General features: G+C 64.9%; 855 protein-coding genes, 2 tRNA genes, 8 pseudogenes and 3 riboswitches (2 of these 868 running past the window's edge). Of the genes and pseudogenes, 493 read left to right on the top strand and 372 right to left on the bottom strand.

Annotated elements, in window-relative coordinates:
* From AC24YW_RS04655 to AC24YW_RS04640, 4 genes are all read left to right on the top strand, one after another.
* Positions 1-1,934: the 3' portion of an outer membrane protein gene (locus AC24YW_RS04655; protein ID WP_487481600.1), read on the top strand. The gene continues 1,369 nt to the left of window position 1, outside the view; only the last 1,934 of its 3,303 coding nucleotides appear in the window; its start codon lies beyond the left edge, outside the window; it ends in the stop codon at positions 1,932-1,934.
* Between the two features lie 17 nt (positions 1,935-1,951).
* Positions 1,952-2,674 carry a GrlR family regulatory protein gene (locus tag AC24YW_RS04650; RefSeq protein ID WP_487481599.1) on the top strand — a complete coding sequence of 241 codons (723 nt, stop codon included), beginning with the start codon at positions 1,952-1,954 and terminating at the stop codon, positions 2,672-2,674.
* A 790-nt stretch (positions 2,675-3,464) separates the two neighbouring features.
* On the top strand, positions 3,465-4,436 hold the full coding sequence (locus tag AC24YW_RS04645) for an alpha/beta hydrolase family protein (protein WP_487481598.1): 972 nt from the start codon (positions 3,465-3,467) through the stop codon (positions 4,434-4,436).
* Positions 4,437-4,593: 157 nt separating this feature from the next.
* On the top strand, positions 4,594-4,848 hold the full coding sequence (locus AC24YW_RS04640) for a hypothetical protein (RefSeq protein WP_487481597.1): 255 nt from the start codon (positions 4,594-4,596) through the stop codon (positions 4,846-4,848).
* Between the two features lie 197 nt (positions 4,849-5,045).
* Here AC24YW_RS04640 and AC24YW_RS04635 read toward each other — a convergent pair whose 3' ends face one another.
* The 4 genes from AC24YW_RS04635 to AC24YW_RS04620 form a co-directional block, all read right to left on the bottom strand.
* Positions 5,046-5,360 (bottom strand): barstar family protein, encoded by a 315-nt coding sequence (locus AC24YW_RS04635; RefSeq protein ID WP_487481596.1) that lies wholly within the window; start codon positions 5,358-5,360, stop codon positions 5,046-5,048.
* Positions 5,361-5,820: 460 nt separating this feature from the next.
* On the bottom strand, positions 5,821-7,098 hold the full coding sequence (gene frc, locus AC24YW_RS04630) for a formyl-CoA transferase (RefSeq protein WP_487481595.1): 1,278 nt from the start codon (positions 7,096-7,098) through the stop codon (positions 5,821-5,823).
* A 63-nt stretch (positions 7,099-7,161) separates the two neighbouring features.
* Complete coding sequence (gene oxc / locus AC24YW_RS04625) at positions 7,162-8,895, bottom strand: oxalyl-CoA decarboxylase (RefSeq protein WP_487481594.1); 1,734 nt, start codon at positions 8,893-8,895, stop codon at positions 7,162-7,164.
* Between the two features lie 62 nt (positions 8,896-8,957).
* Positions 8,958-9,653, bottom strand: coding sequence for a GntR family transcriptional regulator (locus AC24YW_RS04620; protein WP_157282741.1), 696 nt, complete (start codon positions 9,651-9,653; stop codon positions 8,958-8,960).
* Between the two features lie 346 nt (positions 9,654-9,999).
* Here AC24YW_RS04620 and AC24YW_RS04615 point away from each other — a divergent pair, with 346 nt between their 5' ends.
* The 11 genes from AC24YW_RS04615 to AC24YW_RS04565 all read left to right on the top strand — a co-directional run bounded on the left by AC24YW_RS04615 (position 10,000) and on the right by AC24YW_RS04565 (position 23,277).
* Entirely contained in the window at positions 10,000-12,129 is a 2,130-nt protein-coding gene (locus AC24YW_RS04615; RefSeq protein ID WP_487481593.1) for an acetate--CoA ligase family protein, read from the top strand.
* 178 nt (positions 12,130-12,307) lie between these two features.
* Complete coding sequence (locus AC24YW_RS04610; RefSeq protein WP_487481592.1) at positions 12,308-13,150, top strand: IclR family transcriptional regulator; 843 nt, start codon at positions 12,308-12,310, stop codon at positions 13,148-13,150.
* Between the two features lie 105 nt (positions 13,151-13,255).
* A complete protein-coding gene (locus tag AC24YW_RS04605) occupies positions 13,256-14,224 on the top strand; it encodes a Bug family tripartite tricarboxylate transporter substrate binding protein (RefSeq protein ID WP_197946532.1) in 969 nt (322 codons plus the stop codon).
* On the top strand, positions 14,221-14,718 hold the full coding sequence (locus tag AC24YW_RS04600) for a tripartite tricarboxylate transporter TctB family protein (protein ID WP_487481591.1): 498 nt from the start codon (positions 14,221-14,223) through the stop codon (positions 14,716-14,718). Before AC24YW_RS04605 ends, AC24YW_RS04600 begins: the two co-directional genes overlap by 4 nt.
* Positions 14,718-16,217 (top strand): tripartite tricarboxylate transporter permease, encoded by a 1,500-nt coding sequence (locus tag AC24YW_RS04595; RefSeq protein WP_487481590.1) that lies wholly within the window; start codon positions 14,718-14,720, stop codon positions 16,215-16,217. Before AC24YW_RS04600 ends, AC24YW_RS04595 begins: the two co-directional genes overlap by 1 nt.
* A gap of 52 nt (positions 16,218-16,269) precedes the next feature.
* On the top strand, positions 16,270-17,064 hold the full coding sequence (locus AC24YW_RS04590; RefSeq protein WP_487481589.1) for an NYN domain-containing protein: 795 nt from the start codon (positions 16,270-16,272) through the stop codon (positions 17,062-17,064).
* A gap of 84 nt (positions 17,065-17,148) precedes the next feature.
* Positions 17,149-18,951 carry an adenine deaminase gene (locus AC24YW_RS04585; RefSeq protein WP_487481588.1) on the top strand — a complete coding sequence of 601 codons (1,803 nt, stop codon included), beginning with the start codon at positions 17,149-17,151 and terminating at the stop codon, positions 18,949-18,951.
* A gap of 152 nt (positions 18,952-19,103) precedes the next feature.
* A complete protein-coding gene (gene gcl, locus AC24YW_RS04580) occupies positions 19,104-20,888 on the top strand; it encodes a glyoxylate carboligase (protein WP_487481587.1) in 1,785 nt (594 codons plus the stop codon).
* 13 nt (positions 20,889-20,901) lie between these two features.
* Positions 20,902-21,687 (top strand): hydroxypyruvate isomerase, encoded by a 786-nt coding sequence (gene hyi, locus AC24YW_RS04575; protein ID WP_487481586.1) that lies wholly within the window; start codon positions 20,902-20,904, stop codon positions 21,685-21,687.
* A 209-nt stretch (positions 21,688-21,896) separates the two neighbouring features.
* Positions 21,897-22,784 (top strand): 2-hydroxy-3-oxopropionate reductase, encoded by an 888-nt coding sequence (locus AC24YW_RS04570; RefSeq protein WP_487481585.1) that lies wholly within the window; start codon positions 21,897-21,899, stop codon positions 22,782-22,784.
* Between the two features lie 109 nt (positions 22,785-22,893).
* Positions 22,894-23,277, top strand: a complete 384-nt coding sequence (locus AC24YW_RS04565; protein ID WP_487481584.1) for a DUF1236 domain-containing protein — start codon at positions 22,894-22,896, stop codon at positions 23,275-23,277.
* 40 nt (positions 23,278-23,317) lie between these two features.
* Here the strand turns inward: AC24YW_RS04565 and AC24YW_RS04560 are convergent, their stop codons facing one another.
* The 3 genes from AC24YW_RS04560 to AC24YW_RS04550 form a co-directional block, all read right to left on the bottom strand.
* Positions 23,318-23,695: a VanZ family protein gene (locus tag AC24YW_RS04560; protein WP_487481583.1), complete on the bottom strand. Its 378-nt coding sequence runs from the start codon at positions 23,693-23,695 to the stop codon at positions 23,318-23,320.
* Positions 23,696-23,772: 77 nt separating this feature from the next.
* Positions 23,773-24,369 carry a thiamine pyrophosphate-dependent enzyme gene (locus AC24YW_RS04555; protein ID WP_487481582.1) on the bottom strand — a complete coding sequence of 199 codons (597 nt, stop codon included), beginning with the start codon at positions 24,367-24,369 and terminating at the stop codon, positions 23,773-23,775.
* A gap of 22 nt (positions 24,370-24,391) precedes the next feature.
* On the bottom strand, positions 24,392-24,943 hold the full coding sequence (locus AC24YW_RS04550) for a thiamine pyrophosphate-binding protein (RefSeq protein WP_487481581.1): 552 nt from the start codon (positions 24,941-24,943) through the stop codon (positions 24,392-24,394).
* A gap of 242 nt (positions 24,944-25,185) precedes the next feature.
* On the opposite strand from AC24YW_RS04550, the gene AC24YW_RS04545 reads away from it, so the two are divergent.
* Both AC24YW_RS04545 and AC24YW_RS04540 read left to right on the top strand, forming a co-directional pair.
* Positions 25,186-26,235 carry a hydroxyacid dehydrogenase gene (locus AC24YW_RS04545; protein ID WP_487481580.1) on the top strand — a complete coding sequence of 350 codons (1,050 nt, stop codon included), beginning with the start codon at positions 25,186-25,188 and terminating at the stop codon, positions 26,233-26,235.
* Between the two features lie 124 nt (positions 26,236-26,359).
* On the top strand, positions 26,360-26,572 hold the full coding sequence (locus tag AC24YW_RS04540) for a hypothetical protein (RefSeq protein ID WP_036005605.1): 213 nt from the start codon (positions 26,360-26,362) through the stop codon (positions 26,570-26,572).
* 3 nt (positions 26,573-26,575) lie between these two features.
* On the opposite strand, the gene AC24YW_RS04535 is transcribed toward AC24YW_RS04540, so the two are convergent.
* The 6 genes from AC24YW_RS04535 to AC24YW_RS04510 form a co-directional block, all read right to left on the bottom strand.
* Entirely contained in the window at positions 26,576-27,151 is a 576-nt protein-coding gene (locus tag AC24YW_RS04535; RefSeq protein WP_487481579.1) for an N-acetyltransferase family protein, read from the bottom strand.
* 6 nt (positions 27,152-27,157) lie between these two features.
* The gene (locus AC24YW_RS04530) at positions 27,158-29,515 is read right to left on the bottom strand and encodes an Orn/Lys/Arg family decarboxylase (RefSeq protein WP_487481578.1); all 2,358 of its coding nucleotides are present in this window, start codon (positions 29,513-29,515) and stop codon (positions 27,158-27,160) included.
* A 96-nt stretch (positions 29,516-29,611) separates the two neighbouring features.
* Entirely contained in the window at positions 29,612-31,816 is a 2,205-nt protein-coding gene (locus tag AC24YW_RS04525; RefSeq protein WP_487481577.1) for a xanthine dehydrogenase family protein molybdopterin-binding subunit, read from the bottom strand.
* 7 nt (positions 31,817-31,823) lie between these two features.
* Complete coding sequence (locus AC24YW_RS04520) at positions 31,824-32,840, bottom strand: FAD binding domain-containing protein (protein ID WP_487481576.1); 1,017 nt, start codon at positions 32,838-32,840, stop codon at positions 31,824-31,826.
* A complete protein-coding gene (locus AC24YW_RS04515) occupies positions 32,837-33,322 on the bottom strand; it encodes a (2Fe-2S)-binding protein (RefSeq protein ID WP_487481575.1) in 486 nt (161 codons plus the stop codon). Before AC24YW_RS04515 ends, AC24YW_RS04520 begins: the two co-directional genes overlap by 4 nt.
* A 141-nt stretch (positions 33,323-33,463) precedes the next feature.
* The gene (locus tag AC24YW_RS04510) at positions 33,464-33,943 is read right to left on the bottom strand and encodes an Lrp/AsnC family transcriptional regulator (RefSeq protein WP_025035213.1); all 480 of its coding nucleotides are present in this window, start codon (positions 33,941-33,943) and stop codon (positions 33,464-33,466) included.
* Positions 33,944-34,086: 143 nt separating this feature from the next.
* Here AC24YW_RS04510 and ald point away from each other — a divergent pair, with 143 nt between their 5' ends.
* The 3 genes from ald to AC24YW_RS04495 all read left to right on the top strand — a co-directional run bounded on the left by ald (position 34,087) and on the right by AC24YW_RS04495 (position 36,784).
* Entirely contained in the window at positions 34,087-35,202 is a 1,116-nt protein-coding gene (ald, locus tag AC24YW_RS04505; RefSeq protein ID WP_487481574.1) for an alanine dehydrogenase, read from the top strand.
* 193 nt (positions 35,203-35,395) lie between these two features.
* Positions 35,396-35,614 (top strand): hypothetical protein, encoded by a 219-nt coding sequence (locus tag AC24YW_RS04500; RefSeq protein WP_487481573.1) that lies wholly within the window; start codon positions 35,396-35,398, stop codon positions 35,612-35,614.
* A 111-nt stretch (positions 35,615-35,725) separates the two neighbouring features.
* Positions 35,726-36,784: a YeiH family protein gene (locus AC24YW_RS04495; RefSeq protein ID WP_487481572.1), complete on the top strand. Its 1,059-nt coding sequence runs from the start codon at positions 35,726-35,728 to the stop codon at positions 36,782-36,784.
* 162 nt (positions 36,785-36,946) lie between these two features.
* Here AC24YW_RS04495 and AC24YW_RS04490 read toward each other — a convergent pair whose 3' ends face one another.
* From AC24YW_RS04490 to AC24YW_RS04470, 5 genes are all read right to left on the bottom strand, one after another.
* On the bottom strand, positions 36,947-37,819 hold the full coding sequence (locus AC24YW_RS04490; RefSeq protein WP_487481571.1) for an ABC transporter ATP-binding protein: 873 nt from the start codon (positions 37,817-37,819) through the stop codon (positions 36,947-36,949).
* Complete coding sequence (locus AC24YW_RS04485; protein ID WP_487481570.1) at positions 37,816-38,727, bottom strand: ABC transporter permease; 912 nt, start codon at positions 38,725-38,727, stop codon at positions 37,816-37,818. Before AC24YW_RS04485 ends, AC24YW_RS04490 begins: the two co-directional genes overlap by 4 nt.
* The gene (locus AC24YW_RS04480) at positions 38,724-40,145 is read right to left on the bottom strand and encodes an ABC transporter substrate-binding protein (protein ID WP_487481569.1); all 1,422 of its coding nucleotides are present in this window, start codon (positions 40,143-40,145) and stop codon (positions 38,724-38,726) included. The genes AC24YW_RS04485 and AC24YW_RS04480 overlap by 4 nt, the downstream gene beginning before the upstream one ends.
* 182 nt (positions 40,146-40,327) lie before the next feature.
* Complete coding sequence (locus tag AC24YW_RS04475) at positions 40,328-41,101, bottom strand: Crp/Fnr family transcriptional regulator (protein ID WP_487481568.1); 774 nt, start codon at positions 41,099-41,101, stop codon at positions 40,328-40,330.
* Positions 41,102-41,200: 99 nt separating this feature from the next.
* The gene (locus AC24YW_RS04470) at positions 41,201-41,497 is read right to left on the bottom strand and encodes a gamma-butyrobetaine hydroxylase-like domain-containing protein (protein ID WP_487481852.1); all 297 of its coding nucleotides are present in this window, start codon (positions 41,495-41,497) and stop codon (positions 41,201-41,203) included.
* A 204-nt stretch (positions 41,498-41,701) separates the two neighbouring features.
* Between AC24YW_RS04470 and AC24YW_RS04465 the strand changes: the two genes are divergently transcribed.
* From AC24YW_RS04465 to AC24YW_RS04355, 23 genes and pseudogenes are all read left to right on the top strand, one after another.
* Complete coding sequence (locus AC24YW_RS04465) at positions 41,702-42,475, top strand: ferredoxin--NADP reductase (RefSeq protein WP_487481567.1); 774 nt, start codon at positions 41,702-41,704, stop codon at positions 42,473-42,475.
* Positions 42,476-42,577: 102 nt separating this feature from the next.
* Positions 42,578-44,320 (top strand): fumarate reductase/succinate dehydrogenase flavoprotein subunit, encoded by a 1,743-nt coding sequence (locus AC24YW_RS04460; protein WP_487481566.1) that lies wholly within the window; start codon positions 42,578-42,580, stop codon positions 44,318-44,320.
* A 32-nt stretch (positions 44,321-44,352) separates the two neighbouring features.
* Positions 44,353-44,586: a 4Fe-4S dicluster domain-containing protein gene (locus AC24YW_RS04455; RefSeq protein ID WP_007593252.1), complete on the top strand. Its 234-nt coding sequence runs from the start codon at positions 44,353-44,355 to the stop codon at positions 44,584-44,586.
* Between the two features lie 2 nt (positions 44,587-44,588).
* Positions 44,589-45,566, top strand: a complete 978-nt coding sequence (locus tag AC24YW_RS04450; protein WP_487481565.1) for a HEAT repeat domain-containing protein — start codon at positions 44,589-44,591, stop codon at positions 45,564-45,566.
* 114 nt (positions 45,567-45,680) lie between these two features.
* A complete protein-coding gene (locus tag AC24YW_RS04445) occupies positions 45,681-46,853 on the top strand; it encodes a fumarylacetoacetate hydrolase family protein (RefSeq protein ID WP_487481564.1) in 1,173 nt (390 codons plus the stop codon).
* A gap of 484 nt (positions 46,854-47,337) precedes the next feature.
* Positions 47,338-47,478 (top strand): annotated as a pseudogene (locus tag AC24YW_RS04440) (sugar ABC transporter substrate-binding protein); the annotation flags it as partial.
* Positions 47,479-47,480: 2 nt separating this feature from the next.
* Positions 47,481-47,636 (top strand): hypothetical protein, encoded by a 156-nt coding sequence (locus AC24YW_RS04435; protein WP_487481865.1) that lies wholly within the window; start codon positions 47,481-47,483, stop codon positions 47,634-47,636.
* The gene (locus tag AC24YW_RS04430) at positions 47,633-48,409 is read left to right on the top strand and encodes a FadR/GntR family transcriptional regulator (protein WP_487481563.1); all 777 of its coding nucleotides are present in this window, start codon (positions 47,633-47,635) and stop codon (positions 48,407-48,409) included. Before AC24YW_RS04435 ends, AC24YW_RS04430 begins: the two co-directional genes overlap by 4 nt.
* The gene (locus tag AC24YW_RS04425) at positions 48,406-49,332 is read left to right on the top strand and encodes a Gfo/Idh/MocA family protein (protein WP_487481562.1); all 927 of its coding nucleotides are present in this window, start codon (positions 48,406-48,408) and stop codon (positions 49,330-49,332) included. The genes AC24YW_RS04430 and AC24YW_RS04425 overlap by 4 nt, the downstream gene beginning before the upstream one ends.
* 2 nt (positions 49,333-49,334) lie before the next feature.
* Positions 49,335-50,411 carry an aldose epimerase family protein gene (locus tag AC24YW_RS04420; RefSeq protein ID WP_487481561.1) on the top strand — a complete coding sequence of 359 codons (1,077 nt, stop codon included), beginning with the start codon at positions 49,335-49,337 and terminating at the stop codon, positions 50,409-50,411.
* Positions 50,411-51,289, top strand: coding sequence for an SMP-30/gluconolactonase/LRE family protein (locus AC24YW_RS04415; protein ID WP_487481851.1), 879 nt, complete (start codon positions 50,411-50,413; stop codon positions 51,287-51,289). The genes AC24YW_RS04420 and AC24YW_RS04415 overlap by 1 nt, the downstream gene beginning before the upstream one ends.
* A gap of 71 nt (positions 51,290-51,360) precedes the next feature.
* Entirely contained in the window at positions 51,361-52,431 is a 1,071-nt protein-coding gene (gene chvE, locus AC24YW_RS04410; RefSeq protein WP_487481560.1) for a multiple monosaccharide ABC transporter substrate-binding protein, read from the top strand.
* A 244-nt stretch (positions 52,432-52,675) separates the two neighbouring features.
* Positions 52,676-54,253: a multiple monosaccharide ABC transporter ATP-binding protein gene (mmsA, locus tag AC24YW_RS04405; RefSeq protein WP_487481559.1), complete on the top strand. Its 1,578-nt coding sequence runs from the start codon at positions 52,676-52,678 to the stop codon at positions 54,251-54,253.
* A complete protein-coding gene (gene mmsB, locus AC24YW_RS04400) occupies positions 54,250-55,440 on the top strand; it encodes a multiple monosaccharide ABC transporter permease (RefSeq protein ID WP_487481558.1) in 1,191 nt (396 codons plus the stop codon). The genes mmsA and mmsB (AC24YW_RS04400) overlap by 4 nt, the downstream gene beginning before the upstream one ends.
* Before the next feature lie 58 nt (positions 55,441-55,498).
* Complete coding sequence (locus tag AC24YW_RS04395) at positions 55,499-56,161, top strand: HAD family hydrolase (RefSeq protein ID WP_487481557.1); 663 nt, start codon at positions 55,499-55,501, stop codon at positions 56,159-56,161.
* Between the two features lie 6 nt (positions 56,162-56,167).
* Positions 56,168-57,118, top strand: coding sequence for a sugar-binding transcriptional regulator (locus AC24YW_RS04390; RefSeq protein WP_487481556.1), 951 nt, complete (start codon positions 56,168-56,170; stop codon positions 57,116-57,118).
* Positions 57,119-57,464: 346 nt separating this feature from the next.
* The gene (locus AC24YW_RS04385) at positions 57,465-58,778 is read left to right on the top strand and encodes an ABC transporter substrate-binding protein (RefSeq protein ID WP_487481555.1); all 1,314 of its coding nucleotides are present in this window, start codon (positions 57,465-57,467) and stop codon (positions 58,776-58,778) included.
* Positions 58,779-58,862: 84 nt separating this feature from the next.
* Positions 58,863-59,735 (top strand): annotated as a pseudogene (locus tag AC24YW_RS04380) (carbohydrate ABC transporter permease).
* Position 59,736: 1 nt separating this feature from the next.
* Positions 59,737-60,567, top strand: a complete 831-nt coding sequence (locus tag AC24YW_RS04375) for a carbohydrate ABC transporter permease (RefSeq protein ID WP_404542220.1) — start codon at positions 59,737-59,739, stop codon at positions 60,565-60,567.
* A gap of 14 nt (positions 60,568-60,581) precedes the next feature.
* The gene (locus AC24YW_RS04370) at positions 60,582-61,589 is read left to right on the top strand and encodes an ABC transporter ATP-binding protein (RefSeq protein ID WP_036005503.1); all 1,008 of its coding nucleotides are present in this window, start codon (positions 60,582-60,584) and stop codon (positions 61,587-61,589) included.
* Between the two features lie 31 nt (positions 61,590-61,620).
* Positions 61,621-62,394, top strand: a complete 774-nt coding sequence (locus tag AC24YW_RS04365; RefSeq protein WP_487481554.1) for an SDR family NAD(P)-dependent oxidoreductase — start codon at positions 61,621-61,623, stop codon at positions 62,392-62,394.
* 40 nt (positions 62,395-62,434) lie between these two features.
* The gene (locus AC24YW_RS04360; protein ID WP_487481553.1) at positions 62,435-64,081 is read left to right on the top strand and encodes an FGGY-family carbohydrate kinase; all 1,647 of its coding nucleotides are present in this window, start codon (positions 62,435-62,437) and stop codon (positions 64,079-64,081) included.
* Positions 64,082-64,086: 5 nt separating this feature from the next.
* Complete coding sequence (locus AC24YW_RS04355) at positions 64,087-65,022, top strand: carbohydrate kinase family protein (RefSeq protein ID WP_487481552.1); 936 nt, start codon at positions 64,087-64,089, stop codon at positions 65,020-65,022.
* A gap of 6 nt (positions 65,023-65,028) precedes the next feature.
* Here AC24YW_RS04355 and AC24YW_RS04350 read toward each other — a convergent pair whose 3' ends face one another.
* On the bottom strand, positions 65,029-65,916 hold the full coding sequence (locus tag AC24YW_RS04350) for a LysR family transcriptional regulator (RefSeq protein ID WP_487481551.1): 888 nt from the start codon (positions 65,914-65,916) through the stop codon (positions 65,029-65,031).
* Between the two features lie 79 nt (positions 65,917-65,995).
* Here AC24YW_RS04350 and AC24YW_RS04345 point away from each other — a divergent pair, with 79 nt between their 5' ends.
* The 7 genes from AC24YW_RS04345 (at position 65,996) to AC24YW_RS04315 (ending at position 74,835) form a co-directional block, all read left to right on the top strand.
* Positions 65,996-67,462, top strand: coding sequence for an amidase (locus AC24YW_RS04345; RefSeq protein WP_487481550.1), 1,467 nt, complete (start codon positions 65,996-65,998; stop codon positions 67,460-67,462).
* 84 nt (positions 67,463-67,546) lie between these two features.
* Positions 67,547-68,497, top strand: a complete 951-nt coding sequence (locus AC24YW_RS04340; RefSeq protein WP_487481549.1) for an ABC transporter permease — start codon at positions 67,547-67,549, stop codon at positions 68,495-68,497.
* Entirely contained in the window at positions 68,494-69,381 is an 888-nt protein-coding gene (locus AC24YW_RS04335) for an ABC transporter permease (RefSeq protein ID WP_275509244.1), read from the top strand. Before AC24YW_RS04340 ends, AC24YW_RS04335 begins: the two co-directional genes overlap by 4 nt.
* A 2-nt stretch (positions 69,382-69,383) precedes the next feature.
* Complete coding sequence (locus tag AC24YW_RS04330; protein ID WP_487481548.1) at positions 69,384-70,397, top strand: ABC transporter ATP-binding protein; 1,014 nt, start codon at positions 69,384-69,386, stop codon at positions 70,395-70,397.
* Positions 70,394-71,398 carry an ABC transporter ATP-binding protein gene (locus AC24YW_RS04325; RefSeq protein ID WP_487481547.1) on the top strand — a complete coding sequence of 335 codons (1,005 nt, stop codon included), beginning with the start codon at positions 70,394-70,396 and terminating at the stop codon, positions 71,396-71,398. Before AC24YW_RS04330 ends, AC24YW_RS04325 begins: the two co-directional genes overlap by 4 nt.
* Positions 71,399-71,453: 55 nt before the next feature.
* Positions 71,454-72,950: an ABC transporter substrate-binding protein gene (locus AC24YW_RS04320; RefSeq protein ID WP_487481546.1), complete on the top strand. Its 1,497-nt coding sequence runs from the start codon at positions 71,454-71,456 to the stop codon at positions 72,948-72,950.
* A 226-nt stretch (positions 72,951-73,176) separates the two neighbouring features.
* Positions 73,177-74,835: an amidase family protein gene (locus tag AC24YW_RS04315; RefSeq protein ID WP_487481545.1), complete on the top strand. Its 1,659-nt coding sequence runs from the start codon at positions 73,177-73,179 to the stop codon at positions 74,833-74,835.
* Positions 74,836-75,002: 167 nt separating this feature from the next.
* Here AC24YW_RS04315 and AC24YW_RS04310 read toward each other — a convergent pair whose 3' ends face one another.
* Positions 75,003-76,022, bottom strand: coding sequence for an Lnb N-terminal periplasmic domain-containing protein (locus AC24YW_RS04310; RefSeq protein ID WP_487481544.1), 1,020 nt, complete (start codon positions 76,020-76,022; stop codon positions 75,003-75,005).
* Between the two features lie 438 nt (positions 76,023-76,460).
* Here AC24YW_RS04310 and AC24YW_RS04305 point away from each other — a divergent pair, with 438 nt between their 5' ends.
* From AC24YW_RS04305 to AC24YW_RS04295, 3 genes are all read left to right on the top strand, one after another.
* On the top strand, positions 76,461-76,664 hold the full coding sequence (locus AC24YW_RS04305; RefSeq protein WP_487481543.1) for a hypothetical protein: 204 nt from the start codon (positions 76,461-76,463) through the stop codon (positions 76,662-76,664).
* A 57-nt stretch (positions 76,665-76,721) separates the two neighbouring features.
* Positions 76,722-78,131 carry a metal-dependent hydrolase family protein gene (locus AC24YW_RS04300; protein ID WP_487481542.1) on the top strand — a complete coding sequence of 470 codons (1,410 nt, stop codon included), beginning with the start codon at positions 76,722-76,724 and terminating at the stop codon, positions 78,129-78,131.
* A gap of 161 nt (positions 78,132-78,292) precedes the next feature.
* Positions 78,293-78,745 carry a universal stress protein gene (locus AC24YW_RS04295; RefSeq protein ID WP_487481541.1) on the top strand — a complete coding sequence of 151 codons (453 nt, stop codon included), beginning with the start codon at positions 78,293-78,295 and terminating at the stop codon, positions 78,743-78,745.
* A 218-nt stretch (positions 78,746-78,963) separates the two neighbouring features.
* Here the strand turns inward: AC24YW_RS04295 and AC24YW_RS04290 are convergent, their stop codons facing one another.
* Positions 78,964-79,920 (bottom strand): LysR family transcriptional regulator, encoded by a 957-nt coding sequence (locus AC24YW_RS04290; protein WP_487481540.1) that lies wholly within the window; start codon positions 79,918-79,920, stop codon positions 78,964-78,966.
* A gap of 93 nt (positions 79,921-80,013) precedes the next feature.
* Here AC24YW_RS04290 and styA point away from each other — a divergent pair, with 93 nt between their 5' ends.
* The 3 genes from styA to AC24YW_RS04275 all read left to right on the top strand — a co-directional run bounded on the left by styA (position 80,014) and on the right by AC24YW_RS04275 (position 82,164).
* Positions 80,014-81,264, top strand: a complete 1,251-nt coding sequence (gene styA / locus AC24YW_RS04285) for a styrene monooxygenase subunit StyA (RefSeq protein ID WP_487481539.1) — start codon at positions 80,014-80,016, stop codon at positions 81,262-81,264.
* Between the two features lie 70 nt (positions 81,265-81,334).
* Positions 81,335-81,637, top strand: a complete 303-nt coding sequence (locus AC24YW_RS04280) for an EthD family reductase (protein WP_487481538.1) — start codon at positions 81,335-81,337, stop codon at positions 81,635-81,637.
* Positions 81,637-82,164 carry a flavin reductase family protein gene (locus AC24YW_RS04275; protein WP_487481537.1) on the top strand — a complete coding sequence of 176 codons (528 nt, stop codon included), beginning with the start codon at positions 81,637-81,639 and terminating at the stop codon, positions 82,162-82,164. Before AC24YW_RS04280 ends, AC24YW_RS04275 begins: the two co-directional genes overlap by 1 nt.
* Before the next feature lie 220 nt (positions 82,165-82,384).
* Here AC24YW_RS04275 and AC24YW_RS04270 read toward each other — a convergent pair whose 3' ends face one another.
* A complete protein-coding gene (locus tag AC24YW_RS04270; RefSeq protein ID WP_487481536.1) occupies positions 82,385-83,296 on the bottom strand; it encodes an arginase family protein in 912 nt (303 codons plus the stop codon).
* A gap of 227 nt (positions 83,297-83,523) precedes the next feature.
* On the opposite strand from AC24YW_RS04270, the gene AC24YW_RS04265 reads away from it, so the two are divergent.
* Positions 83,524-84,498, top strand: coding sequence for a magnesium transporter CorA family protein (locus tag AC24YW_RS04265; RefSeq protein WP_487481535.1), 975 nt, complete (start codon positions 83,524-83,526; stop codon positions 84,496-84,498).
* Positions 84,499-84,538: 40 nt separating this feature from the next.
* On the opposite strand, the gene AC24YW_RS04260 is transcribed toward AC24YW_RS04265, so the two are convergent.
* On the bottom strand, positions 84,539-85,177 hold the full coding sequence (locus tag AC24YW_RS04260; RefSeq protein ID WP_487481534.1) for an alpha/beta hydrolase: 639 nt from the start codon (positions 85,175-85,177) through the stop codon (positions 84,539-84,541).
* Positions 85,174-86,112 (bottom strand): ring-cleaving dioxygenase, encoded by a 939-nt coding sequence (locus tag AC24YW_RS04255; protein WP_487481533.1) that lies wholly within the window; start codon positions 86,110-86,112, stop codon positions 85,174-85,176. Before AC24YW_RS04255 ends, AC24YW_RS04260 begins: the two co-directional genes overlap by 4 nt.
* A 129-nt stretch (positions 86,113-86,241) precedes the next feature.
* Between AC24YW_RS04255 and AC24YW_RS04250 the strand changes: the two genes are divergently transcribed.
* Positions 86,242-87,156, top strand: coding sequence for a LysR family transcriptional regulator (locus AC24YW_RS04250; RefSeq protein ID WP_487481532.1), 915 nt, complete (start codon positions 86,242-86,244; stop codon positions 87,154-87,156).
* Here the strand turns inward: AC24YW_RS04250 and AC24YW_RS04245 are convergent.
* From AC24YW_RS04245 to cobU, 5 genes are all read right to left on the bottom strand, one after another.
* The gene (locus AC24YW_RS04245; protein ID WP_487481531.1) at positions 87,153-89,846 is read right to left on the bottom strand and encodes a hybrid sensor histidine kinase/response regulator; all 2,694 of its coding nucleotides are present in this window, start codon (positions 89,844-89,846) and stop codon (positions 87,153-87,155) included. The genes AC24YW_RS04250 and AC24YW_RS04245 overlap by 4 nt on opposite strands.
* A complete protein-coding gene (locus tag AC24YW_RS04240) occupies positions 89,843-90,877 on the bottom strand; it encodes an ABC transporter substrate-binding protein (protein ID WP_487481530.1) in 1,035 nt (344 codons plus the stop codon). Before AC24YW_RS04240 ends, AC24YW_RS04245 begins: the two co-directional genes overlap by 4 nt.
* 124 nt (positions 90,878-91,001) lie before the next feature.
* Positions 91,002-91,634 carry a 5,6-dimethylbenzimidazole synthase gene (gene bluB / locus AC24YW_RS04235; RefSeq protein ID WP_487481529.1) on the bottom strand — a complete coding sequence of 211 codons (633 nt, stop codon included), beginning with the start codon at positions 91,632-91,634 and terminating at the stop codon, positions 91,002-91,004.
* Positions 91,635-91,638: 4 nt separating this feature from the next.
* Positions 91,639-92,421 carry an adenosylcobinamide-GDP ribazoletransferase gene (gene cobS / locus AC24YW_RS04230; RefSeq protein ID WP_487481528.1) on the bottom strand — a complete coding sequence of 261 codons (783 nt, stop codon included), beginning with the start codon at positions 92,419-92,421 and terminating at the stop codon, positions 91,639-91,641.
* The gene (gene cobU, locus AC24YW_RS04225) at positions 92,418-92,921 is read right to left on the bottom strand and encodes a bifunctional adenosylcobinamide kinase/adenosylcobinamide-phosphate guanylyltransferase (RefSeq protein WP_487481527.1); all 504 of its coding nucleotides are present in this window, start codon (positions 92,919-92,921) and stop codon (positions 92,418-92,420) included. Before cobU ends, cobS begins: the two co-directional genes overlap by 4 nt.
* 120 nt (positions 92,922-93,041) lie before the next feature.
* Between cobU and cbiB the strand changes: the two genes are divergently transcribed.
* Both cbiB and cobD read left to right on the top strand, forming a co-directional pair.
* Positions 93,042-93,983 (top strand): adenosylcobinamide-phosphate synthase CbiB, encoded by a 942-nt coding sequence (gene cbiB, locus AC24YW_RS04220; RefSeq protein ID WP_487481526.1) that lies wholly within the window; start codon positions 93,042-93,044, stop codon positions 93,981-93,983.
* 11 nt (positions 93,984-93,994) lie between these two features.
* Positions 93,995-94,960 carry a threonine-phosphate decarboxylase CobD gene (gene cobD, locus AC24YW_RS04215; protein ID WP_487481525.1) on the top strand — a complete coding sequence of 322 codons (966 nt, stop codon included), beginning with the start codon at positions 93,995-93,997 and terminating at the stop codon, positions 94,958-94,960.
* On the opposite strand, the gene AC24YW_RS04210 is transcribed toward cobD, so the two are convergent.
* Positions 94,949-96,397 (bottom strand): cobyric acid synthase, encoded by a 1,449-nt coding sequence (locus AC24YW_RS04210; protein WP_487481524.1) that lies wholly within the window; start codon positions 96,395-96,397, stop codon positions 94,949-94,951. The genes cobD and AC24YW_RS04210 overlap by 12 nt on opposite strands.
* A 228-nt stretch (positions 96,398-96,625) precedes the next feature.
* Positions 96,626-97,261: a cob(I)yrinic acid a,c-diamide adenosyltransferase gene (gene cobO, locus AC24YW_RS04205; protein WP_487481523.1), complete on the bottom strand. Its 636-nt coding sequence runs from the start codon at positions 97,259-97,261 to the stop codon at positions 96,626-96,628.
* 40 nt (positions 97,262-97,301) lie between these two features.
* Positions 97,302-97,522: riboswitch (cobalamin riboswitch) on the top strand.
* 95 nt (positions 97,523-97,617) lie between these two features.
* On the opposite strand from cobO, the gene AC24YW_RS04200 reads away from it, so the two are divergent.
* From AC24YW_RS04200 to cobJ, 7 genes are read left to right on the top strand one after another with little or no spacing between them, the layout of a single operon-like run.
* Positions 97,618-97,992, top strand: a complete 375-nt coding sequence (locus AC24YW_RS04200; RefSeq protein ID WP_025035271.1) for a DUF1636 family protein — start codon at positions 97,618-97,620, stop codon at positions 97,990-97,992.
* Entirely contained in the window at positions 97,989-99,023 is a 1,035-nt protein-coding gene (gene cobW / locus AC24YW_RS04195) for a cobalamin biosynthesis protein CobW (RefSeq protein WP_487481522.1), read from the top strand. Before AC24YW_RS04200 ends, cobW begins: the two co-directional genes overlap by 4 nt.
* A complete protein-coding gene (gene cobN, locus AC24YW_RS04190; protein WP_487481521.1) occupies positions 99,023-102,271 on the top strand; it encodes a cobaltochelatase subunit CobN in 3,249 nt (1,082 codons plus the stop codon). Before cobW ends, cobN begins: the two co-directional genes overlap by 1 nt.
* Positions 102,268-103,431 (top strand): precorrin-3B synthase, encoded by a 1,164-nt coding sequence (gene cobG / locus AC24YW_RS04185; protein ID WP_487481520.1) that lies wholly within the window; start codon positions 102,268-102,270, stop codon positions 103,429-103,431. Before cobN ends, cobG begins: the two co-directional genes overlap by 4 nt.
* Positions 103,431-104,060, top strand: a complete 630-nt coding sequence (locus tag AC24YW_RS04180; protein WP_487481519.1) for a precorrin-8X methylmutase — start codon at positions 103,431-103,433, stop codon at positions 104,058-104,060. Before cobG ends, AC24YW_RS04180 begins: the two co-directional genes overlap by 1 nt.
* 2 nt (positions 104,061-104,062) lie before the next feature.
* The gene (locus AC24YW_RS04175) at positions 104,063-104,794 is read left to right on the top strand and encodes a precorrin-2 C(20)-methyltransferase (protein ID WP_487481518.1); all 732 of its coding nucleotides are present in this window, start codon (positions 104,063-104,065) and stop codon (positions 104,792-104,794) included.
* Entirely contained in the window at positions 104,791-105,525 is a 735-nt protein-coding gene (gene cobJ / locus AC24YW_RS04170; protein WP_487481517.1) for a precorrin-3B C(17)-methyltransferase, read from the top strand. The genes AC24YW_RS04175 and cobJ overlap by 4 nt, the downstream gene beginning before the upstream one ends.
* On the opposite strand, the gene AC24YW_RS04165 is transcribed toward cobJ, so the two are convergent.
* Positions 105,501-106,247 carry a cobalt-precorrin-6A reductase gene (locus AC24YW_RS04165; RefSeq protein WP_487481516.1) on the bottom strand — a complete coding sequence of 249 codons (747 nt, stop codon included), beginning with the start codon at positions 106,245-106,247 and terminating at the stop codon, positions 105,501-105,503. The two genes, cobJ and AC24YW_RS04165, sit on opposite strands and share 25 nt — an antisense overlap.
* Between AC24YW_RS04165 and cbiE the strand changes: the two genes are divergently transcribed.
* The 8 genes from cbiE (at position 106,246) to cobT (ending at position 113,442) form a co-directional block, all read left to right on the top strand.
* Complete coding sequence (gene cbiE / locus AC24YW_RS04160) at positions 106,246-107,427, top strand: precorrin-6y C5,15-methyltransferase (decarboxylating) subunit CbiE (protein WP_487481515.1); 1,182 nt, start codon at positions 106,246-106,248, stop codon at positions 107,425-107,427. The two genes, AC24YW_RS04165 and cbiE, sit on opposite strands and share 2 nt — an antisense overlap.
* The gene (locus AC24YW_RS04155) at positions 107,424-107,792 is read left to right on the top strand and encodes a cobalamin biosynthesis protein (RefSeq protein ID WP_487481514.1); all 369 of its coding nucleotides are present in this window, start codon (positions 107,424-107,426) and stop codon (positions 107,790-107,792) included. Before cbiE ends, AC24YW_RS04155 begins: the two co-directional genes overlap by 4 nt.
* Positions 107,789-108,571: a precorrin-4 C(11)-methyltransferase gene (gene cobM / locus AC24YW_RS04150; protein ID WP_487481513.1), complete on the top strand. Its 783-nt coding sequence runs from the start codon at positions 107,789-107,791 to the stop codon at positions 108,569-108,571. The genes AC24YW_RS04155 and cobM overlap by 4 nt, the downstream gene beginning before the upstream one ends.
* Complete coding sequence (locus tag AC24YW_RS04145) at positions 108,571-109,881, top strand: cobyrinic acid a,c-diamide synthase CobB (protein ID WP_487481512.1); 1,311 nt, start codon at positions 108,571-108,573, stop codon at positions 109,879-109,881. The genes cobM and AC24YW_RS04145 overlap by 1 nt, the downstream gene beginning before the upstream one ends.
* Positions 109,878-110,609, top strand: a complete 732-nt coding sequence (gene cobA / locus AC24YW_RS04140) for a uroporphyrinogen-III C-methyltransferase (RefSeq protein WP_487481511.1) — start codon at positions 109,878-109,880, stop codon at positions 110,607-110,609. The genes AC24YW_RS04145 and cobA overlap by 4 nt, the downstream gene beginning before the upstream one ends.
* 45 nt (positions 110,610-110,654) lie before the next feature.
* A riboswitch (cobalamin riboswitch) is annotated at positions 110,655-110,874 on the top strand.
* A gap of 37 nt (positions 110,875-110,911) precedes the next feature.
* On the top strand, positions 110,912-111,589 hold the full coding sequence (locus AC24YW_RS04135; RefSeq protein ID WP_487481510.1) for an energy-coupling factor ABC transporter permease: 678 nt from the start codon (positions 110,912-110,914) through the stop codon (positions 111,587-111,589).
* Positions 111,590-111,634: 45 nt separating this feature from the next.
* On the top strand, positions 111,635-112,384 hold the full coding sequence (gene cobF, locus AC24YW_RS04130) for a precorrin-6A synthase (deacetylating) (RefSeq protein WP_487481509.1): 750 nt from the start codon (positions 111,635-111,637) through the stop codon (positions 112,382-112,384).
* Positions 112,385-112,389: 5 nt separating this feature from the next.
* Positions 112,390-113,442, top strand: coding sequence for a nicotinate-nucleotide--dimethylbenzimidazole phosphoribosyltransferase (gene cobT, locus AC24YW_RS04125; RefSeq protein ID WP_487481508.1), 1,053 nt, complete (start codon positions 112,390-112,392; stop codon positions 113,440-113,442).
* Here cobT and AC24YW_RS04120 read toward each other — a convergent pair.
* Positions 113,435-114,007 (bottom strand): histidine phosphatase family protein, encoded by a 573-nt coding sequence (locus AC24YW_RS04120; protein WP_487481507.1) that lies wholly within the window; start codon positions 114,005-114,007, stop codon positions 113,435-113,437. The genes cobT and AC24YW_RS04120 overlap by 8 nt on opposite strands.
* Before the next feature lie 74 nt (positions 114,008-114,081).
* Positions 114,082-114,285, top strand: a riboswitch (cobalamin riboswitch).
* Between the two features lie 397 nt (positions 114,286-114,682).
* Between AC24YW_RS04120 and AC24YW_RS04115 the strand changes: the two genes are divergently transcribed.
* The 6 genes from AC24YW_RS04115 to AC24YW_RS04090 all read left to right on the top strand — a co-directional run bounded on the left by AC24YW_RS04115 (position 114,683) and on the right by AC24YW_RS04090 (position 122,955).
* Positions 114,683-116,692 (top strand): hydantoinase/oxoprolinase family protein, encoded by a 2,010-nt coding sequence (locus tag AC24YW_RS04115; RefSeq protein WP_487481506.1) that lies wholly within the window; start codon positions 114,683-114,685, stop codon positions 116,690-116,692.
* The gene (locus tag AC24YW_RS04110) at positions 116,689-118,269 is read left to right on the top strand and encodes a hydantoinase B/oxoprolinase family protein (protein ID WP_487481505.1); all 1,581 of its coding nucleotides are present in this window, start codon (positions 116,689-116,691) and stop codon (positions 118,267-118,269) included. Before AC24YW_RS04115 ends, AC24YW_RS04110 begins: the two co-directional genes overlap by 4 nt.
* 10 nt (positions 118,270-118,279) lie before the next feature.
* Entirely contained in the window at positions 118,280-119,575 is a 1,296-nt protein-coding gene (locus AC24YW_RS04105; RefSeq protein WP_487481504.1) for a class-III pyridoxal-phosphate-dependent aminotransferase, read from the top strand.
* Positions 119,572-121,254, top strand: a complete 1,683-nt coding sequence (locus AC24YW_RS04100; protein WP_487481503.1) for a long-chain-fatty-acid--CoA ligase — start codon at positions 119,572-119,574, stop codon at positions 121,252-121,254. Before AC24YW_RS04105 ends, AC24YW_RS04100 begins: the two co-directional genes overlap by 4 nt.
* A 103-nt stretch (positions 121,255-121,357) precedes the next feature.
* Positions 121,358-122,290 carry an N-carbamoyl-D-amino-acid hydrolase gene (locus tag AC24YW_RS04095; protein WP_487481502.1) on the top strand — a complete coding sequence of 311 codons (933 nt, stop codon included), beginning with the start codon at positions 121,358-121,360 and terminating at the stop codon, positions 122,288-122,290.
* 5 nt (positions 122,291-122,295) lie between these two features.
* On the top strand, positions 122,296-122,955 hold the full coding sequence (locus AC24YW_RS04090) for a flavin reductase family protein (protein ID WP_487481501.1): 660 nt from the start codon (positions 122,296-122,298) through the stop codon (positions 122,953-122,955).
* On the opposite strand, the gene AC24YW_RS04085 is transcribed toward AC24YW_RS04090, so the two are convergent.
* On the bottom strand, positions 122,952-123,614 hold the full coding sequence (locus AC24YW_RS04085; protein ID WP_487481500.1) for an aspartate/glutamate racemase family protein: 663 nt from the start codon (positions 123,612-123,614) through the stop codon (positions 122,952-122,954). The two genes, AC24YW_RS04090 and AC24YW_RS04085, sit on opposite strands and share 4 nt — an antisense overlap.
* A gap of 56 nt (positions 123,615-123,670) precedes the next feature.
* Here AC24YW_RS04085 and hydA (AC24YW_RS04080) point away from each other — a divergent pair, with 56 nt between their 5' ends.
* The 13 genes from hydA (AC24YW_RS04080) to AC24YW_RS04020 all read left to right on the top strand — a co-directional run bounded on the left by hydA (AC24YW_RS04080) (position 123,671) and on the right by AC24YW_RS04020 (position 139,280).
* Positions 123,671-125,140, top strand: coding sequence for a dihydropyrimidinase (gene hydA, locus AC24YW_RS04080; protein WP_487481499.1), 1,470 nt, complete (start codon positions 123,671-123,673; stop codon positions 125,138-125,140).
* 16 nt (positions 125,141-125,156) lie between these two features.
* Entirely contained in the window at positions 125,157-126,131 is a 975-nt protein-coding gene (locus AC24YW_RS04075; RefSeq protein ID WP_487481498.1) for an NAD-dependent epimerase/dehydratase family protein, read from the top strand.
* A 1-nt stretch (position 126,132) separates the two neighbouring features.
* Complete coding sequence (locus AC24YW_RS04070; RefSeq protein WP_487481497.1) at positions 126,133-126,882, top strand: SDR family oxidoreductase; 750 nt, start codon at positions 126,133-126,135, stop codon at positions 126,880-126,882.
* Positions 126,879-128,315, top strand: coding sequence for an NAD(P)-binding domain-containing protein (locus tag AC24YW_RS04065; protein WP_487481496.1), 1,437 nt, complete (start codon positions 126,879-126,881; stop codon positions 128,313-128,315). The genes AC24YW_RS04070 and AC24YW_RS04065 overlap by 4 nt, the downstream gene beginning before the upstream one ends.
* A gap of 119 nt (positions 128,316-128,434) precedes the next feature.
* Positions 128,435-130,054, top strand: a complete 1,620-nt coding sequence (locus AC24YW_RS04060) for an ABC transporter substrate-binding protein (protein ID WP_487481495.1) — start codon at positions 128,435-128,437, stop codon at positions 130,052-130,054.
* Positions 130,055-130,082: 28 nt separating this feature from the next.
* Positions 130,083-131,117 (top strand): ABC transporter permease, encoded by a 1,035-nt coding sequence (locus AC24YW_RS04055; protein ID WP_370103207.1) that lies wholly within the window; start codon positions 130,083-130,085, stop codon positions 131,115-131,117.
* Complete coding sequence (locus tag AC24YW_RS04050) at positions 131,114-131,962, top strand: ABC transporter permease (RefSeq protein WP_036005271.1); 849 nt, start codon at positions 131,114-131,116, stop codon at positions 131,960-131,962. Before AC24YW_RS04055 ends, AC24YW_RS04050 begins: the two co-directional genes overlap by 4 nt.
* Positions 131,959-133,629: a nickel ABC transporter ATP-binding protein NikE gene (gene nikE, locus AC24YW_RS04045; RefSeq protein WP_487481494.1), complete on the top strand. Its 1,671-nt coding sequence runs from the start codon at positions 131,959-131,961 to the stop codon at positions 133,627-133,629. The genes AC24YW_RS04050 and nikE overlap by 4 nt, the downstream gene beginning before the upstream one ends.
* A gap of 145 nt (positions 133,630-133,774) precedes the next feature.
* Positions 133,775-135,379 (top strand): ABC transporter substrate-binding protein, encoded by a 1,605-nt coding sequence (locus AC24YW_RS04040; RefSeq protein ID WP_487481493.1) that lies wholly within the window; start codon positions 133,775-133,777, stop codon positions 135,377-135,379.
* 17 nt (positions 135,380-135,396) lie between these two features.
* Complete coding sequence (locus AC24YW_RS04035; protein ID WP_487481492.1) at positions 135,397-136,338, top strand: ABC transporter permease; 942 nt, start codon at positions 135,397-135,399, stop codon at positions 136,336-136,338.
* Positions 136,335-137,258 carry an ABC transporter permease gene (locus AC24YW_RS04030; protein ID WP_487481491.1) on the top strand — a complete coding sequence of 308 codons (924 nt, stop codon included), beginning with the start codon at positions 136,335-136,337 and terminating at the stop codon, positions 137,256-137,258. Before AC24YW_RS04035 ends, AC24YW_RS04030 begins: the two co-directional genes overlap by 4 nt.
* 43 nt (positions 137,259-137,301) lie before the next feature.
* The gene (locus AC24YW_RS04025) at positions 137,302-138,291 is read left to right on the top strand and encodes an ABC transporter ATP-binding protein (RefSeq protein ID WP_487481490.1); all 990 of its coding nucleotides are present in this window, start codon (positions 137,302-137,304) and stop codon (positions 138,289-138,291) included.
* Positions 138,288-139,280: an ABC transporter ATP-binding protein gene (locus AC24YW_RS04020; RefSeq protein ID WP_487481489.1), complete on the top strand. Its 993-nt coding sequence runs from the start codon at positions 138,288-138,290 to the stop codon at positions 139,278-139,280. The genes AC24YW_RS04025 and AC24YW_RS04020 overlap by 4 nt, the downstream gene beginning before the upstream one ends.
* 260 nt (positions 139,281-139,540) lie before the next feature.
* Here the strand turns inward: AC24YW_RS04020 and AC24YW_RS04015 are convergent, their stop codons facing one another.
* The 11 genes from AC24YW_RS04015 to AC24YW_RS03965 form a co-directional block, all read right to left on the bottom strand.
* Positions 139,541-139,828, bottom strand: coding sequence for a YciI family protein (locus tag AC24YW_RS04015; RefSeq protein ID WP_487481488.1), 288 nt, complete (start codon positions 139,826-139,828; stop codon positions 139,541-139,543).
* Between the two features lie 73 nt (positions 139,829-139,901).
* A complete protein-coding gene (locus AC24YW_RS04010) occupies positions 139,902-140,876 on the bottom strand; it encodes a sugar ABC transporter substrate-binding protein (RefSeq protein WP_487481487.1) in 975 nt (324 codons plus the stop codon).
* Between the two features lie 41 nt (positions 140,877-140,917).
* Positions 140,918-141,895, bottom strand: a complete 978-nt coding sequence (locus tag AC24YW_RS04005) for an ABC transporter permease (protein WP_487481486.1) — start codon at positions 141,893-141,895, stop codon at positions 140,918-140,920.
* Positions 141,892-142,842, bottom strand: coding sequence for an ABC transporter permease (locus AC24YW_RS04000; RefSeq protein ID WP_487481485.1), 951 nt, complete (start codon positions 142,840-142,842; stop codon positions 141,892-141,894). The genes AC24YW_RS04005 and AC24YW_RS04000 overlap by 4 nt, the downstream gene beginning before the upstream one ends.
* Positions 142,835-144,358 (bottom strand): sugar ABC transporter ATP-binding protein, encoded by a 1,524-nt coding sequence (locus AC24YW_RS03995; protein WP_487481484.1) that lies wholly within the window; start codon positions 144,356-144,358, stop codon positions 142,835-142,837. The genes AC24YW_RS04000 and AC24YW_RS03995 overlap by 8 nt, the downstream gene beginning before the upstream one ends.
* Positions 144,355-145,749 carry an FAD-linked oxidase C-terminal domain-containing protein gene (locus AC24YW_RS03990; RefSeq protein WP_487481483.1) on the bottom strand — a complete coding sequence of 465 codons (1,395 nt, stop codon included), beginning with the start codon at positions 145,747-145,749 and terminating at the stop codon, positions 144,355-144,357. Before AC24YW_RS03990 ends, AC24YW_RS03995 begins: the two co-directional genes overlap by 4 nt.
* Positions 145,750-145,800: 51 nt before the next feature.
* Positions 145,801-146,685 carry an intradiol ring-cleavage dioxygenase gene (locus tag AC24YW_RS03985; protein WP_487481482.1) on the bottom strand — a complete coding sequence of 295 codons (885 nt, stop codon included), beginning with the start codon at positions 146,683-146,685 and terminating at the stop codon, positions 145,801-145,803.
* Between the two features lie 14 nt (positions 146,686-146,699).
* A complete protein-coding gene (locus tag AC24YW_RS03980; protein ID WP_487481481.1) occupies positions 146,700-147,602 on the bottom strand; it encodes an NAD(P)-dependent oxidoreductase in 903 nt (300 codons plus the stop codon).
* 21 nt (positions 147,603-147,623) lie between these two features.
* A complete protein-coding gene (locus AC24YW_RS03975) occupies positions 147,624-148,988 on the bottom strand; it encodes an amidohydrolase family protein (RefSeq protein ID WP_487481480.1) in 1,365 nt (454 codons plus the stop codon).
* Positions 148,989-148,992: 4 nt separating this feature from the next.
* Complete coding sequence (locus AC24YW_RS03970) at positions 148,993-150,072, bottom strand: maleylacetate reductase (protein WP_487481479.1); 1,080 nt, start codon at positions 150,070-150,072, stop codon at positions 148,993-148,995.
* Positions 150,069-150,392, bottom strand: a complete 324-nt coding sequence (locus AC24YW_RS03965) for a Dabb family protein (protein WP_487481478.1) — start codon at positions 150,390-150,392, stop codon at positions 150,069-150,071. The genes AC24YW_RS03970 and AC24YW_RS03965 overlap by 4 nt, the downstream gene beginning before the upstream one ends.
* 106 nt (positions 150,393-150,498) lie before the next feature.
* Between AC24YW_RS03965 and AC24YW_RS03960 the strand changes: the two genes are divergently transcribed.
* The 7 genes from AC24YW_RS03960 to AC24YW_RS03930 all read left to right on the top strand — a co-directional run bounded on the left by AC24YW_RS03960 (position 150,499) and on the right by AC24YW_RS03930 (position 159,026).
* Positions 150,499-151,422, top strand: coding sequence for a LysR family transcriptional regulator (locus AC24YW_RS03960; RefSeq protein WP_487481477.1), 924 nt, complete (start codon positions 150,499-150,501; stop codon positions 151,420-151,422).
* A gap of 13 nt (positions 151,423-151,435) precedes the next feature.
* Positions 151,436-152,881: a xylulokinase gene (gene xylB, locus AC24YW_RS03955; protein ID WP_487481476.1), complete on the top strand. Its 1,446-nt coding sequence runs from the start codon at positions 151,436-151,438 to the stop codon at positions 152,879-152,881.
* A gap of 130 nt (positions 152,882-153,011) precedes the next feature.
* Entirely contained in the window at positions 153,012-154,535 is a 1,524-nt protein-coding gene (locus AC24YW_RS03950; RefSeq protein WP_487481475.1) for a sugar ABC transporter ATP-binding protein, read from the top strand.
* Positions 154,528-155,568, top strand: coding sequence for an ABC transporter permease subunit (locus tag AC24YW_RS03945; RefSeq protein WP_487481474.1), 1,041 nt, complete (start codon positions 154,528-154,530; stop codon positions 155,566-155,568). Before AC24YW_RS03950 ends, AC24YW_RS03945 begins: the two co-directional genes overlap by 8 nt.
* 101 nt (positions 155,569-155,669) lie before the next feature.
* A complete protein-coding gene (locus AC24YW_RS03940; protein ID WP_487481473.1) occupies positions 155,670-156,617 on the top strand; it encodes an ABC transporter substrate-binding protein in 948 nt (315 codons plus the stop codon).
* A gap of 158 nt (positions 156,618-156,775) precedes the next feature.
* Positions 156,776-157,243, top strand: a complete 468-nt coding sequence (locus tag AC24YW_RS03935; protein WP_487481472.1) for a MarR family winged helix-turn-helix transcriptional regulator — start codon at positions 156,776-156,778, stop codon at positions 157,241-157,243.
* A 46-nt stretch (positions 157,244-157,289) separates the two neighbouring features.
* The gene (locus tag AC24YW_RS03930) at positions 157,290-159,026 is read left to right on the top strand and encodes an FAD-dependent oxidoreductase (protein WP_487481471.1); all 1,737 of its coding nucleotides are present in this window, start codon (positions 157,290-157,292) and stop codon (positions 159,024-159,026) included.
* Here AC24YW_RS03930 and AC24YW_RS03925 read toward each other — a convergent pair.
* The 3 genes from AC24YW_RS03925 to AC24YW_RS03915 form a co-directional block, all read right to left on the bottom strand.
* Positions 158,991-160,526, bottom strand: coding sequence for a glucosamine inositolphosphorylceramide transferase family protein (locus tag AC24YW_RS03925; RefSeq protein ID WP_487481470.1), 1,536 nt, complete (start codon positions 160,524-160,526; stop codon positions 158,991-158,993). The two genes, AC24YW_RS03930 and AC24YW_RS03925, sit on opposite strands and share 36 nt — an antisense overlap.
* A gap of 29 nt (positions 160,527-160,555) precedes the next feature.
* Positions 160,556-161,731 carry a glycosyltransferase family 4 protein gene (locus AC24YW_RS03920; protein ID WP_487481469.1) on the bottom strand — a complete coding sequence of 392 codons (1,176 nt, stop codon included), beginning with the start codon at positions 161,729-161,731 and terminating at the stop codon, positions 160,556-160,558.
* A gap of 203 nt (positions 161,732-161,934) precedes the next feature.
* Positions 161,935-163,281, bottom strand: a complete 1,347-nt coding sequence (locus AC24YW_RS03915) for a lipopolysaccharide biosynthesis protein (RefSeq protein WP_487481468.1) — start codon at positions 163,279-163,281, stop codon at positions 161,935-161,937.
* 409 nt (positions 163,282-163,690) lie between these two features.
* On the opposite strand from AC24YW_RS03915, the gene AC24YW_RS03910 reads away from it, so the two are divergent.
* Positions 163,691-164,908 (top strand): FAD-dependent oxidoreductase, encoded by a 1,218-nt coding sequence (locus AC24YW_RS03910; RefSeq protein WP_487481467.1) that lies wholly within the window; start codon positions 163,691-163,693, stop codon positions 164,906-164,908.
* Between the two features lie 19 nt (positions 164,909-164,927).
* Here AC24YW_RS03910 and AC24YW_RS03905 read toward each other — a convergent pair whose 3' ends face one another.
* Positions 164,928-166,064 carry a GNAT family N-acetyltransferase gene (locus tag AC24YW_RS03905; protein ID WP_487481466.1) on the bottom strand — a complete coding sequence of 379 codons (1,137 nt, stop codon included), beginning with the start codon at positions 166,062-166,064 and terminating at the stop codon, positions 164,928-164,930.
* Positions 166,065-166,381: 317 nt separating this feature from the next.
* On the bottom strand, positions 166,382-166,504 hold the full coding sequence (locus tag AC24YW_RS03900; protein ID WP_487481465.1) for a hypothetical protein: 123 nt from the start codon (positions 166,502-166,504) through the stop codon (positions 166,382-166,384).
* Between the two features lie 16 nt (positions 166,505-166,520).
* On the opposite strand from AC24YW_RS03900, the gene AC24YW_RS03895 reads away from it, so the two are divergent.
* From AC24YW_RS03895 to AC24YW_RS03885, 3 genes are all read left to right on the top strand, one after another.
* On the top strand, positions 166,521-166,739 hold the full coding sequence (locus AC24YW_RS03895) for a hypothetical protein (protein ID WP_487481464.1): 219 nt from the start codon (positions 166,521-166,523) through the stop codon (positions 166,737-166,739).
* Positions 166,736-166,996 carry a hypothetical protein gene (locus tag AC24YW_RS03890; protein WP_487481463.1) on the top strand — a complete coding sequence of 87 codons (261 nt, stop codon included), beginning with the start codon at positions 166,736-166,738 and terminating at the stop codon, positions 166,994-166,996. The genes AC24YW_RS03895 and AC24YW_RS03890 overlap by 4 nt, the downstream gene beginning before the upstream one ends.
* A gap of 88 nt (positions 166,997-167,084) precedes the next feature.
* Positions 167,085-168,374, top strand: coding sequence for a c-type cytochrome (locus tag AC24YW_RS03885; RefSeq protein WP_487481462.1), 1,290 nt, complete (start codon positions 167,085-167,087; stop codon positions 168,372-168,374).
* 7 nt (positions 168,375-168,381) lie between these two features.
* Here AC24YW_RS03885 and AC24YW_RS03880 read toward each other — a convergent pair whose 3' ends face one another.
* Both AC24YW_RS03880 and AC24YW_RS03875 read right to left on the bottom strand, forming a co-directional pair.
* Positions 168,382-168,681: a hypothetical protein gene (locus AC24YW_RS03880; RefSeq protein ID WP_487481461.1), complete on the bottom strand. Its 300-nt coding sequence runs from the start codon at positions 168,679-168,681 to the stop codon at positions 168,382-168,384.
* Positions 168,682-168,733: 52 nt separating this feature from the next.
* Positions 168,734-170,704: a 4Fe-4S binding protein gene (locus AC24YW_RS03875; protein ID WP_487481460.1), complete on the bottom strand. Its 1,971-nt coding sequence runs from the start codon at positions 170,702-170,704 to the stop codon at positions 168,734-168,736.
* A gap of 164 nt (positions 170,705-170,868) precedes the next feature.
* On the opposite strand from AC24YW_RS03875, the gene AC24YW_RS03870 reads away from it, so the two are divergent.
* The 10 genes from AC24YW_RS03870 (at position 170,869) to AC24YW_RS03825 (ending at position 180,031) form a co-directional block, all read left to right on the top strand.
* Positions 170,869-171,609 carry a biotin/lipoate--protein ligase family protein gene (locus AC24YW_RS03870; protein ID WP_487481459.1) on the top strand — a complete coding sequence of 247 codons (741 nt, stop codon included), beginning with the start codon at positions 170,869-170,871 and terminating at the stop codon, positions 171,607-171,609.
* On the top strand, positions 171,606-172,145 hold the full coding sequence (locus tag AC24YW_RS03865; RefSeq protein ID WP_487481458.1) for a DUF6505 family protein: 540 nt from the start codon (positions 171,606-171,608) through the stop codon (positions 172,143-172,145). Before AC24YW_RS03870 ends, AC24YW_RS03865 begins: the two co-directional genes overlap by 4 nt.
* Positions 172,142-173,149, top strand: a complete 1,008-nt coding sequence (locus tag AC24YW_RS03860; protein ID WP_487481457.1) for a DUF6352 family protein — start codon at positions 172,142-172,144, stop codon at positions 173,147-173,149. Before AC24YW_RS03865 ends, AC24YW_RS03860 begins: the two co-directional genes overlap by 4 nt.
* On the top strand, positions 173,146-173,661 hold the full coding sequence (locus AC24YW_RS03855; RefSeq protein WP_487481456.1) for a DUF3305 domain-containing protein: 516 nt from the start codon (positions 173,146-173,148) through the stop codon (positions 173,659-173,661). The genes AC24YW_RS03860 and AC24YW_RS03855 overlap by 4 nt, the downstream gene beginning before the upstream one ends.
* Complete coding sequence (locus AC24YW_RS03850; protein WP_487481455.1) at positions 173,658-174,275, top strand: DUF3306 domain-containing protein; 618 nt, start codon at positions 173,658-173,660, stop codon at positions 174,273-174,275. Before AC24YW_RS03855 ends, AC24YW_RS03850 begins: the two co-directional genes overlap by 4 nt.
* 128 nt (positions 174,276-174,403) lie before the next feature.
* Entirely contained in the window at positions 174,404-175,183 is a 780-nt protein-coding gene (locus AC24YW_RS03845) for a molecular chaperone TorD family protein (RefSeq protein WP_487481454.1), read from the top strand.
* 29 nt (positions 175,184-175,212) lie between these two features.
* Positions 175,213-175,422 carry a twin-arginine translocation signal domain-containing protein gene (locus AC24YW_RS03840; RefSeq protein WP_487481453.1) on the top strand — a complete coding sequence of 70 codons (210 nt, stop codon included), beginning with the start codon at positions 175,213-175,215 and terminating at the stop codon, positions 175,420-175,422.
* A 14-nt stretch (positions 175,423-175,436) separates the two neighbouring features.
* Positions 175,437-178,379, top strand: a complete 2,943-nt coding sequence (locus AC24YW_RS03835) for a formate dehydrogenase subunit alpha (RefSeq protein WP_487481452.1) — start codon at positions 175,437-175,439, stop codon at positions 178,377-178,379.
* A 13-nt stretch (positions 178,380-178,392) separates the two neighbouring features.
* Positions 178,393-178,989 carry a formate dehydrogenase FDH3 subunit beta gene (fdh3B, locus tag AC24YW_RS03830; RefSeq protein ID WP_036005105.1) on the top strand — a complete coding sequence of 199 codons (597 nt, stop codon included), beginning with the start codon at positions 178,393-178,395 and terminating at the stop codon, positions 178,987-178,989.
* 40 nt (positions 178,990-179,029) lie between these two features.
* Complete coding sequence (locus AC24YW_RS03825; protein ID WP_487481451.1) at positions 179,030-180,031, top strand: formate dehydrogenase subunit gamma; 1,002 nt, start codon at positions 179,030-179,032, stop codon at positions 180,029-180,031.
* 15 nt (positions 180,032-180,046) lie between these two features.
* On the opposite strand, the gene AC24YW_RS03820 is transcribed toward AC24YW_RS03825, so the two are convergent.
* Positions 180,047-180,247: a hypothetical protein gene (locus AC24YW_RS03820; RefSeq protein WP_487481450.1), complete on the bottom strand. Its 201-nt coding sequence runs from the start codon at positions 180,245-180,247 to the stop codon at positions 180,047-180,049.
* A 342-nt stretch (positions 180,248-180,589) separates the two neighbouring features.
* On the opposite strand from AC24YW_RS03820, the gene AC24YW_RS03815 reads away from it, so the two are divergent.
* From AC24YW_RS03815 to AC24YW_RS03800, 4 genes are all read left to right on the top strand, one after another.
* Positions 180,590-181,654, top strand: a complete 1,065-nt coding sequence (locus AC24YW_RS03815; protein WP_487481449.1) for a HoxN/HupN/NixA family nickel/cobalt transporter — start codon at positions 180,590-180,592, stop codon at positions 181,652-181,654.
* Positions 181,635-183,947 (top strand): TonB-dependent receptor, encoded by a 2,313-nt coding sequence (locus AC24YW_RS03810; RefSeq protein WP_487481448.1) that lies wholly within the window; start codon positions 181,635-181,637, stop codon positions 183,945-183,947. The genes AC24YW_RS03815 and AC24YW_RS03810 overlap by 20 nt, the downstream gene beginning before the upstream one ends.
* Positions 183,948-184,062: 115 nt before the next feature.
* Positions 184,063-184,281, top strand: a complete 219-nt coding sequence (locus tag AC24YW_RS03805; protein WP_487481447.1) for a DUF6894 family protein — start codon at positions 184,063-184,065, stop codon at positions 184,279-184,281.
* Between the two features lie 14 nt (positions 184,282-184,295).
* On the top strand, positions 184,296-184,766 hold the full coding sequence (locus tag AC24YW_RS03800) for a metallophosphoesterase family protein (protein ID WP_487481446.1): 471 nt from the start codon (positions 184,296-184,298) through the stop codon (positions 184,764-184,766).
* A gap of 21 nt (positions 184,767-184,787) precedes the next feature.
* Here the strand turns inward: AC24YW_RS03800 and AC24YW_RS03795 are convergent, their stop codons facing one another.
* The gene (locus AC24YW_RS03795; RefSeq protein ID WP_487481445.1) at positions 184,788-184,970 is read right to left on the bottom strand and encodes a hypothetical protein; all 183 of its coding nucleotides are present in this window, start codon (positions 184,968-184,970) and stop codon (positions 184,788-184,790) included.
* Positions 184,971-185,131: 161 nt separating this feature from the next.
* Here AC24YW_RS03795 and AC24YW_RS03790 point away from each other — a divergent pair, with 161 nt between their 5' ends.
* Both AC24YW_RS03790 and AC24YW_RS03785 read left to right on the top strand, forming a co-directional pair.
* Positions 185,132-185,305, top strand: a complete 174-nt coding sequence (locus tag AC24YW_RS03790) for a hypothetical protein (RefSeq protein ID WP_487481444.1) — start codon at positions 185,132-185,134, stop codon at positions 185,303-185,305.
* Entirely contained in the window at positions 185,305-185,703 is a 399-nt protein-coding gene (locus AC24YW_RS03785) for a hypothetical protein (RefSeq protein ID WP_487481443.1), read from the top strand. Before AC24YW_RS03790 ends, AC24YW_RS03785 begins: the two co-directional genes overlap by 1 nt.
* Before the next feature lie 6 nt (positions 185,704-185,709).
* Here the strand turns inward: AC24YW_RS03785 and AC24YW_RS03780 are convergent, their stop codons facing one another.
* Positions 185,710-185,925, bottom strand: coding sequence for a hypothetical protein (locus tag AC24YW_RS03780; RefSeq protein WP_487481442.1), 216 nt, complete (start codon positions 185,923-185,925; stop codon positions 185,710-185,712).
* A 335-nt stretch (positions 185,926-186,260) separates the two neighbouring features.
* Between AC24YW_RS03780 and AC24YW_RS03775 the strand changes: the two genes are divergently transcribed.
* Positions 186,261-186,677 (top strand): NUDIX hydrolase, encoded by a 417-nt coding sequence (locus AC24YW_RS03775; protein ID WP_487481441.1) that lies wholly within the window; start codon positions 186,261-186,263, stop codon positions 186,675-186,677.
* 228 nt (positions 186,678-186,905) lie between these two features.
* Here the strand turns inward: AC24YW_RS03775 and AC24YW_RS03770 are convergent, their stop codons facing one another.
* From AC24YW_RS03770 to AC24YW_RS03760, 3 genes are all read right to left on the bottom strand, one after another.
* Entirely contained in the window at positions 186,906-187,910 is a 1,005-nt protein-coding gene (locus AC24YW_RS03770; protein ID WP_487481440.1) for a patatin-like phospholipase family protein, read from the bottom strand.
* Between the two features lie 174 nt (positions 187,911-188,084).
* Positions 188,085-190,322: a glycogen debranching protein GlgX gene (gene glgX, locus AC24YW_RS03765; RefSeq protein WP_487481439.1), complete on the bottom strand. Its 2,238-nt coding sequence runs from the start codon at positions 190,320-190,322 to the stop codon at positions 188,085-188,087.
* Between the two features lie 20 nt (positions 190,323-190,342).
* Positions 190,343-190,576: a hypothetical protein gene (locus AC24YW_RS03760; RefSeq protein ID WP_487481438.1), complete on the bottom strand. Its 234-nt coding sequence runs from the start codon at positions 190,574-190,576 to the stop codon at positions 190,343-190,345.
* Between the two features lie 188 nt (positions 190,577-190,764).
* On the opposite strand from AC24YW_RS03760, the gene treZ reads away from it, so the two are divergent.
* A complete protein-coding gene (treZ, locus tag AC24YW_RS03755) occupies positions 190,765-192,576 on the top strand; it encodes a malto-oligosyltrehalose trehalohydrolase (protein WP_487481437.1) in 1,812 nt (603 codons plus the stop codon).
* Positions 192,577-192,604: 28 nt separating this feature from the next.
* On the opposite strand, the gene AC24YW_RS03750 is transcribed toward treZ, so the two are convergent.
* Together AC24YW_RS03750 and AC24YW_RS03745 are read right to left on the bottom strand one after the other, a co-directional pair.
* Positions 192,605-194,023, bottom strand: coding sequence for a cytosine permease (locus AC24YW_RS03750; RefSeq protein ID WP_487481436.1), 1,419 nt, complete (start codon positions 194,021-194,023; stop codon positions 192,605-192,607).
* A gap of 265 nt (positions 194,024-194,288) precedes the next feature.
* Positions 194,289-194,732: a MarR family winged helix-turn-helix transcriptional regulator gene (locus AC24YW_RS03745; protein WP_487481850.1), complete on the bottom strand. Its 444-nt coding sequence runs from the start codon at positions 194,730-194,732 to the stop codon at positions 194,289-194,291.
* Between the two features lie 237 nt (positions 194,733-194,969).
* Here AC24YW_RS03745 and AC24YW_RS03740 point away from each other — a divergent pair, with 237 nt between their 5' ends.
* From AC24YW_RS03740 to AC24YW_RS03695, 10 genes are all read left to right on the top strand, one after another.
* Positions 194,970-196,247 (top strand): amidohydrolase/deacetylase family metallohydrolase, encoded by a 1,278-nt coding sequence (locus AC24YW_RS03740; RefSeq protein ID WP_487481435.1) that lies wholly within the window; start codon positions 194,970-194,972, stop codon positions 196,245-196,247.
* A 110-nt stretch (positions 196,248-196,357) separates the two neighbouring features.
* On the top strand, positions 196,358-198,649 hold the full coding sequence (locus AC24YW_RS03735; RefSeq protein WP_487481849.1) for a xanthine dehydrogenase family protein molybdopterin-binding subunit: 2,292 nt from the start codon (positions 196,358-196,360) through the stop codon (positions 198,647-198,649).
* Positions 198,646-199,482, top strand: a complete 837-nt coding sequence (locus AC24YW_RS03730; RefSeq protein WP_487481434.1) for an FAD binding domain-containing protein — start codon at positions 198,646-198,648, stop codon at positions 199,480-199,482. Before AC24YW_RS03735 ends, AC24YW_RS03730 begins: the two co-directional genes overlap by 4 nt.
* Positions 199,479-200,675 carry a xanthine dehydrogenase family Fe-S subunit gene (locus AC24YW_RS03725; RefSeq protein WP_487481433.1) on the top strand — a complete coding sequence of 399 codons (1,197 nt, stop codon included), beginning with the start codon at positions 199,479-199,481 and terminating at the stop codon, positions 200,673-200,675. Before AC24YW_RS03730 ends, AC24YW_RS03725 begins: the two co-directional genes overlap by 4 nt.
* A gap of 76 nt (positions 200,676-200,751) precedes the next feature.
* Positions 200,752-201,906, top strand: a complete 1,155-nt coding sequence (locus AC24YW_RS03720) for an ABC transporter substrate-binding protein (RefSeq protein ID WP_487481432.1) — start codon at positions 200,752-200,754, stop codon at positions 201,904-201,906.
* Positions 201,907-202,214: 308 nt separating this feature from the next.
* Positions 202,215-203,087 (top strand): branched-chain amino acid ABC transporter permease, encoded by an 873-nt coding sequence (locus AC24YW_RS03715; protein WP_487481431.1) that lies wholly within the window; start codon positions 202,215-202,217, stop codon positions 203,085-203,087.
* A complete protein-coding gene (locus AC24YW_RS03710) occupies positions 203,084-204,127 on the top strand; it encodes a branched-chain amino acid ABC transporter permease (RefSeq protein WP_487481430.1) in 1,044 nt (347 codons plus the stop codon). Before AC24YW_RS03715 ends, AC24YW_RS03710 begins: the two co-directional genes overlap by 4 nt.
* Positions 204,127-204,909, top strand: a complete 783-nt coding sequence (locus AC24YW_RS03705) for an ABC transporter ATP-binding protein (protein ID WP_487481429.1) — start codon at positions 204,127-204,129, stop codon at positions 204,907-204,909. Before AC24YW_RS03710 ends, AC24YW_RS03705 begins: the two co-directional genes overlap by 1 nt.
* Complete coding sequence (locus AC24YW_RS03700; RefSeq protein ID WP_487481428.1) at positions 204,902-205,606, top strand: ABC transporter ATP-binding protein; 705 nt, start codon at positions 204,902-204,904, stop codon at positions 205,604-205,606. Before AC24YW_RS03705 ends, AC24YW_RS03700 begins: the two co-directional genes overlap by 8 nt.
* Positions 205,599-205,931, top strand: a complete 333-nt coding sequence (locus AC24YW_RS03695; protein ID WP_487481427.1) for a Rieske (2Fe-2S) protein — start codon at positions 205,599-205,601, stop codon at positions 205,929-205,931. Before AC24YW_RS03700 ends, AC24YW_RS03695 begins: the two co-directional genes overlap by 8 nt.
* A gap of 121 nt (positions 205,932-206,052) precedes the next feature.
* Here AC24YW_RS03695 and AC24YW_RS03690 read toward each other — a convergent pair whose 3' ends face one another.
* From AC24YW_RS03690 to AC24YW_RS03680, 3 genes are read right to left on the bottom strand one after another with little or no spacing between them, the layout of a single operon-like run.
* Positions 206,053-206,913, bottom strand: coding sequence for an alpha/beta hydrolase (locus tag AC24YW_RS03690; protein WP_487481426.1), 861 nt, complete (start codon positions 206,911-206,913; stop codon positions 206,053-206,055).
* A 24-nt stretch (positions 206,914-206,937) separates the two neighbouring features.
* Positions 206,938-208,305 carry an amidase gene (locus tag AC24YW_RS03685; protein ID WP_487481425.1) on the bottom strand — a complete coding sequence of 456 codons (1,368 nt, stop codon included), beginning with the start codon at positions 208,303-208,305 and terminating at the stop codon, positions 206,938-206,940.
* Entirely contained in the window at positions 208,286-209,482 is a 1,197-nt protein-coding gene (locus AC24YW_RS03680) for an MFS transporter (RefSeq protein WP_487481424.1), read from the bottom strand. The genes AC24YW_RS03685 and AC24YW_RS03680 overlap by 20 nt, the downstream gene beginning before the upstream one ends.
* A gap of 26 nt (positions 209,483-209,508) precedes the next feature.
* Between AC24YW_RS03680 and AC24YW_RS03675 the strand changes: the two genes are divergently transcribed.
* Positions 209,509-209,844 (top strand): hydroxyisourate hydrolase, encoded by a 336-nt coding sequence (locus AC24YW_RS03675; protein WP_487481423.1) that lies wholly within the window; start codon positions 209,509-209,511, stop codon positions 209,842-209,844.
* Here the strand turns inward: AC24YW_RS03675 and AC24YW_RS03670 are convergent, their stop codons facing one another.
* From AC24YW_RS03670 to AC24YW_RS03655, 4 genes are read right to left on the bottom strand one after another with little or no spacing between them, the layout of a single operon-like run.
* Positions 209,845-210,660, bottom strand: a complete 816-nt coding sequence (locus tag AC24YW_RS03670; protein WP_487481422.1) for an ABC transporter permease — start codon at positions 210,658-210,660, stop codon at positions 209,845-209,847.
* Positions 210,660-211,523, bottom strand: coding sequence for an ABC transporter permease (locus AC24YW_RS03665; protein WP_487481421.1), 864 nt, complete (start codon positions 211,521-211,523; stop codon positions 210,660-210,662). Before AC24YW_RS03665 ends, AC24YW_RS03670 begins: the two co-directional genes overlap by 1 nt.
* A gap of 18 nt (positions 211,524-211,541) precedes the next feature.
* The gene (locus AC24YW_RS03660) at positions 211,542-212,588 is read right to left on the bottom strand and encodes an ABC transporter substrate-binding protein (protein WP_487481420.1); all 1,047 of its coding nucleotides are present in this window, start codon (positions 212,586-212,588) and stop codon (positions 211,542-211,544) included.
* 30 nt (positions 212,589-212,618) lie between these two features.
* Positions 212,619-213,713: an ABC transporter ATP-binding protein gene (locus tag AC24YW_RS03655; RefSeq protein ID WP_487481419.1), complete on the bottom strand. Its 1,095-nt coding sequence runs from the start codon at positions 213,711-213,713 to the stop codon at positions 212,619-212,621.
* A gap of 88 nt (positions 213,714-213,801) precedes the next feature.
* Between AC24YW_RS03655 and AC24YW_RS03650 the strand changes: the two genes are divergently transcribed.
* The gene (locus AC24YW_RS03650) at positions 213,802-215,190 is read left to right on the top strand and encodes an amidase (RefSeq protein WP_487481418.1); all 1,389 of its coding nucleotides are present in this window, start codon (positions 213,802-213,804) and stop codon (positions 215,188-215,190) included.
* Here the strand turns inward: AC24YW_RS03650 and AC24YW_RS03645 are convergent, their stop codons facing one another.
* Both AC24YW_RS03645 and AC24YW_RS03640 read right to left on the bottom strand, forming a co-directional pair.
* Positions 215,191-215,940, bottom strand: a complete 750-nt coding sequence (locus AC24YW_RS03645) for an aspartate/glutamate racemase family protein (RefSeq protein WP_487481848.1) — start codon at positions 215,938-215,940, stop codon at positions 215,191-215,193. It abuts the gene before it with no gap.
* A 2-nt stretch (positions 215,941-215,942) separates the two neighbouring features.
* Positions 215,943-216,686, bottom strand: coding sequence for a GntR family transcriptional regulator (locus tag AC24YW_RS03640; protein WP_487481417.1), 744 nt, complete (start codon positions 216,684-216,686; stop codon positions 215,943-215,945).
* 165 nt (positions 216,687-216,851) lie between these two features.
* Between AC24YW_RS03640 and AC24YW_RS03635 the strand changes: the two genes are divergently transcribed.
* Genes AC24YW_RS03635 through hydA (AC24YW_RS03615) form a run of 5 tightly spaced genes read left to right on the top strand, consistent with a single transcriptional unit; the run spans position 216,852 to position 221,629 of the window.
* Positions 216,852-217,856, top strand: coding sequence for an ABC transporter substrate-binding protein (locus AC24YW_RS03635; protein WP_487481416.1), 1,005 nt, complete (start codon positions 216,852-216,854; stop codon positions 217,854-217,856).
* Positions 217,840-218,691, top strand: a complete 852-nt coding sequence (locus tag AC24YW_RS03630; protein ID WP_487481415.1) for an ABC transporter permease — start codon at positions 217,840-217,842, stop codon at positions 218,689-218,691. Before AC24YW_RS03635 ends, AC24YW_RS03630 begins: the two co-directional genes overlap by 17 nt.
* Positions 218,691-219,467: an ABC transporter ATP-binding protein gene (locus AC24YW_RS03625; RefSeq protein ID WP_487481414.1), complete on the top strand. Its 777-nt coding sequence runs from the start codon at positions 218,691-218,693 to the stop codon at positions 219,465-219,467. Before AC24YW_RS03630 ends, AC24YW_RS03625 begins: the two co-directional genes overlap by 1 nt.
* Before the next feature lie 3 nt (positions 219,468-219,470).
* Positions 219,471-220,208, top strand: a complete 738-nt coding sequence (locus tag AC24YW_RS03620; protein ID WP_487481413.1) for a maleate cis-trans isomerase family protein — start codon at positions 219,471-219,473, stop codon at positions 220,206-220,208.
* Positions 220,169-221,629, top strand: a complete 1,461-nt coding sequence (hydA, locus tag AC24YW_RS03615; protein ID WP_487481412.1) for a dihydropyrimidinase — start codon at positions 220,169-220,171, stop codon at positions 221,627-221,629. The genes AC24YW_RS03620 and hydA (AC24YW_RS03615) overlap by 40 nt, the downstream gene beginning before the upstream one ends.
* Before the next feature lie 37 nt (positions 221,630-221,666).
* On the opposite strand, the gene AC24YW_RS03610 is transcribed toward hydA (AC24YW_RS03615), so the two are convergent.
* From AC24YW_RS03610 to AC24YW_RS03505, 22 genes are all read right to left on the bottom strand, one after another.
* Positions 221,667-222,293, bottom strand: a complete 627-nt coding sequence (locus AC24YW_RS03610; RefSeq protein ID WP_487481411.1) for an FMN-dependent NADH-azoreductase — start codon at positions 222,291-222,293, stop codon at positions 221,667-221,669.
* A 3-nt stretch (positions 222,294-222,296) separates the two neighbouring features.
* Positions 222,297-223,871, bottom strand: a complete 1,575-nt coding sequence (locus AC24YW_RS03605) for an isochorismatase family protein (protein WP_487481410.1) — start codon at positions 223,869-223,871, stop codon at positions 222,297-222,299.
* A gap of 18 nt (positions 223,872-223,889) precedes the next feature.
* The gene (locus tag AC24YW_RS03600; protein WP_061882122.1) at positions 223,890-224,738 is read right to left on the bottom strand and encodes an MBL fold metallo-hydrolase; all 849 of its coding nucleotides are present in this window, start codon (positions 224,736-224,738) and stop codon (positions 223,890-223,892) included.
* A gap of 30 nt (positions 224,739-224,768) precedes the next feature.
* Positions 224,769-225,653 (bottom strand): amidohydrolase family protein, encoded by an 885-nt coding sequence (locus tag AC24YW_RS03595; RefSeq protein WP_487481409.1) that lies wholly within the window; start codon positions 225,651-225,653, stop codon positions 224,769-224,771.
* Positions 225,650-226,768 carry a vWA domain-containing protein gene (locus AC24YW_RS03590; protein WP_487481408.1) on the bottom strand — a complete coding sequence of 373 codons (1,119 nt, stop codon included), beginning with the start codon at positions 226,766-226,768 and terminating at the stop codon, positions 225,650-225,652. Before AC24YW_RS03590 ends, AC24YW_RS03595 begins: the two co-directional genes overlap by 4 nt.
* Complete coding sequence (locus AC24YW_RS03585; protein ID WP_487481407.1) at positions 226,765-227,646, bottom strand: AAA family ATPase; 882 nt, start codon at positions 227,644-227,646, stop codon at positions 226,765-226,767. The genes AC24YW_RS03590 and AC24YW_RS03585 overlap by 4 nt, the downstream gene beginning before the upstream one ends.
* Positions 227,647-227,656: 10 nt before the next feature.
* Entirely contained in the window at positions 227,657-228,679 is a 1,023-nt protein-coding gene (locus AC24YW_RS03580; protein ID WP_036023767.1) for a xanthine dehydrogenase family protein molybdopterin-binding subunit, read from the bottom strand.
* Positions 228,680-230,272, bottom strand: coding sequence for a xanthine dehydrogenase family protein molybdopterin-binding subunit (locus AC24YW_RS03575; RefSeq protein ID WP_487481406.1), 1,593 nt, complete (start codon positions 230,270-230,272; stop codon positions 228,680-228,682). It abuts the gene before it with no gap.
* Positions 230,273-230,281: 9 nt separating this feature from the next.
* Complete coding sequence (locus AC24YW_RS03570) at positions 230,282-230,758, bottom strand: (2Fe-2S)-binding protein (RefSeq protein WP_487481405.1); 477 nt, start codon at positions 230,756-230,758, stop codon at positions 230,282-230,284.
* A gap of 6 nt (positions 230,759-230,764) precedes the next feature.
* Positions 230,765-231,583, bottom strand: a complete 819-nt coding sequence (locus tag AC24YW_RS03565) for an FAD binding domain-containing protein (protein WP_487481404.1) — start codon at positions 231,581-231,583, stop codon at positions 230,765-230,767.
* A 3-nt stretch (positions 231,584-231,586) separates the two neighbouring features.
* Positions 231,587-232,030, bottom strand: coding sequence for an SRPBCC family protein (locus AC24YW_RS03560; protein WP_487481403.1), 444 nt, complete (start codon positions 232,028-232,030; stop codon positions 231,587-231,589).
* A 2-nt stretch (positions 232,031-232,032) separates the two neighbouring features.
* The gene (locus AC24YW_RS03555) at positions 232,033-232,470 is read right to left on the bottom strand and encodes an SRPBCC family protein (protein ID WP_487481402.1); all 438 of its coding nucleotides are present in this window, start codon (positions 232,468-232,470) and stop codon (positions 232,033-232,035) included.
* 11 nt (positions 232,471-232,481) lie between these two features.
* Positions 232,482-235,397: a flotillin family protein gene (locus AC24YW_RS03550; RefSeq protein ID WP_487481401.1), complete on the bottom strand. Its 2,916-nt coding sequence runs from the start codon at positions 235,395-235,397 to the stop codon at positions 232,482-232,484.
* A 27-nt stretch (positions 235,398-235,424) separates the two neighbouring features.
* Positions 235,425-236,258 carry a phosphoenolpyruvate hydrolase family protein gene (locus AC24YW_RS03545; RefSeq protein ID WP_487481400.1) on the bottom strand — a complete coding sequence of 278 codons (834 nt, stop codon included), beginning with the start codon at positions 236,256-236,258 and terminating at the stop codon, positions 235,425-235,427.
* Between the two features lie 3 nt (positions 236,259-236,261).
* Positions 236,262-238,472, bottom strand: coding sequence for a Tm-1-like ATP-binding domain-containing protein (locus AC24YW_RS03540; protein ID WP_487481399.1), 2,211 nt, complete (start codon positions 238,470-238,472; stop codon positions 236,262-236,264).
* The gene (locus AC24YW_RS03535) at positions 238,465-239,247 is read right to left on the bottom strand and encodes an ABC transporter ATP-binding protein (RefSeq protein ID WP_036013359.1); all 783 of its coding nucleotides are present in this window, start codon (positions 239,245-239,247) and stop codon (positions 238,465-238,467) included. The genes AC24YW_RS03540 and AC24YW_RS03535 overlap by 8 nt, the downstream gene beginning before the upstream one ends.
* Positions 239,240-240,322: a branched-chain amino acid ABC transporter permease gene (locus AC24YW_RS03530; protein WP_487481398.1), complete on the bottom strand. Its 1,083-nt coding sequence runs from the start codon at positions 240,320-240,322 to the stop codon at positions 239,240-239,242. Before AC24YW_RS03530 ends, AC24YW_RS03535 begins: the two co-directional genes overlap by 8 nt.
* Position 240,323: 1 nt before the next feature.
* On the bottom strand, positions 240,324-241,334 hold the full coding sequence (locus AC24YW_RS03525; RefSeq protein ID WP_487481397.1) for a branched-chain amino acid ABC transporter permease: 1,011 nt from the start codon (positions 241,332-241,334) through the stop codon (positions 240,324-240,326).
* A 455-nt stretch (positions 241,335-241,789) separates the two neighbouring features.
* On the bottom strand, positions 241,790-242,614 hold the full coding sequence (locus AC24YW_RS03520; protein WP_487481396.1) for a helix-turn-helix domain-containing protein: 825 nt from the start codon (positions 242,612-242,614) through the stop codon (positions 241,790-241,792).
* Between the two features lie 124 nt (positions 242,615-242,738).
* Positions 242,739-243,989, bottom strand: coding sequence for an ABC transporter substrate-binding protein (locus AC24YW_RS03515; protein WP_487481395.1), 1,251 nt, complete (start codon positions 243,987-243,989; stop codon positions 242,739-242,741).
* Between the two features lie 196 nt (positions 243,990-244,185).
* Positions 244,186-245,181 carry an alpha/beta hydrolase gene (locus tag AC24YW_RS03510; RefSeq protein ID WP_487481394.1) on the bottom strand — a complete coding sequence of 332 codons (996 nt, stop codon included), beginning with the start codon at positions 245,179-245,181 and terminating at the stop codon, positions 244,186-244,188.
* Between the two features lie 13 nt (positions 245,182-245,194).
* Positions 245,195-246,130 carry an MBL fold metallo-hydrolase gene (locus AC24YW_RS03505; RefSeq protein ID WP_487481393.1) on the bottom strand — a complete coding sequence of 312 codons (936 nt, stop codon included), beginning with the start codon at positions 246,128-246,130 and terminating at the stop codon, positions 245,195-245,197.
* Positions 246,131-246,358: 228 nt separating this feature from the next.
* Here AC24YW_RS03505 and AC24YW_RS03500 point away from each other — a divergent pair, with 228 nt between their 5' ends.
* From AC24YW_RS03500 to AC24YW_RS03475, 6 genes are all read left to right on the top strand, one after another.
* Positions 246,359-247,303 carry a LysR family transcriptional regulator gene (locus AC24YW_RS03500; protein WP_487481392.1) on the top strand — a complete coding sequence of 315 codons (945 nt, stop codon included), beginning with the start codon at positions 246,359-246,361 and terminating at the stop codon, positions 247,301-247,303.
* 270 nt (positions 247,304-247,573) lie between these two features.
* Positions 247,574-248,524: a PDR/VanB family oxidoreductase gene (locus AC24YW_RS03495; RefSeq protein WP_487481391.1), complete on the top strand. Its 951-nt coding sequence runs from the start codon at positions 247,574-247,576 to the stop codon at positions 248,522-248,524.
* 16 nt (positions 248,525-248,540) lie between these two features.
* On the top strand, positions 248,541-249,881 hold the full coding sequence (locus tag AC24YW_RS03490; RefSeq protein WP_487481390.1) for an aromatic ring-hydroxylating dioxygenase subunit alpha: 1,341 nt from the start codon (positions 248,541-248,543) through the stop codon (positions 249,879-249,881).
* A complete protein-coding gene (locus AC24YW_RS03485) occupies positions 249,878-250,354 on the top strand; it encodes an aromatic-ring-hydroxylating dioxygenase subunit beta (protein WP_487481389.1) in 477 nt (158 codons plus the stop codon). Before AC24YW_RS03490 ends, AC24YW_RS03485 begins: the two co-directional genes overlap by 4 nt.
* A gap of 7 nt (positions 250,355-250,361) precedes the next feature.
* Positions 250,362-251,978 carry an ATP-dependent acyl-CoA ligase gene (locus AC24YW_RS03480; RefSeq protein WP_487481388.1) on the top strand — a complete coding sequence of 539 codons (1,617 nt, stop codon included), beginning with the start codon at positions 250,362-250,364 and terminating at the stop codon, positions 251,976-251,978.
* Positions 251,979-252,008: 30 nt separating this feature from the next.
* Entirely contained in the window at positions 252,009-252,737 is a 729-nt protein-coding gene (locus AC24YW_RS03475; protein WP_487481387.1) for an SDR family NAD(P)-dependent oxidoreductase, read from the top strand.
* A 4-nt stretch (positions 252,738-252,741) separates the two neighbouring features.
* On the opposite strand, the gene AC24YW_RS03470 is transcribed toward AC24YW_RS03475, so the two are convergent.
* From AC24YW_RS03470 to AC24YW_RS03455, 4 genes are all read right to left on the bottom strand, one after another.
* Positions 252,742-253,224, bottom strand: coding sequence for a MarR family winged helix-turn-helix transcriptional regulator (locus AC24YW_RS03470; protein WP_487481386.1), 483 nt, complete (start codon positions 253,222-253,224; stop codon positions 252,742-252,744).
* Complete coding sequence (locus tag AC24YW_RS03465) at positions 253,224-253,718, bottom strand: MarR family winged helix-turn-helix transcriptional regulator (protein WP_487481385.1); 495 nt, start codon at positions 253,716-253,718, stop codon at positions 253,224-253,226. Before AC24YW_RS03465 ends, AC24YW_RS03470 begins: the two co-directional genes overlap by 1 nt.
* Positions 253,719-253,874: 156 nt before the next feature.
* On the bottom strand, positions 253,875-255,440 hold the full coding sequence (locus tag AC24YW_RS03460) for an indolepyruvate oxidoreductase subunit beta family protein (RefSeq protein ID WP_487481384.1): 1,566 nt from the start codon (positions 255,438-255,440) through the stop codon (positions 253,875-253,877).
* Entirely contained in the window at positions 255,437-257,596 is a 2,160-nt protein-coding gene (locus AC24YW_RS03455) for a thiamine pyrophosphate-dependent enzyme (RefSeq protein ID WP_487481383.1), read from the bottom strand. Before AC24YW_RS03455 ends, AC24YW_RS03460 begins: the two co-directional genes overlap by 4 nt.
* Before the next feature lie 127 nt (positions 257,597-257,723).
* Here AC24YW_RS03455 and AC24YW_RS03450 point away from each other — a divergent pair, with 127 nt between their 5' ends.
* From AC24YW_RS03450 to AC24YW_RS03405, 10 genes are all read left to right on the top strand, one after another.
* Positions 257,724-258,740: a carbon-nitrogen hydrolase family protein gene (locus tag AC24YW_RS03450; RefSeq protein ID WP_487481382.1), complete on the top strand. Its 1,017-nt coding sequence runs from the start codon at positions 257,724-257,726 to the stop codon at positions 258,738-258,740.
* 186 nt (positions 258,741-258,926) lie between these two features.
* Positions 258,927-260,033 carry a cupin domain-containing protein gene (locus AC24YW_RS03445; protein ID WP_487481381.1) on the top strand — a complete coding sequence of 369 codons (1,107 nt, stop codon included), beginning with the start codon at positions 258,927-258,929 and terminating at the stop codon, positions 260,031-260,033.
* 45 nt (positions 260,034-260,078) lie between these two features.
* The gene (locus AC24YW_RS03440) at positions 260,079-260,987 is read left to right on the top strand and encodes a fumarylacetoacetate hydrolase family protein (RefSeq protein ID WP_487481380.1); all 909 of its coding nucleotides are present in this window, start codon (positions 260,079-260,081) and stop codon (positions 260,985-260,987) included.
* Positions 260,987-261,424 (top strand): acyl-CoA thioesterase, encoded by a 438-nt coding sequence (locus AC24YW_RS03435; RefSeq protein WP_487481379.1) that lies wholly within the window; start codon positions 260,987-260,989, stop codon positions 261,422-261,424. Before AC24YW_RS03440 ends, AC24YW_RS03435 begins: the two co-directional genes overlap by 1 nt.
* Entirely contained in the window at positions 261,421-262,128 is a 708-nt protein-coding gene (locus AC24YW_RS03430; protein WP_487481378.1) for an EthD family reductase, read from the top strand. Before AC24YW_RS03435 ends, AC24YW_RS03430 begins: the two co-directional genes overlap by 4 nt.
* A 1,177-nt stretch (positions 262,129-263,305) precedes the next feature.
* Positions 263,306-264,610: an ABC transporter substrate-binding protein gene (locus AC24YW_RS03425; protein WP_487481377.1), complete on the top strand. Its 1,305-nt coding sequence runs from the start codon at positions 263,306-263,308 to the stop codon at positions 264,608-264,610.
* 71 nt (positions 264,611-264,681) lie between these two features.
* Positions 264,682-265,581, top strand: coding sequence for a branched-chain amino acid ABC transporter permease (locus AC24YW_RS03420; protein WP_487481376.1), 900 nt, complete (start codon positions 264,682-264,684; stop codon positions 265,579-265,581).
* An 11-nt stretch (positions 265,582-265,592) separates the two neighbouring features.
* A complete protein-coding gene (locus AC24YW_RS03415) occupies positions 265,593-266,537 on the top strand; it encodes a branched-chain amino acid ABC transporter permease (protein ID WP_487481375.1) in 945 nt (314 codons plus the stop codon).
* Positions 266,537-267,280, top strand: a complete 744-nt coding sequence (locus tag AC24YW_RS03410; protein WP_487481374.1) for an ABC transporter ATP-binding protein — start codon at positions 266,537-266,539, stop codon at positions 267,278-267,280. Before AC24YW_RS03415 ends, AC24YW_RS03410 begins: the two co-directional genes overlap by 1 nt.
* Positions 267,277-267,948, top strand: coding sequence for an ABC transporter ATP-binding protein (locus tag AC24YW_RS03405; RefSeq protein WP_487481373.1), 672 nt, complete (start codon positions 267,277-267,279; stop codon positions 267,946-267,948). The genes AC24YW_RS03410 and AC24YW_RS03405 overlap by 4 nt, the downstream gene beginning before the upstream one ends.
* A gap of 247 nt (positions 267,949-268,195) precedes the next feature.
* Here AC24YW_RS03405 and AC24YW_RS03400 read toward each other — a convergent pair whose 3' ends face one another.
* From AC24YW_RS03400 to AC24YW_RS03385, 4 genes are read right to left on the bottom strand one after another with little or no spacing between them, the layout of a single operon-like run.
* Positions 268,196-268,909: an ABC transporter ATP-binding protein gene (locus AC24YW_RS03400; protein WP_109144179.1), complete on the bottom strand. Its 714-nt coding sequence runs from the start codon at positions 268,907-268,909 to the stop codon at positions 268,196-268,198.
* Complete coding sequence (locus tag AC24YW_RS03395; protein WP_487481372.1) at positions 268,906-270,675, bottom strand: branched-chain amino acid ABC transporter ATP-binding protein/permease; 1,770 nt, start codon at positions 270,673-270,675, stop codon at positions 268,906-268,908. The genes AC24YW_RS03400 and AC24YW_RS03395 overlap by 4 nt, the downstream gene beginning before the upstream one ends.
* Positions 270,672-271,715, bottom strand: a complete 1,044-nt coding sequence (locus tag AC24YW_RS03390; RefSeq protein ID WP_487481371.1) for a branched-chain amino acid ABC transporter permease — start codon at positions 271,713-271,715, stop codon at positions 270,672-270,674. The genes AC24YW_RS03395 and AC24YW_RS03390 overlap by 4 nt, the downstream gene beginning before the upstream one ends.
* 43 nt (positions 271,716-271,758) lie before the next feature.
* Positions 271,759-272,907, bottom strand: a complete 1,149-nt coding sequence (locus AC24YW_RS03385) for an ABC transporter substrate-binding protein (RefSeq protein ID WP_487481370.1) — start codon at positions 272,905-272,907, stop codon at positions 271,759-271,761.
* Between the two features lie 630 nt (positions 272,908-273,537).
* On the opposite strand from AC24YW_RS03385, the gene AC24YW_RS03380 reads away from it, so the two are divergent.
* From AC24YW_RS03380 to AC24YW_RS03350, 7 genes are read left to right on the top strand one after another with little or no spacing between them, the layout of a single operon-like run.
* Positions 273,538-274,320, top strand: coding sequence for an aspartate/glutamate racemase family protein (locus AC24YW_RS03380; protein ID WP_487481369.1), 783 nt, complete (start codon positions 273,538-273,540; stop codon positions 274,318-274,320).
* Positions 274,321-274,351: 31 nt separating this feature from the next.
* Positions 274,352-274,780, top strand: coding sequence for an organic hydroperoxide resistance protein (locus tag AC24YW_RS03375; RefSeq protein ID WP_081493654.1), 429 nt, complete (start codon positions 274,352-274,354; stop codon positions 274,778-274,780).
* Between the two features lie 22 nt (positions 274,781-274,802).
* The gene (locus tag AC24YW_RS03370; RefSeq protein WP_487481368.1) at positions 274,803-275,981 is read left to right on the top strand and encodes a thiolase family protein; all 1,179 of its coding nucleotides are present in this window, start codon (positions 274,803-274,805) and stop codon (positions 275,979-275,981) included.
* On the top strand, positions 275,978-277,219 hold the full coding sequence (locus tag AC24YW_RS03365) for an SDR family NAD(P)-dependent oxidoreductase (RefSeq protein ID WP_487481367.1): 1,242 nt from the start codon (positions 275,978-275,980) through the stop codon (positions 277,217-277,219). The genes AC24YW_RS03370 and AC24YW_RS03365 overlap by 4 nt, the downstream gene beginning before the upstream one ends.
* Positions 277,220-277,254: 35 nt before the next feature.
* Positions 277,255-278,037, top strand: coding sequence for a cyclase family protein (locus AC24YW_RS03360; RefSeq protein WP_487481366.1), 783 nt, complete (start codon positions 277,255-277,257; stop codon positions 278,035-278,037).
* Between the two features lie 57 nt (positions 278,038-278,094).
* Positions 278,095-279,252, top strand: coding sequence for an ABC transporter substrate-binding protein (locus AC24YW_RS03355; protein WP_487481365.1), 1,158 nt, complete (start codon positions 278,095-278,097; stop codon positions 279,250-279,252).
* 9 nt (positions 279,253-279,261) lie between these two features.
* Positions 279,262-280,926 (top strand): ATP-dependent acyl-CoA ligase, encoded by a 1,665-nt coding sequence (locus AC24YW_RS03350; RefSeq protein WP_487481364.1) that lies wholly within the window; start codon positions 279,262-279,264, stop codon positions 280,924-280,926.
* A 12-nt stretch (positions 280,927-280,938) separates the two neighbouring features.
* Here AC24YW_RS03350 and AC24YW_RS03345 read toward each other — a convergent pair whose 3' ends face one another.
* Entirely contained in the window at positions 280,939-281,445 is a 507-nt protein-coding gene (locus tag AC24YW_RS03345; RefSeq protein WP_487481363.1) for a MarR family winged helix-turn-helix transcriptional regulator, read from the bottom strand.
* A gap of 281 nt (positions 281,446-281,726) precedes the next feature.
* Here AC24YW_RS03345 and AC24YW_RS03340 point away from each other — a divergent pair, with 281 nt between their 5' ends.
* From AC24YW_RS03340 to AC24YW_RS03330, 3 genes are read left to right on the top strand one after another with little or no spacing between them, the layout of a single operon-like run.
* On the top strand, positions 281,727-284,045 hold the full coding sequence (locus AC24YW_RS03340) for a bifunctional salicylyl-CoA 5-hydroxylase/oxidoreductase (protein WP_487481362.1): 2,319 nt from the start codon (positions 281,727-281,729) through the stop codon (positions 284,043-284,045).
* Between the two features lie 15 nt (positions 284,046-284,060).
* Positions 284,061-285,239, top strand: a complete 1,179-nt coding sequence (locus AC24YW_RS03335) for an acyl-CoA dehydrogenase family protein (protein WP_487481361.1) — start codon at positions 284,061-284,063, stop codon at positions 285,237-285,239.
* Positions 285,240-285,256: 17 nt separating this feature from the next.
* On the top strand, positions 285,257-285,688 hold the full coding sequence (locus AC24YW_RS03330) for a RidA family protein (protein WP_487481360.1): 432 nt from the start codon (positions 285,257-285,259) through the stop codon (positions 285,686-285,688).
* Positions 285,689-285,864: 176 nt separating this feature from the next.
* On the opposite strand, the gene AC24YW_RS03325 is transcribed toward AC24YW_RS03330, so the two are convergent.
* The gene (locus tag AC24YW_RS03325; protein ID WP_487481359.1) at positions 285,865-286,443 is read right to left on the bottom strand and encodes an amino acid synthesis family protein; all 579 of its coding nucleotides are present in this window, start codon (positions 286,441-286,443) and stop codon (positions 285,865-285,867) included.
* An 8-nt stretch (positions 286,444-286,451) separates the two neighbouring features.
* Positions 286,452-286,820: pseudogene (locus AC24YW_RS03320) on the bottom strand (fumarylacetoacetate hydrolase family protein); the annotation flags it as partial.
* A gap of 58 nt (positions 286,821-286,878) precedes the next feature.
* On the opposite strand from AC24YW_RS03320, the gene AC24YW_RS03315 reads away from it, so the two are divergent.
* The 8 genes from AC24YW_RS03315 (at position 286,879) to AC24YW_RS03280 (ending at position 295,596) form a co-directional block, all read left to right on the top strand.
* Positions 286,879-287,142, top strand: a complete 264-nt coding sequence (locus AC24YW_RS03315; RefSeq protein ID WP_487481358.1) for a hypothetical protein — start codon at positions 286,879-286,881, stop codon at positions 287,140-287,142.
* A 144-nt stretch (positions 287,143-287,286) separates the two neighbouring features.
* Complete coding sequence (locus AC24YW_RS03310; protein ID WP_487481357.1) at positions 287,287-289,476, top strand: type I secretion system permease/ATPase; 2,190 nt, start codon at positions 287,287-287,289, stop codon at positions 289,474-289,476.
* On the top strand, positions 289,473-290,936 hold the full coding sequence (locus AC24YW_RS03305) for an HlyD family type I secretion periplasmic adaptor subunit (RefSeq protein WP_487481356.1): 1,464 nt from the start codon (positions 289,473-289,475) through the stop codon (positions 290,934-290,936). The genes AC24YW_RS03310 and AC24YW_RS03305 overlap by 4 nt, the downstream gene beginning before the upstream one ends.
* A gap of 69 nt (positions 290,937-291,005) precedes the next feature.
* Entirely contained in the window at positions 291,006-291,491 is a 486-nt protein-coding gene (locus AC24YW_RS03300; RefSeq protein WP_487481355.1) for a hypothetical protein, read from the top strand.
* Positions 291,492-291,684: 193 nt separating this feature from the next.
* A complete protein-coding gene (locus AC24YW_RS03295; protein ID WP_487481354.1) occupies positions 291,685-292,416 on the top strand; it encodes a hypothetical protein in 732 nt (243 codons plus the stop codon).
* Between the two features lie 176 nt (positions 292,417-292,592).
* Positions 292,593-293,225 (top strand): imm11 family protein, encoded by a 633-nt coding sequence (locus AC24YW_RS03290; protein ID WP_487481353.1) that lies wholly within the window; start codon positions 292,593-292,595, stop codon positions 293,223-293,225.
* A gap of 947 nt (positions 293,226-294,172) precedes the next feature.
* Positions 294,173-294,811, top strand: coding sequence for a toxin-activating lysine-acyltransferase (locus tag AC24YW_RS03285; protein ID WP_487481352.1), 639 nt, complete (start codon positions 294,173-294,175; stop codon positions 294,809-294,811).
* Between the two features lie 14 nt (positions 294,812-294,825).
* Positions 294,826-295,596: a hypothetical protein gene (locus AC24YW_RS03280; protein WP_487481351.1), complete on the top strand. Its 771-nt coding sequence runs from the start codon at positions 294,826-294,828 to the stop codon at positions 295,594-295,596.
* Positions 295,597-295,667: 71 nt separating this feature from the next.
* Here the strand turns inward: AC24YW_RS03280 and AC24YW_RS03275 are convergent, their stop codons facing one another.
* Complete coding sequence (locus AC24YW_RS03275) at positions 295,668-295,922, bottom strand: hypothetical protein (RefSeq protein ID WP_487481350.1); 255 nt, start codon at positions 295,920-295,922, stop codon at positions 295,668-295,670.
* A gap of 57 nt (positions 295,923-295,979) precedes the next feature.
* Here AC24YW_RS03275 and AC24YW_RS03270 point away from each other — a divergent pair, with 57 nt between their 5' ends.
* Positions 295,980-328,433, top strand: a complete 32,454-nt coding sequence (locus AC24YW_RS03270; RefSeq protein WP_487481349.1) for a tandem-95 repeat protein — start codon at positions 295,980-295,982, stop codon at positions 328,431-328,433.
* A gap of 402 nt (positions 328,434-328,835) precedes the next feature.
* Positions 328,836-329,822 carry a tRNA dihydrouridine(20/20a) synthase DusA gene (gene dusA / locus AC24YW_RS03265; protein ID WP_487481348.1) on the top strand — a complete coding sequence of 329 codons (987 nt, stop codon included), beginning with the start codon at positions 328,836-328,838 and terminating at the stop codon, positions 329,820-329,822.
* Between the two features lie 106 nt (positions 329,823-329,928).
* Here dusA and AC24YW_RS03260 read toward each other — a convergent pair whose 3' ends face one another.
* From AC24YW_RS03260 to AC24YW_RS03240, 5 genes are all read right to left on the bottom strand, one after another.
* A complete protein-coding gene (locus AC24YW_RS03260; RefSeq protein WP_487481347.1) occupies positions 329,929-330,483 on the bottom strand; it encodes a TIGR02281 family clan AA aspartic protease in 555 nt (184 codons plus the stop codon).
* Positions 330,484-330,511: 28 nt separating this feature from the next.
* Entirely contained in the window at positions 330,512-330,715 is a 204-nt protein-coding gene (locus AC24YW_RS03255; protein WP_487481346.1) for a DUF1289 domain-containing protein, read from the bottom strand.
* A 44-nt stretch (positions 330,716-330,759) separates the two neighbouring features.
* A complete protein-coding gene (locus AC24YW_RS03250) occupies positions 330,760-332,355 on the bottom strand; it encodes a sensor histidine kinase (protein WP_487481345.1) in 1,596 nt (531 codons plus the stop codon).
* A 162-nt stretch (positions 332,356-332,517) separates the two neighbouring features.
* Positions 332,518-333,948 (bottom strand): sodium:proton antiporter, encoded by a 1,431-nt coding sequence (locus tag AC24YW_RS03245; RefSeq protein ID WP_487481344.1) that lies wholly within the window; start codon positions 333,946-333,948, stop codon positions 332,518-332,520.
* Between the two features lie 114 nt (positions 333,949-334,062).
* On the bottom strand, positions 334,063-334,935 hold the full coding sequence (locus AC24YW_RS03240) for an NAD(P)-dependent oxidoreductase (protein WP_487481343.1): 873 nt from the start codon (positions 334,933-334,935) through the stop codon (positions 334,063-334,065).
* Positions 334,936-335,117: 182 nt separating this feature from the next.
* Here AC24YW_RS03240 and AC24YW_RS03235 point away from each other — a divergent pair, with 182 nt between their 5' ends.
* From AC24YW_RS03235 to AC24YW_RS03220, 4 genes are all read left to right on the top strand, one after another.
* Entirely contained in the window at positions 335,118-335,555 is a 438-nt protein-coding gene (locus AC24YW_RS03235) for a VOC family protein (RefSeq protein ID WP_487481342.1), read from the top strand.
* Between the two features lie 53 nt (positions 335,556-335,608).
* The gene (locus AC24YW_RS03230; protein WP_487481341.1) at positions 335,609-336,745 is read left to right on the top strand and encodes an Mrp/NBP35 family ATP-binding protein; all 1,137 of its coding nucleotides are present in this window, start codon (positions 335,609-335,611) and stop codon (positions 336,743-336,745) included.
* Positions 336,746-336,951: 206 nt separating this feature from the next.
* Entirely contained in the window at positions 336,952-338,040 is a 1,089-nt protein-coding gene (locus AC24YW_RS03225; RefSeq protein WP_487481340.1) for a TRAP transporter substrate-binding protein, read from the top strand.
* 168 nt (positions 338,041-338,208) lie between these two features.
* Entirely contained in the window at positions 338,209-339,297 is a 1,089-nt protein-coding gene (locus AC24YW_RS03220; RefSeq protein WP_487481339.1) for a TRAP transporter substrate-binding protein, read from the top strand.
* Positions 339,298-339,596: 299 nt separating this feature from the next.
* Here AC24YW_RS03220 and AC24YW_RS03215 read toward each other — a convergent pair whose 3' ends face one another.
* Entirely contained in the window at positions 339,597-341,219 is a 1,623-nt protein-coding gene (locus AC24YW_RS03215; RefSeq protein WP_487481338.1) for an MDR family MFS transporter, read from the bottom strand.
* A gap of 14 nt (positions 341,220-341,233) precedes the next feature.
* Positions 341,234-342,460, bottom strand: coding sequence for an HlyD family secretion protein (locus AC24YW_RS03210; RefSeq protein ID WP_487481337.1), 1,227 nt, complete (start codon positions 342,458-342,460; stop codon positions 341,234-341,236).
* Positions 342,461-342,687: 227 nt separating this feature from the next.
* On the opposite strand from AC24YW_RS03210, the gene AC24YW_RS03205 reads away from it, so the two are divergent.
* Positions 342,688-343,266: a TetR/AcrR family transcriptional regulator gene (locus AC24YW_RS03205; protein ID WP_487481336.1), complete on the top strand. Its 579-nt coding sequence runs from the start codon at positions 342,688-342,690 to the stop codon at positions 343,264-343,266.
* A gap of 65 nt (positions 343,267-343,331) precedes the next feature.
* On the opposite strand, the gene AC24YW_RS03200 is transcribed toward AC24YW_RS03205, so the two are convergent.
* The 5 genes from AC24YW_RS03200 to AC24YW_RS03180 form a co-directional block, all read right to left on the bottom strand.
* Positions 343,332-344,090, bottom strand: a complete 759-nt coding sequence (locus tag AC24YW_RS03200) for a sulfite exporter TauE/SafE family protein (protein ID WP_487481335.1) — start codon at positions 344,088-344,090, stop codon at positions 343,332-343,334.
* 511 nt (positions 344,091-344,601) lie between these two features.
* Positions 344,602-344,811, bottom strand: coding sequence for a hypothetical protein (locus AC24YW_RS03195; protein WP_487481334.1), 210 nt, complete (start codon positions 344,809-344,811; stop codon positions 344,602-344,604).
* Between the two features lie 66 nt (positions 344,812-344,877).
* Positions 344,878-346,482 (bottom strand): TRAP transporter large permease, encoded by a 1,605-nt coding sequence (locus AC24YW_RS03190; protein WP_487481333.1) that lies wholly within the window; start codon positions 346,480-346,482, stop codon positions 344,878-344,880.
* Positions 346,479-347,018, bottom strand: coding sequence for a TRAP transporter small permease subunit (locus AC24YW_RS03185; protein ID WP_487481332.1), 540 nt, complete (start codon positions 347,016-347,018; stop codon positions 346,479-346,481). Before AC24YW_RS03185 ends, AC24YW_RS03190 begins: the two co-directional genes overlap by 4 nt.
* 258 nt (positions 347,019-347,276) lie before the next feature.
* Positions 347,277-347,513 carry a hypothetical protein gene (locus AC24YW_RS03180; RefSeq protein WP_487481331.1) on the bottom strand — a complete coding sequence of 79 codons (237 nt, stop codon included), beginning with the start codon at positions 347,511-347,513 and terminating at the stop codon, positions 347,277-347,279.
* 179 nt (positions 347,514-347,692) lie between these two features.
* Here AC24YW_RS03180 and AC24YW_RS03175 point away from each other — a divergent pair, with 179 nt between their 5' ends.
* Both AC24YW_RS03175 and AC24YW_RS03170 read left to right on the top strand, forming a co-directional pair.
* Positions 347,693-348,367 carry a response regulator gene (locus AC24YW_RS03175; RefSeq protein ID WP_487481330.1) on the top strand — a complete coding sequence of 225 codons (675 nt, stop codon included), beginning with the start codon at positions 347,693-347,695 and terminating at the stop codon, positions 348,365-348,367.
* 1 nt (position 348,368) lies between these two features.
* Positions 348,369-349,784, top strand: a complete 1,416-nt coding sequence (locus AC24YW_RS03170; protein WP_487481329.1) for a sensor histidine kinase — start codon at positions 348,369-348,371, stop codon at positions 349,782-349,784.
* A 131-nt stretch (positions 349,785-349,915) separates the two neighbouring features.
* Here AC24YW_RS03170 and AC24YW_RS03165 read toward each other — a convergent pair whose 3' ends face one another.
* The 5 genes from AC24YW_RS03165 to AC24YW_RS03145 all read right to left on the bottom strand — a co-directional run bounded on the left by AC24YW_RS03165 (position 349,916) and on the right by AC24YW_RS03145 (position 355,845).
* On the bottom strand, positions 349,916-351,205 hold the full coding sequence (locus tag AC24YW_RS03165; RefSeq protein ID WP_487481328.1) for a M20/M25/M40 family metallo-hydrolase: 1,290 nt from the start codon (positions 351,203-351,205) through the stop codon (positions 349,916-349,918).
* Positions 351,206-351,467: 262 nt separating this feature from the next.
* Positions 351,468-353,123: a TRAP transporter large permease gene (locus AC24YW_RS03160; RefSeq protein WP_487481327.1), complete on the bottom strand. Its 1,656-nt coding sequence runs from the start codon at positions 353,121-353,123 to the stop codon at positions 351,468-351,470.
* 27 nt (positions 353,124-353,150) lie between these two features.
* Positions 353,151-353,732, bottom strand: coding sequence for a TRAP transporter small permease subunit (locus AC24YW_RS03155; RefSeq protein ID WP_487481326.1), 582 nt, complete (start codon positions 353,730-353,732; stop codon positions 353,151-353,153).
* A gap of 169 nt (positions 353,733-353,901) precedes the next feature.
* Positions 353,902-354,936 (bottom strand): GTP 3',8-cyclase MoaA, encoded by a 1,035-nt coding sequence (gene moaA / locus AC24YW_RS03150; RefSeq protein ID WP_487481325.1) that lies wholly within the window; start codon positions 354,934-354,936, stop codon positions 353,902-353,904.
* Between the two features lie 219 nt (positions 354,937-355,155).
* The gene (locus AC24YW_RS03145) at positions 355,156-355,845 is read right to left on the bottom strand and encodes an HAD family hydrolase (RefSeq protein ID WP_487481324.1); all 690 of its coding nucleotides are present in this window, start codon (positions 355,843-355,845) and stop codon (positions 355,156-355,158) included.
* Between the two features lie 170 nt (positions 355,846-356,015).
* On the opposite strand from AC24YW_RS03145, the gene rpiA reads away from it, so the two are divergent.
* Genes rpiA through gor form a run of 3 tightly spaced genes read left to right on the top strand, consistent with a single transcriptional unit; the run spans position 356,016 to position 358,722 of the window.
* Positions 356,016-356,747 carry a ribose-5-phosphate isomerase RpiA gene (gene rpiA / locus AC24YW_RS03140; RefSeq protein WP_487481323.1) on the top strand — a complete coding sequence of 244 codons (732 nt, stop codon included), beginning with the start codon at positions 356,016-356,018 and terminating at the stop codon, positions 356,745-356,747.
* Entirely contained in the window at positions 356,744-357,286 is a 543-nt protein-coding gene (locus tag AC24YW_RS03135) for a DUF2059 domain-containing protein (protein ID WP_487481322.1), read from the top strand. Before rpiA ends, AC24YW_RS03135 begins: the two co-directional genes overlap by 4 nt.
* Before the next feature lie 47 nt (positions 357,287-357,333).
* Complete coding sequence (gene gor / locus AC24YW_RS03130; RefSeq protein ID WP_487481321.1) at positions 357,334-358,722, top strand: glutathione-disulfide reductase; 1,389 nt, start codon at positions 357,334-357,336, stop codon at positions 358,720-358,722.
* Positions 358,723-358,724: 2 nt separating this feature from the next.
* Here the strand turns inward: gor and AC24YW_RS03125 are convergent, their stop codons facing one another.
* From AC24YW_RS03125 to AC24YW_RS03110, 4 genes are all read right to left on the bottom strand, one after another.
* Positions 358,725-359,864 carry a hypothetical protein gene (locus tag AC24YW_RS03125; RefSeq protein WP_487481320.1) on the bottom strand — a complete coding sequence of 380 codons (1,140 nt, stop codon included), beginning with the start codon at positions 359,862-359,864 and terminating at the stop codon, positions 358,725-358,727.
* Positions 359,865-360,196: 332 nt separating this feature from the next.
* Entirely contained in the window at positions 360,197-360,382 is a 186-nt protein-coding gene (locus AC24YW_RS03120; RefSeq protein WP_487481319.1) for a hypothetical protein, read from the bottom strand.
* Positions 360,383-360,444: 62 nt separating this feature from the next.
* A complete protein-coding gene (locus AC24YW_RS03115; RefSeq protein ID WP_487481318.1) occupies positions 360,445-361,674 on the bottom strand; it encodes a carboxylate-amine ligase in 1,230 nt (409 codons plus the stop codon).
* 17 nt (positions 361,675-361,691) lie between these two features.
* Positions 361,692-362,519 (bottom strand): class II glutamine amidotransferase, encoded by an 828-nt coding sequence (locus AC24YW_RS03110; protein ID WP_487481317.1) that lies wholly within the window; start codon positions 362,517-362,519, stop codon positions 361,692-361,694.
* 328 nt (positions 362,520-362,847) lie between these two features.
* Between AC24YW_RS03110 and AC24YW_RS03105 the strand changes: the two genes are divergently transcribed.
* The 5 genes from AC24YW_RS03105 to AC24YW_RS03085 all read left to right on the top strand — a co-directional run bounded on the left by AC24YW_RS03105 (position 362,848) and on the right by AC24YW_RS03085 (position 365,395).
* Complete coding sequence (locus AC24YW_RS03105; protein WP_487481316.1) at positions 362,848-363,315, top strand: TerB family tellurite resistance protein; 468 nt, start codon at positions 362,848-362,850, stop codon at positions 363,313-363,315.
* Positions 363,316-363,317: 2 nt separating this feature from the next.
* Positions 363,318-363,680 carry a hypothetical protein gene (locus tag AC24YW_RS03100; RefSeq protein WP_487481315.1) on the top strand — a complete coding sequence of 121 codons (363 nt, stop codon included), beginning with the start codon at positions 363,318-363,320 and terminating at the stop codon, positions 363,678-363,680.
* Positions 363,677-364,312: a TerC family protein gene (locus tag AC24YW_RS03095; RefSeq protein ID WP_487481314.1), complete on the top strand. Its 636-nt coding sequence runs from the start codon at positions 363,677-363,679 to the stop codon at positions 364,310-364,312. Before AC24YW_RS03100 ends, AC24YW_RS03095 begins: the two co-directional genes overlap by 4 nt.
* 31 nt (positions 364,313-364,343) lie before the next feature.
* Positions 364,344-364,928 carry a TIGR00645 family protein gene (locus tag AC24YW_RS03090; protein ID WP_487481313.1) on the top strand — a complete coding sequence of 195 codons (585 nt, stop codon included), beginning with the start codon at positions 364,344-364,346 and terminating at the stop codon, positions 364,926-364,928.
* A 203-nt stretch (positions 364,929-365,131) separates the two neighbouring features.
* Entirely contained in the window at positions 365,132-365,395 is a 264-nt protein-coding gene (locus tag AC24YW_RS03085; protein ID WP_487481312.1) for a hypothetical protein, read from the top strand.
* Positions 365,396-365,402: 7 nt separating this feature from the next.
* Here the strand turns inward: AC24YW_RS03085 and AC24YW_RS03080 are convergent, their stop codons facing one another.
* The gene (locus tag AC24YW_RS03080; RefSeq protein WP_487481311.1) at positions 365,403-366,299 is read right to left on the bottom strand and encodes an alpha/beta hydrolase family protein; all 897 of its coding nucleotides are present in this window, start codon (positions 366,297-366,299) and stop codon (positions 365,403-365,405) included.
* Between the two features lie 181 nt (positions 366,300-366,480).
* Between AC24YW_RS03080 and AC24YW_RS03075 the strand changes: the two genes are divergently transcribed.
* Genes AC24YW_RS03075 through AC24YW_RS03065 form a run of 3 tightly spaced genes read left to right on the top strand, consistent with a single transcriptional unit; the run spans position 366,481 to position 370,006 of the window.
* Positions 366,481-367,869, top strand: coding sequence for a class II 3-deoxy-7-phosphoheptulonate synthase (locus AC24YW_RS03075; RefSeq protein WP_487481310.1), 1,389 nt, complete (start codon positions 366,481-366,483; stop codon positions 367,867-367,869).
* 4 nt (positions 367,870-367,873) lie between these two features.
* Positions 367,874-368,227, top strand: a complete 354-nt coding sequence (locus AC24YW_RS03070) for a diacylglycerol kinase (RefSeq protein ID WP_487481309.1) — start codon at positions 367,874-367,876, stop codon at positions 368,225-368,227.
* 21 nt (positions 368,228-368,248) lie between these two features.
* The gene (locus AC24YW_RS03065) at positions 368,249-370,006 is read left to right on the top strand and encodes an NAD+ synthase (RefSeq protein ID WP_487481308.1); all 1,758 of its coding nucleotides are present in this window, start codon (positions 368,249-368,251) and stop codon (positions 370,004-370,006) included.
* A 165-nt stretch (positions 370,007-370,171) separates the two neighbouring features.
* Here the strand turns inward: AC24YW_RS03065 and AC24YW_RS03060 are convergent, their stop codons facing one another.
* Positions 370,172-371,353 (bottom strand): DUF2865 domain-containing protein, encoded by a 1,182-nt coding sequence (locus AC24YW_RS03060; RefSeq protein WP_487481307.1) that lies wholly within the window; start codon positions 371,351-371,353, stop codon positions 370,172-370,174.
* A 135-nt stretch (positions 371,354-371,488) separates the two neighbouring features.
* Entirely contained in the window at positions 371,489-371,782 is a 294-nt protein-coding gene (locus AC24YW_RS03055) for a hypothetical protein (protein ID WP_487481306.1), read from the bottom strand.
* A gap of 288 nt (positions 371,783-372,070) precedes the next feature.
* On the opposite strand from AC24YW_RS03055, the gene cysS reads away from it, so the two are divergent.
* The 4 genes from cysS to AC24YW_RS03035 all read left to right on the top strand — a co-directional run bounded on the left by cysS (position 372,071) and on the right by AC24YW_RS03035 (position 376,155).
* Positions 372,071-373,453 (top strand): cysteine--tRNA ligase, encoded by a 1,383-nt coding sequence (cysS, locus tag AC24YW_RS03050; protein ID WP_487481305.1) that lies wholly within the window; start codon positions 372,071-372,073, stop codon positions 373,451-373,453.
* A 115-nt stretch (positions 373,454-373,568) separates the two neighbouring features.
* Positions 373,569-374,060, top strand: coding sequence for a GNAT family N-acetyltransferase (locus tag AC24YW_RS03045; protein ID WP_487481304.1), 492 nt, complete (start codon positions 373,569-373,571; stop codon positions 374,058-374,060).
* Complete coding sequence (gene cimA, locus AC24YW_RS03040; RefSeq protein ID WP_487481303.1) at positions 374,057-375,655, top strand: citramalate synthase; 1,599 nt, start codon at positions 374,057-374,059, stop codon at positions 375,653-375,655. Before AC24YW_RS03045 ends, cimA begins: the two co-directional genes overlap by 4 nt.
* Positions 375,656-375,777: 122 nt before the next feature.
* Positions 375,778-376,155, top strand: a complete 378-nt coding sequence (locus AC24YW_RS03035) for a VOC family protein (RefSeq protein WP_487481302.1) — start codon at positions 375,778-375,780, stop codon at positions 376,153-376,155.
* Between the two features lie 4 nt (positions 376,156-376,159).
* On the opposite strand, the gene AC24YW_RS03030 is transcribed toward AC24YW_RS03035, so the two are convergent.
* Entirely contained in the window at positions 376,160-376,765 is a 606-nt protein-coding gene (locus tag AC24YW_RS03030; protein WP_487481301.1) for an LOG family protein, read from the bottom strand.
* A gap of 201 nt (positions 376,766-376,966) precedes the next feature.
* On the opposite strand from AC24YW_RS03030, the gene AC24YW_RS03025 reads away from it, so the two are divergent.
* From AC24YW_RS03025 to AC24YW_RS03010, 4 genes are all read left to right on the top strand, one after another.
* Complete coding sequence (locus AC24YW_RS03025; RefSeq protein WP_487481300.1) at positions 376,967-378,925, top strand: ABCB family ABC transporter ATP-binding protein/permease; 1,959 nt, start codon at positions 376,967-376,969, stop codon at positions 378,923-378,925.
* Between the two features lie 65 nt (positions 378,926-378,990).
* The gene (locus AC24YW_RS03020; protein WP_487481299.1) at positions 378,991-379,719 is read left to right on the top strand and encodes a phosphatidylserine decarboxylase; all 729 of its coding nucleotides are present in this window, start codon (positions 378,991-378,993) and stop codon (positions 379,717-379,719) included.
* Between the two features lie 85 nt (positions 379,720-379,804).
* Positions 379,805-380,677 (top strand): CDP-alcohol phosphatidyltransferase family protein, encoded by an 873-nt coding sequence (locus tag AC24YW_RS03015; RefSeq protein ID WP_487481298.1) that lies wholly within the window; start codon positions 379,805-379,807, stop codon positions 380,675-380,677.
* A 123-nt stretch (positions 380,678-380,800) separates the two neighbouring features.
* On the top strand, positions 380,801-381,520 hold the full coding sequence (locus tag AC24YW_RS03010; protein ID WP_487481297.1) for an RraA family protein: 720 nt from the start codon (positions 380,801-380,803) through the stop codon (positions 381,518-381,520).
* A 33-nt stretch (positions 381,521-381,553) separates the two neighbouring features.
* Here AC24YW_RS03010 and AC24YW_RS03005 read toward each other — a convergent pair whose 3' ends face one another.
* On the bottom strand, positions 381,554-381,847 hold the full coding sequence (locus AC24YW_RS03005; RefSeq protein ID WP_487481296.1) for a hypothetical protein: 294 nt from the start codon (positions 381,845-381,847) through the stop codon (positions 381,554-381,556).
* Positions 381,848-382,148: 301 nt separating this feature from the next.
* Here AC24YW_RS03005 and AC24YW_RS03000 point away from each other — a divergent pair, with 301 nt between their 5' ends.
* From AC24YW_RS03000 to AC24YW_RS02970, 7 genes are all read left to right on the top strand, one after another.
* Positions 382,149-382,922 (top strand): motility protein A, encoded by a 774-nt coding sequence (locus tag AC24YW_RS03000; RefSeq protein ID WP_487481295.1) that lies wholly within the window; start codon positions 382,149-382,151, stop codon positions 382,920-382,922.
* Between the two features lie 23 nt (positions 382,923-382,945).
* A complete protein-coding gene (locus AC24YW_RS02995) occupies positions 382,946-383,776 on the top strand; it encodes a flagellar motor protein MotB (protein ID WP_487481294.1) in 831 nt (276 codons plus the stop codon).
* Positions 383,777-383,948: 172 nt separating this feature from the next.
* The gene (locus tag AC24YW_RS02990) at positions 383,949-385,850 is read left to right on the top strand and encodes a potassium transporter Kup (protein ID WP_487481293.1); all 1,902 of its coding nucleotides are present in this window, start codon (positions 383,949-383,951) and stop codon (positions 385,848-385,850) included.
* Positions 385,851-385,990: 140 nt separating this feature from the next.
* The gene (locus AC24YW_RS02985; RefSeq protein WP_487481292.1) at positions 385,991-387,925 is read left to right on the top strand and encodes a potassium transporter Kup; all 1,935 of its coding nucleotides are present in this window, start codon (positions 385,991-385,993) and stop codon (positions 387,923-387,925) included.
* A gap of 158 nt (positions 387,926-388,083) precedes the next feature.
* Positions 388,084-388,410, top strand: coding sequence for a rhodanese-like domain-containing protein (locus AC24YW_RS02980; protein ID WP_025035596.1), 327 nt, complete (start codon positions 388,084-388,086; stop codon positions 388,408-388,410).
* A 7-nt stretch (positions 388,411-388,417) separates the two neighbouring features.
* Positions 388,418-389,599, top strand: coding sequence for an aminotransferase (locus AC24YW_RS02975; RefSeq protein WP_487481291.1), 1,182 nt, complete (start codon positions 388,418-388,420; stop codon positions 389,597-389,599).
* 4 nt (positions 389,600-389,603) lie between these two features.
* Positions 389,604-390,716: a polyamine ABC transporter substrate-binding protein gene (locus AC24YW_RS02970; protein ID WP_487481290.1), complete on the top strand. Its 1,113-nt coding sequence runs from the start codon at positions 389,604-389,606 to the stop codon at positions 390,714-390,716.
* A 98-nt stretch (positions 390,717-390,814) separates the two neighbouring features.
* On the opposite strand, the gene AC24YW_RS02965 is transcribed toward AC24YW_RS02970, so the two are convergent.
* From AC24YW_RS02965 to AC24YW_RS02940, 6 genes are all read right to left on the bottom strand, one after another.
* Positions 390,815-391,747: a lipid A biosynthesis lauroyl acyltransferase gene (locus tag AC24YW_RS02965; RefSeq protein ID WP_487481289.1), complete on the bottom strand. Its 933-nt coding sequence runs from the start codon at positions 391,745-391,747 to the stop codon at positions 390,815-390,817.
* A gap of 8 nt (positions 391,748-391,755) precedes the next feature.
* On the bottom strand, positions 391,756-393,033 hold the full coding sequence (locus AC24YW_RS02960; RefSeq protein ID WP_036001392.1) for a beta-ketoacyl-ACP synthase: 1,278 nt from the start codon (positions 393,031-393,033) through the stop codon (positions 391,756-391,758).
* Positions 393,034-393,054: 21 nt separating this feature from the next.
* Positions 393,055-394,260, bottom strand: a complete 1,206-nt coding sequence (locus AC24YW_RS02955) for a beta-ketoacyl-ACP synthase (protein WP_225146556.1) — start codon at positions 394,258-394,260, stop codon at positions 393,055-393,057.
* Positions 394,257-394,727, bottom strand: a complete 471-nt coding sequence (locus AC24YW_RS02950) for a 3-hydroxyacyl-ACP dehydratase FabZ family protein (protein ID WP_487481288.1) — start codon at positions 394,725-394,727, stop codon at positions 394,257-394,259. The genes AC24YW_RS02955 and AC24YW_RS02950 overlap by 4 nt, the downstream gene beginning before the upstream one ends.
* A gap of 10 nt (positions 394,728-394,737) precedes the next feature.
* Positions 394,738-395,025: an acyl carrier protein gene (locus AC24YW_RS02945; RefSeq protein WP_007592476.1), complete on the bottom strand. Its 288-nt coding sequence runs from the start codon at positions 395,023-395,025 to the stop codon at positions 394,738-394,740.
* Between the two features lie 237 nt (positions 395,026-395,262).
* Entirely contained in the window at positions 395,263-395,604 is a 342-nt protein-coding gene (locus AC24YW_RS02940; RefSeq protein WP_487481287.1) for a hypothetical protein, read from the bottom strand.
* A gap of 327 nt (positions 395,605-395,931) precedes the next feature.
* On the opposite strand from AC24YW_RS02940, the gene AC24YW_RS02935 reads away from it, so the two are divergent.
* Entirely contained in the window at positions 395,932-396,561 is a 630-nt protein-coding gene (locus AC24YW_RS02935; RefSeq protein ID WP_487481286.1) for a ParB-like protein, read from the top strand.
* Positions 396,562-396,572: 11 nt separating this feature from the next.
* Here the strand turns inward: AC24YW_RS02935 and AC24YW_RS02930 are convergent, their stop codons facing one another.
* Positions 396,573-396,728, bottom strand: a complete 156-nt coding sequence (locus AC24YW_RS02930) for a hypothetical protein (RefSeq protein WP_165637160.1) — start codon at positions 396,726-396,728, stop codon at positions 396,573-396,575.
* Between the two features lie 263 nt (positions 396,729-396,991).
* Here AC24YW_RS02930 and AC24YW_RS02925 point away from each other — a divergent pair, with 263 nt between their 5' ends.
* The 5 genes from AC24YW_RS02925 to AC24YW_RS02905 all read left to right on the top strand — a co-directional run bounded on the left by AC24YW_RS02925 (position 396,992) and on the right by AC24YW_RS02905 (position 403,766).
* Entirely contained in the window at positions 396,992-397,135 is a 144-nt protein-coding gene (locus tag AC24YW_RS02925; RefSeq protein ID WP_487481285.1) for a hypothetical protein, read from the top strand.
* Between the two features lie 229 nt (positions 397,136-397,364).
* Complete coding sequence (locus tag AC24YW_RS02920; RefSeq protein ID WP_271503424.1) at positions 397,365-397,532, top strand: hypothetical protein; 168 nt, start codon at positions 397,365-397,367, stop codon at positions 397,530-397,532.
* Positions 397,529-400,081 (top strand): cation-translocating P-type ATPase, encoded by a 2,553-nt coding sequence (locus AC24YW_RS02915; protein ID WP_487481284.1) that lies wholly within the window; start codon positions 397,529-397,531, stop codon positions 400,079-400,081. Before AC24YW_RS02920 ends, AC24YW_RS02915 begins: the two co-directional genes overlap by 4 nt.
* A gap of 524 nt (positions 400,082-400,605) precedes the next feature.
* Positions 400,606-402,615 carry a TonB-dependent siderophore receptor gene (locus tag AC24YW_RS02910; RefSeq protein WP_487481283.1) on the top strand — a complete coding sequence of 670 codons (2,010 nt, stop codon included), beginning with the start codon at positions 400,606-400,608 and terminating at the stop codon, positions 402,613-402,615.
* Positions 402,616-402,623: 8 nt separating this feature from the next.
* Positions 402,624-403,766 (top strand): PepSY-associated TM helix domain-containing protein, encoded by a 1,143-nt coding sequence (locus AC24YW_RS02905; protein ID WP_487481282.1) that lies wholly within the window; start codon positions 402,624-402,626, stop codon positions 403,764-403,766.
* Between the two features lie 243 nt (positions 403,767-404,009).
* Here the strand turns inward: AC24YW_RS02905 and AC24YW_RS02900 are convergent, their stop codons facing one another.
* The 3 genes from AC24YW_RS02900 to AC24YW_RS02890 all read right to left on the bottom strand — a co-directional run bounded on the left by AC24YW_RS02900 (position 404,010) and on the right by AC24YW_RS02890 (position 407,059).
* Positions 404,010-404,504 (bottom strand): MgtC/SapB family protein, encoded by a 495-nt coding sequence (locus AC24YW_RS02900; protein WP_487481281.1) that lies wholly within the window; start codon positions 404,502-404,504, stop codon positions 404,010-404,012.
* A 10-nt stretch (positions 404,505-404,514) separates the two neighbouring features.
* Positions 404,515-405,096, bottom strand: coding sequence for a peroxidase-related enzyme (locus AC24YW_RS02895; protein WP_487481280.1), 582 nt, complete (start codon positions 405,094-405,096; stop codon positions 404,515-404,517).
* Positions 405,097-405,319: 223 nt separating this feature from the next.
* Complete coding sequence (locus tag AC24YW_RS02890; RefSeq protein ID WP_487481279.1) at positions 405,320-407,059, bottom strand: ATP-binding protein; 1,740 nt, start codon at positions 407,057-407,059, stop codon at positions 405,320-405,322.
* A 388-nt stretch (positions 407,060-407,447) separates the two neighbouring features.
* Between AC24YW_RS02890 and AC24YW_RS02885 the strand changes: the two genes are divergently transcribed.
* Positions 407,448-408,413 (top strand): catechol 2,3-dioxygenase, encoded by a 966-nt coding sequence (locus tag AC24YW_RS02885; RefSeq protein WP_487481278.1) that lies wholly within the window; start codon positions 407,448-407,450, stop codon positions 408,411-408,413.
* 139 nt (positions 408,414-408,552) lie between these two features.
* Here the strand turns inward: AC24YW_RS02885 and AC24YW_RS02880 are convergent, their stop codons facing one another.
* Both AC24YW_RS02880 and AC24YW_RS02875 read right to left on the bottom strand, forming a co-directional pair.
* Positions 408,553-412,080, bottom strand: a complete 3,528-nt coding sequence (locus tag AC24YW_RS02880; protein ID WP_487481277.1) for a molybdopterin cofactor-binding domain-containing protein — start codon at positions 412,078-412,080, stop codon at positions 408,553-408,555.
* Positions 412,080-412,562, bottom strand: a complete 483-nt coding sequence (locus AC24YW_RS02875) for a (2Fe-2S)-binding protein (RefSeq protein ID WP_487481276.1) — start codon at positions 412,560-412,562, stop codon at positions 412,080-412,082. The genes AC24YW_RS02880 and AC24YW_RS02875 overlap by 1 nt, the downstream gene beginning before the upstream one ends.
* Positions 412,563-412,832: 270 nt before the next feature.
* Between AC24YW_RS02875 and AC24YW_RS02870 the strand changes: the two genes are divergently transcribed.
* The 8 genes from AC24YW_RS02870 (at position 412,833) to AC24YW_RS02835 (ending at position 421,100) form a co-directional block, all read left to right on the top strand.
* Positions 412,833-414,290, top strand: coding sequence for a 6-hydroxynicotinate reductase (locus AC24YW_RS02870; protein WP_487481847.1), 1,458 nt, complete (start codon positions 412,833-412,835; stop codon positions 414,288-414,290).
* On the top strand, positions 414,287-415,183 hold the full coding sequence (locus AC24YW_RS02865) for a UPF0280 family protein (protein ID WP_487481275.1): 897 nt from the start codon (positions 414,287-414,289) through the stop codon (positions 415,181-415,183). The genes AC24YW_RS02870 and AC24YW_RS02865 overlap by 4 nt, the downstream gene beginning before the upstream one ends.
* A gap of 15 nt (positions 415,184-415,198) precedes the next feature.
* Positions 415,199-415,783 (top strand): amino acid synthesis family protein, encoded by a 585-nt coding sequence (locus AC24YW_RS02860; protein WP_487481274.1) that lies wholly within the window; start codon positions 415,199-415,201, stop codon positions 415,781-415,783.
* Between the two features lie 37 nt (positions 415,784-415,820).
* Positions 415,821-417,023, top strand: a complete 1,203-nt coding sequence (locus AC24YW_RS02855) for an ABC transporter substrate-binding protein (protein ID WP_487481273.1) — start codon at positions 415,821-415,823, stop codon at positions 417,021-417,023.
* 217 nt (positions 417,024-417,240) lie between these two features.
* A complete protein-coding gene (locus tag AC24YW_RS02850) occupies positions 417,241-419,130 on the top strand; it encodes an ABC transporter permease (protein ID WP_487481272.1) in 1,890 nt (629 codons plus the stop codon).
* A complete protein-coding gene (locus AC24YW_RS02845; RefSeq protein ID WP_487481271.1) occupies positions 419,127-419,918 on the top strand; it encodes an ABC transporter ATP-binding protein in 792 nt (263 codons plus the stop codon). Before AC24YW_RS02850 ends, AC24YW_RS02845 begins: the two co-directional genes overlap by 4 nt.
* Complete coding sequence (locus tag AC24YW_RS02840) at positions 419,915-420,619, top strand: ABC transporter ATP-binding protein (RefSeq protein WP_036022338.1); 705 nt, start codon at positions 419,915-419,917, stop codon at positions 420,617-420,619. Before AC24YW_RS02845 ends, AC24YW_RS02840 begins: the two co-directional genes overlap by 4 nt.
* A gap of 25 nt (positions 420,620-420,644) precedes the next feature.
* On the top strand, positions 420,645-421,100 hold the full coding sequence (locus AC24YW_RS02835) for a MarR family winged helix-turn-helix transcriptional regulator (protein WP_487481270.1): 456 nt from the start codon (positions 420,645-420,647) through the stop codon (positions 421,098-421,100).
* Positions 421,101-421,238: 138 nt separating this feature from the next.
* Here the strand turns inward: AC24YW_RS02835 and AC24YW_RS02830 are convergent, their stop codons facing one another.
* Positions 421,239-421,928: a hypothetical protein gene (locus AC24YW_RS02830; RefSeq protein WP_487481269.1), complete on the bottom strand. Its 690-nt coding sequence runs from the start codon at positions 421,926-421,928 to the stop codon at positions 421,239-421,241.
* Between the two features lie 122 nt (positions 421,929-422,050).
* Positions 422,051-423,247: an amidohydrolase family protein gene (locus AC24YW_RS02825; RefSeq protein WP_487481268.1), complete on the bottom strand. Its 1,197-nt coding sequence runs from the start codon at positions 423,245-423,247 to the stop codon at positions 422,051-422,053.
* A gap of 157 nt (positions 423,248-423,404) precedes the next feature.
* Between AC24YW_RS02825 and AC24YW_RS02820 the strand changes: the two genes are divergently transcribed.
* From AC24YW_RS02820 to AC24YW_RS02795, 6 genes are all read left to right on the top strand, one after another.
* A complete protein-coding gene (locus AC24YW_RS02820) occupies positions 423,405-424,178 on the top strand; it encodes a ferredoxin--NADP reductase (protein ID WP_487481267.1) in 774 nt (257 codons plus the stop codon).
* A 106-nt stretch (positions 424,179-424,284) separates the two neighbouring features.
* On the top strand, positions 424,285-424,608 hold the full coding sequence (locus AC24YW_RS02815; RefSeq protein ID WP_487481266.1) for a hypothetical protein: 324 nt from the start codon (positions 424,285-424,287) through the stop codon (positions 424,606-424,608).
* 96 nt (positions 424,609-424,704) lie between these two features.
* Positions 424,705-425,976 carry a cytochrome P450 gene (locus tag AC24YW_RS02810; protein WP_487481265.1) on the top strand — a complete coding sequence of 424 codons (1,272 nt, stop codon included), beginning with the start codon at positions 424,705-424,707 and terminating at the stop codon, positions 425,974-425,976.
* Between the two features lie 146 nt (positions 425,977-426,122).
* On the top strand, positions 426,123-426,308 hold the full coding sequence (locus AC24YW_RS02805; protein WP_487481846.1) for a hypothetical protein: 186 nt from the start codon (positions 426,123-426,125) through the stop codon (positions 426,306-426,308).
* A gap of 14 nt (positions 426,309-426,322) precedes the next feature.
* Positions 426,323-426,523 carry a hypothetical protein gene (locus tag AC24YW_RS02800; RefSeq protein ID WP_487481264.1) on the top strand — a complete coding sequence of 67 codons (201 nt, stop codon included), beginning with the start codon at positions 426,323-426,325 and terminating at the stop codon, positions 426,521-426,523.
* Positions 426,524-426,618: 95 nt separating this feature from the next.
* Entirely contained in the window at positions 426,619-426,861 is a 243-nt protein-coding gene (locus AC24YW_RS02795; RefSeq protein WP_487481263.1) for a hypothetical protein, read from the top strand.
* 36 nt (positions 426,862-426,897) lie between these two features.
* Here the strand turns inward: AC24YW_RS02795 and AC24YW_RS02790 are convergent, their stop codons facing one another.
* Entirely contained in the window at positions 426,898-428,148 is a 1,251-nt protein-coding gene (locus AC24YW_RS02790; protein ID WP_487481262.1) for a DUF763 domain-containing protein, read from the bottom strand.
* Between the two features lie 127 nt (positions 428,149-428,275).
* Here AC24YW_RS02790 and AC24YW_RS02785 point away from each other — a divergent pair, with 127 nt between their 5' ends.
* The 7 genes from AC24YW_RS02785 to AC24YW_RS02755 all read left to right on the top strand — a co-directional run bounded on the left by AC24YW_RS02785 (position 428,276) and on the right by AC24YW_RS02755 (position 434,408).
* Positions 428,276-429,418 (top strand): mechanosensitive ion channel family protein, encoded by a 1,143-nt coding sequence (locus AC24YW_RS02785; protein ID WP_487481261.1) that lies wholly within the window; start codon positions 428,276-428,278, stop codon positions 429,416-429,418.
* A gap of 84 nt (positions 429,419-429,502) precedes the next feature.
* Positions 429,503-430,213 (top strand): TetR/AcrR family transcriptional regulator, encoded by a 711-nt coding sequence (locus tag AC24YW_RS02780; protein WP_487481260.1) that lies wholly within the window; start codon positions 429,503-429,505, stop codon positions 430,211-430,213.
* 31 nt (positions 430,214-430,244) lie between these two features.
* Positions 430,245-431,129, top strand: a complete 885-nt coding sequence (locus tag AC24YW_RS02775) for an amidohydrolase family protein (RefSeq protein ID WP_487481259.1) — start codon at positions 430,245-430,247, stop codon at positions 431,127-431,129.
* A 79-nt stretch (positions 431,130-431,208) separates the two neighbouring features.
* Positions 431,209-431,922 (top strand): PIG-L deacetylase family protein, encoded by a 714-nt coding sequence (locus AC24YW_RS02770; RefSeq protein ID WP_487481258.1) that lies wholly within the window; start codon positions 431,209-431,211, stop codon positions 431,920-431,922.
* Positions 431,919-432,602: a 4-carboxy-4-hydroxy-2-oxoadipate aldolase/oxaloacetate decarboxylase gene (locus AC24YW_RS02765; protein ID WP_487481257.1), complete on the top strand. Its 684-nt coding sequence runs from the start codon at positions 431,919-431,921 to the stop codon at positions 432,600-432,602. The genes AC24YW_RS02770 and AC24YW_RS02765 overlap by 4 nt, the downstream gene beginning before the upstream one ends.
* A 13-nt stretch (positions 432,603-432,615) precedes the next feature.
* Positions 432,616-433,485: a substrate-binding domain-containing protein gene (locus tag AC24YW_RS02760; protein ID WP_487481256.1), complete on the top strand. Its 870-nt coding sequence runs from the start codon at positions 432,616-432,618 to the stop codon at positions 433,483-433,485.
* A complete protein-coding gene (locus AC24YW_RS02755) occupies positions 433,485-434,408 on the top strand; it encodes a DUF1932 domain-containing protein (RefSeq protein WP_487481255.1) in 924 nt (307 codons plus the stop codon). The genes AC24YW_RS02760 and AC24YW_RS02755 overlap by 1 nt, the downstream gene beginning before the upstream one ends.
* On the opposite strand, the gene AC24YW_RS02750 is transcribed toward AC24YW_RS02755, so the two are convergent.
* Both AC24YW_RS02750 and AC24YW_RS02745 read right to left on the bottom strand, forming a co-directional pair.
* Positions 434,409-434,732: a hypothetical protein gene (locus AC24YW_RS02750; RefSeq protein WP_487481254.1), complete on the bottom strand. Its 324-nt coding sequence runs from the start codon at positions 434,730-434,732 to the stop codon at positions 434,409-434,411.
* Positions 434,733-434,926: 194 nt separating this feature from the next.
* Positions 434,927-436,162, bottom strand: coding sequence for an amidohydrolase family protein (locus AC24YW_RS02745; protein ID WP_487481253.1), 1,236 nt, complete (start codon positions 436,160-436,162; stop codon positions 434,927-434,929).
* A gap of 147 nt (positions 436,163-436,309) precedes the next feature.
* On the opposite strand from AC24YW_RS02745, the gene AC24YW_RS02740 reads away from it, so the two are divergent.
* Positions 436,310-436,726: a nuclear transport factor 2-like protein gene (locus tag AC24YW_RS02740; protein ID WP_487481845.1), complete on the top strand. Its 417-nt coding sequence runs from the start codon at positions 436,310-436,312 to the stop codon at positions 436,724-436,726.
* Here AC24YW_RS02740 and AC24YW_RS02735 read toward each other — a convergent pair.
* Positions 436,723-437,481, bottom strand: coding sequence for a GntR family transcriptional regulator (locus AC24YW_RS02735; protein WP_487481252.1), 759 nt, complete (start codon positions 437,479-437,481; stop codon positions 436,723-436,725). The two genes, AC24YW_RS02740 and AC24YW_RS02735, sit on opposite strands and share 4 nt — an antisense overlap.
* Positions 437,482-437,675: 194 nt before the next feature.
* On the opposite strand from AC24YW_RS02735, the gene AC24YW_RS02730 reads away from it, so the two are divergent.
* From AC24YW_RS02730 to AC24YW_RS02710, 5 genes are all read left to right on the top strand, one after another.
* Positions 437,676-438,533: an ABC transporter ATP-binding protein gene (locus AC24YW_RS02730; protein ID WP_487481251.1), complete on the top strand. Its 858-nt coding sequence runs from the start codon at positions 437,676-437,678 to the stop codon at positions 438,531-438,533.
* Positions 438,533-439,309: an ABC transporter permease gene (locus tag AC24YW_RS02725; RefSeq protein WP_487481250.1), complete on the top strand. Its 777-nt coding sequence runs from the start codon at positions 438,533-438,535 to the stop codon at positions 439,307-439,309. The genes AC24YW_RS02730 and AC24YW_RS02725 overlap by 1 nt, the downstream gene beginning before the upstream one ends.
* 39 nt (positions 439,310-439,348) lie before the next feature.
* A complete protein-coding gene (locus AC24YW_RS02720) occupies positions 439,349-440,374 on the top strand; it encodes an ABC transporter substrate-binding protein (protein ID WP_487481249.1) in 1,026 nt (341 codons plus the stop codon).
* A gap of 16 nt (positions 440,375-440,390) precedes the next feature.
* Complete coding sequence (locus tag AC24YW_RS02715) at positions 440,391-441,824, top strand: amidohydrolase family protein (RefSeq protein WP_487481248.1); 1,434 nt, start codon at positions 440,391-440,393, stop codon at positions 441,822-441,824.
* Between the two features lie 135 nt (positions 441,825-441,959).
* Entirely contained in the window at positions 441,960-442,868 is a 909-nt protein-coding gene (locus AC24YW_RS02710) for an amino acid ABC transporter substrate-binding protein (RefSeq protein WP_487481247.1), read from the top strand.
* 27 nt (positions 442,869-442,895) lie between these two features.
* Here the strand turns inward: AC24YW_RS02710 and AC24YW_RS02705 are convergent, their stop codons facing one another.
* On the bottom strand, positions 442,896-444,521 hold the full coding sequence (locus tag AC24YW_RS02705; RefSeq protein ID WP_487481246.1) for a long-chain fatty acid--CoA ligase: 1,626 nt from the start codon (positions 444,519-444,521) through the stop codon (positions 442,896-442,898).
* Between the two features lie 168 nt (positions 444,522-444,689).
* Here AC24YW_RS02705 and AC24YW_RS02700 point away from each other — a divergent pair, with 168 nt between their 5' ends.
* From AC24YW_RS02700 to AC24YW_RS02675, 6 genes are all read left to right on the top strand, one after another.
* Positions 444,690-446,543 carry a flavin-containing monooxygenase gene (locus AC24YW_RS02700; RefSeq protein WP_487481245.1) on the top strand — a complete coding sequence of 618 codons (1,854 nt, stop codon included), beginning with the start codon at positions 444,690-444,692 and terminating at the stop codon, positions 446,541-446,543.
* Between the two features lie 40 nt (positions 446,544-446,583).
* Positions 446,584-447,402, top strand: coding sequence for a lytic murein transglycosylase (locus tag AC24YW_RS02695; protein ID WP_487481244.1), 819 nt, complete (start codon positions 446,584-446,586; stop codon positions 447,400-447,402).
* A 113-nt stretch (positions 447,403-447,515) separates the two neighbouring features.
* Positions 447,516-447,737, top strand: a complete 222-nt coding sequence (locus AC24YW_RS02690; protein ID WP_007592399.1) for a hypothetical protein — start codon at positions 447,516-447,518, stop codon at positions 447,735-447,737.
* Positions 447,738-447,749: 12 nt separating this feature from the next.
* Positions 447,750-448,172 carry a hypothetical protein gene (locus AC24YW_RS02685; RefSeq protein ID WP_487481243.1) on the top strand — a complete coding sequence of 141 codons (423 nt, stop codon included), beginning with the start codon at positions 447,750-447,752 and terminating at the stop codon, positions 448,170-448,172.
* A 474-nt stretch (positions 448,173-448,646) separates the two neighbouring features.
* Positions 448,647-449,093: a MaoC family dehydratase gene (locus tag AC24YW_RS02680; protein WP_487481242.1), complete on the top strand. Its 447-nt coding sequence runs from the start codon at positions 448,647-448,649 to the stop codon at positions 449,091-449,093.
* Positions 449,094-449,179: 86 nt separating this feature from the next.
* Positions 449,180-449,692: a hypothetical protein gene (locus AC24YW_RS02675; RefSeq protein WP_487481241.1), complete on the top strand. Its 513-nt coding sequence runs from the start codon at positions 449,180-449,182 to the stop codon at positions 449,690-449,692.
* A 153-nt stretch (positions 449,693-449,845) separates the two neighbouring features.
* Here the strand turns inward: AC24YW_RS02675 and AC24YW_RS02670 are convergent, their stop codons facing one another.
* Both AC24YW_RS02670 and AC24YW_RS02665 read right to left on the bottom strand, forming a co-directional pair.
* On the bottom strand, positions 449,846-453,034 hold the full coding sequence (locus tag AC24YW_RS02670; protein ID WP_487481240.1) for an efflux RND transporter permease subunit: 3,189 nt from the start codon (positions 453,032-453,034) through the stop codon (positions 449,846-449,848).
* Positions 453,035-453,192: 158 nt separating this feature from the next.
* On the bottom strand, positions 453,193-454,437 hold the full coding sequence (locus tag AC24YW_RS02665; RefSeq protein ID WP_487481239.1) for an efflux RND transporter periplasmic adaptor subunit: 1,245 nt from the start codon (positions 454,435-454,437) through the stop codon (positions 453,193-453,195).
* Between the two features lie 199 nt (positions 454,438-454,636).
* On the opposite strand from AC24YW_RS02665, the gene AC24YW_RS02660 reads away from it, so the two are divergent.
* From AC24YW_RS02660 to AC24YW_RS02640, 5 genes are all read left to right on the top strand, one after another.
* Complete coding sequence (locus AC24YW_RS02660) at positions 454,637-455,245, top strand: TetR/AcrR family transcriptional regulator (RefSeq protein ID WP_487481238.1); 609 nt, start codon at positions 454,637-454,639, stop codon at positions 455,243-455,245.
* Positions 455,246-455,299: 54 nt separating this feature from the next.
* A complete protein-coding gene (locus AC24YW_RS02655; protein WP_487481237.1) occupies positions 455,300-456,202 on the top strand; it encodes a ribonuclease Z in 903 nt (300 codons plus the stop codon).
* Positions 456,203-456,409: 207 nt separating this feature from the next.
* Entirely contained in the window at positions 456,410-457,468 is a 1,059-nt protein-coding gene (locus tag AC24YW_RS02650; RefSeq protein WP_487481236.1) for an acyltransferase family protein, read from the top strand.
* 209 nt (positions 457,469-457,677) lie between these two features.
* A tRNA-Gln gene (locus AC24YW_RS02645) sits at positions 457,678-457,751 on the top strand.
* Positions 457,752-457,908: 157 nt separating this feature from the next.
* On the top strand, positions 457,909-458,271 hold the full coding sequence (locus tag AC24YW_RS02640; RefSeq protein WP_487481235.1) for a DUF1428 domain-containing protein: 363 nt from the start codon (positions 457,909-457,911) through the stop codon (positions 458,269-458,271).
* 10 nt (positions 458,272-458,281) lie between these two features.
* Here AC24YW_RS02640 and AC24YW_RS02635 read toward each other — a convergent pair whose 3' ends face one another.
* The 3 genes from AC24YW_RS02635 to AC24YW_RS02625 form a co-directional block, all read right to left on the bottom strand.
* Positions 458,282-458,842 carry an invasion associated locus B family protein gene (locus AC24YW_RS02635; RefSeq protein ID WP_487481234.1) on the bottom strand — a complete coding sequence of 187 codons (561 nt, stop codon included), beginning with the start codon at positions 458,840-458,842 and terminating at the stop codon, positions 458,282-458,284.
* Between the two features lie 61 nt (positions 458,843-458,903).
* A complete protein-coding gene (locus AC24YW_RS02630; RefSeq protein WP_487481233.1) occupies positions 458,904-462,047 on the bottom strand; it encodes a multidrug efflux RND transporter permease subunit in 3,144 nt (1,047 codons plus the stop codon).
* A complete protein-coding gene (locus tag AC24YW_RS02625) occupies positions 462,044-463,225 on the bottom strand; it encodes an efflux RND transporter periplasmic adaptor subunit (protein ID WP_487481232.1) in 1,182 nt (393 codons plus the stop codon). Before AC24YW_RS02625 ends, AC24YW_RS02630 begins: the two co-directional genes overlap by 4 nt.
* Before the next feature lie 374 nt (positions 463,226-463,599).
* Here AC24YW_RS02625 and AC24YW_RS02620 point away from each other — a divergent pair, with 374 nt between their 5' ends.
* From AC24YW_RS02620 to AC24YW_RS02595, 6 genes are all read left to right on the top strand, one after another.
* Positions 463,600-463,839, top strand: a complete 240-nt coding sequence (locus AC24YW_RS02620) for a hypothetical protein (RefSeq protein ID WP_128916226.1) — start codon at positions 463,600-463,602, stop codon at positions 463,837-463,839.
* A 203-nt stretch (positions 463,840-464,042) separates the two neighbouring features.
* Positions 464,043-466,439: a TonB-dependent receptor gene (locus AC24YW_RS02615; RefSeq protein WP_487481844.1), complete on the top strand. Its 2,397-nt coding sequence runs from the start codon at positions 464,043-464,045 to the stop codon at positions 466,437-466,439.
* A gap of 2 nt (positions 466,440-466,441) precedes the next feature.
* A complete protein-coding gene (locus tag AC24YW_RS02610; protein ID WP_487481231.1) occupies positions 466,442-467,131 on the top strand; it encodes a Fe2+-dependent dioxygenase in 690 nt (229 codons plus the stop codon).
* Complete coding sequence (gene exbB / locus AC24YW_RS02605; RefSeq protein WP_487481230.1) at positions 467,128-468,069, top strand: tonB-system energizer ExbB; 942 nt, start codon at positions 467,128-467,130, stop codon at positions 468,067-468,069. Before AC24YW_RS02610 ends, exbB begins: the two co-directional genes overlap by 4 nt.
* A gap of 3 nt (positions 468,070-468,072) precedes the next feature.
* Positions 468,073-468,531 carry a TonB system transport protein ExbD gene (gene exbD / locus AC24YW_RS02600; protein ID WP_487481229.1) on the top strand — a complete coding sequence of 153 codons (459 nt, stop codon included), beginning with the start codon at positions 468,073-468,075 and terminating at the stop codon, positions 468,529-468,531.
* A gap of 12 nt (positions 468,532-468,543) precedes the next feature.
* The gene (locus AC24YW_RS02595) at positions 468,544-469,365 is read left to right on the top strand and encodes an energy transducer TonB (protein ID WP_487481228.1); all 822 of its coding nucleotides are present in this window, start codon (positions 468,544-468,546) and stop codon (positions 469,363-469,365) included.
* Here the strand turns inward: AC24YW_RS02595 and AC24YW_RS02590 are convergent.
* From AC24YW_RS02590 to gntR, 7 genes and pseudogenes are all read right to left on the bottom strand, one after another.
* Positions 469,353-469,775, bottom strand: coding sequence for a hypothetical protein (locus AC24YW_RS02590; protein WP_487481843.1), 423 nt, complete (start codon positions 469,773-469,775; stop codon positions 469,353-469,355). The two genes, AC24YW_RS02595 and AC24YW_RS02590, sit on opposite strands and share 13 nt — an antisense overlap.
* Positions 469,776-469,838: 63 nt before the next feature.
* Positions 469,839-470,518 (bottom strand): annotated as a pseudogene (locus tag AC24YW_RS02585) (site-2 protease family protein).
* Positions 470,519-470,665: 147 nt separating this feature from the next.
* On the bottom strand, positions 470,666-471,058 hold the full coding sequence (locus tag AC24YW_RS02580) for a GFA family protein (RefSeq protein WP_487481227.1): 393 nt from the start codon (positions 471,056-471,058) through the stop codon (positions 470,666-470,668).
* 7 nt (positions 471,059-471,065) lie between these two features.
* On the bottom strand, positions 471,066-471,812 hold the full coding sequence (locus AC24YW_RS02575; RefSeq protein WP_487481226.1) for an SDR family NAD(P)-dependent oxidoreductase: 747 nt from the start codon (positions 471,810-471,812) through the stop codon (positions 471,066-471,068).
* Between the two features lie 18 nt (positions 471,813-471,830).
* Positions 471,831-472,562: an SDR family oxidoreductase gene (locus AC24YW_RS02570; protein WP_487481225.1), complete on the bottom strand. Its 732-nt coding sequence runs from the start codon at positions 472,560-472,562 to the stop codon at positions 471,831-471,833.
* A 130-nt stretch (positions 472,563-472,692) separates the two neighbouring features.
* A complete protein-coding gene (locus tag AC24YW_RS02565) occupies positions 472,693-474,522 on the bottom strand; it encodes an IlvD/Edd family dehydratase (protein ID WP_487481224.1) in 1,830 nt (609 codons plus the stop codon).
* 123 nt (positions 474,523-474,645) lie between these two features.
* A complete protein-coding gene (gene gntR / locus AC24YW_RS02560; RefSeq protein WP_487481223.1) occupies positions 474,646-475,746 on the bottom strand; it encodes an HTH-type transcriptional regulator GntR in 1,101 nt (366 codons plus the stop codon).
* Positions 475,747-475,947: 201 nt separating this feature from the next.
* Between gntR and AC24YW_RS02555 the strand changes: the two genes are divergently transcribed.
* The 14 genes from AC24YW_RS02555 to AC24YW_RS02490 all read left to right on the top strand — a co-directional run bounded on the left by AC24YW_RS02555 (position 475,948) and on the right by AC24YW_RS02490 (position 489,094).
* Complete coding sequence (locus tag AC24YW_RS02555) at positions 475,948-477,015, top strand: ABC transporter ATP-binding protein (RefSeq protein ID WP_487481222.1); 1,068 nt, start codon at positions 475,948-475,950, stop codon at positions 477,013-477,015.
* A gap of 69 nt (positions 477,016-477,084) precedes the next feature.
* Positions 477,085-478,404: an ABC transporter substrate-binding protein gene (locus tag AC24YW_RS02550; RefSeq protein WP_487481221.1), complete on the top strand. Its 1,320-nt coding sequence runs from the start codon at positions 477,085-477,087 to the stop codon at positions 478,402-478,404.
* A gap of 101 nt (positions 478,405-478,505) precedes the next feature.
* On the top strand, positions 478,506-479,423 hold the full coding sequence (locus AC24YW_RS02545; RefSeq protein ID WP_430516851.1) for a carbohydrate ABC transporter permease: 918 nt from the start codon (positions 478,506-478,508) through the stop codon (positions 479,421-479,423).
* Positions 479,416-480,339, top strand: coding sequence for a carbohydrate ABC transporter permease (locus AC24YW_RS02540; protein ID WP_487481220.1), 924 nt, complete (start codon positions 479,416-479,418; stop codon positions 480,337-480,339). Before AC24YW_RS02545 ends, AC24YW_RS02540 begins: the two co-directional genes overlap by 8 nt.
* 75 nt (positions 480,340-480,414) lie before the next feature.
* Complete coding sequence (gene denD / locus AC24YW_RS02535; RefSeq protein ID WP_487481219.1) at positions 480,415-481,401, top strand: D-erythronate dehydrogenase; 987 nt, start codon at positions 480,415-480,417, stop codon at positions 481,399-481,401.
* A gap of 23 nt (positions 481,402-481,424) precedes the next feature.
* On the top strand, positions 481,425-482,399 hold the full coding sequence (locus AC24YW_RS02530; RefSeq protein WP_487481842.1) for a sugar kinase: 975 nt from the start codon (positions 481,425-481,427) through the stop codon (positions 482,397-482,399).
* A 24-nt stretch (positions 482,400-482,423) separates the two neighbouring features.
* Positions 482,424-483,074 carry a bifunctional 4-hydroxy-2-oxoglutarate aldolase/2-dehydro-3-deoxy-phosphogluconate aldolase gene (gene eda, locus AC24YW_RS02525; protein ID WP_192893238.1) on the top strand — a complete coding sequence of 217 codons (651 nt, stop codon included), beginning with the start codon at positions 482,424-482,426 and terminating at the stop codon, positions 483,072-483,074.
* Between the two features lie 60 nt (positions 483,075-483,134).
* Entirely contained in the window at positions 483,135-484,304 is a 1,170-nt protein-coding gene (locus AC24YW_RS02520) for an acetyl-CoA acetyltransferase (protein ID WP_487481218.1), read from the top strand.
* Positions 484,305-484,420: 116 nt separating this feature from the next.
* Entirely contained in the window at positions 484,421-484,627 is a 207-nt protein-coding gene (locus tag AC24YW_RS02515; protein WP_487481217.1) for a hypothetical protein, read from the top strand.
* A 126-nt stretch (positions 484,628-484,753) separates the two neighbouring features.
* Positions 484,754-485,953, top strand: a complete 1,200-nt coding sequence (locus AC24YW_RS02510; RefSeq protein ID WP_487481216.1) for a CaiB/BaiF CoA transferase family protein — start codon at positions 484,754-484,756, stop codon at positions 485,951-485,953.
* Between the two features lie 157 nt (positions 485,954-486,110).
* A complete protein-coding gene (locus AC24YW_RS02505; RefSeq protein WP_487481215.1) occupies positions 486,111-487,247 on the top strand; it encodes a thiolase family protein in 1,137 nt (378 codons plus the stop codon).
* Complete coding sequence (locus AC24YW_RS02500) at positions 487,244-487,603, top strand: Zn-ribbon domain-containing OB-fold protein (RefSeq protein WP_487481214.1); 360 nt, start codon at positions 487,244-487,246, stop codon at positions 487,601-487,603. Before AC24YW_RS02505 ends, AC24YW_RS02500 begins: the two co-directional genes overlap by 4 nt.
* Before the next feature lie 535 nt (positions 487,604-488,138).
* Positions 488,139-488,666: a carboxymuconolactone decarboxylase family protein gene (locus tag AC24YW_RS02495; RefSeq protein ID WP_487481213.1), complete on the top strand. Its 528-nt coding sequence runs from the start codon at positions 488,139-488,141 to the stop codon at positions 488,664-488,666.
* A gap of 125 nt (positions 488,667-488,791) precedes the next feature.
* A complete protein-coding gene (locus AC24YW_RS02490; protein ID WP_172786333.1) occupies positions 488,792-489,094 on the top strand; it encodes a nucleoside triphosphate pyrophosphohydrolase family protein in 303 nt (100 codons plus the stop codon).
* A gap of 70 nt (positions 489,095-489,164) precedes the next feature.
* Here AC24YW_RS02490 and glsA read toward each other — a convergent pair whose 3' ends face one another.
* From glsA to AC24YW_RS02470, 4 genes are all read right to left on the bottom strand, one after another.
* Positions 489,165-491,012, bottom strand: coding sequence for a glutaminase A (gene glsA / locus AC24YW_RS02485; protein ID WP_487481212.1), 1,848 nt, complete (start codon positions 491,010-491,012; stop codon positions 489,165-489,167).
* A 21-nt stretch (positions 491,013-491,033) separates the two neighbouring features.
* A complete protein-coding gene (locus AC24YW_RS02480; RefSeq protein WP_487481211.1) occupies positions 491,034-493,109 on the bottom strand; it encodes a TRAP transporter permease in 2,076 nt (691 codons plus the stop codon).
* Between the two features lie 239 nt (positions 493,110-493,348).
* Positions 493,349-494,515, bottom strand: a complete 1,167-nt coding sequence (locus AC24YW_RS02475) for a TAXI family TRAP transporter solute-binding subunit (protein WP_487481210.1) — start codon at positions 494,513-494,515, stop codon at positions 493,349-493,351.
* A 165-nt stretch (positions 494,516-494,680) separates the two neighbouring features.
* Positions 494,681-494,902 (bottom strand): biotin/lipoyl-containing protein, encoded by a 222-nt coding sequence (locus AC24YW_RS02470; protein ID WP_197947040.1) that lies wholly within the window; start codon positions 494,900-494,902, stop codon positions 494,681-494,683.
* A gap of 95 nt (positions 494,903-494,997) precedes the next feature.
* On the opposite strand from AC24YW_RS02470, the gene AC24YW_RS02465 reads away from it, so the two are divergent.
* The 3 genes from AC24YW_RS02465 (at position 494,998) to AC24YW_RS02455 (ending at position 499,269) form a co-directional block, all read left to right on the top strand.
* Entirely contained in the window at positions 494,998-495,972 is a 975-nt protein-coding gene (locus AC24YW_RS02465; protein WP_487481209.1) for an IclR family transcriptional regulator, read from the top strand.
* Positions 495,902-497,461 carry an acyl-CoA carboxylase subunit beta gene (locus tag AC24YW_RS02460; protein ID WP_487481208.1) on the top strand — a complete coding sequence of 520 codons (1,560 nt, stop codon included), beginning with the start codon at positions 495,902-495,904 and terminating at the stop codon, positions 497,459-497,461. The genes AC24YW_RS02465 and AC24YW_RS02460 overlap by 71 nt, the downstream gene beginning before the upstream one ends.
* A 110-nt stretch (positions 497,462-497,571) precedes the next feature.
* Complete coding sequence (locus tag AC24YW_RS02455; RefSeq protein ID WP_487481207.1) at positions 497,572-499,269, top strand: GMC family oxidoreductase; 1,698 nt, start codon at positions 497,572-497,574, stop codon at positions 499,267-499,269.
* Between the two features lie 951 nt (positions 499,270-500,220).
* Here AC24YW_RS02455 and AC24YW_RS02450 read toward each other — a convergent pair.
* From AC24YW_RS02450 to AC24YW_RS02440, 3 genes are all read right to left on the bottom strand, one after another.
* Positions 500,221-501,696: an FAD-binding oxidoreductase gene (locus AC24YW_RS02450; RefSeq protein ID WP_487481206.1), complete on the bottom strand. Its 1,476-nt coding sequence runs from the start codon at positions 501,694-501,696 to the stop codon at positions 500,221-500,223.
* A 164-nt stretch (positions 501,697-501,860) separates the two neighbouring features.
* Entirely contained in the window at positions 501,861-503,150 is a 1,290-nt protein-coding gene (locus AC24YW_RS02445) for an MFS transporter (RefSeq protein ID WP_487481205.1), read from the bottom strand.
* 487 nt (positions 503,151-503,637) lie between these two features.
* Complete coding sequence (locus AC24YW_RS02440) at positions 503,638-504,408, bottom strand: enoyl-CoA hydratase (protein ID WP_487481204.1); 771 nt, start codon at positions 504,406-504,408, stop codon at positions 503,638-503,640.
* Positions 504,409-504,564: 156 nt separating this feature from the next.
* Here AC24YW_RS02440 and AC24YW_RS02435 point away from each other — a divergent pair, with 156 nt between their 5' ends.
* A complete protein-coding gene (locus AC24YW_RS02435) occupies positions 504,565-505,098 on the top strand; it encodes a PaaI family thioesterase (protein WP_487481203.1) in 534 nt (177 codons plus the stop codon).
* A gap of 64 nt (positions 505,099-505,162) precedes the next feature.
* Positions 505,163-505,783: a TetR/AcrR family transcriptional regulator gene (locus tag AC24YW_RS02430; protein ID WP_487481202.1), complete on the top strand. Its 621-nt coding sequence runs from the start codon at positions 505,163-505,165 to the stop codon at positions 505,781-505,783.
* 111 nt (positions 505,784-505,894) lie between these two features.
* Here the strand turns inward: AC24YW_RS02430 and AC24YW_RS02425 are convergent, their stop codons facing one another.
* Entirely contained in the window at positions 505,895-506,803 is a 909-nt protein-coding gene (locus tag AC24YW_RS02425; protein ID WP_487481201.1) for a LysR family transcriptional regulator, read from the bottom strand.
* A gap of 102 nt (positions 506,804-506,905) precedes the next feature.
* On the opposite strand from AC24YW_RS02425, the gene AC24YW_RS02420 reads away from it, so the two are divergent.
* From AC24YW_RS02420 to AC24YW_RS02385, 8 genes and pseudogenes are all read left to right on the top strand, one after another.
* Positions 506,906-508,402: a CoA-acylating methylmalonate-semialdehyde dehydrogenase gene (locus AC24YW_RS02420; RefSeq protein WP_487481200.1), complete on the top strand. Its 1,497-nt coding sequence runs from the start codon at positions 506,906-506,908 to the stop codon at positions 508,400-508,402.
* A gap of 115 nt (positions 508,403-508,517) precedes the next feature.
* Complete coding sequence (locus tag AC24YW_RS02415) at positions 508,518-509,663, top strand: isobutyryl-CoA dehydrogenase (protein ID WP_487481199.1); 1,146 nt, start codon at positions 508,518-508,520, stop codon at positions 509,661-509,663.
* Positions 509,660-510,724 carry an enoyl-CoA hydratase/isomerase family protein gene (locus AC24YW_RS02410; RefSeq protein WP_487481198.1) on the top strand — a complete coding sequence of 355 codons (1,065 nt, stop codon included), beginning with the start codon at positions 509,660-509,662 and terminating at the stop codon, positions 510,722-510,724. The genes AC24YW_RS02415 and AC24YW_RS02410 overlap by 4 nt, the downstream gene beginning before the upstream one ends.
* A 13-nt stretch (positions 510,725-510,737) precedes the next feature.
* A pseudogene (mmsB, locus tag AC24YW_RS02405) lies at positions 510,738-511,640 on the top strand (3-hydroxyisobutyrate dehydrogenase); the annotation flags it as partial.
* Positions 511,640-513,358: an AMP-binding protein gene (locus AC24YW_RS02400; RefSeq protein ID WP_487481197.1), complete on the top strand. Its 1,719-nt coding sequence runs from the start codon at positions 511,640-511,642 to the stop codon at positions 513,356-513,358. The pseudogene mmsB (AC24YW_RS02405) and the gene AC24YW_RS02400, both read left to right, overlap by 1 nt.
* Positions 513,359-513,838 carry a MaoC family dehydratase gene (locus tag AC24YW_RS02395; RefSeq protein ID WP_487481196.1) on the top strand — a complete coding sequence of 160 codons (480 nt, stop codon included), beginning with the start codon at positions 513,359-513,361 and terminating at the stop codon, positions 513,836-513,838.
* 230 nt (positions 513,839-514,068) lie between these two features.
* On the top strand, positions 514,069-514,986 hold the full coding sequence (locus tag AC24YW_RS02390) for an SDR family NAD(P)-dependent oxidoreductase (protein WP_487481195.1): 918 nt from the start codon (positions 514,069-514,071) through the stop codon (positions 514,984-514,986).
* Positions 514,983-516,200: a BaiN/RdsA family NAD(P)/FAD-dependent oxidoreductase gene (locus AC24YW_RS02385; protein WP_487481841.1), complete on the top strand. Its 1,218-nt coding sequence runs from the start codon at positions 514,983-514,985 to the stop codon at positions 516,198-516,200. The genes AC24YW_RS02390 and AC24YW_RS02385 overlap by 4 nt, the downstream gene beginning before the upstream one ends.
* A gap of 112 nt (positions 516,201-516,312) precedes the next feature.
* On the opposite strand, the gene AC24YW_RS02380 is transcribed toward AC24YW_RS02385, so the two are convergent.
* Genes AC24YW_RS02380 through AC24YW_RS02370 form a run of 3 tightly spaced genes read right to left on the bottom strand, consistent with a single transcriptional unit; the run spans position 516,313 to position 519,700 of the window.
* Positions 516,313-517,392, bottom strand: coding sequence for a D-TA family PLP-dependent enzyme (locus tag AC24YW_RS02380; protein WP_487481194.1), 1,080 nt, complete (start codon positions 517,390-517,392; stop codon positions 516,313-516,315).
* A 2-nt stretch (positions 517,393-517,394) separates the two neighbouring features.
* Positions 517,395-519,206 carry an ABC-F family ATP-binding cassette domain-containing protein gene (locus tag AC24YW_RS02375; RefSeq protein ID WP_487481193.1) on the bottom strand — a complete coding sequence of 604 codons (1,812 nt, stop codon included), beginning with the start codon at positions 519,204-519,206 and terminating at the stop codon, positions 517,395-517,397.
* A gap of 2 nt (positions 519,207-519,208) precedes the next feature.
* On the bottom strand, positions 519,209-519,700 hold the full coding sequence (locus AC24YW_RS02370) for a YaiI/YqxD family protein (RefSeq protein ID WP_487481192.1): 492 nt from the start codon (positions 519,698-519,700) through the stop codon (positions 519,209-519,211).
* Positions 519,701-519,807: 107 nt separating this feature from the next.
* Between AC24YW_RS02370 and AC24YW_RS02365 the strand changes: the two genes are divergently transcribed.
* Positions 519,808-520,608, top strand: a complete 801-nt coding sequence (locus tag AC24YW_RS02365) for a hypothetical protein (protein WP_487481191.1) — start codon at positions 519,808-519,810, stop codon at positions 520,606-520,608.
* A 180-nt stretch (positions 520,609-520,788) separates the two neighbouring features.
* Here the strand turns inward: AC24YW_RS02365 and AC24YW_RS02360 are convergent, their stop codons facing one another.
* Complete coding sequence (locus AC24YW_RS02360; protein ID WP_487481190.1) at positions 520,789-523,161, bottom strand: xanthine dehydrogenase family protein molybdopterin-binding subunit; 2,373 nt, start codon at positions 523,159-523,161, stop codon at positions 520,789-520,791.
* Between the two features lie 210 nt (positions 523,162-523,371).
* Between AC24YW_RS02360 and AC24YW_RS02355 the strand changes: the two genes are divergently transcribed.
* The gene (locus AC24YW_RS02355) at positions 523,372-524,445 is read left to right on the top strand and encodes a Ppx/GppA phosphatase family protein (RefSeq protein WP_487481189.1); all 1,074 of its coding nucleotides are present in this window, start codon (positions 523,372-523,374) and stop codon (positions 524,443-524,445) included.
* Between the two features lie 2 nt (positions 524,446-524,447).
* Positions 524,448-525,134: an RlmE family RNA methyltransferase gene (locus AC24YW_RS02350; protein ID WP_487481188.1), complete on the top strand. Its 687-nt coding sequence runs from the start codon at positions 524,448-524,450 to the stop codon at positions 525,132-525,134.
* A gap of 95 nt (positions 525,135-525,229) precedes the next feature.
* Here the strand turns inward: AC24YW_RS02350 and AC24YW_RS02345 are convergent, their stop codons facing one another.
* On the bottom strand, positions 525,230-526,720 hold the full coding sequence (locus tag AC24YW_RS02345; RefSeq protein WP_487481187.1) for an MFS transporter: 1,491 nt from the start codon (positions 526,718-526,720) through the stop codon (positions 525,230-525,232).
* Positions 526,721-527,224: 504 nt separating this feature from the next.
* On the opposite strand from AC24YW_RS02345, the gene guaB reads away from it, so the two are divergent.
* The 3 genes from guaB to AC24YW_RS02330 all read left to right on the top strand — a co-directional run bounded on the left by guaB (position 527,225) and on the right by AC24YW_RS02330 (position 530,553).
* Positions 527,225-528,718: an IMP dehydrogenase gene (guaB, locus tag AC24YW_RS02340; protein WP_157287764.1), complete on the top strand. Its 1,494-nt coding sequence runs from the start codon at positions 527,225-527,227 to the stop codon at positions 528,716-528,718.
* Between the two features lie 249 nt (positions 528,719-528,967).
* The gene (locus AC24YW_RS02335) at positions 528,968-530,002 is read left to right on the top strand and encodes an NADP-dependent oxidoreductase (RefSeq protein ID WP_487481186.1); all 1,035 of its coding nucleotides are present in this window, start codon (positions 528,968-528,970) and stop codon (positions 530,000-530,002) included.
* A 257-nt stretch (positions 530,003-530,259) separates the two neighbouring features.
* The gene (locus AC24YW_RS02330; RefSeq protein WP_487481185.1) at positions 530,260-530,553 is read left to right on the top strand and encodes a hypothetical protein; all 294 of its coding nucleotides are present in this window, start codon (positions 530,260-530,262) and stop codon (positions 530,551-530,553) included.
* A gap of 1 nt (position 530,554) precedes the next feature.
* On the opposite strand, the gene AC24YW_RS02325 is transcribed toward AC24YW_RS02330, so the two are convergent.
* Positions 530,555-531,394 (bottom strand): metallophosphoesterase family protein, encoded by an 840-nt coding sequence (locus AC24YW_RS02325; protein ID WP_487481184.1) that lies wholly within the window; start codon positions 531,392-531,394, stop codon positions 530,555-530,557.
* A gap of 69 nt (positions 531,395-531,463) precedes the next feature.
* Positions 531,464-532,078, bottom strand: coding sequence for an acriflavin resistance protein (locus tag AC24YW_RS02320; RefSeq protein ID WP_487481183.1), 615 nt, complete (start codon positions 532,076-532,078; stop codon positions 531,464-531,466).
* 153 nt (positions 532,079-532,231) lie between these two features.
* On the opposite strand from AC24YW_RS02320, the gene AC24YW_RS02315 reads away from it, so the two are divergent.
* The gene (locus tag AC24YW_RS02315) at positions 532,232-532,654 is read left to right on the top strand and encodes an MAPEG family protein (protein ID WP_487481182.1); all 423 of its coding nucleotides are present in this window, start codon (positions 532,232-532,234) and stop codon (positions 532,652-532,654) included.
* Positions 532,655-532,778: 124 nt separating this feature from the next.
* Positions 532,779-534,080: an RsmB/NOP family class I SAM-dependent RNA methyltransferase gene (locus tag AC24YW_RS02310; RefSeq protein WP_487481181.1), complete on the top strand. Its 1,302-nt coding sequence runs from the start codon at positions 532,779-532,781 to the stop codon at positions 534,078-534,080.
* Between the two features lie 210 nt (positions 534,081-534,290).
* Here AC24YW_RS02310 and AC24YW_RS02305 read toward each other — a convergent pair whose 3' ends face one another.
* The 3 genes from AC24YW_RS02305 to AC24YW_RS02295 all read right to left on the bottom strand — a co-directional run bounded on the left by AC24YW_RS02305 (position 534,291) and on the right by AC24YW_RS02295 (position 535,531).
* Entirely contained in the window at positions 534,291-534,500 is a 210-nt protein-coding gene (locus tag AC24YW_RS02305) for a cold-shock protein (RefSeq protein WP_015686739.1), read from the bottom strand.
* Between the two features lie 261 nt (positions 534,501-534,761).
* Positions 534,762-535,094, bottom strand: a complete 333-nt coding sequence (locus tag AC24YW_RS02300; protein ID WP_487481180.1) for a DHCW motif cupin fold protein — start codon at positions 535,092-535,094, stop codon at positions 534,762-534,764.
* 77 nt (positions 535,095-535,171) lie between these two features.
* Positions 535,172-535,531 (bottom strand): nuclear transport factor 2 family protein, encoded by a 360-nt coding sequence (locus AC24YW_RS02295; protein WP_487481179.1) that lies wholly within the window; start codon positions 535,529-535,531, stop codon positions 535,172-535,174.
* A 150-nt stretch (positions 535,532-535,681) separates the two neighbouring features.
* Between AC24YW_RS02295 and guaA the strand changes: the two genes are divergently transcribed.
* The 5 genes from guaA to AC24YW_RS02270 all read left to right on the top strand — a co-directional run bounded on the left by guaA (position 535,682) and on the right by AC24YW_RS02270 (position 540,405).
* Positions 535,682-537,280, top strand: a complete 1,599-nt coding sequence (gene guaA, locus AC24YW_RS02290; protein WP_487481178.1) for a glutamine-hydrolyzing GMP synthase — start codon at positions 535,682-535,684, stop codon at positions 537,278-537,280.
* Between the two features lie 48 nt (positions 537,281-537,328).
* Complete coding sequence (locus tag AC24YW_RS02285; protein WP_487481177.1) at positions 537,329-538,276, top strand: toll/interleukin-1 receptor domain-containing protein; 948 nt, start codon at positions 537,329-537,331, stop codon at positions 538,274-538,276.
* Between the two features lie 13 nt (positions 538,277-538,289).
* The gene (locus AC24YW_RS02280; RefSeq protein WP_487481176.1) at positions 538,290-538,799 is read left to right on the top strand and encodes a hypothetical protein; all 510 of its coding nucleotides are present in this window, start codon (positions 538,290-538,292) and stop codon (positions 538,797-538,799) included.
* Positions 538,800-538,808: 9 nt separating this feature from the next.
* Entirely contained in the window at positions 538,809-539,051 is a 243-nt protein-coding gene (locus AC24YW_RS02275) for a type II toxin-antitoxin system Phd/YefM family antitoxin (protein WP_487481175.1), read from the top strand.
* A gap of 100 nt (positions 539,052-539,151) precedes the next feature.
* On the top strand, positions 539,152-540,405 hold the full coding sequence (locus AC24YW_RS02270; protein WP_487481174.1) for a serine hydrolase domain-containing protein: 1,254 nt from the start codon (positions 539,152-539,154) through the stop codon (positions 540,403-540,405).
* A gap of 157 nt (positions 540,406-540,562) precedes the next feature.
* On the opposite strand, the gene AC24YW_RS02265 is transcribed toward AC24YW_RS02270, so the two are convergent.
* A complete protein-coding gene (locus AC24YW_RS02265) occupies positions 540,563-540,913 on the bottom strand; it encodes a cupin domain-containing protein (protein ID WP_487481173.1) in 351 nt (116 codons plus the stop codon).
* 180 nt (positions 540,914-541,093) lie between these two features.
* On the opposite strand from AC24YW_RS02265, the gene AC24YW_RS02260 reads away from it, so the two are divergent.
* Both AC24YW_RS02260 and AC24YW_RS02255 read left to right on the top strand, forming a co-directional pair.
* Positions 541,094-541,756: an SRPBCC family protein gene (locus AC24YW_RS02260; RefSeq protein WP_487481172.1), complete on the top strand. Its 663-nt coding sequence runs from the start codon at positions 541,094-541,096 to the stop codon at positions 541,754-541,756.
* A complete protein-coding gene (locus AC24YW_RS02255; RefSeq protein WP_487481171.1) occupies positions 541,756-542,118 on the top strand; it encodes an ArsR/SmtB family transcription factor in 363 nt (120 codons plus the stop codon). The genes AC24YW_RS02260 and AC24YW_RS02255 overlap by 1 nt, the downstream gene beginning before the upstream one ends.
* 254 nt (positions 542,119-542,372) lie before the next feature.
* Here the strand turns inward: AC24YW_RS02255 and AC24YW_RS02250 are convergent, their stop codons facing one another.
* Complete coding sequence (locus tag AC24YW_RS02250; protein ID WP_487481840.1) at positions 542,373-543,254, bottom strand: LysR family transcriptional regulator; 882 nt, start codon at positions 543,252-543,254, stop codon at positions 542,373-542,375.
* Positions 543,255-543,400: 146 nt separating this feature from the next.
* On the opposite strand from AC24YW_RS02250, the gene AC24YW_RS02245 reads away from it, so the two are divergent.
* Complete coding sequence (locus AC24YW_RS02245) at positions 543,401-544,054, top strand: hydrolase (RefSeq protein ID WP_487481170.1); 654 nt, start codon at positions 543,401-543,403, stop codon at positions 544,052-544,054.
* Between the two features lie 104 nt (positions 544,055-544,158).
* Here AC24YW_RS02245 and AC24YW_RS02240 read toward each other — a convergent pair whose 3' ends face one another.
* The gene (locus tag AC24YW_RS02240) at positions 544,159-544,656 is read right to left on the bottom strand and encodes a peptide deformylase (RefSeq protein ID WP_487481169.1); all 498 of its coding nucleotides are present in this window, start codon (positions 544,654-544,656) and stop codon (positions 544,159-544,161) included.
* Positions 544,657-544,735: 79 nt separating this feature from the next.
* Here AC24YW_RS02240 and AC24YW_RS02235 point away from each other — a divergent pair, with 79 nt between their 5' ends.
* Positions 544,736-545,320 (top strand): TetR/AcrR family transcriptional regulator, encoded by a 585-nt coding sequence (locus AC24YW_RS02235; RefSeq protein WP_487481168.1) that lies wholly within the window; start codon positions 544,736-544,738, stop codon positions 545,318-545,320.
* Positions 545,321-545,398: 78 nt separating this feature from the next.
* A complete protein-coding gene (locus AC24YW_RS02230) occupies positions 545,399-545,977 on the top strand; it encodes a DUF308 domain-containing protein (protein WP_487481167.1) in 579 nt (192 codons plus the stop codon).
* Between the two features lie 13 nt (positions 545,978-545,990).
* On the opposite strand, the gene AC24YW_RS02225 is transcribed toward AC24YW_RS02230, so the two are convergent.
* Entirely contained in the window at positions 545,991-546,446 is a 456-nt protein-coding gene (locus tag AC24YW_RS02225; protein ID WP_487481166.1) for a cupin domain-containing protein, read from the bottom strand.
* A gap of 349 nt (positions 546,447-546,795) precedes the next feature.
* Between AC24YW_RS02225 and AC24YW_RS02220 the strand changes: the two genes are divergently transcribed.
* Positions 546,796-548,016: an MFS transporter gene (locus tag AC24YW_RS02220; RefSeq protein ID WP_487481165.1), complete on the top strand. Its 1,221-nt coding sequence runs from the start codon at positions 546,796-546,798 to the stop codon at positions 548,014-548,016.
* 21 nt (positions 548,017-548,037) lie between these two features.
* Here AC24YW_RS02220 and AC24YW_RS02215 read toward each other — a convergent pair whose 3' ends face one another.
* The 4 genes from AC24YW_RS02215 to AC24YW_RS02200 all read right to left on the bottom strand — a co-directional run bounded on the left by AC24YW_RS02215 (position 548,038) and on the right by AC24YW_RS02200 (position 550,312).
* A complete protein-coding gene (locus tag AC24YW_RS02215) occupies positions 548,038-548,424 on the bottom strand; it encodes an ester cyclase (protein ID WP_487481164.1) in 387 nt (128 codons plus the stop codon).
* A 70-nt stretch (positions 548,425-548,494) separates the two neighbouring features.
* On the bottom strand, positions 548,495-549,367 hold the full coding sequence (locus tag AC24YW_RS02210) for a GNAT family N-acetyltransferase (RefSeq protein WP_487481163.1): 873 nt from the start codon (positions 549,365-549,367) through the stop codon (positions 548,495-548,497).
* A gap of 52 nt (positions 549,368-549,419) precedes the next feature.
* Entirely contained in the window at positions 549,420-549,833 is a 414-nt protein-coding gene (locus tag AC24YW_RS02205) for a cupin domain-containing protein (RefSeq protein ID WP_487481162.1), read from the bottom strand.
* 77 nt (positions 549,834-549,910) lie between these two features.
* Positions 549,911-550,312 carry an Ohr family peroxiredoxin gene (locus AC24YW_RS02200; protein WP_487481161.1) on the bottom strand — a complete coding sequence of 134 codons (402 nt, stop codon included), beginning with the start codon at positions 550,310-550,312 and terminating at the stop codon, positions 549,911-549,913.
* A 147-nt stretch (positions 550,313-550,459) separates the two neighbouring features.
* On the opposite strand from AC24YW_RS02200, the gene AC24YW_RS02195 reads away from it, so the two are divergent.
* The 7 genes from AC24YW_RS02195 to AC24YW_RS02165 all read left to right on the top strand — a co-directional run bounded on the left by AC24YW_RS02195 (position 550,460) and on the right by AC24YW_RS02165 (position 556,028).
* Positions 550,460-550,918: a MarR family winged helix-turn-helix transcriptional regulator gene (locus AC24YW_RS02195; RefSeq protein WP_487481160.1), complete on the top strand. Its 459-nt coding sequence runs from the start codon at positions 550,460-550,462 to the stop codon at positions 550,916-550,918.
* Positions 550,919-551,044: 126 nt separating this feature from the next.
* Positions 551,045-552,700: an acetolactate synthase large subunit gene (locus AC24YW_RS02190; RefSeq protein ID WP_487481159.1), complete on the top strand. Its 1,656-nt coding sequence runs from the start codon at positions 551,045-551,047 to the stop codon at positions 552,698-552,700.
* 207 nt (positions 552,701-552,907) lie between these two features.
* On the top strand, positions 552,908-553,255 hold the full coding sequence (locus AC24YW_RS02185) for a Lin0512 family protein (RefSeq protein ID WP_487481158.1): 348 nt from the start codon (positions 552,908-552,910) through the stop codon (positions 553,253-553,255).
* A 4-nt stretch (positions 553,256-553,259) separates the two neighbouring features.
* A complete protein-coding gene (locus AC24YW_RS02180) occupies positions 553,260-553,952 on the top strand; it encodes a GNAT family N-acetyltransferase (RefSeq protein WP_487481157.1) in 693 nt (230 codons plus the stop codon).
* 69 nt (positions 553,953-554,021) lie between these two features.
* On the top strand, positions 554,022-555,206 hold the full coding sequence (locus AC24YW_RS02175) for a serine hydrolase domain-containing protein (RefSeq protein WP_487481156.1): 1,185 nt from the start codon (positions 554,022-554,024) through the stop codon (positions 555,204-555,206).
* Positions 555,207-555,300: 94 nt separating this feature from the next.
* Positions 555,301-555,510 (top strand): YgaP family membrane protein, encoded by a 210-nt coding sequence (locus tag AC24YW_RS02170; protein WP_487481155.1) that lies wholly within the window; start codon positions 555,301-555,303, stop codon positions 555,508-555,510.
* Positions 555,507-556,028, top strand: coding sequence for an RNA polymerase sigma factor (locus tag AC24YW_RS02165; protein WP_487481154.1), 522 nt, complete (start codon positions 555,507-555,509; stop codon positions 556,026-556,028). The genes AC24YW_RS02170 and AC24YW_RS02165 overlap by 4 nt, the downstream gene beginning before the upstream one ends.
* A 74-nt stretch (positions 556,029-556,102) precedes the next feature.
* Here AC24YW_RS02165 and AC24YW_RS02160 read toward each other — a convergent pair whose 3' ends face one another.
* Together AC24YW_RS02160 and AC24YW_RS02155 are read right to left on the bottom strand one after the other, a co-directional pair.
* Entirely contained in the window at positions 556,103-557,443 is a 1,341-nt protein-coding gene (locus AC24YW_RS02160; RefSeq protein ID WP_487481153.1) for an RtcB family protein, read from the bottom strand.
* A 110-nt stretch (positions 557,444-557,553) separates the two neighbouring features.
* Positions 557,554-558,879, bottom strand: a complete 1,326-nt coding sequence (locus AC24YW_RS02155; RefSeq protein ID WP_487481152.1) for a TROVE domain-containing protein — start codon at positions 558,877-558,879, stop codon at positions 557,554-557,556.
* A 1,186-nt stretch (positions 558,880-560,065) separates the two neighbouring features.
* Between AC24YW_RS02155 and AC24YW_RS02150 the strand changes: the two genes are divergently transcribed.
* Positions 560,066-560,731, top strand: coding sequence for a DUF429 domain-containing protein (locus AC24YW_RS02150; protein WP_487481839.1), 666 nt, complete (start codon positions 560,066-560,068; stop codon positions 560,729-560,731).
* Between the two features lie 6 nt (positions 560,732-560,737).
* Here AC24YW_RS02150 and AC24YW_RS02145 read toward each other — a convergent pair whose 3' ends face one another.
* Positions 560,738-560,950 carry a hypothetical protein gene (locus AC24YW_RS02145; protein WP_487481151.1) on the bottom strand — a complete coding sequence of 71 codons (213 nt, stop codon included), beginning with the start codon at positions 560,948-560,950 and terminating at the stop codon, positions 560,738-560,740.
* A gap of 391 nt (positions 560,951-561,341) precedes the next feature.
* Here AC24YW_RS02145 and AC24YW_RS02140 point away from each other — a divergent pair, with 391 nt between their 5' ends.
* Entirely contained in the window at positions 561,342-562,046 is a 705-nt protein-coding gene (locus AC24YW_RS02140; protein WP_487481150.1) for a glutathione S-transferase family protein, read from the top strand.
* Between the two features lie 14 nt (positions 562,047-562,060).
* On the opposite strand, the gene AC24YW_RS02135 is transcribed toward AC24YW_RS02140, so the two are convergent.
* Positions 562,061-562,432: a tRNA-binding protein gene (locus tag AC24YW_RS02135; RefSeq protein WP_487481149.1), complete on the bottom strand. Its 372-nt coding sequence runs from the start codon at positions 562,430-562,432 to the stop codon at positions 562,061-562,063.
* Between the two features lie 105 nt (positions 562,433-562,537).
* On the opposite strand from AC24YW_RS02135, the gene AC24YW_RS02130 reads away from it, so the two are divergent.
* Positions 562,538-562,897 carry an ArsC family reductase gene (locus tag AC24YW_RS02130; RefSeq protein WP_487481148.1) on the top strand — a complete coding sequence of 120 codons (360 nt, stop codon included), beginning with the start codon at positions 562,538-562,540 and terminating at the stop codon, positions 562,895-562,897.
* Positions 562,898-562,900: 3 nt separating this feature from the next.
* On the opposite strand, the gene AC24YW_RS02125 is transcribed toward AC24YW_RS02130, so the two are convergent.
* A complete protein-coding gene (locus AC24YW_RS02125) occupies positions 562,901-563,548 on the bottom strand; it encodes a hypothetical protein (protein WP_487481147.1) in 648 nt (215 codons plus the stop codon).
* A gap of 340 nt (positions 563,549-563,888) precedes the next feature.
* On the opposite strand from AC24YW_RS02125, the gene AC24YW_RS02120 reads away from it, so the two are divergent.
* The 7 genes from AC24YW_RS02120 (at position 563,889) to AC24YW_RS02090 (ending at position 570,384) form a co-directional block, all read left to right on the top strand.
* Positions 563,889-564,644: an ABC transporter ATP-binding protein gene (locus AC24YW_RS02120; RefSeq protein WP_487481146.1), complete on the top strand. Its 756-nt coding sequence runs from the start codon at positions 563,889-563,891 to the stop codon at positions 564,642-564,644.
* Positions 564,637-565,383 (top strand): ABC transporter ATP-binding protein, encoded by a 747-nt coding sequence (locus tag AC24YW_RS02115; protein WP_487481145.1) that lies wholly within the window; start codon positions 564,637-564,639, stop codon positions 565,381-565,383. The genes AC24YW_RS02120 and AC24YW_RS02115 overlap by 8 nt, the downstream gene beginning before the upstream one ends.
* A gap of 56 nt (positions 565,384-565,439) precedes the next feature.
* On the top strand, positions 565,440-566,660 hold the full coding sequence (locus tag AC24YW_RS02110) for an ABC transporter substrate-binding protein (protein ID WP_487481144.1): 1,221 nt from the start codon (positions 565,440-565,442) through the stop codon (positions 566,658-566,660).
* A 75-nt stretch (positions 566,661-566,735) separates the two neighbouring features.
* The gene (locus tag AC24YW_RS02105; RefSeq protein ID WP_036000843.1) at positions 566,736-567,599 is read left to right on the top strand and encodes a branched-chain amino acid ABC transporter permease; all 864 of its coding nucleotides are present in this window, start codon (positions 566,736-566,738) and stop codon (positions 567,597-567,599) included.
* 2 nt (positions 567,600-567,601) lie between these two features.
* Positions 567,602-568,570, top strand: coding sequence for a branched-chain amino acid ABC transporter permease (locus AC24YW_RS02100; protein ID WP_487481143.1), 969 nt, complete (start codon positions 567,602-567,604; stop codon positions 568,568-568,570).
* Between the two features lie 155 nt (positions 568,571-568,725).
* Positions 568,726-569,370, top strand: coding sequence for a DUF47 domain-containing protein (locus AC24YW_RS02095; RefSeq protein ID WP_036000836.1), 645 nt, complete (start codon positions 568,726-568,728; stop codon positions 569,368-569,370).
* A 9-nt stretch (positions 569,371-569,379) separates the two neighbouring features.
* Positions 569,380-570,384, top strand: coding sequence for an anion permease (locus AC24YW_RS02090; protein ID WP_487481142.1), 1,005 nt, complete (start codon positions 569,380-569,382; stop codon positions 570,382-570,384).
* On the opposite strand, the gene sugE is transcribed toward AC24YW_RS02090, so the two are convergent.
* Positions 570,377-570,691, bottom strand: coding sequence for a quaternary ammonium compound efflux SMR transporter SugE (gene sugE / locus AC24YW_RS02085; RefSeq protein WP_487481141.1), 315 nt, complete (start codon positions 570,689-570,691; stop codon positions 570,377-570,379). The two genes, AC24YW_RS02090 and sugE, sit on opposite strands and share 8 nt — an antisense overlap.
* A 188-nt stretch (positions 570,692-570,879) precedes the next feature.
* Between sugE and AC24YW_RS02080 the strand changes: the two genes are divergently transcribed.
* The 8 genes from AC24YW_RS02080 (at position 570,880) to AC24YW_RS02045 (ending at position 579,739) form a co-directional block, all read left to right on the top strand.
* Entirely contained in the window at positions 570,880-572,502 is a 1,623-nt protein-coding gene (locus tag AC24YW_RS02080; protein ID WP_487481140.1) for a peptide chain release factor 3, read from the top strand.
* A gap of 213 nt (positions 572,503-572,715) precedes the next feature.
* Positions 572,716-573,294, top strand: a complete 579-nt coding sequence (locus AC24YW_RS02075; RefSeq protein ID WP_487481139.1) for a hypothetical protein — start codon at positions 572,716-572,718, stop codon at positions 573,292-573,294.
* 118 nt (positions 573,295-573,412) lie between these two features.
* Positions 573,413-573,997 (top strand): NnrU family protein, encoded by a 585-nt coding sequence (locus tag AC24YW_RS02070; RefSeq protein ID WP_487481138.1) that lies wholly within the window; start codon positions 573,413-573,415, stop codon positions 573,995-573,997.
* Positions 573,998-574,070: 73 nt separating this feature from the next.
* On the top strand, positions 574,071-575,663 hold the full coding sequence (locus AC24YW_RS02065; RefSeq protein ID WP_487481838.1) for a class I adenylate-forming enzyme family protein: 1,593 nt from the start codon (positions 574,071-574,073) through the stop codon (positions 575,661-575,663).
* 165 nt (positions 575,664-575,828) lie between these two features.
* Complete coding sequence (locus AC24YW_RS02060; RefSeq protein WP_487481137.1) at positions 575,829-576,482, top strand: tetratricopeptide repeat protein; 654 nt, start codon at positions 575,829-575,831, stop codon at positions 576,480-576,482.
* Positions 576,483-576,512: 30 nt separating this feature from the next.
* Positions 576,513-577,052 (top strand): hypothetical protein, encoded by a 540-nt coding sequence (locus AC24YW_RS02055; protein ID WP_487481136.1) that lies wholly within the window; start codon positions 576,513-576,515, stop codon positions 577,050-577,052.
* A 51-nt stretch (positions 577,053-577,103) separates the two neighbouring features.
* A complete protein-coding gene (gene der / locus AC24YW_RS02050; RefSeq protein WP_487481135.1) occupies positions 577,104-578,486 on the top strand; it encodes a ribosome biogenesis GTPase Der in 1,383 nt (460 codons plus the stop codon).
* Positions 578,483-579,739, top strand: coding sequence for a TCR/Tet family MFS transporter (locus AC24YW_RS02045; protein WP_487481134.1), 1,257 nt, complete (start codon positions 578,483-578,485; stop codon positions 579,737-579,739). The genes der and AC24YW_RS02045 overlap by 4 nt, the downstream gene beginning before the upstream one ends.
* A gap of 102 nt (positions 579,740-579,841) precedes the next feature.
* Here AC24YW_RS02045 and AC24YW_RS02040 read toward each other — a convergent pair whose 3' ends face one another.
* The 15 genes from AC24YW_RS02040 to AC24YW_RS01970 all read right to left on the bottom strand — a co-directional run bounded on the left by AC24YW_RS02040 (position 579,842) and on the right by AC24YW_RS01970 (position 593,535).
* Entirely contained in the window at positions 579,842-581,065 is a 1,224-nt protein-coding gene (locus AC24YW_RS02040) for an ABC transporter substrate-binding protein (protein WP_487481133.1), read from the bottom strand.
* A gap of 276 nt (positions 581,066-581,341) precedes the next feature.
* Positions 581,342-582,082, bottom strand: coding sequence for an SDR family NAD(P)-dependent oxidoreductase (locus AC24YW_RS02035; RefSeq protein WP_487481132.1), 741 nt, complete (start codon positions 582,080-582,082; stop codon positions 581,342-581,344).
* Positions 582,083-582,257: 175 nt separating this feature from the next.
* Positions 582,258-583,781, bottom strand: coding sequence for an amidophosphoribosyltransferase (gene purF, locus AC24YW_RS02030; RefSeq protein WP_487481131.1), 1,524 nt, complete (start codon positions 583,779-583,781; stop codon positions 582,258-582,260).
* A 29-nt stretch (positions 583,782-583,810) separates the two neighbouring features.
* Positions 583,811-584,440, bottom strand: a complete 630-nt coding sequence (locus AC24YW_RS02025) for a CvpA family protein (protein ID WP_487481837.1) — start codon at positions 584,438-584,440, stop codon at positions 583,811-583,813.
* 167 nt (positions 584,441-584,607) lie between these two features.
* Entirely contained in the window at positions 584,608-586,053 is a 1,446-nt protein-coding gene (gene radA / locus AC24YW_RS02020; RefSeq protein ID WP_487481130.1) for a DNA repair protein RadA, read from the bottom strand.
* A 71-nt stretch (positions 586,054-586,124) separates the two neighbouring features.
* Positions 586,125-586,535: a hypothetical protein gene (locus AC24YW_RS02015; protein WP_487481129.1), complete on the bottom strand. Its 411-nt coding sequence runs from the start codon at positions 586,533-586,535 to the stop codon at positions 586,125-586,127.
* Between the two features lie 39 nt (positions 586,536-586,574).
* Entirely contained in the window at positions 586,575-587,294 is a 720-nt protein-coding gene (locus AC24YW_RS02010; RefSeq protein WP_487481128.1) for a sulfite exporter TauE/SafE family protein, read from the bottom strand.
* A 161-nt stretch (positions 587,295-587,455) separates the two neighbouring features.
* Positions 587,456-588,373, bottom strand: coding sequence for a ribokinase (locus AC24YW_RS02005; RefSeq protein ID WP_487481127.1), 918 nt, complete (start codon positions 588,371-588,373; stop codon positions 587,456-587,458).
* A 10-nt stretch (positions 588,374-588,383) separates the two neighbouring features.
* On the bottom strand, positions 588,384-588,830 hold the full coding sequence (gene rpiB / locus AC24YW_RS02000) for a ribose 5-phosphate isomerase B (protein WP_487481126.1): 447 nt from the start codon (positions 588,828-588,830) through the stop codon (positions 588,384-588,386).
* Between the two features lie 68 nt (positions 588,831-588,898).
* On the bottom strand, positions 588,899-589,693 hold the full coding sequence (locus AC24YW_RS01995; protein WP_487481125.1) for a transporter substrate-binding domain-containing protein: 795 nt from the start codon (positions 589,691-589,693) through the stop codon (positions 588,899-588,901).
* Between the two features lie 21 nt (positions 589,694-589,714).
* The gene (locus AC24YW_RS01990; RefSeq protein ID WP_487481836.1) at positions 589,715-590,473 is read right to left on the bottom strand and encodes an amino acid ABC transporter ATP-binding protein; all 759 of its coding nucleotides are present in this window, start codon (positions 590,471-590,473) and stop codon (positions 589,715-589,717) included.
* 1 nt (position 590,474) lies between these two features.
* Complete coding sequence (locus AC24YW_RS01985; RefSeq protein ID WP_487481124.1) at positions 590,475-591,143, bottom strand: amino acid ABC transporter permease; 669 nt, start codon at positions 591,141-591,143, stop codon at positions 590,475-590,477.
* Positions 591,144-591,150: 7 nt separating this feature from the next.
* Positions 591,151-591,834: an amino acid ABC transporter permease gene (locus AC24YW_RS01980; RefSeq protein ID WP_487481123.1), complete on the bottom strand. Its 684-nt coding sequence runs from the start codon at positions 591,832-591,834 to the stop codon at positions 591,151-591,153.
* A 10-nt stretch (positions 591,835-591,844) separates the two neighbouring features.
* Positions 591,845-592,744 carry an NAD(P)-dependent oxidoreductase gene (locus AC24YW_RS01975; protein ID WP_487481122.1) on the bottom strand — a complete coding sequence of 300 codons (900 nt, stop codon included), beginning with the start codon at positions 592,742-592,744 and terminating at the stop codon, positions 591,845-591,847.
* A gap of 50 nt (positions 592,745-592,794) precedes the next feature.
* Complete coding sequence (locus AC24YW_RS01970; protein ID WP_487481121.1) at positions 592,795-593,535, bottom strand: FadR/GntR family transcriptional regulator; 741 nt, start codon at positions 593,533-593,535, stop codon at positions 592,795-592,797.
* A gap of 227 nt (positions 593,536-593,762) precedes the next feature.
* Here AC24YW_RS01970 and AC24YW_RS01965 point away from each other — a divergent pair, with 227 nt between their 5' ends.
* On the top strand, positions 593,763-594,539 hold the full coding sequence (locus AC24YW_RS01965; protein WP_487481120.1) for a potassium channel family protein: 777 nt from the start codon (positions 593,763-593,765) through the stop codon (positions 594,537-594,539).
* A 181-nt stretch (positions 594,540-594,720) separates the two neighbouring features.
* On the opposite strand, the gene AC24YW_RS01960 is transcribed toward AC24YW_RS01965, so the two are convergent.
* Complete coding sequence (locus tag AC24YW_RS01960) at positions 594,721-595,491, bottom strand: exodeoxyribonuclease III (RefSeq protein WP_487481119.1); 771 nt, start codon at positions 595,489-595,491, stop codon at positions 594,721-594,723.
* A gap of 38 nt (positions 595,492-595,529) precedes the next feature.
* Here AC24YW_RS01960 and AC24YW_RS01955 point away from each other — a divergent pair, with 38 nt between their 5' ends.
* On the top strand, positions 595,530-595,745 hold the full coding sequence (locus AC24YW_RS01955) for a cysteine rich repeat-containing protein (protein WP_197958244.1): 216 nt from the start codon (positions 595,530-595,532) through the stop codon (positions 595,743-595,745).
* An 11-nt stretch (positions 595,746-595,756) separates the two neighbouring features.
* Here the strand turns inward: AC24YW_RS01955 and alr are convergent, their stop codons facing one another.
* The 3 genes from alr to AC24YW_RS01940 form a co-directional block, all read right to left on the bottom strand.
* Positions 595,757-597,034 carry an alanine racemase gene (alr, locus tag AC24YW_RS01950; protein WP_487481835.1) on the bottom strand — a complete coding sequence of 426 codons (1,278 nt, stop codon included), beginning with the start codon at positions 597,032-597,034 and terminating at the stop codon, positions 595,757-595,759.
* Between the two features lie 54 nt (positions 597,035-597,088).
* The gene (locus tag AC24YW_RS01945; RefSeq protein WP_487481118.1) at positions 597,089-598,591 is read right to left on the bottom strand and encodes a replicative DNA helicase; all 1,503 of its coding nucleotides are present in this window, start codon (positions 598,589-598,591) and stop codon (positions 597,089-597,091) included.
* 768 nt (positions 598,592-599,359) lie between these two features.
* Positions 599,360-600,610 carry a cyclopropane fatty acid synthase gene (locus AC24YW_RS01940; RefSeq protein WP_487481117.1) on the bottom strand — a complete coding sequence of 417 codons (1,251 nt, stop codon included), beginning with the start codon at positions 600,608-600,610 and terminating at the stop codon, positions 599,360-599,362.
* A gap of 275 nt (positions 600,611-600,885) precedes the next feature.
* On the opposite strand from AC24YW_RS01940, the gene AC24YW_RS01935 reads away from it, so the two are divergent.
* The 3 genes from AC24YW_RS01935 to AC24YW_RS01925 all read left to right on the top strand — a co-directional run bounded on the left by AC24YW_RS01935 (position 600,886) and on the right by AC24YW_RS01925 (position 602,918).
* Positions 600,886-601,731: a hypothetical protein gene (locus AC24YW_RS01935; RefSeq protein WP_487481116.1), complete on the top strand. Its 846-nt coding sequence runs from the start codon at positions 600,886-600,888 to the stop codon at positions 601,729-601,731.
* Between the two features lie 111 nt (positions 601,732-601,842).
* Positions 601,843-602,439 carry a TetR/AcrR family transcriptional regulator gene (locus AC24YW_RS01930; RefSeq protein WP_487481115.1) on the top strand — a complete coding sequence of 199 codons (597 nt, stop codon included), beginning with the start codon at positions 601,843-601,845 and terminating at the stop codon, positions 602,437-602,439.
* A gap of 11 nt (positions 602,440-602,450) precedes the next feature.
* The gene (locus AC24YW_RS01925) at positions 602,451-602,918 is read left to right on the top strand and encodes a PaaI family thioesterase (protein ID WP_487481114.1); all 468 of its coding nucleotides are present in this window, start codon (positions 602,451-602,453) and stop codon (positions 602,916-602,918) included.
* A 111-nt stretch (positions 602,919-603,029) separates the two neighbouring features.
* On the opposite strand, the gene rplI is transcribed toward AC24YW_RS01925, so the two are convergent.
* From rplI to rpsF, 4 genes are all read right to left on the bottom strand, one after another.
* Entirely contained in the window at positions 603,030-603,629 is a 600-nt protein-coding gene (gene rplI / locus AC24YW_RS01920; RefSeq protein WP_487481113.1) for a 50S ribosomal protein L9, read from the bottom strand.
* Between the two features lie 50 nt (positions 603,630-603,679).
* The gene (locus AC24YW_RS01915; RefSeq protein WP_487481112.1) at positions 603,680-604,657 is read right to left on the bottom strand and encodes a DUF2232 domain-containing protein; all 978 of its coding nucleotides are present in this window, start codon (positions 604,655-604,657) and stop codon (positions 603,680-603,682) included.
* 133 nt (positions 604,658-604,790) lie between these two features.
* Positions 604,791-605,030 carry a 30S ribosomal protein S18 gene (gene rpsR, locus AC24YW_RS01910; protein WP_007592020.1) on the bottom strand — a complete coding sequence of 80 codons (240 nt, stop codon included), beginning with the start codon at positions 605,028-605,030 and terminating at the stop codon, positions 604,791-604,793.
* A 5-nt stretch (positions 605,031-605,035) separates the two neighbouring features.
* Positions 605,036-605,503, bottom strand: a complete 468-nt coding sequence (gene rpsF, locus AC24YW_RS01905) for a 30S ribosomal protein S6 (protein WP_025035823.1) — start codon at positions 605,501-605,503, stop codon at positions 605,036-605,038.
* Between the two features lie 331 nt (positions 605,504-605,834).
* Between rpsF and AC24YW_RS01900 the strand changes: the two genes are divergently transcribed.
* The 9 genes from AC24YW_RS01900 to gmk all read left to right on the top strand — a co-directional run bounded on the left by AC24YW_RS01900 (position 605,835) and on the right by gmk (position 614,508).
* The gene (locus AC24YW_RS01900; RefSeq protein WP_487481111.1) at positions 605,835-606,539 is read left to right on the top strand and encodes a TetR/AcrR family transcriptional regulator C-terminal domain-containing protein; all 705 of its coding nucleotides are present in this window, start codon (positions 605,835-605,837) and stop codon (positions 606,537-606,539) included.
* Between the two features lie 3 nt (positions 606,540-606,542).
* Positions 606,543-607,568, top strand: coding sequence for a fatty acid desaturase family protein (locus AC24YW_RS01895; RefSeq protein WP_487481110.1), 1,026 nt, complete (start codon positions 606,543-606,545; stop codon positions 607,566-607,568).
* 217 nt (positions 607,569-607,785) lie between these two features.
* The gene (fabD, locus tag AC24YW_RS01890; protein ID WP_487481109.1) at positions 607,786-608,745 is read left to right on the top strand and encodes an ACP S-malonyltransferase; all 960 of its coding nucleotides are present in this window, start codon (positions 607,786-607,788) and stop codon (positions 608,743-608,745) included.
* Between the two features lie 12 nt (positions 608,746-608,757).
* On the top strand, positions 608,758-609,495 hold the full coding sequence (gene fabG, locus AC24YW_RS01885; RefSeq protein ID WP_025035827.1) for a 3-oxoacyl-[acyl-carrier-protein] reductase: 738 nt from the start codon (positions 608,758-608,760) through the stop codon (positions 609,493-609,495).
* 307 nt (positions 609,496-609,802) lie between these two features.
* Positions 609,803-610,042 (top strand): acyl carrier protein, encoded by a 240-nt coding sequence (locus AC24YW_RS01880; RefSeq protein ID WP_008551805.1) that lies wholly within the window; start codon positions 609,803-609,805, stop codon positions 610,040-610,042.
* A gap of 108 nt (positions 610,043-610,150) precedes the next feature.
* On the top strand, positions 610,151-611,416 hold the full coding sequence (gene fabF / locus AC24YW_RS01875) for a beta-ketoacyl-ACP synthase II (protein WP_487481108.1): 1,266 nt from the start codon (positions 610,151-610,153) through the stop codon (positions 611,414-611,416).
* A gap of 126 nt (positions 611,417-611,542) precedes the next feature.
* Complete coding sequence (mltG, locus tag AC24YW_RS01870; RefSeq protein WP_487481107.1) at positions 611,543-612,826, top strand: endolytic transglycosylase MltG; 1,284 nt, start codon at positions 611,543-611,545, stop codon at positions 612,824-612,826.
* Positions 612,827-612,957: 131 nt separating this feature from the next.
* Positions 612,958-613,845 carry a YicC/YloC family endoribonuclease gene (locus AC24YW_RS01865; RefSeq protein WP_487481106.1) on the top strand — a complete coding sequence of 296 codons (888 nt, stop codon included), beginning with the start codon at positions 612,958-612,960 and terminating at the stop codon, positions 613,843-613,845.
* 3 nt (positions 613,846-613,848) lie between these two features.
* Positions 613,849-614,508, top strand: coding sequence for a guanylate kinase (gmk, locus tag AC24YW_RS01860; protein ID WP_487481105.1), 660 nt, complete (start codon positions 613,849-613,851; stop codon positions 614,506-614,508).
* On the opposite strand, the gene AC24YW_RS01855 is transcribed toward gmk, so the two are convergent.
* The 3 genes from AC24YW_RS01855 to AC24YW_RS01845 form a co-directional block, all read right to left on the bottom strand.
* A complete protein-coding gene (locus AC24YW_RS01855) occupies positions 614,441-615,676 on the bottom strand; it encodes a hypothetical protein (protein WP_487481104.1) in 1,236 nt (411 codons plus the stop codon). The two genes, gmk and AC24YW_RS01855, sit on opposite strands and share 68 nt — an antisense overlap.
* Before the next feature lie 131 nt (positions 615,677-615,807).
* Positions 615,808-616,305: a hypothetical protein gene (locus AC24YW_RS01850; RefSeq protein WP_487481103.1), complete on the bottom strand. Its 498-nt coding sequence runs from the start codon at positions 616,303-616,305 to the stop codon at positions 615,808-615,810.
* A 26-nt stretch (positions 616,306-616,331) separates the two neighbouring features.
* Positions 616,332-617,675 carry a caspase family protein gene (locus AC24YW_RS01845; protein WP_487481102.1) on the bottom strand — a complete coding sequence of 448 codons (1,344 nt, stop codon included), beginning with the start codon at positions 617,673-617,675 and terminating at the stop codon, positions 616,332-616,334.
* Between the two features lie 373 nt (positions 617,676-618,048).
* On the opposite strand from AC24YW_RS01845, the gene AC24YW_RS01840 reads away from it, so the two are divergent.
* From AC24YW_RS01840 to AC24YW_RS01815, 6 genes are all read left to right on the top strand, one after another.
* Positions 618,049-618,660 (top strand): cupin, encoded by a 612-nt coding sequence (locus tag AC24YW_RS01840; protein ID WP_487481101.1) that lies wholly within the window; start codon positions 618,049-618,051, stop codon positions 618,658-618,660.
* 609 nt (positions 618,661-619,269) lie between these two features.
* Positions 619,270-619,749, top strand: coding sequence for a toxin-activating lysine-acyltransferase (locus tag AC24YW_RS01835; protein WP_487481100.1), 480 nt, complete (start codon positions 619,270-619,272; stop codon positions 619,747-619,749).
* Between the two features lie 865 nt (positions 619,750-620,614).
* Positions 620,615-621,172 (top strand): hypothetical protein, encoded by a 558-nt coding sequence (locus tag AC24YW_RS01830; RefSeq protein WP_487481099.1) that lies wholly within the window; start codon positions 620,615-620,617, stop codon positions 621,170-621,172.
* Between the two features lie 532 nt (positions 621,173-621,704).
* On the top strand, positions 621,705-622,700 hold the full coding sequence (locus tag AC24YW_RS01825; RefSeq protein WP_487481098.1) for a hypothetical protein: 996 nt from the start codon (positions 621,705-621,707) through the stop codon (positions 622,698-622,700).
* Between the two features lie 90 nt (positions 622,701-622,790).
* A complete protein-coding gene (locus AC24YW_RS01820) occupies positions 622,791-623,240 on the top strand; it encodes a toxin-activating lysine-acyltransferase (protein ID WP_487481097.1) in 450 nt (149 codons plus the stop codon).
* A gap of 2 nt (positions 623,241-623,242) precedes the next feature.
* Positions 623,243-623,632 carry a hypothetical protein gene (locus tag AC24YW_RS01815; RefSeq protein WP_487481096.1) on the top strand — a complete coding sequence of 130 codons (390 nt, stop codon included), beginning with the start codon at positions 623,243-623,245 and terminating at the stop codon, positions 623,630-623,632.
* 207 nt (positions 623,633-623,839) lie between these two features.
* On the opposite strand, the gene AC24YW_RS01810 is transcribed toward AC24YW_RS01815, so the two are convergent.
* Positions 623,840-624,541 (bottom strand): Crp/Fnr family transcriptional regulator, encoded by a 702-nt coding sequence (locus AC24YW_RS01810; RefSeq protein ID WP_487481095.1) that lies wholly within the window; start codon positions 624,539-624,541, stop codon positions 623,840-623,842.
* A gap of 17 nt (positions 624,542-624,558) precedes the next feature.
* The gene (locus AC24YW_RS01805) at positions 624,559-624,798 is read right to left on the bottom strand and encodes a hypothetical protein (RefSeq protein WP_487481094.1); all 240 of its coding nucleotides are present in this window, start codon (positions 624,796-624,798) and stop codon (positions 624,559-624,561) included.
* A 155-nt stretch (positions 624,799-624,953) separates the two neighbouring features.
* Here AC24YW_RS01805 and AC24YW_RS01800 point away from each other — a divergent pair, with 155 nt between their 5' ends.
* A complete protein-coding gene (locus AC24YW_RS01800; RefSeq protein WP_487481093.1) occupies positions 624,954-625,691 on the top strand; it encodes a Crp/Fnr family transcriptional regulator in 738 nt (245 codons plus the stop codon).
* 10 nt (positions 625,692-625,701) lie between these two features.
* On the opposite strand, the gene AC24YW_RS01795 is transcribed toward AC24YW_RS01800, so the two are convergent.
* The 9 genes from AC24YW_RS01795 to lptF form a co-directional block, all read right to left on the bottom strand.
* Positions 625,702-626,421: a Crp/Fnr family transcriptional regulator gene (locus AC24YW_RS01795; protein WP_487481092.1), complete on the bottom strand. Its 720-nt coding sequence runs from the start codon at positions 626,419-626,421 to the stop codon at positions 625,702-625,704.
* A gap of 159 nt (positions 626,422-626,580) precedes the next feature.
* Positions 626,581-626,817, bottom strand: coding sequence for a hypothetical protein (locus AC24YW_RS01790; RefSeq protein ID WP_487481091.1), 237 nt, complete (start codon positions 626,815-626,817; stop codon positions 626,581-626,583).
* Positions 626,818-626,889: 72 nt separating this feature from the next.
* Positions 626,890-627,948, bottom strand: coding sequence for an alcohol dehydrogenase (locus AC24YW_RS01785; RefSeq protein WP_487481090.1), 1,059 nt, complete (start codon positions 627,946-627,948; stop codon positions 626,890-626,892).
* Between the two features lie 23 nt (positions 627,949-627,971).
* Positions 627,972-628,829: a 16S rRNA (adenine(1518)-N(6)/adenine(1519)-N(6))-dimethyltransferase RsmA gene (gene rsmA / locus AC24YW_RS01780; protein ID WP_487481089.1), complete on the bottom strand. Its 858-nt coding sequence runs from the start codon at positions 628,827-628,829 to the stop codon at positions 627,972-627,974.
* A complete protein-coding gene (pdxA, locus tag AC24YW_RS01775) occupies positions 628,829-629,866 on the bottom strand; it encodes a 4-hydroxythreonine-4-phosphate dehydrogenase PdxA (RefSeq protein WP_487481088.1) in 1,038 nt (345 codons plus the stop codon). The genes rsmA and pdxA overlap by 1 nt, the downstream gene beginning before the upstream one ends.
* Entirely contained in the window at positions 629,866-630,801 is a 936-nt protein-coding gene (locus AC24YW_RS01770) for a peptidylprolyl isomerase (protein WP_487481087.1), read from the bottom strand. Before AC24YW_RS01770 ends, pdxA begins: the two co-directional genes overlap by 1 nt.
* Positions 630,802-630,862: 61 nt before the next feature.
* Entirely contained in the window at positions 630,863-633,352 is a 2,490-nt protein-coding gene (locus AC24YW_RS01765; protein WP_487481086.1) for an LPS-assembly protein LptD, read from the bottom strand.
* Entirely contained in the window at positions 633,352-634,449 is a 1,098-nt protein-coding gene (lptG, locus tag AC24YW_RS01760) for an LPS export ABC transporter permease LptG (RefSeq protein WP_487481085.1), read from the bottom strand. Before lptG ends, AC24YW_RS01765 begins: the two co-directional genes overlap by 1 nt.
* Positions 634,446-635,612 (bottom strand): LPS export ABC transporter permease LptF, encoded by a 1,167-nt coding sequence (gene lptF, locus AC24YW_RS01755; protein WP_487481084.1) that lies wholly within the window; start codon positions 635,610-635,612, stop codon positions 634,446-634,448. The genes lptG and lptF overlap by 4 nt, the downstream gene beginning before the upstream one ends.
* Before the next feature lie 341 nt (positions 635,613-635,953).
* Here lptF and AC24YW_RS01750 point away from each other — a divergent pair, with 341 nt between their 5' ends.
* The 3 genes from AC24YW_RS01750 to AC24YW_RS01740 all read left to right on the top strand — a co-directional run bounded on the left by AC24YW_RS01750 (position 635,954) and on the right by AC24YW_RS01740 (position 638,547).
* Positions 635,954-637,453 (top strand): leucyl aminopeptidase, encoded by a 1,500-nt coding sequence (locus AC24YW_RS01750; RefSeq protein ID WP_487481083.1) that lies wholly within the window; start codon positions 635,954-635,956, stop codon positions 637,451-637,453.
* 6 nt (positions 637,454-637,459) lie between these two features.
* Positions 637,460-637,912, top strand: a complete 453-nt coding sequence (locus AC24YW_RS01745) for a DNA polymerase III subunit chi (RefSeq protein ID WP_487481082.1) — start codon at positions 637,460-637,462, stop codon at positions 637,910-637,912.
* Between the two features lie 158 nt (positions 637,913-638,070).
* Positions 638,071-638,547, top strand: coding sequence for a hypothetical protein (locus AC24YW_RS01740; protein WP_487481834.1), 477 nt, complete (start codon positions 638,071-638,073; stop codon positions 638,545-638,547).
* A 20-nt stretch (positions 638,548-638,567) separates the two neighbouring features.
* Here AC24YW_RS01740 and AC24YW_RS01735 read toward each other — a convergent pair whose 3' ends face one another.
* Positions 638,568-639,041, bottom strand: coding sequence for a hypothetical protein (locus tag AC24YW_RS01735; RefSeq protein ID WP_487481081.1), 474 nt, complete (start codon positions 639,039-639,041; stop codon positions 638,568-638,570).
* Between the two features lie 22 nt (positions 639,042-639,063).
* The gene (locus AC24YW_RS01730) at positions 639,064-639,432 is read right to left on the bottom strand and encodes an antibiotic biosynthesis monooxygenase family protein (protein ID WP_487481080.1); all 369 of its coding nucleotides are present in this window, start codon (positions 639,430-639,432) and stop codon (positions 639,064-639,066) included.
* 97 nt (positions 639,433-639,529) lie between these two features.
* On the opposite strand from AC24YW_RS01730, the gene AC24YW_RS01725 reads away from it, so the two are divergent.
* Positions 639,530-640,000 carry a MarR family winged helix-turn-helix transcriptional regulator gene (locus tag AC24YW_RS01725; RefSeq protein ID WP_487481079.1) on the top strand — a complete coding sequence of 157 codons (471 nt, stop codon included), beginning with the start codon at positions 639,530-639,532 and terminating at the stop codon, positions 639,998-640,000.
* A 46-nt stretch (positions 640,001-640,046) separates the two neighbouring features.
* Here AC24YW_RS01725 and AC24YW_RS01720 read toward each other — a convergent pair whose 3' ends face one another.
* The gene (locus AC24YW_RS01720; RefSeq protein WP_487481078.1) at positions 640,047-640,835 is read right to left on the bottom strand and encodes a class I SAM-dependent methyltransferase; all 789 of its coding nucleotides are present in this window, start codon (positions 640,833-640,835) and stop codon (positions 640,047-640,049) included.
* A gap of 188 nt (positions 640,836-641,023) precedes the next feature.
* Between AC24YW_RS01720 and AC24YW_RS01715 the strand changes: the two genes are divergently transcribed.
* Positions 641,024-641,989: a tripartite tricarboxylate transporter substrate-binding protein gene (locus AC24YW_RS01715; protein ID WP_487481077.1), complete on the top strand. Its 966-nt coding sequence runs from the start codon at positions 641,024-641,026 to the stop codon at positions 641,987-641,989.
* A gap of 134 nt (positions 641,990-642,123) precedes the next feature.
* Here AC24YW_RS01715 and AC24YW_RS01710 read toward each other — a convergent pair whose 3' ends face one another.
* Complete coding sequence (locus AC24YW_RS01710) at positions 642,124-643,983, bottom strand: ABC-F family ATP-binding cassette domain-containing protein (RefSeq protein WP_487481076.1); 1,860 nt, start codon at positions 643,981-643,983, stop codon at positions 642,124-642,126.
* On the opposite strand from AC24YW_RS01710, the gene AC24YW_RS01705 reads away from it, so the two are divergent.
* Complete coding sequence (locus AC24YW_RS01705) at positions 643,973-644,311, top strand: hypothetical protein (RefSeq protein WP_487481864.1); 339 nt, start codon at positions 643,973-643,975, stop codon at positions 644,309-644,311. The genes AC24YW_RS01710 and AC24YW_RS01705 overlap by 11 nt on opposite strands.
* A gap of 105 nt (positions 644,312-644,416) precedes the next feature.
* Here the strand turns inward: AC24YW_RS01705 and AC24YW_RS01700 are convergent, their stop codons facing one another.
* A complete protein-coding gene (locus AC24YW_RS01700) occupies positions 644,417-644,674 on the bottom strand; it encodes a sulfur globule protein precursor (RefSeq protein ID WP_487481075.1) in 258 nt (85 codons plus the stop codon).
* A 304-nt stretch (positions 644,675-644,978) separates the two neighbouring features.
* Here AC24YW_RS01700 and ndk point away from each other — a divergent pair, with 304 nt between their 5' ends.
* The 4 genes from ndk to AC24YW_RS01680 all read left to right on the top strand — a co-directional run bounded on the left by ndk (position 644,979) and on the right by AC24YW_RS01680 (position 650,217).
* Positions 644,979-645,401 carry a nucleoside-diphosphate kinase gene (gene ndk / locus AC24YW_RS01695; protein WP_025035862.1) on the top strand — a complete coding sequence of 141 codons (423 nt, stop codon included), beginning with the start codon at positions 644,979-644,981 and terminating at the stop codon, positions 645,399-645,401.
* A 41-nt stretch (positions 645,402-645,442) separates the two neighbouring features.
* On the top strand, positions 645,443-646,303 hold the full coding sequence (locus AC24YW_RS01690; protein WP_487481074.1) for a TerC family protein: 861 nt from the start codon (positions 645,443-645,445) through the stop codon (positions 646,301-646,303).
* A gap of 345 nt (positions 646,304-646,648) precedes the next feature.
* On the top strand, positions 646,649-648,985 hold the full coding sequence (locus AC24YW_RS01685) for a TonB-dependent receptor (protein WP_487481073.1): 2,337 nt from the start codon (positions 646,649-646,651) through the stop codon (positions 648,983-648,985).
* 47 nt (positions 648,986-649,032) lie between these two features.
* A complete protein-coding gene (locus tag AC24YW_RS01680) occupies positions 649,033-650,217 on the top strand; it encodes a PepSY-associated TM helix domain-containing protein (protein ID WP_487481072.1) in 1,185 nt (394 codons plus the stop codon).
* 4 nt (positions 650,218-650,221) lie between these two features.
* Here AC24YW_RS01680 and ppx read toward each other — a convergent pair whose 3' ends face one another.
* The 4 genes from ppx to AC24YW_RS01660 form a co-directional block, all read right to left on the bottom strand.
* Entirely contained in the window at positions 650,222-651,724 is a 1,503-nt protein-coding gene (gene ppx, locus AC24YW_RS01675) for an exopolyphosphatase (RefSeq protein WP_487481071.1), read from the bottom strand.
* 15 nt (positions 651,725-651,739) lie between these two features.
* Entirely contained in the window at positions 651,740-653,929 is a 2,190-nt protein-coding gene (locus AC24YW_RS01670; RefSeq protein ID WP_487481070.1) for an RNA degradosome polyphosphate kinase, read from the bottom strand.
* 150 nt (positions 653,930-654,079) lie between these two features.
* On the bottom strand, positions 654,080-654,757 hold the full coding sequence (locus AC24YW_RS01665; RefSeq protein WP_487481069.1) for a P-loop NTPase family protein: 678 nt from the start codon (positions 654,755-654,757) through the stop codon (positions 654,080-654,082).
* A 91-nt stretch (positions 654,758-654,848) separates the two neighbouring features.
* Entirely contained in the window at positions 654,849-655,391 is a 543-nt protein-coding gene (locus AC24YW_RS01660; protein ID WP_025035876.1) for a CDP-alcohol phosphatidyltransferase family protein, read from the bottom strand.
* 156 nt (positions 655,392-655,547) lie between these two features.
* On the opposite strand from AC24YW_RS01660, the gene purM reads away from it, so the two are divergent.
* Both purM and purN read left to right on the top strand, forming a co-directional pair.
* Positions 655,548-656,621 (top strand): phosphoribosylformylglycinamidine cyclo-ligase, encoded by a 1,074-nt coding sequence (gene purM / locus AC24YW_RS01655; protein WP_487481068.1) that lies wholly within the window; start codon positions 655,548-655,550, stop codon positions 656,619-656,621.
* Positions 656,622-656,635: 14 nt separating this feature from the next.
* Positions 656,636-657,289 (top strand): phosphoribosylglycinamide formyltransferase, encoded by a 654-nt coding sequence (purN, locus tag AC24YW_RS01650; RefSeq protein WP_487481067.1) that lies wholly within the window; start codon positions 656,636-656,638, stop codon positions 657,287-657,289.
* Positions 657,290-657,588: 299 nt separating this feature from the next.
* Here the strand turns inward: purN and AC24YW_RS01645 are convergent, their stop codons facing one another.
* Both AC24YW_RS01645 and AC24YW_RS01640 read right to left on the bottom strand, forming a co-directional pair.
* Positions 657,589-657,795 carry a cold-shock protein gene (locus AC24YW_RS01645; protein WP_027576280.1) on the bottom strand — a complete coding sequence of 69 codons (207 nt, stop codon included), beginning with the start codon at positions 657,793-657,795 and terminating at the stop codon, positions 657,589-657,591.
* Between the two features lie 15 nt (positions 657,796-657,810).
* The gene (locus AC24YW_RS01640) at positions 657,811-658,176 is read right to left on the bottom strand and encodes a hypothetical protein (RefSeq protein ID WP_487481066.1); all 366 of its coding nucleotides are present in this window, start codon (positions 658,174-658,176) and stop codon (positions 657,811-657,813) included.
* On the opposite strand from AC24YW_RS01640, the gene AC24YW_RS01635 reads away from it, so the two are divergent.
* A complete protein-coding gene (locus AC24YW_RS01635; RefSeq protein WP_487481065.1) occupies positions 658,175-659,341 on the top strand; it encodes an autotransporter outer membrane beta-barrel domain-containing protein in 1,167 nt (388 codons plus the stop codon). The genes AC24YW_RS01640 and AC24YW_RS01635 overlap by 2 nt on opposite strands.
* Positions 659,342-659,345: 4 nt before the next feature.
* Here the strand turns inward: AC24YW_RS01635 and AC24YW_RS01630 are convergent, their stop codons facing one another.
* Positions 659,346-660,386 carry a LysR family transcriptional regulator gene (locus tag AC24YW_RS01630; protein ID WP_487481064.1) on the bottom strand — a complete coding sequence of 347 codons (1,041 nt, stop codon included), beginning with the start codon at positions 660,384-660,386 and terminating at the stop codon, positions 659,346-659,348.
* Positions 660,387-660,457: 71 nt separating this feature from the next.
* On the opposite strand from AC24YW_RS01630, the gene AC24YW_RS01625 reads away from it, so the two are divergent.
* The 5 genes from AC24YW_RS01625 (at position 660,458) to AC24YW_RS01605 (ending at position 664,064) form a co-directional block, all read left to right on the top strand.
* Positions 660,458-661,075 (top strand): hypothetical protein, encoded by a 618-nt coding sequence (locus AC24YW_RS01625; RefSeq protein WP_487481063.1) that lies wholly within the window; start codon positions 660,458-660,460, stop codon positions 661,073-661,075.
* Positions 661,062-661,682 carry a GNAT family N-acetyltransferase gene (locus AC24YW_RS01620; protein WP_487481062.1) on the top strand — a complete coding sequence of 207 codons (621 nt, stop codon included), beginning with the start codon at positions 661,062-661,064 and terminating at the stop codon, positions 661,680-661,682. Before AC24YW_RS01625 ends, AC24YW_RS01620 begins: the two co-directional genes overlap by 14 nt.
* Positions 661,683-661,707: 25 nt before the next feature.
* A complete protein-coding gene (locus AC24YW_RS01615; protein ID WP_487481061.1) occupies positions 661,708-662,271 on the top strand; it encodes an isochorismatase family protein in 564 nt (187 codons plus the stop codon).
* A 30-nt stretch (positions 662,272-662,301) separates the two neighbouring features.
* Positions 662,302-662,472, top strand: coding sequence for a hypothetical protein (locus AC24YW_RS01610; RefSeq protein ID WP_487481060.1), 171 nt, complete (start codon positions 662,302-662,304; stop codon positions 662,470-662,472).
* Between the two features lie 209 nt (positions 662,473-662,681).
* Positions 662,682-664,064, top strand: a complete 1,383-nt coding sequence (locus AC24YW_RS01605; protein WP_487481059.1) for an aspartate aminotransferase family protein — start codon at positions 662,682-662,684, stop codon at positions 664,062-664,064.
* Between the two features lie 162 nt (positions 664,065-664,226).
* Here AC24YW_RS01605 and rnd read toward each other — a convergent pair whose 3' ends face one another.
* From rnd to AC24YW_RS01575, 6 genes are all read right to left on the bottom strand, one after another.
* Positions 664,227-665,375, bottom strand: a complete 1,149-nt coding sequence (gene rnd, locus AC24YW_RS01600; protein ID WP_487481058.1) for a ribonuclease D — start codon at positions 665,373-665,375, stop codon at positions 664,227-664,229.
* Positions 665,376-665,782: 407 nt separating this feature from the next.
* The gene (locus AC24YW_RS01595; protein WP_487481057.1) at positions 665,783-667,114 is read right to left on the bottom strand and encodes an ABC transporter substrate-binding protein; all 1,332 of its coding nucleotides are present in this window, start codon (positions 667,112-667,114) and stop codon (positions 665,783-665,785) included.
* Positions 667,115-667,124: 10 nt separating this feature from the next.
* Positions 667,125-667,994: a carbohydrate ABC transporter permease gene (locus tag AC24YW_RS01590; RefSeq protein ID WP_487481056.1), complete on the bottom strand. Its 870-nt coding sequence runs from the start codon at positions 667,992-667,994 to the stop codon at positions 667,125-667,127.
* Positions 667,991-668,941, bottom strand: coding sequence for a carbohydrate ABC transporter permease (locus tag AC24YW_RS01585; RefSeq protein WP_487481055.1), 951 nt, complete (start codon positions 668,939-668,941; stop codon positions 667,991-667,993). Before AC24YW_RS01585 ends, AC24YW_RS01590 begins: the two co-directional genes overlap by 4 nt.
* A 1-nt stretch (position 668,942) precedes the next feature.
* On the bottom strand, positions 668,943-669,794 hold the full coding sequence (locus AC24YW_RS01580) for a phosphodiesterase (RefSeq protein ID WP_487481054.1): 852 nt from the start codon (positions 669,792-669,794) through the stop codon (positions 668,943-668,945).
* Positions 669,795-670,001: 207 nt separating this feature from the next.
* Positions 670,002-671,474 (bottom strand): protein adenylyltransferase SelO, encoded by a 1,473-nt coding sequence (locus AC24YW_RS01575; protein ID WP_487481053.1) that lies wholly within the window; start codon positions 671,472-671,474, stop codon positions 670,002-670,004.
* Positions 671,475-671,670: 196 nt separating this feature from the next.
* Between AC24YW_RS01575 and aspS the strand changes: the two genes are divergently transcribed.
* A complete protein-coding gene (gene aspS / locus AC24YW_RS01570; protein ID WP_487481052.1) occupies positions 671,671-673,443 on the top strand; it encodes an aspartate--tRNA ligase in 1,773 nt (590 codons plus the stop codon).
* 173 nt (positions 673,444-673,616) lie between these two features.
* Here the strand turns inward: aspS and AC24YW_RS01565 are convergent, their stop codons facing one another.
* Positions 673,617-675,590: a hypothetical protein gene (locus AC24YW_RS01565; RefSeq protein ID WP_487481051.1), complete on the bottom strand. Its 1,974-nt coding sequence runs from the start codon at positions 675,588-675,590 to the stop codon at positions 673,617-673,619.
* Positions 675,591-675,836: 246 nt separating this feature from the next.
* On the opposite strand from AC24YW_RS01565, the gene AC24YW_RS01560 reads away from it, so the two are divergent.
* Complete coding sequence (locus AC24YW_RS01560) at positions 675,837-678,146, top strand: NADP-dependent malic enzyme (protein ID WP_487481050.1); 2,310 nt, start codon at positions 675,837-675,839, stop codon at positions 678,144-678,146.
* Between the two features lie 267 nt (positions 678,147-678,413).
* Complete coding sequence (locus AC24YW_RS01555; RefSeq protein WP_487481049.1) at positions 678,414-678,866, top strand: DoxX family protein; 453 nt, start codon at positions 678,414-678,416, stop codon at positions 678,864-678,866.
* 585 nt (positions 678,867-679,451) lie between these two features.
* On the opposite strand, the gene AC24YW_RS01550 is transcribed toward AC24YW_RS01555, so the two are convergent.
* From AC24YW_RS01550 to AC24YW_RS01535, 4 genes are all read right to left on the bottom strand, one after another.
* Complete coding sequence (locus tag AC24YW_RS01550) at positions 679,452-680,003, bottom strand: dihydrofolate reductase family protein (protein ID WP_487481048.1); 552 nt, start codon at positions 680,001-680,003, stop codon at positions 679,452-679,454.
* 9 nt (positions 680,004-680,012) lie between these two features.
* Positions 680,013-681,032: a polysaccharide deacetylase family protein gene (locus AC24YW_RS01545; RefSeq protein ID WP_487481047.1), complete on the bottom strand. Its 1,020-nt coding sequence runs from the start codon at positions 681,030-681,032 to the stop codon at positions 680,013-680,015.
* A 165-nt stretch (positions 681,033-681,197) separates the two neighbouring features.
* Positions 681,198-681,767, bottom strand: a complete 570-nt coding sequence (locus AC24YW_RS01540) for a glutathione peroxidase (protein ID WP_487481046.1) — start codon at positions 681,765-681,767, stop codon at positions 681,198-681,200.
* Between the two features lie 90 nt (positions 681,768-681,857).
* On the bottom strand, positions 681,858-683,396 hold the full coding sequence (locus AC24YW_RS01535) for a L,D-transpeptidase (protein WP_487481045.1): 1,539 nt from the start codon (positions 683,394-683,396) through the stop codon (positions 681,858-681,860).
* Between the two features lie 208 nt (positions 683,397-683,604).
* On the opposite strand from AC24YW_RS01535, the gene AC24YW_RS01530 reads away from it, so the two are divergent.
* Positions 683,605-684,153: a CreA family protein gene (locus AC24YW_RS01530; protein WP_487481044.1), complete on the top strand. Its 549-nt coding sequence runs from the start codon at positions 683,605-683,607 to the stop codon at positions 684,151-684,153.
* A 12-nt stretch (positions 684,154-684,165) separates the two neighbouring features.
* On the opposite strand, the gene AC24YW_RS01525 is transcribed toward AC24YW_RS01530, so the two are convergent.
* The gene (locus AC24YW_RS01525; protein WP_487481043.1) at positions 684,166-684,384 is read right to left on the bottom strand and encodes a hypothetical protein; all 219 of its coding nucleotides are present in this window, start codon (positions 684,382-684,384) and stop codon (positions 684,166-684,168) included.
* 405 nt (positions 684,385-684,789) lie between these two features.
* Here AC24YW_RS01525 and AC24YW_RS01520 point away from each other — a divergent pair, with 405 nt between their 5' ends.
* Positions 684,790-684,954, top strand: a complete 165-nt coding sequence (locus AC24YW_RS01520) for a hypothetical protein (protein ID WP_487481042.1) — start codon at positions 684,790-684,792, stop codon at positions 684,952-684,954.
* Positions 684,955-684,986: 32 nt separating this feature from the next.
* Positions 684,987-685,349, top strand: coding sequence for a hypothetical protein (locus AC24YW_RS01515; protein WP_487481041.1), 363 nt, complete (start codon positions 684,987-684,989; stop codon positions 685,347-685,349).
* A 12-nt stretch (positions 685,350-685,361) separates the two neighbouring features.
* On the opposite strand, the gene AC24YW_RS01510 is transcribed toward AC24YW_RS01515, so the two are convergent.
* Together AC24YW_RS01510 and pdxR are read right to left on the bottom strand one after the other, a co-directional pair.
* Positions 685,362-685,607 (bottom strand): DUF6719 family protein, encoded by a 246-nt coding sequence (locus AC24YW_RS01510; protein WP_487481040.1) that lies wholly within the window; start codon positions 685,605-685,607, stop codon positions 685,362-685,364.
* Between the two features lie 67 nt (positions 685,608-685,674).
* Positions 685,675-687,144, bottom strand: a pseudogene (gene pdxR, locus AC24YW_RS01505) (MocR-like pyridoxine biosynthesis transcription factor PdxR).
* A gap of 75 nt (positions 687,145-687,219) precedes the next feature.
* Here pdxR and AC24YW_RS01500 point away from each other — a divergent pair.
* The 5 genes from AC24YW_RS01500 (at position 687,220) to kynU (ending at position 692,494) form a co-directional block, all read left to right on the top strand.
* The gene (locus AC24YW_RS01500; protein WP_487481039.1) at positions 687,220-687,945 is read left to right on the top strand and encodes a pyridoxamine 5'-phosphate oxidase family protein; all 726 of its coding nucleotides are present in this window, start codon (positions 687,220-687,222) and stop codon (positions 687,943-687,945) included.
* 54 nt (positions 687,946-687,999) lie between these two features.
* Positions 688,000-689,277 carry an ArgE/DapE family deacylase gene (locus AC24YW_RS01495; protein WP_487481038.1) on the top strand — a complete coding sequence of 426 codons (1,278 nt, stop codon included), beginning with the start codon at positions 688,000-688,002 and terminating at the stop codon, positions 689,275-689,277.
* A 321-nt stretch (positions 689,278-689,598) separates the two neighbouring features.
* The gene (locus AC24YW_RS01490) at positions 689,599-690,411 is read left to right on the top strand and encodes an alpha/beta hydrolase (protein WP_487481037.1); all 813 of its coding nucleotides are present in this window, start codon (positions 689,599-689,601) and stop codon (positions 690,409-690,411) included.
* 32 nt (positions 690,412-690,443) lie between these two features.
* Positions 690,444-691,283 carry a tryptophan 2,3-dioxygenase gene (gene kynA, locus AC24YW_RS01485; RefSeq protein WP_487481036.1) on the top strand — a complete coding sequence of 280 codons (840 nt, stop codon included), beginning with the start codon at positions 690,444-690,446 and terminating at the stop codon, positions 691,281-691,283.
* Between the two features lie 8 nt (positions 691,284-691,291).
* The gene (kynU, locus tag AC24YW_RS01480; protein WP_487481035.1) at positions 691,292-692,494 is read left to right on the top strand and encodes a kynureninase; all 1,203 of its coding nucleotides are present in this window, start codon (positions 691,292-691,294) and stop codon (positions 692,492-692,494) included.
* Between the two features lie 482 nt (positions 692,495-692,976).
* On the opposite strand, the gene AC24YW_RS01475 is transcribed toward kynU, so the two are convergent.
* Positions 692,977-693,792 (bottom strand): cobalamin-binding protein, encoded by an 816-nt coding sequence (locus AC24YW_RS01475; protein WP_487481833.1) that lies wholly within the window; start codon positions 693,790-693,792, stop codon positions 692,977-692,979.
* Positions 693,793-693,911: 119 nt separating this feature from the next.
* On the opposite strand from AC24YW_RS01475, the gene AC24YW_RS01470 reads away from it, so the two are divergent.
* Together AC24YW_RS01470 and AC24YW_RS01465 are read left to right on the top strand one after the other, a co-directional pair.
* Complete coding sequence (locus AC24YW_RS01470; RefSeq protein ID WP_487481034.1) at positions 693,912-694,310, top strand: PaaI family thioesterase; 399 nt, start codon at positions 693,912-693,914, stop codon at positions 694,308-694,310.
* A 151-nt stretch (positions 694,311-694,461) separates the two neighbouring features.
* A complete protein-coding gene (locus AC24YW_RS01465) occupies positions 694,462-695,067 on the top strand; it encodes an N-acetyltransferase family protein (RefSeq protein WP_487481033.1) in 606 nt (201 codons plus the stop codon).
* Between the two features lie 79 nt (positions 695,068-695,146).
* Here AC24YW_RS01465 and AC24YW_RS01460 read toward each other — a convergent pair whose 3' ends face one another.
* From AC24YW_RS01460 to AC24YW_RS01445, 4 genes are all read right to left on the bottom strand, one after another.
* Positions 695,147-695,446, bottom strand: a complete 300-nt coding sequence (locus tag AC24YW_RS01460) for a hypothetical protein (RefSeq protein ID WP_128261949.1) — start codon at positions 695,444-695,446, stop codon at positions 695,147-695,149.
* 95 nt (positions 695,447-695,541) lie between these two features.
* On the bottom strand, positions 695,542-696,228 hold the full coding sequence (locus AC24YW_RS01455; RefSeq protein ID WP_487481032.1) for a DUF2161 domain-containing phosphodiesterase: 687 nt from the start codon (positions 696,226-696,228) through the stop codon (positions 695,542-695,544).
* Positions 696,229-696,328: 100 nt separating this feature from the next.
* The gene (locus AC24YW_RS01450) at positions 696,329-697,009 is read right to left on the bottom strand and encodes an SDR family oxidoreductase (RefSeq protein ID WP_487481031.1); all 681 of its coding nucleotides are present in this window, start codon (positions 697,007-697,009) and stop codon (positions 696,329-696,331) included.
* A gap of 24 nt (positions 697,010-697,033) precedes the next feature.
* A complete protein-coding gene (locus tag AC24YW_RS01445) occupies positions 697,034-697,777 on the bottom strand; it encodes a tyrosine-protein phosphatase (protein ID WP_487481832.1) in 744 nt (247 codons plus the stop codon).
* Between the two features lie 87 nt (positions 697,778-697,864).
* Between AC24YW_RS01445 and AC24YW_RS01440 the strand changes: the two genes are divergently transcribed.
* Positions 697,865-698,191 (top strand): MliC family protein, encoded by a 327-nt coding sequence (locus AC24YW_RS01440; protein WP_487481030.1) that lies wholly within the window; start codon positions 697,865-697,867, stop codon positions 698,189-698,191.
* Between the two features lie 111 nt (positions 698,192-698,302).
* Here AC24YW_RS01440 and AC24YW_RS01435 read toward each other — a convergent pair whose 3' ends face one another.
* The gene (locus tag AC24YW_RS01435) at positions 698,303-698,506 is read right to left on the bottom strand and encodes a DUF2735 domain-containing protein (protein WP_036022780.1); all 204 of its coding nucleotides are present in this window, start codon (positions 698,504-698,506) and stop codon (positions 698,303-698,305) included.
* Between AC24YW_RS01435 and AC24YW_RS01430 the strand changes: the two genes are divergently transcribed.
* The 5 genes from AC24YW_RS01430 to AC24YW_RS01410 all read left to right on the top strand — a co-directional run bounded on the left by AC24YW_RS01430 (position 698,496) and on the right by AC24YW_RS01410 (position 702,869).
* Complete coding sequence (locus AC24YW_RS01430) at positions 698,496-698,804, top strand: hypothetical protein (RefSeq protein WP_487481029.1); 309 nt, start codon at positions 698,496-698,498, stop codon at positions 698,802-698,804. The genes AC24YW_RS01435 and AC24YW_RS01430 overlap by 11 nt on opposite strands.
* Positions 698,805-699,046: 242 nt before the next feature.
* On the top strand, positions 699,047-700,081 hold the full coding sequence (locus tag AC24YW_RS01425; protein ID WP_487481028.1) for a glutamine synthetase beta-grasp domain-containing protein: 1,035 nt from the start codon (positions 699,047-699,049) through the stop codon (positions 700,079-700,081).
* Between the two features lie 195 nt (positions 700,082-700,276).
* Positions 700,277-700,978 carry a GrlR family regulatory protein gene (locus AC24YW_RS01420; RefSeq protein WP_487481831.1) on the top strand — a complete coding sequence of 234 codons (702 nt, stop codon included), beginning with the start codon at positions 700,277-700,279 and terminating at the stop codon, positions 700,976-700,978.
* A 69-nt stretch (positions 700,979-701,047) separates the two neighbouring features.
* Entirely contained in the window at positions 701,048-701,869 is an 822-nt protein-coding gene (locus AC24YW_RS01415) for a tetratricopeptide repeat protein (RefSeq protein WP_487481027.1), read from the top strand.
* A 295-nt stretch (positions 701,870-702,164) separates the two neighbouring features.
* Positions 702,165-702,869: a GrlR family regulatory protein gene (locus AC24YW_RS01410; protein ID WP_487481026.1), complete on the top strand. Its 705-nt coding sequence runs from the start codon at positions 702,165-702,167 to the stop codon at positions 702,867-702,869.
* 60 nt (positions 702,870-702,929) lie between these two features.
* Here the strand turns inward: AC24YW_RS01410 and AC24YW_RS01405 are convergent, their stop codons facing one another.
* Together AC24YW_RS01405 and AC24YW_RS01400 are read right to left on the bottom strand one after the other, a co-directional pair.
* Positions 702,930-703,862, bottom strand: coding sequence for a dienelactone hydrolase family protein (locus tag AC24YW_RS01405; protein ID WP_487481025.1), 933 nt, complete (start codon positions 703,860-703,862; stop codon positions 702,930-702,932).
* Between the two features lie 271 nt (positions 703,863-704,133).
* Positions 704,134-704,967: a hypothetical protein gene (locus tag AC24YW_RS01400; protein ID WP_487481024.1), complete on the bottom strand. Its 834-nt coding sequence runs from the start codon at positions 704,965-704,967 to the stop codon at positions 704,134-704,136.
* A 197-nt stretch (positions 704,968-705,164) separates the two neighbouring features.
* Here AC24YW_RS01400 and AC24YW_RS01395 point away from each other — a divergent pair, with 197 nt between their 5' ends.
* Complete coding sequence (locus AC24YW_RS01395; RefSeq protein ID WP_487481023.1) at positions 705,165-705,296, top strand: hypothetical protein; 132 nt, start codon at positions 705,165-705,167, stop codon at positions 705,294-705,296.
* 200 nt (positions 705,297-705,496) lie between these two features.
* A complete protein-coding gene (locus AC24YW_RS01390) occupies positions 705,497-705,856 on the top strand; it encodes a hypothetical protein (protein ID WP_487481022.1) in 360 nt (119 codons plus the stop codon).
* A 454-nt stretch (positions 705,857-706,310) separates the two neighbouring features.
* Here the strand turns inward: AC24YW_RS01390 and AC24YW_RS01385 are convergent, their stop codons facing one another.
* Positions 706,311-707,090 (bottom strand): class I SAM-dependent methyltransferase, encoded by a 780-nt coding sequence (locus AC24YW_RS01385; RefSeq protein ID WP_487481021.1) that lies wholly within the window; start codon positions 707,088-707,090, stop codon positions 706,311-706,313.
* A gap of 88 nt (positions 707,091-707,178) precedes the next feature.
* Between AC24YW_RS01385 and AC24YW_RS01380 the strand changes: the two genes are divergently transcribed.
* On the top strand, positions 707,179-707,688 hold the full coding sequence (locus AC24YW_RS01380) for an Rrf2 family transcriptional regulator (protein ID WP_487481020.1): 510 nt from the start codon (positions 707,179-707,181) through the stop codon (positions 707,686-707,688).
* 90 nt (positions 707,689-707,778) lie between these two features.
* On the opposite strand, the gene AC24YW_RS01375 is transcribed toward AC24YW_RS01380, so the two are convergent.
* From AC24YW_RS01375 to AC24YW_RS01360, 4 genes are all read right to left on the bottom strand, one after another.
* The gene (locus AC24YW_RS01375) at positions 707,779-709,179 is read right to left on the bottom strand and encodes an amidase (protein WP_487481019.1); all 1,401 of its coding nucleotides are present in this window, start codon (positions 709,177-709,179) and stop codon (positions 707,779-707,781) included.
* A 31-nt stretch (positions 709,180-709,210) separates the two neighbouring features.
* Positions 709,211-710,560 carry a TRAP transporter large permease gene (locus AC24YW_RS01370; protein WP_487481018.1) on the bottom strand — a complete coding sequence of 450 codons (1,350 nt, stop codon included), beginning with the start codon at positions 710,558-710,560 and terminating at the stop codon, positions 709,211-709,213.
* Entirely contained in the window at positions 710,557-711,159 is a 603-nt protein-coding gene (locus AC24YW_RS01365) for a TRAP transporter small permease subunit (protein WP_487481017.1), read from the bottom strand. Before AC24YW_RS01365 ends, AC24YW_RS01370 begins: the two co-directional genes overlap by 4 nt.
* A 115-nt stretch (positions 711,160-711,274) precedes the next feature.
* Positions 711,275-712,402, bottom strand: coding sequence for a TRAP transporter substrate-binding protein (locus AC24YW_RS01360; RefSeq protein WP_487481016.1), 1,128 nt, complete (start codon positions 712,400-712,402; stop codon positions 711,275-711,277).
* A 441-nt stretch (positions 712,403-712,843) separates the two neighbouring features.
* Between AC24YW_RS01360 and AC24YW_RS01355 the strand changes: the two genes are divergently transcribed.
* Positions 712,844-714,124, top strand: coding sequence for an amidohydrolase family protein (locus AC24YW_RS01355; RefSeq protein ID WP_487481015.1), 1,281 nt, complete (start codon positions 712,844-712,846; stop codon positions 714,122-714,124).
* 42 nt (positions 714,125-714,166) lie between these two features.
* On the opposite strand, the gene AC24YW_RS01350 is transcribed toward AC24YW_RS01355, so the two are convergent.
* Positions 714,167-714,898 (bottom strand): DUF3750 domain-containing protein, encoded by a 732-nt coding sequence (locus AC24YW_RS01350; protein ID WP_487481014.1) that lies wholly within the window; start codon positions 714,896-714,898, stop codon positions 714,167-714,169.
* A 217-nt stretch (positions 714,899-715,115) separates the two neighbouring features.
* Here AC24YW_RS01350 and AC24YW_RS01345 point away from each other — a divergent pair, with 217 nt between their 5' ends.
* Entirely contained in the window at positions 715,116-716,738 is a 1,623-nt protein-coding gene (locus tag AC24YW_RS01345; RefSeq protein ID WP_487481013.1) for an ABC-F family ATP-binding cassette domain-containing protein, read from the top strand.
* Here AC24YW_RS01345 and AC24YW_RS01340 read toward each other — a convergent pair.
* Entirely contained in the window at positions 716,735-717,685 is a 951-nt protein-coding gene (locus AC24YW_RS01340; protein WP_487481012.1) for a glycerophosphodiester phosphodiesterase family protein, read from the bottom strand. The two genes, AC24YW_RS01345 and AC24YW_RS01340, sit on opposite strands and share 4 nt — an antisense overlap.
* 173 nt (positions 717,686-717,858) lie before the next feature.
* On the opposite strand from AC24YW_RS01340, the gene AC24YW_RS01335 reads away from it, so the two are divergent.
* Positions 717,859-718,734, top strand: coding sequence for an MBL fold metallo-hydrolase (locus AC24YW_RS01335; protein ID WP_487481011.1), 876 nt, complete (start codon positions 717,859-717,861; stop codon positions 718,732-718,734).
* Positions 718,735-718,737: 3 nt separating this feature from the next.
* On the opposite strand, the gene AC24YW_RS01330 is transcribed toward AC24YW_RS01335, so the two are convergent.
* Together AC24YW_RS01330 and AC24YW_RS01325 are read right to left on the bottom strand one after the other, a co-directional pair.
* Positions 718,738-719,790, bottom strand: coding sequence for a type II asparaginase (locus tag AC24YW_RS01330; RefSeq protein WP_487481010.1), 1,053 nt, complete (start codon positions 719,788-719,790; stop codon positions 718,738-718,740).
* A 290-nt stretch (positions 719,791-720,080) separates the two neighbouring features.
* Entirely contained in the window at positions 720,081-720,329 is a 249-nt protein-coding gene (locus AC24YW_RS01325) for a hypothetical protein (RefSeq protein WP_487481009.1), read from the bottom strand.
* Between the two features lie 204 nt (positions 720,330-720,533).
* Between AC24YW_RS01325 and AC24YW_RS01320 the strand changes: the two genes are divergently transcribed.
* Entirely contained in the window at positions 720,534-720,998 is a 465-nt protein-coding gene (locus AC24YW_RS01320) for a cupin domain-containing protein (RefSeq protein ID WP_487481008.1), read from the top strand.
* A 6-nt stretch (positions 720,999-721,004) separates the two neighbouring features.
* Here the strand turns inward: AC24YW_RS01320 and AC24YW_RS01315 are convergent, their stop codons facing one another.
* Entirely contained in the window at positions 721,005-721,967 is a 963-nt protein-coding gene (locus tag AC24YW_RS01315) for an alpha/beta hydrolase (RefSeq protein WP_487481007.1), read from the bottom strand.
* Between the two features lie 461 nt (positions 721,968-722,428).
* On the opposite strand from AC24YW_RS01315, the gene AC24YW_RS01310 reads away from it, so the two are divergent.
* Entirely contained in the window at positions 722,429-722,632 is a 204-nt protein-coding gene (locus AC24YW_RS01310; protein ID WP_487481006.1) for a hypothetical protein, read from the top strand.
* 26 nt (positions 722,633-722,658) lie between these two features.
* On the opposite strand, the gene AC24YW_RS01305 is transcribed toward AC24YW_RS01310, so the two are convergent.
* The 3 genes from AC24YW_RS01305 to AC24YW_RS01295 are packed head-to-tail and all read right to left on the bottom strand — an operon-like array spanning position 722,659 to position 725,263.
* Positions 722,659-723,777 (bottom strand): HD-GYP domain-containing protein, encoded by a 1,119-nt coding sequence (locus tag AC24YW_RS01305; RefSeq protein ID WP_487481005.1) that lies wholly within the window; start codon positions 723,775-723,777, stop codon positions 722,659-722,661.
* A 41-nt stretch (positions 723,778-723,818) separates the two neighbouring features.
* A complete protein-coding gene (locus AC24YW_RS01300) occupies positions 723,819-724,154 on the bottom strand; it encodes a PilZ domain-containing protein (RefSeq protein WP_487481004.1) in 336 nt (111 codons plus the stop codon).
* Complete coding sequence (locus tag AC24YW_RS01295; RefSeq protein WP_487481003.1) at positions 724,151-725,263, bottom strand: DUF2336 domain-containing protein; 1,113 nt, start codon at positions 725,261-725,263, stop codon at positions 724,151-724,153. Before AC24YW_RS01295 ends, AC24YW_RS01300 begins: the two co-directional genes overlap by 4 nt.
* A 305-nt stretch (positions 725,264-725,568) precedes the next feature.
* Here AC24YW_RS01295 and AC24YW_RS01290 point away from each other — a divergent pair, with 305 nt between their 5' ends.
* Positions 725,569-726,516 carry an AraC family transcriptional regulator gene (locus AC24YW_RS01290; RefSeq protein WP_487481002.1) on the top strand — a complete coding sequence of 316 codons (948 nt, stop codon included), beginning with the start codon at positions 725,569-725,571 and terminating at the stop codon, positions 726,514-726,516.
* A 50-nt stretch (positions 726,517-726,566) separates the two neighbouring features.
* On the top strand, positions 726,567-727,157 hold the full coding sequence (locus AC24YW_RS01285; RefSeq protein WP_487481001.1) for an NADPH-dependent FMN reductase: 591 nt from the start codon (positions 726,567-726,569) through the stop codon (positions 727,155-727,157).
* 7 nt (positions 727,158-727,164) lie between these two features.
* On the opposite strand, the gene AC24YW_RS01280 is transcribed toward AC24YW_RS01285, so the two are convergent.
* Positions 727,165-729,246, bottom strand: a complete 2,082-nt coding sequence (locus AC24YW_RS01280) for a methyl-accepting chemotaxis protein (protein ID WP_487481000.1) — start codon at positions 729,244-729,246, stop codon at positions 727,165-727,167.
* An 89-nt stretch (positions 729,247-729,335) separates the two neighbouring features.
* Positions 729,336-729,776, bottom strand: a complete 441-nt coding sequence (locus AC24YW_RS01275; RefSeq protein ID WP_487480999.1) for a DUF1810 domain-containing protein — start codon at positions 729,774-729,776, stop codon at positions 729,336-729,338.
* A 204-nt stretch (positions 729,777-729,980) separates the two neighbouring features.
* On the opposite strand from AC24YW_RS01275, the gene AC24YW_RS01270 reads away from it, so the two are divergent.
* The 3 genes from AC24YW_RS01270 to AC24YW_RS01260 all read left to right on the top strand — a co-directional run bounded on the left by AC24YW_RS01270 (position 729,981) and on the right by AC24YW_RS01260 (position 732,454).
* Positions 729,981-730,919, top strand: a complete 939-nt coding sequence (locus tag AC24YW_RS01270; RefSeq protein WP_487481830.1) for a DUF2778 domain-containing protein — start codon at positions 729,981-729,983, stop codon at positions 730,917-730,919.
* Between the two features lie 66 nt (positions 730,920-730,985).
* Positions 730,986-731,243 carry a hypothetical protein gene (locus tag AC24YW_RS01265; RefSeq protein ID WP_024338019.1) on the top strand — a complete coding sequence of 86 codons (258 nt, stop codon included), beginning with the start codon at positions 730,986-730,988 and terminating at the stop codon, positions 731,241-731,243.
* A 119-nt stretch (positions 731,244-731,362) separates the two neighbouring features.
* Positions 731,363-732,454, top strand: a complete 1,092-nt coding sequence (locus tag AC24YW_RS01260) for a TRAP transporter substrate-binding protein (RefSeq protein ID WP_487480998.1) — start codon at positions 731,363-731,365, stop codon at positions 732,452-732,454.
* 144 nt (positions 732,455-732,598) lie between these two features.
* Here the strand turns inward: AC24YW_RS01260 and AC24YW_RS01255 are convergent, their stop codons facing one another.
* The 6 genes from AC24YW_RS01255 to AC24YW_RS01230 form a co-directional block, all read right to left on the bottom strand.
* Positions 732,599-733,381 carry an ABC transporter ATP-binding protein gene (locus AC24YW_RS01255; RefSeq protein ID WP_487480997.1) on the bottom strand — a complete coding sequence of 261 codons (783 nt, stop codon included), beginning with the start codon at positions 733,379-733,381 and terminating at the stop codon, positions 732,599-732,601.
* A complete protein-coding gene (locus tag AC24YW_RS01250) occupies positions 733,369-734,424 on the bottom strand; it encodes a dihydrodipicolinate synthase family protein (protein WP_487480996.1) in 1,056 nt (351 codons plus the stop codon). Before AC24YW_RS01250 ends, AC24YW_RS01255 begins: the two co-directional genes overlap by 13 nt.
* A 6-nt stretch (positions 734,425-734,430) precedes the next feature.
* Positions 734,431-735,252 carry a GNAT family N-acetyltransferase gene (locus AC24YW_RS01245; protein WP_487480995.1) on the bottom strand — a complete coding sequence of 274 codons (822 nt, stop codon included), beginning with the start codon at positions 735,250-735,252 and terminating at the stop codon, positions 734,431-734,433.
* Positions 735,239-736,276: an NAD-dependent epimerase/dehydratase family protein gene (locus AC24YW_RS01240; protein WP_487480994.1), complete on the bottom strand. Its 1,038-nt coding sequence runs from the start codon at positions 736,274-736,276 to the stop codon at positions 735,239-735,241. The genes AC24YW_RS01245 and AC24YW_RS01240 overlap by 14 nt, the downstream gene beginning before the upstream one ends.
* A gap of 12 nt (positions 736,277-736,288) precedes the next feature.
* Positions 736,289-737,059, bottom strand: coding sequence for an ABC transporter permease (locus AC24YW_RS01235; protein ID WP_487480993.1), 771 nt, complete (start codon positions 737,057-737,059; stop codon positions 736,289-736,291).
* A gap of 81 nt (positions 737,060-737,140) precedes the next feature.
* Positions 737,141-737,788 carry a TetR/AcrR family transcriptional regulator gene (locus AC24YW_RS01230; RefSeq protein WP_487480992.1) on the bottom strand — a complete coding sequence of 216 codons (648 nt, stop codon included), beginning with the start codon at positions 737,786-737,788 and terminating at the stop codon, positions 737,141-737,143.
* A gap of 100 nt (positions 737,789-737,888) precedes the next feature.
* On the opposite strand from AC24YW_RS01230, the gene AC24YW_RS01225 reads away from it, so the two are divergent.
* The 5 genes from AC24YW_RS01225 to AC24YW_RS01205 all read left to right on the top strand — a co-directional run bounded on the left by AC24YW_RS01225 (position 737,889) and on the right by AC24YW_RS01205 (position 741,524).
* Entirely contained in the window at positions 737,889-738,905 is a 1,017-nt protein-coding gene (locus AC24YW_RS01225) for an ABC transporter substrate-binding protein (RefSeq protein ID WP_487480991.1), read from the top strand.
* A 449-nt stretch (positions 738,906-739,354) separates the two neighbouring features.
* Positions 739,355-740,053: a septum site-determining protein MinC gene (minC, locus tag AC24YW_RS01220; protein ID WP_487480990.1), complete on the top strand. Its 699-nt coding sequence runs from the start codon at positions 739,355-739,357 to the stop codon at positions 740,051-740,053.
* Positions 740,054-740,072: 19 nt separating this feature from the next.
* The gene (gene minD, locus AC24YW_RS01215; RefSeq protein WP_487480989.1) at positions 740,073-740,888 is read left to right on the top strand and encodes a septum site-determining protein MinD; all 816 of its coding nucleotides are present in this window, start codon (positions 740,073-740,075) and stop codon (positions 740,886-740,888) included.
* A complete protein-coding gene (minE, locus tag AC24YW_RS01210) occupies positions 740,885-741,166 on the top strand; it encodes a cell division topological specificity factor MinE (RefSeq protein ID WP_487480988.1) in 282 nt (93 codons plus the stop codon). The genes minD and minE overlap by 4 nt, the downstream gene beginning before the upstream one ends.
* Before the next feature lie 172 nt (positions 741,167-741,338).
* Positions 741,339-741,524, top strand: coding sequence for a hypothetical protein (locus AC24YW_RS01205; protein WP_025035956.1), 186 nt, complete (start codon positions 741,339-741,341; stop codon positions 741,522-741,524).
* Between the two features lie 21 nt (positions 741,525-741,545).
* Here AC24YW_RS01205 and AC24YW_RS01200 read toward each other — a convergent pair whose 3' ends face one another.
* Both AC24YW_RS01200 and AC24YW_RS01195 read right to left on the bottom strand, forming a co-directional pair.
* Positions 741,546-741,794: a hypothetical protein gene (locus AC24YW_RS01200; protein ID WP_036033817.1), complete on the bottom strand. Its 249-nt coding sequence runs from the start codon at positions 741,792-741,794 to the stop codon at positions 741,546-741,548.
* Positions 741,795-741,902: 108 nt separating this feature from the next.
* The gene (locus tag AC24YW_RS01195; RefSeq protein ID WP_487480987.1) at positions 741,903-742,295 is read right to left on the bottom strand and encodes a hypothetical protein; all 393 of its coding nucleotides are present in this window, start codon (positions 742,293-742,295) and stop codon (positions 741,903-741,905) included.
* A 139-nt stretch (positions 742,296-742,434) separates the two neighbouring features.
* Between AC24YW_RS01195 and AC24YW_RS01190 the strand changes: the two genes are divergently transcribed.
* Positions 742,435-743,217, top strand: coding sequence for an SDR family NAD(P)-dependent oxidoreductase (locus tag AC24YW_RS01190; protein ID WP_487480986.1), 783 nt, complete (start codon positions 742,435-742,437; stop codon positions 743,215-743,217).
* Position 743,218: 1 nt separating this feature from the next.
* Here the strand turns inward: AC24YW_RS01190 and AC24YW_RS01185 are convergent, their stop codons facing one another.
* Complete coding sequence (locus AC24YW_RS01185) at positions 743,219-743,449, bottom strand: DUF6894 family protein (RefSeq protein ID WP_025035960.1); 231 nt, start codon at positions 743,447-743,449, stop codon at positions 743,219-743,221.
* A 364-nt stretch (positions 743,450-743,813) separates the two neighbouring features.
* Positions 743,814-744,857: a hypothetical protein gene (locus AC24YW_RS01180; protein WP_487480985.1), complete on the bottom strand. Its 1,044-nt coding sequence runs from the start codon at positions 744,855-744,857 to the stop codon at positions 743,814-743,816.
* Positions 744,858-745,199: 342 nt separating this feature from the next.
* Here AC24YW_RS01180 and AC24YW_RS01175 point away from each other — a divergent pair, with 342 nt between their 5' ends.
* The 3 genes from AC24YW_RS01175 to AC24YW_RS01165 all read left to right on the top strand — a co-directional run bounded on the left by AC24YW_RS01175 (position 745,200) and on the right by AC24YW_RS01165 (position 747,079).
* Positions 745,200-745,796 carry a L,D-transpeptidase gene (locus AC24YW_RS01175; protein WP_487480984.1) on the top strand — a complete coding sequence of 199 codons (597 nt, stop codon included), beginning with the start codon at positions 745,200-745,202 and terminating at the stop codon, positions 745,794-745,796.
* 100 nt (positions 745,797-745,896) lie between these two features.
* Positions 745,897-746,880 (top strand): hypothetical protein, encoded by a 984-nt coding sequence (locus AC24YW_RS01170; protein WP_487480983.1) that lies wholly within the window; start codon positions 745,897-745,899, stop codon positions 746,878-746,880.
* Positions 746,881-746,896: 16 nt separating this feature from the next.
* A complete protein-coding gene (locus AC24YW_RS01165; RefSeq protein ID WP_487480982.1) occupies positions 746,897-747,079 on the top strand; it encodes a hypothetical protein in 183 nt (60 codons plus the stop codon).
* A gap of 10 nt (positions 747,080-747,089) precedes the next feature.
* Here AC24YW_RS01165 and AC24YW_RS01160 read toward each other — a convergent pair whose 3' ends face one another.
* A complete protein-coding gene (locus AC24YW_RS01160) occupies positions 747,090-747,521 on the bottom strand; it encodes a COG4315 family predicted lipoprotein (RefSeq protein WP_487480981.1) in 432 nt (143 codons plus the stop codon).
* A gap of 118 nt (positions 747,522-747,639) precedes the next feature.
* On the bottom strand, positions 747,640-748,104 hold the full coding sequence (locus AC24YW_RS01155; protein WP_487480980.1) for a MarR family winged helix-turn-helix transcriptional regulator: 465 nt from the start codon (positions 748,102-748,104) through the stop codon (positions 747,640-747,642).
* A 104-nt stretch (positions 748,105-748,208) separates the two neighbouring features.
* Between AC24YW_RS01155 and AC24YW_RS01150 the strand changes: the two genes are divergently transcribed.
* The 3 genes from AC24YW_RS01150 to AC24YW_RS01140 all read left to right on the top strand — a co-directional run bounded on the left by AC24YW_RS01150 (position 748,209) and on the right by AC24YW_RS01140 (position 750,875).
* A complete protein-coding gene (locus AC24YW_RS01150) occupies positions 748,209-750,131 on the top strand; it encodes an FAD-binding monooxygenase (protein WP_487480979.1) in 1,923 nt (640 codons plus the stop codon).
* Positions 750,132-750,271: 140 nt separating this feature from the next.
* The gene (locus AC24YW_RS01145; RefSeq protein WP_487480978.1) at positions 750,272-750,553 is read left to right on the top strand and encodes a hypothetical protein; all 282 of its coding nucleotides are present in this window, start codon (positions 750,272-750,274) and stop codon (positions 750,551-750,553) included.
* 115 nt (positions 750,554-750,668) lie between these two features.
* Complete coding sequence (locus tag AC24YW_RS01140) at positions 750,669-750,875, top strand: hypothetical protein (RefSeq protein ID WP_487480977.1); 207 nt, start codon at positions 750,669-750,671, stop codon at positions 750,873-750,875.
* 41 nt (positions 750,876-750,916) lie between these two features.
* On the opposite strand, the gene AC24YW_RS01135 is transcribed toward AC24YW_RS01140, so the two are convergent.
* Both AC24YW_RS01135 and AC24YW_RS01130 read right to left on the bottom strand, forming a co-directional pair.
* A complete protein-coding gene (locus AC24YW_RS01135; RefSeq protein WP_487480976.1) occupies positions 750,917-751,261 on the bottom strand; it encodes a DMT family transporter in 345 nt (114 codons plus the stop codon).
* Between the two features lie 145 nt (positions 751,262-751,406).
* The gene (locus AC24YW_RS01130) at positions 751,407-752,072 is read right to left on the bottom strand and encodes an O-methyltransferase (RefSeq protein ID WP_487480975.1); all 666 of its coding nucleotides are present in this window, start codon (positions 752,070-752,072) and stop codon (positions 751,407-751,409) included.
* Positions 752,073-752,171: 99 nt separating this feature from the next.
* Here AC24YW_RS01130 and AC24YW_RS01125 point away from each other — a divergent pair, with 99 nt between their 5' ends.
* Together AC24YW_RS01125 and pdxY are read left to right on the top strand one after the other, a co-directional pair.
* Entirely contained in the window at positions 752,172-752,804 is a 633-nt protein-coding gene (locus tag AC24YW_RS01125) for a TetR/AcrR family transcriptional regulator (RefSeq protein ID WP_487480974.1), read from the top strand.
* Positions 752,805-752,862: 58 nt separating this feature from the next.
* Positions 752,863-753,681, top strand: a complete 819-nt coding sequence (pdxY, locus tag AC24YW_RS01120; RefSeq protein ID WP_487480973.1) for a pyridoxal kinase — start codon at positions 752,863-752,865, stop codon at positions 753,679-753,681.
* Positions 753,682-753,685: 4 nt separating this feature from the next.
* Here the strand turns inward: pdxY and AC24YW_RS01115 are convergent, their stop codons facing one another.
* Entirely contained in the window at positions 753,686-754,990 is a 1,305-nt protein-coding gene (locus tag AC24YW_RS01115; RefSeq protein WP_487480972.1) for a M15 family metallopeptidase domain-containing protein, read from the bottom strand.
* A 243-nt stretch (positions 754,991-755,233) separates the two neighbouring features.
* Here AC24YW_RS01115 and AC24YW_RS01110 point away from each other — a divergent pair, with 243 nt between their 5' ends.
* Positions 755,234-755,437 (top strand): hypothetical protein, encoded by a 204-nt coding sequence (locus tag AC24YW_RS01110; protein WP_487480971.1) that lies wholly within the window; start codon positions 755,234-755,236, stop codon positions 755,435-755,437.
* 352 nt (positions 755,438-755,789) lie between these two features.
* A complete protein-coding gene (locus AC24YW_RS01105) occupies positions 755,790-756,710 on the top strand; it encodes a DMT family transporter (RefSeq protein WP_487480970.1) in 921 nt (306 codons plus the stop codon).
* Positions 756,711-756,716: 6 nt separating this feature from the next.
* Here AC24YW_RS01105 and AC24YW_RS01100 read toward each other — a convergent pair whose 3' ends face one another.
* Positions 756,717-757,067 (bottom strand): zinc ribbon domain-containing protein YjdM, encoded by a 351-nt coding sequence (locus AC24YW_RS01100; protein ID WP_487480969.1) that lies wholly within the window; start codon positions 757,065-757,067, stop codon positions 756,717-756,719.
* Between the two features lie 238 nt (positions 757,068-757,305).
* Between AC24YW_RS01100 and AC24YW_RS01095 the strand changes: the two genes are divergently transcribed.
* From AC24YW_RS01095 to AC24YW_RS01060, 8 genes are all read left to right on the top strand, one after another.
* Positions 757,306-757,758, top strand: coding sequence for a pyridoxamine 5'-phosphate oxidase family protein (locus AC24YW_RS01095; protein WP_487480968.1), 453 nt, complete (start codon positions 757,306-757,308; stop codon positions 757,756-757,758).
* A gap of 268 nt (positions 757,759-758,026) precedes the next feature.
* On the top strand, positions 758,027-758,431 hold the full coding sequence (locus AC24YW_RS01090; RefSeq protein WP_487480967.1) for a VOC family protein: 405 nt from the start codon (positions 758,027-758,029) through the stop codon (positions 758,429-758,431).
* Positions 758,432-758,476: 45 nt separating this feature from the next.
* Positions 758,477-759,118 (top strand): cell envelope biogenesis protein TolA, encoded by a 642-nt coding sequence (locus AC24YW_RS01085; RefSeq protein WP_487480966.1) that lies wholly within the window; start codon positions 758,477-758,479, stop codon positions 759,116-759,118.
* A 259-nt stretch (positions 759,119-759,377) separates the two neighbouring features.
* On the top strand, positions 759,378-759,659 hold the full coding sequence (locus tag AC24YW_RS01080) for a hypothetical protein (RefSeq protein ID WP_487480965.1): 282 nt from the start codon (positions 759,378-759,380) through the stop codon (positions 759,657-759,659).
* 212 nt (positions 759,660-759,871) lie between these two features.
* On the top strand, positions 759,872-760,918 hold the full coding sequence (locus AC24YW_RS01075) for an acyl-CoA desaturase (protein WP_487480964.1): 1,047 nt from the start codon (positions 759,872-759,874) through the stop codon (positions 760,916-760,918).
* 2 nt (positions 760,919-760,920) lie between these two features.
* Positions 760,921-761,412 carry a hypothetical protein gene (locus AC24YW_RS01070; protein ID WP_487480963.1) on the top strand — a complete coding sequence of 164 codons (492 nt, stop codon included), beginning with the start codon at positions 760,921-760,923 and terminating at the stop codon, positions 761,410-761,412.
* A gap of 273 nt (positions 761,413-761,685) precedes the next feature.
* A complete protein-coding gene (locus tag AC24YW_RS01065; RefSeq protein ID WP_487480962.1) occupies positions 761,686-761,952 on the top strand; it encodes a DUF2312 domain-containing protein in 267 nt (88 codons plus the stop codon).
* 404 nt (positions 761,953-762,356) lie between these two features.
* On the top strand, positions 762,357-762,920 hold the full coding sequence (locus tag AC24YW_RS01060) for a type 1 glutamine amidotransferase domain-containing protein (protein WP_487480961.1): 564 nt from the start codon (positions 762,357-762,359) through the stop codon (positions 762,918-762,920).
* A gap of 54 nt (positions 762,921-762,974) precedes the next feature.
* Here the strand turns inward: AC24YW_RS01060 and AC24YW_RS01055 are convergent, their stop codons facing one another.
* The 3 genes from AC24YW_RS01055 to AC24YW_RS01045 all read right to left on the bottom strand — a co-directional run bounded on the left by AC24YW_RS01055 (position 762,975) and on the right by AC24YW_RS01045 (position 768,411).
* On the bottom strand, positions 762,975-763,490 hold the full coding sequence (locus AC24YW_RS01055; protein ID WP_487480960.1) for a ParB N-terminal domain-containing protein: 516 nt from the start codon (positions 763,488-763,490) through the stop codon (positions 762,975-762,977).
* A gap of 178 nt (positions 763,491-763,668) precedes the next feature.
* A complete protein-coding gene (locus AC24YW_RS01050) occupies positions 763,669-764,121 on the bottom strand; it encodes a DUF695 domain-containing protein (protein ID WP_487480959.1) in 453 nt (150 codons plus the stop codon).
* Positions 764,122-764,640: 519 nt separating this feature from the next.
* On the bottom strand, positions 764,641-768,411 hold the full coding sequence (locus tag AC24YW_RS01045; RefSeq protein WP_487480958.1) for a vitamin B12-dependent ribonucleotide reductase: 3,771 nt from the start codon (positions 768,409-768,411) through the stop codon (positions 764,641-764,643).
* 768 nt (positions 768,412-769,179) lie between these two features.
* Here AC24YW_RS01045 and AC24YW_RS01040 point away from each other — a divergent pair.
* The gene (locus tag AC24YW_RS01040; protein ID WP_487480957.1) at positions 769,180-770,076 is read left to right on the top strand and encodes a DMT family transporter; all 897 of its coding nucleotides are present in this window, start codon (positions 769,180-769,182) and stop codon (positions 770,074-770,076) included.
* Positions 770,077-770,095: 19 nt separating this feature from the next.
* Here the strand turns inward: AC24YW_RS01040 and AC24YW_RS01035 are convergent, their stop codons facing one another.
* The 5 genes from AC24YW_RS01035 to AC24YW_RS01015 form a co-directional block, all read right to left on the bottom strand.
* The gene (locus AC24YW_RS01035; RefSeq protein ID WP_487480956.1) at positions 770,096-771,895 is read right to left on the bottom strand and encodes a cache domain-containing protein; all 1,800 of its coding nucleotides are present in this window, start codon (positions 771,893-771,895) and stop codon (positions 770,096-770,098) included.
* Positions 771,896-771,904: 9 nt separating this feature from the next.
* Positions 771,905-772,876 (bottom strand): ABC transporter substrate-binding protein, encoded by a 972-nt coding sequence (locus tag AC24YW_RS01030; protein ID WP_487480955.1) that lies wholly within the window; start codon positions 772,874-772,876, stop codon positions 771,905-771,907.
* Positions 772,877-773,273: 397 nt separating this feature from the next.
* On the bottom strand, positions 773,274-775,532 hold the full coding sequence (locus AC24YW_RS01025; protein WP_487480954.1) for a CHASE3 domain-containing protein: 2,259 nt from the start codon (positions 775,530-775,532) through the stop codon (positions 773,274-773,276).
* Entirely contained in the window at positions 775,529-775,951 is a 423-nt protein-coding gene (locus tag AC24YW_RS01020) for a response regulator (RefSeq protein ID WP_487480953.1), read from the bottom strand. Before AC24YW_RS01020 ends, AC24YW_RS01025 begins: the two co-directional genes overlap by 4 nt.
* A gap of 239 nt (positions 775,952-776,190) precedes the next feature.
* The gene (locus tag AC24YW_RS01015) at positions 776,191-776,898 is read right to left on the bottom strand and encodes a BA14K family protein (protein ID WP_487480952.1); all 708 of its coding nucleotides are present in this window, start codon (positions 776,896-776,898) and stop codon (positions 776,191-776,193) included.
* Positions 776,899-777,139: 241 nt separating this feature from the next.
* Here AC24YW_RS01015 and AC24YW_RS01010 point away from each other — a divergent pair, with 241 nt between their 5' ends.
* Complete coding sequence (locus AC24YW_RS01010) at positions 777,140-777,547, top strand: NADH:ubiquinone oxidoreductase subunit NDUFA12 (protein WP_487480951.1); 408 nt, start codon at positions 777,140-777,142, stop codon at positions 777,545-777,547.
* A 496-nt stretch (positions 777,548-778,043) separates the two neighbouring features.
* Here AC24YW_RS01010 and AC24YW_RS01005 read toward each other — a convergent pair whose 3' ends face one another.
* The gene (locus AC24YW_RS01005; protein ID WP_487480950.1) at positions 778,044-778,730 is read right to left on the bottom strand and encodes a DJ-1/PfpI family protein; all 687 of its coding nucleotides are present in this window, start codon (positions 778,728-778,730) and stop codon (positions 778,044-778,046) included.
* A 104-nt stretch (positions 778,731-778,834) separates the two neighbouring features.
* On the opposite strand from AC24YW_RS01005, the gene AC24YW_RS01000 reads away from it, so the two are divergent.
* Positions 778,835-779,773 (top strand): GlxA family transcriptional regulator, encoded by a 939-nt coding sequence (locus AC24YW_RS01000; RefSeq protein WP_487480949.1) that lies wholly within the window; start codon positions 778,835-778,837, stop codon positions 779,771-779,773.
* Between the two features lie 56 nt (positions 779,774-779,829).
* Here AC24YW_RS01000 and AC24YW_RS00995 read toward each other — a convergent pair whose 3' ends face one another.
* The gene (locus tag AC24YW_RS00995) at positions 779,830-780,084 is read right to left on the bottom strand and encodes a PepSY domain-containing protein (RefSeq protein ID WP_487480948.1); all 255 of its coding nucleotides are present in this window, start codon (positions 780,082-780,084) and stop codon (positions 779,830-779,832) included.
* 26 nt (positions 780,085-780,110) lie between these two features.
* On the bottom strand, positions 780,111-781,169 hold the full coding sequence (locus AC24YW_RS00990; RefSeq protein ID WP_487480947.1) for a Na+-dependent transporter: 1,059 nt from the start codon (positions 781,167-781,169) through the stop codon (positions 780,111-780,113).
* Between the two features lie 184 nt (positions 781,170-781,353).
* On the opposite strand from AC24YW_RS00990, the gene AC24YW_RS00985 reads away from it, so the two are divergent.
* A complete protein-coding gene (locus AC24YW_RS00985) occupies positions 781,354-782,373 on the top strand; it encodes a DUF2155 domain-containing protein (RefSeq protein WP_487480946.1) in 1,020 nt (339 codons plus the stop codon).
* Between the two features lie 12 nt (positions 782,374-782,385).
* Here the strand turns inward: AC24YW_RS00985 and aat are convergent, their stop codons facing one another.
* The 8 genes from aat to AC24YW_RS00945 form a co-directional block, all read right to left on the bottom strand.
* Complete coding sequence (gene aat, locus AC24YW_RS00980) at positions 782,386-783,066, bottom strand: leucyl/phenylalanyl-tRNA--protein transferase (RefSeq protein ID WP_487480945.1); 681 nt, start codon at positions 783,064-783,066, stop codon at positions 782,386-782,388.
* 55 nt (positions 783,067-783,121) lie between these two features.
* The gene (locus AC24YW_RS00975; protein WP_487480944.1) at positions 783,122-784,237 is read right to left on the bottom strand and encodes a sensor histidine kinase; all 1,116 of its coding nucleotides are present in this window, start codon (positions 784,235-784,237) and stop codon (positions 783,122-783,124) included.
* Positions 784,234-784,674 carry a response regulator gene (locus tag AC24YW_RS00970; protein WP_487480943.1) on the bottom strand — a complete coding sequence of 147 codons (441 nt, stop codon included), beginning with the start codon at positions 784,672-784,674 and terminating at the stop codon, positions 784,234-784,236. Before AC24YW_RS00970 ends, AC24YW_RS00975 begins: the two co-directional genes overlap by 4 nt.
* The gene (locus AC24YW_RS00965) at positions 784,671-786,197 is read right to left on the bottom strand and encodes a sensor histidine kinase (protein WP_487480942.1); all 1,527 of its coding nucleotides are present in this window, start codon (positions 786,195-786,197) and stop codon (positions 784,671-784,673) included. The genes AC24YW_RS00970 and AC24YW_RS00965 overlap by 4 nt, the downstream gene beginning before the upstream one ends.
* A 105-nt stretch (positions 786,198-786,302) precedes the next feature.
* Positions 786,303-787,661, bottom strand: a complete 1,359-nt coding sequence (gene accC, locus AC24YW_RS00960; RefSeq protein WP_487481829.1) for an acetyl-CoA carboxylase biotin carboxylase subunit — start codon at positions 787,659-787,661, stop codon at positions 786,303-786,305.
* Positions 787,662-787,744: 83 nt separating this feature from the next.
* A complete protein-coding gene (gene accB / locus AC24YW_RS00955; RefSeq protein ID WP_487480941.1) occupies positions 787,745-788,239 on the bottom strand; it encodes an acetyl-CoA carboxylase biotin carboxyl carrier protein in 495 nt (164 codons plus the stop codon).
* 35 nt (positions 788,240-788,274) lie between these two features.
* Entirely contained in the window at positions 788,275-788,742 is a 468-nt protein-coding gene (gene aroQ, locus AC24YW_RS00950; RefSeq protein WP_487480940.1) for a type II 3-dehydroquinate dehydratase, read from the bottom strand.
* 231 nt (positions 788,743-788,973) lie between these two features.
* The gene (locus AC24YW_RS00945; protein ID WP_487481828.1) at positions 788,974-789,804 is read right to left on the bottom strand and encodes a DUF1236 domain-containing protein; all 831 of its coding nucleotides are present in this window, start codon (positions 789,802-789,804) and stop codon (positions 788,974-788,976) included.
* On the opposite strand from AC24YW_RS00945, the gene AC24YW_RS00940 reads away from it, so the two are divergent.
* Positions 789,694-789,924, top strand: a complete 231-nt coding sequence (locus tag AC24YW_RS00940) for a hypothetical protein (RefSeq protein WP_487481863.1) — start codon at positions 789,694-789,696, stop codon at positions 789,922-789,924. The two genes, AC24YW_RS00945 and AC24YW_RS00940, sit on opposite strands and share 111 nt — an antisense overlap.
* A gap of 103 nt (positions 789,925-790,027) precedes the next feature.
* Here the strand turns inward: AC24YW_RS00940 and AC24YW_RS00935 are convergent, their stop codons facing one another.
* Positions 790,028-790,795: a DsbA family protein gene (locus AC24YW_RS00935; RefSeq protein WP_487480939.1), complete on the bottom strand. Its 768-nt coding sequence runs from the start codon at positions 790,793-790,795 to the stop codon at positions 790,028-790,030.
* A 97-nt stretch (positions 790,796-790,892) separates the two neighbouring features.
* Positions 790,893-792,293 carry a M48 family metalloprotease gene (locus AC24YW_RS00930; protein WP_487480938.1) on the bottom strand — a complete coding sequence of 467 codons (1,401 nt, stop codon included), beginning with the start codon at positions 792,291-792,293 and terminating at the stop codon, positions 790,893-790,895.
* Positions 792,294-792,489: 196 nt separating this feature from the next.
* On the opposite strand from AC24YW_RS00930, the gene AC24YW_RS00925 reads away from it, so the two are divergent.
* From AC24YW_RS00925 to AC24YW_RS00915, 3 genes are all read left to right on the top strand, one after another.
* Positions 792,490-793,677, top strand: a complete 1,188-nt coding sequence (locus tag AC24YW_RS00925; protein WP_487480937.1) for a pyridoxal phosphate-dependent aminotransferase — start codon at positions 792,490-792,492, stop codon at positions 793,675-793,677.
* 90 nt (positions 793,678-793,767) lie between these two features.
* Positions 793,768-794,325, top strand: a complete 558-nt coding sequence (locus AC24YW_RS00920; RefSeq protein ID WP_487481827.1) for a biotin transporter BioY — start codon at positions 793,768-793,770, stop codon at positions 794,323-794,325.
* A gap of 83 nt (positions 794,326-794,408) precedes the next feature.
* Positions 794,409-795,743 (top strand): dicarboxylate/amino acid:cation symporter, encoded by a 1,335-nt coding sequence (locus tag AC24YW_RS00915; protein ID WP_487480936.1) that lies wholly within the window; start codon positions 794,409-794,411, stop codon positions 795,741-795,743.
* Positions 795,744-795,833: 90 nt separating this feature from the next.
* On the opposite strand, the gene AC24YW_RS00910 is transcribed toward AC24YW_RS00915, so the two are convergent.
* Together AC24YW_RS00910 and AC24YW_RS00905 are read right to left on the bottom strand one after the other, a co-directional pair.
* Positions 795,834-797,066 carry an NAD(P)/FAD-dependent oxidoreductase gene (locus AC24YW_RS00910; protein ID WP_487480935.1) on the bottom strand — a complete coding sequence of 411 codons (1,233 nt, stop codon included), beginning with the start codon at positions 797,064-797,066 and terminating at the stop codon, positions 795,834-795,836.
* Between the two features lie 66 nt (positions 797,067-797,132).
* Positions 797,133-799,373 (bottom strand): Rne/Rng family ribonuclease, encoded by a 2,241-nt coding sequence (locus AC24YW_RS00905; RefSeq protein ID WP_487480934.1) that lies wholly within the window; start codon positions 799,371-799,373, stop codon positions 797,133-797,135.
* A 9-nt stretch (positions 799,374-799,382) separates the two neighbouring features.
* On the opposite strand from AC24YW_RS00905, the gene AC24YW_RS00900 reads away from it, so the two are divergent.
* From AC24YW_RS00900 to AC24YW_RS00880, 5 genes are all read left to right on the top strand, one after another.
* The gene (locus AC24YW_RS00900; RefSeq protein WP_487480933.1) at positions 799,383-800,345 is read left to right on the top strand and encodes a hypothetical protein; all 963 of its coding nucleotides are present in this window, start codon (positions 799,383-799,385) and stop codon (positions 800,343-800,345) included.
* A 617-nt stretch (positions 800,346-800,962) separates the two neighbouring features.
* Positions 800,963-802,258 (top strand): N-acetylmuramoyl-L-alanine amidase, encoded by a 1,296-nt coding sequence (locus AC24YW_RS00895; protein ID WP_487480932.1) that lies wholly within the window; start codon positions 800,963-800,965, stop codon positions 802,256-802,258.
* Between the two features lie 244 nt (positions 802,259-802,502).
* Positions 802,503-805,004 (top strand): penicillin-binding protein 1A, encoded by a 2,502-nt coding sequence (locus AC24YW_RS00890; protein ID WP_487480931.1) that lies wholly within the window; start codon positions 802,503-802,505, stop codon positions 805,002-805,004.
* 107 nt (positions 805,005-805,111) lie between these two features.
* Positions 805,112-806,243 (top strand): peptide chain release factor 2 gene (gene prfB / locus AC24YW_RS00885; RefSeq protein WP_487480930.1). Its coding sequence is split into 2 segments (ribosomal slippage): positions 805,112-805,180 and positions 805,182-806,243, totalling 1,131 coding nucleotides; the frame shifts between segments, so codons are not numbered across the junction.
* 2 nt (positions 806,244-806,245) lie between these two features.
* Positions 806,246-807,127, top strand: a complete 882-nt coding sequence (locus AC24YW_RS00880) for an NAD(P)-dependent oxidoreductase (RefSeq protein WP_487480929.1) — start codon at positions 806,246-806,248, stop codon at positions 807,125-807,127.
* A 204-nt stretch (positions 807,128-807,331) separates the two neighbouring features.
* Here AC24YW_RS00880 and AC24YW_RS00875 read toward each other — a convergent pair whose 3' ends face one another.
* The 6 genes from AC24YW_RS00875 to AC24YW_RS00850 are packed head-to-tail and all read right to left on the bottom strand — an operon-like array spanning position 807,332 to position 811,842.
* Positions 807,332-808,393 (bottom strand): ABC transporter substrate-binding protein, encoded by a 1,062-nt coding sequence (locus tag AC24YW_RS00875; RefSeq protein WP_487480928.1) that lies wholly within the window; start codon positions 808,391-808,393, stop codon positions 807,332-807,334.
* A 5-nt stretch (positions 808,394-808,398) separates the two neighbouring features.
* Positions 808,399-808,722 (bottom strand): hypothetical protein, encoded by a 324-nt coding sequence (locus tag AC24YW_RS00870; protein WP_487480927.1) that lies wholly within the window; start codon positions 808,720-808,722, stop codon positions 808,399-808,401.
* A gap of 3 nt (positions 808,723-808,725) precedes the next feature.
* On the bottom strand, positions 808,726-809,484 hold the full coding sequence (locus tag AC24YW_RS00865; RefSeq protein ID WP_487480926.1) for an ABC transporter ATP-binding protein: 759 nt from the start codon (positions 809,482-809,484) through the stop codon (positions 808,726-808,728).
* Complete coding sequence (locus AC24YW_RS00860) at positions 809,481-810,290, bottom strand: ABC transporter permease (protein ID WP_487480925.1); 810 nt, start codon at positions 810,288-810,290, stop codon at positions 809,481-809,483. Before AC24YW_RS00860 ends, AC24YW_RS00865 begins: the two co-directional genes overlap by 4 nt.
* Positions 810,287-811,060, bottom strand: a complete 774-nt coding sequence (locus AC24YW_RS00855) for an ABC transporter permease (RefSeq protein ID WP_487480924.1) — start codon at positions 811,058-811,060, stop codon at positions 810,287-810,289. Before AC24YW_RS00855 ends, AC24YW_RS00860 begins: the two co-directional genes overlap by 4 nt.
* Positions 811,060-811,842, bottom strand: coding sequence for a FadR/GntR family transcriptional regulator (locus AC24YW_RS00850; protein WP_487480923.1), 783 nt, complete (start codon positions 811,840-811,842; stop codon positions 811,060-811,062). The genes AC24YW_RS00855 and AC24YW_RS00850 overlap by 1 nt, the downstream gene beginning before the upstream one ends.
* A gap of 156 nt (positions 811,843-811,998) precedes the next feature.
* Here AC24YW_RS00850 and AC24YW_RS00845 point away from each other — a divergent pair, with 156 nt between their 5' ends.
* Complete coding sequence (locus AC24YW_RS00845; RefSeq protein ID WP_487480922.1) at positions 811,999-813,126, top strand: iron-containing alcohol dehydrogenase; 1,128 nt, start codon at positions 811,999-812,001, stop codon at positions 813,124-813,126.
* Positions 813,127-813,474: 348 nt separating this feature from the next.
* Entirely contained in the window at positions 813,475-814,386 is a 912-nt protein-coding gene (locus tag AC24YW_RS00840) for a DMT family transporter (RefSeq protein ID WP_487480921.1), read from the top strand.
* A 3-nt stretch (positions 814,387-814,389) separates the two neighbouring features.
* Here AC24YW_RS00840 and AC24YW_RS00835 read toward each other — a convergent pair whose 3' ends face one another.
* Together AC24YW_RS00835 and AC24YW_RS00830 are read right to left on the bottom strand one after the other, a co-directional pair.
* Complete coding sequence (locus AC24YW_RS00835) at positions 814,390-815,745, bottom strand: M23 family metallopeptidase (RefSeq protein ID WP_487480920.1); 1,356 nt, start codon at positions 815,743-815,745, stop codon at positions 814,390-814,392.
* 111 nt (positions 815,746-815,856) lie between these two features.
* The gene (locus tag AC24YW_RS00830; RefSeq protein ID WP_487480919.1) at positions 815,857-816,570 is read right to left on the bottom strand and encodes a peroxiredoxin; all 714 of its coding nucleotides are present in this window, start codon (positions 816,568-816,570) and stop codon (positions 815,857-815,859) included.
* A gap of 195 nt (positions 816,571-816,765) precedes the next feature.
* On the opposite strand from AC24YW_RS00830, the gene AC24YW_RS00825 reads away from it, so the two are divergent.
* A complete protein-coding gene (locus AC24YW_RS00825) occupies positions 816,766-820,572 on the top strand; it encodes a YhdP family protein (protein WP_487480918.1) in 3,807 nt (1,268 codons plus the stop codon).
* A 149-nt stretch (positions 820,573-820,721) separates the two neighbouring features.
* Here AC24YW_RS00825 and AC24YW_RS00820 read toward each other — a convergent pair whose 3' ends face one another.
* The 4 genes from AC24YW_RS00820 to tyrS form a co-directional block, all read right to left on the bottom strand.
* A complete protein-coding gene (locus AC24YW_RS00820) occupies positions 820,722-822,416 on the bottom strand; it encodes a methyl-accepting chemotaxis protein (RefSeq protein ID WP_487480917.1) in 1,695 nt (564 codons plus the stop codon).
* A 384-nt stretch (positions 822,417-822,800) separates the two neighbouring features.
* Positions 822,801-823,205, bottom strand: a complete 405-nt coding sequence (locus tag AC24YW_RS00815) for a DoxX family protein (protein WP_487480916.1) — start codon at positions 823,203-823,205, stop codon at positions 822,801-822,803.
* 231 nt (positions 823,206-823,436) lie between these two features.
* Positions 823,437-824,702, bottom strand: a complete 1,266-nt coding sequence (locus tag AC24YW_RS00810; protein ID WP_487481826.1) for an MFS transporter — start codon at positions 824,700-824,702, stop codon at positions 823,437-823,439.
* 56 nt (positions 824,703-824,758) lie between these two features.
* Complete coding sequence (tyrS, locus tag AC24YW_RS00805; protein ID WP_487480915.1) at positions 824,759-826,012, bottom strand: tyrosine--tRNA ligase; 1,254 nt, start codon at positions 826,010-826,012, stop codon at positions 824,759-824,761.
* A 166-nt stretch (positions 826,013-826,178) separates the two neighbouring features.
* On the opposite strand from tyrS, the gene AC24YW_RS00800 reads away from it, so the two are divergent.
* The 3 genes from AC24YW_RS00800 to AC24YW_RS00790 all read left to right on the top strand — a co-directional run bounded on the left by AC24YW_RS00800 (position 826,179) and on the right by AC24YW_RS00790 (position 828,427).
* Entirely contained in the window at positions 826,179-827,282 is a 1,104-nt protein-coding gene (locus AC24YW_RS00800; RefSeq protein WP_487480914.1) for an anhydro-N-acetylmuramic acid kinase, read from the top strand.
* Between the two features lie 112 nt (positions 827,283-827,394).
* Positions 827,395-828,093 carry a glutathione S-transferase family protein gene (locus tag AC24YW_RS00795; protein ID WP_487480913.1) on the top strand — a complete coding sequence of 233 codons (699 nt, stop codon included), beginning with the start codon at positions 827,395-827,397 and terminating at the stop codon, positions 828,091-828,093.
* A gap of 10 nt (positions 828,094-828,103) precedes the next feature.
* Positions 828,104-828,427: a DMT family transporter gene (locus AC24YW_RS00790; RefSeq protein ID WP_487480912.1), complete on the top strand. Its 324-nt coding sequence runs from the start codon at positions 828,104-828,106 to the stop codon at positions 828,425-828,427.
* A gap of 13 nt (positions 828,428-828,440) precedes the next feature.
* Here AC24YW_RS00790 and AC24YW_RS00785 read toward each other — a convergent pair whose 3' ends face one another.
* The 3 genes from AC24YW_RS00785 to AC24YW_RS00775 form a co-directional block, all read right to left on the bottom strand.
* Positions 828,441-828,731 carry a DUF1330 domain-containing protein gene (locus AC24YW_RS00785; protein ID WP_487480911.1) on the bottom strand — a complete coding sequence of 97 codons (291 nt, stop codon included), beginning with the start codon at positions 828,729-828,731 and terminating at the stop codon, positions 828,441-828,443.
* Between the two features lie 64 nt (positions 828,732-828,795).
* Positions 828,796-829,443: an alpha/beta hydrolase gene (locus AC24YW_RS00780; protein WP_025036034.1), complete on the bottom strand. Its 648-nt coding sequence runs from the start codon at positions 829,441-829,443 to the stop codon at positions 828,796-828,798.
* 347 nt (positions 829,444-829,790) lie between these two features.
* Complete coding sequence (locus AC24YW_RS00775) at positions 829,791-830,630, bottom strand: LytTR family DNA-binding domain-containing protein (RefSeq protein WP_487480910.1); 840 nt, start codon at positions 830,628-830,630, stop codon at positions 829,791-829,793.
* A 190-nt stretch (positions 830,631-830,820) separates the two neighbouring features.
* Here AC24YW_RS00775 and AC24YW_RS00770 point away from each other — a divergent pair, with 190 nt between their 5' ends.
* From AC24YW_RS00770 to AC24YW_RS00730, 9 genes are all read left to right on the top strand, one after another.
* The gene (locus AC24YW_RS00770; protein WP_487480909.1) at positions 830,821-832,014 is read left to right on the top strand and encodes an acyltransferase family protein; all 1,194 of its coding nucleotides are present in this window, start codon (positions 830,821-830,823) and stop codon (positions 832,012-832,014) included.
* A 52-nt stretch (positions 832,015-832,066) separates the two neighbouring features.
* Positions 832,067-833,206 carry a cysteine desulfurase family protein gene (locus AC24YW_RS00765; RefSeq protein WP_487480908.1) on the top strand — a complete coding sequence of 380 codons (1,140 nt, stop codon included), beginning with the start codon at positions 832,067-832,069 and terminating at the stop codon, positions 833,204-833,206.
* A gap of 114 nt (positions 833,207-833,320) precedes the next feature.
* Positions 833,321-834,817, top strand: a complete 1,497-nt coding sequence (gene sufB, locus AC24YW_RS00760; RefSeq protein WP_487480907.1) for a Fe-S cluster assembly protein SufB — start codon at positions 833,321-833,323, stop codon at positions 834,815-834,817.
* A 62-nt stretch (positions 834,818-834,879) separates the two neighbouring features.
* Positions 834,880-835,632: a Fe-S cluster assembly ATPase SufC gene (gene sufC, locus AC24YW_RS00755; protein WP_487480906.1), complete on the top strand. Its 753-nt coding sequence runs from the start codon at positions 834,880-834,882 to the stop codon at positions 835,630-835,632.
* Between the two features lie 12 nt (positions 835,633-835,644).
* Positions 835,645-836,949 (top strand): Fe-S cluster assembly protein SufD, encoded by a 1,305-nt coding sequence (sufD, locus tag AC24YW_RS00750; RefSeq protein WP_487480905.1) that lies wholly within the window; start codon positions 835,645-835,647, stop codon positions 836,947-836,949.
* The gene (locus AC24YW_RS00745) at positions 836,946-838,193 is read left to right on the top strand and encodes a cysteine desulfurase (RefSeq protein ID WP_487480904.1); all 1,248 of its coding nucleotides are present in this window, start codon (positions 836,946-836,948) and stop codon (positions 838,191-838,193) included. The genes sufD and AC24YW_RS00745 overlap by 4 nt, the downstream gene beginning before the upstream one ends.
* Positions 838,190-838,561 (top strand): SUF system Fe-S cluster assembly protein, encoded by a 372-nt coding sequence (locus AC24YW_RS00740; RefSeq protein ID WP_063683732.1) that lies wholly within the window; start codon positions 838,190-838,192, stop codon positions 838,559-838,561. Before AC24YW_RS00745 ends, AC24YW_RS00740 begins: the two co-directional genes overlap by 4 nt.
* 50 nt (positions 838,562-838,611) lie before the next feature.
* Complete coding sequence (locus tag AC24YW_RS00735; protein ID WP_487480903.1) at positions 838,612-839,022, top strand: HesB/IscA family protein; 411 nt, start codon at positions 838,612-838,614, stop codon at positions 839,020-839,022.
* Between the two features lie 167 nt (positions 839,023-839,189).
* Positions 839,190-839,633 carry a TfoX/Sxy family protein gene (locus AC24YW_RS00730; RefSeq protein ID WP_487480902.1) on the top strand — a complete coding sequence of 148 codons (444 nt, stop codon included), beginning with the start codon at positions 839,190-839,192 and terminating at the stop codon, positions 839,631-839,633.
* A gap of 180 nt (positions 839,634-839,813) precedes the next feature.
* On the opposite strand, the gene AC24YW_RS00725 is transcribed toward AC24YW_RS00730, so the two are convergent.
* The 3 genes from AC24YW_RS00725 to AC24YW_RS00715 form a co-directional block, all read right to left on the bottom strand.
* Positions 839,814-840,881 (bottom strand): GGDEF domain-containing protein, encoded by a 1,068-nt coding sequence (locus AC24YW_RS00725; RefSeq protein WP_487480901.1) that lies wholly within the window; start codon positions 840,879-840,881, stop codon positions 839,814-839,816.
* A gap of 166 nt (positions 840,882-841,047) precedes the next feature.
* On the bottom strand, positions 841,048-842,592 hold the full coding sequence (locus AC24YW_RS00720) for a DEAD/DEAH box helicase (RefSeq protein WP_487480900.1): 1,545 nt from the start codon (positions 842,590-842,592) through the stop codon (positions 841,048-841,050).
* A 300-nt stretch (positions 842,593-842,892) separates the two neighbouring features.
* A complete protein-coding gene (locus tag AC24YW_RS00715) occupies positions 842,893-843,873 on the bottom strand; it encodes a helix-turn-helix domain-containing protein (protein ID WP_487480899.1) in 981 nt (326 codons plus the stop codon).
* Positions 843,874-844,077: 204 nt separating this feature from the next.
* Here AC24YW_RS00715 and AC24YW_RS00710 point away from each other — a divergent pair.
* The 4 genes and pseudogenes from AC24YW_RS00710 to AC24YW_RS00695 all read left to right on the top strand — a co-directional run bounded on the left by AC24YW_RS00710 (position 844,078) and on the right by AC24YW_RS00695 (position 848,778).
* Positions 844,078-845,591 (top strand): annotated as a pseudogene (locus tag AC24YW_RS00710) (caspase family protein).
* 378 nt (positions 845,592-845,969) lie between these two features.
* Positions 845,970-846,410: a hypothetical protein gene (locus AC24YW_RS00705; protein ID WP_487480898.1), complete on the top strand. Its 441-nt coding sequence runs from the start codon at positions 845,970-845,972 to the stop codon at positions 846,408-846,410.
* Between the two features lie 210 nt (positions 846,411-846,620).
* Positions 846,621-847,853, top strand: a complete 1,233-nt coding sequence (locus AC24YW_RS00700; RefSeq protein WP_487480897.1) for an FAD-dependent oxidoreductase — start codon at positions 846,621-846,623, stop codon at positions 847,851-847,853.
* Positions 847,854-848,016: 163 nt separating this feature from the next.
* A complete protein-coding gene (locus AC24YW_RS00695) occupies positions 848,017-848,778 on the top strand; it encodes an outer membrane protein (protein WP_487480896.1) in 762 nt (253 codons plus the stop codon).
* Between the two features lie 110 nt (positions 848,779-848,888).
* Here the strand turns inward: AC24YW_RS00695 and AC24YW_RS00690 are convergent, their stop codons facing one another.
* From AC24YW_RS00690 to parE, 4 genes are all read right to left on the bottom strand, one after another.
* Positions 848,889-849,659, bottom strand: a complete 771-nt coding sequence (locus tag AC24YW_RS00690; RefSeq protein ID WP_487480895.1) for an SDR family NAD(P)-dependent oxidoreductase — start codon at positions 849,657-849,659, stop codon at positions 848,889-848,891.
* 21 nt (positions 849,660-849,680) lie between these two features.
* Positions 849,681-849,866 carry a hypothetical protein gene (locus AC24YW_RS00685; protein WP_025036050.1) on the bottom strand — a complete coding sequence of 62 codons (186 nt, stop codon included), beginning with the start codon at positions 849,864-849,866 and terminating at the stop codon, positions 849,681-849,683.
* Between the two features lie 189 nt (positions 849,867-850,055).
* Positions 850,056-850,841 (bottom strand): outer membrane protein, encoded by a 786-nt coding sequence (locus tag AC24YW_RS00680; protein ID WP_487480894.1) that lies wholly within the window; start codon positions 850,839-850,841, stop codon positions 850,056-850,058.
* A gap of 391 nt (positions 850,842-851,232) precedes the next feature.
* Positions 851,233-853,275 carry a DNA topoisomerase IV subunit B gene (gene parE / locus AC24YW_RS00675; RefSeq protein WP_487480893.1) on the bottom strand — a complete coding sequence of 681 codons (2,043 nt, stop codon included), beginning with the start codon at positions 853,273-853,275 and terminating at the stop codon, positions 851,233-851,235.
* 273 nt (positions 853,276-853,548) lie between these two features.
* Here parE and AC24YW_RS00670 point away from each other — a divergent pair, with 273 nt between their 5' ends.
* Positions 853,549-854,079, top strand: a complete 531-nt coding sequence (locus tag AC24YW_RS00670; RefSeq protein WP_487480892.1) for a DedA family protein — start codon at positions 853,549-853,551, stop codon at positions 854,077-854,079.
* Between the two features lie 56 nt (positions 854,080-854,135).
* Here the strand turns inward: AC24YW_RS00670 and AC24YW_RS00665 are convergent, their stop codons facing one another.
* Positions 854,136-855,137 (bottom strand): MBL fold metallo-hydrolase, encoded by a 1,002-nt coding sequence (locus tag AC24YW_RS00665; RefSeq protein ID WP_487480891.1) that lies wholly within the window; start codon positions 855,135-855,137, stop codon positions 854,136-854,138.
* A gap of 392 nt (positions 855,138-855,529) precedes the next feature.
* On the opposite strand from AC24YW_RS00665, the gene AC24YW_RS00660 reads away from it, so the two are divergent.
* Positions 855,530-856,210 carry an FMN-binding negative transcriptional regulator gene (locus AC24YW_RS00660; RefSeq protein WP_487480890.1) on the top strand — a complete coding sequence of 227 codons (681 nt, stop codon included), beginning with the start codon at positions 855,530-855,532 and terminating at the stop codon, positions 856,208-856,210.
* Entirely contained in the window at positions 856,207-857,187 is a 981-nt protein-coding gene (argC, locus tag AC24YW_RS00655; protein WP_487480889.1) for an N-acetyl-gamma-glutamyl-phosphate reductase, read from the top strand. Before AC24YW_RS00660 ends, argC begins: the two co-directional genes overlap by 4 nt.
* Positions 857,188-857,265: 78 nt before the next feature.
* On the opposite strand, the gene AC24YW_RS00650 is transcribed toward argC, so the two are convergent.
* Positions 857,266-857,664: an MAPEG family protein gene (locus AC24YW_RS00650; protein ID WP_487480888.1), complete on the bottom strand. Its 399-nt coding sequence runs from the start codon at positions 857,662-857,664 to the stop codon at positions 857,266-857,268.
* A 126-nt stretch (positions 857,665-857,790) separates the two neighbouring features.
* Positions 857,791-859,599 (bottom strand): PHA/PHB synthase family protein, encoded by a 1,809-nt coding sequence (locus AC24YW_RS00645; protein WP_487480887.1) that lies wholly within the window; start codon positions 859,597-859,599, stop codon positions 857,791-857,793.
* Between the two features lie 254 nt (positions 859,600-859,853).
* On the opposite strand from AC24YW_RS00645, the gene AC24YW_RS00640 reads away from it, so the two are divergent.
* The 7 genes from AC24YW_RS00640 (at position 859,854) to AC24YW_RS00610 (ending at position 865,827) form a co-directional block, all read left to right on the top strand.
* Positions 859,854-860,129, top strand: coding sequence for a hypothetical protein (locus tag AC24YW_RS00640; protein WP_487480886.1), 276 nt, complete (start codon positions 859,854-859,856; stop codon positions 860,127-860,129).
* A gap of 228 nt (positions 860,130-860,357) precedes the next feature.
* On the top strand, positions 860,358-861,578 hold the full coding sequence (locus AC24YW_RS00635; protein WP_487480885.1) for an LL-diaminopimelate aminotransferase: 1,221 nt from the start codon (positions 860,358-860,360) through the stop codon (positions 861,576-861,578).
* 29 nt (positions 861,579-861,607) lie between these two features.
* Positions 861,608-862,924 carry a homoserine dehydrogenase gene (locus tag AC24YW_RS00630; protein WP_487480884.1) on the top strand — a complete coding sequence of 439 codons (1,317 nt, stop codon included), beginning with the start codon at positions 861,608-861,610 and terminating at the stop codon, positions 862,922-862,924.
* 93 nt (positions 862,925-863,017) lie between these two features.
* Entirely contained in the window at positions 863,018-864,019 is a 1,002-nt protein-coding gene (gene glpX, locus AC24YW_RS00625) for a class II fructose-bisphosphatase (protein WP_487480883.1), read from the top strand.
* 168 nt (positions 864,020-864,187) lie between these two features.
* Positions 864,188-864,907, top strand: a complete 720-nt coding sequence (locus AC24YW_RS00620; protein ID WP_487480882.1) for a haloacid dehalogenase type II — start codon at positions 864,188-864,190, stop codon at positions 864,905-864,907.
* A 1-nt stretch (position 864,908) separates the two neighbouring features.
* A complete protein-coding gene (locus AC24YW_RS00615) occupies positions 864,909-865,322 on the top strand; it encodes an ASCH domain-containing protein (protein WP_487480881.1) in 414 nt (137 codons plus the stop codon).
* Positions 865,303-865,827 carry a DUF4269 domain-containing protein gene (locus tag AC24YW_RS00610; protein WP_487480880.1) on the top strand — a complete coding sequence of 175 codons (525 nt, stop codon included), beginning with the start codon at positions 865,303-865,305 and terminating at the stop codon, positions 865,825-865,827. Before AC24YW_RS00615 ends, AC24YW_RS00610 begins: the two co-directional genes overlap by 20 nt.
* A gap of 62 nt (positions 865,828-865,889) precedes the next feature.
* Here the strand turns inward: AC24YW_RS00610 and AC24YW_RS00605 are convergent, their stop codons facing one another.
* From AC24YW_RS00605 to AC24YW_RS00595, 3 genes are all read right to left on the bottom strand, one after another.
* A complete protein-coding gene (locus AC24YW_RS00605; RefSeq protein WP_487480879.1) occupies positions 865,890-866,873 on the bottom strand; it encodes an MBL fold metallo-hydrolase in 984 nt (327 codons plus the stop codon).
* Positions 866,874-867,086: 213 nt separating this feature from the next.
* Entirely contained in the window at positions 867,087-870,083 is a 2,997-nt protein-coding gene (locus AC24YW_RS00600) for an autotransporter outer membrane beta-barrel domain-containing protein (protein WP_487480878.1), read from the bottom strand.
* A 231-nt stretch (positions 870,084-870,314) separates the two neighbouring features.
* A complete protein-coding gene (locus AC24YW_RS00595) occupies positions 870,315-870,980 on the bottom strand; it encodes a GntR family transcriptional regulator (RefSeq protein ID WP_487480877.1) in 666 nt (221 codons plus the stop codon).
* A 116-nt stretch (positions 870,981-871,096) separates the two neighbouring features.
* On the opposite strand from AC24YW_RS00595, the gene AC24YW_RS00590 reads away from it, so the two are divergent.
* Genes AC24YW_RS00590 through AC24YW_RS00565 form a run of 6 tightly spaced genes read left to right on the top strand, consistent with a single transcriptional unit; the run spans position 871,097 to position 877,242 of the window.
* Positions 871,097-871,891, top strand: coding sequence for an enoyl-CoA hydratase/isomerase family protein (locus AC24YW_RS00590; RefSeq protein ID WP_487480876.1), 795 nt, complete (start codon positions 871,097-871,099; stop codon positions 871,889-871,891).
* A gap of 9 nt (positions 871,892-871,900) precedes the next feature.
* Positions 871,901-873,154 (top strand): CaiB/BaiF CoA transferase family protein, encoded by a 1,254-nt coding sequence (locus AC24YW_RS00585; protein ID WP_487480875.1) that lies wholly within the window; start codon positions 871,901-871,903, stop codon positions 873,152-873,154.
* Between the two features lie 52 nt (positions 873,155-873,206).
* Entirely contained in the window at positions 873,207-874,199 is a 993-nt protein-coding gene (locus AC24YW_RS00580; RefSeq protein WP_487480874.1) for a Bug family tripartite tricarboxylate transporter substrate binding protein, read from the top strand.
* A gap of 11 nt (positions 874,200-874,210) precedes the next feature.
* Positions 874,211-874,693: a tripartite tricarboxylate transporter TctB family protein gene (locus AC24YW_RS00575; protein WP_487480873.1), complete on the top strand. Its 483-nt coding sequence runs from the start codon at positions 874,211-874,213 to the stop codon at positions 874,691-874,693.
* Positions 874,694-874,705: 12 nt separating this feature from the next.
* The gene (locus AC24YW_RS00570) at positions 874,706-876,244 is read left to right on the top strand and encodes a tripartite tricarboxylate transporter permease (RefSeq protein ID WP_487480872.1); all 1,539 of its coding nucleotides are present in this window, start codon (positions 874,706-874,708) and stop codon (positions 876,242-876,244) included.
* Positions 876,241-877,242 (top strand): 4-hydroxythreonine-4-phosphate dehydrogenase PdxA, encoded by a 1,002-nt coding sequence (locus tag AC24YW_RS00565; RefSeq protein WP_487480871.1) that lies wholly within the window; start codon positions 876,241-876,243, stop codon positions 877,240-877,242. Before AC24YW_RS00570 ends, AC24YW_RS00565 begins: the two co-directional genes overlap by 4 nt.
* Positions 877,243-877,345: 103 nt before the next feature.
* Here AC24YW_RS00565 and AC24YW_RS00560 read toward each other — a convergent pair whose 3' ends face one another.
* Together AC24YW_RS00560 and AC24YW_RS00555 are read right to left on the bottom strand one after the other, a co-directional pair.
* Positions 877,346-878,422: a methyl-accepting chemotaxis protein gene (locus AC24YW_RS00560; RefSeq protein ID WP_487480870.1), complete on the bottom strand. Its 1,077-nt coding sequence runs from the start codon at positions 878,420-878,422 to the stop codon at positions 877,346-877,348.
* A 171-nt stretch (positions 878,423-878,593) separates the two neighbouring features.
* Complete coding sequence (locus AC24YW_RS00555) at positions 878,594-880,114, bottom strand: glucosyltransferase domain-containing protein (protein ID WP_487480869.1); 1,521 nt, start codon at positions 880,112-880,114, stop codon at positions 878,594-878,596.
* A 190-nt stretch (positions 880,115-880,304) separates the two neighbouring features.
* Here AC24YW_RS00555 and recJ point away from each other — a divergent pair, with 190 nt between their 5' ends.
* The 3 genes from recJ (at position 880,305) to AC24YW_RS00540 (ending at position 883,937) form a co-directional block, all read left to right on the top strand.
* On the top strand, positions 880,305-882,146 hold the full coding sequence (gene recJ, locus AC24YW_RS00550) for a single-stranded-DNA-specific exonuclease RecJ (protein WP_487480868.1): 1,842 nt from the start codon (positions 880,305-880,307) through the stop codon (positions 882,144-882,146).
* Between the two features lie 87 nt (positions 882,147-882,233).
* Entirely contained in the window at positions 882,234-883,043 is an 810-nt protein-coding gene (locus tag AC24YW_RS00545) for an SDR family NAD(P)-dependent oxidoreductase (protein ID WP_487480867.1), read from the top strand.
* Between the two features lie 96 nt (positions 883,044-883,139).
* Positions 883,140-883,937, top strand: coding sequence for an aldolase (locus tag AC24YW_RS00540; protein ID WP_487480866.1), 798 nt, complete (start codon positions 883,140-883,142; stop codon positions 883,935-883,937).
* 42 nt (positions 883,938-883,979) lie between these two features.
* Here the strand turns inward: AC24YW_RS00540 and AC24YW_RS00535 are convergent, their stop codons facing one another.
* A complete protein-coding gene (locus AC24YW_RS00535; protein WP_487480865.1) occupies positions 883,980-884,864 on the bottom strand; it encodes a LysR substrate-binding domain-containing protein in 885 nt (294 codons plus the stop codon).
* Positions 884,865-884,972: 108 nt separating this feature from the next.
* Here AC24YW_RS00535 and AC24YW_RS00530 point away from each other — a divergent pair, with 108 nt between their 5' ends.
* Complete coding sequence (locus AC24YW_RS00530; RefSeq protein WP_487480864.1) at positions 884,973-885,662, top strand: FMN-dependent NADH-azoreductase; 690 nt, start codon at positions 884,973-884,975, stop codon at positions 885,660-885,662.
* A 50-nt stretch (positions 885,663-885,712) separates the two neighbouring features.
* Here AC24YW_RS00530 and AC24YW_RS00525 read toward each other — a convergent pair whose 3' ends face one another.
* A complete protein-coding gene (locus tag AC24YW_RS00525) occupies positions 885,713-886,942 on the bottom strand; it encodes a lytic murein transglycosylase (RefSeq protein ID WP_487480863.1) in 1,230 nt (409 codons plus the stop codon).
* 194 nt (positions 886,943-887,136) lie between these two features.
* On the opposite strand from AC24YW_RS00525, the gene AC24YW_RS00520 reads away from it, so the two are divergent.
* On the top strand, positions 887,137-887,388 hold the full coding sequence (locus AC24YW_RS00520; RefSeq protein ID WP_487480862.1) for a hypothetical protein: 252 nt from the start codon (positions 887,137-887,139) through the stop codon (positions 887,386-887,388).
* Positions 887,389-887,418: 30 nt separating this feature from the next.
* Here the strand turns inward: AC24YW_RS00520 and AC24YW_RS00515 are convergent, their stop codons facing one another.
* A complete protein-coding gene (locus AC24YW_RS00515; RefSeq protein ID WP_487480861.1) occupies positions 887,419-887,934 on the bottom strand; it encodes a MarR family winged helix-turn-helix transcriptional regulator in 516 nt (171 codons plus the stop codon).
* Between the two features lie 54 nt (positions 887,935-887,988).
* On the opposite strand from AC24YW_RS00515, the gene AC24YW_RS00510 reads away from it, so the two are divergent.
* Both AC24YW_RS00510 and AC24YW_RS00505 read left to right on the top strand, forming a co-directional pair.
* Complete coding sequence (locus AC24YW_RS00510; protein WP_487480860.1) at positions 887,989-888,468, top strand: carboxymuconolactone decarboxylase family protein; 480 nt, start codon at positions 887,989-887,991, stop codon at positions 888,466-888,468.
* Positions 888,469-888,489: 21 nt separating this feature from the next.
* Positions 888,490-888,993, top strand: coding sequence for a cupin domain-containing protein (locus tag AC24YW_RS00505; RefSeq protein ID WP_487480859.1), 504 nt, complete (start codon positions 888,490-888,492; stop codon positions 888,991-888,993).
* A gap of 20 nt (positions 888,994-889,013) precedes the next feature.
* Here the strand turns inward: AC24YW_RS00505 and AC24YW_RS00500 are convergent, their stop codons facing one another.
* The 3 genes from AC24YW_RS00500 to efp all read right to left on the bottom strand — a co-directional run bounded on the left by AC24YW_RS00500 (position 889,014) and on the right by efp (position 892,295).
* The gene (locus AC24YW_RS00500) at positions 889,014-890,000 is read right to left on the bottom strand and encodes a DUF808 domain-containing protein (protein WP_487480858.1); all 987 of its coding nucleotides are present in this window, start codon (positions 889,998-890,000) and stop codon (positions 889,014-889,016) included.
* Between the two features lie 81 nt (positions 890,001-890,081).
* Positions 890,082-891,683, bottom strand: coding sequence for a M23 family peptidase (locus AC24YW_RS00495; RefSeq protein WP_487480857.1), 1,602 nt, complete (start codon positions 891,681-891,683; stop codon positions 890,082-890,084).
* Between the two features lie 45 nt (positions 891,684-891,728).
* Positions 891,729-892,295, bottom strand: a complete 567-nt coding sequence (efp, locus tag AC24YW_RS00490; RefSeq protein ID WP_028136595.1) for an elongation factor P — start codon at positions 892,293-892,295, stop codon at positions 891,729-891,731.
* 162 nt (positions 892,296-892,457) lie between these two features.
* On the opposite strand from efp, the gene epmA reads away from it, so the two are divergent.
* From epmA to AC24YW_RS00475, 3 genes are read left to right on the top strand one after another with little or no spacing between them, the layout of a single operon-like run.
* The gene (gene epmA / locus AC24YW_RS00485) at positions 892,458-893,510 is read left to right on the top strand and encodes an EF-P lysine aminoacylase EpmA (protein ID WP_487480856.1); all 1,053 of its coding nucleotides are present in this window, start codon (positions 892,458-892,460) and stop codon (positions 893,508-893,510) included.
* Positions 893,507-894,601, top strand: coding sequence for a lysine-2,3-aminomutase-like protein (locus AC24YW_RS00480; RefSeq protein ID WP_487480855.1), 1,095 nt, complete (start codon positions 893,507-893,509; stop codon positions 894,599-894,601). Before epmA ends, AC24YW_RS00480 begins: the two co-directional genes overlap by 4 nt.
* A gap of 32 nt (positions 894,602-894,633) precedes the next feature.
* A complete protein-coding gene (locus tag AC24YW_RS00475) occupies positions 894,634-894,888 on the top strand; it encodes a hypothetical protein (protein WP_157285847.1) in 255 nt (84 codons plus the stop codon).
* Positions 894,889-894,947: 59 nt separating this feature from the next.
* On the opposite strand, the gene AC24YW_RS00470 is transcribed toward AC24YW_RS00475, so the two are convergent.
* The 7 genes from AC24YW_RS00470 to AC24YW_RS00440 form a co-directional block, all read right to left on the bottom strand.
* Positions 894,948-896,033: a 3-deoxy-7-phosphoheptulonate synthase gene (locus AC24YW_RS00470; RefSeq protein ID WP_487480854.1), complete on the bottom strand. Its 1,086-nt coding sequence runs from the start codon at positions 896,031-896,033 to the stop codon at positions 894,948-894,950.
* A 234-nt stretch (positions 896,034-896,267) separates the two neighbouring features.
* On the bottom strand, positions 896,268-896,846 hold the full coding sequence (locus AC24YW_RS00465; protein WP_487480853.1) for an HdeD family acid-resistance protein: 579 nt from the start codon (positions 896,844-896,846) through the stop codon (positions 896,268-896,270).
* 70 nt (positions 896,847-896,916) lie between these two features.
* On the bottom strand, positions 896,917-897,957 hold the full coding sequence (locus AC24YW_RS00460; RefSeq protein ID WP_487480852.1) for a PrsW family glutamic-type intramembrane protease: 1,041 nt from the start codon (positions 897,955-897,957) through the stop codon (positions 896,917-896,919).
* Between the two features lie 210 nt (positions 897,958-898,167).
* Positions 898,168-898,440 (bottom strand): hypothetical protein, encoded by a 273-nt coding sequence (locus AC24YW_RS00455; protein WP_487480851.1) that lies wholly within the window; start codon positions 898,438-898,440, stop codon positions 898,168-898,170.
* 109 nt (positions 898,441-898,549) lie between these two features.
* Positions 898,550-899,176: a PilZ domain-containing protein gene (locus tag AC24YW_RS00450; RefSeq protein WP_487480850.1), complete on the bottom strand. Its 627-nt coding sequence runs from the start codon at positions 899,174-899,176 to the stop codon at positions 898,550-898,552.
* A gap of 177 nt (positions 899,177-899,353) precedes the next feature.
* The gene (locus AC24YW_RS00445) at positions 899,354-900,073 is read right to left on the bottom strand and encodes a hypothetical protein (protein WP_487480849.1); all 720 of its coding nucleotides are present in this window, start codon (positions 900,071-900,073) and stop codon (positions 899,354-899,356) included.
* A gap of 24 nt (positions 900,074-900,097) precedes the next feature.
* A tRNA-Glu gene (locus AC24YW_RS00440) sits at positions 900,098-900,172 on the bottom strand.
* 223 nt (positions 900,173-900,395) lie between these two features.
* On the opposite strand from AC24YW_RS00440, the gene AC24YW_RS00435 reads away from it, so the two are divergent.
* Genes AC24YW_RS00435 through AC24YW_RS00425 form a run of 3 tightly spaced genes read left to right on the top strand, consistent with a single transcriptional unit; the run spans position 900,396 to position 901,114 of the window.
* Complete coding sequence (locus AC24YW_RS00435) at positions 900,396-900,650, top strand: PilZ domain-containing protein (RefSeq protein WP_057029117.1); 255 nt, start codon at positions 900,396-900,398, stop codon at positions 900,648-900,650.
* Positions 900,651-900,698: 48 nt separating this feature from the next.
* Positions 900,699-900,941, top strand: coding sequence for a hypothetical protein (locus AC24YW_RS00430; RefSeq protein ID WP_487480848.1), 243 nt, complete (start codon positions 900,699-900,701; stop codon positions 900,939-900,941).
* Positions 900,942-900,946: 5 nt separating this feature from the next.
* Positions 900,947-901,114, top strand: a complete 168-nt coding sequence (locus tag AC24YW_RS00425; RefSeq protein WP_487480847.1) for a hypothetical protein — start codon at positions 900,947-900,949, stop codon at positions 901,112-901,114.
* Between the two features lie 129 nt (positions 901,115-901,243).
* On the opposite strand, the gene AC24YW_RS00420 is transcribed toward AC24YW_RS00425, so the two are convergent.
* The 7 genes and pseudogenes from AC24YW_RS00420 to AC24YW_RS00390 form a co-directional block, all read right to left on the bottom strand.
* Complete coding sequence (locus AC24YW_RS00420; protein ID WP_487480846.1) at positions 901,244-901,882, bottom strand: glutathione S-transferase family protein; 639 nt, start codon at positions 901,880-901,882, stop codon at positions 901,244-901,246.
* Between the two features lie 288 nt (positions 901,883-902,170).
* On the bottom strand, positions 902,171-902,623 hold the full coding sequence (locus AC24YW_RS00415; RefSeq protein ID WP_404651843.1) for a VOC family protein: 453 nt from the start codon (positions 902,621-902,623) through the stop codon (positions 902,171-902,173).
* A gap of 134 nt (positions 902,624-902,757) precedes the next feature.
* Positions 902,758-903,417: an oxidoreductase gene (locus AC24YW_RS00410; protein ID WP_487480845.1), complete on the bottom strand. Its 660-nt coding sequence runs from the start codon at positions 903,415-903,417 to the stop codon at positions 902,758-902,760.
* A 97-nt stretch (positions 903,418-903,514) separates the two neighbouring features.
* Positions 903,515-903,811, bottom strand: coding sequence for a type II toxin-antitoxin system RelE/ParE family toxin (locus AC24YW_RS00405; protein ID WP_487480844.1), 297 nt, complete (start codon positions 903,809-903,811; stop codon positions 903,515-903,517).
* Complete coding sequence (locus AC24YW_RS00400; protein ID WP_487480843.1) at positions 903,808-904,116, bottom strand: type II toxin-antitoxin system RelB/DinJ family antitoxin; 309 nt, start codon at positions 904,114-904,116, stop codon at positions 903,808-903,810. The genes AC24YW_RS00405 and AC24YW_RS00400 overlap by 4 nt, the downstream gene beginning before the upstream one ends.
* A gap of 179 nt (positions 904,117-904,295) precedes the next feature.
* Entirely contained in the window at positions 904,296-904,835 is a 540-nt protein-coding gene (locus AC24YW_RS00395) for a tannase/feruloyl esterase family alpha/beta hydrolase (protein WP_487481825.1), read from the bottom strand.
* Between the two features lie 6 nt (positions 904,836-904,841).
* Positions 904,842-905,762, bottom strand: a pseudogene (locus tag AC24YW_RS00390) (tannase/feruloyl esterase family alpha/beta hydrolase); the annotation flags it as partial.
* 341 nt (positions 905,763-906,103) lie between these two features.
* Here AC24YW_RS00390 and AC24YW_RS00385 point away from each other — a divergent pair.
* Both AC24YW_RS00385 and AC24YW_RS00380 read left to right on the top strand, forming a co-directional pair.
* Positions 906,104-906,304 (top strand): hypothetical protein, encoded by a 201-nt coding sequence (locus AC24YW_RS00385; protein ID WP_487480842.1) that lies wholly within the window; start codon positions 906,104-906,106, stop codon positions 906,302-906,304.
* Complete coding sequence (locus tag AC24YW_RS00380; RefSeq protein WP_487480841.1) at positions 906,304-906,567, top strand: hypothetical protein; 264 nt, start codon at positions 906,304-906,306, stop codon at positions 906,565-906,567. Before AC24YW_RS00385 ends, AC24YW_RS00380 begins: the two co-directional genes overlap by 1 nt.
* A gap of 4 nt (positions 906,568-906,571) precedes the next feature.
* On the opposite strand, the gene AC24YW_RS00375 is transcribed toward AC24YW_RS00380, so the two are convergent.
* Together AC24YW_RS00375 and AC24YW_RS00370 are read right to left on the bottom strand one after the other, a co-directional pair.
* Complete coding sequence (locus tag AC24YW_RS00375; protein ID WP_157783960.1) at positions 906,572-906,724, bottom strand: hypothetical protein; 153 nt, start codon at positions 906,722-906,724, stop codon at positions 906,572-906,574.
* A gap of 57 nt (positions 906,725-906,781) precedes the next feature.
* Positions 906,782-906,973 (bottom strand): DUF3072 domain-containing protein, encoded by a 192-nt coding sequence (locus tag AC24YW_RS00370; protein WP_487480840.1) that lies wholly within the window; start codon positions 906,971-906,973, stop codon positions 906,782-906,784.
* A 98-nt stretch (positions 906,974-907,071) separates the two neighbouring features.
* Here AC24YW_RS00370 and AC24YW_RS00365 point away from each other — a divergent pair, with 98 nt between their 5' ends.
* Both AC24YW_RS00365 and AC24YW_RS00360 read left to right on the top strand, forming a co-directional pair.
* A complete protein-coding gene (locus AC24YW_RS00365) occupies positions 907,072-907,305 on the top strand; it encodes a hypothetical protein (protein ID WP_487480839.1) in 234 nt (77 codons plus the stop codon).
* Positions 907,302-907,526, top strand: a complete 225-nt coding sequence (locus AC24YW_RS00360) for a hypothetical protein (protein ID WP_085974320.1) — start codon at positions 907,302-907,304, stop codon at positions 907,524-907,526. Before AC24YW_RS00365 ends, AC24YW_RS00360 begins: the two co-directional genes overlap by 4 nt.
* Before the next feature lie 41 nt (positions 907,527-907,567).
* On the opposite strand, the gene AC24YW_RS00355 is transcribed toward AC24YW_RS00360, so the two are convergent.
* Positions 907,568-907,807, bottom strand: a complete 240-nt coding sequence (locus AC24YW_RS00355) for a hypothetical protein (protein WP_487480838.1) — start codon at positions 907,805-907,807, stop codon at positions 907,568-907,570.
* Positions 907,808-908,234: 427 nt separating this feature from the next.
* On the opposite strand from AC24YW_RS00355, the gene AC24YW_RS00350 reads away from it, so the two are divergent.
* Positions 908,235-908,441, top strand: a complete 207-nt coding sequence (locus tag AC24YW_RS00350) for a hypothetical protein (RefSeq protein WP_036022978.1) — start codon at positions 908,235-908,237, stop codon at positions 908,439-908,441.
* Positions 908,442-908,473: 32 nt separating this feature from the next.
* On the opposite strand, the gene AC24YW_RS00345 is transcribed toward AC24YW_RS00350, so the two are convergent.
* Both AC24YW_RS00345 and AC24YW_RS00340 read right to left on the bottom strand, forming a co-directional pair.
* Positions 908,474-908,776 carry a hypothetical protein gene (locus tag AC24YW_RS00345; protein WP_487480837.1) on the bottom strand — a complete coding sequence of 101 codons (303 nt, stop codon included), beginning with the start codon at positions 908,774-908,776 and terminating at the stop codon, positions 908,474-908,476.
* 130 nt (positions 908,777-908,906) lie between these two features.
* Entirely contained in the window at positions 908,907-909,398 is a 492-nt protein-coding gene (locus tag AC24YW_RS00340; RefSeq protein WP_487480836.1) for a hypothetical protein, read from the bottom strand.
* Between the two features lie 272 nt (positions 909,399-909,670).
* On the opposite strand from AC24YW_RS00340, the gene AC24YW_RS00335 reads away from it, so the two are divergent.
* A protein-coding gene (locus tag AC24YW_RS00335; protein WP_008558895.1) for an HU family DNA-binding protein crosses the window boundary here: on the top strand, positions 909,671-909,850 show its 5' portion. The gene runs 117 nt beyond the window's last position; the window shows 180 of its 297 coding nt (coding positions 1-180); the start codon lies at positions 909,671-909,673; its stop codon lies beyond the right edge, outside the window.

The raw sequence follows: 909,850 nt of genomic DNA, 5'->3' as shown, positions 1-909,850 counted from the left end.
ATGGCCTCGGCGGCCTGGCGTTGGGGCACCTGACCTATCCCGACAGTTTTCCCGATTCGGAAGCGCAGGTCGGCGGCAAGAACGGCAAATGGGTGGCCGGTTATGTCGCGGGCGCCGGCGGCGAGGTCAAGCTGACGGACAGCTGGTCGCTGCGCGGCGAATACCGCTACATGCATTTCGGATATGACCGCAACGAACCGTGGGGCAACTCGCAGACGTCCGTATCGGGTGGCGGCACCACCACGTCCACCAACAGCACTGTCAACCGGCGGCATATCGATGCCGATTTCCACGTCGGCAAGGTCGGTCTGGTTTATCAATTCGGCGCGTCAGCTCCGCGGTCGGCGATGGCGGCACTGCCAGGCGCGGCCTGGAACGACGGCTGGGCGGGGCCTTATATCGGCGCCTATTTCGGTGCCGGCGCCGGACGTGCCGCGGAAAGCATCGCGGGCAACAGCAGCAGCACGAGCACTTTCACCTTCGTCGGGACAACGACGTCCACCAGTACCCAATCGACGGCCGGCCGTCCCGTCGGCGACGTGACCGGCTCGATGGTCGATCTTTTCGCCGGCTACAATTGGCGCGCAGGCAATGTCGTGGCCGGCGGCCAGATTGAGGGCTCGGTCTTCTCCGACGTTTCGTTCAAGACCATCGGCCCTCAGACATTCTCCTCCGTTGATACCTCGAATGGAGTTGTCACCACGACGACTTCAGGTTCGCAAACCGCCGCCAACCAAACCCAGCAGCAGCTGCGTTCGAACGTCGGCCTGATCGGCCGTGCCGGTTATTTGGTGACGCCGGACGTGCTGCTCTACGGCCTCGGTGGCTTGGCGCTTGGACATTTCACCTACGCCGATGGGGACTTCAGCCGCGGCGACGCCAACGGCAAGTGGGTTGCCGGCTATACCTTAGGCGCCGGCGGTGAGGTGAAGCTCGCAGGCAACTGGTCGCTGCGCGGCGAATATCGTTATACGCATTACGGCTTCAGCCGTAACGAAACCAGCAGCTTCTCATCGAGCTCGCAATCGACGGGATCCTCCAGCTCCTCTTCATCCATCGACAGCACCCACCGTCAGATCAATGCCGACTTCCATACCGGAAGGATCGGTATGGTCTACCGGTTCGGTGAAGGAGGAGGACCCCGCTCGGCGATGGCGGCGCTGCCCGGCGCCCCCAGCGACCACTGGGCAGGCCCTTATCTCGGCGCCTATTTCGGCGCCGGCGCTGGCCGCGCGCGGCAAATCCTCGCCTCGACTGCTGACTCTGCCCAGCAGAATTTCAACGGCGCGGTGCTGACGACGAATTTCGTCGGCAACACGACGAACCGTGGCAGTGCCGCCGGCGACACGACGGGCTCGATGGTCGATCTGTTCGCAGGCTACAATTGGCGGGCCGGCAATATCGTGGCCGGCGGTCAGATCGAAGGCACGCTATTCTCGGATGTTGCTTTCAAGATGACCGGCGAGCAAACGAGCAACACCCGTCAAGTTCTCAACGGTGTCGTGTCCACAAGTGTCAATCCGAGGACGATGCAAGCCAGCGAGCAACTGCGTTCGAACGTCGGCGTGATCGGCCGGGCCGGCTATCTCGTGACCCCGAAGCTGATGCTCTACGGTCTCGGCGGCCTGGCGCTGGGTCATTTCACCTTTCCCGACCCCGGCGACGTCAACGGGCCCAACGGCAAGTGGGTGGCCGGCTATACGGCTGGCGCGGGCGGCGAGTTCAAGCTGACTCAACGTTGGTCGCTGCGCGGCGAGTATCGCTACATGCATTTCGACATCGACCGCAACGAGACACGGACCAGCTCGAGCACGCAGATCCAGGGCGCTACGACCATTCTCAGGTCGAACGCGGACACCACGTCGCGAAAGACCAGCGCTGATATTCACATTGCGAAGATTGGCGCCGTCTATGGCTTCTGCTATTGCGACTAGGAGCATGGCGGTGCCGGATGAACGAGTTATCACGCGCTTTCGACGGCCTCTTCAAAAGCGAATTTTCGATCAATCAAGCGGTCGGACGGAGCGTGACCTACGTCCGCTGGGGCAAGTTGCTGGGCGGTAATTCAGGGTTTGCTCATATCGGGAGTTACCATGTCGACGGGGACTCGATCCGCGTCGATGTGACCAGCCGACGACACAATTTCGGCGCCGATCATCAGTCTCTACTCGGTTCCGACGTCTCGTCAATTTCCGTCGTTGGAAGGGCGGTTGGAAAGGCGTTCCACTTCGAGGGCAGTTCCCCGCAGGTGCCCGGTGCCGTTTTTCGATCCGTCATGACCCCGCTGGATGAAAGCGACTTTCCGGCGTCCGGAATGATTGGTGAAGGTGGCATTTCCAACGGATTGTACTCCATCCATCTGAAAATCCTGGACGGCGTGCCCGGCGGCCTGACTGGAGTCATGCTATTGAACAACGGCCGCATCTTGGGCGGCGATGCATTCTTCTACTATCTGGGGTCATATTCCTCCTCCAACGGCCGATGGAGAGGGCAGATGGTCAATCAAGAGCATACGCCAGCGCGAGGGCAAGACCCGGTATTTGGCGGACACGAGATCGGAATTGGTTTCTCGGGCACGTGCGATGCGAAGGGCGGCCTCCTCGAGGGCACGGCGCTTGCGGGTAAGCGCAGCATCAGGTTCGAAGCGGATCTGGAATTGATCTGCGCTGCTTAGGGGGCGCGAAAGCTGGGAGGCGCATACCGGGCGAAGCTGGAAGATCGTTTCGCTCGGAGTTGGTCCCTCGGCGTCAATATGCTTGGCACTGAGCGCTGCAAGGGAGGCGAGAAGTGCTCTCAAAGCTAAAAGTGACCACTGATACTCTATCGACCCTGATCTTAATGCTCGTCTCAATCTGGGTGTTCGACCGGATTGAGGAGAAGCTGTTCGGCCACACAACCGGCCTAGGCATCTTTGTCGGGTGGATCGTCGGACTGATGATCTCTTATGGCATAAGTCACTTCCGAAATTCGAAACGGGACGCCACCGAGGGGGAGCGCCGCGGAGCCGGAGAGCAGTGAACGTCAGCCTGAAGGGAATGCATCAGCTCCCTGAGAGGAGTGAAGGCGAGTGAAAGTCGCCTATTGGTCGCCGCTGACGTCCTTGCGCCTCGCGCGCCTGCGATACCGCCGCCAAAGCTCGCGGCGATCCGGCACTGGTTGCGCACCATGCCGAGATGATGCGGCATCATCTTCGTCGACCACGGTGTCGGCGCATTGAGCCGGTCGAGATAGCCAACGAGCACTGACGCCGATGAGCCTCATCCTGAGGAGGCGCGTGAGCGCCGTCTCGAAGGACGAGGCGCGCGCGCAGGCCGGCACCCGTCATTGCGAGAGCTCGGGCTTCTTGCGGACACTTTGCTTCAACGCCGACAGCGGCGGCAAGGTGTCCCTGCTCGACAAGCCGAAGCCACAATTCCGCTATCGTTTCCTCGTTCAACTCCTGCGGGAAATCCGGGGAGCTTCCGTTGCGCTGCACGCTTTGGGCTTTTGCCATCACGCTCTGCTGTTTTGGTTCGCCGGCCGCGGCTGCGGGCATTCAGTTGCTCGATGCCGATCCAGCGCTGTCAGGTGCGATCTGGTATCCATGCGCGGCGGAGCCCACGCATGTGGCGCTGGGCCTTTTATCGGTCGGCGCCGATTTCGACCTGAAAGGCGTGAAGGATTGTCCCGTCACGGGCGCAAAGCTGCCGCTCGTCATCTACTCGCACGGACGGGGTGGATTTTTCGGCCAGCAGCACGACACGGCGGAGGCGCTGGCCGATGCCGGCTTCATCGTCGCCGCCATCAATCATCCCGGCGATACGGTCAGCGACTCCTCGAGGCGCGATACGCTGTCGATCTGGGGATCGCGCCCGGCGGACATCGTGCGCCTGCTCGATTTTCTGTTGAACGACTGGAAGGACCGGGCGGCGATCGATCCCGCCGGGGTCGGCTTCGTCGGCTTCTCGCTCGGAGGAGCGACCGGCCTCGTGCTGATGGGGACCAGGCCGGATTTCGCCAGGTTCGCCAGCCTCTGCAAGGAAACGACCGGCACGTGCGCACAGCTTCACAACGGCGAGACGCCGCCCCGGCCGATCCACGATGCGCGCATTCGCGCTGCCGTCATCGTTGATCCCGCACCGGCGACCCTGACGCGGGAGAATCTCGCTCTCGTCAAAGTGCCTTTCCAGTTCTGGCGCTCGCAGTTCGGCGGACCCGGCGTTGGCGACGGCTCGGGCAACGCGCGCGTCGCGGAAGGTTTGTCGGGCAAGCCTGACATCCACGACGTGCCGGCCGGCCATTATGCGTTCTTGGCACCGTGCTCGCCGGAACTGGCGGCGGCCGTCCCGCGCATCTGCACCGATGTGCCGGCGGGATTCGACCGGGTAGGATTTCATCGCGAGTTCAACGCGGCGGTGGTGAAGTATTTTCGCGAGCAATTGGCGGGAGATCACTGAGGCTCGAATTACGGTGACAGTGCAGCACTGTCACCGTAATCGGATCGGTTGCGCTAGTCCCGGGGCGGAGATCAAAAACTGCGCTATCGTTCCATGCTTCGATCTGATGTGGTCCCGACATGAACACAATCGAACTCGATGTCGCAATGGTGCCTTGATGACAACCCTGCCGCCAGCGGTCACACCCAACCGCCGATGGACGAAAATAGCTTTCGCAATTTACGCGGCGGGCTTTTTTGTTTGCGAATTGCTCCTGCTGTGGGGCGCTTACATGGGCGGAGGATTTGACCGTTCTCACACCGTAGCCGGGCTAGCCATCACCGGCATCCTCTACATGGCGGTAGGGCTGTTGTGGCCAGTAGCCGCCATCGTCGTGATCTTGTATCTCCCCGGCATACGAGATCTTTGGTAAAGCCGCTTCAGTTGGCGGCCCCTTTCATATCAAGCCAAGCCTGCGATGTCGCCTGTGGCCCTTCGGCGACCTTGCGCCGCGACGGTCCGAAGTCCGCTCGTTGACCCAGAGCGGGCCAGATTTACTCGATCTGAGTTCTTCGCGTTTTGACTCGAAGCAGACGTACCGTGATCGCCGCTGACGACTTGCATGCTCACTCAATTTGCAATTTCAAGACTGGCAGCAACGTTCTCGCCTGTTCGGCTGAGTCGACGCATTCGTGTTCTTTCCATCGCTGAGGAAAGGTCGTGGATCATATCCTTAAGTTCTGGCGCAAGCCGTGCAGCGTTTACAACTCTAATGATGAATGGGGGCTTGAGGGCGTTCATTCCTCCCCCGAAGATTGAGTCCAGGAATGCGCCCGCCATGTCGCCATGCCATTCCGGAGCCGCTATTGTAGTCTTAAAGGCCGATTGAAAATCGGAGGCTGTTTTCCAACTGCTAGCATCGAGTTCTATAATGGTTGTCGTCATTGCGATGCGTTCCCCATCGACTAAGTGGCAACAAAGGCTCGTCACGCCGGGAGCGATAATCCGATCTTGCCACTTTTCGGAGCTTTGGGTGAACTTCCGCTTGCGGCCCATAGCTGACGTCCTTGCGCCTCGCGCTGACGTCCGATAATCGCCCTTGGACTCCAGATCTCTGCAACCCCTTCCGCGAACGCGTGTGGTCGGGGATCCATTCAGAGCCGGCAACAGCTGGCGCCCCGATGTGCGCTCCCGGCATGACATCCACGATGGCATAATACCCCTGTTTTGCCCGACGGGTCAGAATTTTTTCGTCGAATCAGAAATATCGTTTTGGGCCAATGGGATGGCTACTGTGCATGGGGTTGTTTTTCCACTTTTCGTTTGAGACCTGCGACCGCGCCTGCCCAAGCAAAAGGGCCGCCCCTCCGGGCGGCCCTGTCGTCTCGCTCAATGCTGGCCCGGCTTACTCGGCCGCCTGCTTCTGCGGCGGGTCGAGCGCGCCGGACTTGTGGATCTCGGCGACCTGGTGATCGCTGAATCCGAGCACCGAGCGCAGGATCTCGTCGGTGTGCTCGCCGAGCAGCGGGGAGCGCTGCACGTCGCTCGGTGAGTCCGACAGCTTGATCGGGTTGCCGACCGAGACGTATTTGCCGCGCGTGGGGTGGTCGACCTCGACCACGGTGCCGGTCGCGCGCAGCGACTGGTCTTCGGCGATCTCCTTCATCGACAGGATGGGTCCGCAGGGAATGTCGTCCTTGTTGAGGATCTCCATGGCCTCGAACTTGGTCTTGGTCATCGTCCATTGTTCGATGCGGGCGAAGATCTCGTTGAGGCGCGGCAGGCGGGCGGCCGGCTTGGCGTAGTTCGGATCGGTCTTCCAGGTGGGCTCGCCGATCACGTCGCAGATCTTCTCCCAGACCGGAGCCTGGGTGATGAAGTAGATGTAGGCGTTGGGGTCGGTCTCCCAGCCCTTGCACTTCAGGATGCGGCCGGGCTGGCCGCCGCCGGAATCGTTGCCGGCGCGCGGCACGGCGTCGCCGAACGGCACGCCTTCGCCGAACTGGCTGTATTCCTTGAGCGGGCCGTGGGCGAGGCGCTGCTGGTCGCGCAGCTTGACGCGGCAGAGGTTGAGCACGCCGTCCTGCATCGCGGCGGTGACGCGCTGGCCCTTGCCGCTGTGGGTGCGCTGATAGAGCGCGGTGACGATGCCGAGCGCGAGGTGCAGGCCGGTGCCGCTGTCGCCGATCTGCGCGCCGGTGACGAGCGGAACGCCGTCGCGGAAGCCGGTGGTGGAGGCGGCGCCGCCGGTGCACTGCGCGACGTTCTCATAGACCTTGCAGTCTTCGTAAGGCCCCGGGCCGAATCCCTTGATCGAGGCGACGATCATCTTCGGGTTGATCTGTTGGATCTTCTCCCAGGGAAAGCCCATGCGGTCGAGCACGCCGGGGCCGAAATTCTCCACCAGCACGTCGCACTTCTTGATCAGCTCGGTCAGGACTTCCTTGCCCTTGGGGTTCTTGGTGTCGAGCGTGATCGAGCGCTTGTTGTGGTTGAGCATGGTGAAATACAGGCTGTCCACGTTCGGGATGTCCTGCAGCTGGCCGCGGGTGATGTCACCCACGCCCGGGCGTTCCACCTTGATCACGTCGGCGCCGAACCAGGCCAAGAGCTGCGTGCAGGTCGGTCCTGACTGGACGTGAGTGAAGTCGAGAATGCGAACGCCCTCGAGCGCTTTGGTCATCATATTGCTCCGTACTCTGTCTGCCCCTGCACCCGGCAGGGAGTATGGGTTTAAGGGGTGGACTTACTTCTTCTTCTGCAGAACGCTCTGCGGATTGAGGTTGCCGATGCGGCCGCTCTCCGAGCCCGCGGCCGGATCGATCACCGCGTTGATGAGCGTCGGCTTGCCGGACTTCATGGCGTCGTTGACGGCGCGCTTGAGCTCGTCGGGCGAGGTCGCATTGACGCCGACGCCGCCGAACGCTTCCATCATCTTGTCGTAGCGCGCGCCTTTGACGAACACGGTCGTCGCCGGATCGGCGTTGGCGCCGTTGACGTCGGTGCCGCGATAGATGCCGTCATTGTTGAAGATGACGACGCAGATCGGCAAATTGTAGCGGCAGATGGTCTCGACCTCCATGCCGGAGAAGCCGAACGCGGAGTCGCCTTCAACAGCGAGCACGGGATGACCGGTCTCGAGCGCAGCCGCGATCGCCTGGCCCATGCCGATGCCCATCACGCCCCAGGTGCCGACGTCGAGACGCTTGCGGGGCTTGTACATGTCGATGACGCCGCGGGCGAGGTCGAGCGTGTTGGCGCCTTCGTTGACGAGAATCGCCTCGGGATACTCCTTGATGACGTTCTTCAAGACGCCGAGCGCGCCGTGATAATCCATCGGCGATTTGTTGTTCATGAGCTTCGGCGCCATCTTGGCGACGTTCTCTTCGCGCTTGGTCGAAACGGCCTTGGTCCATTCGGCGGGCGGCGCGGTCCAGCCCGACGCAAGCGCCTGGTTGAAGGCGGAGACCACCGAGCCGATGTCGCCGACGACGGGCGCAACGATCTCGACGTTGGAATCCATCTCCTTCGGCTCGATGTCGACCTGGATGAACTTCTTCGGCGCCTCGCCCCAGCTCTTGCCCTTGCCGTGCGACAGCAGCCAGTTCAGCCGCGCGCCGATCAGCATGACGACGTCGGACTCCTTCAGCACGGTCGAGCGGGCGGCGCCGGCGCATTGCGGATGGGTGTCGGGCAGCAGGCCCTTGGCCATGCTCATGGGCAGGAACGGAACGCCGCTCTTCTCGACGAAGCTCTTGATCTCCTCGTCGGCCTGCGCGTAGGCCGCGCCCTTGCCGAGGATGATGAGGGGGCGCTTGGCACTCTTGAGCACGTCGAGCGCGCGCTTCACGGATGCAGGCGAGGGGATCTGCGCGGGCGCCGCGTCGATCACCTTGACCAGCGACTTCTGGCCGGCCTCGGCGTTCATCACCTGGCCGAACAGCTTGGCCGGCAGGTCGAGATAAACGCCGCCCGGACGGCCCGAGACCGCGGCGCGGATGGCGCGGGCGAAACCGATGCCGATGTCCTGGGCGTGCAGCACGCGATAGGCCGCCTTGCACAGCGGCTTGGCGATCGCGAGCTGGTCCATCTCCTCGTAGTCGCCCTGCTGGAGGTCGACGATCTCGCGCTCGGACGAGCCCGAGACCAGGATCATCGGATAACAATTGGTGGTGGCGTGGGCGAGGGCGGTGAGACCGTTGAGGAAGCCGGGCGCCGACACCGTGAGGCAGACGCCGGGCTTCTTGGTGAGATAACCGGCGATGCCGGCGGCGTAGCCGGCGTTCTGCTCGTGGCGGAAGGAGATCACGCGGATGCCCGCGGCCTGCGCCATGCGGCCCAAATCCGTGATCGGGATGCCCGGCACATTATAGATGGTGTTGATGCCGTTCAGCTTGAGCGCGTCGATGACGAGATGGAAGCCATCCGTCAGTTCCTGCTCGGTGCCCGGTGCTTCGGACTTGGTCGCGGTATTCAGCATGGGCCTTGTCTCCCTGGTCTCAAGGTCGTTGGGGCGAATTGTTCGCCCTTCTGGTGAATGGTCTAAGTGAAAAGTTCCTGGCCGTGCGCTTCGACGTAAGCGGCAAGGCCGAGGGTGTGATCGCGGGCGCGCTTCTCGGCAAGCTCGGTGTCGCGCGCTTCCAGTGCTTCGATGATGCCGAGATGCTCGGGCAGTGACGTCGCGGTGCGGTCCTTGCGTCCGATGGTCAGCTGGCGATAGCCGCGCACGTGCAAGAGCAGGTCGTTGGTGAGATCGACCAGCACCGGCGATTCCGACAGCGAGATCAGCGCCTGGTGGAAGGCGATGTTGGCTCTTGAATATTCCTCGACGTGATCCTCGGGCAGGCGGTCCTTGCCGAAATCCTTGAAATAGTCGCGCAGCGCCGTGATGTCCTTCTTGCGCGCGGTGGTGGTGATGAGGCGGGCGGCCATGCTCTCCAGCGCCGCCCAGGCGCGGATCATGTCGACGATCTCGCTCTTGGTCCTGCGCACCACCATGATGCCGCGGCGGGGAACGGTCTTCACGAAACCGTCCTGCTCCAGCATCGCGATGGCCTCGCGGATCGGGGTGCGGCTGACGCCGAGCCGTTCGGACAACGCGCGCTCGTCGAGCATCACCGGCTCGGGCGTCGAGTAGATGTCCATCTTGAGGATGGCTTCCTTCAAGGCGTCATACGCCTTGTTCTTGAAGCTGCTCTCCGGGGCAATACGAACGATTGCGATGTCTGCCTCGGCCATGTTCGGCAACGCCTTGGTTGGTTTCCGTAGTGACACGACGAATCTCCTCCAGTGGGGAGTCGTCTTTTACAGGAATATTAACGGGAAAGTTTTTGGCATACCACATGCCAGAATGTCAAGCTGCCTATCTTTTGCAGCGTTCTCCGGTAAGCGCCAGCTTGACAAGTTGGCTTCTGGCATACCAAATGCCATCGCCAGCCATTTTCGATCCAAGGCGGCGGAGTAGTCTGGCGCTCATGCCGCTCCGGTCCGCGACATGGAACAGAGCGCGGCGAATGGCAAGCATCACGGGCAGCCGCAACACGCGCGCTTTAAAAGAACGAACTGAGGTCAAGGGAGAAGCCACATGTCCATTTCCAAAGATGCCGTCCGCAAGGTGCTTGACCAGGTCAAGGCGGACAACCGCACCAGCCTGACGGCTCCGGAAGGCAAGCTGGTCTGCGACGCCTACGGCATTCCGGTTCCGAAGGAGGGCGTGGCGAAGTCGGCGGGCGAGGCCGGCAAGATGGCATCGTCCATGGGCTTCCCCGTCGTGATGAAGATCGTCTCGCCGGACATTCTCCACAAGACCGAAGCCGGCGGCGTTATCGTCGGCCTGAAGACGGCCGAGGAGGCCGAGAAGGCCTACGAGACCATTCTGGGCAACGCCAAGAAATATAAGTCCGATGCCAAGATCGAGGGCGTCCAGGTGCAGCAGATGCTGGCCGGCGGCACCGAGGTCATTGTCGGCTCGATCACCGACGGCTCGTTCGGCAAGCTGGTCGCCTTCGGCCTCGGCGGCGTGCTCGTCGAGGTGCTCAAGGACATCACCTTCCGCCTCGCGCCGGCGACCAAGGAAGACGCACTCTCGATGCTCGACGGCATCCAGGCGCACGAGATCCTGAAGGGCGTGCGCGGCGGCGAGCCGGTGAACCGCAACGCGCTCGCCGAAATAATCGTCAAGGTCTCGCAGCTCGTCACCGACTTCCCCGAGATCGTCGAGCTCGACCTCAACCCGGTGTTCGCAACGGCGAAGGATGCCACGGCCGCCGACGTCCGCATCGTGGTCGACTTCGCCTACAAGCCCAAGCCGAAGCCGCGTCCGACCGATGAGATCGTCGCGGCGATGAACCGCATCATGCAGCCGAAGGCGGTCGCCGTTGTCGGCGCCTCCGCGGAGGACGGCAAGATCGGCAATTCCGTGATGAAGAACCTCATCAACGGCGGCTACAAGGGCGAGATCTATCCGATCCATCCCAAGGCCGCCGAGATCCTTGGCTACAAGGCCTACAAGAGCGTCAAGGACGTGCCTGGTGTGATCGACGTCGCGGTGTTCGCAATACCCGCGAAATTCGTCGCCGCCGCGCTGACCGAATGCGGCGAGAAGAAGATCCCGGGCGCGGTGCTGATTCCGTCGGGCTTCGCTGAAGCCGGCGCGCCGGAGCTGCAGGCCGAGATCGTCGAGGTCGGCAAGAAGTACGACATCCGCCTGATGGGGCCGAACATCTACGGCTTCTACTATACGCCCGCCAATCTCTGCGCGACCTTCTGCACCGCCTATGACGTCAAGGGGCATGCGGCGCTGTCGTCGCAGTCGGGCGGCATCGGCATGGCCATCATCGGCTTCTCGCGCTCGGCCAAGATGGGCGTGTCCGCGATCGTCGGCCTCGGCAACAAGTCCGATATCGACGAGGACGATCTGCTCGCCTTCTTCGAGCAGGACCCGAACACCAATCTGATCGCCCAGCACTGCGAAGACCTCAAGGACGGCCGCGCCTTCGCGGAAGCCGCAAAGCGCGTGTCCAAGAAGAAGCCGGTGGTGGTGCTCAAGGCCGGCCGGACCTCGGCCGGCGCAAAAGCGGCGTCCTCGCACACCGGCGCGCTCGCCGGCAACGATCGCATCTACGAAGACGTATTCAAGCAGTCCGGCGTGATCCGTGCCCGCTCACTTCGCCAGTTGCTCGAATTCGCCCGCGGCGTACCGGTGCTGCCGACGCCGAAGGGCGAGAACGTTCTCATCATTACAGGTGCCGGCGGCTCGGGCGTGCTGCTGTCGGACTCCTGCGTCGATAACGGCCTGTCGCTGATGTCGATGCCGCCGGATCTCGATGCGGCCTTCCGCAAGTTCATCCCGCCGTTTGGAGCGGCCGGCAATCCCGTGGATATCACCGGCGGCGAGCCGCCGATCACCTATGTCAACACGGTGAAGCTCGGCCTGTCGGATGAGCGCATCCACGCGCTGATCCTCGGCTATTGGCACACCATCGTCACCCCACCGATGGTGTTCGCCCGCAACATGGTCGAGGTGAAGAAGGAGATGGAGGCCAAGGGTTTTGTGAAGCCGATGGTCGCCTCTCTCGCCGGCGACGTCGAGGTCGAGGAAGCCGCCGAATATCTCTACCAGAACGGCATCCCGGCCTACGCCTATTCGACCGAGCTGCCGGTCGAGGTGCTTGGTGCCAAGTACAAGTGGGCGCGCGGGGCAGGGCTGCTCTGAGCTTGCTTTCGCCTCTCCTCGCTTGCGGGGAGAGGTCGAATTGCGAAGCAATTCGGGTGAGGGGGACCTCTCCGCGAGTCTAACTGTCACTGTCCTCGCAGACACCGCCCACCCTGACCCTCTCCCCGCAAGCGGGGAGAGCGAAAAGGAATGCGCGAGGGAGAACGGTCAGGTCGCGATGAGCAAGAACGTGATCCGGCGCAAATCGCTCGAGCCCAAATCGGCCGCGGAGGCCGATCACGAGGGGCGCGACGGTGGCGTGCAGTCGGTCGACCGCGCGCTGTCGATCATCGAGACTCTGGCCGAGGACGACGAAGGCTATCGTCTGAGCGATCTCGCGATCCGCACCGGCCTGTCGGCGTCCACCGTGCACCGGCTGCTCGCAACGCTCGAAAGCCGCCGCTTCGTGCAGTTCGATCGTGGCGAATCCAAATGGCATGTCGGCGTGCGCAGTTTCACGGTCGGCGCCAGCTTTGCGCGGCGACGCAATTTCTCCGCGCAGGCGATTCCATATTTGCGCAAGCTGCGCGATCTCACCCGCGAGACGGCCAATCTCGCCGTGGTCGACGATGAGTTCATCATCGTGCTGACCCGTATGGAAAGCCGCGAGATCATGCGTTCGCTGACCAAGGTCGGCGGCCGCGTCCCCATGGTGACCTCCGGCGTCGGCAAAGCGGTGCTCGCAACCTATTCAGACGAGGATGTCGGCGCCGTCATCCGTCATCACGGCATGCCCCGCCTGACCGAGAAGTCGATCGTGCGCCCGAGCGATCTGTTCAGGGAGCTCGAGAAAATCCGCAAGCAGGGCTTTGCCGTCGACGATGAGGAGGCCCAGATCGGCCTGCGCTGCGTCGCTGCGGTGGTATACAACGCGCTGGCCGAACCGCTTGCCGCGATCTCCGTATCCGGCCTGACGAGCCGCGTCACCGACGAACGATTGCCGGAGATCGGCCAGATCGTCCGGGACGTCGCGGCGGAACTGACTGCCGCGCTCGGCGGGGTGATCCCGGCGCCCCGCTGACCAAAAACCCTGAGGCAGGTCACTGGACAGCATCGGCCGTTTTGGTTGATATGCGACCAAACGACACAATGCGGCAAACGTCCGCATGAGCCTGGAGATGCCCTCATGTTCCGATTTCCCATGCGCCTTGTCGGCGCAGCCGTCGCGTTGACCTTGGCGGCTGCCAATCCGGGCTTTGCCCAGCAGCTCGAGCTCAAGCTGATGGCGCCGGCGGCTCCGGGCGGAGGCTGGGACCAGACAGCGCGCTCGATGCAGCAGGCGCTGGTGGCTGCGGGCGTTGCCCGCAGCGTGCAGGTCACCAACGTTCCCGGCGCAGGTGGCAGCGTCGGCATCGCGCAATTCGTCAACGGCGCCAAGGGCGACGGCAACCAGATGATGGTCAACGGCTTCGTCATGGTCGGCGCGCTCGCCATGAACAAGTCACCCGTGACGCTGGAGCAGGTGACGCCGATCGCGCGCCTCACCGAGGAAATCCAGGTTATCGTGGTTCCCGCCAATTCGCCGATCAAGAACGCGCAGGACTTGGCTGCCGCGGTGAAGGCGGATATTGCCAAGGTCACCTTCGCCGGCGGTTCGGCCGGCGGCGTCGACCATGTGATGGCGGCCTTGTTCGCCGGCGCCGTCGGTGCCGACGCCAAGAAGATCAATTACATCCCGTTCTCCGGCGGCGGCGAGTCGCTGGCAGCGATCCTCGGCGGCAAGGTCACCGCCGGCATTTCGGGCCTCAGCGAATATGAAGGGCAGATCAAGTCCGGCAAGCTGCGCGCGATCGGTGTGACCTCGGAGAAGCGCATCGCAGGCAGCGACATCCCCACCTTCAAGGAGCAGGGCATCGACCTCGTGATCGCCAATTGGCGTTCGGTGGTCGCGCCTCCCGGTATCACACCGGAGCAGCGCAAGACCTTGAGCGATGCGGTCGAGAAGATGGTGAAGTCTGACGCCTGGAAAGAGATCCTCAAGCAGAAGGGCTGGGAGGACGCCTATCTCGGCGGCGACGCTTTCGCCGACTTCCTGAAGAAGGAAACGGCCCGGGTCACCGACGTGCTGAAATCGGTCGGCCTGGTCAAGTCATGACCCAAGATCGCGCGTCGGGTGATCCCGTCCAGCCGTCGCGGCGTGTCGACCGCGCCGGCCTTGTCATCGCGGCATCGCTTGCGGTGCTCGCCGCCGTGCTGGTCTGGGACGCGCGCGGCCTGCAATCCACGGCGATGTACGGGATGGGACCGGAGGCGATGCCGGTTGTGGTCGCCTGCGGCCTTGCGCTGGTTGCGATCGGCAATTTCATCGACGCACTGCGCGGCAATTTACCGGCCCGCGAAAGCGCCGATCCCGTGCCTGTGGTTCTGATCCTCGTCGGTCTTGCGCTGCTGATCGCGATTATCGGACTTGGCGGCGGCTTCATCCTGGCGACCTCGGCGCTGTTCGTGACGACCTCGGCGGCCTTCGGGCGCCGTGCCATTCTCATCGACGCCATTATTGCCCTCGTGATGTCGACCCTCATTTACCTCGCGTTCGACCGGCTGTTGACGCTGAGCCTGCCTGCCGGCCCGCTGGAGCGACTGCTGTGATGGATACCTTTGCCGCGCTCGCTCACGGCATGGCGGTCGCCGTCCAGCCGATGAACCTGCTTTACGCACTGATCGGCGTGTTCCTCGGCACGGCCGTGGGCGTTCTGCCCGGCATCGGCCCGGCATTGACGGTCGCGCTGCTGCTGCCGGTGACCTACAAGCTCGACCCCGGCGGCTCGCTGATCATGTTCGCCGGCATCTATTATGGCGGCATGTACGGCGGATCGACCACCGCGATCCTGATCAATACGCCCGGCGAGAGCGCCTCCATGGCGACCGCGCTCGAAGGCAACAAGATGGCAAAAGCGGGCCGCGGCGGGCCGGCCCTCGCGACCGCCGCAATCGGCTCCTTCGTCGCCGGCACCATCGCCACCATTGGCCTTGCCTTCCTCGCGCCATGGCTGGTCGATGTCGCCGTGCGCTTCGGCCCCGAGGATTACTTCGCGCTGATGTGCGTTGCCTTCGTCACGGTATCCGCGACCTTCGGCGATTCCCCGATCCGCGGACTGACCAGCCTGTTCATCGGTCTGACACTCGGCCTCGTCGGCATCGACAAGCTGACCGGTCAGGCGCGGCTTGCGTTCGGCATCCCTGAACTGCTCGACGGCGTCGAGGTAACGACGCTTGCGGTCGGGCTGTTCGCGGTGGGCGAAGCACTCTACGTCGCATCGCGCCGCCACCACACCGAGGAGAAGCTGGAGCCGGTGCGCGGCTCGCTGTGGATGACCAAGGAGGACTGGAAGCGGTCTTGGAAGCCATGGCTGCGCGGGACGATGTTCGGTTTCCCGATCGGTGCGCTGCCGGCCGGTGGCGCCGAGATCCCGACCTTCCTGTCCTATTCGACCGAGAAGCGGCTGACGAAGCACCCCGAAGAGTTCGGCAAGGGCGCGATCGAAGGCGTCGCCGGTCCCGAAGCCGCCAACAACGCGTCCGCCGCCGGCACGCTGGTGCCGCTGCTGACACTCGGACTGCCGACTTCGGCGACCGCCGCGATGATGCTGGCGGGCTTCCAGCAATACGGCCTCAACCCGGGCCCGCTGCTGTTCGCCGAGCGGCCTGATCTCGTGTGGGGCTTGATCGCCAGCCTGTTCATCGCCAACACGATGCTGCTGGTGCTCAATCTGCCGCTGGTCGGCCTGTGGGTGCGGCTGCTCGCGATCCCGCAGCCTTGGCTCTATGCCGGCATCCTCGTGTTCGCGACCATGGGCACCATCGCGGCAAAACCGTCGGTGGTGGAACTGTCGATGCTCGCCGGTTTCGGTGTGCTCGGTTTCCTGATGCGCCGGTTCGATTTCCCGATCGCGCCCGTCGTCGTCGGCCTGATCCTCGGCCCTATCGCCGAAAGCCAGCTCCGCCGCGCGCTCGCGATCAGCCTCGGCGACCCCATGACGCTGCTGCAGAGCCCGATCTCGGCGACGTTGCTCGGGATCGCGCTGATCGCGCTGGTGGCCCCCTTCGTCTTGAGAGGGCTCGGCCGGTTCAAGGCGAACGAGGATTAGCCGTTCTGACGCACACATGCTCTAATGCTGCGTCATACCCCGGGGAATTGTCATGCCATCGGAAGTTCGCTCGCCTCGTCTGGCCGTCCTGATCGATGCCGACAATGCCTCCGCCAAAATCGCGGATGGACTGTTCGAGGAGATTGCCAAGATCGGCGAGGCCAGCGTTCGCCGCATCTACGGCGATTTCTCCAACGCGCGATCAAGGGGCTGGGCCGACATTCTGTCGAAACACGCCATCATTCCGCAGCAGCAGTTCGCCTACACGACGGGCAAGAATGCATCCGACATCACCCTTGTCATCGATGCGATGGACCTGCTTCACAGCGGACGCTTCGATGGCTTTTGCCTGGTATCGTCCGACAGCGACTTTACGCGCCTTGCCGCACGCATCCGAGAGCAGGGCATCGATGTGTTTGGCTTTGGCGAGCAGAAGACGCCGGAGAGTTTCCGGCAGGCCTGCCGAAGATTCGTCTATACGGAGAATCTGCTTGCCGCGCCGGTGAACAATCAGGATACCGTCGTAAGGCCGACGTCGCTTCAACCGCCTGATGCCGCCGTGCCCGTGATCAAGAAGGTCATCACCCAGATGGAGAGCGAGGACGGCTGGGTGACGCTCGGAGAGGTCGGCCGGCAACTCGCCAATCTCGCCTCCGATTTCGATCCGAGAACGTATGGTTTCCGCAAGCTGAGCGACCTGGTGCGCAAAACCAATTCGTTCGAGATCGACGAGCCGAAGGGCCGGTCGATGCGGATTCGGGTTAATCCCGCCACCGCGGCGGCGCCGAGAGCGCGGAACCCGCGTCGACGTGCAAGGCCAGCCAGCGCTTCCGCGCCTAAGGCGTAAGCAGGACGCACCGCCATCTTTGAGCTTGCCCGGTGTGGCGCGGGGCGTAACCATGGCTCGCCCGTAACGCCATGCGAGGTTCCCATGACCAAGCTCACCCGCTTCACTGTCGCGCCGCTGCACAGCATGACGCGGCGCCTCGCCGACGTCGCTTCAGTTCGTGTCACGCCGGATCTCGTCGTCACGGGAGCGCGCGTGCTCTCGACCTATTCCGAGCGTATCCATCCGGGGCGCGAGGTCTGGATATCAGGCGGCCGCATCGCGGCGGTGAAGCCGGCCGGTACAGCGAAGAAGGCCTGGAGCGATATTCCGCTTTATGACGCGGCCGGCGGCATCATCGCGCCGGGCCTGGTCGATCCACACATTCACATCGAATCCTCGATGGTGACGGCCTGCGCCTATGCCGAGGCCGCGCTGCTCAACGGCACCACGACGATCTTCTGCGACAGCCACGAGATCGGAAACGTCATGGACGTCGCCGGGGTGGAGGCGATGCTGGAAGATGCGCGCGAGGCGCCGCTCTCGATCTTCCTGACGGTGCCGAGCACCGTCCCTGCGACCTCGGCTGAGCTTGAAACGGCAGGCGGCGACCTCACGCCGGACAAGATCGCCAGCCTGTTCGACCGCTGGCCCGAAGCGGTGGCACTCGGCGAGAAGATGGATTTCGTGCCTGTTACGATGGGCGACGAGCGCAGCCATGCCATCCTCGCCGCAGCCTTGAAGCGCGGGCGTCCCGTCTCCGGCCATGTTTACGGCCGCGAATTCGTCGCGGCCTATGCGGCATCCGGCGTCACCGACACCCACGAGGCGATCGACCGCGACATTTCCGATGACCTGCTCGATGCCGGCGTCTGGGTGTTTTTGCGCGGGGGACCGCCGACCACGCCCTGGCATTCGCTGCCGCAAGCGATCCGAACGATCACCGAGCTCGGGGCCTCGCACAAGCGCACGGCCGTGTGCACGGACGACCGCGACGCCGACGATCTCCTGATGTTCGGTCTCGACTGGGTGGTGAGGGAAGCCGTGAAGGCCGGGATGTCGCCTGAACAGGCCTGGTCGATGGGCTCGCTGCATGGCGCCACGCGCTTCGGCATGGAGGGCGATATCGGCGGGCTCGGCGGCGGCCGCCGCGCCGATCTCGTGCTGATGGACGACAATCTCAAGCCGCAATGCACCTGGTATGGCGGCGAGCTCGTGGTCGAGCACGGCAAGATCACCCCGAGGCTGGATCAGGCGCTGTCGCAGCGTTATCAATATCCGAAGGCGGCCTATGCGACCGTGAAGCTGCCGGAGAAGATGAAGTTGACGCCGGAGCTGCCCGCAAAGGCCTGCACCGTCAACGCGATCAAGACTGCGTTGCCCGGCATCACGCTGATTCACGAGAGAGTGGAGATCGAACCCGCAAAAGACTGGTCCTCTCTGTTCGCGCGCTATGGCCTCTGCTTCGTCGCGGTGGTCGAGCGGCATGGCAAATCCGCCGGCAACGTTGCCCATGGGCTCCTGAAGGATTTCGGCCTGAAGCGCGGCGCGGTCGCTTCCAGCGTCGGTCACGACAGCCACAATCTCATTGTCGCCGGTACCAACGAGGGCGACATGCAGGTCGCCATCGCCGCGATCAAGGAGCAGCAGGGCGGCGTCTGCGTCGTCGCCGACGGCGAGGTGAGGGCGCTGGTTCCGCTGCCAATCGCGGGCCTGCTCTCCGATAAGCGCGTCACGGAGGTGGCCGAAGAGCTCAAGGCGCTGAAGAAGGAATGGGCCGAGGCCGGCTGTACCATCCCGTACATGGGCTTCAATTTGATTCCGCTATCGGTCATTCCGGAAATTCGCATCACCGACAAGGGCCTCGTGCTGGTGCCGCAGATGCAGCTGGCGCCACTGTTCGAGTGATCTGCTTTCACGCATTCCTCGATTTATCCGATTGAAACCGCCGCGGTTTTTCCGGGACTGCCGCATCGTGGAAAATAAAATCGATCTCGTTGAGATCGGCTTCTGCACACCTGATGATCTCGCTCGCTGATGCAATTTGAGCGAGGTTCGATATGGCGAAGATGCGAGCTGTCGATGCGGCCGTGCGTATCCTGGACAAGGAAGGTATCTCGACGGCCTTCGGGGTTCCCGGCGCTGCGATCAATCCGCTTTACTCGGCGCTGAAGAAGCGTGGCTCGATCCGCCACATCCTGGCGCGTCATGTCGAGGGCGCTTCGCACATGGCGGAGGGCTATACGCGGGCGAAGGCGGGCAATATCGGGCTCTGCATCGGCACCTCCGGGCCGGCCGGCACCGACATGATCACCGGGCTCTATTCGGCGATCGCCGATTCCATCCCGATCCTCTGCATCACCGGGCAGGCGCCGCGGGCGCGGCTCTACAAGGAGGATTTCCAGGCCGTCGACATCGAGTCGATCGCAAAGCCCGTCACGAAGTGGGCGGTGACCGTGCGCGAGCCGGCGCTGGTGCCGCGTGTGTTCAGCCAGGCCTTTCATGTGATGCGCTCAGGCAGGCCGGGGCCGGTGCTGATCGACATGCCGCTCGACGTGCAGCTCGCCGAGATCGAGTTCGACGACGAGACCTATGAGCCGCTGCCGGTCTACAAGCCCGCCGCGACGCGCAAGCAGGTCGAGAAGGCGCTGGAGATGCTCAACGCCGCCGAGCGGCCGCTGATCGTCGCGGGCGGCGGCATCATCAACGCCGACGCCTCGGACCTGCTGGTCGAGTTCGCCGAGATCGCCAACGTACCCGTCGTGCCGACATTGATGGGATGGGGCGCGATCCCCGATGATCACGTGCTGATGGCCGGCATGGTCGGCCTCCAGACCAGCCACCGCTATGGCAATGCTACCCTGCTGGAATCCGACTTCGTGCTCGGCATCGGCAACCGCTGGGCCAACCGCCACACCGGCTCGGTAGACACCTACACCAAGGGTCGCAAATTCGTTCACGTGGACATCGAGCCGACGCAGATCGGGCGCGTGTTCAATCCCGATCTCGGCATCGTCTCGGACGCAAAGGCCGCGCTCGAACTGTTCGTCGCCGTCGCCAGGGAGTGGCGGCGGTCAGGCAGGCTCCGCGAGCGCCAGGCGTGGCCTGCGGCCTGCCGCGACCGCAAGAAGACGATGCTGCGCAAGAGCCATTTCGACAACGTCCCGATCAAGCCGCAGCGCGTCTACGAGGAAATGAACAAGGCGTTCGGCCGCGACACCACCTATGTCACCGTGATCGGCCTGTCGCAAATCGCCGGCGCGCAATTCCTCGGCGTGTACAAGCCCCGCAACTGGATCAACGCCGGGCAGGCGGGTCCGCTCGGCTGGACCCTGCCGGCCGCGCTTGGCGTGCGCGCGGCGTGTCCAGAGCGCGAGATCGTGGCGCTCTCCGGCGACTACGACTTCCAGTTCCTCATCGAGGAGCTCGCGGTCGGCGCGCAGTTCAATCTGCCCTACATCCATGTCGTCGTGAACAATTCCTATCTCGGCCTGATCCGCCAGGCCCAGCGCGGCTTCGAGATGGACTATCACGTCCAGCTCTCCTTCGAGAACATCAACGCGCCCGAGATCGGCGTCTATGGCGTCGACCACGTCACGGTCGCCGAAGGCCTCGGCTGCAAGGCGATCCGCGTCACCGACCCAAAGGACACGCAGGCAGCGTTTGCGACCGCGCGCGAATTGATGGCCAAGCACCGCGTGCCTGTCGTGGTCGAGTTCATCCTCGAACGCGTCACCAACATCGCGATGGGCACGGAGATCGACAACATCGTCGAATTCGAGGAGGTGCTGGACCTTCCTCTCGACGAGGTCGGCACCACGCGCGTGCTGCAGCCGGCGGAATAGGGGAAGAAGCACCATGCCGAAATTTGCCGCCAACCTCACCATGCTCTTCAACGAGATGCCGTTCCTCGACCGCTTCGCGGCGGCAAAGGCGGCGGGCTTTGCCGGAGTCGAATATCTCTTCCCCTATGATTTCGACAAGGCGCAGCTGCGCGAGCAGCTCGAGGCCCACGGGCTGACGCAGGTGCTGCACAATCTCCCCGCCGGCAACTGGGCCGGTGGAGAGCGCGGCATTGCGATCCTGCCCGACCGCACCGCCGAATTCCGCGACGGCGTGTTTCGCGCCATCGACTATGCCAAGGCGCTCGATTGCGAGCAGCTCAACTGCCTCGTCGGCATCGCGCCTGTTGATGCCGATCCGCACGAGCTTCGGGAGACGCTGGTCGGGAATCTGCGTTTTGCGGCTTCGACGCTGGCGCGGGAGAACATCAAGCTGCTGGTCGAGCCCATCAACACGCTCGATATTCCCGGCTTCTTCCTCAACGGCACCGAGCAGGCGGTGCAGCTGATCTCCGAGGTGAGGTCGAACAACCTCTTCATCCAATACGACATCTACCACATGCAGATCATGGAGGGCGATCTCGCCCGCACCATGCAGGAATATCTGTCTCAGATTGCCCACGTCCAGCTTGCCGACAATCCCGGCCGCCATGAGCCCGGCACCGGCGAGATCAACTATCCCTTTCTGTTCCGCCACCTCGACGCGATCGGCTATCGCGGCTGGATCGGCTGCGAATACAAGCCGCGCACCACGACGCTGGAGGGCCTGTCGTGGCACGCGGCGCAGACATTCGAGACGTAAGGAAGCTCCGGTGATGGTGCGCTCCCTCACCCGCTTGCGGGAGAGGGTCGGGGAGAGGGTGTCTTCGCAATGGGACTCCCTGAGGCGTACTGAGACAATCCCCCAGTTGAAAGAGCCCCCACCCGGCGCTGCGCGCCGACTTCCCCCGCAAGCGGGAGAGGTGCACCGAGTCCGTGGCTCGACTTAGCCCAAATCTAGAGGAACAAGATATGACCAACATCGGCTTCATCGGACTTGGCACCATGGGACGGCCGATGGCCGGCCATCTCCTGGCCGCGGGCCATCGCGTCTCCCTGCATGACGTTGCGCCGATCGCGCCGGAGCTGATTGCCGCGGGCGGCATCGCCTGCACATCCGCCAGGGAGGTCGCGGAGCAGGCGGACACGGTCATCATCATGGTGCCAGATACGCCGCATGTGGAGGCCGTGCTGTTTGGCAAGGACGGTGTCGCCAGCGGCATCTCCAAGGGCAAGATCGTTGTCGACATGAGCTCGATCTCGCCGCTGGCGACGAAGGAGTTCGCGAAGAAGATCGAGGCGCTCGGCGCCGATTATCTCGATGCGCCGGTGTCGGGCGGGGAGGTCGGTGCAAAGGCTGCGAGCCTCACCATCATGGTCGGCGGACCAGAGCGGGCCTTCGGCATCATGAAGCCGATCTTCGACAAGATGGGCAAGAACGTCACCCATGTCGGCGCCAACGGCGACGGGCAGACCACAAAGGTCGCCAACCAGATCATCGTCGCACTCACCATCGAAGCCGTGAGCGAGGCGCTGTTGTTCGCATCCAAGGCCGGTGCGAATCCAGCGCTGGTGCGCAAGGCGCTGATGGGCGGCTTTGCCTCCTCGCGCATTCTGGAGGTGCATGGCGAGCGCATGGTGAAGCGCAACTTCGATCCGGGTTTCCGCATCGAGCTGCACCAGAAGGATCTCAATCTCGCGCTCGAAGGCGCGCGAGCACTCGGCCTGTCGCTGCCGAGCACGGCGGTCGCGCAGCAATTGTTCTCGTCCTGCACCGCACATGGCGGCAAAGCCTGGGATCACTCCGCCATGGTGCGGGCGCTGGAACTGATGGCGGGGCACGAGATCGCCGCGGCCTGAACTGTTACACGGTAACACTATCCAGCGATGCATCTTTGTCGCAGGGAACCGGAACATGCTCCGGCCCCGCGGGTTGAAGGCGCATAACAAACACTGGAGACATCAGGACATGAAAACCCGTCTTGCGATTACGTTGGCTGCCGCCTCGCTGCTGGCGTCGAGCGCAGCCTTTGCCCAGTCGACGACCGAACAGGGCGCCCGAGACGGCGCGCGTGCGGGCGGCGATATCGGCGGTCCGATCGGCGCGATGGTCGGCGGCACCGTCGGTGCGGCCGTCGGCGCCGGCCTCGAGATCCCGAATGCGGTACTGGGCGGCATCCCGCGCAGCGAGTCCGTCGTGGTCGAAGAACGCGTCGTGGTCGGGGAGCCGCTTCCCCCGACGGTGGTGTTGCGGCCCGTGCCGAACTACACCGAGTATCGCTATGCGGTCGTCAACGATCGCCGTGTGATCGTCGAGCCGCGCACACGCCGCGTGGTCAAGATCATCGACTGATCGACGCAATCCTCTGTACTGAGCAGGGCCCTACGGAGCGTCACTCCGCGGGGCCTTCGCTTGTCACGGCGGATCTGGTGCGAAAGCGCGAGAGCAGCCATTCAGCCGCGGCCGCGAGCGCAAAGCCGAGGCAGGTGGTCGCAGCATCGACCAGAAAATCCTCCAGCCGCGCATGGCGGCCGGGCGCCCAAAATTGCATCAGCTCGAGCGCGCCGATCAGGACGACCGCGGCCGCTGCAATCAGCAGGCGCCGGCGCCGATAGGCGAGGCCGAAGGCCAGTCCGACCAGGATGAAAGCGAGCGCATGCTCGCCGTCCTGCCCGAGGTCGGAATGAGGCCGCAGGCCGGGAGGACCGAGGGTGGCGAACGTAACGGCGGCCGCGAGCAGCCAGGCAAAGGTACGAACCAAACTGGGCATTCGGCCCGCTTAGCACAGATTTGCAACGGGCTGGTACGGTCCCGTCATCAGATCGACGTGTAGTTAATGACGAAACCTCAAAGTGGCTCGCGCACGCCCAGGCCATGCATGAAGCGTTCCCGGATCTGCACGGGGTCGCGCCGGGTGGTGCCCACGCCGGGCTTGTCGTCGATCCTGACCGCGATCAGGCTCGGCTCGGAAGCAGCCATCGCGTCGTCGACCAGCCGCTCGAAATCCTCCTCGTCGGCGGCCCAGGCGCTGCTCGCAACTCCCGAGCCGATGGCGATGGCGACGATGTCGGCAACGTTCGCTGCCGGTGTCGGCTGCGCGCCCGTGATCTGGTAGATGCCGTTATCCATCACGATCATCGTGAGATTCTTCGGCTTCAGGGCTGCAATCGTCGCGAGCGCGCCGAGCTGCATCAGGAGCGATCCGTCGCCTTCGAGCGCGAAGACCCGGCGGTCGGGCTGCGCCAGCGCTACGCCGAGCGCGATGGGGAAGGCGAGTCCCATGCTGCCCAGCATGTAGAAGTTCTGCGGGCGGTGGCCGGCAGCCCACAGATCGAAATTGGTGTTGCCGATGCCGCCGATCACGGCTTCCTCGTGCTTCAGTTTCGCGATCAGCCGCGAGGTGACGTCGAAGCGGCTCATCACCTTGGTATTGCGAGTGTTCATGCCTGTATTCATTTGGCCGGCCTCACTTGTCGAAGACCTTGCCGCCCGTCAGCAGCGGGTTGAGGATCAAGGCCACCGGCGCCTGCGTGGTGACGGCCTGCCTGATCGAGCGGTCGGTGATGAATTCGAGCTCGTCGAGCCTGGTGATGGTGTGGTGCTCCAGCGCCAGCGAATCCAGCACCGGTCGCATGGTGCGGCAGACCAGCGACTGGCCGTAGTTGAACTCGCCGAGCGTGCCGCGCTCGGAGACGAACATGATCAGCGGAATCTGGTAGGGCACTGCGAGCGAGGCGAGCACGTTGGCGAGCGTGGCAAAGCCGGAGGTCTGCATCAGCACCGCGCCGCGCCGTCCGCCCATCCAGGCGCCGGCAACGATGCCGACGGCCTCTTCCTCGCGCGCGGTTGCGAAGGTGGTGAAGAAAGGATCGGCGTGCAAATTCTTGATCAGCGGCGTCAGCACGCGGTCCGGCACGTAAGGGATCAGGCTGATCTCGTTCCGCTTCAAGGTTTGCAGGACGATGCCGTACCAGCTGCCATCGCTGCTTCCCTGCGTCTGCCGTTCCGCAATCGCCATCGCGCTCTCCCTGGGGCCGCGCATGCTTCTTGGTTGTGGCTGTCGCGGCGGTCTGCCGAACTTGACGCGGGCGGCGGGATTGTCAACATGTCCGTGCCGGCACCATGATCTGCGCCAGCAGACCTGCCGTGGCCGGCACCGCCATGGCATAAGCGGCGACAACCAGAACACGGGAGGGGCACGGGCGGGCGCGCATCGCGCTGACCTTGCGGATCTCCCGCGAACGAGCCGGAAGGGTCCTGATGTCCGTCAACAACAAGCGCGTCGTCTACTCCAATTATTTGGCCAATCCGATCTATATCGACATCCTGAAGGCGCGGCCCGACGTGCGGCTCGATCGCATCGAAAACGCAAGCCCTGAGGATGTCTATGGACCGCTCCTCGGCGCTGCCCACGTCTACCAGATCGGCGCCGCCCGCGACGAGCTCGCCCCGCATTTCCATGTCGATGCCGCCTTCCTGAAGCGGACGCCGAATCTGCTGCTGGTCTCCAGCAACGGTGCCGGCTTCGATCCCGTCGACGTCGAGGCCTGCACGGAGGCAGGCGTCGTGGTCGTCAATCAGTCCGGCGGCAACGCCCATTCGGTCGCCGAGCACGCGCTGGCGATGATGCTGACGCTGTCCAAGGGCATCATCCAGTCGGATCGCCGGCTGCGCCGGGAGCGCGACGTCAACCGCAACGATCTGGTCGGCAACGAGGTCGAGGGCAAGACCGTTGGCATCATCGGCCTCGGCAATGTCGGCCGGCGCATCGCCGCCTTGTGCAAGGGCCTGCTCGGCATGACGGTGCTGGCCTACGATCCGTATTTGTCGGCGGAGGTGATGGCCGAGCGGGGCGGGCAGAAGGTCGAGCTCGACGAGCTGTTGCGCCGCGCCGATTTCGTCTCGATCTCCTGCCCGCTCAACAAGGGCAGCCGCAACTTGATCAGCACACGCGAATTCGCGCTGATGCAGCCGCATGCCTATTTCATCACGACCGCACGCGGCTTCATCCACGACGAGGACGCGCTGCTGCAGGCGCTGCGCGACAAGCGCATCGCCGGTGCCGGCCTCGACGTCTGGTCCAAGGAGCCGCCGCCGCCGGAGCATCCGCTGCTCCAGTTCGACAACGTGCTGGCGAGCCCGCACACGGCAGGCGTCACCATCGAGGCGCGCCAGAACATGGGCCGGATCGCCGCCGAGCAGGTGCTGGATGTGCTCGACGGCAAGCGCCCGCCGCGCATCATCAATCCCGAAGCCTGGCCGCGCTTTGCCGAGCGCTTCAAGCAGGCTTTTGGCGTGACGCCGGGGTAGGGCGCACCAAACGTGCCCTGGATGACGGCCGGGAACTGAGCCCGGCCTTGATCCGCGTCAAGATCTCCTTTCCCCGTCCGCCCTAAATGGGACTAGAGTGCCGGCGGGCAGGCAGGGAGGTCCCATGTCAACTTATGTCGTCAGGTTCATGAAGGACGTGCTCGGCGAATACGGCCGGCAATGCGAGGTTTGCCAGGGCACGCTCGAGATCGACGCCGCCGACGAGGACGAGGCCAGGGAACGGGCGAAAGCGAGGTTTTGCAAGGACCAGGCGTTGCATCATTGGTCACTGCACGCCGACCGCATCCATGTGAGACCCGCCGACTTTCCGTCGTAAGGCCTAACGCCCGGGTGCCGTGACGGGCGGGGGCGTCGTCGTCCCCGCGCCGAGCGAGCGTTGCACCATGACGGTGTCGGACCAGCGGCCGTGGCGATAGGCAACGCCGCTGAGCAGGCCGGCGCGTGCGAAGCCGAACCGCTCGTGCAGCGCCAGCGAGGGTGCGTTATCTGCATCGATATAGCCGATCATCTGGCGGAAGCCGGTCGCCGCGCAGGCGTCGATCAATTCCTGCAGCAACAGCCGTCCGACCCCGCGGCCGAGATGGGCATGGTGGACATAGATCGAGTGCTTGGCGGTGTAGCGATAGGCCGGCCGCTTGCGGAACAGCACGGCATAGGCGTAGCCGACGACCTCGCCGCGCCAGGTCGCAACCAGATGCGGCAGGCGGGTCTGCTTCAGGTTCTTGCGCCGGTCGCGCAGATCGTCCGGCTCCGGCGCACCCGTTCCCTCGACATCGCGCTGCACGCCGTTGCGGACGTGATGGCGGTAGATCGCCAGCATCGCCTCGACGTCACTCTCGCGTGATGGCCGAACCAGGACGGGTTCATCACTCGCGCGCGCAGCTGCTTCGTTCATCGGCATCTACTCGGCCACGACATAAGTGTAGAGCCCGATGCGTCCGTTCGCATCGACCTCCTTGTAGACGCCCTGGATCTCGACGTCGAAGCCCGGAAATGTGTTGAAGCAGGTCTCGAACATCTTGAGATAATCGATCATGGGCTTGGCCTGTTCCGTCAGCCGCTCGCCGGGAACGATGGTGGCGATGCCGGGCGGGTAGACCACGAACGGCGTGGTCGCGATACGGCCGGCGATCGCCTCGATCGGGAGGTAGTCGACGTCGTTCCTGAACAGATGGCGCGCGGCATCGCGGGGCGACATCGCGATCTCGGGCATGTGCTCAGGCATGAACTGCCGGGCCTGGAGCGCGCTGACATCGGCGGCGCGGAAGAAACGGTGCATCTCGCCGCAGAGGTCGCGCAGCCGCGCACCGGCGTAGCGCGCTTGCCGCCTCTGATAGAATTCGGGGATGACGTCGGCCAGCAGCGCATTGTCGTCATGCAGCCTCTTGAACGCGACGAGGCCGGAGATCAGCGTGCCCGCCTTGCTCGCCTCGACGCCGGGCGTGAGCAGGAAGAGCAGGGAGTTGAGGTCGTTCTTCTCGGGGACGATGCGGTTTTCGCGCAGATATTGCGCGACGACCGGGGCAGGGATGCCGTGCTCGGCATAGGCGCCGGTCGCACGATCGAACCCGGGCGTGAGCAGCGTCAGCTTGTTCGGATCGGTCATGGCAAAGCCTTCCGCGAGATCGGGAAAGCCGTGCCAGTTGGTATCCGGGGAGAGCTGCCACAGCGCGGGGTTGGTGGCGAGCTCGTCGGTCGAGAGGGTCTCCCAGGCGACATTGTGCGCCGCGCCGGGGCGGCTGACATCGGCAATGGCAACGCGATCGGGAACGAACGGCTCGAAGAACCAGCGGCGATCCGGATTTGGCTCCTTCTCCTCGAACTCCCGGCGCATCGCGCGGATCTTCTTGCGCAGCTCGATGCCGAGCCGGATCGTGTCGTCCCACAGCACTTCGCCGGAGCGGCCCTTCATCATCTGCGCGCCGACGTCGAGCGAGGCGAACAGCGGGTAGAACGGCGAGGTCGAGGCGTGCTGCATGAAGCTCTCGTTGAAGCGGCGGTGCTCGACGCGGCGCTTCTGTCCGCGGATGTGGCGGTCCTTGATGTGGATCTGCGAGGCCTGCGAGAAGCTTGCCAGCTGCTTGTGGGTCGACTGCGTCGCGATGATGCCGGGGGCATCGGGCGGAAGATTTGCTAGCCCCATCGCGAAGCGGCCGGCATAGAGCGGGTGGAATTTCATGAAGCCGGCCCAGGCCTCGTCGAACAGGATGTAGTCGCAGAGATGGCCGATGCGCTCAATGATCATCTCGGCGCTGTGGATCGAGCCGTCATAGGTGCACTGCTCGACCACGGCGACACGGAACGGCCGCTCCTTGCGCCAGGCGTCGCGATCGCTCACCAGGGGATGGTTGCGGATCGCCTCGCGCAGGGTCTTCTCATCGAGCCGGTCCCAGCGCATCGGGCCGATCAGCCCCCAGGCGTTGCGAACGGTCGGCACATAGACCGGGATGCCGCCATTGATCATCAGCGCGCCGTGATGGGCGGCCTTGTGGTTGTTACGGTCGAACAGCACGAGATCGCCGTCGGTGACGAGGGCACCCAGCGCGACCTTGTTCGAGGTCGAGGTGCCATTGAGCACGAAATAGGTCTTCTCCGCGCCGAAGATCGCCGCCGCTTCCTTCTGCGCCTTCAGTGCCGGGCCCTCATGGGTGAGGAGGTCTCCGAGGTCGAGCACGGAATTGTCGAGGTCGTCACGGAACACGGATTCGCCGAGATGCTCGACGAACACGCGCCCGATCGGGCTGCGATTGTAGAACACGCCGCCATTGTGCCCTGGGCAGGTCCAGAGCTGGTTGCCTTCCTCGGCATAGTCGACCAGCGCGCCGAAGAACGGCGTCTTCAGCGTCTCCGCATATTGCTTCAGCCGGCTGATCAGGTTCTTGGCGATGAAGGTGGGCGTCTCCTCGGACAGGAAGACATAGCCGTCGATGAAATCGAGCACCTCGACCGGCAAATCCTCGAATCGCTTGCGGCGGATCAAGAGGATGATCGGGAAGTCGAGGCCGCGGCGCCGCATTAGATTGATGAGCGCCGAGGTCTTGCCTTCGAGGCCCTTCTTGCCCCAGTCCACCACCATGCAGCCGATCGCGGCATCGGTCTGCACCGCCATCTCGGCATCCTCCAGCTTGCGGGCCCGGACCACCTCGAAGCCGGAGCGCTGGATCTCCTCGATGATCTGGTTGAAGCGGACGCCTTCGAGATCGTCGGCATCGAACACAGGGGCGGCGAACAGAAAGTTGAAGCGCTTGAAATAGTCCATGGCGGGTCCCGAATGTGCAGGAAGATACAGCTCTCTGCACATTCGATGACATCTGGATGACATGTCCGAGTGCTGCGGCAAGGTTAGCCTGACGCTTCACTCCAGCAGCTTGTCCAGCGTGATCGGGAAGCGCCGGATGCGCTTGCCGGTGGCATGGTAGACGGCGTTCGCAATCGCGGCCGGCACGCCGACGATGCCGATTTCGCCGAGTCCCTTGATGCCCAACCGGTTGATGCGGTCGTCGGGCTCATCGACGAAAATGACGTCAATGTCGTGGACGTCGGCGTTCACGGGAATGTGGTATTCGGCAATGTTCGCGTTCATGATGCGGCCGAAGCGGTGATCCATCACCGTTTCCTCGTGCAGCGCCATTCCAATTCCCCAGACCACCCCGCCCATGACCTGGCTGCGGCCGGTCTTGGTGTTCAGGATGCGCCCGGCCGCGACCGCATTCACGATCCGGGTGACGCGGATAATTCCCAGCTCCTCGTCGATCTTCACCTCCGCGAAAACCGCCGAATGTGTGTTGCGGGCATGCGATTTGTCTTCCGCGAACTGGTTGAGCTTCTCCCTTTCGATCCGCTCGAGCTTGCTGTGGCGCATGACATCCGCAATCGAGACGGCGGCCCCGCGCCCCTCGCTGCTGGCGATCATGCCGTCAGTCAGGATGACGTTGGCGGCGTCAAGGTCAGCGAGCGGTGAGCCCGGCATGGCCTTGGCGAGACGTGCGAGCTCCCCGCGAATCTCTTCGGCCGCTCCCAAGACCGCATGCGCGCTCGACGCCGCCATCCAGGAGCCGCCCTCGACGGGGGCTTGCGGCAAGGTCGAATCGGCGAGCCGCACGCTGATATTCTCGATCGGCAGCCCGAGAGCATCGGCCGCGACCTGCGCCACGATGGTGTAGGTGCCGGTGCCGATATCGGACGCGGCGCAGGAGACCTCGGCATGGCCGTTGGCCGTCAGCACGATGCGGACGGCAACCGGCATCTGCAGAGCCTCCCACACCCCAGTCGCCATACCCCAGCCGACCAGCTCCTTGCCGTCGCGCATGGATCGCGGTGCCGGATTGCGTCGGCTCCAGCCGAACGCTTCCGCGCCGCGGGCGTAGCACTCGCGCAGCTGCTTGCTGGTGTAAGGCAGGTTTTCGCTCTGGTCGCGATCCGAGTAGCACCTCAGCCGCAGCTCGACCGGATCGAGCTTGAGCGCGACGGCCAGCTCGTCCATGGCGCATTCGAGCGCGCAGACGCCCGTTGCAGCACCCGGCGCGCGCATGTCGGCGGGTGTCGAGACGTCGAGGTCGACGAGCTTGTGCGAAAAGCTGCTGTTGGGACTCTTGTAAAGCTGCTCGGCCCAGCCCGTATCGTTCCGCGAAAAATCCTCATAGCGTGAGGTCACGGCAACGGCTTCGTGGCTGATCGCATCGAGGGTGCCGTCCGGCTTTGCACCGAGCGCGACGTGTTCGATGGTCATGGGACGATAGCCCAGGCCATACATCTGCTGCCGCGTCAGCACGACGCGGACGGAGCGCTTCAGTGCGAGCGCGGCAAGGGTTGCCAGCACCACCTGGTGCTGCGGCCGCAGGCCCGAGCCGAAGGCGCCGCCGACATAGGGCGAGATCACGCGGATGTCGTCGGGCTTCTTGCCGAAAACGCTGCAGAGAAACTTCTGGACGTTCTGAACGCCCTGCGTCTTGTCATAGACCGTGAGCCCGCCATCACCGTTCCAGACCGCCGTCGTCGCGAAGAGCTCCATCGGATTGTGGTGTTCGGTCGGAATGACGTAATCCGCCTCGTGGCGCACGGCCGCACGCGTCAGGGCTGCTGCGGCATCACCACGCGGCTTGTGCGGTGGATCCACCTTGGCAGCCTTGCCGCGTTCGGATTCGAGATCGGTCGCAAACGCCTCCTGCTCATATTCGACACGAACGAGCGTTGCGGCGAACTTGGCGGTCTCCCAGTCCTCGGCGACGACCAGTGCGATCGGCTGGCCGTTGAACTTGACCACGCCGTCATAAAGCGGACGGAACGGCGAGCCCTTCTCCGGCGCCACCTCGTCCTTCCAGGCTTCGTCCTTGTCAGCAAGGGGCGGCCGATGTGCATGGGTGAGCACGTCGACCACGCCCTTCACTTTCAGCGCCTCGCTGGTGTCGAGGCGAGCGATGCGCCCGCGCGCGATGGTGGCCTCGACCACGAAGCCGTGAAGGAGACCGTCTGCTGCGAATTCGCCGGCATATTTGGCTGCCCCGGTGACCTTGGCCCGGCCGTCGACGCGCGACGTTGGTGTTCCGACATAGGCGTTCATCGGGCCCTCATGCGATCTTCTTGTGAGCTTGTGATTGCGGCGTGGCGCTTGCGGCCTGCATCAGCGCACGCACGACGGCTCGGCGCGCCAGCTCGATCTTGAATCCATTATGGGAGTGTGCTGTCGCTCCCTGCAGCAGCAGGTCGGCGGCGCGCCCGAAATGATCCGGTGTTGCCGCCTGACCGCGCAAAGCGGCTTCGGCTTCGAGGCTTCGCCAGGGCTTGTGGGCCACGCCGCCGAGCGCAAGGCGCGCTTCGCCGATCGCGTTGCCCTCCAGTTCGAGCGCGGCCGCGACCGAGACCAGAGCGAAGGCGTAGGACAGCCGGTCGCGGATCTTCAGGTAGCTGTAGTTTCGGGCAAAGCCGTTCGGCGGCAGCTCGATGGCGATAATGATCTCGCCGCTGCCGAGATTGGTATCGAGATGAGGCTTGTCCTCGGGAAGCCGATGGAAATCCGTCAGCGCGATGGTGCGCTGACCTGAGGGGCGTGCGATATGCACGAGCGCGCCGAGCGCGGCCAGGGCCACGCTCATATCGGATGGATTGGTCGCGATGCAGGAGTTGCTGGTGCCGAGGATGGCGTGGTTGCGGTTGAGGCCATCGAGGGCCGAGCAGCCCGCGCCGGGGCTTCGCTTGTTGCACGGCGTCGTGGTGTCATAGAAGTAGGGGCAGCGGGTACGTTGCATCAGATTGCCGCCGACCGAGGCCATGTTGCGTAGTTGCGCGGAGGCGCCGGCCAGGATGGCGCTGGCAAGGAGCGGATAGCGCTGCTCAATCAACGGGTGGTAGGCGAGGTCCGAATTCGGCACCAAGGCGCCTATGCGCAGACCGCCGTCCGCTGTCTCCTCGACGTCGCGGAGCGGCAGGCGAGAGATGTCGATCAGCCGGGAGGGGCGTTCGACGTTCTCCTTCATCAGATCGATGAGGTTGGTGCCGCCGGCAATCAGCTTCGCGCCGGGATCGGCGGCGAGCAGGCGGATGGCGTCGGCAAGGTCACTTGCGCGGGAATATCGGAAGTTGTTCATGGCCGGCTCATTGCCTGTTCGATCGCAGCCACGATGTTGGGGTAGGCACCGCAGCGACAGAGGTTTCCGCTCATCAGTTCCCGGATCCCATCCGCATCACGCGCACGGCCTTCGGCCAACAGGCCCGCAGCAGAGCAAATCTGGCCCGGCGTGCAATAACCGCACTGAAAGGCATCGTGGTCGATGAAGGCCTGTTGCAAGGGATGCAGCGCGCCGTCCTTTGCCAAGCCTTCGATGGTCGTGATCTCGGCGCCATCCTTCATGACGGCCAGGGTCAGGCAGGAATTTACCCGTCTTCCGTCGATCAGCACGGTACAGGCACCGCATTGGCCGTGATCGCAGCCTTTCTTGGTGCCGGTCAGGTCCAGACGGTCACGCAGCGCATCCAGAAGCGTGGTCCATGGCACGACCTCGAGCGCGCGGCTTTCGCCATTGACGACGAGGTTGATCGGAATGCGTTCGGGGATCGTAAGGTCGGCCATGTTCTATTTTCCCTGCGGAAAGGCCGAGCCGGGCAAATTGTGGAAGGGACGCGAGAATGCGTTGCCGCTGCTGGCCGATAGCGCCCAACGGATGACGGGTTGCTTGGTTCCCGACCGGTTCTCCCGATCAGATCGAGGAGATCAGCGCTTGGTCTCGCCGAACACGACGGTCGGCACCGCGCGGTTGACAATCTCACGCAGCGCGAAGCTCGACTGAACCCGTGCGACGCGCGGCAGGCGGGACAGCTCGGTGCGATGGATGCGCTCGAAATCCTGGATGTCGCGGGCGAGCACGATCAGGATGTAGTCGTCCGTCCCCGACATCAGGAAGCAGCGCACGACGGAGGGACATTTCGTCACTTCTGCCTCGAACGCCTTCAGCGCCTCGTCGCTTTGGCTCTCCAGCGCGATGCGAACCAGCACCGTGGTGGTGAGGCCGAACTGGGCCAGGTCGAGCGCGGCCTGGTAGGCCTGGATGTAGCCGTCATCCTCCAGCGCCTTCTGCCGCCGCGCCAGCGCCGTACTCGACAAGCCGATCTTGTTGGCAAGCTCGGTGTGGCTGGCTCGCGCATTGGTCGTGAGTTCCGCGAGGATGGCGAGGTCTTTCCGGTCGAGGGCCAAGGTTTCGTTTCCAGCGTCAAAGGACGTTTTTGCGCCGGAAACCGGCGCGGGCGCCGCCAAGGTAGCGGATATTTGCACGAAACCAAACCGACCCTCTCGCTAGGATCAACAATGGAATCAAAGCATTGGCGAGGGAGATCAAGATGCGCGTCGGAGTCCCCAAGGAGATCAAGCTGCAGGAATATCGCGTCGGGCTCACTCCGGGCGCGGTCCGCGAATACGTCGCTGCCGGGCACCAGGTGACAGTCGAGAGCGGCGCCGGCAGCGGCATCGGTGCGTCCGACGAGGTGTACCGGCGGGCGGGGGCGTCCATCGCCGAGACCGCTCGCGAGATCTTCGCAAAGTCCGACATGATGGTGAAGGTGAAGGAGCCGCAGAAGAGCGAATGGGCTCAGCTTCGCGAAGGCCAGATCCTTTTCACTTACCTTCATCTTGCGCCGGATCCCGAGCAGGCCAAGGGCCTGCTTGCTTCCGGCTGCACCGCAATCGCCTATGAAACCGTCACGGACGCGAGCGGTCACCTCCCGCTGCTCGCCCCGATGAGCGAAGTCGCCGGCCGCCTCGCCATCGAGGCCGCCGGCGCCGCGCTCAAGCGTTCGACTGGTGGCCGCGGCCTGCTGCTTGGCGGCGTGCCCGGCGTGCAGCCGGCACGCGTGGTCGTGCTCGGCGGCGGCGTGGTCGGAACGCAGGCGGCGCGCATGGCCGTCGGCCTAGGTGCCGAGGTCACCGTGATCGACCGCTCGATCCCGCGCCTGCGCGAACTGGACGATCTCTTTGCCGGACGCGTGCGCACCCGTTTCTCGACCATCGAGGCGGTCGAGGACGAGGTGTTCGCCGCCGACGTCGTCATCGGTGCCGTGCTGGTGCCCGGCGCCAGCGCGCCGAAGCTCGTCACGCGCGCGATGCTGAAATCGATGCGGCCGGGAGCCGTGCTGGTCGATGTCGCGATCGACCAGGGCGGCTGCTTCGAGACCTCGCACCCGACCACGCACGCGGAGCCGACCTACGAGGTCGACGGCGTCGTGCATTATTGCGTCGCCAACATGCCGGGCGCGGTGCCGGTGACATCGAGCCAGGCCCTGAACAACGCGACGTTGCCGTTCGGCCTGATGCTCGCCAACAAGGGCTTTGCGGCCGTCCTGGAAAATCCGCATCTGCGCAACGGCCTCAACGTGCATCGCGGCCGGGTGACGAACAAGGCGGTGGCGGAGAGTCTGGGGCTGGAGTTTGCGCCGGTAGAGAGCGGGCTCGCGGCTTAGGGGGATGCCGACACGGCGAGGGCATCGTGACCGGAGCGGCGGTGTTCAAATAGGCGGGCAGAAGAAAACTATCGCCGCGGCTCTGTCAGAAGGAAGGAGTTTCCCCTTACGAAGGCAAAAACGCCAATCGCTTCCATTGCTGTTTGGAGCCGAAACGACGACATTTCTGCCAGAAATCGGTGGATTGGCAGCCATGGAACGCACTGGATTTGAGCCTTTCGGCGAGCAGCTGGTGTCCGCAACGGACACCCAGCCGAAGTCGCGCGCCTCGAAGCTCCTGCTGCGAGCCGGCACCACCCTGTTCTGGTCGCTGGTTGCGGGCATCGTGCTGGCCCGTGCGGCCTTCTTCGAACCGGGCATCTATGACGGCTTCAGCCGCTTCGCCTCGCTGGCCAAGAACCTGATCTTCTGAAGCTGTTTATTCCGGTCTCAGGAGAGAACTTCTCTCGGACCTGATATGTCGAAAACATATTTCCCAATCGGGTCCTGCTGCGTATAAATCCTTCTCCTTCGGGAGAGATTTGTGTCGCAGAATCAAGCATCCAGCCCGGCCGATTCCAAGCCGGTCACCGCCGCGGGCCGTATTGCGGCGCTGATTCCGGGCATTCTCCTTTGTGTCGCGATTGCCGGCGTGTCGGCCCTGCTCGAGCGGGCCGAACTGGGCGTGTTCGAGCATCCCTATGTCGAGGCGCTGGTCATGGCGATCCTGCTCGGCATGGCGGTTCGCAGCTTCTGGAAGCCGGCCCCGCGTTGGCAGGCCGGCATCGCCTTCAGCGCCAAGCAGCTGCTCGAAGTCGCAGTGATGCTGCTCGGGGCCTCCATCAGCTTCGCCGCAATCGCGGCTTCCGGTATTGCGCTGCTCGCCTCCATTGCCGCGGTCGTCGTGGTCGCACTCTGCGTCTCCTTCGGGCTCAGCCGGTTGCTCGGCTTGTCGACGCGGCTGTCGATCCTGATTGCCTGCGGCAACTCGATCTGCGGCAATTCCGCGATCGCTGCGGTGGCACCCATCATCGGCGCCAGCAACGACGAGATTGCGTCCTCGATTTCGTTTACGGCGATCCTCGGCGTGATGATGGTGCTGGGCCTGCCGCTGCTGATCCCGCTGCTGCAATTGTCTGCAACGCAGTACGGCATTCTCGCCGGGCTCACCGTCTACGCGGTGCCGCAGGTGCTTGCTGCAACCGTGCCGGCAGGTCTCGTCTCAACCCAGATCGGCACGCTGGTGAAGCTGATGCGTGTCTTGATGCTCGGCCCGGTCGTCGTCGGCCTGTCGCTGGTCGCCTCGCGCTGGCAGAGCGATGCCAAGAAAACCAGCGTCGGCTTCTTCCGCCTGGTCCCCTGGTTCATCCTCGGCTTCCTTGCGCTTGCGACCCTGCGCTCGCTGGAGATCGTGCCGGCGACAGTGGTTGGCCCCGTGACGACGATCACGGGCTTTCTGACGGTGGTCTCGATGGCCGCCCTCGGCCTTGGCGTCGACGTGCGGGTGCTCGCCAATGTCGGCGGCCGGGTGACGGCGGCCGTGACGCTGTCACTGATCCTGCTGCTGGGAATCAGCATCGCGCTGGTGCACTGGTTCAAGTGAACAGGCAAAGCTATCGGAGGGTGGCAAAGCGACTTGTCCGCCGTACCTCGAAGAGCGTAGGCGGAAGCGTGCCCACGTATTTTCGCGATCGAGGGAGGTGGTGGGCACGGCGCAAGGGCGCCTTTGCCCACCCGACGTGACCGTCAATGCTGCAAGCGGAATCTAAATCACGTCCGCGAGCGAATGGCCGTGCAGCTCGATGTTCAGCCCTTGCATGCCCAAGTCGGTGATCTCTCCGCCCATCGCCTTCAGGCTCTCTTCGCGGATCAGCGACATCAGCCCGCGGCGGAGCGCCAAAAATTCCGACGACATCATCATCGATTGCTGCCGCGGCCGCTCTAGCGGGATCGGGATCTCCGCCTTGATCGAGCCCGGCCGCGCGGTCATGCAATAGACGCGGTCGGACAGGAAGATGGCTTCGTCAATGTCGTGGGTGACGAACAACACCGAGATCTTCAACCGCTGCCACATATTGGTGAGGATCTGCTGCATGATGACGCGCGTCTGCGCGTCGAGCGCGCCGAAGGGCTCGTCCAGCAACAGCACTTTCGGTCCCGTCGCGAGCGCGCGGACGATGCCGACGCGCTGCTTCATGCCGCCGGAGAGCTTTTCCGGATAGTGCTTTTCGAACGCTTCGAGTCCCGCAAGCCCCAACAGCGTGCGCGCGGCGCGTTCGCGCTGCGAGCGCGGCATGCCGCGCATCTTCAGGCCGAACTCGACGTTCTCGCGCACGGTCTTCCACGGAAAAAGAGAATATTGCTGAAACACCATGCCGCGTTCGGCGCTCGGACCGTTTACCCGCTCGCCGTCGACGGTAACTGCGCCGGTCGTCGGCTTGAGGAAGCCCGCGACCGCATTGAGCAGCGTCGACTTTCCGCAGCCGGACGGGCCGACGATCGACACGAACTCGCCGGGCCGCACATGGATCTGCGTGTCGGTGACGGCCTGCACCGCGCCCTCGATGGTCTCGTAGGCGAGGGAGAAGTTCTTGACTTCGATGTGGCCTTTAGGGCTGTTCGCTAGCACCTCGCTCATGTCGATCTCCACGGCATTACCAATTGCCCCGCGCCCCGGATCAGCAGGCTCGACCCTAGGCCGAGCACCCCGATCGCGATCATGCCGAGCGCGATGTCGGCGTACTGGACCAGCGAATAGGCTTCCCAGGTGAAGTAACCGATGCCGTACTGACCGGAGATCATCTCGGCGGCGATCAGCGACACCCAGGCGACGCCCATGCCGACGGTGAGGCCGGTGAAGATGTGCGGCAGCGAGGCCGGAAAATACACCTCCCGGAAGATCGAGCGTTCGCGCGCGCCGAGACATTGCGCGGCGCGTACCAGCACGGGGTCGACCAGCGACATGCCGTGCAGTGTGTTGACCAGGATCGGAAAGAACGAGCCGAGGAAGGTGATGTAGACGATGCTCTGCTCGTTGGTCGGCCACAGCATGATCGCCATCGGCACCCAGGCGATCGCTGGGATCGGCCGTAGCACCTCCGCGACCGGGAAGATCACCTCATGCACCAGCTTGAAGCGTCCCATGATCAGGCCGAGCGGCACGCCGATGATCGCCGCGAGCGAGAATCCGATGAAGATTCGCCGGCAGCTGAGCAGGACGTGCATCAGGAATTTAGGATCGTGAATCGCCTTTATGAAGCTGTCGTAGACCGCGAGCGGCGAGGGCACGTTGGTGAAGCGCACGAAGAACACGACCCGATATGTCGTGAGCAGATGCCAGACCAGCAGGAAGGCGAGCAGCGAGATGACGCCAATCGCGGTCGCGCGCAGTCCTGCCCGATTGAGCCGGTACCAGCGCAAGGCGAGTGTGGCGAAGGAGGACGGCGTCGAAGGCCGGGTGATGGCGGCGGGCGCGGAGCCCGCCTCAGCAAGTGCTGTTGCCGGCAGGCTGTCCTCGGGCTGTCTGACGAGGGCGGGGCTGCTCACGTCTTGCCTCCGCCGACGGCGGCCTTCATCGCATCATCGAAGCCGAGCACCTTGCCGCTGATCTTGGCGGCGTAGGCTTCGGCGTCCTTCTTCAGCAGGAACGGGGCGATCTCGCCATTGCCGACCGCGAAGAAGGCCTGATCGGCGAACAGCTTGATGCCGCGCGTGGTGTCGAAGACGTAGGCGACGTTGATCTTCTTGCCCTTGGCCTTGTAGTCGGCATAGGCGCCGAGCGTGCAGCTGGCGGACGAGAAGGGCATGATGCCTGCACCGTCGATCCAGACTTCGCCCGCCTTGCGCGGATCGGCGATGGGCTTCTTGCAGAAGCTGTCCTCGCCCGAGATCTCATAGTTGTTGGTGCTCGCGAGCTGGGCGTCGTAATCGAGCTGCATTTCAGCATAGGCCTTGCGGATGTATTTGTCGTCGACCCATTTCTTCGGATCGAACTCCTTCATGCGGCCGAGATTCTGCAGAACCTTGACGTCGGTCGTGGCCGCATCGATCAGCGCCGGCTTGATCGTCGGATCGGTCGTCATATTGCCGCCGGGCCCCAAGAAGATGTAGACGACCTCCTTGTTGATGCCGGTCCATTCCTGGATCTTCTCGGCGGCCAGCTTGGGATCCGCGCGCAGCCACTGGTTGGCGGCGATCAGCGCCTTGAAATAGGCGACGACGACCTCGGGATATTTTTCGGCGAAGTCTGTGCGAATCACGATGCCGTGGAAGGTCGGCAAGTTGGTCTCGACTCCGTCGAAGATCTTCCGCGCGAAGCCGCGGAAGGGCAGCAATTCCGCAAAGGGGACGAAATCGGCATGCCCGTCGATCTTCTTCTCCTGCAGATTGGTCGAGCCGACCTCCGGGCTCTGGCTGACGAGCTGGAAGAAATCGGACGCATAGCCGCGATCCTGCATCGCTTTCAGCACCATGCCGTGCGCGGCGGAGCCGAAAGGCACGCTGACGAGCTTACCCTTGAGATCGGCGAGGTCGTAATAGGGTGAGTCCTTGTGGACGACGAGGCCGTTGCCCGAGCCGGACAGGCTGTAGGCGGCGATGCCGACGAGGCGGCTCTTGCTCTCCGGATTGCTCTCGAAGGTGAATCCGTTCACGATGAGCGGATAGTCGCCCATCATGCCGATCTGCAGCTTGTTCGCCATCATCGCGTTGGTGACGGGCGGACCGGAGGTGAAGTTCTGCCATTCCAGCTCGAACTTGATGTTGGCGTATTTGCCGTCCTTCGGCAGGTACTTCTCGAGCAGCTGCAATTGGCGGATGACGACGCCTGCGGTGACCGTGTTGGTCGTGGTATCCTGCGTTCCGATGCCGAGCTTGACGGTTTCCGCAGAAGCCGGCTGCGTGACGAGCAGCGCCAGCGACGTCACCGACATCGCGATCGAGAGCGTGGGAAGATGGCGGGCCATTCTCATCCTCATTCGGTTGGATGTGCTGTGGGTGCCATGATTGGGGGAGGGCGCAGGCAGGGCAAATCCGGAGTGGCCGCCGCAGTCGATTAGTTGCCGGGAAAAGCTGATTGCATACTCCTTGGGCAGTCCTGCACTATAAAGCCGCTTGCCTGTGCACCGGCCATGGTCGCGGACCCCCTTCAATCTGCCGCCTGGCCGCGCATCTCCTCGAGAATGTCGGTCCGGCAGACCACGATCTGCGACCGTTTGGTCAGCACGATTCCCTTCTCCTGCATCCGCTTCAGGCTGATCGTGACCCATTGCCTGGTGGCGCCGACCATGTGGGCGATGTCGGCGTGGGTGAAGGCCGCGGCGATCACGGTGCCGTCGGCATCCTCGACACCGTAGAGCTCGACGAGATGCAGCAACAGATGGGCGAGACGCTGCGTGATCGAGCGCGTGCCCAGCATCTGGGCCAGTGCCGAATAGCATTTGCCCTTGAACGTCAGGCCTTCGATCAAGCCAATCGCGAGGTTCGGGATCTCTGCGGCAAGGGACCGCAAGTCCTTTCCGGGCAGGTGCACGACGCTGCAATTACTGGAGGCAACGCCGGACCATTGATGCACGGTACCTTCGAACACTTCGGGACCACCGACGAAATTGCCAACATGCCAATAGGCCAGCGTGATCTCGCGTCCGAGTGGCGAGGTGTAGAACACGCGGATGCGGCCGCTCTCGATCAGCCAGATGCCGTCATGCTTGCCGCCCTGGCTGAACAGCGTCTGGCCGCGGTTCAGCACCTTGCGGCGGCCCTGCTTCAGCACCAACTCACGCTCGCGCGGTGAGAGCTTGTCCATCAACGGTGGTGGACCGCCGATCCATTGCTGGTTCTCGGTGAGCAGTAGGGAGGCGCTGCCGGCAGGCCGGACAGCCGCGGGTACTGTTCCGCGAACCGCATTCGCCGCCTGCAACATCGCCTGCCTCCGAACGTTTCAAATCGTTCTAAAGAGGAGCAATGTCCGTGCCAGATGGGGGCAGACGCCTCACGCGGGGAAATGACACCGAATACCGGGTCACTGCCCCGCCAAGTTCAGCAGATACGGCTTCGGATATATTCCCCGGTCGTGGCCATCCGAAAACGAGATGTTCAGCCCGTAGCCGAGATCGTTGATCTCGGTGATGGCGATCCCCGGAAACGCTTCGGGGAAGCGGTCGTCGAAGCGGGCGCGGGTGCAATGGGCGCATTTGCAGGAGAGGCGGAGTGTTTCGGCGGAAACGCTGAGCGCGTCGTCCTGCGCGGTGCGGACCAGGAGCGAAGCGAGATCGGCGCTGGCTTCGTAGCCGGCCACGGTCGGTGCCACCAATGTCATCGTCATGAGGAACCTCTGGCTTCATTCTACGTCGAGGCGGAACGCACGAATAGCAACTAATTGCCGGCGCGGGCGGGATCGCGAGCCTGCTCTTCGAGCAACCCACGCGAAATGTGAAACTAATCGACTGGGAACTTCACTTCCGAATTGCCGGTCTCTCATCTCTCGGAAACCTTGCGCGCCAATGACGACCAAGGAGAGACGATGAGTGCATTTCAGAAGGAAACGGTTCTGTCGGTCAGGCACTGGACCGATTCCCTGTTCAGCTTCACCGCGACGCGCGATCCCGGCTTCCGCTTCCAGAACGGCCAGTTCGCAATGATTGGTCTGGAGGTCGAGGGCAAGCCGTTGATGCGGGCCTACAGCATGGCCAGCGCCAATCACGAGGAGGCGCTCGAATTCTTCTCGATCAAGGTGCAGGACGGTCCGCTCACCTCTCGCCTTCAGAAGATCAGGGAAGGCGACATCATCCTGGTCGGGCGCAAGGCGACGGGCACGCTGATCACCGGCAACCTCATTCCGGGAAAGCGCCTGCTGCTGCTCTCAACCGGAACGGGCCTGGCGCCCTTCGCCAGCCTGATCAAGGACCCCGACGTCTATGAGAATTACGAGACCATCGTGCTCGCCCATGGCTGCCGCCAGGTCTCGGAACTCGCCTATGGAGAGCACCTCGTCGAGGGCCTGCGCAATCACGAATTCTTCGGCCCCTTGATTCGCGACAAGCTCGTCTACTACCCGACCGTCACCCGCGAGCCGTTCCGCAATCGCGGCCGCATCACCGACCTGATCGCCTCGAACGAGCTCTTCGAGGATATCGGACAAGCGAGGCTCGACATCGAAACGGACCGCATCATGCTGTGCGGGAGCCCGGCGATGCTCGAGGAACTCCACGCGATGTTCTCGGCGCGCGGCTTCGTCGAGGGCAACCACAGCCAGCCCGGCCATTTCGTCATCGAAAAAGCCTTCGTCGAGCGCTGAGCTACAAATCGCGTCCCAGCGACAACTAATTGCTATCGCCGGGAAGCTCCCTGAACAAATCTGAGGCAAAGACGCCGGCTATCGGCGAACCAGGAGCAAGCGATGGCACTAGATCAGATCGTCGACGGACTTTCGGAAGTTTCCTGCGATGTGCTGGTGATCGGCGGTGGCACAGCCGGTCCGATGGCGGCACTGAAGGCGAAGCTGAAGAATCCGAAGGCCAATGTCGTCCTGCTCGAGAAGGCCAACGTCAAGCGCTCCGGCGCGATCTCGATGGGCATGGACGGGCTCAACAACGCCGTCATCCCCGGTTACGCGACGCCGGAGCAGTACACCAAGGAAATCACCATCGCCAATGACGGCATCGTCGATCAGAAGGCGGTCTACAAGTACGCGCAGAACTGCTACAAGATCATCGAGGAGCTGGACAGCTTTGGCATCCGCTTCCTGAAGAACGAGAACGGCGACTACGCCGTCAAGAAGGTGCACCACATCGGCACCTATGTGCTGCCAATGCCGAACGGCGAGACCGTGAAGAAGGCGCTGTATCGTCAGCTGCGCCGCGCCCGCATCCTCATTTCCAACCGCTACATGGCGACGCGCCTCGTCAAATCTGCCGACGGCCGCATTGCCGGGGCCATCAGCGTCAATACGCGTACTGCCGAGATGCTGGTGATCAAGGCCAAGGCCGTGATCCTCTGCATGGGCGCTGCCGGTCGGCTGGGCCTGCCGACGTCCGGCTACATGTTCGGCACCTACGAGAACGCCGCCAATTCCGGCGACGGCTACGCCATGGCCTATCACGCCGGCGCTGCGCTCGCGAACCTCGAATGCTTCCAGATCAACCCGCTGATCAAGGACTATAACGGTCCGGCCTGCGCCTACGTCGCCGGCCCGTTCGGCGCATATACGGCAAACAACGAAGGCTCGCGCTTCATTGAATGCGACTACTGGTCCGGCCAGATGATGCTGGAGTTCTACAACGAACTCCTCTCCGGGAAGGGCCCGGTGTTCCTCCAGCTCAAGCATCTCCACCCCGATACGATTTCCGAGATCGAATCCACGCTGCACAAGGTCGAGCGTCCGACGCGCGGCCTATTCCAGCAGGGGCGCGGCGTCGACTACCGCAGCGAGTCCATCGAGATGCACATCTCCGAGATCGGCTTCTGCTCCGGCCACAGCGCATCAGGCGTGTTCGTCGACGACAATGCCCGCACCACCGTACCCGGCCTCTATGCCGCCGGCGACATGGCAAGCGTCCCGCACAATTACATGCTCGGCGCCTTCACCAACGGCTCGGTCGCCGGCATCGACGCGATGGAGTTCGCCGACAGCCATGATTTCGCGGAGTTCGACGCGGCCGACGTCGCCATGGAGCGCGACCGCGTGATGGCGCCGACCAAGCGCGAGGACGGGATTCCGCCGAACCAGATCGAGTACAAGACCCGGCGCCTCGTCAACGACTATCTCCAGCCGCCGAAGGTCACGCGCAAATATGAGCTCGGCATGCGGCGGCTCGCCGAAGCGCGTGAGGATATGCAGGAGCGCATGATCGCGCGCAACGCGCACGAATTGCTGCGCGCGCTCGAAGTGCAGTCGATCATGGACTGTGCCGATATGGCCGCACACGCTTCGCTCTACCGCGAAGAGAGCCGTTGGGGGCTGTATCACTGGCGGACGGATTTCCCGGAGAAGGACAACGAGAACTGGTTCTGCCACACGCTGCTGTCCAAGCAGGACGGCAGGATGACCAGCGAGAAGCGCGCAGTCGAGCCCTATGTCGTGCCGATCGCGGACGACGAGAAGGACCTCTACGACAAGCAGCGCATTCGCGCCTCGGCGTGATCCACCAGAACATAGCCAACAGGAGACGTCACATGCCTCTCGCGTCCTATCAGACATCGGTTCCGGTGGTGGTCGACGACGCCAAATGCATCGCGGACAAGGGCTGCACGGTGTGCGTCGATGTCTGCCCGCTCGACGTGCTGCGCATCAGCGACATGACCAACAAGGCCTACATGGCCTATGACGAGTGCTGGTATTGCATGCCCTGCGAAGCGGATTGTCCGACCGGCGCCGTCACCGTCAACATTCCCTATCTTTTGAGGTGATCATGTCGAGCCCGTTCGAATCCTACGACGATCTCGAAGACGCCGACGAGCGGCTGCAAGCGGCCGATCCCGCCGAACGCCGCGTCGCCATCATCGCACTCGGCCATTCCGGCGATCCCGCCGCGGTCGCACATCTCGCCAAAATGGTCGCCGATCCCGATGCCGGCGTGCGCCAGCAGGTCGCGATGGCGCTCGGCGAGTTCGACGGGCCGGAGGCAGCAAGCGCGCTGGTGAAGCTGTTGGTCGATCCCGAGAGAATCGTCGCGGCGGCCGCGGCCGACAGCATGGCTGAATTCAAGGATCCCGCGTGCGCCGACGCGATCCTGCCGCTGGTCAGGCACACCCACGCTTTCGTCCGCATGGGCGCTCTGCGCGCGCTGAAGGAACTGCGCCGCAGGGATACACTCAAGCCCGCGCTGGAAGCGCTCCAGGACGCTGACGCCGCCGTGCGTGTACAGGCGATCGGCGTGATCGGCTTCCTCAAGCTGGAGGAATCCATTCCGGCGCTGACCGCGCTGATCAACGATCCCGATGCCCATGTGCGCCGCGCCGCCGTTAGCGCATTGGCCTTTTCGCAGATGAAGCCGGCGGCGGAGACCATCACCCGCGCGCTGAAGGACGCCGACTGGATGGTCCGCGAGATGGCAGCGGAGACGCTGGGTCTCAACGTGAATGGTGCAATCGCGGCTGATCAGCTCGTCGCTTGCCTCGCGGATGAGTACTGGCAGGTGCGGCTGAAGGCGATCCGCAGCCTCGGCAAGATGAAGATCGAACGTGCGGTGCGGCCGATCGGCAATTGCGTCAATCACGACCAGGCGAATTTGCGCAAAGAGGCCGCCGCCGCGCTAGGCGAGATCGGCCATCCCGACGGCGAGGCATTCCTGGCCGTGATCGCCGACGATCCTGATCCTGATGTCCGCAAAAATGCGCGCTGGGCACTGCACCAGATTGCGGCGCGAAAGGCGCGGGCAGGGGCATAATTGCACGGCGCGCCGCCGCTCTGGACTTCCAGCGCCAGACGTTTATTGGTCTTCGCTAACGGGAACGGCCGCTGCGAATGCAGCCGGTCCTTAGAAACAGCGAGGACGCCGGCCATGACGACATTGACTGTGAAGGACCTTCTCCCCGAGGATGGCACGAAGGGGACACTGGTCGGCCGCGTCTGGCTGCCGCAGGTCAACGGTCCGGCCGTCGTCGCCGTGCGCGGTGACGGCGTGTTCGACGTCACCGCGACGTTTCCGACCATCAGCGCGCTCTGCGAGGCGGACGATCCCGCCAAGGCGCTTGCCGCAACAAAGGGCGAGCGCATCGGTGACCTCGAGGCGATCGTGGCCAACACCCCGCCGGACGGGCGCGATCCCCAAAAACCCTGGCTGCTCGCGCCCGTCGATCTCCAGACGCTGAAAGCCGCCGGCGTCACCTTCGCGATCTCGATGCTGGAACGCGTCATCGAAGAGCGCGCCAAGGGCAATCCTGCCTCGGCCGAAGCGATCCGGAAAGAAGTGACGCGTCTGATCGGTGACGATCTGTCAAAGCTCAAGCCGGGCTCGGATCAGGCGATGCACCTGAAGCAGGTGCTGATCGATCAGAACGCCTGGAGCCAATATCTCGAGGTCGGCATCGGTCCGGATGCCGAGATCTTCACCAAGGCGCCCACCTTGTCGTCGGTCGGCACCGGCATGGACGCCGGCCTGCATCCGAAATCGACCTGGAACAACCCGGAGCCCGAGCTCGTGCTGTTCGTGTCGAGCCGCGGCAAGATCGTCGGCGGCGCGCTCGGCAACGACGTGAACCTGCGCGACTTCGAGGGCCGCTCGGCGCTGCTGTTGTCGAAGGCCAAGGACAACAACGCGTCCTGCTCGATCGGCCCGCTGCTGCGCCTCTTCGATGACAGCTTCACGCTCGACGACGCGCGCAGGCTCGACATCAGCCTGAACGTCACGGGTGCGGACGGCTTCGTTCTCGACGGCCATTCCTCCATCAGCAAGATCAGCCGCGATCCCACCGATCTGGTCGCGCAGACCATCGGCAAGGTGCATCAATATCCCGACGGCTTCGTGCTGTTCCTCGGCACCATGTTCGCTCCCGTGAAGGATCGCGATGCGCCGGGGCAGGGATTCACCCACAAGCGCGACGACATCGTCACCATCGCAGCGCCTCAGCTCGGCAAGCTCGTCAACCGCATGCGCACCAGCGACGAGTGCGAGCCCTGGACGTTCGGCATCGGCGCGCTGATGAAGAACCTGGCGCAGCGGAAGCTGATCTAGCTCGGGCCTCCTTCGCCTCTCCCCCGCGCGGGGAGAGGCCTGATCGCATCGGGATGCAATCAGGGTGAGGGGGACTCTCCACCAGTCAATCTGCTTGAGGAACGCAGAGCTCCATCCACATCGTCATTGCGAGCGTAGCGAAGCAATCCGGCGTCTTTACGCGGAGGGTTCTGTGCTTCGCTACGCTCGCTATGACAGCAGGTGAGGCTGCGAGTCCCTCTGTCCCCGTCCTCGCGGAAACTCCCTCATCTCAGCCGTCCGATAATTATTTCATCTCGTCGTTGCATCTCTGGAACAAAATCGCTCTAAGCGTGTCTTAAAATCACCCGCCGCCGCCCGTCTGGGTTTCCTCCAAATAGTCAAATAATATGACTAGTCGGAACCCGGCTTCCGTGAAATAGTGCCGCCGCCGGCGCGAAGGCCGGCCTGTGGGTGCCATGCTACCAATCAGCGCCCCGGATAAAGATCTTGGGAGACGCGCCTAATGACCCCTAAATCTCTCTGTGCGGCCAGCGCCATGGCCGCCTTGTTGCTCGCGGCGCCGGCCAGCCCCGGTCAGCTCACGATCGGCTTCTCGCAGATCGGATCGGAAACCGGCTGGCGCGCGGCCGAGACGTCCGTCTCAGCGTGAAGTCGACCTCCTGCAACGCGCGCACCGCGCCGCAGCTCTTGCTGATCCCCCGCACCTCGGGCGTGCGTCTGTTCGCCTTCATCGCTCTGCAGCAGAGCCTGGTCGCGCTCGCGCGCCGGCCGGCGGCGAGCCATGGGGGAGCGGCGTCGTGACATCGCGGATCGTCGTCATCCCGACGCGGCGGGCCCATTCCAACCATGCGGAGGTGGCGCGCTCGATCGGCGTCGACATCATCGCCGGGCGCTATGCGGAGGGCTCGCGCCTGCCGGGTGATGCTGAGATGATCGCGATGTTCGGCGTGTCGCGGCCGGTGCTGCGCGAGAGCGTCAAGACGCTGGTCGCCAAGGGCCTGCTCACCACCAAGGCGCGGGTCGGCACCGTCGTGCGCGAGCGCGGCGCCTGGAACATGTTCGACGCGGACGTGCTAGCCTGGCACCTCGACGCCGGCATCGACAAGCGCTTTCTCAACGACCTCGCCGAGATCCGTCTGGCCGTCGAGCCGCGCGCGGCGGTGCTCGCGGCAACGCAGCGGTCCGAGCAGGACATTAGCGAGCTGCGGCGCTGCATGGATCGCATGCGGCATGAAGCGTCCGACTCGGTCGGATTTGCCGATGCCGATCTCGCGCTTCATGTGGCCGTGGCGCGTGCCTCGGGCAATCTGTTCATGCGCTCGATCGGGCATGTCATCGAAGCAGCGCTGCGCGCCTCGTTCCTGCTCAGCGCTCCGGTCGAGTCAGGGGACCGCGACACCGTGCTGCTCTGGCATCAGAAGATCGTCGATGCCATCGTCGCGGGCGATGCCGATGCCGCATCCGAGGCCATGGTCTATGTCATTCACAACGGCATGCGCCGCCACGACAGCACGGCGATCGAGATCGCCGCGGCCGAGCCGCTGCCGTCGGCCGATACTGGAGAACGAGCGTGACAGACCTTCGCATCGCCATCGTCGGCTTCGGCAAGATCGCGCGGGACCAGCATGTGGGGGCGATCGCCGCCACACCGGGTGCAACGCTCGCCGCCGTGGCGAGCCGCAACGCCTCGCTGCCGGGGCTGCCGCATTTTGCGACCATCGAGGAATTGCTTCAGAAGGGGCCCCCGGTCGACGCGGTCTCGCTCTGCACGCCGCCGCAGGTGCGGCGGGCCCAGGCCGCAGCAGCCCTCGCCGCCGGCAAGCATGTCATGTTGGAGAAGCCGCCGGGCACCGGCGTTGCCGAGCTTGATCCCTTGATCGCAATGGCGGCGGGCGCGAAGCGGACATTGTTTGCGACCTGGCATTCGCGCCATGCGCCGGCGGTCGAGCCGGCCCGGCAATGGCTCACTGATCGGCACATCAAATCCGTGCACATCAGCTGGAAGGAAGACGTCCGTGTCTGGCACCCCGGGCAGGGCTGGATCTGGGAGCCGGGCGGCCTCGGCGTGTTCGATCCTGGCATCAATGCGCTCTCGATCCTGACCAGGATTCTGCCGAAGCCCGTATTCGTCACGGCGGCCGAGCTGGCCTTTCCGGCCAACTGCCAGGCGCCGATCGCGGCGAACCTGAACCTGACGGATATCAGCGGCCTGCCCGTGACCGCCGAGTTCGACTTCCGCCAGACCGGGCCGCAGAGCTGGGATATCCTCGTCGAAACCGATCAGGGCCGGCTGACACTGTCCAGCGGTGGCGCGCGCATGGCCGTCGACGGCAAGGTGCTTGCCGAAGGGCCCGATGAGGAATATCGCGGACTCTACCGACGCTTCGTCGCGCTCGCAGCGACCGGCGCAAGTGACGTCGATCTGGCGCCGCTGCGTCTCGTCGCCGACGCCTTCCTGCTCGGCAAGCGCGCGATCGTCGAACCGTTTGTGGATTGAGCATGACCGCATCAACAATCACGAAAGACGTGTTCGGGACGCTGCCCGACGGCCGCAAGGTCGAGCGCGTCGTGCTGCGCGGGAAGGGCGGCTTCGAGGCGCGCATCATCAACCACGGCGCGGTGCTGCAAGCGCTGATCGCGCCGGATGCCAACGGTGGATACGACGACGTCGTGCTCGGCCATGATGCCTTCGCCGGCTATCTCGCTGAACGCAAGTTTCTCGGCGCCACCGTCGGCCGCTATGCCAACCGAATCGCCAAGGGACAGTTTTCGCTTCAAGGCGAGACGGTGCAGCTCGCCGTCAACAACGGTCCGAATGCGCTGCACGGCGGGTTCGAGGGTTTTGATCGCAAGCTCTGGGAGATCGCGGATATAGACGATGGCGCCGAGCCCGCGGTGACGCTTACCTATGTCAGCCCGCATGGCGAGGAGAATTATCCAGGCAGGCTGGATGTCCGCGTGACCTATCGCGTCACCGGCCCGACCGAGCTGTCGCTGCTGATGGAAGCGCGAACCGACCGGCCGACCATCGTCAATTTGACCAACCACAGCTTCTTCAACCTCGAGGGTGCGACGTCAGGGATGTCCATTCTCGATCATCGCCTGATGGTCGCCGCCGATCAGTTCCTCGCCATTGATCCCACCGCCATTCCGCTGCCGGAGTTGCCGCGCAGCGTGGCCGGCACGCCGTTCGATTTCCGCAAACCTTGGCCGGTGGGCGAGCGCATCCGTGAAGGCGACCCGCAATTGCAAAACGGCAGGGGCTACGACCACACCTATTGCCTCGGACGCGACGGCAAGCTTGCGCTCGCGGCGCGGCTGGAGGCGCCGCGCTCCGGGCGCATCATGGAGCTGCTCACCGATCAGCCCGGACTTCAGGTCTATTCCGGCAATTATCTCGACGGGACGATGTCGGGCAAGGGCGGCAAGCTGATCCGGCAATCGGATGCCATGTGCCTGGAGCCGCATATCTGGCCCGACGCGCCGAACCGGCCGGACTTTCCGAGCCCGCGCCTCGATCCCGGCGGCGTCTATCGCCATCACACGGTCTATCGCTTTTCGGTGAGGTCGACATGATGGAGCAGGTGCCGACGACTGTCCTTTCAGACCATCCTTGCCATCTCGGCGAAGGTCCGACCTATGACGTGACCACCGACACGGCCTGGTGGTTCGACATTCGCGAAGGCAAGCTGTTCGAGGCGCAACTCGGCAGCGGTTCTGTCCGCAGCCACGCGCTCGGCCGGATGGCGAGCGCGCTGGGGCGTATCGACGCCGAGCGGCAGCTGATCGTCGCCGAAGACGGCCTCTACATCCGCAAGCTCGCTGATGGTGCAATGACGCTGTTCTGTCCACTCGAAGCGGACAATCCGATGACGCGCTCCAACGATTGCCGCGTGCATCAATCCGGTACGTTCTGGATCGGCACCATGGGCAAGAAAGCCGAGCCGAAGGCGGGCGCGATCTACGCGCTTCATCGCGGCAAGATCTCGACGCTGTTTCCCGGCATCAGCATTCCCAATTCGATCTGCTTCTCGCCGGACGGCGCGACCGGCTATTTCACCGATACGCCGCGCGCGGTGCTCTATGCCGTGCCGCTCAATCCCGCGACCGGCCTGCCGCGCGGCGAGCCGGAGGTGCTGCTGCGCCACAGCGGCGTCGGCGGTCTCGACGGTTCGGTGTGCGACGCCGACGGCCAGATCTGGAATGCGTGCTGGGGCGCGAGCCGGATCGACATCTACTCGCCGCAAGGCGAGCGCCTGCGTTCGCTCGGCGTGCCGGCGAAGCAGGCGAGCTGCCCCGCCTTCGTCGGACCCGACTTGTCGCGCCTGCTCGTCACCTCGGCCTGGCAGGACATGGACGCGGCGGCGCGCGCTGCCGATCCGCAAGCCGGCTGCACCTTTCTGCTCGAAGCAACCGCACGCGGACGCGCGGAACCCGACGTCAAGCTCGCATAGGAGGCCAAGCCGTACACGATCCGTCGTTCTCGACACTACGAAGAAAGTCTGACACCCAAAGGGAGTGAAACATGCTGAAACTGAAGACGACATTTCTCGCGCTGGCGCTGGCCAGTGCCGCCACGATGGCCACAGGCGTCGCTGCCTTTGCCCAGAAGGCGACGGTCGGCATCGCCATGCCGACGAAATCCTCGGCGCGCTGGATCGACGACGGCAACAACATGGTCAAGGTGCTGAAGGAGCGCGGCTACAACACCGACCTGCAATATGCCGAGGACGACATCCCGAACCAGCTCTCCCAGGTCGAGAACATGGTGACCAAGGGTGCCAAGGCGCTGGTGATCGCCGCGATCGACGGCACCACCTTGTCCGACGTGCTCAAGCAGGCGAAAGCCAAAGGCATCACCGTGATCGCCTATGACCGCCTGATCCGCGGCACGCCCAACGTCGACTATTACGCGACCTTCGACAATTTCCAGGTCGGCGTGCTCCAGGCGGAGTCGATCGTGCAAGGTCTCGGCCTGAAGGACGGCAAGGGCCCCTTCAACATCGAGCTGTTCGGCGGCTCGCCCGACGACAACAATGCCTACTTCTTCTACAACGGTGCCATGAGCGTGCTGAAGCCGTATATCGACAGCGGCAAGCTCGTGGTCGTTTCCGGCCAGATGGGCATGGACAAGGTCGCGACCCTGCGCTGGGACGGCGCCACTGCGCAGGCCCGCATGGACAACCTGCTCAGCGCCTATTACGGCAACAAGAAAGTCAACGCCGTGCTCTCGCCCTATGATGGCCTCTCGATCGGCATCATCTCCTCGCTGAAGGGCGTCGGCTACGGCAGTGCCGGCCAGCCGATGCCCATCATCTCGGGCCAGGATGCCGAGGTGCCTTCGATCAAGGCCATGCTGCGCGGCGACCAGTACTCGACCATCTTCAAGGACACCCGCGACCTCGCCAAGGTGACCGCTGACATGGTCGACGCCGCGCTCGCCGGCAAGGAGGTCACCGTCAACGACACCAAGACCTACGAGAACGGTGTCAAGACCGTGCCGTCCTATCTGCTGAAGCCGGTTGTGGTCTACAAGGACAATTGGGAGAAGACCCTGGTCGACAGCGGCTACTACAAGAAGTCGCAGTTCCAGTAAGACTCTCTCTTTTTCTCCTCTCCCCGCGTGCGGGGAGAGGGTTAGGGTGAGGGCCTCTTTCCATACGGGCAGTGGTTGGTATGCACTCCGTCCTTGCGAGCGCCGCGAAGCAATCCAGTCTGCCACCGCGGAAATAGTCTGGATTGCTTCGCGGCGCTCGCAATGACGATGTGGATGCAGCGATATCATTCAACCTCTCCCCGCACGCGGGGAGAGGCGAAGTAACGCAAGGGACACCAAAGCCATGACCGCCATGCTGGAGATGCGCAACGTCAGCAAGAGCTTTGCCGGCGTGCAGGCCTTGCGCGACGTCAACTTCTCGGTTCGCGCCGGGCAGATCCATGCGCTCGTCGGCGAGAACGGCGCCGGCAAGTCGACGCTGATGAAGGTGCTGAGCGGGGTCTATCCGCACGGCAGCTACGAGGGCACCATCATCTTCGAGGGCGAGGAGCGCCGCTTTCGCGACATCAACGATTCCGAGGCGCTGGGCATCATCATCATCCATCAGGAGCTGGCGTTGATCCCGCTGATGTCGATTGCGGAGAACATCTTCCTGTCGCATCCGCCGTCGAAGTTGGGGGTGATCGACCGCGACGAGGTCTACCGGCGCACGCGCGAGCTGCTGGCGCAGGTCGGCCTGAAGGAATCACCGGATACGCTGATCACCGATCTCGGCGTCGGCAAGCAACAGCTGGTCGAGATCGCGAAGGCGCTGTCCAAGCGGGTGCGGATGCTGATCCTGGACGAGCCGACCGCGAGCCTCAACGAGGCCGACAGCGCCGCGCTGCTCGAACGCCTGATGGCGTTCCGCGAGCAGGGCATCGGCTCGATCCTGATCTCGCACAAGCTGAACGAGGTCGCCAAGGTCGCCGACCACATCACCGTGCTGCGCGACGGCCGCACGGTGGACAGCATCGATTGCCATGCCGAGCCGATCCAGGAAGACCGCATCATCCGCAGCATGGTCAATCGCGATATGGCGCACCGTTTCCCGGAGCGCAACGTGAAGGTCGGGGAACCCGTGCTCGACGTCGAGAACTGGTCGGTCTATCACCCCATCCATCCCGAGCGGCAGGTGATCAAGAACGTCAGTTTCGGCGTCAGGCGCGGCGAGGTCGTGGGCATTGCCGGGCTGATGGGGGCAGGGCGCACCGAGTTCGCCATGAGCCTGTTCGGCCGGTCCTGGGGCACCAATATCAGCGGCACGATCCGGCTCGAGGGCCGTGAGATCGCGCTGCCGAGCGTCGCCGCCGCGATCGACGCCGGCCTTGCCTACGTCACCGAGGACCGCAAGCAGCTCGGCCTGATCCTCGCCGACGACGTCCGCAAGAACATTACGCTGGCGAGCCTCGACCAGGTCGCACCCGGCAGGGTGATCGACGATATCGCCGAGCTCAAGGTCGCCAGCGACTACCGCAACCGCATGCGCATCCGCTGCTCCGACGTCTACCAGGAGACCGGCCAGCTCTCCGGCGGCAACCAGCAGAAGGTCGTGCTCTCGAAATGGCTGATGACCGACCCCAAGGTCCTGATCCTGGACGAGCCGACCAGGGGTATCGACGTCGGTGCCAAATATGAGATTTACTGTATCATCAACGAGCTTGCGGAAGCCGGCCGCGGCGTCGTGGTGATCTCCTCGGAGATGCCCGAATTGCTCGGCATCTGCGACCGCATCTGCGTCATGAACGACGGCGCTTTCGTCGGCGAGTTCAAGGGCTCGGAGGCGACACAGGAAAAGATCATGCGCGCCATCATGCGCAACGAACGAAGCATTGGAAACGCCGCGCCCGCGGCCGCGGAGATGGGAGGATCGCAGCCATGACCGACAAGACGGTTTCGCTGCCCGAGGAGCGCCGGCACGGCAGCTTCATCAAAAACAATTTGCGCAATTACGGCATGTTGATGTCGCTGGTTGCGATCATGCTGTTCTTCCAGGTCGTGACCGGCGGAACGTTGCTGCAGCCGCTCAACCTCACGAACCTGGTGCTGCAAAACAGCTACATCGTCATCATGGCGCTGGGCATGCTGCTCGTCATCGTCACCGGCCATATCGACCTTTCGGTCGGCTCGGTCGCAGGCTTCATCGGCGCCGTGGCGGCCTTGCTGATGGTGACCTACAAGGTCGATTACACGCTCGCCTTCCTTGCTTGCCTCGCGCTCGGCGCCGCGATCGGTGCGGCGCAGGGCTATTGGGTGGCCTATTTCAAGATTCCATCCTTCATCGTGACGCTGGCCGGGATGCTGGTGTTCAAGGGCCTGGCGCTCGCGGTGTTGCAGGGCCAGTCGCTCGGGCCGTTCCCGGCGACCTTCCAGAAGCTGTCCTCAGGCTTCATCCCGGAGCTGCTGCCCGAGGCCGGTACGCTGCATCCGACCTCGATGCTCATCGGCGCGGTACTGGCGCTCGGGCTCGTCTATGCCAGTGCCAAGGGAAGGTCGCGCGAGCAGTCGCACGGCATCGAGGTCGAGCCCTATGCGTTCTTCCTCGGCAAGAGCATCTTGCTCGCCTGCGCCGTGCTCTATTTCACCTATCTGATCGCTTCGCATCGCGGCCTGCCCAACGTGCTGGTGATCATGACCGCGCTGATCGCGCTCTACGGCTTCGTCACCCGCCGCACCGTGATCGGCCGGCAGATCTACGCCGTCGGCGGCAACGCCAAGGCGGCGAGCCTGTCGGGCATCAAGACCGAGCGGCTGACCTTCCTCACCTTCGTCAACATGGGCGTGCTCGCCGCGCTCGCCGGCCTCGTCTTCGCCGCGCGGCTCAACACGGCGACCCCGAAGGCCGGCCTCGGCTTCGAGCTCGACGTCATCGCCGCCTGCTTCATCGGCGGCGCCTCGGCCTATGGCGGCGTCGGACGGGTCGGCGGTGCCGTGGTCGGCGCCATGATCATGGGCGTGATGAACAACGGCATGTCCATCCTCGGCATCGGCATCGACTATCAGCAGGTCATCAAGGGCCTGGTGCTGCTGGGTGCGGTGTGCATCGACGTGTACAATCAGCGGCGGTGAGTGGACGCTCGCGATCTGAGCTATTGCTCACGATTTGGGTATATGATCGAATGTCCGGATGGACCAGGGCCGGCGATATCCCGATCTGATCATCTTCGACTGCGATGGCGTGCTCGTCGACAGCGAGCTCTTGAGCTGCCGCTGCCTGTCCGAGGTGCTGGCTGAATTCGGCCTCGCGCTCAGCGAGGAGCAGGCGCTCGAGCTGTTTCTCGGACGCAGCACCAAGGCCGTCGAGCAGCATTATCGTGATCTCGGCCACTCGCTGACGGACGCCTTCCTGCCCCGACTGAAGTCGCGTGTGCTGGAGAATTTTGCCGCCTCGCTCGCGCCGATCCCCGGGGTGGAGGCGGCGATCTCCGGGCTGACCGTGCCGTTCTGCGTGGCTTCATCCAGCGACCTCGACCGCGTCTCGCTCTCGCTCGATGTCACCGGTCTTCGGGCACATTTCGGCGACCGGATCTACACCGCGCAGATGGTCAGGCACGGCAAGCCGGCGCCCGATCTCTTTCTTCATGCTGCCGAGAGCATGCGTACGCCGCCATCGCGCACGCTGGTGATCGAGGACAGCGTCAGCGGCGTCAAGGCGGGCAAGGCGGCCGGCATGACCGTCTGGGGATTTGTCGGCGGCGGCCATTATCGCAGCCGCGACGGCCGGGCTATATTATCCGCCGCCGGGGCCGATCGGGTCTTCGCGCATATGAACGATCTCTGGGAGGCGTGAGCCCGCATGGCCGCCGAGAACGACAAGTCGAGGCTCGACGATGCCGCGCGCGCCGGCTGGCTCTATTTCATAGCCGGCCACACCCAGGACGAGATCGCCAAGATGCTGCAGGTGTCGCGCGCCTCGGCGCAGCGGCTGGTCTCGCTGTGCCTCGCCGAGCGGCTCATCACCTTCCGGCTCGAACATCCCATCGCGGCCTGCATGGAGCTGGCGGCGCGCCTCAAGGAGCGCTTCGACCTCGTTCATTGCGAGGTGGTGCCGGCCGATCCTGCGGCGCCGCAGGCGGTGGCTGGAATTGCCGAGCGCTGCGCCAATCTGCTCGATTCCACGCTGCGTTCGGAGACGCCCGTGATCGTCGCGCTGGGCACGGGCCGGGCGGTGCGTGCCGCTGTCGAGCGCGTCACGCCGATCGAGCGGCCCAATCACCAGATCGTCTCGCTGGTCGGCAACATCTCCGCCGACGGTTCGGCGAGCTTCTACGACACCGTCGGCCGGCTCGCCGACCGCACCGGCGCGCGGCACTATCCGATGCCGCTGCCGTTCCTGATGTCGTCGGAGGACGAGCGCAACAGGATGGTGCGCATCGAGCCGATCGCCAAGGTCAAGGCGGTCGCGGCCAAAGCGGATTTGCGCCTCGTCGGCGTCGGCCAGATGGACCAGAAGGCGCAGGTGCACGTCGACGGCTTCGTCACCCGCGACGAATTGTTCGAGATGATGCGGCTCGGCGCCATCGGCGAGATCACGGGCTGGGCCTATGACGCCAAGGGCCGCCTGCTCAAGGCCGGCACCAACAAGCGCCTCACCAGCATTCCGCCGGAAGTGCCGGCGAAGGCCACGACGATCGGTGCGGCGGTGGGCGCCGCCAAGGTTCCGGCCATCGCGGCGGCACTGAATGGTGGCCTGATCAACGGGCTGATCACCGACGAAGCGACGGCAAGAGCGATTCTGGAGCGGTAGGGGCGAGCTCGCGCGGCAGTGGACACTGCGCTCCCTCTCCCGCTTGCGGGAGAGAGGGCTGGGGAGAGGGTGCCTCCGCAGTGGGACTCCCCCAGAGGAGAATGCCCCTCACCCGCATCGCATCGATCGATGCGATGCGACCTCTCTCGCAGCCGGGGAGAGGTGGAGCAGGCCGCGGCGTTCGTTCCCAACAATTGCCGTCGCTTCCGCCTGGTCCCCTCCCGCACCGCAGCACTCATAAGTTGCGCAAACACCCGCGCGCGTGCTTGACAACTGCCTTCCCCCTGTTGAACATACGCCCAACGCGTGGGCATATGCCCAAAACGCGAATTGAGGGGAGGTCACCGTGAAACACGTCCTTCGCGCCGTCTGCGGCGCGTCTTGCCTGCTGCTTGCCGTCCCGGCGATGGCCGAAACGACCCTGACGATCGCCACCGTCAACAATGGCGACATGATCCGCATGCAGGGGCTGACGAGTGAGTTCACCAAGAAGAATCCTGATATTTCGGTCAAATGGGTGACGCTGGAGGAGAACGTGCTGCGCCAGCGCGTCACCACCGATATCGCCACCAAGGGCGGCCAGTTCGACGTCCTCACCATCGGCACCTACGAGGTGCCGATCTGGGCCAAAAAGGGCTGGCTGGTGCCGCTCGCCAATCTCGGCGCCGATTACGACGTCGCCGACCTCCTGCCCAAGATCAAGGACGCGGTCTCCGCCGACGGCAAGCTCTACGCCGCGCCGTTCTACGGCGAGAGCTCGATGGTGATGTACCGCACCGATCTGTTCGAGAAGGCCGGCTTGAAGATGCCGGAAAAGCCGAGCTGGGATTTCGTGATCGACGCGGCCAAGAAGCTGACCGACAAGAGCGCCGGCACCTACGGCATCTGCCTGCGCGGCAAGGCAGGCTGGGGCGAGAACATGGCGTTCCTGTCGGCGATGGCCAATTCCTACGGCGCGCGCTGGTTCGACGAGAGGTGGCAGCCGCAGTTCAACACGCCGGAATGGAAGGCGACGCTCACCACCTACGTCAACCTGATGAAGGAAGCCGGCCCTCCCGGCGCCAGCTCCAACGGCTTCAACGAGAATCTGGCGCTGTTCAACGCCGGCAAATGCGCGATGTGGATCGACGCCACGGTCGCGGCGTCCTTCGTCACCAACCCCAAGGAGTCCAAGGTCGCCGACAAGGTCGGCTTCGCGCTCGCGCCCAACACCGGGCTCGGCAAGAACGCCAACTGGCTGTGGGCCTGGAATCTCGCGATTCCTGCCGGCTCCAAGAAGACGGAGGCCGCCGAGAAGTTCATCGCCTGGGCAACCAGCAAGGACTACACCAAGCTGGTGGCTTCGAAGGAGGGCTGGGCCAACGTGCCGCCGGGCACGCGCACCTCGCTCTACCAGAACGATGAGTACCTGAAGGTCGCGCCGTTCGCCAAACTGACGCTGGCCTCGATCGACGCCGCCGATCCCAACAAGCCGACGGTGAAGCCCGTTCCCTATGTCGGCGTGCAATACGCCGCCATCCCCGAATTCCAGGGCATCGGCACGCAGGTGGGCCAGCAATTCTCGGCGGCGCTTGCGGGATCGATGACGGTCGATGCGGCGCTCACGGCTGCGCAGTCCGCTACCGAGCGCGAGATGAAGCGCGCCGGCTACATCAAGTGAACCCGGGCTCTCCCTGAGCTCAAACTTGCGGCCATCCATCCTTGCTGGATGGCCGCCCTTCTTCCTCCGAGCGGAGCGCCAAGAATGGCAACCCGGCAGACGCAGCTTCTTGCGCGGTCGCTCCTGACCCCGGCCGTCGGGCTGCTGTTCATCTGGATGATCGTCCCGCTGGCGCTGACGATCTACTTCTCGACGCTGCATTACAGCCTGCTCGATCCCGGTTCGGAATCATTCGTCGGCCTGGAAAACTTCCGCTACTTCCTCACCGATCCTGCCTTCCTCGCCTAGCTCCAGAACACGCTGGTGCTGGTCGGCTCGGTGCTGGCGCTGACCATCCTGCTCGGCATTCCCCTGGCGCTGCTGATGGACCAACCCGTGATCGGCCGCAATTTCGTGCGGTTGATGGTGATCGCTCCGTTCTTCGTGATGCCGACGGTGAGTGCGCTCGTCTGGAAGAACCTGTTGATGCATCCGGTGTCGGGATTGTTCGCCTGGCTCGCCTCGCTGTTCGGCCTGACGCCGATCGATTGGTTCAACGACGTGCCGCTGTTTGCGGTGATCTTGATCGTGACCTGGCAATGGCTGCCGTTCGCGACCCTGATCCTGCTCACCGCGCTGCAATCGCTCGACGAAGAGCAGAAGGAAGCCGCCGAGATGGACGGTGCGAGCGCCGTCTCGACCTTCATCTACATCACGCTGCCGCACCTCGCGCGTCCCATCACGGTGGTGATCCTGATCGAGACCATCTTCCTGCTCACGGTGTTCGCCGAGATCTTCGTCACCACCGGCGGCGGGCCGGGCCTGCAAACCACCAACATCGCCTTCCTGATCTATTCGCAGGCGCTGATCCAGTTCGACGTTGGCAGCGCCTCGGCGGGCGGGCTCGTCGCGGTGGTCATCGCCAACATCGTCGCCTTCTTCCTGGTCCGCATCGTCGGCCGCAACCTGGAGGCCTGACATGGCACGGATGGCGACGACGCGGCGGGTGATGATATCGACGGCGGCGGCCTGGCTGTTCGGATTCCTGATCTTCTTCCCGATCCTGTGGATGGTGCTGGCGAGCTTCAAGACCGAGCTGGAGGCCTTCGCGATCCCGCCATCCTTCCTGTTCTTCCACTGGACCACCGAAAATTACGCGACCGTGCAGGAGCGCAGCGACTACCTGCACCACGCAATGAACTCGATCATCATCGCCGGCGGCTCGACGCTCATTGCGCTGTTGATCGCCATTCCAGCGGCCTGGTCGATGGCGTTCTCGCCGACCAAGCGCACCAAGGACATCCTGCTCTGGATGCTCTCGACCAAGATGATGCCACCGGTCGGCGTGTTGGTGCCGATCTACCTGATCTACAAGAGCCTCGGGCTGCTCGATTCCCGCATCGGCCTCGTCTTCATCCTGTGCCTCGGGAATTTGCCGATCGTCATCTGGATGCTCTTCACTTATTTCAAGGAGATCCCGCGCGACATCCTCGAAGCGGCGCGCATGGATGGTGCCACGATCGGCCGCGAGCTGGTCTACGTGCTGACGCCGATGGCGATCCCGGGGCTGGCGTCCACGCTGCTGCTCAATCTGATACTGGCTTGGAACGAGGCGTTCTGGACGCTGAACCTGTCGACCTCGAGCGCTGCGCCGCTCACCACGTTCATCGCCTCCTATTCGAGCCCCGAAGGGCTGTTCTGGGCAAAACTGTCGGCGGCGTCCACGCTGGCGATCGCGCCCATTCTCGTGCTCGGTTGGTTCAGCCAGAAGCAGCTCGTGCGCGGGCTCACCTTTGGCGCGGTGAAATAGGGGGTTGCCGGATCATGGGTCAGATCACACTTCAGGGCGTGCAGAAATCCTTCGGCCCCGTACACATCATCAAGGGAGCCGACCTCGAGATCGCCGATGGCTCCTTCGTGGTGTTCGTCGGTCCCTCCGGCTGCGGCAAGACCACGCTGCTGCGGCTGATCGCGGGGCTCGAGGACGTCAGCGGCGGCAAGATCCTGATCGACGGCAAGAACGTCGTCGATACGCCGCCCGCCAAGCGCGGGCTGTCGATGGTGTTCCAGTCCTACGCGCTCTATCCGCATATGAGCGTGCGGGGCAATATCGGCTTCGGCCTCAAGATGGCGGGCTTGCCGAAGGACGAAATCAACCGCAAGGTCGAGGCGGCCGCCGCGACGCTGAATCTCACGCCCTACCTCGACCGGAAGCCGCGCGAGCTCTCCGGCGGCCAGCGCCAGCGCGTCGCGATCGGCCGCGCCATCGTCCGCGAGCCCAAGGCATTCCTGTTCGATGAGCCGCTCTCCAACCTCGACGCCGCGCTGCGCGTGCAGATGCGCATCGAAGTGACCCGACTTCAGAAGCAGCTCGGCACCACCGCGATCTACGTCACCCACGACCAGGTCGAAGCCATGACCATGGCCGACAAGATCGTCGTGCTCAACGGCGGCAAGATCGAGCAATATGGCTCGCCGCTGGAGCTTTACGAGCGACCCGCCAATCTCTTCGTCGCCGGCTTCATCGGCTCGCCCAAGATGAATTTCGTCACCGGCGAGCCCGCTTTGCAGAAGGGGGCAGCGACGATCGGCGTCCGGCCGGAGCATCTGAAGATCGAGCGCGACGGCGGTGGCGGCTGGCAGGGCACGATTGCGGTGGCCGAGCATCTCGGCAGCGACACCTTCCTCTACGTCGATGCCGGCGCGCTCGGCATGCTGACGGCGCGCTACATCGGCGAATTGAGCCTGCATGCCGGCGACCGTGTGTCGCTGATGCCGGACCCCGCGCGCATTCACCGCTTCGACGAGAGCGGCAACGCTCTTCGGGGCTGACAAGAAACGGCAAGAAAACGGAAAGACGATCATGTATCTGGAAAAATTCAGGCTGAGCGGCAAGACCGCTTTCATCACCGGCGGCGGCCAGGGCATTGGCCTCGCCTGCGCCGAGGCGCTGGCCGAGGCCGGTGCGAAGGTCATCGTCGGCGACCGCGACGGCAAGGTCGCCGACGGCGCCAAAGCCAGCCTGAGGGCGAAGGGCTACGACATCGAGACTGCAATCATGGACGTCACCAACACGACACGCGTGGCGGAGGTGGCCAATGATCTCGTCGCCCGCCATGGCAAGGTCGACATCCTCGTCAACAATGCCGGCATCGCGCGCAGCGAGACGCCGGCCGAGACCGTCACCGACGAGCACTGGCTCAACGTCATCGACGTCAATCTCAACGGCACCTTCTGGTGCTGCCGCGAGTTCGGGAAGCACATGTTGACGGCTGGAAGCGGCGCTATCGTCAATGTCGGTTCGATGAGCGGCTTCATCGTCAACAAGCCGCAGGAGCAGTGCTTCTACAACGCCTCCAAGGCCGCCGTGCACCATCTGACCAAATCCCTGGCCGCCGAATGGGGCGCGCGCGGCATCCGCGTCAACGCGGTGGCGCCGACCTATATCGAGACGCCGCTCAACGCCTTCGTGAAGAGCAATCCGAAAATGTATGACGCCTGGATCGGTGGAACTCCGATGGCGCGCATGGGGCAGGTTGAGGAGATCGCTTCCGTCGTGCTGTTCCTCTCGTCCGAGGCCGCGAGCCTGATGACCGGCAGCATCGTGCTGGTGGATGGCGGCTACACTTGCTGGTAGGCTCACCGTCAAAACGGGCGGAAGGCGACCGGGAGAGACCATGCCGCGAGCGTATATCGGCGTCGACGTGGGGACCACGAGCACGCGGGCAGGGGTGTTTGACGAGGCCGGCACGCTGCTCGCGACGGCCCGGCATCCGATCAGGATCTGGCACGAGGCCGGCGACATCGTCGAGCAGTCGTCAGAGGACATCTGGCAGGCCTGCGCCAAATCGGTGCGCGCGGCGATGGCGGAAGCGGCGATTGTGCCGGGCAGCATCGGCGGCATCGGTTTCGACGCCACCTGTTCCCTCGTGGTGCTCGATCCGCAAGGCGAGCCGCTTACCGTCAGCGCCTCCGGCGAGGCGCAGCGCAACGTCATCGTCTGGATGGACCATCGCGCCACGGCCGAAGCGCGGCTGATCAACGAGACCGAGGATGCCGTGCTGCGCTATGTCGGCGGCTCGATCTCGCCGGAGATGGAGATGCCGAAGCTGCTGTGGCTGAAGCGGCATCTGCGCGCGAGTTTCGATGCCGCCGGTCACTTCTTCGACCTGGCCGACTATCTGACCTGGCGGGCGACCGGCGCGCTGCAGCGCTCGACCTGCACCGTCACCTGCAAGTGGAACTATCTCGCCCATGACGGCGGCGGCTGGAGCGCGCCGTTCTTCAAGCGCATCGGCCTGTCCGATTTCGTCACCGAAAAATACGCGCGCATCGGCACCGAGATCGTTGCGCCCGGTACGCGCCTCGGCGAAGGTCTCACGCCGGCAGCAGCAGTCGAGCTCGGCCTTCCTCCCGGCACCCCGGTCGGCGCCTCCCTGATCGACGCCCATGCCGGCGGCATCGGTGCGATCGGCGGCCGTGACGGGGCGGGCGGCTCGAGCGATGTCAGCGATCGTCTCGCCTACATCATGGGAACCTCGGCCTGCATCATGGCGACGACGAAGGAGCCGTGTTTCGTGCCGGGCGTTTGGGGTCCCTATTATTCCGGCATGGTGCCGGAGTTCTGGCTCAATGAAGGCGGGCAGTCCGCTGCGGGCGCTGCGATCGATCATCTCCTCAAGTCGCATCCCGGCCATGGCGAGGCGAGCGCGGCGGCGCGCGGCGAAGGCCTCGACCTCATCGATTTCCTCGAGCGCCGCATCATCGCGCGCGCCGGCGATGCCAGCCGTGCCGCGCTGCTGGCGCGCGACGTCCACGTGCTGCCGGAATTCATCGGCAACCGCTCGCCCTATGCCGACCCCGACACGCGCGCCGTGATCGCGGGCCTCGATCTCGACACCGACATCGCCTCCATGGAACGGCTGTTCGTCGCCGGTCTCTGCGGTCTTGCCTATGGGCTTGCAGAGGTCATGGAGGCTTTTACCGCGCATGGCGTGCGCTCGAACATCATGGTCATGGGCGGCGGCGCCAGCCGAAGTCCGCTGGTCCGCCAGATCATGGCGGATATCACAGGCCTCACGGTCGCGTTGCCGCAGACGAAGGAGCCGGTGCTATTGGGCGCTGCCATGCTCGGCGCCGTCGCCGGTGGCGCCTATGCCTCGATCGGCGAGACCATGGCCAAGATGTCGGCGCTAGGACGCAAGAGCGAGCCGACCGCGCCTGATATGGCCGCATTTCACGCCCGCAAGCGCGAGGTCTACAAGCTGCTGCGCGAGCTCGATCGGGACAGCCGTGCCGCGATGCGCACCGTCGCGAGAGGTTAAAGGACATGCTGATTGCCTGCGGCGATGCGCTGATCGATTTCGTGCCGACGCGAAGCGTCGAAGGGCGCGAAGCGGTGATGCCCGCGGTCGGCGGCTCCTGCCTGAACGTCGCGATCGGCATCGGGCGGCTCGGCGCGCCAACTGGATACGTCGGCGGCATCTCGACCGACCTGTTCGGGCGCATGATCGCGGGCCATGCTACCGCATCGAACGTCGCGCTCGATCTCGCTACCCGCAGCGACCACCAGACCACGCTCGCCTTTGTCCGCATTGTCGAGGGCGAGTCGCACTACGCCTTCTACGATGCCGAGACCGCGACGCGGAGCTGGACGTACCGGCGCGGGTCCATTCCATTCGATACGATCGAGGCCGTCCATGTCGGCTCGACCACGCTGGTCAACGACCAGGGTGCGGCCGAGACCAGGGCGCTGATCGCAGACGCGCGGGCCTCGTCCACGATCTCCTTCGATCCGAACTGCCGGCCGAACCTCGTCAAGGACAAGTCGACCTATCTCGGCCGTATGGCCGAGTTCGCCGGAAGCGCCGATCTCATCAAGATGTCGGACGTCGATTTCGCCTATCTCTTCGGCGAGGAGCACTATGAGCAGCGCGCGATCACATTGCTGGGGCAGGGCACGAGCCTCGTCGTCATCACCCGGGGCAACAACGGCGCCGTCGCCTGGCATGCGCAGGCAGGGCAGATCGAAGTGCAAGCACCAAAGGTCGAGGTGGCCGACACCATTGGCGCCGGCGACAGCTTTCAGGCGGCGCTGCTGTTTGCCCTGTACAAGCAGGGTTGCATCGCCCGGCCGAGATTGAAGGACATCGGCGCGAACGAACTCCGCCGTGCGCTGTCCTTCGCCGCCAATTGTGCCGGCCTGACGTGCACCCGTCCGGGTGCCGATCCGCCCTGGAGCCACGAGATCGATTGGAGCTGGTAGTCCACGTCACATCCGCGCGACGGCTTTCTCGGCACATTTGAGGAAGGTTCCGATCAGCGGACTGTGGGAGTCCCGCCGCCAACAGACTGCGATATCGAGGGAGTCAGCGACGTCACGCAAGGGTCTGAACACGACTCCGCGTGGCGCGCCGAGTTGTGCGCAGGCCGGCAGGATGGCGAGACCTTCGCCGGCCAGAACCAGGCTCATCGCCGAATGCACCGTCTCCACCCGACTGGCGATCGGCATCACCACTTGATGCCGCCGTAACAAAGGGACGACCGCGGAGGAGCCGGGCCCATGGTCCGGATGCGGGAGTGCGATCAGCGGACGGCCCTGCAGCCGGGCCATCGGCACGGAGCTCAGGCGGGCGAGGGGCGAACGGATCGGCATGGCCAGCATGAAAGGCTGTGCACCGATCTTTGCCGTCTGGATCTCGGGATGATTGATCGCGGGCATACACAGCGCGACGGTGACGCTGCGGTCGAGCACGCGGGCCTCGCGCGTCGAGGCGCTGAGCTCGGCGAAGCTGAGGTCGACGCCGGGAACCGCGCGGCGCAGTTCGGGGATGAGCCGCGGCAGCATCGCATTCGCCAGCACGAACATGTAACCCACCGACAGAAGGCCGCGCCGTCCCGAAGCAACCGCGCGCGCGGCTTCGGCGCCGTCGGCCGCCAGCGCCAGCGCTTCGCCGGCGCGCGCCAGCAACGCCTGGCCCGCCTCGGTCAGATCCATGCCGCGGGTGCCGCGGCGGAACAGCGGTGCGCCGATCTCGGCCTCGAGCTTGCGGATCTGGACCGAGAGCGGCGGCTGCGCCATCCGGAGCTGCTCGGCCGCCTTGCCGATGCTGCGCGCCTCGGCGACGGCGACGAAATAGCGGAGCCGGCGAAGATCCATTGGCATACCGAAAGCATATGGGTTGGCGACAAAAATCGTATTGGACGGCGAGTTAACAAAACTGTCATTCTCGCTGTCAATGTCTACGGGCCAATGGCGGCCCGCTTCGGAGCGTGATGTGACGATAAACGGCGATCCTTGTCTGTTGCCCGCAACCGAACTGCGCGGTCTCATCGCGGCAAAGCGCATCTCGCCAGTCGAGCTCACCCGCGCCGTGCTTGCCCGCGCCGAGGCACTCCAGCCCGAATTGAATTGCTTCATCACGCTGTGCGGTGATGAGGCGATCGCTGCGGCGCGCGAAGCCGAGCGCAAAGTGATGGCGGGCGAACCGCTCGGCCTGCTGCACGGCATCCCCGTTACGGTCAAGGACATCGTCAATACCAAGGGGGTCAAGACCACCTTCGGCGCCGTTCCCTACAAGAACAATGTGCCGGCCGAGGATGCCGTCGCCGTCGCGCGGTTGCGCAGCGAAGGCGTGATCCTGATCGGCAAGACCACGACGCCGGAGTTCGGCAGCAAGTGCCTCACCGATTCACCCTTGTTCGGCCGGACCCGCAATGCGTGGGACGGCTGCCGATCCTCCGGCGGCTCCAGCGGCGGCGCGGCGGTCGCTGTGGCGAGCGGCATCGCGCCGCTGGCGATTGCGACCGACGGCGGTGGCTCGACGCGCATTCCGGCGGCCTGCAACGGCGTGGTCGGCTTGAAGCAGAGCAACGGCGTGATCCCGCACAGCCAGGCGCTCGACGTCTTCGGCAATCAGACCTATGTCACGCCGACCACCCGCACCGTCGCCGACACCGCCCTGATGATGCAGGCAATGGCAGGCGAGGATCCTATCGATCCCTGGTCGATCGCCGTGCCCGTGTCCGACTTCATCGGCACCGCCGCCCCGCGTGGTGATTTGCGCGGGATGAGGATTCTTTACTGCCTGACGCCGCCGGGCCGTCCGGTGTCGACCGAAGTCGCCGCCAGTTTCAAGGCGAGCCTCGACCGGTTGGCTGGGCTCGGGGCCGAGCTCGAGGAATTCTCCGGCGAGGGGTTCGACATCGAGCCGATCTGGCGCGCCATCAACCATACGGTCTGGCGCACGCGCTTCGCCAAGCTCGCGGCCGAGCATGGGGGCGAGCTGAGCGAGGCTTTCCTCAAGCAGCTCGCGCTCGCCAGCGAAGTCAGCGGCGTCGACTATCAGGAGGCGATGTTCGCGCGCACCGCGTTGTTCCGCCGCGTGCAATCGCTGCTTGCGCGCGGTCACCTGCTGGCGATGCCGACGCTGACGCGCACTGCACTGCCGATCAAGCAGGATCTGTTCGGTAGCATCGAGATCGACGGCAGGCATTATGACAGCGTCCGGCCGAACTGGTTCCCCTGGACCATGCCGTTCAACATGACCGGCCATCCTGCGATCAGCCTTCCGAGCGGCTTTGCGCGCGACGGCTTGCCGATCGGGCTTCAGCTGGTCGGCCGTTTCCGGGCTGACGCGGAATTGCTGCGCGTGAGCGCACTGTTCGAGGCGTCAAGCGACCTTCTGTCCCGCTGGCCGTCTTGAGGAGATGGAGATGCCGCAAAGAGCTTGCTTAAGGCGTCCGGACATGTTGATCGTGGCCCGGGTGAGCCCTGAAGCCGAGCGCGCATGAGCGTCTTTGTCCTCCGACGTCTGTTGACTCTGCTGGCGACGCTGGTCGGCGCATCGCTGATCATCTTCCTCGTGCTCGACGCGCTGCCCGGCAACGCCGCGCAGATGCTGATGGGCGCCGACGCTTCGCCGGATGCGGTGCGCGCGCTCACCGTCAAGCTCGGGCTCGACCAGCCTCTGGCCGTTCGCTACGTGCAATGGATCAAGGGGCTCCTCGTCGGCGATCTCGGCAATTCCTACGTCTACGGCACCCCGGTCGGCAGCCTGATCGCCGAGCGGCTGGTGCTGACCATTCCGCTCGCGATCATGGCCATGACGATCACGGTGACGCTGGCGCTCTCGGCCGGCATCTACACCGCCGCCAACCACAACAAGCTCGGCGATGTCGGCGTGATGTCGCTGACGCAAGTGGGCATCGCGCTGCCGAATTTCTGGTTCGCGATTCTCCTGGTGCTGCTGTTCTCGGTGCGGCTGCAATGGCTCTCGGCGGGCGGCTTTGCCGGCTGGGAGGACGGCATCTGGTCCGGGATCAAGTCGCTGTTGCTGCCCGCGATCTCGCTCGCGGTGGTGCAGGCCGCGATCCTCGCGCGCGTCACGCGCTCGGCCGTGCTCGAGGTGCTGCGCGAGGACTTCGTCCGCACCGCCCGCGCAAAAGGCCTCGGCAAGCGCGAGGTGTTGTGGAGCCACGTGCTGCGCAATGCCATGATCCCGGTGATGACGGTGATGGGGCTGCAATTCGCCAATCTGCTCGCCGGCACCATCGTGATCGAGAACGTGTTCTACCTCCCGGGCCTCGGCCGCCTGATCTTCCAGTCGATCGCCAACCGCGACCTGATCGTGGTGCGCAATTGCGTGATGCTGCTCGCCGCGATGGTGGTGATCGTCAATTTCGTGGTCGATGTGCTCTATGCCTTCATCGATCCCCGCATCAAGGTGCACGACCTGTGAGCGCACCCATCGCCATCGACGCGCCCGTCGCAACGCGTCCGCTGCCGGCGCGCACGTTCTGGCGGCGCGCGCTGCGCCACCGCAGCTTCGTCCTCGGTGGCACGCTGAGCCTTCTGGTGCTGGCTTCGGCATTGTTATCGCTGGTGTGGACGCCGTGGTCGCCTTACGAGATCGACATCGCCGCAAAGCTGCGGCCGCCCTCGGCGGCGCATTGGCTCGGCACCGATTCCTTCGGCCGCGACATCGTCTCGCTGCTGCTTGCGGGGGCCCGATCCACCATCATGGTCGGTGTCATCGCCGTCAGCATCGGTCTCACCTTCGGCGTCACGCTGGGCCTGATCGCCTCGGCTAGGCGCGGCTGGACGGAGGAGATCATCATGCGCTTCTCCGATTTCACCTTCGCCTTTCCGGCCGTGCTGTCGGCGATCATGCTGGCAGCCGTCGTCGGACCCGGCATGGTGACCTCGATCGTCGCGATCGGCATCTTCCAGATCCCGACCTTGACCCGGCTGACGCGCGGCTCGGCCAACGCGATCTGGGCGCGCGAATTCGTGCTCGCGGCACGGGCGGCGGGCAAGGGGCGCTTCCGCATCACCATCGAGCATGTGCTTCCGAACATCCTGTCGATCCTGATCGTGCAGGTCACCATCCAGTTCGCGCTCGCCATTCTCGCCGAGGCCGCCTTGTCCTATCTCGGCCTCGGAACGCAGCCGCCGCAGCCGTCCTGGGGACGGATGCTGAACGATGCGCAGACGCTGCTGTTCCAGTCGCCGATGCTCGCGGTCTATCCGGGCGTTGCGATCGCAATCTCGGTGCTCGGCCTCAACCTGCTCGGGGACGGATTGCGCGACCTGCTCGATCCCCGGCTGGCGCGGGAGCGATGACGATGGCCGAGCGCTCCGACACGACGCTGATCGAGGTCGAGAATCTCGGCGTCCGCCTCAACACCAGCCGTGGGCCGGCGCAGGCCGTGCGCGGCGTCAGCTTTGCGCTGAAACGCGGCGAGACGCTCGGGCTCGTCGGCGAGTCCGGCTGCGGCAAGTCGGTCACGGCGTTGTCATTGATGGGGTTGCTGCCGGACAGCGCCGTCGTCACCGGCAGTATCAAGCTGGACGGAGACGAGCTCGTCGGACTTGCGGATTCCGACTATTGCCGCCTGCGGGGCAACCGCATCAGCATGATCTTCCAGGAGCCGATGACTGCGCTCAATCCGATGCACACGATCGGCAACCAGGTCGCCGAGCCGCTGCGGCGTCACAAGAATTATTCGGCGGCGCAGGCACGTCGGGAAGCAATCGCCTTGCTCGACCGCGTCGGGCTGCCCGACCCGGCGAGGCGCGTCGACGCCTATCCGCATCAGTTCTCCGGCGGCCAGCGCCAGCGCGTCACCATCGCGATGGCGCTCGCTTGCGAGCCGGACCTGTTGATCGCGGACGAGCCGACCACCGCGCTCGACGTCACCATCCAGGGCCAGATCCTCGACCTCATCGCAGATCTCGTCGAAGAGCGAGGCATGTCGATGATCCTGATCTCGCACGACCTCGGCGTCATTGCCGAGAACGTCCAGCGCATGATGGTGATGTATGGCGGCACCGTGGTCGAGAGCGGGCCGACCGACGAAGTCTTTCGTCGCATGGGCCATCCCTACACGCAGGGCCTGTTCCGTGCCCGGCCTAAGCTCGGCGCGCGCAAGGGGACGCGGCTGAAGACGATCTCGGGCACGGTGCCGGAGCTCGCCGATCTGCCGTCCGGCTGCACCTTCTCCGATCGCTGTCCGCTCGTGATCGATCAATGTCGCGCCGCGCTGCCGCCGATGGTCGACGTCGGTCCCGGCCATTTCGCGCGCTGCATCAGAACGGACGTGTCGATGGCCGAACGCGTCGGAGCGCTGACCGCATGAGCACCGCGCCGCTTCTCGACGTCAGGGATCTCGAACAGCGCTACACGCTGCCGCGCGAGAGCCTGTTCCGTCCGCCGGGGCAGGTGCGTGCGCTCAACGGCGTCAGCGTGCAGGTCCAGGCCGGCAGAAGCCTTGGCATCGTCGGCGAGTCCGGCTCCGGCAAGTCCACCTTCGCGCGCGTCGTGATGGCGCTGGAGCGGCCGACCGCAGGGCAGGTCGCGCTGCTCGGGCGCGATCTCAACCGCTTGCCGGCGGATGAGCTGCGCCGGGCCCGGCGCGATTTCCAGATGGTGTTCCAGGACCCTTATGGCTCGCTCGATCCGCGCCAGACCATCGCGCGGATCGTCGCCGAGCCGCTGACCGTGCTGGAAGGTGCGGACCGCACCACGTTCCGCGAACGCGTCGCCGCCGTGCTGCGCCAGGTCGGCTTGCGCGATGCGGACATGGAAAAATATCCGCACGAATTCTCCGGTGGCCAGCGCCAGCGCATCGCGATTGCGCGTGCGCTGATCACCCAGCCGAAGCTGATCGTCGCCGACGAGCCGGTCTCGGCGCTCGACGTCTCCGTGCAGGCCCAGGTGCTGAACCTGATGCAGGACCTCCAGGAGCAGTTCGGCCTGAGCTACATCCTGATCAGCCACGACCTCGCCGTGGTCGACTATCTCTGCGACGAGGTCGCGGTGATGTATCTCGGCCGCATCGTCGAGCAGGGCCGGCCAGAGGATTTGTTCGAGCGGGGCGCCCATCCCTATACGCGGGCGCTGCTGGATGCGGTGCCGCGGGCCCGCGCCGGGGGTGGCCGGCGCCGGCGCGGGGCCCAGGCGATCGCCTCGCAATCGGCGGCGACGGCCGGATGCCCCTATGCGTCGCGCTGTGCCCTTGCCGACCAGCATTGCCGCGAGGTTCCGCCCGCGTTACGCAAGGTGGGCGAGGGGCACCTTGCCGCCTGCCACAAGGCCGAGGCCGTGATGGCGTTGCCGCAGGCGGGCATGGAAGGTTAGTGTCCGGGCAGGATTGGCGTTAAGCTGGAAACAGGATTGGCTGGGGAGTTCGCGCATGTTCAGGAAACTATCGATCGTCGCCTTTGCCACGGCGCTCGTCGCGGCGCCTTTGCCGGTGCTGGCGCAGAGCAAGAAGGACAGCGTCGTCATGGCGATGGCGCTGGAGCCGCCGGGTCTCGACCCCACCAACGCCGCCGCGGCGGCGATCGCCGAGGTCACGCTCTACAACATCTATGAGACGCTGACCAAGATCAACGAGGACGGTTCGGTCTCGCCGCTCCTGGCGGAGAGCTGGACCGCCTCGCCCGATCTGAAGACCTATACGTTCAAGCTGCGCAAGGGCGTCAAATTCCACAATGGCGAGCCGTTCAATTCGGCGGCGGTGAAGTTCTCGTTCGAGCGCAACGCGGCGCCGACCAGCACCAACAAGGACAAGAGCCTGTACCAGGCCTTCGAGAAGGTCGAGGCGCCCGACGCCGAGACCGTCGTGATCACCGTGAAGTACGGCGAGCCGAACTTGCCGTTCTTGCTCGGGCAGGCGGGCGGCTCGATCGTCGAGCCGAAGAGCGCGGCGACGAACGGCACGCAACCGGTCGGCACCGGACCCTATCAGTTGGGAGCCTGGGCCAAGGGCTCTTCGATCGTGCTGAACAAATGGGCCGACTACCGCAATGCCGCTGCGGTCAAGCTGTCCAAGGTGACGATCCGCTTCATCTCCGAACCGGCGGCCCAGACCGCCGCGCTGCTGTCGGGCGACGTCGATGCATTCCCGCGCGTTGCCGCGGCGCGCGCCTTGGCACAGTTCAAGGCCGATCCGCGCTTCACGGTGCTGGTCGGCGGCTCCCGGGCCAAGACCATCGTCGCGATCAACCATCGCAAGAAGCCGCTGGACGACGTCCGCGTCCGCCGCGCCATCCTCGCCGCGATCGACCGCAAGGCCATGATCGACGGCGCCGTCGACGGCTTCGGCACGCCGATCGGCAGCTTCTACGTGCCGGGCGCGTTCGGCTATGTCGACACCACCGGCATCAACCCCTACGACCCCGAGAAGGCCAAGAAGCTGCTCGCGGAGGCCGGCGTCACCACGCCGCTCGAATTGTCGCTCAAGCTGCCGCCGCCGTCCTATGCGCGGCAGGGCGGGGAGATCGCCGCCGCCCAGCTCGCCAAGGTCGGCATCATCGCCAAGATCGAGAACGTCGAATGGGCGCAATGGCTGTCGCAAGTGTTCGCCGGCAATGGCCCGCACAATTTCGATCTGACCATCGTCAGCCACGTCGAGCCGTTCGACCTCGTCAAGATTACCGAGCCGGACTATTACCTCGGTTACAACAACGAGAAGTTCAACGCGCTCTACAAGCAGATCGTCTCGACGCCGGACGAAGCAGGCCGCGCCAAGCTGCTCGGCGACGCCCAGCGTATGCTCGCCACCGACGCGGTCTCCGCCTACCTGTACCAGCCGCAGCTCATCACCATCACCAACAAGAAGCTGAAGGGCGTCTGGAAGGACGTGCCGCAATACGAGAACGACTTCTCCACGTGGTATTGGGAGTAGCCGGCGTCCGTTGCTGCGCCCTCTCCACGCGTGGAGAGGGCAGCTCCAAACAAAAACCTCAAAAACAACCCCATGCACAGTAGCCGCGGTCAGTCATTTCAATGGCTTACACGTTGCATCTGTGGAATCGGCACGATGCGCCCGCAAGTTGACCCGTCGGGCAAGACACTGGCATGATGGCATGCTCGCGTCTCGTGGTGGAGAGGCGCCGCCCGGCGAGGCAGAAGTGCAGAAATCATCCCGCCGCGATGCCGGCATTGCCGCGGCGGCTGTCGGCGCCAAGCCGCCGATCCCCTCAAAGCTTGATCATGCGAAGCTCGATCATGCGTCGATGAGCGATATCGCTCATGCTTTGGCCGATGGGCACGTCACTGCCACCGCGCTGGTCAATGCCTATCTCGCGCGCATCGAAGCCTACGATCGCGACGGGCCCAGGCTCAACGCGGTCCGCGCGCTCAATCCCGACGCGCTCGCGATCGCGGGCAGGCTCGACGGCGTCAAGCCATCGACCGAGCGGCCGCTGGCCGGCATCCCGATCCTGGTGAAGGACAACATCGCGACCGGCGACGCGCAGCCGACCACGGCAGGCTCGCTGGCGCTGGAAGGCGCGCGCGCCCGGGACGATGCGACGCTCGTCAAGCTGCTGCGCGAGGCCGGCGCGGTGATTCTCGGCAAGGCGAACCTGACCGAGTTTTCCAACATGATCGCAATCGACATGCCCTCCGGCTATTCGTCGCTGGGCGGCCAGGTCAAGAATCCCTATGCGCCGGCGCTGATGGGCGATCACGGCATCCCCGTCGTGTCCCCGGGCGGCTCGAGCGCGGGTTCGGCGGCCGCGGTGGCGGCAGGCCTGTGCGCGGCCTCGATCGGCACGGAGACCTCGGGCTCGCTGCTGTTTCCCGCCAGCCAGAATGGCCTCGTCACGGTGAAGCCGACCGTCGGCCTGATCAGCCGTGCCGGCATCGTGCCGATCGCGCATAGCCAGGACACCGCGGGACCGATGACGCGGACCGTGCGCGACGCGGCGCTGCTGCTCAACGTGCTCGCGGCGAAGGACCGGCTCGATCCAGCGACGCAAAAGCAGCGGCGGCCGGCCGACTACACTGCCGGCCTGACGCGCGATGCGATGAAGGGCGTGCGCATCGGCGCGCCGAGCGACGATGCCGACCCGTTGAACGACTGCTATTACGGCAAGCTGCCACGGAAGTCGGCCAAGCTGATGACTGATGCGATCCAGGTGCTGCAGGATCTCGGCGCCGTGATCGTGCGTGCCAGCATGCCGACGGCAGGCTGGATCGGTGGGCCGGGCACGACGATGGCCGTGCTCAACCGCAATCCGCTGAGCGCCCACAAAGGCACGATCGCAAGACCGCCGGTCGTCTTCCTCTATGAAATGAAGCACGGCCTCAATCTCTATCTGAAGGAGTGGGCGACCAACACGGACATCAAGACCATGACCGACATCGTCGCCTTCAACGAGGCGAATGCGGACAGGGCGCTGCGTTTCGGCCAGGACCACTTTCTCGCCGCGGAGATGACCAGGGGCGATCTCGGCGAGCGCGAGTACAGATCGTCGCGCGCCATGGACCTGCTCTCGGCCAAGACGCGCGGCATGGATGCCTACATGAACCGGCACAAGCTCGACGCCGTGCTGTTTCCCGGCGCATACGGCGCCGCAATCGCCGCCAAGGCGGGCTATCCCAGCGTCATGGTGCCGGGCGGACTCGTTTCGGGGACGGACGACGGCAAGGACACGCCCGACTATCCATTCGGCGTCACCTTCGCAGGCCGCGCCTGGAGCGAGCACCAGCTGCTGCGCCTGGCCTACGCGTACGAGCAGGCCTCCGCCAAGCGCAAGCCGCCGCCCGGTATGCCGGCGCTTTAGCTAGAATGTGCTGTGCGTGCGCCGGTTTGTACCGATGGCAATGTGCTGACCAATGCGGGGGGTGACCGGTAAGTTCTTTGACGATAGTCCGGCCAACTTCAAACGTTTGAAACCAGTCAGAGTCAATCTCTGGTGCGGGATGAGCGCGCTATCAAGCGCCTTCGGAATTAGGGTCCGATCACGGTCGGCAGAGATGAGCGGATACGTTGCGAGAAGTCCGCTGTGCCATCGGCCGCATGTGCTGCTGCGTTGATCAGGGACCGCCGCCTCAGCTCATCAAACGGCAGCGTGGCCTCGATCCGGCCTGAGTGGTAGAGGTAGCTGTCGATGAGTCCATTGAACAGATGTCGAATGTCGAAGCGTCCCCGCCTACCCGCCGCATTTGCATAGCGTACGATATTGACCGTGCAGCTGTTGGTCAGCAGGTGGTAGAACTCCGGCCGATCGGCCAATTCGTTGATACGCGTCAAATAGACCATTAGCAGCCGGCGCACGTCCTCAACGGATGTATTGAGGCGATAGAGGTACACCGGCTCGTGACGATGGTTGGTACGCACACCTACAATATCATGCTCTTCACCCACGACGTAAATCAGCTCGAATTGCTTGAACAAGGAGGCGACAGGCGCGAAGCCTTCGCCGACCTCAGGACGTGTTTCAATGGATATGGCGAGCGGTGGCGCATTGTCGAAGACGAAACTCACAAACGTGTGTCCAACTGGACCTTCAGTAAAGTAGGAGACATAGAAATCTAGAGCTATCAAGTGGGCCAATGACACTTCACGCTCCTCATAACGCACTGTGAAATCGTTCCGATCCCGGTAGCTGAAGCTACGCACACCGGATAGGCGCACGCGGTCGCCATCAATCGTCGCCCTCGGCATCACCGCGACTTCCGGCCGCCAATGGCGATCGTGCGATGGAGGAATCGCGATCCACCATGCCATGACACCAAGGAACAACACGAGGAAAAGAATGGGCATGCGCCGCTCGCGCGAACGCCAGAGCGCCCAAATTCCGAAGGCCGCAAATGCCAGAGCCAAAAACGTGCGCAGCCAGCTCCAGGGCAAGTTCGAATAATAGATGGCCAGTGCGGCCCACGTCACCATCATGATCCGGATGAGAACGCCGACTGTTGTCCTCGATAAGCCGAACAACATGGATCCAAATTTAGCGATCGAGTTCACTTGCTGCTCCTGCCGCGAAGCGTCGGCGCGCCTTCGACAACGCTCGGCTGTGTCAGTTGACCTGTCGTTTTATTCTTAGCTCATACACGCTACAGTAGCTCTTCGCTGCGTAGAAGAGATCTCGCGTGAGCGCCGCATGTCATAGGTTCGAAGAATAAGAAGCAGTGAAACAAGAGGATCGAACCATGCGTGCCATCGATCGTCGCACCGTGCTTAGCGAACTTTCGTTTGTGACCCTCGCCGCGGGTTGCGGCGCTGCTCTGCGGCCAGCGAGGCCAATGCCATACCGCCTGCACTTTCCAAAGACCTGGCGGCCGAATCGAGCAATCTGAAACACAAGGCGGTCTAACACCCCACGGCGTAGGCAGGCTGGCCTACGCATCGGATCGGCTTCGGAGTGACATGGCGAAAGTTGTTCAATAAGCAGGAGTAACGCAGATGGCGATCGCAGTTGAAAGACCAATCCTTCTGGTCAAGAAGCTCGCGGGTATCCTCCTCCTACTTTTTGGCTTGCTGCTGACGGCGGTCGGCTTGAGCAGTGAGTCGAGCGGCTTTACGGCTATCGGCATTGCCTTTCTTGTCGCTGGCGCAATCTTTCTGGTTCTGAAAATCATTCGTCGCAATCAGAGCGCGCCGCTCTGATCATTCGCGAAGACATGCTGTCGCTGAGACAGAACATAGAGGGGGCATGCGCGGGCGATGCTAGGATTTCTCTCGAGTACCTCGGACACCGTGCGGCATCTCCGAGCTGGCAGGAAATGTCGTTCGTTTGCCGTTGCGTTGGCGCTGTCGAGTTGGGCTGCCGGATTAAGCGTGGCGCAGGAAGCTCCCCAGCCAGGAGGTGCGGTTACGCTGTTTCAGAACGTCCGCATTTTTGACGGCAAGAGCACCACGCTGTCTGCCCCCTCTAACGTCCTAGTGCGTGGCAACAAGATCGAAACGATCTCGTCACAGCCACTAGCGGTGAATAGCGCCGCAGACATTCGCATTATCGAAGGCGGCGGACGCACAATGATGCCCGGCCTGATCGATAACCATTGGCATGCGATGTTGATTCGAGTGACACCATCGCAATCGCTCGGCGATGTCGGCTACCTCAATCTTATTGCTGGCGACGAGGCCACGAAAACTCTGATGCGCGGATTTACTGCGGTTCGAGATGTAGGCGGTCCGGTCTTTGGTCTTAAGACCGCAATTGACGAAGGTATCATCAAGGGTCCGCGCATTTATCCCTCAGGCGCCGTCATTACTGTGACGAGTGGCCATGGCGATTTTCGCTCGCTGACCGACTTACCACGGACGATCGGAGGTATGCTCACTCGCATGGAGCAGACAGGCGGCGCGATGGTTGCGGACAGCCCGGACGAGGTCCGCGTCCGTGCCCGCGAACAGCTCATGCAGGGCGCTTCACAAATCAAGTTGACGGCTGGCGGCGGAGTGTCGTCGCCTTTTAGTCCGATAGACGTGACCACGTTCACCGAACCGGAAATACGCGCAGCCGTTGAAGCGGCCGAGAATTGGGGCACGTACGTCACGGCTCATGCCTTCACGCCTGCGGCGATTCGGGGAGCAATTGCAGCTGGAGTAAAGTGTATTGAACACGCCTTCCTCATGGACGAACCGACAGCGAAACTGATTGCAGACAAGGGTGTTTGGTTGAGTATGCAGCCTCTGCCCGAGGATTTGAGGTTGGGCTTTCCAGTAGGCTCAATTCAGAGAGCCAAGGCCGATGAGGTCTGGCCTGGGATAGCCAGATCCTACGAGCTAGCGAGGAAGTACAAGATCAAGACGGCGTGGGGAACCGATGTTCTATTCTCCGCAGCGCTAGCGCGACAACAGGGAGCTATTCTGGCCTCACTCGCTCGCTGGTACACGCCCGCGGAAGCGCTGACCATGGCTACATCGACGAACGCCGAACTGCTGGCCTTGTCCGGCAAGCGGAATCCTTATCCCGGCAAACTCGGCGTTGTGGAACAGGGCGCATTGGCGGATCTGCTGCTCGTTGACGGAAATCCGTTGAACGATATCAGCCTACTTGCCGACCCCGTCAACAGTATCAAAGTCATCATGAAGGACGGAAAGGTATACAAGGATACGCTCACCAGGTAGTGGGGCGCTTCTGCCTGTTCGAACGCTGTGTTGTGCTCAAGCGCACCGATGAGGCGTGGCGCGACTTTTCAAGCCCCTGGTGGGCAGTCGCCTTTCTACTCCGAAATCCACGTACGAACAAATTCGCGTCGAGTGATTTGCCAGATCGAGGAGGAGATCGAATGTACACCAACATCCTCTTGAGCACTGATGGATCGGACCTCGCGAGCAAAGGCGTCACACACGGACTCGCCCTTGCTAAGGCTCTAAGCGCCAAAGCAACGATCATTACCGTGACGGAGGCAATGTACATTGACTATGGGAGCGGGCACGCCTCGGCGATCTTACCGTCTCAGGACCAGATAGATAGCTACGAGGCCTCTCATAGGGAGCACGCGCACAGCGTGTTGAAGGTGTTTCGATCGATGGCGGAACGAATGGGCGTTTCTTCAGATTTTCTGCATGTTGCGAATTCGCACCCGGCCACTGCGATCATCGACACAGCAAAGTCGAAAGGTTGCGACTTGATCGTCATGGCATCTCACGGACGACGCGGCCTCAGGAAGCTCTTCTTGGGAAGTCAAACATCAGAGGTCCTGGCGAATGGAACGGTGCCAGTATTGGTTGTGCCGTAGCGCCCCTTTCCTCAAGTGCGGAACCCCGCGTCGACCGCTATCAACCTGTCAACCGTGTCACCCTAGTTTTCCGCACCTCACGCCGGCGCGACATCGCGGTGCGAATTCCCCACCCCAGATCCAAGTGCCAGATGGTGGTACGGTCTCAGGCGGTTTACCCACCCCGCAACCAATCTCATCTAGGTCGGCAACTGGTCCCCTTTCCGGACGTCGAACACTCAACGGAACGAGCCAATCTCCGTCGTCCCCAAAGCGGCGAGATTACCGTCTCGAAAGCGGTCAACGAGTGCAAAGACGTCCGCGCGTTCGATGATCAGATCGCGGAACAGTCGCGCCCGGTGTGACATCCATTGCGGGTCGGGATAGACGACATGCATGGGCAGCGGCGGCACGACGAAGTCGGGCAGCACATGGACGAGACGGCCGGCCGCGATGTGCTCCAGGGTACACCAGTTCGGCAGAACGGCGACGCCGATCCCCTCCAATGCAGCCAGCGTCATCACGTCCGCATCGTCGCAGGTCATCGCCGGCGCGATGTCCACGACGTAACGGCCGGTTTCGGATTCGAACGTCCACTGATTCTTCTGCGACAGGCGTGAGTAGGTGATGCAGGGCATGCGTCGCAGATGATCGGGGAGCGAAGGCACCTGATGGCGCCCAAGCAGCCCGGGCGCCGCCACCAGCAGCCGTTTGATGGTGCCGACCCGCCGCGCCACCAGCGAACTCGAATTGAGGCTGCCGATCCGTATCGCAAGCTCGGTCCCCGTCTCGATCAGGTCGACGAACTGTTCGGTAAAACTGACGTCGAGCCGGACATCGGGATAGCGGCGGGTGTATTCGGCGAAGATCTCACGGAAGAAGAAACGGCCGAACGAGGTCGGCACCGTCATCCGCAACGTCCCTGACGGATTGCCGATCCGGCTCTGCGTCGGAGCGCCGGCGCTCTCGAGCAAGGCGACGATGTCCTTGGCGTATTTCAACACGCGGTCGGCTTCCGGGGTCGGCCGCAGCTTGCGCGTGGTGCGCACGAACAGCCGGCAGCGAAACTCGGCCTCCAGCAGCGCGATGCGCTTGCTGATCGCCGGCTGCCCCAGACCGAGGTCGTCGGCGGCCTGGGTGAAACTGCCTGCCTCCATCACCCGGATGAAGGTCTGCAGCGCCTCGATCCGGTCCATTCATTCCTCCCCGGAATTTTTAATATTCTCATCATTCCGTATACGGCATGGCGCGTCCGGTCTAGCCTTCCTGCGTTCAGGGGAGGAACGCGAATGAGCAAATCGATCGGCATTTTAGGGGCCGGCATCGGCGGCCTGCATCTGGCGCTCTACCTGCAGAAGCAGGGCATCATGGCAACCGTGCTGACGGATCGCGCCCCGGAGCAATATGCGGCGACACGGCTGATGAACACCGTCGCGCATCACAGCGTCACCATCGCGCGCGAGAACGAGCTCGGCGTGAACCACTGGGACGATCCCGGCGTGGTCTATCACCACCACGATCATTACTTCAATTTCCCCGACGGCGGGCTGCTGTTCCGCGGTGCATTCCAGCGGCCGAGCCGCGCGGTGGATTATCGGATCTACCTGCCGGCATTGATGAAGGACTTCGAGGATCGTGGCGGCCTGATCGAATATGCCAGCATTCAGGATGACGACATCCCCGCGCTGGTCTCGCGCTTCGACCTTCTCGTCGTCTCCACCGGCAAGGGCGCCCTCGGGCGCATGTTCGCCCACCGGCCCGAACTCTCTCCGTACACGCGGCCGCAGCGCTTGCTTTGCGTCGGCCTGTACGACGGCGTCGATCACGGCAGCCCGGATGGCGACGATCCGCGCGGCGTCACCCTGTCCGTCTCGCCCGGCCATGGCGAGATGATCGTCATTCCCACGCTGACCTTCGGCGGCATGAAAACGGCGCTGCTGATGGAGAACATTCCCGGCGGCGACATGGCCGACCTGGTCTCGCTCAACTACGATGCCAACCCGGCAGCATTCCGCCAGACCCTTCTGGACAAGCTGGAAAAGCATCATCCGCACACCTATAACCGGATCGACACGCACCGCTTCGGGCTGGCCCAGCCGCTCGACCTGCTGCAAGGCGCGGTGGTGCCGACGGTGCGGCAGTCGTGGGTGGCTTTCGACGGCGACAAGCTCGCCATTGCCCTGGGCGACGTTCACTCCGTGGTCGATCCCTTGATGGGCCAGGGCGCCAACATGGCCTCATATGCGGCGTTCGAGCTCGGCAAGGCGATCGCCGACGCGGTGGCATTCGATGCACGCTTCGTCGAGGACGTCGATCGCGCGCGCGAGAACCGCGTGCTTGCCGCCGCTCGCTGGACCAACATGATGCTGCAGCCGCCGTCGGAAGCGATGGGCCGGCTGATCTTCGCCATGTCGCAGGACCGGGAGCTTTGCGACGAGTTCACCGAGAACTTCAATTATCCGGAGCGCCAGTGGGATCGTCTGGCGAGCGACAAGCGCATCCACGCCTGGATCGATAGTCGCGCAAGGATCGCCGCCTGACGCCGGCCCGCCGTACGGAATCAGTTCCGCTCCTGGGCGGTTGGCTGAGCCGTGTCTGAGAGGAACAGCAATGCACTGCCTGACCGTTCTGTACCCGACGCCCGACGATCCATCGGCCTTTAGGGCCTATTACGTGGACAAGCACGTACCCCTGGCAGCGACACTGCCCGGTCTGGTGCGTCATCATTACGCTTTCCCCCAACGACTCGGACCGGGGGAAGCGCCTTTCTGCATCTTCCAGGCCTTCTTCCCCGACGCTGCCGCGATGGAGGCGGCACTCGGTTCGAACATCGGCCGGAAGGTCGCAGCCGACGTGCCGAACTATTCGCCCAAGGGAGCGACGCTCTGCCATTTCAAGATCGAAGGCGCGTAATGGGCCATCATGCCGAGCCGGCCGGTTTTCGGGCCGCCGCATCGCGGTTCGCGACGGGCATTACGGTCGTCGCGACCGTCGACCAGGACGGCGCGCCGCTCGGCATGACCGCCAACAGCTTCACGACCGTTTCGGCGGATCCGCCGACGGTGCTTGTCTCGCTCATGCGCGGGCGGACGTGGCAGGCTGTGGCCAGATCGGGCGTCTATTCGGTCAATGTCCTGCATGCGGAAGACGTTGCGCTCTCCGCGCACTTTGCCGGAAGGCCTCTGTTGCGCGAGGCTCCGCCGCTCGTCCCTCGCCAGGGATTTTTCGTGCTCCCGCAGGCGATCGCGCAGTTCGCCTGCGAGGTGGTCCAATCGATCGACATCGCCGACCACACGCTCTTCATCGGCGAGGTGCGCTGGTGCCGGCACAAGGAGGGCGTGCCTCTGGCATTCTACGCCAGCCGTCTTCGAAGGGGCGTCGGGATGGAAATCTCTTCCGCCGATAGCGTTGCCCATGCCGGTGACGAATGGTGGACTTGAGACCTCTGTTGTTGCGCCGGGAGCACTTGAGAGCTTTTGCTGAGGCCATCCTTCGAGACGCCCGCTTTGGGCGGGCTCCTCAGGATGAGGATCGAATGCGCGGAAGCAGTTTCAACGGGCACTGATGCTGATGAGCCTCATCCTGAGGAGGCGCGTCAGCGCCGTCTCGAAGGACGAGGCGCGCGCACCGGTCGCCGCCACGATTCATATGCGGTAGCAACTATACTTTCCGTCTGCGGATGCACCCCAGCGCATTGCAGACGATCCGCGCGACCGCAATGGCTCCAAGATTCTGCACGTCGCGCTCGGGAACGTATTCGACGATGTCCAGGCCGACGATTCCAGACTTTGCCGCGACGCCTCGTATGAGATCGACCACGTCGAAATAGGACAGGCCGCCGGGCTGTGGGACGAGCACGCCGGGGATGACCGATGGATCGAGACCGTCGCAATCGATGGTGACCAGGCACTCGCCGTCAGCCTCGATCGCGTCGAGCACGCTTGCGATGCCGTGACGCTGGACCTGTCTTGCCGTGAAGATCTTCGCGCCCCACGCCTTCGCAGCGTCGAATTCGGCGCGACCGGAGCCCCCGATGCCGCGCAAGCCGACCTGCACGATGCGCTTGACAAAGGGGAGTTCGCTGGCGCGCCGCATCGTGCTGGAGAACGTATAGCCCGATCCGTTGCGCTGATCGCGCCAATCAAGATGGGCGTCGATCTGCAGGATGGTCAGTCCCTTGCTGTCCTGGAACGCTTCGAAGAAAGGGATCGGGACCGAGTCGTCACCGCCCAGGAGGATCGGAACGGCGCCGGCCGAAAGGACGGCTTGCGCGGCTGTTCTGATCGCGTCGCGGTTGCGCTCCGGAGTCATTGGGTCGGTCGGCACGTTTCCACCGTCCAAGACCCTCGTTTTGCCCGGATCGAGCAGCTCGGCGTCCTGATCGAAATCCCAACGGGTGAGATCGCCCTCATAGTGACGCAGCGCGCGACGGATGACGTCGGGCGCGTTTGCAGCATGGCTGGTCTGACCTGCAAGGTACGGGGTGGCATCCGATGCGCCGAACAGGATCGCCTCGGCCGCCGGCAGCGCGGCGGTCAAATCGCAGGCCTCAACACCCAGGAAGGTCGTCATGTCGGGATGCACTACGCGTATCCATGGATCACCTGCGCGTCCGTTCAACGTGCATCGCCAGAGCGTGTTCCGATCGGTATGTCCGATGTCGTTCGGAAGCATCGGTGAGAGGGAATGAAATACCGCTGTCGCTGAGAGGTCTTGAACGTTTGCAACTCTCATGCGTTAGTCGGCGGGTGAGGGACATGCGCCCTCCGGCATGGCGATGCGGCCACGGAGTTCGGTTCTTGCTCAGACTTTACAGGTGGCCGTCCGACGACTGGCACGGCATCGGCGCGGAAATGCCCTCGGAGATCATCTGGGCCGATCTCCTGAATGGGACCGACGAGGAGAAGCAGTTCGTGGAGCGGCTGCTCGGCATCCGCATTCCCTCGGAAGACTCGCTCAGCGAGATCGAGGCCTCGAGCCGCCTGATCTTCGACCACGGCACGCTCTATCTCAGCTCGCCCGCGGTCCGGTTCACCGAGACGGGCGAGGCCGAGATCACGCCGGTGGGCTTCGTCATCGGCCCGCACGTGCTGGTGACGGTGCGCTTTGCCGAGCTGCCGATCTTCGACGACATCGGCAAGCGCATCGGCTCCGATGACAGCCTGGAAAACGGCATGTGCGTGTTCACCAGTCTGCTCGAGGCCATGATCGATCGGGGCGCCGACGTTCTGGAGCATCTCGGCGCCAAGGTCGATCAGCTTTCGCGGAGTGTGTTCAAGGGCGCCCTGGTGCGGACCCAGCGCCCGGTGCGCTCCAGTCGCAAAATGCAGGAAGCGCTGGAGACCATCGGCGAGCTGGCGGACCGGCTCGCCAAGGCGCGCGACGTCCTGCACGGGGTCGGCCGTATCGCCTCGTTTGCCGGTGACGTCGGCGGCGAGTGGATCACGGCGTCGTCGAAGAAGCGCCTGGAAGCGGTGTCGAAGGACGTCGTCTCGCTGAGCGACTACGAGACGCGATTGTCGGACAAGATCCAGCTGCTGCTCGATGCCGTGCTCGGCTTCGTCAACATCCAGCAGAACGAGCTGTTCAAGATCCTGACGATCGTGTCGGTCGTCGGCGTGCCGCCGACGATCATGGTCGGCGTCTGGGGCATGAACTTCAAGCACATGCCCGAATTGGACTGGAGCTTCGGCTATCCGCTGGCCTGGCTCGCGGTCATCGCCAGCGGCGTGCTGCCGCTGATCTGGTTCAAGCGGCGCGGCTGGTTCGAGTGATGGCAGCGGCGCACCGTTCAAACGACGCGCCGCTGCTCGATCATGCGGCCTTGGCGTTGGCCTTGCCGATCCAGTCGCGGGCCAGCGTCGCATCGGCTTGCGACACTTGATGGCCCGTTGGCAGCACCTTGTGATCGACACGTGCGCCGGCGTCCGACAATAACGCCGCGAGCCGTGCCGAGTTGCTCGCCGGCACGATCGGGTCGGCCTGGCCGGAGAGCAGCAGCACCGGCTTGCCGCCGAGCGCAGTCTTAGGCGGATCCTCGGGCGGATCCGACAACGGCACCATCGCGCGCAGCAGGATCGCGCCGGCAAGCACGTCCGGCTGCAGCAGCAACAGCGCCGCGGCGATGTTGGCGCCGTTGGAGAATCCGACTGCGATCGGCGCGGCGAGGCCGTAGCGTTGCCGCGCCTCCGTGACGAACTCGCCCAGCTCGTGCGCGCGACGGCGTACGTCGTCCTCGTCGAAGACGCCTTCGGCGAGACGGCGGAAGAAGCGCGGCATGCCGTGCTCGAGCACGCGGCCGCGCGGCGAGAGCAGGGCAGAGCCGGGCGAGATCATCTGGCCGAGGCCGAGCAGGTCGTTCTCGTCGCCGCCGGTGCCGTGCAGCAGCAGCAGCGGGGGAGAGCCCGCGCGGGTCGCGGGCTTGAAACGATGGATGAATGCAGTCTCGGTCATGACGCGGTCTCTTCCAGCTTCGGCAGAACGTCCTCGATCTGCTTGCGGTGCTGTTCGAGGAAAGCAGGCAGCTTCAGGTCGCGGCCGAGGCTCGCCACGGGCTCGTCGACCGCAAAGCCGGGGATGTCGGTCGCGATCTCGAACAGCACGCCGCCGGGCTCGCGGAAATAGATCGAGCGGAAGTAGTTGCGGTCGCGCTGCTCGGTCGGGTGCAGGCCGTGATGGCTCACGAGCCTCTCGGCCATCTTGCCCTGTTCGGCATCGTCAGCCGCGCGGAAGGCGATGTGATGCACCGAGCCGCCGCCCTGGTGGCCCCGGAGGAAGCCCTTGGCTTCGTAGATGTCGACGACGCTGCCTTCGACATCGCCCGGCGCCTTGAAACGGATCACCGAACCCTCGCGCCCGGTCTCCTTGAAGCCGAATACGTCGGCGAGGACAGCCGCCGTCTTCGCTGCGCTGTCGAGCAGCAAGGTCACGCCGTGGAAGCCGCGGATCGCATGCTCGGCCGGCACCTCGCCATTGCTCCAGCCCGGCTCGTTCTCGGCGCCGGGGATGCCGACCAGCGCGAGCGCCATGCCGTCGGGATCGGTGAATGGCAGCACGGACTCGCCAAAACGCTTCTCCAGCGCCTCATACGCGATGCCCTTCTCGGTGAAGCGCTGGGTCCAATAGCCTAGCGAGCGCTGCGGCACGCGGAAGGCGGTCTGATGGGTCTCGCCGACACCGCGGCGTCCGGCCGACACGCCGGCCCACGGAAAGAAGGTCAGGATGGTGCCGGGGCGGCCGGTCTCGTCGCCGTAGTAGAAGTGGTAGGTGCCGGGATCGTCGAAATTGACCGTCTTCTTGACGAAGCGCAGGCCGAGATCCCGCGTGTAGAAGCCGAAATTGCGGATGGGATCGCCGGCAATCGCGGTGACATGGTGCAGTCCAGACATTGTCGTCCTCCAGATTCGGGGGAGCGGTCTTGCTCTGGCCGCAAATATCGTTCCGCTTTGGATTGGGGACAATCCATGCAAATATGACGGCTATGTCTACGATTTGGAAACAATCGGCGGGGCGCCCCCTTGGATAAGCTCGGCAGCCTCCGGGCCTTCGTGAAGGTGGTGGAAAGCGGCAGCTTTGCCGAGGCCGGCCGGCAGCTGCGGCTGTCGCGCTCGGCGATCAGCAAATACATCGCCGACCTCGAGGAGAGCCTCGGCGTCCAGCTGCTGAACCGCACCACACGGCACGCCAGCCCGACCGAGAACGGCCAGCGCTATTTCGAGCGCGCGGTCGTGATCCTCTCGGAGGTCGAGGCGGCCGACCAGGCGGTGACGCAGGCGCAATCGGCACCGCGAGGACTGCTGCGCGTCAACGCGCCGATGTCGTTCGGCACGATGCGGCTCGGGCCGGTGCTCGCCGATTTCATGGCGTGTTACCCGGAGCTGCAGCTCCAGATCGTGCTCAGCGACGACCTGCTCGATCCCGTGCAGGACGGCTTCGACGTGACGTTGCGGATTGCGGAGCTGGAGTCTTCGAGTTTGATCGCGCGAAAAATCATGCCGGTGACGCGCATGATCTGTGCGTCGCCGGATTATCTCGCCCGGCACGGCACGCCAAAACATCCGCAGGATCTGCGCGAGCATGCTTCGCTGACCTACGGCTTCCTGCTCACGGGCAATCAGTGGAAGCTCACGGGCAGCGACGGCGACCACTGGATCCAGCCGGCCTGGTCGCTCTGCGTCAACAACGCCGAGGTGCTGCGCGACGTCGCCATCAAGGGCAGGGGACTGGCGCTGCTGCCGGACTTCATTGCGGCCGATGCGTTGCGGAAAGGCGAGCTGCGGACAGTGCTGGATGATTATTCCGCGCCGCCGCTGGCGCTCTATGCGGTCTATCCGCCGACGCGGCACTTGTCGCTGAAGGTGCGGCTGTTCATCGATTTTCTGGTGGAGCGGTTTGGGAAGGAGGAGACGGGTGCACGGGCGAGCCTGGGCTAGCTGAGCGAATGCTGCTGCGACGGCTGCAGCAGGTCGTCCAGCGCACGCATCGAGGCCCGTCGAAGCTCGGCGAGCTCGCGCGCCGCATTCTCCTGCTCGTGCCGTGACATCGCGGGCGCGGCGTCCTCGACCTCGCGGCAGCGCTCGAACAGGCGGACGAGGCCGAGCGCGCTTGCCGCGCTGCCGAGCTGGTGCGCGGATCGTGCGAGCTGCTCGTGATCGCCGGCCGCCGCGGCCGTGGCGATGCCGTCGATCAGCTGCGCGCCCGTTTGCTGCAGAAGCTGCTGGAGCTTGTCGATTTGCGCCCCACCCAGCAGCTCCCGCTGGTCGTCGAGGAAAAGCCGATCGATCAGCTCGTGTGCCGGGCGTTGCGCGGCTGCCGGCTCGGCGGCCAGATCATTCTCGATCGCCTCGCGCAGCGCGTTGATCAGGATCGGCTTGCTCACGACCTTGATGATGCCCGCGCCGGCAAGCCGATCGCGGGCGCGGCGGGAGACGTCGGCGGTCACGGCAATGATGCGCGGCATCTTGGCAAGACCGAGCTCGCCGATCCGGAAGGCCGCCTCGACGCCGTCCATGTCGGGCATGTGCAGATCCATCAGGATCACGTCGAAGGCCTGATCGCGGGCGAGCTCGACGGCGGAGGCGCCGTTCCTGGCGATGGTGGCGTGGTGGCCGAGCCGGTGCAGGATGGCCGCACCGACCTCGCAATTGACGGGATCATCGTCGACCAGGAGCACACGGAGCTGCCGCGACGGCGGCGCAAGCGTGCCTTGCGCCACGCTGCTTCCGGCAAGGCCGAGCGGCACTTGAAGCGTGAACGTGCTGCCCGCGCCAGGCGCGCTCTCGACCTTGAGCTCGCCGCGCATCAGGCGGGCGAGGCGGCGTGCGATCGCAAGGCCGAGGCCGGTGCCGCCGAACCGCCGCGCGATGCTGTCGTCAGCCTGGACGAAATCCTCGAAAATCCGCTCGTGCAGCTCGGGCGCGATGCCGATGCCGGTGTCGCGCACATCGATGCGCAGCAGGAGGTGATCGCCTTGCCGCTCGGCCGCAGAGCTTACGCCGATGCCGCCGCTCGGAGTGAACTTGATCGCGTTGCCGATCAGGTTGAGCAGGATGCGATTGAGCCTGACGGGATCGCCATGCGCGGCAGTGTCGACGGTCGCATCGCAGGCGAGCTCGAAGCTCAGGCCCTTGTCCAGGGCTTGCGGGCGCATCAGCTCGGCCGCGGCCTCGATGAGCTGGTCGAGACGGAAATCGCGCGTCTCCAGCATTTCGGTGCTGGCCTCGAGGCGCGCATATTCCAGCACCGCATCGACCAGCGCGATCAGCGTTTCGCCCGACGCCGCCGCGGTGGCGAGGTGGCGGCGCTGGGCCTCGCTGAGGCTGCCGTCGTCCAAGAGTTGCAGCACGCCCATGACGCCGTTGAGCGGCGTGCGCAGCTCGTGGCTGACGACGGCGAGGAAGCGCGACTTGGTCTCGTTGGCCGCCACCGCCGCGCTGCGCGCGCGCTCGGCGGCGTCGTGCTCGGCGAGCGCGTGGTCGCGGGCCTTCTCCAGCTCGGAGGTGCGCTCGATCACCTTGCGCTCGAGCGTGGCGTAGGATTCGCGCAAATGCGCCGCCATGCGGTTGAACTGCTCGCCGAGCGCCTCCAGCTCGTCGCCGGTCCTGATCGCGAGGCGCGAGTTGAGATCGCCGCTGCCGATCCGCCTGGCTCCTTGCGTCAGCAGCTGGATCGGCACGGTCATGCGCCGGCTGAGAACGAGCGAGACCAGCACCGCGCAGGCCAGCAGGATCACGAGCAGGAAGGCCGAGCGGCCGATCGAGGCATAGATCGGCGCATAGGCTTCGGTGAGCGGCAGCTCGACGAACACCAGCCAGCCGAGCGAGGGCACCGTCGCATAGGTCGACAGCACGCGTTGGCCGGACAGATCCTCCTTGACGAGGCCACTCGACGGCGGCCCGATGCCATCGAGCGCGGCGCGGACGTCGGCATGGCCGGAGAGATCGCTGCGCTGCAGCGCCCGCCACAAATCGGGATGCGCGATCAACACGCCCATGCGGTCGACGACATGGGCCTTGCCGGTGTTGCCGACCCTGATTCCCGTGACGAGGTCCCAGATGAAGCGCAGATTGACCTCGGCGACGACCACATCGGGAGCGAGCCCGGTGCCGCGCGTGGCGAGCGTCATGAAGGGCTCGGTATCGGCGAAGAAATAGACGGGACCGTAATAGGCCCGGCTGTCATTGGCGCCGCGGAAGGCGGCTGAAGCGGAGAGATCGGCGTTGCTGCCGACCTTGTCGGCGATCCGGCGCGATACGCGCAACTGCTCGCGGCCTTCCGAATTGAGCTGGGCGATCTCCGCGATCGCAGGCGAGAGCCGCAGCAGGCGGATGGCGTTCAGCCGTTCGTCCTCGTTGGTCGACAGCTCCGGCGGCAGCCGCGCGAGCCACCTGATCTGGTTCTCGATCTGGCCGATGAACTGGCCGATCTGAATCGCTGCGGAAGCGGCCTGCTCGCGCTGGGTCGCCGCCAGCAGCTGCTTCTGCTCGCGGTAGGAGAACCAGACGTCGAAGCCGGTGTTGACGGCGAGCGCGGCAAAGGCGAGGCCGACGATCGAGTAGAGATATTTCCTGAACAGCCGGCCGGGAGGCGTGCGCGGATGTCCCTGGTCGGTCGTCTCGTTCACTCGCGGATCTCGTCGGCGCGCGCGAGCAGCGTGAAAGGGATCGTTAGTCCCAGCGCGCGCGCGACCGTGCGGTTGATCAGGAGCTCGTATTTTCGCGGCGATTGTACCGGCAGATCGCCGGGCTTGGTACCCCGCAGGATCAGGTCGACGTAATCGGCCGAGCGCACCTCGAGCGTCGGCCCGTAGCTCATCAGCCCGCCGGCGTCCATGAAGTAATGGAACGGATAGATCGTGGGCACGCGGTATTTGGCGGCGGCCGCGACCACCGCTTTTCGGTTAACCACGAGGAAGCTGTCGACCAGCGCCACCATCGCCGCCTTGGGCGGTTCCGAAAAGCGCCTGACGGCGTCGTCGATCTCCGCGGGCGCGTCGACGGGCGCGGGGATCACCGAGACGCCGGATGCGGCAGCCTCCTGCTCGATCGATTCGAGGAAGAAGCGTCCGCCGCGCGGCGTCGTCGCGGGATTGAACAGGACGCCGACGCGGGCGACGCCGGGCACGGCCTCGCGGATCAGCTGGAGCCACTTGCCGCCCATCTCGGCGCTGCTGTTGGTGAAGCCGGTGGCGTTGCCGCCGGGATGGGCGAGGCTTTGGACGAAACCGTTGCCGACGGGATCGTTGGCGGTGGCGAACACGATCGGGATGGTCCGGGTGGCGGCAAGGACGGCGGCGGTCTCGACCGTCGACCCCGTCAGGATCACGTCCGGCTTGAGGTCGAGCAATTCCTGGACGGCCGTCTTCAGCCGGTCCGGCGCGCCGAAGGTCGAACGAAGCTCGAGGCGGAAGTTGACGCCTTCGACCCAGCCGCGCTGCCGCAAGCCGACGACGAGGTTACCGAGGCGGGAAGTCGCGCTGTCGATCATGCCGCGTCTGGTTAGTTCGTCGTCGAGCGGCAATGCGGTGAGCGAGGCGACGATTCGCATGCGATCGTCGGTTGCGCCGAGCGCGATCCATCCCGCGACCGATGCAGTCGCGAGGCGAAGGACATCGCGGCGATTGACCGCCGAGGAAACGAAAGATCGCCCCGTCATGGACCACGTTGCAAGATCGCCTTGCCTTGCTCGATGCTTAGCGCGAAAGCGGGGTGCCCACAATCGGCGAAAGGCGCATGTGAATGTTCGTTCGCACGCTTTCGATCCGGCGCTCGGCGGGCGCCTAGCGCCGCAGCGTAAACGCGTCCGCGCCGCGTCGGTGCTCCCATTTCGCCTGCTCGAGCTCGGGCTGATCGCACTCGGTTTCCGGATAGCCGATGCAGAGATAGGCGATGAACTTCCAGCTGTCAGGCACGTCGAGAACAGCGTGCATGCGCGCAGGATTCAGTATCGACACCCAGCCGAGGCCGATGTTCTCGGCGCGGGCGGCGAGCCACATCGCGGTGATGGCGGCGACCACGGAATATTCCGTCGTCTCCGGCATCGTCGCGCGGCCGAGGCCGTGGCCGATGTCGCTGGCCTTGTCGGCGAACACCGCGAGGTGGGCGGGCGCCTGCTCGAGGCCGGACAGTTTCAAGGTGGCATAGCGTGCGGCGCGGTCGCCGGAATAGCAGCTCAGCGCGTCGGCATTGCACGTTCTGAAATCCTCGACCACCGCGCGGCGCGTTGCGGCATCATCAACGATGACGAAGCGCCAGGGCTGGCTGAGGCCAACCGACGGCGAGAGGCAGGCGGTCTCGATCAGGCGCTCAATCGCACCCTCCGGCAAGGGATCGCTGCGGAAGCGGCGCACGTCGCGGCGCCACACGAGCAGCTCGCGCAGATGCTGACGGAAGTTGTCGTCGAACTCGACCATGAGGTCAGCATCCCATCTGGAAGGAGGCGGCCACCAGCAGGATCAGGATCTCGCCCGTCTGCTCGAACGCGCCCAGAATGTCGCCGGTCTGCCCGCCGATCTGGCGGATGGAAAGCCGGGCCAGCATCAGGCCGGCAAGCGACAGCAAGACCATGCCGGCCAGCGCCTTGCCCGGCCCGAGCGCGAGGACGAGCGCGAGCGTCCCAAGCGTGAAGGCGATGGCGACGCTGCGGCCCGGCGGCGCACCGGCGCCGGCCGATAGACCGTCGGGCCGTGCCGGCGGGACCAGCGACATGAAGGCCGGCAGGCCGGCGCGGGCAGCAACGTGCGCCGAGCACAGCGCGAGCATGACGGCCCATGGATTTGCGATCGCTGCGAGCGCGCTCCAGCGCAGGCCGAACGACAGGATGAGGGCGCAGACGCCATAAGTCCCGATCCGGCTGTCGCGCATGATCTCGAGCTTGCGTTCGCGGGTGCGGCCGCCGCCGAGCCCGTCGGCAGTATCGGCCAGTCCGTCCTCGTGCAGCGCGCCGGTGATGAGGGCGGTCGTCGCCAGCGCGAGTAGGGCGGCCAAGCTCGGCGTCAGTCCGAAGCGAATGGCGATCTTGTAGACGAGCGCTCCGGCGAGGCCGACCAGCAGTCCCGCGACCGGCAGCGCCCAGGTCGCCCGCGCGATCGCACCGTCATCGGCGGGCTTCGAGGATGCCACCGGGAGGATCGTCACGAACGATGTCGCCATGCGGAGATCGGCGAAGATGTCTTTGAGCAAGTCGGCGCGCGTGATCATTTCAGTTTCATCGGCAGGCCGGCGACGACGAACTCGACCTCGTCAGCGACGCCGGCAATGATCTGGTTCATGATCCCGGCAGCATCGCGGAAGCTACGCGCCAGCGCGTTGTCGGGCACGATGCCGAGACCGACCTCGTTGGTGACGAGGACGACGGGGCTGTTGAGGCGGGGCAGCGTGTCGGCGAGCTCTCTCACCTCTCGCTCCCAATCGCGCGCCGCATGCATCAGGTTGGAGAGCCACAGCGTCAGGCAGTCGACGAGCCTTGCGCCGCTGCCATCGGTTGCGCGCAGCGCAGGCACGAGATCGAGCGGCACCTCGCGCTCGATCCAATCGATTCCGCGCCGCGCGCGATGTCTTGCGATGCGTTCCTGCATTTCGCCATCGAGCGCCTCGGCGGTCGCGATGTAGACGGGCTGGCCGGCAAAGCTGCGCGCGCGCGCTTCCGCCCGGGTGCTCTTGCCCGATCGCGCCCCACCGGTGATCAAGATGACGGCCATGAAGGTCTCCTGCCGCAGCACTAATCATCAAACGCGGCCAAAGACAAAGCCGAAATCAGGCGGCGAGGGGCTTGCACTCGGCCGCCGTCTTGCGCAACAGGGGCGGGACAGGAGCTAGATGTGGACTTTGCGGGCGCGATGGTGGTGGCGATGGCGGTGGATGCCCTTCTGGGCTGGCCGGCGTGGCTGTTCGCGCGGATCGGGCATCCCGTCACCTGGCTGGGCGGGCTCATTGCGGCCATCGACACCGCCTGGAATCGCGCGTCCGATCCGCCGGCATTGCGTCGAGCGGCCGGCGTCGCCGGCGCGCTTGCGGTGATCGCGCTCTCCGCGGCGCTCGGCTGGGCGCTGCAATCACTGCTTCCTTCGGGCTGGATCCAGATCGTGCTGATTGGCATGCTGGCGTGGCCGCTGGTCGCGCTGCGCTCGCTGCATGATCATGTGGTTGCCGTGGCGACGCCCTTGCTGGCCGGCGATATCGCCGCCGCGCGCGAAGCGGTCTCGCGCATCGTCGGCCGCGATCCCGCAAGCCTCGATGAAGCCGGCATCGCACGCGCGGCGATCGAGAGCCTTGCCGAAAACACCTCCGACGGCATCGTCGCGCCCGTGTTCTGGGGCGCGCTGTTGGGCTTGCCCGGTATCCTGGGCTACAAGGCGATCAACACGCTGGACTCCATGATCGGCCATCGCAGCGAACGGCACGAAGCCTTTGGATGGGCGGCAGCGCGCATCGACGATGTCGCCAATTTCATCCCGGCGCGGCTGACCGGATTTCTGTTCGTGGTGCTGGCGCCGCGAAGATCGGATGCGCTGGCGTGCATGACGCGCGATGCGCGACGGCATCGCTCGCCGAATGCCGGCTGGCCGGAAGCTGCGATGGCGGGCGGGCTGGGCGTGCGGCTCAGCGGCCCCCGCATCTATCATGGCAGCGTCACGAACGAGCCCTGGCTGAACGAGGGCGCGCGCGATCCGCGCGCCGCCGACATCGCGGAGGCGCTGACCGTCTACCGCCGCGCCATGCTGCTGGTCGCAGGCCTGCTTGCGATCCTGGCTTTTGCGTGAAAGAACGGAGCATGCGTGAGCACGGTGGAAATCTCGATCTGGCCCAGCAGCGGTTTGGCGGCCGCGCGGAGGATTGGATCGATCTGTCGACGGGGATCAACCGGCTACCGTATCCCGTAGGCGAGGTGAGCGCGGGCGCGTGGAGCGCGCTGCCGTCGCGTGCCGAGATCGAGGCCCTGCATCGGGCCGCGCAGCAGGCCTATCGCACGAACGCACGGGTTGTTGCGGTCAGCGGTGCACAGGCCGCCATCCAATTGCTGCCGCAACTCGCGGCGGCGGGGCGCGCGCGCATCCTCGCGCCGACCTACAATGAATATGCCGGCGTCCTGTCGGCCGCGGGCTGGGACGTCCAGGAGGTTGCTAAGTTCGATGCGCTAGCGGGTACGGACCTCGCCGTCGCGGTCAATCCGAACAATCCCGACGGGCGGTGCCATTCGCGCAAGGACCTGATCACGCTGCTGCCACGCGTCGGCCGCCTCGTCATCGACGAGAGCTTTGCCGATGCCGATCCGCAGCTGTCGCTTGCACCCGACGCGGATCGACCGGGACTGCTAATCCTGCGGTCGTTCGGAAAGTTTTATGGCCTGGCCGGCCTGCGGCTCGGCTTCGCCATCGGTCATGCCGCCGATATCGACAGGCTTGCCGCGATGTCGGGTCCATGGCCCGTTTCGGGCGCGGCGATCGAAATCGGCTGCCGAGCCTTGCGCGATGAGGCCTGGGCCGAGGCGACGTCGGCGCGGCTCGCGCGCGATTGTGCTCGCCTCGACGCGATGGCGCAGTCACAAGGCTGGCGGTTCATCGGCGGCACACCGCTGTTTCGTCTTTACGAAACCCCTGACGCGCGAGCCTCTCAAGACAAGCTCGCGCGCGACCACATCTGGTCCCGCGTCTTCGCGCAACAGCCGACATGGCTCCGCCTCGGGCTCCCCGGCAGCGAAGCCGAATGGACGCGCCTTGCCGAGGCCCTAGCGCGCTAGCGCGCGCAGGCCTTCGACGTCGAGATGCTTTTCAATGTGATCGGCCAGTGCCTCGAGCGCGCTCTCGACCCTGGCGTGATAGGGCTCGTCGCCCGCGGGAATATCCAGCCTGGCGAGGTATGCCTTGCGGAAATTATCCGACGTGAACAGGCCGTGCAGATAGCTGCCTTCCACACGGCCGTCCCTGGAGATTGCGCCTTCTGCCTCGCCGTCCAGCTTCGCGAAGGGGCGGGCGCGATCGGGGCCTTCGGTGCGGCCGATATGGATCTCGTAGGCCTGGATCGGCTGATCCGTTGCGGCATGCACGGCCGCGACGCGCGTGAGGGTTTTTTGCGGGCTCATCACGGTCTCGACGTCGAGAAGCCCGAGGCCCGGCGTTTCGCCCGCAGGTCCCTCGATGCCTTCGGGGTCGGCGACGCTGCGTCCCAGCATCTGATAGCCGCCGCAGAGGCCGAGCACATGGCCGCCCCGGCGGTGGTGCGCGAGAAGATCGATGTCCCACCCCTGCGCGCGCAGGAAGGCGAGGTCGCCGCGGGTGGATTTGGAGCCGGGGATGATGACGAGGCGGACATCGCCCGGGATCGCTTCGCCCGGCCGCACCATCACGAGATCGACGCCCGGCTCGAGCTTGAGCGGATCGAGATCATCGAAATTGGCGATGCGCGATAGCGCGAGGCAGGCGATCTTGCATTGGCCCGGCTTGCGCGCATCGCGCAGGCCGAGCGCGTCCTCGGCCGGCAGCTCGCCGGCGCGCGGAAACCAGGGCAGCACGCCAAGGCCGCGCCATGCGGTCTTTTGCTCGATCAGCTTGTAGCCGTCGTCGAACAGGGTGGGGTCGCCGCGGAACTTGTTGATGACGAAGCCGGAGATCATGGCGGCATCGTCGGGGTCGATCACCGTCTTGATGCCGACCAGTTGGGCGATGACGCCGCCGCGGTCGATGTCGCCGACCAGCACGACCGGCACATTCGCCTTGCGGGCAAAGCCCATATTGGCGATGTCGGACTTGCGCAAATTCACCTCGGCCGGGCTGCCGGCGCCTTCGACCAGCACCAGATCGGCCCGCGCCTTCAGCCGTTCGAAACTCTCCAGCACCGCGCCCATCAGCGACGGCTTCATTGCCGCATAGTCGCGCGCGCGCGCGGTTGCGATGCGCTTGCCATGGACCACGACCTGCGCGCCGACATCGGTCTCGGGCTTGAGCAGAACCGGGTTCATGTCGGTGTGCGGCTCGACTCCGGCGGCGAGCGCCTGCAGCGCCTGGGCACGGCCGATCTCGCCACCGTCGACGGTGACCGCGGCGTTGTTCGACATGTTCTGCGGCTTGAACGGCAGCACCCGCAGACCACGCCGCGTGAAGGCGCGCGCGAGGCCGGCGACGATGAGCGACTTGCCCACGTCCGAGCCGGCCCCTTGAATCATCAATGCGCGTGCCATCGTGCCTTCAAGAGCGGAATGGGATTGAGTTGAATCAGGCGGCTGCGCGCGCGGTGCACCTCTCCCGCTTGCGGGAGAGGTCGGTGCGACGCGCCGGGTGAGGATTCTCTCCTCTTGGGGGCACTCGATTGCCGAGAGACCCTCTCCCCAGCCCTCCCCCGCAAGCGGGGGAGGGAGCGCACCTTCGTCGGCGCAGCGTTTGGACCTAATCTCATCATCTCATCAGCTTCAGAACTCGACGCCGGCCTGCGCCTTGATGCCGGAGCGGAACGGATGCTTGACCAGCGTCATCTCGGTGACGAGGTCGGCGATCTCGATCAGCTCGTCCTTGGCGTTGCGGCCGGTGAGCACGACATGCGTCATCGCAGGCCTTTGCGTCGTCAGGAACTCGACGACTTCGGCGATGTCGAGATAGTCGTAGCGCAGCGCGATGTTGATCTCGTCGAGCACGACCATGCGCAAGCTCGCGTCGAGGATCAGCTCCTTGGCCTTCTCCCAGCCGGCGCGTGCGGCGGCGATGTCGCGGGCGCGGTCCTGCGTCTCCCAGGTGAAGCCTTCGCCCATCGCGTGGAACTGGCAGAGATCGCCGAAATGGCCGGTGAGCAGGCGTCGTTCGCCGGTATCCCAGGCGCCCTTGATGAATTGCACCACCGCGCAGGGGAAGCCATGGGCGACGCAGCGGACGATCATGCCGAAAGCCGAGGAGGATTTTCCCTTGCCCGCGCCGGTATGGACGATGATCAGGCCCTTTTCGCCGCTCTTGGTCGCCATGATCTTGTCGCGGGCGGCCTTCTTCTTCGCCATCTTGTGGGCGTGCCTGATGTCGGTGTCCTCGGCAGTTTGGGTATCCGGTTCAGACGTCATGGGATCCGGTCCTTCGGCTTGACAAGTGGCGGCCACCGGCAAATGGTGGCCCAGCGTTGGTTCCTGTCCTATGACAGGCGAAGAGGGAATGCGATAGGGTCCGAATCGGCAAGATCCGGATCCAAACTGCAGCCGCCCCCGCGACCGTGACCGGAGAGATGCCCGAAGCCACTGATTCCCATTGGAATCGGGAAGGCGGGGATCGAAGGGCGAAAACCCTGCTCCGCAAGCCGGGAGACCTGCCAGCGCGGACGATTTTTGGACCGGCGGACGGGGTGTTCCGCGACGGGGAAGCGGGCCTTTCCGAAGAATGGTCCGTGCGCCTCATCGCCTCCCGCTGTTATCTGGAAGAGGCGATGACCGTCACACTTCATGTCTGCATCACCTGCCGCGCCGGCCAGACGCTTGGCGAGGGCGAAACGACGCCCGGCAAGCGCCTGCATGGCGCAATCCTCGAGGCCGGCGTGCCCGAGGGCGTCAGCGTGGTTCCCGTCGAATGCCTGTCGGCCTGCAGCCAGGGCTGCTCGGTCGCGCTCAGCGCGCCCGGCCGCTGGTCCTATGTCTATGGCCGCCTGTCCGATGCGAATGCGCAGGACGTGGTCGCGGGCGCTGCGGCCTACGCGGCCGCGCCGGACGGAATCGTGCCGTGGCGCAGCCGGCCCGAAATCTTCCGCAAGCAGTCGCTTGCCCGCATTCCCCCCATTGCCGTCGTGCCGGAGGCCGCCGAATGAACTCGCTCGCAAAAGTCCCGGTCACGGTGGTCACCGGTTTCCTCGGTTCCGGCAAGACGACGCTGATCCAGCATCTGCTCGCCAATGCCGGCGGCAAGAAGCTCGCCGTGCTCGTCAACGAGTTCGGCAGCGAGGGCGTCGACGGCGAGATCCTGAAATCCTGCGCCGATGCGAACTGCCCGGAGGAGAACATCGTCGAGCTCGCCAATGGCTGCATCTGCTGCACGGTGGCTGACGACTTCATTCCGACCATGGAGCAATTGCTGGCGCGGCCGGTGCGGCCGGATCACATCCTGATCGAGACCTCGGGACTGGCATTGCCGAAGCCGCTGCTCAAGGCGTTCGACTGGCCGGAGATCCGCTCGCGCATCACGGTCGACGGCGTGATCGCGCTGGCCGACGCCGAAGCTGTCGCCGCCGGCCGCTTCGCGCCGGACCCGGCTGCGGTCGACGCGCAGCGCGCGGCGGACGACAATCTCGACCACGAGACGCCGCTGTCGGAGGTGTTCGAGGACCAGATCGCCTGTGCCGATATCGTGCTGCTGACCAAGGCCGACCTTGCGGGCGCGGCCGGAATCGAAGCCGCAAAGGCGGCGATCACAGCCGAGATGCCGCGCCGTGTGCCGATGCTGCCGGTCACCGATGGCGCGATCGACGCGCGCGTCATCCTCGGCCTCGGTGCGGCGGCCGAGAACGATCTTGCCGCGCGGCCGTCGCATCATGACGGCGAGGAAGAGCACGAGCACGATGATTTCGCCTCCGTCGTGATCGATCTGCCCGAAGTTGCGGATATCGATGCGCTGGTCGCCTCGGTCCAGAAGCTGGCGCGCGAGCAGAACGTGCTGCGTGCCAAGGGCTATATCGCGGTTGCGGGCAAGCCGATGCGCCTGTTGCTGCAGGCGGTCGGCGAGCGGGTTCGCCATCAGTTCGACAAGCCATGGGGCGCGGGTCCCAGGCAATCCAAGCTCGTCGTGATCGGCGAACATGGCGATATCGACGAGGCCGCCATCAAGGCAGGATTGGGAGTCTGATGCACGTCGTCTTCCGCGAGAGCCGCGGTCTCGAGGAGACTGCGACGCCAAGAGACATCGGCCAGGACCCGGCCGATCTCGTGGTGCTCTCGTATTCGGATTCCGACCTTGCCGCGTTCGCGGCGGGCTGGCGGCGCGGCCGGGGCAGCCTGCCGTCGCTGCGGCTCGCCAATCTCGCCGAGCTGCGTCATCCGCTGTCGGTCGACACCTATATCGAGCGCACGCTGTCGCAGGCGCGCGGCATTCTGGTGCGCCTGATCGGCGGGGAGTCTTATTGGGCCTATGGCCTCGCGGCGCTCCAGCAACTCGCGAAGGAACGCAACATCGTGCTCGCCGTGTTGCCGGCGGACGGCCGTGACGACACGCGACTGGATGCGTACTCGACCCTTCCAGTCTCGACGCTGCGTCGGCTCAAGGTGCTCTGCGACACCGGTGGCCCGGTCGCCGCGCAAGCCGCGATTGCGCAGCTCGCGCTGGCTTCAGGCCTCTATGCCGGCCCGGTCATCGGCGAGATGACTGTCCCCGAGATGGGCTTTTATGATCCTGCGCGTGGTGTCATTGCCGCGCCGGCGGGCGGCGAGGGGAAGCCGCGCGCGCTCGTGACGTTCTATCGCTCCTATCTCACGGCCGCCGATACGGGGCCGGTCGACGCCTTGATCGCCGCGCTGCGCGAGAAGGGATTTGACGCCTACGGCGTGTTCGTCACCTCGCTGAAGACGCCGGGTGTTGCCGACTGGCTGCGCGCGCATCTGGCGCAACATCCTGCGGCGGCGATCGTCAATGCGACGGCGTTCTCGGCCCTTGGCGACGACGGCACGACGCCGTTCGATGTCGCGTCCTGTCCGGTGTTCCAGGTCGCGCTCTCGACGGCGCGGCGCGAGGACTGGGCGGAATCGCTGCGCGGCCTGTCGCCCGGCGACCTCGCGATGCATGTGGTGCTCCCGGAGGTCGACGGTCGCCTGTTCGCCGGCGTGGTGAGCTTCAAATCGGGCGGTCAGCGCGATCCGGATTTGCAGTTTTCACATCTGGCGCATCGGCCGGATGAGGAGCGCGTCGATGCCGTTGCCGCGCGCGTCGCGGCCTGGCGGCGCCTCGCGGAAAAGCCGGCAGGCGAGAAGCGGCTGGCGATCGTGCTCTCGAACTATCCGGGCCGGCCGCACCAGATCGCGCACGCGGTCGGGCTCGATGCACTGGCTTCGGTGGAGGCCTTGGTATCCGATCTGGCGGACGCCGGCTTCGAGGTTGCGCCGGTCCAAGCGTTCGGCGAGACACTGTTGAAGCAGAGTTTGACTTGGGGCGTCGCCGAATATCGCGCGGCGCTCACGCGGCTGCCGCAATCCTTGCAGGACGATCTCGCGCGCGCCTGGGACGCGGTGGAAAACGACCCGAGCTGCCGCGATGGCGCGTTCCACTTCGCTGCGATCCAATGCGGCCGGTCCGTCATCGCAGTCCAGCCCGAGCGCGGCGATGCGGCCTCGCGCGATGCCGACTATCACGATCTCGCCCGCACGCCGCGCCACGCCTATGTCGCGTTTTATCTCTGGCTCCGGCAGCAGGGCTGCGATGCCGTCGTGCATATGGGCGCACATGGCACGCTGGAATGGCTGCCCGGCAAATCCGTGGCGCTGTCGCAAGCGTGCTGGCCGGAAGCGCTGATCGGCGATCTCCCCGTCATCTATCCCTTCATCGTCAACGATCCCGGCGAGGCGGCGCAGGCCAAGCGGCGCATCGGCGCGGTCACGATCGGCCACCTGCCGCCGCCGCTTGAGAGGTCCGCGGTGCCCGAAGGTTTGCGCCGCCTCGAACGGCTGCTTGACGAATATTCGACCGCTGACGGTCTCGATCCCGCCCGTCGCCAACGCCTGATCGCGGCGATCCGCGACGAGGCGCGCGCGGCGGGCCTCGAAGACGATCTCGGCCTCGATGCCTCGGCCGCACCGGCTGAAGCCATCCCGCGGATCGACCGCTTCGTCTGCGATCTCAAGGAAAGCCAGTTCGGCGACGGCCTGCACGTGTTCGGCCGCGGCGCTTGTGCCGATGCGGAGCGCGATGCATTGCGTTCCGCGCTCGCCGGCAAACGCATTGCGCCCGGGCCGTCGGGTTCGCCCTATCGCGGGCGCCAGGACGTGCTGCCGACCGGGCGCAATCTCTTTGCCGTCGACCCGCGCGCAGTGCCGACGCCATCGGCGCATGCGCAGGGGATAAAGCTCGCCGAAGAGCTGCTGCGCCGTCACTTGCAGGATCATGGCGACTGGCCGAGGGGTCTCGTCGTCGATCTCTGGGGCTCGGCGACGATGCGCACCGCAGGCGAAGAGTTTGCGATGGCGCTGCATCTGGCCGGCCTTGCGCCGCGCTGGGATCATGCGTCCGGCCGCGTCACCGGGTACGACATCATCGCGCCGGCCGAGCTCGGCCGTCCCCGCATCGACGTGACGCTGCGCGTCTCCGGCCTGTTTCGCGATGTCTTCGCGCCTCTGGCGCAATTGTTCGAAGCCGCCGCCGAGGCGCTCGCCGCGCGCGAGGACGAGGGCGATGAGAATCCCTATCGCCACCGTGCGGCCCGCGTGTTTGCGCCGCGGCCCGGGCAATACGGCGTCGGCCTCTCGGCGATCCCGGATGCCCTCACGCGGCAGACGCGCGAGGCCGCCGGCGAAGCCTGGCTGTCGGCATCATCCTGGGCGCTTTCTGCCGATGGCGCGATGCAGCCGGATCGCGCTGGCATCGAACAGCGTCTCGCGTCGGCCGACGCCTTTGTCCATGTTCAGGATTTGCCCGAAACCGATCTGCTGCTCGCCGCCGACTATGCCGCGCATGAGGCAGGCATCGCCGCGGCAGCCGCGAACCTCGGCGCAGGCGCGCCGTCGCTCTATCACCTCGATGCGACGCGGCCCGGCGAACCACATGCGCGCACACTGACGGAGGAGATCTCCCGTGTGGTGCGGGCGCGCGCGGCCAATCCGGACTGGATCGCCGGCATGATGCGCCACGGCTTTCGCGGCGCCGCCGAGATCACCGCGACGCTGGAGCACATGGCCGCCTTCGCGCATCTCGCCGGCGCCGTGCCGCCGCATCTGTTCGACCTCTATTACGACGCGACAATTGGCGACGATGACGTCCGCGCCTTCATGGCGCGCGAAAATCCGTCCGCACTCGCCGCGATGGAAACCTGCTTCACGCGCCTGCACGAAGCCTCGCTCTGGCGAACCCGCCGCAATTCGATTGCAGCGGCGCTGCGGGAGGCCTCATGAGCGCGGCCACGGTCAAGGGCTGGTGTCCCGGCGCGCTGCGCCCGATGCTGTCGGGCGATGGGCTCGTGGTGCGCGTGCGTCCGTTCGGCGGGCGCCTTGAAGCGGCGCAAATCTCCGGGGTTGCGGAACTCGCCGAGCGCTTCGGCAACGGTCTGATCGACGTCACGAGCCGGGCTAATCTGCAGATCAGGGGTGTCCAGGAGGACGGCCATCGGCCGTTGCTCGATGGACTTGCGCGACTGGCCCTGCTCGATCCCGACGCCGATATCGAAGCCAGGCGCAACATCCTGGTGACGCCATTCTGGAGCCCCGGCGACGAAACGCAGTCGCTCGCCGCTGAGCTCGAGGAGGCGCTTGCCGATTCCGGCCTCGCGCTTCCCACCAAATTCGGCTTCGCCATCGATGACGGGCGGTCGCGGGTTCTCGCCGGCGATTCCGCCGACATCCGCATCGAGCGCGACCGCGCGGGCGGTCTCCTGGTGCGGGCCGACGGCGCCAAGCTCGGCCGTTCCGTCGATCGCGGACAGGCCGTGAGCGCGGCGCTGGCGCTCGCAAGCTGGTTCGTCATCTCCGGCGGTGCAAAGGGCGGGCGAGGGCGCATGGCGGCCCACATCGCATCCGGCGCCGTGTTGCCTCAATCCTTGCGCGGCGAGACCGAGCCCGCGCCGGTGATGGCCGCGGTGCGGCCCGGACACTATCCGCAAGGCGCGATGGTCGGTGTCGCGTTCGGGCAGATGCTGCACGCGACGCTGCATCAATTCTCCGGTTGCGGCCATGCGCTGCGCATGACCCCGTGGCGGATGGTGCTGAGCGAGGGTAAGCGCGAGATGCCGAGCGGGGCGGGGCTCATCACCAGGCCCCATGATCCGGCGCTGCGCGTCATCGCCTGCAGCGGCGCGCCGCGTTGCCGCGAAGCCCATGCCGATACGCGTGCGCTCGCAGCGGCGCTGGCGCCGCGCATCGCTGCCGATGCGCGGCTCCACGTCTCCGGCTGCGGCAAGGGCTGCGCCCATTCCAGCGCGGCTGCGATCACCCTGATTGCGACGCGTGCCGGGTTCGATCTCGTCCGCGACGGCTCGACCCGCGACGCGCCGGTCCTGCGCGGGCTGAACGGCGCCGATATCGTCAGCGATCCCTCCATCCTGGTCGGAGGGAATTGATGCCGCACAGCTACGAGACCGACGGCGCGGCGATCTACCGGCAATCCTTCGCGACCATCCGGGCCGAGGCCGATCTTGCGCGCTTCACGCCGGACGAAGAGCAGGTGGTGGTGCGGATGATCCATGCCGCCGGCATGGTCGGCCTGGAAGCCCATATCCGCTTCACGCCTGGTATGGCGAAAGCCGCGCGCGCGGCCTTGCAGAAGGGCGCTCCGATCCTGTGCGACGCGCGCATGGTCTCCGAAGGCATTACGCGCGCAAGACTTCCCGCTGCCAATGCGGTGATCTGCACGCTCGGCGATCCCGCCGTGCCCGCCCTGGCGCAGTCGATGCGCAACACGCGCTCGGCCGCGGCGCTGGAGCTGTGGCGGCCGCATCTTAATGGTGCGATCGTCGCGATCGGCAATGCACCGACCGCGCTGTTCCATCTGCTCAACATGCTGGAGGATCGCGACTGTCCGCGGCCGGCTGCGATCATCGGCTGTCCCGTCGGCTTCGTCGGCGCCGCCGAATCCAAGGCCGCGCTGATGGCCGATCCGCCGGCGCCGGCGCTGACGGTCGAAGGCCGCCTCGGCGGCTCCGCCATCACGGTTGCTGCCGTGAACGCGCTGGCGAGCCGGAGCGAATAGCGATGGGACGCATCATCTGCTGCGGTCTCGGCCCCGGTGATCCTGAGCTGATGAGCGTGCGTGCCGATCGTACGGTGCGGGGCGCTAGCCACGTCGCTTATTTTCGCAAGAAGGGCAGGCCGGGTCAGGCGCGCCGCATCGTCGAGGGCATGCTGGCTGCGGGCGTTACCGAATATCCAATGGAATATCCGGTTACGACCGAGATTGCTTTCGACAGCCCCGAATACGTGCAGCTGCTCGCAGCATTCTATGATGAATGGGCGGAGCGCCTGGCGCGGCTTTCCCGCGCTGTCGACGTCGTCGTGCTGTGCGAGGGCGATCCTTACTTCTACGGCTCCTTCATGCATCTGCACACGCGCCTGCAGGGCCGCGTCGAGATCGAGGTGATCGCCGGCATTCCCGGCATGGTCGGCTGCTGGAACGGCGTCGGGCAGCCGATCGCGCTCGGCGACGACGTCATGACGGTGCTGATGGGCACGCTCCCCGAGGCCGAGCTCGAACGGCGCATGCGCGATTCCGATGCGCTGGTCGTCATGAAGACTGGCCGCAATCTCGCAAAGGTGCGCCGCGCACTTCGCTCCGCCGGGCGGCTCGACGATGCCTGGCTGGTCGAGCGCGGCACCATGCCGGGCGAGCGCGTGGTGCGGCTCGCCGAGATCGACGCGGCCGACTGTCCTTATTTCGCGATCGTGCTCGTGCACGGCAAGGGCCGGCATCTGGACGCCGCCGAATGACGGGCAGCCTGACCATCGCGGGCCTCGGGCCGGGCAGCGACGCGTTGGTGACGCCGGAGGTCACTGCTGCGTTGGCCGCGGCGACCGACATTCTGGGCTACGCGCCCTATGTCGCGCGCGTGCCACCGCGGCCTGGGCTCACCCTGCATCCTTCCGACAATCGCGAAGAGCTGCAACGCGCAAGCGAGGCGTTGCGGCTCGCCGCCGAAGGCGGTCAAGTCGTGGTTGTCTCCTCCGGCGACCCCGGCGTGTTCGCGATGGCGTCCGCCGTGTTCGAGGTACTCGAGCGGGCGCCGCAATGGCGGGATCTGCCGATCCGCGTGCTGCCCGGCATCACCGCGATGCTCGCGGCCGCCGCGCGCGCCGGCGCGCCGCTCGGCCATGATTTCTGCGCGATCAATCTTTCGGACAACCTCAAGCCATGGGCCGTGATCGAGAAACGCCTGCGCCTCGCGGCGGAGGCCGATTTTGCCATCGCGATGTACAATCCGCGCTCGGCCAGCCGGCCGGAAGGATTCGGCCGGGCGCTGGCAGTGCTTCGCGAGGCCGGCTGCGGCGAGCGTCTCGTGATCTTCGCGCGCGCGATCAGCGCGGCTGATGAAACGGTCGAGATCGTGACGCTAAACCAGGCGACGCCCGAGATGGCCGACATGCGCACGCTGGTGATCCTCGGCAATTCGCAGACACGCCGCGTCGGCCGCTGGGTCTATGCGCCGAGGCGGGCAGAATGACCGAGCCACTGCATCACGTCAGTGACGCGCTCGACACGTCGGCGCTGGGGCAGTTGCGGTCGCGAGATCATGATTACGGGCAGGCCGAGCATGCGGGCCGCGTCGATCTTGGCGCGTGCGCCGTCGCCGCCGGAATTGCGGGCGACGATCCAGGCGATGCCGCGCGTGCGCAGCATCGCCAGCTCACTATGAAGCGTGAACGGTCCGCGCGACACGATCACATCGGCTGCGAAGGGCAGGGGCACCTCGGGCGGATCGACGAAGCGCAGCGTGTAGGCGTGCTGCGGCTTCGTCGCGAATGGCGCGATGTGCTGGCGGCCGATGGCGAGGAACACGTTTGTCGGGGCGTCAGGCAGCGCGGAGACGGCAGTGTCGACATCCCCCACCTCGATCCAGGTGTCGTCGGCCGCCTTGATCCAGGGCGCGCGTTCCAGCGCAAGCAACGGCGTTCCCGTCTGCGCGCACGCCTCGACGGCGTTGCGGCTCATTTCCGCGGCGAAGGGATGCGTCGCATCGATCACATGAGTAATGCCTTCGCGGCGGATGTAGTCGGCAAGCCCGCTCACGCCGCCAAAACCGCCGATGCGGGTCGGCAGCGGCTGATCGGCCGGCGCACGCGTGCGGCCGCCATAGGAATAGACGGCGTCGATGCCGGCGCGCGCGATCTCCGCGGCGAGCAGGCTCGCATCGGCCGTTCCGCCCAGAATGAGGGCGCGAATCATGTCTGAGCCCTGGCTGACCATCATCGGTATCGGCGAAGATGGCCTTGCCGGGCTGTCGGAGGCAAGCCGAAAGGCGCTTGCCAAGGCCGAAACCGTGTTCGGCGGCGAGCGCCATCTTGCGCTTGCCGACATTGGCAGCCGCGGCCGTCCGTGGCCGGTGCCGTTCGATGCGAATGTCGTGCTGAGCTGCCGCGGCAGTCCGACGGTGGTGCTCGCCTCCGGCGATCCGTTCTGGCATGGCGCTGGTGCAAGCCTTGCCGAGAAGCTCGGTAGCGGCGAGTGGATTGCGCATCCGGCGCCGTCGACCTTCTCGCTCGCTGCCGCGCGGCTGGGGTGGCGGCTGGAATCGACCATTTGCCTCGCCCTGCACGCTGCCCCATTCGAACGTCTCGTTCCGCATCTTGCGCGCGGTGCGCGCATCATTTGTCTGGTACGCGATGGCAAGGCCGGCAGCGATCTTGCGAAATGGCTGACGGAACGCGGCTGGGGTTCCTCGACATTCTGGACTCTCGCCGCGCTCGGCGGGCCGAATGAAAGCGTCGGAGAATATCGCGCTGAAAGCTATACGCGTGCGCCGGACGGAGATCTGATCGCGGTGGCACTCGAGGCAGAGGGAGGGCAGGGACTGCCGCGCAGCTCGGGCCTGCCGGACGACGTCTTCGTTCACGACGGCCAGATCACCAAGCGGCCGGTGCGCGCGCTTGCGCTCTCGGCCCTGGCGCCGCGTGCCGGCGAGCGGCTGTGGGATATCGGCGCAGGTTCAGGCTCGATCTCCGTAGAGTGGGCGCTGTGTGGTGGGACGGCGACCGCAATCGAGGTGCGCGAGGATCGCGCCGCGAACATCCGCAAGAATGCAGCCGCCTTCGGTCTGGCGCATCGGATCACAGTTGTCACGGGCAGGGCACCGGAAGCTCTTGCCGGGTTGGAAGCGGCGGATGCCGTCTTCATTGGCGGCGGCCTCGACGAAGTGTTATTTGATGCGATCTGGACGCGGCTTGCGCCGGGTACGCGGCTCGTGGCGCATGCCGTGACGCTGGAGACGGAAGCTCTGCTCGGCGAGCTGCATCAGCGTCACGGCGGCGAACTGATGCGGGCCGAAATTTCGCATGCTGCCCCGCTCGGCCGCTACCGGTCGTGGGAGGCGGCGAGGCCGGTGGCGCAGTGGAGCGTGGTGCGATGAAGGTCGCCGGTTTAGGCTTCAAGCGCGACGTGACGCTGGCTTCGCTGCGTGAAGCGCTGCTGGCTGCGGGCGGTGCGGAAGGGCTTGCGGCGATGGCAACCGTCAGCGACAAGGCCGATACCGAGGCGCTGAAGCAGCTCGCACGCGAATGCGGCGTGCCGATCAGGGCCGTTCCGGCCGCGACACTGGCCGGGATCGACACCCCCACGCAATCGAAACTCGTCGCGGAGAAGTTCGGCATCGGATCTGTGGCCGAGGCCGCGGCGCTCGCGGCCGCCGGTCCGCGCGCGCGGTTGATTGCAGCACGGGTCGTCTCGCAGGATCGCGCCGCGACCGCCGCGATCGCCGAAGGAGACGGCGCATGACGGTGCATTTCATCGGCGCCGGCCCGGGCGCGCCCGATCTGCTGACGTTGCGGGGCCGCGATCTGATCGCGGCCTGTCCGGTCTGCCTCTATGCCGGCTCGCTGGTGCCCGAGGGCGTGCTGGCGCATTGCCCGCCGGGTGCGCGCATCGTCAACACCGCGCCAATGTCGCTCGATGAGATCATCGCCGAGATCACAGCTGCGCATGCGGCAGGCCAGGACGTCGCGCGGCTGCATTCCGGCGACCTCTCGATCTGGTCGGCGATGGGCGAGCAGCTCCGCCGTTTGCGTGCGCTGGGGATTCCCACCACGGTGACACCCGGAGTTCCCTCGTTCTCGGCTGCGGCAGCGGCGCTGGAAGCCGAGCTGACGCTGCCCGGTCTTGCTCAGACGGTGGTGCTGACGCGCACGCCGGGCCGTGCCAGCGCAATGCCCGAAGGCGAGAGGCTCGCCGCGTTCGCCGCGACCGGCGCGGTGCTGGCGATCCACCTGTCGATCCATCTGCTCGACCAGGTCGTGGCCGAGCTCACGCCGCATTACGGCGCGGATTGCCCGGTCGCGATCGTCTGGCGCGCGAGCTGGCCGGAGCAGCGCATCGTGCGTGCGACGCTCGCAACGCTCGATGCGGCCGTGGGGACCGAGATGGAGCGCACGGCGCTGATCCTGGTCGGCAAGACGCTTGGCGCTGCCGATTTTGACGAGAGCCGCCTCTACGCCGCCGACTACGACCGCCGCTACCGGCCGGTCGGTGCCGAGCCGCGCTTTCCGGAGGCGTCGTGATGGCGGCAAGCTTCGTCATCTCCGCGCCCGCTTCCGGCGTCGGCAAGACGACGCTGACGCTGGCGCTCGCCCGCGCCTGGCGCCATCGCGGCTTGAACGTGCAGTGCTTCAAGAGCGGGCCCGACTATATCGATCCCGCCTTCCACGCCGCGGCCACTGGGCGCGCCTCGGTCAACGTCGACAGCTGGGCGATGGATCGCAGCACCATCGCGCATCTCGTCAGCCGTGCTGCCGATGCAGATGTCGTGCTCGCCGAGGGATCGATGGGTCTGTTCGACGGTGTCGCTACGCGCGGTGTCTCCGGCACCGGCGCGACCGCCGACATCGCGGAGATGCTGGGCTGGCCCGTGGTTCTGGTGATCGATCCCTCCGGCCAGGCGCAGACTGCGGCAGCGATCGCCGCCGGCCTGCGCGATTACCGCGCCGGCGTGCGCCTTACCGGCGTCGTGCTCAATCGCGTCGCCAGCCCGCGCCACGAGGATCTGGTGCGACGCGCGCTGAAGGAGGCCGGCATCAAAGTGTTCGGCGCGCTGCCGCGTCACGCCGAGATCAGCCTGCCGAAGCGGCATCTCGGTCTCGTGCAGGCCGAGGAGCAGGCGGAGATCGGCAAGCTGATCGACGAGGCCGCGCGCTTTGTCGCCGAGCACGTCGATCTCGATGCAGTGCTCCACGCGGCAGGCAAATGGTCGCCGCAAGCTGCGGCGAACGGCTTGAACGTGAGGCCGCCCGGCCAGCGCATCGCGCTGGCGCGCGATGCGGCGTTCTCCTTCGTCTATCCGCATATGCTGGAAGCCTGGCGCGCGGCGGGCGCCGAGATCGTGCCGTTCTCGCCGCTGGCCGACGAAGCTCCCGATGCGAGCGCCGACGTGTGCTGGCTGCCCGGCGGCTATCCCGAGCTGCATGCCGGAAAGCTCGCGACCAATGCGCGCTTTCGCAGCGGCTTGCGCAGCTTCGCCGAGACGCGGCCAGTGCATGGTGAATGCGGAGGCTATATGGTGCTGGGCGCAGGCCTCACCGACGCCGACGGTATCGGCCATGAGATGGCGGGGCTGCTGGGCCTCGAGACCAGCTTTGCCAAGCGCCGCATGCATCTCGGTTATCGTCTTGCCGAACTGGCTGCGCCGATGCCGGGGCATCAGCCTGGCGCGCGCCTGCGCGGCCACGAGTTCCACTATTCGACCATCCTCGCCCAGCCCGATACGCCGCTTGCGGTCGTGCACGACGCCACCGGCGCGGTCATTGCCGAAACCGGCTCGCGCCGTGGCCATGCCACCGGCACGTTCTTCCATCTGATCGCGGAGGACCGGTGAGCGGCTTCGTCACTTTCGTTTCCGCCGGCCCCGGCGATCCCGAGCTCCTCACGGTGAAGGGTGCCGCGCGGCTGCGCGAGGCCGACGTCGTGCTCTATGACGATCTTGCCTCCGGCGCGATTCTCGATCTCGCGCGGCCCGGTGCCAATCTCGTCGCAGTGGGAAAGCGGGCCGGGCGTCCTTCGACCAAGCAGCACCACGTCAATCGTCTGCTGGTCGACTACGCCGCAACCGGCGCGCGCGTGGTGCGGCTCAAGTCCGGCGATGCCGGCATTTTCGGCCGGCTCGAGGAGGAGATCGAGACGCTGCGCGAGGCCGGCATTGGCTACGAGATCGTTCCCGGCGTCACCTCAGCCTGTGTTGCCGCCGCCCAGGCCGGTATTCCCCTGACCCGCCGGCATACCTCCCGCCGGGTGCAGTTCATCACCGGTGCCGACGTCACCGGCGAGCTGCCCCCCAATCTGAATTGGGCGGCGCTGGCCGATCCCGAGGCCACGACCGTGGTCTATATGGGACGGCGCACCTTTCCGGCGCTTGCCGCAAAATTGATCGCGCACGGCCTCGCTCCCGGCACTCCGGCGCTGTTCGCCGAATCCCTCGGGCGATCTGACGAACGGCTGGTCCGCACCACGATTGCCGAGCTCGCCGAGCAGCTTGCGCGCGGCGGCGCCGCTTCCACCGCTGCCGTCATCCTGTTCGGCGCGCTGGCGGGAGAATATCCGGCATGAGCGCTCCGGCAGCGGTTCGCCCCTTGACGCCCGCGATGCGAAAGGGGCACACAAGAGCGGCATGGTGCTCGACGCGGCGCAAAGCGCCGGAGCATAATCGGGAATGGGGATGGGCGGACCCAGTTGCGGCGCCCAGAACCCCAGCCGCCCCCGCGACTGTAAGCGGTGAGGGCCTCCGAACCGCCACTGGACCCGCAAGGTCCGGGAAGGCCGGAGAACCCAGTGAACCGCGAGCCAGGAGACCGGCCGTGCACGTATTGAGGCCAAGGCCGTCGGGTGTGACGGCAGGAAGGAACTGAGCCATGCATATCGAACCAGGATTGGTCACAGGCGCCAAGCTCGTGCTGAGTTACGCAACCGGCATCGCCGCGGGCGGCGTTGCGCTGAAGCTGGCGGTCGAGACCGTGCGCGAGCAGGGCATCGGCTCGTTCGCTGCGCGGACGCTGGCCACGACCGCTCTCGTCTTCGTCTTCTTCGAGATCCTGCCGCACTTCCCGGTCGGGGTATCGGAGGTGCACTTCATCCTCGGCTCGACCTTGTTCCTGCTGTTCGGCGCCGCGCCTGCGGCCTTCGGCCTCGCGTTCGGCCTGCTGCTTCAGGGCATGCTGCTGGAGCCGGTCGACCTGCCGCAATACGGCATGAACGTCACCACGCTGCTGGTGCCGCTGTTCGCGATCCAGGCGATCGCCACGCGGATCATTGCCCGCAACACCGCCTATGTCGATTTGAAGTACGGTCAGGCGCTGGCGCTTTCGACCACCTATCAGGCCGGCGTGATCGCCTGGGTGGCGTTCTGGGCGCTTTATGGCTCCGGCTTTGCGGCCAGCAACCTCGCCAGCATCGCGACGTTCGCCGCCGCCTATGCGCTGGTGATCGTGATCGAGCCGCTGGCCGATCTCGCCGTGCTGGCGCTGGCGAAGTCGCTGCGTGGCGTCACCGCGCCCAGCCTCGTCACGCCGCGCCTGCACAACGCGGCCTGAGAGATCAGCGATGGGCGGCCGCTGCGGCTGCCCATCGCGCTCGCGATGCTCACGCTCTCCCTGATCGGCATCGGTTGCGGCGATCCCGCGCAGCTCACGCGCGCCGCCGTTGACGCCATCAACGCCGCCGATCTCATCCTGATTCCGCGCAAGGGAACGGCAAAATCCGATCTCGCCGATCTCAGGCGAACGATCTGCGCCGGTGTGCTCACCAACACAACGACGCGCATTGCTGAGTTTGACCTTCCCGTGCGCGATGCGACAGAGGCGGATTACCACAAGGGCGTAGACGACTGGCATGATGCGGTTGCCGCGACTTGGGCGCAGACGATCGCAAATCATTCCGGGGGTGACGGCAAGGTCGCGCTGCTGATCTGGGGCGATCCGTCGCTCTATGATTCGTCGCTGCGCATTGCGCGGCGGCTCGATCCATTGCCGACAATCGAAGTCGTGCCTGGGATCACCTCGATCCAGGCGCTGTGCGCGGCGCATGCGCTGCCGCTCAACGACATCGGCGAGCCGTTCCTGGTCACGACGGGGCGGCGCTTGCGCGAAGGCGGCTGGCCGCAGGGCGTCGATACCGTCGTCGTGATGCTCGATGGCGGCACGGCGTTCCAGTCGCTCGATCCGGCCGGACTTCACATCTGGTGGGGAGCCTATCTCGGCATGCCCGATCAGATCCTCATGTCCGGCGCGCTGGCTGAACTGGGCGCGCGCATTGCCGCCGTGCGGCAGGACGCACGCGAGCGGCACGGCTGGATCATGGACAGCTACATCATCAAACGCAGGCGTTGAGCAGCATGCTTCCCGAATGGGTGACCCAGAACTGCCCCGAACTCTCCGCGATCCATCGCGAGGCGGCCATTGCGCGGCAAGCGCAGCTGACGAAGCCGACCGGCGCGCTCGGCCGGCTCGAGCAGCTCGCGATCGAGCTTGCGGGCTTGCAGGCCACCGACGAGCCGCGCGCCGCGCGGGTCCCGATCGTCGTCTTTGCCGGCGACCACGGCATCGTCGCGCAGGGCGTGTCGGCCTATCCGCAAGCCGTCACCATCGCGATGATGGCGAATTTTGCCTCCGGCGGCGCCGCGATCTCGGTGCTGGCGCGCGAGCTGGGCTCAAACCTCGAGGTGGTCGACGCCGGCACGCTGGCCGAGGCACAGATGGCGGGAATCGTCACCGACAAGCCGCGCAGCGGCACGCGCGATTTCAGCGTCGAGGCCGCGCTCACGCCCACGGAATTGGCCTTCGCCTTCGAGGCCGGCCAGCGCGCGGTGGTGCGCGCCATGGCCGCCCGGCCTGATCTTTTGATCTTCGGTGAGATGGGGATTGGCAACACCGCGACGTCAGCGGCGATTGCTGCGAGCCTGCTCGGTGTGAGCGCCGGGGAGATCGCGGGCAGTGGCACCGGCGTCGATGCGGCCGGCCGCGCGCACAAGGCGCGGGTGATCGATGCAGCGATCGCGCGCCACGGCGTCACTGGGGCCTCGGTCGAGAAGATCCTGTGCGCGGTCGGCGGCCTCGAGATCGCTGCCATCTCGGGCGCGATCATCGCGGCCGCGCAGCGCCGCATCCCCGTGTTGATCGATGGCTTCATCGTCTCGGTGGCGGCGCTGGCAGCAGTGCGCCTCAACCCGTCCTGCCAGCCGTTCCTGCTGCCCTCGCATCAATCGGCGGAGCAGGGGCATCGGCTGGTGTTGCGCGCGCTGAACGTGCAGCCGCTGATCAGCCTCGATCTGAGGCTCGGCGAAGGATCGGGCGCCGCGATTGCGCTGCCGCTGGTCCGCTCGGCTTGCGCACTTCACAATGGCATGGCGACGTTCGCGCAGGCCAACGTACCGGATCGGCCTAGCTGACTCGCTGATTCACGCAGACGACGCGCCAGCCGCCACCCAGTCGGTCGATCCGCGTCAGCGAAAGCGGATCGATCACGAAGCGCAGCGCCGTTTCCGGCGTGAGATCGAGCGCGATGCAGAGCGCGGCCCGAACGGTGCCGGAATGGACGACCAGTGCCGCGGAGGCTGCGCCAATCTGCGCCAGGCCCAGCCGGACGCGGGCGACCTGATCCACAAAGCTTTCGCCGTTCGGCGGCCGTCCGTGCGCGGGATCGCGCCAGACCTGCGCGTAGGCCTCGCCGCCGGTCGCGGCGAGCTCGTCATGCCGATGGCCGGTCCAATCGCCGAAATCCTGCTCGCGGAATTCGCTGATCAGCTCCGGTTCGAGCCCCAGTGCGCGCGCCGTTTCGACCGTGCGCCGCGACGGGCTGGCATAGCCGGCGACATCCGCGGGCAAGCGCCGCCTGATATCCGCCAATGCCGCGTGATCGCCGAGGTCGGCCGGCGCATCGGCGGCATGGATCGTCCCCGCGATGCCGCGGACGGGCGCATGCCGTATCAGCCAAAGGAAGGTCTCGCCTTCCATGCTAACCTCCAAGGACAGTTGGTTCGCTTTGGCCACCGGGCCGCAACTGGCACATTGCCTCTGTCTTGCCGGCAATCCTAGATGCTCGCGACGGTTTTTCCGGGAGGGGAATGAAAGGGGAATGCGGGGCGGGGAAAATGGTCCCCAATCCGCGGCTTCCCCCCGCAACTGTAAGCGGCGAATCCTTCGTCACGCGCCACTGGGTCCTCGGTCCCGGGAAGGCGACGAAGCGGTCACGGCCCGCGAGCCAGGAGACCTGCCGTCAGCCGTGGTCACACGCGATATCCCTCGCTTACTGGCCGTACAATAAAGAGAGGCTGAGCCGACCTGCGTGCATAGCTCCTGGTCAATGCTCTCGCCCGCACCGCCGTTCGATCGCCTGCAAATTAGACAACGGCCTTGTGCGACCCCATTGCAATGCAACGGGCGTTTCCATTTGCGCCGAAGAATCCAAGGGTGCGCTGCACATTTCTGCCTCGTGGCTTCTGTTCTCTGCGCGAGCAGCGCTGCACCAAAACGTGCAGCCGATGCTGCGCCGCGCAATGCCGGTGGCTTGCTGGCCCGGTGGTTTGCGACAACTCTGGCCCTATACCGCTTCCATCGCTCTGTCGCACGCTCGCACGTGATGGCATGACAGGAAATGATGATGAACGTCACGCGTAACTGACTGTGCAGATGAGCTACTCCGGCAATCACTGGGAGGTCGGCACCGATATCGGTGGCACCTTCACCGACATCATCGCCATCCGGCGCGATTCCGCGGAAGCGCGGATCGCGAAGGTGCCGTCGCGGCCCGACGCACCGGTGCAGGCGATGCTGGAGGCGATCGAGGCGGTGGGCCTGCGCAAGAGCGAGGTCAAGCGCTTCGTCCACGGCACCACGCGCGTGACCAATGCGATCGTCGAGAACCGGCTGCCGAAGGTGGCGCTGGTCGCGACCGAAGGCTTTGCCGACGTGCTGGAGATCGCGCGCTACCGCCGGCGCGATCTCTATCGGCTCGACATTCCGCCGAAATCGCCGCCCTTGGTGCCGCCTGAACGCTGCTTTGGGCTCGCCGAGCGCCTCGATCACGAGGGCCGGGTGCTGAAGGCGCTGGATGAAGCCGAGATCGAACGTCTGGTGACGTGGCTGAAGGGGACGGGCGTTCAGAGCGTCGCAGTCGCGCTCCTCCACGCTTATGCCAATCCGGTGCATGAGAAGATGCTGGGCGCGCGGCTCAAGGATGTGGTCGCTCACGTCTCGCTCTCGCACGAGGTCAATCCCGAGGCGCGCGAATATGAGCGGACCTCGGCAACCGTGTTCAATGCGGCCGCGATGCCGATCGCGGTCGAATATCTCAGCGAGCTGGAGCAGCGGCTGCCGATCGGCGCCGGACTGCAGGTGTTTCACTCCGCCGGCGCCATGGTCCCGATTTCGGCGGTGAAGCGGCGTCCGCTGGTGATGGCGATGTCGGGGCCGGCGGCGGGCGTCTCGGCGTCCGTCAGCATCGCGCGCCAGCTCGGTTGCTCGCGGATGCTGACCTTCGACATGGGCGGCACCACGACGGACGTCTGCCTGATCGTCGACGGCCAGGCCGAAATGACCGACGGCCGCATGCTCGGCGACAAGCCGCTGCGCCAGCCGATGCTCGCGGTGCATTCGATCGGCGCCGGCGGCGGATCGATCGTGCGCAACGGTCCCGGCGGCCTGACGGTTGGGCCGGAAAGCGCCGGCTCCGAGCCGGGCCCGGCCTGCTATGGCCGCGGCGGCACCGAGCCCACCATCACCGATGCCAATGCCGTGCTCGGCTATCTCAATCCCGAGACCAAGCTTGGCGACCGCATCGGCATCGACATCGAGAGCGCCAAGCGCGTCATCGAACCGATCGCCCGCGCGCTCGGGCTGAGCCTGACTGAGACGGCGCTCGGCATCATCAAGGTCGCGAACGCGACCATGGCCCGCGCGCTCCGCCGCGTCACCGTCGAGCGCGGCATCGACGGCCGCGACTGCACGCTGCTGGCCTTCGGCGGCGGCGGCCCGATGCATGCCGCGGGCCTCGCCGATCTCTACGGCATTGCGGAGGTGGTCGTGCCCAGTGCCTCCAGCGCATTCTCGGCGCTGGGCTGCCTCACCGCCGATTTCAGCTTTCTGCAGCAACAAACCTTTCGCGCAGCCCTCGATGGCATCGATCTCGCCCGCGTCTCGGAACGGATCGAGGCCCTGATTGCCGATGCATCCGCGCCGCTTCTCGCAAACGGAGTTGCGAAGGCGGAGATCCAGGTCGAGCTGGTGGCCTTGATGCGCTACGCGGCGCAAAACGACGCCATTCCGGTATCCTTCACAATGCCGCTCGATGTCGCCAGGCTGAAGCAGGATTTCCTGACGCGGCATCACGAATTGTTCGGCTATGCGACCGGCGAGCCCTGCGTCATCGAATCGGTGCGGGTGCAGGCGCGCCGCCCGTCGACGACGGTCGTCAGCCGGCCCGCCACGGCAGTAAGGGCGGTGTCTACGGGCACGCGCAGCTGCTCGTTCGACGGCTGCCATGACATCCCGACCGCAATCATCGACCGCGCCTCGCTCGCCGAGATCATCAATGGTCCCGCCATTATCGAAGACGCCTGGTCGACCGTGGTGGTGCCGCCGGGCTGGCAGGCGAGGTCCGATCCATCAGGCAATCTGTTCCTGACGCGGAGGGCGGCATGAAGCTCGATCCGTTCGTCGTCGAGGTCATCAGGCACGGGCTCTCCGCCGCGGCGGAGGAGATGAGCCTCGTGATGACGCGTTCGGCGCGCTCGCCGCTCTTGCGCGAGGCCGGCGACCTCTCGTCTGCGATCACGGACGGCTACGGCGGCCTGGTCGGGCAGGGCCGCGACATTCCGATCCATCTCGGCGCGATGGCCTACACCATCCCCGAACTGTTGAAGGTGATGCCGCGCGATGGCCTGAACGACGGCGACGTCGTGATCTACAATGTTGGCGCGCTCGGCGGCAATCATCTCAACGACGTCAAGGTCGTGCGCCCCGTCTTCTTCGATGGCGAAATCGTGGCTTTCGCGGTCAGTCTCGCGCATTGGCCCGACATCGGCGGCACCTGGCCCGGCAGCTATTTTGCAAAGGCCGTCGACACCTTCCAGGAGGCGATGCGGATTCCGCCGGTGCTGATCGCGAGCGCTGCCGGCCTCAATACGCCGATCGTGCAGCTGCTCAAGGCCAACGTTCGCGATGCCGAATCCTGCGAGGGTGACCTTCTTGCCCAGATCGCGGCGACCAAGGCCGGCGAGAAGCGCATCGTCGAGCTCTGCCGCGAGCATGGCAAGGCGGTCTTCATGGCGGCGCAGTCGCGCCTGCACGACCTCTCCGAAATCGAGATGCGGGAAGCGCTGCGCGACCTGCCAGATGGCGTCTACGAGGGCGAGGATTATCTCGACGACGGCAGCGCAAACAACGCACCGGCACGGATCCATGTGAAAATCACCATTCGCGGGGATGAAGCGACCTTCGATCTCTCCGGAAGCTGCGACCGCGTCTCCAATTTCTGCAACACGACGCCGTTCATGGCGCGCTCGGGGGTCGCCTATGCCGCGCGCATCATGAGCGGGCGCGACATGCAGCAGAATGCCGGCGCACTGCGGCCGCTGACCATCATCACGCGCCCGGGCTCGATCCTCGAGCCCGGCTGGACCGCCTCTGTTGCCGCCGGCAATCACGAGACCTCCATGCGCATCGTCGATGCGATTTTCCGCGCCATGCAGGACACCATTCCCGAGCGCCTGTCCGCGGGTGGGGCGACTACCGCGGGCGTGCTGTTCTTCGCCGAGCCGCGGCCGAACGGGTCGTGGAAGATGCTCTATGAAGTCCATGGCGGCGGCGAAGGCGCGCGGCACGATCGGGCCGGCACGTCCGCAACCCGCGTGCATCTGTCCAACACCTCGAACACGCCGGTCGAGGTGATCGAGGCGAACTACGCGATTCGGCTCGAGCAGCAGGCCATCCGCCGGAATTCCGGCGGCGCGGGCGCGCAGCGCGGCGGTGACGGCTCGGTCCGCACCTACCGCATTCTCGCGCCCTCGATGCACCTGACCACTTGCGTCGAACGCATGGTGATGGCGCCGTGGGGCATGCAGGGCGGCGAATCGGGCAAGGCCTGCCGCATCTCGCTGGTGCGGCAGGGCGCGAACGTCGCCATCGACGGCAAGTCGAACCTGGTGCTCCAGCAAGGCGATCTCGTCACGATCGAGATGTGCGGTGGCGGCGGCTACGGCGTCGCGGCTGCGCAGTGAGGGATCCACGATGAGCAGATTGTTGCGAACCGGGCTGAATGCGGGCGAGGCTTCGCCGATGGCCGTGGTTGGCGGCGAGGGCGTCTACTTTCACCTTGCGGACGGCCGCAAGCTGATCGATGGCAGCAACACCGGCGGCGGTCTCGGCCATCGCCATCCGGCGATGGTGGAGGCGATCCGCCGCGCGGCCGATACGCCCGTCGTCAACGAAGGCTGGACCTGGATCGGCCGCGAGCAGGCCGCCGACGATCTGATGGCCATCGCCTTCAAGGGCGAAGAGGACTGGGTCGGCGCGGTGCGCTTCTGCATCAGTGGCAGCGAGGCCAACGACATGGCGCTGTCGCTGTGCCAGGCGTTGACGCAGCGTTCGGCATTGGCGACGCGCGAGCGCGCCTATCACGGCATCACTGGCCTGTCGCGCAGCATGACGGTGCAGCCGCAATGGCACGGCGGGCTCGCGGTGCACTCGGGCGGCTCCAAGCTGCCGGCGCCGATGGCGCCGGTGCGGATTCTTCCCGCCCCCGATGGTGCAATCTATGGCGCGCCCGCCAACAACAGCCCGCCCAGCGAATATCTCGCCGATGCCGCGCGCCTGCTCTCGGATACCGCAGCGACGATCATCGACTACACCCAGGGCGGCATCTATTACGACGGTGCCTATCAGGATGAGGTCGCGCGCTGCGCCCGGCAGGCCGGCTCTTACTGGATCGCGGACGAGGTCGTCACCGGCGCAGGCCGCGCGGGCCGTTGGTTCGCGTTCCAGGGCGCGCAGAGCCGGCCCGATATCGTGACGCTCGGAAAGTCGCTCGGCGGCGGCGCGGCGGCCGTTGCTGCTGTGGTGGTGTCCAAGGACATCGTGGAACGACTCAAGGGCACGAGCTGGCAGAACTACGGCACGCTGCGTGGCCATCCGATCAGCATGGCGGCCGTCAGCGCCTATCTGAAGGTCGTCAGCGACGACAAGATTCTGGAGCACGTCGCGAGCCTAGAGAAGCTGTTCGCCCGCCGCCTGCTCGCAATCGCGCAAAAGCATCCAAGCGTGCGGCGCGTCGCGGGGCAGGGGTTGCACTGGACGGTGGAGCTGCACGGTCCGGACTGGCGGACCTGGCACGCCGACACCACCGAGGTTCCGATCGCCTCGCGCGTTGCAGAACGCGCGCTGGAGGCCGGCGCCGTGATCGGCACCAGCGGCGAGCAGACCTCGCTGTTCCTGGCACCGCCGCTGGTGATTTCCGAGCGGGAGGCTGATCAGCTTCTGAACGCGCTCGACCACGGCCTCGATATCGCCGACAAGGAGCACGGGTGAACGCGGACCACGCAGCACCTCGTCGCTCGCCGGCCTGGCCGGCGGACGAGCCCTGGCATCTCGCGATGCCGGAGGGGACGCTCTACGGCGCGCTGGTGCGTGCTGCACGTGAACGTCCCTCGCATCCGGCGACAATGTTCTACGGCGCGAGCCTGGGCTATGCCGAGCTGCGCGACCGGGTCGATGCCATGGCCGGCTTCCTGCAACGTGTTTGCGACGTGAAGCGCGGCGACCGCGTCATGATCGCGCTGCAGAACTCGCCGCAATACGTCATCGCTTACTATGCGACGATGCGGGCGAACGCCGTGATCGTGCCGGTCAATCCCATGAACAAGACCGCCGAAATCGCGTATCTCGCCGCGGACAGCGGCGCCAGGGTTGCAATCATCGGCAGCGAGCTGAGCGATGTGTTTGCGCCGCTGGTCGGCGAGGCCATCACGCATGCAATCGTCGCGCAATATCGCGACGAGGTCCCAGCCAGGACGCCCTACACGCTGCCAGCATGCGTGACCGAAGCGGCGTCGGAGCCGCCGTCGTCGCCGGGCTGGCATTCGTGGTCGCTCGCGATCGCGAAAGGCCTGCAGCCGGGTGCTATGGAGGCGAGGCCGGACGATCTCATGATCCTGCCCTACACGTCCGGCACGACGGGCAAGCCCAAGGCGTGCATGCACACCCATCGCAGCGCGCTGTTCACCGCCGTGTTGCAGGCCCGCTGGTATGGACTCGACGGCAGCGACGTGATGACCGGCTTCATGCCGCTGTTCCATGTCGCGGGCATGCAGGGCTCGATGAATGCCGCCGTCGTCTCCGGCGCAACGCTGCTGCTGATGGCGCGCTGGGACAAGGATCTGCTGCCGGATTTGTTCGAGACCTATGGCGTCACGTTCTGGAACGCCGCGCCGACCATGATCGTGGATGTGCTCGCCAGCGCCAGCTTCCGCGACAAATGCTTTGCGAAGCTCAAGGTTTTGACCGGCGGCGGCGCGGCGATGCCGACCGCGGTCGCTGAACGGCTGAAGGGCAGGTTCGGCCTCGATTTCGTCGAGGGCTACGGCATGACCGAGACGATGTCTCCGACGCACCTCAATCCGATGGCGGCGCCGAAGCGGCAGTGCCTCGGCATCGCCGTGCACGAGACCGACGCCAGGGTGATCGATCCCGACAGCCTGGTCGAGCTCGACGACAACGTGGTCGGCGAGATCATCGTGCACGGGCCGCAGGTGCTGCAGGGTTACTGGAATAGGCCGGAGGCGGATTCCGAAGCCTTCATCGAACGCGACGGCAAGCGGTTCCTGCGCACGGGCGATCTCGGCTATCGCGACGCGGACGGCTATTTCTTCGCGGTCGACCGCCTCAAGCGGATGATCAATGTCAGCGGCTTCAAGGTGTGGCCGGCCGAGGTCGAGGCAGCGATGTACCAAAACCGCGCCATCCGGGAATGCTGCATCATTTCCGCGCCGGACGGCTATCGCGGCGAGACCGTCAAGGCGCTGGTGGTGCTGGATGACGCAGCGCGCGCGACGACGTCGGAGGGCGACATCGTCGGCTGGGCGCGCAGCGCGATGGCGAGCTACAAGGCGCCGCGCGCCGTCGTCTTCGTCGAGTCCCTGCCGCGCACCGCCAGCAACAAGGTCAACTGGCGACTGTTGCAGGATGCCGAATGGGGGCGGACGGCATGAAAGCTGCTTGGCTGGAATATCGGCAACTAGCCGCGTTATGCTCGGCACGGCGGAAGATCCTGCAAGCCGACGCTTCCCCCCAGACATCACCAGGAACTCGCTGATGCGCATCGTCAATGTCGCCGCCGCCCAGATGGGCCCGATCCAGAAAGCCGACAGCCGCGAGGCCGTGGTCAAGCGCATGATCGCGCTGATGGACGAAGCCAAGAGCAAGGGCGCCGACCTGATCGTCTATCCCGAGCTGGCGCTGACGACGTTCTTCCCGCGCTGGTATGTCGAGGACCGCGCCGAGTTCGACGTCTGGTTCGAGCGCGAGATGCCGAACGCGGCGACCAGGCCGCTGTTCGAGCGCGCGGCGCAGCACGGAATGGCGATGAATTTCGGCTACGCCGAGCTGACGCCGGACGGTCATCATTTCAACACCGCGATCCTGACCGACAAGTCCGGCAGGATCGTCGGCAAGTACCGCAAGGTCCACCTGCCGGGCCATGTTGAGTATGACACCAAGCGCTCGCACCAGCACCTGGAGAAGCGCTATTTCGAGCCGGGCGATCTCGGCTTCAAGGTCTGGCGCGAACTCGGCGGCATCATCGGCATGGCGATCTGCAACGATCGCCGCTGGCCGGAGACCTATCGCGTCATGGGCCTGCAGGGCGTCGAGATGGTGCTGATCGGCTACAACACGCCGTCGGTAAATGCCGAGAAGAGCGAGGAGGGCGTCGAGAAGCGCCTGTTCCACAACCGTCTCTCGGTGCAGGCCGGCGCTTATCAGAACGCGACCTGGGTGGTCGCGGTGGCCAAGGCCGGCAATGAGGATGGTCACCCGTTGTTCGGCGGCAGCCTGATCGTCGATCCCAATGGCGAGATCGTTGCGGAAGCCAAGACCGAGGACGACGAGGTTCTGGTCCATGCCTGCGACCTCGACGCGACCACCTTCGGCAAGACCACGATCTTCGATTTCGCCCGACATCGCCGCATCGAGCATTACGGCCTGATCACCAGCCAGACCGGCGCGGTGCCGCCGCCGGAGAAGTGACGCCGATGGCTGACAAGGGCATCTCCTTGCGTGAGCTCGATCCGCGCGATCGCTACAAGCTGCTGTGCGGCGTGGTGGTGCCGCGGCCGATCGCGCTGGTGACGACGATGGACGAGAACGGCGCGGTGAATGCCGCGCCGTTCAGCTTCTTCAACGTGTTCTCCGAAAGTCCCGCGCTGATCGTGCTCGGACTCCAGCACAAGCCGGATCACGCGCCGAAGGACACAACGCGAAACATCCATCGCGACGGCGAGTTCGTGGTGCACATGGTGGACGAGGCGCTGTCGGTCGCGATGAACGACTGCGCGGTCGATTTCCCCTCCGGCGACAGCGAGGTCGCCGCAACGGGCCTCGCAACGCTTCCTTCGGTCGACGTGAAGGTGCCGCGTCTCGCCGCCGCCCCTTTCGCGCTGGAGTGCCGGCGCCATGTCGTGCTGACCTTCTCGCCCGATCGCGAGCTCCTGGTCGGCGAGGTCTTGCGGGTTCACGCCCGCGAGGGCCTCGTCGATACCGCCAACATGTATGTCGATCTCGACGCCTACCGGCCGATCGGCCGCATGTTCGGCAATCTCTACACCACCCAGCGCGACACGTTTGCCCTTGTCCGCGAGAGCCATGCGCAATGGCTCGCGCGGCAGGGTGCCAAAGAGCTGAAGGACGCCTAGTGAGCCGAGAACCGCACCGTACCCAGCGCCATGGTGACGGCCGCCTGTGTCGGGTCGATGACGGGAATGCGCAGCGCGTCTTCCAGCGCACGACGGTGGCGGGCCATGCCGGCGCAGCCCATCACGACGGCACGGGCGCCGTCCTCGTCGCGCAGCGCGCGGCCGACCTCGATCATCTTGGCGAGCGTGCCTTCGCCGGAGGCGGTTTCGGCGACGCTCATGTTCAGCGGCCGCTCGCCCGAAAAGCGGTCGGTCAGGCCCATCTGCCTGAGATAGCGCATGTGCCGCGGGATCGAACGCTGGGCGATCGCGATGACGCCGAAAGTCTCCGCACGGGAAAGCGCCGTCAGCACGCCGCACTCGGCGATACCGAACACGGGGCGGTCGGTGCCTTCGCGGCAGACCTGCAGCCCGGGATCGCTGTAGCAGGCGATGACGAAGGCGGCCGAGCTGTTGTCGCTTTCGACCAGCTTCCGCAGCGGGATCGCAACGCTATCGGCGTCCGCCTGGCTTTCAATGCCGAACGGACCCTCGGCCAGCGTCTGGCAGACCACTTCCGGCCCGCCCTCGAAATCGAGCGGCTTCAACGCGTCCTCCAGCCCCTGCGTGACCTTGTGGTTGGAGTTCGGGTTGATGACGAGAATGCGCGGCCGGGCCATGATGATCTTCCTGCGAGATTTAGCGAACGTGCCTTGAGCCTATCACGGAGTGCCTCATGACTGAACCCGCTTACGACCTGATCATCCGCGGCGGCCGCGTCGCCACCACGACCGACGTCTTCGAGGCCGATGTTGCCATCTCCGGTGAGACCATCGCGGCCATCGGCCGCGGGCTTGCCCCTGCAAAGCGCGAGATCGACGCGCGCGGCAAGCTGGTGCTGCCCGGCGGCGTCGACAGCCACGCCCATATCGAGCAGCTGTCGGCCGCCGGCATCATGAACGCCGACACGTTCGAGAGCGCAACCGTCTCCGCGGCTTTCGGTGGCACGACCACGGTGATTCCGTTTGCCGCCCAGCATGTCGGGATGAAGCTGCCGCAAGTGGTCGAGGACTATCACGCCCTCGCGAAGAAGGGTGCGGTGATCGACTACGCCTTTCATATGATCATTGCGGACGCGACCAAGGAGACGGTCGAGGAGCACATTCCCGCGCTGGTGAAGCAGGGCCATGCCTCGATCAAGATCTTCATGACCTATGACCGCCTCAAGGTCGACGACGAGCCCTTGCTCGACATCCTTCTCGCCGCGCGTCAGTCCGGCGCGATGCTGTGTGCCCATGCCGAGAACCACGGCATCATCGCGTGGATGGTGAAGCGGCTGCTGTCGCGCGGCTACACGATGCCGAAATACCACGCCGTCAGCCACGCCCGCGTCTCGGAGGCGGAAGCCTTCACCCGGCTGATCGGCATGGCGGCGCTGATCGACCAGCCGATCATGATCTTCCATGTCTCGACAGCCGAGGGCGCCAAGGTGATCCGGGACTCGCGCGGGCAGGGGCTCAAGGTCTTCGCCGAGACCTGCCCGCAATATTTGTTCCTCACGGCTGATGATCTCGACAAGCCCGGCGCCGAGGGCGCCAAGTGGATGTGCAGTCCGCCGCCGCGCACGCATGCCGACCAGGAGGCGCTGTGGCAGGCGCTCTCGCTCGGCGATCTCCAGACCATCTCGTCGGACCACGCGCCGTATCGCTATGACGAGACCGGCAAGCTGCGCGCCGGTCCCAACCCGAATTTCAAGCAGGTCGCCAACGGCCTGCCTGGCCTGGAGCTGCGGCTGCCGCTGCTGTTCGACGCGATGGTGTCGAAGGGACGGCTGGGCCTTGAAAAATTCGTCGAGCTGACCGCGACCGCGCCTGCCAAGATCTACAACCTGCATCCGCGCAAGGGCTCGATCGCCGTGGGCGCCGATGCCGATATCGCGATCTGGGATCCGACCCGCGAGGTCACCATCGCCGACGAGATGATGCACGACCTCGCCGGCTACACGCCGTTCGCGGGGCGCAAGCTGAAGGGCTGGCCGGTGTCGGTGCTCTCGCGCGGCCGCGTGATCATCGAGGGCGACAAGTGCCTCGCAAGCGCCGGCAGTGGAAAATTCCTGGCGCGCAGCGGCGGTGAGGCGGCAAAGCCGACCGGCCGGCTCGTCGCCGACATGGATCCGGAACGGAATTTCGGAGCCAGGCTGCTGTGACGGTGGATCGCGCGCGATGAAGATCGTCATCTTCGGTGGCACCGGCTTTGTCGGCCTCAATCTGGCCGAGGCGCTGCTCGCGCGTCGGCACGAGGTGACGCTGTATGACCGTGCGGCGTTGCCGGCGAGTGCGCAGCGATCTCTCGCTGACTACGGCGCACGATTTAAAGTCGTGCAGGCCGATATCACCGATGTAGACAGCATCGATGCCCTGATCGCAAAGGGCTGCGATGCGATCGTGCTCGGCGCGGCAGTCACCGCCGGCGATGACCTCGAACGGGCATCGCCCGCGCGCGTTCTCGAGATCAACGTCATGGCGCAGATCCCGATCCTGCAAGCCGCGATCCGGCATAATGTTCGCCGCGTCGTGAATCTGTCGTCGGCGTCGGCCTACGGCGCCGCGGGTGCGCGCGTCGACATTCTGGACGAGGAAACGCCCTGCGATCCCGTCTCGTTCTACGCCATCAGCAAGTTCACCTCGGAGCGATCGGTGGCACGCTACGCCGAGCTCTTTGGCGGTGATTTCCTGAGTGTGCGGTTGACTGCGGTCTTCGGGCCGTGGGAGCGCCCCGGTTCAGTCCGCGATACGCCGAGCCTCCAGTATCAGATATTGGCCGCATTCGCGCGCGGCGAGCCGGCCATCATGCCGGAGCCGGGTCTTCGAGACTGGACTTACGCACCGGACGCTGCCGAAGCTGTCGCGATTCTGGTCGAAGCCGAGCGCCCCCGTCACCGGCTGTACAACATTTCGAACGGCGGGGCGTGGCCCGCATTGCAGTGGGGCGAGGCGTTCGCAGCGTTGCATCCCGGCCTGGAGTGCCGGCTCGCCGCGCCTGGAGAGAAAACCGCCATCAAGCTGCATGGCCCCTATCGCGCGCCGCTCTCGGTCGCGCGAATGGCCGACGAATTCGGCTGGCGCGCCCGTTTCGGCTGCGCCGAGTCCGCCGCGGCGATGAACGCCTGGCTAACGCAGCACAAGGAGTGGATCTGAGATGCGGCTGCAGGGGCGCACGGCCATCATCACCGGCGCGGGCTCGGGCATCGGCCGCGCCAGCGCAAAATTGTTTGCGGAGGAGGGCGCGCGCCTGGCTCTGGTCGATCGTGATGCCGCGGGCCTTCAGGACACGCTGAGCCTCATCGGCGAGGCAACGACGCATGTCGGCGACGTCGGCGATGGCGTCTTCGCCGAGACGGTCGCCAGCGACGTCGTGGCCCGGCACGGCCGGCTCGACATCCTGATGACCGCGGCCGGCTTCTCCTGCGGCGGCACGGTGCTGACGACGAGCCTGGACGACTGGGATGCCGTGTTCCGTGCCAATGTCGGCGGCACCTGGCTGTGGGCGCGGGCCGCGGTGCCGCAGATGCAGCGGCAGGGCAACGGGTCGATCATCACGCTGGCATCGCAGCTCGCCATTGCCGGCGGCAAGGGCAACAGCGCCTATATCGCGGCCAAGGGCGCGATCGTCAGCCTGACGCGGACCATGGCGGTTGATTTCGCAACCGACGGCATTCGCGTCAACGCAATCGCACCCGGTGCGATCGACACGCCGATGCTTCGCCGCAGCTTTGCCCGTCACGCCAATTCCGAGGACGTGCGCGAGGCCTCGCGCAACCGCCACGCCATGAAGCGGTTCGGCCAGGCGGAAGAGATCGCGCAGACCGCGCTGCATCTCGCCAGCGATGCCTCGTCGTTCACGACCGGCACCGTGATGGTGGTCGACGGAGGCTGGCTGGCGGCATGAGTGAGGCGCTCACCCAGCTCGAAGCCGATATTCGCGCCGATCTGGCGATGATCACGCATCCCGGCGCGGCGTGGCTCGAACCGAAAACGGGCCCGGACGGCAAGCCGGCGCTGGATGTCCTCATCGTCGGGGCGGGTCAGTCCGGCATCGCCATCGGCTTCGGCCTGCTGCGCTCGCGCGTCAGCAATATTCTGCTGATCGACAAGGCCGAGGCGGGCAAGGAGGGCCCGTGGCTCACCTATGCCCGGATGCCGACGTTGCGTAGCCCGAAGGACTACACCGGCCCGGACCTCGACATCCCCAGCCTGACCTACCAATCCTGGCACGAGGCCCGCTTCGGCAAGGCGAGCTGGCAGGAGCTCGGCCTCATCGCGCGCGAGCATTGGGCGGAGTATCTGCTCTGGCTGCGGCGCACGGTCGGCTTGCCGGTGCGCAACGCTTGCGAGCTGTTCGAGATCGCGCCGGCGGCTGACGGCCTGCTCGCTGCGCGGGTGAAACGGGGAGCAGAGGTCGAAACGCTCCATGCCCGCAAGATCGTGCTGGCGACGGGTCAGGAGGGAATGGGCGGCTGGATGATTCCGGAGCAGCTGACGCATCTGCCGCCGAGCTCAGTTGCGACCGTCGCCGACGACATCGATTTCGAAAGCCTGCGCGGCAAGCGCGTCGCCGTGATCGGTGCCGGCGCCTCCGCTTTCGACAATGCGGCGACTGCGTTGGAGGCCGGTGCCGCTGAGGTACACCTGCTATGCCGCCGTGCGCAGATCCAGGTGATCCAGCCCTATCGTTGGCTGACCTTTCGCGGCTTCCTGCGTCATCTCAGCGATCTCGACGATGCCTGGCGCTGGCGCTTCATGCGCAAGATCCTCGAGATGCGGGAAGGATTTCCGCAGCCGACCTATGACCGCTGCGCGCGTCACGCCAACTTCACACTGCACGAAGGCGCGCCGGTCGAAGCCGCGCGCAAGACCGATAGCGGCGTTGAACTCCAGACGCCGCGCGGCGCGGTCACCGCCGATTTCGTCATCTGCGGCACCGGCATCGACATGGACTTTGCCGGCCGCGGTGAGCTCGCCAAATGTGCCGGCAACATCGCGACCTGGACCGACCGCTATCAGCCGCCGGAAGACGAACGCAACGAACGGCTCGGCCGATTTCCCTACCTCGCCGACGACTATGCCTTCACCGAGCGTGTGCCGGGAACGACGCCGTGGATCGCCGACGTCCATCTCTTCGCCATCGCCTCGACCATGAGCTTCGGCCCGTCGGGGTCGTCGATCAACGCGATGACGACCGCCGTTCCAAAGCTGGTCCACGGCCTGACGCGCGGCCTGTTTCGCGCCGATGTCGCACGGCACTGGGATTCGCTCAGCGCCTATGACGTGCCGCAGGCCGTGGTGACGCGTCAGGCGCGAGAAATGGGGGAATCCCTGTGATCACCCATGCGCCGTCGCGAGGTCGCGTCGTTCGAAACAGCCCATCAGACTGGCGCGCAACTTGCTTCCTTCTGAAGCTGCCTTGCTGGCGTTCTCGTTCGAAATTCAGGGAAAAACCAATGCGCTTTGTGTCTTTCAGGTTGGCGTCGTCCGTCCTCGCCACCACCGCGCTGTTGCTCGTCGCCACCGCGCCTTCGCAGGCGCAAACCCGGGCCGAGACGTTGCGCTACGTCACCGGCGCGTCCGTCAACACGCTCGATCCCAACATTCCCGGCTCGACCCGCGAATCCTTCGCACTCAGCATGAGCACCTATGACCGGCTGGTGGCATTCGGTCGCAAGCAGCTCAACGGCAAATGGGTGTTCGACCTCGACACGATCACCGGCGAGCTCGCCGAATCCTACGACGTCAGTCCCGACGGCCTGAAGATCACCTTCCGCCTGCGCAAGGATGCAAAGTTCCAGGACGGCTCGCCTGTTACCGCCGAGGACGTCAAGTGGTCGCTCGACCGCTGCGTCACCGCGCCGATCCTCGGCAAGGCGCAGCTGCTGACGGGCTCGCTGACGTCGGCTGACCAGTTCAAGGTGATCGATCCGCTCACCATCGAGGTGACGCTGCCAAAACCCGACAAGCTTGCGCTGCCCAATCTCGCCACCGTCTACCCGATGATCATCAACTCGAAAGTGGCGAAGGAGCACGCGACGGCTGACGATCCCTGGGCCACGGCCTGGCTGAAGGAGAACACCGCCGGCAGCGGCGCCTATGCGGTCGAGAGCTTCAAGCCCGGCGAGCAGGTGATCATCAAGCGCAACGAGGCCTGGAACCGCGGATCGCCAGGCAAGCCGGCGTACTTCAAGCGCGTCATCGTGCAGTCGGTGCCGGAGCCGGCGACCCGTGCCAACCTCGTCGAGCGCGGCGATGCCGATCTCGTGCTCGATCTTCAGGCCAGCGACGTGCAGTCGCTGGAGGCCAAGGGCAAGCTCAAGGTGATCTCGACGCCGCAATACAACGCGGTCACCTACGTCTCGATGAACAACCAGATCCCGCCCTTCGACAACGTCAATGTCCGCCGCGCCATCGCTTCCGCGCTGCCCTATGAGGACATGTTCAAGGCGGCCCTGTTCGGCCGCGGCGCGCCGCTGTTTGGCGCGACCTGGCCGGACGGCAAGTCGCTGAACGGCATCTATCCGTTCCAGCAGCCGGTGAAGTTGGATCTCGACAAGGCCAGGGAGTATCTGAAGGCCGCCGGTCTCCCCGAAGGCTTCTCGACCACCTTCAGCTTCAATGTCGGCCAGGCCGCCACGGCCGAGCCGATGGCCGCCCTCGTCAAGGAATCGCTTGGCAAAATCGGCATCAAGGTCGACATCCAGAAGCTGCCGGACGCGCAGATGTCGACGCAGATCAACGAGAAGAAGCTGCCGTTCTTCACCGAAGGCATCGTCGCCTGGCTGCCGTCGACCGACTATTTCTACCGCAACTTCTACACCGGCAGTCAGCGCTGGAACTACTCTTCGATCAACAATCCGGACCTTGCCGCGATTGCGCAGGAGGCCCGCTTCGAGCCGGACAAGGCCAAGTACGAGGAAGCCGGCCGCAAGCTCAATGCGATGCATGTCGACCTGATGCCGCAGATCATGCTGTGGCAGCCCAATCAGGACGCGGTGATGGCGCCGTCGATCGAAGGCTACACTTACGAGTTCCATCGCCAAGTGGATTATCGCGATGTCAGCCGCAAGTGACGCTTGCGGCCAGCAGGGACGCTGAATGGTGACGACCGGACTTGGTGCAACGATGGTGCGGGCGGGCAGGCGGCTGTTGTCGTCGCTGCCGGCGCTGTTCGGCGTGCTGGTCTTCACCTTCCTGTTGATGCGCGTCCTGCCCGGCGACCCCGCGGTGTTCTTCGCTTCGGGGCCCAATGCCGGCAAGGAGGAGATCGAGCAGATCCGCAAGCAGATGGGGCTCGACAAATCCGTGCCGGAGCAGCTCGTGTTCTATCTCTCCGACATCGGCCGCGGCAATCTCGGCCGCTCGATGATGACGGGGCAGCCGGTGCTGAAGGATCTGCGCGAGCGATTGCCGGCCTCGCTGGAGCTCACCTTCACCGCACTGCTGATCGCGCTGATCGCGGCAGTGCCGCTTGGGGTGCTGGCGGCGCTGCGGCCAGGATCGATCATCGACCACGGCGTGCGGCTGTTCTGCGCACTCGGCGTCTGCGTGCCGACCTTCGTCTCGGGCCTGCTCTTGATCTACGTCTTCTATTATCTGTTCGGGCTGGCCCCTGATCCGACCGGGCGCATCGACGTCTTCACCTCGCTGCCGCCGCAGCGCACCGGCTTCCTCTCGATCGATTTCCTGCTTGCCGGCGATTTCGAGGGCTGGTGGGCGGCCTGCAGGCAGTTGATCCTGCCGGCGGTGAGCATGGCGCTGTTCGTGATCGCGCCGCTGGCGCGGATCACCCGGGCCTCGATGCTGGTCTCGCTCGGCAGCGATTTCGTGCGCACCGCACGTTCGGTCGGATTGTCCTGGCGCAAGGTGGTCGTCACCTACGCGCTCCGCAACGCGATCCTGCCCGTCATCACCATCGCCGGCATCGTGTTCTCGACCATGCTGGGCGCCAATGTGCTGGTGGAGAAAGTGTTCTCCTGGCCGGGCGTTGCCTCCTATGCGCTCGATGCGCTGCTGTCGTCCGACTATGCGCCGGTGCAGGGCTTCGTGCTGCTGATGGCCAGCCTGTTCGTGCTGGTCAATCTCGTCGTGGACATCTGCTACGGCATCGCCGATCCCAGGGTGTCGATCGAATGACCAGCGCCACACTTCGCCATTCGGTCTGGATCCTGCGCGGCAATCCGCTCACGGCGGTGGCGGCGGCCGGAGTGACGCTGTTCGTCCTGGTCGCGATCTTCGGACCGTGGATCGTGCCCTACGATCCCGTGGCCTCCAACGTCTCGGAGGCGCTGCTGCCGCCGAGCGCGGCGCACATTGCCGGTACCGACCAGCTCGGGCGCGACGTGTTCAGCCGTCTCATCATCGCCGCGCGGCTCGACCTTGCCATCGCAGTCTCCGCGGTCGGAATCTCGTTCGTGATCGGGGCCGTGGTCGGCGCGTTCTGCGGCTATGCCGGCGGACGGCTCGATCGCGCCGTCGGCCGCTTCGTCGACGTCATGATGGCCTTCCCGTTGTTCGTGCTGGCGATGGCGATGGTCGCCGCGCTCGGCAACCGAATCGAGAACATCGTGATCGCGACCGCGATCATCAATCTTCCGTTCTACATCCGCTTCGCGCGCGCCGAGGTCAACGTCCGCCGCAATGTCGGCTGGGTCGAAGCCGCGCGCGCCTGCGGCGAGAGCCATTTCTCGGTGGTGCTGCGCTTCCTGCTGCCGAACATCCTGCCCGCAATGGCTGTGCAGATCTCGCTCAATCTGGGCTGGGCCATTCTCAATGCCGCCGGCCTGTCCTTCATCGGCCTCGGCGTCAAGCCGCCGACGCCGGAATGGGGCATCATGGTCGCGGAAGGGGCGCGCTTCATCTCGACCGGACGCTGGTGGCTGGTGGCCTTTCCCGGCCTTGCGCTGATGCTGGCGGTGCTGTGCTTCAACCTCCTCGGCGACGGGATGCGGGACATTCTCGATCCCCGGATGCGCACATGAGCGAGGACCTGCTCAGGATCGACGACCTCCACGTCGCATTCTCGACGCGGCGGGGAGTGGTCGAGGCCGTGCGCGGCGTCACGCTCACGGTGAAGGCCGGCGAGATGCTCGGCCTCGTCGGCGAGAGCGGCTCGGGCAAGTCGGTCACCGGCTTTGCGACGACCCGGCTGCTCGATGCAGCCGGCCGCGTCACCGGCGGCAAGATCCTGTTTCGCGGGCAGGACGTCACCAAGCTTCGCGGCGATGATCTGCGCCAGCTGCAGGGCGCCGCGATGTCGATGATCTTCCAGAATCCGCGGGCGGCGCTCAATCCAATCCGCGCGATCGGCCTGCAGATCGCGGACGCGATCCTCACCCACAAGCGCATCTCGAAAGAGGCGGCGCGTGCCGAGGCGCTGGACCTCTTGCGCGCCGTCCAGATCCGCGATCCCGAGACGCGGATGAACGCCTATCCGCACGAGCTCTCCGGCGGCATGTGCCAGCGCGTCATGATCGCGATCGCGATCTCCTGCAATCCTGCACTGCTCATCGCGGACGAGCCGACCACCGGCCTCGACGTCACCACGCAGAAGGTGGTGATGGATCTCTTGGCAGACATTGCCGCCGCGCGAGGCATGGCGACGATCCTGATCACGCACGACCTCGGCCTTGCGGCGCGCTATTGCCGCCGCATCGCCGTGATGGAGCGCGGCCGCATCGTCGAGGAGGCGAGCCCGGGCATTCTCTTCAGCGCGCCACAGCACCCCTATACGAGGCGCCTGGTTGCGGCATCGCCGACGGCGACGTCGCGGATCCAAGATCTCGTGACGGAGGAGGAGAGAGAGCGTCACGCCGCTGTGGTCACCAGGCCCAGGCAGGAACCCGCGCACGGGACCCCGCCGCTGCTGGAAGTGCGTAAACTGGCAAAACGTTTCGACCAGGGCTCCGCCGCGGTTGCCGACTTCTCGATGACGATGGCGGGCGGCGAGAGTGTCGGGCTGGTCGGCGAGTCCGGCTCGGGCAAGAGCACGACCTCGCGCATGATCTGCCGCCTGATCGATCCGAGCGAGGGCGACATCGTGTTCGACGGGCAGTCGATCGGGCACGTGGCGGCGCGCGATTTCCACCGCTCGCCGCTGCGCAAAGACATCCAGATGGTCTTTCAGGACCCCAACGAGAGCCTCAATCCGCGCTTCACGGCGTTCGATTGCGTTGCCCACCCCTTGATGCGGCTCGACGGCATGCGCTCGGGCGAAGGCTTGCGCAGACGGGTGGAAGAATGCGCCGAGCGGGTCGGACTGCCGCTCGATCTGTTGCCGCGGTTTCCACATCAGCTCTCCGGCGGGCAGAAGGCCCGCGTCGGCATTGCCCGCGCCATCGCCTGCCGGCCGCGGCTCCTGGTGCTGGACGAGCCCACCGCCGCGCTCGACGTCTCGGTGCAGGCGGTTGTGCTGCAGCTGCTCGATCGCCTCCGGCGTGAAAACGACATCGCGCTGCTGTTCGTCAGCCATGATCTCAATGTCGTGCGCATGCTGTGCGACCGCACCATCGTGCTGCGCAACGGCGGCATCGTGGAGCAGGGCGAGAGCCGGGCTCTGTTCGATAATCCGAAGACGGACTACACGCGCAAACTGGTCGAGGCGATCCCCCACATCGAGACCCGGCCGGTGCTGGCGGCCGCTCTGTGACTCGCGCTCCTGGACCGGCCAAATGGGATGAGATCCCGCTGGCGAAGCCGCATTTAGTGGCATACCATTTGCTTGCAAATGGGCTCGGCTTCACTTGCCCTTTGCCAATGAACAGCTGGCATCACGGCACTACTGGGAGGACTTCATGGATCGCAGGACGGTATTGAAGGGACTGGCTGGCGCGGGCAGCCTGGCATTGACGGGTGGCCTGTCGGCCCCGGCGATTGCCCAGGGTGCCTCGGCGCGCACCCTGCGTTTCGTGCCCCAGGCCAATCTCGCCAATTTCGACCCGATCTGGGGCACGCAATATGTCGTGCGCAATGCCGCCGCGATGGTCTGGGACACGCTCTACGGCATCGATTCCTCGTTCCGGCCGCAGCGGCAGATGGTCGAGTCCGAGGAAGTGACCGACGACGGCACCACCTGGACGTTCAAGCTGCGGCCCGGCCTCAAGTTCCACGATGGCGAGCCGGTGCTCAGCAAGGACGTCGTGGCAAGCCTGACGCGCTGGTCGGCGCGCGATCCGATGGGCCTGATGATCAAGGCGCTGCAGCAGGAGCTCACGGCCGTCGACGACCGCACCTTCAAATGGGTGCTGAAGCAGCCCTTCCCGAAATTGCTCTACGCGCTCGGCAAGAACAATTCGCCTTGCAGCTTCATCATGCCGGAGCGCATCGCGCAGACCGATCCGTTCAAGCAGATTTCTGAATATGTCGGCTCCGGTCCGCTGAAGTTCGCCAAGAGCGAGTGGGTCCCCGGCGCCAAGGCCGTGTTCGAGAAATTCGCCGACTATTCACCGCGGCAGGAGAAGGCGTCATGGCTGGCCGGTGGCAAGCAGGTGATGGTCGACCGCGTCGAGTGGGTGATCATGCCGGATCCGGCAACCGCGGCGGCCGCGTTGCAGAACGGTGAGATCGACTGGTGGGAGAACCCGATCGCGGATCTCGTTCCGGTCCTGAAGAAGAACAAGAACATCAGCGTCGATATCGGCGATCCCCTCGGCAATATCGGCTCGTTCCGCATGAACTTCCTCTATCCGCCGTTCAACGACGTCAAGGCGCGGCGTGCGGTGCTGATGGCGCTCAGCCAGGAAGACTACATGCGCGCGATCGTCGGCGACGACAATTCACTGTGGAAGCCGCTGCCCGGCTACTTCACGCCGGATACGCCGCTCTACACCGAAGTGGGCGGCGAGATTCTGAAGGGCAAGCGCGATCTGGACGCCGCCAAGAAGCTGCTCGCCGAGAGCGGCTATTCCGGCCAGCCGGTGACGTGCCTCGTCGCGCAGGACCAGCCGATCACCAAGGCGATGGGCGACGTCACCGCCGACCTGCTCAAGAAGCTCGGCATGAATGTCGACTTCGTCGCAACCGATTGGGGCACGGTCGGCTCCCGCCGCGCGCAGAAGACGCCGCCGGGACAGGGCGGCTGGAACATGTTCCACACCTGGCACGCCGGCGCGGATTGCGTCAATCCGGCTCCCTACACCGCCATTCGTGCCAACGGCGACAAGGCCTGGTTCGGCTGGCCCACCAGCGCGGCCACCGAAAAGGAGGTCGCCTCGTGGTTCGAGGCCAAGAACGTCGACGAGGAGAAGGCCGCCATGGGCCGCCTCAACAAGGCGGCGCTCGATGACGTCGTTTACGCGCCCACGGGCTTCTTCCTGAGCTACACCGCGTGGCGCAAGAACGTCTCCGGCGTTGCCAAGGGACCGCTGCCGTTCTTCTGGGGCGTGTCGAAGTCGGCATGATTGTGCACTGAGGCCAGATGCTCTCCTACATCCTCCGCCGCATCGCCGCGACCTTGCCGGTCATGGCCATCGTCGCGCTGTTCGTGTTCAGCCTGCTCTACATCGCGCCCGGTGATCCGGCCGTGGTGATTGCGGGCGATCAGGCGAGCCCGGAGGATGTGGAGCGCATCCGCCAGAGCCTCGGGCTGGACCGGCCCTTCCTGGTCCAGTTCGGAGGCTGGGTCTGGCGCATCCTGCACGGCGATCTCGGCACCTCGATCTTCACCAACCTGCCGGTGTCGGCGATGATCGGGCAGCGTCTCGGACCGACGCTGTCGCTGATGATCGTCACGCTGCTGCTCACGATCGTGGTGGCCGTGCCGCTCGGCGTGGTGGCGGCATGGAAGGCCGGCAGCCTGATCGATCGCGTCATCATGGGCTTTGCCGTGTTCGGCTTCTCGCTGCCCGTCTTCGTGGTCGGCTACATGCTCGCCTACATCTTCGCGCTGGAGCTGGAATGGCTGCCTGTGCAGGGCTACACGCCGCTCAGCCAGGGTTTCTGGCCGTGGCTGGAAAACCTGATCCTGCCGGCGATTGCGCTGGGCTGCGTCTATATCGCGCTGGTCGCCCGCATCACGCGGGCAGCCATGCTCGAAGTGCTGCAGCAGGACTATATCCGCACGGCCAAGGCCAAGGGCCTCGGGCAGGGCGGCATCCTGTTCATTCACGCCCTGAAGAACGCGGCGGTGCCGATCGTCACCGTGATCGGGATCGGCATCGCGCTCCTGATCGGCGGCGCGGTCGTGACCGAGAGCGTGTTCGCGATCCCCGGCCTCGGCCGCCTCACCATCGATGCCATCCTGCGCCGTGACTATCCGGTGATCCAGGGCATCGTGCTGCTGTTCAGCTTCGTCTACGTCCTCGTCAATCTGATGATCGACGTCGTCTACACGCTCGTTGACCCGAGGATCCGATATTGACCGACACCACCGTCAACCCGCATTCGCTTCCGGCCGGCCTCGTCCTTGCGCCGCAACTGCCCGAGATCCTGCGGCCGGTCAGGATACGGCGCGGCTTCGTCGGCCTCCTGCGCGGCCACCCGACGGTCGCGATCGGCGGCGCATTGCTGCTGACGCTGGTGCTGATCGCGATCTTTGCGCCGTACCTCGGCACGGTCGACCCGACCGCGCTCGCGCCCGCCAAGCGCACCCGCGCGCCGTCTGCCGATTTCTGGTTCGGCACCGACGTGCTCGGCCGCGACATCTATTCGCGCGTGCTGTACGGCGCGCGCGTCTCGCTCACGGTCGGCCTGTCGGTCGCGATCTTCGCCTCGGCGATCGGCCTTGCCATCGGCATGGTCTCCGGCTTCATCCGCTGGGCCGACGGCATCCTGATGCGGTTCATGGACGGGCTGATGTCGATCCCGCCGATCCTGCTGGCAATCGCGTTGATGGCCCTGACGCGCGGCAGCGTCGGCAACGTCATCCTGGCGATCACCGTCGCCGAGATCCCGCGCGTCTCGCGCCTCGTCCGCAGCGTCGTGCTGTCCCTGCGCGAGCAGCCCTATGTGGACGCGGCGGTAGCCTGCGGCACGCGCACTCCGATGATCATCCTGCGCCACATCCTGCCAAACACGGTTGCGCCGATGCTGGTGCAGGCGACCTACATCTGCGCCAGCGCCATGATCACGGAGGCGATCCTGTCCTTCATCGGCGCCGGCACTCCGCCGACCATCCCGTCATGGGGCAACATCATGGCCGAGGGCCGCGCGCTCTGGCAGGTGAAGCCCTACATCGTGTTCTTCCCGGCGGCGTTCCTGTCCGTCACCGTGCTCGCCGTGAATCTGCTCGGCGACGGCCTCCGCGATGCGCTCGACCCGCGCATGGCCAAGAGCCTGTGATGGTGTCTGTGATGTTGCCCGTGATGGATCGAGGCTGATCGCGATGGCTTTGCTCGAAGTCGAGAACCTCCAGACCCATTTCCGCACGCCCGGCGGCATCAACCGCGCGGTCGACGGAGTGTCCTTCCATGTCAACGAGGGCGAGACGCTCGCCATCGTCGGCGAGTCCGGCTGCGGCAAGTCGGTGACGTCGATGTCCTTGATGCGGCTGATTCCGGAGCCGCCGGGCCGGATCGCAGGCAGCATCCGCTTCGCGGGCAGGGATCTCCTGAAGCTGTCCGACCGCGAGATGCGCGCGATCCGTGGCAACGACATCTCGATGATCTTTCAGGAACCGATGACGAGCCTGAACCCGGTGCTCACCGTCGGCCGCCAGATCCGCGAGACCTTGATGATCCATCAGGGCCTCGACAAGCAGGCGGCGGAGGCGCATGCGGTCGAGATGCTGACGCTGGTCGGCATTCCCGAGCCGAAACGGCGCGTTGGCGAATATCCGCACCAGCTGTCCGGCGGCATGCGCCAGCGCGTGATGATCGCGGTTGCGCTGGCCTGCAATCCGAAGCTTCTCATTGCGGACGAGCCGACCACCGCGCTCGACGTGACGATCCAGGCGCAGATCCTCAAGCTGATGCTGGATCTGAAGAGCCGGGTCGGCGCGGCCATCATCCTGATCACCCACGACCTCGGCGTCGTCGCCGAGATCGCCGAGCGCGTCATGGTGATGTATGCCGGCCGCAAGGTGGAGGAGGCGCCGGTGGCGGAGCTGTTCCGTTCGCCGCGTCATCCCTACACACAAGGTTTGCTTGGCGCGGTGCCGCGGCTCGGCTCCTCGCTGACGGGCACGGCAAGACGGCTTGCCGAGATCCCCGGGCAGGTGCCGGATCTGCGCAAGCCGATCCTCGGCTGCGTCTTCGCCGGCCGCTGTGCGCTCGCGACCGATCTCTGCCGCCAATATGCGCCGGGGCTGGAAGAGAAGGGCCCGCGCCACGTCGCAGCCTGCCATTACGCCGCCAAGGGAGCCGTTGCGGCATGAGTGTTCCGTTGCTCCAGGTCAATGACCTCAAGAAGCATTTTCCGGTCAAGACCGGCCTGTTCAATCGCAAGTCCGAATTCGTCTATGCGGTTGACGGCGTGTCGTTCGAGATCGCGCGTGGCGAGACGCTGTCGCTGGTCGGTGAGTCCGGCTGCGGCAAGTCGACGGTCGGCCGTGCCGTCCTGCGGCTGTTCGAGATCACCTCGGGCCAGGTCATCCTCGACGGCCAGCGGATCGATGACGCCGCACCGGGCACGATGCGCCAGATGCGCCGCCGCGTGCAGGTCGTGTTCCAGGATCCGTTCTCGAGCCTCAATCCGCGCATGCGCGTGCGCGACATCCTGGCCGAGCCGATCCGCAATTTCGGCCTCGCCAAATCCGCGGAAGACCTCGAGGTGCGCGTCACGTCGCTGATGGACACCGTGCGCCTGCCGCGCGAGGCGTTGAACCGCAGGCCGCACGAATTCTCCGGCGGCCAGCGCCAGCGCATCGGCATTGCGCGGGCGCTCGCGGCCGAGCCCGAGCTGATCGTCTGCGACGAGGCGGTCTCCGCGCTCGACGTCTCGGTCAAGGCGCAGATCGTCAATCTGCTCCAGGATCTGCAAAGCGAGTTCGGCCTCGCGCTGCTCTTCATCAGCCACGACCTTGCGATCGTCGAGCACATGACCCACCGCGTCGCGGTGATGTATCTCGGCAAGATCGTCGAGGTGGCGCCGCGCCGGGAAATCTTCGCCGAGCCGAGACACCCCTATACCAAGGCGCTGCTTTCGGCGGTGCCGCTGCCGGAGCCCGGCGTCCAGCGCAATCCCATCATCCTCAAGGGCGATGTGCCGAGCCCGATCAACCCGCCGAAGGGATGCCGCTTCCACACCCGTTGCCCGTTCGTGTTCGATCGTTGCCGGACGGAGGAGCCGACGCTGCGCGCGGCGGGTCCCGAGCAATGGGTGGCGTGCCATCTGGAAGAAGCTGCGCCGGCAATGAGCAGTTGAAGGGACCTGACACCAGCCCGCATCGCGCGCTCAGCTCGCGCAAAGCACCATATGCGATTGCCCTCACGGGGGACGGGACTGACATCGGGTGATGATGGCATTATGCCCCTGTTTTGCCCGACGAGTCAAAATCCACCGCCGATCCGGGTCGGCATTGGCCTCGGATCCGAGGCTGCGCGGTGCATCGGAAATTCGTAAGCGAAAACAAGCCCCGTTCTACTGTGCATGGGGTTGTTTTCAAACTTTCGATGAGGCCGGTCTCATCCCTGCCGGCGCAGGAAGCCCGTGATCGTTACCTTGTCCCAGATCCCGGCCGCGGCAAACGGATCGGCGCGATTGAAGGCCTCGACCTCGGCGCGGCCGGGTGCCTCGATCAGAAACAGGCTGCCGATCATGGTCTGGCGGTCGTCGGACACCAGCGGACCGGACATCACGATCTTGACGCCGAAGCGTGAGGTGTCGCCGAGGAAAGCCTTGTGGGCGTCGTAATTGGCGAGCCGCGTCGGCAACGCGCCGGTGCGGTCGAGGGCGTGAATGGCGAACAGCATGCTGTCTCCGTTTCTTGGCTGCGTTCTTGGGACGGCCGCGGGCTGCGGCCGTCCAGGCTTGGAGTGACCGGGGCTACTTCGCGCTGAGCTTGCCGGCGTCCTCGAAGGTGGGGCAGGTCCGCTGCTCCAGCGGCACGTCGAAGGGCTGGTAATTGTCCTTGGTGATGACCGTCGGCTTCAGCACGATCTCGCTGATAACAGGCTGGCCCCGCAGGGAGCGGATCGCCATCATGGTGCCGAGGCAGCCTTGCGCAAAGCCGTTGTAGTCGCCGCTCGCCAGCAGCTTGCCGGACTTGATCGCGTCGATCGCCTCCTTGGTGCCGTTGATGCCGATCACCTGCGCCTTGCGGTTGGCACCATCGAGCGCCTCGATCGCGCCGACCGCCATGGCGTCGTTGGCCGCGAGCACGCCGTCGATCTGCGAATTCGACTGCATGAGATTCTCCATGACCTGCAGCGCCTGCAGCCGCTGATAGTTGCCGGGCTGCGAGGCCAAGAGCTTGGCGCCGGGCGCTTCCTTCAGCGCGTCGTTGAAGCCGCGGACGCGGTCGACATTGGTCAGCGAGCCCTTGACGCCTTCGATGATGACGATGTTGCCCTTGCCGCCGAGCGTCTTGAGCAGGAAGCGCGCGGTCTCCAGGCCGAGGCTGTAATCGTCGGCGCCGACGAAGGACAGGAACTTGCCGCCGGCAGAACGGTCGGTGATGTTGACGACCGGGATCTTGGCCTCGTTGATCTTCTCGACGCCCGGCACCATCGCCTTGTAATCGACCGGCGTGAACACGATCGCGCTCGGCTTCTTCACCACGACGTCCTCGATCTGGCTGAGCTGCTCGGGAATCGAGTCCGGCTTGGTCGGGATGTATTGTAGCGTCTTCGCGTTCAGCACCTTCGCCATGTTGTCGGCGCCGACCCGCACCGTCTGGAAGAACGGGTTGGTCTGGTTCTTGGTGAAGACGGCGATGGTCTCGCCGTCGGCGCGTGCCGCGTTCGTGAACGTGGCCGTGATCAGCAGCGGCAGCGCCAGATAGCCCAGTCTTTGTTTCATGTTGCCTCCATCCCTCATTTTGCTTGTTGGATTGCTGGAACTCATTGCGCGCGGCGGCGGGTCTTCATGTCGAGCCAGACCGCGAGAATGACGATGACGCCGGTGACGAGCGGTTGCCAATTGGCGCTGACCGCGAGCAGGTTCATGCCGTTCAACACCAGGGTCAGGATCAGGGCGCCGATGAAGGTGCCGAACACGGTGCCGACGCCGCCGAACAGCGACGTGCCGCCGATCAGCACGGCCGCGATCGCCGGCAGCGTCAGGCTCTCGCCGATGTCGGCCTCGGCCGAATTGAGCCGCGACAGGAAGATGATCGAGGCGAGCCCCGCCATGGTGCCCGAGACCGCATATACCAGCAGCAGGCGGCGCGCGACCGGGATGCCGGAGAGGCGCGCGGCGACCGGATTGGCGCCGATCGCATAGATCTCCTGGCCCCAGATCGTGCGCTGCGCGAAGAACGTCCCGATCCCGAGGAACACCAGCAGCAGATAGACCGGAATCGGCAGGCCGAACAGGTAGCCGCTGCCGATCTGGCGGAAGCCGGTGGGGAAGCCGTGCAGGGTCTCGCCCGCCATGTACCAATAGGTGAGGCCGTTCAACACCCAGAGCATGCCGTAGGTGGCGATGAAGGAGGGGATGCGCAGCGCCGTGACCATGATGCCGTTGAGCAGGCCGACGAGGCCGCCGCAGGCAAGCCCGGTGAGGATGCCGAGGGCTGGTGAGCCGGTCGTGTGGATCACGGTGCCGGCGATGCAGGCCGACAGCGCGACATTGGCGCCGACGGAGAGATCGAGGCCGGCGGTCAGCACCACCAGCGTCAGGCCGGAGGCGATGAAGAAGGTCAGGCTCGCCTGGCGGAGCACGTTGAGGATGTTGCCGAGAGTCAGGAAGGAATCGCTGAGCACGGCGAGCACCGCGCAGATCAGGAGCGCCGCGAGCAGGCGATAGAACACCTGGATCGCATCCTGCGACAGGAAGGAGCGGGGCGGCATCATCGCCTCTTTGGTGATGTCGGTCATGCCCGGCTCCTGAGGCCATCGAGGAACAGCGCGAGGATGACGAGCACACCGACGCTTGCGACCTGCACCGAGGACGGCAGCGAGATCAGGTTCAGCCCGTTGCGCAGCACGCCGACGGAGAGAACCCCGAGCAGCGTGCCGAGCAGCCAGCCATTGCCGCGCTCGAACGAGGTGCCGCCGACGGCGACCGCCGCGATGGCGTCGAATTCGAGCCCGAGGCCTGCAGTAGGGTGGCCGGAGTTCATCCGCGCGGTCATCAACAGGCCGGCGATGCCGGCCATGGCGCCGCCGATCGCGTACACCGCGATCAGCAGCCGGTTCGGCGAGAGCCCGGCATAGCGCAGCGCCTCGCGGTTGCCGCCGAGCGCGAAGATGTAGGTGCCGAAGCGGGTGTGATAGAGCAGGCCGTGAAACGCCGCGTATGTGACCAGCGCCATCACGATCGGCACGGGAATGCCGAGCAGCGTCGCCGAATAGATGTCGCGCACGCTGTGGGGAATGCCGACCACGCTCTGGCCGTCGCTGACGATCAGCGACAAGCCTTGCGCCATGCCGAGCGTGCCGAGCGTCGCGACGAAGGGCGGGATGCCGAGAATGGCGACCAGCCAGCCGTTGGCGAGGCCGAAGGCCGTGCCGACCAGCAGGCCGGCGCCGAGGCCCAGCAGCATCGACTTGGTCGCGAGCGACACGATCGCGACGCAGAGCGAGGTCAGCGTCAGCACCGCGCCCATCGACAGGTCCAGCCCCTCCGTCATGATGATCAGCGTCATCGGCAGCGCGAGCATGGTCAGGATGGTCGACTGTACCAGCACGTTGGAGAGGTTGGCGACCGACAGGAAGCCGGGCGCGATCGCGCTGAACAGCGCGATCAGCAGCACCAGCACCATGGCAACGCCGGGAATGCGTTGCAGCGGATTGGGCTCCGAGGCGACTGCGACTTCACGCATGATGCATCCCCAATCGCACGATGTTCTCCTCGGTCAATTCGTTGCGGGCCAGGTGTCCGGCGATGCGTCCCTCGCGCATCACGTAGGCGCGGTCGCAGACATGGCAGATCTCGACCTGCTCGGACGAGATCATCAGCGCCGCCGCGCCTTCCGCGACGAGGCGGTCGATCAGCGCGAAGATCTCCGACTTGGCGCCGATGTCGATGCCGCGCGTCGGCTCGTCGAAGATGAAAAGCTTCGAGCCGGCGGCGAGCCATTTGCCGATCACGACCTTCTGCTGGTTGCCGCCGGAGAGCAGGCCGACGGTCTGGCGTGCGCTCGGTGTCGCGATGCGGAGCTGCCGGATCAGGCCGTCGGCGGTACGCTGGGCCGAGCGCTGGTCGAACAACCCGCTCGGGAACAGCTTTTTCAGCGCCGACACGACGAGATTGTCGCTGACCGAGCGTAGCAAGGCGAGGCCCTCGCTCTTGCGGCTCTCCGGGATCAGGGCGATGCCGCGCCGGGCGGCAAGGTCCGGCTCGCCGGAAATGCTCTTGCCGTCGAAGATGATCTCGCCCGAGGTCACGGGATCGGCGCCGAAGATGGCGCGGGCAACTTCGCTGCGGCCGGAGCCGACCAGGCCGCACAGCCCGACGATCTCGCCGCGGCGCACCTCGATGTTGATGCCGGAGATTCCGGTCGGCGTGGAGAGGCCCTTGACCTCGAGCAGCACCTCGCCCGGCTCATCGGCGAAATGGCGCGGATAGGTCATGTCGACGTTGCGGCCGACCATCATCCGCACCAGCTGGTCCGGCGTGACCTCGGCGGGCCGGACGCCGTCGATGCGGCGGCCGTCGCGCAGCACGGTGATGCGGTCGCCGAGCGCGAACACTTCGGCCATGCGGTGCGAGATATAGACGATGGACACGCCGTCGGCCTTCAGCCGCGCGATCAGCGCGAACAAGAGCTCGGTCTCGCGGTCGGACAGCGCCGCGGTCGGCTCGTCCATGACGAGGATGCGGGCGTTCTGGCTGATCGCCTTGGCGATCTCGACCATCTGCTGCTGGGCGACGCCGAGCTTGTCGACGGTGGTGGCGGGATCGATGTCGAAGCCGATCGTGCTAAGCACGCGCCTTGCGTCAGCCAATATCCTGCGGCGGTCGATGGTGCCGGGAATGCGGCCCTTCGGCTCGCGTCCCAGGAAGATGTTCTGCGCGATGTCGAGATAGGGGACCAGCGAGAATTCCTGGAAGATCACGGCGATGCCGAGCTTCTGCGCATCGGCAGTCGAGGAGATCGCAACCCTCTCGCCGTTGTAATAGAACTCGCCGGCGTCGGCGCGATAGGCGCCGCACAGCACCTTCATCAGGCTCGATTTGCCGGCGCCGTTCTCGCCCAGCAGCATGTGGACTTCGCCGGGGTAGACGGCAAAGGACACGTCGTCGAGCGCCTTGACGCCCGGAAACTCCTTGCTGATGCCGCGCAGCTCCAGCAGCGGCGTGGGCGAGGTGACCTCGATCGGGAGCGCGTCGCTCATGCTTTGGCTTCCCTCGCAAAGATCTTTCCTGGGTTCATCAATCCGTTGGGATCCAGCGCCGTCTTGATCGATCGCATCACGTCCACGGCCTCGCCGAGCTCGTCGGTGAGATAATCGATCTTGCCGAGCCCGATGCCATGCTCGCCGGTGCAGGTGCCGTCCATGGCGATGGCGCGCGCGACCATGCGGGCCTGCAGCGCCTTGGCGTCTTCGGCCTCCTCGGGCTTTGTCGGATCGATCAGGATCAGCATGTGGAAATTGCCGTCGCCGACATGGCCGACGATCGGTGCGGTGAAGCCGTGCGCGTCGGCATCGCGCCGCGTCTCGGTCAGGCACTCCGCCAGACGCGAGATCGGCACGCAGACGTCGGTGATGACGGCGCGTGCGCCGGGCCGCAGGCCGAGGCCGGCATAGAGCGTGTTGTCGCGGGCGTGCCAGAGCCGGCTGCGGTCTTCCGGCGCCTTCGCCCAGGCAAAGCCATGGCCGCCATGATCGGCGGCGATGGCCTGCGCCGCCTCGGCCTGCTCGGCGACCGAGCTCTCGGAGCCGTGGAATTCGAAGAACAGGGTGGGCGCCTCGCGATAGCCGAGTTTTGCGTAGGCGTTGATGCCGCGCATCATGACGTCGTCGAGCAACTCGATACGCGCCACGGGGATTGCGGACTGGATCACGGAGATCGCGGTGTCCACCGCATCGTGCAGGGTGTCGAAGCTGCAGACCGCGGCCGAGATCGCCTGCGGCACGGGGTGTACCTTCAGCGTGATCTCCGTAATGATTCCGAGCGTGCCTTCCGCGCCGACGAACATGCGCGTCAGGTCGTAGCCGGCCGCCGATTTCCGCGCGCGCTTCGCGGTCCGGACGATGCGCCCGTCGGCCAGCACCACCTCCAGCGCCATGACGTTGTCCTTCATGGTGCCGTAGCGCACCGCCATCGTGCCGGAGGCGCGCGTCGAGGTCATGCCGCCGATCGAGGCGTCGGCGCCCGGGTCGATCGGGAAGAACAGGCCGGTATTACGCAGCTCGGCGTTGAGCTGCTTGCGGGTAATGCCGGGCTGCACCACGACGTCCATGTCACTGTCGTGCACCATGAGCACCTTGTTCATGCGCGCGAAGTCGAAGCAGACGCCGCCGGCGACCGCCGCCGCATTGCCTTCGAGCGAGGTCCCGGCGCCGAACGGGACGATCGGCATGCCCGCACCGGCGCAGAGCTTGACGATCTCGGCGACCTCCTGCGTGGTCTCTGGGAAGACCACGATGTCGGGCGGCAGGCTCTGATAGTGCGACTCGCTCTGCCCGTGCTGATCGAGCACGGCGCGCGCGACGCTCGCGCGCGGACCGATCATGCCGGCAAGGCGCTCGGCCACAATGCCCGTGCTGACCCGCGGTCCCATCCTTTGGCTCCCGTCCCTGTTTTACGGACTCTTGTTGGTCCGTCGTCGAGCTTAAGCGGCTCTTGCGTTGCGTGCGACCTGCTTCAGGCCGAAATCATAGTTGAGATGAAAATAATCGCGCTCCACCATGCGACCATCCGGCGCACGGCCGGCGGGATGACGGACGAATTCGCGGATCAGGCTGTCCTTGACGCCGAACACCACGTCGCTGTCGAGATATTGGTCGCCGGCAACGAACACGTGCGTCACCAGTTGCTCGAAACCTGGCGCTGAGATCATGAAGTGCACATGCGCCGGGCGCCAGGGATGGCGTCCCTGCACCTCGAGCATCTCGCCGACCGGCCCGTCATGCGGAATCGGGTAGGCGGCCGGCTTGATCGACCAGAAATGGAAGCGGCCGTTGGCGTCGGTGTGGAAGCGGGCGCGCATCGCGAGATCCCCGATCCTGTCGAGCTGCTGCACGTCGTAATAGCCGTCGTCGTCGGAATGCCAGACGTCCACGATGGCGCCGACGAGCGGCTGTCCGTCCACGGTCGAGACCGAACCAGTGACCAGCATCGGATCGCCCTCCATCGGCCCGGAGATGTCAGCGCCGCTGTCCTTCTCGGGCGCGGCCTGGACGAAGAACGGGCCGAGCACCGTGGTCTCGGTCGCGCCTTCGGGCACCGGATGGTTGATGGCATCGACCAGCATGGAGACGCCGAGCGTGTCCGACAGCAGGATGAATTCCTGGCGCTTGTCGTTGCACATGTGCCCGGTGCGGGTCAGGAAGTCGATGCCGTATTCCCACTCCTTCTGGGTCGGCCGCACCTCGCGGACGAACGCGTGCAAGTGCCGCACCAGCGCCTCGCTCACCTGCTTGACGCGTGGATCGGTCGCGCCCGCGATCCGCTCCAGTACGGCGTCCGTGATCGTGTTTTCGTTGAAGTTACGCATGTGGTTCTCCGCGATCAGGGTTTTGGTTCGCCGAGGCCGGACAGCCGCTCGAGATGCTTGACCGTCGCGATGAAGTCGGTGTCGCCGTCGCCCTGGGCTACCAGCGCGCCATAGGTCTCCCGCACTTGCGCGGCGAGCTGCAGCGGCACGCCGACTGCATGGCCGGCGCCCAGGATCAGGTCGAGATCCTTGGCCATCTGCTTGCAGGAGAAGGTGGACTCGAAATCGCGGGTCCGCAGCGGTGCGGTCTTGTACTTGACCATGGGCGAAGCGACCGCGCTGTCGTCGAGAACTTTAAGGATGTCCTGCCAGGCGATGCCGCCCTTGCGCGCCAGCGCCAGGCTCTCGGCCATCATCGCCGCCGACACCGCGATCATCAGATTGACCGAAAGTTTTGCGTAGCGCGCTTCCTCGGCGGGGCCGAGATAGGTCTGAGCGCGGGTGAAGGCTGTGAACAGCGGCTTTGCGCTCTCGAACGCGTCCTTCGGCCCCGACACGAAGCAGGTCAGCGCGCCGGTGTGCACGATGCTGGCATTGCCGGAGACCGGCGAGCGCAGATAGGAAATGCCGCGTGCCTGCGCGGCGGCCGCAACCTCGGCTGAGGCTTCGACACTCACGGTGCTGGTTTCGATCAAGACGGCACCGTGCGCCATCGCGGCGATCAGGCCGCCGGGGCCGAGCAGCGCGCTGCGCAAGGCGGCGTCGTCGGGCAGGGACGTGATCACGGCGGCCTTGCCGTTCACGGCTTCGGCCGGCGAGGGGGCAATCACAATGCCCAGCGCGCGTGCCTCGTCGATGCGCGCCGCGCTTTGGTCGAACCCGGTGACGTTGTAGCCAGCCTTGGCGACGAGCACCGACATCGGCAGGCCCATCTTGCCGATCCCGATGAAAGCAACTTGTTTCAGAGCGTCAGTCATTGTTCTTGTCCATTGGCGCCTTCAGGCGGCGCGTCCCTGTCGTTCGATGTCCTGCACCAGCCGCCGCCCGGATTGCGCCAGCAGCTCCTTCTTCTCCTCCAGCCCGTCAACCAGCAACCGGCCATTCCGCTTTTTCCAGGCACCGCCGATCATGACGGCCTCGATGTTGGCGAGGCTGGTCTGCATCACGACGGTCGCGACGGGATCGTGTACCGGATGGAGGTTGAGATCGGAGGCGTTGATGATGACGAGGTCGGCGAGCTTGCCCGGCGTCAGCGAGCCGATCCGGTGCTCGCGCCCGAGCATGCGGGCACCTTCCGTCGTGATCCAGCGCAGCGCTTCGCGCGCGGGAATCGTGGTCGTCGCCGGAATGGCGCCACTCGCTCTGCGCGACTCCGCATTGTCGAGCGCCCGCTGCATCGACAGCGCAACGCGCGCGGCGGAGAGGAGATCGCCGGCCAGCACGGATTCGAGATCGATGCCGATGGTCGGCCGCACGCCGCGCTTGAGCAGGCGTCCGATGATCGGAAAACCATGGCCCTGGATCATCTCGTTCTCGGGCGTGACGGAGAACGACACACCGAGACCGACGAGACGATCGAGCAGTTCATCGGGCAGATCGTTGCCATGGACGATGTTGATGCCGGGGCCGACGAGACCCGCCTCGAGCAGCTTTTCCCAGCCGCCGGGCGTCTTGGCCGGGCCGCCGCCCTGATGCATCGAGGCGATCAGGTTCAGCTCCCGCGCCAGACGGAAATCGTGCATGGCGACGTCGAGCGTCGAGTAATGCGGGCCGAGAATGGCGAGCCCGAGCGTGACGAGGCCGTCGCGACCGGCGAGGGGGCCTGCCAGCAGCCGTTCGACCTCGCGGCGGGGATGCGGCACTTCCGAGAAATGCGGCTCGCCCGGCTTCGGCTCGGGTTTTGGCGAGCCGTGGAAGAACGACGCGCGGATGCCGCTTTCGACCAAGCCGCGTACGGCGGCATCGGTATGATCGGGCGTCGGGTTGTTGTGGCACCAGTCGACCAGCGTGGTGACGCCGTGATTGATCTGGTTCAGCGCACCGACGAGGGTGGCGATGTAGATGTCGTCGGGCCGGAATACGGTGGCGAGCCCGGCGTGCATGCGTCGGAAATATTCCAGCAGCGTCCAGTTGGCGGCAAAGCCGCGCAAGCCGGTCTGCCAGGTGTGCATATGTGCGTTGATCAAGCCCGGAATGACGATGCGGCCCGCGCCGTCGACGACCTCCATGTCGGCCGCAGCGTCGATCGACGGACGCACATCGGCGATCCGGTTGCCCTCGACCAGCACATCGCCGGTCAGGAGATCGCCGATCGCGTCATCCATGCTGATGACGATGGCGGATTTGATCAGCGTGCGCCGCATCGTCTCACGCCGCCGCTTTGACGGCGCTTGGCGGCTCGCCGGCCCAGGCGCGTGCAATCAAGTCGCGAATGGCGCCACGCTCGAGCGGGCGCGGGTTCCAATAGGCGTTGGTGACGGCGAGATCGGCCGCCTTGTCGATGCCGCTCTCGGGCATGCCGATGTCGCGCAGCGCGACCTTCGCACCCAGTCGCTTGGCAAGATCGTAAAGTCCCTGCGCTGCGTCGGCCGCGCCGGTCGCGCGCGAGATGCGCGCCATCGCGTCGGGCACCGCCGGCGCATTGTAAGCCAGTGCATGTGGCAGCACGATCGTGTGCGTCTCGGCGTGCGGCAGGTCGAACGTGCCGCCGAGCGTGTGACAGAGCTTGTGATGCAGCGCCATGCCGACCGTGCCGAGACAGACACCGCACAGCCAGGCGCCATAGAGCGCCTCGGTGCGGGCCTCGCGATCGTCGCTCCTGGCGGCAATGCTGGGCAGGGCACGCGCCAACGCGCGGATGCCTTCTTCGGCCATCAGCGAGGTGACAGGGTTGGCGTCGCGCGCGTAGAGCGCCTCGACCGCGTGCGCGATCGCGTTGATGCCGGATGTTGCGGCGAGGCTCGCAGGCAGCGTCAGGGTCAGGTCGACGTCGTAGATCACGGTCTCCGGCAGCACGGCCGCATCGCGCAATGTGGTCTTCAGCCCGTTCTCGGTCTGGCCGACGATCGGCGTCATCTCCGAGCCGGCATAGGTGGTGGGGATGCAGAGCTGGTTGACGCCGGTACGCAAGGCCAAAGCCTTGCCGAGGCCGGTGGTCGAGCCGCCGCCGAGCGAGACGACGCAGTCCGCCTCGCATCCCTTCATCGCCGCGAGCGCGCGTTGCGTGACCTCTACCGGCGTGTGCATGGTGGCGCCGGAAAAGAGACCGGCATAGAGCGGGCCGAGCGCGGCGCCCAAGCTCCTGCCTTGTGCCTCCTGCTGCGGCGTCGTCAGCACCAGCGCGCGCTTGCCGCCGAGCCGCTCGACCTCGGCCCTGGCGCTCGCCAGTGTTCCGCCGCCGAACACGACGCGGCAAGGCAGGTTTTCGAAGGTGAACGAACCGATCATGTGCCGGTCTCTTTGATGGGATAATCGACCTGGAAGCGCCCGACCCGCAAGTCGCCCAGCGCCTCGCGCACGCGTAGATGCTCCGGATGGTTGGCGTAGGCGGCAAGCGCCGCCTGGTCGGTGAATTCGGAGAACAGCACCACGTCGCAGGCGTAGTCGACCGCGCTGACGTCCATGCCGACTTCGATGTGGGTGAGACCGTCGATCCGGCCCTTGAGGCCCTCGAACAGGGTCTTGACCTTGAGCCGGGCGGCCGAGCGCTCCGCCGGCGTCTCCCCGCGCAGCCGCCACATCACGATGTGCCTGATCGGGCCCGACATTTCCTGATTTCCTCGCCTGCGATGTGCTTTGTTGGCGCCATTTTGCCTTGCAGAAATCGGAAATAAAGGTCAAAATTTGTAAGTCTCTTTTCCTAATTTCGCAAAAATGGACCGGCTGCTCCAACTCGAGGTCTTCTCCAAAACCGCTGAGCTCGGCAGCCTGTCCAAGGCCGCCGAAATCCTGCGGATGTCGAACGCGGCCGCGAGCCGCCATCTCAGTGCGCTGGAAGAGCGGTTGGCGGTCCGGCTGATCGAGCGCAACACGCGCCGGCAATGGCTGACCGAAGCCGGGCAGGAGCTGTTGCAGCGTTGCAGCACGCTTCTGAACGAGCTCGCCGAGGCCGAGGACGCGGTGTCCGATCGCGCGCTGTCGCCAAAGGGCATGCTGCGCGTGACATCCTCGCTGTCCTTCGCGATGATCTATCTCGCGCCGATGCTGCCCGCCTTCCGCGCGCTCTATCCCGATCTCAGCGTTCAGATCATCAGCGCCAACCGCTATCTGGACTTCATCGAGGCCGGCATCGACGTTGCGATCCGCACGCGCGAGCACGAGCCGGATTCGAACATCGTCGTCCGCCGCATCGGCCAGATGCACCGCGTGCTCGCGGCGGCTCCGTCCTATCTGGAGAAGCACGGCCGGCCCGAGCATCCCGCCGATCTCGCCCGTCACAACATGCTGATCTACAACCTCGCCAATGATCCCTATTCGCTGCGGTTGAGCCAGGGCAGCGCGACGCAGACGATCCGGATCGCCCCGACGCTCGACAGCAACGACGGCCAGATCATCTGCGGCGCAGCCCGCGCCGGGCTCGGCATCCTGATCCAGCCGCTCTATATCGTGCAGGGCGATATCGCGGCTGGCCGGCTGGTGCCTGTCCTGAGCGATTGGCAGCTGCCGCTGCTCACCATGAACATCGCCTATCAGAACCGCGTCAGGCTTCCCGCCAAGATCAGGGTGTTCTCCGACTTCCTCGTCAGCTACATCCGGGAGCATTCGGAGCCGGGGATCTGGATCGACGCGGCGAAGTGAGCGGGAAGCAGCCATGTATCTCGGCATCGATCTCGGCACCTCAGCGGTCAAGACGGTTCTCGTCGACGATGCCCAGCGCGTGATCGCAAGCGAGACCCGGCCGCTCGCGACCGTCTCGCCGCAACCCGGCTATTCCGAGCAGGATCCTGCGCAGTGGATCGATGCGACCTTCGCCACGCTGGATGCCCTCAAGTCGTCTCACGCCGATGCGTTGGCGGCGGTGGCAGGCATCGGGCTGTCCGGCCAGATGCATGGCGCGACGCTGCTGGATGCGAGCTCGAGGCCGCTGCGGCCCTGTATCCTCTGGAACGACGGCCGCTCTGCCGCCGAGTGCCGTGTCCTGGAGCAACGATGGCCCGCCTTGCGCGAGGTGACCGGCAACAAGGCGATGCCAGGCTTCACCGCGCCAAAGCTGCTCTGGATCGCCGCGCACGAGCCTGAGATCTTTGCGGCGACGAAGCTCGTTCTGCTGCCAAAGGCCTATCTGCGACTGGTGCTATCGGGCGAGGCCGTCGAGGACGTCTCGGATGCCTCGGGATCCCTGTGGCTCGACGTCGCGCGCCGCGACTGGTCGGACGCCGCGCTGGCAGCGAGCGGCTTGTCACGCGAGCACATGCCGCGCCTGGTCGAGGGATGCGCGCCCGCAACGAGATTGCGCAGCGAGCTCGCGCGGCGTTGGGGCATGAGGGGCCAACCGGTGATCGCCGGCGGGGCCGGCGACAATCCCGCGGGCGCCGTCGGCATTGGCGCAATCCGGCCGGGAGCCGCCTTCGTGTCGCTGGGAACCTCCGGTGCGCTGATGGCCCCGACGGACAGGATCGCCGCCAATCCCGACCGCGTCGTGCACACGTTCTGCCACGCGGTTCCCGGCATGTGGATTGAGGCCGGCGCGATCCTCTCGGCCGCCTCCTGCCTCGCCTGGCTCGCGCGCCTGTTCGGCGCCACCGAGACCGAGCTGCTGGCGCCGCTGGGCGCGCGACCTCAGGCGCCGTCGCCCGTGAGCTTCCTGCCTTATCTCGCCGGCGAGCGGACGCCCTACGACGACCCCGTTGTGCGCGGCATGCTGGATGGTCTGAGCCATGGCACCGATCGCGCGGCGATCGTGCAGGCGGTGCTCGAAGGCGTCGCCTTCGCGCTTGCCGATTGCCGCGATGCGCTCGCGGATGCCGGCATCGGAATTGCGGAAGCCGACGTGATCGGCGGCGGTTCACGCTCTGCCTTCTGGCTTTCGGTGCTGGCGAACGTGCTCAATGTTCCGATCCATCGCTTTGCCGGAGGTGAGACCGGCGCCGCTTTCGGTGCGGCGAGATTAGGGCGGCTTGCTGTCAGCGGTGAGGCAATCGAAGCCGTGTGCACACGTCCGCAGCGCATCGAGACATTCGAACCCGAAGCCGGGCTGACGGATGCTTATGCCGAGCGGCTTCCCGCCTGGCGTGAACTGTATCGGCCGCGCCACTAGCATCGTTTCGATCGAGCAGTTCCGTCTGTTCGCTGTTGCCCTGTGCCGCGGCCTTTTGTTTAATGCGCGAACCGCGCAGGCAAGAAGATCGAGACGCGGGTGGGAAACGCATTGTGTGCCGGGAGGCACGATGAACGATCCGATCCTCGAGATGCGCGGGGTCTCGAAGACCTTCTTCGGCATCAAGGCGCTGCGGGCCGTCGATCTCACCGTCTATCCCGGCGAAATTCACGCCCTGATGGGTGAGAACGGCGCCGGCAAGTCGACGCTGATGAAGATCCTGTCCGGCGCCTACCGGCCCGATCCGGGCGGCGAGATCCGCATCGAGGGCAGGGCGGTGCGGATCGAAGGCCCGCTCGGCGGCCGCGCGGCGGGCATCTCCATCATCTACCAGGAGCTGTCGCTCGCTCCCAATCTCAGCGTGGCCGAGAACATCTATCTGGGACGGGAGCTATCGCGATCCGGCTTGCTGGCGCGCGGCGCCATGGGCGAGGGCGTTGGCCCGATCCTGAAGCGCCTCGGCGCGGACTTCCTGCCCTCGACGCTCGTGGCGCATCTGTCCATGGGCCAGCGGCAGCTGGTCGAGATCGCACGCGCGCTGCACGTCCGATCGAAAATCCTCATCATGGACGAGCCGACCACCTCGCTGTCGGCTGCCGAAAGCGAGCGGCTGTTCGAGCTGATCCGCCAGCTTCGCACGGAGGGGCTTGCCATCATCTACATCTCGCATCGCATGGACGAGGTCTATGCGCTCGGCGATCGCGTCACCGTGCTGCGTGACGGCCGCCTGGTCGGCTCGCTCGACAAGCCCGAGATCCGCGCCGACACAATCGTTCGGCTGATGGTCGGTCGCGACGTCTCCTCGTTCTACAAGAAGGACCATGATCCGGAGGCGGGGCGGGGGCATCCCGTGCTCGCGGCGATCGACATGGCCGATGGCGGGCGCGTCAAGGGCTGCTCGCTCACCGTGCATGCGGGCGAGGTGGTCGGCCTCGCCGGCCTGATCGGCGCCGGTCGCACCGAGCTTGCGCATCTCATCATCGGTGCGTCGGCGAAAACCTCCGGCCGGCTCGAGCTGGAGGGACGTCCGGTCGAGATCCGCACGCCGGGCGAGGCGCTCGAGGCCGGCATCGCCTATCTGACCGAAGACAGGAAGGCGCTCGGCCTGTTTCTCGACATGTCGTGTCTGGACAACATCAATCTCGCCGTGCTCGGCCGCGATGCGAAGCTCGGCTGGTTTCTCGATCGCGACAAGGCACGCGAGCGCGCCGACCGCGCCTTTGCAGGCCTCAGCATCCGCGCCGCCAATGCCGGCGTTCCCGCCGGCGGCCTGTCGGGCGGCAACCAGCAGAAGGTGCTGCTGTCGCGGCTACTCGCCATCGCACCGAAAGTCCTGATTCTTGACGAGCCGACCCGCGGCGTCGACGTCGGTGCCAAGTCGGAAATCTATTCGATCATCGACAATCTCGCCAAGGCCGGCACCGCGATCCTCGTCATCTCGTCCGATCTGCCCGAGATCATCGGCATCTGCGACCGCGTGATCGTCATGCGTGCCGGGCACATCGCCGGCGAGGTCAGCCGCGGCCCGCATTCGCCGCTGGCGCAGGAAGACATTATGGGGCTTGCCACGGGGATGGAGCATCTCGATGCCTGACAATGGTGCTGCGGGGGCAAAGCCGGCATCGACGACGACCAACGGCGCTACCGCGGAAACAAGACGCCAGCGGATGAGGATGCTGATCAGCGCGCTCGGCATGTTGCCGGTGCTGCTGATCCTCTGCATCGGCTTCAACGTGCTGTCGGAAGGCCGCTTCTTCACCGGACAAAATCTCGGCATTGTATTGCAGCAGGCCGCTGTGAACACCGTGCTCGCCGCCGGCATGACCTTCGTCATCCTCACCGGCGGCATCGACCTGTCGGTCGGCTCGATCCTGGCGGCTTCCGCGATGGCGGGATTGACGCTCTCCAAGGTGCCGGAGCTCGGAATGCTGTGGCTGCCGGCGGCGCTGCTCACCGGCCTCCTCTTCGGCATCGTCAACGGCGCGCTGATTGCGCTGCTTCGCCTGCCGCCCTTCATCGTCACGCTGGGCTCGCTCACCGCGGTGCGCGGCCTTGCGCGGCTGCTCGGGGCCGACACCACCGTGTTCAATCCCTCCATTCCCTATGCCTTCATCGGCAACGGCTCGCTGACGCTCATTCCCGGCGTCGCGTCGATCCCGTGGCTCTCGGTGATCGCCTTGCTCGTCATTCTCGTCTCCTGGCTGGTGCTGCGCCGGACCGTGCTCGGAGTGCATATCTATGCCGTGGGCGGAAACGAGAGCGCAGCGCGGCTTGCCGGCATCAAGGTCTGGGCCGTCCTGATCTTCGTCTACGGCATCTCCGGACTTTTCGCCGGGCTCGGCGGTGCCATGCAGGCGGCGCGGCTCTATGCGGCCAACGGCCTCCAGCTTGGCCAGTCCTATGAGCTCGATGCGATCACTGCGGTGATCCTCGGCGGCACCTCGTTCGTCGGCGGCATCGGCTCGATCTGGGGCACGCTGGTCGGCGCGCTGATCATCGCCGTGTTGTCCAACGGCCTCATCCTCATCGGCGTCTCCGATATCTGGCAATATGTGATCAAGGGCCTGGTGATCATCGGCGCCGTGGCGCTGGATCGCTACCGGCTGCAAGGCTCCGCGAGAACGTGAAAGGCCTGGCGCGCAGCGGTGTGCGCATGGCGTGATCCGAGATTCCGTTGCGGCAACTGGTCTGCCGCGCCGGGGACGAAGACAGACCAGGGAGGAAGACCATGTTGAAGACGATCATGCTCGCCGGCGCCGCAATGGCGCTTGCCCTGACCACCGCACCAGCCTCCGCCAAGGAGCTCAAGTCGATCGGCGTCTCGCTGGGATCGATGGGCAACCCGTTCTTCGTCGCGCTGGCGAAGGGCGCCGAGTTCGAGGCCAAGAAGACCAATCCCAACGTGAAGATCACGGCGGTCGGCTTCGAATACGACCTCGGCAAGCAGGTCACCCAGATCGATAATTTTATCGCCGCCGGCGTCGACCTGATCCTGCTCAATCCCGGCGATCCGAAGGCGATCGGGCCGGCCATCAAGAAGGCGCAAGCAGCGGGCATCGTCGTCGTCGCGGTCGACACCGCGGCCGAGGGAGCCGATGCCACCGTGACCACGAACAACGTCCAGGCCGGCGAGATCTCCTGCCAGTACATCGTCGACAAATTGGGCGGCAAGGGCGACGTCATCATCGAAAACGGGCCGCAGGTCTCCGCCGTGATCGACCGTGTGGTCGGCTGCAAGAACGTGTTCGCCAAGAATCCCGGCATCAAGGTGTTGTCGAGCGACCAGGACGGCAAGGGCTCGCGCGAGGGCGGCCTTACGGTCGCGCAAGGTTATCTGACCCGCTTCCCTAAGATCGACGCCATCTTCGCCATCAACGATCCGCAGGCGATCGGCACCGACCTTGCCGCGCGCCAGCAGAACCGAACCGGCATCATCATCACCGCCGTGGACGGCGCGCCCGATATCGAGGCCGCGCTGAAAGATCCGCAGTCGCCGCAGATCCAGGCGTCCGCGTCGCAGGACCCGTTCTTCATGGCACGGCGGGCCGTGCAGGTCGGCGTCGGCATTCTCAACGGCCAGAAGCCGGCTTCAACCGTCGAGCTGCTGCCGTCCAAGCTCGTGACGCGGGACAACGTCGCCGCGTACAAGGGTTGGACCTCGGACCGCTCGCAGTAGGGCATCCTCCGCTGCCGGGCGCGTTCGAAGCACGAGGGGTGACGGGCGGCGGTTCGATCGCGCCGCCCGTGTCGGTCACCCATGCCGATCGGTAGTACGCAGCGACGCCTGTGTTAGCTTTCCACGATGTCGATCGCTCGATTCGGAAAGCAGATCCGGTGAAGTCCAGGACGTCAGGCACCGCGTGGCGGCATGCCAATATCGGCCGCCTGCTCAATAACGCGGTGCGGCGCTTCGAAGGCCGCGTGCTCGAATTGATGAGCGAGCGGGGCCACGACGAGACGCGCATCGCCCATGTCAGCCTCACGCGCAATCTCGACGTGGAGGGGACGCGGCTCACCGAACTCGCCCGCCGCGCCTCCATGAGCAAGCAGGCGATGGGCGAGCTGGTCGATCAATGCGCCGAGCTAGGCCTCGTCGATCGCATCGCCGATCCGACCGACCGGCGCGCGCGCATCGTCACGTTCACGCCCGCGGGGCGCAAATGGCTCGATGCGTTCCGCGATGCCGTCGACATCGCCGAGAGGGAGATGCGCGCCGAGCTCGGCAAGGCCAGGATGGACGCGATCCTTAAGGGGCTCGCGGTGTATGGCGCGAAGTTCGATACGCTCGACGCTCCGGATTAGTCAGGTAACTTGACGAATTAGTCAGGTCGCCTTACCGTGCAGGATGATGCTGGTAGGGAGAAGCGTCTTGGAAACGCTGCAGACGGCCGCGGTACTCATCGTGGGCGGGGGCCCTTGCGGGCTGATGCTGGCGAACGAGCTCGGCCGCCGCGGCGTGTCCGCGATCCTGGTCGATGAAAAGCCGGGCACGGCCTTCAATCCGCAAGCCAATGCGACGCAGGCGCGCTCGATGGAGCATTATCGGCGGCTGGGTTTCGCCGACGAGATCAGGCGGGAGGGCTTGCCCGCGGACCACCCGACCGATGTTGCGTATTTCACGCGCTATACCGGATATGAGCTGGCGCGGTTCGCGCTACCATCAGCATCGCGGGCGGGCGAGCTGATCAAGGGCATGTCGGGCTCCTGGAGTGCGGCGGAGCTGCCGCATCGGGTCTCGCAGAAGTATGTCGAGGCGGTGCTGCGCCGCCACGCCGAGCGGCTGCAAGGCATCAAGATCAACTACGGTCACCGGCTGATCGGCTACACCGAAACCGATGACGGCATCGTCGGCGAAATCGAACGTCTCGACGATGGCAGCCGCGCCCGGGTCCGGGCCGACTTCCTGGTCGGGGCGGACGGGCCGCGCTCGATGGTCCGGCAATCGCTCGGTATCGTCTATGGCGGCGAGACCGGGACGCAGCGCGATTTCATGGGCGGCCGCATGCTGGCGGTCTATCTCCGCTCGCCCGATTTCTACGCGCGCGTCCCCCACGCGAAGGCGTGGATGTACAATTGCTTCAACGGCGACCGCCGCGCCTTCATGGCCTCGGTGAACGGCCGCGATGAATTTGCGTTCCATACGCAATTGCGCCCGGGTGAGAACGAAAGCGCGATCACGATCAACGAGGCCACAGCCGCGTTCCAGCGCGCCTGCGGTGCGCCGATCGATTGCGAAGTCCTGTCCTTCCTGACCTGGACCGCCGGCCACGCGCTGGTCGCAAACGGGATGCAGCGGGGCAGGGTCTTCCTCGGCGGCGACGCGGCGCATCTGTTCACGCCGACCGGCGGGCTCGGCTACAACACCGCGATCGAGGATGCGGTCAATCTTGGCTGGAAGCTCGCAAGCGTCGTCAAGGGCGTGAGCCCGACGGCACTGCTCGGCAGCTACGAGGTCGAGCGGCGTCCGGTGGCGCTCCGCAACACCGATCATGCGCGGCGCTTCGCCGATTCGCTCGGCCTGTTCGCGCCGGCGCCGGAGATCGAGGATGCGACGGAAGCCGGCCAAGCAGCGCGGCGGATCGCGGGCGCCTATCTCGATCAGCATGCCCGGGCGGAGTTCAACATCCCCGGCGTCACCTTCGGCGGACGCTACGACGGCTCGCCGATCATCGTCCCCGACGGCAGCGAGCCGCCGCCGGATGACGCCAACGTCTACGTTCCTACCGCCTGTCCCGGCGGCCGCGCACCGCATGCGTGGCTCGACGACGGCAAGTCGATATACGACTTGTTCGGATTCGAATGGACGTTGCTTCAGTTTGGGGACATCATGTCGGCCCATGCGTCATTCGCCGCGACCATCCGCGCGATCGGGGCCGATGTAAAGCTCGTCACGTTGCCCAGATCGTTGCGGGATCTCTACGAGGCGGATCTAGCCCTGATACGTCCCGACCAGATCGTGGCCTGGCGCGGCAATGCATCGCAGGCCGGAACGGTCGCACGCGCGCTCGGCCGCGCACTCGGACGCGGTGCAAGCGAAGATAAGCGGCTGCTAGCCGGCAGCGGAGGGATTGGTTCGCGCAGGTGACATGGCCGATGGAATTGCGCTCGCGAAGAGGCTGGTCTTGGGTTGGACGCGCGATCCGTCGATCAGCTCGAGCCGGCCGCAGCGGTTTAGGGTATGCAACTTCCTGCCGGGCCATGCCGGTCCGGGCTTCAGTGCGTGGCGGACGATCTGCTTGAACCCCGTCGGCGACAGCTCGACCACTTCCGCCAGGGCAAGCGCTGCGCCGTATCCGTGGGTGCAGTCCTGGACCGGTCGCCACAGTCTGTCATCGAGCGTGACGAAGTTTCCTGCCGGCCGCGTGCTGGCGCGGTCGATCAAGACCGGATTGCTGGCGTGGGGCAACCAGGGCCCCAAGACGCGATCGGCGTAATAGATCGCCAGCGAATCCGAATAGCCACCCGTTCCGTCGCGCCAGGCGCCAAACAGATAATGCAGGCCGTTGTGGCGCGTGATCGTGACGTCGGCCAGCTCGAGGCCGGAAAGCAGCGTTGCGTACCGCTCCCATTTGTCCGGAAACCGAGCGCATTTGTAGAGGGCGACGTCCCCGCGGGTCGAGCTCTCCGGGATCATCCAGAGCTCGCCGTCGTCCTCGATCACGAACGGATAGGAGAGGTGACAGGACTCCTCCAGCACCGGCATCACCTCGCCGACCGGCCCCGCGTCGCCAAACTCGATCGTCGAAATGATGCCTTTTCCGACGCGGTGATCGAGATCCTCGAAGAAGACGAAGGTCCGTCCCTGCCACGTGACGGGAAAGGGATCGGCGTAGAAGTGGTTTCCAGGATCTCTCAGAACGTTCCAGCCTGGACCTGACAGGTTTCCGGTCTGCCAGACGCCCGGGCCGTCGTTGAAGCGCCAACCGATATGCCAATGCGGGGCATAGCAGCAGAGGCGATAGATCTCCTTGGCGATCGACACGGCAAGGCCGCGCGCAACGTAGCCGAGAGGACCGCGGCGCGAGCCACTTGCGGCGGGGCGCGGCAGTTGCGGAACGATCCGCGGCCTTCCCGACAGGATCGTCGTCAGCATGGTCAGGGTCCGCGCTATGATCGTTTCGAGCGCACCACTGAGGCCCGCGGCTATTTCCCCGGACGGATGACCGCGGTCGAGGACCGAACCGTCGATCTCGTTGACGATCTCGATCACGGGCAGATCGCCGGCGAGGATGGCGGCGAGCGCGGCATTTTCGCCTGCGACGCCGTTGAACAGCGGCCGGAGATACAGCCGGGCTGGGCTCGCCGGATCGCGCGGAGCACTCGTGAAATCGACGATCACGTCGGCCGTGCCGAGGCTGCTTTGTGCTGGTTCGGAACCGATACTCAACCTGTCCGCCCCGCTGGGCTTGCCCTTGTGCAGCAGCAGGCGCTCGAGCTCGAACAGCGCATCAAGACCCGCCGGCCGCGGCTCCGCCGTTGCCGTCCATGCAACCTGCACCGGCACGTCCCGGCCATCGATCGACAGCGTTCTGCGGTCCATCCAGCGCCGCGCGTAGTCACGTTCACAGCGAAACTCGATGATCATGTCGAGCCAATCTGTTCCGACGCATCAGGTCAAACGACGCGGTCGAGAATTCGGACGTATTCCTCGACCATGGCATCTACCGAATAGCGCAGCCGCAGGCCTTTGGCGTTTTGTCGCAGCTCTTCACGTAATTGCTTGTCGGTTACCAGCCTGGAGACCGCCGCGGAGAGCTTCGCATGATCGGAGGCATCGACGAAGAGTGCGGTGGGTCTGCCCTCGCAGGACAACACTTCGCGAAGGACGGGAAGATCGGTCACGACGGAGGGAACACCGGCGTTGGCGGCTTCGACCGCGGCCAGACCGAAGGTCTCGGCCTGGGTCGGAAAGACGAACACGTCGAGACAAGCAAGGAAGTCGGCCATCCGGCCGGGAGGAATCTCCCCGAGCAGATGCAGACGGTCCGAGACGTTCAGGTCGTTCGCGAGCTGCCTCAGCCTGGCTTCGTCGGCTCCCTGGCCGGCCAGCGCAAGATGCCAGGACGGTTGATCCGGCAGCAGACCGATCGCCAGATCGAGCCGCTTGTGCGGATGCAGCCGTGCCGCGCAGCCGAGCAGGACGCGGTCCGTCGGCAGGTTGAATTGGTCTCGTGCAGTCTCCTTCGACAGGGTGAGCGCCTTGTCGTCGAAGCCGTGCGGCACATGCACCATGCGCGACCGGTAGGCCGCGGGGTAGCGCGAATATTCGCGTTCCATGTCCTGCGAATTGAGCGTGATGCAGTCGAAGAAGCCGAGGCTGCCCATGGCGATGTCGGCGGTGCGGACCGGCCAGCTCATCGCCAGCGCGGATGACACCTGATTTGCGACGATTGGTGCACGGCTGACGAGGCGCGTCACGCCGGCGCCGATGACGTTGCCGAAATGCTGGAAGGTCAGGACGGCGTCGGGCCTGGTGGCCCTGATGTGGCGGCCGAGCGTCCACAGCATCCGGAGCAGTGCCAGCGGATTGCCCGGCCGGCTCGGCGCGCAATAGAGCGTATCGGGCGGCTCATCGAAGGAGTCCGATTTGCGGAAGAAGAACAGGTTGGTGACGCGGTAACCGCGCGCAGTCAGCCCGGCGCCAAGCAGCCGCGAGATCTCCTGTGCACCGGCGTTCTCGGCCTGGGTTTGCGCGAGAAGCACGTGGAGTTTTCGCCCACCGCCCTTCGAGGGCGCAGGTGCCGTCGCGCTCGTCTCGCCCACGTCCTTGTTCGGCTGATAATGGAGCACGGATCCCGACCCGCTAAAGCAACGAAATCTTCACCTTCTTAACTCCGTACCTATCATGCGGGCATTGCGCGGACACCGGCTAGCAACAAACGGAGTTAATGCGGCTCCGTGGCGACGGCGTCGTTCGCGCAGCATTTCCGCTGGTTCCCGGCTGGCGCGTTAACCAATCGGTCCCGCGCATTGACGCCGGCTGCGTGACCCACCTAGTCACGCGATTCCGCGCTGCGAACTGCGTAGTTGCCGCGCCTCGATGCCGGGAAGCGCAACAGCACGAGAACGGAAGGGTCCACCCCGCTTCGCCGGCGGCAGAGGACGTTCAGGGCGATGGTCGCGAGCGCGAGAGACACGGTCGTCGAAATCGCCGCGCCAAGCACGCCGAGGAAGGGGACCAGGACGAGAAATCCGACGAGCCGCAGCGCGACGTTGGCGGCGACCACGGGCACATAGATTCGTTCATGGCCGGTCAATTGCAGGATCGCAGCAGACGGGCCGCCCGCCGCCTGGATGGCGGTTCCGATTGCGAGCACGATCAGGACCGCGTGCTGCTCGGCGAAATGAGGTCCGAACAGGTTGAGGAGATAGGGGCCGCCGATCCAGATCGTGGCGAGACCGGCGACGACGCAGAGCGCAGTCACTTCCGCCATCAAGCGCGAGGTGCGCTCGAATTCGCCATGATTCTTGCTGAAATACAGTGACGGAAGCCGGCGCGCCCCGAACGTGTAAAGCGCCGCGGACACCATGGCGAAGATGTTGGCGAGGCGCGAGGCGGCAAAGTAGATTCCCGCGGTCGTCGGATCCAGCATCCAGTAGACCAGAATGACGTCGAGATACTGGCTGGCCACTTCGAGGATCGATGCGAGCCAGAAGTGCAGGGCACTCGATCGCCAGCGTGACGTCTCCGAGCGCGCCGGCGTACTGCGCAGATCCGGCAGCACGCGCGCGATGGATACGATCTGCGCAACAAGGCCAACCGACATGGCGACCGTCATCGCCGCGAACATCTCGGCCGGATCGAGTTGGCGATGGGCGAGCAGCATGACGAGCAGGAACAGGACGACGATGGCCCGCCAAAGGAACTCGCGGTTTCCTTCGCCCATGAGAATGCTGACCAGCGAGCGCGCGATCTGGCTGCCGAGCATCAATCCGGCATTGACGGCCGTGTAGGCCGACACCGCAAGGATCAGCAGCCACCAGTCGCCTCTCATGCTCGCGACGATCGCGATCCCGCCGATCACGATCAGCATTGCGAGCGAGGCGATCTTCAAGCTCGACTGGAGGACGCCCTTGGTAAGGTCCGGCCTTTCGCCGACCTGATATTCGTTCAGGAATCGCACCAGCAGGGATTCCTGGCCGACCAGTCCCACGACGGCCGCGATCTGCGCGACCGACAGCCAGGTCGCAAAGATGCCGAAGCCGTCGGGCGACATCGTCCGCGCCGCCAGCGAGAACAACGCGAACGCGAGCACGCCGCTGCCGACCTTGAGCAGGATGGTCCCGGCAACACCGCGCGTGACGTCGCGCCGCATGAACTGGAGAATGGATGCAATCATGGAAGGGTTAAGGGGGCTGCGCTCCCCTGACGAGACATGTTCCGATACCGGCGCGAACCTAGCATGTCGAGCAATCGCGAGTGTTAATGGACGAGTTGGAGGATTTCCGCGATCGCGGTGATGCCGGTTGCTTCGTTCTGGAACATCGCTGTCTCCATTGTCCAACATCTGCGAGTTCCAGCTCGCGCGACTGACGGCATAGCGCCGCATCGACCACTGAGAAGGCGCGAGATCTGGGGCTCGCGTGCAGAATGGATTCGAAACAGCAAGACGCGTGCCGCGGCGAGGCGGCGAACCGGGCGCTAGGTCATTAACCTCAATCTCAGGAAATGTTCGCACCCGGCCCTGCGATGCGACATCAGGCGAGAGAATTGCACTGCAGACGCCTCTAACCGTGGGAGCCGGAGCCATGACGAGAACCGTGACCGAGCCGGTCGGCGGGGACGAGACCGCAACCATCTATTCGGACGTCGCCATTGTCGGTGGCGGCCTTGCGGGATCGCTTGCGGCGGCCGTGCTGGCGCGGGCAGGACATCGCGTCGCTCTAATCGACAAGCGGGCGGTCCATCCGGACGAGTTCCGGGTCGAGAAGATCGGCGGCCATCAGCTGGAGCTGTTCCGCAAGCTCGGCTTTCTCGATGCGCTCGAAGGTGTCGCGTGCCGATATGATCAAGTGCTCAACATCCGCGAGGGCAAGGTGGTCGATGTCAGCGTCGGCAGGGCTTACGGTTTTGCCTATGCCGATCTCGTCGCCATGGCGCGTCGCCAGCTTCCGGATCCCTCCAACCTGATCGTCGACGAGGTCACGTCGATCGGCAGCAGCGGTGATGTCCGGCATCTCGAGCTCGCCTCCGGACGGCGCGTGATGGCGCGCCTCGTCGTTCTGGCCACGGGCATGGCGGGAGGCCTGGGGCACAAGCTCGGCATCAGGCGGCGCGTGCTGGCCGAGCGCCATTCGGTGTCGTTCGGTTTCACGATCGCTCGCAAGGATGGCGCTCCGTTCGATTTCGAGGCGCTGACCTGTTACGGCGAACGCACCGCCGATGGCATCGACTATCTCAGCCTGTTTCCCGTCCACGCCGGAATGCGTGCCAATCTCTTCATGTTCCGCGATCCGACCGATCCTGTTATGCGCGAGTTGCGCCGTGAACCGGAGGCGACGATCTTGCGCCTGCTGCCGGGATTGCGGAGCTATCTCGGCGATTTCCGCGTGACCGATCGCGTCCAGAACTGGGTGATGGATCTGACCGTCGTCGAGGGGCATCTCCGGCCCGGAATCGTGCTCATCGGCGATGCGTTCCAGACCAATTGTCCCGCGGCCGGAACGGGTGTCGCCCGCCTGCTCGTGGACGTTGACCGTCTCTGCACCGAATATGTGCCGCGATGGCTCATGACCGCAGGCATGGGCCTGGAGAAGATCTCGCAATTCTATGCCGATCGCGACAAGATCGCGGCGGATCAGCAGTCGCTGAAGATGGCACGCTTCCGCCAGGCGCTGACCTCGCGCGACGATATCGGCTGGGACGTGCGGCGACGGCTGCACTTCCTGCGGCGCAGTCTTGCACATCGCGTCGATCAGATGCATCCGGGCTGGCTTGGGCGTGTCCGCGGCGCGCTGCGCGCTTGAACTCTGCGCCCCTCGCCGGTCAGCGCGTGGGCGTCGCGGTGTGGGCGGGCTGAACCTTCAGATCCGATAGCCGCTTGGCCGCCAGCTTGAGCCAGGGCGCCTGCTTCAGCGCGAAGAGGGCGATTGCGCCTACGGCGCTGCCGACCTGCGTGACCTCCCACATCGGTGAAGGCTGTGCCCCGAACGATTTCTTGTAGGGCTCGTCGCCGATGGTGAAGTCGAGCATCTGATCTCCGCGCTCGATACAATCCCGCGCCACTTGTTCGAACATCAGCGCGCCGATGGACTGGCTCTTGTAGCCGGCGATGTCGAAGGCGCTCATGATGACGAGAAAGCTGCCGCGGTGACACAATCCGAGCACGGCGGCGATCACGTCGCCGTCCATCTTCATGGCATAGAGGCGGACGAAGGAGCCGATGCCCCGGAGGGCGACGTCGGAATAGAAGCCGTAATATTCGGGGCGCTGCAGCAGGTCTCCGTCGCCCTGGGCGTGAAAGCGCGGGCCGCGAAACTTCCGCATCACGTCCATCGCCTCGAGCACGGCGGCGCTGTCGCTGCAGCATGAAAAGCTCAGTGCGCCCTTCTTCTGGAGCTGACGATATTTCTTGGCGAGCTCCTTCTGGTAGGAGCGATCCAACGCGCTGGCCCGCCATTGCTCGTACGGCGCGACCAGAACCGTGGCGTAGGCATTGGTGTTCATCGAAACGCGGCGGGACGTGGCCAGGAGATCCTCGATCGGAAGCCGTCCGTCGGGCAGCTTGGCCATTCGGAGCAGATCGAAGGGGCGGACAAGGCGGCGAATCTGCGCGCATGCAGCCGTATCGTCGAGCAATCGGGAAAACACATCCGGGCTGCAAACCGGTGCCAGATAGTCTGAAACGCGCAAGTCGGCGAACTCGACGGTTCGTATCGGACCGCGCCGGATCCGGAGCAGCGGCAGCACCATCGCAAGAGCGCCGGTGTCGCGGTCGCGCACGACGACGACCAGACCCGTTGCACCTGTTTCGGGCGCGAGCCTGGTGTAGAGGCTATGCAACCAGACCGGATGCTGGAAGGCGGTGGCAGCCGAACGATCGAACAGCTCTGCATATTCCGGAGACAGAAAGTCGAACGACGGCTCGATGGCGATGTCGAACGTGTTGCTGGGCTTATTCATGCGCAATCAAGAAAACCGGGATCATCCGCGAACGTCGCTCGAACCGTAGCTGCGCTTATACCAAGGCCGTTACAGGTCAGACACTGCCGTCGCGCGATTTGCGCCAATGTGTTCAACCATGCGCGTATGGTTACCAACTTCCTAAATGCCGGCGCGGAATGGTGCGTGGAGAGCGCCTCGCGTGGCGCCATTGTCCGCACAGCGCAGGGCAGCGATCTCCGGTCCTCAGCTGCAGGAAAGCTATGGTTCGCAAGGTCGAGCTCGCGCCCTTCGCTCCGATCCTCGGGCCGATCGGGCTCGAGCGCGAGTTACGCTTCTCAGAGGCGCACCCCGGTGGTGGCAAACGCGTGCGCGCTGGGCTCCTGCACGCGATCGAGGATCATCATCCCGGCAACTGCGATCACCAGGGCCGCGACGCAGCCAAGCAAAAAAGCCTTCATCCTCAGCCTCCCTCGATTGGACCACGCCATCTATACGACAGGGCTTGCGGCGAGCAAGCTCGTCGATCGCATCGGCCATCCGCCCGCTGTCGACTGGAAGGATTGCGAGCAGCAACGCGAGCATGACGGCAGCGCAGGATGCCGCGAGCCGGCTGTTGCGCTGCACGATCCGGAACGGATGCCGGACTTGCAAGTTTTCTGCAAGTCTGGTGAGCGCATCGGAGGCCTTGTGTGAAATTTTCGAGAACGATCCTGTGCTTCGCAGCACTTTGTCTTGCAGAGGGTGCCCTGGCGCAGCCGGCACAGACCAACCCGTCGACGGGGCAAACGCCTCCCGAGGACAAGGGCCAGCTCCAGCCGCAAGGTTGGACGGGCCCGATCAACACCGGCTCGGGCGGTGCGCCGCCCGAGAGCCCCCAGGGCCAGAGTCCGCCCGGAATGCAGGCGGCGCCGGAGGGGTCGTCCAAGACCACGACGGCACCGGCCAAGTAGATCGTTTCAAGTAGACCGTTTCAGCATATTCATTTCCGTTGCCTGTTCTGGCAATCTCGAGCGGGTGAATGTCAGCAGGCGGCCAGGAATGAACGGATCGGCTCTGTGCACGAAGGTGGCCGCAGTGCTGTGGGCCATCTTCGCCGCATCGTCGGTGCAGGCCGACATGGTCGGACACGGTGGCCCGATACGGGCGATCGCCATTTCGCCCGATGGCGACAGCCTTGTCTCCGGCAGCTTCGACACCGCCGTCATCCGCTGGTCGCTCAGAACGGATACGGCAGAGCAAGTGCTGCGGTATCATGCCGATGGCGTCAATGCCGTCGCCTTTCTCAAGGACGGCCGCATGATCACGGCCGGCGCCGATGCGCGCATTGCGGTGTGGACGACGGGCCGGCCGGAGCCCGACCGGGTGCTGGAGGGACATGTCGCTCCGATCGCAGCGCTTGCCGTGTCGCCCGATGCGACGCTTCTCGCATCGGCGTCATGGGACCGGACGGTACGTCTGTGGTCGCTGTCGGACGGCACATCCCGCGTGCTCGAAGGGCATACGCAGAACGTCAATGGGGTCGCTTTCCTGCCGGACGGCAGGCTCGTCAGTGCCGGTTACGATCTCGCGCTGCGCATCTGGCGTCTGCCGGATGGCCAGCCTGACATCGTGACGTTGCCGGCGCCGCTGAACGCGGTGACCGTCGCGCCGGATGGTGAAATCGTCACGGGCGCGGTCGATGGCAGGCTGCGCATGCTGACAGCGGACGGCAAGATCAGCGGCGAGGTCGCGGCCAGTCCGACACCGGTGGTGGCCTTGGCCATGTCGGCTGACGGTGTGCTGATCGCTGCGGCCGGCATCGGCGGCACCGTGGCGATCATCGATCGCAAGTCGCGCAACCTGCTGCGCACGCTGGTTGGGCCCGGGCTGCCGGTGTGGGCGGTCGCCTTCCTTGCCGATCGCGAGACACTCATGACGGGTGGTGCGGACGGCAGGATCAGGCGCTGGAACGCGCACACCGGCAATCCGATCGGTTCGAGCCTGATCGGCACACCGGCCGACCCGCTTGCGGCCTATGCCGGCGATCATGGCGCCGACGTGTTTCGGGCCTGTGTTGCCTGCCACACGCTCTCGGACAAGGAGGTTCAGCGTGCGGGTCCCACACTTGCGGGCCTCTACGGCCGCAAGATCGCTTCGCTGCCGGGATATCGCTTCTCCGATGCGCTGAAGACGATGGACATCGTCTGGACGCCGGAAACCGTCGCACGGCTGTTCGAAATCGGGCCGAATGCCTACACCCCCGGCACGAAGATGCCGGAGCAGCGCATCGGCTCGGCCGAGGACCGGCGTGCGCTCACCGAATTTCTGGCCCGCGCGACGTCGCGCTAACAGCCGCTCAGATCGAATCCCAATTGTCCATCGGGAAATCCCTCATTTCCGGATGCTCCTTGAGGATCCGGATGACGTCGATCGTGGGGTGCTCCTTGAGCGCTTCCGCCACGCAATGATTGACGTATTTCCGGCGCGACAGCCACGCGATCTTCTTGCCCTTGGCTTCGGCCTTGCAGGCGACGATCGCCTGCTTCACGGCCACTTTCTGCGCCTTGGTCAGCGGAGGCGCGGCAGCTTCGGCCGCTCCGCCGGCGACGGCGAAGAAGATCATGGACGTCGACAGAGCTGTGATCAAACGAGACATGGTGATGCTTCCCCCGGTTTTGCGACCCTGCGAAGATGTTTTTTCGCCTTGTTTAGTCCTTGCCGTTGCGTTCGCGGAGATAATCATCCGTCGTTCGCGGCGGCGTTCGCTCCGGAACGCCCTTGAACGGATCGAATTGCTGCTCGCTCATGACCACGACGCGGCAGTCCGCGCACATCCTGAGCGCATCGATCCGCTTGTCGCCGGCCGGGTACATCCAGTGCCGGCCTTCGAGCTTGGCCGCAATGCGGTCGATCGTGCTCTTGACGCCGAAAGGCGTGCCGCAGCGGATGCAGAGTGCGGGCTCCTCTTCCTTGATGACGGCGGCGGGCGCACGCGCCGCGCGGAAATCGATCTGCGGCTTGAGGTTGATGACCTTTTCCGGACAGGTGCTCTGGCACAGGCCGCACTGCACGCAGGCATCCTCGATGAATTTCAGCACCGGCCGCTCGGGATCGTCGCGCAACGCACCGGTCGGGCAGGCCGAGACGCAGGACAGGCACAGCGTGCAGCCATCTGTGTCGACGCTGACTGCGCCGACCGGTGCACCTTGCGGCAGCGCGATCACGTCGACCGGCTGCGGCGCCAGCCGGTGCAACTCGCTGAGGGCGAATCGCAAGAGGTCGCGCCGCTTGCCGACGGTCTTGAAAGTTGCCGGCGTCGGGACCGCGGCGAGCGCGCCGATATCAGTCAAATGCGCGCCGAGCGCGTCGGGATCGTCGGTTTCGATGGTGGCGAGGCGCCGGCCCGCAAATCCAAGGCCGCCGAGGATCGCCTCAGTCATCGCGATCGTCTGCGTCAATCCGGTCACGTCGTGGCGCGGCTTGCCACGGAGCAGGAAGCGCACGGCGGAGACGCCATAGGCAAAGGCGCCGACGATCGCCTCCAGCCCCACTTGCGTGAGCTCGTTGACGGCAAAGGGGAGCACGTTCGCCGGCAGGCCGTCGCCATGCCGCGCGAGGGCGTCGATCACAGGCGTGCCGTGCGGGCTGTCGTGAAAGAGCAGCACCGCATTCGTGCCGCCGGCCTCGCGATAGGCGAGCAGCATGGCGCGAAGTCTCTGGAGCTGCGTATCGGCGGGCGGCAGCGCGTAGGAGACCGCGCCGGTCGGGCAGGCCGCCGCGCATTGGCCGCAGCCCGCGCAGATGTTCGGATCGATTGCGACATGATCGCCGACGGGCGTGATCGCACCGGTCGGGCAGAGATCGAGACAGCGATGGCAGCCCGTGCGCTTCGAGCGCGAATGGGCGCAAAGCGCCGGCGCAACCTCGACATATCTGGGCTTGTCGAAGCTGCCGACGAGATCGCGCGCGGTCAGCACGGCACGCAGCACCGCGGCGGGATCTTTGGTGTCGGCGCGGAGATAGCCGTCGCGCAGGTCGTGGGCGGGAAAAAGCGGCTGGCCGCCGGAAAGATCGAGCACGATATCGCAGCGCGAGGTGACCCCGCTTCGCGGCGGCTCGAGCACGACGCGATCACGCGAGGAGGGGCGGGGGCGCGCATAATCGTCGATGACGAGCTCGAACGCGCCGAAATGTCCCTTCGCCGAGCGGATCGTGCCCTTCACGATCGGGAACACGGTGGCAACCGGCGGCACCTTGTCATCGAGCTGCTTCAGCATCACGGTAACGTCGAGGTGATCGGCAAGCAGGCGGCCGGCCTCGATCGCGGCCTCATCGCGCCCGTAGATCAGGATGACACCCTCGCTCGACAAGGTGACGAGTGGATAGTCCGGGGCGGGGATGGAAGCGGATGCGAGCAGGGCGGCCATTTTTGGACCCGCTCGCGCGCCGTCGCCGGACCAGCCGGCCGTCTCGCGGATATTGACGAAGCTGACCGCGTCGGGCCGCTCGCCGGCCTCGTCCGAAAACTGCGCTGCCTGCTGCGTGCAGGCGACCGTCAGCTCGCTTTCTGTCGCGGCCATCTTGCGGAAATGATCAAGCTCCGCCCCGCAGAGGTGGCGAAAGCTCTTGATCTCGCTGTTCGGGCATCCGCGCCGGATCGCAGCCATGTCGAGAGACATCGTGTCTTCGCACGAGCAGATCAGGACGGTCTTCGACGGCTGCTCCAGGTTAACTCCTCCGCCTTTCGGACGACGACGACGGACTCGCGCCGGCCCTTCGCCTCGTATAGACATTATCCATCGGGAAGAAAAGGAAAGCGGAGGACGGCCTGCCGTCGATCCCATTGAGCCATGTTTCCGCGGCGGAACCGATCCACCTGCCGCCGCCGTTCACATTGGTGCGGTTGCGCGAGAGCGGCGACGCTTTTGCCCATGCATGCCGCATCGCACCGGAGAGCGGCGCCGGAACACTCGTCTATGTCGGCCGCTTCGACCTCGCCGAGTTCGCCGTGGTGCTGGAGCCGGCCGAGCCGTTGCGCAGTGCGCGGCGCGCGTTCTACGCAGGCATGGTCGCGCTCACCGATGCGCTTCGCGCCTATGCGCCGCCGAGCAAGCCGATCACGATCGGCTGGCCCGATGCGGTCAGGATCGACGGGGGGCTGGTCGGCGGCGGACGGTTGGGCTGGCTTTCCGAAGCTGACGAGGACGCGCCGCCGCCCTGGCTGGTCTTCGGCGCCATGATACGGACGGTTGCCATGAACGATGACGATCCAGGCGTCCACCCTCTGGCCTCGGCGCTCGACCAGGAAGGCTTTGGCGAGGCGGGCGCAGCGCAGATCACGGAGAGCTTCGCCCGGCATCTGATGCTGGCCCTGGACGGCTGGCGGGTCGACGGCTTCGACAGCGTCGCGCGCGACTATCTCACGCGGATTCCGCGTGAAAGGCAGACGATCCAGCGCATCGATGATTGCGGCGACCTCCTGACGCGCCGCATTGGGACGGACTTGATCGAACGAAGCGAGCTCGTCCGGGCGCTCGCGGCGCCGTCCTGGCTCGATCCGGCCATCGGGGGACCGCGCCTGTGAAGCTTCTGCGCACGATCGCGCTCGATCCCTCCGACACCTTCGTGTTCGACGTGGCGGCGGAGCCGGGCGAATGGGCCGTCTCCGGCGCTTTCCGTTTCTGGGATTGCGATGGGGCGAAGCTCGAGGGCAAGGCCCGCGCGGCGTTCCGCGGTGGTTTCCTCGGGGTGCAATCCTGGGGCTGGTCGACGCTGGCGCAGATCGTTCCAGCGACGGCAGACGATTATCATTCCCTGGTCGATCTGCTGGCGAGACAACTCGTCGACCGTTTCGGCGCGCCGGACATGGCGGCGGCGAAAACGGCCGCGGAAGAGGAGGTCGCTTTCGCCCAGTCGCTCTGCAGCCATCCCATCAGCTCGCTTATTGCCGTGCACCGCACCTCGAGCGACGGTGAGGTCCGCGAGTCGTTCCGCCGGCTGCAGCTCCGGGAAGGCCAGGGGCATAGCAAGGCGTTCTCGTTCATGGAGATGGAGGACGACGTCGAGCCGGACGGCGATCTCAGGCTTGCGGATCTGGGCCGGGAGCCGACCGTCAGATGAATGATTTCTGGATCGCCTGTGGTCACCACCTGCTCGATCGCGACGAGGGCGGCGGGCTGCGTGTCACCGACGAATTTCTGAAAGCCTATTTTGCCCGTCCCGAACTGATGCCGCCGGACGAGGCGTGTCCGGTCGAACGCCGGCTGCACCGCGAATTGCTCGCTGACCCGCGCCAGGCCGTCGGCGCCGGCGAGATCGCCGCGATTGCCGATGCGGATGCCCGGGAGAATTGGCAGTTCGTGCTGGCGTTCCGCGATCTTCTGCTGCGGCATCCGACGCTCGAAGCCGCTTATCTTGCCTGGGTGCGCTCAGGGACGAACGATCTGCCGCCGCTGTTCGTCAACCAGCTCGTGCACGTCATCCTGCGCAACGCGCTCGATGGCTGTGACGACCCGTTCGTGCTGCGCGCGGCCGAATTGTTCTTCCGGATCCAGCGCATCCTGCCGCATGAGCACGCTTTGTTGCTGGGGGACGAGGAGGTCGTCGGCGGCCGGAGCCCGACCCCGGTGCTCTCGCTGATGTCGATGCTCGGCGCCACCACCGATGCGGTGGTGGAGGTGTTGGGCGAGGAGAATGCGGAGGCCTATTGGCACCGCAGCGACCAGTTCGACATGGCCCTCGACCTGACCGCGGATGGCCGTGGACCTGTAGCTCTGGCGCAGGCGATGACGCGCTGGGTCTCCCATCTGCTCGGCATCGATGTCGTGATCGAGCCGCTACGGGCGCTGCACGAGGCGAAGCTGACTTGGTATGTCGGGCTGGATGCCGATGCCACGAGGCTCGGCGACCGGCTGTGGCACGGCGAGGAGCTCGGCGAGCGCGAAGCCGATCGTGTGCTCGCGCTGTTTCGGCTGACATTTGCGGATTCCAGCCCTGCCCTCGACGATGTCGGGGATGAACCGGTCTACCTGATCCTGTCGATGACGGCGGATCAGAAGCTGCGGATGAAGCCACAGAATCTGCTGACCGGGCTGCCGGTGAAGCGCCTGGAGATGGCGACATGAGCCCTGCGGCCTTGCCGTCCCTCTCGATTGCCGTCGGCGTCGTGGTCGAGCGGCGCAAGGCCGACTCGCCTTGGGTCGATTTCATCTGGCGCGGAATTGCCGTCCTGCCGGACGAGCCGTCGACACAGCCCTGGACCGTGCTTCGCGAGCAGGACGGCACCACCCTGTTCTATGCCGGGAGCGCGACCATCGATCTCTATCCGTCGGAGACGGCGCGCTATCGCGACAATCTCGCCTCCGGCCGTCCGAGCATTTGGACCGTGCTGTCGCCCTCGGAAGGCGCCTGGCCCTATGCCGTCACCACGGTGACCGCCGACCCTGCCGAGGGCGAAGGCTTTACCGAAGCCGCCGACAATCTCGTCGAGGCCGTGCCGATGCCGGAGGTGCTGCGCGAAGCGATTGAAAGCTTCGTGGCCGAGCACCATGTCGAGCGGGAATTCGTCAAGCGCAAGCGGCGCCGTGCCGACCCGGAGGCGCTGGCGCGGCGCGAACATGAAGGCGGACAGGAATGAGTGAGGAGGACTTCCTTGCGCGTTGGTCCCGCCGCAAACAGCAATCGCGGGTGGAGCCGGCGGAACCTGCCTCGGCGCAGCCCGCGCCGTCGCCCGAAACAAAAACAAAAGAGGACGAGACTGAGCTCGATCTGTCGAGTCTGCCGTCGATCGACGAGATCAATGCTGCCACCGACATCACGGCCTTCCTCGGCAAGGGGATTCCTCGCGAGTTGAGCCGTGCGGCCCTTCGCCGCGCTTGGGCGACCGATCCCGCGATTCGCGACTTCGTCGGGCTTGCGGAGAATGCATGGGACTTCAACGACCCCAATGCGATGCCGGGATTTGGCCCGCTGGATTGCTCCTCGGAGGAGCTGGCCGCACTGGTCGATCGCATTGTCGGCGGCGTGCGCGAGGCGGCCCAGTCTCTCGCGAAGGCATCGATTGAACCGGCGGATTCTCCGGCGGAATTGCATCAAGCCGATGTGACAATCGTCTCCAACGTCATTGAGTCGTCGGATGAGTTGGAGCGCCAGGCAATCCCTGCTGCAGTGCAACCGAAAGTGGGTGAAAAATCTGTGGATTCTGTGGAGCCCGTGAGGTCCCGCACGCATGGTGGTGCACTGCCGCGCTGAACACGACCAAAGGCTATAGGGACAGGCTATGGCAGGTGATTGACCGTTGCCGGAACCCGGATTACGCTACCTACTGCTTTGTAACAAAAGCGATAATCGAGCAGACGGGACTTGGATGGGAGGTCCACGTGCGGGATGACGGGCTTGATCGAGCGATCGATGCCGCAGGCGGCATCGCTCAGCTTGCACGCAAAATAGGCATCAGCCAGCCGTCCGTGTCGAATTGGACTCGTGTGCCTGCACAACGGGTGATTGCAGTCGAAACGGCGACCGGCGTTTCCCGGAACGATCTGCGGCCCGATCTTTACGGCGAACAAGCCGGCTCTGCTGAGCTCGTCGATCCCATCGACGCGGCGCGCGCGCACGAATACGCGCTGCTGGCCGTGCTGCTGTCGGCGCCTCCGTCGAAGCGCCTGCTCGATCAGCTTGCCGCGCTCGGCGGAGACGCGACGCCGCTGGGGCGCGCGCATGCGGCGCTTGCGGAGGCCGCCTCGAGCGCCGTCCCGGCGAAGGTCGAGCGGGAGTATTTCGATCTGTTCGTCGGACTCGGCCGCGGTGAATTGCTGCCCTATGCTTCCTATTATCTCACGGGCTTTCTCAACGAACGGCCCTTGTCGCGTCTGCGCGGCGACCTGATGACGCTCGGCATCGAGCGTATCGCCAACAATTCCGAACCGGAAGATCACGCCGCGATCCTGTGCGAGATCATGTCGGGCCTTGCCGATGGCCGCTTCGATGCCTCGCACGAGGCGCAGCGCACCTTCTTCGAAAAGCATGTGTCGCCATGGATGGGGCGGCTGTTCGCCGACATCGAGAACGCGGGGACCGCCCGTTTCTATCGCGCAGTCGGCGCGCTCGGCCGCAGTTTCATCGAAATCGAGACGGAAGCATTCACATTCGCCAGCTGACCGAGGCGCTTCGGTCCGGGAGAGATACGATGAGTGACGAGACGAAAGCAAAGGTTGGGCGCCGCGATTTCCTGCGCAAGGTCGGCTTGGGTACCGCCGGTGCCGGCGCGGCGCTCGCGACACCGTTGGTCGGGTCCGCCCAGGCCGACAGCGAAACCAACGATGAGAAGCGCAAGGCACGCTACAAGGAATCCGACCACGTGAAGACGTTCTACCGCGTCAATCGTTTTCCGGCCTGAGAGGGAGGCTGCCCGTGCTTATCAAGCGAACACACCAGCGTTCCGATCGCCGCGGTTCCGTCGCCGAATCCCTTGCGGGGCAGGGTGGGGGACTTGATCGCCGCACATTCCTGCGCAAATCGGGCCTCGCCGGCGGCGCGCTTGCCGCGCTCGGGGCCATGCCGGTCGGCAACGTGCGCAAGGCGGAGGCGGCCGCCGCCGGCCCGCTGGCGGCCGGCGCCACCGTCAAGAAGAGCATCTGCACGCATTGTGCCGTGGGCTGCACGGTGACGGCGGAAGTGCTCAACGGGGTCTGGATCGGGCAGGAGCCGAGCTGGGATTCGCCGATCAACCGTGGCTCACATTGCGCCAAGGGCGCGTCGGTGCGCGAGCTCGTGCACAGCGATCGCCGCCTGCGCTATCCGATGAAGCTGGTGAACGGGCAGTGGACGCGCGTGTCGTGGGACACGGCGGTGAACGAGATCGGCGACAAGCTGCTGCAGGTTCGCGAGAAGTCGGGCAGCGATTCCGTCTATTGGCTCGGCTCGGCCAAGATGACCAATGAAGGAGCCTACCTGTTCCGCAAGTTCGGCGCGTTCTGGGGCACCAACAACACCGATCACCAGGCGCGGATCTGCCACTCCACCACCGTCACCGGCGTCGCCAATACCTGGGGCTATGGCGCCATGACGAACAGCATCAACGACATGCGCAACTCCAAGACGATGCTGTTCATCGGCAGCAACGCGGCGGAAGCGCATCCCGTCAGCATGCAGCACCTGCTCGAATCCAAGGAGCTCAACAAGGCGAATTTCATCGTCTTCGATCCGCGCCTGACCCGCACCGCGGCGCATGCCACCGAATATGTCCGCATCCGCCCCGGCACCGACATTCCCGTGCTCTATGGCATGATGTGGCACATCCTGAAGAACGGCTGGGAGGACAAGGAATTCATCGCCCAGCGCGTCTACGGCTTCGACGACCTGCGCAAGGAGGTCGAAAAATGGAATCCGCAGGAGGTCGAGCGCGTCACCGGCGTGCCCGCCGCGCAGCTCGAGCGCGTCGCCAAGACGTTCGCCACCGCCAAGCCTGCGACCATCATCTGGTGCATGGGCCAGACCCAGCACACGGTCGGCACCGCCAACGTGCGGGCGAGCTGCATCGCGCTGCTGATGACGGGCAACATCGGCAAGGCCGGGGCTGGCGCCAACATCCTGCGCGGCCATGACAACGTGCAGGGCGCGACCGACGTCGGCCTCGATATCGTGACGTTGCCGTTCTACTACGGCCTCGCGGAAGGCGCCTGGAAGCACTGGTCCCGGGTCTGGGAGGTCGACTACGACTACCTCGTCTCCCGCTTCGACGAGAAGAAGCAGATGGAGACGCCAGGCATCCCGCTGACGCGCTGGTTCGATGCCGCGCTGTTGCCGAAGGCCGACGTCGCACAGAAGGACAACGTCAAGGCGGTGTTCGTGCAAGGCCACGCCAGCAACAGCATCACGCGCATTCCCGAATCGCTGAAGGGCCTGAAGGCGCTGGAGCTGCTGGTGATCGCGGACCCGCACCCGACGACGTGGGCGGCTCTGGCGGTCGAGGCCGGGCGCAAGGACGGCGTCTATATCCTGCCCGTGGCCACGCAGTTCGAATGCGCGGGATCGCGCGTCGCCTCCAACCGCTCGATGCAGTGGGGCGAGCAGATCGTCAAGCCGATCTTCGAATCCAAGGACGACCTCGAGATCATCTATCTGATGGCGAAGAAGCTCGGCTTCGCCGACAAGATGTTCAAGAACATCAAGGTCGAGAACAATCTCCCGGTCCCGGAGGACGTGCTGCGCGAGATCAACCGTGGAAGCTGGTCGACCGGTTATTGCGGCCAGTCGCCGGAGCGCATCAAGGCGCACATGAAGAACCAGCACAAGTTCGACCTGGTGACGATGCGCGCTCCCAAGGACGATCCGGAAGTCGGCGGCGATTATTACGGCCTGCCTTGGCCGTGCTGGGGCTCGCCCGAGGTCAAGCATCCCGGCTCGCCGCTGCTCTACAACAACAATCTGCACGTCATGGACGGCGGCGGCGCATTCCGTCCGCGCTTCGGCATCGAGCGCGAGGAGAAGCTGCCCGACGGCACGACCCGCAAGGTGAGCCTGCTCGCCGACAAGTCCTTCTCCAAAGGCTCGGAGATCGAGGACGGCTATCCCGAGTTCACGCTGGCGAGCCTGAAGAAGCTCGGCTGGGACAAGGATCTCACCGAGGCTGAAATGGCGACGATCCAGCGGGTCAACCCGGCCAATCCGGATGCGGTGTCCTGGGCGCTCGACCTCTCCGGCGGCATCCAGCGCGTCGCGCTGAAGCATGGCTGCGTGCCCTTCGGCAACGGCAAGGCGCGCATGAATGCGTTCGGTCTGCCGGATCCGATCCCGGTGCATCGCGAGCCCATCTACACGCCGCGCGTCGACCTCGTCGAGAAATATCCGACCCTGCCCGATGCCAAGCAGTTCCGTCTGCCCAATATCGGCTTCTCGGTGCAGAAGGCGGCGGTGGAGAAGGGGATCGCCAAGCAGTTCCCGCTGATCCTCTCCTCCGGGCGTCTCGTCGAATACGAAGGCGGCGGCGAGGAAACCCGCACCAATCCATGGCTCGCCGAGCTGCAGCAGGACATGTTCATCGAGATCAGCCCGGCTGATGCCGCCGACCGCGGCATCAAGGACGGCGGCTGGGTCTGGGTGAGCGGCGCCGAGAACAATTCGCGGGCCAAGATGAAGGCGATGGTGACCGAACGCGTCGGCAAGGGCGTCGCCTGGATGCCGTTCCATTTCGGCGGCTGGCTCGGCGGCAACGACCTGCGCAAGAACTATCCCGCCGGCACCGATCCGATCGTGCTCGGCGAGAGCGCCAACACGATCACGAGCTACGGTTACGATCCTGCAACGGGCATGCAGGAGCCGAAGGTCACGCTTTGTCAGATCGTCGCAGCCTGAGAGGAGCACGCACATGGCTCGGATGAAATTTCTCTGCGACGCTGATCGCTGCATCGAGTGCAACGCCTGCGTCACTGCCTGCAAGAACGAGCACGAGGTGCCCTGGGGCATCAACCGGCGGCGTGTCGTCACCATCAACGACGGCAAGCCGGGCGAGCGCTCGATCTCGATGGCCTGCATGCACTGCACGGACGCGCCCTGCGCGGCGGTGTGTCCGGTCAACTGCTTCTACACCACGGCCGACGCCGTGGTGCTGCACTCCAAGGACCTCTGCATCGGCTGCGGCTATTGCTTCTACGCCTGTCCGTTCGGCGCGCCGCAATATCCGAAGGTCGGAAACTTCGGCTCCCGCGGCAAGATGGACAAATGCACCTATTGCGCCGGCGGCCCCGAGGCCGACGGCAGCAAGGAGGAGTACGCGAAATACGGTGCGAACCGGCTGGCCGAAGGCAAGCTGCCGCTGTGCGCCGAGATGTGCTCGACCAAATCCTTGCTTGCGGGCGACGGCGAGATCATCGCGCAGATCTACAAGGAGCGCGTCATGAAGCGCGGCTACGGCTCGGGTGCGTGGGGCTGGAAGACCGCATATCGCGAGGCAATCGAGTCCTGACGTGGGCAGGCGAAGGGCGCGCAAGACCGGGGAGGACGTGATGACGTCGTTTGGAAGGTTCATTCGTCTGGCGCTGGGCGCCTGGGCGCTGCTTCTGTTGGTGAGCATGGCGCCCGCGAGTGCTCAGCAGGTCAATCCGACCGCGAGCGCGGTCAAGGAGCAGCAGCTCCTGCAGGAGCTCAACCGGATCCAGGGCCGCGTCAGCATTCCCGATCAGCGCTCCGGCGTGCTCGAACAGCCGCAGGGACGGGAATGGCGGGATTTCCGCAACGTGACGCTGCGCTGGATCGGCGGCATCGCCATCGTCGGCATGATCGCGGCCATCGTGATCTTCTATCTCACCGTCGGAATGGTGCGTCTCGAAGCCGGACCGTCCGGCCGCACCATCGTGCGCTTCAACGCCTTCGAGCGGTTCGTGCACTGGCTGACGGCGACCTGCTTCATCGTCCTGGCCATTTCCGGGCTGAACATCACGTTCGGCCGGCCGCTCTTGCTGCCGCTGATCGGTTTCGAGGCGTTCTCGGAATGGTCGCAATGGGCCAAGTACGCGCACAATTATCTGAGTTTCCCGTTCACTCTCGGCGTCGTCCTGATCTTCCTGATGTGGATCGGCGGCAATATCCCGAACAAGGCCGACATCGAATGGGCCAAGCGCGGCGGCGGGCTGATCGGACACGACCATCCGCCGGCCCACCGCTTCAACGGCGGCCAGAAGATGATCTACTGGATCGTCGTGATCGGCGGCGCACTGGTCGCAGCGTCGGGATACGCGCTGATGTTCCCGTTCTACGGCACCGGGATCGAGGGCATGCAAATGGCCCAGGTCGTTCACTCGATCGTGGGGGTCCTGTTCGTCGCGGCGATGATCGGGCACATCTATATCGGCACCATCGGCATGGAAGGTGCGTTCGCGGCCATGGGCTCGGGCGAGGTCGACGTCAACTGGGCGCGCGAGCACCACAGCCTCTGGCTCGACGAGCAGATGGCGCGAACGGGACCGAACGACGGGCAGCGGCAACCCGCACCCGCGGCGGCCGAATAAAGCGAGCCTGCCGGCCTACCGCGGCTCTTTCGCAAACAAGACGGAGCGGTCCTGCAGCTCCTGCTCGGGAAGCTTGTCGGCCCGGCCCGTCTGCATGTCGTGAATGGACGCCATGCCGTGCTGACCGATATGCGGCACTGGATGCGGCCTGAACACGCTATTGGCCGCACCGGCGAGAAGCATGGCTGCAATAAGCGAGACCATGAGGAGCTTCATGCGCGTCTCCGTCTGCCATCTCCACCCGACACGATGAATACATCCGGATCGTCGAACCGGATGTGAGCCGCTTCACAGCGATGGGTTCCAGTTGCGGGTAGCTCCCCGAACGACCGTCAACTTCCTCACCGAAGTGGATATCTGCTTGCCAATGCAAGCGCCCCATCCCGCACCGGGGCCGCGATCCGCTGATGCCGAATTCCTCCGTCAGGCCAGCCATTTGGCTGCCGTTTTGCGGCTCGTCAGGGGCCCGCGCGAAACTGGTCCGGCTCTTGCTCTTGCCAGTATGACAGATTTTGATAAACATCATACTGTAAGGGCGGGCGAATGGAACGAGTAGCGATGCGGACTTTGCGGGCGGTCGAGCCCGGAACGGTGGCGCTGCTCGGCGGGCTCGTCGCCGCCAACCTCGCCGCATGGGCGTGGGCCTTCACGCTGTTCGGCGACCGGCCGACGGTGATGGCGACTGCATTGCTGGCCTGGGTGTTCGGCCTGCGTCACGCCGTCGATGCCGACCACATTGCCGCGATCGACAACGTGGTGCGCAAGTTGATGCAAGGCGGCGAGACGCCGCGCAGCGTCGGCTTCTATTTCGCGCTCGGCCATTCCACCGTGGTCGTGGTGGCGACCATGCTGCTGGCACTGGGCGTCGTGAACCTCGGCGGCGACAGCCTGCTCAAGGAGATCGGCGGTCTCATCGGCACCTCGGTCTCGGCGCTGTTCCTGCTCGCGGTTGCCGCGATCAACCTCGTCATTTTCACGGGCCTGTGGCGGACGTTTCGCGCGGCGCGGGAGCAGGGCGTTCACGATGCGGCGCAGCTCGATGCGCTGCTTGCCAGCCGCGGTATCTTGGCCCGGCTGCTCGGCCCGATGTTCCGCCTGGTGACGAAGCCCTGGCATATGTACCCGCTCGGCTTCCTGTTCGGCCTCGGCTTCGACACCGCGACGGAGATCAGCCTGCTCAGCATCTCCGCCAGCGAAGCCGCGCGCGGTGCCTCGCTCGCGGATGTGCTGGTTTTCCCCGCGCTGTTCGCTGCAGGCATGGCGCTGGTCGACACGGCCGATTCCGCGCTGATGGTGAGCGCCTATCGCTGGGCCTTCGTCGATCCCTTGCGCAAGCTCTGGTACAATCTCACGATCACCGGCGCCTCCGTCGCGGTTGCACTGTTCATCGGCGGGATCGAGGCGCTTGGCCTGATCGGCGATCGGCTCGGTCTCTCCGGCGGCGCATGGGTGCTGGTCGAGGGTCTCAACGAGTCGCTTGCCAATGTCGGCTTCGTCGTGATCGCGCTGTTTGCGGTCGCGTGGCTCGTCTCGGTCGTGCTCTATCGCCGCATGTTCGCGAACGAGCCGCGCCGCGCCGGCGCGAAAGTTTTGGAATGCGCCGATGCGACCGAGGCAGCCTGAGGCCGGTCGTCGCGGCGGCGCTCTGACGGCACTCTCGGTCCTGGCGCTGCTCGCGAATGACGGCCGCGCCCTTGCGCAGAGCAATGGCGCTTCACGCGAATTGCCGCCGGTCGAGGTCAGTGGCGGCGCCACGCACGGGCGCAAGATGCCGGCCGCATCGCGCCGTGCCGCCAGACCGTCCGCGGCCGGCCGGCGCCTCCTCGTGGCTCCCGCAACGACGCAGACGTCGGACTCGCGCAGTGCCGGCTCGGGTGCAAGGGCTCCGGCCGGCATGGCCAGCGAGATCACCGTCTCCGGCGACGAGATCAACGCGCGCCCTTTCACGCGGCCGGGCGAGGTGCTCGAGGCCGTGCCCGGTCTGATCGTGACGCAGCATTCCGGCGAGGGCAAAGCCAACCAGTATTTCCTGCGCGGCTACAATCTTGACCACGGCACCGATCTGGCGATCATCGTCGACGGCGTCCCCGTCAACATGCGCACCCACGGGCATGGCCAAGGCTATGCCGATCTTAACTGGCTGATCCCGGAAGCCATCGCCGCAATGGACGTGCGCAAGGGACCTTACTTCGCCGACGAAGGCGACTTCGCCTCGGCCGGAAGCGTTCACATCGGCCTGATCGACCGCACGAAGGGGCTGGCGCAGGTAAGCGTCGGCAGCTTCGGCTACCGCCGCCTGCTCGGCATGGATTCCGCGAAAGTCGGCGACGGTTCGCTGCTGGTGGCCGGCGAGATCGGTACCTATGACGGCCCGTGGGACAATCCGGACAATTTGCGAAAGCTCAACGGCCTCGTGCGCTACAGCCAGGGCACCGCGACCGACGGCATGTCGCTCACCGGCATGGCCTACGTCAACAAATGGAATTCGACCGACCAGGTGCCGCAGCGCGCCATCACCAGCGGCCTGCTCGGCCGGTATGGTTCGGAAGATCCGAGCGACGGCGGCAACACCAACCGTTTCGCATTGTCCGGCCGCATCGCGCAGACCGACGATGCCGGGTCATGGAAAGCCAACTCCTATCTGGTGAAGAGCCAACTCGACCTCTTCAACAATTTCACTTACTTCCTCGACGATCCCGTGCTCGGCGACCAGTTCCACCAGCACGACGACCGCCTGCTGGCGGGCGCCAACGTCTCGCGCACGCTGGACGGCTCCTTTGCCGGCCTGCCGATGCAGACCACTTTCGGTCTGCAATCGCGTTATGATGCGATCGACCTCGCGCTCACCAATACATTCCGGCGCGGCTTCATCGGCAATATCCGCAGCGACAAGGTCGGCGAGGGCAGCGTCGGGGTCTATGCCGAAAACACGGTGCGCTGGACCGACTGGCTCAGGACGACGGTGGGCTGGCGCGGCGATTATTACGCCGCCGACGTCACCTCTGTGTTCAACGCCGCAAATTCCGGTCGCGCCGATGCCGCGCTCGGCAGCCCGAAATTCAGGATGGTGCTCGGTCCGTTCGACCGGACCGAATTCTTCCTCGGTGCCGGCTACGGCATGCACTCGAACGATGCGCGCGGTGCGACCACGACGGAGGATCCCGCCGATCCCACGACACGGCTCACGCCGTCGCCGCTCCTGGTGCGCACCAGGGGCGCGGAGGTCGGGGTTCGCAGCAGGATCGTTCCCGGCCTCGACAGCTCGCTCAGCCTCTTCATGTTGGACCAGGATTCCGAGATCCTGTTCTCCGGCGATGCCGGCGATACCTCGGCAACCCGCGCCAGCCGCCGCTACGGCTTCGAATGGACCAACCATTACCGGCCACGGTCCTGGATCGACATCGACGCCGATCTCGCCATGACGCATGCGCGTTTCCGCGGCTACAACAGCGAGCAGGCCGAAGTCTATGCTTCGCTTGCCGGCTATCCCGAGGCGCAGATCGGCAACGCGCCCGGCAATTACATTCCCAACGCCCCGGCCATGGTGGCATCGGCCGGAATAACGCTTGGCGAGAAGACCGGCTGGTTCGGCAGCGCGCGCTGGCGCTACATTGGCGCGAGCCCGTTGACCGAGGACAATGCGTTCCGCTCGCGGCCGACCAGCCTCGTCAACGCGCGGCTCGGCTATCGCAGCGAGAACGGCTGGCGTATCCAGTTCGACGTGCTCAACCTGTTCAACAGCAAGGCCAACCAGATCACCTATGCCTATGGCTCGCTGTTGAAGACCGACACGCTCTACAATCTCTGCGCCGCCAATGCCGCACCGGCCGCGGTCTGCGGGAACGGCGTGATGGACTATGTGCTGCACCCGGTCGAGCCGATGGCGTTTCGGGTCACTCTGGCCGGGACGTTTTAGGTTTGTTGCGCGAGCACACCGACGGCGATGCCTCGCGCCGGACCACAGCTGGCTCCGACGCCGGAACGAAGCTTCGAGACCGCGCGTTCGTGCGGGTGAACCCGAGGACCAGACGTTGCCGCGCTATCATTTTGATTTGGTGGATTCTAAGACCGTGGCCGACGAGGGAGGTGCCGATTTGCCGGACGACATCCAGGCCCTGGATGTCGCCGAAGAGATTGCGCGGCGCCTGCTCGAGGAGCGTCCCGAGCTCAAGGGCCGCCACTTCTCGATCCTCGTCACGAACGAGGACGGTGAGGAAATCGGCCGGATGCCGCTGGATGTATTGCACTGACGCCGCGATCTGACATGACGTTCAGGATCGGGGTGATCGCCGACACGCATGGACTACTGAGGCCCGAGACGGAGCGCTGCCTCGCCGGCGTCTCGCACATCATCCATGCCGGCGACATCGGCGCCCAGGCGGTGATGGACGGGCTTTGCCGCATCGCTCCCGTCACCGCAATCAGGGGAAATGTCGACCGGGGCGCGTGGGCTGAACGCTTTCCTGAAACGCAAACGCTGCGCCTCGGCGGCCTCAGCTTCTACGTCCTGCACGACCTCAACGACCTGACGATCGATCCTGCCAAGCTCGGAATTGATGTCGTGGTCTCGGGGCATTCCCACCGCCCGCGGATCGAAACCGTCAACGGCGTGCTTTATCTGAACCCGGGCAGCGCAGGGAAGCGACGCTTCAAGCTGCCGATCACGCTGGCAACGCTGGAGCTCGATTCCGGCGGGCCGCTGCGGCCCGTCATTCATGATCTCGACGGGACCTGACGCTGGGCCAGTGGCCGCTGCCTAGTGTGTCTTCGATTTCTGCCAACGCTCCAGATCCACCGGCGCGCGGTCCGGATCGATCTGGTCCTTCTCGGGATTGCCTTGCCAGGGTTTCTTCGTCTGCCGGTGCGTCGGCATGTCCGTCTGCTGGCGCGGATCGTCAAGCGGTGTCTCTCTCGGATCGTTTTCGGTCGCCTTTGGCATGTGGTTCCTCCCGGGCTTCGCGGTGGTGTCGGGCAACAACCCCAGCAACATCAGCTCGTTCCCGCGCCGTCGCGCTGGTTCCGGCTGCGGCGATCGGCGCGGGAACGTCCTCGGCATCAGCTCATTGGTTCAGCGCAAGCGCAGCGATACAGGAGCAAGACATGTCAAAAATGCCCCCCGTTCCCGAGGAGCAGCGAAGCAACAAGGGACCCGGCGCTGACCCTGCGACCGAAATCGAAGAACGCATCCCGGGCCGCGAGAATTTCGACACCCAGGGCCACCACGGCAACATCAAGCAGAACACGACCAATCAGGGCTACCAGCAGGATCGATGATGTTCGACCTCGACAGATGCAGTGAGAGACGCTCGATACGCATGACGGGCCTCGTGCTTGTCGCGGTGCTGGCGACCGCCGTCGCCGCACCGGCATTGGGCCAGGGAGGCGGCGGTGGTGGCGGGGGCGGAAGCGCCGGCGGCGGTGCGGGAGGCAGCACGTCCTCCGCTCCCGGAACCAATTCGGCTGGAACCGCTCAATCGAGCGGTGGATCCGGCCCGCGCGGATCGACGACGGTTGGGCGTGCCGGCAACCCGGCAGGCGGCACCAACATCGGTCGCGTCGACGGAACCGTTACGCCTGGACCGTCGCTGCAGGGCGACGACCAGATTCGCTCGGAGAGCTCGCGCGATTCCGAGGCGGATCGAAAGATCAAGAGCATCTGCCGGGGATGCTGAGCGTGGCTAGGACGCCGGCTTGTCCGGCGTCCAGTCCAGGTCCGCATCGTCGCGAGGCTCGGGGTCGGCCGGGCAAGGCCTGATCCTCAATTCGTCCTCGAGCACCGGCTCGTCCTCGGCATGCTCGACCAGTCCCGCTTCGTCGGCTTTCTCCAACGTTTCCTCCCGGGTCGGAAACGTGCGGCTCATCTTCTGCCCATCCTTGAACAGGGCGTATGCCATGATCGCCTCTCTGGCTTCGTCGCTGCGCTCTATGCGATTTCGTTGAAGTCGCTCAGGGTCGACAATCCGAAGTTTTCTGAAGCAAGCAAGAACGATCTTCCCGGCATGTTCACCTCCAACGTGTGAACGACAGACGCAGCGTAGTGTCGAATGTTCCTATCGGTGAATGAAACCGACAGCCAAACGCGCGCGAGGGCCTCAATCCAGAGAAGCCAATTCGGCCCTGCGGCTCAAGATGATCAAGCGGAAGTTCTGATCACGGGCGAGGCGCCATTTCGCAATACAGGAACCATGCTTGCTACGCCCGCTTATCAGACGCGAGTTGGAGGCGCCTGATGGGAAAGAAGCAATTTGCCGCCCTGCCGTTTCGGCTGGACAAGTCCGAGCTGCGGGTGATGCTGATCACGACCAGGCGCAAGCGCAGGTGGAGCGTCCCAAAGGGATCGCCGATACGCAACAAGGAGCCGCACCTGACGGCTGCGCTCGAGGCCTATGAGGAGGCGGGCCTGGTCGGTGTCGTCGCGACGCGCGCATTGGGCAGCTTCAAGCATCGCAAGCGAAGGGGTGATCGCAAGCGGACCATGAACGTTGCCGTCTTCCCCATGAAGGTGCACGGGCGAGAGCGCTGGTGGCCCGAGAAGGGAGAGCGGGAAGCGATCTGGGTCTCGCCCAGGACGGCGGCGCGGCTGGTGCACAAGGCGCAGCTTCGGCGCCTGATCGCCCGCTTCGCAGCGCAGACGAAACATCACTAGATCATGATGTGATCAGGTTTGATTGGACAACGGAGCTGCACTCCCTCTCTCGTTGGCAGGAGAGGCCGGGGAGAGGGTGTTTCCGCAATGGAACGATCCCCCGGAGGAGAAAGCCCTCACCCGGCGCGCGGACGATGCCTCGCATCGCCCGGAACGCGCCACCTCTCCCGCAAGCGAAAGAGGTGAACAGCACCTCGCGGTATAGATTCAACCTAAAGCCATTCCGCTTTAGGGCCGCCGCACGCTGCAGATCTCGTTCGCGGCTGGAGTGAGGCTTGCGGCATATTGCATGTCCAGAAAGCCGGCACGCCAGCGCTGCGCCATGGCCGTCTTCGACAGATCGAAGGATTTTTCCGGGCCGGCTTCCTCGCGGCCCGGGCGGTAGCTGAGGAGATAGACCTCGTCGTCGTAGTGGAGGTCCTGAAGCTCGGCGCGGAGCTGACGGGCCTCCAGAGCATATCCGAGGCGCTGGAACGTCTGGTTGCCGAAGGTCAGGTCGCTCTTGCGTTCGGAGGCGACCTCGAGCCCGTCGGGGACCTTGCCGTCGCGCGGAAACAGATCGATCACATAGAGGCGGAGCGGGCCTGCAGTTTCGAGGATCGGATCGAACGGCGCGTTCAGCGAGAACCCGCCGTCGCCAAGCCAGCGGCCGGCGATCTGCACCGGAGCGAATTCGGGGAGGAAACCGCAGCTTGCCAGGATGTGGTCCATTTCGATCCGCTCCGATGCGGAGTCGAACAACACGGCATCGCCGCTCTCGACGTCGGTGGCGCAGATCGTGATCCGCAAATCGCCGCCGTTCAGACGTCCGAAATCGATCAAGCGCTGGAGGCGTTGGCGGGTCGGGCCGAGATCGTAGAGGCCGCCGTAGCGAGACGCCGGAATGGGCAGGCGAGGGTGGAAGAAGCCGGAATGCCCCAGCACGCGCGTGTTGATCGAGCTCAGCCACGCGAACGCGTGGCGGCCTGCGTTCGGTACGTCGGTCGGACGGCTTGGCGCATGCCAATAGCTGCGCAGGTTCTGCAGCCGATCATCGCGCGCGCTCCCTGCGATAAGCGCGGCCGTGACGGCACCTGCCGACGAACCGGTCACCCAGTCGATCGGCAGCATAAGAGAGGTGAGGGCTTCGAACACACCGCCATGATAGGCGCCAAGGCCGAGGCCGCCCGAAAACACGACGGCGGTGAAAGGGCGCCCGGCTGCGCCGCCTGGTTCAACTGCAAGGTCGGTCAAGACGGGCGCCAGTTGCCAGCCGGGAGGTCGGAGCACTCCTGTAAAGGCGCGCATAGTGGCAGCAGGGATTGATCAAAAGAGCGGCGGTGAGCAATCGAGATCTCCTCTCAAACCTCCGATTTCGACATTGAACGCGGCTCCCGATGCGGTGTTCCAAAGGCTCGAGCGACGCGGCTACTCGGGCAGAGGCGTGTCGGCGATGTCCAGCAGCGCGCCGAGGCCTTGGCGCAGGCGCCGCGTCGCGATGCTGTCGTTCGCAAGGCCGAACACTACGAGCGAGCGCGCGGTCACCGCGTAAGCATGCCCGAACTCGAACTCGGCCATCGGCGCGTCGGGCCGATTGGTGTCGATCAGGCCGAGCCAGCTGTGTCCGTCGGTGACATTAGGCAGGGTGAAGTTCACGACGTCGTGGTGCGCGTTGTAGACCAGCAGCATGGTCGCATCCGAGCCGCGCCGCTTGATCCCGGTCTCCTGCGCGCGGCCGTCGAGCAGCATGCCGAAACATTTGGCATTGCCGTCCTGCCATTGCTCCGTCGTCATCTCTTCGCCGGACGGCGACAGCCAGGTGACGTCCTTGACGTCGAGCTCCTCGTTGTGCGAGCCGACCAGGAAGCGGCTGCGATAGAGGATCGGAAACGCCTTGCGAGTGGCAATCAGCTTGCGCACGAACTCGCGCAGGCTGCGGCCGTTCGCGGTGATGCCCATCCAGTTGAGCCAGGTGGTCTCGTTGTCCTGGGCGTAAGCGTTGTTGTTGCCGTTCTGGGTGTGCCCGAACTCGTCGCCCGCGAGCAGCATCGGCGTGCCGTGGGACAGCAGCATCGTGGCCAGCAGATTCCGCTTCTGGCGCTCGCGCAAGGCGGTGATCTCGGGATCGTTGGTCGGCCCTTCGACGCCGCAATTCCAGGAATGGTTGTTGCTATGACCGTCGCGATTGTCCTCGCCGTTCGCCTCGTTGTGCTTGTCGTTGTAGGAGACGAGATCGTTGAGGTTGAAGCCGTCATGCGCGGTGACGAAATTGACGCTGGCCCAGGGCCGGCGTCCGCGCTTGTTGAAGAGGTCGCCGGAGCCCGAGACGCGCTTGGCGAAGTCGGCCAGCGTGCCCGGATCGCCCTTCCAGAAGGCCCGCACCGTGTCCCTGAACTTGTCGTTCCACTCGGCCCAGCCGGGCGGGAACTGACCGACCTGATAGCCACCGGGCCCGATGTCCCAGGGTTCTGCGATCAGCTTGACGCTGGAGAGCACGGGATCCTGGCGGCAGGCGTCAAGGAAGCCGCCGCCTTCATCAAAGCCATAGGGTTCGCGCGCCAGGATGGTGGCGAGATCGAAACGGAAGCCGTCGACCCGCATCTCTGTCGCCCAATAGCGCAAGGAATCAGCGACGAGTTGGAGCACACGCTGATGCGAGAGATTGACGGTGTTACCGGTGCCGGTGTCGTTGATGTAGTAGCGCTTCTTGTCCGGCAGCAGACGGTAATAGCTGGCATTGTCGATGCCCTTCAACGACAGGGTCGGGCCGAGCTCGTTGCCTTCGGCGGTGTGATTGTAGACGACGTCGAGAATGACCTCGATGCCATGGGCGTGAAACTGGTTGACCAAGGCCTTGAATTCGTTGGCCGACGTCGCCTTCAGGTAGCGCGGATCAGGCGCGAAGAAGGCGATCGAATTGTAGCCCCAGTAATTGCGCAGACCTTTCTCGACCAGATAGCTGTCGTCGACGAAGGCATGGATCGGCAGCAGCTCGGCGCTGGTGATGCCGAGCGAGCGCAAGTAAGCCGGGATTTCCGAATGTGCGAGGCCCGAGAACGTGCCGCGATCGGCTTCCGGCACCAGCGGATGCAGCTGGGTGAAGCCCTTGACGTGCATCTCGTAGACGATCGTGCGTTCCCACGGCACTTCCGGCTTGCGCGCCACGCCCCAGGTAAAGGCGGGATCAATGACGCGGCATTTTTGCATCAAGGGTGCGCTGTCGCGCTCGTCGTAGGAGAGGTCCTTGTCGGCATGGTCGAGCCGATAGCCGAACAGCTCCGGCCCCCAGCGGAGCTGGCCGACCAGCTGCCTGGCATAGGGATCGAGCACGAGCTTGTTGGGATTGAAGCGGTGGCCGGCGTCGGGCTCGTAAGGACCATGGACGCGATAGCCGTAAACGGTGCCGGGGCGGGCGGAGGGCAGATAGCCGTGCCAGACCTCGTCGGTATATTCGGGCAGCTCGATGCGCTCGAGCTCGGTTTCACCGGCATCGTCGAACAGGCAGAGCTCGACCTTGGTGGCGTGGGCCGAGAACAGCGCGAAGTTGACGCCGAGCCCATCCCAGGTGGCGCCGAGCGGGAAGGGTCTGCCCTCGGTGATCCGGGTGCGGCGCAGGCGCGAGGCCGTCCGCGTCAGGGCGTCGTCTGAATGTGCTGGCTGGTCCATCTCTCCCCCCGAGTTGCCTGTCAGGATGTCGGCGCCGTCGCGGCGACCGGCGCCACATCGGCCGGCTTGGACAGCGCGTTGGCTCTCTGCAGAGCCGCCTCCTTGCTGATGGCCGGAATCGAATTGCCGATCCGCCCGACGATGGTGGTCAGCTCTGCATCCGACAGACCGAGCCGTTTCTTGACGAGGCGGACCTGGGCGCGGTCGGTCAGGTCGAGCTTGTTACGGATCGGTTGCGGCTTCGGGCGGCGCATGGCGGCGGCTCCTGTCTGGAATGGTAATCGTTGCGCCGCTGATTCCGTTCCAGTCGCCCTGCAAATGTCGGGCGTCGGTGCCGTGGAGGAACGAACGCACACGGCTCCGCTTTGTCGCCCTGACGCGCGCAATTGCGTGCGAGGTCGGCATGCGGCGAAAGGGGATGGGCTTGAGTCTAAGACTGGGAATGGCCGAGCAAAGTCGGCGCCATGGTCCTCAGATCGTCGATCATGGGGTCTCGTTCAACCTGTGGGCGCCGACGGCGCGATCGGTCGAGCTGCTCGAAATCGGCCAGCCGCCACGGCAGATGCCGCGCGATGCGGACGGCTGGTATCAGCTGCTCAGCCAAACCGCGCGCGCCGGCACGCGCTATCAGTTCAGGATCGACGACGATCTCGTTGTGCCCGATCCCGCCTCGTGCTTCCAGCCGGACGACGTCGGCGCGCCGAGCGAGGTGGTCGATACGGCCGCGTTGAGGGACCCGGTGCTCTATCCGGGCCGTCCCTGGGCGGAAGCCGTCATCTACGAGCTGCATGTCGGCACGTTCAGCGAGGAGGGGACCTATGCCGGAGTCGAGAAGAAGCTGGCTTATCTTCGCGATCTCGGCATCACCGCCATCGAGCTGATGCCGCTCAACGACGTCCCCGGACGGCACAATTGGGGCTACGACGGCGTGCTCCTGAACGCGCCGAATGCCCGCTACGGCCGGCCGGAGGACCTCAAGCGGCTGCTGCGCGCGGCGCATGCGCTCGACATCATGGTCTATCTCGACGTCGTCTATAACCATTTCGGGCCGCAGCTGAACTATCTGCATCTCTATGCGGAGAACTTCTTCAACCCCCGCCACGCCACCGGCTGGGGCCCCGCCGTCAACCTCGAAGGAGCCGACGGCGCGTTCGTGCGCGGGTTTTTGATCGAGAATGCCCTGATGTGGCTGCGGGACTATGGGTTCGACGGCCTGCGCTTCGATGCGGTCCACGCGCTGAAGGACGACTCGCAGCGTCATTTCCTGGTCGAGCTCGCCGAGACCCTGCGCAGCCAGCTGGCGGGCCGGCGCGTCCATCTGATGTTGGAGAACGAGGCCAATCAGGCGCACCTGCTCGCGCGTTCACAGGGTCGCGCGACGTACTACGATGCGCAATGGGGCGACGATTTCCACAACGCGCTCCACGTCCTGCTCACGGGCGAGGACGAAGGTTATTACCGGGCGTTTGCCGACAAGCCGCTCGAGCATCTGGCGCGATCCCTCACCGAGGGCTTTGCCTATCAGGGCGAGGTGTTTCCCCTGCACGAGGCGCCGCGCGGCGAGCCGAGCGCTCATCTGCCGCCGGAAGCGACCATCTTCTTCGCCCAGAACCATGACCAGGTCGGCAACCGCGCCTTCGGGGAACGGCTGTCGCGGCTGGTCGGTCCGGACAAGCTGGAGCTCGCCCTCGCACTGGTTCTGCTCAGCCCGCATATTCCGATGCTGTTCATGGGCGAGGAAGCGGCCGCCGAAACGCCCTTCCTGTTCTTCGCCGACTGGACGGGCGAAGCTGCCGAGCTGACACGGGAGGGCCGCCGCAAGGAGTTTTCACACTTCAAAGCATTCGCGACGGCGGAAACGCGCGCCAGTATCCCGGACCCGTGCGACGAAAGAACCTTCCGCGCCTCCAAACTGGACTGGACCAGCATCGAGCAATCGCCTGCCGGCACCAGGTTCCGGGCGCTGACGGCGCAGCTATTGACGTTGCGGCGCGAGAAGATCGTGCCGCTGATCAAACGTGGGCTGGTTTCGGCGCAGCGACACTTGCTGGGCGCGGATCCCCGCATGGGCGGCGTGGTTGTGCGCTGGCAGACGGAGCAGGGCGACGTTCTGCAGATCGTCGCCAACTTCGCCGACCACGAGCTCCCGATGCCCTCGCTGGTCGACGGCGAGAGCCTGTGGCGACTGCGCCCTCATGTCGCCGGAGCACTGGGGCCCGGCGACATGATCGTGAGGCTTGGCCGCAAGCGCTGACCCAAGACGAGGTCAGAGCGCTCTCAGGCTAGCTGCCGGCACGGCTCGCGACCGCCGGTGTGGGCGAGGTCGCGAACTTGCCGAGCCCGAGGTAGACGAGGCCCGCCACGCCGATTCCGAACAACCAGCTCAGATCGGCACCGCCGAGCAGATGGATCGAGATCGGCCCCTGCAGCGCGCTGACGAGGCCGTCCTGCACCAGCCATCCGGCAACGAGGCCGGCGAAGAACGCGATCATGCCGGCCCAGTTGATGTCGCCATAGGCGCTGCTCTCCGGCGAGCGATAGAGCTCGGCCACCTCGATCTTGCCCTTGCGCTTGATGTAGAAGTCGGCGAGCACCACGCCGGCCCACGGGCTCATCCACAACAGCAGGCTGATCATCCAATGGTCGAACGCCTTCGCGAAGGACGGCGCGAAGATGAAGTAGAGGGTAACCAGATAGCCGGCGACGCCGACGATGACGGTGAGCCAGAAGCGCGAGAGTTTCAGCCCCGCGCTCAAGGCCGCCAGCGCCGCCGAATAGACGTTGAGGATGTTGGTGGCGATCGGGCCGTGCAGCACCATCAGCAGGACGAGGATGCTGACGGGACCGCCGAACACCGCGCTGACCATTTTGGCGGGGTCCGTGTCCAGCGTCGTCGAGGCAATGGTCGCGCCGAGAATGCCGAGCCAAACCGTCGGCACGAACATGCCGACATAGCTGTACCAGAACACGGCTTTCGAGGGCGTCGAGCGCGGCACGAAGCGCGAATAGTCGGAGGCCCAGGTGACCCAGGAAATCCCCCAGCCGACGCCGATTGAGGTCATCAGCATCGTCAGCATCGCAAGATGCGCGCCGGGCTCCAGCGAGGTGGTCAGGTTCCAGTTGACGACGCCGGGCCGCGTCCAGGCCAGCATGCTCATCAGCACCATGATGGCGATGGTCGGCGGCACCGTGTACTTCTCGAAGGTGCGGATCGCGTAGAAGCCGTAGACGCCGATCATCACCTGCACCGCCATCACCAGCGTGATGACGATCATCTCGACCAGCCAGGTGTCGGGCACGCCGAACTGGCCGAGGATGCCCATCGAGACCTTGACCGGAAAATAGGTGTTCACGCCGATCCAGCCCAGCGTCATCAGGAACATCAGGATGCTCGGCAGGTAGGCGCCGCGGACGCCGAAGGCGGACCGGCTCAGCACCATCTGGTTGACGCCGGTCTTGTGTCCCATCACCGTGAAGGTCGCGAAGATCGCGCAGCCCACGATGTTGCCGAGCACGATGACTGCGATCGTCTCCATCAGGCCGAGCTTGAGGATGATGCCGAGCGCGCCGAGCGCCCAGTTCACCGGCGCGATGTTGGCACCGGCCCAGATCCACATCTGCTGCGGCCCGGAGGAGTCCCGGTCCGCGTCGGGAATTGGCTCGATGCTGTGAATATCAGCGCGAAGTTCGGAATCCGTCATGACATCCCCCAATACGAAGCACGCTTCGCATCATCGCAGCATAAATCGTGCCATGGACCAGCGGAGCGGCCGGGCAGGGGCGTTTCGTGCCGGATGCAGCGAGGCTCGCTTCGGATGCAATTGCGTTTTCGAGCGCGGGCGATGCCGACGCGCCGGCGTGCCGCGGCACACCGGACCTGCCGCCGGATGGCGGCGATCGGTGCAAGGCCGGGCAGCGGTACGATGATAAATTGAGCAACCCAACTCAAAAGTGCAGCACGCGCCTCTAGTCGAATAGGGCAGCGGCGCTGTCGCGACTGGGATTGCCGGCCACGATGCGCTGCATCATCTCGATGAAGAGCGCCTGTTCCCGCGGGCTCAAATCGCCGAGCGTTGCGCGATGCGCCCGCCGTGCTGCGCCCTCGATTTTAACCAGGAGCGCGGCGCCGGCCGGTGTCAGGCGGCACAACCGCGCGCGCCGATCGTCCTTGTTCACCGCGCGCTCGACCAGGTTGCGCGCAGCGAGCCGCTTCAAGGCGCCTGTTGTCGTGGTGCGATCGAGCGCGATATCGGCCGCCAAAGTGGTCTGATCGGCGGTTTCGCGCACCGCCAGCGCCGAGAGCAGGCTGTATTGCAGCGGCGTGACCTCGAATTCGCCGCAGGCGTCCTGAAACAGCGCGACGTGAATCTGGTGCAGCCGGCGGATCAAATAGCCGGGCCGTTCCGACAACGGCCAGGGGCGGTGCTTGCCCCCGCTGCGACTTTTCCTGGCTTGCCGCAATGCACGCTCTCCCAACCCCAGACCGTTCGCGCTTAGCTCGATTCGAACGGGCTCGCCACAACAGGATCATGGCACGAAGCTTGCTTTTGTCCAATGCGAAGCATGCTTCGTAATGTCAAAATACGAAGCATGCTTCGTAATTCGAGAGCGGGGCAACCGCCTGCGCGAGAGCCTGAGGAGAGCGCCATGTCCGTCACTGCCAGCTTCGATCTTCTGCTCCGGGGTGGCCGCGTGATCTGTCCGGCCTCCGGCATCGATGGCCTCAAGGACGTCGCCATCCGCAATGGCAAGATCGCCGCGGTCGCATCCGACATTCTGCCGACCAGCGCGAAGGAGGTCGTCGATGTCGGCGGCAAGCTCGTGCTGCCCGGGCTGATCGACACCCACGCCCACGTCTATCAATATGTTTCCGGCCGCTTCGGCATGAATCCCGACATGGTCGGCGTGCAATCCGGCGTGACGACGCTGGTCGATCAGGGCGGTCCGTCCTGCATGACGCTGCCGGGCTTCCGCCACTTCATCGCGGAGCCTTCTGCCTCGCGCGTCTACGCGTTCATCTCCGCCTATCTCGTCGGCGGCCTCGAGGGCCATTTCTATCCGCAGCTCTACAGCCCCGACGGCGTCGATATCGATGCGACCGTCAAGGCGGCAACCGCCAATCTCGATCTCGTGCGCGGCATCAAGGCGCATGCCGAGATCGGCGGCTTTGCGCGTTGGGGCATTCGCGTCATCGAGATGGCGGCCGAGATCGGCAAGCGCGCCGACCTGCCGGTCTATGTGCATTTCGGCCAGCTCTGGGGCCTGCCCGAGAGCGGCGCCAATGGCGAGGACGCCGACACCATCCTCACCCGCGTGATTCCGCTCTTGCGCGAGGGCGACATCCTCGCTCATCCCTTCACACGCCACCCTGGCGGCTTCGTCAATCGCGAGGGCGAGGTGCATCCGGTGATCCAGGCAGCGCTCGACCGCGGCCTCAAGGTCGACGTCGGCCACGGCAGCCATTTCTCCTATCGGCTCGCGAAGAAAGCGATCGCGGCCGGCATCATTCCGACCACGCTCGGTGCCGACATCCACGGTTACAACACCCATGTGCCGGCGCCGGCGGGAACGCCCGACCAGCACGAGGACGATGAGAACCATCCCTTCGCGGGACAAGCCAAGTTCAGCCTGGTCCAGGCGATGAGCTCGATGATGGCGCTCGGCCTGTCGCTGGAGCAGGTGGTGCCGATGGTCACCTCCAATCCCGCAAAAATGCTTGGCCGCAGCCACGAGATCGGCGCGCTCAAGGTCGGCATGGACGCCGACGTCTCCGTGCTCACGGAGAGAAACGGCCGCTTCGTCCTCAAGGACAACGAGAACAACGAGGTGATCGCCGAGCGCCTGCTGCAGCCGGCCTTCTGCCTGCGCGCCGGCACCCGCTTCGATGCGGTCGCGCCGATCCTGCCGCAAGCCGTCGCGGCATAGGCCGGGCGGTGGAGGAGAACGCGAAGTTGCGTAGCGAGCGAGAATTTCCGCGCGGCAAGACGGGGCAGGGCGTTGGCGCGCGGCTGCCGCGCAAGGAAGACGATCGCCTGATGCGCGGCCGCGGCCAATATGTCGGAGACGTCAGGCTCGCCGGCCTTCAGGACGTCGCCTTCGTGCGCAGCCCGCTGGCGCACGCGCGCATCCGCGGCATCCACGTGCCCGAACGCCATCGCGCCAGCGTGTTCACGGCGGCCGATCTCGACGGCATCAAGCCGATCCGCGCGGTGTCGGGGCTTCCGGGCTTCAAGATCTCCGAGCAGCCGGTGCTCGCCACCGGCAAGGTGCGCCAGGTCGGCGAGCTCGTCGCGATGTGTCTCGCGCCGACCCGCGCCGAGGCCGAGGACATCGCGGCCTCCGTGACGCTCGATCTGGAGGAGCTGCCGGCGATCCATGACATGCTGAAAGCCCGCGAGCCCGGCTCGGCGCTGGTGCACGAGCATTGGGGCGACAACGTCTTCCTGGAGACCAATTACGAGGTCGATATCTCCGCCGCGCTCGATGCACCGATCAAGGTGACGCGCGAGATCTCGACGGCGCGGCAATGCATGTCGCCGCTGGAAGGCCGCGGCGTGGTCGCGACCTTCGACAAGAGGCTCGACCAGCTCACGCTGCATTCGGCGGCGCAGATGCCGCACATCACGCGCAGCGGCCTTGCCGAATGCCTCGGCATGGAGGAGGGGCAGATCCGCGTCATCTCGCCCGACGTCGGCGGCGGTTTCGGTCACAAGGGAATTTTGCTGCCCGAAGAGGTCTGCCTGTCCTGGCTGACGATGCGCTGCGGCCATCCCGTCCGCTGGCTCGAAGACCGCCGCGAGCACCTCGTCGCCAGCTCCAATTGCCGCGAACATCATTACAAAATCACGGTCTATGCTGACCGTGACGGCACGCTACGCGGCATCGACTGCGAAGCGACGGTGGATTCCGGCGCCTACTCGTCCTATCCGTTCTCGGCCTGCCTGGAGGCCGCGCAGGTCGCCAGCATCCTGCCCGGCCCCTACAAGATGCCGGCCTATCGCTGCCGCACCTTCTCGGTCGCCACCAACAAATGCCCGATCCTGCCCTATCGCGGCGTCGCGCGCACCGGCGTCTGCTTTGCGCTGGAATTGATGCTCGACCTCGTCGCGGCGGAAGCCGGCCTCGAGCCCGGCGACGTGCGGCTGCGCAATCTGGTGCGCCCCGAGCAGATGCCGTTCGACAACATCACCGGGAAGCATTTCGACAGCGGCGATTATCCGGAAGCGATGCGCCGCGCGCACGCGGCCATCGACATCGACGCCATCCGCGCCCGGCAAAAGCAGGGCGAGGCCGACGGCCGTCGCATCGGCGTCGGCGTCTCCATTTATTGCGAGCAGGCCGCGCACGGCACCTCGGTCTATTCCGGGTGGGGCATCCCGATGGTGCCGGGCCATGAGCAGGCCTCGGCGCGCCTGACGCCGGACGGCGGCCTCGAACTGCGCGTCGGCGTGCACTCGCACGGGCAGGGCATGGAGACCACGCTCGCCCAGGTCGCGCATGAAATCCTCGGCGTGGATGTTGCCAAGGTCCGCATCATCCTCGGCGATACCGCGATGACGCCCTATTCGACCGGCACCTGGGGCTCGCGCTCGATGGTGATGGCGGGTGGTGCGGTCGCGACCGCCTGCCGCGAGCTCGGCGAACGTGCGCGCCGCATCGGCGCGAAACTCTTGCAGCACGATCCGGCCTCCGTGGTGTTGCAGAACGGCGAGGTGCGCGGCGTCAACGGCAGCGTCAGCCTGAAGGCGATCGCCCACACCTGGTATCGCCGCCCGCAGGATCTGCCTGCAGACGTCGATCCCGGCGGGCTTGAGGTCACGCAGGGCTACAAGCCCGTGCGCGACAGCGGCACCTTCAGCTATGCCGCGCATGCAGCCGTCGTCGCGGTCGATCCTGATGTCGGCGAGGTCGAGATCCTCGATTATGTGATCGTTGAGGACGGCGGCGTGCTGGTCAATCCGCTCGTGGTCGACGGCCAGATCTATGGCGGCCTCGCGCAAGGCATCGGCACCGCGCTCTACGAGGAAATGCCGTTCGACGCCTCCGGCCAGCCGCTGGCGACGACGCTCGCGGATTATCTGCTGCCCGGTCCGACCGAGGTCCCGGCCGCGCGCCTCGACCACATGGAGACGCCGTCGCCCTATACTCAATTCGGGGTGAAAGGCATCGGCGAGGGCGGCGCCATCGCTCCGCCCGCCGCGATCGCCAACGCCGTCAACGACGCGCTGCGCCCGCTCGGCGTCGAGCTGATGCAGTCGCCGATCACGCCGCATCGCATCGTCGCGGCCCTGCTGGCCGCGCGTGCTACGGAAAGGAGCGCGGCATGAAACCGGCGCCCTTTGCTTACGAGCGCCCGCGCGATCTCGATGCCGCGTTGTCGATGCTGGCCGCAAGCAGCGGATCGGCGAAGATCATCGCCGGCGGCCAGTCGCTCGGCCCCATGCTCAATCTGCGGCTGGTGCAGCCGGAGCTGATCATTGACATCTCCGGCCTTGTCGAGCTCAAGCGCGCAGAGGTCTCCGGCAACGAGCTCGTGCTCGGCGCCCTCGTCACCCATGCCGACATCGAGGACGGCCGCACGGCCGACGTGACCCGCGGGGCGATGAAGGCCGTCGCCGCCAATATCGCGTACCGCGCGGTGCGCAACCGCGGCACCATCGGCGGCTCGCTCAGTCATGCCGATCCCGCCGCGGACTGGATTTCCGCGCTGGCGGCTCTCGGTGCGCGCGTGACATTGCGCAGCCTTGCCGGTGCGCGATCGATGGCGGTCGAAGCGTTTGTGGTCGGTGCGCTTGAGTCTGCGCTGCATGCCGGTGAGATCGTCGAGGCGGTCCACGTGCCGGCACGATCGGCGACGGCGCATTGGGGTTATGCCAAGAGCTGCCGCAAGACCGGCGAATTCGCCCATGCGATCGGTGCGATATTGGTCGATTCCGCCGCCGCCTCGGCGCGTATCGTGATCGGTGCCATCGATACGACGCCCATCGTCGTCACGGATGCCGCGGTGTTGTTCGGCGGCCGGATAGCCGCCGATTACAAGCAGCGCTTTGATGTCCGTGCCGCCGATGCCCTGCTCGCAAGCGCCGGCATCGACGATGCCGCGCAGCGCCACATCCATGTCAGCGTGCTGAAACGCGCCGTTGTGGAGGCCGCGGCATGACCACGATCGCGCTTCAGGTCAATCGCCGCGCGGTGGCGCTGCCCGCCGAGCCGCGCACCAGCCTTGCCGATTTCGTCCGCGACAAGCTCGATCTCACCGGCACGCATCTCGGCTGCGAGCACGGGGTCTGCGGCGCCTGCACCGTGCTGCTCGACGGCGTGCCGGCGCGCTCCTGCATCACCTATGCGGCGGCCTGCGAAGGCGCCGATGTCACCACGATCGAAGGCCTCGACGAGGACGAGATCACCACCGAGCTGCGCGCCGCCTTCACCCGCGAGCACGCGCTGCAATGCGGGTATTGCACGCCGGGCATGCTGGTCTCGGCGCGCGACCTCGTGCTGCGTCTGCGCGACGCCGACGAGCGCCAGATTCGCATCGGCCTCAGCGGCAATCTCTGCCGCTGCACCGGCTATGTCGGCATCGTTCGCGCGGTGCAGTCGGTGATCGAGGCGAGGCGCGCGCGCAACGTCGCACCGGTAGCGGATGGCGGCCGGACCGTCCTTGGTCCTGCCGGCTCGGGGCGAGCGGCAACCGCCCGGAACGAGCTGCGGCCTGCGCGGCACGCGCCAGTTCCGGCATCGGAAAGTGCCACCCCAAGCAGCATCCCCGAATTCACGCCGGCAACCGTGCTCGATCAGCGCTTCACGCTGCCTTATCCGCCGGCAAAGGTGTTCGCGATGTTCGAGGATATCGCAGGCATCGCCGCCTGCCTTCCCGGTGTATCGCTGAAGTCGCCGCCAAGGCCGGAGCGCGTCGAAGGATCGATCCGCGTCAGGCTCGGACCGATCGCAGCAAGCTTCGAGGGGGCCGCACGCGTGGAGCGGGATCCCGCGACACTCTCGGGTCGCATCGTCGGCATCGGGGCCGACCAGCGCAGCCATTCGGCGACGCAGGGCGAGATTCGTTACCGCCTGCTGCCGCTGGAAGGCGGCGCAGCGACCGCGGTCGAACTGTCGATCGGCTACACACTCACGGGAATGCTGGCTCAGGTCGGTCGTCCCGGCCTCGTGCGAGACCTTGCAAAACGTCTCGTTGCGGAGTTCGCCGCCAATCTCGACTGCCACATGTCCGGCGCGACATCGGGGCGGGCAGCTCCCGCGGAGCTCGGCTTCTGGTCGGTTGCATCGGATGTTTTGCGAACCCGGTTCGCGCGCATGCTTGGCCGTATCACCGGAAAAAGTGGTGCGGAATGATCGGCGCGCCGGCGCCGCGGAGTGACGAAGCCTGGACTGCCATAACGATCAACAGCGTTGGATTTGGAGAGATGATATGACACGAACACTCGGACTGGTTCCGGCTATCGCGCTGGCGACGGCCTTGTTCGGCGGTGCCGCGGGGGCGCAGACCATCAAGATCGGCGTCAACGAGCCGCTCACCGGCGCGTTCGCGGCCTCAGGCACTTACGTCGTCAACGGTGCCAAGATCGCCGCCGACGAGATCAACGCCAAGGGCGGCATCCTCGGCAAGAAGATCGAGCTCGTGATCGAGGACAACAAGAGCAACCCGACGGAGGCCGCCGCCGTCGCCGAGAAGCTCATCACCAGCGACAAGGTGCCGGTCCTGATGGGCGCCTGGGGCTCGAGCCTGACGCTCGCGGTGATGCCGAAGCTGATGGAATACGAGACGCCGATGGTGGTGGAGACCTCGTCCTCCGGCAAGATCACGACGACGGGCAATCCCTTCATCTTCCGCATCTCGCCGCCCTCCGCGATCGAGGCGGCCGCGTTCAAGAACATCGTCGACAAGCTCGCGCTGAAGAAGGTCGACTTCCTCGTCATCAACAACGACTGGGGCCGCGGCACCGCCGAGGACTTCAGCAAGATGATGAAGGAGAAGGGCATCACCATCGGCCTAGTCGAAACCATGGATCAGGGCGCGCAGGACATGAGCGCGCAGCTCTCCAAGATCAAGAGCTCGGATTCCGAGACCGTCATCGTCACCACCGCGGTCGATCAGCTGACCCTGATCTTCAAGCAGGCCGCGGCATTGGGCCTGAAGAAGCGCATCATCACCACCGGCGGCTCGCAGAACCCGGACCAGATCATCGCGCAAGCCGGAGCGGCCGCCAACGGCACCATGCATCTGACGACCTTCCTGCCCTGGTTCCCGGACAAGACGCCGAACCCGGAAGCCACCAACTACTTCATCGCGGAATGGAAGAAGCGCGGCTTCGATTTCGCGGGCTGCACCGAAAGTTTTCGCGGCTATGACGGCATCCGCACCGTCGCCGCCGCGATCGAGAAGGCCGGCAAGGCCGAGCCCGCCGCGATCAAGGCGGCGCTCTGGAACATCAACATCAAGGGGCTGAACGGTGACATCGTGTTCCGCAAGTCGGGCCCTGAGGGCAAGGAAAGTGGTCAGAGCCAGCCGAACGTCTATCTGATCGAGATTGCCGACGGCAAGATCGAGATGAAGACGCTCTAAAGCGCGATGAGATTAGGATCGATGCAGCAACGAAGGAGGTGCGCCCCCTCTCCCGCTTGCGGGAGAGGGTTGGGGAGAGGGTGTCTCCGCAATGGGACAATCCCCAAGAGGACAAAGCCCTCACCCGGCGCGCGGGACGATGCTTCGCATCGCCCGGACGCGCCGACCTCTCCCGCAAGCGGGAGAGGTGACGGAGACCGCTGCGAGATCGGGTCAATCAAAGCGCCATTGGACTTTAGTGTCGGCCGGTCGCAGGCGAGGGCGGCATACCGCTGCGCTCGCCGAGTACGAATTAATCGGGAACAGCCTTGAGCGAATTCCTCCAGCATCTGATCAACATGCTCGTGCTCGGCGGCACCTATGCGCTGCTGGGCATCGGGCTGACCTTGATCTTCGGCATCATGAACGTCGTGAACTTCACGCATGGCGTGCTCTACACGTTCGGCGCCTACGTCATGTTCATCGTGGTGCAGCAGCTCGGGCTGAACTTCTTTCTGGCGCTGCCCGTGGCCGTGCTGGCCGGATGGCTGCTGGGTGCGGCGATCGAATTCACCTTGCTGCGTCCGCTGCGCGGCTCCGACATCGACACCACCATGCTGGTGATGATCGGCGCCTGGATCGCGATGCAGTCGGGCACGCTGTGGATCTGGGGCGGCGTCGCCAAATCGGTGACGACGCCATTTCCTGAAGCGCCGCTGGTGCTCGGGCCGGTCTCCGTCTCCTGGCTGCGCCTGTTCGTGCTCGTCGCGGCGGCCATGTTGATCCTGGTGACGTATCTGCTGATCAACAAGACCAGTCTCGGCCGCGCGATGCGGGCGACCTTCCAGGATCACGACACGGCGTCCCTGATGGGCGTCAACGTCGACATGATCTACACCTCGACCTTTGCGATCGGCTCCAGCCTCGCCGCCGCCGCGGGCGCGCTGCTCGGGCCGGTCTACGTGATCTTCCCGCAGATGGGCGATCTCGCCGCGGTCAAGGCCTTCGCCATCGTCATCCTCGGCGGCCTCGGCAACATCACTGGCGCTGTGATCGGCGGCTTCATCCTGGCGCTGGCAGAGGAGCTCGGCGCCGGCTACGTCTCGTCGGGCTACCGCGACGCCATGGGCTTTCTCATCATCATCGCGGTGCTGATCTTCCGGCCGACCGGCCTGTTCGCGCGCGCGGAGCGCGTCGGATGAAGACGATCGTCACCATTCTCGCCGTCGCGGCGCTGGCCTCGGTGCCGCTCTGGCTGCGCGATCCCTATCTGCTCAACGCGCTGATCACGACCGGAATCTTCGTCATCGGCGCGATGAGCCTCAATCTGCTGCTCGGCTTCACCGGCCAGCTCAGCCTCGGCCATATCGCCTTCTTCGGCATCGGCGCCTATGTCAGCGCGCTGACGTCGCTCGGCTTCGATGTCGGCCTGCCCGGGGGTTTTCGGCTGGTTCACACGCCCTGGCCGCCGATCATAGGCTTCATGCTGGCGATCATCATTGCCGGTTTGTGCGGCTATTTCGTCGGTCTGTTGTCGTTCCGCGTCCGCGGCGCCTATTTCGTCATTGTGACGATCTCCTTTGCCGAGGTGGTCCGGCTGGTCGCGCTGAACTGGGTCGAGCTGACGCAGGGGCCGCTGGCGCTGACCAACATCCCGTCCATCGCATTGCCTTTGCCCGGCTTCGGCGAGCTGACACTGCGCACGAAATTTCACAACTACTACCTCGTTCTGGTCGTCGCGCTCATCGCCTATCTCCTGATCGCGCGCCTCGTTCATTCCCATTTCGGCCGCTCCATGCGTGGCCTGATGGAGAACGAAACGCTCGCCGTTTCCGTCGGCATCGACGTGACCAGGACGCTGACGATCGCCGCGGTGATCTCCGCCGCGATCGCCGGCGCGGCCGGAAGCCTCTATGCGCACTACATCCGGATCATCGATCCCGAAGTGTTCGCCTTCATCAACACCGTCACCATGGTGATCATGGTCATCAGCGGCGGCAAAGGCTCGCTGGCGGGGCCCGTCGTTGGCGGACTGATCTTCGGCCTGTTGCCGGTGGCGCTACGTCCGGTGATGGCGCCGGAAGCGCAGTGGATCGCCTATGGCGGCGTGCTGATCGCAATCCTGTTCGTGCTGCCGCGCGGCATCGTGCCCTCGCTCGCACTGCGCTTGGCGAAGTGGCGGCGGCCTGCGGGGCCTGCACCGGTGACCCTCGCTGAAACCGCTGCCAAGGAGTCGGCGTGATGACCGCGCGCAGCATCGCCATGACCGTCGATCAGGTCGCCGTCCGCTTCGGCGGGCTGGTCGCGATCTCCGACATGAGTTTTACCGTGGGCGAGGGCGAGATCCTCAGCCTGATCGGGCCGAACGGCGCCGGCAAGACCACCGCCTTCAACGTCATGACCGGTTTCCTGACGCCGAGCGCAGGCCGCGTCACCTACCGCAACACTGCGCTCGCCGGATTGAAGCCGCACGAGATCGCCGATCTCGGCCTGATCCGCACCTTCCAGCGCACCAGCGTATTCCCGAACGACACCGTCTACGACAACCTCCTGATCGGCCTGCATCGGCAGGGCCGGGTCCGGCTGCTTGACGCCATCCTCGGCCTGCCAGGCGCCCGCGCCTCGGAGCGCCGCTTACGGCAGCGGGCAGGCGAGCTGCTCGAATGGGTCGGGCTCGAACGCCGCGCCCACGATGCGGCGGGCTCGCTCTCGTACGGCGAGCAGCGTCTCGTCGGTGTCGCGCTGGCGCTGGCGGCGGAGCCGTCGATGCTGCTGCTCGACGAGCCCGTCTCCGGCATGAACGCCTCGGAGACGCACCGTTTCGTCGAGCTGATCCGCAGCATCCGCGACCGCGGCATCACGATTTTGCTGGTCGAGCACGACATGCCGATGGTGATGACCGTCTCGGATCGCATCGTGGTGCTCAACTATGGTCGCATCATCGCGGAAGGGACGCCGGAGGTGATCCGCAACGATCCTGCCGTGATCGAGGCCTATCTCGGACATGGAGCAGGACGTGCTTGAGATCCGCGACATGGTCTGCGGCTACGGTGGCGTCACCGCGCTGCGCGGCATCTCGCTCGACGTGAAGGCCGGCCAGCTGGTCGCCCTGATCGGCGCCAACGGCGCCGGCAAGAGCACGACGCTGCGCGCGATTTCCGGCCTGGTGCCGCCGCGCTCGGGCCAGATGAAGTTCGAGGGCACCGACATCACCGGCGCGAAGCCGCCGCGCGTGCTGGCGAGCGGCATCGCGCATTGCCCGGAAGGGCGGCGCGTGTTTCCGCATATGAGCGTCGAGGAGAATCTCGATATGGGGGCTTACCTCCGTCGTGGTTCGGGTGAGATCGCGGCCGACCGCGACCGCATCTACACGGAGTTTCCGAGGCTCGCCGAGCGGCGCCGGCAGGCGGCGGGCACGCTGTCGGGCGGCGAGCAGCAGATGCTTGCGATCGGCCGCGCCCTGATGTCGCGGCCGCGCCTGATCATGTTCGACGAGCCGTCGCTCGGGCTCGCCCCCAATATCGTCGAGCGCACCTTCGCGATCATCCGCGGCATTCGCGATGCCGGCACCACGGTGCTGCTGGTCGAGCAGAACGCCTTCGCCGCGCTCGAGATGTGCGACCACGCCTATCTGCTCGAGAACGGCCGCATCGTGCTGTCGGGTGCCGGCACCGAGCTGATCGCGAACGAGCATGTGCGCAAGGCCTATCTCGGTGGGTGACGGCGCCGGGTGGATTGCCGTCTGCGATCTCGATCGCCTGAAGGCGGAGACCATCGTTCGCGTCGCCGGGCGCGACCTGCTCGTGATCTGGAACGAGGGCGACGTCGTCGCCTGCGAACGGGCGTGCCCGCACGAGCAGGCGGATCTGGCCTTGGGGCAGGTGAGCATGGGGCGACTGTATTGCCCGCGTCACGCGGCGTCGTTCGACTTGCGCGATGGGGCAATCACCGCGGGATGGCCGAGCCGGCCGTTGCGGCTCTATCCGGCGCGGATCATGGGCGGGCGAATCTGGATTGAGATGCAGGAGCGGCAGCCTGGCCGATGATGCCATATTGCCCCTGTTTTGCCCGACGAGTCAAAGCACCGGCGGCGCCGATTTGACCCTCAAAGAGATTCGTCTTTGCAAACAACGGCATCGCTACTGTGCATGGGGTTGTTTTCGAAGTTTAGTCCAGCAGCCGCCGCGCAGCCTCCACCAGGACTCCGTCCGGCCGGCGCAGCGCCTCGAGAATGGTGAAATGGTCGGCGCCTTCGACCGGAATGAGCTTGCCGGGCGCTCCCGCCGCCGCGCGCTTGTCGAAGAGATTGATTGAATCGCATACCAAAGCCGGCAGCTCGCCGCTGCCATAGGCGATGTCGAGGTGTTTCCGGGTGACGGGCAGACGCAGCGGCGACAGCGTGGCAATCTCCTCGTCCGTCAGCTTCAGCGCCTCGTTCAACCCGGTATCGCGGATCGGCGCGAGATCGTAGACGCCCGAGAGCGCGAGCCCCGCATGGACACGCGGATGATCCAGCGTCATCGCAGCAAGATGGGCGCCGGCGGACCAGCCCGACAGCACGACCGGCCCGGCAACGCCGTAGGACGCGCCGTGCGCCGCGAGCCAGTCGAGCGCGCGCGGGATCTCGGCGACGATGTCGCTGAGGGACACCTCGGGCGCCAGCGAATAGCCGGGTATGGCAACCGACCAGCCATGCGCGGCGACGCCTTCGACCAGCATCGCGAACAGCTCGCGCGAATTGCGCTGCCAGTAGCCGCCGTGCAGGAACACCAGGCAGGGCGCATCAGGCTTGGCGGCCGGGTAGAGGTCCATCTTGTTGTTGACCCGCTCTCCATAGGGCAGGTCGAGATGGGACTTGAGCGTGCCCCGCAGCCGGCCTGAGGCTTCGTTGCGCTCGGCGATCAGGACCGGGCTGTTCTTGACGGCCGCGTTGTTGTCATAGGCCGCGCTGCGCTCCGCCCGGGACAGCTCGGACCAGCGGTCGCGGGGGTCGAGCGGCCGAATTGTCGAATGAGCGTTCTCAACCATGGGAGTCTCCGTTTGCGTCAGGCATTACGCGCGCAAGATCGCTTCGATCTCTTGCGCTGCTGCGAGCAGCGAGCGGTCTTGCCCGCGCGCCGCGATGATCTGAAGGCCGAAGGGAAGCCCGCGCCGATCCGCTCCACACGGAATCGAGATCGCCGGCAAGCGGGCATGATTGACGAACGGCGTGAACACCGCATGGGCCCGCGGGCTTGCGGGCTTTCCGCCGATCATATCAGGGCCGAGCTGCGTCAGCGGCCAGGCGACGCAGGGGACGGTCGGCGCCAGCAGCAGATCGATCTCAGTGAAGAACGCTGCGAAGGCCTTGGCGATCGCGGTGCTCGCGAGCAGCGCTGCCGCAACGTCCGCACCGGACCAGGAGAGCCCTCGCTCGATCTGCTTGGCGATGTCGGGATCGAAGACGGTCGGATCCTTGCGAAAGCTATCGCCGTGGAGCGCTGCGAGCCCCGCATGCTGCAGCGGCATGAGGATTTCCTCCGTGGCGTCTGGCGGCCAGACGGGATCGCGTCGTCCGATGCGCAAACCGGCTGCGGAAAGCCGTTCGACGGCGGCGGCGAGGCCATTCGCGACGACGTCGTCGATCGCGACGTCGAGACCAAGGCGCGGCGAGAACGCGATGCGCTGAGTGCCGATGTCTCCGGCCTGCTGCGCAACCACGGCAGAATCCGGATCGCGCGGATCGGCGCCGGCCATGGCTTCAAATGCCAGCGCGATGTCGGCCACCTCGGATGCGATCGGCGCGATGACGGAGAGGCCGAAGAACGGTTCGGCAAAACCCGGCCCATAGGGGATTGCGCCGTAGGACGGCTTGAAGCCGGCGACCCCGACATGCGCCGGCGGCCTGCGACTCGAGCCGCCTGCGTCGGTGCCGATGGCGAGCGGCACCAGGCCGGCCGCAACCGCAGCGGCCGGGCCGCCCGATGAGCCGCCGGGCGTTAGCGCGGGATCGAGCGGATGCCGCGTCGGCCCATACAGCTGCGAGGTCGTGACGCCCTTGCAGGCGAACTCGGAACTCGCGCCGATGCCGACGACGACGGCACCGGCCTTGCGCAGCCGCTCGATCGCGATGGCATCGCGCGGCGCGATGAAATCGGAGAACAGGCGCGAGCCCTGCGTCACGCGCCAGCCGCCGACCCAGATGTTGTCCTTGACGATGACAGGCACGCCGGCGAGCGGCATGATCTCGCCCATACGCAGGCGATTATCGACGGCCGCAGCATCCGCCAGCGTGCGCGGAGGATCGATCGTGACGACCGCGTTCAAGGCCTTGGCGGCCTCGATGCGGCCGAGCGCGGCTTGCGCGGTCTCGACGGCACTGGTCAGCCCGGCGCTGATTTCGGCGGCGATCTGACGCGCGCTATTTGTCCGCATCGTCATGGCCTCCCCAGATCAATGCGAATGTGCCGCCGAGGGCAAGGCACGCCAGGGCGAAGAAGGCCATGCCGAGGCTGGCCACGCCATCCAGGATCGACACCAGCGCCGGCGCCGCGAGTAGCCCGGCATAGGACGCGGTCAGCACCGCGCCGGTGGTCTCGCCGATCCGGTCCTGCGGGGCGAGGCGGGCGATCTCGGCGACGAAGACGCCGTTCCAGCCCGACGCCGTCAGGCCGAACAATGCGGCGATGATGAATTGCCCGCTGCGCCCGAGCGAAGCGCCATTCAGGCCCAGCAGTGCGGCGCAGAAGGCCATGCCGAGGCCGATGACGACGAGAACGGCGCGGGGGGCATCGAGCCGCATGGCGACGTAGCCCCAGCCGAGGCGCCCGATCAGGCCGCCTGCTTGCGCGCAGGCGAGCGCCATGCCGGCTTCGATATGGCTGAGCCCAAGCTCGCGTGTGCCGAGCGTGACGAACACCGTGTTGAGCGACACCTGCATCGCGCTGAACGGCATCGAGGCCAGCGCCAGCATCGCGATCCGCCGGTCCGCGATCACCAGCGCTAACCGCGCGCGGAGATCGAGCTTCGGCGGCGGGGCGACCTTGCCGGCATAGGCCGGCCGCAACCGTTCGAACAGCGCGATCGCGAGCAGCGCCAAGGCAGCAACGGCCGCATAGCACCAAACCGGCCCGAACGCGATGGCGATCGCCGGCAGCGCCAGCGAGCCGCAGACCGCGCCGATCTGGTTACCGGTCTGGCGCACCGAGAACACGAAGGCGCGCCGCTCGGCGGTCACGAGCCGCGCCAGCAGCGCCGCGCTCGCCGGCGTCTCCGGCCCCATGGCAAGGCCGATGCAGAGGCCCGCGGCCAGCAGGGCGGCGCTCGTTCCGAGCGACGCCAGTGCCATGCCGACGACGATGGCCGCCGCGCATAGGCTCGCAATTCGCAGCGAGCCCAGGCGCGCGATGAAGCCGCCGCCCCAGAACGAGGCGGGGATGCCGACCGCGAACACGGCGGCGGAGAACATCGAGAGCTGCCAAACCTCGATATGGGCGCGCGGGGCGACCACGCCGGGCGCGAACAAGGCCAGCGCGACCAGGGCCTGCAGCCCGGTCATCGCCCCCAACGCCGGCAGCAGCGCGGGTGCTGGCCGAGCGGCCGTGTTTCCGTCTACCATGGCGGCGTGCTCATGGGAGGAACATTGTGGCAGGCGGTATTTCCATTCACGCGGTCGATGTGGCGAGCGGGCGCCCGGCGCAGGGGCTGCGCGTCGAGATCTGGCGGATCGATCCGGATTCCCAGCGCATCGCCGACGGGCGGCTCGGCGCCAACGGGGTGCTCGATCATGCCATCGCGCAAGGCGCAGGTGTGACGGAAGGCGCGTACGAGGTGCTGTTTCATCTCGGCGAGTTCTTTGGCGAGCGCGACGGCTTCCTCACCGTGACGCCGTTCCGCTTTCGCATCAAGAACGTTGACGAGCATTTTCATCTGCCGCTGAAATTCACGCGCTGGGGCTATTCGTTGTTCCGCGGCGCCTGATCAGTTCGTCAGCCGCCGCGACAGGCCGGTGAGGCGCTCCATCACCGCGACCAGCGCGACGGTCGCGATGATCAGCACGCCCGACAGCGCCGCGATGGTGACATCCAGCTTGCCTTCGAGATCCTGCCACATCCGGATCGGCAGCATGTCGGTGGCGGCATCGCGCAGGAACAGCGAGACCGGCACGTTGTCGAAGGACGACATGAAGGCGATGAAGGCGCCGGCGATGATGCCGGGCCGGATCAGCGGCAGCACGATGCGGCGGAACGTGTAGAGCCGGCTCGCGCCGAGCACCGCCGAGCTTTCGAGCAGGGTCGGCTCGAGCTGGGCCAGCGCCGCGATCGTATTGCGCACGACGTAGGGCACGCAGACCACGGTGTGGCCGATCACCAGCGTCAGCGGCGACACCGGCAGACCGACCAGCGAGAACAGCATCAGCGCGGCGAGGCCGAAGGCGAGCGCGGGCAGCACCAGCGGCGACATGAAGAGCGAATCGAGAAGCCGCGCCGACAGTGTCCGCGAGCGCGAGATCGCGAGCGCCGCGGCGACGCCGAGGGTAACGGACAGGCCGGTTGCCCACATCGCCACGATCAGGCTGTTCTTGGCGGCGAAGTGCAGTTGCCAAGCATTCCACAGCTCGACGTACCAGCGCAGCGAATAGCCCGGCGGCGGGAAGCGCAGCGAGAAGCCGCTGGTGAAGGAGACGATCAGCACCACGAGCGAGGGGGCGATGATGATGAGAAGCGCGATCACCGCGATCACGGTCATGACGAACTCGAAGCTGATCGCCTCGAGGGTGCGCTTGCGGCCGCTCATCATGCGCCTCCATAGCCGCGCGACATTCGGCCGAGCGTGGTGAAGACCGAGACGACCGCGAGCACGGCGAGCAGGAAGATGATCGAGATCGCGGCCGCGAACGGCCAGTTCTGCAGCGTCGAAGCCTGCTGGTAGAGATACATCGGCATGAACAGCATCTGCCCGCCGCCGATCAGCGACTGGGTGATGAAGGCGGTGATCGCGGCGGCATAGGTCAGCGTGCAGCCGGCGATGACGCCGGGCAGCGACAGCGGCAGCACGATGCGGAAGAAGGTGCGCCAGCTGCCGGCGCCGAGCGAGCAGGAGGCATCGTCGAGATTGGGGTCGATGCGGCCGAGCGCAGTGATCAGCGGCAGCGTCATCAAGGGCATCTGCACCTGTGCCAGCGCGATCACCACGCCGAACTGGGTGTAGAGCAATTTGAGCGGGGTATCGATCAGGCCAAGCGATTGCAGCGTCGCGTTGATGATGCCCTGGCGACCTAGGATGACGATCCAGGCGAAGGTCCGGACCACGACGCTGGTCAGAAGCGGCAGCAGCACGATCAGGATGATGATGGTCTGAAGCTTTGGCCCGACCCGCTGATACAGCCAGGCGATGGGAAAGCCGAGCACGAGGCAGACCGCCGTCACCTCGGCGCCCAGCAGCAGCGTCGAGCCGAGCACGCCGAGGCTGAAGGGATCGGTGAGGAAGTGCAGGTACTGGCCGAGCCCCCAATGGAGCCCGGCCGTGTCGTTGTGCAGCGAGAGCCAGAACAATTGCAGCAGCGGCGCGACGAAGAAGAGCAGGAAGAACAGCGCCAGCGGCGCTGCCAATCCCATTCCGTAGGACGTCACGTCCCGTGCTGCCGGCGCTGCGCCCATGACCTGAACCTCGAGGTTTTAGATCTTGATCTCGCGGTTGAAGCGCTCGATCCAGGCCGAGCGCTGCTCGTTGATCTTCTTCCAGTCCTGGAACACGAACTTCTTCTTCAGTTCAGTGGTGTCCTTGGCCAGCACGCGTGCGATCTCGCCGCCCATCGCCACCTTGGAATTGGTCGGCACGATCAGGTAGGGCGGGTTCATCAGCGTGGTCTGCACCTCCGGCGTCAGCGCCGCCTCGATCAGCTTGAAGGCGAGCTCGCGGTTCGGCGAGTTCTTGACGATGTGGATCGTGGTCTTGAAGGCGATGGCGCCTTCCTTCGGTGCCACGAACTCGACCGGTACGCCGCGCGCTTTCAGGATCTGGATGGCGTTGAAATTGCCGGGCGAGATGTCGATCTGGCCCTGCTGGAACAGGGTCGCGAGCGCGCCGGGATTGGCGGCGACCGCAGCGAGGTTGGGCTTGAGCTCCTCCAGCGCCTTGAAGCCCGGATCGACATTGGCCTCCGAGCCGCCGCGCATCTTGGCGATCTCGACCAGCCAGCCCGTGCCGAGCGTCGAGTTGAGGTTGGTGATGCCGACGCGGCCCTTGAACTCCGGCTTCCACAGATCGGCCCACGAGGTTGGCGGCGTCTTGACCGCTTCCGGATTGTAGGTGAGGCCGACGACCTGGAAGAACGGGGCGGGGCCCATCGGCTCCTGCGCCTCGGCGATCAGGTCCTTGTAATAGGCGCTCTTCTCAACCGGATAGGCCTCGACCAGATCCTGGCCGACGGCGACGAGGGCGGGACCGGGATCGTGCAGCATGACGTCGATCGGGGGATTTGCTTTCGCCGCGTTGACCTTGGCGATCTGGTCGACCGAGAGCATGGGATCGAGCACCATCGCGGCGTCCGCATTGGCTTTGCGGAACGCCGGCACCAGCACGGCCTTGTGCGCTTCCTCCCAGCTGCCGGTGAAGGTCGCAAACACCAGCGGGCGGGCCTGGGCGTAGCTCAGGCCTGGAAACGCCTTCATGGCCCCGAGCGTGAGCGCCGTGGTCAGCAGGCTTCTGCGGTTCATGATCATATCAAACTCCCCTTTGGACAAAGACTAGATCTAAAGCGTTGCGGGAAAGGCGTTGGCGAGCGACGGGGCGAGCGGTGCGAGGCGCACCGCAGCGCCGTTCTCCAGGGCGCGCGTCTCGCCGATGCGCGCCTGAGAAACCTTGACGCCGGAGCCGTCGGCGGTGGTGACCTCGTGCACGACGGTGGCGCCCAGCGGCAGCGACATGCCGACGACGCCGGCAAAGCCGGTCTCGTCGCCGACGAATTGCAGATGCTCGGGGCGGATGCAGACGGTGACGCGGCCGCCCTCGCTGAGCGCACCGCCTGCGGGACGCGCGATGATCTCCGCGCCGGCATCGAGGCGCACCTTCGCCGCGGTGCGGTCCGCCGAGACCACGACACCGGGCATGCGATTGGTGGAGCCGACGAAGGTGTTGACGAACAGCGTCTGAGGGCGGTCGTAGACGTCCGACGGCGAGCCGAACTGCTCGAGCTTGCCGTGGCTCAGCACGGCGACGCGATCGGCCATCGACAGCGCTTCTTCCTGGTCGTGCGTCACGATCAGCGTGGTGATGCCGGACACGCGCTGCAGCCGCTTGACCTCGATCTGCATGTCCAGCCGCAAATTCTTGTCGAGCGCGGCGAAGGGCTCGTCGAGCAGCAGGATCGACGGCTTGATCGCGAGCGCGCGGGCGAGCGCGACGCGCTGCTGCTGTCCGCCGGAGAGCTGCCGCGGCAGCCGCTCGGCCATGGCCGGCAGCTGCACCAGCTCGAGCAGGCGCTGTGCCTCGCGCTGGCGCGTCGCCTTGTCGATGCCGCGGGCGGCGAGGCCATAGGCGACGTTCTCGCTGACCGACAGGTGCGGGAACAGCGCGTAGTTCTGGAACACGATTCCGACGGCGCGCTTGTTCGGCGGCAACGCATCGACGATGTCGTCGCCGATGATGATCCTCCCTTGCGTCTGCGCGATGAAGCCCGCGATGATGCGCAGCAGCGTTGTCTTGCCGCAGCCGGACGGGCCGAGCAGGGCGATGATCTCGCCGCCTTTGATGTCGAGATTGATGTTCTCGACCGCAAGCGCGCCACTCGGATACCGGTGGGTGACCGCATCGACGACAAGCGATCGGCCGCTTGGCGCATCAACCATGGTGTTGCCTCCCGTTGCCCCAGAGGAGAAAGCAAATCTCGTGCCCGCGCCTGTCGCTTTTCGGCGAGCGTTTTGGCATGGTGACCCGATGACATCGGATCGATCGATATGCGACCTCACCGCGACAGAGCTCGCGCGCGCCATTGCGAGCGGCGAAGTGTCCTCGCGTGAGGCCGTCGAAGCGCATCTGGCGCGGATTGCGCGCCTCGATACGCAATTGGCGGCGTTCGTGACGGTCGATGCGGATGACGCCCGCCGCGCCGCGCAGACGTGCGATACGGCTGCTGCACCGATCGGTCCGCTGCACGGCGTGCCCATTGCGATCAAGGACCTCACCGACACTGCGGGACTTGCGACGACTTACGGATCGGTGCTGTTCCGCGATCACGTCCCGGCCGAGGATGATTTCGTGGTCGCACGGTTGCGGCGCGCCGGCGCGATCATTCTGGGCAAAACCAACACGCCGGAGTTCGGCTTCGGCGCGGTCTGCACCAACAGATTGTGTGGGCCGACACGCAATCCGTTCGATCCGGCGTTGACCTCCGGCGGATCGTCCGGGGGCTCTGCCGTCGCCGTCGCGGCCGGCATGGTGCCTTTGGCGCACGGCACCGATTTCGGCGGTTCGGTGCGCACGCCCGCCAGCTTCTGCGGCGTCGCCTCGATCCGGCCGACACCCGGCCGCATCCCGTCGCCGCGCCGGCCGCTCGGCTGGGACATGCTGGCGACCCACGGCTTCCTCGCCCGCAATGTCGATGATCTCGAACTCGCGTTGTCGGTCTGCGCCGGAAGCGATGCGAATGATCCGCTCTCGCTCGGCAGTGCCGATGATGACCGCCCCATCGCCGGCCATCCTCGGATTGCCGTCACGCCCGATTTCAATGTGGCGCCCATTGCGCGCGAGGCTCGTGCGCGTTTCGCTGCGGCGTGCGAGGTGTTCGCACGGGTTGCCGATGTCGTGCCGTCCTCGCCCGATTGCGGCGGGGCGATCGAAGCCTTCCGCACGCTCCGCGCCGCGCACGTCGCGAGCAGCTATGGCGAGCTGCTGCGGACGCGGCGTGCGGAGCTCACGCCGACGGTGATCTGGAATATTGATGCCGGCGCAGACCTGTCCGCGCAGGACTACCTCGACGCCGAGCGGCGCCGCACGGCGATCTACCGCAGCTTTCGCGAGCTGTTCACTCACGCCGATTTCCTGGTCGCGCCGGCCGCGTCCGTCTTGCCCTGGCCGAATGAGATCGCCGACGTCACGGCCATCGACGGGGCCGCGCTGGAGACGCCGATCGACTATCTCGCCGTGACCTTCATCGTGTCGCTGGTCGGCTTCCCGGTGCTGACCCTCCCGGTGCTGCGTGGTGAGAATGAGCTGCCCTTCGGCATCCAGATCATTGCGCCGCCCGGGTGCGAATCCCGCTTGTTTGCCTTCGGCCGCGTGCTCGAGAACGAACTGGGGTTTTCGCATCGCCGGCCGCTTCTCTGATCAGCTGTCGCGATGCTCGAGCCGGGCGGCGAGCGCATCGGCAAGGCCGATGGTCGGCTTGGCGGCTGGGCGGCGGAACGTACTCGCCGTCGCCTTGCGCAGGCGCAGCGCATGCAGCGCCTCGGCTTGCTTCACCGAGGCGACCACCTGGTCGACCACAGGGACCGGGATCCGGTCGGCCACGCGCTCGGCGAGGCCGGAGAGCGGGGCGCCGGCAAAGATCAGCACATCGGCCTCGTCCTCGACGATGGCGCGCAGGGCGAGCTCGACCAGCACGTCCTCCTTCTCGGTGCCGACCTCGGAGATCGCCTGAAACGGTGAATCAAGCATGCGGATGCCGGCGCAGCGCTCCCACAGGCCATGGGCGCGGACGCATTCCTCGTACCAGGGCCCCAGCGCCTGGGCGAAGGTGACGATGGCAAAGCGGCGTCCGGCCATGCAGGCCGTCAGCATCGCCGCTTCCGCCATGCCGACCACGGGAATGTCGAAGGTCTCGCGCGCGGCGAACAGGCCGGGATCGCCGAAAGCCGCGATGATCGCGGCGTCCACCTTCGTGTGCTGCTCGGCCAGCATTTCCAGCGCAATGGCGCCGCCGATCTGCGCCTCGGTGCGCGTGGCGATATAGGGTACGCCGCGGGTCGCGGTGCACGGGATCAGCTCGGTGCCCGCCGAGGCGGCGCGCTGCCCGACCCCCAGCATCAGCTGCGTGATCTCGGTGCTGGTGTTCGGGTTGAGCAGGAGCAGCTTCATGGTCATGCCGCTGGCCGCTTGGCCTGAGAGGCGGCGAGGACTTCCAGCAGCGCCGTGCCGGTGCGCGCGACATGCGCGCCGAGCAGGCGGCCGGCCGCTTCGCCGTCGCGCGCTTCGAGGGCGGCGAGGATATCGGCGTGCTCGTCGACCGAATTGCTCCAGCGCCTGTCGGCGCCGAGCGCGAGATAACGCGCACGTTCGGCGCGCGAGATCAGCGTCTCGTGCGCCTCCCGCAGCGGCGTATTGCGCGCCATGCGGACGATGGCGTTGTGGATCTCGCCGTTGAGGGCGAAATAATCGTCGAGCTTGCCGCTGCGGTGATGGCCCTCCATCCGGGTCTGCAGCGTGCGCAGGCGGGCGAGATCGCGCTCGGTGGCGCGCTCCGCCGCAAGCTCGGCGGCGAGCCGCTCGATGCCGGCGAGGGCCTCGAACAATTCCGAGATGCCGTCGACCGCGATATCGGCAATGCGCGGGCTGCGGTGGGGACGGAGCTCGATCAGGCCTTCCGCCGCCAGCACCTTCATCGCCTCGCGCAAGGGAGTGCGCGACACGCCGAGCTCCTTCGAGAGCTTGGTCTCCTGGGTCTGCGAGCCCGGCGGCAGCTCGCCGCGAATGATCATCGTCCGCATCCGCGCAGCGGCGCGCTCATGCAAGCCCATCCGCTTGAGCTTGGGCGACTTTCGTCCCTTTGGCGCTTCCGATCTTGCCTGCACGCGTGCCTCACTTCTCGGGTTGATACTAGCCATTTCCGCCCCGTCTGCTTGCCCAAAATACCGACGCAGACCGCTGAAAACAATGGCATATCGCGCAAATTGTATGCAGCATGCAAAAACCGGATTGCGCCGCAGCGAGGGCCGGCGGATGATCGTTGCCGACGCGCGGAATGACGCGCCTTCGAAACGGAGTAAACGATGCGGACGAGTTTGCGACTGGGCCTCGTGGTGATGGCGGCAGTGTTTGGCGGAAGCGATCTCGCCTCCGCGCAAGCCACGAAGATCAAGCTCGGTTACGCCAAGTGCGCGCACTGCCTGCCGATGTCGCTCATCCCCGGCCTGGCAAAGGGCGTCGAGGTCGAGGCCACCGGCTTCAACTCGGGCAACGACGTGCTCACCGCGCTGGTGTCGAAGAGCATCGACGTCGCGCAGGTCACCTATCTCCATTACATCACCGCGCTCGATAAAGGTTTCGACGTCGTCGCCGTATCCGGCCAGATCAATGGCGGTTCGGAATGCCTCTCCTCCGCGAAGCTGAGCCTTCCGCCTGAGGACTGGGCCACGTTCAAGGCGACCGTTGCGAAGGCGAAGAGCGACGGTCAGCCGCTCAAGGTCGCGGCGTCCCGCGGCAATGCACAGGACATCCACATGCGCGGCGCGTTCCTCAAGCAGGGCGTCGATCCCAACAAGGACATCCAGTTCATCAACATTCCCAATCCGTCCGACCATCTCGCGGCGCTTCAACGCGGCGAGGTCGACATGATCTGCTCGGTCGAGCCGTTCGCCTCGCAGATCCGCCTCGCCGGCGCCGGCAAGCATTTCGTGCTGCCGTACGAGCAGGCTGCCGGAAACCTCACGAATCTGATCGTGACTCGTTCCGACGTGATCGCGAGCCAGCGCGCCGGCGTCCAGGGCATCGTCAGCGCCGTGGTCGAGCTCGACAACAAGCTGATCGCCGACAAGGCGCCGTGGATCGAGGTCATCAACAAGCTCACCGGTCTCGACAAGAACGTAGCGACCGAGGCGCTGAAGAATGCCTCGCCGGATCCTGCGATCCATCGCTCGCAGACGCTGGCGATCGCCGCGATGATGCGCGACCTCAAATACATCTCGAAAGACGTCTCCACCGAAGCGGCGAAGAACATGGACTATTCGTTCCTGGAGCAGGCCACCGGAAAAACCAAGAATGACCTCGGTTACTGACGTCTCGCCTGCAAGGCCGGCATTGCGGCTGACGCGGGCGTTCCATGGACTCGAGCGCCTCATCGTCCCTGCGCTGCTGGTCGCCGGATGGGAGGCCTTTGCCCGCAGCGGCATGCTGCCGCCGGCGCTGCTGCCCGCGCCGAGCGCGGTGCTGCATGCGCTCGGCGACTGGGTGTTCGGTTTCGACGAGACCACGCAGACCTATTCCGGACACTGGCTGCGCGATGCGCTTGCCAGCGCGCTTCGCGTGTTCGGCGGCTTTGCGCTCGCGAGCCTGCTCGGCATCCTCGCGGGGGTCGCGATCGGCTGGTCGCGCCTGTTCGAGAAGACGCTGGAGCCGACGTTGCAGGTGTTGCGTCCGATCCCGCCGGTGTCCTGGATCCCGCTCGCGATCATCTGGTTCGGCATCGCCGACAAGCCGGCGATCTTCCTGGTTTTTCTCGGCGCCTTCTTTCCCGTGCTGATGAACAGCATCCATGGCGTGAAGACCGTGGACCACAATCTGGTGCGCGCCGGCGCGATGATGGGTGCCAATGGCCGGCAGATGCTGACCGACATCGTGCTGCCAGCGGCGCTGCCCTCGATCTTCGCAGGTCTACGTATCGCGGTCGGTTCGGCCTGGATGCTGACCGTCACGGCCGAGATGGTCGCGGTGAAGAGCGGCCTCGGCTACGTGCTCTGGGATTCCTATTACTTCCTGCGCTACGACATTGTGCTCGCGGCGATGATCTCGATCGGGCTGCTCGGCTATCTCTCCGACCTCGGCCTGAAGGCGATCATGGCGCGCACGCTGCGCTGGCAGCAGACCACTACCGTGCAGGGCAGGGCGGGCTGATGGCGGCAATCGAGCTTCGCAACATCGTCAAGGTGTTCTCCGACAAGCGGCGCGGCCGCGACCTCCTGACGCTGGACAACATCAACCTCGACATCGAGGCCAACGACTTCGTTTGCCTGCTCGGCCCGTCCGGCTGCGGCAAGTCGACCTTGCTCAACATCATCGCCGGCTTCGAGCAGGCGACGTCCGGCCGCACGCTGGTCGACGGCAGGCAGGTGGAGCGGCCGGGCTCGGACCGCGGCGTGGTGTTCCAGCAGCCGACCTTGATGCCGTGGCTGACCGCGATCGACAACATCGCCTTCCACCTCAAGCTCAAGGGGATCGCCAAGGCCGAACGCCACGACAGGGCGATGGAGTTCATCGATCTCGTCGGCCTGCGCGGCTTCGAGCACCATCATCCCTCCGAAATGTCGGGCGGCATGAATCAGCGGGTCGGCATCGCCCGCGCGCTGCTGATGAACCCGAGCGTGATCCTGATGGACGAGCCGTTCGCGGCGCTGGACGCCCAGACCAAGCTCGAAATGCAGGAGGAGCTTGTCGCGATCTGGCAGAAGCGCCGCTGCACCATCGTGTTCGTCACCCACAGCGTCGACGAGGCGCTGGTGCTCGGCAACAAGATCGTGGTGATGACCAGGCGGCCCGGCCGGATCCGCGAAGCCGTCAATTTCGACCTGCCGCGCCCGCGCGACATCACCGGCCCCGAATTCAACGACGCCAAGCGCCACATCCTGGCCTTGATCCGGGAGGAGTCGACGCGGCTTGCGCAGGCATCGTAGGGTATGGGCATGCGCAAGCGTCTCGGCATGATCACGCCGTCCTCCAACTCGGTGCTCGAGCCCGTCACCGGCGCCATGCTGGCCGGTGTCTCCGGCACCACCGCGCATTTCTCGCGCTTCCGCGTCACCGAGATCGCGCTCGATGCCGCAGCGTTGAGCCAGTTCGATGCCTCCGCGATGCTTCCGGCCGCGGATCTGTTGGCCGATGCCAAGGTCGACGCGATCGCCTGGAACGGAACGTCCGCAAGCTGGCTCGGGATCGGCCGCGACCGCAGCCTGTGCGAGGGGATCACGGCCCGCACAAATGTGCCGGCGACGACATCGACGCTGGCCTGCATCGATGCCGCCCGCGCGCTGGGCGCGAGGCGCATCGGCCTGGTTTCGCCCTATACCAACGACGTGCAGCGGCGCATCGCCGACGTCTGGGCCGAGGAGGGGATCATCCCGCACGCCGAGCGGCATCTCGGCTTGCGCGACAACTTTTCCTTCGGCGAGGTCGCGCCTGCGACGATCGCGGATATGATCCGTGCCGTAGCGGCGGAGGGGGCTGACGCGATCGTTATCCTCTGCACCAATCTCGATGGTGCGACGCTTGCCGCCACGCTGGAGCGGGAGCTGGACATCGCCGTGCTTGATTCGGTCGCGGTCACATTGTGGCGGACCCTCGGACTCGCCGGCGGCGATGTGACGGCTCTCGCGCAATGGGGGCGGATCTTCCGGACCATGCCAGACATCAAGTGACGGAGACATCAGTGACGCAGCTCGACCTCGCCATCCGCGGCGGCACCATCGTGACGGCCAGCGACGAGTTTCGCGCCGATATCGGGATTCGCGACGGCCGCATCGTCAGCATCGCCGATAGCATCGAGGGCGCGGCCCGCGAGATCGATGCGACGGGCCTGTTGGCGCTGCCGGGCGGCATCGACAGCCACGTCCACATCTCGCAGCCCTCGGGCCCCGACGTGGTGATGGCCGACGACTTCGCCTCGGCGACGCGCGCAGCCGCAGCCGGCGGCAACACCATGGTGCTGCCCTTTGCGCTGCAGGAGAAAGGCACCTCGCTGCGCAGCTGTGTCGAGAACTATCGCAAGCTCGCCGAAGGTGAGTGCTACATCGATACGGCCTTCCATCTCATCATCTCCGATCCCACTGCCGTGGTGCTGGGGCAGGAGCTGCCGGCGCTGGTCAAGGACGGCTACACCTCGTTCAAGGTGTTCATGACCTATGACGACCTCGTGCTCAGCGACAAGCAGCTGCTCGAAGTGTTCGACGTCGCGCGCCGCGAGGAGGCGCTGGTCATGGTCCATTGCGAGGGCTACGACGCCATCCGTTTCCTGACCAGCAAGCTGGAGCGCGAAGGTCATATCGCGCCGTACTATCACGGCACCTCGCGGCCGCAGGCGGTCGAGCGCGAGGCGACGCACCGGGCCATAAGCCATGCCGAGGTGATCGGCGTTCCCATCATGATCGTGCACGTCTCCGGACGCGAGGCGATGGAGCAGGTACGCTGGGCGCAGCAGCGCGGTCTGCCCGTTCATGCCGAGACCTGCCCGCAATACATCACGCTGACGGCCGACGACATGAAGGGCCTCAACATGGACATCACGGGCGCGAAATATGTCTGCTCGCCGCCGCCGCGCGATGTCGAGAGCCAGCAGGCGATTTGGGAAGGCATCACGTCAGGCGTGTTCCAGACTTTCTCGTCCGATCACTGCCCGTTCCGCTACGACGACCCCAAGGGCAAGCTGACGCCGAACGCCCGCACCTCGTTCCGCTGGGTGCCGAATGGTATCCCCGGCGTCGAAACGCGGCTGCCGATCCTGTTCTCCGAAGGCGTCTCGAAGGGCCGCATCACGTTGCAGAAGTTCGTCGAGCTGACGGCGACCAATCATGCGAGGATCTACGGCCTCTATCCGCGCAAGGGCTCGATCGGCGTCGGTTTCGATGCCGACATCGTCCTCTGGGACCCCGAGTTGAAGAAACCGATCCGGCAGGCCGATCTGCATCACGGCTCGGACTACACGCCCTGGGAAGGTTTCGAGGTCACGGGATGGCCGGTGACGACGATCGCCAGGGGCCAGGTGGTTTGCAGCCAGGGCCGGATCGTCGGCACCAAAGGCGCGGGCCAGGTGTTGAGCCGGGGCAAGTCGAGCCTGATCTGATCCGGCTCGACACGGTGCCACGGGGCGCCACGGCGCTTCAGAACGTCGCCGCCATTGCAGCGAGCCGTTGATGGGCCTGTTCGCGGGCGGCATCGATCGGCGCTTGCGGTCCCGTGGTCGGACCGATCAGCATGAAGCGGACATTGCTGATTCCGATGAAGCGCAGGATTTCGCGCAAGTAGGGCGTGGCCATGTCGATGCGGCCGCGGTTCATGCCGGTGGCAAAATCGCTGCCGCTGGCGATGATCACCAGCGTCGGCCGGTCCTTGAGCAGCGGCAGATATCCCTGCGATGGATCGAACCGAAAGGTGAGGCCGGGTTGGACGATGATGTCGAACCATTGCTTGAGCTTGTAGGGGAGGCCGAAGTTCCACATCGGCGTCGAGATCAGCACGCGATCGGCGAGCGAGAAGCGCAGCGCCATGCGCTCGGCCTCGGCAAAGCTGTCGCGCTGCGCATCGGTGAAGGCCTGAGCCTTCATGCGCGCATATTTTGCCTCGACGATCGGACCTGTGAATTCCGGCATCCGCTCACGCCAGATGTCCACGACATCAATGTCCCAATCGGGCCGGGCCTGGCGGAAGCCGTCGAGAAAGACGCGCGCGCCGGCTGTGGATACGGACTCGGCGCGCGGCGAGCAGGACAGATGCAGGAGCTTTGCCACAGCTCATCCCAGCGCTCTGATCACGGTGTCGGCCCTGGTCACGACCGCGACGTTCTGCATCGCGAAGTTGATCGAGGCATTGTGCCAGTCGGCATTCATGGTCGAGCAGCAATCCTCGGGCACGATCATGAAATAGCCCTTGTCGGCGCCGGTCCGCGCCGTGTGCTCGATCGACATGTTGGTCCAGGCGCCGGTATTGATGATCATGTCGCGGCCGGTCGCTTTCAAGATCGTCTCCAGCCGCGTGCCTTCCCAGGCACTCATCCGCATCTTCTCGACGACGAAATCGCCGGGCCGTGGCTCGAGGCCTGACACCGGGGCCGCGCCCCAGCTCCCGCGCACCATCGCCTTGCTGTCGACGAGACCTTCGAATAGCGGAGCGTTCAGCGTGACGCCGGGCGCGCCGGGCTCGACCACGAACCAGACATGGATGATGACGACGCCGCGCCCGCGTGCGGCTTCAGCGAGGCGCCGCACATTCTCCACGACATGCTGCTGCTTGGCGTGCCCCGGCGCGCCTGAATCGGCGAAGGCGCCGCCGTCCATGATGACGTCGTTCTGGAGGTCCTGGATGATCATGGCGCAGCGCTGCGGATCGAGCCGCATCTCGCCCTCGGCGAGAATGGGCGCCGCCGGCGCGGTGCTCGACGTTGCGCCGTAACCGGCGCGCCGGCCGCTCATATACGGCTCGTGCCGCGGACCGGCCTTGGTCGGCATCGCATACACCGAATGCGTCGCGGTCAGATAGAGCGTGCGGAAATCCGGTCCGCCCCAGGCGAGGTTGGCTACGAGCTCGGGCAGGCGGACCTTGCCGAGCAGCTCGCCGCGCGGCGAATAGACCCAGACGCCGCCGGGCGCGGTGACCCAGACATTGCCGTGCTGATCGCACTTCATGCCGTCGGGCAGACCGGGCTCGAGCTCGGATTTGATGCCGCTCGCAAAAACGCGCGCATTGGACAGCGAGCCATCGCTGTTGACGTCGAATACGCGGATCAGGGCTTGCACCGTGTCGTTGACATAAAGCAGCTTCTCGTCCGGCGAAAAGCACAGCCCGTTCGGCTGGTCGAACAAATTGCGCTCGACCGCCAGCTTCGGCTCGCCGCCCGGCACGACGCGATAGACGCCCTGGAAGCCGAGCTGGCGCGGCCGCTCGACGCCGTAGACCGGCATGCGGCCATACCAGGGATCGGAGAAATAGATCGCGCCGGATGAGTGCACGCAGACGTCGTTCGGGCTGTTGAGCTCCTGGCCGCCAAAATGAGACGCCAGCACCTCGCGCCGTCCGTCCGGGCGCTCGCGAACCAGCGACGAGGTCGCGTGCTCGCAGACGATCAGATTGAGCTCGGCGTCATAGGTCATGCCGTTGCATTTGTTCGAGGGGCGCTTGACCTCGACGACGCCGCGCCGCGCGTCCCAGCGCCTGCGCACGTCGGCCGGCATGTCCGAGAACAGCAGATAATGATCGACCGGATGCCAGATCGGCCCTTCCGTGAAATCGAAGCCGGTGCCGATCTGGGCGACCGGCGCATAGGGGTCGATCAGACTCTCGAACTCGCTTCGCAACGTCACATGCGTCATCGGTCGATCCTCGACACCTCAAGCCGGGAACCAGTTGCGCTCGGGCAGCGACTGCACGATCGGGCCGGGGACCTGATCGTGCAGACGCCCCACGACATTGCCGCCTTCGATCTTGGCGGGACGGTCGTGGACCGGTAGCAGGTAGCGCGAGCTGCTCAGCAGCTTCTTGATCGCCGCCTTTTCCGCGCGCTTGCTGGTGCCATGGTTGCCGGTGGTGCGCGGCTCCCAATCGTGGATCTCATGGAAAGGCGTGACGATCTGGTCGTTGAAGTCGTAGATCACGTCGCCGCAGATCGTGGCGATGCCGTCGGCGGTCTCGACGATGATGTTCATCGAGCCCTCGGTGTGCGCGTTGGCGGCGTCGCAATAGACGCCCGGCATCAGCTCGATCGGTCCGGTGATCTCGAGGTCCAGGAAGCGCAGCGCGCTCTTGGTGTGAAGGCGGTCGATCAGGTGCTTGATGTCGGGCGCCGGGTATTGCGGATGCATCAGGCCGGAGACGGAATATTCCAGCTCCTTGCGGTTGAGCACGACGGTCGTGTTCATGGGAAACAAATCGTCCTTGCCGGCATGGTCGATGTGCAGATGGGTGTGGCAGACGAAGCGAACGTCGCCCATGCGCACGCCGTGGCGCGCGAGCTGGTTCTCGATCATGTTCTCGTGGTACTGCAGCCCCCGCATGCCCAGCGTCTCCATGATCTGGTTGGAGCGATAGCCGGTGTCGACGACAACAGGATATTTGCCGCCGAGGATCAAAAAGCCGAGGGTGAGGACGCGGCGGGTGCGGCCGCAGTCGCGGCCGAGCACCAGAAAGCTCGATTCCAGCTCGATATCGCCGTAGTCCAGGATCTTGATCTCCAGCGCCATTCGTTTCCCTCCCGTTTCGTTCCTTGTCCGTCAAAGCCGATAGACGCGCGTCGCCGTCGTCCTGAAGATCGCATCCTGCTGCTCCGCACTGAACGTGGCGGCGGCGGCGCGAAAGGCTGCGACGAGCTCGCGATAACTGGTCCACAATTTCTCGATCGGAAAATTGGAGCCGAACAGGCAGCGCTCGGCACCGAAGATCGCGACGGTATCAGTGAGGACAGTGGCGATATGCGCGGGATCGTTGCGATGAATGAAGGTGCCGAGCCCGGACAGTTTCGAGACGACGTTCGGACAGGCCGCGAGCCGGACCATCCCGGCGCGCCAGGCCGCCCGTCCCGCCGGCGTGAGATCCTCGAGCATGCCGGCGTGCTGGAGGATGAAGGTCACGCCGGGACAGGATTCAGCCAGCTGCGCGGCATCCGCCATCTGCGGCGTGAAGACCTGCAGGTCGAAGCTCCAGCCGTAATCGGAAAGACGTGCGACGTTGCGACGGATCACGGGATCGGCGCAGAGATCCGGGCGCGCCGCGAAGCGATACAGCGGGTTCTCGTGCCAGTGCAGCTGCATGCGCACCCCGCGCAGCAGCGGATAACGCTTGAGCCGGTCGAGCTGCGGGCGGACGTCGTCGGCCGCGAAATTGGCGTAGGCGACGATGGCGTGCGGCCAGCCGTGCTCGTCGGCCGTGCGCTGCACCCAGGTTGCCTCCTCCTCGAAATGCTCGGCCGCCCAGTTGGTCTGCACATAGACGGAGCGGGTGACGCCGCTGTCCTTGAGATCGCCGAGATATTCCTGGATCGGATAATCGCGCCGGATTGGCTCGTACGGTCCGAAGATGCGGGGCTGCATGGGGCCGGTCAGCCAGGGCAGATCGGCCTGCCGCCAGATGTGATGATGGCCGTCGACAATAGAGTTCACGCAGCTCTCCTTCCCAGTGCCAGGACGTGGGCGACGATCGATGCGCTCGACCCGCCGTCCACGAGATCGTCGACGAAGCGTTCGATCGCGACCAGCGCTTCGGTCTGCGGACGGAACGCGGGGCCTGTCGCGAGCGGCGTCAGCCAGCTCAGGCGCCAGGCCCGCCGCGATAGTTTCGCGACGGCGTCGCGAAGGGCATCCGGTTCGCCGCGCTCCAGCCCGTCGGACACGATGACCACGGCAGCGCCGCGGGCGTAGCCGCCGAAGCGCGGGACCGCCAGGAAGGCTTGCAGCGCGTCGCCGATGCGGGTGCCGCCGTCCCAGTCGCTGACCAGATGGGACGCAGCGCTCAGCGCCTGCTCGCGGCGTTTCAGCCGCAGCGCGCGGGTGACACGGGTCAGCCGCGTACCGAAGGTGAAGACCTCGACATTCGGGGCGGCCTGCACAAGCGCATGCGCCAGCTTCATGTTCTCCTCGGTGCGGCTTTTCATCGAGCCGGAGACGTCGATCAGCAACAAGACCTTGCGCGGCCGTTGCCGTCGTTTCATGTGGCCGAGGCGCAGGATCTCGCCGTCGCTGCGAACGCTGTCGCGCAAGGTGCGGCGGAGATCGGCAAAGGGGCCGCGACGCGCCCGCATGCGGCGGTGCCCGCGCCGCCGCGGCAGCCGCCGCGGAGCCTCGCGGGCCAGGCGTCGGAGGGCATCGGTCGTGGAGAGCTGCGCGAAGCGGCGCTCGACCAGCGCCTCGCTGCGCGCCGCGGTCAGGCCGGACTCGTTGGCATCGTCGGCGAGCAGGGGCTCCTCGTCGCCGCGACCTTCCTCCTGCAGGCGGACGGTCTCATCGTCCTCGCCGTCTTGGGCATGCTCGATCGCCTCGCTGCCGCGGAAATGCAGGTCGAACAGCCGGTCGAAAGTGGCGCGGCGCTCGGGCGGCGGGGCGAGGGTGGCGAGCGCAGATTGCCTGATGTCGTCGAGCTTGCGCGGTCCGAGCAGCGCGATCGCGGCGAGGAAGGCGGTGGTCTGCTCCGGCGCAACGGCGAAGCCGTTGGCGCGCAGCAGCGCGACGAACGAAACAAAGGTGCGGGCAGCGCGCGGAAGCTGCGGCTCGATGCTCATGCGGTCGCCTCCGCGAGCATGGCATCGAGCCGCGGCGCGATGAAGTGCAGGTCCTCTTCGTCCTTCAGCGCGACGCCGATCGAACGTTTGAAGGCATCGGGCCAGCGCGCGCCGCCCTTGTTGAGGAGGGTCGCGGCCTCGGCCCAGTCGACGGCTTCGGCGATCCCGGGGGCCTTGCTCAGCGGCTCGCGCCGCAATCTCTCGACCGCCGCGACGACGGCGCGGGCCGTGGCTTCGGCGACGCTCGATGCGCGCATCATGATGATGCGCGCCTCCCGCTCGGCGCTGGGATAGTCGATCCAGTGATAGACGCAGCGGCGGCGCAACGCTTCGTGCAGATCGCGGGTCCGGTTAGAGGTGAGCACGACGACCGGCCGCTCGGTCGCGCGGACCGTGCCGCGCTCGGGAATCGAGATCTGGAAGTCGGAGAGGAATTCGAGCAGGAAGGCCTCGAACTCCTGGTCGGCGCGGTCGATCTCGTCGATCAGGAGCACGGTGGAATCAGGCGCGCGCAGCGCCGCCAGCATCGGCCGCTCGATCAGGAAGGTCTCGCCATAGATGTCGATGCTCTCATCGCCGGCCTGACGGATCGCCAGCATCTGGCGCGGATAGTTCCACTCATAGAGCGCGGCAGACGCGTCGATGCCCTCGTAGCATTGCAGGCGGATCAGGCGGCGGCCGAGCACGGCAGCTATTGCCTTCGCCGCCTCCGTCTTGCCGACGCCGGGCGCGCCCTCGAGCAGCAGCGGCTTGCCGAGCGCAAGGCCGAGATAGGCGGCGGTCGCAAGGCCCTCGTCGGCGAGGTAATACGCCGCGCGCAACGCCTTCTCCAGCGCCTCCGGGCTGTCGATGCCGACGATGTTGCTGCGAACCGCCACGGCCGATCCTCTAGCGCCGCGCCTGCGGCCGGGCGCCGCCTTGTGCCTTGATCGCCCGCAGCACCTTTTCCGGCGTGATCGGCAGGTCGTCGATCCGCACGCCGACGGCGTTGAAGATCGCGTTCGCCACCGCCGGCAGCACCGGGTTGGCGCACATCTCGCCAGGGCCTTTTCCCCCGAACGGACCGTCAGGCGCCGGACGCTCCAGCACGGCAATGTCATGCGGGCAGATGTCGCCGGGACCAGGCATCAGATATTCGACGAAGTCGCGGGGGCCGTGGACGGGATCGGGATAGTATGGCTCCGGCGTCTCGTAGAGCGCGTGACTGACGCCCATCCAGGCGCCGCCGACGAGCTGCTGCTCGACCAGGCGCGGGTTGAGCGCGCGGCCAAGCTCGTAGGCGGAGTCCATCCGGACCATTGCGACCTCGCCGGTCTCGTCATCGACCTCGACCTCGGCGACGAGGCAGGCATGAGCATAGCAGGTTGCCGGCGACATCTCGCCGGTCTCAGGATCAACGTCCGACAGCGGCACGAGAAAGATGCCGCGGCCGGAGATGGTCTTGCCCTGCTTGAACTGCGCGGCGATGGCGACGTCCTTGGTCGAGATCGAGCGGTGCGGCGCGCCCTTGACGTGGATGTTGCCGCGCCCGTCGGTCTCGAGATCCGCGGCGTTGACCTCGAGCTCCTCGGCTGCCGCCTCCATCATCACGCCGCGCGCCTCGCGGGCGGCGGCCATCACGGCGTTGCCGACGCGATGGGTGCCGCGGGAGGCGAACGAGCCCATGCAATGCGGGCCGGTGTCGGAATCGGCGGTGTCGACATAGACGTCCTCGACGGGAACGCCGAGCGTCTCCGCGCAAATCTGCCGCGTCACCGACTTCATGCCCTGGCCGAGATCGATCGACGACAGCGCCACGGTGAACTTGCCGCTGGGGTTGGAATGCACCAGCGCCTGGCTCGGATCGCCGCCGAGATTCATGCCGATGGGATAATTGATCGACGCCATGCCGCGTCCGCGATGCCGGGTCATCTAGCGCCTCCTGGTGCCGAACACGGATGAGAACCGGGTCGCGCCGTGCGATGGCGCGGCCGGGCGCGGCGGGGGAGATGGCGGCGCCGGCGGCGGGGGCTCGCGCGGCGGCTCCCGCGTCGCAGTCATCGGTGCGCGGTCATAGCTCGTGCGCTGCTGCGCAGGCGCGGCCGGCCGCGCCCGCGAATCCGTCGGTGTCGGCGGGATCACGGCGCGGCTGCCGCCACCGTCCTTGCGCGAGGAGGCCCGCCTGAACTCGTCGCGGATCGGCCATTTGGCTTTTTCCGCCGCAACCTGAACGCACTCGATCAGCGCGGTGTTCTTGGCCTCGCGCCGGTGCGCCTTCATGTCGCCGTCGCGATAGGCATTCAGGATCCGGAACTCCATCGGGTCCATGCCGACGAGGTTCGCCAGCTTGTCCATCTGGCATTCGATGGCGAAGTCCATGGCGGTGACGCCGAAGCCGCGCATGGCGGTCGCCGGCGTGCGGTTGGTGAAGACGCAATAGACGTCGCCATAGACGTTCGGGATGGTGTAGGGGCCCGGTAGGTGCGCGGCGCATTTCACCGCGGCATAGCTCGACAGCCGCGTATAGGCGCCGCTGTCGAAAAAAGCGCGAATCTTGCGCGCGACGATGCGGCCGTCGCGCGTCACGCCGTCCTTGATGAAAATGCGCTCGGCGCCGCGCGGCGGGCCGTATTGCATCTCCTCCTCGCGGCCGAACACGTAGCGCACGGGACGCCCCGTCAGCATGGCGCCGAGGATCGCGAGCGGCTCGGTCAAGGTATCGACCTTGCCGCCAAACCCGCCGCCGACGGTGCCGCCGATGAAGTGGAAGGTGTTGGAGGGCACGTCGAGGATCTTGGCGCAGGTGTCGACCGAGAAGAACAGCGCCTGCGTCGAGGTATAGACGACATAGCGGCCGTTGGTGTCGGGTGCGGCGATGGCGCCGTTGGTCTCGGTCGGCGCGTGCTCGATCGGCGACATCTGGTAGCGCTGCTCGAGCACGTGGTCGGCGGTCGCGAGCGCGGCATCGGCATCGCCAAAGCGCAGGCGCTGGTGATCGTAGACGTCGTGATAGATGAAGGCGTTCTTCGGATAGGTCTCGTTGACGACTGGCGCCCCGGGTTTGAGCGCATCCTCGACGTCGAACACGGTCGGCAGCGGCTCGTAGTCGATCTTGACCTTCGCGATCGCCTCGAACGCCTCGCGCTCGCTGTCGGCGACGATGGCGAGGATCGGCTCGCCCTTGTAGCGGACCTTGTCGACGGCGAGCGACGGCTCGTCGTCCTTGCCGAAGTTGATCAGGCTGAGTAGCGTGTTGAGGTTGCGTGGCACGTCCGCGCCGCGGATGATCCGGCGCACGCCGGCCGAGCGCTCGGCCTCGGTGGTATCGATCCGGCGCAGCCTTGCATGGGCCTGGGTCGAACGAACCACCTTCAGGTGCAGCATGCCCTGCAGCTGGTGGTCGTTGAAATAGCTTGACGTGCCCGTGATGTGGCCGAGCATGTCCTGCCGCTGCGTGCCCTTGCCGATTTCCTTCAAATTATCGTCGCGCTCGTCGGCGAAGATGTCCTTGCGTAGTTCCAGCATGGTCTGACCTCAGGCGCTGGCCCGGCCGCCCGCGGCGCCGAGGATGGCATTGATGATCGGCTCGTAGCCGGTGCAACGGCAGATGTTGCCGGAAATCGCCTCAACCACGTCCGCCCGGCTCGGGGCGGGATTGCGGTCGAGCAGCGCCTTTGCGGCCATCAGCATGCCCGGCGTGCAATAGCCGCACTGGGCGGCAAAGTTGTCGGCGAAGGCGCGTTGCAGCGGATGCAGGTTCGGGCCTTGCTTCATGCCGTCGAGTGTCTCGACCGAGCGGCCCGCGACGGTCTCGGCGAGCGTCAGGCAGGAGAGGTGAAGCTCGCCATCGATCAGCACGCTGCAGGTGCCGCAGCCCCCCTGGCCGCAGCCGAATTTCGGCGTCATGTCGCCGATCAATTCACGCAACGCGACGAGCAGGTTGGTGCCGCCGTCGACGAAGATCGCGACGTCGCGGCCGTTGTGACGAAATTGCAGGGGTATTTTTGTCATGGCGAGCTATTCCTGTCCCGACAGCAGGCGCCGTAAATGCACGCCGACGATTTCGCGGCGATACCAGGCGCTGCCGAGCGCGTTGTCGGATGGCGATGTTCCTTCCGTGGCCGCGGACGCCGCGGCTGCGATGGTCGCCGCATCGAGCGAGCGGCCCTCCAGCGCGCGCTCGGCGGCGCGAGCACGGATTTGCGTCGGCGCCATCGAGCCCAGCGCAATCCGTGCACCCGCGATCCGTCCGCCGCTGACCGGCAGATGCGCCGCGAGCGTGATCACCGAGCCGCCCTTCGGCTTGATCCGCGCGATCTTGCGATAGCGAAACGCCTCGCTGCTGGCCGGCCGCGTGCAGGACACCGACAGCACCAAAGTCCCGGCCTGGCGCTCTCGCCCCTGCAGAAACTCCTCGATCGGAATATCGCGCGAGCCGAAGCCGCCTTGAACCGCAATGGTGGCGTCGAGCGCCAGCAGCGCCACGGTGAAATCGCCGTAAGGGTTCGGCGCGAACAGATTGCCGCCGACCGTGCCCATGTTGCGGACGGCGGGACCGCCGATCGAGCGGGCAGGAGCATGCAGGAAGGCGAGGTCGCGCTCGGCGAGCACGCGCGCGAAGGTGACGCCGGCGCCCAGGGTAATGCGCGGACCGGACGCGTCGATCCGGGTCAGCGCCTGGTCCTGCGCTCGGACAATCGTCGAGATCGAGACGTCGCCCTCGTTCAGCGCGCGCATCACCAGCGTGCCGCCGCCGAGATAACGCGCGCTCCGGTCCGACGACAGCGCGCCAGCCGCCTCGCTCGCATTCCCAAAGGTCTTTACCGTCACGGCCATGGCTTAAGCGGCCTCCTTCAGATGGCGGCGGATTGCTTCGAATCCGGCCTGATAGATGTCTTCTGCGACCATGTGGGTGATGCGGTCCTTGTCTTCCGGCTTCGTCGTGAAACGCGATTCCCAGTGCCAGAAGGTGCGATCGCCGTCGGTGACCGGCAGCAGCCGGACATGGGCGACGTAGTTGAACATCGGGACCGGCGTATCGAGCAGGCAATAGCTGAAGGTCTGCTCGAGATCGGACAGTGCCAGCAGCTGCTCGCGCAGCTCCGAGCCGTCCTTCAGCTTGAACCGCCGGACGCAGCCGATCTTGTCGGCGGATTGCGCGCGTTCGATCGCGGAGGTCGCAACCGCCGGGTGCCAGCGGTCGTGCCCGTTGAAATCGCGCAGCACGTCCCACACCGCGTCCGTCGGTGCGTTCAGGATCGTGCTCTTGACGATATGCGGCACGGTTAGCCTCCGAACACGCGCTTCAGGGCGTCGAAGCCGCCCTGGAATACGCCGCCGCCGATGTTGCTGACGAGCTCGGTCTCCCGTTCCGGCGGGCAGTCGAATTCCGCGGTCCATTCCACGAAGGTCTGGTCGCCGTCGGTGACGGGCGTCAGGCGCAGGGTGGCGACGTAGTTTTCGACGCCCATCGGCGATTCCAGGATCGAATAGGTGCAGAACATGTCGTAATCGGAGAGGCCGAGCAGCTTCTCGCGGATGCGGTCGCCGTTGCGCAGGCGGAAATCCCTGACGCAGCCGATCTTGTCGGAGGGCTCGCCGCCCTCGATCCGGCTTTCGGCGATGGCGGGATGCCAGTTCGGCAGGCCGTTGAAATCGCGCACCCGCGCCCAGACGCGGTCGTTGCGGGCGTTGACGACGGTGGAGACGTAGACGCGGGCCATCGCTTAAGACCTCAGCTCTTCTTCCGCGGCCCGCGCTCGGCGGGCGGCTCGCCGCCTTCGGCCGCAGGCGGAGCGGCCGCGGACTTGTCGCTCCCGCCACCACCTCCGCCGCTCTTGCGCGCGGCCTCCTTGATGCCCTGCATGTCGCGGGCCTCGCGGATCAGGCCCGGCATCCTAGCCAGGCTGCCGCCTTCGACGCCGATATCCGACAGGATGGAGTCAATCAGCGGTGCCTGGACTCGGTAGCGCAGCGCCGAGTCGATCACCTCGTCGGTGGCGCTGCGGCCGCCATTGCCGTTGCCGTGACCGTTGCCGTTGAGGCCGTCGACCTGCAGGATCCGGATGCCCTCGATCTTCTCCATCGGCTTGACGCTCTCGCGCACGATGCCTTCGATGCGGTCGAGCAGCTTTCTGCGGAACAGCGAGTAGCGCGCCTGATCGGTCAGCACGTTCTCGGCCTCGTTCAGCATGCGCTGCGCCTCGGCCTCAACGGCCGCGCGCACACGCTCGGCCTCGGCGGCAATCCGGGTCTCCTCCGCCTGTTTCTCCGCCAGCAGGACCTCCACGGTCTTGCGCCGCTTGGCGATCTCGCTCTCTCGTGCGGTGATGACGCGTTCGGTGGCTTCGGTCGCACGCATCCGGGCTTCCTCGGCAGACGCCTTGGCTGCGGACTCTTCCAGGGATTTCGTGTGGATGGCGATGGCCTTCTCCATCAGCACCGTCTCGACGTCCTTCTCGCGATTGACCTCGAGCTTGCGCAGCTCGCGCTCGCGGCCGATGCGGGCCTCGTCGAGGCCGCGGTCGGAGGCGATGCGGGCACGTTCGACCTCCTCCCGCGCGGCGATCTCGGCCTCCTGGAGCGACTGCACGCGGGCGACCTCGAGCTGCTCGATGGCGCGTCGCCGCTCGATGCGGGCAGCCTCCAGCGCCTGCTCGCGCGAGACGTCGGTGGTCTCGACCTCCTTGCGCGCGACGATCTCGGCCTGCCGGACCTGGCGGTCGGCGTCGATCCGCTCGGACTTCTTGGTCGACAGCGCGATGACGCGGTCCTCGTCCGCGATCTCGACCGCCTTCTTCTGCTCGATGTTGAGCACTTCGCGCTTCTTGGAGGAATTGATACGCTCGGCCTCGAGCGCCAGATCGACATTGATGCGCTGCCGCTCAATAGCGTCGCGCCGCTTCAGCTCGGCGGCTTCCAGGATGCCGGTCCGCTCGATCTCCAGCGCGCGCGTTTCGCGTTCGGCCTGGATGCGCTCGGCCGCGACCGCCTTCTCCTGGGCGATGCGGGCCGCCTCGATCGCCTCGCGCGAGGCGATGTCGGCTTCCTCGACGGCGCGGTTGCGGGCGATCTCCAGCGAGCGCACGCGCTCCTCCTGCGCGATGCGCGAGGCTTCCGTGGTCTCGCGCGCGGTAATGCCGGCGACGTCGAGCGCCTGGTTGCGCTCGATCTCCAGCTGCCGCGTGTTCTGTTCGGCGGCGATGCGCTCGGCAGCGAGCGTCCGCTCCCGCGCGATGCGGGCGGCCTCGACCGCGCGCTGGGCCTCGATCTCGGCCTCCTGGATGGTCCGAACCTGCTGGATCTCCAGCGCGCGGGTGCGCTCGTCGGAGGAGATGCGCTCGACATTGACGATCAACGTCTGGGCGATGCGGGCCTTTTCGGTCGCCTCACGTGCGGCGATCTCGGCCTCGTCGACCGCGCGCGTGCGCTCGATCTCGCGGCGGCGCGTCTCTTCCTCGTTGGCGATGCGGGCGTCGGTGACGACGCGGTCCTGCTGGATCCGGGCCTTCTCGATGGCCTCGCGCGCGGCGATTTCGGCTTCCTCGACCGTCCGCATCCGCTCGATCTCGCGCTGGCGCACTTCGCGTTCGGAGGCGATGCGCGTGGTGTCGATCGAGCGCTGGTTGGCAATCCTTGTCTTCTCGATCTCCTCGCGCGCCAGCAGCTCCTTCTCCTCGATGGTGCGGGTCCGCTCGATCTCCTTCTGGCGGGTCTCGCGCTCGGAGGCGATGCGGGCCTCGGCGATCGCCTGCTCGTTGGCGATGCGGGCGCGCTCGATGGCCTCGCGGGCAGAAATCTGCGCCTGTTCGGCCTCGGTCTCGCGCAGGGCCCGCTCACGCGCGACTTCGGTGCGCTGAAGCGCGCGGCGCATCTCGATGTCGCGTTCCTGCTCCAGGCGGGCGGTCTCGCTCTCGCGCTCGATCTCCAGCGCCTGGCGTTCGGCTTCCAGGTTGCGCGAGCGGATCTTGATCATCGAGTCCTGCTCGATGTCGTTGCGCAGCTTCCGCCTGGCCTCGATGTCCTCCATCAGGCGGGTCAAGCCTTCGGCGTCGAACCGGTTCGAAGGGTTGAAGAATTCGAGGTCTGTCTGGTCGAGATCGGTGATCGCGACCGATTCCAGCTCGAGGCCGTTCTGGGCGAGGGCTTCCGCCGCTTCGGTCTTGACCCGCGCGACGTAGTCGCCGCGCCGTTCGTGCATTTCCTCCATGGTCATCTCGGAGGCGACCGAGCGGATCGCGGAGATGAACTTGCCGGCCAGCAGTGCATGCAGCTGCCCGGGCTCCAGGGTGCGGCGGCCGAGCGTCGCCGCGGCAATCGAGACGGCCTCCCGGGTCGGCTGCACCCGGACGTAGAAGTCGGCCTCGATGTCGACGCGCATGCGGTCGCGGGTGATCACGGCATCCTGCTTCGAGCGCACGATGCCCATCGGCAGCACGTTCATGTTGACAGGCGTGTAGTCGTGGATGAACGGCAGCACGAAGGCGCCGCCATTGATCACCACGCGTTCGCCGAGGAAGCCGGTGCGGACGAACGAGGTCTCCTTGGAGGAGCGGTGATAGAGCCAGTTCACGATATAGACGCCAACCACGATCACGATGATCGCGACGATCAGCCAGAGGATCAATTCACCGACCAACATCCCTGACATCTTTCCCTCCCTCGAATCTCTCAGGCGTTAGCGCGCGCCGATCGCCTTGAATTGCCGCACCTGTTCCGTCAGCGCCCGCTCCACCGGCAGCCGCTCCATCGAGGAGGCGCCGTAGAAGCCGTGGCAATGACGGGTGTTCTTCATGATAAAGTCCGCATCGGCGGGATCGGCGATCGGGCCGCCATGCGCCAGCACCAGGATGTCCGGATTGACGCTGAGCGCGGCGCTGGCCCAGGTGTCGATCTGCGCCGGGCAATCCCCGAGCTTTGGCGCGGTCTGCGCGCCGATCGTGCCGCCGGTGGTCAGGCCCATGTGGCAGACGATGATGTCGGCGCCGGCGATCGCCATCGCCGCGGCTTCCTTTTCGCTGAACACGTAGGGCGTGGTCAGCATGTCCTTGTCGTGCGCCTTGGCGATCATGTCGATCTCGAGCGCGTAGGACATGCCGGTCTCTTCGAGATTGGCGCGGAAGGTGCCGTCGATCAGGCCGACGGTCGGAAAATTCTGGACGCCGGCAAAGCCGAGCGCCTTCAGCTGGTCGAGAAAGACGTCCATGTCGCGGAACGGATCGGTGCCGTTGACGCCCGCCAGCACCGGGGTCTGGCCGACCACGGGGAGCACTTCGTTCGCCATTTCCAGCACGATGGCGTTGGCATCGCCATACGCCATCAGGCCCGCGAGCGAGCCGCGCCCGGCCATGCGGTAGCGGCCGGAATTGTAGATGACGATGAGGTCGACGCCGCCGGCTTCCTCGCATTTGGCCGAGAGCCCGGTGCCGGCGCCGCCGCCGACGATCGGCTCTCCGCGCCTTGCCATGTCGCGAAACCTCTTCAGCAGCGCCGCGCGTTCAAACCTGGCCATCGGTCACCTCGCGAGTCTCCGCCGAACACCAGTGCGCCCGAACAGGGTTTTGAACGCATTGGCGATGGCGGCGGCGAAATCGGGATCGTTGATGTTTTTGGGGATACGAATGAGCTGGCGGTTGCCGGTCTGGCGCACGGTGCGCTCCAGCGTGCGGAACAGCGCGGCGTCGGCATCCGGATCCCAGAACGGCTGGCCGCGCGCGTCGAGCGCGGAGACGCCGCCCTCGGGCAGGAAGAAACGCACCGGGCCGTCCATCTGGTTGAGCCGTTCGCCGATCCAGCGGCCCATGCGCTCGTTCTCTTCCACCGTCGTCCGCATCAACGTCACCTGCGGATTGTGGACGTGGAATTTGCGGCCGCGGTAGCGCTCGGGAATGGTGTCGGGCGCGCCGAAATTGACCATGTCGAGTGCGCCGACCGAGCCGACATAGGGCAGGCGACTGCGGATGATCGCGCCAAAGCGGTCTTCGGTCGCCGGAAACACGCCGCCCATCAAGAGGTCGCAGACCTCAGTCGTGGTGAGGTCGATCACGCCGGCGAGCTGGCCGGACTCGACGAGCTTCTCCATCGAGCGCCCGCCGACGCCGGTGGCGTGGAAGACCAGGCATTCGAAATCCTCGCGTAGGTCGGCCGCGATCTTCTGCACGGCCGGCGTGGTGACGCCGAACATGGTGATGCCGATTGCGGGCAGCCCGCCGGCCTCGCGCGCCGTTGCGGCACGCGTGTCGAGCCGGGCCTTGACCATGCCGGCGAGCGCATGGGCCCCGTTGGCGAGCACCGCGCGGGAGATCGAGTTCAGCCCCTGCACGTCGGTGACCGAATGCATCATCGTGATATCCGCCGGGCCGATATAGGGCCCGACATCGCCTGATGTGACGGAGGAGATGATCAGCTTGGGCACGCCCACTGGGAGCGCGCGCATGCCCGGGGCGACCAGCGAGGCCGCGCCCGAGCCGCCTGCCGAGATCACGCCGGCGACATTGCCCTGGCGCCGTAGCCAGTTGGCAAACGCATCCGCCATTGCGGTGACGGCGGCACCACGATCGGTGCCGAACACGGCGGAGCCGCCGCGGCCGTGGTTCAGGGCGATTTCCTGCGCGGAGACATCGCAGGATGAATGCCTGCCGCTGGTCGAGACGTCGACCAAGCGCGTGCGCAGGCCGCTTTCGGCGATGATGTCGCGGATGTAGCGCAGCTCCTGGCCCTTGGTATCGAGCGTGCCGACGACCAGCACCACCGGCGGGCCCGAAGCCTGCGCCGCCACCGGCTCGCGCTTGCGCCGCGCGGTCTCGTCGAGCCGCGCGACTTGCGTCGAGAGCGTCCGCGCCGCGGCCTCGATGCGCGCGATCGGCACCGGTTGCGACCATCGCGTCGGCAGCGTCGGGTTGGAGATGTAGATGCGCACCGGCCCGTCGCGCCGTGGCGCCGGCGCTGGTTTCGCCTCAGTGCCGGATGCGGCGATTTCGATATCCGGTTCGAGCTCCGCATGAAGCCCGACGCCGAGCAGGCGCTGCTGCAGCTCGCGGTCCGCGGCAAGGCGCGCGGAGTCGATGATGCGGTTGATGCGGCCGTTGACCATGATCGCGACGTTGCGCGAGATCGCGGTGGCGACGCCAATGTTCTGCTCGATGACGAGCACGGACATGTCACCGTCTTCGCCCAGCCGGAGCAGCATCTCCTCGACCTGCGCGACGATGACGGGTGCGAGGCCTTCGGTCGGCTCGTCCATGATGAGCAGATGCGGATTGGTGAGCAGCGCGCGCGAGATCGCCAGCATCTGCTGCTCGCCGCCGGAGAGCTGACCGCCGCCGTGGCCCTTGCGCTCGGCGAGGCGCGGGAATGTGTCGTAGATGCGCTCGACGGTCCATGGGCCCGAACGCAGGCCGCCGGCGAGCTGCAGATGCTCGTCGACGCTGAGCGAGCGCCACAGGCGTCGTCCCTGCGGCACGTAGCCGACGCCGAGCCGGGCGATCTGGGCCGGCGGCCGCCGCGTGACATCTTCGCCGCGGACGCGGATCGAGCCGCCGCTCACGCCGACCAGCCCCATGATCGCCTTGCACAGCGTGGTCTTGCCCATGCCGTTGCGGCCGACGACGGAGAACACGCCGCTATCCAATGTGAGATCGACGCCTTGCAGCGCATGCGAGTGGCCGTAATAGACGTCGAGGCCGCGGACCTCGAGCGCAGGACTGCTGCGGCGGACCTCATTCATGGCCGCCTCCAAGATAGAGCTCCTGCACTTCAGGATCGGACTGGATCTCTTCCGGCACGCCTTCCTTGAAGACGCGGCCGTTGTGCATCATCGTGACGCTCTCGACGACGCGCAGCGCGACGTCCATGTCGTGCTCGATGATGATGTAGCCGATATGGGCTGGCAGGGAGGTCAGGATCTCGATCAGCTCGGCCCGCTCCGTCGGCGACAGGCCCGCGGCCGGCTCGTCGAACAGCACGAAGCGCGGCGCGCCGGCGAGCGCGAGCGCGATCTCGAGCTGGCGCTGCTGGCCGTGGGCGAGCTCGGCCACGCGCTGGTCCTTCACGGCGGACAGATGCACGGCCTGGACCAGGTTGTCGGCCGCATGCATCAAGGCATCGTTCTGTCCCGGACGCAGGAACGAGAAGCGCCCGCGGGAGACGCCGCGGCAGGCGAGATAGACGTTGTCCTGCACGGTGAGGCCGGGAAACAGCGCCGAAATCTGGTAGGTGCGGCGCAGCCCGCGGCGGATGCGCTCATAGGGCGGGAAATGCGTGACGTCCTCGCCGAAGAAGCGGATGGTGCCGGAGGAGGGCGGGAAGTCGCCCGTGATGCAGTTGAACAGCGTGGTCTTGCCGGCACCGTTCGAGCCGAGCACGGCGCGCCGCTCGCCGGGACGCACGGTGATGGTGACGTCGGTCAGCGCTGCCAGCGCACCGAACAAGCGCGTCACGCCGCGCAGCTCGAGCGCTGCGCCGGCACCGACGGCGGAGAGGCGTTGGGCGACGCTATCCATGGCCGCGCCCTCCACTGGCGCCGCTCGCCTCGCGCCGATGACGCTGACGCCAGCGCTGCCACAGGCCGATGACGCCGTCCGAGGACCAGAACACGATGGCGAGGAAGCCGAGCCCGATCAGCAGGCGGAAGCGGTTGCCGTCTAGTCCGAGCCGGACCAGGAAGTCGAGCGCGAAGGTCCGCAGCAGCACGAAGATCAGCGCGCCGATGAAGGGCCCGATCGGGCGGGTAATGCCGCCGACGACGGCGATGATCAGCACGTCGATGCAGGCGCCGACGCTGACAGAGCCCGGCGAGATCTGGCGATAGTTCCAGACCTGGAGCACGCCGGCCAGCGCGGCGACGAAAGAGGCGAAGGCATAGGCCGCGACGCGGTGCGCATTGACGTTGAAGCCGAGCGCCGCCATGCGCCTGGGATTGTCGCGCACACCCTGGAGCGCAAGACCGAACGGGGCGCGCGAGAGATACTCGACCGCACAATAGCAGAACGCGGCAACCGCGAGCACGACATAGTAGAAGGGAATGTCGGCGCGCCAGTTCACGCCCCAGAAGCGCGGCGTGGCCACCGTGTTGATGCCGGTATGACCGTTGAAGATCGCCCAGTTCTGGTTGGTGAAATAGTAGAAGGCGGCGCCGATGGCGAGCGTGATCATGATGGTGTAGATGCCTTCGGTTCGCACCGCGAGCGCGCCGCCGAGCGTGCCGAAGGCGGTGGCCAGCGCCAGTGCCATCGGCACTGCGAGCCACCACGGCCAGCCCAGGCTGATATTGGCGTTGCCGCTGACGCCGAACACCGCGACCATGTAGGCCGAAAAGCCTGCAATGGTGAGCTGCATCAGGCTGACCATGCCGCCATAGCCGGCAAGAAACATCAGGCTCAGCGCCATGGTGCCGAGGATCAGCGTGGTCGCGAAGATCTCGATCAGAAAAAAGCTGCTCGCGATCAGCGGCATGATCAGGAGGATGGCCGCGACGGCCCAGGCGGCGGGGTTGTTGATCTCCGGCCATGTCCGGGCCGGGGGCTGCGCCTTGGTGGCGCGGCCTACGGGAAGGCGGGCATCGTGGGCGAGCGACATCTCAGCGCCTCGCCAACAGGCCTTGCGGCCTAATCGCCAGCACAACCACCATGATCAGGAAGGTCACGACGATGGCGTAGGTCGGGATGTAGACCGAGCCGAGCTGCTCTGCGAGGCCGATGATCAGCGCGCCGAGCGCGGCGCCCGGGATCGAGCCCATGCCGCCCACGATCACGACGACGAGGGACGCCAGCAGGAAACGGATGTCCTCGCCGGGCGACAATGACTGGAAGGTGCCGCCGACGACGCCGGCAATGCCGGCAAGGCCCGCGCCGAAGGCGAACACGCCGACGAAGACGAGCTGGATCCGCACGCCAGTCGCGGCGAGAATGTCGCGATCGTCGACGCCGGCGCGGATGATCATGCCGATCCGGGTGCGGTTGAGCGCGAGCCACATCGCGACGCCAATGACCACGGAGGCGAGGAAGATCACGAGCCTGACAAGCGGATATCTCAGATAGACCGGATCGCCCGAGGATTTGATCGCCGTGACCAGCGGCAGCTCGATGGGACCGATCAGCCAGTTCGGCGTCTGGATCTGGTAGAAGTCACCGCCGCAGGCCCACAGCATGAGATCGGCAAACACGATCGACAGCCCGATCGTCACCATGGTCTGCCTGAGATCCTGGCCCTCCATCCGGCGGAACACGATCACCTGCAGCAGCACGCCGACAAAGGCGGTCAGGACGAAGGCGACGATGAAGCCGAGGATCCAGGAGCCGGACGATGAGCTGATGGCGTAACCGATATAACCGCCGAACAGATAGAGCGAGCCGTGCGCGAGGTTGACGTTGCGCATCAGGCCGAAGATCAGCGTGAAGCCGCTGGCGACCAGGAAGTAGAGCCCTCCGAGCGTGATGCCGTTGAACACCGCGTTGAGGAAGACGCGCTTGCGGCCGATCGCCTCTTCCAGCCCCGGCGGCCAGACCGCGAAGATCAGCCAGAGCGCGACCGCGATCGCGATGATCGTAATCAGCGCCCAGGCCGGATGGCGTTCGACGAAGCGGCTCATGGCTTCACCTCGACTCGGTTGCGGCCGGACAATCGAGTATCGGAGCCGGTTGCTGCGCGGCCCATCCTTCGAGACACCCGCTTTGGCGGGCTCCTCAGGATGAAGGCGGAGCGCGCGGCAACGGTCTCAACGACGGTGATGCCGATCAGCCTCACCCTGAGGAGACCGCGGAGCGGTCGTCTTGAAGGGCGAGGCGCTTGCCCAGGTCGTTCCATGCCATCGCGTGTGACCGCGCTCGTGCATGCGGAAAGAGGCCGCGTTGAAAACGCGGGCTCACCCCAACCCTCGCCCGGCAAGCGGGGCGAGGGGGCATGCGAGCCGTTGCCGGCTGCGAGCCCTGCCATTGACGTGCGTCCTCCCGTCACTCGCGATCCTCTTTCGGGATCGCGTTGCCGGCATCCTAGCCAAGCGGCGAGGGCGACGTTTGATCGTGAGTATCTTTTCGTGGCTTGCGCTCAGGCGCGCAAAACCTTGGCGGCGCGACGATAATCGGTCGGGGCCATCCCGACATTGGCGGCGAAGAAACGGGTGAAACCGCTCTGCGAGGAGAAGCCGAGGTCGAAGCCGATATCGGCGATCGGCACCTCGCTCGCCACCAGCGCTTCGAGCGCCTGTTCCATGATCAGCGTGTTGAGATAGAGGTTCGGCGTGACGCCGGTCTGCACGCGGAACAGCCGGTAGAAGTGCGGTCGCGACAGGCCGGATTCGCGCGCGATGGCGTCGAGCTCGATTTCGGCCCCGGGGCTCTCCGACATCATCTTGATGCACTTGCGCACGCGAAAATCGGTGACGCCGCCTGCGCGCGGATCGCGCGCGATCTCGGCCTGCTGCCAGCTTTCGTCGTAGCAGATGTCGATCAACCGCCTCAGCTCGGAATCGAGACTGGAGAGCGATGGTGCGCCGCACACGAGCGCGGCGGTCCGCCTGATATGCTTGTCGAGTGCGGGCGTGCGCTTGAACTGGGTGCGGCCGAACCGCAACCGGTCGGAGCCGGAGGCATCCGGCGCAAACCATTCGGCGTTGACATAAAGCACGAAGAAGATGGCGCCGCCGTCAAGATCGGTCGGCAGAAAGTTGTGCGGCTCCCAGGGATTGACGGCGACGACCGACGTCTCGGTGAGATCGTAATGCCCGTCGGAGACATCGATGCATGCCGACATGCCGCCGACATGGAAGATCAGGTGACCTTCGCGATGGGCGTGGATATTGAAAGGGCGGTTCAACTGATAAACCGTCGCCCGGCCGAAGCGGCCATGGAAGACGGCGAGCGCACGGCTCATGCCTTCCCCTCCCGAGCATTCTTGTCTTTTCGGCCAGCCTTCAACAACACCGCCCAGATTGCAAGAGCGGAGAGCGACCGCGTCAGCGAGTCGCTCCCCGGTTGCGTTGCCTGACCGTGATGCGTCAGTACTTCTTACATTCCGGCACGGTGCGGCTCGGCAGCCCGATCTTGGCGAACACCGCCGGATCGTAGCCGAGCGTCTGGTTGACGTTCGGGATCACCTTCACGACCTTGCTGAACAGCGCGCCTTTGCCGTCGTCGACGACCTCGGTGACGAAGTTGGTACCGATCGCCTGGCGGTTGGAATCGAGCTTGATCTTGCCGTTCGGTGCGTCGAGCTCGATCTTCGCCAGCGCTTCCTTGTACTTGGCCTGGTTGTTGGAGAGATCGCCGTTGACCTGACGCAATGCGAGGATCAGCGCCATGGTTGAATTATAGTAGTTGGTGGCGAGCAGCGACGGGCTCGGGAAGCGCTTGTTGGGCGGGAAGGCGTCCTGATAGGCCTTCACGAACTTCTGCCAGCCCGGATCCTCCCAAGTGTCGGCCTGTCCGCTCGCCGCGATGGTTCCGATCAGCGCGTTCTTGGCGTTGCCCTTCGACGACAGGATGGTCTGGTCGATCATGATGGAACCGCCCATCAGATGCGCCTTGCCGCCGGCCTGCTGATACTGGTTGAGGAAGTTGACGGCATCGGCGCCGCCAAGCCCGAGATAGATGGCGTCGACGTCGTCGGGCAGGGCAGCGATGACCGAGGCAAAATCTTTCGTTCCCAGCGGCACCCATTGCCTGTTGGTGACCTGTCCCCCGGCGCCGCAGAACTCGAGCACCAGCCCGAACACCTGGGTATAGATGAAGGAATAGTCCTCGCCGACGGTCGCGATCTTCCGATACTTCTTCTCCTCATAGGCGTATTTGCCGAGGCCGATCTGCCACTGCGCGCCGTCCATGTTGTAGCGGAAGAAGTTCGGTGCGGGGTCGACATAGGTCGTTTCCTGCGCACCGGATGCGGCGTTGATGAACGTCAGCCCGGGATGGGACTTGGCAAAATTCTTGACCGCGATGCCTTCGTCGCCGGAGAGCGGCGACAGCAGGATCTGCACCTTGTCCTGCTCGATCAGCTTGCGCACGGCGCGGACGGCCGAATCCGGCGTTGCGTCGGTCGAGGCAACGATGAATTCGAGTTCCTTGTCGCCGACCTTCTTGCCGAGCACGTTGAGCGCGGTCTGATGGCCGCGCATGCCGTCCTCGCCGAGCACGGTGTAGGTGCCCTCGAGCGTTGCGGTTACGCCTACCTTGATCTTTTCCTGGGCGATCGCCGCGCCCGAAAGAAACAGGCTGCTCAACGCGAGCAGTCCGATGCTGCATTTCGACATGTGCTCCTCCCCTATGTCATCGCTTGTTGCCGCGACGAACCGTACGATGCCCGTGGCTTTCGAAGCCCGCGGCTTTGGAGGAAAGCTAACCGAAGTCGGATGCGCTGCACCCGTCGCGACGTCGTTCGGCTTGACTGGCAGTCTCATTTTTGAATGTTGCGGCGCGAGTGATTTTCGCGGTGCAGCAGGACGCGCGCTAGCTGTAATCTTCGGCGAGAAACTGGTTGATCGCGTTGAACGCCTGCAGACGGTTCTTCTCCAGCAGCACCATGTGCGTGCCTTCACCGATCTCGACCCAGCGCCGGTATGGCGCATGCTTCAGCGAAAGGAATAAGTCCTGCGCCGAGGCGATGGGAACGTCCTGGTCCCATTCCGCGTGGACCAGGAGCACGGGCACGCGAATGTCGCCGGCATCATAAAGCCGCTTGCCGGCGGCCCAGTATTCGCGAATGTCCTGGATCGGGCCGTTGACCGCACGCATGATCGGAGGCGTTTGCGAGCTGCCTAACGGGTCGGTTGCGAGCGAAATGTCGGCCCAGCGCTCGAAGCCGCCCGCCGGGATCAAGCTCGATCGTGCCGCTTCCGGCGCAGCCGAAAGCCAGCGCGTCCTGAAGTCCAGCACCGGAACCTTGCGATAGCCGCCGAGGCGCCCGCCTGCATCGATGGGAGCCGGACCCTGCAGTAACCAGAGCGGCGCGACCAGCGCGAGCTTGACGACCTTGTCGTTATTGCCTGCGGTGTAAGCGCCGGCCACTGAGCCGCCCCAGGACATCGCGACCAGATTGAGTCGCGGGATCTTGCGTAGCTTCAGGATGTGCGCGACGGCGCTGGCGAGGTCACGCACGCCAGTTTCGGTGCGCACGAGCGGTTCGGACTGTTCCGGCGGCGCGTCCATCTCCGGCGGGCGGGTCGATTGGCCATAGCCGCGCACGTCGAGCGCGAAGACGTCGTAACCGTGGACGGCGAGATAATCCATGAACGAGACGCCGCCGAGCGGCGTATCGAAAAGGCTTCCCGATGAATAGGTCGCGCCGTGCATCATCAGGATGGTTCGCTCGGCGGAAAAGGTCTCGAGCGCCGCGGGGCGCTTGTTGCGCAAGTGAAGCGAAATTCCGGCCGTGTCGCTCGGAATCATGAGATCCTCGACCACGATCTCGGGCCTGTCGGCGCGCGCGCTGGCGTGCTGGTTCATGATCGTTCTCCGTTCAGACGAATTGCCAGGTGAAGCGTCCTCCGGTCCGGCTGACGCGGCCGGCCGATGATTGGGCGAAATGGGTGGTGAAGATGGTCGAGCCCCGCGCGGCAGCGTCCTCCAGCACGAAGGCGCGCGAGCGCAACGCGGCTTCCGGGAATTCGCAGAAGCAGGAATTGAGCGAAGGCTCATAGACCTGGAGCGGATGGTGCATCACGTCTCCGGCGAACAGCGCCTCCTCGCCGCGCGAGACCAGCCGGATCGAGGCGTGATCGATGCTGTGGCCGGGCGTCGGAATGAACGAGATGCCCTCGATAATCTCGCCCCCGTCCACTGCGATGAGCCTGGCAAGTCCGGCCTCGATCACCGGCCGGACGCTGTCGTCATAGACACGGTCGGCCGGCTTGCGCAGCGCCGGGCCGAGGGACGGGGCCGGGCGGGCCGCTCCGGTCGGCGCTGTGCCCGCCGCGAGGCTCTCGCCATAGGCCTGCTCGATCGCGGAGAAGACGTAGGTCGCATTCGGAAAGGTCGGGACCCAGCGTCCGTCGAGGAGGCGGGTGTTCCAGCCAACGTGATCGGCATGCACGTGGGTGAGCAGCACGTAGTCGACCTGCTCCGGCGTGACACCCGCTGCGGCCAGCCGCGCCAGGAACGGCTCGCTCAACCGGTGAAGCGGCGGAATCTCCGGCCGGTTCTTGTCGTTGCCGGTGGCCGTGTCGATCAGGATCGTGTGGTGCGGCGTCCTGACCAGCCAGCTGTGAATGCTTTGGATGAAGGTGCCGGTCGCAGCGTCGAACGAGCCCGCCTCCAGGCGGTCGCGATGGCGCTCCAGCGCCTGCGACTCGCCGTCCGGATAGAGCGCGTCGAACTTGAATGCGGCAAGCCGCAACTCGTCGATCCGCGTGATGGATGCTTCGCCGACGTGATAGGTCTTGGCCGCGTGAATCATCGAGATGTCCTCCACCGGGCCGCAGCTGGGGGCCTGATTGCCCGCGCTGCGGTGACCGTGAGCTACGAAGCGCGCCAGGCCTTGGGGAGAGTCGCGGGCTCGATAGGTCCCATCGACATTGTCGATATCGGAAAGGACGTTGGCTCGGCTTTTCACGCGGCCGTTTTGGCCCTAACCCTCGTATCGCGGCGTCGGAGCCGCGATACGCCCTAGACGGAGATGGGACCGATGCAGGATGCGGAACACGGGCGCGGTCGGCCGACCGACGACCATGATCTCGCCGAGATCGATCTTGGTCTGTTGCTGGCTCTGGAGGCTCTTCTGCGCGAGCGGAACGTGACGCGCGCGGCCTACCGGCTCAATATCGGGCAGCCTGCGCTGTCGGCGCGGCTGAACCGGCTGCGGCAGATCTTTGCCGATCCGCTGTTCGTACCCGCAGCGAGCGGGCGCGGCGTGGTGCCGACGACGAGAGCGGTGGAGCTGCAGACGGAGCTTGCGGACGTGCTCGGCAAGTTCCGCCGCATGGTGGAGGGACCGGCTGTGTTCGACCCCGCCAAGAGCCAGCGTACCTTCGTCGTTGCCATCCACGAGAATCCGGCCGTGACGCTGGCGCCCGGCCTGGTCGCGCGTTTGACCGCGATGGCTGAGCGGGCGCGCCTCGCCCTCGTTCACCCCGCGCGCGATGTCGTGGATCAGCTCGAAAGGGGAGAGATCGACATCCTTGTGACGGGCGCCGACCGCGCCCATGGCGAGCTGATGCAGCGGCCGCTGTTCGAAGACGGCTTCCTGTCCGCACAGCGCAAAGGTCATCCGCGCGGCAACGGCCCGCTCGATCTCGACAGCTTCTGCGCGCTCGACCATCTCTTGATCTCCGCCGATGGCGGCGGCTTCTCGGGCCTGGTCGACGATGCGCTGGCCGCGCTCGGCCGCTCCCGGCGCGTCGCCGTCTCGATCCAGACCTATGCGCTGGCGCCGGTCATCCTTGCGCACAGTGACTGCATCTGCACGCTTCCGCGGCGCTTCCTGATCCGCTTCGCCCACGAGCTCGATCTCACGCCCCCGCCGCTCGATCTGCCGCCCGCTCGTATCGTTGCGCTGTGGCATCCGCGCAATCAGGAGGACAAGGGCCACGCCTGGCTTCGCGAGTGCCTATACCAGGCGGCTGTGGCTTGATCTCGATGTGTCCTCACGTGCGGACGAGCAGCGCTGTCAGGTTCGTCTCGCCTTCCATCTATTTGGCTCTGTTGGGACATTGATCGCTGGAAATAGCTCAAGGTGGATCTGAGCGAGTGTTCAAGTTTTTCAACTGGTTAGAAGGCGGCCCGAGAACCCAGCTGGGCGATCATCGATGCATCACCCAAACCTGCTCCCGCGCCAACGATTGACAGCGAATTATTACATGTCTAAAAATATGCAAATTCATATAATCCGTGAGATGCGTGAATGGACGTGCATCCGCTCAAGCTCAAGGTCAGGTCGTATGTGGCGGAGACGCCGTTCATACGGAGCCTTGTGTTTGGTGTGGAGGACGGCGTCGTGCCGCAATGGCAGGCAGGCGCGCATCTCCGCGTCGCGCTCCCGAATGGCGGAGACCGGCCGTACTCGCTGATGGCGTTGCCGGGCCTTCCCGAAGATGCGCTGGCGCTCGGTGTCCTGCGCGAGGAGGCTTCGAGCGGCGGCTCGCAGTTCATGCACGCGCTCAAGGTCGGCGACGTCGTGAAGGCGAGCGCGCCGGTCAATAATTTTCGACTGCACGAGGGAGCAGCGCCGGCGCTGCTGTTTGCCGGCGGCATCGGCATTACGCCCGTTCTGTCGATGGCGGCGGAGCTGGCGGCGCGAGGAAGCTTATATCGCCTGCACTATGCCGGGCGCACACAAGGATTGCTGGCGTTCCTGCCGCAATTGCAGGAGATCTGCGCCGGACGGCTGTCCGTCCACTACGACGGCGATGAATCCCGCCTCGACATCGTCGCCGCGCTCGGCGATGCCGCAGCAAACGCTCACGTCTATGTCTGCGGCCCTTCGGGCATGATCGAGGCGGTGAAGGCCGGTGCGGCGGCCGCCGGTGTTTCAGCAGATCGCGTTCATTACGAGCTGTTCAAATCCGAGCAGACGTCGACCCCTGATCGGCCGTTCGAGGTCGAGATCAAGTCGACCGGGCAGGTCGTCGGCGTTGCGGCGGGGCAGACCATCATCGAGGCGCTGGAGGCGGCCGGTCTCGACGTACTCTACGACTGCCGGCGCGGCGATTGCGGCATCTGCCAGTGCGGCGTGATCGCGGGAGTCCCCGATCATCGCGACGTCATCCTCAGCGACGAGGAGAGGGCGTCCAACAGGGTCATGCAGATCTGCGTGTCACGTGCGAAGTCGGAACGTCTGGTGCTGGATCTCTAGGGAGGCGAGGGACGTCATGAAAAGATACGGCGGGAATGCCCGTGCGATTGCCGCGCTGGTGCGCGAGGCCGAGGTGCATCGCGACGTCTATGTCGATCCCGAGATCTTCGAGCTCGAGATGGAGCACCTGTTTCCCAACAGCTGGATCTATGTCGGCCATGCCAGCCAACTTGCAAAACCCGGCGACTTCATCACGGCCAATATCGGGCGGCAGCCGGTCATGGCCAGCCGCCATAGCGACGGTTCCATCCACGTGTTCTACAATCGCTGCCCGCACAAGGGCGTGAAGATCGCGTCCGAACCCTGCGGCAACACCGGAAAGTTCTTCCGCTGCCCTTATCACGCCTGGTCTTTCAAGACCGACGGCTCGCTGCTCGCGATCCCGCTGAAGAAGGGCTACGAGGGCACCGGCTTCGGCGACACCCAGGCCAATGAGGGGCTGTCGAAGGTCAGGAACGTCGTCATCTACCGCGATTTCATCTTCGCGCGCCTGAGCGATCACGGCGTCTCCTTCGAGGATTATTTTGGCGAAAGCCTTTCGACCATCGACAACATGGTCGACCGCTCGCCGGAGGGGAAACTCGCCGTCCAGGCAACGCCGATCCGCTACATGCACACGTGCAATTGGAAGATGCTGGTCGAGAACCAGACCGACACCTGCCATCCGATGGTGGCGCATGAGAGCTCGGCCGGTACCGCGGTCAAGGTCTGGAAGCGCGAGCAGGGCGATTCCACGGAAACACCGATGGCGGTGCAGCTCTACGGTCCCTTCATGAGCCCGTACGAGTTCTACGAGCAGAGCGGCATCCGGATCTGGCCGAACGGTCACGGCCACACCGGCGTCGCCAACTCCATCCATTCGAACTATTCGGATGTCCCGGGCTATCTCGACCAGATGGTTGCGGCCTATGGCGAGCAGCGCGCGCATGAGATCCTCGGTGAGGTCAGGCACAACACCGTGTACTTCCCGAACATCATGGTGAAGGGCGCTGTCCAGATCCTGCGCAATTTCATCCCGATCGCGGTCGACAAGACGCTGGTCGAGAGCTGGGTCTATCGCCTGGTCGGCGCGCCCGACAAGCTCTACGAGCGCGCATTGATGTACAACCGCTTCATCAACGCGCCGACCTCGATCGTCGGCCACGACGACCTCGAGATGTATGAGCGGGCGCAGGAGGGACTGAAGTCCAACGGCAATCAATGGGTCAATCTGCGGCGGCTCTACGACGGCCATGAAGAGCAGGACGTCACTGCGGTGATCAACGGCACGTCCGAGCGGCAGATGCGGAACCAGTTTCACGCCTGGGCGAAATTCATCACCATGGACATGGACGAGCGCATCGAGGCCGCGGAATGATCGGCGAGAACACCATCACGGACTTCATCTATCGCGAGGCCGAGCTGCTCGACGCGATGGAGTGGCAGGCCTGGCTCGATCTGTTTCACCCCGAAGGGCGTTACTGGATGCCGCTCGAATGGCAGCAGCAGGATCCGGTGCTGCAGCCGTCGCTGATGTACGAGGATCTGCTGCTCCTGAAGGTGCGGGTCGAGCGGCTCGCCGGCGAGCGCACCTTCAGCCAGAAGCCGAAGAGCCGTTGCCATCATCTGCTCCAGGCACCGCGGATCGTGGCATGCGATCCTGCTGCCGGAATGTTAAAGGCGCGGACCCCCTACATCTACACCGAGACGCGTGGCGACATGCTGGAGCGCTATTCTGGATGGGCCTCGCACGAGCTCGTGCAGGTCGGCGATGCCCTGAAGATCAAGCTCAAGCGCGTCGATCTCGTCAATTTCGATGCGCCGTTCGGCAACATCCAGCTTTTCATGTGAGACTGCCTTGACCGCTGCGACCACTATCCATGCCCGCTTTCAAGAGACCGCGCTCCGCCGCGGCGAAGCGGGCTTCCTCAACGTGCTGCCGGAGACGGCGGGCATCTACGGCATTGCGGCGGGCGAGATCTCCTATCGTGCGATGCTCGACCGGGTCGAGCACCGGCGCGCGGCGTTCGCGAGCCAGGGTTACGGCGAAGGCCACCGAGTCGGGCTGCTGCTCCAGAACAGGCCTGTCTTCATCGAGCTGTGGTTCGCGCTCAATGCGCTCGGCGTCTCGGTGGTGCCGATCAATCCGGACCTCCGTCGCAGCGAGCTCGAATACATCATCTCGCATTCCGAGATGAATGCTGCATTCGTCCTCGCCGGACGGCGCGAGGAGGTGGAGCTGGCCGCGCGTCAGGCCGGCCGGCCGATCCCTGTCGTGGACGATCAGGACGACGTTCCCGCACCCTTCGGCGGTGCCCGGCCCGCGACGTCGGCAAACGAGGGGAGCGAATGCGCGCTGCTCTATACGTCGGGGACGACGGGCCAGCCCAAGGGCTGCGTGCTCACCAACACCTACTTCCTGCATTCCGGAAACTGGTATCGCGACGTCGGCGGGCTGATCGACCTCAAGCCAGACGGCGAGCGTATGATCACGCCGCTGCCGCTGTTCCACATGAACGCAATGGCGGTGTCCCTGATGGCGATGCTGTCGGTCGGCGGCTGCCTGACCATGCTCGATCGCTTCCACCCGCGCAGCTGGTGGGCCTCGGTGCGCGACAGCCGTGCCACCTGCCTGCATTATCTCGGCGTGATGCCCTCGATGCTGATGAGCGCGCCGCCCTCGGAGCTGGACCGCGCGCACAGCGTGCGCTTCGGCTTCGGCGCCGGCGTCGACAAGCTGCTGCATGCGACGTTCGAGCAGCGTTTCGGCTTTCCGCTGTTGGAGGCCTGGGCGATGACCGAGACCGGCAGCGGCGGCGTCATTGCCGCCAATGTCGAGCCGCGCAAGGTCGGCACCAGCTGTTTTGGTCGCCCGGCCCCCGAGGTCGAGGTCCGGATCGTCGATGACGTCGGCGATGATGCGCCGGTGGATGTGCCCGGCGAGCTGTTGGTGCGGCGCGCCGGCGCCGATCCGCGCTACGGCTTCTTCCGCGAATATCTCAAGAACGAGGCTGCCACCAATGAGGCGTGGGCCGGCGGCTGGCTGCACACCGGCGATATCGTGTCGCGCGATGCGGACGGCGACCTGCACTTCGTCGATCGCAAGAAGAACGTGATCCGTCGCTCCGGCGAGAACATCGCCGCGGTCGAGGTCGAATCCGTGCTCAACCGCCATCCCGCGATCCGGCAGGCCGCGGTTGCGGCAACGCCGGACCAGGTGCGCGGCGACGAGGTCGCCGCGGTCATCATCCCTGAGAAGGCCGGCGCGGACCGCGCGCTCGCCGAAGAGATCGTGCGCTGGAGCCTCGAGCAGATGGCCTATTACAAGGCGCCGGGCTGGATCTGCTTCGTCGACAGCCTGCCGCTGACCGCGACCGAGAAGATCCAGCGCGGCGGGTTGAAGGATTTCGTCGGGAAGCTGATGGGCGAGGGCGCCTTCTTCGACCTGCGCGACCTCAAGAAGCGGCAAGTCTGATCAAGAAAGTCTGATCAAGAAGGTCTGATCATGAGCGCGATCCGCACCACCCTCATCACCGGCGGCAATTCCGGGATCGGCGAGGCCTTGGCGAAGAAGCTCGTCGCGCGCGGGCAACGCGTGATCTCGGTCGGGCTGGAGAAGCCGACCTGGACGCATGATCTGCTCGCGGCCTATCGCGCCGACCTCACCGATATCGAAGCGACGCGTGCGATCGCGCAGGAGATCTGCCGGGATCACGCCGTCGACAGCCTGGTCCACAATGCCGGAGTCATCCTGCCGAACCTGCTGCCCGACGCCAGGCCGGAAGACATATTGATGCTGGCGCAGTTGCATCTGGGCGCGCCGATGCTCCTGACCCAGGCGGCGCTGGAAGGGATGCGTGCGCGCCGCTTCGGGCGCATCGTGTTCGTCTCCTCGCGCGCCGCGATGGGGGCAGTGACGCGCTCGGCCTATTCGGCCACCAAGGCCGGCGTGCACGGCATGGCAAGGACCTGGGCGCTGGAGCTTGCCGCGAGCGGCATCACCGTGAACGTCGTCGCGCCGGGACCGATCCTGACCGACAATTTCTGGGGCGTCATCCCGAAGGGCTCCGAGCAGCAGGAGCGGATGGCGCGCAACGTTCCGGTCGGGCGGCTCGGCTCGCGCGAGGATGTCGCGCACGCCGTCTCGTTCTTCCTCGACGAGCACTCCGATTTCGTCACCGGCCAGGTGCTCTATGTCTGCGGCGGCACCAGCCTCGTCGGACTTGGGCCGTAGCCCGTCAGATCTGGTTCTGGCGGATATTCTCAACCATCTTGGCCAGCACGCGCGCGCAGACCTCGATGTCCTCGGGCTCGATGCCCTCGACCAGCTTGTCGTAATTGCTCGCCATGATCGGCCAGATCTTGCGCAGCAGCGCTTCGCCATCCGGCGTCAGGCCGACGACGCGGCGGCGCTGGTCCTCCTCGGCGATCTCGCGCTTGACGAGGCCCGACGACACCATGGACTCGACCATGCGGCTCGCCGTCGACTGCTCGGTCACCGCGAGAACGGCGACCTCGTTGACGGTGAGGGTCTTGTAGATGAACAGCACCGACAGCGTCCGGAACACGACATTGTTGATGCCGTGCTCGCTCAAATCGCGGTTCTGATCCAGGTTCCAGCGATTGGCGAGCCGGTTGAACAGATACGGAATATAGGTTTGCAGCTGGTCCCTGGTCCTCGGCGGACCCGACTTCCATCTGCTCTTGGATTCTCTGGCCATTATCTCTTGCGACTTTGCTTCTTGCTCTCGGTATGAAGTTTCGAGGAAAGCGATCTCAGCACGGACAGCGCGGTGTCCAGCTCCCGGGCCGAGACGTTCTCGAGCCGTTTGGCGAGATGCTTCTTGTGGATTTCGGCCGCCTTCCGGAACAGCGCTTCGCCTTTCGGCGTCAGGCGCACGATGAAGGACCGCCGGTCCTCGCTCGACATCTCCCTGCTGATGAGGTCGTCGGCGAGAAGACGTTGCACCAGCCCCGAGACATTGCCGCCGGTCACCTTCAGATTCTGCGACAATTGCCCGAGCGCAAGGCCATCCCGGTAACGGTCGAGCTGGGCCAGCACGTCGAATTTTGCCAGCGACAGGCCGAACTCCGAATTCAGCATCGAATTGAGCGAGGCGAACAGCTCACCATGCAGCGACAGCAATTGGAGCCAGAGCCGGGTTTCGATCTGCCCAGGGACGGGAACAACGTTCTCCTTGAGTGCTGCCGGCATCGCATGACCATCGAGTACGGAATGTCTCGTCGAGTGAAGGGAATTACCGCGGGTCGTTCGCTCCGATTAACAACCTGAGAAGCGTAGTCAAGCGGTCCGATCCTGACCTCTTGCGGCGCGAACGGCAATCCAGTCCTGCGTCCGGCGCCCGTGGAATCATGCGAAAGTCTTGATGGTCTGGATCACGCCGTCGAGCGCCGTTCCGGCGCTGTCCTTCAGCGCGGCCTCCCGCAGGCGGCGCGCCCAGTCGGCGGCATCCTCGCGGCGCTCAACCAGCTTGATCGCCGCGAGCGTCCGGTCGAATTTCGACAGCCCCCGGCTGTGGGTGTCCGAATAGCCTTTGACGAGGCGTCGGCATTGCAGGATCTCGACACCGAGCTGGTAATTGGTGCCGACCGCCTCGGTCGCGGCCTTGAGCCACGAATTCCGGTGGGCCGTCTCGACGGCGTGACGCAGCGAGCGGCGGCGCAGGCCACGCATCCCGCCGACGACATAGAGGACCAGGAACCAGGGCAGCGCGTAGGTTCGCACCCGGCGTCCCCGGTTGACGCGGCGATCGAGCCAGCCAAGCAGGCGCGGCCGCGCGCCGAGCCAGCGGCCGAAGCCTGCCGGCAGCATGCCCATCACTTCCTCCATGCGCGGATGCATGAACTCGGTGGTCTGGAGCACCTGTCCGTTCGACATCTCGAGCTCGCTCTCGATGCGCGCGCGGCGGCCGGCGCGCGTCTTGAGGTCGGCGATGCGGATGACGTCGTCATAGGTCATGGCGTTGGCGAGGTACTTTGCCGCGGCTTCCGTGAAGGCATAGGCATGCGCGCCGCCACCGGCGTTCCGGTCGGCTGCGTGCAGCGTCTTCAGGATGTCGAGATATTCGCCGCCATAGGCGATGTCCTGGAAGTCGATGACCTTCCGCAAGCCTGCACGCGCCATGCCGAGTGCAGGCTCGGGCAGCTCCCGATTCAATCTTGCGACGAGTTCGCCGAGCTGCGGATCGGGCGCCGCGGAAGAGGGGACATTGTCGGCCGGTCTGGCTGGCGCGGGCGCCGCAACTTCGGTCGGGCCGGTCTTGACCCGCTCGAAGGCGGCCTGGAACGTCTCGACGCTGGCCTTCGCGCCTTTGCCGCCTTTGCGGATGACGTCGAGATAGCTGTCGCGGCTGAACGGCAGCACGCCTGCGCCTGCGAGCGCGCCGAACATCGCGGCCGAGATGACGCTGCCATGCGCGATCGCCAGCGCGTTCAAATCGAAGATGATCTCGGTCTTCGCCGCAACTCCGATTGCGCCGGTCACGGCGCCGCCGTCGGCGATGCCGTTGCCCGGCGCGATCTTCTCGCCGATCGCAAACGACCGGTGGTTCGACGCGATCAGCGTGGTGCGATCCGGCGTCACGAGGCCGCGCAGGATCGATCGCCCGGCCTCCATGAATTCCGCCGCCATCACCACGTCGACGTCGCCCGGGGTCGGCATCAGCGACAGGATCGGCTTGCGGCCGTCGAGCGGCGGCATCGCCTCGATGTAGTAGATGGTGGCGCCGGTGCGCTGGGCGACGCCGGGCACCGAGGTGGACTGCGCGACCCAGCCGTGGTTCTCGGCGAGCTGAACGATCCAGTCGGTCAGGACGCCGCCGCCCTGGCCGCCCATCGCGACAATCGCGATCGAGATCGGGCGCTCCGTCGCTTCGCCTGCGGCGGGGAGGGCCAGCCGGACCGTCTCGTCCCTCATGCCAGTGCCTCGAGTGCCGGCCGCCGGCGGTCGCGACGACGCTGCAGCCAGCCGATCACGCTCATCGCGACCTTGGATTTGAACATGTCCCACCGCGTCGGATTATGGATGACGTCGGCGCGATAGAACGAGGGGCAGAGCACGGCGGCCTCGGCGACCTCGCCGCAATTGCCGCATCCGACGCAGGAATTGTCGATCGCCGCCACCGGATCGTCGCGCAAGGGATCGTCGAGCTGCTTCACCGACAGTGACGGGCAGCCGGAGAGGCGGATGCAGGCATGGTCGCCGGTGCAGACGTCTTCGTCCACGCCGAAGCGCTCCTTGACGATGCGCGTCCCGTCCTTGATCGCCTTGTTGATCTGCGGCTTCACGCGCCGCTGCTTGTTCAGCATGCATTCGGAAGACGCGACGATGACCTTCGGGCCTTCCTCTTTCGTCGTCAGCGCTTCCTTCAGCGTGTCGCGCATCTTGGCGACGTCGTAGGTGCGGTCGAGCTGGCGCACCCACTGGCCGCCGATGCCCTTCACCGCCTGCACGATCGAGTTGTTGGTCTTGCGGCGCTTGTTGATCGCGCGCGAGGACAGGATGTCCTGACCGCCGGTCGCCGAGGTGTAGTAATTGTCGACGATGACGAACACGCCGTCATGCTTGTTGAACACGGCATTGCCGATGCCGCTGGTCAGTCCGTTGTGCCAGAAGCCGCCGTCGCCCATCACCGCGATCGAGCGCTTGTCGGCCTTGACGTTGAAGGCCGAGGTCGAGGCCGGGCCGAGGCCGAAGCCCATCGTGGTCGCGCCGATGTTGAACGGCGGCAGGATCGAGAACAGATGGCAGCCGATGTCCGCGGAGACGTGGTGCTGGCCGAGCTCTTCCTCGACCAGCTTCATGGCGGCGAAGATCGGCCGTTCCGGGCAGCCGGTGCAAAGCCCGGGCGGGCGCGCCGGCACGACCTGCTTGAGCTTCTCGACCGCGGGGTGATTGAGCACGGGCGCTGCGTCCGGCGCCGGCGGCCGGTTGCCGAGCAGCCGCGGCTCGGTCTTCTCCAGGAATTCCCTGACGCCGCCGAGCAGCACCTGCGCAGTGTAGTCGCCGCCCATCGGCAGCACGTCCTTGCCGTGGACGCGCGCCTGGATGTCCTTGCGGCGCAAGACCGTATTGATCGCCTGCTCCAGATATTCCGGCTGGCCTTCCTCGACGATGAGCACGGCGTCCTTGTCGACGCAGAATTCCGCAACCTCGGTGTCGATCACGGGGTAGGTGACGTTCATGATGTAGAGCGGGATCTGCGTGTTGCCATAGGCATCCGACAGCCCGAGATATTGCAGCGCGCGGATGACGTTGTTGTACATGCCGCCCTGCATGATGATGCCGACCTTGCCCTGCTTCGGCCCCATCCATTCATTCAGCTTGTTGTCCCGAATGAATCCGATAGCCGCGGGCATCCGCGTCTTGATCTTCTCCTGCTCGTGCTCATAGGCCGCCGGCGGCAGCACGATGCGGCCAACGTCACGCTTGGGATTGTTGAGCGCGTCCTTGATGGTGTGCGCCGGCCTGACATTGTCCTTGCAGGCGAAGCTGCCGTGCATGTGGCAGGCGCGCACGCGCACCTCCAGCATGACCGGCGTGTTGGAGAACTCGGAGAGCTCGAAGCCCTTCTCGATCAGGTTGACGATGCATTCATGCTCGGGGCGGGGATCGAGCAGCCAGATCTGCGACTTCATCGCGAAGGCGTGGGTACGCTCCTGCATGATGGAGGAGCCTTCGCCATAGTCCTCGCCGACGATGATCATGGTGCCGCCGGTGACACCGCCCGAGGCGAGGTTGGCAAGAGCGTCGGAGGCGACGTTGGTGCCGACGGTCGACTTCCACGCGACCGCGCCGCGCAGGGGATACATCACCGATGCCGACAGCATCGCCGCGGCGGCGGCTTCGTTGGCCGAGCTCTGGAATACGACGCCGAGGTCGTCGAGCACGTCCTTGGCGTCGGCCAGCACGTCCATCAGATGCGAGATCGGCGAGCCCTGGTAGCCGCCGACATAGGCGACGCCCGATTGCAGCAGCGCCTTGGTGATGGCGAGGATGCCTTCGCCGCGGAACGTGTCGCCGGCGCCGAGCCTGAGATCCTCGACCTCGCGAGCAAAAGACCGTTCAGCCATTGCACCCTCCAGAAATATGCGTTAGCATACGTTTACATGTGAAGTAAGTCAACGCCGCGCCATGCTATCACGCTTGCGGAAGCTCCCTCCGACAAGGCGGTCATGAGCCAGCGACAGGGTAGGGCCGATGCTGAAGCTGCCTCGCTTTAGAGCTGCCGCCGTCCAGGCTTCACCAGTCTATCTCGACGCGAGCGCGACCGCGGAGAAGGCGGCTTCACTGGTCCGTGAGGCCGCAGCCAACGGGGCGAAGCTCGTCGCGTTCCCGGAAGTGTTCGTTCCCGGCTATCCCTATTGGAACTGGATCACCGATCCCGTCACCGGCAGTGCATGGTTCGAGAAGCTCGCCAAGGCGTCGGTGCTGGTGCCGGGGCCGGAGGTCGACGTGGTCCGAAAAGCCGCGCGCGATACGGCATGCCACGTCGTGCTCGGCGTCAACGAGCGCAGCCCGGTCTCGCTCGGCGCGATCTACAATACGCTGGTTTTCATCGGTCCTGACGGCGCCTTGCTCGGCAAGCATCGCAAGCTGGTGCCGACCTGGGCAGAGAAGCTGACCTGGACCGGCGGTGACGGGTCGAGCCTGCGCGTTTATGATACCGAGATCGGCCGTCTCGGAGGCCTGGCCTGCGGCGAGAACACCAACACGCTGGCGCGCTTTGCGCTGCTCGGACAGGGCGAGCTCGTGCACGTCGCCAGCTACATCTCGCTTCCCGTCGCGCCCCCCGACTATGACATGGCGGAGGCGATCAAATTGCGCGCGATTGCCCACTCCTTCGAAGGCAAGATCTTCACGATCGTCTCCTGCTCGACCGTGTCGGAGGAGATCATCGCGGCGATGGAGACCGTCGTTCCCGACGCACGCGCACGTCTGCAGCGGAAGTCGAGCGCATTCTCCGGCATCATCGGGCCGGACGGGCGCGTGGTCGGCGATCCCTTGATCGACGACGAAGGCATCGTCTATGCCGATATCGATCTCGAGCGCTGCATCCAGCCGAAGCAGATGCACGACATCGTCGGGCACTATAACCGGTTCGACATTTTCGATCTGCGGGTCAACCGTCGCCCCCTGGCGCCGCTGGGCCTCGCGGACGGTGAGGGCGTTACCGCGGAGCAGGGTTTTGTGCCGATCCCGCTGAGATCGGAATGATGGTTTGGGACACGCTGACTTGAAGCATGGTGCTAATACATCCACACCGTCATGGCCGGGCTTGTCCCGGCCATCCACGACCTTTCGTGCGGGACAAAGAACGTGGATGCCCGGGACAAGCCCGGGCATGACGAGCTTGGTCACCACATTCTAGCTGAAGCGGCGACACAGGACTTGGAGGATAGGATGCGCGAGAACGTGATCGGCCGGGCCAATGTCGAGGACACCCCCGAGCTCAAGGCCTATTACAAGGATCTCGAACGGTACGAAGCCGGCGCGCTCTGGACCGTCGCCAACAAGATCGAGCCGTGGGCGCCGCAATCGGCCTCGGTTCCCGTGCTCTGGCGCTACAAGGATCTGCGTGAGCACGTGCTGCGCTCGGTCGAGCTGGTCTCGCCCGAGAAAGCCGGCCGGCGGGTGATCTATCTCAATAATCCCGGGCGGCGCGACGTGTCGGCCGCGGTGGGCTGGCTCTATTCGGGATTGCAGGTGATGCACCCCGGCGAGGTCGCCACGGCCCACGCCCACTCGGCCTCGGCGCTGCGCTTCATCATGGAGGGCGCGGGCGCCTACACCATCGTCGACGGCCACAAGATGACGCTGGGCGCGCGGGATTTCGTGCTGACGCCGAACGGCACCTGGCACGAGCATGGCGTCGAAGGCGACGGCTCGGTCTGCATCTGGCAGGACGGTTTGGACATCCCGCTCGTCAACGCGCTGGAAGCCAATTTCTTCGTGGTGCATCCGAAGATCCAGCAGGAGCCGTCCGGCTATCCCGTGGACGACATGACCCGGACCTGGGGCAATCCCGGTCTTCGGCCGGCGGACTCGCGCTGGTCGAAGGGCTATTCGCCGATGTTCAAATATGAGTGGGAGCCGACCTACGAGTCCTTGCAGAAATATGCGGCCGCGACCGATGGCTCGCCCTATGACGGCATCCTCATGAACTACGTCAACCCGGTCACCGGCGGGCACGTGATGCAGACGATCGGCGCCAGCATGCAGTTGCTGCGCCCCGGCGAAAAAACCAAATCGCACCGGCACACCGGCAGCTTCATCTACCAGGTCGCCAAGGGGCGCGGCTATTCGATCATCGGCGGCAAGCGGCTCGAATGGGAAGAGCGCGACATCTTCTGCGTTCCGTCCTGGGCCTGGCACGAGCACGGCAACGCCTCGGCGAGCGAGGACGCCTGCCTGTTCTGCTTCAACGACCTGCCCGTCATCGAAGGCCTCGGGCTCTATCGGGAAGAAGCCTATGGCGACAATGGCGGTTACCAGTCGGTTGCGGCCTGACATGCCCTTGCAGAATTCAACCAGAACAGCCGGATAGAAGCTTTCATGCGTCTCGTCACCTACACCTTGGGCTCCAACGGTGCCCGTCTTGGAGCCCTGGTCAATGGTCTGGTCGTCGATGTTGAGCATCTTGGTGCGTCCAGCGGCGTGACATGGCCGGGTGACATGCTGTCGTTCATCGACAACAGCGTGACCCTGCTGCCAGCGCTTAAGGATGCACTGGAGGATGCCAATGGCCGCTTCCCGGCCGGCTCGGCGGTTGCGTTCGAGGACGTCAAGCTGCAGGCGCCGATCCCGCGGCCGCGGAAAAACATCTTCGGCATCGGGCTGAACTACCGGGCGCATGTTGCGGAATCCGCCAAGAGCCTGGATACGGACAAGGACCTGCCGAAGCAGCCGGTCGTCTTCTCCAAGCCACCCACCTCCGTGATTGGCCCGGGCGCGGCGATCCAGCACAATGCGAAGATGACGCAGCAGCTCGACTGGGAGGTCGAGCTCGCCGTCATCATTGGCAAGACCGCAACGCGCGTCGCGGCCGACAAGGCGATGGACCACGTCTTCGGCTATTCGGTGATGATCGACATTTCCGCGCGGGACAATCGCCGGGCCGGCCAGTGGATCTTCTCCAAGGGCATGGACACCTATGCGCCGTTCGGGCCCTGCATCGTGACCGCGGACGAGATTGCCGATCCACACGATCTGCGGCTGTGGCTGACCAAGAACGGGGTCATGAAGCAGGACTCCAACACCAAATACATGATCTTCGACATTCCGGTGCTGATATCTGACATTTCGTCGGGCATGACGCTCGAGCCGGGCGACATCATCGCCACGGGCACGCCTGAAGGCGTCGGCGCCGGCATGAGCCCGCAGGAATGGCTTTGGCCGGGCGACGTGGTCGAGGCGGGCGTCGACGGCGTCGGTGTCATTCGCCACCCCGTCGTTGCGATCTGATGACGAATTTTTCGTTCGATCGCGAGCTCAGGTTCGGAGACTGCGACCCGTCGGGGATCGCGTATTTTCCGTCCTATTTGAACATTCTCAACGGCGTGGTCGAAGATTTCTGGGCTGGAATCGGTTTTCCATGGCCGGAGCTGATCACGGTCCGGAAGATCGGAACGCCCACGGTGCACCTCGATTGCGATTTCTCCCGGCCGTCGATGTTCGGCGATCTCCTGACATTCAACCTGCGCATCGTCAGGGTCGGTGGGTCATCTCTCCATCTCGCGCATGTCATCTCCGGCGCGAATGGCCCGCGCTGGCGCGCGCGCCAGATCCTTGCTGCGACCTCGCTGGTCGATCATCATGCGATCCCATGGCCCGATGACATTCGCGCCGCACTGATGGCGCATGTGAGTGTGGGCGAGGGGACCGAGGCAACACCCGCATGATCTCGCTGTTCATGACATTCTCCGATTCCACAGGCGAACGGCGCGTGCGTCCTGATGAGGTTGCCGCTGTGGCGGAGCGCGTCGGATCGATCCCCGACATGACCGAGGCCCTGCTGTTCACGCCGTTGGAAAAGTCGGTCGACCATCCTTACAGGGACGACGGCGCCGGCCCCGCCTTTGCACTTCAAATCCGGTTTCCCGAGCTGTTCGCCTGCGAGGCGGCGATGGATCGCGGCGGCGTCCTTGCCGGCCTCGCAACGGGGGCCGGGCTATCCCGCCTCACCGGACTGGATGTCACCCACCAGGTGATGCTGACGCGCGCGTTTCCGGTCGATGTCGCCGAGCATCCGGCGGGAACGACAACTCCGTGCAGCTACCTCGTGCACTATCCAGGCCCGGCCGAGGATATGAACGCCTGGAACCTGCATTATCTCGAGCACCACCCGCCGATCATGCGGACCTTCCCGGACGTCCGCCAGATCGAGATCTACACCCGCATCGACTGGGTCGACCGGCTGCCATCGCAGCGCGTCGAGCACATGCAACGCAACAAGCTGGTGTTCGACAGCCCGCAAGCCCTCGCGCACGCACTCGGCTCCGACGTGATCAAGCAGATGCGCGCGGACTTCGTGAAATTCCCACCGTTTGCGGGCGGCAACAAGCATTTCCCGATGCTGACCAGAGTGGTGGGGGCGAGGTCCTAGGCCGTGTAACCCATAACCCGGCGGCGTGATGCGGCTAAAAGCAGCGTCTGCTTTGCTCCTATAGCGACCGAGTTCGTGCGGCGGCGCAGCATGTCGCGATGGGCCAAAATGCGAAGAACTCAGGTTGAGAAAATCTAGTCAGGTTCACTACGATGAGCGGACCTCCGCCAGCGGAGCCGCAACTTCACCTTCGGGCCAGAAGCGGTCGTTGACCGTAGATAAGCGCGGGTTGCGATGGGCGGTTATCGACCGCGTCGTAACGGCACTACTACCAATTTCCACCACAATAGGGCCGAACATATCCCTCCTACGGTAGCCGCAAAGCTGCTGAACAGTAGCGTCTCGCCGATGTCCTCAGGATTGCGCCAGAGGCCGCGAATTGCAGGAATAAGGACGAGTGTTTCAGCTGCAAGAATGCTTACGAGGATGCTCGATGTCCGCGAAGGGCGGCTCTGCTTCGCAAGCCAGAGCGCTTTAGGCCACTCTGTCGTAATCCCAAGGATGGCTGCTGCCGCAACTCCAAAAAGGCTCGCCACAAACCAGAGAAATGAGATCATCTCCAGAAGGCTGCTCGCGCTCCCCCCGCGGGAATTCGACCAGAAATAGATGGACGATAAAGCTATGACGACGAAGCCGGACGCTATGCCAGTCAACAATATTGCCGATATCGCTCGAATGATTAAACCTAGCTTTCGCACGCTGTGTCCCATAATTCGCGAACACTGTCGGCAATAATAGCTATTTGCACAAGTCTGCTTTGGGTCAATCGCGGCGATCTGGCCGGCTAAAGTTAGACCCGGTCTGCCCCTAACAGCCGACATACTCTCGGTCGTGGGACGCGGCAGTGATGGGCCATAAGCGGAAGCGCGGCCGGTTTGTTGCTTGAACGAGAGCGCCTACGTCGCAGAGGAAGAGCAGGCACGAATGGCGTGCGCGGGCGCTGGCCGGAGCTTTTTATCGCACCGTGGAATTAAAGGCATCGACCATTTAGGGACCTTGTCCGTTTCCAATCGATGAGCAGCTCCGACAAAATGGGCGACGGCGTCGAACCGGGTTCGTCGGCTCGCGGATGGCAGAAGAGGGCTGGCAACACGCGACAATTATAGTAGCGTTGTTGCAAGAAGAAGCGCACGGCGGCTGAAGCCGGGCGCGACACATAAAACAGGGAGGACTTTCGATGCAGTTTCTCAAGACTGCGGTTGCGGCTGGGCTTGTCGTTGCGGCCTTTACCGGCACCTCGCTTGCGCAAACCAAGCCGTCGGAGCTCAAAATCGGCATCACGACGTTCCTGTCGGGCCCTGCGTCAGTCTTCGGTGTGCCGGCGAAGGCCGCGGCGGAGATGATCGCGGAGGACCTCAACAAGAAGGGCGGCATCGGCGGCGTGCCGGTCAAGCTCTCCTTCATCGACGAAGGCGCGGGAGGCGAAGCGCTCGTCTCGAACTACCGACGCGTGGTGCAGGACGAAAAGGTCGATGCCACGTTTGCTTCGATCTCGTCGGGCAGCTGCACCCAGTTGGTGCCGATCGCCGAAGACCTCAAAGTCATGAATTTCATGTGGGACTGCGGTGCGGCCTCCATCCTCGAAACCAAGAAGTACCGGTACAATTTCCGGACTCAGGCGAACGGCACGCCGGAAATGCTGGCCGTTCTCCTTTACCTGCTCAAGACCAAGCCCGACTTCAAGACGATCGCGGTGGTCAATCAGGATTATGCATGGGGTCGGGAGAGCTGGGAGATCTTTTCGACCGCGCTCAAGGCGATGAAGCCGGACGTGCAAGTCGTCGCGGAGCTCTTCCCGAAGTTCGGCGCACCGGACTACTCCACTGAAGTCTCCCGTCTGTTGGCGCTGCGGCCGGATGTAGTTCTGACCACGTCCTGGGGCGGAGATCTCGACACGCTGGTCCGCCAGGCCGGTCAGCGCGGCCTGTTGCAGCAGTCGACCTTCGTGCTCGGGATCGGCGAATCATCGATCCAGCGGTTGGGCAAGGACTTGCCTGAAGGCCTGATCGTCGGCGCGCGCGGAGACCACTGGTTCCTGCATCCCGAGAAGAAGAACGACGCGGCCTTCAAGGCGTTCAACGAAGCCTTCAAGGCGAAGACCGGTGCATGGCCGATCTACCCGGTCTATCACATGGCGCAGGCGTTCAAGGCCCTGCAGACGGCCTACGACAAGGCGATCAAGTCCAACGGCGGCAACTGGCCCACGCGCGAACAGGTCGTCGACGCAACAGTGGGCATCGAGTTCGCCACCGGCTTCGGCCGTCCGATCACGCTGCGGCCCGAGGACAACCAGGGGCTCGAAGCTCAGCTGGTCGGCGTCACCAAATCCGTTCCGGGGTACGACTTCAAGCTGCTCGACAACATGATGATCTTCGATCCGAAGATGATCACCAACCCGGCTGGCGTACGGTCGGTCGAGTGGCTCAAGACGCTCAAACCGGACTTCGTCAAGATGGACGTGCCGACCTTCAAAGCTCAGTAACGGCACGCTCGACTTTTGATCCCCGTCCTCCGAGCCGCGTCCCGGAGGACGGACCTTTTCCGAAGGCCATCATGAACTCGACACTCGCTATCTTGGCGATCCTCGATGGGATCAGCTATGCCGCACTGGTGTTCCTGGTCTCGGTCGGGCTCAGCCTGATTTTCGGCGTGCTGCGCGTGGTCAACGTCGCGCACGGGTCGCTGTACGCGTTCGGCGCCTACCTGGCTGCGACGTTCAGCCTTGCAGTCGTGCCGATATCGCCTTGGCTCACCTATCCCGCGCTGCTGGCTGCCTCCATCGTGATCGGCGTCGCGTGCGGCGGTTTCATCGAACGGTTTCTGCTGCGACCGCTCTTCGGACAGGAGGACGTCCTTCAGCTTCTGATCACTTTCGCCGCCTTCATGATCATGGACAACCTGCAGCGTCTGATCTGGGGCGTGCAGCCCATCTTCGCCGCGGAGCCGTTGAGACTACTTCCCAACATCGCCGTGTTCGGCGTCAGCTACACGTCATATCAAGTCATTCTGCTGCCCGGCGTCGCATTGGCGACGCTGTTCGGGCTCCGCTACTTCCTGCGCAGGACCCTGTCGGGAGCGGTGATCCTTGCGGTTACGGAGGACCGCGAAGCTTCGACGGCCATCGGGATTGACGCAAAACGCGTATACTTCGTCACCTTCGTCATCGGCGCGAGTCTGGCCGCGTTGGGAGGAGCGCTGGCCTCGCCGACCACCTCGCTGGTCCCCGGTATGGGTGCCGACATGATCGTGCTTTCCTTTGCCGTCGCTGCGACCGCGGGTCTCGGCCAGATCGAGGGAACCGCGCTCACCGCGCTGATGATCGGCCTGACCCGTGCCTTCGTGATCTATCTCCAGCCGGAATTCGAAGTTCTCGTTCCCTATCTGCTGATGGTGCTGGTGCTTCTGGTGCGTCCGTTCGGCCTGTTCGGCGCCGTGCAGGTAAGGAAAATTTGATGAGCGGTCGCATGAAGCCGATCACCGCGATCGCGATCATCTTCTTTCTGGTCAGCGCCGTCGCGCCCCTTTTGGTATCGAGCTGGGCGACCTTGTTCGCGTTGATCCTCGCGAAGGGTGTCGTCGTTCTCGGTATCATTCTTCTGCTGCAGGCGGGGCAGGTGTCGTTCGGACATGCAATGTTCTTCGCTACCGGGGCATATACCGCGGCGTTCTGGGGCAAGTACGTCGGTGGCGGCGACATCGTGCTCTTCATCGCGCTGGGCGGCATGACCTCCGCCGTCTTCGGCCTCATCGTCGGGCTCTTCGTCGTGCGCTACCGGGAAATCTTTTTTGGAATGCTGAATCTGGCGTTTTCGATGGTGCTGTGGTCGCTGCTGGAGAAGATGTTTCATTACACCAACGGCGCCGACGGCATCCGGGTCCCTCGTCCGGCCCTGTTGGGGCTGTCGTTTACGCCCGAGACCTTCCAGTACGTCATCCTTTACGTGAGCCTCTTGATCGCGGTCGTCGCCTTCTACGGCGTGCAACGCTATCTCGACAGCCCGCTCGGACACATGCTGCGTGCCATCAAATCGAACGAGACCCGGCTCGAGTACCTCGGGACGTCCGCACGGCGCGTGCTTCTGATAGGCTACGTGATCTCGGCTTTTCTCGGCGGCATCGGCGGCACGCTGGTGGCGATCATCCAGCAGATCGCCACGCCCGAGTTCGGGTTCTGGACGAAGTCGGGTGAGTTCGTCTTTATCGCGATCCTCGGCGGCAGCGCCCACGCCTTCGGAGCTTTCGCCGGCGCGGCGATGTTCGAGTGCGTGCGCTTCTATGCGGCGGCTCACCTGGCCGACACCTGGCAGCTGATCCTCGGCGTGGTCTTGATCGTCATCATTCTCTATGCGCCTAACGGCCTGATAGGTCTCAGGCAGCGCTACGGCCAGGCGACGCAGGGAGGACATTGATGGCCAACGTCCTCCTTTCCGCGAAGGGCATCAAGATCCGGTTCGGTGGCGTCGTCGCCGCCGACGGTATCGATCTGGACGTGCTCCAAGGCGAGAACCTCGCGATCATCGGACCCAACGGCGCCGGAAAGACCACCTTCCTCAACATCTCGACGGGTTATCTGCGGCCGCAGGCCGGAAGCATCACCTTCCTAGGCCGGGAAATCACGGCGCAGCTCCCGCGCACGATCACCAAGCTCGGCATCGCGCGGGCCTTTCAGATACCGCAGCTTTTTCTCGATCAGACTGTGATGGAGAACATGCTGATCGCCGCGGCCTCGCGGCTGGGAAGTCCTTCCGGCTTCACGGCTCTTTCAGCCCTGCCTGAGCTGCCCGAAATGGAGCGCCTTCTGGATCTCGTCGGCGTCAAGTCGTACGCGTCTCGCAGGGCGAGGGAGCTTCCCGAGGGACAACGCAAGCTGGTCGACATCGCTCTGGCGCTCGCGCTGAAGCCCAGATTGCTGCTGATGGACGAGCCCACCTCTGGCGTCGCCTCCGCCGAAAAGCTGGAGATCATGGACATCCTGACGTCCGCGCTCGCCAAGGAGAAGGTGACTTCGGTCTTCGTCGAGCACGACATGGACATGGTGGAGCGCTATGCCCACCGAGTCGCGGTGTGGAACGTCGGGAAGATCCAAAAGGTGGGCACGCCAGCGGAGGTTCTGTCCGATCCCAAGGTCCGCGAACAGGTGATCGGCATATGACGGCGATGCTGGACTTCGAGAAGGTCAACGTCGCGATCGCCGATGCGCCGGTGCTGCGCAGCGTCAGTTTCTCGCTGCCGCCGGGCGCGACCGCCGCGCTCATCGGGCGAAACGGCGCCGGCAAGACCACGACGGTACGGACCATCATGGGCTTCACGAAGGCGAGCGGCATCGTGCGCCTGGGCGGTCAGGACCTGGGACATGTTCCTCCGCACCGCAGGCCCTTCTTGGGCATCGGCTACGCTCCCGAGGACCGTCGTCTCTTCTCGGCCTTCACGGTGGAAGAAAACATTCTTTTGCCCGCTCGCGTCGCAAAACTTGGCGCGGACGAGGCGCGCCGGCGGCTGGAGCGGGCCTACTCCGTGCTGCCGGAGCTCAGGGAACTGGCGGCTCGTCCGGCGGGCTCCGTCTCGGGCGGCCAAGGCAAGATGGTCGCCCTCGGGCGCGCCCTGATGCTAGGCACCCGCCTCGTCATTCTGGACGAGCCGTTCCAGGGCCTCGCCCCTGTGCTGGCGCAGAGGTACGCCGAGGCGCTGCGTCGGCTTCGTTCGCAGGACCCGGACATTACCCTTCTGATCACGGAATCGAACCCGAAGCTGCTCGAGACCTTCGCAGACGTGACGCTGACGATCGAGCGCGGCGAAATCGAAAGCCGGGTCCTTGCGTAGCGCTCGCCCGGTTCGGCGCGCAAAACAGACGGCCAAGCCAAGCTCCACGAACTGCTCAACTCGCACCAACTGGAATTGGGGCGATGATGGCATTATGCCCCTGTTTTGCCCGACGGAACAACCGGTTTTCGGAAAGTCCGCAGGTCCTGCTACTAAGTCATTGAAATCGCTGTCACCGCCTACTGTGCATGGGGTTGTTTTCGACGTTTTGTGTTTTTAGCGAGTTGGGGCCTGATCCAGGCCGGCGCTAATGTCCGCCGAGATAGGCCGTGATCAGCCGGGGATCGTGGATCAGATCCTTGGCGGGGCCGGACTGCACGATCTCCCCGGTCTCGAGCACATAGCCGTAATCGGCCGTCTCCAGCGCGGCGCGGGCGTTCTGCTCGACCAGCAGGATCGAGACGCCGAGATCGCGCAGCGAGGCGATGGTGCGGAAGATCTCGCGCACGATCAGCGGTGCGAGGCCGAGGCTCGGCTCGTCCAGCATCAGCAGTTTCGGCTTGGCCATCAGCGCGCGCCCGAGCGCCAGCATCTGGCGCTCGCCGCCGGAGAGCGTGCCGGCGGCCTGGCGCTGCCGCTCCTTCAGCCGCGGGAAGCGGTCATAGACCTCGTCCAGCGTCTTCTGGACGCCCGAGCGGTCGCGCAGGCTGTAGGAGCCGAGCAGGAGATTGTCGGCGACCGACATGTCGGAGAACAGCTCGCGCTTCTCCGGCACGAGGCACAGCCGGCGCTCGACGCGGTCCTCGACCGACATCCTGCCGATGTCGTTGCCCTGAAAGACGAGGCGGCCGCGGGAGGCGAGCAGCCCGATCGCGGCCATCAGCAGCGTGGTCTTGCCGGCGCCGTTCGGGCCGATCACGGTGACGATCTGGCCTTCCTCGACCGACAGCGAGACGTTGCGGACCGCTTCGACATTGTCGTAGCAGACGGTCACGTCCGTCATGGAAAACATCTCGCTCACGCGACGCCTCCGAGATAGGCCTCTTGCACACGTTCGTCGCTCCGGATCGCGGCGGGCGCGCCCTCGCAGAGCTTGGAGCCGAAGTCGAGCACGACGATGCGGTCGACCAGCGACATCACGAACTCCATGTCATGCTCGACGATGAGGATGGTCAGGTGGTCCGACCGCAGCGAACGGAGCAGCTCCGCAAGCCTGAGCTTCTCCTGGCGGCGCAGGCCGGCGGCCGGCTCGTCCAGCACCAGCAGCGCCGGGTCCGCGGCGAGCGCGCGCGCGATCTCCAGGATGCGCTGGTTGCCGAGCGGCAGATTGCCCGCGAGCTCGAACGGCTTGTCGCCGAGCCCGACGCGTTCGAGCTGCTTCAAGGCCTCGTGCCGGGTGCTGGCTTCCTCGCGCTGGTTGAGGCGGAGGGCGCCGGCGAACAGGCCCGTGCTGGTGCGCGCGTAGGTGCCGAGCATGACGTTTTCGAGCAGGCTCATGCGCGGCCGCAGCTTCACATGCTGGAAGGTCCTGGCGATTCCGTCCCTGGCGATGCGGGATTGTGGATCGCGCGTGATGGCGCGGCCGGCAAAGACGATCTCGCCCTTGTTGACCCTGAGCGCACCCGTCAGGCAGTTGAACATCGTGCTCTTGCCGGCGCCGTTCGGGCCGATGACGGCGAGGATCTCGCCGGAGCGGACCTCGAAGCTGACATTGTTGACCGCGACGAGCCCGCCGAACCGGCGCTCGGCGCCGTCGACCTTCAGAAGCAGTTCGCCCGGTTTCGGCTGGGGACGGCGCGGCAGGGGCGGGGCGGCTGGCGGCCGTTCGCGCTTGATCTTCGGCAAGTAGCGCACGACGAACGGCACGATGCCCTGCCGCGCCCATTGCAGGAACAGGATGAACAACGCCGAGAAGGCGACGATCTCGAGCTGGCCGGACGCGCCCTTGGCGATCAGCGGCAGATAGTCCTGCACGCTGTTCTTCAGCAAGGTGACGATAGCGGCGCCCACGACGCCGCCGAGCAGGCTGCCGGCGCCGCCGACCATCGACATCATCAGATATTCGATGCCCATGCCGGCATCGAACGGACCCGGGCTGATGAAGCGGCTCATATGGGCATAGAGCCAGCCGGAGAGCGAGGCGAGGAAGGCCGCGATCACGAAGGTCACGAGCTTGATCCGGAAGGCGTTGATACCGAGGCTCTCGACCAGGATGTTGCCGCCGCGCAGCGCGCGCATGGCGCGGCCGAGCCGGGAATCCAGGAGATTGTAGCCGAGGAACAGCACCACGACGACGATGCCCCAGATCAGGAAATAGATCTGGGCGCTCGAGACGAGCGCGAGCGATCCGATACTGATCGGCGGGATCGACGAGATGCCGTTGAAGCGCCCGAGGCCCTCGACATTGCCGAACAGGAAGCCGATGGCGAGCCCCCAGGCCACGGTCGAGAGCGACAGGAAATGGCCCTGGAGCCGCAAGGTGACGACGCCGAGGACGGTCGCGACGCCGCAGGTCAGCGCCACCCCGAACACGAGGCCGAGCCACGGCGAATAACCATTCAGAGCAGAGACCCAGGCGCTGGCATAGGCCGCGACGCCGACGAAGGCGGCCTGTCCGAAGGAGACGATGCCGCCGACGCCGGTGAGCAGGGCAAGGCCGATGGCGACCAGCGAATAGATGCCGATATAGTTCATCAGCGTGATGCTGAAGGGGTTGAGGACGAATGGCGCGAGCGCGAGGCACGCTACCGCCGCCACCGCTGCGAGCTGAACGTGAAGGCGCGTCATTCCTCGATCTCCTCCTCGGAATGCAGCGAGGCGAGGGATCGCCAGATCAGGATCGGGATCAGAAGCGAGAACACGATGACATCCTTCAGCGCGCTGCTCTCGAAGGATGCGAAGCTTTCGAGGATACCGACGCCGACGGCGCCGATGGCCGCGCCGGGATAGCTCGTCATGCCGCCGACGATGGCGCCGACGAAGGCCTTGAGGCCGAGCAGGAAGCCGGAATCGTAGAATATGGTGTTGACGGGCGCGATCAGGATGCCGGAGACGCCGGCCATCAGCGAGCCCAGGAGATAGGCGATGGTGCCGGCGCGGGCGGGACGTATGCCCATCAGGCGGGAGCCGGTCCGGTTCACGGCCGTGGCGCGGAGCGATTTGCCGACCAGCGTGAAGTCGAAGAAGAGATAGAGCAGGCCGGAGAAGACGAGGGCTGCGATCACGATCAGCATGGTCTGGCCCGAGATCAGCACGCCCGCAAGCTCGGTCGACAATGACGTCAGCGGCTCGGTCCTGACGCCCTCGGGACCGAAGAACAGCAGCCCAAGGCCGACCAGCGCGAAGTGCAGGGCGACGGAGACGGTCAGCAGCAGCAGCACCGTTCCGTCCGCAATGGGACGGAAGACGATCCGGTCCAGCAGCGGGGCGATGGGGGTGATCAGCATCAAGGCCAGCACGAGCCTGATCGCGAGCGGCGGTTCGGCGCGCATGGTCAGCCAGGCGAGGCCAACCACGGCCAGCGGCAATGCGAGATAGAAGAAGAGAGCGCGCGGAAGCAGCCGAACCTCGCCGTTGCGCAGCAGCGAGACGATTTCGATCAGGGTTGCGAGGCACGCCAGGATGACGACCAGCGCACCCGTGCCCGGAAAACGCTTCGCGTCGAGCGCCGCCAGCGTCAGCGCCGTGAAGGCCGCGATGTCGCCAAAGGGAATGAAGATGACCCGTGTCACGGTGAAGATGAGGACGGTCCCGATCGCCACCAGCGCGTAGACTGCGCCGGTGGCGATCCCGTCGATCGCAAGAATGGCTGCGATGTCGCTCGTCATTGAGAACGCCGTCCCCTTGTTCTGGTGGCCTGCCTCTGTCCGACTACGGCGCGTATTTCCAGGCGCCGCCCGTCAGGCGCACCACGACCAGCGCGCGCTCATCGACGCCGGTCACCGCGCCGGGCTTGAAGTTGTAGATGGCATGCACGCCCGGCAGCTCCTTGGTGCTGAGGATCGCGTCCCGCAGGGCGGCGCGGAATTCCGCCGTGCCGGGTTTGGCCGTCTTGAGAGCGCGCTCCGCTGCGCTGGCAAAGATCAGCCAGGCGTCGAAGGAGTAGGCCGAGAAGCCGTCGGTGGTCGGGATGTTATGAACCTTCTGGTAGACGCTGCGGAAATCCAGCGCGATTTTCTTGGCGAAGTGTTCGTCGGGCAGCTGCTCGGCCACGATGACGGGGCCGGCGGAGACCTGGATGCCTTCGGCCGCCTTGCCGCCGACGTTCACGAAGTCCGGATTGACGAGCGCCACCGTGCCGTAGGTGTTTCCCTTGAAGCCGCGCTCCGCGAGGCTGAGGAGCGGCAGCGCGCCTTGCGTCCCCGAGCCGCCGTCCAGCACGGCGTCCGGCCGCGCCGCGAGCACTTTGAGGATCTGCGCGGTGACCGAGGTGTCGGTGCGCGCATAGCGCTCGTTGGTCTGGATCTTGACGTCGCCGGCGGCTTCCGCCGCCTTGGCGCCGTTGTAGACGAGGTCCCCCCAGGCGTCGGAGAAGCCGATATAGCCGATGTTCTTCATGCCATCGCGCTTCATGCGATCGGCGATGATCTTGACGAGGAGGGATGCAGGCTGCGGCACCGACACCACCCACTGCTCGGGTGTTTCCGGCAGTTTGCCGATCGGCGAGACCGCGATCATCGGCACTTTCAATTCGCTCGCCACGGCGGCCATGGCAATGGTCGAGGGCGCCGTCGCCGTGCCGATCAGGAGGTCGACCTTCTCTTCTTCCACCAGCTTGCGCGCGTTGCGGGTCGCGGCCGACGGGTCGGAGCCGTCGTCGAGCTGGATCAGGCGGATGGTCTCGCCGTTGACGGTCTTCTTGTATTCATAGGCCGCGTTGATGCCGCGCCCGTAGGGGATGCCGATCGACGAGCCGTTGCCGCTGAGCGAGGTGACGAAGCCGATGGTGATATCGGCCTGCGCAGCCGGGGCTGTGACGATGCCGGCGGCAAGTGCAAATAAGCTCAGAGTCTTGCGCATATGCGTTCTCCTCCGTTGATGCTGGATAGGAATGCCTCGACGCTGCCGCGCGGGGTCCCCGAACGACGAGCCGACCGATTGAAACATTGCTGCGGCGCCAAAAACCGGGCGCGACCGAAGAGAGTGTGCTCGCCCGGCGCTCAGCAGCCATGATGTTGCGTGCCGCGCGAACGATAGGCCCACCGGTACATGCACGTGGGCGTTTTCCGGAGCGATGAAAGGTCGTCGGTGCGGCCGCGATGCGCGACCGGCGATGCTGCTAAGGCCGGCTGTTCGAGCACGGCGACTGTCCACACGATCGAGTCTCTCAAAATCGGTGCCCTGCAACATCATTGTCATGGCCACCGGTCCTTGACCGGCGAGGAATTACTTAAAGCCTAAAGTAAATGTGGTGGCGCCGTCAACACGTGTCATGGGGCTGTCAGAAAAAAATGTTGTTGCATACAATTTCGTCAGTGTGCGGCGCTTCTGCGCCAATCGACCGAGCAAAAACGCCGTCCCCGCCCTGGCACGACGGCGCCAGTCGCCGTCGCCGCCGCTCGCATTTGACGCGTGAATTAGTTTATGATTGAAATATATTCATCGGCAGCCGACGACCGATCCTCCGATCACCGCTCGAGGAGAAGGACGATGCGCATCTTCTGGCAGAGCTTCGTTGATGCGAGCGTGAATGCGCCCTACATGGCGCGGCTGTCGGAATACCTCAACGACATCGCTGCGCCAGGCACGACAGTTCACGTCCAGGGCATCAGTCCGCCGGACCGCGAGTTCGGACGGCTCGCGGAATTGCGTTGTGCGGTCCAGGCGATCGACAACGGCATCGCAGCAGAGGAGGGCGGGTTCGACGCCTTCGTCATGGGGCATTTTCAGGATCCCGGACTCTACGAGCTGCGCTCGGCGCTCGACATTCCCGTGATCGGGGCCGGCGAGGCGACGTTGCTGGCGGCCTCACAACTCGGGCGGCGGCTAGGTCTTGTGACGCTCGATCCCGTCTTCGAGGTCTTGCACTATGAGCAGGCCGAGCGTTACGGCCTCGGCGATCGCCTCGTCCATGTGACCGGCCTTGGCTGCAGGCCGGAGGATTTCGCCGATGCGTTCTCCGGAAACGCCGCCGCGCAAGCCCGCATGATCAAGGACTTCGTCGCCTGCGCGCTTCCGCTGGTGGAACGCGGCGCGGATGTCGTGATCCCGGCCGGCGTGTTGCCGGGCCTTTTGATCGGGCGAGAGCATGGCCTGAAGGTCGGCCACGCTCCGGTGGTCAATTGCGCGGCCGTGGCGCTCAAGAGTGCCGAGATGTGGGTGCAGCTCCGGAAGCTCAATGGCACCGAGCCCAGCCGCGGGCCGAGCTTCAGGCGGGCCAGCGCCCAGGCTCGTGACGACTTCCGCGCACTACTTGCCCGTAACAGCCGCTAGTCGTCGAAACACCGTTCCTGGAGACCAAATCATGATGACCCCCGAGAAGATCCTGTACGAGACCGAGGTGACGGCGACCGGAGGTCGGGATGGCAAGGCCGCCAGCGCCGACGGTCTGCTGTCGGTGTCCCTGTCCTTGCCGAAATCGATGGGTGGCCCCGGTGGCGAAGGCACCAATCCCGAGCAGCTCTTTGCGGCCGGCTACGCCGCTTGCTTTCTCGGCGCGGTCAAGCTCGTCGCGCGCACGCGGAAGGTGGTGCCGTCTGCAGAGCCGTCCGTGACTGCGAAGGTTGCGATGGGGCCGGTGCCCGTCGGATATGCGCTGGCTGTCGAGCTGAAAGTCAACCTGCCCGGTGTCGAGAAGGCTGTGGCCGAAGAGGTCGTTGCCGGTGCGCATGAGCGTTGCCCCTATTCGAACGCAACCCGCGGCAATATTGACGTGAAACTGACGGTGGTCTGAGGCGGATGAACGAGGGCGGTCGGTGACCAATACCTTGCGCGCACCATATGACGGCGTGGTGATCGCGGCTCCCGTCACGATTCCCTATGTGCGCTACTCCATCGAGAGCGCGCAGTGGTGGATTGGGCGGGCGCTGAGCGCGCTCGTCGCGCAGGCCGGCATCAAGGCCTCCGACATCGACGGCCTTTGCGTCTCCAGTTTCACCATGGGCACGGACAGTGGCGTCGGATTGACGCAGCATTTCGGGCTCTGCGTCCGGTGGTTGGACACGATCCCGCTCGGCGGCGCCAGCGCCATCGCGGCCCTGCGCAAGGCGGCGCGCGCGGTTCAGGCGCGCGATGCCGACATCGTGGCGTGCGTCGCTGGCGATACCAATCACGTCGATTCGTTCAGGCTGACGCTGGAGAATTTCTCGCGGTTCAATCAGGACGCCGTCTATCCCTACGGCGCGGGTGGCGCTAATGCCAGCTTTGCGCTGATTGCGCGCAACTATATGCGAACGTTCGGCGTCGCGCGCGAGGATGTTGGCAAGATCGCTGTCGCCCAGCGCGCCAATGCCCTGCGCAACCCCCATGCGCTGATGAAGGCGCCGCTCACGCTCGAGCAATACCTGGCGGCCCGGCCGATTTCTGATCCGATCCACCTCTTTGATTGCGTGATGCCCTGTGCGGGCGCGGAAGCTTTCCTCGTGATGCGCGATGAGACGGCTTCATCCCTGAAGCTGCCCGCCGCGCGGCTCCTTTCGACGATCGAGCGGCACAATGCCTTCGCTGACGATCCGATGCAGGTTCGCGGCGGCTGGGCGATGGATGTCGGCGAGCTCTATACGATGGCCGGTGTCAAGCCTGACGATCTCGATGTCGTGCAGACCTATGACGACTATCCCGTCATCACGATGATGCAGTTCGAGGATCTCGGCTTCTGCAAGAAGGGCGAGGGCGCTGAGTTCGTGCGCCAACACGATCTCACCATCGACGGCGACTTTCCGCACAATACCTCGGGCGGACAGCTCTCGGTCGGGCAGGCCGGTGCCGCCGGAGCCTATCTCGGTCTCGTTGAAGGGCTGCGGCAGGTTCTGGGCAGTGCCGGTCCCACGCAGGTCAGAAATGCGAGCCTCGCTCTGGCCTCGGGGTTCGGTATGATCAACTATGATCGTGGTCTCGCCTCGGGTGCCGCGATCCTTGCTGGACCTTCGCAATGATAGAGCCGATCAAGCCGCCCCGGCGCAAGAACCCGCTGCTGCGGACGCGGCTACCGGCCTCGCCACCGCGACCGCGCAGCAGGATGTCGCACGGGTTCACGCGCGCGGCCGCCGAAGGCCGCTTCATGCTGCAGCGCTGCGAGGCTTGCGGCGCCTTTGCCTATCCGGCGCGCGAAGCCTGCCCGTCCTGTCTTTCGGCCGGCCTCGCTTTTGTCGATGCGCCGCGGCGAGGTGTGCTGCTTGCCGAGACAACGGCGCGGGTGCCGAGCGACGTCTATTTCCGCGAACGGGCGCCGTGGCGGATCGGCCTCGTCAAGATGGATTGCGGTCCGACGATCGTCGCACATCTTCATGCCGACTGCGCGGAGGGCGCGGCCGTCAGCATGTCGTTGCAACTCGACAAGAGCGGTCAGGCGGTGGCCTTTGCCCGTCCCGAAGGGGAGACTCCCAACATGGCAGACGACAAGCAGTGGCGGGAAATGTCGGCCGATCCGAAATTCCGTCGCGCGCTCGTCACCAACGGCCGCAGCGTCATCGGTCAGGAAGCCGTCGCCGCTTTGAAGGCGGCGGGCGCCAAGACGGTGTTCGTCGGCGTTGCCGAACCATGGCGGCCGTTCGCCGGCGAAGAGCGGCTGCGCGGTCAGGACGGGATCGAGATCGTGACTCTCGATGCCGCTGACGAAAAATCGGCTAGCGATCTTGCGGCCGATATCGGCGGCAAGGTCGATATTCTCGTCAATACGACGGAATATGTCCGGCCGGGCGGCCTGCTCGATCGCAGGGGCACGAGCATCGCACGGGACGAGATCGATCAGGCCTATCTCGGCTTCATCAATCTCGCTCAAGCCTTCGGCCCCGCCATGCGGATGCGCGGTGCCGACGGCATCAACAGCAGCGCCGCATGGGTCAATATTCTCTCGGTCTATGCGCTGGCAAACTGGCCCGCGTTCGGCGCCTACTCGGCCTCGCAAGCGGCGTGCCTGTCGCTGTCGCATTGCTTGCGCGCGGAGCTGCGGCCCGGCGGCGTCCGGGTGATGAACCTATTCACCGGCCCTGTCGACACCGAATGGTTCCAGACCGTGCCGCCGCCGAAGGTGGCGCCGCGTGCGATCGCGCAGGCGATCGTGTCGGGGCTCAAGAACGGGCTCGAAGAGATGTATGTCGGAGATGTTGCCGAGGAGATCCGGCAACGTCTCGCGGCCAATCCGAAAGCGCTCGAGCGCGAGCTCGACAGATAAGAAGCGGGATTTCAACCGAGCTGGAGGACGTGACGATGCAAAGCAAGAGTCTCCTGGAGCTGGCGAGTGCGATCTCTTCCGGCGCGGTGCGCGTCGTCGATCTGACTTTTACACTCAGCCCGGACTTTCCGGTCATCGTCCTCCCGCCGGAGTTAGGTCAGGCCGCGCCTGTCCGCATCCAGGAGATATCGCGATACGATGGTCGCGGCCCGGCCTGGTACTGGAATAACGTTACGTTCGGCGAACACACCGGCACGCATTTCGACGCGCCGATTCACTGGTTCACCGGCAAGAACCTGCCGAACAATGCGGTCGACACGATGCCGGCCAAGGATATGATCGCACCGGCCTGTGTCATCGACTGCTCGGTGGAGGCGGCGCAGGATCCCGATTTCCTGCTGACCGTCCCGATTGTCGAAGCCTGGGAAGCCAGGCACGGCCGTATCCCCGAGCGGAATTGGGTGTTGCTCAGGACCGACTGGTCGAAGAAGAGCTGGCGCGACTACGCCAATCTCAGGGACGACGGCGCGCATACGCCGGGCCCGAACCCGGCGGTGATGAAGTGGCTGGTGGAGGAGCGCGGTGTCATCGGTTTCGGTACCGAAACCATCGGCACGGATGCGGGGCAGGCCGGACACTTCGAGCCGCCTTATCCGGCGCATCACTTCCTGCACGGCGCGGGCCGCTACGGCCTGCAATGCCTGTGTAACCTGGATCAGCTTCCGGCCACCGGCGCCGTCATCGTAGCCTCGCCACTGAAGATCCAGAACGGCTCCGGCAGCCCGCTTCGAGTCATCGCTTTGGTGTCGTCGACCTGAGCCCAATCCATGGCGCTCGCCAATCAGAACAAGAAATTCTCCCGAAAGACAGGTGCCATGAACTTGATCAAGAACCTGGTGGCTTCCACTGCATTGTTGTTTGCCGTTCCGCAATTCGCGCAGGCCGAGATCCTCGTCGGATTCGTGACCGGCCTCAGTGGGCCGGTGTCGTCGATCGGTATTCCCAACGCGAAGGGGATCGCGGCAGGTCAGGCCTATATCGGGGAAGTCGGCGGCGAGAAGCTGCGGCTCATCCAGCTCGATGACGGCTCTGATCCGACCGCGTCGGCACGCAATGCGCGCAAGCTGGTCGAGCAGGAGAAGGTCGATATCCTGATCGGCACGTCCGGCGCTCCCCAGACGCTCGCGATGGCGACCGCGGCCATCGAGATGAAGATTCCGATGATCGCGGTGTCGCCGATCGCACCGGTGCCATCAGGCGACGGCGGTCCCTGGGTCTTGCAGACGCCGCAGCCCACACCGCTTCTGGTGCAAGGAATCGTCGACCACATGAAGGCCAAGGGCCTGACGACCGTCGCCTTCATCGGTTTCTCCGATGCGTTCGGCGATCTCATGTACAATTCGCTCGAGCAGAGTGCGAAGGCCGCCGGCATCAAGGTCATCGCCAACGAACGCTACGCCCGGTCGGACTCCTCGGTGACGGCTCAGGTGCTGCGAGCGCTCGCCGCGCGTCCCGACGCCATCATGCTCGGCGGCACCGGCACGCCAGGCGCGCTGCCGGTCATCGCTCTGTCCGAGCGTGGATATAAGGGACCGCTCTATGGTAATCACGGGCTGATCAGCGCCGATTTCCTTCGTCTGGCCGGCAAGGCCGCCAACGGCATCATCTGCCCGACCGGACCTGTGACCGCGGCGGAGCAGCTTCCGGCCAGCAATCCGATCCAGAAGGTCGCTCTGGATTTCCGCTCGGCCTTCGAAAAGGCCAACGGCGAGGCGCCGACGGATTCATTTTCGTCCTATTCGTTCGATGGCTGGCTGATCTTCGCCGACGCCGCCAAGCGCGCGATGGCGACCGGTGCCAAGCCGGGCTCACCTGAGTTCCGTACCGCGATTCGCCAGGCGCTGTTCACCACCAAGGAGGTCGTGGGGACGCAGGGCGTCTACACCTATACGCCGGCCGACCGGCATGGCGTCGACGATCGCTCGCGCATCATGATCCAGATCGAGGACGGCAAGTACAAGCTGTTGCCTTGAGGTGCGAGCATGATCGCAGTGGAGCACGATGCGCCGGCGAACTTCACCGACGTGGTCGGCAATGACAACGTGACGCCTGCCTGGGCGCGCGCAATGGCGTCGTTTCCGGCGTCCGAGCGGATCCTCTCGACGATGCTCACGCGACAGGCGGAGCGTTACGGCGACCGCCTTCTGCTCGTGGCCGGGGAGACGCGCTGGAGCTTTGCGCAGGCCGCGGCGATTGCGGCCGCGTCGGCCCAGACGCTGGTCGATGCCGGGGTCAAGCCGGGCGACCGGGTCGCGCTGATGTGCTCGAACCGTCCGGAGTTCTTGCAGGTCTATCTCGGCTGTGCGTGGCTGGGGGCGATTGCCGTCCCGATCAACACCGCGCTACGCGGCTTCCAGCTGTCCCATATTTTCCGCAACTCGCAACCTGCGCTTCTCGTCGTCGAGGCTCAGTTCGCCAGTGCAGTCGAGAGTATCGAGACGGATGTCGAGCTGCCGCCCCGGACCTGGATCATCGGAGCCGGCGCCAACGCCATCGGTGCCAGGCTTTCCGCGGTCTCGCTGTCGCCTCTTGGAGCCGCCGCCCCGGCCGGCGTCGTGCGTCCCGGTGACACCGTTGCGATCCTCTATACGTCGGGCACCACGGGGCCTGCGAAGGGTGTGTGCTGTCCGCAGGCGCAGCTGTTCTGGTGGGGCATCTATTCGGCGCGGGCGCTCGGAATCCGCGAGGGCGATGTGCTGTTCACGACGCTGCCGCTGTTCCACACCAACGCGCTGAATGCGTTCTATCAGGCGCTGCTGAACGGATGCACGTACGTGCTCGAGTCGAAATTCTCCGCTTCCGGATTTTGGGCTGCGGCACGACAGCACAATGCGACGGTCGGCTATCTGCTCGGTGCGATGGCCTCGATGCTCCTGGCGCAGCCGAAGAGCGCAGACGAGTCCATGCATCGCCTTCGTGTCGCGCTTGGCGGCGGCGTGCCGCCGCAAATCCACCGCCCGTTCCGCGAGCGCTTCGGCGTACCGCTGGTCGACGGCTACGGGTCGACCGAGACGAATTTTGTGTTCGCCGGCACGATTCCGTCGGATCGGGCGGGGACGATGGGGTACCTGGCCGATGGCATTGAGGCGCGGATCGTCGACGAGAATGATTCCGCGCTGCCCGATGGAGAGGCCGGCGAGCTCGTGCTTCGCGCGAAAGAACCCTTTGCGTTCGCGTCCGGCTATTTCGGCATGCCGGAGAAGACCGTGGAGGCCTGGCGAAATCTGTGGTTCCACTCAGGCGATCGGGTCGTTCGCGATCCCGACGGGCATTATCGCTTCATCGATCGCATGAAGGATTCCATCCGCAGGCGTGGCGAGAACGTGTCGTCGTGGGAGGTCGAGCAGGCGATCCAGGCGCATCCCGCGGTCGCTGCCTGCGCGATCTACCCGTTGCCGTCGGAGTTGGGTGAGGACGAGATTGCTGCTGCAATTCTGCTGGAGCCGGGCCACTCGCTACAGCCCGTCGACATCGTCAGGCATTGCGAAGGGCGGATCGCCTATTTCGCCATTCCGCGCTATGTGCGAATCCTCAGTCAGATGCCGCTGACGGAGAACGGCAAGATCAAGAAGAGCGTGCTGCGCGATGCCGGCGTCACCACGGATACTTGGGATCGCGAAGCGGCCGGAGTGAAGATACGACGCTGACATCGTATCTGCCTAAGACTTTTGCAAGGCGTCCCTGACGGCGGCCTTGAGTTCGTCGAGCTCGCCGATCAATCCATCGAACCGATCCGCCGGGAAATCCGCCAGCAGCTCGGCAAGCCATGCGCCGTGGCTCTTGGCCATTCGCCTGAAGATCTTGCGGCCTTCGACCGTCATACAGACGATCTGCACGCGCCGGTCGAGGTTCGACGCCGTGCGGGTGATGTATCCATCTGCGACCAGGCGGTCGACGATTGGCGTGAGGTTGCCGGCCGAGACCATCAGGCGCTTGGGCAGCTCTCCCAGCACAAGTCCGCTTGGTTCGCGGTCGAGCTGGGCGAGAACGTCGAAGCGGGGCATCGTGAAGTCGAACTCTTCACGAAACCGGCGCCGCAACTCGCCTTCGATCAGGGTCGTGCAGGCGAGCAGTCGGAGCCAAAGGCGTGTCTGAGCCCTGTACTCGGCCTCCTGATCCGTCTCGTTCCTGCCCGAAACAGGCGTGGACTCCTTCGCGAGTGCCAATCGAATCTCCCGGGCTTCGTGGCTCATGAAAGCTGGCGCAGCTCTCGTGGACATTGGCAAGATAGTTCGTGCCAAAAGTAAATTCAAGGCTGAGTCGGAGGGATCCGGAATCGGCGCCGCCGTGCATCCGATTTATACTAAATTTCAGATCGGCCCTGCGATGAGGGGCGTGTGCTCCGGCGTCTTTGCAAAGCGGCCTTGACAAGGCACGCATCGAGGAAATATTTTAGACTTAAAATAATTGGGTGATAGCTCGGCGCAACGCGCGAAAGCGAGGGATCATGCGCATAGTCTGTATCGGCGGCGGGCCGGCCGGCCTCTATCTCGGCCTCCTGATGAAGCGTCGACATCCGGAACATGTCATCACGGTCGTCGAGCGCAACAAGCCCTACGATACGTTTGGCTGGGGGGTGGTGTTCTCCGACGCCATGATGTCTGCGATGCGCCTTGCCGACCCCGAGAGCGCAGCCGAGATCGAGGACGCCTTCAATCACTGGGACGACATCGAACTGGTCTTCAAGGGGACGCGCCAGCGCACGACCGGCCACGGCTTCATCGGCATTGGTCGCAAGCATCTGCTCAACATTCTCCAGAGGCGCTGCGAGGCTCTGGGTGTCGAGCTCGCCTTCGAGCGTGAGGTGGAGTCCGATCTCGAATTCCCCGACGCCGACCTGATCGTCGCCTGCGACGGTGTCAATTCCAGGATTCGCGCCCGCTATGCCGAACAGTTCCAGCCGGACATGGTGATCCGGCCGAACCGCTACATCTGGCTCGGCACCAAGAAGGCGTTCGACGCCTTCACGTTCGATTTCCAGAGGACCGAGCACGGCTGGTTCCAGGCACATATCTACAAGTTCGATGCGGAGACCTCGACCTTCATCGTCGAGACCACGGAAGAAACCTATAATGCCCACGGGCTGGGTGAGCTCGATCAGCAGGGGTCGATCGATTTCTGCGAAAGGATCTTTGCCGGGACGCTCGACGGTGCGAAGCTCTTGACCAACGCCCGCCATCTGCGCGGCTCGGCCTGGCTCAATTTCAGCCGCCTGATCTGCGGCAAATGGAGCGTGTTCAACGGCCGCTCCCATGTCGTGCTGATGGGGGACGCCGCGCACACCGCGCATTTCGCCATCGGGTCGGGCACCAAGCTCGCGCTCGACGACGCCATCGAGCTCGCCAACCAGTTCGATCGCCATGGTCACGGTCGCGACGGCATCCCGACCGTGCTGGAGGCCTACGAGGAAGTGCGCCGCGTCGACGTGGCCCGCATCCAGAACGCCGCGCGTAATGCGATGGAATGGTTCGAAGTGGTCGGCCGGCGCTATGCTGATACGCTCGAGCCGCCGCAGTTCTTCTATTCGATGCTGACGCGTTCGCAGCGCATCAGCCATGAAAACCTGCGCCTGCGCGACCGTACCTGGTTGGAGGGATTCGAGCGATGGTTTGCCGCGCGCTCGGGCATCGCTGTCGAGGACGGCGAACGGGTACCGCCGCCGATGCTGACGCCGCACCGCGTGCGCGGCCTCACGCTGGCGAACCGCATCATGGTCTCGCCGATGGCGATGTATTCGGCGAAGGACGGGCTCATCAACGACTTCCACATCGCCCACCTCGGAGCGCGCGCCATGGGTGGCGCCGCGTTGATCTTTGCCGAGATGACCTGCGTCTCACCGGATGCCAGGATCACGCCGGGCTGTCTCGGGCTCTGGAACGATGAGCAAGCGGCACAATGGCGCCGGCTGGCCGATCTGATCCATAGCCTCGGACACGCCAAGGTCGGCATCCAGCTCGGCCATGCCGGGCGGAAGGGATCGACCCGGCTCGCTTGGGAGGGGATCGACCAGCCGCTGGCTTCGGGCAATTGGCCGCTGATCTCGGCTTCCGCGCTGCCCTATCTGCCGCACAGCCAGTTGCCGCGGGAAATGAACCGCAGCGACATGGACCGCGTCCGCGACGATTTCGTCGCCGCGACGCGCCGTGCTGCCGATGCCGGTGTCGATTGGCTTGAGTTGCATTGCGCCCATGGCTATTTGCTCTCGAGCTTCCTCTCGCCGTTGACCAACCGGCGGACTGACGAATATGGCGGCAACCACGAAGCTCGTGCGCGCTTTCCGCTGGAGGTATTCCGGGCGACGCGCGCGGCATGGCCATCCGATCGGCCGATGTCGGTGCGGCTGTCCTGTCATGACTGGACCGAAGGCGGCAACACGCCGGCCGACGCTGCGATCTTCGCTGCGATGTTCAAGGAGGCGGGAGCCGACGTGATCGATTGCTCCTCGGGACAGGTCTGGAAGGAGGAACGGCCGATCTACGGCCGCCTGTTCCAGACGCCATTCGCCGATCTGATCCGCAACGAAGTCGGTATCGAGACGATTGCAGTCGGCGCGATCTCCGAGGCCGACCACGCCAATTCGATTCTCGCGGCCGGCCGCGCGGATCTCTGCGCGATTGCGCGGCCGCATCTCGCCGACCCGGCCTGGACGCTGCACGAAGCCGCGCGCATCGGCATCACAGCGGTCAACTGGCCGAAGCAATATCTGTCCGCCAAGGGACAATACGAAGCCAATCTGGCGCGCGCCGCCGCTGCGGCCGCGCAGTGACGGAGGAGGGATCGGATGAACTCCGTGGTAAAGATGATCCGGCGCGAATGGCTGGACTGGCCGTTCTTCGAGCCCCGCCATCATGCGACCGGCGAGGCGCTTGACCGCTTCGTGCAGTCGGGAGCCCTCGACAAGATCGATCACAATGACGTGGATGGTGCCTGTCGCAAGCTTGTGCGCGCGATGGGCGAGGCGGGATTGCTCGATTGCGCGGTTGCGGCGCCCGACAGCGATGCGACGTCGATCGATTCCCGCTCGATCTGCCTGTCGCGCGAGTCGCTGGCCTATGCCGACGGCCTCGCCGATTTCGCTTTCGCCATGCAGGGGCTTGGCTCCGGAGCGATTGCACTGGGTGGCTCGGCGGAGCTGCGCAAGGCCGTGCTGCCGAAGGTGCGTTCCGGCGAATGGCTCGCGGCCTTCGCGCTGTCCGAGAAGGAGGCGGGATCGGACGTCGCGGCGATGTCCTGCACGGCGCGGACCGAGGGCGACAATTACGTCATCGACGGCGAGAAGACCTGGATCTCGAACGGCGGCATTGCCGACGTCTATACGCTGTTTGCGCGAACGGGCGAGGCGCCGGGTGCTCGCGGCATTTCGGCCTTCGTCGTCTTTCCGGATGATCCCGGTTTTAGCATTGCCGAGCGCATCGACGTGATCGCGCCGCACCCGCTGGCGACGTTGCGCTTCACCAATTGCCGGGTTCCCGCGAGCCGGCGCCTCGGCGCCCCCGGGGGCGGGTTCAAGCTCGCGATGCAGACGCTGGATATTTTCCGCGCATCGGTCGCGGCCGCAGCCCTCGGCTTTGCCCGTCGCGCGCTCGACGAGGCATTGTCGCATGCGCGCAGCCGAAAGATGTTCGGCGCAACGCTGGGGGATCTTCAACTGACCCAGGCTGCGCTCGGCGACATGGCGACCGACACCGACGCGGCGGCGCTGCTGACCTACCGCGCGGCCTGGCGCCGCGATGTCCAGAAGCTTCCGACGACGCGCGAAGCTGCCATGGCGAAGCTGACCGCCACCGAGACCGCGCAGCGCGTCATCGATCGCGCCGTCCAGATGTTCGGGGGCAGCGGCGTGCGCAAGGGAGAGGTCGTCGAAAGTCTCTATCGCGAAATCCGCGCGCTGCGCATCTACGAGGGAGCGACCGAGGTCCAGAAATTGATTGTCGCCCGCGAGCTGTTGAAGCCGCGCTGAAAGGATTGAGAACTACGATGAGTGCGATCGGAGAGGCGGAAGTCCCCGCGACGCGTGGTCTGCAACTGCTTCAGCCCAGTGGCTGGCCGCAGCCGAAGGGGTATGCGAACGGCGTCATGGCCGAAGGACGACTGATCGTGACGGGTGGTGTGGTTGGTTGGGATGTTGCCGGCCGATTTGCCGACGGGCTCGTCGCGCAGGTCCGTCAGACGCTCGAAAACATCGTCGCGATTCTGGCAGAGGGCGGCGCGCGGCCGGACCATCTCGTGCGCCTGACCTGGTACGTCGTGGACATGGACGAATATGTGTCGAACCTGAAGGCGCTCGGCAAAGTCTATCGCGAGGTCATCGGCACCCATTACCCCAGCATGGCGTTGGTGCAGATCGTGCGTCTCGTCGAGCCATCCTCGCGTGTCGAGATCGAAGCGACGGCCGTCGTCCCGCGCTGACGATGGGGTCGGCTACAGGCCTGTGGCGAGACCGCGACGATGATCCTCGGCGTCTACGCGTTCGAGTGCGACGACGCGGCGCGCTACTGCGAACCGCTGCCGGTCTAGTCAGGCGCCGGCGTTCCCCGCGCTGATTGGTTCGCGGAGCCCGTCATCGAGCCCGCCGCCGTCAATCCTCAGCGCTGCCCATCGTGCACCGAGATATCGGATGCGGCGAGCCCGCCGATCCGCGCGTGAGGCCTGCCACCGGTCGCCATCACCAGGCCGAAAGCGATCTCGTCACGTCTGGGCGCATCCCATAGCGTCATCTCCGCCGTGCCGAAATGGCTGCGCACATAGCACGCATGGATGTGTCCAAGCGGAACCATGAGACGCGTGCCGGGCCCGCCGATGGTCTTTGCCGCCGGCACGATCGCCTTGGGCTGGCCGAGCACCTCGCGCATACCCTGGCCGCCAGCCTCGTGCCAGACCGCGCCATGCTCGAGCTCGCCGTCTTCGCCCACGATGATGCCCTTGCCATAGGCTTCGATGTGCGAGGTGCCTCCGAGCTGCGCGATCAGCCGCGTCGCGAGCTCGTGCCCGAGCTCACGCAAGAACGCCTGAAACGGCATCAGATTAGGTTCGTAGCGACCGGCGAACGGATTGCGGATGACCGCAATGGCCGTTCCGACCAATAGCGGCTTCTCCAGGCGAGGCCCGCGCTCGTGCCAGATCTCCTCGACACCGAGTGCGGTCTTGCGAATATCATAGGACATGCGCGGCTCTATGCTTCGTCGACGACCGGATTGCTGAGCACGCCGATGTTTTCGATCTCCACCTCGACCACGTCGCCGGGCTTGAGGAAGATCGGCGGCTTGCGGGTGAAGCCGACGCCGGCCGGCGTGCCGGTGGCGATGACGTCGCCGGGAACGAGGTCGAAGATGGTCGAGCAATATTCGATCAGCCGGGGGATCGAGAAGATCAGCATCGAGGTGTCGGAGGACTGCACCACCGCGCCATTGACGCGTGTTTCGAGCTTTAGCTTGGCGGGATCGCCGATCTCGTCCGGCGTAACGAGCCACGGTCCGAACGGACCGGTGCCGACGAAGTTCTTGCCGAGGGTGGCCTCGGCAATGACGTGCTGAAGGGCGGTTCGGGCGTCGACGTCGTCTCCGGCGACGATGGCGACGACAACATCGACGGCGGCTCGGATGACGACTACGTTGAATGGTGGTGCCGGCAACGACATCATCAAGGGTGGCTCGGGTGCCGACATCATCACGGGCGGCGCCGGCAACGACGCTCTGTCGGGCGGGTCGGGCTCCGATGTGTTCGTGTTCGCTGCCGGCTTCGGCAAGGACAACGTCACCGACTTCGTCACCGCCGGCGCGTCGGCCGACGTGCTGCAATTCTCGAGCAGCCTGTTCACCGAGGAGCCACCAACGGGGCTTGGCTTGCCCATTGAACAACGTTAGATATAAGCAGTTGTTTTGTCCGTCGTTAAGTTGTTGTCTCGACCCGCTGCGCGTTTCGATGCATGACCGAGGGACCGAGCAAGTCGCGCATCATGGTTCCCGGTTGGGATCCCGACTGTTCTGGCTGGGGGTGAAGTCTGGGTCATGACCATCGCGGTTGCGAAAGCGCTTAACGAGACCGCAGACATTGCGGGCGGCAAGGATCCTGATGTTCCCGCGTCGCTGCTTTCCTTCATTCTGCTAGCTAAATTCCTTGGTGTCCCGGCCGACGCTGGCCAGATCGCTCATGACTATGGCTCGCCGGGCGAGCGATATCAGCTTGAAGACCTCGCCCGGATCGCTAGGCGGCTGAAGATCGTCGCCAAGGTGAAGCCTGCGGCACCCGGGGAGCTTCACAAGGTTCCGTTGCCTGCGCTCGCCGAATTGGAGGACGGCGAGGCCGTCGTGCTGCTCAAGGTCGACCAACAACCGACCGGATCGCGCTTCTTGATCCAGCGTGGCAATGGTGGACGTCCCGAAGTGTGGTCGGCGGACGATTTCGTCGGCCAGTATGCCGGGCGACTACTGCTCATGACGACGCGAGAGCTGATGGCGGGAGCGACGCGCCCCTTCGACATCAGCTGGTTCATTCCCGCGCTCGTGAAATACCGCGGGCCGCTGCGCGATGTGCTGATCGGGTCGTTTTTCCTGCAGCTGATGGGGTTGATTTCACCCATCTTCTTCCAGCTCGTCATCGACAAGGTGCTCGTTCATCAGTCGTTGACGACGCTCGACGTGCTGGCGGTAGGGCTCTCGGCGGTGCTGATCTTCGAGACCGGATTGTCGGCGCTGCGTAATTGGCTGTTCGCCCACACCACCAATCGCGTCGACAGCGAGCTTTCGGCGCAGCTGTTCCGGCACCTGCTCAACCTGCCGCTGTCGTATTTCGAGGCGCGCCGTGTCGGCGAGAGTGTCGCCCGTGTGCGGGAGCTCGACCGCATCAGGGAGTTCCTGACCTCGAATGCCGTCACCGTGGTGATCGACCTTTTCTTCACCATCGTCTTCTTCGGCGTCATGTACGCCTATAGTCCGCTGTTGACCCTGATCGTCACGCTGTCGATCCCGCTCTATGTGGCGATCTCGGTGATCGTGACGCCGCCGCTGCGCGCCCGTCTCGACGAAAAGTTCAAGCGCGGCGCGGAGAACCAGTCCTTCCTCGTCGAAAGCGTCACGGGCATCGGCACGTTGAAGGCGATGGCGGTCGAGCCGCAGATGCGGGCGAAATGGGAGAAACAGTTCGCGGGCTACACCAGCACCGGATTTCAAGTTGCAACGCTTGCGAACTGGGGCAGTCATCTCATCCAGCTGGTGTCGAAGCTGACCACGGTTGCGATCCTGTTCTTCGGCGCCAAGGCGGTCATCGCCGGCGATCTCTCGGTCGGATCGCTGGTCGCCTTCAACATGCTCTCCGGGCGCGTCGCGCAGCCGATCCTGCGCCTGTCCCAGCTCTGGCAGGACTTTCAGCAGGTGCGCATCTCGGTCGACCGGCTCGGCGACGTCTTGAACGCGCCGGCCGAGCCCGATCACAATCCGAACCGGGCGAGCCTGCCTCCAATCAAGGGCGCGGTGAATTTCGATCGGGTCCGTTTCCGCTATCGTCCCGATGCGCCGGAGGCGCTGCGCGGCATCTCGCTCGCGATCCAGCCGGGCGAGATGATCGGCATCGTCGGTCCCTCCGGTTCCGGCAAGTCGACGCTGACCAAGCTCGTGCAACGTCTTTACGTGCCGGAGCAGGGCAGGGTGATGGTCGACGGCGTCGATCTCGCGCTGGTCGACCCGGCGTGGCTGCGGCGGCAGATCGGCGTCGTGCTGCAGGAGAACATCCTGTTCAACCGCTCGGTGCGCGAAAACATCGCGCTGGCCGACACCACGATGCCGATGGAACGGGTCATCGCCGCCGCCCAGCTCGCCGGCGCCCACGACTTCATCCTCGGCCTTTCGCACGGCTATGACACGGTGATCGACGAGCGGGGCGGCAACCTCTCGGGCGGACAGCGTCAGCGCATTGCGATCGCGCGGGCGCTGATCGGCAATCCCCGTATCTTGATCCTCGACGAGGCGACCAGCGCGCTCGACGCCGAGAGCGAGGAGATCATCCAGCACAATCTCGCCGGCATTGCCCGCGGCCGCACCGTCATCATCATCGCGCACCGCCTGTCCGCCGTGCGGCAATGCGACCGGATCGTCACGGTCGAAGCCGGCGAGATCACCGAAAGCGGCGATCACGAGACGCTGCTGCGCGCGGGCGGCCGCTATGCCCAGCTCTACACCAAGCAGATGGGGCGCAGCACGTGACGGCCTGGGTCGCTGAACGCTTTCCGACGCTCGCCAGGCACTGGGCGGTGCTGCGGGCGAGCTGGAGCATGCAGAACGAGGCCGACCGCAACCGGCGGCCGCTTTCCGATCACGAGTTCCTGCCGGCCGCCCTCGAGATCATGGAGAAGCCGCCGAGCCCCGGCTTGCGCATGCTGCTGCTGATGACCTGCGGTTTCTTCACGGCCGCGCTGGTCTGGTCCGTCATCGGCACGGTCGACGTCGTCGCGGTGGCGAGCGGGAAGATCATCCCGTCGAGCAAGGTCAAGACCATCCAGCCGATGGAGATCGGCTCGGTGCGGGCCATCCACGTCGCCAACGGCCAGCATGTCGAGGAGGGGCAGCTTCTGGTCGAGCTCGATCCGACGCTGGCGACCGCCGACGAGGCGCAGGCGCGCCAGAACCTGCAGGCTTCGAAGCTGATCCAGGCCCGCAACGCGGCCCTGCTCGCCTACCTCGAGGGACGGCCGACCGGCTTCGTCGCGCCCGACGACACGCCGGCAGCGATGGTCGCGGTGGAGGAGCAATATGTCCGCGCCAGCATCGCCGAATACGAGGCGCAGGTTGCGAGCCTGCAGCAGCAGATCGCCCAGCGCGCGGCCGAGCTGACCTCCGCCGAGGTCGAGATCAACAAGCTGCGCCTCACCCTTCCACTGGTCGATCAATCGCTCGAGGCGCGCCGGCAACTGACCGAGCAGGGCAATTTCGCGCGGCTGCGGCTGCTGGAATACGAGCAGCAGCGCATCGAGCACGTCCAGAACGTCGACGTGCAGCTCGCCAATGCCGCGCGGGCGCGCGCTGCGATGACGGCGCTCGAGGCCGAGATCCGCAAGCTGCGCGAGACCTTCGGCAAGACCGCCGTGACCGAGATGGTCCAGGCCCGCGACAAGGCGCAGCTCGCGGCCGAAGATCTGCGCAAGACCACGCGCCGGCGCGAGTTCCTGGCCTTGCGCGCGCCCGTCGCCGGAACGGTGCAGCAGCTCGTGGTGGCGACGATCGGCGGCGTGGTGCAGCCGGCCCAGCCGCTGATGACCGTCGTCCCTGATGGCGCCGAGATCGAGGTCGAAGCCCAGGTCCTCAACAAGGACATCGGCTTCGTCCGCGAGGGACAGCCGGTCCGCGTCAAGCTGGAGGCGTTTCCGTTCACCGATTACGGCCTGGTGCCGGGCATCGTCGAGAGCATCAGCCGCGATGCGATCGACCTGGCGCAATCGGGCGGCCAGCCGCAGCGCGACGACAAGGGAAGGCCGGTCCAGCCCGGCCTCGTCTACGCCGCTCGCATCCGCCTGCTGCAGACCAGCATCCGCATCCGCGACCGCCAGCAGGCGCTCGGCCCCGGCCTCTCCGTGCAGGCCGAGATCAAGACCGGCGAGCGGCGCATCATCCAATATCTGCTGTCGCCGATCACGCAGTCGCTGGATGAGGCGGGACGGGAGCGGTGAGGGGATGATGGTGCTGGCCGTTCGAGCCCGCCCACTTCGGGCGGCGAGCATTGGGCGCGGACTTACGAGATGACTGAGATATACAAGCCGTGGACTGACGCGACCGGCCGATATTTCGATTGGGTCGAGGAGCTTTGGGCCCTGGAGGCGGAACGGAAGGCGCGAAGCGGAGACACGCAAGAGTCCCTCATGATGCCCGTGTCGGAGTTGCAGTTGCCGACACTCCGTTTTCTCGTCGATTGCCTCGAAGCAATCAGAGGCAATCCGGATCTCATGGGCAGGATTTCCGACCTGGCCCGGCTCTACCCCACGCCCGATCAATTGCCGGAGCAGGAGTCGCACGAGCTCGCTCATCTGGTTCGGATGTTCATCACCTGGTTCGAGCTCAAGAAAGAATTCGGGCAGGGCAGAACCACCTCGCCGCCGATGAACACGACGGCTTCAGGGTTCCTCTATGGGATTCTCTACGATCAGGAACGGGGAAGCCTGCGGTGCTCGGACGCCGAAGCAATCAGGCAGGAAGTTCCTCCGGACTTTTTCGTCGACGATTTGTAGCTTGATTGGGGATTGTGAGTCAGCTGGTCGATCCGGCCGTGTCGCCGAAGACCAAGGTGGGACTGGGGGGCGGGGGAGAAGACCTCGCGCAAACAAAACGAGGGAATCTCGCCGAGCTCGAGCGGTGAATGACGATAAAGACTCGAAAAAAGACAGGAACTTGCTCGGGTCCCGTCCGCAGGAGAGGGATGCAATGACGGAAAGAATCAGGCCGATCAGGACCGCAGGAACGGTGCCGGCCGACTATCACGGAGCCGTCTACTGGCGATTGGTCCAGTACCATCCACTCACCGGAAAGAGCGACGAGCCGATCGAATTCCTCGACAGCCGTGAGCGCCAGGATCGGCTGTGGATCGATCGCATCAAGATGCCGGGCAAGGACATCTTTGATTCCGGAACGGTGTTTGACGAGAACGGTCAGATCTTCCCGGAGTGGAAAGTGCCTTTGAAGGCAAGGTGGACCAGCAATCGACCGGTGCAGGTTGAATATGCTGCAGGCACTCGTTCAGCTCGCGTAAGCGAACGTGTCTATGACGCAATTCAGTCGCTGGAGCCGAACAAGCATCACGCCTTTCCGATCGATATTGCTCGATCGGATGGGACAATCGAACGTCGATACGAGCTCTTCTTCGCACAGAGCGCGCTGCTTGGGGAGCGGGAATTGCACCCAGAGGCGAATAATCTCAAATCTTTTGAAAAGCCGTTTGGAGCATACCGCTATCAACCCGCGTCGTGGATGCGGGCAACGCACGCTCAAGAGAACCATTTCGGATATCTGGACCGCGAAGTCGTCGGCGATCATCAATGGTTCAAGGGGACCGACACCAACCACATCTTCTCGCCGACGTTGTTTGAAAAGCTTCAGCCGTTCGGCGACATTTTTGAGAAGTGGTTCGTCGCTCTTCCTATCGGTATGGCGGGCTGAGGGGATCGCGCATGGTGGGGGAGGCTGAGACGAGCAAGGAGAGCTCGTGACGCTCTTCGACCGGGCGCGTCATGACGCGATATGCGTCGAAAAGTAGACTTCATGTGCGCCGCTTTTTGAGCGCGGATGGTATGGTCCGCATCTGTCGATCTCACAAAGATAGGTAGACCAGGAAAATGGCTTACATCATCCGCGAAGATTTCGCGCACACTCTCGGCGAAACCGAAATCGAATACATTGACGACGACAGGACAGTCCTACGCGCATTTTTCGATCAGAGCGTCGCCTATCCCGGAACGATCGCTCGAGTGTCTTGGGTCAGTGGGACTCGCATTCCGCCCGAGGTTGTGCCCCGCCGGCTGCGCCTCACCAAGGGCAAGCCGGTGTATGATTGGCTGATCTTGCGTGGGGGCGGAACCCTGGTCAGTGCGCGACTAAGAGAGGCGATCGAGGCGCTTGATCCCGGACGCCATCAGTTTTTCCCGGTAGTTGTCGAAGACAAAATGGGTGTCGCCCAGCCCGGCGAGTTCTTCATCTTCAACGTCGTCGGAAGGATCGATTCGATCATTGAAGACCGAAGCAATCTAAAGGCAAGCGGACGCGGCGAGGTCGAAAACTGGGGCTACGAACGCCGCGTCGGGCCATGGCAATGCGCGCTGAATGTGGCCGTCATCGGCGGCAGGGCATGCTGGGTCGAACATCGTTTTGGCAAATGTTGGTTCATCTCCGACCGATTAGCCGCGCTGCTGCAAGAACGCAAACTCAAAGGGTTCGTTCTGGATGAGCATAGCGACGAAATCTCGCTCTAATCGATCAATTCATCCCCCGGGGATCAAGGATTTGCCAGATGGCCGAGTTCGATTTTCCAACGGATCCGCTTCTCATTGACGGCGTGAAACGCCCAGACGGCACTTGGTTCTTCGAACGGGGTAGGCCTAACGCGTCCGGGACGGAAAGAGCGCCTTTCAAAAGCAACATATCCATCCCAAGGACGTAGGATTGGTTGAGCTATTCGCGAAAACCGATCGCACTTGTTTCGTGGTAGACTGACCGCACACGGTCGCAACTTCGTTCCGGTGGATGCTTCTCGTTTCACCCTCAAACGAGCAAAGCGGAAGCCATCCTTGCCGATCGACCGTTCTGAGCCGATCATAGTCGCCGTTGAAGGGAAGCGGTGATCGGCAAGAGGTGGGGTTCGCGAAGAGCTCTACCCGTCCCAACGTGCTGGGTGAACATCGTTTGCCCATTCATCGCCCGCCGGCGGCGTCGCTGCGCAAGCGCAAGCCGACAGAATTCGGAAGAACGCGCCACCAAGAGTCGCCTCCTGTGACGGCACGGTGACAGCACGTGTCTTCGCGGCGTCGCTGCGAGCTTCTCAAGAACCTCAAGCACGGGGGCTCGTCTTCAGAAGACCCCGCGTTTTCTCTCGGTGCTTGTCAATAGGAACAATGCAAAATGGATCGACACATCCTGCAACATTTTTTTGGGCGTATCGCGGTTTCGTCTTGAAGTTGTATGCGGGTTAACGTTCTATGAACACCGAAGGAGGGGCAGTGGGGCTGCTTCCGATCACCTGCGATAGACCTTTACGTCCGCTTTCGCTGGCAACGGCGGGCCGGCGGTGTGTGCAGATGACGGGTATCGTTGCGTCGGCTGACTTGCGGCCCCAGACGGGCCGGACGCCTTCGCGGCAGCTCAACTCCCCTCGATCGCGATACGCCCCCGTAGGGCGGATTGAAACGAGGGAGCGAGAGCCATGGCAAAGAGCGCGAACGAGACGGCGGCCGCCGGCAAGCCGGCATTGAACGGGATCAAGGGCGGGGGCGCGGCCCAGCCGGGCGATGCGAAAGAGCGTGCGCTGGATCCGCAGGTGCTGGCGCAGATCGCCGCGTTCAAGATGCGGATCCAGGCCGGCGTCGGCGAGGTCGTCCTCGCCATGCTCAACCTGCCGCGCTACCGCAACCAGACCCTGGCCGACGTCATGCATCTCGTCGTCGAGCCGATGACGCGCGACCGCATCGCCATCGCCAAGACCGTTGTAGAGCCCGGCGGCGAGGGCAAGGTCGAGGAGACCGCCGGCATCGCGATCTGGGCCAGCGTCTCCGACGAGGTCGACGCCAAGATCCGGGAGCAGATCCAGGCCCGCGTGTTCCCGATCCGCCTCAAGGCCGAGGACTGGACCAGCGGCGAGACCACCTGGCTGCTCGACGTCATCGCCCCCTCGCAAAAAGTCGCCACCGCCGTGCTCGCCAACTTCAAGCAGGTGGTGAAGGACAAGCCGGTGCGGATTCACCCGATCGTGAGTCAGCTGGTTGATCCGGCCGTGCTGGAGAAGATGAAGGTGCGGCCGGTGGGGGAGGCGGGAGAGAAAGCGGACAAGGACGCCGGCAAGTGAAGCGGATAGGCGCCATGACACCGATGTACGGCCGCACGAGCCTTGTGCTCGCTTCGGCTGCCGCATTGTCGGTGTTCGCTGGCTTCTGGGCTGGCGTTGCCCATGCTGACGACGTACCCAATCTGGGCCGGGCGGAATACTTCCATTTCTCGCTCGACATGACTCCGATCCGCATCAGCCTCGTCAATGATGTCGTCGGCAAGGCTAACTTCCCGGATCTGGTCGTGCCGCGGGCTTATGTGGTTTTCGTCAACAGGGCGCCGCATAGCAATAAAGGACCGCTGCCGTCGCAACTGAGTTCGAACGAAGTTGAACTCGCGTTCGTTGATGGAAGCGGTCAAGCCTGGAGCGTGGCGGTAACGGAGCGATCGCGGCGAGATGGCATCGATCGTACGACTGCCGGCCAACGCATGCGTGCCCAAGAAACCTCCATTCGCATTAGTCCAGCCACAAAGCCGAATGAAGCCTACGCCGCTGATGCGCGTGCCAACGTTACGCGGTCCGCGCCGGATCGCCAGGCCGACAGTTTTGAAGGTTTGGCGCATTACCGGGGGGTCTCTAGCTTCTCCTATTACGTTGGCGGTGCCGACGACGAGTTCTTCTCGGTGCGGTGCCAAGCGAAGTTAAACCCTGAATTCCTCTGCAGCTACACAATGTCGATCACCGAAGGCGTCGTGGCCTTTGCCAGCTTTGTCGACTTCCGCCTTTATGGCGGCCGCGCCTATGCCAACCGCCGCCTGCGCTTTGCTCGTGAGGTAGCGTGCCGCTACCTCACCCGCTGCTAAATCCTCATCCCGGAGTCTCGACCGTGGCCATCGCGCAAGCACAAATCGACGAGATGCAAAGGCTGCTGAATTCAGGAGACCGTGCGGGCGCTTATCTTTACTATTATGAGCTGATCAAAGATATCGACCCGTCTGCCGGTCGCCAAATATTGATCCAGGCCCAGATTACAACCTATAGCGGATTCTTTGGCGGCGCTGCTCTGATCGGCAATGCGCTCGCGAAACATGCCAATCCGGATTTGTATCCGCCGACGCTCGACGGCTTTTCTGTAGATATCGTCCAAGGTTTGATCGACGCTATTCAGAATGATCCTGATGGTGATCATGTTATCACACGCGACCAGATACAGCGAGCCGACAGCGATGTTTGGGCAGGAAAGGGCTTGCGGGACTACTTTCCCGGCAATGTTCAGCTGTTTCGACTGGGTCCGGATTTTCTGTTTTCGGAGGGAACGCTCAACGCAGCGCTTGCAGGACTGCAACTGATCTTCGGCTCGCAGGTTGGCAACCCGCGATCAAAGTTTACTGGTGCAGGTTACAGAACGATAGAGACCAGCGACTACCTCATCATCAGAAAAGTCGGCGGCGAAGACGATGGTCAAGTCGTCTATGTGGAAGACAAGCTGGGTATTGCTGCCGAGGAGACCCTTGGATTAAATGAACACCCGGCCCTCGTCGTGGGCGGCATTGCCGCAGCGACGCTCTCTGCCCTGAGCCTCGTGGTCGGTATTCCGACGACGGCGATGCTGGTGGCACTCGGTGTTTCCGCGATCAATTCAAATGACGCGGCCAGCCAAGCTGCTGGTGTCGGGCTGCGCAAGTTGTGGCAGTCCATCTTCGTGGATGTAACGGCCAACGAAAGCCTTGCCTATCAATTCAAGGAATTTGTCGGAGCTAACGGCATCGCTGTCGTCCCGAACGCTTCACTGCCGACGAAACTGCTGTGGGACGACTTTAAGGTCATTCTGCGTTCGCAGGGCGATTTTGCAGCCACGGCCGAACCCGAAATCGTTGTTGGCTTCAACACAGCCATCGTCAACGCGGGCTCCGGTCAGGATATCCTAGTCGGCTTCAAGACGTCACAGATGCGAGGCGGCGGCGACAATGATTGGCTGTTCGGCAAGAATGACGCAAGGCTGTATGGAGAGCAGGGCGATGATCTCCTGATCGGCGCCAATAACGCAATTCTCAACGGTGGCGAGGGAAAGGACTGGCTGGTCCATTTCGGATCCGGTGAGGCCTATGGTGGTGCAGGCGACGACATTGTCGGCGGGCTTGGTGCACAATATGTAGGCGGCCACCAACTGAAGTTGGATGGCGGCTCCGGCAAGGACTGGGTGATCGCGATTGGCGGCGAGCGTGCGATTACCGCTGGCGGGACCGGCCGCGACTTGATCATAAATCTGACAAATGGCGGCGAAATCTACGGCGATACGATCGATGGAATCGATCCGGAGACCGGCCAGAAGGTCGAGGATAGCGCTGCCAACAGTGATCTCATTTTTTATTCGGCAAACACGGTCGTCATGGATGCGCAGCATCATGACGTCCTCTCGTTCTATGGATTGACACTTACTGGCGGAAATGCGGAGGGCGGCATCGCAGGCCTTGCTGCATTCGGCGGTCTTCTCGGCGCTACCGTCGGCATGGCCAATTTCTTTAATTCTCTGGACGAGAACGGCAAGTACGATCCGGCGCGCTCAGTCTATTTCGACCATCTGTTCCCTTGGATGACTTATGTGTTTCGGCCCAACGCTAATGGCGGGCTGGATATGTACATCACCAATCAGTTCGACCAGCTGTTTACGGCGGTGTTCGGCGGTACAGCGAGTGATGCTTACAAGGCGCAACAAGCGCTCGATGCGCAGGGCATCCTGAAGGGCTGGATGAAGGTCAAGGATTTCGACCTCGTCGGCAGTTATATCGGGGCGCGCCAGGCGGAACTCGCCGGCGAAGGCGACTTCGGTATGGTGTTCAAAGCCGTCAATCCGCTCGCGGACCTGATGGAGATGGTCCAGCCACTGGTCGGTGTGATCGGCATGGCGTTGGCCGCGCAGTATGGCGGGATAACGTTGGTCGATCAGGCTTTGACCTTGGGGGCCGCCGCGGCGAGATTTGCCAAGGGCATGGCGTGGGCCACCGGCACCGATCCGCTGGTGATCGATCTCGATGGCGACGGCATCGAGACGACCGATCTCGGCGTGAGCCCGGTCTATTTCGATATCGACCACGATCTGTTCGCCGAGCGCACCGGCTGGCTCAAGGGCGACGACGGCTTCCTGGTCCGCGACCTCAACGGCAATGGCGGGATCGACGACATCTCGGAGATGTTCGGCGGCGTCGGTCAGTCCGGCTTTGCGCAGCTCTCGCAGCTCGATTCCAATGGCGACGTCAAGATCACGGCCGCGGACGTGCTGTGGTCCGAACTCAGGGTATGGCAGGATCTCGACAGTGACGGCATCACCGATGCCGGCGAGCTGAAGACGCTCGATCAGCTCGGCATCGTCAGCATCGATCTCGGCGCCACCGCGATCGACATCACCACGCCCGACGGCGCGCGGCTGACCGGCGTCGGCGACATCACCTTCCAGAGCGGCGCCGTCAGGCGCATGTTCGATGCCATCCTGGCCTCGAACGACACCGACACCAGATATGCCGGCGAGGCCGGCCACGCGGCCTGGCAGTCGGGCTCGACGCTCGACGTCAAGGGCTTTGGGCGGGTGACCAACCTCGCGGTCGCTGCCGCCAACGACATCGCGTTCGGCGAGCTCGTGACGGCCACGGCGGCGGCAATGACGACGCCGAAGCTGCGCACGCTGGTGGCGCAGGCCGGCGAGGTGCTCGGCGCCTGGGGCGAGGCGCTGGAGCAGACGCGCGAGCTGACGCCCGTGCTGGTCGGCACCGACGCGAATGGCAAGGCCGTGCTGCTGGACCGCGGCGTCTATGTCGAGGACGGCCAGGGCGGCTATTGGACGCTCGCCTCCGGCGCACCCGTGCTCGACGCGCAGGGCCAGCCGATCGCGCGCGCCACCATGCAGGACGTGCTGGCGCAGGCGGCGGCGTCCGGCGCGACCTGGCGCCTGGAGCAGACCTGGTCGCCGTCCGACCGCGACGCCGCGCTGACGGACCGCGATGCCGCGCCCTATCTGATGAGCGTCGTCAACGGGCGCGCCGTCATCCTCGACTATGGCATCAAGCAGGCCGACGGCAGCTGGAAGCTCGCCTCCGATGCCGCCACCAGCTACGCCAGCAAGGACGCCATCCTCGCGCTCGCCCATCCCACCGGCACCGAGTGGCGGACCGAGCAGCTCGGCTTCAACCCCTATGCCAACCTTCCCGTCGACAAGATCGGCGTGCGCTTCACCGACGGCATCGCCGTCGACTACACCGTCGAGGTGACCGACCAGGACGGCACCTTCTACGTCTGGGCGCGCAATCTCGACCGTGCCCTGCAGCTGGAATGGAAGACCGGTGACAGCCGGGAATTCAACCTGCGCAATTACGCGATCGACTTCGATACGCTGGACGAGGTGAATTCGACCGACGATTCCACCTACCGCGTCGAGATGCTGACGCCGGCGCAATTCCACTTCGCAACTTCGCTGGGCGGAATCGATTTCCGCCCCGAGATGCTGACGGCGCAGCTCGACAATGCGACCGGGCACATCGCCTATGCCGTCGGCCCCGGCGGCAGCGCCAACCTGTCGACCGATCCTGCGCACTACGTCTCCGGCATCGCAACCATGATCGACATGCTGCAGCCGGTCATGGAGCAGTACATCGCGACCTCGCGCCGCTATGCGGTGCGCATCGCGATGCAGGGCGGCCTCAAGGACTTCTTCCGGGGCGTCACCTACGATCTCGCCTCCGACAGCTACAAGCCGACGACCAATCGCGAGCTCGCCCCGATGTTCGAGGCGATTTTTGCCGGCGCGCCGGCGAGCAATACTGACGATGCCGTGTTCGACTACCTCGCGCAGTGGAACGGCATCCTCGCGCAGGTCTATCCGGACTATCGTCCCTCCGGCGAAGGCAATCTCGGCGGCAGCACGCTCGCGGTCAACCAGGCCTTCATCATGCAGATGATGCTGCCGGCGTTCGAGACCGTCGGCGTCGATCTCGACATCCGCGGCGTCGCGCACGCGCTCGGGATCAGCGACGAGCGCATCATCACCCACGCGGCCGGCGACGTCATCGTCAACGGCACCGATGCGACCGACTATTTCTACATGACCGCGGGGAACCAGACCCTGCGCGGCGGCAAAGGCGCCGACTACTATTTCGTCGGACGTAGTTCCGGCGACGACGTCATCGACGACAAGGACTTCGGCGACGGCGACGAGCTGCGCCTCACCGACGTGCTGTCGACCGACGTCAAGGCGATCCGCGACGGCGAGGATTTGATCCTTGAGATCCGCGGCCGCACCAACACCATCCGCCTGACCGATCAGTTTCTCGGCGAGAACAACGAACTTCTGAGCAACGGCAACCGGGTCGATTCCGGCGTCAGCGCCATCGTGTTCGCCGACGGCGTCGCCTGGGACCGCTTCCGCATGTCGATGGAGGTGCTCGACAGGGAGCGCGCCGCCGGGCAGTTCAACGACAGCCTGATGGGCTCGGGCTCGGCCGACATCCTCTGGGGCGGCAAGGGCAATGACTACATGAGCGGCGGCGCCGGCGGGGACATCTACGTGTTCCAGGCCGGCGACGGGCAGGACGTCATCGACGACCTCGGCAATTTCTCGTTCGGGCCGGTCAAGGCCGGCATCGACGTGCTCAGCTTCAAGAACGGCATCAAGCTCGAAAACCTGAAGCTGATCCGCGACGGCGAAAGCCCCGATCTGCAGATCGTCTTCCTCGACGACAACGGCCAGCCGACGGGCGACACGCTCGTCATCAAGGCCCAGTTCGCCGGCATCAAGACCGGTCTCGGCCTGTTCTCCGACGCGCTCGGCTCGAGCGACGGGCTCGACTATGTCGCGCCGAACCTGATCGAGCGCTTCGTCTTCGATGACGGCTCGAGCATGGACTTCACGCAAATCGTGCAGAAGGTGCTGGAGAACGCCAAGACCGCGAACGACGACGCGATCTACGGCATGATCAACGCCAACACGCTCGACGGCGGCGCCGGCAACGATTTCCTGTCCGGCAAGGAGGGCGACGACACCTATATCTTCGGCCGCGGCTATGGCCGCGACGTCGTGGTCGACAATTCCATTCCGGGCCTGTTCGATCCGCCGCAGCACGACAAGCTGCAATTCGTCGACGAGATCCGCTGGACCGACCTCGATTTCCTGCGCGACGGCGCCAGCGATACGCTGCGAATGCGCATCAAGGGCACGACCGACGAGATCGTGCTGCAGGACTTCCTCGCCACGGTTCCGATCCTCGGCTTCATCAACGTCATCGAGGACATCCAGTTCGGCGACGGCACGGTCTGGACCGGGTTCAAGCTGGCCCAGCACTACATCGACATCGCCAAGACCGCCGGCAACGACACCATCTACGGCTACGACGAGCTGTCCGACTCGATCGACGGCGGCGCCGGCGACGACCGTCTCGTCGGCTTCGGCGGCAACGACGTCTATTCCGTCGCGCTCGGGGAGGGCAACGACACCATCCTCGACAGCTCGGGCAACGACCAGGTCATTCTCTCCGGCATCGCCTCGACCGACGTCGACTTCTCCCGCACCGCGCTCGACCTGATCATCACGGTTCGCGCCACCGGCCAGCGCTTCGTGCTGGAGAACCAGTACGTGCGCGACGACGGTCAGACCTACGCGGTCGAAAGCCTGGTCTTCACCGATCGCACGGTCTCGTTCCTCGACGTCAATCCCGAGGATATCGATCTCGTCGGGAGCAACGGCGACGAGACCATCACCGGCTCGAATTTCGCCGAGACGCTCGACGGGCGCGGCGGCAACGACACGCTGACCGGCGGCGACGGCGGCGACACCTACAAGTTCGATGCCGGCTACGGCCAGGACGTCATCATCGACCGTCGTGCGCGCGCGAGCTGGCCAGACCGCCGCGGCGTGCACGTGCCGGTGGACGACGTCGTTCAGTTCGGCGGCGGTATCACCCGCGACAATGTCGTCTTCACCAAGGACGGCGACGACCTCCTGATCTCGATCACCGGCCGCACCGACACGCTGCGCATCCGCAACCAGTTCCGCGACGCCGAGGACGGTGTCGAGCTGTTCCGCTTCTTCGACGGCTCGACCATCAAGATATCGGACGTCGAGCAATTGCTCCAGATCGCCGGCGGCAACCGGGGCGACAATATCATCACGGGCCTGCTCGATCAGGAGAACGTGCTGGATGGGCGGCAGGGCGACGACATGCTCTCCGGCGGCAACCGCGCCGATACCTACGCGTTCTCGGCCGGCTACGGCTTCGACCGCATCATCGAGCGGCCGGACAATGCGGGCATCGTCGATCGCGTGGTGTTCGGTGCTTCGGTTCGCTTCGAGGACATCGTCGTCAGCCGCAACGGCAACGATCTCGTCATCGATCTCGGCAGCGGCCTCGACGTCCTGACCATCGTCGACGGCCTGTCGACCAGCCGTGTCGAGCAGTTCGAGTTCGCCGACGGGCGGATTCTGTCCATTGAAGCCATCATCGACCGCATGCTGACCGGCACCGCCGCAGACGACCATCTGATCGGCTTCGACAACCGCAACGATACGCTGTCGGGCGGGGCGGGCCAGGACGCGCTCGAGGGCGGGCTCGGCAACGACACCTACAAGTTCGGCATCGGTGACGGCAGCGACAGCGTCTACGACGCCGGCGGCGTCGACAAGGTGGTGTTCGGCGAAGGCATCACCTCCGACCTCGTCCATTTCAGCAATATCGACGGCGATCTGCTGATCTCGATCGGCAACGGCGTCGACCGGCTCGCCATCCTGTCCGGCTATAGCGCAAGGCCGGTCGAGAGCTTCGTCTTCGCCGACGGCACGACGCTGTCGATCGAGGACGTGCGCGGCCTCATCCGCGACGGCCTGTCGAACGCGAGTCAGGACCTCGTCGACCTCCGCGAATTGCCCGCCGCCAGCACGCTGCATCCGGGTGCTGGCCATGACCGTCTGATCCTTGCCCAGGATTCGCGCGTCGTCATCGGCGCCTCGGAAGGCATCGACAGCGTCGAGATGCCCGCCGGCGTGACGAGCGCGACCATCGTGCTCGAGGGCTACGCCTCGAGTGATGCCATGGTCAGGCTGGTCGCAACGGATTCGACCGACCTCATCGTGTCCTTCTCGTCGGGAAGCCAGCTGATCGTCAGGGGCGCGCTCGGCAATGGCAGCGTGCCGAACATCGAATTCGCCAACGGCGTCACCTGGAACGGGGCCGCGCTGGTGCAAGCGGCCATCGCCGGGCAGGCGAGCGCGGGAAGCGATATCATCGTCGGCAGCGGCCGTGCGGACGTCATTGCCGGCGGCGCGGGAGACGACCTCCTGAGCGGCGGGACAGGCGACGATTCCTACAATTTCACGCGCGGCGACGGCCGCGACGTGATCGACGACAGCTCCGGCAACGATACGCTCGCGATCACCGGCTATCGGCCGGACGAGCTGCGCGTCTCGCAGATCGATCCGGCGCGCAACGAGCTCGTGCTGTCCTTTGCCGATTCGACCGACCAGATCGTGCTGCGCTACGTCTGGGGCTGGAACGGCGTCGACACCGTTCGTTTCAGCGACGGTACCTCGTTCACGCTCGATCAGCTTCGCGACATGGCGGCCGATTTCGGGACTTGGCAGGACGACCGCATCGTCGGCTCCACGCGCAGCGAGACGTTCAACGGTGGCGCGGGCGATGACGTCATCATCGGCGGCGGCGGCGACGACATCTACCGGTTCGGCCGCGGCGACGGGCAGGATCGCATCGAAAGCAACGGCTCGGCCGACGGCAAGGGCACGCTCGTCTTCGGTGCCGGCATTGCGCTGGAAGACATGGTCACGACGCGGGATGCCGACGGCAACATCGTGCTGTCGATCAGCGGCACCGACGACCGCGTCACGCTGGTCGATCCCGCCGGCGACATCGATCCGGTCATCGCCAGGATTGTCTTTGCCGACGGCCGCAGCCTCAGCTACCGGGCCCTTTCCGGCGCGATCGCATCGACCGATGGCGACGATCACATCATCGTTCCCTCCGATCTCGCCAATCCCGACATCGGCTCGGTGATCTCCGGCGGCCTCGGCAACGATCACGTCGAAGGCGGAAGGGGTGCCGACGTCATCACCGGCGGCAAGGGCGACGATCTGCTGGAAGGCGGCAGCGGCACCGATATTTATTATTTCGGGCGCGGCGACGGGCAGGATACGGTCGCCGACGTCGAGATCACCGATGCCTCCAAGGTCGACAAGGTCCGCTTCGCGGCCGGTATCCTGCCGAGCGATATCCGCTTCCTCTCGGTCGGACCGAACGACCTCGTGATCGGACTCGTCGGCAGCGACGATCGTCTGACGCTCAAGGACATGTTCCGCGCCGGGAACGGTGCGACCGATTATGGAGTCGAGCAGTTCGAATTCGCCGACGGCACGGTGTGGCAGCTCGCCGACATCGTATCGCACGCAGCGGCCTCGGCTGGCGCGGGCGCCGACGCGATCGATTTCGGTCCGCAGCTCGATGTCGCAATCACCCTCGACGGCGGCGCGGGCGACGATGTCCTCGCCGGCGGTGTCGGCGACACCACCTACGTCTTCGGCCGCGGCTATGGCCGCGACACGATCCGCGAGGCCGCGGACGCGACCGGCTCCAGCGACACGCTACGCTTGAACAGCGGGATCGTGCCGAGCGATGTGGTCGTGGTCAGGGACGGCAACGACATCGTGCTGCGCCTCGTCGGCAGCGACGACCGGCTGACGATCGTCGGCCAGGCCACGGCGAGTGCGCCGCCGATCGACGTCGTGCGGTTCAACGACGGCACGCAATGGAGTGCCGCGACGCTTCTCTCGCGCGCGCTCACGCCGGACGCCGCCGAGCACGCGCTGCATCCGAGCAATCCGTCGGCCGATCCATTCGCCGACCCGGTCTTCGCAGGCGCGGGGCCGGGATCTGGCGGTGGAGGAACACAGGAATCCTCGACCATCGGCCTTGCCAGCTACGATTCCGTCTCGCGGCCGGTCACCGGCCTCGCCGTGGTCGGTTCGGCCACAGATATCGGCGGCGGCACCTATCAATTGACGCCGGACGCCGGCAACAGGGCCGGCGCCGTCTGGGGCAGCATCGACCTGTCGCAGAACGTGGTCTGGACCACGAAGATGTTCTTCGGCGCCAACGAGGGTGGCGCCGACGGTTTCTCCTTTGCCGTTCAGAATAAGAGCGCGGGCGAACTGACCGGATCGGGCGGCGGCGGGATGGGCACGCTGGTCTCCGGCTCGTTCGGCATCATCTTCGATACCTGGGGACAGGCGACCGACTTCAGCCAGTTCGTGGTCAACGGCCAGACCGGCGACGACAATTTCGACCCGCGGCACGACTTCAGCCAGCTCGAGGATGCGGCTTGGCACGATGTCGTGATCACGTGGGACGCGGCGAGCAAGACCTTCAGTTACAGCGTCGACGGAACGCAGATCGGACACAAGACCTATGACGTTGTCGGCACTCTGTTCGGCGGCGATGCCGACGTCTGGTACGGCTTCGGCGCGGCTACTGGCGGAGCGACCAACGACCAGCGAGTCCAGATCCTTTCGGTTACTACGCTGCAAGGGACCGGGGTCGACCCCGCCACGGTTGGCACCGTCGAGCGGATCGGCTCCGGCCTGTTCGCGCGCGAGCTCGCCGGGGCTGCGGCACAGAACAGATACGACGTGTTCGTGCCGCTTTCGCCCTGGGGCGACCGCGTCGATGTCGTCACCAATTTCAAGAGCGGCGATGCCGGCGACAGTCTCAACATCGCCATTGCCGAGGGATTGTCCGGCACGTTGCTGGCGCGCGCGGTCGGCTCCGACACGCTGATCTATTTTGCGGAGCAGGGCGCGCAGCGCCTTGCCGACGCCCGCCTGCTGTTGCGACTGGACAACGTCTCGCCGACCAGCCTCACCAGCGTCAATTTTGGTGGTGCGGCGTTCACGGTGATTGCCAACCAGACCCTGAGCGCCAACGGGGCGGCACCTGTTCAAGGCGGTTGGGGCGACGACACGCTCAACGGAGACAATTCAGCCAACACCCTGTCGGGCGGCGCCGGCAACGACACGGTGGCGGACGCCCGTGACGGCAACGATATCCTGACCGGCGGGACCGGCAACGACTGGCTGCGTGGCGGCGGCGGCAACGACACCTATGTGTTCAACCGCGGTGATGGCCAGGACATCATCAGCGATTGGGGCTCCGGAACCGACACCATCCAGTTCGGCGCCGGCATCACGGCCGCCGATGTCGTGGTGACGCAGGGCAGCAACGGCCAGGATCTCATCATCGCCATCGCGGGGACCGACGACAGGATCACGGTCCAGCGGAGCCTCGATGCCGAATGGACTCGCATAGAACAGCTGCGCTTTGCCGACGGCAGCACGCTCAGCTACGCCCAGATGGTCGAGCGGTCGCTGACACCGACGGTCGGCAATGACACGTTCGCCGGAGACCAGTTTGCCAACACGCTTTCGGGCGGCGTCGGCAACGACACGATCTCGGATGCCCGCGAAGGCGACGATATTCTGATCGGCGGGGCCGGCAATGATTGGCTGCGCGGCGGCAGCGGCAACGACACCTATATCTTCAACCGGGGTGACGGTCAGGATACCATCAGCGACTGGAATTACGGGAACGACACCATCCAGTTCGGGGCCGGCATCACGGCTGCCGATGTGGTGGTGACGCAAGGCAACGGCGGCCAGGACCTCGTCATCTCCATCGCCGGAACCGACGACAGGATCAATGTCCAGCGCAGCCTCGATACCGACTGGAGTCGAGTAGAACAGCTGCGCTTTGCCGACGGCAGCACGCTCAGCTACGCGCAACTGCTCGACCGCTCGCTGACACCGACCAGCGGTGATGACACGTTTGCCGGGGACCAGTCCGCCAATACGATATCCGGCGGCGCCGGCAACGATACAATCCTCGATGGCCGCGACGGCGACGATATCCTGATCGGCGGCACCGGCAACGACTGGCTGCGCGGCGGCAATGGCAACGACACTTATGTGTTCAACCGGGGGGACGGCCAGGACGTCATCAGCGACTGGAACTACGGCAACGACACGATCCTGTTCGGGGCTGGAATCACTGCCGCCGACCTGTCGTTGACGCGTGCCAGCAACGGCCAGGATCTGATCATCGCGATCGTGGGGACCGCGGACAGGATCATCGTCCAGCGGGAGCTCGATACCGACTGGAGTCGGATCGAGCAGCTGCGCTTTGCCGACGGAAGCACTCTCAACTACACCGACATGCTCGCGCTGGCCGACGCCAACGATCGCAGTGGTCTGACCCAAATCGGGGCGGTGATCGGTAACGGCATCGTCGGGACAAACGCTGCCGAATTTCTTAATGCATCGGCCTATGCGACCGGCGCCATATTGGATGGTCGCGGCGGCTACGATCAGCTGACGGGCAGCGCCTATGACGATGCCCTGACCGGGGGCGCCGGCAACGATTTGCTGACGGGCGGTGCCGGCGCGGACACCTACCGGTTCTCCGCGGGCTTCGGCCAGGACGCGATTGAGGAATATACGTCGAACGGCAGCAACAATGTCATCGTGTTCGATGCGTCGCTCTCGATCGATGATTTCGTGCTGGAAGCCAATGTCTCGACCGACGGCAACGGCAATTCCGATTTTGGTCAAGCCCGGCTGCGTTTCACCGGCAGCGACGACCGGATCACGATCGCGGACCTCGATACGATCCAGCAGATCCGCTTCGCCGACGGTACCGTGCTCGACCGGCAGCAGATGCTCGCCCGCGCGGTCGACCTTTACAGCAACGACCGATCGATCTCCCCGTCGGATATCCCGATACCGAATCCCCTGAACGGATCGGCAAAGGACGACCTGATCGAAGGCCGTGGCAGCGACGACACGCTCCTCGGCGGCGCAGGTAATGATCGCATCTATGGCGGCGACGGCGCTGACGTCCTGAACGGCGGGATCGGCAATGATCTCCTGTCCGGTGGCACGGGAGCCGACGTCTATCGGTTCTCGGCGGGCTTCGGTCACGACACGATCGAAACAGACGACATCGGGCTCGACTGGATCGAGTTCGATTCCAGCCTGACACCAGCCGACATCGAGCTGCTGCGTCCTTACGACCGGTATGAAGGCGGCGGCCTTACCGACGATTTGCTCGTGCACGTGAAAGGCACCGGAGACGTCATCGAAATCCGCTATACGCTGGTCACGGACGATCCCTACCAGAGCATTGCCGGAATCCGCTTCTCGGACGGGACGACTTGGACGCTGGCCGACATCATCAACGCTGCGGCGCCGACGCCGGGCATCAACGTGCAAGGCGCGATCTCGGACGATACGCTGATCGGTACGAGTTACAACGATTCCCTCAATGGCGGCGGCGGCAACGACACCCTGATCGGCGGTGCGAGCGACGATTTCCTGGGGGGCGCGGAAGGCGAAGACATCCTCGACGGCGGCGCAGGCAGCGATGCCCTGATCGGCGACGCCGGTTCGGATATCTACCGCTTCTCCAGCGGTTTCGGCAACGACTACATCAACGATTTCCGCGAAGAAGGTACGACGAACGCGATCGTCTTCGACGCGACCATCGCGGCCTCCGATGTCGCGGTCTATTTCTCGCAATACGGCGACCTGATCCTGCGATCGGTCAACTCGGACGATTCCGTTACCATCGGCAGCGCCTATGTCGATGAAACCGCCGGTGTCGATGAAGTCCGTTTCGATGACGGGACGATCTGGACCCGCGACCAGCTCGTTGCGACCGCGGTGGCCCTGCCGGGCAGCTTGATCCAGGGCGACGCGACCGATCAGACGCTGAGCGGCACCGCCTTCGACGATGCAATTGACGGCGATGCCGGAAACGAAACCATCATCGGCGGCGCCGGCAACGACATGCTGTACGGTGGCGACGGTGCCGACATCCTGATCGGCGGCGCCGGTCACGATGAAATGGACGGGGGATACGGCAACGATATCTACCGTTTCTCGACCGGATTCGGCTCGGACACGGTTTACGTTACTCCGTACTATGCGGACGATACCGACGTCATCGAGTTCGACGCGACGATTGCCGCTGCGGATGTCCGTCTCACCTTCGAGGAATACGGTTACCCGCAGAGCGTGTTGCTGACCATCGAGGGCAGCACCGATCAGATCATGCTGAACGGGCTCCATGAGTCCATCGAGATTCATTTCGCAGACGGAACGATCTGGACGTATGACGACATCGCCTCGCTCGCCGCGCCGTGGCTGGGTGTCCAACTCCAGGGCGACCAGGGCACCGACGTTCTCGGAACCAGCGGCTGGGACAAGCTCGAGGCCAATTACGGCGTCGCGTCCACCCTCATGGGCCTAGCTGGCGACGACATCCTCAACGGCTCCACCGGCGACGATATCCTCGACGGCGGCGCCGGCGACGACGAGATGCAGGGCAACGAGGGATCGGATACCTATCGCTTCTCCGCCGGGTTCGGTCAGGATCGGATCTCCGAGTGGGGGGCCGACGTCAACCACATCGTCTTCGATGCCACGATCTCGTCCGGCGACATCGTCATCGAGCATGAGGCCGGCTATAACGGCGACATCACCTATGCCGACGTGATCCTGCGCGTCGCGGGAACCGAAAACCGTATCACGTGGGGCGGCGGATTCGGCTGGAGTGAATACGACGTCCGGTTTGCCGACGGCACTGTCTGGAATTCCAGCGATATCAGGGCGCGCTGGAGCCTGATCGAGCATCCCTATCAAGGCGGCGCTCCGATGGTCGGCGGCGCCACCAATGACAGCATGTATGGCTCGGTCGGCGCTGACGTCATCGAAGGGCGCGGGGGCAACGACAGCCTCAGCGGCAATTCCGGTGGCGACATCCTGGTCGGAGGGACCGGGTCCGATCAGCTCTATGGCGGTGCCGGCAGCGATACCTACCGCTTCTCTGCCGGCTTTGGCGAGGACTGGATCAACGACTCCGTGAACGGCTCGGACGTCAACGTCATCGAGTTCGACGCATCGATCGACCCGGCGCAGGTCAGCGTCCTGTCGGACGCCTCCGATCTCCAGGGCGATTTCTATCTGTCCATCGCCGGCACCGAGGACCGCGTTTGGGTCTCGCGCTATGGTCGCGATTCCGTGATCTCGCAAGTCCGCTTCGCCAATGGCACGGTGTGGACCGGCGCCGACATCGAGACGCGGCTGGCCTATTCGAACCGGCCGACGCTGGTGAGTTCGGCCGGCGGCGCACAGATGCTCGGTAGCGCCGGCAGCGACACCCTGACCGGCACCGCCGGTGCCGACGACATCAACGGCGGCGGATTGGTGCAATGGCAGCCGGTGGGCCCCAATCTGCTCGTCAACGGCAGTTTCGAGCAGCTCGCTGCGGATGCCACCCCGCAAAGCTGGGGCTATTCGGCAACGACGTTGCCGGGCTGGACCCGCATCAACAGCACGCAGCCGGCGACCACGCTGGGGATCGAGCAGATCACATCCGGATACAACGGTGTCACCGCCACCAACGGCAATTATTGGCTCGATCTCGACGGGGCGGGCTCCGGCGGCACCAACGTTCAGATCGCACAGGACGTGACCGGTCTCACCGAAGGCGAGACGCTCCTGGTGCAGTTCGACCATGCCAACCGTACCTGGGATTGGAACGGCTCGTTCGACGTGCTGTGGAACGGCACGGTGGTCGCGAGCTTCAACAATACCGGCACCGCGATGGTGCGCTCCAGCGTGCTGGTGACGGCAGCCGCCGGCACCAACCAGCTCAGCTTCCGCGGCACCGGCAATCAGGACGGCGTCGGCGCCTCGCTCGACAATGTGAGCCTGACGCGCACGCAGGCCGTGGCGAGCTCGGCGATCGGCAACGACGTCCTGTCCGGCCTCGACGGTGACGATCTGACCCGGGGCGGTGCCGGAGACGACGTGATCTCCGGCGGCAACGGCACCGACACGCTTAATGGCAATGGTGGTAACGACAGCATCAACGGCGATGCCGGCAATGACATCCTGATCGGCGGCAAGGGCAACGACAACCTGGTCGACGGCCAGGGCAACGACATCTATCGCTTCGCGGCCGGCGATGGCCAGGACACCATCACCGACGCAAATGGAATCGACCAGATCGAGTTCGGCGCCGGCATCGATCCGGTGGACGTCAGGGTTGCGCTGGTCGGAAATTCCTCGACGCTCGTCGTCACGTTCCGCAACAGCGACGACCGCATCACCATCAACAACGGCTCGGTCGCGGACGGCAGGGCCATCGAGAAGTTCATCTTCGCCAACGGCACCGTCTGGAATTCCGCCGACATCGCGGCGCGATGGAAGGCGCCGACTGCGGGAGCCGACCTCATTCTCGGCACCACGAACGGCGAGATCCTCGCGGGCGGCGCAGGCAATGACAGCCTGATCGCCGTCGGCGCAGCCACGCTGCTCGGCGAAGCCGGCGACGACACCCTGACCGGAGCGGATGGTGCCGACATCCTGGTCGGCGGCACCGGCAACGACACGCTGTATGGCGGGCAAGGCGGCGACGTCTACCGTTGGGGCCGCGGCGAGGGCAGCGACACGCTCACCGACACCGGCGGGACCGACCGCGTCGAGATCGGCGCCGGCGTCGTGCCCGACGACATCAAGGTCACCACGCCCGACGGGCGCAGCCTCGTCCTGCGGATTCGTGACACCGGCGAAGAGCTCAAGCTCACCGATGTGATCGCGAATACGAACAACGTCATCGAGAGCATCGTCTTCGCCGACGGTACCGTCTGGACGATGAACGATCTGAGGGATCAGTCGTACATCGGCGAGGACGGCGCCGACACCATGGTGGGAACCAGCGACGCCAACCGCCTCGATGGGCGCGGCGGCAACGACAATCTCTCCGGGCTCGGCGGCAACGATGTGCTGCTCGGCGGCGTTGGCGACGATGCGCTCGGTGGCGGGATGGGAGACGACCGTCTTGTCGGCGGTCTCGGCAACGATTCGCTGTCGGGCGGCGCCGGTGCCGATACCTATGTGTTCGCGGCCGGTGATGGCACCGACACGATTGCCGACGGCGGCGATGCAACGAACGATACGCTGCGGATCGAAGGCTATAGCCTGTCGCAGATTCGCTTCGGCGCGCTCGGTCAGGATCTGATCATCCGATTCGCCGGAAGCGCGGACCGCATCATCGTCCGCAACGGCCTCGGCGGCAGCGCCAGCGATCTCGTCGACGCCTTCGAGATTGCGGCCGACGGAATAATGTTGTCACTTGCCGACGTGCTTGGCCGCCTGGTCGAGGACGTCGCCGTCACCGGCGAATTCCTGGCCGGAAGCGCCGCCGACGACGTGCTCACCGGCGGTACGGGCGACGATTATCTGAGGGGCGGCGAGGGGGCCGACATCCTGTCCGGCGGTGCCGGCAACGATCAGTTCGGGGACATCTCTGCCGACGCTTCCGTCGACACGCTGACTGGCGGCGCCGGGCGCGACACCTATTACTACCTGCCGGTGCGGCAGGGTGCGCAGCCTATCGTCGCGGACGTCATCGCCGATTTCCAGGCAGGTGCCGGCGGAGACGTCATCCGCCTGATGACCAGCAATCCCAATCCGTTCGAGGGCGGGAGCATCTTCCTGGCGCAATCGGGTAGCGATGCGGTGATCATGATGCGGGCGGAGTCTGGGCCCGACCAGACGCTGGTGCGCCTGCTCGGCGTCGACGCCGCGACGCTGACCTCGGCCAATTTCGACGGCGTTCCGATCGCGATCGACAATTCGATCAGCATCAATGACGACGATGCCGGCCACGTCCTCAACGGCAGTGCCCTCGATGACCGCATTTTCGGCAATGGCGGCAATGACGTCATCAACGGTTTCGGCGGCAATGACCGGTTGGCCGGCGGTGTCGACAACGACGTGATCGACGGCGGTCTCGGCAACGACCTGATCGCAGGCCAGGAAGGAAACGACCAGATCGTCGGCGGCGGCGGCAGCGACATCATGTCGGGCGGCTCCGGCGATGACGTGATCACCGGTTACGGCGACGGCAGCTTCGCGACCGATACCGATGTATTCGAGGGCGGCCAGGGCGACGATCAGCTTTCTGGCGGCAGCGGCACGGACGTCTACCGCTTCGCGCGAGGCGACGGCCGCGACACCGTAGCCGATCTCGGCGGCAGCGATCGCCTGGAATTCGCCGCTGGAATCGCGGCCGCCGACGTCAGCGTCGTGCAAATAGGCCGCGACGTCGAACTGCGCATCAATAACGAGGGCGGTCGGATCCGCGTGACCGGCGCGCTCGACGGTGCCAGCGCCATCGAGACCATCGCCTTCGCCGACGGCATCAATTGGACCTGGAACGAGGTGCTGACGCGATCCTTGCAGGGATCGGCCGGCGACGATGCGCTCGCGGTTCCCGCGAGCTTCCAGGGCAACTCCATCACCCTCGACGGCAAGGCGGGTAACGACTCCCTGCAAGGCAGCGCGGGAGCCGATACGCTCCTGGGCGGCACCGGCAACGATGTGCTGCAGGGAGCGGGAGGCGACGACACCTATGTGTTCGCCCGCGGCGACGGCCAGGACGTCATTCTCGACACGTCGGGTATCAACGCGCTGAGCTTCGCCGCCGGTATCCTGACGAGTGATATCCGCATCGTCCGCGGTGCGGCCAATTTGGTGCTCGAAATCATCGGCACCGGTGACCGCGTCGATCTCGGCTCTCCGGCGACAGTGGACATGGGCGTCTCCCGCGTCACCTTCGCCGATGGCACGGTCTGGACGGCGGCGACCCTGATCGCACTCGCCCGCACCGCAACCGATGGCGACGACGTCATTCGCGGCGACGATTTCGACAATGCGCTCGCCGGCGGCGCCGGCGATGATCTGCTGATCGGCAATGGCGGCGCCGACGACCTCGACGGCGGCACCGGAAACGATCGCCTTGCTGGCGGTACCGGCGACGATACCTACCGGTTCGCAGCCCATGGCGGCCACGACCGCATTGCCGATACGGCCGGCAACGATACGCTGCTGCTGGCGCCGGACATCGCCCCTGACGACATCGCTGTGTCGCAGAGCGAGGACGGGGCCGACTTCACGCTGATCGTCAAGTCGACCGGCGCGCGCATCACCATCGAAGGCGCGCTCGGCGCAGGCGGTATCGAGGCGATCCGCTTTGCCGACGGCACGGTGTGGGGCGCGTCCGATCTGCTCGCGCGTGCGCCGAGCTTCGCCGATGACGTGCTCACTGGCGATGCCGCCAACAACGTCATGAGCGGCGGTCTCGGCAACGATCATCTGTCCGGCGGCGCCGGAAACGACACCTACCGCTTCGCCCGCGGCGACGGCAGCGACGTCATCAACGACAAGGCGTCGTCCGCGGCCGATCGGCTCGAGATCAGCGGCTACTCCGCGGCCGAAATCAGCTTCCATCGCATCGCCGCCGACAGCGACGATGTCGCGATCCGCTTTGCCGGAACGACCGATCAGATCATCATCGTCGATGCGCTCGCTGCCAACTTCGCGGGGGTCGAGACGATCGCGCTCGCCGACGGCACGCAGTACACCGTCGCCGATATGAAGCTGGCGATCCTCGCCAGCCTCTCCACCGACGGTAACGACATCATCATCGGCACCGACGGCGCCGACGCGCTGATGGGAGGCAAGGGCAACGACCTCATCGATGGTGGATACGGCAACGACACCTATCTCTATCGCCGCGGCGATGGTGATGACCGGATCAACGCGGTCGGCAGGGGCACCGACGTCCTGAGCCTGACGGACTACAACGTCGCCGACGTCGTCTCCGCCGTCCGCGCCGGTCCCGACAGCAACGATCTGGTGCTGTCTTTCTCGGGCGCAGGCGATCGCGTGATACTGGTCGATGCCCTCAGTCCGTCCAACAATCCGGCGTTCGGCCTGTCGGTCCGTTTCGCCGACGGCACGATCTGGAATCGCGACGCAATGCGGACCCGCGCGCTGTCCGATATCGACGGCGCCGGTAATGACAATGCCTACGGCTTCGACGGCAACGACACCTTTGCCGCGAGGACTGGCAACGATCTGCTCTCGGGCGCTTCCGGCGACGATCTCTATCTGTTCAGGCGCGGAGCCGGTAACGATACGGTCGTCGATTCCGGAACGGGCGGCACCGACCGAATCCAGATTGCGGACTTCACCTCGACGGAAGCCCATGTCGAGCAGCTCTATCGCGGATCGGATGCCGTCGTCATCCGCTTCACCGGCAACAGCGCGGACAGCCTGACCGTGTTCGATGCGCTCTCGACCGATGCCAAGGGCATCGAGAGCTACGTCTTCGCCGACGGCGTGATCTGGACCAAGGAGACCCTGCGCGAGCTGCTGGGCAACCGTGCCCCGACCGCGCTGGGCGACGGCTTCTTCTCGGTCACCACCGGCGTCGAGCTCGTCATCAGGGCGACCGACCTGCTCCGCAACGACTTCGACGCCGATGGCGATGCGCTGACCATTGTCGGCGTCGACGCCGGCGCTTCCGGCGTCGCCACGATCGATGCCCAGGGCAATATCCACTATACCGCGACCAACGGCTATTACGGCTCCGCCTCAATCAGCTACACGATCTCCGACGGCCATAACGGCTTCGCCACCGCCTCGATCGATCTCAAGGTGCGTCCGGTCGCAACGGCCTATCCGGATACGGGCTTCACCGTCGCCGAGGATGGCTCGCTGGTGATCCGCGTCGAACGGCTCTTGGCCAACGACCTCGACGGCGACCGCATGATCGTCGGGCAGGTCTATCAGGCCGTCAACGGGACGGTCGCGCTGGCCAGCGACGGCAACATCACCTTCACGCCGAACGCTAATTTCAACGGCACCGCCGAGTTCAGCTATGTGGCGAACACGCCCGAAGGCGGCCGAGCCGAAGCCAAGGTGACGATCCAGGTCACCGCGGTCAACGATGCGCCGGTGGCGCATGCCGATACCGTCGATGCGACGCCCGAAAGCACCGGCTTCACGCTGGACCCAAGCACGCTGAGCGCCAACGACACCGATATCGACCACGACAGCCTCACGGTGCAGTCGGTGATCTCCAACGCCGATGTCACCGTGACGATCGGCGACGACGGCCTGATCCATGTGACCCCGCGCGCCTATTTCTGGGGCAGCGCCCATTTCGACTACGTCGTCGCGGATCTCAGCGGGGCGACCTCGACCGGCCGGGTCAGCTTCACCGTCACTCCGGTCAACGACCCGCCGGAGCTGCACGACGATCGCTTCGAGACGACCGACAACGGCGATCCGATCCGCGAGGATAATCCGATCGTAATAGGTGCCGATCGCCTGCTCGCTAACGATATCGAGCACGACGGCGAGACGATGACGGTCACCGCCGTTCGCCACAGCCATGGCGGCAACGCCGTGCTGCTCGAGAACAACACTGTCCTGTTCACGCCGGCGGCCAATTTCAACGGCGATGCCTGGTTCGAATATCAGGTCGACGACGGTCACGGCGGAACCGCCTGGGCCCGCGCGACGCTGGCCTATCAGCCGGTCAACGACCTGCCGGATGCACGAAACGACAGCTACACCGACCAGAGCCTGCCGATCCTGCGCGGCACCGAAGACCATTCGATCGAGATCCCGATCATCGAGCTGCTCAAGAACGATGGTGATATCGAAGGCTTCGCGGTGCAGTTCGAGAGCGCCGGCAACGCGGTGCATGGCGATATTGAGGTCACCGACCATGGCACGATCATCTTCACGCCCGATGCCGACTTCTGGGGCGAGGCGACGTTCAGCTACCTCGTCCGTGACAACGAGGGCGCGGTCGACGGTGCCACCGTCACGATGTGGTTCGAGAATGTCGGCGACGCACCGCCGGTCGCCCATCGCGACGTCATCTATGTGAACGAGGATATCCCCACCGTCATTCCGATCGCAACGCTGCTTGCCAACGACACGGATTTGGACCGCGATCCGTTCCGCTTCCTGGGCTGGCGCCTGTCGACGAATTTGGATGCGTTGGTGTTCGGCGGCGATGCCGGCCAGAAGCTGAACGGCACGATCGAGTTTGACGCAGACGGCAATCTGGTGTTCACGCCGAACCGGGACGCGAGCCGGGCCTCCGGCTTCGTCTACGGGGTGACCGACGATGCCGACGGCTCGGCTGAAGGCTATGTCGATATCGTCATTGTCCCCACCAACGACGATCCGACCGTCGGCCAGGACGAAGGTTTCGTCACGCCGCTCGACGCGCCGCTGGTGCTGCGCGTCACCGATCTCTTGAAGAACGACTACGACGTCGAGCAGGCCGATCATGACGGCGACGGTGTGATCGACGACGATCTCGACAATCCGAACCGCGCCAGGCCGTCCTTCGTCGGCGTCGACGGTGTCTATGATGCCGATGCGCTGGCGCTCGGCCAGCGCGTGCCGCGCGGCACGGCCGAGGTGGTCGACTGGAACGGCGAGAAGTTCATTGTCGTGCACTTTGCGGCCGGCTTTACCGGCCAGGTTGCGGTCGAATACCGCATCGCCGACACCGACGGTGCCACCGACACCGGCTTTGCCATGGCCTCGGTGGCCGACAGCTATGGCGGCCTGCTGCGCGGTACGGCGAAGGCCGATTATCTCGTCGGCACCGAGGGCGCGGATCTGATCCAGGCGCTCGGCGGCGACGACTTCGTGCTGGCCGGCGGCGGCAACGACCGGATCGAGGCCGGCAGCGGCGACGATCAGATCGATGCAGGAGCCGGTGACGACTGGATCGACGCCGGCGACGGCGCCGACCGCATCACGGGCGGCGACGGCTACGATACCGTCAGCTTCGAGAATTCCGATTTCCTCGTGCGTGCCGACCTCGAATCGCGTGTCGGCCAGGGCGGCTACGCCCAAGGCGACACCTATCTCGGCATCGAGGCGCTGGTCGGCTCGCAATACGCCGATCAGCTCGGAGGCGATGCCGGCGACAACCGGCTCGAAGGCCGCGACGGCAATGACCTCCTGGAGGGACGCGTCGGCAACGATATCCTGCTCGGCGGCGCGGGCGATGACGTCCTGCGCGGCGGCGCAGGCGCCGATTTGCTGGACGGTGGCCTCGGCAACAACACGGCCGATTACAGCTTTGGTGCGACCGGAGTATCGATCTCGCTCGCTTCCGGCGCCGCACATGGCGGCGATGCCGAGGGCGATGTTCTGACCAATATCCAGAACCTGACCGGTAGCGATGTCGACGACACGCTGGAAGGCGACGCGCTCGCCAACATCCTGTCGGGCGGCCGCGGCAACGACATTCTGGTCGGCAATGCCGGCGACGACACCTTGATCGGCGGCCGTGGCACGGACCAACTGATCGGCGGTGACGGCATCGATACGGCCGACTACACGCTGTCGACCGAAGGGGTCATTGTCGACATGGCCAACGGCGCGGCCGGCGGCGGCGACGCGCTCGGCGATACCTTCTCCGGGATCGAGATCGTCCAGGGCTCGTATCAGGACGATACGATCAGAGGCGATGCCGGCGACAACCGCATCCGCGGCGGCCGCGGCGCCGATATCATCGACGGACGCGGCGGCTTCGACGTCGCCGATTACAGCAGGGCCGACGAGGGCGTCACGGTCAATCTGGCGACGGGCCTCGGCACCGCCGGCGAAGCGGCCGGCGACCAGCTCTCCTCGATGGAAATGCTGGTCGGCTCGCTCTGGAACGACCAGTTCACCGGCAGCGCCGGCAACGACTGGTTCCAGGGCCTTCGCGGCAGCGACGCCATCGCCGGCGGTGCCGGCTCGGACACCTATGTGTTCGGCTTCGACGACGGCCAGGACATCATCACCGAGCAGGGCGCGGCGACCGACACCGACCGCCTGGTGCTGTCATCGGCGATCGCGCCGAAGGACGTCTCCGTCATCCGCGAGGGCAACGACCTCCTGCTCGAATTCGAGCGGCAGGATGGCTTCCTGGTCGACACGGTGCGCGTGACCGACCACTTCCTCGGCGCCGAGAGCGGCATCGAGGAAGTCGTGTTCTCTAACGGCACGGTCTGGAACCGCGATCGCATCGATCAGCTGCAGCAGCTCGGCCGTTTCAATGCCGCCGACGACATCGTGCATCTCGGCGTCGAGGACGAGCCGGTCCTGATCGATCCGGCGACCCTGTTCGCCAACGACGCCGACAGCGCGGTCAACCTGACGCTCGCCGGCGTCGGCAACGCCGCGAACGGTACCGTGCGGGTGCGCGAGGACGGCAAGATCGAATTCCTGGGCGCGCCCAACTACAACGGCGATGCCTTCTTCAACTACACCGTCCGCGACCAGTTCGGCCGCGAGTCCACGGCCCGGGTCGAGGTCGATCTCGCGCCGGTCAACGACGCGCCGACGGCGGTCGATGATCCGCTGGTCTATGGGGTCGAGGACCAGATCCTGCGGATCCGGATCGACACCCTGCTCGCCAACGATTTCGATGTCGATGGCGACGCCGGTCTGGAAGGGTTGCACATCGTTTCGATCGCGCCGCTGACCAACACGTCCGGGCAGGCGATCGACAGCTACAAGGATGTCGACTACCGGTTCGAGGGCAGCAATGTGTCCGCGCGGCTGGATGGCGACTACATCCAGTTCAAGCTGCGCCCGGACTATTTCGGCGCGGCTGGGTTCGTCTACACGCTCGCCGACGCCAGCGGCGCGACCTCGACCGCCAAGGTCGAAATCTCGATCTCGCCCGTCAACGACGCGCCGCGCGATCGCGACGCCTATCGCTGGATCCGTCTCGGCCAGGATACCACCGTCACGGTCGCCGATCTCTTGGCCAACACCTACGACATCGAGGGCGACGGCTTCACCTTCGTCGGCCTGCACGGCGGTCTCGACAACAACCCCGCCAACAATGGCAGCCTGGTGTTCGACGAGGCGACCGGCACCATCACCTTCACGCCGGCCTCCCTCGGCCAGGCAAGCATCGAATATGACGTGATCGACGCGCGCGGCGCGGCGGCAACCCTGACCTATGACTTCAGGGTCAAGCCGCTCAACGACGCGCCGAAGGCCTACAACGACTACGGCTACCGCACGCTCGAAGACCAGATCCTCGTGATCGACCCGGCGACGATCCTGGCCAACGACACCGACGAGAACGGCGACACGCTGGTGCTCGAGAGCATCGCCCGGTTCGCCGACGGCGGTAAAGTACGCCTGCGGGACGACGGCATGATCGAGTTCCGGCCGACGCCGGACTACAACGGCGCCGCCGGCTTCCAGTACACGATAAGCGACGGTCGTGGCGGCACCGCGTCCGCCTATGTCGCGATCACCGTCCTGCCGCGGAACGAAGCTCCGATCTTGCGCAACGATTATGTCAGCGGCCTGGAAGACGGTCCGCTGTTCGTGATCCCCGGCGAGGCGTTCGGCAACGACATCGACGCGGACGGCGACGTGCTGTTCTTCAAGCGCTCGACCGTGCTCGGCGTGGTCGACCATCGCTATCTGTCCGCCGATTACGAGGTCAGCGCGGCCATGGCCGACGGATCGGCGCTGCCGTCCTGGCTGCAGTTCGATTCCGCCACCATGCGATTTGTTGGATCGCCGCCGGCCGGAATGGACCCGCTCTCCGTCGACGTCTGGGTGCGAGATCCCTCGAATGGACGGATTTTCAACACACGGTTCGAGCTGACGGAAGGCGACATCTCCGGCGGCTTCGAGGCCGGGACCGATGTCCTCGAGGGATACGAGATCCGCTCCGCCTTCGCGGTCGATTACGAATTCGATGCTTCCGATCTCGATGCGGACACGACGGTCACGGCCAGGCTCGCCGACGGCTCCTTGCTGCCGTCCTGGCTCAGCTTCAACGCCCAGACGCTGCGGTTTACGGGAACGCCGCCCGAGGGGACGACCGATCCGATCAGTGTCCAGCTCACCTTCACGCATTCGGCCGCAAGCGGCGGCAATCCAAAGACCTTCTCCGACAGCATGACGCTGGATCCGGCGACGCTGCCGGCCGGCGTCACCTACGACAGCCAGATCGCGCTGCTCGACACCAAGAGCGGGACGGTTTCGGCCTCGATCATCGGCGGCCGCCCGTTGCCGGATTGGCTGTCGTTCGACGCCGCGACGCGCACCGTCAGCCTGAGCGGCTTCGCGCCGGATGCGGATGCGCAGGTGGCACGCTTGCAGGTCGTGTTCACGCCGGCGCCGCGTGTGCTTCCCGACGGGACCTATGCGTCGAGCAATCGCGGCTTCACGCTCGAATTCGTCGTCGATCCGCACGGCGACCTCGCGAGCCAGATGGCGGCGATCAACCAGGCGCTGGAAGGCGATGCCTATTTTTCAGACCAGGGCCTGTTCGCGCTCGACCTGAAGGGCACCGGTGCCATCACCGCAATCCGCGAGAGCGGCGCGCCGCTGCCGGACTGGCTGAGCTTCGACCCGGCGACCTTCAGCTTCTCCGGCATGCCACCGGCCAATTGGGTCGGCGCGGTGCCGGTCCGCCTCGACATCGCCGCGGGCAACGGGCATCCGGCGATGTCGATCATCACCGAGGTCGTGGTCGACGACACCTTCAAGATCGTGCCGTTCCCGGCCTCCACAATCGTCTCGTCCGAGCAGATCAACCTCCAGGTTCCCGCCGACTTCAACGGCACGGTCGTGCTCAGCTACGACGCGACCGACGAGAAGGGCGGCGTATCCGGCGATCCCGCACTGATCTTCTACGACGTGAAGCCGACCCGCGAGCGGCCGGACGTCGCGGTCGACGATCTGACGGGACGCGAGGGCCAGTCCACGCGCTTCGCTGTTACCGACCTGCTGCGCAACGACTTCGATCGCGACCGCGATGCCTTGCGTATCCTGTCGCTCGGGCAACCGGCCAACGGCTCGCTGGTCATCGAGCTCGCCCATGTCGAGATCGCGCCGCCGGCCGAGCTCGGCCAGATTGAGGGCGCGGTCTGGAGCGCGACGCTCGCGGACGGCTCGGCGCTGCCGGGCTGGCTCACCATCGACAGCGCGACCGGCATGCTCGCGGGTGACGTGCCGCTGGCGTTCGCCTCAAACCTCGACATCCGCTTTACGCGGACGCTCGGCGGCGACAGCCAGAGCGCAACCTCGAGCCAGCGCCTCGACGGCAACGCCGGGGCCTTCGTCGTCTATACTCCGGCGGACGCCTTTTCCGGCGATGACGCCTTCGGCTATGTCGTGACCGACGATCGCGAAGGTCCTTCAACCGGATCGGCCATCGTGCATGTCGCGGCCGTCAACGATCCGCCGACCACGGTCGAGGATACCGTCGCGGCGATCGAAGACACGCCGCTCCTGATCGATCCGGCGACGCTGCTGGCCAACGACTACGACGTCGACAATAACCCGGTCCGCTTCGTCGATGTCGTCAATGCCGCGCATGGCACCGTCAGCTTCGACGGCACCCATATCGTGTTCACGCCCGACCACAATTTCGAGGGAGTCGCTTCGTTCGAGTATATCGTGACCGACGACACCAACGGCTCGAGCACCGGCAAGGTCAAGGTCAACGTCGCCTCGACCAACCGCGCGCCGATCGCCGCGACCGACGTGTTCGCGACCGTCGAGGACACGCCGTTCGAGTTCACCACGGCCGACCTGCTCGGCAATGACAGCGATGCCGACGGCGACACGATCACGTTCCAGTCGCTGTCGCGCAGCGCCGGCAACGGCCGCATCATCGAGCTGCCCGACGGACGCTGGCAGTTCGTGCCGAACGAGAACATCAGCGGCGCGGTCAACTTCAGCTACACGATCTCCGACGGACGCAAGACATCGACCGGCACAGTGACGTTCAACGTCGCTGCCGTGAACGATGCACCGATCGCCAATCCTGACGGAGCAGGGACCGCCAACGATTCCCAGGGCGTGTTCAGGACGATCCAGGACCAGGCCATCACGATCGACTTCGCCGCGCTGATCGCCAACGACCGCGACGTCGAGGGCGACAGCTTCGAAATCGTCGAGGTGTTCGACGGCGACCAGGGCACGGTGGTTCGCGTCGGCTCGACCGCGGTCTTCAAGCCGAACGCCGGCTATATCGGCGATGCCGGCTTCCATTACCGCGTCACCGACAGCCATGGCGCCTCCAGCGTCGGCTTCGTGACGCTGCTGGTCGCACCGAACGTGCCGCTGCCGATCCCGGTGTCTGACGCCGGCTTCGAGGTGCTCGAAGACGGCTTCATCGACATCGATCCCGCCGCGCTGATGGCGAACGACGTTACGCCGGAGGGATCGACCCTGACCTTCGTCGGGCTCGAAGGCGCCGAGTTGCTCGCGAACGGCAAGTATCGGATCACGCCGGCCGCCAACTTCAACGGCGAGCTGGTGCTGCGCTATTCGGTCAAGAACGAGCAGGATTTCGCGGTCTCGACGACGGTCACGATCAACGTGCTGCCGGTCGCCGACGCTCCGGTCGCGCGCGCCGACGCGCTCGACATGCGCGAGGATTCCCCGCTCACGCTGTTTGCGAGCCAGCTGCTGGCCAATGACAGCGATGCCGACCAGCAGGCGTTCGTGCTGACTCGGATCATCGCGACCTCGGGCGTATCGGTCACCGATCTCGGCTTCGGCCAGCTTCAGATTACGCCGACTGCCGATTTCAACGGACCGGCGTGGTTCGACTACGAGATCGAGGATTCGACCGGCCTGACCGCAACGACGCGGGTCAATGTCAACGTCGGGGCGGTCAACGACGCGCCTGTCATCTCCGCAGTTCCCGTGCTCAAGGGAATAGAGGACCAGCGCTTCAGCGTGACCCTGCCGGCCGGCTTCGTCGCTGACGTCGACGGTGACGCGCTGCTGGTCGAAGTCCGGGGCAAGGACGGGACGGCGCTGCCGGCCTGGCTCACATACGACCCGCAGGCGCGGCTGCTGAGCGGCGATCCGCCCGCCAACTTCAACGGCACCATCCAGCTCGAGATCGCGGCATCCGACGGCACCGCGCAGACCGTGCGCGAGCTGCTGGTGTCGATCGCCCCGGCGAACGATGCGCCGGTGTTGTCGGTGCCGCTTGCCGACGTATCCTCGTCCGAGGGTGCGCCGCTTACAATCGCGATCCCGGCCGGCAGCTTTACCGATCCCAATGGCGATCCGCTGACCTATTCGGCGACGCTGGCCGACGGCAGCGCGCTGCCTCCCTGGCTCGGCTTCGACGGCACGACTTTCACCGGCATGCCGCCGGCGAATTTCAACGGCAGTCTCGATATCTTGGTCACGGCCAGCGACGGCGCCCGCGTGGCGAGCGACGTCTTCCGGGTGACCATCACGCCGGTAAATGATGCGCCGGTCGTGGCGCAGCCGCTTGTCGACGTGTCGTCGCCGGAGGATACTCCGCTCTCGATCACGATCCCGGCCGGCAGCTTTGCGGATGTCGACGGCGATGCGCTGACCTATGCCGCGACGCTGGCCGACGGCAGCGCACTGCCGTCCTGGCTCAGCTTCGACGGCACGACGTTCACCGGCACCCCGCCGGCGAATTACAACGGCGCGATCGACATCGAGATCGTCGCCAGCGACGGCACGCTCACCGCAAGCGATGTCTTCCGCCTCACGATCACCCCGGTGAACGACGCGCCGGTGCTGGCGCAGCCGCTGACCGATATCGTCTCGCCGAAGAACGTCCGCGTCACGATCCCGGTCCCGGCTGGCAGCTTTGCCGATCTCGACGGCGATACGCTGACCCTGACGGCAACACTGGCCGACGGCAGCGCGCTGCCCGAGTGGCTGGTCTTTGACGGTGCGAGCTTCGACGGCACGCCGCCGACCGACTATACCGGCGCGATCGACATCCTGGTCACGGCGAGCGACGGTTCGCTCTCGGTCAGCGATGTGTTCCGTCTGACGATCCCGTCCGTAAACAACGCGCCCGTGGTCTCGGTCCCGCTGCCCGACGTCTCTTCGCCGGAGGACACCGCGCTGTCGGTCGCGATCCCGGCGGGCAGCTTCACCGACGTCAACGGCAACCGGTTGACCTACACGGCGACGCTCTCCAGCGGGGCCGCGCTGCCGTCCTGGCTCGCCTTCGACGGCACCACCTTCACCGGCACGCCGCCGGCCAATTATAACGGCACGGTCAGCATCAGGGTGACGGCCAGTGACGGTGCGTCGTCGGCCAGCGACATCTTCGTGCTGACGATTACGCCGGTGAACGACGCGCCGGTGCTCTCGGTGCCGCTGTCTGACGTCAATTCGGCCGAGGACGCCGCGGTCTCCTACACGATCCCGGCCGGCCGTTTCACCGATGTCGACGGCAACACGCTCACCTATACCGCCACGCTGGCAGATGGCAGTCCGTTGCCGTCCTGGCTGACGCTGACCGGGGCCAGGTTCGCCGGCACCCCGCCGCTGAACTTCAACGGCGCCATAGACATCATGGTCACTGCGAGCGACGGATCGGTCTCGGCCAGCGACGTCTTCACCCTGACGGTCACGCCGAAGAACGATGCGCCGGTGCTGTCCGTGCCGCTTCCTGACGTGTCGTCGCCGGAAGACACGCCGCTGTCGATCGTGCTTCCCGCCGGCAGCTTCACCGATATCGACGGCGATACGCTGACCTACACGGCGACGCTCTCGACCGGCGCTGCGCTGCCGGCCTGGCTCTCCTTCGACGGCACCACATTCACGGGCACGCCGCCGGCAAACTACAACGGCACGATCAGCATCAAGGTCACGGCTCGCGACGGCGCGCTGACGGCCAGCGACATCTTCACGCTGACGATCACGCCAGTGAATGATGCGCCGGTGCTCTCGGTGCCGCTGTCGGACGTCAATTCGCCGGAGGACACCGCGCTCTCCTACACGATCCCGACCGGCCGCTTCACCGATCCTGACGGCAACACGCTGACGTATTCGGCGACTCTGACGGACGGCAGCCCCTTACCGTCCTGGCTGACGCTGACCGGTACCAGGTTCACTGGCACGCCGCCGCTCAACTTCAACGGGGCGATCGACATCCGGGTCACCGCGAGCGACGGCTCGCTCTCGGCCAGCGACGTCTTCACCCTGACGGTCACGCCGAAGAACGATGCGCCGGTGCTGTCCGTGCCGCTTCCTGATGTGTCGTCGCCGGAAGACATGCCGCTGTCGATCGTGCTTCCCGCCGGCAGCTTCACCGATATCGACGGCGATACGCTGACCTACACGGCGACGCTCTCGACCGGCGCTGCGCTGCCGGCCTGGCTCTCCTTCGACGGCACCACATTCACGGGCACGCCGCCGGCAAACTACAACGGCACGATCAGCATCAAGGTCACCGCCCGCGACGGCGCGCTGACGGCGAGCGACATCTTTGCGCTGACCATCACGCCGGTGAACGACGCGCCGGTGGTCTCGGTGCCGCTGTCGGCCGTCAATTCGCCGGAGGACACCGCGCTCTCCTACACAATCCCGACCGGCCGCTTCACCGATCCTGACGGCAACACGCTGACGTATTCGGCGACTCTGGCGGACGGCAGCCCGTTGCCGTCCTGGCTGACGCTGACCGGCACCAAGTTCACTGGCACGCCGCCGCTCAACTTCAACGGGGCGATCGACATCCGGGTCACCGCGAGCGACGGCTCGCTCTCGGCCAGCGACGTCTTCACCCTCAATATCACGCCGAAGAACGACGCGCCGGTCCTGTCGGTACCGCTCCCAGACGTGTCGTCTCCGGAAGATGCGCCGCTGGCGATTACGATCCCGCCCGGCAGCTTCACCGATATCGACGGCGATACGCTGACCTACACGGCGACGCTCTCGACCGGCGCTGCGCTGCCGGCCTGGCTCTCCTTCGACGGCACCACATTCACGGGCACGCCGCCGACAAACTACAACGGCACGATCAGCATCAAGGTCACCGCCCGCGACGGCGCGCTGACGGCCAGCGACATCTTTGCGCTGACCATCACGCCGGTGAACGACGCGCCGGTGGTCTCGGTGCCGCTGTCGGACGTCAATTCGCCGGAGGACACCGCGCTCTCCTACACGATCCCGACCGGTCGCTTCACCGATCCAGACGGCAACACGCTCACCTACAGCGCCACGCTGGCGGATGGCAGCCCGCTGCCGTCCTGGCTGACGCTCACCGGCACCAGGTTTGCCGGCACCCCGCCGCTCAATTTCAACGGCGCGATCGACATCCTGGTCACCGCCAGCGACGGCTCGTTCACCGCCAGCGACGTGTTCACCCTGAGGATCACGCCCGTCAACGACAGACCGGTCGCGGCCAATGACGGCCCGTTCTCGGTGACCCACGGCGACACGCTTGCCATTGCGCCCGCAAGCCTGCTCGCCAACGACACGGATATCGACGGCGATAGTCTGACGATCGTCTCCGTCGGCACGGCACCCAGGGGTACCGTCGTGATCGACGGGCAGGGCGTCAGCTATACGCCCGATTTCGGCTACGAAGGAACCGACAGCTTCACCTATACGATCAGCGACGGTGTCGCGACGGCGACTGCCACCGCCAGCCTCACCATGTCGAACGCCTTCGAGGGCTGGGTCGTGGGGACCGCCAGTGCCGACACGCTGGTCGGTGACGGTCTTGCTCCGAACAGCATCTATGGCGGCGCTGGAAACGACGTTATCACCGGCGGCGCTGCTGCGGATCGTCTGGCCGGCGGCGTCGGAATCGACACGCTCAACGGCAATGACAGCGACGATTTGTTCTGGGGCATGGCCGGTAATGACACGATCAACGGCGGCAACGGCACCGACACGGCCTACTACAACGGTGTGATGTCGACTTACTCGATCGTCACGTCGGAGGGGTCGGTTCAGGTCACCGACAACTCCACGGCGAACGGCAGCGACGGCGTCGACACGCTCACGAGCATCGAACGGCTGGTCTTCCGCAACGGCGAGACGGTCACGCTGGCAGCGCCGATTATCCTCGACCTGGACGGTCTGGGCGTCGAAACCACCACCGCCAGCCAATCCTCTGCGATGTTCGACATCGACGGCGACGGAACGGCTGACGACACCAGCTGGATCGGAACCACCGAGGCCTTCCTCTTCCTCGATCGCGACCGCAACGGGGCCGTGAGCGGCATTTCGGAGCTGAGCTTTGCCGACGATGTGGCGGGCGCCCGCTCCGATCTCGAAGGGCTGCGCGCCTTTGACAGCAATCGCGACGGGATTCTGTCGGCCGACGACATTCGCTTCGCGGACTTCAACCTCTGGCAGGACCGCAATGGCGACGGCTCTGCCCAGGACGGGGAGATATTGTCGCTGTCGACCGCAGGTGTGCGCTCGATCAACCTGGTAGCATCCGCAACGGATGCATCCTGGGAGTTCGGCAGCACCGTGATCGTCAATTCCGGAAGCTATACCCGAACCGATGCGCGCACGATGGGCTATGTCGATGCCGCATTGACGCGGGCGACGGAGCGGCAACCGGTCGCCGCCGGCGTCTCGGACTCCGCAAGTTCGGCCCAAACTCTGGCCTCGGCGCTCGAGATCCTGTCCGCGAATCCCGCGCCATCGATCGGCGAGCAGTTCCGGCGCGCGATGGATGCAATGGTAGGGCCGGCATCCACTGACAGGCCGGATGCAACGCGTGGTACGACAGACGCTGCTTTTCCGTCGCCTCCCGGCGCCAACCCGGCCAGTTGGGTCGGGCCCGTGGCGAGCGGTGAGGGGGCAACGGATCGGTCGCCTGCGCTCCTCGCGCTGATGCGGCAGGAGTTGTCGGCATTCGGCACCAATTCGGGTGCGGCCGATCTCTCCTGGCGCAGGGAAGCGGCAGCGCATCCCACGGATTTCTTCGCTTGATGAGTCTCTCGGTCGGCAAGCCAACAGGGAACATGAGAATGTCGGCGGCCTAAAGCGCGATGAGATTTGGATGAATCGCCATCGCGCTTGAGGTCTTTGTTTGAGCATGATCTTTTCGGAAAACCGCTTCACACTTCTCCGGACCATGCTCTAGTAGAGAATTGCGCCCTCAGCCTTCGTCTAATGTGGGCTGAAGGCTCACCTTATGTTGATGGATTGGACAAACTCTGCTGCGGCGGGATGCAGCTTCTTCTGGCTGCAGCATTTGCGATCGACCTTGCTCGCTCTTCCGGTTTGCAATGTTAAGGCCGATTGCTCGAGAGCGCGATCTTGAGCATGATGCAACGAGACGCTAGGAGTAAGTGCAACGTGCAATCTAGATCGTCTCATACGGGTAACTAATTGAAATCGTACATCTTTTCCGTCGCCCCCATGATGGATTGGACCGACCGGCACTGCCGCGTGTTCCACCGTCACCTGACGCGTCGAGGATTGCTCTATACGGAGATGCTGACGACCGGCGCCGTGATTCATGGCGACCGGGTGCGGCTGCTTGGGTTCGACGCCGTCGAGCACCCCGTGGCGCTTCAGCTCGGGGGATCGGATCCGCGCGAGCTCGCGGCGGCGGCGCGGATCGGCGAGGACTTCGGTTATGACGAGATCAATCTCAATGTCGGCTGCCCGTCCGATCGTGTGAAGGATGGCCGTTTCGGCGCTTGCCTGATGGCCGAGCCGGAGCTGGTGGCGAGGTGCGTCGACGCGATGAAGCGTGTGGTCGCCGTTCCCGTCACGGTGAAGTGCCGCATCGGCATCGATGATCAGGATCCGGAGGTCGCGCTCGATGCGCTCGCGCGTGCGGTGGTCGCCGCGGGCTGCGATGCGTTGATCGTGCACGCCCGCAAGGCCTGGCTCAACGGCCTTTCGCCGAAGGAGAACCGCGACATCCCGCCGCTCGACTATGATCGCGTCTACCGGCTCAAGCGCGCGATCCCCGATGTGCCCGTCATCATCAATGGCGGCGTTCGGAGCATCGACGAGGCAAGGGCGCATCTTGCCCATGTCGACGGCGTGATGCTCGGCCGCGCCGCCTATCAGGAGCCATGGCGGCTGCTCGCGGTCGACCACGAAATCTTCGGCGGGCCGGCGCCGCACGCCACCATGCAGGACGCGCTCGAGGCGATGATGCCCTACATCGAAGAGCAACTCGCGCGCGGCACGCGGCTGCACGCGATCACGCGGCATTTCGTCGGCGCATTTCACGCTGTGCCCGGCGCACGTGCGTTCCGGCGGCATCTGGCCGAGCAGGGTGTGAAGCCCGACGCCGGTCTCGACGTGCTACGCGAGGCGATCGCGCGTGTCGGTGCGCGCGCGCCGGCTGAGGCGGCCTAAGTGAGCTGGAGCATGATCCGGAAAAGTGCGCAGCGGTTTTCCGAAAAGATCATGCTCAAACAACAACCTAAAGCGCGATGACGATTCATCCTAATCGCGTCGCGCTTTAGTCCACCGCCGTACGCGCGCGGCGGTGGTTGGCCTGCAGCTCCGGATATCCTGTCAGCATCAGCGTGTCGGCGCGCACGCCCCAGCTTTCCAGGCGGTCGAGGAAGCTCATGCCGAGCAGATTGGTCTTCATCTGGCCCCGCTGCACGACAAGGGCCGGCACCGACTTCTCGACCAGCTTGCCGACGGCGAGACGGTCGAGCGTGAGCCGCGCCGCCTTGGTGTGGCCGCCTGCGGTCTCGAGATCGACGTCGTATTCAAGCATCTCGAGCGGCAGCCCGATCGCCTTCGCGGTTTCCCAGGTCAGCACCACCGATGTCGCGCCGGTATCGATCACCATAGGCGCAGTGACGCCGTTGATCTTCGCGCGCAGCGTGAATTCGCCGCCCTGGCCGCGCGGGATCTGCACGGCCGGCGCCGGGGAGGCGGCTTGTCCGCGAAAGATGTGCGAGACCTTGTGGCTGGCGCGCGCGATCCGGTCGGGATCGCCATAGGCGACGACGGCACCTGCCGTGCCGGCGAGCATGATCAGGACGAGCAGGAAGCGGATCATCGCGTGCCTCCAAGGGCACGCAGGCGGATCAGACGTGTTTTGGGGACCCCCCGATCGGCACCAGCCCGGCTTCCGTCATGCGCTCCGGCAAAAGGGCCATGATCGCGCGCCGGTCCGCGCTCTCCATGGCGTGCCAGCGTGCGATCTCCGGCAAGGTGCGGCCGCAGCCGAAGCACAGCTTGGTCTTGGGATCGATCATGCACACGGCGACGCACGGCGTTTCTTTGCTCATACGGACATAGTGAGGGATGATCGGGCATGTCTGCAAGCATCTCGTTAAGAGCCTGTGCCGGCACTCATGATCGGCTTGTGCCGCGGACGGCGTTTCTCGTCCGGCACGACGGAGCTCTCCGGCTGGAGCGGTGGAGAATCGTCCGAGAGTGGGGCAAGCGCGCTCATCACGCGCTCCGGCGGGAATGTGACGATCACCTCAGTGCCGATGCGCAGCTTCGATTTCAACGTGAACGTGCCGCCGTGCAGGTCGATCAGGTTCTTGGCGATCGGCAGGCCGAGGCCGGCGCCCTGTTCAGCCGACTTGATCGAATTGGAACCCTGGCCGAACGAGGCGAGCACGACCGGAATCTCGTCCTCGGGAATGCCGGAGCCAGAATCCCTCACCGAGAGATATTGTCCGCCGGAAGCTGTCCAGCCGGCCTTGAGCCAGATCTCGCCACCCTGCGGGGTGAACTTGATCGAGTTGGAGAGCAGGTTGAGCACGACCTGGCGGATCGCGCGCTCGTCGGCCCAGAGCCGCGGCATGGCCTGCTCGAATACTTCGTGGATGGTGATGCCGCGGCTCGAGGCACGCAGCTTCATCAGATGATGGCAATCGGCGACGATGCCGACCAGGGACACCGCTTCCTCGTTGAGCTCGTAACGGCCGGCTTCGATCCGCGACAGATCGAGGATCTCGTTGATGAGGTTGAGCAGGTGCACGCCGGAATTATGGATGTCGGCGGAATATTCCTTGTAGACCGGTACCGCATGCGCGCCGAAAATCTCGCTCTTCATGACCTCTGAGAAGCCGAGGATGGCGTTCAGCGGCGTCCGCAGCTCGTGGCTCATCTGCGCGAGGAAGCGCGACTTGGCGACGTTGGCGGCTTCGGCGCGGTGGCGCGCTTCGTCCGAGATGGCCTTGGCCTGCTCCAGCTCGCCGATCAGCGCGTCCTTTTCCGCGCGCGCTTCCAGCGTGGCGAAGGTCGAGGAGTGCAGGCGGTGCGCCAGCAGGATGAAATAACCTTCGGCGGCGAGCGACAGCGCTGCCAGGATGTAATTGTCCAGCGATCCGGTTGTCACGAAGCTCAGCGCCATCGCAACCGCGACCGGCGCCGTGGCGGCAAGGGCTGCGATCGGCAGATTGGCCGCGAGCATGCTCGATACTGCGATCACCAGCAGCATCAAGAACATCATCAGCGTTTCCGTGACCATGTCGAGCACGGGATGGATCAGGATCGCCATCCAGCACAGGCCATAGAGCAGGTCGAGCACGACGAAGCGCGTCCGCCATGCGCGTGTCGCGGCCGGAGAGGCGGGCTCGGTCAGGAAGCGCCGGCAGCTGCGGATCATGGCGCCGTGGATGCAGAGCATGCCGACGGTCCAGGCCGCGGCCGGGATCGGCTGCATCCACAGCCCGAACAGCACACCGGTCGTCACCACCAGCAGCATCACGACATAGGAGGCCGACAGCCGGGTCTGGGCGTATTGCCGCAGCATCTCGGCGTCGAAAGCGGGCCGGGTTCCACTGGTCGACGTTAACTTGTCGCGCGCCTCGCGCACCCGCTGCGCCGCAGCCCTTCGGCTGCTCGCCGATGGCGCGCTCACCGGCTCGGCCGGAAGCTGCACGACCTCGGGCTTTTCAGCGGGGTTACTCATCAAGCAACACGGATTCCTGCCCACGCCGGACGCGGGCTTTCTGCATTGTCTATCTCTGGCAAGAAATCCTTAAGAGCTGACTTAAGGAGCTAAAGAATTACGTTAACGGAGCGTTAATTCATACGCAGTCGGGGCGGCCGCTCCCATCAACCCGCGCTTTGATCATCTGAAGAAAACGAGCGTGACCAACACGAAAACCGGCAGCAGCAGGACGGAGGTCCAGGCCATGTATCCGAAGAAGCCGGGCATTGCGACGCCACCCGCCCGGGCAATTGCGTACACCATGAAGTTGGGCGCGTTGCCGATGTAGGAGTTTGCACCCATGAACACCGCACCGGCGGAAATTGCGGCAAGGGTCAAGGCGCCGTTCGTCATCAGATGCTTGGCATCGCCTCCGGCAAGCTCAAAGAAGACCAGATAGGTCGGCGCATTGTCGAGAAAGGATGAGAGCAGGCCGGTCAACCAGAAATATGCGGCATTGTTCGGCGTGCCGTCGGCGTTGGTGACCATGTTTACGACGGAGGCAAACGCGCCGGATTTGCCGGCGTTGAGAATCGCGAGCACGGGAATGATGGTGATGAAGATCGCGGCAAACAGCTTTGCCACTTCGATCATCGGGCCCCAAGAGAAGCCGTTCGCATCGTGGTCCTCCTTCGAGGTGACGGCCAGAGATGCGAACACGACGCCGATCATCACGGCATCGCGCAGGAGATTCTGCACCTGGAGATGCGTGCCGAGAACTTCAAATCCGCCGAGGTCGAGCTTGGCACTCAAGAGGATCGCAGCGATGATGACTCCCATCAAAGCGAAGTTGAGGCCGCCGCTGATCCGCAAGGGATTGTCCGGAGTTGGGTCCGGTTTGACGCGGCCTTCCTTGCGGTAGAGATAAGTGTCGATGCAAAAGAACAGGGCAAGCAGAATCCAGGCCGCGAACGTGGTCTGGGGAAACAGGTGTGTCGTCGTCCAGAAAAAGTCCACACCGCGCAGGAAGCCCAGAAACAGCGGCGGATCGCCCAAGGGAGAGAGTGAACCGCCGATGTTGGACACCAGAAAGATGAAGAAGATCACGACGTGTGCGTTGTGCCGACGGTCGTCATTGGCGCGAATGACTGGTCGGATCATGACCATTGAGGCGCCGGTCGTGCCGATGACGCTCGCGATCAGAGTGCCGAGAGCGAGCAGCAGCGTATTCAGGACGGGGGAGCCGTGAAGATTGCCGCGCACCACGATTCCGCCGGCGACGGTAAACAGAGCGAGGAGCAGCAGAATGAACGGGACGTATTCGAGCAGCGCCGTATGAACGAGCGCTTGGACGGTCGGAAGCGGGCCGTACCAGATTGCAAGCGGCAGCACGATCAGGGCGGCCCACATCGCGGCGATCTTGCCTTGGTGATGCTCCCAGAAGTGAGGCGCTGCGAGCGGAAATATGGCGATCGAGAGCAGCATGCCCGCGAATGGAAGCGCCCATTGCGGGCCAATGCTGGCACCATTGAGCGATGCGGCAAGCGCCTGCGAAGGAGATGCGACCAGGATCAGGAGCGCGGCCGGGAGCAGGCGCGCAACAACAAGGATGGCGGCAATCACGCTAGGCAAGGCTTCCCCCCGGAAGTCGATCATGTCGGTCGGCGCGCTTGACAGAACTTCGTCGCGGCCGAGATCGCGACGAAGTTCGAAGCCGGCGACTCCGAACCCGGCCGCAACAGAGCGTCAGCGTTGCAGGCGTGCGAGCAGGCTCGACGTATCCCAGCGCTTGCCGCCCATCTTCTCGACCTCGGAATAAAACTGATCGACCAGCGCGGTCACCGGCAGGTTGGCGCCGTTGCGGCGGGCTTCGGCGAGCGAGATCGAGAGGTCCTTGCGCATCCATTCGACAGCGAAGCCGAAATCGTACTTGCCCTCGTTCATGGTCTTGTAGCGGTTTTCCATCTGCCAGGACTGCGCGGCCCCTTTCGAGATGGTCTCGATCACTGCGGCGACGTCCAGGCCGCTCTTCTTGGCGAAATGGATGCCCTCCGAGAGGCCCTGCACCAGACCGGCGATGCAGATCTGGTTGACCATCTTGGTGAGCTGGCCGCTTCCGGCGGGCCCGAGCAGCTTGCACATCCGCGCATAGGCGCCCGTGATGATCGGCTCTGCCCCGGAATAGGCGTCCTGTGCGCCGCCGCACATCACCGTCAGCACGCCGTTCTCGGCGCCGGCCTGGCCGCCGGAGACGGGGGCGTCGACGAACTTGAAGCCGGCCTTGGCGGCGGCCGCGTCGAGCTCACGGGCGACCTCGGCAGAGGCGGTGGTGTGGTCGACGAAGGTCGCACCCTTCTTCATGCCGGCGAAGGCGCCGTCGGGGCCGATTGTGACCGCGCGCAGATCGTTGTCGTTGCCGACGCAGCACATCACGAAATCCTGACCCTCGGCGGCGGCCTTCGGGGTCGGTGCGGTCTTGCCGCTGAACTTGTCCGCCCATTCCTTCGCCTTCGCCGCGGTGCGGTTGTAGACGGTGACCTCATGGCCCCCTTTTTTCACGAGGTGTCCGGCCATGGGAAAGCCCATCACGCCAAGACCGAGGAAAGCGACTTTAGCCATTGTGGTACCTTGTCCGTAGTTCGGGTTTACGGTTCTTGCCAGGCGAGGGGCGCCTGGGTTCCGCAGTGAGGGCGGATTGGAGGCGCACCATAAACCCTTGAGGCCAGAGGGCAACGGCTTCGTTTGGCGGCCTCCTGTGCTAGGCTGGCGACCCAAGGACTTCAAAACAAGGGAGCGAAAGCATGGGCGGCGTGAGCGTGGGCGTCCTCGATCATTTCAACATCCGGACCCGGAATCTGGCCGAGACCGTCCGCTTCTACGAAGACGTGCTGGGCCTGGAAAAAGGCGCGCGGCCGAACTTCGCCTTCCCGGGCGCCTGGATGTACAGCGAGGGCAGGCCGGTGGTGCACCTCGTCGACATTGCCCCGACCGACGAGCCACAAAAGCCGGATTCCGGCGTTGTCCACCATGTCGCCTTCGCAAGTCGCGGCTTTGACGGCATGAAACAGCGGCTGGCGTCAAAGGGGATGAAGTTCGAGTCCCGCCAGGTGCCCGGCGGCGATCTCTGGCAGATCTTCGTCCACGACCCCAACGGGGTCATGATCGAGCTGAACTACGAGGCCGCCCGGGAGCAGGGGGCGGCGCCGGCCGAAAAGGCTGACGATATCGGCAGGCAGTAGCCTTTTGGGCGTTTCCGCTCTAATGGGGCATCCTCAACTCTAGGAGATGCGCTTTGAGCGTGACGCAGCAACAGGTTCTCGACAGCCTCAAGGGGGTCCAGTCGCCCCGCGGGGTCTCGCTCCCCCATGCCAACGTGCTGAGCGCGATCAGCGCCTCCGACGGCAAGGTATTCTTCTCGATCAATGTCGACGCCGCCGAGGCAAGGGCCTGGGAATCCGTCCGGGCCGAAGCGGAAGCCGCCGTGCGCAGCATTCCCGGCGTCACCACCGTCATGGTGGCACTGACCGCCGAGCGCAAGCCGGGCTCCGCGCCGCCGCCACCCCCGCAGCCGAGCCGCGGCGCGCCCGGCGTGCAGCCGGCCCATGCCCACAAGCCGCCGCAGGGCGGCGGGTCCCCGATGGCGCGGCAATCGGAAATTCCCGGCGTTGCCGCCGTGATCGCGGTCGCCTCCGGCAAGGGCGGCGTCGGCAAGTCGACCACGGCGCTCAATCTGGCGCTCGGCCTGCGCGACCTCGGCCTCAAGGTCGGGCTGCTCGATGCCGATATCTACGGCCCCTCGGTGCCGCGCCTGACGGGCCTGCGCGACAAGCCGGAGCTGAACGACGAGCGCAAGATGATTCCGCTTCGGCGCTTCGGCCTCGCCATCATGTCGATCGGCTTCCTGGTCGAGGAGGAGACCGCGATGATCTGGCGCGGCCCGATGGTGATGTCGGCGGTGACCCAGATGCTGCGCGACGTCGAATGGGGCAAGCTCGACGTATTGGTCGTCGACATGCCGCCGGGCACCGGCGACGCCCAGCTCACGCTGGCGCAGAACGTGCCGCTCAAGGGCGCCGTGATCGTCTCGACCCCGCAGGACCTGTCCCTGATCGACGCGCGGCGGGGGCTTGCCATGTTCAAGAAGGTCAACGTGCCCGTGCTCGGGATCGTGGAGAACATGAGCTACTTCCAATGTCCGCATTGCGGCACGCGGTCGGACATTTTCGGCCATGGCGGCGCCCGGCATGAGGCTGAGAAGCTCGGGGTGCCATTCCTGGGCGAGATCCCCCTGCACATGGCGATTCGCGCCACCTCGGACGCCGGCAATCCCGTCGTCGACAGCGAACCGGACGGCCCTCATGCGGCGATCTACCGCGCCATTGCCGGCCAGGTCCGGGACCAGCTCAAGGGCGTCATTGCCGCGGCCTGACCGGTCGCCGCGGCAGGCTCCTGGGACATGCGACTTTCGTAGAGCCCCGTCATGTCATTGTCGCGTTCCGAAACCGGGCTGGCCGTGTTAAAGGCCCACGGCAGTCAAGCCCCCTTCGGTTCGACGCGACGATCCACGCGTCGCCGGAACGCGCGGCGGCATAAGAGAAGCCAAGGGGAAACGCCCCAGCAAGGAGAGACCTGAAGATGAAGCGTCGTGATTTTCTCAAAGTGTCGGCAGCAGGCGCGGCGGCGACCGCAGTGGCCTCGCCGGCGATCGCACAGTCCTCGCCCGAGGTGAAGTGGCGCCTGACTTCGAGCTTCCCGAAGTCGCTCGACACCATCTATGGCGGCGCCGAGCAGGTGGCGAAGTACGTCGCCGAGATGACTGACAACAAGTTCCAGATTCAGGTGTTCGCCGCCGGCGAAATCGTCCCCGGCCTGCAGGCGCTCGATGCGACCTCGAACGGCACGGTCGATATGTGCCACACCGTGTCCTACTACTACGTCGGCAAGGACCCGACCTTCGCAATCTTCGCCTCGGTGCCGTTCGGCCTCAACGCGCGCCAGCAGAATTCGTGGCTCTATCAGGGCGGCGGCAACGAGCTCGCCAACGAGTTCTTCAAGAAATCGAACGTGATCGGCTTCCCCTGCGGCAACACCGGCGCGCAGATGGGCGGCTGGTTCCGCAAGGAGATCAAGACCGTCGCCGACCTCTCCGGCCTGAAGATGCGCATCGGCGGCATCGCCGGCCAGGTGTTTCAGAAGGTCGGCGTGGTGCCGCAGCAGCTCGCCGGCGGCGACATCTATCCCGCGCTGGAGAAGGGCACCATCGACGCCGCCGAGTGGGTCGGGCCTTACGATGACGAGAAACTCGGCTTCGCCAAGGTCGCCAAGTACTACTATTATCCGGGCTTCTGGGAGGGCGGTCCGACCGTCCACGCCTTCGCCAACCTGGAAAAGTTCAATGCGCTGCCGAAGAACTACCAGGCGATCCTCACCAACGCGACGGCGACCGCCAACAGCTGGATGGCTGCGCGCTATGACATGCAGAACCCGGCGGCGCTGAAGCGCCTGGTCGCCGGCGGCACCCAGCTTCGTCCGTTCACCAACGAGGTGCTGGAAGCCTGCCTCAAGGCGACCAACGAGCTCTGGGCCGAGATCTCAGGCAAGAACGCCGACTTCAAGAAGGCGATCGATGCCATGCAGGCCTACCGCTCCGACGAATATCTGTGGTGGCAGGTTGCCGAATATACCTACGACAGCTTCATGATCCGCTCGCGCACCCGCGGCTGATCTACGGCTCAGGTCGTAAGACTGGAGAAGCCCGGCCTCGCTCGCGAGGCCGGGCTTTTTCTTTGCCGCAGTGCGATCGGGATGGCATTCGGCCGCGTGATGTTCCATTCTGTCGGCCAAGCCTCGCAAAGAAGGCTCCACAAATCAGATCCATCAGGGCAGGAAATCATGAAGAGAAGAGACTTCATCAAGGTCACAGGACTTGGTGCGGCCGGCGCCGCGACGCTCGCGGCTCCCGCGATCGCGCAGTCGATGCCGGAAATCAAATGGCGCATGCCGACGAGCTGGCCGAAATCGCTCGACACGCTGTTTGGCGGCGCCGAGATGATGTGCAAGATGGTCGCCGAGGCGACCGACAACAAATTCCAGATCCAGATCTTCGCGGCCGGCGAGATCGTGCCGGGCCTGCAGGTGCTCGACGCCGTGCAGAACGGCACCTGCGAGATCGGCCACACCGCGTCCTATTACTATTTCGGCAAGGACCCGACCTTCACCTTTGGCTCGGCCGTGCCGTTCGGTCCCAACATGCGCATCAACCAGGCCTGGTACATGCTGGGCGGCGGCCGCGACGTGCTCAACGAGTTCTACAAGGGCTACAACGTCGTCTCGCTGCTCGCGGGCAACACCGGCTGCCAGATGGGCGGCTGGTTCAGGAAAGAGGTCAACACGCCCGACGATCTCAAAGGCATGAAGTTCCGCATCGGTGGCTTCACCGGCCGCGTGCTCCAGAAGCTCGGCGTGGTGCCGCAGCAGCTCGCCGGCGGCGATATCTATCCGGCGCTGGAGAAGGGCACGATCGACGCCGCCGAATGGGTCGGGCCCTATGACGACGAGAAGCTCGGCTTCTACAAGATCGCGCCGCACTATTATTATCCCGGCTGGTGGGAAGGCGGACCGATGCTGATGGCCTTCGTCAACCTCGACAAGTGGAACGCGCTGCCGAAATATTACCAGAGCGTGCTGGAGCAGGCCGGCCACTACGCCAACAACTACATGATGGCCCGCTACGACAACGCCAATCCGCTGGCGTTGAGGAAGCTGCTGGCGGGCGGTACCAAGCTGCACGCCTTCTCGCCTTCGATCATGGATGCCTGCTACAAGGCCGCCAAGGAGCTGCACGCCGAAGTCGCTGCGACCAATCCGAACTTCAAGAAGGTGCACGACTCGCTCGCCAAGTTCACGAGCGACGGCTACTCCTGGTTCCAGGTGGCCGAGGTCGGCTACGACATCTTCATGGCGCGGCGCTCGCAGAGCTGATCGCCTTGTCCCTCGCATGCAGCGCCCCGGAGCGATCGCTCCGGGGCGCTGTCATTGGGGCATTCCAAAGGACGTCCAGACAAAAACCTGCAAAACAACCCCATGCACAGTAGACGGGGGCAGGTTTATCAATGACTTGGCGGTCTATGGCGCGGGCCTTGCTGAATTACCGAACTCCCTTGTCGCGTCGGGCAAAACAGTGGTAGAATCCTATGATCGAGAAATCCGAATTACGGCTCGGGTGCGGGGCTTCGATTCCCATGAAGTCAAAAGAGCATTGAGTTCGATGCTCGCCGGACCTAGTGCCCGCCGCCCGCCGGCGAGGCCTTCGGCTTGCCTGTCAGGAGCAGTGCGATGCCTGCCAGCAGCAGTACGATGCCAACCACGGCAAAGGTGTCGCTGAAGCCCATCACCAGCGCCTGCTGCTTGACTGTCTTGCCGAGCGCTACAATGGCCTGATGCCGGGCGCCGGCCGGGTCGGTCATGCCGTGGGCCATGAAATAGTCCGTCATCGCAGCAATCCGCTCGCGCACTTCCTCGCGGCCGAGATCGACGGATTGGCCGATGATGTTGGAATGGAACTGCTCGCGCTTGGTCACGATGGTCGAGAGCAAGGCGGTGCCGATCGCGCCCCCGAGGTTACGCATCATGTTGGAGATGCCTGAGGCCGCCGGCGCATCCTGCGGTGCTACGCTGCCGAGCGAGATCGCGCTCAGCGGCGTCAGCAGCAGGGCCTGGCCGACGGCACGAACGATATTGGGAATCAGGAACTGGTCGCCGGAATAGTCCGGTGACATCGCCGTGTTGAGAAACGAGCTCGCCGCGAAGATCGCCGTGCCGGCGAAGGCGATCAGGCGGATGTCGAAGCGTTGCATCAGCTTCGGCACCAATGGAATGAGCAGGAGCTGGGGCAGCCCGGTCCAGGCCAGCACAGTGCCGATCTGCTCGGCATTGTAGCGCTGCACCTGGCCCAGATAGGCCGGCAGCAAATAGATCGAGCCGAACAGGGCAAAGCCGATGAAGACGCCCGCGAGGGTACCGAGTCCGAAGCTGCGCTGGGTCAGTAACCGCAGGCGCAGCAGCGGCTTCTCGATCAGCAATTCGTTGGCGACGAACACGGCGAGACTGACCGCGGCCACGATCGCGAGTTTCACGATGAAGAGAGAGCCGAACCAGTCGTTCTTGTTGCCTTCTTCGAGCACCGCCTGCAGCGCGGACAGGCCGATCGCCATGGTGGCGATGCCAAACCAGTCGCCCTCGCGGAGCAGGGCAAGGTTCAGCGGCTGCCGCTCGAGGGTCAGATAGAGCAGCGTCACCATCACTGCCGTCGGCGCAACGTTGACGAAGAAGATGGTCTGCCAGCCGTAATTTTCAGTGAGGTAGCCGCCGATGGTGGGGCCGATCGCCGGCGCGAAGGTGACTGCCAGCGAGAACATGGCAAGCCCGATCGGCTGCTGCGCCTTCGGCAGCTTGGTGAACACCAGCGTGAACGCCATGGGGATCAACACGCCGCCGAAAAACCCCTGGAAGGCGCGAAACGCGATCATAGTCGGGAGATCGGTGGCGAACGCACAGGCGACCGAAAAGGCGGCAAACAGGCTTGCAAAGCTCAGCATGATGTTGCGAAAGGAAAACACGCGGCTGAGATAATCGGTGAGGGGGATCACCACGATCTCGCCGATCAGGTAGGAGGTCGAGATCCAGGAGCCGTTGTCGACGCCGGTGCCGATGCCGCCCTCGATATTGAGCAGCGAGGCGTTGGTGATCTGGATGTTGAGGATCGCCATGAACGCCCCAACCATGGCGGCGAGGATCGCGACCCACACGGTCGCGCTGGCGCGCGCGGATTGGGCGGTTAGCGGGACCGGGGTTGGCGCCTGGCGCGCTGCCGGTGTCGGGTGGGTGAGGACGAGGTCTGACATGACATCACCTTGGATCACCTTTGCGTTGCGAGCTGCGCCAGAGCGGGCGCCGGAGATTTGGACTGCGAAGCTTCCTTCACGGCCGACTTCGTCTGAATTCGCGGGATGACCGACATGCCCGGCCGCAGCCCGGCCGCTTCGCTGTCGAGCAAGATTTTCACGGGTATGCGCTGCACGATTTTGGTGAAGTTGCCGGTGGCATTGTCCGGCGGCAGCAGAGCGAATTCCTGACCGCTCGCCGGTGCAAGGCTATCGACATGACCCTGCACGGCCCTGCCGGGGAACATGTCGACCTCGATCTCGACCGGCTGGCCGGCGCGGACCTCGCCGAGCTGTGTTTCCTTGAAATTGGCGATCACATAGGCGCCATTCGACGGGACCAGCGACATCAATTGGGTGCCGGCCTGAACGTACTGACCGACGCGCAGGGTGCGGTTGCCGACGATGCCATCGATCGGTGCGGTGATCGTGGTGTAGGAAAGATTGAGTTCGGCCTGACGTTGGAGCGCCTTGACGCGCGCGTCTGTCGCCACGGCTTGCGCCAGCTCCGCCTTCAGAAGCTCAACCTGTCTTTGGGCAGAAGCGAGGTTCGCCTTGTCGCGTTCGATGGAGGCGAGGGCAGCCTTGTCGCGCGCCTCCGCGTTCTGCGCATTCTGCAGGCTGCCATAGCCCGTGGTCGCCAGGTCGGTGTAGCGCTTGTTTTCCTGGGCGGTGAAGACGCGCGCGGCCATGTCGACTTTGAGCGTTGCCTCGGCCGCTTCGATCACGGACTGCTGCACGTCGAGCTGTGCGTGCTTGCTGGCGACCGCTGCGGCAGACGCAGCAACGTCGGCCCTGGCTTGATCGAGCGCGACCTTGAAATCGCGGTCATCAATCCGCGCCAGCACTTGGCCCGCCTTGACGTATTGATTGTCGCCGGCAAGAACCTGGTTCAGATAGCCGGAGATCTTCGGGGCAATCGTAGTGTTGTCGGCCTTCACATAGGCATCATCGGTCGAAACGGTGAAACGTCCGACGGTCCAGTAATCCCAGCCGTACCAGGAGGCAGCGGCGAGCAGGGCGACCGTGGCGCCGGCAAGAAGGAGGCGCTTTAGCCCGCTTTTTCCCGCGTGCTTGGCAGAAACTGCCTCGAGGTCGGCGTCTGGAGCCGGCGCGGGCACGCTGGAGTCCCCGGTTTCAGCCTGCAGTTCCCGGCCAGATTGGAGAGAGGTGACTTGACCGCTTGCGAGTTGGGCGCCCATGGCTGGCCTCCGCTAATTAGGAAACTTGATATTTTCCAAAATAGGCGCCACATTCGGACTTTCAATGGAATGTCAGCCATCATCAAAAGGCATGACTGACCATCGCGATCACGAAGGCGAGAGCAATGGCAAAAGCGAAGGTCGAACAAACGGAGAGACATGCCGGATCGGAGGCGCCGCGCGGGCGCGGCCGGCCGCAGGTCAGGTCGGACGAGGAGACGCGCACCGTGATTCTGGACGCCGCTCGTCATGAGTTCGCGTCGGCGGGTTATGCGGCGACCAGCATCGAAATTGTGGCGCGCAGTGCGGGCGTATCCACGAAGACGCTTTACCGGTTGATCCCGAACAAGGCCGCACTGTTCGAGGCGGTGATCACCGACAGGCTGGATCGCTTCGTCTCCCAGGTCCGGCTCAAAGCGTGCGATGGCGATGATATCGAAAGTGCGTTGCGAGAGGCGCTGATCGTCTGCGGCGAGTTGATCCTTGATGAGGATGTCATCGCGCTCCAGCGCGCGATTCTCGGCGAGAGCAAGAATTTTCCCGAGATGGCGCAGACCTTCTACCAGAAGGCGATCAGGCGTACCGAAAGCACGCTGGCGAATTGGCTCAAGGTGCAGGCGGAGCGCGGCCTCATCGCGGTTGGTGAGACCGATCTGGCTGCCGGCATGCTGCTCGGCATGCTCGCATTCCAGCCGCAACGCGCCGCGCTGTTCGGCCGTGCTGCGCTGCCGGGCCGAAAGGAGTTGGAGCGGCGCGCAAGCGCTTGCGCCGCATTGTTCGTGAAGGGCTGCTCTGTGGCGACATGATCGGAGAGCGGCTCAAGGTCTTGCGCGGCAGCCAAGCTCCGACGTCTCGCTTGTCGAAGCTGGGCTCACGCGAGATATCCGGAAACACCGTCCCACAGCAATTTCAAGGCGGTGACGACCAGCAAAGCGTAGCAGGCCCGGAAGATCTGCTTCTGATCCAGCTTTGCATGAAACCGCCACCCCAGCCATACCCCGACGGGGATGGCGAACAGGCAGGCCGCCATGACTATCCAGACGTTGCCCGCAGGCCGCACCAGCAGCAGCCATGGCACCGCCTTGGTCGCATTGCCCACCGTGAAGAACAGGCTCGTCGTGCCGGCATAGACGTCCTTGCTGAGGCCAAGCGGCAGCAGATACATCGCAAGCGGTGGTCCGCCCGAATGCGCAACCATGGTCGTGACGCCTGAGGCCAAGCCCGCAGCGACGGCTTTCGGCGACGAACGCGCCCGAACGGTCACCTGCGAACCGCCGACAAACCACATGCCGACAAAGATCAGGGTCACGACCGCCATCACGATCGCCACGGCGCGATGGTCGAGCACGCGGAATAGCAGATAGCCGCATCCGATGCCGATCAGGAGACCAGGCAACAGCAGCACAATATCCGGCTTCGACCAGGTCGATGGCTTCCAGTAGCGTAGCGCGAACAGGTCCATCGCGATGAATAGGGGGGCGAGCAGGCCGCCCGCCGTCACCGGATCCATCACGAGGGAGAGCAGCGGAATGCCGACGATCGAAAACCCGCCGCCGAAGGCGCCCTTCATGAAGCAGATCAGGAAGACGCCCGCGAAGGCGATCAGGACCGTGCTGACTGTCAGCTCCATGGGTGTGCTCTAGAACCAAGCTCGGTGCAATCGGCCAATTTCCGATCGTTAAGCCCAAAATGATCCGTAATTGATAGCGTATCAATATAAACATTGAACTCGGTGCAATTTCGCGAGTTCCGTCTCGCGAATGCAATTGGATGATAGACGTCATATTGACTTGTGGGGCTGTCGAATAGTTGCGCAAGGTACCAAGAGAACCGCCATCGGGTTCGGCGCGAGCGGGCGCGTGTCGTGGAAGCGGCGTTCGGGAATTTGGTCAGGGCGGTCGAACATCGAAGCCCAGCAGATCCGCAACTCTGCTTGAAGCGGCCCGATAGAACTTTTCGTCCGACAGCTCTTACGAGCCTGGTAGCGGTTTGACCTGTCGGGCAGAACAGTGAAAGAATGGAAGTAGCGAATAAATCCGAAATATGGTGGAGCGACGAGCGACCAGTTGGCGGAATTGAGAGCGGCCTTTGGGGAGCATTGTATCAGGCCAGATTAGCGGTCGCAGATTGGTCGAGCCCCACTAGCGAACGACGCCGGCCGCGTCATCCGTGCTCGGAATGAGCCAATCTATTCCGAGCAGGCCAGTCTCGAGGACGATGAAGGCGGCAATGCCGCCGAGCCAGCCGAAGAAGACGATCGAGAAGGTGGCCAGCAAGATCGCGCAAAAGACGTCAGAGAGCACCTTGCAGATGCGGAGGTCTCGGTCTTGGCCGGCTGGGAAGTACGGCATCGGGCTGCTCCAAGCGCGATCCTGAGCCTTGGATCAACCCTGTTCAAAAGCAGATGTTCCTTCAGATCAATTCTTCGGCTGACCGAAATCGAGTGGCGGTGGCAGCTCGACGTCCGGGATCTCGATCTTGATCTTGTCCAGGTCCACTTTCACGGGCGCATCCAGCAGTGCCGTCACCGTGATCGGGAAGGCGATGACGACCGCGACCATGATCGCCTGCAGGCCGATCCAGGGCATTGCGCCCCAGTAGATGTCCGAGCTCTTGACCTCCTTCGGTGCCACGCCGCGCAGGTAGAACAAGGCGAAGCCGAAGGGGGGATGCAGGAAAGAGGTCTGCATGTTGACGCAAAGCATGACACCGAACCAGATCAAGGCGGCGTCTGCACCCACAACCGGGGTAAGCAGCTTCTGCGCGATCGGCGCAATCATCGGGATGATGATGAAAGCGATCTCGAAGAAATCGAGGAAGAAGGCGATGAAGAAGATGAACAGGTTGATGAAGATCAGGAAGCCCCAGACACCGCCGGGCAGCGACGTCAGCATGTGCTCCAACCAGACACCACCGTTGCAGCCGAGAAAGACGATCGAGAAGCAAGTCGATCCGATCAAAATGAAAGTCACCATGCAGGTGATGCGCATGGTGGTCTCATAGCCCTGCTTGACCAGGGTGCGCAGGTCGGGAATCCTGATCGCCTCGATGCAGACCCAGGCCACCGCGAGATAGGCAATTGCAAAGGCGATCTTGAACGGCAGATTCGGCGTGAAGTAGATGCCGATGATGGTGCCGACGCCGGCAGCGGCGACGCCGAGGAGCAAGACCTTGTGACCGGCGGAGCTGAAATCCTTGTGATGGATGACGGCGAGGACGATCGCGCCGACGGCGCCCATCGCGCCCGCTTCGGTCGGCGTGGCGAGGCCCAGCATCATCGTGCCGAGCACCACGAAGATCAGAACGGCGGACGGAATGATGCCCAGAAGGCATTTGCGCCAGAGCGCCCAGCCCTTGAGCGTCCTCGCTTCCTTGGGCACGGCCGGGACATGGCCGGGCTTAACGATGCTCAGGGCGAAGGTGTAACCCGCGAACAGCGCGATCTGGAGGATCGATGGCCCCCAGGCGCCCAGATACATGTCGCCCACCGACTTGCCGAGCTGGTCCGCGAGCACGATCAGAACCAGCGAAGGAGGCACCAGCTGGGTTATGGTGCCGGAGGCCGCGAGCACGCCGGTGATGTAGCGCATGTTGTAGCCGTAGCGGATCATGACCGGCATCGAGATCAGCGCCATCGCGATCACCTGCGCGGCCACGGTGCCTGTGATGGCACCGAGGATGAAGCCGACGATGATCACGGAATAGCCGAGACCGCCGCGAACGGGGCCGAACAGCTGCCCCATCGAATCCAGCATGTCCTCTGCGAGGCCGCATCGTTCGAGGATCGCGCCCATGAACGTGAAGAATGGGATCGCCAGCAGCAGCTCGTTGGCCAGGACGCTGCCGTAGATGCGCTCCGGGATCGCCTGGAGGAAGCTGAACCCGAAAAATCCCAAATGGATCGCGAGAAATCCGAACGAAAGCCCGAGGGCGGCCAGCGTGAAGGCGACCGGAAAGCCGATCAGCATCGCCAGGACAAGTCCGCCGAACATCAGCGGCGGCATCATCTCGATCGTGATCATTGGGTGGGCCGCTCGTATTTCGCATCGATGGTGACTTCGCCGCGCAAGGCGGCGGCGCGCTTGATGACCTCCGAAATACCTTGCAAAGCCACCATGAAGAATCCGGCCGGCAGGACAAACTTGATCGGCCAACGCATGAGGCCGCCGGCATTGTTGGACATTTCGCCGATGATGAACGAGTTGTAGAACATCGCCCATGACAGGTAGCTGAGCAGCAGGCAGGCCGGGATCAGGAAGACCAATGTCCCGATCAGGTCCAGCCACAGCTGGCCGCGTTCGGGGAGCATGAGATAGAGGATTTCGACGCGGACGTGCTCGTTACGCTTGAAGGTGTAGGACGCGCCGAACATCACCACGACGGCGAACATGTACCACTGCGTTTCGAGCCAGCTGTTCGAGCTGTAGCTGAATGCGTAGCGGATCATCGCATTGGCAGCGCTGACCAGGCAGGCCGCGAGCACCAGAATGTTGCAGACGTTACCGATCTTTTCGTTCAGCCAGTCGATCGCCGTACTTATCGCCAACAATGGGCGCATTGAAGAATTTTCCCCGCTCGCCGAGTGCTGAGCCCAGACGAGCAGGACAGCGATGCTGCATTAGCAGCCTCCAGGTCTGCGCGGAGCTCGTTCACCCTCCTGATGCTTCCGCTCGTTCTTGTTGTCGGTTTTCGCCGAGGCATGTGATGTCCCGGCCGCGCGTGAAGCAAGACACCTTTACTGTCGACAGTTTTCTGGTCAACAGAAAAAATGGACAGCTTGCCGCACGGGCCAAGAGCGCGGTTCGTCGACGTCCATCTAACCTTCGACCTCGTACTGCTTGCTGAGGTGATCGCCGATCTGGACCAGCATGGCAACGCATTCGGGATAGCCGGGCCGGTCCGAGGTCGTCTGATCTGCGCTGGCTCGAAACTCCCAGGACTTGCCGTCGCGCAGGACCGAGATCGTCATCCCTTCGGGACAGTCGGCGTGAACCTTCAACTCGGCCTTCGCCATGGCGATGAGCTCGCTTTCGGTCTTCACAGGTTTGCTCATGAAGCTCATCCTTTAAGTCTTGAGTGGACACGTTGCGCGATCGGCCATCATTGGCTTACACGGAGCTGACAAGCATGCTGCCGTCGGGCACTTTTCGCTGGCCGAGACGGCCGGAATGGTGGAAGAGAGCAAGATGCCGCGGGGCTGTGCGGTGACCTCGGGTATTCGTCGGGACCAGGATGCGCCTTCTGATCGTCGAGGACAATGCAGAGCTGTCGCGGCTCGTTGCCGCTGGGCTGGCGACGGCCGGCTATGAGAGCGACATCGTGGGCAGCGCGGCCGAGGCGCGCGAGGCGGTGAGCAGCGTGAACTATGCCGCGATGATCCTCGATCTCGGCCTGCCCGACGGCGACGGCCTCTCGGTGCTGCGCGAGCTGCGCCTCAAGATGGAGCCGCTGCCGGTGCTGGTGCTGACCGCGCGCGGCGGCGTCCAGGATCGCGTCACCGGTCTGCGCAGCGGCGCCGACGACTACCTTGCAAAACCGTTCGCGATGGAGGAGCTGGTGGCGCGGCTGGAGGCCATCCTGCGCCGCCCCGGCCAGTTGCTCGGTCGCTCGCTCACTCTCGCCAACCTCGTCTATGACACCGAGAGCCGGCAGATCTTCGTCGACGACCAGCCGCGGATCATCTCCGCGCGCGAGACCTCGGTGCTCGAGATCCTGCTGCGCCGGCAGGGGCGGGTGGTGCCGAAGAAGAACGTCGAGGACCACATCTTCGGGCTCGAAGGCGAGGTCGCCTCCAACGCGGTCGAGGTCTATGTGTCGCGCTTGCGCAAGCAGCTGACCGAGCACGGCGCGAAGGTCGTGATCCATACCATCCGTGGGGTCGGCTATCTCATGACCGAGGAGAAATAGCGTGCCCGCCGCGGGCCGTGCCGGATCGCTGACTTTCAAATCGCTGATCTCGCGCATCGTGTTCCTGCACATCGTCGCGGTCGCGGTGGTCGCGATCTTCCTGCCACTGGTGTTGTTCTGGCTGCTCAACTCCGAGATCGAGCAGTTGCACCGCGACGGCATGCGAGCCCAGGCCGAGGTGCTGGCGGAGCGCATCGTCGCCCAACCGGACGGCTCGCTGACGTTTAACCTGCCGGACAGCCTCAAGGGGCTCTATTCGGAGGCTTACGGCCGCTATCAATACGACATTCGCGATGACGAAGGCCGGCTGCTGTTTTCCTCGCGCCGGCGGCCCGCCGTCGCGGCGCGTCGGCCGTCCGAGACCATCTCCGGCGCCGGCGTCACACGGGATATTGCCGGCAAGACGGTGCGCATCCAGGTCGCCGAGGACCTCGCGCACCGCGACGTCATCATCGACGACATCGTCTCGAACTTCTTCCGGCGGGTCGGGTGGATCACCATCCCCATCCTCCTGGTCCTGCTTGCCACCGACATCATCATCTTCCGCCGCGCGATCGCGCCGCTGTGGAAGGCATCGCAGGATGCCAGCAATATCGGCCCCGCGCGCACCGACATCCGCTTGCCGACGGCAGGGATTCCGCGCGAGATCGTGCCGCTGGTCACCGCCGTGAACCAGGCGCTCGACCGCCTCGAGGCCGGCTTTCGCGTGCAGCGGCAGTTCACCGCGGATGCCGCGCATCAATTGCGCACGCCGCTCGCAATCCTGCGCACGCGGATCGAGACGCTCGGCCACGGCGCCGAACGACAGGCGCTGCATGCCGACATCGAGGCGATGAGCCGGATCGTCGCCCAGCTGCTGGAGATCGCCGAGCTCGACACCCTGGTGCTCGATCCCGGCGAAACCGCGGATTTACGCGCCGTCTGTGCCGAGGTGGTCGGCTCGATCGCCCCGTTCGCGATCGCGCAACGCAAGGACATCGCGCTGAAGGGCACCGACGCGCCGGTGCTGATTCACGGCAATTCGGAGATGCTGCAGCGCGCGGTGTTCAATCTTGCCGAAAACGCCATCAAGTTCACGGCGGAGGGCACCACCGTCGAGGTCGAGGTGGGAGAAGACGGTTCGGTGCGCGTGCGCGATTCCGGGCCGGGGATTGCGGAGGCCGAGCGCGAGCTGATCTTCCAGCGCTTCTGGCGCGCCGACCGCCGGCGCAGCGACGGTGCGGGGCTGGGACTGTCGATCGTGCGCGCCGTGGCGGACGATCACGCCGCCACGGTCGCGGTGCAGAACCTCGCCGGCGGCGGTGCGGAGTTCACGCTGCGGTTTCGGCTGGCGGATACGCCAAAGCCTGTCGAGAAAAACTGGCGCGGCAGTGACGCTGCACCCCCCCTTGTGGGAGAGGGTGGCGCGCCGCGTTAGCGGCGAGACGGGTGAGGGGTTCTCTCCGCGAGTCTCAGGCTCAATTGAATGCGCCGAGAGAGACCCCTCATCCGGCGCGAACTGCGTTCGCGCCACCTTCTCCCACAAGGGGAGAAGGAAGAAGCCCGCAACTATTTCAGCTTGCCGGTGGACAGGTCCATGATCATGCGCGTCGTCAGATACAGCCGCGGCACGATGCTGCCCACCTGCACATATTCGGCATCGTTGGAGTGTGCGCCGAAGCTCGACAGGCCCATTCCTTCAACCACGGCTCCTTTGGATTGCAGCGCGGCGAAAGCCGCATCGGTGCCGCCGCCGATGGCCTTCTCGTCGACCTTGAGGGATAGTCCGATCTCCCCATAGATCGTCTTGCCATAGGCCGCCACCCGGCGCGAGGCCTCGCTGGGTTCGAGCGGCGGGCGGCGCACCTCGAACTTCAGCTCGACCCTGGACTCGGGCAACAGGCGATGCTTGATCTTCTCCTGCAGCGCCTTCTGCAGCTCGTCGAAGTCGGACACCTTGAGCGCGCGCGCGTCGGCCTGGGCTGTCGCCTCCGCCGGGATCACATTGCGGTTGGTTCCGGACTTGGACACCGTCCAGTTCAGCTTCAGGCCCTGATCGGGCTTGGACAAGTCCTTCATCTGCAGCACCTGGTGCGAGAGCTCGTACAGAGCATTCACGCCGCCTTCAGGCCGTGCGCCGGCATGTGACGACCTGCCATGCACGGTGAGATAGGCCGAGCCAATGCCGCTGGTGGCGAGGCGCAGCGTGCCGTCGGTGCCGCCGCCCTCGAACGAGAACACCACGTCCTGATCCGATGCGAGCTTGGTGATGGTGCTGCGCCAGCCGGGCGAGGAGATCTCCTCGTCGCCATTCGTGAGCACCGTGAGCGTGCCGTAATCCCTGAAGTTCAGCTTCTGCAGCAAGGCCACGGTATGGAGAATGAGCGCGATGCCCTGCTTGTCGTCCGCAATGCCGAGGCCGTACGCCTTGTCGCCGTCGATGCGGAACGGTTGGTCCTTCAGCATGCCCTTCAGGTACACCGTGTCCATGTGGGCAATCAGCATGATCTTCTTGGACCCCGTGCCCTTGAACACGGCGTGCACGGCCGGCCCGATCTTTTCAGGGGTGTCGTCGAGGCGATAGATGTCGGTCGGCTGCAGGATCTCCACGGTGCCGCCGAGCTGCTTGAGCTGGCCGGCAATGCGCTCGGCGATCTGGTTCAGGCCCTCGATGTCCTTGCTGCCGGATTCGATGTTGACGAGATCGCGCAGCGTGTCGAGCAGCGGCTGCTGTTCCTTTTGCGCCAGCGCATGGACGTCGGCGACCGGCTCGGCCTGCACCAGCGTTGTGGCGCATGCCAGCCAGAGTGAGGTGATCAACGTTCCAAGGAACGGGGAAGCGGGGTGCGATCGGGGCATGAGCGGACAGTCCTTCGGTTGAAGAAGGAGCCGATATGCCTGTGTTCGCGGCCCTTGTCACGCGGCCGTGCTGCACCCTCTCCCCTTGTGGGAGAGGGTGGCTTCGCGATAGCGAAGCCGGGGGAGGGCTTGTCTCCGCGAGTCCGACTGCGAGTCAAATGCGCGGAGCCTCATCCGGCGCGAACTGCGTTCGCGCCACCTTCTCCCACAAGGGGAGAAGGGAAGGGGGTGTCGGCGCTCGCTGCTAGAACCAGTTGTCGCCTTACTTCTGCGGCGGGCCGAGATCCAGCGGCGGCAGCTCGATCTGCGGCACCTCGATCTTGATCGTAGAGGGATCGATGTTCGTCTGCACGCCCTTGTAGTGCATCACCATCGACGGGAACGCGATCACGAGGCCGACCATGATGATCTGGATGACGACGAAGGGCACCGCGCCCCAATAGATCTGGCCGGTGGTGACGGGATCCATCCGCTTGCCGGTGACGCGATCGGTGTAACGTTCCTTCGGCGCGACGGAGCGGAGATAGAACAGCGCGAATCCGAACGGCGGGTGCATGAACGAGGTCTGCATATTGACGCCGAGGATGACGCCGAACCAGATCAGGTCGATGCCGAGCTTCTCGGCCGCCGGTCCCAGCAGCGGGATCACGATGAAGGCCAACTCGAAGAAGTCGAGGAAGAAGGCCAGCACGAACACGAGCGCATTGACGAAGATCAGGAAGCCGACCTGACCGCCGGGCAGCGAGGTGAGCAGATGCTCGACCCAGACGTGACCGTTGACCCCGTAAAAGGTGAGCGAGAAAATGCGAGCGCCGACCAGGATGAACACGACGAAAGCCGACAGCTTGGCTGTCGATTCCGTGGCCTGCCGGATCAGGTCCCAGCTCAGCCGCCGCTTCACGGCTCCGAGAATGAGGGCGCCGGCGGCACCCATCGCACCGCCTTCGGTCGGCGTCGCGATGCCGATGAAGATCGTGCCCAGCACCAGGAAGATCAGGAACAGCGGCGGCACCATGACGAAGGTGGTCTGCTGCGCCATCTTGGACAGAAAGCGGAATCCGGTCAGCCTATCGACGACCCAGTTCAGCACGGCGACGGCGAAGGCGAAGATGATGCCGTAGAACATGCTGAGCACGACGTAGTCGGCGCCACGGGTGCTTGAACTGCGCATCATGAGCCATCCGAACGCGCAGCTCGCAAGGAACAGGAAACCGAGCGAAACCAGGCCGCGGTCGCCATTCTCCTCGCGAAAGCCGATGGCCTCCTTCGGCAGGCCAGGCGCGGCCTTCGGCCAGATCATGCTGATCAAGAAGGCGTAGAGGGCATACAGGCCGGCGAGCACGAGGCCCGGGATGAAGGCGCCCTCGTACATGTCGCCGACGGATTTGCCGAGCTGGTCGGCCATCACGATCAGGACCAGCGAGGGCGGAATGATTTGCGCCAGTGTGCCCGAGGCGGCAATCACGCCGGCGGCGACGCGGCGATCATAACCATAGCGCAGCATGATCGGCAGCGAGATCAGGCCCATCGAGATCACGGACGCTGCGACCACGCCGGTCGTTGCAGCGAGCAGCGCGCCGACGAAGATCACTGCATAGGCGAGGCCGCCGCGGATCGTGCCGAACAGCTGGCCGATGGTGTCGAGCAGGTCCTCGGCCATGCCCGACCGCTCCAGCACCAATCCCATGAAGGTGAAGAAGGGGATCGCGAGCAGCGTGTCGTTGTTCATCACGCCGTAGACGCGCTCCGGCAGAGCCTGGAGGAAGTCGGGGTGAAACTGGCCGAGCTCGACGCCGATGATGGCGAAGAACAGGCCGACGGCGCCGAGCGAGAATGCCGCCGGATAGCCGAGCAGCAGCATGACGACCAGCGACACGAACATGATGGGCGCCATATTGGCGATGATGAATGCGGTCATGGATTCCCCCTACACCGTCGCCAACGGCTACTTCTTCTCGATCGCTTCGACGAGATGCTCGACTTCCGCTTCCAGCGCCGACACCTGTGATTCGTGCGGGTCCGGTATCAAGCCGCGCATCACGGCAACCCGCTTGATCAGCTCGGAGATGCCTTGCACCAGCAGGAAAGCGAACCCGATCATGATCAGGGCTTTGGCGGGCCATTGCGGCAGACCGCCGGCATTGCCGGATTGCTCGTTGATCTGGAAGGAGCGCAGGAAGAACGGCACTCCGGTAATGATCATGACGATGCAGATCGGAATGAGGAAGAACACGTGACCGACCACGTCGATGACGTTGCGAGCCTTCTTCGGCATCGCGTTGTTCACGATGTCGATGCGGATGTGCTCATTGTCGAGCAGCGTCCAGGGCGCGCAGAGCAGGAAGACGATGCTGAACAGCACCCATTGCAGCTCGAGCCACGAATTGGACGACGTGTCGAACGTCTTGCGGATGATCGCGTTGACTGAAGAGATGATCACCGCGAGCAAGATCAGCCACGCGATGCGTTTGCCGGTCCAGCGCGTAAACGCGTCGATTCTGCTGCTCAGCTTAAGGAGCGCTTGCAACGATAGGTCCTCCCCCGATTGTGCCCCGGCCGTCTTGACTGCGCCGAGATGGCGCGTGGCTTGTCTCGCCGCGCAGGCATGAGGCCGCCGCACCAAACCAGCGGGCGTGTCGCCAGTCAATCGGAAGTTTGTTGATAGTTAAGGGGAATAAGGCCGAAACCGAGTGCGGTCAGCCGCCGGTGACGCTCATGTGCCGGGAGACGCTGGGGCGGTCGTGGCGGCGGTCGATGATGAAGTCATGGCCCTTGGGCTTCAGGCCGATGGCGCGGTCGATCGCATCCGCAAGCAATAGATCGTCGTCGGATGCACGCAGAGGTTTGCGCAAATCGGAGGCATCCTCGTGGCCGAGGCAGGTGTGCAGCGTTCCCGTGCAGGTGATGCGCACCCGGTTGCAGGATTCGCAGAAATTATGGGTCATCGGCGTGATGAAGCCGAGCTTGCCGCCGGTCTCGGCGACGCTGACATAGCGCGCCGGTCCGCCGGTGCTCTCGGCCAGGTCCGTCAACGTGAATTGCTGGGCGAGGCGGGCGCGCACCAGCGACAGCGGCAGATATTGGTCGATCCGGCCCGATCCGATCTCGCCCATCGGCATCACCTCGATCAGCGTCAAGCCCATGCCCTTGCCGTGGGCCCAGCGCATCAGCGAAGGGAGTTCATCCTCGTTGAGGTTCTTCAGCGCCACGGCGTTGATCTTGACGGCGAGCCCTGCGGCCCGCGCGGCCTCGATGCCTTCCAGCACCTTGTCGATCTCGCCCCAGCGGGTGATTTCGCGAAACTTCTTGGGATCGAGCGTATCGAGCGAGACGTTGATGCGGCGGACGCCGCAATCGGCGAGCTCCCGCGCGTGCTTCGCCAGCTGGGTGCCGTTGGTGGTCAGCGTCAGCTCGCTCAACGCGCCGCTCGACAGATGCCGCGACAACGAGCGCACCAGCGACATCACGTTGCGGCGGACCAAAGGCTCGCCGCCGGTGAGGCGCAGCTTCTTCACGCCCTTGGCGATGAAGGCCGTGCAGAGCCGATCGAGCTCCTCCAGCGTCAGCAGGTCCGCCTTGGGCAGGAACGTCATGTCTTCCGACATGCAGTAGAAGCAGCGCAGGTCGCAGCGGTCGGTGACGGAGACGCGCAAATAGGTGATGGTCCGCCCGAACGGATCGGTCATCGCGCTCGACAGCGGGGCGCGGGGGCTCGCAGGAAGTCCGTTCATGGCAAATGCCTTGTCCCTTACGGCGGCGGGCGCACCTTTGCTTCAGCGGTGCGGCCCTCGCAATCTAAGCATCGGACGCGGCTAGGACAATCCGGTGGTATCCGCAACCGGGCACCTGCCTTGCCGCCACCGGGGAAGAACGGACCTGTGCAGCGCACAAATGCCGCCAAATGCGAGGTATTGCCGCTTACCGCAGAGATATCAGCGTCTTACGGCGGGCTAAGCCGTCATCAGGCTGATCGCTGCCGCCGGCAGGTCGCGCATGTGGTGGATCAGGCGGTCCGGCTTCAGCTCGGCGATCGGTACGTCGGTGTAGCCGAAGCTGACCCCGATCACGGGCACGCCGGCCCGCCGGGCGACACCGACATCGGTTCCGGCATCGCCGACCATGATGCTGGCCTTCACGTCGCCGCCCGCCCGGGCCACGGTCTCGCGAAAAATGGTCGGATCGGGCTTTTGGACGCCAAAAGTGTCCGCGCCGCAGATCGCCGCGAAGCGGCGGCTGAGGTCGAGCTGGTCCAGCAGGCGCTTGGACAGCCATTCCAGCTTGTTGGTGCAGACCGCGAGGCGGTGGCCTTGGGCCGAAAACTGGTCGAGCGCGGCCTCGAGACCCTCGAAGGGACGGGATTCCACCGCGATATGGTCGGCGTAATACGCGATGAAATCCGCGGTCATCCGGTCCATGTCCGCGGGCGTGACGGTGCGGCCCTCCGCTTCCAGCCCTCGCTCGATCAGCTTGCGGGCGCCGGCGCCGATCATGTTGCGGGCCGAGGCCATCGGCACCGGCGGCAGGCCTTCGCGGTCGAGCACGTAATTGAGCGCCGTGATCAGGTCGGGCGCCGTATCCACCAGCGTGCCGTCGAGATCGAAGACGATGGTGTGAGGGGACGTCGTCTTGAAGGAGGTCATGATTGCCAAGCGCTACCGGCCCGGTCCCATCGGCGCAAGGGGCGGGCCCATAAGATCACCTTATAGGCCTGTTCCAGCCCCTGTTCTCTTGGGAAAAACGAGGCTACATAGGCGCCCGAAAGCGGCCGGAATCGGCCGCATGTTCGCGACTTCACGAGGCAGGCGCACACGTGACCATGGACCAGTTGAAGCGGCAGGCAGCGGCGCGTGCGCTGGAGGAGGTGCGCGACGGCATGCAGCTCGGGCTCGGCACCGGCTCGACCGCCAAGCATTTCGTCGAGCTGCTCGGCGAGCGCGTTGCCGCCGGGCTCAAGGTGATCGGCGTGCCGACCTCCGAGGCGACGCGGGCCGATGCGGAACGCTGCGGCGTGAAGCTGACGACGCTGGACGAGATCGATCATCTCGACCTCACGATCGACGGCGCCGACGAGATCGATCCCGAGCTCAATCTGATCAAGGGCGGCGGCGGCGCGCTGTTGCGCGAGAAGATCGTGGCGGCGGCCTCGGATCGCATGATCGTAATTGCCGACGACAGCAAATGGGTGCCGACGCTCGGCAAGTTTCCGCTGCCGGTCGAGGTCATCCCGTTCGGGCTCGGTGCGACGCGCCGCGCGATCGAAAAGGCATTTGCCGAATGCGGCGTTTCCGGGCAAATGACGGTCCGCAAGGCCAAAGGCGGGGACAAGGACGGCCATGTTTTCGTCACCGATGGCGGCCACTGGATCGTCGATGCCCAGCTCGGACGTATTACGGATCCTCCCGGTCTCGCCAAGGCGTTGAGTGCCATTCCCGGTGTGGTCGAGCACGGGCTGTTCATCGGCTTGGCCAGCTCGGCCGTTCTGGCGGGCGGCGGCGGAATCCGCGTGATTGAACGGCGCAAGCCGAAAGGAGACCAGGAATGAAGAACGTCTTGAAATTCTTGCCGGCTGCGGCTCTCGCTGCGGGATTGGCCCTTTCGGCCGCCCCGGCCATGGCGCAGCAGGCGGGCCAGAAGGCTCCCGCGGCGCCGGCCCAGCCGAAGGCTTCGCCCGCGGCGATCGCGGCGGCCAAGGAAATCCTGCAGATCAAGAACGCCGCCGCGATGTATGCCGGCGCGGTGCCGGGCATGGTCGAGAAGACCAAGGGCGCACTGATCCAGCAGAACCTGAACTACCAGAAGGACCTCAACGAGGTCGCCCCGATCGTGGCGCAGCAGCTCAACGGCCGCCAGAGCGAGATCGGCGAAGGCATGGCGCAGATTTATGCCAGCGAGTTCACCGAGCAGGAGCTGAAGGACCTCGTCACCTTCTACAAGTCGCCGCTCGGCAAGAAGCTGATCGATGCCGAGCCGCGCGCGATCGGGCAGAGCATGCAGTTCATGAACACTTGGGCCCAGACCTTCGCGGAGACCGTGATGGGCGCCTTCCGTGCCGAAATGCGCAAGCGTGGCAAGGAGATCTGAGCGCACCTATCTGAAGGGTCGTTCCTGAAAAGGGGTCGGAGTGGACAATGGCTGATTTCGACGTCGACCTCTTCGTCATCGGTGGCGGCTCGGGCGGCGTCCGCGCCGCCCGCATCGCGGCCGGCTACGGCGCCCGCGTCATGATCGCGGAAGAGTACCGCATGGGCGGCACCTGCGTGATCCGCGGCTGCGTACCGAAGAAGCTGTTCGTGATCGGCTCGCATGTCCGTCACGAGCTCGAGGACGCCGCCGGCTTCGGCTGGACCGTTCCGCCCGCCAGCTTCGACTGGGCGACGCTGATCGCCAACAAGGACAAGGAGATCGCGCGGCTGGAGGCGGCCTACACCGCCAATGTCGAGAAGTCAGGCGCGCAGGTCGTCAAGAGCCGCGCGGTGATCGAGGACGAGCACACCGTCCGCCTGCTCGAGAACGACAGGAAGGTCACGGCGAAGTACATTTTGATCGCCACCGGCGGCGCGCCCAACCATGGTTCGGCGATCCCCGGCATCGAGCACGTGATCTCCTCCAACGAGGCGTTTCATCTGAACAAGCTGCCGAAGCGGATCGTGATCCAGGGCGGCGGCTATATCGCGCTGGAATTCGCCGGCATCTTCGCCGGCTTCGGCTCCGACGTCACGGTGATCTATCGCGGCGACAACATTCTGCGCGGCTTCGACGAGGATGTCCGGACCCATGTCCGCGCCGAGATGGAGAAGCAGGGCATCACCATTCTCACCGGCTGCACCGTGACCAAGGTCGACCGCCACGGCGAGGACTTCACCACGCATTTGTCGAACGGCTCGAGCCTCGCCTCCGACCAGGTGATGTTCGCGATCGGCCGCCATCCGAACGTCGCCAATCTCGGGCTGGAGAATGCCGGCGTCGCCATCAATCCCGCGAACGGCGGCATCGCGGTCGACCATTTCTCCAGGAGCTCGGTCGACAGCATCTTTGCGATCGGCGACGTCACGCACCGCTTCAACCTGACGCCGGTCGCGATCCGCGAGGGCCATGCCTTCGCCGACACGGTGTTCGGCAAGCGCGAGGTGCGGGTCGATCACGCCAACATCCCGACGGCCGTGTTCTCCCAGCCGGAGGTCGGCACGGTCGGCCTGACGGAAACCGAGGCGCGCGCGCAATTCAGCCACGTCGACATCTACAAGACGACGTTCCGGCCCATCAAGGCGACGATGTCCGGCCGCGACACCCGCGTGCTGATGAAGCTCGTGGTCGACGGCGCGACCGACCGCGTGCTCGGCTGTCACATCGTCGGCGATGCCGCCGCCGAGATCACGCAAGCCGTCGCGATCGCGGTGAAGATGAAGGCAACCAAGGCCGATTTCGACGCGACCATCGCGCTGCATCCGACCGCGGCCGAAGAGCTCGTCACCATGCGCACCCCGACCGCACGGCACGTGCGGCAGGCGGCGGAGTAGCCCTACCTGTACAAATACCCGACCGGCTTGCCTTCGGTGCGCAGGGGACGCACGTCCTTTTGCGTGATGATCTGACCGGCGAGGCCGTCGATCTCGTCGCGCTGCGTCGCCGTCCAGCTGCGCAGCTCGTTCATGCCCTTGAGCAGACCGAGGCGGAGGACCTGCGTGTTTTCGCCGACGCCGATCAGGCTGATGGAATCCTTGCCCGCCGTCACCACGTCGCCGGCAGAGAGTTCAAAGCTCTCGCCGGACTTTTTCTTGAACTCGGCCGTGCCGCGAATGACGCGATAGATCACGACCTCGCCCTTCGCAAAACAGGTCGCGTCCGCCGCGGCAGACGTGCTCTTCGGCAAGAGTGCGTGGCCACGCGGGTCGGTCGCGATGATGTGGCCGGCGACGAGATGCCCGCTCGGGATCTCGATGCCGATATCGCGGACGTAAACCTGCATCGCCGATCTGACGGGACCATCGGTGAGCGGCTTGAACAGCGCGTCGAGCGCCAGGGGATCCTGAAGCCAGAAGCCGGCATCGGCCGGGCGGTCATGCAGCGGATGGCTCCAGGCCACGCGCGGCGTTTCGTCCTCATTGATCTGATCCGGACCGACGATGGTGGGATTCGGAAAAGTGGTGGGATCGGTGATGAAGGCTTCGAGGAATTTGCCGGAATAACCCATCGAAATCGGATCGGGCACCACCGTCTGCGGGGTCTTCAGGTTCTCTTCGGTCGACAGGCCCGACCAGGTGTAGAACAGCTGGCGATGCACGATCGCGCTTTGCAGCATCACCGCGCCCGGGCCGACATTGTACCAGCGGCCGTCATAGTCGAAGGTGAATGCGCCCGAGGTGACCAGCACGAGCTGAAAGCCGCCCGGCGGCAGATGCAGATGGAAATCGGTAGGACCGGTGTCCGGCCGGTAGATCGGGAGATTGGTCGCGACCTCGTGCAGCAGGAAGGTTTCGTTGTTGGCGTGGAAGCCTTCGTTGGCGCGGTTGTAGAGCGCCTGCGGCCGGTAGGTCGCCTCGAAATTCGCATTCCTGTCCCGATCAATCGCCACGAAGTCCTGATCGTTGAGACGCAGCCGGGCGCCGTTCGGATGGGTGAGACCGGTGAATTTGATGTCTCCGGCAGCATGCACGTTCATGGCATTCTCCGATCTGAGGCCATTCATCCCGGAAGCCGAGCGCACACAACTGGCCGCTCCTCATCGTGGCCGGGCAGGGACTTGGCCTGATGCTGTCTTGCGAATTTCAGGCCAGCCGGAGCGCAATGCGCCGCGTCGGCCGGCCGGCCTGCACGCGACGCGCAAATAGTCGAGATTGCACCTGGGGTTAGACGATAGGTTGCGCCGGTCTGCCCGGCCTGTCGCGCAAGCCACAAGTCGGGTGGAGCAACTTGTCTTGTCTAATTTGTCGGCATGCCCTGCGAAAGCGCATGCAGCCGTCGCGGTCGCCACGACGGGCGCCCGGTACGGTTTCAGTCGAATGATCGATGGGGCGCCGGCTCTGGCTTGCCGGACGGGCTGTCAGCCCATTTCGCCATCTCCATCGCGCGCGCATCGAAGCCTTCGCACCAGAGGCAGCTCGGCTCCGCGCCGCGCCTGGTCGCCAGCATCGGGACCAGCGCATGGCCGCAGCCGGTGCAGGATGTGATGCGATTCATGCGCTTCTCCACGATCTCCGAATTCAGGAACGGCATTCTCGTCGCCGAAGCTTGCGCGGGCGCTACGACGGCGCCGGAGCGCTGGGTTGGACAGGCGCGCTCGTTCCCGACAGCGTAGATGTAGCGATCCATTGTGACACGGCTGCGATGTCGTCGCCGCTGTCGCGATAGGCGCGAAGCTGGAATTCCGCCGAGCTGCCGCGCTCGACGATGGTTCGGCAGTGTTCGATCTCGGCGGAGCAGTGCAGTGCCGCTGCGTCCTCCGCAATGTCGTCGATCACCCTCGTGAGCAGCTCCGAGATCGTCACCGGTCCGTCCTTGGAGGCGAAGATGCAGTCGGTGCCGTAGCGCTGGGCGCGCCATTTGTTCTCGACTGCGATCGCGCGTTCGACCGCAGTGACCTCCCGGGACAGCTGAGGGTGCAGATAGAGATGCCGCGTCAGGCAGCGGTAGAGCGAGGCGATGGCAATCGCGTCGTCGACGAAGGTGCAGGTGTCGGGCGCGCGAAGCTCCAGCGTCGGATGCTTCATGGAGGGGCGCATCGCCCACCAGATGTGGCTCTCGTCCGGGATCACCCCGGAGCGCTGCAGCGCGCCGACATAGGCGTCGAATTCCTGCTTACCTTCGAACAATTCAGGCAGGCCGGTGCGCGGCAGCTCGGAATAAGCCGCAAGGCGGTAGCCCTTCAATCCCGTCTTGTGCGAATTCCAGAACGGCGAGGACGCCGACAGCGCGATGAACAACGGCAGGTGCGGCAGCATTGCCCGCATCACCGCCATGCGCTTCTCGGGATCCGGCAACTGCACGTGCACATGCATGCCGCACATCATGTTGCGGTGGCCGATGCTGCGCAGATCCTCGATCATCTCCTCATAGCGCGGTTTTGGACTCGGCTGCGACATGCGCCAGATTGCGGTCGGATGCGTGCCGCAGGCCATGATCACGAAGCCGTATTGCGCAGCGACGTTCGCGACCTCGCGTCGCAGAAAGCGCAGCTCCTCGCGCGCGTCGTTCACGTCGACATGAACGTTGGTTGCGACTTCGAGCTGCGATTGCAGCATCTCGCGCATGGCCTGGCCGCCGGTCGACCAGTTTGCCGATTCGAACAGCTCGTTGGGCGTGTTGATCGCGACGTCGAAGCTGCGGCGATCGGCGAGGAAGTACTCCTCCTCGATGCCGAAGGAATATTCCGCCGCCTTGCCGCGGCCGCCGGCGGAGCGGATGACGAGGTGCTGCCTGTCGTCGGAGGGATCCAGCCGAAGAAGTTTCAAAACGTCTGAAGCAAATGTCATGTCCCACCCGGCGAAGGTCACCTGCGGGCACTAATCCTTCTGGCCGGGGCGGGTTCCGTCTCGGCGCCACTGCAAATTGTCACGTCGAACGGAACAATCTTCGCGCTTTCGGACGCGCGCGCAATCAACGCGTGATTGGGCGGCACGTCCGTCCAGTTCTCTTCCTTGTCGAACGGCTCGGACACGACCACGACTTGGTCGCCATCCTGGCGGAAGTACAGCGTGTTCGCGGCGTCGTTGACCGCAACCCGGAACGCGTAGAGATCATGTCCGTTGGCGATCGCGCTGGTGAAGCGCAGCCGTTCGCGGAGCTGGCCCTCGTTGACGAGACCGACCAGGGCTTGCAGCACACGCTGCGTCGCACCGAGCGGATCGCGGTCCAGGCCCGCGCCCATCATCGCGAGGAACACAGCTTCCGAATCGGTGGTGCCCAGCCGCGACGGGTAATAGGCATCGGGAATCAGCGCCTCGACCTTCCGCCGCAGCCGACTCCAGCTGCCGACGAATCCGTTGTGCATGAACATCCACTGGCCGCAGGCGAAGGGATGGCAATTCTGCCGCGTCACCGCCGTGCCGGTGGCGGCACGCACATGCGCGAAGAACAGATGCGAGCGGAGATGGCGGCAGAGATAGCGCAGGTTCTCGTCCGACCAGGCCGGGCGCGTCTCACGATACAGGCCAGGTTCCGGATGCTCGCCGTACCAGCCGAGACCAAAGCCGTCGCCATTCGATCCCGCCGTCGACTGAAGCGAGCGGATGCTCTGCGCGACCAGCGAATGCTCGGGCTCGGTGACGTAAGGCTCAAAGGACGTCGTCTCGCCCCGATATGCGATCCAGCGGCACATGAGGAATCCTGTCGGGAGATGCCCGTGAAGTGCAGTCAATGATCGGCCGTCACGATGGTTCCCGTCCGGTGCGGCTGCGGAACCGATGCGGCGGCTGGTCGCAGTGGCACCGCCTTGATTCCGACAGAGCCATCTTTAGTTTCTGAGCGAACAAGAATCCGGGCCCCTCTGGCGAGGACGCCGACTGTGTCGGCAAACCTCGTGATGTCGGATGACCTGTCCCGCGCGAATGCGATGGATCGGCGACCGTCGGGCCTTCTCCGGTTCTCTCCCGCCAGTCGTTCCATCACAGCTCCGTGCGGTCATTTCGCAAGCTAAGGGAGCAACGATGTCTGACGCCAAGCATTCAAATCCGATCGAGATCGCGGATCCGTCCAGCCTGAACGAGCAGGCCGCGGCCGCGCTGGTCATTGCCGGCGCGCTGGTCGCGGTGGCCGATCGGCGCGTTTCGCCGGTCGAGCGCGACGAGGTGATCCGCTTCATCCGAGACCGCGGATTGGCGCCTCATATCGACGAGGAAAGGCTGCTCGGCATGTTCGACGCACTCGCCGAACGGCTCGAGGAGCCGGATTTTGCCAATGTCGTGATCGACGCGCTGCGGCCGGTTTCGAACATGCCGCTGTCGGCGCATTTGATGGAACTGTCGGAGCGCGTCGCCGCGGCCGACGAGGACGTGCATCCCCATGAGGTGCAGGCGATCAAGCTGTTGCGTCTCCTGACGCTCGCATTGCCGCGCGCGAAGCCGGTTGCGTCGGGCACGGTCCGCACCAGACAGCACGTGGCCGCAGAGGAATGAGCATGAGCGCAGCATCGGACGAGCCCGGGAATCGCGCCGCAGGGACCGCCAGCGAGATGGCCGGCGGTGACCCGCGCCTCGACAAGCTCGTCGACCGGTTGCCGCCGCGCATGGGCGACACCGTCACCTATCTGCTCAAGCCGTCCAGCCGCTGGGTGAGGATTCCCTCGGGCGCGCTGCTCATCGCCGGCGGCGTACTTTCCTTCCTGCCGATTCTCGGCGTCTGGATGCTGCCGCTCGGACTCGCGCTGCTTGCCGAGGACGTGCCTGCGTTACGCTCCTCGCGTTCCAAGGTTCTGGATTGGGTCGAGCGGAAGAAGCCGCACTGGCTCGATCGGTCCACATCGAAAAATGGTCAATCATGACTGAATTCATCACCGCCGAAGCGCTGTCCGCGCTATTTCAAGTCATCCTGATCGATCTCGTGCTCGCCGGCGACAATGCCGTCGTCATCGGCCTTGCGGCTGCCGGCCTGCCGGCCGAGCAGCGCCGCCGCGCCATCATCGTCGGTATCGCCGCTGCCACCGCACTGCGTATCGCCTTCGCCGGCGTTGCGACCCAGCTTCTGCAAGTGATCGGCCTTCTGCTCGCCGGCGGCGTGTTGCTGCTCTGGGTCTGCTGGAAGATGTGGCGCGAGCTGCGCGAGCAGTCCGCGCATTCGAAAGAACTCGCATTCGATAGTGGCAGCGCAGGTGCTGCGCCGGTACAGCAGAAGACCTTCGGCCAGGCGGCGGTGCAGATCGTCGCCGCCGACGTGTCGATGTCGCTCGACAACGTGCTCGCGGTCGCGGGCGCCGCGCGGGAGCATCCCTACATCCTGGCCTTCGGCCTGCTCTTGTCGGTTGGGATGATGGGCGTCGCCGCGGATCTGCTCGGCCGCTTGCTCCAGAAGCAGCGCTGGGTCGCCTATGTCGGCCTCGCCATCATCCTTTACGTCGCGTTCGAGATGATCTATCGCGGCACGCTGGAGCTTGCACCGGTGATTGCGAGTCTCTGAGGCGACAATCTACCGCGATCCGGAGTGATCAATGACGTCTGAACCCAAAGCACCTTCGGCGCGGGCCGCGCCGTTGCCGCCGGTCGGCCTGCTTCCGAAGCTGATCTTCGGCTCGCGCTGGCTCCAACTGCCGCTCTATGTCGGCCTCATCGTCGCCCAGGCCGTCTATGTGCTGTTGTTCCTGAAGGAGCTCTGGCACCTCGTCTTGCATTCGTTCGACGCCAGCGAGCAGCAGATCATGCTGGTCGTGCTCGGGCTGATCGACGTCGTCATGATCTCGAACCTGCTGATCATGGTGATCGTCGGCGGCTACGAGACCTTCGTCTCCCGCCTGAACCTGAGCGGGCATCCGGACGAGCCGGAATGGCTCGGTCACGTCAATGCCAGCGTGCTCAAGATCAAGCTCGCGATGGCGATCATCGGCATCTCCTCGATCTCGCTGCTCAGGACCTTCATCGAGGCCGGCAATCTCGGCACCACGCGCAGCAATTTCACCGAGAGTGGGGTGATGTGGCAGGTGCTGATTCACATGACCTTCATCATCTCGGCCATCGGCATCGCGTGGGTCGACCGCCTCAGCGAGAGCGGCCATCGCAAGCAGGCCGAGCACGGCTGATAAGCTGGCCGCCCAATACCTCCCGAGCGGCCAATCCTGGAGCCTGCCTGATCGTCCGGTTGGGCGGGCTCTTCTTTCGAGATCGATAAAATTGTCTGCAATCGGTTCAGCGCCGGCAAACGCTGCCGACAAGAAGCCGGGCGCCTTAAACCAGGCCTTTGGAACCGATCTGCATCCTGCCCGCAAAAGGGCAGGGCATCGGCATGACAATTCTCAGGGAGATCGTCGCATCGGTCGCGGGAGTCTACGCGCTCCTGCTGGTCTGTGACGCATTGTTCGGCGTCGGCGAGGCGCGCTTCGACGACGCTTATTACCGCGCCAGCTTTTACGCACCGCGGCCGAAGGAGTTTCGGTTCGCGAGCGACACGCCGCCGGCGGTCCGCGTCAGCGAGGCCTTCGCGCAGTTCGCACCTAGCGACGCCAAGCCGAACCGGCGCTACTCGTCGCTGACGACGATCATCCGCTGACGCAGCCTCATTCCCCCTGAATCCATTCCGCGACGCCGCGCCACAGCGTGTCGCGGTGCTCGGGGCGGAAGAAGCCGAAATGGCCTATTCCCTTGGCGCCGACGTCGGACGGTTTCACGGTCAGAACCTCCGGCTTGATCGCAGTGAAGCCGCCCGCGAGCAGCTCGACCGCGGGGCGCGTTGCCCAGGGATCGTCGGAGAAGCATAGCGAGCGCAGCTCGCCTTTGAAATTCGCGAAATTCGCCAGCGCCGGCAGCTTCGAATCGAACAGATAGCGCGGGCTCGAGACCCATTCGGTCCATTGCAGGAAGACGCCCTTGGGCAGGTCCTCGCCGATACCGGCCCAGCCGGGTGCGTAACCGAGTGCATGGACCAGCGGCACACCGACGAGATTCATGAAGGCGAAGACGCGGTATTTTTCCGGCGAGGTCATCAGCCGCCAGGTCGCGGCCTGCGAGGCCACCAAGGCGGCGCGCGAGATCTCGCTGTTGTTCGCGATCAGCCCGAGCGCCTGGCCGCCGAAGGAATGGCCGATATAGGCGAGCGGCAGGACATGATAGCGCTCGCGCATCCAGCTGACCGCGGCGGTGACGTCGAGCGCGGCCCAGTCCGACATCGAAGCCTTGAAGCCGACCAGCGATTTCGGCTGGTTGTAGCCGACCATTGCCGGCAGGCGGGAGCCGCCGATGCCGCGATAGTCATAGGTCAACACCGCGCAGCCGCGATGGGCGAGGTAGGAGGCAAAGCCCCGATAGATCTTTCGCGGCACCGCCGTCGCCGAATTGATCAGGACGGCATGGCGCTTGGCGCCGCGCGGCAGGAACAGGGTGCCGCTCAGGGCATAGCCGTCGGTTGCCGGGAAGCTGATCTCGTCGATGAAGACGTCGTCCAGTGCCGCGCCCATCGCAGTCGGTGTCCTGTCGAATTCCTAAGCCCAGCCCAAGCAAATGCGAATTCGGCTTTGGCCGCAAGGGTTTGCGCTGCGAAATGGATTTACAACTGGCGGGGCGTGGCCGGCCTGTGTATAAGGCGGCCCTCGCAACCCCTAGATCAGGTTGTGGTTTTTGCTTCACGGAGAGATTGTGATGTCCGAGCGGTGGACGCCCGAGTCCTGGCGCAGCAAGCCGGTGCTACAGGTGCCCGAATATCCCGACGCCAGGGCTTTGGCCGACGTCGAGGCGCAGCTTGCGACCTTTCCGCCGCTGGTGTTCGCAGGCGAGGCGCGCAATCTGAAGAAGGCCTTGGGCCGCGTTGCGGCCGGCGAGGCCTTCCTGCTCCAGGGCGGCGACTGCGCCGAGAGTTTTGCGGAGCACGGCGCCAACAACATCCGCGACTTCTTCCGCGTGCTGCTGCAGATGGCGGTGGTGCTGACCTATGCCGGCGCGGTGCCGGTGGTGAAGGTCGGCCGCATCGCCGGCCAGTTCGCAAAGCCGCGCTCATCGCCGACCGAGAAGATAAACGGCGTCGAGCTGCCGAGCTATCGCGGCGACATCGTCAACGACATCGCCTTCACCAGCGAAGCGCGCATTCCCGATCCGCAGCGCCAGCTGATGGCTTATCGCCAGTCGGCGGCTACGCTGAACCTGCTGCGCGCCTTCGCCACCGGCGGCTACGCCAATCTCGGCAGCGTGCATCAATGGATGCTCGGCTTCCTCAAGGATAGTCCGCAATCCCGCCGCTACAAGGAGCTGGCCGACCGCATCTCGGATGCGCTCAACTTCATGCGCGCCTGCGGCCTCGATCTCGAGGCCCATCCCGAGCTCCGCTCGACCGATTTCTACACCAGCCACGAGGCGCTGCTGCTCGGCTACGAGCAGGCCATGACTCGCGTCGATTCCACCACCGGCGACTGGTATGCGACCTCGGGCCACATGATCTGGATCGGCGACCGCACCCGTCAGCTCGATCACGGCCATGTCGAATATTTCCGCGGCATCAAGAATCCGATCGGTTTGAAGTGCGGCCCCTCGCTCAAGGTGGACGAGCTGTTGAAGCTGATCGACGTGCTCAATCCCGACAACGAGCCGGGCCGGCTGACGCTGATCGGCCGCTTCGGCTCAGACAAGATCGGCGAGTACCTGCCGAACATGGTCCGCGCCGTGAAGCGCGAGGGCCGGGTGGTGGTCTGGTCGTGCGATCCCATGCACGGCAACACCATCAGCTCGACGTCCGGCTACAAGACGCGGCCGTTCGACCGCATCCTGTCCGAAGTGAAGTCGTTCTTCGCGGTCCACGCCGCCGAGGGCACCCATGCCGGTGGCGTGCATCTGGAGATGACCGGCCAGGACGTCACCGAATGTCTCGGCGGCGCCCGCGCGATCACGGACGAGGATCTCAACGATCGCTATCACACGGTCTGCGATCCGCGCCTCAACGCCGAGCAATCCATCGACATGGCGTTCCTGGTGGCGGAGCTGCTCAAGCAGGAGCGCGCCGGCAAGACCCAGCCTATACCGGCTGCAGCGGGGCTGTAAGACCTTGCTGCGGATCTGGAAGGCCACGATCAATTCCCGCAACGGGCTGGCCTTTGCGTTCCGGTCGGAGCAGGCCGTCCGCGAGGAGATCTTTGCGCTGCTGCTGTCGGTGCCGCTCGCCTGGTTCATCGGCGCGACCGCGATGCGCGCGGTCGAATTGGTGTGTTCGGTCGCGTTCGTGCTGACGGTCGAGCTGCTCAATACCGCGATCGAGAAGCTCGCCGACCGGCTGACCCTGGATCACGACAAGCAGATCGGCCGCGTCAAGGACATGGGCTCGGCCGCGGTTGGCGTTGCGCTCCTGATGACCGGCGCGTTCTGGATCATTGCCGTCATCGAGCGATTGGGGTTCCTGTAACTCGGGATCGGATAAGCGGCCATGACCGAACGTCTCGACACATTCGCGGTCACGCTCGCCCAGCTCAATCCGACCATGGGCGACGTGGAGGGCAATGCCGCCAAGGCGCGCGCGGCGCGGGCGCAGGCGAAGTTCGACGGCGCCGATCTCGTGCTGTTTCCGGAACTGTTCATCGCCGGCTATCCGCCGGAAGACCTGGTGCAGAAGCCCGCCTTCCAGTCCGCCTGCCGCGCCGCAATCGAAAGCCTCGCCCGCGAGACCGCCGATGGCGGGCCCGCGATGCTGGTCGGCACGCCCTGGGTCGAGGAGGGCAGGCTCTACAATGCCTGCGCGCTGCTCGACGGCGGGCGCATCGCGAGCCTGCGCTTCAAGTGCAACCTGCCGAACTACGGCGTGTTCGACGAGAAGCGGCTGTTTTCGCGCGGCCCTGCCGCCGGTCCCGTCACCGTGCGCGGCGTGCGCGTGGGCGTACCGATCTGCGAGGACATCTGGCTGGAGGAGTCCGAGGATTACGAGAACGTGGTCGAGACGCTGGCCGAAACCGGCGCCGAGATCATCTTGGTGCCGAACGGCTCGCCTTACGCCCGCGACAAGAACGACGTGCGCCTGTCGGTCGCGGTGGCGCGCGTCACGGAGAGCGGGCTGCCGCTGGTCTATCTCAACCAGGTCGGCGGCCAGGACGAGCTCGTCTTCGACGGCGCATCCTTCGCGCTCAATGGCGATCTCTCGCTGGCGGCGCAACTGCCGGCCTTCGAAGAGGGCATCGTCACGCTGCGCTTTGCGAGAAACGGCGACGACTGGCGCTGCAGCGGCCCGATCGCCGAGCTGCCCGAGGGCGACAAGGCCGACTACGCCGCCTGCGTGCTGGGCCTGCGCGATTACGTCACCAAGAACGGCTTTCCCGGCGTGCTGCTCGGCATCTCCGGCGGCATCGATTCGGCGCTCTGCGCGGCGATCGCGGTCGACGCGCTCGGCGTCGACCAGGTGCATGGCGTGATGCTGCCTTACCGCTACACCGCGCCGCATTCGATCGCAGATGCCGGCGAGCTCGCCGGCCATCTCGGCATCCGCTACGAGGTGCTGCCGATCGCCGAAGCCGTGACCGGGTTCGAGACGATCCTGTCCGGCATCTTCAAGAACCTGCCGCCCGATATCACCGAGGAGAACCTCCAGGCCCGCACCCGCGGCACGCTGCTGATGGCGATCTCCAACAAGACCGGGCTGATGGTGGTGACGACCGGCAACAAGTCGGAGATGTCGGTCGGCTACGCCACGCTCTATGGCGACATGAACGGCGGCTTCAACCCGATCAAGGACATCTACAAGACGCAGGTGTTCCGGCTGGCGAGCTTGCGCAATTCCTGGAAGCCGGAGGGCGCGCTCGGCCCGGCGGGCGAGGTGATCCCGCCCGACATCATCACGCGCCCGCCGAGTGCGGAGCTGCGCGAAAACCAGACCGATCAGGACTCGTTGCCACCTTACGACGTGCTCGATGCCATCCTGGAGCGCCTGGTCGAGCGCGAGGAGCCGCTGGATCAGATCATCGCCGCCGGTTTCGACCGCGAGATCGTCACCCGGATCGATCATCTGCTCAACGTTGCCGAATACAAGCGCCGCCAGGCCGCGCCTGGGGTGAAGGTGACGCGTCGAAATTTCGGCCGCGACCGCCGCTATCCCATCACCAACCGCTTTCGCGATCGGGGCGAGAAACTGCCCGCTCCGGATGAGACGCTGGTGTCACGCGGCAGCAAGCCCTCAATCGACGCGTTCGAGGGGTAGGGGCGGGGCCTGCGGTGGCGCTCAGGAGATTGCTGTCATCATCCGCGAAGGCGGATGATCCAGTACGCCGCGGCGGACGTTGTGAAAACCAAAATCCTCGCTGCGGAGCACTGGATGTCCCGCCTGCGCGGGGCATGACAGTTGAGATTGGAGCAGGCGCCGACCCTACTTCTGCTGCTGCGGCAGGAAGGTCGGGCCGACCGAGCGGATCGGCTTGTTCTCCGAGCCCGGTGCCGGCGTACCGGTGTCCGCCGGCGGGGACGCGGTCGGTGCATTTGCCGTGGTCGCAGGGGGCGCCGTGCCCTTCTTGGCGTTGGCAGGCTGCGGCGCGCCCTTGGCCGCCCGCTGCTGCTGCATCTTCCTGGCGCTCTCCTCGGTGACGATGATGTCGCCCTGCTGCTCGGCCGCGGCCTTGTCGTCGGCCGATTTCAGCGCATCCGCCCAGGTCTGGCCTGCGGCCTTGCAGGCGCAGGACGGGTTGAACTCGCTGCGGAATTTGAATGCGGTCGGCAGCGCGGTGTAGGGCTGGCCGCCGATCGAGACCGCCGCGTTCATGTCCTCGCCGGGATTGCGATGGGTGTAGAGCACGGCTTCCGCGGCCGGGCATAGCGCCTTGCAGGTCTTCTCGTCGTCGGGAAAGCGCGCCGGCACGGTGGCAAAGGAGATCGGGAAATAGGCGCCGTCGCAGGTGCGCACGCAGACGGTGCGGAAGGTGCCGGATTGCGGGCCGAGATCGGAGGGCGGCATCGCTTGCGGATTGTTCGGGTTGTTGCCGCCGAACAGATTGGTCAGGAAATTGCCGCCGCCTTGCGATTGCGCGGCATTGGCATATTGCGGGCCGCAATTGTTCTGCGCCAGCGCCATCAGCACCGAGCGGCGCTGGTTGTCGCGCTCCGGGCTGGCGCCGGGCCCGCCGCGCAGCCGCTCGAGGCTGCCGGTGATCTGGTCCAGATTGGCGCGCATCTGCTGGATCTGGGTGTTGACGGGACCGCATTGCGCCGACTGGCCGTTGAACAGCGAGAAGAAGCCGGAGGAATCGCAGCCCATGCGCTTGGCCTGCATGGTGACGCGGTCCAGCTCGGCCTGCTGCTTGGCCTGGGAATCCTGGTAGCGGCGGATCTGCTCCTCGCGCGCGGCATCACCCCCGCCGCCGCGATCGAGCGCGGCCAGCTGGGCTTCCAGGCGCACGCACATCGGGTTCGGTCCGAGCCCGTTCTGGCCGGGCTGGGGCGGCGGGCCGGCCTGCGCCAAAGCGCCATCGGCGAGCACCACGGTGCCGAGGAGCACGGTGCAGGCAAGAAGGGAGCGGGCACGGAGGAGAGAGAGGAATTCAGGCATATCCGCCATTCTAGCGAGGTCACGGCCCAGCGTAACTTTGACTTGGGGGCCGAAGCGCGCCCTCCCATAGCCGCTTCCTGCGGCATCGTCACGTCGTTTCAGGGGCCGAAGACTGGTCCTAAGGTCCGCCAGCTCCGAGGGAATTCAGCGCTGGCAGGTGATTGCGACATATTCGTCGCAATGGCCATGGGAGCAGTTTGTGCCGGTTTTGGGGACGGAGCCGGTAATTTCGTCGGGATCGACCCGGCGATAGCTCGATGCCTTCGCAAAATCTCGTGACTGGCAATAGGTCCGCGCGGCGGAGGCGCCGCACGTGTCGCCCTTGGTGACGCTCTTGGCCAGGCACTGGTCGGCGATGATGAAGACGCGGGTCTCGGCGCAAGCGGGAGGTGCTGCAAGGACCGAGGCGCCGAAAATGAGCGCGAGCAGGGATCGCATGAAAATACCGGGGCAAAAAAATCGGGAACCGCAGGTTCCAGAATGGCCCCAAATGGTTAGGGGATCATGAAGCCTTGGGGCAGGCCGCGCCCTTGCTGAGGCAAAAACGGCATTTTCGCGGCCCTTGACGCCGGGGCCCGTGCTGGCCCATATGTGGCCGCATGAACGGTCTCCTCGCCATCTGCGCCATTTGCCGCGAGATTACGAGCTAGCGATTCGCTGGCTGGAGCCGTCTTTTCTCAAATGCATTGAGAGCCTTGGACGCCCGGCCGAGAGGGATGGGTTGTCATGGAATTGCGTCTTTACGATACGCTGAGCCGGGAAAAGCGCACCTTCGTGCCGCTCGATCCGAACAATGTCCGCATGTATGTCTGCGGACCGACGGTCTATGACTTCGCCCATATCGGCAATGCGCGGCCGGTGATCGTGTTCGACGTGCTGTTTCGGCTGCTGCGCCATCTCTACGGCGAGGCGCACGTCAAATATGTCCGGAACATCACCGACGTCGACGACAAGATCAACGACCGCGCCGCGCGCGATTTTCCCGGCCTGCCGCTGAACGAGGCCATTCGCAAGGTCACCGAGCAGACCGGCAAGCAGTTTCATGCCGACGTCGATGCGCTCGGCGCGCTTCGGCCGAGCGTCGAGCCGCGCGCCACCGAGCATATCGGCGAGATGCGCGAGATCATCGAGAAGCTGGTCGCCGGCGGCTTCGCCTATGTCGCCGAGCACCACGTGCTGTTCTCGCCGCAGGCGATGAACGCGGCCAATTCCGCGCTGCCGCGCTATGGTGCGCTGTCGAAGCGCTCGCTCGACGAGATGATCGCGGGCGCGCGGGTCGATGTTGCGCCCTACAAACGCGATGCGACCGACTTCGTGCTGTGGAAGCCGTCCAAGCCGGGCGAGCCGTCCTGGCCGTCGCCATCGGGCATCAAGGCGGAGGGTCGTCCGGGCTGGCACATCGAGTGCTCGGCGATGGCCTGGAAGCATCTCGGCGAGCATTTTGACATCCATGGCGGCGGCATCGATCTCGTGTTTCCGCACCACGAGAACGAGGTCGCGCAGACCTGCTGCGCCTTCCACCGCGAGCGCATGGCGAACTATTGGATGCACAACGGCTTCTTGCAGGTCGAGAGCGAGAAGATGTCGAAGAGCCTCGGCAACTTCATCACGATCCACGAACTTCTCAGGGACTGGCCGGGTGAGGTGCTGCGACTCAACATGCTGAAGACGCATTACCGCTCGCCGATCGACTGGACCACGAAGTCGCTTGAGGAGAGCGCCAAGACGCTCGACGATTGGTATCGCGTCGCGGCCGATGTCGGGCCCGGCGAGCCGGCTGCCTCGGTGGTCGAACCGCTGCTCGACGACCTCAACACGCCGCAGGCGATCGCGGCGCTGCACGGCCTGCGCGGCAACGATATCGCAGGTCTTGCGGGCTCGTTGCGGCTGCTCGGATTCCTGTCCGAGAGCGCGGCGCAGTGGGAAGGGCGCAAGCAGCAGGCGAGCGGGGTCGATGCCAAGGAGGTCGAGCGCCTGCTCGCGGAGCGGACAGCGGCCCGTAGCCGCAAGGACTTTGGCGAGTCCGACCGCATCCGCGATCTGCTCGCTGCGATGGGCGTCGCGATCAAGGACTCCAAGGAAGGCACGACCTGGGAGATCGCCCGATGAAACGGCCCGACACGCCATTTCCGCGGCACTGGCTCTATTACATCGCGCTGAAGATCGCGCTGCTCGCCGGCGCGGTGGCGATCGCGCTCAAGCTCTATGGGGTGTGGTGAGGACGATGGGACAGACTTTGCCAAAGCCCGCACTGAGGCCCTTCCTGCCGGCGGATGTGCCGATCCTCGCCGCGATCTTCGCCGCCAGCATCGAGGAACTGACCGGCGACGATTACAACGAGGCGCAGCAGGAAGCCTGGATGGCGGCGGCCGAGGACGAGGAGTTCGGCAAGCGGCTCGCGTCCGACCTGACGCTGATCGCGACGCTGGAAGGCTCGCCGGTTGGTTTTGCTTCGCTGCGCGGCAACGATCACATTCGCATGCTCTATGTGCATCCGGCTGTCAGCCGGCAGGGCATCGCGACCATGCTGGTCGACGCGCTGGAGAAGCTCGCCGGCGGCCGCGGTGCCAAGAGCCTCTCGGTCGACGCCAGCGATACCGCGGAGGGCTTCTTCGCCAAACGCGGCTACACCGCCCAGCAGCGCAACAGCGTCACTGTGAATGACGAGTGGCTCGCCAACACCACCATGAAGAAGACGCTCGGAGCGGGACAATGAGCAGGCAGCGTCTCTATCTGTTCGACACCACGCTGCGCGATGGGGCGCAGACCAATGGCGTCGACTTCACGCTTGAAGACAAGCAGGTCATCGCAGAGATGCTCGATGATCTCGGCATCGACTATGTCGAGGGCGGCTATCCCGGCGCCAATCCGCTCGACAGCGAATTCTTCGCGACCAAGCCCAAGCTCAATCACGCGCGCTTCACCGCCTTCGGCATGACGCGCCGGGCGGGCCGCTCGGTCTCGAACGATCCGGGCGTCGCAGGCCTTCTGGAAGCCAAGGCGGATGCGATCTGCTTCGTGGCGAAGGCGTCGGCCTATCAGGTGCGCGTCGCGCTGGAGACCACTAGGGAAGAGAACCTCGCCTCGATCCGCGACAGCGTCGCGGCGGCGAAGGCGGCCGGCCGCGAGGTGATGCTCGATTGCGAGCATTTCTTCGATGGCTACAAGGAAGACGCCGCTTTCGCGCTCGCCTGCGCCAAAGCCGCCTTCGATGCCGGCGCGCGCTGGGTGGTGCTGTGCGACACCAATGGCGGCACCATGCCCGATGAGGTCGAAGCCATCGTCAGAGACGTGACCAGGCACATCCCCGGCGATCACGTCGGCATCCACGCCCATAACGACACCGAGCAGGCGGTGGCCAATTCGCTCGCCGCGGTGCGTGCCGGCGCGCGGCAGATCCAGGGCACGCTGAACGGCCTCGGCGAGCGCTGCGGCAACGCCAATCTCTGCTCGCTGATCCCGACGCTGAAGCTGAAGACGGGTTTTGCCGAGGCTTTCGAGATCGGCGTCACCACGGAGAAGCTGGCGACGCTGGTCAAGGTGTCGCGCACGCTGGACGACATGCTCAACCGCGTGCCGAACCGGCATGCTCCTTACGTCGGCGAGAGCGCCTTCGTCACCAAGACCGGCATCCATGCCTCCGCCGTGCTGAAGGATCCGCAGACCTACGAGCATGTGTCCCCGGAGCTGGTCGGCAATCACCGCAAGGTGCTGGTGTCCGACCAGGCCGGGCGCTCCAACGTCATCGCCGAGCTCGACCGCGCCGGCATCCCTTACGAGAAGAGCGATCCGAAGCTGACTCGTCTGGTCGAGGAATTGAAGGAGCGCGAGGCGGCCGGCTATGCCTATGAATCCGCCAACGCCTCGTTCGAGCTCCTGGCGCGCCGCACGCTCGGCAAGGTGCCGCATTATTTCGAGGTCGAGCAGTTCGACGTCAACGTCGAGCAGCGCTACAACGCGCTCGGCGAGCGCGTCACGGTGGCGCTCGCGGTGGTCAAGGTCGACGTCGCCGGCGAGCATCTGATCTCGGCGGCCGAGGGCAACGGTCCCGTCAACGCGCTCGACGTCGCGCTGCGCAAGGACCTCGGCAAGTACCAGAAATTCATCGAGGGCCTGAGGCTGATCGACTACCGCGTCCGTATCCTCAATGGCGGCACCGGCGCGGTCACGCGCGTGCTGATCGAGAGCGAGGACGAGAACGGCGATCGCTGGACCACGGTCGGCGTGTCCCCGAACATCATCGACGCCTCGTTCCAGGCGCTGATGGATTCGGTGATCTACAAGTTGGTGAAATCGGGCGCGCCGGCGTAAGAGACGGTGGTCCCGCAAACACCGTCATTGCGAGCGCAGCGAAGCAATCCAGACTGTCGCCGCGGAAAGAATCTGGATTGCTTCGCTGCGCTCGCAATGACGAGGAGAGAGGGGAGCACGCCATGATCGACCACATCTCCGTCGGTGTTAGCGATCTCGATCGCGCCGCAAAATTCTATGAAGCCGCGCTCGCCGCCCTCGGCCTCGCGCGCCTCGTCAGCCGGCCGCGGACGGTCGGGTTCGGCAAGGCCTATCCGGAGTTCTGGATCAATCTGCGCGAGGGCATGCCGCGTGTCGCGCCGGAGAGCGGCGTGCACATCTGCCTGCGGGCGAAAACCACGGCCGAGATCGATGCGTTTCACGCAGCTGCGCTGTCCGCTGGCGGCGCCTCCGACGGCGCGCCGGGCCTCCGCCCGCACGATCGCGTGCGCTATTACGCCGCCTTCGTCACCGATCCCGACGGTAACCGGATCGAGGCGGTGACGTTTCCGCAGGAATAGCGCCCTACAGCCGCCGGGCGACGTCGGGCGCGAGATCGTGCTGGTCGTCGGGGATCTGCGCCGCCGCGGCGCGCAGCCGTGGAATGATCTCCTCGACCTTGTCCGCCTTCAGGATATCGACGGTGAGGCCGGCGCGGATGAACTGGGTCTGCCGCATGTGGGCCACCAGGGAGAACAGCGGCTCCCAGAAGCCGTCGACATTGGCGAGCAGCACGGGCTTGGCGTGACGGCCGAGTTGCTGCCAGGTCAGCTGCTCCACCAGCTCCTCCAGCGTGCCGAGCCCGCCGGGTAGGGCCACGAAGGCGTCGGAGCGCTCGAACATCAGTCGCTTGCGCTCGTGCATGTCGGGCGTGACCACCATCTCCTGCACGCGCGTCAGCGCATTCTCGCGCATCCGCAGGAAGTCGGGGATGATGCCGGTGACCATGCCACCGTGATCCAGCACGGAGGTTGCGACCGCCCCCATCAGGCCGAGTGAGCCGCCGCCATAAACGAGGCGGATCTTGCTTTCCGCCAGCGCTCTGCCGAGCGCCTTCGCCGCTTCAATGAAGTTGGGATTTGTTCCAGGGCCGGAGCCGCAATAGACACAGACGGTTTTGATCGTGCTCATTGGTGCCATGATGCATTGCAGCGAAGTGGCGTCAAGCCCAAACGGTGATTCGATACTTCCGGGAATTTACCGGTAAATCGCGACAAACAATCGAAGATTCGCCATCTGGCGGGGTGCGCGGGCATCGGGAAGGCTCTATATGACGGGCGAAAATCGTTAATCGCAGTTGCGCCCGCATCCGGCGGGCTTTCAGGCTTCTTGATGGACCAACCTCAATCGTTCGACGGCGCCGACGTTCCTGATCCGTCCGGGGCAGGATCGCAGGCCGGGGCCACGCTGATGGGCACGCTGGCGCATCTGTGGCCCTACATCTGGCCGGGCGACCGTTTCGACCTGAAGATGAGGGTGGTCTGGTCGCTGGTGCTGCTGCTCGCCGCCAAGCTGATCACACTCGCCGTGCCGTTCAGCTTCAAATGGGCGACGGATGCGCTGACCGGCGCCAACACCGCGCCGGTCGCGGCCGACAATTGGCATCTCTGGGTAATCGCCTCGCCCTTGCTGCTGACCGCGAGCTACGGCGCGATGCGCATCCTGATGGCGGTGCTGACGCAATGGCGCGACGGCATCTTCGCACGCGTCGCCATGCATGCGGTGCGCAAGCTCGCGACCCTTACCTTCATCCACATGCACGAGCTGTCGCTGCGCTTTCACCTGGAGCGCAAGACCGGCGGCCTCACGCGCGTGCTCGAGCGCGGGCGCGAGGGCATCGAGGTCATCGTGCGCATGGTGATCCTGCAGCTGATCCCGACCATCGTCGAGGTCTCGCTGCTGCTGGCGGTGCTGCTCTGGCAATTCGACTGGCGTTACGTGGTCGCCACCCTGATCACCGTCACGCTCTACATGTACTACACCTACGTCGCGACCGAGTGGCGGATCGGCATCCGCCGCAAGATGAACGATTCCGACACCGAGGCGAACACCAAGGCGATCGACTCGCTGCTCAACTACGAGACGGTGAAGTATTTCGGTGCCGAGGCGCGCGAGGCGCAGCGCTACGACAAATCGGTCGAGCGGTACGAGGAGGCGAGCGTCCGCACCTATACCTCGCTCGCGGTGCTCAATACGGGCCAGGCGGTGATCTTCACGCTGGGCCTGACCGCGACCATGCTGATGTGCGCAATCGGCGTGCGCAACGGCACCAACACGGTCGGCGACTTCGTGCTGGTCAACGCCATGATGATCCAGCTCTACCAGCCGCTGAACTTCATGGGCATGGTCTATCGCGAGATCAAGCAGGCGATCATCGACATCGAGAAGATGTTCGGCGTGCTCGGCCGCGAGGCCGAGATCAAGGATGCGCCTGGCGCGAAGCCGCTGGTCATCTCCGCCGGCACCGTGCGCTTCGAGGACGTGCGCTTTGCCTATGAGCCGACGCGCCCCATCCTCAAGGGAATCAGCTTCGAAGTGCCGGCCGGCAAGACAGTTGCCATCGTCGGTCCCTCCGGCGCCGGCAAGTCGACCATCTCGCGGCTGCTGTTTCGCCTCTATGACATTTCCGGCGGCAGGATCCTGATCGACGGCCAGGATATCCGCGAGGTCACGCAGGCCAGCTTGCGCGCATCGATCGGCATGGTGCCGCAGGACACCGTGCTTTTCAACGACACCATCCGCTACAACATCCGCTACGGCCGCTGGGATGCGACCGATGCCGAGGTCGAGGAGGCCGCGCGGCTGGCGCAGATCGACCACTTCATCCGCATGGCGCCGAAGGGCTACGAGACCCAGGTCGGCGAGCGCGGTCTGAAACTGTCGGGCGGCGAGAAGCAACGCGTCGCGATCGCGCGCACCGTGCTCAAGGCGCCGCCGATCCTGGTGCTCGACGAGGCGACCTCGGCGCTCGACACCCACACCGAGCACGAGATCCAGGGGGCGCTCGACCGCGTGGCGAAGAACCGCACCTCGGTGGTGATCGCGCATCGGCTTTCCACCATCGTCGGCGCCGACGAGATCATCGTGCTGGACCAGGGCCGCATCGCCGAGCGCGGCACTCACGCGAGCCTGCTCGCGCAGGGCGGGCTCTATGCCAGCATGTGGAACAGGCAGCGCGAGGCCGAGGCGGCGCGCGAGAAACTGGCCAAGATGGCCGACACCAATGCCGCGCCCAACCGGGAGCCGCCACCGGTCGAAGATAGCCTGACGACGCCCGCGGCGGCGGAGTGACCTTGTCTCCGGTCCCAAGTCTGGCCTAAACCAAGTCTGGCCTAAACAGGCCCGCGCAACGACCCGTGGCATCAACCCCGACCGGCAAAAAAGCAATGTCCATTCTCGATTCGATCCAGCGTCAGATCCCGCCGATCCACAAGGAGGGCTATCCCTTCATCGGCGCCTTTGCGCTGGCGAGCCTGCTCCTGTTCTGGCTGTGGTCGCCGCTGGGGTGGATCGGCACGATCCTGACCGTGTGGTGCGCGCTGTTCTTCCGCGATCCCGTCCGCGTGACGCCGATGCGCGAGGGTCTCGTGGTGTCGCCGGCCGACGGGCGTGTCTCCATGATCACCATGGCGCTGCCGCCGGCCGAGCTCGGGCTCGGCGACCGGCCGCTGCCGCGCGTCTCGATCTTCATGAGCGTGTTCAATTGCCACGTGAATCGCGCCCCCGTGGCGGGCAGGGTGGACCGTATCGCCTATCGGCCCGGCCTCTTCATCAACGCCGAGCTCGACAAGGCGAGCGAGGACAACGAGCGCAACTCGCTGGTGATCACGACGCCGACGGCGCGGATCGGCGTGGTCCAGATCGCCGGCCTGGTCGCCAAGCGCATCGTCTGCTTCGTGAGGGAGGGGCAGGCGATCGGCGCCGGCGAGCGTTTCGGCCTGATCCGCTTCGGCTCGCGCCTCGACGTCTACCTGCCCGTGGGCACCAAGGCGCTGGTCTCGGAAGGGCAGACCGCGATCGCCGGAGAGACGATCCTGGCCGACCTTGCCGGCGACGACCCGGGCCGCGCGTTCCGCGCCAATTAACCAATAGTAGCCCTCGCAGGCGTTCCGCCGCAATGGCGGAGGGGGATGCGGCTTGCTATATCTCGCCTTGAGGTGAGGACGAGCCATGACGCCCTATGATTTCAAGGACCCCGATACGCGCCGCCGGCGGTTCCGGCCGATCCCGGTGCGGATGCTGGTGCCCAACGTCATCACGCTGCTGGCGATCTGCGCCGGCCTGACCTCGATCCGGCTGTCGATCGAGGGACACATGTCGCTCGCCGTCTACGCCATCGTGTTCGCCGCCGCGCTCGACGGCATCGACGGCCGCATCGCGCGCATGATCAAGGGGCAGTCGAAGTTCGGCGCCGAGCTCGATAGTCTCGCCGACTTCGTCAATTTCGGCGTGGCGCCGGGCCTGATGCTGTATTTCTGGCAGCTGCACGAGCTCGGCAATGCCGGCTGGATCGCCGCCATGGTGTTCGCGATTTCCGGCGGCCTGCGGCTCGCGCGCTTCAACGCCACCATGGACGATCCGAACAAGCCGGCCTTTGCCGCCAATTTCTTCACCGGCGTGCCGGCGCCCGCCGGCGCGATCACCGTGCTGCTGCCGATCTATGTCGCGTTCCTCGATCTCGGCCGCACACCTGCGGCGGTGACCGCGGCCTACACGCTCCTGATCGCGTTTCTGATGGTGTCGCGCCTGCCGGTGTTCTCCGGCAAGACCAAGCGCATGCGCGTGCCGCCTGAGCTGGTGCTGCCGGCCTTCGTCGCCGTGATCGTCTTCATCGCGCTCCTGATCGCCTATCCCTGGCACGTGCTGTCGATCGGCACGGTGCTGTATCTTCTGGCGCTGCCGCTCGGCTACAAATCCTATCGCGACCAGGCGCGCGCGATGGAAGCCACCGGGCCAGCGGGAGGCGAGGTCCCGTCACCGCCATCGGCGCCGACGCTGGCGAACTTGTCGGAGCCGCCCCAGGACGACCGCCGGCTGCACTGAGCGGCGCCCGCGGATATCTGCCATGAAGCCTGCCTGAGTTGGGCCACGGCCCGATCTCGGCTATATCGCCCTTGTGCCGGCGGCAACGCGCAATCAATCGCCGCCAACCTGGGAGAGAACGCCGTGACCAATTCCGCCGCCGGGCCGCTGCCCGCTTCCGTCCTCGAGGCGCTGGGCCGCTACGACACGCCGACGATCTGCAATGCCATGGAGATCGTGGCGCCCGAGCGGCGGCTGATCGGCTACACCACCAGGCAACTGGTCTGTCCGTTTCCCGACCTGCCGCCGATCGTCGGCTATGCCCGCACGGTGACGATCCGCTCGGTGCTGAAATCATCGCTTCCGGCCGAGGAGCAGTCCAGGCGCCGCATCGCATATTACGAATATGTCGGCACCGGCCATGGCCCGCGTATCTCGGTGATCCAGGACATCGACGGACCCGATGTCGGCTATGGCGCGTTCTGGGGCGAGGTACAGAGCAACGTGCACAAGGCGCTCGGCTGCCTCGGCGTCATCACCGACGGCTCGATCCGCGACATTCCGCAATGGGCCCCTGGCTTCCAGGCGCTGGCCGGCTCGATCGGCCCGTCGCACGCCTGGGTGCACGCGGAAAGCTTCGGGGGCGAGGTGCGCGTCGCCGGCATGACCGTGAAGTCGGACGATCTCATCCACGCCGACCGGCATGGCGCCATCGTGATCCCGCTCGACCTTGCCGCAAAGCTGCCGGAGGCGGCGGAACTATGCGGCCGCCGCGAAACGCCGATCCTGGAGATCGCCCGCAGCCCCGACTTCTCGCTCGAGAAGCTCAAGGCCGCGCTGAAACGCTCGGCGGAGATCCATTGACGGCTGTTGGAGCGCGTCGCGCTTCAGGGCCATCTACGGCCGCGACGACGGCCGGAGGCCGCCTTGCTCGGTCAGAAGCAGGGCGGCTTGATCCGGTTCCCCGAGCACGGCGGCGGCGCATCCGATCAGGGTGAAGCCGCCGGCAAGGTCCCAAAGCGTGATGTCCTCTGCGCTCCCTGCGCTTTGCATCAGTTGCGCTGCGAGCACGGCGAAGGCGGCCTCGATAAAGAGCAGCACGCTGAACGCCGGAAGCACGAGTTCCGGCTCGAGCAGGTGGAACGCCAGCGCCGCGGGCAGCGCCGTGAGTAGACCGAATAGCATCAACATCGCGATAGCTCCGCGATTGGCCGTGTCGCAACGCCAGCAGACACCAACTGATCCCCGTCCACGATGTGGCGGAGGGCCGCAGCCGAGGTGACGTCGCGGCGCGCCGGGTCATGGTTAGCGAAAGGTTGAAATTCCTATCGCTGGACGGCAACCGGATCATTTAAGGCGGCGCGCGGCACGTCGTCGAGACTTAACCTTTACGCGGCTTTAAGGGCGGCGCTCTAGGGTCCTGCGAAGCGGTTCGCGTTGGGCCGCGCCGGCGGCCAGGACAGCCGCTGTTGCGTACGTGTTGGAGTCGGCAATGGATATCGCAACACTTGTCGGGTTGGTCGCGGGCGCCATTGTGGTGTCGACCCTGATCTTGATGGGCGGCAGTTTCGGGATGTTTTACGACATCCACGCCGTCATCGTCATTTTCGGCGGCTCGTTCGCAGCAACGATGATCCGCTTTCCTTTGTCCGCGATGATCCACGGCGTGCCGCTGGGCGCGAAATTTGCCTTCACGCTGAGCCGGCTTTCGGCTCACGACCTCGTCGACGAGCTCGCCCGCATCGCGGAAATCGCCCGCAAGCAAGGCCCGGTCGGACTGGAGAAGGTCGAGACCGACGAGCCGTTCCTCGCCAAGGGCATCCGCTATGTCGCCGACGGCTACGACCTCGATTTCATTCGCGACAATCTGGAGCGGGACCGCGACAACTTCCTGATGCACCTCGACGAAGGCAGCAAGATCTACCGCGCCGTCGGCGATTGCGCCCCGGCGTTCGGCATGATCGGCACGCTGCTCGGCATGGTGCAGATGTTCTCCAACATGTCGGATCCCTCCAAGCTCGGTCCGTTCATGGCCACCGCGCTGCTGGCGACCCTGTACGGCGCCGTTGTCGCCAACCTGGTCTGCTTGCCGATTGCCGACAAGCTACACGGCAAGCTGCTGGACGAGGAGACCAACCGCACCCTGATCATCGACGGCATCCTGATGATCCGCGACTCCAAGAGCCCGACCCTGGTGCGCGAAATGCTGCTGGCCTATCTGCCGGAGAAGCATCGTCACACCGAAGGCGAGCCGGTGCCGGCTTAAGGCCGCCATCGGGATATTGAGAGATGGCCAAGAAGAAGCGCGGCAATGCTCACGGCGGTGGCCACGGCTGGTTCGTGACCTTCGCCGACTTGATGGCGCTGCTGCTGGCGTTTTTCGTGATGCTGGTCGCGTTCTCGACGCAAGATGCAAACAAGCTGAAGATCGTCGCGGGCTCAATGCGCGAGGCATTCGGCGTGCAGAGCGAAGCGCGCTACTCCGGCATCGTCGAATCCGACGGCCTGCCAACGCGCCCGCGGCTCAAGAACGTCGACCACATCCAGCCGGAAGATGCCTCCAACACGCCGACGCCCGATCAGGAAGACCGCGAAAAGACCTCCGGCGCGAAGATCAAGGTCGACCGCAATTTCGCGCTGGCCGCGGCCTCGCTGCGCCAGGCGTTGCAGGACATGCCGGAGCTGACCGAGATGTCCAAGCACATCATGTTCGAGGAGACCAAGCAGGGTCTCAACCTCGAGATCGTCGACCAGGACGGCCGCTCGATGTTCGCCGACGGCTCCAAGGTGCCCTACGACCGCACCCGCCGCCTGATCGAGAAGCTCGCGATCCCGCTCAAGGCGACGCCGCTCCGCGTCTCCATCGCCGGCCACACCGCGGCGGGGTTCGTGCCGACCCGCAGCGATTATGGCGCCTTCGATCTGTCGGCCGATCGCGCCAACGCCGTGCGCCAGATCCTCGAGCGCCAGGGGCTGCCGCTGTCGCACATCTTCGCCGTCTCCGGCAAAGCCGATACTCAGCCGCTGTTTCCGGACGATCCCTCGCTCGCAGCCAACCGTCGGGTGACCATCACCCTGATGCGCGAGGATCCGCCGCTGCCGCCGAATCTGAAGCCGTAACCCCTTGCGCTACCATCTTACCTGAGGCATGTCGTCGCGCTGGCGGCGAGCGTGGCTGTGCCGTCACAGCATCCGTCTCAACGCCTGCTAAGGTGGGGAGCCGATTGACAGGTGCACCGGAAGCGTCAAAAGGCGCCGGATCAATTTCAGGGACGAGGCGTTTCTCACCTCCATGGCGGCGAGCACCACATCGACCGAGACCCACGACGGGCAGCCGGTCAAAACAGGCTTTTGGGCCCTCACGCTCGGGAGCGTCGGCGTCGTCTTCGGCGATATCGGCACTTCGCCGCTCTACGCATTCCACGAGGCGGTCAAGGCCGCCGCCCATGGCGAGCCGGTCTCGCGCGTCATCGTGCTCGGCGTGCTCTCGCTGATCCTGTGGGCGCTCCTGATCGTCGTCACCGCCAAATATGTCCTCTTGCTGCTGCGCGCCGACAATAACGGGGAGGGTGGCACGCTCTCGCTGATGGCGCTGGGCCAGCGCGCGCTCGGGCGGCGAAGCTGGGTTCTGCTCGCGCTCGGCGTGATCGGCGCTTCGATGTTCATCGGCGATTCCATGATCACGCCGGCGATCTCGGTGCTATCGGCGGTCGAAGGCCTGAAGCTCGCAACCCCCGCGCTCGAGCATTATGTCGTGCCGGTCACCGTCCTCATTCTGGTGCTGCTGTTTGCGGTCCAGAGCAAGGGGACCGCGCTGGTCGCCTCGGCCTTCGGGCCGGTGATGGTGATCTGGTTCACCGTCATTGCCATCATGGGGGCCGTCCACATCGCCGACGACCCCACCGTGCTCGCGGCCATCAATCCCTATTACGCGGTGCAGTTCGTGCTATCGCACGGCACGATCGGCCTCGTGACCTTAGGAGCCGTGTTCCTGGCGGTGACGGGCGGCGAGGCGCTGTACGCCGATCTCGGCCATTTCGGGCGCAAGCCGATCCAGTCCGCCTGGATGTTCTTCGTGCTACCCGCGCTCCTGATCAACTATTTCGGGCAGGGTGCGCTGGTGCTGTCCGATCCCAGCGCAATCCAGCATTCGTTCTATCGCATGGTGCCGGAGACGCTGGTGCTGCCGCTGGTCGGGCTCGCGACGGCCGCGACCGTGATCGCGAGCCAGGCGGTGATCACCGGCGCCTATTCGCTGGTCTATCAGGCCGTGCAGCTCGGCCTGCTGCCGCGTTTCGAGGTGCGCTACACCTCCGAATCGCATGCCGGCCAGATCTACCTGCCGCGCGTGAACCGGCTGCTGCTGATCGGCGTGATGCTGCTGGTGCTGCTGTTCCACACCCCCAGCAATCTGGCCTCGGCCTACGGCATTGCGGTCTCAACCACCATGGTCGCTGACGGGATCATGGGCTTCGTCGTGATCTGGAAGCTGTGGAATTGGCGCGCCGCGACTGCCGCAGCCCTGATCGTGCCTTTCGTCATCGTCGATTTGAGCTTCTTCAGCGCCAATTTGCTCAAGCTGCTCGAAGGTGCCTGGGTGCCGCTGCTGTTCGGCATCGTCATGGCAGGGACGATCTGGACCTGGCGCAAGGGCTCGGCAATCCTGATCCAGAAGACCCGCCGGATCGAGGTGCCGCTGGACGATCTGATCCGCAGCCTGGAGAAGCGGCCGCCGCACATCGTCAAGGGCACCGCGGTGTTCCTGACCAGCGATCCCGCCTTCGTGCCGACCGCGCTCCTGCACAATCTCAAGCACAACAAGGTGCTGCACGAGCACAACGTGATTCTGACCATCGAGACCGCGCAGACGCCCCGGGTCGATCTGTCGGAGCGGTTCAGGATGGAGAAGATCAGCGACAAGTTCTCCAAGGTCCGCCTGCGCTTCGGCTTCATGGAGCAGCCGAACGTGCCCAAGGCGCTTGCCATCGCCCGCAAGCAGGGGTGGCAGTTCGACATCATGTCGACGTCGTTCTTCGTGTCGCGCAGGTCGCTGAAGGCCTCGGCGCAGTCCGGCATGCCACTCTGGCAGGATCATGTGTTCATCGCGCTGAGCCGGTCGGCCAACGATGCCACCGACTACTTCCAGATCCCCACCGGCCGGGTGGTGGAAGTCGGAACCCAGGTCACTATCTAGAATGCAACTGGCGCATCTATGCAGATTTGCATGGCAATGGCCCAGAATCGGGCTAGGCTATGCCGATGGCGCAGGACTATAAGCCCGCGCTCTTCCGCCGTTGTGCAGCGAAGCATTTTTAGAGGCCATCGGGCTCTCCCATGACAAGCGACGTAGCAGTTCCCGCCCCGGAAACGGCGGCGCCCAATGGGCATGGCGAGGCCCATACCACCGCCGGTTTCGGCGCGCTGACGCTCGGCAGCATCGGCGTCGTCTACGGCGATATCGGCACCAGCCCGCTCTATGCGTTCCGCGAGGCGGTGACGGCGGCTTCTGGGCACGATGGCCTGCCGACGGCTGCGGCCGTGCTCGGCGTGCTCTCCCTGATCCTATGGGCGCTCATTATTGTGGTGACGCTCAAATACGTCGTGATCCTGCTCCGCGCCGACAACAACGGCGAGGGCGGCACGCTGGCGCTGATGGCGTTGGCCCAACGGGCGGTTGGCACCGGCCGCGGCAGCGCGACCATCGTGCTGCTCGGCATCATTTCCGGAGCCTTGTTCTACGGCGATGCCGTGCTCACGCCGGCGCTCTCCGTGCTGTCGGCGATCGAGGGCATGAAGGACGTCACGCTGAGGTTCGAGCCCTACATCGTGCCGCTGACGGTGGTGATCCTGGTCGCCCTGTTCGCCGTGCAGTCGCGCGGCACGGCGCGCGTTGCCGCCTTCTTCGGCCCGATCATGTGCGTCTGGTTCGCGGTCCTGGCGGTGGCGGCCATCCCTCAGATCGTCCAGCAGCCGCAGGTGCTGCTCGCGCTCAACCCGCTCCACGCCGTGAACTTCATGCTGCACCATGGCGTCATCGGCTTCGTGACGCTGGGCGCGGTGTTCCTGGCCGTGACCGGCGCCGAGGCGCTCTATGCCGACCTCGGCCATTTCGGCAAGCGGCCGATCCAGACCGCCTGGCTCATCATCGTGCTGCCCTCGCTGGCGCTAAACTATCTGGGGCAGGGCGCGCTTGTGCTCGGCGATCCCGGCGCCATCGTGAGCCCATTCTTCCAGCTATTCCCGCAAGGCTTCCTCCGAGGCTGCATGGTCGTGCTCGCCACCATGGCGACCGTCATCGCGAGCCAGGCCGTCATCACCGGCGCCTATTCGCTGACGCGTCAGGCGATCCAGCTCGGGCTGCTGCCGCGGTTCGAAATTCGCCATACGTCGGAAGCCCATTCCGGCCAGATCTTCATCCCGCGCATCAATCAGCTGCTGCTGATCTCGGTGGTGCTGCTGGTGCTGTTGTTCCGGTCATCGAGCGCACTCGCATCCGCCTACGGTATCTCCGTCACCGGCACCATGGTGGTCACGGCGATGATGGGCTTCGTCGTGATCTGGAAGGGGTGGCGCTGGTCAGCGCTTGCCGCCGGCGCGCTGATTGCGCCGTTCCTGTTCCTCGATCTGACCTTCCTGAGCGCGAACCTGTTGAAGGTGTTCGAGGGCGGCTGGGTACCGCTGGCGCTCGGCGCGCTCATGATCATCCTGATGTACACGTGGCGGCGCGGCAGCCGGCTGCTGTTTGAAAAGTCGCGCAAGCTCGAATTCCCGCTCGCCGATCTCGTGGCGATGCTGGAGAAGCGGCCGCCGCAGCGGGTGCCCGGTACCGCCGTGTTCCTGACCTCGGACCCGGTCAGCGCGCCGACTGCGCTGATGCATAGTCTGAAACACTACAAGGTGCTGCACGAGAAGAATGTCATTCTCACCATCGAGACCGCGCAGACCCCGCGGATCGATCCGGCCGAACGGGTGAAGCTGGAGCAGATTTCGCCGACCTTCTCCAAGGTGACGCTGAAATTCGGCTTCATGGAATCGCCCAACGTGCCGAAGGCCCTTGCGATCGCCCGCAAGCTGGGCTGGCAGTTCGACATCATGTCGACCTCGTTCTTCCTGTCGCGCCGGGCGCTCAAGCCCGCCGCCCATTCCGGGATGCCGCGCTGGCAGGACCGCCTGTTCATCTCGCTCAGCCGCTCCGCGAACGACGCCACCGACTATTTCCAGATCCCCTCGGGCCGTGTGGTCGAGGTCGGCACGCAGGTGACGATCTAGGACGGAGACTCAACGCGGACTTCAAGTCGCTGCGATTTAGCTTTAACTTGCGCCGCGCGGCTCAAGCCTTTGTGGCGCTTGATTTTCGTCTCCCGAGAGGCGAGGTTGCCGCCGGCCGGGATCGCCCCGGCACGCGGCCCGCGACGTTGGAGGATGATGTGGCAAATCAAGTGCAGGATCTGACCCCGGACGAGGTCGCCAAGGGTGTCGCGGAAGGGCGCTATCTGCTCGTCGACGTCCGTGAGCCGAACGAGGTCGAGGCCGAGGCTTACCCCTACGGCGTCGTGGTTCCGCTTTCGACCTTCGATCCCAAGGCGATCCCCGATCCCGCCGGCAAGGAGGTCGTGTTCGCCTGCCGCTCGGGCAAGCGGTCGGTGACGGCCTCGCTGGCGGCGCAGGCGGCGGGCTTGCCTTACGACAAGCACCTGGCCGGCGGCATGCTCGGCTGGAAGGCGGCGGGTCTTCCCAGCAAGGTCGGTGGCTAACCGCGCAATGACGACCAAGAGCTCTTCGCTGAACAAGGTCTTCGCCGACCTTCCCGTCACCATCTTCGAGGCGATGTCGCAGGCCGCGCGCGACAACAACGCCATCAATCTCGGTCAGGGTTTCCCCGATGATCCGGGCCCCGAGGACATTCGCCGCGCCGCGGCCGAGGCCTCGCTGAACGGCTACAACCAGTACCCGTCGATGATGGGCCTGCCGGAGCTGCGCCAGGCGATCGCGACCCATTACGGCCACTGGCACGGCCTCAAGCTCGATCCGATGAGCGAGGTCATGGTCACCTCGGGCGGCACCGAGGCGCTGACCTCGGCGATCCTCGCGGTGGTCCAGCCCGGCGACGAGGTGGTCTGCTTTCAGCCGGTCTATGATTCCTACCTGCCGATCATCCGCCAGGCCGGCGGCATTCCGCGCCTGGTTCGCCTGGAGCCGCCGCACTGGCGGCTGAATGAGGACATGCTGAAAAGCGTCTTCAATCCAAAGACCAAGGCGGTGCTGTTCAACAACCCCTTGAATCCGAGCGCGGTGGTCTATCCGCGCGAGGATCTCGAGCTGCTCGCACGCTATTGCCAGGAGTTCGACGTCATCGCGATCTGCGACGAGGTCTGGGAGCACGTCACCTTCGACGAGCACAAGCATATCCCGCTGATCACCATCCCCGGCATGCGCGAGCGCACCATCAAGGTCGGCTCGGCGGGCAAGATCTTCTCGCTGACGGGCTGGAAGATCGGCTTCGTCTGCGCCGCACCACCGCTGCTGCGCGTCGCGGCCAAGGTGCACCAGTTCCTGACCTTCACCACCGCGCCGAACCTGCAGGCCGCAGTCGCCTACGGCCTCGGCAAGTCCGACGACTACTTCCTGTCGATGCGCAAGGACCTGACGCGGAGCAGGGACCGGCTGACCAAGGGCCTGGAGAGCCTGGGCTTCCCCGTGCTGAAGTCGCAAGGCACCTACTTCCTCACCGTCGACCTGTCGCCGCTCGGGCTCAACGAGAGCGATACCGAGTTCTGCTGGCGGATCGTGAAAGACTACAAGGTGGCGGCGATCCCGGTCTCGGCGTTCTACGAGCAGGACCCCGTGACCTCGGTGGTGCGCTTCTGCTTTGCCAAGAAGGACCAGACGCTGGACACCGCGCTGGAGCGGCTGTCGGATGCGGTGCGTGGACGCAAGAGGTAGAGAGATGACGAACGTCAGTCGCTCCGGCATTGGCCTTGGTTTCGCGATCGCCGCAGCGCTGACATTGCTCTCCGCTGCCGCAGGCGCCGAGGAGCGCGTCGTCAACTTCTACAACTGGTCCAACTACATGGCGCCTGAGGTGCTGGAGGCCTTCACCAAGGAGACCGGCATCAAGGTGGTCTACGACACCTTCGACGCCAACGAGACGCTGGAGACGCGCCTGATGGCCGGCAAGTCCGGCTATGACGTCGTGGTGCCCACCGCCTATTTCCTGCAGCGCCAGATCAAGGCCAACATCTTCCAGAAGCTCGACAAGTCGAAGCTGCCGAATCTCGCCAACGCCTGGCCGGTCGTCACGCAGCGGTTGGCCACCTACGACCCCGGCAACGTCTACGCCGCCAACTATATGTGGGGCACGACGGGCATCGGCTACAACGTCGCCAAGGTGAAGCAGATCCTCGGCCCGGACGCCAAGATCGACAGCTGGGACATCGTCTTCAAGCCGGAGAACCTCGCGAAGTTCAAGGACTGCGGGGTGCACATGCTCGACTCCGCCGACGACATCTTCCCGGCGGCGCTGAGCTATATCGGGCTCGATCCGAACTCGACCAAGCAGGCCGACCTCGAGAAGGCCGCCGACGCCGTCGCCAAGGTCCGCCCGTCGGTGCGGAAGTTTCACTCCTCCGAATATTTGAGCGCGCTCGCCACCGGCGAGATCTGCTTCGTGGTCGGCTGGTCCGGCGACATCATGCAGGCCCGCGCCCGCGCGGCGGAAGCCAAAAGCGGCGTCGAGATCGGCTACACCATCCCGAAGGAGGGCGCGCAGATGTTCTTCGACAATCTCGCGATCCCCGCCGATGCCAAGAACGTCAGGGAAGCCTACGAGCTGATCAACTATCTCTACCGTCCTGACGTCGCCGCCAAGAACTCGGACTTCTTGTCCTACGCCAACGGCAACCTTGCCAGCCAGAAGCTGGTCGATCCGAAGATCCTGAACGACAAGAACATCTATCCGGACGAGGCTACGCTCGCAAAGCTGTTCGTCATCACGGCGCGCGAGCCGGCCACGCAGCGGATCATCAATCGGCTGTGGACGAAAGTGAAGACGGGGCGGTAGTAGCGCCTGTCATTGGCGGGGAGCGAAGCGACGAAGCAATCCAGCTCCTTCCGTGGCACGACTCTGGATTGCTTCGCTGCGCTCGCAATGACGGGTATTTACCGCCACCTTCTATGCAGCCATAGCCACTGCTCGGGATGCTCGCGGACCCAGCTTTCCACCACGCTCGTGATCGCCTGCGTCGTGCCCTGGATGTCGATCCTGCCGTCGGCATCGCGCACCGGCTGAATCTCTTCGGTGATCTCGCCGCGGAAGCGGCCGTCGGGCAGGCGGATGATGCGCACGCCGTGGATCGGGCATTCGACCTGGCGCAACAGGCGCGCCAGCATCGGATTGGCGCGGGTCTTGCGGCCGAAGAACGTGACCTCGACGCCGGCCGTTAGATATTGGTCGATCAGCATGGCGACGTGCTTGCCGTCCTTCAGCGCCTGCGCGAGCCGCAGCGGCGCGTCGCGGCCGGCCGGGATCAGCGTGCCCATGTTGACCTGGCGCATCTCCTGGATGATGCGATCGGCCGAGGCAATGTTCGGGCGGCGATAGAGAATCGCGGTGTCCAGCCCATGCGCGACCGCGGCGAGCGCCGGCAATTCCCAGTTCGCAAGGTGCGCCGCGAAGATGAGCGCCGGCTTGCCGTCGTCGCGGATCTGGTCGAACAGCTCGATGCTGCGTTCTGCAATCTCGATCCGGCTCTTCTCGGGGTGGTCGCGATCGTAGTTCCAGACCTGGTCGATATGGGCGAACTCGGCGCCGACGCGGCCGAGATTGTCCCAGACGCCCATCAGGATCCGTTCGATCTCCTCCGGTGACTTCTCGGGGAAAGCGGCGGCGAGGTTGGCGCGGCCGATGCGGTGCTCGCGCAGGCGCGGCCCGATCAGCTTCACGGCGCGCGCGAAGAAGTCTGAGGTCCTGGCCGGATCGAAATAGCGCGTGGTGCGGAGCATCGCGACGGTCGCGGCGCCGATCAGGCTGCCGCCGAGCGATTTGGCAGCCTCCCGCGCGCGGGCCTTCGTGCTCGCAGGAAGCAGCGCCATGCGTCCGGTCAGGCCGGTTCGCGGGTCAGGATCAGCGAGGCGTTCTGGCCGCCGAAGCCGAACGAGTTCGACATCACCGCGGTCACGCGCGCATCGCGGGCCTTGTTGCCGACGACGTCGAACAGGATTGTGGGATCCGGATTGTCGTAGTTGATGGTCGGTGGAATGCGCTGATGCTCGAGCGTGAGCAGCGAGAAGATCGCCTCTACCGCGCCGGCGGCCGAGATGGTGTGGCCGACCATCGACTTGTTGGAGGTGACCGGAATCTTCTGCGCGAGCTCGCCGAACACGGCCGACGTCGTGTTGAACTCCATCTTGTCGTTCTCGGGCGTCGCGGTGCCGTGCGCGTTGATGTGGTCGATCTGGTCCGGCGTCATGCCGGCATCGGCCAGCGTCTTGTTCATGCAGCCGATGATCGGCTTGCCGTCGGGCGAGGAGCGGGTGCGATGGAAGGAATCGGTGAGCTCGCCGCAGCCGGCGATCACGCCGAGGATCTTTGCGCCGCGCGCGGTGGCCGCCTCATAGCTCTCCAGCACCAGCGCGCCGGCGCCCTCGGCCATGACAAAGCCGTCGCGGTTCTTGGAGAAAGGACGGGAGGCCGCCTGCGGCGGGTCGTTCTGGGTCGACAGCGCCGACAGCAGCGAGAAGCGCACCAGCGCTTCCGGGTTCACGGTGCCGTCGGTCGCGACGCACAGCGCCGCGTCCGTCTCGCCGCGGCGGATCGCCTCGACGCCGAGCTGGATCGAGGTGGCTCCGGACGCGCACGCCGTCGACAGCGAGATCGGCGAGCCCTTGGTGCCGAAGGTCTCGGCGAGATAGGCGGCAACCGAGCCGAACATGAAGCGATGATGATAGGCGCTGAACTTGCCGCCGCCGGAAATGCGGAGCAGATCGTCATAGGTGATGTCCTGCTGGCCGACGGCGCGACCGAGCTCGCGACGCTGCGGCCATTCGACCTCGACCGGTGCCACCGCGAGGAAAAGCGGACCCGGGAAATCGGCCTTGGCGCCGATGCCGGCCTGCTCGAGCGCTTCCTGCGTCACCAGCTCGGCCATCCGCTCGGACAGGGCGGTGGAGGAAAACGGATCGGCGCTGACGAAATCGACCGTACCGGCCATCGTGGTCTTGAGGCCGTCGATCGGAAAACGCGTGATGGTGCGGATGCCGGATTCGCCGGCGACGAGCTTTGCCCAATTGTCGGATTTGCCGGCGCCGAGCGAGGTCATGATGCCCATGCCGGTGACGACGACGACGGGACGCCCGAGTTTGTCGCGTGGTGCAGTCATGTCGATCCCCGCTTGAGCTGATTAAACCGCTTCGACCAGCGCCATGCCTTCGCCGCGCCAGTGTCCGGCCCCCACCACCACGATCTGGGTGGGCGCGCCCTGCATTTCAATCTCGGTCCCCGTGGAATCGTTCGGCGGGAACAGCGCACCGCGCGAGATCGACAGTGCGGCGAGGGCAATGCCGAGCGGAAATTGCGTTTCCATGGCGTGGCCGAACACCGTGCCGGTCGAGCGCACCGGAAAATCGGCATGGTTCTTCAGGAAGTCGCGCTCGTCCGAGGTCGCGGGCTCCGCGCCGGTTGCTCCGGTGATGATCGCGCCCTTGCCCTCGCGCCTGGGCAGCTTGTCCCACAGCTTCTCGAGTGTCGCGGTCATGTCGCCGGGCTGCTTGCGTTTGGCGAGGTCTGCGACGACGCTCGACAGCTTTGCGAACGGCTTGGCCCCGCGCGCTTGTGCATGCGCCTTCGATTCCAGCACCAGGAAGGCGCCGGCCGAGCCCAGCGCGAAACCGGGATGGTCCTTGCGCGCCCACACGGGCGCGAACTTGTCCTTCAGGTTGAAGTCGCCGAATTCGTAGAGGACGAGCAGGTCCTTGCGCTCGCCGTTGTACGAGCCGCCGACCAGCGCGATATCGCTCTCGCCCGAGGCGATGCGCGCGAGCGCGATGCGGGCGGCATCGGCGCCGGCGACCTCTTCGCCCATGAAAGTGCGCGAGGTGCCTCCCAGGCCGTGCACGATGGCGATGTTGCCGGCGAGCAGGTTGGAGAGCTGGGCCAGGAACAGCGTCGGCCTGAGATCGCTCATCAGCCGTTCGTTGAGGAAGCCCGGCGCATTGGCGCCTTTGGCCTCGGCGGTGAGAATGCCGCTGTCGACGTTGATGTCGCGCTCTCCGCCGCCGGCGGCGACGACCATGTCGATTTTCGACAGGATGTCCTTGTTGCCTTTGATGCCTGCGGAATCGAGCGCAAGACCGGCGGCATAGGTGCCGATGCGCTGCCAGGCTTCCATCTGGCGCTGGTCGCCCTTCTTCGGGATCTGGCTGTCGAAGGATACCGGCATCAGGGGATGCACGATGTAGGGCGCAAAGCCCTTCTCGTCGACATTGATGCGCTTCTCGGAAAGCGCGGCCCAGTTGGCATCAAGGCCCTCGCCGAGCGAGGTGGCGAGCCCAATGCCGGTGATCCAGACCTCGGTCTGGCCCGGCTTCAAAGCGGGAGTGTCAGTCATGACGATACGGCCTGTTGCGGAAATCCGACGCGCTCGGCGACCTTCGCCATGTATCCGCGCATATTCGCATTGGGGAAGGGAATCAGCGTGAAGGTCAGCGCCGAATTGGCGCGCAGCTTGCCGCCGACCCTGATCTTGGCCTCGGTCATGGCATAGCCGGAGCCTTCATGGGTGAGGCTCGCCTCGATGCTCATGAGATCGCCGGGGAAGACCGAGCCGCGGACCTTGGCCTCCTTCACGGCGGCCAGGATCGGCATGCGTTCGAATCTGAACACGCCGAGTTGAAGCCAGCCCGAGGCCTGCGCCATCGATTCGATCAGGAGCACGCCGGGCATCAAGGGATAACCCGGGAAGTGCCCCTCGAAGATGGTGCTCTCCTGCGGGACCTGCGCTTCGACGACGATCGTCTTCTCGTCGACCTTGAGGTCGACGATGCGATCGATCATGTGGAAGTATTCGAGTTGCATGACTGCGCCCTTAGGCGCTCGCGCCCTTGGCCGCAACCAGTTCGTCGATGCGAGCGCACAGGTTCTTCAGCACGAAATATTGCTCGGTGGTCGCCTTGCCGTCGTTGACCTCCTGAGTCCACTTCTCCAGCGGCAGCTTGATGCCGAACTGCTTGTCGATCGCGAAGGCGATATCGAGGAAATCGAGGCTGTCGATGCCGAGGTCATCGATGGCATGGCTATCCGGCGTGATCGTGTCGCGCGGGATGTCGCAGGTTTCAGCGATGATCGTGGCGACCTGATCGAATGTGGAGGACATCACTAAGCCTTTGATATATTGCAGGTATTTGTCAGATTGTCCAGAGTGGCACGGTGGCTGGGCATCGCGCCCTGATGACGCCCTCAAACCCCCCTCTGGCCGGGTCGAAAGCCCGTATATCGGAGCGCCGCCCTGAGTTCAATGGAGCCGGGCAGGCGCCGGGGGACAGCACCGGAGGCGGGCTGAGGATGCCGGCTGGGGACCGTTCCGCCGCGAGGTCCGTGCCGGGGCCGGTCCTTAAATATGCGGCGTCGTGATCTTGACGCAGTCGCGGCGGCCCATCAGCACGCAATCCTGGGTCCGGCGCAGGTCGGCGATGCTGACCGCGAGCCAGATCCCGATCGCCGTCAGCGCGATGGTGAAGGCGAGCGCTGCGATGTTGGCAAGCATGCGCTGCCGGTAATTGTCGGGCTCGGCGCGCGGCTGCTCGTAGCGCGACAGGTCCGACCGTTCGGGCGTGACGCGGAGCGGTTTCACGGAGCCATTGCCGCGCTGGACCCCCGGGGACGGCGGGGTGCGCGGCCTGAACTGGAGCACCCGGTGCTCCTCATCAGAGCTTATGGGTCGCTGGTTGTTCATGGGGCGGGGATCACTCCGAAGCAGCGATCTAGATAGCACAGGTGAGGCACGTGTTGCAGTAAATCTTCGCAATTCCAGGGTGCATCTGTACGTTGATGCTATTGGCGCATGGACCGCTGCACCGCGATCCAGGAACGGGCCGTCGTGTCAGTGGCGACTGTTGTGCTGCAACGCAGGGGACAGCGACAGCCATTGAGGACGTCTTTTTTACCGGCCGGTATCGACTTGTGATCTGCGCGTCCTCTGAACGGATTTTGCCGCCACGGGACCCATGGCATAGTCGCGGGAACCCGAACCGTTCGTTGCCATGCCAGGGGCCTTTGGATCATGACCACGACCAACGCGCGCGAGCCGAGAGTCCATCCGGTGCCCATCCTGTCGCTCCGGCCGACGCAGATGACGGTCGGCATGCGCGAGGTCAAGGAGAAGCGGAAGCGCTGGCGCGAGCATGGCAAGAAGAAGCAGGCGGATCTGCTCGGCAAGCACATGATCCCCGTCGTGTACGGCCCCGACGCGCGCTACTACGTGATCGACCATCATCACCTCGGCCGCGCGCTGCACGACGAAGGCGTCAAGGAGGTGCTGGTGACCATCGTCGGCGACCTCAGGATGGTGGAGCGCGAGGCCTTCTGGGGCGTCATGGACAACAAGCGCTGGGTCTATCCTTACGACGCCAAGGGCGAGCGGCGGTCGTTCCGCGACCTGCCGAAATCGGTCGCCGACCTCAAGGACGATCCGTTCCGCAGCCTTGCCGGCGAATTGCGCCGCATGGGCGGCTTCGCCAAGGACACCACGCCGTTCTCCGAATTCCTGTGGGCCGACTTCCTGCGCCGGCAGGTCTCGCGCAAGGCGGTTGAGGCCGATTTCGACAAGGCGCTGGAGAAGGCGATGGCCGCGGCCAGAAGCAAGAATGCGATCTATCTGCCCGGCTGGTGCGGTCCGGCGGACGAGGACTAACGGTATTCACGTCAGTCGCGCTGGAAGATCCTGGCGCCCGGGTAGGCGCGGCGGGCGTAAGTGACCACCAGCGCGCGGTCCTGGGTGTCCAGGAACGGCGTTCGGATCTGGCTCGATCCGACGATGAGGTGCCACAGGCCATTGAGCTTCTGGATCACGATCTTCATTTGCGTCGTCCTCGATGACTCCCATTCCAGCGAATGTTGCTCGTCGTCGCAGTGCCTGGGATCGCGGTCGCGGGTAAGAAATTCCCAACTCGGCCGGCGCTGCAAAACACGTCCACCCTTGTTAGTTGGTTACGGAATGGGCCGAGATAAGCAGGATCGCATCACAGCTGCTTGAGCGACATCAATTTCCCAGCCCACGAAACCGTCCTGAAACAGAGCCGTCCCATCTCTATGGAGTAGTCGAGCTCACACAGGAGGCGGACATGCGCCGTCTGGTTTTCGCAATTGCCTTGCTGGCGGTCGCTTCGGCGGGAATATCGGCATCCTTTGCCGCGGTCCATCATGCCAAGACATTGACGTTCGCGGAGCGCTTTGCTCCGGTGCTCGAGTTGATGGCTAAGCGCTAGCCGCATATGCCTTGCAGCCGTGAGCGATGCAGCGGCTGCGCGCTCCGAGGCGGACATCACCGCATTTGGCGAGCGATGATGGCCGGGTCGGCTTGACCTGTCGCAAACCTGCCTCGCCCTGACCGGCTAAGCTCTGTCTGCATGGTTGCAGAGACAGCGTTGTGCCCCGATGCCGAGGGCCTGGGCTCCAAGTCATGCAGAGCTTCATGCAGAGCTTGGAGGCACGGTCATGAGCGTCATCTTTCGCATTCTCTTTGTCCTCGCCGGCGCGATCACGGCGCTGTTCGTCGCGCGTGACGCGCTGAACTTCACCATCATCCAGACCTTCGTTGCCGTCCTGCTCGCCACTGCAATCGTCGGAGCCGGCAGCTTCTGGAGCCTGCGGCGGAAATCGTGAGCGAGGCGCAACGCGAAGGTGCGGTCGGTCTGAGCGAGACCAAGGCCCGGGCGAGGCTCGCGGCAGACGGCCCCAACGAACTGCCCCGGCCGGAACGACGCAGTCCGCTGCGCATCGTGGTGGAAGTGCTGCGCGAGCCGATGCTCCTGCTGCTGCTTTGCGGCGGGCTGATCTATCTCGTGCTCGGCGATCTCAAGGAGGCGCTGATCCTGCTGGCATTCGGGGCGATGTCCATCGTGATCACGGTGGTGCAGGAGACCCGGACCGAGCGGGTGCTGGAAGCCTTGCGCGACCTGACCAGCCCGCGGGCGCTGGTGGTGCGCGACGGTGCGCGCCGGCGAATTGCCGGCCGCGAGGTCGTGCAGGGCGACCTTCTCGTCCTGGGTGAAGGCGATCGCGTCCCCGCCGACGCCGCGCTCGTCGAAGCGCGGGACCTGCAGATCGACGAGTCCTTGCTGACCGGCGAGTCGGTGCCCGTCCGCAAGAAGACCGCCGACAAGATTACGACGGCCGCTCACCGGCCCGGCGGCGAGGATCAGCCATTCGTCTATTCCGGTTCGCTCGTCGTGCGCGGCGAGGGGCTGGCGCTGGTCGAGGCCACCGGACCGCGCAGCGAGATCGGCAAGATCGGGCTGTCGCTTCGCGGCCTGCAGGCCGAGCCGCCGCGGCTTCAGCAACAGACCGCAAGGCTGGTGCGGCTTTGCTTTCTCGGCGGCGCCATCATCAGCCTGGCCGCGATCGTGCTCTACGGCGTCTCGCGCGGCGATTGGCTGCAGGCGCTGCTGGCAGGCGTTGCCATCGGCATGTCGATGCTTCCGGAGGAATTCGGCGTCGTGCTCACGGTGTTCATGGCCATGGGCGCGTGGCGGATCTCGCAGGCCCGCGTCCTGACGCGGCGAGCCGCCGCCATCGAGGTCCTCGGCTCGGCGACGGTCCTGTGCACCGACAAGACCGGAACGCTGACGCAGAACCAGATGTCGGTCGCCGAGCTGCGGCTGCTTGACGGCGCGCGCCTGCGTGCGGAGGCGCACCGACAGGATCATGTCGGGCCCGAATTCGCAGAGCTGGCGCGCTGCGGGGCGCTGGCAAGCTCTCCGGAGCCGTTCGATCCGATGGAGAAGGCGCTGCATGCGTTCGCGCGTGGTGTGCTGCGGGACGGAGACGCGATGGATGGCGAGCGGACGCTGGTGCGCACCTATGGTCTGCGCCCCGAGCTGCTCGCCATGACCCAGGTTTGGCGGACATCCGCAGCGGCGGACCTCATCGCATGCGCCAAGGGCGCGCCGGAAGCGATTGCGCGCCTGTGCAGGCTGAAAGAGGCCGATCGACAGGCCGTGCAAGCTGCCGTCGGGGCCATGGCGAAGGACGGGCTCCGCGTGCTGGGGGTAGCGGTTGCCGCGTGCGCTCACGGTTCTCTGCCGGCATCCCAGGAGGCTTTCGTATTTCGCTTCGTCGGCCTGCTCGGACTTGCCGATCCGCTGCGGCCTCATGTTCCGGAGGCGGTTCGCGAGTGCCGGTCGGCCGGCATCCGCGTCGTCATGATCACGGGCGACTATCCGGCGACCGCCATGGCGATCGCCGCGCAGGCCGGACTCGACGTCAACGAGGTCGCGACCGGGGAGCAGGTCAAGCTCGCGGACGACAGCGAGCTCGAGGCCCGCGTCAGCAAGGCGAACGTCTTCGCGCGGGTTCTGCCGGAGCAGAAGCTGCGGATCGTCCAGGCGCTGAAGCGCAGCGGCGAGATCGTTGCGATGACCGGCGACGGCGTCAACGACGCGCCGCCGCTGAAGGCCGCCCATATCGGAATCGCGATGGGTGGCCGCGGCACCGACGTCGCGCGTGAGGCATCCTCGATCGTCCTGCTCGACGATGATTTCAGCTCCATCGTCGCATCCATTCGCCTCGGACGCCGGATCTACGACAATCTGCGCAAGGCCATGGCCTTCATCTTTGCCGTCCACGTGCCGATCGCGGGTCTTGCGTTGTTTCCCCTCGTGTTCGGGCTGCCGCTGGTGCTCGGCCCGGTTCACATCGCCTTTCTGGAGCTGATCATCGATCCCGTCTGCTCGCTGGTGTTCGAAGCCGAGCGGGAGGAGCGCGACGTCATGAAGCGTCCGCCGCGGCGTGCCGATGCGGAGCTGTTCTCGTGGTCCCTGATCGCCTGGAGCGTTCTGCAGGGCGCGATGGCCTTCGCCTTGATCGCGGTGATTTTCGTCGCAGCGCTTCGTTCCGGCCTACCGCCCGACGAGGCTCGCACCCTCGCATTCATTGCGCTCGTCGTCTGCATCCTCGCGCTGGTGCTGGTCAACCGATCCTTCAGCGCATCGTTCTTTTCCGCCTTCTTCCGTCCGAACGCGGCATTGCTCTGGATATTCCTCTCGATTGCGGTCGTTCTCGCCGCAGCCTTGTTCTGGCCGCCGGCGTCCGGTCTGTTTCGCTTCGGTCCGATGCATCTGGACGATCTGATGATCACGCTCGGCGCGGGACTATTGGTGCTCACGGCGCTCGAACTGCTGAAGCCGTTTTGGGGCCGGCGATTGCGATTCTAGATCGTGCTGCGGCAGCTCGGCCATGCGCCGAGCGCGATGAGTCTGCATCCGGAATTCGTGCAGGCCGCGGAAGACGCGTGCGAGATGCCGACGGCATTTCATTAGAACGGATCCAGTCTACATAGATTCTACGACACGAACGCCCAAAAGACTTTGATTGTGCGTTCGGAGTCTCTGCATGGTCGGTCCCGCAAGTTCGGGGACTGGGAATGCTGGAATTGGTGTTTGACGCACGCGCAACGAAGCGCGGGCGCGTGTCGATGCTGTGTGGTCTTGTCGCGCTTCCTTCCGCCATCGCCTTCGGCCAAGACGCGCAGGCCCAGAGCGCGAGCGGGGCATCGGTCCTTCCGCCCGTCGTAGTCGAACAAAGCCGCCCGACCAAGCGCCAGGTCACCACACCGCGCAGCTCGCGATCTGCGAGCGCCCGCCAGACGCGATCGCGCGCGGCAGGACAGGCAGTCCAAGGGGCTCCCCAGCCGGTCGCCGCTGCAGCGGAACGCGGTACCGATCCGGTGCGGGGTTTCGTGCCCGTCGTCAGCTCGGCTGCGATGAAGTCCGACGTACCGATCCTGGAGACACCGCAATCCGTCTCCGTCGTGAGCCGCGACCAGCTCGATGCGCGCTCGGTCACGACGCTGGTCGAGGGGTTGCAGTATGTCGCAGGTCTCGCCATCCAGCCCGGCGGCAAGGATCCCCGCTTCGACAACGTCTACATCCGCGGCTTCGACAACAACGGCTATGGCGCCTATCGCGATGGACTTCGCGAGGTCGGCGATCCCGCCTTCTTGTCGCTGTTCCGCAACGAGCCCTACGGCTTCGAGCGCATCGACGTCATCAAGGGTCCGAGCTCCGTCATGTACGGGCAGGGGGCGCCGGGCGGTCTCGTCGACGTCATCAGCAAGCGGCCGCCCGATAAGGCCTTTGGCGAGATCGTCGGCCAGTTCGGCAACTACGATCGATTTCAGGGCGCCTTCGATTTCGGCGGGCCCGCGACCAAGGATGGGACGCTGCTCTATCGGTTGACCGGTGTGTTCCGGGATTCCGATGCGCAGATCGCCAATTTCTCCAACTTCGTGAAGGACAATCGGACCTACATCGCGCCGGCCGTGACCTGGAAGCCGACCAACGACACGACGCTGACCATTCTTGCCGACTACACTCACGATGTGACCGGCAATGCGTTTCCACTGTCGATGGCGCATCTGAGCGGCACCAAGGTCACTGGCCTCACCGCGCTGCCGATCTTCCTTGGTGATCCCAGCTACAACAAGTTCGACCAGGAGCAGGAGCGTGTCGGCTACCAGTTCGAACATCGCTTCAGCAACGATCTGATCTTCGAATCGAAGGCTCGCTACGGCCACACCGAGCTCGACTATCGCTATCTGACGTTCGTCGGAACTCCGCTCGATACGACCACGATCTTTCCGCGTCGCGCGATGCGCATCCAGGAGCAAGTCGACACCCTGTCGACCGACAACCACCTGATCAGCAAGTTCGGCACGGGGCCGCTTCAGCACACGGTGGTCTCCGGCGTCGACTATCTGACGTTCAACATGACGGACCGGACCTATTCAGGAGCTGCGCCGTCGCTCAGCAGGATCAATCCGGTCTACGACCAGGCCATCACCGTTCCGACTGCGCTCACCACCCCCTCGGCGAACCAGAGAATCGATCAGGTCGGCGTCTATGTGCAGGACCAGATGAAGCTTCAGAACTGGATCTTTACATTGGGCGGCCGATACGATGCCTCGGAACAGAACACCTACACCTTGGCGACCAGCAACACGGCCGGCAAGACGACCGACACAAGGGACACGGCCTTCACCAAGCGCGGTGCGGTCTCCTACGTGTTCGATTCTGGCGTGGCGCCCTATTACAGCTATTCGGAATCGTTCTTGCCGACGCCGAACACGGACTTTGCGGGCAACCCGTTCAAGCCGACGACGGCGCAGCAGCACGAGGTCGGTGTGAAGTACCAGCCCTCGCGGACCCTGCTGATGACGTTGGCGCTCTATGATCTGACACGGCAGAATTCACTCACGGCGGATCCGACACCAGGGCGTGCCGGTTTCTCGGTCCAGCTCGGCGAGGTGAATTCGCGCGGCATCGAGTTCGAGACGCTGGCGCAGGTCATGCCCGGACTGAACCTCGTGGCGACCTATACCAATCAGGATGTGAAGGTGACGCAAACCAGCACGGCCGCCGACCTCGGCAAGATGCCGACGCTGGTGGCCCGCCAGATGGCTTCGGCCTATGTCGACTACACGGTCCAGGGCGGCACGTGGGATGGTTGGGGACTTGGCGGCGGCGTCCGCTACAACGGGCCGACGTTTGCCGACACCACCAACACCATCGTCAACGAAGGTTACGTCGTGTTCGACGCCGGCCTGCACTACCGCCAGCCAAAGGGCGTGAACCTGGCGTTGAACGTGAAGAACATCGCCGACCGCGTCACTCTCGCTTGCACGACAGGTGGCGGTTGCCAGTACACCAGCCCGCGCACCATCACGGGCACGGTCAGCTATCGCTGGTAAGGATCGTCATGGTTCAGGCCCGCACGATCCGCCTGTGGTCCCGCATTCACACCTGGACCTCGCTCGCGTGCATGCTGTTCCTGCTGATGCTGTGCGTGACGGGGCTTCCGCTCGTCTTTCACGATGAGATCGACGATCTGCTCGAGGTCGAGATTGCGGCGCCCGCGATGCCGGAAGCAACGCCGCGTCTGTCGCTCGACCGGATGATCGCGGCGGCTCAGGCGCGCTTTCCCGGCCAGTATGTCCTGCTGCTCAATCTCAAGCAGACCGAGCCACTCGTGACTGTGGCCGTTTCTCCGACCGCTGTCCCGGCGCCGGGCAACTTCCATCGTCTGACGTTCGATGCGCGAACGGCCGAAATGCTCGGCGAGGAAGCCCCGCATCAGGACGTCATGGATATCGTGCTGCGGATCCACAAGGACATGTTCGCAGGGCTCCCCGGCGAATTGTTTCTCGGGACGATGGGGCTGGTGTTCGCCGTGTCGATCATCTCCGGTATCGTGGTCTATTGGCCGTTCATGCGGCGGCTCGATTTCGGCACGATCCGCCGGCGGTCGTCGCCGCGCGTCAAATGGCTCGACATCCATAATCTGCTCGGCATCGTCACGCTGACGTGGACGTTGGTGGTCGGTCTCACCGGCATGATCAACACACTGGCGACGCCGCTGTTCGACCTGTGGCGGGCGCAGCTCATTCCCGTCTTGCTGGCGCCTCATCTGGGCAAGCCGGTGGCTCCGATCCCTTCGGTTCAAGCCGCCGTCGAGCTCGTCCGCACCAGATTTCCGGATCGCCTCGTCACCTCGGTGACGATGCCGACCGCTGCGCGCTTCGGCAGCCCGCAGCACCTCGTGGTCTGGACCAAGGGAGCGACGCCCTTCACGGCGCGCATGCTCCAGCCGATGCTGGTCGACGCCAATGACGGCAAGACGATCGTCGCGCCCGAGGTGCCGTGGTATCTGAAGACGCTTCAGGTCTCGCGTCCGCTGCATTTCGGCGATTACGGCGGGCTTCCGTTGAAGATCGTCTGGGCGCTTCTCGACATCATGGCGATCGTCGTTCTCGTCAGCGGAATCTATCTCTGGGCGGCAAGGCGAAAGCCGTCGGACCGAAAGCCGCTGCGCACAGAGCGGCCCGCGGCAGTCGGTGTCTGATCCCATGCGCCCTTTCGTGTCCAAGGCGGACGCTACCAACCTGGCCCGGCACTCCAGAAGCGGGTGGGACGTGTTCCGGGCGCCGCTCCTGGTCGGCTTGGTCTGCGCCGTGGGGCTCGGTCTGGCGCTCGTCGGAGATGGAATCTGGGACGGCCTGTCGTGGCTGGCTCTTTCGCTGCCGGTTGCGCTTGCGGCGTTCTACTGGCACCGCGCAGGCCGTCGGCGCTGACGGCAAACCGATTGCTATCGGTGCTGCTCCTCCGGGGCGCCTTCGACCTCATGCGCCTCGTCCTTGCCGCCAAGCATGCGATGCAGCCGGCGCTCGAGGCGGCGGCCAATCGTCAGCAGGACGAAGGCCAGCGCCAGGGCGACGACGACGATCTTCCATTGTCCGGCGCCGCAGACGATGCCGAGGCAGGCGGCAAGGAAAGTGCAGGCGGCGCTGGTGAGCCCTCGAACGCGAAACCCGGTGCTTTGGTGCACGATGACGCCGGCGCCGAGAAAGCCGATGCCGGTGAGGATGCCCTGGATGACACGGCTGACGGCGTCGACGACCCTTGCCGGTTCGGCGAGCTGCAATGCGAGCAAAACCACGCTCGCAGTGGAAAGCCCGACGATGCCGAGCGTCTTCAGCCCGATCGGCTTGCCGTGCAGGTCGCGGTTGAGGCCGATCGCGCCGCCGGCGAGCGTCGCTGTGCCGAGGCGCAGCAGGATTTCGGGCCAGTCGAGCTCGGTCATGGCGCCTCGATCATGTCTTCGGCAGGCGGCCCATCAGATAGAACTCCTCGTTCGGCCGCATGCCCGTGAAGTTCGCCAGCCGGTTCGACAGCGCGAAGAAGGCGGAGATCGCGGCGATGTCCCAGATGTCATCGTCGCTGAAGCCGTGGGGCGCGAGCGCTACGAAATCATCCTCGGAAATCCGCTGCGCGTCTGCCGAGACCTTCATGGCGAAATCGAGCATCGCCTTCTGCCGCGGCGTGATGTCGGCCTTGCGGTAGTTGATCGCGACCTGGTCGGCGATCACAGTGTTCTTGGCGCGGATGCGCAGGATCGCGCCATGGGCGATCACGCAATATTGGCACTGGTTGGCCGCCGACGTCGCCACCACGATCATCTCGCGCTCGGCCTTGGTGAGGCCGCCGTCCTTCTCCATCAGCGCGTCGTGATAGGCGAAGAAGGCGCGGAATTCGTCGGGGCGATAGGCCAGAGTCAGGAACACGTTCGGCACGAAGCCGCTCTTCTCCTGCACGGCGAGGAGGCGCGTGCGGATGTCGTCGGGCAGCGTGTCGAGAGCGGGGGCGGGAAAGCGTTGCGCGGTGGTCTTGGTCATGGGCTGGGGTTCCGGCTTTTAGGCGGGAACCATAGTCGATGCGGGCGAGACGCTCCAGAGGCGTCGCAAGGTCTCGTGCCCCGGACGCGGCGCAGCGCTTCTCCAGCGATGCGCTGCTGAGCCGGGGCCCAGGTTTCCGAGAGCGCGGTATGTGTGGCGTGGGTCCCGGCTCTGCGCAGCAACGCTAAGGGCGTTGCAGCGCGTCCGGGACACGAGAGATGTGCTACCGCAGCGGCTTCTTCAGCAGCGAGAAGCGGTCCGGGTCGAGGCCCATCGACGGCTGCAGCATCGGGGCTTCGACGCTGGACATCGTCTTCGCCGGCGGTGCCGAGAACACCGGGTCGTTCGGCACGTCGCGCTGCGAGGTGGCGCCGCGCCAGCGTTCCAGCACGGCGCTGACGAAATGCATGTCGTGCCCGGAGGTGACGGAGGGCACGCTCGAGATGGTGGCCTCGCCGCGCGGCAATTGGTGCGGCGGCACCTCCTTGAAGCGCAGGCGGGTCGGCAGCGCCACGCCTTCGCCGAACGCCAGCACCTCGCGAGTGCCGAGCGACGGCACGAAGGAGAGCAGGTTCGCGGCGGCGTCCGACACCGCGGCGCGCAGCAGCGCCTGGTCGCGGTCGTTGGCGAGGCGCATCGTGAACAGCGTGTTGCACTGGGAGATGATGGTGGCGTCGAGCTCGGCCGGGCGCTGGGTGATGAGGCCGAGATAGACGCCGTATTTGCGGCCTTCCTTGGCGATGCGCGACACCGCCTTGCGGGTCGGGCCGAAGCCGATGTTGCGGTCGGCGGAGGCATAGCGGTGCGCCTCCTCGCAGACGAACAGCAGCGGCGAGACGCCGTCGCTCCACAGCCCGAAGTCGAAGGCCATGCGGCAGAGCACGGAGACCACGGAATCGATCACCTCGGCCGGGAAGCCGGCGAGCTGCATCACCGTCATCGGCTTGCCGTTGGCGGGCAGGCGGAACAGATGGCTGATGACCTCGGCCATGGTGTCGCCGCCGACATTGGCGTTGTCGAACATGAAGGCGTAGCGCGGGTCGTTGCGCACCGCCTCGATGCGCGAGATCAGCTTGTGATAGATGATGCGCGAGGAGCGGTTTTCGAGCTTGCCCATGCGCTCGTCGATCAGCGACAGCAGGTCGACCAGGCGATAGGGCACCGGCGTATCGACGGTGTAGCCGATCTGCTTGGGATCGATGCGCTTGAGGCCGATGCGGTCGGCGTTCTGGTACTGGGTGTAGACGCCCTTGGCGAGCGGGATCACCTCGGCGAGGATGTCGAGCTCTTCCGGCACGCCGGCGCGGCCGCCGAACAGCACGTCGACGATTTCCTCGAAGTTGAACAGCCAGAACGGCAGCTTCAGGTTTCGCGGGTTGAGCACCAGCGCGCGATCGCCGAAGCAGCGGCCATATTCGTTGTGCACGTCGAGCAGGAAGATGCGCAGGTTCGGCCGCGCCTTCAGGATCTCGTTGAGAAGCAGCGAGACACCGGTCGATTTACCGACGCCGGTCGATCCCAGCACGGCAAAATGCTTGGACAGCATTTCTTCGACGTCGACATAGGCGATGACCGAGCGGTCCTGCTGCAGGAAGCCGACATTGATCTGGTCCGAGCCGGTCGGCGCGTAGATCGTGCGCAGCTCCTGGCTCGTGATCAGGTCGACGGCATCGCCGATGGTCGGATAGTTGGTGACACCGCGCTGAAACTTGGCCTTGTCCGCGGCGTTGAGAATCTCGCCGAGCAGGTCGACCGAGGCGATGGCGATGTAATTGTCCGCGCTCGACAGGTTCTCGCAGGAGACCTCCGTGATCATCGCAACGATGACCGAGCTGCTGCAACGGATACTGACGAAGCGCCCGACGGTGGCCCGCACCTCCGAGATCGGCATCCGGCTTTCCGCCAGAAGCCCGACCCGGGCGAGCGATCCGCGAACCGAAATCACGCGTCCAAAGGATGTCACGATGAATGAACCCGGCAAGAGCAAAGGGATTTGCCCGACTATGCGTGGCGGTCGCTGCACAAACGGTTAAACGCCGGACGCGCCGGCTCCGTTAAATCCGCGGTAATTCGGTCCGGAGCCTTGTCGCCAACGCCGGCCAATGCGCGGAATCGCCGGGAAAATGCTGCATTCCGGACCCTTCAAGTGAGATGGCGCTTAAGTAAGGGTTTACCATTCGGGCAGGCTGCGCATTAGGCAGGCTGCGACTTTCAGCCGGAGGACGGCCACCGAGCCGGTCAGGCGCCGATCGCAGCGGGGTCTCCGGCGCTTTGTTGACGGGACCTAATGATTTGTACATTAGTACAAATAGGGGGCCCAGACTGCCCCGCGCCTGCTCCAGGAGGAAACCATGCAGCCCGAACCGATCCTCGATCTCGCCCACCTCGGCCACATGGAGCTGCTGACACCGAAGCCGGACGAAAGCCTGAAGTTCTTCGTCGACGTCATGGGCATGACGGTCAGCGGACAGAAGGGTGAGTCGGTCTATTTGCGCGGCTGGGACGATTACGAGCGCTATTCGCTGAAGCTGACGGCATCGAAGACCTCGGGCATGGGTCACATGGCGCTGCGTGCGCGCAGCCAGCAGGCGCTGGAGCGGCGCGTCGCCGCGCTCAGGGGATCCGGCTTCGACATCGGCTGGATCGACGGCGACATGGGGCAGGGGCCGACCTTCCGCTGCCGCGACCCCGATGGCCATATCGTCGAGCTCTATTACGAGACCGAATGGTATCAGGCGCCGCCCGAGCTCAAGCCTGCGCTGAAGAACCAGGCGCAGCGCTTTCCCGCCCGCGGCGTCAATGTCCGCCGGCTCGACCACCTCAACTGCCTCGCCGTCGACATCAAGGCCAACCGCGAGTTCTTCGAGACCTATCTCGGCTGCCGCCTCACCGAGCAGATCGTGCTCAACGACGGCCGTGAGGCGGCGATGTGGCTGACGATGTCGAACAAGAGCTACGACTTTGCCTATTCGCTCGACCATTCCGGCGTGCCGGGCCGCTTCCACCACGTCACCTACGCGCTCGACAGCCGCGAGGAAATTCTGCGCGCCGCCGACATTTTCCTGGAGAACGGCGTGCACATCGAGACCGGGCCGCACAAGCACGCGATCCAGCAGACCTTCTTCCTCTATGTCTATGAGCCCGGCGGCAACCGCGTCGAGGTCGCCAATGCCGGCGCACGCCTCATCCTCGCGCCCGACTGGAAGCCGATCGTGTGGACGGAGGAGGAGCGGAAGAAGGGCCAGGCCTGGGGCTTGAAGACGATCGAGTCGTTCCACACCCACGGCACGCCGCCGGTGGAGGTGAAGCACGGGTAGCGTATTCGCCGCAGTGTCATTCCGGGGGCGACGCGAAGCGGCGAGCTATGATGCGCAATTGCGCATCTGAGAATCCATAACCCCAGCTGGTGGGTATGGATTCCGGGCTCCCTCGCTATGCTCGGGCCCCGGAATGACGTTAGTGGGTTGAACTTCGCACCTTTGCGATCGTCTCGCGCACGCCGGTCCAGGCCGGCTTGCTAGGTGCGAACTGCCGGCGCAGGAAGCTGACGAGCTCCTCGATCTGCGCGTCGCTCATGCTGTTCCCAAACGCGGGCATGTAGCCGAGATCGCTCGACACGGGCTCGGCGATGCCGTGCAGGATCACCTGCACGAGATTGTCAGCCGTTCTGCTGTGCAGATTGCTGTTGAGCGCGAGCGACGGGCGGCTGCCGAACAGCGGCAGGCCGCCGACCTCGTGGCACACCGCACAGGCGCCCTGGTAGAGCCGCGCACCGGTCGAAGATGCGACGGTGACCTGGGTCGCGCGCTCGAGCCTAGCAGCGAGCGCCTCCTGCGCCTGTTGGTCGATCGCGGTGTCGTTGAACGAATTGAGATAGACCGCCATCGCACGGATGTCCTGGTCGGGCAGAGCCTTGAGGTCCCGGACAACAGGCGCCATCGGGCCGGCGGCAACGCCGTGGTACTGCGAATGGCCGGTGCGCAAATAAGTGTAGAGCTCATCCTCGCTCCACGGGATCGGCGCGTGCGAGAGCGAGGTCAGCGCCGGCGCTTCCCAGCCTTCGGCAAAGCCGCCGGCGAGATAGGCGTTGCGCTGCTCGGCGCCCAGCGCGTTGCGCGGCGAATGGCAGCCGCTGCAATGGCCGAGGCTCTCGACCAGATAGGCGCCGCGATTCCAAGCCTCGGACTTTGACGGGTCGAGCTTGAATTCGCGCGTTCGGTGGAACAGCGCGTTCCAGCCCGCCAGCAGGGGGCGGAGATTGAACGGGAAGGCGAGCGCATTCGCCGGCGTCGTCGCGCGGACCGCAGGCTGCGCCATCAGGTAAGCGTAGAGCGCCTGCAGATCGGCATCGCTGGTCTTTGCAAAATGCGTGTAAGGGAAGGCGGGATAGAGCTGGCGTCCGTCGCGATGCAGGCCATCGCGCATGGCGCGCTCGAAGGCGGGATAGGACCAGGCGCCGATGCCGGTCTCGACGTCGGGCGTGATGTTGGTCGCGTAGATCGTCCCGAACGGCGTTTCCAAGGCGCGGCCACCGGCATTTGGTGCGCCGCCGACGACGGTGTGGCACTCCGCGCAATTGCCCAGCGCTGCAAGCTGCTGGCCGCGCGCAATCGTCGCCGCCGAATAGACCGAAGCATCGGGCCGGGTGATCGGGGCGATGGCGCGGCCGGGCAGCAGCGCAGCGCCGATGCCGATCGCGGCGGTGCAGACGGCTGCGATCGTTGCGAAGATGCCGGCGCGCCTGGCGAACGGATTTTCCCAGATGCGCGACGGAGGCGGGGCTGCGGGCGCGGGCAGGGCCTGTGACGCCGGCGGTGCTTCGCCGTGCAATCCCCTGAGGATGCGCTCGGGCGTGAACGGCGGCTCGCGAAAGCGCACGCCGGTGGCATCGAAGATGGCATTCGCGATCGCCGCTGCGCTCGGCACCGAGGCGGACTCGCCGACGCCGAGCGGCGGCTGGTCTTGCCGCGGGAGCATCAGGACGTCGATCTTGGGCACGTCGGGGAATGGAATGATCGGATAGGCGCCCCATTCGCGCGCGGCCACCGCGCCGCGTTCGAACGATACCTCCTCCATCAGCGCGCGGCTGGTGGACTGGATGACGTTGCCCTGGATCTGGTGGCGCACGCCGTCCGGGTTGATCATCAAACCGGAATCCTGGCCCGCGACGACGCGCGTCACGCTGACGTCGCCGGTCGTCTTGTTCACCGCGACGTCGGCAACCCACGCCGACCACGCCGCGCCATAGCCCGGAAACTTGCTGTGGACGTAGAGCGCATAGGCAAAGCCGCGCCCGTGCACGACCTCGCCGTCCTTCTCCTCGCGAGCGGCGCGCGGCGTCCAGCCCGCGCGCTCGGCCACCGCATTGACCAGATCGACCGCGCGCGGGTCCTTCAGATAGCGAAGGCGATATTCGATGGGATCGACGCCGGCTTCCGTTGCGGCCTCGTCGATATAGGATTCATGCGCAAAGGTGTTCGGCAGGGCCGAGACGCCGCGAAACCAGGAGGCCCGCACGATCGGCGCCATGTCGTGCGCGACGACGCGCATGTGCTCGTAATCGTAGGGCGGGATCGCGGTGCGGTCGCCCATCTGGAGCACGGCGGGTTCGGGCGAGAGGCGGCCGGTCAGCAGCAGCGCCAGCGTCGGCGCGGCATTCGAGGGATAGCGCGTGGCGAGATCGTAAGCGGCGATGCCGCCGTCAGCGTCGAGACCGCCATTGACGTCGATGAGCTGCGCGGTGCCTTTCGGCTCCCAGGCGTGCTCCTGCTCGCGCGTCAGCTGCACGCGGACCGGACGGCCGACGGCGCGCGACAGCAGCAGCGCATCGGCGGTGACGTCGTCGGCGCAGTTGCGGCCGTAGCAGCCGGCGGCCTCCAGCCGGATCACCTCGATCTCGCTCTCGGGGCGCTCGATCAGCAGCGCGAGGTCGCCGCGCAGCACGTGCGGGTTCTGCGTGCCCGACCAGACCCGGATGTTGCCGTCCCTGTAGTCAGCGACGGCGCAGGAGGGACCGATCGAGGCGTGCATCTGATACGGCCAGACGTAAGTGCGCTGCATCGGCCTGGCCGCGCCCGATATCGCCTTGTCGACCTCGCCCTTGTCGATCAGCGTGCGCGGCGTCGATGGATTGGCGCGCAGGGCGGTCTCGACATCGGCGAGGTCGGTCAGCGTCGGCGTCGGCTTCCAGCTCACCTTGAGCTGCTCTGCCGCACGGATCGCATTCTCCTCGCGCTCGGCGACGACGCCGACGAAATCGCCGATCCGCACCACGGCGACAAGGCCGGGAATGTCGCGCACGGAGGATTCGTCGACCGCAATGAGGCTGGTGCCGACGAACGGTCCGGCATCGACGCCAGCATAGGGCGGCCGCACCACGCGGCCGTGCAGCATGCCGGGTACGCGAATGTCGTGCACGAAAGTCAGCTCGCCCGTGGCTTTGGCAGGTAGATCGACGCGCGGCGCCGACTGGCCGACGATGGCGTAATCGCCGACCGGCTTGACCCGCACGTCATCGGCCAGCTCGAGGCGGATCGCCTCGTCGCCGATGAGCTCGCCATAGCTGATGCTGCGGTTGTTGTGGCCGCGAACGAGTCCGTCCTCGATCTTGAGCTCGGCTTCCGGCAAGTCCAGGCGTTCCACCGCGCGCGCGATCAGAAAGTGCCGCGCTTGCGCCGCCGCCTTCCGCAGCGGCACGGCCGTGATCTGGATGGTTTCGCTCGCAATCGTCGCGCCCTGGTTCGGCACCAATGCCGTGTCGCCGAGCACGACGACGACGCGGGCAAAAGAAACATCGAGCTCTTCGGCGACGATCTGGCCCAGCGCAGTGCGGATGCCGGTGCCGAGATCGACATGGCCGTTATAGGCCGTGACCGAACCGTCCGCGGTGATCCGGACGAAGGTCTCCGACGTGACCTCGTCCACGCTGCGCGCGACGACGAGCGAACCCGTGCGCTCAGCTCCTTTCGAAACAAAGGAGGCCATCAATCTGCGGCCTCGGTGAGTTGGCCGGATGCGCGCATCACCGCGCGCAGGATCTCGACATGCGTGCCGCAGCGGCAAAGATTGTAGCGCAGCGCCGCCAGCGCCTCCTGCTCGGTCGGCCGCGGGTTGATCGCGAGCAACGCCTTGGTGGTCATGATCATGCCGTTGAGACAATAGCCGCATTGTGCGGCCTGCTCGTCGATGAAGGCCTGCTGCACGACGTCGGGCTTGTCGCTTGTGCCGAGACCTTCGAGCGTCACGATGTCGCGCCCGATGCAGCCGCTCACCGGAATCACGCAGGAGCGTGCCGCCAGTCCGTCGATCAGGACAGTACAGGTGCCGCATTCCCCCAAGCCGCAGCCGTATTTCGGGCCGTTCAGCGCGAGATCATTGCGCAGCACGTAGAGCAGCGGCGTGTCCCGCGCTGCCGTGACCTCGTGGATCCTGCCGTTCACGGTGAGGCGGATCGGTGTCTGCGTCATCCTCGTTCCCAAGCCCAAGACCAACCCAAGACGATATCCAAGATCATGCAATCGCGAAAATTCGGTGCCGCGACGATACCGTTTGTACACAAACGTGCAAGCCGTGCATGCCGCACTGCAGCGCGGCTGCCTTCTTTGTGGACAGAGCGGATAGGCAAATGAGGTTTTATGCGGCAGCGGCATCTTTTGCGCTGCACCGCCGCTTGACAGGCCCGGGGCAGCGCGCGCAACATCGTTCGTATACGAATGATAACTGCGATGTCCGCCGATATGGTGACAGAAACGACGAGCGCCGTCATCGACAAGATCCGCTGCGATGCTTGTCCGGTGATGTGCTACATCAAGCCCGGCGCGGCGGGGGCCTGCGATCGCTATGCCAATCACGACGGCAAGCTCGTCCGCGTCGATCCGCACGTCATCCTGGAGCGCACCGTCTCTCACGGCGGCAAGCTCGTCCCGTTCAGCCGCACCGAGGACTGGGACGGCAAGATCGTCCATGAGCCCTCGACTTTCGTGACGGCGATCGGCGCAGGCACGACCTATCCCGACTACAAGCCGGCGCCGTTCATCGTTTCCGCGGAGGTCGACGGCGTCGACATGGTGACCGTTGTCACCGAGGGCATCTTCTCCTATTGCGGCATCAAGGTGAAGATCGACACCGACCGCTATCTCGGCCCGGAGACCGCGACCGTGCGCGCGCAGGGCGAGGCGGTCGGCCACGTCACGACAAGCGAATACGGCTCGCAGATGCTCTCGCTCGGCGGCGTGCATCACCTGACCGGCGGTTCCAAGAAGGAGGGCCGTGTCACCTGTGACACGCTGATGGACCTCGCCAATTGCAAGGCGGTGGAGCTCACCATCGACGGCGGCGCCACCGTGGTGGTGCAGGCCGGCCAGCCGCCGATCGTCAACGGCGTGAAGGAAGAGCGCATGCGCGTCGGCTGCGGCTCGGCAACGATCGGCATGTTTGCCAAGCAATGGCATGGCAAGGTCGATGAAGTCGTCGTGGTCGACGACCACATCACCGGCGTCCTCAGTGAGCATCAGGCGGGCAAGCTGCTCGACATCGCCGACACCGGCATCAAGATGAAGGGCCGCCGCTCGACGCCCGGCCGCTATTTCCAGGTGGCCGATCCAGGCACGGGCTGGGGCGGCACCAACATCTCCGATCCCTTGTCGATCCTGGGCCCGTTCGATGCCAAGGAAGCGAAGCCTGGCCTGACCATGCTGATGGTCTCCACCACCGGCGAGCATTCGTCCTATTACGTGCTCGACGAGGCCTTGAAGCCGGTCGAGACCGAGATGCCTGATGACTTGAAGTTCTCGGTCGAGCGTATCCAGGAAAACTGCGAGCCGGCGTTGTGCACGGTGTTGTTCATGGCGGGAGCGGGCGGCTCCTTGCGCGCCGGCGTCACCGACAATCCCGTGCGTTTGACTCGCTCAGTTAAGGACGCGCTGACGCGCGTCACCAGCGGCGGCGCGCCGGTCTATGTCTGGCCCGGCGGCGGCATCACCTACATGGTCGATGTGACGCAGATGCCGTCAGGCGCGTTCGGCTACGTGCCGACACCGGCCCTGGTCGCGCCGATCGAATTCACCATGAAGCTGTCCGACTACGCCGCGCTCGGTGGACACATGGATTATGTGAAGCCGCTCTCCGAGGTGCAGAACGGCGACGACGTCCGCCAATTGCCCTGGCAGAACCCGCTTCCGGGGCCTCGCACATGACCAGGCGCCCGCAAATCGCATGGCTGTCTGATGGCCGGCGGCTGCATTTGCAGGATGGACCGATCGATCTGATCGTGGAGGCGAGGGGACGTCCGGATTCAGTGCGTGCGGCCTATGAGGCTGCGGCGCAGCGGTTCACTGGATTGCTCGACGAGCTTTGCGCGGAGCTGCCGCAATTGCGCGCCGCCGCTGAGAGGCGCACGTCGCTAAAGGGTGCCGTCGCCCGTCGCATGCACGGTGCTGTCGCGCCTTATGCCGCCGATTGCTTCATCACGCCGATGGCGGCCGTTGCCGGCAGCGTTGCGGAGGAAATTCTGGCCGCAATGCTGCGCGCTGCGGTGCTCGATCGAGTTTACGTCAACAATGGCGGCGACATCGCGCTGCATCTCGGCAAGGGCGAGCATTTTTCCGTCGGCCTGATGGACCGGCCCGACCGCGACGGCGTGATGCGGGCGATGCGGATCGATGCGGACGATCCGGTGCGGGGCGTCGCGACCAGCGGCCGGCACGGCCGCAGCTTTTCGCTCGGGATCGCCGATGCCGTGACCGTGCTGGCGGCAACCGCTTCGCAGGCCGATGCGGCCGCGACCGTGATCGCCAACGCCGTCGATCTGCCCGGGCATCCCGCAATCATCCGAAGGCCGGCGAACGAGCTTCAGCCCGACAGCGATCTCGGCGCACGCCTTGTGACGCGCGGTGTCGGCGAGCTGTCTCACGATGAGATCGCAGCCGCTCTTGAATCTGGCGCGGAATGTGCACGGCAATTGTTCGATCGCGGACTGATCGAAGGTGCCGTGCTGCGGCTTTGTGGTGATATGCTTGTCATCGGAACAAAGGATATAGAAGAGCAACGATCGCGCCCGCGTGTGCTGGAGAACGCGGTCCATGCCTGAACAGGGAAGCGAAACATGAGCGCGATCATCCGCAAGATCGTCACCGTCGTTGAAGAGACGCAGATGGAGATGGGGCGGCAGGTGTCGCCGCCGACCCGGCGTGCGGCGGCGATTGCCGTCATCGAGAATCCGTTTGCCGGAAAATATGTCGAGGATCTTTCGCCGCTGATCGCAATCGGCGAGGAGCTGGGCGAGCTCCTGTCGAAGCGCGCGGTGGCGGCGCTCGGGATCGATGGCGCCAAGGCGCACAGCTACGGCAAGGCGGCGGCGGTCGGCGAGAACGGCGAGCTGGAGCATGCCGCCGCAATCCTCCACCCCAAGATGGGCGCGCCGGTGCGCAAGGTTCTGGGCAAGGGTGCGGCGCTGATTCCCTCATCGAAGAAGCGCAGCGGCCCGGGCACGACGCTCGACATTCCGCTCGGGCACAAGGATGCGGCCTTCGTGCGCAGCCATTTCGACGGCATGGAAGTGCAGATCAACGATGCGCCGCGCGCCAACGAGATCATGGTCGCGGTCGCCATCACCGACAGCGGCCGTCCGCTGCCGCGCGTCGGCGGGCTGACGGTTGCGGAGATCAAGGGCGAAGACGGTCTGAGGTAGATAGAAGTCGTAACGCGAGTTCAAACTGGAGGTTGGGATGCGAGCAAGAAAGACTATCGTCGGCGCGGCCTTCGCGCTTCTGGCGGGCGGCATGGCTCATTCGGCCCTGGCGCAGGACATCAAGATCGGCGAGATCAACAGCTATTCGCTGCTGCCGGCATTCACCGAGCCCTATCGCAAGGGCTGGCAGCTCGCGGTCGAGGAAATCAACGCGGCCGGCGGCATCAACGGCAAGAAGCTCGTCGTCATCTCCAAGGACGATGGCGGCAAGCCGGCGGACGCGCAGACCGCGGCCAACGAACTCGTCTCGAGCGAGGGCGTCGCGATGCTCGCAGGCACGTTCCTGTCGAACATCGGTCTTGCGGTCTCTGACTTCGCCAACCAGAAGAAGGTATTCTTCCTCGCGGCCGAGCCGCTGACGGACGCCATCACCTGGTCCAAGGGCAACAAGTACACCTTCCGCCTGCGTCCCTCCAACTACATGCAGGCGGCGATGCTGGTGGAAGCCGCCAGCAAGTTGCCGGCGAAACGCTGGGCGACGATCGCGCCGAACTACGAATACGGCCAGTCGGCGGTCGCGGTGTTCAAGAAGCTGATGTCGGAGAAGCGCCCGGACATCCAGTGGGTCGACGAGCAATGGCCGCCGCAGGGCAAGATCGACGCCGGCCCGGTGGTGCAGGCGGTTGCCGCCGCCAACCCGGAAGCGATCCTCAACGTCACGTTCGGCGCCGATCTCGTCAAGCTCGTGCGCGAAGGCAACACCCGCGGCCTGTTCAAGGGGCGTGAGGTCGTCTCCTTCCTCACCGGCGAGCCCGAATATCTCGACCCGCTCAAGGACGAGACGCCGGAGGGCTGGATCGTCACCGGCTATCCCTGGTACTCGATCAAGACTCCCGAGCATGATGCGTTCCTGAAAGCGTATCAGGCGAAGTACAACGACTATCCGCGTCTCGGCTCGATCGTCGGCTATCAGACCATCAAGGCGGCCGCCGCGATCCTGGCCAAGGCGGGCTCGACCGATCCGGAGAAGCTGATCGCAGCGGCCGAGGGGATCTCGATGCCGTCGCCGTTCGGCGAGATCACCTTCCGCAAGATCGACCACCAGTCGACGCTCGGGGCCTTCGTCGGCAAGACCGCGCTGAAGGACGGCAAGGGCGTGATGGTGGATTCGTCCTACAAGAAGGGCGCGGACTATCTGCCGAGCGATGCCGAAGTCGGGAAGCTGCGTCCAAAGGATTGATCATGTTCTATCTCTCCCTCTCCCCGCTCTTCGCGGGGAGAGGGTTGGGGTGAGGGGCTCTCTCCACGCTCCGCGCTAGTGGAGAGAGCCCCTCACCCGGATCGCTCCGGACGATGCTTCGCATCGCCGGAGGCGATCCGACCTCTCCCCGCAAGAGCGGGGAGAGGTGAACCAAGACCCGCGTGCCACGGCATGCAACATTCAACCCGGACCGAAGATGGCCTTTTACGTCGTACAGTTTCTGACCGGTCTCGCCAGCGCAGCGTCGCTGTTCCTGGTGGCGTCGGGCCTGTCGATCATCTTCGGCGTGACCCGGATCGTGAACTTCGCGCATGGCGCCTTCTACATGATCGGCGCCTACATCGCCTTCACGCTGACCGAGCGCCTGTCCGGCGCGTTCGGCTTCTGGGGCGGCATCCTCCTCGCGGCGCTCGCAGTGGCGGTGATCGGCGTCATCGTCGAGATGGTGCTGCTCCGCCGCATCTATCATGCGCCCGAGCTGTTCCAGCTGCTCGCGACCTTCGGCCTGACCCTGATGGTCGAGGATCTCGTCGTGCTGATCTGGGGGCCGGACGACCTCGTCGGCCGCCGCGCGCCGGGCTTCAGGGGCGCCATCGATTTCTTCGGCCAGAACATTCCGAGCTACGACCTGTTCCTGATCGTGCTCGGGCCCGTCGTGCTCGGAATTCTCTGGCTATTGTTCCAGCGAACGCGCTGGGGCGTCTTGGTGCGCGCCGCGACGCAGGACCGCGACATGGTGGCAGCCCTCGGCGTCAATCAAAAATGGCTGTTCACATCCGTGTTCGCCGTCGGCGTTTTCCTCGCAGCGCTCGGCGGCGCGCTTCAGATCCCGCGCGATGCCGTGCACCACGCCATGGATCTGCGCATCATCGTCGAGGTCTTCGTCGTGGTGGTGATCGGCGGCCTCGGCAGCATCGTCGGCGCTTTCGTCGCGGCGGTGCTGGTCTCCGAGCTGAATGCCTTCGGCATCCTGATCTTCCCGAAGATCTCCATCATCCTGGTCTTCCTGGTGATGGCGGTGGTGCTGATCGTGCGTCCCTGGGGCCTGTTTGGCAGGCCGGAAGCGGCCGCGCGCAAGACGCCGGGCCTCACCGTCAATCCGTGGCGGCCGCTGACGTCGAACGAGCGGCTGGCCTCGCTGGCAGCGCTCGTCATCGCGGCGATGCTGCCGCTGTTCGCGGGCAATTATCTGCTGACCGTGGCCTCGGAGATCGCGATCTTCGTGATCTTCGCCGTCAGCCTGCACTTCCTGATGTCGGTCGGCGGCCTCGCCTCGTTCGGCCACGCCGCCTATTTCGGCCTCGGCGCCTACGGTATCGCCTTCCTCGCCAAGATGGCGGGACTGCCGATGATCGTCTGCCTGCTGCTCGGGCCGCTACTCGGCTGCATGGGCGCGGCCGTGTTCGGCTTCTTCGCGGTACAGCTCTCCGGCGTCTATTTCGCGATGCTGACGCTCGCCTTCGCGCAGATCGTGTGGTCAATCGCGTTCCAGTGGGTGAACGTGACCGGCGGCGATAACGGCATTCTGGGCCTCTGGCCATCGAGCTGGGCGGCAAGTCCGTCGCGCTTCTACTGGCTTTCACTCGGCGTCGCGGCGCTGGTGACCGTCGCGCTGCGGGCCATGGTGTTCTCGCCGTTCGGCTACGCGCTTCGTGCCACGCGTGACTCAGGTCTGCGCAGCGAAGCCATCGGCATCGATGCCAAGCGCATCCAGTGGACCGCCTTCGTGATCGCCGGCACGACCGCCGGCATCGGCGGTGCGCTGTTCGCCTATCTCAAGGGCAGCGTGTTCCCCGACAATCTCGGCATCTCGCTGTCGGTCGATGCGCTGGTCATGGTGCTGCTCGGCGGCGTCGAGACGGTGTCGGGCGCGGTGATCGGCGCCATCGTCTACAAGGCTTTGAACATCTGGCTGGTGAGCCAGACCGATCTGTCGAAGCTCGTGCTCGGCGGCTTCATCATGCTGATCGTCGTCGTCTTCCCCAAGGGCATCGTCGGCATGCTGGAGATGCTGGCGCAGCGCCGCAAGAAAGCATCGCCGCCGGGATCTCCCTTGCTCGCCAAGCCGATCGAGTCTGCCGAATGAGCGTTGCACCTCCACTTCTCGCGGTCGAAGGCCTGACCAAATCCTATGGCGGCATCCATGCTGTGCGCGGCGTTTCGTTCTCGCTGCGGGCCGGCGAGATCCTGGCGCTGATCGGGCCGAACGGCGCGGGCAAAAGCACCTGCTTCGACATGCTCAACGGCCAGAACATGCCTGACAGCGGGCACGTTCGCCTGCTCGGCGAGGAGATCACCGGCCGGAAGCCGCGTGAGGTCTGGCGGCTCGGCGTTGGCCGCACATTCCAGATCACCGCGACCTTCGCTACCATGACCGTGCGCGAGAACGTGCAGGTCGCGCTGATCTCGCACGGCAAGCAGCTGTTCAATCTGTTCGGCTCGGCGCCGAAGTTCGACCGCACTGAAGCCGGCCGCCTGCTCGAGCTGGTCGGCATGAGCGGTTATGCGGACCGGCCCTGCGGCGAGCTTGCCTATGGCGATCTCAAGCGGCTCGAGCTTGCGGTTGCGCTCGCCAACCAGCCCAAGCTGCTGCTGATGGACGAGCCGACGGCCGGCATGGCACCGCGCGAGCGCGTCGAATTGATGCGGCTGACCGCGCACATTGCCCGGGAAAAATCCATCGGCGTGCTCTTCACTGAGCACGACATGGACGTGGTGTTCGAGCATGCCGACCGCATCCTCGTGCTCAACCGCGGGACGTTGATCGCGGAGGGCTCGCCGGCGGAAGTGCGCGGCAATCCCCAGGTGCAGGCGGTCTATCTCGGCGAGGGCCTGGTCTACGATGCCCGCCACCGCGAGGGAGCCTCCTCATGAAGCTCACGGTGCAGGACCTCAACAGCCATTATGGTCCGGCGCATATCCTGTTCGACATCGGCTTCGAGGTCGGCGAGGGCGAGGTGGTGGCGCTGCTGGGACGCAACGGCGCCGGCAAGTCGACGACGTTCCGCTCGATCGTCGGCCTCGTCGCGCAGCGCTCCGGCCGCATCACGTTCGAGGGCAAGGACGTCTCGTCGAAGCCGACACACGAGATCGTGCGCGATGGCCTCGGCTATGTGCCGGAGGAGCGGCGCATCTTCACGGACCTGACCGTCGAGGAAAACCTCGAAGTCGGCCGCCAGCCGAAACGTCCGAACGCGCCGCACTGGACACGCGAAAAGCTGTTCGCGCTGTTTCCTAACCTCGGCGAGATGAAGAACCGCCCGGGCGGACGCATGAGCGGCGGCGAGCAGCAGATGCTCACCATCGCGCGCACGCTGATGGGCAATCCGTCCTTGGTGTTGCTGGACGAGCCGTCGGAGGGCCTGTCGCCGAAGATCGTGGAGCAGATGGTCGATGCCATCCTGACCATGAAGAAGGAAGGCGTCAGCATCGTCGTCTCCGAGCAGAATCTGCATTTCGCGCGGCTGATTTCGGATCGCGCCTACATCATCGAGCGCGGCCGGATCTGTTTCGGCGGCACCATGGCCGAGCTCGACGCGCGCCCGGATATCCGCGACGCGCATCTGTCCTTGTGAGGCAAGGGGAAGGGGCTGCGAACGGATGGCGAGAAGCGTTACGGCCAAAAAGAGTGTCAAACCGGCAAAACCGCCTTACGTTCTCGACGAACAGGTCGGCTTCATCCTGCGCCAGGTCTGGCAGCGCCACAGCTCGATCTTCACCCGCGACATCGGCACCAACCTGACGCCGACGCAATGGGCGGCGCTGTCGAAACTGGCCGAGACCGGGCCGTGCTCGCAGAACCAGCTCGGGCGTCTGACGGCGATGGACGTTGCGACCATCAAGGGCGTAATCGATCGTCTCACCGCGCGCGGCCTCACCGAGACCAGCCAGGATCCCGAGGACGGCCGCCGCCTGCTCGTGAGCCTGACGCGCGCCGGTCAGCAGCTTGCCGAGAAGCTGGCACCGAACGCGCTTGCCATTACCCGCGAAACCTTGGCGCCGCTGGATGCCAAGGAGCGCGAGACGCTGATGGCGCTGTTGAACAAGCTGCGGTGAAGGTGCCGTAGGGTGGGCAAATCGAAAGCGTGCCCACCATCTCTCTCGATCAGGAAAAGATCGTGGGCACGGCGCTTCGCGCCTTTGCCCACCCTACGGCAGTTGAACGAGCGGATTGAAGAAAGCTGATTTCGACGTTCATGTCTTCCCCGGCCATTGGGCGCGGTAGCGGATCTCACTTCCGTCGTTGAGGCGTCGCCACGTTCCGAACTCTGGGGTATGCGGCGCTTTGGCCGACAATCCGATTGGGTAGATCCGTTTTGGCTGTCCTTCGATGGTGACGGCGAGCTGCCGGTGCGATGTTCGAAAGGCCAGCTCGACTTCACCCGTGACGACGGCTTGGTCGCCATCACGGCGAAAGTCGGCGGGCGTGAGCTCGGCGGGCATGGTGTTGATGTCGGTCTGCAACTCGATGGCGATGCTTTGCAATGAGGTCGGCATCGCCGCCCCGGGCGGAAGGCGTATCTCAAACACGAGCAAGGGATTGGCCGCATTCGGGTTGAGCCACGGCGTCGCGGTTGCGTAGGCGTAAGCGAGGTAAGCGGCGGCGGCTCCGACGCAGAGCAGGGCGATGACGCCGAGCGACTTCAGGCTGTTGCGCGCGACGCTTCCATTGCTTGCGTCCTTGCCACGGCGCGACACCAGCCAGCTGGCGAGCACCGCGCCGCCGATCGCGCCGATGGGAGAGTAGACGAACAGTGCCAAAAGGCCCGATGTGATGGGGTCGGCCCGGTTGCCCAGATCGAGGAGAGAAAACACCAGAAAGATCGCGGCATAGCCCGCCACCGCACCGACGACGCCGGCGGCAATCCGCGACGAACTCTTCATGCTCTCTTCGACGCTCCGGCAACGGGCGGCCCTCGGAGGGGCCGTCCGGTATTAGACGCAGCAGGCGGGAGGCCAGTTCAACGCGTTCGAGAGGCTATGCGGAGTGGGCGGCGTTGTGGCTTTCACTTCGGCACCACCTCCGGCACCTTGCCGGCGGGCGGCGTGTTGCGGCTGCGCTGGGTGCGCACGATGCCGTCGATGATGGTCATGCCGATGCCGGGGAGGTCGCCGAGCTGGACGCTCTCCAGGATGTTCTTGCCCGGCGAGTGCTGCGCCTTGTCCATGATGACGAAGTCGGCGGAGCGGCCGACCTCGATCAGGCCGCAATCGAGCTGACGCATCCGCGCGGTGTTGCCGGTGGCAAGGCAGAACGCGATCTCGGCCGGGAGGTCGCCGAGCGAGGACAGCATCGAGACCATGCGCAGGATGCCGAGCGGCTGCACGCCTGAGCCGGCGGGCGCGTCGGTGCCGAGGATGACGCGATGCAGGTCGCCCATCTCGCGCGCGGTGCGCAGCGTGAACAGGGCCGAGCGCTCATTGCCGTTGTGCACGAGCTCGAGGCCGCGCTTGCAGCCCTCGCAGATGCAGCGGATCTGGTCGTCGGGCAGGGCGGTGTGGCCGCCATTGATGTGGCCGACCACGTCGGTGTCGGCCTCCAGCACCACGTCCTTGTCGATCAGGCCGGAGCCAGGGATCGACGGACCGCCGGTATGGATGGTGCTCTGGATACCGTATTTGCGCGCCCAGCCGACCATCTTCCGCGCGGTCGGGCCGTCCTTGACGCCGCCGAGGCCGACCTCGCCGAGCAGCTTGACGCCGTTCGCCGCCATCTCCTTGAAGTCTTCTTCAACCATCTCGCATTCGATCACCGGCGCGCCGGCGTGAACCTTCACGCCGCCGGGGCGCAAGGTCCAGAACGCGCGCTGGGCGAACACGGCCGTGGCCTTGAGGCCGACGACGTCGCGGGGGCGACCGGGCATGTGCACCTCGCCGGCGGAGATCATGGTGGTGACGCCGCCGTGCAGATAGCTGTCGATCCAGTTGATCTGGTTCTGCCGCGGCGTCCAGTCACCGGCGACAGGGTGGACGTGGCTGTCGATCAGGCCCGGCGCCACCGTGGTGCCGTTGGCGTCGACGATGGTGGTGGCGCCTTCGGTATCGACGTCCTTGAAGCGGCCGATCGCGGTGATCTTGCCGTTCTCGGCGACGATGGTGTCGCCGTCCAGAATCGGCTTTTCCAAAGCGCCGGACAGGATCAGGCCGATATTGCGGATCACCAGCTTCGAGGGTCCGGCGGCCTGGGGTGCGTCATGCGCCATGGAAGGGGCTCCTTATTCCCAACTGCAACGCTTCCGATCTTGGGCAGCCTTGACCGCGGGATCAAGCCGGATTATTCATTAGTATACGAATGATCGTGTACAAATGACGCATAGCTGCCGGCCTCGGAACCGCAATTGACGCGACAGGGAAGGTGAGATGAGCAATTTCAATCAGGAAAGCGTTTTGAGCGTCCACCACTGGACCGACACGCTGTTCTCCTTCAAGACCACCCGCAGCCCGACCTTCCGCTTCCGCAACGGCGAATTCACGATGATCGGGCTCAAGGTCGGCGAGAAGCCGCTGCTGCGGGCCTACAGCGTCGCCAGCGCCAATTACGAGGACACGCTGGAGTTTTTCTCGATCAAGGTGCCGGACGGGCCGCTGACCTCGCGGCTTCAGCATTTGAAGGAGGGCGACGAGATCATCGTCAGCCGCAAGGCCACCGGCACGCTGGTGATCGACAATCTGGAAGAGGGGCGCAACCTCTACCTGATCGGCACCGGCACCGGTCTTGCGCCGTTCCTGAGCGTCATTAAGGACCCTGAAACCTACGAACGCTTCGAGAAGGTAGTGCTCCTGCACGGCTGCCGGCACGTCAAGGAGCTCGCCTATGGCGAGATGATCACCGAGCATCTGCCCAAGGACGAACTGCTCGGCGAGTACATCCAGAACCAGCTGATCTACTATCCGACCGTGACGCGCGATCCCTTCCGCAACCGCGGCCGCATCACCGACCTCATCACCTCAGGCAAGCTGTTCGCCGATATCGGCTTGCCGATGCTGGAAGCCGCCCATGATCGCGTCATGATCTGCGGCAGCCCGGCCCTGGTGGCGGACACCCGTGTCCTCTTGGGCGAACGCGGCTTCGCCGAGGGCAATCACGGCGAGCCGGCCCAGTTCGTGGTCGAGAAGGCCTTCGCCGAGCGGTAAATCCGGAATTTCTGTGCGAGAAGATCGCATTTTCGCCACCGCCGGGGCGTTGCGGCGCCGATTCGGCGCACGATACTATGCGGGACCGAATCAGCGGAGTTCCCACATGGTTGCGGACAGCGACAGCAACATCGCCTGGCACCGGGTTCAGTTGAAGAAGAACCGCGCCGAGCTGAAGGCGCTGGAGACCGCGCGCTTCACGATAGGCGAGATCGCCACCTCGAAGCGCAACGGCCAGACGCAGAAGACGATCGCGGAACTCAGGCGCAAGATCGCGCAGTCGGAGCGCGTGATCGCCGATCACGACAAACGCACGCGCCGTCCACTTGGCACTGACCTGCAAAGCCTCAGCAATGGCACCTGGAGTCATTGGGACTCCTATACCCAGCAGCAGCGCAAGAGCGGCCAGCGCTCCTCCGGGCGCGGATAGGGCTCTCCACGCCTGCGGCCGACGAGCAGCGCACCCTTGCGCCGGCCGCGCCGCGCACCATCTCGGTGATACGCCACCAGTCGCTCCGGTGATGCCATGACAGCGCGCCTCGATTTCACCAGCGAGGCCTTCTTTCGCGACCCGCCCAAGGCGATCGCGAAATTGCGCATGTCCGCACCCGTGGTCGCGACGCGGTTCCTCATCGTCGGCAATGTCTGGATCACCACGACCCATGACGCCACCGCGCAGGTCCTGAAGGACGGCGCGACCTTCACCTTGCGCAAGGAGGATGGCGACATCGCGGGCTTGCGCTGGTGGATGCCGAGGCTCGTCAGGACCATCGCCAACAACATGCTGACGATGGACGAGCCGGATCACACGCGTCTGCGCAGCATCGTGGACGAAGCGTTTCGCCGCCGCGCGATCGTTGCGATGGAGCCGCGCATCCGGGCCATCGCTGACGGTCTGGCCGCCGAGCTGTTCGCGGAGGGATCCCCGGCCGATCTGGTCGAGCGCTATGCGCGCATCCTGCCGCTCGCGGTGATCTCCGAGCTGCTCGGCCTGCCGTTGGCAGATCGTCCAAAGTTCATCGCCTGGGCCAACGCGATATCCTCGCTGACGAATGTCGTCAGCTTCTTCCGCCTGCTGTTCGCGGTCCGCAAGATGCGCGCCTACCTCGAGCAGCAGCTGCAGATCGCGCGCGTGCAGGGCGGCGAGGGCCTGATTGCGGAGCTGATTCAGGTCGAGCGCGAAGGCGGCCAGATCACGCCGGATGAAATGGTTTCGATGGTGTTTCTGTTGCTCGGGGCGGGATCGGAAACCACCACCCATCTCATCAGCGGTTCCGTCTACGAGCTGCTCAGGAATCCCGAGCTACGCGACTGGCTGGAACAGGACTGGAGCCGCGTCGGGCTCGCGGTCGAGGAGTTCCTGCGCTTCGTCTCGCCAGTGCAATTCTCCAAGCCACGCTACGTGCGGCGCGATGTCGAGGTCGAAGGCGTGCGCCTGAAAAAGGGCGATCGCGTCATGGTGATGCTCGCCGCTGCGAACATGGACCCCGCGGTACATGATCGTCCCGAGAGCCTCGATCTCGCACGCAAGCCGAACCGCCATATTTCGTTCGGCACGGGAATCCACTTCTGTCTCGGCCATCAGCTCGCGCGCATCGAGGCGGCCTGTGCGCTGGAAGCGCTGTTCGTACGGTGGCCGAAATTGAGTCTGGCCGTCGATGCCACTGAGATCCGCTGGCGCAAGCGGCCGGGCTTGCGGGCAATCGCGAAGCTTCCCGTCGCGGCAGAGGGCCGCGGAACAGAGCCTACTGCACGCACCGGAACGAGGGACGATCGTTCCATCACCGCGGCCAACTGACGTCGGCGACGCGCTTTCGGAAAATCTTGGCCTGTTATCATCGGTCAGGAACGGCGAGCCGCTCGGGCTGTTGTCATCCGACATGATGCGGAGCGGAGTTCCTTCTGCGCATGTCGCAGATCGACGTCTTAACGGCAGACAAGATCATGGCCAGCAAAATGCCACCTGTTCCACCGGACAATCAGAGCCGCAAGGGAACCGGCGATCGCAAGCAAATGTCCGCCGATCAGATGCCGCACGATCAGGAGCGTGTACAGAATCCGGATCAGCAGGGACAGCAGGGCAATATCAAGCAGAACACGACCAATCAAGGCTATCAGCAGGATCGCTGAGGAGGACGACATTCATGTCGACATCCACGAAGACACCGAACACCATTCGTCAGGGCGGACCCGGCGCCTCGCATGAGAACGCGAAGGCACCGCTTCAGGTGAAGAAGCCGCCGGCGGACGATCCGCAGCGCAGCCACAGCCGGGTTTCCGGCGGCGGTGGCGAGCATGATTCCCATCACAGGCACGACGAGGCCGGAAAGGGCGGAGGCCGGTGACGATCGGAGATCAGCATGCAAGGCAGCCGCCGAAGCCGACGGCGGCGCAACAGAAGCACTAAATCTTCGGAAGACCACTGCAAGAGGAGAGACTGATGCCTGGTGGGCACGGCAGCAAGACGCATTTCAGATCGGGCATGCACGGCAAGGGCGACGGCACCGGCGCATTGACCGACGTGCCGAAGGAGATGATCGGCGACAACATGGTCCTGTCCAACCGAGACAAGAAACAGCATTCGGACATTCGCGGTATGGACGGCAAGACCATCCAGACCGAGCAGTATCAGGATCACGCGGCCAACCGGCTCGACGAGAAGCCGGACACGGACGAGACCTGAGTGGAGCGTTCATCCCGCCGACTGACGGACCGGTGTTCAGCCGGTCCGCTTTTTTGTGGGCGCAAGGTCGCGCTCCCAGCCGAACACCGAGCGGCCATCGAGATCCGGTGAGGCCGCCCGTTCACCGGCGATGAAAGCCTCGACCGAAGGGCCGCGCGCGGTCCGCTCCAGCCGCCGCGCCTGCTCGTCGAGCCGCTTGATCGCCTGCATCTCTTCCTCGCGCCCGAGCTTCGCGTTCTGGATCGCGCCCTTCAGGACCCGGATGGTCTCGTCATAGACCTTGATCGGAACGGGGTAGGGATGCCGGTCCTTGCCGCCATGGGCGAGCGAGAAACGCGCGGGGTCGGTGAAGCGATAGGGCGCGCCGTGCACGACCTCGGCGACCATCGCCAGCGAGCGCACCGTGCGCGCGCCGACGCCCGGCGTCAGCAGCAGCTCCGGGAAATCGACCGGGCCGCGTTCGGCTGCGGCGGCGAGCGTGCCGTGCAGGCGGCGCGCGAACACGTCCTTCGGCCGCACATCATGATGCGCGGGCATGATCAGATGCGGCAGCATGCCTTGCGCCGGCGTCGACGGGGTCCCCGTGAGCCTTGCGAATTCGGAGACGATGCGATCCGGACCGAGGTCGGAGAGCAGCTCGAGCTGTGCCGTCCGAGATAGATCGGCGCGGTGATCGGTGAGATTGACGATCTCTCCCTGCTGCGGCCCGTCGATTGCGCTGTGCGGCGTATCGACAAAGCTCTTCAGTGCCTCGGAATGCCAGTGATAGCGCCGCGCCTGCCGCTTGTCGCCGTTCATGCCCTGCTGCACCACCGTCCATTTGCCCTCAGTGGTGACGAAGAAGCCGTGCAGGTAAAGGTCGAAGCCGTCCTGGACCGCGGCACTGTCGACCTTGGCGACCAGACGACTGGCCCGAGTCAGCTTGATGCCGTCGAATCCGACGCGGTCGCCGAGCTGCAACAGCTCGTCCGGCGTCTTGCGCGAATGCTGACCGCGGCCGCCGCAGACGTAAATCCCGAGCTCGTCCTGAAGCGGTCCGAGCCCGCGCTTCAATGCGCCGATCACCGAGGTCGTGATCCCGGAGGAGTGCCAGTCCATCCCCATCACGGCGCCAAACGACTGGAACCAGAAGGGATGCGACAGCCTCTGCAGAAATGCGTCGCGGCCGTAATGATGCACGATCGCCTGGGTGACGATCGCGCCCAGCGAGGACATGCGGCTTGCCAGCCAGGGCGGAACCCGCCCGGTGTGAAGAGGAAGATCGGCGCTGCCGGTACGTCGGGTCATGAGGACCTCAAACTAGCGCAGTTGGACCACGGATGCATCAGCGGAATGCTGCGTTGCACTGAACGGGGGAGCCAAGCTGAGCGGCAGGCGTTGAGCGGGCTGCGCGAATGCACTGAAGGGGACAGCAATGAGTTGGCAGGCCCTCTTGGCCGACATCGATGGGGTGCTCGGCTGGATACCGTCATGGTTCGTCGGCCTCAGCCTGGTTGCCGGTGCGGTCCTTCTTGCCCTGCTCGCCTACCGGGTCGCCGCCTGGCTGCTCAACCGCGCTTTCGGAACGCGCCTTCCGCTATTGAGCGTGTTCGTCGAGCGTACGGCGGGCCCCACGCAGATGGCGCTCTGCCTTGGCGCCGTCGCAATGGTGCTGCCGCTGGCGCCGCTCGACGACACGATCCGCAACCCCCTGACGCGGCTGTTCGTCGTGGCCTTCATCGCGCTGATCGGCTGGATCTCGATCCGGATCGTCGACATGAGCGCGGCGCGCTACTTGCAGAATTTTCGCGATGTCACCGAGAATTTCGTCGCGCGCAAGCACGTCACGCAGGTGCGCGTGTTCAAGCGCGTCACCGACACCATCATCGTCATCATCACGGTCTCCGCCGCGCTGATGACGTTCGACTCCGTGAAGCAATACGGCGTCAGCCTGTTCGCGTCCGCTGGCGCGGCCGGCATCATCGTCGGTCTTGCGGCGCGGCCATTGCTGAGCAATCTGATTGCCGGCCTGCAAATCGCGATCACCCAGCCGATCCGCATCGAGGATGCCGTGATCATCGAGAACGAATGGGGCTGGATCGAGGACATCGCCTCGACCTATGTCGTGATCCGGTTGTGGGACTGGCGCCGCATGGTGGTGCCGCTGTCCTATTTCATCGAAAAGCCGTTCCAGAACTGGACGCGCGACACCGCATCCCTCATCGGCGTCGTCGCGCTGCACGTCGACTACCGTGCCGACGTCGCGCGCATCCGGAGCTGGCTGGAGCAGGCGGTGAAGCAGTCGAAGCTGTGGGACGGGGAGGTCGTGAATCTCCAGGTGGTCGATGCCGATTCGCGCACCATCGAGCTTCGGGCGCTGGTGAGCGCCAGGAACGCACCGCAGTCGTGGGACCTGCGCTGCGAGATGAGGGAGAAGCTCATCGCCTTCATCCGCGACGAGATGCCGGAGGCGCTGCCGCGCGAGCGCGCCATCCTGATCCCGTCGGGAGACGAAGAGGACGATTTCGGGCGGCGTCTCGCAACGCCGGAAAGGATGCGGGCGAGCGCCAGTCGCTGAACGGCGCTTACGTGCCTGCGCCGTCCCGCCATTATCACGTCCTTGTTGACGGGACCTGATCTTTTGTACAATAGTACAAATCTCATGCTACGCAAGCCCACCAGCAAGGAAGCGGCCCGCAAGCCGAACATGCGCGAGGCGATCCTCGCCGCCGCGGAGGAGCTGTTCGCCACCAACGGCTTCAATGCCGTATCGGTGCGGGACATTGCGCAAGCCGCCGGGGCGAATCCGGGCAGCGTGACCTATCACTTCAAGACCAAGGACGGTTTGCTGCTGGAGATCTACCGGCGCCATTGCGGGCCGATGAACTTGCGCCGTTCCGAGCTGCTCGCCGCCGCAAAGCGCGTGCGCGATCTCCAGGACCGGCTGGAGGCGATCGTTCGCGCCTATGTGGTGCCGGCCTTCACCTCCGGCAGCGATCTCGCCGGTGGCGGAGCGCGCTTCACGCGGCTGCGCGCGGTGATGTCGGCGGAAGGCAACGAGGTTGCGCGAAAGATCATTGCGCGGACCTTCGACGACACCAGCCACGCCTTCATCGACGCGGTGCACGAGAGCCTGCCGCACATTCCGCGCACGGACATCGTCTGGCGCAGCCATTTCCTGCTCGGCGCACTCTATTATTCGCTGGTGACGCCGGAGCGCGTGTCGCGCCTGTCGCGCGGCGAGGCTGACGGCAGCGATGCCGCGGCCGCCATCGAGCAATTGGTGCAGGCCACCGTCGCCGCCTTTCAGGCGCCCGCGCTGGATCAGGCCATGCCGGCGCGGCGGCGGCCGGTCGTCGCCGGCAAGACGTGAAGCAAGCGGTCTCGCTTCGGCGGTTCACCTCATGACGATGTTGTATACGCCGACCATTCCACCGCCCGATCCTGATACGCGCACGCCGAAGTTCAGGCTGCCGAAGCTGTCGTGTGACGCGCATTGCCACATCTTCGGGCCGGGCGCGAAATATCCTTACGCGCCGGAGCGTTCCTACACGCCCCCGGATGCGCCGCTGGAGGATTTTCGCGCGCTGCATGCCAAGCTCGGCGTTGAGCGCGCCGTCATCGTCAATGCCAGCGTGCACGGCACCGACAACAGCGTGGCGCTCGATGCAATCGCTGAGAGCAATGGCGCCTACCGCGCCGTCGCCAATATCGATGGCACCATCACGGAGCCCGACCTGCGGGTGCTGCACGAGGGCGGTTTTCGCGGCTGCCGCTTCAACTTCGTCCGCCATCTCGGCGGCGTCCCCGACAAGCGCGTGTTCGACCGCATCGTCGCGATGGTGGCGCCGCTCGGCTGGCACGTCGACCTGCATTTCGATGCGATCGATCTGCCCGAATACGCCGACATGCTGACAAGGCTGCCGCTGAGCTACACCATCGACCATATGGGCCGGGTGAAGGCGGCCGACGGGCTCGACCAGCTGCCGTTCAAGATCCTGATCGAGCTGATGCAGCGCGACGAGAAATGCTGGGTGAAGATCTGCGGCTCGGAGCGGGTGTCCTCTATCGGTCCGCCGTTCACCGATGCGGTGCCGTTCGCGCGAAAGATCGTCGAGACCGCGCCGGATCGCACCATCTGGGGCACGGACTGGCCGCATCCCAACGTCAAGGTGATGCCGAACGACGGCGATCTCGTCGATTTGATTCCGCTGTTCGCGCCGGAGCCTGAGCTCCAGACGAAGATTTTGGTCGACAATCCCGCGCGCCTGTTCGGGTTCGAGGCGTGACGACGTGTTTGCGATCAACGCGCTGCGCGACACGCGTTGCGGACGCCGGCGCATGCATACGAACGAAAAGGAGTAGCCCATGAAAACAGGCCTCGTCGTCACCGCCCATCCCGGCGATTTCGTCTGGCGCGCCGGCGGCGCCATCGCGCTGCATGCGAAGAAGGGCTATCGGATGAAGATCGTGTGCCTGTCCTTCGGCGAGCGCGGCGAGAGCCAGTTCGCCTGGAAAGAGCAGGGCGCGACGCTGGAAACGGTCAAGGCCGGCCGCAAGGATGAGGCGGAGCGCGCAGCGAGGCTGCTCGGCGCCGATATCGAGTTCTTCGATTGCGGTGACTACCCGCTCAAGCTGACGGAAGCGCATTTCGACCGCATGGTCGATATCTACCGCGAGCTCAATCCGAGCTTCGTGCTGACGCATGCGCTGGAAGACCCCTATAATTTCGATCATCCGAATGCGGCGCATTTCGCGCAGGAGACGCGCGTGGTCGCGCAGGCCATGGGCCACAAGCCCGGCGCGCAGTACAAATATTCGGCGCCGCCGGTGTTCCTGTTCGAGCCGCACCAGCCCGAGCAGTGCAACTACAAGCCCGACACCATCCTCAAGATCGACGAGGTCTGGAACAAGAAGTACGAGGCGTTCCAGATTCTCGCCGCGCAGAAGCACCTTTGGGGCTATTACGAGCGCGTCGCGCTCAACCGCGGCATCCAGGGCAGCCGCAACACCGGCGTGCCCATGACCTATGGCGAGGCCTATCAGCGCCTGTTTCCGACCGTCGCGGAGGAGCTGGCATGAAGCCCGTCGTCGTTCGCAACATCAAGCGTGGCGATCCCGCCGGCATGGCCGAGTACGGCGTCTCGACCGTGCACGAGGCGTACGGCCGCATCGGCCTGATGAAGCCTTATTTGCGTCCGGTCTGGGCGGGGGCCTCGATCGCCGGTCCCGCGGTCACCGTGCTGGCGCAGCCCGGCGACAACTGGATGATCCATGTCGCCGTCGAGCAGTGCAGGAAGGGCGATGTTCTGGTGGTCGGTTGCACCACCGACAATACCGACGGCATGTTCGGCGAACTGCTCGCGACCTCGCTTCAGGCCCGCGGCGTGCAGGGGCTGGTCATCGACGCCGGCTGCCGCGACGTCAAAGCGCTGCACGAGATGAAATTTCCGGTGTGGTCGCGCGCGGTCTCGGCCAAGGGCACGGTCAAGGCCACGCTCGGCTCGGTCAACGTCCCCGTGGTCTGTGCTGGAATCAACGTCGATCCCGGCGACATCGTCGTGGCCGATGATGATGGCGTCGTGGTGGTGCCGAAACGTCATGCGGCCGAAGTCGCGGACAAAGCGAAGAAGCGCAACGCGGATGAGGGCGGCAAGCGTAAGCGCCTCGCCTCGGGCGAGCTCGGCCTCGACATGTATGGTATGCGCGAGGCCCTGGCGAAGGCCGGCCTCGTCTATGTCGACACGCCGGATGATGTCTGAAACGGAGCGGAGGATGGATCATCTCAAGCTGAAGGCCGTGCTCGGCAGCCACCCTCACGTCAAGGCGGTGAAGAGCGGCGAGCTGCGCTCCGACCTGTTCGATCTCGAGTTCGTCGAATACACGCCGACCAATGCGGCGTTCAAGCCGATGGTGCGCGAGCAGGCCTTCGACGTCTGCGAGATGGCGATCGTCACCTATCTGATGGCGAAAGCGCACGGCAAGCCGCTGGTGCTGTTGCCGGCGACCATGCTCGGCCGCTTCCAGCATTCCTACGCTCTCTATAATCCCGCGCATGGGACGCTCGGGCCGAACGATCTCGAAGGCAAGCGCGTCGGCATCCGCTCATTCACGACCACGACGGGCGCCTGGATCAGGGGCATCCTCGCCAACGACTACGGCGTCAATCTCGACAGGATTCGCTGGATCACCTTCGAGAATCCGCATGTCGCCGAGTATGTCGACACCACCGAGCGCGCGCCGAAGGACAAGAAGATCCTTCAGATGCTGTGCGACGGCGAGCTCGATGCCGTCCTCGGCGAGACCTCCGACGATCCCAGGCTGAAGCCGCTGTTTCCCGATCCGGCCGCAGAAGCCGCCAGATGGTATTCGCGGCGCGGCGTCGTGCCGGTCAACCATCTCGTGGTCGTGACCGAGAGCCTGGCGAAATCGCGCCCCGACATGGTCGCCGGCGTCTATGATCTGCTCAAGCGGAACAAGGCGCAGACGGGACCGACGGCAACGCCGGACCTCGTTCCGTTCGGGATCGAGGCCAACAGAAAACCGCTCGAGCTGATCATCGACTACGCATTCCAGCAGGCGCTGATTCCGCGCCGCTATGCGGTCGAGGAGCTCTTTGACGAGACGACACGAGGACTGAACTGATGGCAGGTGATCCCAGGCGATGGCGGATCGGGCTGGTCGGCTATGGCGAGGTCGGTAGAATTCTTGCCGAGGATTTGCGGCAGCAGGATATCGAGGTCTCGGCCTACGACATCAAGCTCGGTGGCGAGCAGGGCACGCCGCTGCAGGAGCATGCGACGAAATTCGGTGTCGCTCTTGCATCCTCACACGCCGAGCTGACCGCAAAATCCGACTTCATCATCTCCGCGGTCACCGCGAGCCAGGCCGTTGCGGTGGCAAAGGCTTGTGCCGCGGCGATCAACCAGGGCACCTGGTTTCTCGATTTCAACTCGGCCTCTCCCGGCGCCAAGCAGCGCGCGGCGGCGCTGATCGATGGCGCCGCCGGGCGCTACGTCGAGGGCGCAGTGATGACCTCAGTGCCGCCTTATCGCATCAAGGTGCCTTTGCTGCTCGGCGGGCCCGGCGCGAGAGAGCTCGAGCCGCTGCTGAATGCGATCGGTTTCGCGGCCAAGGTGGCCAGTGACAAGCTCGGCGTGTCCTCGGCCGTCAAAATGTGCCGCAGCATCATGATCAAGGGCCTGGAGGCCATGGTCATCGAGAGCTTCACGACCGCACGCGCCTATGGCGTCGAGGAGGGGGTGCTGGCTTCGCTTGCGGAAACGTTTCCCGGCATCGACTGGGAGGAGCTGGGCGCCTATGTCTTTCAGCGCGTAATCGAGCACGGCCGCCGCCGGGCCGAAGAGGTGCGCGAGGTCGCCGAGACCGTGCGCGAGGCGGGGCTGACGCCGTGGTCGGCGCAAGGCACGGCCGAACGGCAGGCCTGGATGGCCGATCTTGCCGATGAGGGGCTGTTCGGATTGAGGGGCAGCAGCGAGTTCGCCCGCAGTGCGGACTGGCGCACCGAGGCGGATCGGATCCTCGCCAGGATCCATCGGACGAAATAGTCAGCTCAGGACCGGGTCGCGGGCTTCGAAGCTCCCGACCTGGTCGCGCGCGCGTTCGATCAGGTCTATCAGATTGCGGGATTTGCGGACGAGCTGCTCGGTGGCCGGCTGGGTGCGGAACTCCGCCAGCACGGCGCGAACGCACTTGCTGGCGGCATCGAGCGTCCAGAGCGTGCGGTTCACGTCGGCCTCGGTCTGGATGGCCGCGATATCGAGGCCCGAGAGAACGTGGCCGATGCCGTCCAGCCGCTTCGCCGCCGCGTCGGTCGGCGTCCGGACCTGGATGGAATCATCGATGCTGCTGAATGCGCTGAACAAACTCATACTTCCCCACTGAACGCAGATGATCAGTGCACGTCCTAATTATGGCGGGCGTGCCTGCCTCGCAATGCGTTGGGCTACGGTCCGGGATTCTACCGAACTCGGGTCGGCGGGAACCGGCGGTAAAATCGAACTGCAGTGGCTGCGCGGCCGCCGGGTTCTGCGCGATTCCCGGAATATCGGCCGCGAAAACGCTCTCAACTCTTGAACAACGTCGGCCGCGGCCGTGCAAATGTCTGCCGGCCGCGCTTGAAGCCCATCAGAACGTCAGGCAGCTCGGCGATCGCGAATCGGCTGTCCTTGGTATCGAGCACGATCAGATCGGCGGGATTTCCGACCTCGATGCCGTAGTCGACGAGGTTCATCAGCCGGGCCGGCAGCTCGGTCACGAGATCCAGGCAGGTGTCGAAGTCGCTGACCGAGGCGTGCGCGACGTTGGCATAGAAGTTCGCCATCCGCAGCAGCGAGGCATCGCCGAACGGCGTGAAGGGATTGAGCACGTTGTTGGTCGCGACCGAGCAGAGCACGCCGTCGCCGGCAAGCTTGTGGGCAAGGGTCAGTCCACGCGGCGCGTTGTGGGTGGCCTCGCGCCCCATCAGATAGAGATCGGTCGCGGGCAGCACCGTGACGGCAACGCCGGATTTCGCCAGTTGCGCGGTGGCGGCCTTCATCCGGTCCGGAGGCAATGCCGACAGTTTCGTCGCATGGCCGATCGCGACGCGTCCGCCGTAATTGCGCTGCTCGGTCTGGCGGCAGACCTCGTCGAGGTGCCACCAGGAGGGATCGAGATCGAAATCGAGATGGAGGTCGACGTCGATATCGAATTCCTCGGCGAGATCGAAGATGCGCGCAAGGTGCGCGTTCGGGGCGGTGTCCATGTAGGGACAGCCGCCGATGACCTTGCCGCCGTCGCGGAGCGCCTGGATCAGCAGCTCCTCGGCTCCGGGATCGTTGGTGAGGCCTTCCTGAGGGAAGACGCAGAGCTCGAGATCGATCGCCCAGGCGTAATCGCGCTTCAGCGCCTTGACCGCCTCGAAGCCACGGAGGCCGATGCGGGGATCGATCTCGACATGCGTGCGCATGCGCGTCGTGCCGTTGACGATGGCGCGTTCGAGCACTTTTGCGCCGCGTGCGTAGACGTCCTCGATCGTGAAATCCTTCTTCATGGCGGCGACGGCGCGGATCGCCTCCGAGACGCTGCCGTGATCGTGGCCGCAGCGGCCGAGCAGGCAGGCCTTGTCGAGATGGATATGGGTGTCGACGAATCCGGGCAGGGCAAGGCGGCCGTCGAAATCGACCTCGGCGGCCTCGCAGGCCAGCTTTGGCGCGATCGCGGCGATGCGGCCGTCCCTCACCCCGATATCGACCGGTGCGGCGGAAGAGCGCAACAATGCGTTGCGGAAGATCAGGTCGAAAGCGGCTTGGGTGGTCATGGCGGATTCAGTAGCGGCAGCCTAGCCGAAGCCGTGGGAGCGGGCAGCTCCAGATTGTGTGCAGTGTTTCGGTCAGATTGTCTAAAAAATGTGCATGCACTTTGAGGCGAGGATTGTAAAATGGCTGCATCCGGAGAGAACCCCGCGATGTCCACTGCCGCAAGAGCCGAAAGCCCGATGACCGACGCCGAGATTGTCGAAGCCTATCTCACCGCTTCGATGATACCGGATCCCGATGCCGCGGCGGCCTATATGAAGCCGGGCACGGTGATCACGTTCACCGGCGGGCGCGCGTTCGACCATCCGCGCGGGCCGACCGGCTTCAACGCGAAACGCTATCGCTGGGTCAAGAAGAAGATGGACCGGTTCGACGTCTGCCCGGGCGCGGACGAGACCGTCGTCTACAGCGTCGGCACGCTCTATGGCGAGTGGACGGACGGCACGCCGTTCGAGGGCAACCGCTATGTCGATCGCTTCGTCGTGAGGGGCGGACAGATCGTGAAGATGGACGTTTGGAACGACAGTGCCGAGCGCATCCTCGTTCAGCGCGGGATCGAGGCTTAGCCCCTTCGCGCGATTTTCGGCAGCTTGACCACGCGATTGCTCGTCACCTCGTCCGCATAGGGTGCGAGGATGTCGAGTAGATCGCGGCCGCGCTGCGGCGTGGGGGCGACCAGCGCACGATTGGCCACGGAATCCAGGTGATGATGCATCAATTCCATCACCTTGGCCGCATCGCCCTTTGCCAGTGCCGCGATGATGGCGCGGTGCTCGTTGATGGCGCATTCGGTGGAATGCGGCCGGCTGTAAAGCGACAGCGTCAGGCAGCAGCGATAGGCGACCTCGCTGACATAGCGCACCAGGATCGGGCTGTTCGTCATGTGGGCGAGCAGGATGTGGAATTCGGTGGCGAGCCGGATCGACACCGCATCCGTGCCGCCGCGGGCGCGATCCTCGGCATCGACATGGGCGTTCAGCTCGGCGATCTGCGCCTTGGTCAGCTTGCCTGCGAGCTGGCGCACGACGAGGCGCTCGAGCTCGATGCGGATGTCGAAGGCATCGCGCGCCTCCTGCCAGCTCGGCGTCGCCACCACGGCGATCCGGTTGCGGCGAAGCTCGACGAGGCCTTCGGCGGCGAGTTGGCCCAGCGCATGGCGGGCAATGGTGCGGCTGACGCCGAAACGCTCGCCGAGCGCGTCCTCCGGCAGCTTGGCGCCGGGCTCCAGCGCCTGCTCGATGATGGCGCGCCGGAGCGCGCGGCAGATCACGCTGACCTTGTCAGATGATTCAGAAGTCTTGCTGCCCGCGCGCGCCGCCATCGGCGAATCCCATAGGAAGTGACATCTGTCTTTAGCACAAGTGCGCGCCGATTCAGCGCTCCAATTGCATGCAGTTTGGCTGTCGGACTGCCTAAATCGAATCCGGTAGTTTGGCGCGGGTTTCGGCTAGGTTGTTGATTTCGCAGGCCGCGATGGCTGGCATCCAGCTTGCATGCACTTTTCCTGTGATGCGCATGCAACCCAACGCCCAGTTCGACGGCCACCCCGTTCCCGAAGGCTCTGCGACGACCGCCATCGAGCTGTCCGAGGCCTCGGTGACCTTCGGGCGCGGCGACCGCGCCGTGCCTGCCTTGTCGAGGACCACGCTCAAGATCGCCGACGGCGAGTTTGTCGCATTGGTCGGCCCATCCGGATGCGGCAAATCGACCATTTTGCGTCTCGTCAGTGGCCTGGTGCAGCCGACCAGCGGCGTCGTCATCGTCGGCGGCCGCGAGGTGGCGGCCCGGGCGATGCGGGTCGGCATGGCCTTTCAGAATCCGACCATGCTGCCGTGGATGACAATAGAGCGGAACATCATGCTGCCGCTGAAGATCGTCGAGCCGTTCCGCTCGAAGTTCCGCAAGCTGCGCAAGACCGAATTCCGCGACAAGGCCAATGCCCTGCTGGAGCAGGTCGGTCTCAAGGGGTTCGGCAACCGCTATCCCTGGCAGCTCTCCGGCGGCATGCTCCAGCGCGCCAATCTCTGCCGCGCGCTGATCCACGAGCCGCGCATGCTGCTGCTGGACGAGCCCTTCGGCGCGCTCGACCAGTTCACCCGCGAGGAGCTGTGGGCGATCCTCCAGAACCTCTGGATGACGCACAAGCCGACGGTGCTGTTGGTCACGCACGATTTGCGCGAGGCCGGCTTCCTTGCCAGCCGTATCTGCGTGATGAGCGCGCGTCCCGGCCGCATCCTCGACGACAGCCGCGTCGAGTTCGCGCGGCCGCGCACGGTCGCGATGACGTTCGAGCCGGATTTCGTCGCGCTGAACCAGAAGCTGCGCGCCTTCATCGAGGATGCGCGCAGCGCCGTTGAGCAGGGGGCAGGCTGATGTTCGGGATCGATATCAGGCAGAAAGCGTGGTCGGCGGGGCTGATCGTGCTGTTCTTCGTGGCCTGGGAGCTGTTCTGCCTGATGACGGGCATGTCCGACCTGGTGCTGCCGCGACCCTCGCAGGTGTTCGTGACGCTGGTCCAGCGCTTCCCGGTGCTGTGGCCGCACATCGTGCAGACGCTCGCCACCACCATGCTCGGCTTCGTGCTTGGCGTCGCGCTCGGCGTCGCCCTCGGCGCGATCATCGGCGTGTCGAAGACGGCCTACGACACCTGCTATCCGCTGCTGATCGGCTTCTCCTCGATCCCCAAGGTCGCGGTGGTGCCGATCTTCGTGCTGTGGTTCGGCTCCGGCACGGTGCCGGCGGTGCTGACTGCGCTGTCGATCTGCTTCTTCCCGATCGTCGTCAATATCGCGACCGGCCTTGCCACCACCGAGCCCGAGCTCGAGGACGTCTTGAAGGCGCTCGGTGCCAGCAAGCTCGACATCCTCTGGAATGTCGGCTTGCCGCGCACCATGCCGTTCTTCTTTGCGTCGCTGAAGGTCGCGATCTCCTATGCCTTCGTCGGCGCGGTGCTGTCGGAGACCGTCGCCTCCAACCGCGGCATCGGCAACGTCATGATGACCGCGTCCTCCAATTTCAACGTGCCGCTGGTTTTCGCCGGCCTGTTCGTGCTCGCCGGGCTCGGCGTCGCGCTCTACGTCGTGTTCTCGCTGATCGAAGGGCGGGTCACCGGCTGGGCCACCCGCAAGAACGACGTGATCGCCACCTGATTTCTCGAACCATTACGCAACGAAGCTGAGGAGGTCTCGATGTTGAGGAAAGTAACCGCCGCGCTGCTGGGATTGGTGCTGTCTGCAGGGGGCGCCACGGCGCAGGAGACCACGATCAAGTTCACGCTGGGCTGGAAAACCCAGGGCAGCGACGCTGCCTTCTTCTATGCCAAGGACAACGGCTTCTTCAAGGAAGAGGGCCTCAACGTCATCATCGATCAGGGCGAAGGCTCCGGCGCCACCGTCACGCGCGTGATGTCCGGCGCCTATGACGCCGGCTTCGGCGACGTCAACGCCATCATCCAGAACGCCTCGACCAAGCCGCAGGAGGCGCCCGTCATGGTCTACATGATGTGGAATCAGCCGCCGTTCGCCATCGTCGCCAAGAAGAGCAGCGGGATCAGCACCATCAAGGATTTCGAAGGCCGCACGCTCGGCGGTGCGCAGGGCACGCCGACGACGCGCCTGTTGCCGGTGTTCACCCGCAAGAACGGACTCGATGGTGAGAAGATCAAGATCTCCAACATGGCGCCGAACCTGCAGGAGCCGATGCTGATCAAGGGCGACATCGATGCGGCCCTCGTCTTCAACATCACCAGCTATTTCAATCTGGTGCTCAACCGCCAGGATCCGGACAAGGACTTCAAATGGTTCTCGTTCGGCGAATATGGCCTCGATCTCTACTCCAACGGCGTGATGGTCTCCCGCAAGCTGATCGCCTCGAATCCGAAGGCCGTTGCGGGCCTGGTGCGCGCCATCAACAAGGGTGCGATCGCAATCGCCAAGGACCAGAATGCCGGCATGAAGGCGGCGCTGAACTACGACAACCTCATCAACGCCGAGGTGGAGAAGCGCCGGCTGCAATATTCATTCGAGAAGCTGATCGTCTCGCCGGAGATGAAGGAGATCGGCATCGGCGACATCAAGGACGACCGGATGACGCGCGCGATCGGCATCGTGGTCGAGGGCTATCAGCTCGCCCGTGCGCCGACGCCGGCGGAGGTGTTCTCGCGCGAATTCCTGCCGCCGCGCGCGGAGCGGGAGCTGGTGTACACTGCCAACTGAACTTGGAGGAACAGCCATGGCCACGGAGATCTCGGCAACCTGCCTGTTCCGTGGCCCTGACCGTGGCGTCAGCGAGAACGTCGTGCTGCGGCACGAGGGCGGCGTCATCACCGAAATCTCGGAAGGAGCGGGGCCGGCGCCTCGCTCCTTCGTCATTCCCGCCTTCGTCAACGCCCATGATCATGCCCGCGCCACGGCGTCGTCCTTCGGTGCGGTCGGCATGCCCCTCGAAAGCTGGATTCTGCGCACCGCGCTGGGCTCGCCGGTCGATCCCTATCTGACCGCCGTCTCCGCATTGGCCCGTTCCGCCAAGGCAGGCTGCGCGGCGATGATGGTCCATTACACGCGCCCGAGTGGGACGATGCCGCTGGTGGACGAGGCCAAGGCCATCGCGAAAGCCGCGTCCGACGTCGGCATCCGCATCGCGTTCGCATTGGCGGTGCGCGACCAAAATCCCATCGTCTACGGTGATGCCGAGCCCGTGCTTTCAGAGCTTGCCAGGGACGAACGCAAGACCATCGAGGATCTCTTCGTTCGCGCGCCGCTGTCGCCGAAGGCCTATATCGAGCTGACCGACGCGATCGCCGCAGCCATCGCCGGACCGATGGCCGATGTGCAGCTCGGGCCTGCCGGCGTGCAATGGTGCTCGAAGCCCCTGCTGGAGGCGGTGGCGGAGAACTCCGCGCGGACCGGCCGCCGCATTCACATGCACCTGCTGGAAACAATCTACCAGCGAGCCTGGGCCGACCAGAACTTTCCGCACATGGTGCGCTGGCTTCGCGATGTCGGCTTTCTCTCCGAGCGCCTGACGCTGGCGCATTGCATTCACGCCCGCCCGGAGGAGCTGGAGATGATCGCGGCCTCCGGCGCGCGCATCGTCACCAATTTCAGCTCGAATATGCATCTGCGCTCGGGCCTGGCCCCGATCGCCGCTGCGCACAGATGCGGCTGTGCCATCACTGTGGGTGTCGACGGCCTGGCGCTGGACGAGGATGACGACATCCTGCGCGAGATGCGGCTGGTGCAGATGGTCCATGGCGGCCTCGGCTTCAAGGCGACATGGACGCCGGCCGAGATGTTTTCGCTCGCCATCCGCAACGGTCGCCGCGCAACCGGCGCGCCCGGGAATGGTGAGCTCGCGGCGGGCAATCCCGCCGACTACGTCGTGATCGATCTCGATCGGCTGGATCGAGACCAGATCATGCCGGTCGATCCCATGGCGCTGCTGTTCGCGCGCGGCAATGCGTCGCTGGTGAAAGAGGTCGTCGTCGCCAGCAGGACGATCGCGCGGGACGGGGTCTGCGCGGGCATCGACCTGCCGGCCGTCGAGCGGGAATTGCGGGCGATGTACCGCGCCAATGTCGGCAAGCTCGACAGCTTCCGGCGGATGTGGCCGTCCCTGTCGGATCGGCTGAGCGGCTGGTTCGAACAGCAGCTGACCTGCGAGTGACGCGCCGATGGGCGTCGCGACGGAATGCATACCAAACAGCGATAGCTGGTAGACGCAGCCTCGTCTGGCGCATGACCGACCTTCGGGCTATCAGCTCCTCGATCGCTCGACACCAATCCCCTTGAGGAGCCCCCGATGCGTCTTCCTACCATTCTTCTGGCCGTGACATGTCTTGCCGGCGCAGCCTCGGCCGAGGACCTCACCGGCACGCTTCAGAAGGTCAAGGAGACCAGGAAGATCACGCTGGGCTATCAGGAGGCCTCCGTCCCGTTCAGCTATCTCGATGGCAACCAGAAGCCGGTCGGCTTTGCCATGGACATCTGCCTCCGTATTGTCGAAGCAGTGAAGAAGCAACTCGGCATATCAGACATTTCGGTCGAGACTGTCGCGGTGACGTCGTCGAACCGGATTCCCCTGATGGTCAACGGCACGCTCGACCTGCATTGCTCGGCGACCACCAACAATGCCGACCGCCAGAAGCAGGTCGCCTTCACCAACACGCATTTCCTCAGCGCGACGCGGTTCGCGGCCAGGAAGGCGGCGAACATCAAGACCATCGACGATCTCAAGGGCAAAGCGGTCACGGCGGTGGCGGGATCTGTGAATCTGACGCAGCTCGCCAAGGTCAACACCGAGCGCAATCTCGGCATCAACATCATGCCGGCCAAGGACCAGGCCGAGGCGTTCCTGCTGCTGGAGACCGACCGCGCCCAGGCCTATGCGCTCGACGACGTCCAGCTCGCGGTCGCGATCGCGCGGTCGAAGGAGCCGCAAGCCTACATGATCAGCGAGGAGGCATTCTCCAAGCCTGAGCCCTACGGCATCATGCTGCGGCGAGAGGATGCGCCGTTCAAGGCACTCGCCGATCAGGCCACCGCGGAGCTTTATGCCAGCCCCGAGATCGAGGTGCTCTACAAGAAGTGGCTGCAATCGCCGACACCGCCGAACGGCCTCAACTACAACGTCCCGATGTCGTCGGCCTTGCGCAACGCCTTCAAGAAGCCGAGCTCGAGCGCCGATCCTGACGTCTACGCGGTGAACTGAGGCGCGGCGGCTGGGCGCTGACGGGCGCTATGCGACCCGGTACTCCCTAAAGCGCTCGCGCAGCGCCGATTTCAGCACCTTGCCGGTGCCGGTCATCGGGAATTCGTCGAGGAATTCGACGGCGTCCGGCAGCCACCAACTCGCGATCTTCGGACGCATGTGCTCGAGCAGCGTCTTGCCGTCGACGGTCGCGCCCTTCTTGCGGACGACGAGGAGCAGGGGGCGCTCCTGCCATTTCTCGTGGCTGATCGCGACGACGGCCGCTTGCAGCACGTCGGGGTGGGACAGGGCGATGTCCTCGAGCTGGATCGAGGAGATCCACTCGCCGCCGGACTTGATCACGTCCTTGGAGCGGTCGGTCAGCGTGACGTGGCCTTGGGGGTCGATCACGGCCATGTCGCCGGTGATCAGCCAGCCGTCGCGGTCGAGGCCTTCCTCCAGCTTCATGTAGCCGGAGGCGACCCAGGGCCCGCGGGCCCGCAAATGGCCGACCGTCTTGCCGTCGCGCGGCAGCTCATTGCCGGCGTCGTCGACGATGCGCAAATGCGTGCCGAAGCAGGCGCGGCCGGAGACCTGGCGGCGGTCGAATTTCTCCTTCTCGCTGAGATGCTCCGAGCCCGGCCGCAGGCCCGGCATCGAGCAGCCCAGCGCCTCGGTCATGCCCCAGGCCTGGATGTAATCGACATTGTATTCGCGCTTGAGTTTCTCCACCATCGCGCGCGGCGGGGCCGAGCCCGACGACAACGTCGCGCGCAAGGTCGAGAATCTGTTGCCGGTGCGCCCCAGCCAATCGAGCAAGATCAGCCAGAAGCTCGGCACGCCTGCCGACAGCGTCACTTTCTCGCCTTCCAGCAATTCATAGAGCTTGTCGGGCTCGTAGTTGCGGCCGGGCAGCACGAGCTTCGATCCCGTATAGGGCGCGCTGAACGGCATGTTCCAGCCATTGCCATGAAAGAGAGGCGCCATCGGCATCATCACCTCGCGCACGCCTTCGACGTGTCCCGCAAGGAAGTCGAAATTGCAGCAGGTCATGGTCTGCAGGATCGCGGCGCGGTGCGAGTAGATCACGCCCTTTGGATTGCCCGTCGTGCCCGACGTGTAGCAGATCGTGGAGGCGGACTTCTCGTCGAACTCCGGCCAGGCGAAGCCGGCCTCGTTCTCGCGTCCCAGAAGGTCTTCGTAACAATGCACGTTCGCAAGCTTCGTCGCCGGCATCCGCTCGCGCGAGGACATCACGACATAGGCCTCGACCGTCTTCAGCTGCGGCGCGATCGCCTCCACGATCGGCAGCGTGGCGCGGTCGATGAAGAGCAGGCGGTCCTCGGCATGGTTGACGATGTAGACGAGCTGCTCGGGAAACAGCCTGGGATTGATCGTGTGCAGCACGTAGCCCATGCCCGGCGCGGCGTAGAACATCTCGAAATGCCGGTGCGTATTCCAGGCCAGCGTTCCGACGCGGTCGCCTTGCTTCATGCCGATCCGCTTCAGCGCCAGCGCCATGCGCTTGATGCGCGGATGCGCGTCGGCGTAGGTGTAGCGATGGATGTCGCCCTCGATCTCGCGTGCGACGATCTCGGCTTCGCCATGATAATCGGCCGCATACTGGATCAGGCCGCTGATCAAGAGCGGCATGTCCATCATCAATCCCTGCATGGTCTCCCTCCGGATGCCACGTCGTTGCGTGGCTCGTGATTTGCGCGCGAGGTTAGCGGAACGTCACGCAGCGTTCACGCAAAAAACAATCAGCGTGATTGCATGCCAAGCTTTTTCGGCGCTAACCTGCGGCGAGCTGCCGGCGAAGGCATGCGCGGGAGGAATCGAATGGCAGCGGAAAGACACAAGACCGATGCAAGCGGCGCTTCTACGGTCGACATTTCCGCCCTCCGTGCCCGCTATCGCGACGAGCGCGACCGCCGTCTGCGCGCAGAGGGCAAGGCGCAGTATGTCGAGGTGACAAGCGAGTTCGGCCGTTATCTCGACGACCCCTGGGCCGATCCCGGATTTGCGCGCGCGGCCATCAGCGAAGCGACCGAAGTGCTCATCGTCGGCGGTGGCTTCGGCGGCCTGTTGTGTGGCGCGCGGTTGCGTGAGGCCGGCATCGCGGATTTTCGTATCGTGGAAATGGCCGCCGACTTCGGCGGCACCTGGTACTGGAATCGTTATCCCGGCGCCGCCTGCGATACCGAGAGCTATATCTATCTGCCGCTGCTGGAAGAGACCGGCTACATGCCGGTGCGCAAATATGCCCGGGCGCCGGAGATCTACGAGCACTCGCGCCGCATCGGCCGTCATTTCGACCTGTACGAGCGCGCGCTGTTTCAGACCGTGATCTCGCGGATGACATGGCGGGAGCAGGAAGCGCGTTGGCTGGTCGAGACCAACAGGGGCGACCAGATCCGCGCGCGCTTCGTCATCCTCGCCGGCGGACCGCTCAGCCGTCCGAAGCTGCCCGGCATTCCCGGCATCGAGACGTTCAGAGGCCACAGCTTCCACACCAGTCGCTGGGATTACGGCTACACCGGCGGCAATGCGGACGGTGGCCTGACCGGCCTCGCCGACAAGCGCGTCGGCATCATCGGAACCGGCGCCACCGCCGTGCAATGCGTGCCGCATCTCGGTCGCTCCGCCAAGGAGCTCTATGTATTCCAGCGCACGCCGTCCGCGATCGGGGTTCGCGACGATCGTCCGACCGATCCGGCCTGGGCGCAGAGCCTCAAGCCGGGCTGGCAGCGCGAGCGCATGGACAATTTTACGGCCGTGATCTCAGGCGAGCCGTTCGAGCAGGACCTAGTGCAGGACGGCTGGACCGGCCTGCTCGGCGAGATCCTGCTGGCACCGCGCCGGCAACCCCAGCCGGTGACCTCGCTGGAGGAGGCGCTGAAGGTGATCGAGCAGGCCGACTACCGCAAAATGGAGGAGATCCGCGCGCGCGTCGACACCGTGGTCAAGGACGAGGCGACCGCGGCTGCGCTGAAGCCCTGGTACAAGGCGTTCTGCAAGCGACCGTGCTTCCACGACGAATATCTCGATACGTTCAACCGTCCCAACGTGCATCTCGTCGATACTGGGGGGAAGGGCGTCGAGCGCATCACCGAGAACGCCGTCGTCGCCGGCGGCAAGGCCTACGAGCTCGACTGCCTGATCTATGCCAGCGGCTTCGAGGTCGGCACCGATTACGCGCGCCGCATGGGCTTCGAGGTCTATGGCCGCGACGGCATCAGCCTGTCCGACCGTTGGCAGGACGGCGTCAAGACGCTGCACGGCTTCTACAGCCGCGGCTTTCCGAACTGCTTCCTGATCGTCACCGTGCAGGCCGGCCAGAGCGCCAATTTTCCGCACATCATCGACGAGCAGTCGCAGCACATCGCCTATGTCATCAAAGAGGCGCTGGCGCGCAAGGCACGCACCCTGGAGCCGACGCTTGCCGCCGAGAATGCCTGGGTGGAGGAGGTCGTCAAGGCCGCGCTCGGCCGGCAGACCTATCTCGCCGAATGCACGCCGGGCTATTACAATAACGAAGGCGTGTTCGATCCGATCGCGGCAAGAAACAGCCAATATTGGCGCGGGCCGGTGGCATTCCTGCGGCTGCTCGACAAATGGCGCAAGGAGGGCAATTTGGAAGGCCTCGAATTGTCCTATGATCAGGCCATGGAGTCGGCGCGTTCGAGCGGGTAAGATTGCGCCGCCGAGCGATACAGGACAGGAGAGGTCGGGCATGATCAGGAGCAGGGCTGTTGCGGGAGCGGTTCTTGGCGCAATGACGCTGCTCGGTTGCCTGGCATCCTCCGCCGAAGCCGCGCAATGCGGCAGCTCGCCGGCCGGCTTCGAGGCCTGGAAGCGCGAGTTCAGCGCGGAGGCGCAGGGCAAGGGCATTGGCCCCACCGCGCTGTCGGCGCTGATGCAGACGAACTATGCCAGCGCCACGATCGCGGCCGACCGCGGCCAGCGCAGCTTCTCGCTGACGCTGGACCAGTTCCTGGCCAAGCGCGGCGCCACCACCATCGTCGCCAAGGGCCGGCAGCTCAAGCAGTCGCAGGCCGCCTTGTTCGCCTCGATCGAGCAGCGCTATGGCGTCCCGCCCGGGCCGCTGATCGCGATCTGGGGCATGGAGACCGGCTTCGGCAGCCAGCGCGGCAACCAGAACATGCTGTCGTCGATCGCGACCCTTGCCTATGACTGCCGCCGTCCCGAATTCTTCACCGACCAGCTCTATGCCGCCCTGAAGCTGATCGACCGCGGCACGCTGTCGGGATCGACCCGCGGCTCCATGCATGGCGAGGTCGGCCAGACCCAGTTCATGCCCAAGAGCATTCTGGCCTATGGCACCGGCAACCTCGAAGTCGCTGCCAACGCGCTGAATTCGACGGCGAATTTCCTCAAGGCCCATGGCTGGAAAGCAGGAGCCGGCTACCAGCCGGGCGAACCGAATTTCGCCGCCATCGAGGCCTGGAATGCTGCCGGCGTCTACCAGAAGGCGATCGCACTGATGGGCCGGCAGATCGACGAGGGCGGAGGGACTGCGGCTTCACGCTGAGCTCTTGCTCAGCGACGTGTGATGCGAAGGCACGAGAAAGTTGTTGCCTTCTGGAACTGACGGCACGAGGTTTGCTTTGATCAAGTTCAGGGCTGGGCATGAGGAGACTCAACATGGCTACCCAGATCGTGATGGACCAAACTGGCGATACGCGCCACGAGTTTGATCCTGGCAATGCCGAAGCGCTGGCGCGAGCCGAACGGCGCTTTCGTGAGCTGACCGGGGCGGGCTTCACCGCCGCGCTTCGAACCGGACCCGGCGAAGTGACCCGGATCCGATCGTTCGATCCGACCGCGCAGGAAACGCTGTTCTATCCCCGCCTGGTCGGCGGTTGATCTGAGCTGCTCATGATCGCGGCAGTTTGGCTCCGCGCGCCGGCGCGTGCGCGCCTGCATGCGCTGCGTGAACTCTATCGCCGCTTCTTCGGCGAGAACACGCCGGATGCGCGCGGCCGTCGGCTTCTGGCCGAATGGCTGTCACCGGCGCAGCGCGCGCAGTTCGAGCAATTTCGGTATTTCGACGTCGTCGGTTGCGACACCGGCCGGACCTATCGCATCCACTACGGGACAGCCGCCAACGTCCATGAGGTCGATAGTGAGGGGCGCGCGACGATGGGGTGGTGCTTCGTCCCGTCAGGCTTTCTGGTACCGGGCGACGTGATGCTGGCGCAGAAGATCGCGCTCGAGACGGACGAAAAGGCGGCGCTTGCGCTCGCCAACCGCTTTCCGCCGGCGACGCATTCCGAGCACTTCTACCGGCGGCCTTTCTAGAGCATGATCCGGAGCGCATTCTCCGAAAAGATCAAGCTCACTAAAGCGCGGCGACGGTTCATTCCGACCCGCATCGCGCTTTAGCGTCGGGAAGGGAGAACGGTCAGGAATGCGTGGTGCGATAGGCGTCGAACGCATGCGCCGCGAAGACGCCGATGCTGCACAGCGCGAGCAGGGCTGAGATAAGCTCGATCATAGCTCGTCCTCCTGCAGCGGCTGGGCAACGAGGCTCTGGCAGCACGAATATTCGTAGATCAGGTCGAGGATGAACTGCATGGTGGCCGTCCCTGTATTTATTTTGATAACCACTTAGCCGGCCATCTGTTTCAGGCGTGTTTCGTCGCATCGGGAAAGCGGTTTCGTGAAGGAACCTTGCGCTGGTTTGTACGCTGCGGGCCGGCTATATCCCTCATTGCTCAAGCCATTTTTGAGCCGTCTTATCGGGAGCGGCGCATCATATTGCGAGGCAAAATCATGGCGCAGGTCGAGTGGTTCGACGATCTCACCATCGGAATGCGGTTCAAGTCCCCCGAAGTCGTGGTCACCGAGGCCGACATCAAGCGCTTTGCCGCCGAATTCGATCCGCAGCCGATGCATCTCGACCACGAGGCGGCGAAGCACACCCTGTTCAAAGGCCTTGCCGCCTCGGGCTGGCACACCGCCGCGATCGCCATGAACCTTGCGATCCAGACTCGCCCGTTCGGGCCGCATCCGCTGATCGGCGCCGGTGTGGACGGCCTGCGCTGGACCATGCCGGTGCGGCCCAACGACCGCCTGCATCTGATCGGCGAGGTCATGAGCCTGACGCCGTCGAAATCGAAGCCGCAAGGCATCGCGCTGGTGAAATGGACCATGTTCAACCAGAACGGCGAGGAGGTTTACACCTTCACTCCGATCGCGATCGTGCCGCGGCGGGGGTAGGATGGGCGCTGGCCGTTCGCCTCGCCCTCTTGCGAGCCGCCGGGAGAGGTAGTCATCTCGGCGCGGGGAACGCGCTGGAGGCCGACATGAAACGATCTCTTCTCGCCGCCGGAATTCTCGCTTGCGCCTTGAGCGCAACCGCCTCGAGCTCGAGGCCCGCGCTTGCGCAACAATCCAAGGTCGGCGACTGGACTATCGAGAAGCGCGCGCAGGATACCCATTGCAATGCCAGCCGCGGCTACAAGGACAAGCATGACGAGAACCGCGACTACGTCATCGTGATCACCTATTCCGAACAGGCGATCGTGATCGTGATGATCTACGACGGCTGGGAATGGGACAAGGTCGGCGAGATACTCCGGGCCGACGTCGGCACCGACGATGCCGACATCATGAAGAAGGCGAAGTGGGAGGTCATGGACAAGACCACGGTGCGCGGCATCTTCGCATACGATCAGTCGATCATGGATCGCCTCGCGAAGGCGAGGCGCCTCACGCTCGATTTCGAGGACGACGACGATGACAGCATCGAGATGCAGATCCCGCGGGCCGGCGAGGCGCTGGCGGCGCTGAAATTCTGCGAGGAGAACCGGAAGTAAATCGATCCGACCTGAAGCGCGATGCGATCAGGATGAATCGTCATCGCGCTTTAGGTTGTTGTTTGAGCATGATCTTTTCGGAAGACCGCTTCACACTTTTCCGGATCATGCTCCATTTGATCCCGCCGGGGGCGTGCCGCGGCGGGACGCCGTTCACTCGGCAGCCCCCTGGACTGGCGCTGCGCCGATGTCACTGCCGTGATGGACCAGCGGCTTCATGCCCGTGACGGTTCTGAGCAGCACATAGAACACCGGCGTCAGGAACAGGCCGAACACGGTGACGCCGATCATGCCCGAGAACACGGCAACGCCCATGGCGCGCCGCATCTCCGAGCCCGCGCCGGTCGAGAGCACCAACGGCAGCACGCCCATGATGAACGCCATCGACGTCATCAGGATCGGGCGCAGCCGCAAGCGGCTGGCTTCGATCGCGGCCCGGATCGGCGTGCGCCCGGCGAATTCGAGCTCGCGCGCGAATTCGACGATCAGGATCGCGTTCTTGGCGGAGAGGCCGACCAGCACGATGAGGCCGATCTGGGTGAAGACGTTGTTGTCGCCCTTGGAGATCCAGACTCCGAACATCGCGGCGAGCAGGCCCATCGGCACGATCATGATGATCGACAGCGGCAGGGTCAGGCTCTCATAGAGCGCGGCCAGCACCAGGAACACCAGCAGGATCGCCAGCGGAAACACCCAGATGCCGGAATTGCCGGCGATGAACTCCTGATAGGTCAGGTCGGTCCATTCGAAGGCAAAGCCCGGCGGCAACACCTCCGCCGCGATCCGCGTGGCCGCTTCCTGCGCCTGGCCCGATGAAAAGCCCGGCGCAGCCGCTGCGTTGATATCGGACGACAGGAAGCCGTTGTAGCGGATCGCGCGCTCCGGCCCCGCGCTCTGGCGAATATTGAGCAGCGCCGACAACGGCACCATGTCGCCGGACGACGAGCGCACCTTCAACTGCCTGATGTCGTCGGCGCGGGCGCGGAACGGCGCATCGGCCTGGACGCGGACGGAATAGGTCCGGCCGAACTTGTTGAAGTCGTTGACGTAGTAAGAGCCGAGGTAGATCTGCAGCGTGTTGAACACCTCGGTCACGGGCACGCCCAGCTGCAGCGCCTTGGTGCGGTCGATGTCGGCGAACAGCTGGGGCACGTTGACCTGGAAGCTGGAGAACACGCCGGCGATCTCCGGCGCCTTCTGCATCGCCGCCATGAAGGCGTTGGTCGCCTCGTTCAGGGCGTCATAGCCGAGACCGGCGCGGTCCTCGATTTGCAGCTTGAAGCCGCCGATGGTGCCGAGGCCGTTGACCGGCGGCGGAGGGAACATGGCGATGAAGGCTTCCTGGATTCCGGCATATTTCTTGTTCAGCTCGGCCGCGATCGCGGCGCCGCTGAGCGAAGGATCCTTGCGCTCGTCGAACGGCTTCAGCGTCGAGAACACGATGCCGGCATTGGAGGAGTTGGTGAAGCCGGAGATCGACAGGCCCGGGAAGGCCACCGAGCTCTCCACACCGGGCTGGGTCAGCGCGATGTCGCTCATCTTGCGGATCACCTCCTCGCTGCGGTCGAGCGTGGCGCCATCGGGCAGGCGGGCGAAGCCGACCAGATATTGCTTGTCCTGGCCCGGCACGAATCCACCAGGCACCTGCTGGAACAGAAACGCCGTCAGCCCGACCAGGACCACATAAAGGCCCATCACCGCGGACTTACGCGAGATCACCTTGCCGACGCTGCCGCTGTAGTTCTCCGAAGACCGCGTGAAGGCCTTGTTGAAGCCGCGGAAGAACCAGCCGAGGCTCTTCTCCATGATCAGCGTCAACCGGTCCTTCGGCTCGTTGTGGCCCTTCAGCAGCAGCGCCGACAGCGCCGGAGACAGCGTCAGCGAGTTGATAGCGGAAATCACCGTCGAAATCGCGATCGTCAGCGCGAACTGCTTGTAGAACTGCCCGGTGAGGCCGGAGATGAAGGCGAGCGGCACGAACACCGCGATCAGCACCAGCGCGATCGCGATGATCGGACCCGAGACCTCGCGCATGGCCTGATATGTGGCATCGCGCGGCGACAGCCCCGCCTCGATGTTGCGCTCGACGTTTTCGACCACGACGATGGCGTCGTCGACGACGATGCCGATGGCGAGCACCAGGCCGAACAGGCTGAGCGCGTTGATGGAGAAGCCGAACACGTGCATTACCGCGAACGTCCCGACGATCGACACCGGCACGGCGAGTAGGGGAATGATCGAGGCCCGCCAGGTCTGCAGGAACAGGATCACGACCAGCACCACCAGCGCGATCGCCTCCAACAGCGTGTGGATCACGGCCTCGATCGAGGAGCGCACGAACTGGGTGGGATCGTAGACGATCTGGTAGGACACGCCCTCCGGCATGTTCTTCTTGATCTCCGCCATGGTGGCACGGACATTGTCGGAGATCTGCAGTGCGTTGGAGCCGGGCGCCTGGAAGATCGGGATCGCCACCGCCTGCTTGTTGTCGAGCAGCGAGCGCAGGCCGTATTCGGACGCGCCGAGCTCGATGCGCGCGACGTCGCGCAGCCGCACGACCTCGCCGCGCGTGCCGGTCTTGACCACGATGTCGCCGAACTGCTCCTCGTTGGCGAGCCGGCCTTCCGCATTGACCGAGAGCTGCAGGTCGATGCCTTTGACGTTCGGAGAAGAGCCGACCACGCCGGCGGCGGCCTCGACGTTCTGCGCCTGGATCGCGCGCACGATGTCGCTGGCGGTCAGGCCGTGCTCGGCGGCCTTCTGCGGATCGACCCAGACCCGCATCGAATAGTCGCCGGCGCCATAGAGCTGGACGTCGCCGACCCCGTCGATCCGCGCCAGCCGGTCCTTGACGTTGAGCACGGCATAGTTGCGCAAATACGTCATGTCGTAGCGGCCGTTGGGCGACAGCAAATGCACGACCATGGTGAGGTCGGGCGACGACTTCTTGGTGATGATGCCGAGCTGGCGCACCACGGCCGGCAGGCGCGGCTCGGCCTGCTGCACGCGGTTCTGCACCAGCTGCGTGGCCTTGTCGGGATCGGTGCCGAGGCGGAACGTAACCGTCAGCGTCATCGCGCCGTCGGTGGTCGCCTGGCTCGACATGTAGAGCATGTTCTCGACGCCGTTGATCTGCTCCTCGATCGGCGTTGCCACCGTCTCCGCGATCACCTTGGGATTGGCGCCGGGATAGGTCGCGCGCACCACGACGGAGGGCGGCACGACATCCGGATATTCCGAGATCGGCATCGCGAACAGCGATATCAGGCCGGCAAGGAAGATCAGGACCGACAGCACGCCGGCGAAGATCGGACGATCGATGAAGAACTTTGAGAGATTCATGGCCTTGCCCCTGGGCAAATATCTTCCCTATTCCGACCGCTTCACCGTCATTCCGGGGCGCGCGTATCGCGCGCGAACCCGGAATCTAGAGGTGAGATGATCGGAGCTTCGCAATCTCGAGATTCCGGGTTCACGACTGCGTCGCGCCCCGGAATGACTTAACGTTGCACCACGTTCTGGTTGCTGTGGTTCGACGCCTGCTGCGGCCCTCGTGCGCCCATCTGTGCGATCTCCGTCTTGAGAAGGGCGCCCGGACGCACGCGTTGCAGGCCGTTGACGACGATGCGGTCGCCGGACTTCAGGCCCGAGGTGACGATGCGAAGCCCATCGACGGCGCCGCCGAGGGTGACCGGCCGGTAGACGGCACGGTTGTCGTCGCCGACTGCCATCACGAACTTCTTGTCCTGGTCGGTGCCGATCGCGCGCTCGTCGATCATCACCAGCGCCTGTTGCTTCGGCTGGCCCATGCGCACGCGCGCGAACTGGCCGGGGATGAGACGGCCGTCGTCGTTGCGGAACACCGCGCGGACACGGATGGTGCCGCTCTGGCCGTTGACCTGGTTGTCGATGAGCTGGATGTTGCCCTTCGCGGACAAGCCGCCCGAGGTCGTCATCTCGACCGGGATCTGGTCGAGCTTGCCGCGTTGGCCGGAAGCATCCGCGATCGAGTTCAGCGCGCGAAGCACCACCTCTTCGTCCGCATCGAACGAGGCGTAGATCGGGTTGACCGAGACCAGCGAGGTCAGCACTGGCGAGGCGGTGCCGGCGGCGACGAGATTGCCGACGGTGACCTCGATCTTGCCGACGCGGCCATCCACGGGGGCGCGCACCTCGGTGTAGTCGAGATTGAGCTTTGCGGTCTGCAGCGTCGCCTCGGCCGCCTTGACGTTGGCGATCGCTTCGCGATTGGCGTTGTCGCGCTGGTCGTAGTCGCGCCGGGTCACCACCGCGTTGCCGACGAGCTGCGCGCCGCGCTCGAGTTCGCTTTGGGTGAAGACGACGCGCGCTTTGGTGGCCTCGAGCTGGGCGGCAGCTTTGTCGACCTCGGCCGCATAGGGGGCAGGATCAATCTTGAACAGCACGTCGCCGGCCTTCACCAGCGCGCCTTCGGTGAAGTTCGTCGACATGATCGCACCCGCAACACGCGGGCGGAGCTCGACGCGGTTGATCGCCTCGAGCCGGCCGGAGAAATCATCCCACAGCACGGTCTGCCGTGGCTCGATCATCGCGACGGTGACGGAAACGGCTTGTTCAGCCGCGGCCACCGGTGCGGTCGCCTGCGCCGCATGAAAATAGCGGCCGGTCACGATCGAGCCGGCCGCGGCGAGGGCGCCCACGATGGCGACGCCGCTCAGAAAGCGGCGGAAACGGCCGGTGCGAGAGGTATTTTGGGAGGGGTGCATTTGCGCGCTCCAGATATGTAGTGTTCACTACAGATGTGGAGCTGGATACCGCAGTGCAAGATACTTATGTACCAATCACTAAGAAAATTGTACGCCGATACCGCGACGATGGGAAGACACAAGAAAAAGAAAGCTAGAACAAATAGATAGGATCCGGCGTTAGGCTGACACAGAACGCCGAATCCGAGGAGACAGGCAGATGGGCATGGGACGCCCCCGCGAATTCGACGCCGAAACGGCGTTGGACCAGGCGATGGAAGTGTTTTGGCGCCATGGCTATGAGGGCGCCACCATTGCCCAGCTCACCGAGGCCATGGGCATCAATCCGCCCAGCCTCTACGCCTGCTTCGGCAATAAGGAAGGCCTGCTCAAGGCCGCGCTCGACCGCTACACCAAGCTGCGCGACATCTGGATGGACGAGGTGCTCGCAGCGCCCACCGCACGCGCCGTGGCCGAGCGCATGCTGATGGGCATTGCCGACAAGCAGACCGATCCCGCCAATCCGCCCGGCTGCCTGCTCGTGCAGGGCGGCATCGCCTGCGGCACCGGCTCGGAAAACGTCCCCTTCGAGCTCGCCGCCCGCCGCGCCCAGAATGAGGACCAGCTTCGCGACCGCTTCATCCGCGCCAGGGCCGAAGGCGATCTCAAGGAGAGCGCCGATCCGGCAGCGCTCGCGCGCTATGTCTCGGCGGTGTCGGTCGGCATGGGCGTGATGGCGTCGTCAGGCGCCGATCGTGAAGCGCTGCGGCAGGTGGCTGATGTCGCCGTGCAGGCGGTGGAGGCGCAGTCATCCGACAGACCGCAATAGCATTGCTGGCCGGCATCTTGCGCGCCGCGACCAACTCTTGGATTGGCAGCGACCATGTTCGCCCTGACGTTTCTCGGGACATCGGCGAGCGTTCCCTCAGCGGAGCGCAACCATCCGGCGCTCCTCGTGGAAGCCGCAGGCAAGCGCGTCCTGGTCGATTGCGGCGAGGGCACGCAGCGCCAGCTGCTGCGCAGCGGCGCCGGCTTCCGGCGGCTCGACCGCATCCTGCTCACCCACGCTCATCTCGACCACGTGCTCGGCATCCCCGGACTGTTCTCGACGCTCGGCTTGCGGCAGACGTCCGAGATAATGACCGTTCACGGCGGCGCGGGCACGCTCGACCTCGTCACCCGCATGCTCGCCGGCCTGTGGGGCGCGGGCAGGGCGCCGATCGCCGTCGTGTTCGCAGCGTTGACCGAGGGACGCGTCATCGATGCCGGTGAATTCACCATCGACTGTTTTCCGGTTCGCCACCGCGACACCGACAGCTTTGGCTTCGTCTTCCAAAGCCCCGCGCGCCGCCATCTGCGGCCTGATCGCCTCATCGCGCTCGGTGTCCCCGACGGTCCCTTGCGCGGCGAGTTGGCCGCGGGCCGACCGATCGTGCTTGCCGACCGAACCATCGATCCGGAAGAGGTCCTGGGTCCTGCGAGCGGCGGCAGCAAGCTCGTCGTGATCGGCGACACCGAGACCACCGAGGGGCTGTCGCGATACGTGGCCGGCGCCGACATGCTGGTGATCGAGGCGACGTTCCTTGATCGCGACGCGCCGACCGCGCGGAATTACGGCCATCTCACTGCGGCAGAAGCGGCCTCCTTCGCGGCCGCAAACAGGGTCGGACAGCTCGTGCTGACGCATATGTCGGGACGCTACGAGGATGCAGAGATTCTCGCCGAGGCGGCAAGAATCTTCCCGAACACCGGGATCGCCGCGGACTTCGACCGGATCGTCGTCTGATCAGCCCAAAGCGAGGCGATGCCGATGCGGCTGTCTGTTCTCAAGAAACCGCGCGTAGTTCGCGCTCACGCCATCGGATCCTGGAACGTGCATGTGCCCTTAGAACCATGCAACGTGGAAAGCGGGGCGCCGACAGGCCGCCTGGAGGGTGCTTGTTAAGAACTGGTTGTCGGTCTAGGTTCGCAGCACCAATGGGTGCGGGGGCCGATGGGGTACGTTCGTTTTGTGCTGGCGGCGATCGTCGTCGGATTTCACTGCAAGTTTGGCGTCATTCATCAGACGATCGGAGGCCTGGCCGCGGTTGAAGCTTTCTTCATTATCAGTGGCTTCTATATGGCCGCCACCTATGAGAGGCACTATTCCGGTCGGCCTGCTGCGTTCGTCGCCAGCCGCTTCGCGAGGCTTTATCCGCTCTACATCATCGTCGTGATGGCGACGTTCGTTCTGTATTGGTGGAACCCTGCGAACCAAACCGGCATCTTCAACTATTTCCGGACCGACACACCGCCGTATCTGGTCAACCTTTCGCTGATCGGGCTCGATCTCTTTTCAACCATCCACAGCACCAAGTACCTGCTAGTCCCGCCGGCATGGTCGATCAGTGCGGAACTCGCGTTCTACGCGCTCCTGCCCGCCCTGCTTTTGCTCAACGGGAAGGGCCTGGCCGCTTTCGTCGTGGCTGCCTTCGCGTTCAAGATCACGATGTTCAACAGCTACGGTATGAAGTGGGCCTATTTCCCATTTTTCAGCCAGATCGGCTATTTCGGCGTGGGGATCCTGCTGTTTTGGTTGCGAAATCACCTGACATGGTCGACGCGCGCGGGGTACTGGCTTCTTGCTCTCTACATCCTCTACCTTTTGGGCAATAACTATGCCGACGAGCAAAACGGGGGCATCGTTCAGGCGGTGTTGCTCGTTCTCGCGACCTGCCTCGTCATTCCGACGCTCTTCGAGCGGATCAATGGGCCGCTGTCCACCGCATTGGGCGATGCGTCATATGGCGTCTATGTCCTGCATTATCTTTTCATTCAGATCGCGATCGATCTGCAGATCTTTGACCCGATCACGATGACCAGCCCCAACAGCGTAAGCCGCTGGCGGATTCTGCTTCAGACTATGATTATCCTGTTCTCAAGCACTGTCGTCGCGCTCCTTTTTGAGTTCACGATCCAGCGATGGATTGACCGGGCGCGCCGGTCGGTCTTCTACGTCCGGGAAGGAAGGCCAGAATCGTCTCGGCCGCAATACCGGCCTGATGCTGCCTGAACGGGGTCGAGAAGGCTGTCCGGAAAGGAGCCGCACGAGGTTGTCGCTCGGGTGTGACGCAGCGAGATCAAGCGACGATGCGTACAGAAGGACTGGACCGCGAAGGTCAGCACGGCTATATGAGCGGCCTGCGAGCCGCTTGGTCTGCAAAACTCTCAGCGAGCCTTGCAAGATCTCCGAAGAAAGCTTATTGATTTCAAGCGCTTCGTTGGGGAATGGTGTAACGGTAGCACAACAGACTCTGACTCTGTTTGTCTTGGTTCGAATCCAGGTTCCCCAGCCAGTTCCGGGCGCTTCTCCCATTGCTTGATTCCAAGCGCTCGGGCGTGCATCGACGCCCATCACACGCGGCGGTTTGCCTCACCTGACATTTCGCATTCCGAGGTCGGATCGCGGCATGCTCCATCGTCCTTGGGCTGGACAAGCGAAGGAGATCCGCAATGCCCTATGTCGATGGTTTCGTTCTCGCCGTGCCGAAGGCAAACATTGAAGCCTACAAGGCGATGGCAACAACCGCCTGCGCCATCTGGATGGAGCACGGCGCGCTCGACTATGTCGAATGCATCGGTGACGACGTTCCCTATGGCGAGCTCACCTCGTTCCCGCGCGCGGTGATCGCGAAGGAGGACGAGATCGTGGTGTTTGCCTGGATCGTCTATCGGGACCGCGAGAGCCGCGATGCCATCAACAAGAAGGTGATGGCGGATCCGCGGCTGAAAATGGAAGGCATGCCGTTCGACGCCAAACGCATGATCTATGGCGGCTTCACGACGCTGCTGCGGGCGAGCGACATCGTGACGTGAGGCGTGCCGGTTACTTGATCTTGTCGTAGGCGGAAGCGAAATCGCCGAGCGGCATCGGGATCGCGATGCTCTCCTTGGCCATGTTCTGGAACGAGACCTTCAGCTGCTTGCCCGACCGCAAGGCGCCGAGCAGGTCCGGCGCAACCGGGGTCGAGGCGTAGCAGCCGCGATTCTCGCAGGTCTGGATCTGGAGATCGAACGTCTTGCCTTCGTCGACCTGGAGCTTGGCCCCGACGGGAAGGTTGAGGCCGAGCGGCAATTGCAGAAGCGCGATCGGCGTGCGGGTGTCGGGCGCGATGCGGATGTTGATCAGGACGACGGTCTGGCCGGTCTTGGTCAGCACCGCGTTCTGCTCCATGGCGCATTCGAGCGGCGCGTCGCGGCTTGCGCTGGTGCAGCGGACGATCCAGCCGGGCTGTCCGGAAGCCCCGTCAGCCTGCGTCGGGGCAGGCGCGGGCTGCGCGGCCGGCGCGGGCGCGGCGTTCTTCTTGGCGCCCTGCTGGGCGTGCGCTGCGCCTGCTGTCAACAGGACGGCAGCGGCAAGGGCGACAAGGCGGGATTGCATAGGCATGGGAAACCGCATTTGCGAACCGGGGGTCTCGCTGTAGCGTTGCGGCAGGCGCGGCGCAAGCTTACTCGGCGGCTTCCCTGACGCTGCCGTGCTCGGGCGTCTCCTGACCTTCGTCGTCCGAACGGCCCCGGCTCGAGAACCAGTTGTTGAGCTTGTCGAGATAGAGATAGACGACCGGCGTGGTGAACAGCGTCAGCGCCTGGCTGACGATCAGGCCGCCGACCATGGCGTAGCCGAGCGGCTGGCGGATTTCGGCGCCGGTGCCGTGGCCGAGCATGAGCGGCACGCCGCCGAGCAGGGCGGCCATCGTCGTCATCATGATCGGGCGGAAGCGCAGCAGCGCGGCCTGGCGGATCGATTCCTCCGGCGTCTTGTGCTCGTCGCGCTCGGCGGCAATCGCGAAGTCCACCATCATGATGCCGTTCTTCTTCACGATGCCGATCAGCAGGATGATGCCGATCAGCGCGATCAGGCTGAAGTCGAATCCGGCCGCCATCAGGATCGCGAGCGCGCCGACGCCGGCCGAGGGCAGCGTCGACAGGATCGTGATCGGATGGATGTAGCTCTCGTAGAGAATGCCGAGGATCAGATAGACCACGACCAGCGCGGCGAGGATCAAGAGCGGCACGGTGCCGAGCGACTGCTGGAACGCCTGCGCGGTGCCCTGGAAGCTCGAATTCAACGTGGGCGGCGCACCGAGCTCCGCCATCGCCTTCTGCACGGCCTCGGTGGCCTGGCCGAGCGCGACACCTTGCGCGAGATTGAAGCTGATCGTGATCGACGGGAACTGGCCCTGATGGCTGATCGAGAGCGGGCGGACCGGATCGGTGGTCCAGCTCGCGAAGGTCGACAGCGGCACCTGGTCGCCGGTCAGCGGCGATCTCAGATAGAGCTTGTTCAGCGTCTCGAGATCGCCCTGCATCTCCGGCAGCACTTCCAGGATCACCTTGTAGGTGTTGAGCTGCGTGAAATATTGGGTGACCTGCCGCTGTCCGAAGGCGTCATAGAGCGTGTCGTCGATCAGCTGAGGCTGGATGCCGTAGCGGGCAGCGGTGTCGCGGTTGATCTTGAGCTGGACCGTCGTGCCCTGCGTCTGCTGATCGGTCGCGACGTCGCGCAGCTCCGGCAGCGTCTGCATCTTGGCGAGGATCTTCGGCGCCCATTCGTTGAGCTCGTCCAGATTGGCGTCTTGCAGCGTGAATTCGAATTGAGTGCGCGTGGGGCGGCCGCCGAGCCGCACGTCCTGGGCCGCCTGCATGTAGAGGCGGGCGCCCTGGACCTTGTCGAACTGCGGACGCAGGCGCGCGATGATCTGCTGGGCCGATGCGTCGCGCTCGTTGCGCGGCTTCAGCGTGATGAACAGGTTGCCGTTGTTGCCGGCGCGGCCGCTGCCGCCGATCGACATGGCAACGCTGGCAACGTCGGGATCGGCCAGGATGATCTTGCCGAGCTGCTCCTGGCGCCTCATCATCTCCTTGAACGAAATGTCCTGCGAGGCTTCGGAGGTGGCCGTGATCAGGCCGACGTCCTGCTGCGGGAAAAAGCCCTTGGGGATCAGCACGAACAGGTAGATCGACAGGCCGAGCGTGACGAAGAAGATCGCAAGCGTGGTGCGCCGCCAGGCGAGGGCGTGATCGAGCACATATTCATAGCCCCGCAGCATCGCGTCGAAGGCGCGCTCGCTCCATTGATAGAAGCGGCCGTGCTGCACCTCGCCATGGGCACGCAGGAAGCGTGAGGCCATCATTGGCGTCAGCGTCAGCGACACGAACATCGAAACGAAGATGGTCATCGCCAGCACCACGGCGAATTCGCGGAACAGTCGCCCGATGATGCCGCCCATCAGGAGCAGCGGGATCAGGACCGCGACCAGCGAGATGCTGATGGAGACGATGGTGAAGCCGATTTCCTTGGAACCCTTGAAGGCGGCCTCCATCGGCGAATAGCCTTGCTCGATGTAGCGCGTGATGTTCTCGAGCATCACGATCGCGTCGTCGACCACGAAGCCGACCGCGATGGTGAGCGCCATCAGCGACAGATTGTCGAGTGAATAGCCGACCGGCCACATCATGGCGCACGCGCCCAGCAGCGCCAACGGAACCGTGACGGTAGGAATGACCGTCGCCCAGAAGCTGCGCAGGAAGATGAAGATGACCATGACCACGAGCACAATGGTCAGGAGCAGCGTGAACTGGACGTCTTCGACCGCGGCACGGATGGTCGCGGTGCGGTCGCTAATGAGCTCGATCTTGATCGCGGGCGGGATCGCCGCCACGAGGCGAGGGAGGGTCGCCTTGATCCTGTCGACGGTTTCGATGACGTTGGCGCCGGGCTGCTTGAAGATCACCAGGAACACGCCGCGCTTGCCGTTCGCCCAGGCCGCCTGCTTGGCATCTTCGGCGGCGCTGACCGCCCGGCCGATATCGCGGATTCGCAACGGAGCGCCGTTGCGATAAGCGATGATAACGTCGTTCCAGTCCTTCGCTTGGGTGAGCTGGTCGTTGGCGTAGATCGTGTAGGCCCGCTTCTCGCCGTCGATATTGCCCTTGGGGCTGTCGACCGTGGTGATCGCGATCTGGCTGCGGATGTCCTCCATCGAGAGGCCCTTGGCGACCAGCTTTGCGGGATCGACCTGGATGCGGATGGAGGGCTTTTGTTGGCCGCCGATGAAGACCTGGGCGACCCCCGAGAGCTGGCTGATCTGCTGGGCGAGCTGGGCGTCGACCGCGTCGCTGACGCTGGTCAGCGGCAGCGTCTCCGATGTCGCCGACAGCAGCAGGATCGGTGCGTCGGCGGGGTTGACCTTGCGGTAGGTCGGGGGCGACGGCAGGTTTTTCGGCAACTGGCCGCTGGCCGCGTTGATGGCGCCCTGCACGTCGTTGGCGGCGCCATCGATGTTGCGATTGAGGTCGAACTGGATGGTGATCGACGCCGTGCCCAGATAGCTCGTCGAGGTCATCTGCGCGATGCCCGGAATCTGGGCGAATTGCCGCTCGAGCGGCTGCGCTACCGACGAGGCCATCGTCTCAGGGCTGCCGCCGGGCAGGTTGGCGGTAATCTGGATGGTCGGAAAGTCCACCTGGGGCAGCGGCGCGACCGGAAGCAGAGGATAGGCGACCAGGCCGACGAAGAGAATGCCGGCCATCAGCAGCGAGGTGCCGATGGGATATCGGATGAAAGGTGCCGAAATCCCGCCCTCGGTCATTGCTGTCGTACCTTGTTCTGGGCCGGATCCGAGCTTGCCACCGCCGTCGACACCAGGCTTCCGGGCTGCACCTTGAACTGTCCGCCGACGATCACCTGCTGGCCGGGGCTCAATCCTTCCTCGATGACCGAATGACCGTCGATGCCATAGCTGACTTTGACCTTGTGCAGCTCGGCCTTGTTGTCCTGGTTGACCGTATAGGCGTAGAGTCCGTTGGTGGAGTGCTGGACCGCGTCATCCGGAACGACGGTCGCATCCTTCAGCGTTCGCACCAGAAGCCGCGTCGAGACCGATTGGCCCGGCCACAGCGTTCTTTCCTTGTTGTCGAACACCGCCTTGAGCCGGATCGTGCCGCTGGTCGTGTCGACCTGGTTGTTGATCACCGCGAGCTTGCCCTCGGCCAGCGTCCTCTTGCCGTCTGTGGTGAAGGCGATCACCTTGAGCGCGCCGGCCTTCTGACCTTCGGTGATATAGGGGAGTTGGTCTTCCGGCGCGGTGAAGATTACCGCGATCGGCTCGACCTGCGAGATCGTGACGATGGCGGTCTGCGACGAAGCGTTGACGATGTTCCCGATGTCGACCTGGCGCAGCCCCGCAACGCCGGTGATCGGCGCCTTGATCTGGGTGTAATCGAGCTGGGTCTGGGCGTTGGAGATCGCAGCATCATCGGCGGCGATCTGGGCGGTGAGCTGAGCCACGGTGGAGCGCTGGGTGTCAACGCGCTGGGCGGTGGCGAATTCGCCGAGCTTGGTGGCGCGCTGGAGCTCGAGACTGGCGTTGGCGAGGCTGGCCTCGTCCTGCGCCTTCTTGGCCTTGGCCTGGTCAAGCGCGGCCTGATAGGGGCGGGGATCGATCGAGACCAGGAGATCGCCCTGCTTGACGATCTGGCCTTCCTTGAATTCGAGCTTGTCGATCTGGCCATCGACGCGGGTTCGGACCTGGACCGTGTTGAAGCCCTGAACCGTGCCGAGCCCGGTCAAATAGACCGGAAAGTCGGTCTTTTGGACCGGCGCAACGCTGACGGGGACGGCGGAGGGGCGAGGCGGGCCTTTTTGAGCGGTTTGTGCGGTCTGGGCTTTTCCAGCCTCGGACGCGCCGAATTTCTGCCAACCATAATAGCCCGCAGAGGCCGCGGCCGCGATGATCAGAAGCCAAAGGATCGGCCGGGACTTTTTCATGTCGTCTCGTGTCGGCTCGCATGCCCTCGGCTACGAATATCGGGGCAATTGTACGGTTCCATATGATGTATAATACACGCCAACTTCCAGTGTAAACAGCACTATCAGCTGAGAATCCTAAACAATTGGAAAGCTTTGCACCGTGTAGGCAGCTCGCTGACGCGGCGGTGTGCAGTGCTGCATTTTTCTGCCCCGTCCGTTCGGCCTGCCATTCTGGCGCAGCACGCGCAAGCGGTGGTGCTCGAGGCCGATCGGCTTTGCGTCGGGCCATGGTTCGGATCAGCCGCAAGAACGGTTCTAAGTTGCCTCGTGCCGTTTCGGTTGTCAGGGATTTGCGCATCGTCCATATCGGCGCCGCATCAACGGAGCGAAGCATGGACGAGCTGAACGGCAAGCTGATCGCGTGCCAGATTCTGATCACGGGATTGATCGCGCGTGTCGCCAACGAGCAGCGCGATCCCTTGCGCTTCCTCACCGACTTTCGCGATGAGATCAAAGCCGTCGTCAGCGGCGTCAACATTGCCGGCATGGACTCAACCGATCGCGTGCGCGCCGTTGCGCAGAAGACCGTCGACGAATTGTTCTCGCTGATGAAGCCGCCGAGCAGCGACTGAGAGCGATGCGCGATCGCGTTGTTTAGAACGAGTCCAGTCTCGTCTTAGAACGATTTCAAACTACAGTTTAGAATCGTTTTGATCTGGACCAATTCAAGGGTTCTCGCGAACGGCTCGCATTGACCCGCTATTTTGCGGCCGATACCAACAGCCCATCGCTCGTTCGAAGTAAATGAGCGAACAGGAAGATGGGGCGTTTGGTAATGGGGCAGGTGGTCGCACCGAAGTCGTTGCGTTCGGTCGTAGCGTTCAATCCGATGGATGAGAGATCCGCGGGCGTTTCCGGCAAACAGGTTTCAGCGGTCGCGAGCTTGATCGCGGCGGCGTCAGTGTCGAGCGGCGCGCAGGCGCAGCAGTCGAACCTGCCGCCGGTGACGGTCGATGCTCCTGTCGAGCGTCCGCGCCCGACGGCCTCGAAGCCGTCGCCCGAGCAGGTCCGCGCCCGCAACGCGCTTCGCCGCGCCGCGCAGCGCCAGCAGGTGCAGCAGACGGCTCCCGCCGCGCCGTCCGGCGCTCCCGACGGCAATCCCTATGCCGATCCGGCGGCGCCCTACAAGGTTGATCACGTCCAGGCCTCGGGCAAGTTTCCCGAGAAGATGCTGAACACGCCGAAGAGCATTACCGTGCTCAGCAAAGAGGTGCTCGAGGACAAGAACGCCACGACGCTGAAGGAGATCGGACGCTCGACCGCAGGCGTGACGCTCGGCACGGGCGAGGGCGGCAACGCGTTCGGCGATCGTTTCTTCATCCGCGGCTTCGACGCGCGCAACGACGTCTTCATCGACGGCATCCGCGATCCCGCCGTTTCCATCCGCGAGAACTTCTTCACCGAGCAGATCGAGATTCTGCGCGGACCGGCATCCTCCTATGCCGGCCGCGGCACCGCAGGCGGCGCCATCAACATCGTCACCAAGCAGGCCGGCGACGTCAACTTCAAGCGGATCGACAGCGAGTTTGGCACTGACATGACCAAGCGCGTCACGCTCGACGTCAACCAGGTGATCGATCCGACCTTCTCGGTGCGCGTCGGCGGGCTGTTCCAGGACGCCAACGTCGCCGGGCGCGACTACGTGACCGACAATCGCTGGGGCAGCTTCATCTCGACCAAGTACACCCCGACCAACGACATCAAGATCACGACGAACTACGTTCATACCGACCTCAGCGGCTATCCCGATTTCGGCGTGCCCTATTACAAGCAAGGCAACGTGCCGGTGACGTCGGCGGGCATTCCGCGTGGCAACTGGTACGGCTTCCTCAACCGCGACTTCCAGACCGCGCGGCAGGATTTCGGCACCGGCACCATCGAGTACAAGGTCAACGAGGCGATCACGCTGACCAGCAAGGTGCGCGGCGAGCACTCGCTGCTCAACTACATCGGCACGCTGCCGCAGAACCCGAACACGACCAGCCCCAACCCGCTGCTCTGGACCACGACGGCGAGCGCGCAGAGCCGATACCAGAACGTCGACGTATGGGCCAACCAGAACGAGGCCACGTTCAAGCTCGACACCGGCGGGGTCAAGCACACGGCGGTGTTCGGCGTCGAATATTCGAACGAGAACATCTCGATCGATCGCTATGCCGGCCTCGCGTCCGAACTGGCCGGTTCCGCTTTCACCAGCGCCGGCGCGGTGACGGGCGTCAATCTCTACTCCCCGCAATACACCAACATTCCCTTCGGCATTCCGTCACTCGTCGGAAATCCGACCCGCTACGGCGTCAACACCAGCAGCGTGTACGTCATGGACACCGCGAACTGGCAGGACACGATCATCGTGAACGGCGGCGTCCGCTATGACGGCTATAGCCAAAGCGCATCCAACAATACGAACTACGTGAAGCAGAATTCCGATCTCGTGAACTACAACGTCGGTGTGGTCTACAAGCCGATGTCGATCGGCAGCGTCTATGCAGCCTACGCGACCTCGGCCAATCCGTTCGGGTCGGAGCTGGATGCGACCGGCACCGACTACGGCGGCGTTCCCCCCAACTCGACCATCCTGCTCGGGCCCGAGCGCAACAAGGCGATCGAACTCGGCACCAAATGGGAGCTTGCGGATCGCCATCTGCTGGTGACCGGCGCTCTGTTTCAGACCACGAAGGACAACGCACGCGAAACCGTCAACAACGTGCTCACATCGGGTGCAGCCTACAGGATCCAAGGCATCGACATCGAAGCGGAAGGCAAGATCACCGACCGCTGGAGCATCTTCGGCGGCCTGGTGCTGATGCAGTCGAAGGTGACGCAGAGCGGCGTTGCTTCCAATATCGGGCTGCAACTCGCCAACGTTGCCCACCAGTCGTTCAGCATGCTCACCAAGTACAAGTTCGATGGCGGTTGGGAGCTTGGTGGCCAGGCGGTGTATCGCTCCAAGGTCTATGGCGGTACCTTCGCGGCCAACACCAACGAGTTGCCGAGCTACTGGCGTTTCGATGCGTTCGTCGAAAAAAAGATCGACCAGAACTGGACCATGAAGTTCTACGCGCAGAACCTGACCAACAAGCTCTATTACGACTCGTTCTATCGCAGCAACGTGCCGTTCGTTGCGGTCGCGCCGGGACGAGCGTTCTACGTCGTGACGACAGCGAAGTTCTGATCATGTTGACGTGCTTGCCTGGCGTTCTCAGCAAGGATGATGTGGCGGATTTCCGCCGCATCATGGACGCCAGCGAATGGGAGGACGGCCGCTCCACCGCCGGTGCGCAATCGGCGATGGTCAAGCGCAACGAACAGCTGCCACCAGACAGCGAGGTCGCGCGCAAACTCGGCAACCGCATCATCTCGGCGCTGACGTCCAACCCGCGCTTCGTCGCGGCGGCGATCCCGCTGCAGATCTTCCCGCCGCTGTTCAACCGCTATGCGGCCGACAGCGGCCACCATTTCGGCCTGCACGTCGACAATGCGATCCGCGGCGACCGCCTGACCGGCCTTCGCATCCGCACCGACCTTTCGGTCACGCTGTTCCTCGCCGAGCCGGAGGATTATGACGGTGGCGAACTTGTGATCGAGGACACCTACGGCTCCCATGAAGTCAAGTTGCCAGCCGGGGACTGCGTGCTCTATCCCTCGACCAGCCTCCATCTCGTCACGCCGGTGACCAGGGGAACGCGGGTTGCGTCTTTCTTCTGGCTTCAGAGCATGATACGGGACGATCAAGCCCGGAGCATGATCTTTGACCTCGACACCGCGATACAGGCGCTGGTGGAACGGCTCGGGCGTGACGATCCCGAAACGGTCAAATTGACGGGTATCTATCACAACCTCATTCGCTACTGGGCCGAAGTATGAAGACCATGTCCTTCCAAGCAAGCCTTGCCGCAGCCTTGATGCTGGCGGCCGCCTGGCTCGCGTCTCCCGTTTCTGCCCAGACACCAAGCCCGTCGGCGCCGGCCCAATCGACGGCTCAGCCGTCCCCGGCCGGAACAGTGCCTGCGGCCACCACGCCGGCGGCGCCTGCGGCCTCGACGGCTGCCGCCGCTCCCGTGGCCGCCAATGCCGCGAGTGCGAAGCCCGAGGCGGCGGCGATCGCCCCGGCCATGAAGGAATTGTCGCCCTGGGTGATGTTCATGTCGGCGGACGTCATTGTGAAGGCGGTGATGATCGGGCTCGCCTTCGCCTCGCTGGTGACCTGGACCGTCTTCATCGCCAAGTCGATCGAGCTGTCGGTCGCCTCCGCCAAGCTGCGTTCGGCGTTGAAGAAGATTGCGGAGGCGCGCTCGCTCGCCGAAGCTCAGATGGCGCTCGGCACCAAGGAGGGCATCCTGCCGTCGTTCCTTGCGGCGGCGTTGCGCGAAGCGCGGATGTCGGCTGGCCTGTCCAGCGATGCCGGCATCAAGGAGCGCGCGGCGTCGAGCTTTTCCGAGATCGTGCGCGCGGAGCAGCGGCGCATCCGGATCGGCATGGGCGTGCTCGCGACCATCGGCTCGACCTCGCCCTTCGTCGGCCTGTTCGGCACGGTCTGGGGCATCATGAACAGCTTCATCGGCATCTCGAAGTCGCAGACCACGAACCTTGCCGTGGTCGCGCCCGGCATCGCCGAGGCGCTGCTCGCCACCGCGATCGGTCTCGTCGCCGCCATTCCCGCCGTCATCATCTACAACCACTTCTCGCGCGTGACGAAGGGCTATCTCGAGCTCGTCAGCCGCGCCTCGGGCGCGGCGGGACGGCTGCTGTCGCGCGATCTCGACCGCAGCCACGGCAGCGTGCATTCGCGCGCGGCGGAGTGAGCCATGGGTGTTTCGCTTGCAGACAATGACGGCGAAGACGACGATTTCGGCGAGACGCATGACATCAACGTCACGCCGTTCATCGACGTCATCCTGGTACTGCTGATCATCTTCATGGTCGCCGCGCCGCTGTCCACCGTCGATCTGCCGATCGATCTGCCGACGTCGAGTGCGACGCCGCAGAAGAAGCCGGACAAGCCGACCTATCTCAGCATCAAGCCCGATCTGACGCTCGCGATCGGGGAGAACCCCGTTCACCGGGCCGAGTTGATCGGAACCCTCGACGGCCTTTCCGACATGAGCAAGGACAAGTATGTTTTCCTGCGCGCCGATCGCTCGGTGCCCTATGGCGAATTGATGGGCGTGATGGAGCTCTTGCGCTCCGGCGGCTATACGCGGGTGAAGCTGGTCGCGCTGGAAGGCGCACCGGGGGCGTCTGCGCCCGGCGCTGCCCAGCCTTAAGAAGACGGAACGATGGCGGACGAACCGAGACCATCCCGGAAGCTCTGGATCCTGGCGGCGGTGGCCGCGCTCGCGCTCCATCTCGGTGGTGCCGCGCTCGCGCTGGCGCATTTGCGCGGCGATGACGACGGCGATGGTCTCGGCGCGGCGGGAGCCGAGTTCGCGGTCGAGATGGCTTCGCCCAAGGTGCCCGATACCGATCTGCCGCCTGGACCCGACAGCGAAGCGATGCAGGAGCAGCAGGCGCTTCCCGAGCAGAAGGCCGAAGCCAAGGAGACGGAGCTTCCGAAGGACCAGGCGCAGGAGGTCGAGGATCCTGACCGCGTCGTGACCGAGAACAATACGAAGAAGCCAACCGAAGACGATCCGAAGATTCAGGCTGTCGAAACGCCCGCGGCCGAGGCATCGCCACAGTCGGTTGCAAGTGCGCGGCAGACGCTCGACGAGGATGCGCGCGAGGCCGAAAAAGCCCTGGCCCCGGTACTGGGGCTCGGCAAGGACATCCTGAAGATCACGCTGGACTGGAACAAGAAAATCAGCGCGCGTATCAAGCAGCATCAGGTCAATCCGGAAGGCAGAGAGAACGCCAATCAGAAGGTCACGGTGAGTTTCGCGCTCAACCGAAAGGGAAATGTGGTCTCGGTTGACGTGATCGCGTCGTCCGGCGACGCCGCCTACGATGCAGCTGCGATCTCGATGGTTCGCAAGGCGGATCCTTTCGAGCCGCCTCCGGTCCAACTGACCGAGGAGCGATTCGAGCGCACCCTGGAGATCAACTTCGCCCCTGAGAAATCGAAGAAGACCGCCAACAAGAAGTCGGCTCAGCGCCAGTAGAGCCGGATCCCCACATAGACCACCACCAGGCAGACGAAGATCAGCGCCACGGGGAGGGGGCGTTTCTGGGCTCCGCTGGCCGCGCCTGTCCCGAAGAAGGCAGCGCTTTTCGGCTTCGGCGCCGGGCGGCGGAAGGCGGTAACATTATCCGCTGCAGGTTCGGCCCGGCGGGGACGGACATCGGGCGGCGCTCCAGCGCCACCCATTTCGATGTAATAGGCCTTGTAGATCGCACCGATGGTGACCTCGGTCGCCTCGCCCTCGCTCATCTGCGCCAGCAGGTTCCTGTAGCTGCTGAGGAACTCCTGGGCCTCCGGAGGCAGCGCGGAGGCCCCGTTGAGCTTGGCCATCATCTTCCAGGTGGCGAAATCGGCGCGGGCGCGGGTGTCGGCGCGTCGCGCGATCAGCATGTCGGCAGCTTTGACCAAGTCGGCCTCTGGCCTTTCGGCTCGTGTTCGGGTGTCCCGGTTCAACTACGCATTGCCGGTCAGGAAGAGAACAGCCTGAATCACATAACCGGTCAACGTCCGCAGTATTGCTGAAATAACATCAAGATTTAGACCGAACTGCGAGCCCGCCAGCGGCAGCAGGATCAAGAGCCCGATCAGGATCAACATACCGAACGGCTCGAGCCGGGCCAGCGGCAAGGCGAGGGCCAGCGGCAGCAGCCCGACCGCAACGCGGCCGCCGTCCAGCGGCGGGATCGGCATCATGTTGAAGACGGCCAGGATGGCGTTGATGATGAGCGCATTCTTGAGATTGTCGGCAACCCACTTCGCCGAGCTTGCGGGCACCAGGGGCAGGGCGTGGAAGGCGGCGGCCGCGGCCAGCGCCAGCAGGATGTTTGTGACGGGCCCGGCGAGCGCCACCCAGACCATGTCGACCTGGGGTTGTTGAGCTTGCGGAAGTTCACCGGCACCGGCTTGGCATAGCCGAACAGGAACGGCGAATGCGCGAACAGCAGCATCGCCGGCAGGATCAGGGTGCCGAACGGGTCGATATGCCTGATGGGATTGAAGCTGACCCGGCCGAGCTGCGAGGCCGTGTTGTCCCCGAGCCGGTCCGCGACGAAAGCGTGCGCAGCCTCGTGGAAGGTGATGGCGAGCACCAGAGGCAGCACCCACACCGAAAGGTCATAGAAGGAAATATTCACGGCTCGTTGATCCCGGTTTGGCGGCGGTCTTGCAGCCGTCCCGGTCGACCGGCGGTGCAGCGCTCGAGCTGAAAGATAGGGTGGCCGGTTACGGAATGCCACGCCGCCGAGATCAGCCCGGTCGATGCCGGCGTGCAGTCGTACGCTTCAGGCCGGAATCGTCTCCGGATATTGCACCAGGCCGTCGTCGAGCTTCACCCAGGCGAGCTTCTCGCTCACCCAGATGTGCTCGGTCGGGACGAAGGCATTGCGGTCGTCGAAGGTGGCAAGCGCCACGCCGGCGAGCGTACCGTTGCGCCGCCAGGCGAACAGCCGAGTGCCACACCGTTTGCAGAACACACGATCGATGTTCTCGGAGGAGGCATAGCGTGCAGTCTCGCCCTCGACGCTGAGCGCGCGCTGGTCGAACTGCGCGCGTGCGAAGTAGGGCGAGCCCATCGCCTTCTGGCAGATGCGGCAATGGCAGATGCGGACGTTGAGCGGCTCGCCCTCTGCCTTGAACCGCACAGCGCCGCACAAGCATCCACCTTCCCGGATCATGATGTCCTCAATAGGTCGCGCGCCCGCCCGAGATGTCGAACACCGCACCGGTCGAGAAGGCGCAATCCTCGGATGCGAGCCAGGCCACCATCGCGGCGAGCTCCTCGACCAGCACGAAGCGCGCCTTCGGGATTTTCGACAGCATGAAGTCGATATGCTGCTGCGTCATCTGGTCGAAGATCGCGGTCTTGGCCGCGGCCGGCGTCACCGCGTTGACGAGGATGTCGTGGGCGGCGAGCTCCTTGCCGAGCGATTTCGTCAGCGCGATCAGGCCGGCCTTAGAGGCCGAATAATGCGCGGCGTTCGGATTGCCTTCCTTGCCGGCGATCGAGGCGATGTTCACGATCCGCCCGTATTTCTGCTTGAGCATTTCGGGCACGATCGCCTTGCTGACGATGAAGGGACCGTCGAGGTTGATGCGCAGCACCTTGCGCCATTCATCCAGGTCGGTCTCCCAGACCGGCTTGTTGACGCCGGCGATGCCGGCATTGTTGACGAGAATGTCGATCTTGCCGAAGGCCTTGAGCGTTGCATCGCGCGCCTGCTCGACGGCCGCCGTGTCGGTGACGTCGACCTTGAAGACTTTCGTTTCGCCGCCGATCTCCTTTGCGGTCTTCTCGGCCAAGGCTGAGTCAAAGTCCCAGATCGCGACCTTGGCACCGGAGGCGACGAAGCGCTCGGTGATGGCACGGCCAAAGCCTTGCGCGCCGCCGGTGACGATGGCAATGCGGCCGTTGAGATCGATCTTGTTCATGCCGGAGGCCTTCTTGCGTCAGAGCATGTAGCCGCCGTCGACGACGAGATCGACGCCGGTGGTGAAGGCGCTCTCGTCGCTGCCGAGATAGACCGCCATCGCCGCGATCTCCTCGGCGGTGCCGAGCCGGCCCATCTTCTGGCGGGAGATGAACATCTCCTTGCCCTGCGGGCCCTGGGCTGCGGCGCGGTCGAGCATCGAGGGCGTCTCGACGGTGCCGGGACAGATCGAGTTGCAGCGGATGCCCTTGGTGATGAAATCGAGCGCGACGGCGCGCGACAGCAGCGACACCGCCGCCTTCGACGAGCTGTAGACGTAGCGGTTCGCCGGTGGCCGCAGCGCGGCGCAGGACGAGATGTTGACGATGCTGCCGCCGCCGCCCGCGATCATGTCGGGCAGGAAGGCCTTGATGGTCCGGTGCATCGACTTGACGTTGAGGTCGAACGAGAAATCGAAATCCTCTTCCGAGCACTCCAGGATGGTGCCGTGGTGTACGAAGCCGGCGGCGTTGAGCAGGATGTCGATCTTGCCGACGCGTTTTGCAAACGCGTTGACGTCGGCGGTGTTGCGGACGTCGAGCTTGGCAACCTCGGCGATGCCTTCTTTGGTCAGGCCCGCGATGCCGGCCTCGTTGATGTCGGTGGCGATGACGGTTGCGCCTTCACGCGCGAATGCGATCGCGCAAGCGCGCCCGATGCCTGCCGCGGCAGCCGTGACGACGGCGCGCTTTCCCTTGAGGCGGTCTGCCATTTTGTTCTCCTTTGTATTCATTCAAATGTCCCCAAGTCATTGCGAGGAGCCCTTGCGACGAAGCAATCCAGGGTCTCTCCGCGGAGGCGGACTGGATTGCTTCGCTTCGCTCGCAATGACGGTGTGGCTGCTAGTGATTGTCCCGCGCCACGCCGAACGTGCCGGCGACGTTCTGGTACCTTGTGGCGAGCTCCATGCAGGCGCCGGTCGATTGCTGGCCGACGGTGTTGCGGTAGATCTCCTGCCACGGCGTCTGGTTCGGCGGATGCTTGAAACCGCCACTGGCCTTGAGCTCGGCGTGGCGCTTCTTCAGCTCCTCGTCCGAGATCAGGATGTTGGCGCTGCCCTTGTTGAGGTCGATGCGGACCTTGTCGCCGGACTTGAGGACGGCAAGACCGCCATTGGCGGCAGCTTCCGGCGAAGCGTTGAGGATCGAGGGCGAGCCAGAAGTGCCGGACTGACGGCCGTCGCCGATGCAGGGCAGGGACAGGATGCCGCGTTTGATCAGCGCTGCCGGCGGCTGCATGTTCACGACCTCGGCGCCACCGGGGTAGCCGATCGGGCCGGTGCCGCGGATGAACAGCACGCAGCGCTCGTCGATGTCGAGCGAGGGATCGTCGATCCGCTCGTGATAATCCTCCGGGCCCTCGAACACGATGGCGCGGCCCTCGAAGGCGTTGAGGTCCTTCGGGTTGCTGAGATAGCGGTCGCGGAATTCCTTGGAGATCACGGAGGTCTTCATGATCGCGGAATCGAACAGATTGCCCTTCAGCACCAGGAAGCCGGCGTCCTTCACCAGCGGCTTGTCGTAAGCCCAGATCACGTCGTTGTCGGGTGCGGGCGCGTTCTTGCAGTTCTCGCCGATGCCGCGGCCGTTGACCGTGATCGCATCCTCATGGATGCGCTTGTGCTTCATCAGCTCGCGCACCACGGCGGGCACGCCGCCGGCGCGGTGAAATTCCTCGCCGAGATAGAAGCCGGCCGGCTGCATGTTGACCAGAAGCGGGACGTCGTGGCCGAACTTCTGCCAGTCCTCGATCGTGAGCTCGACCCCGATGTGGCGGGCGAGCGCGTTGATGTGGATCGGCGCGTTGGTCGAGCCGCCGATCGCCGAATTGATCACGATGCAGTTCTCGAACGCCTTGCGGGTCAGGATGTCCGAGGGCTTCAGGTCCTCCCAGACCATCTCGACGATGCGTTTTCCGGTCTCGTAGGCGATCTGGCCGCGCTCGCGATAGGGGGCCGGGATCGCCGCGCAGCCCGGCAGCGAGAAGCCGAGCGCTTCGGCAAGTCCGTTCATGGTCGAGGCCGTGCCCATGGTGTTGCAATGGCCGACCGAGGGCGCCGAGGACGCCACGATCTCCATGAACTCTTCATAGTCGATCTCGCCCGCGGCGAGGCGCTCGCGCGATTTCCAGACGATGGTACCGGAGCCGGTGCGCTCGCCATTGTGCCAGCCGTTCAGCATCGGGCCGCCCGACAGCACGATCGCAGGCAGATTCACCGTCGCTGCCGCCATCATGCAGGCCGGCGTGGTCTTGTCGCAGCCGGTGGTGAGCACAACGCCATCGAGCGGATAGCCGTAGAGAATCTCGACGAGGCCGAGATAAGCGAGGTTACGGTCGAGCGCCGCGGTCGGGCGCTTGCCGGTCTCCTGAATGGGATGGGTCGGGAACTCCATCGCGATGCCGCCGGCCTCGCGGATGCCCTCGCGGACGCGGTGCGCGAGCTCGAGATGATGGCGGTTGCAGGGGGACAGATCGTTGCCGGTCTGGGCGATGCCGATGATCGGCTTGCCGGATTGCAGCTCGGCGCGGGTAAGGCCGTAATTCAGGTAACGCTCCATGTAGAGCGCGGTCATGCCCGGGTTGTGCGGATTGTTGAACCATTCCTGCGAGCGAAGATGGCGGCGGGTCCCGTTGCTGCCGGCGGCGTGCCCGTTGGTTGGTTTCTTTGTCATTGGTTTCTCCTGCAATGCAAACGCGACTACCGTCCGTCTCATGGTGTCGGCATGTGCGGTGCCCAACGGCGCGCGCGATGATCTGCCTTCCCGCTGGCGGGTCGTTTCCTCACGATTCCGATACTAGTCGTGGCTGCTTGGTAACGCTACCATTATGTTCGCCGCAGCCGCGCCCGATCCGGCTGGCCTGCTGTCCGAACGTCGTGCCGACGAGCTTTGCCGCTCGATGATCTTGAAGCCGAGATCGAGCACCGGCTGCTCCGGGCGCCGGCCCTCGATCGCGTTGATCAGCATGGTGGCGGCCGTCTTGCCCATCTCGTAGCGATTGGTGCGGACGCTGGTCAGGGTGGGGACGGCGGAGGCCATGAATTCAAGGTCGTTGAAGCCGACGATCGCGATCTGCCCGGGCACTGCAATCTCCCGGCGCCGGCATTCGAACAGCACACCGAGCGCGAGATCGTCATTGGCGCAGAACACCGCATCGATGTCGGGCTCGCTCGCCAGCAGATCGGTGAACAGGGCGCCGCCGAGCGTCACCGAGGTCGGCGTCGCCGTCGTGACCACCAGGCGCTGGTCGAACGATCCGGCGTCCTTCATGGCCGAGACATATCCGTCGAGCCGCCGCTGCACCCTGGGATCCATCCGCGCGCCGACGAAGCCGACCTTGCGGTGACCTTGCTCGAACAGGTGCGCGATCGCCGCACGGGCTGCATCATAGTGTGAAAAGCCGATCATCATGTCGACCGGGTCCGGGCCGATCTCCATGATCTGCACGATCGGGCAGTCCGCCGCCAGAAGCATCGCGCGGGATTCCGCGGTCTGGTCGATGCCGGTGACGATCAGCCCGGCCGGCTTCTGCGCCAGAAACAGACGCAGCAACTTCTCTTCCTGGAGAATGCTGTAGCGCGTATTGGACAACTGGATCGAGTAGCGGCTGCCTTCGGAGGCGTCATAGATGCCGCGCAGCACGTCCGAGAACACATTGTTGGTGAGCGATGGGATCAGGACACCGATCACCTCGGTGCGTTGCGAGGCGAGGGCGCGTGCGGCAAGGTTGGGTACATAGCCGAGCTCCTTGGCGGCGCTCTCGACCCGCGTCCGCTTGGCAACCGACAGGGCCTCCGGATTGCGGAAGAACCGCGACGCGGTAATCGGGCTTACGCCGGCGAGCTCGGCCACTTCGGCCAGCCGGATCTTGCCTGACTTGGTGCGCTTTCGACCCATTTGCTGCTCTTAACACAGTCAGTCCCGCAAACAAAGGAACGTTGACAGCGCTACCAGCAACGACTAACCAAAGACAAATTGCCAAAACCGCACAAACTACCGACAATGTCGCCCGCTAAGCTCGGGCTTCGTTCGGTGAAGTCCGAAAAACAAGACGGTCGCAGCGCGAGAGGCGCCGTGGACTTTCGAGGAGGGAGCTAGATGTCGTCTGTGCAAATCCGCGACGTGCGGAAATCGTTCGGCAATTTTGAAGTCCTGCACGGCGTCACGATTCCGATCGAGGACGGTCAGTTCGTCGTCCTGGTCGGCCCCTCCGGCTGCGGCAAGTCGACGCTTCTGCGCATGCTCGCCGGTCTTGAGAACATCACCTCCGGCACGATCTCGATCGGCGACCGTGTCGTCAACAATGTCCAGCCAAAGGAGCGGGACATTGCGATGGTATTCCAGAACTACGCGCTCTATCCGCACATGACGGTCGCCGACAACATGGGCTTCTCGCTCAAGCTGCGGAACGCCAGTGCCGATGAGATCAACAAGCGCGTCAAGCGCGCCGCCGAGATCCTCGCGCTGTCGCCGCTGCTCGACCGCTATCCGCGCCAGCTCTCCGGTGGCCAGCGCCAGCGCGTCGCCATGGGCCGCGCCATCGTGCGCGATCCGCAGGTCTTCCTGTTCGACGAGCCGTTGTCGAACCTCGACGCCAAGCTGCGCGTCGCCATGCGCACCGAAATCAAGGAGCTGCACCAGCGGCTGAAGACGACCACCGTCTACGTCACCCACGACCAAATCGAGGCCATGACCATGGCCGACAAGATCGTCGTCATGCATGACGGCATCGTCGAGCAGATGGGCACCCCGCTCGAGCTCTACGACAAGCCCGACAACCAGTTCGTCGCCGGCTTCATCGGCTCGCCTGCCATGAACTTCCTGAAAGGCCATGTGCGCGTCAACGGCGTTGCGACCTTCGAAGGGCCGAACGGCGTCAAGCTGCCGCTCAAGACCGCACCGGCCGGCTCCGACGGCCGTCCTGCCGTCTACGGCGTGCGGCCGGAACACTTCACCATCGCCGATGACGGCGCCGAGGCCGAGATCATCGTGGTCGAGCCGACCGGCTCGGAGACGCAGGTGTTCGCCAAGGTCGGCGGCGAGCAGGTCGTCGCGGTCTTCCGCGAGCGTCACCAGTTCAATCCCGGCGACAAGGTGCGGCTGAAGCCTGATCCGGCGCTGGTCCATCTGTTCGACGATGCGACGGGCAAGCGCATGAACGCCTAGCGCATCCGACGACAAGGCATAAGGCGACAAGTTATAAGACGACAAAAAGCATCACACAGGGAGGACAACATGCAAGACTTTACCCGCCGGTCTCTGCTCCAAGGCGGCACCGCGTTGGCTGCGACCGGCATGCTGACGGGGCCGGCACTGTTCGACTTCGCCAAGGCCTGGGCGCAGAGCGCGCCGTGGAAGGCCGAGCCCGGCGCCAAGCTGACGGTGATGCGCTGGAAGCGCTTCGTGCCGGCGGAGGACGATGCATTCAACGCGATGGTGGCGGCGTTCAAGGCCGCGACCGGCACCGAGATGAACACGTTCAGCGAGTCCTTCGAGGACGTGCAGCCGAAGGCCTCGGTTGCGGCCAACACCGGCTCCGGCCTCGATCTCGCCTGGGGTCTGCACACGCTGCCGCAGCTGTTCCCGACCAAAGTGCTGAAGATGAACGACGTTGCCGATTATCTCGGCAACAAATACGGCGGCTGGACCGATGCGGCTGCCAAGACCTGCAAGCTCGGCAACGACTGGCTCGGCATTCCCGTCGCCACCAACGGCGGTTACATGACCTACCGCAAGTCGGCGCTCGACAAGGCCGGCTTCAAGGAATTCCCGAAGGACTTCCCCGGCTTCCTCGAGATGTGCAAGGCGCTCAAGGCCAACAACACGCCGGCCGGCTTCGCGCTCGGTCACGCCTCGGGCGACGGCAATTCCTGGCTGCACTGGGTGCTGTGGGGCCACGGCGCCTACACCGTCGACCAAAACGACAAGATCGTCATCAATTCGCCGGAGACGGCGAAGGCGCTGGAATATTGCAAGGCGCTGTACGACAACTTCATTCCCGGCACGGCGTCCTGGAACGATTCCTCCAACAACAAGGCGTACCTCGCCGGCGAGCTCTATTGCACGGCGAACGGCATCTCGATCTACGTCGCCGCCAAGACCGATGCCAGCAAGAAGGAGCTGACCGAGGACACCTATCACGCGCTCTGGCCGGTCGGTCCTGTCGGCAAGCCGACCGAGCTGCAGCTGGCGCTGCCGATCCTCGCCTTCAACTTCACCAAATATCCGAACGCGGCGAAGGCCTTCGTCGCCTTCATGCTGGAGAAGGAGAACTACGAGAAGTGGCTGGCCGGCGCGCAGGGCTATCTGACGCAGACCCTGAACGCCTATGAATCGGCGCCGATCTGGACGGCCGATCCCAAGAACGCCGTGTTCTCGCAGGCCTCCAAGCGTACGCTGCCGGCGTCCGGCATCGGCACCGTCGGCGAGAAGGCGGCAACCGCGATCGCCGACTTCATCGTCGTCGACATGTTCGCCAATTACTGTACCGGCACCAAGGATGTGAAGGGCGCGATGGCGGAAGCCGAGCGCCAGCTGAAGCGCATCTATCGCTGAACAGTCACGGGGCGGGCGGCCCTTGGGCCGCCCGCTCGTCAACATTTCGATCAGGGATATCGGGCATGGCTGATGTCGCAATTCCCCGGGCCAAGCCTCAGATGACCGAGGCTGGCGCCTGGGCCCAGCTCAAACACAATCGCAACTGGCTCGGCTTCTGGTTCATGGTGCCGGCCATGGTGTTCCTGATCTTCTTCCTGGCCTATCCGCTTGGGCTCGGCATCTGGCTGTCCTTCACGGACACACGCATCGGCAGGGTCGGACACTTCATCGCCTTCGAGAACTACGAGTGGCTGTGGGACGATTCCATCTTCTGGCTGTCGGTGTTCAACACGCTGCTCTACACCTTCGTCGCCAGCGCCTTCAAATTCGGCATCGGCCTCTACCTTGCGCTGCTGCTCAACGAGCACATGCCGTTCAAGGCGATGCTGCGCGCGATGGTGCTCATCCCCTTCATCGTTCCGACGGTGCTCTCCGCGCTCGCCTTCTGGTGGATCTTCGACTCGCAATTCTCGATCATCTCCTGGTCGCTGAAGCAGCTCGGCCTGATTAACCAGAACATCAACTTCCTCGGCGACACGACCTGGGCACGCATTTGCGTGATCTTCGCCAACATCTGGCGCGGCGTGCCCTTCGTGGCGATCACGCTGCTCGCAGGGCTGCAGACCGTCTCGCCCTCGCTCTATGAAGCGGCGACGCTCGACGGCGCCACGCGCTGGCAGAATTTCCGCTACATCACCTATCCGCTGCTGACGCCGATCATTGCCGTCGTGATGACCTTCTCGGTGCTGTTCACCTTCACGGACTTCCAGCTGATCTGGGCGATGACGCGGGGCGGCCCGGTCAATGCCACTCATCTGATGGCGACCCTGTCCTATCAGCGCGCGATCATCGCCGGGCAGCTCGGCGAGGGCGCCGCGATCTCCAGTGCCATGATCCCGTTCTTGCTTGCCGCGATCATGGTGTCCTGGTTCGGCCTGCAGCGTCGCAAGTGGCAGCAGGGAGAGAGCAATGACTGATCTTCCTGCCGCCAAAGTCGATCTCAAGAGCGTGCTGTCGGCGTCGGCGCGCGTCGATAACAGCGAGGGCATGAGCTATCTGCAGTCGGTGCCGCGCAGGCTGGTGACGCTGTATCTGCCGCTCACGATCATCGTCGTCGTCCTGCTGTTCCCGTTCTACTGGATGGCGCTGACCTCGGTGAAGCCCGACGAGCAGCTGCTCGACCTCGACAAGTACAATCCGTTCTGGACCTGGAATCCGACCTTCAAGCACTTCCACAAGCTGCTGTTCGAGAGCTACTATCCCTACTGGCTCTGGAATACGATGTATGTGGCGATCTGCGCCACGGTGCTCTCCATCGTCGCCTCGGTGTTCGCTGCCTACGCCATCGTGCGCTTGCGTTACAAGGGCGCCAATCTCGTCGGCGGCCTGATCTTCCTCGCCTATCTGGTGCCGCCGTCGATCCTGTTCATTCCGCTCGCCACGGTCGTGTATCAGTACGGCCTGTTCGATTCGCCGCTGGCGCTGATCCTGACCTACCCGACCATCCTGATCCCGTTCTCGACCTGGCTGTTGATGGGCTATTTCAAGACCATCCCCTTCGAGCTCGAGGAATGCGCGCTGATCGACGGGGCGAGCCGCTGGCAGATCCTGGTCAAGATCGTCGTGCCGCTGGCAATTCCCGGCCTGATCTCGGCCTTCATCTTCTGCTTCACGCTGTGCTGGAACGAGTTCATCTACGCCCTGACGTTCCTGCAGTCGACCAGCAACAAGACGGTGCCGGTCGCGATCGTCAACGAGTTCGTGGACGGCGACATCTACCGCTGGGGCTCGCTGATGGCGGGCGCGCTGGCCGGCTCGCTGCCGCTCGTGATCCTTTACGCCTTCTTTGTGGAGCATTATGTGTCGGCGATGACCGGCGCCGTGAAGGAATGATCGCGGGGCTTGCCGAGGGCGCGTCAATGGGCTTCAAGAGCGGCGCGCTCCGGCCAATAAGAAGGAGTTGAGCTCTTGCACATTCTGGTTCTCGGCGCCGCCGGCATGGTCGGCCGCAAACTCTGTGAACGGCTGCTGCGCGACGGCCGGCTCGGCAAGAGCGACATCACGAAATTGACCATGCACGACGTGGTCGAGCCGAAGAAGCCGGAGAAGGCCGGCTTCCTGGTCGAGACCGTTTCGGGCGATTTCGCCGTCGCGGGCGCCGCCGAGAAGCTGATCGCAGGCCGCCCCGACGTGATCTTCCATCTCGCCGCGATCGTGTCCGGCGAGGCCGAGCTCGACTTCGACAAGGGCTATCGCATCAATCTCGACGGCACGCGGATGCTGCTCGATGCGATCCGCCTTGCGGGCGGCGGCTACAAGCCGCGCGTGGTGTTCACGTCCTCGATCGCAGTGTTCGGCGCGCCGTTCCCGGATGCGATCGGCGACGAGTTCTTCCATACCCCGCTGCTCAGCTACGGCACGCAGAAGGCGATCGGCGAACTCCTGCTCGCCGACTATTCCCGCCGCGGCTTCCTCGACGGCATCGGCATCCGCCTGCCGACCATCTGCATCCGGCCCGGCCTGCCCAACAAGGCGGCCTCGGGCTTCTTCTCCAACATCCTGCGCGAGCCGCTCGCCGGCAAGGAAGCGATCCTCCCGGTCTCCGAGGACGTCCGCCACTGGCACGCCACGCCACGCTCGGCCGTCGGCTTCCTGCTCCACGCTGGCACCATGGATCTCGCGGCCGTCGGCCCGCGTCGCAACCTGACCATGCCCGGCCTGTCGGCCACGGTCGGCGAGCAGATCGCCGCCTTGAAGCGGGTTGCGGGCGAGAAGGTCGCCGCGCGCATCAAGCGCGAGCCCGATCCCTTCATCGTCGGCATCGTCGGCGGCTGGCCGCGCAATTTCGACGCCAGGCGGTCGCGCGAGCTCGGCTTCACCACCGCCGAGAAGAATTTCGACGATATCATCCGCATTCACATCGAAGACGAGCTCGGCGGCAATTTCGTCGCCTGACCTCCGACTGAGCGGGCCTGATGATGGCGAGCGTTGCTTGCATCGGCGAATGCATGGTCGAGCTGCGGCAGGCCCAGGGCGGCGCGTCCGCCGGGCAGGGGCAGGGCGGTGGCCTGTACTCACGCGGCTTCGGCGGCGACACCCTCAACACGGCCGTGTATCTGGCGCGGCTGGACGTCAAGGTCGATTATCTCACCGCGCTCGGCGATGACGCCCTGAGCGACGAGATGGTCGCGGCCTGGAATGCGGAAGGCGTCGGCACGCGGCGTGTCGTGCGGCTGCCGGGCAAGCTGCCCGGCCTCTACATGATCCAGACGGATGGCAAGGGCGAGCGCCAGTTCTTCCACTGGCGCGACAGCGCGGCCGCGCGCCAGCTGATGAGCCTTCCGGAGACGGACGAGCTGCTCAACTCGCTGATGAGCTACGACGTCGTCTATCTCTCCGCGATCACGCTCTCGATCTACGACGCGCCCGGGCGCGAGCGTCTGTTCGCCGCGATCAAGCGCGCGCGCCTGCTCGGCACCCGCTTCGTGTTCGACACCAATTTCCGCGCCCGGGGCTGGCCAGACCGCGACATCGCGCGGGAGGTGTTTGCGACCGCCTTCGCGGCCGCCGATATCGTGCTGACCTCGACCGAGGACCTGCTCGCGCTCCATCCCGGCGAAAGCCATGACCAGCTGATGGCGCGGATCCCGACCCCGGAGCTGGTGTTCCGTCTGCCCGAGCCGGTGAGCCTGTTGCGCTATCCCGGCGGCGCCAGCGAGGTCCGCGCCGAACCCATGACCAAGCCCGTGGTCGATACGACCGCCGCCGGCGACAGCTTCGCCGCGGCCTATATCGCGGCCCGGCTTGCCGGCGCCGAGCCGGCCGAGGCGGCCCTATCAGGACATCGGCTCGCCAGCCTCGTGATCTGCTATCCCGGCGCCATCATTCCGGGCTATGCCATGCCGCCGAAGAAGCGGCACCGGCCGGCGGCCTCCCGCCAGGCCACCAAGTGAATAGCGACAAATGAATCGAGACCCATGACCACGGCTGCCCAACAGAACCACCTCGTCGCGCTGTTCAAGGCTGCGACCGTCATTCCCGTCCTCACCATCGAGCGCATCCAGGATGCCGTGCCGCTGGCGCGCGCGCTGGTTGCCGGCGGTGTCCGCACGCTGGAGGTGACCCTGCGCACCCCCGTTGCAATCGAGGCGGCGCGCGCGGTGATGACCGAGGTCCCCGAGGCGGTCGTCGGCATCGGCACCATTCTCAATCCGGCCGACTTCAGCCGGGTCGAGAAGCTCGGGGTGGCATTCGGCATCAGCCCGGGCCTGACCCCGGATCTGCTCAAGGCCGCGACCGACAGCTCCTTGCCGTTCGCGCCGGGCATTGCCACGGCCTCCGAGCTGATGATGGCGCTGTCCTACGGCTTCGACGTCGCAAAGTTCTTCCCGGCGGAGCAGGCCGGCGGCATCAAGGGCCTGCGCGCCCTCGGCGGGCCGTTCCCGAACGTGCGATTTTGCCCGACCGGCGGGGTGGGCGAGGCCAATGCCGCGACCTGGCTGGCCGAACCCAACGTCGTTGCGGTCGGCGGATCCTGGCTGTGCCCGACGGCGGAGATCCGGGCCGGGAACTGGGCCGGCATAACTGCCATCTGCGAGCGGACCCTCAAGGCGCTGAAAGCCGCGTGAAGTCTTGCCATCCCTGGGCTAAGACTTAGCTCAGGACAAGACCTGCAGGGAGAGACGACCATGACCGCCAGCATCGTCGGATGGGCGCATACGCCGTTCGGCAAGTTCGACACCGAAACCGTCGAAAGCCTCGTCACCCGCGTCGCCAACGAGGCGCTCGCGGATGCCGGGATTTCGGCTTCCGACGTCGACGAGATCGTGCTCGGCCATTTCAACGCCGGCTTCTCGCCGCAGGATTTCACGGCGTCGCTGGTGCTGCAGGCCGATCCCAAGCTGCGCTTCAAGCCGGCGACTCGTGTCGAGAACGCCTGCGCCACGGGATCCGCCGCCGTGCATCAGGGCCTGCGCGCGATCGCCGCGGGGGCCGCCAGAATCGTGCTGGTCGTCGGCGTCGAGCAGATGACCCGCACCCCCGGCCCGGAGATCGGCAAGAACCTGCTCAAGGCCTCCTACCTGCCCGAGGACGGCGATACGGTCGGCGGCTTCGCCGGCGTGTTCGGCAAGATCGCCAGCTCCTATTTCCAGAAATACGGCGACCAGTCCGATGCCCTGGCGCTGATCGCGGCCAAGAACCACAAGAACGGCGTCGCCAATCCCTTCGCCCAGATGCGCAAGGACTTCGGCTTCGACTTCTGCCGTGCCGAGAGCGAGAAGAACCCCTACGTCGCCGGCCCCCTGAAGCGCACCGACTGCTCGCTGGTCTCCGACGGTGCCGCCGCCCTGGTGCTGGCCGATGCCGAAACCGCCAAGGGCATGACCAAGTCGATCGGCTTCCGCGCCACTGCGCACGCCCAGGATTTCCTGCCGATGAGTAAGCGCGACATCCTGCAGTTCGAAGGCTGCACGGTCGCCTGGCAGCGCGCACTGGAGAAGGCCGGTGTCACGCTGAGCGATCTCTCCTTTGTCGAGACCCATGACTGCTTCACCGTGGCAGAGCTGATCGAGTACGAAGCCATGGGCCTGACGCCGAAGGGGCAAGGCGCCCGCGCCATCAAGGAGGGCTGGACGCTCAAGGACGGCAAGCTGCCGGTCAATCCGTCCGGCGGCCTCAAGGCCAAGGGCCATCCGATCGGCGCCACCGGCGTCTCCATGCACGTGATGACCGCGATGCAGCTCGCGGGCCAGGCGCCCGAGGGCATGCAGCTCAAGAACGCCAAGCTCGGCGGCATCTTCAACATGGGGGGCGCAGCCGTCGCCAACTACGTCTCCGTCCTGGAGCCGCTGAAGTAGGCTCTCGTAGGGTGGGCTAAGGCGCCGTGCGCCGTGCCCACCTTTTCTTTGCGTTAGATCATGGTGGGCTCGCGCGGCCCCCTTAATGCTCTGATTGATTTTGCGGGAAATGCATCATGAGCACTAATTACGAAGATTCACTCTCGATGGACGCACTCAACGATCGCATCGCGATCCTCGAGGACAATATCCGCCAGCTCATTGAGCAGGCCGCTGCCGCCTCGGGCGAGCAGAGCGAGTCGCGCATCGCCGACCGGATCAACCAGCAGAATGACGAGCTCGAGCGGCTTCTGAAGATCCGGGAATCCCGCCGGAAGAAATAGCGGCCGACGTCGGCCCCGCGGCGCATGCCGCCATACGCTGCCCGCCCTTGCGCGCGCGGCGGCGCTGCCGTTAGCTGGACCGAAACAGCGAGGGCAGTTGGGCCCCCGCGCGACCGGGAGCGAACGATGGGGCCGCTGAAGGGCATCAAGGTCATCGACATGACCACCGTGCTGATGGGGCCTTATGCGACCCAGATGCTCGGCGATTGCGGTGCCGAAATCATCAAGGTGGAATCGCTGGACGGCGACGTCACCCGCCTGATCGGACCGATGCGTCACGCCGGCATGGGACCGGTGTTCCTCAACACCAACCGCAGCAAGCGCTCGATCTGTCTCGATCTGAAGAAGCCTGCGGGGCGCGAAGCCGTGCTGCGGCTTTTGAAGGACGCGGACGTCTTGGTCTACAACGTCCGCCCGCAGGCCATGGCGCGGCTTCAGCTCGGCTACGACGTCGTCTCCGCCGTCAACCCGCGCCTGGTCTATGCCGGCGTGTTCGGCTTCGGCCAGGACGGGCCCTATGCAGCCAAACCCGCCTACGACGATCTGATCCAGGGCGCCACCGCGTTGCCGGCGCTGATGGCGCAGACCGGCGACGGCGTGCCGCGTTATGTGCCGAACGCGCTCGTGGATCGTATCGTCGGCCTCACCGCGGTCGGGGCGATCTGCGCCAGCCTCGTGCATCGCGACCGCACCGGCCGTGGCCAGCGTCTGGACATTCCGATGTTCGAGACCATGGCCGGCTTCGTCATGGGCGATCACATGGGCGGGCTCACCTTCGAGCCGCCGCTCGACAAGGGCGGCTATGCCCGCCATCTCTCGCGCGACCGGAGGCCCTACAAGACCTCGGATGGCTATCTCAGCGTCATCGTCTACAACGACAAGCAGTGGGAGAATTTCTTCAAGGCCACCGGGCGCGACGATCTGCGCGCCGATCCCAAATTCGCGACTTTCGCCGGCCGCGCCGCCAATATCAATGAGGTCTACGCCGAGCTCGCGCGCATCTTCGAGACGCGGACCACGGCCGAGTGGATCGACCTGCTGACGAAAGCCGACGTGCCTGTGATGCCGATGCACGATCTCGCCTCGATCCTGCACGATCCGCATCTGGAGGCGACCGGCTTTTTCCCGGTGGTGACACATCCGACCGAAGGTCCCATCCGCAGCATGAAGGTGACCGCGACCTGGTCCGAGACCGAAGCCGAACCGGTACGCCTGGCGCCGCGGCTCAACGAGCACGGCGCCGAGATTTTGCGCGAGATCGGCTATTCCGCCGACGAGATCGCGGCCATGGTGCGCGACGGCGTCACGCGTGACGCGCCGGAGTAGGGGGAGTGGAGATGACCACAACTCTCTCATCCGTCATTCCGAGGCGCGCCCACTTGGGCGCGAGCCCGGAATCCATTCATCCTCCGCATAGGCCGTTCGATGGATTCCGGGCTCGCGACTTCGTCGCGCCCCGGAATGACAGCGGAGAGAGTGCACCATGAGCTTCATCACCGGCGTCGGCCTCACGTCGTTCGGCAAGCATGAAGGCTCATCCTCGCTCGACCTGATGAGCGAGGCCGCGCAAGTCGCGCTCGACGATGCCGGATTGAAGCGCACCGACATCGACGGCATCCTCTGCGGCTACTCCACCGTCTCCCCGCACATCATGCTCGCCACCGTGTTCGCCGAGCATTTTGGCATCCGCCCGTCCTACGCCCATGCCGTCCAGGTCGGCGGCGCCACGGGTCTTGCGATGACGATGCTTGCACATCATCTCGTCGCGTCAGGCGTCTGTCGCAACGTTCTGGTCGTTGCCGGCGAGAACCGCCTCACCGGACAGAGCCGCGATGCCTCGATCCAGGCGCTGGCGCAGGTCGGTCATCCCGATTACGAGGTGCCGTTAGGACCCACCATTCCCGCTTATTACGGCCTCGTTGCCAGCAGGTACATGCACGAATACGGCGTGACCGAAGAGGATCTCGCCGAATTCGCGGTGCTGATGCGTGCCCACGCCTGCGCCCATCCCGGCGCGCAATTCCACGATCCCATCAATGTCGCCGACGTCATGGCCTCCAAGCCAGTGGCGCTGCCGCTCAAGCTGCTCGATTGCTGCCCGGTCTCCGACGGCGGCGCCGCGTTCGTCGTCAGCCGCGAGCGGACCGGAGAGGCCGGAGTGCGCATCCGCGGCTGCGCGCAGGCCCACACCCATCAGCATGTCACGGCAGCGCCGGCGCTCAGCGAGCTCGGCGCCGAGATCTCCATCGCCCGCGCGAAGCAGGCCACGGGCCTGGCGATTTCCGACGTGCGCTATGCCGCGATCTACGACAGCTTTACGATCACGCTTGCGATGCTGCTGGAAGACCTCGGGCTTGCCGGCCGCGGCGAGGCGGCCGCGCGCGTGCGCGCCGGCCATTTCAGCCGTGACGGCGCGATGCCGCTGAATACCCATGGCGGCCTGCTCAGCTACGGTCATTGCGGCGTCGGCGGCGCCATGGCGCATCTCGTCGAGGCGCATTTGCAGATGACGGGACGAGCGGCCACCCGCCAGGTGCGCGATGCCTCGATTGCACTGCTGCACGGCGACGGCGGCGTGCTGTCGTCTCACGTCAGCATGTTCCTGGAGCGGGTCAGATGAGCGAGCGTCTGGCGGACTGGACCAAGGGTGAAGAGGTCATCACCTACCAGACCTGCACCGCATGCGGGCATGTACAGTATTTTCATCGGGCCTTCTGCGCGACCTGCGGTGCATCCGGCCCGCGCGAGCAGCGCGCCAGCGGCAAGGGCAGGGTGTATGCGACCTCGTTGGTCTGCCGCGCGGCAACGCCCGAGACGCGCGCGCACGTGCCCTACACCATCCTGCTGGTCGACTGCGCCGAGGGTTTTCGCATGATGGCCCATGGCGAGAACGATCTTGCCATCGGCGATTCGGTTGTCGCGAGCTTCAAGCCGTTTGCCGGCAAGCTGGTGCCGTTCTTCGCCAAATTGAAATAAGTGTGGCTCCGTCATTCGGGGGCGGTCATGTGACCGAGCCTGGAACGGGTATTCTGGGCCTGGCCTGTGCGAGGGCCACCCCGGAATGACGGAAACGCTGAGCGCATGATCCGGAAAAGTGTGAAGCGGTTTTCCAAAAAGATCATGCGCAAACGAAATACTCTAACGCCCGTAGAACAAGATGCTGGCGATGACGAGCATCGCCGTCACCGCCAGCATATGCGCGAGCGCTCCCGAGGCTGCCCCCTTGGTGGCTTCCTTCATGCCGTTTTCTCCCTAGACCTGGGCGTGACTCATCGTTGCGCGGTGAGCGCACACGACGGCCAATTGTTTTTACTCGGAACACCCCTTGCGAGTATCCGCCGCGATTTGTCCCCACGCGGCGAGTATCGACTGTGTCAGGGTCGATCAGCAATGCGGCGGCAATTTGACTCGATGATGTTGCTCCTGCGTCCGCGCGCGAATAGAGTCTTCGGGAACCTTCGCCGATGGCGACAAGAAGCATCAAAAGATCAGGGAAAACTTCAGGAAAATCATGGCCCGCATTCAGTACAGCGACCCGTCCAAGGCGTCCGACCGCACCCGTGAAATCCTCGACAAGAACCGTCATGCCAACATCTTCCGGATGATGGCGCATTCGCCGAGTTACTTTGAGCAATATTGCCGCCTCGGGGGCGCCATCAGGCACAAGGGCGAGCTCGACCCTATCGTGCGCGAGCTTGCGATCACCCGTACCGGCATCCTGTGCGAGGCACCCTATGAGATCGTCGCGCACAAGCGCATCGGCAAGAATGTCGGCGTCACCGACGAGCAGAACGAGGCGCTCGAGAACTGGCAGGCCGCGTCCTGCTTCGACGAGGTGCAGCGCGCCGCGCTCGCCTTCACCGACGAGGTCGTGCAGCTGAAGAAGCCGACGGATGCGACCTTCAAGGCGATCGCATCGAAGCTGACGCCGGCCGCGCTGGTCGAGCTCCAGCTCTCGGTCGGCTTCTACATCATGACGTCGAAATTCCTGGAGACTTTCGAGATCGATCTTCAGCCCGTCACCGAAGTGGTGGGCTGACTAAAGCGTTTTCGAGCGAAGTGGCACCGGTTCGCGTCAAGAAAACGCGTCAAAACAAGAATCTAGAGATTCGGTTCTCATTCAATCAGAACCGAATCTCTAGACGCTAAGCGCGAGGGATGCCGATGACGATCGACGAATATGCGGCCTGGGCCGCAACCATTGCGAAAGTCGAAGAGCACCCGTCCAACGAGCGGCTGTCCTATCTCGGTCTCGGCCTTGCCGGCGAGGCCGGCGAGGTCGCCGAGCACATCAAGAAGCTCTTGCGCGACGATTGGCTCGACAAGGCGGGTCTCGTCGAAGAGCTCGGCGATGTCGTCTACTACTGGGCCTGCCTGTGCGCCGCCACCGGCCAGCAGCCATCCGCGCTGCTCGATGCCAGCGCCGCCAAGATCAAGCGACGTATCAGCGAAGCGGCGAGCCGTTAGGGCAAGATGTGAGCCGCGGGCGCTCTTCACCTCTCCCCAACGGGGAGAGGTGAAGAGCCACCGCCATTGCTCATGCCGAGGTCAGGATATCCACCCTGGCGTTGGCGACGATCAGGCGGTCGGCCAGGAGCTGGGCCAGGTTACGCATGATGCATTCGCTGGCGCGGGGGTGCTGCTTGCGGAAGCGCTCGAAATCCTTCAGCGGCACCTCGCATGCCGTCGCTGCCATGTCGGCGAACACGTCGGCGGAGCGGGTCTGTTCCAGCAGCGCCATCTCGCCGAACGCCATGCCGGCGGTGAGCGTCGCCAGCCTGACGCCGTCGGGCAAGGTGACGTGCACGGCGCCGCTGCGCAGGAAGTACAGGGCATCGGCGGGGTCGCCGGCCGTGAGGATCTTCGCGCCGGATTGATAGGTCCTGATGGTGCAGAGTGAAGCGAGATCCGTCAGCTCTTCCTCGCTCAGCCCGGTCAGCAGGGGCTGCTCGGCAAGCTCGGTGGTCTCGTGAAAATCGATCGAGCCGCCGTAGCGATAGACGATCTGATCTTCGGCCCATTCGATCGCGGTATCGAGCAGATAGAAGTCGCGCACGTTCTTCAGCTCAGCGGTCCATTCGCGCAACGTATTCCATTCCTTGGAGGCGCGCCGAACGCCCGACAAGACCACCGTGACGTTCAGCGCGGCCAATTCCTCGAAGGCTTCGGCCACGAGCCGTGCGCCGGCCCGCGTGGTCGAGGTCACGCGGTGCAGATCGAAGATCACGAATTGCGGCCGCGGCCGCCCCGCGAGCCGGCGCGAGACGTAGTCGACCGCCGACAGCGACAGCGTGCCGACCAGCTCGATGATCCGCACGTCCTGCTCGTGGGCCGCCAGGATCTCGCGCTCCTGCGGGCGGCGCACGCGGCGCGACGGGCTCTTGCCGATGTCGTAGTCGGCGATGACGGCGTTGCGCGCGTCGTCGCTGCGGTTGAGCATATGCAGGTCGTAATGCGAGGACAGCGCCTCGCAGACCTTGATGCCGCGCACGCTGTTGCCGTGCTTGTCGAGCTTCGGCGAATAGCTGCCGAGGCCGAGGCGGGCAGGGAGCGCGGCCAGGATGCCGCCGCCGACGCCGCTCTTGGCGGGGATGCCGATGCGGTAGATCCACTCGCCGGCATAGTCGTACATGCCCGACGACGTCATCACCGAAAGGGTGCGCGAGATCGCGTAAGGACTCAGCACCTGCTCGCCGGTGACCGGATTGATGCCGCGATTGGCGAGCGTTGCCGCCATCACCGCGATGTCGCGCGCGGTCACCAGCACGGCGCATTGCCGGAAATAGACGTCGAGCACGCCGGCGACGTTGTCCGAGATCACCGCGTTGGTCTTGAGCAGATAGCCGATGGCGCGGTTGCGGTCGCCGGTCTGGCTTTCGGATGCATAGACCGCCTCGTCGACGGAAAGGTCGCGTCCTGCAAAACGGCTGAGCGCAAGGCGGATCTGCTCGAACGCCTCCGCCCCCTTGCTGTCGTAGATTAGCCCGGTGCAGGCGATCGCGCCGGCATTGACCATCGGGTTGAACGGATGGTTCTCGGAATTGAGCCGGATCGAGTTGAAGGGATCGCCGGAGGGCTCGACGCCGATCGCGCCTTCGACCTTGCCGGCGCCGAGCAGGTCCAGCGCCAGCGCGAACACGAAGGGTTTCGACATTGACTGGATGGTGAAGGGCACCTGGCTGTCGCCGACTTCGTAGACATGGCCGTCCAGCGTCGCCAGGCTGATGCCGAAATAGGCAGGGTCGGCCTTGCCGAGCTCAGGAATGTAATCGGCGACATGGCCCGAGGTCTCGGCGGAGAATTCGCTGAGGCAATTGTCCAGAAACCGCAGCAAGGGCGGCTTCGAACGGGTCCAGGCGGTGGCGAGAGGCGAGAGCGGTTTCATCGCCTCCCTTGTGCAACGCAATCAGGGTACGCGCAACCCGTCGGGAATCACAGGCTGGCGCCGGACCAGGAGAAGCGCGATCAGGATCGTCGGCAGCAGGATGCCGAGGCCGAGCAGCGTCACCTGCATCTGCGACAACGGCATGATGCCGCCGCCCGGGGTCGCCACCACGAAGCCGCCGATCACCAGCAGCACACGGATGGGCCATTCCAGGCTGCCCGTGCCGCGCAAGTCCCCGACGAAGGGTTGGTAGCCCTGGATGCCGCCGCAGATGAACAGCGTGCCGAAGGCGGCGAGGCCCATCAGGCCGAGCCCGGCGAGATACGGGGCGGGGCCCTGCAGCACCAGCGCCGGATTCAAAACGAAGAAGAACGGGATGAAATAGATGATGCTGCCGACCCACATCGATTCCCAGCCGGTCTTCATGGCCGGCGAGCCGGCGATGCCGGCGGCCGCGAAGGAGGCGATCGCGACCGGGGGGGTGATCGACGACAGCATGCCCCAGTAGAAGATGAACATGTGCACGGCCATGCGGTTGAGCCCGAGCTTCTCCAGCGCGGGCGCGACCAGGATGGCGAGGAAAATGTAGCAGGCCGTCGTCGTCAGCCCGAGGCCGAGAATGAGGCTGGTGAGCGCGCACATGCCGAGCAGCAGGAAGGCGTTGTCGCCGGCGATGTGCAGGAGGTCGTTGGCAAGGCTCGACACCACGCCGGTCATAGAGAATGCGCCGATCAAGAGGCCGCAACCGGCGAGGATGCCGACCAGTTCGACGAAAGTGCGGCCATTGACTTCCAGGAACTTGCCGATCGTCGCAAATGTCCAGCGCGTGTCCTTCGAGAAGAGCTGGTTGAGCACGAGGAGCAGCGCGGTGGCGTAGAACGGCGCGTGGCTCTCGCGCTTGAAATGGAGCAGCATCACGATCAGCAGCGCGATGACGAAGACGTAGTACCAGCCGTCCTTGATCGTATCCATCACCCGCGGCAGGTCGGCGCGGGGGATGCCCTTCAGCCCGTGACGCGCGGCGTAGGTATCGACCTGCATGAACAAGCCGATGTAGTAGAGCGCCGCCGGGATGATCGCGGCGATCGCGACTTCCGCGTAGCTGACGTTGAGGAATTGCGCGATCACGAAGGCGGTTGCGCCCATCACTGGCGGCGCCAGCACCGCGCCGGTCGAGGCGCAGGCCTCGATCGCGGCGGCATAAGAAGCGCGAAAACCGCTCTTCTTCATCACGGGGATGGTCATGGTGCCGGCGGTGAGCACGTTGGAGATGATCGAGCCCGACATCATGCCGAGCAGGCCGCTGGCAAAGATGCAGACTTTTGCCGCGCCGCCGCGAAAGGTGCCGCACATGGCGAAGGAAAGATTGATGAAGAATTTTCCGGCGCCCGTCATCATCAGCGCGGTGCCGAACACCAGAAAGCCGATCACGGTGTCGGCGAAGGCCTGGATGGGAATGCCGAGCAGGCTCTCGCCGGAGAGCACGTGATAGGCGGTCGCCTGCTCCAGCGTCGATTGCGTGCCGCGGAACGGCCCGAGCCAGCCAGCCTCGGCGAACAGCGGATAGAGCGTGAAGGGCAGCACGCTGAGGAGCAGGCTCCAGCCGCCGGTGCGACGCAGCGCCTCCATCAGCATCACCCACATCACGAGGCCTGCGGCGATCACCGTGTTGGGCGCGCCGCCGAATTCCCAGCCGGCCTCCGCCGCCTTGCGGACGTTGGACATCAGTATGAGTGCCGCCGCGAAGGTCGCGACGAACAAGATGAGGTCATACCAGGGAACGCGGTCGAGCGGGGCGCGTTCGGTGCCCGGGAAGATCAGGAAGGTGAACGGCAGCATCAACGCGATCAGGAGATAGAAATATTCCGTGTTGAGCTGGGTGTATCCGACGAAGAAGCGCAGCGAGAATTGCTGATTGATGCAGAGCAGGATCGTCGCGGCGGTGGCAACAATCAACGTCCAGCGCCACGCACCGCGCAACGTGCGCACGCGCGTGACTTCCGCTTCCTGCATGTTGCCGGCGGCGCCATGCGGATCGTCGAACACGACCCGCTTGGGCTCGTCTTGCGAGGCGGTGGTGGTGGAAGTGGACGACATCATCGACCCCGCGCGTGGGCTGGTAGTATAGAATATAGCGAATGGCTGTTGGTTGAATCGAATACGGCGGCGGCTGGCTTAACCTCTCCCGCTTGCGGGAGAGGTCGGCGCGCAGCGCCGGGTGAGGGCTCTCTCCTCTGGGGGAATCCCGCCGTGGAGATACCCTCTCCCCAGCCCTCCCCCGCAAGCGGGGGAGGGAGCGCACCTCCCTCTTGGCAACAAGCACGAGCCCATTGGCTCTATTCCTCGAACCCGTTCGGCATGCCGGCTTTCGCCAGCGCCGCGGCACGCGCCTTCGTCCAGCCGTCGAGGAACGCCTTGTCGTCCGAAGGTGGATTGGACTTGCCGTAATCGGCCCACGCGGCCGCAAGCACGTCCTGACGCTTGATCAACTGGTTGTTGTGCGCCTCCTGCGCGTCGCTCCATTGCCCGGCCTCTTTCAACGCCTTCACTGCGCCGGGATGCACCGGCACCACCCAGTTCTTGGTCTGGCGGTCGGCCGCAAGGCCGCCGGCGCCAGGCGCGGAATCCTTGTAGGCGTCGTAATTGACGATCATCGCCTTGGTGATCGCATAGACCTGGTCGGCCGGTTGCGAGGCGTAGGCGACGAAGATTGGGTAGGGATAATTGCCGAGCTCGATCGGCTTCTCCGGCGAGATGCCGGCGCCGCAGGTCGCAAGCTGCGGGAAGAAGAACGAGCCGACCTTCTGCATCCGCGCCCAACCCTCCTTGTCCTTGGCGGGCAGCGGCGGCCAGATCAACCCGCGCGGCGAAGCCTCGGCCTCCTTGGCGGGACCGGTGATGGTGGTGCCGAAGGCGGCATCGACGTCGTTGTTGATCAGCCCTTTCCACATCGCGCCGTAGCTGGCGAACTCGACGGCCTTGACGTCCTTTTGCGTCAGCCCGGCGAAGGCGAGCACCGCGAGCGAGTTCTGGTTGAGCGCGGGCGAGCCGACCACGAAGCCGACGCGCTTGCCCTTGAGGTCCTTCAGCTCCTTCACACCGGTGTCGGCGGCCACCGCAAGCGAGGCGCAATTGCAGTCGACGGTCGAGAGCAGGGTCTGCAGCGGCTGCGGACCCCATTCCTTCGAGCCGAACTCGAACACGCCTTCCTGCGCGAAGTAGGTGCCTGATCCCATCGCTGCGGACACCGCGCGCTTGGCGCGCAGCGGCGCGAGGCGCGCGACGTCGTTGCCTGCGGGGAGCACGCGCACGTCGGTGCCGTACTTGTCCTTCATCATCTTGCCAACGCCGACCGCGATGTTGAAGCCGGCGGTGCCGGTGTCATAGGCGGTGAACGTCAATGTCGCCGGCAGCTTGATGTCTTCGGCGAACGAATAGCGTGTAGACGCAAAAGAAATGCCCGCCACCAAAGCAGGCGCGAGCACGAGCAGCCCACGAAGCATGTTTCCCTCCAATGATCCTCGCTTTGGCGCGAAGATTTTCATTCTTTGTTTGAAACAACGTTTGTTTGAAACCGATCATGTCACCGCGATGAAGCGATGGCAACGCTCCACCGAGCATGCACGAACGCGGCTGACAGATTGTCGCGGAAACAATGGATACAGCACTCAATTCGCGACGATCGCGATCGCCTGTCCCTCGGCCACGACGTCGTCGACCTTCACCAGAAGCGATGTGATCGTGCCGTTTGCGGGTGAGGGCACCGGAATCTCCATCTTCATCGCTTCGACCACCACAACGTCATCGCCATCCGCGACGGTTCCTCCAACTTGCACGGGAGTTGCGCAGATGCGTCCCGCGACCTCCGTGACGATCTTAATTTCTGGCATGCCATCGCCTTTTTGTTGTCGTCGCAAAATGCCTGAGGTAGCGTCGTCTGCAAGTGGAATTTAATTCCGCAGAGCGGAACACAACGGTAGGGATCATGGGACGACGTTCGGAGCGGTTGAGCAGGCAAGGTGCGCTCGCTGGCGAAGCCGGTGAGGGTGATGTGATCCAGGTGGTGTCGCGCGCGTTCGACGTATTGCGATGCTTCGAGGGCCACGAGGCGCGACTCGGCAATCTCGAGATTTCAAATCGCTGCGGTCTGCCGCGCTCGACGGTGTCGCGGCTCACGCATACGCTGACCCGCATGGGCCAGCTCGTGTATCTCCCGCGCGATCAGAAGTATCGCATCGGCCCGAGCGCGGTCGCGATGAGCGCCTCGATGATGAAGGGCGCGCAGCTGCGCAGCATGATTCGCCAGCGGCTGCAGGAAGTCGCCGAACAGCTGCCGGGCACCGTCGGGTTCGTCGTCCCCGACCGCTTCCATCTCGTCTATCTCCAGTTCGCGCGCTCGGCGACTGCGCTCGGCCTGCACGAGGGCACCGGCAGCCGCATCTCGATGGCCTCGACCGCTGCGGGTGCGGCCTACACCGCGGCGCTCGCGCCGGAAATCGGAGACGCCTTCGTCGCAGACATGGAGCGGGAAGCGCCCGAGGCTGCGAAGATTCTCAAGCCCCGCATCGAGGCCAACCGGCAGATGCTGCGCGAGCGCGGCTATGTTGTCGCCTGCGGCCTCTGGAGCCCGCACATCAACGGCCTCGCGGTGCCGATCTGGTCGCCGCAGTACCAGACCTTCGTGGTCATCACGATCGGTCTTCTGTCGGCGATGTATGACGAGCAGCGTCTGCACGACGAAGTCGCACCGCTGATGCTCAAGCTGGGCCGCTCGCTCGGCAGCCTGATGGAAGGCGCGGAAGGCGACGCCTTCAACAACCGTATCTCGCGTAAGCCGGTCGCCATGGCCGTGCACAACAATAACAAGCCGATCCATTCGGAGGGAGTGAATGAACTGGAAGCCGGAACTCGACGAGCTCGCCCGGCGCGAAGCCTTCGCGCGGGAGATGGGCGGCGTTGACAAGGTCAAGCGACAGCATGACCAGGGCCGGCTGACTGTTCGGGAGCGTATCGACAAGCTGATCGACAAAGGCAGCTTTCACGAGATCGGTGCCGTCTCCGGCATCGGCGAGTACGATTCCAGCGGCGATCTGAAGAAGCTCACGCCGGCCAATTGCGTGTTCGGCCGCGCGCGCGTCGACGGCCGCACCGTTGTCGTGGTCGGTGACGATTTCACCGTGCGCGGCGGCTCGGCGGATGCGTCGATCTCCGCCAAGCCGCTGATGGCGGAGGAGATGGCGCACGATTTCCGGCTGCCGATCGTCCGCATCATCGAAGGCTCCGGCGGCGGCGGCTCGGTCAAGACCATCGAGACCAAGGGTGCGGCCAATCTGCCCGGCGGCGTCGGCGGCACGCGCTGGTATCGCTTCACGACGGAGAACCTCTCGCGCGTGCCGGTGGTCGCGCTCGGCCTGGGCTCGGTGGCTGGCTTGGGGGCCGCGCGACTTGCCGCCAGCCACTATTCCATCATGACGCGGAAGTCCGCGATGTTCGTCGCGGGTCCGCCGGTGGTGAAGGCGCTGGGGCAGGATCTTACCAAGGAGGAGCTTGGCGGCGCGGACATCCAGACTCGCGCCGGCGCGGTCGATCACGCCGTCGACACCGAGGAGGAGGCCTTCGCCTGCGCGCGGCGTTTCCTGTCCTATCTGCCGTCGTCGGTCTACGAGCTGCCGCCGACCTTGCCCTGCACCGACAGCCCCGAGCGCAGCGACGAAGCGCTGATGAATGCGGTGCCGCGCAACCGCAAGCAGGTCTACAAGATGCGGCCGATCATCGAGTCCGTCGTCGACAAGGGCTCGTTCTTCGAGGTCGCCAAGAATTTCGGCAAGCCGATCATTGTCGGTCTCGCGCGGCTCGAGGGCAGGGCGGTGTTGCTGCTCGCCAGCGACAGCTTCCATTATGGCGGATCCTGGACCGCGGATGCCTGCCAGAAAGTGGTGCGCTGGGTCGACTTCGCCGAGACCTTCCACCTGCCGGTCGTCTATCTCATGGATTGCCCCGGCTTCATGATCGGCCTCGATGCGGAGAAGGCGGCCACCATCCGCCACGGCGTCCGCGCCATGGCGGCGGTCAATCAGACCACCGTGCCCTGGTGCACCGTGATCCTGCGCAACGCGTTCGGCGTCGCCGGTGTCGTGCACCAGCCGGCGGACCGCTTCTCGATCCGTTACGCCTGGCCGTCGGCCTATTGGGGCTCGCTGCCGCTCGAGGGCGGCATCGAGGCCGCCTACCGCGCCGACATTGACGCGGCCGAGGACAAGGCGGCCAAGCTGAAGGAGATCGAGGAGCGGCTCAACAAGCTCCGCTCGCCGTTCCGTTCGGCCGAAAAGTTCTGGGTCGAGGAGATCATCGATCCCAGAAAGACGCGCTCGCTGCTGTGCGAGTTTGCCCGGCTGGCGGAGCCGCTGCGAAAGCCCGGGCCGCCGGAGAACTTTTCGATCAGGCCTTGATATCAACCATCATCTGACTGCCGCGACAATCTTGTCGCGGCAGCGATGGCGTGACCTCAAAACAGGAACGCGCTACGTTCCCCCAACAAGAACAAGAGGAAGCGCCAATCGTGTACGACTTCATCATCGTGGGCGGCGGCTCGGCGGGGTCCGTGCTGGCCCACCGGCTCTCCGCCAGGAGCGCCAACAATGTCCTGCTCTGCGAAGCCGGCCAGGACACGCCACCCGGCAATGAGCCGGCCGAAATCAGGGACAGCTATCCCGGCACCGCCTATTTCGATCCGCGCTTCCACTGGACCGAGCTCAAGGTCACGACGCAAGTCGTCAGCCACAACAATCCGAACGAAGCGCGTCCGCCTCTGCGCAAATACGAGCAGGCACGCGTGCTGGGCGGCGGCTCGTCGATCAATGGGCAGATGGCCAACCGCGGCGCCCCAACCGACTACGACGAATGGGAGGCGCGCGGCGCCGAGGGGTGGTCGTGGGCCGACGTGCTGCCATTCTTCAAGAAGGTGGAGCGCGACCTCGATTTCGACGGACCCTATCACGGCAAGGACGGCCGGATCCCTGTCCGCCGCATCCCGCGCGAGCACTGGACGCGGCATTCGGAGGCGTTCGCGCAGGCCTTCCAGCAGGCCGGCCATCACTTTCTGCCGGACCAGAACGGCGAATTCGTCGACGGCTTCTTCCCGGTGACGCATTCCAACCAGGCCGAGCAACGCGTCTCGGCCGCGATGGGCTATCTCGATCGCGACACCCGCGCGCGTGCGAACCTTGCGATCTCCACCAACACGGTCGTACGAGAGCTGCTGTTCGAAGGCACGCGCTGCGTGGGCGTGAAGGCGATGGTTGACGGACGCGAGCAGGAATTCCGCGGACGCGAGATCATTCTCTCCAGCGGCGCCATTCATTCGCCGGCGCATCTGCTCCGCGCCGGCATCGGGCCCGTTGGTCATCTCAAGGACCTGGGCATTCCGGTGCTGGCGGCCCTGCCCGGCGTCGGCCAGCGCCTGATGGATCATCCCTCGATCTCGCTGTCGTCCTTTGTCCGCCGCGGCGCGCGCATGAACGAGCACACCAGGCGTCACATGCAGCTCGGCCTGCGCTACTCCTCCGGGCTGCCCGATGTGCCCAAGGGCGACATGTTCGTCGTCGTCATCAGCAAATCGGCCTGGCACGCCGTCGGCGCGCAGATCGGCTCGCTCCTGACCTTCGTCAACAAGACCTATTCCGAGACCGGACAGGTCAGGCTCGCCTCGCGCGATCCCATGGCCGAGCCGATCGTCGAGTTCAACCTGCTGTCCGACCGGCGCGATCTCGATCGCCTGATGAGCGGTTTCCGCAAGATGGCAGCGATCCAGATGAGTGAGGTCGTCAGGAAGGTGACGGACAAGCCGTTTCCGGCCGCCTATACCGATCGCGTCCGCAAGATCGGCGTGGTCAATACCAGGAACAAAATTCTCACCGCGATCGCCGCGGCCCTGATGGACGGGCCGGCAAGCTTGCGTCACTACATGATCGACAATTTCGTCGTCGAAGGCTTCACCTTCGATCAGGTGATGAACGACGACGAGGCGCTGGAAGCTTTCGTGCGCAAGGCGACGATCGGCGTCTGGCACGCATCGTGCTCATGCCGCATGGGCCGCACTGAGGATCCGATGGCGGTGGTCGACAATCAGGGCCGCGTCAAGGGCGTGCAGGGCCTGCGCGTCGTCGATGCCTCGATATTCCCGGTAGTGCCATGCGCCAACACCAACTTTCCGGTGTTGATGTCGGCGGAGAAGATCGCGGCCGCAATGATGCAATGAGCGGCAGCGAGTTCTGGCGATCCGGGAAGTGCGGGGAGGAGGAGCGCTGATGGATACTTGCCTTGCGCGGACCGACTTGGTTGCACGCCGCGAGCTTGACGCGCTGATCGAGCATTCGAGCGCTGCGAGTTAATCGTCTCAGGCGCTACGTGTAGGCTATGAGACCGTGCAGTCGTGGCGCACGGTCGCAGCCATTTTCAGCCGCGCTTTAGGCCCATTTCAGCCAAACTGTTATTGGTCTGTTTGCCCGGGGCAGGGTCTCTCATTTGGAGTCCTGCAATGTTCAAGCGAGTATTTTCTGCGTGCGTCCTCGTTATCCTGGGTTCTGTCGCTTCGGAAGCGCGCCCTTATCGCATTCATCAAGCTCCTGAATGCAACGTCACCATGCCCTGCGACTTCTCCTATTCGCAGACGCGACGCGAGCGGGCTTCCAGGCCCTCACTGGCTTCCAGATCTTCGCTGATTTCCAGGCCCACACTGCAAGCGTACCGCTCGACACAACTGACGGTGACTGATGCTGGGAGCACGACCACGCCGGCGACTGTCTCCGGCGCTCACGGCGCTCGCGTCGTCGGTGGCCGTCCGGCCGGTTGTCCCTCCTCGTTCTGCGGCTGCGGCGCGGCTCTGCGCGTGTTCGGCCGTATCGTGCCGGAATTAAATCTTGCGTCCAATTGGCTCCGCTTTCCGCGGACATCACCCGCACCGGGAATGGTTGCTGCGCGACGAGGACACGTGTTCGTCCTTGAGCAGCACCTCGGAGGCGACGTCTGGATGGCCTATGACGCCAACTCGGGTGGGCGCGCGACGCGAATCCACGCGCGCTCGCTGCGAGGGTATACGGTTGTCAACCCGCGCGGCGGCTCGGTGGCTTGAGGACAGAGGATAGCACTCCAAAAACGGCGGACGGGTCGCAACAACTTTGCGACCCGCCAATGCCGGGCGCCGAGCCGATCACAGCCGGAGCACCTTGCCGGGATTCATGATGTTGTGCGGATCGAGCGCGCGTTTGATGGTGCGCATGATATCGAGCTCGGTCTTGGAGCGGTAGTGGCTGAGCTCGTCGAGCTTGTCGATGCCGATACCATGCTCCGCCGAGATCGAGCCGCCCATGGAGGTGACGAGATCGTTCACGGCGCGCGTGATGGCGGCCGTGTACTGGTTCAGCGTCTGCTGGTCCATGCCCTTCGGCCCCATGAACGAAAAGTGCAGATTGCCGTCGCCGATGTGCCCGAGCGGATAGGGCCGGATGGTCGGGAGAATGTCGAGCACGGCCTCGAGGCCCTTGTCGATGAACTCCGGAATCGCTGAGATCGCTACCGAGACGTCGAAACTGATCCCCGGTCCCTCGGCACGGGAGGCCTCCGCCATGGCTTCGCGGATGCGCCACATGTTGCGCGATTGACCGAATGTGTGCGCGATCGTCGCGTCCAGCACGCGGCCGGCTTCGAGCTGATCGGCGAGAAACTGCTCCATCTTGCCGGACATGCCCTCGGTTCCATCCTGGCGCGGGCGCGCCGACGACCATTCCAGCAGGAGGTACCAGGGCGTGTCCGCCTTCAACGGATCCTGCGTGCCGGGAATGTGGCGCAGGGCGAGGTCGATGGCCGCTCGGCTGAGCAGTTCGCAGGAGCCGACATTGTCCTCGGACGCTGCGTGCGCCTCGGACAGGATTTCCAGCGCTGCGCGCGGATCGCGGACCGCCAGCCACGCCGTGCAGACGTCCTTGGGCGCCGGCCACAGCTTGAGCACGGCCTTGGTGATGATGCCCAGCGTCCCCTCGGCGCCCATGAACAGATGCTTGAGGTCGTAGCCGGTGTTGTCCTTCTTGAGCGCGCGCAACCCGTTCCAGACCTCGCCATTCGGCAGCACGACCTCGAGCCCCAGCACGAGATTGCGGGCATTGCCGTAGCGCAGCACCTGTACGCCGCCGGCGTTGGTGGAGAGATTGCCGCCGATCATGCAGGAGCCCTGGGCACCGAGGCTGAGCGGCAGGAACCGGTCGTGCTCAGCCGCGGTCTCCTGAAGCGTCTGCAACACGCATCCGGCCTCGACCGTCATCGAATAGCCGACGGGATCGACCCCCAGCACGCGGTTCATGCGGCCGAGCGACAGCACGATGCCGGTGTGCGCAGGCCAGGGCGTCGCCCCGCCCATCAGACCGGTGTTGCCGCCCTGCGGCACGATCGCCACGCCATGCTCATGGCAGAGCCGGACCACTTTCGAGACCTCTGCGGTGCTCCCGGGGCGAATGACGGCGCCGGCGCTGCCGACCAGCAATCCGCGCCAATCCGTCACGAACGGCTGCTTGTCCTGCTCGTCCTCGATCAGGCCTTTCTCGCCGACGATCGCGCGCAACGCAGCGCGCATCTCCGACGTCAAGGGGGCGGTTGGGATGACGGGTGGGGACGATGGGAAGGCAGCCGGCATTGTTTCCTCTGGCGCATCTTGGTGTGCACTGCGCACGATGACGTGCGGAGGGCATTGTCCACGTTTGGCGCGAGGAGTCTAACGGGAATGTGGCCGAGCGCGTCTTGCGGATGGTGGTGCCGCCTGGTCCGGCGTCACCATCGCGATCGGGTCGTCAGCCGGCTTCAGGCCGCCGCCGGCTGCAGTTTCGGCTGTCGCGACAGCGCCAGCACGATCAAGGCCGCGAACACGCAGAGCGCACCGGCGATGAAGAAGGCGGGCAGGTAGCTCTGGTAGACCGTGCGCGAGAACCCGGCGCCGAACGCCGCGGCGCCGGCGCCGAGCTGATGGCCGGCGAAGATCCAGCCGAACACCAGATTGGCGCGCTCGGGCCCGAACTTCTGCGCGGTGAGCCGCACCGTCGGCGGTACTGTCGCGATCCAGTCGAGGCCGTAGAACATCGCGAACACCGAGAGGCCGTAGAACGAGAAATCGCTGAACGGCAGGAAGATCAGCGAGAGCCCGCGCAAGCCATAGTACCAGAACAGGAGCCAGCGATTGTCATAGCGGTCCGACAGCCAGCCCGACATGATCGTGCCGAAGAAGTCGAAGATGCCCATCGCAGCGAGTAGGCTCGCCGCCCGCACCTGCGGGATGCCGAAATCGAGGCACATCGGGATCAGGTGCACCTGCACCAGCCCGTTGGTGGAGGCGCCGCAGACGAAAAAGGTCGCGAACAGAATCCAGAACGCCATCGACCTCGAGGCGTCGCGCAGCGTGCCGAGCGCAATGCCCGTGATCGAGCCGTGGCTGACCGGCGGCGCCGGCAAAGGCTCGGTGCCTTCGTCGCCGAACGGCCGCAGGCCGACGTCGCTCGGCCGGTCACGCATCGCAAGCAGCACCGCCAGCGCCGAAATAACGAGCATGATGCAGACCAGGCCGAGCGCGAGACGCCAGCCGTAGCGTTCGGTGAGGCTCGCCAGCAGCGGCAGGAACACGAGCTGGCCGGTCGCAACGCTCGCGGTCATGATGCCGATGACGAGGCCGCGCCTTGCCGCGAACCAGCGCGTCGCGATGGTAGCGCCGAGCACCAAGGCGGTCATGCCGGTGCCGATCCCGATCACCACGCCCCAGAGGGCAATGAGCTGCCAGACTTCCGTCATGCCGAGCGAGAGCAGGAGCGCGGAGACCACGATCAGCTGTGCCGCCAGCGTGACGTTGCGCAGGCCATAGCGGTTGAGCAGGGCGGCCGCGAACGGCGCCATCAGCCCGAACAGGATGAAGCGGATCGACAGCGCGGAGGAAATCTCCGCCGTGCTCCAGCCGAATTCCTTCTGCAGGGGAACGATGAACACGCCGGGCGCGCCGACCGTGCCGGCGCTGATCAGCGCGGCAAGGAAGGTCACGCCGACCATCACCCAGCCGTAATGGATGTTGCGGCGGGACAGTGCTGCCGCGAGCCAGTTCGAGATCATCGAGTTTCCTTGGAGACAGAGAGAGTGACTACTACCACGTGCTTACCTGCCAACACTCTGTCAGTAGCGGACCCGCTCGGTCCGGTAATCTGGCACGAATCGAGTACGTCTCAAATGACAGAGTTCCCTCGTTTTCGGACGTCTGCGTCAGCGGAGACGATGACGACGGGATCGACGGCTTCGGCCATAACGGAGCTCCCTGGCGGTGACGCGTAAGATTATGATCATCATATGATGCGGCGCAAAAAATGCAACCGCGACGGGGATGAGAAAATGTCGTGGGCCGGATGAGATTTGGTCGTGCGATTGAGGGGTGCTTATCCAAGGTACACTGTCATCACGCGCGAAGGCGGGTGATCCAGTATTCCAGAGGCCACGCGGCCAGAACCGAGAAGGCGCGGCGTATTGGATGCCTCGCCCCCGTGCACAATTGCGCACTAGGCGGGGCATGACACCTTCGTTTCTTGGCTGCGCTGTTGCCTCGCGCCTACCGCTTTCGGTTCACGAATGCGCCCATCAGCCGCGTCGGTTCGTCGGTCAGGAACGACTCGCCGAACACTTTCACGCTGAGGTTCACGGACTCCGTCAGCGGCAGCTCTTCCCATTGCCGCAGCAACGCCTTCTGCGATCGCAGCGCCGCGGGGCCGCATTCAAGCAAGGCCTTCACCAGGTGCTCGACCTCGGCATCCAGCTCACCGGGCGCGGCGACCTTGTCGACCAGGCCCCAGGCGAATGCCGTCGCGGCATCGATGTTCTCCGCCGTCATCACCAGCCAGCGCGCACGGGCCCAGCCGATCAGACGCGGCAGCAGCGCGGCGTGAATCACCGAGGGAATGCCGACGCGTACCTCCGGCATGCCGAAATGGGCGTCATGCGCGGCGATGCGGAAGTCACAGGCGGCAGCCACTTCGAGCCCGCCGCCGAGGCACCAGCCCGGCATGCGTGCGATGACCGGGGCAGGGAAGCCGCGCACCGCCTCGCAGAGATCGCGCAGGCGGCTGATGAAGGCTTCGGCCGATTTTTGGTCGAGCCCAGCCATCTCCTTGATGTCGGCCCCGCCGATCAGGCTCTTCTCGCTCTGTCCGCGCAGCACCACGGCACGGATGCTGCGATCGGATGCGAGCTGCTGCAGGCCTTCGCGCACGGCGTCGATGACCGGCGAGCCGAGAATGTTGAGCGAGCCGGCGTTGCAGATCGCGACATGGACGACGCCGCGCGCATCGCGCGTCACGCCGCAATGGTGGTTGAGCATTTCCATCGTGGGATCTCGATAGGTTTCGTGGACCGGCGCGAGGCGCGCCGATCGGGATCACTTCCGGGCCGAAACGCTTTCCTTGTCAAGCGGGCAGGGCTGCGGAGTTGCCAGCGTGAAGTCCGTGGCATAGTATGATATATATCATTTAAAGAGGCAGCCATGACCGGTAACGATCAACGCGACCTGTTTTCGCCCGCGCAACGGCGCGAGCGCGTGGTGGACTGGCAGGTGCCAGCACCCGTCGCGAAGGTTGCGATGGGCCTGTCGGGCATGGATGCCATGCTGGGCATCCGCGACGGCAGGCTGCCGCCGCCGCCCTTCGCAAAGCTGGTCGGATTCGTCATGGCGGTGGTTGAGCCCGGCCGGATCGTCATGGAACTGGAGCCGCGCGAGGATCTCGAAAACACCATCGGTCTTCTCCATGGCGCGACCGCCGCGGCGCTGCTCGATACGGCCATGGGATGTGCCATCTCGACCCGGCTCGAGGCCGGGCAAAGCTCGGTGACCCTCGATCTGAAGCTGACCTTTTTGCGTCCGCTGTCGGTTCGCTCGGGCCTGATCTCGGCCGAGGGCAAAATCATCAAGCTGGGGCGCCAGACCAGCTACACCGAAGGCTTCGTCCGGGACGGGAAAGGGGCCCTCGCGGTGCACGCAACTGCGACGTTTTCCATGATCGGAAGCAGCATAACATGAATTAATGCACCCATTTCGTCATTTGCGTGTTATGAGATGATCTCCGACATCCAATGAGATTGGCATGCGTTATTCCCGGGAACACAAGCAGGAAACCCACGACCGCATCGTGAAGAAGGCCTCGGTGCGGCTGCGGGAGAAGGGTGCCCACGGCATCGGCGTCGCCGACCTCATGAAGGAGGCGGGCCTGACCCACGGCGGCTTTTACGCGCATTTCGATTCCCGCGAGGCGCTGGTGATCGAGGCCTTCGCCTACGCCATGGACCGTTCGATGGAACATTGGCGCAAGCTCACCGGCGAGGCCGCTCCCGAGAAACGGCTGGCGCTGATCGCGGAGAGCTATCTGTCCACGCTGCACCGCGACAATCCCGGCCAGGGCTGCTCGATTCCCGCTCTCGGTGCGGAGATCGCCCGCGAGAGCCCGAAGACACGCAAGGCCTTTGCCGGCAAGCTGGATGAGATGATCGAGGCCCTGACCGACACCATCCCGAACGTGCCGCGTAAGGCCGCACGCAAGCAGGCGATCGCGACGCTCGCGACGATGGCGGGCACCATGCTGCTGGCGCGCATCGCCGGCTCGAGCGAATTGTCCGACGAGATGCTGAAGGCGGGTCGGGACCTGGCGCTCGAGGGAGCGAAGCGTGAGCCTGTGAAGGCGACGACGCTGAAGAAGAAGCAGAACTAGGCGGAGCTGCCGTAGGGTGGGCAAAGGCGCTCTTGCGCCGTGCCCACGTTCTTCCATGATGGCAAGAATTTGGTGGGCACGCTTCGCTTTGCCCACCCTACAAGAGCGGTGCTAGCGCCCTGCAAACAACGCCCGCTCGCGCTCCACGATCTCGCTGATGTAATCCGCCACGGCCCTGATCCGCGCCAGGTCCTTGCTGTCGGCGTGCATCAGCATCCAGAACGTCCGCGTGATCGAAATCTCCTCCGGCAGCACGGCGACGAGCTGCGGATAGTCGCTCGCCATGAAATGCGGCAGCACCGCGATGCCGAAGCCTGAGAGCGTGGCGTTGAGCTGGGCGATCAGATTGGCGCTGCGGAAGCGCGCCGAGATACGCGGCGACACCTGCGGCAGATAGTCGAGCTCCGGCGTGAACAGGAGCTCCTCGATGTAGCCGACGAAACGGTGCTGCGTCAGGTCCTGCCGCGAGGTGATCTCAGGGAAGCGATCGAGATAGGCGGGCGCGGCATAGAGCCCAAGGCGGTAGTCGAGCAGCTTGCGCCCGACGATGCGGCCTTCCTTGGGCATGGTCAGGCTGATGGCGATATCGGCCTCGCGCTTGGAGAGGCTGAACAGCCGCGCGGTGGCCACAAGTTGCAGATCGAGATCGGGATAGCGGTCCGCGAACGGCGCCAGCCGCGGCGCCAGGAAGGCGGTACCGAAGCCGTCAGGGGCGCCGATCCGCACCGTGCCGGTCAGCCGCGCCACGGACCCGCCGACCTGCTCCTGGTTGGCCACGATCGTCGATTCCATGGCTTCGGCGCTGTCGGCGACGCGCTGGCCGGCCTCGGTGAGGAGGTAGCCGGTCTTGCGCCGGTCGAACAGCTTGGCCGAGAGGTGCTTCTCCAGCCGGTCGACGCGGCGGATCACGGTCGCATGGTCGACGCCCAGCTGCTTTGCCGCAGCCGAGACCGAGCCGCCCCGCACGATGGCCAGCACGAAGCGAAAGTCGTCCCAATCGATAGCGCCTTGATCCAGCATTTTCGCACATCTGTGGTGCATTATCTCAGACTTGAATCCTATAAAATGCAGGTCAATAGGATTTGTCAAAGCGACCACGCTCGGCCTGAAGGAGACCATTCCATGCGTTCGATCGGACATTTCATCGGTGGCAAGGAGGTCAAGGGCACCTCTGGCCGCACCGCCGACGTTTTCGAGCCGATGACCGGTGACGTCCAGGCCAAGGTGGCGCTGGCGTCCAAGGCCGAGGTCCGCGCCGCCGTCGAGAACGCGCGAGCCGCGCAGCCCGAATGGGCCGCGACCAATCCGCAGCGCCGCGCCCGCGTCATGATGAAGTTCCTGGAGCTGATCCAGCGCGACTACGACAAGCTCGCCGAGCTGCTCGCGCGTGAGCACGGCAAGACCGTGCCCGATGCCAAGGGCGACATCCAGCGCGGCCTCGAGGTGGTCGAATTCGCCTGCGGCATTCCGCATTTGATGAAGGGCGAGTACACCGAAGGCGCCGGCCCCGGCATCGACATCTATTCGATGCGCCAGCCGCTCGGCGTCGTCGCCGGCATCACGCCGTTCAATTTCCCGGCGATGATCCCGATGTGGAAGTTCGCCCCCGCGATCGCCTGCGGCAACGCCTTCATCCTCAAGCCCTCGGAGCGCGATCCCGGCGTGCCGATGAAGCTCGCCGAGCTGATGATCGAGGCCGGGCTGCCGGCCGGCATCCTCAACGTCGTCAACGGCGACAAGGAAGCCGTGGACGCCATCCTGGACGATCCCGATATCAAGGCCGTCGGCTTCGTCGGCTCGACGCCGATCGCTCAGTACATCTATGAGCGTGCCGCCCAGACCGGCAAGCGCTGCCAGTGCTTCGGCGGCGCCAAGAACCACGCCATCGTCATGCCCGACGCGGACATGGACCAGGCCGTCGACGCGCTGATCGGCGCCGGCTACGGCTCGGCCGGCGAGCGCTGCATGGCCGTCTCCGTCGCGGTCCCCGTCGGCAAGTCAACCGCCGATCGGCTGATGGAAAAGCTGATCCCGCGCGTCGAATCCTTGAAAATCGGCACCTCGATCGATCCGTCGGCCGATTATGGTCCGCTGGTGACGCGCGAGGCAGTCGAGAAGGTCAAGAACTACATCGACATCGGCATCAAGGAAGGCGCGACGCTGGCGGTCGACGGCCGCGGCTTCAAGATGCAGGGCTACGAGAACGGCTTCTATCTCGGCGGCTCGCTGTTCGACAACGTCACCAAGGACATGCGGATCTACAAGGAAGAGATCTTCGGTCCGGTGCTCTCGGTCGTGCGCGCGCATGACTACAAGGAAGCGCTGGCGCTGCCGTCCGACCACGATTACGGCAACGGCGTTGCCATCTTCACCCGCGACGGCGACGCCGCGCGCGACTTCGCGGCGAGGGTCAACGTCGGCATGGTCGGCATCAACGTGCCGATCCCGGTGCCGATCGCCTATTACACTTTCGGCGGCTGGAAGAAGTCGGGCTTCGGCGATCTCAACCAGCACGGCCCGGACTCGGTCCGCTTCTACACCAAGACCAAGACGGTGACCTCGCGCTGGCCGTCGGGCGTCAAGGAAGGTGCGGAGTTCTCGATCCCGCTGATGAAGTGACGGCGTCAGCCGTCATTGCGAGGAGCGTAGCGACGAAGCAATCCAGTATCTTCCCGCGGAGACGGTCTGGATTGCTTCGCTTCGCTCGCAATGACGAAAGAAAGAGCAGCCCAGCATGCAGTTCGCTCTGAACGAGGATCAGGTCGTCCTCCGCGACATGGCGCTGGCGTTTGCGGCGGAAAAGATCGCGCCGCACGCGTTGCGCTGGGACGAGGAGAAGCATTTCCCCGTCGATGTGATGCGCGAGGCCGCCATCCTCGGCATGGGCGGCATCTACATCCGCGACGATGTTGGCGGTTCCGCCATGACGCGGTTCGACGCGGCGCTGATCTTCGAGGCGCTGGCGACGGGCTGTCCGACCACCTCTGCCTTCATCTCCATCCACAACATGGCGAGCTGGATGATCGATGCCTTCGGCAGCGACACCCAGCGCCATCAATGGCTGCCGAAGCTCTGCACCATGGAGCTGATCGCGAGCTACTGCCTGACCGAGCCGGGTGCCGGATCCGATGCGGCAGCTTTGCGCACCCGCGCGGTGCGCGACGGCGATCATTACGTCCTCAACGGCCAGAAGCAGTTCATCTCCGGCGCGGGCGGCACCGATCTGCTGGTTGCGATGGTGCGCACCGGCGGCGACGGCCCCGGCGGCATCTCGACCCTCGTCATCGACGGCAAGACGCCGGGCGTCTCCTTCGGTGCCAACGAGCGCAAGATGGGCTGGAACGCACAGCCCACCCGCGCAGTGATATTCGAGGACGCCCGCGTGCCTGTGGCCAATCGCCTGAGCGAGGAGGGCACAGGCTTCAAGATCGCGATGGCGGGTCTCGACGGCGGCCGTCTGAACATTACGGCGTGCTCGCTCGGCGGCGCGCAAGCAGCGCTCGACAAGGCGCGCGCCTACATGAAGGAGCGCAAGGCGTTCGGGAAGCGGCTGGACGAATTCCAGGCGCTGCAGTTCCGTCTCGCCGACATGGCCATCGAGCTGGAGGCCGCCCGCACTTTCCTGTGGCGCGCCGCCGCCGCGCTCGATCGCAAGGATCCTGACGCCACCATGCTCTGCGCCATGGCGAAACGATTCGGCACCGATGTCGGCTTCGAGGTCGCCAATCATGCGCTGCAGCTGCACGGCGGCTATGGCTACCTCAGCGAATACGGCATCGAGAAGATCGTACGTGATTTGCGCGTGCACCAGATCCTCGAAGGCACCAACGAAATCATGCGGCTCATCGTGGCGCGCAAACTGATCGAGGGCGCGCGATGAGCGGGGTGGACGAGGGCGATCTGATCGCGCGCGTCGAAGGCGCGGCCGGCATCATCAGGCTCAATCGTCCCAAGGCGATCAACGCCGTGACGCTGGAGATGTTTCGCGACATCGACAAGGCGCTCGATCGCTTCGAAGCTGATCCTGCAATTGCCGTGATCCTGCTGGAAGGCGCCGGCGAGCGCGGTCTCTGCGCCGGTGGCGACATCCGCACGCTCTGGGAAAGCTCGAAAGTCAATGGCGACCTCGGCAAGATCCTGTGGCGCGAGGAATACATCCTCAATGCCCGGATCAAGAAGTTTCCAAAACCCTATGTGGCCTTCATGGACGGCATCGTGATGGGCGGCGGCGTCGGTTTGTCGGCCCATGCCAGCCATCGTGTCGTCACGGATCGCACCAAGCTTGCGATGCCCGAAGTCGGCCTCGGCTTCTTCCCCGATGTCGGCGGCACCTATCTGCTATCGCATTCGCCGGGCGAGATCGGCACCTATTTCGGGCTGACCGGCCAGACCATGAACGGGCCGGACGCGATCCATGCGAAGTTTGCCGATTGGGTCGTGCCGGCGGCGAGATTGCCGGAGCTGCGCGAGGCGCTGACGAAGGTGCGCTCGGGTGCGACCGCTGCCGATGTCAGCAAGCTCATCGAAGGCTTCGCCACCGGCGAGACTGCGGGGCCGGTCGCCGCCAGGAAACTCGTCATCGATGCGCTGTTCGGCTTCGACCGCATGGAGGACATTTTCGCTGCGTTAAAGCGCGATGGTTCCGAGTTCGCGCTGGCCACGCTGAAGACGCTGAACGAAAAATCACCGCGCGGCATGGTGGTGACGCTCAAGCTGCTGCGGCTGGCGCGCGGATCGAGCCTGGAAGAGTGCCTGGTGCGCGAATACCGCGCCGCGCTCGAAGTCTTCCGCAGTGACGATTTCCGCGAGGGCGTCCGCGCCGCCGTGATCGACAAGGACCGCAACCCGATCTGGTCGCCGCCGCGGATCGAGGATGTGACGCCGGACATGCTTGCGCCCTATCTCGCCGAGATCGGCGCGGACGAGCTGAAGTTCAACTAACAACGCGACAGCGGAGGAAACGACAATGGCCACGATCGCATTCATCGGTCTCGGCAACATGGGCGGCCCGATGGCTGCCAACCTCGTCAAGGCCGGCCACAAGGTGGTGGCGTTCGATCTCGTCGAAGCCTCGCGCAATCAGGCCAGGGACGATGGCGCCAGCATCGCCGACAGCGCGGCGGGCGCGGTGAAGGGCGCCGACGTGGTCGTCACCATGCTGCCCGCGGGCAAGCATGTGCTCGGCGTCTGGAACGAGGTCGTGCCCGCCATGACCAAGGGTGCGCTGATCATCGACAGCTCCACCATCGACGTCGAAAGCGCGCGGGCCGCGCATGCGCTCGCCGCCAAGCACGGCGTGCTCTCGGTCGATGCGCCGGTCTCCGGCGGCACCGGCGGCGCCAAGGGCGCAACGCTCACCTTCATGTGCGGCGGCGAGGAGAAGGCATTTGCCGCGGCGAGGCCCGTGCTCGAGAACATGGGCAAGAAGATCGTGCATTGCGGCGGCGCCGGAGCAGGGCAGGCCGCCAAGATCTGCAACAACATGATTCTGGGCATTTCCATGATCGCGGTGAGCGAAGCCTTCGCGCTCGGTGAGAAGCTTGGGCTCTCGCATCAGGCGCTGTTCGACGTCGCCTCGACCTCGTCCGGCCAGTGCTGGTCGCTGACGACCTATTGCCCGGTGCCGGGCCCGGTGCCGACCTCGCCGGCGAACAACGATTACAAGCCGGGCTTTGCCTCAGCGCTGATGGTGAAGGACCTCACCCTGGCGCAGGATGCGGCCAAGGCTGCGGGCGCAGCGACGCCGCTCGGCAAGCATGCCCAGGAGATCTATCAGTCTTTCGACGCAGCCGGCCAGGGCGGGGTGGATTTTTCCGGAATTATCAAGCACGTTAGGAGTTTAGCCGGGAAAGCTTGATGACCACATTCCAGGAAGCACGCGCGTTCCTTCTGCAACACCGCACGGATTACGAAGCCGCGGTCAAAGGTTTCCGCTGGCCCGATCCGGTTCCTTTCAACTGGGCGCTCGACTGGTTCGACGCCGAACTCGCGACCAATGCGGACAGCAAGGATCGGCCCGCGCTCTGGATCGTCGATGCCGCCCAGGACAAGCAGACGAAGCTGTCCTTCGCGGCGCTGTCGCGCCGCTCCAACCAGGTTGCGAACTTCCTCCGCGCGCAGGGTCTGAAGCGCGGCGATCATCTCCTGCTGCTGCTCGGCAATGTGGTTCCGCTGTGGGAGACGATGCTTGCCGCGATGAAGCTCGGCGTGGTCGTCATTCCCGCTACGACGCTGCTGACTGCTGACGAGCTGCGCGACCGGCTCGATCGCGGCAAGTGCAGGGCAGTGGTCGCCGCCCAAGACCAGGTCGCGAAATTCGCGAGCTTGGGCGCCGAGAACGTCGTCCGGATTGTCGTCGGCACGGCATCCGACGGTTGGCTTGGATATGACGGGGCGGCAAAGGCCTCCGAAGATTTTGCGCCTGATGGTCCGACCAACGCCGACGATCCGATGCTGCTCTATTTCACCTCGGGCACGACCGCAAAACCAAAATTGGTGCGGCACAGTCAGCGCAGCTATCCCGTCGGCCATCTCTCGACGATGTACTGGATCGGCCTGAAGCCCGGCGACGTTCATCTCAACATCTCCTCGCCCGGCTGGGCCAAGCATGCCTGGAGCTGCTTCTTCGCGCCGTGGAATGCGGGCGCGACCGTGTTCGTGGTCAACCAGCCGCGCTTCGACGCCAAGGCGCTACTTGCCACCATCGGCCGCTGCGGCGTCACCACGCTGTGCGCGCCGCCGACGGTGTGGCGGCTGTTCATCCAGGAAAACCTCGCCTCGTTCAAGGTGGCCTTGCGCGAGGTCTGCGGCGCCGGCGAGCCGCTGAACCCCGAGGTGATCGACCAGGTGCAGGCCGCCTGGGGTCTCACCATTCGCGACGGCTACGGCCAGACCGAAAGCACCGCGCTCGCCGGCAACTCGCCGGGGCAAAAGATCAAGATCGGCTCGATGGGCCGTCCGCTGCCGGGCTATCGCGTGCAGATCAGCGATGCCGATGGTAACCCGGCCAAGGAAGGCGAGGTGACGCTGGTGCTGGGCGCTGACCGCCCCGCGGGCCTGATGCAGGGCTACCAGGGCGGGGATGGCAAACTGTCCGGCGCGGAAGGCGCGCTCTATCGCAGTGGCGACGTCGTATTCGCGGACGAGGACGGCTACTTGACCTTCGTTGGCCGCTCCGACGATGTGTTCAAATCGTCCGATTACCGCATCAGCCCATTCGAGCTGGAGAGCGTGCTGCTCGAGCACGAGCTGGTCGCGGAAGCTGCGGTGGTGCCGAGCCCGGATCCAATCCGGCTCGCGATCCCCAAGGCATTCGTGCTGCTGACCGCGGGCGCAGAACGCTCGCCGGAGACCGCGCTGTCGATCTTCAGGCACCTGCACGCGCGTCTGGCGCCGTTCAAGCGCATCCGCCGCCTCGAAATCGTCACCGAGCTGCCGAAGACCATCTCCGGAAAGATTCGCCGCGTCCAGCTACGACGGCTCGAACGCGATGATGATCGCACCGATCCCTTGCGCGGGCGGGAATTCCGCGAGGAGGATTTTCCGGAGCTGCCGAAGACACGGAGTGAGACCTAAGTGAACGAAGTCTGGAAGAAGCCGCCTGTTACGCTCGGGGCCTATCAGGCCATGGTCGGCAAGGAGATCGGCGTATCGTCGTGGCATCTGATCGACCAGCCCCGCATCGACAGCTATGCCGACGTGATCGAGGATCACCAGTTCATCCACGTCGATCCGGACCGCGCGAAGAAGGAGACCGCCTTCGGCACCACCATCGCGCACGGCTTTCTCACGATGTCGCTGCTGTCGATCATGTCCTATGAGGTGATGCCCGTGATTGCGGGCACCACGATGGGCGTGAACTACGGCTTCGACAGGCTGCGCTTCATCTCGCCGGTGCGCTCCGGCAAGCGCGTGCGCGGCCGCTTCGTGCTCGCGGAGGCCAAGCTCCGCAAGCCGAACGAATTGCAGTCCCGTACCAACGTCACGGTCGAGATCGAGGGCGAGGACAAGCCGGCGCTGGTCGCCGACTGGCTTGGGTTGATCTATTTCGAATAGGCCCGTGCCGTCGTTGCCGGGCTTGACCCGGCAACCCATCGCTGCTCAAAAAGGCAACCCAGAGCGGGGTTTCACCCTCTCCCCTTGTGGGAGAGGGTGCCTCGCGGAACGCGAGGCGGGTGAGGGGTCTCTCTCCGCGAGCGCGCCTGCCGAGAGAGACCCCTCATCCGGCGCTTGCGCGCCACCTTCTCCCACAAGGGGAGAAGGGAAGACAGTAGAGACCTCAATTCATGGCAATCAGGTTCGACGGACGCGTCGCCATCGTCACCGGCGCGGGCAATGGTCTCGGCAAGGCGCATGCGCTCGGGCTGGCGAGCCGCGGCGCCAAGGTCGTGGTCAACGATTTCGGCGGCGCGCGTGACGGCACCGGCGGCTCGCTGTCGCCAGCCGAAGCCGTGGTCGAGGAGATTCGCAAAGCCGGCGGCACCGCGATGGCCGACGGCGCCGACGTCTCCAATTTCGAGCAGGTCACCGCCATGATCGAGCGCGCTACCAAGGAATGGGGCAGCGTCGATCTCTTGTGCGCCAATGCCGGCATCCTGCGCGACAAGTCGTTCGGCAAGATGGAGGTCGCCGATTTCCAGAAGGTGCTCGACGTGCATCTCGTCGGCACCTTCTATTGCTGCAAGGCGGCCTGGGCCGGCATGCGCGACCGCAATTACGGCCGCATCGTGCTGACGACGTCGTCCTCCGGTCTCTACGGCAATTTCGGCCAGGCCAATTACGGTGCGGCCAAGTCGGGCATGGTCGGCCTGATGAACGTGCTCGCCGAGGAAGGCCGCAAGAACAACATCCGCGTCAACATCATCTCGCCGACGGCGGCGACGCGCATGACCGAAGAGCTGCTGCCGCCGCAGGCGCTGCAGCTGATGAAGCCGAACGCGATCACGCCCGCGGTTGAGTACATGCTGAGCGAGGACGCACCGACCCGCACCATCATGGGCGCCGGTGCCGGCTCGTTCGCGGTGATCAAGATCGTGGAGAGCGAAGGCGTCAACCTACCGGAGTCCGAATGGACGCCGGACGCGATCGCCGCGCATTTCGCTGAGATCAGTGACATGTCGAAGGCGAGGGCGCTGCAGGGCGCGTTCGAGCAGACGCAGAAATACGTCGCGCAGGCCGCAGCGCGAGCGGGGATCAAGCTCTGACCGACGTCGCCGTCATCGGCGCCGGTCCCGCCGGGCTGATGGCGGCGGACGTGCTGGCGTCAGGCGGCGCGCGCGTCACCGTTTTTGATGCGATGCCGTCCGCGGGGCGCAAATTCCTGATGGCCGGCCGCGGCGGGCTCAATCTCACCCACAGCGAGTCGCTGCCGCAGTTCATGGCACGCTACCGCGAGGCGGCACCGAAGCTGCGGTCGGCGGTCGAGGCATTTTCGCCGGATGCACTGCGCGCCTGGAGCGAGGGACTGGGCGAGCCGACCTTTATCGGCAGCAGCGGACGCGTGTTTCCCAGGGCGTTCAAGGCCTCGCCCTTGCTGCGCGCCTGGCTGCGGCGGCTCGATGCTAGCGGTGTCCGCTTTGCCTTTCGCCATCGCTGGATCGACTGGCACGGCGAGGGCCGGCTGATCTTTCGGACGCCGCAAGGCGTCTCCGCAATCGAAGCGAACGCCACTCTGCTCGCCCTCGGCGGCGCGAGCTGGCCGCGGCTCGGCTCGGACGGACGCTGGGTCGACATTCTCGCCGCAAAGGGCATTGCCGTCTCGAAGCTGCGGCCGGCCAATTCCGGCGTCACGGTTGCGTGGTCCAAACTGTTCCGCGACCGGTTCGAGGGCCAGCCGCTCAAGGGCGTGGCGCTGACGATTGGCGCGCACACGGTGCGCGGAGAGGCGATGATCACCCGCAGCGGCATCGAAGGCGGCGCGGTCTACGCGTTGTCGGCGGAACTGCGCGAAGCCGTGCTGGATCTCGGGCAGGCGACGCTGATGATCGCGTTGCGCCCCGATCTCGACGCCGCTGCGCTGACCACGCGGCTGTCAGGCGTGCGCGGCAAGCAATCGCTGGCGAACTTCCTCCGCAAGGCGGCGCAGTTGTCGCCGGTCGGCATCGGTCTGATGCAGGAAGCCGCTATCGCCGCCGGCCACCCGCTGGCATCGTTCTCGCCGGCGGAGCTCGCACATCTGGTCAACGCTGTTCCGGTGCAGCTCACCGGAATAGCGCCGATCGATCGCGCGATCTCGACGGCAGGCGGAATCCCGTTCGACGAGCTCGACGAGCACTTCATGCTGCGCAAGCTGCCGGGCACGTTTGCGGCCGGCGAGATGCTGGATTGGGAAGCACCGACCGGCGGCTATCTCTTGCAGGCGTCATTCGCGACCGGGGCTGCGGCGGGCAGGGGCATGCTGGAGTGGCTCAGCCGCTAACCGCCGTCATTGCGAGCGAAGCGAAGCAATCCAGAACCCTCCTCGGCGGCAGTCTGGATTGCTTCGTCGCAAGGGCTCCTCGCAACGACGGTTCGTGGGAACGGCGCGCCCCCTACCGCAGCTTCCCCCGCGCCGCCACCGGCAGCGTGCCGATGATCTCCTCGCCGCGCACCATCACCACCTCATCCATCATGTTGACGACGACGCAGACATGGTTCGGCACGATGCGGACGACGTCGCCGACATTCGGCCTTGTGTTGCTGCGGGAGAGATCGAGGAAGCCGTGCTCCTCGGCGAATTTGGCGATCTTCGCCTCGGGATGCTCCAGGATCAGGCCGTGTCCGTCGAGTCCGCCGGTGTCCGTGGTCAGCGTCTTCGAGCCGGCATCGAGAATGCCGCGCTCGGGCGCGGCGCGGCTCACCACCGTCGAATAGATGTGCAGTGCGCAATCATCCCAGGTTGCCGAGCCCGCGGCGACCTGCATGCGATCGTTGTAGATGTAGGTGCCGAAGCGATGCTCGGTGCCGCCCTTGAGCTTGCCGATGTTGACGAGGTTCGGCGTGCCGCCGGTCGAGACGATCTTGGCGTCGAGCCCGTGCGCGCGCACGCCGGCCAGCGCCTCGTCGTAGAATTTCTGCGCCTCAGCCCAGCCGGTCTCGGTCGGATACAGCATGAAGCCGGCGAACTCGAGTCCCTCAGACGCCGCGATCTCGCGCGCCAGCGCGATCGCCTCGGCCGGCGTCTCGACGCCGGCTCGCTTGCGCCCGGTGTCGCACTCGACCACGACCGAAAGCGGGCGGCCTGACGCCGCAGCCGCCTTGGGCAGGCCGGCGACGACGGTCGAATTGTCGGCAGCCACCGTCATGTTGGCCTTGGCTTGCAACGCGCCGAGGCGGGCCATCTTCTCTTCGCCCAGCAGATTGTAGCTGATCAGGATGTCGTCGATGCCGGCATTGGCCATGATCTCGGCTTCGCCGAGCTTCTGGCAGGTGATGCCCTTGGCGCCGGCGGCGACCTGCATCTTCGCGATGGTCGGGTTCTTGTGCGTCTTGATGTGGGGGCGATTGGCGATCCCGGCGTCGTCGCAGGCCTTCTGGATCCGTGCGATGTTGCGCTCGACCCTGTCCATGTCGATGACGGCGCACGGCGTGCCGTATTCGCGGGCGATCTTTACGGCGAGGGGAGTGGTCATGGTTAAGCCTGCTCTATTTCTTCGCGAAGCATTTCAAGTTCGAGCCAGCGCTCCTCGGCGGCTGACAATTCCTCGTGCGCCCTGGCAATCGCAGCCGAGGTGTCGTCGAATTTTTTGCGGTCTTTCGCATAGAGATTGGGATCGTCGAGCACGCGCTGCAATTTGGCAATGTCGGCCTGCAACGTTTCCATCTTCTTCGGCAGCGTTTCCAGCGCGTGCTTCTCGTTGAAGCTCAGCTTCCGCTTGGGCGCGGACGAGGGCGCAGCGGCGCGCTCATCCTTCTTTTCCGCGGGCGGTGGCGCCTTCGGCGCTTCGCGCTTCAAATCGGCGCCACGTTGGCTCAGCATGTCGCTGTAACCGCCGGCATATTCGATCCACTTGCCGTTCCCCTCCGGCGCGATCACGGAGGTGACGACGCGGTCGAGGAAGTCGCGGTCGTGGCTGATCAGGATGACGGTGCCCTCGTAGTCGCCGAGCATCTCCTCGAGCACGTCGAGCGTTTCGAGGTCGAGATCGTTGGTCGGCTCGTCCAGCACCAACAAGTTCGACGGCTTCGCCAGCGCGCGCGCAAGCATCAGCCGACCGCGCTCGCCGCCGGAGAGCACCTCCACCGGCGTGCCGCGCTGCTCCTGCCCGAACAGGAAGTCCTTCATGTAGCCGACGACGTGCTTCGGCTTGCCGCCAACCATGATTTGATCGCCGCGGCCGCCGGTGAGCGCCTCGGCTAGCGTCGATTTGGGATCGAGGCTTTCGCGGTGCTGGTCGAGCGTCGCTACCTCCAAATTGGCGCCGAGACGTATCGTCCCGGAATCAGGCTGCATGCCGCCGGTGAGCAGATTGACCAGTGTGGTCTTGCCGGCGCCGTTCGGCCCGATGATACCGAGTCGGTCGCCGCGCTGGATGCGAGTGGAGAAGTTTTCGACGATTTTGCGTTCGCCATAGGCTTTGGTGATGCCTTTGGCCTCGATCACGAGCTTGCCGGATTGCTCCGCTTCAGCCGCCGCGAGGTTGGCGCTGCCGGCGGTGCCGCGATAGTTGCGGCGCTGGTCGCGCAGGGCATGCAGATTGGCGAGCCGCTTGATGTTGCGCTTGCGCCGGCCGGAGACGCCGTGGCGCAGCCAGTGCTCCTCGTCGACGATCTTGCGATCGAGCTTGTGCTGGTCGCGTTCCTCTTCCGCCAGCACCTCGTCGCGCCAAGCCTCGAACGAGGCAAAGCCCCGGTCGATCTGCTTGATCCGGCCGCGGTCGAGCCAGGCGGTGGAGCGCGAGAGATTGGTAAGGAAGCGGCGGTCATGGCTGATGATGACGAGCGCACTACGCCTGGAGTCGAGCTCCTGCTCCAGCCATTCGATGGTGGCGAGATCGAGATGATTGGTCGGCTCGTCCAGCAGCAGAATGTCGGGCGAGGGCGCCAGCACGAAGGCCAGCGCCGCACGACGCGCCTCGCCACCGGAGAGGTCGTGCGGGTTCTCCTCGCCGGTGAGGCCGAGCTGTTCCAGGAGATAGCGCGCCTGGTGCTGGTCGTCGCCGGGCGCGAGCCCGGATTCGACATAGGCGAGCGTGGTCTTGTGCGCCCCGAAATCCGGCTCCTGCGGCAGGTAGCGCACCGTCGCGCCGGGCTGCACGAAGCGCGTGCCGGAATCCGGCTCGACCAGGCCGGCTGCGATCTTCAAAAGGGTCGACTTGCCGGAGCCGTTGCGGCCGATCAGGCAGACGCGTTCGGATGGCGCGACGTTGAGCTCGACACCGGACAGCAGCGGCGTGCCGCCGAAGGTCAGCCTGATGTCTTTGAGTTGGATCAGCGGCGGCGCCATGATCAGCCCTGACTCGTTGCGGCCGCATCGGCGCGACGCCTCGCGATCCGGCGTAGCGTCTGGTCGAGCGCCGAGAGGAAGGCAGAGCGGTCGCGCGGCGAGAACGAGCGCGGACCGCCGGTGACTTCGCCCGCCGAACGCAGATCGGTCATCAGATTGCGCACCGCCAGCGTCATGCCGATCGATTCCTCCGTGAACGGCTTGCCGTTCGGCGCGATCACGTCGGCGCCAGCCTTCACGCAGCGGCTGGCCAGCGGAATGTCCGAGGTCACCACGACGTCGCCGGCCCTCGCGCGCTCGGCAATCCAATCGTCGGCGGCGTCCATGCCGCCACCGGCGGCAATTCGCTCGATCAGGGGATCATGCGGCACGCGGATGAAATTGCCGGCGACCACGCTCACGGGCACGCCGTGCCGGATCGCGACGCGATAGATTTCGTCCTTCACCGGACAGGCGTCGGCGTCGACATAGATGCGGGTCGGGGTCTCGGTCATTCCGCCGCGTGGTACCGCATTCGGGCCGCAAAGGCGAGGGGATTGACCCCGGTTCCTCAGGGCCTACGATCGCTCCTGAAACAATAAGAATATGGGAAGGCCAAGCCATGCCGAACCGGCTCGAAACCTACCGCGTCACGGCCTACAACACCGCCAAGCAATCCGAAAACAAGATGCACGACGACAATGTGGCCCGTCGCTTCGGCTTTTCCGGCGGACTGGTCCCCGGCGTCGACGTCTTCGCCTACATGATGCACGTGCCGATCGCGCGCTGGGGCCGCGATTTTCTCTCTCGCGGGCTGGTCGAGGCCCGCTTCATCAAGCCGGTCTATGACGGCGAGACCGCCGATGTCGATGCCACCGAGCACGGGGGCTTGCTGACCATCGAGGTGTTCAGCCGCACCGAGCTCTGCGCGACCGGAACGGCCTCGCTGTCGGCGCCAGTGCCAACGGTGTCGTTGAGCGACTATGTCGAAGTCCCCGCCGTCGCCGAGCGCAAGCCGGTCAGTCCTGCGACGTTCGAGCCAGGCAAGTGGCTAGGCACGACGCCGCGCCGCTGGGCCGGGCAGGACGCGGCCGACTATCTCGCCGATGTCAGGGAGAAAGATCCGATCTTTGCGCGCGAGGGGCTCGGCCATCCCGGCCTGATCCAGCGTGTCATGAACCGCGTGCTGGTCGACAACACCATCCTGGGTCCCTGGATCCACGTCGGCAGTCGCATGCAGCTGCTGTCCGCCGTGTGCGCCGGCGACGAGATCACCGCGCGGGCAAAAGTCACCGCGAACTACGAGAAGAAGGGCCACCGCTTCGTCGAACTCGACGCGCTGGTCGTCGCCAACGGCACGACGCCGATTGCGCATTGCCAGCACACCGCGATCTACCAGCCGCGCGAGCAGGCGGCGGCGTAGGCGCGGGGCGAGGCAAAGCTCGTCACTCCAAGGGCAGTGTCATTCCCCGCGAAGGCGGGGAATCCAGTACGCCGCGGCCTCTCGCTTCCAGCCGCGCCGTCTCTGGAATACTGGATCGTCCGCCTTCGCGGACGATGACAGTTGTGGGTGTGGAGACGGCGAGCGTCCCTCCGGCAGCCCTTACGCCGCCTTGGCCTTCGCCTCCTGGATCGCGCGCCACACCCGCTCGGGGGTCAGCGGCATGTCGATGTGCTTGATGCCGTAGTCGGACAGTGCATCGAGCACCGCGTTCACCACCGTCGACAGGCTGCCGGCGCAGCCGGCCTCGCCGCAGCCCTTGCTGCCGAGCGGATTGGTGGTGGCTGGCACCGGATGATCGCCGACGGTCATGTTGGGGACGTCCTCCGCGCGGGGCAGAGCGTAGTCCATCAGCGAGCCCGTGATCGGCTGGCCGCTCTCGTCGTAGCGGATGTGCTCCATCAGCGCCTGGCCGATGCCCTGGACCACGCCGCCATGGAGCTGGCCCGCGACCAGCATCGGGTTGATCACCGTGCCGAAATCGTTGACCGCGCTGTAGCGCACGATCTGCACCACACCGGTGTCCGGGTCGATCTCGACCTCGGCGACGTGGCAGCCGTTCGGGAACGCCGAGGCGACCGGATCGCTGGTGTGGTCGACATCGAGCGTATCAGGCACGCCCTCCGGCACCTTGCCGTCATGCAGGCGCTTGGCAAGCTCCATGATGTCGATGCTGCGATCGGTCCCGGCGATCGTGAAGCTGCCATTGGCGAATTCGATGTCGGCCTCGGACGCTTCCAGCATATGTGCGGCGGCGCGCTTGCCTTTCTCGATGACGAGCTTGGCGGCCCCCACGATGGCCTGGCCGGTCGCAGTGATCGAGCGTGAGCCGCCGGTGCCGTTGCCGGTGTGGACGATGTCGCTGTCGCCCTGCACGAGCTTCACGCTCTCGAAGGGAACACCGAGCTGCTCGCACAGCACCTGCGCGAACGGAGTGGCATGGCCCTGGCCGTAATCGAGCGTGCCGGTGATGAGCTGCACGGTGCCGTCAGGATCGAACACGATCTTGCCGAGCTCGGGGCTCGGCGGCGCGGTGACCTCGAGATAGGAGCCGACCGCAATGCCGCGCAGCTTGCCGGCCTTCTTGCTCTCCTTCTTGCGCTTGGCGAAGTTCTCGTGGTCGGAGATTTCGAGCGCCTTGTTGAACACGGCCTGGAAGTCGCCGCTGTCATAGGTGACGCCAGAGGACGCCGCGAACGGGATCTGGTTCGGCTTGATGAAGTTTCGCTTGCGCAAGGTCAGCCGGTTGATGCCCATCTCGTCGGCGGCGCGGTCGATCAGCCGCTCCATGTAATAGTTCGCCTCCGGCCGGCCGGCGCCGCGATAGGCCCCCATCAGCGTGGTGTTGGTGAGCACCGTCTTGATGTCGACCGCCATCAGCGGCGTGCGGTAGACGCTGGAGAAGTTCTTGCCGGTGTTGAGCGACAGCGGCCCCGGCGCGACGCCGGTGATGTAGGCGCCGAGATTGCCGTAACCGGACAGCTTGGCCGCGAGGAAGTGCCCCTCGGCATCGAGCGCGAGCTCGGCGTGGATCTTCTGCGCGCGGCCGTGGCTGTCGGAGAGGAAACTGGTCGAGCGCTCGTCCAGCCACTTCACCGGGCGTCCCAATGCCTTCGCCGCATACAGAATGCACATGTACTCTGGATAGTTGATGTTCTTCATGCCGAAGGAGCCGCCGACATTGGCGGTGAGGATGCGCACCTTCTCGTTCGGCACCTTCAGGTTCTTGGCGAGATTGGCGCGGTTGCCGGCAACGCCCTGCGTCGGCACCTGAAGCGTGTAGCGCTCGGTCTTCTTGTCGTAGGAGGCAAGCCCCACGCGCGGCTCCATCGAGACCACGGCGACGCGGGTGTTCTCGATGTCGAGCTTGGTGACATGGGCGGCGCTGGCGAAGGCCGCGTTCACCTTGTCCATGTCGCCATAATGGTAGTCGAGCGCCACATTGTTCGGGATGTGGTCATAGAGCTGCGGCGCGCCGGGCTTGGCGGCTGCCTCGGGGTCCGTCACCGCCGGCAGCGGCTGGATGTCGAGCTCGACCGCCTCGGCCGCGTCGCGCGCCTGGGCCAGCGTCTCCGCCACCACGAAGGCGACGGGATCGCCGACGAAGCGGACCTTGTCGGTCGCGAGCGGCTGGCGGTTGGTCTGGAGCAGGGGCGAGCCGTCGCGGCTCTTCAGCGGCAGGCCGCAGGTGAAGGGGCCGTAGCCGGCGGCATCGAGATCCTTGCCGGTCCACGCCCCCAGCACGCCCGGCATCGCCTTGGCGGCATCGAGGCCGATGCCGCGGATGATGCCATGGGCATGGGTCGAGCGGACGACCACGGCATAGGCCTGGTTCGGCAGGTTGAAATCGTCAGTGTAGCGGCCCTTGCCGCGTACCAAGGTGTCATCCTCCTTGCGGCGGACCGGTTGCCCGACGCCATACTTTTGCAGTGCAATAGCGTTCTCGAGCGTCGACGATTTGGTGTGTTCTTGCATGGAATTGACCCGAAAAGCCGGCATTTGCGCATTTTCGCGGCAGCGGAGCACCGGACTCCCTTGAGATAACCCACCACCCCCGTTCACGACAACGCACGATTGGACATGGTCCCATGTGATGCGTTGTTGCGCAGGCCTGCCGCGCTGCTAATGTTTCAGGCGAATAATCAATTCCAGACCGGCCCGACCGGCCGCGGAAAGACAGTTTGTATGAATGACCACACGCGGCTCCGCGACGGCCATGCGCCGCATAGCGAGCTGGAGGGGTCGATGGCGGCGGTGGCGTTGGCCACCGATCCGGCCGTCGGCGCGCAGGCGCCGGGAACCGGCGTCTATGCGGCGCTGGACCTCGGCACCAACAATTGCAGGCTGCTGATCGCCTGTCCGACCCAGGACGGCTTTCGCGTGGTCGATTCCTTCTCGCGCATCATCCGGCTCGGCGAGGGCGTCTCGGCGACGGGGTGCATCAGCGATGCCGCGATCGAGCGCGCCATCGCCGCGCTCAGCATCTGCCGCGACAAAATCAATTTACGGAAGGCGCGGCGGCTGCGGCTGATCGCGACCGAAGCCTGCCGCGCGGCTTCGAACGCGGAAGGTTTCCGCAGCCGCGTTGCGGCCGAGACCGGCATCGAGCTCGAGGTGATCGACCGCGAGACGGAGGCCGCACTCGCCGTGCTCGGCTGCTCGCCGCTGGTCGATCCCAGGGGACGCGGTGCGATCCTGTTCGACATCGGCGGCGGCTCCACCGAGCTGGTGCGCATCGAGCGCGACCCGGAAAACCCGGAGCCGCGCATAAAAGCCTGGATGTCGATCCCCTATGGTGTGGTCACGCTCGCCGAGCAGTTCGGCGGACGCGACGTTACCCCGGAGATCTATGCGGCGATGGAGCAGGAGGTCGCAAGCCACGTCGCGCCCTTCGCCGCGGAGCACGGCCGCGATCTCGCCGACATGCATCTGCTCGGCACGTCGGGCACGGTGACGACGCTGGCCGGCATCCATCTCAACCTCGCGCGCTACGACCGCCGCCGCATCGACAGCATTTGGATGAACGATGCGGACCTCACCGCGACCATCAACAAGCTGCTCGGCATGAGCTACGAGGAGCGTGCCGCCAACAGCTGCATCAGCGTCGAGCGCGCCGATCTGGTGCTCGCTGGCTGCGCCATCCTCGATGCCATCCGCCGCGCCTTTCCGCTGCCGCGCCTGCGTGTCGCCGACCGCGGCTTGCGCGAGGGCATGCTGGTCGAGATGATGCGCGAGGACGGCGCGCTCAGGAGCTGGTGAGTATGGCCAAGGACACCACCGGCCGCTTGCACGTTCAGGTCAAGACCGGCGGCAAGCGCAAATTGTCGTCGAAGCTGTGGCTGGAGCGGCAGCTCAACGATCCCTACGTCGCCAAGGCCAAGGCGGCGGGCTATCGCTCGCGCGCCGCGTTCAAGCTCCTGGAGATGGACGACAAGTTCCGGCTTCTGAAGCCCGGCATGGCCGTGGTCGATCTTGGCGCGGCGCCCGGGGGCTGGAGCCAGATTGCAGCAAAGCGCGTCGGCTCGACCGAAGGCAAGGGCAAGGTCGTCGCCATCGATCTGCTCGAGATGCCGGAGATTCCGGGCGTCGATTTCGCGCAGCTCGACTTCATGGACAACGACGCGCCGGAGAAGCTGACCGCGATGCTGGGCGGCAAAGCCGACGTCGTGATGTCCGACATGGCCGCCAACACCACCGGTCACCGCAAGACCGACCAGCTCCGCATCGTCGGCCTGGTCGAGACGGCGGCGGCCTTCGCCTGCGACGTGCTCAAGCCCGGCGGCACGTTTTTGGCAAAGACGTTCCAGAGCGGCGCCGACGCCGAACTGCTGGCCCAGCTCAAGCGCGATTTTGCAACCGTGCGGCATGTGAAGCCTGCGGCGAGCCGGCAGGATTCCTCGGAGCGCTACGTGCTGGCGACGGGATTTCGCGGCGGGGCAGCGGCGTAGCCTCCGTCATTGCGAGGAGCGAAGCGACGAAGCAATCCAGAATCCCTCCGCGGAACCGGTCTGGATTGCTTCGCTCGCAATGACGAGACCGAAAACTACCCCAGCCGCTGATCCCGCACGTCCTGCGTGTCCTCGCTCGCCGCCTTGACCGCGGCCTTCTCGGCGCCCTTGCCGGCACCCTTGCGGCTCGCGATCTCCACCGCCTTGCGCCCCGAAATCTCGTGGCCGGCGTCCGCGGGCATCTGCCAGAAGAACCAGCTCGACGCCGCCGAGGTCAGCGCCACCACGACGAAGGCGGGCGCGAACACGGTGGCGTTGAGTTCGTTGACATGGCTGAACCACATCGTGGTCTCGACACAGGCCGCGCCGACGGCGACGCCGGCCGAGATCGCGAGCTGCTGGTTGACGCTGACGAGGGTGGTGGCGCGGCTCATCTGCGCGGTCTCGACCTCCGCATAGGCGACTGTGTTGATCGCGGTGAACTCTAGCGACCGGAAGAAACCGCCGACCACCAGGATCACCATGATGATGAGCAGCGGCGTCGTCACCGTGAATAGCGCGCAGACGCCGAGAAAGAACGCGCTGACGATCGCGTTCACCGTCATCAAGTTGCGGAAGCCGAAGGTGCGGATGATGCGCGCCGCCAGCGTCTTCATGCCCATCGCCCCGAGCGAGGAGGCAAAGGTGACGAGGCCGGAATGGAACGGCGACAGGCCGAAACCGATCTGCATCAGGAGCGGCAGCAGGAACGGCAGCGCGCCGATGCCGAGCCGGAACAGGAAGCCGCCGAACACCGCTGCGCGCAGCGTTGGCAGCTTCAGCAGCGAGAAGTCCAGCACCGGCGATCCGGTCCGCCGCGCGTGCATGACGTAGAGCGTCATCGAGATCGCGCCGCCCACGATCAACGCGGCCACGGTGCTCCATGGCAGCAGGTTGAGGCCGGCGACGGAAAGGCCGAAGGCGATGCCTGCGAGCCCCAGCCCAGAGAGCACCATGCCGTAGAGATCGAACGGCTCCTGCGTCTCGCTCTTGATGGGATCGATGAAGCGTAGCGCCATGAAGATGCCGAGCAGTCCGATCGGGATGTTGATCAGGAAGATCCAGTGCCAGGACGCATAGGTCGTGATGAAGCCGCCGAGCGGCGGGCCGATCACGGGGCCGATCAAGGCAGGGACCGTCACCCAGGCCATGGCGTTGACCAGCGCGCTCTTGTCGACCGAGCGCAGCAGCACGAGGCGCCCGACCGGCGTCATCATCGCGCCGCCCATGCCTTGCAGGATGCGCGCGAACACGAAATCGGTGACCGAGGTCGAGAGCGCGCAGCCGACCGAGCCGACCATGAACACGCCGACCGCGATCGCGAACACCATGCGCGCGCCGAACCGGTCGGCGGTCCAGCCGCTCGCCGGAATGAACACTGCGAGCGACAGCAGGTAGGAGGTGATCGCGAGCTTCAGCGTCAGCGGGCTGGTGCCGATATCGGCCGCGATCGCCGGCAGCGAGGTCGCGATCACGGTCGAATCCATGTTCTCCATGAACAGAGCCGTGGCCACGATCAGCGGGATGACGCGTTGCTTGTCGACCATGAGGGTAATGAAATCGGAAGGAGGGGTGGAGTTGCGGCTTATCACCGCCGTCCGCCGCCGACCATTGCGGATCCATGCATGGCACCTAATCCTGCGTAACAACGGTGTGACCGTCTTCCGTCATTCCGGGCGCGTCCCTTCTCCCTCCGCCGTCATTCTGGGGCGCGCCCCTTCGCGCGAGCTATGGTGCGCAATTGCGCACCTGAGAATCCATTGGGACGCAGCGCTGCTGCGAGATGGATTCCGGGTTCGCGACTTCGTCGCGCCCCGGAATGACGGGTCAGGGTTGGGCTGGCGCATGGGCTGTCCCCGCCTGGAGGCCCAAAAACCCCTGTGCATGGCTGGCCGGCGGCCCGAATTGCTTTGATTCGTCACGCGGCCGTGCTATCGACCCGCGTCAACCCCACCGATGGGCTCCGATTCTCAAGGCGTTGCCGCAAGGGACGCCGAGGGCGGCGCTCATCCATTAGCATTTGCGGCAAGGCCGCAGGAAGGAGTTGGCAGATGGCCACGGTGCAACTTCAGGGCATCCGCGAAGCCTTTACGTTCGATGACGTGCTGTTGAAGCCGGGCCTGTCCGACGTCATGCCGGGCGAGGTCGACATCCGCTCCCGGGTCACCCGCGCCATTCCGCTCAACATCCCGATCATGGCCTCGGCCATGGACACCGTCACCGAGGCCCGCATGGCGATCGCCATGGCGCAGGCCGGCGGCCTCGGCGTCATCCACCGCAATTTCGATCCCGAAGGCCAGGCCGCCCAGGTGCGGCAGGTCAAGCGCTACGAGTCCGGCATGGTGGTGAACCCGCTCACCATCAGCCCCGACGCCACGCTCGACGACGCGCTCAAGCTGATGAGCGATCACGGCATCTCCGGCATTCCCGTCGTCACCGGCGCCGGCAAGAACACGCCCGGCAAGCTGGTCGGCATCCTCACCAACCGCGACGTGCGCTTTGCCACCGACCGCCGGCAAAAAGTCTCCGAGCTGATGACGCATGAAGGGCTCGTCACGGTCCGTGAGAATGTCAACCAGGACGAGGCGCGGCGGATGCTGCACCAGCACCGCATCGAGAAGCTGCTGGTCGTCGACGATCAATATCGCTGCGTCGGTCTGATCACCGTGAAGGACATGGAGAAGGCGGTTGCCCATCCGCTCGCCTGCAAGGACGGACAGGGGCGTCTTCGCGTCGCCGCCGCCACCACGGTCGGCGATACCGGCTTCGAGCGCACCGAGCGGCTGATCGATGCCGGCGTAGACCTCGTCGTCGTCGACACCGCGCACGGCCATTCCCGTCACGTGCTGCAGGCGGTGAACCGCATCAAACGCCTGTCCAATTCGGTGCAGGTCGTCGCCGGCAACGTTGCCACCACGGAAGGCGCGCAGGCGCTGATCGATGCGGGCGCGGATTGCATCAAGGTCGGCATCGGCCCGGGCTCGATCTGCACCACGCGCATCGTCGCCGGCGTCGGTGTGCCCCAGCTCACCGCGATCATGGATGCGGTCGAAGCGGCGAAAAAGGCCGACGTTCCCGTCATCGCCGACGGCGGCATCAAATATTCCGGCGATCTTGCGAAAGCGCTCGCGGCCGGCGCTGACATCGCCATGGTCGGCTCGCTGCTCGCCGGCACCGACGAGACGCCCGGCGAAGTGTTCCTGTGGCAGGGCCGGTCCTACAAGGCCTATCGCGGCATGGGCTCGGTCGGCGCGATGGCGCGTGGATCGGCCGACCGCTACTTCCAGCAGGACATCAAGGACACGCTCAAGCTCGTGCCTGAAGGCATCGAGGGCCAGGTGCCCTACAAGGGCCCGGTCGGCAACGTCATGCACCAGCTCGCCGGCGGCTTGCGCGCCGCGATGGGCTATGTCGGCGCACGCGACATGAAGGAGCTGCACGACAAGGCCCAGTTCGTCCGCATCACCGGCGCGGGCCTGCGCGAAAGCCACGTCCACGACGTCACCATCACGCGCGAGAGCCCGAACTATCCGGGCGGGGGTTAGGCGCCGGCCTCGTGCCCCGGACGCAGCGCAGCACCACTTCGGTGATGCGCTGCAGAGCCGGGGCCCACGCCTCCGGGTTCTGCCGTGTTGCGCTCTGGGTCCCGGTTCTGCGCAGCAACGTTTCACGTTGCAGCGCGTCCGGGACACGAGAGCTGTGTACGTCTCTGCATAACCGCTCCATCGCTTTTATATTGACGCGCTTCTCTCCCTCCGCTTCGCTCCCGCCGACAAAGCAATCCGGAGGAAGCCATGGCCCAAGGTCAACATAGCGCCAAACGCATCGTTCTCGCCGCGCGTCCTGTCGGCGAACCCAAGCCGTCTGATTTTCGCCTGGAGGAATTCGCCGCTCCAACACCGGGACAGGGCGAAGTCCTGCTGCGCACGATCTGGCTGTCGCTCGATCCCTATATGCGCGGGCGCATGAGCGAAGGGCCGTCCTACGCAGCTCCGGTGCCGGTCGGCGGCGTGATGGAAGGCGAGGCGGTCAGCGAGGTCGCAAGCTCCAACAATCCCGATTTCGCGGTCGGCGACATCGTGCGCATCCGCTCCGGCTGGCAGACCCATGCGATCTCGAACGGCAAGGGCCTGATCAAGGTCGATCCCAAGCTCGGGCCGATCTCGACCTCGATCGGTGTGCTCGGCATGCCCGGCATGACCGCCTATACGGGCCTGCTCGACATCGGCAAGCCGCAACCGGGCGAGACCGTCGTCGTTGCCGGTGCGTCGGGCGCGGTCGGCTCGGCAGTGGGGCAGATTGCCAAGATCAAGGGCGCCCGTGCGGTCGGCATCGCCGGCGGCAAGGACAAGTGCGACTACGTGGTGAAGGAGCTCGGCTTCGATGCCTGCATCGATCACCGCGATCCCGATCTCGCCGCCAGGCTGAAGGACGCCTGCCCTGGGGGTATCGACGTCTATTTCGAGAATGTGGGCGGTGCGGTGTTCGAGGCGGTATTCCCGCTGCTGAACCCGTTTGCGCGCGTGCCGGTTTGCGGCCTGATCGCCCATTACAACGACACCGAGGCCAAGCCGCCGAAATGGGCGGCCAGCCTGATGCGCGCGACGCTGACCAAGCGGCTGACCTTCCGCGGCTTCATCGTCTCCGACTTCGCCGCCCGCCATGGCGACTTCCTGCGCGACATGTCCGGCTGGGTTCGCGACGGCAAGGTCAAGTACAAGGAGTTTGTCACCGAGGGCCTGGAAAGCGCCCCCGGCGCCTTCATAGGGCTGCTGAAGGGAGCCAATTTCGGCAAGCAACTGGTCCGGGTCGGGCCGGACAAGGCCTAGGCATGATCCGGAAAAGTGCGAAGCGGTTTTCCGGAAAGATCATGCCCAAACGACAACCTAAAGCGCGATAGCATGCATCGCGCTTTAGGCGACAGGGAATGGGACTCACGTGGCCCCACGGCCCCACGCCGCGTGGAGATAGTTAACAAAGAGTCACCAAATGGTCACACCTGCCCGCAAAAGCCGCAGGTGTGACCGCCGGTTCATTGACGGCCGGACGAAGGCATTGAATCATCGCGCATATTTTAGGTGCTGCGATGTTAGAGATTGGTATTTTCTGCGTCATCCTGCTGGCCGCCGGCTATTGGGCGACCATGTTCATCATGGGCCGTCGCGACGACGTCATCCATGGCAAGTTCGTCCACGCCGAGGACGAGGGCTATTTCGCGCCGGCCGCAGCGCCTGCGCCACCGCCATTCCCGAAGCGTCCCGTGAAAGCCGCACAGCGCGCCGCTGTTCAGCCACCCGGCACCGAAGCCGAGCCCGTAAACAGTGCGGCGCTGCAATCCCTGCTCGCCGCGATCCAGCAGGATCTCAAGAGCGTCGCGTAAGTCACCCCTTGCCGATCTGAGCCAGCAATTCCTCGATATCGACATCGCGCTGACCCGCGGCCCTGACGTGACGGACTTCGAGGCTGTCGGGTTGGAAGCGGTATTCGACGAGACCGACCTCCTTGATCGCGATGCGCTCCTGTCGCCGATCGTTGATGACGAAGCCCGCTGACGGCGCCCAGACGTGGCGGGTGTGGCGGAAGGTGAAGTCGCGGCGCTGGTGTACGTGGCCGCTGGCGATGAGACGCAGGTCGACCTTGCCGAACATCTCGATCAGCTGCGCCCGCGCCGGCTGCGGCACGTAGCGGATCGACGTCTCTGGCGTCTCGGGGTCGTCGGGCAGGTTGAGAAACAGCGGCTTGTGCAGGAACAGCGCGACCGGCCTGCCGTTCACGCGCGAGATTTCCTGAGACAACCAGTCGAGCTGCTCAGCCTCGAAGGCGAGGCCCGAATTCATCACAAGCGAATTGAGGCCGATGAAGCGCCAGCCCGCGGCGTCAAACGCCCAATGATCTTCGCCGATGATGTCGCAGAACTGCCGGCGGTGCGTCTCGCTGACCGGCGGCTTCGGCGCCGGCCCGATCGCGGTCGGATTGTCCCCGATATCGTGATTGCCGGGGAGATAGCGGCAGGTGACGGGCAGGGCGTCGTGCAGGCCTTTGGCAAATTCCACGTCCTCGCGGCTGGTCGGCCCGTCGAACGAAACGTCGCCGGTGTTGACGACGAGATCGGGCCTGCCGGCGTCGATGTGCTCGCTGATCGCCGCGAAGTTGGCGATCAGGCCGGGGAAGCGCCGGCCGAGATGGGTGTCGGAAATCTGGGTGAGGTGAAATTCGGACATGCGATCATCCTACCGGTCGCCGCGCGTCGGAACGATGACGGGGCGGGCATGGATCGCAGCGAACAAAGTTTAAAGCACGCGGTAGCGGATGGTGTATCCGTCCTGCGGGGCGACCGCACCGGCGAGCGGGGCGGCAATGCGGTCGGCGAGGTGCCAGGGGCCGAACTGGCCGGAGCGATGCGGCTCGGCCGGCAGGCGGAGGCGGAACTCGAAGACGCCCTTGCCTGAGAGGTTCACGACGAGAACGCGATCGGCCGTGCGATGGTTGAGCACCACTGCGCCGCGCAGCACGGCCCGGCCGTCGGAGAGGTCGCGGACACCGTCCACCAGCGCCAATGTCTGGTTACGGTCGGTGTGCAGCTCGATCTGGCTGTCGGTCACCGCCGTCAGCATCTCCCGGGGCATGCGGATCTCGAACTCGACGGCGGGCTTGGAGGGATTGAGGCCGAGATAGGCGAGCGCAGCGTGACGCATGTCGTAGGCGGCAAAGGCGAACAGCGCGAGTGCGGCCAAGGACGCCAGGCCATGCCTGATGACGTCGCGCCAGGTCCGATAGCCGAGGCGGAAGTAGACCGTCATGGCCAACGCGACCGCGAGCGCTGCCGCAATCCCTGACAGCGCCGACATCAGGATGCCGAGCTGGCCCGCGGCGGCTTCGCTGAAGAAGCTGGACAAGGAATTCATGGCTGTCTGGCCTCGGAGCCCAAGGGCCGAAATCGCTTTAACAATCTGGGGTTGGTCGCGGAAGCGGGAACGCCGGTTCAAGTCGTTCATTGTCAGCGCCAGAAGTCGCGGCTAATGACGTCGGCGGCATTTCGCCTTTACGGGAAAGTTCCGATGTCCGTTCAAATGGTCCTGCTGCCGGTCTTCGTGCAGGTCGCTCTCACCTTCGCGCTGCTGATCGGCATGGTTCTGGCGCGCCGCAAGACGCTGGTCTCCGGCGAGACCAAGATCCGAGACATTGCGCTGGGCGAGCCGAACTGGCCGAAGGGCGCCACACAAATCGCCAATTGCTACCGCAATCAGTTCGAGCTGCCGGTGCTGTTCTACGTCCTGATCGCGCTGGCATTGCCCTTGCGCCGCGCCGACCTCTTCATCGTGCTGATGTCCTGGGTCTTCGTGGTGACGCGCTTTGCCCATGCCGGCGTGTTCGTCTCCTCCAACGATCTCGGCCGCCGCTCCATGGTCTGGCTCGCCGGCGTGCTGGTGCTGCTCGCGATGTGGATCTACTTCGCGCTGAAGCTCTTGCTGCTGATCTAGAGCATGATCCGGAAAAGTGTGAAGCGGTTTTCCGAAAAGATCATGCTCAAACAATAACCTAAAGCGCGATTCATCCTAATCGCATCGCGCTTTGGGCGCTTGCGCACCATTTGAAAGAACCCGAATGACCCCTGCTGCCCGGCTGTCCGCAGCCATCGAACTGATCGACACCATCGAGAAGGACCGCGTGCCCGCGGCGAAGGCGCTGAAGGAGTGGGGCACCGCGCACCGCTTCGCCGGTTCCGGCGACCGCGCCGCCATCGCCGGCCTCGTCTGGGATGTGCTGCGCCGCTACACCTCGAGCGCCTGGCTGATGGATTCCGATACCGCGCGGGCCCGGCTGATCGGCATGCTCCGCCTCGAGCGCAACATGGACACGGCGACCATGGGTGCCTTGTTTGACGGCAGCCGCTTTGCGCCGGCGCCGCTGACCGAGGCCGAGCAGGCTGCGCTCGCCTCGCGCTCCCTTAAGGACGCCCCGACCGCCGTCGCCGGCGACTACCCGGAGTGGCTCGACCCGCACCTTGCAAAAGTGTTCGGCGAGGACCGCGCCGCGGAGGCGGCCGCGATGGCCAGCCGGGCGCCGCTTGACCTGCGCGTCAACACGCTAAAATCCAACCGTGACAAGGCGCTGAAGGCGCTTTCTCATCTTCATGCAAAACCGACGCCCTGGTCCGCAACCGGCCTCCGCATCGAGCTGTCGGCGGATGCGCGCAACCCCGGCATCCAGGCGGAAGAGGACTTCATCAAGGGCGCAATTGAAGTGCAGGATGAGGGATCTCAGCTTGCGGCCCAGTTCACCGCGGCAAAACCCGGCGAGCAGGTGATCGATCTCTGCGCCGGCGCCGGCGGCAAGACGCTGGCGCTCGCCGCCCTGATGCAGGGCAAGGGCCGGCTGATCGCGACCGACCGCGACAAGCGCCAGCTTGCGCCGATCCACGAGCGGCTGTCGCGCGCCGGCGTCCACAATGCCGAAATCCGCACGCCCAAGGGCGAGGCCGATCCGCTTGCCGACATCCGCGGCTCCGCCGACGTCGTCGTGATCGACGCGCCCTGCACGGGAACCGGCACTTGGCGCCGCAATCCCGATGCCAAGTGGCGAATGCGCCCCGGCGCGCTCGAGATCCGCCTGCGCGACCAGGCCGAGGTGCTGGAGCGTGCGGTGCCGCTGGTCAAGCCGGGCGGCCGCATCGCCTACATCACCTGCTCGGTGCTGGCGGAGGAGAACGGCGAGCAGGTGAGGGCGTTCGTCGGCCGTCATGGCGAGTTCACGGTCGCCCCGCCCGAGCAGACCGCGAGCGTGCTCTGGGACAAGGCGGAAGCCTTTGGCGCAGCCGCGCTGCAGTCCGCTGAAGGCTGGCTGATGACACCGCGCCGGACCGGGACGGATGGGTTTTTCGTGTCGGTGCTGAAGAAGGTTGGTTGATATCCCTCCGCCGTCGTTCCGGGGCGTCCGCAGGGCGGGCCCGGAATCCATGGTGCGGCAGTGTGTGCGGTTCGACGGATTCCGGGCTCTCGCTTCGCGAGCCCCGGAATGACCGGAACAAACAAAAACCCCGCGGACCGATCCCGGTCGCGGGGCTTTCGAGTTCTAGCGTTCTGCCGGTACGTCCGCGGTCAGAACGGTGCGAGGGCGTTAGCCGACGCGGAGATTGTCAGCCGAGGACTTGCCGCTGCGGCGATCGGCGACGATGTCGAACGAGACCTTCTGGCCCTCATTGAGGGTGGAGAGGCCGGCGCGCTCGACGGCGCTGATGTGCACGAATACGTCCTTCTGGCCGTCGTCCGGCTGGATGAAACCATAACCCTTTTGGGTGTTGAACCACTTCACGGTGCCCATAGCCATGGGAATTTCCTTTGTTAGAGATGGTACGCACGCGGACCGGTACGCGTCGCTGCGCCCATGATCCTGTTCAGTCGATGTTTGGAGAAGTCATCTGAAGCGTGCGCGCCCGTCTGTAACGAAGCGAAGCGGCCCAGTCGTTCGGCCAAGTATCGATGATCACAATATAGCGAGAATTTGGGGCCACTTCAAGGCACCACCCGTGGCTCGGGATGTCGCGCGACTTTGCTATTTTGCGGTGCAAATGAGCCGCGCTCTCGCGTCTCAGTCCACGATGAAGAGCGTGGCGCCCGTCGTCGTCGAGGACCGGTGCGCGGCGTCGCCGAAATCCGATACCTGGTAGCTCATCCCCGCCGTGAGCTTGAATTTGCGCCCGTCGCGCAGCTCCGAGTCGAGCTCGCCCTTCAGCACGTAGAGCACGTGGCCGCGATCGCACCAATGATCGGCGAGATAGCCCGGCGAGTATTCCACCATCCGCACCCGGAGCTCGCCGATGTTGAGCGTGCGCCATGTGGCCTCGCCGCTCTCGCCGGGATGCGTGGTCGGCGCGACCTTGCTCCAGTCGGTGACGGTAAAGGGGGAGGTGGGAAGCTTCATGGGAGAGGTCCTATCTTCGAGCCGGCGGGTGCTGTGTTAGCGCGCGCTGTCGCCTGCACCGTCCAACGCAGCGAGCCTCAATCCACCAAATGATTTGCCGACCCCTGCACGATCAGCTCGGCATCGTTCACCCGGAGATATTCGCAGATCTTCTTGCCCCGCTCGTTCTCGTAGAACACCACGACGCTGTCGGGGCTGACGAACAGGTCGATCAGGGTGAAATGCAGGTTCGGCACGAAACCGAGCGCCTTGCCCCAATAGGTGCGAAGCGCGTCCTTGCCGCGCACGGTGCCGCTGGCAGCGAACCCCAGCATGGGAATGCGGTCCGATGTCATCACGGCGGCCTCGTCATAGAGCGCGAGATCGCGCGTATTCCAAGCCTCGACCCAAGTGCGGCCGAGGGCCGCCAGCGTTGAAGGCGTATGGTGCTGTGACATGGACGCTCTCCCTGATCAGTCCCTGTTCGGGCGCTGGGGCATATATGTCAATAATACTTACCTATATCACTTTGTCCATGCCCAAAGAAGCATGTGGGCGCGCACGCCCGCGCGGTTGCGGCCCGGGCCGCACCAGCGTATCTGCTGGCCATGACAGCAGCACAGAACGACCGCTCCGCGTCGACGCCCTCGGTGGCCTCGGCGCACGACAAGATTCTCATCGTCGACTTCGGCAGCCAGGTGACGCAGCTGATCGCGCGCCGCGTGCGCGAGGACGGCGTCTATTGCGAGATCGTCCCGTTCAACAAGGCCGAAGAGGCCTTCAACGAGATGAAGCCGAAAGCGGTGATCCTTTCCGGCGGCCCGGAATCGGTGCACGAGGCCGGCTCGCCCCGCGCCCCGCAATTGATCTTCGATTCCGGCGTGCCGGTGATGGGCATCTGCTACGGCCAGATGACCATGGCGGCCCAGCTCGGGGGCGAGGTCGAGGGCGGCCATCACCGCGAATTCGGCCGCGCCGATGTCGAGGTCAAGGCCGAGAGCCAGCTGTTCGCCGACGTCTGGTCGTCAGGCAGCAAGAACCAGGTCTGGATGAGCCATGGCGACCGCATCACCAGGATGCCGCCGGGCTTCTCCGTCGCCGGCACCTCGCCGAACGCGCCGTTCGCGATCATCCAGGACGAGACACGCAAATATTACGGCCTGATGTTCCACCCCGAAGTGGTGCACACGCCCGACGGCGCAAAGCTCATCCGCAACTTCGTGCGCAAGATCGCGGGCCTTTCCGGCGACTGGACCATGCGCGCCTTCCGCGAGGAGGAGATCGCCAAGATCCGCGCGCAGGTCGGCAAGGGCAGGGTGATCTGCGGCCTCTCCGGCGGCGTCGATTCGGCCGTTGCGGCCGTCCTCATCCACGAGGCCATCGGCGACCAGCTCACCTGCGTCTTCGTCGATCACGGCCTGATGCGCCTCAACGAGGCCGAGCAGGTCGTCGACCTCTTTCGCCACCACTACAACATCCCGCTCGCGCACGTGGATGCCTCGAAACAGTTTTTGGGCGAGCTGGAGGGCGTCACCGACCCCGAAGCCAAGCGCAAGACCATCGGCCGCCTCTTCATCGAGGTGTTCGAGGCCGAGGCCAAGAAGATCGGTGGCGCCGACTTCCTGGCGCAAGGCACGCTCTACCCTGATGTAATCGAGAGCGTCTCCTTCACGGGCGGCCCCTCGGTGACGATCAAGTCGCACCACAATGTCGGCGGCCTCCCCGAGCGCATGAACATGAAGCTAGTTGAGCCCCTGCGTGAGCTGTTCAAGGACGAGGTGCGCAAGCTCGGCCGCGAGCTGGGTCTGCCCGAAATCTTCGTCGGCCGCCACCCGTTCCCGGGCCCGGGCCTCGCCATCCGCTGCCCCGGCGAGATCACGCGCGATAAACTCGACATCCTGCGCAAGGCCGACGCCGTCTACATCGACCAGATCCGCAAGCACGGCCTCTACGACGAGATCTGGCAGGCGTTTGCCGTGCTGCTCCCAGTGAAGACGGTCGGCGTCATGGGCGACGGCCGCACGTATGATTATGTGGTTGGCCTGCGCGCCGTGACTTCGACCGATGGCATGACCGCGGACTTCTACCAGTTCGACATGAAGTTTCTGGGCGAGACCGCGACGCGCATCATCAACGAGGTGAAGGGCGTGAACCGGGTGGTGTACGACGTGACCAGCAAGCCGCCGGGCACGATTGAGTGGGAGTAGGGGCGCTCTCGCAATCGTTGACATCGATTAGCACTGTCGGGTCAATCAATGCCGGATTTCTTTGTAAGTTATACTTCTGCTGATCGTGTGTGGGCGGAGTGGATTGCCTTCGAGCTTGAGGAGGCGGGCTTTTCGACCATCATTCAGGCGTGGGATTTTCGTCCCGGTAGTAATTTTGTGCTGGAGATGCAGAAGGCGGCGAGCGAGGCTGACCGCTCGATCATGGTAGTTTCGCCAGATTATCTGAAATCCCAATTTACTTCACCCGAATGGGCGGCTGCTTTTGTTCAAGATCCTCAGGGAATCGAGCGCAAGCTCCTACCTGTGGTCGTAAGAAAATGTAGTCTTCCTGGACTCCTAAAGAGCGTCGTCTACATCGATTTAACGGACATGGATGAGGGCCAAGCTAGACAACGCCTTCTTGAAGGTGTGAAGGCTAAGCGCGCAAAGCCGCATCAGCGTCCAAAATTTCCGGGTGCCGGCCTGCCTCGAGAGCATAAGTCATTTCCTGGCGCTGTAGATGAAGGTGATGTACCCGAAATCTCTCCTCACATACCTCAGTTGAATAGCGCGCCAAGTGATGCTGACAAGCGTCGCTTTGGTCGCCAAGCGTTTGTAGCGATATCCACATACTTTGAGACTGGTCTGAGCCAGTTGTCGGAACGCAATGAGGGGGTTGATGGCGATTTTCAGCCGAATTCGGCAACAGACTTCGAAGCAGAGATATTTCTGAACGGAAAGGCTGTTTGTCGTTGTCGCGTGTGGATGGGTGGCATGCTTTCGAGAGACGGTATCGCATACAATGAAGGCCAGCCTCACAATAAGGATGCCTGCAACGAGATTCTATCGATTGAGCCTAACGGAGGCGGCCTCTGCTTGAGAGCACTCTTTGGCGGTTTCTCCCAGCTTGACAAGCTGTTCGATTTGAAAAGACTCAGCAAGGAAGAAGCTGCGGAATACCTGTGGCGTCGATTTATAGCCCCGCTTCAACGATGAACGGAGTGGTTCGATGGAGATCGTGCCGCCTGTCCGAGTAACTCGATTCGAGCAACTCGAACCGGGAGAGCTCTTTATATACATGGATGGACGTCTCGCGTTCTACGCGCTGAAGACGCAGCCGCCACCCACAGGTGATAGAAGCACGATGGTCGTCTTAGGTCCGTCGTTCTCCGAGCAGCTTCCTGAGTCTTTTCTCTTACCCTGGCAACCTGCGACGGTGTTGTCCTTTGGCAAGGACTTCTCAATCGTGCCATCACTCGACGTTTTTTCGTGGTCGATAAGCGGACCAAGCCGTGACCCAGTGTGCCTCGCGATCACTGAAGACAAAATTTATGTCTGTACCAATGGTGGTCCTTCGCCGCAAAGCTACTTTCCGTGCTTTGTAGAAGTAAACACCGGAGCGATTGTGGAAGGTCGGCTCCCAGGCTACGCCGTGTTTACCAGTACTTGGGAAGTTTCGATATTCAGCCCGACGCATCCTCCTCGCTTGCTGTTGAAGTATCCGGTTCAATCTTCTTGATGGTGTGCCGTGCGCCAAGTTCAACTCCGTGATGCAAAGGCCAATCTCCCTGCGATCGTCGATGATGCGATCGATGGCAAGCCCGTGGTGATCATGCGTCACGGCAAGAAGCAAGCAGTGGTCATAGGTTTCGACGAATGGCTGCGATTGTCGAAAGTCCCAAGCCTTTTGCGCTCGCTTTTGGCGTCGCCCTTGAGTGCAGGCGACATTCGAGCTCGCGATCGAGCGAGGTTGCGCAAGATCAACTTCTAATCCCATCCTGGTTGTCGCGCAGGTGCTCCGCGCTTGCGTCGGATGTGCGCTGTGCTCGCTCATGATACGAGATTGGCATCGCCTTTCGGAGCCCAGCTTCATGCCCGTCGCGCCCGCCGCCACCCAGCCTTCCGCCACCTCCACCGATCCCGAAACCCTCGCCTGGATGCGCGGCTTCCCGCCATCCCCCGATCGCCTCATCACCTTCCAGGACGGCTCGTTCCGCAACTTCCCCGAACTGCGCTGGGCCTGGTCCAACATCCGCCAGCTCGTCCCGACCGTGAACGTCTGGCGCGGCGCAGGGCCGGCATCGCCATTGCCGCGCGCGGAGCAGGACATCGGGGCGGTCGCCTCGACCACGATGGACGGGCGGCCGATGACCTTTGCGCAGATGCTGGAGGAGACCTACACCGACGGCGTCGCGGTGCTGCATCGGGGCAGGCTGATCTATGAGCGCTATTTCGGCGCCTTGAAGCCGCACAAGCCGCATATCGGCATGTCCGTGACGAAGTCGTTCACCGGCGTGCTCGCCGGGATGCTGGTCGCCGAGGGCAGGATCGATCCGCAGGCGCCGGTTACGGACTACGTGCCGGAGCTGAAGCCAAGCGCGTTCGGCGATGCGCGCGTGCACGAGGTCATGGATATGACCACGGGGCTGGCCTACACCGAAGTCTACACCGACAAGAATTCGGACGTGTGGGGCCTGCGGCGCGCCAACGGCATGGCGCCGATCCCGCCGGACTACGAAGGTGCGACCACCATTTTCGATTTCCTCATCGCGCAGAAGAAGCAGGGCGAGCACGGCAAGGCCTTTGCCTACAAGACCGTCAACACCGACGTGCTCGCGTGGATCATCCGGCGCGCCAGCAACATGACGCTGTCCGATCTGCTCTCCGAGCGCATCTGGCAGCCGATGGGGGCGGAGGAGGACGCGCATTATCACGTCGACCGCATCGGCACCGAGAGCGGCGGCGGCGGCCTGTCCACGACGCTGCGCGATCTCGCCCGCTTCGGCGAGACCATGCGCAACCACGGCCGCTTCAACGGCCGCCAGATCGTGCCGTCGCAGGTGGTCGAGGACATCGCGCGCGGCGGCGATCCCGAGAAATTCAAGCCGGCCGGCTACACCACGCTGCCGGGCGCATCCTATCGCAATCAATGGTGGGTCACGCACAACGACCACGGCGCCTACATGGCGCGCGGCGTCTACGGCCAGGGCATCTACATCGATCCCAAGGCCGAGATGGTGATCGCGCGCTACGCCTCGCATCCCGTAGCGGGCAATGCCGCCAACGATCCCGTGACGCTGCCGGCGTACATGGCGCTGGCGAAGGCGCTGATGGCGGGCGGGTAGGGTGGATTAGCCTGCGGCTGCGCGAAGCGCAGTCCGCCGGCGTAATCCACCATCTCCCGCCGCGCCGTGTTGGCAGATGGCGGATTACGCCTTCGGCTAATCCGCCCTACGAGCTGGCGAAGGCGCCGGCGGCGAAGGGCATCGTGAGGCTCGCACCTCACTCACGCGCCTCCTGCCAATGCGGATAGGTGACATAAGCGGTGACGGCGCCTTGCTCGTGCGAGCGGATGGTGACCCTCTCGCCCTTGGGCATGTAGACGATCTCGCCGGGACCGGCGGTGACGGTGCTGCCATTGCTCGTGACCGAGAGCTTTCCTTCCAGGACGAGCATGACATCGTCGACCGCGAGCGTCTCGTCGAGGCTCTGGTTCGGGGCGTAGCGGCCGAAGCCGATCGTGATCGGTCCGCCGTGACGCTGGTCGATCACATTGCCGGCGAAGATATCGCCGTCCTGTCCCGGCGAGCGTTCGAGCGAAGCATCGGCGATGGCGAATTTGCGAACTTTCATGAGTTCCGTCCGTTTCGAGCTTGGTGGAGGAGAGCATCGATAGACGCTTGGGCAGGCGTTTGGTTTCGCGTCTTCTCGCGGGGCGGTTTGACGCAGCGCCGTCGCTTAATATAAGAGTTGACTTATATTAATGATGATCGATATTCATTGCCTCACGCCAAGCGACAGGGAGAAGCGCAAATGGAGATCGACGTCGCCAGGGTCCTCGGGCTCGTGACACGTTCGGTGAGGAATTTCGACAAGGATGGGAAACCGGCGAGCGTCGTGACCCTCACGCGGCTCTACGACACCAGCGTCGACGATCTCTGGGACGCCGTGACCAGCAGGGAGCGGATCCCGCGCTGGTTTGCGCCGGTCGAGGGGGACCTCCGGCTCGGGGGACGCTACCAGGTCAAGGGCAATGCGGGCGGCACCATCACGTCCTGCACACCGCCGAGCCATTTCGCCGCGACCTGGGAATTCGGCGGCGCCACGAGCTGGATCGACGTCAGCCTGACAGCCGAGCGAAGCCAGGCGCGCTTGACGCTTGAGCACACCGCAATCATCGAGGATCATTGGAATCAGTTCGGTCCGGGTGCGGTCGGGATCGGTTGGGACCTCGCGCTTGCGGGGCTGGAGCGATATCTTGCGACCGGGGCATCGGTCGATCATGAGACGGCGGAAGCCTGGATGGTCTCGCCAGAGGGCAAGGAATTCATGACGACGAGCGGCGAATATTGGCGTGCGGCGCATGTCGCGAGCGGGGTCGATCCAGCCACGGCGAAGGAGCGCTCGGACCGCACCATCGCGTTCTATCGCGGCGAGACGCCGCCCGATATCGTTCATCCCGGCACAGGAAGCTGATGCACGCCTTCGAAGTCCTCGCCGATCCCGTGCGCCGCCGTATCCTCGAGCTGCTGGCGCCCGGCGAGTTGGCTTCCGGCGAGGTCGTCGAAGTCATTGGTGCCGAGTTCGGCATCACCCAGGCGGCGGTCTCGCAGCACCTCAAGGTGCTCAGAGAGAGCGGCTTTGCGCGCGTCCGCGCGGAGGCGCAAAGGCGCCTCTATTCGGTCGATGCCGCCGGGCTGCAGGCGGTCGATGCCTGGGTCGGCCAGTTCAGGACTTTCTGGGAGCCGAAGCTGGACGCGCTCGCGACCGAAATCGCACGCGGCAAGAGGGAACGTCGCAACGCGCCCATCGTCAAGCGGGGTGGGAAGAGGGCGTGAGGCAGTCGCGAACCTGGTGGTGAAGGAGCAGGGCTATCGCATACGACGTGTAGCACGGCCGGTGCGCACGCCTCGTCCTTCGAGACGGCGCTTACGCGCCTCCTCAGGATGAGGCTAATCGGCATAAAGAGCTCGTTGAAACTGCTGCCGCGCACTCCGCCCTCATCCTGAGGAGCCCGCCTTGAGCGGGCGTCTCGAAGGATGGCCGCAGGGAAGAGCTCTCAATTGCGATAGCGCTGGGTGAAGGAGCGAGTTCACGCAGGCTGCGGATCCGGCTCGCAATACTCGATAAGCAAATCGGTGAGAACCCGTATTTTCCGTGCGGGATGCTGGCCCGGAGGGCGGATCACATATGCACCCGCCGGCGGCGGAGGGTATCGCGTCATCACCGGCACGAGCGCTCCGGAAGCGACATGTTCATGGGAGAGGCGATCGGGAAGATAGGCGATGCCGAGCCCAGCCGTTGCGGCGAAGAGAAGAGCTGTGCCGTTGTCGGCCTTGAAGCGCCCGCGTGGACGAACCGTGATGATCTTGTCGCCATGCATGAGTTGCCACGCTTCGGTGCCTTGCATGAGGGCCTCATGGGCGACGAGTTCCTCCGGCGACTCAGGCGACCCATGGGTCTTGATGTAGTCCGGGCTCGCGAGAAGCTTCCCATGGATTGGTCCAATGCGTCTCGCAATCAGATTGGAGTCCTGAAGGTGGCCAATCCGTATCGCACAATCATAGCCTTCCGCGATGAGATCGGCGAAGCGATCGCTGTAGCAGGTATGGATTTGGAGCTGCGGATGGCGCCGGGCCATTTCTGCAAGGATGGGGGCGAAATGGGTCGGGCCGAAAGAAAGCGGCACTGCAACGCGCAAGCGGCCGCGCAGGTCTCCGGCGGGTAGGATCGCTTCCCTCGCTGCATCGATCTCGGCGTGAACCCTGGCTGCATAGTCTCGGAACGTGAGGCCGGCTTCGGTGAGAGCTGCCCCGCGGGTCGTTCTTGCAAGAAGTTGGACGCCAAGTTCCGCTTCGAGCCGGAGAAGCCGACGACTGACGATCGATTTCGCGACCCCCAGCCGGGCCGCAGCGGACGAAATTCCTCCGGCGTCAGCAACTTCGACGAATGTCTGGATGTCTTCTATATCCAACAGCGTTCCCCATTCGGCGACACAGCGTTCCGCCATGACACACTATCGTATCGCATCCGGGAACGCCAATGTCGGTACGGGCTACGTCGCTGCTGGCGTGCGCCCCGACAACAGTGCCGCTCACAACGGCAATAAAGGATGCAATGATGACTTTTCGTAACGGCCTTGCTTCGCTTCTTCGTCCCGAAGATTCCGTGCTCGTTCTGATCGACCACCAGCCATACCAGCTCGCCAACGTGAACAGCCACGAACCGCAGATGGTGATCAACAACACGACGGGCCTGGCCAAGGCCGCTAAGGCCTTCGGCGTGCCCACCATCCTGACGACGGTGATCGCCGAACGGGGCGGTCTCCTCTTCCCTCAGGTCACGGACGTTTTCCCCGGCCAGGACGTGATCGACCGGACGTTTATCAACACCTGGGAGGATCGAAAGGTGGTGGACGCGGTCAAGGCCACGGGCCGCAAGCAACTGATCATTGCCGGCCTGTGGACAGAAATTTGCGTTGCGATGCCGGCGATCCAGGCCCGCGGCGAAGGCTGGGACGTGACTGTCATCACCGATGCCTCTGGCGCCGTTTCGGCGGAGGCCCACGAGGTCGCAATCCAGCGCATGGTCGCGGCGGGAGTGAATATGATGACCTGGCTGGCGCTCGCGGCCGAATGGCAGCGCGATTGGGCTCGGATCGATCAAGCGGTCGCACTCACCAAGGTGATCACGGAACATGCCGGCGGTAGCGGCATCGCCTATCTGTGGGAGCAGCAGCTGCTCAACACGCCTGTCCCCGTCAACGCCCGATGACCTGAGGGGTGTGAGGTGCCAGCGGTTGCGCGAAGACGTGGGCCGCTGGCGTACTCCATCCTTTTAGCGTTGCGGGCCGATAACGAATTTGTTGGGCTGATTCCTCAAGGTCTCTGCATCTTCTCATATTTCTTCACCAGCCGCTCCCGCTTCAGCCGAGACAGCCGCTGGATCCAGAACATCCCGTCGAGCTGGTCGATCTCGTGCTGGTGGCACACGGCGCGCAAGCCCTCCGATTCCTCGCTTTGTTCATTGCCGTCGAGATCCCGGTAGCTGATGCGCACGCGCGCATGGCGCTGCACCTCGTCATTGACCCCCGGCATCGAGACGCTGCCTTCGCGATGCATGATCATCTCCGGCGAGGCCCATGTGATCTCCGGATTGACGTAGGTCTGCGGGCCGTCCTTGGCGTCGAGCTCCAGCACAACGACGCGCAGGGGCACGCCGATATGCGACGCGGTGATGCCGATCCCGGGCGCGGCGCGCATGGTGTCGAGCAGATCCTGCGCGAGCTCGCGCAAGGCATCATCGAACGCGGTGACGGGGCGGGCCGGAATCGCGAGCCGGCGGTCGGGATAGCGGATGATGGGGCGAATGGTCATGCAGGCTCCTACCACTCACTCACGAATCATTGAAGCAGCCCCGCTTGACCACCTACCTACTGGAAGGTAGCTAAGCGTCATGAGCAACGTTTCCTCGACCGCCGACGACATCCTGGCCTGCGCCCGCACGCTGATCATCGCCGGCGGCTACAACGGCTTCAGTTACGCCGACATTGCCGATGTCGTCGGCATCCGCAAGCCGAGTATCCACCACCATTTCGCCAGCAAGGTCGATCTGGTCCGCACCCTCGTGGCGCGCTATCGCGAGGAGGCCCAGGCGGGACTGGCGGCGCTCGAGCGCAATGTCGCCGACCCCGCCGAGCAGCTCAAAAGCTATGTCGTCTATTGGGAGGCGTGCATCAAGGATGCGACGGCTCCGTTCTGCGTCTGCGCGCTCCTAGCCAGCGAGCTTCCCATCCTGCCCGAGGAGGTCGCGCTCGAAGTCCGCGCGCATTTCCGCTCCGTGTCGTCCTGGCTGGCTGCGGTGATGGAGCGCGGCAAGCGGCAAGGCCGGCTCCATCTCTCCGGCACGGCGCGCGCCGAGGCGGAGGGATTCATGGCAACCGTTCACGGTGCCATGCTGTCGGCGCGCGCTTATGGCGATCCAAAAATCTTCGGCACCGTCACCCGGCCGCTGCTGGAGCGGCTTTCCACCAGGCACTGACGAGGTCGGTCTAGCCCGAACAGGGCTGGCGCTTTAGCGTCGCATGTAAACTACCAACTAGTAGGTAAGGAGACGGCAATGAGTAACAGCGAGATGACTTTGGGCGCAGCCGACCAGGCACTATGGCTGAAACAATACTACTTCATGCGTGCCGCGTTTTCCGTTGCTTGGGTCATTGCGGCCTTCGCGATCGCGCCGTCGTCGTCGGCGATCGCCGCGGCGTTGCTCGTCGCCTATCCCGCGTGGGACGCCGCGGCCAATTATCTCGACGCGCTCAGGAGTGGCGGCTTGAACCACAATCGCACGCAAGGCCTGAACGTGCTGGTCAGCCTGGCGACGACCATTGCGGTCATCCTGGCCTTGCGGATCAGCATGAACTTGGTGCTCGGAATCTTCGGAGCCTGGGCGATCCTGTCCGGATTGCTCCAGCTCGGCACGGCCGTGCGGCGCTGGAAGCGTTTCGGCGCGCAATGGGCCATGGTGCTCAGCGGTGGCCAGTCGGCCTTGGCGGGCGGCTTCTTCATCTTCCAGGCCACGATGCCAGCGGTGCCGTCGATTGCGAACGTCGCGGGCTATGCCGCGGTCGGCGCGATCTACTTTCTGGTCTCGGCGGTCTGGCTCACCGTCGGCACCTGGCGCCGCAGCGCGGCGCTGTGAGCCGCGATGTCACTTACGGATAGGGCGTGCCGTCCTTGTGCAGGAAGCGGCCGTCCGATGCCGGGCTCATCATGTCGATGTCGGAGCAGGTGATGAGGTCGGCTTGCGAGCGCGAGCCGATCTCGAGATAGACCGCCGTCACACTCGACCTGTTGATCATGTGATGGCCGTTGCCGCTGGCCTTGGGGAAGGCGGCGCAATCGCCGGCGCGCAGCACGGTTTCGCCGCCATCCTCGATCAGCGTCACTTCGCCTTCGAGAATGTAGACGAACTCGTCCTCGTGCGAGTGCCAGTGCCGCTGGCTCGACCAGGTGCCCGGCGGCAGCCGCATCAGGTTGACGCCGAAATCCGACAGGCTTCCGGCATCGCCGAGCCGCTTGCGGATGCGCTCGGCGCAAGGCGCGCTGAAGGGGGCGGGATAGCCGGAGCCCTTGCGGGCCGGCACGGTGGCGACGTCGATCTTTGGCATCGAGGAATTCCTGCAGTACACGCAACAGACCGTGAACCCGTCGCGGCGGCGCGAAGGGTCATCACGATGGACATCGTGGACGACATCGACGTTGTGGGATGATGTCATTGTGAGGCTGTTTTGCCCGACGTGTCAACCGGTCGGTGATGATGTCGGCCATGGTCGAGGGCAGGCGCCAGTTGGCAGTCAGTAAGCCATTGATCCCACTAGCGGCGGCTACTGTGCATGGGGTTGTTTTACGAGTTTTGTTGGCAGGTCACAAAACCGTGCGGCGAAAATGACGTCGGCGTGTCGGCCGGCGCAGTTCCCATTCGTCTTTCACGCGAGACAGACCTGACGGGAGACTGAAATGACTTCGTCCAACTATCGCTGGGTGATCGTGGCCGCCGGCGGCCTGCTCGGCTGCGTCGCAATCGGCGGCATGTTTTCGCTGCCGGTGTTCCTGCAGCCGATCACCAAGGACACCGGCTGGTCGGTGACCGGCATCTCCAGCGCGATGACGATCGGCTTTCTGGCGATGGCCTTCACCAGCATGGTTTGGGGCACGCTGTCCGATCGGTTCGGGCCGCTGCCGGTGGTGCTGACGGGATCGATCGTGCTGACGCTCAGCCTGTTCGCGGCGAGCCACGCCACCTCGCTGTTCGTGTTCCAGATCGTGTTCGGCCTCCTGACCGGCGCCGCTTGCGCTGCGATCTTCGCGCCGATGATGGCGACCGTCACCGGCTGGTTCGACACCAATCGCGGCCTTGCGGTCTCGCTGGTCTCGGCCGGCATGGGCATGGCGCCGATGACGATGTCGCCGCTGGCGGCCTGGCTGGTCTCCGGCCACGACTGGCGCACCTCGATGCAGATCATCGCGCTCGTGGTCGGCGCCATCATGATCCCGGTCTCGTTCCTGGTGCGCCGTCCGCCGGCGCTCGCGCATGGCCCGGCCGCGCCGGTCGGCGAAGCCGCCGGACAAAACGAGATGTCGATGGGCGAGGCGCTGCGCTCGCCGCAATTCCTGATCCTGCTCGCCACCAACTTCTTCTGCTGCGCGACGCATTCCGGCCCGATCATCCACACCGTCAGCTATGCCGTGAGCTGCGGCATCCCGCTGGTCGCGGCGGTGACGATCTACAGCATCGAGGGGTTTGCCGGCCTCGGCGGGCGCATCGCCTTCGGCCTGATGGGCGACCGCTTCGGCGCCAAGCGCGTGCTGGTCTCGGGCCTGCTGCTGCAGGCCTTCGGCGCGCTCGCCTATGTCTTCGCGCAACAGCTGACGACGTTCTATGCGGTCGGCGCCATCTTCGGCTTCATCTATGCCGGCACCATGCCGCTCTACGCCGTTCTGATCCGCGAGAACTTCCCGCTCAAGATGATGGGCACGGTGATCGGCGGCACGGCGATGGCCGGCAGCCTCGGCATGGCGACCGGCCCGCTCGCCGGCGGCCTGATCTACGATGCCTTCTCCAGCTACGCCTGGCTCTACATCGCCTCCTGGGCGATGGGCTTAGGGGCCTTCCTGATGGCGATGACGTTCCGCCCCTTCCCGAAGCCGCAGGGCGCGGTGGCGCCGGCGGCGGCGTGAATTCGAGATCGAGGCGCGGCGTCAGAGCTGCGCCTCGATCGCGGCCTTGTCGATCACCGACCAGACCTGCCGGATCTTGCCGTCGTGAAATTCGTAGAAGACGTTTTCGCAGAAGGACACGCGCCGCCCGTTGACGGCAAGACCGAGGAATGTCCCGACTGGTGTGCAGTCGAACTTCAATCGGGCGGCGATGCGCGGAGGATCGGAGATCAGCATCTCGATGTGGAACTTAAGATCGGGGATCTCCCGAACATCCCGTTCCAGCATCGCGCGATAGCCGTCGAGGCCAAGGGGCCGCGCGTTGTGGGCGGCCTCCTCATGCACGAATTGTCCGAGTGCCGGCCAGTTCCGGCGATTCAGGCAGGTGATGTAGGCGCGGTAGATGTCGGCGAGGTCGTCTCTCGTCATACCGAAGCTCCCAAGGCTTCAACGAACACGGCTTCGACCTAACGCACGAGCGCCGCGAACCGGTCCAGCATCAGAGCCGCTTCTCGAAGAAGAGGTCCGGATAGGGATCGTCGTTGAAGCGCGGGATCTCGCGCCAGCCCGTGCTGCGATAGAGCTGACCGGCTTCGGGCAGTGCGCTGTTGGTGTCGAGCCGCAGCAGCGCGATGCCGAGCTCGCGCGCGGCGCTCTCGACCGCATCCATCAGGCGGCGGCCGAGCCGCAGCCCGCGCGCGGCGGGAGCGACCCACAGCCGCTTGATCTCGGCATAGCCGTGATCGGTTCCCTTCAAGCCGACGCAGCCGATCGGCAGCGTGTCCGACATCGCAACGAGGAATGTGCCGCGTGGGCGGCGCATGTCCTTGGCATCAGGATCGCGTGACAGCGAGACGTCAAAACCTTGGCTGAAGCGGCGGCCGAGCTCGGCATAGTACTCGCCGAGGCAGTAGCGCGCTTGCGCGCAGCGCGGATCCATCTCCTCCAGCGCGACGCGCTCGCGCGTCAGCGCGGAGGCGATCAGGTCCATCGCCGCCAGCAATGCATCGCGTTGCGAATGTTGCGCGAGGAGGCCTTCGGCCTGCGCGTTGGACAGCGCCTCGTAGGCGGTGAACTCGCGCCGGCCCGCCCGCGTGAGCCTTGCGAAGCGCCGCCGCGCATCGTCCTCGTGTGCGATGGTCTCGATCAGCCCTTCATCCTCGAGGCTGCGGAGCAGCCGGCTCATCAGCCCGGAATCGAGACCAAGATAGTCCCGAATCTCCGCCACGTCCGATCGCCCGTGCCCGATCGCATTGAGCACGCGCGCGGCACCCAGCGGCCGGCCGCGCCCGAGAAACGACGTATCGAGCGCTCCGACGGCCGAGGTGACGGCGCGGTTGAAGCGGCGGACGCGGGAGACGGGGTCGAGCATGATGTCTGACTTTAGTCAGATATCATGAGCTGGTCAATCGGGATCGCCGGCCTCACTCCGCCAGCGTCAGAAGCGGCTTGTCCTTGGCGACGATGTAGGTGGCAAGTTCGCTGGCGGTCTCACCGCCCACGTTCTTTGCTGCATGCACCGCGCCGGCAGGAATGAACAGCACGTCGCCGGCTTTCAGCGTGATCGGCGGTTTGCCGTCGACCTCGTATTCGATGGCGCCCGCCAGCACGTAAATGATCTCTTCGCCCGGATGAGTGTGCCGGCCGAACGCCACGCCCGGGGCAAGGTCGACGCGCACTTGCACAGCCTCGCGCCCGGGCGTGCTGAGATCGTGGCGCTGGAGGTCGGTGCGCGTGACGCCGGCCTGCGCCGCCGCGGCCGGCAGTGTGAACAGGTTTGCCGCGAGCAGAACTGCGCTCGACAGCACGCGCAGGCTTCGCAGATGACGATGGCTCATGGTCGGCTCCTTGTGGTGACGAGATTGTCCGCGCCGCCCGGGCCCGGCCGATGCCGGCCGGTCCGCGTCGTGGCGCTTCAGACCAGGGTGGTGGTCACCTCGATATTGCCGTGCACCGCCTTGGAGTAGGGGCAGATGCCGTGAGCGGCCTCGATCAGTTCCCGCGCGACCGCGCGATCGACGCCGGGGACGCTGACGTCGAGACGGGCACGCAGGAAGAAGGCGCCGCCGGCGTTGTTCAGGTCGATCGCGGTGTCGACCGACGGCTCGCTCGGCAGCTTGACCTTGCGCTGCGCAGCGGCGAGCCCGAGCGCGCCGAGATAGCAGGCCGACCAGGCGGCGGCGAACAGGTTTTCGGCGGCCGGGTGCGGCTGGGCCAGCTGGACGTTCAGGAAGCCGTCGCTCGACCGCGCGACGCCGTCAGCGCCCGAGGTGACGTGGGTCTTGCCAGTGAAGAGAACCTTTGCAGCGGACGTCATGGTCGTAATCCTTCGGTTGAATAATGATCGCATCCGATTTAATCGGATGCGTTTCGAAATAGATCCGCCGAACGTCGCGGTCAAGCCCTTCCGATTTAATCGGATGCGATTTATATCTCCCATAGATCACGAATTGCGGAGGTTCCCGTGGCCCGTTCCCCTCAATCGGCCGGCAAAGGCCGAAAACTGTCAAATTTCCTTTGCTTCGCGATCTATTCGGCCAATCTCGCCTTCGGCCGGGCCTACAAGCCCCTGCTGGACAAGGTCGGCCTGACCTATACGCAGTACATTGCTCTGGTGGCGCTGTCGGACGAAGACGAGCTGACGGTCAGCGCGCTGGGCGAGAAGCTGTTCCTGGAATCCAACACGCTGACGCCGATCCTGAAGAAGCTCGAGCAGATGGGGCTGATCAAGCGCCACCGCGATCCCGCCGACGAGCGGCAGGTGCGCTTGAGCCTAACGCCCGCCGGGCGCAAGCTGATCGAACAGGATCTCGGCGGGCCGCTGAGGGAGGCGACGGGTCTTGGCGACGATTTTCCGGTGGTGCAGAAGACGGTGAGCAGATTGCGCGACAATCTGCTGCGTGCAACCAAGGCCGACGGCTAGCGCATCGAGACATTGAGCGGCAAAGTTGATGCCCTCTGCCGCTCTTTGTGAATTGTGCCGGAGCCGCGGACCGCTACCATTTGGCTAGTGCCGTGGAATACGAGAGCCGGCATAGCGGGAGGCGGGATGGAACGCAAAGCGAAGGGATCGGACCTGTTCGTCGCGGCGCTGGAGAATGAAGGTGTCGACCGCATCTTCGGCATTCCCGGCGAAGAGAATCTCGATCTGGTCGAATCGCTGCGCGCGTCCAGGATCGAGCTGGTCCTGACCCGCCACGAGCAGGCCGCGGCCTTCATGGCCGCCACGCATGGGCGCCTGACCGGGAAGCCCGGCGTTTGTCTGTCGACGCTCGGCCCCGGTGCTCTCAACCTGTCGACCGGCGCCGCCTATGCGCATCTCGGTGCCATGCCGATGATCCTGATCACCGGCCAGAAGCCGATCATGAGCAGCCGGCAGGCGCGCTTCCAGATCGTCGACGTGGTGGCGACCATGAAGCCATTGACCAAGCTGTCGCGGCAGATCGTCAGCGCCTCCAGCATTCCGACAATGGTGCGCGACGCTTTTCGCGTTGCGATGGAGGAGCGGCCCGGGCCGGTGCATCTCGAACTGCCCGAGGACATCGCCGGTGACGAGGTCTCTGACGTGCCGGTGATCCCCGTTCACCCGATCGAAATCCCGATTGCTCATCGCGCCGCGCTCGACCGCGCCGCCGAAATGATCATGGACGCAAGGCGCCCGCTGGTGATGATGGGCGCGGCGACCAGCCGGCCGCGGTCGACCCACGGCATCGCAAGCTTCGTGCGGCGGACCGGCATTCCGTTCTTCACGACGCAGATGGGCAAGGGCACCGTGCCCGGTGGCACCAATCTCTACATGGGCACTGCCGCCTTGTCCGAGCGCGACTATGTGCACGACGCCATTGACGCTGCCGACCTGATCGTTGCGATCGGCCACGACCCCATCGAGAAACCGCCTTTCATCATGGGGTCCTCAGGGCCAAAGGTCATTCACGTCAGCTACACGCCGGCGAGCGTCGAGCAGGTCTATTTCCCCGATGCCGAGGTGGTAGGCGACGTCGGCCCGAGCCTGGAGCTGCTTGCGGATCGGCTCGAAGGCAAGCTGCCGCAGGCCGCGGCGCTGCTGCCGCTGCGCGAAGAGATCCTGAAGCACATCGCCGATCGGGCCACCGAGGCGCGCTGGCCCCCGACGCCGCAGCGCATTGTGCACGACATCCGTCAGGTGATCCCCGAGAACGGCATCGTCGCGCTCGACAACGGCATGTACAAGATCTGGTTTGCGCGCAACTACCGCACGCGCCTCGCCAACACGCTGCTGCTCGACAACGCGCTGGCGACCATGGGCGCCGGCCTGCCATCGGCGATGATGGCGGCGATGCTCTATCCCGACCGCCGCGTGCTTGCGGTTGCCGGCGACGGCGGCTTCATGATGAACAGCCAGGAGATGGAGACGGCGGTCCGCCTCAAGCTCAACCTGGTCGTGTTGGTGCTGGAGGACAACGCCTACGGCATGATCCGCTGGAAGCAGGCCGTCGATCGCTTTGCCGATTACGGCATGACCTTTGGCAATCCGGACTTTGCACTGTACGCCAAGGCCTATGGCGCCAAGGGTCATCGCATCGAAAGCATCGACAGCTTCGGCCCGACGCTCGACGCCGCCTTCAGGGAGGGCGGCGTGCATCTGGTCTCGATCCCGGTCGACTATTCGGAGAACGTCCGCGTGCTCGTGGACGAGCTGCGGGCGCATGAAAAGGCGAAGGCGTGATTTGACGATGCGAGCTATTTCCACATTCGTCATTGCGAGCGCAGCGAAGCAATCCAGAATCTTTCCGCGGTGGCAGTCTGGATTGCTTCGCTGCGCTCGCAATGACGGAGACTGTGGCGGAGACCCTCCGTCGATCTGACAACTCCACTTGTCTCGCGCCGCCGATCGCCGACACTTCCAATCACTAACCAACCACAGGAATATGAAATGACCCGCGTTCGTTGTGTCACCGAGATGGGCATGGGTGTCGACGTCCACGGACGGGACGCCACCAAGGCGGCCAAGCGCGCGGTTTCCGATGCCATCAGGCATTCGAGCCTCGGCTTCTTCCGGATGATCGGCAAGACCGCGAACGACATGTTCGTCGATGTCACGATCGGCGTGCCCCACCCCGAGGCTGTGGACAAGGAAGCCGTTGCCAAGGAGCTGCCTTACGGCACTGTGACCGTCACCGCGGTCAAGGGCGGGCTGGAGATCCCCTCGGCCCCGGAAGTGGCCAACGATCCCATCCTGATTGCCAACGCCGCCGTCATCGTCAGCTTCGACAAGGACTAGGCCGATGTCCGCGAGCGATGAGGCGCTGCTGGATCGCCCGATCTGGAGCGCGTTGACGACGAGCCAGAAGCATCTGGCCGAGGGCGGCCCGCGGGCTCTGCGCTATCCCGTGGACATGACGCCGTTTGCCGACATGGCCGACATGTCCGCGGCAAGTTTTGCGGCGCTCGGCGATCTCATGTCGGGCTCGCAAGTCGCGGTGCTGTTCACGCCCGGACCGGTCGAAATTCCCGCCGCCTTCAAGGTACTGCTCGCCGAGCCCGGCGAGCAGTTGATCGGCTCGCCCGCCGACGCCTCGCCGCGTGATGCCGAGATCGTCCGCCTCGGCGCGACTGACGTTCCCGCCATGATGGCGCTGACCGAGCTGACCAAGCCCGGGCCGTTCGCGGCGCGGACGCATGAGCTCGGCACCTTCCTCGGCATCCGCGCTGGCGGCGAGCTGGTCGCCATGGCCGGCGAGCGGATGAAGCCAGGCAATTTCACCGAGATGACGGCGGTCTGCGTGCATCCCGATCATCGCGGGCGCGGTTACGCACAGGCGTTGCTCGCCGCCATCGCGCGGCAGATCGAGGTGCGCGGGGAAATTCCGTTCCTGCACGTGTTCTCGAGCAATACGTCTGCCATCGCGCTGTACCAGCGGCAGGGCATGCGGATCCGGCGCCGCCTGCAGGTCACCGTGCTGACGAAGCAGGGATGAGCTGCACTGTGGGCTTCATATCCTGAGAAATCGCGCTATATCGATTCCAACCACAATTGGGGGGAGCACATGGACGCCAGGACGCCTGATTTTTCCGCCGTACGGACGGCGATGCAACGCTACGTCGATCAGGAGATCGTTCCCGGCGTGTCCTGGGCCGTGCTGCGCGGCCGCGAGCTGGTCGATCAGCAATGCGTCGGCTTTGCCGACCGCGAGGCCAACACTGCGCTGCGGCCCGACCACATCTTTCGCGCGTTCTCCAACACCAAGATCTTCGTCACCTGCGCGATCATGCTGCTGGTCGAGCAAGACCGCATCGGCCTCGATGATCCAGTCGAAAAATTCCTGCCGCAGCTCGGCAATCGCAAGGTGCTGAAGCAGGGCGCTTCGAGCCTTGCCGATGTCGAGCCGGCGAAGAGCCCGATCACGATCCGCCAGCTTCTGACCCACACCGCGGGTCTCAGCTACGGCATCTTCGATCCCGGCACGGTGCTGTTTAGGGGTTACAACGAGGCAGGCGTGCTGAATCCGTTGAGCCCGCTCTCCGACATGATCGACAAGCTCGCCGATCTGCCGCTGTCCTATCACCCCGGCACGGCCTGGGAATATTCCGTGGCGACCGACGTGCTCGGCCGAGTGGTCGAGGTCGTCTCGGGCCAGCCGCTCGACGCCTTCCTGAAGGCGCGCATCTTCGATTCCCTCGGCATGACCGATACCGGCTTTTATGTCCCCGAGACACAGCAGGGCAGGCTGGTCGCGCTCTACAACGGCGCCGACGTGCTCGACCCCATGAAGCCCGGCCTGACGCGGGCCGACCATCTGCCTTACCCGCAAGCCTATCGGCGGCCGCTGCCGCGGCTCTCGGGCGGCGGCGGTCTGGTTTCGACCTTGCCGGACATGCTCGCACTGCTGCGTGCGCTGCTGCCCGAGTCAGATGCGCTGCTGAAGCCGGAGACGCTGCGGCAGATGATGACGAACCAGTTGCCCGCGGGCCAGACCATCCGATTCGCCAATCTCGGGCCGATTCCCGGCAAGGGCTTTGGCCTCGGCGGCGCCGTCACCTTCGCGCCGACACCGTTCGATCCGCCGAACTCGACCGGCGAATTCCAATGGGGCGGCCTTGCCGGCACCCATTGGTGGATCTGTCCGGAAGCCAATACGGCGGGCGTCCTGATGACCCAGCGCTATATGGGCTTCTGGAATCCGTTCTTCTTCGAGTTCAAGCGCCTGGCCTATCAGGCGGTCGGAAGCTGATCGCAGAAAATCTTCCGTCCGCGCGAATCCTTCTTGGCCGTCGCGTCCTCTTGTTGGTCGAGGCAATCGGTCTCGGCCCATGTCGGAGGATGTGATGGGATTTTATAGGAAGAACATCGGCGGACTGCATCAGGCGCTGCGGGTCGTCCTGGGTATCGCGGTCGCGGTCGTGGGGGGCGTTTATCTTGCCGGCGCGACGGCATGGCTGGTCGCGCTCGGTGGCGCCGGTTTCGCACTGACCGGTCTCGTCGGTTATTGCCCGATGTGCGCGATGGCGGGCATCGGCAAGGGAGGGGCGTCGTGAGCGCGGCGGCGATCTCGCCAAATCTTTTCGAGGCCGCGCGGCTCGGCGATGCCGAGGCGATTGGGCGTCTGCTCGAGATGACGCAGCCGGATATTCGTCGCTATGCGCGCGCGACCTGCCGCAGCTCGGCGGACGCCGAGGATGCGACGCAGGAGGCCCTGTGGATCCTGTTCCGCCACGTCGGCACGATCCGTTCGCTGCTGGCATTGTCGGCCTGGCTGTTCAGTGTGGTCCGGCGCGAATGCCTGCGGCTTGCGCGCCGGACCGGCCTCGTGCCGACTGTCGATGGCGACGAGGCCGAGGCGGCACTGCTGTTGCGCCCCGAGGACGATCTGCGGCTCGATATCGCCGCGGCGTTCGAGGCCTTGCCGCCGCACTATCGCGATGTCGCGCTGATGCGCGACGTCAAGGAGATGACGATCGATGAGATTGCCGCCGCGCTCGGTGCAACCAGGCAGACCGTGAAGGCGCGGCTGCACCGCGCCCGCGCCTTGATGCGCGAATATCTGACGAGATGAGAGACGACCGGATTCAAAGGAAAAGAATGGAATGACGTGGGCGGGAGACGTCGCCTCCCGCCCACGGTTTCGCGTCAGTCCTTCCACGGGTCGAACTCGCCTTCGCCGGCCATGGCGACGGCGAACGGCCGCAACGTGTGCAGCACCCGCACGGTGCCGGCATGCTGGGCCAGCACGTCCGGCAGGCGGCGATACGCCATCGGGCTCTCGTCGAGGTCGGCACCGATCAAGGTGACGCCGCGCTCGTTCAGCCAACGGTCCATCTCCTCGCGCGAGAAGCGCCGCTTCGCCTCCCGTCGTCCGAACAGGCGGCCGGCGCCGTGCACGGTCGAGTAGAGCGAGGCCTTGGCTTCCGGGCTGTCGACGCCTTCGAGAATGACGGCATCATCGCCCATCGAGCCGCCGACAAACCCCTTCTGGCCGGGAAACGCCGGGGTCGCGCCCTTGCGCACCACCCACAGATCCTTGCCGTCGTGGGTCTCACGCCAGGCATAATTGTGGTGGTTGTGCACGCTCTCGGTGACGCTGCCGCCGATGATCCGGCGGACGCGCTCGACGACCCACTCGCGGCCCGCATAGGCATAACGCCCGGCGAGCTGCATCGCCGCGATGTAGCGGCGGCCGAGCTCGCTGTCCTCGTCGACCACGGCGGGCGGGACGTTCATGCCGTCCTTGCCGCCGGCGGCCTTGAGGTAGCGCGTCGCTGAGGTGTGCCCGAGACCGCGGCTTCCGAAGTGGACGCCGATCCAGACGAAGCCTTCCTCGTCGCGCATGAGATCGACATAGTGGTTGCCCGATCCGACCGTGCCGAGCTGCTTCACCGCCTTCTGACGGTAGTCCTCCATGTCGCTTTCGCGCCAGGCCTCGCCGTCGTCGAACAGGTCGTGCTCGGCCCGTTCCGCGTTGGCACGGCCAACGCCGAACGAGATCACCTTGGCGACGTCACGGATGATCGTGGGCGCGATCGCCGCGATGTCGTCGAAGCGCGTGTCGAGCCGTGCCGCCATGTTGCCGCAGCCGATGTCGAAGCCGACGCCGGAGATGCTGATCTGCTTCTCATAGGCGATGACCCCGCCGACCGGCTGGGCGTAGCCGAGATGGCCGTCGGCGCAGATCACGCCGGAGACGACGTTGCCGATAGCCATGCAATTGCGCATCTGTGCGATCGTTGCGTCCTCGTGCGGGCCAAACACCTTCAGCGGCGCATTCTGGAAGCGGGCGTCCTGCGTCCGGAACGCGGCGATCGAGCTCGCGGTCGCATTGGCCTCGCGGGCAAGATGCTCCTTGCGCGCGGCGTCCTTGTACAGGCACCAGGCCGGCTGGCCGCGTCCTTCGCCGACGCGCTGGTCGGGATCGATACCGGCGGCGAGGCAGAGCTCGCGGGCGCGTTCCATGTAGGGATCGGGTCGTCGCATGGTCGTGGGTCCTTGTCATTCCACGCGCACCATAACGGGGCGGGCGGATCACTTCAGAGATTTCGCTGGCCCCGGGCGCGTCTCGCGTCCGGGGCCGTTGTCGTCGCGCATCAGTTCAACGTCGTCTCCGACGCTGCGATCCACGCGACCACGGCCTCGGAGAAGCCGTTGACGCGGGTCCAGGCGCCGTGACCGACACCGTGCTGATACGAGGCCACGTTGACCATGGTGCCGCGTGCCCTCGGCTCGGGCACCTGGTCGTGGCTCTGCTCGTCGGTGAAGACGATCAGGCGATCGCCCTTGCGGTCGATCTCCGTCACGGCCTTGCCGAGATAGGTTCCGCCATGCGGCTGCGAGTTGATGATCGCATCTCGCAGCGCGAAGCCGCGGCGGGGCGGGACCTTCACGACCTCGTTGGAGAAGGTGAAGATCTCGACCTCGTCGCAGATTTCGCGCGCGAGGATGGCAAGGCCACACGCCGCCTCCGCGCGCGTCATTTCCGACTGCGCGGAGAGCGTTGCGAACATCGAGCCCGACACGTCGATCAGGAGGCGCGTCCGGCCCGGAAGCCGCACGTGGTCCTTGACCGACTTGAGCATCGCAGCCTCGAGCTCGGGCTCGAAGTCCGGCGCATAGCGCGCCGCCGTGATGAAGCGATAGGGCAGGATACGATCCGTCCGCATCGCCTCGATCGCGCCTGCGATGGTCTCGCGCGGGACCTGCGCAGTCTGCATCAGCCGCAGATTGCGCAGCAGCGCCAGGCCGCCGAGCTTCCGCTCGGCGATCAGCCGCTCGAAGGTCTCGCGCTTGTTCTTGCCGGCCGACAGCGAAACCTCCCAGGTGTCGGGAGAGGCGAGCTCGCCATCGACGAGCTGCTTCCACACCTTCGCCTGATCGGCGTCTTTCGGCTTGGCGTGCACCAGGAACAGAACGTCCCTGATCCGCACCGCGCCGTCGCGGTCCCACTTGGCGAGCTGATAGGCGTCGAACTTGGTCAGCGCGCGGGCAAGACCCTTCTTCACCTGCGCCGAGACCGGCTGGCGCTTGCGCTGCTGCATCGGCCCCAGCGCATCCGCCCAGTAGATCGCGAGCAGCTCCGTCATCTCGTCGGGACGCTGGATTACCTGAGCGAGCGTGTCCGCGACGAGGGCCCGGTGCTTCTCGTTCCGCGCCATCTCGCGGATGACGAGGAGCGGTGCGTGCCGCAGCTTCATCACCTCGCGGGCCTCGATCGCGAGCTGCGCGACGCGCTCCGGCGCGACCTTGGGCACCAGCGCCTTGATGCGGTCGGCGATCGCGACGCCGTCCTCGTAGAACTGGTCCTCCCACAGGAGGCAGTTCATCAGCGCGCGCTTCAGCTCCATATCGGGCGTGAAGCGCACGGCGCGGGCACCCTCCCGCGTGAAGGCGCGAACGATCTTGTTGAGCCTGACCATGATGGCCTCCTCTTGCGTTGATGGGGGATGAAAGGGGTGCCGGGGAACAAGCGAGGCTGCACTGCCCACGAGGGGCTCCACATGCTCTACCGCTGAGCTACGGACTTTCGTCCGGAAGGAGTCGAACCTTCGACAGTGTGATCACGAAGTAACAGCACTCTTCACCACCGGCGGTGGCTAAAGGGGACACGATCCGGGAACGGGCGATTGCTGTACCCGGCGAGCCGAAGCTTGCCGGAAAGCGCTCTATCCTCTGAGCTACCGGTGCATGGGACACCGGGCGGGATTCGAACCCGCGACCTCTCGCGTTGCAGGCGAAGTAACAGAAATCTTCACCACGGATCGTGATGGGGTTGGCGGGGAACGATCGATGCTGTTGCTGCCCTTGCGGGCGATCCGCCTTTCGGCGCGCAGGGTTCGAACCTGCTCGGCGCTTTCGCGCCTTCACCACGAAGTAACAGACATCTTCACCACCGCCAGACCAATGCACTCGCATCGGCCTTTGATGGATTACGCTGGGGAACGGGTATGTCGGCGTCAGTGACGACAACACAGGACGCTTCCTTGCGGACAGATCCCGCGCCGGGCCGCGTGCAAGCCTTTTCCGAGGCCGCATCCCGGTGCGTGTGTCAAAGGCGGGAGGCTATCCCCGCTTGGCCGTGGAGGAAGTATCCGGCATCTTCACCACCAGCGTCGGTTAGCCGCGACCACTCGCGGCAAACCAAGTTACAAAATTCTACCGCGGCGCTGTCGACGCGCCGCATCTTGCGAACCCACAGGGTTCGCTCTGCCATCGGTGTCCGGCTCATCGCCTCGTTCCCTCCGGCAGGCCCCGCGCACTTGGGCACGCGCCTCTCCAGCGCGAGCCCCGGGATCCGGGTCTCCCGTTCCGGCCATCGCCGGGTTGTTCGGTTGGGCCGCGCGGCGGGCAACAAAAAACCCTCCGGAGCGGCGGGCTCGGGAGGGTCCGTGAGAAGCGGACGATCGATCTTGCGGTCAGGCAAGATCGCTCCCATGAGCCGGGCACGCGGCATCGAATAGCTCTGGGCTATTCGGCATGCGGACAATTCTTTCGTAGCGGTTCAGCATCGCTCGGTTCATGGTGTCTGTCGCAAGCGGAAGTGCTTGCGAGGGCGCGGGACATACGCCCGCAACTTGCGGATGTCAAGCGAGACGCGCGCGGAAACTGAGATTGACGCAAAACTATTTGGGGCTCGACGGATTTCGCTTCGGCTGGGTCGCCGCGTGGATCGACGATCGCGGCGATCACGGCTTCGATTATTCGCCTGGCCTGACGCGTCTGCTCGCAATGCCGCACGCCCGCGCGATGATCGACATGCCGATCGGATTGCCGGCCCAAGGCTATCGTGCGTGTGACATACTCGCACGGAAGCTGATAGGCCCTGCGGTCTTTCTCGGCGCGCGCCGCGATCTGTGGACGTTCGGCAGCATGAAAGCCGCGAACGAAGAATATCGAAGGCGCGGCGACAGCGGAGTCTCTTGTCAGCTCTGGAATCTCCGAGAAAAGCTCAAGGAGGTTGATGAGTTCATGACGTCCGAGAAACAAGCGACGATCGGCGAAGCGCATCCCGAATTGATCTTCTTCAATCTTGCGGGGCGCCGGCTCGAGCCGAAGACCTCGCCGGGTGGGCGAGAGCAGCGTATCGTGCTCTTGAGAGAGCGCGGCTTCACCAAGATCGAGAGATGGCTCACGCTTCGCCACGGCACCGGGATCGGCCGCGACGATCTCATCGACGCCTGTGCCTGCGCCGTCGCAGCGCGCGACAGCACGCAATCCGTCGGTGACGGCACGGCCGATACGCGCGGACTACGGATGGAGATCAACTTCTGAACGCGATCAGCCCTGCCGCTCGCCTTTGCCTTCCAGGTGGCAGCGACTATTGCGGCTTGGAGTCGAGCGGACGTCTTCGTCGTCGAGTCCTGTGGCTCTCGCTTCATACTCGTCAGCCATCGCCCGCAGCCGCTGCGCCGCTTTGCTGTGCGTGAGATCGTTCGCGACGCGGCGACAGCGTTCAGCGTGGTCGAGCAGGGCGCGTTTCTCGATGTTCATTGAGCGACAACGCGCGAGGGGGCCATTAGTCCCTTTGGGAGTCGCCGGAACAGAGCGATGCCGTCGCAGCGAAGTCGGGAAAAAATAGCAATATTTTATTGCCGCCTGGAACGTGGTGCCTGAGCCGACGTTCTACGCCAGAGGCTGTCGAGGGATATAAAATACCATGTACGACGTGTGCCAATTGGCGACCGCGATGCTCGCGATTGCCTTTACGGCCCTGCTGTTGATCACGGGTCAACAGTTCATCGAGTCTCGGTTGCAGCGTGACGCGATGCCCCCGTTCGTAACGATAGCGACGCTGCCACTTTGAGCACAGCCGGAAGTGACTTGCGCGCTGCGGCATCTTGCCTAGATTGAACGCGCCTCAGTCCGTGCACCCAAGGTCCCGATGTCCGATCTGTCCGTCTTCCCCATCACCAGGCGCTGGCCCGCCAAGCATCCCGAACTGCTCCAGCTCTATTCGTTGCCGACGCCGAACGGCGTCAAGGTCTCGATCATGCTGGAGGAGATCGGGCTTCCTTACGAAGTCCACCTCGTTGATTTCGGCAAGGACGATCAGAAGACGGCCGAATTCCTCTCGCTCAATCCGAACGGCAAGATCCCGGCGATCCTCGATCCGAACGGGCCCGGCGGCAGGCCGCTGCCGTTGTTCGAGTCCGGGGCGATCCTGCAATATCTCGCGGAGAAGACCGGCAAGCTGCTGCCGCAGGATGCCGCGCGGCGCTATCAGACGCTGCAATGGCTGCACTTCCAGATGGGCGGCGTGGGGCCGATGTTCGGGCAGGTCGGCTTCTTCCACAAATTCGCCGGCAAGGATTACGAGGACAAGCGGCCGCTGGAACGCTACGTGGGCGAGTCCAAGCGCCTGCTCGGCGTGATGGAGGCGCATCTCGCCGGCCGGCAATGGTTCATGGACGACGACTTCACCATCGCCGACATCTCCATGCTCGGCTGGGTGCGCAATCTCATCGGCTTCTACGGCGCCGGCGATCTCGTCGAGTTCAGTCAGTTCAGCGCGGTCGGCGCCTGGCTCGAGCGCGGGCTTGCGCGCCCGGCGGTGCAGCGCGGGCTGAACATTCCGGCAAGGCCCTGACAAGACCCCTGAGGCTAGAACAGCCGTCCGCCGTTCGGCACCGGCTTGCTCGGCTGCACCAGCACGACCTTGCCGTCGGCATCGGGGAAGCCGAGCGTCAGCACCTCGGAGACAATAGGGCCGATCTGGCGCGGCGGGAAATTGACGACGGCCGCGACTTGTTGGCCCACCAGGGTTTCGAGCGGGTGGTTTTCGGTGATCTGGGCCGAGCTCTTGCGCACGCCGATGGCGGGGCCGAAATCGATCCAAAGCCGCCAGGCCGGCTTGCGCGCTTCCGGAAACGGCTTGGCGTCGACGATGGTGCCGACACGGATATCGACCGCGAGGAAAGTGCCGAAGTCGATGGTCGGTGCGGCGACCGCCGCGGGATCGTGGGTGACGTGCATGGGATGTCCGTTCGGAGGGTTGCCGCGTGTCGCGACATTGTCGCGCGACGCGGAGTTTCGTACAACGCCACGCACATCACCGATATGCCATGCGCGAGGACCGTCTTGCCCACCATCATCTACGGCATCAAGAACTGCGACACCATGAAGAAGGCCCGCGCCTGGCTGGATGCGCATGGCGTGGCTCACGCGTTTCACGACTACAAGGTGTCGGGAGTGGAGAAGGACAGGCTGAAGCAGTGGAGCGACAAGGTCGGTTGGGAGACCCTGCTCAATCGCGCCGGGACGACCTTCAAGAAGCTCCCCGACCCCGACAAGGAAGGCCTCACCGAGAAGAAGGCGCTGGCCTTGATGCTAGCGCAACCATCGATGATCAAGCGGCCGGTGCTCGAAATCGGCGGCAAGCTCCTCGTCGGCTTCAAGCCGGACATGTATGCCAAGGAGGTCGGCGGCAAGGCGCGGTGACGGCTAGTTCAGCTCGATGATCTCGTTGGAGATGGCCGGGCCCGGCTGGTCCGAGAACTCGACCGGCTCGGCAGGTGCGATGCGGCCGGGGGCGCGATGAAACAGCTCGCGATTGATCACGGCCCGCAGCTTCGGGCGCGGGAGCGCGTCATTTCCGCGCATCAGATTCTTGATCTCGAAGCCGCCGTCCTCGCAGAAGGTCTTCACTGACGCGATGACGTGGCTGACACTGCCGTCGGTCAGGAACGGCAGCAGCAGCCGTTCATAGGCGACGATGCGGCCATAGCTGTCGTCGACGTCGGCAACGCTGTAGACCGGAAGGCCGCGCGCGACGCATTCATGATAGATCGGCAGCACGTAGGGCGCGAGCCGCGGCCCGACGTAATCATCGAGCGAAACGCCCTTGCCGGTATGCCCATAGGCGCGCGAGATGCGCGTGCCTTCGCTCTGGATGACGAGACGCGGCTTCGGCGTCGACATCTCCACCGTATAGTAGATGAGATCCGACAGCTCCTCTTCGAGCCGCGCGGGCTGATACTCCCAGATCGCCGGAGCGATCTGCTGGCGCGCATAGAGTCGCAGCCACGTGTTCAGGAGATCACGCTGGCGGATCGACTTGACGACGGAGGGAGCCGCGCTCGCAAAATCCAAAACAATATTCTCCGCGACGTGAAAACCCTGGGATGATCGGGCTTGCGGGAAAATTTTTGATGAAGGCTGGCGCGGGAGACGAAAGACCGTTAACGACGGCTTGATGGCCGGTGCCTTGCGACCGGGGGCCGGGCAGGCACACATCGAAACATCTCCGACTAAGGGAGCATTTGGACCCCGGGGCGGAGGCCTGATCTGCTCAGCTTTCCGCCTTGCCTAACCCCCGTCACCTCCGGCATATTCCGCGCCCGGAGGCGGCGCCCCGGTGGGCTGCAAGTCCTCCGGACAGCCGAAGCAACAAGCACAGCCACGCGCGGAGCGCGGGCAGGGGGAAAACTGTTTGGCCGATGAGTTCATTCTCGAAACGGAAGGCTTGACCAAGGAGTTCGCGGGCTTCTTCGCCGTCCGCGACGTTGCGCTCAAGGTTCGCCGTGGGAGCATTCATGCGTTGATCGGCCCGAACGGGGCCGGCAAGACGACCTGCTTCAATCTCCTGACCAAGTTCCTCAAGCCGTCGGCCGGGAAAATCCTGTATAAGGGGCAGGACATCACCGCGATGGCGCCGGCGGACGTCGCCCGCTTGGGGCTGGTGCGTTCGTTCCAGATATCGGCGGTGTTTCCCCATCTCACCGCGCTCGAGAACGTCCGTGTTGCGCTCCAGCGCCAGCATGGCTCATCGTTCGATTTCTGGCGCTCCAAGACCGTGCTCAACCGCTTCAACGATCGCGCCCGCGAGCTCTTGAGCGACGTCGGCCTCAGCGAGTTCGCCAACACGCCCGCGGTCGAGATGCCCTATGGGCGCAAGCGCGCGCTCGAGATCGCGACCACGTTGGCGCTCGACCCGGAGATGATGCTGCTCGACGAGCCGATGGCCGGCATGGGCCACGAGGACATCGACAAGATCGCGGCGCTGATCAAGCGCATCTCCGCGAAATACACCATCCTGATGGTCGAGCATAACTTGAGCGTCGTGGCCAACCTCTCCGACATCATCACCGTGCTGACGCGCGGACAGGTGCTCGCGCAGGGCCATTATTCCGAGCTCACCAAGGACGAGCGCGTCAAGGAAGCTTACCTGGGAGCCGGTCATGCCTGACACTGCGATCGCCGAGGCCCCAGCCAAGGCTGCGACCGGCGGGAACATCCTGCAAGTCCGCAACCTGGAAGCCTGGTACGGCGAGTCTCACATCCTGCACGGGATCAACTTCGACGTGAACGCGGGCGAGGTCGTCACCCTGCTCGGGCGCAACGGCGCCGGCAAGACGACGACGCTGAAGTCGATCATGGGCATCATCGGCAAGCGCACCGGCTCGGTGAAGTTCAACAACCAGGAGATCATCCGCGCGACCTCCGACAAGATCGCGCGCATGGGCGTCGCCTTCTGCCCGGAAGAGCGGGGCATATTCTCCAGCCTCGACGTCCGCGAGAATCTCATGCTGCCGCCGGTGGTCCGCGAAGGCGGTTTGCCGCTCGAACAGATCTTCGAGCTGTTCCCGAACCTGAAGGAGCGGCTGAACAGCCAGGGCACCAAGCTGTCGGGCGGCGAGCAGCAGATGCTCGCGATCGCGCGCATCCTGCGCACAGGCGCGAGCTTCCTGATGCTGGACGAGCCGACCGAGGGCCTTGCCCCCGTCATCATCCAGCAGATCGGCCACACCATTGCGCGGCTCAAGAAGGAGGGCTTCACCATCCTCCTGGTCGAGCAGAACTTCCGCTTCGCTTCCACCGTCGCCGACCGCTATTACGTGGTCGAGCACGGCAAGATCATTGACGGGTTCTCCAATTCGGAGCTTGCCGCCAACATGGACAAGCTCCACACCTATCTCGGCGTGTAGCCGAGCTGGCCGGACGATCGAGAGTAACTATCAAAGGAATATTGGGAGGTCGGATTATGAAGCACGGCATTTCGGCAATGTTGCTCGGGACGGCCCTGGCGCTCGGCGCGGCAGGCGGCGCGGTCGCGCAGGACAAGAACATCAAGATCGGCGTGCTGACCGACAATTCGGGACTCTATGCCGATCTCGGTGGCGCCGGCTCGACCGTCGCCGCACAGATGGCGATCGAGGATTCCGGGCTCGCCGCCAAGGGCTGGAAGCTCGATCTGATCTCCGCCGACCATCAGAACAAGCCCGACATCGGCTCCACGATTGCTCGGCAATGGATCGACGTCGAGAAGGTCGACATCTTCATGGATGTCCTGAACTCCGGCGTTGCGCTGGCGGTGAACAATATCGTCAAAGAGAAGAATTCGATCCTCATCAACACCGGTGCGGCGACGTCGGATCTCACCAACGCGCAATGCTCGCCGAACACGGTCCACTGGGTCTATGATACCTATATGCTGGCCAACAGCACCGGGCAGGCGCTTGTGAAGGCGGGCGGCGACACATGGTATTTCCTCACCGCGGACTACGCCTTCGGCCATGCCCTCGAGCGCGACACCGCCGCGGTCGTGGTGAAGTCGGGCGGCAAGGTGATCGGCAACGTCAAGCATCCGCTGAATACTGCAGATTTCTCGTCGTTCCTGCTTCAGGCGCAGGCCTCCAAAGCCAAGATCATCGGCATGGCGAATGCCGGCGGCGACACCACCAACACCATCAAGCAGGCGGCCGAGTTCGGCATCGTCTCGGGCGGCCAGAGGCTTGCGGGCCTGCTGCTCTTCATCACCGACGTGCACTCGCTCGGTCTGAAGGTGGCGCAGGGCCTGAACTTCACCGAGACCTTCTACTGGGACCTGAATGACGGCACCCGCGCGTTCTCCAAGCGCTTCTCCGAGCGCATGAAGAACAAGGCGATGCCTTCGATGGTGCAGGCCGGCGTCTATTCGGGCCTGCTGCACTATTTCAAGGCGCTGGAGGCGATGGGCGGCAACCCGCATGACGGCGCCAAGGTGGTCGCCAAGATGAAGGAGATGCCGACGGACGATGCGCTGTTCGGCAAGGGAACGATCCGTGCCGACGGCCGCAAGCTGCATCCGGCCTATCTGTTCGAGGTCAAGAAGCCCGAGGAATCCAAGGCGCCCTGGGATTATTACAAGCTGATCGGCACGACCCCCGGCGACCAGGCCTTCCGGCCGCTGTCGGAAAGCGCCTGTCCGCTGGTGAAGAAGTAACGGTGAACGATGCAGGCCGGCGCGCAGCGGCGCCGGCCTGTTATTGAGGAATAGAAGGGACCGGGTGCGGGATCGATGCAGGCTCTCTACGCTCAGCTACTGGTGGGACTGATCAACGGCTCGTTCTACGCGCTGCTCAGTCTCGGGCTTGCCGTCATCTTCGGCATGCTCAACATCATCAATTTCGCCCACGGCGCGCTCTACATGATGGGCGCCTTCGTCGCCTATTTCCTGTTGAACCTCGGCGGCATCAATTATTGGTGGGCGCTGCTGCTGGCGCCGATCATCGTCGGCATCTTCGGCATGATCCTGGAACGGACCATGCTGCAATGGCTGACCGGGCTCGATCATCTCTACGGCCTGCTCCTGACCTTCGGCATCGCGCTGATCGTGCAGGGCGTGTTCCAGAACTATTTCGGCTCCTCGGGCCTGCCTTACGCCATTCCCGACCAGCTCAGGGGCGGCATGAATCTCGGCTTCATGTTCCTGCCGATCTACCGCGGCTGGGTCGTCGTGTTCTCGCTGGCGGTGTGCCTTGCGACCTGGTTCCTGATCGAGAAGACGCAGCTCGGCGCCTACCTGCGCGCCGCCACCGAAAATCCGACGCTGGTGCGCGCCTTCGGCATCAACGTGCCGCGCATGATCACGCTCACTTACGGTCTCGGCGTCGGCCTTGCCGCGCTCGCCGGCGTGCTCTCGGCGCCGATCAACCAGGTGCGGCCGCTGATGGGCGCCGACCTCATCATCGTCGTGTTCGCGGTGGTGGTGATCGGCGGCATGGGCTCGATCATGGGCTCCATAATCACCGGCTTCGCGCTCGGCGTGATCGAGGGCCTGACCAAGTATTTCTACCCCGAGGCCTCCAACACCGTCGTGTTCGTGCTGATGGTGCTGGTGCTGCTGGTGAAGCCGACGGGATTGACGGGAAGGGCGGCCTAAAGATGACAACCCTGACGGACGACACGCTTCCTGTGACGCCGCGCGCGATGCGCGACGAGATGATCGTGTTCGCAGTGATGGCGCTGCTGCTCGCAGCGGTGCCGTTCACCGGCGTCTACCCCTTCTTCGTGATGCAGGCGCTGTGCTTTGCGCTGCTCGCCTGCGCCTTCAATCTGCTGGTCGGCTATGGCGGCTTGCTGTCGTTCGGCCACGCGATGTTCCTGGGCACGGCCGGCTATTGCAGCGCGCATGCGCTGAAGGTCTGGGCGCTGCCGCCGGAGCTCGGCATTCTCGTCGGCGTCGCCGCGGCGTTCGTGCTCTCGATCGTCACCGGCTACATCTCGATCCGCCGCCAGGGCATCTATTTCTCGATGATCACGCTGGCGCTGTCGCAGCTCCTGTACTTCATCTATCTCCAGGCCCCGTTCACCCATGGTGAGGACGGCATCCAGGGCATCCCGCAGGGACGCATGTTCGGCGTGCTCGATCTGTCCAAGCCGACGGTGCTGTACTATGTCGTGCTGGTCGGCTTCCTCGCCGGCTTCCTCCTGATCTTCCGCATCATCAACTCGCCGTTCGGCGAAGTCCTAAAGGCGATCCGCGAGAACGAGCCGCGCGCGATCTCGCTCGGCTACCGCACCGACCAGTACAAGTTCCTGGCCTTCGTGCTGTCGGGCACGCTGGCCGGCTTTGCCGGTGCGCTGAAGGTGTTCGTGGCGCAGAACGCCTCGCTGACCGACGTGCACTGGACGATGTCGGGCGAGGTCGTGCTGATGACGCTGGTCGGCGGGCTCGGCACCGTTTTCGGTCCCGTGGTCGGCGCCTTCGTGATCATCGCCATGCAGCAATATCTGGCGGGCTTCGGCCAATGGGTGACGGTGATCCAGGGCGCGATCTTCGTGGTCTGCGTGCTCACTTTCCGCCGCGGCGTCGTCGGCGAAATCGCGCATTACTTCCGACGCTCGCTCTAAGTAACTGATATTGCATCAATTTCATTGATGCATGAAAGCGGTGGATGACCCGGCTCCGCGGGCGTGAGGCGACACGCGTGCGGATCGAAAATGGTTTATGACAGGTTTATGACAGCCCTCACGGGCCTGACCATTTCCAACCGGTAGCCTACCCCATGATGCGATGGTTTCGTGCGTTCCTGCCCAGGGAAGAGCGGTTCTTCGACCTGTTCGACCGGCATGCCCAGACCGTGATCCAGGGCGCAGTCGCGCTGCAGGGCATGCTCAACGGGGGTGAGGAGACGCCGGTCTATTGCCAGCGCGTCAACCAGTTCGAGAACGACGCCGACAACATCACCCGTGAGGTGCTGACGGCGGTACGCCGCACCTTCATCACCCCGTTCGACCGCGGCGACATCAAGAACCTGATCACGTCGCTGGACGATGCCATCGACCAGATGCAGCAGACGGCCAAGGCCGTGATGCTGTTTGAGGTGCGCAGTTTCGAGCCGCCGATGCGCGAGATCGGCGGCCTCTTGATCGAATGCGCCAATCTGGTCGGCCGTGCGCTGCCGCTGATGCAGGAGATCGGCAAGAACGTCGCCATGCTGACCGCGATCACGGAGGAGCTCGGCAAGCTCGAGGGGCGGGTCGACGATCTCCACGACATCGGCCTGAAGGAGCTGTTCCTCAAGCATCGCGACGGCAATGCGATGGATTTCATCGTCGGGGTCGAGATCTACGACCATCTCGAGAAGGTGGCCGACCGCTTCGATGACGTCGCGAACGAAATCAACAGCATCGTTATCGAGCAAGTGTAGGACCTCGCCGTGGATGCCGCGTTGGGTCTTCCCGTCCTGGTCGGCTTGATCGCCGTCGCGCTGCTGTTCGATTTCCTGAACGGCCTGCACGACGCCGCCAATTCGATCGCGACCATCGTCTCGACCCGCGTGCTGCGGCCGCAATTCGCGGTGTTCTGGGCCGCGTTCTTCAATTTCATCGCCTTCCTGGTGTTCGGGCTGCACGTCGCCCAGACCATCGGCACCGGCATCATCGATCCCGCAGTCGTCGACGCCCAGGTGATCTTCGCAGCCCTCATTGGCGCCATCGTCTGGAATCTCGTGACCTGGGCGCTCGGCATCCCGTCGTCCTCCTCGCATGCGCTGATCGGCGGGCTCGTCGGCGGCGGCCTGGCCAAGGCAGGGATCTCGGCCGCGGTGTGGAGCGGGTTGTCGAAGACCGTGCTGGCGATCGTGCTGTCGCCGCTGGTCGGCTTCCTGCTCGCAATGGCACTGGTTGCGATCGTGTCCTGGGCCTCGGTGCGCTCGACGCCGTTCGCGGTCGACCGCGCCTTCCGCATCCTGCAATTCGCCTCCGCCTCGCTCTATTCGCTCGGCCATGGCGGCAACGACGCGCAGAAGACCATGGGCATCATCGCGGTGCTGCTCTATTCGCAGGGCCATCTCGGCAGCGAGTTCTCGGTTCCGTTCTGGGTGGTGCTGTCCTGCCAGGCGGCGATGGCGCTGGGCACGCTGATGGGCGGCTGGCGCATCGTCCGCACCATGGGCCTGCGCATCACGAAATTGACCCCGATGCAGGGCTTTTGCGCCGAGACGGGAGGCGCGGTGACCCTGTTCATGGCGACCTATCTCGGGGTTCCCGTCTCGACCACCCACACCATCACCGGCGCCATCGTCGGCGTCGGCGCCGCCCGCCGCGTCTCGGCCGTGCGCTGGAACGTCGCCAGCTCGATCGTCTATGCCTGGGTGATCACGATCCCGGCCTCGGCCATTGTGGCCGCGCTGACCTGGTGGGTGGTCCAGCTCGTCAGGTGACGAGCTTCAGTCCGATGATGCCGGCGACGATCAGGCCGATGCTGGCGAGGCGGAAGGCCGTCGCCGGCTCGCCGAACAGGATGATGCCGAGCGTTGCGGTGCCGACCGCGCCGATGCCGGTCCAGACCGCATAGGCGGTTCCGACGGGCAATGATTTCAATGCAAATCCGAGCAGGATGACGCTGCCCGCCATGGCCGCCAGGGTGACCGCCGACGGAACAAGCTTGCTGAAACCCTCGGTGTATTTCAGGCCGATGGCCCAGGTGATTTCGAGAAGACCGGCGACGAACAGGATGCTCCAGGCCATGACGACCCTCCATTCAAGGCAGGGGCGTCCCCGCGGCTGAGGTGCTGATGGGCAGGGGAGGCCGTCCTCACCCAGGTCTGATGTCCAAGACTGATATATCCAAGCGCCGATATGGGGCTGGCCGGAAGCATCCGCAATCACCAAATGAGGCTTGATCAGGCCCGTTTTCCCTGCCACACGCTCCCGCCATGTCCGACATCGCCACCACCACAGCCGAATCGCCGGCCCGTTCCCCGCTTGCCGCCGAGGTGGCGCGGCGGCGGACCTTTGCGATCATCTCCCATCCCGACGCCGGCAAGACCACGCTGACCGAAAAGCTGCTGCTGTTCGGCGGCGCCATCAACCTCGCCGGCCAGGTCAAGGCCAAGGGCGAGCGGCGCAATACCCGATCTGACTGGATGAAGATCGAGCGCGAGCGCGGCATCTCGGTGGTGACCTCGGTGATGACCTTCGAGTTCGAAGGCCTCGTCTTCAATCTGCTGGACACGCCGGGCCACGAGGACTTTTCCGAAGATACCTATCGCACGCTGACGGCGGTCGATTCCGCCGTGATGGTGATCGACGCGGCCAAGGGCATCGAGGCGCGCACCCGCAAGCTGTTCGAGGTTTGCCGTCTGCGCGACATCCCGATCATCACCTTCATCAACAAGATGGACCGCGAGAGCCGCGACGTGTTCGAGCTGCTCGACGAGATCGAGAAGACGCTGGCGCTCGACACCACGCCGATGACCTGGCCGGTCGGCCGCGGCCGCGACTTCCTCGGCACCTATGACGTCGTCAATGGCGGCGTGCGCCTGCTCGAAGGCGGCGGCGCCAAGACCGGCGCGGCGCAGCAGATCGCGATCGAGGAATTGGCCAAGCTCAACGCCAATCTCGACGTCTCCACCGTGAAGGACGAGCTCGAGCTCGTCACCGAGGCGTCGAAGCCGTTCGAGCTGGACGCGTTCCGCGAGGGACATCTGACGCCGGTCTATTTCGGCAGCGCGCTGCGCAATTTCGGCGTCGGCGACCTCCTGGAGGGCCTCGGCAAGTTCGCGCCCGAGCCGCGCGCGCAGGACAGCGACCAGCGCAAGGTCGAGGCCACCGATCCCAGGATGAGCGCCTTCGTGTTCAAGATCCAGGCCAACATGGATCCCAACCACCGCGACCGCATCGCGTTCGCGCGCCTCTGCTCGGGCAAGCTCAGCCGCGGCATGAAGGCCAAGCTCGTGCGCACCGGCAAGAGCATGCCGCTGTCGAGCCCGCAATTCTTCTTCGCGCAGGACCGCTCGGTCGCGGACGAAGCCTTCGCCGGCGACGTCGTCGGCATTCCCAACCACGGCACGCTGCGCATCGGCGATACGCTGACCGAGGGCGAGGATTTCAACTTCGTCGGCGTGCCGAGCTTTGCGCCGGAAATCGTCCGCCGCGTCCGTCTTACCGACGCGATGAAGGCGAAGAAGCTGAAGGAAGCGCTGCAGCAGATGTCGGAAGAGGGCGTGGTGCAGGTGTTCCGCCCGCGCGACGGCGCCCCGGCGCTGGTCGGCGTGGTCGGCGCGCTGCAGCTCGACGTGCTCAAGGCGCGGCTCGAGGCGGAATACTCGCTGCCGGTCGAATTCGAGGTCAGCGAGTTCCAGCTGGCGCGCTGGGTGTCCTCCGAGGACCGCAAGAAGCTCGACAGCTTCATCGCTGCCAACAATTCGAGCATTGCCGACGACGTCGACGGCGATCCCGTCTATCTCGCCCGCAACGAGTTCTACCTCGGCTACACCCGGGAGCGCGCCGAGGGCATCGAGTTCAGCAACGTCAAGGACGTCAAGAAGAAGGGGTAGGAGCGAGCGTTGCGCTTACCCTGCGCGGCCACACCACCGCTGTCATTCCCCGCGAAGGCGGGGAATCCAGTACGCCGCAGCCCATCGATTCAGCCACTACCGTCTCGGAGTACTGGTCGCCCGGTCGAGCCGGGCGACGACACCGGAGGTTGAACGCGAGCATTTGAACGCACGTGGACTTGACGTGTTCGTCCGCGATGCCACGTTCGCATCATGTGGCGCTACATTCTCGTTCTGATCCTGCTGACGATCCCAACGATCGCCGCCGACGCGCGGCCGCGCCAGATCAACCCGATCCCGTTCGCGCACGAGCCTTGCAGCGTGCTCGACGGCGAGCCCTGCACGCCGTCCTATTGCAGCCCGCTCGAGCCCGGCCCCTGCATCCCCGAGATCGACTATCCTTACGGCCAGAACCTCCAGCTCACGATCGAGAGCGTGCCCGCCGAGGCCGACCGCGCCAAATACCAGAAGCCCGATCACGATCTCGACACGATCGGCGACTTGTTCGCCGCGCTGCGCAGCTGCTGGTCGCCGCCATCCGACCATGCGCGCGCGGGCATGCAGATCTCGGTGCGTTTCAGCTTCAACAAGAACGGCGGCCTGATCGGTCCGCCGCGTCTGACATTTGCGACCGCGGGCGTGCCGGCGGACATCCGAACCACCTATCTCGACGCGATCAATTCGTCGCTGAAGGCCTGCCTGCCGCTGAAGTTCACGAGTGGCCTCGGTGGGGCCTTGGCGGGGCGCCCGATCGCGATCCGCTATGTCGATAACAGGGAGCTCGGCAAGTAGACGATGCTCTCACCCCTGATCCTGAGGAGCGCGCTCCTCACCATGAGGGGAGAGAGTTGCGACCCGCGGCCGATCGATGATACCTCAGTGGCGGGGGCTGCTTTGCGGGGAGGATGTCGTGGGTCTGCTGGTCATGATCCTGGGGCTGGTGCTGTTTTTCGCGTCCCATATTTTCACAACCAAACGAGAGGCACGCGCGCAGGCGATCGCGAAGCTGGGCGAGGGGACCTACAAGCTCCTCTATTCGGCGGTCTCGCTCGCGGGGCTCGCGCTGATCATCTGGGGCTATGCCCATTACCGCAGCTCCGGCTGGATCGACGTCTGGTATCCGCCGAAGGCGATGAAGCACATTACGCTCGCGTTGATGCTGCCGGCTGTTATCCTGGTGGTTGCGTCCTACCTGCGCGGCCGCATCTATGCGACGCTGAAGCACCCGATGCTGACCGGCGTCAAGCTGTGGGCCGCCGCGCACCTGCTCGCCAATGGCGATCTCGGCTCCATCGTCCTGTTCGGCTCGTTCCTCGCCTGGGCGGTCTATGACCGCATCTCGCTCAAAGCTCGCACTGACGCTGGTGCCCCGCCGATTCCGGTCGGCGGCGTCAGCAACGATCTGATCGCGGTCGCGGTCGGCGTGGTCGCCTATCTGGCCCTGGCGTTCGCGTTCCATCCGGTGGTGATCGGTGTGCCCGTGATCGGGGTCTAGCCGGTCAGCACAAGACGACACTCGCCTCTCCATGCCGGGAAGAGAACAAGAGCAACAAGCCGAGGGCGTGCCGATGGACTGGTCGCAATCTCAGATCCCGCCGATGCGGCGCGAGGCGCGTTTTGGCGATCGGGTGGTGCCGGCATTCTGCGATCGCCCGTCGAGCCTCTGGGCGATGATCGCGGAGGCGCGCGGCCGCAATGCCGATGGCGAAGCGTTGATCTGCGGCAATGTCCGCCTGAGCTGGCGGCAAGCAATGGAGCGGGCCGCGCGGATCGCTGCGGGATTTCGCAAGCTTGGATTGCGGCCCGGCGATCGCGTCGCCATCCTGCTCGGCAATCGCATCGAATTCCCGCTGCTGCTGTTCGCCGCCGCGCATGAGGGTCTCGTCACGGTGCTGCTCAGCACGCGCCAGCAGAAGCCGGAGATCGCCTATGTGCTCGCCGATTGCGGCGCGAAGATCCTGATCCACGAGGCCGCGCTCGCCGAGCGGCTGCCCGATGCGCAGGATGTGCCCGATGTGATCCACCGCGTTGCCATCGATGACGATCCTGCCCGGTCGCGCTTCTCTTCGCTCGCCGGAAACGCTCCGGCATCGGCGCCGGTCGAGGTGAGCGAAGAGGACACCGCGATGATCCTCTACACCTCCGGCACCACGGGCAAGCCGAAGGGCGCGATGCTGGCCCATTGCAACATCGTCCATTCCTCCATGGTGTTCGTGTCCTGCCTGCAATTGACCGAGGCCGATCGCTCGATCGCAGCGGTGCCGCTCGGCCATGTCACCGGGGTCGTCGCGAACATCACCACCATGATCCGCTGCGGTGGCGCACTGATCATCATGCCGGAGTTCAAGGCCGCCGATTACCTCGAGCTCGCCGCGCGCGAGCGCGTCACCTACACGGTGATGGTGCCGGCGATGTACAATCTCTGCCTGCTCCAGCCCGATTTCGACGGCTACGATCTGTCGAGCTGGCGCATCGGCGGCTTCGGCGGCGCGCCGATGCCGGTCGCCACCATCGAGAAGCTCAAGGCGAAGATTCCGGGCCTGAAGCTGATGAACTGCTACGGCGCGACCGAGACGACCTCGCCCTCGACCATCATGCCGGGCGAGCTGACCGAGCGTCATATCGACAGCGTCGGCCTGCCGTGTCCCGGCGCGCGCATCGCCGTGATGGGCCCGGACGGACGCGAGCTGCCTGCCGGCGAGATCGGCGAGCTCTGGATCCAGAGCGCCTCCGTCATCAAGGGCTACTGGAATAATCCGAAGGCCACCGCCGAAAGCTTCACGGGCGGGTTCTGGCATTCTGGTGATCTCGGCTCGGTCGATGCGGAAGGCTTCGTTCGCGTGTTCGACCGGCAGAAGGACATGATCAATCGCGGCGGCCTGAAGATTTATTCGGCCGAGGTCGAATCCGTGCTGGCCGGCCATCCCGCCGTGGTCGAGAGCGCGATCATTGCCAGGCCTTGCCCGGTGCTGGGCGAGCGCGTCCATGCGGTGGTGGTGACGCGACAGAAGGTGACCGATACGGACCTGCGCGCCTGGTGCGCCGAGCGCCTGTCCGACTACAAGGTTCCCGAAACCATGGCGATCACTGCGGACCCGCTGCCGCGCAACGCCAACGGCAAGGTGCTGAAACGGCAATTGCGGGAGCCAAAGGGAGCTTGAGCCGGGCAGGGACATCCGGGCTGTCCCGGGTGGTTAACGCCTTGATCGGGCTCGCTTTGCCTTGCCACCGCCATATCGTTAGGCTACCTCGCCGCCACACGGGGACGGGATTCCTGACGCGAACGCCTTGGCGCGCGCACCCGGACGGGCATGGGATTGGCATAAGTGTCTGAATTATTTGACGAAGTCAACGAGGAAGTACGTCGCGAACAGTTCAAGAAGCTGTGGGACAAGTATTCGATCTACTTCATCGCGCTGATGGTGCTGATCGTCGCCGGCGCCGGTGGCTGGCAGGGTTATAGGTACCTGGAGGCCAAGAAGGCCGCCGAGGCCGGCGCCGCTTTCGAGAAGGCCGCCGAGCTGTCCGAGCAGGGCAAGCACGAGGACGCCGAGAAGGCCTTCACCGAGCTCGCCGCCAAGGCGCCGTCCGGCTATCGCACCCTGGCGCGGCTGCGTGCTGCGGCGGAGGCCGCGAGCCGCGATCCCAAGGCCGCCGCGAAGATGTATGACGACATCGCCGCCGACCGCAGCATTGGCGGCGAGTGGCAGGATCTGGCCAAGATCCGCGCCGCGGGACTCCTGCTCGACAGCGCCGGCTATGCCGACATCCAGCAGCGGCTGGAAGCTTCCGCCGCGCCGAAATCGACCTTCCGCCACACCGCCCGCGAGATGCTGGCGCTGGCGGCCTGGCGTAACAACGACATGAGCGCAGCCCGCAGATGGCTCGAGGCGATTGACGCAGACGGCGAAACGCCGCCCGGCCTGCGCTCTCGCGCCGAGGCGCTCCAGGCTTTGTTGCCACCCGTCGCCAAAAGCTGACGACGGTTCTCTGACGTAACGAGACACAAGATGCGCCGCACGCCACGCTTGATCGCAGCCGCCGTCCTGATCGCCTTCACCGGCGTCCTGGGCGGCTGCTCCAGCTTCGATCCGAGCGACCTGCTCGACTTCCTCGACACCAAGAAGAAGCTGCCGGGCGACCGCAAGCCGGTCTTCCCCGAGGGCGTGCCGGGGCTCGAGCAGGGCGTGCCGAGGGACCTGTACAAAGGCGCGCAGCAGCAGCAACCCGACCCGAACGCACCTGCCGTCGCGGCTCTGCCTGCGGAGCCGGAGCCGGTCAAGCCCGCGAAGGGGGCCAAGGGAAAGCAGACCAGGCAGCCCGCCACGGCCGCCGCGCCGGCGGAAGCACCCGCCGGCGAGGTCGACGGCGAGGCGCAGCCGGAGGCCGCGCCCGCGACGTCCGCTCCGCCGCCCAAGCACAAGATCGTCCGCAGGCGCACCACCGCGCCGGATCAGCCGGCCCCGCAGGCGCAACCCGCCCCCGCCACGCAGCAGCAATCGCAGAGCGCCTTCCCGGCGCCGCTGCCGAGCGGCAGCTTCTCGCGCTGATATTTTCACGTTGCATTGACAGGCGCAGCCCCGGCAGCGCACGAATGACCGATGTCCTTCACGATCGCTATTATCGGCCGGCCCAATGTCGGCAAGTCGACGCTGTTCAACCGCCTGGTTGGGCAGAAGCTCGCGCTGGTCGATGACCTGCCTGGCGTCACCCGCGACCGCCGCGAAGGCGAGGCCAGGCTGGGCGATCTCCGCTTTACCATCATCGATACCGCCGGCCTCGACGAGGGCGCCAAGGGTTCGCTGACCGCGCGCATGCAGGAGCAGACCGAGACCGCGATCGCGCAGGCCGACGCGCTGTTCTTCGTCATCGACGCCCGCATCGGCCTGACACCGACCGATCGCGCCTTCGCCGATTTCGCCCGCAAGGCCGACAAGCCGGTGCTGCTCATCGCCAACAAGAGCGAGGGCAAGCACGGCGATGCCGGCGCGATGGAATCCTTCGCACTCGGCCTCGGCGATCCCATCCAGATCTCGGCCGAGCACGGCGAGGGCATGGGCGAGCTCTACGATGCGCTCGCCAAGCTGATGCCCGAACCCGTCGAGGACGACGACGATGAGGACGACGCGCCGATCTCGGAGGAGGAGGCCGCGACGCGCCCGATCCGGGTCGCGATCGTCGGCCGGCCCAATGCCGGCAAGTCGACGCTGATCAACCATCTGCTCGGCGAGGAGCGCCTGCTGACGAGCCCCGAGGCCGGCACCACGCGCGATTCCATCGCGGTCGAGATCAACTGGAAGGGCCGCGATTTCCGCGTGTTCGACACCGCAGGCCTGCGCCGGCGCTCGCGCATCGAGGAGAAGCTGGAAAAGCTCTCGGTTGCGGATGCACTGCGCGCGGTGCGCTTTGCCGAAGTGGTCGTGCTGATGATGGATTCGCAGAACCGCTTCGAGGAGCAGGATCTGCGCATCGCCGACCTGATCGAGCGCGAGGGACGCGCGGTCGTGCTCGCCGTCAACAAATGGGACCTGATGGAGACCAAGGGCGGCGGCGCGATCTCGGGTCTGCGCCGCGATGCCGATCATTGGCTGCCGCAGCTCAAGGGCGTGCCCATCGTCGCCGTCTCGGGCCTGATGGGCGAGGGCATCGATCGCCTGATGCAGGCGATCCAGGACGCCTATGCGATCTGGAACAGGCGCGTGCCGACCGCAGCGCTCAATCGCTGGTTCGAGCAGGCGATCCAGGCCAACCCGCCGCCGGCGGTCTCCGGCCGCAGGCTGAAGCTGAACTACATCACCCAGACCAAGGCGCGGCCGCCGAGCTTCGTGCTGTTCTGCTCGCGCGCCGACGCCGTGCCGCAATCCTACTTGCGTTATCTCACCAATTCCATGCGCGAGACCTTCGAGCTGCCGGGCACGCCGGTGCGCATCACGTTGCGTGAGAAGGCCAACCCCTTCGCGCACAAGCGCAAGCGGCCGTCGTGAGCGACGGCGCCGGCGAGGCGGGGGTGCAGGACGCAGCGCCGGCCCGCCGCGGCGCGGTCGCCTTCATCTTCGTCACCATCCTGCTCGACATGGTCGCGCTCGGCGTGATCATGCCGGTCCTGCCGAAGCTGATAGAAAGCTTCGTCGACAACGACACCGCACATGCCGCGCGCATCTTCGGCCTGTTCGGCACTGCCTGGGCCTTGATGCAGTTCGTGTTCTCGCCGGTGCTTGGCGCGCTGTCGGATCGTTTCGGACGGCGGCCGGTGGTGCTGCTGTCGAATTTCGGGCTCGCGGCCGACTACGTCTTGATGGCGCTGGCGCCGTCGCTTGCGTGGCTGTTCGTCGGCCGCGTGATCTCCGGCATCACCTCGGCGAGCATCTCGACCGCCTTCGCCTATATCGCCGACGTCACGCCGCCAGAACGCCGTGCGGCGGTCTTCGGCCGGATTGGTGCGGCCTTCGGCGCCGGCTTCATCCTGGGGCCAGCGCTCGGCGGCCTGCTCGGCGATATCGATCCGCGCCTGCCGTTCTGGGCCGCGGCGGCCCTGAGCTTCGCCAATGCGCTCTATGGCCTGTTCGTGCTGCCGGAGTCGCTTGCGCCCGACAAGCGCGCGCCGCTGCGCTGGCGCAGCGCCAATCCGCTCGGGGCGCTGCATCTGCTGCGCTCCGATGCGCTGCTTGCCGCGTTGTCGATCATCAACTTCATCGCGCAGGTCGCGCACGTCGTGCTGCCCTCGACCTTCGTGCTCTACGCGACCTATCGCTACGGCTGGGATGCCAAGACGGTGGGCCTGACGCTCGCCATGGTCGGCATCTGCGCCATGGTGGTGCAGGGCTTTGCGATCGGCCCCATCGTGCATGCGCTCGGCGAGCGCAACGCGCTGCTGCTCGGCCTCTGCTGTGGCGCAATCGGCTTCGTGGTCCTCGGCGCTGCGCCGACCGGACGGCTATCGTGGCTCGGGATTCCCATTCTGGCGCTGTGGGGCATCTCCGGTGCAGCCTCGCAGGCGCTGATGACGCGGCGCGTCGCGCCGGATCAGCAGGGCCAGCTGCAGGGCGCGACCGCGAGCGTGCAGAGCGTGTCGCAGCTCGTCGGCCCGTTCCTGTTCACACTGACATTTTCCTATTTCATCGGCGCCGGCGCACCGCTGCATCTGCCCGGCGCCCCGTTCCTGCTCGCGGCGGCGCTGATGGTGGTGTGCGTTGCGATCGCGGTGCGGTCGCTGGGTGCGACCAGGACAGTCTCGTAGGGTGGGCAAAGCGAAGCGTGCCCACCGCTGTTTCGTCAATTCGCGGAGAGAGGTGGGCACGGCGCTTGGCGCCTTTGCCCACCCTACGAAGCGTTGGCTGGTTTACTTCTTTACCAGCGGGCAATCGCTGTCCTTGAGCGGCTTGGCCGCGTCTTCCGGCGCGATGGTGGCGACCAGCTTGTAATAGTCCCACGGCCCCTTCGACTCCTCGGGCTTCTTCACCTCGAAGAGATAAGCGGGGATGAGGCGGCGTCCGTCCTGGCGCAGCGGGCCCTTGCCGAACAGCGGATCGTCGGTCGGCAGCTCCTTCATCTTGGCGACGACCTTGGCGCCGTCACGCGGATTGCTGCCGAGCGCCTCCATCGCCTTCAGGTAATGCAGGATCTCGGCATAGAGGCCCGCAACCGTCATCGAGGGCATCGAGCCCTTGGGCGAGACCTTCTGGAAGCGCTTCGACCATTCGCGGGTCTGGTCGTTGAGGTCCCAGTAGAACGACTCGGTGAAGGTCAGGCCCTGCGCGGTCTTCAGGCCGAGCGAGTGCACGTCGTTGATGAACAGCAGCAGCGCGGCGAGCTTCTGGCCGCCCTGGACGATGCCGAATTCGGCGGCTTGCTTGATCGCGTTGGTGGTATCGCCGCCCGCATTGGCAAGGCCGATGATCTTGGCCTTGGAGGACTGCGCCTGCAGCAGGAAGGAAGAGAAGTCCGCCGTGTTCAGCGGGTGCTTGACGCCGCCGAGCACCTTGCCGCCTGTCGCCGTGACGACGGCGCCGGTATCACGCTCCAGCGCATGGCCGAAGGCGTAATCCGCGGTGAGGAAGAACCAGCTGTCGCCGCCCGCCTTGGTCAGCGCCTTGCCGGTGCCGTTGGCGAGCATGTAGGTGTCGTAGGTGAAGGACACGGTGTTGGGCGTGCAGGCCTTGCCGGTAAGGTCGGCGGTGGCCGCACCCGAATTGAGCAGCACCGCATTCTTTTCCTTGACGAGGTTGCTGACCGCGAGCGCAACGCCGGAGCTCGGCGTGTCGGCGATGGCATCGACCTTGTCGGAGTCGATCCATTGCCGGGCGATGTTGACGCCGATGTCGGGCTTGTTCTGGTGATCGCCGGAGAGCACCTCGATGGTCCAGCCCTTGGCTTTCAGCCCGGAATCCTCGACCGCCATCTTCACCGCCGCCACCGAGTTCGGACCGCCGATGTCGGCATAGAGGCTCGACATGTCGTTGAGCACGCCGATCTTGATGGTCTTGTCCTGCGCGAAGGCGGATGTGGCAAAGCCGAAAGCGGCACAGGCCAGAAGAGCCGCAGTGCGGCGTGCGGGCATCGTCATGAAAGGCTTCCTCCATTGTCAAATATGCGGACGGCTCTCTTCGGGAGCCTTGGTCCGATTGACGCTCTACCGTGTCCCACGGCTGTCGGCAATGCACCTAAAGCCGGATGACGCTGCGTCGTAGCGTCATCCATCGGTTAATTTTTGGGCAAAATGCGTTGAGACGCTATTTCAGCGCGTTCGATGCCGGCTCGAATTTCTGAATGCGCTTTCCGGTATCGAGCTCGGCGGTACGGACGTTACCGCCGGCATGACGTCCATGGTGTCGGACGGCAATCAGGCCGGCGCGCGGAAGCTCATCAGGGTGCGGGTCTTGTAGTCGTAGAATTTGCCGGTCTCGGTCCAGTCCGGCGCGCACAGCGGCACGATGAATTCGGCGACCTGCTCGGGCGTGTCGAGCGTCTCGGGGTCTTCGCCCGGCATCAGCGTGGCGCGCATGCGGGTGCGGACCGGGCCGGGGTTGAACAGATTGACGCGCAGCTTGGTGTTCGCGGTTTCCTGCGCCCAGGCGCGTGCCAGCGTCTCCAATGCGGCCTTGGAGGCCGCGTAGGGGCTGACATAAGCGGTGGCCTTGTTGGCGGCACCCGAGGTGATGAACACGGCGCGGCCGGCATCGGACTGCCTGAGCAGCGGCTCCATGCAGCGGATCAGCTGGAAGTTCGCGGAGACATTCACCGCCATCACGTCGTTGAAGGTCTTCAGCTCGATATGGCCGATCGGCGAGGAAGGGCCGAGCACGCCGGCATTGCCGACGAGGATGTCGAGTTTTCCATACCGCTCGTGCAGGCCGGCGCCGAGACGCGCGATGCCGTCGGAATCGGTGAGGTTGAGCGGCACCAGGGTGGCGCTGCCACCGATCTTGCGGATCTCGTCGTCGAGCTCTTCCAGCCCTCCTTGCGTGCGCGCGGTGGCCACGATATGCGCGCCGGCCTTGGCCAGCGCGATTGCGGTGGCGAAACCGATGCCGCGCGAGGCGCCGGTGACGAGAGCGATACGGTCGGCGAGGGGCTTTGTCATTGTCGAATACTTCCGTCATGCCCGGGCATAGCCGTCTGAAGGACGGCGTCGCTTCCGCTCGCCTATGTCCCGGGCATCCACGTTCTTTACGGCGGGTATTACAGACGTGGATGGCCGGGACAAGCCCGGCCATGACGAAAAAGAAGTCTCCGATGAGCCCCGGAGACGATCTTGCTCAGCTCGCCTCCGCCAGCAGCGACAATTGCCGTGGCTGCGGCTCGGTCTGGGTCTGGTCGGTGAGGTGGGTCGGATAGACGCCGGTGAAGCAGTGATCCGCAAACTTCGGATTGGCGGGGTCGCGGCCGGGCTCGCCCATGGCGCGGTACATGCCGTCAATCGACAGGAAGGCGAGCGAGTCGGCGCCGATGAGCTCGCGCATCTCCTCCAGCGAATGCGTCGCCGCCAGCAGGCCGCCACGGTCGGGCAGGTCGATGCCGTAATAGTCAGGGTAGAGGATCGGGGGCGAAGCGAGGCGGAAGTGCACCTCTTTGGCGCCGGCATCGCGCATCATGCGCACGATCTTCTTGGAGGTGGTGCCGCGCACGAGCGAGTCGTCGATCAGGATGATGCGCTTGCCTTCGATCGCGGCGCGGTTGGCCGAGTGCTTCATGCGCACGCCGGATTCGCGGATCGCCTGCGTCGGCTGGATGAAGGTGCGGCCGACATAATGGTTGCGGATGATGCCGAGCTCGAACGGCACGCCCGAATGCTGGCTGTAGCCGACCGCCGCGGGCACGCCGGAATCCGGCACCGGCACCACGACGTCGACCGGAACGTGGCTCTCGCGCGCCAGCTGCGCGCCGAAATTCTTGCGCACCTCGTAGACCGAGCGGCCGTGCACGATGGAATCCGGCCGCGAGAAGTAGATGTATTCGAAGATGCAGGGGCGCGGCGCCATCGGCGGGAACGGCTTGTGGATGTCCTCGCCGTTCTCGTCGAACACGATGACTTCGCCGGGCTCGATGTCGCGTACGAAGCGGGCGCCGATGATGTCGAGCGCGCAGGTCTCCGAGGTCAGGATCGGACAGCCGTCGAGCTCGCCGAGCACCAGCGGGCGGATGCCGCGCGGATCGCGCGCGCCGACCAGCTTCTTGTTGGTGAGCGAGACCAGCGCATAGGCGCCCTCGATCTCGCGCAGCGCGTCGATGTAGCGCTCGATGAAGCGGCTGCGCCTCGAGCGCGCCACCAGATGCAGGATCACCTCGGTATCGGAGGTCGATTGCATCATCGCGCCGTTCTTGACGAGCTCGCGGCGCAACGTCAGGCCGTTGGAGAGGTTGCCGTTGTGGGCGACCGCAAGGCCACCGGCATTGAGCTCGGCGAACAGCGGCTGCACGTTGCGCAGGATGGTGGCGCCGGTCGTGGCGTAGCGGACATGGCCGACCGCGACATTGCCGGGCAGGCGGTCGATCACCTCGCGGCGGGAGAAGGTGTCGCCGACGAGGCCGAGGCGGCGTTCGGAGTGGAAGCGGCTGCCGTCGTAGGAGACGATGCCGGCGGCCTCCTGGCCGCGGTGCTGCAGGGCGTGAAGGCCGAGCGCGGTGATCGCGGCCGCATCAGGGTGGCCGTAGATGCCGAAGACGCCGCATTCCTCGCGTGGCGTATCGCCTTCCAGATCGTCCTGAAGCTCGAGTGCGGCCGGGCCTGGACCGGCGTTTGGATCGAGATCAAGCAGGGCGTCCTGGTCAGGGTGTCGCATCTCGTTCTCGCCTCTCTTTTGGGGCCCTATCAACGCGCCGCAGGTTTCTCGATCAGCTTTTTCATGCCGTCACGAGCCGTTTTGCTGTACCCGTCGCCGCTGCCCGAAGGCGGCTGCTCGGATTCAGCTTGATCATCATCTGGTTTGTTTTTCTTGAATCTCTTCAAGATGGTGTTCTCGGGGTCGTCAGGCAAGAGGGCCATCAGCCAATCGCCGGTTCCCTGCAACACGACGCGGGACTTGGCCCCGGTGACCCAGTCGGGGCGCTGCTTGTCCGGCACCAGCCAGGTGAAGAACAGGAACGCGACCACGACGATCAAAAGCCCGCGAGCCAGCCCAAACAGGAAGCCGAGGGTGCGATCCAGCGCGCCGATGCGCGAATCCAGGATCATGTCGGAGATCCGGACGGTGATGACGGAGACCACGACCAGGGTGCCGATGAACACGCCGGCCACGACGACCACGCTCGCGACCGTGTCGTTGTTGAAATAGGTCTTGGCGGTCGGCAGCAGCTTCGAGAACGAGTACAGCGTCACGATCGCCGCCGCGCCCCAGGCCGCGATCGACAGGATTTCGCGCATGAAGCCGCGGACCATGGCGAGCAGGCCCGAGATCAGCATCACGCCGAGCAGGATCAGGTCGAGGATGGTTACTGGCATCGGCTGGTCTGGTCCGCTCGTACGTCTAAGGTGCTCTAGCGAATCGGTGCTTGGCCGCTGCCCTAAAAGAAGGGCAGACGGCGTTCCCGGCAAGGCCGCAACCACGCAATCCCATGCTGCTTTTGTGACGGCTGTATAGCGGCGGAGGCCTCCGGCGTCACCTCCAGCTAACCCTCTCCGCGGCGGAATCTCGCCGGTGTGGCATTTTTCTCTGGCTGCGCGCTGGATTCGCCCCGGCGGGAGCCCCTGGCTGCGATATCGGCCACCAATGTCGTCAGGCTGTTCACCGCGTTCAGGGACAGCCCGGCGTCTCCGCCCGCATCGCCCCGCGCCGATTCGGGCAGCATGGCGCGCTGGAAGCCGAGCTTTGCCGCCTCCTTGAGCCGGGCCGGGGTCTGCGCCACCGGCCGCACCACGCCCGACAGCGAGATTTCGCCGAAATAGACGGCATCGGTGGGTAACTGCGCATTAACCAGCGACGACACCAGGGCTGCGGCGGCGGCGAGGTCGGCCGCGGGCTCGTGGATGCGCAGTCCGCCGGCAACGTTCAGATAGACGTCGTGGCCGGACAGCTTGACCCCGCAATGAGCCTCCAGCACCGCCAGCACCATCGAGAGCCGGCTCGGATCCCAGCCGACCACGGCCCGGCGCGGGGTGCCGAGCGAGGTCGGGGCCACCAGTGCCTGCAATTCGACCAGAACGGGCCTGGTGCCCTCGATGCCGGCAAAGACCGCGGTGCCGGGCGTGCCGAGATCGCGCTCGGACAGGAACAGCTCGGAGGGGTTGGTGACCTCGCGCAGGCCGAGGCCCGTCATCTCGAACACGCCGATCTCGTCGGTCGGCCCGAAGCGGTTCTTCACGGCGCGCAGGATGCGGAATTGCTGCGAACCTTCGCCCTCGAACGACATCACCGCATCGACCATGTGCTCGACCACGCGGGGGCCGGCGATCTGGCCGTCCTTGGTGACGTGGCCGACCAGGATAATGGCAGCCCCGGTCTTCTTGGCGAAGCGGATCAGCGCCTGCGCCGAGGCGCGCACCTGCGTCACCGTGCCGGGCGCCGATTCCACGGTGTCGGTCCACATGGTCTGGATCGAATCGATCACGATCAGCCGGGGAACAGCGCCCTCCGACAGCGTCGAGACGATGTCTTCGACCGAGGTCTCGGCGGCCAGCTGCACCGGCGCATCCGACAGCCCCAGCCGCTCGGCGCGCAGGCGCACCTGGGCGACCGCCTCTTCGCCGGAGATGTAGACGACGCGGTGGCCGGCACGGGCGAGCAGGCTGGTTGCCTGCGTCAGCAGCGTCGACTTGCCGATGCCGGGATCGCCGCCGACCAGCAGCACCGAGCCGCGCACGAAGCCGCCGCCGGTGACGCGGTCAAGCTCGGTCAGCCCCGAGGACAGGCGCGGCGCGTCCGGGCTCTTGCCGGCGAGACTCTCCAGCGCGAACGTCCTTCCCTTGCGCTTGGAGCGGATCGACACCGGCACGCTGCCGCTGGTGTCTTCTTCGGCAAGCGTATTCCATTCGCCGCAGGACTCGCACTTGCCCTGCCAGCGGTTATAGGCCGCGCCGCAGTTCTGGCAGACGAAGGAAAGCGTGTTCTTGGCCATGGCAGTGTTGAGTCGCTGTTCCGCTGTGGGTGCTTAGCACGATCCGAGATGGGAGTGCGACGCGTTCCGCGCTAGCGTGCTTTCGGCAACTCGTCCTTGCGCTTGCACAGCAGATAGGGCTTCCCGTCGATCTTGATCGTGCCATTCGCGCCCGGCGCCAGCTTGATCGTGACCTTGCTGCCGTTCACGCCCTTGTTGTAGTCGTCCCAGAACTCGAAGCAGGTGGCGGACAGCACGAGGCCGTCGCCAGCCGGCGTCTTGCGGTCGATGCGGCAATGGTTCTCGTAGCGATCGACCAGCGGGGCCGGCTTGCCCTTGATGACGTTGTCGAGGTCGATCATCGTCTTGCTGTCGGGGCCGTCCCCGTCGCGGCAGTCTTTTTTCGTCGTGGCCCACAAGCCGTCGAACGGCTGCGCGGCGAATGCAGGCTGCATTGAGAAGAGAATGACGCCGGCGGCGGCAATCATGGCGATGGTACGCATGCATGGGGACCTTTTGCTCGGCGGTATGTCTCTTCGAGGTCAGAATGCGTTCAACAACATCGTCAGGCCCGCCGCCAGCATGATGCCGTCCATCAGCAGGCGAAACACCTCCGGTTTCAGATGCAGCACGAAGCGTTTCGCGATGAAGGCACCGATCATCAGCGATGAGCCCGCGACCAATCCCTTCAGGGCGACCTCGGCGGTCAGGGCCCCAAAACGCTCGAACGTCACCGACTTGCTGAGGTAGAGCCCCAGTGACGAGGCCGCTTCGGTGGCGAGGAAGGCGCCCTTGCTGAGGCCGTAGAACAGGAACAGCGGCACGCTGAGCGGGCCGGTCGAAACCACGATGCCCGTGAGATAGCCGATGATGGCGCCGCCGATGGCGAGGTGCCAGAGATTGGCCTTGAGGTCGTGCCGCGCCAGAAAGTGCCGCACCGGCACCATCGCGATCAAAAACAGGCCGATGGCGATATCGACGGCATGCGCAGGCAGCGCCAGCAGCGTCCGCGCGCCGAGCGCCGCCGCCGGAATGCCCGTCACCGAATAGGCCGCACAGGCCCGCCAATCGACCTCGCGCCACCACGCCAGGATCCGCGAAAAATTCGCCATGACGGAAGCGACCGCCATGATCGGCACGGCCTCCTTCGGTCCATAAGCATAGACCAGCACCGGCATCAGCATGATCGACGAGCCGGTGCCGACGATCCCTGAGATGGTGCCGGCGACGAGGCCGACGCTGAGGACGAAGAGAAAGGCCAAGACAGTCTCCACGAATCGGGAGAGTTTAGCCGCGGGCTTTGATATGGGCGATCGATCGCAGAGCGTTTTCAAGCGAAGTGGATACCGGTTCGCGTGAAGAAAACGCGCAAAAACAAGAATCTAGAGCATATCGGTTCTGATTTGATCAGAACCGATATGCTCTAGGCGAGGGAGCCCATGGCTCTGCGCATGGGCATGCCGGTCTGGGCGCCACCCTTCAGACATTTTAATGCGGCGGCTTCGCAGCTCACCTCGAGCGCACGCTGCAGCGGCACGCCTTCGTCGACCATCGCCGCAAACGCGCCGGCAAAGGTGTCGCCGGCGCCGGTCGTATCCACGGGCGTGATGCGGGGGGCGGGCGCGCGCAGGCTGGTTCCGTCAGCCGTCATGGCCAGCGCGCCTCGGGCGCCGGCAGTGACGATGCAGGCGAGGTTGCCGGACTTCGCGAGCCCGGCGGCTGCAACTTCGTAGTCGCCGGAAGCGAGGCCGATGGCGGCGGTGGCGTCGATCGCCTCATGCTCGTTGACGAGGAGATAGTCAGTCACGGCGAGAAGGTCTGTGACCATCTCTGCCGTCATCCGCTCCGGAACGGGCGCGAGATTCCAGATGACGGTGCCGGAGGCCACCATGGTTCTGCGGGCAGCCTCCATCGCCTGCGCAAAGGGCAGTTCCATCTGAAGCACCAATACCGTGTCGGAACTGAAAAGCGCTGCAGGAAGATCACTGGCGCTCGCGGACAGGTTGGCGCCACTTGCCACCGTGATTGCGTTCTCGCCGGCCTGATCGACCGTGATGAACGCGCAGCCGGTCGGCTCATCGGCCCTGACGACGAGATCGGCGTCGACGCCGTTCGTCCGGAGGTTCTCGATCGCGCTGTCGCCAAATCCATCCCGGCCGACCCGGCCTGCCATCCGGACCTGTCCTGCTCCAGCGATCCGGGCGGCGGCGACCGCCTGGTTGGCGCCCTTGCCGCCGAAATGTGTCTGGTAGGACGGCGCGAGCACTGTCCGGCCGGGACCTGGAATGACTGGGACCTGTGCGACCAGATCGATGTTGAGGGATCCGAACACAAGGATCATGGAGAGTCCGTCAGCCTTGCTCGTCCATGATGCGCAGCTTCTCGACGCGGCGGCGGAAATCCTCGTCTGTCGAGAATTCGGCCGTGAGATATGACGAGACGAGATCGACCGCGAGCCAGGCGCCGACGATCTGCGCGCCGATGCACATGACGTTGACGTCGTCGTGCTCGACGCTCTGATGGGCGGAGTGGACGTCGTGACAGACTGCGGCGCGAATGCCCTTCATCTTGTTGGCGGCGATCGAGGCACCGACGCCGGTGCCGCACACCATGATGCCGCGCGCGGCTTCGCCCGAGGTCACCTTCTGCGCCACGGCGCGCGCGATGTCGGGGAAATCCACCGGCTTGTCGTCATAGGAGCCGACGTCGATGACGTCGTGGCCGAGCTTGCGGATGTGGTCGATGACGGTCTGCTTGAGCGGCCAGCCGGCGTGGTCGGATCCGATGACGAGACGCATGTAATGTCCTTCTTGATCTTGCATATGGCCGTGACAGCCGCGTGCGGCTGTCACGTTGTCCGTTTGGTTCAGCTGCGCATGTCGGGCGGCAAATCAACCCCGTGGAACTTCTTGTAGATGGCGTTGAGCTTGCCGTTCTTGACGTTGTCGGTGATCCAGGCGTTGAGCTTGTCCATCAAAGGCTGCTCGCCCTTCTTCAGGCCGATGGCGAGGTCGAAGGTCGCCAGCGGAATCCGCGACTCGAACACGCGCGAGGGATTCTTCACGCCGATCTGGTTGATGATGGTCGCGGACGAGCCGACGCAGTCGACCTGGCCCGACACCGCCGCCGTCACCATGGTGGCGTCGTCGTCATAACGCGCGATCTTGAGGTCCTTGTCCTTCATGTTGGACAGGGTGGTATCCTGCGTGGTGCCGCGCGAGACGCCGATCGGCTTGTCCTTCAGGTCCGGCCAGTCCTTCACGGTCGACGATTTCAGGCAGCCGACGTCGGATTGCAGCGTCGCATAGCGCTTGGTGAAGTCGATCACCTTGGCACGCTCGGCCGTCACCGACAGGGTCGAGATGATGATGTCGGCCTTGCCGGTCAGGACGTTGGGGATGCGGGTCGCACCGGTGGTCTGGATGAATTCCAGCTCGAGGCCCCAATCCTTGGCGAGCATCTGCGCCACTTCGACATCGGATCCCGTCGGCTTCATGGTGGAATCCATCATGCCCGAGGGCGGGATGGCGAGGTCGGTCGATATGCGGATCTTCTTCGCCTTCATGATGTCGTCGAGCAGATCGGCCGACGCGGGCGTTGCCGCCATCATGATGAGGCCGCACAACGCGGCGGCAGTCCCCAGCACCATTCTGTTGGTCATCCCTTGGTTCTCCTCTCCCTGTTATGATTTTAGGTTCCCCGTCCCCACGAATTGCGTGAGTTCGGGCGTGGTCGGCGACGTCAGGATCGAGGCAGGTCCGGTCTCGTGGACCTTGCCTCGATGCATGAACACGATCCGGTCGGCGATTCCCTTTGCGAAGCCCATTTCGTGGGTAACCATCACCATGGTCATGCCGTCAGCGGCGAGCTGTTCGATCACCTTCAGCACTTCGCCGGTGAGCTCGGGATCGAGCGCGGAGGTGACCTCGTCGAACAGCATCACCTTCGGCTGCATGGCGAGCGAGCGGGCGATTGCGGCGCGCTGCTGCTGGCCGCCCGAGAGCTGCTCGGGATAGGCATGCAGCTTCTCCTCCAGCCCGACCTGCGCCAGCACTTTTCGTGCGAGATCCTTGGCCTGCGACGTCGCCATGCCCTTCACGGCGCAGGGCGCGAGCGTGATGTTCTGCTCGATGGTCAGATGCGGGAACAGATTGTAGCTCTGGAATACGATGCCGACGTCCTGGCGCAGTGCGCGCAGGTCCACGTCGGGCCGGTCGACGCGGTGCCCGCAGACGACGATCTCGCCGCCATCGACCTTCTCGAACCGGTCGATACAGCGCAGCGCGGTGCTCTTGCCGGAGCCGGAGCGGCCGATCAGCGCCAGCACCTCGCCGCGCGCGACGGCAAAGGAGACGCCATCGAGCACGCGGAGCGCGCCAAAACTCTTCTGCACGTCGCGGAGCGACACGATCGGTTCGGATGAGGAGGGGTTCTGCTGCATGTCAGGCTGGCGCGAGGTTGGACCGGCCACGCCCCATCCGCCGTTCCAGCTTCTGGCTGAACAGCGACAGGGGATAGCACATGGCGAAGTAGGTGACGGCGATGATGGCGTAGATGGCGAACGGCTCGAACAGCGAGTTGTTGACGATCTGCCCCGAGCGCATCAGCTCGACGAAGCCAACCACGGAGGCGAGCGAGGTGTTCTTGATGATCTGCACCATGAAGCCGACGGTCGGCGGCGTCGCAATGCGGATCGCCTGCGGCAGGATCACCTTGACCATGCGCTGGGTCCGGCTCAGCGCCAGACCTTCGGCGGCCTCCCATTGCGGCTTCGGCACAGACTCGATGCAGCCGCGCCAGATCTCGCCGAGATAGGCCGCCACGTAGAGCGTGAGCGATGCGCCGGCCGCGACGAGCGGTGAGACCTGCAAGCCGATGGCGGCAAGGCCGAAATACCCCAGGAACAGGATGACGAGTAGCGGCGTGCCCTGGATGAGCTGAACATAGACGGCACTGGCGATCCGGACCGATTTCAGCGGCGAGATCCGCGCCAGCGCAATCACGAAGCCCACGATGCCGCCGCCGATCAGCGCGATCAGCGACAGGCCAATGGTCCACAGCGCGCCTTGGCCGAGGAACATGAGATGATTGATGTTGAGATGTCCGCCCATGGTCATCTCACAACGGCGTTCCGAGCCGGCGCCGGCGCGGAAACAGGAGGAGCCCGAGGCCCCAGAAGCCGGCACGCATCACCAGCGACAGGATGACGTAGAGCACGGCGACGATGATGTAGGTCTCGAACGCACGGTAGGTGTCCGACTGGATATAGTTGGCGACTGCAGTCAGCTCCTCTGCCGAGATCTGCGAGCAGACCGAGGACGCCAGCATCAACAGGACGAACTGGCTGGTGAGTGCGGGATAGACCTTCTCGATCGCCGGCAGCAGGATGATGTGCCAGTAGATCTGGAAGCGCGAAAGCGCCAGCCCCTCGGCTGCCTCGATCTGTCCGCGCGGAATCGCCTCGAAGCCGGCGCGCATGATCTCGGCGGTATATGCGCCGACATTGATGGTCAGCGCGGCAACGGCCACGGTGAAGGCGGAGTATTTCAGGCCGAGGCTGGCGAGGCCGAAATAAACCAGGAAGATCTGCACCAGCAGCGGCGTGTTGCGAATAGTCTCGACATAAATCTTGCAGGCGCCTGCGATCAGCGCGTTATGCGCGCCGCGTCCGATCGCCGCCAGCGTGCCGAGCAGGGCGCCGAGCACGGTCGCGAAGAAAGCCAACTCCAGCGTGAGCACCGCGCCGGCCAGGAAACTTGGCCACCGCTCCAGCACTGCGGGAAAGTCGAGTTGGAGGCTCATCGTTTCGGAGTCAGCCGGTTGTCTGGTTGGTCATGCGGTCATAGACGCGGAACAGCGCCTGGTTGCCGTTGCTGCCTTCGCCGTGGGCGCGCGCATCGACATATTGGCTGGTGACGAGCGCGGTGCCGGGCAGGGGCACGTTCAGGGCCTGCGCGTGCTCCTGCACGAGGCGAAGGTCCTTGAGCTGGAGATCGATGCGGAAGCCGGCGGAGACGTCGCCCGCGATCATCGCCGGGCCGAGCTTGTCGAGCATCCAGGATGCCGCGGAGCCGCCAAGCAGCACCCGGCGCAGCAGATTGAGGTCGATGCCCGAAGCGCGGCCGAGCGCGAGTGCCTCACAGATCGCCTGGATGTTGATGCCGCAGATCAGCTGATTGCAGAGCTTGACGGTCTGTCCGGCACCGGTCGCGCCGACATGGATGATGGTCGTGCCCATCGCACGGAAGAACGGCTCGGCCTTGGCGAAGGCATCCGCATCGCCGCCGGCCATGATCGAGAGCGCGGCATTCTTGGCGCCCACCGGCCCGCCCGAGACCGGTGCGTCGATGAAGCTGACACCTGTCTTTTGCAGATCGGCATGGATGCGGCGGACGGCAACCGGCGAGATCGTGCTCATGTCGACGATGAGCTTGCCTGGAGGTGGGGATTTCAGCAGTCCCTGCTCGCCGTAAACGGTGGCCTCGACATGGGGCGTGTCGGGCAGCATGGTGATGACGATGTCAGCGCCTTGCGCGGCGTCGGCGGGGCTGCTCGCGCGGGTCGCTCCTTCCTTGACGCTGTCCGTCAGCGCAGCCTCGTTCAGATCGAAGACGCGGACCGCGTGTCCCGCCACCAGCAGGTTGCGCGCCATCTCCCGGCCCATCGTGCCGATGCCGATGAAGCCGACCTTGCCCTTGTCGTTCCGTCCCATGTCGTCAGTCCGTTTCTTGTATGGTTGGCGTCGTTGGTCGGGGTTCGCGGTCAGCCCGAGGCGCTGGCCTTGTCGATGTCGCCGAGGACCGCGCGCCTGCGGTACTCGTCGCCAATGGCGAAATGCTTGCGCAGCGTCGCATCCGCGCGCTCCGGATCTCGCGCAATGACCGCTTCGAAAATGCGGCGGTGATCGTCGATCAGATAAGTCTTCATCGACGGGAAGGCCTGCACCAGTTCGCGGCGGCTGCGGTGCGAATGCGTCAACAGACCCGCCATCGAAGCATGCAGCACCGTCAGCGTCTCCGAATGCGAGGCGACGACGATGGCACGATGGAAGTCGAAATCGGCCATGCCGCCCGCATCCGCTTCGTCGATCGTCTCCCCGATCTTCGCGAGCGCGCGCTGGAGGCGTTCGAAATCGGCGATGTTGGCGCGCTCGCAGGCGAGACGAATCGCCTGGCATTCGATCGCAACGCGCGCCTGCATGACGTCGTCGAGCATGTCCGCCTGCTGGGCGAGCGCGAAGGTGAAGAAATCGTTCAGCACCGAGACGTCCGGCCGCGTCACCACCGTGCCGATGCGGTCGCGGATCTCGACAATCCCGAGCACGGTGAGGGCACGCAGCGCCTCGCGCACGATCGGACGGCTGACGCCGAGCAGGGTCGCGAGCTCGCGTTCCGAGATCAGTCGGTCGCCCGGCTTGAGTGAGCCGGCAAGCAGGCGTTCGCGCAGGAAGGCAAACACCTTCTCGAACCCTTTTTCGCCGTCGGTCGCTCGCTTGAGCTCCATCCCTGTCTCTTTGGTCTGATCTTGGTCAGACCAGTATGCTGACCAGAGCGTTTGGTCAAGTGGCTTCGCGGTGAGAGATCAGCAGGGCCAGAGCATTCAGCCCAGGGAGAGCTGAGCACCGCGCGGTGCTGCTGGTTCCTCATCGCGAGTCCACGCAGCTGTACAAGCATCTCGGTTGCAGCTCGCGCTCCGAGTTGCCATCATCCTTGCAAACCGAGATTCCTCCAGTGACCCTCACGTCTCTCCGAAGCAGTGTCCGCGGCCTCTACGAGGGCGCGACGCCGGACGGCGTGCGCTTCCGCTATGCGCTGCTCGTCTTCGATATCGTGACGGTGCTGTTCATTATTGCGACCTCGTTCCTGCCGCCCAGTGACATCGTCGAGACGCTCGATGTCCTGTTCGGCGTTATTCTGCTTGCCGACTTCTCCGCCCGGCTCCTGGTCGATCGACATCCGTTTCAGAAATTCACCCAGCTCGCGACGTGGGCTGACATGGTCGCGATCGTATCCTTCCTGGCGCCGCTTGCCGGCGAGGCGGGCGGCTTTCTCCGGATTCTGCGGACGTTGGGCCTGCTGCGCGACTACCAGATGCTGGTGAGGCTGCGGATCGATTCCCCGTTCTTTCGTCGCAACGAAGAGGTCATCTTCGCCGTCACCAACCTCGCCGTTTTCATCTTCGTGATGACCGGGATCGTTTACGAGACCCAGAAATTTCGCAACGACGAGATCCGAAACTATGCCGATGCCCTGTATTTCACCGTCACGGCGCTGACGACGACCGGCTTTGGCGACATCACCTTGTCGGGCACGTTCGGTCGCCTGATCACCGTCGTGATCATGATTTTCGGCGTGACTCTGTTCTTCAATCTCGCCCGCGCGCTGCTCAGTCCTCACAAGGTGCGGTTTCCATGCCCGACGTGCGGGCTCCAGAGGCACGATGCCGACGCCGTGCATTGCAAGGCCTGCGGCACCGTCCTCAACATTCCCGATGATGGGGCCGTCTGAAGTGCGCCCGGCGCGGCGATTTGAACGCCTTCGATGCTGACATCATGCCAGTGTTTTGCCCGACGGATCAACCTTGATCTCGGTTTATCCGTAAGTCATTGATCGGACAGAGGTCGGCTACTGTGCATGGGGTTGTTTTTCAGGTTTTTGTCCGGCGCCCCGGTGCCGACTGCCGTTCGGGTCACCGCAACACCACCCACGCCGGCGCGTGATCGCTCGCGCCGTCCTCGCCGCGGATTTTCTTGTCGACGCCGGCTTTGGCGAGGCGCGGGGCGAGGGCAGGGCTGAGCAGGAGATGGTCGAGCCGCAGGCCCGCATCGCGCGGCCAGCGGTTCCGCTTGTAGTCCCAGAACGTGTAGATGCGCTTGTCCGGATGCAACTCGCGGATCGCGTCGCACCAGCCTTGCTCGACCAGCGCGGCAAAGGCCGCGCGGCTCTTCGGCTGGATCAGCGCGTCCTTGTCCCATGAGCGCGTCGGATAGATGTCGATCTCGGTGGGCGCGACGTTGTAGTCGCCGGCGAGCACCACCGGCAGGTCCTGCTTGATGAAGGTGTTGGCGTGGCGCCGCAGCCGCGCGAACCAGTCGAGCTTGTAGTCGAATTTCGGTCCCGGCTGCGGATTGCCGTTGGGCAGGTAGATGCTGGTGACGATGACGCCGCGCACCGCAGCCTCGATGTAGCGCGCTTCGAGATCGGCAGGCTTTCCCGGCAGCCGGTCGCGCGTCAGCACGGGCTCGGCATTGCGGGCGAGGATGGCGACGCCGTTCCATGTTCTTTGTCCACGCCACACCGCGCCATAGCCGGCCTTTTCGATGGCGGCCGCCGGAAATTCGCCATCACTTGCCTTCAACTCCTGAAGCGCGACGACATCGGGCTTCGCCATTCGCAGCCATGCCAACAGATTGGGCAGGCGGCGGTTGATGTTGTTGATGTTGAATGTCGCGATCTTCATCTAGAGCTACGGCTCCTGCTTTCGTCTCCGGAGATACAATGTCCAAACTGAGCTTTGCCGCTATCGCCTTCGTCGTCGCGTTCTCCGGGGCCACGGCACAGTCAGCCGAAACGCGCGGCGCATGCAAGGCGGACTACGACAAATTCTGCGCCGGCATCGCGCCGGGCAGCGGCATCGTCGCCTGTCTCAACGCCAAGCGCGACCAGCTCAGTGCCACCTGCAAAACGGCGCTGGACAGCAGGAAGAAGAAGTAGGTGCCGGTGGTTTAACTTGGCAGCGGCGGCAACGCCGACGGCTGTTCGATCGGCGGCGGGGCAGGCGACTGCCCGGCGTTCGACGCGGGCTCCGGCTTGACCAGCGGCTCCTCGACATTGCCACCCTTGTAGACGCGGGCATAGCGGTGGCCGAGGCTGGTCAGCACCTCATAGCCGATCGTGCCGAAATGGTGCGCGAGCTCGTCGACGGTGATGCCTTCGCCGAGCAGCGTCACCATGTGGCCGCGCCGCACCGCGTTCGGCGGCAGATCGGTGATGTCGATCGCGATCAGGTCCATGGAGATGCGGCCCGCGACAGGGCAGCGCTTGCCCGCCACGACGACATCGGCGCCGCGGGTGCCGTCATTGGAGCTGGCGGCGCGGAAATAGCCGTCGGCGTAGCCGACCGCGATGATCGCCAGCTTCGTCGGCCGCCGCGCGGTCCAGGTCCCGCCATAGCCGACGGTCTCGCCGCGCTCGATGCTGCGAATCTGCACGATGCGCGCCTTGAGGTCGACCACCTGCTGCATGGGATTGTCGGCCTCCGGCGTCGGGTTGACGCCGTAGAGCGCAGCTCCCGGCCGCACCAGGTCGAACTGGAACGGCGCGCCGAGGAAGATGCCGGAGGAGTTGGCGAGCGCCGCCGGCACGCCTGTGAACTCACTGGCGATGCTGCGGAAGGCCGCGAGCTGTCTGGCGTTGATCGGGCTGTTGAGCTGCTCGGCCGCGACCAGATGGCTCATCACCAGCGTGATGCCGTGATCGCCGGCATTGATGCGGGGAATGATGGCCTGGGCTTCCGACAGCGTCAGCCCGAGCCGGTTCATGCCGGTGTCGATGTGAACTGCTGCGCCCCCGTTCCACCCCGTGCGGCGGCAGAACACGTCCCATTCGGCGAGCTCGTTGAGATCGCCGATCACCGGACGGCAATTGATCTTGGCGTAGTGCTCGCCGGTGTTCTGGAAATAGCCGCCGAGCACGTAGATCGTGGGCTCCGGAACGGCGGCGCGCACCTTGCGCGCTTCCTCGATGGTGGCGACGAAGAAGGTCTTGCAACCGGCTTTGCTCAGCGCGTGCGACACCTGCTCGGCGCCGCAGCCATAGGCGTCGGCCTTGATCACCGCGGAACATTCGGCCGGCACCGCGGTCTTCTCGAGCTTGCGCCAATTGGCGATGATCGCGTCGAGATCGACGGTCAGCACGCCGCCGAAGGCGGCCAGCGCGGCAGCCTGGTTGGCCTCCGCGGAGAGTGGGCCGGATTGCGGGATCGATTTCGGAGCGGACGCCATTGTCATGGCGCCGTTTTACGCAAGAGACAGGCCCCGTTCAACCCGGGGAACAATCTAGTAGTCGCTGCGGTCCGGCAGCTGGCCGTCATGCGCGAGGTCGCCGAAGCGCGTGACCGAGGCATCGAAGTGCAGCTCGACGGTACCGGTCGGACCATGGCGCTGCTTGCCGATGATGACTTCGGCGCGGCCGACCGTGCGTTCCATGTCGGCCTGCCATTTGGCATGCTCTTCGGTGCCGGGGCGCGGCTCCTTCATGGCGAGGTAATATTCCTCGCGGAACACGAACAGCACGACGTCCGCGTCCTGCTCGATCGAGCCGGATTCGCGCAGGTCCGACAGCTGCGGCCGCTTGTCGTCGCGCGATTCCACCTGGCGCGACAGCTGCGAGAGCGCGATCACGGGAACGTTGAGCTCCTTGGCCAGCGCCTTCAGGCTGGTCGTGATCTCCGTGATTTCCTGCACGCGATTGTCGCTTCGCTTGCCTGAACCCGACAGCAGCTGGATGTAGTCGATCACGAGCAGGTCGAGACCCTTCTGGCGCTTGAGCCGGCGCGCGCGCGCCATCAGCTGCGCGATCGAGAGGCCGCCGGTAGCGTCGACGTAGAACGGCAGCGACTGCAGCTCGATCGAGACCTGCCGGATCTTCTCGAAATCGGCCTCCGTGATGCCGCCACGACGGATGTGGGAGGAGGGAATGCCGGTGCGCTCGGCCACGATACGGGTGGCGAGCTGGTCGGCCGACATTTCGCAGGAGAAGAAGCCGATCACGCCGCCGTTGGCGGCCTTCATGGTGCCGTCGGCCTGAAGCTCCGGCACGTAGGCCTGCGCGACGTTGTAGGCGATGTTGGTCGCCAGCGACGTCTTGCCCATGCCGGGGCGTCCCGCGACGATGATGAGGTCGGAATGCTGCAGGCCGCCCATCTTGGTGTCGAGGTCGCGCAGTCCCGTCGAGATGCCCGACAGCTTGCCGTCGCGCTGGAACGCCTTGGCCGCGAGATCGACGGCGACGGTCAGGGCCTGCGAGAATTTCTGAAAGCCCCCGTCATACCGGCCGGACTCGGCGAGCTCGTACAGCTTGCGCTCGGCATCCTCGATCTGCGCCCGCGGTTGGAAGTCGACCGGCGCGTCATAGGCGACGTTGACCATGTCCTCGCCGATGCCGATCAGGTCGCGGCGCAACGACAGATCGTAGACGGTGCGGCCATAGTCCTGGGCGTTGATGATGGTGGTGGCTTCGGCCGCGAGCCGCGCCAGATATTGTCCGATGGTCATGCCGCCGACATCGGTATCGGCCGGCAGGAACGTCTTGAGCGTGACCGGGGTGGCGATCTTGCCCATCCGGATCAGGCTGCCGGCGGTCTCGAAGATGGTCTGGTGCAGCGGCTCGAAAAAGTGCTTGGCCTCCAGGAAGTCGGAGACGCGGTAGAAGGCGTCGTTGTTGACCAGGATCGCGCCCAGAAGGCTCTGTTCGGCCTCGATATTGTGCGGTGCGCTCCGATAGGCGGGAGTTCCGGCATCGGGCGCGAGTTTGAGAACGTTCGAATCAGTCAGTGCCATGGTCGGACGTGCTTAGCAATTTTCTTGGGCGGATGCGGGGCCGGGATAAAGCGCCGCCGCAGGTCAAAGCGGAAGCAAAAGCTGACCGCTATCAACTGCTCAGTTAAAATGGTGGATGATTGGCAGCCGCAGCATGCGCCGCGCTTGACTGGATTTTGGCGGAACTCGCTCGTCCCAAGGGGGCCGCGGTCGCGCCATGGAAAAATCCTGAAACCCGTGAACCCTGAGGGCTGACGCGCAGACCTATCAAGAAGCGGGCGAAATGACGCACGCGGGCCGTATTCGGCTCGGCTTCAGACCAGCAGGAGGTAGACCAGCGCAACCAGGGCCGCCCCAACGCCGGTGACCATCAGGGCGTAATCGGTGCGGAGGTCGTCCTGCACGTCGAATGAGGTTTGGGTCTCTTTGCTCATGGCGACGGTCTAAGCCAGGCCGGACCAGATTTATGTGAAGCAGATCACATCTCCCCGGATTCTTTCGGGGTCATGCTGGGAACAGGCGAGCGGGCAGGGGATTGTTTCATTCCCGGCCGACAGGGATACGAGGCGAGCGATGCAGCCAGAATGGCAGCACCAGAATTGGCGACGCGAGGCAGGCAGCCGTCTGTGGCTGTCGGGGTTGATCGCGGCCATGAAGCACGCCGAGCAGCCTGAGGTCCGCCGCCAGCCGGTCGCACCCGAAATCCTGCTACAATTTCAGGCGCAATTGGCGTTAACGGCGTCTTTCCGGACGTCCGGGATTTCGACCCTGCGTCACTAAGATCCGGACCTATTCACCAGCCAGCTTGAGCCTCGGCATGGCCGCGCCTTCCCGGGCCCGCAGCCGGGCTTCCTCGCGCGGGATATAGTCGCGGGTCATCGGCACTACGCCTTGGCGGCGGGTGAGCTGGATCTGGAAGTTCATCATGGCTTGCTTGCGGAACGTCATCTCGCAGGCCGCGAGGTAAAATTCCCACATCAAGGCGAAGCGCTCGTCGTAGAGCTGCACGGCTTCCTCGCGCCGCGCCATGAACCGCTCCCGCCAGGCCTTCAGCGTCTCGGCATAGTGCAGGCGCAGAATCTCGATGTCGCAGACCAGCAGGCCCGCGCGCTCGATCGCCGGCAACACCTCCGAGAGGGCCGGGATGTAGCCGCCGGGGAAGATGTATTTGGCGATCCAGGGATTGGTCGAATCCGGGCCCTGCGAACGGCCGATCGAATGCAGCAGCATGACGCCGTCTTCCTTCAGCAGCTCGGCGCAGCGCTGGAAGTAGGCGTCATAGAACCCTGCCCCGACATGCTCGAACATGCCGACGGAGACGATGCGGTCGAACGTACCTTCGACGTCGCGATAATCCTGGAGCTGGAATCTGGCCGAGCCCCTCAGGCCCTTTTCGGCGGCGCGCGCATTAGCGACCTGCAACTGCTCGGTCGACAGCGTGATCCCGGTGACGTCGGCACCCGCGAACTCGGCGAGATAGAGCCCGAGGCCACCCCAGCCGGAGCCGATGTCGAGGACGCGCTGGCCATTGCTGACGAGAAGCTTCGCCGCGATGTGCCGCTTCTTGGCAAGTTGCGCGTCGTCCAGCGACATCTCGGGCGTTTCGAAATAGGCGCAGCTATATTGCTTGTCGGCATCGAGAAACAGCGAATAGAGCCGGCCGTCGAGATCGTAGTGATGAGCAACGTTTTGACGGGAGCGCGGGCGGGGATTGAACTGCTTGAGGTGCCGCGTCAGGTAGCGCAGGTGCCACCACGGCTTGGCCCACTGCGGCAATAGGTCGGGTTGATCGAGCAGGATCGCGAGGGCATCAGCTATGGTGCCGCGCTCGACCACGAATTCGCCGTTCATGTAAGCCTCGCCCAGCCCCAGCTCGGGATTGACGAGGACCCTCCGCTCGGCGTCCGCGCTGACGAAGCGGACCGCGACCGGCTCGCCGGAGCCGTCGCCGACGGTGAACTTCGAGCCGCTCGCGCTGGTCACCGTCAACGATCCGCGGCGGATGAATTGGGACAGGAAACGACGCAACAAACGGTCCATCGGCAATCCTCTCGAGCGAACCCGAAAGATGCGACTACCCGGCCTTCGCATCTGACGCCCAGGCGCCGCAGCGGTTCCTATGCGTTTGCATTCAAATCTAGCGAGCCGATTCCGGCTACGCTATTGCACTGTATTCAAAGTAGATATTCGAAAACCGCTTAATCACATCCTTGCGCGCGGACCTGCTTCCATTCGCGGCTCAATCGGTTAAAAGGTGACCGCCGCCGCGCCGGATGCCGGCTGCATTCGCAGTAAATTCAACGGAGATGATGGGAATGTCGAGCCGAGCGCTCAGCCTCGCGACGGTGTTGCTCCTGATTGGCTTCGGTGCGGCCGATTCCGTTCTTGCGCAGGCGACGAACCTCGAAGCCGGCAAGACCCCGTCGCAGCTGTTCTCTCAGACCTGCAATGCCTGCCACAAGAGCCCGCGCGGGCTGCTGAAGTCGGTCTCGCCCGGCTCGCTGCCGGGTTTCCTGCGCCAGCACTACACGACAAGCTCGGACATGGCGGGCGTCCTCTCCGCCTATCTGATCTCGAACGGTGCCACCGACACCCGCTACCAGGCCAAGGACGCCAAGAAGGACGGCGCTTCGCCAGAGCAGGGCCGACGTCCGCGCGCGCAGGAGGGCGTCAGGCCCGAGGGCGAGGCCGCCACTCCGGCTGCTGAGGGGACGCGCCAGAAGCGTGCCGCACGGCCGGCCGAGGAGGGCGCCAAGCCGGAGGGAGAGGCTACGCCCGAGGCACGCAAAGGCAAGCGGCGCGCCAAGCCCGGGACGGAGGAAGCCCCGAAGGTCGATCCCGCGACGCCGGCGACCGAGGACAAGAAGACCGAACCGAAGCCGGACGCCGTCAAGCCCGACAGTGCCAAGGTCGAGCCGCGCAGCAGCGAGACGCCGGCGCTGCGGTCCGATCCGGTCCCACAGGTGACGCCGGCAGCTCCAGCCGCGGCCAAGCCCGCTGAGCCGGCCGCGCCCAAGCCGGTGGAAGAGGCTGCTCCGAAGCCTGCGGAGCCGGCGCCCGCGGCCAAGCCGCAGGAACCGGCGCCGCCCGCGACTGCTGCAGTTCCGCCGCCGGCCCCGCCCGCGTCCTCCGGTCCGCCGGCGCCGCCGATCTCGCGCTAAGTCACCGGGATTTTCGATCGACGATGCAAAAGGCCGCGCCCATCCGCGGCCTTTGCATCGTCTTGACCGTCATTAGAGTAGTGCTCTAGAGTAATGCTCTAGGAGGCGACCATGACGGCGTCCGTGCGAGAGGATTTGTTGGCTGCCGGCCTTGCCGTGTTCGACCGCCTCGGCTTCGAAGCCGCGACGGTGGCCGCGATCCGCACCCGCGCGCGAGCCTCCAATGGCAGCTTCTTCCACGCCTTCGGCTCGAAGAAGGAGCTCGCCGGTGCGTTGTTTCTGGAGGTCTTGCGGCATTATCACGCCGCGATACTGGCCGCGCTCGATCCGCTCCCTGACGCCGAGCAGGGCATCGATCGCCTGATCCGGGCGCATCTCGACTGGGTCGTGACCAGCCGGCGCGAGGCGCGCTACCTCTTCGAGATCTCGCGCAGCGAGTGGGGCGAGGACTTCCGCGACGCGCAGCGGGCGCAGAATGCGCGGCTTGCCGAAGGCATCGAGCGCTGGCGCGCGCCGCTGGTCGCAAGCGGCGAGCTTCTGCCGATGACGCCGGTGATGTTCGTCAGCCAGCTGATCGGTCCGGCGCAGATCTTCTGCCGCGCTTTCCTGTCGGGTCGTGAGCGCACCGATCCACGCATCGAGGCGGATACGCTGATCGCCTGTGCCAAGCGTGCGTTGAGGCCGTTCGATCGCATCAACAAGCAATGAGGGAGAGACGCATGCGGGCCGACGCTGATCCGGAATTTGCGCCCATTGCCGAACGCATCCACGCCAATGTCGGCCGACAGGGTTTCATGAGCCTGGTCGGCGCCGAGGTGTCCGAATTGTCGCGCGGCACCTGCACCATCGCCGTGGAGCGCCGGCCGGAGCTGTTGCAGCAGCACGGCTTCTTCCACGGCGGCGTCACCGCCTTCCTGGTCGACAACGCCACCACGATCGCAGCCGCCACGTCGCGCGGTCAGCCGGCGCTGACGGCGGAATATAAGCTCAATCTGTTGTCGCCCGCGGTCGGCGAGAAGCTGATCTGCCGCGCCCGGGTGATCAAGCCGGGGCGCCAGGTCGCGGTGGTCGCCGCCGACGTATTCTGCGTCAGCGACGGCGTCGAGAAGCATACCGCAACCGCGCTGGCCTCGATCGCGATGCTGAGCGAGGACGTCGCTGCGAAAACGAAAAGCCCGGCCGCGTGAGGCAGCCGGGCTCGGTTGTTTCTTCGTCATTGCCGGGCTTGACCCGGCATCCATCACGAAAGCTTCTTTGACGATGGATGCGGGTCAAGCCCGCGCATGACGAGTTGTGGCTTACTTCTCTTCCGCAGCCGGCGCCGGCGCGACGTCGTCGTGTTCGGCTTCCGGATCGAAGAACTCGCCGGCGGCGGCGATCGCCTCGGCGGCCGCGTCGCGATCCTCGTTGCGGGTCGAGATGTCCTCGCCGCGGTTGATGCGCTCGGCCTCGTCCTGGCTGCGGGCGACCGTCACGGTGATCTCGACCTCGACCTCGGGGTGAACGGCAACGGTGACCGTGTGCTTGCCGATGGTCTTGATCGGCGCGTCGAGCTGCACCTGCGGGCGGTCGAGATGGACGCCGTCGGCTTCGAATGCCATGACGATGTCGCGCACCGTGACCGAGCCGAACAGCTGGCCGGCTTCGGAGGCCTGGCGGATCACGACGATGTTCTTGCCCTCGATCTTCTCGGCGATCTTGGACGCTTCGGCCTTCGAGGCGAGGTTGCGCGCTTCGAGCTCCGCCTTCATGCCGTCATACTTGGCCCGGTTGTCGGCGGTGGCGCGCAGCGCCTTGCCGCGCTTGAGCAGGAAATTGCGGGCGTAGCCGTCGCGAACCTTCACGACTTCGCCCATCTGGCCGAGCTTGTTGACGCGTTCCAGCAAAATGACTTCCATATTCGTTCTCCTCTTGAAGTGCTCTCTCAGGTTTCAGTTTCGGGTTGAACTCAAGGTGTAGGCAGTGGCGGCGGCTGCCGGCTGCGCAGGAAGCGTTCGCGCAAGCCGAACAAGGCATCCGCAAGCCCGAGGATCACCATCGCGACGACGGGCCATCCGAACACGACGACGGCGGCGTAGGTCGAGCCGAGCCAGAACGTGCGGCCGTTCAGCGCCAGCGTCAGCGTGTGCAATACGGCGAAACCGGCCAGCGCATAGGCCATCGTCAGCGCGGCGGTCGCGATCTGCGCCACGATGCCAAGCAGCCCCCCGGTGAAACAGAAGGCGATGGAGATGCACAGCGCCACCAGCGTCATCTGCGGAAGCTCGGTGGTCTTGAGGTCCGGCCAGGGACGGCGCAGCCGGCCCGACGTCGCGGTCACCTTGGCGCTGAGCCAGAGGTTGAGAGTGAGCGTCATGGTCGCGGCGATCGTGGCGGCGGCGGGCGCGATGCGCACCAGCGCGTCGACGAACTGGCTGGCTTCGCCCGAAGTTTGCGGGTCGGTGGTGCGCAGGAGGCGCGTCAGGCCCCGGCGCAATGTGCCAGTGATGGTCTCCGCGTCGGTCCCGAGCGTGAGCAAAGCGGCCATCGTGGTCAGCGTCGCGAAGCCGGCTATCCAGAGCAGGATGCGGCCGACCGGGTACCACTCGACGTCCGGCTCCGAGGCGGGAGCGGTGCCGGCGGCAGGCGCAGCGCTTCCCACCTGACGCCCGAGCAGGACGAGATGGCCGAGCCACCACGCCGGCAGCGCGACGGTGACGGCGAAGGCGATGCAATAGGGCAGGCCGAACAGGGCGCCGAGGCCGATCGCGGCGGCGATGCCGCCGAAGCTCGCGCAAAGCGGCCCCCAGCCGATCGCGGCGACCATCAGAGGAAGCGGAGCGAGATAGAACAGGACGAGCGAGATCAGCGCGCCCGATTTGATCGAGGCGAACATCAGGGCCGACGCGGCGCCGGCGATCAGGGCGATCAGTGCAAAGGCCATCATCAGCTGTCCCGCTCCCTTCGAGCGGTTAGAGGCGTCGTCTGCCCCAACCATCGGCGACCGGACGACCCGGAAGCCTTATGAGTTCTAGAAGTCGCGACCGGCGGAGCAGCGTCCGCCGGTCGAGTTGGTCGTATCAGCGAATGACGTAGGGCAACAGGCCCAGGAACCGCGCGCGCTTGATGGCGCGGGCGAGCTCACGCTGCTTCTTCGCGGACACCGCGGTGATGCGGCTCGGCACGATCTTGCCGCGCTCGGAGACGTAACGCATCAACAGCTTGGAGTCCTTGTAGTCGATCTTCGGAGCATTGGCGCCCGTGAACGGGCAGCTCTTGCGACGACGGAAAAACGGGCGGCGTGCACCAGCTTCAGCCATGATTCTTACTCCCCATCCGTGGTTTCAGCTTCGTCGCGCGGACGGCGCGGACCGCGATCGCCGCGGAAACCGCCCTCGCGGTCGCCACGGAAGCCGCCTTCGCGCTCGCCGCGGAAGCCGCCGCCGCGGTCGTCACGCTCGCGGTCGCGGTCGGCCTTGCGCATCATCGCGGACGGGCCTTCCTCGAGCTCCTCGACGCGGACGCTGAGATAGCGGATCACGTCCTCGCTGATGCGCTCCTGGCGCTCGATCTCGGCGATCGCCGCGGACGGCGCGTCGATGTTGAGCAGCACGAAGTGCGCCTTGCGGTTCTTGTTCATGCGGTAGGTGAGGGAGCGCACGCCCCAATTCTCGGTCTTGGTGATTTTGCCGCCGAGACCTTCGACGATACCGGTCATCTGCGCAGTCAGCTCTTCGACCTGCTGCGGGCTCGCGTCCTGACGCGCGAGAAAAACATGCTCGTAAAGAGGCATGGTCGTCCTTTCCTCATGTTGGCGCATCGCCCGGCGTCAAACCCTTAAGAGGCCTTCGGAAAGGACTCTGGGATCAAGCTCAGAAGGCGGAAACACGGGACGACGGGCCGACTGGCCCTGCCACACCAAAATCACGAATGATTTGCTGAGACCGTCCGTTCAGCTCCCGGCCGGGGTCTGCGGATCGGCGCCTTATACGGATTTTGGCCGGCTTTGCAAGGTTGGAGGGGCATCTTCAAGCCGACGGGAACAAAACCCATCCTCCAATACCAAGATTCGGCTTGATCTATTTGTTTGTATAACATACAAATAAATCAGCGGAGAGGATCCCATGGCAAAAGCGTCGGCCGATGCGCCGCTCGAAGCGGCAGGCGACCCCAAGCACACCGCGCGCGCAACGCGCTCGGCCGGCCGCAAGATGCGCTCGCTGCTTCTGGATGCGGCGAGCCCGCTGTTTCGGGAGCGGGGGCTTTCCGGTACGGCCATCACCGACATCGCGGCCGCCGCGGACGCGTTCCCGAGCCAGATCACCTATTACTTCCGCACCAAGGAGGCGCTGTTCGTCGAATGCGCCTGCCGCGATCTCTTGTATCTGGCACGCACCACCGAGCAGGCGGCGCTGAAGGCGCGCACGCCCGGGGAATACACCCGCGCGCTGGCCGAGACCGTGACGGCGAGCGATTCGGTCGCGTTCTTCGCCGAGGCGCTGACGTTGACGCGGCGTCGCCAGGATCTCGCGCCACTGGTGGAGCGAACCATCGAGCGCCTGCACAGCGAGGGTACGCGCGCTTATGCGGGGCAGGTCGAGCGGCACAGCTGGCGCTCGCTGCGCGCGCCCGACGAAAGCTCGCGGCGGTTCTGGGCCGTCGCCATCGGCGTCATTCTCGAGGGCTACGCGATGGGCCGCTCGCCCGAGGCGCTCTGCGCCGAGATGCTGCGCGTGCTGGGCGAGCAGGCGAAATCCACTGAAGACGCCGGGCGCCTGCGTCTCGTCGAGGCGCGCGAGGCATCCGACAATTCGAATGGAAAGGGTTAGGCCATGACCGCGCTTCGCATGCGTGCCCGCGATTTCCTGACCGACGATCAATTGGCCGAGATACGTCAGCGCGCGACCTGGAAGGGCGCTGCGCTGATCGCGCACGCCTGGGCGCTGATCATTGCAGCCATCGCGCTGGTCGCGTGGTGGCCCAATCCGCTCACCTATGTCTTCGCCGTCGCCATCATCGGCTCGCGCCAGCTCGGCCTTGCGATCCTGATGCATGACGGCGCACATGGCTGCCTGTCCGCCGACGAGAAAACCAATCTGGCGCTGAGCCAGTGGTTCTGCGCCTATCCGTTGTTTGCGGAGACGCGCAGCTACCGGCGCTACCATCTTCAGCACCATGCGCGTACCCAGCAGGACGACGACCCCGATCTGGTGCTGTCGGCGCCGTTTCCGATCACGGGGCTGAGCTATCGCCGCAAGTTCATCCGCGACATCACCGGGCAGACCGGCTACCAGCAGCGCAAGGCGCAGTTGCTCAACGCGCTCGGGCCAAAGGACTGGTCATGGCGGCGGCGTGCGGCGCACTTCTGGGAGATGCTCGGCCGGCAATGCGTGGTCAACGGGACCATGTTTGCCGCGTGTGCAGCGGCCGGCGTGTGGTGGGCCTATCCGCTGCTCTGGCTGGTGCCGCTCTTGACCTGGATGATGGTCATCACGCGCATCCGCAACATCGCCGAGCACGCCGTCGTCCCCGATAGCAGCGACCCCTTGCGCAACACGCGCACGACGCATGCCAATTTTCTCGAGCGCCTGTTCATCGCGCCGTATTACGTGAACTATCACCTCGAGCATCATCTCTTGTTCTACGTGCCCTGCTACAATTTGCCGAAGGTGCACCGGCTGCTGAGTGCGAGCCGGTACGCGGGCCGCATGGAGGTGCAACCGAGCTACGCTGCGGTCCTGCGGCTGGCCACGGCCAAGCCGAATCGCGAGGATCGGCCGGGGCAAGTCGTGAGCAGTGCGCGCCGCGCCCGGGCAGGCGCGGACGTCGATGCCGACCAGACCGCCGGCGGGTTTTGAGGGGCTCATTCCCCGTTGAATGCCGCTCCCAGTTCCCGTCTCGGCTTGACAGTGCGGCCCCGGACGGTGTCTACGGCCCCCTTTGGAGCATGATCCGGAACCTTGGCCGAGGGACTCTTGGTCCAAGGAACCACGGCCCAAGGAACCACGGCCCAAGGCCGGGCGTAAATCGGCTGCCGGTTCAGAACAGGATCATGCCTGACAGCAGGGAGCGCCGATGACGGCTGCATTCACATTTCCTGGGCAGGGTTCCCAGGCTGTCGGCATGGGCAAGGCCCTGGCCGACGCCTTTCCGGTCGCGCGCGCCGTGTTCGACGAGGTCGATGCCGCGCTCGGCGAGAAGCTGACGGCCATCATCTGGGAAGGTCCGGCCGAAACCCTCCAGCTCACCGAGAACGCCCAGCCGGCGCTGATGGCGGTGTCCATCGCGACCTTGCGCGTGCTCGAGGCCGAGGCTGGTTTTTCCGTGGCGCGAGACGCTGCCTTCGTCGCCGGCCACTCGCTCGGTGAGTATTCGGCGCTGGCGGCCGCCGGCAGCCTGACGGTGTCGGATACCGCGCGTCTGCTTCGCACCCGCGGTCTCGCAATGCAAAAGGCCGTCCCGGTCGGCGCCGGCGCGATGGCCGCGCTGCTCGGTCTCGACTACGAGGCCGCCATCGAGGTCGCGGGCGAGGCGGCACAGGGGCAGGTCTGCCAGGCCGCCAACGACAATGGCGGCGGCCAGGTCGTCGTCTCCGGCGACAAGGCCGCGGTCGATCGCGCCGTCGAGATCGCCAAGGCCAAGGGCGCCAAGCGCGCGATGCTGCTGCCGGTGTCCGCCCCGTTCCATTGCAAGCTGATGCAGCCGGCTGCGGATGCCATGGCGGAGGCGCTGTCGAAGGTGACGATCAAGGCCCCGGCCGCGCCGCTGGTGTCCAACGTGCTGGCGAGCGCCATCACCGATCCCGACGAGATTCGCCGCCGCCTGGTCGAGCAGGTCACCGGAACGGTGCGCTGGCGCGAGTCCGTGGCCTTCATGGCCGGGCAGGGCGTCACGCGCTTCTTCGAGATCGGCGCCGGAAAGGTGCTGACCGGTCTCGTCAAGCGTATCGCGGACGGTGCCGTCGGCATTGCGGTCGGCGGCCCGAACGATATTGCCGCCGCCAAGGATGCATTGGCCGCTGCGAAGCAGGCTTAAGGGAGTCCATCAATGTTCGATCTGACTGGCCGAAAGGCGCTCGTCACCGGCGCGACCGGCGGCATTGGCGGTGCGATTGCGCAGGCGCTACACGCGCAGGGCGCTACCGTCGCCATCTCGGGGACGCGCAAGGAGGTGCTGGATGAGCTCGCCGGCAAGCTCGGCGAGCGCGCCCACGTGCTGCCCTGCAATCTCTCCAAGGCCGACGAGGTCGAGGCGCTGGTGCCCGCTGCGGAAGCGGCGATGGGCCAGGTCGACATTCTCATCGCCAACGCCGGCATCACGCGTGACAATCTCTTCGTGCAGCTTCGCGACGAGGATTGGGACGAGGTCATCAACGTCAATCTGACCGCGACCTTCCGCCTGGCGCGCGCCGCGACCAAGCTGATGATGCGCAAGCGCTTCGGCCGCATCGTCGCCATCACCTCGGTGGTCGGCGTCACCGGCAATCCCGGGCAGGGTAATTATACGGCGTCGAAGGCAGGCCTGATCGGCATGATCAAGACGTTAGGGGCCGAATACGCCAAGCGTGGCGTGACCGCGAACTGCATCGCGCCCGGCTTCATCAAGACGCCGATGACCGATGCGCTCAACGACAAGCAGCGCGAAACGATTCTCACCAAGGTTCCGGCCGCCCGCCTGGGGACACCCGAGGACATCGCGGCGGCCGCCGTCTATCTGAGCTCGAACGAAGCAGCCTACGTCACCGGGCAGACCATTCACGTCAACGGCGGCATGGCCATGATCTGACGTGTCGTGCCGCCCGTCACGGCGGTGCGGCATGCGGCAAACGGCCGTTTCCGGAGCGAAATGAGGCTTGTAGTCAAGGCAATTGAAGTATGATAACCGGACCATCAACGGATGGGCAAAGAACGCCATTGCAGGTTTTTGAAACCCTGTATATTGGCGATGCGGAGCCTTTGGCCGTCGTTCGCCGGGGCCTTCATCGGTTAGGATGGGCCAAATCAAAGTTCGTAAGCGAAGGCAGTCAAACGACCACGACGGCTCGTATCGTCCCGGGGGGTCGGGTCTACAGGGAACAACACGAGGTTAAGCAATGAGTGACATTGGCGAGCGGGTTAAGAAGATCGTGGTCGAACACCTTGGTGTTGAACCCGAGAAGGTTGTCGACAACGCGAGCTTCATCGACGACCTCGGCGCCGACAGTCTGGATACCGTCGAGCTGGTGATGGCGTTCGAAGAGGAATTCGGTTGCGAGATTCCGGACGACGCCGCGGAAACCATTCTCACCGTCGGCGACGCCACGAAGTTTCTCGAGAAGAACGCGAAGAGCTAAGGCTCTTCAATTTCGCGGGGACAACACTGAAACCGGACGGGCCGCTTCGCAGCGGTCAGCCGGTTTCTTGTTATTGGCCGTGATTCTTTCGATGCGGAGTTTTCGGATATGAGGCGGGTTGTCGTCACGGGTCTCGGCATGGTCTCGCCACTCGGCTGTGGCGTCGAGCCGACCTGGAAACGCATCCTCAATGGCGAAAGCGGTGCGCGCAGGATCGAGAGCTTCGATGTCTCCGATCTGCAGACCAAGATCGCCTGCACGGTCGTGCGCGGCGACGGGTCGAACGACAGCTTCAATCCGGACAAATGGATGGAGCCGAAGGACCAGCGCAAGGTCGACGACTTCATCATCTTCGGCATGGCCGCGGCCGGCCAGGCGCTCGAGGACGCCAACTGGCATCCCGAGACCGAAGAGGACAAGTGCGCGACCGGCACCATGATCGGCTCCGGCATCGGCGGCCTCAACGGCATCGCCGACACCGCGATCCTGCTGAAGGAGCGCGGGCCGCGCCGGGTGTCGCCGTTCTTCATTCCTGGCCGCCTGATCAATCTCGCCTCCGGCTACGTCTCGATCGCGCACGGGCTGAAGGGACCGAACCATTCGGTGGTCACGGCGTGCTCGACCGGCGCGCATGCGGTCGGCGATGCCGCCCGCCTGATCGCGCTCGGCGATGCCGACGTGATGGTCGCGGGCGGCGCCGAGTCGCCGATCAGCCGCATCGGCATTGCCGGCTTCAACGCCGCGCGCGCGCTGTCGACCGGTTTCAACGAGACTCCCGAAAAGGCCTCGCGTCCCTACGACAAGGACCGTGACGGCTTCGTGATGGGCGAGGGCGCGGGCGTCCTCGTGCTGGAAGAGCTCGAGCACGCCAGGCGCCGCGGCGCGAGGATCTATGCCGAGGTGATCGGCTATGGTCTGTCGGGCGATGCCTATCACATCACCTCGCCCTCGCCCGACGGCGATGGCGGCTTCCGCAGCATGTCGGCCGCGCTCAAGCGTGCCGGGCTGACGCCGTCCGATCTCGACTACATCAACGCGCACGGGACCTCGACGCCGCTCGGCGACGAGATCGAGCTCGGCGCGGTCGAGCGTCTGCTCGGCAACGCCGCCTCCAAGGTCGCGATGTCCTCGACCAAGTCGTCGACCGGCCATCTGCTCGGCGCGGCCGGTGCGATCGAAGCGATCTTCGCGATTCTGGCGATTCGCGATAATGTCGTGCCGCCGACGATCAATCTCGACAATCCGTCGGTCGAGACCGCGATCGATCTCGTGCCGCACAAGTCGAAGCAGCGTGAGGTCAACGTCGCGTTGTCGAACTCCTTTGGTTTTGGCGGTACCAATGCGTCGGTGATCGTCCGGCGCCTCGTTAGTTAGTTTGTGTTTGAGACGAATCCACCGTTTTGCCGTATTCGGCGATAGTCATGGACGTGGGCGCGTGCGTTTTGGGCAGGGCAAGCGATTGTCGGGCCGCGATTAACCGGCAGGATTCAGGTTGTTTCGATGAGTGAAAGGCCGCCCATTTCACCCCGGAGTCCGCGGGCCGCGCTCGAGCCCGAGCAACTTCCGCCGCCGCCCAAGCGGTCGGACCGCGCGCGCAATCCGTTCGTCGTCGTCGGCAACGCCATCATCACCCTTCTGCTGATCGCCATGCTCGGCGCCGGCGGCGTCTATTATTACGGCCGCCAGGTGCTCGAGGCGCCCGGACCGCTGAAGGAGGACAAGACCGTCAACATCCCGCAGCGTGCGGGCAAGCGCGACATCGCCGAGACGCTGAACCGGGAAGGCGTGACCGACGTCAATCCCTGGGTGTTCATCGCCAGCGTCGCCGCGTTGAAGGCGAGCTCGGACCTCAAGCCGGGTGAGTATTCCTTCCAGAAGAACGCCTCGCTGCGCGACGTCATCGCCACCATCGTCGAGGGCAAGGTGGTGCAGCACGCCGTGACGATTCCCGAAGGCCTGACCTCCGAGCAGATCGTGGCGCGGCTGTCCGACAACGACATCTTCACCGGCAGCGTTCGCGAGCTGCCGCGCGAAGGCACGCTGCTCCCGGAGACCTACAAATTCCCGCGCGGCACGCCGCGCGAGCAGGTGGTCCAGCGCATGCAGCAGGCGCACAAGCGCGTGCTGGCGGAGATCTGGGAGCGCCGCAACCAGGACATTCCGGTCAAGACGCCGGAGCAGCTGGTCACGCTGGCGTCCATCATCGAGAAGGAAACCGGCAAGGCGGACGAGCGCAGCCGCGTCGCCGCGGTGTTCGTCAACCGGCTGAAGCAGCGGATCAAGCTGCAGTCCGATCCGACGATCATCTATGGTCTCGTCGGCGGCAAGGGCACGCTGGGCCGGCCGATCAAGCGCAGCGAGATCACGCAGCCCTCGCCCTACAATACTTATGTGATCGACGGCCTGCCGCCGGGCCCGATCTCCAATCCGGGCCGCGCCTCGCTGGAGGCCGCCGCCAATCCGGCCCGCACCCGCGACCTCTATTTCGTCGCCGATGGCACCGGCGGGCACGCCTTCACCGAAACCTACGACGCGCACCAGAAGAACGTCGCCAAGCTCCGCGCGATGGAGAAGCAGATCCAGAACGACACGGTCGAGCCGCCCGAGGACGCGCAGCCGCCCGCCGTTGCGGCGCCCGGCGCCGCCGACGCGCCGACCGCGACCGCGCCGGCACGGCCCAATCAGCAGAAGAAGTCGCCGGCGGCACGTCCGGCCGGTCCCGCCAATTCTGCCCCGGCCCGCCAGGGCGCGGTGCAGGGCTCGCCGCCGGTGGTCCCGCGCTGAGCCTTGTTGAACACCTTCTTGGCGCAGACCTGCTGGCGGGCATTGCGGATTCCACTTTCCGGCAAAATAGTCTTAAGATTCGCGTGGCTTGATGGCCTGGCGAATTCCGTGTTCCTGGAGAAACTGAACTGATGGCGCTGTCGTCCATGACCGGCTTTGCGAGAAGCCACGGCGCGAGCGGGCCGTACACGTTCGAATGGGAATTGAAGTCGGTCAACGCCAAGGGCTTCGACTTGCGGGTGCGGCTGCCGCAGGGGTTCGACGAGCTCGAGGCCCATGCCAAGAAGCGCGCAAGCGAGCTGCTCTCGCGCGGCACCGTCTACGCCAATCTCAACGTCAAGCGCACCAACGCCGCCGCCACGGTGCGCGTCAACGAGGACGTGCTCAACGCCGTGCTGAAGGCCGCCGCCCTGATCTCGGGAAAGATCGACGCGGTGGCGCCGAGCATCGACGGGTTGCTCGCCATCAAGGGCGTCGTCGAGATCGCCGAACCCGAGGGCGAGGAGGAGGAGGACAAGGCGGCGCGCGCCGCGGCCGCCGAGGCCTTCGACAAGGCGCTCGACGAGCTCGTTGCGATGCGCAAGCGCGAGGGCACTTCGCTCGGGCAGATCCTGATCCAGCGCGTCGACGAGATCGAGCAGCTGGCGAAGAAAGCGGAAGCCGCGCCCGGCCGCAAGCCGGAGGCGATCAAGGCGAAGCTCGCTGAGCAGATCGCGGCGCTGCTCGACACCTCCGACCGTTTCGATTCCGATCGCCTGATGCAGGAGGCGATCCTGATCGCGACCAAAGCCGACATCCGCGAGGAGCTCGATCGCATCGCCTCCCACATCGCGCAGGCGCGCGAGCTGATCGGCAAGGGCGGCCCGATCGGGCGCAAGCTGGATTTCCTGGCGCAGGAGTTTCACCGCGAGGTCAACACCTGCTGCTCGAAGTCGAACGACATCGAGCTGACCAACACCGGCCTCGCCCTGAAGAACGTGGTCGAGCAGTTCCGCGAGCAGGTGCAGAATCTGGAGTGATCGATGACGACGGGCGGTCACGGAACTGACGGTGTCGAGCGGCGCGGATTGATGTTCGTGCTGTCCTCGCCATCAGGCGCGGGCAAGACGACGCTGTCGCGTCTCTTGATCGAACGGATGCCCGGCCTGAAGATGTCGGTCTCGGCGACCACGCGGCCGATGCGCCCGGGCGAGGTCAACGGCAAGGATTACACGTTCGTCGACAAGGCGACCTTCGATGCGATGGTCAGGGCCGACGAACTGCTGGAATGGGCCACGGTGTTCGACAACAGCTACGGCACGCCGCGCGGACCGGTCGAGGCTGCGCTGTCGGCAGGCCAGGACGTGCTGTTCGACATCGACTGGCAGGGGACCCAGCAATTGAAGCAGAAGGCGCGCGCCGACGTCGTCAGCGTTTTCATCCTGCCGCCCTCGGCGGCCGATCTCGAGAAGCGCCTGCACTCGCGCGCGCAGGATTCCGACGAGGTGATCCGCAAGCGCATGAGCCGCGCCAGCGACGAGATGAGTCACTGGGCCGAGTACGATTACATCGTGATCAATCACGCGGTCGACGACGCCTTCGCCGAGGTGCAGTCGATCCTGAAGGCCGAGCGCCTCAAGCGCGAGCGGCGGATTGGCCTCGTAGGCTTCGTGCGAAGTTTGCAAGGTCAGCTTCAGGGCTAGGCTGCGGCAGCTGCGGCCCCTGCTTCGCCAGCCGTTCCAGCATCGCGGTGATCACGTCGACGTCGACGTCGATGGCGTCCGCGACCTGCACATCCTGGCTGCGGCGATCTTCATCCCGGGCAACCGGCTTGTGCTCGGTCTCCTCATCGGTCTTTTTGGCCGCCATGCGCGGCGTCGATGCCGCGATCTCGAACTCTCCGTTGAAGATGTCGGCCTTGTCGAGCTCTGCGGCCTCGTTGCGCATCGCCGCGGATTGGGCCGCGATCCTGCCGATCTCCTCCGTGAAGGCGGCGAGTCGCGCGGTCTGCGGTCGTGCCTCGTCGAAGTCGACCGGGCCCGCCGCTGTGACGGCGTTGGCACCGAGCCAGGGCGCGCGGCTTTCGTCATGGTCCTGCGGCGCCCAAGCGTCCCAATGCGGGCGGCGGTCGGCGGCCTGGACGCGGACGCGCCCGCCCGCGAAGCGGTAGATGACGCTGGCGAGAATGCCGGCGAGCGCCAGCGCACCGCCGATCACGAGCATCAGCATCTGCAGCGAACCGCCGGACTTGTCAGTCGTGCCATCGGCCGCGGGCGGGAGCGGAGCAGGGGATTTTGACGGCTTCGCGATTGGCTGCGCTGCTGCTGCACCCGTGCTCGGCACCGGTTGAGGCGCTGGCGCGGTGGACGCCGTGGAGACTTCGGGCCAGCGCGCGGTCACGGCCGGCTCCTGCGCGTTGGCCTCGGCGACGCCGCTCGGCGGCTGTTGCGCGACCGCGGGCGCATTCGCTGCGGCCGGCGCGGGCGCGGCCATGCTCGGCGTACCCGCTGCGGTACTCGTCTGCGGCGCGATATATTCGGCGCGCGCGTTCTGCACGGCCTGCGGCGGTGCTGCACCCGGCTCGGATGCGTCGGTCGTCGCCTGCGCGGTCTGGGCGGCTTTGCCGCCGGCTGCGCGCAGATACCAGCACTTGCGCTTCGTCGTCCGATCGAGGCGGTAGTACCAATGCTGGCCCTGCGGCGCGGCATCCTTCGGCGAAGCCAGGCAGTCGGGCGCTGCGGCAGCCGTGGCCGGTGGCGTCGGCGCGTTCTGCGATACCGCGGCGAATGGCGCGCCGGCAAGGATGCTGGCGACGAGGGTCGAAATGAACTTTGCGGCGCGGTTGCCCATCCTGGTCTCCCGGTTACGCATGACGCAACTCTCAACGAGCCCCTTCTCGTCAAAGACTTGGGTCGCAATGAGCCGCAAATCCGGAGAGGATGTGGCTTGAATCGGGCCTGCGCGGCATTCGTTCCGCCGCCAAATCGGGCGTCTTCGCGGCGCTATTGCTTCGTGGAACTCCAGGTCCCGCCGCAGCCGTCCGAGCGGCGCCAGGTTCCGGAGCCGCTGCGCGCGCCGAGACGGCCGGCGCTGGTGTAGGTCACGCCATCGCCTTGACCGACGGTGCTGACTGCGCCGCTCGGGCTCACCGTGCCGCTAACGCCCTGGCCGATGATCTTGCCTGAGGAGACCACGACTGCGCCGCTGACCGTGCCGCCGCAGCCGACGCTGGTGACCATCCAGGCACCGTCAAAACCGCCACCTCCGCCGCCGCTTCGCCGCGACGAGCGCGTCTCCTCGGCCGGCTTGCTCCGGCGTGCCGACGGGGCGGGTTCAGCCGAGCGGTCCGACCGCGAGCCCGACAGCGATTTCTCGTCGTTGCCGATCGAGCCGCCGGCGCTGCCGGACTGCGCCAAGGCGGGTGTTAAGGCGGGAGGTGAGGCGACAACGAGGATGAGGACGAAGGCGAGGGCGGTCGCACGGCTGACGGAATCGCGCATGATCAAAAAATCCAAATGACCGGGTATCAGCGGCCGGAGCCGTCGGCACAGACGGATCCGATAATGCGGCAAGCTTTCCCAGCCTTGCCGCATTCGTCAAGCGCGGCGTCCCTGGCGCGCTGCACGCCCGCGCGCTGGACCAGCGACCACGATTTGTCGGAAATGGCGAAGGCGCCGCAGCTCTTGCCGTAGAACGAAAGCTCGATCGGGCATTTGGCGCCGCCGCAATTGCCGCGCGCATCCGCCACCGCCGCGCGCCGCGAGGCGTGATTCCACGACATGCCCCATTTGCTGCTGTCGGGCCCGTAGACGATCGAGCCCCAGGGCCTCAGATCCTCCATCTTGCGCATCCGCAGCAGAAGGCCCTCGGTCGCTTCGCCCGTCGGAGCCATCGCGATGCGCTGCTGGAGTTTGGTGATGGCGCGCGTCATCCCGTCCGGCGTATCGGGATCGAAATTGAGCTCGTAGAGCCGCTCGCTCAGTTCGCTGAGCAGCGCCGCATCGCGCAAGGGGACGCGGTCGGGATCGGCGCGCAGACGCTCCGCAGGCGAGGGATCGGGTTGCATTGCCGCGACCTGCGGCGGCGCAGCTTGCGTCGGCGGTACGAAGTAGAACGTGCCATCGATCGGCGAGGACGACACCCAGGGCTGCTGCGCGCCAGCGGTGGCGCGCTTCACGGCGAGGCCGACCTGGTTGAAGGTCTGAAACACGTCGAGGCCGGCGACCCGGATCGTCGTCGCCAGCGCCTTGGTATAGGGGCTGTGGCCGTCGCTGCCGTCCTGGGCGACGTTGCCGGGTTGGGTCGCATAGGAGATCAGTGTGCCCTCGGGCGCGCGCATCTGTGCGAGGCCGCCGTCGGAGGCACGCAGGCCGCGCGAGCCGAACGGGTTGTTGCGGCAGGCATCGAGGATCACCAAGTTGAGCCGCGTGCCGGAGCCCTGCATCTGGCGCAGGACGAGATTGACGTCGGTCATCTGGAAATCGACATCGGCCTCGCGGGTCGGATTGGCGCCGACCGGCACGAGATAGTTGGAGCCGGCGACCTGCACGCCGTGGCCTGCATAATAGAACAGCGCGACGTCCGCGCCCTGCACCTGACGGCCGAAGCTCTGCACTGCGATGTCCATCGCGCTCTTGTCGAGGTCGAGCTGCGCGCGTCCGCCGACCAGCGTGAAGCCGAGCGCGCCCAGCGTCTCGGCCATCAGGTTCGCATCCTTGGATGGATTGTCGAGCGGGGTGATGTTCTTGTAGGCGGAGTTGCCGACCACGAGCGCGATGCGCTTCTCGGCCGATGCAGGTTGCGCGGCGGCGAGCGTGGCGGCGACCAGTGCTGCCAGCTTCACGACGCGATTGAAAATTCTCGCGCGCATTGAAATTCCCCGAAGCAATGGCGCCAGTCTAACAGCTGGGTGCGCAGGCGAAAAGCGGGGTGACATTCGGTCCGGCACGGTTGCCATACCGCTCGTGTCCCGGACAAGCCGCAACGCATGAGCGTTGCGGTGCAGAGCCGGGACCCAGCGCGCAACCGAGCTCGCAGCGGCATGGGCCCCGGCTCAGCAGCGCACCGCCAAGGGGCGCTGCACTGCGTCCGGGGCAGGAGAGCCGACGCTCTCGCCCGCTCGCAATGACGGCGCCTGTCGCGCCGAGCTGGTCCCCAAGCGTTCTACGTTTCTCGCGAGCGCCGACCCCGCGTCCCGAAACTTCTCGCCTCCGCAGCCGTTGTTTCGCGGCTGAGGAGACGTCATGCCGGTCAAGGATCAGATCAAGAATTTTGCCAAGAAGCTGGTGGAGGAACAGCCCGATGCCGCGACGCTGCGGGGGCTGGTGCGGGCCCGCAAGCCGACCGCCATGCACTTTCGCGACGACGGCATCGTGCCGAACCATCCGCGCTTTCCGGCGCTGCTGTATCGCGGCGCGGTGAAGTTGAACGGTCGGCGCTTTCCGCCCGAGGTCGTCATCGATACGCTGTTCGACACCAACGGCTGGGGCCGGTCGTGGCGCGACACCGTCTACGACTTCGTCCACTATCATTCGCAGATCCATGAAGTGATGGGCGTGGCGCGCGGCACGGCGAGGATCGAATGCGGTGGCATCAAGGGCCGCATCCTGAAGCTGAAAGCGGGCGACGTGCTGGTCCTGCCCGCGGGCACCGGCCACCGGCTGATCGAATCGAGCCGGGATTTCCTGGTCGTCGGCGCCTACCCGCAGGACGGCACCTATGACGAGTGCACCGACACGCGCGAGCGTCCCGATGCGGTCAAGCGCATCGCCAAGGTCCGCAAGCCGAAGACCGATCCCGTGCAGGGGAGCGGCGGGCCGCTGCTCGCCGCGTGGCGGTCCGCTCAGCTCAGATAGTCCGGCGTGAAATCCGCGAGCTGGCGCAGATCGTCGGGCTGGAGCGGCTGTTCTGCCGCCAAGTCTTGCGACGATGCGGCGGCCCGACCGGGCAGGCGCGTCAGCGTTCCGCAAGTCGCGAACGGCCGCCCGCCCTCCACTCGTCATTCCGGGGCGCGCGCAAGCGCGAACCCGGAATCCATTTCACCGCACGACGTGCGGCCCAATGGATTCCGGGCCTGCGTGCTTCCGCACGCATCCCGGAATGACGACGGATGGAGCGAGCTCAGAAGGAGCAGCGGCAATCCCCTCGATGACACCCTTGTGACCATATCCACACGCGAGGCGTGCTCCCGATTCCGGTCCCGATTTTTCCACTTGCCGGTTCCAGGTTGTTTCCTCTAGCGTCACGCGCAGGGGTTGGGAATGGCGGACGAACCATAGGTCGGGAGCACCAGCGCGGCGAGCTTTGCCGCAGATGCTCCATTCATTCCACAACGACAGGGCTGACCAGCGCATCTCGGCCGCGTACTGGCCGTGCTGTGCACGAGGCAACGCGTGCTCTAGACTTCGGCCTTTCTCGGAGAAGCCGATGCCGGACACCGGGAAAAAGACACGTGGATGAAGCGGATGACGAAGACTGGAGCTGCAAAGCGGATCGAAGAGCCGACGCTTGGCGCAGCGGGGCAGGCGAGCGCCGGCCTCGGCGGCCCGCACGCGAACGGTGCCCAAGCCGCGAACGAGTCCGGTGCTTCTGTCGCGGGTACGCAAGCGGCCCCACCGCCCAAGACCGTGTCGCAGGTGCTCGGCGAGATCACCTGGCTGATGACGCAGTCGCCGCGCCACAAGGCGATCCCGCTCGGCGATCTCGAATGGCTGGTGATGCCGGCGATCCTGCTGCAGCAGTTCCGGATCTTCTACAAGGGTGAGCAGCCGGTCGGTGTCGCGTTCTGGGCGCTGGCGGACGAGATCGTCGCAAAGCGGATCGATGCGGGGGACGTGCGGCTGACGCCGGCGGAGTGGAAGAGTGGGGTGCACAGGAAGGTCGTTGACGTGGTTGCGCCGTTTGGGGGCGAGGCGGAGATGTTGGGGCAAGTTGGAGTTCGATGATTGGAGAAATGGACTCGGAGAAAGTGCACGAAGAATGTCTTGTACTTGGGGCAAGTGTCATGATCGACGCTAGTTCGTCGTCCTCCCGCCGTGACAGCTCGTTTCTTGTGCGTCGAGTCACTCCCTATCAGATTCTCCATGCTGCTTTGTTGGCGTGCCTTCTTTGTGCGTCCTCCGTCCACTCAGCCCGTGCGACTAGCTTCCTGTTAGAAGATTTCGTCGAAGCCAACGATGCTACCGTGGGGGCAATCGTGCCTCGGTGGACAGAGGCCTATCCGGGCGCTCGCTTTCTCATCTCCGGCTTTTCGACTCCTTCGGGGACTTGGAAATTTATCCGGGTCGAGAATACGAGCGCTTGCGAAAATGAAACATGTCCAACGCTTGTCGTTCACGAGCGGGTCGAATGGAAGATTCTCATCATGGCGAACAAAAGAGTTGAAGTATCGCATGGCTCTTTGAACGAGAGCGCCACTATCTGCAAGCTGTCCTCCAAGGGCAATTCTGCGATCGTCTTGCGATATTCCGACGACGAAAAGATACTGTCCGTAATTCAATAGCGGGGAGCGAAGTGCCGAGTCCTACATATCGATATGTCACCGTCGATGCGCAGCCCGTGGGATGGGTTGAGCCCTTGCCAAACCCATCGACCTCCCGGAATCCATCGGCGGTTGCCGAAACGATGATGGGTATCGCTTCGCTCCACCCATCCTCAGCGGGGCGAGCAAGCAAGCGGATCATCGATGTGGTTGCGCCTTTCGGGGGCGAGGCGGAGATACGAAGGGAGTTCGATAAACCATGAGCTTCCTTCAAGTTTGAAATTTGGTGAACGATCGTGGATTGCATTGCGGCCTCGGTGCTTGAGGGAATGAAGCAGTTGCGCCTGCTCAGTATTGTCTTCCTCGTTCTCTTTCTTTCAGTGAAGCTCTGCGTCGCGGCAGACGATGCCACTCTGATCAAGAAAGCCCAGTCTGCGCTACGGAATGGTGATTGTGAGGCAACGTGGAATATTCTTTGGCCATTGGCTGAGGGCGGGAGCGCTGAAGCCAGATATTATCTGTATGGAGCAGTTACATCCAGGCTCATTCCCCCGGGCATAAGCGGAGACGCCGCCTCTTGGTATCGTCATCTGATGACTCTGGGAGCATATGCTGCGATTGCGCCCAAGAGACAGATCTCGACTGAATTCGCTCCAGCCGAAAAGTTTGCTCGCACCGAGATCCCCGCCGCAATTGAGCAACTGGAGCTCGGGGAAAAGGGCGCGCGTGTCGCGGCTTGCTACAAGCGAGCTTCAAGATTTGACAGCTGCTTGAAGCTCGGAATTTCACTTGGCGTCATTCCGACGTTTGAGCAGTATGTCCAAGAAACGAACAAAGCTGCGGCAGCGATTGGCTCGCCGCCGCGGTGCGCGCCTCGACGCTCTTGATCTGGAGTGATAGCCCGTAGGATAGGTTGAGCCCTTGCGAAACCCATCGACCTTTGCCGAAATCCATCGTCGTTGCCGAAACGATGATGGGTATCGCTTCGCTCCACCCATCCTCAGCGGGGCGAGCAAGCGGATCATCGATGTGGTTGCGCCTTTCGGGGGCGAGAGTGAGATGCGTGAAGATTTGAAATCGCGCTCATGGTAGGGATTCATGACTCACGCAGATCGGACGGTTTTGTACAGAATGTGGCGCGGTATGGCCTGCGGCCACGCCTCCTCGATTGCTCGAACTCACTTTCCTTTCACGGCCCTGAGCAGTCAAATTGGTCGGTCGGCCTGTGTTGCACTTGTTGCTATTTGTCTGTTTGCGGGTCTCATGTCCCCGATCCTTGCTCAGATCATTCCTTCTAGTGAACAAGCATTGTCGTGGACCACTCTATGGACCATTCCTAGAGTGGCGATGCTAGGTCTCACTCAAGCTCCCGACGGAACGATCGTCGTCCTAATCCAGGATAGCGAGAGAGAACGATCTATGCTGGTCGGACCGAGCGCTTCTGGGCCTGGTGTTCGTGTTCCGATTGAGAACTCGAAGCTGCCTATTGTTTCGGGCATTCACGTCGCTGCAGGAACAGAACGCTCGCTGTGGATCGGCGGCACTAAGGATATTCGCAGGTCCATCGGCGGGGCGCCTCGGTCCAACGCGTATATTGCCAAGGTCGGCTCAGACGGACGTACGGTTTGGGATGTGGAGATAGCTCGAGATCGCGAAAACGTAATTCAAGACTTGGCTGTGATGCCTTCTGGCGACATCGCGATCGTAGGTAGGCAGGATGAGGTGACGTGGCTTGCACGAATATCAAGCGATGGGCGAGTCCTATGGGAGAAGACGTTCGGTCTTGGCAAGACAGCTTCGCTTGCTGTGTCCAATGGCACGATCGCAGTGACAGCATTTGAAGCCGTCAGTGGTCAAGTCAGCAATAGCGCCGGTCGCGTCGCCGTCTGGCGGTTCAATAGCGCGGGTGACCTGGTCGACAGTCAGATCGTTCGATCGGATATCGCTCAACGGCCAAGCTCTGCCTGGTTGATCAAGACCGCTTCGGCAGGGAACGCTCTCTATGCTATCTCTGCCTGGACCGAGTTTTGGACCAAGCCGCCATCAGCGAAGCCGCTGAGCGTCGCCAAAATGAATGCAGCGGGTCAAATCCTTTGGCAAAGAGAGTTGCCTGACACCCTGGTGCAGAGTCGTATAGGTCCCGTCCCCTGTCCACGGATAGTGACGAGCTTAGTGGATGGCGGTATTCTTACCTACTGTGTCACCGAGGCGGGGATCATCTTCATTTATCTCGAACCGATCTCGGGCGAAGTAACTCGCGAGCTTCTGCCGATCTCCGCCAAGCCCAGTTGCGATGGAGTGGCCGGAACGAGTCCATTTATCGTTCAACATGGAGAAAGCTCTGTCTGGTTGTTTGGGACTGGCAGAGATTGCAGTTGGCTCCAACAAGTAACGCTGAGGCACATGCGCCATTGACTTGGTACCTGACGCGAAAAAAAGGGTGGGCAGTGTTGGCATTCGATTCTAACGATAAGATTGGCGTCTATTGGTTCAACGTAGGAGGCATTGCTGGAGCCGCTGGGGCACACCACGCCGGGATGTTCTATTCTTTCCTTGAAGCACGCCAACGGCGCTCAAGCCGCCCGCCAGTCCGATGCCGCCGGAGTACAAGCGGCGCCGCCTCTCAAAACCGTGTCTCAGGTGCTCGGCGAGATCATCTGGCTGATGAGGCAGAGCCCGCGCCACAAGGCAATCCCGCTCGGCGACCTCGAATGGCTGGTGATGCCGGCGATCCTGCTGCAGCAGTTCCGGATCTTCTATAAGGGCGAGCAGCCGGTCGGAGTGGCGTTCTGGGCGCTCGCGGACGAGATCGTGGCGAAGCGGATCGATGCGGGGGATGTGCGGCTGACGCCGGCGGAGTGGAGGAGTGGGGCGAGCAGGCGGGTCATCGATGTAGTCGCGCCGTTCGGGGGTGAGGCGGAAATGCGAGGGCAGATCAGCGGGCAACCGGTGTGACCATGAAGAGTCCTCCGATCGTTCGCATTCTCCGGGTCCTCCTACTTCCCTTGATGGTGTTGGTCGCCTGGAATGTATCGGCCAAAGCACAACAACTATCTCTTGAAGTCGAGGAAGCAAGTCTCACAAGCACGATCGATAATCAGCAAGCGCTAAAGATCCGTCTCAATGAACATTCGAAGGCGGATTACGCAGAATTTTCCGCGCGACATGTCGGTCGAAAGATTGAATTCAGCGTTCATGGGCGTCCCTTGATGACTGCTCGCATGATGACCTCGGTTCTGGGTGGTGAGATTCAATTGGTGGTAGATCAGAGGGCAGCTCGGGATGAATTAGCTGCCAGCCTAGCTGCGGGAAAAGCGACCTTGGACGTGCGAGTTCTTGCTGAATGAGCCCAATGGAAGGCAAGTAAACCGATGGAGCCGCTAGCTTGGCTTCAAGATCGAATCGCCGATTTGATTGCGTGGATGTTTCCAGGAAGAGTCCGTAGGATGGGTTGAGCCCTTGCGAAACCCATCGCTCTTTGCCCGAAACGACGATGGGTATCGCTTCGCTCCACCTATCCTACGGCCGTGCTTGCTCGCCGCGTGGCGGGCCGCTCAGCTCAGATAGTCCGGCGTGAAATCCGCCAGCTGGCGCAGCTCGTCGGGCTGGAGCAGCTCGATCTCGCTGCCTTCCCAGGCGATCAATCCGCGGTGCCTCAGCTCCTGGATGGTGCGGTTGACGTGGACGATCGACAATCCGCAGGCGTCCGCGACGTGACGCTGCGTCATCGGCATCTGAAAGCAATTGTCCCTGACGAGGCCGACGACCTCCAGCCTCGCGGCGAGCTCGCAGATGAGGTGCGCGACCTTGGGCAGCGCCGCCTGGGCGCCGAGGCGGGCGATCCATCGCCGCGAGATCGCCGCGTCGATCAGCGTCGCGCGCCAGAAAGCGCGGGTCAGGTGGATCGAGCTGTCGAGCAACTGGCGGAGCTGGCTGTGCGCGACGGTGCCGACAATGGTCGGGCCGAGCCCCACGAGGTCCGAATCCATCGGCGGGACCAGCAGCGTGTGCAAACACGGCATGTCGCCGGGAACATGGAAGGCGAGGGTCTGGCTGCGATCGCCGACGATACGCGACTGGTAGAGGAAGCCGCTCACGACGAAGACACAGCGGCTCGCGGCCTCGCCCTGGCGCAGCACGATCTCGCCATCCGCGACCTGGCGCAGCGTGGACGGCAAGCCCGCGATCTCTCGGCGCTCGTCCTCGGACAGGCCTTCGATCACCTGGAGACGGGCGATGAATTTCGAATGTGGCATGAGCCTCGCGTGCCGCTTCAGCCGTCCCGCGGCACCGAGGCCTCGGCCAGGCGACGCGACAGTTTCGCAAGCGCCCAGTCGGAAACCGGCACGGAGCGGAACTCGCGGATGGCGCGGGCGAGTTCCTGATCCGACATCGGCCGGACCGACTCACCCAGCGTTCCCTTCAGCAAGGCGTCGCTAATGCTGTCCAGATGCTCCCCGGCATCGGACGCGAACAGGCGCCGGATGCGCTCCAGGAGAGTGGTGCTTTTCATGTGAAGGCCGGCTGGTCCGAATTCGGGGTATGGCGGGGCTGCGATCGATGCGTCGCAAGCCGGTTAGCAACCTGTGCTTCCGATCTGCGTTCTAGTCCGCTGAACGCAAGCCGGACGTATCATTTGATAGAACCGGCGCGATTTTTGGCGGCGCCATGGAAAAAGCTCACGACGTGCTGATACGGAACCTCTGCGAGCACACAGTGCTCGCAGAGGAGGATATCGCCGAGATCCGCGCGCTGACCTTCATGGTGCGCGATTTCGCACCCAATGAGGATTTCATCCGTCAAGGCGACGAACCCGAGCATTCCGCTCTGGTCGTCTCCGGCATGGTTGCCCGCTATCACCTCCTCGGCAGCGGGCGGCGGCAATATCTGGCGTTCCATCTCACCGGCGATCTTCCGGACGCACAGGGGCTGTTCATCGACCAGATGGATCACGGGCTCAGTGCGCTCGGGCCGGCGTCGGTCGCGTTCATCCCCCACCGCGAATTGTTCATCGCGTTCCGGCGGCGGCCGACCTTCGCCCTCGCGGTCTGGCGCGAGACGCTGCTCGATGCCGCGATCTTTCGCGAGGCCATCACCAACAACAGCGCCCGGACGATGCAGACGCGCATGGCGCACCTGTTTTGCGAGCTGTTCTACCGCGCCCGCGCGGCGCAGCTGGTGCGCGGCAATCGCTGCCGCGTGCCGATCAGCCTGGCGCAACTCGGCGAGACGCTCGGCATGGCGATCGCGACGGTGAACCGGACACTCGCCGATCTCAGGCGCAGCGGAGCGATGGATCTTCGTGACGGCGAGCTGGTCGTGCTGAAATGGCGCGAGCTGCAGCGGCTCGGCGATTTCAATCCGGCCTACCTGCACTTGAAGCGGCAGTTGCCGCGTCAGGCGTGATACGGAGGCATCAGGCTTCCGCGGCCGCCGCTCCACCGCGCACCTCGTCGAAATGCTTCTTCACCCAATCGTTGCAGCAGCAGGCTCCTGCTTCGAGCGCTGCTGCGTCGAGGATCAGGATGGCGCCGCGGCGGGTCGCGAGGATGCGCCGCGCCTTGAACATCTGGATGACGCGGCTGGCATAGCTGCGCGAGACGCCCAGCATGCCGGCGAGCTGCTCGTGGGTGAGGGGAATCTCGGCGCCGCCGATATGTTCCTGGGTGGAGATGATCCACTTGGCGGCACGCTGCTCGATGGAGTGCGCGGCGTTGCAGGCCGCAGCCTGCAAGAGCTGCGCGAACTGGCAGTCGGCGTAGCGCGCGAAGGCCCCCTGGAGCGTCGCCGACCTCTGCTGCGCCTGCTCGAGCGCGCGCAGCGGCAGCCGCATCAGCGTGCCGCCGAGCTTCACGATCATGCGCGAATAGGCCAGCGAAGGGCTGCGGCCGGCGGCGATGCCGACCGCACCCTCGCGTCCCACCAGCAGGCTTTCGACCTCCCGGTCGTCCTCGACCGGAACGGCGAACGACACCAGCGCGGGACCGCATGGAAAATGGACCGCGGCGACCTCGTCCCCGGCGTGATGCAGGACGTCGCTCGCCGCGAGTTCAACCGGCTGGAGGTGAGGCGCAAGCAGTTCGAAGTCCTGATGATTGAGCTGCCGGAGCAGATCGTTCTGGGGCCGACCGGTCACATTGTGTTCTCTTGGGCGGGCCGGGAATCGGCGCCAGCGGCAAACCTACGTTTCCGCGGCGGAACCGACGGTTCCAAAGTGCACACAACGGACGTTCGGGCGGTGAAAACCGCAGCAGGAGGTCATGGGACGTCCGCGGGCCCGACCGCAGCGAGGTCATCAGCCGCAGCGGGCTTCGCGATCTTCCGTCAATTGGCCTTGTGCCGCAGCGGCGCGATACGCGTCGATCGCCCTGTTGGCGAGCATCAATTGCCGGCGTTCGCCGGTTCGAAGCTGGGCCTCGATGGCGTCGAGCAGGAAGTTCGCGCTCGCGTCCGGCGGCCCGAGCTCGCCGCTCTTCTCGAGGCAGCTCCAGGCGATGAAGAATGCGCTTTCGACGGTGCAACGGATCGACATGCGCAGCCAACGCGGCGCGGCCGCAGGCGTTCCGTGCGGCGGGCGAGACTTGCGTTTGACCCGCCGCCGCGGTCAGTTCTTCAGCACGATGCGGCCGACGACCTTGCCGGCGCGCAATTCGTCGATCCATTTCTGCACGTCGCCCATCGGCTCCTCGCGCATCGGCGTCGGCTTGATCTTGCCGGCGCGGGCGAGCGCCATCAGCTCGTGAGCCTCCGCGAGCGTGCCGACCATGAAACCTTCGATGGTCATGCGCTTGTAGACCCATTGCACCATCGGCAGCGTGAACTGGCCGCCCATCAGGCCGGAGACCACGATCTTGCCGCCGCGCGCGGCGACGGCGACTGCGAACGCCATCGACTTCTCGTTGCCGGCGAAATCGACGATCTCGTCGAAGCCACCCTCGGTCTCTTTCAGGATGCGCTTGATCACGTCGGGCTCGGCCGGGTCGTAGGCGACGGCGGCGCCGTTCTTGAGGGCGGTCTCGCGCGCGGCCGGCGAGAGGTCGGCGACCGTGATCGGCTGCTTGAACATCGCCTGCGCGAACGACAGACCCATCATGCCGACGCCGCCGAGGCCGATCAGCAACAGATTGCGCTGGCGCGGACGGTCGACCAGGCGCTTGAGCGCGCCATAGGCGGTGACGCCGGAGCACATCAAGGTCGCAGCCTGGTTGACGGGCAGGGGATCGTAGTCGAGCAGGTACTTTGCGTCGGGGACCAGAACGTGTGTCGCGAAACCGCCGTCGATGGAGACGCCGAGGAACCGCTGCTTGACGCAGAGGTTCTCGTCGCCATTGGCGCAGTCGCGGCACTGGCCGCAGCCGATCCACGGAAACACCGCCTTCTTGGCGCCGACGAGGCTGGAGGGAACGTCGGGCCCGACCTCGTCGACGACGCCCGCGATCTCGTGGCCGAGCGTGAAGGGCAGCGTCATGCCGCGCGTGGTGTCGAGCTTCTTGCCGCCGCCGAGATCGGCATAGCCGTCCTGGATGTGGAGATCGGAATGGCAGAGGCCGCAGCGCTCGATGCGGACCAGGACCTCACGTCCCTGCGGCTTCGGCGTGTCGACGATGGTCTCGCACAAGGGCGCATCGAACTTGACCAGGGACTGCCGACGCATCAACGCCATTTTCTTTCCTCCGGAATTCTTGGTTACTCGGTTTCGCTGCGTATATCCGCCAATTCGCGCGCCATGGCAACAAAGCCGGAGATGGGAATGGTCTCGGCGCGCCGCGTCGCGTCGACGCCGGCGGCCTGTGCAAGCCGCGCCGGATCGACGCCGAGCGATTTCAGGCTTTGCCGCAGCATTTTCCGGCGCTGGCCGAACGCGGCCGCCGCGACCTGCTCGAGCAGCCGGCGATCACACGGCAGCGGCTCCGGGCGCGGCTTGAGGCGCACGACGGAGGAGGTGACCTTCGGCGGCGGCACGAAGGCGGACGGCGCAATGTCGAACAGGATCTTGGTCTCGCAGCGCCAATTGGCGAGCACGCCGAGCCGGCCATAGGCTTCCTCGTCCTCGCGCGCGACGATGCGCTCGCCGACCTCGCGCTGGAACATCAGCACCATCATCTCGTACCAGGGCGGCCACGGCTCGGTGGTGAGCCAGTTGACGAGAAGCTGGGTCGCGATGTTGTAGGGCAGGTTGGCGACGATCTTGGCGCGTTGGCCCGAGAGCAGCGGGCGCGGATCGAAGGTCATGGCATCGCCATGCACGATCTCGAGCCTGTCGGGGTAGCGCGCGGAAATATCCTGCAAGGCCGGGATCGCGCGCTCGTCGTGCTCGATGGCGATCACGCGCCTTGCGCCGAGTGCGAGCAGCGCCCGCGTCAGCCCGCCCGGGCCGGGGCCTATCTCGACGATGGTGGCATCCTCGAGCGGCGCCGCCGCACGCGCGATGCGCGCGGTGAGATTGAGGTCCAGCAGGAAGTTCTGGCCGAGCGATTTCCTGGCCGACAGCGCATGCTGGCGAATGACCTCGCGCAGCGGCGGGAGGTCGTCGATCGCGCTCATCAGTTCGTCGCAGCCGCCATGCGGCTAGCGAGCTTGAGCGCCGCGATCAGGCTCGCCGGATTGGCCTTGCCCGTGCCGGCGATGTCGAAGGCGGTGCCGTGGTCGGGCGAGGTGCGGATGAAGGGCAGTCCGAGCGTGACGTTGACGGCATCGTCGAAGGCGACGGTCTTGATCGGGATCAGCGCCTGGTCGTGATACATGCAGACCGCGCAATCATAGGTTCGTCGCGCCGCCTCGTGGAACATGGTGTCGGCGGGCAACGGCCCCCTGGCCTCGATGCCGTCGTTGCGCAGCGCTTTCAGCGCCGGGGCGATGATTGTCTGCTCCTCGTGGCCGAGCGAGCCGTCCTCGCCGGCATGGGGATTGAGACCGGAGACCGCGATGCGCGGCGTTACGATGCCGAAGCGGGACTTCAGCTCGGCGGCGACGATGCGGACGGTCGAGACGATCAGCTCGCTGGTGAGCTCTGCCAGCGCATCGCGCAGCGAGACGTGGATGGTGACGGGCACCACGGCGAGCTTGGACGACCACAGCATCATCACCGGCTGCGGCACGCGGCCGTTCTCCGCGGCGAGCTCGGCGAGGAATTCGGTGTGGCCCGGATGACGGAAGCCGGCGCGGTAGAGCACGCTCTTGGCGATCGGGTTGGTGACGACGGCGCCGGCACGGCCTGCGCGCACGTCGAGGACCGCCTGCCGGATCGAAGCGAGCGCGGCCGGCGCGCTGGACGAATCGGGCTTGCCGGGCTCGGCGGTGGCGCGCTCGCCGGTCGCGACCACCGGCAGGGCGTCCGTGAAGGCGGAACCCGCTTCACTGGGGCTCACCGCGGCGATCCTGATATCGGCGCCGAGCGCCCTGGCGCGGCGCGCGATCAGGGCGTCGTCGCCGAGCAGATAGAAGGCTGGCAGGTTCAGCTCGCCCCGCCTGAGCCAGGCCGCGATCGTGATGTCGGGGCCGATGCCGGCGGGCTCTCCCAGGGTGAGGGCAAGGGGCTTGGTTGCGGACTCGGTGGAGGGCTCTGAGAAGGGCTTGGCCATCAGCGGTTGCGATATTCGATCATCGCCGCCTTGCGCAGCTCGTCGAGATAGGCCTTCTGCGTCTTCTCGTACTTCTCCTGATACATCTTCTCGCGGACCTCACGCTTCTTCGGCGTGTCGATCATGGTCGGCTTACGCGAGCACAGCACCACCATCTCGATGCCGTTCTTGGTCATCTCGGGCGCGGTCAGGCGGCCGATCGGGGTGTCGTCGAGGACCTTGCGCAGCGGCTCCGGCAGCTCCGCGGTGGTCTTGGTGACGGTGTCGCGGATGGTCGCGTTCGGGGTCGAGCGGAACAGCGAATTGGCCTCCTCGCAGCTCCCGACGCGGGCGCGATAGGACTCGGCTTCCTTCTTGCGGGTTTCGAGGAACGCCGCCGACGAGCCGCGCGGCACGATCAGCACGATCGGCTGCATCTTGTACTCGGTGCCCTCGATCTGGAGCTTTTCTCCGGTCTGCGCCTGCACGGCCTGCGCGACGTCGCGCTCACCGACCAGCAGCTTCTCCTTGAAACGGCCGCGCACGAGGCTGCCCCAGACCATCTCGGCCCTCATGCGGCTCTTCAGCGTCTCCGGGCGGACGCCCTTGGATTCGAGCGACTTGGTGAGCTGATCCGGCGTGATGCGCATGCGCTGCGCCATGCCGTCATAGGACTGATTGATGTCGGAGATGCTGGGATCGACGCCGTACTTCTTGCCTTCCTTGATCTTGACCTTGTCGTCGATCAGCACGTTGATGACCTCCTGCCGGCTCGGGGTCTTCTGCGTCGACAGCTGGTCGAGCTTGGTGCGCTGCTCGATGTCGAAATCGGTGATGGGATCGCCGTTGACCATCACGACGATGTTTTGCGCGCGCGATGGCGAGGGCAGGACGGCCAACATCAGCCCGGCACCGATGGCGAGAAGGAGGCGGAAGACAGGCAATGGCGTCGTCATGATGTCGCTCGCATGTCGGCCGCGTCGAGATAGGGCAAACGCGGCCGGCACTTCAATCCATTCACTGGAGGCCGGCGGAACTGCTGGACGTCGACGAGTTCGCCAGCGTGCGCAGGCCGATTTGGAACATGAACGCATGGCTCAGCGTAGGCGGTGCGGTGCCCGCCGAATAGCTATACGAAGTTACGTAATTCGCCGCCAGCACGAAGCAATCGTCGACATAGCCGGCACCGAGCACATATTGGTTGATCTTGTTGGCCTCGAGGTCCCAGCGCGCCGAGCCCGACACCACCCAGTTGGTCGCGACCTTCAGCGAGCCCGTCGTCAGGATGCCCTCCCGGCGGGTCAGGTAGCCCAGCCCCGGCTGCTCCGCGTAATTGCCGTACAACACGCTGACCGACCAGCGATTGAAGTTGGCGCGGCCTTCCGCCTCGAAGCGCTGCACGTTCCAGGTCTGCTCGTCCATGCGGGAGCGGACGCTGAACGTGTAGGTGCTGTTCGGCGAGTAGTTGGCGCTCGCAACGTAATCCGACCGCGGCTTGTCGAGGCCGGAATCGCGGCCGGTATTGATGGCATCCTGCACCGTGAAGGAGTTCAGGCCGAACAGGTGGTAGGACTGGCCAAACAGCACCTTGACGGCGCCGCCCCTGTCGAACTGCGTGGTGGACTGCACGCCGACATTGGCGCGGCCGCCGCCCTCGACGCGATCGTAGCCGGAGAACTTGTCGACGCTGAACAGGTTCGAGGCGTCGAACACCATGCTCTGGGCGTCCTCGTTCGGCAGCCTGCCGGCATAGGTCTCGTTCGGCCGGATGATGATCTGCGCGATCGGCTCGAGGGTCGTCGAGCCCCACGGCTGAACGTTGATGAAGGGATAGCGGTACTCCAGGCCCACGGTCGGCATCAGGCGGAACGCCTGGGTGTCGCCGACGGGCAGGTAGTTCGACACGCCGGGCTGGTTGGAGACCGAGGACTTGATCGCGTCGGCGCGCAGGCTCGCGAACGGCGTCCAGATCTGGCCGAACGGGTCGGTGAAGGATTTGCGCCATTGCGCTTCGGCGGTGAGGCGGGTGTAGGTGCCGGGGAAGCCGCGCAGCAGGCACTGCGAGGGCATCCGCGCCAGCGGATCGGCCGACGCCGTGGAGCACAGGCCGTTGGTGTTGGCGAGCGTCGTGATCGGGTCGAACACCGCATCGTCGCGCGACAGGTTCACGAAATTGGTCTTGTAGCTGAACTCGCCGCCGAAGACGGGATAGTTGAGCACGTTGGAATAGTCGATCACGGGGTAGACGATCGGCACCTGGCTCTGGTTGCCCGAATAGCTCAGCCAGTACATCGTGCGCGCATCGAAGAAGCTGCGGTTGCCGACGCCGGTCAGATAAAGCTGCGACAGCGCTTCCGTCGGCAGCAACAGGAACGAGCCGAGCGGATCGCGGTACTGATAGAGCCGGTAGTCCGAGAAGAAATAGTAGTCGGACATCAGCACGCCGTCCCAGCCCCAGACCCATTTGTCGTTCAGTGCGAACTGACCCTTGGTGTCGATGGCGCCGCGGAACTCGCGGTCGCCGGGCAGCCCGGTGAATGCTCCGGGATCGAGCTGGTTGATGCCGTAGGCGCGGATCTGGTACGCGCCGTCGATCAGGCGCTGGCGGAATTCGGCCTGCAGCAGCACGCCTTGCCGCGACAGGAAGCGCGGGGTGATGGTTGCGTCCATGTCGGGGGCGATCGCCCAGTAATAGGGAACCTCGACGCCATAGCCCGATCTGTCCGTGCCGGAAATATAGCCCGGCATCAGGAAGCCGGATTTACGCTTCACGGTCGGGTCGGGCGTCGAGAAATAGGGCATGTAGGCGAGCGGCACGCCGAAGAACTCGATCTGTGCCGTCTCGAAATACAGCATCTTCTCCTGCTGGTCATGGATGATGCGGGCACCCTTGACCTGCCACAGCGGCGGCTTCTTCGGATCGTCCTTACACGGTGCGCAGGCCGTGTAGACGCCGTTCTCGAACACCGTGTAGTTGCCGCTGGAGCGGTCGGCGCGGCTTGCGGCCATGCGGGTCTGGTCGGCGGTGTCGACGCGCAGCGAATCGACGAAACCGTCGCGGTAATCGTCGGAGAGATCCAGGATCTCGGCATAGGTGATCTTGCCGTCGGCATCCGTCATGCGGATATTGCCTTCGGCATGCAGCCGCTTGGTCTTCTGGTCGTAGATGACCCGGTCGGCCTCGACGCTGGTGCCGTTGTAGAACAGCTGCACGTTACCGACCGCGGAAACGCGCGAATTGTTGTAGTCGTAGTCCACCTCGGTGGCCTGAACCAGCATCTGGTTGTCGTTGGGAGCCTTCGGCGGCTTCGGACGCGGCGGCAGCGGATTGTAGGTGAAGCTCTGGGCCTGCGCCGGCGCCACCGCGGCAACGTCGATCAAGCCGCCGAGCGAAGCAGCCGCGACGACGGCAATCAGGAGCCTGCGGACGGACAAGCCGCACCCGTTCGCGCGCACCCATGTGCGCCGCGTCAAACGAGACACGAGCCCTCGGCGGACGGCAGTCACTATCCGTCCTCCTGATAGAGCAAGGCCAAAAAGCCGGTGAGGCCGCCCACCACAACGGGCAACCACGCCGCAGCGATCGGATGCATCAACTCAGCCTTGCTCAAGTCCTCAGTTACTTTCGACAGAACGTAGAGCAGAAAGCCTGCGCCCACGCCACTCAAAACCATCTTCTGCACGCCGCCCATCCGGAAGAAGCGCAACGACACGGAGGCCGCGAGCATCACCATGGCTGCGAGCAAAAACGGCTGTGCCAGAAGCTTCTGATACTGGAGTCGGTATCCGGCTGTCGCGAAGCCCGAGCTTTCGGAGGAGCGGATGTAGCTCGGTAGTTGCCAAAAGGACACAGTCTCGGGGGTGGAAAAGCTGTTGCGGACCTGCGCCTCGGTCAGCGTGGTCGGAATCTCCAGGGTGGCCTGGTCGATCGGCGGTCCGTCCAGCGAGAAGCGGCGGACGCCCTTGAACAGCCAGCGGCCGGCATCCAGCGTCGCCTCGCGTGCCTCGACCCGCTCCTTGAAGTGCAGGTCCTGGTCGAACCGGAACAGCGTCAGCCCGGTGAGGCGGATGCCTTGTTGCTCGCTGCGCGCCGCATTGATGATGGTCTGCCCGTCGCTGGTCACCTGGTTGAGCCAGAAGCCGGAGGCGTCCTGGATGCCGCCACCGGGTGCCGAGCCGAACAGCTCGGCTTCCATGCGCTTGGACAGCTCGCGCAGATTGGCCGACATCGGATTATAGGCAACGGTGGCGATCACCCCGATCAGAAGCGCGCTGCCGAGCGCGGGCGAGATGAACTGCCAGGCGGAGATGCCCGCGGCGCGCGCGACCACGAGCTCGAGCCGGCGGGAGAGAGCGAGATAGCAGGTCATTGCGCCGATCAGCATGCAGAACGGCGTCAGCTTCTCCAGGAGCTGCGGCACCCGGAACAGCGAGGTCTCGGCGACCATGATCGCGGAGGCGGATGCAAGGCCCGAGGTCTTGCGCACCATCTCGATGTAGTCGACCAGCACCAGCAGCACGAAAATGCCGCCGAACACGCCGAGCGCCGCGACCACGAAGCGGCCGGCGAAATAGCGCCCGAGTGTGTTGGTGAGCATGCTCATGCGGTGGCCGGACGTCCGAACAGCCGCGCGATCCGTGCGTTCGACCTGTTGATGGCCTCCATCAGGCCGGGAGGCGGCTCGACCACGACGCCGCGGATGATCATCCACAGCCCGACGCCGATCGCGCCGAAGACCATCGCATATTGGGCCAGCACCGGCCCCGGCGACTTCACGGCCATCACCGAGCAGGCGAAACCGGCCATGCGCAGGCCGAACACCGCGACGATCGAGGAGGCGATCGAGAAGTTGCGGCTCTGGCGGGTGGTGCGCGGCGCTCCAAGAAAGGCAAAGGTCAGCACCGCAAAGGCGAAGGGATAGATCGGCGCGAGCAGGCTGTCATGCAAGGCCGCGCGGAATTGCCCTGGAATCTGCTTGTAGACGGGATCGTTGTCGGATGGCGAGAACAGCTCCCAGAGATAGCGCTCGCGGATGCCGAGGGTGACGTCGCGGCCCTTGGCGAATTTCGACATGTCGAAGCCGTAGCGGCCGAAGGCCACAAGCGCCGGATCGCGCTTGCCCGCCTCGAAGCGCTGGAGATTGCCGGTCTCCAGCACCAGGAACGAGCCGGTCTCGTTCTTCACGACCTCGCCGTGCTCGGCGACGATCGAGACGCGCTCGTTCGGATCCCGGCGGTCGTCGATGAAGATGCCGGCAAGGATGCCGCCCGGCAGGCGTTCGCGAATCCGGATCGTGAGGTTCTCGTCGATCCGGGCGAAGCGGCCGGGCTGCAGGATGTTGGTGAGCACGTCGGCGGTGATCTCGGCATCCCATTGCTTGATGCGCCGCATCCCGTCCGGGGCAAGGTAGGCCGCAATGAAGGCGACCAGCAGCGCCACCACGCAGGTGGCGTAGAAGAACGGAAAGAACAGCCGGATCGGCGAGAAGCCGGCGGCATTCATCACGATGATCTCGGAATCGGTCGCGAGCTTGTTCAGCGTGTGCGAGATCGCGATCATCAGCGCGATCGGCGAGATGATCAGGACCAGGGCCGGGATCACGAGGCTGGTGATACCGAGGAAGGTGAGGATGGTCTGACCCTGGCTCGTCATCAGGTCGATGCCGCGCAACGCCTGCGTAATCCAGATCACGCCGGTGAGGCTGACCAGGACCAGCGCGAACGACGCCAGCGTCGTGCGGAAGATATACCTATCGATCGACCCCATGCGCTACCGCACGAACCCACCAAGTCCCCAATTTCGGCCGGAATTCCGGCTGCCCGACCAATCCCCCGTTCAAGGGGATCCCCAAGGTCGGCCAACGGCTCTTCCGCCAGCTCATTCTCTCACTACCATCCCTTTGATCCGTCAACAAAATGGCTGCCCCGTGGCACCCTCATTACATGGTTAATATTTCGGTCGTTGTGGCCCCGCGGCCACGGCGGTGCTTGGCATCGCCCGGGCGGCTGGCCCATAGTGGGGGAAGCCTCAGTGAATCGCCGTTCAGCTCCGGTCGTGGCTGGAACTCCCGAACGACGAAAAGCCCCATGTTTTGGAGGAGTTAATCCATGTCCGATGCCATCAAGGTCGGCTTTGTCCCGTTGTCTGCCGCCCCTCGTGGCACCCTGGTCGTGTTTTGCGACGACGGCCTGAAGCTCGGTCCGGCGACGGCCAAGGCCCTCGGCGGCGCTGCCGAGATCGTGAAGCGCGCGGCGGCTGCGGCCGCCTTCAAGGGCAAGAGCGCGGCTGCACTGGATATTCTGGCGCCGGAGGGGGTGAAGGCGACCCGGCTGATCGTGGTCGGCGCCGGCAAGGCGACCGGCCTCAAGGCCAACGATTTCCTCAAGTTCGGCGGGGTGGCGGCCAGCAAGCTGCCCGCCGGCACCAGCGCCATGACCATCCTGGCGGAGCTGCCCAATGGGGCCATGACGAGCGAGCAGGCGGTTGCGATCGCCTCGGGCCTGCGCTTACGCGCCTACAAGTTCGATCGCTACAAGACCAGGAAGAAGGACGGCGAGGAGGGCGGCGCGCGCGCCGACGTCTCGCTTGCGGTCGGCGATGCCGGTGCGGCGAAGAAGGCGTTCGCCGCAGCCGGCCATGTCGTCGACGGCGTGATCATCGCACGCGATCTCGTCAACGAGCCGCCGAACGTGCTTTTCCCCGAGGAATTCGCGCGCAGAGCGGGCCAGCTGCGCAAGCTCGGCGTCAAGGTCGAGGTGCTCGACGTCAAGGCGATGCAGAAGCTCGGCATGGGCGCGCTGCTCGGCGTCGGCCAGGGTTCGGCGCGGCCGAGCCGGACCGTGATCATGCGCTGGGACGGCGGCAAGAAAGGCGAGGCCCCGGTCGCCTTCGTCGGCAAGGGCGTCTGCTTCGACACCGGCGGCATCTCGATCAAGCCGGCCGGCAGCATGGAGGACATGAAGGGCGACATGGGCGGCGCGGCCTGCGTCGTCGGCCTGATGCATGCGCTCGCCGCGCGTAAAGCGCGGGTCAACGCGGTCGGCGCCATCGGCCTCGTCGAGAACATGCCCGACGGCAACGCGCAGCGGCCGGGCGACATCGTCACCTCGATGTCCGGCCAGACCATCGAGATCATCAACACCGACGCCGAGGGCCGCCTCGTGCTCGCCGACGTGCTCTGGTACGTCGCCAAGAAGGTGAAGCCGAAATTCATGGTGGATCTTGCGACGCTGACCGGCGCCATCATGGTGGCGCTCGGCACCGAGCATGCCGGCATGTTCTCCAACAACGACGAACTGGCCGACCGCCTGCTCACGGCCGGGATCGAGAGCGGGGAGAAGGTCTGGCGCATGCCGCTCGGCCCGGAATACGACAAGCTGATCGATTCCCAGTTCGCCGACATGAAGAACACCGGCGGCCGCCATGGCGGCTCGATCACCGCGGCGCAGTTCCTGCAGCGCTTCGTCGATAGTGTGCCCTGGGCCCATCTCGACATCGCCGGCACCGCGATGGGCGCGCCGAAGACCGACATCAACCAGAGCTGGGGCAGCGGCTACGGCGTGCGCCTGCTGGACCGCCTGGTCGCCGACCATTACGAGCGCAAATGACCCGACATGACTGAAGTGCTGTTCTACCATCTGCAAAACATGACGGTGGAGAATGTGTTGCCGCCGCTTCTGGAGAAATCGCTCGAGCGCGGCTGGCGCGTCGTGGTGCAGTCGACCTCGGAGGAGCGCGCCGACGCGCTCGACTCGCATTTGTGGACCTATCGCGACGATTCATTCCTGCCGCACGCGACATGGCGGGCGAACGATGTTGCCGACCAGCCGATCGTGCTGGCGATCGAGGGCGGCAATCCCAATGGGGCCAATGTCCGCTTCCTGGTCGACAACGCCGCGCTGCCCGAGGACGCACAGGGCTATGAGCGCATGGTGCTGCTGTTCAACGGCGACGATCCCGACGCGCTTGCGCTCGCCCGCACGGCCTGGGCGGATTGCAAGGCGCGGGGATTTGATGTCACCTATTGGCAGGCCGACGACCGCGGCCGGTGGCAGAAGCGCAATTAGGCGCAATTAATGATAATTTGCACTTTTCGGGCGATGCTGGCTTCGGCCACCTTCGTGCCGCAAAGGGATGTTGGGACAATCGCTTAGGGCTGGTCCTTCACGTGGGGAATTGGTTTATCGTGCGACATCAAAAGCTTCCCGGCTCGCTCTTGATTGCGTTGGCTGCCGTAGCACCGCTGGTCGCGGGCTGTTCGGGTGCGAGCGATTTGCTGTCGAAGGATGCCGAATGGTTCCAGAAACCCGGCCGTCTCTTCATCAAGAACATCTCGATCGAATCGCCGCCGCTGACCCCCGACAAGCCGGTACGGGCTGAGGATCTCGTCAGCGCCGATGGCGCCTGTCCCGGCATGGCGCCGCCCGGGCCGGCCGATGCCAACGCCTCGACGACCGCACCGATGGGCGGCACGGTCGCGCTCGGCCACACCGAATGCGACGTGGTGCGCGGCATCGGCGCGCCCTCGACCGTCAACCTGTCCAACGACGCTGGCGGCCGCCGCGTTGCCGTCGTCACCTGGACCACCGGTCCGCGCGCGGGCATCTACACGTTCACCGCGGGACGTTTGTCCTCGATTGAAGGCAATCCGGACCCGCAGCCGGTGCCGAGGGCGGCCAAGCCGAAGAAGAAGCAGGCGTAGGCGGGGATCGCCTCGCGCCCTCAGAGGATCGGCTTGGTGCTCAAGCGATCAGGCTGGCGAACGCGGAAACGGCCCTTCATCTTGAGGCCGTCACGCATATTGAGACCGAGCAGAACGATGTTCGCTCCTCCGGCGGCCAGTTCGAGAGCCTGCACGGCGTAGAACGTGGTGTCGAACTCCGCGGCCTTCGCCTTGGAGGCAAGAAACAACGCGGCGGGAATCAGAACCAGGATGCCGTTGCCGGCAATGAACGGCATGCGTCTGATTTTCGCACCAATCAGGCCGGCGCGCCGTTCCTTGGCCAGGACGAATCCCGAGCCTCCCGTCGCCGCAAGCATCGGAATGAGCAAGAGGAAGCCCCACGGTATGGCGGTCTTCACCATGGCGATGGTCTGGTGTGACGCAAATAGCTCGCTGAGAGCCGTGGAAAGCCAGAAGGTCGCAATGGTCATCAGTGCGACCGCTCCCGCCAATGGGTGGATGATCTTGGTCATGGGTCTGCCGTTTTCGAGCGAGCTACGCGACGCAAATGCCTGATACCGCGACTTTCTGGAACAGGTGCGGGGAGGCGACCGCGGATGCGGGGTAAGCCGAGATCTTCGACCTGAACTCGGGATGCGTGAACGCAGCCCTGAAGTCGGCGACCGTCTGCCAAACCGCATAGTTCAGATAGGTGGGGCTTTCGCCAATCGCTCGGTGAAGCTGGGTGGAGATGAAGCCCGGCTGCCGCTTCATGAAGGCGGCATCGTCCTGCCAGATATGGAGAAAGCCTTGTTCGTCGGCCTTTTCGAGCGTGAACAGATTCACCAGCACCACGGGGCCGGTGTCGATGCCAAGCTGACGCTCGATGGGAAAGTCCGGGTCGAGTGGGCGTAGGCGTGCCATGACGGACTCCGTCGATATGGTTTCATGATGTCAATATGGTACTATGCGCAATCTAGTAATTTGACATCATGATGTCAATAAATGTCTATGGTGACGAATGCGGAAATCCCTGCGAACGCCGGCCGGCGATGCTCTGACCAACCTCATGCTCGACTTGTTCCGGCTGAACAGCCTGCTCCTGACCGCAGGAGACCGTTTGGTGGCCCGGCTCGGGCTCACCAGCGCCCGCTGGCAGATTCTCGGCGCCATCGTGCAGGCGCAGCGCCCCCAGCCGGTGGCCTGGCTCGCCCGCGATCTCGGCGCCAATCGCCAGAACGTGCAGCGGATCGTCAACGACCTCCATGCGGAAGGCCTAGTTACCTTCGAGGCCAATCCGCATCACCGCCGCGCGCAGCTCGTCGTCCTCACCGACAAGGGGCGGCGCGCTTTCGATGCCGCCATGGCTTTGCAGGCGCCGTGGGTCAACAGCCTTTCGGAGGGCCTTGGGGTCAAGGATCTGCAGACGGTTCATCGCATCGTCGCGGCCCTGCGGACCAAGCTCGAGAGCGAAGCCGAGGCGCAGACGTAAGCGGGCGAATGGCAAGGTCGGGCGACGCTCCGAGCCGCGCAGGTCATCAAGGCGCTTTGCGGCCCTTGATCGCAGTCGCCGAAGCATGAAAGGTGATCGCGCCGCTCGCGCTTGCCGGCAGTCGCGCCTGGAGCCGACGTTTGAGCTCCGCACCCTCGGCTTGCGATAGTTTTCCCACGATGCCGGTCGGGCTGCTCACGACCATGGACAGCCAGTAGTCGTCGAAGTCAGAGAACGTTCGCTCGACCACCAGCTCGCGCGTTTCGACGTCGCGCAGACCGAGCTCCGCCCAGAGCGCCTTCAGCGCCTCGAACCGCGAGATGTCCGCACTCGGCGGCCGCGCTGCCGGGATGCCAAGCGCATCCAACTCCTCCCACAATGGTTGCGTGGGCGTGCCGCCGCGCAAAATGTCCCAAGTGTAGGACGCGACCAGGCCGCCGGGTTTGGTAACGCGGACCATTTCCGCGGCGCCCTTGCGCGGATCGGGGACGAAGAACAACACCAGTGCCATCACCGCGATGTCGAAGCGGTTGGGCTCATAGGGAAGGGCCATTGCGTCGCCGATCGAGAGTTCGACCTGCTTTGCCGCCAACTTTTCGCGCGCAGTGGCAATCTGGGCATCGGAGGGATCAATTGCGCAAACCGACGAAGGGGCCGATCTTGCAAGAAGGAGTTCGGTGAACGCGCCGTTGCCGGCACCGACATCCACCCAGGCCAGTCCCGGACGGGGCGCGAGCCAGTCGAGAAACAGATTGCCGGCCGACCGGCTCCAGGGCGACATGAAGCGCTCGTAAGCCGCGCCGTCGGTGAACTTGATCGGTTCGGGTGACGACATCCGCGATCTCCTTCAAAATTGGCGCTTCAAAATATGCTTTGGCAGAAAAGTCAGCGCTACATCGTACCATAAAGCCGCATGATGTGCGACGCGCCGCAACAGATGCGCCTCCAGCGCGTAGCGCTTTCGTGATGGCCGCGCGCCCCGGAATGCGCTTTGATGGCGCAAACAACAATCCGGAGGAAACGATGCGATTCATTGCCCTTGTATCGGCGCTGCTCTTGCCGTTTGGTGCGGCCTTCGCGCAGGACTATCCGACGAGGCCCATTACCATCCTGGTTCCGTTCGCCGCGGGCGGGCCCACGGACACCATCGCCCGCCTGACGGCCGCAGGCATGGCGAAATCCCTGGGCCAGCAGGTCATCGTCGAGAACGCGACCGGCGCCGGCGGCACCATCGGCACGACCCGCGCCGCGCGCGCGCAAGCCGACGGCTACACGCTGCTGGTCCATCACGTCGGCATCTCGACCGCCGCGACGCTCTACCGCAACCTCAGCTACGACACCAAGACGGCGTTTGCGCCGATCGGGCTCCTGACCAACGCGCCGATGACGATCATTGCGCGGCCCGATTTCCCGGCGAACACGCTCAAGGAGCTGTTCGCCTACGCCCAGCAGCAGGGCGACAAGATGACCTATGCCAATGCCGGCCTGGGTGCGGCCTCGCATCTGTGCGGCATGCTGTTCATGACGGCGATCCAGAAGCAGCTCACCACGGTGCCCTACAAAGGCAACGGCCCGATCATGAACGATCTGCTCGGCAAGCAGATCGATCTCACCTGCGATCAGGCCACCAACACCACCGGGCCGATCACGGCAAAGCAGGTCAAGGCCTACGCGATCACCACCAAGGAGCGGCTGAAGAGCCTGCCCGATCTGCCGACCGCCGACGAGGCCGGCCTCAAAGGCTTCGAGCTCGGCGTCTGGCACGGTCTTTACGCACCCAAGGGTACGCCGCCGGCGATCGTTCAGAAGCTCACCGCGGCGCTGCAGACCGCGCTTAGGGATCCCGCGCTGATCGCCCGGTTCAACGACATCAACACCGAGCCGGTCCCGCAGGACAAGGCGACTCCGGAGGCGTTAGGTGCGATGCTGACGAGCGAGATCGACCGCTGGGCGCCGATCATCAAGGCGGCCGGGCAATACGCAGATTGAGCTGATACGGCCCGCTTGGCTTGCCGGCCGAGCGGGTAAAAAGCAGTTTATTCAAAGGCTAGTGCGCCGGTGTGATAATGCCGGTACTGTGCATGGGGTTGTTTTGCAGCTTTGGTTGGAGCGCGGAGGAGGCGCTAGCCCGCCGCCTCGTCAAACTGTGTGCTCGCCTCGAGCCATTGCTCCTCGGCGCGTGCCAGCGCGTCGGCGGCATTGGCGCGCGCCTTCGACAGCTGCGCCGCCTGCTTGGGATCGCGCGTGAAGATGTCGGGCAGGGCCAGCGCCGTGTCGATCTTGGCGATGATCTCGCTGACGCGGGCGATCTCGGCCTCGGCTTCGGCGATGCGCTTTTTCAGCGAGCCGCGATTGTCTACTCTTTGGCGCTGCGTCTTCTCCGGCAGCGCGCTGCGCTCGCGCGGGGCTTCCGCGTTGCGCGTGGACAGAACCAGGCGGCGATACTCGTCGAGATCGCCGTCGTAATTGGTCACGGTGCGGTCGGCGACGATCCAGAGCCGATCGGCGCAGGCCTCGATCAGGTAGCGGTCGTGCGAGACCATGATCACCGCGCCGGGAAACTCGTTGATCGCTTCCGCGAGCGCGCCGCGGCTGTCGATGTCGAGATGGTTGGTCGGCTCGTCCAGGATGATCATGTTGGGGCCGAAGAAGGTCGCAAGCCCCAGGAGCAGCCGCGCCTTCTCGCCGCCTGACAATTTGCCGGCCTTGGTGTCGGCGGCCTTGCCGGAGAAGCCGATCGCGCCGGCGCGGGCGCGCACCTTGGCTTCGGGCGCATCGCCCATCAGCTTGCGGACGTGGTCGTAGGCGGAGGCGTCCTCGTTGAGCTCGTCGAGCTGGTGCTGCGCGAAATAGGCGATCGACAGCTTGTCCGCGCGCGTCACCTTGCCCGAGAACGGCGCGAGACGTCCGGCAAGCAGTTTTACAAGCGTCGACTTGCCGTTGCCGTTGGCGCCCAGCAGCGCGATGCGGTCGTCGTTGTCGATGCGCAGGGTGACGCGGCCCAGCACCGGGCTCGCCGGGTCGTAGCCGACCGAGACATTGTCGACGGCGATGATCGGCGGCGACAAGATCTTCTCCGGCGGCGGAAAGCTGATCTCGCGCACGTCTTCGGTGACCAGCGCCGTGATCGGCTTCAGCCGCTCCAGCATCTTGACGCGCGACTGTGCCTGCCGGGCTTTCGACGCCTTGGCCTTGAAGCGATCGACGAAGGCCTGCAGGCGGGCGCGCTCGGCCTCCTGGCGCTTGACCGCCTTGGCATCGAGCAGCTCGCGCGCGGCGCGCTGCTCCTCGAAGGAGGAGTAGCTGCCCTTGTAGAGCGTGAGCTTGCCGCGCTCCAGGTGCAGGATCTGGTCCACCGAGCTTTCCAGGAGGTCGCGGTCGTGGCTGATCACGATCACCGTGCGCGGATAATGCGCGAGGTGATCCTCCAGCCACAGCGTTCCCTCGAGGTCGAGATAGTTGGTGGGCTCGTCGAGCAGCAGCAGGTCGGGCGCCGCGAACAGCGTCGCTGCGAGCGCGACGCGCATGCGCCAGCCGCCGGAGAATTCGGCGCAGGGGCGGAGCTGATCGGCGGCGGAGAAGCCGAGGCCGGACAGGATCGCAGCCGCGCGGCTCGGCGCCGAATGGGCGTCGATGTCGACGAGGCGGGTCTGGATCTCGGCGATGCGGTGCGGATCGGTCGCGTGCTCGGCCTCGGTCAGCAGCGCGTCGCGTTCGAGGTCCGCCTTGAGCACCACCGAGATCAGGCTTTCGGGACCGTTCGGCGCTTCCTGTGCGAGGCTGCCGATGCGCCAGCGCGGCGGCAGGGTCACCGAGCCGTGCTCGGCCGCGAGCTCGCCGCGGATCACCTTGAACAGCGTCGACTTGCCGGTGCCGTTGCGTCCGACCAGGCCGACGCGCGAACCGGGCGTGATCTGCACGGAACTCTGGTCGATCAAAAGGCGTCCGGCGAGGCGGATTGAGAGGTCGGTGATGGCGAGCATGCGGCCTTGTCACCGCAAGCCGCCGCGAACGCAACTCGTTTTTCCGTTAGTGCGGCTCGCGCTCGCGCCGCTGCAGCTCGTTCAGGAGCTGCTCGAGATGGGTCGGAAGGCGCAGCTCGGGCCGGAGGCTCTGCTGCAGCCGTTCGCCCACGGCATCGCAAATCGAGCGGCTGGTGCGCCGGTCGATCTGTTCGCTGTCATCGGCAAAAAGCCCAGCCATCGCAAGGTTCCGTGTTTCTCGAAGCAAGGATACGGTACCAAGTCATTGCCGGCGAAATGGTTTCGCTGGCTGTGGGGAAAGCCGGGCATTCTCGTAAAAATTGTATGAGCGGCGCCTTGTGCGCTCAAGGCAAAGCCCCGGCGAGGGGGCGCCGGGGCTTCTCTTGGAAGGTACCTTGGGGGCTTAGGTAGCCTTCGGAAAGTGCTGACGGGTTCAGTAGCAGCGGTTGATCAGCCGCCAGCGGGGTCCCCAGGGGGTCGGGACCAGCCGGCGCACATAGCAGCCGCCGTAACCGTAGGAGACGGGGGCATAGAAGCGCGGGCCGCCCCAGCCGTAGCCGTGGCCGTGGCGCCAGCCGCCGCCGTGCCAGCCCGGGCCGCCGCCATGCCAGTGAGCGGAGGCCGAGGTCGGCGTCAGCGCGGCACCGAGCGCAACCGCGGCGACAGCGGCAAGCGAAAGTTTCCTCAACATGGTGATCTCCTCAAAACTGCCGGCGCGGGGCGATCCGCGTCGATGGAAAGGCCGCCGAAACGGTCCGCCTGATCATCAGGCTTCGGTTTCGATAGGCCCGACCTTACGCCGGCGAAGCTGAACCGAACCCTGACGGCGGTTTCAGATTGGGTTCATCTGGGTGAAATTGTTGTCATCCCAGCCGAAAATCGGGGCCTGCGGCGAACCCTGTGTGGCTGCTTCGGGGGTCGCTTGCCGTCCGGCCAAGGCGCCGATATAAGCCCGGCAACCCGCCAACCCCCGCTTTCCTCCCAAGGACAACATTATGGCCATCGAACGCACTTTCTCGATCATCAAGCCCGACGCGACCGAGCGTAACCTGACCGGCGCGGTCAACGCCGTGATCGAGAAGGCGGGCCTGCGCATCGTCGCGCAGAAGCGCATCCGCATGACCAAGGAGCAGGCCGAGACCTTCTACGCCGTCCACAAGGCGCGCCCCTTCTTCGGCGAGCTGGTGGCGTTCATGACCTCCGGCCCGGTCGTGGTTCAGGTGCTGGAAGGCGAGGGCGCGATCGCCAAGTACCGCGAGGTGATGGGCGCGACCGATCCGTCCAAGGCCGCCGAGGGCACCGTGCGCAAGCTCTACGCCAAGTCGATCGGCGAGAACTCGGTGCACGGTTCGGATGCGCCGGAGACCGCCGCGATCGAGATCGCGCAGTTCTTCTCGGGCAACGAGATCGTCGGCTGATACAGCCGACAGGTTAGAGGCGACGGGCGAAAGGACTCATTGTGGACTGGCTCTGGCAGATCTTCGATCCCGCTACGATCGGGACCTTCTTCACCCAGTTCCGCAACGAGATGGCCGCTCCGACCTTCTGGATCGCGGTCGGCAAGATCATCTGGATCAACATCCTGCTCTCCGGCGACAACGCGCTGGTGATCGCACTCGCGTGCCGCGGTCTGTCGCCGCGGCATCGGCTCTGGGGCATGATCTTCGGCGCCGGCGCAGCGGTGATGCTGCGGATCATCTTCACCGGCATCGTCGCCACCCTGATGGAGCTGCCGTACCTCAAGCTGGCCGGCGGCCTTGCGCTGATCGTGATCGCGGCAAAGCTCCTGGTGCCGGAGAACGAGGACGAGGACGGCGTCGACGCTGCCGCGCATCTGTGGCACGCCATCCAGATCGTCGTGGTCGCCGACATCGTCATGAGTCTCGACAACGTCATTGCGGTCGCTGCCGCCGCCAATGGCAGCGTGCCGCTGCTGATCCTCGGCCTTGCCATCAGCGTGCCGCTGATCGTTGCCGGCGCCGCGCTGATCATGGCACTGCTCACAAAGCTGCCGGTGCTGGTCTGGGCCGGTGCGGCGCTGCTCGGTTGGATCGCGGGCGAGGTGATGGCGACCGATCCCGGCGTCGCGCCGAAGCTGCACACGCTGTTCGACGGCCCGTTCGGCACCGCGCTGGACGGCATGCTCGGCGCCCTTCGCGTTCCGCCGCAATTCGCCCATGGCGGTGCCGGCGGCGAGTATTTCTGCGCCGCGCTCGGCGTCATCGTCGTGCTGGTGATCGGCACTATCTGGCGCCGGCGCAGTCTGATCCAGGCCGCGCTGGAATCGTCCGAGCGCCACGCTAAGGCCTCGGCGGAGTGACGTTGAAGCGCTGATCGGTGCGGCCGCCCCTCCAGCGATGAGAGGCGTCCACGTCACTGAGATGCTCCCGCGCTGGCAGGACGCGAGCGATCACCGGCCACGGGTTCGGCCGAATCCTCCCATCATTGCGTTCGCATGACCGCGCGCATGATGCTTCGCGAGAGCCCGCATCGCGCGCTCGTGCGCGCGGGCGTTGCGTCGAGTGTCGTTGTTCGCAACCCTCACGCGATTTAGACCTTCTCTTATTATAAAGTACGGAGATTCAAGGGCGCCTTCGTTGACTCGACGGAGGTCCCACGGCACGTCGCCCCGACGTTCATGTTCATGAATCGGAAAACTGGTGCGATGTCGTCGAAAGTGTTTTGCCGTCCTGTTGCCGTTCTCGCCACTCGCATCAAGATGCTTCTGTCGTGCGCCAGCCCGAGAGCCTTCGCGGTCTCCGTGGTCTCCATTGCCTTGTTCGGCGACGGCGTCCTGCACGGCGCCAGTGCGCAGAGCGCCGCCCCCGAGGCGGCGGGGGGAAGCACGTTGCCGGCGGTGACCGTCACCGCGGACGCGCCGAAGCCGCGCGCGCGTCCACGAGCCAATCCAGTTCGAAGGGCGGGCCGCAGCGCGCCCGCCAACGAGCGAGCCAAGTTGCAGGCGGAAGCGACCCCGACCGCTGCGAGGCCCGGTGCACTGCCGCCGACCTACGCAGGCGGGCAGGTGGCACGTGGAGGCCAGGTCGGCCTGCTCGGCAACAAGGATTTCATGGATACGCCGTTCAACGTCACAAGCTACACGGCGAAAAAGATCGAGGATCAACAGGCCGTCACGGTCGCCGACGTCGTCAGCAATGATCCCTCGGTCCGTTTCACGGGCCAGACCGGCGGCATTCTCGACTCCTTCTTCATCCGCGGCTTTCCCATCGGGGAGGGCAATGTCGGGGAAATCGCGTTCAACGGCGTCTATGGCGTTGCACCGAACTACCGCGTGTTCACCGATTACGTCGAGCGCATCGAGATCGTCAAAGGTCCGACCGCGCTGCTCTACGGTATGGCGCCGAACAGCAGTGTCGGCGGCACCATCAACATCGTTCCGAAGCGAGCCGGGGACGTCGATCTCACGCGGGTCACCACCGACTACGCGACAAACACCCAGCTCGGTACGCATCTCGACGTCAGCCGGCGGTTCGGCGAGAACCGCGAATTCGGCATTCGCGTCAATGGCAGCTATCACAACGGCGATACGCCATTGGACAATCAGTCCAGGGAGGCGCATGTCGGCTCCGCGGCCTTCGACTATCGCGGCGAGAAGTTCAGAGCCTCACTCGATTTCATCGAGCAGGAGGAAAAGTTCGATGCGCCCACGCGGCCGTTCCTGGTTGCAACCGGCGTCGCCGTCCCGACCGCGCCGGTCGGGCGGCGCAATGTCACGCAATCCTGGGAGTTTGCCAAGGTTCACGACAACTCGTTGCTGGCGCGCGCCGAATACGATGTGACTGACGCAGTGACGGTGTTCGCCGATGTCGGCGGCGGCAGGACCCAGGTCGACCGTCTGTTCGGGACGCCGACGATCCTGAACGCGGCTGGCAACACCACATCGACGCCGGGCCGGTTCAAATTCGACATCGAGAGGAACGTGGCCGACGCGGGCGTGCGGGCCCGGATCGAGACCGGCGCGATCAGCCATGCCGTGAGCTTGCAGGGCAGCTACTACATGGACGAAATTTCGCGCGGCTCGGTAAACGGCACGCCGGTGCTGTCCAACATCTATGCGCCGATCGCGCGTCCGCAGCAGCTCGTGCCGGCCCCCGCGACCGTGCCAAGGCTGTCGGATACCGAGTTGACCGGCATCGCGTTGGCGGACACCATGTCGGTTCTTCAGGAGCGGCTTCAACTCACGGTCGGCGTCAGGCAACAGGGCGTCAGGTCGAACAACTACAACACCACCACGGGAGCCGTGAACTCGGCCTACGACCAGACGGCGTTCACACCGATGGTCGGCGTGGTCGTCAAACCCTGGAGCCACGTATCGCTCTACGCCAACTACATCGAAGGGCTCAGCAAGGGCGATACCGCACCGACGGGGGCGGACAATCAAGGCGAGGTGCTTGCGCCGTATTTGAGCAAGCAGAAGGAAGCAGGCGTCAAGGTCGATTTCGGCACGCTCGCGACCACGGTCAGCTTGTTCGAGATCACCAAGCCCTCCGGACAGCTGGGTGCCGGCAATATCTTCCGGGCCGATCAGGAACAGCGCAATCGTGGTGTGGAATTCACCGTGTTCGGAGAAGTGCAGCCGGGCATTCGCGTTCTTGGCGGCGTGACGCTGATCGACGCGGAGCTGACGAAGACGAACACGCTGGCCAATCTTGGCAAGACCCCAATCGGGGTGCCCGAGGTGCAGGCCAATTTGTCCGCCGAATGGGACACCCCATTCGCACCAGGGCTGACATTGGTCGCCAACACCATCTATACCGGGCACCAACATCTGAATGGGGCAAATACGCAGGTTGTCCCGACCTGGACGAGGCTCGACCTGGGCGCGCGTTACAACACACGCATCAACAATCGGCCCGTCACGGTTCGCGCGCTGGTCCAGAACGTGTTTGACACCAATTACTGGGCAGGCGTGGCGAGCTTCTCCGCACTGGCGCAAGGCTCGCCGCGAACCCTGCTCTTGTCGATGTCGACAGATTTCTGAGTCGGTGGGCTAAGGCGTAGATCAGGCGCTGACGACGGGTGCTCTGAATGGACGAAACGGTCAGGGCGTCACGACAAGACGGCTCGGCGTCCGCCCGATCTAGGAGCGTGCCTGGACGCGCGCGGTGGGCGCTGCTCTGGACCCACCGTTGGTTCGGATTGATCGGCGGCATCGTGGTGGTGCTGATCGGTCTGACCGGAAGCTTCATCGTGTTCTATCGGGAGATCGATGTTGCGCTGAATCCGTCGCTCTATGCTCCTGAGGGTCCGGAGCAAAGCCTCACGTTGTCGGAGGTGATGCGCGCCGCCTCGGCAGCGGATCCCGCGCCGATTGCCACGATCCTGGCGCCGGACCGGATCTGGCCGGTCTGGATCGTGATCCATTCGCACGAGACCGCGCCAGGCAGCTACCCGAACCGGTGGACGACCATGGTCGATCCTTCGAACGGGAAGGTGCTAGGGCGGCGCGACTACGCCAACGCATTCGCGCTCAAGGTTTATCGTCTCCACTTCACGCTGTTGCTCTACGAGTTTTGGGGCAGGGAGCTGGTCGGCGCGGCCGGAATCGTGCTGCTCGGTCTCACGATCTCAGGCCTCTTCTTATGGTGGCCGAAGCCTGGACGATTCTGGCGATCGATCTCGGTCCGTAAGAATGTTTCGCTGCTTCGATTTGCTCTGGATGTTCACAGTGCAGCAGGCTTCTGGGCGCTGTCCGTGCTCATGTTGATCTCTATCACCGGCATCGGCATCGTCTTTCCCGCCGTCGTGCGTCCTATCGTCGGGCTTCTGTCGCAGCCGACGCCTGATCGCTCGCCGCGAGTCGAAATGCCGCCTCCGGCAGGGACTCCGCTGCTCTCACCTGACGTGATCATGCGACGAGCTCAGGAGGCCAAGCCGGGCGGCAGCACGGTCACGATGCTGAATCCGCCGACCGCAACGCGCAACACGTGGCGGGTGCAATTCCGTCCCGATGGGGCTGATCCCGCCGTGCGGTCGCGCGGGGCGATCTGGCTCGATCCATGGAGCGGTGCGGTGGTGCAGGACCGCACGCCGGGTACCATGTCGATGGGGGACCGCTATCTGGCTGAGCAGCTCTGGCTTCATAACGGCGCGACGTTCGGATTCGCAGGGCGTCTGCTGGTGTTCGCAGCCGGGTTCGCACCGCTTGTCCTCTTCGTCAGCGGCGCGATGATGTGGCTCAAGAGACGGCCCGGAAAGATGAGGCCCGGCTGAGAGGTCAGCGCCTGACGATTGAACCGGCGCGGCCGATCAGGCGGGCGAGCTGACGGAAGCGGCTGCCGACGCGGTCGGCGACGAGATCGCCGAGCCGGTGCTCGAACACCAGCATCAATTGGCGGCCCTGGCTGCGGAAATGCGTGGCGGGCAGCACGCCGGGACGTGCGGCCGAGATCAGATGCGCGACGCGGAACGCAGCGCCGAGGAGGCGCGCGCGTTCGAGCTGGGCCGGCGTCAGCAGCTCCTGCATCGTGACCGGCGGCTGGTTTTCCTCGCTGAGGCCGGCATAACGATAGAACACCGACAGGCCGACGAAGGCGCGTTCGGTGTGGGTGATCGCGCCGAAATTGCCGTTGACGACGAGGCTCAGCGTCTGCTCGCCGCGATGATCGGGATGCACGCGCCAGCCGATGTCGGAGAGCAGGCACGCGGTGTGGCGGAGGCGGCGGTCCTCTTCCGTCTCGCGCAGCTTGACGACGCGCACCAGGCGGTCGGTCCAGCCAATCAGCTCGCGCGCGTGCCTGGCCGAACGCGACAGCAGCTGGTTCAGCTCCTCGGCCGCGCAGATCAGCCCGTCCTTGTTGCGTTCGGTCTCGGGCAGCTTCTCGTGCAGCAGGCCCTCGCGCACGCCGAAGGTGGAGAACACGATGTTCTTCGGCTTCGCGACGCGGATGATGTGCTCGAGCACCAGCGCCGCATAGGTGAGCAGAGGGCGCCGCGCATCGGCGACGATCTCGATGTCGGCAAGCATGTCGGCGGCGGCGAGGCGCCGCAGGCGGCGCGAGAAGTCGAGCGCCTCGGCCGCCGGAATGGAATAGCCGTGCATCACCTGGAGCGGATACCCGCTCTGGATGATGTGGATGCGCGCGAGCGCGCGCCAGGTGCCGCCGACGGCATAGAAGGTGCGGCCACGACCGGCGGTCAGCTGCGGCACGGCGTCGATCTCCTCGCGCACGATGCGGTCGGCGCGCTTGAGCGATTTGTGGGCGAGGTCCTGCAGCGCGAGGCCGCCGAGCGGCAGCGTCACGCCGCTGCGCACCGCGTTCTTGCGCACGTCGATCAGCTCGAGCGAGCCTCCGCCGAGATCGCCGACGATGCCGTCGGGAAGGTGGATGCCGGAGATCACGCCGAGCGCCGACAATCGTGCTTCGCGCGGGCCCGACAGGATTTCGATCTTCACCGCGCAGATCCGCTCGGCCTTGGCGATGAAATCGGGACCGTTGGAGGCGTCGCGGCACGCCGCGGTCGCGATCGCGAACACGCGTCCGACCTGCATCACCCGGCACAGCGCGCGAAACCGTTTCAGCGAGGTCAGCGCCTTGTCGACGGCGTCGGGCGCGAGCAGGCCCGTGCTCTGCACCTCGCGTCCGAGGCCGCACAGCGTCTTCTCGTTGAAGATCGGTATGAGGCTGCGCGCCAGCGCCTCGTAGACGACGAGGCGTACCGAGTTGGAGCCTATGTCGATAACCGCGACACTCGAGCCGCGCTTGCGCGGCCGCTTCACGTCGCAAATCCCCGATCAGGATTGATGACGTTCGTTCCGGCGCGTGAGACGACGCGGCGAGGATTCCTTGAGCGACTTTCCACGGCCAGACAGACTCGGATTCGTCATGAAGTAGTTGTGGACGTTGAAGGGCTCCTCGCCCTTCGCGGTCTTCATACGCGTTGAAGACCCATCCGGCAACAACTGCCAGCTCTGCTCGTTGTCCTTCAAGTTCGCGACCATGATCTGTTCGAGAACCTGCTGATGCACCGTCGGATTTTGCAGCGGGCACAGCACCTCGACGCGGCGGTCGAGGTTGCGCGGCATCATGTCGGCCGACGAGATATACACAGCCGCTTTCGCGCTCGGCAGTCCCTGACCCATGCCGAAGCAGTAGATTCGGCCGTGTTCCAGGAAGCGGCCGATGATCGACTTGACCCGGATGTTCTCCGACAGGCCCGGAATGCCCGGCCTGAGGCAGCAGATGCCGCGCACCACGAGCTCGACCTGGACGCCGGCCTGGGAGGCTTCGTAGAGCGCATCGATGATGTCGGGGTCGACCAGCGCATTCATCTTCATCCAGACCGCGCCGGGACGGCCATGCCGCGCGTGCGCGGTCTCGCCCTGGATGTGCTCGATGATGCGCTTGCGCAAGGTCAGCGGCGACACCGCCATCTTTTCCAGATCGCTGGGCGCGGCATAGCCGGTGATGAAATTGAACACGCGGGCGGCGTCGCGGCCGATCGTCGGGTCCGAGGTGAAGTAGGACAGGTCGGTGTAGATGCGCGCGGTGACCGGGTGATAATTGCCGGTGCCGGTATGGACGTAGGTCGTCAGGCTGCCGCCCTCGCGGCGCACCACCATCGAGAGCTTCGCGTGCGTCTTCAATTCGAGGAAGCCGTAGACGACCTGTACGCCGGCGCGTTCGAGATCGCGCGCCCAGCGGATGTTGGCTTCTTCATCGAACCGCGCCTTCAGCTCGATCAGCGCGGTGACTGATTTGCCGGCTTCGGCCGCTTCGGCGAGCGCACGCACGATCGGTGAGTTGTTGGAGGTGCGGTACAGCGTCTGCTTGATCGCAACGACGTCGGCGTCGCGCGTGGCCTGCTGCAGGAATTGCACGACGACGTCGAACGACTCGTAAGGGTGGTGGACGATCAGGTCTTTCTGCCGGATCGCGGCGAAGATGTCGCCGCCATGCTCGCGCACGCGTTCGGGATGGCGCGGCACGTACGGGGTGAATTCGAGGTCGGGGCGGTCGAGGCGGGTGAGCTGCGAGAGCTCGTTCATCGCCTGCACGCCGTCGACCAGGAACACCTCGTCGTCGGCGGCCGAGAGCGCGTGCTGCACGAAGCTGCGCAGCTGCTCCGGCATCTTGGCGTCGATCTCGAGCCGGATCACCGATCCGCGGCGGCGGCGCTTCAGCGCGGTCTCGAACAGGCGGACGAGGTCTTCGGCCTCTTCCTCGATTTCGAGCTCGGAATCGCGGATGATCCGGAAGGCGCCCTGGCCGTGCAGATTGTAGCCGGGGAATAGGCGGTTGATGAACAGGGCGGTGGCCTGCTCCAGCGAGATCAGGCGCACGGTGCCTTCGGCCGGCAGGCGGATGAAGCGGTCGATCTTGCCGGGCATGCGGATCAGCGCATTCATCTGCCTGCCGTCGGCGGCGCGCGTGAGCTGCAGCGCGATGGTGAAGCCGAGGCTCGGAATGAACGGGAAAGGGTGGGCCGGATCGATCGCGAGCGGGGTCAGGAGCGGGAACACGTTGTGGAGGAAGTAGTCCTCGATCCAGGTTCGTTCCGCCTTGGTGACGTCCTTGCCGTCGACCAGCACGATGCCGACCTCGGCCAGCGTGCCGCGCAGGTCGCGCCAGATCGCCTGCTGGTCGGAGGCGAGCTGGGAGACGGTGCGGTTGATCAGCGCGAGTTGCTCGGACGGCGTCAGGCCGTCGGGGCTGCGCTCGGCGATGCCCTCGCGCACCTGGGCCTTGATGCCGGCGACGCGAACCATGAAGAACTCGTCGAGGTTATTCGCCGAAATCGACAGGAATCGCACCCGCTCCAGCACGGGGTGGCTCGGATTGACCGATTCCTCCAGGACGCGGCGGTTGAAATGCAGCCAGGACAGCTCGCGGTTGATGAACCGCTCGGGGCTCGACGCGATTGCCGGAAGGCTCTCGGTTTCCGGAGCTTTCTCTTTCGTTTCAACAGCTTGCGCAGAGTCCATCAGAAGTCGATCCATCCAGTTCACCCCAATTGCGACTTACGCGCAAAATCGGCGGGAGCATGTGTTAGCGCGATGACGTTTCGATGACATTGATGTTCCGCCGCCGCGTCGGTCAAGCGGGCTTCGGTCCGCCTTGGGGGAGGCGGCCGGTCAGGCGTCCCGGAGCAGCTCGGCGGCGAGCGCCCGGGTGACCGGGCGGCCAAGCCGCAGGGCTTCGCTGTCGAGCAACTCGACGGCCCGCCGGGCGGCGGCCGAGGACCGCTCCAGGCGAGTCGCGAGGTAGCCGACCACGCTCTCGTCTACACTGAGCTGGCGGTCGGCGCAGAACTTGACGATGAGGCCGCGGAACAGCTGGTCGTCGGGCGGCAGCAGAGTTACCACCGGAATGGCCCGCAGGCGCGAGCGCAGGTCGCGAAGCTCGATCGGAAGCACGGCCGGTGCCTCGCGGCCGGTGAAGAGGACGTAGGCGCCGTCCTCGCGGGCGAGGTTCATCAGATGAAACAGGGCGCGCTCGTCAAAGTCCCCCGCCTTGAGATCCTCGACCACCAGCGCGCCGGTGGCCAGCGCGCCGGGCACGCTTGCGGCCGTCAGCGCATTGGCCGTGGTCGAGCGGGCGCCTGATACCTCGGCCCAGATCGCGGCGAGATGGCTCTTGCCGCTTCCTTCCGGGCCCGCCAGCCACATGATCCGGTTCGGCCATTCCGGCCAGCTGTCGATGAGGCCGAGACCGGCCGCATTGGCGGGGCCTTCGAGGAAGTTGTCCCGGCTGAGGCTCTCCGCATGCGGAAGTGCAAACGCCAATTGTCGGGGATGAACGCGGCCTGCCACGCTTGCTTTGCTCCATGCCGGCGCGCCGGCCCGTTCCGAGAGAATGCGACTTGATCGAGCGGAGATGGCCTTTACGAGGCCGCTTCCACTTTCATTTGGCCTCGATCGTGCTCATGTGCCGCAGCCACTCGACGAGATAGAGCGACACGGAGGAGAGCGTGAAGACCGTGACGAGACCCATCAGGATGATATCATAAGGCGCGGGCTTGAAGCCGAAGGCAAGCGCCGCCAGCACCAAAGCTGCGAACGCCACTTGTGCGACCGTGTTGAGCTTGGACACTTTCGACGGTTTCATCTCGACCGGCCGGTCGAACAGCCAGGACACGATCACGGCGGCGACGATCATGATGTCGCGCGAGACCACCAGGATCACGATCCAGCGCGGGATCGCGCCCCAGATGCCGAGCGCCATGTAGATCGAGACCAGCAGCGCCTTGTCGGCGAGCGGATCGAGCAGGGCGCCGAGCTCGCTCGTCATGTTGAAGCGCTTGGCCAAAAAGCCGTCCACGGCATCGCTGATGCCGGCGATCAGGAAGACGGCGAACGCGACCTCCATTTGGCTCGATACGATGGCCCAGACGATGATCGGGACCAGCATGATGCGGCCCAGGGTAATGATATTCGGAATACTCACGAAAGCGCTTCCCGGCACCGGTTCTGACCTCAAATCCGGCCCGTTGCAGGCTGAACCGGTTGATATGTCTACATAGTATAGCGGGGAGCGCCATGCGAGCCATTGCGCGTCCCCGGAATTCGACGTAACCAGCCGCAAACCCACTGGAAATCGGGCATGACCGACCGCAAAAACGGCCTCACTTACGCCGATTCAGGCGTCGATATCGACGCGGGCAACCGCCTGGTCGACCTGATCAAGCCGATGGTGCGCGCCACCGCCCGGCCGGGCGCCGATGCCGAGATCGGCGGCTTCGGCGGCCTGTTCGACCTCAAGGCGGCCGGCTTCAAGGACCCGGTCCTCGTGGCCGCGACCGACGGCGTCGGCACCAAGGTCAAGATCGCGATCGACACCGGCCTGCATGGCGGCATCGGCATCGACCTCGTCGCCATGAGCGTCAACGACCTCGTGGTCCAGGGCGCCGAGCCGCTGTTTTTCCTGGACTATTTCGCCTGCGGCAAGCTCGACCCCGAGGCCACGGCCGCCATCGTCGCGGGCGTTGCGGAGGGATGCCGCGAATCCGGCTGCGCTTTGATCGGCGGGGAGACCGCCGAGATGCCCGGCCTCTACAAGGACGGCGACTACGATCTCGGCGGGTTTGCCGTCGGCGCGGCCGAGCGCGGTACCTTGTTGCCGCGCAAGGACATCGCCGCGGGCGACGCCGTGATCGGTCTCGCTTCGTCCGGCGTGCATTCCAACGGCTTCTCGCTGGTCCGCAAGATCGTCGAGCAGGCGGGACTCAGCTTCGATGCGCAGGCACCGTTTGCGCCGGTCATGACGCTCGGCGGCGCGCTGCTGACGCCGACCAGGCTGTACGTCAAATCCTGCCTGCGCGCGATCCGCGAGACCGGCGCGGTGAAGGGGCTTGCCCACATCACCGGCGGCGGCTTCACCGACAACATCCCGCGCGTGCTGCCGAAGCATCTCGGCGTCGGCATCGACCTGGCACGCCTGCCGGTGCTGCCGGTGTTCAAATGGCTGGCGGCCCAAGCCGGCATCGCCGAGCTTGAGATGCTGCGCACCTTCAATTGCGGCATCGGCATGATTGCGATCGTCGAGCCCGACAAGGTCGACAAGGTGATCGAGGTCTTCACCGACGCCGGCGAGACCGTGGCGCAACTGGGCACCGTGATCCCGGCCGAGGGCGAGCACCGCGTCGTCTATAACGGCCATCTCGACATGGCAGTATAATGACTGGCGCTGTGATGAAGCGCCGCGTCGCCATCCTGATCTCCGGACGCGGCTCCAACATGGCCGCGCTGATCAGGGCCGCCGCTGCCGCGGATTTCCCGGCGGAGATATCGCTCGTCATCTCGAACAAGGCGGATGCGCCCGGCCTCGAACGCGCCCGGGCGAACGGCGTGACCACCGAGGTGATCGAAAGCAAGCCGTTCGGCAAGGACCGCGCCGGCTTCGAGACGGTGCTGCAGGCCGCGCTCGACAAGCACGGCATCGAGCTGATTTGTCTGGGCGGCTTCATGCGCCTATTCACGGCCGAGTTCACAAAAGCCTGGTACGGACGGATGCTCAACATCCATCCTTCGCTGCTGCCGTCCTTCCCCGGTCTCGACCCGCATGGCCAGGCGCTGCGCGCCGGCGTCAAGCTCTCCGGCGCCACGGTGCATTTCGTGATCCCCGAGACCGATGCCGGCCCGATCGTGATGCAGGGCGCGGTTCCCGTCAGCGACCACGACACCGCGGAGACGCTGTCGGAGCGCATCCTCGAGGTCGAGCACCGCATCTATCCCGAGGCGCTGCGACTGCTCGCGACCGGCAAGGTCCGCATCGAGGGCGATGTCTGCAAGACGGCAGGAAGTGCGGCGTCGGAGAATTTTCTGGTAGCGCCGGTGGTGAGTTAGACAGCTCGGGACTCAGGAGCCGTAGAGCATTCGATCAACCAGTCTGCCGACTTGCCGGGGGTGGTCGAACACACCCGCGAACGCCTCGTCGGGAAGGTCCGAGCCGAAAACATCGAACGCCGTGACTGCCTTCTCGTCGCACGACGAACCAGGGCGTTGGAGTTCGTCGGCCGTCGTCTCTGGTCGATTGATGGTGATATTCGTTGCTCCAGCTAAACGCTGTTTTCCCGCAGTTCCAAACAAAATCCCCCGGCAGAGCCGGGGGCAACGTCATGATCGCTCGCATGCCGCGAGAGACATCAGGAAACCTTGAGGTTCTCCGCGGACGACTTGCCGCGGTTCTCCACGAGGTCGAATTCAACCACCTGGTTCTCGTTGAGGGTGGAAAGTCCGGCACGCTCGACGGCGGAGATGTGGACGAACACGTCCTTGTCGCTGCCGTTCGGCTTGATGAACCCATAGCCCTTGGTCGGGTTGAACCATTTGACGGTGCCCTTTTGCGGCATCGCTCGTCTCCTCCACTAGATATAAAAACGACGCGGCCGCTTTTTCGCGTGCCACGCCACAAACGGGCTTCCGGAAGTCTGTTCGAGTCTTGAGGCGCAATGTCGCGAAACGCACAGCAAGCGGCCAATTCCGATTGTGAACGTTATTGCAACATGAAATTCGCCGGCTAGCAAGCCGCGCGCGGATTTCAAGAGCAAGCCAGGTGCCTTCAAGCGCAATTTGCCATCTGTGGCAGCAGAACCACAATCGGTGCAATAGCCTCGGCCGTCATGCGCCAACCGGTTGACCCCTCGTGGCAGTTCGGCCCAAATCGCCGCAAGCGCCGCAGACATTGTTGCATTTTTGCGCGCCGCCACTTCGCTTTCGGGATTCATCGTCATGCGCCGCGCCGCGCAGCTCTCCGGGACACGGCAGACGATCGGGCTGGACCGCGTCCGCCGGATCGTGGCTGCGTTTGCTATGGCGTTTGCGCTGGTCGTGTCGATGGCGGCTGTGACGCCCGTCCTCGCGCAAAGCACGCCGACGCCCACGCCGACCCCGACGCCGACACCCACGCCGTCACCGACCCCGGTTCCGTCGCCGACCTCGACCAATCAAACTCAGTCGGCCGGCAACAGCATGCTCAGTTTCGGCTCGGGCTTCCTGGAGCGGCTCGGAAATCAGGCCTCGGGCGGCGTCAACCGGGCGTTCCGCACCAATCCGGGCGGCGGCGGCGCCTCGGCGGCTGCGGAAGATCCGCGCTACCGCACCTGGTTCGAGGGCTACGGCCTCTCGGTCCGCACCGATGCGCAAGGCGACTTCGTCGGCGACAAGCGCAAGACCTTCGGCGGCGTCGCCGGCTTCGGCGCGCGGCTCGCACCCGGCGTCAACATCGGATTCTCCGTCGACCACAGCCACACCGACATCGACGTGCCGCTGGCGCTGCAATCGGCGACCCTCGACCTGACCCAGCTCGGCTTCAGCGGCTCGGTCGACAAGGGCCCGTGGACCTGGGCGTTTGCGGTGGTGCACGGCTTCGGCAAGGTCCATTCCAGCCGCGATACCGGCTTTGGCCTTGCGACCGCGGGCTATCGCGCCGCCGTGGACGGCGCGCTGACCGAAATCAGCTATTACTGGACCAAGGACGAGATGCGCATCGTGCCCAAGGGCGCGCTGGAATATGTGCGCGCCACCAGCGCTGCGTTCCAGGAGACCGGCGGGCTCGATCCGCTCAACGTCGGCGCGTCGGCGCTCTCGCGGGCGCGCATCATGATCGGGGCCGAGATCGGCCGCTACTTCATCATCGAGCAGAAGATCCTGGACCTCTCGGCCTACGGCAAGTTCGTCGACAATTTCCACCAGGACCTCGGAACCATCCAGGTCAGCCTGGGCGCCCAGAACATCATCGTTCCCGGCATCGGCGAGAGCCGTTACGGCGCGGACGCCGGCGCCTCGGCTTCGCTCAGCCTGACTAATGTGGCGCGGCTCTACGTCAATTACGACGGCAAGTTCCGCAAAGAGCTCACTTCGCACCAGGGCACGCTCGGCTTCGAATACAAATGGTGAGCGTTCAGGTCGGCGCCGTCGCCACGTATCCCGCGAGGCCAAAGCCTTCGCGCGCCGCCGTCATCATCGGCACCAGCGCGTTCGGATGGATGAACTCGTCGCGGAAGCAGGGATAGGTCCTGGCATCGAAGATCTTCTTCAGCCAGTCGACCACGATCTTGTGCCGCTCGGAGCTGCGGAACTCCTTGTGATAGGTGAGCCAGAGATCGGCGTGGTGGCTGACGCCGAGATCGACCGCAACGAGCGGCGCACCGAGCGCGATCGACACCGTCGGCAGGAAGCCGATGCCGGCGCCGCGCTCGACCGCGTACAATACGCCCACCGACGAATTGGTCTTGATCCCGACGATGCCCTCGAGCGACTTCAGCCCGAGCACGCGGGCATAGGCGCCGTCGTCGACCTGCGGCGCGCTCTGCTTGACTATGCGGTGGTTGTTCAATTCGGCGAGCGTTGCCGGCACGCCGTAGAGGCTTTCATACTCCTTGGAGACGAAGGGATAGATGTGGAGGCGGCCGAGCTTGGCGACGATCAGATCGGGATTGGTTGGCGGCTCGAGCTGGATCGCGATATCGGATTCGAGCCGCGCGACGTCGGCCTGCTCCATCGCGCAGCGCAGATCGACCGTGATCTTGCGGTAGGTCTTCTGGAAGTCGATCAGCCGCGGCAGGATCCAGAAATTGCCGGGGCCTTCCGTCACCGCGACGCGAACGATGCCCGAGGTGTCGTTCGAGGACCGCGCGGCGCGGCGGAAGACGTTGAAGGCATGACGCTCCATATGCGTGACGTCGGCGATCATCGCGGCGCCTTCATCGCTGAGCGTCAGCCCGCTCTGGTCGCGCAGGAACAGCTTGCACCCGATGCTCTCCTCGAGCCGGTCGATGCGGCGCATCAGCGTGGTGGAGGTGAGGCCGAGCTCTTCGGCGGCATTGCGAAAACTTTTATACTTTGCGCAGGCCAAAAACAGCTTCAAGTCGTCCCAGGACGCATCCAGGGCTTCGTCACGGTGCTGCATCATAGCAGCACCCCGGTGCAATAACTGCTGCATACTCCTAATCCCCAACCGCTAAGCTCATGGCCATAGCGGGGCACGAAAGCCTCGAACGATAGAGGCGTGATATGAGTATGGAAAGGGGCTCGTTTGCCGCAAGACACGATTTCGATGCCTTGCCGCTGAGCCCGGACGTCGACGTCCGCTGTGCGCAATTTTCCGAAATTGCAGCGCTTTCGGAGATGGCGCAACGGCTGGTGCCGGGCGTGGAGATCGGCGCGGCGGAGCTTGCCAGATACTTCACTCTCGATCCCCAGAGCATCCTGACCTTCAGCCGGAAAGGCAAGCTCGTCGGCGGCATGGCCTTCCTGTTTCTCAATGACCGCGGACACGATGCGCTGCTGCTCGACGAGATCTGCCTCACCGCGCCCGAGACGCGTTATCTCGCATCGGCGAACGAAGACGTTGCAGCCATCTACATCTGGGCGATCGCAGCGACCGGCCGCGGTATCGCCGGTCTCGGCAAGGCTGCGGCTCATCTGCGGCAGATAAGGTTTCGCGGCGCGGATTGCTATGCGCAGCCGTCAACGGTGGCCGGACGCGACATCATGAAAGCGACAGGCTTTGCGCCCGTCCCGAGCTTCCAACCCGACCTTTGGTGCTACGAGCGGCCCTGGCACCGGCGGCCGATGCGCATGCCCGCGGCGATCATCCAATCAAGGAGCTTTGCAGATGCACGGTACTAGGATTCCAGTCGCCAAGCCCTGTTCCCGCGCCATCACCATCCGCCTCGCGCGCGACCCAGGCGATCTCATGCTGGTGACCGCGATCCGCTCGGCGGTCTATCTCGCCGAGCAGGATTGTCCGTTCGAGGAGGAGTTCGACGGCAACGACATGGTCGCGGCGCACTTCATCGGCTTTGTCGGCAACGAGCCTGCGGGCTGCCTGCGAGTGCGCTTCTTCGGCGATTTCGCCAAAGTGGAGCGGCTTGCGGTGCGTCACCAATATCGGCGCTCGCGCGTCTCGTTCAAGCTGGTGCAGGCCAGTGTCGATTATGTGAAGCGCAAGGGCTTTCGCAAGATCTATGGCCAGGCGCAGGACCGGCTGGTCGATTTCTGGGCCCATTTCGGCGCCAAGCCGCTCGGTCACAACCGCAAGATCACCTTCTCGGATTTCTCCTACACGGAGATGCTGCTGGAGATCGAGCCGGGCCCGGATGCCATCACGCTGGACAGCGATCCCTATGTGATCATTCGTCCCGAGGGCGATTGGGACCGGCCTGGCGTGCTCGATGCCTCGGCCGGGCGCGCGGTGACCTCGCCGCTGCGGGACCTCGCGATCGCCGACCGCTGAAACAGGTGCAGCTGCGCGCAACTCGATGCTGGTTTCAATGCAGGATGATCCGCCGATCCTGGTCTGTGCGGATCTTCAGGTCGAGTACCTGACCCCCGGCCGCCGTCACGTTATCCGCGACGGCGATGCGACGACGGCGCGCTGCCTGGAACTCCTGACGCTGTGGCGCAGCAATCTATGGCCGGTGATGCATCTGAAGCGCATCGCGCAGGCGGCCTGGTTCAATCCGTCATCCAGGCTGACCGATTGGATCGCGGAGACCAGGCCACAACCGGGCGAGATGACGTTCGAGCACCCGCTGCCGTCCGCCTACAGCTCGTCGCGGTTTGTCGGCCACATGTCCGCTATCCGCACCACACGCTGCATCCTGATCGGCTTTTCCCTGGACGAGACCATCCTGGCCACTGCCGTCGAGGGGTTTCACCGCAGTCATCGCTACCATGTGATCACCGACGCCGTGGCTTGCCGGCAGCCGGGCTCGGACGATGCCGCGGCCTACCGGCACGCGGTAGTGGATGTCATTGCGAATTTTGCTACAATCCAGTCCAGCGCCGAACTGATCAGAACCAGCGGCGCCGTTGCGGTGTAGGTGGCCGCGACCGGTCGATGGGGTTGAGAATTGTCGCGGGGAAACGAGCTCAAGGAGCTGGCGAGCGATCTGTCGCATGCCGCCGAGAAGGCGCGCAGGCTTGGGCTGCCCACGACGGTCTACTTGCTCTCGATGGCGCTGATGGAGGTGAGCGAATCCGTTGCCGCCACCGATGAGGGGGACGACGACGGCGCGGCGTGAGGCTGCCCAACCGGGTTCTGCCATCGGCGGTGCTGTCATGTGCGGCTTTGTGCAACGCTGCTGAGCGCTTGCCGCCGACGAATTGGCGTTGCAAGTTTTGCGTTGTCGCAATAGCCAAGTAGTCGAGCCAATACCTGAGACCAGTACTTGCCATCGAGTGATGACGCCGGCTGAGCCGGCGGCGTGACGCTTTCAAGGATCCATCGCAAATGTCCATGCTGCCCAATTCGCAAGAGGCCCGGGATGTGGCCTATCAGCTCCATCCCTACACCAATGCGCGCACGCATCAGCAGGCCGGTCCACTGGTGATCGAGCGCGGCGAGGGGCCTTACGTCTTCGACGCGTCGGGCAAGCGCTATTTCGAAGCGATGGCGGGCCTGTGGAGCGTCGGGCTCGGCTTCAACGAGAAGCGGCTGGTCGAGGCGGCGTACAAGCAGATGCAGGCGCTGCCGTTCTACCATACGTTCTCGGCCAAATCGCACGGCCCCTCGATCGACCTCGCCGAGAAGTTGGTCGCGCTCGCGCCTGTTACCATGAGCAAGGTGTTCTTCACCAATTCCGGCTCGGAAGCGAACGACACCGTGTTGAAGCTGATCGCCTACCGCTCCAACGCGCTCGGCCAGCCCCAGCGCAAGAAGGTGATCAGCCGCATGCGCGCCTATCACGGCGTCACCATCGCATCCGCCAGCCTCACGGGCCTGCCGAACAACCACCGCTCGTTCGACCTGCCGCTGCCGAACATCCTGCATACGGGCTCGCCGCACTTCTACAAGGACGGTGCCCCCGGCGAGAGCGAGGAAGCCTTCGCCACGCGCCGGGCCGAGGAGCTCGACGCGTTGATCCAGAAGGAGGGGCCGGATACGATCGCGGCCTTCTTCGGCGAGCCGGTGATGGGGGCGGGCGGTGTCGTCGTGCCGCCAACGACCTACTGGGACAAGATCCAGAAGGTCCTGAAGACGTACAACATCCTCCTGGTCGCCGATGAGGTGATCTGCGGCTTCGGCCGCACCGGCAAGATGTTCGGCTGCGAGACCTACGGCATCAAGCCCGATGCGATCGTCGTCTCCAAGCAGATCACATCGAGCTATTTCCCGCTCTCGGCGATCATCCTGAACGACCGCATGTTCGAGCCGATCGCCGACGAGAGCAACAAGATCGGCGTGCTCGGCCACGGCTTCACCGCGGGCGGCCATCCGGTCGGCTCGGCGATTGCGCTGGAGAACCTCAAGATCATCGAGGAGCGCGGCCTCGTCGCGCACGCGGCCGAGCTCGGGGGCTACATGCAGGGCCGCTTGCGCGAGCTCGCGAGCCACCCGCTGGTCGGCGAGGTCCGCGGCGTCGGCATGATCGCAGCGCTCGAGCTCGTGCTCGACAAGGGCCGCAAGGCCGCCGCGGCAACGCCGGGCGCCGTCGGCGGCATCGCCAGCCGCATGCTCCAGGAGCGCGGCGTGATCTCGCGCAACATGCTCGATGCCATCGCCATTTGCCCGCCGCTGATCACGACCAAGACCCAGATCGACGAGCTGGTGGACGCGATCTCCGGCGTCCTGAACGACATGAAGGGCGAAGTGGCGAAGCTGACGCCGGCGTAGGGGCCTTGCTTTCTCGTCGTCGTTGCGAGCCACCGGGTCCGCGCGAAGCACGGCCCGATGACAGGCTCCGCGAAGCAATCCAGAATCCCTCCTGGGAAGCAGTCTGGATTGCTTCGTCGCAAGAGCGTCTCGCAATGACGGTGGAAAGAGCGGAACGGCCGCCTACGCCCGCTGCACCCCGATCACGCGGCCCTTCTCGATCGCCAGCGCCAGCTCGCCGCGCTTGAGCTTCAAGGCGGCGTCGCCGAACAGCTCGCGTCGCCAGCCGCGCAGGGCGGGCACGTCGGCCTCGTCGTCCGCCGCGATCTCCTCTAAGTCGTCGACGGTCGCGATCACCTTGCTCGCAACCGCGTGGCGCTCGGCGGTCATCCGCAACAGCACCTTCAGCAGCTCGACGATGGCAGCGCCGTTGGAATTGTTGCGCGGCTTCTCCAGCTTGGGCAGCTTCGAGAAGTCCCGCGCCAGTCCGCGCTCGACCGCGGCGATGATGTCCGCGCCCCATTTGGATTTCTCGAACCCCTTCGGCACCGAGCGCAGATGGGCGAGCTTCTCCAGCGTGGTCGGCGCGTGGGTCGCGATGTCGGTGACGGCTTCGTCGCGCAGCACCCGGCCGCGCGGCACGTCGCGGCTCTGCGCCTCCTGCTCGCGCCAGGCTGCAACCTCCATCAGCACCGCGAGGTCCTTGGGCTTGCGGACCCGCGTCTTCAGCCGCTCCCAGGCGCGCTCGGGATGGAAGTCGTAGGTGCGGGGCGAGGTCAGCACCTCCATCTCGATGGAGACCCATTCGCTGCGGCGGCGCTTCTTCAGGTCGGCGTCGAGCGCGGCGAACACGTCGCGCAGATGGGTGACGTCGGAGACCGCGTAATGCATCTGCTCCTTGGTCAGCGGCCGGCGCGACCAGTCGGTGAAGCGGTGGGTCTTGTCCGGGCGGTGGCCGGTGACCTTCTCGACCAGCGCGTCATAGGCGATGCTGTCGCCGTAGCCGAGCACCATCGCAGCCACCTGGGTGTCGAACACCGGGTGCGGGATGATGCCCGCCTGGTGCCAGATGATCTCGATGTCCTGGCGGGCGGCGTGAAACACCTTCAGCACGCCCTCGTTGCCCATCAGCTCGAAGAACGGCTTGAGGTCGATCCCTTCGGCGAGGGTGTCGACGACCACGGCTTCCTCGGCGCTGGCCATCTGCACCACGCACAGCAGCGGGTAATAGGTGGTCTCACGGAGGAACTCGGTATCGACGGTTATGACGGGGTGCTTGGCCAGCCGGCTGCAGGCAGCCGCGAGGTCAGCGGTGGTGGTAATCAAATCCATGAACGGCCCATGACAAGTACATCAGCCGTTCTGCCGAAAGTGCTGTGATGTCAAGGGGCTCTAAGCGAATTCGAGCCTTGCATCGGGCCGGAATCGTCGCTTTCCGACCAAATTCCTATTCGTAGCGGACCCGCTGCGAGGATTTTCGCGCGCAGGGCAGCGCCACCACGAGGACGCACATGGCGACCAGCGCCAGCCCCAGGAACTCGATAACCAACAGATCCACGGCGAAACCTCCAGAAACATTGATAGATTTGTCGGGGGTGCGTTGAGGGTCTGTTAATTGCGATGGTTACCGGCGGTAGGCGCGGCCGGATGGTGGACGAGGGGTTAATGGGCGCCCCAAACGATTTCGGCGCCCCGCTTGGCGGAGCGCCGAATGATGTGCGTGTGATGGACAGCCGATTTTACGGCAGCTTCAGCGAGGTCTCCGCATTGTACGGCTTCAGCGTCTCGTCGGCGGCCTTCTGGGCGGCGGCGAGGGCTTCCTTCGGCTGCTTCTTGCCGTTGAGGACCAACATCACCTCGTCCTCGAGGTTCTTGCGGACCGGGACGGTCTTGTAGGTCGCAAACCAGGGCTTTGCGACGTCGAGCTGCTCGACGGCGGTCTTGGCGTCCGGGTTCTTGCCCAGGAATTCGACCATCTCAGGCGTCTTGTAGGCGGCCATGTTCGGCGCGAAATAGCCGGTGGCGCGGCTCCACCAGCCGCTCTTCTCCGGCGAGGTCATCCACTTGATCAGCGTCCAGGCGGCCTTCTGCTTGTCGGCCTCGAGGCCGGCCGGCATGATCAGCGAGGCGCCACCGATCGGCACCGCGTTGCGGACGTTGCGCGGGATGAAGGCGACCTTGTAGTTGAACTTGGCATTGTCGCGCACATAGGTCAGCGAGCCCGTCGAAAGCATCATCATCGCGGCGTTGCCGGAGATGAAGGACGTGCTGACGGCGGGGCCAGGCGTGGCGCCGGGCGTGTGGACCTTGTGCTTGTAGATGAGGTCGTTCCACCAGGAGAGCGCACCCAGCATCGAGGGCGTGTCGTAATAGACCTCGCCGCCGAAGTCCTCGTTGTAGTAGCGGCCGCCATTGCTCATCGTGAGCGTTTCCATCATCCAGCCGCAATAATCGTAGGCGCAGGGGATCGCGATGCCCCATTGGGTCACCTTGTCGCCCTCGCGCTTGGTCAGCTTCTTGGCCCAGTCGGTGAGCTCGGCCCAGGTCTGCGGTGGCTTGCTCGGGTCGAGGCCGGCTTCCTTGGCCTTGTCGGCGTTGATGTAGAGCAGCGGCGTCGAATTGTGGAACGGCACGCCGTAGACCGAGCGGTTGATCACCGCATTGCCGTGCAGCGCCGGGAAGAACTGGCCGAGGAACTGCTCCTTGGTGGTGCCGTCGGCCTTGATCAGCGCATCGAGATTGGTGAGCTCGTTCTCGATCTGCATGTCGAGTAGGAAGTTCGCCGACATGATCACGGCGGCCGGCGGCTTGCCGGCCTTGATCGCGGCGCGGGTCTTGATCAGCGTGTCGTCATAGGAGCCGGTGTAGACGGCAGTCGCCTTGATCGCCGGATGAGTCTCGTTGAACTCCCTGATCAGGGTGCCCATGTCGCGGGCAAGCTTGCCGTCGACGGGGACGGGGAAGAACAGGTCGACCTCGGTCGGACCTTCGGCCTTGGCCGGGACGGCGAGGGCGCCTGCCATGGTGCCTATCATGGCAAGGCCGAGCATGAGCCTGCGGGAAAACAGCATCGGAAATCTCCTATTTGATGCCTGAGGTGACGAAAGAGCTGATGAAGCGCTTCTGGAAGATCAGGAAGGCGACGAGCAGCGGCGCGATCACCATGAGCGTACCCGCGGCGATCGTGCCCCAGGCCTGCGTGCCTTCGGCGGTCTTGGTGAAGACGGAGAGGCCGATCGTGAGCGGGCGCTTGTCCGGCGAATTGATCACCATCAGCGGCCACAGGAAGTCGTTCCAGTGGCTGGTCACGGAGATGATGGCGAAGGCCGAGAAGCTCGGCATCGACAGCGGCACGTAGATGTGGCGGATGCGCTGAAAGAGGCCCGCGCCGTCGATCAGCGCGGCGTCTTCCAGCTCGGTCGGAATGGCCTCGAACGCCTGGCGCATCAGGAAGGTGCCGAAGGCCGAGGCGAAGAACGGCATCATCACTCCGGTGAGCGTGTCGTAGAGACCGAGCTGCACCACCAGCGACAGGTTCGGCACGATCAGCAGCACCGGCACCAGCATCAGCTGCATTAGGAACAGGTAGAAGAGCAGCGTCTTGCCGGCGAAATCCAGGCGCGCGAAGGCAAAGCCGGCCAGCGTGATCGTGACGAACTGCACCAGGAGGATGCCGGTGCAGATGATCGTGGTGTTGAGCGTGTAGCGCGGGAAGTCGCCGATCTCCCAGGCATCCCTGACGTTGTCGAGCGTCGGCTTCAGGCTCGGCACCAGTTCGGCCATCAGGTTGATGCCGTCGGAGGCCGGGCGCAGCGTCGCCACGACCATCCACAGGAAGGGGATGAGCCAGACCATCGCGAGCAGCACGGTCAGCGCGAAGCCGAGCTTGGGCGTGATCTCGCTGCGGGTGGCGAGCGGGGCGTCCTTCCACAGCCTGTCGATCAGCTTCATGGCCCGCCCTCGCGGCTCGCCATGGTGCGGAAGGACAGCGCGGTGAGGGCCATCAGCGCGGCCAGCGTGAGCAGCGTCGCGGCCGAGGCCTTGCCGATGTCGTAATGCTCGACCGCCTGCTGGTAGATGTAGAACAGCACGAGGTTGGTCGCGTTGGATGGCCCGCCCTGGGTCATGACGAAGACGTGGTCGACCTGCGTCACCGCGTTCAGCGTGGCGATGACGGTGACGAACAGGAAGGTGGGCTTGAGCTCCGGCAGGATGATGTGGCGCAGGCGCCGATACGGTCCGGCGCCGTCGAGATGGGCCGCCTCCATCACGTCCTCGGGCACGGCCTGGAGGCCGGCGAGGAAGAACAGCATGTAATAGCCGGCGTTCTTCCAGACGGTGATGACCATGATCGCATAGAGCGCGATGTCGGGATCGCCGAGCCAGTTCGGCAGCACCGGCAGCAGGCGGCCGATGTAATAGTCGAGCAGGCCGACATTCGGCAGGAAGATGAACAGGAACAGCGCCGAGGCCGCGACCATCGGGATCAGCACCGGCAGGAACAGCGCGGCGCGCAGCGCACTGTTCACGGCATGGGTGCGCGACAGCGCCAGCGCGAACAACAGCGCCAGCGCGATGCTCGGCACCGCCGTGCCGAAGGCATAGATCAAATTGTTGACGACGGCCCCGGTGAAGGCGGGGTCGGCCAGCACCGCGCTGATGTTCTCAATGCCGACGAAGCGGACCGGTGCCTTCGGTGTGGCGCGCTGATAGAGCGCATCGATCAGCACGCGGCCCATCGCGCCATAGGTGAACAGCGCTAGGAAGACCAGCGAGGGCAGGAGCAGCAGATAGGCCGGCAGCGAAGCCTTGAAGCGGCTCGTGAAGCGCTTCGGAAGGTGCAGACGCGGTGCCGCCGACGTCGCGACCGGGAGAGCCGCGGGTTCAGCGAGGCTCATCTCATCGCGCCGGGAAATTGAGTGCGTAGTCGCGGCCGTCCACTCCTGCCGGTGGCTCGAAGGGAAAGCGCAGACTCTGGTCGAGGAAGTCATGGCTGTGCACGACGATGTTGTCATCGTCGATCAGCACGACGCCATAGGCCGGCGGCTCGTGGCTGGCGAGATGCTCGCTGGCCGCAACGTCGAGCTCGAACCAGACCTGGTGGTTGGTGCCGCGCAGCGTCGAGAACGGGATCTTGCCGTAGCTGCCGAAGATCGGCCGGTGCACATGGCCGAAGAAGAGGTGGCGGATGCGCGCGCGATAGGGCGCGATGACGTCCGCGAATTCGGCGCTCTGCTTCAACGCGATCTCGTCCATGGCGTGGACGCCGACCGGGAAGGGCGGATGGTGCATGAACACGACGAACTCTTGGTCGGCGGGCGCGCCTGCGAGCGTGTTCGCCAGCCAGCCGAGCCGCCTTGCGCACATCTCGCCGGCATGGCTGGTCTCGTCCAGCGTGTCGAGGAAGACGAACAGGCCGTGCTCGGTGGTGCGCGTGCCCTGCACGAAGCCGTTGGCATCGCGCGGGGCGGCCTTCAGCGCATCGAGGCAGGCGACGCGCTTGTCGTGATTGCCGACCATGGCGATGTAGGGAATCGTCAGCGCAGCCATCGCCTCGGCGAAGTTGGCGTAGGATTCAGGCTCGCCCCAATGGGTGAGGTCGCCGGTCACCACAGCAAACGCAGCGTCGGACTGGTGCGCGTTGATATCGGCGATCGCCGCATCCAGCCGGGCGCGCGGATCGAGCCCGTAGAGCTTCAAGCCGGGGTTCGCCAGATGCGTGTCGGTGAGGTGGATGAACTTGAAGGGCATGGCGCGCCTAGATCGGGACGGTTGGAGGATCGGCGCCTCCGGCAAGACGGCGCTGTCAGCCGGTTAGAGCCGGTGTGTTTCAGTTTGATGACAGTGGTTCCCGTGGGCGGGACGTGTCCACAACGCTCGCGGGACAGGGATGGATCGCGCAAGGCGCAATCCATGTAGTGCATCAATTAGAGATAGTAGGGCGCGGTCGAGCCCGCCTCACGTCCCGCAGAACGTCTGCAACACGCGCTGGTCCGGCAGCGGCGGATCGGCGTAGGCGGCATATTCCGGCTGGTCCTCAAACGGCTTCGCCAGCACCTTCACCAATTCCCCGAACGGCGCGTAATCGTCGTCGTTGACCGCGGCCTGGATCACGGCCTCGACGCGGTGGTTGCGCGGGATGAACATGGGATTGACCGCGTGCATGGCGGCCCGCCGCTCGGCGGCACTCTGCGGCTCCAGCGCGATGCGCGCGCGCCAGCGGCCGGTCCATTCGTCGAAGGCTGCCGGCTCCATGAACTGCGCGCGCACGTCGGCGCCGTCATCGCCCGCGGCGTCGCCGAGCTTGCGGAAGGTGAGGGTGAAGTCGGCCTCGTTCTTGGCCATGGCATCCAGCAGGTCCTGGATCAGCGCCTCGTCGCCGTCGCGCTCCGTGAACAGGCCAACCTTCCTGCGCAATCCGGCCTGATAGGCGGCGCTGAACTGATCGGAGAACGCGCCGAGAATGTCCTGCGCCTCCGCGACCGCCTTCTCCTGCTCGTCAGAGAGCAGCGGCAGCAGGCATTCGGCAAGCCGCGTCAAATTCCACAAGCCGATGCGCGGCTGGTTGGCGTAGGCGTAGCGGCCCATCTCGTCGATCGAGGAGAACACCTGCGCGGGATTGTAGGAATCCATGAAGGCACACGGGCCGTAGTCGATGGTCTCGCCGGAGATCGAACTGTTGTCGGTGTTCATCACGCCGTGGATGAAGCCGACCAGCAGCCAGCGCGCGATGAGATTGGCCTGGCGCTCGACGACGGCGGCGAGCAGAGCGTGATACGGCCGCTGCGCCTGCAGCAGGTCCGGATAATGGCGCGAGATGACGTGATCGGCGAGGGCGCGGATCGCCTCGGTGTCGCGGCGCACGGCGAAGAACTGGAAGGTGCCGACGCGGATGTGGCTGGAGGCGACGCGGGTCAGCACCGCACCGGGCAGCGCAGTCTCGCGGATGACGTGCTCGCCGGTGACGACCGCCGCGAGCGAGCGCGTGGTGGGAATGCCCAGCGCATACATGGCTTCGCTGACGATGTATTCGCGCAACACCGGTCCGAGCGCAGCACGGCCGTCGCCGCGGCGGGAGAACGGGGTGGGGCCCGAGCCCTTGAGCTGGATGTCGCGGCGGACGCCGTCCCGGTCAATGACCTCGCCGAGCAGGATGGCGCGGCCGTCGCCGAGCTGGGGCACGAAATGCCCGAACTGGTGGCCGGCATAGGCCATGGCGATGGGGTCCGCTCCGGCCGGAACCGTCTTGCCGGCCAGGATCTCGGCGCCTTCGGGGGTCTCCAGCATGTCGGGATCGAGCCCAAGCTGGACCGCCAGCGGCCGGTTCAGCTTGATCAGCCGGGGCGCCGCGACCGGGGTCGGCGCAACGCGGGCAAAGAAGCTGTCCGGCAGCGCCGAATAGGAGTTTTGGAAGGGGAAATGGACAGTCATGGGCTCAAGATAGGGCTGGAACGCCTGATGGCAAAGCCTTGCCCTCTGATAAGCCAAAAATGGCCTTCCGGGTCCAAAACAGGCATTTCCCTTGGTTGCCGCCTTGGTCCTCCCGGGGTAAACCCTGCCGCAACTTCGGACCGGTCGTTTCAGGCCGTTCGATTCGCCTCCTTTCGACATCGATTTTGGGACGACCATGCATCGCTACCGGTCACATACATGCGGCGCGCTCCGCGAGAGCAACATCGGCGAGACCATCCGCCTCTCCGGCTGGGTCCATCGCGTCCGCGACCATGGCGGCGTGCTGTTCATCGATTTGCGTGACCATTACGGCCTGACCCAGTGCGTGGTCGATCCGGATTCGGCGGCGTTCTCGCTGGCCGAAAAGCTGCGCTCGGAATTCGTGGTCAAGATGGACGGCAAGGTCCGCCGCCGCCCCGACGGCACCGACAACGACGATCTGCCGACCGGCAAGGTGGAGGTCTATGTCAACGAGATCGAGGTGCTGGGTCCCGCCGGCGACCTGCCGTTGCCGGTGTTTGGCGACCAGGACTATCCCGAAGACATCCGCCTGAAGTACCGCTTCCTCGACCTGCGCCGCGAGAAGCTGCACCAGAACATCATGACCCGCGTCGCGATCATCAAGTCGATGCGCCGGCGCATGGAGGAGCAGGGCTTCTTCGAGTTCAACACGCCGATTCTGACCGCATCCTCGCCGGAAGGCGCGCGCGACTTCCTCGTGCCGTCGCGCATCCATCCCGGCAAGTTCTACGCGCTGCCGCAGGCGCCGCAGCAGTACAAGCAGCTCCTGATGATGTCGGGCTTCGACCGCTACTTCCAGATCGCGCCGTGCTTCCGCGACGAGGATCCGCGCGCCGATCGTCTTCCGGGCGAGTTCTACCAGCTCGACGTCGAGATGAGCTTTGTGACTCAGGAGGACGTGTTCGCGGCGATGGAGCCCGTCATCACGGGCGTGTTCGAGGAATTCGCCAACGGCAAGCCGGTGACGAAAGGCTGGCGCCGGATTCCGTTCGCGGAAGCGTTGCGCAAATACGGCAGCGACAAGCCGGATCTGCGCAATCCCATCGAGATGCAGGACGTCTCCGAGCACTTCCGCGGGAGCGGCTTCAAGGTGTTCGCGCGCATGCTCGAGGATCCCAAGAACCAGGTCTGGGCGATTCCTGCACCGGGCGGCGGCAGCCGCGCCTTCTGCGACCGCATGAACTCGTGGGCGCAAGGCGAGGGCCAGCCCGGCCTGGGCTACATCATGTGGCGCGAAGGCGGCGAGGGCGCAGGTCCCCTCGCCAACAACATCGGGCCCGAGCGCACCGCCGCGATCCGCGCGCAGCTCGGTCTCAAGGAAGGCGATGCCGCCTTCTTCGTCGCCGGTGATCCCGACAAGTTCTGGAAGTTCTCGGGTCTCGCCCGCAACAAGGTCGGCGAGGAATTGAACCTCACCGACAAGGGGCGGTTCGAGCTCGCCTGGATCGTCGACTTCCCGATGTATGAGTACAATGAGGACGACAAGAAGGTCGACTTCTCGCACAACCCGTTCTCGATGCCGCAAGGCGGGCTCGATGCGCTGACGTCGCAGGATCCGCTGACGATCAAGGCGTTCCAGTACGACATCACCTGCAACGGCTACGAGATCGCGTCGGGCGGCATCCGCAACCACGTGCCGGAAGCCATGGTGAAGGCGTTCGAGATCGCAGGTTACGGCGAGCAGGAAGTGGTCGAGCGCTTCGGCGGCATGTACCGCGCCTTCCAGTACGGCGCCCCGCCGCATGGCGGCATGGCCGCCGGCGTCGACCGCATCGTGATGCTGCTCTGCGGCACCACGAATCTGCGCGAGATCTCGCTGTTCCCGATGAACCAGCAGGCCATGGACCTCCTGATGGGCGCCCCGTCGGAAGCCACCACGAAGCAGCTCCGCGAGCTGCATGTGCGGGTGAACCTGCCGCAGAAGTGAGGTACTCTTCGCCTCTCCCCGCACGCGGGGAGAGGCCGGATCGCATCGAAGATGCGATCCGGGTGAGGGGGACTCTCCGCGAGTCCAACTCTCACCGTGATTTGCGGAAGCACCCCTCACCCCAACCCTCTCCCCGTAAGAACGGGGCGAGGGAGCGCACCGCCGCTGCGGCCCTACAGCCCCGTCGAAGCCTCGATCCTGAACTGCGCCAGCGCGATGATCGGTTCCTGGTCGAGGACATCCATCAGCTGAAGCAACGGCAGCGTGCCGAGCGGTGTCAGCCTGATGCTCAGCGTTTGCCCCGAGGTCGCGACGAAGCCGGCGAGTGCATCGACCGCGACCTTGGCATCGAGATTGGAGGCCGCGACCTTCTCGCCTTGGGCCCGGATCATCGCGACGATGGCGCTGCGCGCCGCATCGCGGCTGACATTCTGCATGCGAGCGAATTGGGCCACGACCAGATCGACCACGCCGCGGTCGCGCAACGAGAGCTCGATTGCGCCGGTCTCGACCTGCGCCAACTGACCCATCGCCTCGGACGGGTCCATCGTGGTGAAGAGCTCGCGCGGCACCTTGGCAAGCGCCACGCTCAGCTGCGCCCTGGCGAGATTGCCGAGATCGAGCGTGGCGGGAGCGAGTGCGAACGCGCCCGACGATTCCGTCCAGGCCGCGCCGAGATCAAGGTCGATCGCGAGCTTGTCCACGCCTGCCACGATCAGTGGCTGCAGCGCCGGATTGGCGGGATCGGTCGGCGTGACCATCTTCACGGCCAGACTGGCCTTGCTCGGGATCGATCCCACCAGCTGGCCCCAGTGCAGGCTGATCGTGTCGACGGTGATGGGCTGCCGCGCGGTGTTGTGGGGCGCCACCACGCCCTTGACCTCGGCGCCTTCGAGCACGCGGAACAGGCCCAACATCTCTTCGGGCGGGGGCGGCTGGCCGTGCCTGCTCACGCCGGCGGCCCATCGCATCAGGTTTGCCGCGCTGAACGATTTCAGCGCGAAGCGCTCCATCTTGAACGGCCCTTTCGCAGACGGCGCGTCGACGCCTTCGATCGCAAATTCGCCGTCCTGGTATCTGACCGCCTTGATGCTGGCCATTCCTTGCGGAAGGCCCATCGACGCCTTGCCGATCTCGATCCGACCAATGCGAAGACCCTCATAGTATTCGGCGAGCTTCTCCATCAGCTCGCGCGATTGCGCGGCGGTCGCGACTACCGACCGGTCGGTCGGCAAGAGCGCCACGATCTCGGCCGGCCGGAATTTGGAGGGCTGCAGCGCGATGTCCTCGAAACTGATCCCGTCGATCTCCATCCGCATGCCCTGACTGGATTTGAGCACATAGCGGCCCGCCGAGATCTGCCGGTAGATGCGGTGATAGCTGTCGTCGCCGGCCTTCAGCGGGGCGAGCGCCGCGGCAATTGCGGTCGTGTCGAAATCGTTGACGATGATGTTGGAGAGGTCGCCGGTCAGCTTGTCCGGTTTGCCCGGCTGCGGCACGTCGATGGTGAAGACGGCGCGATCGGCCTTCATCGCCTCCAGCTTGCCGCGCTTGAGATTCTGGATGGCCAGCCCGGAATAGGTGATTTCGCCGCTTCCAGCGGCGCTGCCGCTCGCGTCGAAGGTCATCGTCAGCGTCGGAGCCGCGACTGATGATGCCGTGATGCCTGCGTATTGTTCGAGCACATAGCGATAAATGTCGAACAAGGTGCCGCCCGCAGGCGGATTGCCGCCGCGAAGGGGGCCGGCATAGTCCCGCAGGGTGAACTGCGGGATCTTGTAGGATGCCTTCAGCTTCGCGGCGCCGACCTGGTCCAGGGCGACTTCGAAGCCGCCGATGTCGATACTGCCGGCCGAGAAGCTGGCATCGTCGATCAGGCGAACGCCGATGCCCTTGATGCCGGCGATCTTGACCTGCGCTTGCGGCTGGCCGGCTGGTGTGATTGCGATGTCCTCGATCGTCAGCGTCCGGGTCGCGAGCTCGAACGTGATCTTGCCATGGCTCGCCTTGCCGCCGCCTGCGCGGAGACGCTCGAACGCCGCCTCGACCTCGCTGGTCGCCCGATGCTGGACATAGAGGTTGAAGCCGAGCCATCCCCCCGCAGCGAGCAAGGCAGCCACGATCAGGCCGATCAGGATTCGCTTCATTCCCAGCTCCAGTTGCTCGTTTCGCACCGCGCAACCTGCCATATTCGCGAAAGGCCGCGCGGTCCAGAGAAAGCTATGGTTTCAAATATTTGACGGCGCGCCCTGTTAACGGGGACGCAATCCGATGTTGCCACCGGGCCTTCGGCCGTGCTTCATCCCGTTTCCATGACCCGGAAATACGGTCCGCTTGGGCCGTCGCTCCAGATCGTGCATTTTTGAGGCCGGTAACGCGAAGCGAGACACCGCATGTCGTCCTATTCTGATGATCTCCACCAGGCGGCGCTCGCCTACCACCGTCTGCCGCGCCCTGGAAAGCTCGAGATCCAGGCAAGCAAGCCGCTTGCCAACCAGCGCGACCTCGCGCTGGCCTACTCGCCGGGCGTCGCCGCGGCCTGCACCGAGATCGCAAAGAACCCGGCCGAGGCGGCCACGCTCACCACGCGCGCCAATCTGGTTGCCGTGGTTTCCAACGGCACCGCGGTGCTCGGCCTCGGCAATATCGGTCCGCTGGCCTCCAAGCCGGTGATGGAAGGCAAGGCGGTCCTGTTCAAGAAATTCGCCGGCATCGACGTGTTCGACATCGAGATCGCCGCCGACACCATCGATCGCGTGGTCGAGACCGTGGCCGCGCTGGAGCCGACCTTCGGCGGCATCAATCTGGAGGACATCCGCGGGCCGGAATGCTTCGAGATCGAAGCGCGCTTGAAGGAGCGCATGAAGATTCCGGTCTTCCACGACGACCAGCACGGCACTGCGATCATCGTCGCCGCCGCCATCACCAATGGTCTGAGGCTGAACGGCAAGAAGCTGTCCGAGGTCAAGATCGTGGCGTCGGGGGCAGGGGCGGCGGCGATCGCGACGTTGAACCTGCTGGTCTCGATGGGCGCGCAGCGCAAGAACATCTGGGTCTGCGACATCGACGGCCTCGTGCACGAGGGCCGCAACACCTCGATGGACCGCTGGAAGGCGGTCTATGCGCAGAAGACCGACAAGCGCACGCTCGCCGACGTCATCGGCGGCGCCGACATTTTCATCGGCCTCTCGGCGCCGGGCGTTCTCAAGCCGGAGATGGCCAAGGCGATGGGCGACAAGCCCTTGATCATGGCGCTCGCGAACCCGACCCCTGAGATCATGCCCGAGGAAGCGCGCAAGGTGCGCCCCGACGCCATGATCTGCACCGGGCGCTCCGACTACCCGAACCAGGTCAACAACGTCCTGTGCTTTCCCTTCATCTTCCGCGGTGCGCTCGACGTCGGCGCCAGCGCCATCAACGAGGAGATGAAGCACGCAGCCGTCGAGGCCATCGCGCAGCTGGCGCGCGAGGCGCCGTCGGATGCCGTCGCGCAAGGTTTCGACACCGGCGAGACGCAGGGCTTCGGTCCGGGCTCGCTGATCCCGAGCCCCTTCGATCCCAGGTTGATCTTGCGCATCGCGCCGGCTGTGGCGAAGGCGGCGATGGAATCGGGCGTCGCAACGCGCCCCATCACCAATTTCGACGAATACACCGCGCTGCTCGAGCGCTTCGCCTTCCGCTCCGGCCTCGTCATGAAGCCGATGTTCGCCAAGGCCAAGACCCAGCCGGTGCGCGTGATCTATGCCGAAGGCGAGGACGAGCGCGTGCTGCGCGCGACGCAAGTCGTGCTGGAGGAAAAGCTGGCACGGCCGATCCTGGTCGGCCGTCCGTCGGTCGTGGAGGCGCGCATCAAGCGCTTCGGCCTCTCGATCCGCGCCGGCAAGGATTTCGACCTCGTCAATCCCGAGGACGATCCGCGCTATCGTTCCTACGTGCAGTCCTATGTCGAGGTCGCCGGCCGCCGCGGCGTGACGCCGGATGCGGCTCGCACGGTGGTGCGCACCAACAACACGGTGATCGCCGCGCTCGCGGTCACGCGCGGGGAAGCGGACGCCATGCTCTGCGGCGTCGAGGGCCGCTACATGAGCCATCTGCGCCATGTCCGCGAGATCGTCGGATTCTCGCCGGGGATTAGCGACTATGCGGCGCTGGCGCTATTGATCACCAGCAAGGGCGCCTTCTTCATCGCCGACACGCAGGTTCGCCCCAATCCGAGCGCGGAGGAGCTTGCCGAAATCGCATCGCTCGCCGCGGTCCACGTCCAGCGCTTCAACATCAAGCCGAAGATCGCCTTCGTCTCGCACTCGGATTTCGGCAGTTACGACACCGATTCCTCGCGCAAGATGCGGCTGGCGACCCAGCTTCTGAAGGATAGGCATCCGGAGATCGAGGCCGACGGCGAAATGCAGGGCGACACCGCACTCTCCGCAGCTGCGCGAAGGATGGTGCTGCCGCATTCCAAGCTGGAGGGCGAGGCCAACATCCTGATCATGCCGACCCTGGATACCGCCAACGTCGCCTATCAGATGATCAAGTCGCTGGCCGATGCGCTGCCTGTCGGCCCGATCCTGGTCGGCCCGGCGCGGCCCGCGCATATCCTGACCCCCTCGGTGACGGCGCGCGGCATCCTCAACATGACCGCAGTCGCCGTGGTGGAAGCGCAGGAACGCGCCTCGCGGCAGCAGCCGACGTTGTTTACGTAAGGCACCAACGTTCCCACGAAGCGTCATGCCCGGGCTTGTCCCGGGCATCCACGTTCTTGGTGCGGTGGGACAAGTCGTGGATGGCCGGGTCAAGCCCGGCCATGACGCCGAGAGAGTGGTAGTCATCTCATCCCGGTGGTTCGATTCCGCTAGGGAGCGCCGCCCTGAATTACTTCAGTTCGCCATTTCCCCGTTTGAAAAGACCAAACGGACTCTCCATAATCCATTCGCGCGTTCCTTGCTTCGCGCTTTGCCAAGAGGCCGATCATGCCAGCGTTCGTGACTTTCGGGCGAATCCTGTTCGCCGTGCTGTTCATCTACACGGGCGCGACCAAGCTCTTCGCCATCCAGGCCACCGCCGACTTCATCGCAACCAAGGTCGTGGTGCCCGAAATCATCGCGCCTTACGCCAAGCAGGTCGAGACGGCGACCGCCATGACCACGCCGCAGCTCTTGGCGATCGCGATCGGCGGGCTCGAGATCATCGCAGGGCTGATGATCGCGCTGAATTTCGGCGCGCGCTTCTTCGCGATGCTGCTGATCGTCTACGTCGCCGTCGCGACGTTCCTGTTCTACGATTTCTGGAACATGGCGGCACCCGACAACGCCAAGATGCTGGTCGATGCGCTCAAGAACCTCTCGATCATTGGCGCGCTCTGCATGATCATAGGCTACGGCCGCACCACGCGCCCGGCTGAGGCGGCCTACGGCGACGTCTAGCGGTCACTCCGCTCGCGGCGGCGCGATCTCGCGCATCCAGCGGGAAATCGTCGCGCTGCTCGCTCCATCGCTGCCGCGCTGCCGGCCGAGCAATGCGGCCTCGCGGGCGGCTCATCCACCTCGAACAGTGTGGCGACGGCTTCCCGCCACGCCGCGACGTTCGCTTCCGTCTCCATCTGATCGGCGGTGAAGCCGAATGCCGGCAGCAGGGACGATATCGGGGCGTCATCGTCATTCAATCCGGAAGCGTCCGTCGGACCTGTCGTCGTGCTCTCGTCGTTCATTCCGGCCCTGGGTCAGTTTTTGCTGTTTTGTCTCAGTCTATTGATGCGGTGTGTCGCAGCCGTCGGCTCGTATTGACGCCGCGTCTCGGACGTTGGCTATAGCGCCACGACCGCCGTCGGGGCCGATTATCGGGTCTCGGCAAATATGCTAGTCGGCTTTGCGCTGGCCGGCGGCGGGACCAATTTTCGGCTGCCAGACCAGCAAGATGCGAAGCGGTATGTTGTTGCCGGTACTGTGCATGGGGTTGTTTTCGAGGTTTGAGTTGAAGCCGGCGTGAGCGCCGCCGCCACTGCAGGCAGGCTACCCCCGCCGCCACGGAGTCACGGTCACCTCATGCGCCGCGTCGAGAAGGTAAGGCGCGCCCGGCTTCAGCCCATGCGCAGCCAGCACCTCGTGCGGCGTCCGCTGGGGCACGCCGACGAAGCAGCCCTCGCCGCCGGGCAGCCGCACGTGCGGAGCCTCCGACAGCCAGAACGTGTCGTAGCGGTCCATGAACAGGTCGAACACGACCGGGCCGCCGATGACGGCGACCATGCCGGATGCGACGTCGGCGAAGGCGCAGGCCTCCTCGAAGCTCGCATGCTCCGGATTCCACAGCGTCGCGTTCGGCATCTCGGGATCGACGGTGAGGTCCCTGATCTTACGGGTCAGGATCAGCCGCTTGCGCTTGGCTGAATTCGGCTGCTGCTCGTGCGAGTTGCGGCCGTGCACGATCAGCGCGGCGCGGTCGAGCGCCTGCTCGAAGAACAGCTTGTCGCCTTCGAATTTCAACGTCTCAGGCATGATATGCGAGGGATCGGCGAGCATGCCGTCCGCGGAGACGATGACGTAGCCTTCGATACGGAAAGACAATTGCGACGGCTATTCGGAGACGGTGGTCACCACCGAACTGACCGGGCGCTGGCTCACCGTCGGCAGCTTGAGGTCCTTGACCAGCTCCTGGTCGTATTCCGGCAGCGTCGAGGCCGGGAACTTGGCGCGCATCGCCACCACCTTGTAGCCGCCGGCTTTCAGCCGCTTGAGCAGCTCGGGCAGGGCCTCGGCGGTGTGCTTCTGGAAGTCGTGCATCAGGACGATGCCCTTGCCCTTGGTGTCGAGCTTCTTCATCACGGTCTCGACGATCTTCTCGGGCTTGGAGGCCTTGAAGTCGAATGAGTCGATGTCGCAGGAGAAGCTCGCGACATTGCGGTTGCCGAGATAGGTGACCATCTCCGGCGGATGCTGCAGCGCCGGGAAGCGGAAGAACGGGGCGGGCGAGACGCCGCCGAGCGCCCACTTCACCGCCGCAAAGCCTTTCTCGATCTCGTCCTTGCGCTGCGCTTCGTTGAGCTTCTTGTTGTTGAGGTTGGCGTGCGACCAGGTGTGGGTGCCGACGGTGTGGCCGGCTGCGTAGACCTGCTTGAGGATCTCCGGCTCGTAGGTCGCGTGCTTGCCGATGATGAAGAAGATTCCGGTGGTGCATTCGTCCGCGAGCGCCTTCAGCACCGCGGGCGTGTTGCGCGGCCAGGGGCCGTCGTCGAAGGTCAGCACGACCTCCTTGTCACGCAGGAAGTCGAGCTCCTTGAAATGCTCGAAGCCGAAGCCGGGACCGCCCGTGGTGTCGATCTCGACGGTGCGGGCGACGCCGAGTGCGCCCGGCGTGTTGCAGGCCGCGCGGGCCGGCTGCGGCGGCTGTTTCGGCGGGGGCGGATTGACGAAGCCCGTCGGCGCCGCAGCCGCGGCTGCGGGCGCTGGAGCAGGGGACGTTGCAGCCGCTGGTGTTGTCGCCGGCGCGGCTTGCGGTGCGGCTGCGGGCTTCGCGGCCGGCGTCTGCGACCATCCAGCAGCGGTCAGCGCCACCGACATCGCACCTGCTAAAATCAGTCCTGCCGCCACACGCATAGTGATGTCCCTCGAGATTGATCCCGTTGTTCCGCCGCGGCTTTTCGCCTGCGGCAAAACCGTCCTGCCCCAAACCATCCTAGCCTAGATGGTGGGCCATCGCCATTGCAACGGCTGTTTGACCGTAGGTCGCAATTGTGCCCAGCCGGATGGCGAGCACGTGAATCAAGTGTCGGCCAGGGCCCTGGCAATGCCGGTCTTGATCCGCGTGTCGGCCGGCTCGACGGCGGATGGAAATACCTCGGCGATATAGCCGTCTCGGCCGATCAGGTATTTGTGGAAGTTCCAGCGCGGAACTTCCTTCGGTCGGGCGTCGGCCGCCCATTTGTAGAAGGGATGCGCCCGCGCGCCGACCACCGCCGCCTTGGCTGTGATCGGGAAGGTCACTCCATACTGGTGGTGTGCGGTCTGCGTGATCTCGCTGCGGCCGCCAGGCTCCTGGCCGCCGAAATCGTTGGAGGGCACGCCGATCACGGTGAGCCCACGCCCGCGAAACTCGTTCCAGACCTCCTGCAGGCCGGCATATTGGGGCGTGTAGCCACAGAGCGAGGCCGTGTTCACCACCAGCAGCGGTTTGCCGGTGAACGCGGCGAGGCGGATGTCGTCGCCTGACAATGCGGGGAAGGAAAAGGCGTAGGCCGAGATCCGGCTCATCGCGCCATCAGCGAGGGCGCGCGTGACAGGCGCGAACGCGCCCGCAAGAATGACGCTCAGCACGGTTCTGCGATTCATCATGACGGCGTCCCCCGAGACGTTCCGGGGGCAGATTACTCCGCCACTGCGACCTTGCGCGTCAACACCGCGTTATCGAGCGCTGCGTGGGAGCTAGTAAAGGCGGACGATGAAGTCGGTGCCTTCGCCGGTCTCGCCCTGGTTGATACCCTGGTCGGAGACGACGATGGAGCCGCCTGACGTCAGCATCTCGTTGATCTTCGCCATGGTCTCAGTGGGGACCGAGATGCGGTCGAGGGCTGCAGCCGGGCCGTCCGGCGTCACCACCGGTTTTGCGGCGACGGGGATCACGGCTGCGCCGCGCTGGCGACGCGCCACGCGGCCGTCGTCCTCGCGCGCCGCGGAGCGGGCGGTCATTGGCAGCGACACCACCGACCAGTGCAGCGTGTTGCCATCGGCCTTGTCGAGCTCGGCGGTGAAGACATGCGTGCCGAGCGGCCGGTCGCTTGCGGCGATCGTGACAGGCACCTCGAACAGCGGCGCGAAATTCTGCCGCACATAGAGCTTGGAATCCTTGCGGCTGATGAAGACGGCAATCTGGCCGGTCCGCTTGGGCACATCAGGTTTTGCCACCGGCGCAGGATCGGTGACGCGGCCCTCGTCCTTCTTTGCATCGGGCGCGGTGGCGAGCGCCGGCGCATCGGGTGCCTTTGCGGCTTCCGTTTTGACCGGCTCGACCTTGTCGGCGGGCTTATTCTCGTTCGCCGGCTTGGCGGCGTCTTCGGACGCAGGCTTGGCCGCTTCGGCCGTCTTGACCTCGCCCGTCGCGGCCGCTTCGTCGCGCACAGCCGCATTGCCGGTGGTCACGTCGGACAACACGGCGTGGCCGACCGAGGTGCGCAGCTCGATCACGCTGTCGGCGCTGGCCGTCTTGGTCTCGGCCGTCTTAGTCTCGGCCGTCTTGGCTTCTGCCGCGCCCTTGTCGGTCTTGTCGGCGACATTGGTCTGCGGCGCGAGGTTCGCCGTGGACTGCGGCGCCACGCGCATGGAGGCGAGCGCGGGATGGGAGAAACTTTGCGGCGACACCTGGCCGGGCGTCACGATCACGCGCGCGCCCATCCTGGTCCAGTTCCACATCTTCATCGCGAACGCCATGGGCAAGCGGATGCAGCCGTGCGAGGCCGGATAGCCCGGCAGCGCGCCGGCATGCATCGCGACGCCGGACCAGGTGATCCGCTGCATGTACGGCATCGGCGCGCCGCTATAGATGTTGGAACGGTGGAATTTGTGCTTCTGGATGATGCTGAACACGCCCGTCGGCGTCGAGTGGCCCTTCATGCCCGTCGACACCGGTGATTCCGCGAACACGCCGGTCTTGTCGTAGACCGTTACCTTCTGCCGCTCGATCGAGACGACGATGACGAGCGGACCTTGCGGCTTGGTGCCGGCTTCCTTCTCGACGACGACGACGTCCTTCTTGCTTGCGGCGCCACGCTTTTGCGGCTTCTGGCGCGGTATTTCGGGAAGCCGATTCGGCCGCGCGTAGTAGGACCCGTCGGAATAGTCCGTCCAGTAATAAAATGCTGCGTTTGCCTCGCTGGTCGCGCCGATCGCACCCGCCGCCGTCAATATGGCGACCTGCCACAGCCGTGCCGGCTTGGCAGACGAACCCCACCCGTTCACGCTGTTCATCCTCGAATCCATAATCCAAATCAAACGTTAGTCTCGCAAAGGGGATACGCGTTCACCAGCAGCGCGGTTCTGCCATCGGCTACTTTTGTCCAAGGCGTAGCAAAAAAGCCTCACGGAGCGGTAAACGGCGGCCGCGTCCGCTCGTCCGCCGCCTTCCTGAGCGTCGCTTGCGTTCCTACATTGCGGGGACTTGTTACCGGAGAGCTTCATGTCATCTCGTTTCCCTGGTCTTTCCAGCATCCGTCTGAAAGGCTTCGCTTTATTCCTCCTGGCTCTGACCGCGCCGATGGCGCCGGCAGCTGCGGCCGACGAGCCCGATCTGATCTTCCGCCGCTCCACGGTGTTCAAGTGGATGAGCCCGAACGACAAGCTCGCGACCTATGGTCTCGACGACCCCGAGGTCGAGGGCGTGGCCTGTCATTTCACGGTGCCGGAGAAGGGCGGCTTCAAGGGCTGGCTCGGCCTTGCCGAGGAGGTCTCGGACATCTCGCTGGCGTGCCGTCAGGTCGGTCCGGTCAAATTCAAGCACAAGATGGAGCAGGGCGACGACATGTTCCGCCAGCGCCGGTCGCTGTTCTTCAAGAAGATGCAGATCGTGCGCGGCTGCGACGCCAAGCGCAACGTGCTGGTCTACATGGTTTATTCAGATAGGCTGATCGAGGGCTCGCCCAAGAATTCGACCTCGACGGTGCCGATCATGCCGTGGGGGCCGGCGGATGCAAACGTCCAGAAGTGCGGCGAGTTCTTCACGCAATGAGGCGCTCCGCGTTCACTCCTGCGACGGGCCCGCGTTCAACCGGTGGCGATCGCGCGGCGTCGCAAGGCGCGACCCGGTCAGTCGCACGAACGTTTGCGGCGCCGCCTCGAGGCCGCGGCTCGATTGCAGCGCCATTGCGCCGGTGCTGCCGCGAATGATCGGTTGATCTGCGCGCTCCGTCGGTGGATTTTCTTCGCGCGGCGTTGCGCGATTTCCCGCCATCATGGCCATCCCTCACGTGAATGCGCCCGGTGATCCGGGCGTCTCGGTTTCGATGGCTTGGGTCGTTGTTGAACCAATTCCGGTTCGACCGGATCCAGCCTTCTTTTGCCGCCCTTTCAGCAGAAAAACGTAAAATGCATGTGAAGCGCGCGCGGCGGCCGCGTGACGACGCCTGGGCGGGTGCATGTCCGTGCCGGCGCCGGAACCTGGCAGGCGACTTTGGCCTGCCGCGCGACCTGTCTGAAATAATTGGCATTTTCCGAGAATTGTTTCGTCGCCGCGGCCGCGACGAAACAATTCTCACGAAGACGAAACCATTTTCAGGCTTTCGCGCATCACGCGCGAAACCGCCCATGGTTATCAGGCTCATAACGACGACGGCGCACCGCCGGCCACTGAATTGGGACACAGATCATGCGCGCGCTCAGCTTCATCATTGCTTTCGGTTTCGTGCTCGCGGGCTCCTCGTTGGCGGGTGCGCCCGACGGCAATCTCCCCGGTGTCGGCACCTTCCAGTACAGCGGCTCGCCCGTGGCGGTTCCGGCCGCTCAGCCAATCATGATTGCCGCGCGTTTCTGACGCACACAACAAAACAGCCGGCAAAACCCATCATGTTGCTTCGTCTCTGCGCCGCAGCGTTCGTGTCCCTTCTGACGATCAGCTCCGTTCAGGCGCAGGTCCGCTCACCCTCCAGGCTACCCGATCCGCGTGGCGAGTTCGTGCGCCAGTGTGCGCCGCGCATGCTCGGCCGCTGGGAGCATCCGGAGGAGGTCTGCGGCTGCCTGCACGATCACGCCGCCGCGGCCGTCGAGGATCGCGATTTGCGCGAAGCGCTGCTGCGCGGCATCAGCGAGACCGGCGTGCCCACCATCGAGACCGATTGGGTGCCGGCCTCCAAGCACAGCGAGATTGGCCCGACTTTCACCAAGATCGCCAAGCCGACCCTGCAGTGCATGTTCGATCCGGCGAAATAGTTTCCCGGATCCTTACTTCGTTTTCGGTCCGTGCCGCGGCACGCATGAGCTCGTGCGCGAGACTCCCTTGTCGGTCATCTTCGCGCCGCGCACTTCCCTGAGCTGACCGGCGGGGCAGGTTCCATCATCCACGAGCACGCGCTGGCCGAGCTTGAGATCGCCGATGTCCTGCTCGCGTCCGACTGTGGCGGCGCGTGCCGTCGAGACAAGCGCGATGGAGATCAGCAGCGAGAGGCAGGACGCACGGCGCAGCAGCATGATGTGAGTTCCCGGGATCGATGCCGCAATCTAGGGAGCGTCGGGCGATTCTGATAGGGAAGGTTCGTCAGGCCCGGCGGGCCGATTTTCGCCCGGCGGCCAACGCTGCGCGCGATTCCCTCGCGAGACTTTCGGCGGAGGCCACGAGCTGCGGCACGGGGTGCCCGGAAAATCACAGCACGAAACCGGGCAGCGGACGCCCGCGCGAATAAGTGTCGGCCAACAGCCAGCCTTCCGCGCCGGCCGCTTGCTTGGCCTGCGCCGCGACCGCCGGGTCTACGGCAGGATCGAAGCGAGCGACAAGATGCAGGCCTTGTGAGGGCACCGGCACCGCAAGCGCGCCATCGGATGCGACTTCCAGCGTCTCGGCCAGCACGTCGCGGGCCTCACGATAGAGTTTCCGCACGCGCTTCAGGTTCGCGGCAAAGGCGCCGGAATTGAGCATGTCCGCCACCGCGCCCTCCATCAGGGTACCGGGAAAGCGGTCTAGCGCCGCGCGCGCCGCGGTCACGTCCGCGATCAGGCATTCGGGCAGGGCGCAATAGCCGATGCGCAGGCCCGGAAACAGCGTCTTGGCAAAGGTGCCGAGATAGATCACGCGCTGGAGCCGATCGATGCCGGCGAGCGACATCAGCGGCGCGCCGTCATAGCGGAATTCGCTGTCGTAATCGTCCTCGAGCACGAATGCGCCGGCCTGTTTCGCCCAGTCCAGAAGCTCGAGCCGCCGCGGCATCGACATCTGCACGCCAAGCGGAAACTGGTGCGACGGTGTGACGTAGGCCGCGCGCGCGGACCGCGCTGCGATGCGGCCTTTGGCGACGCGCATCCCGTGTTCGTCCACCGGGACCGCCACGGTGCGATAACCACAAAGGGCGATGGTTTTTCGCGCGGCGGGATAGCCCGGGTCCTCGCACCAGACCTGGTCGCTGGATTTCAGGATCGCGCTGAGCACGATGCGCAGCGCGTGCAGCGTGCCCGAGGTCAGCATGATCTGGTCGGGATCGCAACGCAGCCCCCGCGCCGACAACAGATGGTCGGCGATCGCCACGCGCAACTCGCGGCTGCCGCGAGGGTCGCCATAATGCAGGTGCTCGGACCCGAATGCGCGCATGCGGCGGCCGACGAAAGCGCGAAAGCGCTGCACGGCGCGTTCGTCGATATGGGTGCGGCCAAGCGCAAACGCGCCCTGCTTTGGAGCTTCGAGAACGACCTTCGGCTTATTCGGCTCGGCGGCGCGCTTGGGGATACGCGCCGCGACGAACGTTCCGGAGCCGACCGTTGCGTCGGCAAAGCCGTCGGCGATCAGGCGCTCATAGGCGGTGACGACGGCGTTGCGGCGGAAGCCGGTCTGCCCGGCGAGCGTCCGCGACGGCGGCAGCGGCTCACCCGGCCTGATCAGGCCGGAGACGATCATCTCGCACAGCGCCTGATAGAGTCGGTGCGCGGCGGAAGCGCCGGCCGTGACGTGAGGGCCGGTAAGGTCGAGCGGAAGCTCAGGCTTGGCGCGGGACGACGAATTGGTCGGAATTTTTTGCATGGAATTGGAACTATCGCAGACCAAATGCGCCGCTACAACTGCTACCGGATTTCTTCCATCCGAGCAGGAGCGGCCGTGAGCCAGACCGAGACCTCGAATTCCTATCCGACAACGGCACGCAACCAGGTGAAGCGCAAGCACGACCGCGGCTTCTATGATCACGACACGGTTCATCGCATCCTGGATTCCTCGATGCTGTGCCACGTCTCCTACGCGATCGCCGGCCAGCCCTATTGCACGCCGACCTCCTTCTGGCGCGAGGGCACCAGGCTGTACTGGCACGGATCGAGCGCCAGCCGCATGCTACGCAACCAGAGCAAGGGCGAGCGCGTCTGCCTGACCGTCGCCCATCTCGACAGCCTCGTGCTGGCGCGCTGCGGCTTCAACCATTCCGCCGACTACCGCGCCGTGATGGCGTTCGGCACGGCCTATCTCGTCACCGACCCCGATGAGAAGGAGCGGGCAGTGATCGCGATGGTCGATCGCTTCTTCCCGGATCGTACCGCCGGCCTGCGACAGAGCACCACGCAGGAAATCAAGGCGACGTCCTTCATCGCAATGGAAATCGAGGAAGCCTCGGCCAAGATCCGCACCAAGGGTGTCGCCGACGACGACGAGGACTATGCGCTGCCGATCTATGCGGAGCGCATTCCGGTCCGCACCGTGCTCGGCGCCCCCGAACCGTGCCCACGCCTGCTCGAGGGTGTGAGCCGGCCTGCGACGCTGAACGGCTATTCCGAAGGCCGGTTGCTCGAAGATGCATTGCGGGATGCATATTTTCTGGAGTACCCGAACGGCTGAAATCGGCTAGTTTGCGCGCTCCATGGGACCATTGGAATGTCTGGAGTCGCCCGAATGAACGCCGAAACGCAGCAGAGGATTCTTGACGCCGTCGACAGCGGCTTCGAGGCTCAGCTGGCAACCACCCGCGATTTCGTCGCGATCCCTTCCACCCGCGGGGCGGAGGGACCGTGCCAGGACATGATCGGCGATCTCCTGCGCGAACGCGGCTACGAGGTCGACGACTGGCACATCGACGTCGAGGATTTGAAGGATCTGCGCGGCTTCGGTCCGATCGAGCACGACTTTTCGAAGGCGCGATCGGTGGTGGGAACTTACCGTCCGCAAACCAATGGCGGCAAGTCGCTGATCCTGCAGGGACACTGCGACGTCGTGCCGGCCGGTCCGCTGGAATTGTGGGATACGCCGCCATACGCGGCGGTCATCAAGGACGGCAAGATGTTCGGCCGCGGTGCCTGCGACATGAAGTCCGGAACGATCGGTGCGCTCTATGCGCTGGACGCGATCAAGGCTGCGGGCTTCAGGCCGACGGCGCGGATCCATTTCCAATCGGTGATCGAGGAGGAGAGCACCGGTGTCGGCGCACTCTCGACGCTGCAACGCGGCTATCGCGCGGACGCCTGCTTCATTCCGGAGCCGACCGGGGGCAAGATGGTGCGCTCCCAGGTCGGCGTGATCTGGTTCCGCCTCCGCGTGAAGGGGCACCCGACCCACGTTGCCTTCGCAGGCTCCGGCGCGAACGCGATCATGGCGGCATATCACCTGATCCAGGCGCTGCAAAAGCTCGAGATCGAATGGAACGAGCGGGCCAAGGCCGACCGTCACTTCAAGACGCTCGACCATCCCGTCAACTTCAACGCCGGCGTCATCAAGGGCGGCGACTGGGCCTCGAGCGTGCCCGCCTGGTGCGACGTCGACTGCCGGATTGCGGTGTTGCCGGGCTGGTCGATCGCCGATCACCAGAAGGAGATCATGGCTTGCGTCGCCGCCGCTTCGCGCAACCACCGCTTCCTCGCCAACAATCCGCCTGAGGTCGAATGGTCCGGCTTCCTGTCGGAAGGCTATGAGCTGACCAATGCCGCGGAGCCTGAGGCTGCGTTCGGCAAGGCCTTCAACAGGGTTTATGGCGGCACGCCAGAGGATCTCGTCTTCACGGCACTGACCGATACGCGCTTCTACGGCCTCAACCACGGCATCCCGAGTCTCTGTTTTGGTGCCAGCGGAGGCGAGATGCACGGCTTCAACGAGTTCGTTGATCTCGAGTCATTGAAGAAGGCGACCAAGGCGATGGCGCTGTTCATCGCGGAATGGTGCGGGCTGGAGAAGGCGTAGGCCTCTCCGCCGTCATTGCGAGGAGCCCTTGCGACGAAGCAATCCAGGCTGCTGCCGCGAAGACAGACTGAATTGCTTCGCTGCGCTCGCAATGACGGATGATAGTCCTGTAGGTGGGCAGGGGCGCCCACTTGTTCCTCGCCCGAATGAACTGGTGGGCAAGCCCCGCTTTGCCCATCCTACGACACCTTAACTCACAGCGGTCGCTGCCCAATCCACCGGCTCCCTCGATCCTTTAAGCTTAAAAGAAAGACTAGGATGCCGTCCTGACCGGTGGCAGACTGGCGTCCGGTTCGTCGGACGGGTCCTCGGGGAGCAACGATGCGCGATTGGGATGACGCCTACGCCAATTCGGCCCATATCCCGGGTTCGGACAAGCTGCCGGCGCTGTGGGCGGAGCGGGCGGCGGCCTACCGCGCCGGGCTGAAGCAACTTCGCACCGACATCGCCTACGGCGGCGGCGAGCGCCAAAAGCTCGATCTGATCCTGCCTGACGGCGACAGCAAGGGTCTCGTCGTCTTCGTGCATGGCGGCTACTGGATGCGTTTCGACAAGTCGACCTGGACCGACCTCGCGGAAGGTGCGCGGCATCATGGCTGGACGGTGGCGCTGCCGAGCTACACGCTGGCACCGGCAGCCCGCATCTCCGACATCACTGGGGAAATCACCGCCGCGATCGCCAAAGCGGCGTCGCTCGTCTCGGGGCCGATCCGGCTCGCCGGCCATTCCGCCGGCGGTCATCTCGTCACGCGCATGCTGTGCGACGACAGCCGGCTAGAGTCCGTAGTCTACAACCGCATCGCCGGTACGCTCTCGATCAGCGGCCTGCACGATTTACGTCCGCTCCTGAAGACGGGGATGAACGAGACGCTGCGCATGACGATGGAGGAGGCGACGCTGGAAAGTGCGGCGCTGCATCTGCCACGCGGGCATTCACCCGTGACGGCCTGGGTCGGCGGCAGCGAGCGGCCCGAATTCATCCGCCAGTCCGATCTGATGGCCAATATCTGGACCGGCTTCGACGTGCCGATGCACCTCGTCGTCGAGCCAGGCCTCAACCATTTCACGGTGATCGACGGGCTCAAGGACCCCTCGTCACAGATCACCGCGCGCCTGATCGGCCTCGACGGATGAGGCCAGGGGACGATCGATCGAGAGGGCCAGCCATGACGTCCAGCGATTACGATCCCACAAGCGATGGCGCCGAGACCGATTTCGCCCGGCGCATGTCCTACGGTGACTATCTCGCGCTTGACGCGATCCTCGGCGCGCAGCATCCGCTGTCGGAGGCGCATGACGAGATGCTGTTCATCATCCAGCATCAGACCACGGAGCTGTGGATGCGGCTCGCCATCCACGAGCTCAGCGCTGCGCGCCGTGCGATCTCACGGGATGAGGTGCAGCCCGCGATGAAGATGCTGGCCCGGATGTCCCGCATCTTCGAGCAGCTCAATGGCGCCTGGGACGTGCTGCGCACCATGACCCCGAGCGAGTATACCCGTTTCCGCTCGCAGCTCGGACAATCATCGGGCTTCCAGTCGCGGCAATACCGGCTGATCGAATTTCTGCTCGGCAACCGCAACCACGCCATGCTGAAGCCGCACGCGCACGATGCGGAGACGATCAAGCTGCTCGAAGCCGAGCTCGCGACACCGAGTCTCTATGACGAGGTGCTGCGGCTCGCCGACCGCAACGGGCTCGAGATGCCTGCGGCGGTGCTTGCGCGCGACGTCCGCGAGACCCACAGCTTCAACGAAGGCGTGCTGCAGGCCTGGCGTGTCGTCTACGAGGCGCCGGAAACCCATTGGATGCTCTACGAACTGGCAGAGAAGCTGGTCGATTTCGAGGACTATTTCCGGCGCTGGCGCTTCAACCACGTCACCACGGTCGAGCGCGTCATCGGCTTCAAGCGTGGTACCGGCGGCACCGGCGGCGTGAGTTATCTCAAGCGCATGCTCGAGGTCGAGCTGTTTCCCGAGCTCTGGCGCGTGCGCACGATTCTGTAGGGATGCCCATGACCAGGCTTCGCGTCTACGACGACACCAGAGCGTTGTTCCATTTGCCTGACGGCGTGATCTATCTCGACGGCAATTCGCTGGGTGCGCTGCCGCTGGGCGTCGCCGAGCGTGTCAACCGCGTGATCACCGCGGAATGGGGCGTTGAGCTGATCCGCGCCTGGAACACCGCGGGCTGGTATGTCCAGCCGCGCCATGTCGGCGATCGCATCGCGCGGCTGATTGGCGCGGAGGCCGGCTCGGTGATGGTCGGAGACACGCTGTCCCTGAAGGTCTATCAGGCGCTTGCTGCCGCGCTCGACATGACTCCGTCCCGCAAGATCGTCCTGTCGGACACCGGCAACTTCCCGACCGACCTCTACATGGCCGAAGGCCTGATCGCGACGCTCGGACGCGGCCACCAATTGCGCCTGGCGGCGCCGCAGGAGATCGAGGATGCATTGTCCGATGAGATCGCCGTCCTGTACCTCACCGAGGTCGACTACCGCACCGGCCGCCGCCACGACATGGCAAGGCTCACCGCGAAAGCGCATGCGCTCGGTATCGTCACGGTCTGGGATCTCGCCCATTCCGCCGGCGCGCTGCCGGTCGATCTCGCCGGGAGCGGCGCCGATTTCGCGGCGGGATGTACCTACAAATATCTCAACGCCGGCCCTGGCGCGCCGGCCTTCGTCTATGTCGCGCCGCGTCATGCCGACGGCGCCCGCGCCGCGCTGTCGGGGTGGATGGGCCACGCAAAGCCGTTTGCGTTCGAGCTTGCCTATGCGGCGGCAGGCGGCGTCGAACGCATGCGCGTCGGCACGCCGCCGGTGCTCGCCATGGCGGCGTTGGAGGCCTCGCTCGATATCTGGGACAAGGTCGACATCAAGGAGGTTCGTGCGCGCTCGCTGGCGCTCGGCGATCTCCTGATCGATGAAGTCGAGCGCCGTTGTCCGCAACTCAAGCTCGTCACTCCGCGTGACCATGAGCGGCGCGGCTCGCAAGTCTCCTTCGCCTTCGCCGGCGGCTACGCCGCGATGCAGGCCCTGATCGCCCGCGGCGTCGTCGGCGATTTCCGCGCGCCCGACATCATGCGGTTCGGCCTCACGCCGCTGTACATCGGCGAAGCCGAGGTACTGAAGGCGGCCGAGATCATCGAGGAGGTGATCACTGGCGAGGTGTGGCGCCGGCCGGAGTATCAGGTCGTCAATGCGGTGACGTGAGGGCTGTTCGGCGTGTGAGCCGCCTATTGATCGATCATAGCGCTCGCAAAGACACTCTCGGGTGCTTCGCGCAAGGATACCACGAGTGGCGAGAATCTCAGCGCAATGGACTTTGGTCCCAGGCTTTCATGTTGGACGTAAATGAAGCCATTCGCCGGCCGTGTGACGGCCTTTCCGTTTGAAATATTGAAGGCGACGCCTCGGACAAGGAACAGCTGTTGGTCAAGTTGCGGCTTCAATCCATATTTTCCTGCCTCGGCTATCGGCAGCGGACAATAGGATTGCTTTGCGAGAAGACGGATGGCTGTCGATCGGCCTGCCATGAAGCGATCTGTATTGGTTTGGTGCAAGTTCCGGGCTCTCGTCAAACATTCCATTCGGCGGATACGAGACCCATTCTCTTCGCGTATGTTCTGCCCCGGCATTCGAAGGCGTACATAGGGCCAACGTGATCGCCAGGACCATTGCCAGTCGATGCATGCTCACCTCCCCGCGTTGCCCTGTGATCCGCAGCCGGCCGTATCCCATAACGCCGCAACGATTGCATCAAGTCCATCCGTCAGTGCCGCCGGTCCCGGCTGCAGGATGATCGGTGACTTGATCTCGATGATGCGGTCCTCGCGGACGGCGGGAATCTCGCCCCAGCCGTCGCGTGCGCGGATGCGCGCAGGGACGACCTTCTTGCCGCACCAGGATGCGAGGATCACGTCCGGCGCAGCCTGGCGCACCGCCTCCGCCGAGATGATGCGGTCCTTCGCCGCCTGCCGATGTCGCAACTCCGGAAACACGTCCTCACCACCGGCAATCTCGATCAACTCGGAGACCCAGCCGATGCCCGAGATCAATGGATCGTCCCATTCCTCGAAATAGACTTTTGGGCGCGGTGAGGGGCGTCGCGTTGCCGCGATCGCGGCGAGACGCTTCTCCAAGCCTTGAGCGAGTTCCTCCGCGCGCCCGGCGGCGCCGACGAGTGCGCCCAGTGTTCTGATCATTGCAAGAATTCCAGCGACGTCGCGCTGGTTGAAGACGTGGACGTCGACGCCGGCGCGCACGAGGTCTGCGACAATTCCGGCCTGTAGGTCCGAGAACGCGAGCACCAGGTCAGGCTCCAGCGCCAGGACCTTTGGGATATCTGCTGAAACGAAGGCCGACACTCGCGGCTTCTCACGCCGCACCTGCGGCGGTCGGACGGCGTAGCCGGAGACACCGACGATGCGGCCCTGCTCGCCGAGCAGATAGAGCGTCTCGACCGTCTCCTCGGTCAGGCAGACGATACGGCGGGGCGGGAAGTGACGCATGGCGGGACCATATGCGCTCATGCGGCGGGCAATGTCACGGCGAGCATTACCTCGGACGTCATTGCTTTGCCGCGCGAAGCCATTCACGTTGAGACAACAATGATTTGGGAGAGGATTTGATGACGCCGCTCGAGAAACTCAAAGCGATGAAGATGCCGTTCGCCGAACTCAAGGGCGTCGAGTTCATCGAGGCCGGGAAGGATCGCGTGGTGGCGCGGATGACGGTCCGGCCCGATCTCTGCACGCTTCACCACACCATCCACGGCGGGGCCGTGATGGCGCTGGCGGATTCCGTGGGCGCGGCGGCGACCGTGATCAATCTGCCCGAGGATGCCAAGGGGACGACCACGCTGGAGAGCAAGACCAACTTCATCGGCGGGGCGAAGGAGGGGGCCACAATCATCGCCACCGCCACCCCGGTGCACAGGGGCCGGCGGACCCAAGTCTGGACCACCAGGCTGGAGACGGAGGACGGCAAACTGGTTGCGGTGGTGACCCAGACGCAGCTGGTGCTGTGAAACTCCAGGATTTTGATTTTGTTAACGAATTAGTCGCATCGATGCCCGAAACTTGGGCAGGTCTCCGTCTTGAAAATCATGGTGCGATGCACAATATAGGGGACCTAGGGATTCGAACGCCTCCTCGAGGGACACCAAGAGGAGTTCTGACGTGGTACTTGAAGACACCGTCCGTACCGTTCCCGGCTATGTACGGACCCTGAGCCAGCAGGAAGAATTGCCGCTCCTGCGCGATCACCTGCTGAGGCTTGATGCCGGCAGCCGGCATGACCGTTTCAACGGCTTTCTCGACGACAGCTTCATCGAGCGCTATGCCGCCCGCTGCGCCGAGGACGGCACCGTGATCGTTGCCTATATCGTCGATGGCGTGGTGCGCGGCGCGGCCGAGCTGCACCCGCCGGAGGACGATTCCTTGCCGGAGGTCGCCTTCAGCGTGGAAGCCTCCGCGCGCCGCCAGGGCGTCGGCACCGTGCTGTTCCGCCGCCTGATCGCAGAGGCCCGCTGGAAGGGCTACAAACAGCTGCGCATCACGACGGGCGCGGACAATCATGCGATGCGCGCGCTCGCCAGGAAGTTCGGGGCCCATCTGGCTTTCCGCCACGGCGAATCGACCGGAACGATCGACCTCGCCAAGACGCCCGAGGCCGAGCTTGCCGATCTCGCGGCCTCGCCGTTCACGGCCGGGCGCGCGCTGCTCAGCTTCAACAGCACGTGCTGGAAGCTGATCTCGAGCATGTACGGCAATCGCGCCGCATAACCCGGAAATTGCGACAGGAATCACAAAGCGGACCGGCAAGGCCGGTCCGCTTTCGTGTTCGGTGCGGTGAAAGGAATGCTCAGCTGCGCGTGCCGGCGCCGAAGCGGCGGACGACGCGGCGTTCGACCACGACGGAGCGCTGCGCGCCCTGTTCGCCGGCGATCACGCGCGTGGCCGTGATGCGGCTGTTGGTGCGGGCCTGCTTCTTCACCTCGGCCTGGACGACATCGAGCGGCATCCCCATCAAGGCTGCGGCGATCTCGGCCTGCTGCGCCTGGTCGTCGGTGATGCCGACAGCGGCGAAGATCGCCTCGTCCAGGGTCGGGGGATCGTGGCGGACGCGCCGCGTGCCATATTTGGTATTCCAGTCTGCGCTCATAACGGCCTCATCTTGATGCCGGGATACCTAGTGCTGCCAATGTTGCATTGCAATATGAAATCGGTGCGGCATCTCAGCTATGCACCGGTCAGGTGTCACAGCGGTGACGCAGCACCTGCGCCGACCTCCTCGCGTTGCTGAGGCCAACGTTTCAGGGCGGCGTGTCCGGCTTCGGTGAGCCGGTAGATCCCCCGCTCAGTACGTTCGAACCAGCCATACACATTGTTAAGCAAGATCTTGCCGGCATCGGGGCAGCGTTCGCGCAGCTCGCGCACCGGCTTCGGCCGCTCGGCAAGGGCCGACGCGCAGGCCAGCGCCTGCTGGCGATAGGCCGTCATGATCGGTGCGCGGGTGCTGCCGCCGAGCACGGGATCGCCCTGGCGGCGCTGATGTTCGGCGACGAGACGCGAGCGCACCTTCGGCTCGCGGCGAGGCGCCGCGGTCGGCGGCTTCACCAGCACTTCGACCTGGCCGCGATCGGTCACGCCGAGCATGCCGAAGCCGAGGCGGCGGCAGAGATTGCGATAGCGTGCGTCGCTCTCGCGTCCCTTGCCGCGCGCGGACATCTTCGCCGCGATCCAGACCTCGTCGCCGGCCGGCGCACGATCGACCGCTTGCAGGATCAGCTCGAGATTAAAGGCAAGCTTGAGCTCGCCGATCACCACCACCGGCGGATCGCCGGCGCTGAGGCCGACCAGATCGCAGCCGCCGATCTCGCCCTTGACCGTGAAGCCGAGCTCTTCGAGGAAGCGTTTGACGGGCAGGTAAAGCGCGGTTTCCAAGGGGGACGTCCGATCGGAGAATCAGTTGTGGGCAGTCTAGAGCCTTCTCGACCCTGATTGAATCCGAGTCGATGTCTCTAACGTTCCAATCGGAACGCGATTACATCCGTCCACCCACGGGGATCAGGGCGCCCGTGACGCCGCTCGCGGCATCGCTGGCGAGGAACAGGATGACTTCGGCGAGCTCCTGAGGCGTCACCCATTTGGAGAAGTCGGCTTTCGGCATGTCGGCGCGGTTGGCCTTGGTGTCGATGATCGAGGGCAGCACCGCATTGACGTTGACCTTGCCCTTCCACTCGCTGGCGAGGGCCTCGGTCAGGCGATGCACGCCGGCTTTCGACGCCGCATACGGACCCATCCCGTTGCCGGCCTGAAGCGCGCCCATGGCGCCGATATTGACGATGCGACCGGCCGTGGACTTGGCAAGGTGCGGCAGCGCCGCGCGCGAGGCGTTGAGCGCGGTCAGCACGTTCAGCTTATGCATGCGCTGCCACGTCGCGATGTCGCCGTCGGCCACGGTCTCGAAGGCGAACCCGCCGGCGATGTTGATCAATGCGTCGAGCCGGCCGAAATGCTTTGCCGCCGCATCGACGGCCGTTTTCGCCTGCGCTGGGTCGGACAGGTCAACGCCCGCGATGTCGATGTGGTCAGCGCTTGCGGCGGTTTGCGAAGACGCGTGATCGATGCCAGCCACGCGCGCGCCGCGTACCAGCGCCGTTTCCGCGACTACTTGGCCGAGCGCGCCGCGTGCGCCCGTCACGATCAAGATCTTGCCTTGCATGATCGTTCTCCCTGCACAGCCGCCCTATGCTTGCAGATAGCGCGCCTTCAGCGCGTCGCGCTCTGCCGTGCCGAGCTTGAGCCCGTCGCGCAAATAGGTTTCGAGATCGCCATATTCGCTGCCGACTGCTTCGAATGCGGCCGCAAGGTACGAGGCCTCGACGCTGCCGATCGCATCGAGGACATCGGCGGGCAGATCGGAGGCGTTCGACGGGTCGCGCTTGTAGTGCCGGTTGGTCAAGAGATAATCCTCGGCGATGACCTCGTCCGCCACGCCGAGCGCATGCAGGATCAGCGCGCTGGCGAAGCCGGTGCGGTCCTTGCCGGCGGTGCAATGGATCACGAGCGGCGCGCGATCTTCCAGCAGATGGCCGAACAGCGCGCGGAAGCTGTGCGTGTTGTGGCGAACATAATTGCGATAGGATTCGCGCATGAGCTCGAGCGCTACGGCCGCGGTCAGCGTGCCCTTAGCGAGCTCGGCTCGCAGCCCGGCCACGACGGTCGGCTCGATCGGCAGCGAATGCACCGTGATCTCGTTCACGACGCAGATGCCGGCCGCGCGCTCCTCCAGGCCACGGAAATCAAAGGCGCTGCGCACACCCAGCGTGCGGACGACCTCGATGTCGGCAGCGGTGAGCTGGCCGAGATGGTTGGAGCGGAAGATGTGCCGCCAGCGTGTGGTGCGGCCATCAATGGTCGGGTAGCCGCCGAGGTCGCGGAAATTGCTCGCACCCTCCAGGGCGAGATGACGGGCAGGGGAGTCCTTCAGCGAGGAGTCTTGCATGGGATCAGCTTGGGTTATGTTGCCACCGGGATGCACGTTTGGCGTCCTTGCGGTCTATTACAGGGGGCGATCATGGGCCGGCACAAGGCCATTGTTTTGACGGTCATCATGCTGGCGGGCGCAATGCTCGGTGTGCGGCAGGCCGATGCGCAGACCTTCCAAACCTACCGCTGCGCCGATGGTACGCAGTTCATCCTGGGCCTTTATGACTACGATAAGCGCGCCTTCGTCCAGATCGATGGCCAGCCGGTCACGCTCGCCAAGCGGCTGGCGGTGTCGGGGGCGCGCTATTCGGGGGCGGGAGTCACGTTGAGGATTCCCAAGACCGGGCCTGCCACGGTCAAGCACCTGAAGCGGCCGGTTACGGTTTGCGCGGTGGTCGAAAGGCCCGGGATCTAGGTGCGAGCGCGCCTGGAATTAAAAAGGGCCGAAACGCCGTTGTTTCGACCCTTTTTCAAACTGCCGCCGGCCGCTTGCGAAAGCCCGGCACTGTCAGACCAGCAGCTGGCATCAGCGTTCCCATTTGGGCTTGGCTTCGTCGACCGCATCCTGGTGATACCAGCTGTCGCTGCAGATCGAGACGTTCGCGGGCAGCGAAGCCTGATCGGCGGGAAGACGGGTCTCGCCATAGCGGCGTCCGGCGAGGGCCGCGCGGCCGCCGACGGGGAATTGGTAGATCTTTGCAGATCCGTGACTCAGACCATTGTTCATCATTGCGATTCTCCTTGGTCGAAGCGCCTTGGCCTCCATGGTGCGCCCGACTCGTTCGATTGTGGTTACTGGAATCCCCATATCGGCCGCTCACCCCGGATTGGAAAGTGCTGAAAAGGAAATCAGTTTCCGCTCAATTTGTAGGCAGTTAGCCTTCTGCATCCTCCAAGGCACGCTGTTGCTGACCAACGCGTGGGCCATTCCGAAGGTTGCTGGGGTGGGGTGGGGGAGTTTGCGAAAGTTACCGGACGTTGATGCGCGTTTCATCGGCAACGCGCCGGGTGGGTTCTGCTGCATCTGAATCAGGCGTTTTCCGCAGGATTTTTGCAGTGCAGCTTTGCGCCAAGGTGCGCGGCTATGACGCACGGTGCCGTCGAGGGGTCATCCGTGGCGTGGAGGAGCCGGAAGCGGTGGAAAACCGCCCATACTGCGGCCTTTTGGCACGCGAAATGCTTGGGAAGCGTCGGCCGATGATGGCCGGGTACAAACGTGCGGGGGCCCTCCCGGGCCCCCAACCTTTCGCATCATCTACAGAGAGGCTCAATGACCAAGTACAAGCTCGAGTACATCTGGCTCGACGGATATACGCCGACTCCGAATTTGCGCGGCAAAACTCAGATCAAGGAATTCGCGTCGTTCCCGACGCTCGAGCAGCTTCCGCTCTGGGGCTTCGATGGCTCCTCCACCCAGCAGGCCGAAGGCCACAGCTCGGATTGCGTGCTGAAGCCGGTCGCGGTGTTCCCGGACGGTGCGCGCACCAACGGCGTGCTGGTGATGTGCGAAGTCATGATGCCCGACGGCAAGACCCCGCATCCGTCCAACAAGCGCGCCACCATCCTCGACGACCCCGGCGCATGGTTCGGCTTCGAGCAGGAATACTTCTTCTACAAGGATGGCCGTCCGCTCGGCTTCCCGACCGCCGGTTATCCGGCGCCGCAGGGCCCGTACTACACCGGCGTCGGCTTCTCGAACGTCGGCGACGTCGCCCGCAAGATCGTCGAAGAGCATCTCGACCTCTGCCTCGCTGCCGGCATCAACCATGAAGGCATCAACGCGGAAGTCGCCAAGGGCCAGTGGGAATTCCAGATCTTCGGCAAGGGCTCCAAGACCGCAGCCGACCAGATGTGGATGGCCCGCTACCTGATGCTGCGCCTCACCGAGAAGTACGGCATCGACATCGAATTCCACTGCAAGCCGCTCGGCGACACCGACTGGAACGGCTCGGGCATGCACGCCAACTTCTCGACCGCCTATATGCGCGAAGTCGGCGGCAAGGAATATTTCGAGGCGCTGATGGCCGCCTTCGAGAAGAACCTGATGGACCACATCGCCGTCTACGGCCCGGACAACGACAAGCGTCTGACCGGCAAGCACGAGACCGCGCCGTGGAACAAGTTCAGCTACGGCGTCGCCGATCGCGGCGCTTCGATCCGCGTTCCGCACTCCTTCGTCAACAACGGCTACAAGGGCTATCTGGAAGACCGCCGTCCCAACTCGCAAGGCGACCCCTACCAGATCGCTTCGCAGATCCTGAAGACGATCTCGTCCGTGCCGACCGACAAAAAGGCCGCGGCCTAAGATCCTCCCGGCCCGGGCTGGGGGGCTGGCCCGGGTTGGTATTCAATCCGCCGGAGCGACAAGCTCCGGCGGATTTTTGCATTTTGATGACAGCTGTTCCTGTGCCTACCGACCCCGGCGCCGGGAGACTTGTCCATCGCCGCCGAAAGCGGGATAGAGTGCATCTGGATGAGCGCAGGGCCGGGGACACGGCTGGTGATTGAAGGCTTCTACAAGGTGAGATTTCAGCTCGGCGACGTCGTCGGCCGCAGCGTGATGCATGCCGGCGATGGCAAGATGCTCGGCGGCAATTCGGCCTTTGCCCATATCGGCAGCTACGAGAAGACGGATAGCGGCGTCGACATCGTGATCAAGACCGTCCGCCATAATCCCGATCCGAGCTACCGCGCCATGGCGGGCACCGACGATGCAACCCTGATCGCGAAGGGCTGGGCCGACGGCAATCTCTATCGCTTCAAGGGCGAGCTCAAGGAGCTGCCAGGCGTGCCGTTTCAGTCGCTGATGACGCCGATCACGGACGAGGAGGTGCCGATCGCCGGCGGCGTCGGCGAAGCCGGCATCAGCGACGGTCTCTACTCCATCCACCTGCGCATGCTCGACGGCATCGACGGCGGACTCACCGGTGTGATGCTGCTGAATCAGGGCCGCATCCTCGGCGGCGATGCGGCTTTCTATTATCTCGGCAGCTACACCGCCGCGAAGGGCCGGTGGAAGGGCCAGATCCTCAACCAGGAGCACACGCCGGCCAAGTACGATCCGATCTTCGGCGGCCATGAGGTCGGCATCGGCTTCTCCGGCAGCTATGACGCGGAACAGGCGGTGCTGGAGGCAACCGCGCTGGCCGGCAAGCGGAGCTTGCGCCTGACCGCAGCGCTCAAGCTGATGCATCGCGCCTGAGCCGCCCATGGCAGACGTGAACCGACTCGAGCCTTGAATTTGCCGGGCCACAGACGCAACGTGACGATCATGCGGACTTTCCTCCTTGCCGTGCTCTTGGCATTCGCTGCGCCACTGACGGCGCAGGCGCAATCGGCCGACCTCGTTCTGTGCGACCGTCTCGCCGCCGATCCCAGCGATCCCGACAAGCCGGCTGACGTGAAGGGCGTCGCGGAGATCGCGTCCGCCGACATCGCAACCGCGATCAAGTTCTGCAGGCAGGCGGCAAACGCCTCGCGCCGGGCGATGTTCGAGCTCGGGCGCGCTTACGCGGCGAACCGGCAGACGGCGGAGGCGATCGCCACCTGGCGCAAGGCTGCCGACAAGGGATCGAGTGCGGCGATGGTCGAGCTCGGTGTGACCTACGCCACCGGCTCGGGCGTCGCCAAGGACGAGGCGCAGGCGCGTAAGCTGTTCGAGAAGGCGGCGCAGGCCGGCAACCCCCGTGGCGTCAGCAATCTCGCAGCGCTCGGTGGCGCAGGTGGCGCCGCGCCGGCCGATCCCGCCCAGGCCCGTGCGCTGCTCGGCAAGGCCGCCGAGACCAATGCGGAGGCGCAGTACCAGCTTGGCCTGATGTTGTCTGAAGGCGATGGCGGCGCAAAGGACGATGTCGCGGCGCGCGCTCTGTTCGAGAAGGCGGCGGCGCAAAACCATCCCGGCGCGCTGGAGCGGATGGGCGCCTTTGCGCAGGAGGGGCGCGGCGGTGCGAAGGACAAGGACGCCGCAAAAGCCTATTACGAGCGCGCCGCCGCGCTCGGCGACGAGGATGCCAAGAAGGCGCTGGAGCGCATTCGCTGTCCCTATGCGATCAAGGACAAGCAGGGCAGGCTGGTCACCACCCTGTGCTTCTAGTTCACTTCATGGAGTAGGCGAGATCGAGAGCCTGGCGCCGATCGGCTGAAGAGCTTTTTTCGGGGGCGGCAAACGAAACGTCGAAAACAACCCCATGCACAGTAGCCAAGCCTCTGAAATCATTGACTGCGGGTTTTACGAAGTGAAGTTTTGACCCGTCGGGCAAAACAGGGGCATAATGGCATCATGGCGGGCGGCTCCCTGGGGCGGTGATGCGCGGAAAAGCCGGTGGCTTCGCCGTGGCGTCGATGCTAGGTAGCCCGCGATTGTTTTTCGGTTTTGCAGGTTCAGGACGTTGCTGGACGGGCTCTACAAGGTTGAATACGGCATCAACGATGGGTCCGGCTGCAGCATCATGTGTCTGCATGACGGCAGGATGCTGGGCGGCAATTCGGGCTTTGCGCATCTCGGCACCTATGTTGAGCGTGACGGCGAGATCATCGCCCAGGTCATCACCGAGCGGCACAACCTCGACCCCAGCTACAAGCCGCTGATGGGCGCCGACGTCGCCTCGATCGGGGCGCGCGGCCGGCTCTACGGCAACCAAATCCGCCTCGAGGGCGGCGCGGACACCATGCCGGGCGCCAGGTTCTGGGCCAATCTCACGCGCCTCGACGACCAGGGATTGCCGCCGAGCGGGACGGTCGGACCGGGCGGCATCGCCAACGGGCTCTATGGGATGCAGCTGAGGGCGCTCGACGGCGTCGACGCCGGACTGTCCGGCGTGATGCTGCTGATCGACGGGCGCATCCTCGGCGGCGATGCGTTCTTCTACTATCTCGGCGCCTATTCCTCGGCGGACGGCCGCTGGAAGGGCGAGATGCTGAACCAGGAGCACACGCCGGCGAAAGGCGAGAACCCGGTGTTCGGCGGCCTCGAGGTCGGCATCGGCTTCTCCGGGACCTGCACCGAAGACAGCGGCGAGCTCGAAGGCATCGCACTCGCGGGGAAGCGAAGCCTGCGGCTTGCGGCCTCGCTAAAGCTGATGCGAAGGGCGTAGGTTACCGATCATTCCGTCGCGTCTGCTCCGAAGGAGACATTCAAGTCACGCATCTGGATGTCAGCGGCCGGCGCCCCAGGTTTTTTCCAGAAACGCGAAGATTCGTCGCTGCGCCTCGTGGGTTGCGCTTGGGTCGTATCGGTAGATCACTTTAGTGCCACGAAAATCGATCTTTGAGAACCCGTTCAGGTGCTGACAGTCCCAACAATGCGTAGCATTCGGGAAAGTGTACCACTCAACGGGGGCACCTGCGTTCTTTGCCGCTTGAAGTTTGGGAATACATTCTTCAGGCGGCGTTTCGGTATCCTTATCGCCCATCAAGACCAGAGTAGGACGGTCAATCTTAGTCTGAACGATTTCATATGGAGGGCCTGCTTTGGGTTGGATTGAGAAGCAACCCGGATACACCGCCACAGCTGCTGTAAATGCTTCACTCCCTGGCGCGGCTGCTCGCCAATTGCTGCTGCTGCCCAGCAGCGCGACCATTGCACCCCAGGAGAACCCTACATGGGCGACTCGTTGCTTGTCGACGAATGGAAAGGCTCGTAGGTGATCAGCAGCCTGCAGAGCATCGCGTACGCCGCGCGGAAAATTAACGCCCTTCTTTGCTTCCAAACACACCATATCGACATCGCGAGGTCCCAGGGAATCTATCAAAAGCACTACGAAGCCTTGCTGAACCGCAGCTCGCGCCCAGGCCCCCATCGACCTGTTCGGCCCGCCTTTGGTGCGCAGACCGGCGCATTGGTGGTGCAGCACCATAGCAGGAAACGGTCCCGCTCCCTTCGGTTTGAGCAAGATCATACGTGAACCGTCTGCTGGGCTAGCAGACGGCGAATCGGGAAGCGTCAGATCCTTTGCGCCTGTAGCAGCAGCCAACAACCCCTGAGCGCTGGCATTATGTTGATTCAGCCAAACAACGGCAGCAATCACGCCGAGCCGCTTGGCTAGCGTACGTACTCTCTTGGGGTGAGATGGAATGAAATAATCCATGTTCGCTGGGACCAAAAATCTCCGCCGCCTCATGCCCATTTCCCCTGCTCGAACCGACATCATAGCGGGTCAGACGAGCGCTTCGATAGGGGCTGAAAGTGCTCGCGCATTCAAGATGACGGCCCGGCCATGTCGGCTTTAGGCCAAAGAGGTCCGGCCGCTCTGCTCGTCCGGTCCGGTTTCTCTCCGAGAGCAGGCTTCGCGGCGGTTCATGGGCAGTTCGGCGGAGGGCCAATGAGCTGACATTCGACGCAAACGCGCGCCGGTCCGCTCACGGCGGCGGAAGTGCTCTTGCTATTGATCCGACGACGTCGCGGCTGGCTGCCGGTCGATGGGGTCGAACGAAAATGAAACGAGATGCCACGGGTATCTCCGCTTCGGAGCGACCATCCTGGCCGATGAGGATCAAGCCGGCGCCGCCATTCGCCACATTCAGAATGATCGGCTCGCCGCTCCATGTCTTGATCGGGTCCATTCCGATGATGAGAAATTCACCGATAGGCTGGTCGAGATATTGGAGACGCAGTTGCGGGCCGACTTCGGCCGCAGCGAGTTCGAGGCCAAACCGCTGGGCGCGTGCGTAAACGCTGGCCAACGTCACGGTATCCGACGTGAATCCAAGCTGCGCGGGCGATAGATCGAGAAGCTCCACATTTGTCTTCTGAGAGCTGACGGTGAACGTCGGCCTGGCAAGGATTTCAGCGGCCTGACCGCCGACATTGCAACCCTTGCTGGCGAGTTCGTTGCGCAGCGCCAGAGAGTCGGAGAAGGTCCCTATTGTGATCGTCTTCCATGTCGCGACGTCGCGCACCGACCTGATGGGCTGTTCGGACGAAGGGGCCGAGCGTGCCTTGAGCTTCAGCTTGTTCTGCAACACGTCGCGGGCTGCGCATTGGGCGGACGCGGTGCCGGCAAAGGAAATGACGCAGGCCGCCGAGAGCATGTAGGCCAAGACGTAGAGGAAAAGTCGGCTTGAATGGTTATGACCTGCCGCGCACCGGGCTCGGCTTGTGAAAATACACATGGCAAATGACTTTTCTAAAAGCGTTGGACCGAAAAAGCCCGTCTCCGAGTGAGCGGAAGAACAGAGGGAAATGACGTCCAATCAACATTTCACTGCCCGCTTTTGCAATGCGTCCGGAGGCGGGGCTTATGGCTAAGTATTGCAACTTCCAAGATGGCAGGCGGCAGCCGGACGCTGCGCCATCGTTTCGATGCGATGCCCTTCTCTTATCGGCTTCTTCCGACCGTACTCCGCTATACCAATATAGCATGTGAACCAGCTCACAGCCTCCTTGGCTGATGGGCGCCGACGTCGTCTCGATCGGGGCGGGCGGGCGGCTCTACGGCAACCAGATCCGCCTCGAGGGCGGCGCGGACACCATGCCGGGCGCCAGGTTCTGGGCCAATCTCACGCGACTCGACCAGGCCTAGCTCTGAAGATGGTAGAGCGCCAACGAAACCCGTCGCTCCCTCCATATACGACGAAGCATGATGGGTTTCGCAAGGGCTCAACCATCCTACGCGCTACGTCTGACGATCGCGGAGAACTCTTGTCCGAGGTCTTGCCGCTCTGGGCGCGGGCATGCTGCCGACGCGATACGGCAAGCGGCACGAAGACGAGGAACAGAAAGATGAGCAACGGCTTTTCAAGGGAGCGGTACGGCGGCTGCCACCTCGGCTGGACGGGCGCGAGATCGGTCGAGTTGTTCCGCAATCGTATCGGATGGAGCACACGCATGGATATGAAGGAAGCCGGGGCAATGACCGAAGCCTCCGGGCTGACGGACGATCAGGGCGGCGTAGAGCGGACTTCAAGCCGGCGGCCGGGTTCCGGAGTGCAAGGAGGCGCTTTCACTGCGCAGGTCCGCACGCCGTCGTCCGACTCGGCGAAGCGATGGGCTGAGCAGTTGCGCGAGGTGACGGTGAGGGCGCCGTTACGTTCCTTGCTCGTCGCTTTCCTGGCCGGAGCATGGATCGCTCGGCGCCGATAGGAAGCGTGACCAAGAAGCTAGCGGTTTCAAGCGCTGGCACATGGAGGGTGGAAGATGAGACGTATGGTTCTGACCGCGACTGTCCTTCTAGGCACCATTTCGTTGTCCATGGCCCAAAGCTCAGGCGGGGGTGCAGGAGGTGCTTCATCCGCGGGAGGGGCGGGCGCAACGGGTTCGGCCGGCACGGCCGGCTCGACGCTCTCGAACGGGACGACGCTGAGCGGAACCGGCGGCTCGCCGGGGCCCAACACTCTCAATGCAAAAGGCCAGGGAACGACGGGCCAGAGACTCGGCGCGACCCCGTCCGGTCAGGAAGCCGGCGGATCTCGGCCGTCTTACAACACGCCAGCCGCCAAGGCCGCCGTCCAGCAGCTTGGAAACACCAACACGGGAATCCTGAAGAAATAGCGACGATCAACGCGGCGTGGAATTGCCGCACAAGGGCAGTTGGCATTCATCGTTCAGCGACGCCAATGAGTGCGGTCGAGGTGATCGGCAGCACCGGGCGACCATCCGCCCTGCGCCGCACCTCGGCAACCACCGCGGCCTTTTCGATGTCGTCCAGGCCGGTCCAGTCGGGCGACATGCCGAAGAGCGTGTCAGGCGCGTCGAGCGCCGCCACATCGAGCAAATAATCATGCGTCACCGCGTCGATCCGGGGATTGCGATAACCAGCAGTGACGAGGGCGCGCGCGAAATCTTCCGGATCGCTCATGGCCTGGACGGCTTCAGGCATTGTCATGCCGGGCCGATCAGGAAACAGTTTTTGCCGGACTTCGCCCAACAGAAGGAAGGTCGCCGCGCCCCGGTTCTGCCAGGTCGCGACCACACCATGCCCGCCGGGTCGCGTCACCCGTCGCATCTCTGCCAAACCCTTGCGCCAGTCGGGGAACATGATGACCCCGAAGATCGAGAAGACGGCATCGAAATGCGCGTCGGGCAGATCGAGCGCCTGTCCGTCCATGACCCGCGCCTCCACATTGGGCAGACCAGCGGCGGCGATGCATCTGACCATGCCGGGCGAGAAGTCGGTCGCCAAGACGCGTGCGCCGGTGCGCGCGGCCGCCAGCGCGAGCGCGCCTGTGCCGGCTGCGACGTCCAGAACACGGCTCTGAGGCGTCAGGGTCACGCGCGCCAGCGCCGCCTCCGCAAACAGCGCGGTGAACGGGTGGGCGGTCTTCTGATAGTAGCTCGCTGCGCTGTCCCAATGGTCCGGGTTCTCAAACTGTCGCACGTCTAATCCCTCACGAGTCATGTAACTTTACATGTATCATGATTGCGTGCCCCTTGCCAATGGTAGGATGCATGCGAAAGATCAGCCGATGCGAAACGACAGCCGCCTTTCCCGAATGCTGCATGTGCTGCTCCACATGGCGCGCCATGACGGCCCCATGACCTCGGAGGCGATCGGCACGATGCTGGGGACCAATCCGGTCGTCGTACGCCGCACCTTGGCGGGGCTGCGGGATGCGGGCTATGTCCGGTCGGACAAGGGGCATGGCGGCGGCTGGGTCATCGCGTGCGACCTGGAGCGCGTGTCACTTCTCGATGTCTATCGTGCGGTTGGTGGTCCCCGGCTGTTTGCGATCGGGAACGAGCATTCCAATCCAGACTGCGCGATCGAGCAACTGGTCAACGCAGCGGTGGACGATGTCCTCCGCGATGCCGAGGCATTGCTGGTCGAGCGGCTGGGCGCGGTGAGCCTCGCAGACCTGAGCCAAGGTCTCGACGCGCGCTGCGCAGGCGAACCGGCAGTCAGCGAGGCGCACCGTTCGTCCGCAGGGATCGCACGAAATCGATCACGGCCAGTATCATCACGAAGACAACGATGATGATGAGCGGGATGGCCTTGATCCAGGCCACCAGGATTCCGAGAAATGTCAACACCAGCGCGAGGCCGATGAGTCCGGTGATCAGATTGGTCATCGCACTTTCCTTTTCTCCGCGCCGGGAGCCGATTTCGACCCGGCGCTCGGGACGTTGCGCCGACCGCTGCCACGCGTGCGCCCGACCGTCTTGATCAGCCAGTGCGCCGTGCGCAAGAGGCGGGCGTCGTTGCCGCGGCGGCCGACGAGCTGAACGCCCAGCGGAAGGCCGGTTTCGGAGCGCATCAACGGCAGGCTGATGGCGGGCACGCCGAGATAGGTCCAGAGCGAGCAGAAAACCGGGTTGCCGGTCGTCTCGATGCCGGGCGCCGCGCCCGGTGCGGCGGGCGTCAGGATGGCGTCGTATTCGTCGAAGATCGGGTCCAGCGCCTGGTTGAGCGGCGCAATCCCGGCCAGAGCGTTGCAATAATCCATCGCAAGATGCGCGCGGCCGCGCTCGATCGCCTGGCGCAGCCGCGTGCTCAGCCTGTCTGCGCCGCGCGCGTGGTCGCGGCGCAGATTGTGCGCCATGTCGACTTCCATGATGATGCGGTGCATGTCGACGGCCCCGTCGAAGCTCGGCCCGAGCTCGACTTCGCTGCACGCTTCGCCCAAGGCGTCGGCGAGCTCGGCGAACGCTTCACGCGTCTCCGGCTCGGCCTGATCCCAGATCGGAGATCGCACGAAGGCGAATCGCGGCGGTAGCGGCGGCTCGCTCGCCGCGACCGCCGAGAATGGCGGGCGCGCAACAGGCCGGGTGTCCGGATCCTCCGGGTCGAAGTCGACCATGACCTCCGCCAGCAGGGCCGCGTCCTCGACGCTGCGCCCGAACACGCCGACATGATCGAGCGTGCGCGACAATTGGAGCGCGCCGCTGCGTGGAATGAGGCCGTGCGTGGGCTTGAAGCCGACCACGCCGCAGAAGGCGGCGGGACGGATCACCGAGCCGTTGGTCTGCGAGCCGATGGCACCCGGCACCATCAGCGCCGCAACGGCCGCGGCGGATCCCGAGGATGAGCCTCCGGGCGTGTGCTTTGGATTGTGCGGATTTCGGGTCTTGCCCGGATTGTAGTAGGCGAACTCGGTCGTCACCGTCTTGCCGAGGATCACGGCGCCCGCCATCCGCAGGCGCGCCACGGCCGCCGCATCGCGGCGCGGCGTGCGTCCGGCCCACAATTCCGATCCGAATTCCGTCGGCATGTCGCCGGTGTCGAAAATATCCTTGATGCCCAAGGGGACGCCATGCAGCGGGCCTGTGGCCTTGCCCTGCTTGCGATGATCGTCAGCAGCCTCGGCCTGCCGCATCGCGTGGTCGCGATCGAGGAACGCCCACGCCTGGATGTCGCCATCGACCTCATCGATGCGCCCAAGACAATCGGCGACGAGCTCCACCGAGCTGAGCCGGCCGTCGCGGATGCCGGCCGCAGCCTCCGCAAGGCCGAGCGCGTTGAGACTCATACGCAGCCTTTCGTCGGTTTGCCGGGCGTGCTCATCGCGATCCATAGAGATAGCTCGGCAGCCACAATGCGATCCCCGGGAAGATGTAGACCAGTGCCATGGTGAGGAAGACCAGGCCGACGAACGGAAGCGCGCCGGAGAAGATGTCGGTCAGCTTCACTTGCGGCGGCGCCACGCCCTTCAGATAGAAGGCGGCCATCGCGACCGGCGGCGTATTGAACGCCGTCTGCGTGTTCAGTGCCACCAGGATGCCGAAGAAGATCGGATCGATGCCGTACTGTGGCAGCAGCGGCAGGAAGATCGGCACGAAGATGATGATGATCTCGGTCCATTCCAGCGGCCAGCCGAGCAGAAAGATGATCACTTGGGTCAGCAGCAGGAACTGGATCGGCGAAAGATTCATCGAGGTGAAGAACTGCTCGACCACCGTCTGTCCGCCGAGCACGGCGAACACCGCCGAAAACGTCCAGGATCCGATGAAGAGGTAGCAGACCATCGCCGTGGCGCGCACGGTCAGATACACGGATTCGCGTATCATCTCGTAGTTGAGCGAACGATAGGCAGCCGCCAGCACGATGCTCATGAGGGCTCCCACCGCGGCCGCTTCCGAAGGCGTCGCCAGCCCAAACAGGATCGCGCCGAGCACCGAAACGATCAGCAGCGCGAGCGGCAGGAACGACGTGACGAGCGCCCAGATGACCTTTGAGGTCGGCACGTCGGTCTGCTCGCGCGGCAGCTTCGGCGCGAGCGCGGGATTGATGATCGCGCGTGTCATCGCGTAGAGGACGTAGAGGCCGGCCAGCAAGAACCCCGGAAAGAACGCCGCCGCATAAAGCTTGACCGCCGAGACGCCGGCGGTCGCCGCATAGACGATCAGGAGAATGCTCGGCGGAATCAGGATGCCGAGGCAGCCACCGGCGCAGACGACGCCAGCCGACAGCTTGGTGTCGTAGCCGGCTCTAAGCATCGCCGGCAATGCCAGCAGCCCCATCAGCGTGACGACGGCGCCGACGATGCCGGTGGCGGTCGCGAACATCGCGCAGGTGATCAGCGTGGCCACCGCAAGCGCGCCCGGCACGTTCTTCATCGACAATTGCAGCGAGTAGAACAGGCGGTCGAGGATGTTTGCGCGCTCGATCAGGTAGCCCATGAACAGGAATAGCGGGACTGCCACCAGCACGTCGCTGGATGTGACCTCGAACGTCTTCTGCACCAGAAGCGTGAAGATGCGGTTCTGGAAGAAGTCCTGACCGGGGGTGTAATAGGCATAATAGCCGAACGAGACGCCCATCGCCATCAGCGTGAAGGCGATCGGGAAGCCGAGCATGATGATGAAGATGAAGAGGCCCAGCATCAGCATGCCGAGTTGAGGATCGGTCATGCGCCTGGTCCTTTCTCGTTCTGCGGCTCAGCCGCGTGCTGCTGATGTTCGCGGATGACGAGGCTCTCGGTCTCCTCGACGTCGTGCAGGCGTTGCGGCCATCGGCCGGTGCGGATGCACAGCACACAGCGGATGATTTCGGCGACCCCTTGCAGGAACAGAAGGAAACCGGTGAGCGGGATCAGCGCCTTCAGCGGAAACACCGGCACGCCGGCCGGACTGAAGATGCTGACTTCGCGGAAACGCACCGACATCTGGGCGTAGTTCCAGCCCGAATACATCAGCGCCGCGATCGCCGGCAGGAAGAACAGGATATACAGCACGAGGTCCATCGTCGCCTGGGTCCGCGGCGACCAGAGGCGGTAGACCACGTCGGCGCGGACATGGCCGTTTCGCGAGAGCGTATACGCGCCGGCCATCAGGAACATCGCGCCATAGGTGATGTAGCTGATGTCGAAAGCCCAGGTGGTCGGCGCACGCAGCACGTAGCGCACGAACACCTCGTAGCTGACACCCAGGGTGAGGACGAGGATCAGCCAGGCGAACGCCTTGCCGACCCATGTGCTGAGCTCATCGATGAAGAACAGGAATTTCGTCATGCGAGCCGAGCTCGCTGCGAGCAGTACATCCGGATGTCCCCCTCTCAACCCGCGGGCGGCGCTTCAATTGCGCCGCCCCTCACGATACGGCCTCACGCATGCGCCGCGACAGCCGTCAGACCTTGAGCACGCCCGGGAAGTGATGCTCGAAGGCGCCGCGGTAGTCCGTCGCGTTGTTCATGTTGTAGTAAACCACGCGGCGCACCCATTCCTTCTGCGAGTCCATGACCTTCTTCATGAACGGGTCCGAGCCGAGCTGGGCGATCAGGCCATCCCATGCCTTGATCTGCGCGTCGAACACCGACTTCGGTGTGCGCTGGACGTTGACCTTGTCCTTGTTGATCAGCTCCTGCAGGTCCTTCGAATAATAATCCATGGCCTTCCATTCGTTGGCGGAGGACACGGCTTCGGCGGCGTATTGCAGGATCGCCTGCTGTTCCTTCGGCAGCGAGTTGAACTTCGTCCGGTTGAACATGATCTCGAAATATTCCGTCGCCTGATGATGGCTGCCCATCATGTAGTTCTTGGCGACATCCTGCGCGCCGAAGCGCCGGTCCGAGGTCGGGTTGTTGAACTCGAACCCGTCGATCACGCCGCGCTCCATCGCGGGCACGATCTCGCCGCCGGGCAGCTGCGCGACGGATGCGCCCATCGCCTGGAAGAGATCGGCGGCCAGGCCCACCGTGCGATATTTCAAGCCCTTGAGATCCGCGTCGCTGGTGATCGGCTTCTTGAACCAGCCGAGCGGCTGGGTCGGCATCGGCATGGCGAAGAAGCTCTTGATGTTGACGTTCATGATCTTGGTCTGGAGCTCCTCGAACAGCTCCTTGCCGCCGCCGTTGTGGATCCAGCCGAGGCCTTCGTTGGCGTTGAAGCCGAAGACCGGACCCGTGCCGAACAGCGAGGCGGCCTTGTGCTTGCCGTACCAGTAGACCGTCACCGTGTGTGCGGCGTCGATCTGGCCGCCATGAACGCCGTCGAACACCTGGAACGGATGCACGACCGAGCCGCCGACCAGATAGTCGATGCGCAGCCGGCCTCCAGCCATATCGTTGACGCGCTTCACATAATCTTCGGCCATCTCGTTGAAGACATCGGCCTTGCCCCACGAGCCCTGCATCTTCAGGGTCACTGTCTGCGCCCGGCTGACTTGCGGCATGGCGATGGTGGCGGCGCCGGCCGCGCCGGCGGTGAGCAGGAATTTGCGACGAGTTGTTCTGGTCTTTTCAGACTTTGCAGTCATGGACGTCCTCCCTGGCGGCCTGGTTTTTCGAATGCGCTTCAGTGCGCTTGTCGTTGTTAACCGCTGGAGGTATGCCGCATTCCAGCGACTTTGATCACAGTTTGGACGCATTGTCGGCATCCGACAAGCCCCGGTGACGTACTATTGGTCTTAGACGTTCGACGCCGGCATCCCGATATTCACGCCCCTGTCGCGGCGCAGCAAAGATGGAGCCGGACTCCTGCGAGTGGGCCGCGTCCATGCTAGTCGAAGAAGGTTCATGCGAGGATAGATTAATTTCGTAGCTCCTCAGCGCCGGCGTGCAGTCGTAAGATCGGATCAACCGGGCGACGAGGCCCGAGCTTCGATGGCATCCTGTTTGTTTCGGAGGTCGCGCTGGTCTCCGATCCGCGCGTCAAGATTGGCCTTATCAACGAGCAAAATCACAGAGGGGGGATCATCATGCCTGCGTTGTCACGCCGCGATTTCCTGGCACTCTCGACGTCAGCCGCAGCCGTCGGCCTCGCCGCGCCCGCGCGCGGGGCGATGGGGCCGAACGACAAGTACGATCTGGTGATCCGCGGCGGCGAGGTGCTCGACCCCAGCCAGTCGCTGCGCGGCAGGCGCGATATCGGCATCCGCTGGGGCACGATCGAGGCGGTCCAGGAGACGATCCCGGCCGAGCGCGCGCTGAAGAGCATCGACGCCGCGGGCAAGCTGGTGATGCCCGGGCTGATCGATCTGCATTGTCACGTCTATCCCTACGGCTCCGCCATCGGCATTCCCGCCGACGAGCTGGTCCAGTTCCAGGGCACGACGACCGTCGTGTCGGCGGGCGACGCGGGCGTCAACAATCTGGCGGCGTTGCGCCGCTTCATCGTGGCCCAGACGCGGGCGCGGATGTACGCCTTCGTCCACATCGCGAATAACGGCCTGTCGGCGTTCCCGGTCGCCGAGCTCCACAACATCGATACCGCGCAGACGGAAGCGTGCGCCATGGCACTGGCCGAGAATCCGGACTTCCTCCTCGGGGTCAAGGTGCGCATGTCGGAAAACGTGATCTTCAAGCACGGGCTCGAGCCGCTCAAGCGCGGCATCCAGGCGTGCGAGATGTGCGGCTGGCCGGCGAAGATGATGGTGCATATCGGCGGCGTCGAATCCAAGGAGCTGATGTCTGAGATCCTCGACCTGATGCGCCCGGGCGACATCCTGACGCATGCCTATTCGGGCGCGCCGAACATGTCGAGCGTCTTCACGAATATCGTTCAGGACGGCAAGCTGCTGCCTGCGGCTCTGGCGGCGAAGCAGCGCGGCGTCATGTTCGACGTCGGGCACGGCGGCGGCAGCTTCGATTTCACCGTAGCGGAAGTGGCGATCCCTGGCGGATGCGCTCCGGACACCATCTCTTCCGACATCCACGTCTTCTCAGGCAATTCGCCGGGCATTCCCTTCCTGCCCAACGTGATGAGCAAGTTCATGACGCTCGGTTTCACGCTGGAGCAGGTGGTCGCAATGGCAACGACCGCGCCGGCGAAGATCATCAATCGCGCGCCGAAGATCGGCACGCTGCAGGTCGGTGCGCCCGCCGACGTCGCGATCATGGAGCTGGCGGAGGGACCGGTCAGCTTCGTCGACACGCGCAATAACAAGAGGGAAGGAAAAGCCCACCTCAAGCCGATCCAGACCGTCATCAACGGCGTGCCGTTCGGGCGGCCATACCAGGCGCCGTTCTCGGTGAGGTAGGGAGCCGGTCTCATGCCGTTTTGAGATTTCGGCGGAAGGCTCTTACAGGCCGGGCGCCACTCCGAAGCGGCCGAGACCAGGCAGTTTGAGCGCGGGGCGTCGGATGTCGAGCCCGAGCACGGCGCCGAAGAAGTTGATCTCCAGGCCTTCGACCCAGCCAATGGAAAAGCCGACATATCCGGCGAGCGAAGCATAGACGCCTGTGCCGGACGCCGTGAGGCCGACCCACCTGCCGGTGTACGGGAAATCCTTGCCGATTGCGGTCGGCGGCAGCACGGCTCGGAGCTCGGGGACGGCGTCGAGCGCCGCCTGCACGAAGGTGTTCGAGTTGGGACCGGGCCAGACGCTGTAATCCCCATAGGACCGAAACCTGTAGTTTTCGATCACATGTCGCATCTTCGGGATCAGCGCCTCGGCGCGCTCGCCGTTGACGGCGACAATGATCTCTGGTGCAGCGCCGAACCATCGCCCGTCCGGCGCGAAGCCGTTGGTGCGGATCGGCTCGCCCCACGCCGTGTAGTCATAGCGGGTGTAGGTCGGCGCATTTCTCTCCTTGACGACGATCCAGGTGTGAACAGCGAAAATGCTGCGCCATCGCACCGTTCGCGCCCCGAATACCCGTATCACGGCCTCGGGATGATCGGCGGCGGCAGGCAGAAGGCCTGCGCTCGACCGGTCGGCGGTTTGCCAGTTCTGGCGGCTGTCGCTCAGCCAGAAATATCTCGCCGCCGACGCGGCGAGCGGCGCAAAGACAAGGAACAGAAAGATCAGCAAGGGCTTCTTCAAGGGAGTGGCACGGCGGGCGTTTGACAGACCATATAGTTCGCACAAAAGCCGCCGCCAGAGCCGAAGGCGCTGAGCGGCCGAGGTCTACGCCCTGAAGCTGAGCGGCAACATGCGAATGGGCCGGAATCCCGGCCTGTCCCGGGCTTCCCCTTGCGGCCCGCATGCCGTATGACGCTGCAACGCAAAAATCCCCCAAAAAGACCTCATGATCCGCCTCGACAACGTCAGCAAGCAAGCCGGCCATCAGATCCTGTTCATCGAAGCCTCCGCGGCCCTCAACAAGGGCGAGAAGATCGGGCTCGTCGGCCCGAACGGCGCCGGCAAGTCCACCCTGTTCCGGATGATTGCCGGCGAGGAACTACCTGACGAGGGCCAGATCTCGACCGACCGCGGCATCACCATCGGCTATTTCAACCAGGATGTCGGCGAGATGAGTGGCCGCAGCGCGGTCGCCGAGGTGATGGATGGGGCAGGGCCCGTCAGCGAGGTAGCGGCCGAGCTGCGCGAGCTCGAAGCCGCGATGGCCGATCCTGACAAGGCCGACCAGATGGAGGAGATCATCGCCCGCTACGGCGAGGTGCAGCACCGGTTCGAGGAGCTCGACGGCTATGCGCTCGACGGCCGTGCGCGCGAAGCGCTGGCGGGGCTCGGATTCAGCCAGGAGATGATGGACGGGGACGTCGGCAAGCTCTCCGGCGGCTGGAAGATGCGCGTGGCGCTGGCGCGCATTCTCCTGATGCGCCCCGACGTCATGCTGCTCGACGAGCCGAGCAACCATCTCGACCTTGAAAGCCTGATCTGGCTCGAGAAGTTTCTGCACGACTACGAAGGTACGCTCTTGATGACCTCGCACGACCGCGAGTTCATCAACCGCGTGATCTCCAAGGTGATCGAGATCGATAGCGGCTCGCTCACCACCTACACCGGCGACTACGAATTCTACGAGCAGCAGCGGGCGCAGAACGAAAAGCAGCAACAGGCGCAGTTCGAGCGTCAGCAGGCGATGCTCGCCAAGGAGATCAAGTTCATCGAGCGCTTCAAGGCGCGCGCCTCGCACGCTGCCCAGGTGCAGAGCCGGGTCAAGAAGCTCGACAAGATCGAGCGGGTCGAGCCGCCGCGGCGCCGCCAGAGCGTCGCGTTCGACTTCCAGCCGGCGCCGCGCTCGGGCGAGGACGTCGTGGCGCTCAAGAACGTGCACAAGGGCTATGGCTCAAAGCGCATCTATGACGGGCTCGACTTCATGATCCGCCGTCGGGAGCGCTGGTGCGTGATGGGCGTCAACGGCGCCGGCAAGTCGACGCTGCTCAAGCTGGTCGCGGGTGCGAGCGAGCCCGATGAGGGTACCGTGGCGCTCGGGGGCAGCGTCAAGATGGGCTATTTCGCCCAGCACGCGATGGATCTGCTCGACGGCGAGCGCACCGTGTTCCAGTCGCTGGAGGACGCGTTTCCGACCGCGGGGCAGGGCTCCTTGCGCGCGCTCGCCGGTTGCTTCGGCTTCTCCGGCGACGATGTCGAGAAGCGCTGCCGCGTGCTCTCGGGCGGCGAGAAGGCGCGCCTCGTGATGGCCAAGATGCTGTTCGATCCACCCAACTTTCTGGTGCTGGACGAGCCCACCAACCATCTCGACCTCGCCACCAAGGAGATGCTGATCAACGCACTGTCGGATTTCGAAGGCACCATGCTGTTCGTCTCGCATGACCGCCACTTCCTGGCGACGCTGTCGAACCGCGTGCTGGAGCTGACGCCCGAAGGCATCCACCAATATGGCGGCGGCTACACCGAATATGTCGCGCGTACCGGACAGGAGGCGCCGGGGCTGCGGAGCTAATCTCTGCTGTTGCCGGTGAGCCTGGCGATCGCCTCGATCTCGTTGGTCCAGATGCCGCCGGAATAGCTTTGCGGCAGCCGCGCAAGCAATTCCGGCGTATCGATGCCGGTGGAGAACTCGCCGCCGCTGTAGGGGCCGAGCGCGAACACAGCGCTGTTGACGGCGTTCATGCGCGCGAGAAAGCGATCGGGCCAGCCCCATAGCCAGGGGGCGACGTTGATTGGCACCAGCACCATCGCGTTGCGGCAGGCCGCCGGGACGAGGCCGGTCCAGCCGTATCCGATATAGCGTGCCAGGCAGCTCTTGATAGACTTCCGCGAGATCGTGCGGACATCCGGGGCGAGGCGACGGATCACGTCGATGGGCTCGTCGCCGCCATAGACCATGATGGTGCGGCGCCGCCCGGCCGGCAACGTGGTCAGCACGCCGGCAAGTTTCTCGCCTTCGTCCGGGTCCCGGCTCTTCACGTTGATGAGCAGCTGCTTGTCGGGGAAGGCGGCGAACACCTCCGACAAGGTCGGCATCATGCCGACGCCCTTGCCGCGGAACGGGAAGGTCTTGCCGCCGTCGGCGGTGTAGCCGTAGCCGATATCGAGCGTCTTCAGCTTCGCCATGCTCTGCGCCCGGGTGACGCCGAGGCCGTCGGTCCGGCACTCGAGCGTCCAGTCGTGGAAGACGGCGAACTCGCCGTCATTGGTCGGGTGCACGTCGAGCTCGACGACGTCGGCACCGGCCGCGAAGCTCGCGCGCATCGAGCGCAGCGTGTTTTCGAGGTAGTCGTGCGCCGGCGGCAGCATCCGCGTCGCGGTGCAGGTGTCGTTCTCCAGGTCCCGCTCGTCGAATCGCTGCGCCATGCCGCGATGGGCGAGCAGCACCGGCTTGCCATCCGGATGCGGCGCCATAAGGCTGGTGTTGTTGATGTAGATGCCAGCTGCGACGGCAACCATGATTGCCGCAGTTATTCTCGATTTCCTGCCCACCGGACATTCCTCATTCCACCGTCATTTTCTCCGCTATTTGAGGTTGATTTGCGGCACGCCCGCCGAAGCTCTTTGCGTTCGGCGCCTTGTATGCGCTGAGCCCGTTCGCTACGCTTTCACAGAAAAGGGAGCGAATACCCATGAAGAAAATCCGGATCGGCGACATCACCATCGATGCGGTGATCGAGCGGGAGGGGCCGTGGCGCCGGCCGCAGGATTTCTTCCCGGCCTATGACGAAGATGTGTTCAAGCGCCATTTACCGACGATGGAGCCGGAGGTGTTCGACGCCGCGCGCGGCATGATGGTGATCACCTATCAGACGTTTGTGGTGCGCACGCCGCGCTACACCATCCTGGTCGACACCTGTACCGGTGAGGACAAGGGCCATCCGCCGCCGTTCGATTTTCCCGGTAAGGCGCGCTGGCGCAACGAATTGTTCGCGCTCGGCATCGGCTTCGAGCAGATCGATTACGTGTTCTGCACGCATCTACACATCGACCATACCGGCTGGAACACGACCTTGCGCGACGGCCGCTGGGTGCCGACGTTTCCGAACGCGAAATATGTCTTCCATAAGGGCGAGTATGCGGCCTGGGAGGCCGAGCATGCCAAGGGCAACAATCCGCCCGGCACCGTCTTCCGCGACAATTGCCTGCCGATCGTCGAGGCCGGGCAGGCGCTGCTGGTCGACGACGACTACGCGCTCGACGATACCGTGACGCTGACCCCGACCCCGGGGCATTCGCCTTGTCATTGCTGCGTGAATATCTTTTCGAAGGGCCAGCGCGCCGTGGTCGCGGGCGACCTCATGCACCACCAGATTCAGTGTCGCGAGCCGGACTGGTCGGCGAAGCCGGATTGGGATGCGAAGCAGTCGGCGATGTCGCGACTAAAGTTCTTCGCCTCTGTTGCCGACACGGACACGCTGATCCTGCCGATCCATTTTCCGGCGCCGACGGCCGGGCTGATCAAGCCGTTCGGCGCCGCTTTCGATTACCGTTTCAAGCGCGAGTAGCCTCTAATAGGCGTAGAACATCCGCTGAATGTCCTTGGTGTCGGTCGTCTTGGTCAACGCCAGCATCAGCAAGATGCGCGCCTTCTGGGGATTGAGCGTATCCGAGACGACGAAGTCGTGCTCATCGTCCTTGGCCTCGCCATTGCGCGCGACGATACCGTTGCCGACACGGCTGCTGCGAACGATCACCACGCCCTTCTTGCGGGCTTCATCGAGCGCCGGCTCGACTGCGGGCCGCGCCAGGCTGCCGTCACCCACGCCGGCATGCACGACCCCCTTGGCGCCGGCGGCGACAAAGGCGTCGATCGCGACCCGGTTCATGTTGGCGTAGCCGTAGACGATATCGACCTGCGGCAGGACATCGAGGTTGGACACGTCAAATTCGGAATCTGCCGTGTGCCGTCGGGTTGATTGCCGATAGAAATACGGCTTGTTGCCCTGCATGTAGCCGAGAAAGCCGAGTTCAGGCGTGCGAAAGGTGTCCGCCGTGGACGTGTTGTTCTTGGTGACGTCGCGCGAGGCATTGATCTGATCGTTGAGGGCGACGAGCACGCCCTTGCCGACGGCTTCTTCGCTGCCTGCGAGGATCACCGCATTGAAGAGGTTGATCGGGCCGTCCGCGCTGATCGCGGTCGATGGCCGCATCGCACCGACGACGACCACAGGCTTCTTGCTCTTGACGACCAGATTCAGGAAATAGCTGGTTTCCTCGATCGTGTCGGTCCCGTGCGTGATCACGATCCCGTCCACGTCGTCCTGCGCGAGGAGCGTATTGACGCGCTTGGCGAGCTTCAGCCAATAATCATTGTTCATATTCTCGCTGGCGATCTGGAAGACCTGCTCGCCCTTGACGTTGGCGACCGCTTTCAACTCCGGGACGGCGTTCAGGAGGGTCTCGATGCCCACCGTGGCTGCGGTATACCCGACGACGGTGGTGCTGGTCGCTCCGCTGCCGGCGATCGTGCCGCCGGTTGCGAGAACCATGACGTTCGGCAGGCCAGGACCTCTTGCGCTCGCAACGTCAAAAGTCATGAGCAGCGCAAAGAGCACGCTCATTATCGCCATCATGTGATCACGCACGCGGAACTGCAACATCTCGCCCATCCTTTGCTGGAAGCCTCATTGATGCGCCCCGGTTCGCTCAGCGCTGCATCATCTGTCAGCCGCTGCGTTCTGTCCAGGGTCGCGGCGAGCGCGCCTTACGCGCTCGGCGCGTGTCGGAAAACGGCGGCGGGGAGGCACAAAAGCAAATGGCCGGGACATCTCGCGCGAAGACGCGCTTCTGCCCGGCCATGACGGCATTTCGTTTGTGATGGCTTGCTGAAAAGCCGCGAACGGACTGCGGCTTACGCGCTGGTCTCGCACTTCTTCATGAAGCTGTTCTTGGCGGCGCCGGCGAGCGGCTTGCCGTCGGCGCTGACGGCCTTCGGCGTGCAGGCGTCTTCCTTGCACTTCTTCAGGAACGAGGTCTTGGCGGCGCCGGCCAGCGGCTTGCCGTCCTTGCCGACGGCCTTGCTCTCGCAGGTTTCTTGCGCAAGGGCCGAGCCCGCTGCGAAGCTGGCAACGATGGCAGCGAGGAAAATCCGTTTCATCATGGGGGGTCTCCTGAACCAGAAATGGCCGGCAGATTGGAGCCGGGAATCGTGGCGCAATCAAGCAGGATGAGCACTGGGCCGCCCGGTCGCCCGCTGATTTTTGCGCTTCAAGCGCGGGAGATGTCGCCTCTGTTGCAGTGCTCGCTGACCGCATCGGGCGATCCTGCTAGCGTTGGTCCTTCGAGATGGAGAGGAAGCATCGTGATGGACGCCGCGATCCCGCACGACCAGGCCGCCGCTGAGCGGCATTCCCACCTGGTTCGCCCCCAAGACATGGATTGGCAGACGACTCGCTTTCCGGGCTGCGAGGCCAAGACGCTGCTGTTCGATCGCCGCACGGGGCTGATGACCGCCTTGATGCGCTTTGCGCCGGGATCGGTTCTGCCCGATCACGAGCATGTCGGCATCGAGCAGAGCTGGGTCATTGAAGGCGCGCTCGTCGACAAGGAGGGCCCGGCCAAGGGCATTGCCTGCAAGGCCGGCGAATTCATCTGGCGCGAGGCGGGCAGCCGGCATGCCGCCTGGTGCCCGGACGGCGCGTTGATCCTGGCGATCTTCCAGGTGCCGAACAAGTTCTTCGAAGCCGACGGCCGCATCGTCGACGCCGCCGGTCAGGACTGGGACGAGACCTGGGGGCACACCGCCGCGCAGCGGGCGCAGAGGGCCTGATCGGCTTCATGCGCCGCGCATTAGCAGTGCCTTGAAGTCGGCCCGTGCGCGCTGTGCCTCAGTGCGCGCGACGTCGGAAGCGTCGCCCATGCCGAAATAGCCATGGATCAGACCGGGGCCCTCGTGATGCTTGACCCGGACGCCGGCCGCCTCCAGCGCCCGCGCATAGGCGGTGCCTTCGTCGCGCAGGGGATCGAACCAGGCGGTGGTCACGATCGCGGGCGCGAGGCCGGCGAGGGATGGCGCGCGCAGCGGCGATACGCGCCAGTCGCCGGCCTGCGCGGGATCGGCGAGATAATGGCCGCAGAACCATTCCATCGTTGCGCGCGTCAGGAAGTAGCCCTCGGCGTTCTCGCTGCGCGAGGGATAGCGGGCGTTCTCGCGCGCATCGGCATAAGCGCCGACGACGTCGGTGACGGGATAGACGAGCAGTTGCGCGGCGAGCTTGATGCCGGCCTCCCGGCAGGCGATCGCGCTCGTCGCCGCGAGATTGCCGCCGGCGCTGTCGCCGGCAACGCCGAGGCGCTTGGCGTCACCGCCAAATTCCGCGACGCGGCCAAACACGTCGCTGACCGCGGCGAAGGCATCCTCGAAGGCGCCGGGGAAGCGCGTCTCGGGCGGGCGGCGATAGTCGACGGAGACGACGACCGCGCCGGTTTCGATCGCAAGGTTGCGCGCCTGACGGTCGTGGGTTTCGAGATCGCCCGCAACCCAGCCGCCGCCATGGAAGAACACCACCGTCGGTGCGGGCGTGGCGCCAACCCGATAGACCCGTGCGGGAAGCGGACCGGCGCCACCCTTCACCTTGATATCCTCGATGCTATCGACCGGCGGCGGCGGAATGGCGGCACGCGAGGCAGCCAGGGCGCGCAAGGAATCGCGGGCGCTCTGTGGCGTCATGACCGCGATATCGCGCATCGGCATGAGCGGAATGATCTGGGCGATAACGGGATCGAGCGGCGCGGCCATGGTGGCTCCTCCAGGGTTCTTGGTCTTGCTTGGTCAATAGCATAGGTTTTGCGGGCCGCATCGGCAACCGGCGTGCGTCGCAACGCCGGACGAACGGGCAGGGAGGTTCACGAAGAGGAATTCGAGACGCTGGTCCGGTCGCGCAGCAGCGTGTGTGGCTTCAAGAACGAGCTGGTGCCGCGCGCCCGTGTCGATGAACACCCAGAGGACGAGGTCATTGACTTGCGTTGCGAGGGGCGATCCCGCCGACAACTCTGTAGCGAACGCAGTGCGCTCGGAGCGCGAGCACAACCATGAGTTCGTGCGTTACGTGGGATCTGCCGATCAGCGCAAGCAAGAGGAGATTATTCTCTGGCGAAACTTTTTTGGTGTGGCGTCGCGAGTGGCCTCTTGCAATCTCGAAATTGCGGGAGGAACATTATGCGGACTGAGAGGTTTGTTGCTGGCGCGAGGGAATTGACATGCGGCGGCTGGCTAGCCTGGTTCGGCGGTTCTTCGGTCCGCGACTGCGGCACACGATCGATGATGATCCAAGTCTTCCTTTCACACCCGAAGAGTTCGGCCGGCTGATTCGCAGCGGCCGGCACGAGGACATGAAGCTGCTGGCCGATGGGCTGGCCTGCCGCTCCATCCCGCGCCGCGCCAGCCATCGCGCGACGCATTAGGCCGAGTGCGAGACGGGGCATGCCGCTCACCGCGTGAGTGCGACCTGCTTGAAGGAGCGGACCAGCGCCTTTTCCAGCTTGCCATTCATCCCGCACAGAACGTCGTAGGCCTCCGCGCGCGGCATGGTCGGCTTGTAGTGCCGGTGCTCGATCAGTGCCGCGAAGATGTCCGAGATGGTGAGGATCCGCACGATGTCGCCGATGCTCTCGCCGCAGAGCGCATCGGGATAGCCGCTCCCGTCGAGGTATTCGTGATGATGGCGGACGGCATCGAGGATCTCGGCCGAGATCCCGTCATGGTCCTTGAGAAATGCGTGGCCGGCGACGGGATGCGTCTCGATCAGCGCGCGCTCGGCGGCATCGAGGCGGCCCGGCTTGTCGAGGATGGCGAGCGGAATCTGCGCCTTGCCGATGTCGTGGAACATGGCCGCCGAGTAGAGGCGTTCCAGGTCGGCCCTGCCGACGCCGAGGCTCAGTCCGAAGTCGATGGCAACGCCGGTGACGAGCAGGCAATGCTGATAGGTTCCCTCGTGGTGCGCCCGCACCGTCATGAGCCACTCCGTCAGGCCACGCCGGGTGATGCGATCGGCGATCTGGCGGCCGGCCTCCCTGGTGCCCTCGACATCGAGCGGCTGACCCAGGGTGACAGCTGTGAACATCGATGCGATCGCGGTCGCCGCGGCCTCGACGGCGTTGTCGGATTGCGCCGCATCGCCTGACGAAGCGGAGGGCCCGTCGGCCGGATCAGTCAGTGCCGCCAGCAGCTTGGTCCGGCCGACCGTGCCGGGAAGGACCAGCGTCGCCCCGAGGGCATAGGCCTGCGCAATGCAGACGTGGGAGCTGTGCTCGAGCAGGAAGATGCGCTTCTTCGCTTTTGCGAGCTTGCCCGCCCGTTTCTTGATCGCCGCAATGTTGTCGACATTACGAAGCTCCGCGCGAATGACGATGGCGGACGGCACCTCCGACAGCCTGGCTTCGGTGTCGAGTCGCTCGCCCGCGAGGGCGAAGCGTTCCTCGAGGATCGAGCAGACACCCGCCAGCCTGGCGGATGAGTCGGCCAGCACGTGCACAAGGGGGCGCGCCGCTGCAGAGACGACGATGCCGCTGCGGTTGCTGGCCCTGGGTGTGGTTGGCGCGTTCTGCACGGATGTGGCCTGGGATGTCGCGGGCTCCGGTCGGTGATTGCCTATTTGGCTTGAGCGGAGGTCTGCGTTGTTCCGGCAGCCGGCGCACTCGACGGTTTCTTCTTGCTATGTGCGGTGACGAAGTGGACGCCGGCCGTGGTGCCGTCGATCCAGACCAGCTCGCAGCGCCGGTATGCGAGGCCCGTCGACGACAGCAGCAGGAAGAATTCCTTGGCCTGGAGCACGTCAAGTGTGCCCTCGACCTCCACCTTCGCGCCCGTCTGCGATACGTCGAGCAGGACGCAGCTGCGCCGCCAGGTGCCGTCGGATCCCATGAGATTGACCGGCTGCCTGTGGTCCATCTTCACGCGGGCGGCTTTACGACCGTCGAACTTCATCGATTGACCCCCATCTTTCTTGCATCGCGATGTCCCCGGCTGCTGTCCCTGGCGTTTGCGGCAATTTCTCCCCAACGCACCGTCCACTGGCTGGTCGACAGCAGCAGCGTCTCGAAGATGTGCTGCGCGCGTTCGCGCTCGGCGAAGGACAGCCTGTTGCCGGAGCGGTTGCTCAGGATGGCGAGGGTGGTCTGCCAGTTCAGCCGCGAGGCGCGGCAGGCCATGACGAGAGCCTCGCAATCCTCGTCGGTCATGACATGCTCGACGATGTCGATTGGAGCGCCTGAAAGCACTGACAGCGCGGTGATGAGGTTGGCGGTCTCGCCGCGAATGGCGAAGCGGTTCACCGTGGAATCGTTGAGCTTGCCGATGCGGCTGAGCGCGACGATCTCCGGCCGCGCGCTTGCATAAGCGGCCGCGGAGGGGAGCTTGGCCATGCTCGGAGCGGCCGTTGCGGTTTGATGCGAGCCGATGGCCTTCGGCTCCTGGCCGGGCTTCGGAGCCGGCGAGGCCGACAGCAACGCCCGCATGACCGTGTCGGGCGTGTCCGGCCTGAGCGCCAGAGCTTTGGTCAGTCCGTCATCCGACAGGCACTTCTCGATCAGCGCAGCGTAGGCGGCATCGGAGAATTTTGCATCCCTGTTGCCGATCAGCGCAAGACAGGCGCCGGGGCTGCCAAACTTGATCAGCGTCACGATCACCATTGGATCAATCGGCGCACGGGCGGCGATCGCACATTGCTGTCGCTCGCCGCTCGCGATTGCGATCGACTCGAGGTCGGCCGCGGACAATGACTGCGCGCGGAGCAAGACAGGGCAGGCGACTTCCGGATCGCGATGCGATGCGAGACGTCGCACGGTGTTCAGTGGAGCTACGTCGAGCTCTGCGAGTGACGTGCTAGCATCGATCAGCGTGCTGATCTCAACCCGCTCGATCAGGCGCAGCAGAACGCCGTCGACCACGTTGGCGAGCAATTCCCGGGATCGGCCGCGGCTGCTTGTGAGCAGTTGCACAATGCCGGAGAGGATGCGAGCGCAGCGGTCCAGCGGACACGTTGCAACCGCGTTCTCCAACTCGACCAGATTTTCAGCAGGCGAATTTGCCGTCATGGCAGGGCCTGAAATCAATGGAAACAAATGTCACGATCGAACGACGGTCATTCCGCCGTAAAGGCGTTAATTTGAATCTTAAAGGTCGACTGTCTCGGTATTGGTGCACCGCCTCAATCGCAGGAAACGCTATCGAAATTCGGCGACACCGAGATATCCCGGCTTGTTGTTTCAATCGAATGCTCTCCAACTGGTCAGGACACGTTTGAATTGATTCTTTCGGGCCGACGGAAAAACCGAAGGGGCGGATGATCCGGCACCGCGGCCGGACACACGTGTAACGCGACGCGGCGTTTCGTATTGCCATGAACAGCATTGACGACGTGCCGAGGTCGGCACTCAAAACATTTCGTTTTTCGGACGTCGACGAATTTCGAAGCGCCATACGCGGGTTGAATTTCGAGTTCACCCCTTTTGTGCGTAAGATTTCGGCCGAGCAGACGATCCTGTCGTTGCCCAGCTGCGACGTGAACTTGACGCGCGCGTTTCCGCGGGTGGTCGACGCACAACTCGTCGAAGATTGCACGGGGATCGGCTTCACGATGGACGATCTCAACGTGCCAATTCGCTTCAACGGCTCGCAACGGGCGGGACCAGCCGTGGTCATCGGCAACGGCGGGGCGGCCTACACCATCATCGAGGAGGTACAGCGGGAAATCGCCTCGGTGGTCTTCCGGCCGGCGGTCAGGGATCGGGGCTGGCCGCCCACTGTAGCGAGCTTTAAGATTTTCGAAATCTCCACGGCCGGCATGCAGCGGTTGCGCGCCGTCGTTCGAGAGGTGCTGGCCGAAGCGTCCGGCCCGGTCGAGGCACCGGAGTTCCTGTTGAAGGCCGCGGCAATGAAGGAGTCCCTGCTCGCAGCCGTCGATGAGGCCTTTGCGACGATCGTTTCGGCCCGCTGGACCCTGGGTCCCAACGACGAACGAAGTTTCAGGATTTTCCGGGACATCCGCGCGCTGCTGTCCGACGACCTGTCGGAGCCAATCTATAGCGATGAGATCGCGCGCAAGCTCGGGCTGTCCGTTCGCACCATGCATGATGTCGTCCGGCGCTATCGCGGCATGAGCCTGCACCGCTATTTGCGCCTACGCCGGCTGTGGCTGGTGCGCCGGCGGCTGCTCGCCGGGGCCGACAGCGTCAAGGCGGTCGCGCTGGCGTATGGCTTCTGGCATCTCAGCGATTTTTCCAGAAGCTACCGCGACCAGTTCGGCGAGACGCCGTCGCAAACGCTGGACCTTGGTCGCGGACGGTAGTGCGGCAAATCGAGTAGGGTCGGACGCCGGTTTCGTGCTACCATCCGGCCATGGCAAATCGCATTCTCGTTCTCTACGGTTCCTACCGTTCCGACCGCATGGGCATCCGCCTTGCGAGTTTCGTCATCAACCGGCTGCGCGGGCGCGGCGACGACGTCGAGTTCATCGACGCCAAGGCGATCGGGCTGCCGATGCTCGACCGCATGTACAAGGAATATCCCAAGGGCGCGGCGCCGGAGGCGCTGGAGAAGCTGGCCGGGCAGATCCGAGGCGCCGACGGATTCGTGTTCGTCACTGGCGAGTACAATTGGGGCATTCAGCCGGGCCTGAAGAACCTCACCGACCATTTCCTCGAAGAGTGGTTCTGGCGCCCGGCTGCGATCGTGAGCTATTCGGCCGGCCGGCTGTCCGGCGCGCGCGCAGCGACCGCCTGGCACGGCACGCTCTCGGAGATGGGCATGGTGGTGGTGTCGAGCACCATCGGCGTCGGCCCGATCGCGCAGACCCTGTCCGAGGACGGCGAGCCGATCGGCGACGGCGGCAAGGCGCTGGAACGCTCGTTCCCGCGCTTTGCGGATGATCTGACGTGGTGGATCGAAGCGGCGAAAGCCCAGCGGGCGCGCAAGGCGCCGCCCTATTGACGTCGCGCTACGCCGCCCGGACCTCGCCGAGGAAGCGCTCGAATTGGCCGGCGAGATCGCGCGACTGGGTCGATAGCTGCTCGGCCGCGCCCAGCACCTCTCTTGCCGCGGCGCCGGTGTCGTCGGCGGCGCGCTGCACGCCGGAGATATTGCTGTTGACCTCCTGGGTGCCGCGGGCGGCCTCCTGAACGCTGCGGGCGATCTCCTTGGTCGCCGAGCCCTGTTCCTCGATCGCCGCGGCGATGGCGGTGCCGATCTGGTCGATCTCGGCGATGACGTCGGCGACGTTGCGGATCGCCGCCACCGTCTCGTCGCTCGCGGTCTGGATCGCGGTGATCTGCTCGGAGATCTCCGTCGTGGCCTTGGCGGTCTGGCCCGCCAGCGACTTCACTTCGGAGGCGACCACGGCAAAGCCGCGGCCGGCCTCACCGGCACGGGCGGCCTCGATGGTCGCGTTCAGCGCAAGCAGGTTGGTCTGCTCGGCGATGCTCTGGATCAGCGTCACGACGTCGCCGATCTTCTGCGCGCCCTCGGCGAGCGTGCGTGCCGTGTCGCCGGTGCGGCGGGCATTGTCGACGGCGCGGGCCGCAATCTCGGTGCTTTGGGCGACCTGACGGCCGATCTCCGCGATCGAGGAGGTCAGCTCTTCGGTGGCGCTCGCGACCGTCTGCACGTTGGTCGAGGTCTGTTCGGAGGCGGCGGCAACGACGGCGGCCTGGCTATTGGTCTGCGCCGCCGTCGAGGTCATCGACTGTGCCGTGCTTTCCATCGCAGCAGAGGCTCGCGACAGGCCGCCGACCAGCTCGGTGACCTTGGCCTCGAAGGCACGGGTGAGATCGTCGAGCGCCTGGGCGCGGCGCATCTTGCCGTCGTTCTCGGCCTGCTTCTCGGCCGCGAGCCGGTCGGCCCGGATCATGTTGTCCTTGAACACCTGAACGGCCGCCGCCATCGCGCCGATCTCGTCGGAACGCTCGGCGCCGGGAATCTCTTCCGCAACCTCGCCCTCGGCGAGCCGCGACATGCGCGTCGTCAGGCCGACGATCGGCGCGCAGACGCGGCGGCGAACCGTCACGATGAGGCCGGCGCTGGCAATCAGCACGGCGACGAGGCCGACGAGGGCGATCGTGAAGCTGGTGCGCGCAGCGGCAGAGGCGCCGGCCAGGATCTGCTCCGCGTTGTCGTAGAAGGCGTCGCGGACCTCGATGATGGTGCCGAGGCCGCGCTGCGTGGCGGCGTAATAGGTGTCCATGTCGTGCTCGTACTTGCCGGTGACGGCGCCGTCCTTCACCAGCTTGAGCTCGCGGCCGAACTCCTCGACATAGACCGAATTGAACTTCTCCAGCGCCGCGGCGACGTTGGCGGGCGTCGCCGGATTGCCGCGCAGTTCCAGCAGCGCCATCACGAGCTGGTCGTTGCGGCCCTGCGAGCGGCCGATGTCGGCCTTCTCGGCTTCGGTCGCCGGCTTTTTTCCGCCGACGAGGTTTTTGTGCAGGCTGGAGTTGAAGCCGCCGACGTCGCGCAGCGTCATCGCGACATTGGCGTAGCTGGCCTGCCGGTAGACGTCACCGTTGAGGATCGCCATGCGGCGGACCTGCTCGTTGAGCAGCGCAGTCACGCCGCCGTTGAGCACGGCATTGTCGGCGACGATCTTCTTGGCCGCGTCCTTGCGCGCCTCGGCGGGACCTGCCAGCGCCTTGTCGATGGCCTCGCGCAACGCGGTGAACTTCGCGTTGATGCCGTCGATGTTGCTGCCGATCGTGGTGCCGTCGTCGAACGGGCCGGGCAGCTCCTTGCGCAGTGCGTTCATCTTGTCGCGGGCGCGGTCGGTCTGCTTGCGCAGCTTGTCCTGCTCGGCCAGCAGCGCCGGGTCGATGGCCGCAGGTCCATAGAGGATGTTGGTGGAAAAGCCGCGCTCCGGATTGAGATAACGCGGGATGTCGCTGACCGCGCGGACGATCGCGAGGCGGCCTTGCGCCTCGCTGATCAGCTCCATGGTCTGGTATTTCGTCGCGGCGACGTAGACGGCGAGGCCGCCGCCGACGGTCGAGAGCGAGACGATGGCGCTGGTCAGGAGCGTACCGATTTTCATGGTCTGTCCGGCAAATAACGGAGAACTATTTTGCCCGGACGATAGAGCGGCCGTGTTAACCCGTGGTTTACGCTGATGGGCCGGTCAGCTCAGGCGGATGCCCGATCGCGCCTTTCGAGGATCTCCAGCGTGGCGCCGTCGCGTTCGCCTGCGAAATATCGGGCGAGCGCCCGATCGAAGACGGGCTCGTCGGATACAGCGCCGAACAGCGTCATCGACGAGCGGAATTTGGCGTCATCCGGCGCGCCGAGGATCGCGTTGATGGTCCGGCCCTCGACCGCGAGCACCAGCTTGGTGCATTCGATCAGCCGGCCCCCGAGGACGGGGTGGGCGAGATAGGCCTCGGCCTCGGCCCGGGAGCCGATGGCGTAGCGCTGCGACATGGCGCTGGCGCCGAGACCTGCGACCTGGGGGAAGATGAACCACATCCAGTGAGTCTGCTTCCGGCCCTGGGTCAGCTCGCCCAGGACGTCGCGGTAGACCGGATCCTGGGCCCGGACAAAGCGATCGAGATCGAACGGATCGGTCATTGGATACCGTAGGGGGATACGTTTGGAGGGTCTTGGCGGCCCCGATTATGCCTAACTTTTGGCTCCCAATGTGGTAGCTGGTATAGAGTCTCCGGGTGGGGTGGGTAAGCCCCCGGAGGTCGATTTGGGGATCTGATGGTTTCCGACGCAGCACACGCCGAGAGGCTGTTGTCGCGCCGCCGTGTCGGGCGGGCTGAAACGATTCTGCTTTCTGTGGCAGCGATCGCGCTGGCGCTCGGCGCCGCTGCGTGGGTTGCCGATATCAGCGATTCGACGCCGCTGGTCTCCGCCGCCTTGCCGCCGGCCCCCTCATTCGAGGACCGTTTCGCCTCGGCCGGCCCGGCGCCCCGCGAACTCGGCCTGCGGGTGCTGGAGCGTTCCGCGGTGAATGCGGCCCAGCTCAAGCTGCGCGATGCCAAGGCGATGCTGGCCCAGAAGCTCCAGGGCGACGAGTGGCGCTCGCTCCTGACCGAGGACGACCGGTACATGACCGAGGAGGCGAGGCGCTCGCAGCGCGCCGACGCCATCCCGATGCCGCGCGCGCGTCCGGTCCAGGCGGACTTCTCCGCTCAGATTGCCTCCAGCCAGGCCTATGCGGACACCAATCTCAGGGTCGACAACCGCAACTTCTTCGAAAAATTCACCGACAAGATCAGGCTGGCCTCGCTGACGCCCAGCGACGGCCTGCTCGGAAGGGGGCCGGACCTCGCCGCGCTCGGCTACGATTCGCGCACCGCGGTCTACGACATCTCGGCCAAGGCGGTTTACCTGCCGAGCGGCGTGGCGCTGGAAGCCCATTCCGGCCTGGGCGCGCTGATGGACAATCCCGACCATGTCGACCGGCGGATGGTCGGTGCGACCCCGCCGGCGATCTACGACCTGAAGCCGCGCGAAAAGCCGTTCCACGGCGTCCGCGCGCTGCGCATGACCCCGGTCGAAGGCACCAGCGCGCTCGGCCGCGTCGGGCTGCTCACGCACAATTACCTGCTCGGGCCGCGCGGCGATTCCAACGGCTGCGTCTCGATCAAGGACTATGATCGGTTCATCAAGGCCTACGACAATGGCGAGTTCAACCGCCTGGTCGTGGTGCCGAGCCTGCGCGGAGCGGCGACCGCCTCGCAGCGCGCGAGCACCGATTCCTGATATTCGCCTGAGACGGCGGGGCTGCCGTTTCCCCTTCGTTAAGCCGTCCTCGTCCAGAAGCAGCCCATGAGCGATCCATCCAGTTCCGAAACCCCGCTGCGCACGACGTTCAAGATCAAGCTGAACGGCGACACGCTGGCGATCGCGACCGTCGGGCAAGCCTATCAATTCCTGACCAACTTCAAGTCCGTCGAGTGGATGGAATTTCGCTCGTTGCACGAGGACGCCGTCGCGGCCCTGGAAGGCGCCGCCGGTAACGCCATGCTGGCTGTGCAGGCAACCAACGCCGTGCGCGCGTTGTTCGTCAGCGCCAAGCTGCTTTGAAGCGGGCTACAGGCCTTTTCACATCTTGAACTCCGCCGTGGGAAGGGGCAAACGGTCGGCAAAAGACCGTTGCCGCACAGCCATACTTTTGAAACCTGCTTCAAGGGAGAAACCTCATCATGAAACGGCGTACATTCCTGCAAGGCGGCGCGCTCGCCGGCGCGACCACGCTGGTTGCTGCACCTGCGATCGCGCAGAGCGCGCCCGAGATCAAATGGCGGCTGACCTCGAGCTTCCCGAAATCGCTCGACACCATCTTCGGCACGGCGCAGACCTTCGCGAAATATGTTGCTGAAGCCACCGACAACAAATTCCAGATCCAGACGTTTGCCGCCGGCGAGATCGTTCCGGGCCTGCAGGCGCTGGATGCGGTCAGCACCGCATCGGTCGAGATGGCGCAGACCCCGCTCTATTTCTACATCGGCAAGGAGCCGGCGCTGGCCTATGCCACCGGCGCGCCGTTCGGCATGAATCATCGCCACCAGGAATCGTGGTGGCATTTCGGCGGCGGCGCAGACCTCACCAACGAGGCGCTCAAGCCGTTCAAGGCGCACGCCATCCTCTGCGGCAATTCCGGCACCCAGATGGGCGGCTGGTTCCGCAAGGAGATCAAGACCGTCGACGACCTCAAGGGACTCAAGTTCCGCATCGCAGGCATGGGCGGTCATGTGCTGGCAAGGCTCGGCGTGGTGCCGCAGCAGATCGCCGGTGGCGACGTGTATCCAGCCCTCGAGAAGGGCACGATCGATGCTGCCGAGTTCGTCGGTCCCTATGACGACGAGAAGCTCGGTTTCCAGAAAGTCGCCAAGTACTATTACTTCCCCGGCTGGTGGGAAGGCGGCGCCATGCTGCACATGATCGTCAACGACGAGAAATGGGCTTCGCTGCCCAAGCATTATCAGGCGATCGTCAACCAGGCGGGCGCGGCGGCCGGCGCCTGGATGGTCGAAAAATACGACAGCGTGAATCCGGCGGCGCTCAAGCGCCTGATCGCAGGCGGCGCGGAGCTGAAGGCATTCCCGCAACCGGTGCTGGAGGCCTGCTACAACGCGACCCAGGACCATCTGAACGAGCTTGCCGCCAAGAGCGATCTGTTCAAGCGGACCAAGGAGAGCCACGACGCGTATATGAAGGAGCTGCTGTTTTATACGCAGATCGCGGAGAATTTCTACGACAACTACCTGCTCAGCAAGATGCGCAACAAGAGCTGATGGTGAGGAGGGCGCGGCTGCGATTTCGCCGCGCTCTCGTAGGGTGGGCAAAGGCGCCCTTGAGCCGTGCCCACGTTCTTCTTCATTGGCAATGGTGGGCACGCTTCGCTTTGCCCACCCTACGGCACCTATCGTGTGGCCGTCTTACGCAGTACCCAACCCCAGCTTCGCATAGATCCTTCGCGCATAGACGCCGAAGGCGTCCGTGGTCTTCAGCGGCAGGTCGCGTGGGAAGGGCAGGTCGATCGGGAAATAGTCGGCCATCTTCGCAGGTCCGGCCGTGAGCACGGCGCAATGCGACGACAGGAACACCGCCTCCTGGATCGAATGCGTGACGAAGATGATGGTCTTGCCGCTCTCGCGCCAGATCCGCAGCATTTCCAGATTCATCTGCTCGCGCGTCAGCGCATCCAGCGCGCCGAACGGCTCGTCCATCAGGATCAGTTTTGGATCGTGAATGAAGGCGCGCGCGATCGCGGTGCGCTGCTGCATGCCGCCGGAGAGCTGCTGCGGATATTTCTGCTCGGAGCCGGCGAGCCCGACGAGGTTGAGCAGATCGCGCGCCCGCTCGCGCGCAGCCTTCATCGGCAGACCGACGATCTCGGCCGGCAGCAGCACGTTGTCCAGAATGGTTCGCCATTTCAGCAGGAGTGCCTGCTGGAACACCATGCCGATGTCGCGGGTGGGATCGAACGGGCTGCTGGCATTGCCGATTTTCACGGTGCCGCCGTCGGCGCCGTGCAGCCCGGCCAGGATCTTCATCACCGTAGTCTTACCGCAGCCGGACGGGCCGACCAGCGAGACGAGTTCACCCTCAGCCACGTCCATGGTGACATCGGATACCGCGAGAAACTCGGCGCTGCCGCTACGATAGACCTTGCGGACGCCTTGCAGGCTGATGAACGGGTCTGAGCTCATGCCAGCCATTTGTTCAAGTTCGCCGCGACGAATGCGTCGTCGCTGAGGTCGGCGTGCTCGCGCGTGACGCGGTCGATCTCCTCCTTCTGGCCCGGGCTGAGGCCCTCGTGCGGATCGAGACACCACAAGCCCTTCATCAGGCCCTGGCGCCGCAAGACCTCATGGCAGCCTGCAATGCAGCCGTGAAAATTGTTGGCGACGTCGAAGAAGGCACTGTTGCAGTCGGTGACGCGGGCATCGAGCGCCAGCAGGTCGGCCGGCACGCTGTCCTTGTGCCGCGCCGCCTTGCAGCGCTCGAACTGCTGGATCGCGCTCGCCGTCCACACCGACCAATGGCCAAGCAGACCGCCTTTGAAATAGGTCCGGGTGGTGACGCCGTTGTCGCGCAGGTCGAACGGCAGCGTCAGGTCGAGCAGGATGTGGTCGTCATTGCCGGTGTAGAGCGCGACGCGGTCGAGCGCGCCGGCGGCTGCCACGCCGCGCAGGACGTCGAGGGTGCGGTAGCGGTTGAACGGCGCGATCTTGATGGCAATGACATTGTCGATCGCGGCGAAGCGCTGCCAGAAACAGCTCGACAGGACGACGCCGCCCACGGCCGGCTGGAGGTAGAAGCCAACCAGCGGGATTTCGGCGGCAACCGACGTGCAATGGGCGATGATCTCGTCTTCGGAGGCGCTCTTCATCGCGGCGAGGCTGAGCAGGCCGGCGTGATAGCCGATATCTCGTGCCGTGCGGGCTTCGGTGGCCGCCTGCTCCGTCGGACCCGCCAAGCCCGCAACCAGCGCCAGCGGACGCTTCGTCCAGTTCGCGGCGGTCTCGGCGGCAAGCTCGAGCACGGGACGGTAGAGGCCGACATCGCGGATCGCGAATTGCGTGGTATGCACGCCGACCGCAAGGCCGCCGGAGCCGGCGTCGATGTAGTAGCGCGTCAGCGCGCGCTGGTGCGTCTTGTCGAGCTGGCGCTCGGCGGTGAGGGCTAGGGGGTGCGCCGGCAGCAAGGTGCCCTCGGCGATCAGTTTGCGGACGTCGCTGTTGATCTGGCTGTGGTGCATGATGTCCTATCCGAATTCGGGGCCGGCGACGGCGAATGGCGTTTCGTCCGCGGCGGTGGTGGCGGGGCCGAAGCGCATGCGCTGAAACGGCCGCTCGATGGTCCAGCCGGAGGCGGTCAAGCCGTCCAGGAACGCTGATTGCGATGCGACGACATCGAGCAACAGCGGGCCAGTCTGGGATCGCGTGATTTCGCCCACCAGGGCCAGAGCTGCTGCGGCATCATCGGCCAGTAGCGGGCCGATGTGGCGGGCGGTCCGGCCGTCGCGCACCAGCGCGATGGCGCCGTTCGCGGCGACGATACGCGAGCCGGAGCGTTGCACGAAGGCGGAAAGAAGCGCGGCCCGGTCGAACCCGGTGGCCCGTCGGTCGCGCGCACACAGTGCATCGAGCGTTGCGGATGACGAGGGCGCCGCTTCGGCACGTCCAGGCCTCGCCAGCTTCAGGCGGCGCAATTGCTGCGTCGGCGTGAACCCCAGCGGCCCATAGACGGCAGCGCCGTCGGGCGTGGCATCGAGCCAGCTCGTCAGGCCGTTCTTGCGCGCCGTTTCCAGGCAGGCATCGACCAGGCGCGTAGCAAGGCCGCGGCGGCGGTGGGTGCCTGACACCAGCACCATGCTGATCCAGGCGTTGTTGCCGGAATAGGGCAGCAGTGCTGCGGTGGCGACCAGTCGCGCGCCGTCGCGGATCCCGAACACCACACCATCGCGCAGGAAAACGCGCCAGTCCTCCTCGGTCTGGTTCCAGTGCGCTTCCGTCGAGAGCGCCAGGGCGGCGATCGCATCCTGGACGCCGAGCTTGAGGATGGGCGGCCCGTCAATAGCGTCCATCGCGCACCTCGTATTTGGTGGGCTTGCCGAGGCTCGGCATGGCACGAGAGACCCAGTCCGCGGTCCAGGCGATCAACTGCTCGGTGTCGACGACGGGCAGGCCGAACAGCGCGACCGCCTTAGACGTGTCGGTCAGCCACGCCGTCGGCTCCTCCTTGCCCATCAGCACCGGCGCAAGGCCGAATCTGGCCCCGAATTTCTGGGCGAGGTCGCGCACCGCCAGGATCTCGTGGCCGCTGACGTTGATCGGCGAGGTCGGCGTCGTGCAATGGGCAAGACAGCGAAGCGCCTGCGAGGACGCATCGCCCTGCCAGATGAAATTGACGTGGCCCAGGCTGACATCGATCGGGGTGCCTGTCAGCACTTTCGTGGCGATATCGTGCAGCACGCCATAGCGCATGTCGATCGCGTAATTCAGGCGGAATAGGCGGCCGGGCGTTTCGAACTTGCGGGAGAAATATTCGAACATGCGCTCGCGGCCGACGCAGGATTGGGCGTATTCGCCGGGCGGGTTTGGCGCCAGGTCCTCGCTCGAACCCTTGCCGTCGACGGGAACGAACGGATAGACGCAGCCGGTCGAGAACGCCACGATGCGCGAGGAGGGAAAGGCCTGCGCCACCAGCGCCGGCACATGTGCGTTCATCGCCCAGGTCAGCGACAGATCGCCCTCGGCGCCGAACTTGCGGCCGGCCATGAAGACGATGTTCGGCGCCTTCGGCAGTGCTGCGATCGCCTTCTCGTCCATCAGGTCGCAATTGATGGTTTCCACGCCGCGGGCCTGGAGCCAGTCCTTGACGCTGGCGTCGCTGAAGCGGGCGACGCCGATGATGCGGCGATGCGGCACGGCGGCTTTCGCGAGCCCCGCCAGCGTCGGGCCCATCTTTCCGGCGACGCCTAGGATCATGATGTCGCCCTCGACCTTGGCGAGGTCGTCGATCAGCGCCTGGCTGGGCCGGCACAGGAGATCGTCGAGCGCGGCGATGTCGGGGATCGTCTTCGGCAGATTCTGGCGGGTCAGGAGCATGGATCTGGTCCTTTAGTTTTGCCTGGCGTCGCCGACCACGAACATGCGTTCGAGGGCCAGGACCAGGCCGTAGAGGGCGACGCCGAGCAGGGTGAGCAGCACGACGGCCATCACCATGGCGGGCGTGTCGAGCGAGGACTGCACCTGGATCATGAGATAGCCGAGCCCGCGCTCGGAGGCGATGAACTCGCCGACGATGGCGCCGGCGACGGCGAGGATGGCGCCGACCTTCATGCCGGAAAAGATGTAAGGCAGCGATCCCGGCAGCTGGATCTTGCGGAACAGGGTCCAGCGCGAGCCGCGCAGCGATTTGACGAGGTCGAGCAGGTCGGGCTCGACCTCGCGCAAGCCGCGCGCCGTCGTAAGCAGGATCGGGAAAAAGCAGATGCTGAAGGCGATCAGGATGTTCGGGACGATGCCGTAGGAGAACCACACGATGAAGAGCGGGCCGAGCGCGACCTTCGGGATCATGTTCAGCGTCACGAACAGCGGCAGCAGCACGAGGCTGAGCAGCGGTGCCCAGCTGAAGATCACCGCGAGCGCCACGCCGACGAACGCACCGAGCGCAAAGCCGCCGAGGATCTCGACTGCAGTCACCAGCGTGTTGGCGCCCCAGGCATAGCTCGCCGTTCCCAGCGTCTGGACCGTCGCGAGCGGCGAGGGCAGGATGAATTTCGGCACGTGGAAGGCGTCGACTGCGACCTGCCACAGCACGAGCACGGCGAGGTGCACGACCAGGATGATCGCGAAGCTGCGCGAGGGGCGGGCCCTGTCTCCTGCCACCGATGGCTCCCTGTTGGCGGCAACGAGGCCGCTGGTCGCAAGCCTAGCCGTCCTTTCGGGAAGTTTCAACCAGCTGGTTGATTAGGGCCGGAGCGACTGCAGCACGAGGTCGGCGACATGCCGTCGCCGGGCGCGCCGTGCGCTGCGGCTGGACAGATCCTTGCCGAAGATTGCCGACAGTGTCGGGGTGTTGGAGAAGAAGAAATAGCTGAGGCCCGCGATGGAGATATAGAGCTGGATGGGGTCGATCCCCTTGCGGAACACGCCAGCGCGCACGCCCTCGTGGAGGATGTGCGAAACGCTTTTGACCAGAGGTGAGTGCATCGCCTCCAGCCGGGTCGAGCCGCGGACATGGCGGGCGCCGCCGCGGTTCTCGTCGTTCAAAAGCACGATGAAATCAGGGTTCGCCGCCAAGTGATCGAACGAAGCTTCGATCAGCTTGCGGATTGCCTTCTCCGGCGGCAGGCCCTCGAGATTGAGCTTTCGCTCCTGCTCGCGGATGTCCTCGTAGACCCATTCGAGCACGGCGAGGTACAGCGCGTCCTTGTCGCCGAAATAATGGTAGACGAGCTGCTTGTTGACGCCGGCGCGCATCGCGATCTCGTCGACGCGGGCGCCCGCAAATCCGTGCCGGGCGAATTCCTGGCGCGCCGCGGTCAGGAGCTTCTTGCGGGTGGCGACGGGGTCGCGGCGTTGCGGCACGGTGTCGCCAGATCGTTTTGCGGGCATTTCCAACCAAACAGTTGACAATTGAAGGACAGGCTTGTTGCATTGGTATCCTCACAAGGGGAGAGCGACAAGCCGGGTCGCGGCAACGAGGAGAGATGCGATGAAGCGTTTGCAGGCGGCGGGCTCGGCCCTGATGTTTGCCTTCGGGCTCGGTGTGGCGGCCGCGCCCGCGCATGCGGGAGAAGCCGTCAATCTGATCCTGAACTGGACGCCGACGGCCGACCACTCGCCGTATTATTTTGCCAAGGCGCAGGGCTGGTACGAGAAGGCCGGTATCGACCTCACCATCGAGACCGGCAAGGGCTCCGGGGTCTCCGCAGCCAAGGTCGGCTCCGGCGGCTCGCCGTTCGGCGTCGCCGACCTCGCCACCATGCTGGTGGCCAAGAGCAAGGGCGCCGATACCGTTGCGGTGATGAGCGTCTATGCCAATACCGGCCAGACCTTCTATTGGCTGAAGAGCTACGGCGTGAACGGCGTGAAGGATTTTGCCGGGCACAAGATCGGCAATCCGCCGGGTGATGCCTCGCGCGTGATGTGGCCTGCCTTCGCCAAGGCCGCAGGGCTTGCGCCCGACTCCGTCGGCTTCGTCAACGTCGGGCCGACCGCGAAGATCGCGGCGCTGAAGAGCCACACCGTGGACATCATCAGCGATTTCTACAACGAGCACGACCTCAAGGTCATCGAGTTCGGGTCCGATCTCGGCTACGTCAACTGGAAGGACATCGGGCTCAACCCTTACGGCAATTCGCTGATCGTCAACGGCGCTTACCTGCAGAAGAACCCGAAGGTCGTCGAAGACTTCGTGCGCGTCACGCAGAAGGCCTTTGCAGCCTGTGTCGCCGACGTCGAGCCGTGCCTGAAGGCGCTGCTCGATCAAGTCTCCGGTCTCGACAAGCAGAATCAGGAGCGGCAGTGGGAGCGCATCAAGTTCCTGATGACCGACGAGTTCACGACCACCAAAGGTCTCGGCTGGATCGACGGCGAGCGGATGAAGAAGGACTACGAACTGGTCCAGACCTATCTCGGCATGGAGAAGCCGTTCGACGTGACGAGCGCGTTCACGACCAGGATGCTGGATCCCAGCATCAAGATGGATGCGAGCAAGGTGAAGAAGTAGGGGGGCAGTAGTCACCCCATACTCCGTCAATGCGAGCCAACGGGTCCGCGCGAAGCGCGGCCCGATGACGGGCTCCGCGAAGCAATCCAGACTGTTTCCGCGGAGGCAGCCTGGATTGCTTCGTCGCAAGGGGTCCTCGCAATGACTCCTCGCAATGACGGTGTGATAGCCGCGCACGCCTTTCTTATCTCGTGCCCCGGACGCAGCGCAGCGTCTCTTCTCGACGGTGCGCTGCAGAGCCGGGGCCCATCCCTCCGCGTCTTCCCGTGCCGCTTTCTGGATTCCGGCTCTGCGCAGCAGCCGTCGCACGCTGCAGCGCGTCCGGGACACGAGACCGGCGCCAACCGGCCTCCAACTCACCCCCACGTAACCGCCGGAGAAATTAACCAGCCATTAACCATATCGGCGGCATCGTTAACCATTCAATAACGGGGAACGAGTCGGCCGCCATGGAGGCTGCAGCAAAGGTCCAACGTCAGATGGTGCGCCTGCGCGGGCGCTCCTACGTGGCTTTCGTATTCACGCCGACGGTTCCGGTGCAGGACTGGCTGCAGGAGATCGATGCCACGATTGCGCGCTCGCCCGGCTTCTTCGCCGGCCGTCCCGTGGTGATCGATCTGTCGTCGGTCGATCTCAGCCAGGCCGGCATCGGCCATCTGCTCACCAGCCTGCAGGACCGCAACATCCGCGTGCTCGGCATCGAGGGCGTGGAGGAGGGAAGGCTGACGCCGATGATGCCGCCGCTGCTGTCGGGCGGACGCAGCTGCGTGGTCGAGCCGAGCGCGCCGAAGAAGGCCGAGGTGAAGGCCGAGACGAGGCCGACGTCGCTGCTGCTCGAAAGCCCCGTGCGCTCGGGCCAGACCGTGATCTTCCCGGAAGGCGACGTCACCATTCTCGGCTCGGTCGGCTCCGGCGCCGAGGTCGTCGCCGGCGGCTCCATCCACGTCTACGGCGCGCTGCGCGGCCGCGCCATGGCGGGCGTCAATGGACACACCAGCGCGCGCATCTATTGCCAGAAGATCGAGGCCGAACTGCTTGCAATCGATGGGTTTTATCAGACCGCCGAGGACATCGACGACGCTTTGCGCGGCCGGCCGGCCCAGGCCTTCCTGCAAGGCAACACCATGCGAATTACAGCGCTGAACTGACCAGAAGGAGACAATCGAGATGGCCAAGGTACTGGTCGTGACATCAGGCAAGGGCGGGGTCGGCAAGACCACGACCACCGCGGCGCTGGGAGCGGCGCTCGCACAGCGTGGCGACAAGGTCGTCGTCGTCGATTTCGACGTCGGCCTGCGCAACCTCGACCTCGTGATGGGCGCCGAACGCCGCGTCGTGTTCGATCTCATCAACGTGGTGCAGGGCGTCGCGAAGCTTCCGCAGGCGCTGATCCGCGACAAGCGGCTGGAAAATCTCTGGCTACTGCCGGCGTCCCAAACCCGCGACAAAGACGCGCTGACGGAAGAGGGCGTCGGCAAGGTCATCGCCGATTTGCGCAGCCGGTTCGACTGGGTGATCTGCGACAGCCCGGCCGGCATCGAGCGCGGCGCCTCCATGGCGATGCGCTTTGCCGACGAGGCCGTGATCGTCACCAATCCGGAAGTCTCCTCGGTGCGCGATTCCGACCGCATCATCGGCATGCTCGATTCCAAGACGGTGCGGGCCGAGAAAGGCGAGCGCGTCGAGAAGCACATCCTGATCACCCGCTACGATCCCTCCCGCGCCGCGCGCGGCGAGATGCTGACCATCGACGACATCCTGGAGATCCTCGCAACGCCGTTGCTCGGCATCATCCCGGAGAGCCAGGACGTGCTGCGCGCCTCCAATGTCGGCACGCCGGTGACGCTATCGAATGCGGACGGCGCGCCCGCGCGGGCCTATATGGACGCCGCGCGGCGGCTGTGCGGCGAGACCGTCGCCATGCAGGTGCCGGCCGAGCGCAAGGGCTTCATGGATCGGCTGCTGCGACGGAGGGCTGCATGAGCATGGGCTTGCTCCGGCTTCTCCGCGGCAACAAGGCCACAGCACCGGTCGCGCGCGAACGGTTGCAGATCCTGCTTGCCCATGAACGCGGCCTTCGCGGCCAGCCCGATCTGCTCGGTGTGCTGCGTGAGGAAATTCTCGCCGTCGTGTCCAAGCATGTGACGCTGGACCCGACCAAGGTCATCGTCCGGCTCGAACGCGGCGACGAGGTCTCGACCCTCGAGGTCGATATCGAAGTGCCCAACGATTTCGAGCGCAAGAAGGTGGCGGTCGCGTAGGGGACGCGGCCGCAGATTCCCGTTTTGGGGTGGGTGAGAAGGCGGTCCGCCGGGCATGGCGGGCCGCCTTTGTCTTGCAGTTCATGGATGGACGGAACGCGCCCCGCGCCTCGACCGTTGTGAACCAGCCGCGGCAGCGTTGCACCGCGGCTGGTCAGACGGGAGAGCGCCCATGATGTCCGAGGTCCAGGTCCATACACTTGCCCGGCAAATGCTCGAACAGCACGGCTTTGCTGCGATCGCGAAGGCCGCCGAGCAGGCCCAGGCCTGCGAGGGCCGCGGCGAGGCCGATGAGGCCAGGGAATGGCGTCACATCGTGGACGCCATGAAGATCATGCGCGGCCCGCATCAAGGCTGACGTCCGAAGGCGCAAATCTCCTCAGCGCTCGCCGCGATCGGCGCCTTGCGACGAATTGCGGTTCTGCGTCTGCGGCTGCGCGCGCTCGCCCGATTCCTTGCAGGGCAGCGGTTCCCACGAGCCGTCCGGCGCCTGCTGATAGGCACTGCAGGACGGCGAGGTGGACTTTTCCCCGCCCTTCTGGGCGTCGGAATTTCTCGCCAGTGCGGGCGCAGTCAGCACCGCGGCGGCTGCAATCGCGCCGGCGAAAACGAAATGGAAACTCCGCATGAGGACCTCCTGTTCGAATTCGAAAAGAGGGCCGCATGCTTTCGAGGATTGTGACGATTTTGGGCCGCGGCAGAGGTTCCGTCGCGGCGTGCTTAACGGGACAGCGCGCTAGCCGCCCTTGCTGCGGATCAGGCCGGCGAGATTGGTCTTCTGGGCTTCGCACCAGCCGGACATGCCGAGGCGGCGCTGGTCCAGGTCGGTCGCCTGGGTCGCGATCGCGACCTCCGCCATCAGGTCATCGTCCTGCTTCTCGCCCATCTTGCCGCCGGTATGCATCCAGGCGATCGCCTTGCGCACTTTCTCGGTGGTGCCCTCGGGCAGATGCATCTGCTGTGCCCTCTGCACGAGGTCCTGATAGGCGAGATCGGTGTTGGGGCACTCGACCTTGGCGGCGAAGGCCTGCAAGACCATCGTCACATAGGTCGATCGCGGCGGCGCCTCGCCCGCGAGGGCCGGCGCGGCCAACAGCAACAGGCCCGTCATCAGAAAACCGGTGCGCATGCTTGGGACCTCCCTTGGGACCTTCTCCGTTTTTTCGAGAGGCTAGCGTCCGGCGCGCCGCTCGGCAATGGGACCGGGATACAATTGTCGCCGCTCGGCCGAGTAGGCTAACCTGCGCTCCCCAGCGTCGGAGCGCGACATGAGCCTGTTCAGCACGCCGTTCGATTCCACACGCGACACCGCGCTCGTCACCGGCGCGGGCAACGGCATCGGCCGCGCGATTGCGCTCGGCCTGGTCGGCGAGGGGGTCCGCACCGTGTTCGCGGATGTCAGCGCGGAGCGGGTTCGTGCCGCGATCGGCGCGAGCGAGAGGCCAGATCTCGCCGTGCCCTGGGTCGGCGATCTCGCCAGGCTCGAGGCGTGCGATGAGCTGCTGACGTTAGCACATTCCGCCTTGGGCGAGGTCACGCATTTCGTCCATAGCGCCTCGCCGCCGCGACGCGAAGCGGATCACTTGCTCGCAGTCGATCGCAAGACCTGGCAGGAGATGCATGCCGTCAATCTCGATGCCGGCTTTCACCTGGCGCGCGAGCTCGCCAAGCGACTGATCGCGGCGAAGCGGCCGGGCTCATTCCTGTTTCTCACCTCGCTACATGCGGGTACGCCGCGCAACCTGGCGCATTACTCGACGGCAAAGGCCGCAATGGCGATGCTGGTGAAGGAGCTCGCGAAGACGCTCGGGCGTTACGACATCCGCGTCAACGCTCTGGTCCCCGGCGCGATCGCAGCCGGCGGGTTCGTCGCCGATCCCGCGCTGGCGCGGCACATTCCGCTCGGGCGTCTCGGCGAGGCCGGAGATCTCGCACCGATGGCGCTCACGGTGCTGTCGAACAAGCTGTCCGCTTACGTCACCGGCGCGGCCTTCGTCGTCGACGGCGGATTGTCGCTGACGAACTGGTTCGAAGCACCAATGCTGGATTAGCCTAGCGCTGCCAGGCCGGCACCGGATCGAGCGGCGTGCGATAGAGCTCGTTGTGATCGCGATCGGTAACACGCACCGCGCAACCCTTCTGCTGCAGCTCCGGCTTCACCTGCGACAGCTCGCAAGCCAATTGATCGGCGCGATCGGAGGCAACCTCGATGTCCTCGAGGATGATTCCACCCTGGTTCTTGAACTCTTCACCAACCACGAGATCGAAATAATAGTAGGGCATCCGAATTCCCCGGTGTGACGATCTGAGCTTCAGTGCAAGTCTCAACACATGTCGGATGGTACCACTGAGTCGACATCTATCGAATGAACAGAGCGCGGAATCTCTGGGCTTATGGCGCAGAAATGATGTGCAGCGTGCGGGCTCGTTAAGAATTTATTAAATATGCCCGCGCGATCATTAGGCATGGAATTGCAGCAGAACCGGGCTCCGGGAACCGGCAGCTGCAAGAGAAGGCCGCCGGCATAGATCCCGACGGCCTTTTCTCTTGAGCGAGACGCGCGAGACGTCGCTCACCGTAATCGCCCGGAGTTAACGCTTCACATCGACTCGGACAGCGTGGGTGAGCGCGTGACGGCCGCGTATTCTAACGCAGCGGCATCGGCGGACGCACGATAGGTCCGTCGTCATCGGCAACGGCTTGCGTCGTCGTGGTCGGCGCAGCCGGCGGCGCCGCGGCGGCGGCCTGCGATGGCGGCGGCGGGGGTGCGAGCGGCGCGGGCGAAGAGGCCGGCATGTAGGTCCGCGTCACAGGGGGCTTGGGCTTGCGGGCCGGCGGTGCCGCAGGCTGCGCCGGGAGCGCGGCTGCGCGTGCGCGCGGATCGATCGGCGGCCTCGCTTCGGTGACCGGCTTCGGTGCGGGCGGCTTGGCCATCTCACGCGCCATCTGCTCCTGTCCGGCCTTCAACTCGGCGATGTTGGCCTTGAGCTGCTCGATCTGCTGCGCCATGGCGGCGAGATCGCGTGTCATCGATTGCACCGACTGCGCCGCCTCGATGGGCTGTGTTGCCGCAGGCGCGGCCGCAGCAAGCTGAGCCGCGGGCGGCGTCGCAGATTGGTCTGCGGCTTGGTTGGGTGTGGCTTCCGCTGCGACCGGCGCACCTTGCTGCGGTGTCGCGGACAGCAACGAGGTCGTCGGGAGCAGCGAGGTCAGCGCGGGCGTCCATTCGGCCAGCAACTGCTTGGCTGTGTCGCCGTGCTTCTCCCAGGCGATGCTCGCGGCCACGCTGGCGCCGGCAAGCAGGAACGTGACGAACGCGCCGCGCAGCCACTTGCCGACCGAGGATCGCTTCTGGATTACGGGACCATCGCTGGACGTGACGCGGACAGAAGTGTCGATCGATGGTGCGGCGGCAGACTTTCCGTAGATGACATTGATGCTGGGCTCCGCCGCCCGCGCCGGCTCGAACTTCGGCGTGAGCTTGGGCTCCGGGGCAAACTTGGGTTCCGGGGCAAATTTGGGCTCCGGACGCGGCGCGATCTCCGGCGCCAGCGCGGGCGACACGCTGGTGGGGCGCGAGGCCAGCACGATCTCGGGCGAGATCTGCACCGCGTCGTGCGGATCGTTGTCCTTGACCGTGTCCTTCACGATCTCATCGACGATTTGCTTGGTATTCAGCGTCGCGAGCATCGCAGCTCCTTTGAAGGCTCAGTGTTCGACGTCAAGTGACCCGCATTGGCGCGGGGTGGTCCGAGATGAGCCCATGCCGGTCCCCAGGCCGCACGAGTCCAGCCGGGTTTGACCAAAGCAAGGCGAGGGGATGGAGATGGTGCGACACTCTTCCGCCTTTTGTGGTGATGGAACCCGATTGGCCGAACACGCGCATGTGTTCCCGCACCGCCTTGTTTTCAGCACGATTTTGGCGATATCTGGCGACGTTGGGGGCGGTGTTGTTCCGCTATTGGGGGGCCGGCGGTGCCAAGATCTCTACTCATTTTGTTCGTCGCAGCCCTGCTGCCGCTGGGCGGCTGTATGCAGACGACACTTTCGCCATCGACGGATGCGAGCATGACGCCGCGCGACCGTCAGTTGCTCGCGCACGCGCCTTACGCGAAGGCGAACGTGCCTGAGCAATACCTGCGTCACATCGTCGATTATCACCGCAAGGAGCTGCCGGGCACGATCCTGGTCGATACCGACGCGCGCTACCTCTATTACGTGCTGCCCGAGGGCAAGGCGATCCGCTACGGCGTTGCGGTCGGCGAGGAAGCCATGGCGTTCTCCGGCGTCGCGCGAGTCGGCCGTTTGGCGGAATGGCCAGACTGGGTCCCCACCGCGGATATCCAGGCGCGACTCGGTCCCTATCCCGCGCGCGTTCCCGGCGGTCCCGCCAATCCGCTGGGCGCGCGGGGCATCTATCTCTATGTCGGCAACAAGGACACGCTCTATCGCATCCACGGCACCAACCAGCCCGAATATATCGGGCAGGCGATCTCGTCCGGCTGCATCCGGATGCGCAATGAGGACGTCATCGACCTCTACGAGCGGGTGAAGCTCAATTCGATGGTCGTGGTGCTGCCGCCGGGGCAGGGCGCGCAGGCCGCGGCGGGCGGGCGCTGGCGCGGGTAGTCGTTCGGCCAAGAGACGCGCTTGTCGACAATTTTACCCATTGTCTTGCGCGCGCCGTAACACCTCGCGTCTAGCGTGCAGCGAGCAAGGGGTTGCTCGCATGTATCTCGTGAAGAATTCGCCGCGCGCGCTGTGTGCTGCGCTGATTCCGCTGGCTATCGTCGAAGCCGTGCTGCTGGTCTTCGCCCTCGCAGGCGGGCAAGTGACCGATCCCGTCGGAGTGCCGCAACCGGACCAGATCCTGGTCATGTATGCGGGCCGCATGTTGATGAATGCGGCCTTCCTGTTCGCCGGTCACACCGTGCTGCGGCAGTGGGCAATATCGAGTCGGTTTGCCTACGGCCTGATGGGCGGGGTCATGGCGGCGCTGAGCTACGGCATTGCGATCCGCAACCACATCCAGCTTGCAGCGCCTGGCGACGGCACGGTGGTGACCATCGGCTTGTTGCCCACCGTCGCGGGAATGATTGGTGGATTTCTCTACGGCCAGTTCGCCGGGCTAAGCGTGGTTGCGCAGGCAGCCACGGAAGCTTCCGTTGCCACGGCACCAGCGAAGCCGCCCCTGGTGTTCAACGGGCCCGTCCGCGTCCGGACGTCGTTTGCGGGCGTCGTCATCGCAGCACTGATACCGACGGTGCTTGCAACTCTGCTGCCCTATACGCTGTTGCCGCTGCTGATGAACGGTTTTGCGGACAAGAGCACCGCACATATCTTCGCTGCAGTGATCCCGGCGCAGACCTTCATGGTCATGATGACGATCTCGGTCATCCCTTCGAGCATCTTCGTGCTCTGCGTTCACCACGTCGCGCGAGCTATGGGCCGCCGCAATTCGTGGGAGTATGCGGTGATTGGCGCGGGTGCGGCATTCTCCTGTGCTGTGCTGCTTGCATTCGCGCTGCCGCTGCTCGCCTTTTTCGTGGTGCCGGCGGCCTTTTCCGGAGCGGTGATGGGCGCGCTCTATCGCCGCTTCGCCGGCCTGGAGCCGATGCCATTGCCGGAGGTCGTGATCGCGGCCGATCCAAATGCGTTGGTCGATGCCGATCATCCGTCGCGGCACCAGCACGGCGTCATCCTCAACAATTGATCGCAGGGACTGAACCATGAAAGAGCTGGCGGCGCTTGGCGCGGGACTCGCGATCGCGGCCGTGGCGGCGCTCTGGTTCACGACCGGTCCCGTGGTCGTGGATGCGGAGCTCAAGCCGCTTCAGCCGATCGCGAACATGCCGGGCTTCAGACCCGTCTCGACCGAACTGGCTGGTCCGGCCGATCGAGGCGATCGGTGATGTTCTTGCTCTAGTTCTCAGGCCGGGCGACCCGCCATTGCAGCGTCGTGGCATTGCCGTTGGCGTCGCCCGGCGCCTTGTCGGCGGGTGAAGTGTAGAGCGGGCGATAACGGTAGGCCCACATCTTGCTGCCGTCGTTGCGGCTGATCACGGTGAAGTCGCCGACGGCCCTGGCGTCGGCCGTTGCGGCGAGCGGCACCCAGCTCTCGATGCATTTGCCGTTGCAGTTCGACGTCTTTCCCGTGGTGTCGCGCTCGTAATAGTAGAGCGTCATGCCCTTGAGATCGACCAGCTTGGGCCCCTGCTTGGTCAGGATCACCTTCGCGGGAGCCGTTGGCGCCTCGACCTTCGGCGGAGGAGGATCGCCGCCGCCATGGCCCCCTGCAACCGCCTGAACGGTCGAGAGCGCGACGGCCGCGGCCACAACGAGGAACCTGAACATCCGAAACTCCGCCCCGCAAAGTTAATCGCGCGTTAAGCGCCCCAATGCGGTCGACGATAGCAGCCGAAGGTTAGTTCCTGGTTTCGTGCGCTGCGACAAATATGGACATGGTCCGGGATCAGAGCTGCGCTTCGCGCAGCGGCGCGCGGCTCAGCTCGTTGCCGGCGGCGATGGCCTTGTGCAGCAGCCGCATCAGCTCCTCACCCTCTTTCGCGCTGAGGCCGCGCAGCATCTTGCGCTGCGCGGATTCGACGGCCGGGGTGATCTTGCGCAGCGTGCGGCGGCCATCATCGGTGATCTCGAGCTCGCGCGCGCGGCGGTCGCGGCTGGACGGGCGGCGCTCCACGAGGCCCTTCTGGACGAGGCGATCGATCACGCCGGTGATGGTCGTGCGATCGTAGGCGATCAGTCCGGCGAGCGTCACCTGGTCGAGCCGCGGATTGGCCTTGATGGTCGCAAGCGCGGCGTATTGCACCGGCGTGAGATCGAAGCCAGCGTCCTCGACCTCGGCCAGGAACACCGCGACCGCGATCTGCTGGAAGCGGCGCGCCAGATGTCCGGGCATGTCGTTGTTGTCTTTCACCGAAATCTCTCTCTGGGAGCAGGGGTGATGCGGATGATTGACAAGTATACTGATAGTCAGCATACTGAGCAATATCCAAGGCATAGATTGGCGGGGAGGCGCTCATGCAATTCCATCTCAATGGATTTCAGCCGGGCGACCCGGAAATCGCCGATCCCGCCGCGCGCGTGACCGCATCGGGAGCAACGGGCGCCGTGCCTGGCGAGGTCGATGTCCTCATCGTCGGCTGCGGGCCGGCCGGCCTGACGCTCGCGGCGCAGCTCGCGCAATTCGCCGACATCAGGACCTGCATCGTCGAGCAGAAGCCGGACCGGCTGCTGGTCGGTCAGGCCGACGGCATCGCCTGTCGCACCATGGAGATGTTCCACGCCTATGGCTTCAGCGAGCGTGTGCTGAAGGAAGCCTGTTGGGTCAACGAGACCACGTTCTGGAAGCCGGACGAGGCGGCGCCGGAAAAGATCGTCCGTAGCGGCCGGGTGCAGGACGTCGAGGACGGACTGTCGGAATTCCCCCACGTCATCCTGAACCAGGCGCGCGTCCATGATTGCTTTCTAGACGTCATGCGCAAATCGCCGGCGAAGCTCGCGCCGCATTACAGCCGACGCGTGCTTGATGTGAACGTCGATCCGGCCGCCGGCGCCGACGATCATGCCGTGACCGTGCGCCTCGAACGCGCCGATGCCGCGAACGAGGGCAAGGTCGAGACCGTCAAGGCGCGCTACGTCGTCGGCTGCGACGGCGCCCGCAGCACGGTGCGCAAGTCGATCGGGCGCGAGCTGCACGGGGATTCCGCCAACCACGCCTGGGGCGTGATGGACGTGCTGGCAGTGACCGATTTTCCGGACGTCCGCTTCAAGTCGCTGATCCAGTCGGCCGGGGACGGCAGCCTGCTGATCATTCCGCGCGAAGGCGGCTACATGGTCCGCATCTATGTCGAGCTTGCGAAGCTCGATGTCGGCGAACGCGTTGCCAATCGCAACATCACCGCCGATGACGTGATCGCGAAAGCGCAGCGGATCCTGAAGCCGCATCGGCTCGAGGTGAAGGAAATCGCCTGGTGGTCGGTCTACGAGATCGGCCAGCGCCTGACCGACAAGTTCGACGACGTGCCGGAGGACGAGATCGAGACGCGCCTGCCGCGCATCTTCATCGCCGGCGATGCCTGCCACACCCACAGCCCGAAGGCCGGGCAGGGCATGAACGTCTCGATGCAGGATGCCTTCAATCTCGGCTGGAAGCTCGCCGCCGTGCTGCGGAAGCAGTGCGCGCCAAGCCTCTTGCATTCCTATTCGGCCGAGCGCCAGGCGGTCGCGAAGGAGCTGATCGATTTCGATCGCGAATGGGCGGGGATCCTCGCCTCCGCCGCCAAGGCCGGCGGCGCCGATGCCGCCGAGACGCAGGACTATTTCGTCCGGCACGGACGCTACACCGCGGGCACGGCAACGCATTACGGGCCATCTATGCTCACCGGCGCGGCCACGCATCAGCACCTGGCGCAGGGCTTCGTCATCGGCACGCGCTTCCATTCCGCGCCGGTGATTCGGCTGGCGGATGCCAAGCCGGTGCATCTCGGCCATGCCGCGCGGGCCGACGGCCGCTTCCGCATCTACGCGTTCTCGCCCGCTGAGAACCCCGCAGCGTCGGGCTCGGCCATTCGTGCTTTGTGCAATTTCCTCACCGAGTCCCGGAAGTCACCTATCCGTCGATATACGCCTGTTGGAGCTGATATCGACAGCGTGATCGATCTGCGCGCAGTGTTTCAGCAGGACCATCGCGAGCTCGCCATCGAGGCGATGCCGCCGATGTTGCTCCCGAGCAAAGGCCGTTACGGCTTGTACGACTACGAGAAGATGTTCTGCCCGGATCTCAAGAGCGGCCACGACGTGTTCACGATGCGTGGCATCGATCGGGCGGCCGGCTGCATCGTCGTGGTGCGGCCCGATCAGTATGTCGCGACTGTGCTGCCGCTCGCCGATTTTGCCGGGCTGGCCTCTTACTTCGATGCCTTCATGCTGCCGGTGAGCTGACGGCGAAAGCGGCGCGCGCCGTCGGGTTCCGGGCGCGGACAATTTAAGAAAGTTCTTCGCGGGCAGATTTCATCGATCGTAATATGTCTACTCAAAGCTGTAAGCATCCACTCGGGGCAGCGGGGCACCGGAGGATGATGATGAGACAGAGCCAAGCGGAGACGCGCCGTCAGCACAATGTCGCCAAGCGATCGATGACCAAGGAGGCAAGGCAATTGGCCGGCCTGATTGCCGGCCTGCGCGAGTCCCTGGAAGCGATCCACAAGGAACGGGCGAGCGCAAAGCTCACCGGCGCCGAGATGGGACTGCTCGACGAGCGTCGCAACAATCTGCTGCTGACGATTGCAGCCCTGGACGACCGCCTCTCGGCCGTGCAGGGGCTGATCAATCTCGGCCGCCCGCACATTATCCGCGTGCATTAGCGGCTCGAGCACCGAGATCGGCTCTGTGGCGGCGGCCGCAAGGCCATGCTGGTGGCACCAAATTGCCACGCTCCCGGCGAATTGCCGCCAAAGCCCGCTGCCACGACAAGGCCGGGTGCAGGGCGACGCAAGGGGATGCGAATTGGCCTACAAGATGGTCGCAGAACGCGACAACGAAAAGTACAGTTTCGCTCGCGAGAGCCGGTTGCTCATCGTGGCGAAGGCGAAAGTGTGGGCGAGCGAGGGGTGGCGGGTGGTCATCACCGACCAGGATGGCAAGGCCTACGCGCCGTCCGAACTCGATCAGCCGTCCGCAGCGTGATGGTGGGGCACGACCTCACCACAAAGCCGGTACCACGCGCATCAACGCACGGTGGTCTCCGAGAACAGGTTGATGATCACCACCCCTGACACGATCAGCGCGATGCCGACGCAGGCGGCGGCGTCCAGGATCTGGCGGAACAGGACGAACGAGACGGTGGCGGTCAGGATGATGCCGACCCCGCCCCAGATCGCATAGGCGATGCTCAACGGGATCACCCGGATGGCCACCGAGAGCGCGTAGAACGAGGCGACGTAGAACAGCACCATCGCCAGCGTCGGCCAGGGACGGGTGAACTGCGCGGACTGCTGCAGGAACGCCGACGCCGTGACCTCGAACACGATGGCGAGGGCGAGAGCCGTATAGGCGTTGAAAGCGGAGGTCATGAGCCTCTTGGCGTGAGGAAGATACCGCGGGTGCCGCGAATATCACGTGCGAATGACGAACCTGCGACATTGCCGACGAGCCGACGGAGGCCGCCGCGCGACGATCGGGCGGCGGCTCGCAACGCCTCGATTCTTCGACGCGGCCCTACCTGATCCGCACCGAGAGCTCGACGTCTTCGGCAAAGGGCGTGGACAAGTAGCCGCTGCCGGGCGCGCGCACCCGCGCCAGATAGTCAGGACTGTCGTCGGCGTTGTCGGCGACGATGATCGCCCCCGGCCGGAGACGGCCTTCGACCAGATCCAGGATCTCGGGGTAGAGCGCCTTGGCACCGTCAAGCAGGACGAGATCGATCGTATTGGGCAGATCGGTGCTGAGCGTCTTCAGCGCGTCGCCTTCGCGAATGTCGACGAGATCGATCAAGCCGCCGGCCGAGAGGTTGTCTCGCGCCCGCGCCGCCTTGGACGGCTCGAACTCGCTGGTGATGAGACGCCCCCCGCCATTGTCGCGTAGGCCCGCGGCAAGGTGCAGTGTCGAGATGCCGAACGAAGTGCCGAACTCGACAATGGACCGGGCGCAGGAGCTGCGCGCCAGCATGTAGAGCAGCGCTCCGGTTTCGCGCGAGACCGGAAGCGGTGCGTCCTTCAGGCGTCCATAGAGATCGCGATATTCGGACTTGCTCCGCATCATCCGCTCCCGCTCTGCGTCGGACAGGTCTGCCACTGCGGCTTCCGTTGCCTCGCTTGCTGCCTCGGCTTCGCCGAACAGGCGATCCAGCAGCGGCGCAAGCGAAGTGATGGTCGGGATGGTCATTCAAGGTCTCCAGAATTTGGCGAAAGAAGCGCGTGCTTGCGCGCCGATTGAAATACGACTAATTCATCGCATTTCCTATTCGCGTTGCCCGAGCGAGCCATGGCCGACCGTCGAAGCCGTTCAATTTCCTCGCGAAAACAGCCGCAACAGGCCCGCTCGACGGAGCTGGTAGCGGCCATTCTGGATGCAGCTGTTCAGGTTTTGGCGAAGGAGGGCGCGCAGCGTTTCACCACGGCCCGGGTGGCGGAGCGGGCCGGGGTCAGCATCGGGTCGCTCTATCAATACTTTCCAAACAAGGCCGCGATCCTATTTCGTCTTCAGAGCGACGAGTGGCGGCATACGAGCGAGCTGCTGCGCGGTATCCTCGCGGATCGCGCCAAGCCGCCACCGGCGCGGTTGCGCGCGCTGGTCCATGCCTTCATCCGCTCCGAGTGCGAGGAGGCTGCGATGCGCACGGCCCTCAACGACGCCGCGCCGCTCTATCGTGACGCGCCCGAAGCGCGCGAGGCCCGGACGGCCGGCAAGGGTATCGTCGATGCCTTCATGCGGGAGGCGCTGCCGAGAACGTCCGATGCGACGCGCAGCCTCGCCGGCGAGCTGATCACGACGACACTCAGCGAGGTCGGCAAGCGATTTTCGGAGACGCCGCGCAGCGCGGCCGACATAGCGCGTCATGCCGACGGGCTGGCCGACATGTTCTGCGCCTATCTCGGGGAATTGGCCCGACGCTGAAGCGCGAGATCCGGGCTACACTTGCGTCGCCCCACGTTTGTTCGTACGGACCTCTTTCATGCTCGTCATCTCCATCCAGAGCCAGGTGGTCCACGGCCATGTCGGCAACAGCGCGGCCGCCTATGCCATGCAGGCGGAGGGCGTGAACGTTGCTGCGGTGCCGACGACGCTGCTGTCCAACCATCCGCGCTATCCGAGCCTGCGCGGGCGGGTGCTGGAGACCGAGCTCGTCGCCGAACTCCTCAAGGGCGTGGAGGAGCGCGGCCTGGTCGACGAGGCCGCGGTGCTCGTCACCGGCTATCTCGGCTCGCCCGGCAATGCCGCCGTGATCGCCGATTTCGTCGAACGGTCGCGCACGCGGAATGGAAAGCTCATCTATCTCTGCGATCCCGTGATCGGTGACGACGGCCGCGTCTATGTCGCGGACGGCATCCTGGACGTGGTCCGGCACCGGCTGCTGCCGGCGGCGGACCTGACGACGCCGAACCAGTTCGAGCTCGAGCTGCTCTCTGGGGCCGCAATTGCCGACACCAAGAGCCTCAGCGCGGCCTGCGGGGTGCTGGCAGCGGCAGGCCGCACCGCCGTCGTGGCCACCGGCTGCACCCTCGCTGACACGGCGGCCGGCCAGGTGGAGACGATCCTGTGCACTGATGGACGATTGGCGCGCTTTGCGACACCGCGCCTGCCGATCCGCCCCTACGGCACCGGCGATCTCCTCACCGGGCTGATCGCGGCGCATCTGGCCAAGGGCGATGCGATGGAATTGGCGGTACGGCGCGCGGTCGACACCGTCTTTGCCGTGCTGGTGCGCACGCAGGACGCAGGCTCGGCCGAGATGCGGCTGGTGCCGCTGCCGACGGCGGAGCGCAAGCCGTAAAGCGTCAGGTCGCGCGCTTGCCGGCCGATTGCGCCGACTTCTGCGGCTTGGCTGCGCCCTTCTGCTCGCGCGCGACGTCGGCCTTCGGCGGCTTGGCGCTCGCAAGGCCCTGTGTCTTCTTCGGCTTGGCGGCGGCAACGTCCTTGCGGTCGGAGGTGCCGCGCTTCGAGATATATTCCTGGCCGTCAATCGGGCCGACATGGGGCGGATCGCGGCCGAGATAGGGCCGGCCGATGCCGAACGCCTTGCCGTTGGCATCGACCCACTTCCACAGGATCTCGGTCGAGACCCAGCGCTGTGCCCGGGTGCTGCCTTGCGTGCTGACGATGTCGGCGGCCATGCCGTGGCCGTAGCCACCGCGCGTGCTGCCGCCGTGATAGGAGCGGTTGGAGGCGGCCTTCAGGCCGCTCGCGATCGACTGGCGATAGTCGTCGCGGAACGCGCTGGTGATGCCCGGCGAGAGGCCGGCGGCTTCGGCCGCGAGCATCATGCGGAACAGCTTCTGCTTGAAGCTCTTGTCCATGCCGCCGATGACGTAGTCCATCATCGACATGCCGGCGCGCTCGGCCGCATGCGGATCCTTCCAGGTGAAGTCCTGATCGACCAGCTTCGTGAAGCTGCGCATCACCGTGACGGTCTTGCCCTTGCGCTTGATGGTGACGGCGCGCCGCTCCTGCACCTTCATCGTGTCTTCCTTGGCGGTGCGCTGATAGAGCGCCCAGAGATAGCGGTCGATGCAGGCCTCCATGACGAAGCATTCGTCGAGCACGGCGATGGTGTCGGCCGGCGGTGACGCCTTGCGCGCAGGCGCGGCGGGGTCGCTCGCAATCGCCACGGCGGACAAGGCGTCCGTCGTCACGATCTCCGTGGGATCGGCGGATGCGAGCTTGACGGGCTCGGGCAGAGGGGCGGGGGCAACCTCGCTGACGACAGGCTCCGGTTCGGGCAAGATCGGCGGCGCGGGCACGGCTTCCGCCGGCAGGATCAGCGCCGGGTCGGCCGAGGCAAGCTTGATCGGAGCGGCGGGCTCCTCGGGTGTTGCTTCTGCCGGTGTCGCAGGGGCGGAAAGCGCAGCAACCGCGGCGGCGATGTCGGCGGTCGAGGCGCGGTCATCCTCGATGGTCGCAGCGCGCGGCACGTCGGCGAGGTCGATGCGGCTGAGATCCTTGGCACGCGAGATCGCGGCCGCATTGGCGGCGCTGTTTTCGATGAGCGCAGGCGCATAGGCGGAGAGAGACAATGCCAGCCAGCCGGCGAGAACGGCCGAGGGACACGATACCGCCACCAAAAGAGACCGCCGATCGTTCATGATCCCTGCCTCCAAACGGTCTGCTCGAACGATCTTGCCCCAGCAGTGATGATGCAAACAGTCTGACGAAACAATCTTGCACGGAAAGGCACGCAGCACGTCGATTGTTCGGGGCGCGGTGTGGCGGCGCAATGGCGTAAATCGGGGAATGGGGGCTTTTCGGGGCGAGTGTGGCCGAGGTGCAACGCCCGGTTCCATTTGCCAATGCCGCAACTTTGTCGCGGCTGGTGCGTTGGAGGCGCCATGACGCATCCCTCGCTTCGTCCCATGGACGCCTTCGATCCCACCGAGCCCGCCATCCTGCACGATCGTCTGTCCGACGCGATCATCACCTGGACCGCCGATCAGGCCGAGGACTACCGGCGCGCCAGCCGGCCCGGTGCGGACGGGGCCGTGGCCTGGAAGACCTATCTCTTCGATGGCTGGGGCAACGTGCTCGGTGGCTGAGCACCGCCGTAGAGGCTCCACGTCGCAGCCGGCGCCAACGCATTTCCAGTTTCGCCGCTTCAGGTGCGCGTGCTCGGTGCCGCAGATGTCGAGCATCAGGCCGCAGCGCCCGCCACGATCGCCTCGGTCCATCAGGCAAAGGTGCTCAGCCCGGTCAAGGTGAAGACTGCGGACGTGACGGGGCGCCGCCCGCTAGGAGTGGGTGCGCCAGCGGCCGATCGGCCTTCGCGCACCGCATGCGCATTGCGCGTGCGGCAGTCACGGTCCCCTTCGGCATCGTCGCGATGCCTGCGTGCCTGATCTGCAACCGCGTGGGTTGAGCGGCTCGGCGCGCCGACATATCGCTTGATCCATGGATCAGCGGGCGAGCGGCGCCGACGCTCTCACTCAAAAGAACGATGCAGCTCCGGCGATGCTCGGCGTGGCCTGCGGTCTTGCCGCGGCGCTGTTTTGGGCGCTCGGCTTTGCCGCCACGCGCCACGGTCTCAAGGTCGGCTACACGCCGGTCGATCTCCTGATGCATCGCTATGTCTGGTCGGGGATCGCGTTCTTGCCGCTGGTCGCGCGTGCGGGCATCTCCGATCTCTGCGGCATCGGCTGGAGCAGGGGCCTCGTGCTGATGGCGCTCGGCGGCCCCGTGATGTCGCTGATCTCCTACACTGGCTTCCTGTTCGTGCCGCTCGGCCATGGCAGCGTGATCCAGCCCTCGTGCGCGACGCTGGGCGGCCTGCTGCTCGCGGCGGTCGTGCTGAAGGAGCGGATCTCCGCCTCGCGCCTCGCCGGCGCGGTCGTCATCGTCGGCGGCCTCGGCGTGATCGGTGCGGAATCGATCGGGCATATCGGGACCGACGGTGTGCAGGGCGATCTGATCTTCGTGCTCACCGGCTTCATGTTCGCCGGCTTCGGTGCTGCTTTGCGCCGCTGGCGCGTCTCGGCGGTGTCGGCCGCGCTGGTGATCAACGTGCTGTCGCTACTGCTGCTGCCGGTCTACATCGCGAACGTCGGCGTCGCCCATGTTGCGGCGATCGGCGTGACCGAGAACGCCATCCAGGCGCTGGCGCAGGGCGTGCTCGCCGGACCGGCCGCGCTCTATCTCTACGCCGTCTCGGTCCAGCGCCTCGGCGTTGCCCGCGCTGCGGTGTTTCCGGCCTGCGTGCCGGCGCTGACGCTGCTCACCGGCTGGGTGCTGCTCGGCGAGCCGCCGACGATGTTGCAGACGGCAGGGCTCGTCACGGTGCTGTGCGGGTTCTATCTGGCGCAGCGGCAAAGCTAGTGGGCGCTACGCCTTCTTCACGAACTCCGACTTCAGATTCATCGCGCCGATGCCGTCGATCTTGCAGGCGATGTTGTGGCCGTCGCTGGCGTCCTGCAGGCGGATGTTGCGCACCTTGGTGCCGCCCTTGACGACCGAGGACGAGCCCTTGATCTTGAGGTCCTTGATCACGATGACGCTGTCGCCGTCGGCGAGCGCGTTGCCGTTGGCATCGCGCACGCCCGCATCCTGCGCCGTGTCCGCGACCGCGTCCGCCGCGCCGCTCCATTCATGGCCGCATTCCGGGCAGACCCAGAGATCGCGGTCCTGATAGGCGTGCTCGGAATTGCAGGTCGGGCATTTCATCGTGTCGGGCATGACGGGGCTCATCTCGCGCTTCGTTCGCGGCGCGACCGTAGGGGCGGGAACCGGGAAAGCTAGGAAAAGCTGCGAACGACGCGGGCCGAGCGTGATCTGCCGGTGCGATATCACCGAGCGGTGCCTGCCGACGCCAGCGCGGGCGCATGAGGCAACGTCGCCGTCGCACGTTTGAGCTGCATCAACGGCACTGCGCGCGCGGGTCGTATCGTGTCTTCAGGAACGACCGGAGGCCGCGATGGACGACACGCTCAGACGAAAGATCCAGACCTTGCTGGACCAGCACCGCACGATGCGGATCGCGACGCTTCGCGCCGATGGCTGGCCGCAAGTGACGACGGTCGGCTATGCCAACGAAGGTTTCACCATCTACTTCCTCTGCGGCCCCGACAGCCAGAAGGCGCAGAACATCGCGCGGGACGAGCGCGTGTCGCTGGCGATCGACGACGATCCGGCGCAAGTGATGGAGATCACCGGCCTGTCCATGGCGGCGCGGGCGGTGGCCGTGACCGATCCGGCCGAGGCCGAGAAGGCGATCACACTCGTGATGGCGCGCTACCCCGAGCAGAAGGCCATCGGCCTGCCCATGCCGAAGCCGTCCAAGGTGCGGCTGATCCGTCTCACGCCGACGGTGATCTCGCTGCTCGATTATTCCAAGGGTTTCGGCCACACCGACCTTGTGACGTGTTGAGGCGCCTTGGCAAATGTTTTTCGAAAAACAACCCCATGCACAGTAGCCATCCCCATGGAATCGTGGGGCTTTGGCTTTGATTCGGAAATCCCGACGAAAATTTGACCCGTCGGGCAAAACAATGGCATGATGCTATTGTGGCGCTCGTCCGATGGCGGGGTGCTTCCCGATAGAAGCGGCTGGAACGCAGTCGGGTGCGGCACCATCCCGGATTACGCTGGCGCGCCATCCGCGCTACGCTCGCTCCGCAACGTGCGACGAGCCCCTCATGACCTTCCTCCTCAACATCGACGTTCCCGACGCGGCGAAAGCCACGACGTTCTACACCGAAGCGTTTGGCCTGACCGTCGGCCGCCGCTTCGGCGCCGACTTCGTCGAGCTCAACGGCTGGCCCGCGCCGGTGTATCTCCTGACCAAGCCGGCCGGCACGATCGGCGCCGGCGGCGACCGCCGCCGCTATGAGCGGCACTGGACGCCGGTGCATATCGACGTCGTCGTCGACGATGTCGACGCCGCCGTCGCGCGTGCGCTCGCCGCGGGTGCGATCCTCGAGGCAGCCGCGCGCGATGCGCCCTATGGGCGGATCGCGATGCTGGCCGATCCGTTCGGGCACGGTTTTTGTCTATTGGCGTTCAGCGCACAAGGGTATGACGCGTTGCTGGGAAGCTCGTAGTCCGGCCTACATCGCAGGCAGTCGGCGGGCAACAATCGTGGCGAGATGGCAAAGAAACTGAAGACATACCAGACCTCGCTCGGCTTCCACGATCAGGCGATCGCCGCGCCCTCGATGAAGGCGGCGCTTGCCGCCTGGGGCGCCAGCTCCAATCTGTTCCATCAGGGTGTCGCCAGGGAGACCGACGATCCCGATGTCGTCGCCGCCACCATGGCGAAGCCGGGCGTGGTGCTGAGGCGGCCGGTCGGCTCGGACGGCCCGTTCACCGAGAGCGCGGAGCTGCCGACCGATCTCGGCGAGGGCGAGACCAAGACTACAGGCAAGACCAGGTCCAAAAGCAAGACGAGGTCAAAGAAGCGTCCCGCCAAGACGGCCCGGAATGCATCCCGCGAGATCGATGATGCGGCCGCCCGCAAGGCCGCCGCAGCTTTCGAGAAGGAGGAGCGACGCCGCGAGGCAGCGCGTGCCAAGGAGGAGGCCGCCCGCGCCAAGGAACGTGCGCGCCGCGACAAGGCGGTTGCCGCGGCGGAAGCCGCGCTCGACAAGGCAAGACGCGAGCACGACGCGAAGGCCGGGGCGATCGAAGCCGAGCGGGCCGCGCTGGAGGCGCGCGCCGAAGCCGAGCAGGAGCGCTGGGACAAGCAGAGGAAGAAGCTGGATCAGGCCGTGCGCCGCGCGCGCGAGTGAGAGGTACGCCGATAGCCGAAAGTTCTGTTGCGCATCCAGACCACTCTTGCGTCATATTCGCCGTCATTGCGAGGAGCTCTTGCCGACGAAGCAATCCAGACTGCCGCCGGGGTGACAGTCTGGATTGCTTCGCTTCGCTCGCAATGACGGCGGAGGCAGCGGTGCAAAAAATCGGCAGCGTCCATCTCCAGACCTCGCGCGAAATTTGCTTGCCTCGCCTGGCATCCTTTTGCACTCTCCGCGCGAAGGAGACCAACGCATGACAAAGATGACCGCCGCCTGCGCCCTCGGAACCGCCCTGGTGCTGAGCAGCCTCGCAATCTCGGATGCCGAAGCCCGGACGCGGAGAGCCGTCGTCGTTCGCGCGCCGCAAGAGCGGCTCGTCGTCACCGCGCCGGTGCTGAGGCCGACGCCGTGGGATTACAACATCGTGCCACGCTATCGCTATCGCCCCGAGGACGACCGGGTCGATCCCTACGGGCCGCCCCTGGTGCCGTCATACGTGCGCTATGAGGGATGGCGCTGGCCGTATTGGTGGTGAAGGCGACCGACGCCGAGCTGCTCGGCGCACGAGGTCTGTGGGCTGGGCAGATGCACGACGTGCATCCGCTCGTCACGATTACTGCTCTATCGGCGGAGAAGCGAAAGGGGTAGGCCCGTGCTCCTACGGCCGCCCGGGTCCTTGCCTCTGATAACCAGGGGTTGTACGCTGCACTGCAGAAAAGTGCATTGGCATAAATGGGATCGGCTGGAATGAGCGTGGTTGAGAGCGTGGCGTCCGAGCAGCTTTCGGAGCCGAAGATGCCGCCGGGCGTGCTGACCGAAGGTCCGGTGGTCGACGCCAAGTTTCGCGATTCCTACATCTCCTTCGCGCTCATGATCGGCGGCTCGATCGGCGCGCTGGTCTGGGCGTTCTGGCAGGGCATCGGTTGGGTCGAAGTGTCGGTCTTCGCCGGCACGTTCATCATGTCGACGATCGGCATCGGCTTCATGCATCGCTACTTCGTGCACCGCAGCTTCCGCTGCGGTCCGGTGATGCGGACGATCTTCGCCGCGCTCGCGACCATGGCGGTGCAGGGCTCGATCCTGAAATGGGTCAGCAACCACCGGCGGCACCATCTGCACTCCGACCGGCCCGGCGACGTCCACAGCCCCTATTACGACGGCGGCGGTCATCCCTACACCAGCTTCGCCAAGGGCATGTCGCATGCGCAAGGCGGCTGGGTGTGGGACCGCGAGACCACCGACGCCAGCTACTACGCCAAGGACATCCTGGCCGACCCGATCGCGATGTTCTTCACCAGGACGCGCTGGTACTGGTACGCGCTGTCGGCGCTGATCATTCCGGGCGCCATCGGCTACGCCTTTGGCGGCGTGCACACGATGATCGGCTGCATTCTGTTCTCCGGCCTGTTCCGCAGCTACCTCATGACGATGGCGACGTCACTGGTGAACTCGGTCTGCCACAGCGACGGCCGCTGGGGCTACCGCCGCTTCGAGACCCATGACGGCACCACCAACGAGCTGGTGACCACGCTGCTGACGTTCGGCGAGGGGCTGCACAACAACCATCACCGCTTTCCGCGCGATGCGTATCTGTCGCACGCCTGGTACGAGGTGGACATCAACGGACTGATCATTCTGGGGCTGGGAAAGCTCGGGCTGGTGCATGATGTTTTTGCGGCCAGCGATGCCGGCCGTGATCGTGTGGCGGATGCAGGGCCGGGCGACCCTGCGCCGGCCGCCGTCGGGAATGCCTTCGACAGAGTCGCCAACGACATTCGCTCTCCCGGAACGTAATCGTGACCGGCATGGCTCGGCGCCGATGCGGATCTCCTCTGCGCGGGCGGTTCGCCGGCCATTGTTTTGTTGCGGTGCTGGTTGCCGTGCCGACGGGAGCGCTCGCGCAATCGACCGATTGCAGCAAGGTCAAGTCGACGACAGTCCCGGTCGAACTCGTTGCCAGGTTCGGGCGCTTCGAACAGACCTATCAGGTCTATAGGGGCCCCGGGCAAACGGCAGTCCTCTGGAGCCGGCAGATCGCGCCAAATGGCATCAACGTCGCCAAGGCGAACACCATCAACGGGTTCGCCGTCGCGACGTCGACGACAACCAATGTCGAGGGCGTTCCGGACCGCGATGGGAAGCTCAGCTACACCGGCATCGCGATCGAGGACCATGATCACCGGAACAGCGTGTCCTTCAAGGTCCTGTGGACGTTCACGTACCCGAACGGTACGACCCAGCAGGCCGAGCAGAGCTTCGACCACACCTTCGTGTCGGCCGGGAGGTGACAGCCGGTTCGTGCAGGCTTGCCGTATACCAAAAGGCCGTCAAGTTAACGGCTGGCGGCCGGACGCAAAACCTCTTTCAAACCTATTTCCCCGAACTCAGAGTGGGCGTCACAAGCCTGACGTCGGAGGTGGCGTTCGTCAGCCTGAGCACCTCGTTCGAGCCGATGCGCATGCTGCGGTAGCCTTCGGTGGGCCGTGCGCGGTCCGCCTAGGTTAACACATTGGTCATTTCTTTGCGGTCATTTTCACGACCTCAGTCAGCAAAGAGGCACCATGTCCGACATCACCATTCCCGGCGGCAAGATCCGTTCCTTCGTCGAGCGGATCGAGAACCTCGACAGTGAAATGCAGGAGTTGAGCGAACAGAAGAAGGAAGTCTTCGCGGAAGCCAAGGGCGAGGGTTTCGACGTCAAGATCCTCAAGGAGATCATCAAGCTGCGCAAGGAAGACAAGAACGAGCGCGACGAGCGCGAAAGCCTGCTCGACCTCTACATCCGCGCGATGGAGACGGCCTCGCCGGAGCAGGCGAAGGCGGCGTGAGACGATCGGGTTGATTGGTGAGCAGAGATGGCCGCGATCGCTGGGATTGCGGCCATCATGCGGTGGCAACCACGAAGAGGTGGAGCGCAGCAGACTCGCCGTCATTCCGCGGCGCGCGTCAGGACAATCGTATTTGAATTTTCAAGAGGTCGTCATGCCCGGGCTTGTCCCGGGCATCCACGTTCTTAGTGTCGCGTAGAAAGACATGGATGGCCGGGACAAGCCCGGCCATGACGACGTCGTTACCCATACCCACATCGCATATGCGATAGCCCTGCCGGGCTCGCGCCCAAGCGGGCGCGCCCCGGAATGACGGCGCGTCTTCGTCGGAACGGCTGCGTGTGAGGAACCAACGCGAAAGCACTCCATTGAGTGGCATCGCCTCACACGCAATGGAGACACGGATGGAACTGTCCGGAAAGAAGATCGCGATCCTCGCCACCCACGGCTTCGAGCAATCGGAACTCGAAATGCCGCGTGATACCCTCAAGGCGGCCGGCGCGACAGTGGAGATCATTTCGCTGCAAGCCGGCGAGATCAAGGGCTGGGACGTGAAGGACTGGGGCCGCCCGGTCAAGGTCGACAAGACCCTCGACCAGGCCGCGCCTGCCGATTATGACGCCCTCGTGTTACCGGGCGGCCAGATCAACCCCGATCTGCTGCGCGTCGAGGCCAAGGCGCTTCAATTCATCAAGAGCGTCTTCGACGCCAAGAAGGTCGTGGCCGCGGTCTGCCATGCGCCCTGGCTGCTGATCGAGACGGGCATCGCGAAGGGCCGCCGGATGACGTCCTACAAATCGATCAAGACCGACGTCGCCAATGCCGGGGCGAAGTGGGAGGATTCGGAGGTGGTCGTCGACCAGGGCCTCATCACCTCGCGCAACCCCGGCGACCTCAAGGCCTTCAGCGCCAAGATCATCGAAGAGGTCAAGGAAGGGCGCCACACGCAGCGTAGCAACGCGGCTTGACCGTGATTGCGGTGACGGTGCAGTCCGGCGCCGTCACCGTAAATTCTGCAGCAATCAATAGCGGTCGCCGCTGCTCTTTTGCTGCGTGATCCAGGCCGACAATGATTTCGGTGCCGATTTCGCAGCCCGGCCCGGCGATGCCTTCGGATTGTCGCGGCCGGCTTTCGCCGGACGGACGCGCGGCGCTTCCGCCTGCCTGATGCCCCTCAAGGCAGAAGCCGATGCCTCCGTGGCCTCCTTCTCAAGACGCAACTGTTTCAATCGCGCCATTTTGAGCCGCTCCGCCTCGACTTCGGGTCGCTCGGCGAGCAGCGGCTTGTGTTGAGCAAGCTCGGCCGTAACAAGGACACCGAGAATGGTCGTCTCGCCGAGCGCCTTGCAGGCCTCGAGCCGATGCAGTCCCTCGACCAGCACGAGGCGGTCTCCGTCGCGCCTGATGGAAATGGGGGTCTGTTGCCCGATGTCCAGAATGCTTTCCGCGATCTCGGCGACAGTGGCGGGATTGAGGGCTTTCTTCTGCTTCGTGGGAACGAAGATGGTCTCGATCGGGAAGCTTTCCGGTTTGGGCATAACGCGACTCCGCTTCTACCGGGGCCGTTGGAACCTATGCCGGTGAGGGTGGGAGTTTAGGAGGGATGGGCTCGATCGCAAAGGCAATTCGGAGAGAGTTGGTAGGATGGGTAGAGCTCTTGCGAAACCCATCAACGGTCATGGTGGAAAGACGGGTTTCGCAAAGGCTCTACCCATCCTACGGGCTGTGCGTTGCATTCAGGTACCATACAGCTTTGCCCCAGTCGGGGTCGTCGTCCATGCGATATTCGAATGCACGGGGATAATCCCTCGTTTCGAGAATTCGGCGCAAGATGGCGTGCGCAGCTTCTGGCGCGCGGACGCGCCACATGATCTCCCTGTTGGCGTCGTGCGTCACGCGGGCGAAGAATGCTGCGTTCTGGTCCGCCTTGAGAAGCAGATCGAGCTTGTCTTCGAATTCGTACAGCAAAGTCTGTTCGTCACAGGATGGTAGCCGATCTTCGATCAATTCCTTGCACTGAACGAGGACAGAGAGATGCCATCGAAACGCCTCTCTTCCTGAAAAGTCTCTCAAGGCGACGTTGACCGTCGTGACACCCGGCAGATTGCGTTGACGAAAGCTGGAAACGGCGTGGGTTTCCTCGGGGATCACGATTGCACCGATGCTCAAGCCCACCCTCTCCAGGTTTCCGTGTCGCCGCTGCTTCGCTGACCCGACACGCTAGGGATCGATTGGCATTACCGCGACAGTATGTAGGATGGGTTGAGCGATAGCAAAACCCATCAATACCCGTCGCGGCATGTGGGTTTTCGCAAGCGCTCAACCCATCCTACGGGCTGATGATCCAAAGAGCGTTCGAGGCAACCCAAACCTCTACGCAAAATTGGCTCGCGCTCTTAAGGAAGCTGGCGTGCCAGGCCCCGATTTCGACGCGACCGAAGCCAGCTCTGTATAGCTCACTGCGCACAATCGTGGAGAGCGGAGCGCACTATCGTTCTGGGATCGTGCTGTCGCAAGACTCTTTTATTCAGGAAAGGCGTCTTTGACGTTGATGAGTCTGGTCGCCAGCTATCAGATCACCTGATGCGATAGTTACAGAAATGACTTGTGCGCTGCGATCAAACTAAAAAGAAGGTCGCCTTGTGGAGCGACCTTCTTGTTGCGTCCAATTGTGTTGTTCCTACCGCCTCACGAACACCCCGTCGTGCTGCCGCACGTATCGCACTTCATGCAGGTCCCATTCCGCACCAACGTGAAGTTGCCACACTCGCTGCACATCTCGCCCTCGTAGCCCTTGGCCTTTGCCTCCGCGCGGCGCTCAGCCTTCGTCGGGGCTGCGACCGCGGCGGTGCCGGCCTTGCTCCACTGCAGGGCTTCCAGCTTCTCCGTCGGCGAGAGGTCGTGCTGGACTTCCTGCTTGAGGGCGACGGCGCCTTCGAGGGCGTCGCCGAGGCGGGCGCTGGTGGCGTGGGCCGCCATCGCCGTGACCTTGCTGCCGCCGCTAGGAGCGCTGTCGTTGCCTTGGCTGATGGCAGCCGAGCCGCCGCGCATCACGACGAGGTTGTCCGTGCGCGAGCGGGTGAGGCCGCGCGAGACCAGCTTGGTGGCGTGGTGGCCGCCGTCCTCCTCCGGCTCCTTGCCTTCCTCGACGCCCTTGCCGAGCGCGTCGAAACCCGTCTCGTTGGGATCGACGTGGGCGAGGTCGAAGCGGCTGAGGTAGCTCACCGCGAGCTCGCGGAAGACGTAGTCGAGGATCGAGGTCGCGTACTTGATGCTGTCGTTGCCCTGCACGGGACCCGCCGGCTCGAAGCGGGTGAAGGTGAAGGCGTCGACATATTCGTCGAGCGGCACGCCGTATTGCAGGCCGAGCGACACCGCGATGGCGAAGTTGTTGATGAAGGAGCGCAGCGCCGCGCCTTCCTTGTGCATGTCGATGAAGATCTCGCCGAGACGGCCGTCATCGTATTCGCCGGTTCGCAAGTAGACCTTGTGGCCGCCGACGACCGCCTTCTGGGTGTAGCCCTTGCGTCGATCAGGCATCTTCTCGCGCTCGCGCATCACGATGATGCGCTCGACCAGCTTCTCGACGACCTTTTCGGCCACGTGCGTGGCGCGCGCCGCCATGGGTTTCTCGTGCAGCAGCTCGACCGCATCGTCCTCGTCCTCATCGTCGCTGATGAGCTGCGAGTTGAGCGGCTGGGAGAGTTTTGAGCCGTCGCGATAGAGCGCGTTGGCTTTCAAGGCGAGCTTCCACGACAGCATGTAGGCGGACTTGCAGTCCTCCACCGTGGCGTCGTTCGGCATATTGATGGTCTTGGAGATCGCGCCCGAGATGAAGGGCTGCGCCGCCGCCATCATGCGGATGTGGCTCTCGACCGAGAGGTAGCGCTTGCCGATCTTGCCGCAAGGGTTGGCGCAGTCGAACACCGGATAGTGCTCGGCCTTGAGGTGCGGGGCGCCTTCCACCGTCATCGCGCCGCAGATGTGGACGTTGGCCGCCTCGATCTCGCGCTTGGTGAAGCCGACGGCCTGGAGCAGGTCGAAGCCGGGAGCCGCAATGGCTTCGGCGCCGATGCCGAGCTGGTCGCGGATGAAGTCCTCGCCGAAGGTCCACTTGTTGAAGGCGAACTTGATGTCGAAGGCGGTCGGCAGCGCCTTCTCGACCTTGGCAATGGCTTCATCGGTGAAGCCCTTGGCCTTCAGGGTCGAGGCGTTGATGCCGGGCGCATTGGAGAGCGAGCCGTGGCCGACGGCGTAGGCCTCGATCTCGGCGATCTCGCTCTCGCGATAGCCGAGCGCGCGCAGCGCGGCGGGGACCGCGCGGTTGATGATCTTGAAGTAGCCGCCGCCGGCGAGCTTCTTGAACTTCACCAGCGCAAAGTCCGGCTCGATGCCGGTGGTGTCGCAATCCATAACGAGGCCGATCGTGCCGGTCGGCGCGATGACGGTGGTCTGGGCGTTGCGATAGCCGTGCTTCTCGCCGAGCTCGAGCGCCGCATCCCAGGCCGCCTGGGCATGGCTGACGAGGTCGGCTTGCGGGCAGGAGACGAGGTCGAGCGGCACCGGGTTGACGCTGAGCGCCTCGTAGCCGTTGGACTGGCCGTGCGCCGCGCGGCGGTGGTTGCGGATGACGCGCAGCATGTGCGCGGCGTTCTTCTTGTAGCCGGGGAAGGTGCCGAGCTCGGCGGCCATTTCCGCGGAGGTCTTGTAAGTGACGCCGGTCATGATCGCGGTCAGCGCGCCGGCGATGGCACGGCCTTCCTTGGAGTCATAGGGCAGGCCCATGGTCATCAGCAGGCCGCCGATATTGGCGTAGCCGAGGCCGAGCGTGCGGAACTCGTAGGAGAGCTCGGCGATCGCCTTCGACGGGAACTGCGCCATCATGACGGAGATTTCCAGCACGACGGTCCAGAGCCGGCAGAGGTGCTCGTAGCCTTCGACGTCGAAGCGCTTGGTGTCGGTGTTGTAGAACGTCAGCAGGTTCGCGGAAGCAAGGTTGCACGCCGTGTCGTCCAGGAACATGTATTCCGAGCACGGATTGGACGCGCGGATGTCGCCGGACGCCTTGCAGGTGTGCCAGTCGTTCATCGTGGTGTTGAAGTGCAGGCCGGGATCGGCCGAGGCCCAGGCGGCGTAGCCGATTTTTTCCCAGAGGTCGCGCGCCTTCAGCGTCTTGGTGATCTTCTTCGTCGTGCGTCCGACGAGATTCCAGTCGCCGTCGGTCTCGACGGCGCGGAGGAAGTCGTCCTTCAGCGAGACCGAGTTGTTGGAGTTCTGGCCGGAGACCGTGAGATAGGCTTCGCTGTCCCAGTCGGTGTCGTAGGTCTCGAACTGGATGTCCTTGTAGCCCTGCTTGGCGAACTGGATGACGCGCTTGATGTAATTGTCAGGCACGAGGCTGCGACGCGCGAGCTTGATCTCGCGGCGGAGCGCCGGGTTCTTCTCGGGGTCGAAGCAATCGTCGCCCGAGCCTTCGCAGTTGACGCAGGCCTTCAGCACCGCCTTGAGGTGCTTCTGGTTGATCTTGGAGCCCGTGACGAGGGCGGCGACCTTCTGCTCCTCCTTCACCTTCCAGTCGATATAGGTCTCGATGTCGGGGTGATCGACGTCGACCACGACCATCTTGGCGGCGCGGCGCGTGGTGCCGCCCGACTTGATCGCGCCCGCGGCGCGGTCGCCGATCTTGAGAAAGCTCATCAGGCCCGAGGAGCGGCCGCCGCCGGAGAGCTTTTCGCCTTCGCCGCGCAGGCGCGAGAAGTTGGAGCCGGTGCCGGAGCCGTACTTGAACAGGCGGGCCTCGCGGACCCAGAGGTCCATGATGCCGCCCTCGTTGACGAGGTCGTCACCGACGCCCTGGATGAAACAGGCATGCGGCTGCGGGTGCTCGTAGGCCGACTTGGACTTGGTCAGCTTGCCGGTGAAGGGATCGACGTAATAATGGCCCTGGCCGGGGCCGTCGATGCCGTAGGCCCAATGCAGGCCGGTGTTGAACCATTGCGGCGAGTTCGGCGCGACCATCTGCATGGCGAGCATGTAGCGGAGCTCGTCATAGAAGGCCTGGGCGTCCTCGTCGGTGGAGAAGTACTTGCCCTTCCAGCCCCAATAGGTCCAGCAGCCGGCGAGGCGGTCGAACACCTGTTTTGCGCTGAGCTCGCTGACGTAGCGCTCCTTCTCAGGGAGAGCATTGAGCGCGTCGGTGTCGGGCACGGAGCGCCACAGGAAGGAGGGGACGGATTCCTCTTCGACCTTCTTCAGGCGCGCGGCAACGCCGGCTTTGCGGAAATACTTCTGGGCGAGCACGTCGGAAGCGACCTGCGACCACTCGCTCGGCACCTCGACGTTCTCGAGCTTGAACACGACCGAGCCGTCGGGATTGCGAATCTCCGACGTGGTCAGGCGGAAATCGATTCCCGCATAAGGTGACTGTCCTACCGTGGTGTGGCGCCGCTCAATCCGCATCGTCTTGCCCCGTCCTTTTCTTTGACCGGTCCCGCCCCTCGTTGTGGGCGTGCCGGGTCGTCATTGCATCTCGCGGGCCTTCAGCCTTACGGCCTCGGGGCACCGCAGTTCAGCCGGTGGATCCGGCCCTGTTTTTTCCCGGCGCGAGCCCGATGCGTCGCATCGATCGTCCCGCCGGCATGTCCACACCCATCCGCCCCCAAGGGGATGTCTGCGACATGCGTTCAACGCCCCACAACGTCACTTCGTCATCGATGCCATCCGGGCCTGTTGCCGGCCCGTTCTGGCGCCCCGAAGAGCCTCTCATTCCGAGGGCAGACACGCCCTCATTCCGCAGCCTTTGGCCGGCTGGCGGAGATAAGATTTGCGAGACCCTTTGGGGGAGTGCCGGCGGGACGCAAACTCACTCGCGCCGAACGGACCGAAAGCTAGGACTCTCCGTTGCGCCCGTCAAGAACTAGTGCGAGTTCCTGAATCAAATACTAAATATGGTGGATTGTGGGGGATAACAGGGGTCTTCGCCGCGCCTGTCGTGGAGCCAAGTATCAGTGAGTCCTCAGGGATTCCCAACTGAAAAAATTTGCATGCCGTGATGATGCGGAGCTTCATCCCGCTGTTCACAGGCCAGGTATATTTTTGAGCAATGGGATTGCGTCAGCAGGACTCACGTAGCCCTACGGAAGGTGAGGGCAGGCATGCCCGCCAAAGCGGTGGTGGCACCGGCGAATCCGGTCCAAGCTGGCCCTCTATTTTGCCGGACTAGCCGACATGCTTGATTCGACGACGCCGGGCGTGCGGCCGCGCATCGCCCCGGCCGGCCTGATGTTCCTTGCGATCACCTCGATCGGCTGGGGCTTCAACTGGCCGGTGACGAAGTTCCTGCTCGCCGAGCTGCCGCCTTTGACGCTGCGCGGGGTCACAGGCATGCTCGGCGCGCTGCTGCTGGCGCTGCTTGCGGTGACCCGCCGGCAAAGCCTGCGCGTTCCCGGCGCGGTCTGGCCGCGCCTGCTCACTGCAGCGGCGCTCAACGTCACCGGCTGGATGGTGCTGATGGGCCTTGCGCTGCTCTGGCTGCCGGCGAGCGAGGCGGCGCTGATCGCCTATACGATGCCGGTCTGGGCCTCGATCATCGCCTGGCCGGTGCTGGGGGAGCGGCCGACGGTGCTGCGCACGCTCGCCCTGGTGCTGGCCTTCGCGGGGCTCGGCTCGATCATGGGCGGCAATGGCATTGCCGACAGCACGGAGAAAGCGCCTGGAATCATCATGGTGCTCGTCGGCGCGTTCGGCTTTGCCCTCGGCACCGTGCTCTCGAAGAAGTACCCGATTCACCTGCCGCCGCTCACGGCGGCGGCCTGGCAGATCGGGATCGGCTGCCTGCCGATCTCGATCGTCGGCCTGCTGATCGAGACCACGGATCTGGGAAAAGTGACGCCGCTCGGCTGGTGGCTGCTGGTCTATTCTGTCGTCGGGCAGTTCTGCATCGCCTATGTCAGCTGGTTCGCAGCGCTGGCGCGCCTGCCGGCCTCGGTCGCCGCGATCGGCACCATGGCGGTGCCGGTGATCGGCGTCGTGGCCTCGGCGGTCGCGTTGGGCGAGCCGCTCGGGGCAGGGCAGATCGCGGGGCTGATCTTCACGCTGGCGGCGGTGGTGATGGCGACGCGCTAGCCGTCCGGACGCCGGGGTATCAGTGGTCCTGGGCCTCTTTCTCTCGCATCCGTCGTGCCGAGCCCGGCGGTTTCGACGGAAGGTCAGCAGGTGCGACGGCAAAGACCTCGAGAGCCCGGTCGTAGCCTTTGATAGTCCGCTGTCCCAGCGATGCCATCGGCACGCTACCCCTGACCCTTCCAGCGATCGTGGGATCAGCCAGGATCTGCGCGTCCTTTGCGAGATTGCAGAGCCGCGACGCGAGATTCACCACGGCTCCCATCGCCGTGTAGTCCAGCCGACCATTATAACCAACGGTTCCTACCGTTGCCGGTCCCATGGCAACGCCCACACCAAAGCCGATCGCGTGGCCGGCGTCACACCATTTGCCGGCAAGGGACTGCACCGTCGTTTGCAGGTCGATCGCGAGCCGGACGGCTTGAGTTGCCGGCTGTTCGCATGCGACCGGGGCATTGACCAGGAGCATGACTCCGTCGCCATCAAAGCCGATGAGCGTTGCCTCGTGACGAGTGGTCACGGCGCCGACGGCCTCGTAGTACTCTCGCATGACGGCCAAGATGACATCGGGTTCATTGCGCGTGGAGAACGCCGTGAAGCCACGCAAGTCGCCAAAAATGACAGCCACCTCGCGTCGCTGCCCTTCGAGCAGTTCATGAGAATGCTCGACCAACTCGGCGACCTGTGACGGCAGGAACTGCTTCAGCCGTTCGATCCGCGCAGATTTCTGCTGCGAGATCGCCAGTTCAGAAGCCATTTCATTGAAGCGCAACGCCAGCTGCTGCAACTCGTCACCGCTTAAGATTTTGATGCGATGCTCGAATTGTCCGGTTCTGATCCGCTCCACGCCCTCTTCCAGTTGCTTGATCGGACCGGACATTCTGTGCGCGCGCCAATAGGCGAGCGCCAGCGCGACAAGAACACCGAAGGCAATGAGGATCGACGATCGCCACAACGCCGCGCGAATTGATGCAAAGGCTTCCGAGGTCGGCAGCATCGCGATCACCGTCCATCCCACATCGGCGGCCTGAACGGAAAGCGCCACCACCGGGTTGCCTTGGTCCCCGGTTATCACCGCCCCTCCACTCGCCGCGCCAACGAGATGCTTGATCCGGCCGAAACTGCCCGAGCTGGCGCGACCGCGCAGAACCAGACTGATATCGGGATGTGCGATCAGATGACCGGAGTTATCGACAACAATGGCGTAGCCGGTCTCGCCAATTCTGATGGCTGCGATGACATCCCAGATCAGCTTCAGATTGACCTCGGCGATCGCAACCCCCGCTTCCGGCAGGCTCCCGGCAACCGCGATCCTCATGTAGGGCTCTGAATCTCGCTGGTACTGAACCGGTCCGTACCAGACTTTGTTGGCGCGAGCGCCCAGAACAGCGGGATCTGCAGACATATCAATGCCGCGTCCGGTCCTGTTCAGATGCAGCCTGGAGACAAAGACCCGTTCGGTGCCGGTCTCATCCAGGAGCGAAACCGAAACGATAGCAGGCACCTGCTGGAGGAGACGCAAGGCATCGATCTTATGTTGCGCATCGCCTCCGGCAGCCCAGGGAAGCTGCACCATCCAACCCAGCTGATCTCGGATGCCTTCGCTGAACGCCTCGATCCTGTCGGACGCCGCGCGAGCATCGGCCTGCAGCACCGCGCTGATCTGGCGGCGCTGGTCTCGGTAGCCGAAAGAAGCCTCGACGGCCGCGCCGAGTATCAGAGGCACGACCGCAGCGACAAACAACGTCGCGAAGTACTTGCAGAACAGCGAGCGACGCTGAGGCATCTTGCAAGAAGAGGACTGCGCAGCAGCGTCCGTCATTGATTAATCTCAGGAGATCACCTTGCTGGCGCGAAACAGGATCGACGACACATCAAGGTCGATGCCCACGAGCCTGGCTGTCTTCAGATTGACCGCCAGTTCAAACTTGTCGGGACGCATCACGGGAAGATCTGACGGATCTTCACCGCGCAAGATGCGATCGGCATAAGTGGCAAGCCGAAAATAGGTCGTGCGCTGGTTTGCGCCGTAGCTCAAGAGACCTCCAGCGTCACAATATTCAGACCAGCCAAACATCGAAGGCAGCCGGCGCGCGATTGCAAGCTCCGTAATCTTCGCGCGATGCACCAGCGTCACAGCATCGGGAAACACGAGGAGAGCTTCTGCGTCCACCTTGCCGGCAGCCATCAACCCATTCTCGATTTCGCGAGCGCCAGAGAACGGAACGTAGGTTGCCTCAATGCCGAGATTTCGGCACGACTCCAAGGTCGCGCGCCATTCCAGTGGCTCTCCCGGATGATCCGTGTTCGAGAAGACCGCCAGTTTTCGCAGCTTTGGATAGATGTCCTTGAGCAGCTCAACGCGCTTTCCTGCCAGCTCGAGTGACAGGAATGTGCTGCCGGTGAAATTGGTGCCGGGGTGAGAAAGGCTCTTCACCACACCCAAAGCGACGGGGTCACCGCTCAATGCAAACAGCACGGGGACGTCGGTGACCGCAGTCATGGCGCGTGTCGCCGGACCGCTCGAGACCACGAGGTCGATATCCCCTAGCTGCAACTCGGAGACGATCTTGCGCAGTGCCTGCGGATTTCCAGGAGCATAATGCGTCTCGAAGGTTACGTTCCTGCCCTCGACGTATCCCAGCGCGCGCATTCCCTCGCGAAAGCCGTCCAGGAAGGGATCCGGTTCGGACTCAGTCGAGACCCAGAAGATACGATGCAGCTTGGTTCCGCCCTGCGCCCGTGCGATCGCAGGCCAGGCCAGTCCTCCACCGATCAACAAGATGAACTCTCGTCTTTTCATGCGAGCACCTGTCGAAGCTGCGCCGGCAGTTCCGGCCGCAGACCAAGATCCTAGCTGTGCATCTGGTGACTGCGCTTGGTATCGCGCTCCGCAAGCAGACTCTCGCGACACCGACTCCAACATTTGTCGCCGAGAACATGCTCAGAGACTGGTCTGGTGAGACATTTGTCCTTGAGGTGGGCTTGATTTTTGCTTGAGACTGACCTGATCAAGATCAAAACGGCCTTATTCCCGGCATTGCGCGGTGTCGGAACACCTCCGGCGCGGATGCGGGCGAGCTACGGCGTCTCACAAGGACAACCGGAACTCACGTCCGGAGCCAGTGTCCTCGACCTCCTATATGGTGTGACTGCAGCATATATGGTGTGATTGCAGCGCGCCTTCGGCAGGTTACGCGCTAGCTCGGCGCCATCCCGCCGCCGTTCAGCGCCTTGCGGATCATCTCGGCGAGCTGGTTTCTCCGATAGGGCTTCGTCAGCAGCAGCACGCCGTCATCGAGCTTGCCGTGATGGACGATGGCGTTGTCGGTGTAGCCGGAGGTGTAGAGCACCTTCACGCCGGGCCGGCGCCTTGCCACCTCTTCGGCGAGCTCGCGGCCGCTCATGCCGCCGGGGATGACGACGTCGGTGAACAGCAGGTCGAAGCTCTGCCCGGCCTCGATCAGGTCCAGCGCGGCCTTGCCGTCCGGCGCGGCGACCGTCTTGTAGCCGAGGCTCTGGAGCTGCGTGGTGACGAAGTTGCGGACCAGCGGATCGTCCTCGACCACGAAAATGGTCTCGGCGCCGCCTTCGGCCGTCGGCATGACGCTGGTCGCGATGTCCGCTGCGCCTTCGCCCGGCGGCAGATAGAGCTTGATCGTGGTGCCGTGGCCTTCCTCGCTGTAGATCTTGATGTGGCCGCCGGACTGCTTGACGAAGCCGTAGACCATGGAGAGGCCGAGGCCGGATCCCTTGCCGACCTCCTTGGTGGTGAAGAAGGGCTCGAACGCCTTCTGCTGCACCTCGGGGGGCATGCCGGTGCCGGTGTCGCTGACCGCAAGCATGACGTAAGGCCCGGGCGTCACGTCCGCATTGGCCTGCGCATAGGCTTCGTCGAGTACGACGCGGTGCGTCTCCAGCAATAGCTTGCCGCCGCCCGGCATGGCGTCGCGGGCGTTGATCGCCATGTTGAGCACGGCGTTGGTGAGCCTGGACGGATCGATGTGCGTCGTCATCGGCCCCTGTTCCAGCACGGTCTCGATCTGGATCTGCTCGCCGAGGGTGGGGCGCAGGAGCTTGGCGATGTCCGAGATCGCGGTGTTGATGTCGACGTTGCGCGGCTCGAGGGGCTGGCGGCGCGCGAACGCCAGGAGGTGCTGGATCAGCTCGGCGCAGCGCTCGGCGGCATCGTCGATCAGGCGCGCGGTGCGCTGCAGCTCGGGCTGGTCCTTCAATCTCTCCACCAGCGTCTCGGTGTTGCCGGAGATGACGGTGAGCATGTTGTTGAAGTCGTGGGCGACGCCGCCGGTCAGCTTGCCGATCGCATCCAGCTTCTGCGACTGGTGCAGCTGCCGCTCGGTCTCGCGCGAGGTCGTGGCGTCGTGATAGACCAGCACCGCGCCGGAAACGTTGCCTTGGCCGTCCCGCATCGGCCGGCCGCTGACCATGAGCTGGCGCGGCGGGTTGCCGCTGTGCGGGCGGACGATCATCTCCAGCTCTTCGAACTGCTCGCCGCGCAGCACGCGGGTCGACGGCAGCTCGTCGGCCGAAAGCGGGGTGACGCCGTCGCCGTGAAACACATCTGACAGCGCGCGCAGATTGCCGACGTTCATGCCGGTACGATGCAGCAGCATGCGCTCGGCGGCCGGATTGGACAGCAGCACGTTGCCCTCGACGTCGATGACCAGCACCGCCTCCGCCATGCTGCGAAACGTGCTCTGAAGCACGTTGACCGACAGGCGCAATTCGTCATGCGCGGCGACGAGGTGCTCGGTGCGTTCGGCCACCGCCGCCTCGAGCGCCGCCTTGGCGGCTTGGGTTTGCACCAGCGAATGCTGGAGCTCACCCGTGGTGCGGCGGCTTTCGCGCATTACCAATGCGACCAGGAGCAGGATCAGCACGGCGCCGGCGACGTCGATGCCGAGCAGCACGATGCCGGTGCGGCGTGAATCCTGGGAGCGGGCGGCGAGCAGGCGTTCCTCCTCCGCGCTCAGACGGTCGAGATCCCCCATCACCGTGTCCATGAGGCCGCGGCCCTCGGCCTTGCGGTTGAGGGCGGCAATGCCGGCCTCGTCGTTTGCCGCGCGCAGGCGCATCGCGGTGGCGGCGATCTCGATCCGGCGCAGCGCTAAGGGCTCGGTGCCCTCCAGCAGCGCGACCTGATCGGGAGTGTCGCGCACGTCGCGCTTGAGCTCGGCGAGGGCCGGTGCGATCTTGGCGTGCACCGCCTGGAACTCGTCGCTGAAGCCCTGGCTGCGATAGAGCTCATAACCGCGCGCGGCGCTCTCGGCCCGGCGCAGCAGCACCCGCAGATCGGAGATCTTCTTCTGCACCTGGACGCTGTGGTTCACCGACGCCGCATCGGACCGCGACTTGACGTCGAGGGCGATCGAGGCCGCGGCGATGATCAGGAGGATGGCAAGTCCGGCACCGAGAATGACGCGCTGCGTTGGAATCAAGGGGCTTCTTTCTTGTCCTTCGGCGGCGCGCTCTCGCCGGCGCCGGCAAGGCATTCCCGGATCGTCGTCAGCAGCGCGTCCGGCGTGAACGGCTTGCGCAGGCAGCGCGTTGCGCCGAGTTCCAGCGCCATGCGGAGAAAATCGGGAGAGGGCGAGGCCGACGAGGCGAAGGCGTAGCCCGACATCGCGATCAGCGGCGTGGCAGGGGCGCGCTCGTGAAAGATGCGGATGGATTCGAAGCCGCGCATATGCGGCATGAAGATGTCGACCAGCATGACGTCGAAGGCTTGCGATTCCAGCGCAGCCAGTCCTGTTTCGCCGCCGTCGGTCAACGTGACGTCGAAGCCCTGACGTTGGAGGAGGACCTCGATGGTCGCGCCGACCATCGGATCGTCATCAACCACGAGAATACGCGGCATGACACTTCCCAGAAGATCGAAGTCCCCACTGTGGTTTGTGATATCCGCGAATCGTGGGTCCGGTCAATTTGGGATTGGATCGCGCAGGATATGCACGGTTTGGTGCATAAAGGTCCATTTGCATCGATTTGTATTTATCCGCGAGTGTGATCGAGCCGAAACGGGTGAGGAAGGCGCCGATTGCAAAAAAAAGGCGTCGCATCGCTGCGACGCCTTCCCCTCTCGTCTCCGCGATCTGCTTACGGGCAAGGATGCCGCCGGCCGTCATATCCCAGATAGGTGCCCGAGGCCGGGTCGTAAGATTTGAAGCGCCGCGCGCAAGAGGCGGGGTCGCCGTCGCCATCCTGCACCACGGCAACCGACGGCTCGTCATAGTAGCCGTAGTAGTAGGGATCATCGTAATAGCCGTAGCCGCTGCCGTAATAGGCGTAGGAGCCGAGGCCGCCGATCGCGGCGCCAGCCGCGAAGCCCGGCCAGAAGCCGCCGTGGCGATGGTGGCGGCCGTGCCAGTGACGACCGCTCCAATTGCCACTGCCGCCTTGCCAGTTACCGCCTTGCCAGTTGCCGCGTTGCCAGTTGCCCGCGACTGCAGCGCTGCGGGTTCCGCTGAAGCTCGGCGAGATCGCGGCACGGTCTGCCGCGCCCCCGACGAAACTGCCACCACCCGGACGGACCGTTCCACCGGCTGCGAAATTCCCGCCGCCCGGGCGCATTGCGGCTCCGCCCCCGACACCGCCGCCCTGGAACGCGGCACCGCCGCCGCCCATTCGGGCGCCGCCACCGAAGCCGCCGCCTCCGCCACCGACCGCGGCACCTCCGCCACCGACCGCGGCGCCACCGCCCGCTCCGACCGCGGCGGCACGGCTCTGCTGCGCAAAGCTCGGGCTCGCCAAGGGAAGAACCAACGCCACCGTCGCGGCGGCACTCAACAATTTCAGACTGTTCATGGTAAACTCCTTTCCCGGAAAGCAAACCCTACGAAAGCGCGGGGGTTCCTGGGATCACGCCGGTTTGCGCGCGAAGGGAGCCTTCCGGTCCGGCCGCTGTACCGGGCATGAATGAATCGCGTCCGCTTTGCGGCAGGGCGTGCGCGGCAGGCGGATTTGCGGGGCCACGACGGCGCCTGCCGAACTGGACATTTCGTCCACCGGATGGCATCAGGACCCGACGAAGCAGGGCCCTTGCCGCATGAAACAATTCTTCCTCAAGTTCTTCACCTGGTGGAATGGCCAGACCTTTGGCACCCAGCTCTGGACCAAGCGGTACGGCGAACTGGTCGGGGAGGACGAGCAGGGCAACCGTTACTACCGCACGCGCGGCGGGGCGATCGATCCGGCGCTCGGCTTCGAGCGGCGCTGGGTGATCTATAACGGCTACGCGGAAGCGAGCCGGATTCCGCCGTCCTGGCATGGCTGGATCCATCACGTCGTCGACAAGCCGCCGACTGAGGTCAATTATCAGCCGCGCGAATGGGAAAAGCCGCACCAGCCGAATCTCACCGGCACGGCCAAGGCCTATCGTCCCTCCGGCTCGACGCTCGCCAGCGGCAGGCGTCCCAAGGCGACCGGCGACTATCAGCCCTGGACGCCTGGCTAGCCGTTTCGGCCCAGCCACGAACCTCCATCGTCCGAGGCGGATGCATTTGCATCCGCGCTACGCCGCTGTGGACAACGGGAATAGCGGGGACGCCGCGTGCGCAGGCATTGCCTCGCGGCGAGCGATGCGGCTCAATGATCCCATCTTACGGAGATGGGAGACCATCGCGTTCGGTTCGGGCAACAGTTCGCGACTGTCCCGAGATGCAGCGGCCGCCGAGGAAGGGACTCGATCGGGAGATAGGCCCCCGGTCTGGAAGCTCCGACATCGCCCGATGTGAATGTGCAGCCACCGTGAGACAGGAAAGGCCGCTTGGGAAACCGAGCGGCCTTTTTCTATTGGCGTTGTGTGTCCCGGACGCGGTGCAGCGCGCAGCGCTGCGCCGCTGAGCCGGGACCTAGCAGCGATGGACTCCGCTGATCCATGGGCCCCGGCTCTGCAGCACACCGCTGAAGGAGCGCTGCGCTGCGTTGGGGGCACGAGCGAGCCCGATCCGTTACGCCACCCGCTCAGCTGCGCGCTTCACCGCTTCGAGCCGCCGCGCCTGGTTCTGCGCGCCGCGCTCCCGCAGCAGCGCCAGCACCTCGGCGGGCGCGGTGTCGGGCGATCCTGCATTGAACGGCGGGGCTGGATTGTATTCCATCTGGAGCTGGATCGCTTCGGCCGTGGTGCGATCGACCATGATCGAGACCAGCGTCAGCGCGAAATCGATGCCGGCGGTGACGCCGCCGCCGGTGATGCGGTTGCGATCGACGCAGACGCGGGTCTTGGTCGGCATCGCGCCGAACTGTGCGAGCATCTCCATTGCGCTCCAATGGGTGGCGGCGCGGTAGCCCTTCAGGAGACCGGCCGCGCCGAGGGCCAGCGATCCCGTGCACACCGAGGTGACGTACTTGGCGCCTGCCGCCTGCTTGCGCAGGAATTCGAGCACGTCCTCGTCGTTGAGCAGGTCGTTGGTGCCCTGGCCGCCGGGCACGCAAATGACATCGAGCTGGGGGCAATCCGCAAAGGTCGCGGTCGGCGTCAGCGTCAGCACGGAATCGCTCGGCACCGGCTCGATCCGCTTCCAGATCAGGTGCAGCTTTGCGTCCGGAACCATGGCGAACACCTGCAAGGGGCCGGTGAAGTCGAGCTGGGTGACGCGCGGAAATACCAGGATTCCGATCTGGAGCGGTGACGACATGGGAGCCTCCGACAATGCGCTTGACGTCGGCAGAATGGCATGGTGCCGTCATGTCATAAATGGCATAATTCCCTCGCTTTCGGACATGCGTTACGGGGTGGCCCATGATCGGCATTCTGATCTTTCCGGACTTCCAGCTGCTCGATGCGGCAGGCCCGATCTCGGCGTTCGAGGTCGCAGCGCGCTGCACCGGCCTGGCGCCAGCCATCCGCGTTCTCGCTGCCAAGCCGGGGCCGGTGCGCAGCTCCTCGGGCGTCGAGATGATGGCGCGTGACTTCAAGACCGCGAACGCGATCACGACGCTCGTCGTGGCCGGCGGTATGGGCGTCGCAGAGGCCGCGCGCTGCGAGATCACGCGCGTCTTCGTGCAGCGGCTGGCAAGGCGCGGCGTGCGGGTTGCGAGCGTTTGCTCGGGCGCCTTCGTGCTCGCCGAGGCGGGGCTGCTCGACGGCCGCCGCGCCACCACGCATTGGGCGCGGACGCGCGAGTTCGTCGCACGCTATCCCAAGGTGAAGTTCGAGCCGGACCAGATTTTTACCCGCGACGGTAATGTGTGGACATCCGCAGGTATCACTGCGGGGATCGACCTCGCGCTGGCGATGGTCACCGAGGACCATGGCGAGGAGATCGCGCAAGCGACCGCGCGCCAGCTCGTGCTGTACCATCGCCGCAGCGGCGGCCAGTCGCAATTCTCGTCGCTGCTGGAGCTGAAGGCGCCGAACGGGCGCTTCGGTGCACTGCTATCCTGGGGGCGCGAAAATCTCGATGCGCCGCTGACGGTGGAGGATCTCGCCGATCGCGCCGGCATGAGCGCACGGCATTTTGCCCGCGCCTTTGCCGCCGAGACCGGCACGACGCCGTCCAAGGCGATCGAGCGGCTCAGGCTCGAAGTCGCGCGCGAACGCGTGCAGTCCTCGCGCGAGGCGATCGAGCGCGTGGCGGAGCTGACCGGCTTCCGCGACCCCGAGCGCATGCGGCGCGCCTTCATCCGCGCGTATGGCCAGCCGCCACAGGCGCTGCGGCGCGCGGCGCGGGCGGGGTAGGGGCGCCGGCACGAGCTGGCGCAAGTGCGCCCTGCTCAAGCGGAGTGTGGCGATGCTCACTTATCCGGCTTTTCGCTCACGATGGTGCCGGTTCTGGGATCGGCGTGGAATTCCATCTTCTGGCCGTTCTTGACGCCTTCGCCCTCCCACTGGCCATCGTCGGCTTCAAGCTTGGTGACCTGCGAATAGCCGGACTCCATGACCTTGGCTTTCACTTGTTCCATCGGCATCCAGTCAGGCCCGGGTTGATCGGCCTTCGCTGCCGAGCCCAGGGCAAGCGAGCCGAGAACCAGAATCATGGCGAACTTCATCGCGAACCTCCATGCGGTTGGAAGCTTCAACCGGGGTCCTGAACTGATGTTCCTCCCGTGCGTCGGTGCGACGCGAACGAGCGAACGTCAGTCGTGGTTGCCCCGTCGTCCGCATTTGCGCGCACTATCACCCGTCGCGCGATCGGCATCAGCATGTACGGCGCAAGGTGAATTGGAAACTGCGTCAGCGCGAAATAGAGCCAAGTGCTGGGCGGCAAGGCGCCGGCGGTGGCCGCCAGCATGAGGCCGAGGTTGCGCTGTGATACCATCAGGCCGATGGCAAAGGCGCGCTCGGTGCCGGCGCGGCGAAAGATCAATGCCGTGACCGCGAGCAGGGTGAAATAGACAGCGAAGGCGAGCAGTGCGACGGTGATCGCAAACAGGGGATCGGCGACGAAATCGTGCGCCACCTCGCCCATGACGGCGGATGCGAACACCAGCAGGATGAGGATGTTGAGGCCGTCGATCGGCCGCTTGTGGCGCTGGATCGCCTCGGTGCCGAACAGGCGGCGGATGACGGTCGCGGCTAGCAGCGATGCGGCGAGGATGCCTGATAGCTTCAGGCCGAGCGCGAGCGGCGAGATGCTGAGCATGCCGCCGAGAAACAGGCTCGCGAACAGCGAGGCGGTGAAGGGCACCAGCGCGGTCGCGGTGACCAGCGTGACCAGCGGCAGCGTGGCGTCGAGGCCGATCAGCGCGGCGAGCGCCGGCGCTGCCATCATCGGCGAAGCCATGCCCTGGAGCATCAATGCGAGGAAGAGACCGGGCGCGCTTCTGTCGAGCCCGCTGCCTTGGGCGAGCAGGACGACGATTAGCGGCACACCGATCGTGGTCCAGGCCGTGGCGGCCGCGACCAGCGCCGGCCGGCGCAGATGCCCGTACAGCGCGACGAGATCGACGCGCATGAAGGAGATGCAGAGCAGAAGGAAGATCGCCTCGGTGACATAGGGGCGCAGCAGCGCGCCGAGCGGCGGCACCGCGACCGCGATGAAGGCGATCGCCGCCACCGCGCGCGTGCCCTGGCCGCCGAGCCAGGCGAGGGCACGCAGGGGAGGGGCGAGGACGGCTTCGAGGAGGAAGGGCATCTTCTGTCGGGATTGTCGGTTCGGGGGCATACCCGCCTTCGGCCCCGGGGAGGGGCCCCCACGACTATCCCATCTGGATCCCGGCCTGGCCAGACCGGGCCGGGACGGGCGGGGATGCCGCCCTTCCCCCGCCGTATTCGGCGTGTTAACCGGAGGGCCTGCGAGCGGCGGTATCCCCTGTAGAATGTCCAACGAGCCCGATTCGCTGTTGAAGCCGCGCGAGATGTTCAAAACCTTTTCCCTGACCGGTCTTGCGGCGCTTTTGGCCGCCACCGCACTGACGGCTGCGACGCCGGCAAATGCGCAGATCGGCACGATCTTCTCCGATCCGCCGCCGCTGCGGCCGCCCGGCAGCATTCCGCGCGGCCAGCCCCAGCCGCAGCAGATGCCCGAGGACGACGAAGAGGTGCCGGAGCTGCCGCCGCAGGGCCGGGTGCTGCCGTCGCGCCCGATGCCGCCGCCTCCGGGCCGGCAGGGCAACGTGATGCCGGGGCCGGTCGAGACCCAGCCTTTGGCGCCGCCGCCGGGCTCGACCCTCGCGCCGCCGAACCAGCCGCCTTCCGCCGCGATCGCTCCGCCGGGCGCTCCTGCTGCGCCCGGTCAGCGCCAGCCGCAGCAGAAGGGCGGCGTGCCCCAGGCGCCGGCCAGCCTCCAGCCGGGCGACGAGGTCGTGACCGAGCCGCCGGCCCAGAAGATCGTGAACAAGAAGGCGACCTTCTCCGGCCTCGACAAGATCACCGGGCGCATCATCAATTTCGACGAGGAGATCGGCGAGACCGTCCAGTTCGGTGCGCTCCGCGTCAAGACCAACGCCTGCTATACGCGTCCGGCGACTGAAGCGGCCAACACCGACGCCTTCGTCGAGGTCGACGAGATCACCTTGCAGGGCGAGGTGAAGCGGATCTTCTCGGGCTGGATGTATGCGGCGAGCCCCGGCCTGCACGGCGTTGAGCATCCGATCTACGACATCTGGCTGACCGACTGCAAAGAGCCGCAGCAGACCGTCGCCACCGCGGCACCGGATCCGGCCGCGGCCAAGCCGCCGCCACCGCCGCCCGCGCAGAAGAAGGCCGCGCCCAAGCAGGTGCAGCAGCGCCCGCCGCAGCCGCTGCCGCCGATCCAGCAGCAGCAACCGGCGCCGCCACCGCCGCCACCACCGGAGCAGCGCCCAGGCCTGTTCGGCATCCCCGGATTTGGCCGTTAACCGAGCTGTCCGTTATTGCCGCGAGGCGATGATCTCGAGGGCGCGTGCGCCCGGGATCGCTTCGCCGGCGGAGAGCTTCAGGAAATCGCCGGGCGCGCCGGCCAGCGCCTTGTCGAGCAGGGCGGTGTAGCGTCGGCGCGAGATTTCGACGGCGCCGAAGCTCTTCAGGTGCTCGGTGACATATTGGGTGTCGAGCAGCTCGAAGCCGCCGTGAATGAGCCGAGCGACCAGATGCACCAGCGCGACCTTCGAGGCATCGCGCACGGTGTGGAACATGCTCTCGCCGAAGAAGGCCCGCCCCAGGCTGACGCCGTAGAGACCGCCGACGAGATCGTCGCCCTGCCAGGCTTCGACGCTGTGGCAATGGCCGAGCTCGAACAGCCCGCCATAGAGGTCGCGGATGCGCTTGTTGATCCAGGTATCCTCGCGGCCCACCTGCGGCGCCGCGCAGCCGGCGATGGTCGCCTTGAACGCGCTGTTGACGGTGACGCGAAACTGATCCGAGCGCACCGTGCGCGCGAGGCGCGAGGCGACGCGGAAGCCGTCGAGCGGGATGACGCCGCGCAGCTCCGGCTCGACCCAGAACAGGGTCGGATCGTCGGCGCTTTCCGCCATCGGAAAGATGCCGCAGGCATAAGCGCGCAGCAGCACGGCCGGCGTGATTTCAGACGGGGCGGAGTCGCGCGAAGTCATGGCTTGCCATCATAGCAGGATCGCAACGCGGTTGCGATGGGTGCGGCCGGACCGCTCAGCTCGCGGCGGCGGTGCTGGTCTTGCCGACGCTTGCGGGCATGCGACCGAACTTCAGCACGACACGGGTTCCGGAATGCGCGGGGTCGCGCTCGACCGTGGCGTCGAGCTTGGTGGCCATGGCCGCGACGATGCGCTGGCCCATGCCGGTGGAGCGCGGATCGGCCTTGGCGTTGTCGCCGACGCCGTCGTCGGTGATCGAGAGCAGGAGGACGTCGCCTTGCGAGATCAGCTCGACATGGATCGGGCCGGCGCCGTCGGGATAGGCGTATTTCACCGCGTTCATCACCAGCTCGTTGACGATGATGCCGACGGCGACCGCACGGTCCGGATCGATCTCGATCGGCTCGGCCTTTAGCGTCAGCCGCGACATGCGGTTGCCCTCGGCCGACCGGCGGAGATCCTCGAGCAGAGAGTCCAGATACTGATTGAGGACCACGCTCTTGAGATCCTGCGAGGTGTAGAGGCGGCGGTGCACCTGCGCCACGGCGGCGACGCGGCCCATCGCATTGGTCAGCGCCGCCTTGACCTCGTCCTGCGCGGCGGAGCTTGCCTGCAGGTGCAGCAGCGAGGCGATGATCTGGAGCGAGTTGCCGACGCGGTGGTTGACCTCGCGCAGCAGCAGCTCGCGTTCGGCGGCGAGCGCCGCGTAGCGGTCGCGCGAGGCATGGATCTCGGCCTCGGCTTCCTCGCGTGCGCGCTGCAGCTCGGCCTGGCGTAGCGCGCCTTCGGCGGCGACGTGGAGGAGCGGGATGAAGTCGCCCTGGACGTCCTTGACCAGATAGTCGGCCGCTCCCGCCTTGAGCGCCGTCACCGCAATGCTGGAATCCTGCGACGCCGTGACGAACACGACGGGCGGCGCGTCCGGGATCGCCATGATCTGCTCGAGCGTCTCGAGCCCGTCGAGGCCCGGCATGTACTGGTCGAGGGCGACGACGTCGATGCCGCCTTCGGCGCCGTTCCGGGCGGCGGCGCGGCGGATGCGCTCGAGGCCTTCCTCGCCGCTCGCGGCATGCACGACCCGGAAGCCGCGCCGCGTCAGGCCGCGATCGACCAGGCGGGCCAGCGCCCCGTCGTCGTCAATGTAGAGCAGTGTTGGCGTGCGCTGGTTCATGTGGCGGCGGGCGGAACCTGGATGACCGAGAAGAACAGACCGAGCTGCCGGATGGCGTTGGCGAAATTCTCGTAGTTGACGGGCTTGGTGATGTAGACGTTGCAGCCGAGCTCGTAGCAGCGCTTGATCTCCTGGGAATCGTCGGTGGTGGTCAGAACCACCACGGGCGAGGCCTTCAGGTATTTGTTCTCCTTGATCTGCTTCAGGATGTCGATCCCGGTCATGTCGGGGAGGTTGAGGTCGAGCAGGATCAGGAGCGCGTTGCCCTTCTGCACGAGCCCGGAGCCGTCGGCGCCGAACAGGTGCAGCATGGCGTCAGTGCCGTTGGTGAAGGAGACGATCTCGTTGTTGACGCCCGAGCGGCGGATATTGCGCTCGATCAGACGGGCATGGCCCTCATCGTCCTCGATCATGATGATGGTGACAGGCTGAGTCATCGATCTCGGTTCCGGTTGCTCACGTTCCAGGCGATCGGCAGCGTGATGGTGAAGGTACTGCCGGTGTTGAGTTCCGATGATACCGACATGGTGCCGCCGAGGCGACGCACAAGTGCACGCACATGCGCAAGACCAATGCCCTGGCCGGGCTTGTCTTGGGTTCCCGCGCGGCGGAACAGGTCGAATATCCGCTGGTGGTCCTTGGGATCGATGCCGCGGCCGTTGTCGCTGACCTCGAAGATAGCGTAGCCGAGCTTGGTCCGCCCGCGAATTCTGATCTCGCCGGGCACGCCGGGCTTGAGATATTTGATGGCGTTGTCGATCAGGTTGGAGAAGATCTGCTCGAGGGCAAGACGGTCGCTCACGAGGTTCGGCAGGGGCTCGACGGCAATCTCGGCCTGCGCCTCGGCCGCCTGGTGCGCCAGGGTCGTCACGATGGCCTCGATCAACTCGCGCGTGTCGACCTTCACCGGCTGGAATTCGCGCCGACCCTCGCGGGTGAGGTTGAGGATGGCCGAGATCAGCCGGTCCATCTTGGCGATCGACGATTTGATGAAGCCGAGCGCTTCGGAGAAATCCTCCGAGAGCTGCTTGTCGGCGCCCTCGAGCGCGATCTCGCCCGGCGCGGTGGGCGCGAGCGGCGCTCCCTCCACGTGGACCTGCGCGAGGCTGCCGACGCGGCGGAAGATGTCGCCGCCGAGCTCTTCGAGCTCGCTGGTGAAGCCCATGATGTTGACGAGTGGCGAGCGCAGATCGTGGCTGACGATGTAGGCAAAGCGCTGGATCTCGTCGTTGGCTTCGCGCAGGTCCGCCGTGCGCTCGTCGACGACGGCCTCGAGGTTGGCGTAGGCTTCGCGCAGGCGGCTCTCGGCCTCGTCGCGCGCGCGGGCCGACCGCCGCACCAGCCAGATCGAGATCAGCGCCAGCACCACGACGAGGCCGGAGCCGATACCAGTCATCGAAGCGGCCAGGGTCTGGCTGCGGTCGGAGTTGACGGTACGAAGGCGGAACAGCCGTTCCTCTTCCTGAAGCATTCCCGTCGCGACTTTGGCGATCGCGGCCGTGGTATCGGCGGACGCCAGCTCGCTCACCAGCGCTGCGGCCTTCTCCGGCTGATCCTGGCGGATGAAATCCATCTCCTGCGCGAATTGGCCGAGCCGCGTCTCGATCGCCGAACTCAGCGTTTCGATGCTCTTGCGCTGTTGCGGATTGTCGCCGATCAGGCGTGTGAGCCTGTCGAGCGCAGGCACGACCGCAGCGACCGCCTTGTCATGGTCTGCCTTGAAATCCGATCGTCGGGTCAGCAGGTAGCCGCGGGCGGTGCTTTCCGCGCGCCGGATTTCCAGCAGGAGGGCGTTGATCTGGTTTTCAGCCTCGATGGTGTGAATCACCCATTTGTTGTCCTCCCGCGCCTTGTTGACGAGATACACGGAACCGGCGCTGATGCCGGTCAGCACAAAAAGACCCGCTGCGAACAGCAGGATCTGCCAGAACGCGCGCCGTCGCTGGCCTTCAGCGGTCACGACGGTTCACCTGTCTGCAGGCAATGGAGTTCAAAACGCCCCCTTGGAACTGGCCCCAACCGTCCAGAACGCGACTGGAGGTAACGGGTTCCATAGAGGATGTGATTATCGCGGCGCTGGTTCCACCTTGCCGGCCAGGTACTGTTCCAGCCAGTGGATGTGGTAGTCGCCGTTGATGATGTCGTCCTGGCGCACGAGGTCGCGGAATAGCGGCAGCGTCGTCTCGATGCCGTCGACCACCATCTCGTCCAGCGCCCGGCGCAGCCGCATCAGGCATTCGGCGCGGGTCTTGCCGTGGACGATCAGCTTGCCGACCAGCGAGTCGTAATAGGGCGGAATGGTGTAACCCTGATAGACGGCGGAATCGATTCGGACGCCCAGGCCGCCGGGCGGGTGATACTGCGTGATGCGGCCCGGCGAAGGCCGGAAGGTTTGCGGATTCTCGGCGTTGATGCGGCACTCGATTGCGTGGCCGATGATCTGAACCTCATCCTGCTTCGCGGGCAGGTGGCCGCCGGCGGCGATGCGGATCTGCTCCAGCACGAGGTCGATGTCGGTGATGCTCTCGGTGACCGGGTGCTCCACCTGGATGCGGGTGTTCATCTCGATGAAGTAGAACTCGCCGTCCTCGAACAGGAACTCGATGGTGCCGACGCCGAGATATTTCATCTCGCGCATCGCTTTGGCGCAGGTCTCGCCGATCTTCGCGCGCGCGGCGGCCGCGAGCACGGGCGAGGGGCCTTCCTCCCAGACCTTCTGGTGGCGGCGCTGCAGCGAGCAATCGCGCTCGCCGAGATGGATCGCGCCGCCGCGGCCGTCGCCGAGGATCTGGATCTCGATGTGGCGCGGCTTCTGCAGGTATTTTTCCAGGTAGACGGAGGCATCGCCAAAGGCGGATTTGGCCTCGTTGGCCGCCGTCGATAAGGCGACCTGGAGGTCGGCTTCGCTGTGCGCGACCTTCATGCCGCGGCCGCCGCCGCCCGCCGCCGCCTTCACCAGCACGGGGAAGCCGATTGTCCTCGCGATCGCCATCGCATCGTCGTCGGGCCCGACGGCGCCGTCGGAGCCGGGCACCACCGGGATGCCGAGGCGCTTGGCGGTCTTCTTGGCCTCGATCTTGTCGCCCATCAGGCGGATGTGCTCGGCCTTCGGGCCGATGAAGTGCAGATTGTGCTCGGCGAGGATTTCCGCAAAGCGCGCGTTCTCGGACAGGAAGCCGTAACCGGGATGCACGGCATCGGCGCCCGTGATCTCGCAGGCCGCGAGCAGGGCGGGCACGTTGAGATAGCTGTCCTTGGACGCCGGCGGCCCGATGCAGACGCTCTCGTCCGACAGCCGCACATGCATGGCATCGGCATCGGCAGTGGAGTGCACGGCGACGGTCGCGATGCCGAGCTCCTTGCAGGCCCTGAGGATGCGAAGGGCGATCTCGCCGCGATTGGCTATGAGGATCTTGTCGAACATGTTGTCCTGTCGCGAATGGCGAGTGGCGAATGGCGAGTAGGGAAAGGCTGACGCCATTCGCTATTCGCTATTCCCCATTCGCGTCACTCAATGATCACCAGCGGCTCGCCGTACTCGACCGGCTGGCCGTCCTCGACCAGGATCTGCGTCACCGTGCCGGCGCGCGGCGAGGGGATCTGGTTCATCGTCTTCATGGCTTCGATGATCAGCAGGGTCTGGCCGACCGAGACCTTGGTTCCGACGTCGATGAACGGCTTTGCGCCGGGCTCCGGCGCCCAATAGGCGGTGCCGACCATCGGCGAGGTCACGGCGCCGGGATGCTTCGACAGATCGGCCGCGGCAGGGGCGGCCGCGGTGGCGCTTGCGGCTGCCGGAAGCGCGGCCGGAGCGGCCGCCATCGGCATCGGCATGGTCGCGGCAACGCTAATGTTGCGGGCGACGCGCAGGCGCAGGCCCGCCCGCTCGATCTCGATCTCGGTGAGGCTGGTCTCATCGAGCAGAAGTGCCAGCTCGCGGACGAGCGCGGAATCCTCGCTGGAAAACTTTGCGGCTGCTTTGTCGTCTGGCTGGCGCGCCATGTTGTTTGATCCGAATGTTCTGTTGGAAGGGAGCGTCAGGCGCTTGGCTTGATGCCGAGCTTGGCGGCAAGGCCCTGGATGGCGAGGCGGTAGCCCTCGATCCCGAAACCGCAGAGCGAGGCGAAAGCCGCGCGCGCGGTGTAGGAATGGTGGCGAAAGCTCTCGCGGGCGTGGATGTTGGTCACATGCACCTCGACGGTCGGAATTTGCGCTGCGAGCAGCGCATCGTGCAGTGCGATCGAGGTGTGGGAATAGCCGCCGGCATTGATGATGATGCCCTTCATCTTGCGCCGATGCGCCTCGTGGATGAAGTCGATCAGCTCGCCTTCGCGGTTGGACTGCCGACAGTCCGCCTTCAGGCCGAACGTGGCGGCCGTGTCCCGGCACAGCGCCTCGACGTCGGCCAGCGTCGCATGGCCATACTTGTCGGGCTCGCGGGTCCCCAGCATGTTGAGGTTCGGCCCGTTCAGGACGAGGATCGTGTCGGTTGCAGGTTCGGCCATTCCAATCCCGGAAAAGAGGTGTTTCGGCGTGGCGGGGGTTATAGGTAACAAAGCGCGTGAGGGGAAGCCTTGAACGGCCTCGAGGGCAGGTTCAAGCACCTCATCCAGTGCGCAAAAACCTGTGCGGAAACCACGGAAATTGCTTGTTAACCGGTCGGAAGCATGGCTGCAGGGCGCATGCAAAGGGGGCGGGCATCGCTGCCCGCCCCTAGAGCTTGCCGGTGTCCGGCCTTAGACGTTCAGGACGGCCACGATCTCATAGGTGTCCGGATTGATGATCACGATCTCTTCCCGGACCAGCACGTACTTGTAGGCCCGCCACTCCGGATAGATGGTCACGACCCGCGACGGCAGGGCGTGCAGGGTAATGCCCTCGCGCGGGATGCGGGTGCCGACCGAGATCGAGAAGTTCACGTTCGTCACGGGGGCGACACGCTGCTCGCGGATCACGGACGTGATCTGCGTGCGCTGCTCGGTCGAAAGCTTGGCCGCGGCGCCAGCCTGGCCGACCGTGGTCGAGCTCTGGCCCTGCGCGTTCTGGTTCGTGCTCGTGCCGGTCTGGCCCTGGGCATTCTGGTTGGTGCTGGTGCCGGTGCCCTTCTGGGTCTCGGCATTGTTGGTCGAGGTGCCGCTCTTGCTGCCCTCAGCCTTCATGTCCTTCTGGTCCTTAGCTCCAGACTTGCCGGTGTCCTGGCTCATGCTCTTGGACTTGTCCTGCTGGGACTTGTCCATCTGACCCTGCGCGCGTTCGTCGGTGCGCTGGCCCTTGGTGGTGCCAGACTTGTCCTCGGCCGCGTTCTTGTTCATCGCGCCGCCCGAAGGGCGCTCGTCCTTCATCGCGCCCGACTTGTCTTCAGACCTCATCGAGCCGGCCTGGCCAACGGTCCCCTTGTCATGGCTCTCGCGACCCATTGACCCGCCGCGCTCAGCAGCGCCTCCGGAAGGCTGTGAATGCTGCATCTGCGTGCCACCGGCGCCGCCGCCGCTGTCGCGGCCCATATTGCCTTGCGCGTTCGCGAGGCCCGTGCCTGCGACGAGCGCGACTGCGGCAACCGAAATCATAAAGCGGTTCAACATCGAAATTCTCCTCAGGTGTTCATTCGCGTCATTGCCCGCGCCGACAACGAAAGGAGATTTGAGTTGTTCCGGAACTTCGACTGTTCCGCGGCATTTGTTTGTTGAACGCCAGATGAATGACTTTGCACGAAGGCGCCAACGTTCCGCGCAAGAAAAAAGCCGGCATGTCTGCCGGGCTTTTCTGTTCTCGCTATCGTAAAACGTGTGATCAGCAAGTCGCCTTGCCGCAACGGGCAATGCCGATCTTCTCCTTGAGGCTTTCGACGCCGACGGCGCCGATCACGATCTGCTTGCCGATGACGTAGCTCGGCGTCCCGTTCATGCCCATCGCTTCGGCGAGCTTGAAATTCTCCTCGAGGGTGGCGCGGACCTCGGGGCTGGAAATGTCCTTTTCGATGCGAGCCGTGTCCAGGCCGGCCTCCTTGGCGGCCTGCATCGCGCGGGCCTTGTCGGCGGCGCCGCGGCCGCCGAGCAGCTTCTGGTGGAAGTCGAGATATTTCTTGCCGGAGGGATCCTGCATGCGCACCGCGACCCCGACCTGCGCCGCTTCGACCGAGCCCTGGCTCAGCACCGGAAACTCCTTCAGCACCACCTTCAGCTTCGGATCGCCCTTCATGATGGTCATCATGTCGTCCATCGCGCGTTTGCAATAGCCGCAATTGTAGTCGAAGAACTCGACGAAGGTGACGTCGCCGTCCCGGTTGCCGAGCACCACCTGGCGCGGTGAGTTGAAGATCGCCTCGGCGTTCTGCGCGATGCTGGCTTCGTGCTTCTGCGTTTCAGCCGCGGCCTGGCGCTTGCTGAGCTCGGCCATGGCCTCCTCGAGCACCTCGGGATGGCTGACGAGATAGTTCTTGATGATCTTCTCGATCTCGGTGCGCTGGCTGTCGGAGAAACTGTCGGCCGAGGCGGGCACGGCTGCGCCGAACATGGCGAGCGCGAACAGGGCAGGGGCGAGCAGGCGCAGCGAAGGCATAGTCAAATCCTCTTTATCCAAAGCAGGTTTCGAGAAACGTCCCGGCGGAGTGAGGCCCTGTGTCGTGACGTCGTGGTCGGGCGTCGTTCGAGTTGCGTCAGTTGCGCGGCGGCTTAGCCGCGACGATGTCGTCGGCCTTGACCCATCCGGGCGTGCCGACGGCGAAACGGGTTTTCGCGCGCGTGGCGAGCTCGCGGGCGGTCTTGTTGTCGCCGCGCAAATAGGCGGCCTGGGCCGAGGCGAGATCCGCCTCCGCATAATCTCCCTTCCGGCCATAGGCCATCGCGAGCTGGGTATAACCGAGCGCCGCCTCGGGCTCCCGGGCCACCGCGGCGCGGAGAATCCGAACGGCCTCGTCGGTGTAGGCCTTATTATCGGTTCCGACCAGAGCCTGCCCAAGTAACATCTCGATGAGGGGGGCGTTGCTCGAGAGGGCGGCGGCCTTGCGCAACGGAGCCACCGCTTCGGCCGCCTTGCCGCTTTCGAGGAGCGCCTGGCCGCGCACCTCGTAGAAATACGGGTTGTTCGGCTGCACCTGGATCAGTGCGTCGATCTGGGCGAGCGCGCTGCGCAGATCGCCGTGCAGATAGGTGCTGATGGCGCGGGCATAGCGCGCCGGCAGGCTGTCGTTGCTCTGGGGATAGCGGCGGTACACCGTCTCCGGACGCTCCATGAACGCTGAGATCTTGGCGCGGACCATGTCGTGCCGAAGCTGGAGCGCGGGATCGTCCTTCTTGTTCCAGTAGGGGCTGGAGCTTGCGAACTCCTGCAGCGCGGCGACGCGCTCGGCCGGCATCGGATGCGATTGCAGGTAGGGATCGGCACCGCGCGCGGCGAACAGGCTCTCGCTGCTGAATCGCTTGAACGTCTCGTACATGCCCTTGGGCGATTGCTGGGTCGCCGCCAGGAATTTCACGCCGGCACGGTCGGCGTTCTCCTCCTGCTGGCGTTGGTAGGACAGCAGCGTCCGGCGGATCACCTCCTGCGGAGCGGCGATCGCGGCGGCGCCGGCATTGGCGAGCCCGTTGTTGCCCGTGCTGCTGCGCTGGGTGCTGCCGGCCGCAATCGCGCCGGCGCCGAGCAGCATCGCGATGATCATCTGGGTCTGGGCGGCGGCGAGCTGCTCGCGCAGCTTGGACAGATGGCCGCCGGCCAGATGTCCGGTCTCGTGCGCGAGCACGCCGATGATCTGGTTCGGCGTCTCCGATTGCAGGATCGCGCCCCAATTGACGAAGATGCGGCGGCCGTCCGCGACGAAGGCGTTGAACGAGCCGTCGTTGATGATCACCATCTGGATGTTCTGCTTCTCCAGACCCGCAACGCGCAGGATCGGGCGCGTATATTCGCGCAGCAGCTGTTCGGTCTCGGTGTCGCGCAGGATCGGCGGCCCCTTGGCCTGCGCACGCGCGGCCGAGAACGGCGTCAGCGCGATCGCCGTGGCGGTGACGAGGGCGGTGAGGACGGAGGCCTTCTTGCGCAATGCGATCTGGAGCGACATCAAGCGGTCTTGGTCAAAAGGGGCTCGGTCAAGTGATCTTGGTCAAGCAGTTCAGTGATTGGTTTTGGTGATTGGCGGCGGACCGGATACGCGATATGCCCTTGTGAGCGGTGCCCTTATGAGCCGTACAATGCGGCCAGTCTGGGGCACAAGCGCCCCATTTACGGACCGGTTCGCCAGCCAATAGCAGAAATCGATGCACGACGCGACATTGAGGAACCGGTTGGGGCAGTGGCTCGAGCCCTCCCGCCGCAGCGATGTTCCCCCGTTCATGGTGATGGATGTCATGGCCGCGGCGGCCCGAATCGAGGCCGCCGGCGGTCATGTCATCCACATGGAGGTCGGCCAGCCCGCGGCCGGCGCGCCCAAGAGTGCGATCGCGGCCGCCCATGTGGCGCTCGAGGCCGGACGGATCGACTACACCTCGGCGCTCGGCATCCCCTCCTTGCGCGCGCGCATCGCACGCCATTATCGCGACACCTATGGCTGCGATGTCAGCCCCGATCGGATCGTGGTGACGACGGGCTCGTCCGGCGGCTTCATCCTGGCCTTCCTGTCGATGTTCGAGCCCGGCGATCGCGTCGCCGTGACGGTGCCGGGCTATCCGCCGTATCGACACATCCTGACCGCGCTCGGCTGCGAGCCGGTGCTGATCGAGACCACGAACGAGACGCGTCACGCGCTGACCGGCGAGGCGCTGCTCGCGGCCCATCGCAAGGCGCCGCTGAAGGGTGTTCTGGTCGGCAGTCCCGCCAATCCGACCGGCACGATGATGTCCCGTGAGGCGCTTGCCGGCCTGATCGCGGCGGCGGAAGACGCTGGCATCCGTTTCATCTCCGACGAGATCTATCATGGGCTCGATTACGCGTTTCCGGCCGTGACGGCGGCCACGCTGTCCGAGCACGCGCTCGTGATCAATTCGTTCTCGAAGTATTTCTGCATGACCGGTTGGCGCGTCGGCTGGATGGTGGTGCCCGAGATCCTGGTGCGGCCGATCGAACGGCTGCAGCAGAACCTCTCGATCTCGGTGCCCTCGCTGTCGCAGATCGCAGCCGAGGCCGCCTTCGACGGTGCGGCCGAGATGGAAGCGATCAAGCACGGCTACCAGGAAAACCGGCGTGTCCTGATCGATGGTTTGCCCAAGGCCGGACTGACGAAATTCCTGCCGGCTGACGGCGCCTTCTATCTCTATGCCGACGTCTCGGACTTCACCTCGGACAGTTTCGAATTCGCCAAGCAGATGCTGGAGCAGGCGCGCGTGGCGGCAACGCCCGGCCTCGACTTCGATCCCGTCCATGGCCGTTCGTTCATCCGCTTTTCCTATGCACGTTCGCTCGACGAGATGCGGGAGGCAGTTGACCGGATCGCTCACTGGCTTAAATAGCGGCCAGTTTTCGACAGCCTTCCGGAGTTCGACGTGCCTGACCGTTCCACCCCGTCCGCCGCTACGCCACATTCTTCTCTCGCCGCATTGATGTGGCCGACACGACCGGGCGAAGCCGTCGGCGGCTTTCGTGCCGTCGTGCTGATTGCGCTCGGCACTGCGTTGATGGCGCTGTCGGCCAAGGTGAACCTGCCGCTGCCCTACGTGCCGATGACGCTGCAGACGCTGGTGGTGCTGATGATCGGTGCCGCCTATGGCTGGCGCCTTGGCAGCGCAACCATGATCGCTTACCTCGCCGAGGGCGCGATCGGGCTGCCGGTGTTCGCTGGCCCTGTGGGCGGGATAGCGCCGCTGGTCGGGCCGACCGCAGGCTATCTGTTCGGCTTCGTGCTGGCCGCGTTCGCGACCGGCTGGCTCGCCGAGCGCGGCTGGGATCGCAGCGTGATGCTGCTGTTTGCAGCGATGGCTGTTGGCCACATCGTCATTCTCGCGGCCGGATTCGGCTGGCTGGCATTTGGCCTTGGCCTCGGCGCCGCCAAGGCCTGGCAGGTCGGCATCGTGCCGTTCATCGCGGCCTCGCTGGTCAAGAATGCGCTCGGCGCGACCCTGATGCCGGCGGCGCGCCGGATTGTCGAGCGCCGCGGGTAAAGCGCGATACAACCAGCAGTTTGAATTGACAGGGCCGGCCAAGTTGATCTTGGCTGGCCCAAGCGTTTGAGGGGAGTGAAGCGATGACGACGACAACGATGGCGGGGGCGCCGGTCGCGCCGCCCGCCGCCAAGCCGTGGTACAAAGTCCTCTACATCCAGGTGTTGATCGCCATCGCGCTGGGCGCCATCGTCGGATGGCTGTGGCCGTCCGTCGCCACCAACGAATGGATCAAGGCGCTCGGCGACGGCTTCATCAAGCTGATCAAGATGGTGATCGCCCCGATCATCTTCTGCACCGTCGTCTCCGGCATCGCCCACATCCAGGACGCCAAGAAGGTGGGGCGCATCGGCGTCAAGGCGCTGGTCTATTTCGAGGTCGTCTCGACCTTCGCCCTGGTGCTCGGCCTCGTCGTCGGCAATCTCGTCAAGCCGGGCTCCGGCTTCGGCGGCGGAGCGGCAAACGAAGCGGCCGTTGCAAACTACGCCAAGCAGGCGGCGGGCCAGAAGTCCGTCGACTTCGTGCTGCACATCATCCCGGACACTGTGGTCGGCGCCTTCGCGCAAGGCGAGATCCTTCAGGTGCTGCTGTTCGCGATATTGTTCGGCTTCGCCTTGATGAGCCTCGGTGAGCGCGGCCACACCATTCGCAGCTTCATCGACGATGCCGCGCACGCGGTATTCGGCGTCATCTCGATCGTGATGCGCGCGGCGCCGATCGGCGCGTTCGGTGCGATGGCCTATACGATCGGCAAGTTCGGCACCGGCGCGATCCTCAATCTGATCGGCCTGATCGCGACGTTCTACGTCACGGCTGCGCTGTTCGTGTTCGTCGTGCTCGGCCTCATCGCGCGCATGGCCGGGTTCTCGATCTTCAAGTTCCTCGCCTACATCAAGGACGAGCTCTTGATCGTGCTCGGCACCTCGTCCTCGGAGAGTGCGCTGCCGTCCTTGATGGAGAAGCTGGAGCGGCTCGGCTGCTCCAAGTCGGTAGTCGGCCTCGTCGTGCCCACGGGCTACTCGTTCAATCTCGACGGCACCAACATCTACATGACGCTGGCGACATTGTTCATCGCGCAGGCGCTCGGCGTCGATCTCTCCTTCGGCCAGCAGGTGACCATCCTGGTGGTGGCGATGCTGACCTCGAAGGGTGCCTCCGGCATCACCGGCGCGGGCTTCATCACGCTGGCGGCGACGCTCGCCGTGGTCGATCCGCGCCTCGTGCCGGGCATGGCGATCGTGCTCGGCATCGACAAGTTCATGAGCGAGTGCCGCGCGCTGACCAATCTGTGCGGCAACGGCGTCGCCTGCGTGATCGTCGCCTGGTGGGAAGGCGAGCTCGACCGCGACAAGCTCAACGCCAATCTTGCCAAGGAGATCGATCCGACCGACATGGAGACGGCGATCACGACGGACTGATCGGGCTCTGGCAGCGCGGCGCGAGCTGCGCTGTCAGGTCTTCAAGGAATAGGGCTGATCGAGCTGCTCGATCAGCCCTTTTTCTTTTGGCTAAAACCGCTCGGCCCGATACGGCGTGGGATCGACCGCCGGCGTTTCGCCGCTCATCATCTCCGCGAGCAGGCGTCCGGTCGCCGGTCCCAGCGTGAAGCCTTGATGGCCGTGGCCGAAATTCATCCAGAGGCCGGGGTGGCGCGGGGCGGGGCCGAGCACCGGCAGCATGTCGGGCGTGCAGGGCCGCGTGCCGAACCACGGATCGGGCTCGACCCGCTTGCCGAGATCGATCAGCTCGCGCGCGGAGGCTTCGGCGCTGGCGAGCTGCACCGGTGTCGCGAGCGCGTCAGCGCCCGTCAATTCGGCGCCGGTGGTGATGCGGATGCCCTTGGCCATCGGCCCCATGGCGTAGCCGCCGCTTTTGTCGATGAGAGGCAGGTCGAGCGAAGCGCCGCCGCTGTAATGCATGTGGTAGCCGCGCTTGCGCACCAGCGGGATGCGATAGCCGAACTTGTACAACAAATCGGGCGACCACGGCCCGAGCGTTACGACGGCGTTTGCAGCGTCGATGCGGCCCTGGTCGGTGTCGACCGACCAGCCGGTCGTGGTCTGCTGCAGCGACTGGGCATCACCGAGCACGATCCTGCCGCCGAGTCGCTCGAACAGCTCGGCATAGGCCGTGACCAGCGCGCCGGGGTCGGACACGGTCCAGGTGTCGAGCCAATGGATCGCGCCCGGGAGATCGTCGCGCAGGATCGGCTCGGCTTTGGCAAGCTCGCTGCCCGACAGCACGCGATAGTTCACGCCGAATTCACGCTGATCTTCTTCCGCCGCCTTGATCGAGAGATCCAACGAAGCGCGATCGCGAAACAGCGCCCGGTAGCCGGCGCGGCGGATGAGATTGTCGGCATGCGCCTCGCGGATCAGGGTGTCGTGCTCGGCCGTTGCGTAGGCGATCAGCCGTGCCCAGGCCTCGATCGCCTCGCGATGCCGCTTCGGCGCCGAATGCCACCAGTAACGGAGCAGGGGCTCGACGTGGAGATGCAGCGACGAGAGGCTGTAGCGCACGTCGTTGGTGCGGCCGGTCGCGATCTTCAAGAGCGAAGCGAGGTCGCGCGGCATCGGATAGGGGCGTACCGCCTCGGCCTGGATCATTCCGGCATTGCCGTAGCTGGTCTCGCGGCCCGGCTCCCTGCGATCGACCAGCGTCACCGACCAGCCGCGCCGCTGCAGATGCAGCGCGGCGCCCACGCCCACCATGCCGCCGCCGAGAATGATCGCGCTTTGCATCGCAACTGACCTCTTCAAATCAAAACCGCCCGGTTGGGCCGGGCGGTTTCAATTCCATTTGTCCCTCTACTCGCCGCCGCCGAAACGGCGTGACCACCAGCCGGCACGACGCGGGGCGGCCGGGGTTTCGCTCGCCGCCTCCGGCGCGGGCTCAGGTGCCGGCGCGGGTGCCGCGACCGGCTCTGCCGCCTGCGCCGCCGGCGTTGCGGGCTCCGCCTGGCTGTTCGCCAGGAAGCTCACCTTTTCGCGCACGGTGGAGCGGCGCCGCGCGGCCCTGTCGCCGGCTGGCTCTTCGTCCGGCGTTGCGGTCGTCGCGGCGGGGGCGGGCTCCGGCTGGGCCGGCGCCTCGGTCCGGATTTCGGCGTGCGGCTCGGGCTCCGCAACTTGCGGCTCGTCGGCCGGCTCGGCCTGCACGATCGAAGGCGAAGCCTGGCTGCCGAGGCCGTCGAAATCGGCCACTGCGTCGGCAGCTTCCGGCGGCGGGTTGGTGCCGAGTTCGTCGCTGATGGAGCCGGCAAGACCTTCCTCGCCGCCACCGCGACGGCGGCGACCGCCGCGGCGACCACGCCGGCGCCGGCGATCACCGCTGCCCTGCTGTTCGCCACGGGCGGCCTGTTCCTCGCCTTCCTCACCGTCCTGCTCGGACTCGGTCTCCTCCTCGCTTTCGCCGGCGATCATCGCGGGCTCAGGCAAGGTCGGCGCCGTATCCTCGCGCAACTCACCTTCGCGCTGGCTACCGCGACCGCGCCGCCGACGACGGCGCTTGCGGCGCTGGCCGTCCTGCTCCGAGGCTGCCTCGCCGCCAGCCTGCTCGTCGGCAAGGCCTTCGGTCTCGTCGGTTTCGACTTCGGATTCGGTCTCCAGGTCGAAGCCGTCCTCGTCGTCATAGGCTTCTTCGGCCAGTGGCGGCGGGCTCGCAGCGGCTTGCGCAACGAGCAGCGCCTTGGCGGCTTCGAGCGTATGCACCTGCTCGCCGCGGTCGATGACATAGGCCTGCGGGCCGCTGACGCTCGCGTCGGCGATCACCGACAGCGTGACCTTGAAGCCGTTCTCGAGATCGCGCAGATGGCCGCGCTTGTGGTTCAGCACATAGAGCGCGACGTCGGTGCGGGTGCGGACGACGAGATTGTGGGTCGCGCCCTTCATCAGAATCTCTTCGAGGCCGCGCAGGAGCTGCAGCGCCACCGAAGACACCGAGCGGACGTGACCGGTGCCGCCGCAATGCGGACACGGATCGGTCGAAGATTCCAGCACGCTGGCGCGGATGCGCTGGCGCGACATCTCGAGCAGGCCGAAATGCGAGATGCGGCCGACCTGGATGCGCGCGCGATCCTGCCTGAGGCAGTCGGACAGCTTGCGCTCCACCGCGCGGTTGTTGCGCTTCTCGTCCATGTCGATGAAATCGATGACGATCAGGCCGGCGAGGTCGCGTAAGCGGAGCTGGCGGGCGACCTCTTCGGCCGCTTCCATGTTGGTCTTGAGCGCGGTGTCCTCGATGTGGTGCTCGCGCGTCGATCGTCCCGAGTTGACGTCGATCGAGACCAGCGCCTCGGTCTGGTTGATCACGATGTAGCCGCCGGAGCGCAACTGGACGGTCGGCGAGAACATCGCATCGAGCTGGCTCTCGACGCCCATGCGCGAGAACAGCGGCTGGCCGTCGCGATATTGCTTCACCGCGCCGACATTGGCGGGCATCAGCATCTTCATGAAGTCGCGGGCCTCGCGGTGGCCGGCTTCGCCGGCAACCAGTATCTCGTCGATCTCCTTGTTGTAGAGGTCGCGCAGCGAGCGCTTGATCAGCGACCCTTCCTCGTAGACGAGGGTCGGGGCTTGCGATTTCAGCGTGAGGTCGCGCACCGTCTCCCACATCCGGATCAGATATTCGAAGTCGCGCTTGATCTCGGGCTTGGTGCGGGCGGCGCCCGCGGTGCGCAGGATGATGCCCATGCCCTCGGGCACGTCGAGGTCCTGCACCACTTCCTTCAAACGGGAACGATCCTGCGCGCTGGTGATCTTGCGGCTGATGCCGCCGCCGCGTGCGGTGTTCGGCATCAAGACGGCGTAGCGGCCGGCGAGCGAGAGATAGGTCGTCAGCGCCGCGCCCTTGTTGCCGCGCTCTTCCTTGACGACCTGCACCAGCATCACCTGGCGACGCTTGATGACTTCCTGGATCTTGTACTGGCGACGCGGACGGAAGGTGCGTTCCGGCACTTCCTCCAGCACGTCGTCGCCGCCGACGGATTCGACGACTTCCTCTTCGGCATCCTCGCCGTCCTCGTCCTCGTCGTCCTCGTCGGCTGCTTCCACGGCGTCTGCATGTGGGGCTTCAGTGCTTTCGCCGGCGCCGTAGACGGCATCGGCCGGCTCGGCGGCCGAAGTCACGACTTCCGCCACAGGCTCGGCCTGCGCTTCAGCGGCATGAGCCTCTGGAGTGGAAGTCTCGAAGCTTGGAGCCGGCTGGGGCTCGGCAATTGTCGCGACCGCGGGCTCGGCGCCGACCGCTGCAACAGGCGCGGGCGTCTCGTCGGCGTGGTCATGATCATGATGATCGCGCTCGTCCTCGCGGCCGCGGGCATCATCGTGAGCGTGATGATGCTCGTCATCGCGGGCATGACGATGTTCGTCATGATCATGGTCGCCATGATCGTGATCGTGGCCCTCGTGCTCGCCGTGATGCTCCGTATCGGCGTGCAGATGCTCGCCCTCGTGCAAGGCACCCTCGGCATGCTCCGGCAGTGCGGCGCCTTCGACCGGCTGGGCGGCGGGATCGGCGCCAGCTTCGAGACCTTCGACGATGTCGCTGCGCACGCGCTCGCCGTGACCGCGGCGGCGGGCGTTGCGGTGCCGCGAGCGGCGACGGCCGTGCGAGCGGTTCTCGCTCTCTTCCTCGGCCTCGCGATGGGCCTGTTCCTCGGCCTCGATCAGCGCCTGCCGGTCTGCGACCGGGATCTGGTAATAGTCGGGATGGATTTCGCTGAAGGCGAGAAAGCCGTGGCGATTGCCGCCATATTCGACGAAGGCGGCCTGGAGCGAGGGTTCGACCCTTGTGACCTTGGCGAGGTAGATATTCCCGCGCAGTTGCTTGCGTTGCGCGGTCTCGAAATCAAACTCTTCGACGCGATTGCCGCGGACCACGACGACCCGGGTCTCCTCCGGGTGGGTGGCATCGATCAACATCTTGTTGGGCATGTCTTAACTCTTGGCGGCGGCGGACGCGATAAGCCGTGGGCGCGTATCGCGCCGGCGGGTGACGCGACGGTCCACCTGATTCGGGGGTGAGGGGAAGGCCGAAACGCCGTCTCTCGCGCCTCGCCGAATCGGAAGCTTCAGGACCATTGCGACGCGCGGGATTGTCACTCCGCAGCGTGGCGAATGCTCCTTCAGATTTCGTCGGCACAGTCTGGCGCATCAAGCGTCGGCCCGTATGAAACACTGGGCGGCGAGGCCGCCCTTCAATCAGTTGCTGCTGGCCAGGCACGGCGCGAGCGCGCTCGCCTTGGGGATCACGAACCGCCCCCTTGGGATCAAGGGACCGGGTTAATGGGTTACGCCGCTGTCAGAACAGTCCCGGCAACATGAGTGGTAGCCCGAGACCGTCCGCCGCCGGGGGCTTGACCCGCTCCACCTCGCTGCCGCGCACCGCGCTGGTCATAGAGGGAAGCGGAAAACGCTGGAATTCTCAAACCTTGAGAGTTCCGGCGCTGCACCGGGAGGCTGAATGCGACACAACCGGAAATATCGGCCGTCAGCATTCCGTACATACGAGGAATGAGCCATCCGTGCAAGGGAGCGTCGCACGGCGGTCACAGTCGCCGAGTTTCGCGTTTCCGTCATTAAGGATCGATTAACCCTGTGGTTCTATTGCGTTAAGAGAGCTGCTCGGAGGCACGGAATCGGTGGCGAGCCGCACAAATCGACGGATTTTGCTGGGAGGCGTGTTGCTGTGCATCGCGGCATTGCCATGTGCTGATTCCTCGCGCCTCATCGCTGCGGAAAGCCGGCTGCAACCTACTGCCGTCGCAGCTAGTTTTCCGGTCGCCTCGGCCGCCCGCCTGGCCGGCGACGGCAAGCAGACCCGCTTCATCCTCGACCTCGACCAGACCGTCACCTTCCGCGCCGTCACGCTGGCCGACCCCTACCGCGTGGTGGTGGACGTGCCGCAGGTCAGTTTTCAGCTGCCCGCCGGGACCGGAAGCGGGGGGCGGGGGCTGGTCAAGGCCTTCCGCTACGGGCTGGTCATGCCCGGCGGCTCGCGAATCGTGTTCGACCTGACCGGGCCGGCGAAGATCGCCAAATCCTACGTGCTGGAGGCGGCCAACGGCCAACCGGCCCGGCTCGTCCTCGAACTGGAGGAGGTCGACCGCACCGCCTTTGTGTCCTCGCTCGCCCCCGAAAACCGTCCCGAGCTGCGGCCCGCGATCGCGGAAGCGCCGCCTGCCACGGTTTCCAACGCGCCGGCCCCGAATGCCGCGCAGCAGAAGCCCGATGGTCGTCCGGTGGTGGTGATCGACCCAGGCCATGGCGGCATCGACAACGGGACGCAGTCGAGCGGCGAGAGCGAGAAGAACCTGGTGCTGGCTTTTGGCCTGGCGCTCCGCGATAAGCTCGAGAAAGCCGGCAAGTACCGCGTGGTGATGACGCGGGACGACGACACCTTCGTTCCGCTCAATGACCGCACCAGGATCGCCCGCAATCTCAAGGCGGCCTTGTTCGTCTCGATCCACGCCGATGCGCTGCCGCGGGCGGAGGGCGATGCGCAGGGCGCGACCATCTATACGCTCTCCGACAAGGCCTCCGACGCCGAGGCCCAGCGGCTGGCCGATGCGGAGAACCGGGCGGATGCGATCGCCGGCTTCAACCTCGCGGAGGAGCCGACCGACGTCGCCGACATCCTGATCGACCTCACACAGCGCGAAACCCGCACCTTTTCAAACCGTTTCGCCCGCCATTTGATGAGCGAAATGAAGCAGACGGTGCGGATGCACAAGCATCCCCTGAAGTCCGCCGGCTTCCGCGTCCTGAAGGCGCCCGACGTGCCTTCGGTGTTAGTCGAGATCGGCTACGTCTCCAACAAGGGAGATCTCGAGCATCTGGTCTCCGAGGGCTGGCGGTCCCGCGCCGTCGGCTCCATGGCCCAGGCGATCGACGCATTTTTGACCAAGCGGATGGCCACGGCCGGCACCCCGAACTGAACCTGTTTGTTCCTCCCGGCCCAAAGGCCCTAGTTTGGCCACAGCGGACGCTTTATAGAAATCCGTATGGGGTTCCGGAATCGGCGAGAATCCTGTTCGGCAAGCGTCTCAAGTCCGGCCTCGATGTGATTGCGTAAGCCGGTGAATTCGCGACGTGAGGTTGGCGCCGTTTTCGAGGTGCCAGTTTTTGGGTCCACTGGGGCTGATACTGGGCTGATCCAGAGTTTGAACGGATAAACAGATAATGCGCTTGCTGGTGCGGTTCATGGGCTTCCTGTTCGCCGCGGGAACAGTGGTGTTCCTTGTCGGTGTCGGGGCCGTGGCAGGCCTGATCTGGCATTTCTCCAAGGACTTGCCGGACTACTCTCAGCTTCAGGATTACGAGCCGCCGGTGATGACGCGTGTGCACGCGGTCGACGGTTCGCTGGTCGGCGAATACGCCAAGGAGCGGCGGCTGTATCTGCCGATCCAGGCGGTGCCGAAGCTCGTGATCAACGCTTTCCTCGCGGCCGAGGACAAGAATTTCTACGAGCACGGCGGCATCGACTACACCGGCATGGCGCGCGCGGGCCTGCTCTATCTGCAGAACTACGGCTCCAACCGCCGTCCGCAGGGTGCGTCGACGATCACCCAGCAGGTCGCCAAGAATTTCCTGCTCACCAACGAGGTCTCCTTCGCCCGCAAGATCAAGGAAGCCTTGCTGGCAATGCGCATCGAGAAGACCTATTCGAAGGACAAGATCCTCGAGCTGTATCTCAACGAGATCTATCTCGGCCTCGGCGCCTACGGCATCGCGGCCGCCTCGCTGGTCTATTTCGACAAGTCGGTGAACGAGCTGACGGTGGCGGAAGCGTCCTATCTGGCGGCGCTGCCGAAGATGCCGGCGACGCTGCATCCGGTCCGCAACCGCGACCGCGCCGTCGAGCGCCGCAACTACGTGATCGACCGTCTCCTGGAAAACGGCTGGATCAAGCAGGCCGATGCCGACAAGTCGCGCAAGGAGCCGCTCGCCGTCACCAGCCGGTCCAACGGCGCCCACACCTTCGCCGGCGAATATTTCGCCGAGGAAGTCCGGCGCGACATTTTCGAGCGCTACGGCGAGAAGAAGCTCTATGAGGGCGGCCTGTCGGTTCGCACCACGCTCGATCCGAAGATCCAGGTCATGGCGCGCAAGGCCATGGTCGCCGGCCTCGTGAACTATGACGAGCAGCAGGGTTATCGCGGCGCCATCAGCAAGCTCGACATTTCCGGCGATTGGGGCGTGAAGCTGGCCGAGATCAAGTCGCTGTCCGACATCTCGCCGTGGCGCATGGCCGTCGTGCTGGAGACCAGCGACCAGTCGGCGCGGATCGGCTTCCAGCCGGGCCGCGAACTCGGCGGCGCCGTCAGCAAGCAGCGCGAGACCGGGATCGTCACGGTCGACGGCGTGCGCTGGGCGCGGGCCGTGCAGGGCGGTACCAAGGGCAAGACGCCGACCGCGGTGTCGCAGGTGCTCCAGCCGGGCGATGTGATCTATGCCGATCCGCTCTACAAGGACGGCCACCCGGTCGAGGGCCAGTACCGGCTCCGCCAGATTCCGGAAGTCTCCGGCGCCATGGTGGTGATGGATCCCTGGACCGGCCGCGTGCTCGCGATGGTCGGCGGCTTCTCGTTCGACCAGAGCCAGTTCAACCGCGCCACGCAGGCCTATCGGCAGCCGGGCTCGTCGTTCAAGCCGATCGTCTATTCGGCCGCGCTCGACAACGGCTATACGCCCTCGACCGTCGTGCTCGATGCGCCCATCGAGATCGACCAGGGCCAGGGCGCAGGCGTGTGGCGGCCGGAAAACTTCTCCTCCGGCAAATTCCAGGGACCGGTGACGCTGCGCAATGCGCTGCGGCAGTCGCTCAACACCGTGACGGTGCGCCTCGCGCAGGACATCGGCATGCCCCTGATCGGCGAATATTCCCGCCGTTTCGGCGTTTATGACGAGCTGCCGAACTATCTCTCCTACGCGCTCGGCGCAGGCGAGACAACGGCGATGCGCATGGTCACGGCGTACTCGATGCTCGCCAATGGCGGCCGCCGCGTGAAGCCGACGCTGATCGACCGCATCCAGGACCGTTACGGTCGCACCATCTTCAAGCACGACCAGCGCGAATGCCGCGGCTGCGACGCGCCGGGCGGCTGGAAGAACCAGCCCGAGCCGCAGCTGATCGACCGCCGCGAGCAGGTGCTGGATTCCATGACCGCCTATCAGATCACGGAGCTGATGGAGGGTGTGGTGCAGTCCGGTACGGCCACGGTGATCAAGGAGGTCGGCAAGCCCGTCGCCGGCAAGACCGGCACCACCAATGAGGCCAAGGACGCCTGGTTCGTCGGCTTCTCGCCGGATATCGCCGTCGCGGTCTACATGGGCTATGACAAGCCGCGCCCGCTCGGCAAGGGCAACGCCGCGACCGGCGGCCATCTCGCTGCTCCGATCGTGCGTGACTTCCTCAAGCTCGCGCTCGCTGACAAGCCCGCGGTTCCGTTCAAGGTGCCGGCCGGCATCAAGCTCGTCCGCGTCGTCGCCAAGACCGGCATGCGTGCCGGCCCCGGCGAGACCGGCGGAACCATCCTCGAAGCCTTCAAGCCCGGCACGGCGCCGCCGGACAATTATTCGGTCATCGGCGTTGCCGACGCCGACGGTCGCGGCATGCCGGTGCAGCAGCAGCAGCCGGATTCCGGCTTCCTCTTCCGGCCGGGCACCGGCGGGTTGTGGTAGGCCGCGGATAAGGCCGGCGATCACGGTTCGGGCGGTTGCGCTTTGCGGCCGCCGCCGCTACATCCCCTCTCGAACTGCACGCGGGATTCCGCAAGATAGAGAACAGCATGCGCGCCGAAATCGAACGGTTGGTAGAAGAGATCAAGCAGTCGGTCGGGCTGCTGAGGAGGCATCTTTGACGTCGAGAAATCGACGGCGCGCCTCGCTGAGCTGAACAAGCTCGCAGAAGACCCCAACCTCTGGAACGACCCCCAGAAAGCCCAGAAGCTGATGCAGGAGCGCACCTCGCTGGAGGATTCGCTCTCAGGCATCGGCAAGGTCGAGCAGGAGCTCGAAGACGACATCGGCATGATCGAGCTCGGGGAGGCCGAGGGCGATGACGGCGTCGTCGCCGAAGCCGAAGCTGCGCTGAAGAACCTCAAGAAGGAAGTGGCGCGGCGCGAGCTCGAGGCGCTGCTGTCGGGCGAAGCCGACCGCTTCGATTCCTATCTGGAAGTCCATGCCGGCGCCGGCGGCACCGAAAGCCAGGACTGGGCGCAGATGCTGCTGCGCATGTACACGCGCTGGGCCGAAACGCACGGCTTCAAGGTCGAGTACCTCGAAGAATCCGAGGGCGAAGAGGCCGGCATCAAGTCGGCGACCATCCAGGTCTCCGGCCACAACGCCTATGGCTGGCTGAAGACCGAAGCCGGTGTGCACCGCCTCGTGCGCATCTCGCCGTTCGATTCCAACGCGCGGCGGCACACCTCGTTCTCGAGCGTGCAGGTGTTCCCCGTCATCGACGACAGCATCAAGATCGACATCAAGGAATCCGACGTCCGCGTCGACACGATGCGTTCGGGCGGTGCCGGCGGCCAGCACGTCAACAAGACCGAATCCGCGGTGCGCCTGACGCATATCCCGACCGGCGTTGCCGTGGTCTGCCAGGCCGGCCGCTCCCAGCACAAGAACCGGGCGCAGGCCTGGGACATGCTGCGCGCGCGGCTTTACGAGATCGAGCTCAAGAAGCGCGAGGAGAAGGCCGCCGCCGACCAGGCCGCCAAGACCGACATCGGCTGGGGCCACCAGATCCGCTCCTACGTGCTGCAGCCCTACCAGATGGTGAAGGATCTGCGCACGGGCGTGCAGACCTCCGACACGTCCGGCGTGCTCAATGGCGAGCTCGACGAGTTCATGGCCGCGACGCTGGCGCAGCGCGCCTTCGGCACCACGACCGGCGACATCGAGGACGTGGACTAGCCATGCCCCGTGTCGCCTTCATCGGGCTGGGGCGGATGGGCCACGGCATGGCCGGCCGCTATCTCGATGCCGGCTTCACGGTGACAATCTGGAATCGCAGCAAGGCAAAGGCCGAGGACCTGATCGCGCGCGGCGCGATCTGGGCGACCTCGCCGGAAGATGCCGCGATCGATGCCGACGCCGTCGTGACCATGGTCGCCGACGACGAGGCCTCGCGCGCGGTCTGGCTCGGGCCAGACGGGGCAGCCAAGACGGCGAAATCAGGCACCATCGCGATCGAATGCTCTACCGTCTCCTATGACCATGCCTGCGAGATGGGCCGTGAGCTCAACGCGCGCGGACTGATCTATATCGACTGCCCCGTGACGGGATTGCCGGACGCGGCGGCGGCCGGGAAGCTGACGCTGCTGGTCGGCGCCGACGCGGCCGATCTCGAGCGCGCGCGGCCGTATCTGACGCCGATCGGCTCGACCATCCGCCATTTCGGCGCGGTCGGCTCCGGCACGGTCTACAAGCTCATCAACAATCTCATGGGCGCGATCCAGATCGCCGGCCTCGCCGAGGGCCTTGCGATTGCCGAGCAGGCCGGGCTCGACATGAACCTGGTGCTGGAATCGATCCAGGCAGGCGTCGCCGCGAGCCCGCAAGTTCAGCGTCACTCCAAGCGCATGGTCGCTCGCGATTTCACCGGCGCGACCTTCACCGCAGCGCTGCGGCACAAGGATGCCGCCTACGCCGTGATGCTCGCCGAAAGCCTGCTCGCGGGCAAGCCGCTGGTCGCACGCGCCGCGGTCGAAGCCTACGCACAGGCAAAGGCGGCGATGCCGGACGAAGATGAAGGCAGGATGATCGAACTGGTGTCGCGGCCGAAGAAGCCTGGCTAAAGCGCGATGAGGCGGCCAACTTGCCCCAAACGCCAAGTTGAGAGAACTCGTGATCTCGCTGTCATGGAACGCCTGCTTTTGCGAAACATAACGGGCGCGTCGCGAGTTGCGCACAGAGCGCTTATGAAACTGTGCGCATAATTTGGTCGCAAGCAGGATGTTGTTGCCGCGCGCCAGCTTCGGGGCGCGCGGCAACCCTCGGTATCAGGGCTTGAAGACGAAGCCCGGCTTAATTGCCACATCTGCAGGAATGGGCTGCAGATCGGAAAACAGGTCCGGGTGGGTATTCATCACGTTGAGGATGAATTTGGGCTCGATGTGCTTGTTCACGTCGAACACCGACTTGATGACGCCAAGCCGTTGCAGCGTATCCTGCGCCTTCCAAAGCGCGCGATAGTTGTGCGCGGAAATGCGGCGGTCCACCTGCTGGATGTTGTACTGCATCGCGGTCTCTGCCACGTCGAGCTTCAACCCCGGAATCCAGCGCGTACCGATGGATGCGGCCTGCTTGGGGTTCTTGCGCATCCACTGGTCGGCCTCCGATACCGCCGCCAAGAACTTCTCGATCGTCGGCCCGTTCTTCTCCACCCAAGGCCGCAGCGCGACATTGAATCCAAGATAGGAGATGACGTCACCCCCGCGAATGACCTCGACAGCACCCGGCACGTCCTTCATCGCGATCACCGGTGCCGGGTCCCAGCACACAAATGCATCCACGCCCTTGGCAAGCAGCGCCACGCTCATTTCCGGCGGCGGCGTGTTGATCAGCGTCACGTCGGTCACCGCGAGGCCAGCCTTTTCGAGCAAGCCAAGAATGTAGAGATGGTTGATCGTGCCGAATGAGGTCGCAATCTTCTTACCCTTGAGACTTTTCAAGTCGCCTTTGACGATTCCGGAATCGCCGTTGGCAATGAGGGCGAGCGTGGCATCGGATCCAAGCTTCGTGGCACTGCCGCTGAAGTTGCCGAAGAAAACCAGGTCCATGTTGCGCAGGATCGCGCCGATGGCCGGAACGCCAGCTTGCACCATGTCGGTTTCACCCGCCTGCAAGGCATTGAGCGCATCGACGCCGGTTGCGTAGGGGCGGGCGATGGTCACGTCGAGCCCGTACTTCTCGAAGAAGCCGCGCTCCAGCGCGATCGGCAGCGCCAGCATGTCCACCGCTGCCACCATGCCGACCTTGAGTTTTACGGGATCCTTGGCTTGCGCCATTGCAAGTGACGGCAGCAGCAACAAGGCGCAGAGCAGCATCGCAAGTCGTCGCATTTGGGTCATCCCCCTGGTTGGAGCGGCTCGATGCGCGTAACCCAGTAAGGCCGGGCGACGGTCGTCAAGTCCGCTCGTTTCACTCCTCGAACTTCAACGGATTTTTCTTGTGTTCCGGATACCCGGCCGTACGTCTGCATCAGCTGAACGTGGAAACGTTCAGGTTCGAACGGCAGCACGACGAGGATATTCACCTTTTCCGAGCCGCCGGCGAAGTTCGCGATCTTTCGCGGTGCGGCGATGGTCAGCCAAAGCTGCCAAGCCAGATAGCCAGCCGCCACCGCTATGAGGATATGCGCCTTTCGCGATCGAAGGGCATCTTTCAACATGGTTCACGCCGACCGCACGAGTTGGAGAACGCGTCCCGATAATTCCTTGAACCGCGCATCATCGTTCAGCGCGTCCCATGATCGCGGCCGTGGCAGGTCCACGGCAATGTCATCGAGCACACGTCCCTTCGACAGCGCGACCACCCGGTTGGCGAGAAACACGGCTTCTGCGACGTCATGCGTGATGAAGATGACCGTCGGCCGTTTCTCCTGCCAGATGCGCGTGAGTTCTTCCTGGAGGGTCATTCGGGTCTGGGCGTCGACGCTCGCAAACGGCTCATCCATCAGCAGCACGTCCGGCTCGTTCGCCAGCGCACGCACCACGCCGACACGCTGCTGCATGCCGCCCGACAATTCGGTGGGATAACGCCCGGCCGCCTCGGTCAGCTTGGCGAGCGCCAGATATTCATGCGCGATCTTCTCGCGCTCGACCTTGCCGACGCCGCGCATCTTCGGACCGAAGGCGACATTCTCGAGCACGGTTCGCCACGGGAACAGGGCAAAAGATTGGAACACCACACCGCGGTCGGGGCCGGGCCCCTTGACCGGACGGCCGCCAACCAGGATCTCGCCGCCCGTGTGCGGGATGAAGCCCGCGATCATGTTGAGGATCGTCGTCTTGCCGCAGCCCGAAGGACCAACGATGCAGACGAACTCCCCCTGTTCCACCTTCAATGACACGTCATGCACTGCGGTGACGTTGGTGCCGGCATAGGGATCGAAGTACGTCTTCGACAGATTGCGGATGGTCAGATCCTTCATCGCGTCACCAACCCCCACCGCTGTCCCGTAGCCCGCTCGATCGGTGCCAGTATCCAGCTATCGACGATGTACCAGAGAATTCCCAGGATGATCATGCCGAGCAGGATCTCGACGACAGACCCGGAGCGGCGCGCGTCGAACATGAGAAATCCGATGCCGCTGGTGCCGACGATGATTTCGGTCGCGATCAAAGCTCGCCAGCCATAGCCGAGCCCGTTGCGCAGCCCGGTCACGATGTTGGGCAGCGCTCCCGGCAACACCACTTCCCACAACATGCGAATGCGCGAGGCACCAAGACTCTGAGCCGCGCGGTGCAGGGTGATGGGGATCGAGCGCACGCCCAGCACCGTGTTGAAAACCACCGGGAAGATGACCGTGTAGACGATGACGACGGTAATGGTCGTGAGGCCATAGCCGAACCAGATGACCAGGATCGGCAGCCATGCAATATCGCCAATGGCCTGAAAAAACAGTATGAGCGGCCACAGCGCCGTGCGGGCGCGCTGGCTAAGGCCCACCAGGATTCCGAGAGGAATGCCAAGGGCGATGCCCCAGAACGCACCGACGGCCAAGCGCACGATGCTGTCCTGCAGGTACTCCGGCAGGATCCCCATATAAACGAGCGATCCGAACGAGCGCACGACCTCCGCTGGTCCCGGCAGGAACACGCGGGGAAATATCTGCAGCTCTGTGACGATCCACCAGGCCGCGATCACCGGAATGAAAGGCGCGATGGAGAGGATTGACGGCCAGCGTGCGGTCAGGCGCACGCAGTAGCTCCAAAGCTTGAGAAGGAACTGCTTCATGCGCGCTGCACCATGCCCCAGCGTTCGATCGTGGCGCGCTCGATTGGTGCCAGGACCAGCCGGTCCAGGAGCAGCCAAAGCACGCCGATTACAATCATGCCAAGCACGATCACCTCAGTCCGATAGAAATCGCGGGCCACAAACAGCATGTAACCAAGGCCGACGTTGGTGGCGATCATCTCGGCTGCGATCAGCCCACGCCAGGCAAAGCCCAAGCCGGTGCGTATGCCAGTGACGATGTTCGGAAGCGCGCCCGGCAGAAGCACTTCAGTTAACATCGCCCATCGCCCCGCACCGAGCGATGCGGCCGCATTGCGGACGTGAATGGGAATGGTCGATACGCCGAGCAGGGTATTATACGTCACGATGAAAAACACGGCATTGAAGATGACAAAGGTGATGGCGCCGAAGCCGTAGCCAAACCAAAGCGTCGCAATCGGGATCCAGGCGATGCCAGCCAGCACCGAGAAAAACCTGAACAAAGGTGTCAGGAAGCTGGAGACGATAGGACTGACGCCCATCGCGATGCCCAAGGGAATGGCGATCAAGAGCGCGAGCACTGTGCCGACGGCGACGCGTAGCAGGCTCGCACCGATGTGCTGAACGAGGGTGCCATCTTGAATTCCCTCAATCCCGGCCTGGACCACAGAGGAGAGATGAGGAAACAGCCGAGGATTGACGCCGAAATACGGGATGAAAATGGCCCATAGTACGATAAGCACCACAAAGGGAGCGCAGAACCAAATTGCGGATGAGAGCCTGTGCAGCATCACGCTTTCCTCAGGCTGCGGGTGCCGCTCGGCCGCGCGGTTCGCCGGACGGCACCGGCATTCTTTCTGGCCAGCATGGAGTGGGTGTAACCAAGGACTTGCTCCATGGCTTCACGAGCCCTTGTTGCATCACCTTCTTCGATCGCGCGGGCCGTGGCAGCGTGGTTGGCGAGATTGTCCTCGAACCAGCCAGCGGTGCTGTCGACGGCAACGACGAATACAGCGCTCAGAATCGTGTCGATCGCGCCGCGAAAGCCCTGCAGCACCGGATTGTGCGTGGCATCAAGAATGGCGAGGTGAAACGCCTTGTCTGCGGCCGTTGCGGAAGCCTGATCATTCGATGCTTCCATCGCCGCCAGCGCCGCATTGATGCGTTGCCGGTCCTGCTTGGTGGCGCGCGTCGCAGCCAGCGCGGCAGCAGCGGGCTCGATGATTGAGCGCACTTCCTGAATGGCCAACAGCAATTCGCGGTCGGGTTTATCCTGACCGACCAGCCAGTTCAGGACGTCGCGGTCGAGCAGGCTCCAATCGCGACGCGGCAACACGTTGGTGCCGTGGCGCGGCCGTACGCGGACCAGCCCTTTCCCTGAAAGCATTTTGATTGCTTCGCGGATGACGCCGCGGCCGACACCGAAACGGGCTTCGAGTTCGTTCTCGGGCGGCAATACTGCGCCAGCAGGGATGATCTCCTGGGCGATCTCACGGCCGAGTGTCGTTAGAACCGCGTGGATGCGGCCTGGCTTCAAACGCTTCTCGGCGGATTTGATGCGCTTGGCGCTCAACGACTGTTCACTCCCGGCCGCGGGCTCTGAGGCCAGCTGGCATATTGGAGCCATACACTGATTTCATTGCCGTCGCAATCATCCGATGTTAAATATCCGATGAATAAGCCGTTTCGGCAGCGCAGCAAATGCGTCTTCGATTGGGAGGAGATAACCGTGTCGACCATTGGCTATCTGACGACGACGATATTTGATTTCGGCGCTATCAAGAGCTTGCCGGCTGAGTTGGAAGCTCTTGGAATTCGTCGGCCGCTGCTCGTCACGGACGCCGGCGTACAGGCTGCCGGCATAGCAGCGCAGGTGCTGACCCAGCTCGATCCGACAACCGTTTCGGTATTCGCCGGCACTCCCCCGAATCCGACGGAGGAAGCCGTGCTCGAAGGCGTTGTCGCCTACCGCGACGGCGGTTGCGACGGCGTCATTGCACTCGGCGGCGGTTCTCCCATCGACCTTGCCAAGGGCGTAGCTTTGGCCGCAACCCATGAAGGACCATTGGAGCATTACGCGGCAATCCGTGGCGGCGTCGGCAAGATCACTGCGGGGGTCGCACCTGTGATCGCTATCCCGACCACTGCAGGAACCGGTAGCGAGGTCGGCCGCGGTGCCTTGATCAATCTGGCCAACGGGTCAAAGCTGGCGTTGATCAGTCCCTATTTAATACCGAAAAGGGCGATCTGCGATCCTGAGCTCACGCTGGGACTGCCGCCGTTGTTGACGGCGGCGACCGGCATTGATGCGCTGACGCATTGCATCGAAACGTTCCTGTCACCATTGGTCAACCCGCCGGCGGAAGCGATCGCGCTCGACGGTGCAAAGCGGGCATGGCACTTCATCCAGCGCGCCGTGACAAACGGCGCGGACCGCGAGGCGCGTTGGGAGATGATGATGGCGGCACTCGAAGGCGGGCTGACGTTTCAGAAAGGGCTCGGCGCAGTGCACTCGCTTTCTCACGCCGCCGGCGCATTGCGCTCGCCGACCCTGCATCACGGTATGCTGAACGGCGTGTTCCTGCCGCACATCCTGCGCTTCAGCGCGCAAAGCGTGGGGAACAAATACGAGAAGCTTAGCGACATATTTCGCATCTCGCGTGGAACCGACCTTGCCGAGGCGGTGTCCGATCTCGTTCAATCGTTAAAGTTACCAGTGACGCTCGGTCAAATGGGCTTTGAGGCTCGGCATATCCCTCAAACGGTCGTCCGAGCACTAGCTGACCACTCCAATGCGACCGCTCCGCGAAAAGCGTCTGCACAAGAGTTTGAGAACTTGCTGCGTGCCGCCCTCTGACAAAGCTTGGTTCTTTGGCGCACAGATCTTCGTCTATCCCTTAAAAAGTTCGATCAACTCCGCCCGTCACTCTCGAATGTCGAGGTCAGCTATGGCCCCTTCGCCGTCCAGCTGGGGCGTACCTCGCCATGTCCGCTATTGAAAACTGAGCGGACGAAGCGCCGCATTCGCGCGGGCAGATCGGGTCATGGGTTCAAGTCCTGGTCAGCCAGCATCGCTTGGGACAATTGGATCACCCCATTCATTGCCGGCATCAGCTTCGTAACCCGGCTTTGCATCGGAAATCGGGTGGCGCTGTTCGCCCCGTCGCCCTAGGTCAGCGGGCTCGGCCAAGGGATGTAAGACCCCATGCTCCCAAGCGACCAAAGGATCGACGCGCGCGACTGGTCGCTGCTCGCTGTGCTCTCGATCCTCTGGGGCGGCTCGTTTTTCTTCAACGGCGCGGCCTTGCGAGAATTGCCGCCGCTGACGCTGGTGTTTCTGCGTGTTGTGCTTGGCGCAGCCATGCTGCTGCCGCTGCTGCGCGCACATGGCATCGGCTTTCCCAAGAGCTGGGCGGCCTGGGCGCCGTTCATCGCGATGGGGCTGCTCAACAACGTCATTCCGTTTTCGCTGATCGCGATCGGCCAGACTTTCATTCCGAGCGGGCTGGCCTCGATCCTGAACGCGACCACGCCGATGTTCGCGGTTGTCGTGATGTTTGCAGCAGGCGAGGAGGCCTTGCAGATGCGCCGGCTGGCCGGGGTCGCGTTGGGGCTTGCCGGCGTGATCGTTCTGCGCGGATGGGGCTTCGAGACGAGGGCGGGGCAGGGGCTCGGCATCCTGCTCTGCCTCGGCGGCGCGTTGAGCTACGGCTTTGCCGCTCTGGCGGCGCGCCGATTGCTGAAGGACGCAGCGCCGCTCGGGGCGGCGGCGTTTCAGTTGATGGCATCGACGGTGATGATGGCGGTCGTCGCCGGCGGCATGGAGCAGCCGTGGCTCTTGCCGATGCCGAGCCTTGCGACCTGGCTTGCCGTGCTTGGCCTCGCCGCCCTTTCGACCGCGCTCGCCTACATCGTCTTCTTTCAGATCGTGCGGCGCTCGGGCGCGAGCAATGTGATGCTCGTGACTCTGCTCATTCCCGTCACCGCCATCCTGCTGGGATGGCTGGTGCTGGGTGAGCCGATCTCCGGCCGCGAGATCGCCGGCGCAATCGTCATCGGCAGCGCATTGCTGGTGATTGACGGGCGTGCATTCGGCTTGCTGCGTCGGGGCGCGTAAGCCTTAGCCCGCGCTGAGCCGCACGCCGGCGCGCAGGAATTTTTGCGGATCGACCGCTTCGCCTTCGATGCGGGTCTCATAGTGCAGATGCGGACCGGTAGAGCGGCCGGTCGAGCCGACGAGGCCGATGACCTGGCCGATCTTCACGACTTCGCCGACCCTGACGTTGATCTCGGAGAGATGGCCGTAGCGGGTCGAAAGCCCATTGCCGTGGTCGACCTCGACCATGCGGCCGTAGCCGCCGGACCAGCCGGCGGAAACCACCTTGCCGTAAGCGGTGACGCGGACGGGGTCACCGCTGGCGGCGCGGAAATCGAGGCCGGTGTGCATCGCGGGCCGACCGAGGAAAGGGTCGCTGCGCACGCCGAAGCCGGACGTGAACTCGACCTCGCCGATGACGGGCTTGCGGTAGGGCACCAGCGCCAGCGTGCGGTTGAGACGGTCCATCTCGGCGCGCGTGGTGTGGATGCGGTGGAGCTGCTTCTCGAACGGTCCGGCATTCGCCGTCAGCTTGACGGGGACGAACGGTCCGCCCATCGCACTGCGCGGCACGGCGGCTTCGAGATGGGAAAGGTTCAGGCCGAGATCGCTGACCACGCTGCGCATCCGGCGCATGCGCGAATCCATGCTTTCCTCGACCGCGCTGAGCGCCGCCATCTGGCGCCGCTCGACCTGATCAAGCGAAGTCGTGAGCCGGACCAGCACGTTGTCGAAGCCCTGGTTCTTGGCGAACTGGCTGGTCGGCGCTGCCGCGACGCTCGGCGCGCGCGATTCGAGGCGCGCTTCGCGATCCGGAGGCGCCACGAAGATTACCGTGTCGCTGATCGGCGACGGTTTTGGCGTGGTGGGGCTTGCATCGCTCCGCTGCGGGGCGGCGCGGGGAATTGAGCCGGTCACGTCGGGCATGGCGCCGAGCGCCGTGGCCCTGGATTCCAGCGCCGTCTGGCGCTTCATGATCTGGTCAAGCTTCTGGTCGAACTGTTCCTGGTCGAGCAATTGACGGCTGGTGGTGCGATCGACCTTGGCGCGCAGCTCGGCGATGCGATCCTCATAGGCGTATTGCATCTCGGCCTGGCGGGCGATCAGCCGGGTCAGGACGTCGTCACGGAAAGCGAAATAGGTGGCTGTGGCGGCCGACCACAGCCCGAGCAGCACCACGGTGCCGACCACGATCCAGAACACCACGGGTCCGAAGCGGACCTGCTTACCGGCATGGACGATGGTGTAGGCATCGTCGGTGGCGGGGAGGGGAATCGCGGTCACCGCCGCCGGGGCACCCAGAGGGCGCCGGAAGGCCCGTCCGTGGTCGTGAGGATGATGTTGGGGGTACTGCGAGTATTGGGCAGAACTTTTCGACATCGGCACTCCCGCGCCGGTCGGATGGGTTCCTTGCGGCTCAATTGCCGCAGCAATCTGGGCCGCTCATGGTTAATTTTCCGCAAATGGGAACGCGCGAATTTAAAGGATTGGTTAAAGGCTCCTTGCCGCCTCCAGCACCTCCTCAGCATGGCCATCGACCCGGACATTGCGCCAGATCCGCGCCACCTTACCGTCGGCCCCGACCAGGATCGTGGTGCGAAGAATGCCCAGGAAGCTCTTGCCATACATGGACTTTTCGCCCCAGGCGCCATAGGCTTCCAGCATCTCATGCGTCTCGTCCGAGATGAGGGGAACGCCGAGCTTGTGCTTGTCCCGGAACTTCTCCTGAGCCTTTAACGGATCGGCGGAGATGCCGACCACGGCGGTGCCGGCGGCAGCGAAGGCGCCCGCCAGGCGCGTGAAGTCGATCGCCTCGCGCGTGCAGCCGGGCGTGTCGGCGCGGGGGTAGAAGAACAGGACGAGCTTTCGGCCGGCATAGTCGGCGAGCGTAACCACGTCGCCGCCATCGCGCGGCAGGCAGAAAGCCGGGGCCTTTTGGCCCTCGGCCAAGCCGGACTTCAAGCCGGACTTCAAGCCGGACTTTGCCGCAGCTGGCGCGGAGACGGATTTGGAGGATTTTAACTGTTTCGATGCCGCCTCATGTGATCCTGCTTTTGCTATGGTCGCGGTTGATTTGCGTGCCGGTGTCCGCTGCGTTTTCGCGGACCTTGATTGAGTCGATGCCCGCGTTTTTGCGGACTTCTTTTCAGCGGTCGGACTGCCGGAGGGCGTTTTGGACGATTTCTTTCGGGATTTCTTGGACATACGCCTTCCTTTCGACGCTTTCGGCAGGTCAACCGAAGCGGTATTGCAGCTCTTGTCCGGCGAGCCGGAATCGTGCCCTCAGCTGGGCAAGTCTGGCGACGCCGGAGTATGGTTACAAGGAATTCCACGCACCACCCCACTGCTCGTTGAACGCGCTCCCGGGGCGAAATGACGAACAGCAGGAATATTCGAGGTATGGCGGCAGTGCCGGCGCAGGGAGTTTCCCTTCCCGCGAACGGCTGCGGTCCCGGCGGCGCTCAATCCTATGATGGGCGCCTGTATCGAGAGGCAATGGCAAGGAATACGTCGCCCCAGGACCACAACCGGGATTTTGATCGGCGCGGCGGCCAATTTGAGCCGCAGGAATGGGACGACGCCGACTGGGATCCGGATCAGGAAGCGGCTGCGCGCAATCGCGCACGCCGGTTGCTGGCGCGTTCCGGTTCGGGCTTCCTTCGCTTCGGTGGCGGCCTAGGCGCGCTGCGCCGCTGGGCGGGTGGGGGTCGGTGGCTGAAGCGCATGGCCGTCGCCGTCGCCACTGTCATCGTCATTTTCGTCGGCTGTTTCGGTGCGCTGTGGTGGCGGCTCGGCGCCGGTCCCATCAATCTGGACATCGCAACGCCGTGGCTCGCAGCCGCGATCGAGGACAATATCGGCCACGGCAATACGGTCGAGGTCGGCGGCACCCAGATCGAGCGTGCCGGGCGGATCCGCATCGCTGTTCGCATCCGAGACATCATCGTTCGCGACCGCGATCACGCCGTCGTCGCCAGCGCGCCGAAGGCCGAGGTGAGGCTGTCGGGTGCAGCCCTCCTGATGGGGCACCTGCGTGCCGAGAGCCTCAACCTGGTCGATGCCGAGCTCGCCATCCGCATTGCGCCTGACGGCACCGTCACCGTGTCCGCCGGCGACACCGCAAAGCCGCTGGCGACCGGTGTCGCGTCCAAGAAGGACGCGGGCCTGCCGCCGACATTCCCGCGCAGCGGTGTCCCGCCGCCGCCCTTCGCGACCGCGCCGGCGAGCCCGGACGCCTCGCAGACCGCGCCGCAGGCGACCGCGCAGAGCGGTATCCTGCAAGGCCTCGACTGGCTCGACAGCCTGAGCATGACCGGCCTCGACGGTCAGAACCTCAACGAGATCGGTCTGAAGAACGGCGTCCTGATCGTCGACGATCAGCAGCGCGGCAGCAAATGGTCGTTCGAGAACATTACGCTCAGCCTGCGCCGCCCGAGCCGCGGCGGCGTCGCGCTCAGCCTCGGCGAGCAGGGCGCGCGCCCGTGGCTGCTGCGCGCCACGATCGGCCCGGCCGAGAACGGCGTGCGCTCGGTCGACATCAAGGCCGACAAGGTTTCGACCTCCAACATCCTGCTGGCGCTGCGGGTGAAGGACCTCACCTACACCGCCGACCTGCCGCTGACGGGCGAGCTCAAGGGCGAGCTCGGCCGCGACGGCGTGCCGACCTTCTTCCGCGGCAAGATCGCGGTCGGCGCCGGCAACATCATCGACACCGACACGCCCGACTACCCGATGGCAATCGACTCGGCCGAGATCAATGTCGAGTGGGATGCGAACCGGCGGGTGCTGGTTGCGCCGTTCAAGATTCTCTCGGGCGCGAACCGCCTGACGCTGCTGGCCCATGTCGAGCCGCCCAACGGCAACATCAACGACTGGCAGCTCGGCTTCAGCGGCGGCTCGATCCTGCTCGGCGGCATCGACAACGAGCCGCCGCTCGTCTTCAACCGCATTGCAATCGGCTTCCGCTTCGACACCGACCACAAGCGCATTCTGCTGACACAGGCCGACGTCTCCAACGGCGAGATCGGCGTCGCCGGCACCGGCGCCCTCGACTATTCGGGCGAGCCGCGGCTCACCCTCGGCTTTGCGGGCACGCCGATGTCGGCCTCCGCCTTGAAGCGGATGTGGCCGCCGCTGATCGTCCCGGAATTGCGTCAATGGGTGATCGAGCGGATCGAGCGCGGCACGCTCCAGCGCATCGAGATCGGCGTCAACTCGCCGACCAGGAACCTGCCGCGCAAGGGCCCGCCCATTCCGGACGACGGCCTCTCGGTCAACATCGTGGCGAGCGGCGTTGCGGTCCGGCCCGTGGACGGCATGCCGGTGGTGCGCGATGCCGATCTGAAGGCGCGCGTGACCGGACGGACCGCGACCGTCAACATCGGGCAGGGCATTGCCGATACGCCCGCGGGCCGCAAGGTCACGATCTCCGATTTCGTGTTCGAGGTGCCGGACATGGCGCCGAAGCCGTCGCCGTCGCGGAGCCGATTCCGTGTCGAGGGCCCGGTGCCCGCGGCCGCTGAAATGCTCGCGAATGATCGGCTGAGCGACCTTTCGGCGACCGTCGTCGATCCCAACACCAGCAAGGGAACGTTCTCGGCCAACATCCAGCTCGGCATGCCGGTCAAGGGCGAGCTGACCAAGTCCGACACCACCTACGCCGTCACCGCCGACCTCAACGGTTTTGCCGCCGACAAGCTGGTGATGAACCAGAAACTGGAAGCCAACAACCTCAAGATATCGGCCAACAACCAGGGCTATCAGGTCAAAGGCGACGTCAAGATCAACGGCCAGGCGGCCTCGCTCGATTATCGCAAGCCAGCCGAGGGCGACGCGGACGTCAGGCTGCAGGCGATTCTGGACGATGCCAGCCGCTCACGGCTCGGTTTCGATCTCAGCCCCGCCGTCAGCGGATCGTTGCCGATCAAGCTGTCGGGCAAGATCGCGAGCGGCGCGGATCAGACGACGAAGCTCGGCGTCGAGGCCGATTTGACCGCGGTCAGGCTCGACAACATCCTGCCCGGCTGGGTCAAGCTGCCGGGCAAGTCCGGCAAGGCCAGCTTCAAGGTGGTGCCGACGGCGCAATCGACGCGTTTCGAGGACATCGTCATCGAAGGTGGCGGCGCCTCGATCAAGGGCTCGCTCGAGCTCGACGCGAACGGCGATCTCATGAACGCGAACTTCCCGACCTACGCGCCGTCCGACGGCGACAAGGCCTCGCTCAGAGTGGAGCGCAGCCAGGACGGTGTGGTGCGCGGCACGATGCGTGGCGACGTGTTCGACGGCCGCGGCTTCCTGAAGTCGGCGATCTCAGGCAATTCCAAGGACGACAAGAACAAGCTGAAGAACGTCGATTTCGACATCGACGTCAAGCTCGGTGCCGTCGCCGGCTTCAACGGCGAGGCCATGCGCAGTCTCGATGCCAAGATGTCGAAGCGCAACGGTGCCATCAAGGCGTTGACGCTGAGCGGCAAGATCGGCCGCGACACGCCTGTCGCGGCAGATCTGCGCGGTGGCCGCGCCCAGGGCAGCCGCGAGGTGATCTACCTGCAGACCAACGATGCCGGCGCGCTCCTGCGCTTCACCGACACCTATACCAAGGCGGTCGGCGGCCAGATGGTGGTGGCGATGGAGCCGCCGTCTTCCGAGCCGAACGCCGCGCGCGAAGGCCTCATCAACGTGCGAGACTTCACGGTGAAGGGCGAGGCGCAGCTCGAACGCGTTGCCGCCGGCGCGCCGAACGGGACCGGGAATGGCGTCTCCTTCAGCGCACTTCGCGCCGAGTTCACGCGGCAGAACGGTGCGCTCACGGTCCGTGACGGCGTGGTCAAGGGCCCGATGATCGGCGCCACCATCGAGGGCTCGATCGACTATCCCGGCAACCAGGTCTGCATGAGCGGCACCTTCGTGCCGATGTACGGCGTCAACAACATCTTCGGCCAGATCCCGCTATTCGGTATTTTCCTCGGTGGCGGCAACAATGAGGGTCTGATCGGCGTGACCTACGAGGTCGTCGGCACGCCGGCTGCGCCCGTGATGCGCGTCAATCCGATCTCGGCGATGGCGCCGGGCCTGTTCCGCAAGATCTTCGAGTTCAACACCGGCAAACAGAACTCGCCGTTCGATGAATTCCCATCGCATTCGAGCGACGGCTCGACCGGATCGACGCGCCAGCTGTCGAGCGGTTGCACCCTCGCGCGGCGGTAGGGGCGGGCCTTCTTCTCACGAAGAGTAGCAGACGATCGTCATGCCCGGGCTTGTCCCGGGCATCCACGTTCTTCGTGCGGCGCGGCCAAAAACGTGGATGGCCGGGACAAGCCCGGCCATGACGCAAGTGGAGATATTGGGCCTGAAGGCTACGCCGCGCGCACGCCCTTCAGGAATGTGCCGACTTCGCCGGAGAGCTGCTCGGCCTGCTTGGAGAGGTTGCTGGCTGCCGCGAGCACCATGCCGGCGGCATTACCGGTCTCGTTGGCTGCCGTGCTGACGCCGCCGATATTGGTGGTGACCTCCTTGGTCGCCTCCGCGGTCTGCGAGACGCTGCGGGCGATCTCGGCGGTGGCGGCGCCTTGCTCCTCGATGGCCGCGCCGATCGAGGTGGCGATGCGGCTGACCTCCTCGATGGTGGCGGTGATGCCGCCGATCGCATCGACCGCTTCCTTGGTCGCGCCCTGGATCTGGGCGATCTTGTCGCCGATCTCGCGGGTGGCTTCCGCGGTCTGGCTCGCCAGCGACTTCACCTCGGAGGCGACGACGGCGAAGCCGCGGCCGGCTTCGCCGGCGCGCGCGGCCTCGATGGTGGCGTTGAGGGCAAGGAGATTGGTCTGCGCCGCGATGTTGGAGATCAGCTCGGCGACGTGCTCGATCTGCTGGGCGCCGTCGGACAGCGCGCGCACGATGGTGTCGGTGCGGCGGGCACTGTCCACCGCACGTCCCGTGACCTCGGCGGATTGGGCGACCTGGCGGCTGATCTCGGTGATGGAGGAGGAGAGCTCCTCGGCGGCGGAGGCGACGGTCTGGACGCGCTGGCTGGCCTCATTGGCGGCCGAGCCGACAACGGCGGCGCGGCGATTGGTGCCTTCGGCGGTCGAGGACATCGACTTGGCGGTGGTCTCCAATTCGCCGGAGCCGGAGGCCATCAGGCCGACGAGCTGGCCGACGGAAGCATCGAAGCGGTCGGCAAGGGCGATCAGGGCCTCGCGCTTCTCCTGCTCGCTGCGGGCCTTGGCCGCGACCTGCTCGGCCTCCAGCGTGCGGGCCGTGAGCGCAGTCTGCCTGAGGATTTCGAGCGTCTCGGCCATGCGGCCGATCTCGTCGCCGCGGTCGGTCTCCTCGACCGGCTTGTCGATGGCGCCTTCGGAAATCGCCTGCATGCGGTTCTTCTGACGGTCGAGCGCGCCGAGCACGTCGCGGGCGATCAGCCAGGACAGCGCCGCCATCAGCAGCATCAGGCCGACGCCGATGGCGCCAAGCTCCAGCGTCAGCGCGCGCACGTCGGCGTCGATGTCGTCGACATAGAGGCCGTAGCTGATGGTCACGTTCCAGGGCGCGAACTTGCGCGCGAACACGGTCTTGCGGAGCGGCTCGGTCTGGCCGGGACGGGGATAGAGATAGGAGGTGACGCCGCCCTGCTCAGTCGCGCTGCCGGCCTTGATGATGGCGTCGGCAATCAGCACGCCGTTGGAATCCTTGGCGCCGGTGATCTTGCCTTCGAGCTGCTGATTGGCGCCGTTCACGACCAGGGAGCCGTCCGGATTGTAAACCACCGGATAGCCCTGATTGCCGTTGAAGTTCATGCGGCGGCCGCGCTGGTGGAACAGGCTCTTGGCCTCGGCCGGTGTCAGCTTGCCGGCAGTCACCTCGTCCTGCAGCGCCTGGGCGTAGTTGTAGAGGAGCTCGACGGCGGTCCGCATCTGCTGGACGCGGTCCTCCATCATCCGGCTCTTGCTGAGCACGGCCGATACGCCGATGATGGCTGTGACCGTGAGCGCCGCAAGGCAGACCATGCTGGCAAGCTTGGTGCGGATCTTCAGATGACTCAGCAGTTTCATCACGGCCCCTACGCAATGGTTGTTATTGCTCGCACCGGTAGCATGAAGTTCTTACCAATCATGAATGGAGGCATGCGGCCTGCCACGCGGACGGCATTTGCAAGCGCGTGCGCATTCGTGCAGGCAAATCGCCGTGCAGACGGGCTCCAGCCCGTCTGGGAAAGGGGATCGATCTCGGATTTTGGCAGCTAGACCGTCTGGATGGACCTGCAATGAATCGATTCGGTCATCGCATCATCATGTCTCTGCTGCTCGTCGCGGCCATCGTTCTGATCTGGAACGTGCTGGGGGCGCGCTGAGACGGCACCGGAGATCTGCCGGTGCCGTCGTGCTTAGCGGACAGGGTGTTGTCAGCCGGGCGCGGATGCGTCGGCGGTCCGGCTGTTATTTCTTGCCCATCGCTGCGTCGGCACTGACCGAGCCGCCGCCGGCCGCGGAGAGGTACAGGCACGAAAAGCAGAACAGAATCGCCGCGGTGCCGCCGTTGAGCAGCGGCAGGAACACCGGCGTCTCACCCTTGAACATGTGGCCCATGAAATAGGCGAACGCCATTTCACCTGAGAGGATGAAGGCGGTGAGGCGGGTGAACAAGCCGATCATCAGGAGCGCGCCGAGCACGAGCTCCAGCGCACCGGCCGTCCAGATCAACGGCGGGATGTTGGCGAAGTAGGGAAGCACCGGAAACTTGAAAATCTTCGCGACGCCGTACTGGAACAGCAACAGGCCGGTGATGAAGCGAAACAGGCTCAAGAGAACCGGTTGAAAGCGAGTGAGATAAGGAAAGTCCATTGGTTTTGCCCTCCATCCAATGCTGGACCCAATGTTGCGACTTGGACCGTATTCAGTTTCGTCTCGCAAGCCACCCGAGATCAATTCCACGCTGACATTTTCGTCATGTCGGGCAAAACAGCGCAGACCCCCGTTCTACCGCGCGCGCCCCGTATCTTTGCGTGTGTACTGCTCCGCGTCTGCCCGTACTATTCCGGTGAAGCAAAGGGATGCAGGTTACGTCGGGGAGACCTACTCCCGCAAAGCAGGAACGATCAGGAACGGAATCATGCCGAGGATCACGCTCGCAAGTGCGAAGGCAAGCAGGAGATCGTAGCCGTGCGTGGCGTCGTGGATCAGGCCGCCGCTCCATGAACCGAACGCCGAGCCGAGGCCGCTGCCGATCGAGATCGTGCCGAAGATGGTGCCGACGCGCCTGCCGCGAAAGATCTTCATCGCAGTGGCGCTGATCAGCGGTCCACGCGAGCCCATCATGCTGCCGAAGCAGACGACGAAGCCGGTGAGCAGGACGACGTTCGGATAATATTGCAGCAGCCAGAGCAGAACGATGCCGAGAATCGAGATCGCGTAGCTGAGCAGCACCGAAGGCCGGCGTCCGATCAGGCCATCCAGCGCGGAGACGCCGAGCATGCCGAACACCAGCACGACCCCGGAGAAGCCCCAGGCGGTCGCAGCCTGGAGCGGCGGAAAGCCGGCGTCGATCAGGTAAGCCACGATCTGGGCCGCGATCGCATACATGCCGACCGCGGTGAAGAAGAAGGTCGAGAACAGCGCCCAGAAGGCATGGTGACGCATCGCGCTCGCGAGCGTCCAGCCGCTGTCGACGAAGGCAGGATCGCTCTTCTTGGCGATATGGGGCGAGCCGGCCGCGAACATGCGCCAGGGCAGCAGCAGCAGCGGCACCAGCAGGGCGAGCGCGGCGAGGCCGTAGACCTGATAGGTCTCGCGCCAGCCAAGATGATCGATCAGAAGCTGCGAGGCCGGGAGCAAGGCCAGCACGCCGCCGCCCATTGCCGAATAGACCACCGCCATCGCGGTCGGCAGGCGCGGTCCGAACCAGCGGCCGAGCAGGATCGAATTGGGCACATTGCCGATGAAGGCAACGCCGATGCCGACGCAGATGCCGATCGAAAGCTGGAATTGCCAGAGCGCTTGCGCGTGGCTGGCGATCAGAAAGGCCGAACCAAGCAGGAGCAGGCCGAGCGCATAGACGAGGCGCGGGCCGGAATGATCGAACAGGCGCCCCACGAAGGGTGCGGTCAGGCCGCTGACGAGCCAGGTGAGTGAGTAGATCGAGACGGCCTGGGCGCGATCCCAGCCGAGGCTCTCGGAGATTGGCTTGAGGAAGACCGTGAAGCTCTCGCTCAAGCCCCGGCCAAGAACAGCCAGCGTGAAGCACAGGCCGAGCACGACGAGTGCGGTGCGCACCGCGTTCTGCCGGGTGCTACCGATCCGTTCCTTGCTCGTTTCCGCTTCCTTGGGCGTGTTCTGGTCCATTGCCGTCAGGGAGCGCGCATCCATGCGGCCTGACAAGCAGTGAAAACCTCATACGCCTATGCAGGCTTGATGAGCACGTGCTTCTTCTTGCCGAAGGACAGCTTGATCACGCCTTCCGGCGTCAGATTGCCCGCCGACAATGCCATCTTCTCGTCGGTGACTGATACGTCGTTGACGCGCAGGCCACCGCCCTTGATCTGGCGCCTCGCTTCGCCGTTGGAGCCGACGAGGCCGGCCTTGACGAAGGCGTTGAGCACGCCGAGGCCGACGTCGAGCTCGCCGCGCGGAATTTCCACGGTCGGCAGGCTTTCGGCGAGCGCGCCTTCCTCGAAGGTGCGGCGCGCGGTCTCGGCGGCTTCGTTCGCGGCGTCGCGGCCGTGCAGCAAAGCGGTCGCTTCGGTTGCGAGCACCTTCTTGGCCTCGTTGATCTCCGAGCCGCCGAGCGCCTCGAGCTTTTTGATCTCGGCCATCGGCAGCGTCGTGAACAGCTTCAGGAACCTGCCGACGTCGGCGTCCTCGGTGTTGCGCCAGTACTGCCAGAAATCGTAAGGGCTGAACTGGTCGGCGTTGAGCCACACCGCGCCTTGCGCGGTCTTTCCCATCTTGGCGCCCGAGGCGGTCGTCAGCAGCGGCGTCGTCAGCGCGAACAGCTGGTGGGTGCCCATGCGGCGGCCGAGATCGACGCCCATGACGATGTTGCCCCACTGGTCCGAGCCGCCCATCTGGAGGCGGCAGCCGGTGCGCTTGGCCAGCTCGACGAAGTCGTAGGCCTGGCAGACCATGTAGTTGAACTCGATGAAGCTCATCTCCTGCTCGCGCTCGAGTCGCAGCCGCACCGAATCCATGGTCAGCATGCGGTTGACCGAGAAGTGCCGGCCGACGTCGCGCAGCATCTCGATCCAGTTCAGCTTGGTCAGCCATTCCGCATTGTCGAGCATGACGGCGTCGCTCTTGCCCTCGCCGTAGCGCAGCACCTTGGCGAACACGCCGCGGATCGATGCCTTGTTGGCCCCGATCTCGGCGATGGTGCGCATCGCGCGCGTCTCGTCCTTGCCGGAGGGATCGCCCACCATGGTGGTGCCGCCGCCCATCAGCGTGATCGGCTTGTTGCCGGACTGCTGCAGCCAGTGCAGCATCATCATGGTCAGGTAATTGCCGATGTGCAGCGAGCGGGCGGTGCAATCGTAGCCGACATAGGCGGTGGCCTCGCCCTTGGCGGCGAGCGCGTCCAGCCCCTCGAAATCGGAGCATTGGTGGATGAAACCACGTTCCTGCAGGGTGTTGAGGAAATCCGATTTAAATGCAGTCATCTGTCGGCGTGCCTGACAATTCTTGGTTTACCGTTTGGGGCGCAATTTAAGGGTCTTCCGCCGGAACCCGGTTGGCCGCCCGCCACTTGCCGCGTTGGCATTATAAGATGTGTCCCTCTGGCACAAGATCGGCATGCCCGGGCGGGTTTCTTGAGGACGCTGGTCCATGATGTTGACGGCACTCGGTTTGATGAGCGGCACCTCGCTGGACGGGGTGGACGTCGCGCTGATCGAAACCGACGGAAAGCAGGTGAAGGCGCTCGGGCCGTCCGGTTACCGGCCCTACGGCCCCGCCGAGCGCAACCTGCTGCGCCAGGCGCTGAGCGAGGCCGTGCATCTGCAGCAACGCGACGCCCGCCCGGGTAGTCTGGGCGATGCCGAGCGTGCGGTGACGCAGGCCCATGCCGAGGCGGTTGCCGCCTTCCTCGCCCAGAACCGGATGAGGGCGGAGGACATCGACATTGTCGGCTTCCACGGCCAGACCGTGCTGCACCGGCCCGAAAGACGGCTGACGGTGCAGATCGGCGATGGGCCGGCGCTGGCAAGGGCCATCCATATCCCCGTGATGCACGACTTTCGCGCCGCCGACGTCGAGGCCGGCGGGCAGGGCGCGCCGCTCGTGCCGGTCTACCACCGCGCGCTCGCCCATTCGCTGGAGCGCGAAGGGCCGATCGTCGTGGTCAATATCGGCGGCGTCTCCAACATCACCTATATCGACGGCAACGATGCCTTGATCGCCTGCGACACCGGCCCCGGCAACGCGTTGCTGGACGATTTCATGTACCGCACCATGAACCAGGCCTTCGATGCGGAAGGCAAGTTCGCCGCGCTCGGCAAGGTGGACGAAGCCTGGATCGCGCGGGCGCTGGAGCTGCCGTTCTTCGCAAGCCCGCCGCCGAAATCGCTCGACCGCAACGATTTTGCGGCCCTGCGGCTCGGCGACGTGCTGCCTGCCGACGGCGCGGCGACGCTGACCGCCTTCACCGCCGCCGCGATCGCCCGAATCATTCCGCTGTTGCCGCGGCGGCCGCGGCGCTGGATCGTCTGCGGCGGCGGCGCGCGCAACCTCACCATGCTGCGGATGCTGCGGGAGCGGGTGGGATCGGCCAGTGTCGAGGCCGCCGAGACGCTCGGCTGGGCCTCGGACGCCATCGAGGCGCAGGCCTTCGGCTTTCTCGCCGTCCGCGGGATGAAGGGCCTGCCACTGTCCTATCCGGCGACCACGGGCGTGCCGATGCCGATGACCGGCGGGGTAATCGCCAGGCCCTGAAGATGACTACCTGAGGATCACGCTCGGTTGATGCAAATGCATTGATCTTGACGGGTGGATGCAATTGCATCTATGTTGGATGCAATTGCATTTAACCGTCGGGATCGTTGCCATGACATCTTCGCTCAATACGCCCGCGTCACTGAAACTGATCAGCCACAAGCTTTGTCCCTATGTGCAGCGCGCGGTGATCGCGCTGAAGGAGAAGAGCGTCCCGTTCGAGCGGATCGACATCGATCTCGCTGACAAGCCCGACTGGTTCTTGAAGCTCTCGCCGCTCGGCAAGGTGCCTGTGCTCGTCGTCACCGGCGATGACGGCCGCGAGGTCGCGCTGTTCGAGAGCAACGTAATCTGCGAGTACATCGAGGAAACCCAAGGCGGCGCGAAGCTGCATCCGGTGGATGGGCTGAAGCGGGCCGAGCACCGCGCCTGGATGGAGTTCGGCTCGGCGATCCTCGGCGACCTCTGGGGCCTGGAAACCACGACCGATCCGGCGACGTTCGAAAGCAAGCGCCAGGCACTCGCGACAAAATTCGCGCGGCTCGAGGCCGCGCTCGGCGCGGGCCCGTACTTCGCCGGCGAAGCGTTCAGTCTGGTCGATGCGGTGTTCGCACCTGTCTTCCGTTACTTCGATCTGTTCGACGAACTGACCGAGCACGGCATCTTCACGGATGTTCCGAAGGTCCGTGCGTGGCGCGCCGAACTGGCGAAGCGTCCAAGTGTCCGCACTGCCGTCGGCGAAGACTATCCGCAACTGTTGCGCGCCTTCCTCGTTCGCCACGACGCGCACCTCCTCAAGCTCGCGGCGTGAGCGCACGCTGATGTCGCAATCCCTCGCGTGGCTGATGCTCGTGATCGCGGGCCTGCTCGATGTCGGCTGGGCGATTTCGATGAAGTACGCCGAAGGCTATACGCGCGTCGGCTGGAGCATCGCCTCGCTTGTGCTGCTCGCTGCCTTCGTCTTCCTGCTCGGGCGTGCCTTGAAGGTGCTCGAGGTCGGCGTCGCCTATTCGGTGTGGACCGGCATTGGCGCGGCCGGCACTTTCATCATGGGCGTCGTGTTGTTCGGCGAGACCTTGAGCGCGATGAAGCTTGCCGGCATCGCGCTCGTCTTGATGGGGATCGTCGCGCTCAAGCTGGCGTAGTCAGTTGCTGCGATCAGATGCACCCATCCGCGAGCAGCAGCCTGCTGGTCGTCGTCGCCTGACGCAGTTTGAACAGGGGTTGAATGTCAGGATCATCCAAGAAGGCCTGAGCCTTCTCGCGGTCCGCAAATTCGATGATGACGAGACGCTCGGGCGCCCAGTCGCCCTCAATCGTTGTCGGCTCGACGCCGCGGACGAGGTATCGCCCTGCGTGCTTGGCGATGAACGCCGGAACTTCAGCGATGTAAGTCTTGAATCCGGCGTAGTCGTTCACCGAGAGATCAAGAACCAGATACGCCTTCATCGCTCGCAATCTCCAACGTGATGGGTCCGCAGCCATGCCGCGAACCCATCCACGTCGGAAGATACTACCGCACGTTGGCGAGGCGCATGTCCAGATACGCCGTGATGGTTTCCATCAGCGGCTCGAGCTTGGAATCGAAGAAGTGGTTGGCGCCGGGGATGATCTGCTGGTCGATCACGATGCCCTTCTGCGTCTTCAGCTTCTCGACCAGCGTGTTGACGTCCTTGGGCGGCACCACCGCATCCTTCTCGCCGTGAACGATCAGGCCTGAGGACGGGCAGGGCGCGAGGAACGAGAAGTCGTAGAGGTTGGCCGGCGGCGCGATCGAGATGAAGCCCTCGACCTCGGGGCGGCGCATCAAGAGCTGCATGCCGATCCAGGCGCCGAAGGAGAAGCCGGCGACCCAGCAGGCGCGCGCCTCGGGATTGATGGTCTGCGCCCAATCCAGCGCGGCGGCCGCATCCGACAATTCGCCGGTGCCATGGTCGAACGAGCCCTGGCTGCGACCGACGCCGCGGAAGTTGAAGCGCAGCACCGAGAAGCCGCGATGCGCAAAGGCGTAGTAGCACTGGTACACGATCTGATGGTTCATCGTGCCATGGAACTGGGGATGCGGATGCAGGATCATCGCGATCGGTGCGTTCTTCTGCTTGGCCGGGTGATAGCGGCCTTCGAGGCGGCCGGCAGGGCCGGTGAAAATGACTTCAGGCATCGATGATCTCTGATCTAAGTCCCTTGGAGGTGATCCCTGCGCAATCGTCCGATTGTGGCTCTCGCAGCGTTGCCGCCGACGAGAGCGCGGATGAAAGGTGGAAAGGCGCGCCCTCGGATGATGTGCGAGTGGCGCGCAGGTGAACTGACGCGCGCTTCTAACACAAGGCCAGGGTCAAAAAGCAAGCTTCTTCGACATCTCTCAATCAGCTCAAGAGCTTAGCCAGTCATTGCAATGTCATCTCCGGCTTGCCTCTCGCGACCTGGACCTGCCTGAATCAACCGAGCGCGGCAAGAGCCGGCCGTCCCGCCGGAGGGCAATATCCAACCCATTGAAATCATGACTTTTTAGGGATCGCCGGGGGCGCTTCCCGCCGGCGCGGTTCGGCTTCCGAGCGCGGCGACTGCCGGCCGGTAGCGCCGGCTGCCGCCGAGCGTTTGCCCGTTGTCGAAGGCGAGCTCGAAATCTCCTGATGGCTTCAGGTCCACGCCGCGCACCCGGCCGAGATTGGCAAGCTTGGTCCGGTGGACGCGAACGATGGAAAAGCGCGCCAGCTCGCTTTCCGCCGCCGCCAGCGTGCCCCGAATGAGGTGCCGGGTGCCGTCGGCGAGGCTGTATTCGATGTAATTGCCGGCGGATGCGACCCAGAGGATCTCGCGCGGCACCACGCGAATGCGGCTGGTGCCGTCGCGCAGCCAGATCAGATCGGGTGATGACGGCAGCGGCGGGGTGGGCGGCGGCGACGATCCGACTGCCGCGCTCTTCAGCTCCCGCCGGCTTTCGAGCAGCCAGATCGTGGCAGCGATCAGGACAAAGGCCACGGCGTCTTTTCGGAATTCGTACAGGACCGTCGCGAGCGAGAAACGGAAATCGTAGGCGCCGCCGGCGAGCCAGAGCGCGAGCTTCCGCACCCAGACCATGCCGGTGATGTGAAGGGTGGAGAAGCCGAGCAGGGCGATCGCCCCGATGGCAACCTGTGCGGCGAGGCCGGGTGTCCGGCGCATGCGGCGGACCGCCAAGACCAGGATCGGCAGCAACAGCAGGATGACGGCGATGCTGGACATCTCCCAGAACAGCCGCCGGCCGATGTCGTACCTGTCGCCGCGCCAGGCCGCGTCCTGGGCAAACGAAAACGCATTGACTACTCCGATCACGAGCGCGACGGCCGCGATCGCTGCGAACATCATCCGGTCGCCGCCGCTGATCCCGAAAGACCCACGACTCGTCCCAGCTGCCGGCGGCTCATCCCCTCGGGTCCGATTCTGATCCCAAACCGGCTCGACGCGCGCCGCAGGCGGCGCATTTTCGGTGTCAGCCATTTCGGTGTCGCCCTGACCCCAAAACCGCGTTCGTCGTCCCGTCGAGGAGCAGAAAACCATGACAACACCACAGCAATCCCAAAGCTCGGACAGGCGTATCGACCTGGATTGGGTGCGGATTTTAGCCTTCGGGCTGCTCATCTTCTACCACGTCGGCATGCTCTACGTGTCCTGGGGATTTCACATCAAGAGCGCGCACCGGCTGACCTGGCTGGAACCGGTGATGCTCTTCCTCAATCCGTGGCGGCTGTCGCTGCTGTTCCTGGTGTCAGGGGTTGCCACCCGCTTCATGCTCGGCAAGTGGAGCCTCGCCTCGCTTGCTGGCGCGCGATCGGCGCGGCTCCTGATCCCGCTGATCTTCGGAATGCTCGTGATCGTGCCGCCGCAGGCCTATCTGCAGATCGTCGAAAGCCTCGGCTATCCCGCCGGCTTCTTCGATTTCTACGCCAGGCACTACTTTGCCTTCGGCGCGCAGTTCTGTCCGAAGCCGTGCATCGTGTTGCCGACCTGGAACCATCTCTGGTTCGTGGTCTATCTGTGGGTCTACACGATGGCCCTGATCGGCGTTCTCGCGCTGTGGCCGGCCGGCGCTGACTGGCTCGGCCAAAAACTGGCCCGCTTGCTCGCCGGGCCATGGCTCCTGATCGCGCCCTGCCTGCTGTATGCGGCCTGGCGCCTGGTGCTGTTCCCGGCTTTCCCGTCGACACACGCGCTGTTTGGCGACTGGTACAACCACGCGGACCACGCCACGGCCTTCCTGATCGGTTTCCTGCTGGCCAAGCAGGAGGAGGGGATCTGGCGCGAACTCGAACGCCTGCGCTGGGCGGCCCTGCTGGCGGCCGGCGCCTGCTTCGCTGCCTTCATCCTGGTACGCGCCGGCCTGCTTGCGCCGTCGCCCATGCTGAAGTGGTTCGCCGCCTCGGCCTATGGTTGCTATCAATGGCTTGCGATCGCCGTCGTGCTGGGCTTTGCGCGGCGCACCTTCACCGCCGACAGCCCGGCGCGGCGCTACCTGACCGATGCGATCTTCCCGTACTACATCGTGCATCAGACCGCGATCATCGTGATCGCGCATCAATTGCACGACAGCGGTCTGTCGGCCGGCATCGAAGCGTCCATTGTCATCGTCGGGACCGCGCTCACATGTGTGGCGAGTTATGAGATCGTCCGGCGCGTGGCCTGGCTGCGGCCGCTGTTCGGGTTGCGGGCGGTGCCGCGAACCCTGCGGAGGGTGGAGCAGCAGCCGGCCTGACGAGCGCACGCCCTCCGATTGGCCGGACGACAAAAGGTGCTAAGAGGGCCAGATGCCGAACCGTGTCTATCTCGACTGGAATGCGACCACGCCGCTGCGCCCCGAGGCGCGGGCGGCGATGGTTGCGGCCTTCGACCTGGTCGGCAATCCATCCTCGGTCCATGCCGAGGGGCGGGAGGCGCGGCGCTTGGTCGAAGAAGCCCGCGCGACGCTTGCGGCCGCGGTCGGGGCGCAGCCGCGCAACGTCGTCTTCACCTCCGCTGGAACCGAGGCCAATGCGCTCGCGCTCTCGCCGGGTTTGCGGGGCGCCTCCGGCGGCCCTGTCGAGCGGCTGCTGGTCTCGGCGGTCGAGCATGCCTCGGTGCTAGCCGGCGGCCGGTTCCCGGCGGACAAGATCGGCCTGATCGAGGTGACGCGCTCCGGCGTGGTCGACCTCGATCATTTGCGGGCGCTGCTGAAGGGAGGCCCACCAGCCCTGGTCTCGATCATGGCCGCCAACAACGAGAGCGGCGCCCTTCAGCCGGTCACAGAGGCTGCAAGCATCGTCCATGAGGCAGGCGGCCTGCTGCATGTCGATGCGATCCAGGCGCTCGGCAAAATACCCTTCAATATCAATTCGATAGGCGCAGACCTTGCGACGTTTTCTGCGCACAAGATCGGCGGCCCCAAGGGGGTCGGCGCCCTGGCGATGACCGATGGGATAGCCGGCCTGGAGCCGGTGCTGCGGGGCGGCGGCCAGGAGCTCAGCCGCCGGGCCGGCACCGAGAACATTGCCGGGATCGCCGCCTTTGGGGCAGCGGTGAAGGCTGCGCTTCAGGCTCTGCCGGAGGATGTGAAGCGTATGGCAAGCCTCAGAGATCATTTGGAAAATGGTCTCTGCGACGTTCCCGGGACGACAGTCTTTGCGGAAGACGTAGCGCGGTTGCCAAACACCGTGCTCTTCACGGCGCCGGGCTTGAAGGCCGAAACCGCCGTGATCGGCTTCGATCTGGAGGGCATCGCGGTCTCCTCCGGCTCCGCTTGCTCCTCCGGAAAGGTCCAGCCGTCTCACGTCCTGTCCGCGATGGGTTATGATCCCGCGGTGGCCCAGGGAGCGGTGCGTCTCAGTCTGGGCTGGTCCACGGAACCGGCGGACATCAATAGGGCGTTAGAGGCTTGGCGAAAGCTTGGTAATACCCTACTTAAGGCTTGAAGCGACGAAACACGGCTTGAACGGTTCTAAGCCCGTGCTTTCCGCAGAGAAATATCGTAATACTCGTTCGAGTTTGATCCACCGCGGTCCTTGAAACCGCGAGCGGAGGATGGAATGCCAGCCGTACAAGAGACGGTCGAGCGCGTGAAGCGCATCGACGTCGACCAGTATCGTTATGGGTTTGAGACCCTGATCGAGTCCGACAAGGCCCCCAAGGGGTTGTCGGAAGATACCGTCAAGTTCATCTCTGAGAAGAAGAACGAGCCCGCCTGGATGCTGCAGTGGCGGCTGGAGGCCTATCGGCGCTGGCTGACCATGCAGGAGCCGACCTGGGCCCGAGTCGACTATCCCAAGATCGACTTCCAGGACCTTTATTACTACGCGGCGCCGAAGCCGAAGAAGACGGTCTCCTCGCTGGATGAGATCGATCCGGAGATCCTGAAGACCTACGAGAAGCTCGGCATTCCCTTGCGGGAAGTCGCCATGCTCGAAGGCGTCGAGCCGAAGCCCGGCGAAGAGGATCCCGCCCGCCGCAAGATCGCGGTCGATGCTGTGTTCGATTCGGTCTCGGTTGCGACCACGTTCAAGGCCGAGCTGAAGAAGGCCGGCGTGATCTTCATGCCGATCTCGGAGGCGATCCGCGAGCATCCCGAGCTGGTGCAGAAATATCTGGGCTCGGTGGTTCCGACTTCCGACAATTTCTATGCCACGCTGAACTCGGCTGTGTTCTCCGACGGCTCGTTCGTCTATGTGCCGCCGGGCGTGCGCTGCCCGATGGAGCTGTCGACCTATTTCCGCATCAACGAGCGCAACACCGGCCAGTTCGAGCGCACGCTGATCATCGCCGACAAGGGCTCCTACGTCTCCTATCTCGAAGGCTGCACCGCGCCGCAGCGCGACGAGAACCAGCTGCACGCCGCCGTGGTCGAGCTCGTCGCGCTCGACGATGCCGAGATCAAATATTCGACGGTGCAGAATTGGTATCCCGGCAATTCGGAAGGCAAGGGCGGCATCTACAATTTCGTCACCAAGCGTGGCGACTGCCGCGGTGCCAATTCCAAGATCTCCTGGACCCAGGTCGAGACCGGCTCCGCCATCACCTGGAAATATCCGAGCTGCATCCTGCGCGGTGACAATTCGCGCGGCGAGTTCTACTCGATTGCGATCTCGAATGGCTACCAGCAGGTCGATTCGGGCACCAAGATGATCCATCTCGGCAAGAACACGTCGAGCCGGATCATCTCCAAGGGCATCGCCGCCGGCAAGTCGCAGAACACCTATCGCGGCCTCGTCACGGCACACCGGAAAGCGACCGGCGCGCGCAACTTCACCGCCTGCGACTCGCTGCTGATCGGCGACAAATGCGGTGCGCACACCGTGCCCTATATCGAGGCCAAGAACTCCTCGGCGACGTTCGAGCACGAGGCGACGACCTCGAAGATCTCCGAGGACGTGCTGTTCTACTGCATCCAGCGCGGGCTTTCGCAAGAAGAGGCCGTCGGCCTCGTCGTCAACGGCTTCGTCAAGGACGTGCTGCAGCAGCTGCCGATGGAATTTGCGGTGGAAGCGCAGAAGCTGATCTCGATCTCGCTTGAAGGGTCGGTCGGCTAATTGCCGACCCTCGCGGTGCGCACCTCGCGCTCCAACATCAATTGAATAAACTGGATACCAAGATGGCTTTGCTTGAAGTGAAAGACCTCAAGGTTCGTGTCGAGGAGCGTGAGATCCTCCATGGGCTGACGCTGACCGTGAACGAGGGCGAGGTGCACGCGATCATGGGGCCGAACGGCTCCGGCAAGTCGACGCTCTCGCACGTCATCGCCGGCAAGCCCGGCTACGAGGTCACCGACGGCCAGATCCTGTTCAGGGGCGAGGACCTCCTGGAGATGTCGCCGGACGAGCGCGCCGCTAAGGGCGTATTCCTGGCGTTCCAGTATCCGGTCGAGATTCCCGGCGTCACCACCATGAATTTCCTGCGCACCGCGCTGAATGCACAGCGCAAGGCGCGCGGCGAGAGCGAGCTGATGGTGCCTGATTTCCTCAAGAAGGTCCGCGAAGTCTCGAAGTCGCTGAACATCCCGCAGGACATGCTCAAGCGCGGCGTCAATGTCGGCTTCTCCGGCGGCGAGAAGAAGCGCAACGAAGTGCTGCAGATGGCGCTGTTCGAGCCGAGCCTGTGCATCCTCGACGAGATGGATTCCGGCCTCGACATCGACGCGCTGCGGATCGCGGCCGACGGCGTCAACGCACTGCGCTCGCCGGGGCGCGCGATGGTCGTCATCACCCACTATCAGCGGCTGCTGAACTACATCGTGCCCGACGTCGTGCACGTGATGTCCAGGGGCCGTGTCGTGAAGAGCGGCGGCAAGGAATTGGCGCTGGAGCTGGAAGCCTCCGGCTACGCCCAGTTCGAGGATGCCGCGTAAGGAATTTTTGAGATGAACGTTGCTGTGGCAAAGACCGGGAGCGGCCGCGCGGTGAGCGATCTCTTCGCAAGCGCCGAAGGCCGGCTGCCGGGTTCGTCCGCGGTCACCGCCGTGCGCCGCGAGGCGTTCGAGACCTATGAGCGTCTCGGCCTGCCGCACCGCCGGATCGAGGAATGGAAATACACCGATCTGCGCGCGCTGGTCGGCGAGGTGCTGCCGCTGGCCGCCGTGCCCGATGCGACCGCGCTGAAGCGCGCCGCGGACGCGGTCAAGGCGCATGCAATCGCGGGCGCCCGCAAGCTGGTGCTGGTCGACGGCATGTTCGCAGCCGAGCTCTCGGACGTGAAGACGCTTGCGTCCGAGGCCGGCTTCAAGGCTCTCCGTGAGACGCTGGACAAGGATGCTGGTCTCCTCAAGACCGCGTCCACCGATGCCGTGATCGCGCTGAACGCGGCGCTGGCGACCGACGGCGTGGTGCTGTCGATCGCGGATGGGACGCAGCTCTCTGCGCCGATCCAGATCATCCATGTTGCGACCGCCGCATCGGCCTCGGCTTTCACCCGCTCGCAGGTGGTGATCGGGAAGGGCGCCCGCGCCACCATCATCGAGAGCTTCGTCGCCGCCGGCGCTGCGACCTACCAGGTCAACGACGCCGTCATCGTCTCGGTCAGCGACGACGCCGACGTCGCGTTTGTCCGGCTGATGGACGATGCGCCTGACGCGGTGAACATCACCTCGCAGTTCGTCACCGTCGGCGCAAATACCAAGCTCAACTTCTTCAACATGACCAGCGGCGCTGCGGTCAGCCGCCTGCAAGGGTTCATTACGCTGGCGGGCGAGGGCAGCGAGCTCTCGGTCAACGGCGTCAACCTTCTGAAGAAGACCGAGCACGGCGACACCACGCTGGTGGTCGACCATGCCGTGCCGAATTGCGTCAGCCGCGAGACCTTCCGCGCCGTGATCGACGAACGCGGCCATTCGGTGTTCCAGGGCCGCATCATCGTCCGTCCCGACGCGCAGAAGACCGACGGCAAGATGATGACCCGGGCGCTGCTGCTCTCGGACGAGGCCGAGGCCGACAACAAGCCCGAGCTCGAGATCTTCGCCGACGACGTCTCCTGCGGCCACGGCGCCACCGCCGGCGCGCTCGACGACAGCCTGCTGTTCTACCTGAAGGCCCGCGGCCTGCCGGAGAAGCAGGCCCAGGCGCTGCTGATCCAGGCCTTCGTCGGCGAGGCGATCGAGCAGATCGCCGATGATGGCTTGCGCGAGCACGTGATCGGCATCGCCGAGCGCTGGCTGGAGCGGCGGTCATGAGCACGCATCCGGCGGTCAAGAACGGCGCCTATGACGTTGCGCGCGTGCGCCAGGATTTTCCGGCGCTCGCGATGCAGGTCTACGGCAAGAAGCTCGTCTATCTCGACAACGCCGCCTCTGCGCAGAAGCCGAGTGCCGTGCTCGACCGCATGACGCAGGCCTATACGAGCGAATACGCCAACGTGCATCGCGGCCTGCACTACCTCGCCAATGCCGCGACCGAAGCCTACGAGGGTGCGCGGGCAAAAGTTGCGCAGTTCGTCAACGCCCGTCGGACAGAGGAAATCATCTTCACCCGCAACGTCACCGAGGCGATTAACCTCGTGGCGTCGTCCTGGGGCGAGCCGAACATCAAGCAAGGCGACGAGATCGTCCTCTCGATTATGGAGCACCATTCCAACATCGTGCCCTGGCATTTCCTCAGGGAACGCCATGGCGCAGTGATCAAATGGGCGCCCGTCGATGACGAGGGCAATTTCCTGATCGACGAGTTCGAGAAGCTGCTGACGCCGAAGACCAAGCTTGTCGCCATCACCCAGATGTCGAACGCGCTCGGAACGTTCGTTCCGATCAAGGAGGTGGTACGGCTGGCCCATGATCGCGGCATTCCGGTGCTGGTCGACGGAGCGCAAGGCGCGGTGCATCTGCCCGTCGACGTGCAGGATCTCGACTGCGATTTCTACGCGTTCACCGGCCACAAGATCTATGGCCCGACCGGCATCGGCGCGCTCTATGCCAAGCATGAGCACCTCGTCGCGATGCGGCCCTTCAACGGCGGCGGCGAGATGATCCGCGAGGTTGCGAAGGACTGGGTCACCTATGGCGATCCGCCGCACAAGTTCGAAGCTGGCACCCCGCCCATCGTCGAAGCCGTCGGCCTTGGCGCCGCCATCGACTACGTCAATTCGATCGGCAAGGAACGCATCGCCGCCTACGAGGCCGACCTCACCGCCTACGCCCAGGAGCGCCTGCGCGAGATCAACTCGCTCCGGCTGATCGGCACGGCGCGGGGCAAGGGCCCCGTGATCTCCTTCGAGCTCAAGGGCGCGCACGCCCACGACGTCGCCACCGTGATCGACCGCCAGGGCATCGCAGTGCGCGCCGGCACCCATTGCGTGATGCCGCTTTTAGAGCGGTTCAACGTCACGGCCACATGCCGGGCCTCGTTCGGCATGTATAATACGCGGGAAGAAGTCGATCATCTGGCACAGGCGCTGCTGAAGGCGCGGGATTTGTTCGCATGAGTGACACGGCCGAAATCAAAGCCAATCCGATGGAGACCCATTCGGCATTGCCGCCGGAGGAGACCGAGCGTCTCACCACCGAGATCATCGCCGGGCTCAAGACCGTGTTCGACCCGGAAATCCCCGCCGACATCTACGAGCTCGGCCTGATCTACAAGGTCGAGATCAAGGACGACCGTTCGGTCGACGTGCAGATGACGCTGACGACGCCGAACTGTCCGGCCGCCGGCGAGCTGCCGACCATGGTCGAGAACGCGGTCGCCAGCGTGCCCGGCGTCGGCGTGGTCGACGTCAAGGTCGTCTGGGAGCCGCCGTGGTCGCCCGAACGCATGAGCGACGAGGCGCGCCTCGTGCTGAACATGTGGTGACGCCCCCCAACGCGCATTGAATTCGCTTCGCAACGGACCACATAGGCAACATGACCCAAATTTCGTCCGGCTCGACACCAGCATCCACTCCGAAGCCGCGGCGGCCGCGCCCGCAGGTGATGCGGCTGACGGACGCCGCTGCCCAGCGCATCACCGAGCTGACCCAGCGCGCGGACTCGGAAATCGTGGGCTTGCGCGTCGGCGTGAAGAACGGCGGCTGCGCCGGTCAGTCCTACACGGTCGAATACGCCCACGACATCCGCCCGACCGACGAGGTCGTCGAGGACAAGGGCGTCAAGATCCTGATCGATCCCAAGGCCGTGCTGTTCCTGCTCGGCACCGAGATGGACTACAAGGCCGACAAGATGCAGGCCCAGTTCGTCTTCAACAACCCCAACCAGATCTCCGCCTGCGGTTGCGGCGAATCGGTCGAACTGCGGCCGGCCAAGATCGACGGGTAATTTCGGCCTACGCTCTGCTCTCTTGTCCCGGACGCGCTGCAGCGCGCTTGCGCTGCTGCGCAGAGCCGGGACCCACGCTATAGTCTTCGCTGTGGAGTGGCTGGGCCCCGGCTCTGCAGCGCACCGTTACACGCTGCGCTGCGTCCGGGGCACGAGAGAGCGCCATCATGGACCGCGAATTCCTGATCGACCTGTTCGCCGATTTCGGCCCGGTCACCATCCGGAAAATGTTCTCCGGCTACGGCATCTCAGCCGACGGCGTCAATTTCGCGCTGTCCCTGCGCGCCGGCCTGTTTTTTCGGGCCGACGAGACGACCATTCCTGACTTCGAGGCCGAAGGCTCAAAGCCGTTCCAGTATTCGACCCGTGCCAAGACCGTGGTGGTGAATTCCTACTGGGAATTGCCGGCGCGCCTGTTCGACGATTCCCAGGAGCTTGCGCAATGGGCGAGGGCGGCGCTCGCCGCCGCCCAGCGGGCCAAGGTGAAGAAACGACCGAAGGCGAAGAAGGCGGCGAAGCCGACGAAGAAAGCGCAGCCGAGAAAGGCCGAGGCTAGGAAGCGGCGGACTAAGAAAATTGGGACCGAGCGACGCATCCGGCGCACGTCGTAGCGCGGAGGCGGACCCGCCAATGAAGCCAAACTACGCTCCATTGCCGCCGTCATTCCGGGGCGCGGCATAGCCGTGAGCTATGATGCGCAATTGCGCATCTGAGAATCCATAACCACCGTCGTGAGTATGGATTCCGGGCTCGCACCAAGAGGTGCGCCCCGGTGGTGGATGAATTTGGCGCTACGCCACCCGGCCGTGGGTCTCGATCGCAAATTCCGGATCGGCTTCGCAGATCACGCGATTGCGGCCGTTGCGCTTGGCGGCGTAGAGGCAGGCGTCGGCACGCTCGATCAGCGCGTCGGTGTCGTCGCCCTCCCTCAGCATGGAGACGCCGACGGAGATGGTGACGCGGCCGAGGATCTCGCCGGTCGATTTCTTCTTCAATTCCTTCGCCATCACGGCGCGGCGGATGTGATCGGCGACCGTCAGTGCCTGGCGCATCGCGGTGTTGGGGAGAACGACCGCGAATTCCTCGCCGCCGTAGCGCGCGGTGATGTCCTGGCCCTTGATGGTCTGCTTCAGCGAAAGGCCGACGAGCCGCAGCACCTGGTCGCCGGTGAGATGGCCGTAGGAATCGTTGAACGACTTGAAGTGATCGATGTCGAACAGCAGCAGCGACAGCGGCTCGCCCGAGGCGAGCGCGCTCTGCACCGCCATGCCGATCATGCGGTCGAAATATTTGCGATTTCCCAGGCCCGTGAGCGGATCGGTCAGGCTCTCGGCCCGGATCGCCTCCAGGCTCTGCTGGAGATTGCTGATCTCGTTCTTCGACAGCGTGAGCCGGTCTTCCAGCGCCTTGTTGGTCTCGCGCATCTCGCTGGTGGAGCGCAGCAGCGCCTCGACGATCGCCTTGATCTGGTCGCGGCTCTCGGCCGACGACAGTTTCTCGGTCGCACCCGACAGGCTGGCATCGTAGGCTCCGGTCATGCCGAGCGCCTCGCCCAACACCTTCACCACGTCGTCGATCTCGCCGACGACGCGCGCGCCGACCTTGTCGATGCGGTCGGTGGTCTTGATGTGGGAGAGATAGGTTTCGTAGATCTGCTCGAGATCGGCCTCGGTCAGCCTGCCACTGCGCGCCAGCGTCTCATTGATGATCTTGTTGAGCGGTGCATTGTAGCCTGTGGCGTAGACGTACCAAATCTCGTAATTGCGGGGAATGGCCGTCTGCCTGAGCGATCGGATCTGACCGAGCGCCACCTCGGCGAACGCCAGCGTGCGTTCGTGTTCGTCGAGTACCTTGATCACTGAACATCCCCACAGCGGTCGACGCGCCACCGACCGCAGCAATCCTTAAATTATGTTCGTAGGCTAACGGACGATCGTGAACACCCCGTAAATATACGTTCACGGGGTGTCCAAAAAATTGCAAATCGACGTTCTTCAACCGAAAAAGCCGGGGCGCCGGAGCGCTTCAGGCCCCGGCGGGGGAGCGCACCGGCCGCAGCAGGAACGCCGGCAGATGCGAGTGATCGCCCGGCTCGCTGTCGCTCTCGCGCTGACGGCGCGGCTCGGGACGGCCGATCGAGGGCACATGCGACGGATTGGCTTGCTGGCGGGCGTCGTGTCGCGGCTCCGTCCTGCGCTTGTCGCCGGAACGATGCCTTGCTTCAGCGGGCTGTCGTGCCACCGAAGGACTCTTGGCTTCGGACGCATGTCCGGCCTCGGAAGCAGATCTTGCTTCATGTCTTGCCTCACCACGCGCCTCGCGCGGTTCGTGGCTGCGCTCACGGTCGCGACCACGCTGCGGCTTGCCGCGCCCGCCGCGTGAACGTTCGCGGCCACGCGACTCGCGCGGACGCTCGGTCGCATCGGAGGCTTCGGTGTGGATCTCAAAATCGCCCTCGGCGAGCGGAATGCTCTGTCCGATCAGCTTCTCGATCGCTGCCATCGACTTCTGGTCGAGCCGCGTCACGATCGAGATCGCGGTGCCGGTGCGGCCGGCGCGGCCGGTGCGGCCGATGCGGTGAACGTAATCGTCGGCGTGATGGGGAACGTCGAAATTGTAGACGTGACTGACCTCGGGAATGTCGAGGCCGCGGGCTGCGACGTCGGAGGCGACGAGGAGGGGTAGCTCACCCTTGCGGAACTGGTCGAGTGCGGCCGTGCGAGCCGACTGATCCATGTCGCCGTGCAGGGCTCCGACGCTGAAGCCGTGCTTCTGCAGCGATTTGTGAACGATCGCGACTTCACGCTTGCGATTGCAGAAGATGATCGCGTTCTTGAGATCCTTGGCTTCGCGCAGCAGGCGGCGCAGCAGCTCGCGCTTCTCGTGCGCCTCGCGCCCGGCGGGCACCTGGACCTGCGTGACGGTCACCGCAGTGGTCGCGGGCTTGGATACCTCGATCTTCTGCGGATTGTGCAGGAAGGTCTCGGTGATGCGCCGGATTTCCGGCGGCATGGTCGCGGTGAAGAACAGAGTCTGGCGCGTGAACGGGACGAGCTTGCAGACGCGCTCGATGTCGGGAATGAAGCCCATGTCCAGCATGCGGTCGGCTTCGTCGATGACGAGCAGCTCGACGCCGGTGAGCAGCAGGCCGCCGCGCTCGGTGTGGTCGAGCAGGCGGCCGGGGGTCGCGATCAGCACGTCGACGCCGCGCATCAGCTTGGCATCCTGGTCGCCGAAGGAGACGCCGCCGATCAGGAGCGCGACGTTGAGCTTCTGGCCGGCACCGTACCGGTCGAAGTTTTCCTTCACCTGGGCCGCCAGCTCGCGGGTCGGCTCGAGGATCAGCGTGCGCGGCATTCGCGCCCGGGCGCGGCCCTTTTCGAGGATGGTGAGCATCGGCAGCACGAAGGCCGCGGTCTTGCCGGTGCCGGTCTGGGCGATGCCGAGGACGTCCTTGCGTGCGAGGACGTGGGGGATCGCCTGTTCCTGAATGGGGGTGGGGGTGGTGTAACCGGTGGCCGCCACTGCGGCGAGGACTTTTTCGGACAGTCCGAGATCTGAAAAGGACATTGAGCCTCTGGTCGAAACCGCCGTTCGGAATCGAGGGTAATAAGGCTGTCGCGTTCCACCCCGAAACGGCGCGCTCTCGAAGAAGCTGGGGGTGCTGACTCACGCGAACAAAGCGCAAGGCTCAGGAATCGCTCTTCGATCTGAGCCGCGTCGACCCGGAACATAGGCGGGAATTGGCCAAAGTCAATGGAGCGGCGCGGGAAGAGCCTAAAAAACCTGAGGTTTTTGCCCAAATTACGGGCGCTTCTGGGGTTTTTCCCGGAAGCCCCTCAGCCCGGCCGCAGCCACCCAAGACGGCAGCTAACACTCCTCCGAGCTTTTTGCCCGGAAATCACCGGGGGCCATGCCATAGGCGGCGTTAAACACCCGGTAATAGGTTGCCAGGCTCTCGAAGCCGCACGAGGACGCGATGTCGGCGATCAGCCGCTCGGGCGCCTCGCGCAGCAGGCGGCGGCTCTGCTTCAGGCGCTCGTCGGTCACCGTCTGGGAAAAGCTCTTCTCCGCCATCTCGAACAACATGTGCAGGTGACGTACGGAGACGCCAAGCAGGTCGGCCACCATGGCCGGCGCAAGATTGGGGTCCTGAAGGTGGCGCGCGATCAGCCGCCGGGCTTGCGAGAGGCGGGCGGTCCGCAGTGCCTCCTGTCCCCGCCGGCTGCCGGGCCGCACGACGCCGCGCTCGATCAGCGCCAGATGGGCCAAAGCTTGAACCAAGGAGGTCTGTACCAAGGGGGTCTGGACGGCCGAGGCCGCATCGTCCGCGGCGATTTCGCCGAGATCGGCAAAGCAGGCCGCGAGCAGCGGCGCCAGGGCCGGATCGTTGAAGGTCCGGGGCGCAAGCTCGTGCAAGCGCCTGTCCTGCACCGGGATGCTGCTCACGGGGATCTTGAGGATCCGCAGGTGGAAGCCCGCGGTGCCCAGCGGGGCGGTGCGGTACGGCAAGTCGGTATGGCTGGTGGCGAAGCTGCCATTGGGAATCGCAAAGTCGCTCGTGCGCATGCCGCCGAACCAGCCGCCGCTGCCGAGCTGCTGGTAGACGCAGATCGCCTCGCCGGGGGCGTAGGCGATGTCCGACGCGCTGCGCTCGACCGCGTAGGGCGAGGCCTTCAGCTCGACGAGGCCGGCGCCGCCCAGCTTACGCAGCGAGAATTCGCCGAAAAAGTCCGCGCGCCGCTCGCGCGCGAGCTCGGCGGTGACGCCGAACAACCCCTTGGCGCGCACCTCGCGCCAATAGTCGAAGCGATCCTTCGGGTCGACCTCGTCCGTACACCAGTGCAACACGGCAGCCCCTCGCTTCCGGCGAAATTGTTCAAAAGGAACCAGATTCCAGCGGAATCAGCCATAGTGGGATCGTACAATCGCCAGCCCCGGGTCCTTGAACCGTGGTCAGGCCTGGGCCGACTATCACACAGCGGCAGGGGGTCCCATGAACTGCCGCTCCAATGGATCGGCGACAGGGCCGATTCTGCAACGGGAAATTTTGCGATGACGCGTCGGCTTTTCAGAATTCTGGCGGCCCTTGGCCTCGCGGCGGGCCTGAGCGGTTTCGCAGCGCCCGCCTGCGCCGAGAAGCGCGTCGCGCTCGTCGTCGGCAACAACGACTACAAGAACGTGCCGAAGCTGCTCAAGGCGGTCAACGACGCCCGCACCATGGGCGATACGCTGAAGCAGCTCGGCTTCTCGGTGATGGTCGCCGAGAACCAGAGCCGGCAGCAATTCTCCGAGACGCTGCTCGCCTTCGACAAGGCGATCGAGCCCGGCGACACCGCGTTCTTCTTCTATGCCGGCCACGGCTTCGAGATCGCCGGCCAGAACTATCTGCTGCCGACCGACGTGCCGGCAGCGACGGAAGGGCAGGAAGAATTGGTGCGCGACGCCTCGATCCTGGCCGACCGCATCGTCGAGCGGCTGCAGAACAAGAAGGCTCGGACCTCGATCCTGGTGTTCGACGCCTGCCGCAACAATCCGTTCGAGCGCAAGGGGACGCGCGCCGTCGCCGGCGGTGCCGGTCTCGCGCCGATGACGCAGCTGCCCGAAGGCGTGTTCTCGGTGTTCTCGGCAGGACCCCGGCAGACCGCGCTCGATCGCCTGTCAACGACGATAGCAATCCCAATTCGGTGTTCACGCGCACCTTTGCCAAGGAGCTGCTCAAGCCCGGCGAGAACCTGGTGCAGGTGGCGCAGCGCACCCGCCGCGCCGTCAGCGAGCTGGCCGACACCGTGAAGCACAGGCAGGTCCCTGTTTATTTCGACCAGATGGTCGACGATGTCTTCCTCAGCGGCCTCGCCAAGGACACCGCCGCGCGTTCGGACGATCCGCCGCCCACGAAGCTTGCGGCGCTGCCGCCGGTGTCGGTGCCACAGATGCCCAGGGAGGAGACCCTCAACGCGCCGATCGCGAGCTTCTCGCGTCACAATGGCGGCTGGAGCGTGACCTTCTCCTTCGCCGATCCGACGCTCGGCATTTCCTGGCGCATGGCCGGCGCGGGCGATTTCCGCGAGACCGGCTTCATCGACACGCTCGATCCGCGCACTCGCAAGCGGATGCCGAACCCGTCGATCGAGCTGCCGCCGGATGCGCAGGCCGGGACCATCGAGGTCCGCTACGTCGATCAGTCCGGCGACATGCAGGGCCCGTTCCCGATCAGGTTCGACCCCGAGGCCGCGCTGATCCGCGACCAGCGCAAGATCCTCGACATGACTTCGACGAGCTGGCTGTCGTTCCGCGAGTTCAACGGACTGCTCGTCTACTACACGCATCTCGTGTCCTACCGCTGCGCCATCCGCGAGGTGCGCATCGGCGTCGACAGCGCCGTGCCCAACCAGGTCCTGAAGATGCCGCCCTGCGACCTGCGCGACCCCAGCGCGGTCAGCGCCGGCATGCCGCTCTACATGAAGCTCGCGCCGAGCACGAAATCCGTCTCGGTGGAGCTGACCTATCGCGACGGCAGCGTCTCGGAGATCAAGAGTTTTCGGAGCGCGAACCGGAGTAACAATTGATGCGCTGTTCGATTGTGACGGGATGATCTTGCGCAGCGGCCGAACTTAAATCGGACAAGCCAAGGTGAAAGTGCTAGAGCCGGGAATGACAAAATTCATTATTGTCGCGCTCCTTACGACGCTTCCGGTTCTGGCTCAAACGAATCCAGTTCCCACAGCCCCACCTCTCACCGATCGCGAACGCGTCCAGGCGGACCGCGCGAAGGCCGCCGAGGATGAGAAGGGGGCTCCGGCCACGCGACCATGGGATCGCGACGCCGAAGGCAAACGGCCATGGGACCGCAAGTCGCCAAGGTCCTGAGACGAGAGGCTCGCTTCCCCTGCGGAAGGAACAACCCCTGCCGGACTGGATTGTCTGCCAAACCAGGGAGACGATCCATGATCCGTAAATCCATCCTCGTCACGATCGCTTGTGCTGCGCTTTCGACGGCCGTCCTTGCTCAAGGAGGCGGTGGTGGCGGAGGCGGTGGTGGCGGAGGCGGTGGTGGTGGCGCGGGTGCCGGTGCCGCGGCAGGCACGGGGACCGGCGGAGCCAGCGGCGGATCTGCGGCCTCATCGGGTGCCGGAATGGGGACGTCATCCAGCAGTGCCAATTCCGGGCCGTCGGCTCCCTCTGGCATGGGAACGCAGGGCACCACCACAGGCGCCAACATCAACACCAATAACAGCCCGACCAATCCCAACGTTCAGGCGCCGACTGCCGCCGGCAAGTCGCCCACGGCAGCTCAGGCCGAGCGAAACATGGGTGCCGGGCGCGCTCCGAATGGGGTGCCGATCGGCAGTCCGGGGTCCGGGACGAGCAGCGAGGATCAGAAATAGTCGAACGCGATTGTCACGGAAGGCTCGCACGAAACGGGCCTTTCATTTGACGCCGGTCTGCTGCTCCGAATGGCATTGATCCACCTGCGCCCTGCATAATTAGGACTGTCTTTGACCTGAATCGCGCTAGTATCGGCGGACATCTCTTCATCGATACTCACCTCGCGGATCTCGTCTGCAGTGACACCCGACCAACAACCTGCGAGGCGCATGAAAGTCCGCTGCTGCATCGTCGGCGGCGGACCTGCCGGCATGATGCTCGGCTACCTGCTGGGACGAGCCGGCATCGACGTCGTGGTACTGGAGAAGCATGCGGATTTTTTCCGCGACTTCCGCGGCGACACCGTGCATCCCTCGACGCTTGAAGTGATGGATGAGCTCGGCCTGATCGACGGCTTCCTGAAGCTGCCGCACCAGCGCCTGCAAAAGATGGACGGCCTGTTCGGCGGCACGCCGGTGCGCATTGCCGATCTCAGCCGGCTCCGCACCAAATACCCCTTCATCGCCTTCATGCCGCAATGGGACTTCTTGAATTTCCTGCGCGAGGCAGGCCGGCGCTTTACCTCGCTCGAGGTGATGATGAACACCGAGGCGATCGATCTGATCCGCCGCGGCGAGGCGATCGCCGGCGTGCGGGCGAAGACGCCTGACGGCATCATCGACATCGAAGCCGATCTCACCATTGCCTGCGACGGCCGGCATTCGACGGTGCGCGAACGCGCCGGCCTTGGCGTCGAGGAGATCGGCGCGCCGATGGACGTGCTCTGGTTCCGCGCCGGCCGCCGACCCGACGAGACCGAGAACGTGTTCGCGCGGGTCGAGCCCGGCAGGATGATGATCACCTTCGACCGCGGCGATTATTGGCAATGCGCCTATGTCATCGCCAAGGGGCAGTACGATGCGGTGAAGGCGAGGGGACTTTCGGCGCTGCTCGACGACGTCGTGCGCATGGCGCCGATCCTTCGCTCCGGCATCCGTGAGGTGAAGAGCTTCGACGACGTCAAGCTGCTCACCGTCGCGATCAACCGCTTGACGCGCTGGACGCAGCCGGGCCTGTTGTGCATCGGCGACGCCGCGCATGCGATGTCGCCGATCGGCGGCGTCGGCGTCAATCTCGCCGTGCAGGATGCGGTCGCGACCGCGAACCTGCTGGCGGACAAGCTGCAGCATGGCTGCCCGTCCGAGCACGAGCTCGATGCGGTGCGCCGCCGTCGCGAGTTCCCGGTGAAGATGACGCAAGCGATGCAGGTGGTGGTCCAGAACAACATCATCAGCGGCGCCTTGCAGGGCGGCGATCGGCCGCTGAAGGTGCCGCTGGTCGTGCGCCTCATCACCGCGCTGCCATGGCTGCAGGGCATTCCGGCGCGCCTGCTCGCGCTCGGCGTGCGGCCCGAGCACGTGCATTCGCGCGCCGCACGCAATCCTAGCGCAGGACTTCGGTAGGGATAACGCTACGTGAATTCGCGCGCGACGCGTTGCACGCTTGCAACAACGCCACCGGATTCACGGCGCGGTGTGTGCCCAGCCGTCCCGTTAACCGTGTTGATTTCAATTTTAGTAAGAGCCTGATGTGACCGTGCGCCCATCCAAGGACACGGGGTGTACCATGCGTAATAAGTTGATTGCCGCCTTCGCCTGCACGACGGCTCTGGTTTCGACCGGTGCGGCCTCCGCCGCCGATCTCGGTGCGCGCTACACGAAGGCGCCCGCTTATGCCGAGCCGCTGTTCAACTGGACCGGCTTCTATGTCGGCGGCCACATTGGTGGCGCATGGACCAACCAGCAGTTCATCAACAACGGCACCGGCGCGGCGTTCGGCGATCTGCTGCCGGGAGAAGGTTATCGCCAGCGCAATGCGGGCGTCATGGGCGGCGCCCAGATCGGCTACAACTGGCAAGCCAACAACTATGTGTTCGGCGTGGAGGGCACGATCTCGGGTCTCGACAACAAGGGCTCGTTCGTCAACACCGCGTTCCCGCCGGCGAACGACGTGTTCTCCTGGCGTGCCAATGTGCTCGCGACGGTCGTCGGCCGTGCCGGCTTCGCCGTGCAGAACAACCTGTTCTACATCAAGGGTGGCTATGCCGGCGTCAACAACCGGCTCTCGGTTACCGATCCGGTTGTGGCCGGTACGGGTGGACAAACGCACTGGCACAACGGCTGGACCGTCGGCGCCGGCTGGGAATACGGCGTCACCCGCAACTGGATCGTTGGCCTCGAATACAATTACGCTGCCTTCGTCAGCCAGACCTATCAGCTCGGCGGCACAGCGGGCAATTACACCTTCGACACCAAGCCGCGCGACATTCAGTGGGCCGTGGTGCGCGCGAGCTACAAGTTCGACGCCCCCACCATCGCCCGCTACTGAGCACGTCGACGCAACGCGACCAACGATCAAGAAAAGCACTGTCTCAATTCAAAAGCCCCGGCGTTGTCCGGGGCTTCTTTTTGCGTTGATGGATCGCAGGCCGGCCGGCCTCAGGCCATCACCGAGAATCCGCCGTCGACCGGGATCGCCGTGCCCGTGACGAAGTTCGACGCGGGCGAGGCCAGGAACACGGCGATGCCGGCGAAGTCGTCGATGTCGCCCCAGCGCCCTGCGGGCGTGCGCGCCAGCACGCGCTCGTGCAGCCCCGAGACCTGCTGCCGCGCTCCGCGGGTGAGATCGGTGTCGATCCAGCCCGGCAGGATGGCGTTCACCTGGATGTTGTCGGGCGCCCAGGCATTGGCGCAGGCGCGGGTGTACTGCACGATGCCGCCCTTGCTGGCCGCATAGGCGGTCGCGAAGCTCGCGCCGAAGATCGACATCATCGAGCCGATGTTGATCACCTTGCCGTTGCCGGACGCCTTCAGCGCGGGGTAGGCCAGCTTCGAGCACACGAAGGCGCTGGTGAGGTTGGTATCGATCACCTTGTTCCACTCGTCGAGCTCGAGCTCGTGCGGCGGCTTGCGGATACTCATGCCGGCATTGTTGACGAGGACGTCGATGCGGCCGAGCTCCTTGACGACGCGGTCGATCATGGCTGCGACCGCCGCCTTGTCGGTCACGTCGGTGGGAACAGCGATCGCCTTCACGCCGCGCTGCCTGAGATCGGTCACGGCGGCGGCGGACTTGGTCTCGTTGCGTCCGACCACGGCGATATCGGCGCCGGCATCGGCGAGGCCGCGCGCCATGCCGAGCCCGATGCCGCCATTACCTCCCGTGACGATCGCGACCTTGCCGCGGAGATCGAACCGGCTGGATGTCATGCTTGGATTCCCTGGTTTCTTCTATTGGTTGCTCTGCCAGATCAGCACCAGCCCGAAGCCGGCCATGGCTGCGCCATAGCCGGCCCATTGCAGCTGGTTGACCATGAAGCTCGATCGCGGCCACGGAACCGTGCCCGTGCCCTGTCCGATCCAGAGCAGCCCGAGAGCGGTTGCAAACAGGCCTGCCACCAGCAGAAATCTGCGCATGCCTTCCTCCCATCGGTCCGCTTCTGTCGCGCTCCACGGCATCACGATTGCCGCAGCCACGAAAAACTTGGCGCCAGACTAGCCGTAGCTCCGGTGCCGATACAATGGGTCGTGGCTGCAAGAACGCTGCGCCCAAAACGAAAAAGCCCCGGCGATGCCGGGGCTTTGACGCTTGATCGTGAGATCAGATCAGTACTTCGCGACGACCGGACCGGTCCAGTTGAAGCGGTAGACCAGCGAGGTCGAGATCGTCTGGTTCCAGCTGTTGGCGCGGACGCTGTTCACGCCCGTCGGCAGGCCGGTGGCATCGACGATCTCATTTTGCGTCTTGGCATTGTAGAAGGCCGAACGATACTCGGTCTTCATGAACCAGCCGGGCGAGGTGATGCCGAAGATGTTCAGGCTGTTCTCGACGCCGCCGCCGACGAACCAGCCGTGGCGATCGTAGCCGTCGAGGTGGAGACCGACGGGGGTACCGCCCAGCGTCGTGAAGTTGGTGCGGCCGAAGTGGGCACCGGAGTAGCCGCCGTTGACGTAAGAGAGAACGTTCGGGGCGACCAGCCAGCCGAGGCGCACGCCTGCGGCCCAAGAGGTTTCCAGCTTCTGGCTGCCAGTGATGCCGAGGAGCGGATCCTGGATGGTGGAGCGGATGCTGCCGAACTGAGCGTCGCCGAACACACCGGCAACCCAGGTTCCGCTGAACTGCCAGTCGTAACCAGCGCCGACCGTACCAAACCAGCCGGAACCGCCCTGACGCTGAGTGATCGTCAGCGGGGTACCCGTGGCGGTGCTGACAATCTGCTGGTCAGCGTTGGAGAGACCGCCGCCGCCGCCGCCGAAGGCGTAGAAGCCGGTCCAGTTGGCGACGGGCGCCGGCATCGGGGCCTTCGCGTAGGGACGGGCGCCCAGGTCGGCCGCCGAGGCCGAGCCGGTCATCGCCGCGATCGCGGTCAGAGCGAGCAATGTCTTCTTCATTTTAAATCCCCAAACCTTGTCGGCGCGAGCGCACTGAAGTCCGTGTCATCTGATGCCCGAACTATAGACGGTTCTCGCCGAAATGCTGTTGCCGGACAGGCACAGTCGCCGGAAAACGCCGGTGCGGGGGTATTTGCGGCGGTGTCGCTGAGATTCGTAATACTGCTGAGATTTCAATGTGTTGGTCAAAATCTGGCGGCTTGGTTTTTGGTAACGTTTCGTTAGCAAATTCGGCTTTGTCCGAAATGGAGGCAATTCTGCCTCCGCCGCGGTACCCGTTGAGTCGCTGGCCGAGTCGCCGCGAGACGAATCCAGGCGCGCGCTGCCCCAAAGACACGGCCCCGGCTTTGGGCCGGGGCCGTGGTGGCGTAGGGCCGGTTTGGTTGCCGCCTCAAACGTCCAGCAGCTCGTCGCTGGCAAACTCGGCCTTGTCCGAGATGAAGGCAAAGCGCGCCTCGGCCTTGGTGCCCATCAGCCGCTCGACCGAATCCGCCGTGGTGTCGCGGTCGTCGGCCAACAGCACCACCTTGAGCAGCGTCCGCTTGGCCGGGTCCATGGTGGTCTCCTTGAGCTGCGCCGGCATCATCTCGCCGAGACCTTTGAAGCGGTTCACCTCGACCTTGGCGTTGGCATTGAACGCGCTCTTGAGCAGCGCCTCCTTGTGGGCGTCGTCGCGGGCGTAGACCGACTTGGAGCCGTGGGTCAGCTTGTAGAGCGGCGGCACCGCGAGGAAGAGATGTCCCTCGTCGATCAGCCGCGGCATCTGGCGGTAAAAGAAGGTGATCAGGAGCGAGGCGATGTGGGCGCCGTCGACGTCGGCGTCGGTCATGATGATGATGCGCTGGTAGCGCAGATCCTCCTCGCGATATTGCGCGAGCGTGCCGCAGCCGATCGCCTGCACGAGGTCGGAGAGCTGGGCATTCGCCGTCAGCTTGTCCTTGCCGGCGGAAGCGACGTTGAGGATTTTTCCGCGCAAGGGCAGTACGGCTTGCGTCTTGCGGTCGCGCGCCTGCTTGGCGCTGCCGCCGGCCGAGTCACCCTCGACGATGAACAGCTCCGAGCCCTCGGTGCCGGCATCGGTGCAGTCGGCGAGCTTGCCAGGCAGGCGCAGCTTCTTGCCTGCGGTCTTGCGCGCGGTCTCCTTCTCCTGCCGTCGCCGCAGCCGCTCCTCGGCGCGGTCGATGACGAAGTCGAGCAGCCGGTTGGCCATGTTCGGATTGCCCGACAGCCAATGGTCGAACGGGTCCTTCATCGCCTGCTCGACGATGCGCTGCGCTTCGGCGGTGGCGAGGCGATCCTTGGTCTGGCCCTGGAATTCGGGCTCGCGCACGAACACCGAAAGCATCACGGCCGCGCCCACCATCACGTCTTCCGAGGTGACGGAGGCGGCGCGCTTGCCCTGGCCGACGCGCTCGGCGTGATCCTTCAGGCCGCGCAGCAGCGCGCTGCGCAGGCCGGATTCGTGGGTGCCGCCGTCGGGCGTCGGCACGGTGTTGGTGTAGGAGGAGAGGAAGCCGTCGGCGTCCGCGGTCCAGGCCACCGCCCATTCGCAGGCGCCGTGCGCGCCGTTGCGCCCCGATTTGCCGGAGAAGATGTCCGGATGGACCAGCGTATCGGCGTGGATCGCGGCAGCGAGATAGTCCTTGAGCCCGCCCGGGAAGTGGAACGTCGCTTCCGCCGGCACGTCCTCGACGCCTTTGAGCAGCTCGGGCGCGCAGTTCCAGCGGATCTCGACGCCGCCGAACAGGTAGGCCTTCGAGCGCGTCATCTTGAACAGGCGCTGCGGCTTGAATGCGGCTTTTTGCCCGAAGATGTCGGTGTCGGGCTTGAAGCGCACGCGCGTGCCGCGGCGATTGTTGACCTTGCCGAGGTCCTCGAGCTTGCCCTTCGGGTGACCGCGCTCGAAGGTCATGCGGTAGAGCTTCTGGCTGCGCGCGACCTCGACCTCGAGACGCGAGGAGAGGGCGTTCACCACGGAGATGCCGACGCCGTGCAGGCCGCCGGAGGTCTCGTACACCTTGCTGTCGAACTTGCCGCCCGAATGCAGCGTGCACATGATGACTTCGAGCGCCGACTTCTTCGGGAATTTCGGATGCGGATCGATCGGGATGCCGCGGCCGTTGTCGGTGACGGTCAGGAAGCCATCCGCGCTCAGCTCGACTCCGATGAAGGTCGCATGCCCAGCCAGCGCCTCGTCCATCGAGTTGTCGATGACTTCGGCGAACAGATGATGCAGCGCCTTCTCGTCGGTGCCGCCGATATACATGCCCGGCCGGCGCCGCACCGGTTCCAGCCCTTCGAGCACCTCGATGTCGGCTGCCGTGTAATCGGCTTCCCCACCACTGCGCGGCGCTGCCTTGACGGCGGCGCGGGGCTTCGGTTCGTCACCGCCGAAAAAATCGTCTTTTGCTTTTGGCTTCAACTGTTTGGACATATATCTTGATGCGTTTTGAGGGCCGCAGAGGCAGCGAATCGGTTAGGCCGACTATGCCACTTCTGACTAGGAAAGGTTACCGTAGGGCGGGTCGGGCGCTGTGGGTTGGGAGGCAATCCGGGCGATTTTACGCCGCAGCCTCGCCATTTCCCGGCAATTTGACGCTCCGGCCTGGTGATGTCGGGTTTTGTGACTTGATGTCACACAAGTCCTTGGCTTACCAGTCCTTTTCATCGAGCAGCACCTTGAGACGGGGCGGGAAGGCTATTTTGGATGGAGCAGTTTGCGCACGCCCTCGCTGACTTCGTGCGCGTTCACCAGGCTTGGGCGGCGCCGATAGTATTCCTCCTGGCGTTCGGAGAGTCGCTCGCCTTCATCTCGCTGCTGGTCCCGGCCTGGGGCGCGCTGGTGGCGATCGGTGCGCTGATCGGGGCCAGCGGCATCGACTTTTTTCCGGTCTGGATCGCCGGCGGCCTCGGCGCTGCGCTGGGCGACTGGGTCTCCTACTGGTTCGGCTACCGCTACAAGGAGAAGGTCGCCGAGATGTGGCCGCTCTCGCGCTATCCCAACCTGCTCCCCAGAGGCGAGGCCTTCGTGCGCAGCTGGGGCATCCCCAGCATCTTCATCGGCCGCTTCTTCGGCCCGTTGCGCGCCTCCGTGCCGCTCGCGGCCGGCATCTTCGAGATGCCTTACTGGAGCTTCCAGGCGGCCAATTTCGTCTCGGCGCTGATCTGGTCGGCCGTGCTCCTGCTGTTCGGCGACGTGCTTGCCAAGATCATGGAATGGATCTGGCGGGTGATCTGACCGGGCAACCGGCCGCCCGCCCGGTCAGGGCGTCAGGCCAAGCCTACAGCTCAAGCCTAGAGCGATGCGTTCCAGATCGCGGGGATCCAGCGATAGCCGGAGCCGTCCTTTTCCTTCTCGACCCGGACAAGACCGGGGAAGGCGGCGTGGAAGGCCTGGATCGGCATCTTCTCGGCGATCGCCATGTCATAGAGCTTGCGGCGCGTCTGCTGGGCCAGCGGTTTGTCGACATCGGATGCGATGTTCCATTCGGGATGTTTCACGAACAGGAACGCTGCGCCCGCGGTGATGTCCACCTGCACCAGCACCTTCTCGGCGCCGGAGGCGACGATGAAGGAATTGTGGCCCGGCGTGTGGCCGGGGCTCGCCACCGAGGTGATTCCGGGCGCGACTTCCTTGCCGGCTTCATATTGCGTGACCTTGCGGCCCAAGGCATCGAACACGCGGCGGATGTTCTTGAAATTGTTCTCGAGGATCGGATTGCCCATCCCCTTGCTCATCTCGCCGTCGTCCATCCAGAACTTCCATTCCGCCGCCGGCACCATGATCTCGGCATTGGGGAAGGCCGGCTTGTTCTCGGCTGCCAGCAGGCCGTTGATGTGGTCGCCATGGAAATGGGAGATGATGACGGTATCGACCGCCGCGCGGTCGATACCGGCGGCGGCGAGATTGTTCTGGAATTGGCCGACCTTGCCCTTCGTCTGGGTGAACTGGTCGGGGCCGAGGCCGGTGTCGATGACGACGAGCTTGGGTCCGGTGTTGACCACGACCGGGTTGAAGGTGTGGGTGACCTTGTCGGCCGGCAGGTGGTGCTCGGCGAACACTTTGTTGATGTCGTCCCTGCTGGCGCCGGCGGCGTAATTGTCGGTCAGATTGACGGTTGAAACGCCGTCGCAGACCACCGTGACCTGGTGGGTCCCGACATTGTAGCGATAGAAGCTCGCATTCTGTTTCTCGGCCAGCGGCGCGGCGGCGCTCGCGGGCGAAATCTTCACGAAAGGCAGGAGCGCCGATGCGGCGGCGCCGGCTAGCGTTGCGCGGCGAGTAATCTCGGTCATGGTGATTTCCTGAGGCTGGGTGCGAACGGCTCGGATCCGGCGGAGTAGGTTGTTTCTCGCCGGTCGTTCTCGAAAACCCCCATTGCTAGTGGAAATTCCACGGCGGCACGATGACATCTGTGCGCATCCTGCCATGGCGCGTGCGGCATCCTGCCGTCCCACTCAACCGATTTGCTCTTGACCCTGGGACCTGCTGGCATTATAGCCGCGCGCCATGATCAACGCCGCGACCATTCTGTTCGCCCGTCGCCGCCGCCGCAGCTTAGCGGTTTGGGCGGTCGATCGCGTTTGAGATCATCGTCTTTGCCGCTGGACCCGATCCGCGGCATCCTCTCTCCTGTCAGCGCGATCTGATCCGGCGGCTCCCTTGGGAGGCCCAGCAGGAGACCACGATGTACACGCCACCCTTTTTCAAGCAGGACCGCGCCGCGAGCCTGAAATTCGCCGAGGACCGCGGCTTCGGCACGATGTGCGCCTTCGACGGCAGGAAGCCGATCGCCTCGCCGTTGCCGTTCTATTTGACCTATGCCGCGGACGGCACGCCGCAGGCCGCCTTTCATCTCGCCCGTCACAATCCGCTGCTAAAGCTGGCGGCCGGCGAGGCGTCCTGGCTGCTCGCGGTCAACGGCCCGGATGCCTATGTATCGCCAGACTGGTACGTTTCGCCGGATCAGGTTCCGACCTGGCTCTACCAGTCGGTGCATCTGAGCGGGCCGGTGCGGCTGTTGTCGGACGACGAACTGGCGGAGCAGATCGAGACGCTCAGCGCCAAGTTCGAGGCCTGGCTGCTGCCGAAGCAGCCCTGGACGTCGGGCAAGATGACGGCGGGTCGGCTGGAGACGATGAAGAAAGGGATCGTTGGGCTGGTCATGACCGTTGAGGAGGTCGAAGGCAGCTTCAAGCTGAACCAGCACAAGTCCGATGCGGACTATGCAGCGATCGCGAATGCGCTTGACGGCGGCGATGCCGATGCCAAGCGGATCTCACGATTGATGCGGCAGACAAGGCCGCAAGCCTTCGCAGAAGAAGTTTTCGCAGACGACACCAACATGCTCGAAGGGAGCGCATCATGAGCCTCGCTGACACCACCAACGCCCCGGCCAGCAGCGCGGCCAAGAAGCCGGCCACCGTCTTCGTCGATGGCGGCTCCGGCACCACTGGCCTTGGCATCAATGAGCGGCTGAAGCACCAGAAGGACGTCGTCGTGAAGACGCTTCCCGACGACAAGCGCAAGGATCCCGCCGCCAAGAAGGCGCTGATGGAAGAGGTGGATCTCGTCATCCTCTGCCTTCCCGACGATGCCGCCAAGGAAACCGTTGCCCTGGTCGACAGCATGGGGGCTCACGCGCCGAAGGTGCTGGATGCCTCGACCGCCTACCGGGTCGCGCCGGATTGGGCTTACGGCTTTGCGGAGCTGACGCCGGACCAGGCCGGCAAGATCAAGGCAGCGAAGAAGGTGTCCAATCCCGGCTGCTACCCGACCGGCGCGATCGCGTTGCTGCGGCCGATCGTCGATGCCGGCCTGCTGCCGCCTGACTATCCCGTCACCGTCAACGCGGTGAGCGGCTATTCCGGCGGTGGCAAGTCGATGATCGCAAGCTTCGAGGACGGCAGCGCGCCGTCGTTCGAGCTCTACGGCCTCGGCTTCGAGCACAAGCATCTTCCGGAGATGCAGCTCTATTCGAACCTGACGCGGCGGCCGATCTTCATTCCCTCGGTCGGCAATTATCGCCAGGGCATGCTGGTCTCGGTGCCCCTCCAGCTCGACACGCTGCCGGGCAAGCCCGGCGGTGCCGACCTGCAAGCCGCGATGGCAAAGCGTTACGCCGGCTCGAAATACGTCAAGGTGATGCCGCTGCAGAACGAGGCGAGCAAGGGCGGCCGGCTCGAGCCGGAGGCGCTCAACGAGACCAACATGCTCGAGCTCTACGTCTTCGCCAGCGACAAATATCACCAGGCGCTGCTGGTCGCCCGGCTCGACAATCTCGGCAAGGGCGCCTCCGGCGCGGCGGTGCAGAACATGCGGCTGATGCTCGGCCTGCCGGACTGAGAGAACTCTTGCTCGTCATTCCGGGTTCGCCCTTCCGGCGCCCCGGAATGACGAGACAAGAGGGTGGGGCCCTCGTACCTAAACCACCCTGAAGATCGCCAGCACCAGCACGGCCTGGGCGAGGAAGCCGACCGTGAAGGCGAGGGTGCGGAACACCGGAATTCCGAGCGCATAGACGATGGTGTGCGCGACACGGGCCCAGAAATAGACCGCGCAGGCGAGCACCGTCCATTTCGTGGAATAGTCGATCGCGTTCAGGATCAGCACCAGCGGTGCGAAGACGATGAGGTTCTCGACCGCGTTGTCATGCGCGAACATCAGCCGGTTCGCCCATTCCGCCTGCGGCTTGTCGCCGCGCGAGGGGTTGGCCATGGCACCGCTCAAGCCGCGAACCTGGCAGCGGTTGATGGTGTAGGGAATCCACAGCACTCCCGTCAGGATCACCGTCAGTGTCAGCCAGAACAATTCGCGTGTCATAGTGCCGGTCCCCTGTGTCGTCGCTGGATTGAGGCCAGAGCATGATCCGGAAAAGTGAGCAGCGGTTTTCCGAAAAGATCATGCTCAAACAAACAATTGGTCTATACGAAAGCGCGCCGGATTCCGCTACGCGCGAACTCTGACATAGCTGCCGGGTGCGTCCTCGATCGGCGGGAATGCGTCGCTGCCGACCGCCCGCGCCGGGACTTCCTCGGGATCGAGCTCGCCCAGCCACTGCCGCCAGTCCGGCCACCACGAGCCCTTGTGCTCCACGGCGCCCTTCATCCACTGGGCGACGCTGACGTTCTTGATGTTGTCGTTGGTCCAATACTGGTACTTGTTCGCGGCCGGCGGATTGACCACGCCTGCGATGTGGCCCGAGCCGGACAGCACGTATTTCACCGGGCCGCCGAAGAACTGCGAGCCGTAGAGCACCGATTCCGCGGGCGCGATGTGGTCCTCGCGGGTGGCGAGATTGTAGACCGGGACCTTCACCTTGGAGAGATCGAGCAGGGTGTTGTCGAGCGCCATCGTGCCGGTGGAGAGCCGGTTCTCCAGGTAGCAATTGCGCAGGTAATAGGAATGGTTGGCCTGGGTCATTCGTGTCGCATCGGAGTTCCAGTGCAACAGGTCGAACGCGCTCGGCTGCTGGCCCTTCAGATAGTTGCTGACCACATAGGACCAGATCAGGTCGTTGGAGCGCAGCATGTTGAAGGCCATGGCCATCTTCGAGCCTTCGAGCACGCCGGCGGTCTTCATGTCCTGCTCGATCGCCGCGACCTGCTCCTCGTCGACGAATACGAGGAGATCGCCGGCATGGGTGAAGTCGACCTGGGCGGCGAAGAACGTCGCGGACGATACGCGCTGGCGGCGTTTCTCGGCGAGCCAGGCCAGCGTGGTCGCGAGCATGGTGCCGCCGACGCAATAGCCGGCGGTGTGCACCTTCATCTCGCCGGTGACCTTCTCGATCACGTCCATCGCCGTGAGCGGGCCTTCCTTCATGTAGTCTTCCCAGCCCTTGTTGCCGAGCCGCTTGTCCGGATTGACCCATGAGATCACGAAGACGGTGATGCCCTGGTCGACGCACCACTTGATGTAGGATTTCTCCGGCTTGAGATCGAGGATGTAGAACTTGTTGATCCAGGGCGGCACGATCAGGAGCGGGGTGCGCAGCACCTTCTCCGTCGTCGGCGAGTACTGGATCAGCTGCATCATCTCGTTCTGGTAGATCACCTTGCCCGGCGTCGTCGCCATGTTGACGCCGACGACGAGATTGTCCGGGTTGGACTGGCGGATCTTCAGCATGCCCTTGCCGGCGGCGATGTCCTCGGCCAGCATCTTCAGGCCGCGCGCGAGGTTCTCGCCGCTGGACGCCACCGTCTCGCGCAGCACCTCGGGATTGGTCAGCACGAAGTTCGACGGCGAGAGCGCGTTGGTGACCTGCTGGACGTAGAACTCGGCCTTGCGGCGCGTGTGCGGATCGAGACCTTCGGCGTCGCGCACCAGCTCCTGCGCCCATTTGGTCGTGAGCAGATAGAGCTGCATGACGAAGTCGAAGAACTGGTTCGACTTCCATTCCGGATCGGCAAAGCGCTTGTCGCGCGGCGAGGGCGCGATCGCAGGCTCGGCGTCCTGACCGGCCATGCGGCGCACCGCCGAGCCCCACAGGTCGAGATAGTCCTTGGCGAGCTTGGTCTGGAGATCGGACGAGCGGGAGGTGTCCGACAGCCAATATTCGGCGACCGACGTGAACGTCTTGACGACCTCGGCAAGCTCGGCCGGCGGGCGATCCTGCACCTCGCCGCTTTCGCGCGGTTTGAGATAGGCGGCGAGCGCCTTGCCCCCGCTCTCCATCGCCCGCGCGACGTTCATCGCGAAGGCCTCGGCATCGAACTTCGTCTCGGATTTCGGCGTATCGGTGGTGGCCATACTCATAAGCAGAACAGTAACGATTCATTCCGTATTCGTCACCGCGAAGCTCGCATGTTTGACGCTAAACACTCTCGAAGATGTGTTGCACTGCGCCAAATCTTCTTGGTTCCGTCACAATCGGGCCGCACGGCTCGGCTTGTTGGGCATCGGCTGTTTTCTCGCTCGCACCATTTTGGGCAGCAATGGTTTGAGCTTGGGCGCGGTCTTGGGTAAGCTCGCCCGGGGCCGTGCTTTGGGACGAGTAGGGGATTTCCCAAGTGTTGGCGTTATGGGACCTGCAAAAGACGCTGCCGATCTGCAGCGTGGTGCTGATCGCGGCACTCGCCTTGGGCGGGTGCTCGAGCCAGTTTGCGGATCTGGCGCCCGGGGATGCGCCGCCGCGCGCCAGGGAGCCCGGGACCTATCTGCCGGTGCATGATCTGCCGCCGGATCGCGATCAGGCGATCATCCCGTTGGAGCAGCGCGCCAAGATCGAGGCCGAGCTTGCCGCCGCGCGCGACCGCCAGGCCGCTGCCGCCAAGGACGCCAAATAGGCCTGTGACCGCGAGACCGGCAACGTAATCGCTGGCGCCTCCGCTTTGCCGTGCTAAAAGACCTTGGTTCAGCCAAAAGTCAGGGCGAACGACTTCAATCTCCGTCGCCGGCGATTGCTCTAAGTGTTTGATTTTGAGTAATTTTCGCGATGGCGCCTGAGTGCTTTCGAAACGGTCCTCGCGGCCCGTCGATTCTGTCCTGACCGGTTGCCCGGAGCGCAGAGAGCCATGGAAGAATTTTACCGCATTCGCCGCCTTCCGCCTTACGTGTTCGAGCAGGTCAACCGGGCCAAGGCGGCTGCGCGCAATGCCGGCGCCGACATCATTGACCTCGGTATGGGCAATCCGGACCTGCCGGCGCCGCCCCATGTGCTGGAGAAGCTCAAGGAGACGCTCGGCAAGCCGCGCACCGACCGCTACTCGGCCTCGCGCGGCATCCCCGGCCTGCGCCGGGCCCAGGCCGCCTATTACGCCCGCCGCTTCGGCGTGAAGCTGAACCCCGACACCCAAGTCGTGGCGACGCTGGGCTCGAAGGAAGGTTTCGCCAACGTGGCGCAGGCGATCACCGCGCCGGGCGACGTCATCCTCTGTCCGAACCCGAGCTACCCGATTCACGCCTTCGGCTTCTTGATGGCGGGCGGCGTCATCCGCTCGGTGCCTTCGGAGCCGACGCCGCAATTCTTCGAGGCGGCGGAGCGGGCGATCGTGCATTCGATCCCCAAGCCGCTCGCGCTCGTCGTCTGCTATCCCTCGAACCCGACCGCCTATGTCGCGAGCCTGGACTTCTACAAGGACCTCGTCGCCTTCGCCAAGAAGCACGAGATCCTGATCCTGTCCGATCTCGCTTATGCCGAGGTCTATTTCGACGAGAGCAATCCGCCGCCCTCGGTGTTGCAGGTGCCCGGCGCGATGGACTGCACCGTCGAGTTCACCTCGATGTCGAAGACCTATTCGATGGCGGGCTGGCGCATGGGCTTTGCGGTCGGCAATGAGCGCGTGATCGCCGCGCTCGCCCGCGTCAAATCCTACCTCGACTACGGCGCCTTCACGCCGGTGCAGGTCGCGGCGACCGCGGCGCTGAACGGCCCGGACGATTGCATCAAAGAGATGCGCGACACTTACCGCAAGCGCCGCGATGCGCTGGTGGAATCGTTCGGCCGTGCCGGGTGGGAAATCCCGCCGCCGGAGGCCTCGATGTTCGCCTGGGTGCCGCTGCCGGAAGCCTTCCGCAGCGTTGGCAGCATGCAATTCGCGACCCTGTTGGTGGAGAAATCCGGCGTCGCGGTCTCGCCCGGCGTCGGCTTCGGCGAGCATGGTGAAGGACATGTCCGCATCGCCATGGTGGAAAACGAGCAACGGATCAGGCAGGCCGCGCGCGGCGTGCGCCGCTTCCTTGAAAGCGGGATCGAAACGTTGCACAACGTCGTTCCGCTCGCCAATCGGCGTTGAGTTCTCTTCGGCAGGTTTTCTAAGACATCATGGTTGCACCCCTGAAAGTGGGCATAGCGGGGCTCGGCACCGTGGGTGCCGAAGTTGTCCGTTTGATCGAGACGCAGGCGCGCGTGCTCGCGGGCCGCAGCGGCCGCGGCATCCGCGTCGTTGCCGTCACCGCGCGCTCGAAGGCGAAGAAGCGCGGCATCGATTTGCGCGGCGTCGAATGGGCGAAGGATCCGATGGCGCTCGCCACGCATCCGGAAGTCGATTGCTTCGTCGAGCTGATGGGCGGCGCCGGCGATCCCGCGCTGTCGGCGGTGGACGCAGCGCTCGGTGCCGGCAAGTCGGTCGTCACGGCCAACAAGGCGCTGCTCGCCAAGCACGGCCTCAAGCTGGCCAAGGCGGCTGAAAAGCACGGCGGTGCGCTGAATTTCGAGGCAGCGGTCGGTGCTGCGATCCCCGTTATCAAGACGTTGCGCGAAGGTCTTGCCGGAACCGGCGTCAACCGCGTCTACGGCATCCTCAACGGCACCTGCAATTACATCCTGACCCGGATGGAGGAGGAGGGCCTGTCCTTCGCCGAATGCCTCAAGGACGCGCAACGGCTCGGCTATGCCGAGGCCAATCCGTCCTTCGACGTCGACGGCCACGATACCGCGCAGAAGCTCGCCATTCTCGCCAGCCTCGCTTTCGGCACGAAAGTTGCTCAAAGCGCCGTGTATGTCGAAGGCATCTCATCCATCGCGCCGGAAGATCTTCGCGCCGCCGCCGATCTCGGTTATCGCGTCAAGCTGCTCGGTGTTGCCGTTCGCACCGCCAAGGGCATCGAGCAGCGCGTGCACCCGACCATGGTGCCGAAATCCTCCTCGATCGCGCAGGTGATGGGTGTCACCAATGCGGTCACGATCGATGGCGAGGGCATTCCCCCGATCACCCTGGTCGGCCCCGGCGCGGGCGGTGCCGCGACCGCATCCGCCGTCGTCGCCGACATCGCCGACGTCGCGCGCGGCATCCGCGCCAATCCGTTCGGCCGGCCGATCGCGCAGCTGCGCGACACCAAGAAGGCGCCGATGGAGCGCCACGAGGGCGGCTATTACATTCGCCTGCTCGCGCGCGATTTCCCCGGCACTGCGGCCGCGATCGCGACGCGGCTTGCCGAGCAGAAGATCTCGATCGAGTCGATCGTGCAGCGTCATCCCAATGGCGGCGCCGCGCCGACTGACGGCAAGGCGGTCCCCGTGCCCGTCATCCTGATCACCTATGCCACACACGAGGATGCCGTGCGCCGTGCGCTCGCCGCCGTGCAGAAAGACAAGGTGATCAGCGGACGGCCGCAGGTGATCCGGATCGAGAAGAACTAAGGCATGCAATGACACGGTTCGAACGAACTGTGGGTGTTACGAGTTGATGCGGGCAGGGCGTCCTGTCCCAAACCGTTTCGAAGGAGTAAGCCGATGTCGACCCATATTGAAGTCCCCCCGCACGCCTTGCTCGAGCGCATCCTGACGCTGGAGATCGTGCGGGTGACGGAGCGGGCGGCAGTGTCGTCGGCGCGGTTGCGCGGCCACGGCAACGAGAAGGCGGCCGACCAGGCTGCCGTCGACGCCATGCGGCGCGAGCTCAACAAGCTGCCGATCCAGGGCACCATCGTGATCGGCGAGGGCGAGCGCGACGAGGCGCCGATGCTCTATATCGGCGAGCAGGTCGGGCTCAAGGCAGGTCCCGAGGTCGATATCGCGGTCGATCCGCTCGAAGGCACCACGCTGTGCGCCAAGAACATGCCGGGCTCGATCGCCACCATGGCGATGGCCGACGGCGGCACGCTGCTGCACGCCCCCGACGTCTACATGCAGAAGCTCGCGATCGGCCCCGGCTACGACAAGGGTGTCGTCGATCTCGATGCCTCGCCCGCCGACAATGTCCGTCGCCTCGCCAAGGCCAAGGGCGTCAAGCCCGAGGGCATCACCGTTCTCGTGCTCGACCGTCCGCGCCATGCCGACATCATATCGAGCGTGCGCTCGACCGGCGCGGCCGTGCGCCTGATCACCGACGGCGACGTCGCCGGCGTGATCCACTGCGCCGACCCCGACAACACCGGCGTCGACATGTATCTCGGCACCGGCGGAGCACCGGAAGGCGTGCTCGCGGCCGTGGCGCTGCGATGCATCGGCGGCCAGATGCAGTGCCGGCTGATCCTCGATTCCGGCGAGAAAATCGAGCGCGCCGCCAAGATGGGCGTCAACGATCCCAAGATGATCTACGGCATCGAGGACATGGCGCGCGGCGACTGCCTGTTCGCCGCCACCGGCGTCACCACGGGCTCGCTGCTCTCGGGCGTCAAGTTCCGCAAGGACGGCGTGATCGAGACCGAGACGGTGGTGATGCGCTCGGTCACCGGCACGGTGCGCTATATCAAGGCCGAACACCGCGAACTGGCGAAGTTCCATCTGGACTGAGCGAGGCAACACCAACTGCCGTCCTTCCGAGGCGACGGGACCGCGCGAAACGCTCGGCCCGGAGAGCCCGGAATCCATCGGGCGGCAGACTCCAACGCGAAATGGATTCCGGGCTCGATGCTGCGCATCGCCCCGGAATGACAATAAGAACAATCGGAGGAAACGCCCATGTCCGATCTCTCCGCCGTGAAAGCCCTCGTCTTCGACGTGTTCGGCACGGTCGTGGACTGGCGCACCAGCCTGATCACCGACTTCATGTGGTGGAGCAAGCAGCGCGGCATCAGCGCGGATTGGACCGCGCTCGTCGACGGCTGGCGCGGCATGTACATGGCTTCCATGGATGACGTGCGCAAACATCCCGAGCGCGGCTATGTCATGCTCGACGATCTGCACCGCCGCTCGCTGGAGAAGCTGGTCGCGCAGTTCGCCATCAAGGGTCTCACCGAGGCCGATCTCGATTACCTCACCAAGGGCTGGCACCGCCTGCATCCCTGGCCCGACAGCGTCGCCGGCTTGAGGCGTCTGAAATCAAAATTCGTGATCTCGCCGCTGTCCAACGGCAACGTCGCGCTGCTCACCAACATGGCGAAGTTCGCCGGCCTGCCGTGGGACCTCATCATGTCGGCCGAGCTGTTCGAGCATTACAAGCCCGATCCGGAGACCTATCTCGGCGCAGCGCGCCTGCTCTGCCTTAGGCCGGACGAGGTGATGATGGTCGCCGCCCACAATGGCGATCTCGCCGCCGCCCAGAAAAACGGATTGAAGACCGCCTTCGTGGCGCGGCCGACCGAATACGGTCCGCATCAGAAGGTCGATTTCGAAGCAACCGGCAATTGGGACATCGTCGCGAAGGACTTTGGCGGCATCGCCGACAAGCTCGGCTGCTAGCATGGGCCAGCAGATCCCCGAACAATATCGAGATCTGCGAACCTTCGCGTTCGGCGACAGTCCTGCGCTGGCCGACGAACTGGTCGAGCTCGTCGTCAAGGGCATCAAGACCGCGACGTGCAGCACCGAGGACGAGCCGAACACCTCTACGCCCGGTGAGCGCTGGGTCGTGCTCGACGGGGGAGGAGAGCCGCGCTGCGTCATCGAATCCATCGAGGTGACATATCGGCGCTTCAATGAAGTCGATGCAGCCTTTGCACATGATGAGGGAGAAGGGGACCGGAGCCTGGCTCATTGGCGCCGTGCCCATCAATCTTATTTCGGCCGGCTCGGTCGCTATAGCGACGACATGATGCTGATGTGCGAGCGTTTTCGCCTGGTCGAGGTCTTCGGCGATGCCGGGAACGATCGATAGCTTCCAAGCGGCGATCGGCAGTTCGGGATTGCTCGATGAGCTGCGGGAGTTCGATCCACGCGTGGTCGGGACGCTACCCTTAGGGCTTGCGACGCCGACGAGCGACATCGATGTCGTCTGCCACGTTCCGGACGCGGTAGCTTTCGCCGAAGTGCTCTGGCGACGGTACCGCTCCTGTGACGGGTTTGCGCTCTACCAATGGTGCTCCGGCCGGCGCCCGGTGGTGGCCCGCTTCCAATGGGGCGGCTGGCCGTTCGAGCTGTTCGGGGATCCGAGGCCGGTCGATCAGCAGGAAGGCTGGCTGCACTTCGAGATCGAGCGCAGATTGCTCGCGCTCGACGACGGGCGTCTGGGCAAAGCCGTGGCCGGACACAGGGCGCGCGGGACGAAGACCGAGCCAGCGTTCGCCGCCGTGCTCGGCATTGCCGGGGATCCGTATTCTGCATTGCTTGCATTGGGCCGTGAAAGCGACGCTCAGCTGCGGGTCCGCCTCGAATGCCTGTAAGGATCGCCGCGTGGGACTGCACAGATCCGGACGACTCGCGCCACCCGGATCTGAACTGATGGCTACAACGTCATCTTCATCGGCTCCGGATAGTAGCGGAAACCATCTCCGGCCTTGGCGACGTGGCCATAGCCTGGCCAGGCGAAATGATAAGACATCACCGGGATCTTGTTGGCGGCCAGCATCGTCAGCAGCTTGACGCGCGATTCGGCCGCCTGCTTCGGGTCGGAATCGTAGGAGAACTCCATCCGTGGCTTCTCCAGCAGCAGCACCGAATGGTGCGAGAGATCGCCGAGGAAGGCGAACGACTTGCCTGCCGACGAGACCATGAAGATGGTGTGGCCGACGGTGTGGCCGGGCGCCGCGATCGCCTGCACGCCGGGCAGGAATTCCTCGCCGTCCTTGAAGAACTTGAGCCGATCGCGGACCGGCAGCAGGTTCTTGCGGGCGTGGACGACGAAGTCCTTGGCGGCGCTGCCGAGCTTGCCTTCGTCGGTCCAGAAGTCGAAATCGCTCTGGGCGATGTAGACTTGCGCGTTGGGGAACAGCGGCTTGCCGCCCTCGTCGACGATGCCGCCGATATGATCGATATGGGCATGCGAGCACACGACGGCATCGATGTCCTCCGGCTTGATCCCGGCCTCCGTCATGCTCTTCTGCTGCCGCCCGGTGCTGGTGCCGAACATCTTCGATGAGCCCATGCCGGTGTCGAACAGGATGAGCTTGTCGCCGGTGTTGACGATCGGAGAGTTCTGTTCGAGCACGACATTGTCCGGCGACAGAAAATTGTCGGCCAGCATCTTCTTGACCTCCTCCTTGGGAACGCCGGTGAAGGTCCCGGAGGGATCGCCGAGCGGCAGCGGGCCATCGGAGACGACGGTCACCTCGGCATCGCCGAGAATGAAGCGGTGCCAGTAGGGCGTCTGGGTGCCGAGCTTGGGCGCCCGCGCCATCGCGCTGCTGCCGAGCATGGCGCTGGCGCCGAGGCTAGCACCAAGGCCCGCCCCAAGTGCGAGCAGGGACCGACGAGAGACATCGATTGTCATGCGTTTCCTCGCTTCTGTTTTTCACAACGCGATTGTGCGCGCGTTGTGTTCGGCACGCGCCGATAGGCGGATGCTGCTCCCGTTCAGATGAGCTAGCAAGTGGAATTGGTTTTGATGATGAGTGCCGCTTGCCGAAGCGAACGCCATTCCGGCCGCCCGAAGGATTGTGTCACCTTTGTGTCTGGTGTGTCTGGTGATCGTGCGCCCGCGGCATCACCAGGTGTATCGGACCACGCCCTTGCCGGCATAGGAGCGCGTGACGTTCGAGAACTCACCCTCGAACGTTCCGGCAGCCGACCAGCCCGTGAGCCACTTCTTCTCGACCGATCCCGTCACCAGCGCGGAGTCCGAGGCCATCGCCGCACCGTTTACGACAAAACTCGCGCCGGGAAGAGCTTGGAACGTGGCTCCGATGGCGCGGTCCGGATTGAAGTCGTGCGCCCACGCGAGCCGCCCGCGCAAGGTGACGATCCCGTCAGCCTGGGCGAAGGATTTGTCGGTGCGCAGGCCGAGCTCGGTGCGGGTGTTAGTGACGCTCTTGGCACCATAGGCCAGCGCGAACAGGTTGCCGCCAACGATGGCCTGTTCGGCGTAAGCCGGCAGGTCGAACGTCGTGAACTGCGCTGCGGCGTAAGGCGTAAGGCCGACGCCCTGCGTGACGAAGCGGTAGCCGCCCTCAAGGCGGCCGGAATAGGCGTTGGCGTTGAACTCTGCGCGCAGGCGATCGACGCCGGCAACCGTCACGGTGCGATCTGTGGTGATGTCCTGCCATCCATAGGCCAGCGCACCGGTGATGTAGGCAGGGCCGACGATGTGCCGGAAGAAGCCGCCGGCCTGGAACAGGTCGGACCGGCCGCCGCCGAGCGCGTTCGCCACGGTAAAGTTGGTGCCGCCGCCGGCGAGCGCGAAGCCAACCAGCGTATCCCGCGAGATGCGATAATCCGCACCGACGGCGGTGCCGTAGAGGTTGCTGGTGGTGGTGTTGGACCCGACGACTGTGCTGCCGTCGGTCTGCTGCGCGCCGCCGAAGCCCGCCGCCCAGACGCTCCAGCGTTGCTCGAACGACGGCACAACCGGCGCCTTGGTGTAGATCGCAGCCAATGCGTCGTCCGGCCTGCGCTTGCGCGCGTACGCCAAGGCGGTCTCGTCCGCATAGGCATTTGGGACGCCGCCCGTACTGACGGGATCGCCGCGGCCCGCGATGAACGGGTCCGTCATCACGCCCATGAACTGGTTCATCGCGTTGAAGGTCGCCTGCTGCGGCGCGCTGCCGACCTCGCCGGAGAGCTGGGTCAGGCCGGTTGGCGTCAGGCCGCCAAACGCGATGGGGATGGTGCCGTTGGTGTTGAAATAGTTGATGATCGCGTTGCCGACGCTCTGCTGATTGGCGTTGAGACTGCCGGAGGGAGGCAGGAAGTTCAGCGCGAGGTTGAGGTAGGCATGGGTGGCGTCATAGCTCAACGACGTATGGAAGCCCGACGGCAGGCCCGAATTGGCGACCGTTGGGTCGAACGTGCCGGTGATGCTGCCGGCATTCAGGATCGTGTACTGCTTGGCAACGTAGGAACCGGCTGCAAAGAACGCGACGACGCTGGCACCGCCAAGGGTGGCATTGCCGGTGACGTTGGCAAATGTCGAGGCCGCGGGATTCGCGTAGACATAATACGTCGCCCCCGACTGCATCGCGAGACTGGCCAAGGTCATGGACGTTCCCGGCGTAACGCCACCCGGCGTCAATGCTCCGCCCGCGTTAACTTGGGTGGCGCCCACCGTTCCGCTGCCGGCCAGCGTACCATTCGCGTTCACGGTCGTGAGGATCGACGACGCAATCGAGCCATCCACGGCGAGGCTACCGGCATTGATGGTCGTTGCCCCGAGATAGGTGTTAACCGCACTGAGCACCGTGATGCCGGTGCCATTCTGCTGGAATTGACCAGTGCCGCTGATGACCCCTCCGAAGGCCATAGCGTTCGAGCGATTGACGGCGAAAGTGCCGTTGTTGACGACGTTGCCGACGATCGAACCCGTCGTCCCGCCGTTGCCGAGCTGCAAGGTGTGGTCGGGGTCGATGATGGTCCCGCCTGTGTAGGTGTTCGCTCCGGTCAACTTCACGGTGTCACCAGCGCCGTAGGTGTTCAGGATCCCGCCGCCCTGGATGACACCGCTGAAATCCCCGACGTTGACGGTGACGATGGTCCCGGCGCCCATGTTCACCGTTCCGGCGCCAAGCAGGTTGCGGACGTCGCCGCCCTCATTGGCGAAATCGAGGGTCGCACCTGCCGCCACGGTCGTTGAGCCGGCGTTGCCAGTAAGAAACGACACGGCACCATCGACCGCCTGCAACGTGCCGCCGTTGACGGCAACCGTCGAGAGAATACCTGCGGACATCATAGGTCCGACCTGCAATCGCACCGTACCGGTGTCCGTCGCAGACCCGAACTGCGCGTGGGCGTTCGCCATGAGCAGCTCGCCGGAGGTCGTCAAAATTGTGCCCGATGCGGCCGACAGCGTCGAGGTGGTACCGGGCGCAAAAGTGACGTTGTTCGCTAGCGTCCCCGTGACGGCCGTGCGCAACGTGCCGCCGCTCAAGGTGATGTCGCCGGCCCCGAACGAGTCGATCGTGCCGGCGGTGGCGTGACCGCCGATCAGCGTACCGCTCGTGACCGTGGTGCCGCCGGCGTAGGTGTTGGTACCATTCAGCTTAACCGTGCCGGAACCGGCGACCGTCAAGCTGCCCGGACCGGTCACCACGCCACCGTTGTCAACCCAGAACGCCGCGGTCGCGGACGCTGTCGTGATGACGGTGTTGGAATTGAGCTGGAGGACTCCGCCAGCCGCAATGTCGCCGGCCAGGATCGGATGAGGATTCGATTGCACGTTGATCGCAGCCGAGCCCGCACTGGTCTGCATGATCAGCGTGCCGCCGGTGAACCCGAAGTTGCCGTTTGTAACCGAAGCGTTCAGGTTCAGTGTGCCGATCGTGAACGGCCCGCCAGCCAAAAAGACGAAGACGGTGGCGCCTGAGCTTACCGCGTTGAATGTCGCAACAGCGTCAACCGCATTTGGAACAGTAGCCGGCGTCCAATGTGCGCTATTTCCCCAGTTGCTGGACGCGCCATCCCAGGTCTGCGCGACCGCCTGCCCGGAGATCGCCGTGAGCAGAATTGCCGCCACGGCGGGTAGCGCCGCCGTCGATGCGGTACTCGTCAACAGCGCCTTGATTAGACTCGTTCTCCGGCTTGCCAATTCCACAGGGCGCCCCGATGCAATGCGTGGCCAATGTTCCGAGCGAGAAATACGTAGCTGTTTCGCCGCCGGCGGACCACCGGCGCCACTTCTAGTCGCCCGACCTCACTGACGATTTCGGGGCGGTGTGATTGCGGGGCAACAGAAGGTTGCTTGTTTTCCGGGCAGCGCGACCACCCGCCGGCGTCTCGCTACTCACGCAATACGCAACGTGGGCTCACTTCCTTCCATCTCGGCAAAACCCGCCTGCAAGACCTCTTCGCGCTTATGACGCAGATGCGCCCGCAGGATATGGGCGAGGCCGACGCCGTCGCGGCGCTGAAGCGCGTTGAGGATTGCCTCGTGCTCCTTCACGGCGAGCGCCCATCGCTGCGCCGTCATCGGCGTGACATAGCGCGCGCGCCGGATCCGCGCCGTCACCGAGGCGTAGAGCCCGGCGAGCACGGGATTTCCTGCTGCGGTCACGATGGCTTCGTGGATGGCGCGGTTGCCGCGGTAGTACTGGATCAGGTCGCGCTCGCGATAATGCTGCACCATGTCCGCATGCGCGGCGGCGATCGCGTCGATCTCGGCGTCGCTGATGCGCTCGCAAGCGAGCTCGCCGGCGAGGGCCTCCAAGCCCTGGCAGACCTCGAACAGGTCGCGCATGTCCTTGTCGGTCAGCTTTGCGGCGCGCGAGCCGCGATGCGGCAGCAGCTGCACGAGTCCTTCCGCGGCCAGCACCTTGAGCGCCTCGCGCAAGGGCGTGCGCGAAATTTCGAGCCGCTCGCACAGCTCGCGCTCGGGAATCCGCGCGCCCGGCGGGATCTCGCCGTCGAGCAGGATGGCGCGGATGCGGTTGACGACCTCGTCGTGAAGCATGGCTCTGAGCTCAATTTGAATGCAAAATCGAACTTATATGCAAGAATTACCAAGTTCCAGCTTGAAAATCCCAAATTTTGCATTCAAAAATGTAACAAACAGAAAGGTGTGAGGAAATGGACCTGCAAGTGGAGGCAGAAGACCTCGTGTTCGAGCGCGATGGCGGCATCGGGCGGATCACCTTCAACCGCCCGCAGGCCCGTAACGCCTTCACGTTCGCCATGTACGAGCGGCTCGCTGGGATCTGCGAGGAGGCGAACCGCGACCATGCCATCAAGGTGCTGGTGCTGCGCGGCGCCGGCGACAAGGCCTTCGCCTCGGGCACCGACATCAACCAGTTTCGCGAATTCAAGTCGCCGCAGGACGCTATCGACTACGAGAACCGCATCGACCGCGTGCTGACCACGCTCGAGCAGTGCCGGGTGCCGACGATCGCGGCGATCAACGGCTTCTGTACCGGCGGCGGGGCGGGCATTGCCGCGGCCTGCGACCTCCGCATCGGCACGAAATCTGCGAAGATCGGATTCCCCATCGCCAGGACGCTCGGCAATTGCCTGTCGATGTCCAATGTCAGCCGTCTTACCGCGCTGATCGGCACCGCGCGCGTCAAGGATCTCATCTTCACCGCGCGCCTCGTCGACGCCGCGGAGGCCGCAAGCGTCGGGCTGCTCGGCGAGGTCGTCGACGATCTCGCCGCCCTTGAACGACGTGCAGACGAGGTCGCCCGGCTCGTCGCGAGCCATGCGCCGTTGACGCTGAACGCGACCAAGCAGGCTGTCGGCCGTCTGCAGCGCCGGCTGACGCAGGACGAGGGCGAAGACCTCATCCTGATGTGCTACACGAGCCAGGACTTTCGCGAAGGGCTCGATGCTTTCCTCAACAAGCGCGCGCCGCAATGGCGCGGCCAATAGGACGCGCCGATGCAAAGTTCGCAATCCACCTCTCGCCGTTCGGGACCGCTGGCCGGCCTCAAGGTCATTGATCTCACTCACGTCATGGCGGGACCGACCTGCACCCTGATGCTCGCCGACATGGGCGCCGACGTCATCAAGATCGAGAAATGGCCGAACGGCGACGACACCCGCCATTCGGTCCCGCCGAAGATCGGCGACGAGGCGGCCTCGTTCCTGATGATGAACCGCAACAAGCGCGGCATCGTGCTGGATCTGAAGACCGACGGCGGCAAGGAGGTGCTGCGCCGGCTGATCGCCGATGCCGACGTGCTGGTCGAGAACTTCGCGCCGGGCGCGATGGAGCGCCTCGGCTTCGGCTACGAGGCGCTGCACGCGGAATTCCCGGCGCTGATCTATTGCTCGCTGTCGGGCTTCGGCCGCACCGGCCCCTACAAGCACCGCAGGGGATTCGATCTTGTCGCCCAAGCCATGAGCGGCATCATGAGCTTCACCGGCGAGCGGCCCGACGGTCCGCCCGTCAAGTGCGGCCCGCCGCTGTCCGACATCACCGCCGGCCTGCTCGCGAGCATGGGCATCCTGGCGGCCTACACTCATCGCCTCAAGACCGGTGAAGGCCAATGGGTCGAGACCTCGCTCTATGAAGCCGCCTTGGTGCAGACCTATTGGCAGTCGACCATCGCGCTCGCCGCGGGCACTGCGCCGCGCGCGATGGGCTCGGCCCATCCGCTCAACGCGCCGTATCAGGCGTTCGAAGCCTCGGACGGCTGGCTCGTGGTCGGCGGAGCCAACAAGAAGCATTGGCTGTTGATGCTGGAAGCGCTCGGCGCAAGCGAGCTTGCCGACGATCCGCGCTTCGTCACCGGTGCCGATCGCATGGCCAACCTGAAGGAGCTCGAAGGCGTCCTGAGCGAGCGCTTCCGTACCCAATCGCGGGCGCATTGGCTGGCGGCGCTGGACGAGAAGGGCGTGCCGTGCGGCCCCGTGCACGACATGCTGGAGGCCCTCGGCGATCCGCAGACGCTGGCGCGCGAGATGGTCGTCGAGGTCGAGCACTCCACGCTCGGTCCCGTCAAGACGATCGGGCTTCCCATCAAGTTTTCGGAGACCCCGGGCAAAGTGCGGTCAGGCGCGCCGGTCTATGGTGAACATACGCGAGAGGTACTGGCCGAGCACGGCTTCGACCAGTCACGAATCGAAGCGCTCGAAAAAGAAGGCGCAATCGTCTCGGCCCAGGAAAGACGCGAGGAACACGTCGCCTGACCGGACGTCGACACGACAACGACAAAAGACAAAAAATCAGCTGGAGGAAATCATGGGTCGGACGTCAACATTTCTACTCGCCGCAGCCGCAGTCGTGCTCGCCGGCACCATGCCGGCGCGCGCCGCCTGGCAGCCGCAAAAGCCGATCGAGTTCATTGCCACCGCCGGCCCCGGCGGCGGCACCGACAATCTCGCCCGCGCGGTGCAGAATATCATCACCAAGCACAAGCTGATCGAGCAGCCGATCGTCGTCGTCAACAAGGGCGGCGGCAGCGGCGCCGAAGGCTATGTCTACGGCAAGGCCTCCGCGGGCGATCCCTACAAGGTCATCTTCGGCACATCGAACGCCTGGCAGCAGCCGCTCGTCTCCAAGGTCGCCTTCAACTACACCGATCTCACGCCGATCGCGGCGATGGCGCAGGACGAATTCCTGCTCTGGGTCAAGCAGGACGCGCCGTACAAGACCGCAGGCGATTATCTGAAGGCGGCCGCAGCGGGCGAATTCAAGATGGGCGGCGCGCAGTCGAAGGACACCGACGAGGTGCTGACGCGCATGATCGAGAAGACCGGCAAGGTCAAGCTGACCTACGTCCCCTTCAAGAGCGGCGCCGAGACCGCCGTGCAGCTCGCCGGCGGACATCTCGACTCCCACGTCAACAACCCCAGCGAAAGCCTCGGGCAATGGCGCGGCGGCACGCAGCGCCCGCTCTGCGTCTTCAGCCCGAAGCGGCTGCCGCAGGGGCCGAAGGTCACCGCGACCGAGGGCTGGAGCGACGTTCCGACCTGCGTCGAGCAGGGCCTCGACATCAAGCAATACGAGCAGCCGCGCACGGTGTGGCTGCCGGGCAAGGTCACGCCGGAACAGGCCGCGTTCTACGTCGACCTCATGAAGAAGGTGCAGGCGACGCCGGAGTGGAAGGACTACATCGAGAAGACCTCCCAGGTCGACACGTTCCTCACCGGTGCCGAGCTCGAAAAATTCATCAAGGAGGACCTCGAGCACATCAAGCAGGTCGCGGGCGAGCAGGGCTGGCTGGTCAAGTAGGGCATTACGCCATGATCTCTCGCCGCGCGCTCGAACTTGCGACAGCCGTCCTCACCGGCGGCTTCGGCGTGGCCGTCGTCGTCTCCAGCCTCGACAATGGTATTGGCTGGTCGAGCGCAGGCGTCGACGCCGGCACGTTCCCGTTCCTGACCGGGACCATCGTCGTGCTCGGCAGCCTCTACAATCTGGTGCGAGGCGTGGTGCCGGCCGCGACGCTCGCAAACGTTCCCATCGCGATCACGTCGATCGAGCTGCGCCGGCTCGCCGGCCTGTTCGTGCCGGCTGCGATCTTCGTCGCCGCGATCCCGCTCGCCGGGATGTACGTCGCCTCCGCTCTCTATGTCTTCGCGGTGCTGGCGATCCCCCGGCATCAATCGGTGCCGCGCGCGCTCGCCATGGCAGGAGCCACGGCGCTCGCGCTCTACCTCGTGTTCGAGCGCATGTTCCAGGTCAGCCTGCCGCACGGCGCGCTCGCTTCGGCGCTCGGGTTCTGAGGGAGCAGCGGTATGGACAATCTCCAGGAGCTCCTGCACGGCTTCACCATCGCGGTCACGGTGCCGCATCTGGTCCTGATGGTGGTCGGCGTGCTGCTCGGCATTCTCGTCGGCGTATTGCCGGGGCTGGGCGCGCCGAACGGCGTGTCGCTGCTCCTGCCGCTCACTTTCGGCATGCAACCGGTCTCGGCCATCATCCTGCTCTCCAGCATGTATTGGGGCGCACTGTTCGGGGGATCGGTGACCTCCATCCTGTTCAACATTCCGGGCGAGCCGTCGTCGGTGGCGACCACCTTCGACGGCTATCCGATGGCGCGCGACGGCCGGCCGACCACGGCGCTCGCGACCGCCTTCGGCTCGGCGGCGTTCGGCGCGCTGGTCGGCGTCATCCTGATTACCTTCCTCGCCTCCTGGGTGGCGCAGGCTGCGCTCGCGTTCGGGCCGGCCGAGTATTTTGCGGTCTATTTTCTCGCCTTTGCCAGCTTCGTCGGCATGGGCGGTGCGGCGCCGATCAAGACCGTCGTGGCGCTGGCGATCGGCTTTGCCATCGCCGCCATCGGCATCGACACCGTCTCCGGCAGCGTGCGCCTCACCATGGGCGTGGATGAGTTGGTCAAGGGCGTCAGCTTCGTCGTCGCGGTGATGGGCCTGTTCGGCATCGGCGAGCTGCTGGTCGCCGTCGAGGAGGAGTTTCACGCCCGCGCGGTCTCTTCCAAGATCGATTGGCGCGAAGTGTTCCGCGCCGTCGGCCGCCTGCCGCGGTACGGCGTTGCCCTGTTGCGCAGTGCCGCGATCGGCTGCTGGATGGGCATCACGCCGGGCGGCCCGACCGCGGCCTCCTTCATGAGCTACGGTATCGCGCGGCGCTTTTCACGGCGCGGCCGACATTTCGGCACGGGCGAGGTCGAAGGCATCATCTCGCCGGAGACGGCCGATCATGCCGCCGGCACCAGCGCGCTGCTGCCGATGCTCTCGCTCGGCATTCCCGGCTCGGCGACCGCGGCCGTGATGATGGGCGGGCTGATGATCTGGGGCCTCAATCCCGGACCCATGCTGTTCGTGGACCAAAAGGATTTTGTCTGGGGCCTGATTGCCTCGATGTATGTCGGCAACATCGTCGCCGTGGCCCTGGTGCTGCTGACCGTCCCGGTGTTCGCCGCCCTGATGCGGATTCCCTTCGTGGTGATCGCGCCGCTGATCGTGATCATCTGCGTCGTCGGCGCCTATTCGGTGTCGAACTCCTATCTCGACGTCGTCATGATGCTCGGCTTCGGCGTCGTCGGCTACCTCTTCAAGAAGCTCTTCTATCCGCTGGCGCCGCTCGTGCTCGCGATCGTCATCGGTGACAAGGCCGAGGACGCGTTCCGGCAGTCGATGCTGATCTCCAAGGGATCTCTCGGCATTTTCTTTGCGAACAAGCTGGTGACGTGCCTGATCGTGGGCGGCATCGCGCTGCTGCTGCTTCCGCTTCTGTTGCAGCTGCCGCGGCTGTGGCGCAAACCAGCATCGCCCGCGACCGATGCGCCAGTCCAGGAAAGGGCGATCATATGACCGCAAAGCCGCTGATTGCGCTGGCCATGGGAGATCCCGCCGGGATCAGCCCGGAGCTGACGGCCAAGCTCGTGGCGCAGCACGACATCCGCGCGCGCTGCCGGCTCGTCGTTATCGGCGACCGCCGCATCTTCGACGAAGGCGCGCGCATTGCCGGCGTCAAGCCGGAGCTGAAGATGATAGAGCAGGGCGCCGACCTTCGCGCGGCGCAGGAAGATGCGCTGTTCGTCGATCTCCGTCACCTCGACCCCAGGGAGGTCGAGCCCAAGACCGCGACCCTTGCCGGCGGAAAATTCGCGCTGGCCAATTACAGGCATGCACTCGAGCTCGGCCGCGACGGCCATGTCGACGCGGTCTGTTTCACCCCCTTCAACAAGCAGGCGATGCGCCTTGCCCGTGCCGAGTATGACGACGAGATCGCGTTCTCCGCCGAGATCGTCGGTCTCAAGACGCCGGCAAGCGAATTCAACGTGCTCGACCGGCTCTGGAACGCACGGGTCACCTCGCACATCCCGCTCAAGGACGTCGCTGCGAAGCTATCCGGCGAACGCATCCATCGCGCGCTCGAGCTGACCGATTCCTGCATGCGCAACGCCGGCTTTGCGCGGCCGCGCATCGCGGTCGCAGGCCTCAATCCCCATGCCGGCGACGGCGGCAATTTCGGCCGCGAGGAGATCGACGTGATCGCGCCGGTGGTCGCAGCAAGCCAGCGCGAGGGCATTGCCGCGGAGGGACCGTTTCCCGCCGACACCGTGTTCCTGCGCGCCAAGGCCGGCGCCTTCGATGCCGTGCTGACGATGTATCACGACCAGGGCCAGATCGCGATGAAGCTGATGGGTTTCGATCGCGGCGTGACCTTGCTCGGCGGCTTCCCGTTCCCGATCTGCACGCCCGCGCACGGCACCGCCTACGACATCGCGGGGCAGGGCATCGCCTCGATCGGCGCCAGCCGCGCCGCGGTGCTGCTCGCAGCGGAGATGGCGCGGCGCACCGGCTGATCATGCAGAGGCCGCTGGAAAAAAGCTAATGAAAACAACCCCACAGGCTACTGTGCATGGGGTTGTTTTCGCAGTTTGATTGGACGGGCGGCCGCTGCTCGCCTCACGCCCCGCAGACGATCACGCCGTACCAGCCGAGCCCGCGATAGGTCTCGTAGCCCGGGGTGGCATGAAACGCGACCAGCGTACCCGTGCGTTCCTGATAGAATCCGGAGCGCTGGCCGTTCAGCGACAGCGAGATGCGTTCGCTGAGGATGCCCTGACCGTCGGACGCCGCAATCACGCGGAAATTGGAATCGACCAGCAGCACGCGCGCCTTGTCGCCGTCGCCGACGCGCACGCCCTGCACGATGGCGCGGGCCTGCGGCTCCCAGTCGAAATGGATGGCGAGCACCCCGATCGGCGCGCCATTGGCCTGCCCGCCGGCGCGGACGCTTGCGCAATAGGTCGCGACCTGCGCATTGCCGAGCAGCGGCTGGTTCTCGACGTCGCCGGCGACATAATCGTCCCCGGAGCGCAGTGACCGCGCGTCGCGAAACCATTTGGTGTGGGCGACGTTCTGGCCGACGACGCGGAAGCGGTCGGCGCGGCCATTGGCGATGACGTTGCCGTCGAGGTCGCAGAGCCAGAGATCGAGATAGACGGTGTAGGCCCCGAGGATCACGCCGAGGCGCTGCGAGGCATGGGAGACGGCCGCGGCGCTGGGCGAGGCCGCGCAATCGACCACAGCGGAATCGGTCGCCCACCAGCGCACGTCGCAGGTGCGCTCATAGAGATTGCGGTCGATCAGCTCGATGGCGTTGAGCGACAGGTCGACCATCCGCTCGCCGCGGGAGCGCTGGCTCATGCGGTCGATCGAGGCGACGAGATCGCCGGTGCGTTTCGTCAATTGGGTCTCGAGCTCGCGGGCGATGGTCTCGACCTGCTGGCCGACGCCGCGCACCTCCTGTGCCACCACCGCAAAGCCTGCGCCCTGCGCGCCGGCGCGAGAGCTCTCGATCAGCGCGTTCAGCGCCAGCATCTTCATCTGGTTGGTGATCTGCTGGATCGACTTGGTCTTGTCGACCGCGATCTGGTTGACCTCCGCGGTGAGGCGGTTGATCAGCGCGGAGATGTCGGAATCATCGTCCGCGGGTTCGGTGGCGATCGGCTTGGCTTTCAGACCCAGCGCAGCAGACATCGGGAACTTCCCTTGGCAATGAGGCCTGATCTGCAATGAACGGGGAACAACGACTTACAGATCGAATACGATTCTTTTTCGAGGATTCCGACTAACGCCTGCTTAATTTGCTGTTTGGCGGGATGCCTAAATAATAGTCATTCGGGGCCGGCTATCCTCCGTTTCGTAAGGTCAGCGTTGGGGGAGGCAGACAACGGCCAGCTCATGGACCAAGCCGACCGAGCCGGGCAGCGGCCAGATCGTCCCATGTCCGCAATATTCGATCGCGGCCTGCCATTGCGCGTCCGTCGGGGCGGCGAATCTGTAGCCGGTCGCTTGCTCGAACAGCCCCAGCTTGGACCAGGGCGAACCGAGGCCGGATGTATTCATGTCGATGGACGATGTCGCAAGCGCGAGGGGATGCGCCTTGCGGCGGCCGACGACAGCCAGCGATGTCGCCTCGCCAAAGGCGGGATCGGTTTCAAGTCGCGCGATGATGCGGTTTGCTTCCTGATGGTCCCACAAGTTCATGCGCCGCTGGTCGAACAGGATCGAGGCGTCGGCACCAATGTAACCCGCGACGACGATGGCGAATGCGGCAACGAGAGTAAGGTTCAGTTTGGCGGAGGCGGATCGAAAGCCGATCACGCCGACTGCCGCAATGCATAACGCGATCGGCGATAGCAGTCGCGGCGCCAGCCAGCGGATATCGCCGATGAGTGGAGCAATCAGCGCGCATCCCATCGCGGCCACGACGGCCGATGCGGTAACGAGTGCTGCGATACTGTCCCGCCGTTGCAGGGTCGTCCACAGCAGGAGGACGACGCAGAGCACGGCCGCAATATTTGTCGCGATCGACGTTGCGGGGGCGATATCCTGCGACGGCAAAAAGGAAAGCCGCATCGCGGCGCCGAGCGTCTGAAGCTTCTCGAAGAAGTCTGGTGAGCTGGCGCGAAAGGCTCTCCCTGAGGCTATCGCGGGGAATAGATATTTGGTCGACAGCAGGCACAGGGCGTAAACGGCAAGGCCGGCCAGCAGGACAGCGGTGCGGCCGAGGAAACGGCGGAGCAGAACGGAAAGGGTGGACCACGAGGCATTGCCGCAAATGCAGAGGTCGGCCACCAGAACGAAGAGGCCGCCTGCCGCAATGTGGCCGATCACAACCTGATAGTTCCCCAAAGCAAGGACGACGGCTCCGACAGTGACGGAACGCCAGAGCCACGATGACGGCGCACGATAGGCACTCCACACGGCCAGTGCCGCGAAGACGACCGCCAGCACCGTCGCCAAGGTGACCTCACCGTAGTAAAAATACTCGGTCGCGAACGGATGCAGGGTGAATAGCGCCGCAAATGCGAATGCCTCTTGCTGCCTGATGTCATCGATGATCGCGGTCGCGAAGATGAATCCGGCGATGATGAAGAGCGGTATCGACAGGCACATCGATGCGGACATTGATTCGATCGGCAGGAATCCGATCTGCGCCTGCAGCCACCACAAAGCTGCGCGAACGAAACGCCCGTCACTGAGCGAATAGGCGATTTCGCCGCTGAATGACTTCCGCGCGACGTCATAACTGTCAATGGAGTACATCGGCGCAAACAGGGCCTGGCCGCGCGCAATGATGTTGAGACTGAGCACTGCCCAGAACGGCGCGGCAAACCGCGAGACGGCGTCCCTTGCGATGCCAACGTTCAGCACCTCGACCTGCACAGGTTGCCTCTGTTGCTATCGGCGGATGTCGCCGAGGGACAACAGCGCGTTCGAAGAGGCCAAAATGAGAGCCTTTTCAGCTCTCCCTTGAATGCGGAAAGGGACCATGGCTCCGTTGTGCAAAACCGCCCGGCCGAGGCACCGGGCGATTGCCCAATGTGCTACCCTCGTCGTAGGGACTGAACGCAATATGGCTCCTCCCGCATCCGCGCTCCCCGTCGAAGCGCCCCAGGCCTTCCTGGGCGTGGCGCGCTCGCTCACCGACAAGCTGTGGCGCGACCGGCTTGATGCCCGCGGGGCAGCCCAGGCGCTCGCCATCGTGCAGCGGCACCAGTTGCCGGAACTGCTGGCGCGGGTGCTGGCCGGCCGCGGTGTCGACATCGACGCCGTCGCCGACTTCCTCGATCCGACCATCCGAAAGCTGCTGCCGGACCCGTTCACGGTGACGGAAATGGAGGCCGCCGCCAAGCGCATCGCGGATGCCGCGACCAGGGGCGAGAGGGTCGCGATCTTCGGAGACTACGACGTCGACGGCGCGACCTCGGCGGCGCTGCTGGCCTGGCATCTCAGGCATTGCGGGCTCGATCCGCTGATCCATATTCCCGACCGGATTTTCGAGGGCTACGGCCCCAACACGGAAGCGGTGCGTGCGCTGGCGGCGAAGGGCGCGACGCTGCTGATCACGGTCGATTGCGGCACCACCAGCATCGAGCCGCTCGCCGAGGCGAAGCGGCTCGGCATGTCCGTGGTCGTGATTGATCATCACCAGGCTGGCACGGAGCTGCCGGTGGTGGATGCGCTGGTCAATCCGAACCGGCTCGACGATCTCTCCGGCCTCGGTCATCTCGCCGCCGTCGGCCTCGTGCTGGTGACGCTGGTCGCGGTCAATCGCGAGCTGCGGCAGCGTGGCTTCTGGACCAGCGAAATGCCGGAGCCCGATCTCCTGGGCATGCTGCATCACGTCGCGCTCGGCACCGTCGCCGACGTCGCGCCGCTGATCGGTCTCAACCGCGCCTTCGTCGCCAAGGGGCTGATCGCGATGCGTCGGCGCGACCATGTCGGCCACACCGCGCTGATGGACGTGGCGCGGCTCAACGGCCCGCCGGAGGCCTGGCATCTCGGTTTCATGCTGGGGCCTCGCGTCAACGCCGGCGGCCGTATCGGCCGCGCCGATCTCGGCGTGCGGCTGCTGCTCGAAGGCGACAGCGTCGAGGCGGCGCGGATCGCGGCCGAGCTCGACCGTCTCAACAGCGAACGTCGTGTCATCGAGCAGGCGGCGGAGGCCCAGGCCGAAGCCGAGGCGCTGGCCTCGATCGGGCTGGAGGACAAGCTCGCCGTGATCGTCACGGCCTCGGAAGGCTGGCATCCCGGCGTGGTCGGCCTCGTCGCCTCCCGCCTGAAGGAGAAGTTCTCGCGGCCCGCCTTTGCCATTGCGCTGGAGCCGGGCGGGATCGGCACCGGCTCGGGCCGCTCGATCGCCGGCGTCGATCTCGGCAAGGCAGTGCGGCAGGCGGTCGCCGACGGCCTTCTGCTCAAGGGCGGCGGCCACGCGATGGCCGCAGGCGTGACGCTGCGCAAGGAGAAGCTCGCCGAATTCCGCGCCCATATCGAGACCGCGCTGGCGCGCGACGTCGCCGAGGCGCGCCACGTCAACGAGCTCTATATTGACGGCGCGGTCACCGCCCGTGCGGTGACGCCGGAGCTGGCGACGACGCTCAACCGCGCCGGTCCGTTCGGCAGCGGCAATCCGGAGCCGGTGCTGGCGCTGCCGGCGCATCAGCTCGTGTTTGCCGACGAGGTCGGGCAGGCACATCTGCGCCTGCGCTTCAAGGCGGGTGACGGCGCCATCGTCAACGGCATCGCGTTCCGTTCGATCGGCCAGAAGCTCGGCAATGCGCTGCTCGCCAATCGCGGCCAGCAGATGCATGTCGCGGGCTCACTCTCGGTCGATCGCTACCAGGGCGCCGAGCGCGTGCAATTCCGCGTCGTCGACATCGCGCTACCGGACCAGGGGCCAGCCGTGATTAGATGACGCATGATCCGGAAAAGTGCGAAGTGGTTTTCCGACAAAGATCATGCGCAAAGACAACGGGCCCAAACAACAAAAAAGGGAGTGAGCATGGCAGGGCAGGTTGAGGGCAAGGTCGCGCTGGTGACGGGCGGCGCTTCCGGCATCGGCGAGGCGACGGTCGAGCTGTTCGCGCGCGAAGGCGCTACGGTCATCGCGACCGACATCGACGAGCTGAGAGGCACCGAGCTCGTCAAACGCATCACGAGGGACGGCGGCAAGGCGGTATTCCTGGAGCAGGACGTCACCAGCGAAGAGCGCTGGATCGAGATCGTCGCCGAGGTCGCAAAACGCTTCGGCCGCCTCGACGTACTCGTCTCCAATGCCGGCATCGGCATTGCCGTGCCATCGATCGTCGACATGACGCTCGCTGATTGGCGCAAGCAGAATGCGATCAATCTCGATGGCGTGTTTCTGTCGGTCAAGCACTGCCTGCCCCTGATGCGCAAGACCGGCGGCGGCTCGATCATCATGATGTCCTCACTGGCGGGCCTGCGCGGCTCGCCCGGATTGTCGGCCTATTCGGCCACCAAGGGCGGCGTGCGGCTGTTCGCCAAATCCATCGCGATGGAGTGTGCGGCGGCGGCCGACGGCATCCGGGTCAACTCGGTTCACCCCGGCATCATCGACACCCCGATCTGGGGCAAGATCCCGACGGGGGCGGCCGGCGCCGGTCAGAATGCCCCAATCGATCCGGAGGAGCGCGCCCGCGTCGTCACGCCGCTTGGCCGCGCCGGCCAGGCCGCGGAGATCGCCTCGGGCGTGCTGTATCTCGCCTCCGATGCCTCGCGCTACGTCACCGGCAGCGAGCTGGTCATCGACGGCGGCATGAACGCCGGCGCAGTGCCGCGGCGCGCTTGAGCTGCGCAGGGCAGGGTGGCGGCCGCAGGGGCTGACGCGCTGGCGCAGCCCCTGTACAAGATGGGCAACAGCCAACCGACAGAGGTACTCCTCGCCATGGCGCATAGCCTTCACGCGTCCTCACCCGCGCCCGCGACATTCCGCTCGAACCGGCCGGATCTCGCCACCGACGCGATCCGCGCCGCGCGCGAGGATCTCGCCGCCTGCTTCCGCATGGCCGCGCGCAACGGCTTCGAGGAGGGCATCTGCAACCACTTCTCGGCGGTCGTGCCCGGCCATGACGACCTGTTCCTCGTCAATCCCTACGGCTACGCCTTCCGCGAGCTGACCGCCTCGAAGCTCTTGATCTGCGACTTCCACGGCAATGTGCTCGACGGCGAGGGCGTGCCCGAGGCGACCGCGTTCTACATCCACGCCGAGATGCACAGGCTGCTGCCGCGCGCCAAGGTCGCCTTCCACACCCACATGCCCTATGCGACGGCGCTGTCGATGACCGAGGGCGATCCCCTGATCTGGGCCGGCCAGACCGCGCTGAAATTCTACGGCCGCACCGCGGTCGACCGCGACTACAACGGCCTCGCGCTCGACAGCCGCGAAGGCGCGCGTATCGCCTCCGCCGTCGGTGACGCCGATATCGTCTTCATGAAGCATCACGGCGTGATGGTGCTGGCGCCGACCATCGCGGAAGCCTGGGACGATCTCTATTATCTCGAGCGCGCCGCCGAGGTGCAGGTGCTGGCGATGTCGACGGGGCGGAAGGTGCTGCCGGTCGATCCCGCCGTTGCGGCCGAGACCTACAGGCAGATGCGCGAAGGCGATTCCGAATCCGCGCGGCTTCATCTCGCCGCGATTCGGCGGCAGCTTGATGCGGAGGAGCCGCAATATCGGCACTGAGGCAGACTGTCATTCCGGGGCGCGCTTGAGCTGCGCTGCGTATCAGCGGGCCGCGTCGAACTCCGACTTCAGCCAGTGTCGTACAGCCTCGACCGGCTCGGTGAGCGGCCGGTCGCGGCTGCGGACCAAGTGCAGCGAAAAGCCTTCCAACTCCGGCCCGAATGGTGCGACCAGCGTTCCCTGCGAAAGTTCGTCGGCGACGAGCACAAGACTGTGCAACGCGACACCAGCGCCGGCGACGGTTGCCTGGATGGCATGGGTTTCATCGTTGAAACGCACGCCGGCGCGCGCATCAACGTCGTTAATGCCGGCCGTCTTGAGCCAGCGCCGCCAGGTCGGATTTCGGGCATCACGACGGTGCCAGTCGAAATGTAGCAGCGTTGCTGAGCGCAGGTCGCTCGGTCTTCGGATGCCCAAGCGCGGACTGACCACCGGCGCGAAACGATCGACCGTGAGCGGCTCGGAAATCAGATCGGGATAGGGACCGGAACCGTAGCGAAGTGCGAGGTCCGCGGTCGATTTGAGATCGACCACCTCCAAGCTCGCCAGCAACGTGAGATCAATGTCGGCTCTGCTCTTTCGGAGCCCAGGAAGACGCGGCACCAGCCATTTGGCTGTGAAAGCCGGCGTCGCCGAAAGTGTGACCACCGCCCGGCGCCGCTTCCGGCTCAATCCCTCCAGAACACGCGCAAACGCATCAAAGCCGTCGCGCAGGACCGGAAACAGGACCTGACCTTCCGCGGTGAGCAGAACCTGCCGCGTCCGGCGCTCGAACAGCCTGACCCCGACGGTCTGCTCCAGCTGCCGCACCTGATGGCTGATCGCGGTCGGCGTGACGTGGAGCTCATCGGCGGCGCGCTTGAAGCTGAGGTGACGTGCCGCCGCTTCAAATGCACGCAATCCCGCCAGCGGAGGAAGCCTTCTCATCGCGAACTCGTGGATGAATGCAGTTCATGCATAAGCTGAGCAACTTTCGTTTGTCAACGACGGGGCCTGAGCCGATCTATTGGGCAAACAGATGAGAGGAGTTCTGCAATGCAACTGCTACAGATCGATTCAAGCGCGCGGTTAGAGCCTTCAGATGCAAATCCGCGTGGTTCGCATACCAGGCGTCTCACTCGGCGTTTCGTCCAACGATGGCTGCAGTCGCGGCCGGGGGATCGCGTCGTCAGCCGCGACCTCGGTCGCTTCGCACCGAGGCCGGTGACGGACGACTGGGTCAAGGCGGCCTTCGCGAAGCCCGATCGGCGCGAGCCATGGATGAGAGAGGCTTTGGCGGAAAGCGATGCGCTGGTCGACGAGCTGATCTCAGCTGATCTGATCGTCGCGGGCGTGCCAATGTACAACTTCGGTGTGCCAGCGCAGTTCAAGGCCTACATAGACAACGTCGTTCGGGTCGGACGCACGTTCGGCTTCGACCGATCATGTCCGGACGATCCATATTCGCCGCTGCTTGCGGGCCTGGACAAGCGTCTTGTCCTGGTCGGTTCGCGCGGAGACTACGGGTACGATCCGGGCGGACGTATGGCCGCCGTCAATCATGTCGAAGGAGCCGTCCGGGACGTGTTTGCATTCATGGGGATCACGGCGTTGCACAGCGTCGCAGTCGAGTACGACGAATTCGCCGACGATCGGTTGCAGGCGTCGATTGCCGCCGCCGAGCGTGCCGTGGATGACCTTGTCGACGAGCTGCTGAAGCTGACAGAACAGCGAAACGCGGCTTGAGGGTCGGCTGCAGCTGCAGGGAGGCGCCAGCGCTGGCGCTTCCAGCCGCGCTAGTTGGTTTGCCGCAGCTTGGCCAGCACTTTGAGTCCGCCGTAGCCATCGGCGGGAACGATCCCGACCTTCTGCTGAAACTCCTTGACCGCCTTCATGGTGTCGTTGCCGACGCGGCCGTCGGTGCCGCCGGTGTCGAAGCCGGCCTTGGTCAGGCGCGTCTGCATCTCCTGCACCTCGGCGAGCGTCAACGCACGCTCGGAGCCCGGGAAGGGCTGGATGAAAGGCGGGGCTCCCAGGCAACGATCCCCGAGATGGCAGATCGCAAGCGCGTAGTTCATGGAAGGGTTGTAGCTCTTCACCGAGTAGAAGTTCGGCCCGAGCAGGAAGGTCGGCCCGCCCGCAACCGGCGTCCACATCTGCGCGGATGCGGAGGCTTGCGGGAACGGCTGGCCGTCGGCCCGGGTGACGCCGGCCGCCTGCCAGGCCGCATAGGTCCGGCTGCCGCTCATGTTGGCGGGCGCGCGCACCTCGTAGCCCCAGTGCTCGCCGCGGTGCCACTTGCCGCGATTGACGAGATATTTCGCGGTCGAGCCCAGCGCATCGTCGGGCTTGCCGAAGGGCGAGACCTTGCCGTCGCCGTCATAGTCGATGCCGACATTGAGCCAGACCTCCGGCATCCATTGCGAATGGCCCATCGCGCCGGCCCATGATCCGCGCATGTCCTCGGGCGTGGACCAGCCCTTGTCGACGATGCGCAGTGCATTGATTAGCTCGGTCTCCCAATAGGCCTTGCGGCGCGGCTCGTTCCAGGCGAGCGCGGCGAGCGAGGGAAACACCGGCCTCATGTGGTTCTGCTGCACCAAGGGATCGCCATAGGCGGACTCGACGCCCCATAGGGCCAGCAGCGTGCCGCGCTCGACCCCGAAATCGCGCTCGATGCGGGCGAGCAGCGCCTCGTTGTTCTTCAGCGCGATCTTGCCGTTGATGATGCGCCAGTCCGAGACGCGGCGGTTGATGTACTGCCAGACCTGCTCGCGGAATTCGGGCTGGTTGCGCATCTGCGCGAATACGCTCATGTCGGGTTCGACCCGTCCCATCGCGCGCTGCCATGTCGCGGCGGAAATGCCCTTTGCCATTGCGCGCGCACGAAAGTTCTCGCGCCATTCGTCGAAGCGGGGAGGCGCGGCGAGCGCACGGGTGGGAAGCGCAAGCAAGGCGGCTGCACCGAGCGTCGACTGGAGCAGGGCGCGCCGTGTGTGACGGGGCGAGGAATCAGTGTGCTTCATGGGCGCATTCTAGCCGGAAACATGGCCAGCGTGAGTCGGTTCCGAAACGGCCAAGTGCGTCAACGCGGCCCGATCCCGTGGGTCGTTCCCACCGGAACAAGTGCCGCACTCCCGCATTCCCTCCACACCAGGACGAGGAGAAGAGCCGGCCGTGGTCGGGCCGTCCCTCCTGTTCATCGAAACATCGGGGTGGAATGAAGATACGCGCACATGCCGAAAGCCATATCGTCGAACTTGACGACGGATCCCAATGGAAGATCTTTCCCGGCGACCTCGCGACGACGCTGAGCTGGAAGCCCGAAACCGATCTGCACCTCGAGCCGAGCGGTGAGCGGGTGCATTCGCACGTGCTGGTCAATCCCGCCGACCGGACCCGCGTGCGGGTGATCGCGGCCGACGAGAGCTGGCCGGACGGCGCGGTCAGGAACGCCTTGAAAGGCGGTTAGCAGCCGTGACAGCCGGCGAATGCCGGTCGCCTAGTCCTCCTGAAGGTCAGCCGCGAGTCCGGCGAGCCAACGCCGGATCGTGGTTTCCGCCTTTGGATCCAGATTGCGAGCGAGCCGCTTCTCCAGTTCGAGCACGCGCTGCCGGCACGCCTTCAGAAGCGTCGCGCCGCGCGCCGTCAGCGTCCATTGCTGGATGCGGCCGTGAACGGGATGAGGCGTCATCGCAATCGCGCCGTCGCGCTCGAGATTGCGAATGATGACGCCGACGGTCTGGGGTGTCAGGAAGGTGAGGCGGGCGACATCGGCCCCCGACAAGCCCGGATAGGCATTCAGCATCGTCAGCACCGCGAATTGCGGCGAGGTCACGCCGAGATCGGCGAGCGTGCGCTCCATCGTCAGGCGAACCGCGGCGTGAGCCTGGCGCAGCAGATAGCCGAGATAGCCTTGCTCGCCGCGCTTGCCTTGGCCCGCTGCGGGGACATGCACCGCGGCCGCAACGGCCTTGCGTCCCGATTGCGATTTCGTGACATTCGTCTTGCGCGACATATAAGAGCTCTTATAAGATATCTGAGCTCTTATAGTAAGCCGAGGTGAATGGCAATGGCACACGCCCGCAGCGAATACGAAGATTTCAAGCGGATCGCGCCCGATGCGTTTGATCTGGTGCTGGCGCTGGGCCAGCTTGCGGCCAAGGCCGGCCTCGACAAGCAGCTTCTCGAGCTGGTCAAGCTGCGCGCCTCGCAGATCAACGGCTGCGCGTTCTGCGTGCAGCACCACGTCCTGCTGTCAGAGCGGATCGGCGTCCCCCTCGACAAGCTCCATCTGATCGCGGTCTGGCGCGAGGCGCCGATCTTTTCGCCGCGCGAGCGGGCAGCGCTCGCCTGGGCCGAGGCGCTGACCTGCCTGCCCGACGGCGTCAGCGAGGAGGTCTACGCGGAAGCGTCCGGCGAATTCTCCGAGACTGAACTGACATACCTGACCTCGGCGGTCGCCTCGATCAACGTCTGGAACCGGTTTGGCGCGGCGTTTCGCTGGACGCCGGCACGACGGCCGGCGACTGCCGTTGCAGCTTCGTCCTGACGAAGAGAGGGGAAAATCACGATGACAGCCATGAGCCTTTCTGTGGTGCAGTGTCCGGCGCCGTCACGTTCGGCGGCGTTCGCCGTCGTCGCAGGACTTGTTTGCGCGCTGGCGATCGGCAAAGCTCTGCCGGTGACGATCGACAGCGTGTCCAGCGTCCTCGCGCCGCTCTGCGCGACGGCAGCGGAGGGCTCGCCGCTCGACAAGGTCGAGCCGATCGGCTCCTACGCGCTTCCGAACGTGCCCGGCAAGCGCGTGACCATCGTGCGCGTGTCCTATGGTCCAGGCGGGTTTTCGCGGCCGCATCGTCACTCCGGCTCCGTCACCGCCTACATCACCAAGGGCGAGATCCGCTCGCAGCTCGGCGGCGGCCCGGTCGAGACGTTCGGCGTCGGCCAGTCCTTCTTCGAACCGCCGGGCTCGACGCACCTGATCTCGGCCAATGCCAGCATGACCGAGCCGGCGGAATTGATCGCGGTGTTCGTGGCGGATGAGGGCGCGCAGCTGACGACGTTCCTGGAATAGGCTGCACGCGACGGCCGCGCTCAGGCCGACCGCGGTCGCCTCAAACGCTTCCAGACCGGCGCGAGTCCGTATTGGACGACCGGAATCGCAACCGCGCCGACGAGCAGTCCAAGCGCGCCCGAGATGGCTGCCTCGACCGACCATTCGACGATGCCGGCAACGGATGGAACGAGATGTGCGGCAGCCTCGGTTATGGCATGGACCGTGTGGCCGATCGCGGGTGGGCCGTACTTCTCGATGCCGTGCAGGATGATGCCGCCGCCGACCCAGATCATGGCGGCGGTGCCGATCGTGCTCAGCACCGCCAGGAAAGCGGGCATGCCGCGGACGAGCGCGCGTCCAAGCAAGCGGATCGCGCCGCCGGCGAGTGAGGCGCCGTCGTAGCGCGCGAGGGCGAGGCCGGCATCGTCCGCTTTCACGATCAGGGCGACCACGCCATAGACGCCAACGGTGATGAAGAGGCCGACCAGCGCCAGCACCAGCGCCTGCGTCCAGATGCTGCCCGCAGGGATAGCCGCCAGCGTGATCGCCATGATCTCCGCCGACAGGATGAAATCCGTCTTGATGGCGCCAGCGACCTTCTCGTCCTCGACCGACTGTGCATTCAACGCAATCGGCTCGAGCTGAGCTTCGTGCTGGTGCGCATGATGCGGCATCACGGCTTCGAGTACCTTTTCGGCGCCCTCATAGCAGAGAAAAGCGCCGCCCAGCATCAGCAGCGGCGTGACCGCAGCGGGAAGGAAATAGCCGAGCAGCAGGGCAATCGGCAGCAAGATCAGCAGTTTGTTGCGTAGCGATCCGACCGCGATCTTGCCGACGATCGGCAGTTCGCGTTTCGAAGCGAAACCGATGACGTAGTTCGGCGTGACCGCCGCATCGTCGATGACCACGCCGGCCGCCTTCGTGCCTGCCTTGGCTGCCTGGCTGGCGACATCGTCGAGCGAGGCTGCAGCCACCTTTGCGATCCCCGCGATGTCGTCGAGAAGACCGATCAGTCCGACACTCATCAACCCATCCTTCTTCGTTCGAGCGGGGGGAGAGCGCGACCAGATGCGTCCTGCCCGCTCCGGCAACGAACGAGTACGCTCTCAGTTCTCCTCGCCGCCTGCTCCCTCGCGTAAGTCAGGCTTGAGCACGTCTTCCGGCAGCGCATGGGCCACCGGCTGCGCCGTGACCGCGATCTCCGGGCCGATCTCGCGGCCGCGCGCGCGGATGAGCCGTTCATAGGCCGAGACCAGCGTCACGTAGGGGCTGACCCAGATCCAGCCGTCGCGGGTGAACACCTGGACGTCGAAATGCAGGTGCATCGAGGTGCCGGCGGGACGGTCGAGATAGTTCGAGATCATGCCGATCTTCTCGCCTTCGGTGACGATGCGGCCGTTGAGCACGCCATCGGCGTTCATCGCATGCGGGTTCATGTGCATGTAGCGGAAACGGATGTGCTCGGTTCGGCTATTGACCTGAAGCGTCGCGGCCTGATCCTTGGCTCCACGGATGACGATTGCGTCACGCACGGCGACGACGCCGCGCCGCTTGGGATCGCAGGGCTCGCGGCCTTCACCGGGCGGCGGGCAGTCGGCGGCGCGGATGTCCTCGCCCTGGTGGCCGTAACCCCCGCCGCATTGCCATACCTCGAAGCTGCGCGACTCGCAGAAATTGTCGCGCCAGGGATAGGCGGTCGGCCCCTCGCTCTTGTCGCGCTTGCCGAAGGATTGCGAACGCACGAAGGCGGGCGCCTTCTCCAAGGGAAAGCGGATCTGGGCATAGGCCATGGCGTCGGGATGGCCGCCCTGCTTGCGGTAGCCGGTGTTCGGAATGATGTCGCCGCTCGGCCGGTAGCTGAAATCCGGTGAACGCACCGCGGGGCGGTCGATGATGTTGGACGCAACGTCCGCCAGGGGCCGCATGCGCTGGCCGCCTGCGACGCGCAGTGCCTTCAGGAAGCGCTCGGCGACCGGATAGGCCTCCTTGCAGGCGAGCCGCCGTGGCCTCGCGACACTGTCGAGGCACTGGATCGAGACCACATAGGCGGCGCCGAAGCGGGTGAAGGCATAGCGCACATAGCCTTCCCGGATGAACCTGCGCAGATCCGGGTAGGTTGCGGCGAGCGGCTTGACTGGCTCGCCCTTGCCCCCGGCCGGATCGGCGATGTCGTAGACCAGCGCCGAGCCCGTGATCTGCACCTCGACAGGCTTTGCGTACACCCGGCTCGGCATGCCGTCACCGGCGCCGGGCTCGAGCGAGAAGGTCGCGCTGTAGCCGGCAGGACCGGCATCGAACATGTCGACGGGATTGAAGTCGGCCTGGTAGCGCGACAGCGCGAGCGTCGCCGGCGCGCCGCTGCGCTGCGCATCGAGATACGCGGCGGCGTCGAACGGCAGCAGCACGGGGACGGGACTTCGGGTAATGCCGGTGAAGAAGCGAGAGGAGATCGCGTTGAGCTGCACCAGTGCCGGCATCGCGCGCGGATCGTAGCGCGGCACCGAACGGCGCGGTGCGAAGATGAAGTCGCCCGCAATCTGGGGACGGCTGTTGATCTCGCTGCGCATCTGGTCGAGCGCCGCGCGCCACTCGATGCGCAGCGCCGTCAGCGAGGGGCTGCGGAATTCATCCGCCGCGAGCGGTGCAGCAACGAGGAGCGACGGCAACGCCAGGAGAAGCGAGACGTAGCGGAGACCCTTCCTGCCCACTGCCTCGCCCCCCGGCGGTACCTGTTCCGATCCTCGATGGCTCGCTTAGTCCTTGGCACGCTCGGAGTAGGAGCCGTCTTCGGTCATCACCACAATGCGCGTGCCGACCGAGATGTGCGGCGGCACAGTGGTGCGCACGCCGTTGGACAGCACCGCGGGCTTGTAGGAGGAGGAGGCGGTCTGGCCCTTGGTCACCGGCTCGGTCTCCACCACTTCCAGCGTCACACGCTGCGGCAGTGCGATCGACACCGGATTGGTGTCATGCATCGACAGTTTGACGGTCATGTCCGGCTGAAGATACGCAGCCGCGTCGCCGACGACGTCCTTGGAGACCTGAACCTGGTCGTAGGTCTCGGGGTTCATGAAGTGGTAGCCGTCGCCATCTTCGTAAAGGAAGGTGTAGTTGCGCTCTTCGATCGTGGCCTTTTCGACCTGGTCGGTGGTCTTGTAGCGTTCCGAGATCTTTACCCCGTCCGAGATTCGGCGCATTTCGATCTGGCTGACCGGGGTTCCCTTGCCGGGATGGATGTTCTCGGCGCTCACGACGACATAGAGCTTGCCGTCTTGCTCGATCACGTTGCCCTTGCGAATAGAACTGGCGATGACTCTCAAAGCTGTATTTCCTGCTTGCTTGGCCCGGCACCAGCCAGGACGTGGTCGAATTGCTGGGGGACTTGGGGCCTCAAATCGGACCTCGGCACCCGTTTCGGGCCGCAACATACTGATTTTGCCGTTGGATGCCAGCATTTTGCTGCCGGCCGGGACGGCCGGTTGATGGCTGGGGACAAGCCGATGTCGCCGTTTTGGTCGCCCGCCCGTCACCTCGACCGGCAGCCGTTCCTCCGGGCCAGGGGCGCCGTGACCGGAGCTTTGCGGGGGTTTTTCGCCGAACAGGGGTTTGTGGAGGTCGAAACCTCCGTTCTCCAGGTCTCTCCGGGCAACGAGACCCATCTGCACGCCCCCCGGACCGAGATCATGCGGCCCGACGGCAGCCGGGCCAGCCGATACCTGCGCACCTCGCCCGAATTCGCCTGCAAGAAGCTGCTGGCGGCGGGCGAGACGCGGATTTTCGAGTTCGCACGGGTGTTCCGGGACCGCGAGCGCGGCGACCTGCATCTGCCCGAGTTCACCATGCTGGAATGGTACCGCGCGGGAGCGCCCTATGATGCCATCATGGCCGATTGCGTCGTGGTGATCGCCCGGGCGGCGCAGGCGACCGGGATCGGGACCTTCTCGTTCCGCGGCCGAACCGCCGATCCCTTCGCCGAGCCGGAGCTGCTGACGGTCGCGGCCGCCTTCGCACGGTTTGCCGGCATCGACTTGCTGTCGACAATCTCGGGCGGCGAGGGTAACCGTGCGGCGCTTGCCGATGCGGCAGCCGGGAAGGTCCGTATTGCCGAGGACGACACCTGGTCCGACATCTTCAGCAAGGTCCTGGTCGAGCACGTCGAGCCGCAGCTGGGGCAGGGGCGTTTGACCATCCTGTTTGAATACCCATCTCCAGAAGCGGCGCTGGCGCGGGTGAAAGCGGACGACCCAAGGGTCGCCGAACGTTTCGAGGTCTATGCCTGCGGCGTCGAGCTTGCCAACGGCTTTGGAGAGCTGACCGATGCCGGGGAGCAGCGCAAACGCTTCGCGGAATCCATGACGGAGAAGCAGCGTCGCTACGGCGAAGCCTATCCACTCGACGAGGATTTTCTGGCGGCGGTCGCCGCAATGCCGGAGGCGAGCGGTGTCGCACTCGGCTTCGATCGGCTGGTAATGCTGGCGAGCGGCGCCACACGAATTGATCAGGTGGTGTGGACACCGCCTGCGGATGAGAGATGACAAAGACGAATCTTGCACGCACTCTGCGCGAGCCTGCCGAGCTGGTGGCCGCGGGCCTGGCACCCGCCTCGGCGCTGCCGGCGCTCGAACGCGTCGCCGCGCGCTATGCCGTGGCGATCACGCCTGATCTGGTCGGGTTGATCGACGCGACGGATCCCGACGATCCCATTGCGCGGCAGTTCGTTCCTGTTTCAGCCGAGCTCGAGGCGCAGCCGGGCGAGAATGCCGATCCGATCGGCGATCACCCGCATTCGCCGGTCGCGGGAATCGTGCACCGCTATCCCGACCGCGTGCTGTTCAAGCTCGTGCACGTCTGTGCGGTCTATTGCCGCTTCTGCTTCCGCCGCGAGATGGTCGGGCCCGGCAAGGACAACGCGCTGTCGGACAGTGCCTATCGTGCCGCGATCGACTACATCCGGTCGCATGGCGAGATCTGGGAAGTGATCCTGACCGGCGGCGATCCCCTGATGCTGTCGCCGCGGCGGATGAGCGAGATCATGGCCGACCTTGCGGCCATCGATCACGTCAAGATCATCCGTCTGCACACCCGCATCCCCGTGGCCGAACCCGCGCGCGTCAGCGCGGAGATGGTTGCGGCCCTGAAGGTCGCGGGCGCGGCCACCTGGGTCGCGGTACACGCCAACCACGCGCGCGAACTGACGGGACGCGCGCGTGATGCCTGCGCGCGGCTTGTCGATGCCGGAATTCCGCTGGTGAGCCAATCCGTGCTTTTGCGCGGCGTCAATGACAACATCGCCGCTCTGTCGGATTTGATGCGAGCTTTCGTCGAATGCCGGATCAAGCCGTATTATCTTCATCATGGCGATCTCGCCCCGGGCACGGCACATCTGCGAACGACGTTGGCGCAGGGGCAGGCCTTGATGCGGCAGTTGCGCGGACGGGTGTCGGGTCTGTGTCAGCCGGACTATGTCATCGACATTCCCGGCGGTGCCGGCAAGTCGCCGGTGGGTCCGAATTACGTGTCGGCGGTGCCAAATATCGCAAACGAGACGAGTGAAGCCGAATCGGAAACGCGCTATCGTATCGTCGACTATTGCGGCGACGTTCATCTCTATCCGCCCGAGGCATGAGTGGACGCTGGTTTGAGAATGGAGAAATGGACATGACGAAGATCATGCTGGCAGTATCGCTCGTGGTCTTGCTTGGCGGCGCGGCCGTGGCACAGACCGGCGGCTCGAAAGGATCGACATCGAGCGGCGCATCGTCCGGATCGGTGTTGCCGGCGCCGGTCGGCCATCGCCAGCCGCGTGCCAGCGATGTACCTAGTGAAAAGAATCTGAGCGATGCGAACGATCCGCTCAGCAAAGAAAACCAGGCGCTCGACAAGAAGATCAAGAGCATCTGCCGCGGCTGCTGAGGCTTTCACCTCTCCCCGTCGGGGAGAGGTGAGGAACGAGCCATCCTAATCGTCATCCGTCAGGCCGACCTCTCATGCAGTCCGGCGCGCTGGATGTTGCGGCGGATTTCGACCGCGTCGGCGAGCTGCTCGAGCGTTTTCGCCGTCGTTGCCCAATCAATGCAGCCGTCCGTGATGCTCTGCCCATAGGTGAGCGGCTTGCCCGGCACGACATCCTGGCGGCCGGCGACGAGATTGCTCTCGATCATCACGCCCATGATGCGGCTCTCGCCGCCCGATACCTGGCGGGCGATATCGGCCATCACCAGCGGCTGGTTCTCCGGCTTCTTGCTCGAATTGGCATGGCTCGCATCGACCATCACCAGCGGGGCAACGCCGGATCTGGTCAATTCATTGCAGGCCGACGCAACGCTTGCCGCGTCGTAGTTCGGCTCAGCTCCGCCGCGCAGGATGATGTGGCAGTCCCCGTTGCCGGCGGTCGAGGCGATCGCCGAGCGGCCGAGCTTCGTGACGGCCATAAAATGATGGGGATGCGAGGCTGATTTCACCGCATCGGCCGCGATCCGCACATTGCCGTCGGTGCCGTTCTTGAAGCCGACCGGGCAGGACAGGCCCGAAGCCAGCTCGCGATGGATCTGGCTCTCGGTCGTGCGCGCGCCGATCGCGGCCCAGGAGACGAGGTCGGCGATGTATTGCGGCGTCGTCATGTCGAGGAATTCTGTGCCGGCGGGCAGGCCGAGATTGTTCACCGCCGCGAGCACGTTACGCGCGAGCCGCAGGCCCTTGTTGATGTCGAAGCTGCCGTCGAGGTCGGGATCGTTGATCAGGCCCTTCCAGCCGACCGTGGTGCGCGGCTTCTCGAAATAAACCCGCATCACGATCTCGAGCTGATCGGCGAGATCCTCGCGCAGTTTTGCCAGCCGCTCGGCGTAGTCGAGCGCCGCCTTGGGATCATGCACCGAGCAGGGGCCGACGACGACCAGAAGGCGGTCGTCCTGATTGCTCAGGATGGCATGGATGGCGTTGCGCGCGGCCATCACCACACGCGTCGCGGTGAGCGTGCGCGGGACTTCCCGCATCACCTCTTCCGGCGTGCTCAGCTCTTTCAGTTCGCGGATACGAAGATCGTCGGTCGTGCTCAGCACGGCGGGCTCCTGTCTGTTTTAGAACCTGCCGGCAATAAAAAAGCCGCCAGGTCTGGCGGCTGTTCGGACGTTTGCTGCAATGTTTTAGATTGAGCGCGATCCTCCCGCCGCCAGCGAGCTGTCGTAGCAAAAGTACCAAAAAAAGCTGGTGGCGACGGTGATCATGGGAAGGCGATATAGCGTGCCGCTGGCGCCTTGTCACCCCCCAATCAGGATGTGGGGCGAGGAGGCGCCTCAACTGTTGCCTTTGCGTGCCGCCAGCGCCATTCCGATCAGGGTGGCGCCGCCGAACAGCAGGTTGATACCGACGAGGACGCCAATGGCCCACTCCGCCGAGCTCGGCAGCCCCGTGATCACCATGAACGAGATCGCGATGTCGACGAGGCCCGAGATCAGCAGCCACGACCAGCGGCCGCTGAGCTCACGGCGGTGCTCCAGCGCGTACATGATGGTGGCGACGCCCTCGGCGAGGAAATAGGCGCCGAGCACGATGGTCAGCGTCAGCACGGCCTGCATCGGCCGGGCCAGCAGCAGCAGGCCGGTGAGCACGGCGAGCGCAGCCGAGATCAGCGACCACCAGAAGCCTGGCGTGCTGCGCGCCCAATAGGTCGCGATCAGTCCGCCGATGCCGCCGATCAGGAACATCCAGCCGAGGAAGATCGCGGTCGCAAGACTGGCGAGCGGCGGCACGACGAGCGCGGCGATGCCGAGGACGGCAAGCAGGATGCCTTCGAACAGAAAAGCCCTCCAATGCGCCTTGACCGCCTGGTTCATCTCGGATTGGAGGCGGGCAAATTCCTCGGGCGATGTCATCGTCAGGCTCCGGAACGAGAAGGTTGCGTCCCAATCTAGTGGGCGTGTCGCGCATTCGCCATGCGTTGGATCAAGTGCCGCCGCGCGCCGACGAAAAGCCTTCTGCGTTGGTGCGAATGCGGTTGCGGCCGAGAATGTAGATCGCCGTTGTGACAATCAGAAGCGCAAGGCCGAGCAGGATCGAGACGAAACCGATCGGAATCAGCGCCAGCGTCAGGTTGCGCTCGGGGTTGATCAGCCAGTGATGGATCGAGGTCAGGACGAAGGCGAGCCCGACGAAGCCGATGCCGCCGCCGGCGAGCAGCATCGCCCACATCCGGCGCAGTTGGCTGAGCCGCTCGCGCGCGACGTCGGTTCGCGGCGCATGATGGCGGGCGACGCGCCGGACCAGGCGGATGGCGAACGCGATCGAGCTGAAGCCGATCAACAGGCTGGCAGCGCCCAGCCACATGCGCAGTGTCGGATCGAGATCGGGCATGCGCTGGAGCGTCAGGAGCGGGAAGTCGAAGGCCGAATGCAACGCGAGCGGGCCGCCGAAGATCAACAGCCGGCTGGAGAGACGCGCCCAGTCGCGATGGTGGCGGTTCGCGCCCAGCGCCGTGCCGGCGCGCGCAATGGTCAGGTAGGCGCCGGCGATGATGCCGAGCGCGCCGTGGAAGGGCACGGTCAGGACGCTGCGCAGCGCGGCGAGCGAGCGCCACATGTCGGCGTGCTGGACGAGGTAGGCGAGGTTCTCGTAGGCGGCGAAGCCGAGGCCGACCGCGGCGCCGTAGACCACGGTGTCCATCGGATTGGCAAAGGTGCGCCGCTTGGTCGAGGAGACCAGCACGATGGCGATCACCTTGACGGCCTCCTCGGGCAGCGCGACGCCGAAGATCGAATGCATGGCCAGCGCCGCCCAGGGGTCGTCGGGGGCGGCGACCATCTTGGCGAAGGGGGCGCGGGCGAGTCCCAGGAGGGAAATGCTGGCCGCCCCTAACAGGAATGCGGTCCAGACCTGGGCCGGCGGCCCCGGGCGTTCCTCGGCGGCGATGACGAGCCAAAGCAACAGCAGCGCCGGGGCGATGGCGGCGGTTCCAACGACGGTGGGGAGCGCTTCGATCAGGTACATTGGCGCCGAAAATAGGTTCCCTTGATCCGCTTATCTACGTTCTCCGATGCGACCATGTGTCATGCGCCGGCTGTCGGCTCCCTGAAGGCGCGCGACAGCTGCCGTTCATCTCGGCTCACTGCGGGGAGTAGAATGCGAGCGCAATCAATCGCATGATGGCAGATGCTCGCCAATCACGGCAACGATTGCCCGGCGCGTGCGGGAACGAGCTCAGTGCGTGGTGATCGCGGCCGGCGCATCGGGTGCGACGTCGAAGGCGCCGAGATGGAATTCCTCGCCGGCGGACTCGGGCGACTCGGAACTCTGCGCCAGCAGCGTGAACGCGGCCTGCGGGTATCGCTTCCAGATCTCGAGATCGCCGGCGGTGATGGTGAGCCAGCCGAACGTGTACATGTAGCGTCCGGGCTCGGTGACCCGGCCGACCCTGTCCCAGGTGATCTTGCCAACTTTGATCTTATCGACCGTGATCTTGTCGACTGCCATTCGGTCCCCCGATCGCAAGTCTGCAAAATGACGTCCGGCCCAAGGCAAGACCCAAGGCACAGACCCGCAAAAGCTGATCCGGCATTGGGGCCGCCATAGGGCGGCGAGATCAGGCCGACTTCAGCAAGGGCGCGCGGACGATCAGGCGGTCGACGTCGTCCCGGTCCTGCTTTTCGGCGAATTTGACCGCGAAGCCATGGTCGAACTTGCGGATCACCCGCCCGACGCAGGCGCCGACCGCAAGCGGGGTTCCGATCGCCGGATCGTACTCGGAGGACACCGCGACGCCGGCCGTCGAGACGTCGATGATGAAGCAGGTATGGCAGCTGCCGTCCGCGAGGGTCAGCACGGTGTGCGAGACCTGCGGAACGAACCGCGCGTCACGCCGCAGCTCCCGAACGCTGGCATCCTTCTGCTTCTTCTCGAGCCAGGTCAGCTTTTCCGACATCCAGGCGCGCCGCGCCCGCGGCATCTCGAGCTCCATCAGGAAGCCTGCCTTCAGTGTCGCGGTGATGGTGCCCTGGAATTCGCCGAAATCCTGGAAGTAGGAGGTCAGGCGCTCGCCGACCTTGCCGACCACGGGCACGTCCACGATCATCCGGAAGGGTGAGACGCGCTTGGTCCGGCAGGCGAAGCTGCGGAGCTTGCCCTCGCAATCGTACCAGCGCGGCAGCGAGTAGCTGCCGCTGACCGCAACATCCACTGCTCGCTGCCTCAGGAACTCTGCGACGGACATGAGCGCTGACCGGGGGTTCGGGTAATTTCCGTACTTCCACGGTAGCGAACAAATTCTAAGCAAATGATACCGCTGCCCAAGAGCTGGGGTAAACTTTCGGTAAATGGCGCCGGGCAATGTTGTCCCGGACTACGCGGCATAAGGTCCTTGGCAGGCGCCAAGCGACCGCATGAGCTACTACGATCCGAAGAACGCCAACAGCAAAGCCAGTGCGCCGATCACAGCCGCAAGCTTGGTCGCCATCCAGATCAAACCGTCCGGAACGATCTCAAAGCCGAACCATGGGGCGGAGCGACGCATCACGTGCACTGCGGCGGATTCGGCCAGGGTGAGCGCGAGGGCGACGCCGGCGAGAAAAGACCAGGACTCGGCCGGGGGCAGCCATGGCGCGAGCCAGGCTGGGACGGAAGCTCTGACGGAGGCGAGCAACGCAAACCATCCGAACGAGAATGCGAAGCCCTTGATGATGTATGGGCCGATCGTTCCGGGCTCGAAGCGGATGCCGATGTGGCCGAGCGCGCTTTCGATGCGCTCGCCATCGGTCAGGAAGATAAAGGCACCGAGGTAGAGCGGAACGCGCGACTGGAAGAGCAGGGCGATCGCACCGAACAGGATGATGTAGCCGATGGCCTCGCCGAGAATGTCCGCGCCGGCTTTGCCTGACCGCTCGGGCGCGGGCGGCGTCGATGCCGCCTGGCGCTCCGGCAGCGATTGGACGCGGGCCATGTGCGCGAGCATCTCGGCGCGGCGGCCGGGGGCATGCCGGTCGGGGTGGCGCAGCCATGTGGGAAGCGCCGGCATTGGGGATGCGTCTGCAATGTCGGCTTTGTGCTGCGGCATCGGCCTCGACCGTTTTCGACCTGACATTGGTCGCACACGAGGGGCGAGGAGGTTCATGCTGCCACGGCGGCTTTGCGCCTCTGGCGCTCCCTAGCGGAATCGAACCGCTCTCTCCACCGTGAAAGGGTGGCGTCCTAACCGATAGACGAAGGGAGCAAACGCAGGGCCCTGCCGATTTCCCGGCACGGCCGCTGGCCGGCCGAACAGCGCCCGGCGGCTTGCAGCGGGCGAACGTATAGTGGCCTTTGCGCTCCCGGGCAAGCCGTTCGGGAACGGTCTTTCGGCTCCGGTGGATAGCCCCGGGCGCGGGAACATTCGGAGGCGATTTCAACGGTTTGTTAGCGTTCCCTGCGTAGCGCTGGAGGCGGAGATTTTGCCGATGCCACCGCCGAAGAAGCGCGCAGCCCGCAAGCTGCTGTCGCAGCACGCCTGGATCACGCTGGACGGCGGCTTCGCCGCGCGACACTGCCTGGTCCAGGACATCTCGGATTCGGGCGCCAGGATCACCCTGGACGAGGACGCGAGCCAGCTCCCCGGCGTGATCCGGATGGCTTTCGCACGCGATGCGCGCACCGGGCGGAGCTGCCAGGTGGTCTGGCGCCGCGGCAAGTCGGCCGGCGTCAAGTTCCTCTAGCGGCAGCCGCCCGTGGCGCGGGCGGCCGGTCCGGGCTACAAGGCGGCGATGCGAACGCCGCTCCTCATCCTATTCTCCCTGCTGGCCACGTCCGCGACCGCGGCGGAGAGCCTGCGCCTGCCGCCTGCCGAGCCGCCACAGGCGGGCAAGGCGCTGCCGCCGACCGGCAGCACGGCCGGCGAGGCGCGGGCAGGCGCCTGCGCCGCCTACGGCGCGGGCTTCGTGATGGCCGAGGGGACCTGCGTCAAGCTCGGTGGCTCGACCAGCCTCGACACCGGCATCCGGCGCTGAAGCCCATGCCCGCGGATCTGGTGCGGCTCGACATCATCGTCCCCGTGCTGATGTATTGCGCGCTCTTGTGGTGGATCGGCCGCGGCCTCAGCTGGACCGCGCGGCTGGCAACGGCCGCGGTGACTCTGGTGCTGATCGTCGTCGTGCTGCTGGTCGAGCGCGGCTGGCGCTAAGCCCTCGAGACAAAACCGCGAAAACAACCCCATGCACAGTAGCCGTCAAGCGCGGCCGTGACGCCGCGCCCGGCGCTCCGGAACGCGGATTCCCCGCGCGGTCGCCGCGGCTTGACCCGCGCGAGGGGCTCACGACATCGGCGGTGCGACGAATTGCGCAAATCCCGGCCGCTTGCCGAGCTCGGCGAGCCAGCGGGTGAGGTGCGGCTGGGCCGGCCGGCTGATACCCTCGACCCCGAGCCAGCGCCGCGCATAGGATCCGACCGCGATGTCGGCCAGCGTGAACGTATCGCCATCGATGAAGGGACGCGTGGCGAGCAGGCGGTCGGCGATGGCCCAGACCTCGGCGGCGGCATCGGCATCGCGCTGCACCTGGATCATGTCGCGCTCGGCGGGCGCGGTGCGCACGATGCCCCAGAACACCGGGCGGTCGACCGGCTGCACCGTCGACAGCGTCCAGTCGAGCCAGCGATCGACCGAGGCGCGCGGCTTCGGCGCCTCGGGATAGATCGGCGTGCCGCTTCCATGCGCGAGACAGAGATAGCGCATGATCGAATTGGATTCCCACAGCACGAAGTCGCCCTCGACCAGCGTCGGGATCCGCGCGTTGGGATTCATCGCCAGATACTCGGCCTCGCGCGTCTTGCCGTATTGCATGCCGGCGTCGATGCGCTCGTAGGCGAGGCCGAGCTCGGTGCAGCACCACAGCACCTTCTGCACGTTGACCGAATTGGCACGGCCCCAGATCGTCGGCTTGGCGTCAGGCATGAAGCGTCTCCCCGCATGGTCGCTTGCCGCGGGTGATAGCGGAATTCGGCGCACGGAGCGATGCGCGATTGCATCGCGCCCGTCATGCAAAAAGCTCCGCACGCGGCGGAGCTTTCCTTGCAAAGTTCAAACTGACGCTCAGCGGCCGAAGAACAGCCACAACAGAATGATCACCGGGATCGGCACGCCAAGCATCCACAGCAACAGCCCTCTCGCCATCGCATCCTCCTCCAATCGGTTTCGTGAAAGGAGAACGCCGGGCGAGGGGCCTGGTTCCGGCCGGCGTGCTTACCAATGGCCGGTGTTCGGCATCGAGGCCCAGGGCTCCTGCGGCGGCTTCGGATCGCCCTTCTGCAGCAGCTCGATCGAGTGCAAGTCCGGCGAGCGGACGAACGCCATGTTGCCGTCGCGCGGCGGACGGTTGATGGTGACGCCCGCCTTCATCAGCTTCTCGCAGGTGGCGTAGATGTCGTCGACCTCATAGGCGAGATGGCCGAAGAAGCGGTCCTCGCCGTACTTCTCCTCGTCCCAATTCCAGGTGAGCTCGACCAGCGGCGCCCCCCGCGTCGGCGGCTGCTTTTTCAGCGCCTCGAGATCGTCCGCCGAGCACAGGAACACCAGCGTGAAGCGCCCCTTGTCGTTCTCGATCCGCCGCACCTCCTTCAAGCCCAGCGCATCCTGGTAGAACTTCAGCGCGACATCGAGATTGCGCACGCGCAGCATGGTGTGGAGGTATCGCATGGTTGTTGCTCCCTGGGTGGTGGAGGGTTTTGTCTTGGGGCCGGGGCGGCGGGTAGGAAATAGCAGGAAATGGGGAGGAGGGGCAGGGGGACGAGGCAAATGTGCGTGAAGGTGGGAGTCCGGCTCGCACTGCATCACGTTGGAAGCAGTGCCGCCATCTCTTTCCAATGATAGATTCGCACCTTCTCGGTTTGATGCCGCGCGGCTTTGGCGATGGCGTGCGCGATGTCGTTGCCGGCGAGGCCGCGATATCGGTCGGCCGGGCCGACGAGCAGCGGATTGAGCGCGCTCCATATCGCGATGATGAGGCGTTCACGCGGGCGGTCCTCCTTGCGCGCGCCGAGGATCATCGACGGGCGGAAGATGTGGGTGTGCTCGAAATCGAGCGCGAGAATGTCCCGTTCCACCTCGCCCTTGGTCCTGAGATAGAACACGCTGGACCCGGCGTTGGCGCCGACGGCCGTGACCAGAAACACCGACCGCGCGCCGTTCGCTTTGGCGATCTCGGCCGCGAGCAGCGGATAATCATGATCGATCTTGTAGTACTCGGCCTCGTTAGGGGTGTGCTTGCGCGTCGTCCCGAGCGCGATGAAGATCTCGTCCGCAACCAATTGGGATTTAAGTGCGGGCAGGGAGGCGAGATCGCCGATCAGCACCGTCAGCTTCGGATGGTTCACCGCCAGCGGCTTGCGGGTCACCGCGACAACCCGCGAATAATCGGGACTGTCCAAGAGGTCGCGCAGCAAATGCGAGCCGATGAAGCCGGTGGCGCCGAAGACAAGTGCGGTTTTCATTCAAGCCACCGGTTTGAGTTGATTGCGTGATCGCTTGTTGAAAGCTCGTAGATGGGCAGAGGACTTGAGAAACCCATCATGGTTTGTAGCGCAACAATTACTCTTCTCCAGGAAGCTCATCGCGCCACTTCTGGGCGCCGTGCAGGATGCGCAATATCCGGATCGAGCTTTCTGTTACGGTGTAGGCAGCGACATAGGGCGTGCCGACAATGACGGGCTCGCGTGTGCCGGCCACGCGGCCAGGGCGCCCACTCTCGGGAAACTCGACAAGTCGATGCACAGCGGCAGCGATCCGCTCGTCGAGTGCGATGGCTGCCCGAGGATTTTCAACCACGATGTGGGTGAAGGTGCCGTCGCGGTCCGACAGCGCGAAGGCGGACCAAACGAGCTTCACGACTTTGGTTCGCCCGCCCTGCGCCGGGCCGCCGCGCGCCGCTTTGCGAAATGCGCTTCAGCCTGTTCATCGGAGACATCGGGCCGGGTATCGTTCAACGCCTCCAGCACCCTAGCGCGGAACCAGGCGTCATGAGCCTTGCTGTTCGTGAGGAGCTCGAGCGGGAGCGCGCCCTCATTGGCCGTCCGGGTCAGGAGGATGCGGACCGCGTCCGAGACCGTTAGACCCATCTCCTCAAGGACGGCGGAGGCGCGATCACGGATTTCGGCGTCGATGCGGGTCTGGACAAGGGCATTTGCGGCCATGTTCGCCATCCTCGGATGCGATATGGTAATGTAATTCAATTGAATGACGGGCGCAAGGGTGGCCGGTGCCAGCGGCGCCGGCGCGCTGAGCGCACGTAACCTCGTAGCGGCTCGCGCTTGGCCGATCGAGACACCGCAATTGCGGTGCCGGTGCACTCAATTGGCGCTGCAGATATTCCCTACCTGCACTCAAAACTTGCCGCGCTCTCGGGATCGCCTTGCCCCTTGTACCGCGCATGTTGCGGATAGGCGCAAAGCGGCCGGCTGCGGCCGGGGAAGGCTGGTCCCGTCGCGACCACCGCATCGGGCGCCTTGCCGTCTTCCACCCAGTTCACGACCGCACTGAGGAGATCGAAACGATCGAGCGCTGCGCCGCTCGAGCAGTGACCCATGCCGGGCACCAGGAAGGCCCGGCTCGATTTCTCCCGCACCAATTCCATGCCGCCGGAATCGGCCGCCATGCGCTCGTAGTAATTGACGGTGTCGTTCGCCGAGAACCAGGGATCGCTGACACCGTGGTAGAACAGCAGCTTGCCGCCATGGCCGAAGTAGCTCGACAGGTTGGTCCAATAGGCGGTGTTGGTGAGGCGATCCATCCCGCTCGCGTTGACCCGGTCTTCGAGCTGATCGACGTTGATGCTTTCCCAGACAGGCGGTCCGACCGGACTGCGCGCGCCTGTGGTGAGGATGCCGGGAATGGCAACGCCTTCGGCTGCCACGCCGCTGTCCCACGGGAACGGCGGGTAGACCTGCGTGCCACGTGAATTCTGCGGTCCGGCGAAAGCCTTCTTCAAGGCATCGACCTGCGGCGGCGCCAGACAGGAATCCGTCTTGTCGCCCTTGCAGGTGAGGACCGCGGGATCGAATTGACAGGCCTTGCCGTCGAAGATCAGGCCATCCTTGACGCCGTCCTTGGCGTCGCAGGCATCGAGGATCGCGTTCGTGATCAGCTTTCGCTCGGCCGGAGAAAACGTCTTGGCGGGCTCCGGCTTGCCGGACGCATCCTTCGGCGCGATCTGGCTGAAGGCAGCGTTGGCCCAGGCGAGACCGAGGTTGGAATTGCCGGTGCGCATCGCAGGCGCGCCGGCGACGATGCCGTCGAATTGTTCGGGATAGCGCGCCGATGCCAGCATGCCTTCGCGGCCCCCGGTCGAGCAGCCCGTGAAATAGGAACGCTTTGCGGGCTGGCCGTAGTAATGCGCGACCATCGCCTTGGCGGCGATCGTCACCTTGCCGACGGACGCATGGGCGAAGTTGAGCGCGGCTTCCTGGTCCTTCAGGAACGAGGCATCGAACACCGCGCCTTGATGACCGCTATCGGTCGAGACCACGGCAAAGCCGCGCGCCAGCGCCGGCACCTCGCCGGCCGCCTGGTAACCCAGTGGCGGCCGGATCGTGCCGTTCAAGCCGCCGCCGCCCTGAAACAAGAAGCGGCCGTTCCAGCGATCGGGCAGGGCAACTGCAAAGCCGATCGCGTAGGACTTGCCCTCGACGCCGACGCGCTGATCGATCACGCCATCCGCGCGGCAGTTCGGCGGCAGTGCCACCGAGACGGTGGCCGGCGCCGGCGGCGACGGCTGCACCGTCCCCGGCGGCGCCTCCGGCACGATTTCGGCCTTGGTGATCGTTGCCGTCGTTCCCGGCATCTTCCAGCCGGTCAAGTCAGCGCATTTGAGCGCAGGTGGTATGTTGGCGGAAGCGTCAGCGCTTGCCGGCGAGATCGCAATCACCGTGATGGCCGCTATTAGACCCAGGCCAGCCATCGCATCATCAAGCGCCACATTTCTTTTTCGCTGCATCGTTGCTCCCTGCCACTTTTCTGAATTTTTCTTGCGGTGCACTCGCTGGCCGCCGGCCAATCTGATGCACCGACACTGAAACTATCTTGTGGTATTCGGCAGGTGCAGTCCAGCGGCGCAGGCTTTCAACCGCTCTCGTCATTGCCTTCGCGCTTGAACCCCGCCAGAGCTGGCGGCGACCAAACGCCATGGCCGCATTCGTTGCAGGACTCCTGTTCGATCTCGTCAGAACCCTCGTGGGCAACTGGCTGAGGCAGGCTGTGGTCGCCACGTGTGCGTGGCTCGATACAAAGATTCACGGCCGCGCGGGACGCTTTGTCGTGGGCGGGCTGCTCGGGATCGCCGCCTTTTTCCTCATTCCTGTTATCGCTGGCTTGCTGGGTCTTTGATGCCCTGGCTGAGGACGCACCTCGTCATCGCGTTGACCGTTGGGACGCTCATCTCGACGGTGCTCCTCGTTCTGGAGCCGCTGACCGACTTCGCGTTTCTTTGGCTGGAGTGGCCGGGTATCAGCGCAGCGTATTTTTTCCGGGGAGCGGTCGGAGGATCGACCTTGCTCGGCATCGCCATGTCCTGGCTCGTGAATGCACTGACCTATGGTCTCGGTGCTTTCGTCATTCTCAGCGCTATTAAGGTGCTGAGGGACGCATGATCCCTCACGCGGTCTCCTCGTCACCCTTGGCGACGATCTCGACTTCGAAATAGCCCATGTCGCGGAGCTCGGCGGCTTTCTTCTCCGCCGCTTCCCTGGTGTCTCGCTTCAAGATGATCTGGCCCGCTCCGTCGCGGGCACAAACGAAATAAGGCATTCTCGATTCCCAATTTCGTTTGCATACGCACGGAGCCGGGTTCCCGCAATCGACGGCTCACTGCTCCAGCCCGGCCTTTTGCCGCATCTTGTCGATCAGCTCGGAGGCCTCGGCCTTGGTCAGATCGTCCGCCGGCAGGTCCTGGTGAGCCTGCTCGGCCAAGGTCTTGAGGTAGGATTCCTGGGCTCCGGTCATCGGATCGTCGCCGGAAACCCAGTCCTTCGGGTCCTTTTGGGTGTTGTCGGCCATTGCACATCTCCTATTCCATTGTCCGTAGAACGTCGGACTCGACTCTTCGTTCCGTTTTTGTTCTCATGGGCCATCTCTAGAATTCGTGAGGCGGAACAATGCCGGACCTGGACTTTCTCAGGCGGGAGATCGAACGGATGCGCATCCAGATGGGCAGGCAGAGGAAGGAGATCCTCCAGCTGCAGCGGGCGGGGATCGGGACGGCCTCGGCCGAGGCGCTGCTGTCGCGGATGGAGGCGAAGGTCGAGGGCCTGTGCGCGGAACGCGACGCGCTGAAGGCGGCAGAGCCGCGAAAGACCAAGGGCCGGGTGCTCGGCGGGAGGACATGGTGAGCAGGCGATGGTTCGACGACGAGCGAGATCTGTCGCCCTTCCTCACCGCGCTCGAGGACGTTCGCCGCCGAGCGACGCGGGAAGGGTGGTGCTATGCCCACGTCCAGGCCATCATCGTCGCGATCGACCAGTACGCGGAAGCCGCGACCGGCAACCGCGAGTATTTCCTCAACAAGCCGGTTTCGATCGGGGACAACCGGAAGGCCGCGGACATTCCGTGAGCGTGCAAGCGGACCCCGGGCGTGCGCAGCTATCGTTGCGATCAGCGCGGTGAAACCGAGGAGGAGGGCGCTGACCTCGTGCGTGCAGGCGAAGCGTTCTTGCTTCGCGGCGCGGCAGCCTCACGGGTCTTGCCGGACTTCGGACCAGCTTTTGGTGTGATCCCGTTCTGCTCGTCGAACTGCTTGAGCCAGGCCGCGATGTAGCGCGGGTCGTCCGGACAAAGCCGCTCGAGCAAACGAAGGTTCTGCGCTCTGAATTCCACAAGGGTTTTCGGCATCACGGCTCCTCAAAAACCCTGCCCGTCGCAAAAATTGCGTCCGGACGGGCGCGGGGTCAACGGCAAAGAGCGCTTGAAATCCCGGACGAGCTGATGCAGCGCGAAAAGCGAAAACCCCGCCCTTTCGGGAGCGGGGTTCTCTGTCGAGGTGAAGCTTAGGGACGCTTCAACTGTAAGACGCGCGAGGGCCAAGAAAGTTCAAAACAACGTGCGCCGCCCCGCTTGCAAGCGGATGCACGCGCGCCGGGCAATTACAAATCCGTAAGTCGGTTGAAAATCGACGCCCAAAAACTATCTCTGCGTCAGGCGGCAGCGTAACAAGCCGCCCTTCAACTGACACCCAGCCGCCGCGCTCAGAACAGGCGAAGCTGGGTCCTTTGACATTGTCCCGCTTAAGGTCCCGCCTCATTGGCCTCAGAGGCAAACGTCCATGGCTGCCCGCACCTACAACCACGAACGCTGGTCGGAAGACGACGACCGGCTGCTCCGATCCATGTGTGAAACCGGCAAGAGCCTGACGCTGATGATCGTGAAGCTGAAGCGCCCGATTGCATCGATCAGGTCGCGCGCGATCGAGCTTGGCATCAATCTGCCGGGCACGCGCATCGGCCTGCGACGGAAGCGGCGAACCGCTTGAGCCCGCGCGCACGTCATGCCCTTGCGGCCGGGCTAGGCTGCGATCCGCTGTTCGACCGGCGCCGTCAGGAATTTGAGCGCTTCGGCATGGGCGAGATCCGGGACCGCGATCGCCGTGTGGCTGTACATCGCATGCGTCCGAGACGTCGCGATCTGGTCCAGGATCGCCTTGCCCTTGATGACGTGGAGGCCCATGCCGTCATCGACCGGGAAGATCGCCAGCACCACGTCGTAGGCCGCGATCACGGCCCTGAGTGCCTCGGCCTTGTCTTCGGCGACATCGACAAAGATACGAACATCCGCCGCGAGTTCACGCAGCTCGTTAAAATCCAGCACTTTGAGGATACTCCAACGCAACCAACCTGACTGAAGCTTGGTCGCGTTAGGTTACTGAAGCGTCAACAACGGATCGCCGAGCCACAAGTTTCGCGACGAGGTGACGCCACGCGCCAAAGCGCGATCCGATCTAGCGCTTGGCGTCCTGCTTGCGAAGCCTGGCCTCGGCGGCCTCGTCCACGAGAGTGAGGCTGGCGCCGTCATAGCTCAGCCTGAAACCGCGACCGACGATCCAGATCCAGCCTTCCCGGTCCTTGATGGCCGAGGCATTGAACTGCTCGGAGATCGATTTGACGGCAGCTTCCTGCGATCCCGGATTGTTCAGCGTCGCATTGACGCGCCAGATCGGATGCCTGGGGTCGGTCTCGTCGCCGTCAACAGCGACCTTGGCGCCGTTGATCTCGCAGGCGAGCGTGTACGGACCTCGGCTCGGCCGGCAGAGATAGTGGCGTTGAGCGACGAGCCTGCTGGTCTCGTCGAATGTCATTCCGGGCGAGAAGCCGAAGATGTCGGACTTTTTCACGATGGCGAAGGACGCCGGCTTCAAGAAGCCTGGCTGGATCGCGACGAGGGCTGCGACAGCGACCACGATCAAACCTGCGATGACGATAGCGACCTTCATCAGAACCCCATCAGATACCTTTCCCGGCTTATAACAGCCGCGGTGCTCTGAAAGGTTCGAGAAAATTGCAGACCCTAAAATTGCAGGTCCTGCAACGTCTTGCACAGGAAGTGGGGAACCTCGCGGCCCCCGTGCTTGCGTTTTCGGCCTCGATAGGGTCTAAGCCCGGTCGCTTCATGACATCCGGCATGAATCAGCAGCGCGCACTCGCGGGTCCGGCCGCGTCCCCAGCAGCAGATTGCTCCGCGCACCCATTCAAAGGAATTCAGACCATGGCGAAGATGACGAAGACCCAATTGATCGATGCAATTGCCGAGGGCACGCAGCTTTCGAAGAACGACGTCAAGTCGGTGATCGAGTACATGGCGACCGTCGGCTACAAGGAGCTCAACGAGTCCGGCGAGTTCGTCATTCCCGGCTTCGTGAAGATGTCGGTCGTGAACAAGCCGGCG

It is taken from the genome of Bradyrhizobium sp. USDA3516, assembly GCF_057651995.1.
The sequence above is the reverse complement of the archived record's forward strand: the minus strand, read 5'-3'. Positions and strand labels throughout refer to the sequence as shown.

Bases quoted from the DNA above. Each gene is read 5' to 3' on its own strand.
- AC24YW_RS03660 (WP_487481420.1), bottom strand. From the start codon at position 212,588: ATGATCATGAACCGCAGAAGCCTGCTGACCACGGCGCTCACGCTCGGG.
- AC24YW_RS02545 (WP_430516851.1), top strand. From the start codon at position 478,506: ATGACCGAGGCTGGCGCCTGGGCCCAGCTCAAACACAATCGCAACTGG.
- AC24YW_RS03810 (WP_487481448.1), top strand. From the start codon at position 181,635: ATGCGACCGAGGCAGCCTGAGGCCGGTCGTCGCGGCGGCGCTCTGACG.
- AC24YW_RS03175 (WP_487481330.1), top strand. From the start codon at position 347,693: ATGCGCCTTCTGATCGTCGAGGACAATGCAGAGCTGTCGCGGCTCGTT.
- AC24YW_RS02770 (WP_487481258.1), top strand. From the start codon at position 431,209: ATGAAAACAGGCCTCGTCGTCACCGCCCATCCCGGCGATTTCGTCTGG.
- AC24YW_RS04640 (WP_487481597.1), top strand. From the start codon at position 4,594: ATGACAACCCTGCCGCCAGCGGTCACACCCAACCGCCGATGGACGAAA.
- AC24YW_RS02110 (WP_487481144.1), top strand. From the start codon at position 565,440: ATGAAGCACGGCATTTCGGCAATGTTGCTCGGGACGGCCCTGGCGCTC.
- AC24YW_RS03215 (WP_487481338.1), bottom strand. From the start codon at position 341,219: ATGTCAGACCTCGTCCTCACCCACCCGACACCGGCAGCGCGCCAGGCG.
- AC24YW_RS00825 (WP_487480918.1), top strand. From the start codon at position 816,766: ATGGCGGCAGTGCCGGCGCAGGGAGTTTCCCTTCCCGCGAACGGCTGC.
- AC24YW_RS02575 (WP_487481226.1), bottom strand. From the start codon at position 471,812: ATGAACAAGATCGATCTCAACGGCCGCATTGCCATCGTCACCGGCGGC.
- AC24YW_RS02325 (WP_487481184.1), bottom strand. From the start codon at position 531,394: ATGTCCGAATTTCACCTCACCCAGATTTCCGACACCCATCTCGGCCGG.
- AC24YW_RS04540 (WP_036005605.1), top strand. From the start codon at position 26,360: ATGTCAACTTATGTCGTCAGGTTCATGAAGGACGTGCTCGGCGAATAC.
- AC24YW_RS03425 (WP_487481377.1), top strand. From the start codon at position 263,306: ATGCAGTTTCTCAAGACTGCGGTTGCGGCTGGGCTTGTCGTTGCGGCC.
- AC24YW_RS02615 (WP_487481844.1), top strand. From the start codon at position 464,043: ATGGGGCAGGTGGTCGCACCGAAGTCGTTGCGTTCGGTCGTAGCGTTC.
- AC24YW_RS03360 (WP_487481366.1), top strand. From the start codon at position 277,255: ATGCAAAGCAAGAGTCTCCTGGAGCTGGCGAGTGCGATCTCTTCCGGC.
- AC24YW_RS01450 (WP_487481031.1), bottom strand. From the start codon at position 697,009: ATGCAAGGCAAGATCTTGATCGTGACGGGCGCACGCGGCGCGCTCGGC.
- AC24YW_RS02065 (WP_487481838.1), top strand. From the start codon at position 574,071: ATGGACTGGTCGCAATCTCAGATCCCGCCGATGCGGCGCGAGGCGCGT.
- AC24YW_RS02795 (WP_487481263.1), top strand. From the start codon at position 426,619: ATGCCTGGTGGGCACGGCAGCAAGACGCATTTCAGATCGGGCATGCAC.
- AC24YW_RS01260 (WP_487480998.1), top strand. From the start codon at position 731,363: ATGAAACGGCGTACATTCCTGCAAGGCGGCGCGCTCGCCGGCGCGACC.
- AC24YW_RS00525 (WP_487480863.1), bottom strand. From the start codon at position 886,942: ATGAAGCACACTGATTCCTCGCCCCGTCACACACGGCGCGCCCTGCTC.
- AC24YW_RS01250 (WP_487480996.1), bottom strand. From the start codon at position 734,424: ATGCACCACAGCCAGATCAACAGCGACGTCCGCAAACTGATCGCCGAG.
- AC24YW_RS03640 (WP_487481417.1), bottom strand. From the start codon at position 216,686: ATGGCTAGTATCAACCCGAGAAGTGAGGCACGCGTGCAGGCAAGATCG.
- AC24YW_RS00735 (WP_487480903.1), top strand. From the start codon at position 838,612: ATGACCCAAATTTCGTCCGGCTCGACACCAGCATCCACTCCGAAGCCG.
- AC24YW_RS03925 (WP_487481470.1), bottom strand. From the start codon at position 160,526: ATGATCATCGAGTTTCGCTGTGAACGTGACTACGCGCGGCGCTGGATG.
- cysS (WP_487481305.1), top strand. From the start codon at position 372,071: ATGGAATTGCGTCTTTACGATACGCTGAGCCGGGAAAAGCGCACCTTC.
- AC24YW_RS03720 (WP_487481432.1), top strand. From the start codon at position 200,752: ATGACACGAACACTCGGACTGGTTCCGGCTATCGCGCTGGCGACGGCC.
- AC24YW_RS02620 (WP_128916226.1), top strand. From the start codon at position 463,600: ATGGACGAGCTGAACGGCAAGCTGATCGCGTGCCAGATTCTGATCACG.
- AC24YW_RS00570 (WP_487480872.1), top strand. From the start codon at position 874,706: ATGGACAATCTCCAGGAGCTCCTGCACGGCTTCACCATCGCGGTCACG.
- AC24YW_RS04175 (WP_487481518.1), top strand. From the start codon at position 104,063: ATGGGACGCATCATCTGCTGCGGTCTCGGCCCCGGTGATCCTGAGCTG.
- pdxA (WP_487481088.1), bottom strand. From the start codon at position 629,866: ATGGCCAAGCCCTTCTCAGAGCCCTCCACCGAGTCCGCAACCAAGCCC.
- AC24YW_RS01035 (WP_487480956.1), bottom strand. From the start codon at position 771,895: ATGACGGACGCTGCTGCGCAGTCCTCTTCTTGCAAGATGCCTCAGCGT.
- AC24YW_RS00690 (WP_487480895.1), bottom strand. From the start codon at position 849,659: ATGACATCCAGCCGGTTCGATCTCCGCGGCAAGGTCGCGATCGTCACG.
- AC24YW_RS00455 (WP_487480851.1), bottom strand. From the start codon at position 898,440: ATGGCAGTCGACAAGATCACGGTCGATAAGATCAAAGTTGGCAAGATC.
- AC24YW_RS01515 (WP_487481041.1), top strand. From the start codon at position 684,987: ATGTTGCTTCGTCTCTGCGCCGCAGCGTTCGTGTCCCTTCTGACGATC.
- AC24YW_RS03340 (WP_487481362.1), top strand. From the start codon at position 281,727: ATGCGCATAGTCTGTATCGGCGGCGGGCCGGCCGGCCTCTATCTCGGC.
- AC24YW_RS02540 (WP_487481220.1), top strand. From the start codon at position 479,416: ATGACTGATCTTCCTGCCGCCAAAGTCGATCTCAAGAGCGTGCTGTCG.
- AC24YW_RS04320 (WP_487481546.1), top strand. From the start codon at position 71,454: ATGTTCAGGAAACTATCGATCGTCGCCTTTGCCACGGCGCTCGTCGCG.
- AC24YW_RS02870 (WP_487481847.1), top strand. From the start codon at position 412,833: ATGGTGACAGAAACGACGAGCGCCGTCATCGACAAGATCCGCTGCGAT.
- AC24YW_RS00680 (WP_487480894.1), bottom strand. From the start codon at position 850,841: ATGAAGAAGACATTGCTCGCTCTGACCGCGATCGCGGCGATGACCGGC.
- AC24YW_RS01915 (WP_487481112.1), bottom strand. From the start codon at position 604,657: ATGATGGCCTTTGCACTGATCGCCCTGATCGCCGGCGCCGCGTCGGCC.
- AC24YW_RS03685 (WP_487481425.1), bottom strand. From the start codon at position 208,305: ATGACGATGCGGACAAATAGCGCGCGTCAGATCGCCGCCGAAATCAGC.
- AC24YW_RS00925 (WP_487480937.1), top strand. From the start codon at position 792,490: ATGCACGACGCGACATTGAGGAACCGGTTGGGGCAGTGGCTCGAGCCC.
- AC24YW_RS01595 (WP_487481057.1), bottom strand. From the start codon at position 667,114: ATGCTGTTTTCCCGCAGGCTCATGCTCGGCCTTGCCATGATAGGCACC.
- AC24YW_RS03730 (WP_487481434.1), top strand. From the start codon at position 198,646: ATGAAACCGGCGCCCTTTGCTTACGAGCGCCCGCGCGATCTCGATGCC.
- AC24YW_RS00400 (WP_487480843.1), bottom strand. From the start codon at position 904,116: ATGGCCGCAAATGCCCTTGTCCAGACCCGCATCGACGCCGAAATCCGT.
- nikE (WP_487481494.1), top strand. From the start codon at position 131,959: ATGAGCGAGGACCTGCTCAGGATCGACGACCTCCACGTCGCATTCTCG.
- AC24YW_RS03180 (WP_487481331.1), bottom strand. From the start codon at position 347,513: ATGAGCAAACCTGTGAAGACCGAAAGCGAGCTCATCGCCATGGCGAAG.
- AC24YW_RS03930 (WP_487481471.1), top strand. From the start codon at position 157,290: ATGCTGGTAGGGAGAAGCGTCTTGGAAACGCTGCAGACGGCCGCGGTA.
- AC24YW_RS02800 (WP_487481264.1), top strand. From the start codon at position 426,323: ATGTCGACATCCACGAAGACACCGAACACCATTCGTCAGGGCGGACCC.
- AC24YW_RS00775 (WP_487480910.1), bottom strand. From the start codon at position 830,630: ATGATGTTCGCAGCGATCGCGGCCGTCGCGCTCGTGATCGGAGTAGTC.
- AC24YW_RS02775 (WP_487481259.1), top strand. From the start codon at position 430,245: ATGACGATGTTGTATACGCCGACCATTCCACCGCCCGATCCTGATACG.
- purN (WP_487481067.1), top strand. From the start codon at position 656,636: ATGAAGCGCCGCGTCGCCATCCTGATCTCCGGACGCGGCTCCAACATG.
- AC24YW_RS04560 (WP_487481583.1), bottom strand. From the start codon at position 23,695: ATGCCCAGTTTGGTTCGTACCTTTGCCTGGCTGCTCGCGGCCGCCGTT.
- AC24YW_RS00870 (WP_487480927.1), bottom strand. From the start codon at position 808,722: ATGTTGAAAGATGCCCTTCGATCGCGAAAGGCGCATATCCTCATAGCG.
- AC24YW_RS02370 (WP_487481192.1), bottom strand. From the start codon at position 519,700: ATGACCGAGACCCCGACCCGCATCTATGTCGACGCCGACGCCTGTCCG.
- AC24YW_RS03665 (WP_487481421.1), bottom strand. From the start codon at position 211,523: ATGGGCGCAGCGCCGGCAGCACGGGACGTGACGTCCTACGGAATGGGA.
- AC24YW_RS00605 (WP_487480879.1), bottom strand. From the start codon at position 866,873: ATGACAATCGATGTCTCTCGTCGGTCCCTGCTCGCACTTGGGGCGGGC.
- cobW (WP_487481522.1), top strand. From the start codon at position 97,989: ATGAACTCGCTCGCAAAAGTCCCGGTCACGGTGGTCACCGGTTTCCTC.
- AC24YW_RS02880 (WP_487481277.1), bottom strand. From the start codon at position 412,080: ATGGCCTCCTTTGTTTCGAAAGGAGCTGAGCGCACGGGTTCGCTCGTC.
- AC24YW_RS00510 (WP_487480860.1), top strand. From the start codon at position 887,989: ATGGCACACGCCCGCAGCGAATACGAAGATTTCAAGCGGATCGCGCCC.
- AC24YW_RS01895 (WP_487481110.1), top strand. From the start codon at position 606,543: ATGACCGCGCTTCGCATGCGTGCCCGCGATTTCCTGACCGACGATCAA.
- AC24YW_RS04375 (WP_404542220.1), top strand. From the start codon at position 59,737: ATGGCACGGATGGCGACGACGCGGCGGGTGATGATATCGACGGCGGCG.
- AC24YW_RS00540 (WP_487480866.1), top strand. From the start codon at position 883,140: ATGGCGCATAGCCTTCACGCGTCCTCACCCGCGCCCGCGACATTCCGC.
- AC24YW_RS03600 (WP_061882122.1), bottom strand. From the start codon at position 224,738: ATGGCGCTGGAGATCAAGATCCTGGACTACGGCGATATCGAGCTGGAA.
- AC24YW_RS03315 (WP_487481358.1), top strand. From the start codon at position 286,879: ATGACGACTACGTTGAATGGTGGTGCCGGCAACGACATCATCAAGGGT.
- AC24YW_RS02260 (WP_487481172.1), top strand. From the start codon at position 541,094: ATGGAGATCGACGTCGCCAGGGTCCTCGGGCTCGTGACACGTTCGGTG.
- fdh3B (WP_036005105.1), top strand. From the start codon at position 178,393: ATGGCTCGGATGAAATTTCTCTGCGACGCTGATCGCTGCATCGAGTGC.
- AC24YW_RS00785 (WP_487480911.1), bottom strand. From the start codon at position 828,731: ATGAAGGCGTATCTGGTTCTTGATCTCTCGGTGAACGACTACGCCGGA.
- AC24YW_RS02865 (WP_487481275.1), top strand. From the start codon at position 414,287: ATGACCAGGCGCCCGCAAATCGCATGGCTGTCTGATGGCCGGCGGCTG.
- AC24YW_RS00535 (WP_487480865.1), bottom strand. From the start codon at position 884,864: ATGAGAAGGCTTCCTCCGCTGGCGGGATTGCGTGCATTTGAAGCGGCG.
- AC24YW_RS02390 (WP_487481195.1), top strand. From the start codon at position 514,069: ATGGCAATCAGGTTCGACGGACGCGTCGCCATCGTCACCGGCGCGGGC.
- AC24YW_RS01590 (WP_487481056.1), bottom strand. From the start codon at position 667,994: ATGAAGCTGATCGACAGGCTGTGGAAGGACGCCCCGCTCGCCACCCGC.
- AC24YW_RS02825 (WP_487481268.1), bottom strand. From the start codon at position 423,247: ATGGCGCATGACGCACCCCAGGCCGCCGGACCCTCGAAGCTGGTGATC.
- AC24YW_RS03535 (WP_036013359.1), bottom strand. From the start codon at position 239,247: ATGGATAGCGTCGCCCAACGCCTCTCCGCCGTCGGTGCCGGCGCAGCG.
- exbB (WP_487481230.1), top strand. From the start codon at position 467,128: ATGAAGACCATGTCCTTCCAAGCAAGCCTTGCCGCAGCCTTGATGCTG.
- AC24YW_RS00945 (WP_487481828.1), bottom strand. From the start codon at position 789,804: ATGATTTCGGTTGCCGCAGTCGCGCTCGTCGCAGGCACGGGCCTCGCG.
- AC24YW_RS04070 (WP_487481497.1), top strand. From the start codon at position 126,133: ATGCGGCTGCAGGGGCGCACGGCCATCATCACCGGCGCGGGCTCGGGC.
- AC24YW_RS01580 (WP_487481054.1), bottom strand. From the start codon at position 669,794: ATGCCCTTCAAGTTCATCCACCTCACCGACACGCATCTGGCGAACCCC.
- AC24YW_RS01970 (WP_487481121.1), bottom strand. From the start codon at position 593,535: ATGGAGCTCAAGCGAGCGACCGACGGCGAAAAAGGGTTCGAGAAGGTG.
- AC24YW_RS00415 (WP_404651843.1), bottom strand. From the start codon at position 902,623: ATGCGATACCTCCACACCATGCTGCGCGTGCGCAATCTCGATGTCGCG.
- AC24YW_RS02895 (WP_487481280.1), bottom strand. From the start codon at position 405,096: ATGACCAAGACCACCGCGCAACGCTTTCCCGCCCCCGCTCTCGACACG.
- AC24YW_RS01630 (WP_487481064.1), bottom strand. From the start codon at position 660,386: ATGCAGCAGTTATTGCACCGGGGTGCTGCTATGATGCAGCACCGTGAC.
- AC24YW_RS01670 (WP_487481070.1), bottom strand. From the start codon at position 653,929: ATGGACTCTGCGCAAGCTGTTGAAACGAAAGAGAAAGCTCCGGAAACC.
- AC24YW_RS04135 (WP_487481510.1), top strand. From the start codon at position 110,912: ATGCATATCGAACCAGGATTGGTCACAGGCGCCAAGCTCGTGCTGAGT.
- AC24YW_RS00585 (WP_487480875.1), top strand. From the start codon at position 871,901: ATGCAAAGTTCGCAATCCACCTCTCGCCGTTCGGGACCGCTGGCCGGC.
- AC24YW_RS01085 (WP_487480966.1), top strand. From the start codon at position 758,477: ATGGCAAAGAAACTGAAGACATACCAGACCTCGCTCGGCTTCCACGAT.
- AC24YW_RS03760 (WP_487481438.1), bottom strand. From the start codon at position 190,576: ATGCGCCGCCCGAAGCCGCAACCGATCCGTAACAAGCTCGACCTGACC.
- AC24YW_RS02995 (WP_487481294.1), top strand. From the start codon at position 382,946: ATGGCCAAGAAGAAGCGCGGCAATGCTCACGGCGGTGGCCACGGCTGG.
- AC24YW_RS03680 (WP_487481424.1), bottom strand. From the start codon at position 209,482: ATGGTAGACGGAAACACGGCCGCTCGGCCAGCACCCGCGCTGCTGCCG.
- AC24YW_RS04120 (WP_487481507.1), bottom strand. From the start codon at position 114,007: ATGGAAGGCGAGACCTTCCTTTGGCTGATACGGCATGCGCCCGTCCGC.
- AC24YW_RS01295 (WP_487481003.1), bottom strand. From the start codon at position 725,263: ATGACGGCAAATTCGCCTGCTGAAAATCTGGTCGAGTTGGAGAACGCG.
- AC24YW_RS03860 (WP_487481457.1), top strand. From the start codon at position 172,142: ATGAATGATTTCTGGATCGCCTGTGGTCACCACCTGCTCGATCGCGAC.
- AC24YW_RS04520 (WP_487481576.1), bottom strand. From the start codon at position 32,840: ATGAACAACTTCCGATATTCCCGCGCAAGTGACCTTGCCGACGCCATC.
- accB (WP_487480941.1), bottom strand. From the start codon at position 788,239: ATGGCGCGCCAGCCAGACGACAAAGCAGCCGCAAAGTTTTCCAGCGAG.
- hydA (WP_487481412.1), top strand. From the start codon at position 220,169: ATGGGGGCGGATCTTCCGGACCATGCCAGACATCAAGTGACGGAGACA.
- sugE (WP_487481141.1), bottom strand. From the start codon at position 570,691: ATGGCCTGGAGCATCCTGTTCGTCGCCGGTCTTCTCGAAATCACCTGG.
- AC24YW_RS01805 (WP_487481094.1), bottom strand. From the start codon at position 624,798: ATGAAAAGCACCACTCTCCTGGAGCGCATCCGGCGCCTGTTCGCGTCC.
- rnd (WP_487481058.1), bottom strand. From the start codon at position 665,375: ATGGATTTGATTACCACCACCGCTGACCTCGCGGCTGCCTGCAGCCGG.
- AC24YW_RS01415 (WP_487481027.1), top strand. From the start codon at position 701,048: ATGCGGACTTTCCTCCTTGCCGTGCTCTTGGCATTCGCTGCGCCACTG.
- AC24YW_RS04370 (WP_036005503.1), top strand. From the start codon at position 60,582: ATGGGTCAGATCACACTTCAGGGCGTGCAGAAATCCTTCGGCCCCGTA.
- AC24YW_RS04350 (WP_487481551.1), bottom strand. From the start codon at position 65,916: ATGGATCTTCGCCGGCTCCGCTATTTCGTCGCCGTCGCCGAGGCGCGC.
- alr (WP_487481835.1), bottom strand. From the start codon at position 597,034: ATGGCGTCCGCTCCGAAATCGATCCCGCAATCCGGCCCACTCTCCGCG.
- AC24YW_RS04095 (WP_487481502.1), top strand. From the start codon at position 121,358: ATGCGCATCGTCAATGTCGCCGCCGCCCAGATGGGCCCGATCCAGAAA.
- AC24YW_RS02335 (WP_487481186.1), top strand. From the start codon at position 528,968: ATGGCCCAAGGTCAACATAGCGCCAAACGCATCGTTCTCGCCGCGCGT.
- AC24YW_RS03590 (WP_487481408.1), bottom strand. From the start codon at position 226,768: ATGAGCATCGAGCCGCAGCTTCCGCGCGCTGCCCGCACCTTTGTTTCG.
- AC24YW_RS02490 (WP_172786333.1), top strand. From the start codon at position 488,792: ATGACGATCGACGAATATGCGGCCTGGGCCGCAACCATTGCGAAAGTC.
- gmk (WP_487481105.1), top strand. From the start codon at position 613,849: ATGACGACGGGCGGTCACGGAACTGACGGTGTCGAGCGGCGCGGATTG.
- AC24YW_RS03185 (WP_487481332.1), bottom strand. From the start codon at position 347,018: ATGCGCCCATTGTTGGCGATAAGTACGGCGATCGACTGGCTGAACGAA.
- AC24YW_RS02550 (WP_487481221.1), top strand. From the start codon at position 477,085: ATGCAAGACTTTACCCGCCGGTCTCTGCTCCAAGGCGGCACCGCGTTG.
- AC24YW_RS00790 (WP_487480912.1), top strand. From the start codon at position 828,104: ATGTCGCAATCCCTCGCGTGGCTGATGCTCGTGATCGCGGGCCTGCTC.
- AC24YW_RS04460 (WP_487481566.1), top strand. From the start codon at position 42,578: ATGGCACTAGATCAGATCGTCGACGGACTTTCGGAAGTTTCCTGCGAT.
- AC24YW_RS02445 (WP_487481205.1), bottom strand. From the start codon at position 503,150: ATGATCTCGAACTGGCTCGCGGCAGCACTGTCCCGCCGCAACATCCAT.
- AC24YW_RS02180 (WP_487481157.1), top strand. From the start codon at position 553,260: ATGTCCGCGAGCGATGAGGCGCTGCTGGATCGCCCGATCTGGAGCGCG.
- AC24YW_RS01720 (WP_487481078.1), bottom strand. From the start codon at position 640,835: ATGTCGTCACCCGAACCGATCAAGTTCACCGACGGCGCGGCTTACGAG.
- AC24YW_RS01165 (WP_487480982.1), top strand. From the start codon at position 746,897: ATGAAAGAGCTGGCGGCGCTTGGCGCGGGACTCGCGATCGCGGCCGTG.
- AC24YW_RS03240 (WP_487481343.1), bottom strand. From the start codon at position 334,935: ATGGCTAAAGTCGCTTTCCTCGGTCTTGGCGTGATGGGCTTTCCCATG.
- AC24YW_RS04595 (WP_487481590.1), top strand. From the start codon at position 14,718: ATGGATACCTTTGCCGCGCTCGCTCACGGCATGGCGGTCGCCGTCCAG.
- rplI (WP_487481113.1), bottom strand. From the start codon at position 603,629: ATGGAAGTCATTTTGCTGGAACGCGTCAACAAGCTCGGCCAGATGGGC.
- AC24YW_RS03465 (WP_487481385.1), bottom strand. From the start codon at position 253,718: ATGCCGGCAGCACTCAAGGAGAACGTTGTTCCCGTCCCTGGGCAGATC.
- AC24YW_RS03785 (WP_487481443.1), top strand. From the start codon at position 185,305: ATGTTCGACCTCGACAGATGCAGTGAGAGACGCTCGATACGCATGACG.
- AC24YW_RS03225 (WP_487481340.1), top strand. From the start codon at position 336,952: ATGAAGCGTCGTGATTTTCTCAAAGTGTCGGCAGCAGGCGCGGCGGCG.
- AC24YW_RS00460 (WP_487480852.1), bottom strand. From the start codon at position 897,957: ATGTACCTGATCGAAGCGCTCCCCACCGTCGTTGGAACCGCCGCCATC.
- AC24YW_RS03405 (WP_487481373.1), top strand. From the start codon at position 267,277: ATGACGGCGATGCTGGACTTCGAGAAGGTCAACGTCGCGATCGCCGAT.
- AC24YW_RS03555 (WP_487481402.1), bottom strand. From the start codon at position 232,470: ATGGCCCGCGTCTACGTCTCCACCGTCGTCAACGCCCGCAACGACCGC.
- AC24YW_RS01300 (WP_487481004.1), bottom strand. From the start codon at position 724,154: ATGAAGTTCGACGGTCGTAAAGCCGCCCGCGTGAAGATGGACCACAGG.
- AC24YW_RS02810 (WP_487481265.1), top strand. From the start codon at position 424,705: ATGACAGCGCGCCTCGATTTCACCAGCGAGGCCTTCTTTCGCGACCCG.
- AC24YW_RS01565 (WP_487481051.1), bottom strand. From the start codon at position 675,590: ATGAAGCGAATCCTGATCGGCCTGATCGTGGCTGCCTTGCTCGCTGCG.
- AC24YW_RS04280 (WP_487481538.1), top strand. From the start codon at position 81,335: ATGCACTGCCTGACCGTTCTGTACCCGACGCCCGACGATCCATCGGCC.
- AC24YW_RS00430 (WP_487480848.1), top strand. From the start codon at position 900,699: ATGCGAACGCCGCTCCTCATCCTATTCTCCCTGCTGGCCACGTCCGCG.
- fabG (WP_025035827.1), top strand. From the start codon at position 608,758: ATGTTCGATCTGACTGGCCGAAAGGCGCTCGTCACCGGCGCGACCGGC.
- AC24YW_RS02200 (WP_487481161.1), bottom strand. From the start codon at position 550,312: ATGACGTCCGCTGCAAAGGTTCTCTTCACTGGCAAGACCCACGTCACC.
- AC24YW_RS02985 (WP_487481292.1), top strand. From the start codon at position 385,991: ATGACAAGCGACGTAGCAGTTCCCGCCCCGGAAACGGCGGCGCCCAAT.
- AC24YW_RS01935 (WP_487481116.1), top strand. From the start codon at position 600,886: ATGTCGAGCCGAGCGCTCAGCCTCGCGACGGTGTTGCTCCTGATTGGC.
- AC24YW_RS03525 (WP_487481397.1), bottom strand. From the start codon at position 241,334: ATGAGCCGCTTCGTCGAACGCCATCCGGCCTGGGCGCTGATTACGATC.
- treZ (WP_487481437.1), top strand. From the start codon at position 190,765: ATGGCCGAGCAAAGTCGGCGCCATGGTCCTCAGATCGTCGATCATGGG.
- fabF (WP_487481108.1), top strand. From the start codon at position 610,151: ATGAGGCGGGTTGTCGTCACGGGTCTCGGCATGGTCTCGCCACTCGGC.
- AC24YW_RS00475 (WP_157285847.1), top strand. From the start codon at position 894,634: ATGACGAAGATCATGCTGGCAGTATCGCTCGTGGTCTTGCTTGGCGGC.
- AC24YW_RS01990 (WP_487481836.1), bottom strand. From the start codon at position 590,473: ATGCAGCAGAACCCCTCCTCATCCGAACCGATCGTGTCGCTCCGCGAC.
- AC24YW_RS02785 (WP_487481261.1), top strand. From the start codon at position 428,276: ATGAGTTGGCAGGCCCTCTTGGCCGACATCGATGGGGTGCTCGGCTGG.
- AC24YW_RS02945 (WP_007592476.1), bottom strand. From the start codon at position 395,025: ATGTCCTCCACATTCGATCAGGTCGCCACGATCATCGCTGAAACCTGC.
- AC24YW_RS03005 (WP_487481296.1), bottom strand. From the start codon at position 381,847: ATGTTGATGCTATTCGGTCTACTCACGGCGCTGCCCGCGGCGCTGGCG.
- AC24YW_RS02435 (WP_487481203.1), top strand. From the start codon at position 504,565: ATGACCGGTAACGATCAACGCGACCTGTTTTCGCCCGCGCAACGGCGC.
- AC24YW_RS03470 (WP_487481386.1), bottom strand. From the start codon at position 253,224: ATGGCCAGAGAATCCAAGAGCAGATGGAAGTCGGGTCCGCCGAGGACC.
- AC24YW_RS01360 (WP_487481016.1), bottom strand. From the start codon at position 712,402: ATGACTGCAAAGTCTGAAAAGACCAGAACAACTCGTCGCAAATTCCTG.
- AC24YW_RS02520 (WP_487481218.1), top strand. From the start codon at position 483,135: ATGACCGCCAGCATCGTCGGATGGGCGCATACGCCGTTCGGCAAGTTC.
- AC24YW_RS03530 (WP_487481398.1), bottom strand. From the start codon at position 240,322: ATGTCGCTCGCCCACGATGCCCGCCTTCCCGTAGGCCGCGCCACCAAG.
- AC24YW_RS02380 (WP_487481194.1), bottom strand. From the start codon at position 517,392: ATGACCACTCCCCTCGCCGTAAAGATCGCCCGCGAATACGGCACGCCG.
- AC24YW_RS00875 (WP_487480928.1), bottom strand. From the start codon at position 808,393: ATGCGACGACTTGCGATGCTGCTCTGCGCCTTGTTGCTGCTGCCGTCA.
- AC24YW_RS03455 (WP_487481383.1), bottom strand. From the start codon at position 257,596: ATGGCTGAACGGTCTTTTGCTCGCGAGGTCGAGGATCTCAGGCTCGGC.
- aroQ (WP_487480940.1), bottom strand. From the start codon at position 788,742: ATGGCCGAACCTGCAACCGACACGATCCTCGTCCTGAACGGGCCGAAC.
- AC24YW_RS04325 (WP_487481547.1), top strand. From the start codon at position 70,394: ATGAGCACCGCGCCGCTTCTCGACGTCAGGGATCTCGAACAGCGCTAC.
- AC24YW_RS00685 (WP_025036050.1), bottom strand. From the start codon at position 849,866: ATGCGCAGATTTCTGCTGGTGGCAGGCCTGTTTGCAACCGCTCTCGGG.
- AC24YW_RS02840 (WP_036022338.1), top strand. From the start codon at position 419,915: ATGAAGCTCACGGTGCAGGACCTCAACAGCCATTATGGTCCGGCGCAT.
- AC24YW_RS00575 (WP_487480873.1), top strand. From the start codon at position 874,211: ATGATCTCTCGCCGCGCGCTCGAACTTGCGACAGCCGTCCTCACCGGC.
- AC24YW_RS04490 (WP_487481571.1), bottom strand. From the start codon at position 37,819: ATGAGCGAGGTGCTAGCGAACAGCCCTAAAGGCCACATCGAAGTCAAG.
- AC24YW_RS00660 (WP_487480890.1), top strand. From the start codon at position 855,530: ATGTACACGCCACCCTTTTTCAAGCAGGACCGCGCCGCGAGCCTGAAA.
- AC24YW_RS03355 (WP_487481365.1), top strand. From the start codon at position 278,095: ATGAACTTGATCAAGAACCTGGTGGCTTCCACTGCATTGTTGTTTGCC.
- AC24YW_RS01840 (WP_487481101.1), top strand. From the start codon at position 618,049: ATGCCGGTCAAGGATCAGATCAAGAATTTTGCCAAGAAGCTGGTGGAG.
- AC24YW_RS02280 (WP_487481176.1), top strand. From the start codon at position 538,290: ATGGAGATCGTGCCGCCTGTCCGAGTAACTCGATTCGAGCAACTCGAA.
- AC24YW_RS03910 (WP_487481467.1), top strand. From the start codon at position 163,691: ATGACGAGAACCGTGACCGAGCCGGTCGGCGGGGACGAGACCGCAACC.
- AC24YW_RS01125 (WP_487480974.1), top strand. From the start codon at position 752,172: ATGGCCGACCGTCGAAGCCGTTCAATTTCCTCGCGAAAACAGCCGCAA.
- AC24YW_RS04340 (WP_487481549.1), top strand. From the start codon at position 67,547: ATGAGCGTCTTTGTCCTCCGACGTCTGTTGACTCTGCTGGCGACGCTG.
- AC24YW_RS01715 (WP_487481077.1), top strand. From the start codon at position 641,024: ATGCGATTCATTGCCCTTGTATCGGCGCTGCTCTTGCCGTTTGGTGCG.
- AC24YW_RS02475 (WP_487481210.1), bottom strand. From the start codon at position 494,515: ATGCTTCGTGGGCTGCTCGTGCTCGCGCCTGCTTTGGTGGCGGGCATT.
- AC24YW_RS04565 (WP_487481584.1), top strand. From the start codon at position 22,894: ATGAAAACCCGTCTTGCGATTACGTTGGCTGCCGCCTCGCTGCTGGCG.
- AC24YW_RS03875 (WP_487481460.1), bottom strand. From the start codon at position 170,704: ATGTCTCTCGACATGGCTGCGATCCGGCGCGGATGCCCGAACAGCGAG.
- AC24YW_RS00835 (WP_487480920.1), bottom strand. From the start codon at position 815,745: ATGTCGAAAAGTTCTGCCCAATACTCGCAGTACCCCCAACATCATCCT.
- AC24YW_RS00765 (WP_487480908.1), top strand. From the start codon at position 832,067: ATGCCGAACCGTGTCTATCTCGACTGGAATGCGACCACGCCGCTGCGC.
- AC24YW_RS02135 (WP_487481149.1), bottom strand. From the start codon at position 562,432: ATGCACGTCACCCACGATCCCGCGGCGGTCGCCGCACCGACCATCGAC.
- AC24YW_RS02930 (WP_165637160.1), bottom strand. From the start codon at position 396,728: ATGAAGATCGTGATCCAGAAGCTCAATGGCCTGTGGCACCTCATCGTC.
- AC24YW_RS01030 (WP_487480955.1), bottom strand. From the start codon at position 772,876: ATGAAAAGACGAGAGTTCATCTTGTTGATCGGTGGAGGACTGGCCTGG.
- AC24YW_RS00855 (WP_487480924.1), bottom strand. From the start codon at position 811,060: ATGCTGCACAGGCTCTCATCCGCAATTTGGTTCTGCGCTCCCTTTGTG.
- AC24YW_RS01785 (WP_487481090.1), bottom strand. From the start codon at position 627,948: ATGGCGTTGATGCGTCGGCAGTCCCTGGTCAAGTTCGATGCGCCCTTG.
- AC24YW_RS04290 (WP_487481540.1), bottom strand. From the start codon at position 79,920: ATGGACCGGATCGAGGCGCTGCAGACCTTCATCCGGGTGATGGAGGCA.
- AC24YW_RS02965 (WP_487481289.1), bottom strand. From the start codon at position 391,747: ATGGCGCTGCTTCCTGCGAGCACGAAGGCCCGCGCGCGGGAGGCTGCC.
- AC24YW_RS02680 (WP_487481242.1), top strand. From the start codon at position 448,647: ATGGCGCAGGTCGAGTGGTTCGACGATCTCACCATCGGAATGCGGTTC.
- rpsR (WP_007592020.1), bottom strand. From the start codon at position 605,030: ATGGCTGAAGCTGGTGCACGCCGCCCGTTTTTCCGTCGTCGCAAGAGC.
- AC24YW_RS03965 (WP_487481478.1), bottom strand. From the start codon at position 150,392: ATGTCGGGCCCGATCAGGCACATCGTGATGTGGCGGCTGCGCGGGGAG.
- AC24YW_RS03605 (WP_487481410.1), bottom strand. From the start codon at position 223,871: ATGACGCATGTGACGTTGCGAAGCGAGTTCGAGAGTCTGATCGACCCC.
- AC24YW_RS02245 (WP_487481170.1), top strand. From the start codon at position 543,401: ATGACTTTTCGTAACGGCCTTGCTTCGCTTCTTCGTCCCGAAGATTCC.
- AC24YW_RS04610 (WP_487481592.1), top strand. From the start codon at position 12,308: ATGAGCAAGAACGTGATCCGGCGCAAATCGCTCGAGCCCAAATCGGCC.
- AC24YW_RS02855 (WP_487481273.1), top strand. From the start codon at position 415,821: ATGCGAGCAAGAAAGACTATCGTCGGCGCGGCCTTCGCGCTTCTGGCG.
- cobG (WP_487481520.1), top strand. From the start codon at position 102,268: ATGAGCGCGGCCACGGTCAAGGGCTGGTGTCCCGGCGCGCTGCGCCCG.
- AC24YW_RS02310 (WP_487481181.1), top strand. From the start codon at position 532,779: ATGACCCCTGCTGCCCGGCTGTCCGCAGCCATCGAACTGATCGACACC.
- AC24YW_RS03550 (WP_487481401.1), bottom strand. From the start codon at position 235,397: ATGTCAGGGATGTTGGTCGGTGAATTGATCCTCTGGCTGATCGTCGCG.
- AC24YW_RS04615 (WP_487481593.1), top strand. From the start codon at position 10,000: ATGTCCATTTCCAAAGATGCCGTCCGCAAGGTGCTTGACCAGGTCAAG.
- AC24YW_RS03775 (WP_487481441.1), top strand. From the start codon at position 186,261: ATGGGAAAGAAGCAATTTGCCGCCCTGCCGTTTCGGCTGGACAAGTCC.
- AC24YW_RS00720 (WP_487480900.1), bottom strand. From the start codon at position 842,592: ATGTCCTTTTCAGATCTCGGACTGTCCGAAAAAGTCCTCGCCGCAGTG.
- AC24YW_RS03285 (WP_487481352.1), top strand. From the start codon at position 294,173: ATGGCAAAGAGCGCGAACGAGACGGCGGCCGCCGGCAAGCCGGCATTG.
- AC24YW_RS01390 (WP_487481022.1), top strand. From the start codon at position 705,497: ATGAGCAACGGCTTTTCAAGGGAGCGGTACGGCGGCTGCCACCTCGGC.
- AC24YW_RS01525 (WP_487481043.1), bottom strand. From the start codon at position 684,384: ATGGCCATGATGGCGGGAAATCGCGCAACGCCGCGCGAAGAAAATCCA.
- AC24YW_RS03100 (WP_487481315.1), top strand. From the start codon at position 363,318: ATGAGCGCAGCATCGGACGAGCCCGGGAATCGCGCCGCAGGGACCGCC.
- AC24YW_RS02725 (WP_487481250.1), top strand. From the start codon at position 438,533: ATGTTCGGGATCGATATCAGGCAGAAAGCGTGGTCGGCGGGGCTGATC.
- AC24YW_RS01810 (WP_487481095.1), bottom strand. From the start codon at position 624,541: ATGCCACATTCGAAATTCATCGCCCGTCTCCAGGTGATCGAAGGCCTG.
- AC24YW_RS00745 (WP_487480904.1), top strand. From the start codon at position 836,946: ATGAGCACGCATCCGGCGGTCAAGAACGGCGCCTATGACGTTGCGCGC.
- AC24YW_RS00770 (WP_487480909.1), top strand. From the start codon at position 830,821: ATGACAACACCACAGCAATCCCAAAGCTCGGACAGGCGTATCGACCTG.
- AC24YW_RS00340 (WP_487480836.1), bottom strand. From the start codon at position 909,398: ATGAAGGTCGCTATCGTCATCGCAGGTTTGATCGTGGTCGCTGTCGCA.
- AC24YW_RS01380 (WP_487481020.1), top strand. From the start codon at position 707,179: ATGCGAAACGACAGCCGCCTTTCCCGAATGCTGCATGTGCTGCTCCAC.
- AC24YW_RS01475 (WP_487481833.1), bottom strand. From the start codon at position 693,792: ATGCGTCACTTCCCGCCCCGCCGTATCGTCTGCCTGACCGAGGAGACG.
- AC24YW_RS00615 (WP_487480881.1), top strand. From the start codon at position 864,909: ATGGGCCAGCAGATCCCCGAACAATATCGAGATCTGCGAACCTTCGCG.
- AC24YW_RS03985 (WP_487481482.1), bottom strand. From the start codon at position 146,685: ATGCGTAACTTCAACGAAAACACGATCACGGACGCCGTACTGGAGCGG.
- AC24YW_RS01800 (WP_487481093.1), top strand. From the start codon at position 624,954: ATGGAAAAAGCTCACGACGTGCTGATACGGAACCTCTGCGAGCACACA.
- AC24YW_RS00420 (WP_487480846.1), bottom strand. From the start codon at position 901,882: ATGCCTGACGCCAAGCCGACGATCTGGGGCCGTGCCAATTCGGTCAAC.
- AC24YW_RS01980 (WP_487481123.1), bottom strand. From the start codon at position 591,834: ATGAGCCTCCAACTCGACTTTCCCGCAGTGCTGGAGCGGTGGCCAAGT.
- AC24YW_RS03435 (WP_487481379.1), top strand. From the start codon at position 260,987: ATGACGAATTTTTCGTTCGATCGCGAGCTCAGGTTCGGAGACTGCGAC.
- AC24YW_RS02365 (WP_487481191.1), top strand. From the start codon at position 519,808: ATGCCGAACCGGCTCGAAACCTACCGCGTCACGGCCTACAACACCGCC.
- aat (WP_487480945.1), bottom strand. From the start codon at position 783,066: ATGACTTCGCGCGACTCCGCCCCGTCTGAAATCACGCCGGCCGTGCTG.
- AC24YW_RS00635 (WP_487480885.1), top strand. From the start codon at position 860,358: ATGGAAGAATTTTACCGCATTCGCCGCCTTCCGCCTTACGTGTTCGAG.
- cobN (WP_487481521.1), top strand. From the start codon at position 99,023: ATGCACGTCGTCTTCCGCGAGAGCCGCGGTCTCGAGGAGACTGCGACG.
- AC24YW_RS02230 (WP_487481167.1), top strand. From the start codon at position 545,399: ATGAGTAACAGCGAGATGACTTTGGGCGCAGCCGACCAGGCACTATGG.
- AC24YW_RS02215 (WP_487481164.1), bottom strand. From the start codon at position 548,424: ATGACGAGAGACGACCTCGCCGACATCTACCGCGCCTACATCACCTGC.
- AC24YW_RS04605 (WP_197946532.1), top strand. From the start codon at position 13,256: ATGTTCCGATTTCCCATGCGCCTTGTCGGCGCAGCCGTCGCGTTGACC.
- AC24YW_RS03090 (WP_487481313.1), top strand. From the start codon at position 364,344: ATGACGTCTGAACCCAAAGCACCTTCGGCGCGGGCCGCGCCGTTGCCG.
- AC24YW_RS01055 (WP_487480960.1), bottom strand. From the start codon at position 763,490: ATGCCCAAACCGGAAAGCTTCCCGATCGAGACCATCTTCGTTCCCACG.
- AC24YW_RS00425 (WP_487480847.1), top strand. From the start codon at position 900,947: ATGCCCGCGGATCTGGTGCGGCTCGACATCATCGTCCCCGTGCTGATG.
- AC24YW_RS03145 (WP_487481324.1), bottom strand. From the start codon at position 355,845: ATGACCTCCTTCAAGACGACGTCCCCTCACACCATCGTCTTCGATCTC.
- AC24YW_RS02320 (WP_487481183.1), bottom strand. From the start codon at position 532,078: ATGAATTCCTTGTCCAGCTTCTTCAGCGAAGCCGCCGCGGGCCAGCTC.
- AC24YW_RS03710 (WP_487481430.1), top strand. From the start codon at position 203,084: ATGAAGACGATCGTCACCATTCTCGCCGTCGCGGCGCTGGCCTCGGTG.
- AC24YW_RS04480 (WP_487481569.1), bottom strand. From the start codon at position 40,145: ATGGCCCGCCATCTTCCCACGCTCTCGATCGCGATGTCGGTGACGTCG.
- AC24YW_RS02695 (WP_487481244.1), top strand. From the start codon at position 446,584: ATGATCAGGAGCAGGGCTGTTGCGGGAGCGGTTCTTGGCGCAATGACG.
- AC24YW_RS03940 (WP_487481473.1), top strand. From the start codon at position 155,670: ATGTTGAAGACGATCATGCTCGCCGGCGCCGCAATGGCGCTTGCCCTG.
- AC24YW_RS04635 (WP_487481596.1), bottom strand. From the start codon at position 5,360: ATGACGACAACCATTATAGAACTCGATGCTAGCAGTTGGAAAACAGCC.
- AC24YW_RS04395 (WP_487481557.1), top strand. From the start codon at position 55,499: ATGGACCAGGGCCGGCGATATCCCGATCTGATCATCTTCGACTGCGAT.
- AC24YW_RS02225 (WP_487481166.1), bottom strand. From the start codon at position 546,446: ATGCCAAAGATCGACGTCGCCACCGTGCCGGCCCGCAAGGGCTCCGGC.
- AC24YW_RS02205 (WP_487481162.1), bottom strand. From the start codon at position 549,833: ATGAGCCATCGTCATCTGCGAAGCCTGCGCGTGCTGTCGAGCGCAGTT.
- AC24YW_RS01320 (WP_487481008.1), top strand. From the start codon at position 720,534: ATGGACGCCGCGATCCCGCACGACCAGGCCGCCGCTGAGCGGCATTCC.
- AC24YW_RS01195 (WP_487480987.1), bottom strand. From the start codon at position 742,295: ATGCGCACCGGTTTTCTGATGACGGGCCTGTTGCTGTTGGCCGCGCCG.
- AC24YW_RS02960 (WP_036001392.1), bottom strand. From the start codon at position 393,033: ATGACTGCACCACGCGACAAACTCGGGCGTCCCGTCGTCGTCGTCACC.
- AC24YW_RS04260 (WP_487481534.1), bottom strand. From the start codon at position 85,177: ATGACCGAGACTGCATTCATCCATCGTTTCAAGCCCGCGACCCGCGCG.
- AC24YW_RS03960 (WP_487481477.1), top strand. From the start codon at position 150,499: ATGGACCGGCTGCTCCAACTCGAGGTCTTCTCCAAAACCGCTGAGCTC.
- AC24YW_RS02440 (WP_487481204.1), bottom strand. From the start codon at position 504,408: ATGGAAATGCTCAACCACCATTGCGGCGTGACGCGCGATGCGCGCGGC.
- AC24YW_RS00445 (WP_487480849.1), bottom strand. From the start codon at position 900,073: ATGAACCTCCTCGCCCCTCGTGTGCGACCAATGTCAGGTCGAAAACGG.
- AC24YW_RS01470 (WP_487481034.1), top strand. From the start codon at position 693,912: ATGACGCCGCTCGAGAAACTCAAAGCGATGAAGATGCCGTTCGCCGAA.
- AC24YW_RS01115 (WP_487480972.1), bottom strand. From the start codon at position 754,990: ATGAACGATCGGCGGTCTCTTTTGGTGGCGGTATCGTGTCCCTCGGCC.
- AC24YW_RS02140 (WP_487481150.1), top strand. From the start codon at position 561,342: ATGTCCGATCTGTCCGTCTTCCCCATCACCAGGCGCTGGCCCGCCAAG.
- AC24YW_RS02730 (WP_487481251.1), top strand. From the start codon at position 437,676: ATGCAACCCAACGCCCAGTTCGACGGCCACCCCGTTCCCGAAGGCTCT.
- AC24YW_RS00910 (WP_487480935.1), bottom strand. From the start codon at position 797,066: ATGCAAAGCGCGATCATTCTCGGCGGCGGCATGGTGGGCGTGGGCGCC.
- AC24YW_RS02555 (WP_487481222.1), top strand. From the start codon at position 475,948: ATGTCGTCTGTGCAAATCCGCGACGTGCGGAAATCGTTCGGCAATTTT.
- AC24YW_RS03135 (WP_487481322.1), top strand. From the start codon at position 356,744: ATGAAGAACGTCTTGAAATTCTTGCCGGCTGCGGCTCTCGCTGCGGGA.
- AC24YW_RS02875 (WP_487481276.1), bottom strand. From the start codon at position 412,562: ATGACGCAGACACCGATCCGCCTCACCGTGAACGGCAGGATCCACGAG.
- AC24YW_RS03620 (WP_487481413.1), top strand. From the start codon at position 219,471: ATGGGCATGCGCAAGCGTCTCGGCATGATCACGCCGTCCTCCAACTCG.
- AC24YW_RS01995 (WP_487481125.1), bottom strand. From the start codon at position 589,693: ATGACCAACAGAATGGTGCTGGGGACTGCCGCCGCGTTGTGCGGCCTC.
- AC24YW_RS02975 (WP_487481291.1), top strand. From the start codon at position 388,418: ATGACGACCAAGAGCTCTTCGCTGAACAAGGTCTTCGCCGACCTTCCC.
- AC24YW_RS04040 (WP_487481493.1), top strand. From the start codon at position 133,775: ATGGATCGCAGGACGGTATTGAAGGGACTGGCTGGCGCGGGCAGCCTG.
- AC24YW_RS03235 (WP_487481342.1), top strand. From the start codon at position 335,118: ATGGGCGGCGTGAGCGTGGGCGTCCTCGATCATTTCAACATCCGGACC.
- AC24YW_RS01315 (WP_487481007.1), bottom strand. From the start codon at position 721,967: ATGGCCGCGCCGCTCGATCCCGTTATCGCCCAGATCATTCCGCTCATG.
- AC24YW_RS00740 (WP_063683732.1), top strand. From the start codon at position 838,190: ATGAGTGACACGGCCGAAATCAAAGCCAATCCGATGGAGACCCATTCG.
- AC24YW_RS02685 (WP_487481243.1), top strand. From the start codon at position 447,750: ATGATCGCGGCAGTTTGGCTCCGCGCGCCGGCGCGTGCGCGCCTGCAT.
- AC24YW_RS04470 (WP_487481852.1), bottom strand. From the start codon at position 41,497: ATGACATTGGTGGCACCGACCGTGGCCGGCTACGAAGCCAGCGCCGAT.
- AC24YW_RS01040 (WP_487480957.1), top strand. From the start codon at position 769,180: ATGCTTGATTCGACGACGCCGGGCGTGCGGCCGCGCATCGCCCCGGCC.
- mmsB (WP_487481558.1), top strand. From the start codon at position 54,250: ATGACCGACAAGACGGTTTCGCTGCCCGAGGAGCGCCGGCACGGCAGC.
- AC24YW_RS01105 (WP_487480970.1), top strand. From the start codon at position 755,790: ATGGATCAGCGGGCGAGCGGCGCCGACGCTCTCACTCAAAAGAACGAT.
- AC24YW_RS02835 (WP_487481270.1), top strand. From the start codon at position 420,645: ATGGCGAGAAGCGTTACGGCCAAAAAGAGTGTCAAACCGGCAAAACCG.
- AC24YW_RS03275 (WP_487481350.1), bottom strand. From the start codon at position 295,922: ATGATCACCATCAGGATCATTCTGAATAGCGTCGATCAAACCTTGGAC.
- AC24YW_RS02450 (WP_487481206.1), bottom strand. From the start codon at position 501,696: ATGCCGGCTGCCTTCCCATCGTCCCCACCCGTCATCCCAACCGCCCCC.
- AC24YW_RS02950 (WP_487481288.1), bottom strand. From the start codon at position 394,727: ATGCAACTCGAATACTTCCACATGATCGATCGCATCGTCGACCTCAAG.
- AC24YW_RS02115 (WP_487481145.1), top strand. From the start codon at position 564,637: ATGCCTGACACTGCGATCGCCGAGGCCCCAGCCAAGGCTGCGACCGGC.
- AC24YW_RS00370 (WP_487480840.1), bottom strand. From the start codon at position 906,973: ATGGCCGACAACACCCAAAAGGACCCGAAGGACTGGGTTTCCGGCGAC.
- AC24YW_RS02780 (WP_487481260.1), top strand. From the start codon at position 429,503: ATGCTACGCAAGCCCACCAGCAAGGAAGCGGCCCGCAAGCCGAACATG.
- cobF (WP_487481509.1), top strand. From the start codon at position 111,635: ATGCTCACGCTCTCCCTGATCGGCATCGGTTGCGGCGATCCCGCGCAG.
- AC24YW_RS02515 (WP_487481217.1), top strand. From the start codon at position 484,421: ATGAGCACTAATTACGAAGATTCACTCTCGATGGACGCACTCAACGAT.
- AC24YW_RS04585 (WP_487481588.1), top strand. From the start codon at position 17,149: ATGACCAAGCTCACCCGCTTCACTGTCGCGCCGCTGCACAGCATGACG.
- AC24YW_RS02480 (WP_487481211.1), bottom strand. From the start codon at position 493,109: ATGTCGTCCACTTCCACCACCACCGCCTCGCAAGACGAGCCCAAGCGG.
- AC24YW_RS02375 (WP_487481193.1), bottom strand. From the start codon at position 519,206: ATGGCGCCGCCGCTGATCCAACTCAAAGACATCAGGCTGACCTTCGGC.
- AC24YW_RS01560 (WP_487481050.1), top strand. From the start codon at position 675,837: ATGTCGTCCTATTCTGATGATCTCCACCAGGCGGCGCTCGCCTACCAC.
- AC24YW_RS01245 (WP_487480995.1), bottom strand. From the start codon at position 735,252: ATGGACGCTATTGACGGGCCGCCCATCCTCAAGCTCGGCGTCCAGGAT.
- AC24YW_RS00940 (WP_487481863.1), top strand. From the start codon at position 789,694: ATGCTGCATCTGCGTGCCACCGGCGCCGCCGCCGCTGTCGCGGCCCAT.
- AC24YW_RS03490 (WP_487481390.1), top strand. From the start codon at position 248,541: ATGAAAAGATACGGCGGGAATGCCCGTGCGATTGCCGCGCTGGTGCGC.
- parE (WP_487480893.1), bottom strand. From the start codon at position 853,275: ATGTCCAAACAGTTGAAGCCAAAAGCAAAAGACGATTTTTTCGGCGGT.
- AC24YW_RS01830 (WP_487481099.1), top strand. From the start codon at position 620,615: ATGAAGCAGTTGCGCCTGCTCAGTATTGTCTTCCTCGTTCTCTTTCTT.
- AC24YW_RS02610 (WP_487481231.1), top strand. From the start codon at position 466,442: ATGTTGACGTGCTTGCCTGGCGTTCTCAGCAAGGATGATGTGGCGGAT.
- AC24YW_RS01865 (WP_487481106.1), top strand. From the start codon at position 612,958: ATGGCGCTGTCGTCCATGACCGGCTTTGCGAGAAGCCACGGCGCGAGC.
- AC24YW_RS02705 (WP_487481246.1), bottom strand. From the start codon at position 444,521: ATGCAGGGATTGATGATGGACATGCCGCTCTTGATCAGCGGCCTGATC.
- ald (WP_487481574.1), top strand. From the start codon at position 34,087: ATGCGCGTCGGAGTCCCCAAGGAGATCAAGCTGCAGGAATATCGCGTC.
- eda (WP_192893238.1), top strand. From the start codon at position 482,424: ATGACCACGGCTGCCCAACAGAACCACCTCGTCGCGCTGTTCAAGGCT.
- AC24YW_RS02425 (WP_487481201.1), bottom strand. From the start codon at position 506,803: ATGCTGGATCAAGGCGCTATCGATTGGGACGACTTTCGCTTCGTGCTG.
- AC24YW_RS01495 (WP_487481038.1), top strand. From the start codon at position 688,000: ATGAACGCCGAAACGCAGCAGAGGATTCTTGACGCCGTCGACAGCGGC.
- AC24YW_RS02715 (WP_487481248.1), top strand. From the start codon at position 440,391: ATGGCCACGGAGATCTCGGCAACCTGCCTGTTCCGTGGCCCTGACCGT.
- AC24YW_RS03995 (WP_487481484.1), bottom strand. From the start codon at position 144,358: ATGAGCGACGCGCTCCCGATCGAGGTCACCTCGCCCACGCCGCTGCTG.
- AC24YW_RS01900 (WP_487481111.1), top strand. From the start codon at position 605,835: ATGGCAAAAGCGTCGGCCGATGCGCCGCTCGAAGCGGCAGGCGACCCC.
- glgX (WP_487481439.1), bottom strand. From the start codon at position 190,322: ATGGACCAGCCAGCACATTCAGACGACGCCCTGACGCGGACGGCCTCG.
- AC24YW_RS00860 (WP_487480925.1), bottom strand. From the start codon at position 810,290: ATGAAGCAGTTCCTTCTCAAGCTTTGGAGCTACTGCGTGCGCCTGACC.
- rpiB (WP_487481126.1), bottom strand. From the start codon at position 588,830: ATGCGTCTCGTCATCGGATCCGACCACGCCGGCTGGCCGCTCAAGCAG.
- AC24YW_RS03295 (WP_487481354.1), top strand. From the start codon at position 291,685: ATGACGGAAAGAATCAGGCCGATCAGGACCGCAGGAACGGTGCCGGCC.
- AC24YW_RS03395 (WP_487481372.1), bottom strand. From the start codon at position 270,675: ATGACGCGCCTTCACGTTCAGCTCGCAGCGGTGGCGGCGGTAGCGTGC.
- AC24YW_RS04365 (WP_487481554.1), top strand. From the start codon at position 61,621: ATGTATCTGGAAAAATTCAGGCTGAGCGGCAAGACCGCTTTCATCACC.
- AC24YW_RS03330 (WP_487481360.1), top strand. From the start codon at position 285,257: ATGAGTGCGATCGGAGAGGCGGAAGTCCCCGCGACGCGTGGTCTGCAA.
- AC24YW_RS03260 (WP_487481347.1), bottom strand. From the start codon at position 330,483: ATGATCCGCTTCCTGCTCGTCCTGATCATGCTCGCCGGCACGGCAGGT.
- radA (WP_487481130.1), bottom strand. From the start codon at position 586,053: ATGGCCAAGAACACGCTTTCCTTCGTCTGCCAGAACTGCGGCGCGGCC.
- AC24YW_RS00815 (WP_487480916.1), bottom strand. From the start codon at position 823,205: ATGGACTTTCCTTATCTCACTCGCTTTCAACCGGTTCTCTTGAGCCTG.
- AC24YW_RS04105 (WP_487481504.1), top strand. From the start codon at position 118,280: ATGAGCAGATTGTTGCGAACCGGGCTGAATGCGGGCGAGGCTTCGCCG.
- AC24YW_RS02595 (WP_487481228.1), top strand. From the start codon at position 468,544: ATGGCGGACGAACCGAGACCATCCCGGAAGCTCTGGATCCTGGCGGCG.
- AC24YW_RS03410 (WP_487481374.1), top strand. From the start codon at position 266,537: ATGGCCAACGTCCTCCTTTCCGCGAAGGGCATCAAGATCCGGTTCGGT.
- AC24YW_RS03740 (WP_487481435.1), top strand. From the start codon at position 194,970: ATGTCCGTCACTGCCAGCTTCGATCTTCTGCTCCGGGGTGGCCGCGTG.
- AC24YW_RS03515 (WP_487481395.1), bottom strand. From the start codon at position 243,989: ATGTCGAAATGCAGCATCGGACTGCTCGCGTTGAGCAGCCTGTTTCTT.
- AC24YW_RS01540 (WP_487481046.1), bottom strand. From the start codon at position 681,767: ATGATGAATCGCAGAACCGTGCTGAGCGTCATTCTTGCGGGCGCGTTC.
- AC24YW_RS03650 (WP_487481418.1), top strand. From the start codon at position 213,802: ATGACATCGGATCGATCGATATGCGACCTCACCGCGACAGAGCTCGCG.
- AC24YW_RS00545 (WP_487480867.1), top strand. From the start codon at position 882,234: ATGGCAGGGCAGGTTGAGGGCAAGGTCGCGCTGGTGACGGGCGGCGCT.
- AC24YW_RS04360 (WP_487481553.1), top strand. From the start codon at position 62,435: ATGCCGCGAGCGTATATCGGCGTCGACGTGGGGACCACGAGCACGCGG.
- AC24YW_RS01000 (WP_487480949.1), top strand. From the start codon at position 778,835: ATGATCGGCATTCTGATCTTTCCGGACTTCCAGCTGCTCGATGCGGCA.
- AC24YW_RS04305 (WP_487481543.1), top strand. From the start codon at position 76,461: ATGGCGATCGCAGTTGAAAGACCAATCCTTCTGGTCAAGAAGCTCGCG.
- AC24YW_RS01150 (WP_487480979.1), top strand. From the start codon at position 748,209: ATGCAATTCCATCTCAATGGATTTCAGCCGGGCGACCCGGAAATCGCC.
- AC24YW_RS00780 (WP_025036034.1), bottom strand. From the start codon at position 829,443: ATGCCTGAAGTCATTTTCACCGGCCCTGCCGGCCGCCTCGAAGGCCGC.
- AC24YW_RS00375 (WP_157783960.1), bottom strand. From the start codon at position 906,724: ATGCCTTATTTCGTTTGTGCCCGCGACGGAGCGGGCCAGATCATCTTG.
- AC24YW_RS03415 (WP_487481375.1), top strand. From the start codon at position 265,593: ATGAAGCCGATCACCGCGATCGCGATCATCTTCTTTCTGGTCAGCGCC.
- AC24YW_RS02035 (WP_487481132.1), bottom strand. From the start codon at position 582,082: ATGACAAAGCCCCTCGCCGACCGTATCGCTCTCGTCACCGGCGCCTCG.
- AC24YW_RS01705 (WP_487481864.1), top strand. From the start codon at position 643,973: ATGGCGAGCATGCGGCCTTGTCACCGCAAGCCGCCGCGAACGCAACTC.
- AC24YW_RS02410 (WP_487481198.1), top strand. From the start codon at position 509,660: ATGAGCGGGGTGGACGAGGGCGATCTGATCGCGCGCGTCGAAGGCGCG.
- AC24YW_RS00695 (WP_487480896.1), top strand. From the start codon at position 848,017: ATGCGTAATAAGTTGATTGCCGCCTTCGCCTGCACGACGGCTCTGGTT.
- AC24YW_RS03725 (WP_487481433.1), top strand. From the start codon at position 199,479: ATGACCACGATCGCGCTTCAGGTCAATCGCCGCGCGGTGGCGCTGCCC.
- AC24YW_RS01960 (WP_487481119.1), bottom strand. From the start codon at position 595,491: ATGAAGATCGCGACATTCAACATCAACAACATCAACCGCCGCCTGCCC.
- AC24YW_RS04025 (WP_487481490.1), top strand. From the start codon at position 137,302: ATGGCTTTGCTCGAAGTCGAGAACCTCCAGACCCATTTCCGCACGCCC.
- AC24YW_RS01130 (WP_487480975.1), bottom strand. From the start codon at position 752,072: ATGACCATCCCGACCATCACTTCGCTTGCGCCGCTGCTGGATCGCCTG.
- purF (WP_487481131.1), bottom strand. From the start codon at position 583,781: ATGCGACACCCTGACCAGGACGCCCTGCTTGATCTCGATCCAAACGCC.
- AC24YW_RS01510 (WP_487481040.1), bottom strand. From the start codon at position 685,607: ATGCTGCTGCGCCGTGCGTCCTGCCTCTCGCTGCTGATCTCCATCGCG.
- AC24YW_RS04570 (WP_487481585.1), top strand. From the start codon at position 21,897: ATGACCAACATCGGCTTCATCGGACTTGGCACCATGGGACGGCCGATG.
- AC24YW_RS02080 (WP_487481140.1), top strand. From the start codon at position 570,880: ATGTCCGACATCGCCACCACCACAGCCGAATCGCCGGCCCGTTCCCCG.
- kynU (WP_487481035.1), top strand. From the start codon at position 691,292: ATGACCAGGCTTCGCGTCTACGACGACACCAGAGCGTTGTTCCATTTG.
- AC24YW_RS01285 (WP_487481001.1), top strand. From the start codon at position 726,567: ATGGCAAATCGCATTCTCGTTCTCTACGGTTCCTACCGTTCCGACCGC.
- AC24YW_RS04295 (WP_487481541.1), top strand. From the start codon at position 78,293: ATGTACACCAACATCCTCTTGAGCACTGATGGATCGGACCTCGCGAGC.
- AC24YW_RS00800 (WP_487480914.1), top strand. From the start codon at position 826,179: ATGATGTTGACGGCACTCGGTTTGATGAGCGGCACCTCGCTGGACGGG.
- AC24YW_RS03975 (WP_487481480.1), bottom strand. From the start codon at position 148,988: ATGCGGCGCACGCTGATCAAATCCGCCATCGTCATCAGCATGGATGAC.
- AC24YW_RS02175 (WP_487481156.1), top strand. From the start codon at position 554,022: ATGGACGCCAGGACGCCTGATTTTTCCGCCGTACGGACGGCGATGCAA.
- AC24YW_RS03945 (WP_487481474.1), top strand. From the start codon at position 154,528: ATGCCTGACAATGGTGCTGCGGGGGCAAAGCCGGCATCGACGACGACC.
- AC24YW_RS03280 (WP_487481351.1), top strand. From the start codon at position 294,826: ATGACACCGATGTACGGCCGCACGAGCCTTGTGCTCGCTTCGGCTGCC.
- AC24YW_RS04525 (WP_487481577.1), bottom strand. From the start codon at position 31,816: ATGAACGCCTATGTCGGAACACCAACGTCGCGCGTCGACGGCCGGGCC.
- AC24YW_RS04455 (WP_007593252.1), top strand. From the start codon at position 44,353: ATGCCTCTCGCGTCCTATCAGACATCGGTTCCGGTGGTGGTCGACGAC.
- AC24YW_RS04620 (WP_157282741.1), bottom strand. From the start codon at position 9,653: ATGGCCGAGGCAGACATCGCAATCGTTCGTATTGCCCCGGAGAGCAGC.
- sufB (WP_487480907.1), top strand. From the start codon at position 833,321: ATGCCAGCCGTACAAGAGACGGTCGAGCGCGTGAAGCGCATCGACGTC.
- AC24YW_RS01490 (WP_487481037.1), top strand. From the start codon at position 689,599: ATGCGCGATTGGGATGACGCCTACGCCAATTCGGCCCATATCCCGGGT.
- AC24YW_RS02745 (WP_487481253.1), bottom strand. From the start codon at position 436,162: ATGACCACCCAAGCCGCTTTCGACCTGATCTTCCGCAACGCATTGTTG.
- AC24YW_RS01135 (WP_487480976.1), bottom strand. From the start codon at position 751,261: ATGACCTCCGCTTTCAACGCCTATACGGCTCTCGCCCTCGCCATCGTG.
- AC24YW_RS03485 (WP_487481389.1), top strand. From the start codon at position 249,878: ATGATCGGCGAGAACACCATCACGGACTTCATCTATCGCGAGGCCGAG.
- AC24YW_RS02470 (WP_197947040.1), bottom strand. From the start codon at position 494,902: ATGCCAGAAATTAAGATCGTCACGGAGGTCGCGGGACGCATCTGCGCA.
- minC (WP_487480990.1), top strand. From the start codon at position 739,355: ATGGAGGCTGCAGCAAAGGTCCAACGTCAGATGGTGCGCCTGCGCGGG.
- AC24YW_RS00630 (WP_487480884.1), top strand. From the start codon at position 861,608: ATGGTTGCACCCCTGAAAGTGGGCATAGCGGGGCTCGGCACCGTGGGT.
- AC24YW_RS00515 (WP_487480861.1), bottom strand. From the start codon at position 887,934: ATGTCGCGCAAGACGAATGTCACGAAATCGCAATCGGGACGCAAGGCC.
- AC24YW_RS03390 (WP_487481371.1), bottom strand. From the start codon at position 271,715: ATGACGAGCGACATCGCAGCCATTCTTGCGATCGACGGGATCGCCACC.
- AC24YW_RS04255 (WP_487481533.1), bottom strand. From the start codon at position 86,112: ATGTCTGGACTGCACCATGTCACCGCGATTGCCGGCGATCCCATCCGC.
- AC24YW_RS01635 (WP_487481065.1), top strand. From the start codon at position 658,175: ATGCGCCGCGCCGCGCAGCTCTCCGGGACACGGCAGACGATCGGGCTG.
- AC24YW_RS03880 (WP_487481461.1), bottom strand. From the start codon at position 168,681: ATGTCTCGTTTGATCACAGCTCTGTCGACGTCCATGATCTTCTTCGCC.
- AC24YW_RS02735 (WP_487481252.1), bottom strand. From the start codon at position 437,481: ATGGCGGCGCGCGCGGGCAGCAAGACTTCTGAATCATCTGACAAGGTC.
- AC24YW_RS04450 (WP_487481565.1), top strand. From the start codon at position 44,589: ATGTCGAGCCCGTTCGAATCCTACGACGATCTCGAAGACGCCGACGAG.
- AC24YW_RS01835 (WP_487481100.1), top strand. From the start codon at position 619,270: ATGACGAAGACTGGAGCTGCAAAGCGGATCGAAGAGCCGACGCTTGGC.
- AC24YW_RS03915 (WP_487481468.1), bottom strand. From the start codon at position 163,281: ATGATTGCATCCATTCTCCAGTTCATGCGGCGCGACGTCACGCGCGGT.
- AC24YW_RS01160 (WP_487480981.1), bottom strand. From the start codon at position 747,521: ATGTTCAGGTTCCTCGTTGTGGCCGCGGCCGTCGCGCTCTCGACCGTT.
- AC24YW_RS03905 (WP_487481466.1), bottom strand. From the start codon at position 166,064: ATGAATAAGCCCAGCAACACGTTCGACATCGCCATCGAGCCGTCGTTC.
- AC24YW_RS01170 (WP_487480983.1), top strand. From the start codon at position 745,897: ATGTATCTCGTGAAGAATTCGCCGCGCGCGCTGTGTGCTGCGCTGATT.
- cobT (WP_487481508.1), top strand. From the start codon at position 112,390: ATGCTTCCCGAATGGGTGACCCAGAACTGCCCCGAACTCTCCGCGATC.
- AC24YW_RS03705 (WP_487481429.1), top strand. From the start codon at position 204,127: ATGACCGCGCGCAGCATCGCCATGACCGTCGATCAGGTCGCCGTCCGC.
- AC24YW_RS01825 (WP_487481098.1), top strand. From the start codon at position 621,705: ATGCTGGTCGGACCGAGCGCTTCTGGGCCTGGTGTTCGTGTTCCGATT.
- AC24YW_RS01880 (WP_008551805.1), top strand. From the start codon at position 609,803: ATGAGTGACATTGGCGAGCGGGTTAAGAAGATCGTGGTCGAACACCTT.
- AC24YW_RS02160 (WP_487481153.1), bottom strand. From the start codon at position 557,443: ATGCGACGACCCGATCCCTACATGGAACGCGCCCGCGAGCTCTGCCTC.
- AC24YW_RS03290 (WP_487481353.1), top strand. From the start codon at position 292,593: ATGGCTTACATCATCCGCGAAGATTTCGCGCACACTCTCGGCGAAACC.
- AC24YW_RS01090 (WP_487480967.1), top strand. From the start codon at position 758,027: ATGACCTTCCTCCTCAACATCGACGTTCCCGACGCGGCGAAAGCCACG.
- AC24YW_RS02305 (WP_015686739.1), bottom strand. From the start codon at position 534,500: ATGGCTATGGGCACCGTGAAGTGGTTCAACACCCAAAAGGGTTATGGT.
- AC24YW_RS04115 (WP_487481506.1), top strand. From the start codon at position 114,683: ATGAGCTACTCCGGCAATCACTGGGAGGTCGGCACCGATATCGGTGGC.
- AC24YW_RS00505 (WP_487480859.1), top strand. From the start codon at position 888,490: ATGACAGCCATGAGCCTTTCTGTGGTGCAGTGTCCGGCGCCGTCACGT.
- pdxY (WP_487480973.1), top strand. From the start codon at position 752,863: ATGCTCGTCATCTCCATCCAGAGCCAGGTGGTCCACGGCCATGTCGGC.
- AC24YW_RS03430 (WP_487481378.1), top strand. From the start codon at position 261,421: ATGATCTCGCTGTTCATGACATTCTCCGATTCCACAGGCGAACGGCGC.
- AC24YW_RS04075 (WP_487481498.1), top strand. From the start codon at position 125,157: ATGAAGATCGTCATCTTCGGTGGCACCGGCTTTGTCGGCCTCAATCTG.
- AC24YW_RS02185 (WP_487481158.1), top strand. From the start codon at position 552,908: ATGACCCGCGTTCGTTGTGTCACCGAGATGGGCATGGGTGTCGACGTC.
- AC24YW_RS02860 (WP_487481274.1), top strand. From the start codon at position 415,199: ATGAGCGCGATCATCCGCAAGATCGTCACCGTCGTTGAAGAGACGCAG.
- AC24YW_RS00730 (WP_487480902.1), top strand. From the start codon at position 839,190: ATGGACCGCGAATTCCTGATCGACCTGTTCGCCGATTTCGGCCCGGTC.
- AC24YW_RS00580 (WP_487480874.1), top strand. From the start codon at position 873,207: ATGGGTCGGACGTCAACATTTCTACTCGCCGCAGCCGCAGTCGTGCTC.
- AC24YW_RS04165 (WP_487481516.1), bottom strand. From the start codon at position 106,247: ATGATTCGCGCCCTCATTCTGGGCGGAACGGCCGATGCGAGCCTGCTC.
- AC24YW_RS00435 (WP_057029117.1), top strand. From the start codon at position 900,396: ATGCCACCGCCGAAGAAGCGCGCAGCCCGCAAGCTGCTGTCGCAGCAC.
- AC24YW_RS04210 (WP_487481524.1), bottom strand. From the start codon at position 96,397: ATGGCACGCGCATTGATGATTCAAGGGGCCGGCTCGGACGTGGGCAAG.
- AC24YW_RS03645 (WP_487481848.1), bottom strand. From the start codon at position 215,940: ATGAAGCTGCTCCTGCTCAACCCGAACACCAGCACCGAGATCACGCAG.
- AC24YW_RS02820 (WP_487481267.1), top strand. From the start codon at position 423,405: ATGAGCAATTTCAATCAGGAAAGCGTTTTGAGCGTCCACCACTGGACC.
- AC24YW_RS03970 (WP_487481479.1), bottom strand. From the start codon at position 150,072: ATGATCGGTTCGTTCACCTTCGAAAACCTGCCTTGCCGCGTCGTGTTC.
- AC24YW_RS03375 (WP_081493654.1), top strand. From the start codon at position 274,352: ATGATGACCCCCGAGAAGATCCTGTACGAGACCGAGGTGACGGCGACC.
- AC24YW_RS02350 (WP_487481188.1), top strand. From the start codon at position 524,448: ATGGCCAAGGACACCACCGGCCGCTTGCACGTTCAGGTCAAGACCGGC.
- AC24YW_RS00990 (WP_487480947.1), bottom strand. From the start codon at position 781,169: ATGCCCTTCCTCCTCGAAGCCGTCCTCGCCCCTCCCCTGCGTGCCCTC.
- AC24YW_RS01280 (WP_487481000.1), bottom strand. From the start codon at position 729,246: ATGAAAATCGGTACGCTCCTGACCAGCGCCATCGTCTCGCTCTCGACC.
- AC24YW_RS03035 (WP_487481302.1), top strand. From the start codon at position 375,778: ATGATCGACCACATCTCCGTCGGTGTTAGCGATCTCGATCGCGCCGCA.
- AC24YW_RS01710 (WP_487481076.1), bottom strand. From the start codon at position 643,983: ATGCTCGCCATCACCGACCTCTCAATCCGCCTCGCCGGACGCCTTTTG.
- AC24YW_RS00565 (WP_487480871.1), top strand. From the start codon at position 876,241: ATGACCGCAAAGCCGCTGATTGCGCTGGCCATGGGAGATCCCGCCGGG.
- AC24YW_RS03520 (WP_487481396.1), bottom strand. From the start codon at position 242,614: ATGAGCCGTGCGCTCGCCGTCTTCCATGGCCGCTTCGGCCGGGCGACG.
- AC24YW_RS02100 (WP_487481143.1), top strand. From the start codon at position 567,602: ATGACAACCCTGACGGACGACACGCTTCCTGTGACGCCGCGCGCGATG.
- AC24YW_RS00595 (WP_487480877.1), bottom strand. From the start codon at position 870,980: ATGCTTCACGACGAGGTCGTCAACCGCATCCGCGCCATCCTGCTCGAC.
- AC24YW_RS00410 (WP_487480845.1), bottom strand. From the start codon at position 903,417: ATGAAAACCGCACTTGTCTTCGGCGCCACCGGCTTCATCGGCTCGCAT.
- AC24YW_RS02655 (WP_487481237.1), top strand. From the start codon at position 455,300: ATGTTCGCCCTGACGTTTCTCGGGACATCGGCGAGCGTTCCCTCAGCG.
- AC24YW_RS00915 (WP_487480936.1), top strand. From the start codon at position 794,409: ATGACGACGACAACGATGGCGGGGGCGCCGGTCGCGCCGCCCGCCGCC.
- AC24YW_RS00560 (WP_487480870.1), bottom strand. From the start codon at position 878,422: ATGTCTGCTGCGCTGGGTCTGAAAGCCAAGCCGATCGCCACCGAACCC.
- AC24YW_RS04240 (WP_487481530.1), bottom strand. From the start codon at position 90,877: ATGACGGGGCGATCTTTCGTTTCCTCGGCGGTCAATCGCCGCGATGTC.
- AC24YW_RS01065 (WP_487480962.1), top strand. From the start codon at position 761,686: ATGTCCGACATCACCATTCCCGGCGGCAAGATCCGTTCCTTCGTCGAG.
- AC24YW_RS04590 (WP_487481589.1), top strand. From the start codon at position 16,270: ATGCCATCGGAAGTTCGCTCGCCTCGTCTGGCCGTCCTGATCGATGCC.
- AC24YW_RS02530 (WP_487481842.1), top strand. From the start codon at position 481,425: ATGGCGAGCGTTGCTTGCATCGGCGAATGCATGGTCGAGCTGCGGCAG.
- AC24YW_RS00530 (WP_487480864.1), top strand. From the start codon at position 884,973: ATGCAACTGCTACAGATCGATTCAAGCGCGCGGTTAGAGCCTTCAGAT.
- AC24YW_RS04555 (WP_487481582.1), bottom strand. From the start codon at position 24,369: ATGAACACTCGCAATACCAAGGTGATGAGCCGCTTCGACGTCACCTCG.
- AC24YW_RS02580 (WP_487481227.1), bottom strand. From the start codon at position 471,058: ATGATCCGGGAAGGTGGATGCTTGTGCGGCGCTGTGCGGTTCAAGGCA.
- AC24YW_RS01005 (WP_487480950.1), bottom strand. From the start codon at position 778,730: ATGTCGTCACCGCTCCAGATCGGAATCCTGGTATTTCCGCGCGTCACC.
- AC24YW_RS01700 (WP_487481075.1), bottom strand. From the start codon at position 644,674: ATGTTGAGGAAACTTTCGCTTGCCGCTGTCGCCGCGGTTGCGCTCGGT.
- AC24YW_RS03545 (WP_487481400.1), bottom strand. From the start codon at position 236,258: ATGGCCAGGTTTGAACGCGCGGCGCTGCTGAAGAGGTTTCGCGACATG.
- AC24YW_RS03445 (WP_487481381.1), top strand. From the start codon at position 258,927: ATGCGCGAGAACGTGATCGGCCGGGCCAATGTCGAGGACACCCCCGAG.
- AC24YW_RS03350 (WP_487481364.1), top strand. From the start codon at position 279,262: ATGATCGCAGTGGAGCACGATGCGCCGGCGAACTTCACCGACGTGGTC.
- AC24YW_RS01855 (WP_487481104.1), bottom strand. From the start codon at position 615,676: ATGCGTAACCGGGAGACCAGGATGGGCAACCGCGCCGCAAAGTTCATT.
- AC24YW_RS02500 (WP_487481214.1), top strand. From the start codon at position 487,244: ATGAGCGAGCGTCTGGCGGACTGGACCAAGGGTGAAGAGGTCATCACC.
- AC24YW_RS01460 (WP_128261949.1), bottom strand. From the start codon at position 695,446: ATGAGCGCAGACTGGAATACCAAATATGGCACGCGGCGCGTCCGCCAC.
- AC24YW_RS04465 (WP_487481567.1), top strand. From the start codon at position 41,702: ATGAGTGCATTTCAGAAGGAAACGGTTCTGTCGGTCAGGCACTGGACC.
- AC24YW_RS04020 (WP_487481489.1), top strand. From the start codon at position 138,288: ATGAGTGTTCCGTTGCTCCAGGTCAATGACCTCAAGAAGCATTTTCCG.
- minE (WP_487480988.1), top strand. From the start codon at position 740,885: ATGAGCATGGGCTTGCTCCGGCTTCTCCGCGGCAACAAGGCCACAGCA.
- AC24YW_RS02270 (WP_487481174.1), top strand. From the start codon at position 539,152: ATGCCCGTCGCGCCCGCCGCCACCCAGCCTTCCGCCACCTCCACCGAT.
- AC24YW_RS00995 (WP_487480948.1), bottom strand. From the start codon at position 780,084: ATGAAGTTCGCCATGATTCTGGTTCTCGGCTCGCTTGCCCTGGGCTCG.
- der (WP_487481135.1), top strand. From the start codon at position 577,104: ATGTCCTTCACGATCGCTATTATCGGCCGGCCCAATGTCGGCAAGTCG.
- AC24YW_RS03580 (WP_036023767.1), bottom strand. From the start codon at position 228,679: ATGACCCGGCATCGCGGACGCGGCATGGCGTCGATCAATTATCCCATC.
- AC24YW_RS01060 (WP_487480961.1), top strand. From the start codon at position 762,357: ATGGAACTGTCCGGAAAGAAGATCGCGATCCTCGCCACCCACGGCTTC.
- AC24YW_RS03670 (WP_487481422.1), bottom strand. From the start codon at position 210,660: ATGAGCGGCCGCAAGCGCACCCTCGAGGCGATCAGCTTCGAGTTCGTC.
- AC24YW_RS02925 (WP_487481285.1), top strand. From the start codon at position 396,992: ATGCGCCGTCTGGTTTTCGCAATTGCCTTGCTGGCGGTCGCTTCGGCG.
- AC24YW_RS00645 (WP_487480887.1), bottom strand. From the start codon at position 859,599: ATGAGTATGGCCACCACCGATACGCCGAAATCCGAGACGAAGTTCGAT.
- AC24YW_RS02590 (WP_487481843.1), bottom strand. From the start codon at position 469,775: ATGCTGATCGCGCGACGCGCCGACACCCGCGCCCGCGCCGATTTCGCC.
- AC24YW_RS00930 (WP_487480938.1), bottom strand. From the start codon at position 792,293: ATGTCGCTCCAGATCGCATTGCGCAAGAAGGCCTCCGTCCTCACCGCC.
- AC24YW_RS01815 (WP_487481096.1), top strand. From the start codon at position 623,243: ATGAAGAGTCCTCCGATCGTTCGCATTCTCCGGGTCCTCCTACTTCCC.
- AC24YW_RS04515 (WP_487481575.1), bottom strand. From the start codon at position 33,322: ATGGCCGACCTTACGATCCCCGAACGCATTCCGATCAACCTCGTCGTC.
- AC24YW_RS03080 (WP_487481311.1), bottom strand. From the start codon at position 366,299: ATGGGCGCGGCACTGGACGACGTCTTCATCGACGAGATCAGCTTCCCG.
- sufC (WP_487480906.1), top strand. From the start codon at position 834,880: ATGGCTTTGCTTGAAGTGAAAGACCTCAAGGTTCGTGTCGAGGAGCGT.
- AC24YW_RS03160 (WP_487481327.1), bottom strand. From the start codon at position 353,123: ATGACCGCATTCATCATCGCCAATATGGCGCCCATCATGTTCGTGTCG.
- AC24YW_RS03365 (WP_487481367.1), top strand. From the start codon at position 275,978: ATGATAGAGCCGATCAAGCCGCCCCGGCGCAAGAACCCGCTGCTGCGG.
- exbD (WP_487481229.1), top strand. From the start codon at position 468,073: ATGGGTGTTTCGCTTGCAGACAATGACGGCGAAGACGACGATTTCGGC.
- AC24YW_RS00670 (WP_487480892.1), top strand. From the start codon at position 853,549: ATGGAGCAGTTTGCGCACGCCCTCGCTGACTTCGTGCGCGTTCACCAG.
- AC24YW_RS02700 (WP_487481245.1), top strand. From the start codon at position 444,690: ATGGCAGCGGAAAGACACAAGACCGATGCAAGCGGCGCTTCTACGGTC.
- AC24YW_RS01955 (WP_197958244.1), top strand. From the start codon at position 595,530: ATGTCCAAACTGAGCTTTGCCGCTATCGCCTTCGTCGTCGCGTTCTCC.
- AC24YW_RS03750 (WP_487481436.1), bottom strand. From the start codon at position 194,023: ATGACGGATTCCGAACTTCGCGCTGATATTCACAGCATCGAGCCAATT.
- AC24YW_RS02670 (WP_487481240.1), bottom strand. From the start codon at position 453,034: ATGAATCTCTCAAAGTTCTTCATCGATCGTCCGATCTTCGCCGGCGTG.
- AC24YW_RS03335 (WP_487481361.1), top strand. From the start codon at position 284,061: ATGAACTCCGTGGTAAAGATGATCCGGCGCGAATGGCTGGACTGGCCG.
- AC24YW_RS02920 (WP_271503424.1), top strand. From the start codon at position 397,365: ATGAGCGTCATCTTTCGCATTCTCTTTGTCCTCGCCGGCGCGATCACG.
- minD (WP_487480989.1), top strand. From the start codon at position 740,073: ATGGCCAAGGTACTGGTCGTGACATCAGGCAAGGGCGGGGTCGGCAAG.
- AC24YW_RS02885 (WP_487481278.1), top strand. From the start codon at position 407,448: ATGCAGCCCGAACCGATCCTCGATCTCGCCCACCTCGGCCACATGGAG.
- AC24YW_RS00350 (WP_036022978.1), top strand. From the start codon at position 908,235: ATGGCTGCCCGCACCTACAACCACGAACGCTGGTCGGAAGACGACGAC.
- AC24YW_RS01435 (WP_036022780.1), bottom strand. From the start codon at position 698,506: ATGATGAACAATGGTCTGAGTCACGGATCTGCAAAGATCTACCAATTC.
- AC24YW_RS03855 (WP_487481456.1), top strand. From the start codon at position 173,146: ATGAGCCCTGCGGCCTTGCCGTCCCTCTCGATTGCCGTCGGCGTCGTG.
- AC24YW_RS03110 (WP_487481317.1), bottom strand. From the start codon at position 362,519: ATGTGCCGCTGGATCGCATATCGGGGCGAGACGACGTCCTTTGAGCCT.
- AC24YW_RS04415 (WP_487481851.1), top strand. From the start codon at position 50,411: ATGGAGCAGGTGCCGACGACTGTCCTTTCAGACCATCCTTGCCATCTC.
- AC24YW_RS03950 (WP_487481475.1), top strand. From the start codon at position 153,012: ATGAACGATCCGATCCTCGAGATGCGCGGGGTCTCGAAGACCTTCTTC.
- AC24YW_RS01355 (WP_487481015.1), top strand. From the start codon at position 712,844: ATGCCTGCGTTGTCACGCCGCGATTTCCTGGCACTCTCGACGTCAGCC.
- bluB (WP_487481529.1), bottom strand. From the start codon at position 91,634: ATGGTCGAGTTCGACGACAACTTCCGTCAGCATCTGCGCGAGCTGCTC.
- AC24YW_RS04060 (WP_487481495.1), top strand. From the start codon at position 128,435: ATGCGCTTTGTGTCTTTCAGGTTGGCGTCGTCCGTCCTCGCCACCACC.
- AC24YW_RS02765 (WP_487481257.1), top strand. From the start codon at position 431,919: ATGAAGCCCGTCGTCGTTCGCAACATCAAGCGTGGCGATCCCGCCGGC.
- AC24YW_RS00890 (WP_487480931.1), top strand. From the start codon at position 802,503: ATGCGCTTGCTGGTGCGGTTCATGGGCTTCCTGTTCGCCGCGGGAACA.
- AC24YW_RS04035 (WP_487481492.1), top strand. From the start codon at position 135,397: ATGCTCTCCTACATCCTCCGCCGCATCGCCGCGACCTTGCCGGTCATG.
- AC24YW_RS03510 (WP_487481394.1), bottom strand. From the start codon at position 245,181: ATGAACCAGCACGCCAGCGCGCGCGCCGACAGGCCCGAGATCGTGGTC.
- AC24YW_RS00810 (WP_487481826.1), bottom strand. From the start codon at position 824,702: ATGGACCAGAACACGCCCAAGGAAGCGGAAACGAGCAAGGAACGGATC.
- AC24YW_RS01685 (WP_487481073.1), top strand. From the start codon at position 646,649: ATGTCGTCGAAAGTGTTTTGCCGTCCTGTTGCCGTTCTCGCCACTCGC.
- xylB (WP_487481476.1), top strand. From the start codon at position 151,436: ATGTATCTCGGCATCGATCTCGGCACCTCAGCGGTCAAGACGGTTCTC.
- AC24YW_RS02055 (WP_487481136.1), top strand. From the start codon at position 576,513: ATGCGCCGCACGCCACGCTTGATCGCAGCCGCCGTCCTGATCGCCTTC.
- AC24YW_RS04530 (WP_487481578.1), bottom strand. From the start codon at position 29,515: ATGGACTATTTCAAGCGCTTCAACTTTCTGTTCGCCGCCCCTGTGTTC.
- hydA (WP_487481499.1), top strand. From the start codon at position 123,671: ATGACTGAACCCGCTTACGACCTGATCATCCGCGGCGGCCGCGTCGCC.
- AC24YW_RS04000 (WP_487481485.1), bottom strand. From the start codon at position 142,842: ATGCGTGAAGTCGCAGTCGCCTCGGAGCCCAATCCGCTGCAACGCATT.
- AC24YW_RS02105 (WP_036000843.1), top strand. From the start codon at position 566,736: ATGCAGGCTCTCTACGCTCAGCTACTGGTGGGACTGATCAACGGCTCG.
- AC24YW_RS01730 (WP_487481080.1), bottom strand. From the start codon at position 639,432: ATGGCACGCCTACGCCCACTCGACCCGGACTTTCCCATCGAGCGTCAG.
- AC24YW_RS00465 (WP_487480853.1), bottom strand. From the start codon at position 896,846: ATGACATCGCCCGAGGAATTTGCCCGCCTCCAATCCGAGATGAACCAG.
- AC24YW_RS03460 (WP_487481384.1), bottom strand. From the start codon at position 255,440: ATGAGGGACGAGACGGTCCGGCTGGCCCTCCCCGCCGCAGGCGAAGCG.
- AC24YW_RS02220 (WP_487481165.1), top strand. From the start codon at position 546,796: ATGACTTCGTCCAACTATCGCTGGGTGATCGTGGCCGCCGGCGGCCTG.
- aspS (WP_487481052.1), top strand. From the start codon at position 671,671: ATGCATCGCTACCGGTCACATACATGCGGCGCGCTCCGCGAGAGCAAC.
- AC24YW_RS04500 (WP_487481573.1), top strand. From the start codon at position 35,396: ATGGAACGCACTGGATTTGAGCCTTTCGGCGAGCAGCTGGTGTCCGCA.
- AC24YW_RS02570 (WP_487481225.1), bottom strand. From the start codon at position 472,562: ATGGCAGACCGCCTCAAGGGAAAGCGCGCCGTCGTCACGGCTGCCGCG.
- AC24YW_RS01735 (WP_487481081.1), bottom strand. From the start codon at position 639,041: ATGACCAAGATCATCCACCCATTGGCGGGAGCGGTCGCACTGATGACC.
- AC24YW_RS00880 (WP_487480929.1), top strand. From the start codon at position 806,246: ATGCCCCGTGTCGCCTTCATCGGGCTGGGGCGGATGGGCCACGGCATG.
- AC24YW_RS02295 (WP_487481179.1), bottom strand. From the start codon at position 535,531: ATGTCACAGCACCATACGCCTTCAACGCTGGCGGCCCTCGGCCGCACT.
- AC24YW_RS01075 (WP_487480964.1), top strand. From the start codon at position 759,872: ATGAGCGTGGTTGAGAGCGTGGCGTCCGAGCAGCTTTCGGAGCCGAAG.
- AC24YW_RS03220 (WP_487481339.1), top strand. From the start codon at position 338,209: ATGAAGAGAAGAGACTTCATCAAGGTCACAGGACTTGGTGCGGCCGGC.
- AC24YW_RS02255 (WP_487481171.1), top strand. From the start codon at position 541,756: ATGCACGCCTTCGAAGTCCTCGCCGATCCCGTGCGCCGCCGTATCCTC.
- AC24YW_RS03125 (WP_487481320.1), bottom strand. From the start codon at position 359,864: ATGAACGTGCATGCTGCCGGAGACATCAAATTCACCGGTCTCACCCAT.
- AC24YW_RS03575 (WP_487481406.1), bottom strand. From the start codon at position 230,272: ATGCTGGAACTACGCAAGGACATCTTCGCCGACGAGCGCGACGATAAT.
- guaA (WP_487481178.1), top strand. From the start codon at position 535,682: ATGACAGCAGCACAGAACGACCGCTCCGCGTCGACGCCCTCGGTGGCC.
- AC24YW_RS02970 (WP_487481290.1), top strand. From the start codon at position 389,604: ATGACGAACGTCAGTCGCTCCGGCATTGGCCTTGGTTTCGCGATCGCC.
- cobU (WP_487481527.1), bottom strand. From the start codon at position 92,921: ATGGCCGTCATCTTGATCACCGGTGGGGCGCGATCGGGCAAGAGCACC.
- AC24YW_RS01180 (WP_487480985.1), bottom strand. From the start codon at position 744,857: ATGCTCGCGACGCTGAATACCAAGCAAATCGTCGATGAGATCGTGAAG.
- AC24YW_RS00840 (WP_487480921.1), top strand. From the start codon at position 813,475: ATGCTCCCAAGCGACCAAAGGATCGACGCGCGCGACTGGTCGCTGCTC.
- AC24YW_RS01375 (WP_487481019.1), bottom strand. From the start codon at position 709,179: ATGAGTCTCAACGCGCTCGGCCTTGCGGAGGCTGCGGCCGGCATCCGC.
- AC24YW_RS02750 (WP_487481254.1), bottom strand. From the start codon at position 434,732: ATGAGTTTGTTCAGCGCATTCAGCAGCATCGATGATTCCATCCAGGTC.
- AC24YW_RS02040 (WP_487481133.1), bottom strand. From the start codon at position 581,065: ATGACGATGCCCGCACGCCGCACTGCGGCTCTTCTGGCCTGTGCCGCT.
- AC24YW_RS02660 (WP_487481238.1), top strand. From the start codon at position 454,637: ATGGGCATGGGACGCCCCCGCGAATTCGACGCCGAAACGGCGTTGGAC.
- AC24YW_RS01770 (WP_487481087.1), bottom strand. From the start codon at position 630,801: ATGACGACGCCATTGCCTGTCTTCCGCCTCCTTCTCGCCATCGGTGCC.
- AC24YW_RS00665 (WP_487480891.1), bottom strand. From the start codon at position 855,137: ATGACCGAGATTACTCGCCGCGCAACGCTAGCCGGCGCCGCCGCATCG.
- glsA (WP_487481212.1), bottom strand. From the start codon at position 491,012: ATGAAACCGCTCTCGCCTCTCGCCACCGCCTGGACCCGTTCGAAGCCG.
- AC24YW_RS03120 (WP_487481319.1), bottom strand. From the start codon at position 360,382: ATGAATCGCATCACATCCTGCACCGGCTGCGGCCATGCGCTGGTCCCG.
- AC24YW_RS03450 (WP_487481382.1), top strand. From the start codon at position 257,724: ATGCTGAAGCTGCCTCGCTTTAGAGCTGCCGCCGTCCAGGCTTCACCA.
- AC24YW_RS03190 (WP_487481333.1), bottom strand. From the start codon at position 346,482: ATGATCACGATCGAGATGATGCCGCCGCTGATGTTCGGCGGACTTGTC.
- AC24YW_RS03495 (WP_487481391.1), top strand. From the start codon at position 247,574: ATGGACGTGCATCCGCTCAAGCTCAAGGTCAGGTCGTATGTGGCGGAG.
- AC24YW_RS02495 (WP_487481213.1), top strand. From the start codon at position 488,139: ATGGCCCGCATTCAGTACAGCGACCCGTCCAAGGCGTCCGACCGCACC.
- AC24YW_RS01790 (WP_487481091.1), bottom strand. From the start codon at position 626,817: ATGTCGATCCGTTGCACCGTCGAAAGCGCATTCTTCATCGCCTGGAGC.
- AC24YW_RS00700 (WP_487480897.1), top strand. From the start codon at position 846,621: ATGAAAGTCCGCTGCTGCATCGTCGGCGGCGGACCTGCCGGCATGATG.
- AC24YW_RS02740 (WP_487481845.1), top strand. From the start codon at position 436,310: ATGTCCACTGCCGCAAGAGCCGAAAGCCCGATGACCGACGCCGAGATT.
- AC24YW_RS01190 (WP_487480986.1), top strand. From the start codon at position 742,435: ATGAGCCTGTTCAGCACGCCGTTCGATTCCACACGCGACACCGCGCTC.
- cobD (WP_487481525.1), top strand. From the start codon at position 93,995: ATGCGTGAGCACGGTGGAAATCTCGATCTGGCCCAGCAGCGGTTTGGC.
- lptF (WP_487481084.1), bottom strand. From the start codon at position 635,612: ATGGGGTCGATCGATAGGTATATCTTCCGCACGACGCTGGCGTCGTTC.
- tyrS (WP_487480915.1), bottom strand. From the start codon at position 826,012: ATGACTGCATTTAAATCGGATTTCCTCAACACCCTGCAGGAACGTGGT.
- oxc (WP_487481594.1), bottom strand. From the start codon at position 8,895: ATGCTGAATACCGCGACCAAGTCCGAAGCACCGGGCACCGAGCAGGAA.
- AC24YW_RS04010 (WP_487481487.1), bottom strand. From the start codon at position 140,876: ATGAAACAAAGACTGGGCTATCTGGCGCTGCCGCTGCTGATCACGGCC.
- AC24YW_RS03055 (WP_487481306.1), bottom strand. From the start codon at position 371,782: ATGCGATCCCTGCTCGCGCTCATTTTCGGCGCCTCGGTCCTTGCAGCA.
- AC24YW_RS03500 (WP_487481392.1), top strand. From the start codon at position 246,359: ATGCAGGATGCGGAACACGGGCGCGGTCGGCCGACCGACGACCATGAT.
- AC24YW_RS03850 (WP_487481455.1), top strand. From the start codon at position 173,658: ATGAGTGAGGAGGACTTCCTTGCGCGTTGGTCCCGCCGCAAACAGCAA.
- AC24YW_RS00975 (WP_487480944.1), bottom strand. From the start codon at position 784,237: ATGAACCAGCGCACGCCAACACTGCTCTACATTGACGACGACGGGGCG.
- AC24YW_RS02900 (WP_487481281.1), bottom strand. From the start codon at position 404,504: ATGACCGAGCTCGACTGGCCCGAAATCCTGCTGCGCCTCGGCACAGCG.
- AC24YW_RS02905 (WP_487481282.1), top strand. From the start codon at position 402,624: ATGGTTCAGGCCCGCACGATCCGCCTGTGGTCCCGCATTCACACCTGG.
- AC24YW_RS00620 (WP_487480882.1), top strand. From the start codon at position 864,188: ATGTCCGATCTCTCCGCCGTGAAAGCCCTCGTCTTCGACGTGTTCGGC.
- AC24YW_RS01615 (WP_487481061.1), top strand. From the start codon at position 661,708: ATGCTGGTTTCAATGCAGGATGATCCGCCGATCCTGGTCTGTGCGGAT.
- AC24YW_RS00935 (WP_487480939.1), bottom strand. From the start codon at position 790,795: ATGCCTTCGCTGCGCCTGCTCGCCCCTGCCCTGTTCGCGCTCGCCATG.
- AC24YW_RS04535 (WP_487481579.1), bottom strand. From the start codon at position 27,151: ATGAACGAAGCAGCTGCGCGCGCGAGTGATGAACCCGTCCTGGTTCGG.
- AC24YW_RS02790 (WP_487481262.1), bottom strand. From the start codon at position 428,148: ATGACCCGACGTACCGGCAGCGCCGATCTTCCTCTTCACACCGGGCGG.
- AC24YW_RS03820 (WP_487481450.1), bottom strand. From the start codon at position 180,247: ATGAAGCTCCTCATGGTCTCGCTTATTGCAGCCATGCTTCTCGCCGGT.
- AC24YW_RS03900 (WP_487481465.1), bottom strand. From the start codon at position 166,504: ATGAAGGCTTTTTTGCTTGGCTGCGTCGCGGCCCTGGTGATCGCAGTT.
- AC24YW_RS01010 (WP_487480951.1), top strand. From the start codon at position 777,140: ATGAAACAATTCTTCCTCAAGTTCTTCACCTGGTGGAATGGCCAGACC.
- AC24YW_RS00520 (WP_487480862.1), top strand. From the start codon at position 887,137: ATGAAGATACGCGCACATGCCGAAAGCCATATCGTCGAACTTGACGAC.
- AC24YW_RS03380 (WP_487481369.1), top strand. From the start codon at position 273,538: ATGCGCATCTTCTGGCAGAGCTTCGTTGATGCGAGCGTGAATGCGCCC.
- AC24YW_RS00705 (WP_487480898.1), top strand. From the start codon at position 845,970: ATGATCCGTAAATCCATCCTCGTCACGATCGCTTGTGCTGCGCTTTCG.
- cobM (WP_487481513.1), top strand. From the start codon at position 107,789: ATGACGGTGCATTTCATCGGCGCCGGCCCGGGCGCGCCCGATCTGCTG.
- AC24YW_RS03115 (WP_487481318.1), bottom strand. From the start codon at position 361,674: ATGACATTTGCTTCAGACGTTTTGAAACTTCTTCGGCTGGATCCCTCC.
- AC24YW_RS02240 (WP_487481169.1), bottom strand. From the start codon at position 544,656: ATGACCATTCGCCCCATCATCCGCTATCCCGACCGCCGGCTCGCGATT.
- AC24YW_RS01345 (WP_487481013.1), top strand. From the start codon at position 715,116: ATGATCCGCCTCGACAACGTCAGCAAGCAAGCCGGCCATCAGATCCTG.
- AC24YW_RS04275 (WP_487481537.1), top strand. From the start codon at position 81,637: ATGGGCCATCATGCCGAGCCGGCCGGTTTTCGGGCCGCCGCATCGCGG.
- AC24YW_RS01975 (WP_487481122.1), bottom strand. From the start codon at position 592,744: ATGGGACGGAACGACAAGGGCAAGGTCGGCTTCATCGGCATCGGCACG.
- cobS (WP_487481528.1), bottom strand. From the start codon at position 92,421: ATGATCACGCGCGCCGACTTGCTCAAAGACATCTTCGCCGATCTCCGC.
- guaB (WP_157287764.1), top strand. From the start codon at position 527,225: ATGGCCACGGTGCAACTTCAGGGCATCCGCGAAGCCTTTACGTTCGAT.
- AC24YW_RS01200 (WP_036033817.1), bottom strand. From the start codon at position 741,794: ATGCGGAGTTTCCATTTCGTTTTCGCCGGCGCGATTGCAGCCGCCGCG.
- AC24YW_RS02460 (WP_487481208.1), top strand. From the start codon at position 495,902: ATGAACTGGAAGCCGGAACTCGACGAGCTCGCCCGGCGCGAAGCCTTC.
- AC24YW_RS03630 (WP_487481415.1), top strand. From the start codon at position 217,840: ATGACCTCGGTTACTGACGTCTCGCCTGCAAGGCCGGCATTGCGGCTG.
- AC24YW_RS03085 (WP_487481312.1), top strand. From the start codon at position 365,132: ATGACAATTCTCAGGGAGATCGTCGCATCGGTCGCGGGAGTCTACGCG.
- AC24YW_RS02940 (WP_487481287.1), bottom strand. From the start codon at position 395,604: ATGAACAACCAGCGACCCATAAGCTCTGATGAGGAGCACCGGGTGCTC.
- AC24YW_RS01265 (WP_024338019.1), top strand. From the start codon at position 730,986: ATGAGCGATCCATCCAGTTCCGAAACCCCGCTGCGCACGACGTTCAAG.
- AC24YW_RS03790 (WP_487481444.1), top strand. From the start codon at position 185,132: ATGTCAAAAATGCCCCCCGTTCCCGAGGAGCAGCGAAGCAACAAGGGA.
- AC24YW_RS04445 (WP_487481564.1), top strand. From the start codon at position 45,681: ATGACGACATTGACTGTGAAGGACCTTCTCCCCGAGGATGGCACGAAG.
- AC24YW_RS01680 (WP_487481072.1), top strand. From the start codon at position 649,033: ATGGACGAAACGGTCAGGGCGTCACGACAAGACGGCTCGGCGTCCGCC.
- AC24YW_RS03300 (WP_487481355.1), top strand. From the start codon at position 291,006: ATGACTGAGATATACAAGCCGTGGACTGACGCGACCGGCCGATATTTC.
- AC24YW_RS00500 (WP_487480858.1), bottom strand. From the start codon at position 890,000: ATGAGTGTCGGACTGATCGGTCTTCTCGACGACATCGCGGGGATCGCA.
- AC24YW_RS02710 (WP_487481247.1), top strand. From the start codon at position 441,960: ATGCGTCTTCCTACCATTCTTCTGGCCGTGACATGTCTTGCCGGCGCA.
- AC24YW_RS01725 (WP_487481079.1), top strand. From the start codon at position 639,530: ATGCGGAAATCCCTGCGAACGCCGGCCGGCGATGCTCTGACCAACCTC.
- AC24YW_RS01945 (WP_487481118.1), bottom strand. From the start codon at position 598,591: ATGGCACTGACTGATTCGAACGTTCTCAAACTCGCGCCCGATGCCGGA.
- AC24YW_RS04390 (WP_487481556.1), top strand. From the start codon at position 56,168: ATGGCCGCCGAGAACGACAAGTCGAGGCTCGACGATGCCGCGCGCGCC.
- AC24YW_RS02935 (WP_487481286.1), top strand. From the start codon at position 395,932: ATGACCACGACCAACGCGCGCGAGCCGAGAGTCCATCCGGTGCCCATC.
- AC24YW_RS03030 (WP_487481301.1), bottom strand. From the start codon at position 376,765: ATGAGCACGATCAAAACCGTCTGTGTCTATTGCGGCTCCGGCCCTGGA.
- AC24YW_RS03690 (WP_487481426.1), bottom strand. From the start codon at position 206,913: ATGGTTGAGAACGCTCATTCGACAATTCGGCCGCTCGACCCCCGCGAC.
- AC24YW_RS01745 (WP_487481082.1), top strand. From the start codon at position 637,460: ATGACTGAAGTGCTGTTCTACCATCTGCAAAACATGACGGTGGAGAAT.
- AC24YW_RS02675 (WP_487481241.1), top strand. From the start codon at position 449,180: ATGAAACGATCTCTTCTCGCCGCCGGAATTCTCGCTTGCGCCTTGAGC.
- AC24YW_RS01370 (WP_487481018.1), bottom strand. From the start codon at position 710,560: ATGACCGATCCTCAACTCGGCATGCTGATGCTGGGCCTCTTCATCTTC.
- frc (WP_487481595.1), bottom strand. From the start codon at position 7,098: ATGACCAAAGCGCTCGAGGGCGTTCGCATTCTCGACTTCACTCACGTC.
- AC24YW_RS02360 (WP_487481190.1), bottom strand. From the start codon at position 523,161: ATGCAAGAACACACCAAATCGTCGACGCTCGAGAACGCTATTGCACTG.
- hyi (WP_487481586.1), top strand. From the start codon at position 20,902: ATGCCGAAATTTGCCGCCAACCTCACCATGCTCTTCAACGAGATGCCG.
- AC24YW_RS02635 (WP_487481234.1), bottom strand. From the start codon at position 458,842: ATGCCTATGCAATCCCGCCTTGTCGCCCTTGCCGCTGCCGTCCTGTTG.
- cobJ (WP_487481517.1), top strand. From the start codon at position 104,791: ATGACGGGCAGCCTGACCATCGCGGGCCTCGGGCCGGGCAGCGACGCG.
- rpsF (WP_025035823.1), bottom strand. From the start codon at position 605,503: ATGCCTCTTTACGAGCATGTTTTTCTCGCGCGTCAGGACGCGAGCCCG.
- glpX (WP_487480883.1), top strand. From the start codon at position 863,018: ATGTCGACCCATATTGAAGTCCCCCCGCACGCCTTGCTCGAGCGCATC.
- AC24YW_RS01225 (WP_487480991.1), top strand. From the start codon at position 737,889: ATGAAGCGTTTGCAGGCGGCGGGCTCGGCCCTGATGTTTGCCTTCGGG.
- AC24YW_RS02155 (WP_487481152.1), bottom strand. From the start codon at position 558,879: ATGGTCAGGCTCAACAAGATCGTTCGCGCCTTCACGCGGGAGGGTGCC.
- AC24YW_RS01020 (WP_487480953.1), bottom strand. From the start codon at position 775,951: ATGCCGCGTATTCTCGTGGTTGATGACGATCCGATGGTCGGCGCGACC.
- mltG (WP_487481107.1), top strand. From the start codon at position 611,543: ATGAGTGAAAGGCCGCCCATTTCACCCCGGAGTCCGCGGGCCGCGCTC.
- AC24YW_RS01230 (WP_487480992.1), bottom strand. From the start codon at position 737,788: ATGCCCGCAAAACGATCTGGCGACACCGTGCCGCAACGCCGCGACCCC.
- AC24YW_RS03990 (WP_487481483.1), bottom strand. From the start codon at position 145,749: ATGGGACCGCGGGTCAGCACGGGCATTGTGGCCGAGCGCCTTGCCGGC.
- AC24YW_RS01640 (WP_487481066.1), bottom strand. From the start codon at position 658,176: ATGACGATGAATCCCGAAAGCGAAGTGGCGGCGCGCAAAAATGCAACA.
- AC24YW_RS00920 (WP_487481827.1), top strand. From the start codon at position 793,768: ATGTGGCCGACACGACCGGGCGAAGCCGTCGGCGGCTTTCGTGCCGTC.
- AC24YW_RS04015 (WP_487481488.1), bottom strand. From the start codon at position 139,828: ATGCTGTTCGCCATTCACGCCCTCGACCGCACCGGCGCGTTGCCGACG.
- AC24YW_RS03565 (WP_487481404.1), bottom strand. From the start codon at position 231,583: ATGGCCGTGACGGTAAAGACCTTTGGGAATGCGAGCGAGGCGGCTGGC.
- AC24YW_RS01555 (WP_487481049.1), top strand. From the start codon at position 678,414: ATGCCAGCGTTCGTGACTTTCGGGCGAATCCTGTTCGCCGTGCTGTTC.
- AC24YW_RS01620 (WP_487481062.1), top strand. From the start codon at position 661,062: ATGCACGGTACTAGGATTCCAGTCGCCAAGCCCTGTTCCCGCGCCATC.
- AC24YW_RS02345 (WP_487481187.1), bottom strand. From the start codon at position 526,720: ATGGTCGACAAGCAACGCGTCATCCCGCTGATCGTGGCCACGGCTCTG.
- AC24YW_RS01015 (WP_487480952.1), bottom strand. From the start codon at position 776,898: ATGAACAGTCTGAAATTGTTGAGTGCCGCCGCGACGGTGGCGTTGGTT.
- AC24YW_RS01095 (WP_487480968.1), top strand. From the start codon at position 757,306: ATGGACGACACGCTCAGACGAAAGATCCAGACCTTGCTGGACCAGCAC.
- purM (WP_487481068.1), top strand. From the start codon at position 655,548: ATGACCGACCGCAAAAACGGCCTCACTTACGCCGATTCAGGCGTCGAT.
- AC24YW_RS03325 (WP_487481359.1), bottom strand. From the start codon at position 286,443: ATGTCCTATGATATTCGCAAGACCGCACTCGGTGTCGAGGAGATCTGG.
- AC24YW_RS01045 (WP_487480958.1), bottom strand. From the start codon at position 768,411: ATGCGGATTGAGCGGCGCCACACCACGGTAGGACAGTCACCTTATGCG.
- AC24YW_RS02430 (WP_487481202.1), top strand. From the start codon at position 505,163: ATGCGTTATTCCCGGGAACACAAGCAGGAAACCCACGACCGCATCGTG.
- AC24YW_RS03540 (WP_487481399.1), bottom strand. From the start codon at position 238,472: ATGAATGAGGTCCGCCGCAGCAGTCCTGCGCTCGAGGTCCGCGGCCTC.
- AC24YW_RS01585 (WP_487481055.1), bottom strand. From the start codon at position 668,941: ATGAGCCTCGCTGAACCCGCGGCTCTCCCGGTCGCGACGTCGGCGGCA.
- gcl (WP_487481587.1), top strand. From the start codon at position 19,104: ATGGCGAAGATGCGAGCTGTCGATGCGGCCGTGCGTATCCTGGACAAG.
- AC24YW_RS00450 (WP_487480850.1), bottom strand. From the start codon at position 899,176: ATGTCCGTCGCAGAGTTCCTGAGGCAGCGAGCAGTGGATGTTGCGGTC.
- AC24YW_RS01240 (WP_487480994.1), bottom strand. From the start codon at position 736,276: ATGCTCCTGACCCGCCAGAATCTGCCGAAGACGATCCCCGACATCGCC.
- AC24YW_RS01530 (WP_487481044.1), top strand. From the start codon at position 683,605: ATGTCATCTCGTTTCCCTGGTCTTTCCAGCATCCGTCTGAAAGGCTTC.
- rsmA (WP_487481089.1), bottom strand. From the start codon at position 628,829: ATGAGCGCGATCGACGACCTCCCGCCGCTGCGCGAGGTCATTCGCCAG.
- AC24YW_RS04420 (WP_487481561.1), top strand. From the start codon at position 49,335: ATGACCGCATCAACAATCACGAAAGACGTGTTCGGGACGCTGCCCGAC.
- AC24YW_RS01365 (WP_487481017.1), bottom strand. From the start codon at position 711,159: ATGACGAAATTCCTGTTCTTCATCGATGAGCTCAGCACATGGGTCGGC.
- AC24YW_RS04475 (WP_487481568.1), bottom strand. From the start codon at position 41,101: ATGTTGCAGGCGGCGAATGCGGTTCGCGGAACAGTACCCGCGGCTGTC.
- AC24YW_RS01145 (WP_487480978.1), top strand. From the start codon at position 750,272: ATGAGACAGAGCCAAGCGGAGACGCGCCGTCAGCACAATGTCGCCAAG.
- AC24YW_RS02095 (WP_036000836.1), top strand. From the start codon at position 568,726: ATGATGCGATGGTTTCGTGCGTTCCTGCCCAGGGAAGAGCGGTTCTTC.
- AC24YW_RS02190 (WP_487481159.1), top strand. From the start codon at position 551,045: ATGGAACGCAAAGCGAAGGGATCGGACCTGTTCGTCGCGGCGCTGGAG.
- AC24YW_RS03420 (WP_487481376.1), top strand. From the start codon at position 264,682: ATGAACTCGACACTCGCTATCTTGGCGATCCTCGATGGGATCAGCTAT.
- AC24YW_RS01440 (WP_487481030.1), top strand. From the start codon at position 697,865: ATGGGCCGGCACAAGGCCATTGTTTTGACGGTCATCATGCTGGCGGGC.
- AC24YW_RS02955 (WP_225146556.1), bottom strand. From the start codon at position 394,260: ATGACTGACACTCCCGCTTTGAAGCCGGGCCAGACCGAGGTCTGGATC.
- moaA (WP_487481325.1), bottom strand. From the start codon at position 354,936: ATGAACGGACTTCCTGCGAGCCCCCGCGCCCCGCTGTCGAGCGCGATG.
- AC24YW_RS03795 (WP_487481445.1), bottom strand. From the start codon at position 184,970: ATGCCAAAGGCGACCGAAAACGATCCGAGAGAGACACCGCTTGACGAT.
- AC24YW_RS02145 (WP_487481151.1), bottom strand. From the start codon at position 560,950: ATGAACATCGAGAAACGCGCCCTGCTCGACCACGCTGAACGCTGTCGC.
- AC24YW_RS03210 (WP_487481337.1), bottom strand. From the start codon at position 342,460: ATGGGCGCCCAACTCGCAAGCGGTCAAGTCACCTCTCTCCAATCTGGC.
- AC24YW_RS01290 (WP_487481002.1), top strand. From the start codon at position 725,569: ATGAACAGCATTGACGACGTGCCGAGGTCGGCACTCAAAACATTTCGT.
- mmsA (WP_487481559.1), top strand. From the start codon at position 52,676: ATGACCGCCATGCTGGAGATGCGCAACGTCAGCAAGAGCTTTGCCGGC.
- AC24YW_RS04550 (WP_487481581.1), bottom strand. From the start codon at position 24,943: ATGGCGATTGCGGAACGGCAGACGCAGGGAAGCAGCGATGGCAGCTGG.
- AC24YW_RS02625 (WP_487481232.1), bottom strand. From the start codon at position 463,225: ATGAAAAAGTCCCGGCCGATCCTTTGGCTTCTGATCATCGCGGCCGCG.
- AC24YW_RS01930 (WP_487481115.1), top strand. From the start codon at position 601,843: ATGACGGCGTCCGTGCGAGAGGATTTGTTGGCTGCCGGCCTTGCCGTG.
- gntR (WP_487481223.1), bottom strand. From the start codon at position 475,746: ATGGGTCGAAAGCGCACCAAGTCAGGCAAGATCCGGCTGGCCGAAGTG.
- AC24YW_RS04155 (WP_487481514.1), top strand. From the start codon at position 107,424: ATGAAGGTCGCCGGTTTAGGCTTCAAGCGCGACGTGACGCTGGCTTCG.
- AC24YW_RS03570 (WP_487481405.1), bottom strand. From the start codon at position 230,758: ATGACAAAAATACCCCTGCAATTTCGTCACAACGGCCGCGACGTCGCG.
- AC24YW_RS03195 (WP_487481334.1), bottom strand. From the start codon at position 344,811: ATGCCGTACTTCCCAGCCGGCCAAGACCGAGACCTCCGCATCTGCAAG.
- AC24YW_RS00610 (WP_487480880.1), top strand. From the start codon at position 865,303: ATGCCGGGAACGATCGATAGCTTCCAAGCGGCGATCGGCAGTTCGGGA.
- AC24YW_RS02815 (WP_487481266.1), top strand. From the start codon at position 424,285: ATGGTTGCGGACAGCGACAGCAACATCGCCTGGCACCGGGTTCAGTTG.
- styA (WP_487481539.1), top strand. From the start codon at position 80,014: ATGAGCAAATCGATCGGCATTTTAGGGGCCGGCATCGGCGGCCTGCAT.
- AC24YW_RS04270 (WP_487481536.1), bottom strand. From the start codon at position 83,296: ATGACGACCTTCCTGGGTGTTGAGGCCTGCGATTTGACCGCCGCGCTG.
- AC24YW_RS01425 (WP_487481028.1), top strand. From the start codon at position 699,047: ATGACCAAGTACAAGCTCGAGTACATCTGGCTCGACGGATATACGCCG.
- AC24YW_RS00590 (WP_487480876.1), top strand. From the start codon at position 871,097: ATGGACCTGCAAGTGGAGGCAGAAGACCTCGTGTTCGAGCGCGATGGC.
- AC24YW_RS00380 (WP_487480841.1), top strand. From the start codon at position 906,304: ATGCCCTGGCTGAGGACGCACCTCGTCATCGCGTTGACCGTTGGGACG.
- AC24YW_RS00650 (WP_487480888.1), bottom strand. From the start codon at position 857,664: ATGACACGCGAATTGTTCTGGCTGACACTGACGGTGATCCTGACGGGA.
- AC24YW_RS02465 (WP_487481209.1), top strand. From the start codon at position 494,998: ATGGGACGACGTTCGGAGCGGTTGAGCAGGCAAGGTGCGCTCGCTGGC.
- AC24YW_RS03025 (WP_487481300.1), top strand. From the start codon at position 376,967: ATGGACCAACCTCAATCGTTCGACGGCGCCGACGTTCCTGATCCGTCC.
- AC24YW_RS03655 (WP_487481419.1), bottom strand. From the start codon at position 213,713: ATGGTTGATGCGCCAAGCGGCCGATCGCTTGTCGTCGATGCGGTCACC.
- AC24YW_RS02830 (WP_487481269.1), bottom strand. From the start codon at position 421,928: ATGAAGAGTTCGTCGCGGATTGCCGCCGGCGTCGTCGGTGCGGTGGCG.
- AC24YW_RS04600 (WP_487481591.1), top strand. From the start codon at position 14,221: ATGACCCAAGATCGCGCGTCGGGTGATCCCGTCCAGCCGTCGCGGCGT.
- chvE (WP_487481560.1), top strand. From the start codon at position 51,361: ATGCTGAAACTGAAGACGACATTTCTCGCGCTGGCGCTGGCCAGTGCC.
- AC24YW_RS00795 (WP_487480913.1), top strand. From the start codon at position 827,395: ATGACATCTTCGCTCAATACGCCCGCGTCACTGAAACTGATCAGCCAC.
- AC24YW_RS03980 (WP_487481481.1), bottom strand. From the start codon at position 147,602: ATGACTGACGCTCTGAAACAAGTTGCTTTCATCGGGATCGGCAAGATG.
- sufD (WP_487480905.1), top strand. From the start codon at position 835,645: ATGAACGTTGCTGTGGCAAAGACCGGGAGCGGCCGCGCGGTGAGCGAT.
- AC24YW_RS04065 (WP_487481496.1), top strand. From the start codon at position 126,879: ATGAGTGAGGCGCTCACCCAGCTCGAAGCCGATATTCGCGCCGATCTG.
- AC24YW_RS02300 (WP_487481180.1), bottom strand. From the start codon at position 535,094: ATGAAGCTTCCCACCTCCCCCTTTACCGTCACCGACTGGAGCAAGGTC.
- AC24YW_RS03000 (WP_487481295.1), top strand. From the start codon at position 382,149: ATGGATATCGCAACACTTGTCGGGTTGGTCGCGGGCGCCATTGTGGTG.
- AC24YW_RS04545 (WP_487481580.1), top strand. From the start codon at position 25,186: ATGTCCGTCAACAACAAGCGCGTCGTCTACTCCAATTATTTGGCCAAT.
- AC24YW_RS02015 (WP_487481129.1), bottom strand. From the start codon at position 586,535: ATGCGTACCATCGCCATGATTGCCGCCGCCGGCGTCATTCTCTTCTCA.
- AC24YW_RS03045 (WP_487481304.1), top strand. From the start codon at position 373,569: ATGGGACAGACTTTGCCAAAGCCCGCACTGAGGCCCTTCCTGCCGGCG.
- AC24YW_RS04145 (WP_487481512.1), top strand. From the start codon at position 108,571: ATGGCGGCAAGCTTCGTCATCTCCGCGCCCGCTTCCGGCGTCGGCAAG.
- AC24YW_RS03475 (WP_487481387.1), top strand. From the start codon at position 252,009: ATGAGCGCGATCCGCACCACCCTCATCACCGGCGGCAATTCCGGGATC.
- AC24YW_RS03105 (WP_487481316.1), top strand. From the start codon at position 362,848: ATGTCTGACGCCAAGCATTCAAATCCGATCGAGATCGCGGATCCGTCC.
- AC24YW_RS02210 (WP_487481163.1), bottom strand. From the start codon at position 549,367: ATGCTCGACCCCGTCTCCCGCGTCCGCCGCTTCAACCGCGCCGTCACC.
- AC24YW_RS04345 (WP_487481550.1), top strand. From the start codon at position 65,996: ATGTCTACGGGCCAATGGCGGCCCGCTTCGGAGCGTGATGTGACGATA.
- AC24YW_RS02355 (WP_487481189.1), top strand. From the start codon at position 523,372: ATGAATGACCACACGCGGCTCCGCGACGGCCATGCGCCGCATAGCGAG.
- AC24YW_RS03250 (WP_487481345.1), bottom strand. From the start codon at position 332,355: ATGAGTAACCCCGCTGAAAAGCCCGAGGTCGTGCAGCTTCCGGCCGAG.
- AC24YW_RS01310 (WP_487481006.1), top strand. From the start codon at position 722,429: ATGCGGCGGCTGGCTAGCCTGGTTCGGCGGTTCTTCGGTCCGCGACTG.
- AC24YW_RS02690 (WP_007592399.1), top strand. From the start codon at position 447,516: ATGGCTACCCAGATCGTGATGGACCAAACTGGCGATACGCGCCACGAG.
- AC24YW_RS01340 (WP_487481012.1), bottom strand. From the start codon at position 717,685: ATGGTTGCCGTCGCAGCTGGCATCTACATCAACAACACCAGCCTTATG.
- AC24YW_RS01625 (WP_487481063.1), top strand. From the start codon at position 660,458: ATGAGTATGGAAAGGGGCTCGTTTGCCGCAAGACACGATTTCGATGCC.
- AC24YW_RS00985 (WP_487480946.1), top strand. From the start codon at position 781,354: ATGTCCAACGAGCCCGATTCGCTGTTGAAGCCGCGCGAGATGTTCAAA.
- AC24YW_RS03825 (WP_487481451.1), top strand. From the start codon at position 179,030: ATGACGTCGTTTGGAAGGTTCATTCGTCTGGCGCTGGGCGCCTGGGCG.
- AC24YW_RS00820 (WP_487480917.1), bottom strand. From the start codon at position 822,416: ATGAAACTGCTGAGTCATCTGAAGATCCGCACCAAGCTTGCCAGCATG.
- AC24YW_RS03385 (WP_487481370.1), bottom strand. From the start codon at position 272,907: ATGCGCAAGACTCTGAGCTTATTTGCACTTGCCGCCGGCATCGTCACA.
- AC24YW_RS01395 (WP_487481023.1), top strand. From the start codon at position 705,165: ATGGGCGCCGACGTCGTCTCGATCGGGGCGGGCGGGCGGCTCTACGGC.
- AC24YW_RS01275 (WP_487480999.1), bottom strand. From the start codon at position 729,776: ATGACCGATCCGTTCGATCTCGATCGCTTTGTCCGGGCCCAGGATCCG.
- AC24YW_RS03255 (WP_487481346.1), bottom strand. From the start codon at position 330,715: ATGAGCAAAGAAACGCCGTGCGTCGCCGTGTGCATGATCGATCCCAAG.
- AC24YW_RS02845 (WP_487481271.1), top strand. From the start codon at position 419,127: ATGAGCGTTGCACCTCCACTTCTCGCGGTCGAAGGCCTGACCAAATCC.
- AC24YW_RS04650 (WP_487481599.1), top strand. From the start codon at position 1,952: ATGAACGAGTTATCACGCGCTTTCGACGGCCTCTTCAAAAGCGAATTT.
- argC (WP_487480889.1), top strand. From the start codon at position 856,207: ATGAGCCTCGCTGACACCACCAACGCCCCGGCCAGCAGCGCGGCCAAG.
- AC24YW_RS02075 (WP_487481139.1), top strand. From the start codon at position 572,716: ATGTGGCGCTACATTCTCGTTCTGATCCTGCTGACGATCCCAACGATC.
- AC24YW_RS04355 (WP_487481552.1), top strand. From the start codon at position 64,087: ATGCTGATTGCCTGCGGCGATGCGCTGATCGATTTCGTGCCGACGCGA.
- AC24YW_RS02760 (WP_487481256.1), top strand. From the start codon at position 432,616: ATGGATCATCTCAAGCTGAAGGCCGTGCTCGGCAGCCACCCTCACGTC.
- ndk (WP_025035862.1), top strand. From the start codon at position 644,979: ATGGCCATCGAACGCACTTTCTCGATCATCAAGCCCGACGCGACCGAG.
- AC24YW_RS04200 (WP_025035271.1), top strand. From the start codon at position 97,618: ATGACCGTCACACTTCATGTCTGCATCACCTGCCGCGCCGGCCAGACG.
- AC24YW_RS02565 (WP_487481224.1), bottom strand. From the start codon at position 474,522: ATGACAAAGAAACCAACCAACGGGCACGCCGCCGGCAGCAACGGGACC.
- AC24YW_RS02170 (WP_487481155.1), top strand. From the start codon at position 555,301: ATGGGATTTTATAGGAAGAACATCGGCGGACTGCATCAGGCGCTGCGG.
- AC24YW_RS02420 (WP_487481200.1), top strand. From the start codon at position 506,906: ATGCGTTCGATCGGACATTTCATCGGTGGCAAGGAGGTCAAGGGCACC.
- AC24YW_RS02285 (WP_487481177.1), top strand. From the start codon at position 537,329: ATGCCGGATTTCTTTGTAAGTTATACTTCTGCTGATCGTGTGTGGGCG.
- AC24YW_RS04300 (WP_487481542.1), top strand. From the start codon at position 76,722: ATGCTAGGATTTCTCTCGAGTACCTCGGACACCGTGCGGCATCTCCGA.
- AC24YW_RS01405 (WP_487481025.1), bottom strand. From the start codon at position 703,862: ATGGATTATTTCATTCCATCTCACCCCAAGAGAGTACGTACGCTAGCC.
- AC24YW_RS01845 (WP_487481102.1), bottom strand. From the start codon at position 617,675: ATGCGCGCGAGAATTTTCAATCGCGTCGTGAAGCTGGCAGCACTGGTC.
- AC24YW_RS04330 (WP_487481548.1), top strand. From the start codon at position 69,384: ATGGCCGAGCGCTCCGACACGACGCTGATCGAGGTCGAGAATCTCGGC.
- AC24YW_RS03065 (WP_487481308.1), top strand. From the start codon at position 368,249: ATGACCGAACGTCTCGACACATTCGCGGTCACGCTCGCCCAGCTCAAT.
- AC24YW_RS04085 (WP_487481500.1), bottom strand. From the start codon at position 123,614: ATGGCCCGGCCGCGCATTCTCGTCATCAACCCGAACTCCAACCACAAG.
- AC24YW_RS03625 (WP_487481414.1), top strand. From the start codon at position 218,691: ATGGCGGCAATCGAGCTTCGCAACATCGTCAAGGTGTTCTCCGACAAG.
- AC24YW_RS00970 (WP_487480943.1), bottom strand. From the start codon at position 784,674: ATGACTCAGCCTGTCACCATCATCATGATCGAGGACGATGAGGGCCAT.
- AC24YW_RS01185 (WP_025035960.1), bottom strand. From the start codon at position 743,449: ATGCCCTACTATTATTTCGATCTCGTGGTTGGTGAAGAGTTCAAGAAC.
- AC24YW_RS00900 (WP_487480933.1), top strand. From the start codon at position 799,383: ATGTGGGGCTTCAGTGCTTTCGCCGGCGCCGTAGACGGCATCGGCCGG.
- AC24YW_RS03885 (WP_487481462.1), top strand. From the start codon at position 167,085: ATGAACGGATCGGCTCTGTGCACGAAGGTGGCCGCAGTGCTGTGGGCC.
- AC24YW_RS01100 (WP_487480969.1), bottom strand. From the start codon at position 757,067: ATGCCCGACACGATGAAATGCCCGACCTGCAATTCCGAGCACGCCTAT.
- kynA (WP_487481036.1), top strand. From the start codon at position 690,444: ATGACGTCCAGCGATTACGATCCCACAAGCGATGGCGCCGAGACCGAT.
- AC24YW_RS00365 (WP_487480839.1), top strand. From the start codon at position 907,072: ATGCCGGACCTGGACTTTCTCAGGCGGGAGATCGAACGGATGCGCATC.
- AC24YW_RS04180 (WP_487481519.1), top strand. From the start codon at position 103,431: ATGCCGCACAGCTACGAGACCGACGGCGCGGCGATCTACCGGCAATCC.
- AC24YW_RS02315 (WP_487481182.1), top strand. From the start codon at position 532,232: ATGTCCGTTCAAATGGTCCTGCTGCCGGTCTTCGTGCAGGTCGCTCTC.
- AC24YW_RS03075 (WP_487481310.1), top strand. From the start codon at position 366,481: ATGTCCGAGCGGTGGACGCCCGAGTCCTGGCGCAGCAAGCCGGTGCTA.
- AC24YW_RS01545 (WP_487481047.1), bottom strand. From the start codon at position 681,032: ATGCGTGTGGCGGCAGGACTGATTTTAGCAGGTGCGATGTCGGTGGCG.
- AC24YW_RS02505 (WP_487481215.1), top strand. From the start codon at position 486,111: ATGAGCTTCATCACCGGCGTCGGCCTCACGTCGTTCGGCAAGCATGAA.
- cobO (WP_487481523.1), bottom strand. From the start codon at position 97,261: ATGACGTCTGAACCGGATACCCAAACTGCCGAGGACACCGACATCAGG.
- epmA (WP_487480856.1), top strand. From the start codon at position 892,458: ATGGCTGGGGACAAGCCGATGTCGCCGTTTTGGTCGCCCGCCCGTCAC.
- AC24YW_RS03505 (WP_487481393.1), bottom strand. From the start codon at position 246,130: ATGATTCACGCGGCCAAGACCTATCACGTCGGCGAAGCATCCATCACG.
- AC24YW_RS04005 (WP_487481486.1), bottom strand. From the start codon at position 141,895: ATGACCGACATCACCAAAGAGGCGATGATGCCGCCCCGCTCCTTCCTG.
- AC24YW_RS03015 (WP_487481298.1), top strand. From the start codon at position 379,805: ATGACGCCCTATGATTTCAAGGACCCCGATACGCGCCGCCGGCGGTTC.
- AC24YW_RS01940 (WP_487481117.1), bottom strand. From the start codon at position 600,610: ATGGACCGTTTGTTGCGTCGTTTCCTGTCCCAATTCATCCGCCGCGGA.
- AC24YW_RS03800 (WP_487481446.1), top strand. From the start codon at position 184,296: ATGACGTTCAGGATCGGGGTGATCGCCGACACGCATGGACTACTGAGG.
- AC24YW_RS01985 (WP_487481124.1), bottom strand. From the start codon at position 591,143: ATGGGCGGACATCTCAACATCAATCATCTCATGTTCCTCGGCCAAGGC.
- AC24YW_RS01575 (WP_487481053.1), bottom strand. From the start codon at position 671,474: ATGACTGTCCATTTCCCCTTCCAAAACTCCTATTCGGCGCTGCCGGAC.
- AC24YW_RS02400 (WP_487481197.1), top strand. From the start codon at position 511,640: ATGACCACATTCCAGGAAGCACGCGCGTTCCTTCTGCAACACCGCACG.
- AC24YW_RS02640 (WP_487481235.1), top strand. From the start codon at position 457,909: ATGCCCTATGTCGATGGTTTCGTTCTCGCCGTGCCGAAGGCAAACATT.
- AC24YW_RS04050 (WP_036005271.1), top strand. From the start codon at position 131,114: ATGACCAGCGCCACACTTCGCCATTCGGTCTGGATCCTGCGCGGCAAT.
- AC24YW_RS02805 (WP_487481846.1), top strand. From the start codon at position 426,123: ATGGCCAGCAAAATGCCACCTGTTCCACCGGACAATCAGAGCCGCAAG.
- AC24YW_RS02235 (WP_487481168.1), top strand. From the start codon at position 544,736: ATGAGCAACGTTTCCTCGACCGCCGACGACATCCTGGCCTGCGCCCGC.
- AC24YW_RS02990 (WP_487481293.1), top strand. From the start codon at position 383,949: ATGGCGGCGAGCACCACATCGACCGAGACCCACGACGGGCAGCCGGTC.
- accC (WP_487481829.1), bottom strand. From the start codon at position 787,661: ATGTTCGACAAGATCCTCATAGCCAATCGCGGCGAGATCGCCCTTCGC.
- AC24YW_RS01605 (WP_487481059.1), top strand. From the start codon at position 662,682: ATGTCCATGCTGCCCAATTCGCAAGAGGCCCGGGATGTGGCCTATCAG.
- AC24YW_RS03200 (WP_487481335.1), bottom strand. From the start codon at position 344,090: ATGGAGCTGACAGTCAGCACGGTCCTGATCGCCTTCGCGGGCGTCTTC.
- AC24YW_RS01335 (WP_487481011.1), top strand. From the start codon at position 717,859: ATGAAGAAAATCCGGATCGGCGACATCACCATCGATGCGGTGATCGAG.
- AC24YW_RS00385 (WP_487480842.1), top strand. From the start codon at position 906,104: ATGGCCGCATTCGTTGCAGGACTCCTGTTCGATCTCGTCAGAACCCTC.
- AC24YW_RS01255 (WP_487480997.1), bottom strand. From the start codon at position 733,381: ATGGCTGGCATGAGCTCAGACCCGTTCATCAGCCTGCAAGGCGTCCGC.
- lptG (WP_487481085.1), bottom strand. From the start codon at position 634,449: ATGAGCATGCTCACCAACACACTCGGGCGCTATTTCGCCGGCCGCTTC.
- AC24YW_RS01750 (WP_487481083.1), top strand. From the start codon at position 635,954: ATGTCCGATGCCATCAAGGTCGGCTTTGTCCCGTTGTCTGCCGCCCCT.
- AC24YW_RS03310 (WP_487481357.1), top strand. From the start codon at position 287,287: ATGACCATCGCGGTTGCGAAAGCGCTTAACGAGACCGCAGACATTGCG.
- AC24YW_RS01535 (WP_487481045.1), bottom strand. From the start codon at position 683,396: ATGAACAGCGTGAACGGGTGGGGTTCGTCTGCCAAGCCGGCACGGCTG.
- AC24YW_RS01175 (WP_487480984.1), top strand. From the start codon at position 745,200: ATGCAGACGACACTTTCGCCATCGACGGATGCGAGCATGACGCCGCGC.
- cimA (WP_487481303.1), top strand. From the start codon at position 374,057: ATGAGCAGGCAGCGTCTCTATCTGTTCGACACCACGCTGCGCGATGGG.
- AC24YW_RS01330 (WP_487481010.1), bottom strand. From the start codon at position 719,790: ATGAGCGTGCTCTTTGCGCTGCTCATGACTTTTGACGTTGCGAGCGCA.
- AC24YW_RS03635 (WP_487481416.1), top strand. From the start codon at position 216,852: ATGCGGACGAGTTTGCGACTGGGCCTCGTGGTGATGGCGGCAGTGTTT.
- AC24YW_RS01325 (WP_487481009.1), bottom strand. From the start codon at position 720,329: ATGATGAAACGGATTTTCCTCGCTGCCATCGTTGCCAGCTTCGCAGCG.
- AC24YW_RS02265 (WP_487481173.1), bottom strand. From the start codon at position 540,913: ATGAAAGTTCGCAAATTCGCCATCGCCGATGCTTCGCTCGAACGCTCG.
- AC24YW_RS01110 (WP_487480971.1), top strand. From the start codon at position 755,234: ATGACGCATCCCTCGCTTCGTCCCATGGACGCCTTCGATCCCACCGAG.
- AC24YW_RS00480 (WP_487480855.1), top strand. From the start codon at position 893,507: ATGACAAAGACGAATCTTGCACGCACTCTGCGCGAGCCTGCCGAGCTG.
- AC24YW_RS01850 (WP_487481103.1), bottom strand. From the start codon at position 616,305: ATGCGCGATTCCGTCAGCCGTGCGACCGCCCTCGCCTTCGTCCTCATC.
- AC24YW_RS01205 (WP_025035956.1), top strand. From the start codon at position 741,339: ATGATGTCCGAGGTCCAGGTCCATACACTTGCCCGGCAAATGCTCGAA.
- cbiE (WP_487481515.1), top strand. From the start codon at position 106,246: ATGTCTGAGCCCTGGCTGACCATCATCGGTATCGGCGAAGATGGCCTT.
- fabD (WP_487481109.1), top strand. From the start codon at position 607,786: ATGACGGCTGCATTCACATTTCCTGGGCAGGGTTCCCAGGCTGTCGGC.
- AC24YW_RS01080 (WP_487480965.1), top strand. From the start codon at position 759,378: ATGACAAAGATGACCGCCGCCTGCGCCCTCGGAACCGCCCTGGTGCTG.
- AC24YW_RS02510 (WP_487481216.1), top strand. From the start codon at position 484,754: ATGGGGCCGCTGAAGGGCATCAAGGTCATCGACATGACCACCGTGCTG.
- AC24YW_RS04110 (WP_487481505.1), top strand. From the start codon at position 116,689: ATGAAGCTCGATCCGTTCGTCGTCGAGGTCATCAGGCACGGGCTCTCC.
- AC24YW_RS00830 (WP_487480919.1), bottom strand. From the start codon at position 816,570: ATGTCCAAGAAATCCCGAAAGAAATCGTCCAAAACGCCCTCCGGCAGT.
- recJ (WP_487480868.1), top strand. From the start codon at position 880,305: ATGGCTCCTCCCGCATCCGCGCTCCCCGTCGAAGCGCCCCAGGCCTTC.
- AC24YW_RS01645 (WP_027576280.1), bottom strand. From the start codon at position 657,795: ATGCCGCAAAAGGGCACCGTCAAATGGTTCAACCCGACCAAGGGCTAT.
- AC24YW_RS03060 (WP_487481307.1), bottom strand. From the start codon at position 371,353: ATGGCGGATATGCCTGAATTCCTCTCTCTCCTCCGTGCCCGCTCCCTT.
- AC24YW_RS03815 (WP_487481449.1), top strand. From the start codon at position 180,590: ATGCGGACTTTGCGGGCGGTCGAGCCCGGAACGGTGGCGCTGCTCGGC.
- AC24YW_RS02025 (WP_487481837.1), bottom strand. From the start codon at position 584,440: ATGCCAGTAACCATCCTCGACCTGATCCTGCTCGGCGTGATGCTGATC.
- AC24YW_RS03165 (WP_487481328.1), bottom strand. From the start codon at position 351,205: ATGCCCCGATCGCACCCCGCTTCCCCGTTCCTTGGAACGTTGATCACC.
- AC24YW_RS00865 (WP_487480926.1), bottom strand. From the start codon at position 809,484: ATGAAGGATCTGACCATCCGCAATCTGTCGAAGACGTACTTCGATCCC.
- AC24YW_RS03440 (WP_487481380.1), top strand. From the start codon at position 260,079: ATGCGTCTCGTCACCTACACCTTGGGCTCCAACGGTGCCCGTCTTGGA.
- AC24YW_RS03095 (WP_487481314.1), top strand. From the start codon at position 363,677: ATGACTGAATTCATCACCGCCGAAGCGCTGTCCGCGCTATTTCAAGTC.
- AC24YW_RS03840 (WP_487481453.1), top strand. From the start codon at position 175,213: ATGAGTGACGAGACGAAAGCAAAGGTTGGGCGCCGCGATTTCCTGCGC.
- AC24YW_RS02665 (WP_487481239.1), bottom strand. From the start codon at position 454,437: ATGCACCCCTCCCAAAATACCTCTCGCACCGGCCGTTTCCGCCGCTTT.
- AC24YW_RS01925 (WP_487481114.1), top strand. From the start codon at position 602,451: ATGCGGGCCGACGCTGATCCGGAATTTGCGCCCATTGCCGAACGCATC.
- AC24YW_RS01520 (WP_487481042.1), top strand. From the start codon at position 684,790: ATGCGCGCGCTCAGCTTCATCATTGCTTTCGGTTTCGTGCTCGCGGGC.
- AC24YW_RS04090 (WP_487481501.1), top strand. From the start codon at position 122,296: ATGGCTGACAAGGGCATCTCCTTGCGTGAGCTCGATCCGCGCGATCGC.
- AC24YW_RS02850 (WP_487481272.1), top strand. From the start codon at position 417,241: ATGGCCTTTTACGTCGTACAGTTTCTGACCGGTCTCGCCAGCGCAGCG.
- AC24YW_RS02330 (WP_487481185.1), top strand. From the start codon at position 530,260: ATGTTAGAGATTGGTATTTTCTGCGTCATCCTGCTGGCCGCCGGCTAT.
- AC24YW_RS02415 (WP_487481199.1), top strand. From the start codon at position 508,518: ATGCAGTTCGCTCTGAACGAGGATCAGGTCGTCCTCCGCGACATGGCG.
- AC24YW_RS02630 (WP_487481233.1), bottom strand. From the start codon at position 462,047: ATGACCGAGGGCGGGATTTCGGCACCTTTCATCCGATATCCCATCGGC.
- AC24YW_RS03780 (WP_487481442.1), bottom strand. From the start codon at position 185,925: ATGGCATACGCCCTGTTCAAGGATGGGCAGAAGATGAGCCGCACGTTT.
- AC24YW_RS02755 (WP_487481255.1), top strand. From the start codon at position 433,485: ATGGCAGGTGATCCCAGGCGATGGCGGATCGGGCTGGTCGGCTATGGC.
- AC24YW_RS02720 (WP_487481249.1), top strand. From the start codon at position 439,349: ATGTTGAGGAAAGTAACCGCCGCGCTGCTGGGATTGGTGCTGTCTGCA.
- AC24YW_RS02650 (WP_487481236.1), top strand. From the start codon at position 456,410: ATGGGGTACGTTCGTTTTGTGCTGGCGGCGATCGTCGTCGGATTTCAC.
- AC24YW_RS03735 (WP_487481849.1), top strand. From the start codon at position 196,358: ATGCGCGGCCGCGGCCAATATGTCGGAGACGTCAGGCTCGCCGGCCTT.
- gor (WP_487481321.1), top strand. From the start codon at position 357,334: ATGGCTGATTTCGACGTCGACCTCTTCGTCATCGGTGGCGGCTCGGGC.
- AC24YW_RS02005 (WP_487481127.1), bottom strand. From the start codon at position 588,373: ATGATCCTTGTGTTCGGATCCCTCAACATCGATCTGGTCGCACAGGTC.